The organism is Rhodococcus sp. IEGM 1406, assembly GCF_030056745.1.
GTDB lineage: Bacteria > Actinomycetota > Actinomycetes > Mycobacteriales > Mycobacteriaceae > Rhodococcus_F > Rhodococcus_F erythropolis.
In genome coordinates this window covers 343,618-1,260,579 of record NZ_JASHKO010000001.1, presented here as the reverse complement: position 1 = coordinate 1,260,579, position 916,962 = coordinate 343,618, and the positions used below count along the sequence as shown (strand labels likewise).

General features: G+C 61.9%; 896 protein-coding genes, 5 tRNA genes, 2 pseudogenes and 1 riboswitch (2 of these 904 cut by a window edge). Of the genes and pseudogenes, 424 read left to right on the top strand and 479 right to left on the bottom strand.

The window, feature by feature from the left end; all coding sequences use genetic code 11:
* Positions 1-2,045: the 5' portion of an indolepyruvate ferredoxin oxidoreductase family protein gene (locus QM596_RS06110; protein ID WP_042921773.1), read on the bottom strand. Its footprint begins 1,411 nt before the window's first position; only the first 2,045 of its 3,456 coding nucleotides appear in the window; its start codon is at positions 2,043-2,045; its stop codon lies off the left edge, out of view.
* Positions 2,046-2,366: 321 nt separating this feature from the next.
* Between QM596_RS06110 and QM596_RS06105 the strand changes: the two genes are divergently transcribed.
* Positions 2,367-3,122, top strand: a complete 756-nt coding sequence (locus QM596_RS06105) for a MerR family transcriptional regulator (RefSeq protein ID WP_019745027.1) — start codon at positions 2,367-2,369, stop codon at positions 3,120-3,122.
* Between the two features lie 6 nt (positions 3,123-3,128).
* On the opposite strand, the gene QM596_RS06100 is transcribed toward QM596_RS06105, so the two are convergent.
* Positions 3,129-5,648 carry a helix-turn-helix transcriptional regulator gene (locus QM596_RS06100; RefSeq protein ID WP_283308380.1) on the bottom strand — a complete coding sequence of 840 codons (2,520 nt, stop codon included), beginning with the start codon at positions 5,646-5,648 and terminating at the stop codon, positions 3,129-3,131.
* 364 nt (positions 5,649-6,012) lie between these two features.
* On the opposite strand from QM596_RS06100, the gene QM596_RS06095 reads away from it, so the two are divergent.
* Together QM596_RS06095 and QM596_RS06090 are read left to right on the top strand one after the other, a co-directional pair.
* Entirely contained in the window at positions 6,013-7,014 is a 1,002-nt protein-coding gene (locus tag QM596_RS06095; protein ID WP_283308768.1) for a helix-turn-helix domain-containing protein, read from the top strand.
* 50 nt (positions 7,015-7,064) lie between these two features.
* Positions 7,065-7,499, top strand: coding sequence for a hypothetical protein (locus tag QM596_RS06090; protein WP_256063166.1), 435 nt, complete (start codon positions 7,065-7,067; stop codon positions 7,497-7,499).
* Positions 7,500-7,816: 317 nt separating this feature from the next.
* Here the strand turns inward: QM596_RS06090 and QM596_RS06085 are convergent, their stop codons facing one another.
* Complete coding sequence (locus tag QM596_RS06085; RefSeq protein WP_019745033.1) at positions 7,817-8,719, bottom strand: hypothetical protein; 903 nt, start codon at positions 8,717-8,719, stop codon at positions 7,817-7,819.
* A 151-nt stretch (positions 8,720-8,870) separates the two neighbouring features.
* On the bottom strand, positions 8,871-10,283 hold the full coding sequence (gene sthA / locus QM596_RS06080) for a Si-specific NAD(P)(+) transhydrogenase (RefSeq protein WP_007733953.1): 1,413 nt from the start codon (positions 10,281-10,283) through the stop codon (positions 8,871-8,873).
* A gap of 472 nt (positions 10,284-10,755) precedes the next feature.
* On the opposite strand from sthA, the gene QM596_RS06075 reads away from it, so the two are divergent.
* From QM596_RS06075 to QM596_RS06050, 6 genes are all read left to right on the top strand, one after another.
* Complete coding sequence (locus tag QM596_RS06075) at positions 10,756-12,306, top strand: condensation domain-containing protein (RefSeq protein ID WP_283308378.1); 1,551 nt, start codon at positions 10,756-10,758, stop codon at positions 12,304-12,306.
* A complete protein-coding gene (locus QM596_RS06070; protein ID WP_029536943.1) occupies positions 12,239-13,711 on the top strand; it encodes a condensation domain-containing protein in 1,473 nt (490 codons plus the stop codon). The genes QM596_RS06075 and QM596_RS06070 overlap by 68 nt, the downstream gene beginning before the upstream one ends.
* The gene (locus QM596_RS06065; protein ID WP_283308377.1) at positions 13,711-15,093 is read left to right on the top strand and encodes a condensation domain-containing protein; all 1,383 of its coding nucleotides are present in this window, start codon (positions 13,711-13,713) and stop codon (positions 15,091-15,093) included. Before QM596_RS06070 ends, QM596_RS06065 begins: the two co-directional genes overlap by 1 nt.
* A gap of 78 nt (positions 15,094-15,171) precedes the next feature.
* Entirely contained in the window at positions 15,172-15,633 is a 462-nt protein-coding gene (locus QM596_RS06060) for a MarR family winged helix-turn-helix transcriptional regulator (RefSeq protein WP_283308376.1), read from the top strand.
* Positions 15,630-16,058 carry an organic hydroperoxide resistance protein gene (locus tag QM596_RS06055; protein ID WP_003939720.1) on the top strand — a complete coding sequence of 143 codons (429 nt, stop codon included), beginning with the start codon at positions 15,630-15,632 and terminating at the stop codon, positions 16,056-16,058. The genes QM596_RS06060 and QM596_RS06055 overlap by 4 nt, the downstream gene beginning before the upstream one ends.
* Positions 16,055-17,062: an NADP-dependent oxidoreductase gene (locus QM596_RS06050; RefSeq protein ID WP_020970567.1), complete on the top strand. Its 1,008-nt coding sequence runs from the start codon at positions 16,055-16,057 to the stop codon at positions 17,060-17,062. The genes QM596_RS06055 and QM596_RS06050 overlap by 4 nt, the downstream gene beginning before the upstream one ends.
* A gap of 78 nt (positions 17,063-17,140) precedes the next feature.
* On the opposite strand, the gene QM596_RS06045 is transcribed toward QM596_RS06050, so the two are convergent.
* From QM596_RS06045 to QM596_RS06030, 4 genes are all read right to left on the bottom strand, one after another.
* Positions 17,141-18,016, bottom strand: coding sequence for an oxidoreductase (locus QM596_RS06045; protein WP_020970568.1), 876 nt, complete (start codon positions 18,014-18,016; stop codon positions 17,141-17,143).
* A 51-nt stretch (positions 18,017-18,067) separates the two neighbouring features.
* Positions 18,068-19,024 (bottom strand): membrane protein insertase YidC, encoded by a 957-nt coding sequence (gene yidC, locus QM596_RS06040; protein ID WP_269576977.1) that lies wholly within the window; start codon positions 19,022-19,024, stop codon positions 18,068-18,070.
* Positions 19,025-19,136: 112 nt separating this feature from the next.
* Complete coding sequence (locus QM596_RS06035; protein ID WP_021345368.1) at positions 19,137-19,442, bottom strand: DUF6412 domain-containing protein; 306 nt, start codon at positions 19,440-19,442, stop codon at positions 19,137-19,139.
* A gap of 34 nt (positions 19,443-19,476) precedes the next feature.
* Positions 19,477-20,373, bottom strand: coding sequence for a LysR family transcriptional regulator (locus tag QM596_RS06030; RefSeq protein WP_283308374.1), 897 nt, complete (start codon positions 20,371-20,373; stop codon positions 19,477-19,479).
* A 203-nt stretch (positions 20,374-20,576) separates the two neighbouring features.
* Between QM596_RS06030 and QM596_RS06025 the strand changes: the two genes are divergently transcribed.
* Entirely contained in the window at positions 20,577-22,043 is a 1,467-nt protein-coding gene (locus QM596_RS06025) for an MFS transporter (RefSeq protein WP_283308372.1), read from the top strand.
* Here the strand turns inward: QM596_RS06025 and QM596_RS06020 are convergent.
* A complete protein-coding gene (locus QM596_RS06020; protein WP_283308371.1) occupies positions 21,982-22,875 on the bottom strand; it encodes an alpha/beta fold hydrolase in 894 nt (297 codons plus the stop codon). The two genes, QM596_RS06025 and QM596_RS06020, sit on opposite strands and share 62 nt — an antisense overlap.
* A gap of 299 nt (positions 22,876-23,174) precedes the next feature.
* Between QM596_RS06020 and QM596_RS06015 the strand changes: the two genes are divergently transcribed.
* Together QM596_RS06015 and QM596_RS06010 are read left to right on the top strand one after the other, a co-directional pair.
* The gene (locus QM596_RS06015; RefSeq protein ID WP_021332140.1) at positions 23,175-23,714 is read left to right on the top strand and encodes a C40 family peptidase; all 540 of its coding nucleotides are present in this window, start codon (positions 23,175-23,177) and stop codon (positions 23,712-23,714) included.
* A gap of 190 nt (positions 23,715-23,904) precedes the next feature.
* A complete protein-coding gene (locus QM596_RS06010) occupies positions 23,905-24,141 on the top strand; it encodes a PhlB family protein (RefSeq protein WP_020970572.1) in 237 nt (78 codons plus the stop codon).
* On the opposite strand, the gene QM596_RS06005 is transcribed toward QM596_RS06010, so the two are convergent.
* The gene (locus tag QM596_RS06005; RefSeq protein ID WP_283308370.1) at positions 24,116-26,476 is read right to left on the bottom strand and encodes an ATP-binding protein; all 2,361 of its coding nucleotides are present in this window, start codon (positions 26,474-26,476) and stop codon (positions 24,116-24,118) included. The genes QM596_RS06010 and QM596_RS06005 overlap by 26 nt on opposite strands.
* An 88-nt stretch (positions 26,477-26,564) precedes the next feature.
* Positions 26,565-28,898 carry an ATP-binding protein gene (locus QM596_RS06000; protein WP_069145704.1) on the bottom strand — a complete coding sequence of 778 codons (2,334 nt, stop codon included), beginning with the start codon at positions 28,896-28,898 and terminating at the stop codon, positions 26,565-26,567.
* A 196-nt stretch (positions 28,899-29,094) separates the two neighbouring features.
* Here QM596_RS06000 and QM596_RS05995 point away from each other — a divergent pair, with 196 nt between their 5' ends.
* From QM596_RS05995 to QM596_RS05985, 3 genes are all read left to right on the top strand, one after another.
* Positions 29,095-29,820: a GntR family transcriptional regulator gene (locus QM596_RS05995; protein WP_020908886.1), complete on the top strand. Its 726-nt coding sequence runs from the start codon at positions 29,095-29,097 to the stop codon at positions 29,818-29,820.
* Positions 29,821-29,927: 107 nt separating this feature from the next.
* A complete protein-coding gene (locus QM596_RS05990; RefSeq protein WP_069145703.1) occupies positions 29,928-31,502 on the top strand; it encodes an NCS1 family nucleobase:cation symporter-1 in 1,575 nt (524 codons plus the stop codon).
* 5 nt (positions 31,503-31,507) lie between these two features.
* Positions 31,508-32,236 (top strand): aspartate/glutamate racemase family protein, encoded by a 729-nt coding sequence (locus QM596_RS05985; RefSeq protein WP_283308369.1) that lies wholly within the window; start codon positions 31,508-31,510, stop codon positions 32,234-32,236.
* Here the strand turns inward: QM596_RS05985 and QM596_RS05980 are convergent.
* Both QM596_RS05980 and QM596_RS05975 read right to left on the bottom strand, forming a co-directional pair.
* Positions 32,203-33,378 carry an MFS transporter gene (locus QM596_RS05980; protein ID WP_283308368.1) on the bottom strand — a complete coding sequence of 392 codons (1,176 nt, stop codon included), beginning with the start codon at positions 33,376-33,378 and terminating at the stop codon, positions 32,203-32,205. The two genes, QM596_RS05985 and QM596_RS05980, sit on opposite strands and share 34 nt — an antisense overlap.
* A 99-nt stretch (positions 33,379-33,477) precedes the next feature.
* Positions 33,478-33,789 carry an ArsR/SmtB family transcription factor gene (locus QM596_RS05975; RefSeq protein WP_021345375.1) on the bottom strand — a complete coding sequence of 104 codons (312 nt, stop codon included), beginning with the start codon at positions 33,787-33,789 and terminating at the stop codon, positions 33,478-33,480.
* Between the two features lie 339 nt (positions 33,790-34,128).
* On the opposite strand from QM596_RS05975, the gene QM596_RS05970 reads away from it, so the two are divergent.
* Together QM596_RS05970 and QM596_RS05965 are read left to right on the top strand one after the other, a co-directional pair.
* Positions 34,129-35,379 (top strand): MCE family protein, encoded by a 1,251-nt coding sequence (locus tag QM596_RS05970; RefSeq protein WP_020908890.1) that lies wholly within the window; start codon positions 34,129-34,131, stop codon positions 35,377-35,379.
* Positions 35,380-35,425: 46 nt separating this feature from the next.
* A complete protein-coding gene (locus tag QM596_RS05965) occupies positions 35,426-36,202 on the top strand; it encodes a class I SAM-dependent methyltransferase (protein WP_283308367.1) in 777 nt (258 codons plus the stop codon).
* Positions 36,203-36,209: 7 nt separating this feature from the next.
* Here the strand turns inward: QM596_RS05965 and puuE are convergent, their stop codons facing one another.
* The 4 genes from puuE to QM596_RS05945 all read right to left on the bottom strand — a co-directional run bounded on the left by puuE (position 36,210) and on the right by QM596_RS05945 (position 41,480).
* Entirely contained in the window at positions 36,210-37,139 is a 930-nt protein-coding gene (gene puuE / locus QM596_RS05960; RefSeq protein ID WP_020908892.1) for an allantoinase PuuE, read from the bottom strand.
* 16 nt (positions 37,140-37,155) lie between these two features.
* On the bottom strand, positions 37,156-38,142 hold the full coding sequence (gene alc / locus QM596_RS05955) for an allantoicase (RefSeq protein ID WP_060938101.1): 987 nt from the start codon (positions 38,140-38,142) through the stop codon (positions 37,156-37,158).
* A gap of 3 nt (positions 38,143-38,145) precedes the next feature.
* Entirely contained in the window at positions 38,146-39,390 is a 1,245-nt protein-coding gene (locus tag QM596_RS05950; RefSeq protein ID WP_283308365.1) for a DUF6986 family protein, read from the bottom strand.
* Between the two features lie 62 nt (positions 39,391-39,452).
* The gene (locus tag QM596_RS05945) at positions 39,453-41,480 is read right to left on the bottom strand and encodes a CocE/NonD family hydrolase (protein ID WP_024487284.1); all 2,028 of its coding nucleotides are present in this window, start codon (positions 41,478-41,480) and stop codon (positions 39,453-39,455) included.
* Between the two features lie 140 nt (positions 41,481-41,620).
* Between QM596_RS05945 and QM596_RS05940 the strand changes: the two genes are divergently transcribed.
* The 3 genes from QM596_RS05940 (at position 41,621) to QM596_RS05930 (ending at position 45,094) form a co-directional block, all read left to right on the top strand.
* Positions 41,621-42,544: a pseudouridine synthase gene (locus QM596_RS05940; protein ID WP_082148549.1), complete on the top strand. Its 924-nt coding sequence runs from the start codon at positions 41,621-41,623 to the stop codon at positions 42,542-42,544.
* Between the two features lie 75 nt (positions 42,545-42,619).
* A complete protein-coding gene (locus tag QM596_RS05935; protein WP_283308364.1) occupies positions 42,620-44,155 on the top strand; it encodes a CYTH and CHAD domain-containing protein in 1,536 nt (511 codons plus the stop codon).
* Between the two features lie 48 nt (positions 44,156-44,203).
* On the top strand, positions 44,204-45,094 hold the full coding sequence (locus QM596_RS05930) for a universal stress protein (RefSeq protein ID WP_042952793.1): 891 nt from the start codon (positions 44,204-44,206) through the stop codon (positions 45,092-45,094).
* A 54-nt stretch (positions 45,095-45,148) separates the two neighbouring features.
* Here QM596_RS05930 and QM596_RS05925 read toward each other — a convergent pair whose 3' ends face one another.
* Positions 45,149-45,889: a VIT1/CCC1 transporter family protein gene (locus tag QM596_RS05925; protein ID WP_069145699.1), complete on the bottom strand. Its 741-nt coding sequence runs from the start codon at positions 45,887-45,889 to the stop codon at positions 45,149-45,151.
* Positions 45,890-46,019: 130 nt separating this feature from the next.
* Between QM596_RS05925 and QM596_RS05920 the strand changes: the two genes are divergently transcribed.
* Positions 46,020-46,778, top strand: coding sequence for an SDR family NAD(P)-dependent oxidoreductase (locus QM596_RS05920; protein ID WP_069145698.1), 759 nt, complete (start codon positions 46,020-46,022; stop codon positions 46,776-46,778).
* 3 nt (positions 46,779-46,781) lie between these two features.
* On the opposite strand, the gene QM596_RS05915 is transcribed toward QM596_RS05920, so the two are convergent.
* The 10 genes from QM596_RS05915 to QM596_RS05870 all read right to left on the bottom strand — a co-directional run bounded on the left by QM596_RS05915 (position 46,782) and on the right by QM596_RS05870 (position 56,407).
* Positions 46,782-47,414 carry a TetR family transcriptional regulator gene (locus QM596_RS05915; RefSeq protein WP_019745059.1) on the bottom strand — a complete coding sequence of 211 codons (633 nt, stop codon included), beginning with the start codon at positions 47,412-47,414 and terminating at the stop codon, positions 46,782-46,784.
* 114 nt (positions 47,415-47,528) lie between these two features.
* Positions 47,529-48,905 (bottom strand): putative lipid II flippase FtsW, encoded by a 1,377-nt coding sequence (ftsW, locus tag QM596_RS05910; RefSeq protein WP_020908900.1) that lies wholly within the window; start codon positions 48,903-48,905, stop codon positions 47,529-47,531.
* A gap of 224 nt (positions 48,906-49,129) precedes the next feature.
* Positions 49,130-50,491 (bottom strand): MFS transporter, encoded by a 1,362-nt coding sequence (locus tag QM596_RS05905; protein WP_164840885.1) that lies wholly within the window; start codon positions 50,489-50,491, stop codon positions 49,130-49,132.
* A gap of 69 nt (positions 50,492-50,560) precedes the next feature.
* Positions 50,561-51,955, bottom strand: a complete 1,395-nt coding sequence (locus QM596_RS05900; protein WP_283308361.1) for an NtaA/DmoA family FMN-dependent monooxygenase — start codon at positions 51,953-51,955, stop codon at positions 50,561-50,563.
* A gap of 29 nt (positions 51,956-51,984) precedes the next feature.
* Complete coding sequence (locus QM596_RS05895; protein ID WP_283308360.1) at positions 51,985-53,064, bottom strand: LLM class flavin-dependent oxidoreductase; 1,080 nt, start codon at positions 53,062-53,064, stop codon at positions 51,985-51,987.
* A gap of 4 nt (positions 53,065-53,068) precedes the next feature.
* A riboswitch (SAM riboswitch) is annotated at positions 53,069-53,164 on the bottom strand.
* A gap of 179 nt (positions 53,165-53,343) precedes the next feature.
* A complete protein-coding gene (locus QM596_RS05890) occupies positions 53,344-54,972 on the bottom strand; it encodes an ABC transporter substrate-binding protein (RefSeq protein ID WP_019745064.1) in 1,629 nt (542 codons plus the stop codon).
* Positions 54,973-55,213: 241 nt separating this feature from the next.
* Positions 55,214-55,290: transfer RNA gene (locus QM596_RS05885), tRNA-Phe, on the bottom strand.
* 70 nt (positions 55,291-55,360) lie between these two features.
* Positions 55,361-55,434 (bottom strand) — tRNA-Asp (locus QM596_RS05880).
* 135 nt (positions 55,435-55,569) lie between these two features.
* Positions 55,570-55,642, bottom strand: a tRNA-Glu gene (locus QM596_RS05875).
* 111 nt (positions 55,643-55,753) lie between these two features.
* Positions 55,754-56,407, bottom strand: a complete 654-nt coding sequence (locus QM596_RS05870; RefSeq protein ID WP_019745065.1) for a TetR family transcriptional regulator — start codon at positions 56,405-56,407, stop codon at positions 55,754-55,756.
* A gap of 405 nt (positions 56,408-56,812) precedes the next feature.
* Here QM596_RS05870 and QM596_RS05865 point away from each other — a divergent pair, with 405 nt between their 5' ends.
* From QM596_RS05865 to QM596_RS05840, 6 genes are all read left to right on the top strand, one after another.
* Entirely contained in the window at positions 56,813-57,304 is a 492-nt protein-coding gene (locus tag QM596_RS05865) for a MarR family winged helix-turn-helix transcriptional regulator (protein ID WP_021345391.1), read from the top strand.
* Positions 57,301-58,692 (top strand): MFS transporter, encoded by a 1,392-nt coding sequence (locus tag QM596_RS05860; RefSeq protein ID WP_283308359.1) that lies wholly within the window; start codon positions 57,301-57,303, stop codon positions 58,690-58,692. Before QM596_RS05865 ends, QM596_RS05860 begins: the two co-directional genes overlap by 4 nt.
* Before the next feature lie 12 nt (positions 58,693-58,704).
* Positions 58,705-58,780: transfer RNA gene (locus QM596_RS05855), tRNA-Lys, on the top strand.
* 107 nt (positions 58,781-58,887) lie between these two features.
* On the top strand, positions 58,888-59,613 hold the full coding sequence (locus QM596_RS05850; RefSeq protein WP_283308357.1) for a hypothetical protein: 726 nt from the start codon (positions 58,888-58,890) through the stop codon (positions 59,611-59,613).
* Between the two features lie 574 nt (positions 59,614-60,187).
* Positions 60,188-60,619: a hypothetical protein gene (locus QM596_RS05845; protein ID WP_283308356.1), complete on the top strand. Its 432-nt coding sequence runs from the start codon at positions 60,188-60,190 to the stop codon at positions 60,617-60,619.
* The gene (locus QM596_RS05840; protein ID WP_283308355.1) at positions 60,616-61,038 is read left to right on the top strand and encodes a hypothetical protein; all 423 of its coding nucleotides are present in this window, start codon (positions 60,616-60,618) and stop codon (positions 61,036-61,038) included. Before QM596_RS05845 ends, QM596_RS05840 begins: the two co-directional genes overlap by 4 nt.
* Positions 61,039-61,340: 302 nt before the next feature.
* Here QM596_RS05840 and QM596_RS05835 read toward each other — a convergent pair whose 3' ends face one another.
* Positions 61,341-62,192, bottom strand: a complete 852-nt coding sequence (locus QM596_RS05835) for an alpha/beta fold hydrolase (RefSeq protein WP_134999847.1) — start codon at positions 62,190-62,192, stop codon at positions 61,341-61,343.
* A gap of 62 nt (positions 62,193-62,254) precedes the next feature.
* On the bottom strand, positions 62,255-62,521 hold the full coding sequence (locus QM596_RS05830) for a hypothetical protein (RefSeq protein WP_134771706.1): 267 nt from the start codon (positions 62,519-62,521) through the stop codon (positions 62,255-62,257).
* 425 nt (positions 62,522-62,946) lie between these two features.
* Between QM596_RS05830 and QM596_RS05825 the strand changes: the two genes are divergently transcribed.
* Positions 62,947-63,618, top strand: coding sequence for a hypothetical protein (locus QM596_RS05825; protein ID WP_046379179.1), 672 nt, complete (start codon positions 62,947-62,949; stop codon positions 63,616-63,618).
* Entirely contained in the window at positions 63,618-64,811 is a 1,194-nt protein-coding gene (locus QM596_RS05820; RefSeq protein WP_019745070.1) for a PrsW family intramembrane metalloprotease, read from the top strand. The genes QM596_RS05825 and QM596_RS05820 overlap by 1 nt, the downstream gene beginning before the upstream one ends.
* A 94-nt stretch (positions 64,812-64,905) precedes the next feature.
* Here the strand turns inward: QM596_RS05820 and QM596_RS05815 are convergent, their stop codons facing one another.
* Positions 64,906-65,448, bottom strand: a complete 543-nt coding sequence (locus tag QM596_RS05815) for a TetR/AcrR family transcriptional regulator (RefSeq protein WP_029256113.1) — start codon at positions 65,446-65,448, stop codon at positions 64,906-64,908.
* A 120-nt stretch (positions 65,449-65,568) separates the two neighbouring features.
* Here QM596_RS05815 and QM596_RS05810 point away from each other — a divergent pair, with 120 nt between their 5' ends.
* The 3 genes from QM596_RS05810 (at position 65,569) to QM596_RS05800 (ending at position 68,444) form a co-directional block, all read left to right on the top strand.
* Positions 65,569-66,042, top strand: coding sequence for a DUF4334 domain-containing protein (locus tag QM596_RS05810; RefSeq protein WP_019745072.1), 474 nt, complete (start codon positions 65,569-65,571; stop codon positions 66,040-66,042).
* 29 nt (positions 66,043-66,071) lie between these two features.
* The gene (locus QM596_RS05805; protein ID WP_029536955.1) at positions 66,072-67,160 is read left to right on the top strand and encodes an NAD(P)-dependent alcohol dehydrogenase; all 1,089 of its coding nucleotides are present in this window, start codon (positions 66,072-66,074) and stop codon (positions 67,158-67,160) included.
* A gap of 84 nt (positions 67,161-67,244) precedes the next feature.
* On the top strand, positions 67,245-68,444 hold the full coding sequence (locus QM596_RS05800) for a low temperature requirement protein A (RefSeq protein WP_283308354.1): 1,200 nt from the start codon (positions 67,245-67,247) through the stop codon (positions 68,442-68,444).
* Position 68,445: 1 nt separating this feature from the next.
* Here QM596_RS05800 and QM596_RS05795 read toward each other — a convergent pair whose 3' ends face one another.
* Together QM596_RS05795 and QM596_RS05790 are read right to left on the bottom strand one after the other, a co-directional pair.
* Positions 68,446-69,030: a hypothetical protein gene (locus QM596_RS05795; protein WP_019745075.1), complete on the bottom strand. Its 585-nt coding sequence runs from the start codon at positions 69,028-69,030 to the stop codon at positions 68,446-68,448.
* 45 nt (positions 69,031-69,075) lie between these two features.
* On the bottom strand, positions 69,076-69,453 hold the full coding sequence (locus tag QM596_RS05790) for an MmcQ/YjbR family DNA-binding protein (protein WP_007733864.1): 378 nt from the start codon (positions 69,451-69,453) through the stop codon (positions 69,076-69,078).
* Between the two features lie 99 nt (positions 69,454-69,552).
* On the opposite strand from QM596_RS05790, the gene QM596_RS05785 reads away from it, so the two are divergent.
* On the top strand, positions 69,553-69,999 hold the full coding sequence (locus QM596_RS05785; RefSeq protein WP_020970602.1) for a hypothetical protein: 447 nt from the start codon (positions 69,553-69,555) through the stop codon (positions 69,997-69,999).
* 99 nt (positions 70,000-70,098) lie between these two features.
* On the top strand, positions 70,099-70,689 hold the full coding sequence (locus tag QM596_RS05780; RefSeq protein WP_003940105.1) for a DUF937 domain-containing protein: 591 nt from the start codon (positions 70,099-70,101) through the stop codon (positions 70,687-70,689).
* A gap of 56 nt (positions 70,690-70,745) precedes the next feature.
* Here the strand turns inward: QM596_RS05780 and QM596_RS05775 are convergent, their stop codons facing one another.
* Entirely contained in the window at positions 70,746-71,963 is a 1,218-nt protein-coding gene (locus tag QM596_RS05775; protein WP_041816176.1) for an MFS transporter, read from the bottom strand.
* A gap of 114 nt (positions 71,964-72,077) precedes the next feature.
* Here QM596_RS05775 and QM596_RS05770 point away from each other — a divergent pair, with 114 nt between their 5' ends.
* The 3 genes from QM596_RS05770 to dusB all read left to right on the top strand — a co-directional run bounded on the left by QM596_RS05770 (position 72,078) and on the right by dusB (position 75,268).
* Positions 72,078-72,953, top strand: a complete 876-nt coding sequence (locus QM596_RS05770; RefSeq protein WP_021332119.1) for a LysR family transcriptional regulator — start codon at positions 72,078-72,080, stop codon at positions 72,951-72,953.
* 131 nt (positions 72,954-73,084) lie between these two features.
* The gene (locus tag QM596_RS05765; protein ID WP_003940492.1) at positions 73,085-74,044 is read left to right on the top strand and encodes an acyl-ACP desaturase; all 960 of its coding nucleotides are present in this window, start codon (positions 73,085-73,087) and stop codon (positions 74,042-74,044) included.
* 81 nt (positions 74,045-74,125) lie between these two features.
* Complete coding sequence (gene dusB, locus QM596_RS05760; RefSeq protein ID WP_003939756.1) at positions 74,126-75,268, top strand: tRNA dihydrouridine synthase DusB; 1,143 nt, start codon at positions 74,126-74,128, stop codon at positions 75,266-75,268.
* Positions 75,269-75,429: 161 nt separating this feature from the next.
* Here dusB and QM596_RS05755 read toward each other — a convergent pair whose 3' ends face one another.
* Positions 75,430-75,831, bottom strand: a complete 402-nt coding sequence (locus tag QM596_RS05755; protein WP_153211714.1) for a hypothetical protein — start codon at positions 75,829-75,831, stop codon at positions 75,430-75,432.
* Between the two features lie 25 nt (positions 75,832-75,856).
* Between QM596_RS05755 and QM596_RS05750 the strand changes: the two genes are divergently transcribed.
* Positions 75,857-77,449, top strand: coding sequence for an LCP family protein (locus QM596_RS05750; protein ID WP_020908919.1), 1,593 nt, complete (start codon positions 75,857-75,859; stop codon positions 77,447-77,449).
* 72 nt (positions 77,450-77,521) lie between these two features.
* Positions 77,522-78,217, top strand: a complete 696-nt coding sequence (gene phoU / locus QM596_RS05745; RefSeq protein WP_003940130.1) for a phosphate signaling complex protein PhoU — start codon at positions 77,522-77,524, stop codon at positions 78,215-78,217.
* A 58-nt stretch (positions 78,218-78,275) separates the two neighbouring features.
* Here the strand turns inward: phoU and QM596_RS05740 are convergent, their stop codons facing one another.
* The 13 genes from QM596_RS05740 to QM596_RS05680 all read right to left on the bottom strand — a co-directional run bounded on the left by QM596_RS05740 (position 78,276) and on the right by QM596_RS05680 (position 89,903).
* Positions 78,276-79,022 carry an SDR family oxidoreductase gene (locus QM596_RS05740; RefSeq protein ID WP_020970607.1) on the bottom strand — a complete coding sequence of 249 codons (747 nt, stop codon included), beginning with the start codon at positions 79,020-79,022 and terminating at the stop codon, positions 78,276-78,278.
* Positions 79,023-79,112: 90 nt separating this feature from the next.
* Positions 79,113-79,850 carry an urease accessory protein UreD gene (locus QM596_RS05735; RefSeq protein WP_283308353.1) on the bottom strand — a complete coding sequence of 246 codons (738 nt, stop codon included), beginning with the start codon at positions 79,848-79,850 and terminating at the stop codon, positions 79,113-79,115.
* A complete protein-coding gene (ureG, locus tag QM596_RS05730; protein WP_020908922.1) occupies positions 79,850-80,593 on the bottom strand; it encodes an urease accessory protein UreG in 744 nt (247 codons plus the stop codon). The genes QM596_RS05735 and ureG overlap by 1 nt, the downstream gene beginning before the upstream one ends.
* Entirely contained in the window at positions 80,586-81,275 is a 690-nt protein-coding gene (locus QM596_RS05725) for an urease accessory protein UreF (protein ID WP_283308351.1), read from the bottom strand. The genes ureG and QM596_RS05725 overlap by 8 nt, the downstream gene beginning before the upstream one ends.
* A 4-nt stretch (positions 81,276-81,279) precedes the next feature.
* Positions 81,280-82,989 (bottom strand): urease subunit alpha, encoded by a 1,710-nt coding sequence (locus QM596_RS05720; RefSeq protein WP_019745084.1) that lies wholly within the window; start codon positions 82,987-82,989, stop codon positions 81,280-81,282.
* Complete coding sequence (ureB, locus tag QM596_RS29695; RefSeq protein WP_020908924.1) at positions 82,986-83,456, bottom strand: urease subunit beta; 471 nt, start codon at positions 83,454-83,456, stop codon at positions 82,986-82,988. Before ureB ends, QM596_RS05720 begins: the two co-directional genes overlap by 4 nt.
* Positions 83,453-83,755: an urease subunit gamma gene (gene ureA, locus QM596_RS05710; protein ID WP_003939800.1), complete on the bottom strand. Its 303-nt coding sequence runs from the start codon at positions 83,753-83,755 to the stop codon at positions 83,453-83,455. The genes ureB and ureA overlap by 4 nt, the downstream gene beginning before the upstream one ends.
* 281 nt (positions 83,756-84,036) lie before the next feature.
* A complete protein-coding gene (gene pstB, locus QM596_RS05705; protein ID WP_019745087.1) occupies positions 84,037-84,813 on the bottom strand; it encodes a phosphate ABC transporter ATP-binding protein PstB in 777 nt (258 codons plus the stop codon).
* Between the two features lie 58 nt (positions 84,814-84,871).
* Complete coding sequence (gene pstA, locus QM596_RS05700; RefSeq protein WP_003940100.1) at positions 84,872-85,780, bottom strand: phosphate ABC transporter permease PstA; 909 nt, start codon at positions 85,778-85,780, stop codon at positions 84,872-84,874.
* Positions 85,781-85,783: 3 nt separating this feature from the next.
* On the bottom strand, positions 85,784-86,875 hold the full coding sequence (gene pstC, locus QM596_RS05695) for a phosphate ABC transporter permease subunit PstC (protein WP_007733846.1): 1,092 nt from the start codon (positions 86,873-86,875) through the stop codon (positions 85,784-85,786).
* A 62-nt stretch (positions 86,876-86,937) separates the two neighbouring features.
* On the bottom strand, positions 86,938-88,056 hold the full coding sequence (gene pstS / locus QM596_RS05690) for a phosphate ABC transporter substrate-binding protein PstS (RefSeq protein ID WP_019745088.1): 1,119 nt from the start codon (positions 88,054-88,056) through the stop codon (positions 86,938-86,940).
* A gap of 193 nt (positions 88,057-88,249) precedes the next feature.
* On the bottom strand, positions 88,250-89,149 hold the full coding sequence (mshD, locus tag QM596_RS05685) for a mycothiol synthase (RefSeq protein ID WP_256063126.1): 900 nt from the start codon (positions 89,147-89,149) through the stop codon (positions 88,250-88,252).
* A gap of 1 nt (position 89,150) precedes the next feature.
* On the bottom strand, positions 89,151-89,903 hold the full coding sequence (locus QM596_RS05680; protein ID WP_003939728.1) for a winged helix-turn-helix transcriptional regulator: 753 nt from the start codon (positions 89,901-89,903) through the stop codon (positions 89,151-89,153).
* Positions 89,904-90,044: 141 nt separating this feature from the next.
* Here QM596_RS05680 and QM596_RS05675 point away from each other — a divergent pair, with 141 nt between their 5' ends.
* The 8 genes from QM596_RS05675 (at position 90,045) to QM596_RS05645 (ending at position 95,290) form a co-directional block, all read left to right on the top strand.
* The gene (locus QM596_RS05675; RefSeq protein ID WP_003939847.1) at positions 90,045-90,824 is read left to right on the top strand and encodes an LmeA family phospholipid-binding protein; all 780 of its coding nucleotides are present in this window, start codon (positions 90,045-90,047) and stop codon (positions 90,822-90,824) included.
* The gene (locus tag QM596_RS05670) at positions 90,821-91,294 is read left to right on the top strand and encodes a thioredoxin family protein (protein WP_283308350.1); all 474 of its coding nucleotides are present in this window, start codon (positions 90,821-90,823) and stop codon (positions 91,292-91,294) included. The genes QM596_RS05675 and QM596_RS05670 overlap by 4 nt, the downstream gene beginning before the upstream one ends.
* 10 nt (positions 91,295-91,304) lie before the next feature.
* Positions 91,305-91,391, top strand: coding sequence for a putative leader peptide (locus tag QM596_RS29770; RefSeq protein WP_350318872.1), 87 nt, complete (start codon positions 91,305-91,307; stop codon positions 91,389-91,391).
* A 130-nt stretch (positions 91,392-91,521) separates the two neighbouring features.
* A complete protein-coding gene (locus tag QM596_RS05665) occupies positions 91,522-91,992 on the top strand; it encodes a DUF4395 domain-containing protein (protein WP_134999855.1) in 471 nt (156 codons plus the stop codon).
* A gap of 74 nt (positions 91,993-92,066) precedes the next feature.
* Positions 92,067-92,900, top strand: coding sequence for a sulfurtransferase (locus tag QM596_RS05660; RefSeq protein WP_020908929.1), 834 nt, complete (start codon positions 92,067-92,069; stop codon positions 92,898-92,900).
* A 2-nt stretch (positions 92,901-92,902) separates the two neighbouring features.
* Positions 92,903-93,208, top strand: a complete 306-nt coding sequence (locus QM596_RS05655; RefSeq protein ID WP_003939797.1) for a DUF1416 domain-containing protein — start codon at positions 92,903-92,905, stop codon at positions 93,206-93,208.
* Positions 93,209-93,466: 258 nt separating this feature from the next.
* Positions 93,467-94,105, top strand: a complete 639-nt coding sequence (locus tag QM596_RS05650) for a heme-binding beta-barrel domain-containing protein (protein ID WP_172932741.1) — start codon at positions 93,467-93,469, stop codon at positions 94,103-94,105.
* A gap of 144 nt (positions 94,106-94,249) precedes the next feature.
* Entirely contained in the window at positions 94,250-95,290 is a 1,041-nt protein-coding gene (locus tag QM596_RS05645; protein WP_283308348.1) for a type IV toxin-antitoxin system AbiEi family antitoxin domain-containing protein, read from the top strand.
* 233 nt (positions 95,291-95,523) lie between these two features.
* Here the strand turns inward: QM596_RS05645 and cydC are convergent, their stop codons facing one another.
* The 5 genes from cydC to QM596_RS05620 form a co-directional block, all read right to left on the bottom strand.
* Positions 95,524-97,212: a thiol reductant ABC exporter subunit CydC gene (gene cydC / locus QM596_RS05640; RefSeq protein ID WP_283308347.1), complete on the bottom strand. Its 1,689-nt coding sequence runs from the start codon at positions 97,210-97,212 to the stop codon at positions 95,524-95,526.
* A complete protein-coding gene (gene cydD / locus QM596_RS05635) occupies positions 97,202-98,890 on the bottom strand; it encodes a thiol reductant ABC exporter subunit CydD (protein ID WP_283308346.1) in 1,689 nt (562 codons plus the stop codon). The genes cydC and cydD overlap by 11 nt, the downstream gene beginning before the upstream one ends.
* 58 nt (positions 98,891-98,948) lie before the next feature.
* The gene (gene cydB, locus QM596_RS05630) at positions 98,949-99,992 is read right to left on the bottom strand and encodes a cytochrome d ubiquinol oxidase subunit II (protein WP_003939727.1); all 1,044 of its coding nucleotides are present in this window, start codon (positions 99,990-99,992) and stop codon (positions 98,949-98,951) included.
* 9 nt (positions 99,993-100,001) lie between these two features.
* Entirely contained in the window at positions 100,002-101,501 is a 1,500-nt protein-coding gene (locus QM596_RS05625; RefSeq protein WP_019745096.1) for a cytochrome ubiquinol oxidase subunit I, read from the bottom strand.
* A 154-nt stretch (positions 101,502-101,655) separates the two neighbouring features.
* Entirely contained in the window at positions 101,656-102,519 is an 864-nt protein-coding gene (locus QM596_RS05620) for an aminodeoxychorismate lyase (protein ID WP_019745097.1), read from the bottom strand.
* Positions 102,520-102,598: 79 nt separating this feature from the next.
* Between QM596_RS05620 and ygfZ the strand changes: the two genes are divergently transcribed.
* The 4 genes from ygfZ (at position 102,599) to QM596_RS05600 (ending at position 105,741) form a co-directional block, all read left to right on the top strand.
* Positions 102,599-103,720: a CAF17-like 4Fe-4S cluster assembly/insertion protein YgfZ gene (ygfZ, locus tag QM596_RS05615; RefSeq protein WP_283308344.1), complete on the top strand. Its 1,122-nt coding sequence runs from the start codon at positions 102,599-102,601 to the stop codon at positions 103,718-103,720.
* Entirely contained in the window at positions 103,717-104,385 is a 669-nt protein-coding gene (locus tag QM596_RS05610; RefSeq protein ID WP_411742458.1) for an MOSC domain-containing protein, read from the top strand. The genes ygfZ and QM596_RS05610 overlap by 4 nt, the downstream gene beginning before the upstream one ends.
* Positions 104,382-105,335, top strand: a complete 954-nt coding sequence (locus QM596_RS05605) for an asparaginase (protein WP_003940365.1) — start codon at positions 104,382-104,384, stop codon at positions 105,333-105,335. The genes QM596_RS05610 and QM596_RS05605 overlap by 4 nt, the downstream gene beginning before the upstream one ends.
* A 202-nt stretch (positions 105,336-105,537) precedes the next feature.
* The gene (locus tag QM596_RS05600; protein WP_003940337.1) at positions 105,538-105,741 is read left to right on the top strand and encodes a DUF3073 domain-containing protein; all 204 of its coding nucleotides are present in this window, start codon (positions 105,538-105,540) and stop codon (positions 105,739-105,741) included.
* Positions 105,742-105,891: 150 nt separating this feature from the next.
* Here QM596_RS05600 and purM read toward each other — a convergent pair whose 3' ends face one another.
* From purM to purL, 9 genes are all read right to left on the bottom strand, one after another.
* Positions 105,892-106,971 (bottom strand): phosphoribosylformylglycinamidine cyclo-ligase, encoded by a 1,080-nt coding sequence (gene purM, locus QM596_RS05595; RefSeq protein WP_003940225.1) that lies wholly within the window; start codon positions 106,969-106,971, stop codon positions 105,892-105,894.
* Between the two features lie 207 nt (positions 106,972-107,178).
* Positions 107,179-107,925 (bottom strand): AIM24 family protein, encoded by a 747-nt coding sequence (locus QM596_RS05590; RefSeq protein WP_283308341.1) that lies wholly within the window; start codon positions 107,923-107,925, stop codon positions 107,179-107,181.
* 13 nt (positions 107,926-107,938) lie between these two features.
* Positions 107,939-108,616, bottom strand: coding sequence for an AIM24 family protein (locus QM596_RS05585; RefSeq protein ID WP_003939918.1), 678 nt, complete (start codon positions 108,614-108,616; stop codon positions 107,939-107,941).
* A gap of 3 nt (positions 108,617-108,619) precedes the next feature.
* Positions 108,620-109,228 (bottom strand): AIM24 family protein, encoded by a 609-nt coding sequence (locus QM596_RS05580; protein WP_020970622.1) that lies wholly within the window; start codon positions 109,226-109,228, stop codon positions 108,620-108,622.
* Between the two features lie 153 nt (positions 109,229-109,381).
* Positions 109,382-110,959, bottom strand: coding sequence for an amidophosphoribosyltransferase (purF, locus tag QM596_RS05575; RefSeq protein WP_003940541.1), 1,578 nt, complete (start codon positions 110,957-110,959; stop codon positions 109,382-109,384).
* A gap of 126 nt (positions 110,960-111,085) precedes the next feature.
* Positions 111,086-111,475: a sterol carrier family protein gene (locus QM596_RS05570; RefSeq protein ID WP_003939745.1), complete on the bottom strand. Its 390-nt coding sequence runs from the start codon at positions 111,473-111,475 to the stop codon at positions 111,086-111,088.
* Positions 111,475-112,131, bottom strand: coding sequence for a CPBP family intramembrane glutamic endopeptidase (locus QM596_RS05565; protein ID WP_084324887.1), 657 nt, complete (start codon positions 112,129-112,131; stop codon positions 111,475-111,477). The genes QM596_RS05570 and QM596_RS05565 overlap by 1 nt, the downstream gene beginning before the upstream one ends.
* Positions 112,128-113,912, bottom strand: coding sequence for an alpha/beta hydrolase (locus tag QM596_RS05560; protein WP_020970624.1), 1,785 nt, complete (start codon positions 113,910-113,912; stop codon positions 112,128-112,130). The genes QM596_RS05565 and QM596_RS05560 overlap by 4 nt, the downstream gene beginning before the upstream one ends.
* A gap of 3 nt (positions 113,913-113,915) precedes the next feature.
* Positions 113,916-116,204: a phosphoribosylformylglycinamidine synthase subunit PurL gene (purL, locus tag QM596_RS05555; RefSeq protein WP_019745104.1), complete on the bottom strand. Its 2,289-nt coding sequence runs from the start codon at positions 116,202-116,204 to the stop codon at positions 113,916-113,918.
* Between the two features lie 250 nt (positions 116,205-116,454).
* On the opposite strand from purL, the gene QM596_RS05550 reads away from it, so the two are divergent.
* Positions 116,455-117,432 carry a Dyp-type peroxidase gene (locus QM596_RS05550; protein ID WP_283308339.1) on the top strand — a complete coding sequence of 326 codons (978 nt, stop codon included), beginning with the start codon at positions 116,455-116,457 and terminating at the stop codon, positions 117,430-117,432.
* Between the two features lie 11 nt (positions 117,433-117,443).
* Here the strand turns inward: QM596_RS05550 and QM596_RS05545 are convergent, their stop codons facing one another.
* From QM596_RS05545 to QM596_RS05525, 5 genes are all read right to left on the bottom strand, one after another.
* Complete coding sequence (locus QM596_RS05545) at positions 117,444-118,736, bottom strand: M18 family aminopeptidase (RefSeq protein WP_024487294.1); 1,293 nt, start codon at positions 118,734-118,736, stop codon at positions 117,444-117,446.
* 88 nt (positions 118,737-118,824) lie between these two features.
* Positions 118,825-119,178: a VOC family protein gene (locus QM596_RS05540; protein WP_020970627.1), complete on the bottom strand. Its 354-nt coding sequence runs from the start codon at positions 119,176-119,178 to the stop codon at positions 118,825-118,827.
* A 253-nt stretch (positions 119,179-119,431) separates the two neighbouring features.
* On the bottom strand, positions 119,432-120,028 hold the full coding sequence (locus tag QM596_RS05535) for a CatB-related O-acetyltransferase (RefSeq protein WP_070796070.1): 597 nt from the start codon (positions 120,026-120,028) through the stop codon (positions 119,432-119,434).
* Positions 120,029-120,154: 126 nt separating this feature from the next.
* On the bottom strand, positions 120,155-121,384 hold the full coding sequence (locus QM596_RS05530) for an acyl-CoA dehydrogenase family protein (RefSeq protein ID WP_020908942.1): 1,230 nt from the start codon (positions 121,382-121,384) through the stop codon (positions 120,155-120,157).
* A gap of 91 nt (positions 121,385-121,475) precedes the next feature.
* Positions 121,476-122,777: an alpha/beta hydrolase gene (locus QM596_RS05525; RefSeq protein ID WP_080909537.1), complete on the bottom strand. Its 1,302-nt coding sequence runs from the start codon at positions 122,775-122,777 to the stop codon at positions 121,476-121,478.
* A gap of 86 nt (positions 122,778-122,863) precedes the next feature.
* Here QM596_RS05525 and QM596_RS05520 point away from each other — a divergent pair, with 86 nt between their 5' ends.
* A complete protein-coding gene (locus QM596_RS05520) occupies positions 122,864-123,475 on the top strand; it encodes a phosphoribosylanthranilate isomerase (protein ID WP_283308338.1) in 612 nt (203 codons plus the stop codon).
* On the opposite strand, the gene QM596_RS05515 is transcribed toward QM596_RS05520, so the two are convergent.
* Positions 123,463-124,389, bottom strand: coding sequence for a hypothetical protein (locus tag QM596_RS05515; protein ID WP_283308337.1), 927 nt, complete (start codon positions 124,387-124,389; stop codon positions 123,463-123,465). The two genes, QM596_RS05520 and QM596_RS05515, sit on opposite strands and share 13 nt — an antisense overlap.
* Positions 124,390-124,623: 234 nt before the next feature.
* On the opposite strand from QM596_RS05515, the gene QM596_RS05510 reads away from it, so the two are divergent.
* Positions 124,624-125,397: an SDR family oxidoreductase gene (locus tag QM596_RS05510; RefSeq protein WP_020970633.1), complete on the top strand. Its 774-nt coding sequence runs from the start codon at positions 124,624-124,626 to the stop codon at positions 125,395-125,397.
* A 31-nt stretch (positions 125,398-125,428) separates the two neighbouring features.
* On the opposite strand, the gene QM596_RS05505 is transcribed toward QM596_RS05510, so the two are convergent.
* Positions 125,429-125,860, bottom strand: a complete 432-nt coding sequence (locus QM596_RS05505) for a nuclear transport factor 2 family protein (protein ID WP_019745114.1) — start codon at positions 125,858-125,860, stop codon at positions 125,429-125,431.
* Positions 125,857-126,780: an alpha/beta fold hydrolase gene (locus tag QM596_RS05500; RefSeq protein WP_019745115.1), complete on the bottom strand. Its 924-nt coding sequence runs from the start codon at positions 126,778-126,780 to the stop codon at positions 125,857-125,859. The genes QM596_RS05505 and QM596_RS05500 overlap by 4 nt, the downstream gene beginning before the upstream one ends.
* A gap of 111 nt (positions 126,781-126,891) precedes the next feature.
* Here QM596_RS05500 and QM596_RS05495 point away from each other — a divergent pair, with 111 nt between their 5' ends.
* A complete protein-coding gene (locus QM596_RS05495) occupies positions 126,892-127,893 on the top strand; it encodes an NADP-dependent oxidoreductase (RefSeq protein ID WP_003939765.1) in 1,002 nt (333 codons plus the stop codon).
* A 54-nt stretch (positions 127,894-127,947) separates the two neighbouring features.
* Here the strand turns inward: QM596_RS05495 and QM596_RS05490 are convergent, their stop codons facing one another.
* Positions 127,948-129,096 carry a CaiB/BaiF CoA transferase family protein gene (locus QM596_RS05490; RefSeq protein WP_283308336.1) on the bottom strand — a complete coding sequence of 383 codons (1,149 nt, stop codon included), beginning with the start codon at positions 129,094-129,096 and terminating at the stop codon, positions 127,948-127,950.
* Entirely contained in the window at positions 129,093-130,265 is a 1,173-nt protein-coding gene (locus QM596_RS05485; RefSeq protein ID WP_046380332.1) for an acyl-CoA dehydrogenase family protein, read from the bottom strand. Before QM596_RS05485 ends, QM596_RS05490 begins: the two co-directional genes overlap by 4 nt.
* Before the next feature lie 159 nt (positions 130,266-130,424).
* Here QM596_RS05485 and QM596_RS05480 point away from each other — a divergent pair, with 159 nt between their 5' ends.
* Entirely contained in the window at positions 130,425-131,495 is a 1,071-nt protein-coding gene (locus QM596_RS05480) for a LacI family DNA-binding transcriptional regulator (RefSeq protein ID WP_283308335.1), read from the top strand.
* A gap of 4 nt (positions 131,496-131,499) precedes the next feature.
* Here the strand turns inward: QM596_RS05480 and QM596_RS05475 are convergent, their stop codons facing one another.
* From QM596_RS05475 to QM596_RS05465, 3 genes are read right to left on the bottom strand one after another with little or no spacing between them, the layout of a single operon-like run.
* Positions 131,500-132,051: an SRPBCC family protein gene (locus QM596_RS05475; protein WP_020970638.1), complete on the bottom strand. Its 552-nt coding sequence runs from the start codon at positions 132,049-132,051 to the stop codon at positions 131,500-131,502.
* Positions 132,052-132,101: 50 nt separating this feature from the next.
* Positions 132,102-132,749 carry an alpha/beta hydrolase family protein gene (locus QM596_RS05470; RefSeq protein ID WP_069145666.1) on the bottom strand — a complete coding sequence of 216 codons (648 nt, stop codon included), beginning with the start codon at positions 132,747-132,749 and terminating at the stop codon, positions 132,102-132,104.
* Positions 132,746-133,510, bottom strand: coding sequence for an MBL fold metallo-hydrolase (locus tag QM596_RS05465; RefSeq protein WP_069145665.1), 765 nt, complete (start codon positions 133,508-133,510; stop codon positions 132,746-132,748). Before QM596_RS05465 ends, QM596_RS05470 begins: the two co-directional genes overlap by 4 nt.
* Before the next feature lie 19 nt (positions 133,511-133,529).
* Here QM596_RS05465 and QM596_RS05460 point away from each other — a divergent pair, with 19 nt between their 5' ends.
* The gene (locus QM596_RS05460) at positions 133,530-134,654 is read left to right on the top strand and encodes an alpha/beta hydrolase (RefSeq protein ID WP_283308333.1); all 1,125 of its coding nucleotides are present in this window, start codon (positions 133,530-133,532) and stop codon (positions 134,652-134,654) included.
* Here QM596_RS05460 and QM596_RS05455 read toward each other — a convergent pair.
* Positions 134,590-135,180, bottom strand: coding sequence for a TetR/AcrR family transcriptional regulator (locus QM596_RS05455; RefSeq protein WP_283308332.1), 591 nt, complete (start codon positions 135,178-135,180; stop codon positions 134,590-134,592). The two genes, QM596_RS05460 and QM596_RS05455, sit on opposite strands and share 65 nt — an antisense overlap.
* A gap of 130 nt (positions 135,181-135,310) precedes the next feature.
* Here QM596_RS05455 and QM596_RS05450 point away from each other — a divergent pair, with 130 nt between their 5' ends.
* From QM596_RS05450 to QM596_RS05425, 6 genes are all read left to right on the top strand, one after another.
* Positions 135,311-136,306, top strand: a complete 996-nt coding sequence (locus QM596_RS05450) for a patatin-like phospholipase family protein (RefSeq protein WP_019745125.1) — start codon at positions 135,311-135,313, stop codon at positions 136,304-136,306.
* Between the two features lie 13 nt (positions 136,307-136,319).
* Positions 136,320-137,876, top strand: coding sequence for a flavin-containing monooxygenase (locus QM596_RS05445; RefSeq protein ID WP_283308330.1), 1,557 nt, complete (start codon positions 136,320-136,322; stop codon positions 137,874-137,876).
* Positions 137,873-138,751 carry an SDR family oxidoreductase gene (locus QM596_RS05440; protein WP_019745127.1) on the top strand — a complete coding sequence of 293 codons (879 nt, stop codon included), beginning with the start codon at positions 137,873-137,875 and terminating at the stop codon, positions 138,749-138,751. Before QM596_RS05445 ends, QM596_RS05440 begins: the two co-directional genes overlap by 4 nt.
* 19 nt (positions 138,752-138,770) lie before the next feature.
* Complete coding sequence (locus QM596_RS05435) at positions 138,771-139,289, top strand: GNAT family N-acetyltransferase (RefSeq protein WP_020908958.1); 519 nt, start codon at positions 138,771-138,773, stop codon at positions 139,287-139,289.
* Between the two features lie 90 nt (positions 139,290-139,379).
* Positions 139,380-139,790: a hypothetical protein gene (locus QM596_RS05430; protein WP_020970646.1), complete on the top strand. Its 411-nt coding sequence runs from the start codon at positions 139,380-139,382 to the stop codon at positions 139,788-139,790.
* A complete protein-coding gene (locus QM596_RS05425) occupies positions 139,790-139,978 on the top strand; it encodes a helix-turn-helix transcriptional regulator (protein WP_003940277.1) in 189 nt (62 codons plus the stop codon). Before QM596_RS05430 ends, QM596_RS05425 begins: the two co-directional genes overlap by 1 nt.
* Before the next feature lie 39 nt (positions 139,979-140,017).
* Here the strand turns inward: QM596_RS05425 and QM596_RS05420 are convergent, their stop codons facing one another.
* The 5 genes from QM596_RS05420 to QM596_RS05400 form a co-directional block, all read right to left on the bottom strand.
* Positions 140,018-140,245 carry a hypothetical protein gene (locus QM596_RS05420; RefSeq protein ID WP_021345436.1) on the bottom strand — a complete coding sequence of 76 codons (228 nt, stop codon included), beginning with the start codon at positions 140,243-140,245 and terminating at the stop codon, positions 140,018-140,020.
* Positions 140,246-140,326: 81 nt separating this feature from the next.
* Positions 140,327-141,154 (bottom strand): ABC transporter ATP-binding protein, encoded by an 828-nt coding sequence (locus QM596_RS05415; protein WP_283308329.1) that lies wholly within the window; start codon positions 141,152-141,154, stop codon positions 140,327-140,329.
* Positions 141,138-142,238 carry a taurine ABC transporter substrate-binding protein gene (locus QM596_RS05410; RefSeq protein ID WP_007733783.1) on the bottom strand — a complete coding sequence of 367 codons (1,101 nt, stop codon included), beginning with the start codon at positions 142,236-142,238 and terminating at the stop codon, positions 141,138-141,140. The genes QM596_RS05415 and QM596_RS05410 overlap by 17 nt, the downstream gene beginning before the upstream one ends.
* On the bottom strand, positions 142,235-143,092 hold the full coding sequence (locus tag QM596_RS05405; protein ID WP_003939782.1) for an ABC transporter permease: 858 nt from the start codon (positions 143,090-143,092) through the stop codon (positions 142,235-142,237). The genes QM596_RS05410 and QM596_RS05405 overlap by 4 nt, the downstream gene beginning before the upstream one ends.
* A 244-nt stretch (positions 143,093-143,336) precedes the next feature.
* Positions 143,337-144,263, bottom strand: coding sequence for a class I SAM-dependent methyltransferase (locus tag QM596_RS05400; RefSeq protein WP_058226195.1), 927 nt, complete (start codon positions 144,261-144,263; stop codon positions 143,337-143,339).
* 88 nt (positions 144,264-144,351) lie between these two features.
* On the opposite strand from QM596_RS05400, the gene QM596_RS05395 reads away from it, so the two are divergent.
* From QM596_RS05395 to QM596_RS05380, 4 genes are all read left to right on the top strand, one after another.
* Positions 144,352-145,197 (top strand): LLM class F420-dependent oxidoreductase, encoded by an 846-nt coding sequence (locus QM596_RS05395; protein WP_161120087.1) that lies wholly within the window; start codon positions 144,352-144,354, stop codon positions 145,195-145,197.
* A gap of 105 nt (positions 145,198-145,302) precedes the next feature.
* Positions 145,303-145,875, top strand: a complete 573-nt coding sequence (locus QM596_RS05390; protein ID WP_003940431.1) for a flavin reductase family protein — start codon at positions 145,303-145,305, stop codon at positions 145,873-145,875.
* The gene (locus tag QM596_RS05385; RefSeq protein WP_283308327.1) at positions 145,868-146,494 is read left to right on the top strand and encodes a superoxide dismutase; all 627 of its coding nucleotides are present in this window, start codon (positions 145,868-145,870) and stop codon (positions 146,492-146,494) included. The genes QM596_RS05390 and QM596_RS05385 overlap by 8 nt, the downstream gene beginning before the upstream one ends.
* Positions 146,495-146,664: 170 nt before the next feature.
* The gene (locus QM596_RS05380; protein ID WP_058226197.1) at positions 146,665-147,756 is read left to right on the top strand and encodes an alpha/beta fold hydrolase; all 1,092 of its coding nucleotides are present in this window, start codon (positions 146,665-146,667) and stop codon (positions 147,754-147,756) included.
* 1 nt (position 147,757) lies between these two features.
* Here QM596_RS05380 and QM596_RS05375 read toward each other — a convergent pair whose 3' ends face one another.
* Positions 147,758-149,026 (bottom strand): vWA domain-containing protein, encoded by a 1,269-nt coding sequence (locus QM596_RS05375; protein ID WP_283308326.1) that lies wholly within the window; start codon positions 149,024-149,026, stop codon positions 147,758-147,760.
* A 173-nt stretch (positions 149,027-149,199) separates the two neighbouring features.
* Here QM596_RS05375 and QM596_RS05370 point away from each other — a divergent pair, with 173 nt between their 5' ends.
* Entirely contained in the window at positions 149,200-150,162 is a 963-nt protein-coding gene (locus QM596_RS05370; RefSeq protein ID WP_050654801.1) for a sensor domain-containing diguanylate cyclase, read from the top strand.
* A 94-nt stretch (positions 150,163-150,256) separates the two neighbouring features.
* On the opposite strand, the gene QM596_RS05365 is transcribed toward QM596_RS05370, so the two are convergent.
* Positions 150,257-151,567, bottom strand: a complete 1,311-nt coding sequence (locus QM596_RS05365) for an HNH endonuclease signature motif containing protein (RefSeq protein ID WP_283308324.1) — start codon at positions 151,565-151,567, stop codon at positions 150,257-150,259.
* Between the two features lie 158 nt (positions 151,568-151,725).
* Between QM596_RS05365 and QM596_RS05360 the strand changes: the two genes are divergently transcribed.
* The 5 genes from QM596_RS05360 to QM596_RS05340 all read left to right on the top strand — a co-directional run bounded on the left by QM596_RS05360 (position 151,726) and on the right by QM596_RS05340 (position 154,804).
* Entirely contained in the window at positions 151,726-152,229 is a 504-nt protein-coding gene (locus QM596_RS05360; RefSeq protein ID WP_007731489.1) for a MarR family winged helix-turn-helix transcriptional regulator, read from the top strand.
* A gap of 11 nt (positions 152,230-152,240) precedes the next feature.
* A complete protein-coding gene (locus tag QM596_RS05355) occupies positions 152,241-153,299 on the top strand; it encodes an LLM class flavin-dependent oxidoreductase (protein ID WP_058226200.1) in 1,059 nt (352 codons plus the stop codon).
* 8 nt (positions 153,300-153,307) lie between these two features.
* Entirely contained in the window at positions 153,308-153,874 is a 567-nt protein-coding gene (gene msuE / locus QM596_RS05350; protein WP_283308322.1) for an FMN reductase, read from the top strand.
* The gene (locus tag QM596_RS05345) at positions 153,871-154,398 is read left to right on the top strand and encodes a hemerythrin domain-containing protein (protein ID WP_030535215.1); all 528 of its coding nucleotides are present in this window, start codon (positions 153,871-153,873) and stop codon (positions 154,396-154,398) included. Before msuE ends, QM596_RS05345 begins: the two co-directional genes overlap by 4 nt.
* Before the next feature lie 73 nt (positions 154,399-154,471).
* Positions 154,472-154,804 (top strand): CD225/dispanin family protein, encoded by a 333-nt coding sequence (locus QM596_RS05340; protein WP_007731480.1) that lies wholly within the window; start codon positions 154,472-154,474, stop codon positions 154,802-154,804.
* A 36-nt stretch (positions 154,805-154,840) separates the two neighbouring features.
* On the opposite strand, the gene QM596_RS05335 is transcribed toward QM596_RS05340, so the two are convergent.
* The gene (locus QM596_RS05335) at positions 154,841-155,995 is read right to left on the bottom strand and encodes an alpha/beta hydrolase (protein WP_283308321.1); all 1,155 of its coding nucleotides are present in this window, start codon (positions 155,993-155,995) and stop codon (positions 154,841-154,843) included.
* 38 nt (positions 155,996-156,033) lie between these two features.
* Between QM596_RS05335 and QM596_RS05330 the strand changes: the two genes are divergently transcribed.
* Together QM596_RS05330 and QM596_RS05325 are read left to right on the top strand one after the other, a co-directional pair.
* Positions 156,034-156,492 carry a DUF5990 family protein gene (locus QM596_RS05330; RefSeq protein ID WP_209920681.1) on the top strand — a complete coding sequence of 153 codons (459 nt, stop codon included), beginning with the start codon at positions 156,034-156,036 and terminating at the stop codon, positions 156,490-156,492.
* A 76-nt stretch (positions 156,493-156,568) separates the two neighbouring features.
* The gene (locus QM596_RS05325; RefSeq protein WP_007731473.1) at positions 156,569-158,050 is read left to right on the top strand and encodes a flavin-containing monooxygenase; all 1,482 of its coding nucleotides are present in this window, start codon (positions 156,569-156,571) and stop codon (positions 158,048-158,050) included.
* A gap of 523 nt (positions 158,051-158,573) precedes the next feature.
* Here QM596_RS05325 and QM596_RS05320 read toward each other — a convergent pair.
* A complete protein-coding gene (locus QM596_RS05320; protein WP_283308320.1) occupies positions 158,574-159,344 on the bottom strand; it encodes an ABC transporter permease in 771 nt (256 codons plus the stop codon).
* A gap of 50 nt (positions 159,345-159,394) precedes the next feature.
* Positions 159,395-159,832, bottom strand: coding sequence for a GtrA family protein (locus QM596_RS05315; protein WP_020908979.1), 438 nt, complete (start codon positions 159,830-159,832; stop codon positions 159,395-159,397).
* A gap of 141 nt (positions 159,833-159,973) precedes the next feature.
* Here QM596_RS05315 and QM596_RS05310 point away from each other — a divergent pair, with 141 nt between their 5' ends.
* Positions 159,974-160,681, top strand: a complete 708-nt coding sequence (locus QM596_RS05310) for a TetR/AcrR family transcriptional regulator (RefSeq protein WP_020970663.1) — start codon at positions 159,974-159,976, stop codon at positions 160,679-160,681.
* A 49-nt stretch (positions 160,682-160,730) separates the two neighbouring features.
* Here the strand turns inward: QM596_RS05310 and QM596_RS05305 are convergent, their stop codons facing one another.
* Positions 160,731-162,227, bottom strand: coding sequence for an MFS transporter (locus tag QM596_RS05305; protein WP_003940566.1), 1,497 nt, complete (start codon positions 162,225-162,227; stop codon positions 160,731-160,733).
* 99 nt (positions 162,228-162,326) lie between these two features.
* Here QM596_RS05305 and QM596_RS05300 point away from each other — a divergent pair, with 99 nt between their 5' ends.
* Entirely contained in the window at positions 162,327-162,986 is a 660-nt protein-coding gene (locus tag QM596_RS05300) for a TetR/AcrR family transcriptional regulator (RefSeq protein ID WP_019745154.1), read from the top strand.
* A gap of 9 nt (positions 162,987-162,995) precedes the next feature.
* Here QM596_RS05300 and QM596_RS05295 read toward each other — a convergent pair whose 3' ends face one another.
* From QM596_RS05295 to QM596_RS05270, 6 genes and pseudogenes are all read right to left on the bottom strand, one after another.
* Positions 162,996-163,199, bottom strand: a complete 204-nt coding sequence (locus QM596_RS05295) for a PspC domain-containing protein (RefSeq protein ID WP_019745155.1) — start codon at positions 163,197-163,199, stop codon at positions 162,996-162,998.
* A gap of 203 nt (positions 163,200-163,402) precedes the next feature.
* The gene (locus QM596_RS05290; RefSeq protein WP_020970664.1) at positions 163,403-164,251 is read right to left on the bottom strand and encodes an alpha/beta fold hydrolase; all 849 of its coding nucleotides are present in this window, start codon (positions 164,249-164,251) and stop codon (positions 163,403-163,405) included.
* Between the two features lie 543 nt (positions 164,252-164,794).
* Positions 164,795-165,757, bottom strand: coding sequence for a DUF389 domain-containing protein (locus QM596_RS05285; RefSeq protein WP_021332068.1), 963 nt, complete (start codon positions 165,755-165,757; stop codon positions 164,795-164,797).
* A gap of 175 nt (positions 165,758-165,932) precedes the next feature.
* A pseudogene (locus tag QM596_RS05280) lies at positions 165,933-166,277 on the bottom strand (transposase); the annotation flags it as partial.
* Positions 166,278-166,300: 23 nt separating this feature from the next.
* Positions 166,301-166,468, bottom strand: a complete 168-nt coding sequence (locus QM596_RS05275) for a hypothetical protein (protein ID WP_155277909.1) — start codon at positions 166,466-166,468, stop codon at positions 166,301-166,303.
* A 155-nt stretch (positions 166,469-166,623) separates the two neighbouring features.
* A complete protein-coding gene (locus QM596_RS05270) occupies positions 166,624-166,977 on the bottom strand; it encodes a winged helix-turn-helix transcriptional regulator (protein ID WP_007731459.1) in 354 nt (117 codons plus the stop codon).
* Positions 166,978-167,086: 109 nt separating this feature from the next.
* On the opposite strand from QM596_RS05270, the gene QM596_RS05265 reads away from it, so the two are divergent.
* The 5 genes from QM596_RS05265 (at position 167,087) to QM596_RS05245 (ending at position 171,676) form a co-directional block, all read left to right on the top strand.
* The gene (locus QM596_RS05265) at positions 167,087-167,707 is read left to right on the top strand and encodes a malonic semialdehyde reductase (protein ID WP_007731458.1); all 621 of its coding nucleotides are present in this window, start codon (positions 167,087-167,089) and stop codon (positions 167,705-167,707) included.
* A gap of 300 nt (positions 167,708-168,007) precedes the next feature.
* Entirely contained in the window at positions 168,008-168,655 is a 648-nt protein-coding gene (locus QM596_RS05260) for an ABC transporter permease (protein WP_019745160.1), read from the top strand.
* A complete protein-coding gene (locus QM596_RS05255) occupies positions 168,652-169,863 on the top strand; it encodes an ATP-binding cassette domain-containing protein (protein WP_283308319.1) in 1,212 nt (403 codons plus the stop codon). The genes QM596_RS05260 and QM596_RS05255 overlap by 4 nt, the downstream gene beginning before the upstream one ends.
* Positions 169,864-169,865: 2 nt before the next feature.
* A complete protein-coding gene (locus QM596_RS05250) occupies positions 169,866-170,684 on the top strand; it encodes an ABC transporter permease (protein ID WP_003939758.1) in 819 nt (272 codons plus the stop codon).
* Entirely contained in the window at positions 170,681-171,676 is a 996-nt protein-coding gene (locus tag QM596_RS05245) for a glycine betaine ABC transporter substrate-binding protein (protein WP_019745161.1), read from the top strand. The genes QM596_RS05250 and QM596_RS05245 overlap by 4 nt, the downstream gene beginning before the upstream one ends.
* 27 nt (positions 171,677-171,703) lie before the next feature.
* On the opposite strand, the gene QM596_RS05240 is transcribed toward QM596_RS05245, so the two are convergent.
* Entirely contained in the window at positions 171,704-172,480 is a 777-nt protein-coding gene (locus QM596_RS05240; protein WP_020970678.1) for a trans-aconitate 2-methyltransferase, read from the bottom strand.
* Positions 172,481-172,555: 75 nt separating this feature from the next.
* On the bottom strand, positions 172,556-173,593 hold the full coding sequence (locus QM596_RS05235; protein ID WP_073513616.1) for a phosphatidylinositol-specific phospholipase C domain-containing protein: 1,038 nt from the start codon (positions 173,591-173,593) through the stop codon (positions 172,556-172,558).
* A 190-nt stretch (positions 173,594-173,783) separates the two neighbouring features.
* Between QM596_RS05235 and QM596_RS05230 the strand changes: the two genes are divergently transcribed.
* On the top strand, positions 173,784-175,322 hold the full coding sequence (locus QM596_RS05230) for an acyl-CoA synthetase (RefSeq protein ID WP_283308318.1): 1,539 nt from the start codon (positions 173,784-173,786) through the stop codon (positions 175,320-175,322).
* Between the two features lie 19 nt (positions 175,323-175,341).
* Here QM596_RS05230 and QM596_RS05225 read toward each other — a convergent pair whose 3' ends face one another.
* The 4 genes from QM596_RS05225 to QM596_RS05210 all read right to left on the bottom strand — a co-directional run bounded on the left by QM596_RS05225 (position 175,342) and on the right by QM596_RS05210 (position 179,414).
* Positions 175,342-176,406 carry an acyl-CoA dehydrogenase family protein gene (locus tag QM596_RS05225; protein WP_030535203.1) on the bottom strand — a complete coding sequence of 355 codons (1,065 nt, stop codon included), beginning with the start codon at positions 176,404-176,406 and terminating at the stop codon, positions 175,342-175,344.
* A complete protein-coding gene (locus QM596_RS05220) occupies positions 176,403-177,530 on the bottom strand; it encodes an acyl-CoA dehydrogenase family protein (RefSeq protein ID WP_042922335.1) in 1,128 nt (375 codons plus the stop codon). The genes QM596_RS05225 and QM596_RS05220 overlap by 4 nt, the downstream gene beginning before the upstream one ends.
* 58 nt (positions 177,531-177,588) lie before the next feature.
* Complete coding sequence (locus QM596_RS05215; protein WP_178377370.1) at positions 177,589-178,737, bottom strand: TetR/AcrR family transcriptional regulator; 1,149 nt, start codon at positions 178,735-178,737, stop codon at positions 177,589-177,591.
* A 122-nt stretch (positions 178,738-178,859) separates the two neighbouring features.
* Complete coding sequence (locus tag QM596_RS05210) at positions 178,860-179,414, bottom strand: TetR/AcrR family transcriptional regulator (protein ID WP_283308317.1); 555 nt, start codon at positions 179,412-179,414, stop codon at positions 178,860-178,862.
* 185 nt (positions 179,415-179,599) lie between these two features.
* Here QM596_RS05210 and QM596_RS05205 point away from each other — a divergent pair, with 185 nt between their 5' ends.
* Both QM596_RS05205 and QM596_RS05200 read left to right on the top strand, forming a co-directional pair.
* The gene (locus QM596_RS05205; RefSeq protein ID WP_283308316.1) at positions 179,600-180,841 is read left to right on the top strand and encodes a cytochrome P450; all 1,242 of its coding nucleotides are present in this window, start codon (positions 179,600-179,602) and stop codon (positions 180,839-180,841) included.
* Positions 180,838-181,206: a limonene-1,2-epoxide hydrolase family protein gene (locus tag QM596_RS05200; protein WP_058226212.1), complete on the top strand. Its 369-nt coding sequence runs from the start codon at positions 180,838-180,840 to the stop codon at positions 181,204-181,206. Before QM596_RS05205 ends, QM596_RS05200 begins: the two co-directional genes overlap by 4 nt.
* A gap of 5 nt (positions 181,207-181,211) precedes the next feature.
* Here QM596_RS05200 and QM596_RS05195 read toward each other — a convergent pair whose 3' ends face one another.
* From QM596_RS05195 to QM596_RS05145, 11 genes are all read right to left on the bottom strand, one after another.
* Entirely contained in the window at positions 181,212-182,597 is a 1,386-nt protein-coding gene (locus QM596_RS05195) for a lipase family protein (protein ID WP_502943367.1), read from the bottom strand.
* Positions 182,597-183,880: a hypothetical protein gene (locus QM596_RS05190; RefSeq protein ID WP_283308314.1), complete on the bottom strand. Its 1,284-nt coding sequence runs from the start codon at positions 183,878-183,880 to the stop codon at positions 182,597-182,599. The genes QM596_RS05195 and QM596_RS05190 overlap by 1 nt, the downstream gene beginning before the upstream one ends.
* Positions 183,881-184,177: 297 nt before the next feature.
* Positions 184,178-185,239 (bottom strand): hypothetical protein, encoded by a 1,062-nt coding sequence (locus tag QM596_RS05185; RefSeq protein WP_283308313.1) that lies wholly within the window; start codon positions 185,237-185,239, stop codon positions 184,178-184,180.
* A gap of 1 nt (position 185,240) precedes the next feature.
* Complete coding sequence (locus QM596_RS05180; RefSeq protein ID WP_283308312.1) at positions 185,241-185,840, bottom strand: signal peptidase I; 600 nt, start codon at positions 185,838-185,840, stop codon at positions 185,241-185,243.
* A gap of 8 nt (positions 185,841-185,848) precedes the next feature.
* Complete coding sequence (locus tag QM596_RS05175; RefSeq protein ID WP_021332053.1) at positions 185,849-186,454, bottom strand: SipW-dependent-type signal peptide-containing protein; 606 nt, start codon at positions 186,452-186,454, stop codon at positions 185,849-185,851.
* A 9-nt stretch (positions 186,455-186,463) separates the two neighbouring features.
* Entirely contained in the window at positions 186,464-187,135 is a 672-nt protein-coding gene (locus QM596_RS05170; protein WP_223304718.1) for a signal peptidase I, read from the bottom strand.
* A gap of 65 nt (positions 187,136-187,200) precedes the next feature.
* Positions 187,201-187,743, bottom strand: a complete 543-nt coding sequence (locus QM596_RS05165; protein WP_019745195.1) for a hypothetical protein — start codon at positions 187,741-187,743, stop codon at positions 187,201-187,203.
* A 15-nt stretch (positions 187,744-187,758) separates the two neighbouring features.
* Positions 187,759-188,268, bottom strand: a complete 510-nt coding sequence (locus QM596_RS05160) for an alternate-type signal peptide domain-containing protein (protein ID WP_019745196.1) — start codon at positions 188,266-188,268, stop codon at positions 187,759-187,761.
* 218 nt (positions 188,269-188,486) lie between these two features.
* The gene (locus QM596_RS05155) at positions 188,487-189,428 is read right to left on the bottom strand and encodes an Ig-like domain-containing protein (protein WP_283308310.1); all 942 of its coding nucleotides are present in this window, start codon (positions 189,426-189,428) and stop codon (positions 188,487-188,489) included.
* Between the two features lie 727 nt (positions 189,429-190,155).
* Positions 190,156-191,751 carry an amidohydrolase gene (locus tag QM596_RS05150; protein ID WP_283308309.1) on the bottom strand — a complete coding sequence of 532 codons (1,596 nt, stop codon included), beginning with the start codon at positions 191,749-191,751 and terminating at the stop codon, positions 190,156-190,158.
* A complete protein-coding gene (locus tag QM596_RS05145; RefSeq protein ID WP_133727056.1) occupies positions 191,748-192,707 on the bottom strand; it encodes a DMT family transporter in 960 nt (319 codons plus the stop codon). The genes QM596_RS05150 and QM596_RS05145 overlap by 4 nt, the downstream gene beginning before the upstream one ends.
* A gap of 51 nt (positions 192,708-192,758) precedes the next feature.
* Here QM596_RS05145 and QM596_RS05140 point away from each other — a divergent pair, with 51 nt between their 5' ends.
* Both QM596_RS05140 and QM596_RS05135 read left to right on the top strand, forming a co-directional pair.
* On the top strand, positions 192,759-193,316 hold the full coding sequence (locus tag QM596_RS05140) for a TetR/AcrR family transcriptional regulator (RefSeq protein WP_003940110.1): 558 nt from the start codon (positions 192,759-192,761) through the stop codon (positions 193,314-193,316).
* A gap of 208 nt (positions 193,317-193,524) precedes the next feature.
* Positions 193,525-195,165: an ABC-F family ATP-binding cassette domain-containing protein gene (locus QM596_RS05135; protein WP_283308308.1), complete on the top strand. Its 1,641-nt coding sequence runs from the start codon at positions 193,525-193,527 to the stop codon at positions 195,163-195,165.
* A 69-nt stretch (positions 195,166-195,234) separates the two neighbouring features.
* Here QM596_RS05135 and QM596_RS05130 read toward each other — a convergent pair whose 3' ends face one another.
* The 6 genes from QM596_RS05130 to QM596_RS05105 all read right to left on the bottom strand — a co-directional run bounded on the left by QM596_RS05130 (position 195,235) and on the right by QM596_RS05105 (position 200,705).
* Complete coding sequence (locus tag QM596_RS05130) at positions 195,235-195,723, bottom strand: nuclear transport factor 2 family protein (RefSeq protein ID WP_283308307.1); 489 nt, start codon at positions 195,721-195,723, stop codon at positions 195,235-195,237.
* A 27-nt stretch (positions 195,724-195,750) separates the two neighbouring features.
* Positions 195,751-197,064, bottom strand: coding sequence for an MFS transporter (locus tag QM596_RS05125; protein WP_007731424.1), 1,314 nt, complete (start codon positions 197,062-197,064; stop codon positions 195,751-195,753).
* A gap of 76 nt (positions 197,065-197,140) precedes the next feature.
* Positions 197,141-198,598, bottom strand: a complete 1,458-nt coding sequence (locus QM596_RS05120) for an FAD-dependent oxidoreductase (RefSeq protein WP_080909574.1) — start codon at positions 198,596-198,598, stop codon at positions 197,141-197,143.
* The gene (locus tag QM596_RS05115; RefSeq protein WP_124567757.1) at positions 198,595-199,377 is read right to left on the bottom strand and encodes an SDR family NAD(P)-dependent oxidoreductase; all 783 of its coding nucleotides are present in this window, start codon (positions 199,375-199,377) and stop codon (positions 198,595-198,597) included. The genes QM596_RS05120 and QM596_RS05115 overlap by 4 nt, the downstream gene beginning before the upstream one ends.
* Complete coding sequence (locus tag QM596_RS05110; protein WP_007731420.1) at positions 199,370-200,206, bottom strand: SDR family NAD(P)-dependent oxidoreductase; 837 nt, start codon at positions 200,204-200,206, stop codon at positions 199,370-199,372. Before QM596_RS05110 ends, QM596_RS05115 begins: the two co-directional genes overlap by 8 nt.
* Positions 200,207-200,255: 49 nt before the next feature.
* Complete coding sequence (locus QM596_RS05105; RefSeq protein WP_124567758.1) at positions 200,256-200,705, bottom strand: nuclear transport factor 2 family protein; 450 nt, start codon at positions 200,703-200,705, stop codon at positions 200,256-200,258.
* 138 nt (positions 200,706-200,843) lie between these two features.
* Between QM596_RS05105 and QM596_RS05100 the strand changes: the two genes are divergently transcribed.
* The 6 genes from QM596_RS05100 to QM596_RS05075 all read left to right on the top strand — a co-directional run bounded on the left by QM596_RS05100 (position 200,844) and on the right by QM596_RS05075 (position 206,335).
* On the top strand, positions 200,844-201,566 hold the full coding sequence (locus QM596_RS05100) for an IclR family transcriptional regulator (RefSeq protein WP_095968577.1): 723 nt from the start codon (positions 200,844-200,846) through the stop codon (positions 201,564-201,566).
* A 131-nt stretch (positions 201,567-201,697) separates the two neighbouring features.
* Positions 201,698-202,663: a pirin family protein gene (locus QM596_RS05095; protein ID WP_095968576.1), complete on the top strand. Its 966-nt coding sequence runs from the start codon at positions 201,698-201,700 to the stop codon at positions 202,661-202,663.
* A 1-nt stretch (position 202,664) separates the two neighbouring features.
* Positions 202,665-203,411 carry a pirin family protein gene (locus QM596_RS05090; protein ID WP_166809176.1) on the top strand — a complete coding sequence of 249 codons (747 nt, stop codon included), beginning with the start codon at positions 202,665-202,667 and terminating at the stop codon, positions 203,409-203,411.
* A 114-nt stretch (positions 203,412-203,525) separates the two neighbouring features.
* Complete coding sequence (locus QM596_RS05085) at positions 203,526-204,308, top strand: pirin family protein (protein ID WP_283308303.1); 783 nt, start codon at positions 203,526-203,528, stop codon at positions 204,306-204,308.
* Positions 204,309-204,352: 44 nt separating this feature from the next.
* Complete coding sequence (locus QM596_RS05080; protein ID WP_134999054.1) at positions 204,353-205,279, top strand: PaaI family thioesterase; 927 nt, start codon at positions 204,353-204,355, stop codon at positions 205,277-205,279.
* Positions 205,280-205,345: 66 nt separating this feature from the next.
* Entirely contained in the window at positions 205,346-206,335 is a 990-nt protein-coding gene (locus tag QM596_RS05075) for a peptidase associated/transthyretin-like domain-containing protein (protein ID WP_060938025.1), read from the top strand.
* A gap of 13 nt (positions 206,336-206,348) precedes the next feature.
* On the opposite strand, the gene QM596_RS05070 is transcribed toward QM596_RS05075, so the two are convergent.
* Genes QM596_RS05070 through QM596_RS05060 form a run of 3 tightly spaced genes read right to left on the bottom strand, consistent with a single transcriptional unit; the run spans position 206,349 to position 209,627 of the window.
* A complete protein-coding gene (locus QM596_RS05070; protein ID WP_283308302.1) occupies positions 206,349-208,709 on the bottom strand; it encodes an ATP-binding cassette domain-containing protein in 2,361 nt (786 codons plus the stop codon).
* Between the two features lie 52 nt (positions 208,710-208,761).
* On the bottom strand, positions 208,762-209,172 hold the full coding sequence (locus tag QM596_RS05065; protein WP_020909044.1) for a VOC family protein: 411 nt from the start codon (positions 209,170-209,172) through the stop codon (positions 208,762-208,764).
* 5 nt (positions 209,173-209,177) lie between these two features.
* A complete protein-coding gene (locus tag QM596_RS05060) occupies positions 209,178-209,627 on the bottom strand; it encodes a helix-turn-helix transcriptional regulator (protein ID WP_019745214.1) in 450 nt (149 codons plus the stop codon).
* 113 nt (positions 209,628-209,740) lie between these two features.
* Here QM596_RS05060 and QM596_RS05055 point away from each other — a divergent pair, with 113 nt between their 5' ends.
* Positions 209,741-211,699: a M13 family metallopeptidase gene (locus QM596_RS05055; protein WP_283308301.1), complete on the top strand. Its 1,959-nt coding sequence runs from the start codon at positions 209,741-209,743 to the stop codon at positions 211,697-211,699.
* 68 nt (positions 211,700-211,767) lie between these two features.
* Here the strand turns inward: QM596_RS05055 and QM596_RS05050 are convergent, their stop codons facing one another.
* From QM596_RS05050 to QM596_RS04990, 13 genes are all read right to left on the bottom strand, one after another.
* Positions 211,768-212,094, bottom strand: a complete 327-nt coding sequence (locus tag QM596_RS05050) for a YnfA family protein (RefSeq protein ID WP_283308300.1) — start codon at positions 212,092-212,094, stop codon at positions 211,768-211,770.
* Positions 212,095-212,110: 16 nt separating this feature from the next.
* On the bottom strand, positions 212,111-213,196 hold the full coding sequence (locus QM596_RS05045; RefSeq protein ID WP_019745216.1) for an ABC transporter ATP-binding protein: 1,086 nt from the start codon (positions 213,194-213,196) through the stop codon (positions 212,111-212,113).
* A 15-nt stretch (positions 213,197-213,211) separates the two neighbouring features.
* Positions 213,212-214,543, bottom strand: coding sequence for an ABC transporter substrate-binding protein (locus QM596_RS05040; protein WP_019745217.1), 1,332 nt, complete (start codon positions 214,541-214,543; stop codon positions 213,212-213,214).
* Positions 214,544-214,581: 38 nt separating this feature from the next.
* Positions 214,582-215,484 (bottom strand): carbohydrate ABC transporter permease, encoded by a 903-nt coding sequence (locus QM596_RS05035; protein ID WP_097386916.1) that lies wholly within the window; start codon positions 215,482-215,484, stop codon positions 214,582-214,584.
* Positions 215,481-216,455, bottom strand: coding sequence for a carbohydrate ABC transporter permease (locus tag QM596_RS05030; protein ID WP_019745218.1), 975 nt, complete (start codon positions 216,453-216,455; stop codon positions 215,481-215,483). The genes QM596_RS05035 and QM596_RS05030 overlap by 4 nt, the downstream gene beginning before the upstream one ends.
* Positions 216,456-216,529: 74 nt before the next feature.
* A complete protein-coding gene (locus tag QM596_RS05025; protein WP_019745219.1) occupies positions 216,530-217,453 on the bottom strand; it encodes a L,D-transpeptidase in 924 nt (307 codons plus the stop codon).
* A 216-nt stretch (positions 217,454-217,669) separates the two neighbouring features.
* Positions 217,670-219,352 (bottom strand): FAD-dependent oxidoreductase, encoded by a 1,683-nt coding sequence (locus tag QM596_RS05020; protein WP_113682523.1) that lies wholly within the window; start codon positions 219,350-219,352, stop codon positions 217,670-217,672.
* Between the two features lie 81 nt (positions 219,353-219,433).
* On the bottom strand, positions 219,434-220,315 hold the full coding sequence (locus QM596_RS05015; protein WP_113682524.1) for a hypothetical protein: 882 nt from the start codon (positions 220,313-220,315) through the stop codon (positions 219,434-219,436).
* 10 nt (positions 220,316-220,325) lie between these two features.
* The gene (locus QM596_RS05010; protein ID WP_003939815.1) at positions 220,326-220,544 is read right to left on the bottom strand and encodes a dodecin; all 219 of its coding nucleotides are present in this window, start codon (positions 220,542-220,544) and stop codon (positions 220,326-220,328) included.
* Between the two features lie 15 nt (positions 220,545-220,559).
* Positions 220,560-221,771 (bottom strand): serine hydrolase domain-containing protein, encoded by a 1,212-nt coding sequence (locus tag QM596_RS05005; protein WP_047889667.1) that lies wholly within the window; start codon positions 221,769-221,771, stop codon positions 220,560-220,562.
* Between the two features lie 109 nt (positions 221,772-221,880).
* Entirely contained in the window at positions 221,881-222,396 is a 516-nt protein-coding gene (locus tag QM596_RS05000; RefSeq protein ID WP_020970725.1) for a DUF6764 family protein, read from the bottom strand.
* 78 nt (positions 222,397-222,474) lie between these two features.
* Positions 222,475-223,515, bottom strand: coding sequence for a non-homologous end-joining DNA ligase (gene ligD / locus QM596_RS04995; protein ID WP_283308299.1), 1,041 nt, complete (start codon positions 223,513-223,515; stop codon positions 222,475-222,477).
* On the bottom strand, positions 223,515-224,561 hold the full coding sequence (locus tag QM596_RS04990) for an ATP-dependent DNA ligase (protein ID WP_019745225.1): 1,047 nt from the start codon (positions 224,559-224,561) through the stop codon (positions 223,515-223,517). Before QM596_RS04990 ends, ligD begins: the two co-directional genes overlap by 1 nt.
* 109 nt (positions 224,562-224,670) lie before the next feature.
* Here QM596_RS04990 and lppU point away from each other — a divergent pair, with 109 nt between their 5' ends.
* On the top strand, positions 224,671-225,288 hold the full coding sequence (gene lppU, locus QM596_RS04985) for an LppU family putative lipoprotein (RefSeq protein WP_019745226.1): 618 nt from the start codon (positions 224,671-224,673) through the stop codon (positions 225,286-225,288).
* A 104-nt stretch (positions 225,289-225,392) separates the two neighbouring features.
* On the opposite strand, the gene QM596_RS04980 is transcribed toward lppU, so the two are convergent.
* Entirely contained in the window at positions 225,393-226,544 is a 1,152-nt protein-coding gene (locus QM596_RS04980) for a magnesium and cobalt transport protein CorA (RefSeq protein ID WP_007731382.1), read from the bottom strand.
* Positions 226,545-226,846: 302 nt separating this feature from the next.
* A complete protein-coding gene (locus QM596_RS04975) occupies positions 226,847-227,464 on the bottom strand; it encodes a TetR/AcrR family transcriptional regulator (RefSeq protein ID WP_020909054.1) in 618 nt (205 codons plus the stop codon).
* A gap of 100 nt (positions 227,465-227,564) precedes the next feature.
* Between QM596_RS04975 and QM596_RS04970 the strand changes: the two genes are divergently transcribed.
* The 12 genes from QM596_RS04970 to QM596_RS04915 all read left to right on the top strand — a co-directional run bounded on the left by QM596_RS04970 (position 227,565) and on the right by QM596_RS04915 (position 244,696).
* Positions 227,565-228,479 (top strand): SDR family NAD(P)-dependent oxidoreductase, encoded by a 915-nt coding sequence (locus QM596_RS04970; RefSeq protein WP_019745228.1) that lies wholly within the window; start codon positions 227,565-227,567, stop codon positions 228,477-228,479.
* Between the two features lie 49 nt (positions 228,480-228,528).
* Positions 228,529-230,130 carry a PucR family transcriptional regulator gene (locus QM596_RS04965; RefSeq protein ID WP_037120543.1) on the top strand — a complete coding sequence of 534 codons (1,602 nt, stop codon included), beginning with the start codon at positions 228,529-228,531 and terminating at the stop codon, positions 230,128-230,130.
* A 144-nt stretch (positions 230,131-230,274) separates the two neighbouring features.
* Positions 230,275-231,879, top strand: a complete 1,605-nt coding sequence (locus QM596_RS04960) for an ABC transporter substrate-binding protein (protein ID WP_019745230.1) — start codon at positions 230,275-230,277, stop codon at positions 231,877-231,879.
* Positions 231,880-232,106: 227 nt separating this feature from the next.
* Positions 232,107-233,711, top strand: a complete 1,605-nt coding sequence (locus QM596_RS04955) for an ABC transporter substrate-binding protein (protein ID WP_283308298.1) — start codon at positions 232,107-232,109, stop codon at positions 233,709-233,711.
* 60 nt (positions 233,712-233,771) lie between these two features.
* The gene (locus QM596_RS04950; RefSeq protein WP_283308296.1) at positions 233,772-234,785 is read left to right on the top strand and encodes an ABC transporter permease; all 1,014 of its coding nucleotides are present in this window, start codon (positions 233,772-233,774) and stop codon (positions 234,783-234,785) included.
* A 1-nt stretch (position 234,786) separates the two neighbouring features.
* Positions 234,787-236,667, top strand: a complete 1,881-nt coding sequence (locus tag QM596_RS04945) for a dipeptide/oligopeptide/nickel ABC transporter permease/ATP-binding protein (RefSeq protein WP_283308295.1) — start codon at positions 234,787-234,789, stop codon at positions 236,665-236,667.
* Positions 236,664-237,455 carry an ABC transporter ATP-binding protein gene (locus tag QM596_RS04940; protein ID WP_197941552.1) on the top strand — a complete coding sequence of 264 codons (792 nt, stop codon included), beginning with the start codon at positions 236,664-236,666 and terminating at the stop codon, positions 237,453-237,455. Before QM596_RS04945 ends, QM596_RS04940 begins: the two co-directional genes overlap by 4 nt.
* Positions 237,452-240,811 (top strand): serine hydrolase, encoded by a 3,360-nt coding sequence (locus QM596_RS04935; RefSeq protein ID WP_283308294.1) that lies wholly within the window; start codon positions 237,452-237,454, stop codon positions 240,809-240,811. The genes QM596_RS04940 and QM596_RS04935 overlap by 4 nt, the downstream gene beginning before the upstream one ends.
* A complete protein-coding gene (locus QM596_RS04930; protein ID WP_283308293.1) occupies positions 240,808-241,971 on the top strand; it encodes a M20/M25/M40 family metallo-hydrolase in 1,164 nt (387 codons plus the stop codon). The genes QM596_RS04935 and QM596_RS04930 overlap by 4 nt, the downstream gene beginning before the upstream one ends.
* Positions 241,949-242,770, top strand: a complete 822-nt coding sequence (locus tag QM596_RS04925; protein WP_021345496.1) for a GNAT family N-acetyltransferase — start codon at positions 241,949-241,951, stop codon at positions 242,768-242,770. Before QM596_RS04930 ends, QM596_RS04925 begins: the two co-directional genes overlap by 23 nt.
* Positions 242,760-243,893 carry an o-succinylbenzoate synthase gene (gene menC, locus QM596_RS04920; RefSeq protein WP_020909062.1) on the top strand — a complete coding sequence of 378 codons (1,134 nt, stop codon included), beginning with the start codon at positions 242,760-242,762 and terminating at the stop codon, positions 243,891-243,893. The genes QM596_RS04925 and menC overlap by 11 nt, the downstream gene beginning before the upstream one ends.
* Before the next feature lie 122 nt (positions 243,894-244,015).
* A complete protein-coding gene (locus tag QM596_RS04915) occupies positions 244,016-244,696 on the top strand; it encodes a 3'-5' exonuclease (RefSeq protein WP_283308292.1) in 681 nt (226 codons plus the stop codon).
* 2 nt (positions 244,697-244,698) lie between these two features.
* Here QM596_RS04915 and QM596_RS04910 read toward each other — a convergent pair whose 3' ends face one another.
* The 4 genes from QM596_RS04910 to QM596_RS04895 form a co-directional block, all read right to left on the bottom strand.
* Positions 244,699-245,667, bottom strand: coding sequence for a TIGR00341 family protein (locus QM596_RS04910; protein ID WP_283308290.1), 969 nt, complete (start codon positions 245,665-245,667; stop codon positions 244,699-244,701).
* A 13-nt stretch (positions 245,668-245,680) separates the two neighbouring features.
* Positions 245,681-246,136 carry a DUF6069 family protein gene (locus QM596_RS04905; protein WP_283308289.1) on the bottom strand — a complete coding sequence of 152 codons (456 nt, stop codon included), beginning with the start codon at positions 246,134-246,136 and terminating at the stop codon, positions 245,681-245,683.
* 125 nt (positions 246,137-246,261) lie between these two features.
* Positions 246,262-247,689, bottom strand: coding sequence for an amidase (locus tag QM596_RS04900; RefSeq protein WP_283308288.1), 1,428 nt, complete (start codon positions 247,687-247,689; stop codon positions 246,262-246,264).
* Positions 247,690-247,803: 114 nt separating this feature from the next.
* The gene (locus QM596_RS04895; protein ID WP_042952912.1) at positions 247,804-248,670 is read right to left on the bottom strand and encodes a helix-turn-helix transcriptional regulator; all 867 of its coding nucleotides are present in this window, start codon (positions 248,668-248,670) and stop codon (positions 247,804-247,806) included.
* 131 nt (positions 248,671-248,801) lie between these two features.
* Here QM596_RS04895 and QM596_RS04890 point away from each other — a divergent pair, with 131 nt between their 5' ends.
* Positions 248,802-250,406 carry an acyl--CoA ligase family protein gene (locus tag QM596_RS04890; RefSeq protein WP_283308286.1) on the top strand — a complete coding sequence of 535 codons (1,605 nt, stop codon included), beginning with the start codon at positions 248,802-248,804 and terminating at the stop codon, positions 250,404-250,406.
* 15 nt (positions 250,407-250,421) lie between these two features.
* On the opposite strand, the gene QM596_RS04885 is transcribed toward QM596_RS04890, so the two are convergent.
* Positions 250,422-251,789 carry a cytochrome P450 gene (locus tag QM596_RS04885; protein ID WP_283308285.1) on the bottom strand — a complete coding sequence of 456 codons (1,368 nt, stop codon included), beginning with the start codon at positions 251,787-251,789 and terminating at the stop codon, positions 250,422-250,424.
* 91 nt (positions 251,790-251,880) lie between these two features.
* Here QM596_RS04885 and QM596_RS04880 point away from each other — a divergent pair, with 91 nt between their 5' ends.
* The 6 genes from QM596_RS04880 to QM596_RS04855 all read left to right on the top strand — a co-directional run bounded on the left by QM596_RS04880 (position 251,881) and on the right by QM596_RS04855 (position 256,982).
* On the top strand, positions 251,881-252,501 hold the full coding sequence (locus QM596_RS04880) for a TetR/AcrR family transcriptional regulator (RefSeq protein WP_070795694.1): 621 nt from the start codon (positions 251,881-251,883) through the stop codon (positions 252,499-252,501).
* Positions 252,502-252,573: 72 nt separating this feature from the next.
* Complete coding sequence (locus tag QM596_RS04875; RefSeq protein WP_283308284.1) at positions 252,574-253,266, top strand: TetR family transcriptional regulator; 693 nt, start codon at positions 252,574-252,576, stop codon at positions 253,264-253,266.
* A 159-nt stretch (positions 253,267-253,425) separates the two neighbouring features.
* Positions 253,426-254,583, top strand: coding sequence for an acyl-CoA dehydrogenase (locus QM596_RS04870; protein WP_283308283.1), 1,158 nt, complete (start codon positions 253,426-253,428; stop codon positions 254,581-254,583).
* Positions 254,584-254,675: 92 nt separating this feature from the next.
* A complete protein-coding gene (locus QM596_RS04865) occupies positions 254,676-255,524 on the top strand; it encodes a 3-hydroxybutyryl-CoA dehydrogenase (RefSeq protein WP_283308282.1) in 849 nt (282 codons plus the stop codon).
* A gap of 165 nt (positions 255,525-255,689) precedes the next feature.
* Positions 255,690-256,565 (top strand): oxygenase MpaB family protein, encoded by an 876-nt coding sequence (locus tag QM596_RS04860; RefSeq protein ID WP_283308281.1) that lies wholly within the window; start codon positions 255,690-255,692, stop codon positions 256,563-256,565.
* 24 nt (positions 256,566-256,589) lie between these two features.
* Positions 256,590-256,982, top strand: coding sequence for an RNA-binding S4 domain-containing protein (locus QM596_RS04855; protein WP_029256216.1), 393 nt, complete (start codon positions 256,590-256,592; stop codon positions 256,980-256,982).
* A gap of 17 nt (positions 256,983-256,999) precedes the next feature.
* Here the strand turns inward: QM596_RS04855 and QM596_RS04850 are convergent, their stop codons facing one another.
* Positions 257,000-257,632: a GyrI-like domain-containing protein gene (locus tag QM596_RS04850; RefSeq protein WP_283308280.1), complete on the bottom strand. Its 633-nt coding sequence runs from the start codon at positions 257,630-257,632 to the stop codon at positions 257,000-257,002.
* Positions 257,633-257,755: 123 nt separating this feature from the next.
* On the opposite strand from QM596_RS04850, the gene QM596_RS04845 reads away from it, so the two are divergent.
* Positions 257,756-258,940 carry a metallophosphoesterase gene (locus QM596_RS04845; RefSeq protein ID WP_283308279.1) on the top strand — a complete coding sequence of 395 codons (1,185 nt, stop codon included), beginning with the start codon at positions 257,756-257,758 and terminating at the stop codon, positions 258,938-258,940.
* A gap of 6 nt (positions 258,941-258,946) precedes the next feature.
* Here QM596_RS04845 and QM596_RS04840 read toward each other — a convergent pair whose 3' ends face one another.
* The 6 genes from QM596_RS04840 to htpG all read right to left on the bottom strand — a co-directional run bounded on the left by QM596_RS04840 (position 258,947) and on the right by htpG (position 265,768).
* The gene (locus QM596_RS04840; protein ID WP_060938009.1) at positions 258,947-259,633 is read right to left on the bottom strand and encodes a TetR/AcrR family transcriptional regulator; all 687 of its coding nucleotides are present in this window, start codon (positions 259,631-259,633) and stop codon (positions 258,947-258,949) included.
* 47 nt (positions 259,634-259,680) lie between these two features.
* Positions 259,681-260,508 carry a potassium channel family protein gene (locus QM596_RS04835; RefSeq protein ID WP_283308278.1) on the bottom strand — a complete coding sequence of 276 codons (828 nt, stop codon included), beginning with the start codon at positions 260,506-260,508 and terminating at the stop codon, positions 259,681-259,683.
* 46 nt (positions 260,509-260,554) lie between these two features.
* Entirely contained in the window at positions 260,555-261,472 is a 918-nt protein-coding gene (locus QM596_RS04830) for a diacylglycerol kinase (RefSeq protein WP_283308277.1), read from the bottom strand.
* Complete coding sequence (locus QM596_RS04825) at positions 261,469-263,049, bottom strand: FAD-binding oxidoreductase (RefSeq protein WP_283308767.1); 1,581 nt, start codon at positions 263,047-263,049, stop codon at positions 261,469-261,471. Before QM596_RS04825 ends, QM596_RS04830 begins: the two co-directional genes overlap by 4 nt.
* A 92-nt stretch (positions 263,050-263,141) precedes the next feature.
* Positions 263,142-263,681, bottom strand: coding sequence for a DinB family protein (locus tag QM596_RS04820; RefSeq protein WP_283308276.1), 540 nt, complete (start codon positions 263,679-263,681; stop codon positions 263,142-263,144).
* A 158-nt stretch (positions 263,682-263,839) separates the two neighbouring features.
* Complete coding sequence (htpG, locus tag QM596_RS04815) at positions 263,840-265,768, bottom strand: molecular chaperone HtpG (RefSeq protein WP_283308275.1); 1,929 nt, start codon at positions 265,766-265,768, stop codon at positions 263,840-263,842.
* Positions 265,769-266,045: 277 nt separating this feature from the next.
* Here htpG and QM596_RS04810 point away from each other — a divergent pair, with 277 nt between their 5' ends.
* The 7 genes from QM596_RS04810 to dacB are packed head-to-tail and all read left to right on the top strand — an operon-like array spanning position 266,046 to position 274,585.
* Entirely contained in the window at positions 266,046-267,209 is a 1,164-nt protein-coding gene (locus tag QM596_RS04810; protein WP_283308274.1) for a UDP-N-acetylglucosamine--N-acetylmuramyl-(pentapeptide) pyrophosphoryl-undecaprenol N-acetylglucosamine transferase, read from the top strand.
* Positions 267,206-268,207: a GDP-mannose 4,6-dehydratase gene (locus QM596_RS04805; RefSeq protein ID WP_283308272.1), complete on the top strand. Its 1,002-nt coding sequence runs from the start codon at positions 267,206-267,208 to the stop codon at positions 268,205-268,207. The genes QM596_RS04810 and QM596_RS04805 overlap by 4 nt, the downstream gene beginning before the upstream one ends.
* Positions 268,208-268,264: 57 nt before the next feature.
* Positions 268,265-268,930, top strand: coding sequence for a response regulator transcription factor (locus QM596_RS04800; protein ID WP_133727074.1), 666 nt, complete (start codon positions 268,265-268,267; stop codon positions 268,928-268,930).
* Positions 268,927-270,267, top strand: a complete 1,341-nt coding sequence (locus QM596_RS04795) for a HAMP domain-containing sensor histidine kinase (protein ID WP_054825252.1) — start codon at positions 268,927-268,929, stop codon at positions 270,265-270,267. The genes QM596_RS04800 and QM596_RS04795 overlap by 4 nt, the downstream gene beginning before the upstream one ends.
* A 45-nt stretch (positions 270,268-270,312) precedes the next feature.
* A complete protein-coding gene (locus tag QM596_RS04790; protein ID WP_283308267.1) occupies positions 270,313-272,235 on the top strand; it encodes a glycoside hydrolase in 1,923 nt (640 codons plus the stop codon).
* Positions 272,232-273,224, top strand: a complete 993-nt coding sequence (locus QM596_RS04785; protein ID WP_259116755.1) for a phosphatase PAP2 family protein — start codon at positions 272,232-272,234, stop codon at positions 273,222-273,224. The genes QM596_RS04790 and QM596_RS04785 overlap by 4 nt, the downstream gene beginning before the upstream one ends.
* A complete protein-coding gene (gene dacB / locus QM596_RS04780) occupies positions 273,197-274,585 on the top strand; it encodes a D-alanyl-D-alanine carboxypeptidase/D-alanyl-D-alanine endopeptidase (RefSeq protein WP_502943366.1) in 1,389 nt (462 codons plus the stop codon). Before QM596_RS04785 ends, dacB begins: the two co-directional genes overlap by 28 nt.
* A gap of 93 nt (positions 274,586-274,678) precedes the next feature.
* On the opposite strand, the gene bla is transcribed toward dacB, so the two are convergent.
* From bla to QM596_RS04760, 4 genes are all read right to left on the bottom strand, one after another.
* Complete coding sequence (gene bla / locus QM596_RS04775; protein ID WP_054825264.1) at positions 274,679-275,584, bottom strand: class A beta-lactamase; 906 nt, start codon at positions 275,582-275,584, stop codon at positions 274,679-274,681.
* 416 nt (positions 275,585-276,000) lie between these two features.
* Positions 276,001-277,116, bottom strand: coding sequence for an acyl-CoA dehydrogenase family protein (locus tag QM596_RS04770; protein WP_283308262.1), 1,116 nt, complete (start codon positions 277,114-277,116; stop codon positions 276,001-276,003).
* A 9-nt stretch (positions 277,117-277,125) separates the two neighbouring features.
* Positions 277,126-278,298: an acyl-CoA dehydrogenase family protein gene (locus tag QM596_RS04765; protein ID WP_019745256.1), complete on the bottom strand. Its 1,173-nt coding sequence runs from the start codon at positions 278,296-278,298 to the stop codon at positions 277,126-277,128.
* Between the two features lie 28 nt (positions 278,299-278,326).
* On the bottom strand, positions 278,327-278,788 hold the full coding sequence (locus QM596_RS04760; protein WP_020909091.1) for a MaoC family dehydratase: 462 nt from the start codon (positions 278,786-278,788) through the stop codon (positions 278,327-278,329).
* A gap of 93 nt (positions 278,789-278,881) precedes the next feature.
* Between QM596_RS04760 and QM596_RS04755 the strand changes: the two genes are divergently transcribed.
* The gene (locus tag QM596_RS04755) at positions 278,882-279,535 is read left to right on the top strand and encodes a TetR/AcrR family transcriptional regulator (RefSeq protein ID WP_019745258.1); all 654 of its coding nucleotides are present in this window, start codon (positions 278,882-278,884) and stop codon (positions 279,533-279,535) included.
* A 6-nt stretch (positions 279,536-279,541) separates the two neighbouring features.
* Here the strand turns inward: QM596_RS04755 and QM596_RS04750 are convergent, their stop codons facing one another.
* Positions 279,542-279,988, bottom strand: coding sequence for a MarR family winged helix-turn-helix transcriptional regulator (locus QM596_RS04750; protein ID WP_020970755.1), 447 nt, complete (start codon positions 279,986-279,988; stop codon positions 279,542-279,544).
* Positions 279,989-280,000: 12 nt separating this feature from the next.
* Entirely contained in the window at positions 280,001-280,405 is a 405-nt protein-coding gene (locus QM596_RS04745) for an EVE domain-containing protein (RefSeq protein WP_283308261.1), read from the bottom strand.
* 145 nt (positions 280,406-280,550) lie between these two features.
* Here QM596_RS04745 and QM596_RS04740 point away from each other — a divergent pair, with 145 nt between their 5' ends.
* Together QM596_RS04740 and QM596_RS04735 are read left to right on the top strand one after the other, a co-directional pair.
* On the top strand, positions 280,551-281,228 hold the full coding sequence (locus QM596_RS04740; RefSeq protein ID WP_283308259.1) for a TetR/AcrR family transcriptional regulator: 678 nt from the start codon (positions 280,551-280,553) through the stop codon (positions 281,226-281,228).
* Positions 281,225-282,145 carry a TIGR01777 family oxidoreductase gene (locus QM596_RS04735; RefSeq protein ID WP_113682543.1) on the top strand — a complete coding sequence of 307 codons (921 nt, stop codon included), beginning with the start codon at positions 281,225-281,227 and terminating at the stop codon, positions 282,143-282,145. The genes QM596_RS04740 and QM596_RS04735 overlap by 4 nt, the downstream gene beginning before the upstream one ends.
* Here the strand turns inward: QM596_RS04735 and QM596_RS04730 are convergent.
* The 6 genes from QM596_RS04730 to prpD form a co-directional block, all read right to left on the bottom strand.
* Positions 282,103-282,618, bottom strand: coding sequence for a MerR family transcriptional regulator (locus tag QM596_RS04730; protein ID WP_070795684.1), 516 nt, complete (start codon positions 282,616-282,618; stop codon positions 282,103-282,105). The two genes, QM596_RS04735 and QM596_RS04730, sit on opposite strands and share 43 nt — an antisense overlap.
* 10 nt (positions 282,619-282,628) lie before the next feature.
* Complete coding sequence (locus QM596_RS04725; protein ID WP_060937998.1) at positions 282,629-283,489, bottom strand: SDR family NAD(P)-dependent oxidoreductase; 861 nt, start codon at positions 283,487-283,489, stop codon at positions 282,629-282,631.
* Positions 283,490-283,549: 60 nt separating this feature from the next.
* Positions 283,550-284,332, bottom strand: coding sequence for an enoyl-CoA hydratase (locus QM596_RS04720; RefSeq protein WP_283308256.1), 783 nt, complete (start codon positions 284,330-284,332; stop codon positions 283,550-283,552).
* 189 nt (positions 284,333-284,521) lie between these two features.
* Complete coding sequence (locus QM596_RS04715; protein ID WP_060937997.1) at positions 284,522-285,643, bottom strand: bifunctional 2-methylcitrate synthase/citrate synthase; 1,122 nt, start codon at positions 285,641-285,643, stop codon at positions 284,522-284,524.
* On the bottom strand, positions 285,640-286,557 hold the full coding sequence (gene prpB, locus QM596_RS04710; RefSeq protein WP_080909607.1) for a methylisocitrate lyase: 918 nt from the start codon (positions 286,555-286,557) through the stop codon (positions 285,640-285,642). The genes QM596_RS04715 and prpB overlap by 4 nt, the downstream gene beginning before the upstream one ends.
* A complete protein-coding gene (gene prpD / locus QM596_RS04705; protein ID WP_113682544.1) occupies positions 286,557-288,059 on the bottom strand; it encodes a 2-methylcitrate dehydratase PrpD in 1,503 nt (500 codons plus the stop codon). The genes prpB and prpD overlap by 1 nt, the downstream gene beginning before the upstream one ends.
* A gap of 167 nt (positions 288,060-288,226) precedes the next feature.
* Here prpD and QM596_RS04700 point away from each other — a divergent pair, with 167 nt between their 5' ends.
* A complete protein-coding gene (locus QM596_RS04700) occupies positions 288,227-289,648 on the top strand; it encodes a short-chain fatty acyl-CoA regulator family protein (protein WP_020909101.1) in 1,422 nt (473 codons plus the stop codon).
* A gap of 67 nt (positions 289,649-289,715) precedes the next feature.
* Positions 289,716-290,711, top strand: coding sequence for an endonuclease/exonuclease/phosphatase family protein (locus tag QM596_RS04695; protein WP_046379279.1), 996 nt, complete (start codon positions 289,716-289,718; stop codon positions 290,709-290,711).
* A gap of 69 nt (positions 290,712-290,780) precedes the next feature.
* On the opposite strand, the gene QM596_RS04690 is transcribed toward QM596_RS04695, so the two are convergent.
* The 6 genes from QM596_RS04690 to QM596_RS04665 all read right to left on the bottom strand — a co-directional run bounded on the left by QM596_RS04690 (position 290,781) and on the right by QM596_RS04665 (position 297,266).
* Positions 290,781-292,019, bottom strand: coding sequence for an HNH endonuclease signature motif containing protein (locus QM596_RS04690; protein WP_283308254.1), 1,239 nt, complete (start codon positions 292,017-292,019; stop codon positions 290,781-290,783).
* A gap of 114 nt (positions 292,020-292,133) precedes the next feature.
* Entirely contained in the window at positions 292,134-294,041 is a 1,908-nt protein-coding gene (locus QM596_RS04685; RefSeq protein WP_283308253.1) for an alkyl/aryl-sulfatase, read from the bottom strand.
* Between the two features lie 68 nt (positions 294,042-294,109).
* The gene (locus QM596_RS04680; RefSeq protein ID WP_019745273.1) at positions 294,110-294,430 is read right to left on the bottom strand and encodes an SHOCT domain-containing protein; all 321 of its coding nucleotides are present in this window, start codon (positions 294,428-294,430) and stop codon (positions 294,110-294,112) included.
* Between the two features lie 24 nt (positions 294,431-294,454).
* Positions 294,455-294,883, bottom strand: a complete 429-nt coding sequence (locus QM596_RS04675; protein WP_019745274.1) for a DUF6325 family protein — start codon at positions 294,881-294,883, stop codon at positions 294,455-294,457.
* A gap of 70 nt (positions 294,884-294,953) precedes the next feature.
* Positions 294,954-296,225 carry an MFS transporter gene (locus QM596_RS04670; RefSeq protein ID WP_054827066.1) on the bottom strand — a complete coding sequence of 424 codons (1,272 nt, stop codon included), beginning with the start codon at positions 296,223-296,225 and terminating at the stop codon, positions 294,954-294,956.
* A 45-nt stretch (positions 296,226-296,270) separates the two neighbouring features.
* Complete coding sequence (locus QM596_RS04665; protein WP_019745276.1) at positions 296,271-297,266, bottom strand: aldo/keto reductase; 996 nt, start codon at positions 297,264-297,266, stop codon at positions 296,271-296,273.
* A gap of 101 nt (positions 297,267-297,367) precedes the next feature.
* Here QM596_RS04665 and QM596_RS04660 point away from each other — a divergent pair, with 101 nt between their 5' ends.
* Positions 297,368-297,925, top strand: a complete 558-nt coding sequence (locus tag QM596_RS04660) for a TIGR03086 family metal-binding protein (protein WP_020970773.1) — start codon at positions 297,368-297,370, stop codon at positions 297,923-297,925.
* Here QM596_RS04660 and QM596_RS04655 read toward each other — a convergent pair.
* The 3 genes from QM596_RS04655 to QM596_RS04645 form a co-directional block, all read right to left on the bottom strand.
* Positions 297,922-299,196 carry an alkaline phosphatase family protein gene (locus QM596_RS04655; protein ID WP_283308252.1) on the bottom strand — a complete coding sequence of 425 codons (1,275 nt, stop codon included), beginning with the start codon at positions 299,194-299,196 and terminating at the stop codon, positions 297,922-297,924. The genes QM596_RS04660 and QM596_RS04655 overlap by 4 nt on opposite strands.
* The gene (locus tag QM596_RS04650; RefSeq protein WP_060937992.1) at positions 299,193-300,881 is read right to left on the bottom strand and encodes an alkaline phosphatase D family protein; all 1,689 of its coding nucleotides are present in this window, start codon (positions 300,879-300,881) and stop codon (positions 299,193-299,195) included. Before QM596_RS04650 ends, QM596_RS04655 begins: the two co-directional genes overlap by 4 nt.
* Positions 300,882-300,984: 103 nt before the next feature.
* Complete coding sequence (locus QM596_RS04645) at positions 300,985-301,326, bottom strand: hypothetical protein (RefSeq protein WP_019745280.1); 342 nt, start codon at positions 301,324-301,326, stop codon at positions 300,985-300,987.
* Positions 301,327-301,468: 142 nt separating this feature from the next.
* Here QM596_RS04645 and ilvD point away from each other — a divergent pair, with 142 nt between their 5' ends.
* The gene (gene ilvD / locus QM596_RS04640; RefSeq protein WP_020970776.1) at positions 301,469-303,163 is read left to right on the top strand and encodes a dihydroxy-acid dehydratase; all 1,695 of its coding nucleotides are present in this window, start codon (positions 301,469-301,471) and stop codon (positions 303,161-303,163) included.
* Between the two features lie 13 nt (positions 303,164-303,176).
* On the opposite strand, the gene QM596_RS04635 is transcribed toward ilvD, so the two are convergent.
* Positions 303,177-303,833, bottom strand: coding sequence for a S1 family peptidase (locus tag QM596_RS04635; protein WP_283308249.1), 657 nt, complete (start codon positions 303,831-303,833; stop codon positions 303,177-303,179).
* Between the two features lie 74 nt (positions 303,834-303,907).
* Positions 303,908-304,627 (bottom strand): DUF6319 family protein, encoded by a 720-nt coding sequence (locus QM596_RS04630; protein WP_003940205.1) that lies wholly within the window; start codon positions 304,625-304,627, stop codon positions 303,908-303,910.
* A gap of 161 nt (positions 304,628-304,788) precedes the next feature.
* On the opposite strand from QM596_RS04630, the gene QM596_RS04625 reads away from it, so the two are divergent.
* Positions 304,789-305,934, top strand: a complete 1,146-nt coding sequence (locus tag QM596_RS04625) for an adenylate/guanylate cyclase domain-containing protein (RefSeq protein ID WP_113682549.1) — start codon at positions 304,789-304,791, stop codon at positions 305,932-305,934.
* A 4-nt stretch (positions 305,935-305,938) separates the two neighbouring features.
* Here QM596_RS04625 and QM596_RS04620 read toward each other — a convergent pair whose 3' ends face one another.
* Entirely contained in the window at positions 305,939-306,589 is a 651-nt protein-coding gene (locus tag QM596_RS04620; RefSeq protein ID WP_019745284.1) for a TetR/AcrR family transcriptional regulator, read from the bottom strand.
* 56 nt (positions 306,590-306,645) lie between these two features.
* Here QM596_RS04620 and QM596_RS04615 point away from each other — a divergent pair, with 56 nt between their 5' ends.
* A complete protein-coding gene (locus QM596_RS04615; RefSeq protein WP_283308248.1) occupies positions 306,646-308,190 on the top strand; it encodes an MFS transporter in 1,545 nt (514 codons plus the stop codon).
* On the opposite strand, the gene QM596_RS04610 is transcribed toward QM596_RS04615, so the two are convergent.
* Positions 308,178-308,690: an Lrp/AsnC family transcriptional regulator gene (locus QM596_RS04610; RefSeq protein WP_003939810.1), complete on the bottom strand. Its 513-nt coding sequence runs from the start codon at positions 308,688-308,690 to the stop codon at positions 308,178-308,180. The two genes, QM596_RS04615 and QM596_RS04610, sit on opposite strands and share 13 nt — an antisense overlap.
* Before the next feature lie 195 nt (positions 308,691-308,885).
* On the opposite strand from QM596_RS04610, the gene hppD reads away from it, so the two are divergent.
* A complete protein-coding gene (gene hppD, locus QM596_RS04605) occupies positions 308,886-310,091 on the top strand; it encodes a 4-hydroxyphenylpyruvate dioxygenase (RefSeq protein ID WP_007732631.1) in 1,206 nt (401 codons plus the stop codon).
* Between the two features lie 6 nt (positions 310,092-310,097).
* Here the strand turns inward: hppD and QM596_RS04600 are convergent, their stop codons facing one another.
* From QM596_RS04600 to QM596_RS04580, 5 genes are all read right to left on the bottom strand, one after another.
* Positions 310,098-310,748 (bottom strand): NUDIX hydrolase, encoded by a 651-nt coding sequence (locus tag QM596_RS04600; protein ID WP_020909123.1) that lies wholly within the window; start codon positions 310,746-310,748, stop codon positions 310,098-310,100.
* Entirely contained in the window at positions 310,745-312,034 is a 1,290-nt protein-coding gene (locus QM596_RS04595; protein WP_502943365.1) for an adenylosuccinate synthetase, read from the bottom strand. The genes QM596_RS04600 and QM596_RS04595 overlap by 4 nt, the downstream gene beginning before the upstream one ends.
* Positions 312,035-312,043: 9 nt before the next feature.
* On the bottom strand, positions 312,044-313,030 hold the full coding sequence (locus QM596_RS04590; protein WP_283308247.1) for a hypothetical protein: 987 nt from the start codon (positions 313,028-313,030) through the stop codon (positions 312,044-312,046).
* 5 nt (positions 313,031-313,035) lie between these two features.
* Positions 313,036-314,067, bottom strand: a complete 1,032-nt coding sequence (locus QM596_RS04585) for a hypothetical protein (protein WP_283308246.1) — start codon at positions 314,065-314,067, stop codon at positions 313,036-313,038.
* An 84-nt stretch (positions 314,068-314,151) separates the two neighbouring features.
* Positions 314,152-315,051: a LysR family transcriptional regulator gene (locus QM596_RS04580; RefSeq protein ID WP_020970785.1), complete on the bottom strand. Its 900-nt coding sequence runs from the start codon at positions 315,049-315,051 to the stop codon at positions 314,152-314,154.
* Between the two features lie 188 nt (positions 315,052-315,239).
* Here QM596_RS04580 and QM596_RS04575 point away from each other — a divergent pair, with 188 nt between their 5' ends.
* Genes QM596_RS04575 through QM596_RS04565 form a run of 3 tightly spaced genes read left to right on the top strand, consistent with a single transcriptional unit; the run spans position 315,240 to position 316,400 of the window.
* Positions 315,240-315,878, top strand: a complete 639-nt coding sequence (locus QM596_RS04575; RefSeq protein ID WP_283308245.1) for a hypothetical protein — start codon at positions 315,240-315,242, stop codon at positions 315,876-315,878.
* On the top strand, positions 315,875-316,054 hold the full coding sequence (locus QM596_RS04570) for an SDR family NAD(P)-dependent oxidoreductase (protein ID WP_020909129.1): 180 nt from the start codon (positions 315,875-315,877) through the stop codon (positions 316,052-316,054). Before QM596_RS04575 ends, QM596_RS04570 begins: the two co-directional genes overlap by 4 nt.
* Position 316,055: 1 nt before the next feature.
* Positions 316,056-316,400, top strand: coding sequence for an SDR family NAD(P)-dependent oxidoreductase (locus QM596_RS04565; protein WP_283308244.1), 345 nt, complete (start codon positions 316,056-316,058; stop codon positions 316,398-316,400).
* A 15-nt stretch (positions 316,401-316,415) separates the two neighbouring features.
* Here the strand turns inward: QM596_RS04565 and QM596_RS04560 are convergent, their stop codons facing one another.
* Positions 316,416-317,177: an SDR family NAD(P)-dependent oxidoreductase gene (locus tag QM596_RS04560; RefSeq protein WP_020909130.1), complete on the bottom strand. Its 762-nt coding sequence runs from the start codon at positions 317,175-317,177 to the stop codon at positions 316,416-316,418.
* Positions 317,178-317,375: 198 nt separating this feature from the next.
* Here QM596_RS04560 and QM596_RS04555 point away from each other — a divergent pair, with 198 nt between their 5' ends.
* Complete coding sequence (locus tag QM596_RS04555; protein ID WP_003940546.1) at positions 317,376-318,152, top strand: SDR family oxidoreductase; 777 nt, start codon at positions 317,376-317,378, stop codon at positions 318,150-318,152.
* Positions 318,153-318,262: 110 nt separating this feature from the next.
* Here QM596_RS04555 and QM596_RS04550 read toward each other — a convergent pair whose 3' ends face one another.
* The 6 genes from QM596_RS04550 to QM596_RS04525 are packed head-to-tail and all read right to left on the bottom strand — an operon-like array spanning position 318,263 to position 323,927.
* Positions 318,263-319,084, bottom strand: a complete 822-nt coding sequence (locus tag QM596_RS04550) for a MaoC/PaaZ C-terminal domain-containing protein (protein ID WP_046380053.1) — start codon at positions 319,082-319,084, stop codon at positions 318,263-318,265.
* 14 nt (positions 319,085-319,098) lie between these two features.
* Complete coding sequence (locus tag QM596_RS04545; RefSeq protein ID WP_283308243.1) at positions 319,099-320,277, bottom strand: lipid-transfer protein; 1,179 nt, start codon at positions 320,275-320,277, stop codon at positions 319,099-319,101.
* A complete protein-coding gene (locus tag QM596_RS04540; protein ID WP_003940399.1) occupies positions 320,277-320,705 on the bottom strand; it encodes a MaoC family dehydratase in 429 nt (142 codons plus the stop codon). Before QM596_RS04540 ends, QM596_RS04545 begins: the two co-directional genes overlap by 1 nt.
* Positions 320,702-321,817 carry an acyl-CoA dehydrogenase family protein gene (locus QM596_RS04535; protein ID WP_283308241.1) on the bottom strand — a complete coding sequence of 372 codons (1,116 nt, stop codon included), beginning with the start codon at positions 321,815-321,817 and terminating at the stop codon, positions 320,702-320,704. The genes QM596_RS04540 and QM596_RS04535 overlap by 4 nt, the downstream gene beginning before the upstream one ends.
* Positions 321,817-322,764 (bottom strand): bifunctional MaoC family dehydratase N-terminal/OB-fold nucleic acid binding domain-containing protein, encoded by a 948-nt coding sequence (locus QM596_RS04530; RefSeq protein ID WP_133727097.1) that lies wholly within the window; start codon positions 322,762-322,764, stop codon positions 321,817-321,819. Before QM596_RS04530 ends, QM596_RS04535 begins: the two co-directional genes overlap by 1 nt.
* Entirely contained in the window at positions 322,761-323,927 is a 1,167-nt protein-coding gene (locus QM596_RS04525) for an acyl-CoA dehydrogenase family protein (protein WP_020970792.1), read from the bottom strand. The genes QM596_RS04530 and QM596_RS04525 overlap by 4 nt, the downstream gene beginning before the upstream one ends.
* 130 nt (positions 323,928-324,057) lie before the next feature.
* Here QM596_RS04525 and QM596_RS04520 point away from each other — a divergent pair, with 130 nt between their 5' ends.
* The 4 genes from QM596_RS04520 (at position 324,058) to QM596_RS04505 (ending at position 327,168) form a co-directional block, all read left to right on the top strand.
* Positions 324,058-324,516 carry a nuclear transport factor 2 family protein gene (locus tag QM596_RS04520; RefSeq protein ID WP_019745302.1) on the top strand — a complete coding sequence of 153 codons (459 nt, stop codon included), beginning with the start codon at positions 324,058-324,060 and terminating at the stop codon, positions 324,514-324,516.
* A gap of 115 nt (positions 324,517-324,631) precedes the next feature.
* Entirely contained in the window at positions 324,632-325,489 is an 858-nt protein-coding gene (locus tag QM596_RS04515; protein ID WP_283308239.1) for a MetQ/NlpA family ABC transporter substrate-binding protein, read from the top strand.
* A gap of 12 nt (positions 325,490-325,501) precedes the next feature.
* Positions 325,502-326,503, top strand: a complete 1,002-nt coding sequence (locus QM596_RS04510) for a methionine ABC transporter ATP-binding protein (protein WP_020970795.1) — start codon at positions 325,502-325,504, stop codon at positions 326,501-326,503.
* Positions 326,500-327,168 carry a methionine ABC transporter permease gene (locus tag QM596_RS04505; RefSeq protein WP_007732650.1) on the top strand — a complete coding sequence of 223 codons (669 nt, stop codon included), beginning with the start codon at positions 326,500-326,502 and terminating at the stop codon, positions 327,166-327,168. Before QM596_RS04510 ends, QM596_RS04505 begins: the two co-directional genes overlap by 4 nt.
* Positions 327,169-327,172: 4 nt before the next feature.
* On the opposite strand, the gene QM596_RS04500 is transcribed toward QM596_RS04505, so the two are convergent.
* The gene (locus tag QM596_RS04500) at positions 327,173-328,393 is read right to left on the bottom strand and encodes a fatty acid desaturase family protein (RefSeq protein WP_003939858.1); all 1,221 of its coding nucleotides are present in this window, start codon (positions 328,391-328,393) and stop codon (positions 327,173-327,175) included.
* A gap of 133 nt (positions 328,394-328,526) precedes the next feature.
* Between QM596_RS04500 and QM596_RS04495 the strand changes: the two genes are divergently transcribed.
* Together QM596_RS04495 and QM596_RS04490 are read left to right on the top strand one after the other, a co-directional pair.
* Positions 328,527-329,732 (top strand): enhanced intracellular survival protein Eis, encoded by a 1,206-nt coding sequence (locus QM596_RS04495; RefSeq protein ID WP_029537021.1) that lies wholly within the window; start codon positions 328,527-328,529, stop codon positions 329,730-329,732.
* 65 nt (positions 329,733-329,797) lie between these two features.
* Positions 329,798-330,361, top strand: a complete 564-nt coding sequence (locus QM596_RS04490; protein WP_003939753.1) for a GtrA family protein — start codon at positions 329,798-329,800, stop codon at positions 330,359-330,361.
* A gap of 86 nt (positions 330,362-330,447) precedes the next feature.
* Here QM596_RS04490 and QM596_RS04485 read toward each other — a convergent pair whose 3' ends face one another.
* Genes QM596_RS04485 through casI form a run of 3 tightly spaced genes read right to left on the bottom strand, consistent with a single transcriptional unit; the run spans position 330,448 to position 333,784 of the window.
* Positions 330,448-331,329, bottom strand: a complete 882-nt coding sequence (locus QM596_RS04485; RefSeq protein ID WP_020970800.1) for an LLM class F420-dependent oxidoreductase — start codon at positions 331,327-331,329, stop codon at positions 330,448-330,450.
* On the bottom strand, positions 331,326-332,156 hold the full coding sequence (locus QM596_RS04480) for an SDR family NAD(P)-dependent oxidoreductase (RefSeq protein WP_021345551.1): 831 nt from the start codon (positions 332,154-332,156) through the stop codon (positions 331,326-331,328). Before QM596_RS04480 ends, QM596_RS04485 begins: the two co-directional genes overlap by 4 nt.
* Positions 332,153-333,784 (bottom strand): steroid-22-oyl-CoA synthetase, encoded by a 1,632-nt coding sequence (gene casI / locus QM596_RS04475; protein ID WP_372588550.1) that lies wholly within the window; start codon positions 333,782-333,784, stop codon positions 332,153-332,155. The genes QM596_RS04480 and casI overlap by 4 nt, the downstream gene beginning before the upstream one ends.
* Positions 333,785-334,038: 254 nt before the next feature.
* Between casI and casG the strand changes: the two genes are divergently transcribed.
* The 4 genes from casG to QM596_RS04455 are packed head-to-tail and all read left to right on the top strand — an operon-like array spanning position 334,039 to position 337,585.
* Positions 334,039-335,700, top strand: coding sequence for a steroid-24-oyl-CoA synthetase (casG, locus tag QM596_RS04470; protein ID WP_007732670.1), 1,662 nt, complete (start codon positions 334,039-334,041; stop codon positions 335,698-335,700).
* Entirely contained in the window at positions 335,697-336,167 is a 471-nt protein-coding gene (locus QM596_RS04465; protein ID WP_020909146.1) for a nuclear transport factor 2 family protein, read from the top strand. Before casG ends, QM596_RS04465 begins: the two co-directional genes overlap by 4 nt.
* 10 nt (positions 336,168-336,177) lie before the next feature.
* Positions 336,178-337,074, top strand: coding sequence for a TIGR03619 family F420-dependent LLM class oxidoreductase (locus QM596_RS04460; protein ID WP_069145598.1), 897 nt, complete (start codon positions 336,178-336,180; stop codon positions 337,072-337,074).
* Position 337,075: 1 nt separating this feature from the next.
* On the top strand, positions 337,076-337,585 hold the full coding sequence (locus QM596_RS04455; RefSeq protein WP_019745312.1) for a nuclear transport factor 2 family protein: 510 nt from the start codon (positions 337,076-337,078) through the stop codon (positions 337,583-337,585).
* 8 nt (positions 337,586-337,593) lie between these two features.
* Here the strand turns inward: QM596_RS04455 and QM596_RS04450 are convergent, their stop codons facing one another.
* On the bottom strand, positions 337,594-338,109 hold the full coding sequence (locus tag QM596_RS04450) for a hypothetical protein (protein WP_229756667.1): 516 nt from the start codon (positions 338,107-338,109) through the stop codon (positions 337,594-337,596).
* 831 nt (positions 338,110-338,940) lie between these two features.
* On the opposite strand from QM596_RS04450, the gene QM596_RS04445 reads away from it, so the two are divergent.
* Positions 338,941-340,437, top strand: coding sequence for a DUF222 domain-containing protein (locus tag QM596_RS04445; RefSeq protein ID WP_283308236.1), 1,497 nt, complete (start codon positions 338,941-338,943; stop codon positions 340,435-340,437).
* Between the two features lie 63 nt (positions 340,438-340,500).
* On the opposite strand, the gene QM596_RS04440 is transcribed toward QM596_RS04445, so the two are convergent.
* Positions 340,501-340,683, bottom strand: a complete 183-nt coding sequence (locus QM596_RS04440) for a hypothetical protein (protein ID WP_283308235.1) — start codon at positions 340,681-340,683, stop codon at positions 340,501-340,503.
* Between the two features lie 135 nt (positions 340,684-340,818).
* On the opposite strand from QM596_RS04440, the gene QM596_RS04435 reads away from it, so the two are divergent.
* Positions 340,819-341,643, top strand: a complete 825-nt coding sequence (locus QM596_RS04435; RefSeq protein ID WP_283308234.1) for a mycofactocin-coupled SDR family oxidoreductase — start codon at positions 340,819-340,821, stop codon at positions 341,641-341,643.
* A 31-nt stretch (positions 341,644-341,674) separates the two neighbouring features.
* Here QM596_RS04435 and QM596_RS04430 read toward each other — a convergent pair whose 3' ends face one another.
* The 7 genes from QM596_RS04430 to QM596_RS04400 all read right to left on the bottom strand — a co-directional run bounded on the left by QM596_RS04430 (position 341,675) and on the right by QM596_RS04400 (position 349,414).
* Positions 341,675-342,463 (bottom strand): SDR family NAD(P)-dependent oxidoreductase, encoded by a 789-nt coding sequence (locus QM596_RS04430; RefSeq protein WP_021331980.1) that lies wholly within the window; start codon positions 342,461-342,463, stop codon positions 341,675-341,677.
* Between the two features lie 23 nt (positions 342,464-342,486).
* On the bottom strand, positions 342,487-343,137 hold the full coding sequence (locus tag QM596_RS04425; protein WP_021331979.1) for a PaaI family thioesterase: 651 nt from the start codon (positions 343,135-343,137) through the stop codon (positions 342,487-342,489).
* Positions 343,137-344,006 (bottom strand): MaoC/PaaZ C-terminal domain-containing protein, encoded by an 870-nt coding sequence (locus QM596_RS04420; protein WP_046379299.1) that lies wholly within the window; start codon positions 344,004-344,006, stop codon positions 343,137-343,139. Before QM596_RS04420 ends, QM596_RS04425 begins: the two co-directional genes overlap by 1 nt.
* Positions 344,006-345,208, bottom strand: coding sequence for a lipid-transfer protein (locus QM596_RS04415; RefSeq protein WP_020970808.1), 1,203 nt, complete (start codon positions 345,206-345,208; stop codon positions 344,006-344,008). The genes QM596_RS04420 and QM596_RS04415 overlap by 1 nt, the downstream gene beginning before the upstream one ends.
* A gap of 7 nt (positions 345,209-345,215) precedes the next feature.
* Positions 345,216-347,396, bottom strand: a complete 2,181-nt coding sequence (locus QM596_RS04410) for an acyl-CoA dehydrogenase family protein (RefSeq protein ID WP_283308233.1) — start codon at positions 347,394-347,396, stop codon at positions 345,216-345,218.
* A 34-nt stretch (positions 347,397-347,430) separates the two neighbouring features.
* On the bottom strand, positions 347,431-348,594 hold the full coding sequence (locus QM596_RS04405) for a steroid 3-ketoacyl-CoA thiolase (protein WP_020970810.1): 1,164 nt from the start codon (positions 348,592-348,594) through the stop codon (positions 347,431-347,433).
* 193 nt (positions 348,595-348,787) lie between these two features.
* Positions 348,788-349,414, bottom strand: coding sequence for a TetR/AcrR family transcriptional regulator (locus QM596_RS04400; protein WP_019745323.1), 627 nt, complete (start codon positions 349,412-349,414; stop codon positions 348,788-348,790).
* Positions 349,415-349,567: 153 nt separating this feature from the next.
* On the opposite strand from QM596_RS04400, the gene QM596_RS04395 reads away from it, so the two are divergent.
* Complete coding sequence (locus tag QM596_RS04395) at positions 349,568-351,100, top strand: FAD-dependent oxidoreductase (protein ID WP_020909157.1); 1,533 nt, start codon at positions 349,568-349,570, stop codon at positions 351,098-351,100.
* 79 nt (positions 351,101-351,179) lie between these two features.
* On the opposite strand, the gene QM596_RS04390 is transcribed toward QM596_RS04395, so the two are convergent.
* The 7 genes from QM596_RS04390 to hsaA form a co-directional block, all read right to left on the bottom strand.
* Complete coding sequence (locus QM596_RS04390) at positions 351,180-351,731, bottom strand: pyridoxamine 5'-phosphate oxidase family protein (RefSeq protein ID WP_283308232.1); 552 nt, start codon at positions 351,729-351,731, stop codon at positions 351,180-351,182.
* Positions 351,732-351,761: 30 nt separating this feature from the next.
* On the bottom strand, positions 351,762-352,778 hold the full coding sequence (locus tag QM596_RS04385; protein WP_134999022.1) for an LLM class flavin-dependent oxidoreductase: 1,017 nt from the start codon (positions 352,776-352,778) through the stop codon (positions 351,762-351,764).
* Position 352,779: 1 nt separating this feature from the next.
* Positions 352,780-353,661, bottom strand: coding sequence for an SMP-30/gluconolactonase/LRE family protein (locus QM596_RS04380; RefSeq protein ID WP_283308231.1), 882 nt, complete (start codon positions 353,659-353,661; stop codon positions 352,780-352,782).
* Positions 353,662-353,743: 82 nt separating this feature from the next.
* Positions 353,744-354,205 carry an SRPBCC family protein gene (locus QM596_RS04375; protein WP_124569623.1) on the bottom strand — a complete coding sequence of 154 codons (462 nt, stop codon included), beginning with the start codon at positions 354,203-354,205 and terminating at the stop codon, positions 353,744-353,746.
* On the bottom strand, positions 354,198-354,557 hold the full coding sequence (locus tag QM596_RS04370; protein ID WP_095968461.1) for an ArsR/SmtB family transcription factor: 360 nt from the start codon (positions 354,555-354,557) through the stop codon (positions 354,198-354,200). Before QM596_RS04370 ends, QM596_RS04375 begins: the two co-directional genes overlap by 8 nt.
* 65 nt (positions 354,558-354,622) lie before the next feature.
* Positions 354,623-355,915 (bottom strand): type I glutamate--ammonia ligase, encoded by a 1,293-nt coding sequence (locus QM596_RS04365; RefSeq protein ID WP_283308229.1) that lies wholly within the window; start codon positions 355,913-355,915, stop codon positions 354,623-354,625.
* 38 nt (positions 355,916-355,953) lie between these two features.
* On the bottom strand, positions 355,954-357,120 hold the full coding sequence (gene hsaA, locus QM596_RS04360; RefSeq protein ID WP_095968459.1) for a 3-hydroxy-9,10-secoandrosta-1,3,5(10)-triene-9,17-dione monooxygenase oxygenase subunit: 1,167 nt from the start codon (positions 357,118-357,120) through the stop codon (positions 355,954-355,956).
* A 237-nt stretch (positions 357,121-357,357) separates the two neighbouring features.
* Between hsaA and QM596_RS04355 the strand changes: the two genes are divergently transcribed.
* Genes QM596_RS04355 through QM596_RS04340 form a run of 4 tightly spaced genes read left to right on the top strand, consistent with a single transcriptional unit; the run spans position 357,358 to position 360,124 of the window.
* Positions 357,358-358,521, top strand: coding sequence for a 3-ketosteroid-9-alpha-monooxygenase, oxygenase component (locus tag QM596_RS04355; protein ID WP_095968458.1), 1,164 nt, complete (start codon positions 357,358-357,360; stop codon positions 358,519-358,521).
* Positions 358,499-358,795 (top strand): hypothetical protein, encoded by a 297-nt coding sequence (locus tag QM596_RS04350; protein ID WP_230815276.1) that lies wholly within the window; start codon positions 358,499-358,501, stop codon positions 358,793-358,795. The genes QM596_RS04355 and QM596_RS04350 overlap by 23 nt, the downstream gene beginning before the upstream one ends.
* Before the next feature lie 30 nt (positions 358,796-358,825).
* Positions 358,826-359,614 carry an SDR family NAD(P)-dependent oxidoreductase gene (locus QM596_RS04345; protein WP_020909164.1) on the top strand — a complete coding sequence of 263 codons (789 nt, stop codon included), beginning with the start codon at positions 358,826-358,828 and terminating at the stop codon, positions 359,612-359,614.
* A 51-nt stretch (positions 359,615-359,665) separates the two neighbouring features.
* Positions 359,666-360,124, top strand: coding sequence for a nuclear transport factor 2 family protein (locus tag QM596_RS04340; RefSeq protein ID WP_283308228.1), 459 nt, complete (start codon positions 359,666-359,668; stop codon positions 360,122-360,124).
* A 1-nt stretch (position 360,125) separates the two neighbouring features.
* On the opposite strand, the gene QM596_RS04335 is transcribed toward QM596_RS04340, so the two are convergent.
* Positions 360,126-360,920, bottom strand: coding sequence for an SDR family NAD(P)-dependent oxidoreductase (locus tag QM596_RS04335; RefSeq protein ID WP_283308227.1), 795 nt, complete (start codon positions 360,918-360,920; stop codon positions 360,126-360,128).
* A gap of 214 nt (positions 360,921-361,134) precedes the next feature.
* Here QM596_RS04335 and QM596_RS04330 point away from each other — a divergent pair, with 214 nt between their 5' ends.
* On the top strand, positions 361,135-361,713 hold the full coding sequence (locus QM596_RS04330) for a GNAT family N-acetyltransferase (RefSeq protein WP_283308226.1): 579 nt from the start codon (positions 361,135-361,137) through the stop codon (positions 361,711-361,713).
* Here the strand turns inward: QM596_RS04330 and QM596_RS04325 are convergent.
* The 6 genes from QM596_RS04325 to QM596_RS04300 all read right to left on the bottom strand — a co-directional run bounded on the left by QM596_RS04325 (position 361,704) and on the right by QM596_RS04300 (position 371,567).
* On the bottom strand, positions 361,704-362,210 hold the full coding sequence (locus QM596_RS04325; RefSeq protein ID WP_029256277.1) for a ClbS/DfsB family four-helix bundle protein: 507 nt from the start codon (positions 362,208-362,210) through the stop codon (positions 361,704-361,706). The genes QM596_RS04330 and QM596_RS04325 overlap by 10 nt on opposite strands.
* Before the next feature lie 87 nt (positions 362,211-362,297).
* Positions 362,298-363,233: an alpha/beta fold hydrolase gene (locus QM596_RS04320; protein ID WP_019745340.1), complete on the bottom strand. Its 936-nt coding sequence runs from the start codon at positions 363,231-363,233 to the stop codon at positions 362,298-362,300.
* A 32-nt stretch (positions 363,234-363,265) separates the two neighbouring features.
* Positions 363,266-364,345 (bottom strand): dipeptidase, encoded by a 1,080-nt coding sequence (locus tag QM596_RS04315; protein WP_019745341.1) that lies wholly within the window; start codon positions 364,343-364,345, stop codon positions 363,266-363,268.
* A gap of 98 nt (positions 364,346-364,443) precedes the next feature.
* Positions 364,444-365,838: a serine hydrolase domain-containing protein gene (locus QM596_RS04310; protein ID WP_029537034.1), complete on the bottom strand. Its 1,395-nt coding sequence runs from the start codon at positions 365,836-365,838 to the stop codon at positions 364,444-364,446.
* Between the two features lie 217 nt (positions 365,839-366,055).
* On the bottom strand, positions 366,056-366,811 hold the full coding sequence (gene hutC / locus QM596_RS04305; RefSeq protein ID WP_024487384.1) for a histidine utilization transcriptional repressor HutC: 756 nt from the start codon (positions 366,809-366,811) through the stop codon (positions 366,056-366,058).
* A gap of 109 nt (positions 366,812-366,920) precedes the next feature.
* Positions 366,921-371,567, bottom strand: a complete 4,647-nt coding sequence (locus tag QM596_RS04300; RefSeq protein WP_283308225.1) for an NAD-glutamate dehydrogenase — start codon at positions 371,565-371,567, stop codon at positions 366,921-366,923.
* 234 nt (positions 371,568-371,801) lie between these two features.
* On the opposite strand from QM596_RS04300, the gene QM596_RS04295 reads away from it, so the two are divergent.
* The 11 genes from QM596_RS04295 to hutG all read left to right on the top strand — a co-directional run bounded on the left by QM596_RS04295 (position 371,802) and on the right by hutG (position 385,417).
* Entirely contained in the window at positions 371,802-372,971 is a 1,170-nt protein-coding gene (locus QM596_RS04295) for an acyl-CoA dehydrogenase family protein (protein ID WP_020909172.1), read from the top strand.
* An 11-nt stretch (positions 372,972-372,982) separates the two neighbouring features.
* The gene (locus QM596_RS04290) at positions 372,983-374,125 is read left to right on the top strand and encodes a CaiB/BaiF CoA transferase family protein (protein ID WP_042952958.1); all 1,143 of its coding nucleotides are present in this window, start codon (positions 372,983-372,985) and stop codon (positions 374,123-374,125) included.
* 37 nt (positions 374,126-374,162) lie between these two features.
* The gene (locus tag QM596_RS04285; protein ID WP_020909174.1) at positions 374,163-374,825 is read left to right on the top strand and encodes an IclR family transcriptional regulator; all 663 of its coding nucleotides are present in this window, start codon (positions 374,163-374,165) and stop codon (positions 374,823-374,825) included.
* 92 nt (positions 374,826-374,917) lie between these two features.
* Positions 374,918-375,709, top strand: coding sequence for an IclR family transcriptional regulator (locus tag QM596_RS04280; protein ID WP_283308224.1), 792 nt, complete (start codon positions 374,918-374,920; stop codon positions 375,707-375,709).
* Positions 375,710-375,818: 109 nt separating this feature from the next.
* Positions 375,819-377,387 (top strand): histidine ammonia-lyase, encoded by a 1,569-nt coding sequence (gene hutH, locus QM596_RS04275; protein ID WP_283308223.1) that lies wholly within the window; start codon positions 375,819-375,821, stop codon positions 377,385-377,387.
* Positions 377,384-378,457 (top strand): histidinol-phosphate transaminase, encoded by a 1,074-nt coding sequence (locus QM596_RS04270; protein ID WP_283308221.1) that lies wholly within the window; start codon positions 377,384-377,386, stop codon positions 378,455-378,457. Before hutH ends, QM596_RS04270 begins: the two co-directional genes overlap by 4 nt.
* 16 nt (positions 378,458-378,473) lie before the next feature.
* Positions 378,474-379,838: an FAD-binding oxidoreductase gene (locus tag QM596_RS04265; protein ID WP_283308220.1), complete on the top strand. Its 1,365-nt coding sequence runs from the start codon at positions 378,474-378,476 to the stop codon at positions 379,836-379,838.
* 202 nt (positions 379,839-380,040) lie between these two features.
* Entirely contained in the window at positions 380,041-381,477 is a 1,437-nt protein-coding gene (locus tag QM596_RS04260) for a purine-cytosine permease family protein (protein WP_020909179.1), read from the top strand.
* A gap of 43 nt (positions 381,478-381,520) precedes the next feature.
* Complete coding sequence (hutU, locus tag QM596_RS04255; RefSeq protein WP_019745352.1) at positions 381,521-383,194, top strand: urocanate hydratase; 1,674 nt, start codon at positions 381,521-381,523, stop codon at positions 383,192-383,194.
* A 37-nt stretch (positions 383,195-383,231) separates the two neighbouring features.
* Entirely contained in the window at positions 383,232-384,425 is a 1,194-nt protein-coding gene (gene hutI / locus QM596_RS04250; RefSeq protein ID WP_172932609.1) for an imidazolonepropionase, read from the top strand.
* Between the two features lie 23 nt (positions 384,426-384,448).
* Positions 384,449-385,417 (top strand): formimidoylglutamase, encoded by a 969-nt coding sequence (hutG, locus tag QM596_RS04245; protein ID WP_283308218.1) that lies wholly within the window; start codon positions 384,449-384,451, stop codon positions 385,415-385,417.
* Between the two features lie 31 nt (positions 385,418-385,448).
* Here hutG and QM596_RS04240 read toward each other — a convergent pair whose 3' ends face one another.
* From QM596_RS04240 to QM596_RS04210, 7 genes are all read right to left on the bottom strand, one after another.
* Positions 385,449-386,102 (bottom strand): hypothetical protein, encoded by a 654-nt coding sequence (locus tag QM596_RS04240; RefSeq protein WP_283308216.1) that lies wholly within the window; start codon positions 386,100-386,102, stop codon positions 385,449-385,451.
* Positions 386,103-386,339: 237 nt separating this feature from the next.
* Entirely contained in the window at positions 386,340-387,248 is a 909-nt protein-coding gene (locus tag QM596_RS04235) for an ABC transporter substrate-binding protein (protein WP_070386363.1), read from the bottom strand.
* An 11-nt stretch (positions 387,249-387,259) separates the two neighbouring features.
* Positions 387,260-388,000: an ABC transporter permease gene (locus tag QM596_RS04230; RefSeq protein WP_070386362.1), complete on the bottom strand. Its 741-nt coding sequence runs from the start codon at positions 387,998-388,000 to the stop codon at positions 387,260-387,262.
* Positions 387,997-388,647 carry an ABC transporter permease gene (locus QM596_RS04225; protein ID WP_283308212.1) on the bottom strand — a complete coding sequence of 217 codons (651 nt, stop codon included), beginning with the start codon at positions 388,645-388,647 and terminating at the stop codon, positions 387,997-387,999. Before QM596_RS04225 ends, QM596_RS04230 begins: the two co-directional genes overlap by 4 nt.
* Positions 388,644-389,759 carry an ATP-binding cassette domain-containing protein gene (locus tag QM596_RS04220; RefSeq protein ID WP_070386361.1) on the bottom strand — a complete coding sequence of 372 codons (1,116 nt, stop codon included), beginning with the start codon at positions 389,757-389,759 and terminating at the stop codon, positions 388,644-388,646. The genes QM596_RS04225 and QM596_RS04220 overlap by 4 nt, the downstream gene beginning before the upstream one ends.
* Before the next feature lie 99 nt (positions 389,760-389,858).
* Entirely contained in the window at positions 389,859-391,331 is a 1,473-nt protein-coding gene (locus QM596_RS04215) for an aromatic amino acid ammonia-lyase (protein WP_283308211.1), read from the bottom strand.
* A 195-nt stretch (positions 391,332-391,526) separates the two neighbouring features.
* Positions 391,527-392,201: a TetR/AcrR family transcriptional regulator gene (locus QM596_RS04210; protein WP_283308210.1), complete on the bottom strand. Its 675-nt coding sequence runs from the start codon at positions 392,199-392,201 to the stop codon at positions 391,527-391,529.
* Between the two features lie 110 nt (positions 392,202-392,311).
* Between QM596_RS04210 and QM596_RS04205 the strand changes: the two genes are divergently transcribed.
* Complete coding sequence (locus tag QM596_RS04205) at positions 392,312-392,686, top strand: nitroreductase family deazaflavin-dependent oxidoreductase (RefSeq protein WP_283308209.1); 375 nt, start codon at positions 392,312-392,314, stop codon at positions 392,684-392,686.
* A gap of 9 nt (positions 392,687-392,695) precedes the next feature.
* Here the strand turns inward: QM596_RS04205 and QM596_RS04200 are convergent, their stop codons facing one another.
* The 4 genes from QM596_RS04200 to QM596_RS04185 form a co-directional block, all read right to left on the bottom strand.
* A complete protein-coding gene (locus tag QM596_RS04200) occupies positions 392,696-393,247 on the bottom strand; it encodes a TetR/AcrR family transcriptional regulator (RefSeq protein WP_019745357.1) in 552 nt (183 codons plus the stop codon).
* Positions 393,248-393,274: 27 nt separating this feature from the next.
* The gene (locus QM596_RS04195; RefSeq protein ID WP_020970838.1) at positions 393,275-393,961 is read right to left on the bottom strand and encodes an ABC transporter ATP-binding protein; all 687 of its coding nucleotides are present in this window, start codon (positions 393,959-393,961) and stop codon (positions 393,275-393,277) included.
* Entirely contained in the window at positions 393,958-395,088 is a 1,131-nt protein-coding gene (locus QM596_RS04190; RefSeq protein WP_283308208.1) for an ABC transporter permease, read from the bottom strand. Before QM596_RS04190 ends, QM596_RS04195 begins: the two co-directional genes overlap by 4 nt.
* Before the next feature lie 143 nt (positions 395,089-395,231).
* Positions 395,232-396,182: a TauD/TfdA dioxygenase family protein gene (locus QM596_RS04185; RefSeq protein WP_283308207.1), complete on the bottom strand. Its 951-nt coding sequence runs from the start codon at positions 396,180-396,182 to the stop codon at positions 395,232-395,234.
* 128 nt (positions 396,183-396,310) lie between these two features.
* Between QM596_RS04185 and QM596_RS04180 the strand changes: the two genes are divergently transcribed.
* A complete protein-coding gene (locus QM596_RS04180) occupies positions 396,311-397,126 on the top strand; it encodes a MerR family transcriptional regulator (protein WP_019745361.1) in 816 nt (271 codons plus the stop codon).
* A gap of 99 nt (positions 397,127-397,225) precedes the next feature.
* Complete coding sequence (locus QM596_RS04175; protein WP_283308206.1) at positions 397,226-398,767, top strand: alpha/beta fold hydrolase; 1,542 nt, start codon at positions 397,226-397,228, stop codon at positions 398,765-398,767.
* 2 nt (positions 398,768-398,769) lie between these two features.
* Here QM596_RS04175 and QM596_RS04170 read toward each other — a convergent pair whose 3' ends face one another.
* The 3 genes from QM596_RS04170 to QM596_RS04160 all read right to left on the bottom strand — a co-directional run bounded on the left by QM596_RS04170 (position 398,770) and on the right by QM596_RS04160 (position 402,342).
* On the bottom strand, positions 398,770-400,290 hold the full coding sequence (locus QM596_RS04170; protein WP_283308204.1) for an AMP-binding protein: 1,521 nt from the start codon (positions 400,288-400,290) through the stop codon (positions 398,770-398,772).
* 70 nt (positions 400,291-400,360) lie between these two features.
* Positions 400,361-401,482 (bottom strand): DUF5938 domain-containing protein, encoded by a 1,122-nt coding sequence (locus QM596_RS04165; RefSeq protein ID WP_283308203.1) that lies wholly within the window; start codon positions 401,480-401,482, stop codon positions 400,361-400,363.
* 56 nt (positions 401,483-401,538) lie between these two features.
* Positions 401,539-402,342, bottom strand: a complete 804-nt coding sequence (locus tag QM596_RS04160; protein ID WP_019745372.1) for an SDR family NAD(P)-dependent oxidoreductase — start codon at positions 402,340-402,342, stop codon at positions 401,539-401,541.
* Positions 402,343-402,649: 307 nt separating this feature from the next.
* On the opposite strand from QM596_RS04160, the gene QM596_RS04155 reads away from it, so the two are divergent.
* Complete coding sequence (locus QM596_RS04155; protein ID WP_020909198.1) at positions 402,650-403,252, top strand: TetR/AcrR family transcriptional regulator; 603 nt, start codon at positions 402,650-402,652, stop codon at positions 403,250-403,252.
* Positions 403,253-403,276: 24 nt separating this feature from the next.
* Here QM596_RS04155 and QM596_RS04150 read toward each other — a convergent pair whose 3' ends face one another.
* The gene (locus tag QM596_RS04150; RefSeq protein WP_003940428.1) at positions 403,277-403,870 is read right to left on the bottom strand and encodes a TetR/AcrR family transcriptional regulator; all 594 of its coding nucleotides are present in this window, start codon (positions 403,868-403,870) and stop codon (positions 403,277-403,279) included.
* Positions 403,871-403,986: 116 nt separating this feature from the next.
* Here QM596_RS04150 and QM596_RS04145 point away from each other — a divergent pair, with 116 nt between their 5' ends.
* The 3 genes from QM596_RS04145 to QM596_RS04135 all read left to right on the top strand — a co-directional run bounded on the left by QM596_RS04145 (position 403,987) and on the right by QM596_RS04135 (position 406,856).
* Entirely contained in the window at positions 403,987-404,748 is a 762-nt protein-coding gene (locus tag QM596_RS04145) for an enoyl-CoA hydratase-related protein (protein ID WP_029537047.1), read from the top strand.
* A gap of 241 nt (positions 404,749-404,989) precedes the next feature.
* Positions 404,990-405,505, top strand: coding sequence for an OsmC family protein (locus tag QM596_RS04140; protein WP_283308202.1), 516 nt, complete (start codon positions 404,990-404,992; stop codon positions 405,503-405,505).
* 37 nt (positions 405,506-405,542) lie between these two features.
* Entirely contained in the window at positions 405,543-406,856 is a 1,314-nt protein-coding gene (locus QM596_RS04135) for a bifunctional o-acetylhomoserine/o-acetylserine sulfhydrylase (RefSeq protein ID WP_019745377.1), read from the top strand.
* Between the two features lie 64 nt (positions 406,857-406,920).
* Here the strand turns inward: QM596_RS04135 and bphC are convergent, their stop codons facing one another.
* The 4 genes from bphC to QM596_RS04115 all read right to left on the bottom strand — a co-directional run bounded on the left by bphC (position 406,921) and on the right by QM596_RS04115 (position 411,091).
* Entirely contained in the window at positions 406,921-407,841 is a 921-nt protein-coding gene (gene bphC, locus QM596_RS04130; RefSeq protein ID WP_020909199.1) for a biphenyl-2,3-diol 1,2-dioxygenase, read from the bottom strand.
* A 35-nt stretch (positions 407,842-407,876) separates the two neighbouring features.
* Positions 407,877-409,055 (bottom strand): acyl-CoA dehydrogenase family protein, encoded by a 1,179-nt coding sequence (locus QM596_RS04125; protein WP_003940250.1) that lies wholly within the window; start codon positions 409,053-409,055, stop codon positions 407,877-407,879.
* Positions 409,056-409,236: 181 nt separating this feature from the next.
* Positions 409,237-410,106 (bottom strand): alpha/beta fold hydrolase, encoded by an 870-nt coding sequence (locus QM596_RS04120; RefSeq protein ID WP_019745379.1) that lies wholly within the window; start codon positions 410,104-410,106, stop codon positions 409,237-409,239.
* 76 nt (positions 410,107-410,182) lie between these two features.
* Positions 410,183-411,091, bottom strand: coding sequence for an IclR family transcriptional regulator (locus tag QM596_RS04115; RefSeq protein ID WP_020970849.1), 909 nt, complete (start codon positions 411,089-411,091; stop codon positions 410,183-410,185).
* 138 nt (positions 411,092-411,229) lie between these two features.
* On the opposite strand from QM596_RS04115, the gene QM596_RS04110 reads away from it, so the two are divergent.
* From QM596_RS04110 to QM596_RS04100, 3 genes are all read left to right on the top strand, one after another.
* Positions 411,230-412,105, top strand: coding sequence for a TIGR03619 family F420-dependent LLM class oxidoreductase (locus QM596_RS04110; protein ID WP_283308201.1), 876 nt, complete (start codon positions 411,230-411,232; stop codon positions 412,103-412,105).
* 32 nt (positions 412,106-412,137) lie between these two features.
* Complete coding sequence (locus QM596_RS04105; protein ID WP_003939809.1) at positions 412,138-412,629, top strand: nuclear transport factor 2 family protein; 492 nt, start codon at positions 412,138-412,140, stop codon at positions 412,627-412,629.
* A gap of 127 nt (positions 412,630-412,756) precedes the next feature.
* Positions 412,757-414,004 (top strand): Nramp family divalent metal transporter, encoded by a 1,248-nt coding sequence (locus tag QM596_RS04100; RefSeq protein ID WP_029256304.1) that lies wholly within the window; start codon positions 412,757-412,759, stop codon positions 414,002-414,004.
* 56 nt (positions 414,005-414,060) lie between these two features.
* On the opposite strand, the gene QM596_RS04095 is transcribed toward QM596_RS04100, so the two are convergent.
* On the bottom strand, positions 414,061-415,656 hold the full coding sequence (locus QM596_RS04095; protein ID WP_283308200.1) for an acyl-CoA synthetase: 1,596 nt from the start codon (positions 415,654-415,656) through the stop codon (positions 414,061-414,063).
* A 369-nt stretch (positions 415,657-416,025) separates the two neighbouring features.
* Between QM596_RS04095 and QM596_RS04090 the strand changes: the two genes are divergently transcribed.
* Together QM596_RS04090 and QM596_RS04085 are read left to right on the top strand one after the other, a co-directional pair.
* Positions 416,026-416,964, top strand: a complete 939-nt coding sequence (locus tag QM596_RS04090) for a 3-oxoacyl-ACP reductase (RefSeq protein ID WP_007729451.1) — start codon at positions 416,026-416,028, stop codon at positions 416,962-416,964.
* Positions 416,965-416,991: 27 nt separating this feature from the next.
* Entirely contained in the window at positions 416,992-417,735 is a 744-nt protein-coding gene (locus QM596_RS04085) for an SDR family NAD(P)-dependent oxidoreductase (RefSeq protein ID WP_019745385.1), read from the top strand.
* Between the two features lie 21 nt (positions 417,736-417,756).
* Here QM596_RS04085 and QM596_RS04080 read toward each other — a convergent pair whose 3' ends face one another.
* Positions 417,757-418,662: an amidohydrolase family protein gene (locus tag QM596_RS04080; protein ID WP_283308199.1), complete on the bottom strand. Its 906-nt coding sequence runs from the start codon at positions 418,660-418,662 to the stop codon at positions 417,757-417,759.
* A 125-nt stretch (positions 418,663-418,787) separates the two neighbouring features.
* On the opposite strand from QM596_RS04080, the gene QM596_RS04075 reads away from it, so the two are divergent.
* From QM596_RS04075 to QM596_RS04065, 3 genes are all read left to right on the top strand, one after another.
* Positions 418,788-419,315 (top strand): nuclear transport factor 2 family protein, encoded by a 528-nt coding sequence (locus QM596_RS04075; RefSeq protein WP_283308198.1) that lies wholly within the window; start codon positions 418,788-418,790, stop codon positions 419,313-419,315.
* Between the two features lie 4 nt (positions 419,316-419,319).
* On the top strand, positions 419,320-420,453 hold the full coding sequence (locus QM596_RS04070) for an oxidoreductase (RefSeq protein WP_019745388.1): 1,134 nt from the start codon (positions 419,320-419,322) through the stop codon (positions 420,451-420,453).
* 105 nt (positions 420,454-420,558) lie between these two features.
* Positions 420,559-421,557 (top strand): MDR family oxidoreductase, encoded by a 999-nt coding sequence (locus tag QM596_RS04065; RefSeq protein WP_019745389.1) that lies wholly within the window; start codon positions 420,559-420,561, stop codon positions 421,555-421,557.
* A gap of 5 nt (positions 421,558-421,562) precedes the next feature.
* Here QM596_RS04065 and QM596_RS04060 read toward each other — a convergent pair whose 3' ends face one another.
* Complete coding sequence (locus QM596_RS04060) at positions 421,563-422,114, bottom strand: ribonuclease H family protein (RefSeq protein WP_007729467.1); 552 nt, start codon at positions 422,112-422,114, stop codon at positions 421,563-421,565.
* 45 nt (positions 422,115-422,159) lie between these two features.
* On the opposite strand from QM596_RS04060, the gene QM596_RS04055 reads away from it, so the two are divergent.
* From QM596_RS04055 to QM596_RS04045, 3 genes are all read left to right on the top strand, one after another.
* Positions 422,160-423,113: a DNA-3-methyladenine glycosylase family protein gene (locus QM596_RS04055; RefSeq protein ID WP_046379323.1), complete on the top strand. Its 954-nt coding sequence runs from the start codon at positions 422,160-422,162 to the stop codon at positions 423,111-423,113.
* Positions 423,114-423,130: 17 nt separating this feature from the next.
* Complete coding sequence (locus QM596_RS04050; protein ID WP_019745391.1) at positions 423,131-423,781, top strand: pyridoxamine 5'-phosphate oxidase family protein; 651 nt, start codon at positions 423,131-423,133, stop codon at positions 423,779-423,781.
* Positions 423,782-423,892: 111 nt separating this feature from the next.
* Entirely contained in the window at positions 423,893-424,390 is a 498-nt protein-coding gene (locus QM596_RS04045) for a hypothetical protein (RefSeq protein ID WP_020970854.1), read from the top strand.
* Positions 424,391-424,397: 7 nt separating this feature from the next.
* On the opposite strand, the gene QM596_RS04040 is transcribed toward QM596_RS04045, so the two are convergent.
* The 5 genes from QM596_RS04040 to QM596_RS04020 are packed head-to-tail and all read right to left on the bottom strand — an operon-like array spanning position 424,398 to position 428,511.
* Positions 424,398-424,787: an ArsR/SmtB family transcription factor gene (locus QM596_RS04040; RefSeq protein ID WP_019745393.1), complete on the bottom strand. Its 390-nt coding sequence runs from the start codon at positions 424,785-424,787 to the stop codon at positions 424,398-424,400.
* Positions 424,788-424,847: 60 nt separating this feature from the next.
* Positions 424,848-426,044 carry an acetyl-CoA C-acetyltransferase gene (locus QM596_RS04035; protein ID WP_019745394.1) on the bottom strand — a complete coding sequence of 399 codons (1,197 nt, stop codon included), beginning with the start codon at positions 426,042-426,044 and terminating at the stop codon, positions 424,848-424,850.
* Positions 426,045-426,084: 40 nt separating this feature from the next.
* Positions 426,085-426,537, bottom strand: a complete 453-nt coding sequence (locus QM596_RS04030; protein ID WP_283308195.1) for a MaoC family dehydratase — start codon at positions 426,535-426,537, stop codon at positions 426,085-426,087.
* Between the two features lie 44 nt (positions 426,538-426,581).
* Positions 426,582-427,328, bottom strand: a complete 747-nt coding sequence (locus QM596_RS04025) for a GntR family transcriptional regulator (protein ID WP_003940169.1) — start codon at positions 427,326-427,328, stop codon at positions 426,582-426,584.
* 31 nt (positions 427,329-427,359) lie between these two features.
* Complete coding sequence (locus QM596_RS04020) at positions 427,360-428,511, bottom strand: acyl-CoA dehydrogenase family protein (protein WP_019745395.1); 1,152 nt, start codon at positions 428,509-428,511, stop codon at positions 427,360-427,362.
* Positions 428,512-428,711: 200 nt separating this feature from the next.
* Between QM596_RS04020 and QM596_RS04015 the strand changes: the two genes are divergently transcribed.
* The 3 genes from QM596_RS04015 to QM596_RS04005 are packed head-to-tail and all read left to right on the top strand — an operon-like array spanning position 428,712 to position 431,834.
* Entirely contained in the window at positions 428,712-429,587 is an 876-nt protein-coding gene (locus tag QM596_RS04015; RefSeq protein WP_279217812.1) for an HpcH/HpaI aldolase/citrate lyase family protein, read from the top strand.
* Complete coding sequence (locus QM596_RS04010; protein ID WP_283308192.1) at positions 429,584-430,582, top strand: MaoC family dehydratase; 999 nt, start codon at positions 429,584-429,586, stop codon at positions 430,580-430,582. Before QM596_RS04015 ends, QM596_RS04010 begins: the two co-directional genes overlap by 4 nt.
* 31 nt (positions 430,583-430,613) lie before the next feature.
* Positions 430,614-431,834: a CoA transferase gene (locus tag QM596_RS04005; RefSeq protein WP_283308191.1), complete on the top strand. Its 1,221-nt coding sequence runs from the start codon at positions 430,614-430,616 to the stop codon at positions 431,832-431,834.
* 66 nt (positions 431,835-431,900) lie between these two features.
* On the opposite strand, the gene QM596_RS04000 is transcribed toward QM596_RS04005, so the two are convergent.
* Positions 431,901-433,058, bottom strand: coding sequence for an acyl-CoA dehydrogenase family protein (locus tag QM596_RS04000; protein ID WP_080909923.1), 1,158 nt, complete (start codon positions 433,056-433,058; stop codon positions 431,901-431,903).
* Positions 433,059-433,253: 195 nt separating this feature from the next.
* Here QM596_RS04000 and QM596_RS03995 point away from each other — a divergent pair, with 195 nt between their 5' ends.
* The 5 genes from QM596_RS03995 to QM596_RS03975 all read left to right on the top strand — a co-directional run bounded on the left by QM596_RS03995 (position 433,254) and on the right by QM596_RS03975 (position 439,457).
* Positions 433,254-434,717, top strand: a complete 1,464-nt coding sequence (locus tag QM596_RS03995; protein ID WP_019745400.1) for an MFS transporter — start codon at positions 433,254-433,256, stop codon at positions 434,715-434,717.
* A gap of 134 nt (positions 434,718-434,851) precedes the next feature.
* Positions 434,852-435,982, top strand: coding sequence for a thiolase family protein (locus QM596_RS03990; RefSeq protein ID WP_283308189.1), 1,131 nt, complete (start codon positions 434,852-434,854; stop codon positions 435,980-435,982).
* Positions 435,983-436,036: 54 nt separating this feature from the next.
* Positions 436,037-436,801, top strand: coding sequence for an SDR family NAD(P)-dependent oxidoreductase (locus QM596_RS03985; RefSeq protein ID WP_007729494.1), 765 nt, complete (start codon positions 436,037-436,039; stop codon positions 436,799-436,801).
* Between the two features lie 41 nt (positions 436,802-436,842).
* Complete coding sequence (locus QM596_RS03980) at positions 436,843-438,498, top strand: class I adenylate-forming enzyme family protein (RefSeq protein WP_029256319.1); 1,656 nt, start codon at positions 436,843-436,845, stop codon at positions 438,496-438,498.
* A gap of 53 nt (positions 438,499-438,551) precedes the next feature.
* Positions 438,552-439,457, top strand: a complete 906-nt coding sequence (locus QM596_RS03975; RefSeq protein ID WP_371331511.1) for an NAD(P)H-dependent flavin oxidoreductase — start codon at positions 438,552-438,554, stop codon at positions 439,455-439,457.
* Here QM596_RS03975 and QM596_RS03970 read toward each other — a convergent pair.
* Genes QM596_RS03970 through QM596_RS03945 form a run of 6 tightly spaced genes read right to left on the bottom strand, consistent with a single transcriptional unit; the run spans position 439,454 to position 445,512 of the window.
* Complete coding sequence (locus QM596_RS03970; protein ID WP_042952988.1) at positions 439,454-440,365, bottom strand: LysR family transcriptional regulator; 912 nt, start codon at positions 440,363-440,365, stop codon at positions 439,454-439,456. The genes QM596_RS03975 and QM596_RS03970 overlap by 4 nt on opposite strands.
* Positions 440,366-440,368: 3 nt before the next feature.
* Positions 440,369-441,271 (bottom strand): LysR family transcriptional regulator, encoded by a 903-nt coding sequence (locus QM596_RS03965; RefSeq protein ID WP_019745405.1) that lies wholly within the window; start codon positions 441,269-441,271, stop codon positions 440,369-440,371.
* 30 nt (positions 441,272-441,301) lie between these two features.
* Positions 441,302-442,114 carry an enoyl-CoA hydratase/isomerase family protein gene (locus tag QM596_RS03960; RefSeq protein WP_020970866.1) on the bottom strand — a complete coding sequence of 271 codons (813 nt, stop codon included), beginning with the start codon at positions 442,112-442,114 and terminating at the stop codon, positions 441,302-441,304.
* Entirely contained in the window at positions 442,111-442,872 is a 762-nt protein-coding gene (locus QM596_RS03955) for a crotonase/enoyl-CoA hydratase family protein (RefSeq protein WP_020970867.1), read from the bottom strand. Before QM596_RS03955 ends, QM596_RS03960 begins: the two co-directional genes overlap by 4 nt.
* Positions 442,873-442,909: 37 nt before the next feature.
* Positions 442,910-443,956: an MBL fold metallo-hydrolase gene (locus QM596_RS03950; RefSeq protein ID WP_283308186.1), complete on the bottom strand. Its 1,047-nt coding sequence runs from the start codon at positions 443,954-443,956 to the stop codon at positions 442,910-442,912.
* Positions 443,953-445,512, bottom strand: coding sequence for a long-chain-fatty-acid--CoA ligase (locus QM596_RS03945; RefSeq protein ID WP_019745408.1), 1,560 nt, complete (start codon positions 445,510-445,512; stop codon positions 443,953-443,955). Before QM596_RS03945 ends, QM596_RS03950 begins: the two co-directional genes overlap by 4 nt.
* Before the next feature lie 187 nt (positions 445,513-445,699).
* On the opposite strand from QM596_RS03945, the gene QM596_RS03940 reads away from it, so the two are divergent.
* Positions 445,700-446,644, top strand: a complete 945-nt coding sequence (locus tag QM596_RS03940) for a LysR family transcriptional regulator (RefSeq protein WP_283308185.1) — start codon at positions 445,700-445,702, stop codon at positions 446,642-446,644.
* Here QM596_RS03940 and QM596_RS03935 read toward each other — a convergent pair.
* Positions 446,578-447,468 carry a LysR family transcriptional regulator gene (locus tag QM596_RS03935; RefSeq protein WP_021331928.1) on the bottom strand — a complete coding sequence of 297 codons (891 nt, stop codon included), beginning with the start codon at positions 447,466-447,468 and terminating at the stop codon, positions 446,578-446,580. The two genes, QM596_RS03940 and QM596_RS03935, sit on opposite strands and share 67 nt — an antisense overlap.
* A 181-nt stretch (positions 447,469-447,649) precedes the next feature.
* On the opposite strand from QM596_RS03935, the gene QM596_RS03930 reads away from it, so the two are divergent.
* Positions 447,650-449,320: a chitobiase/beta-hexosaminidase C-terminal domain-containing protein gene (locus QM596_RS03930; protein WP_029256324.1), complete on the top strand. Its 1,671-nt coding sequence runs from the start codon at positions 447,650-447,652 to the stop codon at positions 449,318-449,320.
* 50 nt (positions 449,321-449,370) lie between these two features.
* Here QM596_RS03930 and QM596_RS03925 read toward each other — a convergent pair whose 3' ends face one another.
* Positions 449,371-450,561, bottom strand: a complete 1,191-nt coding sequence (locus tag QM596_RS03925; protein ID WP_047888287.1) for an acyl-CoA dehydrogenase family protein — start codon at positions 450,559-450,561, stop codon at positions 449,371-449,373.
* Positions 450,562-450,871: 310 nt separating this feature from the next.
* Between QM596_RS03925 and QM596_RS03920 the strand changes: the two genes are divergently transcribed.
* Positions 450,872-452,092, top strand: coding sequence for an acetyl-CoA C-acetyltransferase (locus QM596_RS03920; RefSeq protein ID WP_283308184.1), 1,221 nt, complete (start codon positions 450,872-450,874; stop codon positions 452,090-452,092).
* 5 nt (positions 452,093-452,097) lie between these two features.
* Here the strand turns inward: QM596_RS03920 and QM596_RS03915 are convergent, their stop codons facing one another.
* From QM596_RS03915 to QM596_RS03895, 5 genes are all read right to left on the bottom strand, one after another.
* Positions 452,098-453,294 (bottom strand): CaiB/BaiF CoA transferase family protein, encoded by a 1,197-nt coding sequence (locus QM596_RS03915; protein WP_070386343.1) that lies wholly within the window; start codon positions 453,292-453,294, stop codon positions 452,098-452,100.
* A 57-nt stretch (positions 453,295-453,351) separates the two neighbouring features.
* Complete coding sequence (fabG, locus tag QM596_RS03910; protein WP_021331924.1) at positions 453,352-454,092, bottom strand: 3-oxoacyl-ACP reductase FabG; 741 nt, start codon at positions 454,090-454,092, stop codon at positions 453,352-453,354.
* 42 nt (positions 454,093-454,134) lie between these two features.
* Positions 454,135-455,301: an acyl-CoA dehydrogenase family protein gene (locus QM596_RS03905; protein WP_019745415.1), complete on the bottom strand. Its 1,167-nt coding sequence runs from the start codon at positions 455,299-455,301 to the stop codon at positions 454,135-454,137.
* A 120-nt stretch (positions 455,302-455,421) separates the two neighbouring features.
* Positions 455,422-456,942 carry an acyl-CoA synthetase gene (locus QM596_RS03900; RefSeq protein ID WP_124569190.1) on the bottom strand — a complete coding sequence of 507 codons (1,521 nt, stop codon included), beginning with the start codon at positions 456,940-456,942 and terminating at the stop codon, positions 455,422-455,424.
* 44 nt (positions 456,943-456,986) lie between these two features.
* Positions 456,987-457,784, bottom strand: a complete 798-nt coding sequence (locus QM596_RS03895) for an enoyl-CoA hydratase (RefSeq protein ID WP_283308182.1) — start codon at positions 457,782-457,784, stop codon at positions 456,987-456,989.
* A 109-nt stretch (positions 457,785-457,893) separates the two neighbouring features.
* Between QM596_RS03895 and QM596_RS03890 the strand changes: the two genes are divergently transcribed.
* Entirely contained in the window at positions 457,894-459,324 is a 1,431-nt protein-coding gene (locus tag QM596_RS03890; RefSeq protein WP_283308181.1) for a coniferyl aldehyde dehydrogenase, read from the top strand.
* Between the two features lie 36 nt (positions 459,325-459,360).
* Here QM596_RS03890 and QM596_RS03885 read toward each other — a convergent pair whose 3' ends face one another.
* Genes QM596_RS03885 through QM596_RS03840 form a run of 10 tightly spaced genes read right to left on the bottom strand, consistent with a single transcriptional unit; the run spans position 459,361 to position 469,933 of the window.
* The gene (locus QM596_RS03885; protein ID WP_283308180.1) at positions 459,361-461,283 is read right to left on the bottom strand and encodes an SEC-C domain-containing protein; all 1,923 of its coding nucleotides are present in this window, start codon (positions 461,281-461,283) and stop codon (positions 459,361-459,363) included.
* 35 nt (positions 461,284-461,318) lie between these two features.
* Positions 461,319-463,229 carry an SEC-C domain-containing protein gene (locus tag QM596_RS03880; protein ID WP_021345623.1) on the bottom strand — a complete coding sequence of 637 codons (1,911 nt, stop codon included), beginning with the start codon at positions 463,227-463,229 and terminating at the stop codon, positions 461,319-461,321.
* An 18-nt stretch (positions 463,230-463,247) separates the two neighbouring features.
* Positions 463,248-463,925 carry a GAP family protein gene (locus tag QM596_RS03875; protein ID WP_019745421.1) on the bottom strand — a complete coding sequence of 226 codons (678 nt, stop codon included), beginning with the start codon at positions 463,923-463,925 and terminating at the stop codon, positions 463,248-463,250.
* Between the two features lie 48 nt (positions 463,926-463,973).
* Positions 463,974-465,527: an acetolactate synthase large subunit gene (locus tag QM596_RS03870; RefSeq protein WP_170320384.1), complete on the bottom strand. Its 1,554-nt coding sequence runs from the start codon at positions 465,525-465,527 to the stop codon at positions 463,974-463,976.
* 5 nt (positions 465,528-465,532) lie between these two features.
* A complete protein-coding gene (locus tag QM596_RS03865; protein WP_021331919.1) occupies positions 465,533-466,273 on the bottom strand; it encodes an enoyl-CoA hydratase/isomerase family protein in 741 nt (246 codons plus the stop codon).
* 52 nt (positions 466,274-466,325) lie between these two features.
* The gene (locus QM596_RS03860; protein WP_502943364.1) at positions 466,326-467,900 is read right to left on the bottom strand and encodes a polyamine aminopropyltransferase; all 1,575 of its coding nucleotides are present in this window, start codon (positions 467,898-467,900) and stop codon (positions 466,326-466,328) included.
* Positions 467,900-468,403, bottom strand: coding sequence for a DUF350 domain-containing protein (locus tag QM596_RS03855; RefSeq protein WP_019745424.1), 504 nt, complete (start codon positions 468,401-468,403; stop codon positions 467,900-467,902). Before QM596_RS03855 ends, QM596_RS03860 begins: the two co-directional genes overlap by 1 nt.
* Positions 468,400-468,777: a DUF4247 domain-containing protein gene (locus QM596_RS03850; protein ID WP_044480673.1), complete on the bottom strand. Its 378-nt coding sequence runs from the start codon at positions 468,775-468,777 to the stop codon at positions 468,400-468,402. The genes QM596_RS03855 and QM596_RS03850 overlap by 4 nt, the downstream gene beginning before the upstream one ends.
* A gap of 26 nt (positions 468,778-468,803) precedes the next feature.
* Positions 468,804-469,304 carry a DUF2617 family protein gene (locus QM596_RS03845; protein WP_182261327.1) on the bottom strand — a complete coding sequence of 167 codons (501 nt, stop codon included), beginning with the start codon at positions 469,302-469,304 and terminating at the stop codon, positions 468,804-468,806.
* Positions 469,301-469,933 (bottom strand): DUF4178 domain-containing protein, encoded by a 633-nt coding sequence (locus QM596_RS03840; RefSeq protein ID WP_019745427.1) that lies wholly within the window; start codon positions 469,931-469,933, stop codon positions 469,301-469,303. Before QM596_RS03840 ends, QM596_RS03845 begins: the two co-directional genes overlap by 4 nt.
* A 171-nt stretch (positions 469,934-470,104) precedes the next feature.
* Between QM596_RS03840 and QM596_RS03835 the strand changes: the two genes are divergently transcribed.
* The 3 genes from QM596_RS03835 (at position 470,105) to QM596_RS03825 (ending at position 473,438) form a co-directional block, all read left to right on the top strand.
* On the top strand, positions 470,105-471,418 hold the full coding sequence (locus QM596_RS03835) for a YhgE/Pip domain-containing protein (protein ID WP_283308178.1): 1,314 nt from the start codon (positions 470,105-470,107) through the stop codon (positions 471,416-471,418).
* 99 nt (positions 471,419-471,517) lie between these two features.
* Positions 471,518-472,894, top strand: a complete 1,377-nt coding sequence (locus tag QM596_RS03830; RefSeq protein WP_021345629.1) for an NAD-dependent succinate-semialdehyde dehydrogenase — start codon at positions 471,518-471,520, stop codon at positions 472,892-472,894.
* Positions 472,895-472,994: 100 nt separating this feature from the next.
* A complete protein-coding gene (locus tag QM596_RS03825) occupies positions 472,995-473,438 on the top strand; it encodes a hypothetical protein (RefSeq protein WP_283308177.1) in 444 nt (147 codons plus the stop codon).
* Between the two features lie 4 nt (positions 473,439-473,442).
* On the opposite strand, the gene QM596_RS03820 is transcribed toward QM596_RS03825, so the two are convergent.
* Positions 473,443-474,276, bottom strand: coding sequence for an alpha/beta fold hydrolase (locus QM596_RS03820; RefSeq protein ID WP_283308176.1), 834 nt, complete (start codon positions 474,274-474,276; stop codon positions 473,443-473,445).
* Between the two features lie 75 nt (positions 474,277-474,351).
* Here QM596_RS03820 and QM596_RS03815 point away from each other — a divergent pair, with 75 nt between their 5' ends.
* From QM596_RS03815 to QM596_RS03795, 5 genes are all read left to right on the top strand, one after another.
* Positions 474,352-474,831, top strand: coding sequence for a MarR family winged helix-turn-helix transcriptional regulator (locus QM596_RS03815; RefSeq protein ID WP_019745433.1), 480 nt, complete (start codon positions 474,352-474,354; stop codon positions 474,829-474,831).
* Positions 474,828-475,460, top strand: coding sequence for a 5-oxoprolinase subunit B family protein (locus QM596_RS03810; RefSeq protein ID WP_283308174.1), 633 nt, complete (start codon positions 474,828-474,830; stop codon positions 475,458-475,460). Before QM596_RS03815 ends, QM596_RS03810 begins: the two co-directional genes overlap by 4 nt.
* A complete protein-coding gene (locus QM596_RS03805) occupies positions 475,457-476,320 on the top strand; it encodes a 5-oxoprolinase subunit C family protein (RefSeq protein WP_283308173.1) in 864 nt (287 codons plus the stop codon). Before QM596_RS03810 ends, QM596_RS03805 begins: the two co-directional genes overlap by 4 nt.
* A 46-nt stretch (positions 476,321-476,366) precedes the next feature.
* Positions 476,367-477,917, top strand: coding sequence for a bifunctional 3'-5' exonuclease/DNA polymerase (locus QM596_RS03800; protein ID WP_064074237.1), 1,551 nt, complete (start codon positions 476,367-476,369; stop codon positions 477,915-477,917).
* Between the two features lie 102 nt (positions 477,918-478,019).
* Complete coding sequence (locus tag QM596_RS03795) at positions 478,020-480,245, top strand: MMPL family transporter (RefSeq protein ID WP_007729595.1); 2,226 nt, start codon at positions 478,020-478,022, stop codon at positions 480,243-480,245.
* A gap of 4 nt (positions 480,246-480,249) precedes the next feature.
* Here QM596_RS03795 and QM596_RS03790 read toward each other — a convergent pair whose 3' ends face one another.
* From QM596_RS03790 to QM596_RS03775, 4 genes are read right to left on the bottom strand one after another with little or no spacing between them, the layout of a single operon-like run.
* Positions 480,250-481,095, bottom strand: a complete 846-nt coding sequence (locus QM596_RS03790) for a DNA-3-methyladenine glycosylase family protein (RefSeq protein WP_270008582.1) — start codon at positions 481,093-481,095, stop codon at positions 480,250-480,252.
* Complete coding sequence (locus tag QM596_RS03785) at positions 481,092-481,691, bottom strand: methylated-DNA--[protein]-cysteine S-methyltransferase (RefSeq protein ID WP_007729599.1); 600 nt, start codon at positions 481,689-481,691, stop codon at positions 481,092-481,094. Before QM596_RS03785 ends, QM596_RS03790 begins: the two co-directional genes overlap by 4 nt.
* Positions 481,688-482,242, bottom strand: a complete 555-nt coding sequence (locus QM596_RS03780) for an RNA polymerase sigma factor (RefSeq protein WP_080961251.1) — start codon at positions 482,240-482,242, stop codon at positions 481,688-481,690. Before QM596_RS03780 ends, QM596_RS03785 begins: the two co-directional genes overlap by 4 nt.
* Positions 482,229-482,729, bottom strand: coding sequence for a methylated-DNA--[protein]-cysteine S-methyltransferase (locus QM596_RS03775; protein ID WP_003940613.1), 501 nt, complete (start codon positions 482,727-482,729; stop codon positions 482,229-482,231). The genes QM596_RS03780 and QM596_RS03775 overlap by 14 nt, the downstream gene beginning before the upstream one ends.
* A 144-nt stretch (positions 482,730-482,873) precedes the next feature.
* On the opposite strand from QM596_RS03775, the gene QM596_RS03770 reads away from it, so the two are divergent.
* A complete protein-coding gene (locus QM596_RS03770; protein WP_007729604.1) occupies positions 482,874-483,419 on the top strand; it encodes a hypothetical protein in 546 nt (181 codons plus the stop codon).
* A gap of 4 nt (positions 483,420-483,423) precedes the next feature.
* On the opposite strand, the gene QM596_RS03765 is transcribed toward QM596_RS03770, so the two are convergent.
* The 5 genes from QM596_RS03765 to QM596_RS03745 all read right to left on the bottom strand — a co-directional run bounded on the left by QM596_RS03765 (position 483,424) and on the right by QM596_RS03745 (position 488,286).
* Positions 483,424-484,161 carry an SDR family NAD(P)-dependent oxidoreductase gene (locus tag QM596_RS03765; protein ID WP_270008581.1) on the bottom strand — a complete coding sequence of 246 codons (738 nt, stop codon included), beginning with the start codon at positions 484,159-484,161 and terminating at the stop codon, positions 483,424-483,426.
* Complete coding sequence (locus tag QM596_RS03760; RefSeq protein ID WP_283308171.1) at positions 484,158-485,183, bottom strand: phosphotransferase family protein; 1,026 nt, start codon at positions 485,181-485,183, stop codon at positions 484,158-484,160. The genes QM596_RS03765 and QM596_RS03760 overlap by 4 nt, the downstream gene beginning before the upstream one ends.
* The gene (locus QM596_RS03755; protein ID WP_283308170.1) at positions 485,180-486,391 is read right to left on the bottom strand and encodes an acyl-CoA dehydrogenase family protein; all 1,212 of its coding nucleotides are present in this window, start codon (positions 486,389-486,391) and stop codon (positions 485,180-485,182) included. The genes QM596_RS03760 and QM596_RS03755 overlap by 4 nt, the downstream gene beginning before the upstream one ends.
* Positions 486,392-486,466: 75 nt before the next feature.
* Positions 486,467-486,646 carry a hypothetical protein gene (locus tag QM596_RS03750; protein WP_502943363.1) on the bottom strand — a complete coding sequence of 60 codons (180 nt, stop codon included), beginning with the start codon at positions 486,644-486,646 and terminating at the stop codon, positions 486,467-486,469.
* Positions 486,647-486,750: 104 nt separating this feature from the next.
* Complete coding sequence (locus tag QM596_RS03745) at positions 486,751-488,286, bottom strand: helix-turn-helix transcriptional regulator (protein WP_042923949.1); 1,536 nt, start codon at positions 488,284-488,286, stop codon at positions 486,751-486,753.
* Between the two features lie 170 nt (positions 488,287-488,456).
* On the opposite strand from QM596_RS03745, the gene QM596_RS03740 reads away from it, so the two are divergent.
* The 6 genes from QM596_RS03740 (at position 488,457) to QM596_RS03715 (ending at position 491,918) form a co-directional block, all read left to right on the top strand.
* A complete protein-coding gene (locus tag QM596_RS03740; protein WP_283308168.1) occupies positions 488,457-488,831 on the top strand; it encodes a PLDc N-terminal domain-containing protein in 375 nt (124 codons plus the stop codon).
* Complete coding sequence (locus QM596_RS03735) at positions 488,828-489,265, top strand: DUF6325 family protein (RefSeq protein WP_283308167.1); 438 nt, start codon at positions 488,828-488,830, stop codon at positions 489,263-489,265. The genes QM596_RS03740 and QM596_RS03735 overlap by 4 nt, the downstream gene beginning before the upstream one ends.
* A 1-nt stretch (position 489,266) precedes the next feature.
* On the top strand, positions 489,267-489,575 hold the full coding sequence (locus QM596_RS03730; protein WP_007729626.1) for an SHOCT domain-containing protein: 309 nt from the start codon (positions 489,267-489,269) through the stop codon (positions 489,573-489,575).
* Between the two features lie 64 nt (positions 489,576-489,639).
* Positions 489,640-490,617, top strand: coding sequence for a DUF1214 domain-containing protein (locus tag QM596_RS03725; protein ID WP_283308165.1), 978 nt, complete (start codon positions 489,640-489,642; stop codon positions 490,615-490,617).
* A gap of 27 nt (positions 490,618-490,644) precedes the next feature.
* Complete coding sequence (locus QM596_RS03720; protein WP_003940418.1) at positions 490,645-491,058, top strand: phage holin family protein; 414 nt, start codon at positions 490,645-490,647, stop codon at positions 491,056-491,058.
* A 38-nt stretch (positions 491,059-491,096) separates the two neighbouring features.
* Positions 491,097-491,918: a tyrosine-protein phosphatase gene (locus QM596_RS03715; RefSeq protein ID WP_046380059.1), complete on the top strand. Its 822-nt coding sequence runs from the start codon at positions 491,097-491,099 to the stop codon at positions 491,916-491,918.
* On the opposite strand, the gene QM596_RS03710 is transcribed toward QM596_RS03715, so the two are convergent.
* On the bottom strand, positions 491,905-492,834 hold the full coding sequence (locus tag QM596_RS03710) for a DMT family transporter (protein ID WP_283308763.1): 930 nt from the start codon (positions 492,832-492,834) through the stop codon (positions 491,905-491,907). The two genes, QM596_RS03715 and QM596_RS03710, sit on opposite strands and share 14 nt — an antisense overlap.
* An 82-nt stretch (positions 492,835-492,916) precedes the next feature.
* On the opposite strand from QM596_RS03710, the gene QM596_RS03705 reads away from it, so the two are divergent.
* Positions 492,917-493,495, top strand: coding sequence for a TetR/AcrR family transcriptional regulator (locus tag QM596_RS03705; protein WP_283308164.1), 579 nt, complete (start codon positions 492,917-492,919; stop codon positions 493,493-493,495).
* A 131-nt stretch (positions 493,496-493,626) separates the two neighbouring features.
* Here QM596_RS03705 and QM596_RS03700 read toward each other — a convergent pair whose 3' ends face one another.
* Positions 493,627-494,520 carry a LysR family transcriptional regulator gene (locus tag QM596_RS03700; protein ID WP_058037608.1) on the bottom strand — a complete coding sequence of 298 codons (894 nt, stop codon included), beginning with the start codon at positions 494,518-494,520 and terminating at the stop codon, positions 493,627-493,629.
* A gap of 114 nt (positions 494,521-494,634) precedes the next feature.
* On the opposite strand from QM596_RS03700, the gene QM596_RS03695 reads away from it, so the two are divergent.
* Both QM596_RS03695 and QM596_RS03690 read left to right on the top strand, forming a co-directional pair.
* Positions 494,635-496,125: a CoA-acylating methylmalonate-semialdehyde dehydrogenase gene (locus tag QM596_RS03695; protein WP_283308163.1), complete on the top strand. Its 1,491-nt coding sequence runs from the start codon at positions 494,635-494,637 to the stop codon at positions 496,123-496,125.
* 63 nt (positions 496,126-496,188) lie between these two features.
* Positions 496,189-497,352, top strand: a complete 1,164-nt coding sequence (locus QM596_RS03690; RefSeq protein WP_133727154.1) for an iron-containing alcohol dehydrogenase — start codon at positions 496,189-496,191, stop codon at positions 497,350-497,352.
* A 29-nt stretch (positions 497,353-497,381) separates the two neighbouring features.
* On the opposite strand, the gene QM596_RS03685 is transcribed toward QM596_RS03690, so the two are convergent.
* Positions 497,382-498,428: a LacI family DNA-binding transcriptional regulator gene (locus QM596_RS03685; protein WP_019745461.1), complete on the bottom strand. Its 1,047-nt coding sequence runs from the start codon at positions 498,426-498,428 to the stop codon at positions 497,382-497,384.
* Between the two features lie 956 nt (positions 498,429-499,384).
* Positions 499,385-500,926: a PucR family transcriptional regulator gene (locus tag QM596_RS03680; protein WP_283308162.1), complete on the bottom strand. Its 1,542-nt coding sequence runs from the start codon at positions 500,924-500,926 to the stop codon at positions 499,385-499,387.
* A 346-nt stretch (positions 500,927-501,272) separates the two neighbouring features.
* Here QM596_RS03680 and QM596_RS03675 point away from each other — a divergent pair, with 346 nt between their 5' ends.
* The 3 genes from QM596_RS03675 to QM596_RS03665 are packed head-to-tail and all read left to right on the top strand — an operon-like array spanning position 501,273 to position 504,184.
* Positions 501,273-502,352, top strand: coding sequence for an ABC transporter permease (locus tag QM596_RS03675; protein ID WP_019745464.1), 1,080 nt, complete (start codon positions 501,273-501,275; stop codon positions 502,350-502,352).
* Between the two features lie 48 nt (positions 502,353-502,400).
* Positions 502,401-503,369, top strand: coding sequence for a sugar ABC transporter substrate-binding protein (locus QM596_RS03670; RefSeq protein ID WP_097386818.1), 969 nt, complete (start codon positions 502,401-502,403; stop codon positions 503,367-503,369).
* 35 nt (positions 503,370-503,404) lie between these two features.
* Positions 503,405-504,184 carry an ATP-binding cassette domain-containing protein gene (locus tag QM596_RS03665; RefSeq protein WP_070795630.1) on the top strand — a complete coding sequence of 260 codons (780 nt, stop codon included), beginning with the start codon at positions 503,405-503,407 and terminating at the stop codon, positions 504,182-504,184.
* A 248-nt stretch (positions 504,185-504,432) separates the two neighbouring features.
* Here the strand turns inward: QM596_RS03665 and QM596_RS03660 are convergent, their stop codons facing one another.
* From QM596_RS03660 to hisD, 6 genes are all read right to left on the bottom strand, one after another.
* Entirely contained in the window at positions 504,433-504,573 is a 141-nt protein-coding gene (locus tag QM596_RS03660) for a hypothetical protein (RefSeq protein ID WP_153211537.1), read from the bottom strand.
* 50 nt (positions 504,574-504,623) lie between these two features.
* Positions 504,624-505,460 carry a sugar phosphate isomerase/epimerase family protein gene (locus QM596_RS03655; RefSeq protein WP_019745468.1) on the bottom strand — a complete coding sequence of 279 codons (837 nt, stop codon included), beginning with the start codon at positions 505,458-505,460 and terminating at the stop codon, positions 504,624-504,626.
* A gap of 31 nt (positions 505,461-505,491) precedes the next feature.
* Positions 505,492-507,291, bottom strand: a complete 1,800-nt coding sequence (locus QM596_RS03650) for a thiamine pyrophosphate-binding protein (protein ID WP_031330783.1) — start codon at positions 507,289-507,291, stop codon at positions 505,492-505,494.
* 41 nt (positions 507,292-507,332) lie between these two features.
* The gene (locus QM596_RS03645) at positions 507,333-508,919 is read right to left on the bottom strand and encodes a GMC family oxidoreductase (RefSeq protein WP_070796054.1); all 1,587 of its coding nucleotides are present in this window, start codon (positions 508,917-508,919) and stop codon (positions 507,333-507,335) included.
* A gap of 153 nt (positions 508,920-509,072) precedes the next feature.
* Positions 509,073-510,506, bottom strand: a complete 1,434-nt coding sequence (locus QM596_RS03640; RefSeq protein WP_019745471.1) for an aspartate ammonia-lyase — start codon at positions 510,504-510,506, stop codon at positions 509,073-509,075.
* Entirely contained in the window at positions 510,503-511,825 is a 1,323-nt protein-coding gene (gene hisD, locus QM596_RS03635; protein ID WP_283308160.1) for a histidinol dehydrogenase, read from the bottom strand. The genes QM596_RS03640 and hisD overlap by 4 nt, the downstream gene beginning before the upstream one ends.
* Positions 511,826-512,186: 361 nt before the next feature.
* Here hisD and QM596_RS03630 point away from each other — a divergent pair, with 361 nt between their 5' ends.
* The gene (locus tag QM596_RS03630) at positions 512,187-513,206 is read left to right on the top strand and encodes a Gfo/Idh/MocA family protein (protein WP_283308159.1); all 1,020 of its coding nucleotides are present in this window, start codon (positions 512,187-512,189) and stop codon (positions 513,204-513,206) included.
* Positions 513,207-513,443: 237 nt separating this feature from the next.
* Positions 513,444-513,863 (top strand): nucleoside/nucleotide kinase family protein, encoded by a 420-nt coding sequence (locus QM596_RS03625; protein WP_125052065.1) that lies wholly within the window; start codon positions 513,444-513,446, stop codon positions 513,861-513,863.
* 150 nt (positions 513,864-514,013) lie between these two features.
* On the opposite strand, the gene QM596_RS03620 is transcribed toward QM596_RS03625, so the two are convergent.
* The 3 genes from QM596_RS03620 to QM596_RS03610 form a co-directional block, all read right to left on the bottom strand.
* Positions 514,014-514,517, bottom strand: a complete 504-nt coding sequence (locus tag QM596_RS03620; protein WP_283308157.1) for an NUDIX domain-containing protein — start codon at positions 514,515-514,517, stop codon at positions 514,014-514,016.
* A 104-nt stretch (positions 514,518-514,621) separates the two neighbouring features.
* Entirely contained in the window at positions 514,622-515,914 is a 1,293-nt protein-coding gene (locus tag QM596_RS03615) for an MFS transporter (RefSeq protein WP_283308155.1), read from the bottom strand.
* Between the two features lie 754 nt (positions 515,915-516,668).
* A complete protein-coding gene (locus tag QM596_RS03610) occupies positions 516,669-517,295 on the bottom strand; it encodes a TetR/AcrR family transcriptional regulator (protein WP_030536574.1) in 627 nt (208 codons plus the stop codon).
* 89 nt (positions 517,296-517,384) lie between these two features.
* Between QM596_RS03610 and QM596_RS03605 the strand changes: the two genes are divergently transcribed.
* On the top strand, positions 517,385-517,846 hold the full coding sequence (locus tag QM596_RS03605) for an SRPBCC family protein (RefSeq protein WP_019745480.1): 462 nt from the start codon (positions 517,385-517,387) through the stop codon (positions 517,844-517,846).
* Positions 517,847-517,848: 2 nt separating this feature from the next.
* On the opposite strand, the gene QM596_RS03600 is transcribed toward QM596_RS03605, so the two are convergent.
* The 3 genes from QM596_RS03600 to QM596_RS03590 form a co-directional block, all read right to left on the bottom strand.
* Positions 517,849-518,496: a TetR/AcrR family transcriptional regulator gene (locus QM596_RS03600; protein ID WP_019745481.1), complete on the bottom strand. Its 648-nt coding sequence runs from the start codon at positions 518,494-518,496 to the stop codon at positions 517,849-517,851.
* Positions 518,497-518,593: 97 nt separating this feature from the next.
* Positions 518,594-519,355 carry an SDR family NAD(P)-dependent oxidoreductase gene (locus QM596_RS03595; protein WP_003939707.1) on the bottom strand — a complete coding sequence of 254 codons (762 nt, stop codon included), beginning with the start codon at positions 519,353-519,355 and terminating at the stop codon, positions 518,594-518,596.
* 129 nt (positions 519,356-519,484) lie between these two features.
* Entirely contained in the window at positions 519,485-520,630 is a 1,146-nt protein-coding gene (locus QM596_RS03590) for an acyl-CoA dehydrogenase family protein (RefSeq protein WP_007730036.1), read from the bottom strand.
* Between the two features lie 140 nt (positions 520,631-520,770).
* Between QM596_RS03590 and QM596_RS03585 the strand changes: the two genes are divergently transcribed.
* The 3 genes from QM596_RS03585 to dprE1 all read left to right on the top strand — a co-directional run bounded on the left by QM596_RS03585 (position 520,771) and on the right by dprE1 (position 523,459).
* Complete coding sequence (locus tag QM596_RS03585; protein ID WP_283308154.1) at positions 520,771-521,379, top strand: TetR/AcrR family transcriptional regulator; 609 nt, start codon at positions 520,771-520,773, stop codon at positions 521,377-521,379.
* 26 nt (positions 521,380-521,405) lie between these two features.
* Positions 521,406-521,984 (top strand): DUF7822 domain-containing protein, encoded by a 579-nt coding sequence (locus QM596_RS03580; protein ID WP_283308153.1) that lies wholly within the window; start codon positions 521,406-521,408, stop codon positions 521,982-521,984.
* A 62-nt stretch (positions 521,985-522,046) separates the two neighbouring features.
* Positions 522,047-523,459: a decaprenylphosphoryl-beta-D-ribose oxidase gene (gene dprE1, locus QM596_RS03575; RefSeq protein ID WP_283308152.1), complete on the top strand. Its 1,413-nt coding sequence runs from the start codon at positions 522,047-522,049 to the stop codon at positions 523,457-523,459.
* 8 nt (positions 523,460-523,467) lie between these two features.
* Here dprE1 and QM596_RS03570 read toward each other — a convergent pair whose 3' ends face one another.
* Positions 523,468-524,709, bottom strand: a complete 1,242-nt coding sequence (locus tag QM596_RS03570; RefSeq protein ID WP_283308151.1) for an RNA polymerase sigma factor — start codon at positions 524,707-524,709, stop codon at positions 523,468-523,470.
* A gap of 6 nt (positions 524,710-524,715) precedes the next feature.
* A complete protein-coding gene (locus QM596_RS03565; protein WP_124569155.1) occupies positions 524,716-525,060 on the bottom strand; it encodes a YciI family protein in 345 nt (114 codons plus the stop codon).
* A gap of 140 nt (positions 525,061-525,200) precedes the next feature.
* Here QM596_RS03565 and QM596_RS03560 point away from each other — a divergent pair, with 140 nt between their 5' ends.
* On the top strand, positions 525,201-525,677 hold the full coding sequence (locus tag QM596_RS03560) for a DUF309 domain-containing protein (RefSeq protein ID WP_283308150.1): 477 nt from the start codon (positions 525,201-525,203) through the stop codon (positions 525,675-525,677).
* The gene (locus QM596_RS03555; protein ID WP_166809018.1) at positions 525,677-526,315 is read left to right on the top strand and encodes an LON peptidase substrate-binding domain-containing protein; all 639 of its coding nucleotides are present in this window, start codon (positions 525,677-525,679) and stop codon (positions 526,313-526,315) included. Before QM596_RS03560 ends, QM596_RS03555 begins: the two co-directional genes overlap by 1 nt.
* A 6-nt stretch (positions 526,316-526,321) precedes the next feature.
* On the opposite strand, the gene QM596_RS03550 is transcribed toward QM596_RS03555, so the two are convergent.
* The 4 genes from QM596_RS03550 to QM596_RS03535 are packed head-to-tail and all read right to left on the bottom strand — an operon-like array spanning position 526,322 to position 530,085.
* Positions 526,322-527,137, bottom strand: a complete 816-nt coding sequence (locus QM596_RS03550; protein WP_283308148.1) for a mycofactocin-coupled SDR family oxidoreductase — start codon at positions 527,135-527,137, stop codon at positions 526,322-526,324.
* A gap of 58 nt (positions 527,138-527,195) precedes the next feature.
* Positions 527,196-527,822 carry a LutC/YkgG family protein gene (locus QM596_RS03545; RefSeq protein ID WP_283308147.1) on the bottom strand — a complete coding sequence of 209 codons (627 nt, stop codon included), beginning with the start codon at positions 527,820-527,822 and terminating at the stop codon, positions 527,196-527,198.
* The gene (locus QM596_RS03540; protein WP_283308146.1) at positions 527,819-529,339 is read right to left on the bottom strand and encodes a LutB/LldF family L-lactate oxidation iron-sulfur protein; all 1,521 of its coding nucleotides are present in this window, start codon (positions 529,337-529,339) and stop codon (positions 527,819-527,821) included. The genes QM596_RS03545 and QM596_RS03540 overlap by 4 nt, the downstream gene beginning before the upstream one ends.
* Positions 529,336-530,085 carry a (Fe-S)-binding protein gene (locus QM596_RS03535; RefSeq protein ID WP_019745490.1) on the bottom strand — a complete coding sequence of 250 codons (750 nt, stop codon included), beginning with the start codon at positions 530,083-530,085 and terminating at the stop codon, positions 529,336-529,338. Before QM596_RS03535 ends, QM596_RS03540 begins: the two co-directional genes overlap by 4 nt.
* Positions 530,086-530,183: 98 nt before the next feature.
* On the opposite strand from QM596_RS03535, the gene QM596_RS03530 reads away from it, so the two are divergent.
* Positions 530,184-530,894, top strand: coding sequence for a FadR/GntR family transcriptional regulator (locus QM596_RS03530; protein WP_195790814.1), 711 nt, complete (start codon positions 530,184-530,186; stop codon positions 530,892-530,894).
* Positions 530,895-530,947: 53 nt separating this feature from the next.
* Positions 530,948-531,021: transfer RNA gene (locus tag QM596_RS03525), tRNA-Met, on the top strand.
* Between the two features lie 97 nt (positions 531,022-531,118).
* Here QM596_RS03525 and QM596_RS03520 read toward each other — a convergent pair.
* From QM596_RS03520 to QM596_RS03485, 8 genes are read right to left on the bottom strand one after another with little or no spacing between them, the layout of a single operon-like run.
* Entirely contained in the window at positions 531,119-531,745 is a 627-nt protein-coding gene (locus tag QM596_RS03520) for a TenA family protein (RefSeq protein WP_283308145.1), read from the bottom strand.
* Positions 531,742-532,494, bottom strand: coding sequence for a glutamine amidotransferase (locus QM596_RS03515; protein ID WP_003939869.1), 753 nt, complete (start codon positions 532,492-532,494; stop codon positions 531,742-531,744). Before QM596_RS03515 ends, QM596_RS03520 begins: the two co-directional genes overlap by 4 nt.
* Positions 532,487-533,536, bottom strand: coding sequence for a phosphotriesterase family protein (locus QM596_RS03510; RefSeq protein ID WP_283308144.1), 1,050 nt, complete (start codon positions 533,534-533,536; stop codon positions 532,487-532,489). The genes QM596_RS03515 and QM596_RS03510 overlap by 8 nt, the downstream gene beginning before the upstream one ends.
* Complete coding sequence (locus QM596_RS03505) at positions 533,533-534,576, bottom strand: ABC transporter permease (RefSeq protein WP_003939698.1); 1,044 nt, start codon at positions 534,574-534,576, stop codon at positions 533,533-533,535. Before QM596_RS03505 ends, QM596_RS03510 begins: the two co-directional genes overlap by 4 nt.
* Positions 534,573-535,343, bottom strand: coding sequence for an ATP-binding cassette domain-containing protein (locus QM596_RS03500; protein ID WP_003939830.1), 771 nt, complete (start codon positions 535,341-535,343; stop codon positions 534,573-534,575). The genes QM596_RS03505 and QM596_RS03500 overlap by 4 nt, the downstream gene beginning before the upstream one ends.
* Positions 535,344-535,345: 2 nt before the next feature.
* Positions 535,346-536,353 (bottom strand): substrate-binding domain-containing protein, encoded by a 1,008-nt coding sequence (locus tag QM596_RS03495; RefSeq protein WP_264613400.1) that lies wholly within the window; start codon positions 536,351-536,353, stop codon positions 535,346-535,348.
* A complete protein-coding gene (locus QM596_RS03490) occupies positions 536,350-537,249 on the bottom strand; it encodes a carbohydrate kinase family protein (RefSeq protein WP_283308143.1) in 900 nt (299 codons plus the stop codon). The genes QM596_RS03495 and QM596_RS03490 overlap by 4 nt, the downstream gene beginning before the upstream one ends.
* A 2-nt stretch (positions 537,250-537,251) precedes the next feature.
* A complete protein-coding gene (locus QM596_RS03485) occupies positions 537,252-538,094 on the bottom strand; it encodes a BtpA/SgcQ family protein (RefSeq protein ID WP_283308142.1) in 843 nt (280 codons plus the stop codon).
* 234 nt (positions 538,095-538,328) lie between these two features.
* On the opposite strand from QM596_RS03485, the gene QM596_RS03480 reads away from it, so the two are divergent.
* Positions 538,329-539,354, top strand: a complete 1,026-nt coding sequence (locus tag QM596_RS03480; RefSeq protein ID WP_283308141.1) for a LacI family DNA-binding transcriptional regulator — start codon at positions 538,329-538,331, stop codon at positions 539,352-539,354.
* Here QM596_RS03480 and QM596_RS03475 read toward each other — a convergent pair.
* The 4 genes from QM596_RS03475 to QM596_RS03460 all read right to left on the bottom strand — a co-directional run bounded on the left by QM596_RS03475 (position 539,315) and on the right by QM596_RS03460 (position 543,413).
* Positions 539,315-540,397, bottom strand: coding sequence for a M20/M25/M40 family metallo-hydrolase (locus tag QM596_RS03475; RefSeq protein WP_019745497.1), 1,083 nt, complete (start codon positions 540,395-540,397; stop codon positions 539,315-539,317). The genes QM596_RS03480 and QM596_RS03475 overlap by 40 nt on opposite strands.
* Before the next feature lie 26 nt (positions 540,398-540,423).
* Positions 540,424-541,041: a sortase domain-containing protein gene (locus QM596_RS03470; protein WP_283308140.1), complete on the bottom strand. Its 618-nt coding sequence runs from the start codon at positions 541,039-541,041 to the stop codon at positions 540,424-540,426.
* A complete protein-coding gene (locus tag QM596_RS03465; protein ID WP_019745499.1) occupies positions 541,013-542,707 on the bottom strand; it encodes a hypothetical protein in 1,695 nt (564 codons plus the stop codon). The genes QM596_RS03470 and QM596_RS03465 overlap by 29 nt, the downstream gene beginning before the upstream one ends.
* A 133-nt stretch (positions 542,708-542,840) precedes the next feature.
* Positions 542,841-543,413 (bottom strand): peroxidase-related enzyme, encoded by a 573-nt coding sequence (locus QM596_RS03460; RefSeq protein ID WP_283308139.1) that lies wholly within the window; start codon positions 543,411-543,413, stop codon positions 542,841-542,843.
* A 154-nt stretch (positions 543,414-543,567) separates the two neighbouring features.
* On the opposite strand from QM596_RS03460, the gene QM596_RS03455 reads away from it, so the two are divergent.
* The gene (locus QM596_RS03455; RefSeq protein WP_020970940.1) at positions 543,568-544,446 is read left to right on the top strand and encodes an AraC family transcriptional regulator; all 879 of its coding nucleotides are present in this window, start codon (positions 543,568-543,570) and stop codon (positions 544,444-544,446) included.
* A 63-nt stretch (positions 544,447-544,509) separates the two neighbouring features.
* On the opposite strand, the gene QM596_RS03450 is transcribed toward QM596_RS03455, so the two are convergent.
* A complete protein-coding gene (locus tag QM596_RS03450) occupies positions 544,510-545,157 on the bottom strand; it encodes a CoA transferase subunit B (protein ID WP_019745502.1) in 648 nt (215 codons plus the stop codon).
* On the bottom strand, positions 545,154-545,900 hold the full coding sequence (locus QM596_RS03445) for a CoA transferase subunit A (RefSeq protein WP_283308762.1): 747 nt from the start codon (positions 545,898-545,900) through the stop codon (positions 545,154-545,156). Before QM596_RS03445 ends, QM596_RS03450 begins: the two co-directional genes overlap by 4 nt.
* A 171-nt stretch (positions 545,901-546,071) precedes the next feature.
* Here QM596_RS03445 and pcaH point away from each other — a divergent pair, with 171 nt between their 5' ends.
* Genes pcaH through QM596_RS03415 form a run of 6 tightly spaced genes read left to right on the top strand, consistent with a single transcriptional unit; the run spans position 546,072 to position 552,000 of the window.
* Positions 546,072-546,791 (top strand): protocatechuate 3,4-dioxygenase subunit beta, encoded by a 720-nt coding sequence (pcaH, locus tag QM596_RS03440; RefSeq protein WP_046379373.1) that lies wholly within the window; start codon positions 546,072-546,074, stop codon positions 546,789-546,791.
* Positions 546,784-547,425 (top strand): protocatechuate 3,4-dioxygenase subunit alpha, encoded by a 642-nt coding sequence (pcaG, locus tag QM596_RS03435; RefSeq protein ID WP_021331870.1) that lies wholly within the window; start codon positions 546,784-546,786, stop codon positions 547,423-547,425. Before pcaH ends, pcaG begins: the two co-directional genes overlap by 8 nt.
* An 11-nt stretch (positions 547,426-547,436) precedes the next feature.
* Positions 547,437-548,765 carry a 3-carboxy-cis,cis-muconate cycloisomerase gene (gene pcaB / locus QM596_RS03430; protein WP_097386805.1) on the top strand — a complete coding sequence of 443 codons (1,329 nt, stop codon included), beginning with the start codon at positions 547,437-547,439 and terminating at the stop codon, positions 548,763-548,765.
* Complete coding sequence (gene pcaDC, locus QM596_RS03425; RefSeq protein WP_283308138.1) at positions 548,762-549,943, top strand: bifunctional 3-oxoadipate enol-lactonase/4-carboxymuconolactone decarboxylase PcaDC; 1,182 nt, start codon at positions 548,762-548,764, stop codon at positions 549,941-549,943. The genes pcaB and pcaDC overlap by 4 nt, the downstream gene beginning before the upstream one ends.
* Entirely contained in the window at positions 549,940-550,764 is an 825-nt protein-coding gene (locus QM596_RS03420; RefSeq protein WP_007730008.1) for an IclR family transcriptional regulator domain-containing protein, read from the top strand. The genes pcaDC and QM596_RS03420 overlap by 4 nt, the downstream gene beginning before the upstream one ends.
* 24 nt (positions 550,765-550,788) lie before the next feature.
* Positions 550,789-552,000, top strand: a complete 1,212-nt coding sequence (locus tag QM596_RS03415) for an acetyl-CoA C-acetyltransferase (protein WP_283308137.1) — start codon at positions 550,789-550,791, stop codon at positions 551,998-552,000.
* On the opposite strand, the gene QM596_RS03410 is transcribed toward QM596_RS03415, so the two are convergent.
* Positions 552,001-552,540, bottom strand: coding sequence for a MarR family winged helix-turn-helix transcriptional regulator (locus tag QM596_RS03410; protein ID WP_259116600.1), 540 nt, complete (start codon positions 552,538-552,540; stop codon positions 552,001-552,003). It lies immediately after the preceding gene.
* A gap of 72 nt (positions 552,541-552,612) precedes the next feature.
* Here QM596_RS03410 and QM596_RS03405 point away from each other — a divergent pair, with 72 nt between their 5' ends.
* The gene (locus QM596_RS03405; protein ID WP_020909286.1) at positions 552,613-553,338 is read left to right on the top strand and encodes an SDR family NAD(P)-dependent oxidoreductase; all 726 of its coding nucleotides are present in this window, start codon (positions 552,613-552,615) and stop codon (positions 553,336-553,338) included.
* Here the strand turns inward: QM596_RS03405 and QM596_RS03400 are convergent, their stop codons facing one another.
* Positions 553,339-554,058 (bottom strand): dienelactone hydrolase family protein, encoded by a 720-nt coding sequence (locus QM596_RS03400; protein WP_256062819.1) that lies wholly within the window; start codon positions 554,056-554,058, stop codon positions 553,339-553,341.
* 46 nt (positions 554,059-554,104) lie between these two features.
* Positions 554,105-555,154 carry an ABC transporter substrate-binding protein gene (locus QM596_RS03395; protein ID WP_019745511.1) on the bottom strand — a complete coding sequence of 350 codons (1,050 nt, stop codon included), beginning with the start codon at positions 555,152-555,154 and terminating at the stop codon, positions 554,105-554,107.
* Positions 555,155-555,500: 346 nt separating this feature from the next.
* On the opposite strand from QM596_RS03395, the gene QM596_RS03390 reads away from it, so the two are divergent.
* Positions 555,501-555,704 (top strand): cold-shock protein, encoded by a 204-nt coding sequence (locus QM596_RS03390; RefSeq protein WP_003939930.1) that lies wholly within the window; start codon positions 555,501-555,503, stop codon positions 555,702-555,704.
* Between the two features lie 69 nt (positions 555,705-555,773).
* On the opposite strand, the gene QM596_RS03385 is transcribed toward QM596_RS03390, so the two are convergent.
* From QM596_RS03385 to QM596_RS03370, 4 genes are all read right to left on the bottom strand, one after another.
* Complete coding sequence (locus QM596_RS03385; RefSeq protein ID WP_031333815.1) at positions 555,774-556,502, bottom strand: Clp protease N-terminal domain-containing protein; 729 nt, start codon at positions 556,500-556,502, stop codon at positions 555,774-555,776.
* Positions 556,503-556,572: 70 nt separating this feature from the next.
* The gene (locus QM596_RS03380) at positions 556,573-557,367 is read right to left on the bottom strand and encodes an alpha/beta fold hydrolase (protein WP_283308134.1); all 795 of its coding nucleotides are present in this window, start codon (positions 557,365-557,367) and stop codon (positions 556,573-556,575) included.
* 83 nt (positions 557,368-557,450) lie between these two features.
* On the bottom strand, positions 557,451-558,443 hold the full coding sequence (locus QM596_RS03375) for an ABC transporter substrate-binding protein (RefSeq protein ID WP_007729992.1): 993 nt from the start codon (positions 558,441-558,443) through the stop codon (positions 557,451-557,453).
* A gap of 428 nt (positions 558,444-558,871) precedes the next feature.
* Entirely contained in the window at positions 558,872-559,510 is a 639-nt protein-coding gene (locus QM596_RS03370; protein ID WP_003939783.1) for a DUF2461 domain-containing protein, read from the bottom strand.
* An 80-nt stretch (positions 559,511-559,590) separates the two neighbouring features.
* On the opposite strand from QM596_RS03370, the gene QM596_RS03365 reads away from it, so the two are divergent.
* A complete protein-coding gene (locus tag QM596_RS03365; protein WP_020970954.1) occupies positions 559,591-560,442 on the top strand; it encodes a mechanosensitive ion channel family protein in 852 nt (283 codons plus the stop codon).
* Positions 560,443-560,536: 94 nt separating this feature from the next.
* Here QM596_RS03365 and codB read toward each other — a convergent pair whose 3' ends face one another.
* Together codB and QM596_RS03355 are read right to left on the bottom strand one after the other, a co-directional pair.
* A complete protein-coding gene (gene codB / locus QM596_RS03360; protein WP_235170407.1) occupies positions 560,537-561,868 on the bottom strand; it encodes a cytosine permease in 1,332 nt (443 codons plus the stop codon).
* Entirely contained in the window at positions 561,865-562,329 is a 465-nt protein-coding gene (locus QM596_RS03355) for a nucleoside deaminase (protein WP_021331861.1), read from the bottom strand. Before QM596_RS03355 ends, codB begins: the two co-directional genes overlap by 4 nt.
* A gap of 175 nt (positions 562,330-562,504) precedes the next feature.
* Here QM596_RS03355 and QM596_RS03350 point away from each other — a divergent pair, with 175 nt between their 5' ends.
* Positions 562,505-564,025: a PucR family transcriptional regulator gene (locus QM596_RS03350; protein WP_283308130.1), complete on the top strand. Its 1,521-nt coding sequence runs from the start codon at positions 562,505-562,507 to the stop codon at positions 564,023-564,025.
* Between the two features lie 26 nt (positions 564,026-564,051).
* A complete protein-coding gene (locus QM596_RS03345) occupies positions 564,052-564,696 on the top strand; it encodes a formylglycine-generating enzyme family protein (RefSeq protein WP_030243927.1) in 645 nt (214 codons plus the stop codon).
* Here QM596_RS03345 and QM596_RS03340 read toward each other — a convergent pair.
* Together QM596_RS03340 and QM596_RS03335 are read right to left on the bottom strand one after the other, a co-directional pair.
* Positions 564,679-565,254: a P-loop NTPase family protein gene (locus QM596_RS03340; RefSeq protein WP_020970957.1), complete on the bottom strand. Its 576-nt coding sequence runs from the start codon at positions 565,252-565,254 to the stop codon at positions 564,679-564,681. The two genes, QM596_RS03345 and QM596_RS03340, sit on opposite strands and share 18 nt — an antisense overlap.
* An 18-nt stretch (positions 565,255-565,272) precedes the next feature.
* Positions 565,273-566,382 (bottom strand): DUF6670 family protein, encoded by a 1,110-nt coding sequence (locus QM596_RS03335; RefSeq protein WP_283308129.1) that lies wholly within the window; start codon positions 566,380-566,382, stop codon positions 565,273-565,275.
* A gap of 146 nt (positions 566,383-566,528) precedes the next feature.
* Between QM596_RS03335 and QM596_RS03330 the strand changes: the two genes are divergently transcribed.
* Genes QM596_RS03330 through QM596_RS03320 form a run of 3 tightly spaced genes read left to right on the top strand, consistent with a single transcriptional unit; the run spans position 566,529 to position 568,803 of the window.
* A complete protein-coding gene (locus QM596_RS03330; protein WP_020970959.1) occupies positions 566,529-567,371 on the top strand; it encodes an alpha/beta hydrolase in 843 nt (280 codons plus the stop codon).
* Positions 567,372-567,373: 2 nt separating this feature from the next.
* Positions 567,374-567,940, top strand: coding sequence for a nucleotidyltransferase family protein (locus QM596_RS03325; protein WP_019745523.1), 567 nt, complete (start codon positions 567,374-567,376; stop codon positions 567,938-567,940).
* A gap of 59 nt (positions 567,941-567,999) precedes the next feature.
* Positions 568,000-568,803 (top strand): transglutaminase-like domain-containing protein, encoded by an 804-nt coding sequence (locus tag QM596_RS03320; RefSeq protein WP_020970960.1) that lies wholly within the window; start codon positions 568,000-568,002, stop codon positions 568,801-568,803.
* A gap of 8 nt (positions 568,804-568,811) precedes the next feature.
* Here the strand turns inward: QM596_RS03320 and QM596_RS03315 are convergent, their stop codons facing one another.
* The 5 genes from QM596_RS03315 to QM596_RS03295 form a co-directional block, all read right to left on the bottom strand.
* A complete protein-coding gene (locus tag QM596_RS03315) occupies positions 568,812-569,783 on the bottom strand; it encodes an alpha/beta hydrolase (protein ID WP_020970961.1) in 972 nt (323 codons plus the stop codon).
* 143 nt (positions 569,784-569,926) lie between these two features.
* Positions 569,927-570,364: an SRPBCC family protein gene (locus QM596_RS03310; protein WP_134998896.1), complete on the bottom strand. Its 438-nt coding sequence runs from the start codon at positions 570,362-570,364 to the stop codon at positions 569,927-569,929.
* 10 nt (positions 570,365-570,374) lie between these two features.
* Entirely contained in the window at positions 570,375-570,905 is a 531-nt protein-coding gene (locus QM596_RS03305) for a LiaF domain-containing protein (protein ID WP_283308128.1), read from the bottom strand.
* A 46-nt stretch (positions 570,906-570,951) separates the two neighbouring features.
* Positions 570,952-571,482, bottom strand: a complete 531-nt coding sequence (locus QM596_RS03300; RefSeq protein WP_020909302.1) for a gluconokinase — start codon at positions 571,480-571,482, stop codon at positions 570,952-570,954.
* A 12-nt stretch (positions 571,483-571,494) separates the two neighbouring features.
* Positions 571,495-572,883, bottom strand: a complete 1,389-nt coding sequence (locus tag QM596_RS03295) for a GntP family permease (protein ID WP_019745529.1) — start codon at positions 572,881-572,883, stop codon at positions 571,495-571,497.
* Between the two features lie 133 nt (positions 572,884-573,016).
* On the opposite strand from QM596_RS03295, the gene QM596_RS03290 reads away from it, so the two are divergent.
* Positions 573,017-573,745, top strand: a complete 729-nt coding sequence (locus QM596_RS03290) for a FadR/GntR family transcriptional regulator (RefSeq protein ID WP_020909304.1) — start codon at positions 573,017-573,019, stop codon at positions 573,743-573,745.
* Positions 573,746-573,842: 97 nt separating this feature from the next.
* Entirely contained in the window at positions 573,843-574,850 is a 1,008-nt protein-coding gene (locus tag QM596_RS03285; protein WP_019745531.1) for an NAD(P)H-dependent glycerol-3-phosphate dehydrogenase, read from the top strand.
* A gap of 54 nt (positions 574,851-574,904) precedes the next feature.
* On the opposite strand, the gene QM596_RS03280 is transcribed toward QM596_RS03285, so the two are convergent.
* The 4 genes from QM596_RS03280 to QM596_RS03265 form a co-directional block, all read right to left on the bottom strand.
* Complete coding sequence (locus QM596_RS03280; protein ID WP_283308126.1) at positions 574,905-575,741, bottom strand: SDR family oxidoreductase; 837 nt, start codon at positions 575,739-575,741, stop codon at positions 574,905-574,907.
* 173 nt (positions 575,742-575,914) lie between these two features.
* On the bottom strand, positions 575,915-576,634 hold the full coding sequence (locus tag QM596_RS03275; RefSeq protein WP_003940327.1) for a M50 family metallopeptidase: 720 nt from the start codon (positions 576,632-576,634) through the stop codon (positions 575,915-575,917).
* Complete coding sequence (locus QM596_RS03270; RefSeq protein ID WP_283308125.1) at positions 576,631-577,818, bottom strand: ATP-binding protein; 1,188 nt, start codon at positions 577,816-577,818, stop codon at positions 576,631-576,633. Before QM596_RS03270 ends, QM596_RS03275 begins: the two co-directional genes overlap by 4 nt.
* Positions 577,819-577,936: 118 nt before the next feature.
* Positions 577,937-578,998, bottom strand: a complete 1,062-nt coding sequence (locus tag QM596_RS03265; protein ID WP_283308123.1) for an NAD(P)/FAD-dependent oxidoreductase — start codon at positions 578,996-578,998, stop codon at positions 577,937-577,939.
* A gap of 122 nt (positions 578,999-579,120) precedes the next feature.
* On the opposite strand from QM596_RS03265, the gene QM596_RS03260 reads away from it, so the two are divergent.
* A complete protein-coding gene (locus tag QM596_RS03260; RefSeq protein ID WP_283308121.1) occupies positions 579,121-579,975 on the top strand; it encodes a hypothetical protein in 855 nt (284 codons plus the stop codon).
* Between the two features lie 76 nt (positions 579,976-580,051).
* On the opposite strand, the gene QM596_RS03255 is transcribed toward QM596_RS03260, so the two are convergent.
* From QM596_RS03255 to QM596_RS03245, 3 genes are read right to left on the bottom strand one after another with little or no spacing between them, the layout of a single operon-like run.
* Complete coding sequence (locus QM596_RS03255; protein WP_021331850.1) at positions 580,052-580,492, bottom strand: MaoC/PaaZ C-terminal domain-containing protein; 441 nt, start codon at positions 580,490-580,492, stop codon at positions 580,052-580,054.
* Positions 580,489-580,938 (bottom strand): FAS1-like dehydratase domain-containing protein, encoded by a 450-nt coding sequence (locus QM596_RS03250; RefSeq protein WP_019745537.1) that lies wholly within the window; start codon positions 580,936-580,938, stop codon positions 580,489-580,491. Before QM596_RS03250 ends, QM596_RS03255 begins: the two co-directional genes overlap by 4 nt.
* Before the next feature lie 9 nt (positions 580,939-580,947).
* Positions 580,948-581,592 (bottom strand): TetR/AcrR family transcriptional regulator, encoded by a 645-nt coding sequence (locus QM596_RS03245; RefSeq protein WP_020970969.1) that lies wholly within the window; start codon positions 581,590-581,592, stop codon positions 580,948-580,950.
* Positions 581,593-581,704: 112 nt separating this feature from the next.
* Here QM596_RS03245 and QM596_RS03240 point away from each other — a divergent pair, with 112 nt between their 5' ends.
* Both QM596_RS03240 and QM596_RS03235 read left to right on the top strand, forming a co-directional pair.
* The gene (locus QM596_RS03240; RefSeq protein WP_283308120.1) at positions 581,705-582,586 is read left to right on the top strand and encodes an alpha/beta fold hydrolase; all 882 of its coding nucleotides are present in this window, start codon (positions 581,705-581,707) and stop codon (positions 582,584-582,586) included.
* A gap of 73 nt (positions 582,587-582,659) precedes the next feature.
* The gene (locus QM596_RS03235; protein ID WP_283308119.1) at positions 582,660-582,893 is read left to right on the top strand and encodes a hypothetical protein; all 234 of its coding nucleotides are present in this window, start codon (positions 582,660-582,662) and stop codon (positions 582,891-582,893) included.
* A gap of 247 nt (positions 582,894-583,140) precedes the next feature.
* Here the strand turns inward: QM596_RS03235 and QM596_RS03230 are convergent, their stop codons facing one another.
* Positions 583,141-583,440, bottom strand: coding sequence for a DUF4259 domain-containing protein (locus tag QM596_RS03230; protein WP_223304584.1), 300 nt, complete (start codon positions 583,438-583,440; stop codon positions 583,141-583,143).
* 1,422 nt (positions 583,441-584,862) lie between these two features.
* Here QM596_RS03230 and QM596_RS03225 point away from each other — a divergent pair.
* On the top strand, positions 584,863-585,000 hold the full coding sequence (locus QM596_RS03225) for a hypothetical protein (RefSeq protein ID WP_021345701.1): 138 nt from the start codon (positions 584,863-584,865) through the stop codon (positions 584,998-585,000).
* Positions 585,001-585,302: 302 nt separating this feature from the next.
* Positions 585,303-587,258, top strand: coding sequence for an ABC1 kinase family protein (locus QM596_RS03220; protein WP_283308118.1), 1,956 nt, complete (start codon positions 585,303-585,305; stop codon positions 587,256-587,258).
* 14 nt (positions 587,259-587,272) lie between these two features.
* Here the strand turns inward: QM596_RS03220 and QM596_RS03215 are convergent, their stop codons facing one another.
* From QM596_RS03215 to QM596_RS03200, 4 genes are all read right to left on the bottom strand, one after another.
* Positions 587,273-588,004: a hypothetical protein gene (locus tag QM596_RS03215; protein WP_283308116.1), complete on the bottom strand. Its 732-nt coding sequence runs from the start codon at positions 588,002-588,004 to the stop codon at positions 587,273-587,275.
* A 38-nt stretch (positions 588,005-588,042) separates the two neighbouring features.
* The gene (locus tag QM596_RS03210; RefSeq protein ID WP_283308115.1) at positions 588,043-588,327 is read right to left on the bottom strand and encodes a hypothetical protein; all 285 of its coding nucleotides are present in this window, start codon (positions 588,325-588,327) and stop codon (positions 588,043-588,045) included.
* Positions 588,328-588,454: 127 nt separating this feature from the next.
* Positions 588,455-590,062 (bottom strand): AMP-binding protein, encoded by a 1,608-nt coding sequence (locus QM596_RS03205; RefSeq protein WP_283308113.1) that lies wholly within the window; start codon positions 590,060-590,062, stop codon positions 588,455-588,457.
* 103 nt (positions 590,063-590,165) lie between these two features.
* Complete coding sequence (locus QM596_RS03200; protein ID WP_021331840.1) at positions 590,166-590,357, bottom strand: hypothetical protein; 192 nt, start codon at positions 590,355-590,357, stop codon at positions 590,166-590,168.
* Between the two features lie 25 nt (positions 590,358-590,382).
* On the opposite strand from QM596_RS03200, the gene QM596_RS03195 reads away from it, so the two are divergent.
* Positions 590,383-590,898, top strand: a complete 516-nt coding sequence (locus QM596_RS03195; RefSeq protein WP_003940315.1) for a CGNR zinc finger domain-containing protein — start codon at positions 590,383-590,385, stop codon at positions 590,896-590,898.
* A 10-nt stretch (positions 590,899-590,908) separates the two neighbouring features.
* Here the strand turns inward: QM596_RS03195 and QM596_RS03190 are convergent, their stop codons facing one another.
* From QM596_RS03190 to QM596_RS03180, 3 genes are all read right to left on the bottom strand, one after another.
* Positions 590,909-591,541 (bottom strand): hypothetical protein, encoded by a 633-nt coding sequence (locus QM596_RS03190; protein WP_133727190.1) that lies wholly within the window; start codon positions 591,539-591,541, stop codon positions 590,909-590,911.
* 87 nt (positions 591,542-591,628) lie between these two features.
* On the bottom strand, positions 591,629-592,165 hold the full coding sequence (locus QM596_RS03185; RefSeq protein WP_037133520.1) for a hypothetical protein: 537 nt from the start codon (positions 592,163-592,165) through the stop codon (positions 591,629-591,631).
* Between the two features lie 150 nt (positions 592,166-592,315).
* Positions 592,316-593,479, bottom strand: coding sequence for an LLM class flavin-dependent oxidoreductase (locus QM596_RS03180; protein WP_003940457.1), 1,164 nt, complete (start codon positions 593,477-593,479; stop codon positions 592,316-592,318).
* Positions 593,480-593,636: 157 nt separating this feature from the next.
* Here QM596_RS03180 and QM596_RS03175 point away from each other — a divergent pair, with 157 nt between their 5' ends.
* The 3 genes from QM596_RS03175 to QM596_RS03165 all read left to right on the top strand — a co-directional run bounded on the left by QM596_RS03175 (position 593,637) and on the right by QM596_RS03165 (position 597,427).
* Entirely contained in the window at positions 593,637-594,968 is a 1,332-nt protein-coding gene (locus QM596_RS03175; RefSeq protein ID WP_020909324.1) for an MFS transporter, read from the top strand.
* Between the two features lie 141 nt (positions 594,969-595,109).
* The gene (locus tag QM596_RS03170; protein ID WP_029537099.1) at positions 595,110-595,775 is read left to right on the top strand and encodes a TetR/AcrR family transcriptional regulator; all 666 of its coding nucleotides are present in this window, start codon (positions 595,110-595,112) and stop codon (positions 595,773-595,775) included.
* A complete protein-coding gene (locus QM596_RS03165; protein ID WP_070385202.1) occupies positions 595,772-597,427 on the top strand; it encodes an FAD-binding dehydrogenase in 1,656 nt (551 codons plus the stop codon). Before QM596_RS03170 ends, QM596_RS03165 begins: the two co-directional genes overlap by 4 nt.
* Positions 597,428-597,435: 8 nt before the next feature.
* Here QM596_RS03165 and QM596_RS03160 read toward each other — a convergent pair whose 3' ends face one another.
* Both QM596_RS03160 and QM596_RS03155 read right to left on the bottom strand, forming a co-directional pair.
* On the bottom strand, positions 597,436-597,573 hold the full coding sequence (locus tag QM596_RS03160; RefSeq protein ID WP_153211511.1) for a hypothetical protein: 138 nt from the start codon (positions 597,571-597,573) through the stop codon (positions 597,436-597,438).
* Positions 597,574-597,620: 47 nt separating this feature from the next.
* Positions 597,621-599,990, bottom strand: a complete 2,370-nt coding sequence (locus QM596_RS03155) for an arylsulfatase (RefSeq protein WP_283308109.1) — start codon at positions 599,988-599,990, stop codon at positions 597,621-597,623.
* A 117-nt stretch (positions 599,991-600,107) separates the two neighbouring features.
* Between QM596_RS03155 and QM596_RS03150 the strand changes: the two genes are divergently transcribed.
* Positions 600,108-601,319 carry a DUF2254 family protein gene (locus QM596_RS03150; protein WP_283308108.1) on the top strand — a complete coding sequence of 404 codons (1,212 nt, stop codon included), beginning with the start codon at positions 600,108-600,110 and terminating at the stop codon, positions 601,317-601,319.
* 94 nt (positions 601,320-601,413) lie between these two features.
* Complete coding sequence (locus tag QM596_RS03145; protein WP_283308760.1) at positions 601,414-603,246, top strand: APC family permease; 1,833 nt, start codon at positions 601,414-601,416, stop codon at positions 603,244-603,246.
* An 8-nt stretch (positions 603,247-603,254) separates the two neighbouring features.
* Here QM596_RS03145 and QM596_RS03140 read toward each other — a convergent pair.
* A pseudogene (locus QM596_RS03140) lies at positions 603,255-603,425 on the bottom strand (VIT1/CCC1 transporter family protein); the annotation flags it as partial.
* 226 nt (positions 603,426-603,651) lie between these two features.
* Between QM596_RS03140 and QM596_RS03135 the strand changes: the two are divergent.
* Positions 603,652-603,936, top strand: a complete 285-nt coding sequence (locus tag QM596_RS03135; protein WP_283308107.1) for a hypothetical protein — start codon at positions 603,652-603,654, stop codon at positions 603,934-603,936.
* A gap of 873 nt (positions 603,937-604,809) precedes the next feature.
* On the opposite strand, the gene QM596_RS03130 is transcribed toward QM596_RS03135, so the two are convergent.
* Positions 604,810-605,199 carry a sigma-70 family RNA polymerase sigma factor gene (locus QM596_RS03130; RefSeq protein ID WP_283308106.1) on the bottom strand — a complete coding sequence of 130 codons (390 nt, stop codon included), beginning with the start codon at positions 605,197-605,199 and terminating at the stop codon, positions 604,810-604,812.
* Positions 605,200-605,742: 543 nt separating this feature from the next.
* Between QM596_RS03130 and QM596_RS03125 the strand changes: the two genes are divergently transcribed.
* The 7 genes from QM596_RS03125 (at position 605,743) to QM596_RS03095 (ending at position 615,386) form a co-directional block, all read left to right on the top strand.
* Positions 605,743-606,330 (top strand): TetR/AcrR family transcriptional regulator, encoded by a 588-nt coding sequence (locus QM596_RS03125; RefSeq protein ID WP_283308104.1) that lies wholly within the window; start codon positions 605,743-605,745, stop codon positions 606,328-606,330.
* Between the two features lie 69 nt (positions 606,331-606,399).
* Entirely contained in the window at positions 606,400-607,764 is a 1,365-nt protein-coding gene (locus QM596_RS03120; RefSeq protein ID WP_283308102.1) for a serine hydrolase domain-containing protein, read from the top strand.
* A gap of 601 nt (positions 607,765-608,365) precedes the next feature.
* Positions 608,366-609,967: an ABC transporter substrate-binding protein gene (locus tag QM596_RS03115; protein ID WP_349307319.1), complete on the top strand. Its 1,602-nt coding sequence runs from the start codon at positions 608,366-608,368 to the stop codon at positions 609,965-609,967.
* 885 nt (positions 609,968-610,852) lie between these two features.
* Positions 610,853-612,019: an NAD(P)/FAD-dependent oxidoreductase gene (locus QM596_RS03110; protein WP_283308098.1), complete on the top strand. Its 1,167-nt coding sequence runs from the start codon at positions 610,853-610,855 to the stop codon at positions 612,017-612,019.
* 85 nt (positions 612,020-612,104) lie between these two features.
* Positions 612,105-612,512, top strand: a complete 408-nt coding sequence (locus tag QM596_RS03105) for a RidA family protein (protein WP_283308096.1) — start codon at positions 612,105-612,107, stop codon at positions 612,510-612,512.
* A gap of 71 nt (positions 612,513-612,583) precedes the next feature.
* The gene (locus QM596_RS03100) at positions 612,584-613,924 is read left to right on the top strand and encodes a serine hydrolase domain-containing protein (protein ID WP_283308095.1); all 1,341 of its coding nucleotides are present in this window, start codon (positions 612,584-612,586) and stop codon (positions 613,922-613,924) included.
* Between the two features lie 568 nt (positions 613,925-614,492).
* Positions 614,493-615,386, top strand: coding sequence for a serine hydrolase (locus QM596_RS03095; RefSeq protein ID WP_283308094.1), 894 nt, complete (start codon positions 614,493-614,495; stop codon positions 615,384-615,386).
* 809 nt (positions 615,387-616,195) lie between these two features.
* On the opposite strand, the gene QM596_RS03090 is transcribed toward QM596_RS03095, so the two are convergent.
* Both QM596_RS03090 and QM596_RS03085 read right to left on the bottom strand, forming a co-directional pair.
* Entirely contained in the window at positions 616,196-617,269 is a 1,074-nt protein-coding gene (locus QM596_RS03090; protein WP_283308092.1) for a VIT1/CCC1 transporter family protein, read from the bottom strand.
* A 24-nt stretch (positions 617,270-617,293) separates the two neighbouring features.
* A complete protein-coding gene (locus QM596_RS03085; protein WP_003939910.1) occupies positions 617,294-618,139 on the bottom strand; it encodes an alpha/beta hydrolase in 846 nt (281 codons plus the stop codon).
* A 191-nt stretch (positions 618,140-618,330) separates the two neighbouring features.
* On the opposite strand from QM596_RS03085, the gene QM596_RS03080 reads away from it, so the two are divergent.
* Complete coding sequence (locus QM596_RS03080; RefSeq protein ID WP_283308090.1) at positions 618,331-618,972, top strand: DUF4232 domain-containing protein; 642 nt, start codon at positions 618,331-618,333, stop codon at positions 618,970-618,972.
* 1 nt (position 618,973) lies between these two features.
* Here the strand turns inward: QM596_RS03080 and QM596_RS03075 are convergent, their stop codons facing one another.
* The 3 genes from QM596_RS03075 to QM596_RS03065 are packed head-to-tail and all read right to left on the bottom strand — an operon-like array spanning position 618,974 to position 621,311.
* Complete coding sequence (locus QM596_RS03075; RefSeq protein ID WP_283308089.1) at positions 618,974-620,032, bottom strand: ABC-2 membrane transporter-related protein; 1,059 nt, start codon at positions 620,030-620,032, stop codon at positions 618,974-618,976.
* On the bottom strand, positions 620,029-620,898 hold the full coding sequence (locus tag QM596_RS03070) for an ABC transporter ATP-binding protein (RefSeq protein ID WP_080909865.1): 870 nt from the start codon (positions 620,896-620,898) through the stop codon (positions 620,029-620,031). The genes QM596_RS03075 and QM596_RS03070 overlap by 4 nt, the downstream gene beginning before the upstream one ends.
* Positions 620,895-621,311, bottom strand: a complete 417-nt coding sequence (locus QM596_RS03065; RefSeq protein WP_007729675.1) for a GntR family transcriptional regulator — start codon at positions 621,309-621,311, stop codon at positions 620,895-620,897. The genes QM596_RS03070 and QM596_RS03065 overlap by 4 nt, the downstream gene beginning before the upstream one ends.
* Positions 621,312-621,619: 308 nt before the next feature.
* Here QM596_RS03065 and QM596_RS03060 point away from each other — a divergent pair, with 308 nt between their 5' ends.
* The 4 genes from QM596_RS03060 to QM596_RS03045 are packed head-to-tail and all read left to right on the top strand — an operon-like array spanning position 621,620 to position 625,728.
* Positions 621,620-622,579 (top strand): ABC transporter substrate-binding protein, encoded by a 960-nt coding sequence (locus QM596_RS03060; protein ID WP_020970983.1) that lies wholly within the window; start codon positions 621,620-621,622, stop codon positions 622,577-622,579.
* A gap of 7 nt (positions 622,580-622,586) precedes the next feature.
* A complete protein-coding gene (locus QM596_RS03055) occupies positions 622,587-623,621 on the top strand; it encodes a FecCD family ABC transporter permease (protein WP_182262899.1) in 1,035 nt (344 codons plus the stop codon).
* The gene (locus tag QM596_RS03050; protein WP_020970985.1) at positions 623,618-624,406 is read left to right on the top strand and encodes an ABC transporter ATP-binding protein; all 789 of its coding nucleotides are present in this window, start codon (positions 623,618-623,620) and stop codon (positions 624,404-624,406) included. The genes QM596_RS03055 and QM596_RS03050 overlap by 4 nt, the downstream gene beginning before the upstream one ends.
* The gene (locus QM596_RS03045) at positions 624,406-625,728 is read left to right on the top strand and encodes a bifunctional adenosylcobinamide kinase/adenosylcobinamide-phosphate guanylyltransferase (protein WP_070385212.1); all 1,323 of its coding nucleotides are present in this window, start codon (positions 624,406-624,408) and stop codon (positions 625,726-625,728) included. The genes QM596_RS03050 and QM596_RS03045 overlap by 1 nt, the downstream gene beginning before the upstream one ends.
* Before the next feature lie 2 nt (positions 625,729-625,730).
* Here QM596_RS03045 and QM596_RS03040 read toward each other — a convergent pair whose 3' ends face one another.
* Together QM596_RS03040 and QM596_RS03035 are read right to left on the bottom strand one after the other, a co-directional pair.
* Positions 625,731-626,516, bottom strand: a complete 786-nt coding sequence (locus tag QM596_RS03040) for an IclR family transcriptional regulator (protein ID WP_019745572.1) — start codon at positions 626,514-626,516, stop codon at positions 625,731-625,733.
* Positions 626,513-628,051, bottom strand: a complete 1,539-nt coding sequence (locus QM596_RS03035) for an APC family permease (protein WP_020970987.1) — start codon at positions 628,049-628,051, stop codon at positions 626,513-626,515. The genes QM596_RS03040 and QM596_RS03035 overlap by 4 nt, the downstream gene beginning before the upstream one ends.
* Before the next feature lie 348 nt (positions 628,052-628,399).
* On the opposite strand from QM596_RS03035, the gene QM596_RS03030 reads away from it, so the two are divergent.
* The 8 genes from QM596_RS03030 to QM596_RS02995 all read left to right on the top strand — a co-directional run bounded on the left by QM596_RS03030 (position 628,400) and on the right by QM596_RS02995 (position 634,900).
* On the top strand, positions 628,400-628,990 hold the full coding sequence (locus QM596_RS03030; RefSeq protein ID WP_029537106.1) for a MauE/DoxX family redox-associated membrane protein: 591 nt from the start codon (positions 628,400-628,402) through the stop codon (positions 628,988-628,990).
* A 43-nt stretch (positions 628,991-629,033) separates the two neighbouring features.
* Positions 629,034-629,642, top strand: a complete 609-nt coding sequence (locus tag QM596_RS03025) for a redoxin domain-containing protein (protein ID WP_019745575.1) — start codon at positions 629,034-629,036, stop codon at positions 629,640-629,642.
* 75 nt (positions 629,643-629,717) lie between these two features.
* Complete coding sequence (locus QM596_RS03020; protein ID WP_029256402.1) at positions 629,718-630,389, top strand: methylamine dehydrogenase light chain; 672 nt, start codon at positions 629,718-629,720, stop codon at positions 630,387-630,389.
* Positions 630,386-631,705 carry a hypothetical protein gene (locus tag QM596_RS03015; RefSeq protein ID WP_283308081.1) on the top strand — a complete coding sequence of 440 codons (1,320 nt, stop codon included), beginning with the start codon at positions 630,386-630,388 and terminating at the stop codon, positions 631,703-631,705. Before QM596_RS03020 ends, QM596_RS03015 begins: the two co-directional genes overlap by 4 nt.
* Positions 631,702-633,291 carry a multicopper oxidase family protein gene (locus QM596_RS03010; protein ID WP_060937890.1) on the top strand — a complete coding sequence of 530 codons (1,590 nt, stop codon included), beginning with the start codon at positions 631,702-631,704 and terminating at the stop codon, positions 633,289-633,291. Before QM596_RS03015 ends, QM596_RS03010 begins: the two co-directional genes overlap by 4 nt.
* Positions 633,292-633,318: 27 nt before the next feature.
* Entirely contained in the window at positions 633,319-633,666 is a 348-nt protein-coding gene (locus QM596_RS03005) for a plastocyanin/azurin family copper-binding protein (protein WP_003940240.1), read from the top strand.
* Positions 633,666-633,989 (top strand): cupredoxin domain-containing protein, encoded by a 324-nt coding sequence (locus QM596_RS03000; RefSeq protein ID WP_141488295.1) that lies wholly within the window; start codon positions 633,666-633,668, stop codon positions 633,987-633,989. Before QM596_RS03005 ends, QM596_RS03000 begins: the two co-directional genes overlap by 1 nt.
* Before the next feature lie 74 nt (positions 633,990-634,063).
* The gene (locus tag QM596_RS02995) at positions 634,064-634,900 is read left to right on the top strand and encodes a hypothetical protein (RefSeq protein WP_019745579.1); all 837 of its coding nucleotides are present in this window, start codon (positions 634,064-634,066) and stop codon (positions 634,898-634,900) included.
* Between the two features lie 95 nt (positions 634,901-634,995).
* Here QM596_RS02995 and QM596_RS02990 read toward each other — a convergent pair whose 3' ends face one another.
* Genes QM596_RS02990 through QM596_RS02965 form a run of 6 tightly spaced genes read right to left on the bottom strand, consistent with a single transcriptional unit; the run spans position 634,996 to position 642,068 of the window.
* Positions 634,996-635,685 carry a SanA/YdcF family protein gene (locus QM596_RS02990; RefSeq protein ID WP_019745580.1) on the bottom strand — a complete coding sequence of 230 codons (690 nt, stop codon included), beginning with the start codon at positions 635,683-635,685 and terminating at the stop codon, positions 634,996-634,998.
* 25 nt (positions 635,686-635,710) lie between these two features.
* Entirely contained in the window at positions 635,711-637,444 is a 1,734-nt protein-coding gene (locus QM596_RS02985; RefSeq protein WP_283308074.1) for an ABC transporter ATP-binding protein, read from the bottom strand.
* Positions 637,441-639,243 carry an ABC transporter ATP-binding protein gene (locus QM596_RS02980; protein WP_283308072.1) on the bottom strand — a complete coding sequence of 601 codons (1,803 nt, stop codon included), beginning with the start codon at positions 639,241-639,243 and terminating at the stop codon, positions 637,441-637,443. The genes QM596_RS02985 and QM596_RS02980 overlap by 4 nt, the downstream gene beginning before the upstream one ends.
* Before the next feature lie 23 nt (positions 639,244-639,266).
* Entirely contained in the window at positions 639,267-639,614 is a 348-nt protein-coding gene (locus QM596_RS02975) for a plastocyanin/azurin family copper-binding protein (RefSeq protein ID WP_020909349.1), read from the bottom strand.
* Between the two features lie 10 nt (positions 639,615-639,624).
* Positions 639,625-641,187 (bottom strand): multicopper oxidase family protein, encoded by a 1,563-nt coding sequence (locus QM596_RS02970; protein WP_283308071.1) that lies wholly within the window; start codon positions 641,185-641,187, stop codon positions 639,625-639,627.
* On the bottom strand, positions 641,184-642,068 hold the full coding sequence (locus QM596_RS02965) for an ABC transporter substrate-binding protein (protein ID WP_225989551.1): 885 nt from the start codon (positions 642,066-642,068) through the stop codon (positions 641,184-641,186). The genes QM596_RS02970 and QM596_RS02965 overlap by 4 nt, the downstream gene beginning before the upstream one ends.
* 284 nt (positions 642,069-642,352) lie before the next feature.
* Here QM596_RS02965 and QM596_RS02960 point away from each other — a divergent pair, with 284 nt between their 5' ends.
* Positions 642,353-643,084, top strand: coding sequence for a TetR/AcrR family transcriptional regulator (locus QM596_RS02960; protein ID WP_019745586.1), 732 nt, complete (start codon positions 642,353-642,355; stop codon positions 643,082-643,084).
* Positions 643,085-643,148: 64 nt separating this feature from the next.
* Here QM596_RS02960 and QM596_RS02955 read toward each other — a convergent pair whose 3' ends face one another.
* Positions 643,149-644,312 carry an alpha/beta hydrolase family protein gene (locus tag QM596_RS02955; RefSeq protein WP_007729711.1) on the bottom strand — a complete coding sequence of 388 codons (1,164 nt, stop codon included), beginning with the start codon at positions 644,310-644,312 and terminating at the stop codon, positions 643,149-643,151.
* A gap of 175 nt (positions 644,313-644,487) precedes the next feature.
* On the opposite strand from QM596_RS02955, the gene QM596_RS02950 reads away from it, so the two are divergent.
* The gene (locus QM596_RS02950; RefSeq protein WP_283308068.1) at positions 644,488-644,928 is read left to right on the top strand and encodes a VOC family protein; all 441 of its coding nucleotides are present in this window, start codon (positions 644,488-644,490) and stop codon (positions 644,926-644,928) included.
* A gap of 21 nt (positions 644,929-644,949) precedes the next feature.
* Here the strand turns inward: QM596_RS02950 and QM596_RS02945 are convergent, their stop codons facing one another.
* Both QM596_RS02945 and QM596_RS02940 read right to left on the bottom strand, forming a co-directional pair.
* Positions 644,950-645,549 (bottom strand): TetR/AcrR family transcriptional regulator, encoded by a 600-nt coding sequence (locus QM596_RS02945; protein WP_020909354.1) that lies wholly within the window; start codon positions 645,547-645,549, stop codon positions 644,950-644,952.
* A 58-nt stretch (positions 645,550-645,607) separates the two neighbouring features.
* Positions 645,608-647,041, bottom strand: a complete 1,434-nt coding sequence (locus tag QM596_RS02940; RefSeq protein ID WP_283308067.1) for an FUSC family protein — start codon at positions 647,039-647,041, stop codon at positions 645,608-645,610.
* A 58-nt stretch (positions 647,042-647,099) separates the two neighbouring features.
* Here QM596_RS02940 and QM596_RS02935 point away from each other — a divergent pair, with 58 nt between their 5' ends.
* Entirely contained in the window at positions 647,100-647,615 is a 516-nt protein-coding gene (locus QM596_RS02935) for a MarR family winged helix-turn-helix transcriptional regulator (protein ID WP_019745590.1), read from the top strand.
* Position 647,616: 1 nt separating this feature from the next.
* On the opposite strand, the gene QM596_RS02930 is transcribed toward QM596_RS02935, so the two are convergent.
* The gene (locus tag QM596_RS02930) at positions 647,617-648,021 is read right to left on the bottom strand and encodes a PaaI family thioesterase (RefSeq protein ID WP_019745591.1); all 405 of its coding nucleotides are present in this window, start codon (positions 648,019-648,021) and stop codon (positions 647,617-647,619) included.
* A 117-nt stretch (positions 648,022-648,138) separates the two neighbouring features.
* Between QM596_RS02930 and QM596_RS02925 the strand changes: the two genes are divergently transcribed.
* A complete protein-coding gene (locus QM596_RS02925) occupies positions 648,139-648,582 on the top strand; it encodes a winged helix-turn-helix transcriptional regulator (RefSeq protein ID WP_019745592.1) in 444 nt (147 codons plus the stop codon).
* Between the two features lie 2 nt (positions 648,583-648,584).
* Here the strand turns inward: QM596_RS02925 and QM596_RS02920 are convergent, their stop codons facing one another.
* The 4 genes from QM596_RS02920 to QM596_RS02905 form a co-directional block, all read right to left on the bottom strand.
* Entirely contained in the window at positions 648,585-649,040 is a 456-nt protein-coding gene (locus QM596_RS02920; RefSeq protein ID WP_007729721.1) for a PPOX class F420-dependent oxidoreductase, read from the bottom strand.
* 33 nt (positions 649,041-649,073) lie between these two features.
* Positions 649,074-649,583, bottom strand: coding sequence for a hypothetical protein (locus tag QM596_RS02915; RefSeq protein ID WP_029256413.1), 510 nt, complete (start codon positions 649,581-649,583; stop codon positions 649,074-649,076).
* Between the two features lie 70 nt (positions 649,584-649,653).
* Positions 649,654-650,469, bottom strand: a complete 816-nt coding sequence (locus tag QM596_RS02910; RefSeq protein WP_283308066.1) for a DUF72 domain-containing protein — start codon at positions 650,467-650,469, stop codon at positions 649,654-649,656.
* A gap of 44 nt (positions 650,470-650,513) precedes the next feature.
* Positions 650,514-650,696, bottom strand: coding sequence for a hypothetical protein (locus tag QM596_RS02905; protein WP_007729726.1), 183 nt, complete (start codon positions 650,694-650,696; stop codon positions 650,514-650,516).
* 81 nt (positions 650,697-650,777) lie between these two features.
* On the opposite strand from QM596_RS02905, the gene QM596_RS02900 reads away from it, so the two are divergent.
* From QM596_RS02900 to QM596_RS02880, 5 genes are all read left to right on the top strand, one after another.
* Positions 650,778-651,098, top strand: a complete 321-nt coding sequence (locus tag QM596_RS02900; protein ID WP_283308065.1) for a GYD domain-containing protein — start codon at positions 650,778-650,780, stop codon at positions 651,096-651,098.
* A gap of 44 nt (positions 651,099-651,142) precedes the next feature.
* Complete coding sequence (locus tag QM596_RS02895; RefSeq protein WP_024487511.1) at positions 651,143-651,991, top strand: LLM class F420-dependent oxidoreductase; 849 nt, start codon at positions 651,143-651,145, stop codon at positions 651,989-651,991.
* 75 nt (positions 651,992-652,066) lie between these two features.
* A complete protein-coding gene (locus tag QM596_RS02890) occupies positions 652,067-652,816 on the top strand; it encodes an SDR family oxidoreductase (protein WP_021331811.1) in 750 nt (249 codons plus the stop codon).
* A 62-nt stretch (positions 652,817-652,878) separates the two neighbouring features.
* Complete coding sequence (locus QM596_RS02885; RefSeq protein ID WP_020909359.1) at positions 652,879-653,343, top strand: RrF2 family transcriptional regulator; 465 nt, start codon at positions 652,879-652,881, stop codon at positions 653,341-653,343.
* Positions 653,344-653,461: 118 nt separating this feature from the next.
* Positions 653,462-654,604 (top strand): GGDEF domain-containing protein, encoded by a 1,143-nt coding sequence (locus QM596_RS02880; RefSeq protein WP_283308063.1) that lies wholly within the window; start codon positions 653,462-653,464, stop codon positions 654,602-654,604.
* A 26-nt stretch (positions 654,605-654,630) separates the two neighbouring features.
* On the opposite strand, the gene QM596_RS02875 is transcribed toward QM596_RS02880, so the two are convergent.
* The gene (locus tag QM596_RS02875; protein WP_007729733.1) at positions 654,631-655,515 is read right to left on the bottom strand and encodes a helix-turn-helix transcriptional regulator; all 885 of its coding nucleotides are present in this window, start codon (positions 655,513-655,515) and stop codon (positions 654,631-654,633) included.
* A 167-nt stretch (positions 655,516-655,682) separates the two neighbouring features.
* Between QM596_RS02875 and QM596_RS02870 the strand changes: the two genes are divergently transcribed.
* From QM596_RS02870 to QM596_RS02855, 4 genes are read left to right on the top strand one after another with little or no spacing between them, the layout of a single operon-like run.
* The gene (locus QM596_RS02870; RefSeq protein WP_046379407.1) at positions 655,683-656,720 is read left to right on the top strand and encodes a zinc-dependent alcohol dehydrogenase family protein; all 1,038 of its coding nucleotides are present in this window, start codon (positions 655,683-655,685) and stop codon (positions 656,718-656,720) included.
* Positions 656,721-656,762: 42 nt separating this feature from the next.
* Positions 656,763-658,235 (top strand): MFS transporter, encoded by a 1,473-nt coding sequence (locus tag QM596_RS02865; RefSeq protein ID WP_283308062.1) that lies wholly within the window; start codon positions 656,763-656,765, stop codon positions 658,233-658,235.
* Positions 658,210-658,596 carry a DUF2255 family protein gene (locus QM596_RS02860; protein WP_259118516.1) on the top strand — a complete coding sequence of 129 codons (387 nt, stop codon included), beginning with the start codon at positions 658,210-658,212 and terminating at the stop codon, positions 658,594-658,596. Before QM596_RS02865 ends, QM596_RS02860 begins: the two co-directional genes overlap by 26 nt.
* A gap of 29 nt (positions 658,597-658,625) precedes the next feature.
* Entirely contained in the window at positions 658,626-659,039 is a 414-nt protein-coding gene (locus QM596_RS02855) for a (R)-mandelonitrile lyase (RefSeq protein ID WP_283308059.1), read from the top strand.
* Between the two features lie 13 nt (positions 659,040-659,052).
* Here the strand turns inward: QM596_RS02855 and lexA are convergent, their stop codons facing one another.
* Entirely contained in the window at positions 659,053-659,742 is a 690-nt protein-coding gene (lexA, locus tag QM596_RS02850) for a transcriptional repressor LexA (RefSeq protein WP_020909365.1), read from the bottom strand.
* A gap of 77 nt (positions 659,743-659,819) precedes the next feature.
* On the opposite strand from lexA, the gene QM596_RS02845 reads away from it, so the two are divergent.
* The 3 genes from QM596_RS02845 (at position 659,820) to QM596_RS02835 (ending at position 662,201) form a co-directional block, all read left to right on the top strand.
* Complete coding sequence (locus QM596_RS02845; protein ID WP_283308058.1) at positions 659,820-660,278, top strand: hypothetical protein; 459 nt, start codon at positions 659,820-659,822, stop codon at positions 660,276-660,278.
* A 184-nt stretch (positions 660,279-660,462) separates the two neighbouring features.
* Positions 660,463-661,332 (top strand): aldo/keto reductase, encoded by an 870-nt coding sequence (locus tag QM596_RS02840; protein WP_198586335.1) that lies wholly within the window; start codon positions 660,463-660,465, stop codon positions 661,330-661,332.
* 122 nt (positions 661,333-661,454) lie between these two features.
* Positions 661,455-662,201 carry a phosphotransferase family protein gene (locus QM596_RS02835; RefSeq protein ID WP_020971013.1) on the top strand — a complete coding sequence of 249 codons (747 nt, stop codon included), beginning with the start codon at positions 661,455-661,457 and terminating at the stop codon, positions 662,199-662,201.
* 368 nt (positions 662,202-662,569) lie between these two features.
* Here QM596_RS02835 and QM596_RS02830 read toward each other — a convergent pair whose 3' ends face one another.
* Positions 662,570-664,069 carry a flavin-containing monooxygenase gene (locus QM596_RS02830; protein WP_020971014.1) on the bottom strand — a complete coding sequence of 500 codons (1,500 nt, stop codon included), beginning with the start codon at positions 664,067-664,069 and terminating at the stop codon, positions 662,570-662,572.
* Between the two features lie 520 nt (positions 664,070-664,589).
* On the opposite strand from QM596_RS02830, the gene QM596_RS02825 reads away from it, so the two are divergent.
* Together QM596_RS02825 and QM596_RS02820 are read left to right on the top strand one after the other, a co-directional pair.
* Positions 664,590-665,249 (top strand): helix-turn-helix transcriptional regulator, encoded by a 660-nt coding sequence (locus QM596_RS02825; RefSeq protein ID WP_283308057.1) that lies wholly within the window; start codon positions 664,590-664,592, stop codon positions 665,247-665,249.
* Between the two features lie 167 nt (positions 665,250-665,416).
* A complete protein-coding gene (locus QM596_RS02820; protein ID WP_092764767.1) occupies positions 665,417-666,304 on the top strand; it encodes a ScbA/BarX family gamma-butyrolactone biosynthesis protein in 888 nt (295 codons plus the stop codon).
* A gap of 38 nt (positions 666,305-666,342) precedes the next feature.
* Here QM596_RS02820 and QM596_RS02815 read toward each other — a convergent pair whose 3' ends face one another.
* Positions 666,343-666,987 (bottom strand): ScbR family autoregulator-binding transcription factor, encoded by a 645-nt coding sequence (locus QM596_RS02815; RefSeq protein ID WP_019745609.1) that lies wholly within the window; start codon positions 666,985-666,987, stop codon positions 666,343-666,345.
* 86 nt (positions 666,988-667,073) lie between these two features.
* Here QM596_RS02815 and QM596_RS02810 point away from each other — a divergent pair, with 86 nt between their 5' ends.
* A complete protein-coding gene (locus QM596_RS02810) occupies positions 667,074-667,916 on the top strand; it encodes an NAD-dependent epimerase/dehydratase family protein (RefSeq protein WP_283308055.1) in 843 nt (280 codons plus the stop codon).
* Between the two features lie 218 nt (positions 667,917-668,134).
* Here QM596_RS02810 and QM596_RS02805 read toward each other — a convergent pair whose 3' ends face one another.
* Both QM596_RS02805 and QM596_RS02800 read right to left on the bottom strand, forming a co-directional pair.
* The gene (locus tag QM596_RS02805) at positions 668,135-668,641 is read right to left on the bottom strand and encodes a hypothetical protein (protein ID WP_021331800.1); all 507 of its coding nucleotides are present in this window, start codon (positions 668,639-668,641) and stop codon (positions 668,135-668,137) included.
* A gap of 218 nt (positions 668,642-668,859) precedes the next feature.
* Entirely contained in the window at positions 668,860-669,516 is a 657-nt protein-coding gene (locus QM596_RS02800) for an alpha-ketoglutarate-dependent dioxygenase AlkB family protein (protein WP_031333828.1), read from the bottom strand.
* 94 nt (positions 669,517-669,610) lie between these two features.
* Here QM596_RS02800 and QM596_RS02795 point away from each other — a divergent pair, with 94 nt between their 5' ends.
* Genes QM596_RS02795 through QM596_RS02785 form a run of 3 tightly spaced genes read left to right on the top strand, consistent with a single transcriptional unit; the run spans position 669,611 to position 670,909 of the window.
* Positions 669,611-669,955: an ArsR/SmtB family transcription factor gene (locus QM596_RS02795; protein ID WP_021331798.1), complete on the top strand. Its 345-nt coding sequence runs from the start codon at positions 669,611-669,613 to the stop codon at positions 669,953-669,955.
* A gap of 2 nt (positions 669,956-669,957) precedes the next feature.
* Positions 669,958-670,440 carry an SRPBCC family protein gene (locus tag QM596_RS02790; protein ID WP_182262431.1) on the top strand — a complete coding sequence of 161 codons (483 nt, stop codon included), beginning with the start codon at positions 669,958-669,960 and terminating at the stop codon, positions 670,438-670,440.
* Between the two features lie 40 nt (positions 670,441-670,480).
* Entirely contained in the window at positions 670,481-670,909 is a 429-nt protein-coding gene (locus tag QM596_RS02785) for a VOC family protein (RefSeq protein WP_283308054.1), read from the top strand.
* Here QM596_RS02785 and QM596_RS02780 read toward each other — a convergent pair.
* Genes QM596_RS02780 through QM596_RS02760 form a run of 5 tightly spaced genes read right to left on the bottom strand, consistent with a single transcriptional unit; the run spans position 670,872 to position 674,754 of the window.
* Complete coding sequence (locus QM596_RS02780; protein WP_020971022.1) at positions 670,872-671,165, bottom strand: Ada metal-binding domain-containing protein; 294 nt, start codon at positions 671,163-671,165, stop codon at positions 670,872-670,874. The two genes, QM596_RS02785 and QM596_RS02780, sit on opposite strands and share 38 nt — an antisense overlap.
* Positions 671,155-671,874 (bottom strand): 2OG-Fe(II) oxygenase, encoded by a 720-nt coding sequence (locus QM596_RS02775; RefSeq protein WP_153211484.1) that lies wholly within the window; start codon positions 671,872-671,874, stop codon positions 671,155-671,157. The genes QM596_RS02780 and QM596_RS02775 overlap by 11 nt, the downstream gene beginning before the upstream one ends.
* Positions 671,875-671,895: 21 nt before the next feature.
* On the bottom strand, positions 671,896-672,915 hold the full coding sequence (locus QM596_RS02770; RefSeq protein WP_283308052.1) for an ABC transporter substrate-binding protein: 1,020 nt from the start codon (positions 672,913-672,915) through the stop codon (positions 671,896-671,898).
* A complete protein-coding gene (locus tag QM596_RS02765) occupies positions 672,912-674,288 on the bottom strand; it encodes an MFS transporter (RefSeq protein ID WP_070795572.1) in 1,377 nt (458 codons plus the stop codon). Before QM596_RS02765 ends, QM596_RS02770 begins: the two co-directional genes overlap by 4 nt.
* Positions 674,289-674,334: 46 nt before the next feature.
* Positions 674,335-674,754 (bottom strand): MerR family transcriptional regulator, encoded by a 420-nt coding sequence (locus tag QM596_RS02760; RefSeq protein WP_007729752.1) that lies wholly within the window; start codon positions 674,752-674,754, stop codon positions 674,335-674,337.
* Positions 674,755-674,886: 132 nt separating this feature from the next.
* Between QM596_RS02760 and QM596_RS02755 the strand changes: the two genes are divergently transcribed.
* The 3 genes from QM596_RS02755 (at position 674,887) to QM596_RS02745 (ending at position 679,296) form a co-directional block, all read left to right on the top strand.
* Entirely contained in the window at positions 674,887-676,296 is a 1,410-nt protein-coding gene (locus tag QM596_RS02755) for an ABC1 kinase family protein (RefSeq protein WP_019745620.1), read from the top strand.
* 77 nt (positions 676,297-676,373) lie between these two features.
* Entirely contained in the window at positions 676,374-678,101 is a 1,728-nt protein-coding gene (locus QM596_RS02750) for a PucR family transcriptional regulator (protein WP_283308051.1), read from the top strand.
* Positions 678,102-678,180: 79 nt separating this feature from the next.
* A complete protein-coding gene (locus tag QM596_RS02745) occupies positions 678,181-679,296 on the top strand; it encodes an NDMA-dependent alcohol dehydrogenase (protein WP_133727213.1) in 1,116 nt (371 codons plus the stop codon).
* 57 nt (positions 679,297-679,353) lie between these two features.
* Here QM596_RS02745 and QM596_RS02740 read toward each other — a convergent pair whose 3' ends face one another.
* Positions 679,354-680,349, bottom strand: a complete 996-nt coding sequence (locus QM596_RS02740) for an alpha/beta hydrolase (RefSeq protein WP_042953096.1) — start codon at positions 680,347-680,349, stop codon at positions 679,354-679,356.
* A gap of 201 nt (positions 680,350-680,550) precedes the next feature.
* Positions 680,551-681,141 (bottom strand): GlcG/HbpS family heme-binding protein, encoded by a 591-nt coding sequence (locus tag QM596_RS02735; protein ID WP_283308049.1) that lies wholly within the window; start codon positions 681,139-681,141, stop codon positions 680,551-680,553.
* Positions 681,142-681,325: 184 nt separating this feature from the next.
* On the opposite strand from QM596_RS02735, the gene QM596_RS02730 reads away from it, so the two are divergent.
* Together QM596_RS02730 and QM596_RS02725 are read left to right on the top strand one after the other, a co-directional pair.
* On the top strand, positions 681,326-682,495 hold the full coding sequence (locus QM596_RS02730; protein WP_133727411.1) for a sensor histidine kinase: 1,170 nt from the start codon (positions 681,326-681,328) through the stop codon (positions 682,493-682,495).
* Positions 682,492-683,121, top strand: a complete 630-nt coding sequence (locus QM596_RS02725) for a response regulator (RefSeq protein WP_019745626.1) — start codon at positions 682,492-682,494, stop codon at positions 683,119-683,121. The genes QM596_RS02730 and QM596_RS02725 overlap by 4 nt, the downstream gene beginning before the upstream one ends.
* A 20-nt stretch (positions 683,122-683,141) precedes the next feature.
* Here QM596_RS02725 and catC read toward each other — a convergent pair whose 3' ends face one another.
* The 3 genes from catC to catA are packed head-to-tail and all read right to left on the bottom strand — an operon-like array spanning position 683,142 to position 685,427.
* Positions 683,142-683,423, bottom strand: a complete 282-nt coding sequence (gene catC, locus QM596_RS02720; protein WP_283308046.1) for a muconolactone Delta-isomerase — start codon at positions 683,421-683,423, stop codon at positions 683,142-683,144.
* 13 nt (positions 683,424-683,436) lie between these two features.
* Positions 683,437-684,558, bottom strand: a complete 1,122-nt coding sequence (locus tag QM596_RS02715; RefSeq protein ID WP_283308045.1) for a muconate/chloromuconate family cycloisomerase — start codon at positions 684,556-684,558, stop codon at positions 683,437-683,439.
* Positions 684,559-684,587: 29 nt separating this feature from the next.
* Positions 684,588-685,427, bottom strand: coding sequence for a catechol 1,2-dioxygenase (gene catA / locus QM596_RS02710; RefSeq protein ID WP_283308043.1), 840 nt, complete (start codon positions 685,425-685,427; stop codon positions 684,588-684,590).
* 199 nt (positions 685,428-685,626) lie between these two features.
* On the opposite strand from catA, the gene QM596_RS02705 reads away from it, so the two are divergent.
* Positions 685,627-686,397 carry an IclR family transcriptional regulator gene (locus tag QM596_RS02705; protein ID WP_060938243.1) on the top strand — a complete coding sequence of 257 codons (771 nt, stop codon included), beginning with the start codon at positions 685,627-685,629 and terminating at the stop codon, positions 686,395-686,397.
* Here the strand turns inward: QM596_RS02705 and QM596_RS02700 are convergent.
* Positions 686,394-687,332, bottom strand: a complete 939-nt coding sequence (locus tag QM596_RS02700) for an AraC family transcriptional regulator (RefSeq protein WP_283308041.1) — start codon at positions 687,330-687,332, stop codon at positions 686,394-686,396. The two genes, QM596_RS02705 and QM596_RS02700, sit on opposite strands and share 4 nt — an antisense overlap.
* A gap of 275 nt (positions 687,333-687,607) precedes the next feature.
* Here QM596_RS02700 and QM596_RS02695 point away from each other — a divergent pair, with 275 nt between their 5' ends.
* From QM596_RS02695 to QM596_RS02655, 9 genes are all read left to right on the top strand, one after another.
* Positions 687,608-688,177, top strand: a complete 570-nt coding sequence (locus QM596_RS02695; protein WP_019745631.1) for a flavin reductase family protein — start codon at positions 687,608-687,610, stop codon at positions 688,175-688,177.
* 11 nt (positions 688,178-688,188) lie between these two features.
* Positions 688,189-689,817, top strand: coding sequence for a 4-hydroxyphenylacetate 3-hydroxylase family protein (locus tag QM596_RS02690; protein WP_283308039.1), 1,629 nt, complete (start codon positions 688,189-688,191; stop codon positions 689,815-689,817).
* Positions 689,818-690,077: 260 nt separating this feature from the next.
* On the top strand, positions 690,078-691,475 hold the full coding sequence (benA, locus tag QM596_RS02685) for a benzoate 1,2-dioxygenase large subunit (protein WP_283308037.1): 1,398 nt from the start codon (positions 690,078-690,080) through the stop codon (positions 691,473-691,475).
* Positions 691,476-691,486: 11 nt separating this feature from the next.
* The gene (gene benB / locus QM596_RS02680) at positions 691,487-691,996 is read left to right on the top strand and encodes a benzoate 1,2-dioxygenase small subunit (protein WP_003939939.1); all 510 of its coding nucleotides are present in this window, start codon (positions 691,487-691,489) and stop codon (positions 691,994-691,996) included.
* A gap of 31 nt (positions 691,997-692,027) precedes the next feature.
* Positions 692,028-693,581 carry a benzoate 1,2-dioxygenase electron transfer component BenC gene (gene benC, locus QM596_RS02675; RefSeq protein ID WP_283308035.1) on the top strand — a complete coding sequence of 518 codons (1,554 nt, stop codon included), beginning with the start codon at positions 692,028-692,030 and terminating at the stop codon, positions 693,579-693,581.
* A complete protein-coding gene (locus QM596_RS02670; RefSeq protein WP_283308034.1) occupies positions 693,578-694,360 on the top strand; it encodes a 1,6-dihydroxycyclohexa-2,4-diene-1-carboxylate dehydrogenase in 783 nt (260 codons plus the stop codon). The genes benC and QM596_RS02670 overlap by 4 nt, the downstream gene beginning before the upstream one ends.
* Positions 694,361-694,404: 44 nt before the next feature.
* Positions 694,405-695,790, top strand: coding sequence for an MFS transporter (locus QM596_RS02665; RefSeq protein WP_264612738.1), 1,386 nt, complete (start codon positions 694,405-694,407; stop codon positions 695,788-695,790).
* Positions 695,787-698,489 carry a helix-turn-helix transcriptional regulator gene (locus QM596_RS02660; protein ID WP_197940841.1) on the top strand — a complete coding sequence of 901 codons (2,703 nt, stop codon included), beginning with the start codon at positions 695,787-695,789 and terminating at the stop codon, positions 698,487-698,489. Before QM596_RS02665 ends, QM596_RS02660 begins: the two co-directional genes overlap by 4 nt.
* Positions 698,490-698,493: 4 nt before the next feature.
* Positions 698,494-699,765: a benzoate/H(+) symporter BenE family transporter gene (locus tag QM596_RS02655; protein WP_283308030.1), complete on the top strand. Its 1,272-nt coding sequence runs from the start codon at positions 698,494-698,496 to the stop codon at positions 699,763-699,765.
* On the opposite strand, the gene QM596_RS02650 is transcribed toward QM596_RS02655, so the two are convergent.
* The gene (locus QM596_RS02650) at positions 699,751-700,491 is read right to left on the bottom strand and encodes an alpha/beta fold hydrolase (protein ID WP_283308029.1); all 741 of its coding nucleotides are present in this window, start codon (positions 700,489-700,491) and stop codon (positions 699,751-699,753) included. The two genes, QM596_RS02655 and QM596_RS02650, sit on opposite strands and share 15 nt — an antisense overlap.
* Positions 700,492-700,726: 235 nt before the next feature.
* Between QM596_RS02650 and aztD the strand changes: the two genes are divergently transcribed.
* Entirely contained in the window at positions 700,727-701,974 is a 1,248-nt protein-coding gene (gene aztD, locus QM596_RS02645) for a zinc metallochaperone AztD (RefSeq protein ID WP_283308028.1), read from the top strand.
* Between the two features lie 251 nt (positions 701,975-702,225).
* Here the strand turns inward: aztD and QM596_RS02640 are convergent, their stop codons facing one another.
* Complete coding sequence (locus tag QM596_RS02640) at positions 702,226-702,693, bottom strand: VOC family protein (protein WP_283308026.1); 468 nt, start codon at positions 702,691-702,693, stop codon at positions 702,226-702,228.
* Positions 702,694-702,795: 102 nt separating this feature from the next.
* On the opposite strand from QM596_RS02640, the gene QM596_RS02635 reads away from it, so the two are divergent.
* The 4 genes from QM596_RS02635 to QM596_RS02620 all read left to right on the top strand — a co-directional run bounded on the left by QM596_RS02635 (position 702,796) and on the right by QM596_RS02620 (position 706,359).
* Positions 702,796-703,794 carry a helix-turn-helix transcriptional regulator gene (locus QM596_RS02635; RefSeq protein ID WP_283308024.1) on the top strand — a complete coding sequence of 333 codons (999 nt, stop codon included), beginning with the start codon at positions 702,796-702,798 and terminating at the stop codon, positions 703,792-703,794.
* A gap of 121 nt (positions 703,795-703,915) precedes the next feature.
* Positions 703,916-705,124 (top strand): MFS transporter, encoded by a 1,209-nt coding sequence (locus tag QM596_RS02630; protein ID WP_283308022.1) that lies wholly within the window; start codon positions 703,916-703,918, stop codon positions 705,122-705,124.
* Positions 705,125-705,225: 101 nt separating this feature from the next.
* The gene (locus QM596_RS02625) at positions 705,226-705,894 is read left to right on the top strand and encodes a FadR/GntR family transcriptional regulator (RefSeq protein WP_283308020.1); all 669 of its coding nucleotides are present in this window, start codon (positions 705,226-705,228) and stop codon (positions 705,892-705,894) included.
* Between the two features lie 21 nt (positions 705,895-705,915).
* Positions 705,916-706,359 (top strand): hypothetical protein, encoded by a 444-nt coding sequence (locus QM596_RS02620; protein WP_249347564.1) that lies wholly within the window; start codon positions 705,916-705,918, stop codon positions 706,357-706,359.
* Between the two features lie 93 nt (positions 706,360-706,452).
* Here the strand turns inward: QM596_RS02620 and QM596_RS02615 are convergent, their stop codons facing one another.
* Positions 706,453-707,067, bottom strand: a complete 615-nt coding sequence (locus tag QM596_RS02615) for a TetR/AcrR family transcriptional regulator (protein ID WP_211918686.1) — start codon at positions 707,065-707,067, stop codon at positions 706,453-706,455.
* Between the two features lie 176 nt (positions 707,068-707,243).
* Between QM596_RS02615 and QM596_RS02610 the strand changes: the two genes are divergently transcribed.
* The 12 genes from QM596_RS02610 to QM596_RS02555 all read left to right on the top strand — a co-directional run bounded on the left by QM596_RS02610 (position 707,244) and on the right by QM596_RS02555 (position 718,469).
* Positions 707,244-708,479 carry a sedoheptulose 7-phosphate cyclase gene (locus tag QM596_RS02610; RefSeq protein ID WP_021345782.1) on the top strand — a complete coding sequence of 412 codons (1,236 nt, stop codon included), beginning with the start codon at positions 707,244-707,246 and terminating at the stop codon, positions 708,477-708,479.
* Complete coding sequence (locus QM596_RS02605; RefSeq protein WP_020971052.1) at positions 708,476-709,504, top strand: 3-oxoacyl-ACP synthase III family protein; 1,029 nt, start codon at positions 708,476-708,478, stop codon at positions 709,502-709,504. The genes QM596_RS02610 and QM596_RS02605 overlap by 4 nt, the downstream gene beginning before the upstream one ends.
* A gap of 3 nt (positions 709,505-709,507) precedes the next feature.
* Entirely contained in the window at positions 709,508-710,710 is a 1,203-nt protein-coding gene (locus tag QM596_RS02600; RefSeq protein WP_020971053.1) for an MFS transporter, read from the top strand.
* A gap of 5 nt (positions 710,711-710,715) precedes the next feature.
* A complete protein-coding gene (locus tag QM596_RS02595) occupies positions 710,716-711,711 on the top strand; it encodes a zinc-dependent alcohol dehydrogenase (RefSeq protein ID WP_020909399.1) in 996 nt (331 codons plus the stop codon).
* A complete protein-coding gene (locus QM596_RS02590; RefSeq protein ID WP_283308018.1) occupies positions 711,704-712,525 on the top strand; it encodes an SDR family oxidoreductase in 822 nt (273 codons plus the stop codon). Before QM596_RS02595 ends, QM596_RS02590 begins: the two co-directional genes overlap by 8 nt.
* Positions 712,522-713,421: an NADP-dependent oxidoreductase gene (locus tag QM596_RS02585; protein ID WP_020909402.1), complete on the top strand. Its 900-nt coding sequence runs from the start codon at positions 712,522-712,524 to the stop codon at positions 713,419-713,421. Before QM596_RS02590 ends, QM596_RS02585 begins: the two co-directional genes overlap by 4 nt.
* Positions 713,418-714,215, top strand: a complete 798-nt coding sequence (locus tag QM596_RS02580; protein WP_019745657.1) for a VOC family protein — start codon at positions 713,418-713,420, stop codon at positions 714,213-714,215. The genes QM596_RS02585 and QM596_RS02580 overlap by 4 nt, the downstream gene beginning before the upstream one ends.
* Positions 714,212-715,096, top strand: a complete 885-nt coding sequence (locus tag QM596_RS02575) for a TIGR03619 family F420-dependent LLM class oxidoreductase (RefSeq protein ID WP_020971055.1) — start codon at positions 714,212-714,214, stop codon at positions 715,094-715,096. Before QM596_RS02580 ends, QM596_RS02575 begins: the two co-directional genes overlap by 4 nt.
* A complete protein-coding gene (locus QM596_RS02570; RefSeq protein ID WP_019745659.1) occupies positions 715,093-715,761 on the top strand; it encodes an HAD-IA family hydrolase in 669 nt (222 codons plus the stop codon). The genes QM596_RS02575 and QM596_RS02570 overlap by 4 nt, the downstream gene beginning before the upstream one ends.
* A complete protein-coding gene (locus QM596_RS02565) occupies positions 715,758-716,720 on the top strand; it encodes an ROK family protein (protein ID WP_019745660.1) in 963 nt (320 codons plus the stop codon). The genes QM596_RS02570 and QM596_RS02565 overlap by 4 nt, the downstream gene beginning before the upstream one ends.
* A gap of 10 nt (positions 716,721-716,730) precedes the next feature.
* Entirely contained in the window at positions 716,731-717,831 is a 1,101-nt protein-coding gene (locus QM596_RS02560) for an alcohol dehydrogenase catalytic domain-containing protein (RefSeq protein ID WP_019745661.1), read from the top strand.
* Between the two features lie 161 nt (positions 717,832-717,992).
* Entirely contained in the window at positions 717,993-718,469 is a 477-nt protein-coding gene (locus tag QM596_RS02555; protein WP_024487502.1) for an SMI1/KNR4 family protein, read from the top strand.
* A 13-nt stretch (positions 718,470-718,482) separates the two neighbouring features.
* On the opposite strand, the gene QM596_RS02550 is transcribed toward QM596_RS02555, so the two are convergent.
* Positions 718,483-719,256: a DUF4190 domain-containing protein gene (locus QM596_RS02550; protein WP_070795555.1), complete on the bottom strand. Its 774-nt coding sequence runs from the start codon at positions 719,254-719,256 to the stop codon at positions 718,483-718,485.
* Positions 719,257-719,431: 175 nt separating this feature from the next.
* Here QM596_RS02550 and QM596_RS02545 point away from each other — a divergent pair, with 175 nt between their 5' ends.
* The 3 genes from QM596_RS02545 (at position 719,432) to QM596_RS02535 (ending at position 722,259) form a co-directional block, all read left to right on the top strand.
* The gene (locus tag QM596_RS02545) at positions 719,432-720,139 is read left to right on the top strand and encodes a TetR/AcrR family transcriptional regulator (protein WP_020971059.1); all 708 of its coding nucleotides are present in this window, start codon (positions 719,432-719,434) and stop codon (positions 720,137-720,139) included.
* Positions 720,132-720,869 carry an SDR family oxidoreductase gene (locus QM596_RS02540; protein ID WP_020971060.1) on the top strand — a complete coding sequence of 246 codons (738 nt, stop codon included), beginning with the start codon at positions 720,132-720,134 and terminating at the stop codon, positions 720,867-720,869. The genes QM596_RS02545 and QM596_RS02540 overlap by 8 nt, the downstream gene beginning before the upstream one ends.
* A gap of 82 nt (positions 720,870-720,951) precedes the next feature.
* Complete coding sequence (locus QM596_RS02535) at positions 720,952-722,259, top strand: serine hydrolase domain-containing protein (RefSeq protein ID WP_283308014.1); 1,308 nt, start codon at positions 720,952-720,954, stop codon at positions 722,257-722,259.
* Between the two features lie 19 nt (positions 722,260-722,278).
* Here the strand turns inward: QM596_RS02535 and QM596_RS02530 are convergent, their stop codons facing one another.
* From QM596_RS02530 to QM596_RS02520, 3 genes are all read right to left on the bottom strand, one after another.
* Positions 722,279-723,115 (bottom strand): DUF1206 domain-containing protein, encoded by an 837-nt coding sequence (locus QM596_RS02530; RefSeq protein WP_019745667.1) that lies wholly within the window; start codon positions 723,113-723,115, stop codon positions 722,279-722,281.
* A gap of 61 nt (positions 723,116-723,176) precedes the next feature.
* On the bottom strand, positions 723,177-723,578 hold the full coding sequence (locus QM596_RS02525) for a hypothetical protein (protein WP_020971062.1): 402 nt from the start codon (positions 723,576-723,578) through the stop codon (positions 723,177-723,179).
* Positions 723,579-723,636: 58 nt separating this feature from the next.
* Complete coding sequence (locus QM596_RS02520) at positions 723,637-724,608, bottom strand: serine/threonine dehydratase (RefSeq protein ID WP_283308013.1); 972 nt, start codon at positions 724,606-724,608, stop codon at positions 723,637-723,639.
* A gap of 167 nt (positions 724,609-724,775) precedes the next feature.
* Between QM596_RS02520 and QM596_RS02515 the strand changes: the two genes are divergently transcribed.
* Positions 724,776-725,414 (top strand): NAD(P)-dependent oxidoreductase, encoded by a 639-nt coding sequence (locus QM596_RS02515; protein ID WP_283308012.1) that lies wholly within the window; start codon positions 724,776-724,778, stop codon positions 725,412-725,414.
* A 2-nt stretch (positions 725,415-725,416) separates the two neighbouring features.
* On the top strand, positions 725,417-726,364 hold the full coding sequence (locus QM596_RS02510) for a nuclear transport factor 2 family protein (protein WP_283308010.1): 948 nt from the start codon (positions 725,417-725,419) through the stop codon (positions 726,362-726,364).
* A 38-nt stretch (positions 726,365-726,402) separates the two neighbouring features.
* Here the strand turns inward: QM596_RS02510 and QM596_RS02505 are convergent, their stop codons facing one another.
* The 4 genes from QM596_RS02505 to QM596_RS02490 form a co-directional block, all read right to left on the bottom strand.
* Positions 726,403-727,569: an alkane 1-monooxygenase gene (locus QM596_RS02505; protein WP_283308008.1), complete on the bottom strand. Its 1,167-nt coding sequence runs from the start codon at positions 727,567-727,569 to the stop codon at positions 726,403-726,405.
* A gap of 416 nt (positions 727,570-727,985) precedes the next feature.
* Positions 727,986-728,969, bottom strand: a complete 984-nt coding sequence (locus QM596_RS02500) for an ABC transporter substrate-binding protein (RefSeq protein ID WP_283308006.1) — start codon at positions 728,967-728,969, stop codon at positions 727,986-727,988.
* A 95-nt stretch (positions 728,970-729,064) separates the two neighbouring features.
* On the bottom strand, positions 729,065-729,922 hold the full coding sequence (locus QM596_RS02495; RefSeq protein ID WP_283308005.1) for a helix-turn-helix transcriptional regulator: 858 nt from the start codon (positions 729,920-729,922) through the stop codon (positions 729,065-729,067).
* On the bottom strand, positions 729,919-730,863 hold the full coding sequence (locus tag QM596_RS02490) for a D-cysteine desulfhydrase family protein (protein ID WP_283308004.1): 945 nt from the start codon (positions 730,861-730,863) through the stop codon (positions 729,919-729,921). The genes QM596_RS02495 and QM596_RS02490 overlap by 4 nt, the downstream gene beginning before the upstream one ends.
* 73 nt (positions 730,864-730,936) lie before the next feature.
* Between QM596_RS02490 and QM596_RS02485 the strand changes: the two genes are divergently transcribed.
* On the top strand, positions 730,937-731,623 hold the full coding sequence (locus QM596_RS02485; RefSeq protein ID WP_069145454.1) for a dienelactone hydrolase family protein: 687 nt from the start codon (positions 730,937-730,939) through the stop codon (positions 731,621-731,623).
* 13 nt (positions 731,624-731,636) lie between these two features.
* Here the strand turns inward: QM596_RS02485 and QM596_RS02480 are convergent, their stop codons facing one another.
* Genes QM596_RS02480 through QM596_RS02470 form a run of 3 tightly spaced genes read right to left on the bottom strand, consistent with a single transcriptional unit; the run spans position 731,637 to position 735,101 of the window.
* Positions 731,637-733,070, bottom strand: coding sequence for an amino acid permease (locus tag QM596_RS02480; protein WP_283308003.1), 1,434 nt, complete (start codon positions 733,068-733,070; stop codon positions 731,637-731,639).
* A 52-nt stretch (positions 733,071-733,122) separates the two neighbouring features.
* Positions 733,123-734,388: a kynureninase gene (gene kynU / locus QM596_RS02475; protein WP_283308002.1), complete on the bottom strand. Its 1,266-nt coding sequence runs from the start codon at positions 734,386-734,388 to the stop codon at positions 733,123-733,125.
* A complete protein-coding gene (locus tag QM596_RS02470; RefSeq protein ID WP_283308001.1) occupies positions 734,385-735,101 on the bottom strand; it encodes a cyclase family protein in 717 nt (238 codons plus the stop codon). The genes kynU and QM596_RS02470 overlap by 4 nt, the downstream gene beginning before the upstream one ends.
* A gap of 137 nt (positions 735,102-735,238) precedes the next feature.
* On the opposite strand from QM596_RS02470, the gene QM596_RS02465 reads away from it, so the two are divergent.
* The 3 genes from QM596_RS02465 to QM596_RS02455 all read left to right on the top strand — a co-directional run bounded on the left by QM596_RS02465 (position 735,239) and on the right by QM596_RS02455 (position 737,255).
* Positions 735,239-735,730: an Lrp/AsnC family transcriptional regulator gene (locus QM596_RS02465; protein WP_283308000.1), complete on the top strand. Its 492-nt coding sequence runs from the start codon at positions 735,239-735,241 to the stop codon at positions 735,728-735,730.
* Between the two features lie 183 nt (positions 735,731-735,913).
* Positions 735,914-736,228 (top strand): hypothetical protein, encoded by a 315-nt coding sequence (locus QM596_RS02460; protein WP_283307999.1) that lies wholly within the window; start codon positions 735,914-735,916, stop codon positions 736,226-736,228.
* A 34-nt stretch (positions 736,229-736,262) separates the two neighbouring features.
* Complete coding sequence (locus QM596_RS02455) at positions 736,263-737,255, top strand: phosphotransferase enzyme family protein (RefSeq protein WP_283307998.1); 993 nt, start codon at positions 736,263-736,265, stop codon at positions 737,253-737,255.
* Between the two features lie 47 nt (positions 737,256-737,302).
* Here the strand turns inward: QM596_RS02455 and QM596_RS02450 are convergent, their stop codons facing one another.
* From QM596_RS02450 to QM596_RS02430, 5 genes are all read right to left on the bottom strand, one after another.
* Positions 737,303-737,929 carry an MBL fold metallo-hydrolase gene (locus QM596_RS02450; protein ID WP_007730862.1) on the bottom strand — a complete coding sequence of 209 codons (627 nt, stop codon included), beginning with the start codon at positions 737,927-737,929 and terminating at the stop codon, positions 737,303-737,305.
* Positions 737,926-739,014 carry an S-(hydroxymethyl)mycothiol dehydrogenase gene (locus QM596_RS02445; protein WP_007730860.1) on the bottom strand — a complete coding sequence of 363 codons (1,089 nt, stop codon included), beginning with the start codon at positions 739,012-739,014 and terminating at the stop codon, positions 737,926-737,928. The genes QM596_RS02450 and QM596_RS02445 overlap by 4 nt, the downstream gene beginning before the upstream one ends.
* A gap of 148 nt (positions 739,015-739,162) precedes the next feature.
* Entirely contained in the window at positions 739,163-740,425 is a 1,263-nt protein-coding gene (locus tag QM596_RS02440) for a helix-turn-helix transcriptional regulator (protein ID WP_047889011.1), read from the bottom strand.
* A 22-nt stretch (positions 740,426-740,447) separates the two neighbouring features.
* Positions 740,448-741,617: a glycoside hydrolase family 183 protein gene (locus QM596_RS02435; RefSeq protein ID WP_133727237.1), complete on the bottom strand. Its 1,170-nt coding sequence runs from the start codon at positions 741,615-741,617 to the stop codon at positions 740,448-740,450.
* Positions 741,618-741,736: 119 nt separating this feature from the next.
* The gene (locus tag QM596_RS02430) at positions 741,737-742,363 is read right to left on the bottom strand and encodes a type 1 glutamine amidotransferase (RefSeq protein WP_283307996.1); all 627 of its coding nucleotides are present in this window, start codon (positions 742,361-742,363) and stop codon (positions 741,737-741,739) included.
* 209 nt (positions 742,364-742,572) lie between these two features.
* Here QM596_RS02430 and QM596_RS02425 point away from each other — a divergent pair, with 209 nt between their 5' ends.
* From QM596_RS02425 to QM596_RS02400, 6 genes are all read left to right on the top strand, one after another.
* Positions 742,573-743,076 carry a PASTA domain-containing protein gene (locus QM596_RS02425; protein WP_283307995.1) on the top strand — a complete coding sequence of 168 codons (504 nt, stop codon included), beginning with the start codon at positions 742,573-742,575 and terminating at the stop codon, positions 743,074-743,076.
* A 129-nt stretch (positions 743,077-743,205) separates the two neighbouring features.
* Positions 743,206-743,982: a cysteate racemase gene (gene cuyB / locus QM596_RS02420; RefSeq protein ID WP_283307994.1), complete on the top strand. Its 777-nt coding sequence runs from the start codon at positions 743,206-743,208 to the stop codon at positions 743,980-743,982.
* A gap of 36 nt (positions 743,983-744,018) precedes the next feature.
* Positions 744,019-744,702, top strand: coding sequence for a GntR family transcriptional regulator (locus tag QM596_RS02415; protein ID WP_019745689.1), 684 nt, complete (start codon positions 744,019-744,021; stop codon positions 744,700-744,702).
* A 62-nt stretch (positions 744,703-744,764) separates the two neighbouring features.
* The gene (locus QM596_RS02410; RefSeq protein WP_019745690.1) at positions 744,765-745,142 is read left to right on the top strand and encodes an ArsR/SmtB family transcription factor; all 378 of its coding nucleotides are present in this window, start codon (positions 744,765-744,767) and stop codon (positions 745,140-745,142) included.
* Positions 745,139-745,735 carry an SRPBCC domain-containing protein gene (locus QM596_RS02405; protein ID WP_021345803.1) on the top strand — a complete coding sequence of 199 codons (597 nt, stop codon included), beginning with the start codon at positions 745,139-745,141 and terminating at the stop codon, positions 745,733-745,735. The genes QM596_RS02410 and QM596_RS02405 overlap by 4 nt, the downstream gene beginning before the upstream one ends.
* A gap of 133 nt (positions 745,736-745,868) precedes the next feature.
* Positions 745,869-747,908: a YhgE/Pip domain-containing protein gene (locus QM596_RS02400; protein ID WP_283307993.1), complete on the top strand. Its 2,040-nt coding sequence runs from the start codon at positions 745,869-745,871 to the stop codon at positions 747,906-747,908.
* Between the two features lie 38 nt (positions 747,909-747,946).
* Here the strand turns inward: QM596_RS02400 and QM596_RS02395 are convergent, their stop codons facing one another.
* The 12 genes from QM596_RS02395 to QM596_RS02340 form a co-directional block, all read right to left on the bottom strand.
* Positions 747,947-749,146, bottom strand: coding sequence for a glycoside hydrolase family 183 protein (locus tag QM596_RS02395; RefSeq protein ID WP_019745693.1), 1,200 nt, complete (start codon positions 749,144-749,146; stop codon positions 747,947-747,949).
* 173 nt (positions 749,147-749,319) lie between these two features.
* Positions 749,320-750,105 (bottom strand): RhlG family 3-oxoacyl-ACP reductase, encoded by a 786-nt coding sequence (locus tag QM596_RS02390; protein ID WP_283307992.1) that lies wholly within the window; start codon positions 750,103-750,105, stop codon positions 749,320-749,322.
* Entirely contained in the window at positions 750,102-751,301 is a 1,200-nt protein-coding gene (locus QM596_RS02385; RefSeq protein WP_069145445.1) for an acetyl-CoA C-acyltransferase, read from the bottom strand. The genes QM596_RS02390 and QM596_RS02385 overlap by 4 nt, the downstream gene beginning before the upstream one ends.
* An 80-nt stretch (positions 751,302-751,381) precedes the next feature.
* Positions 751,382-752,365: an NADPH:quinone oxidoreductase family protein gene (locus QM596_RS02380; RefSeq protein ID WP_003943088.1), complete on the bottom strand. Its 984-nt coding sequence runs from the start codon at positions 752,363-752,365 to the stop codon at positions 751,382-751,384.
* Between the two features lie 31 nt (positions 752,366-752,396).
* Complete coding sequence (locus QM596_RS02375; protein WP_021345810.1) at positions 752,397-753,494, bottom strand: acyl-CoA dehydrogenase family protein; 1,098 nt, start codon at positions 753,492-753,494, stop codon at positions 752,397-752,399.
* Positions 753,491-754,684, bottom strand: a complete 1,194-nt coding sequence (locus QM596_RS02370; RefSeq protein ID WP_003943047.1) for an acyl-CoA dehydrogenase family protein — start codon at positions 754,682-754,684, stop codon at positions 753,491-753,493. Before QM596_RS02370 ends, QM596_RS02375 begins: the two co-directional genes overlap by 4 nt.
* A gap of 34 nt (positions 754,685-754,718) precedes the next feature.
* The gene (fabG, locus tag QM596_RS02365; protein ID WP_019745698.1) at positions 754,719-755,477 is read right to left on the bottom strand and encodes a 3-oxoacyl-ACP reductase FabG; all 759 of its coding nucleotides are present in this window, start codon (positions 755,475-755,477) and stop codon (positions 754,719-754,721) included.
* 46 nt (positions 755,478-755,523) lie between these two features.
* On the bottom strand, positions 755,524-756,558 hold the full coding sequence (locus tag QM596_RS02360) for a phosphotransferase family protein (RefSeq protein ID WP_029537145.1): 1,035 nt from the start codon (positions 756,556-756,558) through the stop codon (positions 755,524-755,526).
* Positions 756,551-757,333 carry an SDR family oxidoreductase gene (locus tag QM596_RS02355; RefSeq protein WP_019745700.1) on the bottom strand — a complete coding sequence of 261 codons (783 nt, stop codon included), beginning with the start codon at positions 757,331-757,333 and terminating at the stop codon, positions 756,551-756,553. Before QM596_RS02355 ends, QM596_RS02360 begins: the two co-directional genes overlap by 8 nt.
* Before the next feature lies 1 nt (position 757,334).
* Positions 757,335-758,555, bottom strand: coding sequence for an acyl-CoA dehydrogenase family protein (locus tag QM596_RS02350; protein WP_019745701.1), 1,221 nt, complete (start codon positions 758,553-758,555; stop codon positions 757,335-757,337).
* Positions 758,542-759,345: an enoyl-CoA hydratase-related protein gene (locus QM596_RS02345; RefSeq protein WP_019745702.1), complete on the bottom strand. Its 804-nt coding sequence runs from the start codon at positions 759,343-759,345 to the stop codon at positions 758,542-758,544. The genes QM596_RS02350 and QM596_RS02345 overlap by 14 nt, the downstream gene beginning before the upstream one ends.
* Positions 759,342-760,163 carry an SDR family oxidoreductase gene (locus QM596_RS02340; protein WP_019745703.1) on the bottom strand — a complete coding sequence of 274 codons (822 nt, stop codon included), beginning with the start codon at positions 760,161-760,163 and terminating at the stop codon, positions 759,342-759,344. The genes QM596_RS02345 and QM596_RS02340 overlap by 4 nt, the downstream gene beginning before the upstream one ends.
* A 158-nt stretch (positions 760,164-760,321) precedes the next feature.
* Here QM596_RS02340 and QM596_RS02335 point away from each other — a divergent pair, with 158 nt between their 5' ends.
* A complete protein-coding gene (locus tag QM596_RS02335) occupies positions 760,322-760,798 on the top strand; it encodes a MaoC family dehydratase (protein ID WP_283307991.1) in 477 nt (158 codons plus the stop codon).
* A 75-nt stretch (positions 760,799-760,873) separates the two neighbouring features.
* Here QM596_RS02335 and QM596_RS02330 read toward each other — a convergent pair whose 3' ends face one another.
* Entirely contained in the window at positions 760,874-761,587 is a 714-nt protein-coding gene (locus tag QM596_RS02330; RefSeq protein ID WP_019745704.1) for a TetR/AcrR family transcriptional regulator, read from the bottom strand.
* Between the two features lie 104 nt (positions 761,588-761,691).
* Between QM596_RS02330 and QM596_RS02325 the strand changes: the two genes are divergently transcribed.
* On the top strand, positions 761,692-763,212 hold the full coding sequence (locus QM596_RS02325; RefSeq protein WP_019745705.1) for an AMP-binding protein: 1,521 nt from the start codon (positions 761,692-761,694) through the stop codon (positions 763,210-763,212).
* 52 nt (positions 763,213-763,264) lie between these two features.
* On the opposite strand, the gene QM596_RS02320 is transcribed toward QM596_RS02325, so the two are convergent.
* The 6 genes from QM596_RS02320 to QM596_RS02295 all read right to left on the bottom strand — a co-directional run bounded on the left by QM596_RS02320 (position 763,265) and on the right by QM596_RS02295 (position 769,295).
* Complete coding sequence (locus QM596_RS02320) at positions 763,265-763,552, bottom strand: putative quinol monooxygenase (RefSeq protein ID WP_019745706.1); 288 nt, start codon at positions 763,550-763,552, stop codon at positions 763,265-763,267.
* 56 nt (positions 763,553-763,608) lie between these two features.
* Positions 763,609-764,241, bottom strand: a complete 633-nt coding sequence (locus tag QM596_RS02315; protein ID WP_029537148.1) for an HAD family hydrolase — start codon at positions 764,239-764,241, stop codon at positions 763,609-763,611.
* A gap of 38 nt (positions 764,242-764,279) precedes the next feature.
* On the bottom strand, positions 764,280-764,954 hold the full coding sequence (locus tag QM596_RS02310) for a TetR/AcrR family transcriptional regulator (protein ID WP_019745708.1): 675 nt from the start codon (positions 764,952-764,954) through the stop codon (positions 764,280-764,282).
* 68 nt (positions 764,955-765,022) lie between these two features.
* Positions 765,023-766,414 (bottom strand): MFS transporter, encoded by a 1,392-nt coding sequence (locus tag QM596_RS02305; protein ID WP_019745709.1) that lies wholly within the window; start codon positions 766,412-766,414, stop codon positions 765,023-765,025.
* A gap of 250 nt (positions 766,415-766,664) precedes the next feature.
* The gene (locus tag QM596_RS02300) at positions 766,665-768,320 is read right to left on the bottom strand and encodes an AMP-binding protein (protein ID WP_283307989.1); all 1,656 of its coding nucleotides are present in this window, start codon (positions 768,318-768,320) and stop codon (positions 766,665-766,667) included.
* 3 nt (positions 768,321-768,323) lie between these two features.
* Entirely contained in the window at positions 768,324-769,295 is a 972-nt protein-coding gene (locus tag QM596_RS02295; RefSeq protein ID WP_020971087.1) for a phosphotriesterase family protein, read from the bottom strand.
* 158 nt (positions 769,296-769,453) lie between these two features.
* Between QM596_RS02295 and QM596_RS02290 the strand changes: the two genes are divergently transcribed.
* From QM596_RS02290 to QM596_RS02225, 15 genes are all read left to right on the top strand, one after another.
* Positions 769,454-770,014 carry a TetR/AcrR family transcriptional regulator gene (locus QM596_RS02290; protein WP_003943195.1) on the top strand — a complete coding sequence of 187 codons (561 nt, stop codon included), beginning with the start codon at positions 769,454-769,456 and terminating at the stop codon, positions 770,012-770,014.
* Positions 769,912-770,178, top strand: a complete 267-nt coding sequence (locus tag QM596_RS29765) for a helix-turn-helix domain-containing protein (protein ID WP_182261963.1) — start codon at positions 769,912-769,914, stop codon at positions 770,176-770,178. Before QM596_RS02290 ends, QM596_RS29765 begins: the two co-directional genes overlap by 103 nt.
* A gap of 214 nt (positions 770,179-770,392) precedes the next feature.
* Complete coding sequence (locus QM596_RS02285) at positions 770,393-771,094, top strand: FadR/GntR family transcriptional regulator (protein WP_051730415.1); 702 nt, start codon at positions 770,393-770,395, stop codon at positions 771,092-771,094.
* 243 nt (positions 771,095-771,337) lie between these two features.
* Positions 771,338-772,678, top strand: a complete 1,341-nt coding sequence (locus QM596_RS02280) for an ABC transporter substrate-binding protein (RefSeq protein WP_182261928.1) — start codon at positions 771,338-771,340, stop codon at positions 772,676-772,678.
* A gap of 25 nt (positions 772,679-772,703) precedes the next feature.
* Entirely contained in the window at positions 772,704-773,477 is a 774-nt protein-coding gene (locus tag QM596_RS02275; protein WP_042446319.1) for an ABC transporter ATP-binding protein, read from the top strand.
* Entirely contained in the window at positions 773,474-774,187 is a 714-nt protein-coding gene (locus tag QM596_RS02270) for an ABC transporter ATP-binding protein (protein ID WP_033233641.1), read from the top strand. The genes QM596_RS02275 and QM596_RS02270 overlap by 4 nt, the downstream gene beginning before the upstream one ends.
* Before the next feature lies 1 nt (position 774,188).
* The gene (locus QM596_RS02265) at positions 774,189-775,133 is read left to right on the top strand and encodes a branched-chain amino acid ABC transporter permease (RefSeq protein ID WP_051730416.1); all 945 of its coding nucleotides are present in this window, start codon (positions 774,189-774,191) and stop codon (positions 775,131-775,133) included.
* The gene (locus QM596_RS02260; RefSeq protein ID WP_182261929.1) at positions 775,130-776,215 is read left to right on the top strand and encodes a branched-chain amino acid ABC transporter permease; all 1,086 of its coding nucleotides are present in this window, start codon (positions 775,130-775,132) and stop codon (positions 776,213-776,215) included. The genes QM596_RS02265 and QM596_RS02260 overlap by 4 nt, the downstream gene beginning before the upstream one ends.
* A complete protein-coding gene (locus tag QM596_RS02255; RefSeq protein ID WP_182261930.1) occupies positions 776,208-777,713 on the top strand; it encodes a carotenoid oxygenase family protein in 1,506 nt (501 codons plus the stop codon). Before QM596_RS02260 ends, QM596_RS02255 begins: the two co-directional genes overlap by 8 nt.
* Positions 777,710-778,459: an alpha/beta fold hydrolase gene (locus QM596_RS02250; RefSeq protein ID WP_283307981.1), complete on the top strand. Its 750-nt coding sequence runs from the start codon at positions 777,710-777,712 to the stop codon at positions 778,457-778,459. The genes QM596_RS02255 and QM596_RS02250 overlap by 4 nt, the downstream gene beginning before the upstream one ends.
* Positions 778,456-779,256 carry an alpha/beta fold hydrolase gene (locus tag QM596_RS02245; RefSeq protein ID WP_283307979.1) on the top strand — a complete coding sequence of 267 codons (801 nt, stop codon included), beginning with the start codon at positions 778,456-778,458 and terminating at the stop codon, positions 779,254-779,256. Before QM596_RS02250 ends, QM596_RS02245 begins: the two co-directional genes overlap by 4 nt.
* A 2-nt stretch (positions 779,257-779,258) precedes the next feature.
* Positions 779,259-780,779 (top strand): aldehyde dehydrogenase family protein, encoded by a 1,521-nt coding sequence (locus QM596_RS02240; RefSeq protein WP_283307977.1) that lies wholly within the window; start codon positions 779,259-779,261, stop codon positions 780,777-780,779.
* A gap of 1 nt (position 780,780) precedes the next feature.
* A complete protein-coding gene (locus tag QM596_RS02235) occupies positions 780,781-781,857 on the top strand; it encodes an alcohol dehydrogenase catalytic domain-containing protein (protein ID WP_283307976.1) in 1,077 nt (358 codons plus the stop codon).
* Positions 781,858-781,943: 86 nt separating this feature from the next.
* Complete coding sequence (locus QM596_RS02230) at positions 781,944-782,648, top strand: FadR/GntR family transcriptional regulator (protein ID WP_182261935.1); 705 nt, start codon at positions 781,944-781,946, stop codon at positions 782,646-782,648.
* Positions 782,649-782,663: 15 nt separating this feature from the next.
* Entirely contained in the window at positions 782,664-783,470 is an 807-nt protein-coding gene (locus QM596_RS02225; RefSeq protein ID WP_020909438.1) for an ABC transporter ATP-binding protein, read from the top strand.
* Positions 783,471-783,482: 12 nt separating this feature from the next.
* Here the strand turns inward: QM596_RS02225 and soxR are convergent, their stop codons facing one another.
* The gene (gene soxR, locus QM596_RS02220; protein WP_020909439.1) at positions 783,483-783,923 is read right to left on the bottom strand and encodes a redox-sensitive transcriptional activator SoxR; all 441 of its coding nucleotides are present in this window, start codon (positions 783,921-783,923) and stop codon (positions 783,483-783,485) included.
* A gap of 63 nt (positions 783,924-783,986) precedes the next feature.
* Between soxR and QM596_RS02215 the strand changes: the two genes are divergently transcribed.
* Positions 783,987-785,417, top strand: a complete 1,431-nt coding sequence (locus tag QM596_RS02215) for an MFS transporter (RefSeq protein WP_283307975.1) — start codon at positions 783,987-783,989, stop codon at positions 785,415-785,417.
* A 32-nt stretch (positions 785,418-785,449) separates the two neighbouring features.
* The gene (locus tag QM596_RS02210; protein WP_020971089.1) at positions 785,450-785,662 is read left to right on the top strand and encodes a helix-hairpin-helix domain-containing protein; all 213 of its coding nucleotides are present in this window, start codon (positions 785,450-785,452) and stop codon (positions 785,660-785,662) included.
* 9 nt (positions 785,663-785,671) lie between these two features.
* On the opposite strand, the gene QM596_RS02205 is transcribed toward QM596_RS02210, so the two are convergent.
* The 3 genes from QM596_RS02205 to QM596_RS02195 form a co-directional block, all read right to left on the bottom strand.
* A complete protein-coding gene (locus QM596_RS02205; RefSeq protein WP_283307974.1) occupies positions 785,672-786,766 on the bottom strand; it encodes a GGDEF domain-containing protein in 1,095 nt (364 codons plus the stop codon).
* 149 nt (positions 786,767-786,915) lie between these two features.
* Complete coding sequence (locus tag QM596_RS02200) at positions 786,916-788,055, bottom strand: serine hydrolase domain-containing protein (protein ID WP_020971091.1); 1,140 nt, start codon at positions 788,053-788,055, stop codon at positions 786,916-786,918.
* A gap of 104 nt (positions 788,056-788,159) precedes the next feature.
* Positions 788,160-789,029, bottom strand: coding sequence for an oxygenase MpaB family protein (locus tag QM596_RS02195; protein WP_283308755.1), 870 nt, complete (start codon positions 789,027-789,029; stop codon positions 788,160-788,162).
* A 116-nt stretch (positions 789,030-789,145) separates the two neighbouring features.
* On the opposite strand from QM596_RS02195, the gene QM596_RS02190 reads away from it, so the two are divergent.
* The gene (locus tag QM596_RS02190) at positions 789,146-789,766 is read left to right on the top strand and encodes a TetR/AcrR family transcriptional regulator (protein ID WP_019745721.1); all 621 of its coding nucleotides are present in this window, start codon (positions 789,146-789,148) and stop codon (positions 789,764-789,766) included.
* A gap of 9 nt (positions 789,767-789,775) precedes the next feature.
* On the opposite strand, the gene QM596_RS02185 is transcribed toward QM596_RS02190, so the two are convergent.
* Positions 789,776-790,468: a GntR family transcriptional regulator gene (locus QM596_RS02185; RefSeq protein ID WP_019745722.1), complete on the bottom strand. Its 693-nt coding sequence runs from the start codon at positions 790,466-790,468 to the stop codon at positions 789,776-789,778.
* 9 nt (positions 790,469-790,477) lie between these two features.
* Complete coding sequence (locus tag QM596_RS02180) at positions 790,478-791,620, bottom strand: acyl-CoA dehydrogenase family protein (protein WP_007730792.1); 1,143 nt, start codon at positions 791,618-791,620, stop codon at positions 790,478-790,480.
* A 127-nt stretch (positions 791,621-791,747) separates the two neighbouring features.
* On the opposite strand from QM596_RS02180, the gene QM596_RS02175 reads away from it, so the two are divergent.
* On the top strand, positions 791,748-793,274 hold the full coding sequence (locus QM596_RS02175; RefSeq protein ID WP_232816845.1) for an aldehyde dehydrogenase family protein: 1,527 nt from the start codon (positions 791,748-791,750) through the stop codon (positions 793,272-793,274).
* A gap of 12 nt (positions 793,275-793,286) precedes the next feature.
* Here QM596_RS02175 and sfnG read toward each other — a convergent pair whose 3' ends face one another.
* Positions 793,287-794,411, bottom strand: coding sequence for a dimethylsulfone monooxygenase SfnG (sfnG, locus tag QM596_RS02170; RefSeq protein WP_020909446.1), 1,125 nt, complete (start codon positions 794,409-794,411; stop codon positions 793,287-793,289).
* A 98-nt stretch (positions 794,412-794,509) separates the two neighbouring features.
* Here sfnG and QM596_RS02165 point away from each other — a divergent pair, with 98 nt between their 5' ends.
* Positions 794,510-795,730, top strand: coding sequence for an SfnB family sulfur acquisition oxidoreductase (locus QM596_RS02165; RefSeq protein ID WP_283307973.1), 1,221 nt, complete (start codon positions 794,510-794,512; stop codon positions 795,728-795,730).
* A 6-nt stretch (positions 795,731-795,736) separates the two neighbouring features.
* Here the strand turns inward: QM596_RS02165 and QM596_RS02160 are convergent, their stop codons facing one another.
* Entirely contained in the window at positions 795,737-796,399 is a 663-nt protein-coding gene (locus tag QM596_RS02160) for a TetR/AcrR family transcriptional regulator (protein ID WP_283307971.1), read from the bottom strand.
* Positions 796,400-796,518: 119 nt separating this feature from the next.
* Here QM596_RS02160 and QM596_RS02155 point away from each other — a divergent pair, with 119 nt between their 5' ends.
* Together QM596_RS02155 and QM596_RS02150 are read left to right on the top strand one after the other, a co-directional pair.
* A complete protein-coding gene (locus QM596_RS02155; RefSeq protein WP_133727252.1) occupies positions 796,519-797,913 on the top strand; it encodes an MFS transporter in 1,395 nt (464 codons plus the stop codon).
* A 6-nt stretch (positions 797,914-797,919) separates the two neighbouring features.
* Positions 797,920-798,915, top strand: a complete 996-nt coding sequence (locus tag QM596_RS02150; RefSeq protein ID WP_283307970.1) for an ABC transporter substrate-binding protein — start codon at positions 797,920-797,922, stop codon at positions 798,913-798,915.
* Here the strand turns inward: QM596_RS02150 and QM596_RS02145 are convergent.
* Positions 798,902-799,729 (bottom strand): helix-turn-helix domain-containing protein, encoded by an 828-nt coding sequence (locus QM596_RS02145; protein WP_019745729.1) that lies wholly within the window; start codon positions 799,727-799,729, stop codon positions 798,902-798,904. The two genes, QM596_RS02150 and QM596_RS02145, sit on opposite strands and share 14 nt — an antisense overlap.
* A 139-nt stretch (positions 799,730-799,868) precedes the next feature.
* On the opposite strand from QM596_RS02145, the gene QM596_RS02140 reads away from it, so the two are divergent.
* The 4 genes from QM596_RS02140 to QM596_RS02125 all read left to right on the top strand — a co-directional run bounded on the left by QM596_RS02140 (position 799,869) and on the right by QM596_RS02125 (position 803,357).
* Positions 799,869-800,537: a DsbA family protein gene (locus QM596_RS02140; RefSeq protein ID WP_283307969.1), complete on the top strand. Its 669-nt coding sequence runs from the start codon at positions 799,869-799,871 to the stop codon at positions 800,535-800,537.
* 145 nt (positions 800,538-800,682) lie between these two features.
* On the top strand, positions 800,683-801,114 hold the full coding sequence (locus tag QM596_RS02135; RefSeq protein ID WP_019745731.1) for a MarR family winged helix-turn-helix transcriptional regulator: 432 nt from the start codon (positions 800,683-800,685) through the stop codon (positions 801,112-801,114).
* Between the two features lie 71 nt (positions 801,115-801,185).
* Positions 801,186-801,644 carry a MarR family winged helix-turn-helix transcriptional regulator gene (locus QM596_RS02130; protein WP_020971103.1) on the top strand — a complete coding sequence of 153 codons (459 nt, stop codon included), beginning with the start codon at positions 801,186-801,188 and terminating at the stop codon, positions 801,642-801,644.
* 105 nt (positions 801,645-801,749) lie between these two features.
* The gene (locus QM596_RS02125; protein ID WP_133727415.1) at positions 801,750-803,357 is read left to right on the top strand and encodes a DHA2 family efflux MFS transporter permease subunit; all 1,608 of its coding nucleotides are present in this window, start codon (positions 801,750-801,752) and stop codon (positions 803,355-803,357) included.
* A gap of 73 nt (positions 803,358-803,430) precedes the next feature.
* On the opposite strand, the gene QM596_RS02120 is transcribed toward QM596_RS02125, so the two are convergent.
* The 3 genes from QM596_RS02120 to QM596_RS02110 all read right to left on the bottom strand — a co-directional run bounded on the left by QM596_RS02120 (position 803,431) and on the right by QM596_RS02110 (position 805,815).
* The gene (locus QM596_RS02120) at positions 803,431-804,159 is read right to left on the bottom strand and encodes a YdcF family protein (protein ID WP_019745734.1); all 729 of its coding nucleotides are present in this window, start codon (positions 804,157-804,159) and stop codon (positions 803,431-803,433) included.
* 76 nt (positions 804,160-804,235) lie between these two features.
* Complete coding sequence (locus QM596_RS02115) at positions 804,236-804,535, bottom strand: hypothetical protein (RefSeq protein WP_133727255.1); 300 nt, start codon at positions 804,533-804,535, stop codon at positions 804,236-804,238.
* The gene (locus tag QM596_RS02110) at positions 804,532-805,815 is read right to left on the bottom strand and encodes a PucR family transcriptional regulator (RefSeq protein ID WP_264613473.1); all 1,284 of its coding nucleotides are present in this window, start codon (positions 805,813-805,815) and stop codon (positions 804,532-804,534) included. Before QM596_RS02110 ends, QM596_RS02115 begins: the two co-directional genes overlap by 4 nt.
* Positions 805,816-805,952: 137 nt before the next feature.
* Here QM596_RS02110 and QM596_RS02105 point away from each other — a divergent pair, with 137 nt between their 5' ends.
* Both QM596_RS02105 and QM596_RS02100 read left to right on the top strand, forming a co-directional pair.
* Entirely contained in the window at positions 805,953-806,828 is an 876-nt protein-coding gene (locus tag QM596_RS02105) for an SGNH/GDSL hydrolase family protein (RefSeq protein ID WP_052740988.1), read from the top strand.
* A gap of 52 nt (positions 806,829-806,880) precedes the next feature.
* Positions 806,881-808,257 (top strand): spinster family MFS transporter, encoded by a 1,377-nt coding sequence (locus tag QM596_RS02100; RefSeq protein ID WP_283307968.1) that lies wholly within the window; start codon positions 806,881-806,883, stop codon positions 808,255-808,257.
* 51 nt (positions 808,258-808,308) lie between these two features.
* Here the strand turns inward: QM596_RS02100 and QM596_RS02095 are convergent, their stop codons facing one another.
* Together QM596_RS02095 and QM596_RS02090 are read right to left on the bottom strand one after the other, a co-directional pair.
* On the bottom strand, positions 808,309-809,559 hold the full coding sequence (locus QM596_RS02095; protein ID WP_225989586.1) for a Tat pathway signal protein: 1,251 nt from the start codon (positions 809,557-809,559) through the stop codon (positions 808,309-808,311).
* Between the two features lie 2 nt (positions 809,560-809,561).
* Positions 809,562-810,890 carry a lipase family protein gene (locus QM596_RS02090; protein ID WP_020971110.1) on the bottom strand — a complete coding sequence of 443 codons (1,329 nt, stop codon included), beginning with the start codon at positions 810,888-810,890 and terminating at the stop codon, positions 809,562-809,564.
* 156 nt (positions 810,891-811,046) lie between these two features.
* On the opposite strand from QM596_RS02090, the gene QM596_RS02085 reads away from it, so the two are divergent.
* Genes QM596_RS02085 through QM596_RS02075 form a run of 3 tightly spaced genes read left to right on the top strand, consistent with a single transcriptional unit; the run spans position 811,047 to position 814,495 of the window.
* Positions 811,047-811,796, top strand: a complete 750-nt coding sequence (locus tag QM596_RS02085; RefSeq protein ID WP_084325459.1) for a succinate dehydrogenase cytochrome b subunit — start codon at positions 811,047-811,049, stop codon at positions 811,794-811,796.
* Positions 811,797-813,749 carry a fumarate reductase/succinate dehydrogenase flavoprotein subunit gene (locus QM596_RS02080; RefSeq protein ID WP_283307967.1) on the top strand — a complete coding sequence of 651 codons (1,953 nt, stop codon included), beginning with the start codon at positions 811,797-811,799 and terminating at the stop codon, positions 813,747-813,749.
* Positions 813,746-814,495: a succinate dehydrogenase/fumarate reductase iron-sulfur subunit gene (locus QM596_RS02075; protein ID WP_283307966.1), complete on the top strand. Its 750-nt coding sequence runs from the start codon at positions 813,746-813,748 to the stop codon at positions 814,493-814,495. Before QM596_RS02080 ends, QM596_RS02075 begins: the two co-directional genes overlap by 4 nt.
* 3 nt (positions 814,496-814,498) lie before the next feature.
* On the opposite strand, the gene QM596_RS02070 is transcribed toward QM596_RS02075, so the two are convergent.
* Positions 814,499-816,010, bottom strand: coding sequence for an anion permease (locus QM596_RS02070; protein ID WP_047889067.1), 1,512 nt, complete (start codon positions 816,008-816,010; stop codon positions 814,499-814,501).
* 593 nt (positions 816,011-816,603) lie between these two features.
* Here QM596_RS02070 and QM596_RS02065 point away from each other — a divergent pair.
* The 11 genes from QM596_RS02065 (at position 816,604) to QM596_RS02015 (ending at position 825,505) form a co-directional block, all read left to right on the top strand.
* Positions 816,604-817,155: a LysM peptidoglycan-binding domain-containing protein gene (locus tag QM596_RS02065; RefSeq protein WP_283307964.1), complete on the top strand. Its 552-nt coding sequence runs from the start codon at positions 816,604-816,606 to the stop codon at positions 817,153-817,155.
* An 85-nt stretch (positions 817,156-817,240) separates the two neighbouring features.
* A complete protein-coding gene (gene lepB / locus QM596_RS02060; protein ID WP_069145421.1) occupies positions 817,241-817,975 on the top strand; it encodes a signal peptidase I in 735 nt (244 codons plus the stop codon).
* Positions 817,976-818,081: 106 nt separating this feature from the next.
* The gene (locus tag QM596_RS02055) at positions 818,082-818,435 is read left to right on the top strand and encodes a VOC family protein (protein ID WP_020971115.1); all 354 of its coding nucleotides are present in this window, start codon (positions 818,082-818,084) and stop codon (positions 818,433-818,435) included.
* A gap of 54 nt (positions 818,436-818,489) precedes the next feature.
* On the top strand, positions 818,490-819,539 hold the full coding sequence (locus QM596_RS02050) for a saccharopine dehydrogenase family protein (protein WP_283307963.1): 1,050 nt from the start codon (positions 818,490-818,492) through the stop codon (positions 819,537-819,539).
* Complete coding sequence (locus QM596_RS02045; protein ID WP_019745748.1) at positions 819,536-820,120, top strand: TetR family transcriptional regulator; 585 nt, start codon at positions 819,536-819,538, stop codon at positions 820,118-820,120. Before QM596_RS02050 ends, QM596_RS02045 begins: the two co-directional genes overlap by 4 nt.
* A gap of 21 nt (positions 820,121-820,141) precedes the next feature.
* A complete protein-coding gene (locus QM596_RS02040; protein ID WP_042953173.1) occupies positions 820,142-820,768 on the top strand; it encodes an SMI1/KNR4 family protein in 627 nt (208 codons plus the stop codon).
* The gene (gene galT / locus QM596_RS02035) at positions 820,765-821,865 is read left to right on the top strand and encodes a galactose-1-phosphate uridylyltransferase (protein WP_283307961.1); all 1,101 of its coding nucleotides are present in this window, start codon (positions 820,765-820,767) and stop codon (positions 821,863-821,865) included. The genes QM596_RS02040 and galT overlap by 4 nt, the downstream gene beginning before the upstream one ends.
* Positions 821,865-822,995, top strand: coding sequence for a galactokinase (gene galK, locus QM596_RS02030; RefSeq protein ID WP_283307960.1), 1,131 nt, complete (start codon positions 821,865-821,867; stop codon positions 822,993-822,995). The genes galT and galK overlap by 1 nt, the downstream gene beginning before the upstream one ends.
* 119 nt (positions 822,996-823,114) lie before the next feature.
* A complete protein-coding gene (locus QM596_RS02025; protein ID WP_283307959.1) occupies positions 823,115-823,564 on the top strand; it encodes an RrF2 family transcriptional regulator in 450 nt (149 codons plus the stop codon).
* A gap of 31 nt (positions 823,565-823,595) precedes the next feature.
* Entirely contained in the window at positions 823,596-824,789 is a 1,194-nt protein-coding gene (locus QM596_RS02020) for a globin domain-containing protein (protein WP_182261951.1), read from the top strand.
* Positions 824,790-824,881: 92 nt separating this feature from the next.
* On the top strand, positions 824,882-825,505 hold the full coding sequence (locus QM596_RS02015) for a LysE family translocator (protein ID WP_019745753.1): 624 nt from the start codon (positions 824,882-824,884) through the stop codon (positions 825,503-825,505).
* A 2-nt stretch (positions 825,506-825,507) separates the two neighbouring features.
* Here the strand turns inward: QM596_RS02015 and paaK are convergent, their stop codons facing one another.
* The 9 genes from paaK to QM596_RS01970 all read right to left on the bottom strand — a co-directional run bounded on the left by paaK (position 825,508) and on the right by QM596_RS01970 (position 833,160).
* The gene (gene paaK, locus QM596_RS02010; protein ID WP_283307957.1) at positions 825,508-826,809 is read right to left on the bottom strand and encodes a phenylacetate--CoA ligase PaaK; all 1,302 of its coding nucleotides are present in this window, start codon (positions 826,807-826,809) and stop codon (positions 825,508-825,510) included.
* A 41-nt stretch (positions 826,810-826,850) separates the two neighbouring features.
* Positions 826,851-827,930: a 1,2-phenylacetyl-CoA epoxidase subunit PaaE gene (gene paaE / locus QM596_RS02005; protein ID WP_283307956.1), complete on the bottom strand. Its 1,080-nt coding sequence runs from the start codon at positions 827,928-827,930 to the stop codon at positions 826,851-826,853.
* A gap of 4 nt (positions 827,931-827,934) precedes the next feature.
* Entirely contained in the window at positions 827,935-828,393 is a 459-nt protein-coding gene (gene paaD / locus QM596_RS02000) for a 1,2-phenylacetyl-CoA epoxidase subunit PaaD (protein ID WP_046380078.1), read from the bottom strand.
* Between the two features lie 50 nt (positions 828,394-828,443).
* Entirely contained in the window at positions 828,444-829,361 is a 918-nt protein-coding gene (gene paaC, locus QM596_RS01995; RefSeq protein ID WP_042953177.1) for a 1,2-phenylacetyl-CoA epoxidase subunit PaaC, read from the bottom strand.
* Between the two features lie 28 nt (positions 829,362-829,389).
* Positions 829,390-829,707, bottom strand: coding sequence for a 1,2-phenylacetyl-CoA epoxidase subunit PaaB (gene paaB / locus QM596_RS01990; RefSeq protein ID WP_020909477.1), 318 nt, complete (start codon positions 829,705-829,707; stop codon positions 829,390-829,392).
* Complete coding sequence (gene paaA, locus QM596_RS01985) at positions 829,704-830,672, bottom strand: 1,2-phenylacetyl-CoA epoxidase subunit PaaA (RefSeq protein WP_007730621.1); 969 nt, start codon at positions 830,670-830,672, stop codon at positions 829,704-829,706. The genes paaB and paaA overlap by 4 nt, the downstream gene beginning before the upstream one ends.
* A gap of 92 nt (positions 830,673-830,764) precedes the next feature.
* A complete protein-coding gene (locus QM596_RS01980; protein ID WP_020971122.1) occupies positions 830,765-831,550 on the bottom strand; it encodes an enoyl-CoA hydratase/isomerase family protein in 786 nt (261 codons plus the stop codon).
* A gap of 27 nt (positions 831,551-831,577) precedes the next feature.
* Positions 831,578-832,435: a 3-hydroxyacyl-CoA dehydrogenase family protein gene (locus tag QM596_RS01975; RefSeq protein ID WP_019745760.1), complete on the bottom strand. Its 858-nt coding sequence runs from the start codon at positions 832,433-832,435 to the stop codon at positions 831,578-831,580.
* A complete protein-coding gene (locus QM596_RS01970; RefSeq protein ID WP_031330720.1) occupies positions 832,432-833,160 on the bottom strand; it encodes an enoyl-CoA hydratase/isomerase family protein in 729 nt (242 codons plus the stop codon). The genes QM596_RS01975 and QM596_RS01970 overlap by 4 nt, the downstream gene beginning before the upstream one ends.
* A 107-nt stretch (positions 833,161-833,267) precedes the next feature.
* On the opposite strand from QM596_RS01970, the gene QM596_RS01965 reads away from it, so the two are divergent.
* From QM596_RS01965 to paaI, 4 genes are all read left to right on the top strand, one after another.
* Positions 833,268-833,879 (top strand): TetR/AcrR family transcriptional regulator, encoded by a 612-nt coding sequence (locus QM596_RS01965; protein ID WP_019745762.1) that lies wholly within the window; start codon positions 833,268-833,270, stop codon positions 833,877-833,879.
* An 88-nt stretch (positions 833,880-833,967) separates the two neighbouring features.
* Complete coding sequence (paaZ, locus tag QM596_RS01960) at positions 833,968-836,010, top strand: phenylacetic acid degradation bifunctional protein PaaZ (protein WP_279163462.1); 2,043 nt, start codon at positions 833,968-833,970, stop codon at positions 836,008-836,010.
* 6 nt (positions 836,011-836,016) lie between these two features.
* Positions 836,017-836,328: an EthD family reductase gene (locus QM596_RS01955; protein WP_003943191.1), complete on the top strand. Its 312-nt coding sequence runs from the start codon at positions 836,017-836,019 to the stop codon at positions 836,326-836,328.
* 66 nt (positions 836,329-836,394) lie between these two features.
* A complete protein-coding gene (gene paaI, locus QM596_RS01950) occupies positions 836,395-836,763 on the top strand; it encodes a hydroxyphenylacetyl-CoA thioesterase PaaI (protein ID WP_044480147.1) in 369 nt (122 codons plus the stop codon).
* 18 nt (positions 836,764-836,781) lie between these two features.
* On the opposite strand, the gene QM596_RS01945 is transcribed toward paaI, so the two are convergent.
* Both QM596_RS01945 and QM596_RS01940 read right to left on the bottom strand, forming a co-directional pair.
* Positions 836,782-838,572 carry a CocE/NonD family hydrolase gene (locus QM596_RS01945; RefSeq protein WP_502943362.1) on the bottom strand — a complete coding sequence of 597 codons (1,791 nt, stop codon included), beginning with the start codon at positions 838,570-838,572 and terminating at the stop codon, positions 836,782-836,784.
* An 81-nt stretch (positions 838,573-838,653) separates the two neighbouring features.
* Positions 838,654-839,100: a cupredoxin domain-containing protein gene (locus tag QM596_RS01940; RefSeq protein WP_020909483.1), complete on the bottom strand. Its 447-nt coding sequence runs from the start codon at positions 839,098-839,100 to the stop codon at positions 838,654-838,656.
* Positions 839,101-839,371: 271 nt separating this feature from the next.
* Here QM596_RS01940 and QM596_RS01935 point away from each other — a divergent pair, with 271 nt between their 5' ends.
* A complete protein-coding gene (locus QM596_RS01935) occupies positions 839,372-839,734 on the top strand; it encodes a hypothetical protein (RefSeq protein WP_029537164.1) in 363 nt (120 codons plus the stop codon).
* A gap of 7 nt (positions 839,735-839,741) precedes the next feature.
* Positions 839,742-840,881, top strand: a complete 1,140-nt coding sequence (locus QM596_RS01930; protein ID WP_133727271.1) for a cation:proton antiporter — start codon at positions 839,742-839,744, stop codon at positions 840,879-840,881.
* Here the strand turns inward: QM596_RS01930 and QM596_RS01925 are convergent.
* A complete protein-coding gene (locus QM596_RS01925; protein ID WP_020971129.1) occupies positions 840,865-841,626 on the bottom strand; it encodes a DUF2127 domain-containing protein in 762 nt (253 codons plus the stop codon). The two genes, QM596_RS01930 and QM596_RS01925, sit on opposite strands and share 17 nt — an antisense overlap.
* Before the next feature lie 75 nt (positions 841,627-841,701).
* On the opposite strand from QM596_RS01925, the gene QM596_RS01920 reads away from it, so the two are divergent.
* The 3 genes from QM596_RS01920 to QM596_RS01910 all read left to right on the top strand — a co-directional run bounded on the left by QM596_RS01920 (position 841,702) and on the right by QM596_RS01910 (position 845,424).
* Positions 841,702-842,508, top strand: a complete 807-nt coding sequence (locus tag QM596_RS01920) for an alpha/beta fold hydrolase (RefSeq protein WP_021345863.1) — start codon at positions 841,702-841,704, stop codon at positions 842,506-842,508.
* A gap of 106 nt (positions 842,509-842,614) precedes the next feature.
* Positions 842,615-843,988, top strand: a complete 1,374-nt coding sequence (gabT, locus tag QM596_RS01915; protein ID WP_020971131.1) for a 4-aminobutyrate--2-oxoglutarate transaminase — start codon at positions 842,615-842,617, stop codon at positions 843,986-843,988.
* Positions 843,985-845,424 carry an aldehyde dehydrogenase family protein gene (locus tag QM596_RS01910; protein ID WP_283307950.1) on the top strand — a complete coding sequence of 480 codons (1,440 nt, stop codon included), beginning with the start codon at positions 843,985-843,987 and terminating at the stop codon, positions 845,422-845,424. The genes gabT and QM596_RS01910 overlap by 4 nt, the downstream gene beginning before the upstream one ends.
* Here QM596_RS01910 and QM596_RS01905 read toward each other — a convergent pair.
* Positions 845,400-846,932, bottom strand: a complete 1,533-nt coding sequence (locus QM596_RS01905) for a PucR family transcriptional regulator (protein ID WP_223258042.1) — start codon at positions 846,930-846,932, stop codon at positions 845,400-845,402. The genes QM596_RS01910 and QM596_RS01905 overlap by 25 nt on opposite strands.
* Before the next feature lie 148 nt (positions 846,933-847,080).
* Between QM596_RS01905 and QM596_RS01900 the strand changes: the two genes are divergently transcribed.
* Positions 847,081-848,520, top strand: a complete 1,440-nt coding sequence (locus tag QM596_RS01900; RefSeq protein WP_021345866.1) for an amino acid permease — start codon at positions 847,081-847,083, stop codon at positions 848,518-848,520.
* Between the two features lie 121 nt (positions 848,521-848,641).
* Positions 848,642-849,766 carry a GGDEF domain-containing protein gene (locus QM596_RS01895; RefSeq protein WP_283307948.1) on the top strand — a complete coding sequence of 375 codons (1,125 nt, stop codon included), beginning with the start codon at positions 848,642-848,644 and terminating at the stop codon, positions 849,764-849,766.
* A 1-nt stretch (position 849,767) separates the two neighbouring features.
* Here QM596_RS01895 and QM596_RS01890 read toward each other — a convergent pair whose 3' ends face one another.
* The 7 genes from QM596_RS01890 to QM596_RS01860 all read right to left on the bottom strand — a co-directional run bounded on the left by QM596_RS01890 (position 849,768) and on the right by QM596_RS01860 (position 861,282).
* On the bottom strand, positions 849,768-852,095 hold the full coding sequence (locus QM596_RS01890) for a putative bifunctional diguanylate cyclase/phosphodiesterase (protein ID WP_060937820.1): 2,328 nt from the start codon (positions 852,093-852,095) through the stop codon (positions 849,768-849,770).
* A 237-nt stretch (positions 852,096-852,332) separates the two neighbouring features.
* Positions 852,333-853,955: an MFS transporter gene (locus QM596_RS01885; RefSeq protein ID WP_283307945.1), complete on the bottom strand. Its 1,623-nt coding sequence runs from the start codon at positions 853,953-853,955 to the stop codon at positions 852,333-852,335.
* Between the two features lie 92 nt (positions 853,956-854,047).
* Positions 854,048-855,211: a VWA domain-containing protein gene (locus QM596_RS01880; protein WP_283307943.1), complete on the bottom strand. Its 1,164-nt coding sequence runs from the start codon at positions 855,209-855,211 to the stop codon at positions 854,048-854,050.
* Entirely contained in the window at positions 855,208-857,394 is a 2,187-nt protein-coding gene (locus QM596_RS01875; protein ID WP_283307942.1) for a DUF5682 family protein, read from the bottom strand. Before QM596_RS01875 ends, QM596_RS01880 begins: the two co-directional genes overlap by 4 nt.
* Positions 857,391-858,506 (bottom strand): ATP-binding protein, encoded by a 1,116-nt coding sequence (locus QM596_RS01870; protein ID WP_020909497.1) that lies wholly within the window; start codon positions 858,504-858,506, stop codon positions 857,391-857,393. Before QM596_RS01870 ends, QM596_RS01875 begins: the two co-directional genes overlap by 4 nt.
* Entirely contained in the window at positions 858,503-859,987 is a 1,485-nt protein-coding gene (locus QM596_RS01865) for a DUF5691 domain-containing protein (RefSeq protein ID WP_283307939.1), read from the bottom strand. The genes QM596_RS01870 and QM596_RS01865 overlap by 4 nt, the downstream gene beginning before the upstream one ends.
* Positions 859,984-861,282 (bottom strand): SWIM zinc finger family protein, encoded by a 1,299-nt coding sequence (locus tag QM596_RS01860; RefSeq protein WP_283307938.1) that lies wholly within the window; start codon positions 861,280-861,282, stop codon positions 859,984-859,986. Before QM596_RS01860 ends, QM596_RS01865 begins: the two co-directional genes overlap by 4 nt.
* Positions 861,283-861,398: 116 nt before the next feature.
* On the opposite strand from QM596_RS01860, the gene QM596_RS01855 reads away from it, so the two are divergent.
* A complete protein-coding gene (locus QM596_RS01855; RefSeq protein WP_283307937.1) occupies positions 861,399-862,703 on the top strand; it encodes an HNH endonuclease signature motif containing protein in 1,305 nt (434 codons plus the stop codon).
* Between the two features lie 91 nt (positions 862,704-862,794).
* Here the strand turns inward: QM596_RS01855 and QM596_RS01850 are convergent, their stop codons facing one another.
* From QM596_RS01850 to QM596_RS01830, 5 genes are all read right to left on the bottom strand, one after another.
* Positions 862,795-864,084, bottom strand: a complete 1,290-nt coding sequence (locus QM596_RS01850; RefSeq protein ID WP_269577143.1) for a PucR family transcriptional regulator — start codon at positions 864,082-864,084, stop codon at positions 862,795-862,797.
* A gap of 35 nt (positions 864,085-864,119) precedes the next feature.
* A complete protein-coding gene (locus tag QM596_RS01845) occupies positions 864,120-865,553 on the bottom strand; it encodes a phytoene desaturase family protein (protein ID WP_283307936.1) in 1,434 nt (477 codons plus the stop codon).
* Positions 865,550-867,397 carry a DUF3556 domain-containing protein gene (locus tag QM596_RS01840; RefSeq protein ID WP_283307935.1) on the bottom strand — a complete coding sequence of 616 codons (1,848 nt, stop codon included), beginning with the start codon at positions 867,395-867,397 and terminating at the stop codon, positions 865,550-865,552. The genes QM596_RS01845 and QM596_RS01840 overlap by 4 nt, the downstream gene beginning before the upstream one ends.
* An 85-nt stretch (positions 867,398-867,482) precedes the next feature.
* The gene (locus QM596_RS01835; RefSeq protein ID WP_283307934.1) at positions 867,483-868,955 is read right to left on the bottom strand and encodes a class I adenylate-forming enzyme family protein; all 1,473 of its coding nucleotides are present in this window, start codon (positions 868,953-868,955) and stop codon (positions 867,483-867,485) included.
* A gap of 132 nt (positions 868,956-869,087) precedes the next feature.
* Positions 869,088-869,981, bottom strand: coding sequence for a LysR family transcriptional regulator ArgP (locus tag QM596_RS01830; protein WP_283307933.1), 894 nt, complete (start codon positions 869,979-869,981; stop codon positions 869,088-869,090).
* Positions 869,982-870,056: 75 nt separating this feature from the next.
* On the opposite strand from QM596_RS01830, the gene QM596_RS01825 reads away from it, so the two are divergent.
* Positions 870,057-870,677 (top strand): LysE/ArgO family amino acid transporter, encoded by a 621-nt coding sequence (locus tag QM596_RS01825; RefSeq protein WP_283307932.1) that lies wholly within the window; start codon positions 870,057-870,059, stop codon positions 870,675-870,677.
* A gap of 115 nt (positions 870,678-870,792) precedes the next feature.
* Positions 870,793-872,115, top strand: coding sequence for a ClC family H(+)/Cl(-) exchange transporter (locus tag QM596_RS01820; RefSeq protein WP_283307931.1), 1,323 nt, complete (start codon positions 870,793-870,795; stop codon positions 872,113-872,115).
* 123 nt (positions 872,116-872,238) lie between these two features.
* Here the strand turns inward: QM596_RS01820 and QM596_RS01815 are convergent, their stop codons facing one another.
* From QM596_RS01815 to QM596_RS01805, 3 genes are all read right to left on the bottom strand, one after another.
* Positions 872,239-873,426, bottom strand: a complete 1,188-nt coding sequence (locus QM596_RS01815) for a 4-hydroxybenzoate 3-monooxygenase (RefSeq protein WP_046379489.1) — start codon at positions 873,424-873,426, stop codon at positions 872,239-872,241.
* A 99-nt stretch (positions 873,427-873,525) separates the two neighbouring features.
* On the bottom strand, positions 873,526-874,278 hold the full coding sequence (locus tag QM596_RS01810) for an IclR family transcriptional regulator (RefSeq protein ID WP_029256531.1): 753 nt from the start codon (positions 874,276-874,278) through the stop codon (positions 873,526-873,528).
* A 79-nt stretch (positions 874,279-874,357) separates the two neighbouring features.
* Complete coding sequence (locus QM596_RS01805; protein WP_019745793.1) at positions 874,358-875,725, bottom strand: NAD(P)/FAD-dependent oxidoreductase; 1,368 nt, start codon at positions 875,723-875,725, stop codon at positions 874,358-874,360.
* 123 nt (positions 875,726-875,848) lie between these two features.
* On the opposite strand from QM596_RS01805, the gene QM596_RS01800 reads away from it, so the two are divergent.
* The 5 genes from QM596_RS01800 (at position 875,849) to QM596_RS01780 (ending at position 881,002) form a co-directional block, all read left to right on the top strand.
* Positions 875,849-876,739, top strand: a complete 891-nt coding sequence (locus tag QM596_RS01800; protein WP_003943104.1) for a LysR family transcriptional regulator — start codon at positions 875,849-875,851, stop codon at positions 876,737-876,739.
* A 92-nt stretch (positions 876,740-876,831) separates the two neighbouring features.
* Positions 876,832-878,295 (top strand): benzaldehyde dehydrogenase, encoded by a 1,464-nt coding sequence (locus tag QM596_RS01795; protein ID WP_031330715.1) that lies wholly within the window; start codon positions 876,832-876,834, stop codon positions 878,293-878,295.
* A gap of 132 nt (positions 878,296-878,427) precedes the next feature.
* Positions 878,428-879,945 carry an MFS transporter gene (locus QM596_RS01790; protein WP_283307930.1) on the top strand — a complete coding sequence of 506 codons (1,518 nt, stop codon included), beginning with the start codon at positions 878,428-878,430 and terminating at the stop codon, positions 879,943-879,945.
* 45 nt (positions 879,946-879,990) lie between these two features.
* A complete protein-coding gene (locus tag QM596_RS01785) occupies positions 879,991-880,338 on the top strand; it encodes a hypothetical protein (RefSeq protein WP_019745797.1) in 348 nt (115 codons plus the stop codon).
* Entirely contained in the window at positions 880,331-881,002 is a 672-nt protein-coding gene (locus QM596_RS01780; RefSeq protein WP_283307929.1) for a Dabb family protein, read from the top strand. The genes QM596_RS01785 and QM596_RS01780 overlap by 8 nt, the downstream gene beginning before the upstream one ends.
* Here QM596_RS01780 and QM596_RS01775 read toward each other — a convergent pair.
* Positions 880,985-881,914 (bottom strand): alpha/beta hydrolase, encoded by a 930-nt coding sequence (locus QM596_RS01775; RefSeq protein ID WP_283307928.1) that lies wholly within the window; start codon positions 881,912-881,914, stop codon positions 880,985-880,987. The two genes, QM596_RS01780 and QM596_RS01775, sit on opposite strands and share 18 nt — an antisense overlap.
* A 175-nt stretch (positions 881,915-882,089) precedes the next feature.
* Positions 882,090-883,175, bottom strand: coding sequence for a TerC family protein (locus QM596_RS01770; RefSeq protein ID WP_283307927.1), 1,086 nt, complete (start codon positions 883,173-883,175; stop codon positions 882,090-882,092).
* Positions 883,176-883,400: 225 nt separating this feature from the next.
* Here QM596_RS01770 and QM596_RS01765 point away from each other — a divergent pair, with 225 nt between their 5' ends.
* Positions 883,401-883,748 carry a hypothetical protein gene (locus QM596_RS01765; protein WP_046379493.1) on the top strand — a complete coding sequence of 116 codons (348 nt, stop codon included), beginning with the start codon at positions 883,401-883,403 and terminating at the stop codon, positions 883,746-883,748.
* A gap of 4 nt (positions 883,749-883,752) precedes the next feature.
* Here QM596_RS01765 and QM596_RS01760 read toward each other — a convergent pair whose 3' ends face one another.
* A complete protein-coding gene (locus QM596_RS01760; protein ID WP_020971154.1) occupies positions 883,753-884,985 on the bottom strand; it encodes a PucR family transcriptional regulator in 1,233 nt (410 codons plus the stop codon).
* A 171-nt stretch (positions 884,986-885,156) separates the two neighbouring features.
* On the opposite strand from QM596_RS01760, the gene QM596_RS01755 reads away from it, so the two are divergent.
* Complete coding sequence (locus QM596_RS01755; protein ID WP_046379494.1) at positions 885,157-885,984, top strand: SDR family oxidoreductase; 828 nt, start codon at positions 885,157-885,159, stop codon at positions 885,982-885,984.
* On the opposite strand, the gene QM596_RS01750 is transcribed toward QM596_RS01755, so the two are convergent.
* From QM596_RS01750 to QM596_RS01730, 5 genes are read right to left on the bottom strand one after another with little or no spacing between them, the layout of a single operon-like run.
* Positions 885,985-887,196, bottom strand: coding sequence for a PucR family transcriptional regulator (locus QM596_RS01750; protein WP_283307925.1), 1,212 nt, complete (start codon positions 887,194-887,196; stop codon positions 885,985-885,987).
* 37 nt (positions 887,197-887,233) lie between these two features.
* Positions 887,234-888,811, bottom strand: coding sequence for a succinyl-CoA:acetate CoA-transferase ScpC (scpC, locus tag QM596_RS01745; protein ID WP_370627678.1), 1,578 nt, complete (start codon positions 888,809-888,811; stop codon positions 887,234-887,236).
* 58 nt (positions 888,812-888,869) lie between these two features.
* Positions 888,870-890,513: an AMP-binding protein gene (locus QM596_RS01740; RefSeq protein WP_029256538.1), complete on the bottom strand. Its 1,644-nt coding sequence runs from the start codon at positions 890,511-890,513 to the stop codon at positions 888,870-888,872.
* A 14-nt stretch (positions 890,514-890,527) separates the two neighbouring features.
* The gene (locus tag QM596_RS01735; protein ID WP_283307923.1) at positions 890,528-891,409 is read right to left on the bottom strand and encodes a crotonase/enoyl-CoA hydratase family protein; all 882 of its coding nucleotides are present in this window, start codon (positions 891,407-891,409) and stop codon (positions 890,528-890,530) included.
* 42 nt (positions 891,410-891,451) lie between these two features.
* Positions 891,452-892,045, bottom strand: coding sequence for a TetR/AcrR family transcriptional regulator (locus QM596_RS01730; RefSeq protein ID WP_020909519.1), 594 nt, complete (start codon positions 892,043-892,045; stop codon positions 891,452-891,454).
* Positions 892,046-892,168: 123 nt separating this feature from the next.
* Between QM596_RS01730 and QM596_RS01725 the strand changes: the two genes are divergently transcribed.
* The gene (locus QM596_RS01725; RefSeq protein ID WP_060937807.1) at positions 892,169-892,810 is read left to right on the top strand and encodes a nucleoside/nucleotide kinase family protein; all 642 of its coding nucleotides are present in this window, start codon (positions 892,169-892,171) and stop codon (positions 892,808-892,810) included.
* Between the two features lie 177 nt (positions 892,811-892,987).
* On the opposite strand, the gene QM596_RS01720 is transcribed toward QM596_RS01725, so the two are convergent.
* Positions 892,988-894,622 carry a N,N-dimethylformamidase beta subunit family domain-containing protein gene (locus QM596_RS01720; protein ID WP_195790905.1) on the bottom strand — a complete coding sequence of 545 codons (1,635 nt, stop codon included), beginning with the start codon at positions 894,620-894,622 and terminating at the stop codon, positions 892,988-892,990.
* 255 nt (positions 894,623-894,877) lie between these two features.
* On the opposite strand from QM596_RS01720, the gene QM596_RS01715 reads away from it, so the two are divergent.
* From QM596_RS01715 to QM596_RS01705, 3 genes are all read left to right on the top strand, one after another.
* Positions 894,878-895,924 (top strand): LacI family DNA-binding transcriptional regulator, encoded by a 1,047-nt coding sequence (locus QM596_RS01715; protein ID WP_070385036.1) that lies wholly within the window; start codon positions 894,878-894,880, stop codon positions 895,922-895,924.
* A 90-nt stretch (positions 895,925-896,014) separates the two neighbouring features.
* Positions 896,015-896,881, top strand: a complete 867-nt coding sequence (locus QM596_RS01710) for an alpha/beta hydrolase family protein (protein WP_080910325.1) — start codon at positions 896,015-896,017, stop codon at positions 896,879-896,881.
* 336 nt (positions 896,882-897,217) lie between these two features.
* Positions 897,218-897,583, top strand: coding sequence for an ANTAR domain-containing protein (locus QM596_RS01705; RefSeq protein WP_029537179.1), 366 nt, complete (start codon positions 897,218-897,220; stop codon positions 897,581-897,583).
* A gap of 136 nt (positions 897,584-897,719) precedes the next feature.
* Here the strand turns inward: QM596_RS01705 and QM596_RS01700 are convergent, their stop codons facing one another.
* Together QM596_RS01700 and QM596_RS01695 are read right to left on the bottom strand one after the other, a co-directional pair.
* Positions 897,720-899,054 carry an MFS transporter gene (locus QM596_RS01700; RefSeq protein ID WP_020909524.1) on the bottom strand — a complete coding sequence of 445 codons (1,335 nt, stop codon included), beginning with the start codon at positions 899,052-899,054 and terminating at the stop codon, positions 897,720-897,722.
* The gene (locus QM596_RS01695; protein WP_029256542.1) at positions 899,054-900,769 is read right to left on the bottom strand and encodes an amidohydrolase; all 1,716 of its coding nucleotides are present in this window, start codon (positions 900,767-900,769) and stop codon (positions 899,054-899,056) included. Before QM596_RS01695 ends, QM596_RS01700 begins: the two co-directional genes overlap by 1 nt.
* 224 nt (positions 900,770-900,993) lie before the next feature.
* On the opposite strand from QM596_RS01695, the gene QM596_RS01690 reads away from it, so the two are divergent.
* The 7 genes from QM596_RS01690 (at position 900,994) to QM596_RS01660 (ending at position 907,262) form a co-directional block, all read left to right on the top strand.
* A complete protein-coding gene (locus tag QM596_RS01690; protein ID WP_046379499.1) occupies positions 900,994-901,896 on the top strand; it encodes an Lrp/AsnC family transcriptional regulator in 903 nt (300 codons plus the stop codon).
* A 79-nt stretch (positions 901,897-901,975) separates the two neighbouring features.
* Entirely contained in the window at positions 901,976-902,632 is a 657-nt protein-coding gene (locus QM596_RS01685; protein WP_283307922.1) for a FadR/GntR family transcriptional regulator, read from the top strand.
* Positions 902,629-903,432: a class I SAM-dependent methyltransferase gene (locus QM596_RS01680; RefSeq protein ID WP_283307920.1), complete on the top strand. Its 804-nt coding sequence runs from the start codon at positions 902,629-902,631 to the stop codon at positions 903,430-903,432. Before QM596_RS01685 ends, QM596_RS01680 begins: the two co-directional genes overlap by 4 nt.
* 56 nt (positions 903,433-903,488) lie before the next feature.
* Positions 903,489-904,040, top strand: coding sequence for an acyl-CoA thioesterase (locus QM596_RS01675; RefSeq protein ID WP_133727290.1), 552 nt, complete (start codon positions 903,489-903,491; stop codon positions 904,038-904,040).
* 46 nt (positions 904,041-904,086) lie between these two features.
* Positions 904,087-905,367 carry an NAD(P)/FAD-dependent oxidoreductase gene (locus QM596_RS01670; RefSeq protein WP_283307919.1) on the top strand — a complete coding sequence of 427 codons (1,281 nt, stop codon included), beginning with the start codon at positions 904,087-904,089 and terminating at the stop codon, positions 905,365-905,367.
* A 69-nt stretch (positions 905,368-905,436) separates the two neighbouring features.
* The gene (locus tag QM596_RS01665; RefSeq protein ID WP_019745820.1) at positions 905,437-905,760 is read left to right on the top strand and encodes a DUF6292 family protein; all 324 of its coding nucleotides are present in this window, start codon (positions 905,437-905,439) and stop codon (positions 905,758-905,760) included.
* An 80-nt stretch (positions 905,761-905,840) separates the two neighbouring features.
* A complete protein-coding gene (locus QM596_RS01660) occupies positions 905,841-907,262 on the top strand; it encodes a DUF2252 domain-containing protein (RefSeq protein ID WP_019745821.1) in 1,422 nt (473 codons plus the stop codon).
* 4 nt (positions 907,263-907,266) lie between these two features.
* Here QM596_RS01660 and QM596_RS01655 read toward each other — a convergent pair whose 3' ends face one another.
* The gene (locus tag QM596_RS01655) at positions 907,267-907,524 is read right to left on the bottom strand and encodes a WhiB family transcriptional regulator (protein ID WP_003943196.1); all 258 of its coding nucleotides are present in this window, start codon (positions 907,522-907,524) and stop codon (positions 907,267-907,269) included.
* A gap of 19 nt (positions 907,525-907,543) precedes the next feature.
* A complete protein-coding gene (locus QM596_RS01650; RefSeq protein ID WP_283307918.1) occupies positions 907,544-908,083 on the bottom strand; it encodes an HNH endonuclease in 540 nt (179 codons plus the stop codon).
* Positions 908,084-908,418: 335 nt separating this feature from the next.
* On the opposite strand from QM596_RS01650, the gene QM596_RS01645 reads away from it, so the two are divergent.
* Positions 908,419-909,429 carry a threonine aldolase family protein gene (locus tag QM596_RS01645; RefSeq protein WP_019745824.1) on the top strand — a complete coding sequence of 337 codons (1,011 nt, stop codon included), beginning with the start codon at positions 908,419-908,421 and terminating at the stop codon, positions 909,427-909,429.
* 1 nt (position 909,430) lies between these two features.
* On the opposite strand, the gene QM596_RS01640 is transcribed toward QM596_RS01645, so the two are convergent.
* Both QM596_RS01640 and QM596_RS01635 read right to left on the bottom strand, forming a co-directional pair.
* Entirely contained in the window at positions 909,431-910,285 is an 855-nt protein-coding gene (locus QM596_RS01640) for an LLM class flavin-dependent oxidoreductase (RefSeq protein WP_020971177.1), read from the bottom strand.
* Entirely contained in the window at positions 910,282-911,145 is an 864-nt protein-coding gene (locus QM596_RS01635) for a patatin-like phospholipase family protein (protein WP_283307916.1), read from the bottom strand. Before QM596_RS01635 ends, QM596_RS01640 begins: the two co-directional genes overlap by 4 nt.
* A 54-nt stretch (positions 911,146-911,199) precedes the next feature.
* On the opposite strand from QM596_RS01635, the gene QM596_RS01630 reads away from it, so the two are divergent.
* Both QM596_RS01630 and QM596_RS01625 read left to right on the top strand, forming a co-directional pair.
* Complete coding sequence (locus QM596_RS01630) at positions 911,200-912,885, top strand: dihydroxyacetone kinase family protein (RefSeq protein ID WP_166655074.1); 1,686 nt, start codon at positions 911,200-911,202, stop codon at positions 912,883-912,885.
* A gap of 101 nt (positions 912,886-912,986) precedes the next feature.
* Positions 912,987-914,609, top strand: coding sequence for a long-chain fatty acid--CoA ligase (locus tag QM596_RS01625; RefSeq protein WP_019745828.1), 1,623 nt, complete (start codon positions 912,987-912,989; stop codon positions 914,607-914,609).
* 87 nt (positions 914,610-914,696) lie between these two features.
* Here QM596_RS01625 and QM596_RS01620 read toward each other — a convergent pair whose 3' ends face one another.
* The 3 genes in view from QM596_RS01620 to QM596_RS01610 are tightly spaced (at most 28 nt apart) and all read right to left on the bottom strand, a layout consistent with a single transcriptional unit that may run on beyond the window.
* Positions 914,697-915,323, bottom strand: coding sequence for a TetR/AcrR family transcriptional regulator (locus QM596_RS01620; RefSeq protein ID WP_024487571.1), 627 nt, complete (start codon positions 915,321-915,323; stop codon positions 914,697-914,699).
* A gap of 12 nt (positions 915,324-915,335) precedes the next feature.
* Complete coding sequence (locus QM596_RS01615) at positions 915,336-916,097, bottom strand: 3-hydroxyacyl-CoA dehydrogenase (RefSeq protein WP_003942978.1); 762 nt, start codon at positions 916,095-916,097, stop codon at positions 915,336-915,338.
* 28 nt (positions 916,098-916,125) lie between these two features.
* Positions 916,126-916,962: the 3' portion of a thiolase family protein gene (locus tag QM596_RS01610; RefSeq protein ID WP_283307915.1), read on the bottom strand. Its footprint extends 357 nt past the window's final position; the window shows 837 of its 1,194 coding nt (coding positions 358-1,194); its start codon lies off the right edge, out of view; its stop codon occupies positions 916,126-916,128.

Here is a 916,962-nt window from a genome sequence, read left to right as displayed (position 1 = left end):
GGGCAATCGCCGTCCATGCAGGTGTAGTCCGTGTTGCAGGACGTCTGGTCGATCTTCGTCTTGCGACCGTACTCGGTGTCCACGGGCTGGACCGAGAGGCAGTTCGACTTCACACCGCAGTCACCGCAGCCCTCGCACACTGCCTCGTTGATGACGACGCGAGTGTTGCGAGTGGGCAGCGTGCCACGCTTGCGCTGGCGACGAGCGTCGGCCGCACAGTGCTGGTCGTAGATCAGTACGGTGACGCCCTTGATCTCGCGAAGCTCCTTCTGAGCCTCGTCGAGGCGATCGCGGTGCCAGAGCTTGGTGCCCTTGGCCAGGGCGCGCTTGTTGTGGCGCGAAGGCTCGTCGGCGCAGATGATGATCTGCTTGACGCCCTCGGTGGTCAGCTTGTGGCTGAGTTGAGCAACGGAGAGGGCACCTTCTGCGTCCTGTGCACCGGTCATCGCCACTACTTCGTTGTAGAGCAACTTGTAGGTGATGTTCACGCCTGCGGCGATGCATGCCTGGACAGCCAACTGACCGGAGTGGAAGAAGGTGCCGTCGCCGATGTTCTGGAACAGGTGAGGCACGTCGGTGAACGGTGCCTGCCCGATCCACTGGCTGCCCTCGCCGCCCATCTGCGTCAGGCCGGTGACAGCGCTGTCCTCACGGCCGGACATGGTGACGAGTGTGTGGCAACCGATTCCGCCGCCGCCGATTGAGCCCTCGGGGATAGCGGTGGAACGGTTGTGGGGGCACCCACTGCAGAAGTACGCGGTTCGCTTGGCGGAGAGCACGTTCAGTGACAGCGGTGCCGGGAGGGTGCGCTTGAGCTCGACGTGCGGCTTCAGTACGCGCCGCAACGGGGCGAGCAGCCGGCCTGCGGTCAGTTCACCACTGGCAGGCATGAGCAGACGGCCCTGGCCGTCACGCTTGCCGATGATGCGAGGAGCATCGTCGGTGCCGTACAGGACTTCCCGGATCTGAGCTTCGATGAACGCGGTCTTGTCCTCGACCACGACGATCTGCTCGAGACCTTCGGCGAACTCCTTGATCTTCTCGCCAACGACGGGGTAGCACATTCCGATGCGAAGGAGACGGATCCCGGCGCGGTGCAGCGCCGCATCATCGACGCCGAGGTCTGCCAGAGCTTGGCGGACGGAGTCGAAAGTTGTACCGGTGGCGGCGATACCGATCTTCGCACCGGAGGGGTTGACCTCGATCACATCGAGGTTGTTGGCAGTTCCGTACGCGTGAACAAGATCCCATCGCGGGCCGTACAGATCGGCCTCGGCGATGACACTGTCCGGCGGCGCAGCCATCTGACGCTGCTTGTAGACGAAGGGCTTGCCCTCGAACTGCACTTCCGGAACCACGATGTCGAAGTCCGCGATGCTGCCGTCGATCGTCCAGGCACCGTCGGCGACGTCGGCGACGATCTTCAGCGCTACGACGCAACCGGACACCCGCGAGAGTGCAACGGCGTGCATACCCATCGTGATGATCTCTTCGGCATTGCGCGGAAAGAGAACCGGCACACCCATCGCGGCAAGCGAGCGCTCGCTGACGGCCGGAACCGTGGAGGACTTCGACGCCGGGTCGTCGCCCACCAGCAGGACGACGCCGCCCTTGGGGTTCACGCCGTACATGTTGGCGTGGCGAATGGTGTCGGTAGCGCGGTCGACGCCGGGGCCCTTGCCGTACCAGACGCCGGTCACGCCGTCGTGGGTCGCGGTTCCGGCCGGGAGATCCGTCTGGCTTCCCCATACCGCGGTGGCAGCGAGCTCCTCGTTGAAGCCGGGGATGAAGGTGATGTCGTGTTCCGCGAGAACCTTGGGCATGCCGTGGAGCATCTTGTCGACGCCGCCGAGGGGGCTGCCCTGGTAACCGGAGACAAAAGTGGCAATACGCTTACCCGCCCGGATGTCGCGAACGTGCTGCTCGACGAAACCGCGTGCGATTGCCTGAACACCGGTCAGCAACACCGGTCCCGATCCCGACCGGTACCGATCATCGAGGTCATAGGGCTTGGCCTGGGCTACGCCCGACACCAGTTCAGTCATCGTGGACCACCGTTCCGTCTGCAGTGCATTTCAACTACCGTGCATTTTCAACAACCGCGTAACTCGATCTGTTCAGATGATCGTGGTCGAGGTATGTGAAAGCGTCAACAGAGGCTTGTTCAACTATTCAAATTGGCAATTTGTGAGCCAAATCACGTGACCTAGGTCATCGAATCAATCAGTTGGAGACCCGTTCGTGGCGATACGGCGAAACGGACATAAAACGTTCCCGACAATGCACACCGAGAACTTTCTTGACATTGACGCAACGTCAACTTGCATGCTGAATGAGCACAACCGATCCGAGAGTAGGAACTCCACGTGAGCGAATGGTCCATCCAAGAACTCGCCAAATCCGCCGGTACCACCAGCAGAACGCTGCGCCATTACGGCGATCTCGGACTCCTGGAACCAAGCCGCATCGGCGCCAACGGCTACCGCTTCTACGACGAAGACGCCCTGGTGCGACTGCAACGCATCCTGCTGCTTCGGGAACTCGGACTCGGATTGCCGGCCATCGCCGAAGTCCTCACCGGTGAACGCGACACGGCCGCCGCGCTGCGTACGCACCTCGAACTCCTCGAGCAAGAGCGCACGCGGATCTCGAGACAGATCGAATCGGTCAACAGGACGTTGAACAAGACGAAGAAAGGTGAATCACTCATGCCGGAAGATGTTTTCGACGGGTTCGACCACACCCGATACAAGGACGAGGTCATCGAGCGTTGGGGCAAGGACGCCTATACCAGCGGCGACAACTGGTGGCGGTCGATGTCCGAGCAGGACCGGAAAGCACATCTGCAAGCTCAAGCTGACATCGCAGCGGCATTCGGAAAAGCACTGACAGCGGGCCTACCCGCGGAAAGCGACGACGTCCAGACGATTACCCAGAGACAGTTCGAGTGGATAAAAATCGGTTGGCAGGGAAGGACTCCCAGCGCCGACGCCTTCACCGGACTCGGCCAGATGTACGTCGACGATCCCCGCTTCACTGCAAACTACGACAAGTACGGAGAAGGCACCGCTTCGCTGGTCCGTGACGCGATGAAGATCTACTCCGAGCGCAATTTGCACTGACGTCGATCAGTCCTGCCCACTGCCGAGGAGGTTGTGTCGGTGCGCTGCCGCGACGGCCTCTTCGCGGGAATGCGCACCGAGTTTGCGATACAGGGCTCGCAGGTGACTCTTCAATGTGTTGTTGGATACGAACAACTTTCGCGCTATCTCGCCGATCGGAATGCCGAGACCCAGTTCCACGAGAACGTCCATCTCCCGCTTCGTCAATTGGACTCGAACGATAGCTGCCGGATACATCTGCGGCACTTCGGATTCGAGAAAGGTTGCGACGGCACTGCTCGGGCCCTCGGCCCGCTCTTCCAGTTGCCTGATCAGATCACGCGATATGGTCGCCAGCGCCGACAGGACACCTGAGGTTTCGAGTAGTCCGCGAGCCTCCTCCCACGGACTGGCGGCAGCGGGGATTCTGCCCAGTTCGCACAGCGCAGCGCATTCGATCAGCAGGGACTCGAGCCGAAACCTCGTGAGATACTGCTCGCTCCAGTCGATTTCGCGACACAATTCCAATGCCTGTGACGGAGCCCCCGTCAGGAGATGCGCACGAGCGACAGAAACCGTGACAACAGCAAACGTATGCGGCGCAGCGACTGATTCCTCCAGCGCCTTGGTACCCTCCCCGGACGCCAACAGGAGATCGATACGCGCCGCGGTGAGAAGTGCGTCACCAAGTGATCGTTCACACGGATTCACGTGCCCGTGCGTTGCCACTGCGCGCTGGAGCGAAATCAGCCCTGAGAACGGATCCGATTGCAGCAGTGCGAATCTGGAGTAAGTGTAGGCCGCGAACGCCCACAGGTCGCCCGACGGTGTGATCTCGGCGAGCGCGTCCATCGCGGCAGCGCCGGCATTCAGGTCCACGCGATCGCACGCCACCAGTGCCCGCGCGATCGCTCCCCCCATGTGCGAGGGCGGTCCCAACCATCCCGAAACGTCCGGGTGTGTGCTTTCGAGGTGAAGCCAGTCTGTCGCGTGCGCGACGTCCCCGATCAGCGCGGAGTTGAGCGCGGCATTGCCAGCGGCGTGCCGCAGGACGAACTCCGGACCGTGTTCCATCGCACCCTGATAGGCGAGTCGCAATTCCACCGCGGCATCACCGAGGTCACCGGTCAGTTGATGCGAAACACCCCAGATCAGGCGCAGGGCGGGCAGTTGAGACCCCAACGCGCCCAACGACTCGTCGCCGAGTCCGTACACGACGTGAGCCAACTTGCGCGTGATCTCGGTAGAGCGTTGGTACTTACCGGATGTTCTCAGCACAACCGATTGGACTGTCCCGACGTTCAACAAGCTGTGCGCATGCGAACTACCACCTATCGCACGCAATTCCGCCGGTTCCGTCGGCAACGAATCGCCGTTGACCAACTGCGGCCGCAGGCGTGATTCGAGCAGGTCACGGCCCACCAGAATCGAAGAGTTCGAACTGAGTACGTCGCCGGGTATGGATTGCAACGCAGTCCGGACCAATCCGGTGTGATCGACCAGAAGATCGGCCCAGTGACGCTCGAGTATGTCGAGCACCCTGGTCCAATGGCGTCCGTCCAAGGCGTAGTGAACGGCACCGGCTATATCCGAAGTCCCGAGAGCGTGATCGACGAGAACCTGGAAGGGATCGTCGAATCCATCCCCTTGTTCGGTCCGTATCTGCATGAATGCCAGTCGAACTGACGGCGCAAAGTACCAGGATGCTTCTCCCTCGCGACCGTCCCGAAAGATCAGACCGAAAGACTCGAGCAAGTCCAGTTTGCCCTCCACGTCAAGATCGTCGGACAAGACACGAGCGATCTCTGGTGTGACGGTGCGGGCGGCGGCGATCGTAGTCGCGAAGTCGAACAACTCGAGCGACTTGCCCGATCGAGGAGCGGTCCGACTGACGTACGCGTGGATCGCCTGGTCCACTCGCTGCTGAACGCGTTCGCGCCCACGACTCGGTTCACTCAGCCCCGCAACCGCACTCAGAGCAACCTTCATCAGCACAGGAACGCCGGCAACACGCTCGCAGATCGAATGGACGATGCCCGAGGGAAGGTGGATCCCTGCCTCCGCGAACAGAACTGTGGACTCGTCGAGCGTGTACCTGAGGTCGTTCGCGCACAGGTACTCGTCCACGCGGACGTCCTCGAGTAAGTCCGTCGCAGACCGATCCTGCAGCGTGACGATTACTTTCAATCCGGGAAGCCGCACGATCAGATCCACGATTCGGCGTCCCACCTCGTCACCCTCAACCAGGTCGATGCGGTTGAACACCAACACGAATGGAGTGGGCGACGAGTCGAGAAGTGATTCGATTGCCCCCACCGGATCCTCGCGCATTCGTGGCGGGGCCTCGAGTGATTCCAGAGAATCTTGAATCACTGCGAGCGCAGTGTTCCAGTACTCGAGGGGGGTCATCCGATTCGATGGCGCCGGCACCCAGACAACTGGTCTGATGGGCATGTGCCCGAGAGTCGTGAGCCACAACGCGGCGAGGTCCGTCTTCCCGAAGCCACGCGGCGAATCGATGACCGTCAATCCCGCCGAGCGTTCCATCAACCCGAGCAGACGAGGACGAATCGCCGTGGCTCCACGCCCGGCGAGCCGTCTTTGCAGCGTGCCCCTTCCTCGAGGATTTCGCTTTGCTCGAGATAGCTGCGACCGATTCGAAGTGGATGTCATGATGGCCGACAAACGAGCAGTCGATCCCCGCCGAACTCGAGATTTCGTTCGAGCATCGAACTCCCAACCTGTCCACCCATAACGAACAACATAGACAGAATCACCGCGACACGCGAGCACTGGCCGTCTCACAAATACGCCCGATTTGTCTCATTATGTGGGCTCGGTCACTATTGACGTTTATTTGCGGGAGAGTGACTGCGACCTGCGGGATCTGACATATCATGCCCGCGTGCCGATGAATTCCGCCCGCATTCGCGTGTCGACTCGATCGGTGGGCCCTGCGGACGCCAACGACTTCTGGCGTGTCGTCACGCGTCCGTTCTTCGTCACCGAGCCGATAGGCGCCGACACGCCCCTCCAAGGCTCGATCTCCGCCCTGCCTATCGGGACCTCGCTGATCGGTGAAACGACCTTCAACGCGCAGAAGTACAACCGCAGCAAAGTTGTGATCGCCGAGAGCGGACTCGACGATCAGTACATGATCCAGGTCGTCCTCGGCGGACAGGTCAGTGGTGACGCCGACGGAGTGGATTTTGTCGCCCGCCCTGGGGACATCGCGTTCTTCGACCTCGGGCGAACCTGGACTGCTGACGTCGAAACCGAGGCGACCGGACGCACCATCACACTCCTGGCGCCGCGCTCCCTCGTCGAAGCGGAGTCGAAGGGTCGATCTCTACACGGGACGGTACTGCGCGGAGTTCCTGCCGTCGTGCTCGCTCAGTGCATGCAATCGGTCGTACTCGCGCTACCGCATCTCGATCCCGATGCTGCGGCCGGCTACGAGGACGTCGTCGCTTCCCTCCTGCGTGTCAGTTTGGGTATCGCCGAACCTGATCTATCGCCGCGGCTCGATCACTCGCTCCGCGATCGTGCGTACGCCTACATCGCCGAGCATCTCTCGGAGACCTGGCTCGGCCCGACGAGCATGTGCGCAGCATTGTCGGTCTCCCGAGCACAGCTCTACCGCGCATTCGCATCCGACGGCGGAATTGCTCTTGTCATACGGCGCAAGCGTCTCGAACTCGTCTACCGCCGGTTGACCAGAGCCGAGATGCCGAACGAAACGACCGACGCGTTGGCCCTGCGATGTGGCTTCACCTCGAAATCCCAATTGGCGCGCGCGTTCAAAGACTTCTACGGGATGACTCCGAGCCAAGCTCGTACCGATGGCAGGCGCACGATCGGGGACCCGTCGATCGCACGGCTGCACCGTCGACTCGAGTTCTTCAGCCCCTGAATCCGAAATACTCCACAGCCTCGGGATCGCGCCTGTGTTCTAGTTGTTCCATGAGCTGGGTCGACAAGGAACTGAGTCTGGCTGCGCTCACAGGCGCGGTCACAGGTGTTGCCTTGATGATCCCGATAGTCGGCGATGGAGCCTGGTCCTGGGTAGGACTGTTCATACCCGCTTTCATCGGAGCGCTGGTCGGGCTGATTGTTGGCTCGAGCGCTGTTGCAGGCGGGCGCTGCGCCCTGAGAACAAGCCACACATGGCCGGCGCGCACAGTCTGCTGCTGGAAGCATCGGTTCGCTGCGTACTCGGCCTTGGCGGTGACATTGTTGGTAATCGGAGTGTTCATGGCGGCCGTCACCGCTTCAGGTGCCCCGGTGCGAGATGCCGCAGGGTTCCCGACGTCCTTGATCGTACTGGCGGTCATCGCCGCAGTTACGTACGTGTTCTCCTACCTGCTCGCCCCCGCCCAGGCCTCCCAGACCCCGTAAGAACCTCTGCTTCATCACGATTCGGCCTCCGAACCGCGGTGGAGATCAATAATCTTGCCAGGCAGCGAGCTCAGATCACTTCAGCTGGAAATGAACCGGAGAACAAACTGCTCGATGCCTTCCGAAATGACTTTGGTCAGCGCAGTGAAGTCGTTCGACCAACGTTGAATATCCAAGCTGCTCATCACTTTCCTCCGTTCTTTGTGCCGTTGTCCGCACGAGACATGCGAGGCATCGGTCGCGCACTGGAACTATCCGCAAGAACGCGGCTTCCGTTACCGCTCGACCGATCGAACAGCACCGCATTCGCTATCGCATCAGACGGTCACTTCTTCGGCAGGTTTCCCCTCGTGGCTCGCCGCGCCGAAGACGGCTACGGCGACGGCGCCCGCGATCGCTCCGACGAATCCGACGATGGCAAGCCACTCCAGGCCAGGTCTCGACGCGTCGCCGAGCACCACGACGCCGACGATTCCCGGAACGACCGTCTCGCCGACAACCAGTGCCGCTGTCGCTCCGTTGACGGATCCCAGTTGCAACGCCACCGTGTGCAGATAGAAACCACCCAGGCCCGAGACGAGGATTGCCCAGCCGGCCGGATCGCGGAGCATCGTGCCGATTTCGAACGGATCGATTCCGTAGACCACGCGTACGGCAATGGCCAGACAGCCGAACAACACACCGGAGATCAACCCGGCGACAACTGCTGCGCGTGAGCCCAACCATCGGATCAAACCGATACCGATCGACAAGATCAACGCCGAGCCCACCAGGACACCCCAGTGGACGACGTCGTTGGAACTCCCGCCGCCCGCGTGACCGGAAGACAAACCGAGCAGCAGGAGCGATCCGATCACCGCGGCGATCGCGAACCAGTCGCGACGATGCAACTGGATGCCCAGGACCACGGTCCCCAGCACTGCCGTGATGACGAGATTGGCACTGACCACTGTCTGCGACAAGAACAGTGGAATGAGCCGCGCGGAGATGGCACTACCGGCGAATCCGACCGCATCGAGCACGGTGCCCAGGATGAACGACGCCGTCAGCGCTGCGGCGAACGTCGAACGCAAGGTCGGGCCACCCGTCGCCGTCACGTGTCCGGCCTCGCCTCGCTGCTCGGCGGCCGCTGCCGACTTGCGCGCGCCGTACGCCTGCAACACCGACGCCACGCCGTATCCGACGCACGCCACGATCGCGGCAATCAGTCCGATCAGCATCGAAATTCCACACGAAGTTCATGGGCAATGGTCATAGAGATAGACCCTGCCCTATTTTCCCAGGCCTGACATCACCCTCAGGTATTCGAACAAGTGCTACCCGAGAAGTACACCGACCGACCCTGACCGGTACCTGGGGACACCCCGACCCCTAGTGGAATTGCTTGAGAGCCCTGATCTTGTTCATGACGTCGAGCGCCGCCACCTTGTACGCCTCGGACAGTGTCGGATAGTTGAAGACGGCGTCGACAAGGTATTCGACGGTCCCGCCGCACCCCATCACCGCTTGGCCGATATGCACGAGATCCGTTGCACCCGAGCCGAAGATATGAACGCCGAGCAGTTTCAGGTCATCCGTCGACACCAGGATCTTGAGCATCCCGTAGGTGTCGCCGGCGATCTGCCCGCGCGCGAGTTCACGGTATCGGGAAACCCCGACCTCGTACGGCACCGATTCCTTGGTCAAATCGACCTCGGTGGCGCCTACGTACGACACCTCGGGAATCGAGTAGATGCCGATCGGCTGCAGATCCATCAGCTTCGCGCCTGGTTCGTCGAAGGCGTGGTAGGCCGCGAGTCGACCTTGATCCATCGACGTCGCCGCCAACGCCGGGAAGCCGATGACGTCACCGACGGCGTAGATGTGTTCGACCTTGGTGCGGAAATTGTCGTCGACGTAGATGCGGCCACGTTCGTCGGCTTCGAGCCCGGCGTTCTCCAGCGCGAGTGGCGCCGTGAGGCCTTGCCGTCCCGCCGAGTACATCACGGTCTCGGCGGGAATCTGCTTGCCGCTGCGCAGCGTCGTAAGCGTTCCGTTCGCTCCGACGTCGACGGCCGTCACTTCTTCACCGAATCGGAAAGTGACCGCCAGATCGCGTAAATGGAACCGAAGCGATTCGATGACCTCGGGGTCACAGAAGTCCAGCATCGACGTTCTCTTCTCGACGACGGTGACCTTGGTGCCGAGTGCCGCGAACATCGACGCGTACTCGATACCGATCACTCCCGCGCCCACCACGACCATGGTGGTCGGGATGGAGGTCAGATCGAGGATTCCGTCGGAGTCGAGCACCCGGTGACTGTCGAAGGACACCCCCGCCGGGCGGGCAGGCAACGTTCCGGTCGCGATCACAACGAATTTTGCCGTGATCGTCATCTTGTCTCCGCGCGAGGCGTCCTCGACGAGGATGGTGTGCTCGTCGACGAACGAGCCGACCCCTACCAACAATTCGACGCGGTTACGCAGGAGCTGAGATCGCACGACTTCGATTTCTTTGGTGATGACATGCTGGGTTCGCGCCAGCAGGTCGGCCGGAGTGATGTTCTCCTTGACGCGGTAACTTGCGCCGTACAGTTCGCGTTGGTTCATCCCGGTGAGGTAGAGAACCGCCTCGCGCAACGTCTTCGACGGAATGGTGCCGGTGTTGACGCACACTCCCCCGAGCATGTTGCCCTTCTCGACCATCGCTACCCGTTTACCCAGCTTGGCCGCCGCGATGGCAGCCTTCTGACCACCCGGGCCGGAGCCGATCACAACCAGGTCGTATTCCATCGGATCAGTCATCGCTTACAAATACCGTCTGCATACGACCGGCAGATGCCGAGCATGTCAATACTCGGTGAACAATCCGCGCGCCGAACGGGCACGACGGCTGTACACGAACCCTGTTGCAATTAAAAGAGATACAGTCAAACCCTTACGAAAATTGCTACACACAAACATATTCCGACATTCGCATGCGCACATTCTTCGCCGTCCGACGGAGTTCACAACGGTCTGTTGAAATTTGTTTCACCCCAGAGTGATTGATCGATCAACTGACAGGTGACCAGGGCAGTAAACCGGATGTCCAGTATTCGAATTGTCCGAAATAACGAGCAGAATGTTCCTCGTCACATCCCGGACCGAAGCAGTTGCGCGGAGCCTCAGGTCGCGTTCTACTTGCCTTGACTAATCATCTGTCACTCTCGGTTACAAACATCCGCCCCCGTTCACGATCCCCACCTTTCGCCATCTCGAGAGATCAGGTTTCCCAATGGAATTCACGGAACTTGCCGACTATCCCCTACCTCCTGGGACCGTCACCGAGTGGACTCCTGCCGCAGTGAATCCGCCCGAACTGTGGCCTGTCGACCAGCGTCCCGCCAGCTACATACACGAGGCACACTTGAAACATGCCGAGCAGGCGAAACGGCAGGCGCACCATCACAACGACGGATGCACTCCGTCGTGGCTGGGTACCTCGTTTCGTATCCACGACCGACTCGACCGAAGGATCTGGGCGGCCACTCTCGATCATTGGATCGATCGCCACGAAGTGCTCCGAACACGAGTCGCCATGGAGGGCGAAGCGATAGTCCGACGCACCGCGGGTCCTGGAGATGTCCGAATTCTGGGTAACGAAGTCGGACATCTTGCGTCCTCGATGTCCGTCTTCACGCATCTGCAGCAACTGCTCGACCGGTCGACCGATCCACTTGTGTGGCCTGCGTACCAGTTCGCGACAATTGAAGGTCCCAACCATTTCACCGTGGTCTTTGCCGCTGATCATGCTCTGCTGGACGGATATTCGGTGGCATTGACCGCGCACGAACTGCAGACGATCTACCGTTCGTCGAGCGAGGGAAGCCCTCCCTCGCCGCCGGAGACCGGAAGCTACATCGACTTCGGCACCAGGGAACGAGATCTCGTGGGACACGCGGACTGCTCTCACCCGGCGGTGCAGACGTGGCGCGAGTTCTACGCGCAGGGCGAGGCTCCGCTCTTTCCAGCGCTGCCCGAACCGGTCGCCGGACGCCGAGGCCCTCAGCAGAGCCTGTCCGCCTGGCTTCTGAGCGCCCGGGGAGCCGAACGCCTGGCAGAAGCGAGCAAGCGCAGCAACCAAGGATTCCTGGCCGCGATACTCGCGTGCGCGGCCAAGGTGACCGGTGATCTCACCGGTGCAGACGAATTCCGCGTCGTGGTGCCGCAACACACCCGTTCGGAGCTTCGATGGGCCGCGTCGCTGGGATGGTTCATCGGTGTTGTGCCGGTGAGGATCCCGATTGCTCCCGCAGCAACCGTGAGCGATCTGGCCAAGGTTGCCGGCACGGAGATGCGACGCGTCCGCCCCGCAGCGGCCCTGCCGTACTCGAAAGTGTGCGAGCTGATCGACTCCCCGCAGCACCTGCCGTTCGTGCTCTCGTACATGGACGTTCGTCACGTTCCTGGTGCCGAGCAATGGACGAGCTGGCAGACCAGAGGCCTTCGTAGTCGCGATCATTCGGGAACCGACGTCTACATCTGGCTCACACGGACTCCCGAAGGGCTCAATCTGGCCATACGCCACCCAGGCAACGCGCGCACAAGCCGCCACATCCATCAGTTCGCGGGACTCCTACGCCGCGAAATAGAGGACTTTGCCTTCTCGACCGACACATGCACACCTCCGACCAACACCGCTGTACCGATCAATACCGCTGTACCGATCAATACCGCTGTACCGATCAATACCGCTGCACCGATCGAGGAGAACTCTCATGGAAATGACACCCATCGATCTCTGGGCACCGAAAGCCGGGACGCTCACCGAGTTCAGGCCTACTGAGCAGTCCCTGACGGCAGCATCTCGAGCACCACTGAGCGACCAACCTCTCTCGTTCCTCCAAGAGGGACACATTCGTACCGCCGATCACAAGCGCGCACAAGGCGTCGACTGGTCACCGTGGATCGGATTCACGTTCACTCTGCCCGGTGATCTCGATCGGGAGGCACTGCGTCGGGCGGTCCAGGCGTTTGTCTTGCGGCACAACACACTTCACAGTTGGTTCGAGGTGAGACCATCCGAAGATCCTGGCGGCAGCGGGGTCATCGACCGTCATGTGGTGGATGAATCGACGATCGAACTCGCGCCGCACAGCGTCGGTTCCCTGAACACGACCGATGCGGTTCGCGAGCATGTCAGCCGAAGTTTCGCAGGCGATACCAGCCCACTGCAATGGCCTTCGTTCACCAGTGGCGCCGTCGAGCACGGCACCGGCGCCGGTTTCACCATCTACTACGGCGTCGATCACTCGCACACCGACGGCCTGTCGCTGATGTTGGGCGTCGAAGAACTTCGTGCGCTGTACATCGCCGAAAGCGCCGGCATCGACGCTCAACTTCCCTCTCCCGGTAGCTACGTCGAGTACAGCGGCGAAGAACGGGCAGCGGCGAAGAACCTCGACCTAGCCGCAGAACCTGTGCAGCAATGGATTTCGATTCTCGCCGCCAACGCCGGACAACTCCCGACGTTCCCCCTCGACCTCGGCGTCGCGCAGGGCGAACAGACCCGGTCGACCCGCACACATATCGACGTTCTCGACAGCGACGAGTCAGCCGCGTTCGCAGCGCTGTGCAAGTCCAATGGCGTCGGATTCTCCACGGGGATCTTCGCAGCCCTCGCCCTCACCGAGATCGAAGTTGCTGACAGAGCGAACTACTTCGCGCTCAACGCAGTCGGTACTCGTTCCGATCCGAGATACCTGTTTTCTCAAGGCTGGTTCATCAATCTCGTCCCGGTCTCGTTCACGCTGAGTGGTGTCACCACCTTCACCGATGCACTCCCCCTTGCTCACGCTGCTCGCGCAGCCGTGAAGGGACTCGCGGACGTGTCCATTCACTCGGTGATCGCCCAGGTGTCGAAGTTGACCGGATCCGACATCGGCGGAACCTCGGTCCCGCCGATGGTGTCGTACATCGACATGCGCCTGATTCCAGGTGCCGAGCACCACGACGAACTCGAAGCGCGCGCACTCGGTGGGCCAGGAACGACGGGTGATCTGTCGATGTGGATCAACCGGAAGGAAGACCGTACGTACGTGATGGTCAGTTTCCCCGATACCGAGCAAGCGCACACATCGGTGGATCGGTACCTTCGACACCTCCGCAACGTCCTGAGAACGGTCGCCGATACCGGCGACTACCGTGTCGTTCGTCAGGCGGATGCACGTCAGGAAGTGGAGACCGCCTGATGCACATCACCTTTCTCGACAGGTTCGAGGCACGGCCGGGCCGCATCCTGCAGTGGACGCCGAGCGAAATCTCCACCGGATCGACGTATCCGGTTCCTCCGACCTCGAATCAGCAGCTGCATCTTGCCGGGAGCCGCGGCGATACGACTTGGCTCGCCGCCACTTTCGACGTTCCCGGCCCGATCGACACGGACGCACTCCGGGCCAGCTTCGAGGAATGGACGTCCCGTCACGACGCCCTGTCGTGCTCGTTCTCCCAGGCCGAAGAAGCGGATGAATCCTCGGCGCTGTTCGTCGACGTCGCCGATGTCGTCGATCTGCGCCTCCGTGAGGAAACAGTGGCGGACGCGCGAACGCCGGAACAGGTGCGAGAACTCCTGGGCGAGCGCTTGGATCGATGGTGCAATCCTTTTGCGTTTCCCGCCTACTTTCTCGGGGCCATCACCCGCGAGGACCAGTCGACAGTGATCTGCGGATTCGACCATGCCATCTGCGACGGCTGGTCCATGAGCATCGCAATTACCGAGATCAGCACTCTGTATCGTGAATACACGCGGGCGGACCGTAATCCGATCGCGTCAGATCTCTTGCCCGAGCCCGGGAGTTTCCTCAACTACTGCTTCCGTGAATCGGCAACCGCGGATCCAGAGCCCGGCGACCACCGCATTTCGGGGTGGCGGTCTTTCCTTCGATCTTGCGGGGGTGACACTCCCCATTTTCCCGTAGATCTGGGGCTGCCCGCCGGGACCATGTCGCCCCAGGGCACAGACACCCGAATGCTCCTCGACGCCGACGAAGCAGAGCTGTTCGACCAGAACTGCGCCGATCATCGACACTCGTCGTTCGGTGCGATTCTTGCGTCGATCGGTTTGGCCACAACACAATTGACCGACAAGAGAGACACACGCCTTCTGTTCCCTGTTCACACGCGTCGGGAACCGCGGCACAACCACACCTTCGGCTGGCTGGTGGCCAATGCACCCATCACCGTGACGAGCATGGATGATCTTCACAGCACGGCTCGGGCAGTCAATCTCGCTTTCCACGAGTCACTTTCACTGTCGTCCGTGTCGTCGAGACAAGTGTTGAGGAGCTTGGGACCCGAGGTTTCGCCCACTCGCCGAGACATCTTCTCGGTGTCCTACGCCGACTACCGGACCATGCCCGGTGGATCTCGCCCCCGCGAATCACGGCCCGGCGACTCACAACCTGCGCCGATCAATCCGCAGCAACTCAGTCGCGTGTCGAGCGCCGACGACGTTCAGTTCTGGTTTTCGCGCACCAACGACGGGCTGGCAGTGCGCACCCGATTTCCGGCACCCGCGGCCCAGGCAGTGCTCACCTTCCTCGAGTGCGTATCCGAGATTCTGTCGACGCCGTAACCAGACGGCTGTGCATCCGCAGATCTATTTGACACTTCTTTGTTGTGCACAACTTAACTGTGCGCTACAGTTGTTCTCGTGACCAACCCACTCGCTCTCGAACGCCAGGTCTGCTTCGCCCTCTATTCGGCGTCGCGGGCCACTACGGCCGCGTACCGGGCAATGCTCGAGGTACTGGGAATCACGTATCCCCAGTACCTCGTCCTGTTGACACTCTGGGAACGAGACGGCCGGGGCGTGCGTGAGATCTGTGAGGCACTCGATCTCGATACCGGAACTCTGTCGCCGTTGCTCAAGAGGCTGGAGGGTCTGGGATTCATCGAGCGCCGCCGCCTCACCACGGACGAGCGTCGCGTCGAGATTCACCTGACCGAGGCGGGTTCCACCTTGCGCAGCAAGGCCGAGGACATCCCGGCCAAGCTCGCAGGCGCCACTGGTCTGAGTAACGACGAACTCACCGAACTCCGAGACGTTCTCACTCGTCTCGGTGAGTCACTTCAAGCATCCAACGCCCACTCCGACGGAAAGAAGAAGTCATGAACATCGTCTACACCGCAGAAGCACTTGCCACCGGCGAAGGCCGCAACGGTCACGCTCGCACTTCGGACGGACGCCTCGATCTCGGCCTCGCCATTCCCAAGGAAATGGGTGGCAGCGGCGAAGGCACCAACCCCGAGCAACTCTTTGCCGCCGGATACGCAGCATGCTTCCACTCCGCTCTGCAGATGGTCGCCCGCGCCGAGAAGGCCAACGTGGCTGATTCCGCAGTCGGTGCGCGGGTCGGTATCGGCCCCAACGGCGCAGGAGGCTTCGGACTTGCTGTGACGCTGGAGGTTTCACTCCCCCATCTGCCCCATGATCAGGCCGTCGAGCTGACGGAGAAGGCGCACCAGGTGTGCCCGTACTCCAATGCAACTCGCGGCAACATCGAGGTCACCCTCGAAGTAAGTAAGGACGACGAATGAGCACCACCACTGTCAGCCGGGAAATCCGTCTCGCTTCACGCCCGAACGGTTGGCCAACCTCGGAGAACTTCGCCACCGCCGAAGTAGAACTCCCCGAACTCGAAGACGGCCAGATCCTGGTCCGCAACATCGCCATCTCCGTCGACCCGTATATGCGCGGCCGAATGAACGACGTGAAGTCCTACCTTCCGCCGTTCCAGGTCGGTGCGCCGCTCGACGGTGGTGCTGTCGGCGAGGTCGTCGAATCCAAGTCGGCTGATCGCGCTGTGGGCGACGTTGTCGTCCACGGCCTCGGATGGCGTGAATACGCCATCCTCGACGGATCCGCAGTGACTCCGGCCGACACGTCCATCGCGCCGGCGACGGCCTACCTGGGTGCCCTCGGCATGACTGGCCTCACCGCGTATGCCGGCCTCACCGCGGTTGCGGAGTTCAAGGAAGGCGATACCGTATTCGTCTCCGGCGCAGCCGGTGCCGTCGGATCGCTCGTCGGTCAGATCGCCAAGTTGCTTGGAGCGAAGCGAGTAATCGGCAGCGCCGGTTCACCGGCGAAGGTTGCCCGACTTCTCGAACTCGGATTCGATGCGGCATTCGACTACCACGACGGCCCGATCACCGAACTGCTCGCCGCTGCCGCCCCTGAGGGCATCGACGTGTACTTCGACAACGTCGGTGGCGAGCATCTCGAAGCCGCCATCGATGCCATGAACCAGGGTGGCCGGATTGCCTTGTGCGGAGCCATCGCTCAGTACAACACCACCGAGAAGCCCACCGCTCCCCACAACCTGGCACTGGTGATCGGCAAGCAGCTCACACTGCGCGGATTCCTCGTGGGCGGCTACCGTCACCTCGGTGGCGAGTTCCGCACCCACATGGCAGGGTGGCTCGCCGACAACAAGATTCAGTGGGACGAGACCATCGTCGAAGGCCTGGAGAATGCACCGCAGGCTTTCATCGACCTGATGCGCGGCGCGAACACCGGCAAGATGGTTGTCACGCTGTAACCCGAACAACATCTGGCTCGAACGAATATGAAGGTGGCCGCGAACTTCTCGAAGTTCGCGGCCACCTTCATATCTGAATCAGATCCCGAACGAGACTCCGGTCAACTTCTCCGACAGTGTCCATAAACCCGAGGCTGTCTTCGAATCGTGTGACTTCTTGTTCGACCCCACGACCTTCGGATAACCTCGCTGCTCGAACGGACCGTCCGGTCCGATGTAACTGCCGCCGAAGGCATCCGGCGCGGTTGCCGCCCACAGTTCGGGAAGGGCACCCATCTCCGCGGACTGCGCGAAGATCGAATTGCCGATTCCCATCAGCTTGTCCTGGATCGACTCGGTGTGACCCTGCAGGTTCGTCGACGCGTATCCCGGATGCGAAGCAAGCGCTTTGAGCGAAGATCCCGAGGCCGCAAGCCTGCGTTGAAGTTCGTACGTGAACAACAAATTGGCAAGCTTGGACTGCCCGTAGGCCAACCAGCGGTTGTACTTCCGACGCTCGAAATTGAGATCGTCCAGATCGACAGTTCCGAGCTGATGCAGGGCACTGGACATCGTCACGACACGGTCGGTGAGCTTGTCCTTCAGCAATCCGGTCAACGCGAAGTGCCCGAGATGGTTTGTGCCGATCTGCATTTCGAATCCGTCGACAGTCCGGCGAAACGGAACCGCCATCACGCCGGCGTTGTTCACCAGGACGTCGACCTTCTCCGTTGCGTCGGCAAAGGCTCGTACCGACGACAGATCCGAGAGGTCCAATTTACGGACAACCGCGTTGGGTCCGATCTCGGCGGCTACGGCGTCGGCCTTCGTGGTGTCACGACAGGCGAGGACGACGTCGGCCCCGGCTTTGCCAAGCGCCCGTGCGACTACCTCACCCAGTCCGCTGTTCGCCCCCGTGACGACAAATGTGCGGCCGGTCTGATCGACTACGTCTTCTGCGGTCCATTTGGTCATGCATTCCAGCGTACGTGCCTTACCCGCCGGTAGGGAGGGGTCGCTTTTCGGTCATCGCTTGCGTTTGGCGCGGATCGGCTTTGCACCCGGCAGCGGCGGTGCTGCAGCCACCCTGGGCGACGGGGGCGCAGTCACTCCGGGTGTGGGCGACGATTCAGCTTCCTTCTGCTCCGCCGCGATCCGGCCGTAGACCAAATGCTGTTGTCCCAGCGTCCAGCAGTTGTTACTCACGAAATACAGCAGGATCGCCACGGGCGCGAAAGCACCGAAAGCGATCACACCCACCGGAAACACCCACAATGCGAGCTTGTTCATGATCGCTGTTTGAGGGTTGACGGTTCCGGTGTCCACTTGGCGCGCGATGGACGCCCGCGACGTGAAATGTGTAGCGACGGCGGCGAAGATCATCAGCGGTACGGCAACCAGAACGATGGAGATACGGCTGACGTCGCCGAACGCTTCCAGTTGCGCTGCCGGACTCGAAATCATGGCGGACAACGGCGCGCCGAACAGTTTGGCGTCGAGAAACGACTGCACGTCCGAGGCACTGAAGAAGTAGTTGGCCGTATTCGCGTTGTCCGCCACCGACATCGGTTCGGTCGGGCTCAGAAACGGGACGTGCGATGCCGCTCCAGTCCGATTGAACGATCGCAGGACGTGATAAAGGCCGATGAACACCGGTGCCTGAACGAGCATCGGCAGACAGCCGAGCAACGGACTGTAGTTGTGTTCCTTCTGCAGCTTGGCCATCTCGACAGTGAGTTTCTGCCGGTCACCCGAATACTTCTTCTGCAACGCCTTGATCTGAGGTTGCAGCTTCTGCATCACCAGTTGGGTGCGGACCTGCTTGACGAAGGGTTTGAACAGCAAAGCCTTGAGCGTGAAGACCAGAAATACGACCGACAACGCCCATACGACGCCGTTGTCGGGTGATCCGGAGATCAGTGAAAAGACCTTGTGCCAGAACCAGAGGATTCCGGACACGGGGTAGTAGACAAAATCGAGCATGACGAATGAACCTCACCGAGAGGCACGCTCAGAGAGATGAGAGCGCGGGAATGGTCGTGGACGCAAGACGTCTGACCGACCTACGACGAGTTCACACCCGCCGACGGCCGATCTACAGACCGATTCCCGGAGCTCGAGGCTGTGGACGGCCGGGCGCGTCCGGGCTGCTCTGCCTGCGGAAAGCGCCACGCAGGCAGCGTTCGTCATCAGAGGGGCCAGTGGCCGAAACCGTGCACAGCTGCAGAAGTTCGTACTTCGACGACGTTGCGAGGGCTGCGACCACGAAGACGGCAATCGCAGTTCCCAGCACCGCGGCGCTACCCGACGATCCAAGCGGAGGCACGGCGAGAAGAGCGATGAACGGCAGCAGAAGCAGCAACAGTGACCGTGTCACCGTTCCCGTGCTCCGCTGTTGCATGACTGCGAGAGTACAGAACATCTGCCGAATCCAGCTAGACGCTTGCCTCACGTACTTGTTCGCGCAGCCATTTGTGTGCTGGATCGTGGTCCAGCCGACCGTGCCACTGTTGGTGGATGGTGACGGCCGGTAGTTCGGTCGGCACCGCAAACCAGGCGACATCGAGGCGAGCGGCAAAGTATCGGGCAAGCCTTTCCGGCACCAGTGCAACGAGATCGCTGTCGGCCGCCATGAGCGCCGCCGCAACGGGCGAGGCAACCACCGCGATCACCCGCCGGCGCATTCCGACTGCGGACAACGCGTCGTCGATCGGTCCGTGTGTCCGGCCACGTCTGGATGTCGAGACATGTGGATGCTCACACAACTGCGCGAGTGTCGGCTGAGCCGTGCGGGCCAACGGCGACGACTTCGATACCAAGCCCACATGACGCTCTCGGTAGAGAATCTCACTGCACACATCCGACGACGGCAACGGATCAGTGCCGATATCGAGATCGATCGAACCGTTCCTCAGCGAGTCGACGTCCTCGTTTCCCTCTCCGACACAACGGATTACAGCGTTCGGCGCTTCCGCCGCGAAACGCCTGACCAGAGCCGGGGTGAGGCTGGCCGCCGTGCCCTCGTTGATTCGGACCACGAAAGTCCGCTCGAGCTCTGCTGGTTCGAAGTTCTTGCGGCCGATCAACAGGCCTTGCGCCCCTTCCAGGAGCGATCGGACCTGAGGTGCTGCACGCAACGCAAAGGGCGTCGGTACCAACCCACGCCCGGCACGAACAAAGATCGGGTCACCCATCGCACGCCGGAGACGCCCCAAAGCCCTACTGGTTGCCGGTATCGACAAGTTCAATCGCTCGGCCGCGCCGGTGACACTGCCCTCCGCCACCAGAGCGTCGAACACTCTCAAAAGATTGAGGTCCATATCCATCGCCATAGTTGCACCATACGCAACTATCTACTGCAATCTTTGCATTAGACGCACGTTACCGAGATCCCTACTGTCGTTTCAGTAGCCGAATTGGCTGTCGATCAACAACTCCCGCAATAGAACAAATTTCCGCAAAGAGGTGCGTCTTGTCCACAAATACTTCGATACCGACGGAGAGTCGGGCGAACTCGGACGCGCGACAAGGATTGGTGCTCGCAACGTTGTGCGCGGTCACCGTCCTCGTTATTGCGTTCGTCGCTGCCATCAACCTGGCAGTTCCGCTCCTGACGTCCGGGTCTCTGCATCCTTCCTCGACGCAGCTTCTATGGATCGTCGATTCCTACGTCACGGTCTTCGCCTGTCTGGTGATCCCCTGCGGGGCACTCGGTGATCGCTTCGGACGCAAAGGGGTGCTGACCATCGGGTTGATCCTCTTCGCAGCAGGCGCCGCCGTGTCCGCGAGTTCCCCCACAGTGGCGGTGATGCTGATCGGCCGCTGCGTCACCGGAGTCGGAGCCGCCTGTGTTCTGTCGAACAGCCTCGCAATCCTCATGCACGCGACTCCCCCACAGAAGCGTCCTCGCGCAATTGCCATTTGGGCATCGTCGACCGGATTCGGCGGCGTGGCAGGGAATGTCGGTGGTGGCGCGCTTCTGCAGACCGGGTCCTGGCGCTGGTTGTTCGTCGCCGTCGTACCCATCGCGTTGGCAGGTGCTGCCGCAGTCGCCTATCTCGCTCCTCGCACCCCTCGAAATCACCGCGGTCTCGACCCTGTCGGAACCGTCTTGCTGACGGCGGCGACGTTCGGGTTGCTGGTCGGTGTCATCGAAGGACCCGAAAGTGGTTGGGGCAGCATCACGGTGATCTCAGCATTCGTCGCGTCGGCGGCGCTTTATGCGGCATGGATCATCGTCGAGCTCCGCGTCGAGCAACCCTTGCTGGATCCGCGGTTGTTCCGCCTTCCTCTGCTGCGCGCGGGATGCCTGGGAATGACCGTCGCGTTCTTCGGTCTGTTCGCACTGTTCTACGTCAACGCATCATTTCTGCAGTACGCCAAGGGATTCAGCGTTCTCACCACCGGCCTGGCGGTGATACCGCTGACCATTCCACTGCTGTTCGGTGCTCGCTTCGTGCCGCTGATCTCGGCTCGTCTGGGTTCCACCATCACCGTGGCGGCAGCGTTCGCGTTCATCGGGGTCGGCATGTTCGGGCTGTCGACCAGCACAGCCCACACTCCCTATTTCGCCTACGCGTTGTGGCTCGTCGTCATCGGCATCGGCGCGGCAGCCGCGCTCCCCGTATTGACTCACGACATCGCGGACTCGCTGCCCCTCGAACAGGCAGGCGTCGGTTCAGGACTGCAGGCGACGGCACGAGAATTCGGCAGCGCCTTGGGCGTCGCCGTCATCGGCACCATCTTGACCAGCCGTTTCATCAGCGCATTGCCCGACTCGATGCGCGACGGAGACGGCGCCGCGCCACGCACGGTCGCAGACGGACTCGAGATGGCCGACACTCCCCTCGCTCACGACGCCGTCCTGAGTGCCTTCACCACCGGCGCGGACAGCTCCGTGCGCGTCATCGCGGTCATCACCCTGATCGCCGGCTGCCTGGTCACTGCGCAATCCGCGTGGTCGAACAGAACACGAACGAAGGAGACAGAACAGGTGCACTGACAGCTCGTCCGGCCTGTGATTCCGTCAACATCTGGCCGAACAACTCCGCATCGTCGATAAGCCAATTGTGATTGCCAGGAACCTCGCGAACCTCGGGATCACCCAAGGCGGCGCAGACAGCATGAAAACTCGTTCGCGGAATCACATGATCATCAGCTCCCCACAACACGACAACAGGCATCGCGCGGACTGCGATCTCTTCGAGTGCATCGATGAGATCCGCAGTCCGCGCGAGGTTGCCCGTTTGCCACACTCCATGGGCGTTGCGAAGCGCGTTGAACGCGAACTCGTCGAGTCGAAACTGTGGGATTCTGCGAGCGTGTACCGACTCGGCAGCCTCGACCATCGCCGACACACACCAGTTCCACCACGGACGTTCGCGAATCGGGCGCTCCTGACCACCAGCACTCGACCACACGCCACCACCAACCGAGTTCACCAGAACCAAGCGCGAGACTCGCGTGGGGAAGTCCCGCGCCACTGCTGTCGCTACACCGCCACCGAACGAATGCCCGACGACGGTCACCGGACCGGTAACTCCGGCCGCGTCCAGAAACCGAGTCACCCACGCCGCATAACCTTCGAAGTTGCGATCGGCTCGGTCTAGTTCAGCCGTACCGCCAAGTCCCGGAAGCGCAGGCGCAATCACCCTGGATCCCCGGTGAACGACGGCAGCAAGCGCCGATCCATAGGCGCGAGGGGACAACCCCCAACCGTGCAGAAACAGCACTGTCTCGCCGTGCCCACCGACGCCGAAGTCGACAGGTCGAGAATCGACCACGGCGGTGCGCCACTCGATCAATGCATCGGTTCGACTTGCGGTGACAATCATGATCAAATCCCAGTTCAGGTGAGGTTTTTCTCCGGGTGAAGTATCGAACTCGATATTGCCGCGCACGCACCGGCGCGGCGACGACCGTAGTACCTGCATCGGTACCTACTTCTTTCTTCTGCCACTTCGCGAGACGTCACGATTGCCGACATGCCACTCGAAAACAGGTATGCATCCCGTCCAACTGACCGGCGCGAACACGTCGAGGCGAAACCAGGCTGTGTGTCACAAGCCGAAGCCCGATCACGCCCAGCCGGATACCTGCTTCGGGACGCACCGACGCGAAGGCAACACGAGAAATGTCGCACCACCGATTCACCAGCCCCAGCACGACGAAGAACGCACTCGGAAGGGCGCTTGTCATCGGCGCGCTTTCACTGACAACCCTTGCCGTCAGTATCGACACCGCGAACGCTCAGGCCCCCTTACTTCCGGACTGGAACACCGCCGGAGTTTCCGTCGTCACGAATCCGGCGAAAGTGTCAGCTTTCGCTTCCTCGGATGGAGGCCGCGCATTGGCAGCCGCAGAGTCCAAGATCGGCGCACCGTACGTCTGGGGCGCGACCGGACCGGACTCGTTCGACTGCTCCGGCCTCGTTCAATGGGCCTATGCACAAGCGGGCGTTTCAATTCCGCGAACTACCTACGACCAGGCGGTCGGCGGAGCTCCGATTTCCCGGGACGATCTCCAGCCAGGTGACGTAGTCCTGTACTACGGCGGGGAACATGTGGGGATCTATGCCGGAGGCGGTGAGGTCCTTCACGCCCCGACGTCCGGGGAGTCGGTCAAACGCGCACCCGTGGACTCGATGCCATACTATCTCGCCCGGCGCTACTGATATGTATCACGTCAGCTTGACAAAAAGTCTTGTATCGCAACGATATTCGGGCCGTTCATCACGATCCGAATGCTTGACACTCCCCCATTGCGCGGAATGTGATGCCATCCTCTCCCCCGCGAGCGCGGTCTGCACCAGGTGTCGCGGGGCGCGGTTGGACGTAACGCGGTGTTGCGGAGACGGCACTGTCGTGTCCTGGCGAACGGTTCACGGCGACCCCACGACCGTTCTCGCCATCGTCGAATTGGACGAGGGGCCGTGGCTGTACACGTTGCTCACGGAATCCCCGCGCGCGGATGCGTCCGGACCGCTGCGAGTATTGTTTCAACGGCGAGAACTAGGTAAGCGGTACCCGGTGTTCTGCCTGTGCGGCGACGATCGGGGAGAACTGCAATCGGACTTCAGTTCCGATCTGCTGAACCATTGACCTCGCGCGAGTCACGCTCTTGCGCAGTCGATACCACCCACGCCGCGATCTGCGCTCTGGAGGTGAAGCCCAATTTCGTCAGCACGTGCTCCACGTGCCCCTGTGCTGTCCGTGGCGAAATGACGAGGTGCTCTGCGACAGCGCGGTTGGTGAGGCCCTGAGCAACCAGTTCCGCAACTTGCTGCTCACGACGGGTGAGTCGAATCGCCTCGGTCGACGATGTGTCCGGGACTCTGAGATGCTCGTCGAGCGCGTACGCGACAGCTTCACCCTCGGTCATCACAATTCCCCGGTGAAACTCCTTGTCGAAAGCACTCTTACCCAATGCCTTTTGAGCATCGTTTGCCGCCTTGTCATGGTGGGGTGGCAAGGTCGGAAGCAGCGCGAGCCGACTCCCGACCTTCTGCCAGTACATCGCCGCAGCGCCGAGCAGAACCGCCGATTGCTTCCAATCACGTTGCGCTGCAGCAATCCACGCCAACTGTTCGATACACCACGCCGAGTTCATTGAAGCGGCCGTGGCCCGCAGACTTCGCGCCAAATGGTCACGGGCGTGCTCGAGGTCACCCCGAAACCAATCCACCAGCCCTAGATTGCTCAACGCCGTCGCCTGATACATCACTTCGTGCAGCGGTCCGGTGATGGCAAGGGACTCGTTGAAACACTCCACCGACCGCTCCAGCGCGCCGGTAAAGATGCACGCGAGGCCGAGGGCAACCAAACCGGCCACTTTGTACTCCAGATTCTCGGCTGATTGGAAAACCTTTAGGGCAGCCTCCAACTTCCTGGCGGCAGTGTCGAATTCGCCGGTGAATGTGTCGACATATCCGTCCGCCCATCCAGCCAGGCCTCGAGAGCGTACATCTCCCACGACCTCGGCAAGGCGCCAACTCTCCTCTACCTGTCCGCGCGCCCGGACGAGGTCACCCTGCATCGCATGCGCTACGGCGTCGATACACAGAATTTCCACGCGATACGTGTCCGGCTCCCCATCGGAAGCTCTCAGGGTTCGATCCGCCCAGTGCCGCGCCGAAGCGATCCGACCACCGAGAACCCAGAATTGGTACAGCGCCGCTACCATTCGTGTCGCTGATCGCGTCTGACCCGGCGTCGAGATCGAAAACTCCAGCGCGTCGTAGACGTTGTGCAGTTCACGATCCAGCCGTGCGATCCACGCCGCTTGCCGGTCACTGATCCACTCGGCTTCCGCACGAACGACCAGCGCTTCGAACCAATCACGGTGGCGCCGTCGAAGTTCCACGTAGTCGTTCGAGATCTCGGCCTTCTCTCGTCCGTACTCCCGCAGAAGGTCGAGCAGGTGATAGCGAACGGTGCCGTCGATCTCCTCACGAATGAGGATGGACTTCTCGACCAACGCAGTGACGAGATCGAGCACTTCCGTCGAACTCGAATCCTGCCCGCACACTCCCTCGGCAGCGTCAAGCTCGAACCCGCCGGAAAATACTGTCAGCCGACCCCACAGCTGCTGCTCCGGAGGTGAGCACAAGTCGTAACTCCAATCGATCGACAAGCGCAGGGTCTGCTGACGACTGGGAACATCACGCCCACCGGAAGTCAACAGGCGGTAACGATCCGAAAGCCGATCCATGATCTGCTCCGCCGACATAGATCGCAGCCGAGCAGCAGCCAACTCGATCGGCAACGGCAATCCGTCCAGATCGTGGCAGATACGGGCAACCGCATTTCGGTTCCCTTCGGTCAACACGAAACCCGGCACCACAGTCGCAGCTCGTTCTGCGAACAACAAAACAGACTCGTACCGAGCCAGCCCGTCGAAAGCGCGCGGCCCCCGCAGTTCCGGCGTAGTGAGAGAAGGAACCCGCATCGCCACCTCACCGCCCACACCCAGAGACTCTCGCGACGTCGCCAGAATCTTCACACCGGCACACCGACGCAAGATCGCCCCGGCGAACCCGGCAACCGAATCCACCAGGTGTTCACAGTTGTCGAACACCAACAGCAGACTCCGATCAGCGCAAAAGTCGATCACAGCGCGCAGCGGATCAGACGACGAAACCGGCCGCACCCCCAACGTCACGGCGACGTAGTCCGCGAGCAGATCCGGATCCGACAGCTCCCCCAACTCCACCAACCAGGTACCGTCGCTGAACACCCGCTGCAGCGCACCCGCAAGCCGGATCGCCAGACGCGTCTTGCCCACGCCCCCAACGCCGGTCAGCGTCAACAAACGGGACGACTCGAACAATCTTCTGGCATCGGCCAACTCACGCCGCCGACCGACAAAACTCGTCAACTCCAACGGCAAGTTGCCGACAACCCGATGATCGGCTTCTGCACGCACAGCGGATGCCATCGACCGACTCGCTTTCTGCGATTCCACTCCAAAAGCAACGCTACCCCCGCGAACTGCACCCGAGAAGCGCTAACCACTGCCCGCGATCTCAGCCTCGGGAGTCGGTCTCCTGCTCGGTCGACACGAACCACGCCGCGATCTGCGCTCTGGAGGTGAAACCCAATTTGGTCAGCACATGCTCCACATGCCCCTGAGCCGTGCGAAGCGAGATCACGAGATGTTCCGCGATAGCGCGATTGGTCAGGCCCCGCGCAACGAGTTCCGCAACTTGCTGCTCACGACGAGTGAGGTGAGGTGCCTCAGTTGACGATGAACCCGGAACACTGCGACGCTCGTCGAGCGCATACGCGACAGCTTCACCCTCGGACATCACAAATCCGTTGCGAAACGACTTGTCGAAAGCACTCTTACCCATAGCCCTACGAGCAGTCTCTGCCGCAGTGTCGTGATGAGGCGACAAACCCGGCAGGCCCGCCAGCCGACCCCCGACCTTCTGCCAATACATGGCTGCCGCGCCGAGCAGAACCGCGGAATTCTTCCAATCACGTTGCGCTGCAGCAATCCACGCCAGTGGTTCGATACACCACGCCGAGTTCATCGGGGCATCGAGAATTCTCAGACTTCGCGTCAAATAATCACGTGCGCCATCTAATTCACCTCGGAGCCAGCCCACGAGCCCGAGGGTTCCCAACGCAAAAGCCTGGAACATGACTTCGTTGGCGGGCACGGTGATCGCGAGAGTCTCTTCGTTGCACTCCACCGAGCGATCGAGGGCCCCGGAAAGAAAGTACGCGATCCCCAGCGTGTCCAGGCCGATCACCACATGCAGCAGATTTTCGTCCAATCGAAACAGCGTCAACGCGGATTCCAGCTTGGCTGTAGCGGTATCGAAGTTGCCTCTGAACGTATCGACGTATCCGTCACCCCATGCCGCGAGACCGCGTGAGCGTACGTCCGCCAAGGCATTCGCCAGGTGCCAACTCTCGTCGACCAGCGCTTGTGCCCGTTCGAGTTCCCCCTGCATCGCGTGATTCACAGCGTCGATGGTCAAGACATCAACGCGGAACGGGTCGAGCTCCCGATCCTCTGTATTCAGAGCTCGATCCGTCCAATACCGTGCCTGCACAAGCAATCCACCAGAAAGCCAGAATCTGTACAACGCACCGACCATTCGCGTCGCAGATCGCGCCTCTCCGGTAGTGGAAATCGAAAACTCCAGCGCGTCGTAAACGTTGTGCTGTTCGCGACCCAGCCTTGCGATCCACGCCGCTTGCCGGTCACTGATCCACTCGGATTCCGCACGAACGACCAGCGCTTCGAACCAATCACGGTGGCGCCGTCGAAGTTCCACGTAGTCGTTCGAGAACTCGGCCTTCTCTCGTCCGTACTCCCGCAAGAGGTCGAGCAGGTGATAGCGAACGGTGCCGTCGATCTCCTCACGAATGAGGATGGACTTCTCGACCAACGCAGTGACGAGATCGAGCACTTCCGTCGAACTCGAATCCTGCCCGCACACTCCCTCGGCAGCGTCCAGCTCGAACCCGCCGGAAAATACTGTCAGCCGACCCCACAGCTGCTGCTCCGGAGGCGAGCACAAGTCGTAACTCCAATCGATCGACAATCGGAGAGTCTGCTGACGACTCGGTACGTCGCGTCCACCAGAAGTCAACAGGCGGTAACGATCCGAGAGCCGATCCATGATCTGCTCCGCCGACATACCGCGCAGGCGAGCGGCCGCCAACTCGATCGGAAGTGGGAGTCCATCCAGGTCGTGACAGATATGAGCAACGGCGCGCTTGTTCTCCTCAGTGAGGGTGAAACCGGGGACGACTGAAGCCGCACGCTCGGTGAACAACGACACGGATTCGTACTGGGCAAGTCCCTCGAATTCGCGCGGCTGTTGCTGCGGCGTGGTGAGCGAGGGAACGCGCATCGTCACCTCACCGCCCATTCCCAGCGATTCTCTGCTCGTCGCCAAGATCTTGACACCGGCACATCGCCGTAGGACCGCACCGGCAAACAGAGCGACGGCATCGACCAGATGTTCGCAGTTGTCGAGTACCAACAGCAGACTGCGATCGGAGCAGTAGTCGATCACAGTGTGCAGCGGGTCCGACGAGGACACCGGCCGCACCCCCAAAATCACGGCGACATAATCCTCGAGGAGTTCTGGATCCGTCTGCTCGCCCAACTCCACCAACCACGCGCCGTCTCGGAACACCCGCTGGAGCGCACTCGCAAGCCGGATCGCGAGCCGCGTCTTGCCGACACCTCCGATACCGGTGAGCGTCAATAAACGGGACGACTCGAACAATCTTCTGGCTTCGGCCAACTCACGCCGTCGGCCGACAAAACTCGTCAACTCCAAGGGCAAGTTGCCGACAACTCGCTGGTCGGCTTCTGATCGCACAACGGATGCCATCGACCGACTCGCTTTCTGCCAACCACTACAAATCAACGCTACCCCCGCGTTCGTCGCCCTGAGCAGCGCTCACTTGTGCTTCGTCATCGCAGTCGAAATGTCGGCCCTCACGCATGCGATTCACGACGGCCATGCCGGTGTCACGCGCCCGAAACAACGGATTTCTACCCTGGCAGCGACGAGAAGGGAGACCGACATGCCGCCGCGCCGTAGATCGGTACTACTGACGCAACTGGTAATCGACGCTCCCGGCAGTCCACAACAAACGATCCTCGACGAACTGCGCCGAGTGATTCTGTCGGGTTCGGCGCCTCCGGGTACCCCGATCCCTCTCGGCGACGTGGCTGATGTGTTCGGGGTCAGCCGAATACCAGTGCGGGAATCGCTGAAGACCCTGGTCGGAGAGTCGTTGGTCGACCACCGCCACCAATTCGGCTACACCGTTGCTCAGTTGACGCCGGCAGAACTGCGCGAGATGTACATCGTCCGCGAAACTCTCGAATCAGCTGCATTGGCCGTCGCCGTCGAGCAGGCCACCGAAGAGGATCACGAACACGCCGTCGAGGTGAATTCCCGTCTGGAGATCGCGTTGCGCTACGACGACTCTCAGTCCTATCACTGTGAGAGCCGAAACTTTCACCTCGCACTGACCCGACCGTCGCAAATGCTTCGACTTCTGCACATGTTCGAAGCTGCCTGGAACATCACCGAACCGGTACAGCCGATGGTCCATGTTGCCGGCGTCGATCGCCAGGTTCTGCACTCCGATCACACCGCGATGCTGGACGCATTCCTGCGTCGGGACGCAGCCGCTCTTCTGAGTGCTTCCGAAATCCATCATCGCCGACTCAACACCGTGATCGCGACTCTGCCGACAGACACCGGCCTACTGGCCGAGAAAGATATACCGATTGCGCAATAGCTGTGCAACACAGCGTCGATACCTTTCTCTCAACACAGTTTTCATCACTGACGCTGAGAGCTCGTGCACTGTCCGCTGATTTCCTGCACTGATGCACAGGAGCTGTCATGACCGACATTCTTCCGTCCCGAACGACCACTACCCCAACTCCCCCAAAGGAAACCGGCTCGGCCGACCTCGTCGAAGCCGCGGGCCACCCGGTCGGCGGCGGACTGATCAAACCGGGCTACGACCCTCGCTTGACCAACGAGGATCTGGCGCCGCTTCGCAAGCAGACCTGGTCGTCGTACAACATCTTCGCCTTCTGGATGTCCGACGTACACAGCGTCGGCGGATATGTCACTGCCGGTAGTCTTTTCGCACTGGGATTGGCCAGCTGGCAAGTACTCGTCGCCCTGCTGGTCGGTATCACGATCGTTTACTTCTTCTGCAATCTCGTCGCCAAGCCCAGCCAAGTTACCGGCGTACCGTATCCGGTGATCTGCCGCAGCGTGTTCGGTGTTCTCGGCGCGAACATCCCGGCAATCATTCGTGGCCTGATTGCCGTGGCCTGGTACGGGATTCAAACCTTCCTCGCTTCGGCAGCCCTCGATGTCGTACTGATCAAACTCTTTCCGTCACTCGCACCGTATGCCGTCGTCGAAGATTACGGATTCGCCGGACTCTCCGCACTGGGCTGGGGAAGTTTCATGCTCCTGTGGGTACTTCAGGCCTGTGTCTTCTGGCGAGGCATGGAATCGATCCGCCGCTTCATCGACTTCTGCGGGCCGGCTGTGTATGTCGTGATGTTCATGCTGTGCGGGTACCTCATCTACCAGGCAGGCTGGAGCGCTGTCGATCTCACACTCGGCGACGTCAAGTACTCCGGTTTCGACGCCGTGCCGGTCATGCTCGGTGCGATCGCTCTGGTTGTCTCGTACTTCTCCGGACCGATGCTCAACTTCGGTGACTTCTCCCGCTACGGGAAGTCGTTCACTGCAGTCAAGAAGGGCAACTTCCTCGGTTTGCCGTTGAACTTCCTCGTATTCTCGGTGTTGGTCGTCGTCACGGCGTCGTTGACACTGCCGGTGTACGGCGAACTGATCACCGATCCCGTCGCAACAGTGGCACGAATCGACAGCACCTTCGCCATCGTCCTCGGCGCACTCACCTTCACCATCGCCACGATCGGCATCAACATCGTGGCCAACTTCATTTCCCCCGCCTTCGACTTCTCCAACGTGAGCCCGCAGAAGATCAGCTGGCGCGCCGGCGGGATGATCGCGGCGATCGGCTCGATCCTCATCACCCCGTGGAACCTCTACAACAATCCCGACGTCATCCACTACACGCTCGAAACCCTCGGAGCCTTCATCGGTCCGCTGTTCGGAATCCTGATTGCCGACTACTACCTCGTGCGCAAGCAGAAGGTGATCGTCGACGAACTGTTCAGCATGTCGCCGACCGGAACCTACTGGTACAGCAAGGGATACAATCCTGCTGCAGTGATCGCCACCGTGGTGGGAGCCGTCGTCGCAATGGTCCCGGTCCTGGGCAAGGACCTCACCGGGATGTACACCGCAGCGCAGTACAGCTGGTTCATCGGTTGCGGGCTCGGATTCGCCGTCTACTACCTACTCGCCACGCGCACTTCCCTGGCTGTCCGGAATGCTTCTTCTCCCGACACTGTGACGGTCGACTGATCGTCATGAGAATCAAGGTGATCAACCCCAACACCACGTGGGCGATGACCGCCAAGATCGAGGAATGTGCCCGGGCCGTCGCGGGCTCGGGCACATTCGTCGAGGCCGTCAGCCCTGCGATGGGTCCCGCGTCGATCGAAAGCCACTACGACGAAGCTCTCAGCATCCCCGGAATGCTGGCCGAGATCGCCGCCGGAGAAAAGAACGAAGTCGACGGCTACGTCATTGCTTGCTTCGGTGACCCAGGCCTGGATGCAGCCAGAGAGCTGGCCAAGGGCCCCGTCGTAGCTGTCGCCGAAGCGGCAATGAACTACGCAAGTTTCCTGGGACGCGGATTCAGCATCGTGACCACCCTCGGTCGAACCCGCGGCCGCGCAGCCGATCTGGTGGACCGGTACGGCATGCAGGCTCGGTGCCGGGGTATCCACTCCTGCGAGATTCCGGTTCTGGAACTCGATCGTGATCCCGACGCGCGAAAGGTGATCTTGGAAGCCTGTTTCGACGCATTGGAGCAAGACGACTCGGACGTCCTCGTGCTGGGTTGCGCCGGCATGGCGGACCTGTGCCAGGATTTGTCCGACGAACTCGGTGTCCCGGTAGTCGACGGCGTTGCCGCTGGGGTCACGATGGTTCAATCGTTGGTCACCCTCGGACTGTCGACCAGTGCGCGCGGCGAGTTCACACGGCCACTGCCCAAAATCTACACCGGCACACTGACACCGTTCTCGCTGTGAACGTGCCCGAGCGAGAGTCGAGCACCGATCGTCACCAGTGCCAGGACCGAGAACAATACTCCGGCCCAGACTAATTGGCGGGTTTCGAAATGCGCGAGAAACAGTCCACCGACCGCAGTTCCGAGCGTGATCCCCAAGTTGGAGAACGAGATGAAAAGGCTGTTGCCGAATTCAGGCGCGTCGACTGCGTCTCGCCCCATCCAACTCTGCGAAACCACCAGACCACCGGAATGCACTACACCCCAAACCAACACGGCTACAACCATCGCACCGAAGTACGAGCCTGCCAGATAGAGCATCACGTAGACGAGAATGTACAGCAAGGGAAAAGCCACAACCGTGCGCACCACACTCTTGGCGAGCACCGCCCCGAAGACGAAGTTGCCGAAGATCATCACGACACCGAAAGCCAAGAGCATCGCGCTGATCCACGATCCGCTCATGCCCGTCACTCCGCCGAGGTATTCGGCGAAGTATCCGTACACCGAGAACATGGCTGCGAAGACGAAGGTGACGGAAAGGATGGTCAACCACACGCGCGGCCGGCGAAGGATCCCGACCTGTGCGCCGTACGACAGGCGTTGTGTCACCGGAGCCGAGGGCAGAAGTACGACAATCCCGAGAAACGCGAGAACGTTGACCACGGCACCGAAAACGAAAGCCGTGGACACCGAGAAGTTCTCGGCCAGATACGACGTCAGCGGTACACCGAATGCGAATCCTACTGTGACACCCGCAAATACTTTCGTCACAGCTGCAGTTGCTTCCTCCGGTGGCACCAGTCGAACCGCACTCGCGAGTGCGAGCGCGAAGAAGACCGGGTGAACCACGGCGGGAATGATCCGAAATACAAACATCACCTCGAAACTCGACGTGCTCGCGTACACCATGTTGGAGACCGCAAAGACTGCAATCGCCACCAACAGAACGGTTTTCCTGTTGATTCCCGAGGTGATCAGCGTCGTGAACGGACCGGTCACCGCCACGACGAGCGCAAACACACCGACCAACCATCCGGCAGTGGACGCGGTGATACCGAACTTTTCGCTGACCTGAGGCAGAACCCCGATAATGCCCATCTCCGTAGTGATGATTCCGAATACACCCAACGCCAGAACCGGTATCAACAATTTCGACTTCACGACACACTCCTTACTACTACGCCACACAAGACAGATACATATCTAGATATATAGATATGTTTGATTGAGCAAAACCGGCCGACGAGGGCAATCCGACCGCTACAGCTTTTCGCGAACGAATTCCCTGAACTCGCCGATCACGGTTTCGTTTCGTCGGTAGTACGTCCACTTCCCGATGCGCTCGGACTCGAGCAGACCCACATCTTTCATGCCCTGCAGGTACCCCGAGATCACCGACTGGGCAAGTCCCGATCGCCCCTGAATGTCACCGACACAGACTCCGATGTGAAACCCGAGATCCTGTTGCGTGTACGAGTCCTCGTCGAAATACTTCGCCGGATGCGCGAGCCACTCCAAGATCTGCAGACGAGTCGGGTTGGACAGCGCCTTGAAGATCGCCAAAGCATCCATGGACCGCACCCCTTCTCTCCGCCAACCGGAACGCATCTACTTTTGTGGATATGTTCGGCGAAGTCAAGCCCGATTCGGACGCAAAGCTACGTACGTCACATCGACGCATTCGAAGTGAGCTGTGCCACTTACGTTTCGACGACCTGCGGAAATCTCAGCGCCGACTTTCTATCTGTGACGACTTGTTTATAGTTATCGCCAACAACGAATTGCCGGAAGTTTCCGGTTCGCCCGAGAATGCTCGCGGGTGAACACAATTCGCTCAACACCAGCCGTACCCGGCTAGTCATTCGGGAGTCGAACCATGAACACACCGCATCAGTTCAGGGCCGTCCCCACATGGTAATGTCGAAGCTCGCCAAGTGGCAGCTGGTCGCACTCGTCGTGGTTGCGCTCCTGGGTTTGATCTATGTCGGAGCGAAATACGTACGGCTGGACAATCTTCTGGGATTCGGCCAATACACGGTCAAAACCGAACTGGCGACGTCCGGTGGCATCTTCACCAACGCCGAAGTGACCTATCGCGGTGTACCCGTCGGACGCGTCGGCGACATGTCGCTCACGTCCGACGGAATCGAAGTCGACCTGTTGATCGACAGCAGTGCTCCACAGATTCCCGCATCCGCGCGAGCCGTGGTGGCCAATCGCTCAGCCATCGGCGAGCAGTACGTCGACCTTCAGCCCGATACCGACCAGGGCCCGTTCCTCGAAGACGGCTCGGTGATCGCCGTGGGCGACACCACCACGCCGATCCCCATCGAGAACGTCTTGACCAGCGCGAACGGTCTGGTGCACTCCGTTCCGGTAGACGCACTCCACACCGTCGCGAAGGAACTCGGCGCGGCATTCAACGGCAAGGGCGAAGATCTGCAGGTACTTGCCGACTCGCTGTCGGGGATTTCCCAGTCGGGCCTCGACACCCTTCCCCAGACCCTCGGACTGATCCGCGACAGCCAGACGGTACTCACGACCCAGTCCGATCAATCGTCGGCGATCAAGCAGTTCAGCACCGACCTCGACGCACTGACTGCGCAATTGCGCACCAGCGACCCCGACATCCGACGCGTGATCGACAACGGCATACCGGCCAGCGAACAAGTCGGCTCTCTCGTCACCGAAGCCGGCCCCGCGCTCACGACCAACCTCTCCAACCTCTCCGCCGTTGCAGCGGCAGCCGCCCCGACACTGCCCTCGCTGCAGCCCTTCCTGCTCTTCCTGCCTGCCCTCGCCGGGGCGGCGCCCACCGTTGCACCGGGAGACGGCACAGTACATCTGGGCTTGGTACTCGAGACCAACAACCCGCTCTCGTGCACCGTCGGTTACGAAGGGACCATGGCGATCCTCGACGAGATGAAGCGCAAGGACCCGAACTTCGACGACACGACGCAGAACTTCCCGTTGAACACAGCCGCCAACTGCCAGGCACCCCAGGGCAGCGAAACGGGAGTTCGGAGCGCCAACCGCATCGCGTTCGCCGACCCGAACACCTCGCAACCGTGGGACAGCAAGCCCAAGGTGGACCCGGACAAGCTCAACCTGAACCCGATTGCCACACAACTCGCACCGATGCTCGGTGCCACCCCGAAGTAGCCGTAAAAAACTGGCACCGTCGACGCTCCGCGACGATGATGATGTGATGTCGCAAGGAACGCCTGAGAGGACGTCACGAAGTTTCGAGGAACTTGTCGCCGAAGCCGAATCCGCCTCCGTCGACGGGTGGGACTTCTCGTGGCTCGACGGGCGCGCCACGGAGCAGCGTCCGTCGTGGGGGTATCAGAGGTTGATAGGTGAACGTCTCGGTGGTGCCGGCGCTGCGCTGGACATCCAGACCGGCGGCGGCGAAGTCCTCGCCGCTGCACCGACACTCCCGCCGGTGATGGCGGCAACCGAATCCTGGCCACCGAACGTAACCAAGGCCACCGCGCTTCTGCGTCCCCGAGGTGTGGTGGTGGTCGCGGATCCGGACGAGCCACCGCTACCGTTTGCCGATTCGGCTTTCGATCTGGTGACCAGTCGACACCCTGCGACGGTGTGGTGGGCCGAGATCGCTCGGGTACTCGAACCGGGAGGAACGTACTTCGCTCAACATGTCGGTCACGCCAGCGTGTTCGAACTCGTCGAGTTCTTCCTCGGTCCTCAGCCGCAGGCTCGTCGCGGACGGCACTACGAGGACGAAAGCGCCGACGCGATTGCGGCCGGGCTCACCGTCGTCGACCTTCGTTTCGAGCGTCTGCGCATGGAATTCTTCGATATCGGCGCCGTTGTCTACTTCTTACGCAAGGTGATCTGGATGGTTCCGGGATTCACCGTCGCGCAGTATCTGGACCGGCTCCGGGAACTCGATCAGCAGATCCGTCGAGACGGATCTTTTGTCGCGTACTCGAGTCGATTTCTGATCGAGGCGCGCAAATAGCCCCGCATTACGCGGGGTGAATGGTCTTCCAGTGCTCGGCGATGTCGATTCGCCGCGAGATCCAGACCTTTTCGTGTGACTGCACATGGTCCAGGAAACGCTCGAGGGCGGCAGCTCGGGCAGGGCGTCCGACTATGCGGCAGTGCAACCCGACGGAGAGCATCTTCGGTGATCCGGCCGTTCCCTCCGCATACAGCACGTCGAAGGCGTCACGTAGGTGCGCAAAGAACTGATCGCCGCTGGGAAATCCTGCTGGAGAGGCGAAACGCATGTCGTTGGTATCGAGCGTGTACGGAACGACGAGATGCTTCACCGACTCTGTGCCACGCGGAACGTCTACCCAGTACGGCAGATCGTCGGCGTACGAATCGGAGTCGTAGACGAAGCCGCCGTGCTCGACCACCAATTCGCGGGTGTTCGGTGAATCGCGTCCGGTATACCAACCGAGAGGCGCCGAACCCGTCAGATCTTGCAGAATCTGGACTGCCTCGGCCATGTCGGCGCGTTCACGCTCGATGTCCACGGATTGGTAAGACTTCCAACGTAATCCGTGACACGCGATCTCGTGACCCAACTCCTGAAAAGCACTGACTGCTTCCGGGTTACGCTGCATTGCCCGCGCCACCGCAAAGACTGTGAGAGGCAGGTTTCGCCGCTCGAAGGTCCGCAGGACACGCCACAACCCGGCCCGGGAGCCGTACTCGTACAGCGATTCCATGCTCATGTGTCGATTCGGAAATGCTTCCGCCGGAGTCATTTCCGACAGAAAAGTCTCCGAAGCCGCGTCCCCGTCGAGGACGTTGTTCTCGGCTCCCTCTTCGTAGTTGAGTACGAACTGAACCGCTATCCGCGCGTCGCCGGGCCAGTGCGGATGCGGCGGATGAGGGCCGTACCCCACCATGTCCCGGGGATAGTCGTCGCGCGGATAGTCGCTCATGGCAACAACTTTACCGTCAGCGCCCGGAGATCACAGCGCGAGCAGCGTCGGTGAGTACGCCGAATACTCTCAGCCGCGCCAGGCCACCGTCCGGGAAGATGTCCAGACGAACATCGGTGACCGGAACTTCGGAATCGATCGGAAAGCGATGGCGCGTGTCCGGACGCAGCGTCGTACGCGGCAACAGTTCGAACCACTCCCCTTCCGGAGTTCGGCCGGTCAGAGCGCCCTCACCTGGACTGTTTCCGAGGAAGTACGAGGTGTCGATCTCGACGAAACTCAACACGCCTTCACCCGCGAGTTGTACTTGCACCCAGTCGTTTCCGTCGTCGCGGCGCCTGGCGGTCTCCCACCCGTCCCCCATCGAAGCAGCGCGTCCGGGGAACAGAATGTTCTGCGGTGAGCTGTAGAACATGTTGGAGCAATCGGTCACGCGGCCACCGTTTTCGAGTGCTGCAAGGTCCAACGGCCCGGCATCGAGGAAACGCGGGTCTGGCCGTGCTTCACCGTGAACACGGAATCTCGCAACGCCGCCGTCCGGATAAATGGTCAGCTTGACGTGCGTCCATCGATCCTCCGAAACCACCGAGAACGGATTCTCCGAGTCACCGTGCACGGTCGAGCGTTCGACGATGGTTGTCCACTCGCCGGATCCGGCCAGGTCGACGGGATCCGGATACCCGTCGACGGAGATTGCTTCCACCGAGATCTCGGGCGGGTAATTGCCCTTGAACCACGCGGTGTCGACCACGACGCCTCGCACCACTCCAGGAACACCGAGGCGCACGATCGCCTCGTCATGGCCTGCCACACGGCGACGACGCGTCTCCCAACCGTCGTACACCTGCCCCTTGTGTCCGAACGTCGCCGGCTGGTATCCGGCTTTACCTGGTCGGATCAGGGCCTCGCGCTCGGCGAATGCCTCGTCGTTCGCCCAGATGACGGCTCCGCCGAGGGTGCGCAGTGCCAGGTCGGGCAGCAAGGTGAATTCGGTGGTGCTCATCGGTCAGTGTTCTCCTGTGATCGGTGTGGTGCGTCCTACGAGGTGGTGGAGTGCGTTGGTGTCCGCGCTCGGGGCGAGCCGGAGAACGTCGGATTCTGGATAAGCCCCCGCGTCGAGCCCACGCAGTACCACCGCTGCCAGCGCCTGGGCAGTTGCAGGTTCGTCCATCACGTCGCCACCTTGGCGCCCCAGGTACGACTGGATGCGCGGGGCAGCGGCGCCGAGCGCGTTGCGGTAGAAGCCGAACGTGGCGAGCCAGCGGGTGACCAGATGCCCGGGGTGCATGTCCCACCCCTGGTAGTAACCGCGTTCAAGGGACCGCGTGACGAGGCGATGGTGCCGAGTGATCGCGTCGCGGATCGCCGTGGCGCTCCCGACGGGCGCGACCTGAGTTGACCCGTCGCACACCCAGACGCCGGTCTGCGCGGCAGCAGCCAACATGAGAGCCTTTGCGTGGTCTGCCACCGGATGTTCGAGCGACTGATGACGCGATGCAATTCCGCAAGCCGCACTGTAATCGTAAGTGCCGTAATGCAAACCGGTCAGACGGCCGGCACCGCGATGGATGGCCTGAGCAACTGCCACAGTTCCGTCGGCAGCGATGACCGCCTGCGGGCTCTCGATCTGCAGCTCGAACCGAAGCGAACCGGTCTCGAGTCCGTGCGCCTTCTCCAGTTCTTCGCAGAGCACCACCGTCGCCGTGACCTGCTCCACCGCGCGCAGTTTGGGAACGGTGAAGACAAATCCGTCCGGCACTCCGCCTGCCGCGTCGAGCACAAGCTCGAGCGTCCTGATCGAGCGTCGACGCTCACCGGCCGGCAGCCCTTTGAACCTGATGCCGCCCCAGTTCGGCCCGGCAGGATCAGCGCTCAACGCTGCAAGTGTCCGCCCGGCCGACGTCGCTGCTGCGTCTTCTTCTTCGTCGCTGTGGCGTCCGTACCCGTCCTCGAAATCGATCCGAAAGTCTTGGACCGGCTTGCGGCCGAGTTGAACTCGCACATCTGCGAGCGCATTCTCCGTGTCGAGATCGGCGAACACATGCGCATGGGAATCGAGAAGCGCGATCGCCTGCTCACCCCAGAGACGAGGGGTGTCGACGGTTGCATCCGCGGCACTGACGTAAATCGTGTGCACGGGCTGGATCTCGTCACGGTTTCCCGGGTACTGCGCCGCGAGCCGCTCGTCCACCGGATCCAGAAGTCCGTCCAGACGATCGTGGACGGCGGCGGAGAGTCGGGATTCTGTCATCGGACGATCTTCGCAGAACGTCCGCGAGCCCGCAGGTTCTCACGCCGCCGATCCAGTCCGGGTCAGCGACCCCCTACGAACGGAACGTTGACGAAGCTCGGCCGATCCGCAGCCAATTCGATGTGCTGCGGCTTCAGTTGGCTGTCGGCAAGCATCGGCCCGAGCGCCAGGTATCGCGGCACGCTGGCAGCGTAGACGTCGACGCGGAGCCGGTGACCGGGTTGTAGCACTGCGTCGGTCGGGAGCATGTTGATGTCGACGGCGGTGACCTCACCGGGAACCACCGGCTGACGCGTGTCGATCGTCAGATAGTGGTGCGGTTCACTGTAGTCACCGTTGGCCGAGCGAGTGCTCTTGGAATCGTCGACCGCCCGGAGCGACGCAGTCAGAGCGCCGTTCGTGATCGGTGTCGATGTTCCGTCCGGCGCTACGTCGTTGACCGTCGCTGCCCAGAATCCGTCCGTCACGTCCAGGACTGTCTCGAGGTGGACGTTGATCGGGCCCGAGAGTGAGGTCGGCTCCGTGACTGCCTCACCGGTGAACGTCAGACCCTCCGCTTCCTGGAATCGGGAATCCTTGGAACACGACGCACCGAGCACCACGGAGATCCCGGCAGTGCCCTGAGTTCCGTCACCGGAGCAGAAGCCTCGCAGTCCGGGTGCGACTGTCAATCGCGCTGCGGCACTGGGCTGGTCACTGGTCAGTGAACCGTCGTAGGCCGCGTGTGCGGCAGTTCCGCTGGGCGCGGAGTTCAGATACATACGTTCGTACGTCGCGCCCGCTCGCGGGAACTGATCATCCGTGATCCATCCGCCACCTTGCTGGAACATCGTCACCGGACCGTATCGCTCGATTCCGTTGTCGATGCCCTTGAGCCACTTGTCGAACCACGCGCGTTCGAGTACGTCGAGGCGAGGCGGCGCACCGTCCTTGCCGAATCCTCCACCGGGAGTGACGTGATAGCCGTTGCCCATGATCAACTGCTTCTGCCCGGCCGGCAGATCGATTCCGTTGTAGATCCGCGGCTCGCTGTTGGCGAAGATGTCGTGCCAACCGCCGTAGACCATCGTCGGAACAGTGATGTTGCCGACGTCAGCGGATCGGTCCTGATAGAACTGACCGTCCTGTGCGACTTGCAGAGTCGACGGTGACACGTCCTCGATTCTCTGGGCCGTCATCGCTTGTACCAGTTCAGGAATCAGGGTGCCGGGATCCTCGAGGCGGCTCGCCAACCACAGTGGATCGAAGTTGCCTTGCAGGATGTCCTGAACGTTCGGAATGAGTTTGAGCCCGTTGACCGCGGTCAGCCACAACGGCATGAACCCGACTCCGAGTCCGCCACCGGTTCCGACGATGTCGCGTAGCAGATCGTTGCCTGGTTCGACCGGGAAGATTGCCTTCAACGCAGGCGGATTGTTACTCGCGGCCTGTACGGAGTTGATCGCGGAGTACGAGATTCCGGCCATCCCCACTTTGCCGTCGGACCACCCCTGCTTGCTCATCCAATCGATGACTTCGACCGAATCCTGTTGCTCGCGCTTGCCGAGCACGTCCCAATTACCTTGGGAGAAGCCGGTTCCACGAGCGTCGACCACTACCTGCGTGTATCCGTTCTGGACCAGATCACGGTTGACGCCGAGAACCCTGGCGCCTCCGCCGGCTATGACGCCCGTCAACTCCGAGACTCCGTCGAACGGCGCCGCGAGGTCGAGCGAGTTCGCCACGTCCATCAACGTCTCACCCACCTGCGGGATCGACAGAGCTGAATCCACCAACGTGTCCAGCAGTTTCGTGTACGGAGTTATGTTGAGAACCGAAGGCGCCTTCGATTCCACAGCGCGCCCGGACGCATCCGCCGGTCGGTACACATTTGCCTGCAGAACCGTGCCGTCACTCATCGTGATGGGTACGTCCCACTCGACGGAGACGCCCGGATACTGCGGCGCAGTCTCCGTGGCCGCGAGCCAGGTCTGTCCGTCCGACCCTCCCGTCGGATCCGCGGAAGCGACGGCGCTCGGCACCGTCAATCCCACGACGCACAGCCCCACCGCAATCGTTGTCGACCTTCGACGTAGAAGTCGTGTCCTCACGAAAACCCCAATTTTCTGTTGTGATGACCCAGCCCTGCCCCCACGACAGTGACCGGCGTCACGAACTTACCGGATAGTAACTTCCGTCCCATATGTCGTCAATAGGTCTCGATGCCGCCCGGACGGCTAGCTTTGAAGATGTGTCACGATCTCCCCTTCCCGTCCGCGACGGCCTGAACCCGAGTCGCATCCGTCAGCCAGACGACGGCATGTGGGCGACGACGCTCGACTACCTGCTCGAACGGTTTCCCCAGGACGCCGTCCGCCTACGGGAGAAAGTCGCAGCCGGGGAGGTCGTCGACGAGAAGGGCGTCGCGATCACCGAGACGAGCGGTTTCGCCCCCCGGCGTTTCGTCTACCTGTACCGCGACGCTCCCGTCGAAGCGCGGGTGCCGTTCGAGATCGACATCCTCTACCGGGACGAAAACATCCTGGTCGTGGACAAGCCGCACTTTCTCGCGAGCACGCCCCGCGGGCGATACATCGCCGAATCGGCCTTGGTGCGGTTGCGTCGGGATCTCGATCTGCCGGAGTTGAGTCCAGCGCATCGCCTCGACCGCGTCACGGCAGGACTGCTGCTGTTCACCGTGCATCAGGCGGCCCGGCGCGGCTATCAGACCATGTTCGCCGAGCGTCGCGTCACCAAGGAATACGAGGCCATCGCGCGTTACGACGCGCAGGTGAGCACTCCCGTGATCGTGCGCAGTCGCATCGTGAAAGAACGCGGCGTGCTCAAGGCCGCGGAGATCGAGGGCGAACCCAACAGCGAGTCGCGGATCGAACTGATCGAGACGCGAGACGGCTTCGCGCGGTACCGGTTGACTCCCCATACCGGCAAGACCCATCAACTTCGCCTGCACATGACCTCGCTCGGGCTCCCGATCCACGGCGACAACTTCTATCCCGACTTCTACGACGTTGCCGCAGAGGATTATTCGAACCCGCTGCGCCTGCTGTCGAAGGTTCTCGAGTTCGAGGATCCCACGACCGGCCGGCTGCAACGGTTCGAAAGTCGGCGGACCCTGTCCTGGCCGGACGAATCAGGCCGTGGCGACTCGCCGTAGGGACCCCGGACCCTTCCACTGCGCCTCCGATACCGGGAGGATGGAAGCGCAGACCGCACCGCAAGAGGAGACCAGATGAGCAAGACCGCCGTCGTACCCGAAGCCGTACGGGAGATCGAGCGCAAGTACGAGGCGCCGGCCGAGCAGGAAGTTCCCGCGCTGGGTGGACTTCCCGGTGTCGTCGGCGAACCGGTCCACGACTCGATACAGCTCTCTGCCACCTACTTCGACACCGCCGACTACCGGTTGCTCGCCGAGAAGATCACGCTGCGCAAGCGTGAGGGCGGCGACGACGCGGGGTGGCACATGAAACTTCCCGCAGGCGAGGACACTAGAACCGAAATCCAGCTTCCCCCGGACGAGAGCACCGATGTGCCCTCGCCGCTGGCGAGTCTGATCCGGGCGGTCATCCGCGGTCACGATCTGGTGCCGGTCGCCCTGATCATCACCGATCGGGAGCGCACCAGACTCAACGGCGAAAACGGTGTCCTGCTTGCCGAAGTGGTCTCCGACACCGTCATCGCCTGCAAGGCAGACGGTTCCGGTGAGTCGACGTGGCAGGAAGTCGAGGTCGAACAAGGCGCAGGCGGGCAAGCCCTGGCCGATGCAATCGAGTCGGTTCTACTGGACGCGGGGCTCGAGCGTTCTGCGAGTCCGTCCAAACTCAAACGAGCACTGGGCACTTCGGTCACTCCATACGTCGGCCACGAGGTCACCACTGGCAAAGCGTCGAATCCGCGAATTCTGTTGCGTAATTACCTCATCGAACAACTGCGCGCACTGGTCGCCGCGGATCTCGGCACGCGCCGCGCCGACGACGAAGCCGTTCACGACTTCCGGGTCGCAGCACGTCGTATCCGCAGCGCTCTACAGTCGTACGCCGGTCACTCCCCCAAGGCCGACGATCTCATCACGGATCTTCGGTGGATCGGTGGAAAGTTCGGTGACGCCCGCGACGTCGAGGTCCAGTGGGAGCGTCTCGTGGAACGACTCGGTGAAATCGACGAGATGCCCGAGCGAGAAGCAGTGTGCGCTCGAATCGACGAGTACTTCTCGGCCCGCGGTGAAACCGCACAGGAAACCGCCCTCGAAGCGCTCGATTCCGAGCGCTACACCACACTGCTCGATCGACTCGACGAGTACGTCGGCGACCTCGAATTCGACACTGCCGCCCACCGTGTAGGAAAGAAGGCGTCGGCGCGAGAGTTGGCTCATACCCTGCGCCATCTAGCTCACAAGGTCGGTAAGCGGGTCGATCACGTCTTCGATGCCGATACCCGCACCGAGCGTGACGAGCGAATGCACCGCGCACGCAAGGGCGCCAAGCGGATGAAGTACGCGATCGAGGTCATGGAACCGGTGTCGAAGAGCCGGGCCAAGCGTGCCTTGAAGCATTTCAGCCACTTCCAGGACGTTCTCGGCGAGCATCAGGATTCCGTTGTAGCCCAACATCATCTGCTCGAAATTGCTGCGGAGCAGGAGCACACCTCGCTCACCAGTTTTGGATTGGGCATGGCCTACCGACGAGAACTGGAAATCGCCGACGGGCAATCAACACTGCTCCGCAAGACGTGGAAGGAAGCCGTCAAATCAGCGTCGTCACTCTGGTGACCAGGCTGTAACCAGTCGACCGATCTCGATCATTTCAGAGGAGTAGACATGAACACACTTGCAGGACACCAGGACGTCGTCGCCGGTATCGACGGATCCGAGGCCTCGACGGCGGCGGCCCGGTGGGCAGCCTCGGTCGCGAACGCGGTGAACTCACGACTGATTCTGGCGCATGCCCTGCCGCAGGAGGGTCCGATCTACAGTCCCGCTGCAGTGATGTTGCAGTCGCAGTTCCTCAGCCAGATCCGCGAAGACGGCGAAGCGATCGTCGATGCCGCCGCCGCGGTGATTTCAGCTGAATTCCCGGAACTGACCATCGAATCCGAGATCGCACCGGGCCCGGCGTCGACGCACATCCTCGAATCCTCGGGTACCGCACGCCTGATCGTGATGGGGTCGACCGGATCCGGTGCACTGCGCTCGCGGCTGCTCGGATCGACCGCACTGAAGGTGGCAAATCACGCAACCTGTCCGGTCACCGTCTGGCGTGGTTCGGCGGAGAATCCCGGTCCGGATCAACGTCCCGTCATCGTCGGAGTCGACGGAAGTGCGTTGAGCAAGAAGGCCGTCGAGTACGCGTTTCGTTATGCCGATCAGTTCGACGCGCCGCTTATCGCGGTCCACACCTGGCAGGGCTCGTCCACCTTCCGCGAAGGCGGAGCGGGAATCCTCATCGACTGGGAGGCCGTCGAGCAGGAGGAATCAGCACTGCTGGCAGAGAACCTGGCCGGCATGGCCGATCAGTACCCGGACGTGCCGGTCACCCGCATCAGTGAACCCGGCGCCGCCGCCCCCGTCATGCTCAAGTACGCCGACGATGCGCAGTTGATAGTTGTCGGAAGCCACGGCCGCAGTGCGATGGCCGCCGCCGTGATGGGCTCGACCAGCCAGAATCTGCTGCACCATGCGCCAGGGCCGGTCATGATCTGTCGCGCCTGAATTGCTGTGCGCCTTTATTAACCCCCCGCGGTTAATAAAGGCGCACAGCAGGGGTCAGGTGAGGCCCGTCCCCACCAGCTGACCTACTCCGTAGGTCACAGCCATCGCGAGCGCGCCGCCGATCACCACTCGTAGCACCGCTCTGGTCTTGCGGGCTCCGCCGAGCGTCGCGCTGATCGTCCCGGTCAGTGCAAGTGCGATCAGCACTGCGAAGAAGGCGATGGGGACGCGGATACCCGTCGGCGGCAACAGGATTGCGACCAACGGGATCGCCGCGCCGATCGTGAACGAGATTGCCGACGAAATCGCCGCATGCCATGGATTGGTGAGATCGTCCGGGTCGATACCCAATTCGACTTCGACGTGTGCCGCAAAAGCATCGTGCTCGGTCAATTCTTCGGCGACGCGGCGGGCCGTCTCCGGACTCAATCCCTTGTTCTCGTAGATCTCGGTCAGTTCCTGGAGTTCCGCCTCCGGTGTCTCGAGGAGTTCCTTCTTCTCCTTCTGCAGGAGTGCGCGTTCGGTGTCTCGCTGAGCGCTGACCGAGACGTACTCACCCAACGCCATGGACACAGCGCCGGCAACCAGGCCAGCGAAACCGGCCGTGAAGATCGCGGAGCGCTCGGTTGTGGCTGCCGCGACACCGACCACGAGGCCTGCGGTCGAGACGATTCCGTCGTTTGCCCCCAGAACACCTGCACGCAGCCAATTCAGGCGATTGTTCAAACTCGGTGCGTGAGGTTCCGATTCCCCACCGGGCGCCCCGTCGGTCAACTGCACACTGTCTCCGGACATGGCAACAGATTAGGACGATCAGTCCGGTTGCGATAGCAATCTGAGCCTGTCCTTCGCGTACTGATATATTCCCTGACATAACCCAACCAAGCATTTGCTAGGTTATGAAACGCACACCTCTGGAGGCATTGTGAGCGCAGTACGCACCGCTTTTGTCAGCGGCGGAACCGGTGGAATCGGGTCAGCGATCGCCCTGACTCTCGCCGACCGCGGGCACGACGTCGCCTTCACCTACCGAAACAACAAGGACGCTGCCGAGCAACTGAGCGAGCAGATTCGAGCGCATGGCGTGCTCGCCCACTCGTACTCTCTCGACTTGACCGACGAGTTGTCGATCAGCTCCGCCGTCCGCGATGCGGTCAGTGATCTGGGAGCGTTGACGACACTGGTCCACGCTGCGGGACCGCACGTCCCGATGACGCACCTCTCACGCGTGACGCCGGCGTTCTTCACCGAACAACTGAACCAGGAAGCCGCGGCGTTCTTCACACTCGTCCACACCGCCCTGCCTGCGCTGCGGGCATCTTCGGGTTCGGTGGTAGCGGTGACAACCGCGGCAACGGATCGTTTTCCCGTGCGCGACGGACTCTCCGCAGGCACCAAAGGGGCTGTCGAACAACTTGTTCGCGGATTCGCCGCAGAGGAAGGACGCTACGGCGTTCGGTTCAACGCGGTAGGACCAGGCATGTTGACGGACGGAATGGCGGAGCGACTGATCAACTCCGCCGAACTCGACCAGAGCGCACTCGACGTGACAATGAGCCGAATTCCGTTGAAGCGCTTCGGATCAGCTGTCGACATCGCCGAAGCAGTATGTTTCCTCGCAAGCGACGCGGCCGGATTCATCAGCGGTCAAAAGCTCAACGTCGACGGCGGCTACACCGTCTGAGCGCTATCCACCCAACTTGCGAAAGACCAGTCGCACGGCAAGTTCGAGGTGCGCCATCACCTCGTCCGTCGTCATCCGGCCGGCAACCCACGAGACCAGACTCGACATCCAGACGTCGTCGATGACCTTCACCGCATCCATCTGCTGTTGCGAGACTTCCTCGACGCCGATCGCCTTCGCGAACATCTCGGTCACGACCCCACCGAGCGCGTTGAGTTCCGGAGTCGCCGATGCGTCCGCGAACATGTACGCCCGAACCAACGCTTCGTAACGGAGGTGATCGGTCTCGAGGACCTCCGTATTCTTGCGCAGCACAAACAGAATTCGGTCCGACGGAGTCTCGCCCGGGATTACAAAGTCCTGGAATCTGTCACGCAAACCCTCGAACATCCACAACAATGCGACGACGAGCATGTGGTTCTTGGACGGGAAATACCGGTAAACAGTGCCGATCGCGACGCCGGCGCGATCGGCGACCGATCGCATCTGCACCGCGTCGTAGCCGCCTTCGGAGGCGGATTCCATTGCGGCGTCGACAATCCGGCGAAAACGCGCTCGTTGCGACGGCGTCGTACGACGTCCGGTCACCGAGCTACGTTCGACCACCGACTGGTCTGCCTTGTCGCCACCTGCCATGTCCACAACCCTAATTAGACGTCGTTTTGCCGACTCCCAATGTAGCCGCCCAACGCAATCGTCGGGTGCATGACTGCCCGCTTCCGAGCTGGCCGCCAGTAAGACTGGCCGAGATCAGGAAGCGCGCCGCGGCCGATCGGATCGGCCGCGTCTACGTGGATCTTCCGACCAGTCGCGCGACGGTGCGCGTCGGCCCGGCGCTTGAGTCCGGCGCCTGTCGGGTTGCGGCGCCCGTCGCTCCGGTCGGCGTTGACCAGTAGGGGCAGGCTGGGCGCGGCGAGCAGGCGGCCGACGTCGGTCAGTCTGTGGCTTCTTGGCAATGCCGAACCGAGGCTTGCCGAAGACCAGCGGAATCCAACCGCGACCGCTGCTCTCGGCCGAGGCGACAGCCTCGGGCTCACGGAAGGCTGCGTGCGCGATGAGCCCGAACATCAGCAAGGTGGTGATCATCGACGTTCCGCCCGCCGAGATGAGCGGTAGTTGCAGCCCGGTCACCGGAATCAGGCCAACGACGTAGGCGATGTTGATGAACGCCTGCACGACGATCAACGTCGTTGCTGTCGCCGTCATGACCTTGAGGAACGGATCGGTCGACCGCTTCGCGATTCGCAGTCCGACGATCAGAACCGCGGCGAAGAGAGCAACGACGATCAGCGCACCGACCAGACCCAACTCTTCACCGATCACGGCAAAAATGAAGTCGTTGTGCGCCTGCGGGAGGTAACTCCATTTGGCGTCGGACTGCCCCAGACCGCGACCGAAGATGCCGCCGTTCGCCAAGGCGTACTTGGCCTGAGTGCTCTGGAAGTTCAAGCCTTGCGGGTCGAGATCAGGATTGAGGAAAGCCTTGATGCGATCCGAGCGGTAACCAGCAGTAAGCCCGAGCACGAGAAATGCGACTGCGGAACCGAGCGTGAGGCTGATGAACGTCTTCATCCGGAACAGCCCGAACCACAGCACCGACATGAAGATGATGCCGATGGTGATCGTGGTTCCGAGGTCCTTCTCCAACACCACCAGAACCAGAACCAGCAGCGTCGTACCGCCGATCACCGGCAGCGCACGGTTGACATCCATCCGCGCGTTCATGAACGACGCAACCGTCGCCGCGGACCAGATCGCCAGAGCAAGTTTGGCCAGCTCCGAAGGCTGGAAGGAAATACCCGCGATCACAAACCAGCTGCGAGCACCCATCTGTTCCGAGCCGATACCTGGAATCAGCACCAGGACAAGCAGAACAAGACACAGGATCAGCAGCCATGGTGAGGCTCTACGCATCGTTTCGGTCGGCAACCGCACGACCGCCACGAACATCACCAAACCGATCGCTGCGAACATGCACTGCGGCCAGAAGCGGGCGTAGGACGTCCCGGACAGAACATAGGATTCGACACCCGAAGACGACAGCACCATCAGCAGTCCGAACGCGACGATCAGCACGACCAGACCGACGATCATATGGAAATCGAACAGTGGCCGATTCGTCCACATCGCCGTTCGAGCGCGGAAGGGTGTCGATGTGCGGTCACGTTTGTCCGACGATCCACGGGGTGAGTTAACTGGCTCTCCACTCCCGCGACCGTTGGGCTTGTCTTCACTGCGACCGGTCACCACACAAGTATCGTCCCACGACTCCTAACCCATGGGTAACACAAGTCCCATGAGTCACACGGGCTCGGCCTCCCGAGGTCCATGGAGACCCACGAAATACCAGGTCACGTCCTTCGCCGGCGTCGGTCTGCCACCGCCCCCGCCAACGAGAGCGTCAACATGACCACGCAGACGGCAAGCGCGATCCCGAACGCACGTCCGTATCCGTCGGGCGACGATCCGAGTACACCGAGATACAACCCCGATACCGCGGCCAGCGAGATGGTCGCTGACAGGCGCTGAGACAGTTGAAGGAAACCCGCCGCAACACCGTTCGCGCCCGGCGGTGCATATTCGAGAGTCAGCACCCGATTGGGCGCGTCGACCAACCCGCTGGCAACTCCCGACAACACCGCCAGGACCACCAGCACCGGGATCAGATGTTCCCGCGGAATCAGATTGACCGCTGCGATGTACCCGAGGATGACAAGGATCTCGCCGACTATGGCAAAAACCACTGCACTTCGGCCGAACCTGGCAACCAGCCGCCATCCGAAAGCCGACGTCAATGCCATCGCGAGTGAGCTACCGGTCATGATCAACGCCGCACTCAGCGGGGCGAAGCCCAAACCTTCGATCAGGTAGAGGCTGAGCACCGCGTTGACGGCGAGGATGGATCCGAACCAGAAGAGTGCAACCGTCGTACCCAGTCGGAAGCCCCGTGAGGCGATCAACGACGGAAGCAGTACCGGCGTCCCGCCGCGCTCGGCGTACCGACGTTCCCAGAACCAGAAGGCAACGGCAGCGCCGAACGCACCGATCAGGAAAGCCGCAGCCACAGTGACACTGGTTCGGGTCACGATGGGCCACAGCAGGAGCCCGGTCGTAGTCGCCAGCAGACACAGCCCAACCGGATCGATCGATGCGCCTGATCGGGTAGTTCGATCACGGCGCAGAAAGCGAAACGCCAAAATCAGAGTGATCACGGCAAACGGCACGTTGAGAACGAGAAGCAACCGCCATCCGAAGTCGGCGTCGGAATACTTCAGCAGAACGCCACCGAGGATCGGTCCGGAAACGCCGGCCAGACCACCCGCGGTGCTGTACGCGCCTAACGCCTTCGCCCGAGCCTTTCCGGACACCCGGTCGGTGATGATGCCGAGCACCTGCGAACTGATGGTGCCTGCGCCGATCCCCTGTCCCAGACGAGCCAACACGATCATCGACGGATCCGACGCACATGCTCCGAGGATTCCCATCACCGCGAAAATGCTCAGCCCTGCCAAGAACAAGCGTCGACGCCCGACGACGTCACCGAGTCGGCCCGCCGGCACAAGGGCCAAGCCGAAAGTCAGCGAATAGCTCGCAAGGATCCACTGCACCTCGGAGGTCGACGCGCCCAGCGACGCCCGGATCGACGGAACCCCGATTCCGAGCACCGCCGAATCGAGAAGAGTGGTGAAGCCCGCGGCTACGCAGACGATGATCTCCCAGCGGACGGCCGAATCGAGCTTGGTGGATTCGGCCGCCGCCGTGACCGTGTGGGACAGGACCCGTTACCCCGCAGCTTCAGACGCGGCCCGACGCGTGAGCGGCGGTCGCAACCCCAAGTGCTCTCGCAGCGTCGACGTGGAGTACTCGGTGCGGTACGCCCCACGCTCCTGCAGTTCCGGGATCAACCAGTCGACGATCTCGTCGAGCCCGGTCGGCACCAGGTACGGCGAGATGTTGAAGCCGTCCGAAGCTCCGTTGCGCACCCAATGAACCAACTGATCTGCGACCTGCCCCGGAGTGCCCGCAAAACCCGAACGCTGCGAGGTCTCGATGGCGACCTGACGTAGGGACAGATTCTTTGCCTCGGCGAGAGCCCGCCATTCACGTGCAATCGCAATGGGGTCGTTGCCGTCTCGTGCGGAACCGCGCGTCTCGGACACCGGGCGGGCAACCGGATCTTCCTCCGGTAGTGGACCGTCCGGGTCTCGGTCGGAAAGGTCCTTCCCCCACACCAATCCGACGAGGGACAGTGCGGTTTGACCGGTGAACTGACCTTCGAGGACCCACCGCGCCTTCTCCTCGACCTCGGACTCGTTCTCCGCCAACACGATCTGCGTGCTGGGCAGGATCTTGACGTCGTCCTCCGGTCGCCCGACGCTACGCAACCGAGCCCGAATGTCGTCGGCGAAGTCGAGCGCGCCGTCGAAATGCGTTCCGTGTCGCGAGAAGATGACGTCGGCGTGCGTCGCCGCGAAATCGCGTCCAGTCGGCGAATCGCCCGCTTGAAAGATGACCGGATGTCCCTGTCTGCTGCGGGGAAGCGTCGGCGTCACGGTGATGTCGAACTGCGAAGCCTGGCGGCGTACGTCGCTCACGGCTCCCGGAGTCGACCAGTTCTCGGACGTGCGAGAGTCCGAGATCGCGTCGTCGGCCCACGAATCCCACAGTGCCCGTGCAGTTTCGATGAACTGCCCGGCACGCTCGTAACGCAGGGCGTGGTCGAGGAAACCACCGCGACGGAAATTCTCTCCCGTCCAAGCGTTGTCAGTGGTGACCGCGTTCCAGCCGGCCCGTCCGTCGGAAAGTAGATCGAGGCCGGAGAGTCGACGGGCGAGGTCGGCCGGTTCGTTGTACGTGGTGTTCTGTGTCGCGACCAACCCGATCTTGTCGGTGATACCGGCGAGGGCGGCCAACTGCGCAATGGCGTCGGGGCGGCCGGCGATATCCAGATCGAGAATCTTGCCGTTCTGCTCGCGAAGACGAAGGCCCTCACCGAGGAAGAAGGCGTCGAACAGACCTCGCTCGGCGGTGAGTACCAACCGCCGAAACGTCTCGAAGTCGATCTGGGATCCGCTCGAGGAATCGGACCAGATGGTGGTGTGGTTGACCCCTTGGAAGAAGACGCCGAAGTGAACGTGTGCGTCGGGTCGAGGTACGGCGGAGCGTGATGCAGTCATAGCCGAAATGTCCTTAGCGCGAAGTCAAGTCAGGAGGAGTGGACGAATCGATTTGCGGGCCGCTGCAGGCCGAGGTTGCCCCTCAGAGTCGATCCCGGAACCGGGCGTCGCGTCAATCCGGACTTCGACAGCGCCGGAAGCACGAATTTGGCCAGCACCGGAAGGTCCTCGTCGATCACGAGAGCGTGGAAATGAACACCGTCGAGGTGTCCGGCCAATTTCTTCAGAACCACGGCCGCTTCCCCCGGATCTGCAGCCAGGAGCAGTCGGCCAGTGACGACGGCATTCCCGTACGAGTTCAGCTCGATCAACCGCTGCGCCGCAGACAGATTCGGCGTATCGAATGCCACATCGACCTCGGCGACCACCAATGACGCGCCCTCATCGCGCGCCTTGGCAGCCGACTGTGCAATGGCCTCCACCGAATCACCGGAAACGAGAACAACATCGGCCTGGTGTGGTTCGATGGCGCCGTAGTGGCCGAACACCACCAACTGGCCTTGCGGCGGCCGCGGAACGATTGACGGCCCCTTCACCGAGAAGGTGTCGCCCTCGAAATTGACGTAATGCAGACGATCACGCTCGAGGAAACGCCCACTGAGATAGTCACGGACGACGGCGTCGTCCTCCCACGAATCCCAGAGATCTGTCACGACGGTAACCGAATCCCGCTGCTCCTGCTGACGCGCCGACTCCGTCGTTACCGGAGCCCTCCCCCACGCCCTCGCCGCGGCATCGTCTTCGACCGGAACAGCAAGCCAGCCGCCACGCCCACGCGAGGAGTAGTCCAATGTCGCCAATTGCGAAGAGGTGTGGAACGGTTCGGCGTACGTGGTCCCGACGACGGGGACCAGTCCGATCGTGCTGGTCGTCGCCGCCACGTATGACGCCCTGGAGACGGCATCGATGCGGCCGACAACGTCACCACTCGGAGGGAGGATGGAATCGTCGAACGTCGCGAAGGTGAAGCCCGCATTCTCGGCAGCCGCGACGCGATCGCGCACAGCCTTACCCGTGAGCAACTGATCCGGGCGATGTGAGCTTCGGCGCCAGGCAGCGGGGTGAGTGCCCTCGCCGTCCAGTTCGATACCCACGGCAAATACAGTCATGTGTCCTCCATCGGTCCTGGCGGTAGCACCCACACTGCGCAAACGAAGCGGGTTGCTGCGGCATCATCGAGCCAGGTCTCTCAGCCACTCTGGATGGTGGATGCAATCTATGCGGGCGACGCTGAACAAGTCAAATCGCACTTTACGAATCATATTGACCTACAACATATTTCAATACAATCATCCTGATCGAAAGGGTTGCGCAACGCTAGCCGACGTAGACACCGAAGAGCCCCGCCCGACTCGCGTCGGGCGGGGCTCTCGGTGTGCGCTGGAAAGCTACTTCGCGCCCATCCATGCCTGATCGAACAGCATGATGCCGGTTGCAGTCGGAACCACACCGTGCACGTTCTTCTGCCAAGCCCAGAACGACGTGAGCCCGCCGATCGGCGCCGACGGAACCGTCTCGTTCCACAGCGTCTGAATCTTGCCGATGATCGCCAGGGTCGACGAATTATCCTTGGCTTGTTGTAGATCTGCGATCAGCTGATCCATCGCCGGGTTCGCATATCCAGCAGTATTCGCCATCGAGGTGCTGTTGGTCGTGGAGAACAATCCGAGATCGAGAATCGACTCGTACATTCCGATGCCCGCGTGCGCGAGGTCGAAATCGTGCTTGACGTAGACGTTCTGCACGATGTCGCCGGCGTTGTTGGCCAAGATCAAGTTCACCTCGAACCCGACGGCCTGCAACAGTGACTGCACGGCGAGACCGATCGCGTGGTCCTTGGGCTCACTGAGCACGACGTAGTCGAGAGTGCCGTCGTATCCGTCTGCCTTCGCCTGATTCAGAAGCTCCTTGGCCTTTTCGGGGTCGTAGGCAATACCCGGTGTGTCTACGTGCCATTGCGACGTCGGACCGAACAACTCCGAGCCAGGCAGTCCCTCACCGTTTTCCACGCGCTGATCGATCAATGTCGTGTCGAGCGCGTAGCCGATCGCCTGGCGGACGCGAACATCCGAGCCCGGTCGGCCTTCACGATTGTTGACAATCTCGGCACTACCGGCGTTGAGCACGTCGATGTAGCCGGGGTAACCAGCGGACTTGGCGGAATTGATCGCCGAAGTAAGGCCGCGAATGTAGGCAACATCGAGCTGACCGCTGTTCAATGATTCGAGATTGGCCTGCGGACCGTTGAGTGCAACCATCCGCAGTTTGTCCAGCTTGGGAGCACCGCCGTAGTAGGACGGGTTGGCCTTGAAGATTCGCTCGACGCTCGGCGTGAAGAGATCTTCGGTGAAGGGTCCGGCACCCACCGCGGTGAACTTGTCGCCTTGCTGCGAACTCGGGGCGACGATCATCCCGTGCCCGAGAGCGAGCATCGACGGAAAGCGCATCCACGGCGTCTTCAGCTTGAAGTCGACCGTCGTGGGACCGCTTGCCTGCGCCGATTCCACCGAAGCCAGCCACAACTCGGCGCCATTGCCCTTGCCCGCGTTGTACCGATCGATGCTTGCAATCACGGCGTTGGCGTCGAGCGCGGAACCGTCGCTGAACTTCACACCGTCGCGAAGTTTCAACGTCCACGTGCTTCCGTCATCGCTGGTATCGAGCGATTCAGCCAACTTGGGCTCGAACTCGCCGCTCGCAGTGTCGTAACTCATCAGGACGTCGTACACCGCAGCAAAGGCCTCACCGCCGGAACCGCCGCGCGCTGCCGTCTTGGTCGGGTCAAGTGAGGGAACGAGAACCTGCACGCCGTACGTCATGGTCCCGCCGGCGACCGCGTCGCCTGGGTCCGGTTGCTCGTTGACCATGCCGGTCACGACGTCCCCCGACGTATTCGTCGTATCGGTTCCGCTGTCGTCACCGTTGCTCGCGCAGCCCACCAACAGAACCCCGGTACCGAGCAATGCGACGGCGACCCGGCTGACTTTCCCGATGCGCCAAGATCTCGAGTGCGACACGGAGATTCCACCTCACTTCCAGTAGACGCAGCCACGGATCGGCCGCAATCGGCTAATAGTGATGTCCTCTGTGGAGTGACGCCCAGCACGTTCCCGGTGACCGGAAACATTCACGGAGACAAAGGATGCGCACAACTGAGATGATCGGGCCGAGTGGTTGACGGCGACTGACATCCGAGCACGAGAAAGCTCCAACCTTATGTTCGAAGAACATGAGATTGGAGCTTGTCGATAAGAATTATGGTGGCCAGGGCCGGGATCGAACCGGCGACCTTCCGCTTTTCAGGCGGACGCTCGTACCAACTGAGCTACCTGGCCGGACGGCACCCGAACCGAATGCCTATCGCATTGCTTTGTTCTCAACCAATTGATTGAGAACAAAGCTTTGCGACCCTGACGGGACTCGAACCCGCGACCTCCGCCGTGACAGGGCGGCGCGCTAACCAACTGCGCCACAGGGCCTTGCTTTTTCCTTGCTGTGAAACCGTACTACATCTTCGAGCCGCTCCCAAACCACTGTCCTGGCCTGGCATTTGTGCATCTCAAAGCGTGTCGTGCGGGTCAAACCATACTGCATCGTTTCGCTTTCGCAAAACGTACCCCCTACGGGATTCGAACCCGCGCTACCGCCTTGAAAGGGCGGCGTCCTAGGCCGCTAGACGAAGGGGGCCCGCCGGATCTCTCCGAACTAGTACCCCAACGGCGTTCCGTTGGGAGCTTGGATAGCTTATGGCACAGCGTTCGGAAATCACAAATCGCCTGGTCATGGGCGAAAAGTGGACTATTCCGCGTCGGGGAACTCCACTTGTGGCCAGCCGTCGCGATGAAACTTCTCCAACCACTCCGGTGTGGCCATGGCTTCGAGCACCACTTCGAGGGACTCCTCGAACCACACACCCAGATCGCCACTCGAGGCAATCAGGTCCGCCATGTACCGCTGGCCGGCAAGGCTCGCTGCCAGTACGCGCGTGAATTTCTCCGGGTCCACGTCTTCGCGGAGCAAACCGTCGTCCTTGGCGCGCAATGCCAACTCGTAGGCGGTCTTTCCCCAGACCTGCCCGCCACCCGATTGCACATCCTTGTAGAACTCCGGCTCGATGATCAGCCGGAATTCCGCCTGCACGATTACCTCGGTACGGAAGACCTCGGCAATGTCGAGCACAAGCCCGTGCAAAGCGACGAATGGATCGAGGTCTGTTCTCTTGGCCCAACGATCAGTGATTCCAGTGAAGGTTTCGATAGCCGAGGTCAGAACCGCTCGCGCCAACTCTTCCTTGGACTGGAAATGGAAATACATGGCGCCTTTGGTGGCGCGGGAGCCCTCGAGGATCGTGTTCACCGACGCAGCTGCATAGCCGCGCTTGGCGAATTCGACTGCAGCCGCTTCGACCAGGGCGGCGCGGGTACGCCGCGCACGCTCTTGTTGACGTGCCATTTACGGTGTTGTGCCTCTCGCAGAGTTGGTACGCAGAATCGCCGTGATCGGCGCCTGTCATCCCCCGAAACCTCACAATATCCCCTCCAACACACCCTACGTAAGGACTAGAGCGATACCCGCCAAAAGTACTAGAGGCAATCGGCTGTTCGGGGGACAACAACCGACTTTATGCCCAAAAGACACCAAGTGGTATGGTTTTGGCCGCTCGGGTGCGCTGCAGGGGGTGCGCATCCGAGCTTTTTCGTGTCCGAGATTCCGATAATCCGACCTCGCAGACGGAACTGCTTCGCCGACGGATGAACGGCAATCCCAAGGTTTTAAACAACTAATGCGATTGTTTATTCCCCAGTTTTTGTCGAAACCGTGCTGGCAGCATCGAAATAACACAGTTAGACTGTCTAAATGAACGATGGCGAGGGTCGCAGCAAGACTCGGGACGAGATCGACGTACTTTGGGACGATCTGGGTGCCTTCGTCCGGCGTCTCCGCACCAAACGCCACGACCACAAACTCACGCCGAGCCAGATCCAAGCTCTCGGCCACCTCGACCGACAAGGTCCGTTGACCGCAAAAGAGCTGGCAAAATTCGAGCGCGTCACACCGCAATCCATCGCAAAGACCGTGGCCGCGCTCGAGGAACAGGGCATGGTGACGCGAAGGGCGGATCCATCGGACGGCCGCGCGGCCTTGGTCACGATGACCGAACTAGGCACGTCGACCCTTCACGAAGACCGAACCAAACGCACGCAGTGGCTGGCCGAGGTCATCGACGCCGAGTGCACCGAAGCCGAGCGTGACTTGCTTCTGATCGCCGGCCGAATCCTGCGCAGACTAGGCCAGGGCGCGTCCCCAGCATCGACATCGATATCAGAGGAGTCACTGATGAACCCGTGACCGCCGTCGTCGAAACGTCGACACCCCAAGCCTCCGTTCCCCTGAAACTGAGTCTTGCTCTCGGTTCGGGAACCGTTCTTCAGGCACTGAACTCGTCGATGATTGCGGTGGCAATCGTCCCGATCGCCACATACTTCGGTTCCAGTTCGGGCACAGCGTGGGTCATCTCGGCTCTCTACATCGCGACTGCAGTCACGGCACCGGCGGCGGGGCGACTCGGATCGATCCTCGGCGCCAAACGCGTCTATCTGGCGGGATTGGGTCTGATCGCTGCCGGATCGATCCTCGGCTCGCTCGCCCCGTCGCTGGGTTGGCTTATCGCGGCGCGAATTCTGCTCGGAATCGGCACGGCGACACAGTATCCGAATGCGATGACCGTCATCCGCGAATACGCTGACCGTCACCGGGCTCAAACCCGTTCAGCTATAGCAACACTCACCATTTGCGCTCAATCGGTCGTCGCGCTGGGGCCTACTCTCGGCGGGTTGCTGGTCGGCACACTCGGTTGGCAGTCGATCATGTGGGTGAACCTCCCGCTTGTCGTCGTCACTGCCATATGGGTCTTCTTCGCCGCTCCGAGCGCCTCCGCCCTGCCCGACCGGGCCGGCGCCACTGCGTTGTTCAAGTCACTCGACCCACTCGGTATCACGCTGTTTCTGGCCCTGACGACGTCGACGATGCTCTTCCTCCTGTCTCTCGCCGAGCACGCGAAGTGGTATCTCGTCCCGTCGACGGCCCTCTTCGCGTTCCTGTTCGTCTGGTGGGAACGTCGAACCACCTCGGCGTTCATCGACGTCCGTGCCGTCGCCCGAAACCGCGCACTGAGCATGACTCTCGGCCGGACCCTGCTGACTTACACAGCGTTCTACTGCATCTTCTTCGGACTCCCCCAGTGGCTACAGGTAGCCCGCGGAATGTCACCGATCAGCGCCGGGCTCTTCATGCTGCCCGTCGCTGCGGTCGGGATCTTCGCGACCATGTCCGCGTCCAGGGTGTACGGGAAATTCGGCGCACGAATCACCCTCCTGATCGGCACCGCCGCGTTGGCTGTCGGCGGGATTCTGATCGCCTTTGTCGAATCCAGTTCGACTCCCCTTGTGGCACTCCTGCTGATAGCGGCGATCCTGGGCATCCCCAACGGCTTCAACAACATGGGAAACCAGAACCTGATCAACTCGGTGACCACCTCCGCCGACGTCGGGACCGCGATCGGCCTGTACCGAACAATCCAGTACATCGGCGCCAACCTTGCGGCCGTCGTCATCGAGCTGACCATGCGCGGAACCATCGACGACCCGGGTCTGCATCGCACGGGCGGGACCATCGCCGTCATCGGAATCGCCCTTCTGGTGGGGGTGGTGTTTTCACGGACTCTGCGGTCCCGTTAGACTCTGCGCCGCGCCCCTATAGCTCAGTTGGTAGAGCTACGGACTTTTAATCCGCAGGTCGTAGGTTCGAGTCCTACTGGGGGCACCAAAGGAGTCCGAGGTCGAGACGGTTACCACCGCTCACCTCGGACTTTTCTTCGTTTTGCTAGTCGGAAAAGAGCATGAGATTAGCGTGACGAGCGGGGTTGGCCGAGCATGTCAGTGACCCATGGCAAGGTCATCGTCGTGGATTACTTCCCTGTGCGGATAGTCAACTCATCCTCCTGGTGGTCACTGTGGATTCCTTTTCTCGGTTCACTCGCAGTGGCCCTTGTAGCGCTGACTATCGGAATCAAAGCCAACCGGACAAATCGGGTAGCAATCGAGCGGGCCGACAAGCGCGAACACGAGCGCTGGAGAATGGATGCCGTCGCGAAGGCTGCCGCTTCGATTCTCGAATGCTCACAGGATGCCCGCTCCGTCGCAGACGAATTGGTACTGACATACCGCCGCGCCATGCGGCGCAAAGAAGAGCTTCCTAAATCTCCAGACCGTTTCGACTACCAGAAGCAATCCGAGAAGCTACGCAACGCGTGTTCCACATTGACGTTCTCGGCCGGACCCGGAGCAAACGATGCGACCCTCGGCCTTATGGGCAGCCACCGATTTGTCTTGAGTGCAATTCACGCACTTGAATCAATGATCGCCAACCAGTACTCGGGGTGGACTGCTGAGGATGGAAGCACCGATCCTGCTGCGCTCCTACAGAGTTCCTTGAATGGGATCAGTACCCACTGTGAGGGGGTCACGGCTTCTGAAGGACTCTTCGCGTCAGCTATACGCCGGGATCTCGGAATTTCGGAACCGACCACCAACGTGACACACAGGACTTGGATGAGCGAGGACGCACGACTCAACTCACCGCCAGAACCGACCCAATAGAAAACGGGGGTAGTCCTTACGCTCGTAACACCCGGCACCTACAGCACCGGGCAGTATCTTATTGCTACGGGGAACGCGCTGATGCACAAGGAAACATCATCGACAACAACATGGTGAGCATTTCTCAATCAATCACGGTAACTGTCGAGGAATCCGATGGTGCCTTCACCAGCAAAAAATGCGGCCCTTAGAAGTTGGTTGGTTAGCCGACAGACCTCCGACCAAATAGCCAGACGATGTTCGACAGTTGGGGCTGAGCCCGGCTCAAGACCCACAAGCCCGGACCCCGCGACGGTTCCTGCGATCGTCGATGGCTCGTCTACGATGTCCACGAGTTCCTCGAATCCGAGCGCAGTCCAATCCAGTCCGACCAGTCTGATATGTATCAGACATGAAACGGACACTCATTGCGCTCACCTTGGCGCCCCTAATACTCGCCGGTTGCGCAAACGAGGCCGAATCGAACAGTGCAGCAGACACCACAACCTCCGCACGGCAGGAATCGTCAAGCACAGAAACAACCACGACCCGCTCGTCGCCGACAACCTCTCAGATGTCCCCACGAGGGAACTTCATGACCGCAGTTGGCGCTGAATCCGCCATTGGTGACGTGAGCTCCAACGAACCGGCCGTCATTTGGAAGGTCACTGACATCACCGTAGATCCCCAGTGCACGCAGTCATTTTCAATTCCTGCAGTCAACGGTCACCTGATCTCGGCATCCTTCGAAGTCGAAACCACCGACATCTACTCGGCTGACTTCCGCGCCAGCTTCGCGCCTCAGAACGACTGGACGATCATCGATGCAGATGGCTATACCCAGACGAACCCGACCTCTGATGCGAGCACCTATTGCCTACCCCAGGATGTGCCCCGAGACCTCGTCCCTGCATCCAAGTACAAGTTCACGATCGTATTCGACTCGAAGTCACCCACCGGAGTTCTTCAATACCGGCCCTACATGGGATCCAGCGACGCAGGATGGGAATGGAACTTCCCGTCATGATCGAATTCCTCCGCTCGAACGCCGGGCTTTTCTGGCAGTACGGCCTCGCTGCACTTTTCCAACTCGTCGGTGTCGTTCTTGTCGTCCGAGATCTCATGCGATCTACCAAGAACGATCGACTATTGCAGAAGAACCTAGCAGTGCTCTCGAAGGTTAAGACCGATATCCCAGAGGACATGGAACCGTTCGTCGCAGAAAAAGTTGAGAGCGGTGACCTTCACCCCGAGGTTGCAGCCACCACGCTCTCTGCAATCAATGCTGGCGCGCAGGCAGAGGGGGCCTGGCTGGTCTTGGACCAGATCATCGGGCACGCCAACGCGACTAAGGAGCCGAAGAAGTGGCTCGTGTGGGCCGGCCTCTCATCACTCCTGCTCGGCATAGTCTTCGCCTTCTCCGCGAGCGTGTTTGCGGTCCGCTGATTTCACTTGGATTCCCGCAAGTGAATACGCGCACGGTGGCTTCAGAGTGGTCACAGACGACGCGTGTGACCACGTAGCCAGGCATCATGAGGCGGACCTCGGATCGGCGTTCACCTGCCGAAACGAGGTCCGTTCGTCATTGGGTGTCACCAGGTGTCACGTCTGGGTTCTACTTTTAATCCGCAGGTCGTAGGTTCGAGTCCTTCTGGGGGCACAAACACAGACCCGGCGCCTCATTCAGAGGCGCCGGGTCTTGTGCGTTCATGCCACATCAATTCGTGCCACATCAATGCATCAGCAGGTCATCGAAGCAGGAACTCGAGGGTCACGCGCTCGAATGCCTCCTTGGCTTCGATCATCACCCAGTGCCCGCAGTTCGGGAATACATGCAGTTCGGCGTTCGGAATCAGTCGCATCGGAATCATCGGCATGTCCGGTGGACACTGCCTGTCGTCGAGCCCCCATGTCAGCAAGGTCGGGCATTGCACCTTGTGCATCATCGACCAGTACGGCGGCACATCCGAGTTGGACATCATCTGCTGCTGAGCGGCAAAGGCTTTGGATCCGTACATCGCGGTCAATGCCTGGTGCGAGGCCGGATCGTTGGCCGTTTCCCATCGTTCCTCGATCCGCGCCTCGGTGACGACAGTCTTGTCGTACACCATGCATTCGAGCCATCGAACCAACTTCTCACGGCTGGGAGCGTCGGCGAAGTCCTGCAGGAGACGGGTACCTTCACTTGGATTCTGACTGAAGATGTTCGGGCCGACGCCACCGATGGTGACCAGCCTGCAGACACGCTCCGGGAACCTCATCGCGACGTTGACGCCGACTACCCCACCCATCGAATTGCCGATCATCGCAGCCGATTCGATTCCCAGCGCGTCCATGAATCGGATCACCGACGACGCTGCCGTGATCACCGGATGGCCGTCGACGGGATCGCTCACGCCGAAACCCGGGAACTCGAGGATGTAGCAGTGGAAATGCTTCGCGAATACCTCGAGGTTCCCCCGATAGTTCCGCCAACCACTCACACCGATCCCTGAGCCGTGCAACAGGATCAACGGCGGACCATCGCCCGCCTCGTGAAAGCGCAAAGTCCCCTTGTCGGTAGCGACTTCGCGTTTGGTCCCCTCATAGGTCACGTCCATCACGCAAGATTAGAACGTGTTACAGATTCAGGACGGCTGATTGCGGAACTTCGCAACCACCGTCAGAAGCATCCCCCGCTACCTCGACGCCCACTGCGATTCGTGGACTTCTGCTCGCTCGGTTTCGACTTCCCCGGCCCAGCCTTCACACACCGGTTGGGGCGCCGCACTTGCTCGAAGTGTCCGGCGCTCACAACATGACCGGCCACACTCACCCGGACAGACGTGTCTGCGCGGGCGGTTCCGACTTCCCCCGAACCCAACGTCAACGCGAATGCAGCCACCAGCACCAGGGCTACCTTCTTCGAGATCTTCATTGGCACGGCCACTGAGACACGGTTCCACTCCAGATACTGAACAGGTGCGCGCGCCGAAGGAACACGCTGAGTATCGACGATATTCAGTACGGGTGGCCGGCCGCGATCCTTTAGCTCACCAGTATCTGAACAGTCGACAACAAAAGTTGGGGCGGCACGTCAACATCCCGAGGGCGTCAACGAGCCAACGACCAAGCTACGCACCAATACTGAGAATCACGTAAACATCGTGCAGACGCCGGGGCCGGCGCCTTTCGAAAATCCCCCAAAGCGATGTCCAGGTTCACGTCCTGCCTGAATCGTTCTGTTTGGTACTTTTACCCCCTGAGGCGCACTCCTCAGATTCGCTGTCGACCCAGCACAAACGGCGTGCAGTACAAATCGGATACTGCGGCCCGCGAACGCCTTACCAAGCACTCACGAAAGCCCGGGCAAACATGACCGAAACGGAAACCACAGTGCGGGACGACCCGCCGCGGACGCCATTCGAACCCGAGGATCGCTGGGTTCCCGTCGACCGTAGATGGTTCGGCCTGGACCGAGCGACCATCATCCCGGCAGCGATAGTGCTGGCCGTTGCGATAGTCATGAGCATCCTCATCCCGGCCGTCAACAACTCTGTCGCCTACGACGACGAAGTCGTGGCCGGGGATGTCATGGAACTCAAAGACGGCATCACCTTCGTTCCCGCCGTCGGCTGGGGAATCACAGACGGGGTCCGCGAAACTGATGCTCCCGTCTCCGGTTCGTTCCCGCAGCGCGCAACTCTGGTGAACAGCGGTGCACTGTTCACCGTCTACACGGCACCCTTCGCCGGTGACGCGAACGCTTTACTCGAACAGATCAAGAAGACCTCGGACGCCCTGGCAACAGCAGAGTCTTTGCGCGTCAGCGGCGACTCTTCCTCGATCACCACGGCGAGCGGCATTCGTGGTGTCATCACCAGCTACTCGAACTCGACTGCCGACGGCGTGATCGCAGCATTTGTCGTCGACGGAAAAGGCATCGAAGTTGTCTCCACCGGGCCGAGCGATGTGGCTCCGACCATCACGGACGACATTGCTCACATGATCGTGAGCATCAGCCACCGAGCCGGAGAGGGTTCCTGATGAGCACTCCCACAACACAACCCGCAAACGATCTCCTCACCCGCGCCGGTGCGATCGAGAACTCCGGTTGGGGTAGGTCGTTCACGTTCTACCAGCCGCGCAACGCCGCTTTCTGGGTTTACCTCGCTTTGGTGGTGAGCGGCGCCTTCAAATTCTTCTCGCTGCTGTCGTCGTCCGCCGGCGCTTACGGAGAAGCCATCGCGCTTTCGCTGGTGCTGTTCGGTGTGTACGGCGCCATCTTCTGGTGGTTCACGCAGCACATCGACAGGTACGCGCGCCAACCGGTCAAACTGATCGTCGTTGCGTTCCTGTGGGGCAGCTTCGCCGCTACATGGGTGATGGCCGCAAACGCCAACGACGCCATCTTGTCCTTGTACGCCAAGACATTCGGACAGGCGTGGGCATCGGACTGGGGCCCCGGCCTGACAGCTCCGTTCACCGAAGAAATCGCCAAGGGCATCGGGTTGCTCCTGCTCATCGCACTGGCATCTCGATTGGTGCGCACCGCATTCGACGGATTCATCCTCGGCGCCTTCATCGGACTCGGCTTCCAGATCTTCGAAGACGTTCTGTACGCCTTGAACTCGGCCGCGTCGCAGTTCGGAGCCGATCCGGTCGGCGCTGCGATGCCGACGATCATCCTCCGCATGGTATTCGGAGTGGCCGCACACACTCTGTACAGTGCGATCTTCGGTGCCGGACTCGTCTATCTACTGGGACGGCCGGCGGAACCGCGTCGTGTGGGGCGCGGACTCGCGCTGATGGCGACCGCGATGCTGCTCCACGGCCTGTGGGATTCCGCCGGTGCCTTGACACAAGGCAAGAATGCACTCCTCTTTCCGCTCTTCTTTGTCATGGTCGCCGCTGCATTGACCCTCGTGGTCCGCGTGTTTCGAATGACGGTTCCACGTGAACGCCAGTTCCTGAGCGACATCCTGGCACCGGAAGTCGACCGTGGTGTCATCACGGACGAAGAATTCGTCGCTCTGTGCGGCGACCACAAGGCACGCAGGGCTTTCCGCAAATCTGCAGGCGGACACGCGGCCCGTAAACGCGCCGAATACGTCCTCGAAGCCGCGGCAGACCTCGCCGACGCTCTGGCAGACTCCCACGGAACCAACACCGGCCGAGTCGAATTCGCTCGATCCGAGGTAAGTCGTATCAGGAGTGGTCAGCCGTCGGTCAAGCTCTGACCCGCTCCGAACTGGAATTCAACGCCGCGTCCCCTCGTGCGAGAGCACAAGGGAACGCGGCGTTGGCCATTGATCACGTTGCACATCCGGTTCGTCACGTCGCGATCAACCGCTGAACCGCCCCGACCGCAGCCTCGCGACGCTGAGCGACGGGACGGGACGACTTGAGCGCGAACATCCGGGCGATGTCGGTGATCAACAGAATCAACTCCGCGGGATTCCACTCGGGGTCGATGTGTCCCTCGAGTTGACCTTTGCGAATCTCGGCTACCTTCGGCCGGAACGTCTTGCTTCGTATGTCGTCCTCGCTCATGACGTCCGGTGCTTCGAGATCCGCCCATTGCTGCAATCGAGCGTTCTCGGGATGCGCGACGTAGTTGTCGAAGAGTCGACCTGCATACCCCGGCAGATCATCACCTCGTAGCGCTGTCTCCGCTGTGGTTTCGGACGTCCATTGCTCAGTGACGGCAGAAAACAACTCTTCCTTGCTCGCGAAGTACGCGTAGAGACGGTCCTTGCTGGCACGCGCTTGCGCGGCGATCCGATTGATCCGCGCGCCGGCCAGGCCGTACGTCGCAAATTCGTCCTTTGCGGCCGCCAGAATGCGGTCTCTCGTGGCTTCCCCTGCTGAGCGCATGTTCACAGCCTAGAACGAATCGACCGTTGCCGAACCATCCGGTTCGGCGTAGCGTGCAGAGTTGACGAACAATTTGGTTCGCGAACTTCGGCCAACTCACCCGCCGACGCAAGGAGAGACATGAATCTCGATGACGCTCGAACCGCATTCACCCGGCTCCGTGGATCGGAAAGTGGTGTTTCACCAGCAGAACTCGACGAAGTGTGGGCCGCGCTGGAAACCGTTGCCGCCGAAGAAATCCTCGGCGAATGGAAGGGCGACGACTTCGCCACCGGTCATCGTCTGCACGAAAAACTGTTCGCGAGCCGCTGGTACGGCAAGACTTTCAATTCCGTCGAGGATGCCAAGCCGTTGATCTGCCGAGACGAAGACGGCAACCTCTACTCCGACGTCAAGAGCGGCAATGGCGAGGCAAGTCTGTGGAACATCGAGTTTCGTGGCGAAGTCACGGCGACGATGGTCTACGACGGCGCGCCGATCTTCGACCACTTCAAGAAAGTCGACGATTCGACGCTCATGGGCATCATGAACGGCAAATCGGCGTTGGTTCTCGACGGCGGACAGCACTACTACTTCCTGCTCGAGCGAGCGTGATTCGCGCCGAACAGAATTCGACGTCCGCCATGCAGATGACAGCGGCGCTCTCACACGGCCCGCACTCCCCCTTCACACTCGACACCGTCGAGATCGACCAACCCCGCGCAGACGAGATCCTGGTTCGCATCGTCGCGACAGGCCTGTGCCACACGGATCTGTTCACGAAGACGGTGCTACCGGAAAAGCTCGGGCCCTGCGTGTTCGGACACGAAGGCGCCGGCGTCGTGCAAGCCGTTGGCTCGTCGATCGACAACATCGCGGCTGGTGATCACGTATTGCTGAGCTACCGCAGTTGCGGTGTATGCAGGCAATGCCTCAGCGGCCATCGGGCGTACTGCGAAAGCTCACACGGGCTCAACAGCTCTGGCGCACGCACCGACGGCTCGACGCCGGTCCGGCGAAAGGGAACTCCGATACGGTCCGCATTCTTCGGCCAGTCCAGCTTCGCGGAATACGTCATCGCCTCTGCCGACAACACCGTCGTCGTCGATCCTGCGGTGGACCTGACCGTCGCGGCTCCGCTCGGCTGCGGGTTTCAAACCGGCGCGGGTGCCGTGCTGAATCTACTTCGCCCCGAGCCCGACTCGACGTTTGCCGTTTTCGGGGCAGGCAGCGTCGGACTCGCAGCGCTGCTGGCGGCGAGGGCTGCCGGCGTTTCCACCCTGGTCGCCGTGGACCCCGTTGCGCAGCGGCGCGAACTCGCCGAGGAATTCGGCGCCGTCACTGTCGATCCGACCACCGAGGACGCGGTTGAAGCAGTACGCGCCGCCACCGACGGAGGTTCGACACATTCCCTCGACACCACCGGAATCGGCTCCGTGATCAATCAAGCCGTCACATCACTTCGAGCACGGGGAACACTGGCGGTAGTCGGACTCGGAGCATCCACGGTCGAGGTGAACATGGCCGACATCATGCTGAGCGGAAAGACAATTCGAGGATGCATCGAAGGAGAGTCGGAAGTCTCGACGTTCATCCCCGAACTCGTCGAACTCTTCACTGGTGGCCGATTTCCGATCGACCGCTTGGTGACGCGCTACGCATTCGCCGACATCAACAAAGCCGTCGAAGATCAAGCGTCGGGGCGCGTCATCAAACCCGTTCTCGTGTGGTGAGGGGCGAAATGTCTCATTCGTCGACCCGACGGAATTCGCCCTAGACTGCGCTCCTGCACTAGACGTCGGAGCAAGGTGGGGACGATGACAGAACACACCAGTACAGGCGCGGGCCACGGCCGGGCCGTTATGCCGATCATCCGGATGCGCGCACGCAGCCGCGACGAGAACCATCGCGCATCGACGCCACTCGAACTGTTCTTCGACCTGTGTTTCGTGGTTGCGGCCGCACAGGCCGGAGTTCAACTGGTGCATGCTGTTGCCGAGGGCCACTACGTCGACGGCATCGCCGGTTATATGTTCGTCTTCTTCGCGCTGTGGTGGGCGTGGGTGAACTTCACCTGGTTCGCGTCTGCCTACGACACGGACGACGTCCCCTACCGGATCGCGACCTTCGTACAGATTTGTGGCGTGCTCGTCTTCGCCGCCGGAATCCCCGATGCGTTCGACGGAACCGACCGTACGACGGCCATCGTCGGCTACCTCATCATGCGAATTGCGCTCACCTGCCAATGGCTTCGAGCCGCCAGCGGTGAATCCGGTGCAGCGCGAACCACTGCTCTGCAATACGCCGCCGGGCTCGTGATCGTCCAGGCCGGCTGGATCGTGCTGCTCCTGATGCCGGCGTCGGCGTGGATTCCGGGCTTCTTCGTTCTCATGCTCGCCGAACTCGCGGTGCCGGCAATCGCCGAGCGCAACCACCAGACGCCGTGGCACCCGCAACACATCGCCGAACGCTACGGCCTCTTCACCATCATCATGCTCGGCGAAACCATTGCTGCCGCCACCATCGCGGTCCAATCCGGCATTCGTGATTTCGACGCCGCCGACCTATTGATTCCGATTGCTGTCGGCGGAGTTCTGATCGTGTTCTCCGCGTTGTGGATCTACTTCGCCGTCCCGATCCACGAGTACCTCGCAGACCAGGGCAATCGCGCCGTCCTGTTGTGGGGATACGGGCACTACTTCGTATTCGGATCCGCTGCGGCCATCGGCGCCGGCATCGAAGTAGCCGTCGAGGAAGCAGTTGGCGAGGCGCACATTTCGACGTTCGCAGCATCTGCCGCGGTCACGATCCCCGCCGCGATGTTCCTGATCTTCGTGTGGCTCATGCACTCACGACACTTCAAGCGTGACAGGATCGAGCAGGCTGTTCTACCGGTGAGCGCAATCCTGGTTCTCGCCTGCACATTTGCCGGACACTGGGCGGTCCCGCTCGCCGGACTGGTGGCGGCGGGAACCGTCGGAGTCGGTGTCGGCCTGAGTACTCGGTCGAAGAGCTGACTCAGATTTCCGGGGCTGGAGCCTCGCCCTTACTCTGCGGCTCGTGTTGCTTGAGCTCACCGCGCATCTTGTCGAGATCCTTGCCACGCTTTTTGTACATATAGCCGAGCGCAACAAGACCCAGGAACAACGCAACGCCCAGGACTGCACCGACAACGGAGGCTCCGCGGAAACCGGGGCCGTCGACGTCGAGGATCCGCTCGCCCGCATGCGCTGCATTGTTGTTGCCGAGAACAACTGTCAGAGAGAGCAGGTTCGGCAGCGCGAAGATCACACCCAACGCGAGAGCCGTGATCTGGATGATTCGAGCATGCTTGCGCTTGCGCACCTGCCAGACCGCTCGGAAGAAGATGAGCGGGACCAGGGTGCAGACGAGACCGAACAGCAGTCCCCACGCGATTCCGGCGCTGAAGCTGCCGTTCGCCAACGACGCAATTCGCTGCGCCCACCAACGCGGAAGGAAGGCGGCAAGGATGAAGTAAGCGATGACCAGGACCACCGCCATCACTGCGATCCCGATGGCCTTCTTCGCCCACGGCGGCATGCCCGGTTTTTCGGTGGCCGGTGAAGTTTCCGGTGTCGTCATGACAAATCCTCGTCTAGTCGGCGTCTGTACTGACGAATCTATCCGTTACGGGCGTTCCTCATCCGCATCGAGAACGATCCGGGCAAGCCGCTTCGGAGCAACGAGGGTGAACGAGGTGTAGATCCACTCCTCCAGTTGCGACCATTTCTCCTCGGAAACGTCGGTGCCGATGTCGAGCGCAACCCACCCGTGTCGACCGAGACCGTAGCCGGCAGCGCTTGCACCTGGTTCGGTGGCCACCACCGCTTCGGCTTCCTCCTTGCTCAACTTGACGGTCAAGGAGGTGGCTTCGACGTTGCAGAACACGAAGTTCTTGCCGCGGACCCGGAAGGTCGGGTGACCGTCCCACGCTTCGATGTCGACGCGCTCCGCCTCCGGCAGGGACAACGAGATCTCTTCGAGTCGACGCATGTTGTCGGGCATGGAGACGATTCTGCACGCTCGATACCGAGCTTGACACCCGCGACACAGCTAGGCTCGGCGACGACCGCGTTACCGAACTCCGAACACAGGGAGAGTGGCATGCGCACGTTAGTTCATCTGGTTCTGCTCATTTGTGGAATCGCCGTTGCCGTCGGCTCGTTCATGTACGTACTGGCCGGGGTCAAACCCAACAATGTTCGCCTCGAGGACCTGCGGGACGGTTTTCCGGCCGGGTGGGCAATCGAGCAACTCGGCGATCAGTCCGTGACCTTCTACCGTTCGATGGCGATACTTCTGCTCGCTGCAGCCGTGTTGATTCTGATCGCCGCTTTGTTCGGTTCTCGTATTTCAGCGTGGATCGGAATCATCGTGGGATTGGGAACTCTGGGCACGTTCTACTACCGAGTGAACGATCAATTCGACAATGTCATCAGGGAAAACTACTCCACGATCCTGACAAATCAGACAGGATTCATCTTGACGGCCGGCGGACTGATTCTCGCTCTTCTAGCGTGTCTGGTCCCCCGCGAGAAGACCCGAGCCTGACCGCTCGGCAACCGGAGGGTTACCGTCGACGCCGACATTCACTAGTGTCTGCAACAGCCGGGTACTGACGAGTAGTACCCCAGAAGAGGTAGGGCATCAATGGCATCGCTTGACGACCTTCTATCCCAGATCCCCATCGACCAGATCGCGCAGCAACTCGGCGTGGACCAGGCAACTGCCGAATCGGCGGTCAAGACTGCACTTCCGACCCTCGTCGGTGGCCTCGGCGCCAACGCTCAGGATCCCGCAGGCGCAGCCTCACTCGAAAGTGCGCTGCAGTCGCACGCTGACACCAGCCTTCTCGACGACGGCGTCGACATCAGCAAAGTCGACACCGCTGACGGTCAGAAGATCGTCTCGAACATCTTCGGCGGCAACACCGATCAAGTCGCCAGCGCACTGGGCGGTGTCGGTGGCGGCGGTGGAAACGATCTGGTGAAGCAGTTGCTGCCGATCCTCGCTCCCATCGTCCTGGCCTACCTCGCCAAGCAGTTCACCGGTGGCGGTGCCGGCGCGCAGACTCAGGCCTCCGGTGGCGGCGGGCTCGGGGATCTCCTCGGCGGAATTCTCGGCGGCGGCGGCAATTCCGGCGGCGGCATCGGCGGCGCACTCGGCGGCATCCTGGGTGGATCCGGTGGCGGCGGCCTCGGAGACCTGCTCGGCGGCCTCCTCGGCGGCGGCAAGAAGTAAGACGCTCGACAGATTCGCACTGCGGCGATCCCGTTCGGGGTCGCCGCAGTGCTCTGTCATTCGACCGTCGAAGATCGAAACATCCTCAGCGACAATGCAAACGCAACCAACAGCAGCGCGCCCACAAAGGCACTGACCCCACCCCAACCGCCGCCCGCGTACGCGAGACCAGCGAGGGCGCCCGCCACGGACGAACCCGCGTAATAGGCAAACAGATACAACGCCGACGCCTCGGCCCGGTGATCGGTCGCGATCAGCCCCACCCAACCGCTGGCCACCGAATGTGCCGCGAAGAATCCTCCGGTGAAGAGCAGCATCCCCACGAGAGTCAACGCCAGATTGTCCGGAACGGTCAGTGCCAGACCGATACCGATGACAACAACCGAGCCGAGCAGAACACTGCGCCTACCCAGCCGGTCCGAGGCCCCGCCGGCTACCGCTGAGGTGAAAGTTCCGGCGAGGTAGAAGAGAAAGACCAGGCCGACAAGTGCTTCAGGAAGTCCGAAAGGAGCTGCCGTGAGCCGAAACCCGAGGAAGTTGTAGATCGAGACGAATCCGCCCATGAGGATGAACCCCAAGGCGAAAAGCGTGCGCAGCGACGGGTTCGCAAGGTGGCGTCGTAGATTCGATGCGATCGCACGCACCGACACCGGCTGCGGGCGAAAGAACTTCGACGCGGGAAGCTTCCGGATCATGTTGAGCGCGAACAACGCTGACAGCAAGGCCGCAGTCACCAATGCCCAGCGCCACGTACTGAAATCGACGACGGCCGACGGAACCAGCCGTCCGATCAGCCCACCGATCGTCGTGCCGGCGACGTACCTTCCCATCGCTGCACCGAGGTCCTTGCGATCGACCTCCTCGGCCAGATAGGCCATCGCCACCGCCGGGACCCCCGCCAGAGCCAAGCCTTGCGCCGCGCGTCCGATCAGCAGAACCTCGATCGTCGGACTGAGCGGCAGAAGCAAACCGATCACACAGGATGCCGACGCCGACGCGATCATCACCCGTGTGCGACCGAACCGCTCGGAGAGCGCACTGGCCGGAATGATCGCCAACGCCAACATGCCCGTCGTCGCCGAGACCGAAAGTGCAGACACCGCGGGCGAGACGTCGAAGCCTTCGGCGAACGCAGGCAGCAATGCCTGTGCCGCGTACATCGAGATGAATGTCGACAGCCCGGCCGCGAACAGCGCAACGGTCACCGTGCGATACCCCGATGTCCCGCGGCGAAGCGGCACCACTTCGGATTCGATCACATTCTCGACAGTCACCACATACCTCCAGGCATCACTTACCTCCGGTAAGAATCCTCCCGCCGAGCTTCGACAAAAGAAAATGCATAAACTTGGAGTACTATATGCGTCAGAGGTATATAGATTGGGTTCGTGATGCTGACCGAAGACCTCGAATGGTTTGTCGTTCTCGCCGAAACCCAACAGGTGACCGCTACCGCAGATCTGACTCACCTGTCGCAGCCGACACTCTCGCGCAAACTTGCACGCCTCGAACGACAGATCGGAGTGACGCTCTTCGACCGTCAGGGACGCCGACTCGAACTGAACCGGTACGGCGAGATCCTCTACCGACACGCTCGCACCGCTCTTCACTCACTCGACGCGGCGCAGAGCGAAATCCAGTCGCTGGCGAGCCCCGAAAGCGGCACGGTCCGGCTCGACTTCCTCCACTCGTTCGGCACCTGGTTGGTGCCGCACATGCTGCGCGGATACCGCGTCGAGCATCCCGGAGTGCGATTCGAACTGCATCAGGACAGTGCGCAGTTCCTGGTCGACAGAATTGCCGCCGGCACGTCCGACCTGGCCGTCGTCTCGCCGCAGCCGCGTGATCCGCAGGTGGCATGGATGCAGATCGCCCAGCAGTCACTGGCATTGGCTGTTCCGGCTGATCATCGCTTTGCGAAGTTGCATTCGGTCGAGCTCGCGGACGCGGCCGACGAACCGTTCATCGGTATGCATCCGAACTTCGGGATGCGAAGAATTCTCGATGAACTGTGCGCGGCCGCAGGATTCACGCCGAATTTCGTCTTCGAGAGCAGCGAGCTGGCAACGGTCGGCGGACTGGTCTCCGCGTCCTTCGGTGTCTCGGTCATGCCGGTTCAGGATCCACCGATCTGGGCCGAAGGAGTCGTCTACGTACCGATCGAAGGAGCACAGCGAAAAATAGGGCTGATCTGGTCGAAGAGCCGCGAGCTGTCCGATCCCGCCCGGACGTTCCGCGACTACGTCGAAAGAACGACTTGGTAGTGAAAGTGCCCCCGGATAACTACGGATCGGTAACATCCCTCGAGGGGAGCAATTTTCATGCCATTCTTTTCAAACCTACGGTGCCGTAGGCTGGGGCGAAGTCGCGCATTCACTCAACATGGAGGCAAGAAATGACGAGGATTCTGACGCAGCTGGAGCTGCTACAAGAGCTGCAGCCGGTTGCCGAGGAGAACGTCAACCGCCACATCTCCATGGCCAAGGAATGGCATCCACACGACTACGTTCCGTGGGACGAGGGTCGTAACTTCGCAGCCATGGGCGGCGAAGACTGGAGCCTCGAGCAGTCACAGCTCGGCGAGGTAGCTCGCGCCGCGATGATCACCAACCTGCTCACCGAGGACAACCTGCCCTCGTACCACCGCGAGATCGCCGAGAACTTTTCGCAGGACGGCGCCTGGGGAACGTGGGTCGGCCGGTGGACCGCCGAGGAGAACCGTCACGGCATCGTGATGCGTGACTACCTCGTCGTCACGCGCGCAGTCGACCCCGTCGAGCTCGAGCGCTTCCGCATGGAACACATGACAAACGGTTACAGCGCACCCATCGACGAGGGCGACGCCGGCCTGCTGCACTCGGTCGCCTACGTGACCTTCCAGGAACTCGCGACGCGCGTCAGCCACCGCAACACCGGCAAGGCTTGCGACGAGCCGATTGCCGACAAGATGCTTCAGCGCATCGCCGCTGATGAGAACCTGCACATGATCTTCTACCGCAACATCTGCGCCGCCGCGCTCGATCTTGCTCCCGATCAGGCTCTCAAGGCTGTGGCGAACATCGTCCAGAACTTCCAGATGCCGGGCGCCGGCATGCCGAACTTCCGTCGTAACGGCGCTCTCATGGCCAAGCACGGCATCTACGACCTTCGCCAGCACCTCGACGAGGTCGTCTGGCCCGTCTTGCGCAAGTGGAACATCTTCGAGCGCAACGATTTCAGTGCCGAAGGCGAGAACACGCGCGAAGAGTTGGCGGCCTTCCTCGAGACCCTCGCCGCCAACGCGACGAAGTTCGAGGAACAGCGCGATCGCATGCTCGCACGCGAAGCCGCCAAGCGCGAACAGCAGGCTTCTTAGTTTCACCAGCTATTCTGTGCCCGGTACCGGATTCGGTACCGGGCACTTCCAATTGTCACAAGTATTTGTTCAGAGGTAGACATGTCATCCCTACGTATCGGTTCACTCGAGCTGCACAGCCCCGTGGTCCTCGCCCCTATGGCGGGTGTCACCAACGTCGCCTTCCGCACGCTGTGCCGTGAACTCGAACTCGAACGTGCAGGCAGCACGTCCGGCCTCTACGTCTGCGAGATGGTCACGGCACGTGCGCTCGTCGAGCGCCAGCCGGCCACGATGCACATGACCACGTTCGGCCCGACCGAAACGCCCCGGTCGCTGCAGCTGTACACAGTCGACCCGGATACGACCTACGCCGCGGCGAAGATGATCGTCGACGAGAACATGGCCGATCACATCGACATGAACTTCGGCTGCCCCGTCCCGAAGGTGACCCGCAAGGGCGGTGGCTCCGCGCTGCCGTACAAGCGTCGGCTGTTCGGACAGATCGTCGCGGCTGCTGTGCGCGCGACCGAGGGCACCGATATTCCGGTCACTGTGAAGATGCGCGTCGGCATCGACCCCGAACATCACACGCACCTCGACGCCGGCCGGATCGCCGCAGCTGAAGGCGCTGCTGCCGTCGCACTTCACGCACGTACCGCGTCGCAGCGCTACTCCGGCACTGCTGACTGGAACGAGATCACGCGTCTCAAGGAACACGTCACCGACGTTCCGATCCTCGGCAACGGTGACATCTTCGATGCTTCGGATGCTGCCCGGATGATGAACGAGACCGGCTGCGACGGCGTCGTCGTCGGACGTGGCTGCCTCGGACGGCCATGGCTGTTCGCGGAACTCAGCGCAGCTCTCAACGGACAACAGATCGCCACGCCGCCGACGCTCGGCGAAGTCACCAAGATCATCGCCCGTCACGCCCAGCTGCTCGCCGCACACCACGGTGAGATGAAGGGCTTGCGCGAACTTCGCAAGCACGTCTCCTGGTACATGCGTGGGTTCCCGGTCGGATCGGATCTGCGGGTCTCGATGGCGTTGGTCAGCACGTTGTCCGAACTGGACGACCTGCTCGGACAGCTCGATCACGACGTCCCGTTCCCCAAGGATGCCGAAGGTCCGCGGGGTCGCCAAGGCTCGCCCGGTCAGGTAGCACTTCCGGAAGGTTGGCTCGACGATCCCGAGGACGATCTTGTGCCGGTGGGGGCTGACATGATGCACTCCGGTGGCTAGCGAGAACACGCCGTCGGATTACTCTGATCACTTTCTGAGTGAAGCACTCAGGATTCACCAGTAATATGGCTCCAGCTTCGTCGACAACCGGTTGACGCCGGCATCTGAATGACGAGTTACTGACAGTCGACGACGGGACAGGTTGCATCGGTGGGTGATGATCACGATTCGGGCCCACCTCCGCCCGAGAGCCGCGCCCCCTGGGAACGTCCGCTCGCAGACAAGCGGTTCCGCAACGCCCGCCCGGACCAACCGGCAGCTCCCCAGCGTCCTGCCACACCCCAGCGACCAGCACCGCAACCACCCAGTCCCCCGGAGCGTCGCAGCAGTGGACGGACCGGCCGCCGGGATTCGCCTCCGACCGACGACTCTGTTTCGGTCGCCGAGTTGGTCCGTCGGGTAGGCGACAAGAAGCCGCCACCTGCCCCGGCTGCGCCGCCCAAGCCGGCGCCGACCAAATCCGTGCCACCCAGGACTCCACCTCCATCAGCGTCCGCGCCGCCCCCGGCCCGGCCGATTCCCGCGCGTCCGACAGTCCCGCCCGCCGCTGCGGACTGGATCACCGAAGAACATCCCGTGACCTCCGCAGTGCCGCGGGTAGTCGGTGACACCGGCGCTACCCGTCTGGCACAAAGCAAGATTCGCCGCCGCCATCGCGCAAAAGTGATCGGCCGATCGGCAGTAGCGTTCCTGGCCGTCATGTCTCTCGCGTTGACCGGCGTCGTCTGGGGTTATCTGCGGTCGGTCGAAGGCGGTTTCGATCAGATTGCGGCACTCGACACCGAGTCCGACGACATCATCGACGCCGGCGGCCAGCTCGGCGACGAGACGTACTTGATCATCGGCACCGATACCCGCGCCGGTGCGAGCGGTGAGATCGGCGCCGGAACCGTCGAAGACGCCGAAGGCGCCCGAGCCGACACGGTCATGCTGGTGAACATTCCCGCCGACCGAAGCCGCGTCGTCGCCGTCTCCTTCCCGCGTGACCTCGACGTCGAACGTCCGATCTGCCAGGGCTGGGACAACGACGCCGGCAAGTACACCAGCGAAACCTTCCCGGCCGCCAGTGGCGACAAGCTCAATGCGACGTACGCACTCGGTGGTCCCAAGTGCCTGGTCAAGGTCATCCAGAAGATGTCCGGCCTGAAAATCGGGCACTTCGTCGGAATGGACTTCGCCGGTTTCGAGCGCATGGTCGACACCGTCGGCGGCGTGAACGTCTGCTCCCCCGGACCGATCGAAGACGGCATCCTCGGAACCGTCCTCGCATCCGGCGGAACGCAGATGCTCGACGGCCGTACCGCCCTCAACTATGTGCGTGCGCGCCACGTCGAAGCCGAGGGTAACGGCGACTACGGACGCATCACCCGTCAGCAGAAGTTCCTGTCGGCGCTGCTCCGCTCGGCCCTGTCCAACCAGGTCCTCCTGAATCCGAGCAAGCTCAACGGATTCATCAACGCCTTCACCAGCGACACGTTCGTCGAGAACATCGACACGAAGTCGCTGGTCACCCTCGGCCGTTCGCTTCAGAACGTCGACGCGGGCGCGGTCACGTTCTTGACGGTCCCCACGGACGGCACCAACGACTGGGGCAACGAGATTCCTCGCACCGACGAGATCAAGTCCCTCTTCCAGGCGATCATCGACGACGAACCGCTTCCGGGTGAAGAGCGCGAGGACACCACACCGTCGTCGACCAGTTCCACGACAACCCCTCCTACGTCCAGCACGCCGCCCGCCGCCACTTCCGTCGAAGCGATGAGTGCCTACAACATCTCGGTCGACGTCTCCAACGCGTCGGGAATCGCCGGGCAGGCCGCGACGATCGCCGACAGCCTCGCTGCCTACGGTTTCCAGATCTCCACGGTCGGCAACTTCAGCGCAGCCACCGGCCTGGCGAATGCTCAAGCCTCGACCACCGTCGTGCGTTACGCAGCAGGTTACGAGGCTGAAGCGGTCACTGTCGCGTCGTCGATTCCCGGTGCGGTTCTCGTTCTCGCTCCGAGCATGGGAGACATGATCGAGGTCGTCGTCGGAAGCAATTTCGCCGGCACCGTCGTCGCCCCCGCGGACCCGGGGACCATCCTGGCGGCAAATCCGACATCGGTCGACACCAGCACCTCGACGGCTCTGCCCGCCGACATCGCCAGCGTCAACGCAGGCGACACCACCTGCGACTGACACGCGTTCATTCACCTTGCGTTCACCTGGTGCTTGTGACTTGGTCTTTCACGGCACGTAGGCTCTGACCTCATGCGCGTGGCTTACAACGAACAGATGACCGAGCTTGCAGACACGCTCGGCGAGATGGCAGGACTGGCAGGTGCCGCTATGGAGCGCGCCACCCAGTCCCTGCTCCAGGCAGACCTGTCCCTGGCAGAACAAGTAATCGGCGAACACGACAAGATCACCGAACTCAGCACCATTTGCGAGGAGCGCGCGTTTGCGCTGCTCGCCCTGCAGGCTCCCGTTGCCGGAGATCTGCGCTCGGTGGTCAGTGGAATCCAGATCGTCGCCGACATCGACCGCATGGGTGCACTCGCCCTGCACGTCGCGAAGATCGCGCGCCGCCGACATCCCAACCACGTGCTTCCCGAAGAGGTCAACGGCTACTTCGCCGAGATGGGACGCATCGCTGTCTCCATCGGTGCGGCCGCCAAGGTCGTCCTCGAGACCCGCGACCCCGAGCGCGCTGCCCGCCTGCGCGAAGAAGACGAAGCGATGGACGACCTCCACCGCCACCTCTTCACCGTCCTCATGGACCGCGAGTGGAAGCACGGCGTTGCCGCCGCAGTCGACGTCACGCTGCTCGGCCGCTTCTACGAGCGGTTCGCCGACCACGCCGTCGAGGTCGGCCGACGCGTCATCTTCCTGGTGACCGGCAAGCTGCCCGAAGAGCCGGAAACCACCGAGAAGGTCGACAACCTCACCTCGTACCCGGATCTCTGAACCCAACCGTCCACGTGAGTAAAAGGCGGCCGCGCACTTGCGCGGCCGCCTTTCCTATTCAGTTCTCGTGTAACCAGGTCTTCAACGTGGGTCCTGCAGTTGTGGATCCCGGCCCGGGCAGCAGCGCCCCACCCTTCATCGCCTTACCCGCTCCCGGCATCGAGATCGGGATCAGCCACTTGCGCCGGCCACGGTATTTCAAAATCTCACGCGTCATGGCCGGGATCTCGAGGACCTCAGGCCCGGCGAGATCTGGAGCCCTCCCGGTCGGACCGTTCTGAGCGCATGTCACCAGAGCCTCGGCGACGGTCTTCGCCGCTATCGGTTGGGAGCGCATCCGGGGAACCATCGCGACCGGCCCCAGTCCGAAGAGCGCGATGGTCTTCTCGCCGAACTCGAACCACTGAGTGGATCGCAGGATCGTGAAGGGAATGCCCGACGCTTCCACCGCGCGTTCCTGCGCGGCCTTTCCCTGGTAGTACCCGAAGGACTTCAACTGCGGATCGTCGCAGTTCACGATCGAGAGCAGCACGTGATGCTTCACGCCTGCTCTGGCTTCGGCCGCGGCGATGTTCTTCGCTGCCGTCTCGAAGAACTCGATCGCCTTCTTGGCACTGTTGGTGACGTGATCACTCACGTCGATGACAACGTCGGCACCGACAAATGCTTCGTCCAACCCCGCACCCGTGGAGATGTCGACTCCCGTCGATCGAGCGGCGGCGACGACGTCATGGCCCCCGATTTTCGCCTGCTCGACGACCAGCTTTCCCATCTGGCCGGTTCCGCCCAGAACAACAATCTGCATGATGCCTCCGTCAAACCCGTGCGCCCGGCTCTCTTCGGCCTGGTCACATACTGGACGACGCAGCCTCCCGAAGTGTGACGGTCGGGCGAATCAGTCGCTGTACTTCTGCGAAACCCGCCCACGCCAATGCGACCAGATCGGATCCAACGCTGCGCTCGCCTCGTGTGCGTGATCGGCCACGGCCCGTGCCAGCATCCCTGCTCCCGCCAGCGGCGTCACGTGCCCTTCGACGTCGTCGGAAGTCTTGATCCCCAACAGCATGGTCGTACCAAGCACGCGATGGCCACCGAGAATTCCCGGCAGCGAACGGCCCGGCACGCTACGCAGGTCGAGTGTTTCCACGAGCAGCGCGTCACCGTCGACGGTAATGCGCTGATCCGAGCGAAGGGCACCGCCGGTTTCGCCGGTCCGGCCGAACACGATCATCTCGTCGAGCAGCGCAACCGCATCGGATTCCAGTGAAATATCCACGCGCCTGGTCACATCCGCGCCGCCCGCGACGACAAACGGTGCCGCGCGCCAGATCAGCGCCGCACCGGCGCCGACGCTCGCCGAAGCCGACCACGACGCCCGGCCGCCACGCGCGTTGTACGCGACGGTCCCCGACGGCTCGATCACCTCGAGGCACGTACCCGGAGCGACTACGAATTCGATACGCAGGTCGTCGCCGGCCAGCAGCGTTGCACTGTGCCCTACCAAGGCAATTCGCACGGTGAGCCCGCGAGCGTCGACGAACCGCGGGGCCAGGAAGTCGCCCGAGATCAGCTCTCGCGCAACAGCGGTGTCACCCACTCTCTCGACGACGACCCGCGTAGCTCCGGTGCGCATCAGTGAGCGTGAGAGTGGCTGTGCCCGTGACCGTGTCCGTGGTCTTCTTCATCGGCATGGAAGTGCGGCGCCATCGGCCCCGGATCCTGCGGGGTGTGACTACCCGCACGGTGAGCTGCGATGACCTGGCGAAGCCACGCACTGAGCTGGTCGATCGTCGCGTGATCCTTCTGGCTGAGCGCGAGAACGGGAAGTCCGTCTCGCGCGGCCGTGGCATCGGCAACCATCTGGACCGCGTCGACGTCGACGTACGGGGCCAGGTCGATCTTGTTGACCACCAACAGATCTGCCCGCTCAATTCCGGGACCACCCTTACGTGCGACGTCTCCGCCGCCCGCGACGTCGATGCAGAAGATCTGGGCGTCGACCAGTGCCGGGCTGAACGTGGCGGTCAGGTTGTCACCGCCGCTTTCCACGATCACCATGTCGAGGGGATGGAACTGACGCTCGAGGTCTTCGACCGCAATGAGGTTCGGCGTCACGTCGTCACGGATGGCCGTGTGTGGGCACGCGCCGGTCTCGACTGCGACGATGCGCTCGATCGGAAGTACGTTGGCCGCGCGCAACAGTCGCGCGTCCTCGTCGGTGTAGATGTCGTTGGTGACCACCGCGATCTCGTACTCCGACGCGAGCTCGCGGCAGATGGTGGCGATGAGGGTACTTTTGCCTGTGCCGACGGGGCCGGCAACGCCGAGCCTCAAACCTCTTGCAGCAGTGGTGGTGTTGTTCAGGTTGTCAAGCACGGAAAATCCTCCTGGATCGAGCGTGGTGTTCGAGTGACCATTGTTCGACCAACGGTCCTGTTGTTGCGGGTATATCTGTGACGCCCTCGACTGCTACGGCAGCCGCGGCGACGGTTTCGATGGTCGGGGCTGCTCGGAGCAACCATTCGACCGGTTCTGCCGGATCCACCGGCAGTAGCTTCAGTGCCGCCGACGCCACCGTTTGAGCGTCGTCGTACAAACAAGATCTGGCTGCCTGCAGGTCGTCCATCCCGGAGATCGCCGTGAAGACTCCCAACGCGAGCGGACGCATCGGATGCCCAGGCAGCGCCATGAGCATCTGCACCGCGGGGTGCTGCGGCCACAATCGCGACGCCAGCCTGGCCAGTCCACGCCCGAGCTGAATCGACGCCTCACGCAGCGGCGCGCTGGGCGTCCGAGCGAGCAGTTCCCTCGAGATGTCCTCGAGTTCGCCTGCACTACCGGCACTTACGGCCCAGCGGCGCGTGACCACCGTTGCAGCGGCCTCGACAAGTCCCACTGTTTCGAGTCGACCGCGAATGAAGTCGGGGACCTGACTCTGTAGGAGTCCGCCCGCCAGTGCCGGTTCCAACCCCGACGAGTGCGCGTGACCGCCGGTAGGCAGACGCCCGTCTGCCAAGAGCATCGATGCTATCTCGGCAGACGCCATCTCGATTGACATGGTTTCAGAACAGCATGTAGCGCTGAGCCATCGGCACTACGTCAACGGGGTTGGGCGCGATCAGGTCGCCGTTGACCTTGATGGCAAACGTCTCCGGATCGACGTCGATGGACGGCAGTGCCGTGTTGTTCGGCATATCCGCCTTGGTGAGGTGCCGCGTCGGACGAACACCGGTAAGGGTGCGCGTGAGACCGAGACGACCGGCCAGACCGTCCTCGATCGCCATCGGCGAGACGAACGTCGTGGACAGGTGCGGGGCTGATCCCGGAGTTGCCGCGATGGCCGGCCGAACGAACACCGGCTGCGGGGTCGGGATAGCAGCGTTCGGATCACCCAGCGGCGCAGCAACTATCGCCCCACCCTTGATCACGGCAGAAGGACGGACACCGAAGAACGCGGGATCCCACAGCACCAGGTCCGCCATCTTCCCGGCCTCGACCGATCCGATCTCGTGATCGATACCGTGAGCCACCGCGGGGCAGATCGTGTACTTGGCGACGTAACGGCGCGCACGCTCGTTGTCGGCCGGCATGCTGGTACCCAGCTTGCCGTACTGGGCCTTCATGACGTGGGCGACCTGCCATGTCCGCAGGGTCACCTCACCGATACGGCCCATCGCCTGGGCGTCGGACGAGGTGATGGAGATGGCACCGATGTCGTGCAGAAAGTCTTCCGCTGCAATAGTTGTCGGCCGGATCCGTGACTCGGCAAAGGCAAGATCCTCCGGAACCCGGGGATTGAGCGCATGACACACGATGAGCATGTCGAGGTGCTCGGCAACCGTGTTTACGGTGTGCGGCAACGTCGGATTGGTCGATGCCGGAAGAACGTTCGGCTCACCTGCCGTCACGATGATGTCCGGAGCGTGCCCGCCGCCGGCGCCTTCCGCATGGAACACGTGGATCCCGCGTCCGGCGATCGCGTCCAAAGTGTGCTGTACGTAGCCGGTTTCGTTGAGGCTGTCGGCGTGCAGCGCCACCTGGAGCCCGAACTCGTCAGCTGCTCGCAGAGCTGCGTCGATTGCGGCCGGAGTGGAACCCCAGTCCTCGTGGACCTTGAATCCACCTGCGCCGGCGAGAGCTTCCTGACGCATGGCCTCATGGCTGACGGTGCTGCCCTTGCCGAGGAGAAGAACGTTGAGCGGGATGTGGTCGAGGGCCCGGTGCATCATCGTCAGCGACCAGGCGCCGGGCGTGACGGTGGTTGCCTTGCTTCCCTCGGTTGGGCCCGTTCCGCCGCCCGCCACCGTCGTCGTACCGGTCGCGAGCGCTTCCATCATCTCGATTTCACTGAGGAAGTGCACGTGAGTGTCGATCGCACCCGCGGTGAGGATCTTCCCCTCGCCGGCGATCACGTCGGTGCTCGGCCCGATGAGCAACTTGGGGTGCACGCCATCCATGATGTCGGGGTTACCGGACTTGCCGATCGCAACGATGCGTCCGTCGCGAATTCCGACGTCTGCCCGGACGATTCCCCAGTGATCGAGGATCACCGTGTTGGTGATGACGACGTCGAGAGCGCCCTGATCGCGAGTGGTCAGGCCCTGGCCCATCGACTCGCGGATGCTCTTGCCGCCGCCGAAGACCATCTCGTCGCCGGTCGCGGTGTAGTCGTGCTCGATCTCGATCCACAGATCTGTGTCGGCCAAACGGATCTGGTCGCCAGCGGTCGGGCCGTACAAGGAGGCGTAACCGCGTCGATCGATCCTGCTCATTCGGCTGTCCTCTCAACTGGCGTCGCGGCGTCATCCGGTGAATCCGCTTCGACTGGAACATCACTCACACGAACGTTCACCGAGGACGCTCGCAAAGGTTCTTCGACCTCGACACCGGGCGTGCCGAACGGCATCACGGTCTTGGGCTCACGCGCATGCGTCGGTAGGTCTTCGTCCGGCACGATCTGCAGGCCCGGAACCCTTTTGAGTCCGCCGAGCGCGATCAGTGTCACCGTCCTGCTTACCCCGGGTTCGAACCGAACCGACGTTCCCGAGGGGATGTCGAGCCGGAAGCCGTCTGCCGCTTCGCGATCGAAGGTCAGCGCCGGGTTGGCCGCTGGAAGGTGGAGATGTGAACCGATCTGAATGGGGCGGTCGCCGTCGTTGACGACGACCATCGTGATCTTTTCCGCGTCAGTACCGAACTCGAGCGGTTCGGTGGACACACGTACCTCACCGGGGATCATCGAATGGGCTCCGTCACGGTGACCAGCTTGCGACCGTCCGGGAAAGTGGCCTCCACCTGGACATTTGCAATCATCTCGGGTACCCCTTCCATCACGTCGTCGCGGGTGAGCACTTGCCGACCGGCGTTCATCAGTTCCGCAACCGTCATTCCGTCACGCGCACGCTCGAGAATCCAACACGAGATCAGGGCCATCGCTTCGGGGTAGTTCAGCAGTACCCCGCGCTCGCGGCGGTCGCGGGCGACCATGCCCGCAACGCTCAGGAGGAGCTTTTCGGTATCTGAAGGGGTGAGGTGCACTGACAAGCCCTTCCGGTTGTGAAACGACATCGATCGACAGCGTGCTGTCGGGCCGAGATTAGCATTGCCCGAAGCGTCGTCAGTATCCACGAGATTCACATCGGCGGCTACTTCAGCGCCCACTCGGCGCACTTACGCTGCTCATCGAATTATTCGGGCGCCCAACGACGCTCAGCTCTGCGCCCCGGAGTGGGAACTATCACCACAACCAAAAAGTTTCACCCCCGTCTCCTGTTGGAAACGGGGGTGAAACATCATCGTGCAGTGTGCAATCCCAGGGGCTATCCGAAGCGGCCGGAGATATAGTCCTCGGTGGCCTTCTGCGTCGGGTTCGAGAAGATCTTCTCGGTGTCGTCGATCTCGACGAGCTGCCCGGGCTTACCGGTTGCCTCGAGGTTGAAGAATGCCGTCTGGTCACTCACACGCGCAGCCTGCTGCATGTTGTGCGTGACGATGACGATCGTGAAGTCCTTCTTCAGCTCGGTGATCAGGTCCTCGATCGCGAGAGTCGAGATCGGGTCGAGCGCGGAGCACGGCTCGTCCATGAGCAGAACGTCGGGCGAGACCGCGATGGCACGCGCGATGCACAGACGCTGCTGCTGACCGCCTGAGAGGCCGCCACCGGGCTTGTCGAGGCGATCCTTGACCTCGGTCCACAGGTTGGCACCGCGCAGCGAACGCTCGGCCACCTCGTCGAGCTTCTTCTTGCTGCGCTCGCCCTGCAACTTCAAGCCCGCGACGACGTTGTCCTTGATGGACATGGTCGGGAAGGGGTTGGGTCGCTGGAACACCATGCCGATGGTCTTGCGGACGCCGACAGGATCGACGTTCGAGCCGTAGATGTCCTCGCCGTCGAGCAGGACCGAACCCTCGACGCGCGCACCGGGAATGACTTCGTGCATGCGGTTGAGTGAACGGAGAACGGTGGACTTGCCGCAACCGGACGGGCCGATGAAGGCGGTGACGCTCCGGGGCGGGACGGACAGGCCCACATCGGCGACGGCGTGGAACTTGCCGTAGTAGATGTTGACGTCCTTGAGATCCAGACGCTTGGCCATTACCGGCTCCCTACTGAGTTGTTGACGCTGTTGAGTACGAACATGTTCCGAGGCCGCATCACTTGCTTCTGACCTGTGAGAAGTGACCGATCAGCTTCGCGACGATGTTGAGGATCGCGATCAGCAGGATCAGGGTCAGTGCTGCGCCCCAGATGCGGTTGGTGCCGGCGTCGGTGGGGTTGTTCATCTCGGCGACCATGACGGAAGGCAGAGTGCCCATTTCGCCGTTGAACAGGTCGAAGTTGATGAACGGCGCGTAGCCGACGAGGATCAGCAGCGGCGCGGTCTCACCGAGCACGCGGGCCAGAGCCAGCATGACGCCGGTGATGATGCCGGGAAGCGCCGTCGGCAGAACGATTTTCGAGATGGTCTTCCACTTCGGCACACCGAGCGCGTACGACGCCTCGCGCAGATCCATCGGGACGATGCGCAGCATTTCCTCGGTGGAGCGGATGACGACCGGGACCATGAGAAGGACCAGAGCCAGCGACACGGCGAACGCGGACTTGGGGAAGCCGAAGGTCGCGATCCACAGTGCGTAGATGAACAGCGCGGCCACGATCGACGGAACACCGCTGAGGATGTCGACCATGAACGTGGTGAGCTTGCCCAGCTTCGACTTCCGGTCGGCGTACTCCACCAGGTAGATCGCGACGAAGATACCGAGCGGGATGGAGAAGACCGCACACACGATGCCTTGCAGCAGGGTGCCGATCAATGCGTGATAGATACCGCCGCCGTCGGCCGACGCCGTCAATCCGCTCAGTGAGTTGGTGAACCACGTGGGCGACGTCAGAGCGGGCAGGCCCTTGGCGATGACCGTGAAGAGCACCCAGACCAACGGGATGAGCGCGATGACGACTGCCAAGCTCACCAGGATGGTCGCGATGACGTCCTTGGCACGACGACGGGCGCCGACGCCTTGGAAAGTGGGGGCCTTGACCGGCCGGTCCAGAGTGGAGGTCATGGGTCAGTCCTTCTTTCCGGCGATCACTGCGCGGGCAGCCGCGTTGACGACGAAGGTCAGTACGAACAGCACCAGTCCGGCCGCGATGTACGCGCCTGCCTGGATGTCGTTGTTGAACTCCGCGTAGCCGAGGGCGATCTTGGAGGCGATGGTCGAGCCGCCGTCGAACAGCGACCAGCCGAAGGCCTGAGAGGTGGTGCGCAGGATCAGGTACAGCGCCATCGTCTCGCCGAGTGCGCGTCCGAGACCGAGCATCGAGCCGCTGATGTAGCCGGACTTACCGAACGGGATGACCGTGGTGCGCACAACTTCCCAGCGCGTGGCGCCGAGAGCGAGTGCAGCTTCGATCTGTGAGCGCGGGGTCTGGATGAACACCTCGCGGGTCACTGCGGTGATGACCGGAAGGATCATCACGGCGAGGACGATGCCTGCGGTGAAGATGGTGCCGCCGCCGGTGATCGATCCGCTGCCGTCGGCGAAGAGCGGGAACCAGCCGAGTGTGTCGTTGAGCCACACCGCGACCGGGGTGATCGCCGGAGCGAACACGAGAAGTCCCCACAGGCCGTAGACGATGGACGGCACGGCCGCGAGAAGGTCGATCGTGTACGACAGTGGCCGCGTGAGCCACTTGGGTGAGTACGAAGTCAGGAAGATCGCGATGCCCAGTGCGATCGGCATCGCGAGCACCAGTGCGAACAGCGAGACCAACACCGTGACCTGGAAAAGATCGAGGACACCGAACGCCATCGCGTTGATGTTCTGCGTCACCCATTCACGGCTGGTCAGGAAGTTGACCTGGTTCCGGCTCAAAGCAGGAACAGCACGCCAGATCAGGAACGCGCCGATCGCCGCGATGACAACCGTGATGAAGATTGCCGAACCGGAAGCGAGCGAGCTGAAGATGCGGTCACCCGGACGGGTCACCGTCTTGCTGTTGCCGCTTCCCGGACCGTCACCCTTCGGAGGATGCTCGGTTTCTGGAGCCTTGGTGGAAGTAATCGTGTCCTCCGTGGTGCCGTTCGGACCGCCCACCCCGGCCCCGCTGGTTGCGGGGCCGGGAGAACGAGATGTCGAGGTGATGGGCGCGTCACTCATGTGCGCTCACTTCCTTCACGTCTGAATGTAGATCCATGAGCTTGTCCGCACGAGTCTCTAGGTCAGCTGATTGCCGTGATGGACGCGTTGAGGCGATCCTGGACGTTGGCCGGCAGCGGGACGTAACCCTGCTCGGCCAGGTTGGCCTGACCCTCGTTGGCCGCGCTCGTCAGGAACGACTTCACTGCTGCGGTGGTGTCCGCGTCGTAGCCCTTGGAGCAGACGATCGAGTACGTGGCGAGAACCAGCGGGTATGCGCCGGCTTCGTTGGTCTTGAAGATCGACGCGAGGTCGAGCGTCAGGTCGCCGGTTGCGTCGGACTTGAACTTCGCGCCTGCGATCGACTTTGCGGCCGAGTCGTTGGTCAGTGCGACTGCCTCGGAGCCGGTGTTGATTTCTGCAACCGAGAGCTTGTTCTGATCGGCGAACGACTTCTCGACGTAGGTGATCGAACCCGGTGCCGTGGCAACTGCCTGTGCAACGCCCGCCGAACCCTTGGCGCCCTCACCGACGCCACCGGTGAAGTCGGACCCTGCGCCCGACGTCCAAGCACCGTTCGATGCCGCGTCGAGGTACTTCTGGAAGTTGTCGGTGGTGCCCGAGGAATCGGAGCGGATCACGGTGGTGATCTTCTCGTCGGGAAGCGAAGCACCGGAGTTGAGCGCGGCGATTGCCGGATCGTTCCACTTGGTGATGCCACCGTTGAAGATCTTCGCGAGAACCTCTGCGTTGAGAACGAGCTTGTCGACGCCGTCGAGGTTGTATGCAACCGCGATCGGGCCGAAGACGAGGGGAAGGTTCCAGGCTTCGCCGCCGACGCAACGCTCCTTGGCCTTGTCGGCCTGCTCGTCCTTGATGGCCGAGTCGGAGCCGGCGAAGTCGATCTGGCCGGCGATGAACTGCGTGCGACCGTCGCCCGAACCGCTGGGGTTGTAGGCGACGTTGACGGTCTTGCCCTTTTCCTGGCACACGGAGATGTAGGTGGCGACGAACTGGTCCATGGCATTCTTCTGTGCCGAGGAACCAGCGGCAGAGAGGTTGCTCTTGCCTTCGCACGTTGCGTTCGATGCGGACGCGTCCACACCCGTCGACGACGAGTTGTTGTCGCTGCCACATGCGGCCAAGGTCATGGCGCCCACGGCCACTACACCGAGCAGGGCACCACTGCGCTTGAGATTCACCAAGATCCTCCGGAAATCGCTACCGCCACGCCCACGATCGGGCGGCGACATGAGATGCAAAATGATTGAAATCTGCATCAGGCAACACGGCGCTGCCCACAGAGAAAAGTAGGCGGGCGCGGTGTCCGGTTGGACCACACATGGTTAACAGAGAATGAACAGACTGGACATTTCTGCGTGTTCGACTGTGACGTCAGAGCGCGCGAGCGTAAGCCATGTCCACGTGGAACCGATCGAAGCCGAGTCGCTCGTACGTGTGGAGGGCGGCAGTGTTGTCACCTTCGACGTACAGAAGGACCGTTCCGAGGCCGCGATCTCGCAGGTAATGCATGCCTGCGAGCGTCAGCACTCGGCCGAGACCACGTCCCTGCGCCGCGGGATCGATACCCACGACGTACACCTCCCCCAACTCCGGATCGTCACCTTCGGGTGCGTGCACCTTGGTCCAGTGAAAGCCGAGAAGAGTATCGGGATCGGTGTCCGCGAACGCCATGAACAGACCGGCCGGGTCGAACCAGCCTTCGGCCGTTCTCTCGTCGATCTCCGCCTGGGTCCAGCCACCCTGCTCGGGATGCCAGGAGAAGGCCGCATTGTTGACGCGAAGGATCTCGGAATCGTCTTCGGGCCCACGGTACGTCCGCATCGTTATACCTTCGGGCACAACGATTTCCGGAAGCTGCGGAGCATCGAGCGGTCGACGCAGCTGGAGGAGTTCACGAACGCTGACCAGATCGAGGCTCTTGGCGAATTCCACTGCGGCGTCGATGTTTCCGTGCGCCCAGACTCGCGTGCCCGGCCGACCTTCGTCGAATACCGCTGCGGCAAGCCTGGTTCCGATACCGCGGCGCCGCGCCTGCGGGTCGACCACCAACTCGGCCATGTCGGGATGCTCGTCCGAACCGGCTTGCAGCTGTGCATAACCGACGACCGTATCGCCGTCGAGTTCGAGAAAGTGTCGTGCTGCGCCGCGCCCGGCAACGGCATGGCGCCCCTGTTCCGACACGGGCGCCTTGCCGTCGAACTCGGTTGCGCGATCGAGAAGCGCGGAAACCTGCTCGGCGGATCCGGCCGGCAGTGAATCTGTCCAACCCACGTCAGACCACCGATCCGTCGGCCGCGTCGTAGTCGACGTCTTCGTCGTCCTCGAACTGAACGGGAGCAGCTGCGCCGCCCTTGGCCCTCGTCGGACGCACTGCCTTGTATCCGACATTTCGGACTGTACCGATCAAGGACTCGTATTCGGTGCCGAGTTTCGCCCGCAGACGACGCACGTGGACGTCGACCGTCCTGGTGCCGCCGAAGAAGTCGTAGCCCCACACTTCCTGCAACAGCTGTGCCCGGGTGAATACCCGACCGGCATGCTGCGCGAGGTACTTGAGCAGCTCGAATTCCTTGTAAGTCAAATCAAGGGGCCGTCCACGCAGTCGTGCCGTGTACGTCCCCTCGTCGATAACCAGTTCGCCCAGCGTGATCTTTCCCGACGCTTCCGGACTGGCAACACCGCCGCTGCGGGCGACCAACAACCGCAATCGAGCGTCCACCTCAGCCGGACCGGTACCGGGAAGCAGGATGTCGTCCAACCCCCAGTCGGCGTTGACGGCAACGAGTCCGCCTTCGGTGAGGACGGCGACCACAGGTACTGCGGATCCTGTGCTTCCGAGCAATCGACACAACCCGCGTGCGGCAGCTAGATCAGTGCGCGCATCCACCAATGCCACGTCCGCGGAACTTGCCTCGAGTAGCGAGGAAACCTCTGTGGGGGCAGGCCGAACCGAGTGCGCCAGCAACGCCAACGCCGGTAGTACAGCTTCCGGGTTGGGGTCGGAGGTGAGGAGGAGCAGTTCCACACGGCCTCCTATCTAGTAGCCCGCGCAACCCGTGAGGGCAACGCTCGAGTAGTTCGACGCTTTTGGTCGGTCCCTACATTAGCGTGCCTGGTACCGGGGCCGTCGCATCGAACCCCGACCGGAGTCCGTCACAATGGTGCGGTGCGCAAACTGATCATCGGCATCGTCTTTCTCCTCGGCCTCGGACTGGTGGCCGATTTCGGCGCTGCCGCGTACGCCGAGTACCGGGTTTCCCGCGAGCTCCGAACCGGCGCATCACTCGAGTCGGATCCGGAGGTCACCTTCAACGGGTTCCCCTTCCTCACCCAAGCACTCGGCGGGAAATACAAGGACGTCTACGTCAGAGCTACCGGCGTCCAGAGCGACGTGGTCGGCGAAGTGACCGTCGAAGCCGACCTGCGCGGGGTCACCGTTCCCTTCTCCGACATCGTGAACGGCAATGTCACCCAGCTCCCCGTCGACAAACTCGACGGCCGGATGGGAATCAACGCCACCGACCTCGGAAAGCTGCTCAACATCCCTGACCTGCAGGTATCTTCGCCGCCGGCCAACAAGTCGGATGGCACCGGGGGCAGCGGTGGAACGGGGGCGAGCACCGCGGGGGCCGTCGTGCTGACCGGAACGGTTGCCGTCGGTCCGGTCGAGACTGCAGTGAGCGTCCAGGCCAACCTGGTTCTGGAAGGTGGGCAGGTCAAGATCGTCGCAAGCAACCTGTACTTCGGTCCGGAGGGCAAAGCCGATTTCTCGATCCCCGCAGCACTCGAACCCGTGGTCCTCGGATTGTTCAGCTACACGATCGATCCGCAGGCACTCCCCTACGGAATTCAGCCGAGCCTGGTCTACGCGGAAGGCGGAAGAATCGTGATCGAAGGCAGCGCCGAAAACACGACGATCGATCTCGCAGAGCTGCAGAACCGATGACCGGGATCACAATTCTGCTGGTCGCGCTTGTCGCCGTCGTCGCGGTCGGGCTCTTTCTCAAGTCGCGCAACGGAGCAGTCCGAGCCACCACCGCGGCATCCGGCACCACCAACAGCCGCCTCGAACTCCTGAGTTCTGCCGGAGTCTCTTCGCCGAACGGTGGGCCCGTCGTACTGCATTTCTCCGCCGACTGGTGCGGACCGTGTGCGGCAGTACGCCGCGTCGTCGGCCAGGTTGTGGTGTCGATGGCCGACGCCCCGCGTCCGCCGGTGGAGATCGAGCTCGACATCGACAAGGAACCGGCTCTGGCACGCGAAATGAGCGTCCTGTCGCTGCCCACCACGTTCATCCTCGACGGTGGCCTGGAGGAACAGTTCCGAGTGTCCGGAGTTCCGTCCGCAACCGATCTGAAAGCGGCGCTCGTACCACTATCCGGACCCCACGAGCCAAAATCCGAGAATTCGGGGTAAACTCGCCGACGTGCAAACCCGCCACGAGCTGATGCTCACCCGACGCCGCGCAGTAGACCTGTGCCGCCTCGGGGGCTGTTGCTGTACCTGTTGCTGATCACCACATCCGTCAGATCTCTCTGACCTTCGAGCTTTCGCTCACGTGATCAATCCACCGAGTGGGACTTTTGCGTCCCCTTTTCTCGGTCCAGGCAAGCACCATGCAATCCAGCGCAGGAGCACTCCCGATGTCCACAACCACAGCCCAGCTCGAGCAAGTCGACGTCCGCGGACCTCGGTTCGCCGCGTGGGTCACCACCGGCGTTCTCGTTCTCACGCTCATCCTCTCGACCTTCTCTCTGCCCGCCGCCACCGTCGTTCTCGCATTGCAGGCGATCGTCTTCGCAGTCGGAGCGGTACTCGGCCCCAAGCGCAGCCCGTACGGCCAGATCTTCGGCAAGCTCGTCACCCCGCGACTCTCGCCGGTCAGCGAACGCGAACCCGTGGCGCCGTTGCGCTTCGCTCAGTTCGTCGGCTTCGTCTTCGCGTTGGCAGGCACGGTCGGTTTCCTGGCCGGGTCGACGATCGTCGGCACCGTTGCCACCGGCTTCGCCCTGTTCGCGGCCCTGCTCAACGCCGCGTTCGGCATCTGCCTCGGCTGCCAGATCTACCCACTCGTCGCCAGGCTGCGAAATACCGGCCGCGCGACCACCGCGTGAAAACGCTTGCCACACAACCCCGCTGAACCCCTGCTAGATATCGACCGATGCAAGACCACATCGAAAGGAACACCATGGCTCGCTCCGACGTCCTAGTCTCCGCTGACTGGGCTGAGCAGAACCTCAACACCCCCAAGACCGTTTTTGTCGAGGTGGACGAGGACACCAGCGCATACGACGGCGGCCACATCGAGGGTGCAGTCAAGCTCGACTGGCGCAAGGACCTCCAGGACGGCGTCCGACGCGACTTCCTGAACCAGGAGCAGTTCTCGGACCTGCTCTCCGCCAAGGGTATTGCGAACGACGACACCGTCGTTCTCTACGGTGGCAACAACAACTGGTTCGCCGCTTACGCGTACTGGTACTTCAAGCTGTACGGCCACCAGGACATCAAGCTGATCGACGGCGGCCGCAAGAAGTGGGAACTCGACGGACGCCCGCTCTCCAAGGACGCAGTCAACCGCGAAGCCACGCAGTACAAGGCCGAGACCCCCGACTTCTCGATCCGCGCATTCCGCGACGAGGTCATCGACGCCATCGGCAGCAAGAACCTCGTCGACGTTCGTAGCCCTGACGAGTTCTCCGGCAAGATCCTCGCTCCCGCCCACCTTCCGCAGGAGCAGGCGCAGCAGCGTGGCCACGTCCCCGGAGCCATCAACATCCCGTGGAGCACCACCGCCAACGAGGACGGCACCTTCAAGTCGGACGACGACCTCACCAAGCTGTACGCGGAGAAGGGCTTCGACGACACCAAGGAAACGATCGCCTACTGCCGCATCGGCGAGCGCTCGAGCCACACCTGGTTCGTACTGCAGGAGATCCTCGGCAAGAACAACGTCAAGAACTACGACGGCAGCTGGGTCGAATACGGCTCACTCGTCGGCGCACCGATCGAATTGGGAGCCTGATCATGTGTGGAGCACCTACCCAGGGGCAGACCCTGCCTGCCGGCGTCGACGTCGAGAAGGAAACGGTCATCACCGGCCGCGTTCTCGCCGCTGACGGCCAGCCCATCGGCGGCGCATTCGTGCGTCTGCTCGACGGCTCCGGAGAGTTCACGGCCGAGGTCGTGGCATCGGGAACCGGCGATTTCCGCTTCTTCGCCGCTCCGGGTGAGTGGACCGTGCGTGCACTGTCCAGCTCGGGCAACGGCACATCCACCGTCGCTCCCGAGGGCTCGGGCGTGCACAACGTGGACGTGACCGTCAGCAAGTAATTCCTGCTTTTCCAGGCGGCCCCGCACCCCTTCGGTGCGGGGCCTTCTGCATTCCGGCTCCCGATTTTTCCGGTCGGTCGCCGCGGTCTAAGATGTACCCGTGGTCATTTTCTTCGAGGTACTCCTCGCACTCGCATCCGTCATGATCGCTTGGTTCTCCGTGTACGTCGTGTACCGCTTGGTCACCGACGAGTCGTGAGTCAGGCTCCGGATTCAGGGTCCGACGCGACCGCTGACGATTCCGCCGCTGCAGGTGCCGTGAGGCGCGGCAGCGGGGACGAAGCTGTCGCCATCGCCGTCGAGCGCTCCAAGTCGACGGCGTCGCTCAACATTCCGACCCTGCCGGACCTTCCGTTGCCAGAGGACACCGCAAACCTGCGCCTCGGCCCGGACATCAATCCCGAACTCCTCGCACTGCTCCCCCTCGTCGGCGTCTGGCGCGGCGAAGGCGAAGGGCACGACGAGACCGGCGACTACGCCTTCGGTCAGCAGATCGTCATCTCTCACGACGGCGGCCCCTACCTCAATTGGGAGTCCAGATCTTGGCGTCTTGACGCCGACGGCAAGTACGTGAGCCCTGATCTGCGCGAGAGCGGGTACTGGCGCATGGGCGGCGACGGCATCCCGGGCAGCGTCAACCAGGAAGTCGTCGAGCTCCTGCTCAGCCACAGCTCCGGCGTCGTCGAAATGTACTACGGCCGTGCGCTTACCCAGGCGTCGTGGGAACTTGCCACCGACGTGGTGATCCGCAGCCAGTCCGGTGCACTGTACGGCGGCGCGAAGCGCCTCTACGGCATCGTCGAAGGCGGCGACCTCGCGTACGTCGAAGAGCGGATCATGTCTGACGGTGGCCTGGAACCGCGCCTCTCGGCGCGGCTGACCCGCTACATCGGCTAGTTCTGCTGTGCGCCTTTATTAACCCCCGGCGGTTAATAAAGGCGCACAGCAGATCCATCCACAGGCACCGACAAATTCCACAGGCAGGCTTCGGAGCGGCATCTTCGACCGATTCCTGTCGGACCGCGATCTCACGGTATTCGCATGAACTGCGACTACATCGATCCTGATCTCCGAAGACTCTTCGACTTCCAACACGGACTCGCGACCAATAAACAACTACGCCCTTTCGGCTATTCACCGCGGCGCATCCAACATCTGGTCGAATCGGGTCAATGGACTTCCGTCCTCCACGGCGTTCAATCCAGCACCAACGGCCCACTCAACCGAGCAATGATTCTCGAGGCCGCCCTTCTGTTCGGCGGCGGAGAGACCTACCTGAGTCACCGGACTGCTGCTGAAGAGTGGGGGCTCACGCACATCGAGTCCGAACTGCCGGTCCACATCACGGTCCGATACGGCAGATCCTCACGCTGTCAGAGGCCGACGGTCAGACCCGAACGCTCCCCGGCGCGCCCCGTTCCGTTGGGGTGGTCCACTGCCCATCCCGGAGTGATCGTTCATCGTTCACGCGCTCAGGCCCACATCGGCGTTGCCACTCAGCCTGCTCGTACTTCGCTGGCCGACACCGCAATTGACCTGGCGGTTGCAGAGCCGTCGGCTCGCGACGCCGCTCGTTCTCTGGTCCGATTGGCCACGGCGTGCAAGGTGTCCCGGATGGAACTACGCACCCGAATGGAATGCCGCCGGCCGAGGCGATATGTCAAAGCGCTGTCCTCGACGTTGGACCTCTTGGATCGCGGCGTCCAGTCGGTACTCGAACATCGCTACGCAATCGAAGTCGAGCGCGCACACGGTTTACCGGAAGCGCGACGGCAATCGCCGGTCCTCGTCGATGGGAGAACTCTCTACGAGGACGTCGACTACCGCAATTGCGGTGTCGCACTGATCGTTCGACTCGACGGTTTTGCCTTCCACTCTTCTCGGGCGACTGCACTGCGGGATCGGCGGCGAGGTAACGCATCCGAACTGTCAGGCAACGCCACACTGGTCTTCGGTTGGGAGGAGGTGGAGGGGGCCTCGTGCCGAACTGCAGCCGAGGTCAGAGCGATCCTCGAGCGCGGTGGTTGGTGGGGGCCTAATCCTTGTCCACGCTGTGCGCCTTTATTAACCGCCGGGGGTTAATAAAGGCGCACGGCACGAAGCGACCCCCGAGCCACACCCACGCTTTCGCGCGGATCCCGGTCGGACTGATCGGGGGCTCGGGGGTCGGGTGGCTGCCTGGGATTCGCCGGCCGCTCACGCGGTAAGTGAATTCCATCAGCGATTGCGGCTAGCTGGCAGCCACCTCACGCGTCCGTCTGTACTTCAATTTCAGACCACCTCCTTCCTTGTGTAAAGGAGAAAGTACGCCCACTTCACGACGACGGCAACGTATTTTCCACAGAAACTTTTCCGACGCATATCACCTGGTCAGCTGCTGCGCCGTCCGGAAGTTGGTGGGTGACGACAACAACGGTTCGCGAAGAATCGACCAGCGTTGCGTCGCGACTGAGCAACTCGCGGAGCAACTGAGCGCCTGCCTCCGCGTCCATGTGCTCGGTCGGCTCGTCGAGCAGCAGCACCTCCGCAGGCGAGACGATCGCGCGTGCCAACAGCAACCGACGACGCTCACCGCCCGAAACCGCTCGCATACCGCCGACCAGGTAGGTATCGAGCCCTTCCGGCAGTTCCGACAACCAGTCGCCGAGACCAACTGCGGCAAGTGCCTTCTCCGCGTCCTCGGCGGTGAGGTCACCCCGCGCAACGCGCAGGTTCTCGAGTACCGACGTCTCGAAGAGGTGTGCGTCTTCGGCGAAGTACCCGACGTGCCTGCGCAGTTCGGCCGGATCGATATCCGAAATATCCACTGCGCCAACGCGAACTGTTCCCGCGACGGGCGGCAGCAACCCCGCCGTCGTCATCAGCGCGGTGGTCTTTCCGGATCCACTCTCCCCGACGACGGCAACGCGGGCACCGCGAGGAAGATCCACGGAGAGCGGTTCGGTCACTTTTCCCCCGGGCCAACCCGCCTGCAATGCATGCACGCTGAGAATCCCGTTCTCCGGCCACGCACGATTTCCTTCGACGTGTTCCGCGTCGGCTCGATCGAGTACCGCCATGATGCGAGCCGACGCCAGCCGCGCCTTGGTCAATGCAACTGCCGCGCTGGGCAGTATCGCGGTTCCCTCGAAAGCCGACAGCGGAAGCAGTACAAGGATTCCCATGGACATCGGTGACATGTCGGTGGTTCCGTACAGCGCAATTCCGATCAGCAGGGCACCGAGGACGCTCACGCCGATTGCCAGGGGCGTCGCAGCGGCGGCAAAGGCACTCGGTACCGCCGCGCGATCGGTTGCATCGACCACCTCGTTCTCGGCGGACACAGCCTCGCTCACCGCCTGATCCAAGCGACCTGATACTCGAAGCTCAGCGGAATGGTCGAGCGCGGTAACCGCCGACGCACTGAATCGCGCTGCGGCAGCTGAACTGTCGGCCTCCGCAAGTCGAGCAGCTCGCGCCGACAGCCAGGGCGCCGCAATCCCGGACACGGCCAGCGCAACAGCCAGAATGAGTGCGGCCGGAACCGAGATGAACAACAGGATTCCCACCGCGGCGAACGCGAGGACAACCGAAACAGCAATCGGGATCAGCGCTTTGACGACGACGTCGCCCAGCGCGTCCACGTCGGCGCCCGTACGGGAGAGCAGGTCACCGCGTCGTAGTCCGGCGGCGGCCGCGGGATCTCCCGCTGCCAACTGCTGGTAGATCCTCGACCGCGCTGCGGTGGTGCCGCGCAATGCGACGTCGTGCGTCGTCAATCGTTCGAGATAGCGGAAGACACCACGTGAGATTCCCAACGCGCGTACGGCAACCACAGCGACGCTGAGATCGAGAACGGGAGGCATCTCCCATGCGCGCGTGATCAACCATGCGGACAGCGCGGCCAAGGCGAGTGCGCTACCGAGTGTTGCCACACCGGCGGCCACCGCAGTCAGTACGCGTCGTGGTCGAAGTTCCAGTAGCCGAAGAGCACGCAGAAGCGGATCGTGAGCGTCACTTCTCATGAGCGCGCACCTCGACGATCCGGTCAGCTGCGGCGAGCACACTCGGACGGTGGCCGATCACGACGACTGTGTCGCCGCGCTCCGCCCGTGCTCTCAGAGAAGCCAACACTGTCCCTTCAGAATCGGAATCGAGGTGAGCGGTGGGTTCGTCCAGGACAAGAACTGCGCGGTCGGAGGCGAGCACGCGTGTCAGCGACAGTCGTTGTCGCTGCCCCAGCGACAAACCTGTGCCGCCGACGCCGATAACGGTCTCGACACCCGCAGGCAGCTCGGCCAATACCGCGTCGAATCCCGTCGCAGCAGCGGCGCGAGCCAATGCTTGCGCATCGACGACCCCGGTGAGATCGAGATTTTCACGAACGGTGCCGGGTAGGAGGACCGGATGCTGGGGAAGCCATGCCAACTGACTCCACCACGCGTGCTCGTCCAGGTCTCGGACATCGACGCCGGCGACCGTCACGCGGCCACTGCTCGGTTCGATCAGTCCGAGCAGCGCGTGCACTGCCGTCGACTTGCCGCAGCCGTTGGGACCGGTGAGCACGGTGATCGCCCCTGGCAACGCCACGGCGGAAAGTTGAGACGGTGCGACTCCCCCACGAGAGGTCACGCCGAGTCCGTCGAAGACGATGTCGGCACCGCGAGCGACCACCGTCGTGCTACCACCCTCCGGTGCCGCAGAATCCGCCTCGATCACCTCGAATGCCTTGTCGGCTGCTGCCATTCCGTCCTCGGCGGCGTGGAACTGGGTTCCCACCATCCGAAGCGGCAGATACACCTCGGGTGCGAGGATCAACGCGACTATCCCCGGCTCGAGTGACATGTCCCCGTACACGAGTCGCAAGCCGATGCTCACGGCCACCAATGCGACGCAGAGTGTTGCGAGCAGTTCAAGCACCATCGAGGACAGGAATGCGACGCGGAGGGCAGACATGGTCGTTCGCCGATGGGCGTCACCAAGTTCACGGACTCGCTCGGCAGGGCCTTGCTGACGACCGAGCGCTCGCAGCGTCGGCAGTCCGGCAAGTAGATCGAGCAGTTGCGAAGACAGCGTGGTCATCGCGGCCAGTGTCTTCTCCGACTTACCCTTCGTCAGCAAGCCGATGAGAATCATGAAGATCGGGATCAGCGGCAGCGTCACGAAAATGATGACCGCGGACGTCATGTCCTGCACCGCAATGACTATCAGGGTGATGGGCGTCAGTGTCACCGACAGGACCAGAGCCGGAAGGTATCCCGTCAGGTACGGGCCGAGGCCGTCGACACCGCGGGTGACCACGGTCGCGATCTCGTCACGCCGAGGATCCAGATCGCGCGGACTCATCGCCGTCGCCGACGTCAGCACGCCGTTCTTGATCTCGGCAACGACGCGAGTCGACGCCCGGTGCGCATACCTGGTCTGCAGCCAGGTCCCCAGAACCCTGACCGCCACAGCTGCGGCCAGAACAACCAATTCGGTTGTCCACGAAGAAACATCCACAGTTCGAGTGGTGATCACTCCGGCCAGCACTCGGCCGATCATGAGCGCCGCGACGATGACCATCACGACGTTCACCATCGACAGAGCGACCGTCAGGATCAGATAGCCGCGCGCAGAAGCGGAATGTCGCCACAGCCGCGGGTCGATCGGCCCCCGGCGACGCTCCCGAGTGGTGGGAGCGTCGCCTACTTCGATAGTCACGTGAATTCGACCGTCAGTTCTTTCGTGTTTCGAATCTTTTGTGATTGCGGGTTTGCCACTACCACGTCTTCTCCTTGAATCGCAGACCGATCGACGCCGGAATCTGCTTGGAGGAGATGCGCTGTCGGAACACCCAGTACGTCCAACCCTGGTAGATGATCACCACCGGCGTCATGAATGCCGCGGCCCACGTCATCACCTTGAGCGTGTACGGACTCGACGACGCGTTCTCGATGGTCAGGCTGTACGCCGGATCGAGCGTCGACGGCATGACGTTCGGGAACAGCGAGGCGAACAGCAGCACGACGGTGGCGATGACGGCCACACAGGTGAGAACGAAAGCCCAGCCTTCTCGCTCGGCCCGCGTCAGGAAGACGACGCCGATCAGTGCAGCAGCAGCGGCGGCTACCAGAATCCACGTCCATCCCTTGCCGTAGGCGAGCTGCGTCCACAGGACGAATCCGCCGGCGACTGGAATAGCCGGAATTGCGAGTCGTGCAGCAATTTTCACTGCGTCTTCACGAACCTCGTCGGCACTCTTGAGTGCCAGGAACACAGCGCCGTGGAGAGCGAACACCAGCGCGGTGGTCAGACCGCCGAGCAGTGCGTACGGGTTGAGCAGATCGAAAAATCCCGACTCGACCTGCTTGTCGGCGTTGATCGCCACGCCCCGAACGATGTTCGCGAAAGCCACGCCCCAGAGAACTGCCGGGACCCAGGAGCCGAAGATGATGCCCCAGTCGCAGCGCTGACGCCATTTGTCGTCGTCGATCTTGCTTCGCCATTCGATGGCACAGATTCGAACGATCAAGGCCACCAGGATGATCAGCAGCGGCAGATAGAACCCGGAGAACAATGTCGCGTACCACTCCGGGAATGCCGCGAACATCGCGCCACCGGCGGTGATCAGCCACACCTCGTTGCCGTCCCACACCGGGCCGATCGTGTTGAGCGCCACCCGTCGACGCGTATCTGCCGGGAGGTCACTGCCTCTGCCGACGATCGGCATGAGCATTCCGACACCGAAGTCGAACCCTTCGAGGACGAAGTAACCGATGAAGAGCACTGCGACGAGCACGAACCATACTTCTTGAAGTCCCATGATCGCCTCCTAGTACGCGAACGACAGTTGTTTGGGCTTGTCCGGATCTTCCGGCTCGTCATGATCCGTATCGCCCGGTGGATGCATGTCGTGCTCCAACGGACCTTCCTTCGCGTACCGCACGATCAGCTTGAACCAGACAACACCCAGCGCTCCGTACAGGAGGGTGAAGGTGATCAGCGAAGCCCAGACGGTAGCCGACGCGTGGTCCGAAACACCTTGGTCGACAGTCAGTCTGATCATGTCGACGCCGGTCGGATTGGGATGCACCACCCAGGGCTGACGGCCCATCTCGGTGAAGATCCAGCCCGCGCTGTTCGCCATGAACGGAGTGGGAATCGCGACGAGACTGAGGATTCCGAACCACTTTTGGTCCGGGACCCGCCCCTTACGTGTGACCCACAGTCCCGCGAGAGCCAGTGCTGCCGAACCGGCGGCGAGGCCGATCATGGCGCGGAAAGACCAGTACGTGACAAAGAGATTCGGTCGGTAGTTGCCCGGTCCGAAGTCCTGCTCCGCCTGCTCCTGCAGTTGGTTCACGCCTTGCAGTTCGACGCCGGTGAACTTGCCCTCGGCCAACCACGACAAAGCGTATGGCACCTTTATTACGTGAGTCACGCTGTCGCAGTTGTTGTGAGTTCCGATGGTCAGGAGTGAGAAATCGGGATCCATCTCGGTCTCGCACAGCGACTCTGCCGACGCCATCTTCATCGGCTGCTGCTGGAACATGAGCTTGCCTTGGACGTCACCGGTGTAGATGATGCCGATTCCGGCCACGATCATGACGAGCAAGGCGAATCGTGTTGCCGGACGGTACATCGTGCGCGCATCGGATTCGAGGCGCTCTGCTTCGGCGGCCTCAGCCTGCTTGGCGCGGCGCATGTTCCGCACCATCCACCAACCACTGATGCCGGCAACAAACGTCGCCGCCGTCAGGAAGGCGCCGGCAACCGCGTGCGGGAAGGCAGCGAGAGCGGTGTTGTTGGTCAACAACTCCCAGATGCTGGTGAGTTCGGCACGACCCGTCTCAGGGTTGTACGTCGCACCGACCGGATGCTGCATGAACGAGTTGGCCGCGATGATGAAGAACGCCGACGCGTTGACGCCGATCGCCACGAGCCAAATGCACGCCAGGTGTACAAGTTTGGGAAGCCTGCCCCAACCGAAGATCCACAGTCCGATGAAGACGGACTCCATGAAGAAGGCGACCAGGCCTTCCAACGCGAGTGGAGCTCCGAACACGTCGCCGACGAATCGCGAGTACTCGCTCCAGTTCATGCCGAACTGGAACTCCTGCACGATGCCGGTGGCTACACCGAGTGCGAAGTTGATGAGAAAGAGCTTGCCGAAAAACTTGGTGAGCCGATACCAGTGGTCCTTTTTGGTGACCACCCACATCGTCTGCATGATCGCGATCATCGGTGCAAGTCCGATGGTCAGCGGAACAAGGATGAAGTGGTAGACGGTAGTGATACCGAACTGCCACCTGGAGACGTCCAAAGTATCCATTGGCTACTCCGAGAGTAGGGCCCTGGGACAGGCTTCGGGGTTCGAGACGCGGGCAGTCGCTCGGCCCCTGCGGACACGGTACTGCTGTCCGGTTTGGACCGCAGGACTTTGCTACTACCAAATGTAGTAGAGACCTGTCGCGATTCCTATTCGCCTATCGCCCTGCTGAATCCGAATCAATTGCACGTTCAACCAATTCCGCGAATTCCTCGGAGACCTTCGGCTCTGGCAATGCGAGCCCGTCGAGTGTATGGACGCGTGCGGCCAGCGTGACGCTCGAAACCATCCACACTCCGTCGGCCGCAATCAAATCCGCAGGTCGGAGGGTTTCGTATCGGCAATCGAAGCGAGCACTGCCGGCAACGTCGAACAGAGCACGCTGCGTCGTACCCATCAAAATGCCCTGTGCGGGAGGCGGTGTGATCAAAGTCCTGTCCCGAACGATCACCACCGTCGAGCGTGGCCCCTCCAACACATTGCCCTCGGAACTGACGAAGATCACATCGTCGGCACCCAAATTCGCCGCATATCGGAGCGCTGCCATGTTGGTTGCGTAGGACAACGTCTTCGCGCCCAGTAGCTGCCAGGGTGCCCGGGCAGAGAGATCGACCGAGAAACCTCGCTCGAGAGTCATCACCGACAGCCCCGATTCGCGGACCTGTCTGACCCGATCAGCCACCGGACCGACCATCACGAAGGCTGTCGGCTTGTCACCGCTCTCACGGCCGCGGGTCAGAACAAGACGAAGAGCGCCTTCCTTCTCTGTCCCCCACTCCTCGGCTGCCATCTCGATCGCCAGACGCCAGTCATCGAGAACGGGGGCGGGCAGACCCAGTGCCCGCGCGCTCAGAACCAGTCGACTCAGATGTCCCTCGACCACCCGCGCCCTACCGTCGCGCACCAACAGCGTCTCGAAGACTCCGTCGCCGCGCACCACCGCCAGGTCGTCGGCGTGCAGAAACGGTGCGTCAGCATCGAGCACCTCATGGTCGAGAGTCACCAATACGCGATCAGGCATGCCATCAACCCTAACGATCCGCCAAGCCGCCGGGGCCGCCCTGTAACCGCGATCCCGCCCACACTCCTAGACTGGTCTTGTGGTCGACAACGCTCTTGTGCCCAACAGCCCACTTCTGACTTCCCCCGGCGCGGTCACCGCACCGGACGGTTCGGCCGACATCGGTGTCGCATGGCACTACGGCGATCCCCTCGGTGAACAGCGAACCGCGCAGCGCGCAGCAGTGGTGGTCGACCGCAGTCACAGATTCGTGATCGCCATTCCCGGCGACGAACGCCTCACGTGGCTGCACACGATTTCGAGCCAGCACATCGCCGCGCTCCCCGACGGCAAGAGTGCCGAGAACCTGAGCCTGGATGTCAACGGACGCGTCGAGCACCACTTCGTGCAGACGGACCTGGCCGGTGTCACCTGGATCGACACCGAAGCCGACCGCGGACCCGACCTCCTCTCCTTCTTGAAGAAGATGGTGTTCTGGTCCAAGGCCGAACCTCGGGACGGCAACGAACGCGCGGTCCTGAGCCTGGTCGGTCCCGAATCCCCGGCTGTCCTCTCCGCGATCGGCGTGCAGACACCAACCGATGCCTACGACGCTCTCGCGCTGGCCGACGGCGGGTTCGTCCGCCGCATGCCGTGGCCCACCGAGGACTCTTTCGATCTGCTCGTCCCACGTGAGCAACTGGCGGCATGGTGGACCAAGCTGACCGATGCCGGTGCCAAGCCCGCCGGAAGTTGGGCCTTCGAGGCGCTCCGCGTCGAAGCGAGGAGGCCTCGCCTCGGACTGGACACCGACGAGCGGACGATCCCGCACGAGGTCCACTGGATCGGCGGGCCGGCCGAACACGGCGCCGTCCACCTCGACAAGGGCTGCTACCGCGGTCAGGAAACCGTCGCCCGGGTTCACAATCTCGGCAAGCCCCCGCGCCATCTCGTCATGTTGCACCTCGACGGCAGCGCCGAAGCGGTCCCGGAACCGGGTGACCCGATCACGGCGGGCGGACGGGCAGTCGGACGTGTCGGGACCGTCGTCAATCATCACGAACTCGGCCCCATCGCGCTCGCTCTGATCAAGCGCAACATTCCGGTCGACACCGAACTGATGGCCGGCCCCAGCGCTGCGTCCATCGATCCGGATTCGATCGTCGCGGACGACGCACCCCAGGCCGGACGTGAGGCTGTCAACCGATTGCGCGGAAAGTGACGGGCATGGTCGACGCGGTCTGCGTCGTCCACACCGAACGTGACAGTGGCGTCAGGCGAGTCCCCCGGACCGCGATCGACAAGCGTCCCGTCGACGGCCGCGTCGCGGTGGGACGACTCGGTCTGGGTGGCGACTACGTCTGCGACACCGAATTCCACGGCGGCGCCTTCCAAGCTGTCTACGCGTATCAGCGCGACGAAGCGCAGCGATGGTCGGACGAGTTGGGCCGACCGCTCGCCCCGGGGTGGTTCGGCGAGAACCTCCACATCAGCGGAATGCTCGTCACGGACGCCGTGATCGGCGAGCGTTGGCACATCACCGGAGCCGAGGCGTCGGACGTTCTCGAACTCGAGGTAACCGCTCCCCGCGTCCCGTGCGGCACCTTCGGCATCTGGGCCGCGGAAAAGGGCTGGGTCAAAAGATTCACCGAGCGGACCGACGTCGGCGCATACCTTCGCGTCAACCGGACCGGCACGATCGCCGCGGGCGACTCGGTCACCCGAGTCCACGTACCGGATCACGGCGTGACTGTTCGAGAGGTCTTCGCCGGAACCGACCCCGAGAGACTCCGACGGCTCCTCGCAGAACACACCGATCTTGCACCGAACGTCGCCGTGCGCGTCCAGAGGTTCATCGAACAAGCAGAAGCGCAGGTGCACTCGTGAGTATCGAATTGGTGGAAGTGGTCCGCTCCGGATTCCGCGAATGCGTGCATCGCGGATCGGCCGTCATTCTCGGCGCCGACGGCGAGGTCGTTGTCGGACTCGGGGAGATTCACACACCCATCTACCCGCGCTCGGCGAACAAGCCGCTGCAAGCCGTCGCTGCGCTTCGTAACGGCTTTGCACCCACCAGTCCGGAAGAGTTGGCCGTCGCGTCGTCCTCACATGCGGGCGAGGCCGATCACATCGAACTGGTCGCCGCGCTTCTCGCGCGCTACCAACTCGGTGTCGACCAGTTGCAGTGCCCCTCCGATCTGCCGGGCAACGAACTGGCCCGAGCCGAACTGATCGCAGCGGGCGAACTTCCCAGTCCGATCTACATGACCTGCTCGGGCAAGCACTCCGCGATGCTCGCGACGTGCGTCGTGAACGACTGGCCGCTCGAGACGTACATGGAGCCGACCCATCCCCTCCAACTCGCGATCCAGGAGACGATCTTCGATCTCAGCGGCGAGGAAGAGCAGGAACTCGGCATCGACGGTTGTGGTCTCCCGATCGTCCCGCTTTCGCTCACGAACCTGGCTCGGGCATTCGGACGCCTGCCCTCGGCTGAGCCGGACTCCCCTGAACGGGCTGTGGCCGACGCGGTCCGCGAAAACCCCTTCCTCGTCTCGGGCACGGGCCGCAACGATCAGCGCCTGATGTCCGCCGTGCCGGGTCTGTTCTCCAAGACCGGATACGACGGCATCTACGCCGGAGCGCTTCCCGACGGTTCCGCTTTCGCCCTCAAGATCGACGACGGCCACGAGCGGGCGCTCCTGCCATTGGCGGCAGCTCTGCTCAAGCGAATGAACACCGAGTGGACCGAGGAATTGGCGGCTCTCGCATCCGCTCCGGTCTTCGGCGGGGACGCCCGAGTGGGGACGATTCGCGCAATTCCCGGAAACTTCTGAGCAGTTCTCACAAAGTTCTGACGAGTTCTTTCAGCATCCTGGCAGCTCGCGGCCATAGTGAGAGCAATCAGACACGGCGGTGAGGCGTTCGTGGAAGCGGAAGCGACTTTTCCACGCTAGAGTGTGTGTCAGGAAACTTACACACTCAAACGGGGCCGCCAAATTCCCCAGGCCGCCCCGCGAAAGCGCGAGGGGGTCAGCCATGGGCCGCGGCCGGGCTAAGGCAAAGCAGACCAAGGTTGCACGCGAATTGAAATACAGCGTACCGACCACGGATTTCGACAGCCTGCAAAGAGAGCTCGCAGGTGGATCGACCAACTCGCATCGGAGCAGTGTCCGATCGGACCAGACTTCCGATAGGGAAGGGCATGCGCGAGAGGACGACTACGACGACTGGCGGCGTTGACCGCGCACTGCCATCGCGCAGACTGTGAAATGAGGAAGAGCTGATCGCTCTTCCTCATTTTTGCGTTCCATTTTCTGCCTCGCGCCTGCTTGTATGGACACACAAAACTGCCCCACCGGATCTCTCCGATGGGGCAGCTGACGTTGCGGTCTAGAAGCGCGGGTGGTCTCCGGCCAGGAACGCACGCTCTGCAGCGGCGTCCGACGCCTTCTTGACGCTACCGAGCGTCCAGCAGTCGATGTGGCGTGCAGTCAGGACGGCAAGTGCGCGGTCGACGTCCTCGGGCGCCACGACGGCAACCATGCCGACGCCCATGTTGAAGGTCTGCTCCATCTCGGCGCGCTCGACGCGTCCGCGCTGCGCGATCATCGCGAACACCGGAGCGGGGCTCCAGGTTCCGCGATCGAGTTCGGCGACCAAGCCCTTGGGCATGACGCGCGCGAGGTTGTTGGCAAGGCCGCCACCCGTGACGTGGCAGAACGTGCGCACGTCGGTCTCGGCAGCGAGTGCCAGGCAGTCCTTGGCGTAGATCTTGGTGGGCTCGAGCAGTTCTTCACCGAGCGTGCGGCCGAACTCGTCGACGTGTGCGCTCAGGTTCATGCGGTCGATCTCGAGCAGGACCTTGCGGGCCAGCGAGTAACCGTTGGAGTGAAGTCCCGACGAGCCCATGGCGATGACGACGTCGCCGGGGCGAACGCGGTCCGGTCCGAGCAGCTTCTCGGCCTCCACGACACCGACGCCGGTGGCGGAGAGGTCGTAGTCACCGTCAGCCATGATGCCGGGGTGCTCGGCGGTCTCGCCTCCGAGGAGAGCGCAACCGGCCTGGATGCAGCCCTCGGCGATGCCGCTGACCAATTCCGCGACGCGCTCGGGGATGACCCGGCCGACAGCGATGTAGTCCTGAAGGAACAGCGGCTCGGCGCCACAGACGACGAGGTCGTCGACAACCATGGCGACGAGGTCGAGTCCGACCGTGTCGTGCTTGTCCATCGCCTGCGCGACAGCGAGCTTGGTTCCGACGCCGTCGGTCGATGCGGCGAGCAGCGGCTCCTTGTAGTCACCCTTGAGGGAGAACAAGCCGGCGAAACCACCGAGGCCACCCATGACCTCGGGGCGGCTGGCCTTCTTGGCCAGAGGGGCGAAGAGTTCCACCGCCCGGTCGCCTGCGGCGATATCGACTCCTGCTGCCGCGTAGGAGGCGCCTGCGGTGCGGTGACTGTCCTCGGTCATCGGGTTACTACTCCAGCCTTGTATTTCTCGCGAGCACGTATTGCTCGTGCACAGGTAAGTGGTCTTGCAATGTGAAGTGTTTGCAATCCTCGTGACGCGAGATGGATCGTTCGACTCGAGACCCAGAGCGCGCACACAAATACCGACGATTACGCCCATACGCTACCGGACCGGCCCCCTCGGTGAGACCTCGCGTACCCCGAGACGTCAGTTCTGCAGCCGCGCACCGATCGAGGAGTGCAGCGCTCGCAGACTGTTCTGCCCGAGTGCAACGGTCTCGGATTCGATGTGTTTGAGGAGGTGCCCGTCGTGGACGACCTTCTCGCTCGACTGGATCAGCACCGTGCCGGCTCCGGTGAAATCGAACTGGCGTTCTTCACCGGTATTCGCGCCGAACATGCTTCCCCGAACCGCGCCCAGGAAGCTCTGCATCCAGTCCGCATCGAAGTGATGGGACGGCGACGGGCAGTCGGCCCAACCCACCAACGCCTTTGGGTCGATGCGCAGCGGCGGCTCCGCGAACATGACCGGGCCGTTGGACGACGCCAGGAACTTGCCCGTTCCCAGCAGCGTCAAAAAGCCTGGGACGATGGACTGTTTGAGGTCCAGGCTCGTCTCGAAGGCGAGGAGATTGGCCGCGCGAATCGTGAGGTTGCCGTCGTCGAGGTCGTAGGAATTGATGTTGAATCCGCGGTCGCCGAGGATCAACTTGCCCTGCCCCTGGGCGAGCACCCAGTCGTCCGCGTAGAGCGGCGAAGAGAACCTGGCCGCGACGATCGCCGTCATGCTCGTGCGCCCGAGCGGCTCGAAGTTGATGTTTCCGTAGTACGCGATCATCGCGCCCTTGGACGTGAACCACGGTTGTCCGGCCATCTCGACGCAGAAGGCGTAGTCGTTGCCCGGGACGTTGTCGTTGGCGGGCAGAGTTGCCGGATTGTGAATTTCGATACCCATGCTCTTTGCCCTCTCAGAACTTCTGCTCGGACGCCTGGACCCAGACGGTGCCGGCGCCGGTCATCTTCAGCTGGATGGACTCCCCCGAGCCCTTGCCGACGGCCTCGCGCCAGCCGACGTTCGCGGAGATGTCGACGTTGATCTGACCGATGTGGCACACGTATGCCTGCGGGTCGACGACGACCTGAGGATTGTTCGGACCGACCTGCAACGGAATCGCGCCCCCGTGCGAGAGAACCGCGACGCTTCCCTGTCCGTGCAACTGCGTCGTGAACAGCCCTTGACCGGTCATCGCTCCGCGTACCGCTCCGCGCACACCGCCCTGCGACGTGAGAGCGACTATCGAACTCTGGAGGTAACCGTCGTGTGCGAGGAGTCGGTCGGCTTCGACGGTGAGCATCGACGAACCGTCGAGGTGGATGACCTCGACATACAAACCGGCGTGCCCGTAGAAGACCTCACCGTTTCCCTCGGCCGCCATCATGCGTGCATGCTCGCCGGACATCATGCGGCCGGCCATCCCGGCGATACCGCCCATGTTCGGCATGGCGCCTGGCCCACCGCCCATGCTGTGCGGGATGAAGCGGACGTCACCGGTGTAGTAGAGCATCGACCCGGTGCGGGCGAGCACGTTCTGGCCAGGCGCGAGGGTCGACTTGACGACCTTGCTGTTCACCAATTCCAACGGCATGGTTCAGCGCTCCTCGGGCTGGATGTAGACGACTCCGGATCCGTCGAATCGCAGCGAGAACGCTTCACCGCTGCCACCGCCGATCGCGGAGCGCCAGGTGACGTCGGTGACGAAGCTCTGGTTGAGCTGGCCGCGGTGAGCGACGAATGCGTCGGGATCGGCAACCAGCGGATACTGCGGGCTGACTTCGAGCGCGATGATCGGTCCGCCCTTCGACAGCACGGCCACCAGACCGGTGCCGCTGACGACCGTCGTGAACAAGCCCTGTCCGGAACCTGCGCCGCGGAGGCCGGCAAATTTCACATCGGTTCGCAGCTGTCCGACCAGTGCGAGCAACTGTGACGCTTCCACGTGCAGAGCGTCGTTGTCGAGTTCGATGATCGTGATGTCCTGGGCGTCGACCGCGAAGTAGACGGTGCCTTGTCCGCTGACTTCCATCAGGGACAGTGATTCACCTGCCGCCTTCTGTTTCAGCGCGGCACGTAACCCTCCGCCACCGCCCATACCGGCGTTCTTGAAGGTGATCGCACCCTCGTACGCCACCATCGAACCGTTGATCGCTTTGATGGTGTCCCCCACCAGGTCTGCGACCAGTACCCGGTGCCCATCCATTCTCAGTTGCGCCACGGAGGGCACTATGCCAGATGCTCACGACGTATGCCGTGTCGTCGAACGGAAAGTCGTGGAACAGAAAATCTGCCGCCCACATGTTGTGGACGGCAGATTCTCGGCTATCGATTTTCGGCGCTTTGCAGCTTTCGGTGTTCAGGGGCGGCTGAGCGCGCTCGCGTTGTCGTTGTCGCGAGTGGCCGTCGAACCTGCGGTGCTCTCGAGCATCCCCTCGAGGACGTTCTTGCCGATCGACGTTTCCTTGGGAAGCGCGATCGGGTAGGTCCCGTCGAAGCAGGCGGCGCACAGACGGCTGGCCGGCTGCTCGGTCGCGGCGATCATGCCTTCGGTGGAGATGTATCCGAGCGTGTCCGCTCCGATGGAACGACGCACACCGTCGAGCATTTCCTCGAACGTCGCGTCCTGTCCGCCTGCTCCGTTGGCAATCAATTCGGCCGGTGAGGCGAAGTCGATGCCGTAGAAGCAGGGCCACTTGACCGGCGGCGAGGCGATACGGACGTGAATTTCGAGGGCGCCGGCTTCGCGGAGCATCCGGATGAGCGCACGCTGAGTGTTACCGCGGACGATCGAATCGTCCACCACCACAAGCCGCTTGCCGCGGATGACTTCCTTGAGCGGGTTGAGCTTGAGCCTGATACCGAGCTGACGGATCGTCTGCGACGGCTGGATGAAGGTACGGCCGACGTAAGCGTTCTTCATCAAACCCTGGCCGTAAGGAATGCCCGAACCCTGGGCGTACCCGACGGCGGCGGGGGTGCCGGACTCGGGAACGGGGATGACCAGATCGCCTTCGGCGGGGTGCTCGCTGGCGAGCAGACGGCCGATCTCGACGCGGGTCGAGTGGACCGAACGGCCACCGATGACGCTGTCGGGACGCGCGAGGTAGACGTACTCGAAGACACAACCCTTGGGAGTCGGGTTCGCGAAACGCGAGGAGCGGACGCCGTCTGCGTCGATCGCGAGAAGCTCACCGGGTTCGATGTCGCGAACGAACGACGCGCCGACGATGTCGAGGGCTGCGGTCTCGCTGGCGACTACCCAACCGCGGTCGAGTCGACCGAGGCAGAGCGGGCGGATGCCGTGCGGATCGCGCGCTGCGTACAGCGTGTGCTCGTCCATGAAGGTGAGGCAGAACGCGCCCTCCAACGTGGGAAGCAATTCCATCGCGGCCTGTTCGATGGTGCTGTCGCCGGCAGCGTGTGCCAGGAGACCACCGATGAGGTCGGAGTCGGAAGTCGCGGCATTGGGGCGCTTGTCGTTGACCAGGCCGGCGGCACGGGTGCGGCTCGCGAGTTCAGCGGTGTTGACCAGGTTGCCGTTGTGGCCGAGCGCGATGCCGGTACCGGCAGTGGTCGTACGGAAGATGGGCTGCGCGTTCTCCCACGTCGTGGAACCGGTGGTGGAGTAACGGCAATGTCCGACGGCGACATGTCCTGGCATCGCTGCGAGAGTCTGCTCGTCGAATACCTGGCTGACCAGGCCGAGATCCTTGAACACCAACACCTGGGAGCCGTCGGCTACCGCAATGCCGGCAGCTTCTTGACCACGGTGCTGAAGTGCGTACAGGCCGTAATAAGTGAGCTTCGCCACATCCTCTCCCGGCGCCCAGACGCCGAATACACCGCATTCTTCGCGGGGCTCGTTCTCGTCCTCGTCGGACGGGTTCGAAGCGAGGAGATTTGGACTGTTGACCGACAGATCGGCACGAGTCACCGGGCGCTCCCTTTGTGGGCAGGGGTTGGGGGGCCTCCACAGTCTACGGCCATTTTGGGACACACTTCCCCTGAGGGCAGCCTTGGGCCTCAGATCACGCCGAAGCGAACCGGATGGTCTCTGTCACTACGCCAACCGGAGCAGTGGGAGCCAGTGCGCAATTTCGGGGGCGCGGCTACCTGAGGCGTCGACTCGCCCGTCACCTGCGGCCTCGGAAAACTCGAGCAGTCCGGTGACCATCTGCAACCACGTGCGAGCGTCCGTCTCGACGACGTTTGGCGGGGTTCCGCGCGTATGGCGTGGACCTTCGATGCATTGCACGGCGACAAACGGCGGCACCCGCACCTCGACGCTCGATCCTGGGGCGATCTGTTCGAGAGTGCGCGCACTCATCTTCACTGCGGCGCCGAGTTCAGCGCGAGAAGGCTTCGGAAGTTCCGGATCGCGAAGCCACGGGCCGACAGCCAGGACGGCGGCACGGAATTCGGCGGGGTCGACGGCGCGGCGAGGCGGCATCAGTTCACTCCCTGTCTTCGAGTAGCGATACGAACGGCAAGTGCCCCACCGGCATTGGTCGCAAGGTGCAGCAATGCCGGTGCGAGGACACTGCCGCCCCTGCGATGCAGCCACTCGAACAGCAATGCCGACGCGCCGGTGAATGCCACTGCAGCGGGAACGTTGTCGCCGGCACCGCGGGCGGGGGCAACGTGCCACAACCCGAAAGTCAGTGCATGAACAGCCTGCGCGGTGGGACGGTTCAGCTCACGATTCCAGACTGCGGACATCGCGCTACGGAACAACAGTTCCTCGGAAAACACCGTGCCGAAGGGGATGTGCAAGATGATCCATTCGAGGAAGTCCTCACGGCCGTCTGCTCGCTCGTCGGCAGCGAGTGTCGCACGCAAGGACGGGACAACCAGAGCGGCGCTGTAGCCGGTGAGGACCGCCCCGGCCGCGGCTCCGCCGAACTGGGCACCACCACGAATTCCGGTGTGTGCCAATCCGAGTTCCTCGCGGGTGTAACCACGTGCGAGTAAGACTCCGATGGCCGACAGACCGGCTGCGGTGTTGACCACGGCGCGAGCGCGAGGCGAAAGACCGAATGCCGGAAGCACGACGTTGCTCCAGGTGATCGCGGCGGCGGAGAGCGCGATCGAGGCGACTCCCCTCACTTCTCGGGGCCCTCGGATTTCACGGCGACAACCAACGCCGACCGCACCCGCTCGGTTTCTGCGGCCGTCCATCCCTCGGGCTGGGCGACGCTGATCCAGGCGTCCAGAACGGAGGTTCCGTAATTGTGACCGTGACCGTCCGGAACTCCCGCGGCGTTACCGAGGTCTGCAGACACCTGCCAGAACGTCACGACCGGGAACCATTTCATCGACGGTGAGCGGTCGAATCCCGGTACTTCCTTGAGCCACTCGGGCCGGTTGAACATGAGGTCGGGTGACCACCACACCACCGGATCGGAAGGATGCTGGACAAACAGAACTCGCGGCTGCGGCCACGTCATACCGTCGGTCGGGATGTCTTCGGAGCGATCCGCGAACCGGACTCCGGCCAGACCGTCCGCGTACACGGGCGCCACTTCGGGAGTGCCGGGATCGCGCCTCTTCTCGATCGAACGCCACAACTGCGTCGCGTTCGGTGGACCTACCCACAGAATTCCGTCGGCGGTATCGCGCGCCGCTTGCAGTGTGTCGAATGCCCCCGCGCCGGCCATGACGCCGAGGCTCTCGCCGTAGACCATGAACTTCGGCCTGGTGGCTTCCGGTTCCTGAAGCCATCTTTCGTGTACCCGCTCGATCAACAGGCGACCGGCAGCTTGCGCCTTCTCCTGGTCTGCGAGGAACGAGATCCAACTCGGCAGGTACGAGTACTGGCTGGCGACGAGAGCAGTGTCGCCGCCATGTACAAGCTCGATTGCCTGTGCCGCAGTGGGATTGACCCACCCTGTACCTGTCGTCGGAATGACCACGAGGACCTTGCGTTGGAAGGCGCCGGTTCGCTCCAGTTCCTTGATGACCAGATCCATACGCTCTTCGGGATCTTCGGCGCTTTCGAGTCCGGCATACACGCGAATCGGATCCATCGCAGGGTTACCGGTTGCCGCTTCGAGTTCCTGGGCGTCCAGTCCACGCGAGACGAAGTTGCGCCCCTCGAACCCCAATGTGTCCCAGGGAGCAGCAGATTCGGGGCTGCCCGATTTCATCGGATCCTGCGGTTCGACGACGCCGTCTCGAGTGGTCGAGTTCTGCAGACTGAAGATCGAGTTGGTCGCGGCATAGATTCCGCGGACGAGGACGCCGTCGACCAACATGAAGAACAGGACGGTGACAACCAGGACGCCGACACCATTGGCCACAGACCGCGACCAGTGGAACCGCCGCATCAGCTGTCGGGCAATCAGTTTCACCAGATCGTGGAGGACCCGCCAGATCGAGATGAGCAGGCCGCCGATGAAGAGGCTCAATCCGAGGGTTCGGATGTAGCCGGAGGTGGTCGTGCCTTCGGCGTCGGTCAGCGCCGCAATTTCGCGTTGCCACCCGGCGGCGTAGACCAACATGATGATCGCCGCGACGATGGATGCGACCGGTACGAAGACCTTGATCGCGGAAGGCACCGGCTCGGGCAGGGGCCACCACCGTCGACCGCTGAGCAGGTATCGCTCCACAGCCCAACCGATCGCGGTGCCGACGCCGTAGCCGATGGCCGAGTTGATGCCGCCGATCAGACCTTGGAAGAGCCAATCGCGCGGCAGCAACGACGGCGTCAGAGACCAGCAGAAGAAGAACGCGGCAAACGCGATGCCGGTGAAGTCGAGTTTGAGGAGCCCCCACGCCCACTCGGTGAAGCGGTTGTCGAACTTCTCGAGAGATGCGGGAACAGCCAGCCGCAGGTGGTGTTCCTGCGGCTGGCTGTCAGAAGAAGTCAGTTCTCCGGAATCGACCATCTATCACCCGAACAGTGCGGGCAGCGTTCCCTCGAAGGCCTCACGGAGCTTGGCCATCGTGACGGAGAAGTGTCCCTGGACCTCGACGGAGTCGCTGCCCTCGTCGACGACCCCGATACGCGTCCACGGCAAGCCGCGAGCGGTGCACATACCGGTGAAGCGGGTCTCCTCGGTGCGAGGAACCGCAACCAGGACGCGTCCGGACGATTCCGAGAACAGGGTCACGAACGGATCTGCGCCCTCGGGAATCAGGATGCGGCAACCGGTTTCACCGGCCAGCGCGGCTTCGACGACAGCCTGGGCCAGTCCACCCTCGGAGAGGTCGTGAGCTGCGGTGACCAGTCCGTCACGCGAGGAGGCGAGCAGGATGTCCGCAAGCAGCTGCTCCCGGGCGAGGTCGACCTTCGGCGGCACGCCACCGAGGTGACCGTGCTCGACCTGCGACCAGATGGAACCGTCGAACTCGTCGTGGGTGTCGCCGAGCAGGATCAGCGTCTCGCCAGGCTCGAGTCCGAGGCCCGTCGGGATACGGCGGTGAACGTCGTCGATCACACCGAGGACGGCAACCACCGGCGTCGGCAGGATGGCCGTGGATCCGGTCTGGTTGTAGAAGCTGACGTTGCCGCCGGTGACGGGGATGCCGAGGGTGGCGCAGCCGTCGGCGAGGCCGCGAACAGCCTGCTGGAACTGCCACATGACACCCGGGTCCTCGGGCGAACCGAAGTTCAAGCAGTTGGAGACGGCCTTGGGCGTTGCGCCCGTGACTGCCACGTTGCGGAAAGCCTCGGCCAATGCGAGCTGCGCGCCGGTGTACGGATCGAGCGCGGTGTAGCGGCCCGAAGCGTCGGTGGACAGTGCGATTCCGCGTCCGGTCTTCTCGTCGATGCGGATGACACCGCCGTCGGCGTTCTCGGCCAGGACGGTGTTACCGCGGACGTAGCGGTCGTACTGCTCGGTGATCCACTTGCGGCTGCACAGGGCAGGCGAGGCGATCATCTTCAGCAGGGTCGCTTCGAGCTCGGCGTCGGTTTCGGGACGCTTCAGTCCGGCGGTCGTGTTCGCGATCAACGCGTCCTGGCTTGCCGGGCGCTCGACGGGACGGTTGTAGACCGGGCCCTCGTGAGCGACGGTGCGCGGGGGAACGTCGACGACGGTCTCGCCGTGCCAGGAGATGGTGAGGTGCTCACCGTCGGTGACCTCGCCGATGTCGGTGGCCAGGACGTCCCACTTCTTGCAGACCTCCATGAACGCATCGACGTTCTCGGGAGTGACCACGGCGCACATGCGCTCCTGCGATTCGCTCGAGAGCACCTCGGCGGGGGTCATGCCGGTGGCGCGCATCGGAACCTTCTCGAGGTTGATGTGCATGCCGCCGTCACCCGCTGCAGCCAACTCGGAGGTGGCGCAGGACAGTCCGGCGCCGCCGAGGTCCTGGATACCGACAACGAGGCCGGCCTTGTAAAGGTCGAGACAGCACTCGATGAGCACCTTCTCGGTGAACGGGTCGCCAACCTGAACCGCGGGCAGCTTCTTACGTCCGCCGGTGTCTCCACCCTCGTCGTCGAACGTCGCCGACGCAAGGACCGAGACGCCGCCGATGCCGTCGAGACCGGTGCGTGCGCCGAACAGGATGATCTTGTTGCCTGCACCCGAAGCGAAGGCCAGATGCAGATCCTCGACGCGCATGACGCCGGCTGCCAGTGCGTTGACCAGCGGGTTGCCTGCGTAGGACTCGTCGAAGACCGTCTCGCCGCCGATGTTGGGGAGGCCGAGGGAGTTTCCGTATCCACCGACACCACGCACGACACCGTCGACGACGCGACGGGTATCGGGGGCGTCGGCAGCACCGAACCGAAGCTGATCCATGACGGCGATCGGACGAGCACCCATGGCCATGATGTCGCGGACGATGCCGCCGACACCGGTTGCCGCACCCTGGTAGGGCTCGACGTACGACGGGTGGTTGTGGCTCTCGACCTTGAACGTGACTGCCCAGCCGTCACCGATGTCGACGACGCCGGCGTTCTCGCCGATACCGGCCAGCATGTTGGCGCGCATCTCGTCGGTGGTGGTCTTGCCGAAGTATCCGAGGTGGACCTTCGAGGACTTGTACGAGCAGTGCTCGCTCCACATCACCGAGTACATCGCCAGTTCGGCGTCCGTGGGACGGCGGCCCAGGATCTCCTTGATGCGTGCGTATTCGTCGTCCTTGAGACCGAGCTCCTTGAACGGCTGAGCGGCATCGGGATCAGCCGATGCGTGCGTGACGGTATCGACCTGGTGAGCAGACACTGGAGAGTGGTCCCTTCCCTACGGGAGTCAAGAGGCAAGCCGGCGCGGAGCGGGACACCACGAATGTGCCCAACGAAAGAACGTGCCGGGGGACAGTCTATCGGTGTGGGCCGACGACTTCCGCAGACGGCAGCACCCGCAACACCTCCGGGCCTGCGAAGTATCGCCCGTCACACCCACCCCGGTTTGGGTAATCCGGTCGGTTTTCTTAAGGTCAGGCCGGTTCATTCTTTCCCTCGAAAGGTCTCGCATGCCCCAGGATGTTCGTCAAGCCGACCTCACGGCACAGTCCCAGTCGGTGACCACTCCCCTCACTCCGGCTGCAATTTTCCTGGTCGCGACCGTGAATCCGGGTGGCGAGAACACCACACGAGAACTGCTCGCCGATGTCGCCGGTCTGCAGCGGGCTGTGGGGCTGCGTGTCCCTGGATCGGGTTTGGACGTCGTGACGAGCATCGGTTCGCTGGCCTGGGATCGACTGTTCGCCGGTCAGCGCCCTGCGCTGCTGCACCCGTTCACCGCTTTGCAGGGTGACGTTCACTCGGCGCCGTCGACTCCCGGTGATCTGCTCTTCCACATCCGCGCGATGAGCATGGACGCGTGTTTCGAGGTGGCTCGGCAGATCACGAAGCGACTGCACGGCGCGGCCACGGTGGTCGACGAGGTTCACGGCTTCCAGTACTTCGAGAACCGCGACCTCATCGGCTTCGTCGACGGCACCGAGAATCCGGTCGGCCGCGACGCCGTCGCCGCAGTGACGGTCGGCGACGAGGATCCTGCGTTCACCGGCGGCAGCTACGTCCATATCCAGCGCTACATCCACAAGATGCGCGATTGGGAAGCAATCACCGTCGACGAGCAGGAGCGTGTGATCGGGCGCAGCAAGCTCGAGGACATCGAGATGACGTCCGACGTGAAGCCGGCCAACTCGCACGTCGCGCTCAACGCGATCAAGGACGAGAACGGCAAGGCTCTAGAGATCCTGCGTGCCAACATGCCGTACGGGCGCCTCGGTGACGACGAGATCGGCACCTATTTCATCGGCTACTGCCGCACGCCTGCGATCACCGAACGGATGCTGGAGAACATGTTTCTCGGCGACCCCCGCGGCAACTACGACCGACTACTCGACTTCTCGACGGCCGTGACGGGCTCGATGTTCTTCACACCGAGCGCCGACTTCTTCGAGGGTCTCCCGGCCGCACCCGCCGGGCTCTCAGCACTTTAACTACGCGACCTCTAACTTCGAGGCGTGAGGAAGGCACCGAGCGCGTCGGCATACATGCGGACGTCTGCCGCGCCCATCAACTCGCGGGCCGAGTGCATCGCGAGCTGGGGCGCGCCGACGTCGACGGTGGACAGTCCGGTCCGTGATGCCGTGATGGGTCCGATGGTGGAGCCGCACGGCAGATCGGCGCGGTGGACGTAGCGCTGCATCGGCACTCCCGCCTGATCACACGCGAGCGCGAATTCGCCTGCACCGGCCGCATCGGTGGCGTATCGCAGGTTCTGGTTCACCTTGAGTACAGGCCCACCGTTGATCTCGATCCGATGAGCGGGCTCATGGCGGTCCGGGTAGTTGGGGTGCGTCGCGTGAGCCATGTCGCCCGACGCACACACCGAGCCCGCCATCGCCTGCAGGAATTCTTCGCGGCCACCACCGCGCCCCAACACGATCCGTTCGAGCACGGTGTTCAGCAGATCTGAGAAAGCTCCACGGTCGGACATGCTGCCGACCTCTTCATGATCGAAGAGTGCGAGCACCGGGACCTGCTGACCGGGCGACTCGACTGCGGCCAGAAGTGCTTGTGTCCCTGCATAACACGTGCCCTGATTGTCCAGCCGAGGGGCGCTGACCAATTCCTTGTCCACCCCCACGACTGCGCTGGGCGCAAGATCGTGTGTCATCAATTCCCAGCCGAGAACCGACGACGCGGCTACACCCGCACGCTCGGCGACAAATCCGATGAACGACTTGGGTTTCGAACCCACTCCCCAGATTCCGTTGACGTGCCGCTGCGGATCCAGCGTCACGCCCTTGCGATCTTCGGACAGGTGGATAGCCAACTGCGGAACACGCAGAATCGGGTCGTCGATGCGAACCAGCTTCTGCTCCACCGTGTTTCCCACCCGGACACTCAATCGGCCGGAGATACCGAGATCGCGGTCGAGCCAAGAGTTCAGCCACGCACCGCCATACGGTTCGAGGCCCACCATCTGCCACCCGGCCGAAGTGAGGTCGGGATGCTGTTTGACCCGCAGATTCGGGCTGTCGGTGTGACCTCCGACGATCCGGAACGGAGCGGTGTTTCCCACGCCCTCGGTGCTCCAGGCAATCAGCGAACCACCGCGCACGAGGAAGTACCGTCCGGGCTCGGCGGGCCACGACTGCGTTTCGTGGACTTCGACGAACCCGCCGGCCGTCAGCTCGGTCGCCACCGTCGCGCACACATGGAACGGCGACGGTGACGAATCGACGAAGCTGCACAGGCCGACTGCGTCGGCCCCGGTCCGAGAAGTCTGAGAAGTCATGCCCCTCATCATGCCCGAATCGGTGCCCGCGAAATCAGTGGGCACGAAATCAGTGGGCGCGAATCGGGTGAGCTCAGAACCTGTCAGCTCAGGCGTGAGGACCGGACACGCAGAACTGGTTCCCATCAGGATCGAGGAGCGTCACCCAACGGAAACCGTCCATGTTCTCGCGGTGGTGCTCGGTTGCTCCGGCCTCGACGAGCCGCGCCACCTCGGCGTCGAGATCCGGACTCCCCAAATCGAGATGGATGCGATTCTTGCCGGCCGTGGGGTCCGGGACCTTCTGGAATGCGAAGTTGGTGGCGCTGTCAGGGACCGCGACGATGTAGAACCAACCGTCGTTCTCCTCGACGATGTTTCCGCCCAACTGCGCCGCCCACCACGTTGCGAGCGGACCGGGATCGAGACTGTCGAAAGTGATCATGCCGAGTGTGAGAGTCATGCGCACAAGCTAATACAAGCCACCGACAAAGAGTCTCGATCTCGGGCTGAGATGAGACGATCCTCGAATACGATTCACAACGCTGCGCGACCGTGTTGCAGAACCACTCTTCGCAGTTTTCATCGCGACCGGATTACTCCGGAGCGTCCTGATCACCTTCACCGCAACAGGTCTTGCCGTCGGCCTTCTCGCGGCCGCCCTGCTTTATGTCCGGAACTACTCGCTCACACGAACGAACTAGCGGGCGCGGAGATCACTCGACCGCTTCGAGTTCCGCGACACTTCCGTCCGAGATCACTCGGACGTGGCGGGTGATCTTCTCGATCGGCCAGTCCCACCACGCAATTCGCACCAACTTCTCGATGTCTTCAGCGCTGAAGCGGCGCTTGATCTCCATTGCCGGGTTGCCGCCGACAATTGCGTAGTCCGGGACGTCGCGCGTTACGACGGCGCCGGTGGACACGATCGACCCGTGGCCGATCCGGACACCGGGCATGACTGTCACGTTCCCGCCGAACCACACGTCGTTCCCCACGACGGTGTCACCGCGCGACGGCAAATCCTGCACCAAATCCATGTGCCGGGCCCAATCGCCGCCCATGATCGGGAACGGGTAAGTGGAGACACCGTTCATACGATGGTTCGCGCCGTTCATGATGAAGGTGACACCGGTGGCCAGGGCGCAGAACTTTCCGATCACCAGTTTGTCGGGACCGTAGTGATGCAACACGTTTCGAGTCTCGAACTCTTCGGCGAACTCCGGATCGTCGTAGTAGGTGTACTCCCCTACCTCGATCAACGGGTTGTCGATCAACGGCTTCAGCAACACCACTCGTGGTTGCCCGGCCATCGGATGAACATTTGTGGGATCTGGCGCGTTCACTGCTTACTCCGATCCGCCGGCGCGGTGTCGCCGACCGCAGCAAGACTATCCGGTTCCTGCTGCGGTCGACCGACCACCGAAAACGTTCCGGTGTCAGCCCAGGAGGCCCTTGGCGATATGGGTGACCTGAATTTCGTTGCTGCCCGCATAGATCATGAGCGACTTGGCATCACGCGCCAACTGCTCGACTCGGTATTCGGCCATGTAGCCGTTTCCACCGAACAGCTGTACGGCTTCCATCGCGACCTCGGTCGCTGCGCGCGACGAGTACAGCTTCATCGCCGACGCCTCCGCCAGGCTCACTTTGTCTCCGGCCGCGGTGCGTTCGATCGCGTTGAAGACCATGTTCTGCACGTTGATTCGAGCGACCTCCATCTCGGCGAGCTTGAGCTGGATGAGCTGGAACTGCCCGATCTCACGTCCCCACAGTTTGCGGGACTTCGCGTATTCGATGCTCAGACGGTGGCATTCGTTGATGATGCCGAGCGAAAGGGACGCGATGCCGATCCGTTCGGCGGCAAAGCTCTCCTTGGCGCTGGACTTTCCGTCGGACTTTCCGCTGTCCTCGGTTTCGCCGAGCAGACGATCCTTGGTGATGCGGACGTTGTCGAAGAACAGCTCACCGGTGGGCGAGGAGTTCATTCCCATCTTCTTGAACGGCGGGCTCTGTGTGAGCCCCTCCATGCCCTTGTCGAGGATGAAGGCGAGCACCTTGCGGTCACGACGATCAACCGAAGCGTCCCCCTCGTCGAGCTTTGCGTAGACGATCATCACGTCGGCGTACGGACCGTTGGTGATGAAGGTCTTGTTGCCGTTGAGGATGTAGTCGTCACCGTCGCGGCGTACGTAGGACTTCATACCGCCGAAGGCATCCGAGCCGGAGTCCGGTTCGGTGATCGCCCATGCACCGACGGTTTCGAAAGTCACCAAGCCGGGGAGCCAGCGTTCCTTCTGCGCGAGAGTGCCGCGGCTGCGGATAGTTCCGGCGGCCAATCCGAGGCTGACGCCCAACGACGCGACAAGGCCGAGGCTGACGCCGGCCAATTCGCTGTTGAGCACAACGCCCATGCTGCCTGCGCCGCTGAAGGCGCTCGACTTCTCACCGTCACCGGACGGAGTATCGCCGCGCTCGCGTGCGAGCGACTTCTCGAGGCCCTCGCGTGCCATGTCGGCCAGACCGAAGGTCGAGTACAGCTTGCGAATGATGTCGAACGGCGGCAGCGCACCACTTTCGAGCTCGTCGACGTGAGGTCGCACCTCTTTGTCGATAAAGCCCCGCAAGGCGTCGCGGAACATCAGGTCGGTGTCGGACCACTCGTACATGTGCCTGAACTCCAGTCGGTGAACGATCGAGAGACTGCCGAACGGCAGCCACACACCGAATATAGAACACGTTCCAAAACCGGAACAGGATTCAGCTGATCAGTCCCATTCGCTGCGAGATCCACGTCAGCTCCTGCTCGACGCCGGCCGACCACACCGAAAAGCTGTGACCACCGGGAAGCTCGAGATATCTGGCGTCCATTCCGGCCGCTTTGGCCGCTTCGTACACCTTTTGCTGGCCGGGCTTGAACTCGTTGTCATCTGTTCCGACCACGAACACTCCGCCCGAGTTCGGGAACTTCCGGGTCGCCAGCAGGTCCATCGGATTCACCTTCACGAATGCCGCCTCGTCGCCGCCGAATATCTCGTCGACGGTTCGCTGTCGGTCACCGAGCGAGGGCTCCAACTGACCGGAGAGATCGAGGAACGTCGGATACACGTCGGGGTAGTTGGTAGCCATCTGCAGCGAGCAGGTACCGCCGTAAGAGAGTCCACCGATGGCCCACGCCCTCGGGTTCGTGTCGATCTGGAACGCCTTCGCCACCGCAGCGGGCAAGTCCTTTGCCAGATACGTGCCGACCTTGCCCTGCGACGAGTCGGTGCACAGCGGATTGGCCATCTGCGAGCCTGTTCCATCGGCTATCACGACGACCGGAGCCAACCCCTCGTGATCCCGGGCAAAAGCATCCATTGTCGCGGTCAGCTTTCCGCCCTGGAGCCAGTCCTCCGGCTTGCCAGGCTGACCGGCCATGAGCACGAGCACGGGAAGAAGCGGACGCGGATTGGTGAAGTACGACGGCGGCAGATACACCTGGGCATCGCGCGCGGAGAATCCCGAAATCGTTCCGGGAACAGGCAAAGTCGTGACTCGTCCGCGAATCGGCATGCCTTCCGGCGCTTTCCACACCGTGTCGGTGGGATCGCCGGTGACAACAGGATCCGTCGGACCGGGAACTTCGCTGAGTGAAATGCGGTCGAAATCGTCGTGTCCGAAGGCAATTCCCACTGTCGGGTAGGCAGCAAAGACCAGATTGATCTGCGTCGCGGCGGTGACGATGACCAGCAAAGTCGCAACCACAGACAGCGCCGCCTTGGCTACGGTTCCGCCCGCTTTGATTCGCGGCCCGAGAAGTAGCAGCGCGTAGATACCGATTCCGATCCACACGTAGATCGACATCTCGATGGGATCCGGGAACGGCACGATCACCTTTTCGACGGTGATCCAGACGGCGATCATGATCACCAGCGCGATCAGCCCCGCGATCGGTACCGCTCTGCGGTAGTACCAGCGGACGTTCGAACCGAGCAGCCACACACCACCCAGGACCCCGAGCACAGTCAGGATCACCGGCAGTGGTCCCGAGATCAAACTGATTCGGTAGAGCCAGTCCACGTCAAGCCTCTCGCACGTAGAAATGTCGCACGCACGAGGCTAGACGACGACGCTGGTACGGCGACGGCGCTAGTACTGTGTATCAGGTGACATTCATCAAGGTCTGTGGGCTGCGGGACGCTGACACGGTCGACCTCGCGGTGGGCCTGGGCGTCGACGCCATCGGTTTCGTCTTCGCCGAGAGCGTCCGCAAAGTCGACCCCGCACTCGCAGTCGATCTTCTTGCACGAATCCCCGAACACATCCGGGCAATCGGAGTATTTCTCGGCAACCCGATCGATCAGGTCCTCGAGATCGCCGAGATCACCGGTCTTCGTACCGTGCAGATTCACGATCTGGTCGACGCCGAGCAAGTGCAGCGCTTGCACGACGCCGGCCTCACTGTCATCCGCGCTGTTGTCTCCATCAACGTCCCCGACGGTTACAACCTCGACCTCGGCGAGGACGAACTTCTGATCGACGGCGCCGACGCCGGATCCGGGGTGCCGTGGGACTGGGCACAACAGCAATCGCGCCCCCAAGGCCAGTGGATCCTGGCGGGCGGACTGTCCCCGGAGAACGTGCGCGACGCGCTGGATGCCACCGGCGCCTGGGGCGTCGATGTCTCCAGCGGCGTCGAGTCTTCCCGCGGCGTCAAGGACCACGCTTTGATCGAGAAGTTCGTCAGCGCTGTCCGGCAGACCGATCACTCGAAATAGGACGCGTAGTCACTGAAGGCGACTTGACCGGTGGGACTGGACTTCACGGCGTCGGCAACGGCAGGCGGAATGGGAGCCCAGTGCGCAGGCATGGCCGCCGCCAGTGACGGCTTCAAGATGTAGAGCAGTGCGAAGTTCACTATCCAGAGCGGCGGCGCCATCGACATGCCAACTTCCGAACTCACATCGCCTTTGGTGTTGGTCACCAGCTGTGCTTCTCCCGAAATCTGTTGCGCTGCAAATCCGTAGACTGCCTGCACCGTGTATGCCGACTGATAGAGCGCAATCAGAGTGTGCGTCGCACCGTTGTTGCGCAACCAGGTGCCCACAAAACCGCCAGGGGCGATCAGCGTATTCACCTGTCGCGTCGGCGCATCCGCGTTAGCCGGACTCTCCAGCAATCCGTCGGGATTCACGTACAACCCGTAACTGGCCAGAACCGACGGCGTAGTGCCGGAATAGAGGGGCCGCCCGTTCGTATTGGTGAGAATCCGGGCGCATTCGTCGATCACCTCGGCATCCTCGAGATTGCCACCGACCCCACCGCCGGCCATGAGGTCGCGATACTGCTCCTCGGTCAAAGCGTCGGCTGGCTCGAGTCCGATCTGCGCGGCAATCTTTTCCGCAGTCTGCTGACCGAGCGGCTGGTTGAGTTGATCCGGAGTAGTCATCTGCGTGGGCGCGACGCTCTCGTAGACCGGTGCCCCGGCAAAAGGGATCACGAACCCGGTATCGACATTCTCTGCAACCGGTTGCGCGCCGGCCATCTGAGTGGTGGCAAACGAAAGTACGCACACCCCAACCAAAGCCAGAACCGAGACCGTCCCGCGATGAGATCTTGCTCGGTGTGATTCTTGTCCACGTCTACAGCCCTCGCCTGAGAAAGCCTTGCCTGCAATTCCATTGCCGCGCATAGGTCAACCTCCCGGGACACAGTCCGGCGAATCAACTCGAGCTTGCATCTCAGTCAAACGCTGTGACCAGCGCCGTGTCAAGACACTGGCCAGGTCGGGGCACCTACGGCGACAGCTCGCTCGATACAGTCGACAGCTCGCCCGCTACAGTGATGCTTCCAACTGAAGTGACCTCACCCCATTTGACCGCTCGTGTTGTGCGCGTCAATTGCAGGACATCTCTGGAGGCGAGCAGTGTCTGACAAGCGCGGGACCGTGTTGATCACCGGCGTCGGCCGGAGCAAGTCGATCGGAGCAAGCCTCGCATTGGGTCTCGCCGAGGATGGTTGGGATCTGACGATCGGCTACTGGGCGCCTTATGACGAACGCGTCGGGTTCGTCCGCGGAGCGCACGATCCGCAGGACGTTGCCGAGAAGTGTCGCGCACTCGGGAGCCGTGTCGACCTGGTTCCCGGAGATCTGGCCTCGCCGGATGCGGCCGCACAGCTCGTTGACGCTGCCGCATCGCGGAATGACCTTCGTGGGCTGGTGCTCTCGCACTGCGAAAGCGTCGACAGCTCGATCCTCGATACCACCGTCGAGAGCTGGGAACGACATTTCGCGGTCAACGCCCGCGCCTCTTGGCTGCTGATCAAAGCGTTCGCTGAACGCCTTCCGGAGCAGCGCGACGTCAGTCAGGTGACCGGGCGGATCATCGCACTCACCAGCGACCATGCGGCCCATAATCTTCCGTACGGCGCCAGCAAGGGCGCTCTCGACCGCATCGTCATCGCCGCCGCAGTCGAACTGGGATCACGCGGCGTAAGGGCAAACGTCATCAACCCAGGACCGATCGACACAGGATGGATGACACCGGAGATCAAACAGGCCACAACCCTCCACACCCCTGCCGGCCGGCTGGGTACACCCGGCGACACTGCAGACCTCGTCCGATTTCTGATGTCCGACGCCGGAGGCTGGATAACAGGACAACTTCTTCACTCCAACGGCGGATTCAGCACGAGTTGAGCAGGCAGACCCGGCCCGCTCCGAAATCAGGTCAGGCCTTGTAGTTCGGTAGCGTCTGCCCGAGCCTGCGGCCCATCTCGGCAGCCAATGCGGCGAGCCCGCTGGCCGGACGCACCATGACCTCGAAATCGACGATCTTGCCGTCCTCGTCGAATTCGACCATGTCGATTCCCTTGAGGCTCTTGTCTCCGATGTTCGCACTGAATTCGAGAACGACCTGCCGACCGTTGGCTCCGGCGAACTGACGGTGGTACTCGAAATTCTCGAACACCTGGATCACCGTATTGAGAATGAGCACAACGGCATCCGCGGACTGGTACGGCTTGAATCCGGTGGGCGATCGGAACTGCGCGTCGGGCGCGACAATGGTCGGCAGTGCCGACAGGTCACCGGTTTCGATCATGGTGTGCCACAACTGCAGTGCAGCTTCGACTTTCGGTTCGAGCGTCAATTCCGTGCTCATGCTTCTACCCTTTCCTCGATGTTACCTGCCGCTTGATTTACCGGCACTTGACTTGCGACGGCCCACGCACTCAACACAGTTCGCACCCCGGTCACGAGTTGCAACGGCTGATCGATCATGACGTGATGGCCGGCTTCGGGAATCTCCGCCACGATGGCCTCCGGTCCGAACAGTCCGCGCATGTGCTCCATGAGTCGATCGGACACGATACCGTTCTCAGCTCGGAAATAGGCTACGCGGCAACGCGGTTCACTGTCGAGAACATCTTCGGCGCCAACTCGGAGAAAGAAGTTCGGATCGAATTTCCATGACCAACCGCCATCGACTTCCTCCATGGACGTGGCTGCCACATGGTCACGCACCGCAGGCAGTCCCGAATCCTGGGGCGGAACGAAGCGGAATCGACCCATCGCGTCTTCCCTGGTGGGATAAACTTTCTTGGGGCCGAACGCATTCTGGCGTCGAGCTGCCTCCTCTTCGGGCGTCCGCGCCTTGAGTGGCGAATCGATGATGACAACGCCGTCCAACAGTTCGCCGTGCAGATGCGAGGCCACGAAGGAAACAATCCCACCCATACTGTGCCCCACCAGAATCGGCTTGCCGTCGATTCCCCCGGCCTCGGCCGCCGCCAGCACCTCGCGAGCCCACTGGGATATCGCGTAGGCGTCGCGAGTGTCACTGTCTCCGTGGCCCGTCAAGTCGAGAGCGACGACGCGGCGCCCCTCGGCGAACTGCGGCGCGATGTGATCCCACCAGCGACTGTGGGCTGCGCCGCCGTGGATCAGCACAATTCCCGGCCCCGCCGACCCCCAAGCCCGAAAGTGCACCGAAGCGCCCTCGACCTCCACCGACCCCGTCTCGACCGGCGCTTCCAGCGCCCGAGTGAACCAACCAGGCGCGTCTTCGACGACATTGCTCATCGATCGAACATACATAGTCGTCAATCGGTTCATCCAACTCTTCCCAGTTCGTGATCCATCACCTATATTGAATCCGGCCTCAAGTTCAATTCGTTTCGCCGAAGGGGAGAGATGACCAACCGCCAAGTACGCCTCGCCGCCCGCCCGACAGGACTTCCCGACGCTTCCACCTGGGAATATGTCGACGCCGAGATCCCGTCCGCCGGGCCGGGTGAGTTTGTCGTCAAGGTCGAATACCTCTCCCTCGACCCCGCGATGCGCGGTTGGCTCAACGACGTCAAGTCGTACGTTCCGCCGGTCAAGCTCGGTTCCGTCATGCGCGCCCACGGCGTCGGACGCATCACCGAATCCCAACACCCCGATTACCAGGTCGGGGACATCGTGGCGGGATCGTTCGGCGCTTCCGAGTACGGAGTGTCCGACGGAACAGACGTGACCCGGGTCGACGAATCGATCGCTCCCCTACCGACCTGGCTCGGAGCTCTCGGATTCCCCGGCGTCACCGCATATTTCGGACTGCTCGACGTCGGAAAGCTGAAAGACGGTGACACCGTCGTCGTATCCGGTGCCGCGGGCGCGGTCGGCAGCCTGGTCGGTCAGATCGCAAAGCTCCACGGATGCAAGGTCATCGGCATCGCCGGCGGTCCGGAGAAGTGCGCGTGGCTCACCGAGGACCTCGGCTTCGATGTCGCCATCGACTACAAGAACGAATCCGTCTACAAGGCGCTCAAGTCCAACGCTCCCGACGGTATCGACGTGTACTTCGACAACGTCGGCGGAGAAATTCTCGACGCTGCTCTCTCCCGTTTGCGCCTGGGCGCTCGGGTGGTCATCTGCGGCGCCATCGCGGGTTACAACGCCACCGAGCCTCAGCCAGGCCCCGCGCACTACCTGTCACTTCTCGTCAATCGGGCCACGATGGCCGGCTTCGTGGTCTTCGACTACCTCGATCGCTACGCAGAAGCGCAGGAGCAGATCGGAAAGTGGATCAAGAGTGGCGAATTGACTGCCCGCGAGCACGTCGTCGACGGGGGTATCGACGCGTTCGGCGACAGCCTCAACCTTCTCTTCGCCGGTGCGAACACCGGAAAGCTGGTCCTGAAGGTCAGCTGAGTCACCCACACACGCAGATCGGCCACCGGTATTCCGGTGGCCGATTCGCTTGGGTCAACTGACTCCCGACGGAGTAGGAACGCTGTCCTCCCCCAACCGCGGCGGGGCCGACCGATAGGTTGCCGGCGTGCCGCTCATCCGAATCGGATTGGCTACCTGCCGGGTCGGTGCATCGCGACGCGGGTCGTCGATGGACACCACCGGATCGAGATTCAGTCGCTCCGCCAGAGCTATCGCGTCGGCGATGTCGTTGAGAGGTCCACACGGGACACCTCGCTCGGTCAGCGCCTCGAACCACGAGTCTGCAGTGCCCTTGGCCAACGCAGCAGTGACGGCATCGAACAACTCTTCTCGATGCGCGACCCGATCCCGGTTCGAGATGAACCGCACATCCGCGGCAAGTTCGGGAACTCCGAGAACCTCTGTCAACGAACCGAATTGCCGGTCATTGCCGACAGCGAGGACCAGTGGACGGTCCGCGGTGTCGAATACCTCATATGGTGCGATGCTCGGATGTCGATTGCCCATCGCCTGAGGCACCACGCCCGCGGCAACGTAGCCGGACGACTGGTTGGCGAGCGCGGACAGCAACGAGGACAACAGATTGACCTCGACGTGCTGTCCTTCGCCCGTTCGATCGCGATGGCGCAGCGCTGCAAGGATTCCCACGCTGGCGTGTAGGCCCGTGATGACGTCGACCACCGCGACGCCGACCTTGGTGGGAGTCTTGGAATCGGGGCCGGTGATACTCATCAATCCGCCCACCGCCTGGATCAACAGGTCGTATCCCGGCAAAGAGTTGTTGCCACCGAAGCCACTGATCGAGCAGTAGACCGCACGCGGATTCATTTCTCGCACAGAGTCGTAGCCCAATCCCAGCCGGTCCATCGTTCCCGGCAGGAAGTTCTGAACCACTACATCCGCGCCGCGAACCAACTCACGCGCACTCTCCAGATCCTCCTGCTCGCGCAGATCCAGAGTGACCGACTTCTTGTTGCGGTTCACCGACAGGAAGTAACTCGACTCGTCCCCGACCCATGGCGGACCCCAACTACGAGTGTCGTCGCCGACACCCGGACGTTCGATCTTGACTACCTCCGCGCCGAGGTCGGCGAGAATCATCGTGGCGTACGGGCTGGCGAGGACGCGACCGAAATCAGCGATCACCAGCCCGTCGAGTGCTCCGACAGCGTCGACCGTCACCGGAACGCTTCTTCACCGGTGAGAGCGCGACCGATCACGAGCTGGTGAACCTCGGAGGTGCCCTCGTAGGTGAGAACGGATTCGAGGTTGTTGGCGTGCCGAATCACGGGGTACTCGAGCGTGATGCCGTTGGCGCCCAAAATGGTGCGGCATTCACGGGCGATCTTGATGGCCTCGCGGACATTGTTGAGCTTGCCGGTGCTGACCTGCTCGGGGCGAACCGTCCCGGCGTCCTTGAGGCGTCCGAGGTGGATGGCAAGCAACTGCCCCTTGCCCAATTCGACTGCCATGTCGGCGATCTTGGCCTGGGTGATCTGGTACGCGGCGAGCGACTTGTCGAAGACCTTGCGATCACGCGCGTAGGAAATCGCGGTCTCGAGGCAGTCACGTGCGGCACCCATCGCGCCGAAGATGATGCCGAAGCGTGCCTCGTTGAGGCAGCCGAGGGGCCCGGAAAGTCCGCGTGCCTTGGGCAGCATCGCCGAGGCAGGAAGACGCACGTCCTCGAGCACCAGTTCCGAGGTGACCGACGCGCGCAGCGACATCTTGTTCTTGATCTCGGGGGCGGAGAATCCCGGAGTGTCGGTGGGAACGACAAATCCGCGCACGCCGTCGTCTGTTCGCGCCCAGACCACGGCGACGTCCGCGATGGAGCCGTTGGTGATCCACATCTTGGTGCCGTTGAGGATCCAGTCGTCGCCGTCGCGCTTGGCGTTGGTTCGCATACCGCCGGGGTTGGATCCGAAATCAGGTTCCGTGAGACCGAAGCAGCCGATGGCTTCACCCGCCGCCATCCGGGGGAGCCATTCTTCCTTCTGCTCTTCACTTCCGTTGTGGTGGATCGCGAACATGGCCAGTGAGCCCTGGACCGAGACGAGGCTGCGAATGCCCGAATCGACAGCTTCGAGTTCCTGGCAGGCCAACCCGTACGCCGTGGCGCTCATTCCGGCACAGCCGTAGCCCTCGAGGTGCATGCCCAGAACGCCGAGCGCGCCCAGTTCCTTGGCCAGTTCACGCGCCGGCAGTGCTGCCGCTTCGAACCATTCGCCTATGTGCGGGCGGATGCGATCGTCGACCATCTTGCGGACCGTGTCGCGGATCGCGATCTCCTCGGCGTCCAGCAGGGTGTCGATGGCAAAAAGCTCGGACAGGGACTGCGGCGTGGTCACGGGGCCTCCAGTGTTCTCGGGCGCAATCCTTTGCGAGAACGATTGCGCAATCGTTTGCATCGCTTAGAGTAGAGCCCGGTTGCACACCCGTCAATCCCCGGACAGCCAACCGACTCAGAACCGTCTCAGAACCGACGCACACCAGGAGCCCCGACGCAGATGACGCCCGATCCGTCGAACCGCAGCAACGGCCGTCCGCCAACGCTGCGCGAAATCGCCGACCAGGCCGGGGTCCACATCTCGACGGCGTCGCGGGTCCTCCGTCAGCCCGAGCCCGCCGACGGTTGGTCCGACTCCGCACTCCGAGTTCGTCAGGTTGCCGAGGAACTCGGTTACCAACCGAACCTGTGGGCGGCCAGCCTGCGTACCCGCAAGACCACCACCATCGGCGTCGTGATGCCGAGGCTGACGGACGTAGTGGTGGCCACGATGTTCCAAGGCATCGAGGAAGCCGCCACCGCAGCCGGGTACTCCGTCCTGCTCTCCAGCCCACCCGACGATCTAGACGCGCAGCGCAAAGCGGTCGAGTTCCTGGTCAGCCGACAGGTCGACGGTCTCATGCTGAGCAGCATCCACCTGCCGGGTACCGATTTCGTCGACTCGCTCCCCCTGCGCGCATTGCCGATCCTGCTGCTGAACCGGCACACCGACTCGGCGACGTCGTCTCCGAACCGAGGTCTTCCCTTTGTCAGCGGCGACGACCGCCTCGGCGGCTACCTCGCGGGGAAGCATCTACTGGACTGCGGCTATCGCGATCTCGGAGTGATCGCGGGGCCGGATCACGCCAGCACGTCGCGGGAACGCGTCGCGGGTTTCCGCGATGCCCTGACCGAAGCCGGTCTGGAACTGCCGCCGAACCGAATAGTGGCGTCCGAGTTCGAAGTTCAAGGGGGTGTCGATGCGGCGGCGACATTGCTCGGTGGAGATTCACGCCCCGACGCCGTCTTCACGGTGAGCGACACCATCGCGATCGGCGTACTCGGTGTGGCCCGTGATCTCGGGTTGAGCATTCCCGACGATCTTGCGCTGGTCGGCTACAACGACATTCCGGTTGTCTCGCAACTCCCGGTGCCCCTGACAACGGTGAGGTCCCCCGCCCGAAAGATCGGCGCGACCGGGCTCGAGCACCTACTCGCACTGATCTCCGGCAAGAACGTCGAATCCGTGAAACTTCCCGTCGAACTGATCGTGCGAGCCTCCACCAGAAAGCCTGCCAGTCGCAAACTCTGAGCAGCTACCAAACCTGAGATTCGTCGATGCCCAACTGTCGCGCGTAACCGGAGTTGAGTGCGTCCCAACCGTACTCGCGCGCCCGTTCGCCCACGATCGGTCCGAAGGGCTCGCCTGCCAGAAGGGCATCGAGTACGTCGAAGCACAAATGCCACCCGGCAGCGAGTGCCGACGCCATCCCCTCGGCGCGCGACCTCTGCGTCAGTACGACGCGGGTGCCGCCCTCGACCGAGGTCAGGTCCCACACCAATTCGTCCGGGCCCCACTCGTGTTCGAGCCGCCGAGTGGTCTCCACAACGTGAACGGTGACCGGCAGCGACATTTCGGGGGCTCCGTCCTCGGTGAGCATGGTGATCACGGCGTCACCGGTACGGCTCAGATTCCGATCGGCGGTGTACGGCGTCCATTGCGCCAACATCTCCGGGTCGGTGATCGCCTCCCACACCTTCTCGACGGGATACGGCAGCACCCGAGGGAAGCTGACGACTGTGTCGTCCCCGTCGACGCTCACCGTGACGTCGGACAGGGCACTGGGCTGATACGGCTGGGCACTCATGATTCGATCTCACCAGGAACCACCGACACGGGCAACTGCCCGCTCGGCGTTCAGAACACAAACAAAGCCGATGCGGCCGCGACTGTCGCCTCCACCACCGGAAACTTCACCACGGACAAGTCGTGTCGCGCTCCTTCGAACTCCACCAGACGTGTCGCGGCGGGAACCAGGTCGAGTGCTGCCTGTATCTCCTCCGTCGTCGCGAACTCGTCCTTCGATCCGTGGACGACAACGGTCGGTGTGTTCAGGTCGGGCAGGTGTTCGGTTCTGAGCTTCTCGGGCTTCTTCGGTGGATGCAGTGGATAGGACAGCAGGACCAGGCCGTCGACAAGTCCCGGGTTCTCCGCTGCCAGCATCGACGCCTGCCGACCGCCGTACGAATGTCCGCCGAGCAGAACGGGTCCGGGCACCGAGTAGTCCGAGCGAACAGCGGCAATCACCTCGGCAATGCCCGCACGATCCTCCGCAGCACGCGACGGATGCGGCGGCCCCGAAGCTCGACGCACCCGAAACGCGAGATCGAAGCGCAGAACTTGCACTCCTGCTGCAGCAAAGCCGTCGGCGACAGCACGCAACAGCACAGTGTCGCAATTACTTCCGGCGCCGTGGGTCAATGCCAGGGTTGCGACGGGCACTGACTCGGGGCGGTGCAGGAAACCGTGCACCGCGCCTTCGTCGACCGTTTCGACAGTACTCATGGACGCATCCTTGTCCGGCCCGCTCGGGCCTGTTCGACTGCGGCAGCCAAGCTGCCTTCGTAGACCGGCCCGTGTCCGGGAAACAGCGCGCCGGCGGGCGCAGCGGCAATATTGTCCAACGCCTGGTCCGTCGCTCCACGGTCATGGTTGAAGGGGCACACCAGAAATTGTGGTCCGGCGACGCTCGACGTCGCATGTCCGGTCACCAGAGCGTCACCCGACGCGATGACTCCTGCCTCGGGGACAAGGTAAGCGCTGTGGCCGTCGGTATGCCCGTGGGTAGGAATCGGCACGATCCGACCGGGAACGTCCAGCGCACCACCTGACGCAAAGGCCTGTGCTCGAGGCAGTTCCGCGCCTTTCAACGCGCCCGCTCCGATCACGTCACGTAGCCACTTCGGAGCGCCTCGCCGCCACAACAGCAACGGAACTTTGGCCGGCGACAACTGCTGCAGGTACTCCCGCTTCGCGTGGGGCACTTCCAACGGATCCATCAGGACCGGAACCTCGAGCCGAGTCACGATGTCCGCGATTCCACCGATGTGGTCGACATGCGCGTGAGTGACGAGGATTGCCCGAACATCCCCGAGCTGGTGACCGATCTGCTCGATCGAGCGTTCGACGTCGGCGCCGTTAGCCGGGTATCCGCCGTCGATCAACGTCAGATCGGCCCCCTCTTCGACCAGGACCCAATTGGCGTGACCGCACCGAACCAGATGTGTGTTCTCGATCTGCGTGATCGACAGTGCCGCAGTAGTCATGCTTGGTAGTCTGCGCCACGTGTCGGAATCCGTGAAGCAGGCCAGCCGCCGCAGCATTCGAGATCGCGCCGAAGCGTCCTTGGTAGCAGCCGCATTCGCGCTGCCCAGCGCGGTGAAACGTCGAATCACCGGGCCACCCGTCGTCATCGAGGGCAACACGCTCGACGCCGACGCACACCTGCTGCTCACGCTCGCGAAGACGCGGCCACTCCCCTCACATTCCACCGATCCCCAGTCACTCGCCGCTGCTCGCGCCAATCTCACCCGAACCGCGATCATGATGGGCGGCAGACCCGCGCAGGTCCGCACCGAAGAGATCTCCGTTTCGGGTGCCGACGGCCCGCTCCGCGCCCGGCTCTACGTTCCGACTGCCGACACCGGCGCTCTGCTCGTCTACTTCCACGGCGGCGGCTGGGTACAGGGCGGCATCGAATCCCACGACGCTCCGTGTCGCCTGTTGGCCGAGACCTCCGGCGCACGGGTCATCTCGGTCGACTACCGGCTTTCACCCGAATTCGCTTTCCCCACACCGGTAGACGACGCCTATGCCGCGTACCAGGATATCGTCGACCACGCCGAAGAGTTCGGGGCAGACCCGACACGCATCGCTGTCGGTGGAGACAGTGCGGGCGGGCACCTGTCCGCGACGGTGGCGTTGCGTGCCCGCGACGACGGCAAGACCCCACCGGCAGCACAGCTGTTGATCTACCCCGCTACCGACTTTCACGAGAAGGCTCCCTCGAGAACGACGTTCGGTGAAGGCTTCTTCCTGACCGAGGCCAATATGAACTTCTACGAGTCCAGCTTCCTCGGCAAGGATGCCGATCGACTCGACCCGTTGGTATCGCCGCTACGCGCCCCCGACGTGGCCGGACTGCCACCAGCCATCGTGATCACGGCGGGATTCGATCCACTCCGAGACGAAGGCGAAGCGTACGCAGCACGATTGCGAGACAACGGTGTTCACGTCACGGATCGACGCTATCCCGGCTTCATCCACGGCTTCGTCAACGTTCTGGGGCCCAGTGCCGGATCCCGTGCAGCGGTCGCCGAGATCGGCGGCATGCTCCGCGCACTCCTCAGCCGCCCGACAGAATCTCCCGCACCGTATCCACCAGCGGATCGACGGGAAGCTCTGGGCTGATTGCGCGCTGTAGCCCCAAACCGATTCCGACGCTGAGCATTCGCAGCGCGGCTGCGTCCGGATCCAGCGTCGGCGTCACCCCGTTGGATTCCGTGAGGTGTTGGACCAATCCGGCGATCAGTCCCCGCACCTGGTCTGCACCCGCCGCGATCTTCTCCCGAATGTCCTCGCTGTGCCGCGATCTCACCGAGAACTCGACCTCGAGCAGCGTCCACCTCTGGTCCCCGATTGTTCGCTCGGCCCACCGCGCGAATTCAGCCACCGCATCGTCGAGGGTCGATTTCGCCCCGAGTTGCGCAGTGATCTCACCGACCTTGGTCAGCCTGATCCGGCCGAGAACTTCGGCACACAATTCATCCTTGTTCTTGAAATTCGAGTACACCGCCCCCTTGGAGTACCCGGCGTCCTCGGCGATCTGATCGAGAGAGGCCGCGGCGTATCCGCGATCGAGAAAGTGCTCGACGGCCGTCGCCAACAGGGTCTCGCGGGTCAACGCCTGCGTTTCCTGCCTGGTCAATCGCGCCATCGGAACCTCCCAGTGGTCCTCGGTATCGAGATTCCCACGGTAGCCGAATACCGCGAACGGTCGTCGAGTGGAGTACTGAAACCAATTTTTGGGGTACCAACGTTATTCGGATACTGATAGTCTCCGAAACATGACTTCAGATGTGACCGGTACCACCGTGCGCCAAAACAGCGCACCGAGACGCGGCTTGGCCATCGGCTGCGGCGGCACTCTCGGTTTTGCCTGGACTGTTGCCGCGCTCGCCTCGGTCCGGGATGCACTCGACTGGGATCCACGGGAAGCCACAGCCATCATCGGGACGTCCGCCGGCGCCGAGTTCGTGACGATGCTCGGCAGCGGAGTCGGTGTCGACGAGTTGGTTGCCATGCAACTCGGCAACGCCGCCGCACGCCCCGAGCTCCTCACCCACATCGCGTCGGCGCCCGGAAAGCTCCCGCCACTTCCGAGACTGGGCGTCGGCAATCCACGACTCCTCACGCGTCGAGACCTTCCGGTTCTGAGCCGGATGAGCGGCATTGCACCGGTTGGTGGCGGCGACCCGTCCTGGCTCACTACGCTCGCCGAATCACTTGCTCCGGGCGATTCGTGGCTCCCACATCCGAACGCTTACATGGTATCCATGGACTACAGAACGGGGCGACGGGTCGCATTCGGGGCACAGGGGGCTCCGAAAGTGACCGTCGGTGAAGCACTCCGAGCGTCATGGGCGATTCCCGGCTGGTTTCCACCCGTCACGATCGACGGCGTCAGGTACATCGACGGCGGCGCCGCATCCACGGCTTCGGTAGACCTTCTGCTCCCCCTCCAACTGGACGAGCTGGTTGTACTGGCGCCCATGGCTTCTCGAACCCTGAGGCCGGCGCGCGGAGCCGCCCGTATCGAACGCGGTGCCCTGCGCAATGCCATGTCCAAGGGGCTCGATCAGGAGATCGAACTGGTCCGCTCCGCGGGTACCAGAGTCATACGAATCGATGCCACCGACGACGACCTTGCCGTGATGGGCGCCAACTTCATGGACGGCCGCCGACGGCTCGCCACCTTCGAATCATCGCTGCGTACAACACGTGCGAGCGTCAAGCGCGAACTCGATGTGCACCCGTTCCAGCCCACTCGTTCCCACCAGTGAAAGCGCAGACTCAGTGAACAACGAATCTGACCACTTCGAGGTCGTGATCATCGGCGGTGGAATTTCCGGAATCGGCGCGGCTATCCACCTGCAGCGTCTCGGAATCGACAACTTCGCACTCCTCGAGAAGGCCGACTCCCTCGGTGGAACCTGGCGCGCCAACACCTATCCCGGGTGCGCCTGCGACGTTCCATCCGGTCTGTACTCGTACTCCTTTGCCGCCAATCCGGATTGGACGCGCTTGTTCGCGGAGCAACCGGAGATCCGCGAATACATCGAGAACACGGCGGGCACGCACGGAGTCGACAAACACGTTCGCTTCGGGGTCGAAATGCTCTCCGCGCGATGGGATGCGTCGCAATCACTGTGGAAGATAACAACTTCCAGCGGCGAACTGACTGCTCGCTTCGTGATAGCCGCTGCCGGCCCATGGAACGAACCCCTGACACCGGCGATCCCCGGACTGGAAGCGTTCGAGGGAGAGGTGTTTCATTCCTCGCAGTGGAATCACGACTACGACCTGACCGGAAAACGCGTCGCCGTCGTAGGAACCGGAGCGTCGGCAGTCCAGTTCGTTCCGCGCATCGTCTCCCAGGTCTCCGCCCTTCACCTCTACCAGCGAACCGCTCAATGGGTTCTCCCCAAACCCGATCACTACGTACCGCGGATCGAAAGGTCCGTCATGCGATTCGTGCCGGGAGCACAGAAAGCCTTGCGCAGCATCGAATACGGAATCATGGAAGCGCTCGGATTGGGATTCCGTAATCCATGGATCCTGCGAATCGTGCAGAAACTCGGGTCAGCCCAATTGCGCCTACAGGTACGCGATCCGAAGCTGCGCAAGGCATTGACTCCCGACTACACCCTCGGTTGCAAGCGACTGCTCATGTCGAACTCGTACTATCCGGCCCTCGGCAAACCCAACGTCAGCGTCCATGCCAACGCCGTCGAGCAGATCCGCGGTAACACCGTGATCGGCGCCGACGGAGTGGAGGCGGAGGTGGACGCCATCATCTTCGGAACGGGCTTCCACATCCTCGACATGCCCATCGCATCCAAGGTATTCGACGGAGAAGGTCGATCACTCGACGATCATTGGCAGGGAAGCCCGCAGGCGTACTTCGGCTCCGCCGTCAGTGGATTCCCCAACGCATTCATCCTGCTGGGCCCGAGCCTCGGCACCGGGCACACATCGGCGTTCATGATCTTGGAAGCCCAACTGAACTATGTGGCGCAGGCAATCGGCCACGCCCGTCGTCACGGCTGGCAGACCATCGACGTGCGAGAGGAAGTTCAGGCAGCCTTCAATTCTCAGGTTCAGGAGGCATTGGGGACCACGGTCTACAACGCCGGTGGTTGCGAAAGCTATTTCTTCGACGTCAACGGCCGCAACAGTTTCAACTGGCCGTGGTCGTCCGGCGCCATGCGTCGACGGCTACGGGACTTCGATCCGTATGCCTACAACCACACGTCGAACCCTGAGTCAGACAACACGCCCCCGGAACCCACGCCATCTGAACCCACGCCATCCGAGCCCACCACCAGTCCGGAACCGGAGTACACCGCATGAGCCTCTTCGGCACCACCTACCCGCCGATCGATCTCGACGGAGCGGTCGTCGTCATCTCGGGCGGTGGCCGCGGAATCGGCCGGGCGACAGCCAAGTTGTTCGCTACTCGCGGTGCACTCGTATGCGTCGGCGATCTCGACGAGGAGACGGCCGTCGACACAGCGGAGTCCATCGGCCCACGTGCCCGCGGTTACCTGCTGGACGTCACCTCACGCGATTCCTGGGATGTGTTCGTCTCCAAGGTGATCGGCGAATTCGGCCACATCGACATTCTCGTCAACAACGCGGGAGTGATGCCGCTCGGCAGCTTCCTCGACGAGTCCGACGCCACCAGTCGAGTCACCCTCGACGTCAACGTCTGGGGGCCTATTCACGGGATGCGCGCCGTGTTGCCCGGCATGGTGGATCGACGACGCGGGCACGTCGTCAACATCGCATCGATGGCAGGCAAACTTCCGGTACCCGGGATGGCCGTGTACAACGCCAGCAAGTTCGGCGCAGTGGGTCTTTCGGCTTCTGCCCGTGTCGAATTCGCAGATTCCGGGGTCAGCGTCAGCGCGATCCTGCCCAGCGCGGTGCGGACCGGCCTCTCGTCAGGCGTGCCACTCGGAAAGGGAATGCCGACGGTTGAGCCCGAGGTAGTGGCCAAGGCCGTCGTCGACACGGTCGCGCATCGGCGAGCCGAAACTGCAGTTCCCCGTTACCTTGCGGGCTGGGATCTCGTCGACGCACTGGCCCCCGAATGGATCATCAACATCGGCCGCCGGGTGATCGACGATCGCCGCGCACTGACATCGGTAGATCCGAACGGGCGTGCGGACTACGAAAAGCGAGTGGCACGTCAGGCCGAAAACGGGGAGCACAATCCGAAGTGAACCGGGTAGTTTCGTGGCCATGTACATCCGCCGCGAAACTTCTTCCGACCGTGACGCCATCTATTCACTGCTCGGGGCGGCGTTTGCCGACCAGGCACCGCCCGGCGAGACTCCCTACGAGATCGAACTGACACGCCAACTCTTCGCCTCGGACGACTACTTACCGAAGTTGTCGCTGGTCGCCGTAGCCGGCGGTGAGATCGTCGGCTTCGTGATCGGGACACGCGGATGGGTAGGTCCCGTGGAGGCTGTTGGCCTCGGCCCGCTGGCTGTCACCCCGGGTAACCAGCGCAGCGGGGTTGGTTCGGCACTGATGCACGCGGTGGTCGGCGCGTGCGACGCCCTGGACGTGCCGCTGATCGCACTCTTGGGCAGCACCGAGTACTACCCGCGGTTCGGATTCGTCACCAGCACGGACGTCGGAGTGGAGTCTCCGGAAGCTGAGTGGGGCGCTCACTTTCAGATCAGAACGCTCACCACACATCGCGCTGATCAGACGGGGAAGTTTTCATACGCAGCGCCTTTCGGAATCGCGTGACCCGAAGCGCGATGTAAGAGTTCTTTGACATACGGCGTGCGTGAATCTACGCTCAACCCTGTCAAAGAACTCTTACATCCGGGAGGCTTCATGAGCACCACGGCACGGTGGAGCCTGGTTATCGGCATCGGCGTCGCAGTAACGCTGACCCTCGGCTTTTTCGCAGCACTGACCGCCGGCGACCAGAAGACGTTGACCTTCGTCGTCTTCGCAATCGTCATGGCGCCGGCTTGCATCGGATCGGTATGGGCCCTTTTCCCATCCGAAAAGAACAAGGCTCCCGCCTATCCCGAGGACACCGTCGAAACAGAATGGAGTCGCAAGGCCGGATTCGGCGCGTTCACAGACTTGATCACTGCCATGGGAATCGCGCTGATCGCGCACAATGTCTTCGGCGCTCCCGAACTGCCGCTCCTGATCTTCACTGCCCTCGGCCTGGTCGACTTCGGAATTCGGTACTGGGCGGTGTCGAGGGACCGCGCCCCCACGATCGAGATCTGATGCGCAACAACCTTCAAGAACTTCGTACGGCAGCCGGATTGTCACAGCAAGCGTGCGCCGACGCACTCGGAATCACGCGCCAAACCGTCATCTCGATCGAGAAGGGCCACTTCGACCCGCGTCTGTCGCTGGCGTTCCGAATCGCCGAGTACTTCGACAAACGCGTCGACGACATTTTCTCCAGCTGACGTCTTCTCCAGCTGACGCCGTCTCGGGCTGACAGAAGATCAGTCGAACAGGGTAGGCGACCCGTTTTCGTCTTTCCCGTCGTCGACCGCCGTCGTCTTCTTGCCCGAGCCCTTGCGGACGACGGTCAACGTCGTCGTTCGACGCGACAACCTGTGCCCGTCACTGTGTTCGAGCAACGCCATGCCCTGGCGAACTTCGACTACCGTCCACGGACCCGCATGGCCGGCTGCCTGCACGAGGTCACCGGACTCCACCTCAGTTGCCATGACCACTCCTTGTTCGTCGTGTCCTGCACGTTCTCCTTCCTATTATCGACGCGGCCACCTGGTAGCCGACGCGCAGGGTACCTACGCTGCAGCAGCAACCTTGACCGCATGGCCGACTTCGGCTCGGAATGCCGCGTATTCGGGTGAGCCTCGGAGATCGTCGGGATCGACGCCGGTTCGTGGCAGATCGATTTTCAGGTCCAGCGCGACCTTGCCGGGCCGGCTTGTCAGAACTACGACGCGGGAGCCGAGAAAGGCCGCCTCGTCGGCACTGTGAGTGACGAAGACACTTGTTCGCCCCGATTCGGCACTGACACTGCGGAGGTCCTCCTGCAGACGCTCGCGAGTGAGGGCGTCCAATGCGGCAAAGGGCTCGTCCAGCAACAGCAACGACGTTTCGGCCGCCAAGGCCCGGGCAATTGCCACCCGCTGCTGCTGCCCGCCGGATATTTCCCAGATACGCCGGTCCGCTGTGCCGCCCAGACCGACGCGGTCGAGAAGCTCGTCGCGCCTTCGCCCGCGTTCGCTCTTCGTCACCCCGGCATATTTGAGTGCCAGATCGATGTTGCCGCCCACCGATTTCCACGGAAACAGTCGTGGTTGCTGAAACACCACGCCGGCACTCGACCCGGGAATCGGGTCGGATCCTGATACCTGAACTGTTCCACTGGAAGGATTTTCGAAACCCGCAATCAGCCGCAGCAACGTGCTCTTGCCGCAACCCGACGCTCCGACGAGGACCAGAAACTCACCAGGGGCGACGTCGATCGATACCGGCCCGAGTGCCGTGACGGACTCTCGACCGTGGCCGTACCTGTGTGAGACGGTGTCGATTCGGATCGCGCCCGGGCGGTCGGGGGCGAATCCACCCGAGGCCTGCTGTGCGGTCACGCTACTGGTCAAGGACATCGGGAAGCCCCTTCACATAGAGAGCATTCTGAAAGACCGCCAGATCAGGCACACTGTCGATCTGCTTCTGCTCGGCCAGGAATTGCGCTGCACTCTGCAGGTTCACTGCCAGATTCCCGGGAGCGCCCTCGGTGCCCAACCATTCCGGCGAAGAGATCTGCTCCGGAGTGAGGAACACACCCTGTTTCAACTGCGCTGCCGCGTCTTCCTTCGAGGCGCCTAATTGTGCGGCAACAGCTTCCGCTGCCGCGTTCGGATCAGTGGCGATCGTCGTGAGCGCGCGGGCCTGAACCTGGCGCCAGGTGTCGACGATCTCGGGGTGATTCTTGGCAAACGCAGTCGACACCACACCAAGATCGAGTGTCGGCTTTCCTGCTGTCGCGAGCTCACGGCTGGCGATCAACTGTGTTCCGTCCTTACGGAGTTCGTCTAGCGTGGGCAGCCAGGTGTAGACGGCATCGATGTCACCGCGCTGCCAGGCTGCGAGGGATGCTTGCGGCTGGAGATCCACCAATTGGACGTCGTCGGCACTGAGTCCGGCCTGGTTCAGCGCTGCCAGCAGACTGTAGTGCGCGGTCGAGGCGAATGCCGTGGCCACTTTCTTGCCGCGCAGATCTGCGACGGTCTTGATTCCGGTTGCGTTGCGCGCCACCAGGGCTTCGTTGTCGCCGGCCACGTCCAGAACAAACGCGACCTGATACGGAATGTTCAGCGGTGCCGAGAGTCCACGAGCAACCGGACTCGAACCGATTGCGCCGAAATCGATTTCACCGGCGATGAAGGCGGTGTTGATGTCGGCTCCCGAATCGAACTTCGTCCACTTCACGTTGTACTCGGGCAGTGCGTCTTCGAGCCAGCGATTGTTCTTGACTATCAAGTCGCCGCTCGGGAACGACTGGTAAGCGATACGGATTGTTTCCTTGGACGAATCCTGGCCCGAATGATCCACCGAGCACGCACCGAGAACAAGGGCAAGGACGCCGATCAGCACCGTGAACGCCGTCCGGGCAGCCCTTCCTTCATTGGGCGTCGAATTACTGCTGCGCTTCAGATTGCTGCTGGCGTGTTTCTGATTGTCAGTCATACTTTTCCCCTCCAGGGAACGGCGCGGCGCTCTGCAGCCCGCAGCAGTCCGTCGATGATCAGGCCGGAGAATCCGATGGCAAAGATCCCCACCAGCACGACCGGTGTGTTGTTGTAATTGCTTGCATCCTTGACCATTCCGCCGATTCCGGGGATGCCGTTGAACAGTTCGGCCGCGACCACCGACGAGTACGCCATACCTACCGACAGCCGAATGCCCGTGAAAGTTTCCGGTAAGGCCGACGGGACGACGACGTCCCGGATCACTTGCGCCCGTGAGGCTCCCAGGGCCCTGGCCGCTTCGACCAGTCCGACCGGCGCCGCGACCACAGCAGCTGTGGTGGCCACCGCTGCCGGCGGAAGAGCAGCGAGCGCCAGCAATGTAATCTTCGGCGCCTCGTCGATTCCCAGCCAGATCACCAGCAGGAAGAAATACGCCAGGGGCGGCAGTGCGCGCAGGAACGTCAACCAAGGTTCGAGCAGGCTCCGCAGCCATGTCACCGATCCCATGGCCAAACCGAGGATCACGCCCAATCCGACGCCGATGATCACACCGACCAGCACCCGTCGCAGCGTCATGTAGAGGTGCTCCCAGAGCAGGTAGCCCTGGTAGCCGCGCACTCCGTCGTGCGTGGTCATCGTGTTGACGAAGGCATGCCAGACCGTGCTCGGGAACGGCACGAAGGTCTCACTCCAGGTGCCGCTCGCGGCAGCGACCTGCCACAGGGCCAAGAATGCGATCACGGAAAGCACCGGCAGTCCGACAGTGGTCGCACTCGAAGTCCACGGCCGACGCGGCTCACGGTTCGGTTCCGTGACTGATGTTGGTTCTATTGCTTCGACAGGAGTCGACATCGCTGTTCTTCCTCGACGTACGGAAAATTCCGGCACACATGCAGCAACGGGCGCATATGCAGGGGCGAAGGCGCACAGAGCGGCGCCATTCTCACTCAGGAGAGTCGGAAGGAATCAACAGCAACAGCAGTTGGCACCAAGACGGCACAGGTCGACGGCGATGCGTCGTGTCAGTGGCGTCGAGGGCATGGGGGTAATTACTACCTGTGTCTGCAATTACCCGCAAATGCGGGGGAAATAGGCGTCAATCGGCCAAGCGAACCGACAGCGAATACATGAGCGGGATCTCGGGTCGTCCGGCCGGGACTCCCCAACGCTTGCCGCCGAGTTCAGCCATCTCCTCGAATCCTTGCCAACCGTTGGCGTACGGGTACTCGTCGAAAGACTCGAGCGTCAATCCGGCGCGCCGCAAAGCTCCTAGCACCTCGGAAATGGACCAGTTGAATTCACATGAGGGGAAAGGATTTTCGAAGTTCTCGACTCCGTTTCCCTCAGCGCCTGGCAAGACGAGATCGGCCGAATCTGCCACGTAGTCGCCCACGCCACGGGGTTCGGTCACGGGAGTCCCGCCTCCGTACGGGTATGTCAGCGACCACTTCTCGTCGAAACACATGGCAAACGGATGAAACTCCACCAGAACGAATCGACCGTTCGGCGCCAGAACACCGGCAATCCCCTCGGCCCACTCGTCGAGATCGGGTAACCAGATCACCGTTCCGTACGAAGAAAAGACTCGGTCGAACTTTCTCTGGCCAGCGGCAGCAGCGCGGAGCCACGCAGATACATCGGCACGCTCGAAATCGGCGGCAATATCGGATTCCGCGGACAAGGTTCGGGCGAAGTCGATCGCGGAATCCGCGATGTCGACGCCGGTCACCGCGGCACCGAGAGCGGCCAAACTCAACGAATCCTGACCGGAATTGCACTGCAGATGAAGAATCGAGGAGCCGTCGATCTCGCCGAGCAGCGCCAGTTCTTCCGGATACAAGGTCGACCCGCCGTTGCGAAAGAACTGTGCCTGGTCTCCTTTGTGACTGTTGTGAGCGACGGTCGCCGCATTCCACGACAACCGATTCATCTCCGCTGCATCCATCACTACTGCATCCACCTCTACTGCATCCACTTCTCGACCCACAACAAGTCCGCCCGAGTTCACCACGTCCCCGGTCACGTCGGCAATCGATTTACTGGGCTGGAAACCTATCCGAACGAAGATGCAACAGGTTACAGTTTTTCGACGGACCATCGAAGGAGAACCAGTGCGCTACGGACTCAGCCTGTTCACCAGTGATCGCGGCATCCGCCCTGCCGATGCAGCAAAGGCTGCGGAGGCGAATGGATTCGACGCCTTCTACGTTCCGGAGCACACTCACATCCCCGTATCGAGGGATTCCGATCACCCCGGAACCCAGTCGGCAGAATTGCCCGACGACCGTTACATGCGCACACTCGACCCCTGGGTTGCCCTCGGCACCGCCGCGTCGGTCACGAGCACCATCCGATTGGGCACCTCGGTGGCACTCCCCCTCGAGCACGATCCGATCACTCTCGCGAAAACCATCGCATCACTGGACCATCTTTCCGACGGACGCGTGGTTTTCGGAGTCGGATTCGGCTGGAATGCAGAGGAACTCGCCGACCACGGCGTACCGCCCAACAAACGCCGGACCGCACTCCGGGAGTATCTCGAAGCCATGGGTGAACTGTGGTCGAAGGAAGAAGCTTCGTACGACGGCCAATTCGTGAAGTACGGGCCTAGTTGGGCCTGGCCCAAGCCCGTTCAGAAGCCCCGTCCTCCCATCCTCTTGGGCGGCGGCGGCAACGAGAAGACTTTCAAGTGGATCGCAAAGTCTGCCGACGGGTGGATCACCACACCCATCGAGCAGGAGATCGACGGAAACGTGGAACTGCTCCGAAAGATCTGGGCCGAAGCAGGTAGAGTCGGCGAGCCTGAAATAACCGTCCTGGCAGGCAAACCCGATCCGGAGAAGCTCGCCCACTGGGAAGACATCGGTGTCACCGAAGCAATGTTCGGCACTCCGGACAAGAGCCCCGACGAGGTTGTCGGATACATGGAACGTCTGGCAGCCAAGCTCGGACGGTGAGGTCCGCCACAGCATCTTGACCTCAACTGCACTCGAGGTTTTAACGTCGGTATTGCACAAGACAGTGCAACGGCAGCAAAACCCGAGACAGAAGAGGGGCGAGGAGTGACCACAAAACTGGTTGGCACCCAATCTGTTTCGGACGACTCTGTTGATGCGGAGCCGTCCATCCGAAACTCCTTCGTCGAGGCGTTCCGGAACCATCCCGCCGGCGTCTCGATCATCACCGCAACGGGCGATGACGGCCCGGCCGGCATCACGTCGTCGTCGGTGATCTCGATCAGCGCCGATCCTGCAGTTCTGGCGTTTTCACTGCAGTCGTTGCGAGGCTCTGCGAGCGTCATCGCTTCCGCCCGCAGTTTTGTTGTTCACCTGGCAAATTCGGCGAACGAACGACTGGCTTCCACGTTCGCAACCCGCGGCGCTGTGCGCTTCGGAGACGATATGCCCTGGTCGTTTCTCTCGACGGGTGAACCGTTCCTACATGGGACAGGCCACGCCCTGCGTGCGGTTCCCTTGAATGCCACTACATGTGGCGCCGCAGTGATCGTCACTGCACGCGTCGTCGACGTCATCGATCCGCAGCACGTGTCAGCGCCGCTCGTCTATCACAATCGAACCTATCGAAATCTCTCGACTCACAACATTTCCTCAAAGGAAGGCATGTCACATGACTGAATACGTTCTCCCCGAACTGGATTACGACTACGCCGCTCTCGAACCGCACATCTCCGGCGAGATCATGGAACTGCACCACAGCAAGCACCACGCCACGTACGTGGCGGGCGCCAACAGCGCAATCGAGCAGTTGGCTGCTGCGCGCGAAGACGGCACGATCACCGCGAAGGCGCCGCTGCTCAGCAAGAACCTCGCCTTCCACCTCGGCGGCCACACCAATCACTCCATCTTCTGGAAGAACCTCTCCCCCAACGGCGGTGAGCGGCCAGAGGGCGAGTTGGCAGCCGCAATCGACGAGCACTTCGGCACCTTCGACGCATTCGTCAACCACTTCTCCGCTGTAGCAACCACTTTGCAGGGGTCCGGCTGGGCGGTACTGGCCTACGACACGGTCGGGCAGCGCCTGGTCATCGAGCAGCTCACCGACCAGCAAGGCAACATCAGCATCGGTATCGTTCCGTTGCTCATGCTCGACATGTGGGAGCACGCTTTCTACCTGCAGTACAAGAACGTCAAGGCCGACTGCGTGAAGGCCTACTGGAACGTCATCAACTGGGAAGACGTTGCACAGCGTTACGCAACGGCCACGGCGGCGACGGGCTTGATCGTCCCCGCCTGATCGTCCCCACCTGATCACTGCCGCTTCACCCCGATCACCCCAGCTCGGCACGGTGGCTCCGTTGCCGAGCTGGGTTTCTGCACCCACGAAGTCGATGTATGTGAAGGCAGGTAACATACACCGAGCGCGGCTGACTCGGCCGTCCGCCGATTCGACTCCGAGGGGAACCAGTGCTCGATATCAGTGGTTTGATCGCGACATGGCGTCCGACGCTGGACACCGCAGCACGCAATGCATGGGGACTCTCGTTCGGCGACGGTGTCGAGAAGACCGAACGCACCCCGTCCGTACTGATCAGCGAAGGTCCACACCGCGATCTGTATCGCTTCGGCGCATTGTGGAGGCCAAGAGGTAATCCGGTTCTCCTCGTACCGCCCCTCGCGGTTTCAGCCGACTGCTACGACCTTCGTGCGGGCCAAAGCCTCGCCGCACACCTACTGGATGGGGCGAACACGCCCTACCTCCTCGACTACGGGACCATGCGGTACTCCGACCGCGGGATGGGTTTCGAGGCCTGGGTCGACGACATCATCCCCGAAGCGATCCGTACGATCTCGGATCTACACGACGGCGCACCGGTTTCGCTGATCGGGTGGAGCCTCGGCGGGACCATGTCTCTGCTCACGGGCTCCGCTCACTCCGACCTGCCGATCGCATCGATCACGGCAATCGGAACGCCAATCGATTACACGAAGATTCCCGCTATCAGCCCCTTGAGGCTGATCGGCAAATACACGGGCGACACCCCACTCACGTCCGCGACCAATCTTGTCGGCGGACTACCTGCTCCACTCGTTCAGGCGAGTTACAAGGTGACGGCGTTGCAGCGCGAAGTTCTCAAGCCATGGTTCATCATGCGCAACCTCCACAACACCGAGACACTGGCTCGCATGGAATCGATAGACAAGTTCATGGCAGCCATGCCTGGATACCCTGGCAAGGCTTTTCAGCAGATCTGCGAACAACTCATGCTGGGCAACAATCTCTTCAACGACACCGTCACGCTTGCCGGACGCGAGATCAAACTGTCAGCTCTGAGCGTTCCCGTTCTCGCGGTCGGCGGCACCACTGACGTGATTGCACCCATCGCTTCGGTGGAAGCGATCACGTCGGTCCTCACCGGCGCGCCGTCGGTCCGGTTCGAGAAGGCGCCGGGAAGTCACCTCGGGCTCGTTGCCGGCCCCACCGCGAGAGACTCCACCTGGGCGCACATCGACGAATTCTTGAAAGAGAATGCACCGCAGCTGGTTTCGACCAGCTAAATCACGGCGTCGTGATGCCCGCGGCTACAGCTGCCTTGTGCCAATCCGGGAATTCACTCAGCAAACGGGTGTACAACTGGGCGTCGTCGACGGTGTCGATGTCGTCCAGCGCGAAGAATCCGGCATTGTCGACCACCCTGCCGTCGAGGTCGTCGAGCTTCTCCAGCACTCCGTAGTTGGCCTTGCCGATTCCGACGAACTGCCAAAAGGCCGGGAGCCCAGACGCTTCGCGCATCAATTTCGTGATTTCCTTGCGCTCGCTGAAGCCACCGTCGGTGAAGAACAGGACGAGCGTCGGCGCCGAACCACGTGTCAGGCCGGAAAGAATCTCAGTCATGATCGGCACTTCACGATTTGCGGCGCCGATCTTGTCGTAGTTGAATCCGCCGTGCGAGCCGCGCAAGTGCAGGTAGGTATCCGACCACTCTTCCGCGCCATGGACAGAGATCTCGGGGAGTTTGACGAAGCTGACTGCATACAAGTACGGCTCCAGCTTGCCGTCGTCATCGAGTTGGATCGCAACGGGAATCATGCGTTCGACAACACGATGCACCACTCTGGTGCGGTACTGCTTGGCCATACTTCCGGTTTTGTCGATCACCAGGACCACCCGTGCCCGAATTCCGTTGCCACCCTTCGTCAGCAGGACCTTGGCCACTTCGCGCTTTCGGAGGTCCAGCTTCTCCCGCTTCACCATGGAGAGTTTGGCTTCGTCGGGCACGGTCCGAATGCCGTCTGTCGTTTCAGCAGAGCCGGCGGGTCGAGCCGGCGGTTCCTCGTCGACCGACACTCCGAATGCTGTTACCAGGTCCGCCAATCCGCTGTCCCAGCCAGCTGACACGTTTCGCAGCTTCCAGCCCGTGCCGCGGCGATAGATCTCGACGAGAACCGCTGCTCTCTCACTCGTCAACCCCAAAGCCTGAGCCACGATGGCGGTGGAACCAACCTGCTCCACCACGACACCAAGGCCCCCGACAGCAGACAGGGTTCCGTTTGCCGCCGCATCAAGTGCCACGGCAACACTCAGCTGATGGATGTCAGCGGGCAACCTCGCAATGTCGATTTCGATGACGCCGCCGGGCTCCAAGCGCACCGCGCCTTCGGGTGAGACCGGCTGATTGAAGAAGACAAAATCTGCGTCGTCCCGTACTTTGTTCCGTTCGTCGAGCTGGAACACCATCAGGTCTACCGTGCCCGGGGCGCTACCGTTCACCGCCACCTTCAGCGAAGTTCCCTCAACGACTGTGTTCGCTCCACGCGCCAGCTCCATACCGGAAGATTAGCTGGCCACCAAAGAATCAACGGCCCCGCGGTCGGAAGAATCCCAGCACACTTTCAGCAATCGCGAGGATTCTCGAGGCAGACTGTTTGTGGAAGATTTGTCGCACGCGGGACCAAGAGCCTGAACATCGACAGAATCCTAGGGTCGATCAGGAGGTCAAAATGCCGCACGGCCAGACGCGCACCATCCCGATGTTGCCACTCTTGCCACCTCTGACGAATTTCGACGACGCAAGTCGCTCGGTCGTGTCCTACCTCGACGAATATCTTCCGCTGGCACTGTGGTCGATCACGCGGTTCGACGGGTCCAATCAAATCTTTCTCACCGTCTCACCCAACCCACTTCACATCGAAGTCGGCGAGACCCGGGCTTGGCCAAACACCATGTGCAGCGAGGTGGTACTCGGAAATGCGCCGCCAGTCTCATCGAATCGCGCGCTCGTGCGCGCACTGTCCCGTGATGGCAGGTGGGAAGGCATTGGCGCATACGTCAGCATCCCAATCCTCCACAACGACGGCAGCCTCTTCGGCACTCTGTGTGGCGCCGACCCGAGTGCGGGCGACTCCGCACTCGAGGACAACCTGGCCCTCCTCAATCTCCTGTGCCGACTTCTCGGAACCATTCTCGATGTCGACTATCAGCGCGCGCAGTCAGTCCGACTGGCCGAAACTGCGCAACTCGATGCCGAGACCGACCCGTTGACAGGTCTTCTCAATCGGCGCGGGTGGAATCGCATCCTCGAGGCCGAGCAAACTCGGTACCGCCAATTCGCCGATCCGGGAGCTATCATCATCGTCGATCTGGACGGCATGAAGACCATCAACGACGAACTCGGCCACGCCGCGGGCGACGAATACGTTCAAAAGGCTGGCAAGATCTTGGCAGCGTGCGCGCACCCTGGTGCGGTGGTTTCACGGTTGGGCGGAGACGAGTTCGGAATCGCTCTGCCCGATACACAGCCGCGCGCCGTCGACTACCTGCTCGAGTGTTTGGAGAAGGCGTTCCGGAATGCCGACGTCTGTTGTTCGATCGGTCGAGCCGACTTTTCCATGACCCAAAGCCTTTCCGAGACTTGGGATACGGCCGACGCCGAGATGTACCGCCACAAGCGCTCGAAGCGCTGATTAGCCTCCCCCACGGCCTGTTGGCACCGCATCGAGGTCTCCTTCGATGCGGTGCCCGGGCCGTGTTCTGTTGTCGCCAAAGAGGTTTGACCTCTCAGGTTTTGAAGGTGGTGTTCGCCGGCCGTGGGTGCTGCCCGGGGTCGATCGAGGGCGGCGGGACGAACCAGGGTTTGTTGTCGGCGCCGATTCGGATTTCCCATTTCCCGACGAACCCGGATTTCCGGTGCATCAGCCGGTGATGTGAACGGCACAGCAGGACCAGGTTGTTCATCACCGTCGGGCCACCGTTGGCCCAGTGCCGGATATGGTGCGCATCCGTCCAGGCAGGCACACATGTGCAGCCCGGGAACGCGCAGCCCTTGTCTCGGGCGATCAACGCGACCCGTTGTTCGGGGGTGACCAATCGTTTTCCGGGTTTCGCATCCAAGGGTGCGCCGTGGCCATCGAGCAGGACGGTGGAGAGGAAGCAGTCGCAGCCGAGGAGTCTGGTCTGCGAGACGGACAGTGGCCCCAGCCACGGCATGTGCCCGACATCAAGATCGGCCAGGTCCAGTGAGCCGTCATCACCCGAATCCGAAGACTGTGCGGAACAATCCCGATGCTCGACCAGATCCCGAGCGTTGATGTGCACGTTCACGTGCGGCCGCTGCCCACCGTCTTTGCCGGTCTTGGCGCAATCGAGGTAGCGGCGGATCAGTTCGGTGAACCCGTCTGCGGTCCGCTTCGCTGCCGACCGGGCATCGGGGGTTCCATCGGGTGCCGGGGTGGGCATCGTCAGATTCGACAGGGCCGATAGCAGCATTTCCCCGGTGAGGGCATCGAACTCGCCGCGCACCACCACTCGACCGTTCAACGTCGACGCGATCCGCAACTCGTTCCGGTCGACGTCTTCGGCGGGCGGAATCTCATCCGATTCGAACAACCGCTCCAAGGTCGCGATCACGTTCCGCACCTTCGTCGTTGTCGCCTCCACCCCCGACGCGGCAGCGAGCAACAAATCGATGCACTTCGGTAGCGCCTCCTCCGGCATGCCTTTAGGTGGCGACTCGCAGAACGCCACGATCAACACGGCATGCTCGAACGAGCAATCCCCGCAATCGAACCGAGCTCCCACCGCCGGAAACGGCCGCAAAGCCGCACCCAACGCGGCGATCTTCTTCCCGTCCCGAACCTGCAACATCGTGTTGCCCGCCAACCAGGACCCCACCCCGCGACTGGCAATCACCTGATCATCCGGGCGCAACGAGAGTTCGTCGACCACCGCCACTCGAACGGCTTCCAGGCGCAGAATCTCCACACTCGCCTCGACAGCAGCCTCACGCAACTCAGCAGCAGTCAACCGCCACAGGCGTCCGCGCAACCCCACCGCAGAACCAGACACCACATCCGACAACAAGACACTCATTGAATCCCCCGATCCCCTCCCCAAACAATACTCGAACACGCGTTCGAGTCAACCCCTTGCTACCAGCGCAAATGAGAGCAGGGAATAGTTCGACCGTCGCACGCGTATTATTTGAGTAAGCAATACTTGCGGTCGCAAATAAATGGAGGGCGTCACCGATGACAACTGATGAACACGTACGTGGTCGTGTGTGGCGCGACCTCGTCGTCTCCCACAGCGTCATCCTCGGCAAGATGGAGGCGGACCTTCGAACCACCACCGGACTCACCCTTGGCCAGTACGACGTTCTGCTCCGACTGCACGAAGCTCCGGGAAACACGATCCGAATGGGCGATCTGGCCGAACTGGTCCTGGTCACCACCAGTGGCGTGACGCGCGTCGTCGATCGATTGGTCGAGGCCGGATTAGTGGAGCGTGTTAGACCGGACAACGATCGACGCGTCGTGACGGTATCGATGACGCCTGCGGGCAAGAAGACGCTTCGAAAAGCGTCCGCCATACACACGCGAGGGATCGCCGAATACTTCTCCGATCTCATTGAAACCGAGGAGCTTCCGGTACTCGAACGCTTCTTCTCCCGACTTGCCACACATCACACGAATCAAGGCGGCGCATGCGATGCGCACGTAGAACAACTCTCCATCACCCCCACGAACAGATAGCGAGAAACAACATGGCTTTCGAATTGGGCGTCTACCATTTCGGTGAACTCACCCCAGATCCCACTACCGGCGCGATGATGAATCCCGGTGTCCACCTTCGTCATTTGGTGGAGCAGGCAACCGTTGCCGATCAGGTTGGACTCGATGTCTTCGGCGTCGGCGAGCACCATCGCACCGACTTCGCAGTCTCAGCCCCTGCAGTTGTGCTCGCGGCAATGACTCAGGCTACCGACAACATCAAGCTGTCCAGCGCCGTAACCGTACTCAGTTCCGATGATCCCGTACGTGTGTTCCAACAGTTCGCGACAGTTGACCTGCTTTCCGAAGGCCGTGCCGAGATCATTGCCGGCCGAGGTTCGTACACGGAGTCATTTCCGCTTTTCGGGTACGACCTGTCCCAGTACAACGAACTCTTCGCCGAAAAGCTCGATCTACTACTGAAACTGCGCGACGAGAACCCGATCAACTGGGAAGGACAACTTCGCCCACCACTGATCGACGGTGACGTGACGCCCCGCCCGGACCGTCAGATTCCGGTGTGGATCGCAGTCGGAGGTACTCCGGCCTCTGTCGTCCGTGCCGCGAAACTGGGCCTGCCCCTCTCACTGGCCATCATCGGTGGAAGTTACCAACAGTTCGAACCGTTCGTCGATCTATACCGCAGGGCTGCAGCGGAGTTCGGACACGATCCGAAGAAACTGGCTGTCTCGATTGCTTCGCCAGGATTTGTCGATACCTCGAAGCAAACAGCACTCGACACGTCGTACCCGTACTTCCAGGCCGGGTGGATGCAGAATCATCATCAGCGCGGAAACGGAGTTCCCATGCCCCGCAGGGCATATGAAGCGCAGGCAACCACCGCGGGTGCGTTCTTCCTCGGCGGCCCGCAGGAAATCATCGACAAGACGATGGCGCAGTACGAACTGTTCCATCATGACCGCATCATGATCCAGATGGGGTTCGGCAACGTGCCACAGAAGGACATGCTGCGTGCGATCGAGATCCTCGGCACCGAAGTAGCCCCCGTTGTGCGTAAGGAAATCGAATCACTGAAGTCGTCCCAAGAATAGGAGTTTCGATGAGCACACCGCTCAAAATTGTTGCCGTTGTCGGCAATCTCCAAAAACCCTCCAAGACTCGTGCCCTCGTCGACCTGATCGTCGAAACCTTGGGAGACTTCGAGCAGATCGACACACGAGTTTTCGAGATCGTGGATCTGATTCCAGGTCTTGCAACTGCTCTGGATCGCGATCACGTCGACTCAGTGACCGCCGAAGCGCTGGCAGCAGTCGAGTCTGCCGATATCGTCATCGCGGCGTCACCGGTGTTCCGCGGTTCGTACACGGGAATGTTCAAGCATTTTTTCGATCTCGTCGACCAGTACGCGCTTGCCAACACTCCGGTGATTCTTGCCGCTACAGGTGGTAGCGACCGCCATGCTCTCGTGTTGGAGCATGCCCTGCGGCCACTGTTCGCTTTCTTCCAAGCGCTGACCGCTCCGGTCGGGATCTATCTCAGCTCAGGTGATTTCGACGGAACGACCATCCTCAATCCCGAGGTATTCGAACGTATCGAGATGGCAGCAAAGGACGTCCTGCCGGTAGCGAGGATGCTCGCGGAGCGGGATCGAGTTGCGCTGACGTGAACACCCCTCATTCGCACAACACGGCAACAGTTGCCGGTCTGAGGATGATCGAACAGCTACGTCAGGTTCACGAACCTCTGCGAGCCGATATCGAGGTACTCGAGAATGCCCTGCAACTGTTTTCGGACGAAACCGCCGATCTGACTCGGATACCCGAGATGATCGACAATCTGACGATCGCGGATTTCGTCTGGCAACTACGGGTCAACTGCGACTTCTACTGCAACACGCTGACTCTGCACCACACCATCGAAGATCAACGAATGTTCCCGGTAATGACCAGGAACTTTCCCGAGTTGGCCCCTGCGGTCGAACGACTGCAGGCAGAACACAAGCTTGTCGGGGAGATCGTGTCGGAAGCCAAGCGTGCGTCGCTCGCGCTGAGCACCGAATCCTCCACGGTCAATCGGGCACACGCCGCAATCTCCGAATTGGCGGATCATATGCAGTCGCACCTCGATTTCGAGGAGGCCACACTCTTTCCGTACTTCCGACGGATGGATCGCGACTGGCATTACGGCTGATCGCGCACACTCAGTGATTCTTCAGCTCCATCGCAGTAGCGTCGAAAGGGCCACCTCATGTCAGGAGCCCCCCATGACCACCCCGGATCAACCCACTGTCCAGCAATCCGTTCCTCAGCACCCGATTCGACCACCCGTCAATGCGGGCTGGGCAGTGGTCTCGCTGCTGTTCTTCTGGCCGCTTTCCTTCTCCGCTTTCACGCACGCCTTCAACGTGTATCCGCTGTGGGCTGACGGCGATGTGGCCGGGTCGCGGTATGCGTCCGATCGAGTGAAACGGCTCGGTCAGATCTCGCTGTGGATCGCAGGCGGCCTACTACTCCTGGTCTGCATCCTGTACGCGATTGCGGCAATCGTGTGGTTCGCCAACGGTGGCCACGATTACGGGCCGCGACGTATGCGCTGAACAACCACACTGAAACAACAACAACACCGCCGAACATCACCTCATCAATCGATCGATGAACTCCATGGTCTGGTCCATCGAAGCGACCGTCGTTTGACCGTGGCTGATTCCGGCGAGTTCTTGATACTCGAACTGCGTTCCCCGCGAACGCATGTCGACCAGTTGCGCCCAGGCAAGGGCGACAGGAACCGTTGTGTCCGACACGCTCTGCACCACGCGCAGTGGACGGTCGTAGCCGTCGACCGGCACCTGCATCATCTCGCGGAACAGGTCGTACATGCGCGGCGTCCATACTGACCGAGAAAACAACGAGCTCAACTGGATTCGTTCGGCTCGAATGTGTCGGCCGAGATCTCCGGCGCACAGTGTCCGAGCCTTTTCCATCCACTCGATCCCCTGCGGCGAGAGAACCTCGCGAATGTTCTCTTCGGGTCGTTGATCGTCGATCCCAGCCAGGACGTACAGCGCATATCCCACCAGCCCGGTGATACCGATGTCGGGAAACAGCGGGCCGCCCAACGGAAACAGCCCTTCCATGTGTGTGGGGCCTGCGACGACAACCGAGCCACGGAAATCCAATTCCGGTGCACGAGTGGTGGCATCGTGTCCCGCGAAGTACGCCGCATGACCACCTTCGGACAAACCCGCGACCATCCACCGCGGACTCAGCACATTGCCGTACAACTCGTGCGCGGCCCGCACGATGTCGACGGCATTCGCCCCGGCGGCATGTCCGTCGAGATAGGCCAGCACCCCGTCGGTACCGACTCCCGAGTAGTCGGTAGCGACCACCGCGTACCCCTGCTCCAACCAGCGTTCGATCGGTTCGATCTCGCCCGGACCGAATCCGGTCGACGAGGGTGCACACTGATCCGCACTGCCCAAAGTTCCGTGGGCATAGGAGATGACGGGCCAACCGCCCGCCGGTGGGGCGCCTTCCGGCAGAAACACGGACCCTGACGACTCTCCCCATCTGTCAGCGGTACGCAGAGTTCGATAGACGACCCGCTGCGTCTCACCGGCGCCGACCGGAAACACTGCGGCCGAGAGTTCGCCATAGGACTCCAGCGCGCCCGCGACTTCCGGTTCGTCCGCCGTCGCCACTGCAACACCTGACCCCCACCCGAGACCCGACAACAGAATGCTCGCCACCACGGCCGCAACAGAGGTTCTACCCGAACGACTCACCACGCCAACCCCTCCCGACCTGTGCAGAGCATGATGTCGATATGCAGATCATCATCACCGGTCACAGCCTGCCCGGACGTGAGTGTTCCGAAACCGCAACCTTCGAAGAGCGCAGCAACATCCACGTCGGCGTTCAGCGCCGAGGCAAGCCACACGAAATCCTCGACCTCGTACCGGGAGATACCGAGACAGTGCGATGGGAACTGACAGCGAGTCTGGAGCGAAAGTCCGGTGCCTGGGACTTACTCGGTCCATACATCCAGGGTCCACCTCGCGGACGCTTCATCTACCTGTCCTGGGTGACGGTATCCGAGGACCAGACGTTCGAGATGTTTCGGCGCGCAAAGCTGATGCTCGACGCGATCCCCGAGCACATCGCCGAGGAGGCCGACGCTTCCGGCATGCTCCACGGAGACCTCGGCCTCACCGACGCCGCAGGTAAACCACTGTGTGCGGCTATCCGACCGCCGACGATCACATGGTCATCCTCGCCTTACTGAGCATCGTTCAGTAGTGTGGAGATCGAACACTTAGCCTGCCCGGTGGCCCCACACGATCGATACGGAGTCCGAACTGATGAGCACCGAACACCTCGATGTCCTGATCGTCGGCGCCGGCTTGTCCGGCATCGGTGCTGCGTATCGACTCCAGACCGAGCTTCCCGGCAAGTCGTACGCAATCCTCGAGGCCCGCGCGAACAGTGGCGGAACCTGGGACCTCTTCAAATACCCTGGCATCCGGTCGGATTCCGACATGTTCACGCTCGGCTACCCGTTTCGGCCGTGGACAGATGCCAAAGCAATCGCCGACGGTGATTCGATCCTCCGGTACGTGCGCGACACCGCGCGAGAGAACGGGATCGACAAGAAGATTCGGTACAACCGGAAGGTGACGGCCGCATCATGGTCGTCAGCGGACTCGACGTGGACAGTCACGGTCACGACCGGCGACGAAGACGAAACATTGACCTGTAACTTCCTCTATCTCTGCAGCGGTTACTACAGCTACGAGGGCGGATACACCCCCGACTTCCCCGGACGTGAATCGTTTGCCGGCGAGGTTGTGCACCCGCAGTTCTGGCCCGAAGAACTCGATTACTCCGACAAGAAGGTCGTTGTGATCGGAAGCGGCGCCACCGCAGTCACATTGGTCCCCACGATGTCACGGGACGCAAGCCACGTCACGATGCTCCAGCGATCACCGACATACATTCTGGCTCTGCCGTCCAGCGACAAATTATCGGACACCATTCGCGCAGTACTGCCGAATCAACTCGCGCACAGCATCGCTCGATGGAAGAGCATCGTAGTGAACCTGAGTTTCTACCAACTGTGCCGGCGCAGTCCTGCGCGCGCAAAGCGGTTGCTGAACCTCGCGATCAGTCGCCAACTCCCGGAAGAGATCCCACTCGATCCTCACTTCACACCCACCTACGATCCCTGGGATCAACGCTTGTGCGTCGTACCGGACGGCGATTTGTTCAAAGCCCTCCGATCCGGCAAGGCCTCGATCGAGACCGATCGCATCGACACTTTCACCGAGACCGGAATTCGTCTCGCGTCAGGTCGCGAACTCGAAGCTGACATCATCGTCACTGCAACAGGATTGAAGATGGAAGCGTGCGGCGGGATGTCGATCGAAGTGGACGGCGAACCCGTCACCCTCGGTGATCGTTACGTCTACAAGGGCATGATGATCAGCGACGTACCGAACTTCGCGATGTGCGTCGGCTACACCAACGCCTCGTGGACTCTGCGAGCAGATCTCACGTCGATGTACGTCTGCCGACTGCTGACGGAGATGGACAAGCGCGGCTATTCGAAGTGCGTGCCGCACGCGAGCGAAGAGATGGACCAGCGGCCGATCCTGGACCTGGCGTCGGGGTACGTCATGCGTGCTGTGGAACAGTTCCCGAAGCAGGGATCGAAGTCACCGTGGAACATGCGTCAGAACTACATCCTTGATCGTCTTCACTCGACGTTCGGGAGCATCAACGACCACATGACGTTCTCGAAGGCGCCAGCTCGACATTCGACACCGGTACCGAGCAAGAGTTGAGCGGACCACGAACAACCAGGTAGAGCAATCGGGCGAAGCCACCAATCGATCCGACGACAAAGAACACACCCGAACCTGCGACTACTGCACAGAGCGCACCGAGAACGATGATCGCCGACGCCTCTACCATTCGACCGGCGGACTCCGATCCGAGAACGTGTATTTCATCAACTCCTTCGTCCATAAAACTATTTTCAGCCAACCGTCCAGCCGGTTTGTAGGGACTTTAGTCGCGAGTCGGATCAAAATGGACTCATAATTGCAGGTCAAGCGTTCAGTTGGCCATTCCGGCCGGATGATCTCCAGTCCGTTCCGTTGTGATGGTCGGCAACAGAGTGCTGGTCGAATACATGGACGATTCACGAATCGACACGGTCGTATCAAATCTCCGTGCCTCTCTACCCACTCTTGCGCAAGGTTTGGCCCAGCAGCGTGACCACCAGTGAAAACATCGGCAGGGCAATGATCACCCTCGCGGCAAACACGCCCGATCTTCCCGACCGCGTCCTTCGCAGCGACAAGATCAACGAACTCGCGCAGGCCTGACAGTCTTACCTCGAAAGACGAAACCGCGGGCGACGAGTTCCAACGCCACGGCGACCGAGCAGGTTTGCGCCAACAGCAGCCCTGCCAGCACAAGAATTTGCACGGCACCGGCTTGAACGGCCGACCCCGTCGCGAGCAAAACGCCGACAAAAGCGCCGGGCAATGTCACGAGGCCGACGGTGCGCGTCTGGTCGACTCCCGGTAGCAGGGCGTCGGAGGCAGCGGTGCGGGCTACTTCCCACCGTGCATCGCGCTGGGAAAATCCAAGGCTCAGTGCGGCTTCCACTTCCCCGTATCGATCATCGACTGCGTCGAGTCCGCGTTTGGCTGCCATCGATGTCGCAGTCATCGCGCCGCCCAGAACAATTCCGCCGATCGGCACCAGAGCGATGCCTTCCAGCGGAACCACTCCGGACAGCAGCATCAGTGGCAGAACCACACCGATTCCCGACGCCAAGGCGATGGTCAGCCACGCTCCGGACGTACCTGCGCCGCAGCGTCGTGCCGCGGTGAACGACGCGGCAGCGAACATGCCGACGAGCACGAGGAGCGCTGACCAGATGTGAGCCAAGGCAGCGGCGAGTATCAACGAAATCGCAGCCAACTGAAGAGCGCCACGAGCGAGTGCGCCGGGGACTACCCGAACGCTACCGAGAGAGGCGAATCGGTAGACGAGCGTGGCGACAAGAGCCATGACGATGCAGAGCACAGCCAGACGGATGCCGGAGTCGGCTATCGAAAGGCTCATGGGTCACAGTGTTCCCTACGAGCCGAGTCCGATTCGAATTCGAGAACCGCTCAGAAAACCCAACCGCGAAGAGCGACGAATCGCAGGCCACCGACAATTCCGCTCACTGCGATCACAAGCCCGGCTTGAAGAAGTCCGTCGGCGCCGGGGAGAAGGAAGCCGAGCGCACTGATGGCGGCCGAACTGGCGATCAACCCGACCAGAGCGAGTCCACCGCCTTCCCACTGCGCGGTGAACCAGTTGACGCGATCCGCGGCATGGAAGGTGAGCCGGCGATGCAGCTCGTTGGCCAGAATGGTGCTCAAGACTGCACCAACGGCGTTGGCGACCAGCGCTCCGTCACCGCGCAGCGCCAGAAAAGCGGCAAAGTACAAGATATTGCTGGCTCCGCCGACGAGGGCAAAACGAACGAGCTGAGCAAAGGCGCCGTCGCCGGCAAGAGCGCGAAGCCTCGTTGCCGCGAAACCTGCACTCCGCGTACCCACCATCGAGATCGGATTGCTCCCGACCCAGATGTCAGACGTGCTCATATCGGCTTCTCTCATACGGACAATCGGAACCACACGTTCCGCTTAGTAATATAGCACTAACGGAATCGATCATTCCGCTTAGTGCCGTAGACTGTGAGGATGCCGACAACACACCCCGACGCTTCTCATGCGGGGACCTCGGCCGACTGCTCACAGCCGCGCCTTCGGTCCGACGCCAAGGCCAACCTCGAGCGCATCCTCAACTCCGCTCGCGAGGTGTTCGCTGCCCAAGGACTCGACGCCACGCTGGCGGACGTCGCCAAGCACGCCGGCGTCGGCGTCGGCACCGTCTATCGCCGGTTCGCCAGCAAGGACGAGCTGATCCAGGCCCTGTTCGACACACGGTGCTCCGAGATCGAAACGATTGCCGCCACCGCCCGGGAGATGCCAGACGCCTGGGAAGGTCTTGTCTACTTTCTCGACGTGATCTCCCTGCGCATGGCAGACAACCGCGGATTCGGCGATCTCCTGATGGACGGGCGCTTCGCGTCCGACACTTTCGCTCGCGCGCGCGCCGGGATCGCTCAGCACACCGCGGCACTTGTCAATCGCGCCAAGGAACAGGGCACCCTGCGCAGCGACTTCGAAGTCAACGACATTCCGCTTCTCATGCAGGTCGTCAAGATGGCCCAGAAGTTCGGCGGCGACGAGGCCCCTCAGGCTTACCGCCGCGCACTCGGGTTCATGATCGACGGACTCTGCGCGTCCCGCACCGGCCATCGCGAGTTGCCCGTCCCGGCGCTTTCCTCCGAACAACTCGATCACGTCCTTCATCGGTTTCAGGCATCGCCCGATAAGAACTGCTGACTCGATTTCGGGGTCGACGCCGCAATGGCGTCGACCCCGAAATTAGCTGTCAGTGAGCGATTACCGGTTCACCTTCCGGCGAATCCGGAAGCAGTCCACTCCGAAGAACCAGTCCGGTCAAGACCGCACCGACCGCGAATATGCCTGCGGCCCAATAGAACGTGGTGGTGTAACTCTCGACGGCAGCCTGTGCCTGGGTCAGCGGATTCATCTCGCGGCCCACCAGGTAGTTGGTGGAAGCCGAGGCTGCAATCGTGCTGAGCAGTGCAGTTCCGATCGAGCCGCCCACCTGCTGCATCGTGTTGACCGTGGCAGATGCGACGCCGGCATCTTCGTGGTGCACGCCTGAAGTTGCTCCCTGCATCGACGGGGCGAAAATGCTGCCCATGCCGAGTCCGGTGACAACGAGCCCCGGCAGAATGTGGACTGCATAGGTGCTGTCCACGGAAATCTGGGCCAGCAGCGTCATTCCGATCGCCGCGATAACCATTCCGCTCACGATCAGCACTCGCGGACCGACGCGCGGTAGCAAAACCGCTGTCGAAAGCGTTGCCGCTGTCACGATTCCGAACACCATCGGCATGAATGCGAGGCCGGTCATGATCGGGCTGTACCCGAGGATCAGCTGCATGTAGTACGTCAGGAACAGGAAGACTGCGAACATGCCTGCGCCGGAAAGGAAGATCGCCAGGTACGAGCCAGCCCGGATTCGGTCGAGGACCACCCGCAGCGGAAGGAGCGGGTGCTCGGACTTGGTCTGCCAGTAGATGAACGCCGCCATGAACACGACGCCGGCAACGAGCCACGAGATGGTGGGAGTTGCACTCCACCCGTCCGATTCGGCCTTCGAGAATCCGAAGACGATGCTGAACAAGCTGATCGACACCAGGATCGTTCCCGGGATGTCGAGCTTGGGTCGCGAGTCACTGGTGTGCGGCGCGAGCAACAGGACTGCTCCGACCAGGGCGATCGCCGCGAAGAAGAGATTCACGAAGAGGCACCAGCGCCAGTCGACCCACTCGGTGAGTGCGCCGCCGAGCAGCAGTCCGATGGCGCCACCGCCGCCGGCAACGGCACCGAAGATACCGAAAGCCTTGGCACGCTCACCCGGATCCGTGAATGTCACGGACAGCAGCGACAGGGCTGCCGGGGCAAGGAGCGCACCGAATACGCCCTGGCCGGCACGAGCGGCAACAAGCATTTCGAAGTTGACGGCTGCGCCACCGATGGCGGAAGCCACTGCGAAGCCGATAAGACCGACGATGAAAGTTCGCCTGCGCCCGAACAAGTCGCTCAATCGACCGCCGAGTAGCAGCAAGCTGCCGAACGCCAATGCGTATGCCGTGATGATCCACTGGCGGTCCGAATCACCGAACTCCAGTGAGCGCTGCGCAGCAGGCAGCGCGATGTTGACGATGGTGGCATCCAAGACCACCATCAGCTGCGCAATTCCCAGAACCGCGAGAACCAGCCACCGCTTTGCGTGGTTGTCCCCTGAAGGCGCTGAGGACTGCTCGAATTCAGTCCGTTCAGCAATGTCTGACATAGTCCCTCGCCCAACCTATGCGGAGATGGCTTCTCCGGTTAGCAAAAACGCTACACGAAAACGGAGAGGCTGTCTCCACTTGGCGGGTAGAGTGGGGACATGAGTACCGCAATGGAGCGCCCCCTTCGCGCCGATGCTGCACGTAATCGGCAGTTGATCATCGACGCCGCACGTGAATTGTTCGCCGAAGAAGGGATCGACGTCACACTCGACGACGTCGCCCGGCGCGCGGGTGTCGGCGTCGGAACGGTCTATCGGCGGTTCGCCAGCAAAGAAGAATTGATCGACGGAGTCTTCCAACAGAACTTCGCCGACATGGCGGCGGCCGCGGACGCGTCACTCGCCAATCCGGATCCGTGGGACGGCCTTGTCACCTTTGCCGAATTCGCCTGCAGCCGTATGTCGGTCAACCGCGGGCTCAAAGACGTCCTGAACGGAACCGACGAGGGATGCGAGCAAGTCGCATGCCAACGATCCATCATCGAACCGTCGGTCGAGAGGATCTTCTACCGGGCCCAGGAGGCCGGGATGCTGCGCCCCGACGCCGTACCGACGGACCTGTTCGGCCTCATCTTCATGGTGGGCGCAGTCACCGAATTTGCTCAGCCCGTCAACCCGACCGTGTGGCGTCGATACCTCTCGGTAATGCTCGACGGCCTACGCACGGAGGGCTTGCACCGTGACGCACTCCCCCTTCCTCCGCTGAGTTCGGAGGAATTGCACGAGGCGAAGCAATGCCTGAAAGACCGCCGCCGTTGAGCGGTTCGGTCAGATCTGCTCACGAGGAATGAAAATCCACATCACGATGTAGATCAGAAACTGCGGGCCGGGCAGCAGGCACGAGAGCACGAACAGCAAGCGGACAGTCGACGACTTCCAACCGAAGTATCGAGCGATTCCGGCGCACACCCCACCGAACATTGCTCCCGAGCGGGCGCGGGTGAGCTTGCGGGTCTTCATCGGGGAGGTCATGTGTTGTTTCCTTTCAACGGAACTCGCGGTTCATCCGCGTCGACCTCCACTATCCGCTGCCGATCCACCTGTGCGCATCAGGCCATGGACCCATCTTTTCCGACGCGGTGTGTCCTCAGGTACGAGTCCGTCCCCGCGTCTGACTCAGGGTTCTCCCCCACACCCCGGCCTCGGACCTCAGCCTCGCACCCCAGCCTCGTACCTCAGCAGGGAAACATGCGTCGAAGCCGTTTCGGAGCCGCAAAAGGTTGCCAGTTGTCGACGTCCTGCGCCAGACGATCGGCAACGGTCCACAACGCCGACGGGTTGTGGGTCAACCCCATGTGACTGCCTTGCACCGCAATGCTTTCCGACAGGCCTGCCGAGGTTTCACAGCACGCTTGCCATGGAACGATACCGTCGTGCCTGGAGTAGACCGACGTGGCGGGAACGGAAATAGGCGATCCCTGTTCGGATTCGATGCCGTCGACCGGAGGCAGTATCGCGTGATTGCCGGACAAACGAGCGTAGAGAGATCCGACTCTCGTCTGCTCCAGACTGGTGAGACCGAAAGGACTTCCCAGTGTCACTACCTGACGCACCGAATCCGGCAGGTCCCTCGCCAGCTTTCGAGCGTAGATACCGCCCAGACTCCAGCCAATTACCGACACCTTCTGCTCGTATCGATCTGCTACCTCGGCCAATGCGGCAGGCAGTCCGTCGACCACCGTCGCCGTCGGACCGGTGTTCAGACCCAGATTCCAACCGTGAACCCGGTATCCGAGAAAGCTCAAGTATGTCCTCAAGGCGAGAGTCGAAACGTCCGAAGTCAGCAATCCGGGGAGAACGAGGACCGGATGCCCGTCCCCACGCGGCGATCGAAGCAACCACGGAGCCGCGAGAAGCAGTGAAGCGATGTCGACCAGTCCGCGCGTCGGTTCGCTCAGACACATCGCCAAGGATGGTGGCCCCGGAACGAGTGGGTCGACTTCACGAATCAGCGTCGATCGCTGCGCCCAATCGAATTCGGTCTCCGCGAAATCGATCGCCGAGACTTCCGCAACTACGGACACCTGAACTCCTGTCGGCCGGTGCCCTCGTCGGGGCGTGTGGTTGGGCGGTTCCGCGAGCTGTGTGCTCAACCCGCGGAACCTTGTCCTCATCCACCACCGGTAGCGAACCAGGACCCGTTCTGCCCACAGATTCGTGACCAAAGGCCTCTCGACCACACGAACACTGTGTGATCCAGAACACTAGTTTTGGTTACGTTGCATCTACGTTGCGTAGATGTTTCATCGCTACCAAGGAGAATCTCGACAAGTCTTGTCAAGCACTGCGGCAGGCCGTTTCCTCCGGCAGAGCCGCCGGCGCTGCAGGTCCGAAGGGTCTGAGTGAAGTCACGCTGCCAATCGGTTGCGTCTCGATTGATCCCCTTTTCCAGTCGCTGCAACCAGCCTGGAAGCCATGATCGGTACAGACAGCGGTACCCAGATCCGACAGTTCGCATGCCGGATCTGTTTGTCGCGACGTTTGTCGGCGCAGACATTCCCACCGATCCGCAAGACAGCTGTCAGCCTGAAGCCTCGAAAGTCCAGTTCCGGCAGTGGGTCAGGCGCCTACGGCGATGTGCCAGGCCTGGCGTCCCGGCGCGTGACTGATTTCCATTGGCGACCGGATCGGGGCAACGAGAACAGCAGCAGCACAACTACTCCAGCGAGCACGATACCGATCAGATTGACACCGAGCTGAGCCAGCGAACTCAGCACGACATTCCACTTACCTGCGAAGACCGCAACGACCGCCAATCCCGCAGCTGGCACCGTCGTCACCGAGATGAACACCCCCACCAGGACCGTAGAGGTAGAGGTGACCGTTGCCAGCATGCCAGCCGCTCCCGCCAGCAGTGCTACCACCAGTGAGAACGGCCCCACCTCGTAGATGAAGTCGAATGCGCGGGCGTTCTCGACATCGCCGATTCCGACCCAGCCCAGACGAATCCACAGCAAGGTAGCCAGGCCGGTGAGGGCCATCGCGGCCGGAAACGAGATCGCGAGGGTACGAATCGAATTTCGCACGAGATCTTTGTCTCGACGTACCAGACCCACTGAAAGCGCTGCCAGCGGCCGGAACTCCGGCCCCACCACCATTGCACCGACCAGGGTCAGCGGCGACGCCGTGGCAACACCGACTGCCGAGAGCAAAAACGCGATCACCAGGAAGGCCAGGAACGCCGGAGTCAGTCGGGCACCTTCGCGCACCTGACCGAGCAACTGCTCCCACACCACTGTCTCGTCGGGTCTTCTCGGGGCCGCAGTGTCCGCCCGTTCTGCGGAGAAGGACAGCATGGTTCCCGCCGGCTCGAACGAAATACCGCCAGCCCTCACCAGGTCCAGAGCAGTCAACGCGGCAAGCACGTCGTTCGCGCATGCGCGGGCTACATCGGCCTCGATCACATCTCCCGGCGGATCGACAGCGGCTCTGAGTGCGAGTGTCACATGAGTAGCCCCAGGTTCGGCGGCCAACATGTTCAGCACATCTCCGGTCCGCTCACTCGGCGAGATGACACGCAGATGCAGCACAGTATTGTCTCCTTCAGCCGGCGGTGGCCTCGGGTGCAGGCAGCATCGACGGCCGGTCCATCACCGGAAACCATAGCGGGCTCGGACATGTCACAACACCGTGGATTCTCAGCGCTACGAGCCACACTCCCCCGGCGCACATACATCTACCGCACTGCGTTAGTCGCTAGGGCGCTCACGCAGCCGCGGCGGTAGTCGGTCCAAGTTGATAGATCGCGTTATCGCGGAGGAGCGCCCACCACACGTTCAGTCTCCGCCTCCCAACGCAAGAACCGCCTGCGTATGACACTGCCCCTCGGCCCGTTTGCGGGTACAAAAAGCCTACGACTGAGCGTTGTGCCGGATACTGTGCTGCGCGGACAGATAGAAGGCCCGCAACAGCCTGCGGTCGTACCTGCGCGGCCGGCGCAGATTTCCACTGACTCGGCCCGAATCTCGCGGCACAGGTGCTAGACCCTGAGATGCCGGCCAATCTGTCTGCGCTTCCGAACGCAGACACGTCACCACCCGTGGCGGCGACATCTGCCCAGCCACCCGCACCAACTACCCGTTTGCGGCCTCGACCGCGGCGTCGTCAATCCGAGAGGCGTTGTATGCCTTCTTGTTCCGGAACCACACTTCCGACTTCGTCCGGCCGAATTTTCGAAGTCCGTCAGGCGATTGATAGGTCGAGTCGTCGAGAACACCGGGCGGCCGTTCTCCTTCAGCCATGCGAACAGCAGCACAAAAAGAGCCATACCCGGCGTCCCCAGGCAGCCCCGAACCGACAAATGTTCGGCCAGTATCGCCCGGGAAAAACGGTAAGGAAATAACAACTGGCAGAAACAGGACCCGCGCAGTCGCTGAACTGCCGTTCGAGCTAGCGCTCAGTTCGAGCAACTCTCGGGTGGCAGATTTTCGGCGGCCCACGTTGTCAGTTCACTGAGAGCGGGGAGCAGCGCCTGCCCCGACGCTGTGAGTTCGTACTCCACGGCGATGGGCGGACCTGCATCGACGCTCCTCGTCACCAGGCCTGCCCCTGCCAACTCCGTCAGGCGTTCCGAGAGCACCGAATCACTGATCCCGCCCACCGCGCGCTTGAGTTCGGAGAATCCCGCCGGCCCGTTCAGCAGCGTGCCGAGAATGACGCCGTTCCACCGTTTGCCCAGGAAGCCGAACGCGCGGGCCAGAGCCCCGTCACATGCGCGGGGCTCGTGTCCCGCTTCGCTCTTGCTTGCCACCCCACCATCCTAGCCACAGTGCTAACGTATCCGTAGGCACTATTTTTTTACTAGCAACTAGCTTTACCGGGTGATGCTCGGTCGAGCTACCACGGAACGGAAACCCCCGATGTCTCTCGACGCAGCCACCCCATTCACCGCCCAGCAACTCGACGAAGCCGGCCGCGAACTCCTCTTCACTGCGGCTCGCACCGCCAACTCCTTCTCGAACGAACCTGTGACCGACGACGAACTGACTGCGATCTGGGAGCTCGCGAAGTGGGCACCGACCGCGGCCAACACCAATCCGCTACGTGTGCTGTTCGTCCGTACCGAGGAAGGCAAAGCACGCCTCGTCGAACACATGGCAGATGGCAACAAAGCCAAGACCGAGGCCGCTCCTGCAGTTGCCGTTCTGGCGGTGGACACCGAGTTCTACAAGCACATCCCCAACCTGTTCCCCATTCGCCCGGAGATGAAGGACTACTTCGAATCCGACGAGGCTGCCGCCAGTTCGACGAGTCGGTTCAATGCCGCACTTCAGGCCGGCTACGTGATCCTCGCGATTCGCGCACAGGGTCTGGTCGCCGGCCCGATGGCCGGGTTCGACGCCGACGGCATCGACGGCGAATTCTTCGCAGACGGACGTTTCAAGACGATCCTCGTGGTGAACATCGGCCATCCCGGTGAGAACCCCTGGTTCGATCGTCTGCCGCGCCTCTCCGATGAGGATGCGCTCAGCTGGGCCTGAGGACAATTCGGACAAATCAAGCAATGCGGGAGAGTTCTGCGGAACTCTCCCGCTTTGCCATCTCCAGCGCGTTTCAACTCTGCCCGCAGTGGGTACATACCCGCGTCTCGCAAAATCTCACGTCCAGAACAACATCCGACACGCTGCAATCGGAATTAGTTGCAGTATCTCAGTTTTTGGACGACAGTCGAGGGAAACCCCTCGGCCTACGGAGGCTGCGGGGAAAGCCCTTGTGCGCCGGTCGGTGTCGAGGGAAGACGTTCGAGCGAGCAGAAGTCCGAAGAAAGTGGGTTCGGAAATATGGGCGCCCTATGGGATTTTGTCGTTGCACGACGACAACAATTGATGACCGACTCGTACCTACATGTTTCAGCAGTTATCCAGTCCGTGATCATCGCGACGATTGCCGCCGTGATCATCGGCATTCTCGTCTACCGGAGCCCGGCGGGATCCTCCATCGCTACGGCGTTGGCCAGCACGATCCTGACGGTTCCTTCATTCGCCCTCCTCGGACTGCTCATTCCGATTCTCGGTCTCGGCGTCGCTCCCACGATCACCGCGTTGATCTTGTATGCCCTGCTCCCGATCATTCGGAACACGATCATCGGTCTGGATGCAGTCAACCCGGCGATCACGGACGCAGCCCGCGGTGTCGGAATGAATCGCATGCACGTACTGAGTCGAATCGAGCTACCGATCGCGTGGCCGTCGATCCTCACCGGCATGCGGGTCAGTACACAGATGCTCATGGGCATCCTCGCCATCGCGGCGTACGCCAAAGGTCCTGGTCTGGGAAACCTGATCTTCTCCGGACTCTCGCGTGTCGGTAGCCCGAATGCTGTTCCGCAAGCGCTGGTCGGCACCGTACTGATCGTCATTCTCGCTCTGATTCTCGACGGAATCTACGTCGTCATCGGTCGTCTCACTACTTCGAAGGGGCTGCAATGACTGAAACCATTCCGTCTGACGTATCCACAGATCAGAAGGTATCCGGGGTCGAGATCGTCCTGGAGTCCGTCACCAAGCGGTACCCGGGCCAGAAAGCTGCAGCGGTGGACAATGTTTCGCTGACTGTTCCGGCCGGTGAAATCGTGGTCTTCGTCGGACCTTCGGGTTGCGGCAAAACAACGACGATGCGCATGATCAACCGCCTGATCGAACCTACCTCCGGCAAGATCACCATCGACGGCAAGGACGCGCTGTCGATCGACCCGGACAAGCTCCGCCGTGGCATCGGGTACTCGATCCAGCAGGCAGGCTTGTTCCCGCACTTCACGATTGCGAAGAACGTCGCGACTGTCCCGGGTCTGATCGGTTGGGACAAGAAACGTATCGCAGCGCGCACCGACGAGATGCTCGACCTCGTAGGCCTCGATCCCGATACCTATCGCGACCGCTACCCTCGCCAATTGTCCGGCGGGCAGCAACAGCGTGTGGGCGTGGCACGGGCGCTGGCTGCCGATCCTCCGGTGCTGTTGATGGACGAACCTTTCGGTGCCGTCGATCCGATCACTCGCGGCCTGCTGCAGGACGAACTGATGCGTCTGCAGTCGGAGTTGGGTAAGACCATCGTCTTCGTCACCCACGATTTCAACGAGGCAGTCAAACTCGGTGACCGTATTGCCGTACTGGGCAATCAGTCCAGCATCATGCAGTACGACACTCCGGAAGCGATTCTCGCCAATCCCGCAAACGACATGGTCGCGGGATTTGTCGGGGCGGACGCCTCGCTCAAGCAGCTGACCCTGACACGCGTGCGCCAGATCAAACTCAAGCAGTGCCTCACCGCCCGCGAAACCGATTCGGTCGATGATTTGAGAACCGCACTCGCAGCGCGTAAGTGGAAGTGGGCCTTGATTCTCGATCATCGTGGACGGCCGCTTCGCTGGGTCTCGCCCGGCCACCTCGCCCATGCGTCGACGCTTCGAGGTGTCGGTAACGAGATCGGCGAAGCCGTGTCCATCCAGTCCACCCTGCAGGATGCCTTGGAAGCTCTTCTCGCTGAAAGCAATGCGTCCACTGTGGTCACCGGACGGCGCGGCGAGTATGTCGGTCTCATCACCATCGACACACTGGTCAGCCATCTCTCCGAGATGCGCGAGGAGCATGCGCACGACCACGACGAAGAGCCAGACACCGAGAACGTCGAGGGTTGAACATGACTGCCACGACAGAGGAGCGCGTCTCCGCGCCTGAGATGGAACCGGATGCCCCCGATCTGGGTGCGGCCGAGAACGCCGCCACGCGCCGTGCGGAACGGATGCGACTGTATGTGCAACCGGTCATCGTCCTGATCCTGGTTGCGGGCGTGTTGATCTGGGCATTCAGCCGAGATCTCAACGCGACGCAGAAGGCGAGCATCAATCTCGACAACATCGTCACACTGACCTGGCAGCACGTACTGATCACGGCCGCCGTGGTCATCATCGTCGTCGCCATCGCGGTTCCACTCGGAACTCTGCTGACCAGGCCGAAATTCACCCGGCTGGCACCGTTCTTCGTGGGGATAGCCAACATCGGAGCCGCGGCGCCTGCCATCGGCCTGCTCGTGCTGTTCTATCTCGCAACAAGAACGACGGGCTTCTGGATAGGCGTGTTTCCCATCGCGTTCTATTCGCTGCTCCCGGTGCTACGCAACACTATTCTCGGCTATCAGCAAGTGGACAAGACCTTGATCGATGCCGGGCGCGGGCAGGGAATGTCTTCGCTCACGGTCCTGCGTCAACTCGAATTCCCGATGGCCGTCCCGTACATCCTTGCAGGACTGCGCACTTCGCTCGTTCTGGCAGTCGGCACCGCGACGCTGTGCTTCCTGGTCAGTGCCGGCGGACTCGGCATTCTGATCGACACCGGATACAAGCTCCGCGACAACGTCACCCTCGTGGTCGGTGCCGTACTGGCGGTGTCGTTGGCCTTGCTGATCGACTGGCTCGGCGCGCTCGCCGAAACTTATCTCGGGCCCAAGGGATTACGATGACCAAGACTTCGATCACCAGAACGTGGGGCTGGAAAGTCGCGGTTGCCACGATCGGCCTCACACTTGTCGCTTCGTGTGGCCTCGAGTCCGGTGGCGCTCTGCCCCTGGCTGTCGGCCCCGGCAGCATCGAGCCGGTTCCCGAGCTCGAGGGTGTGAAGATGACCGTCGGCTCCAAGGACTTCACCGAGCAGATCGTGCTCGGATACGTCATCGAATTCGCGATGGCCGCTGCGGGCGCAGATGTTCGAGATCTCACGAACATCCAGGGCTCGAACAGCACCCGTGACGCACAGTTGAACGGGCAGATCGACCTTGCGTACGAGTACACCGGGACCGGCTGGATCAACTACCTCGGCAACGAGACTCCTCTTCCCGATTCGCAGGCGCAGTTCGAGGCCGTCCGTGATGCGGACCTTGCTGCGAACGACATGGTGTGGACCGATCCGGCGCCGATGAACAATACGTATGCATTGGCGATGAGCAAGGAGACCGCTGAGAAGACCGGCGTCAAGACGGTTTCCGACTACGCGAAGTTGGTCGAATCCGATCCCGGCGCCGCGGTGACGTGCGTCGAGACCGAGTTCAACGTCCGCCAGGACGGATACCCCGGCCTGGCAGCGAAATACGGTTTCGACGCCTCGCGTGCCCAGCGCCAGATCCTGCAGACCGGCATCATCTACCAGGCGACAGCCGACAGCGATCAGTGCAAGTTCGGCGAGGTGTTCACCACCGACGGTCGCATCATCGCACTCGATCTCGTTCTGCTCGAAGACGATCTGCAGTTCTTCCCGAAATACAATCCGGCATTGGTCATGAAAAAGGACTTCGCGGAAGCACATCCGGAGGTTGCCGAAGTCATGGCGCCGATCTCGGAGAAACTGACCAACGAGGTGATGACCGAGCTCAACCGGCAGGTCGACGTCGACGGCAAGGAGCCGGCGGACGTGGCTCGCGACTGGCTGGTCTCGGAAGGCTTTGTCACCGCTGAGTGATCGGCGGACCGCAGCACAGCCGAGTAGTTACCGCTTGCGTCCCACGCAGAACACCCGCCGGAACGGAAACAGCGTTCCGGCGGCTGTTGCGGGATACGCCTCCCGCAGCAGATCCGAATACTGGCGCTCGAACTCCGGAGCGTCGGCCTCGCCGAGAACGTCCAGCACCGGCCGAAGTCCAGTCCCTCGAACCCATCCGAGCACCGGATCAGCACCGGCCAGCACGTGTACGTACGTCGTCTCCCAGGCGTCGACGTCGAATCCGTGCTCCTGCAGACGCTGCGCGTACGCAACCGGACTGTCGACGCCTTCCGGGCCGCGTAGGACGCCGCCCAGTCGCTCGCTCCATTCCGCGGACTCCGCGAGGCTTCGCATGAGCGCATGTGACGGTGCATCGAAGTTTCCCGGAACCTGCCACGCCAGCCACGACCCGGATACCAGGGTGTCCGCCCACTGGTCGATCAGCTCGCGGTGGCGCGGAACCCACTGCAATGCAGCGTTACTGACGACCACGTCGTAACCCGTGGCATCGAAGGACATGATGTCCCCCAACTCGACGGTGACGTTTCCCGGTAAGTCTGTCGGGGCCTGCGCCACCATTTCGGGAGACGAATCGAAACCGGATACCGCCGCGTCCGGCCATCGTTCCCCCAGCATCGCGGTCAAGCTACCTGATCCGCAGCCGAGGTCGGCTACCCGCGTCGGGTCTTCGGTCGCCACCCGTGACACCAGGTCCACGAACGGGCGTGACCGCTCACCCGAATAGCGGCCGTAGACTTCGGGATTCCACGTGACAGTGCGCATGAACCCATCCTGCACCCTGTTCCTGAGAATTGCCGCCCGTCAGATCTCGCTCTTCACGATCCGGCCTTTCGAAAATCACCGACGCGGCACCACGGTGGACAGTACGTTCGGCAACCTCGACCAGTCCGCGGTGATGTAACTTGCGTGCTGCCCGGCCAACAGGTCGAGACGCTCGCTCGCCTCGGTTTCGGTGGCATGGGTTCCGTCGATCTGCGGAGCGACCTTGTGCGCGTCGGTCATGACGAGCAGGTAGCCGCGATCGTGGTACCAACTCGGATCCACGACTCCGGCGGTGTAGTCGAGAGCGTCGCCGTCGAAAATCACGAACCACGGACGGATCCCCGGGTCGGTATAGCGGTCGAGACGTGGGTCTCCCGGTGATGCACGGTGAACAGCGGGAAAGGCGGCGCTGAGTTCGACGAGCCCGGCGGAGGACAGATCTCGCAGGTGCGTCGCATACTGCCGGTCCGTCCACTCCGTATCGAGAGGGTTTCCCTCCTCGATCGTTCCCGGTATCAGCTCGAACAGAAATTTCCCGGTCATTTCGGAATTGCTCGGCCATCCACGCTCGGTGACGGCGGCATCCGGGGTGGAGTAGGACTCCCCCATCAAATCGGCCGGCGTGAAAACCGCGTCTCCGAGTGTCCCGAGAATCAGGGCGTCGAGATCCGCGGGCCCACGTCCGTACCCGGCAGTGAACCCGTCCTTGATTTCCAACTTGATCATCACCGGCGGGTGCTCGGGATTGGCCTCGTGCCACGCCCGCATATCTGCCAGGCATCCACGGAATCCCTGATCTCGTAGACCGCTTCGCAACCCGGATGCGTCCTGAGCGCCGACGCAGTTGCTCTCGCTCGCCACCGGATTCATGTGCGACACACGCCAGTCCGGACCGCCCCCGTTGGTCCACAGGTCCAGCTCGAGCAACGACGCCCCGGAATCCAAAGCGTCGGCGAAGTACGGAAACGTCGCCTTCTCGTAGGAATTGTGGACCCCGACTGACGTGGTCTCGGAAAACGAGCGCACTTGGTTCGTAGTCGTTTCGGCGCCGGCAGAGGGCGCCGAGACGACCGCCACGAACGCACTCATACCGGCTACCAGGATTGCTCGCATGTTCGACACTCTCGCAGAAATCACCCCACGGCAGGATGGAATCGTCAGAGTTAACTGGACAATCGTCTAGATTGCACCGGAGTGGGGCATGATTTCAGGCGGTGGGTGAGGGCAATTGTCAGGCCAATAGCATCAGTGCCGGAACTGATCCGAGTCAGAGCACTCGCCGCACACTCGCAGGAGGAATCGCATGCAGCTGACTCAATTCGTTCACCGATCCCTACGAGCGTCGCCCGAAGCGGTGATGACGATCTCCGATGGCCGAGTGCGCACGTCTCGCGAATCGGTCGACCGGATCAAGAGGCTCGCGGGCGGGCTGCAGACGTTAGGCCTGCACACCGGTGACAGAGTCGCGATCTTGGCATCGAACTCCGACTACTACCACGAGGCGCTCCTGGCCTGCTGGTGGTTCGGAGCAGTGGCCAGTCCGGTCAATTCTCGCTGGAGCACGGCGGAAATCAGGTACGCCCTGGAAGATTCAGGGTCGACGGTATTACTCGTGGACGAGAATTTTGCTTCCGTCGGATCTACCCTTCGCGAGGCGTGTCCAGGCCTGACCACTGTCGTCTACTGCGGCAACGACCGAGTTCCGGACGGAATGCTCGACTACGAACAGGTGATCGCGGAGGCGATTCCGGTCGACGATCTGCGCGTCGGCGGCGACACGCTTGCACTACTCCTCTACACCGGCGGGACCACCGGAGTGCCGAAGGGCGTGATGATCAGCCATCAAGCGCTGATGACCTCGGCGCTGGGCACTCTCGCGGCAGGCGGCGTGGCAATCAGCAACGGAACGAACCTCGCGGTGAACCCTCTGTTTCACATTGCCGGGATCGTCGGATGGTTGGCTCAGTCGCTGATGGGTGGAACCCAGGTCTTCGTAGCGAACTTCAGCCCACGGACGTTCCTCGAGGCCGTGGACCGCTATCGCCCGACAACCGTGGGTCTGGTGCCGACAATGCTCCAGATGTTGGTCGCCCACAAAAACGAAACGGGCGAAGACGCAACCACCTACGATCTGTCCAGCGTCAGGATCCTGAGATACGGCGCCTCGCCCATATCTCCGACGCTTCTCGGGCAGGTCATGCAAATGTTCCCCAACAGTTCCTTCGCTCAGGGCTACGGGATGACTGAAACCGCGCACATCAGCATGCTGAGTCCAGCCGATCACCTCGAAGGTGGTGATCTCCTCCGCAGCGCTGGTCGCGCACTCCCTCACTGCGAACTGAAAATCGTCGACCCGGCCGGCTCGGAACTCCCACCCGGCGAGGTGGGCGAAATCGTCACGTTCGGCAGCCACGTCATGCTCGGATACTGGAACAAACCGAAGGAGACCGCTGAAGTGCTCCGCAGCGGGTGGATGCATACCGGCGACGCGGGGTACCTCGACGCCCGCGGTTACCTGTTCATCGTCGATCGCATCAAGGACATGATCGTCACCGGTGGCGAGAACGTCTACTCCACCGAGGTCGAAAACGCTCTGGCACAACACGAATCCGTCGCGGCCTGTTCCGTGATCGGTCTGCCCGATGCCCAGTGGGGCGAGCGTGTCCATGCCGTGGTCGTCCTTCGGCATGGTTTCGACGCCGACGCCGACGAACTGCGCGCTCACGTGAAAACGCTGATAGCCGGATACAAATCTCCGCGCACTTTCCAATTCGTCGATGCATTGCCGCTGTCGGCAGCAGGCAAGGTGCTGAAGCGCGATCTTCGTTGCAACGCAACGTAATCCTTTACGACGGTCAGGATTACAGCTTCAATGTCGGTTCTGGGTCGGTGATCAAGCGGTGCAGTGACGGCGACGCCGCTACGGCCTCTCCTAGTTGCGTCGCACTCGCGATTTCGTCGCCGAACTCCGATCGCCAGGCGTGCAGTCGACGCGTCAGTTGTTGCAATCGGTATTCGCGGGTCATGCCGATTGCACCGTGTGCCTGGTGGGCGGCGCGGACGCTCACGAGCGCATTCTGCGAAACCACCAATTTGGTTGCGCTCACTTCGAAGTCGGCGTCGCCTCTGATGAGTGCATGTGCAGTGCGATCGACGGCCAGCGTGGACATCGAAGCCATCTGAGCAAGCGTCACGATATGCTGCTGGACTGCTTGAAACTGCGCGACGGGCCTACCGAATTGCACCCGGTCGGACACATAGCGCCGGGTCAACGTCGACGCCGACTCCATCGCTCCCGACATCTGCACCGAGCGCAAGAACGCGCCGAGCTTGCTGAGAATCCGGGCATCGACCGGGTTGTCGCCGTCAATGGTCCGCGCTTCGGAGAACGTCAGGCTCTCACGCGGTTGCCCCGCAAGATCCGTCCCGCCACCGATCTCGGCGTCGGAGATGTCAAGGAGTACGACGCGATCACCGAGAACTGCTGCCAGCACTGATGCGGCACTACCCCACGGCACGTCGTGAAAGGTTCCCGACAGGAAACCGTCGTCGGTCCGGCGCACATCGTCGCGCGGCGAACCCGGGGCGACCGTTGCGATTCCGGAGGGCACGGGTAACCCGCCCGCTGTTGCCAGCCTGCCCGCGAGGTACGTCTCGGCGAGCGGCAGCGGCGCAGCGTGCCTCGCCGCCGCGCGCTGGACAGTCACGGCGTCGAGGAGCGAGCCACCGGAACCACCAACCGATTCGGGAAGACCGACCAGAGGTAACCCTAGTTCGACTGCCGCGCTCCATAATCCGGCGGGCAGACCGCCGATCTCCGCCTGCGCTACCACCTCGGTGCCGGACTTCTCGGCGAAAAATTGCTCGACCATCGATTCGAGGTCGGCGTCGAATGTGTACGCGTTGATCTGTGACCCCGAATTCATCGGTCCAACCCTTTCATGATCACGGTGCGGAGAATTTCGTTGGTACCGCCGCGAATCGACCACGACGGCGCCACCAGCACGGCCCGGGCGAGCAGCGACTCGTACGGATCGTCGGATGCAAGGTCCGGAGCCCGGCCGAGGTGCCGCGCGACGGTCGCAACACAGTCCTGTTCGAAGCGTGTTGCCATCTCCTTGATCAGCGCGGCCTCCGTGACCGGCGAGCGACCGGCGTCGACCATCCGTGCGATGGACAGCGACATCCCGCGAAAAGCCCAGCAGCGTGCGGTAATCGAGCCCAGATCGGCGAGGGCAGCTGGACCGCATTGCGCTGCTTGGTTGGCCGCGAAGTTCTCGAGGACCGGCATCAGCGACATCCAACGGTCGACGCCACCTCGCTCGAGTGCGAGTTCACCGGTGTTTTGTCCCCAGCCCGCTCCGACGTCTCCGAGGCGACGCGAATCCGGCACGAAAACATCCTGGAACGACACCTCGCAGAAGTCCTCACTACCGTCGATGAACGGAATGGGTGAGACGGTCAGACCCTCGCTGTCGCGATCGACGATCAGCTGAGTGAGACCGTTGTGCTTGTCTGCCGAGGTTCGAAGCAGGGCGAGTATGTGTGTGGCATGGAAGGCGCCGGTGGTCCAGATCTTGGTGCCGTTGACTTTCCAGCCACCATCGACACGTTCGGCGCGAGTGCGCACCGATGCCAGGTCCGAACCCGAGTCGGGCTCACTCATCCCGATCGAGAACGAGAACTCACCGCTCGCGATACCGGGAAGGAAGTACCGCTTCTGTTCTTCCGTGCCGTTGGCGGCGATGCTCGGACCCGACTGTCTGTCTCCGATCCAGTGATAGCCGACCGGCGCTCCCCGCGCGAGAAGTTCTTCGACGACGACCAATCGATCCACTGCTGACCGTCCGCCCCCGCCGTATTCCTTCGGCAGCGACATGCCGAGCCACCCACGTCGACCCAGATCTCGCGAGAACACCGGATCCACCGCCCCGGCCATCCCGAGTCCGAGCGAGTAGGTACCGGGGGTGAGTCGCTTGTCGAGGTACTCCCGCACTTCAGCCTGAAGAGCAAGCTCCTCGATCGTCAGTTCTGTTGCGTCGAAACGCATGACGTCTCCGATCAGTTTCGTGAGTCGATCCGCCGCCCGTGGCGCTTACCCGAATTTTTCATGCGCCCAGCAGCAGGGCGCAGCCGATCTCGAAGAGTCTGTCCGACAGGTCGTCGCGACGGCGAAGCCGGCCGATTCGGACGGCGTTCTCCACAACTGTCAAAGTGGCATTGACGGTGATCCTGGCGGTGGCGGACTCGAGGCCCGGACGGACTTCTTCGAGCATCTTGACCCATAGCGCGACGTACTCACGTTGATTCTGTTCACACGTGCGGCGGAACTTGTCCGGTAATTGGTCGAGTTCGCTGATCAACAACCCGATCAAATGACGCTCGTTGATCGCGAAATCGATATGTGCGGCAAGCAATCCGGACAGCGCGTCCTCCGGGCCGGTTGCGGCGCCGAGAGCCTGTGCAACGCCGAGCCGGCGACGCTCGCCGCCCCTCGAGACCGCGGAGATCAGCAGGTCGATCTTGGCATCGAAGTGGTTGTACACATTCGGGCCTGTCGTTCCTGCAGCCTCACCGATGTCCTCGGTATTGACTGCTTGATATCCACGCTCGTCGAACAGCCGAATTGCTTCGGTCAACAAGAGTTCACGTCTGGGTATCACAACGGGCAGGTGACCCGTTGCCGCCACGACTTTCACTTCTGAGCGACCCAGTTCCGCGTATGCAGCGCGGTCTGCCAACTCGACAAGCAGCAGTTCCATCTGACGCCTCGGCAAGGACACTCGATGCGAAGACACACTGTTGAAGACTGCGATGACAGCCCAGGCGAGCAGATAGCTGTCTTCCTCGTCGAGGTCGGGACGCTCAATTCGGATCAGCGCTGCATCGCGCGAAGCTGCACTCTTGAGGGTCGAACGCATTTCCTCACGTTGCTCGTCAGGCAGATAGCGTGCCTCTCGCTGCCACAGGAGCGACAGACCCCGACGTTTGGACACCGATGCCGCAAGTTCGGTGATCAGTGTTTTCAGATCCTCGGCACCTGCGACCCGATCGTAGAGCGATTCGATGCCTGCGTTGACCGCGGCGTAGAGGAGATCCGGCTTGTTCTTGAAGTGCCGATAGAGCGCAGGTGCCGTGATTCCAACTGCAGCAGCCACCTGAGCGACAGACACGTTGTGATAACCGTGCTCACGGAAAAGCTCACCTGCAGCCGCAAGAATCTGCTGCTTACGGTCGCGGGGCCTGCGTACGACCATCGTGACTCTCTCCTTCGCGGCAGCGGACAAGCTCAGAGTACCGAGCCGAGGAATGAAGCAATGAACCGAACCGTCTACAGCAGCGACGATCCGATGCACCGTTCACGAACACGGAATCCCGCTCAGGAGTAGATGAACGACTCGACCATCCGTCGTTCGGCGGCCCTGTCTGCGAGAGGCCATGCCAAGAGCATCAACACGATCCGAACCACCCACTGCGACTCTTGACCTTCAGGATCCAAGCCCGCAAGTTCCAGCGCAGTACGCGGCAGCAACGGCGAGGACACGAGATACTCGTCGATTCCGTTGGCCCGCGCCGCCGCAAGGCCGTGGCTCATGGCAGCGTCGGATCTGATCGCGTCGACGGCGACGAGGATCGACTCCACGGTGCGCTCGTCGCCGTGCAGTGATTCGACGGCAGTCGCGACCTGGCTCGCCACGGATGCCGCGCCTCGTGACAACAACCCCTCGCGGATCGCGGACTTGCCACCTACGTAGCGGTAGAGCGTTGCCCTCGAACAGCCTGCGCGGGCAGCGACGTCGTCGGCATTGAACCGATCGAATCCCTGTTCTCGAATCAGCTCTGCCGCAGCCGCGAAGATGCGCTCGGTTGCGAGTTCACGGCGGTTACCGCCGGCCAACCAGTCGGCGGCGCGGCGCTCGTTTGCACCGGTCACTCTCCGTCACCTCGTCTCACATTGAGACAGATTCAATCAGAAATCTCAAGGCTACGGAAGGCCGCGAGCCTCTGACCTGGGAGAAGTACGAGGGGGTTGAAGTGCGTGAGATTTTCTCAAAATGCCAGTTCAGAGGCATTTTCCACCTGTTGACTTCTCCTCGACGGCCGTGAAATCTTCCCTTCGTGACACCATCGACGCTCGACATCAACCCTTTCCTGCCGTCGAACATCGACGACCCGTACCCGCTATACGACGTACTCCGGCGCGAGCACCCCGTGTACCGCATTCCTGAGACCGACTTCTATCTGGTGTCCACGTGGGAATTGGTCACCGAAGCCGTTTCCCGTACCGACGACTTCTCCAACAACCTCACCGGCGTGCTCGTTCGTACACCGGACGGTTCGGCCGTGACCTTCGACATGAACGGCGGCGGCCAAGCTGTTCACGTTCTCGCGACTGCCGACGAGCCCGACCATCAACACCAGCGCAAACTTGTCTTACCGACACTGGTCGCCAAACGTATACGAGCACTCGAGCCGGTGATGACCGAGTACACCCAGCAGTTGTGGGACAACGGCTTCGACGGTCGACGGATCGAATGGGTCACGTCGGTAGCGGACACGCTGCCGCTGCAGATGGTTGCCACGCTGATCGGCTTGCCGGCACACGATGTCCCCCAATTGCTGGCGTGGTCGTACGACAGCACCGAACTTCTCAGCGGCATCGTGACGTCGGAGCGTTTGGCAGGCGTCGTCACCTCGGCGGCCGAACTCACCGGGTACCTCTACAGCAAGTTTCGTGAGGCACGGGCTCACCCGGTGGATGATCTACTCGGAGATCTCGTCCGTTGCTGTGACGCAGGCGAACTCAGCGAAGACGGGGCCGTGCTGATGTTGGTGCAACTCGTCGGTGCGGGTGGCGAATCGACCGCCGGACTGATCGCCAACTCTGCACGGTTGCTCGCCGAGCACCCTGAGATTCAGACGCAGCTGCGCGAGGACCCTCTACTCGTGGGCGCGTTCCTGGAAGAAACGCTCAGACTCGAGTCACCCTTTCGCGGACATCACCGACATGTCAACGCGGACACAACACTCGGCGACGTGGCGCTACCTGCCGGCAGTCACCTCATACTGCTGTGGGGCTCGGCGAACCGCGATCCTGAGTCATTCACCGAACCACAGGTGATGAACCTCGACAGAGTCAATCCCCGAGCGCATTTCGCCTTCGGTAAAGGAGCACATTTCTGTGTCGGGGCCGCGCTGGCTCGTCTGGAAGCAAAGACCGCGATCGCAGTCCTTCTCGAAAACAGTGCGCACTTCACAATCGATTCCGAATCCCCACCCCGTTGGGTCCCCAGCATGTTCGTACGCCGCCATCAGAGTTTGCACCTGAACGTCTCACCACACCGAGAGGTCACACCATGAGCCCTGAAGAACTTGTCACTGCTTTCTGCGCCGAGTGGAAGATGGGCAGTGCCGAGAAAATCGCGTCGTACTTCAGTGAAGATGCTGTCTACCATAATATTCCGATGGCCCCGATCGTCGGGCGCACCGAGATCCTGAATTTCCTGGAAGGCTTCATTTCGGCCTTCGGTGGGATCGAATTCACGATTCATCACCAGTCTGCCAACGGTGCGACTGTACTCAACGAACGGACCGACCGATTCGACCTCGGCGACAAACACGTAGTCCTGCCGGTTATGGGGATCTTCGAGATCGTGGACTCGAAAATTGTTGCATGGCGTGACTATTTCGATTTTGCACCGATCAACAAACTGCTGGCCGGGTGACTCGCTCAGTTGTCGAAATTGTGGGCTATCCAGTCGATCGTCTGCATTCCGAACAGATCAGTTCCCCAACCGTATGGATCCGTGAATGCGCGGTCCATACTGCAGTCGGTCGGCTGGTAGCTCACGTCGGTCCCTCCACTCCTGTACGTGTCCGCCAGTTCTCGCGCATCAGCTGCCGGTACAAGTGACATCGGGGAGTCGTCCTTTGCACACGACGTTATCAATACCTTCGACGCCGGAGCAACGTGGCCCAGTACGTTGTCGTCGTACGCGCGCTGGAAACTGAATTCTGTGATCGGATCGATCCCCGGCTCGAAAAGGCTCGCCAGCGGCACGAACGGAAGCGTGAAGTACGCCGGCATCTGGCACTCATCCCGGTACACGTCGGCAATCGCTCGGCCCACGGGATTGAGCTTGTCGTTCAACTTCATCTCGGGGTACCAGGGTTCGAGGCCAAGGAGCGTCGCAAATCCGAAGCCGGCACCGACCGAGGAATCTGTTGTCTCCATGAATGTTCGGGGCTTGATCACCATTCCCTCGAGGACTGTCGAGACGATGTCGAGTTCCGGTGCGTAGGACTGCGCAGATTCTGCGGCGAATGCCGAACCGACTCCACCACCAGCGATTCCGAACAACGCAATCTCCGCATCCGGATTCAGCTCGGAATCCTGCAGCTGAAATGCTGCGCGCACAGCATCCAACTGCGCGTGCCCCGCGAACTTGCCCGCGAAGACGCCGTGAGGATCACGGTCTCCGTTGTTCCCGACGTCGGATATCACTACGGCATAGCCTTTTCCGAACATCAGTGCCAGCGGACCCAACGCCGACCAGGAGGCGCCGTCCAGCGGATCGCCGCCCGTCCAGTGCGAACTCGGATGACAGTAGCCGCCGACGCTGTCGTTGGCCTCCTGGTAGCTGATGACTTTCTTCTCCGATGCCGGTGTTCCGTCGATCGGGATCATCATGATCCCGGTGCTCACTACCGGCGTCGAACCGTCGATTCCTGTTGTGACGTACATGATCTTGTAGGCGTCGAGCTGTCCCGGTTTGTATCCCGTGAACAGTACGTCCACCTTCTTCGACTTCAGGAGGTCACCGGGACGCTCGACGCCGGTCAACACCGGCTCGTCGTAAAACGGATCATCGGCGGTGAGCGCAGTGAAGATCTCCTCTTCCGATGCGAACTCCCCCGACCTGAGCGCACCGACCGTGAACCCGTTGAAAATCTCTCCCAGAGTGGGAGTATCGGTCCGAAACTCCTGGGATACCGGAGCTTGCGCATCGTCTGGAACACCACTGCCTGGGGCCTCGGCTTCAGCAGTCGCAGGCAGAACCAGCGCAACGGTCAGCGCTACCAGCGGGGCAAACCTTCGAAATCTGGCACCCGACATCACTGAACCGTCACTTTCAAACTGGAGAGGGCCGATTCGAGCGTTTGTGGGAGGGTCACCATCGGGCGGTGACTCTCCAATTGAATTTCGTAGGGAACACTCAATGTGGCTACGAGCCGTGGCCAATCTTCTTCGACCATCGCTCGGTACTTCGGCAAGAGCTGTGAGGTGATGTAGTCCCAGCGGTCCTCGTACACCGACCAGTTCCAATCCGGGAGGGGCAGTGTCACTGTCGCGGTGCGTCCGTCCGCCAGTGTCGTCGCGAACTCGAGAGACCGAAACGAGCGAGGCGGTACGACGCCGGCGACCGAAGGTGAACCGGCGACAGTCGATGCGTAAGTGATCGCCTCTCCCACATCACCTTTGTAGGCGCGCACGGTATCCCACTGGTCACGGATGATCATCCCTTGCTCACGTTGGAGCAGTGCTACGTTCCCACGTGCAATCCGATTCGAATCGCCGGAAGCTACATCACGCCAGGCGTCCATGACATCCTGACCGAACATTCCGGCACCCTGCATTTCTTCCAGCGCGGGAAGTCCTTCATCCACGTATGCCTGATGCATCGGCATCAGATCCGAGAAGATGTTCTTCTGCATCACCAGGATCATCCCCAGCACATAATCCAAGTCGTCCGCTGTGACGTTCCTGCCCACCGCGGCGAGTGCGCGCAGCCCTGCCGGCAATTGGTTCAGCGCTTGCACGCCAACCTGATCCATGACCTGAGAAACTATCGAATTGGCAACATATTGCAGATTCGGAAACGAGTACATGTCCGCCATCAGTTCGAAGTCGATCAGTCCTCCGCCGAAGTCCGCACCAACCTGTCCGCCCATGCCCGCCCACTGCAATTCCGGGTGACCGAGTTGCAGATCCTCGTAGAAGCGGTACGACTTCACCAGGTTCGAGCGATTGGCAAGCACTCCGGCGCGCGGATTCCACGATGAGAGATCGATTCCGGCGGCTTCCGTGGCAGCGACCAATCGATACTGAAACAGCAAGGCCGCATAGGATTCCGGACTGCGACCACTGGCGCGGGCTTCTTTCACAAGGGCTTGCAAGGTGCCGAGATCAGTCGGCAACGCGGGATGGACACCGCCCGGACCGTGTTCGGCATTCCGATTCACCAAAGGCAAATTCACGTACTCGTCCAGCTCGGACGCCGACGCTGAAATCTGTACCGAGAGCAACGCGGACATCGCCAGCGCACATGCCGTCGCGGCTGCGAATACGTCGCGCGCCCAACGACGTCGCCGAACACCTGCCCCCAGGTTCATCCGCATATCGATCCCTGTACTCAGGTCGGCATAGCCCCGATCGACGCCGACACCAAACACTTACTTTGCAGTAAGATAACTCGAGCCCCGAATAAGTGCCAATCCACTGCGAACGCTTCAGGCATCTCTACACGTCGTTGCCGTCTGCAGTTGGTTTATCCAGTTCACGGGCGGCCGAAACCTCTCCAGCGGGCGACCAGCCGGTTACCTGATTGCCCGACACCGTCGGAACATGCGCAGCTACGACTGTGCCCCCGGGTCCGGAAACTCGGGGGCACAGTCCAGACGTCGAGTGATTGGCCGCTACCCGAAGTCAGGCATGTTCTGCCCGCTGTCCTTGTAGAACTTCCACGTGCCGTCCTGCGGCGACTCCATGATGCGGTAGACCTCGGTTGCACCGACAATCCACAACTGGCCGTCGTACCAGTGCAGAGTGGAACCCGATTCGACACGGCCACTTGCGAGTTCGTTGCCGTCGGCGTCGACCACTGCAACCTTGTTACCACCCGCAGTCCAGCCGCCGGTGAGGCCGCCACTCTCGACTGTGTCCGTCAGAACCGGCTTCGGATCAGCCGAGGGGGTGGTCTCCGGCGACGTGGTTTCCGGGGTGGTCGGTGCCGGAGTTGTCGTGCTCGGTGCCGTCGTGGTCGTGGCCTCCGTTGTGCTGGTCGGCTCGGTAGACGTTGTCGGATTGGCGGTCTCGCTCGTGGACGGAGCTTGGGTGGTGGTCGTCTCCAACGCATCAGGCTCGTTCGGCACCATCGCTTCGGCCTGCATCCTGCTCAGAGGGTTCGCCCCGTTCGGGGCCGGGGTAGTCGGATCCCAGGTGGAGACGTTCTCCCACGCCTGGTTCTCCAAGCGCCACGGATTGCCTGAACACGTCGTGTCCTGGGCACCATTGTGATAGAAAGCCGACCGCAGAGATCCACTCGAGACCTGACGATTCACCGGGAGAATTGATAGGTCTGTATCACTGACAACTTGAACGACGATGTTGTAGGTTCCCAGTCCACCTGTTCCGTAGTCAAAGTTTCTTGAAGTGTTCGTCTGGTACCACGGTCCACCCTTGACAGAAGTTCCCTGAACGACGGACACCTTGTAGCTGGTTCCTGGCCCCGCCGAAGGCCAAGACATCGTCGCATCCCGAAAGCCAGCCCATCCGTTATTGCTGCACGAAATGTTGCCAACAGGCAGCGGCGTCGGATAGAAGTTGCCCGTCGCCACCTGTGCGCCAGTCGAATTGACCACGTCAGTTGGATTGGCCAGCGTCCCGCTGGCCTGAGCCAGGCCGAACGCCATTGCAGCAGCGCCACCGATTGCGATCAACGACCGCAGCGACTTCATGCGGGTGCTAGCCCGACGCATTTCAATCATTATGAGCCTCCTGAAGCTCCCCGCAGGTTTCGTCAGCATCGACGCGGGCGTCATTTGTAGTGGCGGCGCGGGCATTCTCCAGACGCCGGTCTTTAGTTCGTCCAAATGCGATGACCAGCACCGCGCCTACCAATCCGCCGCCGAGGAAGGTTGCGAGCGGGCTGGAAAGCCAAGCAACGACATAGCCGAGCGCACCGACGCTGATGAACACTCGGTCGGCCTCGGTGATGTTGTAGGGCAGTCGATCAGCCACATTGTTGGCATCGCCCTTGAGCGTGGCGAGCACGGTGTCCGCTCCTGCCGATTCGAGTTCGACTACACGGTGGGTGATGCGCACGCCTTGGTCGTTGTCGACGCTGATCACGTCGCCGACAGCCAGTTCAGTTGCAGGCACGGTCTTCGCCAGCGCCAGCGCACCGGTGGAAATTGCAGGTTCCATCGAACCCGAGCGAAACACCAGCGGTTTGATCCCGAATATCAGGGACGCGAGAGTGGCGATTATGCAGATGAGCCCGGCGACCGCAGCCACATTCAAGGCAATTTCCTTGCCACGACTGCGTCCCACGCTCACCTCCTCATCGGTGCTGTCCATCGCGATGATCACTGCCCGGTTGCGGTGAAGTTGAAGCCCAGATCGGCGATCTTGAACTGCTCCGTCTGACCCGCGGTCGAATCGACGGTCACCTTGATGCACACCTGCTCCGAAACACCGGCAGCGAGTGATCGGCCAGAGACGAGTGTCGGGTTCCCGGAGAACGCTTGCTGCGTCCCGATGATCGGTCCTGAACAGGTACTGCCGTCGTTGGCGCCGGTCTGATGTAGCGAAACCTTGAGCTTCCCGATCAGCGCGGACGAGCCAGTGGCCGTTGCCGATACCGCCCACTGGAAGTTGGCCGTTCCGGTGTTCTGAACCGTCAATGCCCCGGCCTCACTCTGGCCTGGCAGCATGCTGTTGCGCTTGAGTTCGGTGAATTGGTGTGCGGGCCGCTGGTTGTCGACTTTCAGCTGGACCGACGAAGTGCTGAACATGCCGGTGGTCGCAGTAGCGCTATCGGACCACGCCGCCATCGTGCCGACCGCTCCGAGGCCCAGGACCATGCCCAGTGAGAGCACGGCCCGGGTCCGTATCCAACCGGTCTCGCCCAGACGGCTTCGCATCCGCGCCCCGAGACGCGCGTCGCCGCCCGATTTCTGTTCTGTAGACATTCTGCTGTCCTATTTCGATTCGGAGGTTGGTGCCGATGGATCGGCGGGCAATACCGGCGCGCCGAGTTCAGGGCCGGAAAGAGTCGGGTCTGTGCCACTTTCGTCGTCACCGGCCTTGCCCCGCTTGTCGCGGATGCCACTGACGACCATCCACACGGCATATACAGCCAGGCCCGCAGCTACGCCTGTGGTGAGAATCGAACGCGATTGCCCGTTGATCACCGAGTTCACCCGGCCCAGATACGGCACCGAGTAGATGACCCGACCACGGATCTGCTCGGGCACCAGCGACCACGAGTCGGCGACGGGGTTGTTGTCGCCGCGAGTGTGGATGCGACGCTCCCCTTCTCCCGTGTAATAGATGCCTTCGATGCGGTGGGTGACCACCGCTGGATCGCCGGAGACGGGCTGGAACGTGATCACGTCCCCGGTGGTCAGATCCTCGTTGGGGGTCGGCTTGACCACGATGAGCGTGCCAGGGGGCATGGTCGGTTCCATCGAACCGGTGAGAACCGTGTACGCGGTGGAGCCGGTGAGTCGAGGGATAACGACCATCACCGCGAGAATGCCGACCATCAGCAGCAGCAGTACCCACGAGACGATGGTGCGAGTCCACCACCATAGGGTGGTCTTGTCGTCTCCGCCTTGTTCGGGATCATGTTGCCGCTCAGATGTTTCCACGTGTGCGCTGTGCCGGGGTCGATACTCGGCACGTTCGCCTGCACGCCGGCTTCTCGCGGTGACGGTCATGACTGGCTCACTGAGCTTGCGTCGAAAGTGAACGTCGCGTTGGACTGCTGGCTCGCTGCCGCGCCCTGGCCCAGCGTGGCCCGCAGGCACAACACCTGCATCTGCCCGGCCGGAACCAGCTGTTCGGAAAAGGCCGCGCCGTCCATGGCACCGTTGTAGAGCTCAGTGCCCACGTCGCCAGTGGCGGTGCAGGCCGCCTCGTTGGCTACCTTGGCCACGCGCAGGCTCAGCGGCGGTGGGGTCGCGCCGTTGAGTACAACATCGGAAAGCACGTAGTTCATCTGCACGTTGCCGGAGTTGATCACCGGCAGAGGCATCTGAATGCTGTCGCCCGGGCCCTTGTTGTCCAACTTGAACCCATCGAGGTTGAACTGCTTGACCCCTTCACCGCCGGCAGAGATATCGAGCATGCCTGCCTGGATAGTGCCGCCGGTCGATTCTGCGGTATCGCGCCACAGCGCGCCGGTCTGCTGCACCGAGACGAACCCGATGAGCAGAACCGACGACGCTGCGATCGCCCATTTGTACTGGGTCTTCACGTGACCTTCTTTGGCTTAGTTGAGCGTCTGCTCGAGGGTGACCGCGCCGCCGGCGAGGCTGGCGGTCTTCGTCTGACCGGTGTTGTCGCCCGCGGCCCCCGCGTTGAATGTGATGGTGGTCGTGAACGTTGCCGCCTGATCCAGGCCGGCGGTGTATGTAGTCACGGTGCCACTAGCCGGGGCCACGGTCAGCTGATTCAGCGTGACGAGGTCTCCGGTGACCCCCGTGAGCGAAGGCGTCAACTTCGCCTTCAGGTTCGTGCCAACGAGGTCGATGCTGTAGTTCGCGGTGTAGGTGACGACATCACCGGGCACAATCAGGTCGCTCGCGGGATTGAAGGTACTGCCGTTTGCCCACTTCCACACGCCGGCGCCGACCTGCTCGACCGACAGCGAACCGGCGCCAACCGTCTGCGGAGCGCCACCGTTGGTGGACGAGTTCCACGCGGCCATGGTTCCGGCACCGCCGGCGAGCAGAACGGCAGCCGCACCAGCGGCGATGGCACCCTTTGTGGTCTTGTTCATCTGGTATTCCTCCTGTGCAGTTCGCGGCGGGACATCCGACGCGCTTGGTTGAGCCCGGGCCGTGCGGATGTGCACTCCGGTGAAACAGCCCCAGGAAGGGGCATGGGAAATGAAGCCGCCGAATTGAATTCGGTGACCGAGAAGGTTGGCGATGCGCGGAGATGGTCGAGATCGCCCCGCGCATCGCGAGGTCTAAGTGGCCGGTTGGGCCGGAGTGGTTATCCGCCGAGGCTGCCGAACAGGTCGAGACTTCCGAGCGAACCGGTGCTACTTCCGAGCGAACCGCTGCTGCTGCCACCTGGATCGGTGGATTTCGCCGTGACCTTCACCGTCACCGCGGTAGAGGCCGGGCTGGTCCCACCCTCATTTGTCGCAGTGGCGGTGATCGGATGACTGCCGGGCGTGGTGATCGTCAGGTTGCAGCTGAAGTTCCCACTCGTATCCGCGGTGGCGGTGCAGGTGGCGCCGCCTCCGGTGACGGTGACGGTGCTGTTCGGCTCTGCCTTGCCGGAGACCTTGACGGGTGTACCCGCCTCTACTTCGGCGGCGCCCAGAGACAAGTCGGTCGGAGCACTCGGGGCGACCACGGCAGGCTCGCCCTCCACCAGGACCAGACCCCAGCCGGGGTTGATCTCGTATCCCTGCAAAACTTCGCCGGCAGGGATGCCGATCATGAAACCAGCCATCACGTTGGCGTTCTGCGCGAGAGGCGTTTTCACCAGCTCGATCCGCGTCGACGAATTCGCATTCGGTCCAATCACGAACTGCTGGCCGACCTGGCCGTCGAGCTTGCCCCGCACTGTCGCAGTGCCGCCGCCCGAGACGGACCAGCTCTCACTGAAAAGAGTGAGCGTGGCAGGAAGGTCGCAGACATTACGAACGTTGAAGGCCAACTGCGTGCCCTCGTCACCGGGGATCGGGATGTAGTCGGTTCCACTGGGATCGAAGGCCGCCGGCTTCACCCAGGGTCCACCGTTCTGGGACATCTCCAGGCACTGGTCCGTGATGTCGTCGCCCGGGGCGGCCGCGGCGGTGCCGGGCGCAAGCAGCGCGCCGGAGGTCGCGAGGAGCAATGCAGCCGGCAGCGCCGCCAACACAGCAGTGGCGCGCCGGGGGAGACGGGATTCGCGTCCGTCCCCGACCGGGAAAAATCGAGGCATGTGAAGACTCATTTCGTCTGTCCCGTTGCCGGGCATTGGGGTGATAAGACGACAGATCCAGGTACATCCGCCATCGGTGCCGAACATGTTGCAGAAGGCTTGCGAGCCGAACCGTGACGCTGTGCATGCCCTCGCTCATACATAGCTACTGTTCCGCTTCGGATCAATTTTTATCACACGTATCAGCTTTTGTGGCGGTTTTACTGGTCAAACGTTCAGGAGGAATTCGAACACTCCATGCGGATGAATTATGCGCGCTGACCAGTACTGTTAGAAACAGTTAGCTGCGCTTCGTAACTTGTTCCCGAAAAACCCTTTGGCGCCGAAGGGGCGATTCGTTCCGCTCGTTACGAGAACACGTTCTACATACTCTTGGTATGTCCGAGGATATTCACGAACGAACTCGTCGAGAACAGCGACCCTCGAGCAAACAGAAGGATCGAACCGTTTCGAGCACGTGCTGCATTTCGTTCACGAACGCCACAGACACGGACATCATCGATCGCCGCGCCTCGCCGGATCAGGCGGCCATGACAAACCCTCGCACGCCCCGAAACCAGCACTCCACCAATAACTTTGTCCGACCATCGAATAGCGACTGCCCCTGGTGCGTCCAAAGCTGTGGGCCGGGAAGCGAATTCGCTACCCGGCCCACGTGCGTCTACAGGTGCGAAGCCGGTAAGGAGTTGACTACCGGCACCCAATCCCAAGGTAAAGCTACGAGCACCTACACCTCGAAGATGGTCTCACCGCCGACAACCGTGCGCAGGACCGACAGTTCGTTCAATTCCTGAGAAGCGCTCCGCAACGGATCTCCGTCGAGCACAACAAAATCCGCCAAAAGTCCCACCGCTATCCGACCTTTGTCCGATGACTCACCGGTGAGACGGGCGGCAGCGCTTGTGTAACCGGCCAACGCATCGGACGCGGAAACCCGTTGCTCTGCACCCAGAACATGACCTTCTCGCGTCACACGGTGTACGGCTGTGTTCATCGTGAAGAGCGGGTTCACGGGAGTGACAGGGCAGTCGCAATGCAGCGCGTAGGCAAGCCCGGCCGCCACGACCGAAGCCACGGGGCTGATCCGCTCGCCGCGACCCGGCCCCAAGAACCGATCACGGTGCCGGTCGCCCCAGTAGTAGACGTGGTTCACGAAGATCGACGCCACCACCCCGAGTTCGACCATCCGCACGATCTGATCTTCCCGCAACGTCTGAACGTGCTCGAGTCGATGCGAAACTTCGACGTCCGGGTGTGCCGTCCGTGCCGCTGCAATTGCGTCCAGTGCAAAATCGATAGCTTGATCACCGTTGGTATGAATCGCAACCTGCCGGCCGGCAGCGTGATGTTCCGCGACGAGCACCCCGAGTGCACCTGCCGGGATTGCCATTCCGCCGCAGTGGCATCCGCCCAGATCGTGGTACGGCTCGGTCAGGGCAGCGGTGTGCAACTGAATCGACCCGTCCGAAATGAGTTTGACGCCGCCCACACGAACTCGGTCTGTCGAATCGGCGAGTTCACCCAATTGATCGTGCACCCCGTGGCCGAGGTAGAGGCGCGCACGCAGACGCAGTTCACCATCAGCGTCCAGTTGTCGGTACGCCTCGTACATCTCGGCTGTGACGTACATGTCGTGAAAACTTGTCACGCCCACCGAAGCCATGACTTCCTGCGCCCGCAGCATCGCGATCTTGGACGCATCCGGGTTCATATCCGGAACAAGTCCGTGCACCAGAGACATTGCCGGAACCTCGCACAGTTCACCGGTGGGTACACCGTCACTGTCCCGAACGATGACACCACCCTCCGGATCGACCGTGGTGGCATCGATCCCGGCCTTCTCCAGTGCGACCGAGTTGACATAGATCCCGTGAGCAGACAAGTGCCGCACCAGAATCGGATGCTCGGTGGATGCCTTGTCCAGATCAACTGCGGTCAGACCTCGATCTTCCGCCACGAGGCTGTCGTCGAAGCCCCACGCTTCTATGGGCTCGCCAACTGGTGTGATCGCGGCCCGCGCGGCCAACGCCGTGATCAACTGCTCGATGGTCGGGCACGCACTCGTCGTTGCGTCGACCCCACTGAGCATCAAACCCCACATCATCGGATGAAGGTGCGTCTCGATGAACCCCGGAACAACCACCGCTCCGGCGAGATCGACAACGGAGGTTTCGGAATCGGTCAGCGCCGAGATCTCGGCATCAGTTCCGAGGGCGACGAATCTGCCGTCCTTGACTGCCACAGCGGTCGCGTTATCGCTGACAGCACCGTCCATGGTCCTGATCTCGCCGTTGATGTAGATGTGGTCAGCCACCGGTGTCATACGCTTGTCTCCATTCGTTTTCCGACTACAGTCGTCGAGGACTTCTTCGCAGGTATCCGCGTCGCCACAACCACTCCGGCCAAAATCATTCCGGCACCTGCAAGTTGGACGAGAGTTGGGGTCTGCGCAAGCATCACCGCGCCGAACAGCAGTGCCGACGCCGATTGCAACACCAGGCTGGCGGCGACTGCACTGGCAGGCAGACGCTGACTGGCGCTTGCCACCAGGAGCCACCCGATCACCTGAGATACCAACGCGAGCAGGACAAGCCAGCCTTGAGCTACGAGCGAAGGCGTCAGATCCAAAGTTCCACTCACGAGGCCGTATGCACCTGCAGTGAGGGCAGTGGCTCCCGTCGAGACGAACATCGGCAGAGCCGTTCTACCCGCCGCCCGAGTAGCCAGACCCATCAGGAAGATGTAGACCGCGTAGGCGCCTGCGGCGATCACGGCAAACGACACTCCGACAGCAGGATTCGCCCCGGTGAGCGTTGTGCTCGTCCCGGCTACCAGAGCAACTCCGACGAAGAGCAACGGAAGGCTGGCGACCAGTTCCCGGCCGATCCGTTGGCGCAGAACAACGTAGCCGAGGATTGCGACGAACAGCACTTGCAAATTCAGGATCACCGTCGAAAGACCTGCCCCGATCGAATGAATCGACTCGTGCCAGAGCACAAGATCGATTCCGAGGAACGCGCCGGCAAGCAATGACTTCACAATCCAGGGCGCCGAGATCGAAGACCGGGATGACCGATGACGCTGAACGAGCACGAGTATGCCGAGGGGGATGAGCGCATAGAGACACCGAAAGAAGGCACCCGTCGACGGAGACACTCCTGAGAGTTCATAGAGAACCGAGGTCAACCCGAGGATGCATGCACCGGTGACGACTACGCGCAGGTCACGACGGCGTAGTTGATCGCCGGACGGCACGCGTGGCGATACTTCATCACTCATGGTGATAATATATCACCGACGCAAAGCCTGTCATACAGGGAAGATGCGTGCATGAGAACTCCGGTTACCCGTGAACGCGTGATCGCTGCCGCAGCCGACCTGGTCGACAGCAAAGGCGCCGACGCTCTGGTACTGAGTCAACTCGCCGAGACCCTCGACGTCCGGCAGTCAGCCCTGTACAAACACGTCGACGGGGTCGACGACGTCCACCATCAACTCAGCCTCCTCGCACGCAACCTTCTCGCCGAACAACTGCGTGCCGCCGCGGTTGGTCTCTCGCGCGACGACGCCGTCATGGCGCTCGCAGACGCATGGCGTGCCTTCGTCCGGGTGCACCCCGGGCTCTACGCCATCACCGACCGCTACCCCACTGCTCCGCATCCCGATCTGGTCTCCGCCGTCGGCGAGGTGGTAGACGTCATCAACAAGGTGATCGCGGGATACGGTCTGAGCCCGGATGATTCGGAGCAGGCGGCGTGGTCTCTTCGTAGCGCGCTGCACGGTTTCTGCATCCTCGAATCGGTAGAGGGTCAACCGGCCGGCACCGACCCGGATCGGGTGTACCGAAGACTGGTCGAACTTCTCTGCGCCGGTATTGCTCGTATGTAAATACCGGCTCCTGTTATCGTCGGATGAAACGACACAGACCAAAAAGGATCAGACATGGTTGGTGAACTCGACATCTCCGGATAAAACCGGGCATGACGGCCACCGGCAGACGCCTCGGAGCGCTGCCGTAGTGGCCATGTTGTCGTTCACTTACCCGACTTTTTGCGGAGCAGCGTTGCCGCGCCCGCACGACACCTGAGGTCTATTCATGTCCGATACCTACATCGTTTGCTCGAATCTGTCTTTTGCCTGGCCGGACGACACTCCGGTCTTCGACGAATTGTCCTTCACCGTGCCCGGTGGCCGAACCGGGCTGGTTGCCCAGAACGGCGTCGGGAAAAGCACTCTGCTCAGATTGATCGCCGGTCAACTCCGCCCACGCGCCGGCAGTGTGTCCGTCGACGGCATTCTCGGATACCTTCCGCAGGACCTGCCACTGACGGGCGATCTGACCGTTGCCGAGGTCTTGGGCATCGCCCCGACGCTCGCTGCGTTGGACGCCGTCGAATCCGGGGACACACGAGAAGAACACTTCACGACAATCGGGTCCGACTGGGATATCGAGGAACGAACGCGTGCCCAACTCGGTCGACTCGGTTTGGCCGACATGACGTTCGATCGTCGCCTCGACACTCTGAGCGGCGGGCAGGTCGTCTCGCTCGGACTGGCAGCTCAACTCCTGCGACGCCCCGATGTCCTTCTCCTCGACGAACCCACCAACAACCTCGACCTGGACGCGCGCCGCAGGCTTTACGACGTTCTCGACGACTGGAATGGTTGTCTGTTGGTAGTCAGTCACGATCGAGGACTACTCGACCGCATGGACCGCATCGCCGAACTTCACAGCGGCGAGATCAGCTTCTACGGTGGCAATTTCACCGACTACGAAGCCGCGGCACGCTCTGCTCGCGAAGTGGCGGAGAAGAACATCCGCAACGCCGAGCAGGACGTCAAACGCGAGAAGCGCGAACTGCAGCAGGCCCGAGAACGCGCTTCACGACGCGCAAGTAACGCTGCCCGCAATCTCGGGAACGCGGGCTTGCCCAAGATCTTTGCGGGGACCATGAAGCGCAATGCTCAGGAGTCGGCCGGCAAGGCGAACGAGACACACCTCGCCCGGGTCGACGCGGCAAAGGACCGACTCGACAGAGCGGGCCGCGCTCTTCGAGACGACCAGACGATTTCGCTCGAACTGCCAGGCACTCACGTACCCGCCGGACGCATGGTGTTCCTTGGTGAGCGAATGCAATTCGCGTTCGGCGATCGTGAGATCTTCGCCGACCCCGGCATTGACCTGGCCATTCGAGGACCGGAGCGTATCGCGTTGACCGGGCCGAACGGCGTCGGAAAGTCGACGCTACTTCGCATCGTCAACGGGGATGTTGCGCCGACTTCCGGTGAGGTCAAACGAGCCGACGGTCGGGTGGCATATCTGTCGCAGAGGCTCGACCTACTCGACCCCGCACGCACCGTCGCCGAGAACTTTGCATTGTCGGCTCCAGGCCTTCCGGCCCCGGAACGCATGAACATCCTGGCGCGCTTTCTCTTTCGGGGTGCGGGTGCTCACCTACCCGTCGCTGCGCTCTCGGGCGGTGAACGATTGCGGGCTACGTTGGCGTGCGTTCTCTTCGCCGATCCGGCTCCGCAACTTCTGCTTCTCGACGAGCCGACCAACAACCTCGACTTGGTGAGCGTCGCGCAACTCGAAAGCGCTCTGAACGCGTACCAGGGGGCGTTCGTGGTGGTCAGCCACGACGAGAGATTCCTGGCCGAAGTGAAGGTCGAACGCTGGCTGAGGCTCTCGGACGGCCGTTTGACCGAGGTCGCCGCACCGGAGGCAGCGGGCTGATCCGAGTAGTGAACAGACGAAAGGCCTTCACACACGATGTGTGTGAAGGCCTTTCGTCTGCGCGGCCGGTCAGGGAGTTCTGGTAAAGACCGGGTCGTCGAACGATCGCCGTTGTGTCACCCAGTCCGTGGGCAAGACGTTCTCGATCACGTCTTCGCGAGATTCGTCGAACACGACGATGCGATCGGCGATTCGCCACTCACCACGGCGCCTTTCGAACCTGTCGACGTAACGGCACTTGATCGTGGCAAGCGTCTGCACCGAATCCGTACCGGAACGCTCCTGACGGAGGAAACACAAGCAGTACGACTCGCACTGAGCGACATCGCCGTTGACGTCGATCAGTACGTTGGAGATGCAGTGAATCGACGAGTCGATCGTCTTGTGCCTGAGCTTCATGTCTTCGATGAGCCCGTCGACAGTTCCGATGTAACCACCGTGGTTGTCTATCGCGTCGTCGAAGTAGCAGAGAGCTACGCTGTCGAAATCTTTCCGATCGACGGCCCGAGCGTAGCGATACAGAACTTCGGTGATTTCTTGCTTGTCAGCGAGGGACACAGCCCGTCTCCTGTTCTCCCGAGGTGATCAATCAACCTGCAGTTCAACGCCCTTGGTCTCCTTGATGAAGAAGACCGTGACGAGGGTGATCACGGCACAGAACACGAAGTATCCGGCCGGGGCGAGAGAGTTACCGGTCAAGCTGATGAGATAGGTGGCGATGAAGGGCGCGGTGCCACCGAGGAACATGTTGGTGACGTTGTTACCCAAGGCCAGACCGCTGTACCGAACAGATGCTTTCAGCATTTCGACATAGGTCACGTACGAAGCACCGTTGACAACGGAAACGCAGATGAAGAGCACCGACTGACCGACAACCGCCTGCCAGATACCAGAACCGGCCATCATCATGAACATCGGGATTCCGAGAACCACTGCGGCGGCACTACCGGCGAACAGCACCGGCCGACGCCCGTACTTGTCTGCCATGTATCCCGAGATCGGCAACGTGATGACGCCGAGAACCAGCGCAAGAGAAGTGGAAAGGAAGGCAACGCGCGACGAGTGACCGCCGGTGGTCTGCAGGTACGTTGCGGCATACACCGAGGCGATGTAGTAGCCACCGGTGATGAGTGCGCCCAGCAGGATGATCTTGACGACGCTGCCACCGGAGGTGCTGAGCAGCTCACGGATGGGAAGCTTCTTGGTCTCACCCTTGTCCTGCAGTTCCTCGAACTGAGGAGTGTCTTCCATCTGGCTACGGATCCAGATACCGATGCCACCGATCAGCAGGCTGAGCAGGAACGGGATACGCCAAGCCCATTCGAGGATCTGCTCTTGCGAGAATACCGACGTCAGGCCGAGGGCCATGAGCGAAGCAGCCAGCGAACCCAGGTAGGTGCCGGTATTGACCATCGAGGTCTGCGTCGCACGCCACCGCTTGGGAGCGGACTCGGAGACAAACGCGTTGGCACCGCCGAGTTCACCGCCGGCCGCGAAGCCCTGCAGGCAACGAGCCAGAACGAGGATGGACGTGGCCCACACACCCAACGTGGCGTACGTCGGCAGCAAGCCCATTCCGGCTGTCGCCAGAACCATCAGAAGGATGGTCCAGGAGAGAGCATTCTTGCGGCCGTACTTGTCGCCGATGTGGCCGAAGAAGATTCCGCCGGGCACGCGTAGAAAGAAGGCCACGGCAAATGCTGCAAAGGTACCGAGCAGTGCTGCGTTCGGGTCGTGGGAAACGAAGAACAGCGCGGCGATTGTCGTGGCCATGTATCCGTAGATACCGAAGTCGTAGTACTCGACGACGGTACCGACGATGGCCGCGCGAATTACCTTCGTCGTCGACTGTCGTTCGGTTGCCACGCTGCTGCCCTCGGTGGATTCGGCTCTCGCCATGGTCTCATTCTCTGACATGTTGTTCCCTGCCTGGATTGGATACTGACTGGATTCGGTGCCGCGCAGACGTCGGACGTCAGGAGTGCGCGATGGAATGGACCGGTGCGCGCTCAGCGCTGGTCCTGGTGTAATTCGCCGCATTACGTCCCGCTACGCGGCCCATGGTCAAAGCGTTGGCAACTGCATTGCCGCCGCCCACGTATCTCAGTCCGAGGATTCCGGCGCCGGCCTCACCGGCCGCGTACAGACCCTCGATAGGTACTCCGGTGCTGCCGAGCACGGCCGCATCGGTGTTGATTTCCATTCCCGCATGCGTGCATACGAGCTCTGCCGGAAGGATTTTCGCGGCATAGAACGGTGCTGTCGCAATAGGATCCGGGTTGCCGACGGCACCCTTGTTTCGCAGCGTGCGATGACGGAGGAAGTCGTCGTCGTGACCGCTGGGCAATTGCTCGTTCCACCGACGCAGGGTTTGCGTCAATGTCGCAACCGGAACACCCGTAGCCACTGCGAGGTCTTCGATCGTATCCGCGCGAATCGTGCCACCGGCGGCAACTTCTTCCTCGATGCGTTCGGGATTCCAATCCGCATATCCCGGAGCCAGATTCACGCGAGCGTTCTCGTCGAAGATCATCCAACCGTATCCACCCTGATGGTCGATGATGCCGGTCGAGACGGCGTACGAGCTGTCCTCGTCCATGAATCGACGGCCGTCCTGGTTGACGTAGATCCGCGACTTCGGCGGAAAACCGGCCTGCCAGTGATGGAATCGCTGGAAGTAGACCGTGGGCAGCATCAGACCCCAGCCGTCGCCCGCCACGGAAGCACCGAGGTCCTCGGCAAAACGAAGATGGTCTCCGCGACTCCCCTCGGCTGCGACGACGAACAAGGCGTCTCCGGCCTTGTTCGCGTCCGGGAAGTGGCGCGCCACCAAGCCCGGATCTTGCGCGAATCCACCGGAAGCAACAACGACGGCGCCCGCACGTACCTCGATGTCGTCGGCGACAACACCGACAACCCGACCGTCTTCCTCGATCAGCTTCTGCACCCGTGTTCCGAAGATGACCTCGATCCCGTGCTTACGACGAGCCTTGTCCAGCACCTGAATCAGTCCGTATCCCTGATCCTTGGGCACATGGCCGCGCCAGACGTCCTCGACGCCGGCCTGGGCGAGTCCCGGTTGGTGAGCGTTACCCGAGATTGCCGCCGGAATTTCGACGCCAAGTCCGATGAGCCATTCCAGTGTCGGACCGGCGTTTTCGCAGAACGCACGAATCAGCCCGGGTGAGAGCATCCACTGGTTGAGGTCCATGTAGTGCTGGAAGAACTTCTCCGCCGAGTCGTCGACGCCGAGGCCGGCCTGCACGCTTGTTCCGGCGGCCGTGAAGATTCCGGCCGACAGCGCAGTGGATCCACCGAGTTCGGTTTCGGACTCGAACAGCAGAACGGATGCGCCTTCTTCAGCTGCGGACACCGCAGCGGCGAGGCCTGCTCCGCCGCCGCCGATGACAACGACGTCCCAGTGCTCGGTCATGAAAGTTCTCCAGTCTCCGCGATGATGCGGTGGTAAAGACCGTTCGACACCAACCCGCCGTCGACAGTGAGTTCCGTACCGGTGGTGTAGGTCGAACTGTTCGAGAGCAGGAACAGCACTGCTTCGGTGATCTCGTCGAGAGTTCCCATGCGCCCAAAGGGAACCGACTTCAGCGATGCGGCGACGAAGTCGTTTGCGCCGCCGAGCAGCGCTGTGCCGACCAGTCCCGGGTGCACAGAGTTGACGCGAATCCCCCACTGCGCGAAATTGCCTGCGGCCGACTTCGACAGACCGGTCAGCCCCCACTTGCTCGACGAGTAAGCCGGAGAAAAGTATCCGATCTGACCGGCAATGGACGAGATGTTGACGATCGATCCACCGCCACTCTCACGCATCAGCGGTGCCACCGCCTTCATACCGTAGAACGGGCCGAAGAGGTTGATCTTCATGGTCAGTTCCCAGATGTCGTTCGGGGTGTCCATGAATTCGAGCCGCCGCGAGATGCCGGCATTGTTGACCAGTCCGCCGAGTTCTCCACGAGTAGTGCGAATTTCGTCGACGACCCGGACCCAAGCTTCGGCATCGGTGACGTCGAGGAGATGAGCCGAAGCTGATCCACCGGCCGAGACGATGTCGTCGACCACGCCGGATGAATCGGAAACATCGGCAATGCAGACGTGCGAACCACGGGCCGCGAGGGTCCGTGCGTGGTGCGCTCCCATCCCGGCAGCACCGCCGGTGACGAGAACGACGCCGGGGTATGTCATGGACTCAGACATGCCGCGAACCACCGTCGACCGCAATGCTGTGCCCGGTGACGTAACGCGCGCTGTCCGAGAGCAGGAACAGCAGCGGTCCGAAGACCTCTTCGGGCGAGCCCAGACGATGCAGCGGCACCGCGTCGAGTGCGTTCGCGAGTGCGATCGGATCTTCCTGGACCCACTTCGTCATCGCCGTGTCGATGTAGCCGGGCGCGATGGAGTTCACCCGAATACCCTTGTCGCCGAACTCCACTGCGAGAGACTCCGTGAGGTGCGCGACGGCGGCTTTCGACGTGCAGTATGCGCCTCTCCCCTTCCGCACCCGCAGTGCAGATACCGAGGACATGTTGACGATGGCGCCGCCGGGACCGAGGTGGCGCGCCGCCGCCTGAGCGCCGTAGAGCACTCCTTCGACGTTGACACTCAGCGTTGCGCCGATCTGCTCCGGGGTGATCTCCTCGGCCAGCGCGAACGGGAAGATACCCGCATTGTTGATCCAGAAATCGACCCGGCCGAACTCCTTCAACGCCAACTGGGCAAGCAGTTCGTGCTCGTCCGGTTTGGTGACGTCGACCCGAGCTCCGACGACGCGACCCGGCTTGTCCGCCAGTGCATTCGATTCCAGGTCCGTGTTGATTCGTGCGGCCGTGGCGAGCATCTGCTCTTCGTTGATGTCAGCGCCGACGACGTGTACGCCGCGTGTTGCCAGTCCTTCGGCGAACGTCGCACCCATACCCTGGGCCGCGCCGGTCACCACTGCGACCTTGCCTGCCAACTCCGGGTACACCGCCGACATCTGCGTCACAACGGTACGGCCCGGGTTCGTCTGGTCAGAGCTTTCGGTCATGATGTACTTCTCCTACTGAATATTGTTGTGCAAGAAACTTTTCGGTACTTCAGCCTTGTTCGGACACTCGAGGTGCGTCGTCTCGGGAGACGGTGCGGCGGGCGATCTTCCATTCCTCACCGACCTGAACCATGCGATCAGCAACAGTCGTCATCCGCACCAGTCGCGACTCGCCGCCGCGCGCTGTGGCAACGATCTGCAGGTACCCGTTCACTGCGAGGGCACTGTCGCCCACCGCTTCGACGACGACGTTCGTCACAACATGCCGATGCACCTCGTCGACGGCTTCCGCCGCAGCGTAGAAGCGAGCAGCGAACGCTGCAAGGTCGTCGAAACCGACCACGGGTTCCGGATAACTGGGGGAATGAAATTCACCGTTGTCGGTGAATGTCTGCGCCCAATCCTGGTGGCGCCCAGAGTCTATGCAATGACTCTGATGGCCGTACAGCTGGTGGATTGCGACAACGTCCTCCGTTGCCACGACGCGGTAGTTGCTCATGAAGGTTCTCTCCGAACACGCTGCGCTGCATCTGCCCGAAGGTTGTGCAGCTCCGTAAAGTGTGCGATAATCGCACACACTGTGCGATATGCTCAAAGCGTAGGTGGCATACCTCACAAACGTCAAGAAAGGGATTTGATGTCAGAGCTGAGCGAGGAACACCGACCGCGCAAAAGTGCAGTTCAAGTGGACTCCAGCATGTCGAAAACGCTGCACCACGGACTCGAGATCTTGGAACTCCTGACGTCCTATCCGCATGGCCTTTCGGTCACCGACATCGCCGACGGAGTGGGAGTCCACCGAACCGTCGCCCATCGGTTGATTCGAACACTCGAGGCACATCACCTGTGTCGCAAGGACTCCTTCAAGCGAGTCACTCTCGGCGCCGGCCTGGTCACCCTCGCCGAACCGGTGGAACAGGATTTGCGCACTCTCGCACGCCCGATACTTCAAGAACTCGCCGAGGCCACCGAGGCGACCGCGCACCTGGTGGTCCGCGAGAGCGCCACCGAAGTGCGCGCGCTGATGGTGGTCGAGCCGCGCAGCGCCAAGGTTCACGTCGCGTTTCATCCAGGGCAGGTCGATCCGATCGACCGCGGCTCCGCCGGGCTTTCCATCCTTGCTTCACTCCCGCCGACGAGCGGGGAACGAGAGGAAGTTGCGGCCGCACGCGCACGCGGCTACGCAGTGACCGTCGGCGAAGTCATCCCGTCCGTCCTGGGAATCTCGGCAGTGATCCCCGGCCGACGCCGCGACGCCATCTCCAGCCTCGGAATTTCCGTCTTCGACTCCGAGGACCAAGCAGCGCTGGGCGCCGAGGTCATGGCAGCTGCAAAGACCCTAGGCAGCATGTTGCGCTGATTCAGACAACAGGCTGATCCGAACACCAGTCGAGCCCCGGGAATACCCGGGGCTCGACTTTGTTGACTCCTGATGAGATAGTTGAACAATCAACTACCTGACATCAGCTTCACGGATACAAGGAGTACGACATGCCTGCTGTGACAGTCGAGAACATCTTGGCCCTGCCCCGCCTCGACGAGCCGGCAGAGTCAGCAGTCGACCGCCCCGTCAAGAGCATCACCACCGCACCGGTCGGATACGAAGGTGAAGGCTTTCCCGTTCACCGCGCCTTCGCGGGCATCGACCTCTCCGCTCTCGATCCCTTCATCCACATGGACCAGATGGGTGAAGTCAACTACGCACCCGGAGAGCCCAAGGGCACTCCGTGGCACCCGCACCGCGGCTTCGAAACCGTCACGTACATGATCGACGGCATCATGGAGCACCAGGACTCCAACGGCGGCGGCGGTGTGATCGGCGGCGGCGACACCCAGTGGATGACCGCCGGCGGCGGCATCCTCCACATCGAAACTCCGCCGGAGCACCTCGTCGTCAGCGGCGGCCTGTTCCACGGCGTCCAACTGTGGGTCAACCTGCCCCGCGACAACAAGATGGCAGCGCCGCGGTACCAGGACATCACCGGCAACAAGGTGGCCCTGCTTTCCTCGTCGGACGGCGGAGCCCTGGTACGCGTCATCGCCGGAGACATCGCCGGCCACGCCGGACCCGGATCGACCTACACGCCCATCGCGCTCTCCCACACCACTGTCGCCCCGGGTGCGAGCCTGACTCTTCCCTGGAACCCCGAGTTCAACGCCATCGTCTACGTGCTCGCCGGCGAAGGAACGGTCGGAGCCGAGCGTCGACCCATTCGAACCGGGCAGACGGCTGTCTTCGGACGCGGTGACTCCATCACCGTCGCCGCTTCCGATCGCCAGGATTCACGGACCGAATCCCTCGAGGTCTTCATCCTCGGCGGCAAGCCGATCCGCGAGCCGATCGCCATGGCCGGACCGTTCGTCATGAACACCAAGTCCGAGGTCATGCAGGCTTTCGAGGACTTCCAGGCCGGACGCCTAGGATCCATCCCGGCAGCACACGAGAAGCTGAGCTGACATGTCGTCGACGGTCGTCCAACGAGCGGACGAACGTAGGCACCTCGACTACGGCTGGCTCACGGCGCGTCACAGTTTCCCCTTCGCGGGAAACTTCGATCACGCCGCGTACGCGCACGGACTTCTGTTGGTGAACAACGACGACATCATCGAAGCCGACTCCGGTTTCGACACCCATCAGCACCGCGACACCGAGATCGTGACGTGGGTGCTCAGCGGATCGCTGGTTCACCAGGATTCCGCCGGGCACTCCGGTGTCATCCATCGGGGCCTCGCACAGAGAATGAGCGCCGGCTCCGGAATCCTGCACTCCGAGCGCAACGATCGCTGGCGGGCCGATGGCTCCCGTGTCACCGAACCCGTTCACCTCGTCCAGATGTGGATTCCGCCGGACGAATCCGGAGTCACTCCGAGTTATCAGGAACTCGACATCAATTCCGAACTCGACGGTGGCGGCCTGATCACCTTGGCGTCGGGGATGCCCGCGCATCGCGATCACAGCGCGATCAGTCTGCACAACAAACATGCGGCACTTCATGTTGCACGCCTCGAGACCGGCGGGTCGGTATTCCTACCGGACGCACCGTACGTGCACGGGTTCGTTGCCAGCGGCACCGTCGACGTCGAGGGAGTCGGACTACTCGGAGCGGGAGATTCGTTGCGACTCAAGGATACTGGAGGTCACCTCGTCCAGGGAATCGACGATGCCGAGATACTCGTGTGGGAGATGCACGCGTCGGCGAACTGACGACACCACCGAGTACGCCCAATGCTCGGACTACACAGCAGGTTCGTCGTAGGGTGGATGCCGGTAGTGGTGGATCCGGCAGTGGTGGATCCCGGTGGCACAGAAGGAGGAGCCATGGCATCTGGTCGAGCACAGGCCCCACGGACGACACCGCACATCGATGTGCACCGCTCCGGTGATCGCTTGAAATCCCGCGTCTCCTGGCTGGATTCGAAGCATTCGTTCTCGTTCGGACAGCACTACGATCCGGACAACACCCATCACGGACTGCTGCTCGTGAACAACGACGACACCGTTCTGGCGGGTACCGGCTTCGACACCCACCCCCACAAGGACATGGAAATCGTGACGTGGGTGCTTCGCGGTTCACTCGTGCACCAGGACTCCATCGGCCACAGCGGCGTCATCTATCCCGGACTCGCCCAGCGTATGAGTGCCGGCACCGGAATCATGCACAGCGAGAAGAACGATTCGTGGCGCCTCGGCGGCGAACAGCATTCCGACCCCGTACATTTCGTGCAAATGTGGGTGGTACCGGACGAAGGCGGACTCACACCCGGGTACGAGCAACTCGAGATCGACGACGAACTGCTGCGCGGCGGTCTGATCCCGGTCGCCTCCGGAATGGACCGTTACAAGGATCATTCGGCGATTCGCATCAACAACAAGAACGCTGCCATGCACGTCGCGCGGATTCTGCCCGGCACCTCCGTGAATCTTCCCAGCGCACCGTTCCTGCACGTCTTCGTTGCGCAGGGCACTGCCGAGATGGAGTGCGTCGGCACACTGTACGAGGGTGATGCCGTCCGGTTGAGCGATTCGGGTGGGCAGCAACTGACCTCCGACGCCGGGGCGGAAGTCCTCGTCTGGGAGATGCATTCACGTATCGGTGGTTGAGACCCGGTCTCGGCAGGACTGGGTGCGCTGGAGATACTCGACGGATGAGCATCGACAACTCCGCCGCACCCGTCACGCAACTTGACCCCCTCAACACCTTGATGGGTGTGCGCGCCGTATCGGTCGTGCCTGGCGACTTGGCCTTCGCGCAGGCAGTCGGCCCGCGCTTCCACGATCACCGTGGCAAGACGGTGCTCGGTTCCATCGGCGTCATGATCGACGGTGCCATGGGCGGCGCGGTGTACTCGGGGCTGACCTCGGGCCATCAATCCGTGCTCGCGCAGGTCACGGTCAGCGCGGGCGCCGACATTCCCGCTCTCGCAGACGTCGGCGCCACCGGCACGCTCGTGCATCTCGACGACGGCGTCGGGCTCGCGTCCGGTCAACTTCGCGACGAGAACGGTACCCTCCTGGCCGTGATGGCCGGCCGCGCAATGGTGGTCTCGCGTCCACCCGTCGTCGGAATCGACGACTACGTGGACGGTGCGCCGCTACCGGTCCCGACGCCGGAGAAAACGAGCAACCTGAGTGGGTTGTCGGGGTCCGACGTCGTCGAAGGTATCCGAGGCGGCAAACTCGAACGCGGACCGCTCGCCGGGCTACTCGATCTTGCTGTCGTCGACGTGACGCCAGGTTCCGTCGTCGGTGAGTTCTCACCCGTGGCCTGGATGGCCAACCCGCTGGGCGCCGTGCAGGGTGGTGTCCTCATCTCGGCAGTCGACGCCGTTACGGGACTGGCAGCACAGACCCTGACCAGCGCCGATCAGGACTATCGCGTCCTCGACCACAAGATCGACTTCCTGCGATCACCCGACATCGGTGGGCCGGTCTTGCGCGCCGAAGCCTCCGTGATTCGCGCCGGGCGCAGGCTCGCGCTGATCGAAACTCGCATCGTCGACGCCGGCGGGCAGGTCTACGTACGGGCCACCTCGAGCATCCAGATGCTCTCCCAGCAAGTTCACAGCGGATAACCAGTTCCGCACCAGGTCGCCCGTCCACCATTGAGACAACAGCCCACACAATGGAGGTACAGCGGCGTGAACAAAGACATCGAAGCGAGCAGGCTACGCGTGAGCCGTCGACGGGCCCTCGCTCTCGGCGGAACCATCAGTCTCGGCGGGCTCATCGCAGCCTGTTCCGGTAACAGTGGCACCGCCACGACGACTTCGGCCGCGGCTGCATCGGCGACAACCACTTCCGGCGCTTCCGCAGCGGCCACGTCCGGCGATGCCGTCACCGCACTTCTGGCCAAAGCACCGCAGTGCGTCATGAGCAAGGAAGAGACACAGGGCCCCTACTGGTTCGACGTCGACTCCATTCGCGGCGACATCCGCGAAGACCGTCCGGGCACCACACTGCAGGTGGCAATGCGCGTGCAGGACAACAGCCAGTGCAACGTCGACGGCAGCATCGGCGCGGTCTCCAACGCCGTCGTCGAGATCTGGCACTGCGACGCCGGCGGCGTGTACTCCGGCTTCGAATCCGGTTCGCTGAGCGCCAACGGCGGCGGCGGTGGCGGCGGCGGAACTCCCCCGGCCGGCGGGATGGGTGAACCTCCGTCAGGTGCACCCGGAGGTGGAATGGGCGAACCTCCGTCAGGCGCACCCGGAGGAATGGGCGGCGGTATGGGCGGTTCCGGAGAGACCTCCGACGGTTCGTACAGCGTCGGCGACACCGAAGCCACCACCACCGACGACGGCACCTACCTGCGCGGCGCCCAGACCACCGATGCAAACGGCATCGCGCAGTTCACCACGATCTTTCCCGGCTGGTACATGGGCCGCACCACCCACATTCACGTCAAGGTGCACATCGACAAGAAGACGGTCCTCACGTCGCAGACCTTCTTCGACGAGACCCTTCTCGACGAGGTGTACTCGCAGTCCCCGTACAGCGAGCACACCGGTCGTGAGAACAACACGAACAACGCCAGTGACGGTATCTACGACGACACCGGCCTCATGACCGTCGAGAAGCAGTCGGACGGTTCCTACCTCGCCGTCATCAACCTGGGTATCGACGCCTGAGGTAGGAGCCAGGTCAGCCGCCGACGTATGCCGCGAGGTGCTTTCCGGTGAGGGTGGAGCCGTCGGCGACGAGCTCCTCGGGAGTGCCTTCGAAGACGATCCGACCGCCGTCGTGACCGGCTCCAGGGCCGAGGTCGATGATCCAGTCGGCGTGCGCCATCACGGCCTGGTGGTGCTCGATGACGATGACGGACTTACCGGAATCGACGAGTCGATCGAGCAGGCCGAGCAACTGCTCGACGTCGGCCAGGTGCAGTCCGGTGGTCGGCTCGTCGAGGACGTACACGCCACCCTTCTCGCCGAGGTGCGTCGCCAGCTTGATGCGCTGACGCTCACCGCCCGACAGCGTCGTCAACGGCTGGCCGATCGTGAGGTACCCGAGCCCCACGTCGACCAGTCGGGCGAGGATCTTGTGCGCAGCGAGCGTCTTCGCCTCACCGTCGCCGAAGAACTCCTCGGCCTCGGCCACCGACATCGTGAGAACCTCGTTGATGTCCTTGCCACCGAATTTGTATTCGAGAACTTCCGCCTGGAAGCGCTTGCCTTCGCACTCCTCGCAGAGAGTGGCAACGCCGGCCATCATCGCCAGGTCGCTGTAGATGACGCCGTTGCCGTTGCACGTCGGGCAGGCGCCTTCGGAGTTGGCACTGAAGAGCGCCGGCTTCACGCCGTTGGCCTTCGCGAATGCCTTGCGGATCGGGTCGAGCAGCCCGGTATACGTTGCCGGGTTGCTCCGACGCGAGCCGCGGATCGCACTCTGATCGACCGACACCACGTCCTCGCGTTTCGCGAGCGAGCCGTGGATCAGCGAACTCTTACCCGATCCGGCCACACCAGTCACCACGACCAGTACACCGAGCGGTACGTCGACATCTACATCTTGGAGGTTGTGTGAGTTCGCTCCACGAATCTCGATTGCTCCGGTGGACTCCCGCACGGTCTCCTTGAGGGCGGCCCGGTCGTCGAAGTGACGCCCGGTGACCGTATCGCTGGCTCGCAAGCCATCGACTGTGCCCTCGAAGCAGACGTTTCCACCGGCGCTACCCGCGCCTGGCCCGAGGTCGACGATGTGATCGGCGATCACGATCGTCTCCGGCTTGTGCTCGACAACGAGCACGGTGTTGCCCTTGTCCCGCAGGCGCAGCAGAAGATCGTTCATCCTCGCGATGTCGTGCGGATGCAGGCCGGTAGTGGGCTCGTCGAATACATACGTGATGTCGGTGAGCGAGGAACCCAGGTGCCGAATCATCTTGGTGCGCTGAGCTTCACCACCGGACAGCGTTCCCGACGGACGGTCGAGACTGAGGTAGCCGAGTCCGATCTCCACGAAGGAGTCGAGCGTTTCGCCGAGCGTCGTGAGCAAAGGCGCGACCGATGGTTCCTTCAGACCGCTGACCCATTCCGCGAGATCGCTGATCTGCATCGAGCAGGCGTCGGCGATGTTGACGCCCTTGATCTTCGACGACCGCGCGCCCTCGCTCAAACGCGTCCCGTCACATTCAGGGCAGGTGGTGAACGTGATCGCCCGCTCGACGAATGCCCGGATGTGGGGCTGCATCGCGTCGACGTCCTTGGCGAGGAACGACTTCTGAATCTGCGGAATCAGACCCGTGTACGTCAGGTTGATGCCTTCGACCTTGATCTTGGTCGGCTCTTTGTAGAGCAGATCGTTCAGTTCCTTCTTGGTGTACTTCTTGATCGGCTTGTCGGGATCGAAGAAACCGCAGCCGCGGTAGATCCGGCCGTACCAACCCTCCATGCTGTAGCCGGGGACCGTGATCGCACTCTCGTTGAGCGACTTGGTGTCGTCGTACAACGCGGTCAGATCGAAATCGTTGACCGCCCCTCGTCCCTCACATCGCGGACACATGCCGCCGGTGATCTTGAAGCTACGACGCTCTTTCGTCTGACGTCCGCCGCGTTCCATCGTGACCGCGCCTGCTCCGGAGATCGAGGCCACGTTGAACGAAAACGCCTGAGGCGAACCGATGTGAGGCTTTCCGAGACGGCTGAACAAGATACGGAGCATCGCGTTGGCGTCGGTGGCGGTTCCGACTGTCGAGCGCGGGTCGACGCCCATCCGCTGTTGATCGACGATGATCGCGGTGGTCAGGCCGTCGAGAACATCGACGTCCGGCCGCGCGAGCGTCGGCATGAATCCTTGAACGAAAGCGCTGTAGGTCTCGTTGATCATCCGCTGCGATTCCGCGGCGATCGTACTGAACACCAGCGAGCTCTTTCCCGAACCGGAGACGCCGGTGAATACCGTCAGCCTCCGCTTCGGGATCTCGACGCTGATGTCTTCGAGATTGTTCACCCGCGCGCCTTGCACGCGGATCAAATCGTGGCTGTCTGCAGTGTGCAGGGCAGTCATCGTGTCTCCATCTGTCAGTCGATCGCCGACGGTCTCAGCGCAGTTGACGGGCTCAGCGCAGTTCTTGAATACGGATCAGGTTTCCCGCTGGGTCGCGGACGGCGCAATCGCGAACGCCGTACGGCTGCTCGGTCGGTTCCTGGACGACGTCGATGTCGCCGGCCTGAAGCCGCTCGAACGTATCGTCCAGATCTTTGGTGGCCAGAAGAAGTCCGCCGTACGTGCCCTTGGCCATCATCTCGATGATGGTGCGGCGCTCGTCGTCGGTGATTCCGGGATCGACGGCCGGCGGATGCAACACGATGGAGGTGCCGGGCTGGCCGGGCGGCCCCACCGTGATCCAACGCATCCCGTCGTAGCCGACGTCGTTGCGCACCTCGAAGCCGAGGGTGTCGCGGTAGAAGTTCAGGGCGGCGTCAGGGTCGTCCTGCGGAAGGAAACTCGAGTGAATGGTGATGTCCATGGCGATCACGTTAATTGCGGTTGTGGGTTCTGCGCTTCTCGATTCCTGATCGGTCTGGTGACTTGTTTGGACACGCAGGACGGCATTCCGGCCGTCGACTGCTCGGCCTCGCGCCGATAGACGCTGGGCGGGACCCCTACCAATTCGGTGAACTTACTGCTGAAAGTGCCGAGAGAGCTGCAGCCGACTTCGAAGCAGACGTCCGTGACACTGAGGTCCCCGCGGCGCAGTAACGCCATTGCGCGCTCGATTCGCCTGGTCATCAGGTATGCGTACGGCGGTTCGCCGTACGCCTGACGGAATTGGCGACTGAGATGCCCCGCAGACATGTTCACTCCCCGCGCGAGCGCCTCCACGTCCAGAGGCCGCGCGTACTCCCGGTCGATACGGTCACGCACGCGTCGTAGTCGCGCGAGGTCCTGCAGGTGCGGATCTGCGGCAGGTCTGCTGGTCACGTATTCGATCGTGCCATGCGGTACCGACGTTGCCCAGCACAAGAGATGAACTGGGGTGTGGAGCGATCACGCACACACCGAGCAGTTCGTCATGATCGTGTAAGGATGGAGAAATGACCACGGCTCATCGCTCAGGCATCGACCTCACCCACCTCGACGGCGACACACGGGCGCAGGACGATCTGTTCGTCCACGTCAACGGAAAATGGCTCGCCGAATACGAGATTCCGGCAGACCGCGCAGTCGACGGGGCCTTCCGGACGCTCTACGACAAGGCCGAAGAAGACGTACAGACCATCATCACCGAAGCCGCGGAGTCCAACTCTGCCGCCGGTACCGATGCACAGCGCATCGGCGACCTGTACTCGAGCTTCATGGACGCCGACGCCGTGGAGGCCGCGGGCCTCAGCCCCATCGACGACGAGCTGGACGCCGTCGCCGATGCGCCGGACAGGTCGTCGTTGGCCACCGTGATCGGACGCCACCAGCGCGTCGGCGTCGGCGGTGCCATCTCGCATTACGTCGACACCGATGCCAAGAACTCCGAGCGGTACCTGATCCACTTCAGCCAGTCGGGAATCAGCCTGCCCGACGAGTCGTACTACCGCGAGGACAACTACGCGGAGATCCGCGAGAAGTACGTCGCGCACATCGACAAGATGTTCACCCTCGCCGGCGTCGGCTACGACGCACAGCGTGTGTTCGAACTCGAGAAGAAGATCGCGGCCGGGCATTGGGACGTCGTCAAGCGTCGTGACGCAGATCTGAGTTACAACCTCGTGGGCTTCGAGGAACTGACCGAGCAGAACCCCGGTTTGGACTGGGCGGCATGGCTGTCCGGTCTCGGCGCCGATTCGGAGAAGTTCGCCGAGATCGTGGTTCGCCAGCCCGATTTCCTGCACACCTTCACTGCACTCTGGGCGTCGGAGTCACTCGACGACTGGAAGGCATGGGCGGCGTGGAAGGTGCTGCACGCTCGCTCCCCCTACCTGCATTCCGCGCTGGTCGACGAGACCTTCGCTTTCTACGGCACCACGCTCTCGGGTACCGAAGAGAACCGTGAGCGCTGGAAGCGCGGGGTCAGCCTGGTTCAGGATCTGCTCGGCGAGGCCGTCGGCAAGCTCTACGTCGACCGTCACTTCCCCGCTGAGGCGAAGACCCGCATGCTGGAACTGGTCGCCAACCTGCAGGAGGCGTACCGCCGCAACATCTCCGACCTCGAGTGGATGAGCCCGCAGACTCGTGAGGCCGCGTTGGCCAAGCTCGAGAAGTTCACCCCGAAGATCGGTTACCCCGACAAGTGGCGCGACTACGCCGGTCTCGATATCTCGGCTACCGACCTGGTGGGCAACTACCGTCGTGGATACGCCGCCGAGTACGACCGTGACCTGTCCAAGCTGGGTGGCCCCGTGGACCGTGACGAGTGGTTCATGACGCCGCAGACCGTCAACGCCTACTACAACCCAGGCATGAACGAAATCGTGTTCCCCGCAGCCATTCTCCAGCCGCCGTTCTTCGACGCCGCAGCCGACGACGCCGCCAACTACGGGGGTATCGGCGCCGTCATCGGCCACGAGATCGGGCACGGCTTCGACGATCAGGGCGCCAAGTACGACGGCGACGGCAACATGGTCGACTGGTGGACCGACGAGGATCGTAGCGAATTCGGCAAGCGCACAAAGGCTCTCATCGAGCAGTACAACGAGTTCGAGCCCAAGGAACTGCCGGGCCACCACGTCAACGGTGAATTCACGATCGGCGAGAACATCGGCGATCTCGGCGGGCTGTCGATCGCGATCGCGGCGTACAAGATCGCGACCGAAGGTACCGAACCTCCGGTCATCGACGGACTCACCGGTCTGCAGCGCGTGTTCTTCGGGTGGGCGCAGGTATGGCGCACGAAGGCCCGTGAGGCCGAAGCGCTTCGCCGTCTGGCCGTCGACCCGCACTCGCCGCCGGAGTTCCGGTGCAACGGCGTCGTCCGCAACCTCGACACGTTCCACGAGGAGTTCGACGTCAAGCCAGGTGACGCACTGTATTTGGAGCCGGAGAAGCGTGTGAAGATCTGGTAGCAAGGGCAAGCCCCTGTGCGCGCTTAAGGACCCCCTGGACTCCCTGAGCGCGCACGGGGCCGAAGGCCCTACCGGGCGTACATGATCACCCCGACGCCGACCAGACAGATCAGCGCACCGGCGATGTCGAAACGATCCGGGCGGAATCCGTCCATCACCACCGCCCACAGCAGTGAACCCGCTACGAAGATCCCGCCGTACGCGGCGAGGATGCGCCCGAAGTTCGCATCGGGTTGCATGGTCGCGACCAGACCGTAGAGACCGAGCGAGGTGACGCCGAGCCCTACCCAGATCCAGCCCTTGTGCTCGCGAATTCCCTGCCACACCAACCACGCGCCCCCGATCTCGAGCAGCGCGGCGAGTACGAACAGCAATAGCGAACGTGCGACGGTCATGCCGCACACAGTATCGCTACAGACGTACCCCGGTCTCCGCGGAAAAGAAGTACACCTCGCCGGCCTTGGGCAGCAGATGAAGCGACTCCCCCGGTGCCACCGACATCTTCCGATCGACGCGAATGACAATTCGGCCGGATCGGCTCTGCCACTGCGAATCCGGGGCACCCTTTGCATAGACGAACGATTCGGCGCCCAGCTCTTCAAGCAGGTCGGCATCCACGGCCAGCGAGCCCTTTCGCCACGCTCCCACCAGATCCCACGACTCGGGACGCACTCCCACGACGACCCGCTCCCGCTCGGACGCCCCGGTGGGCAGCGGAATCCGCAGGTCACCGAGCACTGCGACGGTACCCTCGACCGGCGCTTCGATCAGGTTCATGCCGGGCGATCCGATGAAGGCGGCCACAAAGGTGTTGACGGGGTTGTCGTAAAGTTCCCGCGGCTTCGCCACCTGCTGCAAACGACCGTCCAGCATCACCGCCACCCGGTCCCCCATCGTCATCGCCTCGACCTGATCGTGGGTGACGTAGACCGTCGTGGTGCCGAGTCGACGCTGTAAGGCAGCGATCTGCGACCGCGTGCTCACGCGTAGTTTGGCGTCCAGATTGCTGAGCGGCTCATCCATGCAGAACACCTTGGGATGGCGAACGATGGCCCTACCCATGGCAACTCGCTGACGTTGCCCACCGGACAACTTTGCCGGTTTACGTCCGAGCAGCGGTTCGAGTTCAAGCATCCGTGCTGCCTCGAGTACCCGCTCCCGCCGTTCGGACTTTCCCACTCCCGCGTTCTGGAGCGCAAAACCCATGTTCTGCTCGACGGTCATGTTCGGGTACAGCGCGTAACTCTGAAACACCATGGCGACGTCACGTGCTCGCGGCGCGAGATGCGTGACGTCCGTGCCGCCGATCTCGATCCGGCCGTCCGACGCGGATTCGAGACCGGCGAGCATTCGCAGGCTGGTGGACTTACCGCAACCGGAAGGCCCTACGAGTACCAGGAACTCACCGTCGGCGATGTCGAGGTCGAGACGGTCGACTGCCGGTCGATCGGTTCCTTCGTAGCGGTGCGTGACTCCCGCGAATTGCACGTTGGCCATGAGTGTTCTCTCCTACTACTTCGGCAGCTTTGGGGTGATCTGCCGGTCGATGATCTGCTGCAACTGGGTGGCAACGCCGGCGAATGTCGATGCGACGTCGGCTTTCTGGAGAGCAATCTGCTCGAGTCCGGTGCCGATGATCTGATCGCCACCCGGGACGAACACGCGTGCGTAGTCCTGCGAGCGCGTACGCGAAAGCTGATCCACAGCGGTACGGGAGTTCGGATTCGCGTCGAGGAATGCCTTCATGCTCGGCTCCGACGTTGCCGACTTGCGGACCGGCATGTAGCCGACGTTCTGCGAGAAGTACGCCGTGTTCTCACCATTGGTGATGAAGTCGATGAACTTGAGCGCGTTCTTCTTACGCTGATCGGAGATCTTGGACGGGATGGCGAGCCCGGCGCCGCCGGTGGGGCAACCGGGAGTTCCGTCCACCGCCGGGAGGAACGCGGTGCCGAAGTCGAAGTTGGCAGTCTTCTTGATGCCGGACAGGTCACCCGTCGACGCGATGGTCGACGCCAGGATGCCCGTACCGAATTCGTTTGCGATGTCAGTGGAGACCGCGGCGTACTTCTTGTCGTGAATCATGCTGGAGAGGAACTGCCCTGCGGCAATGGTCTTCTCATTGTCGAGCTGCAAATTCCACTGGTCGGAGTACGATCCGCCGAAGGTCCAGATGGGGCCTTCGTAGGTCCAGCCGAGGTAATCCTTCGCGTTGCCCCACCCGTGTGCCAACTTGCCGTTGCCCACGACCTTCTGCAGCTCAGGTCCCCACTCGTCGAACTCCTGCCACGTTGCAGGCCCACGGTCGGGAAGTCCGGCCTGCGACCAGACCGCCTTGTTGTAGTAGAACAACGGCGTCGACCGCGCATAGGGAAGTGCGTAGTGCTTGCCCTGGAACAGGTAGTCGGCGAGCAACGAGTCGACGTAGTCGGCCGAGTCGACGCCCACCTCGGAGAAGAGTCCGTCGAGCGGCTCGATTGCCCCGGCAAGTGCGTAGTTGAACCACCAGACATCCGACAGCACAACCACATCGGGAACATCTCCGCCGGAGAGAGCAGCGTTGAACTTCTGCGCCACCTCTTCGTAGTTCTTGCCGCCGTCCACCAAGTTGACCTTCAAGTCCGGGTACTTGGTCTGGAAGCGGTTGATCAATTCCTTCTCCACGTCGGTGGACTTACCCGGGTGGTTCGACCAGAAGGTGATGGTGTTGGACTCACCCGACGCACCGGATGTTCCCGCAGCATCAGCGCTGGAACCACCGGATCCCGCGCACGCGGTCAGTGCTGCGCCGGCGGCGATTGCACCGCCGAGGCTCAGAAATCCGCGTCTGTTCATGTTTGCCATTACTGCTCCTCGAGAAAGAAATGTGACGGGAAAAGCTGTCAGCCCTTGACCGCACCGGAGGTGAGGCCTTTGATCATGTGTCGTTGCAGCAGAAGGAAAATCACCAGGATCGGTAGCATCGTCAGTACCGTTCCTGCCATGACGGGACCCCAGTTGGTGAGTCCGTCGTTGTTCTGCAGTTGGGTCAATCCGATCGGCAGCGGCGCCACCGAGGAATCGTCGGACATGAGGAACGGCCACAGGTACTCGTTCCATTCGTTGACCACCGTGATGATGCCGAACGCCACCATCGTGGGCCCGGAAACGGGGAGCACCACTCGCCAGAGAAGCCGCCAGTGGCCGGCGCCGTCCATCCGCGCTGCCTCGATGATCTCCGAAGGTATCGAGAGAAAATGGTTGCGCATGAGGAACGTACCGAAGGCTACACCCGCAAGCGGAACTATGATGCCCTGGAACGTGTTACGCCAGCCCCACTCTGCCACGAGCGCGTAGTTCGAGATCACGGTGATCTGGTTCGGAACCATCAATGCGGCGATGATTCCGAGAAAGACGAAGTTCTTCCCCGGGAAGCGCAGGAACACCAGCCCATAGGCGCTGAGAGTCCCCAGAACGAACTTCGCCGCGGACAGTATCGTCGTGATCACTATCGAGTTCCGCAAAAACATCCAGAACGGAACCGATGTCGTTGCTTCGGAATAGTTTTCGGGATGCAGCGATGACGGCCACCACGTTGCAGGCTGCGTGTAGATCTCCGGACGCTCCTTGAACGAGGTCATCACGATCCAGTAGAGCGGCAGGACGATGATGACCAAGGCGATCACCATTGCCGCGTAGCCGAGGATCTTCACACCGACCTCACGCCGGTCCACGTTCTTGCGATCCGGCCCGGGTCGGACGACGGAAGTCGGAGCAGCGCTTTTCTTTTCCTCTACCGCTGTCATTTCTCTTCTCCCCGATCCATGGCACGAACCTGGTAGACGGTGATGATCAGCAGGATCAAGAACATGATGGTGGCAACCGTCGCGCCGTAGCCCGCCCGGAAGTTTCGGAATGTCTCGTTGTACACCTGGTAGACCATCGTCGTCGTCCCTGTACCCAGCGGGCCACCACGGGTCATGACGTTGATGATGTCGAAGACCTGGAGCGAGTTGAGCATGACGGTGATGGAGAGGAAGAACGTCGTCGGGCGCAACTGAGGTAGGAGCACCCGGCGGAACTTGGTCCACGGCTTGGCACCGTCGATTTCGGCGGCTTCGTTCAATTCTTGCCGAACTCCTTGCAGCGCAGCGAGATAGATGACAAACGTGTAGCCGAGGTTCTTCCACATGTATGTCACCGTCACCATGAACAGCGCCCAGTGGGGGTCCTGATAGAAGTCGGGCGATTGGAGTCCGACGCGGTGCAGGAGATCCTGGATCAGACCGAAGTTGGGGTCGAAGACGAACTGAAACGCGACACCGATCGCTGCACCGGAGATCACGAACGGCGCGAAGATCGCCGACCGGACCAGGTTTCGCCCGACGAGCTTGCGATCGAGCAGCATGGCCAACGCCAGACCGATGACCATCGAACCCACCACTGTGACCAATGTGAATACCACTGTGTTGGTGACGATCTGCCAGGTGTCGCTTCGTCCGAACCACTCGCGGTAGTTGCTCAGCCCGATGAACGTCGCCTTCGGGTCCGCAATGTTCCAGTCGAAGAACGAAAGTCGGATGTTGTCCACCAGCGGGCGATAGGTGAACAAGATCAGCAACGCGAGATTGGGACCTACCAAGAGCGCAAAGAGCGCGTAATCACGCCATGGTCTGCCCCACAGACCTGGCTTGCCTGAAGTGGGCAGCGTTCTTTCCGGACTCGATCTCACTGAGGCAGTCTGACCGCTCGCAACGAATGAATGGTGAACGTACAAGACACTCGAGCTGAACGCGACACGAAAAAGGCCCTGCGCGAATACTTCTCGCGCAGGGCCTTCCTCGTCGATGTCTAGCGGTTCCAATCACCCAATCCGTCGGCGCCGCTGAGGACTCCACCTGCGGTGTTCTGCACGATCACCGGGTCACCCTTGCCTGCGTTCTCGAAGAACCACTTGGCGTCTTCGGTGCTGACATTGAGGCAGCCGTGGCTGACGTTGGTGAAACCTTGTTGCGCTACCGACCACGGAGCGGCATGGACGAAGATGCCACTGTAGGAAATTCGTGTCGCGTACTCGACGTAGGTGCGGTAACCCTCGGGAGAATCGATCGGAACGCCGTACGTGGACGAATCCATGTACATGTCGCGCAGCTGCTCGCCGACGATGTACGTGCCGTTCGGTGTTTCGTGCCCCGGCTTGCCGAACGACGTCGGCATGGTGCGCACGACCTCACCGTTGCGGGTGACGGTGACCTGCTTGGTGTTGTCGTCCGCGACGGTGACGAGTGCGTCACCGATGTTGAACGTGGAGTGCGAATCACCGGCGTCGACGGTCACGGAGATGTTCGCCGGCCAGAACTGTGCCGGCTTCCAACGGACCTGGCTGTCGTTGATCCAATAGAAGCTGCCATCGACCGGAGGATCGGTGGTCACGCGAATCGCGCGCTCGGCCGTGGCACGGTCGCCGACTGCCTCGTTGAAACGAATGATGATCGGCTGCGCGATGCCGACTGTCTCACCCGCCGACGGGTTGAGCGACGGCGCGGAGAAGTTGGGAGCGCCGATGGGAGCCTGAATCGGTGTACCCGGGATGCCCGGAACCGGAATCGCCGGATCGAGGTACGGAACGCCGGGAATGACGGGCAATGGAATGTCCGGTCCACCGGGGAAGAGAGGAACGGCCGCGGAAGGTCCGGCGAGAGCCAGGCCGGCAGCCACCGCTCCGACGATTGCCACGGCAACCCGTGACGTCCGACGACCCTGTTTGCTGCCCATGTCACTACCTTCGCTCGAATGACCACGTACTCACGTGGATTTTGCGCGGCCGGCATCGATACCCGCCTGGTCCCGATGCCGATGCACCATCCGGACGCGCCCGCCGGGCGCACACCTACACACCCGAGCACGCCAAAGAGAGCAAACCGCACATTTCCATAGTCATTAACACACAAATGCGGCAATCGAGCAATTCGGATGTTCGCCCAAACGTTGCTATCCCTCGCTGCGAGCAGCCGCCAACATCGATTCGATGGAGATGAGTTTGGTTCGCGGTCGACCGGCGGCGGCACCGGATGCTCGTTCTGCCTTGTCGATCCGCTGCCAACCTTGGTAGTCCACCTGATCCGGCGACCGATCTGCCAGCAGAACCTGCAACTTGTCAGCGTCCTCGGTCGGCGTGGCGAGGCGCCCACCAGCGAAGTCGTCGAAGATCATCGACACAGTCTCGGCGGAGCAGTACTTGTTGGTGCCGATTACGCCGGTCGGTCCGCGCTTGATCCAACCCGCGACGTAGACACCCGGGATCGGCGTGCCGGTGTGGGTGTCGATCACGCGACCGTTCTCGTTGGGGATCACGCCGCGAGCGTCGTCGAAGGGCAAGTCGGCCATCGGTGTACCGCGGTATCCGACCGACCGAAGCACCAGGGAGGTGTCGATCGTCTCCTCGGTTTCGGTAGGCCGGGCGGAGAGTTGACCGGTCGGCGTTGCCACCAACTCGTTTTTCACGATCCGCACCTGCGCGACTGCGTCGTCACCGAGGATCTCGACGGGCGAGGTGAGGAACCGGAGAACGATCCGCTTGCGGGAAGGATCTGCGGTACGGGAAGCAAATTCCTGCGCCTGCTTGACCTTGAGCAGCACGGACGGCTCCGCGGCATCGCTGTCCACGAACGCCTGACTGGCCTCGTCGAGTTCGGCTTCGATCGGGTCGACGACTACGTCCACGTTCGCCATCTGTCCGAGGGCCAACAGTTCGGGATTGGTGTACGCGGCCTGCGCCGGCCCGCGACGCCCGAGAATGACGACCTCACGAATCTTGCTGTTACGCAGCGCTTCCAATGCGTGCTCGGCGAGGTCCGTCTTCGCCAGCTGGTCAGGGTCGGTCACCAGGATGCGTGCGACGTCGAGTGCGACGTTGCCGTTTCCGACGATCACCGCTCGCTCGCCGGACAGATCGAAAGTCCGATCGGCATATCCCGGGTGCCCGTTGTACCAGGCGACGAACTCGGTGGCAGCATGACTTCCCGGCAGTTCCTCGCCGGGGATCTCGAGCTTGCGATCCCCGGCAGCGCCGACCGCGTAGATCACTGCGTGGTGATGGTCCAAGAGTTCCGAATGCGAGATGTGGGTACCCACCTCGACGTTGAAGTGGCAGCGCACGGTCTTTTTCGCGACCACGGCGCGGAACTGGTCGGTGACGCCTTTGGTTCCGGGATGATCCGGCGCCACGCCGGCGCGCACCAATCCGTAGGGAGTGGGAAGCCGATCGAACATGTCGACCTCGACGCGAGGCTTGCCGGTCAGTTCCATCGCCGCATAGCAGGCTGCGGGGCCGGAGCCGATGATCGCCACTTTCAGCGTTCCCAGTTCGGGATCGATCTTGGCCATCGTGATCGGCTCGGGCCAATCCGGGCCCATCGGATGCTTCTCGAAGTACGACGCGTTCATCTGCAGGTACGGCGCGTCGTCCTCGTCGAGTTCGTTGTCCGGGAAGATCGCCTCGACCGGGCACTCGTCCACACACGCACCACAATCGATGCAGGTGTCGGGATCGATGTAGAGCATTTCGGTGGTCGCGAACGGAGCTTCGTCCGGTGTCGGGTGAATGCAATTGACCGGACACACGTCAACACACGAGGCGTCGTTGCAGCACGGCTGCGTGATCACATACGCCATGACATTCCCCTATCCCTGAAACACGAAGCACGAACTGATTCCCAGACTATAACGTGTTCCAATTTGGCGCGAGAATCGTTTTCAGATCACCCCATTGCGCTTCAGCAGCCATACCGCCTGCACGGTGGCGTGACCTCGCCATTCCAACGCCGCGGCGGGCGAATAGCTGTCGAAATCCACCGCCCAACCGCCGTCGTCGTTTTGCCGTGCAGCGAGCGCGGACAGTTCGGAGTCGATCACCGCTGCATCGAACAACGCGCGGGTCGGACCGCCAGGAAGCGGTGAGAAATCGAGGGGCCGCATGAATTCGCCCTCGGCTCCCCCGTCCACGTGAACCAAGCCGTCAGCCGGGATACGCGAACCAAGAGTGCTCACCAACGACGACGCTTCGGGACTGTTCCGGTGAACCGCGTCGAGAAACTGCAAGGCAAAGGCGAGCTCGAGGGCATGCAGAGAATCCGCCCCGTCGATCGCGTCGAGGCAATATCGAACGGCAGAGGCGAACCACGGATGTTCGGCGACGGCCTCGTCGAATTCGGCAACGCGAGCCGCTGCAGCACACACGATGCTGGTGATCTGCAACGACGGCGCCGACGGGTCCGCGCTCACCCAGAAGGGCGCACACCCGGCTGGGTCGGCAATCGGGAAGGCGAAGGGTAAACCGCCGCCTGCCAGCGAATTGGTCTGCAACCAGTCGCACAGTTCGACCGCTCTGGGCGTCGGCGTTCCGATGTCGGCAAAGGCTTCGAAGGCATGCAGCGCTCCGCCAGGTTGGCTGGTTGCCGAGCGAAGATCCGGTTCGAGTCCCCAGCCGTACCCACCGTCCGGGTTGCGATAACCGTCCACGGCCGCACAAGCCGCGGCCCGGTCACCCTGTCCAAGAATCAAATTCAGCCGATGCCGATCGAGAGTCCTGGCATGTCCCGCCATGAACCCGACGGCTGCCGCGAGATCAACACTCATGAAGAACGGTTCAGGATTCGTCGCCGTCGAGCCGGAAGCCGACCTTCAACGTGACCTGGAAATGCGCCACGGCGCCGTTCTCGATGTGGCCGCGAGTTTCCACCACCTCGAACCATTCGAGGTTGCGCACCGTCTCGTTCGCCCGGGCGATGGCGGTGCGAATTGCCGCGTCACTGCTCTCGGTGGACGAGCCGACGATCTCGGTCACCCGGTACACGTTGCTGCTCATGGCATTCCCTTCGTGTCAGATTCGACGAACCAACTCCTGCGCCTCGGCGCCGAGCCTCGCAAGGCGAAGATCACCGAGAGCTGTCACAGCACTACCCAACCTGTTGGTGGTGAAACCGAGCGAGAGTCCGCTGGACAGGTCCGCATACGCGCCTGAACCGCCGACTCCGTAGTGGCCTATCGCATTCCGCGGCTGCCGCCGCGCGGCAATGATCGGCGGGTGGTAACCGAGAGTCCAGTTGGGCCGCACCGCCAGCACGTAATCCCGATCGCGAGTCTGGATGGTCGACATCTGGTCGATGGTCGATTCCTTCAGGAACCGCTTCCCGTCGATCACGCCGCCGTTCGCGATGGCGCCGTACATCTTCGCGAGAGCACGCGCGCTGAACACTCCGTTCCAGCCCGGCATGACGGCGTCGTGGACAGCCGGGTTGCGCACCATGACGTCGAAACCGTCCGGCATCGCGGCCTCCGCGAGTCCGCGAGTCGGACCGACGTGTGAGAGCACGGTAGACGCGAAGGCCCAGTTCAAGCCCGCAGGGTTGATATGTGGGAACAGCTTCGCGATCCGTGGGCGCTCGGTTTCGGGTACGCGGTACCAGAATTCGTCGACTCCGAGGGGCTTCGCTATCTCCGCTTGTACGACGTCGATGAACGGCTGACCGGACACCCTGGCCACAAGTTCGGCTACCAACCAGCCGTAGGTCACAGCGTGATAGCCGGGGCCTCGAAGCCGACGCGGATCCGGCTTCTCGGCAGCCAGGGCGGCAACGACCGCGTCGTAGTCCATCAGGTCGAGGGGATGCGGCATCAGGCCGCGAACGCGGTGAAGGCCCGCGCGATGTGACATCAGTTCCCGGACGGTGATCTTGTCCTTGCCGGCCCCTGAGAATTCGGGCCAGTACTGAGCAACCGGAGCGTCGTAGTCGATCAGCCCGCGTTCGGCGAGTCGATGAACGACGGTGCTGGCCACGCCCTTGCCGGTCGAGAAGGAAAGCGACACCGTGTCGTGGTCCCAGCGCCTGTCGCGGTCGGCATTGCCGGCCCAGATGTCGAGAACTTTCTCGCCGCCCAGGTACACGACCAGCGCGCCGCCGCCTTGTTGCGGTTGGCGATACATCGCGAAGAAGCGGTCGGCCAAGGGAAGGAATCGCCGGTCCACATACAGCTCGGTGCGCGAAGGCACCTCCACCCGGGCGAGCGAACCCCGTCGTGCATTGGGAGCCATCGCGTCCTCCGATCCCCGCTGATTCAAGTTGTCCGGTCACCGGATCGGTGGCAGGAGCTTGACACCATTGTGACCACTGTCACGCAAGAGGCTCAGGACCGGGGTGCACTCACGGGGTGACCCACGTCGAAGTGCCGTCGCTGACACATCCCTGACCTGTGGCAAGGTTGAAAACAAGGGTGGGACCACCCGAGCAGATCGCCCCGACGTCCGCGTCACCCACCGCCGCTCTGCCGCCAGGTCCGCTGAGCACCACGGCAAAGGGTGAGGAGTCTGTGCGACCGAGTGCGAGCGAACCCGGGCCGTACGCAACGGCGGCAAGCAGCCCACCGCGCGACTCCGCTGCAGCAACGCCGCCGAAGAGTCCGACGCCCGCCGACCGGCCACCGTCTCGCGAATCGGCGACGCCGACGCCATCGCCCTCCACGTGTGAAATCGCGTAACTGGAGGGATCTGCCACCGCTCGGCATGCGGATGACCCGTCGACGATCGTCTGATCTTGGCCGCGCGCCGAACAATCCAACGTCGCGGCCGACGCTGTTCCGCTACCGAGTGACAATCCGAAGGCGGCAAGAATCACGCCACCCGCCGCTAAGCCTGCTGCTCGCATTTTCCGGCGATCCATATCCAACCCCCACAGTGCATTCGACGTGACCGTACATTCGACGTCTAATCGAATTACCCGATATGTCCGCCTCTGACGCTACCCGTCTTTGTTCTTCCGATCGCGGTCCTTGCTCGGTTGAACTCGTTTGGGTTCACCGGGCATTTTGGGATAGTTCGGCGGGTACGACAGATCGCCAAGTCCCGCCACCAGATCCTTCTCCCACATCTCCAACAGAACGTCGAGGGCAAAGGCCTTGTCGTGCATCGCTTCCATCGGATCACCACGATCGGCGAGCAAGCCGGGAACCGTGGCGATGGTGCAGTCGTCTGGATGCACGTCCCGCAGTTCGTCCCAGGTCACCGGCGTGGACACAGTTGCGATCGGCGTCTTACGAGCCGAATACGCCGCCGCGATCGTCCGGTCTCGGGCATTCTGATTGAAGTCGATGAAGATCCGTTCACCCCGCTCTTCCTTCCACCACGCGGTTGTGGCGCGATCGGCACTACGCCGTTCGACTTCACGGGCGAGGGCGATACCCGCGTGGCGGACCTCGACAAAATCCCAGCGCGCCTCGAGCGGGATGTAGACGTGAAGGCCTCGGCCACCGGACGTCTTGGGAAATCCTTCCAATCCCAACTCGGCGAGCAGAGGGCGAAGGACCTCGTCCGCGATGGCAACGGCCTCGTCGAACCCGGTCCCCGGTTGCGGATCGAGATCGATGCGGAGTTCGTCCGGGTGGTCGGTGTCCGGGCACCGCACGGCCCAGGGATGAAACGTGACAGTCCCGAGATTGGCGGCCCACACGATGTTCGCAGCACTTCGCACTCGAAGGACGTCAGCCTTGCGACCCGACGGGAACGTGACCTCGCAGGATTCGACGTGCTCGGGCCGCTTTGCCGGCAGCCGCTTCTGGTAAACCTCTTCGCCCTCGATGCCGTCGGGGAATCGCTGAAGATGCGTTGGCCGATCTTGGAGCGCCCGCAACGCTGCACCCTGCAGCGCCACCGTTCGGTAGTACTCGACAAGATGCCGTTTGGTTCCGCCGTCCTCACCCAACTGCGGATAGTAGATCTTGTCCGGGCTCGACAACCGGACCGCGATCCCGTCGACGTCCAGTTCCTCTGCGGGACTCGCCATCACTTACCACCTGCAAGAACATCCGCGAAGTCGTATCGCACCGGAACCTCCAACTGATCGAAAGTGCATTCGTCGGGCACCCTGTCCGGACGCCAGCGCAGGAACCGTGCGGCGTGCCGAAAGCGTTCCCCTTCCATCTGGTCGTACGCCACTTCCAGCACCCGCTCAGGACGAAGCGGAATCCAGGAGCGGTCTGCGGCCGATCTCCACCGGCTGGCCTCTCCCTCTGCCACAACGTCGTCCCCGAGGCGCAAAGGTTCGAGTTCGGCCAACAACTCGATCCGCCGCGCCGCGGTGAAAGCCGAAGCGCCACCGATCATCTTCAATTCGGAACCGTCGAACAGACCCAGAAGCATCGACCCGATACCCGGCTGGCTCTTGTGTGGACGGTAGCCCAGCAGTACGACATCCGCGGTCCTGGCGTGTTTCACCTTGATCATCTCGCGTTTGTTCGGCAGGTACGGTCCCGCCAGCTTCTTGGCGACAACCCCATCGAGGCCCGCGCCTTCGAAGGTTTCGAACCAGGCCATTGCTTCGGCGCTGTCGGCCGTCGCTGCCGTGACGTGGCAACTCGGCCCGCCACCGACGCAATCGAGGAGCAACGCACGTCGCACACCGAAGTCCTCGATCGAGACGTCGCGATCCCCGAGCGCCAGTAAATCGAACCCGACAAATTGCGCGGGCGTCTGTTCCGACAACAATGCGACGCGGCTCGCGGCGGGGTGAATCCGCTCGGAGAGCGCTTCCCAACTCAGGCGCGTCACACCGTCGATCTCACGGGGAACCACCAGTTCTCCGTCCACCACACATTTTTCGGGCAATTCAGACTTGACGGCTTCCACCGCCTCGGGAAAGTACCGCGCCAAGTCCTTTCCTCCTCGCGACCCGAGCACCACTTCGTCACCGTCACGAAAGATGATTGCTCGAAATCCGTCCCATTTCGGCTCGTACGACCACGTCGGGTCACCGGACTCGGGCTGAGGCGGCACAGTGGCCGCAGCCTTCGCGAGCATCGGGGCAAGCGGCGGCATCAGGGGTAGCTCCACCTACCCATACTGACAGTCCGGTTGGCAATTCGACTACCGATGTATTGGAATAGGTCCCGAACAATCTACGAACCAACAGAATTATCCAAGAATCAACAAAGGGGTCCTTATGTCCGGAATCGTCCGGCGACTTTGCACTGCGGTGATCGCAACTTCTGCAATCGCCGCCTTCACCGTCGGTTGCGGTTCCGACATCGAGCCGAAAGCCATTGCGGAATCATCTTCCTCGGTTGCCGATTCGACCACTACGTCCGCAGCCCCGACCACCTCGAAGATCACCGGCCAGGAGGGTTCGGACGACGGCGGCGACGTCGACATCGACGTGTCGATCGGTGATTGCGTCAAGCTCGGCGGTACCACGACGGCCGCGGAAATCGACAACGCGGACTGCGGTAGCAAGGATTCCAACTACAAGGTGGTCGCCAAGGTTCCCACCTCTGATCAGTGTGCCTCCGATGTCGACTCGTACTACTACGAGACCCTCGCGGGTGACGAGCAGGGCGCTGTCTGTCTCGACGTCGACTGGGTAGTCGGCGGATGCATGGACCTCGGCAGCGGAATGGACGAGCCCGCCCGCATCGAATGCTCGGATACCAGCGGCACCAATGTAGTCGAGGTCGTCGAAATCCTGCAGAACTCCACGTCGATCGACGAATGCGGTTCGGGGGCAGACTCGGGATTCGAGCACCCGGAACGTAAGTTCACGGTCTGCGTCGCAACGCTCTGATTCGAGCGCCCTCCCGAAAAACACCTGTGCGCCTTGCCAACCGATCTCGGTTGGCAAGGCGCACAGCGCTTTCTACAGCCAGTGCCTTCTACAACCAGCGCTTTCTACAACCAGCCCCGACGTTTGAAGATCGTGTAGAGACTTCCACACGTCAAGAACATCATCGAGAGCGCAAACGGATAGCCCAAGTGCCAGTGCAGTTCCGGCATGTCGTCGAAGTTCATTCCGTACACGGTTCCGATAAGCGTCGGCGCGAAGAGAATTGCCGCCCACGCCGAGACCTTCTTGATCTCCTCGTTCTGCGCGTAGCTCGCCTGCGTCAGATTGCGCATCTCCTCGTTCTGGTTCTGCGACACCAGAGTTGCGTTCACCGTGAGGATGTTTCCGAGCAACTGACGAAAGCCGTCGGCCCGCTCCACCACAGTCGTCGCATGGTCGGTGACGTCGCGGAGGTAACGCTGGAGTTCCTCGTCCGTGTGGTACTTGTCGAACCCCGCCGACAACCCACGCAGCATTCCCAGCAGCGGACGCGTCGCCCGCTGGAATTCGATCACCTCACGGGTCAGTTCGTAGATGCGACGCGAAACTCCGGGATCGCCACTGAACACTTCGGTTTCGATCTCGTCGATGTCGTTCTGCAGGCCGGCCACCACCGGGGCGTACCCGTCGACGACTGCGTCGAGAATGGCGTAGAGAACGGCCTCGGTACCCAACCGCAACAGGTCAGGATCGTTCTCCATGCGAGTCCGCACCGCCGAGAGATCCGGCGATTCACTGTGACGGACGGTCAGAATGAAGTTCGGACCACAGAAGATGTGCAACTCGCCGAATTCGACCCGCTCGGTCTCGTCGCGGTACCGCGCAGCACGCAGGACCACGAACAGTGTCTTGCCGTAGCGCTCGAGCTTGGGACGCTGGTGCGCGACAATCGCATCCTCGACCGCCAGTTCGTGGAGGTCGAAATGTTGTGCAGCGGCATACAACTGGGCGTCGTCGGGCCGGTACATGCCGATCCACGCCATCGACTGCGAATCCGGAAGGCATGACAGTGCTTCCGCCAGCGTGGACGGCGACGCTATCCGCTCGCCGTCGCGGTACACGCCACTGTTGACGACGGTCGATTCGACGGGCGCCACCGCCTCGGGCGGGGCAGCCTTGACGACGGTGCGTGCGGCACGCGAGTGCCCGGGATGTGAGTCACCGAGACCCGCGGAACGACGTGGCAGTACCGACCGTGAACGACGAAATTCGCGCATGCTGAACAGCTTTCGAGGGAAGAGTGAACGACGACGCTTGCTTCACAGCAAAGCCGAAGCCGATGAACACACGATGAAGCTGCAGCAAAATACCGGAACAACCCGGGCGGCTACAGCTTCAGTTGGTACTCGGAGGTTGGCCACGCATTACAGCCACACCTCCTCTTCCCTGAATTCCTACGCAAGTCCGCGCACGACGCCAACATGCTACCCCGACTGTCAGAGCGGGACAAACCGAACGACAAGCCGCAGGACAGCACGAACCGGTCGGAGGAAACCCGCTCGACGAATGCAGCTTTCAGTCAGTTCGCAGCGCGCAATCCGCCGATCAAGAGTTCGACGATCTGGTCCGCCAACGACTCCGTCTCCGCCAAAGTCTGCCCTTCACGCCTTCGGTACCAGAGGTCGATGCCGTTGAGACTGCTGAGGAGTATTTTTGCCGCCATTCGCGGCGAGCTCGCACGAATGGAACCATCCGCGACACCTTCGGTCATCACGTCGACGAACAGATTCTCGTAGTCGAGTCGCAGCGAATTCAGTTCCACGAGGACTTGCTGTTGCCTCGGCTTGAGCGCGGAGTTCATCTGGCCCCGGACACCTTGGTGGATCGTGTGGTGGTACCCGAGATGTGTCATGAGATTGACCAGGTGGGCGTGCGACATCGCTTCGAGACGCGCGAGGCCGCTGTCTGCCCCGTCGATCCGAGACTCGACCTCCGCGCGGAGCAGGCTCATCCCGCGCTCGTAGATTGCCAGGTAGATGTCGAACTTCGAACGAAAGTGGTAGTAGACAAGACCTTTGGTGGCCCCGATTCGATCGGCCAGCAAATCCATGGTCGTGGCCGCGTAACCGTCTTCGGCAAAGGCGTCGGCGGCGCTGGTGATGATCGCGGATCGCACGTCCGGAAGATCACTACTCATTCGACTTCCACTCCCATTCGCACTGCCTGCCGGCCCTTGACTGTTTCCACGCTATCGCATAGTAATACTGAGTAGTATCCCAGATCAGAGAGGTTTTCCAATGTCGTTGGATTTTTCCGGCAAGGTAGCGATCATCACAGGCGCAGGCGGCGGACTCGGCCGTTCGCATGCATTGGCCCTCGCCGCACGCGGCGCACGCGTCGTCGTCAACGACATGGGTGGCTCGGTCAACGGCAGTGGCGGCGCTGATACCGCAGCAGCCAAGGTAGTGGCGGAAATCGTCGAGTTGGGTGGCGAGGCGATCGCGGACCACTGCGACATCACCGACGTCGACGCCGTTGCCGCCATGGTCGCGACGGCCGTGGACAAGTGGGGCCGCGTGGACATCCTGATCAACAACGCCGGAATCCTGCGCGACAAGTCCTTCATCAAGGCCGAGCTCGACGACTTCCGCAAAGTCATCGACGTGCATCTGATGGGTTCCGTCATCTGTTCCAAGGCAGTCTGGCCGCACATGGTCGAACAGAACTACGGACGCATCCTCATGACTACGTCGGCATCGGGAATTTACGGCAACTTCGGCCAGGCAAATTACGGCGCCGCGAAGTCCGGCGTCGTCGGCCTGATGAACGTTCTCGCTATCGAGGGCGAACGCAAGGGCATCCGCGTCAACTCGCTGGCCCCGACCGCCGCGACCCGCATGACCGAAGACCTCCTCGACGAGAAGACTCTCGCTCTGCTTGCACCCGAATCGATTTCACCCGGCGCACTGTTCATGGTCTCCGATGACGCACCGACCAAGACCATCCTCAGCGCCGGTGCCGGTGTCTTCGCGATCGCTCGCATGGAAGAGTCGCAGGGCGTGTACATCCCCGAAGGCGCACTCTCCCCTGAGGTCGTCGCCGAACGGTGGTCCGAGATCAGTGACATGACCAATTCCGTCCAGGTGCCCGCGGCGTTCGATCAGACCCGCCGGTTCGTCGAGAAAGCTGTAGCCGAGCAGCCGGCCAACTGAGCTGGGCAACCAGCCGACTGATCGATCCTGCTCCCCCTAAGGTGTGGTGGTGACCACACCAACGGGAGTTTCGATCGTCGACATCGTCGACAGACTGGGAATGACGTTCCTCAGCGGAGGCGACACCGTCGACGACGCCCGCACTGTCAGCCGAGTGACCCTGCACGAAGGGTCCGGAGTCACGCAAGGCAGTGCGGGCGCCGTCGTGCTCGGCGCAGGACTGGCCGAGTCGGCCGACATTGCCACTGCAGTAAAAGAATACGGTTCGGCCGGAGCCGTCGCGCTGATCGTCAGGGAGCCATTGGCCGTCGACGAAAGCGTCGCACGGGCGGTCGCCGAAGCCGATATCGCACTACTTGGAATGGTCAAGGATGCAAGCTGGCTGCAAAGTGCGTCGCTGATCAACGAGATCCTCGAATCCGGCAACAACGGGGACCGCACGTCCGCCGCCGACGCCGACCTGTTCGATCTTGCCAACTCGATCGCTCAGGTATTGAACGGCCCGGTCACCATCGAGAATCAGTCGAGCCGGATCCTCGCGTTTTCGGCGGATCAAGCCTTCGGTGACGAGGCACGTAAGCAGAGCGTCCTCGGACATCAAGTGCCGCAGCACTATTCCGACCGACTCCGGTCGATGGGGTACTTCAACAAGATCTACGGCTCTACCCTGCCGGTATTTCTACCGGGTATCGGGCCGGGCATCAGGCCCCGGGTCGGCATGCGAATACATGCGGCATCCCAGATCCTCGGTTCGATCTGGGTGATCTTGGACGAGGAGCCGAACGAATTGCAGGTGAAAACGCTCGTCGAGGCGGCGGGCGTAGCCGCGATGAGCTTGCTTCGTGCCAAGCTGGCCGCCGATTCCGCACGACGGCTGAGGTTGGGCGAGGTGATCACGCTACTGAGTGGCGGCACTTCGGCCAAGGAAGCGGCCGAGCGACTGGGCTACGGCCGCTCGAAAGCAAACGTACTTGCGGCCGGCTTCCGTAGCGGCGCCGGCGCATCGTTGGAGGCCGAAGCCGACGTCGATCAACTGGCCCTGACACTCAATACCTATCTCGACCAAGTATTTCCGTTGTCGGTGGCGGCAGCGATCGGCGGCACCGTCTACGCCGTCATCCCACACACCCGGCACCAGACCGACGACGACTACGTGCGTCGGATCGCGTCGGAGTTTGCAGACCGTTCCCGTTCGGAAAAGTCGGTGGTCATCGGAATCGGTGCGACAGTGGCCGACGTGATGACGCTGGAGAAGTCACGCGACGAAGCCGACCGAGCGCTTCGCGTTCTGAGGTCGACGTGGAATTCCTCGGGCCGGACCGTCGCGCGCGCCGACGACGTGCAGATCAATTCCCTACTTCTGCGCCTCTCCGACGCCCTGGCGGACGAGAACGAGACCGCGTCGGGTCCGCTCGCGGTACTGCGTGAGTACGACCGCACTCACGACATCAACCTCGTGGACACCCTTCGAGCCTGGCTCGACACGTTCGGCGACATTCCGGCGGCTGCGTCGTTGGTTCACATCCACGTCAACACGTTCCGGTACCGCCTCAAGAAACTTGCCGGGATTGCCGGAATCGATCTCGATGATCCGGAAACTCGATTCAGCCTGATGCTCCAGCTTCGTCTCTTCTATCCGACAGCGTTGTAGCGATCTACCAAGTCTCACGAAACATTCGTAAATCCGGACGATGTTCTCCTCCTTTTGTTGGGTGAGGATTCAAGCAATCGTTTTTTGCTCCTGACCCGACAGACCTCGCGTCACTCGGGCGGGACTACACCTTCCGGAGGCACCATGAAACAACGGTCCTACGCACTGCTGGCTGCGGCAACTGGCACCGTTCTTGCCCTGACCGCGTGCTCATCGGGTGGCTCGTCGGGTTCGGGTTCGGGTGGGGGTGAACCCGTCACGGACGGCACCTTCAAATTGGCTCTCGTGGCCGACCCCGGCGCTCTGAATCCGCTGATGACGGCAGCATCGCCGGCGCACCAGCTGGCGCGTCTGAGCTACGACTATCTGCTCCACCCGGATCCCGATACCGGAGTCACCAAGCCATGGCTCGCCGAGAAATGGGAAGAGACAACCACTTCCGCGTCCTTCACCATTCGCGACGGCGTCACCTGTACCGACGGATCCGCTCTGACTGCCCAGACTGTCGCCGACAACGTCAATTTCATCACCAACGCAGCAAACAAATCTGCTCTCCGCGGGGTGTACGCACCGGCAACTGCCAGCGCCACCGCCGACCCGGCGACACGGACAGTAACGGTGACGACTCCGGAGCCCTCTCCGTTCCTGCTCCTCAACCTGGCGCGAATACCGATCATGTGCGAGGCCGGGTTGAAGGATCCGACGGCGGCAAACAAGACGACCTTCGGGTCGGGCATGTTCCAGATGACAGAGGCAGTCGCCAACGATCATTACTCCTACGTCCGGCGCGACGGCTACAACTGGGGACCGGACGGCACCACCTCGGATACGGCTGGAGTACCCAAGAATGTCGTCGCGTCCATCATCACGAACAACAGCACAGCGGCCAACCAGGTGTTGTCCGGTGATCTGAATGCCGCAGCAGTTTCGGGCCCTGACCAGGATCGCATGAACGCCGCGAACCTGGATACCGTCAAGCAGCCTGCTCCGGCGGGCGAGATGTTCTTCAACCACAGTCCCGGTAATCCGACGAGCGATCCTGCCGTCCGCAAGGCTCTGGTCCAGGCTCTCAATCTCGACGACCTCGCCGAGATCTTCACGGCCGGTCGCGGAACCAGATCGACCACGATGGTGTCCATCGAACCGCGGGCCTGCATCTACGACTCTGTCGCCGGAAACCTGCCGGACTTCGATACCAGTGCAGCCGCAGCAACTCTCGAGTCTGCGGGCTGGAAGGTCGGCGCGGACGGTAAGCGCAGCAAGGACGGCACACCGCTCCGAATTCGGATGGTCTACGAGACGTTCGGTGACGCGACCGATGCTGCCGCCGACGTCGCGGTCAACGCGTGGAACGACCTGGGCGCCACCGTTGAACTCACCAGCGGCGACTCGAACAAGATTCTCGATGTAGCACTCAGCGGCAAGGACAACACGGCGTGGGATGTTGTGTGGGAGCCGATCAACGTCGCGCTGCCCAGCATGCTGGTCCCCTTCCTCTCCGGTCCTGTGCCCGCTGCGGGAATGAATTTTGCGTCGATCTCCAACCCGGCCTACGACGCAGCCGTCACCAAGGCTTCCGGGCTGACGGGCGAGGACGCTTGTGCCGCTTGGGCAGACGCTGAGTCCGAGATCATCAAAGCAAACTCGGCGGTACCTTTTGCCGACAAGATCACGACTCTCTACTTCAACAATGCGGGTCTTGCATTCGGCCGCAATTTCATCGGTTCGGCCCTGCGCCTGTACCAGTAGACCGCCGGTAGCGACCGGGGAAATCGTCGTGTTTCGCCGGTCGCTGTCGGTATACGGACAGGTATTCACCGATCCAGGCGGTTTTCGTGGGAGCGGACGAAAATCGACCCGATTTTCGTGAGGATCGACAGAGATGCGCGTCACGTCATGCGCCAAGATTTAGCAGTCAACACTCAATCGCGCCCTCACGTTTTTCGCTCGGGCCCCAGCTCCATCCCGGAGGCACCATGAAACACCGCTCCTATCCAACACTTGCGGCAGCCGCAGGGCTCACGCTTGTGTTGTCTGCTTGTGGCTCGGGAGGCACGTCCTCGGGCGCCAGTGGCGGTGAACCGGCCACGGACGGGACTTTCCGGTTCGCGATGCAGGCCGATCCGGGCGCACTCAACCCGATCATGGCGGCGTCCTCGGCAACTGGCGAGATGTCGAAGTTAGCGTACGACTACCTGATCTACCAGGACCCCGATACCAGTGAAATCAAACCGTGGTTGGCAGAGAAGTGGGAGGAGACCCCTACCTCGGCGTCCTTCACCATCCGCGACGGGGTGACCTGTACCGACGGATCAACACTGACCCCGCAGACCGTTGCCGACAACATCAATTTCGTGGCCAACCCGGACAACGGTTCACAGTTGCGCGGCCAGACCGTGCCGACTGGCGCGACTGCAACCGCCGATCCGGCAACGCGCATTGTCACGGTGACCACTGCGGCGCCGAGCCCGTTCCTTCTTCTGAACGTCGGCGCCCGTCTGGCGATCATGTGTGACGCCGGGCTCAAGGACCCGACCGCTTCGAACAAGAAGTCTCTCGGTACCGGCATGTTCGAACTCACCGAAGTTGTCCCCAACGACCACTACACGTTCCAGCGTCGTGAGGGTTACAACTGGGGCCCGGACGGAACCACCTCCGACACCCCCGGTGTCCCCAAGACCGTCGTCGCCGCCATGGCACCCAATGTCAGCACCGCCGCAAATCAGCTTCTCTCGGGTGAACTCAATGCCGCCCCGATCGCCGGGCCGGACAAGGACCGCGTCGACGCCGCCAACCTGGACTCAGTCCTGAGGCCGAATCCCGCCGGTCAGATGTACTTCAATCAGATCGCGAGCAATCCCACCAGTGATCCCGCAGTGCGTAAGGCACTGATCCAAGCAGTCAATCTCGACGACCTCACTCAGGTCATCACTGCGGGGCGCGGTGTCCGGGCCACCAGTCTCGTCGGCGTCGAACCGCGCGCCTGTGTCTACGACTCTGTCGCAGGCAACATTCCGGACTTCGACCTCACAGCTGCAAAGGCAACACTGGACGCTGCGGGTTGGACCGCCGGTTCTGACGGAAAGCGAAGCAAGGACGGAAAGCCGCTGAACCTTCGCCTCGTGTACGACGGCACCGACGATCCGCGCAACGCAGCAGCAGAACTCGCTCAGTCGGCGTGGTCCGAACTCGGTGCAAACGTCGAGGTGACCGGGGGCGACTCGAACAAGATCATCGACGTCATCCTCAGCGGTAAGGACAACACTGCCTGGGACATCGCCTGGGTCCAGATCAACACTCCGCTCCCCAGCACCTTCGCCGCGTACTTCGCCGGGCCGGTTCCCGCAGCAGGCAAGAACTTCGCGTCGATCAGCAACCCTGCCTACGAAGCAGCAGCCACCAAGGCTTCCGGTCTGACCGGTAGCGACGCTTGTGACGCCTGGGCCGACGCCGAGTCGGAGATCACCAAGACGATCTCGGCCGTGCCCTTCGCAGATTCCGTCATGAACGTGTACTTCAACAAGGCCGGACTCGCATTCGGTAAGTCCTACACCGGTTCTGCGTTGCGTCTGTACCAGTAGGCAGCATCCCGCACTGAAGATCTTCCCGCCCCAGCATCCCGCCCTCCGGAAAGACAGCCCATGAGTCAAACTATTGAAGCCGCGAAAACAGAAGCGGCGCCTCAGGCTCGAGCAAAGTGGCTCGAGTCCGACAGCTGGCCCGCATATCTTCTGCGTCGTTTCGGCACCTTCGTGATTTCACTCTGGGCGCTGGTGACTGCGGCGTTCCTGATGCTCCAACTGATTCCGGGCGACCCGGTTCGGTTGGCTCTGGGAATGAACGCACCGGTCGAACTGGTCGAGACAACGAGGTCTCAGCTCGGTTACGACCTTCCCTTGTGGCAGCAGTACTTCCGATTCGTCGGCGGGTTGCTGAGCGGGAATCCCGGTGACTCGATCACCTTGAGGACTCCGGTCTTCGAGGTGATCGCGTCCCGCCTCCCTGCAACACTCGAACTGGCTGTACTCACAGTCGTCACGGTGCTGCTACTGGGCATTCCGATCGGCCTCATCTTCGCTGCACTGACCCGCAACGGTCGACGACGCGGAGTCGAGATCGGTTACACCGCAACGTCAGGCACCATCGCCGTGATCCCCGAGTTCATGTTCGGTACGGCGCTGGTCTACCTCTTTGCCGTCACGTTCCCTGTTCTGCCCGTCGCCGGCCGAGGTGGACCGGAAAGCTACATCCTCCCGGTCGCGGCCATGTCGATCGGTGCCATCGCCTCGATGTCGCGCATCGTCCGTGCAGAGGCACTCGGCGTGTTGGACATGGACTACATCCGTACGGCGCGCGCCAAGCGAATGCCCGTGGCACGAATCTACTTCCGTCATGCAATGCCCAACCTCATGACGTCGACGCTGACGCTCGCCGGACTCCTCCTGGGTGGTCTGATTGCCGGCACCGTGCTCATCGAGAGCATCTTCGCCTGGCCCGGCATGGGCATGGCGCTGGTCAAGTCCATCACCGAGAAGGACTACCCGCTCGCCCAGACACTGGTCGTGATCTACGGCGCCATCGTCCTTCTCATCAATTTCATCGTCGACGTGGTGCTCGCTCTCATCGACCCACGATCCACAATTCGGGAGAACTGAGTTGAGCACCTCACCTACGGCCCCCACTGCGGCCCCCAAGACGCCCCCGCGACGACACTGGATCGTCGGAACGTTCCGCACCCCATTGGGAATCCTGGCCCTCACCTTCCTGACCGCTCTGATCGCCCTCGTCATCTTCGGACCGATGATCTGGGGTGACGCCGCTGTCGCAGCCAACCCGAAGGCACTCTCTCAGGGACCGAGTTCCGAGCACATCTTCGGCACCGACGCCGGCGGGCGTGACGTCTTCGCCCGCACGATGACCGCCGCGAGACTGTCGGTGCTCATGGCTCTCGGAGCCGTCGCACTCGGTGTCACAATTGGCCTGATACTCGGTACGCTCCCGACGCTCGCTCCCCGCTGGGTCGGACGAATGGTCGTGGCATTCCTCAACTTCGCCATCGCATTCCCCGGACTGCTCCTCGCGATCTTCCTGTTGGTCGTTCTCGGACAGGGTGCGGGCAGCGCGGTGATCGCCATCGGTCTCGCCCTGGCCTCGCCGTTCGCGAGGTTGACGTACGCACTGGCTTCGTCGGTCAACGGACGCGACTTCATCGACGCAGCACGCATCCTCGGGGTCACCAAGCCGGGGCTGCTGTTCCGCCACATTCTCCCCAATATCCGTGAACCACTCATCGTCAATGCCAGCATCGCTGTCGGCAGCGGCCTGGTGGTCTTCGCCGGACTCTCGTTCCTCGGCTTGGGCATTCAGCCGCCTGCATTCGACTGGGGCCGGATGCTCAACGAAGGTCTGTCGAAGATCTTCGTCAACCCGGCCACCGCACTTGCCCCCGGCATCGCCGTCGTGCTCGCCGGCTTGACCTTCACGCTGCTCGGCGAGGCCATTGCTCGCGGCGCGGGAGTTCGCAGCCCGATCAGCAGTCGCCTGCCGAAGTGGAAGCCGATCAACCGGAAAACTGCCCAGGCCGATTCGGCGCCCAGTGACGAGGACGCAGTTCTCACCGTCCGCAACATGTCCGTCGCAGTCCCCGCGGGTGACGACTGGCGTCGCCCCGTCGACAACATCAGTTTTACAGTTCATCGCGGCGAAACCGTGGGCATCGTCGGTGAATCCGGCTCCGGAAAGTCACTGAGTTGCATGGCAATCGCGCAGCTGACCGACCACCCCACTGTGGTCGACGCCGGGCTCATCGAGTTCGACGGCACCGTGCTGATGAAGGACGGGAAGCGGCCGGACAACGCGGCTTCGCGCAAGGTTGCCCGCCAACTCGGCACACGTATGGCGATGGTGTTCCAGGATCCGATGTCGTCCATGAATCCGTCTCTCAAGGTCGGATACCAGGTCGCCGAGATCGGTTGGCTCCACGAAGGTATGAGCAAGGTCGACGCGAAGAAGGCGGCAGTCGAGCGACTGAACGCCGTCAAGATCCCCGACGCTCCCAGGCGTGCGAAGCAGTACCCCCACGAGTTCTCCGGCGGTATGCGTCAGCGCGCGATGATCGCCATGGGTCTGATGGGCAAGCCCGCTCTGATCATCGCGGACGAACCCACCACTGCGCTCGACGTGACCGTTCAGCGTGAGGTTCTCGGACTGCTCCACGAGGTTCGCGAAGAAACCGGCGCCGCAATCCTTCTCATCTCGCACGATATGGCCGTCATCACCGGCATGTGCACCCGTGTCCTGGTCATGTTTGCCGGCGAAATCGTCGAAGACATCGCAGTCGACGATCTGATCGCCGGTCGTGCAAAGCATCCGTACACCCGCGCGCTGATCGCCGCGGTCCCCACCATGAGCACCGATCGCGACAAGCCGCTTGCCACCGTCGACGAAGCCTGGCAGGTGGAGAGCCTCGATTCCGAGGAGAGCACCGCCGACATCGAGTTGGAAGAACTGTTGGCTGTTGCAGAGGAGATCCGATGAGCAGGCTCGAATTCCGTGACGTCAACGTCCACCTCGGTAGCGGTTCGAAAAAATTCCACGCCGTCAAGAACATCAATCTCGACATCCCCTCCGGATCGGTGGTCGGTCTCGTCGGTGAATCGGGTTCCGGAAAGTCGACACTGGCCCGAGCAACTGTCGGCTTGGCCGAGCCCAGTTCCGGCCAGATCCTTCTCGACGGTGTGGACGTCGCTCACGCCCGCGGCGCGACGGCTCGTCTGCGCCACCGGATCCAGATGGTCTTCCAAGATCCGTACTCGTGCCTCGACCCGCGAATGACCATCGGCCAGTCACTCGCCGAGGCTCTGCGGTCCACCGAGCGTCGTGACAAAGCTCGCCGCGGCCGCGGCGACCGCGCTGCCGAGGTGGCTCGACTCCTCAGCACCGTCCAACTGCCGGTGGAGAAGGCGCACGAATACCCGTCGTCGTTGTCTGGTGGTCAGCGCCAACGCGTTGCCCTCGCGCGGGCATTGGCAGCCGCACCGGCAGTTCTGCTTGCAGACGAAATCACCTCCGCTCTGGACGTGTCCGTGCAGGGCGCGGTTCTGAATCTGTTGGTGGATCTGCAGAAGCAGCTAGGTCTGACGGTTCTGTTCGTCAGTCACAACCTGGCGGTGATCCGCTATGTCTGTGACCACGTCGCAGTCATGCTCGGCGGCGAGATCGTCGAACACGGGCCGGTTCTCGACGTGATCGATTCGCCCAAGGAGCCGTACACGGCAAAGCTGTTGTCCGCGATCCCGACCTTCGGGGAGCCGATGTTCCAATGACAACGCCGACCACTCTCGACTCCCCCGCTGCCGTAGCCCGTGCCGAAGAACGTCGTTCGGCGAGAATCCAGGATTACGCGTCCGTGGTCACACCGACCAGCATCGCCGTCTCGGCGTCGGGACGCATTGCATACGTACGTACCGAAGCGAATCCGGCCGCGGATACCAACGAGCACTCGATCTGGTTGGCTTCCCCGCAACTACAGCTCACCGCGGGACCTGCCGACACCTCGCCGGCATGGCATCCCGTTTCCACGCTGTTGGTCTTCGTTCGGCCGGATTCCTCGGGCACACCGCAACTGTGGAAGGTCGACGCCACCGGCGGGCCCGCCGTTCAGATGACCACCACGGCGCAGCTCCCGCTCGGCGCTGGGGCACCAGTGTTCTCTCCCGACGGTGCTCGAATCGCCTTCAGTGCCCCGGTCGACCGCACTGCCGCCGGATCGTCACACCTCTTGGTGGCGAAACGCCTCAACTACAAGGTCGACGGATCCGGTGTCCGGGGCAGCGTTCGGGCGCACTTGTTCGAGTTCGATCTGGCCGCCGGCTCGCTTCGGCAACTGACGGACGGCGATTGGGACGCTTCGCATCCCGCGTACAGCCCCGACGGCACCGAACTTGCTTTCACCGCGGCGATGGACGGCAATGCCGATCTGACACGGGCGAGCTCCGCGTGGACCGTATCGCTGACTGATCTCGCCTCGGCTCCGCGGATGCTGGGGCACGCACGCGGCATCGCCGGACCACTTACGTGGACACCTGTCGGCGACGCCGTCGTAGCAGTCGGTTGGCACACGCCGATCATTCACAACAACGAACTTCTTGTCCTGCACCGCGACCAGCGAGTGGAAGACCGCAGTCTGACATCCGAACTCGACCGAAACGTCATGCCTGGCGGGACCGGTTATCCCGGTGGCGCACCGTGTTTCACCGCCGACGGCGACATCGTCTTCTGCATCCGCAACCACGGCTCCACCGAACTGCACAAGGTCGATTTCGGATCAGGCTCCGTCTCACCACTTCTCACCGGAGAACAGACAGTGGTCTTCGGTCTTGCCCTGACGTCCGAGAAGGCCGTCGTCGCGCTGGCAACGGCGACGTCCTTCGGTGAGGTCGCCGTCATCGACCCCGAGACTCGTGCAGTCGAAACCGTCACCGAATTGAACACGGAACTGACAACTTCCGTCGCGTTTCCAGTCGCCTCCGAGCGTTGGTTCGACATCAGCGACGGCACCCGTGTTCAGGGTTGGATCCTGCGCGACCCGAACGTCACGGGCGCCGGTCCGCTGGTTCTGGACGTCCACGGCGGACCACACAATGCCTGGACCGGTACACCCACCCCGATGCACGCGTACCACGCGGAACTGGTCGCGCTCGGATACACGGTCTTGATGATCAATCCGCGGGGAAGCGACGGCTACGGCAACGAGTTCTTCGACGGTGTGCGTGACGGTTGGGGTGAGGCGGATCGCGCCGACCTGCTCGAACCAGTCGAAACCCTTGTCGCCGAAGGGATGGCCGATCCGAAGCAACTGGTGCTCACGGGCTACAGCTACGGCGGATTCATGACGTGCGCCCTGACGTCCGTCACCGATCGGTTTGCCGTCGCAGTCGCTGGCGGCCTTGTCTGCGACATCGCGAACACGGCGGGCCCCTCGGACGAAGGCATCTTGCTGCAGACGGTCGAATTCGACCCGCAGTCATCTCGGGTACAGGAACTTTCGCCGCTGGGGCGAGTCTCCCAGGTGACGACACCGACGCTGATACTTCACGGCGGTAGCGACGTCCGCTGCCCGGTCAACCAGGCAGAACAGTGGTTCGGTGGACTGCGTTTGGCCGGCACCCCGACCGAACTGGTGGTCTTCCCGGGCGCGTCGCATGCCTTTGTGCTGACGGGTCGACCCTCCCACCGTCTGGATTACAGCACCCGTCTCGTCGACTGGATCGAACGTCATCTCTCGCCTACGCCGGCACTGACCACGGTCGATCCCGACTACTGGCAGTACCGACTCGACACCCTGAGCGCGAAGTACGGGGTACCCGGTGCCTCGCTCGGAATTCTGACCACTACCCGCAGCGGTTTCGACCGCACCGTGGTGACGTCCGGTGTCGTCAGTACCCGCACCGGTGTCGCGGCCACTCCCGACACGTTGTTCCAGATGGGTTCGATCAGCAAGGTCTGGACGGCCACCCTGATCATGCAACTCGTCGAAGAAGGATTACTGGACCTCGACTCGCCTGTCCGGAACATTCTGCCGGGCTTCGCAGTTGCCGACGCGGTAGCCACTGAAACGGTCACCACTCGCCACCTGTTGACTCACACCAGTGGCATCGACGGTGACGTCTTCATCGACGGCGGACGCGGCGACGACTGCGTCGAGCGATACGTCGCAGCCCTGGCATCGACGGTGCAGCTCTTCGCACCCGGTACCGATTGGTCGTACTGCAACACCGGCTTCGTCATCGCCGGACGAATCATCGAGGTTCTCCGAGGCAAGAGTTGGGACGCGGTTCTGCGTGAGCGGATCATCGAGCCGCTCGGCCTGACCAAGACCACGACCTTGCCCGAGGAGACGGCACTGCACCGCGCTGCGGTCGGGCATGTCGGCGGTGCCGACAATCTCGCGCAGACACCACAATTCCTCATCCCTCGCTCGATGGGCCCCGCCGGTCTCATCAACAGCACCGCCGAGGACCTTCTTCTGTTCGCGCAGGATTCGATGCGCGAGGATCCGATTCTGCTTCAGCGGTCCACCCATCTGGCGATGCTCGAGGAGCGCCGCCAGATCGGAGAGGTGTCGTCTGCAGACATCATGGGAACCACGTGGCTGCTGCACAATTGGGACGGGGTGCTGGCGCATGGTCACAACGGTGGAACCCTCGGACAGCAGTCCTTCTTGCGGGTGGTCCCGTCCTGCGGCATTGCGGTAGTCCTGATGGCCAACGGCGGTGCGATGGACGCTCTCTCGGGCGACCTTCTCACCGAAGTGATCGGTTCCATCGGCGGCGTCGCCGTGACACCGGCATTTTCGCCTGGAGACCCCGCCGCCCGCACCACGTCCTCACCTGAGGAACTCGATGCGCTGTGCGGTCTGTACCGCGATGCTGCTGCCGATTTCGTCCTGGAAAGGACCGGGAGTTCCCTGACCGCCCGCCGCACCGATCACATCGACCCTTCGGTCAACGCCGAAAGCGCAGAGTCCGTCTCTCTCAGCCTGATCGAAGTTCACCCTGGAGTATTCGCGACCCAACTACCTCAATCAGCGGGTTGGATCCGGATCACTTTCTCCGACACCGGGAGTACACAATTGCTACACGTCGGAAGCCGCGCGTATCCGCGAGTGAACAACCGATGACCATTCTCCGCGATCTGGCCGAGCGCCAACTTCCTCAGATCCTCGAGGACGTCATCGCGCTCATCGAAGTCGAGTCGCCGTCGCACGATCTCGAAGCTGTTGCCCGCAGCGCGAAGTGGACGTCAGACCTTGTCCACGAACGACTCGGAGTGACACCGGAGTCGATAGTGACGGAAGGCCGAACCCATCTGGTGACCCGTTTCGGCAGCTCACCGACGCGGCTGATGCTGCTCGGTCACCACGACACCGTGTGGCCGATCGGAACCCTGACGCGCCTACCCGCAGCGGTCACCGACGGCGCACTTCGAGGTCCGGGTGGCCTCGACATGAAACTTGGTGTCGTTCAGGCAATCCACGCCCTCGCCATCGTCCGAGAGTTGCACGGCGACGATGCACTCGACGGAATCACACTCCTGGTCACCGGTGACGAAGAAATCGGTTCGCCCACGTCGCGGTCACTGATCGAGAAACTCGCGGCGGGCGCGGTACTGGTTCTCGAGGCCGGCGGAGACGGCGGCGAACTGAAGACTGTCCGCAAGGGAGTGTCTCTGTATCGGATCCATGTTGCCGGTCGCGCCGCCCACGCCGGGCTGGAGCCGGAAAAGGGCATCAACGCTGCAGTAGAACTGGCTCGTCTCGTGATCGCGATCAACGACTTGTCCTCGCCGGCGCAGGCAACCACCGTCACCCCGACCGTCATTTCAGCCGGAACTACGACCAACACCGTTCCGGCAGAGGCCTTTGTCGATGTGGACGTGCGCGCAACCAGCGCTGCCGAGCAGGAACGGGTCGATGCGAATATCCGAGCCCTGCAGGCAATCCACCCCGAAGCCGTAGTCACGGTCTCGGGTGGCGTCAACCGTCCACCTCTCGAAGCGACGATGTCCGCACCGTTGCTGGCGTTGGCGGAACGTGTTGCGCTCGAGCATGATCTGACTCCTCCCGTCGGGCTCGCCGTAGGCGGAGCCTCGGACGGAAACTTCACTGCCGGTATCGGTATCCCCACCCTCGACGGCCTCGGTGGCGTCGGCGGCGGTGCACACGCCGAGACCGAGCATGCGCTCGTGTCCGCTATCGCCCCGAGAACGGCGTTGGTTGCGGGCCTTATTCGTTCGATCACGTCTGAAGGGGGCCCTCGTGTCGAAAAGCAAAGCGGTTGAGTTTCGAGAACTGGTCGACACCCGCGAAATAGCTGATCTGTCTGCCGTTTTCGACGAGATCTGGGCTACAAGTCCCGGACCGGCTCATTTCGGAACGGCGATGTTGGTTGCGCTTCACCACGGTGGTCATTACGTGGTGGGAGCCTTCTCTGAAGGCGAAATGATCGGAGGTTGCGTCGGATTCTTCGTCGAGCCTCTCGGCGAGGTCCTGCACTCACACATCGCCGGAGTTCTACCCGGGCATGCAGGCAAGGGAATCGGCCGGGCCCTCAAGCATCATCAGCGTGACTGGTGCATCGAGCGCGGCGTCAGGACGATCCGGTGGACCTTCGATCCACTCGTCGCACGAAATGCCTACTTCAACATCCAGCGTCTCGGTGCCGAACCCGCCGAATACAACCCGGATTTCTACGGATCGATGGCAGACGGCATCAATGCCGGCGACGCCAGCGACCGCATGCTGGTCAGCTGGGATCTCGACGCCGACGGAGCTCCGAGTTCTTCTGTGGCCGTTGATGATACATTCAAAGTGCTCCAACCCACCGAAGACGGGACGCCTCGGATGCTCCCGATCCCACCCGACTGCGTCGACATCGCGGTCGGAATACCCAGAGACATAGAGCATCTGAGAACCGTCGACCGCGCTTCTGCCTTCGCCTGGCGACACGCGCTTCGCGAGTACCTCGAACCACTGATCGCCTCGAAGGAATGGCAATCGACCGGCTTCGACCCCAGCGGCTATTACATGTTCACGAAAATCTGCGAGACAACCGGAGAAGAGCAAGTCCATGCACATTGAGTCCGTCGAATTGCGCGAACTGCGCATCCCTCTCGTCTCCCCCTTCACCACGTCGTTCAGCACCCAACTCGAGCGCAACACCCTCGTCCTGAAGGTGAGTGGCACCACCGACGGCCCCAATGGCCCGGTGGAGACTGTCGGCTGGGGCGAGTGCGGCTCGCTGAGCGATCCGTACTACAACTCGGAGTACACCGCCGGTGCGCGGGCGATGCTTCGCGAGTATCTCGTTCCGACGCTGCGTAAGTCGCAGTCGGATCAGCCGCTCTCGGCCGAGACGGTCGGCAGCGTGCTTCACCACATCGTGGGTCACCAGATGTCCAAGTCGGCCATCGAAATGGCAATCCTCGACGCCGAATTGCGCGCTCGTGGACAATCTTTCGCTCGGTACCTCGGTGCAACGCGCACACGAGTTCCCTCGGGAGTGTCCGTCGGCATCCAGGACAGCATCCCTCAGCTGCTCGAGACCGTCGGCAACTATCTGTCGCAGGGGTACGTGCGAATCAAGCTGAAGATCAAGCCGGGCTGGGACATCGCTCCCGTGGCTGCGGTGCGCAAGGAGTTCGGCTACGACGTTCCTCTGCAGGTCGACGCAAATGCCGCGTACACCCTCGTCGACGCGCAGTTGCTCCGTCGCCTGGACGAATTCGCACTGCTCCTCATCGAACAGCCGCTGGCCGAGGACGATTTGGTGCAGCACGCCAAGCTCGCCCAGTCCCTCTCGACTCCGATCTGCCTCGACGAGTCGGTCGAGTCGGCCAAGGATGCGGCGGATGCCATCACGCTCGGTGCCGCTTCGGTCATCAACATCAAGCCGAGCCGTGTCGGTGGATATCTGGAAGCCAAGCGCATCCACGATCTCGCCTCGGCACACGGTATCGCGGTGTGGTGCGGCGGAATGCTCGAGACCGGAATCGGCCGCGCCGCCAACGCGGCCCTCGCGGCGCTGGACGGGTTCACGCTGCCCGGCGACATCTCGGCGTCCGATCGCTTCTACAAGGAAGACATCACCGAACCGTTTGTCATCGAGGACGGCCACATCGCCGTGCCGCAGGGACCGGGCTTCGGTGTGACTCCACGTGAAGACGTCATGGATCGCTTCACGGTCGGAACCGAGACTCTGTAGGTCCACACAGTCACGCAGCAGCCACCTCCACCTTCACCCGGCGGAGGTGGCTGTTCGTCGTTTCTGTCGGTAGGGAGGTGCATAGTGATTCGGACATGACGTTCTGCACCGAAAGGCCCCCGATGAGTAGCTGGTCCGATCGCCCGATCTGCGCGTTCGACCTCGAGACCACGGGGCGGGATCCGTCGACCGCTCGCATCGTCAGTGCCTGCGTCGCGGTCATCGACGGTTCGAATGTCGAAACACGCACGTGGTTACTCGATCCCGGCGTCGATATCCCCGCCGACGCTTCGGCTATTCACGGAATCAGCACCGAGTACGCGACGCGGCACGGCCAGAACTACGCCGAGGGCTACGAAGAGATTCGCGATGCTCTGCACAATTCCTGGGCGCGCGATCACGCCGTCGTGGCGTTCAATGCCTCCTATGATCTGACGGTCATGCATGCCGAGGGTCTGCGCATCGGCAAGCCCGCATTCGTTCCCGGGTTGGTGATTGATCCGTACGTGATCGATCGGGCGATGGATACGTTCCGCAAGGGCAAGCGAACGCTTGCGGCTGTGTGCGAGCACTACGGAATTTCATTGGAGTCGGCGCACGAAGCCGAGGCCGATGCCAAAGCGGCGGCGGCGTTGGCCCGCGAGTTGGCCGTGAGGTTCCCCGACCTCCTGGGGCTCGATCTCATGGTCGATCAAGCCGATTGGCACGCCGAGCGCCAGCGTGATTTCGCCGAGTACCTACTCAGCCAGGGCCGGGACGTGGGAGACGTCAACGGCCAGTGGCCGATTCGCGTTATCGCCTGACCTCACCCCGCCGCGATCCTCGTCCCGACGGTATGGACGATCTGCACGTCCGGGTTCCACGGAATCAGTGCGTCGATCGATGCCTCCAGTTCATCCAGTGGGGGAAGGGTTTCCGGGCCGAGCACGTCGATGGTGGCGGTGCTGCCCTGCCAGGTGACATCGGTGACCTCGGCTCCCGGAGTGTCTGCGAGCCACTGTTGCGCCGCGCTCCCGATCTGCCTCGCCCACAACGACGACAGGGAGTTGCCGACCATCGGAATCGCGACGACGATCAACAGAGCGGCAAGCACGAGGTATGCCCGCCGCCGCGACGTCTTCAAGATCCCGGCGTCGCGCGCGTACCCAGCTGCGACGAACACGCCTGTCGCAGTGATGATCATGGCAACCACGTTCGATGTGAACAGTACAAACGCGCCCACCGCCAAACTCGGTGACCCCGAGCCGAGACAGACACCTACCACCGCCAACGGTGGGACAAGCGAAATTGCGATGGCAACACCGGGAAGTACGTCGCCGACATCCTTGCGCGCGATCGCGATGGCCCCGACCAAACCGGTCGCAAGTGTTGCCGTCAAGTCCATCAACGTCGGCGAAGTACGCCCAAGCACTTGGGAATTGGTCAGCACGTTGGAGGGATTCGGCAATACCTGAGCGAACGCGACACCCAATACGACGACGAGGCAGATACCACCGACGACATAGACCAGGCTCCGCCCCACCAAAGCGCCTTGGCCAGTTGTGATGCCCAACCCGACCCCGAGAATCGGCGTCGACAAGGGAGCGACGATCATCGCTCCGATGACGGTTGCCGTGGAATCGCCCACGACACCGGCCACGGCGATCACGGCAGACAGCGTCAGCATCACCCAGAAGGCGGATCGCTTCGAATCTCGGTCCCCCACCGAAAAATTGAGCTTTTCGTCGAGCTCCGCCAATGTGCGCCGTTGTGCTTGCGGAACCACCCCGTTCACGGTCGATACTCCATCACACGCCGATACGGCGAGTGGTCTGCGCTGACCCTGCGACCCCGGTGAGCAACGAGACGATCGCGATACCGACGACGAAGTAGATTGCGGCGCTGGCGACTCGCGATGCGGTGGTCGCTGCGATCGTGAACGGCCACAGCGCGGTGGCGATCGTTGCGAGGATTCCGATCCACGCGAAGAAGTTCGACGCACGTGGCGTCGACACCATCAACGCATGCAGAAGTGCGGTAGCGACCAGCGCTGCGATCGCGGCGCTGAGAGCAACCGAGCCGGCTTGGGAATTCCCCGGCATCCGCTCCGGTGTGATGACCGGAGTGTCGAGGATTCCCCGCACGATCAGTAGTCCGACGACCGCGGCCAGGGCCGCGACGAGCGCAGTTGCGGCCCCGCCCGCCCACAGTCGTTGTGCATTGACGGCGGGAGTCGCCGGACTGTCTGGTTGGAACTGGCTCATCGAGAGACTCCTTCACCGATACCGGATAGGGCTGTCCTTCCGAACTGTATGCGTTTCGGGACGGCCCACATTCACCCTCGACGGGTGAAAAGTACGGTGTTCTCGACTCTTCGACGGTGCCTGGGCTACGCCGGGACGGGCGGCCACACTGGGGCAATGCTCCACGGGCGCGCCACCTCGAGCTGCGACGCAACCCGGATCAGCAAATCTTCACGCCCGAACGCACCCACCAACTGCACGCCGATAGGAACGCCGGCCGTGTCATGACCCATCGGCAAGGAAATCGCGGGCTGACCTGAACTGTTGAACGGACTGGTCAAACCGCTGTACCCGGCCGAATGCTCCCAGATCGACATGGGATTTGCCGTATCGAGCAGACCGAGCGGAGCTGCCGGTCGAGCCATCGTCGGCGTCAGCAACAGGTCGTGATCGACAAAGAACGCACCGATCACCTGGGCGGCCCGCTCGAGTTCCTGCAATGCCTTGACGACGTTCGTCGCACTTTCGGACTTCGCGCGGTCGTAGATCATCCGAGCCATCGGTTCGAGGTCGTCGTCGCGGATTGCGCGGTTCAGGGCCTCGAGTCGTTCGTCGACCTCGATCGTCATCGGAATGCCCATCAACACGGAAAGCCCGGCAGTGAGCGCATCGAGCGGAAAGTTCGGGGCACTCTCGGTGACATCGTGACCGAGGTCTTCGAGCAGGCCGGCAACACTGGTTGTGACGGCCGAGCACTGCGGGTCCACCGGGGTGCCATCAGGAAGAGTGTTACTCAGACCGATCCGCAACCGTCCGGGATCCGCACCAACTTCCTCGACGTACGGCCGCTTCGGCGCCAGGATCACGTAAGGATCGCCGACAGTCGGTCCGGCGGAGAGATCGAGAAGCAGTGCAGTGTCGCGGACACTTCGGGTGAGTGCGTGATGAACACTCATCGGCGACGAGAACAGCGTGCGCGCCGGTGCCGTCGGAGTACGTCCACGGCTGGGCTTGAGGCCTACCAAGCCACAGGCCGATGCGGGAATACGGATCGATCCACCGCCGTCACTGGCATGGCCGCCGGGCACGATCCCGACGGCAACAGCTACAGCCGTGCCACCCGAAGATCCGCCGGGTGAACGATCAAGGGCATAAGGGTTGCGGGTAGGCCCGAACAGCGCAGGTTCGGTACTCGCATTCTTACCGAACTCCGGGGTGTTCGTCTTGCCGATGACAACCAGACCGGCCTCACGGTACCGCTCCACGAGCGTCGAATCTTTTTCTGCCACAGCATCGGCGAACAATCGAGATCCGTTGGTGCTCGGCAATCCTGCGACGTCCATGCCCAGGTCTTTGATCACGAAAGGGACGCCGTGCAGTGGACCTTCCGGCAAGCCGTCTGATACCTCGTTGCGTGCCTCCTCGCGACGCTCACTGATCACCGCGTTGACTGCCGGGTTGCGCTCGTCGAGTCTGTCCAGGCTGAACTCGAGAACTTCCTTGGCGGAGACGTCGCCGCTCTTGATCGCTTCGGCCAGGCCGGTCATGTCGTTGTTGTCGAACAAATCCTGCATCGATGCCCTCATCACTCGTGTCGAACTCTGCCGATAGTGAGGTCCGTCATACCAACCATGGCGAAGGCGTAGCTTTGAAATTCCGCTTGGCGGGACCGGCCCACCGATTCAGCCTTACAGAATCAAGCCCTGCCGCCGCGCTTCCACAACTGCTTCGTGCCGACTGCGGACGTCGAGTTTTCCCATCAGATTCCGCATGTACGTCTTGATCGTTTCGACGCTCAGGGACAACCTCTCGGCGATCTCGGCATTGCGCAGTCCCAGAGCTACGTAGCCCATCACCTCCCGCTCGCGGGGCGACAGGACAACGGTGTTCGCGACTGGAGTGTTCGCGGAAGGTTTCGGCGACGCCAACGCCCGCAACTTTGCCTCGACGGCGAGGACCTGCGCGCTGAGAGCCATGTCCTCGAGGTTCGCCGCGATCTCGCCGAGCGCCAGGACGCTCTCGGTCAACCCTTCGGATATCTGGGCATCGCGATTCGAACCATGTTCCACCGCAGCGGTATCGAGCATCGCCACCCGACGATCCACTTCGTCGCGAATCTCGAATTCGCGGGCCAACGCGTACGACGATCGCATCATCGTCTCGGCGATCACGTCGCCGATCGGCAGGTTGGCGCGCAGTCCTCCGTAGATCGCTCCGCGAGTAACCCCGCGTACGACGATCGGGACTGCCATCAAGGATTCGATGGCTTCGGTGCCCACTTCGTAGTCGTAGTCGTGGGTGATGTGCGACGAGTTCGCGTAGTCCTGCACCGCGCCCGGTCGTTGTTCTGCGATCGCACGACCACCCAGTCCGCATTCGGCGTCGATCTTCAAATTTCGCAGGATGTTGCTACGAGTCCCGACGTAGCCGGTGATGGTCAGCGACCGGTCGTCGACACAACCGCCGAACAGAACCGGCAACTCGGTTCGGGGGTGCAGTCGACGCAGTTCGGCGCGCAACGCGTCGTCGTCGCTCGGTCTCAGTACCCTGCTCACTCTCACCTCCACATACCCAATTCAGAGGGTAGCGGCACCTTTGACTGGGCAATAGCGTGCATCCAGGCCATTTGTAGTGCCGATCACAACTACCGTGACACCAACCGTGTCACGTCGCCTTCGGAGGAACCGTGTCTGTCTCGACAGCTCTCGCAGCCAACAACACCCCGCTCAGTCCGCTGCGCTTTCTCGAGCGCAGCGCTGCGGTGTTCCCCGATCGCACCGCCGTCATTCACGGCGACCGGACCTACACGTACCGAGAGTTCGGTGACGAGGTCGCAGCGCTGGCCCGCGTCCTGCGTGAACGCATTCAGCCCGGTGACCGCGTTGCATACCTGGCGCCGAACGTTCCCGAGATGCTGTTCGCGCATTTTGCCGTCCCACTCGCCGGCGGAGTCCTGATCGCCCTGAACTCACGCCTCGCCGGTCCCGAACTCGAGTACATCCTCGATCACTCGGGAACCACGATCCTGTTCGTCGACTCCGAATTCGTCGGCTCGGTCACCTCGTCCAAGGCGAACGTGACGAGCCTGCGCGAGATCATCGAGATCCCGGACTCCACCGTCCCGTCCCCGGAGGTCCCCACCGGAATCGTCACCGGGCAGTACGCCGATCTGATTGCCGAAGGTCAGGCTCTCACCGATCAGCCACTGCACTGGGGCGTCGACGACGAGCAGCAGTGCATCGCCATCAACTACACCTCTGGCACCACCGGAAAACCCAAGGGCGTCATGTACTCCCACCGCGGGGCGTACCTGAACTCGCTCGGCGAGACCTTCCACAACGGCTTCGACGGATCGACGAAGTATCTGTGGACACTGCCGATGTTCCACTGCAACGGGTGGTGCACGCCCTGGGCCGTCACGCAGGCCGCGGGCACGCACATCTGCCTGCGCGCGGTCCGCGCCGACGCGATCTGGGACGCCATCGACAATCTGGGCGTGACGCATCTGTGCGGCGCTCCTACCGTCTGCTCCACCATCGCCGACGCGGACCAGGCCCACAAGGTCGACGCCCTGCACATCACCACCGCCGGCGCTCCCCCGTCACCGACGATCATCGGAAAACTCGAAGACATCGGTGTCACCGTCGTTCACGTCTACGGCCTCACCGAGGTATACGGCCCTTACACGATCTGCGAGTACCAGGAAGCCTGGGACGACAAGCCGCAGTCCGAGCGCGCGGCACTTCTTTCCCGTCAGGGTGTCGGCATGGTGCAGGCCGAAAATGCTCGCGTTGTCGATGACGAGATGAACGACGTTCCCGCCGACGGCCAGACCATGGGTGAGATCGTGCTCCGCGGCAACAACGTGATGCTCGGTTACTACCGTGACGAGGCCGCGACCGCCGAAGCATTTGCCGGTGGTTGGTTTCATTCCGGCGACCTCGGCGTCATGCATCCCGACGGTTACATCCAGCTCAAGGACCGCGCGAAGGACATCATCATCTCGGGCGGTGAGAACATCTCCACCGTCGAGGTGGAGCAGGCGATCATGAGTCACCCTGCCGTGATCGACGTGGCAGTCGTCGGCGTTCCCGACGAGAAGTGGGGCGAGCGCCCGAAGGCATTCGTGGTGCTGGGCAAGGGATTACAGGCTTCCGCCGAAGACATCGTCGAGCACACCCGTGCATTGCTGGCCGGGTACAAGGTTCCCCGCGACATCGTCTTTCCACTCGACCTTCCTCGCACCCCGACCGGCAAGGTTCTCAAGTTCCAATTGCGTGCGTCGAAGTAATTCGGCCGTAGGGTCTCAGGGCACCGAACTGTGACGTCGGCGCAGATCGACAGGTTGCCCGTCCGAAGGGAACGGCAAGGACGTGAAGTCGAGCGGAGCGACGTATTTTGCGTCGACGTTCCAGTCGAAGCGCATGAGGAGGTGGTGCATGATTGCCTTGATCTCGGCACCGGCAAAGTGCATTCCCAGACATTTGTGCACTCCACCGCCGAACGGTTCCCACGCGTACCGATGAACCTTGTCTTCGCGTCGATTCTCGGCGAAACGTTCGGGATCGAAACGCTCGGGATCAGGCCAGTACTGCGCCATGTGGTGCGTGAAGTGAGGGGCGACAGAAACATACGTTCCCGCAGGCACGAAGTGACCCCGTACTTGAGTGTCGCGGACCGCTCGCCGCGCCATGACCGGTACGGGAGAGACGAGTCGGAGGCATTCCTTCATCACCAGGTCAAGGCTGCTCAGGCCGTCGAGATCTGCATAGCTGGGCGTCGAGGTCCCCAGAGCGAGCGACTCGGCACGGCACCTGTCCTGCCACTTCGGATGTTGACCTAGATATTGCATCATCGTGGAAAGGGTGATCGTCGAAGTGTCGTGTGCGGCCATCAGGAGGAAGATCATATGGTCGATCACTTCGTCGTCACTGAAGCGTTGTCCCGCTTCGGATTCGATGTGACAAAGCACGGAGAACAAATCATCGGTTGCGCGAGCTCGACGCGCCGGCAGGTAGCGACGAAAGAAGTCTTCGAGGACCCGGCGGCCGTCGAGTCCTCGCTTCCATCTGGTCCCCGGCACGCGGTAGCGGACCAGAGAAGTAGCCGCCTGCACACAATCCACGAAAGCCTTTTTCACCGAAGATATTTCGCTTTCGGTACTTCCTTCCGCACCGCCCATGAAGATGTCGGTGGCGAGATCGAGGGTGAGTGTCTTCAGCGCTGTGTATGCACGAAATCCGTCAGTGGGGGTCCATGTGTCGAGCGCCGAGTCGATTGCCGGATTGAGAACGTCGACACACTTCTCGATCCGAGTCCGAGTGAACGCCTGCTGCATGATTCGACGATGCCGTAGATGTTCTTCCGAATCGAGAAGCATCAGCCCACCGTGAAAAAAGGGGCCGATAAGCACCGACCAGCCGTCGCTGTTCACAAAAGCCCGATCTTTGTTCTGCAGCACTTCCTGGCACGCGTCGGGTCCGAGAACAGCGATCCACTGCCGACCGACCATCGAGAACCAAGAGACCTCGCCGTATCGATCCCAGTTCTCTTGCATCAATGCGAGTGGATCGCGGATGTATGCAAGAGCGTGCCCGACGAGAGGCAGCCCGGAACGGCCCGAAATCGGGTGCAACTGCGAGTTCACGGGGGGACGAGCCAGGATCTTGGACACTGCGACCTCTACTCTCGCTCAATCTGACAGTGCATCCTGTCAGATTGACTGTAGTCTGCGTCACAGTGGTTGCGTCTGTCAATATCGACCTATGACTTCTCCGACGCCGCGGCGGTATGCCGGCCTCAGCGGCGACCAGCGCTCAGCATTGCGGCGCGAGAGCTTGCTAGAGGCAGGGCTGGAACTATTCGCTGTCGCAGGCAGTCGAGGCGCCACGATGACCGCGATCTGTGCGCGAGCCAAGTTGACGGAACGCTACTTTTACGAAAGTTTTTCCAGCAGAGACGAACTGCTGAAAACAATACTGGACGGAATTGCCGACGAGGTTCGCGACGCCGGCATGACCGCACTACGAGCGAGCGACGGGACGCTCGAGCAGCGCGTACGAGATGCCATCGCGTCGTTCGTCACCCTCCTCACCGACGATCCCCGCAAGGGGCGTGTGGCAATGATCGAATCCGCTGCATACGAGCCCCTTCGCGCACACCGGCGTGCGGTACTGCACGGCTTCGCGCAAATGGTCGCGGACGAAGCCTCGCGAATGTACGGCGACCGAGCTTGGCCATCTCATCAAGGTCAGATCAACGGACTGCTCTTCGTCGGGGGCCTTGCTGAATTGGTCACCGCGTGGCTGAACGAGGAGATCGCTATTACCCCTGACGAGATCGTCGAGGCGGCAACCTACCAATTCACGTCCACCGCACACCGTTGAGATGGAACCCATCGGCATGCGGTTGCTGCCCGCCACACCGGGATGGCGCGAACAGGCGCAATACTTGTCCCCATGAGTGAACGCGCAGACCTGCCCGGAACTGACCCCGCACAGTTTCGGGTACACGTCGCGTCTCAAGCGATCCGGTTGTTCTCGGAGAACGGGTACGAAGCCACCACCGTCGAGCAGATCGCCGCTGCCGCCGGTGTGTCGCGCCGGACGTTCTTCCGGCAGTTCCGTTCCAAGGAAGACGTGATCTTCGCCGATCACGAGTCCCTCCTCGAACACGTCGCCGAGTTCCTCGCGTCCGATTCCGCCGACCCCTGGGCGTCCGTGTGCGAGGCCGCGGGACTGGTCTTCGATTTCTTCCGCCGGAACCGTGACCTTTCGATGCGGCGATACCGCGTCGTACAGCATGTTCCGGCTCTTCGCGACCGCGAACTCGTCACCGGATTCCGCTATGAGCGCCTATTCGTCGACTACCTGCGCAGCGCTGTTCCCCGCGAACCGGTCCTCGAGGTTGTCGGTTTTGCCGCAGCTGTCACCGCGTGCCACAACTACCTCTTGCGAAGCATGATCAAAGGCGACGAAGACGCCACAGCCGATGCGCTGAGCCAGGCATTGCTCGACGTTCGGCGGACGTACGGCGTGGCGCCCGGGTCCAAGACCAGCACGCCAGAATCGAAGTCTGTGCTGGTAGTGGCATTTCCACCGGGCACCTCCGCCGAGGAGATCAGCAGAAAAATCCACGAACAACTCGGCTGACACCGATCGTGCACCGGAACTTCACACGCCCATCCCTTGACCTGGCACTCAGTGCCGTGTTTGACTGGGGTCATTGGCACCGGTCTGTCCGCGAATCTCGTCGGTAACGCCGGAGCCGCACCGACCGCCTTCAAGCAACCTTCACCAAGGAGCGTTCCCATGGCAGGAAACCCGGATTTCAATCTCTTCGCACTGAACGAAGAGCACGACGAACTGCGGGCTGCTATCCGCGGACTCTCCGAGAAGGAAATCGCGCCGTACGCCAAGGACGTCGACGAGAACGCACGTTTCCCCGAGGAAGCGCTCACCGCTCTCAACGCGTCTGGCTTCAACGCCATCCACGTTCCCGAGGCTTACGACGGCCAGGGCGCCGACTCCGTCGCCACCTGCATCGTCATCGAGGAAGTCGCCCGCGTCTGTGGCTCCTCCTCGCTGATCCCCGCCGTGAACAAGCTCGGCACCATGGGCCTGATCCTCAAGGGTTCCGAAGAGCTCAAGTCCAAGGTGCTCCCGGACCTCGTGAACGGCGGAATGGCGTCGTACGCACTGTCCGAGCGTGAAGCCGGATCCGACGCCGCTTCGATGCGTACCCGCGCGAAGGCTGACGGCAACGACTGGATCCTCAACGGTTCCAAGTGCTGGATCACCAACGGCGGCAAGTCGACCTGGTACACCGTCATGGCTGTCACCGATCCCGACAAGGGCGCAAACGGCATCTCCTCCTTCATGGTCCACAAGGACGACGAGGGCTTTGTCGTCGGACCGAAGGAAAAGAAGCTCGGCATCAAGGGCTCCCCCACCGCTGAGCTGTACTTCGAGAACTGCCGCATCCCCGGCGACCGCATCATCGGCGAACCGGGCACCGGCTTCAAGACGGCACTCGAGACCCTCGACCACACGCGTCCCACCATCGGCGCTCAGGCTGTCGGCCTGGCCCAGGGCGCACTCGACGCAGCTCTGGCATACACCAAGGATCGCAAGCAGTTCGGCAAGTCCATCAGCGACTTCCAGGCTGTTCAGTTCATGCTCGCGGACATGGCAATGAAGGTCGAAGCCGCACGTCTGATGGTCTACACCTCCGCTGCTCGCGCCGAGCGCGGCGAGAAGAACCTCGGTTTCATCTCCGCTGCGGCGAAGTGCTTCGCTTCCGACGTTGCCATGGAGGTCACCACCGACGCCGTACAGCTGTTCGGTGGCGCCGGCTACACCACCGACTTCCCGGTCGAGCGCATGATGCGCGACGCCAAGATCACGCAGATCTACGAAGGCACAAACCAGATTCAGCGCGTCGTGATGTCGCGTGCGCTACTGAAGTAGGGCCTCCGGCCCTGTGCGCGGTCAGGCAGTCCATAGACTCCTTAACCGCGCACGGGGGCTTGACCCCTGTCTGAAGAATCTTGAGGAGAATCGTGGAACTCGTAGGCGTAATCGGCGGCGGCACCATGGGTGCCGGCATTGCCGAAGTTTGTGCAAAAGCCGGTAGCTCGGTACTGGTGCTCGAAACCAAGGAAGAATTTGCCGCCGCTGCTCGCGAACGGATCGCCAAGTCGATCAACCGCGGCGTAGCCAAGGGCAAGATCACGCAGGAAGACGCCGACGCCGCCATCGCACGCGTTCGCGTCACCCTGGACATGGAAGAGTTCGCCGATCGCGACCTGGTGATCGAGGCGGCTCCCGAGATCGAAGCTCTCAAGTACGAGATCTTCGGCAAGCTCGACAAGATCGTCAAGCCTGCAGGCATTCTGGCGACCAACACCTCGTCGATCCCCGTCATCAAGATCGCCAAGGCCACCTCGCGCCCCGGCCAGGTTGTGGGCGTTCACTTCTTCAACCCCGTGCCGGTCATGCCGCTCGTGGAGATCGTGGTCAGCCTCACGACGTCCGAAGAGACCGTCCTCGCCGTCACCGACTACGCCAAGAACACGTTGCGTAAGAAGACGGTTCGCGCGGGCGACCGCTCGGGCTTCATCGTCAACGCTCTGCTCATCCCTTACCTGTGCCAGGCAGTCCGGATGCTCGAATCCGGCTACGCCACAGCAGAAGACATCGACGAGGCCATGAAGGGCGGCTGCGGCTACCCGATGGGTCCGCTGACGCTGCTCGACACCGTCGGTCTCGACATTGCCCTCGCAGCGGCAGAGTCCCTGCACGCGGAATTCGCAGAACCGCACTACGCTCCGCCGGCGCTGCTTCGCCGCATGGTCGACGCCGGTCGTCTCGGCAAGAAGACCGGTCGCGGGTTCTACGAATACGCCTGAGTCCGACCGCTTCACTCTTCCGGCCCCTCACCTGTTGCAGGTGAGGGGCCGGAGTTGTTTTTCGGACAGATCTTGTCGAATCGATTGACAAATTCGTGTAGCGCGGCAAAAGTCATCATGTGACAACAACCGTTGTCACATGATGGCAGGCGGAGGGGCACCCAGATGAGCAGCGATGCGGACACCGGCACTCGTCGACCCAAGCCTCGAGAACTACGAGCCGATCCGATCGGCCCCGGCTCCCTGACATGGACACACTTCGGCGACGTTCGCGGCCTGCTGTACCTCGGACGCGCAGGCACCCTGCAGAACATGCACCCCGCGGTAAGCGGAGCGCTGCAAGATCATTCGAATTTCTTCGACAACCCGCTCGACCGCCTGTTCCGCTCCCTGCCGCCCATCTACGGCGTCGTGTACGACCGGACCGAAGAGGGCACAGGCACGCTCGTTCGCAACTTCCACACCGATCTCAAAGGAATCGACGAAACCGGCGGGCGCTACCACGCCCTCGCTCCTGACACTTTCTGGTGGACACACGTCACGTTCTTCGAGGTGATTCTCGATTTCAACGAGCGATTCGCGTACAAGAAGTTCACGCAGGAGCAGAAGGACCAACTTGTCCGTGAGGCCGTAACCTGGTGGCGCTGTTACGGACTCACCGATCGGCCGGCTTTCGACGACTACGCCAGCTTCCGCATGTACTGGGAAGACATGCTCGACAACCAGTTGATCAACACCCACACCACGAAGTGGTCGACACACATCGCCGAGCACGACATCGCACCGGCTCCGAAGGTTCCGACATGGCTGTGGCGTCTTAGCTCTCGCCCCACGATGGCCGTGGCGAACTGGATCGGCAAGGCACTGATGCCGGAGAAGGCACGCAAGACCCTTGAATGGGAATGGACGCCGCGCGACGAACGGATGTACTTCTGGTTCGCCCGCTTCCTGACATTGACAGATCGGTTCTGGCATCTGCTGCCGCTACGACTGCGGTATGCGCCGCGCGCCTACTCGGGCATCCGCGCGCAGGGTCTGTGAGCACTCGTCGGTAGGCTGGAGTGCGTGCCAGCCCAACTCCCCTCCGACGCGATCAGTGTCCGCGTGGACAGCTGGACGTGGGCGGTTCGGCTGTTCAAGACACGCTCGCAGGCGGCGACGGCCTGCCGATCGGGACACGTTCGGGTCAATGGAACGTCGGCAAAGGCGGCTCAGCAGGTGAAAGCCGGCGACGAGGTGCGGGTGCGTGTATCCGGCATCGAACGCATTGTCGTCGTGGTCAAGCCGATCACGAAGCGAGTCAGCGCGGTGCTGGCCGCCGATTGCCTGCAGGACAATTCGCCGCCCCCACCACCGCCCGAACTGATTGCGTCCATTCCGCGACGTGATCGCGGCGCCGGCAGACCGACCAAGCGCGAGCGACGTGACCTCGAGAAGTTGCGCGGCCTCGAGCCGTAACCACCGCCTCGAACGCGTCACGACCTCGAAACAGGCTGACGCAGAACCGTCTTCAGTTTCTCGGGCGGCGTCCGGCGCGCATCACTGAGGTAGATCTCGTGATGATCGCCGTTGAAACTGAAGCCGTTCGACGGGATGAACGTGTTGTGCAGCCGGTCCAAGGTGGGAGCTTCGTCGTCGTACGAGCCGACGTGAAGAATCTGGACGGACAGACCTTCCTCCAACTCGAGAAACCTGACCTTGTCGAGAGCGGCAATCTCCTTCTTGGCCCGCACTGCCTTGGCTCGGACTGCTGCAATCGCCGCAGACAGTTCGGCCTGAGCGATCCATTCCGGTTGCGAGATCATCATCGTCCAATCCCAAGCCGCCTTGTCCCGTGTCACGAACACCTCGGGATCATCTGCCCGCCACAACCCTTCCAGCGGGCCAACGACGAAGTCGCGATCCAATTCCTTCTTGCTCGCGAATTTTGCCGAGTAGGACACCGAATACAGCGCTTCGAGCGCCTCGGAGTACTCGGTGGCAGTGTTGGGGTCGCCGTGACCGTCGACGGCGAAGTAGCCGAAGCGGGGAACGGTCACGAGGGCAAAATCGCGGCGCCCAGGCGAGTAGAGATCCTTGTATGCCTTCTTGACGTCGTACTTCTCCATGCGCCACCCACCTGATCACTGGCCGAGTTTCAACGTTCGGAAACCTATCCGAGAACACCGACATCCCGATAGCGGACCACTGTCCCCTTGTTAATAGACCAGTGGACCTTTACTCTGGACGGGGTGACTACACCCCAGGCGACCGACGTCGCTCGAGTTCCGCGCCGCAGACCGTTGCGGATCGTTGCCATATCCGCGATTGTCGCGTCGATCTTGGCTCTGTTGTTCGTGTACCCATGGTGGAGCTTGTTCATCCGGCCGGACTGGCCGGCGGCGGTGGCAGTTTTCGGCACCGTTCTGTTTGCCGCCCTCTTGATCGCCCTGCCTGCGAGCATGGTGCTCAGCCACGGACACACCGACCGCGATCCAGTTCGCCTGATCGGCGACGCACTCCTCGGAATCATCTGGGTCGTGTTCGTGTGGACCCTGCTCGGCGAAGTTCTGAGGCTCGGACTGCTCGTCGGCGGCGTGGATGACCCGCTTCGATCGAGAATCGTCGCCGTTGCCGCACTGATCATCTCGGCCCTTCTGCTGATCTGGGGCTACCGGGAAGCCATGAGACTGCCACGGATCAAGCAGGTCGACGTCACCATCCCCCGCCTTGGTGCGGGAATGGACAAACTTCGGGTAGTCGCGATCACCGACACTCACTTTGGGCCGATCAATCGCGAGAAGTGGTCCGAGCGCGTGATCGCGGCAGTCAACGATCTCGACGCCGACATCGTGGCCCACGTCGGTGACATCGCCGACGGAACGGTAGAGCAGCGCCTCGGCCAAGCGACCCCCCTCGCATCGGTCGAAGCCGGGCTCGCTCGCGTCTACGTGACCGGCAATCACGAGTACTTCCACGAGGCTCAGGAGTGGCTCGACTACATGACCTCGATCGGCTGGGACGCGCTGCACAACCGCCACCTCGTCGTCACCAAGGGCGGAGACAGACTGGTCATCGCCGGAGTCGACGATGCGACAGCGTTGGGATCGAAACTGGACGGGCACGGCGCGAACTTCGACATGGCCCTGGCCGGCTCCGACCCCGAATTGCCGATCCTGATGCTCGCCCACCAACCGAAGCAGGTTACTCAGTCCGCTTCCGCGGGAGTGGATCTGCAGCTCGCCGGTCATACCCACGGCGGACAGATCTGGCCCTTCAACTTTCTGGTGAAACTCGATCAACCGTCGGTGCACGGGCTTACCAGGCACGGAGAACGTACGCAGCTGTACACCAGCCGGGGAACCGGATTCTGGGGTCCGCCCTTCAGGGTGTTCGCACCGAGCGAGATAACCGTTCTGACGCTGCACAGCGCCTGATCGTTCTCAGCTCGTTCGGGTTGCCGCTCGCGCCGACAACCCGACGAGCTGGTTGATCAGACCTTCACGCAGGCCGACTGCGAACATGTCGGAGGCCGGGGGCGCCTGCATCTCGTTCAGTACGACGACCATGGATTCAGTCGGCTCGGCAGTCGGCCACAAGCCGGCAACGATCACCAGGGTTACCTTGGCGAATTGAGCGGCGTCGCCCTCCGAGAGATGGGGCAGTTGCGAATGAACCAGCGACGCAAACCTTCCCGAGTTGACCGTCGCCCGCCTCTTGAAGTCACGGGCGAAGTCGACGGAGATGTTTCTTTCGAGGACACCGGCCATGACACTCATCAACTCGCACAGCAACCGCTGTGAGACAAGCGATTCCGCAACCGCGGATGCCACATGAATTTCAGCGGCAAACGGTGAGTCGTCACTGGTCGGAGTCAACGACTCGGACAACCCGTCCAGCCACGCTACCCAGTTCTCGTCGAGCACTTCGAGAAAGATGGCCTCGCGACTGTCGAAGTACCGGAGCACGTTCGACTTCGCGAGGCCGACGCTCTCACTGAGCTCACGCAGACTGATGTCTGCGACTGGCTTGGACCCGAGCATCGCGCGAGCTGCGTCGAGAATCGCGCACCGACGTGCTTCGATCTGCTCGGGCCTGCGCGCGCGCTGGAATCCATGGGTCGCCACCATCACGCAAGATTATCAGACCATCGTTCTATTGTTTGCTGTACTGCGGGTCAATTGTCCGAAGGTGCATGCTGCGCCACGACTCCCCTCGACGCCAGTTCGCGACGCAGCGAATCGGTATCGACGGACGCGAGATCGACTCGGTGCGTGCGGGTGGCCAAAGCTCGGACCTCCACGGACAGATCTGCCACCTGCTTACGCGTCGCGGCCTGCCCTGCCTCGTCCTGTTCCGCCACTCGCTCGACCAACCAGGAAGCGAGTGTGGCAGTCACGATGCCCAGCAATGCAATTCCGCCGATCATCAACGCTCCGGCGATCAGGCGCCCGGTTGTAGTGACAGGAGCCATGTCTCCGTAACCGACGGTCGTAACCGTCTCCATCGCCCACCACAACGCCGTCCCGTGCGACGTGATGGCGGCGCCCTCAGCGTGCCGCTCGGCGTCGAGCATGGCCAGTGCCGCGACACCGATCAGCAAGGCCGTAGCCCCGGTGGCGTAAACAACCACTCGTCCACGCAAGCTTTGCCCGCTCGAGCGGTGGACTATTGCAAGCAGGGTGACCAATCGAAGGAGGCGCAAGGGACGCAGCATGGGTAGCACCACCATCGCCAAATCCAAGAGATGCCTGACGAACCAGCGACCGCGTGCAGGAGCCAACCACAGGCGAACTGCGTAGTCGACGGCAAATACGAACCACGCGGCCCACATGATCCATTCGGTCAGGCGATGCGGGAAGCCAGTCGGTTGCGCCAGGACTTGGTACGCGTACGCCACCAAGAACAGGCAGGCCGCAGCGGTCAAGGGGATGTCGGTGGTGAGCTGCCACCGCTTCGACGTCCACGCAGTGCGGTGGTGCACCGACCTCCTTGATTCGTTCATCCGAGAAGTCTTACACCACTGCTACCGCGTGACTGGCAGAACCGACTCAGATCCGAGTGTGCGTCAAGATGTTGAGCGCCATGGGAACTGCCTCGATCGTGATGGGCAACGGCCCCACCCGATCACCGTCCGCGTAAGCGACGATGCCTTCGGAGACCAACCGCACCTTCTTCGATCGATACGTCTGTACCGCATCCAAGGAGACGTGAGTTCCCTTGTACACCCGCGGAAACAGGCGCACCAGACGCAACCTCGAACCGTGCCCGACGACGGTCAGATCCAGCAACCCATCAGACTTCGACGCGCCCGGAGTGATGAGCATGCCGCCACCGTACGAGCGCCCGTTGCCGACAGCCACGAGCGTCGCGTCCACCGTGATGACCTCGTCGTCGAGTTCGATCCGGTACGGCAGCGGCTTCATCTTCGCCAACTCGGCGAGCATCGCCAAGTTGTAGCGCATCGGTCCCTTGGGCCACGACATCCGATTGGCCCGTTCACTGACCAGCGAATCGAATCCGCTGGCGATGATCGTTCCCGACCAGACGACGGAACCGTCGGCAAGCGTGATCTTCGCCAGGTCGGACTGCTGCACGACGCCGTCGGCGATCACATCGGCGGCTGCCTCGGGATCGCCTGTGGGAATGCCGAACTCACGGGCGTGATCGTTACCGGTGCCCGCCGGGATGAGCCCGATAGGAGTATCGGTCAACGCGGCAGCCTGCAATCCGATGCTGATGGCACCGTCACCGCCGACCACCACCAGCGCGTCGGTACCCTCCTCGATCGCACGACGCGCCAACTTCTTGGCGTCGTCGGCATCGGTTCCGATGATCTCGGTGACGGCAACTCCCCGAGCACGCAGTCGCGCAACACCTTTGCGTCCGGCTGCAGGCGCGTGACCATGTCCCGCCATCGGATTGATCAGGACGGTAACCTTCTCGATCTGACTGCGGGTTTCGGTCACGGAATCAGCTTTCCAGGATTGAGGATGCCGGCAGGGTCCACTGCATTCTTCACTGCGCGAAGGATATTCGCGCCCAATTCGCCGATCTCGTCCTTCATCCACGGGCGATGGTCAGCTCCGACTGCGTGATGATGGGTGATCGTGCCACCGGCGGCGATGATCGCATCGCCAGCGGCAGTTTTCGCCTTGTGCCACTGAGCGATCGGATCCTCGGTCTGCGCGCTGACTACTGTGAAGTACAGCGAAGCACCGGTCTTGTAGGTGTGCGAAATGTGGCACATCACGAGCGGCTGAGTCCCCTGCTCGACGAGAGCCTTGGTCAGCGCTTCGGTGACCGAGGAGCGCAGGTTCGCGAGGTTACCCCAGGTGGTTGCTGTCTCGAGGGTTTCACACAGTGCGCCGACGTCGAGAAGAGCGTCACGCAGATACGGCGCATCGAATCGCCCGTGTTCCCAACTGTTTCCGGGCTCCTCACCGAGCGAAGTCCCACCGTGAGCGGTGAGAATTGCTCGGGCCTCCGCCACCCGTTCAGCGGTGTGCGAAGCGGTGCCCTCGTAGGTGGTGATGCCGAGGCAACCACCCGTGAAAGCGTTCTCGCCGATCTTGTCGGTAGTCGCCAGATTCACGCCACTCTCGGCCTCGTCGGACAACCGCAATACTGTCGGAGCCGATCCTTCCTGGACCAGCTCACGCAATGCTGCTGCGCCGGTGGCGAAGTCGGGGAAGCTCCACCCTTCGCGCACGGTGGTCTCGGGCAGGCGGTGAACCCGCACACGCACGTGCGTGATGACGCCGAATGTCCCCTCGGAGCCGACAAAAAGCTCACCCAGATCGGGGCCTGCGGCAGATGCCGGCGCACGCCCGGTCTCGACCACACCACTCGGGGTGACAACAGTGAGGCCCTGAACCATGTCCTCGAAACGTCCGTATCCAGCCGACGCCTGCCCCGAAGACCGGGTGGCGGCAAACCCGCCCAGAGTGGCGAACAGGAAGCTCTGCGGGAAGTGCCCGACCGAGAAACCGTGCTCACGCAGAAGCTCCTCGGCCCGTGGGCCGGTGGTTCCGCCGCCGAACGTCGCAATGCCCGATTCCTCGTCCAACCCGACGAGCTGATCGAACCTGCGCAGATCGAGAGATAGAACTGCGTCGAACCCGTCACGAATGGGATCGAGCCCGCCGACGACGCTGGTGCCACCACCGAACGGGACCACTGCGATCCGGTTGGCAGAGCAGTATCGGAGAACCTGCTCGACCTCTGCGTCTGTCCCTGGAGTGACGACTGCGTCCGGTGCGTCCTGCGACTCGGCGCTACGACGGCGAAGCAGATCCGGGGTGCTCTTGCCACCGGCCCGAAGGATTCGATCCGAATCCTCGGTGCTGACGTACTCGGCCCCGACCAGCCCAGCCAGCGCCTCGACGTGCGACTGAGCCAGGGCGGACGGAGTCACCTGAACGTCTTCGATGGCGAGGCGCGAGCGAGTCGGTGCGGACACACCGAGAAATCCGGTCAACAATGATGTGACTGCGTCCGACAGTTCACGCTTCTTGGCCGGATCGCCCCAGGCGTCCCACTGCATCGGCGGTTGCAAGGCAGACTTTTCGGTGCTCATAGACACTAGTGTTACATATTTGTGTGATGTGTAAACATCCCGGTTGATCGAGCTGTCGATCAACCCATCGTCTTCGAGCCGTCGATGGCTTCACGAAGCATGTCTGCGTGGCCCGCATGCTGGGCCGTCTCGGCGATGATGTGCAGCAATGCGCGCCGCGCTGACCAGCGAGCGCCGGCTTCGAACCACGGAGCGCTCGGAAGTGGATGAGAGATGTCGAGGCTGTCCAGCGAGGCCACCAACTGGTCGGTCCTGGCCGCGATCCCTTCGTACTCGGAAACGATGCTTGCCAAGGTTTCACCCTCGACCATGGCAAATTCGTTCGCCCGTTCCTGTTGCATCTCTTCCGACCACTGGGTCGGGTCGAAGTCCCCGCCAAGTCCGGCCGGCCCTTCCAGAATGAAGTCGACCCAACCCTTCTCCGCCTGACCCACATGCTTGATCAATCCGCCTAGGCACAGTTCGCTCACGGTCGGCCTCGAAGCAGCCTGGTCGTCGGTGAGGTTCTTGACGGTGAAGAGCAGGAATTCACGATGTTGACGCAGGCTCTGGAGGAGATCCGCGCGCTCGCCGGTGACGGTGGTGGTCGGTGCGTTCATGATGTTTTTCCTTCGCTCGTGGGTTCTTTGCCCTGTGAGAACTACGTTAGAAGTCATTGCGGACAGAAACGGTCCTCATTAGAAAACGATCAAAGAAAAAACTCCCGGCACTCACCAATGAGGGTGAGTGCCGGGAGTTCGAGCGAGGTAGAACGAGATCAGACTGTGCGGGCCAAACGATCGGCCAGCAGGCGCGTGAAGTGCGCCGGGTCGCTCAGCTCGCCGCCCTCGGCAAGCAACGCCATGCCGTAGAGCAACTGAGCCGTCTCAGTCAGGTTCTCCGCATTGTCGTTGGCGGCCTGCGCCTCCCGAAGACCCGAGACAAGCGGGTGCTCCGGGTTGAGCTCGAGGATGCGCTTGCTGTGCGGAACAGGCTGACCCGAAGCCTTGTACATCTTCTCGAGCGTCGGAGACATGCTGAACGCGTCGCCGACGATGCAGGCAGCCGAGGTGGTCAGTCGCGTCGAGAGACGCGTTTCCTTGATGTCGTCGGACAGGGTTTCGGTCAGCCACGTCAGCAGCTCGCCGAATTCCTTCTCCTTCTCTTCGCGCTCGGCCTCGGCCGCCTTCTTCTCGTCCTCGGTGTCGAGGTCGACCTCGCCCTTGGCGATCGACTGGAAGGTCTTGCCGTCGAAGTCCGAGACAGCGTCGACCCACATCTCGTCCACCGGGTCGGTGAGAACCAGAACCTCGAGGCCCTTGGCCTTGAAAGCCTCCATGTGCGGAGAGCTTTCGATCAGGTGACGAGATTCGCCCGTCATGAAGTAGATCTGTTCCTGACCGTCCTTCATGCGCTCCACGTACTCGGCGAGAGTGGTCACGCCCTCTTCGCTGTTGGTCGAGGCAAACGAAGAGATGTCGAGCAGCGTCTTGCGGTTGTCGGCATCGGCCATCAGGCCTTCCTTGAGCGCGCGTCCGAACTCGGTCCAGAAGGTCGAGTACTTCTCGGGCTCGTTCGCCTTCATGTCCTTGATGGTCGAGAGGACCTTCTTGGTCAGACGACGACGGATGGCAGCGATCTGCCGGTCCTGCTGCAGAATTTCACGAGAGACGTTGAGCGAGAGGTCTTGTGCGTCGACCACACCCTTGACGAAGCGCAGGTAATCGGGCACCAACTCTTCGCAGTCGTCCATGATGAAGACGCGCTTGACGTAGAGGTGGATGCCGGCCTTGCGCTCACGCATGAACAGATCGAACGGCGCCGTCGACGGAATGAACAGCAGCGCTTGGTATTCGAAAGTACCTTCGGCCTTCATCGGGATGACCTCGAGAGGCTCGTCCCAGGCGTGGCTGACGTGCTTGTAGAACTCCTTGTACTCGTCCTCGGACACCTCGTCCTTGGAGCGAGTCCACAGAGCCTTCATCGAGTTGATCGTCTCGGTCTCGATGGTGACCTCGGGCTCCTCGCCCTCCGCCGGCGTCGACGTACGAGCGACATCCATGCGGATAGGCCACGCGATGAAGTCGGAGTACTTCTTGACCAGTTCCTTGATCTTCCATTCCGACGTGTAGTCGTGCAGGCCGTTCTCGGAATCCTCGGGCATCAGGTGCAGGGTCACGGAGCTACCCTGAGGCGCCTCGTTCACATGCTCGAGCGTGTACGTGCCTTCGCCGGTCGACTCCCAGCGCGTCGCGTGATCTTCACCGGCGCGGCGGGTCAGCAGCGTGACCTTGTCCGCCACCATGAACGTGGAGTAGAAGCCGATGCCGAACTGACCGATCAGTTCTTCCGATGCCGCTGCATCCTTGGCTTCCTTGAGCTTACGACGCACCTCGGCGGTGCCGGACTTGGCGAGCGTGCCGATCAGGTCGACGACCTCGTCACGCGACATTCCGATGCCGTTGTCGCGGATGGTCAGGGTGTGTGCCGCCTTGTCGATGTCGATCTCGATATGCAGATCGGAGACGTCGACGTTGAGGTCTTTGTCCTGGTACGACTCGAGGCGGAGCTTGTCCAGCGCGTCCGAAGCGTTGGAGATCAACTCACGAAGGAAGCTGTCCTTGTTCGTATAGATTGAATGAACCATCAGATCCAGCAGCTGACGTGTTTCTGCTTGGAACTCGAGCTGCTCGGTATGCGCGGTCACTTCGATCCCTTTCTCTTCTCGGACTGATCACAGGAATTTTACTTGACCTCGAATACCGAGGGTCGGCGCCCGCACGGACAAAGGGAGGTCACCCGAACCTGTTCGTCCAGTTGGATTCGAGTCGCGGCGATCTCGGCCCTTTCGGCGGTGAGTTTGCCGGGTTTCTCACATCTTGCCCTGCAGGCGGGGTCACTGTGAACCGCTGGACTCAACTCACCCTGACACACAGAGCGTCGGCGCTAACAGAGTTCTAATCTCGCTCACGCACAGTGCCGATATGACAAACGAACCGCGATCGACTCTGCGAGTCGCCATCGGAGCGGGTGGCACCGGTGGACATATTTATCCGGGACTCGCTGTAGCCGAGGCCTTGTGTCAGATTCCCGATGCCAATGTCGAGATCGACTTCTTCGGCGCGAAAGGCAGACTGGAAGAGAGAATTGTGCCCGCGGCCGGCTACCGACTGCACACAGCCGAGATCGAAGGCCTTACCGGTGTGCGCGGTAGCGCAAGAGCAGCGACACGACTCGCACGGTCCGGCATTCAGTGCGCCAGAACGATTCGTGAACTCGATATAGACGTCGTGTTCGGTACCGGCGGGTATCCCAGTCTGCCAATCGTGCTGGGTGCGCACCTCGCCGGAATACCGACACTGATCCACGAATCCAATGCCGTGGCAGGACGGGCAAACCGACTGTGCGCGAACTTGTCTTCCCGGGTCGCAGTAGCATTTGCCGAGGCTGCGCCGGCATTCAAGCGCAGTGAGGTTCGGGTAGTCGGAACCCCGCTGATGAGGGAGATCGCCGGCCTCGACAAACATGCGCTCCGTGATCAGGCACGTGCCAGTTTCGATGCGGCGGCAGGACAAGCCCTCGTCATCGTCTGCGGCGGCAGCCTCGGATCTCGCCGAATGACCGATACCGCACTGTCACTGGCGCGCGAGTGGCGCGGCCGCAACAACATCCGCCTGGTTGTGAAGGCTGGGCCCGAGTACTTCTCCGAGGCCTCCGCCGCTGTCGAAGACCTCGACAACGTGCTGGTGTTGCCGTACTTGGACCGGATGGATTTGGTATATGCGGGCGCCGACGTCTTTGTCGGGAGATCCGGAGCGATCACCGTCGCCGAGATTTCGCATGTAGAGGTGCCCAGCGTCCTCGTGCCTTACCCACACGCGATCGGTGACCATCAGCGACACAATGCTCGAGCTCTCGTAACTCGCGGCGGCGCCCGAATGCTGGGAGACGCGGATCTGACCACGGCAAACCTGGCGAGCGCGATTGACGACCTTCTCGGAGATTCCGCTGAACGTGCGACGGCGGCAACCGATCTCACTCCGGGACTGAGCGATTCCGCACGAACAGTAGCGAACTGGCTACGGGAGCTCGCCACCCGCAAACACGCGACGCCTGAAAACGTCAATACGAGAGAAGGAATCAAATGAGTGAAATTGTGCAAGTCAATGGATTCTGGTTCGGACGAAAGGTCTTGGTCACCGGCGGCGAAGGCTTCATCGGCAGCTCCCTGGTTGAGCAGTTACTCAGGCAAGGCGCGCACGTACGAGTTCTCGCGCACTACAAGCCCTACGCATCGGCCGGCTTTCTTTCGGATCACCTTCCCGATATCGAGATGATCGCAGGAGATGTCCGTGACAGCGGACAAGTCCTCGATGCGGCAGAGGGGATCGACACCATCTTCCACCTCGCGGCACTGATCGGAATCCCATACAGTTACCAGGCTCCACAAACGTATCTGGAGACGAATGTCCTTGGTACCCAGAATATTGTGGACGCCGCGCGCCGTCACGGCGCGCGGCGGGTGGTGCACACGTCAACCAGCGAGGTCTACGGAACTGCTCGGGAAGTACCTATATCCGAAACTCACCCGTTGCAACCCCAGTCTCCCTACTCCGCATCCAAGATTGCGGCGGACATGGTCGCGTTGTCCTATTTTCACTCGTTCGATACGCCGGTTTCGATCTGCCGACCGTTCAACACGTTCGGCCCGCGGCAATCGACACGCGCCGTGATTCCTGCGATCCTGCACCAGTTGCATTCCGGTGCAGGCGAGATCGCTATCGGCGCGCTGACCCCGACTCGGGACTTCACCTACGTCGACGATACTGCCCGGGGCTTCATGGAGATCGCGGAATCCGAGCGAACGCTCGGATTGACCTTGAATCTCGGCACCGGCCACGAGATTTCGATCCGCGACCTGATTGACATGCTGATCGAGATCACGGGGTCTTCCGCATCTGTCACAACCGAAGACTCACGTAACCGTCCAGCAGGCAGCGAGGTTCACCGCCTGGTGTCCGACAACAGTCGAGTGCGTGAGTTGACGGACTGGAGCCCACAGGTCTCCCTGAAAGCAGGACTCACGCGCACCTCGGAGTGGATCAAAGCTCATCCGATCACCGATCCTCGCCGCTACCGTGTGTGATGCGAAACGTCGCACGGGTTGTATCCGTATCGGACTCATGTCAGGCACGATAAGTAGATGATCCTAGTCGTCGATGATGATCCGTCGGTCCGCGAAGCGGTAGTGACAACTCTCGAATCCGACGGGTACGAGGTGCAGGCGGTTTCCGACGGTTCGAGCGCTCTGGCCGCGGTCTCCGAGCATTCGTTCGATGCGATGGTGCTCGACGTCATGATGCCGGGAATCGACGGTCTCGCCGTATGTCGAATCTTGCGTGAGCAGGGCAATCGGATCCCCATCCTGGTTCTGACGGCACGCTCGGAGGTAGGCGATCGGATTGCGGGGCTCGATGCGGGGGCAGACGACTACCTGCCGAAGCCCTTTGACATCGACGAACTCGGCGCGCGGGTACGTGCCCTGCTACGGCGGGCAGCGCCACCGGAACCCGAGGTGCAGTTCGGGGATCTTTCTCTCGACCCGCAGACACGGCGCGGCGTCAGATCCGGCCGGAGCATGGACTTCACTGCAACCGAGTTCGCGCTGCTGGAACTACTCATCGCGAACTCCGGCCAGACGCTCACCCGTGAGGTGATCAGCGATCGGGTGTGGGGTCAAGATTTCGGGCCTCAGTCGAATTCCATTGCCGTATATATTAATTACCTGCGCACGAAACTAGAGGCGGGCGGCGAGTCACGCATTATTCATACGGTTCGCGGGATCGGATACCGGCTGGAGTTGCCGTGACGCGTACGCGATTGGCCATCCGAACGAGAATGGCCATCACCACGTCGATTGCCGTGGCTGCGGTGGTGCTGCTTTGCGCGGTGGGGGCGTACTGGATCTCGTCACGGGAGGTGTACCGAAGCCTCGACATCGGTCTCATCCGGGAAGCGACGGCGATCCAATTACGGATCGCCGGTGGCCAGGAGTTGGGCAGTGGCGCCGAGTGCGCCTATCTTTCCTCGCCGGCTTGCTTCGAGGTCCTCGATGCGACAGGCGAACCGAGTGCCACAGACGAACCCGCCACTATCCTGCCGAAGCCCCCTGCCCTCGATGCCGTCCTCGACGGCGAGTCAGGGCCTTTCCTCGCGAACATCGACCTCGCGGGTCTACCCGGACGGATGTATGTGACACCGCTCGAGGACGGTGGTGCGCTCCTTGTCGGAGTCCGTGCCGATCAGCAACACCGGGCGCTCGATCGGATTGCATGGTTGTTAGCGCTGTTGTGCGGTATCGGCATCATCATCAGCGCTATCCTCGGCTACGCAGTCGCCCGCTACACGCTGCGTCCCGTTGCCAGACTGTCCCGCGAGGCCGAAACTGTTGCAAAGGAACGGGATCCGAGCCGAAAGATCACAGTAGAGGGATCGGACGAGCTTGCCAGGCTCGGGGAATCGATCAACACCATGCTTGGTGCACTCGATGACTCCGTCCAATCGCAGAAACGGTTGGTTTCCGACGCCTCGCACGAGCTGCGGACGCCACTGACGGGGATCATCGCGAACGCGGAACTTCTGGCCCGAAGCGACACGCTGACAGACGAACAGCAGAAGAGGGTACGGGCTGCGCTCGCTCGCAGTACTGCAGATATGCGAAGGTTGATCGACGACATCGTAGATATCGCACGGGGCACCGAGCCGGACATCGAGAGGGAGGATGTCGCGTTCGAGCGCGTCGTCGAGCAGGTAGTCGAGGCGGCACGTGCCCATTGGCCGAAGATTGATTTCCACTGCGCGACGAATCCGTACACGGGAGGCGGTAACGATGTGCGGCTCGCGAAGATGGTGTCGAATCTGGTTGACAACGCGGCAAAATTCACTCCGCCGGGTGGGACGGTGAACGTGAGCCTGACAGGCGGTGTTCTCACCGTTTCGGACAACGGACCCGGCATAGACGAAGCGGATTTGCCTCGGATCTTCGAACGCTTCTATCGGTCACCCCGTAGTCGGGGCACCTCCGGCTCCGGACTGGGACTGGCTATGGCCCAACAGATCGCGCATGCCCACGGCGCCTCGATCAGCGTGGGCAACAACCCCGACGGTGGAGCGGTGTTCACCGTGCGCCTGCCGGCCCGAGAGTAAGTCACTCTGATCTTGTTCTAATGTTCGGCGCTTACTTTTCGAACTATGAGAACACAGGCATTGACTTCTATCGCTGTGGGCACCGTGTTGGTCGCGCTTGCCTCCACGGGGTGTACCGCGAGTGCGGCGGACCCTGCGGTGCGGGTGGATGGAAGCACCATCACGGTGCAGATCGAGGGCGGCGAGGCCAGGATCGATGTGAACGACCTACGCGTGGACAGCGACGTCGAACTGTCAGCCGCCGCTGGGACAGACCTCGGAGTTCCCGGCCAGGTGTCAGTCGAGAACGACAGTGCCCGTTGGTCATACCCCGACCGCGGCCTCGACGTGACGGCGGTTGCTCAGGCCGGCCGCCTGGTGATCGACCTGACCAGTTCGCGAGATCAACTCGTGTCGTGGCCGGTCACCGGGGCCGGTGCACGAGATCTGCAACTGCCCCAAGGCGAGGGGCTGAGTATCCCGGTCGACGACGTATTCTGGAACAACCCCGATATCGGATTGGTCGGGGACGAGGGGCAACGATTGCAGGACCTGACGATGCCGTTCTGGGGGTTCAGCGCGGGCGCTGTAGGGGCGAGCTATCTGGTGCCGACCGACTTGGGTACCTCCCTGAACTTCGCCTCGGTTGAAGGCCACCTGCGCAGCACTGCAACACACGAGTTCAGCCAGGAAAAGGGCACCGGCACCTACACGGTTGCCCTGTCAGTCACCGACGGGTCCCCGATTGCCCCTGCACTGGATTACCGCAGTCTGCTCGGGGAACAGGGCGGACTGCGCACACTGCAGCAGAAGATCGCGGAGAACCCGGACACTGCCAAGCTGATCGGTGCCTTTCACGCCTATCTGTGGGGAGATGCGCGTACTCCCGAAGCGATACGCCAACTCCATGACCTCGGCATCACCAAGATGTGGCTCGGCTACGACTCCGACGATCAGCCGATGACCCGCGAGGCCGTCGAAACTGCCACGAACTACGGCTTTCTCGTCGGGCCGTACGACACCTTCGCCAACGCGCAGGACCCGTCCGGCGAGGTCGACAATCCCTCGTCTTCGTGGCCCGACGGGATTTGGCCCGACGCCTGCGTCGTCGGCAAAAGTGGTGACCTTGAAGGCGGATTCAGCGGCCGTGGCTGTTACCTGAGCTCCGAGGCATTGGCTGCCGACCCGGAGCTTGTTGCCTCTCGCGTCGCCGCAAAGTTGGGTAACGGCGTGAACAGCTACTTCCTGGACGTCGATGCGACAGGCGAGGTATTCGACGACTACAACCCGGACCACCGGATGACCCAGTCCAAGGACCGGCAGAACCGCATCGAGCGCATGAAGGTGATCGGCAAGGATCTGGTGCTGGGATCCGAGACAGCCGGGTCGTGGGCCAACAGCGTTGTGTCCTTCAGTCACGGATCGAGCACGCCGGTGATGAACGGCCTCTGGAAAGCGGAACGAGACAAGGCGAACTGGGGTGCGTACTGGGGGAAGAACGGCCCGGCTTTCTTCTTCAAGTCCGTCGCGCTTTCAGCAGAACTGAAAATTGGCATGTTCGATCCGAAATACCTTGTGCCGCTGTACGAGACGGTGCTGCACGATTCGGTAGTCAGCACGGATCGATGGGAGTTGTCCTTCAACAAGCTGCCGGCCGAGCAAACCGATCGCGCGTTGTTGGCAATGCTGTACAACACGCCACTGAACTACACCCTGAACGCGCAAATCATCGCGGAGGAAGGTCCGAGGATGGCGACCATGCAGAAGTTCTTCGCCACCCTGCAAGAAGCGGCTGGAACTGAGCCCATGACGGACTTTCAATGGTTGTCGGATGACAGAATGGTGCAGCAAACCAATTTCGGGGAAGGAAAGCTGTTGGTGACAGCCAACTTTGGCGACAGCACTTTCCATGACCCCGACGTCGGCGATATCGGCCCCGGCTGCGTCAGTGCATCCATCGACGCCGCGAGCACGACGCTGTGCCCGTGACCGAATCCGCCCCGATGACGCCCGCCGTACGCAACAGACCACGGTGGACAGTGATTGTCGTCGGCATGTCATTCGCCGCGGGTGCGGCGGCCGTATTCCTTCTGATTGTTGGTACCGCCGGCGGTCAACGACTCGACCGGCAAGTATTTCAGGCTGCGAAGTCGGCGCAGGACGGCATACCGGTGCCCGACGTCCTGCGGCTGGACATCATGACCAATCCGCTCATGTGGATCTCTGTCGCAGCCGCGATCCTGTTGACAGGAAATGTGGTTCGTCAGCCGCTCTTTACTGCGGCGACGCTTGCAGTTCCCGTCATGTGCATAGTGGCGGCGAGAACGCTTCGCCTCGAAGTTCTCGAGCGGCCTCAACTCGATCAGGATGTTCCCTGGCCGACGGCGAACACGTTTCCGAGCGGTCATGTCGCCGGCGCGATGGGTATTGCCCTCAGCCTGCTCCTGGTCGCACCGTCGTGGATGCGCCTGGTCGGAGTCGTGCCCTGCGCGGCGTGGGTGGCGCTGGTCAGCCGCGACATCATGGGCGAGGGATGGCACCGCCTCAGCGATGTCGCGGGATCCGTATTGCTCGCAGCCGCAATCGTCAGCCTCTTCGCAGCCGTCTTCGTAGTGGGTGGTCGCCGAATACGGGGGTTCACATTGGTGTCCACGCTGGTGGGCGGGCCGGTAGCGACGACGGTGATCGTTCTGGCCCTCGATTCACGACCATACGGTGTGCTCACCGGTGTACTCGCGGCAACGGTGGCGGTTCCAATGACTGTCTTCGTCTGCGCGATATCGCAAACTCCGAACTGCTCGCGTGACAGAGAGCGCCGGACAAGCCGATTTCGAGTCTGCCACGCCCATTGCTTAGAGTTGTCAGCCAGGGCGACAACACACGTCAGATCAATGATCACCACAATCAGATCGCCGAACCGTAAGAAGTGCGGCAACGAGGTTCACATCGAATGTCGAAGAAACGACACAGAACAATGACGAACAGACGGTCTGGATCCCTTCTCGTATGCGCAGCAGCAACGACAATGGCGGCGGTTTTCACTGCCGGGTGCAGTCAACACGACCCCACGTCCGCCCCTCCCCCGACCGTGACGGCCCCACAACTGATTACCCCGCACCCGAAAATCACGCCAGTGCCAGCGGATGCCCCCTCACCCAGCCCTGAAATACTCGCGGCAGTGCTCCAACCCGCACTCGACAACCCCGATCTCGGAAGTTTGACAGGTCACGTCACCGACGCCCAGACCGGCGCAACACTGTGGCAACAACAGACCGACACCCCGCAAGTGCCTGGTTCCATAGTCAAAGTTCTCACGACCGCCGCCGCACTACTGACACTGCCGGCCGATCACCGAACCACAACAACGGTCGTCCAAGGCGCCACCCCCGGCCAACTGGTGCTCGTCGGCGGCGGCGACCCGACACTGACCGCGAAACCTACCGGCACGCAAGGCTATTACACCGACGCACCGCATCTCGACGACCTGATCAGCCAGATCCACCGTTCCGGTATACACGTCAGCAGCCTCATGGTGGACAACACAATATTTGCGGGCCCGACAATCGCCCCCGGATGGGACACCGCCGACATCGCCGGCGGCAGTATCGCCCCCATCGAATCGGTCATGCTCGACGGCGGCCGCACAGACCCCTTGGCGGACTACTCCCCGCGCACCCACACCCCCGCACTGGACACCGGCCGAGCCCTCGCCGAACAACTCGGACTGGACCCGGCATCGGTCACCGAAGGCATCACACCTTCTACTGCCACACCAGCAACTCCCGTAGTGGCCTCGGTTCAATCTGCTCCGCTGAGCACACGCTTGCGCGACCTGATGGTGCACTCCGACGACGTACTCGCCGAGACCGTGGGGTTCGAAATTGCACTCGCCCGAGGGTTACCCGCAACTTTCGACGGAGCAGTCGACGCCATCACTCACACACTGCAAGAGAGCGGATCCGACACCACCGGAGCACAATTGCGAGACGCAAGCGGATTATCGACCTATGACCGCATCTCGGCACACCTCATCGATCAGGTGCTCACCGCGGCAGCAGGGCCCGACACCCCCGAACTTCGCCCACTGCTCGACACACTCCCCGTCGCCGGAGCGACAGGCACCTTGGTGGATCGATTCAACCCGCCCTCCCCGGCGGCAGGGTGGGTGCGCGCGAAAACTGGCTCCCTCTCCGGTGTAAGTTCACTGGCAGGTATCGTCGTCGACAACGACCGGCGAGTCCTGACATTCACGCTCATGTCCAACGGCACCGCACCCGAGGCAGCAAGACCCGCCCTCGACGCCGTAGCAACGGCGCTACGCGGTTGCGGGTGCCGATAAACCCCCGAGACCTCGGGATCGTTCATACAACGTGCGGCAAGACGCATGCCCACTCAGCTCACATCGTGGCGACGACGTTGTTGATCTACGACGTCAGGTGAGCGCTGAGACGACGAGACGTGTGGCGTCGGCGATGATCGCTTTGTCAGCGGCGTCGTCTCTATCCGACCGTGTAGTCAGGATAGAAATCGTCACCGCATCCGAAGTATCCGTCCACGCGACACCGACATCGTTGCTGGTTCCGTAGTCGCCGCTGCCAGTCTTGTCGGCGACCGTCCACCCTTGTGGAACACCGGCCCGTATCTGCTCCGCACCAGTGGTATTGCCTCGAAGCCAATCCGCGAGCACCTCACGCTTGTCCGGCGTCAGCGCATCGCCGAGGACAAGACGCTCATAGTCCGTACCAATCGCCCGCGGGGACGTCGTGTCACGATCATCGCCTGGAATGGCGGTATTGAGCTCGGGTTCGATCCGATCCAGCCGAGTCACATCATCACCGATACTGCGTAGATACGCATTGACGGCGGAAGGTCCGCCAAGCATCTGCAGCAGGAGGTTGGCGGCGGTATTGTCACTGTATTGCACTGCTGCGGAGCATAATTCACCAACCGTCATCCCGGTATCGAGCTTTTGCTCCGCGATCGGGGCGTACGACTGCAGATCAGCGGCAGTGTAGTGGACTACTGTATCGAGATAACTCAATGGATACTTACCCAATACAGCTGCGACAGCGAGGGTTTTGAATGTAGAGCAGAACGCGAACCGCTCGTCGGCGCGATACTCCACCACCCTCCCGGTGTTCGAACTACTCGCATACACACCCAGCCTCGCATCGTATCGGCCTTCGAGTTCGACCAGAAGATCACTCGGATCTCCCCCGCCAACTTTCGACGGCCCGGCATCTGCAATCTGATTACTCTTCGCCGAACATCCCACGACCGGAATCAACACCGCCGCAACCAAAAACGCACGTCGCGTGACTGCCCCACCCTCAACCATCACTGCCGGCAACCCTTCACAAACAAACTGGTGGAAACCCAAAATCCATTCCACACAACAACATACGTGAGACGAAGAACGCTCGCCGACGCACGTTCGCTGTGTCTGAGCTCAGCGCGATGGCCACTCCCCGGCCCCGACGTTACTAGGTCCGCGGACGAGGTGCACGATTTCCTCGGCCCAAACGGCGCCAGAAAAGTCCACCACCATCCGAAGCCTCCTCGGCACCCATACGGGCCACCTCCGGCCAAACCCACTACTCGGGTTTCTTTCAGGATCCCTACTCCACTCGAGAACCCTTAAGGCAACGGCGGCAGTACGCGTCCGGCGACATCGGTGCTGACTCGGTGTCTGTCACCACAGTTGCATTCGTAGAATCCGCTGACCGGCCTTTCTGTCCCAGACGGTAGGCCTGCTCATCGACACTTCGAGACGCCGCCGGCCAGCACCCGAAGGTGATCGTCCGAGCCGCCCAAAGTGTGTTCGATGGCCACCAGCCGCGAGACGTAGTGCCCGACCGGATACTCGGCTGTCATTCCGATACCACCGTGCATCTGAATCGCTTCCTGTCCGATCTGATGCGCGGCGCGACCGATAGTCAGCTTCGCGCGCGACGCGATGGTCGGATCGATCACGCCGTCGGCGATGGACATGGTGGCGTACAGACTCATGCTGCTCGCCAGCTCGAGCGCCACGTACATGTCGGCAGCCCGATGCGTCAAAGTCTGGAACTTCGCGAGCGGAACGCCGAACTGCTTGCGCTGCTTCAGGTAATCCGTCGTCAGTCGCAGCGCTTCGGTCATGATCCCGATCGCCTCGGCGCACAGAGCTGCCTGCGCCCGGACCTCCGCTTCGACGATCGCGGCCGTGACATCGCCGCCCTCACCAAGTGGTTCGGCCGCGGCATCGGTGAACGTGAACTGCGCACCGCGACGGCCGTCGTGGGTGGCATACGTGCTCCGTGTGACACCTGAGCCCTCCGCATCCACCAGGAAGAGCCCGGTGCCGCCGCCTGGAAGTGTGGCGCTGACGACCACGACGTGCGCGCTGTCGCCCTGCAGGACCGGGTTCTTGACGCCGGTGATAGTCCACCCCGATCCCGACTGCGTCGCCGTGGTCGTGACGGTGGCGACCGGCCAGCGCGTGCCGGGTTCCGTATGCGCGAAGGCCGACAGAGTGGTCCCGTCGCTGAGCGCCGGCAGGAGCCGCGCCCGCTGATCTGCCGAACCGACAGCCGCGATCAAACCGCCGGGGATCAGAACACCACCCAAGTACGGCTCGGGTGCAAGCGCTCGGCCCAGTTCGGTCATCACGACCATGGTCTCGACCGGTCCAGCGCCCATTCCGCCGTCAGACTCCGCGAACGGCAGGCCGAGCAGCCCAAGCTCCGCGAACTGCTTCCACACCGCGGCATTCCATCCCTCGTCAGTAGCCGAGGTGGCGTTGCGCTTCTCCGCGTCGTAGCTGCGGTTGAGCAATTCACGCGTCGTGTCGCGAAGCATCGTCTGCTCGTCGTCGAGTTCGAAATTCATGTCAGATGCTCACAATCCGAGAATCGAGGAGGCAATGATGGAGCGCTGCACCTCACTTGATCCGCTGTAGATGGAAACCTTCCGGTAGTTCAGGTAGCGCGGCGCCGCTTGCTGCGCCCACTCCGGCGAGTCGATCTCGACCGTATTCACCGGCAACGAGTCCGGACCCGCAACATCCATCAGCAATTCCGTTGCTGCCTGCTGCAATTCGGAGCCGCGGAGCTTGAGCAGCGAGGACGCCGGGTTCGGCTTGCCGTCTGCCGAACTCGCCACAACTCGCAGTTGAGTCAGATCCAGCGCAAGCAAATCGTTTTCCAGCTCAGCCAACCGAGCCGCGAACAACGGATCATCGAGGAGGGTGCCGGTTCCGACGCGAACCTCCCGCGCCTTCTCTTTGGCCGTGGCGACAAGAGTTTTGGAGAACCCGACCCGCGTGACGCCCGTGCGTTCGTTGCCGAGCAGGAACTTGGCGTAGTCCCAGCCCTTGTTCTCCTCGCCGACAAGATTTTCCGCAGGAACACGGACGTTGTCGAAGAACACCTCGTTGACCTCGACGCTGCCGTCGATCAGTTTGATGGGACGAATCGTGATGCCGGGAGTCGCCAAATCGATGAGCAGGAACGAAATTCCTGCCTGACGCTTCTGGGCACTGGCATCTGTCCGAACCAGACAGAAGATCCACTCGGCGTGCTGCGCGAGAGTAGTCCACGTCTTCTGACCGTTGACGATGTAATCCGCGCCGTCACGGACAGCAGCCGTCTTGAGTGAAGCGAGATCCGAACCGGCTTCTGGTTCCGAAAAACCTTGGCACCACCAGATATCGGCGTTAGCCGTCGCCGGGAGAAACTTTTCCTTCTGCTCCTGCGAGCCGAAGGCTGCGATAACGGGCCCAACCATGCTCACGTTGAACGGCAACGGGTTGGGTACCGACGCCAACTGCATTTCCTCGGAATAGATGTGGCGCTGTACCGGAGTCCAGTCCTTGCCACCCCATTCGACCGGCCAGTGCGGAACCGCCAGTCCGTGTGCGTTCAGAATCTGTTGGCCCGCAACGATGTCTTCACGCGTCAGCTTTCCGAATCCCGCTGCACGTGCACGAAGTTCGGGCGAGAATTCGGTGGTGAAGAACTTTCGCATCTCCTCGCGGAACGCAACTTCCTCACCGGTCAATTCGAGATTCATATGGAGTCTGCTTTCTTCTGGCAGGATTTCAGAACAAGATTCGTGCGACGGTCTGCGCAACAACGGCTGGCTTGTCCACGCCTTCGATCTCGACGGTGTTGGTGATCTGACTCTGCAGCGAACCGTTCGGCAACTCTTCAATCGCGGAGAGCACTGCAGTGTTTCGAACCTTGGCTCCGACCGGCACCGGACTCGGGAATCGAACCTTGTCGGACCCGTAGTTGATGACCATCTTCGCCCCGTCGATGCGGTACACGGACTTCGACAGAAGCGGCAGGAGCGAGAGAGTCAGATACCCGTGGGCAATCGGACCGCCGAAAGGTGATTCACGCTTTGCCCTTTCGTCGTCGACGTGAATCCACTGATGGTCACCGGTCGCGTCGGCAAATTGATGGACCATCTCGCGGGTGACCTCGACCCACTCGCTCGAGCCCAGCGTTTCACCGACCGCCCCCAGGAGATCGGCCTTGTTCTCGAACACCCGCGTCATCTGATCCTCCACGTTCCCGAACACTGTTAGGTTAATTGGATAATAAACTCACGGTGTAAGGTTGTCCAGTACTTTCACACGAAAGGGTGTGCGATGGCGCGACCGCGGATTCCACTACTGAGCAAGCCGATCATCAGGGACACCGCCCTGAAATTGGTCGACGAGCACGGTTTGACCGACTTCTCGATGCGCAAACTCGCCACCGTTCTCGGCGTGCAGGCACCATCGCTGTACAGCCATTACGCCAACAAGGACGAGCTACTCGACGACGTCGCGAACGTCATCATGGAGTCCGTCGACGTGAGCGGCTTCGACTCTGACGATTGGCGCGGTGCGCTTCGCACGTGGGCGCGGTCCTACCACGCTGCCCTGGGCAAGCATCCCAATATCGTTCCCTACTTGGCCTACGGTCCGAGCGTCAGGCCCATCGCCCTTGACCGCGCCAACGCCATCCACGGCGGGCTGGTGCGCGCCGGATGGCCGCAGCGCACGGCAACGCTGATCGGCGCTTCCGTCAAGTACGTAGTCATGGGCGCTGCGACAGCGACGTTCTCCGGCGGATTCGTGGACGATCCGGCGATCTACGCCGAGCGTTACCCGCACCTCACGCGAGCACATCTGTTGCGCGAGCGTGCTACGGAAATCGATGGTGCCAGTTTCGAACTCGCGCTGGAATCCCTGCTGGACGGGCTGGAAGCCAAATATGCACTGCTGCAGACCACTTCAGAGTTATCCCTTGAAAACTGAGGGTTGCTACTTTCGGTCAAGCACGCCGAGCATCGCAACAAAGGCCGCCTGACGATCCCCGAGAGCGGCAAAGAATTCCCGATCCGATGCTTCGACCGCACGATTTGCCTTGCCTGCCAGGGCCGCACCCGCCTGGGTCACCACCACCGAGCGTGCCCGAGCGTCCGTCGGGTGTGGACGTCGTTCGACCAATTTCTTGGATTCGAGGGTCCGTATCACCTGTGACGTCATCATCGGATCAGTGCGCGCATACTCGGCAAGATCGCGTTGAGTTATCGGTGTTTCCGCGTCCAGCCACGTCAGTGCGGCGAGCAGAACGAACTGCACGTGAGTCAGGTCGAAAGGCCGCAGCGCCGCGCGAATCGAGGCCTGCCACGCGTTGGTGACACGCCACAACATCAGACCCGGACTGTCGCCAGCATCCTCGAAGTCGGTTTCCAGTTTCTTCACCACAGCGTCAGTGTGTCAGCTCGTTGTCGAGCGCAGAATCTCGACGTCGTTGCCACCCAACGGAATCAAGCCTCGGCGGAGCTGATACCCCCAGTTCGGTGTCGAGGTCAATGCCAATCGACTCCGTACGTCGCCGAGAGGAACGGGCGTGAACGGCTCGTATCGCACTCGACGCCGAAACGGCTTGAAGCACCCCTCGTCCGCCTGCCAGATCTCACCCTCTTCGATCACACCGAGGGCTGTGAACTCGCGCAACGGATCTCGATCACCAATGGACTCGACCGGCGAATAGTAGACAAGCACATCGCCCGCCTTCATCCGCGCCAATCCGGACCTCTTCCCGTGCCCGATCTGCGCGATCCCAAGATCCACTGCGCGACGCACATGTTCGGCCGAGACAACCCCTAACCAGGCGTTCATCGCCGACCACCTGGCGAACCGAGCGCAAGTTCAATCATGATTTTAGTATGCGCGCTTATTATATTCCTCGCAACAGATCGACTCTTGAACGTGTTCAACTTCAAGGCGTACGCTGAACTTGAACACGTTCAAAGGAAGGGAGCCCATGAGCAGTCGCGGGATCGAAACCAGGGAAAAGCTGGTGGCAACAGCTTTGCGGCTCTTCCGCGACGAAGGCTTCGCAGCGACGACCATGCGCAAGATCGCGACCGAAGCGGAGGTCTCCCTCGGGAATGCCTACTACTACTTCGCCAGCAAGGACGAACTGGTTCACGAGCTGTATCTCGTCATCCAACGTGATCACCGAGAGCGTGCGCTTCCACTCCTGCGGCAGGGTGGCTCACTCGCGGAAAATCTCGCGATCGTTCTGCACACCGGACTCGATGTCATGGGGCCATATCACGGGTTCGGTGGCGCGTTTCTGCACGTTGCCCTACCAACCGCATCGCCGTCCAGCCCGTTCTCGGCCGAGTCGAGCGATGCGAGATCGATGGCCGTCGAATTGATGCGCGAAGCACTGGCGGCGTCGAAGCAGAAGACGCCGGCGTCCTTGGAGACCCAGCTCCCCACACTCTTGTGGCTCAGCTATCTGGGCGTGACGCTGCACTGGGTCACCGACCCGTCTCCGGGGCAAACTCGTACCCGATCCCTGGTCGACGGCTTGGTCCCGATCATCGCCAAAGCGCTCACCCTCGCGCGACTACCAGTGGCCCGCGGCCTGGTCGGCGACGTCGCCGCCCTGATGACCAAAGTCGTTTCTCCAGAGCGGAACAAAAAATCATGAAGACTGTCGTTGTATGTGGGGCGTCGGGTTACATAGGGCAATCTCTCCTTCGAGCGCTCGAATCGAACGGGGTCGAGATTCGGACGATCGGCCGCGGAGGAACGAGCGATGCCACCTGGTCCGACGAGCAAGGTGTCGCCGACGTACTCAGCGGCGCGGATCTGCTGATCAACCTCGCCGGACGCTCTGTGAGCTGCCGATACAACAAGCGCAATGCCGACGAAATCTTCTCCTCCCGCGTGGAAACGACCGCGCTGTTGGGTCGCGCACTGGCCCGTACACCGCAGCCACCCTCGCTCTGGGCGAATGCCAGTACCGGCACGATCTACCGAGACGCGCGGGATCGACCGATGGACGAGAAGAACGGAGAGCTGGGTAAGGGATTCTCCGTCGCGGTCGCGCGGGCGTGGGAGCACGAATTGTTCTCAGCCCCAACCCCCGTTCGCAAAGTGGCGTTACGAATGCCGATCGTTCTCGGAGCCGGCGGCGGAGCAATCAACCCCTTCGTGAACCTGGCCCGAATCGGTTTTGGCGGAAGAATGGGCGACGGACGACAAATGTTCAGTTGGATACATATCGCCGATGTCGTTCGCTCGGTCATCCACATCTACGAGCATCCGGAGATCTCAGGCCCGGTCAATATCGCATCCCCGTATCCGGTAACCAACACCGACATGATGCGGATGGTACGAGCGAAACTTGGCCGACAATACGGGTTTCCGACGCCGGGCTGGATGCTCGAGTTCGGCGCACGAATCATCCGCACCGAGGCTGAACTGGTAACGAAGAGTCGCTGGGTTTTACCAGGGGTGCTCGCGGACAGCGGCTTCCAGTATCAATTTCCGACGTTGGAGTCTGCGCTGGAACAGATCGCTCAGGAGACCCCGCGAGGGCTGCTTCCGGTGACACTCGGCTGAGTATCCTGCTCTCCGGTCCGCCCGCCGTACGTCGCAATCTTGTACTCCGTCGCAGCCAAAGACAACGTGAGCTCCTTGATCTGCCGACGAACGGTGTCCCGGTGCTCGAGCAGCATGTCGAGCCTCTCCGGAACTGTCCCTTCACCGGCGTCGACCAGTTCGACGTAGTGCTGCAGGTCACGAATCGCCATGCCTGAGATACGCATGCGGGTCAGAAATACCAGCCTGCGAATAGATTCCGGCCCGTACACACGATGTCCGCTCGAATCACGATCCACCGCAACCAAGCCGATCTTCTCGTAATAACGCAGGGTATGTGCCGAAACATCCAGCAGGTCTGACACTTCGGCGATCGACATCGGGTCCTGAACATCCCCTGTATCGACGAGTCGATGGATCACCTCGATCGACATGGGCCCGTCCACTTCCCCAAGTGCCTCGAGTGCCTTGCGCATCAAGTCTTCGGTAGCCATGCTTCTCAGCCTAGAACGGACGGACGGGTCCGGCAGCATCCGCGAAGTCGGCACTGCGAGCCAGATCAGCCCAGACTGCTACCTCGGCCAGATTCTTCCGATACGACGCGGATATCCGCTCCACGGCTTCCTTTCCGAGCGGCAAGCGAAGTGGCACATTCTCGCTGTGCACCAGCGAGGTGATGATCTCTGCTGCCTTCTCCGGATCACCCTCCTGAACACCGTCTGCCGCCGCCATGTCCCGCAGAACAGGATCGAGCAAATCACGGTAGTCCGAGGATGATTCGGCGAAGCTCAGAACGCCAGGTGTGTTGAATGCTGTACGGAATCGGCTGGGCTCGACGATCATGACCCGGATGCCGAACTGCCCGACCTCACCGGCAAGGGCCTCCGACCAGCCTTCAATCGCGAATTTGGACGCCGAGTACGCCCCGACGCCGGGAAACGACATGCGGCCGCCTTGACTGCTCATCTGCACGATCGTTCCGCTGCCCTGCGCTCGCATCGAAGGGAGGACGGCGCGCACCAACGCGGCGGGTCCGATCAGGTGCAGTTCCATGAGATCCCGCAAGGTCGAATCGTCCACCATCTCCGCCGCGCCGACCATCCCGCGACCGGCATTGTTGACCAGCACGTCGACACGACCGAAATGCTCGAGCGCATGTTCGACGACGCTGGGTGCCGCCGCGGTGTCGCGGACGTCGAACGTCACCGCCGAGAACCGATCCGGATGCTCCGACGCGATATCTGCAACGGACTCGGGCCTACGAACTGCCGCGACTACCGCGTCCCCGGTTCGAAGTGCGGACACTGCAAGCTCGCGGCCGAAACCCTGAGAAACTCCAGTGATGATCCAGGTTTTTGTTGTCATGGTCGGCAACGCTAGGGGTTAGAGCGCGCTCCAACGCAAGCCTTTGGTTCTACAGCCGAGCTACACGCCGGCCCAAACCGGTCGCTCGCCGCGAAGGAAACCGTCGACACCGGCTTTGAAGTCGTCACTGCTGTAGATCATGCGCATCAGATCATCGTTGTCGGTGATCGATCGGGTCCTGATGCGGCGCAGGGACTCTCGAATCGTCCACACGGTCATCGGGGCAGCCGCAAGGAGTTCCCGCGATACCTGGGCAGTCAGGCTCGCGAACTCGGTCTCTGTTGCACAGTCGCTGAGGAAGCCGTTCCGCAGAGCCTCGTCGCTCGACATGACCCCCGCCCGAGCGACCAACGACATCAGACGCGAACTGCCGATCCTGTCCGCCAGCAACGCCACGGAATGGACCGACAACGAGTTTCCGAGCGTGCGCGCGATCGGAAGGCAGAAGAGGGACCCGTGCGTCGCGATCCGCACATCGCACGCTGCCGCTAACAACAGCCCGGCTCCCGCGCACACACCGTCGATGACCGCCAGCGTGGGAACCCGCACTTTCTCGAGTTCGGTCAGCACGCCGACGAACCGACTTTCGTAGTCGAGCCCGTCGTGAAAACTCGAGAAGGTCTGAAAATGGCCTATGTCGGAACCCGCCGAGAACGCCTCTCCCCCAGCACCTCGGAGAGTGAGTAACCGGATCTCGCGGTCGGAGTCGGCGCTTCGGCAGGCTCCGGCAATGGCGTCGTACATCTGAGGAGTCAATGCGTTGTGTTTTTCCGGCCGGTTGAACACGACGTCAAGCGTGTCGCCATGACGAATGATCGAGATGTCTTCGTGCGTTTCAGTCATGACACTGACGCTATTACCGGCAAGGAACAAACGAAACACATTGCACTCGAGTATCTTTGCGAATATTCGGTGCGAAGTTGCAGATAGTGCGAACGGAGAGGCGTCGACGAGGCCAGGAGACGGTGATGCCAGAACCGAACCTCGCCGACGCAGCATTAGTGGGGTGTCATGCCACGATTGTTGAAAGCGTTATGCCACAACGGTCCGCTGCGGCACACCGGAGTACTGACTCAGCGGCCTGATCAGTGCATTCGACTGCCCCTGCTCGATGATGTGCGCCGTCCATCCGGTGATGCGGCTCATCACGAAGATCGGCGTGAACATCTCGACGTCGAAGCCCATGAGGAAATACGCAGGGCCCGTGGGGAAATCGAGATTCGGCTTGATTCCGGTGGCACTGACCATCGTCTTCTCGAGGATCTCGTACATCTGCACCCACTTCTCGCCGTCCGTCGCTGCCGCTACGTCGAGGAGCGCCTGCTTCATGGTCGGAACACGCGAATCACCGTTCTTGTAGACACGGTGCCCGAAGCCCATGACCTTCTCTTTGGCAGCCAATTTCTCCGACATCCAGGCTTCTGCGCGGTCGGGGTCGTCGATCTCGAGCATGTCGTGCATGACAGCTTCGTTTGCGCCGCCGTGCAACGAGCCCTTGAGCGTGCCGATCGCAGCCGTCACTGCGCTGTAGATGTCCGAAAGTGTGGACGTCACAACACGAGCGGCAAACGTCGAGGCGTTGAAGGAGTGCTCCGCATACAGGATCAGCGAGACCTCGAAGGCCTTTACGATCGCCGGCTCCGGAACAGCACCGAAGCACATGTTCAAGAAGTTTTCGGCGAAACCCAGGTCCGACTGCGGCGCGATGGGATCCTGGCCGCGCCGGCGGCGGAAATCGGCTGCGACGATGGTCGGAAGCACAGCCGTCATCCGCAGTGCCTTGGCCAGATTGGCCTTCTCCGAGTTGTCGTCCTCCGCCGGATCCTCGGCGCCGAGGTAGCTGATCGCCGTACGGACCACATCCATGGGGTGGCAGTTGTCCGGCATCTTGGTCAGGAGCGAGAGCAGTGATCGATCGGCACGGCGAGCCGCACGCTCACGCAGACAGAGCAATTCGAGCTGCTCGGGTGTCGGCAGTTCGCCGTACCACAGCAGGTGCGCAACTTCTTCGAAGCTACAATTCGCGGCGAGGTCCTGCACTGCGTAACCGCGATACGTCAACGAATTCGTCTCGGGCACAACCTTGGAGATAGCCGTCGTGTCGACGACAACCCCGGCCAAGCCCTTGTAGATCGTCGGAATCTGTTCGGTCATGTCCTACTCCCCTCCACGCTGAAATTGAAAATGCCACTGTCGAATTCGTTGTAACGCTCGTACTCGAGAATCTCGTACAACCTGCTGCGCTGCTGCATCTCGCCGAGCAGTCCTTCTTGCGTGCCCTCCGCAAAAATCTCGCGCAGACCCTTTTCGATAGCGAACATCGCCAGACGAAGGGTGGTCACGGGGTAGATGACGGCGTTGAAACCGATCTCTTCCAATGTCCTCGCCGAAATGAGGTTCGACTTTCCGAACTCGGTCATGTTGGCGAGCAACGGAGTGTCGACTGCTGCGCGGAACTTCTCGAAGTCGGCCTCGGTGGCAAGAGCCTCTGTGAAGATCAAATCAGCGCCGGCATCCGCGTAGGCCTTTGCTCGCTCGATCGCTGCGTCGATACCGTCGATTCCGGCAGCATCGGTACGCGCGCAGATGACGAAGTTCGGGTCACGACGTGCCGAGACTGCAGCACGAACTCGGCGAACCATGTCTTCGGTAGGCACGATCACTTTGCCGTCGAGGTGCCCACAGCGCTTGGGGTTGATCTGATCCTCCAGGTGCAGACCGGCTATACCGTCGTCCTCGAAGACCGTGACCGTGCGGGCAGCACTCATGGGTTCACCGAAACCGGTGTCGGCATCGATCAGCGTCGGGAGGTCGGTGACCCGCGCGATCTGCTTGCTGTGGGCGGCGACCTCGGTCAACGTGGTCAGCCCGATGTCGGGAAGCGCCAATCCGGCGGAATACGCACCACCCGAAACGTAGACACCTTCGAACCCGATTTCCTGAATCAGCTTGGCTGTCAGCGGATTGATGGCACCTGGCAAGCGCTGAATCTTTCCGCACGTCAGCCCCGCCCGGAAGGCAATCCGCTTGTCGGCCGCGGACGTCGATGCTGCGATGAGGCCCGACATCAGAAAAGTCCCTTGGCGACCTTGGGTGCCCGAGCAAGGACGTCTTCGGAAACGGTGAAGGTCAGCTGATCCAGTTCGCCTGCCTTCAATTCGGCGGTGCGCTGAGCCGCGTCGAGGAAGCGGTCCTGTTCGCTCGGCTCGATGACGCCCTCGGCGAGGGTGCGGAACTTCGCGACGTACTGATCGCGAGCGAACGGACGTGCGCCGAGCGGGTGTGCATCGGCCACCGCAAGCTCGTCGACGATGACCTCGCCGCTCTTCAAGGTGATCTCGGCGCGAGCACCGAAAGCCTTCTCGTCCGGATCAGTCGAGTGGTAGCGGCGTGTCCATTCGGGATCTTCGCGCGTGGAGATCTTGTTCCACAGCTCGATCGTGTCGGGGCGCTGTGCACGCTCGGGCGCGTAGGAATGCTCGTGGTGCCACGTACCGTCCTGCAGCGCAACGGCAAAGATGTACATCACCGAGTGGTCGAGGGTTTCACGCGATGCGGTGGGGTCGAACTTCTGCGGATCGCCGGAACCGGTGCCGATGACGACGTGGGTGTGGTGACTGGTATGCAGGACGATCGAGGCGATCTGATCGAGATCACCTACGCGGGCACGCATCCGACGAGCGAGGTCGATCGGTGCCTGGCTCTGGTACTCAGCGGAGTGTTCCTTGGTGTACGAGTCGAGGATGGCGCGCTTCGCCTCACCCGAACCGGGAAGCGGAACGTGGTACTCCTTGTCCGGGCCACCGAGCAGCCAGGCGATGACGCCGTCTTCGCCTTCCCAGATCGGTGACGGTGCACCTTCACCGCGCATCGCACGATCGACTGCCTCGACGGCAACCTTGCCGGCCAGCGCGGGCGCGTATGCCTTCCAACTTGAGATCTCGCCCTTGCGGGACTGACGTGTCGCCGTCGTGAGATGCAGCGCCTGACCGATTGCCTGGTAGACCGTCTCGGTGCCCAGGCCCAGCAAAGTTCCGATACCTGCCGCAGCCGAGGGGCCGAGGTGTGCGACGTGGTCGATCTTGTGCTCGTGCAGACAGATAGCCCGAACCAGGTCGATCTGAATCTCGTAGCCGGTTGCGAGACCACGAATCAGGTCCTTACCGTCACGGCCGGTGTGCTGAGCGACGGCGAGGATCGGCGGGATGTTGTCACCGGGGTGCGAGTACTCGGCGGCGAGGAACGTGTCGTGGAAGTCGAGTTCGCGAACCGCGACGCCGTTCGCCCAGGCGGCCCACTCCGGCGAGAAAGTACCCGAGATACCGAACACGGTGGACCCGGGCGTGTACGGATGTGACTGCGCCTGTGCACGCGCATTCACCACGGGTCGACGGACCAGGGAAGCTGCGGCAACTGCCGCGTTGTCGATGATCCGGTTGACGATCATGTCGGACGTGGCGTCGGTGACCTCGACGGAATCCGTCGCAACTTCCGCGATCTTCCACGCGAGGTGGTCTTCCTTGGGGAACTCTTCGGCAGAGCGGTGGGTGCGTACGAGATGCGTCTTCATCGATCCTCTTCTCACGTGCTTCGGTATCTATTTGCACGCTACGCAGCTCATTAACCTCGGGATAGGCCCTCGCAACTGCCTATTTGTGCAATAACGATCCTGCAATGTTGCGAATGTTGCGAATGGCTCCTCGGTAGGGTGAACGCGATCGGCACCGAGGAGATTCGATGAAGAAGATGTACGCGGGAGCGCGGCTGCGACGGCTGCGGGAAGAACGAAACCTGTCACAGTCCGCACTGGCGAAGGCACTCGAACTCTCCCCCAGCTATGTCAATCAACTAGAGAACGATCAACGACCGCTGACGGTCCCCGTCCTTCTCAAGCTCAACGCCGAGTTCGATCTCGACGTGCAATTCTTCGCCTCCGATTCCGACGCACGCCTCGTGGCTGACGTTCATCACGCCTTGGCCGAAACCTCGGAATCCGGGGAGGTATCGCTGGCAGAGGTAGACGAATTGGTGGCCCGAATGCCCGCGGTCGGACGCACCCTCGTGATGTTGCACCGTCGTTTGCACGCCGCAACCGAGCAGTTGGACCAGTTCTCGACGCAATTGTCCGGCGAGGCCGCATCTGATGTGTCGCTCGTACCCATGCCCTACGAGGAGGTTCGGGACTTCTTCTACGACCGAAAGAATCACATCGCCGTTCTGGACGACGCTGCCGAGCAGATGTTCGTGGACAACGGATTGTCCGTTGGCGCAGTGGATTTGCAACTGGCACGACTACTTCGCGATCAGCACGGCGTCACCGTGACGATCCGTACCGACGAACCAGACAAGCTCGGCCCCAAGCGTTTCTACGATCCGGACAAGTCGGTACTCACCCTCGCCCGTCGTCTGTCGGCAGGGCAACGCGCGTTCCAGATCGCGATGCAGTTGGCCTTCTTCACCCAAGCCGACGTGATCGATTCTCTTGTCGCCGAGGATGAATCATTGAGTGCCGAATCCGCAGCTCTCGCCCGCATCGGACTCGCGCATTACTTCGCCGGCGCGCTACTACTGCCGTACACCCAATTCCTGGAATCCGCTGAGGCCTTGCGATACGACATCGATCTGCTGAGCCTCAAGTTCGAGGTCGGCTTCGAGACCGTCTGCCACCGGTTGTCCACACTCCAACGGCACGGCCAGCGCGGCATTCCCTTCTTCTTCGTCAGAACCGATCGCGCCGGAAACATCTCGAAGAGACAGTCCGCTACCGCTTTTCACTTCTCCAGAGTCGGCGGCAGTTGCCCGCTGTGGGTCATCCACGAGGCGTTCGCGAGCCCAGGGCGCATCCTCACCCAGGTCGCGAAGATGCCCGACGGCCGGACATACCTCTGGGTGGCGCGCACTACCCACAGCGGCGGGCTCGGGTACCTCGCCCCCGAGCGGAACTTCGCCGTCGGACTCGGTTGCGACATCGGCTACGCCGATCGCATGGTCTACTCCCACGGAATCCAGACGGACGACCCCGCGACCATCGTGCCGATCGGCGCGGGGTGCAAAGTCTGTGACAGACCGGCGTGCTCTCAACGCGCCTTCCCCCAACTCGGCCGCTCGATCTCCGTCAGTCAGAACAGCAGCAGCCATCTGCCGTATCCGCAACAGTAGGGCGCAAACAATAGGGCGCACCGACTCCACCTGCGCTTCCCCGGAGCTACGGCGCCTTTCTGCTTCGATGGATGTCATGCAACCCGATACCGTGACCCCTCGTCGACTGGTTCTTCGCCGCCTTTCGGCCGTGGTTGGTGTGGCCGGAATCGTGACGGGTTTGGTTGCCTTGATCGCAACTCAGCTGGACGTCGATCACAACATCGTGATCGTTCTGGCGTCAGTGGCACCCTTGTTGATGATTGCTCCGCTGATCGGTGCCGTCGTCTCGGGTATCGGGCTTCAGTGGATCGTATGTGCCGCATCCCTTGTCGTCCTTGCACTGTTCGGATGGTCTGTGAGCCCGCTGTACATCGGCGGAACTGGGGAGTCGACGTCTGCGAACGGTCCATCGATTCGGTTGATGCAGGCCAACTTGATGGTCGGTGCAGCGGATCCGGAGTCGCTTGTGGCGATGGTCCGCGAACGCAACGTCGACGTGGTGACGGTCCAGGAGTTGACGTACCAGGAAGCCGAGGCGCTCGAAGCCGCCGGGCTTGAAGAGGTTCTGAGCCACCAGTTCCTGATCCCCTACGCCGACGGCGGTGGCGGGGCCGGAATCTACAGTCGCTTTCCTCTCTCCAATCCACGTAGCCTCGACGGGTTCTCACCCGAAACGCTGTCCGCAGAGCTGAATGTCGGCTTGGCGCAGCCAGTCACATTGTTCGCCGTGCATCCGGCACCTGCGTACATCTCGCCGGCTTCGGTGTGGGCGGCCGAGCAGCAGAAGCTTGGGTCTTACATGGACGAAGTCGCCGGGATGGACAATGTGATAGTCAGCGGCGATTTCAATGCGTCGTACTCGAACAAACAGTTCCGGAATCTCCTCAGCAACGGATACACCAGCGCCGCCGATCAATTGGGTTCCGGCCTGATCCCGACGTACCCGACCGACAAGTGGTATCCGGCGGTGGTCGGTATCGACCACATAATCACCAAAGGCGCCGTGGCGACATCCTTGGAACGGATCGAGATCAAGGGATCCGATCACCACGGCCTGATTGCCGACATCACGTTGTCTTGACTAAATCCTGGATTGAGCGAGCACCGGGGCATGGTTGTGCCCGGTGCTCGCGTCTCGAGTTATTTCACTTCAGGCTGCTGTCGGTGGGCTGTTCCCGCCGATCGGCTGCTGATACGGATCAACCGACATCGGCGGATAGAACACCGACTTCCGATCCGGGCCGATCTCCACCCGCCACTCGGTGTGGTGCACCGTCCGGTGGTGATGACCGCACAACAAGATCAGGTTGTCGAGATCTGTTGGGCCACCATCACCCCAGTGAACAATATGATGGGCATCGCACCACCCCGACGGAGTCCCACACCCCGGAAATGCACACCCGCCATCACGAACCGCCAACGCCCGCCGCTGCGGCACCGTCGCCGTTCTCGCTTCCTTACCGCAGACGAGCGGAACACCGTTCTCGTCCAGGAGGATCCGGGTGACGGTGCAGTCGCACGCCAGCATCCGGGCAGTGTCGAGACTGATCGGCCCTACCCAATCCGTCCACGCAAATCCCAGCTCCTCGGTGGACGGCAACAGGTCTTTCAGAACTTTAAGGTCCGTCATGTCTTTCGCCGATGCGGTGACCGTGATGTGTGGTTTCACCCCGCCCTCGATCGGACCCAACCCCGCCCGCTCGTACCGGCGCAACAATTCGCAAAACCCGTCCGCCCGCCGTAGCGCCGGAGTACGGGTGTCCTTCACGCCATCCTTCTCCGGCGTCGGCGCCGACAAACTCGACAACAACGTGATCAACCGCGCCCCGTTCACAGCATCTAGGTCGCCCTTCACAGTCACCCGCCCGTACAAGCCTTTCGAGGCGTAGAACTCATTCCGCTCCGAATCTTCCCCGACCGGAACGCCATCCTCGCGTTTTCCGTACTGCTTCTCGATCCGCCGAATCGCTGCCCGCACCGCATCACAATCCGCGATGTTCTTCGACGCCAACCCGAGCAGAATCCCGCGGGCCTTATCCACATCCGCCAGGGTCATGTTCTTGGGCGGATGCTGACAAAACGACGCCACCTGCCGGGCTTTCAACGCATCCACATCGCCACGGTGAAACGCATCGCCCACAACGGGTTCGAGCATCAACAACCGCGCCAACCCGACCAGCAGACTGCACTCACCGATCTCCAGATTCGTCGAACCGTGCAACCACTGCGCGATCGCCCGAAAACCCTTCCCGCCGAGAACCTCACGGGAAAACATCTCCACGATCAACAACACCATCCGCGACTGCAACTCGTGCCGGGCGCGCACCAGATCGAGAACCTCACTCTTGAGGTCCTCACCATCCAGCTGCCACGCATCCCGACTGTTCATACCGAAAGTTTAATCGAACACACTTTCGATAACCAGAGACAAAACGGACAACTTCACGAGCGCCCAGAACTCGAGACTCGTTGAAATACAGCCTCATTCAACTGCCACACGCTGCTACGTCGGCGTGACTATCGCAAAGTTCGGATCAGGCTCGTCGAGGTGCCCCGCAAGTTCTGCGAGCTTCGCCGGGTCGCCGGCCACCGTGATACTGCCATTCGCAATCTCGGCGCCCAGGTCCGCACCACCGAGCAGCACACCGAGTAAGCCGAGACGACTCAAACTGAACGTCGCATCCACAGACCCGGCATCTGCAGACCCACCTTCCACGTCGAAATGGATCAGCACTCCGTTGCTCAGTTCCGTTCGGTGCACGATGTTTTCGTCGGTGATGTTCCAATCGATGACGATGTGGGAATTCGCTGCACTCACTCCGTCCACGCGGAGCGACACAGCGTCGAACACCTGCTTCACCGACAACGCTGCGGTGATATCAGGAGCTGCAGCAACTGTGGGCGTACCCACCGAACCGTTGCGCAGTTCGTATGCACCCGTGAGGTAGAAGTTTCGCCAGGTGCCGTTCTCTGCGCCGTACCCGAGTTGCTCGAAGGTATCGGCCTGCAGGGTCTTGGCCTCCGCGTTGTCCGGTTCAGCAAAGATGACGTAGTTCACCACATGCGCGACCCACCGAAAGTCTCCGCTCTCGTACGATTCCCGAGCTTTTCGGAGCACCTCTGCCGATCCGCCCATGAACTCCACGTGACGCTTGGCCGATTCGACGGGTGGATGCTCCCACAGGTGCGCTGGGTTGCCGTCGAACCATCCCATGTAGCGCTGGTAGATGGCTTTGACGTTGTGACTGACGGAACCGTAGTACCCGTGTGTGTGCCACGCCTGCGCCAAGGCGGCTGGCAGTTCGATGGATTCGGCGATCTCTAGACCGGTCCACCCCTGATTGATTCGACGAAGTGTCTGATCGTGAAGGTACCCGTAGAGATCGCGCTGCAATGACATGAACTCGGTGAGCCGTTCGGTCCCCCACGTCGGCCAATGGTGGGATGCAAACACGACATCGGATCGTGAGGCGTAGCGATTGATCGATTCGGTCAGGTACGCCGACCACACATGCGGATCTCGCACCAACGCTCCACGAAGTGTGAGCAGGTTGTGCAGATTATGAGTTGCGTTCTCCGCCATGCACAGTGCGCGAAAGTCCGGGAAGTAGAAGTTCATCTCGGACGGCGCCTCGGTGCCTGGGGTCATCTGGAACTCGATCCGAACGCCGTCGATCGTCTCTGTATGACCAGTCTTCGAGATCGACACCGTCGGTGAAATCAGCGTCGGTGTACCGGTGGAGGTGGTCTGGCCCAATCCTGCACCGACGCCACCTCGAGGACCTCGAGGCAATGCCGCCCCGTACATGTATGCCGCGCGTCGAGCCATTGCCGTTCCCGCATAGACGTTTTCCTCGACGGCATGCTCCACGAACCCCGTTGGCGCAAAGATCACGCATCGCCCGGCAGCGACGTCGTCGTCGGTGGTCACCCCTTTGACCCCACCGAAATGGTCGATATGCGAATGCGTGTAGATCACCGCGACAACCGGTCGATCACCACGATGCTCCCGATACAACGCGAGACCAGCGGCCGCGGTTTCCCGAGAAATCAGTGGATCGATGACGATGATCCCGCTCTCCCCCTCGATCAGGGTCATATTCGACAGATCGAGTCCGCGTATCTGATAGATCGAATCCGTCACCGCAAATAGTCCTTGCTTGGCCACCAACCTCGATTGACGCCACAAGCTCGGATTGACGGTCGGCGGGCACTCTTCATCCAGGAATGAGTACGAGTCGTTGTCCCACAGCACTTTTCCGTCGGGTCCGGTTACCACGCCGGGATCGAGCGCGCCGATGAACCCGCGCTCGGCATCGGTGAAATCGGTCTTGTCGGAGAACGGCAGGGTCTCGGTGACTCGGGAGTTCGCCGCTTCGATTGCGGCCGATGCTGCGCGTGGGTCGATCATAGATCAGCCTTTCATGCTCAATTGTCCAGTGTGGTAAACCCGTTCAAGGCTTCAAGAACCAGCAGGCACTAGCTCAGCAACTGCGACTTTGCCGCGGCGAACTCCGCGTCGGTCAACACGCCGGACTGATGAAGCTGACCCAGCTCCTGCAGCTTGGAGACCAGATCGTCCGCGCCAGAAGGGGGAACGGACTGCACGGGTGCGACCTGCGGCGGCGGCTGTTGCTGCTGGTACTCCTGCTGGTATTCCTGCTGCTGCTCGCTGGCCTTCCGTTGACTCCGTCGATCCATGGCGTTGGACGTCGCTTTTGCGGTTCCAGCCACTACCGCAGTGCGCGCCACCGTGCCGAGCAACCCCGGCCGCCCTCTGCGTCCACCTCGAAAAACCATGCCGAACTCCTTGGGTAATTGTCGCTACTGAAATGCTGCTTCGACCGCTGCGACGACTACCTCGCGCGGTACCTGAACGTGAAGGACTACATCGCCGCCGCCGCCGCGAACCGTCGACGCGAGCTCACGCGCCCACGTCTGCTCATAGACGATGACTGCGGCGGACGTTCCTGGTTCGAGTGACTCACGGACCACGTCCAGATCCTCGTCACTGATCAATGCCTTGGCTTCGATGGACAGAATCGCCAGTCCGATCTCTGTGAGATCTTCGTCGACGTCGATCTGTGACACCTGTCCGTCGGCGTCCTTGGCGATGTACACGAGGTCGAGCAGGGTGACAAAACCTCGTTCCACCACGTTTTGCAGCGCGGCGACGGCTTCAGGATCCACAGTGGAACCTGGGAATGCCAGCACCACGAGCTCGACCGGTCCGATGTTCATTGCGTCGTTCATCCATCAAGCCTGGTGGCTCGGACGCTTGGGAACCTCACCCGCAGGGGATGAATTACCCGATGCGATCGAGTTATTTGTTGCGACGAATGACTTCGCGAATCGGCCGTACGTGTACGCCTTCTGCCGCGAGGGCTCGCCGGGCTTTGCCTCGGGTGACGAGCACACCGACGATGCCGAGAATCCAGACCGGATATTGCACCATCCAGGCGACGCGGAATCCGTCGAACGTGTACCCGCCCATGTGTCCGAGGATTACGCCCATCACTTGAATCACGATGAGGGAAGCGAGGAATCCACCGATGTTGACCATGCCCTGTGCGGTGCCCATCGCCGAACTCGGGTTGGACGTACGCGCGTAGTCGAAGCCGATCACCGAACCCGGCCCACCCACCGAGATGACGACCACCAGGATCGTCAACAACCAGAGCGGAGACGGTTCGCTTCGTGAAAGCACGATCGTCCACATGAGCGCGCTGGCGACCATGATGGTGAGAACCAACCACGATCGACGCATGGGATAGCGACCGGTGAGAATGCCGAGTATCGGACCGGCCACGATTGCCGAGATGACCGACAGCGTCAGCAGCGAGCCGACGGTCGCGGAATCGAGGCCCTGAGCCGATTTCAGATACGGCACGCCCCACAGCAGCGCGAACGTCGTGATCGAGAACTGAGTCCCCATGTGGCTGAAGAACCCGAGGCGGGTGCCGGGCCGCATCCACACCGTCTTGATCTGTCGCCCGATCTCCTTGGCGCCGGCCGGCACGGCGACCACGTCGGCACCGGGAGGCGCGTCGCGGATGACACTCAACGCCAGTGCAAACGCCAACAGTCCGACGGCGGCAGCGCTGCCGTAGGCAAAAGTCCAGCCCGGTCCGGACAACAGCAACATGAACGGAAGCGCAGACATCACCTGGCCCAGCTGACCGAGGATGCCCGTGAACTGCGAGACCAACGGCACCTGCCGGGGCGGGAACCACTGCGGTACCAACCGCAACACCGAGATGAAGGTGAGTGCATCCCCGGCACCGACGGCAATACGTGCACCGATCGCGACGGGCAGCGATTCGGTGAAGGCGAGAGCCAACTGCGCGGACATCATGATGAACGCACCGACTGCGATCATGATCCGCGAACCGTAGCGGTCAAGGAGAACTCCCGCCGGAATCTGCATACCGGCGTACACGACGATCTGCAGCACGACGAAGCTCGACAGAACGCTGGGCGAGATCGAGAACCGATCAGCAGCAGACAGACCCGAGACACCGAACGAAGTGCGGTGAAGCACGGCGATCACGTAGGCAAAAACACCGACACCCCAGACCAACCACACTTTTTTCATCGGGTCTGTATGTTACTCCTGTCTTTCGCAAGGCTCAGGACATGATTATTCGCGGCCCTGAGAGACCCAATTCAAATCAGCCGAACGGAAGCCTTCGGTGATCGCGGCGAGGGAGTCGAGGCGAGCGATCTGGTCTTCGCTCAGAACGATGTCCAACGCTCCGGCGTTTTCGGTGACTCGTGCAGCGAACCGCGTGCCGGGAATCGAAACGGAAGGCAACCCGTACTGACGGCCCTTGGCATCGAGCCATGCCAGGGAAACCTGTGCAGGCGTCGCGCCGAGCTCCTCACCGACGGCGCGGACCACGTCGAGAACCTTCTGATTAGCAGGGAGCGCGGAGTCCGAGAAGCGTGGGAAGCGTCGGCGCAGGTCGTTGTCACCGAGCGTCTCCGCATCGAACGATCCCGCCAGGAAGCCTCGGCCCACAGGTGAGAAGGGCACGAATCCGACTCCGAGTTCCGCGGCGGTGGGTACTACCTTGTTCTCGACGTCCCGACTCCAGATGCTCCATTCCGACTGGATCGCCGCGATCGGATGCACCCCGTACGCACGACGCAGTTCATCGCCGGTCGCCTCGGACAGGCCGATGTTGCGGACCTTGCCCGCCTTCACCTGCTCTGCGATCGCGCCGACGGTGTCTTCGATCGGAACGTTCGGGTCGACCCGGTGCAAGTAGTAGAGGTCGACATGATCGACGCCGAGTCGTCCCAGAGACTCGTCGAGTGCCTGCGGTACGTAGGCCGGGTCTCCGTTGATCCCGCGCTGACCGTTGGCGATGTTGCCGACCAGACCGAACTTCGTCGCCAACTGCACTTCGTCCCGGCGGTCTTTGAGAAGCTCTCCCACCGCACGCTCGCTCGAGCCCTCGCCGTACACGTTGGCGGTGTCGATGAACGTGATCCCGATGTCCACCGCATGGTGCAATGTGGCAAGCGCCTCGGCCGGATCCACCGGGCCGTAGACAGGGGCGACGGACATCGCGCCGTATCCCTGGGCGCTGACAGTGAGACCTTCGGCCAGAGTGACGGTGGGGACGGTCATGAAAACTCCTCGATTCGACTAAGCGACAACCTCGACAGTCTTCACCGAATCGAAGCCTCACGCACCGATTAACGTCACGCTGATCGGGTTACCCTCGAGTGATGGCATTCGATTGGCTCGAACTCGTGCTCACCGCCCACCGCGAATTCGGTTCACGACTCGCCGCAGTCGAGGACTGGAACGCACCCACGCCCGACTCCGACTGGCACGTCGAACACCTCGTCCGCCACGTCATCGAGGAGCAGCAGTGGGTACCGCCGCTCCTGGCCGGACTGACGGTCGGCGAGGCGACACCGGACATCGTTCCCGTCGGGGACGACCTGTGGACCGAATGGCAGAAGTACTCCGATGCCGCCATCAAAGCGTGGAAATCGACGGACCTCAGTGCCCACGTTCACCTCTCGTACGGCACGGTGAAGGTGGAACCCTATCTGCGCCAGCAGACCTCGGACGTCACGATCCACACCTGGGATCTCGCGCGAGCGGTCGGAGCAGACGAGCGACTCGATCCAGACCTCGTCGAGGCCGTCTGGTCCGACCTCGACGGGCAGCGCGACATGCTCGCCGAGAGCGGCCTGTTCTCCGCTCCCGTCGATCTTCCTGACGATGCGTCGTTGCAGGACAAGCTGATTGCCCTGACCGGCCGCGATCCTCGTTAGACGTTCAGCGTCACGCCCGTCGTGCGGGCGACGCCGTCCCAGCCGCCGGCAGGTGCACCGAGGCCGAGCAGAGCCGCAACCGTCGGCGCGACGTCGATCGTGCGAGCCTGCGTGTCGATCTTCCGTCCACCGTCGAGAGCGGGATGCCCGCCGCTGAGGAAGAACGGGATGGGCAGTGTCACGAAATGGCCGTGGTTGCCGGGAATCGGGTTGGACAGTGGAGTCGGATCACTGAACCGCCAGCCCTGAGCGCAAAACGCAACGACGTCACCGGCATTGGTGCCGAGATCGAATTCGGCGGGGAGGTGGCTGGATTCGACGCCGTCCACACCATCCACGATCTGCTGAATCCGGCTGACGGCTTCCGCCCGTTCGCCATCGGGTCCGACGAAGTAGATCAGGTCTGCGCCACCGTTCTGGGCGATTCGAATCTTGCCTGCCAGCAACGGGTCCGCGTTCAGCGGTCGATCGAGTCCGATGAGCCGCGCGGGCTCCGACCAGTCCATGGAGTGGTCGGCCAACACGATCAGAATGCTCCGATTCCAGCGACCCGTGTTATGAAGGAAGTCGACGAAGCGGCGAACCTGGTTGTCGGTGTTCTGAAGTGCGGCCGTGCGAGCGATCCGGATGGACGGACCGGACAGATCCAGGTGCCCAACCCGATCGACGTCACCGAGGTTGGTGAACGAGAGCCGCGGCGAGTTCCCGCCGACGATACGGATCAAGGCGTCGATCGTGAAGTTGTCCGGCGCGTGCTCCGTGCCGGGAACGAGCGGCTGAGGATCCCACACCAGTGAGGCGCGGTCACCGAACAGCCCGTGGAGGTAGTGCTTCGACAGCACACTCGCAGTGGTCAATCCGAGTTCGGTGCGCACCCGATCAAGAACCGTCGATGCCTGCAGGTCGGAAGGCCGATCGAGGTCACGCTTCTTGTCGATGGACGGATCGTAGACGGAGTTTGCAGGCACTCCCGAACGCGCCGGCAGCACTCCCGTCATCATCGCCGTGTGATTCGGCAGCGTCTCCGCGATCGTGATGGCGCTGGCGTCCGGGTAGTGAATACCGCCGGCCGCAAGCCCGGTCAGCGTCGGGGTGAGCTCCGATCGCAGCTCGTCCGGACGCATGCCGTCGACGACGATGACATGCACGTCCAGGTCTGGGATGCCTGCGCTGGTGGGAACGCTCGCGCGAGCGGGCGTTCCGAGCAATGCCGTTCCGGCGACAACACTTCCACCGATCAGAACGCTACGACGCGAAACTTCGATACTCACTGGTCGACTCCTGGTCGGTACGAGGCCTGATCGAGGGCGGCCGAAGTGGGCGAGACTCTACTGCCCGCGCCTGCCGGTAGACGGTAGCTCACGGCATAGTGCGCATTGCTCTGTGGATTGGTGAGATCGTCGACGTAGTACCAATCCATCTGAGTACCTTCGCGGGCGATTTCGAATACGCCGAAGCCGTGCGAATCCAGTTCGACGTACCGCACATGTCGGTTCACTGCCTTGAATGCTTCTTCTGCCGCAACGGTTACCGTTCGCGGCGGCACTTTCAGCATGTCGTCGATGTTGGGCGACGTCACCGACGGGACGACGAACTCAGCGCCGACAGTCGGCCCGCCTGGGTAATTCGCGGCATTGGTCGGTAGGTCGCAAGCCCACGACGTGTGGATGTCACCGGTGATGAAGACGGTGTTGTCCACACCGTTCGAGGTGATCGCATCGAAAAGCCTGGTGCGGTCGGCGGTGTACCCGTCCCACTGATCCGTGTTGTACGGGACACCGGCCTGCGGCACTCCCACCAGTTCGGTCAACGCCGCGGTGGTCGCCGGTTCCAGCGGCGGGAACACGCAGGGCGTGATCATGACCGGATTGCCGACGATGTTCCACTGCGTCGGGGAGGTGACGATTCCGCTGGTCAACCAATCCATCTGTGCGCGTCCGGTAATGGTGCGTGACGGATCGTCGACCTGCTTCATCGTCGGCTGCTCGTCGCGGTAGGTACGCAGGTCGAGCATCGAGATCTCGGCCAGATTCCCGAAGCGGAACCGTCGATACAGCTGAACGCTCGAACCACTACCCGACGGGCGGACAGGCATCCACTCGAAATATGCCTTGGCCGAGTTCGCCTTTCGATCTGCCCAATCGCCTTCGATACCGGGAGTGTGATTTTCGGCGCCGTCCCGGTACGCGTTGTCGGCCGATTCGTGATCGTCCCACGTAGTGATGAACGGGAGTTTCAGGTGAAGAGCAGCCAGATCCGGGTCGGTCTTGTACTGCGCGTGCCGAATTCGGTAGTCGGCCAGCGAAATGATCTCGTGGGCCGGCTCGTGAAGGCGAACGGATCCGTTCCGCGCGCCGTACTCCCCCTGCCCGTACTCGTAGATGTAGTCACCGAGATGAATGATCGCGTCGAGGTCTTCGCGGAATGCGAGGTGGCGATAAGCACCGAAATATCCTGCTTCCCAGTTGGAGCAGGACACGACGCCGAAGCGGAGACGATCGAGATCTGCCGAGTTCGACGGAGCCGTGCGGGTGCGTCCCACCGGAGAAACAGCCGAACCCGCAGTGAATCGGTACCAGTACGTCGTCGACGAATCGAGTCCGGTGACGTCGACCTTCGCGGTGTGATCGGATTCTGCCGAAGCAGCAACACTTCCCGACGCCACAACGCTCGCGAACCCCTCATCGGTCGCGACCTGCCAGTTGAGCGTCACCGCCGCCCCGACGCCCGAACCTGGCGTTGCGTCTGCCGTTGGGGTGATGCGGGTCCAGATGATCACGGCATCCGGCAACGGGTCACCGGATGCCACGCCGTGCGCGAATCCCGGGCTGCCACCCGGAACCTCGGCACCGGCGTGGCTCGCCGAAGCGACACCGAGACCTACTGCGCCGGCGAGAGCCGCCGATCCCTGCAGTAGGCCACGTCTGGATATTCGATCGAAGGCATTCGTGTGCACGCTAGGAGTGAACCCGCACCTGAACGGCCGTTCAAGAGAGCTTCGGGATGTTCACCCAGGCTTCGCCTGCGATTCTCTGAAAGTTTGACCGAGTCGATCCCGATCACAACCGGTAGTCGAGGGCCGAGCCTCGAACCACACCGACCTTGACTCCGATGTAACCGCCGAGTGCACCCCCGGCCGCGATCAGGATCCAGAACGCCGGCGGAATCAGAGCCTCGGACCCGTCGATCTCGGAGAACGCGGAATAGCCGGCGATCAACGCACCGAACAGCACAGGCAGTATCAGCAGTGCGGCAAAGAAAGTCACCCACACCGATACGAAGCGGCCCTTCCACCGGGCAATCTCGTGCAGAACCGTCAGAACAACCAGGAAGACACCACTACCGGTCAAGACGGCCGCCAGAACTGCAAACCCGAAAGCTGAAATCAGTTCCGACTCCACCTGAATCCCCCTGTACGTCAATCACCTGCACACTCAGCCCCGACTGCGATGCGACGAGTCTATTCACGACGGACGACGTCTGTTGGCAACTCGAGTCGCTCGTCTGCCGGAAAGACATCCTGCTGACGCCTATGCTTGGAAAATGACCGAACCCGACATCAAGCCCAGAAGTCGTGACGTCACCGACGGACTCGAAAAGACCGCAGCGCGCGGCATGTTGCGTGCAGTAGGAATGGGTGACGACGACTGGGTCAAGTCGCAGATCGGCGTCGCCTCGTCCTGGAACGAGATCACACCGTGCAACCTGTCCCTCGATCGCCTGGCCAAGGCCGTCAAGGAAGGTGTCCGGGAGGCCGGTGGATTCCCCCTCGAATTCGGCACCATCTCCGTTTCCGACGGCATTTCGATGGGTCACGAGGGCATGCACTTCTCCCTCGTCTCCCGTGAAGTGATCGCGGACAGCGTCGAGACCGTCATGCAGGCCGAGCGCCTCGACGGATCGGTTCTTCTCGCCGGCTGCGACAAGTCGTTGCCCGGCATGATGATGGCGGCGGCCCGCCTCGACCTCGCCAGCGTGTTCCTGTACGCCGGTTCCACCCTCCCCGGCGTCGCCAAACTTTCCGACGGCAGCGAGCGGGAAGTCACCGTCATCGACGCGTTCGAGGCTGTTGGCGCCTGCTCGCGTGGACTGATGAGCCGCGCCGACGTCGACACCATCGAACGGGCGATCTGCCCGGGCGAAGGCGCGTGCGGCGGCATGTACACGGCAAACACGATGGCCAGCGCCGCCGAGGCCATGGGAATGTCGCTGCCCGGCAGCGCTTCACCGCCCGCACCGGACCGTCGCCGCGACGGATTCGCCCGCGAGAGCGGCAAAGCCGTGGTCGAACTCCTGCGTCGGGGCATCACCGCCAGGGACATCCTCACCAAGGAAGCGTTCGAGAACGCCATCGCAGTAGTCATGGCGTTCGGCGGATCCACCAATGCGGTGCTCCATCTCCTCGCGATCGCGCACGAAGCGTACGTCCCGCTGACGCTCGACGACTTCGCTCGCGTCGGCGCGAAGGTCCCGCACCTCGCCGACGTCAAGCCCTTCGGAAAGCACGTCATGACGGACGTCGACCGTATCGGCGGCGTCCCCGTCATCATGAAGGCATTACTCGACGCGGGACTCATGCACGGAGATTGCCTGACCGTCACCGGCAAGACTGTTGCGGAGAACCTGGCGCACATCACCCCGCCCGATCCGGACGGCAAGGTCCTGCGGGCGATGAACAAGCCCATTCACCCGACCGGAGGCATCACGATCCTGAAGGGCTCGCTCGCTCCCGGCGGCGCGGTGGTCAAGTCGGCAGGATTCGAGTCTGATGTATTCGTCGGCACTGCAAGGGTTTTCGAACGTGAACGTGCCGCAATGGACGCGCTCGAAGACGGGACCATCACTGGTGGCGACGTCGTCGTCATCCGCTACGAGGGCCCGAAGGGTGGTCCCGGAATGCGCGAGATGCTGGCCATCACGGGCGCGATCAAGGGTGCGGGTCTCGGCAAGGACGTCCTGCTGCTGACGGACGGACGATTCTCGGGCGGCACCACCGGCCTGTGTGTCGGACACGTTGCGCCCGAGGCCGTGGACGGCGGTCCCATCGCGTTCGTTCGCGACGGCGACCAGATCCGGCTCGACGTGGGTACCGGACAACTCGAGTTGTTGGTCGACGACTCCGAATTGGAAGTCCGCAAGAAGGGCTGGGAGCCGTTGCCGCCTCGCTACACACGTGGTGTGTTGGCCAAGTACTCCAAGCTCGTGGGATCAGCCTCGGGTGGAGCAGTGTGCGGCTGATCCCAGCTCGCAGCTAGATGGGCCGGTACCCGGCGCCGACGCCTCCGTGGGCATTGATCGTGTCCACGATGGAGGTCATGTTGGTGCCGAGTTCCGGCCCCAGGCACGGTACCCAGAGGTAGGCGTTGACCATCGCGACCAGCGTCGTGCCGACCGTGACCGGGGCTCCCGAATCACCGTGGTCGACGCAGATCTGAGTCCAGGTGGATGCGTCGGCGCTCAGGTCTCCCCAGACGACGCCGCAGGTGGTGCCCGTCGTACGGCCTTCCTTGCAGGCTGTAGCCGGGAAGCTGGCCGGAGCGCCGATCGAGGTGATGGTTGCCGCGCCCACCGTTCGAACTGGTGTGACCTTGCCCGGATCGAACTGGATGACCCCGTAGTCCAGGTCCGGGTTCGACTCGACGAACGTGCCGACCACGCCTGCGTCCTCGTTGCTTTCCGGGATCACGAACGATCCAGGATCACCGCAGTGACCTGCGGTGATACCCACGAGTCTGCCGCCGTTGTCGTGCCCGATAGTGGTCAACGTGCAGACCAGCTGATTGTCGATGATGATGCCCGAACCACCACCCATGGGCGTGGGTGCAGCAACCGCGTTGCTGCTGACGATGAACCCGAGTCCGAGTGCCAAGACCAACGCTGCCAGAGCCGAAACAATTCGCTGCAACATCACAATCTCTCCGCCGGTAATCTCCCCGCTGCAAAAAACGCATACCCCGGAAAGTGCGGACCTACGCAGCGTTTCTAGTCGGTAGCTCCGAGCGCTTCGAGCATCTTGCGTGCCTCCTCGAGTTGACGACTCAACTCGTCGACTCGCGCTGCAGCCATGTCCCGTGCAGCGACGATGATGGACTCGACAGCTTCGATGGCGGTGGGCTCACCCAACTCGCGGACAGCTCGCTCGACTGCATCGGGTGCGACCGGAACTGCTTTGCCCGGACGCTTGGCGCCCTGTGTGACCGTCACGCTCCAGTCGTTGTCCGCGCCCGCATGGATGGTGACGCTGATTCCGGCCGGCAGTTTCTTCGCACGCTTGACGGCCGGACGAGGTGTCGCGGCAGGGGCAGCAGTGGTAGTCGGTACCGGAGCGGGTGCAGGCTGCGCACGCGGCTTCGGTCGAACAGGCTCTACGAGTGGCTCCATCAGGGGCTCGGACTCCACAACTGGTTTGGGCCGTGGCGCCGGTTTGGCCGGTGCCGCGGAGACGCGGTTGATGCGCAATTCTTCTGCCTCGAAAGGTAATTCGTCGTTCACGCCCTTGGGGCGGATCATCACGGTGTTGCCGTCCACCGACACGACTTTCGCCGAGGTACCGGCTTCGATCCCCAGGCTGGGAGTCGCCTCGCGCAGATAGACGGTGGCGCGCTTGCCTTCGGCGACAGCCGTGGCGAGCGCTGCCAGATTGTCCGCAGTGAGGTGATCCGGCGTTGATGCGGCAGCGCCGGAACGTCTACGGGGTGGCATGCGCAGGTCCTTTCAGAAGTATCTCGTGCATTTCAGTATCGACAGTGCTTTTCTCGGGGCAACTCTTGCACAAGCCACCGACGTGTTGACTCTCACCGCCCGCCTGGGCCCGAGGATCCGTAGCCGGTTCGGCCAATTCAGTACTGTTCTCGGGGCACCGCGTGGAAGATGGTGGACAGAAATTCGTTGCGGCAAGAAGGAGCACGGTGAGCAGTTCGGAGTCAGAGTGGATCGACGAGGTCACCGAACCCGCCCCTGCTGAATCTCACGCTGCTGAACCTCACCCTGCTGAGCCGGTCGATGTCGATGCGCATCTGCTCAGCCGGATTCAAGCCGACATCGAGGAGTCCCTCCTCGGCGGACCGCGCTGCTTCACACAGTCGCAGATCGCGGAATTCGCCGGGGTGACACGCGAGCGCGCCGATCGTCTGTGGGTGGCGATGGGCTTTGCCGTCGACGAGGATCCCGACGCGGTCATGTTCACGCAGCAAGACGCCGACGCCCTCAAGACCATCACCGACATGGTCAATCGAGGCGTCATCTCGCAGAACAGTGAGGTGGCAGCTGCCCGTTCTCTCGGACAGTCGATGTCGAGGTTGGCGGAGTGGCAGGTATCGCTGATCAGCACACACATCATCGATCAGCTTGCGGACTCGGTGGATCACGAACCCGACGCCATCAGAAATGTCGTTCTGAGCCTCGGCGCCGAGATCATTCCCGCTGTCGAATCTCTGCAGACGTACGTATGGAAGCGTCACGTCGCGTCGTCGACGGGCCGCAACGTGGGAAACCCGGGCGAAGAAGTCGCGAGTCGTGTTCTGGTGGTGGGTTTCGCCGACATCGTCGGGTACACCTCGCTGACTCGCGGACTCGACTCCGCCGAACTCAACGATCTGCTCGAGCGGTTCGAGTCCGCGTCCACCGAAATCATCGGACGCAACTACGGCTGGGTGGTCAAGACCGTCGGTGACGAGGTCATGTTTGCCGCCGAGAGTCCTCATCACGCCGCCGAGATCGCCTTGCAGATCCAGCAGGCGGTCCTCGCCGATCACGACGATCCACAGCTTCGGGTAGGTCTGGCCATGGGTCCGACGTTGGTTCGCTTCGGAGATCTCTACGGTTCGGTGGTCAACAAGGCCGCGCGCCTGACCAGCTCCGCTCGCCCCGGCACCGTGCTGATCGACTCCGAGCTGGCCACCCAGCTCGGCTCGGACGCCAATTTCAAACTGCGACACCTTCGTCCGCGACGAGTGCGCGGCATCGACCGCCTCGAGCAGTACGTGCTACGACGCAATCTGGAGCCGTGAGCTGTCAGCTCGACACTCCGCGTGCAGCCAGAAAATCGTCCACGATCTGCTCACACGCGGCCTCCCCGAGAGGCGTCAGCGTGGCCAGCTTGGTGAGCACCAAAGGTCCGACCAACTGAGCAAGTGCGACGTCGTAGTCGTACTCCCCCAACGCTTCGATCGCATCCGGTGAGCGCAGGATCCGATCGAACGCGTGACGGTACTGCTCGAAGACCGTCTGGCGCAGCGATCGCAATTCGGGCTTGTCCGTCGACAGCGCGTCGACGCTCGAGTAGCCCTTCAGCTCCGGCCCCAAGCCGAGCCAGCACATCGCCGTCACCTGGATCGGTGCGCTTTCGATGGCCTTGGCCTGACTGGTCAACAACTCGAGCAATTGCGCGCGGAGGTCACCTTCCCCGGACATCTCGGGCACCGGCGGTAAGAGGCGAGCAAATGCCGCGGCGAGTAACTCCGTGCCGCTGTCGAAATGCCGATACAACGTCGCACGTGCGACGTTGGCCAATTTGGTGACGGCATCGATCGTCACCGCGTCCACGCCGCCTTCTGCCAGCAGCTTGGTCGCCGCGTCGAGCAACCTGGACCTGGAACGCTGTTTACGCGGATCCTCGTCGCTGACCTGCTTGTCGATTTCCTGCTTGTCGATTCCCGCCGTCACAACCTCAGTTATACCCACTTGGGGGTTGTGGAACTGCTGTTCTTGTAACGATACTGATGGTCTTGTTTCTATCGGGAGGTTTCGTGAGTAGCGATACGACGCTCGAACAGTCCACGTGGACCATCCGACAGATCTGGATGCTGACGGTCGCGTGCTGCGCCGTCGCGCTGGTCGTCGCAGCGATGGCCGCTCTCAACACGGCCCTTCCCGACTTGGCCCGCGATACCGGTGCAACACAGAGCCAGCTCACGTGGATCGTGGACGGGTACACGCTCACGCTGGCTTGTCTCTTGTTGCCGGCGGGCGCACTCGGCGATCGATACGGTCGACGAGAACTGCTCATGTTCGGACTACTCGTTTTTGCTGCCGGCTCGTCGATTCCGGTCTTCGCGGACGAACCGTCGTGGATCATCGTCTCCCGCGTGATCTCCGGCGTCGGCGCCGCATTTGTCATGCCGGCGACGCTGTCTCTACTCACTGCAGGTTTCCCGCCGGCGCAGCGTGCCCGTGCCGTCGGAGTCTGGTCCGGCGTCGCAGGGTCCGGTGCAATCGCCGGACTCGTCGTCTCCGGGCTACTCCTCGAAAAATGGTCCTGGCATTCGATTTTCGTCAGCCTGGCCGTCGTCTCGGTCCTCATCCTCGTGGTGTCGTTCACGATCGTGACGTCGAAGGACACGGAGGCAACTCCACTCGATCTACCTGGTACAGCGCTGATCGCCGGCTCGATCGGACTGTTCGTCCTGGGGATGATCGAGGCGCCGGCCCGTGGTTGGCTCGATCCGGTAGTTCTCGCGTTGCTGGTCGGCGGAATTGCCATGGCCGCGGTATTCAGCTGGGTCGAATTACATACTCGCCATCCACTTCTGGACGTGAGGCTGTTCGCCAATCGCGCATTCGGCAGCGGCGCAGCGTCACTGACCCTGCAATTCCTGGCGACTTTCGGCTTGTTCTTCCTGATCGTGCAGTATCTCCAACTGGTGCTCGACTACTCCCCCCTGCAATCGGCGCTCGCCCTCATGCCGATCGCTGTGCCGGTGATGGCGCTGTCCGTGGTTGCGCCCCTACTGATTCCGCGTATCGGCCTTCGCGCTCTCACCGCCACCGGTGTTGCCTTCCTCGGAACCGGAATTGCGCTTTTGACGCGCTTGGACGCCAGTTCGACCTACGCCGAAGTCTGTGTCCCCTTGGTAGTAGCCGCTATCGGATTGGGCTTGTCGACAACCCCCGCCACTGCTGCCATCGTCTCCAACGCACCAGACTCCAAACAGGGTGTTGCCTCAGCAGTCAACGACGCAACCCGTGAGATCGGCTCTGCCATCGGCGTTGCACTGGCGGGAAGTATCCTCGCCGCCGGCTATGGCAATCACGTCCAGCCCGCGGTCGACTTGCTGCCCGAACCCGCCAAGGAACCGGTATCCGGTTCTCTGGCCGCCGCTCTCCATGTCGCCGAAGCAGCCGGGCCGCAGGGTGCCCAGTTGGCCGAATTCGCCCGTGAAGCCTTCATCAAAGGCATGGATCAAGGAGCACTCACGCTCACCGCGATCATGTGGGTATCCGCGATCGTTCTGGGATTCTGGGCTCCGGGTCGTCAGCGAGACTGACCGCCTCGTCGGTATGCCGGGGCCTTGGTCGTCTGCTCCGATTGCAGAGTCTGCAGTAAGGGCATCGACCGGAGCGGCACCACAACCGAGAGAACCATGACGCTGGTCGACCGGGTGGCTATCCCCGACCGATTCAGTTCGAGCAGCGTCGCTTGCAAATCCTCGTGCGACGCAGCGGCAATCCGGCACAGCACGTCGCCGGAGCCTGTGGTGGCAAAGGCTTCGAGCACACCGGGGATTGCCTCGAGTTCCGCGGTGACGGTGTCGAGCGCCCCCTGGGCGATCTGCAAAGTCACGAATGCTTGTACTCCGAAACCCGCTGCAGCCAAATTGATGTGCGGCGCGTATCCGGCGATGACGCCCGCATCTTCCATCCTTTTCAATCTCGCCTGCACTGTCGCCCGCGCCACCTTGACCTGACGCGAAAGCTCCAACGCACCGGCCCTCGGGTGCTTGTTCATCGCGTCCAACAGAGCCAGATCCACTGCGTCGAGATTCACGTCTGCTCCACTCGTCGTTCAACTATGCAAATTGCCTACAAAACAGTGCCACCATCTTCGCATTCCGGCGTTGTGTCTACTTTCAACTACCTCCGTTGACTACCCAACCTTTGAAGGACTTATCTGTTTGTACTGGCAGTGCCGAACATAACTCGAGCACCGCGCTGTGTACATCGCACTCAGAGGGGACTCAACATGACCGTCGAACAGACTCTCACCGACGACGAACAGCTGGCCGGCCTGGATCTGGAGCAATTGCGCCAGTTGGTCGGCTTGGTCGAGTACGACAGCGATCACGATCCCTTCCCCGTGAGCGGTTGGGACGGCCTCGAATGGATCGTCGGCAATGCCACGCAGACTTCACATTTCTTCCAGTCCGCGTTCGGCATGGAATTGGTGGCCTATTCAGGCCCGTCGACGGGAAACCGCGACCACCACGCGTTTGTACTCAAAAGCGGGGCCGTGCGGTTTGTCGTCAAGGGCGCTGTGGATCCGGCAAGTCCGCTGATCGAACATCACAGCCGTCACGGCGACGGTATCCGCGACATCGCGCTCAGCGTCCCTGACGTGGACAAGTGCATCGCACACGCCATCACCCAAGGCGCGACGGTGTTGAGCGAACCGCACGACGTCACCGACGAGCACGGCACCGTTCGCCTGGCCAGCATCGCGACGTACGGCGAGACTCGGCACACCCTCGTCGACCGTTCCCGCTACACCGGCCCTTACCTCCCCGGCTATGTCGAACGGACGTCGTCGTACCGCAAGCGTGACGGCGCGCCCAAGCGAATCTTCCAGGCCCTCGACCACGTCGTAGGCAATGTCGAACTCGGCAAGATGGACCAGTGGGTCGACTTCTACAACCGGGTCATGGGATTCACCAACATGGCCGAGTTCGTGGGCGGCGACATAGCCACCGACTACTCCGCGCTGATGAGCAAGGTCGTCTCGAGCGGCAATCACCGAGTCAAGTTCCCACTCAACGAACCTGCCATCGCGAAGAAGCGGTCACAGATCGACGAGTACCTCGAGTTCTACCAAGGTCCCGGCGCTCAGCATCTCGCACTTGCGACCAACGACATCCTCGGAGCAGTCGACGCTCTGGTCGACGAAGGAATCGAGTTTCTCTCCACTCCTGCTTCGTATTACGAGGATCCCGAACTGCGCGCGCGTATCGGAGAGGTTCGAGTTCCGATCGAGGAATTGCAGAAGCGAGGCATCCTCGTCGACCGCGACGAGGACGGCTATCTTCTTCAGATCTTCACCAAGCCGATCGGAGATCGTCCCACCGTGTTCTTCGAGATCATCGAACGCCACGGCTCACTGGGATTCGGACTGGGAAACTTCAAAGCCCTGTTCGAAGCGATCGAGCGTGAGCAGGCCGCGCGGGGCAACTTCTGAGGTAGGTCAGCTGTTTTCGGTCCACGCCCAGACCACCGCGGGTCGCCCGGTGGCACTGACCCGGACTCGTTCGTCCGTACGTTCCAGCCCTGGCAACGCTTTGAGCGTCCGGTTCAAGTTGCCCGGGTCCGGACGCACACCGGAAAGCTCCTCCGCCACCGCCAGCGCGTACGACGCCGGAAACGACGGACCCAGTAGTGCCCGCGTGAAAGCCTGATCTCGCCACAACAGGGTGTCAGCAAGGATCGGGCGGGTATCGGCGACTATCCGATTGTGGTCGAACGCAAGGTCCCCCGGGTTGTCCCAGCTCACCCATTCGGCCGAACCCGGCACTTCGTCCGACGAGATCACTGCCCACATGGTCACCGAGAGCGTCGGACCGCGGGGGTCGCGATTGGGTTCGTCGAACACGGTCAATTGACCGCTGACGAGGATCTTCTCGTCGGGAATTCCGAGCTTGGTGGTCACGGCTCGCCTGGCGGCGTCCTGCAGCCGCTCACCGGCGCCCAGCAGTACACCGGGCAGCGCCAACTGCCCGGTGTACGGCTCCGCTTGCCGCGGAGTGACGGCAAATCGCAACATCCCGGGTTCCGGATTGCCGAACCGGAGCGCGATGACATCGATCGAGACAAGTGACTGGTCCACACCGTCCATCATGCAGGCACTGGGCATCGCATCTGACGATCGACCCGGTCGGCACCGTTCGCGGTCAGCACTACCGGCGCACCCATTTCCTCGCTCAGATACCGGGCGAAATCCTCCGGGTCGGCCGGAAGTTCCTTCGGCACGACCCCTACGGCTTTCAGGGAATCTGTCAGCGCCTGCTGGTGATCGAGATCCTTCCACTCTCCGACGGGAACGAACGGCAATCCTTCGTACGCGTGCACCCCGTGGATCGGGATGCCTGCAGCCCGCGCGCGATCCATCGCGTCGAGATGAGTAAGCGCTAAGCCGTCGACGCCACCGCTCACCTCGATTGCGTAGTGCAACAACAACTCGTCGAAGTGGCCCGTCCGGAATCCGCCTTGATACTCACCCGTCCCGTTGTGCAGCTCGGGCAACACCTTCGCCAGCTCCGGATCCTCCGTCGGGAACGGCCCAGCTCCGTGTCGTGTCATGTACGTGCGGGTGACGCCGAGTACGTAACTGTCCCGGCCCAACTCGTCGATCATCACTCGCGCGTTGGACGGCTCGACCGTCGACCACGTGGTGTGTGGGTGAAACCCCCGCCACTCGTCGAGAAGGACACCTTGTGCCCCCTCGAACACCAGACGACCACCGGCACCCAACGCGCCCAGCGCATCCGGGTCGGAGATGTCCACGACGGCACCGAATTCGGCGTACATGTCGACCATGTCGTCGATCGGCGGAAACCCGTGGCGACTCTCCGCGATCAACGGTCCGTAGAATGTGGCCAACGCCGACAACTTACGACGCAAGGAATCAGGTCGCCGGCAGTCTCCCACCGTAGGCGCACTCGCAACTTCGAGCGCATACGCCGCGGTCTCACCGATCCCCTTGCCACACGAGCCGTGTCGGTTACCGCCGCGAGCATCCTCGCGGGCCCTGTTGGCGGCCACGTGGATCGGTGTCGTCAACAATGCGCGCGCGTCGATCCGTATCAGATCGAACGGATTTCGAACTCCGAGCGCTTCCAGTGCACGCGCTTCCCGTGCGAGCGCGATGGGTTCGACCAACACGAATCTCGAGAGAAACGTCGGGACGCCGGACAGCGTTCCCGAGCCGAACTGCGAAAACGTGTGGTGGCGCTCGCCGACCGTCACGTTGTGCGCTGCCTGTGCCCCACCGTTGAAGCGGACCACTGCGGCCACATTCAGATCGGCTCGATCGGAGCAAAGCCAATCGACGGTTGCCCCCTTCCCTGCATCTCCGAACCCGAGGTCTACGACGACGATATCGCGGTCTTCGAACGGCTCCATCATGTTCTCCTTCTAGGCGAAATCGACATCGTCCGTGCAGGTTCCGAGATCGCGAGGCAACCCGGCCACCGTCGCGGTGCTGCGCCCTGGAATCAGGGCGAGAGCCTTTCCGACAGTCTCGGCTTCAGCTCTTGAACCGATGTCGCGGAGATCCGCCAGTCCGTCACGCAGGTCGATGCGGTCCTCGCCGATTCCGACCGTCAGCGCGATCAGTTCGCACACCGCGGCGGGATCGTCGAGTTTGACGAAGCGTTCACCGAGCAACGTCTTCCAGTGATCCGCGATTTCCGGATCGTTGAAGTACGACGACTGATCCGGCAGAACGAAGTAGACGTTCCATCTTTCTTCGAGTTCACGGTAGATCGACGGCACCGACACGTCCTGACGTACCTTGTCCCCGATCACCGAACGGATGTGACGAGCCGAGAGCCGCGGCTTGTTCAGCTCGTCGCCGATGATGAAGAGGTAGCCTTTCCTTCCGCGCTTCTCCCAGGCATCCGTACTGGTGTGACGTGCCACGAAATATGCGGCCAATTCATAGCTTTCCGACTTCTGACCACCACCGTTGCCCTCGAGGAAGATGGTCCGAAGCTGCTCGTCCATCGCGTTACCCGACTCGAACTGGCCGACTTGTAGTGGCACCTGATCGGAATCGGCGTCGCCGATACCACCGAACAGAATCTGCGGATCATCCGCATATCCCTTGCGTTGCAGCAGCCCGTGCAGCTTTCCGAGCTTGTCCTGCATGATTCGAGGAACAGCGCCCATCGAGCCGGTGACATCGAAAAGCACTGCTATCGGGAGAGAATCGGGGTGCCCGTCCGAGTCTCGGCATTCACGCTTGTCGACGCCGAAGGGGTCGAGGGTCGGGTCCGCTTTCCAACTGCTTCGCGGACGCGACCGAAGCGAATCGGTGTAACCGAAATCGTCGACACCGCGTGCGGCACGAAAAGTCTTGCCCGCCAAATAGGTGTTGTCGTCCCAGTATCCGTAGCCCATGACAATCACTGTCCTTTCGTGGATGGAACGGCGAACGGACGAAATGTCCGCTGGCCATAGAGAAGATCGAGGAGTTCGTCGAACTCGCCAAGTAGGTCGACCGCGTCGGGACGCAATCTCGGGTTGTCCTGCATGCAGCCGTCGGCAAACGCCTTCATCCGTTCGTGGGTCTGCTCGCCCAGCATTCGGAGCATCAAATGATGAGCCATGTACACGTCCCAGGCCGGAGACGCTCCTTCGCCGAGTTCCGGTGGGTACGAATCACGATCGGAACCGATCGTCGCCACCGGGCGGCTGCCCGTACGGGTGGCAAAGGACCAGCCGACCAGCACCACCCCGTGCCGATCAGGCTCGATCAGCACGTTCTCCGCGGTAATCGCGGTGTGCACCCAACCAGTCGCATGCGCTGCTGCCAGAGCACGAAGTAGCCGTCGGTGCATCCACGCCCAGTCCCGTGGATCGAGGCCACCTGGATACGCCTCACGGACCTCGGCGAGACTCACAAAACCTTCGGTCAGATCGTCCAACACATCGATCTGACGTCTCGTGCCGCTGCCCACATGGGTGATTTGATCGATCAATCGCGGGAAGTACGAGACTGCCCAACCGGCTTCGCACGAATTCTCGATGTCCGTCAACACGTTCCGTTCAGCCTCGATCATCGAGTTCGCCCGAGGGTTTCGCGGAATCTTCAGTACGACACCGGCATCGGACCGGTACAGGTTAGCGACCGAGCCGCGCGCTACCAGTCCACCCAACGTGTACTCGCCCCGCTCGCCGACATAAACGGGTCGAGAATCTGCCGGCTCGAACTCCGCTGCCCAACTGCGGTAAAGCTCGTTCAACCGAGATGTTGCGGCCGAGTATCGCACCCGATCTTCGGGCTTCGCCCGGTCCGGATGAATGGCGGAGGCGAGCCGATGAAAACGACGCTTCGCAGCGCGACGGGTGTCGTGATCGCTGGAGTCTCCCCCGAACACATCGGCCGAAACTCGCGCTGCCTCGACGATTTCAAGTGCCGTGCTGATCGTTTTCATGGTTTTAGTCTAACTGACTAAAACGAAGACGGCAAGAATGCGTATTTCATCCGAGTACATGCGCATCACATCAGGACACGGCAATCACCTGGCGGCACCGAGGGCTGAAACAGCTTTGCGTAGCTCGATCACTGCCGGACTGCTGTCGCCCTCGCGGGTACACAGATCGATCGAACACTGCTCGATGTCGGAAATGCGCACGAAACTGATATCCGAGCGGGTGTAGTACTCGGCAATGGTTGCTGCCGTTATCACCACCGCCCGACCGTTGGCGACAACCTCGAGTGCTTCGTCCATCGTGCGGACCGAGGGACCGTACCGGACGGGTACACCACTCGGGCGCGGGTCCACCGACCACCATTTCACCCATTCGGGTGGTGCGCCGTCACTCGAAACCTGCACAGTCCCATCTATTTCAGAAATTTCGATGCTCGCGCGACCCGCCAGTTGGTGCCCTCGAGGCAGAGCCACCACCCGCGGTTCGACGCCTATCCGTTCGAGCACCACACCGTCGAGCACCGGCAGTGGCGGTCGCACGAATGCCGCGTCGACGGTCGCGCTCGCCACCGCCGAAACCTGTTGGGACCAATCCAACTGGACGAGCTCCACCTCCGCATGCAACGAATCGATCACCGCACGCCCCAAACTCCCGGCAGCCCCGTTGATGAATCCGATCCGCAACCGCCTGGCCCGCCGACGCTCGAGTGCGTCGAGACCGTTCATCGCGCGAACGGCAAACTCGAGAGCGGGCCGCGCATCCGCGACGAACACCTCACCCGCGGCGGTGAGCACCACCGGATGCGAACTGCGATCGACCAACTCGACTCCCACCTGCTCCTCGAGTCGACGAATCTGCTGACTGAGGGCGGGCGCGGTGACGAACAGCCGGTCTGCCGCTCGCCCGAAGTGCCCTTCCGCCACGACGACGAGCAACGAGGACACCAAACGCAGATTCAGATCTTCGCCTCTTCTCGCCTTCTTCATTACCGTCCATTCGGTTGTTTTCGGCCCGCCGCCCGACTTAAAGTGACGACCATCACGGTATCTGAACAGTGAAGTTAAGCAAACTGGCAATTCTCGAACGAAGATCTACATGTACAGCGAATGCCTCGCCAGGTCACAGTTGTCGCAGATCCGGACAGCCCGCCGAATCTGCGAAACCAGGAGATGTGATGAGCAGGTACGAGCACGAATTCGTCCACATGATGGATGGCGTCGAAAAGCAATTGGAAACCATCGACAATCCGCGGCACCAGAAGATCCTCCGTAACTACCGACGCCACGCCTTGCTCGAGGTCTCCGGTCGCTACAAGGAAATCCTCTCGCCGGACATGACCGTCGAAGAACCCGTCTACCGGTTGTTCGAAGACGGTCAGTCGATTGTCCTCGACGGCATGGACGCCGTCACCAACTTCTACCAGTCACTCGCCGAGACGGACACCCTTGTCATGTGGACCGGGAAGTCCGACTTCGCGGTATCGGACAGCGGGTTCTCGGGTGAGACACTCTTCAGTCAATTCGTTCCTGGATCGATCCTCGGAGACGGGGTGTTCGGCGCGGTGCACGAATCGGGCGGATCCACGTCCGCAGCCCCTGAACAGTCGTCGGGCATCGACTCCGACGGTTGGTATCTCGTGCGTCGGACCTTGGCATTCGTCTGGCCGTACGACGAGCAGGGTCGACTCATCGGTGAGCACGTCTACGAAGATTCTGCTTCGAAAGTCGTCACCAAGGTGGATCCGAGCGAGGTCATCACGGCAGCGCGCGCAGCCGAACTGCTTGCCCCACTGCTCGAAACGCACCTGCCGTGAGCGCGCCCGTAGCCATTGTCACGGGCGCAGCGGCCGGGTTGGGCGCCGCTATTGCCGAGCGGCTTGCCGAGGACTTCGGCACCCTGCTTCTACTCGACATCGAAGAGGCTGCACTCGCCGACACCGCAGCACGCCTGGAAAGCCTTGGCGTCGATCGGTGCCCGCTTGGGCGGTGACATGCTCGCGCACTACGGACCGTCGAAGGTCGCCGTGATCGAGATGAGTCACAGCGTCGCCCGGATCGGCGCGACTCGAGGGCTCCGTTCGAACACGGTCATGCCCGGGCTGATCCTCACCGACATGTGGCTGCGAACCATCAAGGAACTGCGTCGGCGCGATGCTGCACTAGCGGGCGTTTCCGATGCTGATGTCTTCGATTCTTTTGTTGCCCAAATGGTTCCGATGGGTCGAGCCCAGACGCCCGGAGACATCGCCGAGATGGTCGTGTTCTTGCTCAGCGACAAGGCTCGCAACGTCACCGGGCAGACGATTGCCGTCGACGGCGGCGCCGTGATGACCTGATCGAGTCGATGGCGGTCAGCCCCAGCGCGACTGACCGCCGTCGAGCGGGATCGTGGCACCCGTCAGGTAACCGGCGTCTTCGCTGACGAGGAAGACGACGGCACGACCGATGTCGGTCTCGGGATCTCCGACGCGTCCCAGCGGGATACCCGCGACAAAAGCCGCAGCCTCTTCCGGATTCTTGTCCATCCACCACTGCAACGCGGGGGTCTTGGCGTGCGGGGCGACATTGAGAACGCGGATGTTGTCCTTGCCCCATTCACAGGCGGCAGCGCGGGTCAACGAGCGCATGCCTTCCTTGATGGAACCGTAAGCGCCGTAGTTACTGGCATCCCAGCGCACGGCGGCCGAGGTGACCATGTTGATGATGACGCCGCCCCCACGACTGTTCATGTGCGGGTACGACGCCTGCATCATGCGCAGGGTGGCGAGTGGGCCCGTCGCGAAAGAACGCTCGAAGTCTTCGTCCAGCACGCTCAAGAGCGGGCCGGGCTTGCAGTCGTTGGCGTTGTTGACCAGGATGTCGATTCCGCCGAACAGTTCGACGGTTCGGTCCACGGCCGCCGTGATGTCGTCCTTCTTACTGACGTCACAAACCACGGCCTCACCGCGCGCACCGATGTCAGCGAGTAGTCCGCAGGTGGTGTGCAACTTGGATTCGGTGCGACCGGCAACGGCGATCACGGCGCCCTCTTTGGCCAAGGCCAGGGCAATCCCCTGCCCGATTCCCTGACCCGCACCCGTGATGAGTGCAACTTTGCCTTCGAGCTTGCCCATGTGACTACTCCAATGTCTGTCGACGCAGAGGTCCCTTTGCGGGAGGGACCGGTCGATTCTGGTGACTGCCGCCGTTTGTCGTCTACACTCGACCTACAAAACAACCAAGCACTTGCTTGACCCTAAGGTGTGCGACCACGTCGCGTCAATCACATTGGGCGGCAATTCAGCTCGGCACCGCACCAGGAAGGCTCCACCGTGACACTGCCCAACCCCGTCGATTTCAGCGGACGCTCGGTGATCGTCACCGGCGGCACCAAAGGCATCGGCTACGTCATCGCCGAAACCTTCCTCGCCGCGGGTGCGAACGTGCTGGTCTGTGGCCGTAACGAGCCCGAAAACCTACCCACCGCCGACGGCCGTAGCGCAGCCTTTCGCGCCACTGACGTCCGCGATCCCGCCGACGCCGCAGCCCTCGTCCAGGATGCCGTCGAGCGCTTCGGCCGTCTGGACGTCCTGGTCAACAACGCCGGCGGCTCCCCCGATGCCGATGCTGCGACGGTGTCACCCCGCTTCGTCGAGAAGATCGTGGCCCTGAACCTGTTGGCACCCTTCAACGTTGCCCAGGCCGCCAACGCAGTGATGCAGACTCAGGACGACGGCGGTGCCATCATCAACATCGGCAGTGTCTCGGCAATCGATCCGCAGCCCGGAACCGCGGCGTACAGCGCAGCCAAGGCCGGCCTCCTCGTTCTGACCAAGGCATTGGCCCTCGAATGGGCGCCGAAGGTCCGGATCAACCACATCACCACCGGCCTGATCCGTACCGAGGCTGCCGCCGAGGTCTACGGCGCCGACGGCGGCGCGGCGGTCACCAGGACCATTCCGATGGAGCGCATGGCCGTCCCGGCCGATATCGCAAACTCCTGCCTGTTCCTGGCGAGCCCACTCTCCTCGTACGTGAACGGCGCCGACATCGCCGTTCACGGCGGCGGTGAGTACCCGGCTCGCTACATGGCGACCCATCAGGACTGAACACAAGCACAGAGCAGCCCCTGAGCGAATCGCTCAGGGGCTGCTTCTTCGTGCAAACAACTGCGGGGCGCGACAAGGGGTCAAGCACCCCGCAGTTGAGTCTGGAGGGACTAGTGGGCGGAGAAGCTCACTCGTGCACCGGAAATCGCTACCTGATCACCCTTGGTGACCTGGAAGGCCAGGTCGTCGGGAGTTCCCCACGCAACGATGGACGGCGACTCACCCGGATGGATCGCCGCAGCGAATCGGCCCTCGAGACTGACAAGATCAGCCGGATGCACTCCGGCGACCCGAGCAAGCTCGAGTGTGCTGGCGGCCAACGTGCACAGCCCGTGCATGATCGGACGCGGCTGGTTGATCCGCGCCGCAGCCTCGGGATCGATGTGGATGTGGTGTTTGTCGCCCAGGAGCCGGTACATCGCCGTCTGGTTCTCCGCTGTGGTCAGCACACCGGTCAGCGAAGGCTCACCGGTCGGCTCCGCCGGACGTGAGGGTCCACGTTCTCCGCCGAATCCACCGGCACCGGGAGCAAAAAGTGACCAGGTCGCGACGAAGTACTCGCATTCCACCTTCACTTCGAACACCGCTGCTGCGCCCTTGTCCCACACCTCGCCGACCGAAGCCTTCAACGTCACCTCACCGCTACGCGGAAGCGGAGCAAGCACTTTCAACTCTTGCGAGCCGTGCAGTGCCGTCGAGGTGTCGAAGGCGCCCGCCGAGCCCAGAGCGTCGGGAGCCCACTGTGCCAGCGTCAGAGCAAAAGTCGGCAGTACCCGAAGCTGATCCTCGAAGACGAGGTCCAGCTCGGTTGACTTGGCGCCCACGGCGAGTGCGTACAAGATCGCGTCGCGCTCGGTGTACGCCACGGTGCGGGTGCCGAGATCGGCTCCGCGCCAATCGCCGGCGGTCTTCGCAGCTTCCGAAGTTGTCACTGTCATTTCCTCTCTTAAACAGCGCCTAGAACGAGACCGCTGGTGGGCACTGCCGTTCCGGCTGTGACCAAGACGTTTTCGACGCCATCGGGCTGATTGGTCGACGTTCCTCGGACCAGTCGCACACCTTCGGCAATTCCGTTGACGCCGTGCAGGTATGCCTCGCCGACCTGACCACCGTGAGTGTTGGACGGCAAGCGTCCACCGATCTCGAGGTTGCCTTCGCGAATGAAGTCCTTGGCTTCGCCTGGCTTGCAGAAGCCCAGTTCTTCGAGCTGCGGAAGCACCAACGGGGTGAAGTGGTCGTACAGAATCGCGGCGTTGATGTCATCAGGGGTCAGGCCGCTCTGGCCGTACAACTGACGAGCAACCAGGCCCATCTCCGGGATACCCGAGATGTCAGGACGGTAGTAGCTGGTCATCATGTGCTGATCCTTGCTACTGCCCTGAGCGGCGCCCTTGATGATGACGGGCTTGTTGGCCAGATCCTTTGCACGCTCGGCAGAGACGATGACCAATGCCTGGCCGCCGTCGGTTTCCTGGCAGCAGTCGAGCAGGTGCAGAGGCTCGGCGATCCAGCGCGAGTTCTGATGGTCTTCGAGTGTGATCGGACGCTCGTAGAACCAGGCAGCCGGGTTGTTGGCGGCATGCTTGCGCGCCACCACTGCAACTCGTCCGAAGTCCTCACTCGTCGCACCGTACTGGTGCATGTAGCGGCGGGCGAACAGGGCGACCCACTGAGCGGGAGTCGACAATCCCTGCGGAGTCATCCACGCATATGCCGCGCGATCCGCGGTGCTGTCCATGGGGCGATCGTGCTGCCCAAGGCCGTAGCGCACACCGGAGCGCTCGTTGAAGGCGCGGTAACAAACCACGACGTCGGCAACACCCGTCGCAACTGCCATGGCCGCCTGCTGCACGGTGGCACACGCGGCGCCGCCGCCGTAGTGAATGCGCGAGAAGAACTTCAGCTCGCCGAGGCCACAGTTGCGAGCCACAATGGCTTCGCCGTTTGTCTCCGACGTGTAGGTGGACAGACCGTCGACCTCGGACGGATCGATACCGGCGTCAGCGAGTGCCGCGACGATGGCCTCACACGCCAACTGCAGTTCGGTGCGGCCGGAGTTCTTGGAGAACTCGGTGGATCCGATGCCGACGATGGCGGCGGCTCCCGAGAGTGGGCTGATCGCCATCAGGGCCTCTCCTCTTCCTTGAAAGCGACTGCGACGGTGCCGGATGCATGATTGCCGAGGCTGTTTGCACCCTGCACCTTGACCACGACCACTCCGTCTTCCTTGGACACGACCTCACCGGTCATCGTCATGGTGTCACCCGGGTAGTTGGGCGCCCCGAGACGAATGGCGATGCGGCGCAGGGTCGATGCAGATCCGGCCCAGTCCGTGACGTATCGACCGACAAGACCGTTGCTCGTGAGGATGTTCATGAAGACATCCTTGGAGCCGCGCTCCTGGGCCAGGCTCGGATCGTGGTGCACGTCCTGGAAATCGCGGGTGGCGATTGCGGTGGCGACGATCAACGTACGGGTCAACGGGATCGCCAACTCGGGCAATGCCTCTCCGACAACGACGTCTGCGTAACTACGACCGGCAAGAACGGTCATGCGAGCACCTCCACACCGGATGCGAGCTGCGCACCCAGACGCGCGAGATCGGAGCTGGAACCGCCGAGGGTGGCAGCAATCTGCTTGCCCCACAAGAGGTGACGGTGAACCGGGTAGTCGGTGTCGACGCCCATACCGCCGTGGACATGCGTGGTGCGATGCACGACGCGCTGTCCGCCGTCGGTTGCCCACCACTTGGCGACCAGTACCGAGGTGCCGAGATCCAATCCCTCGGAGATACGCCAGGCGGCCTGCCATAGTGTCACCCTCATCGCTTCGAGATCGATGTAGCAGTCAGCGAGTTGATGATTGACGGCCTGGAAGGTCGCCAGCGGACGGCCGAACTGCTTGCGGCCGTTCAGGTACGTGACAGCCTGCGCGACTGCACCCGAGCCGACACCCCATTGAATTGCGGCCAATGCCAGCTCAACTCGGTCGATCAGCCACGGAACCGTGGTGCCGTCAGCCGCACCGATCAGCTGCGCGGGGGCACCGGCAAAGGTGACGTTGGCACAGATCTCCCAGTTGGTGGACTGCGTCTGTTCGAGCGTCACTCCTTCGGCACTCAGATCCACAAGCAGCAGTGCCGTACCGGTGGAAGCGGTTGCCGAAACGAGAGCAAGGTTCGCGACGTGAGTCATCGGCACTACTGCCTTCTCACCCGTCACGGTCCAGTTGCCGTCGGCGTCCTGCTCGGCCGTGGTCAGCGGGTCGCCGCCCGTGTACGGCCCGAATTCCTCGAGCCCGACGGTCAGGAATCGACTGCCGTCGGCAACACTCGGAAGGAGCTCGGCACGAAGGGAATCGGAACCGAACTCGTTGACAGCCAATGCCGCAAGGATCGTTTCCCAGATCGGCACGGCCGCAACGTGACGGCCCTGCTCCTCCAGCAGTGCGTACAGCTCGGACAAGCCGAGTCCGCCGCCGCCGAACTCCTCGGGCAGTGCGATACCGAGCAGGCCGGTACTCGCGAGTTCTCGCCACAGTTCGCGGTCGACACGCTCGGTGGAAAGTTCGATCTCCTTGGTGCGCTCGATCGTTGCCTTGCTGGTGAAGACCTCGTCGGCCAGTGAGCGAATCGCGTCCTGCTCTTCGCTGAAATTGAAGTCCATCAGTGCTCCTCGCGTACGGCCGGCCGGAACGCGGGAAGCGTCAGATCCGGGTCGGCGTCGATCCAGTCAAGTTCCACGGGCATGTCGACCACGACATCTTCGGGCGCGATACCCACCATGTTGGCGATCAATCGGGTTCCCTCTTCGAGTTCGATTACCGCAACGATGAGCGGGTAGTCGAACGCGTCGATCTTGGGGTGATGATTGACCACGAAGCTGTACACCGTGCCACGCCCCGACGCGTCGATCGTGTCCCACTCGAGTGACTGGCACTCGCCGCACATCGGGCCGGTGGGATGACGCAACGTCTTGCAGGACGTGCAGCGCTGGATCACCAGACGGTGCTCCTTGGCCGCTTCGAACCAGAAAGCATTGTCCGCGTTGAGAGCCGGACGCGGACGCAATGCGCGCGGAGCCTCCGGGGCCTTGGCTTCCTGCGGCTTGAACCGCAGTGTCCGCCACCGCTGCGTGCCGACAACTTCGTCGTCGCCGTTGCGGTACGTCTTGAGCGTCGTCACGAAGTGTCCGACGCCGAGTCCGGTCTTCTTTTCAGGGGAAATCGACTCGATGACCTCGGTGTAGTTCACGCGATCGCCTGGGCGCAGTTCGGCGAAGAACTCCTGATCGGAATCGGTGGCGACGACGGAACTGTAGCCCGCAGCGTCGAGGGTGGCGATCAGATCGGTCCACACCTGCGACGGGTCGTTGCCCGCCATCTTGTCGGTGAACGTCCGCATGATCCAGACCTGGAGCATCTGAGCCGGAGCGACGACGCCGTCACGGCCGGTGGCGCGGGCAGCGTCGTCGTCGAGGTAGACGGGGTTGGTATCGCCCATGGTCTCGGCCCAATGCCGGATCATGGGGATGTTGACCTCGTCGGGTCCCCAGGTTGTGGGAACAAGCGTCTGGCCGACAAAAGCGTCGAGTTGCGCCGAAATGTCGCTCACTTGACCCTCTTTTCGCGAACGAGTCCCAAGCCGATGGTGCCGACCATGTCACGCAGAACCTCGTTGACGCCGCCGCCGAAGGTGTTCACGACACCCTGACGCGAGATCTGCTCGATCTGACCGGCAAGCAAAGCGCCCGGAGACTCGGGGCGGATGCGTCCGGCGGAGCCGAGAATTCCGAGCAGGGTGCGGTAGACGTCGACGTGAGTCTCGGTCCCGTACGTCTTGGTAGCGCCGGCGTCGGCTCCGGAGAGCGTGTCCTGTGCGACGGCTGCCGTCATCTTCCAGTTCAGCAGGCGCATGGCCTCGAGCTTGGCGTGTGTACGAGCGAAGTCCTGCTGCACCCACGGGATGTTGATGGCACCGTTTTCCTTGGCCCAGTCCAGAACGAGGTTCCACAGACCGTAAGTGCGACCACCGATGGCCGCCAAGCCGATTCGCTCGTGATTGAGCTGAGCCGTGATGAGCTGCCAGCCGCCGTTGACCTCGCCGACAACGTCCTTCGACGGAACACGAATGCCGGAGTAGTACGTCGACGTCACCATCAAACCGCCGACGGTGTTGATCGGTGACCACTCGAAGCCTGCGTCCTCGGTGGGGACGATCAGGATCGAGATGCCCTTGTGCTTGGGGGCGTCCGCGTCGGTGCGGCAGGCCAGCCACACGTAGTCGGCAGTGTTTGCGCCACTGGTGAAGATCTTGTTGCCGTCGACGATCCACTCGTCACCGTCGAGAACCGCACGAGTCTTGAGTGATGCGAGGTCGGTGCCGGCCTCGGGCTCGGTGTAGCCGATGGCGAAGACGATGTCGCCGGCAAGAATGCCGGGCAGGAATCGTTCCTTCTGCTCTTCGGTGCCGTACTTCATCAACGTCGGTCCGACGGTATTGACCGTCACGAAGGGGAACGGCAGTCCCGCGCGCTGAACCTCGTCGAAGAACACGAACTGTTCTTCGATGGAGCGGCCCTGTCCACCGAATTCCTTGGGCCAACCGATGCCGAGCCAGCCGTCCTTACCCAGCAACTTCACGATCTCGCGGAAGTACTCGCCGCCCACACCTTGCTCGCCGGCCGCGCGACGCTTCTCTTCCGGCAGCAGCGCCGCGAAGTACGCGCGCAACTCCTTGCGGAGCTCCTGCTGCTCGGGCGATTCCCTCAGATCCATCGCTGTTTCTCCTATGGCATTCATGGCTGGCAACTCTTGGTCTGGACGCTAACCAGATGCCCAGGTGGGCGCTGTGAATGTCTCGTTGAGCGGGAAGCCGAAACATGAGCGGCGTCACATAGGGTGAGATATGCGCATGGACTCCTCGGATCGCGTCGCTCTCACCGACTTGGCCGCCAGGTATGCACAGGCCGTCGACCGCCGAAACACCACCGCGCTTGCGGCTCTCTTCACTGACGACGTGGCATTCGTCTTGCCGCCGGCATTGAACGGAACGGATGCGCCGACGGAGATACGTGGGAACACCGTCGTCAGCAGTTCGGTGGTCGATGCCGTCTCACATCTGCACTCGACCCGGCACATCGTCGAGCAGCAGATCCTCGACCTCGACAGCCCCACCACCGCGCACGGTGAGGCCTACTGCTCCGCTCACCACATCTATCCGCGGGGCGAGGGCCACCGGGACAACCGGATCGAGATTCGTTATCAGGACAGCTTCGAAAAGGTCGACGGCACCTGGCTGTTCTCGCGTCGCGAATTGGTAGTCGATTTTGCCGAGGACGTTCCGGTCATCCTGCTCGGACAATAGGTACAGGAAAAAATCGCGGTGATTCTGTATCTCCTCACGGGAGGTTTACCGGGCTAGCGTTCAGCAACTGTCACGCCATCTCGGCGTGACGTTCGGCTATGTCTTGGAGATTCACATGTCACGCTCGCGCACCAGAAGATTCCTCGCTGCCTTCGCAGTGGCCGCCGTCGCAGTCGGAACCGTCGCAGCGTGCTCGAGCGACAACTCCTCCGATGAGAACGCGCCCCTTCGCATCGTCGCTTCTTCGGTTCCGCACGCCGAGATCTTGAAGTTCGTCGAAGAAAAGGGCCTGCTCGACGACACCAAGATCGAGGTCAGCGAGATCACCGGCGACCTCGACGCCAACGAGGTGCTCGAAGCGGGCGACACCGACGCCAACTTCTTCCAGCACGTGCCCTATCAGGAATCGTGGTCGAAGGAAAAGGGTGTCGACGACCTGGTCGCCGTGGCGAAGGTCCACGTCGAGCCCCTCGGTGCATATTCCAAGAAGGTCACCAACCTGGCCGACCTGCGCCAGGGCGCAACGGTCGCTTTGTCCAACAACGTGACGAACTTCGCCCGTGGGCTGTACCTGCTGCAGCAGGCCGGTTTGATCAAGCTCGATCAGCAGTTGGGAGCCCCCGGCACCGACATCACGCAGATCAGCGAGAAGAACATCATCGACAACCCCAAGGGACTCACGTTCACCCAGGTCGATCCCCCGCAGCTTCCGCGCACTCTCGACGACGGAAATGTCGATCTCGCAATCATCAACGGCAACTACGCAATCGAAGGCGGCCTCAATCCCGCCAAGGACGCACTGGTGCTCGAGAAGGCCGAGGGCAACCCGTACGCCAACGTCCTGACGGTTCGCACCTCCCTCGAAAACGATGCGCGAGTGCAGAAGTTGGCCGAGGCATTGACGTCCACCGACGTCGCGACGTTCATCGAGCAGACCTACCAGGGCTCGGTCATTCCGGCCAGCGCTACCTGATCGAGACCCGTCATGGTCTTCTCGATCGAATCGGTCTCCAAGGAATACGGCAGCGGCACAAAAGTTCTGCATGCACTCGATTCCGTGTCCCTGAAAATCGAAGACGGCGAGATCTTCGGCATCATCGGCAAGAGCGGCGCCGGTAAATCGACTCTGCTGCGCTGCCTCAACCTGCTCGAACGCCCGACCAGTGGCCGGATTCTGTTGGGCGACACCGATCTGACCGCGTTGAGCCCGGCGCAGTTGCGCGATGCACGCAAGCGGATCGGTGTCGTGTTCCAGCATTTCAACCTGCTGCACTCCCGCTCGGTCGCCGCCAACATCGCCTTTCCTCTCGAAGTGGCGGGGTACTCGCGGGCAGATCGCCGTGCCCGCGTCGACGAGCTGATCGAGTTGGTCGGCCTGGAAGACCGACGTGACGCCTTCCCTTCGCAACTGTCCGGCGGACAGAAACAACGGGTCGGGATCGCGAGGGCCTTGGCGGCTTCTCCCGATGTCCTCCTGTGCGACGAAGCCACGAGCGCCCTCGACTCGGATACGACCGATTCGATCCTCGACCTGCTCGCCGACCTCAATCGACGTCTGGGTGTGACCATCGTTCTGATCACCCACGAGCTCAACGTGGTTCGACGGATCTGTCACCGCGCCGCCCTGATCGACCAGGGACGTATCGTCGACGAGGGAACGCTCACCGAACTGGTTGCGGACCCGGACTCACCCCTCGGCGAGGCGCTACTGCCGACCGGAACGGTGCGAACGTCCCCGACCGGAATTCCGGCACTCCTCACCTTTGTCGATTCGCTGTCGACCTCGCCCGTGATTTCCCAACTCTCGCGTGATCTCGATGTCGACGTCACCGTGATCTCCGGCGGTATCGAGGACATCGGAGCCCATCAGGTCGGCCGCCTTCGCGTGGAGTTCGCCTCGCACACCGGACTCGCCAACGACGAAGAGACAAGAAAGTCTGTCGAAGAACATCTTTCGCAGCGCGGAGTGAAGGTGACGTTCTCATGAACAAGACGTCCTGGCAGGATTCCCTGGGCGAAGCATGGGAAGCCCTACTCGACACGCTCTACATGGTCGGCGTCTCGTTCGTGCTCACCGTGATCATCGGTATCGCCCTCGGCGTTCTGTTGCACGCGAGCGCGCCCGACGGAATCCGTCCGAACCGCGTTCTCAATTCGGTACTGGGCACCGTGGTGAACATCGGCCGTTCGCTGCCGTTCGTGATTCTGTTGGTCCTCCTCATCCCGGCGACGCGGGCGATCGTCGGAACAGCGCTCGGGGCGACGGCAGCGATCGTCCCGCTGACCATCGGCTCGGTGCCCTTCTTCGCTCGCGTCGTCGAGAACGCACTGCGTGAGGTCGATTCCGGACGCGTCGAAGCAGCACGATCCATGGGCGCCACCGACAAGGACATCATCACCAAGGTCCTACTGCCCGAATCAGTTCCGGGATTGGTAGCCGGAGCGACCCTGACGGCGGTGATGCTGATCGGTTTCTCAGCCATGGCAGGCGCCATCGGCGCCGGCGGTCTCGGCGACTTCGCGATCAAGTACGGCTACCAACGATTCAACACCCCGGTGTTGTTCGTCGCTGTCGTGATCTTGATCGTGTTGGTTCAGGCGATCCAGTCGACCGGCGATCTCGTAGTTCGTTCGATGGCCCACAAGCGGTAACCGATCAGCTCGACACCATCGCGATCGCAGTTCGCAGGCCTCGCCGCTTACCGGTCTGCGGATCGACGCCGAAGACTTCCTTGATTCCGCCGCGGATGCGGAACTTCAACTCCGAGTGCGTCTCCGGAGCATCGTCCTGGGACGCGGAGAGAAACCTGTTGGGCAGCGACAACTTCCAGATGGTCCGCAACGTCAATCCGTACTGCTTCCACAGCGGCCCGGTGGTGTACGGGAGGTCGTACTTGTCACACAAGTCCCGCAGCGGCACCGCGATTTCCGAGTACCGATTGCTCGGCAGGTCAGGGAAGCAGTGATGCTCGATCTGGTAGCAGAGGTTGCCGCTCATGAAGGCCATGACGGGGCCGGCATGAAAGTTGGCGGACCCCAGCATCTGTCGTAAGTACCACTGAGCGCGGGATTCGTTCTCGAATTCCTCGAGCGTGAACTTCTCGGCACCGTCGGGGAAGTGCCCGCAGAAGATGACGGCGTAACTCCAATAGTTGCGGATGAGATTTGCAACGGCGTTGGCCGTCAACGTGGTCTTCCACGCCGGGCCGGTCAGGGCGGGGAACAGGATGTAATCCTTCGCCACCTGTCGCGCGATCTTCTTTCCGACGTCCTTGGCCATCTCCGATTTCTCGGACCACTTCACCTCGCCCTTGCGAAGCTTGTCGGTCTCGAGGTGATGCAGTGCGACGCCCCACTCGAAGAGGGTCGCCAGCACGAAATTCGTGATCGGTTGGAAGAGATAGTCGGCGTGCCACTTCTGATCGCGCGTGACGCGCATGATGCCGTAGCCGACATCGTTGTCGAGGCCGACGATGTTGGTGAACTTGTGATGAGTGAAGTTGTGCGAGTGCTTCCATCCCGAGGACGGGCAGGTGTTGTCCCACTCCCAGTTGCTCGAGTGAATCTCGGGATCGTTCATCCAGTCCCACTGACCGTGGATGATGTTGTGGCCGAGTTCCATGTTCTCGATGATCTTGCCGACCCCCAGCAGCGCAGTCCCCAGAATCCAGGCAGGCTTCTTCTTGCTGGCGAACAAGACGATGCGGCCGGCCACCATCAGAGAGCGTTGAAACGCGATCGTCCGCTGGATGTATCGAGCATCGTGCGCGCCGCGCTTCTCCTCGATGTCGAGCCGAATGGCGTCCAACTCGCGCCCGAGCGCTTCGACGTCTTCCTCGGTGAGATGGGCATATTCCTTGATGTCGGTGATCGCCACAGTGTTTCTCCGTATCGGTTTTCTCCGTGCCGCAGGACTGGTCCGTCGGGCGGTACCCCTGGGAGCCGGTGCGGAAACGTCAGCCCCGATATTCATGTGCGTCTTCACGCAATCTATGCCAAAGTCGATATACGTGAGCCCCGAAAACAAGATCACCATCCGCACCGCTACCGAGAGCGACTGGCCGGCTCTCCAACTACTCGACTCGGTGGGGTTCGGTTTTCACCCGTCTCCCGCGGTCAGCGAACTGACGAAGGCTCTCTACAAGCCCGAGGACATCATCCTCGCCGTCGACGGTGACCTACCCGTCGGCGTGGCCATCGAAATCGACATGGAATTCACCGTGCCCGGCGGACGCCAACTCCCCACGCGCGGAATCACCTGGGTATCCGTCGCCCCGACTCACCGTCGCCGTGGCGTCCTACGCTCGATGTTCACTGCACTTCACGCCCACATCGAGTCGACCGGAGCACCACTTGCCGCCCTGACGGCCAGCGAGGCCGGCATCTACAACCGCTTCGGATACGGCCCGGCCACCTTCAGCGAGGGCATCACCCTCGATCGCCGCTTCGCGCGGTTCCGCCCCGAGGTGCCCGACAACGGTGGCGTGTCGATCGTCGACGTCAAAGCTGCCTCGACGCTTCTACCCGAGATCTACGACCGCTGGCGACTGCTGACACCCGGCGCTCAATTGCGTCCGCAACCGCTCTGGGACCACATGTTCGCCGACCCGTCCGAGGATCGTGACGGCGCCTCCGGACTGTTCTTTCTGACACACGCGGACGGATACATCGCTTACCGGCACACGAGCGAGGGCCGCGACAGCATCGCCCGGATCGACGAGTTCGTGACGATCACCGAAGACGCGCACGCGGCGCTGTGGCGCACGATCTGCGGCCTCGACCTCGTCACCCGGATCGAGACACGCCAACATCCTGCCGATCCACTCCGGCTGATGCTGACGGACTACCGCCTTGCCCGAACGACGACGCGCTCCGATCGACTGTGGCTGCGCATCATGGACGTGCCCGCGGCTCTCGAGGCTCGCGAATATGCTGCTGACCTGGACACCGTCATCAAGGTCGAAGATCCGTTCCTGAAGGCCGGCGGAACTTTTGCACTTCAGGTCAAGGGTGGCAAGGCCACCTGTACGGCCACTGACGCGGAGCCCGCGATCACGATGCCCTCTGATGTCCTGAGCAGCTTGTACCTGGGCGAGCACCAGGCCAAGACCTTCGCGGCGGCGCACCGACTCCACGCGTCCGATCCGCGGGAAATCCGGAATTTCGACTTCGCCTTCAACGCAGAGAAGCCCGCAATTCTCGGGTACGGATTCTGATGATCTTGCCGACACGGGCATCGACGATTTGTGCCGTCGGTCGTATTCAGGGTTAGCCTCGAACAATGGCGTTTGTCGAAAAGATGGTCAATAGGCTTCCTGAGCGGGTTCTCGTGCGCGTCCTGCCGCACGCAGAAATGCTCAAGTTCCTGGTGGTCGGCGGCATCGCCTTCATCGTCACCACGGTGCTGTTCTTCGGCATCAAGTGGACGGTTCTGCCTCAGCACCCGGTGACGGCCAACATCCTTGCGGTCCTGATCGCGACGGTTCTGTCTTACGTCCTCAACCGCGAATGGTCGTTTGCTCAGCGCGGTGGTCGACAGCGCCATCACGAGGCCGCTCTGTTCTTCATCGTCGCGGGTATCGGTTTGGCCATCAACCAGGTACCTCTCTGGACCTCCAGGTACGTGTTCCACCTGCGTCAACCCGAGGTGTCGGTGTTGATGGAGAACTTCGCGGACTTCATCAGCGGATCGATCATCGGGACCCTGCTGGCGACGGCCTTCCGCTGGTGGGCCATGCGTCGGTACGTCTTCCCCGAAGAAGCCACCGACAGCCAGGTCGTTCTCGACATCGAAGCGACTCCCGGCACCAAGACGCCGACAACCGACGCCACCGCCCTCGACTGACGTCCCGGATCGACGCACCCGATCGCTCGCGCTTCGTGGGCGCGATGGTCCTGAACGGGCTGGCGCATCCCTGATCAGAGAAAGGACTACGCGCCGAGCCCCAGCCGCTTCGAGCATTCAGCCATTTCGTCGATGATCAATTCCAACGACGTGCCACGACGGCTCGCGGACAACACGATTCGATCGGCTCCCAACCCGCGTGCCCACTCGAGTTTCGCTTCGTCGAGCCTGGGCAGTGTCGCACCGAGTACCAGCGATACGTCGGCAGGATCTCGATCTGCCTTCACCGCAGCCGCTTTCATCGCCGCTACAGCCTTGTCGAGATCTTCACCGGCCAGTCCCAGCGGCTGGAAACCATCACCCAACCGGCCTGCTCGCCGAGCAGCAGCGAGACTGTGTCCACCGATGTAGAGCGGAACTCCGGATTCGCGGTGCGGCTTCGGCCAGCTGTACGCACCCTTGAACGAGAAGTAATCGCCGTCGAAATCGACTGCTTCCTTGCCCTCCCAGAGTGAACGCATCACCGCGATGGCCTCATCGGCTACCTTGCCGCGGCGCTCGAAGTCACCGCCGCACGCTTCGATCTCTTCTTTCATCCAGCCCAGACCGAGACAGATGCGCAATCGCCCACCCGAAAGTCGATCCAGCGTCGCCAAGCGCTTGGCAAGCACTACCGGATTGTGGTTGGGAAGCACCAGAACTCCGGTGGACAGACCCAAAGTCGTTGTGGCGCCGGCAACAAATGACAGTAGTTCCAGTGGGTCCGGGATGTCACAGTCATCGGGTAGGTGAGATTTTCCGGTCGGAGAGTACGGGTATTCGCTCGCCGTATCCGCGATGACAACCGAGTGCTCCACGGCCGAGATCTCGTCGAAACCCAACGATTCGGCAGCACGGGCGAATTGCAGAATCCAGGCGGGATCTCCACTTCGACCCAATTCGACCGGAACAACTACGCCGAGCTTCATACCGTTTCCTCCAGTGTCGCCATCAATTTCGGACCGTCCACGACGCGACCGAGGAACCGGTCCGCATCCGGATCTGTTGCAAGCCACACCGCAGCAGCGGCGGGCACGGATGCCGGTGTGGCCGCAAATCCGGCTTCCACTATCGCGTCCGCGCCACCACGGGCTTTCCCTGATTCCGTGATGACAAATCCCGGACTCAGGTTGAACGCTTTGATTCCGGCGCCTCGATACTCCGAGTTGATCGCTCCGGCGATACGTCCGAACGACGCCTTCGACGCGGCGTACGACAAACCCCAACCACCCTCGCCGGGAGGCGCAGGCGGATCCAGGGTCGCCGAACCAGATGCGAGGTTGACGACCACCCCGTTGCCGCTCTTGATCATCGACGGCAGAATCACCTGAATCAACGCAAGCTGGTGCAGATAGTTGCCGATCGCCATCGCCTGGGCGTCGTCGATCTCGATGTCGAGCACCCGGTCCATGTTTCCGACCGTCTGGGCGTAGGCGTTGTTCACCAACACGTCGACATGTCCCCACTCCGCCAGCACCCGTTCACCGGCGCCGCGGACGGAGGCCAGATCGAGCAGATTCATCGGAACGGCCAAGGCGCGCACACCGAAGGACTCGATCTCGGCAACCGTCGTCTCCAGGCTGCCGGGTACCGGAATGACCTGCTCCCCCTGCCTCGTTCGCGGGGCCGCCCGCCCTTCGCCTTCACGAACGGTGCGGGCTGTGATCGCAACATCGAATCCGGCGCGCGCGAATGCCAGCGCGCACTCACGGCCGATCCCCCGGGAAGCGCCGGTTACCAGCGCAACACGACTCATAGGAACCGCGTGCGGCCGTGAGTCTCGAACTCCTTCTCCAGGTTCACCACGTCAGCTTCGGTCATCAACGTGTATTCGGGAGTGCCTCGGCCCACCCAGTGGAACACTGGTTCGTCGGTCCGCCAGCGGTCGGCTTGAAGTTCACGTTTGAGTACCTTGTTGGAGCCCGTGACGGGCAGATCAGTCGAAACACGAACAAATCGCGGCGCTGCCTTGGTACCCAAATCCGCCTGCGCGGCAAGGTAGGCAGCGAACTCGGCCGGATCGAAATCGGCAAAGTCGGCGACCTCGACAGCTGCCATCACCTGATCGCCCGAACGCGGATCCGGTACCGCGAAGACACCCGTGGCAATCACTTTGGGGTGCCGACGCAGGATGTGCTCGATCATCAGGGCCGAGGTGTTCTCACCGTCGACGCGGATCCAGTCACCCTTACGTCCGGCGAAGTAGATGAACCCGGCCTCGTCGACGTAGCCGAGATCGCCTGTCCAGTACCAACCGTGGCGAATCTTCTCGGCAATTGCGTCTTCGTTCTTGTAGTACCCCTCGAACTTCTTCGATCCGGCCTTGTCGACCATCTCGCCGATGGATTCGTCGGGGTTCAGCACGTGACCGTGCTCGTCGAGAATTGCGCGGGGTCGCTCTTCGCGGGTATCGGGATCGACGATGACGATGTTCTCGCTCGCCGGACGGCCAAGCGCGCCGGCAGGTTGGTTCGGATCGAGCACGACCGAACCGGCACCTTCACTCGAACCGTATCCCTCGAAAAGCTGCGCACCGAAACGGCGGATGAACTCTGCCTTGTCCCCCGGCGACGCCTCGGTCCCGAAGCCGTGCGTGAGGGTGTTCTCGATGTCGTCGGGCAGTTCCGGCGTCGCCATGAGATACCCCAAGGCCTTACCGACGTAGGTGAAATATGTTGCGCCGTAGAACCGAACGTCCGGCATGAATCCCGAGGCGGTGAACTTACGAACGAGGCAGACCGTAGCTCCCTGCGAAAGGGCCGGCGCCCACAGAGCCATCAACGCGTTGCCGTGGAAGAGCGGCATGCAGCAGTAGCAGACGTCGTCGCGGTCGATGTCGTACTTGGCGCAGTTCGCGTAGGCCAACCGCGTCAGACGCCCCTGGCTGCACCGCACCGCCTTGGACATTCCGGTGGTGCCCGAGGTGAAGAGAAGCAAGAACAGCGTCGACGCGTCGACGCCGAGGTCGATCTGAGGCGACTCGACCTGGTGAGCGGAAATCTTGTCCGGGTATGACGCGTCGTCGACCAGAACAAAACGATCTTCGGTCAGTCCGAGGTCAAGGCCGGACAACTTCTCGTAGCCCGCTTTGTCGGTGACGATCAGCTGGCAGTCGACGTACCGAACCTCAGCCTCGAGTTCAGCTCCACGCCTGGTCGGATTGATGCCGACGATCGTGGCCCCGGTCAGGGCCGCGCCGCCGAGCCAGAACAGGAACTCGGGATCGTTCTCCAGAAGTACTCCGATGTGAAACGGTCCAGGCGCGCGAAGCGACTTCGCAAGCGAGCCGCGCGCCGCGCTCTCGCGCACCACCTCGTCCCAGCTCCAGTCCTGCGTCCGCGTCCGCAGACCCAGGTGCTGATCACCGAGACGGTCGATCAACATCTGCGCGACGTCCTCGCGCTGAGGAGCTGCAAGAGCTGCATTCGAAGATGCTTCGGTGGCGGTGTTCGTCATCGTGTCCTGTGTCCTAGTCGATATCGGAATGTCGATTACTCCAACTGCGATACGACTCGAACGTATCGACGCCTCAATGCCGGAACCGTCCCAGTCTCGCTCAGTGGTAACCGCCGCCACAGATATGATTTTCTCGTGAGATTTTGTGACGTGAAAAGCGCCACAATACGAAAGGCCATTCCATGACTGCCCCCGCAGATCCGCAGTTGCTTCTGGACCAGGCGGTCTCACGCCTCACCGGTCCAGGTGGGCCATTCGAGATCGTCGAAGAAGAGGTTCTCGGCACCGTCATGCCCGTGATGAAGAACCGTGGTCACGCCATCGGTGAACTCATCTCGGCATCTCGCGCCTGGGGCGACGGCGACTATCTCGTCACCAGCGATCGTCGAATCTCGTTCACCGAGCACGCCGATTCCGTCGCCGCGCTGGCAACTGCTCTGCGGGACAAGTACGGAGTCCGCAAGGGCGACCGTGTGGGCATCCTCGCTGCCAACACTCCCGAATGGGTCATGACGTTCTTCGCGACGCAGGCGCTCGGCGCGATCGCTGTCGGTCTCAACGGTTGGTGGGTTCCGCGCGAGGTCACCCACGGGATCGAGCTCTCACGCCCGAAGGTTCTGGTCGTGGACGCCAAGCGCGGCGCCGCCCTCCCCGAACTGCCGGCAGACATCACGGTCCTCACCATGGAAGAGGATCTGCCCGCGCTCATCGCGGAATATGCAGGCTCCGACGTGCCGAGCACCGACATCGACGAGGACGACCCCGCCGTAATCCTGTTCACCAGCGGTACCAGTGGCCGCCCCAAGGGCGCACTCCACTCGCACCGCAACGTGATGGCCGTCGTCGACTACCACAAATACAGCGACGCGATCGGCGCTGCATTCACCGGCCGTGAGTACGACGCTTCCAAGCCGAGCCCATTGCGTTATCTACTCACCTCCCCGCTCTTCCACATCGCCAGCCTGCACAATCTGGTGGTCCCCCGTCTCGCGACAGGCAGCGCCGTCATCCTGACCGAGGGCGGCTTCGACGTCGACAAGGTGCTCGGGTTGGTCGAACGCGAGCGCGTCACCAACTGGGGTGCTGTCCCCACGATGGCATCGCGGCTACTCGAACACGGCAACATCGCCAAGTACGACGTCTCTTCGTTGACTGCATTCTCGCTGGCGTCCGCGCCGTCGTCGCCCGCGTTCAAGGAACGCCTCAAGGAGCAGGTGCCGTTCGCACGCAACGCTCTGGTCGACAGTTACGGCCTCACCGAATGCAGCACCGCAATTGCGGTCGCCGTCGGCGCCGAACTCGAAGAGTTCCCAGGTACTCTCGGACGTCCGATCATCACCGTCTCGATGGAGATTCGCGATCCCTTCGGCGAGTGGCTGCCGGACGGCATCGAAGGTGAAGTGTGCGTGCGCAGCCCGTTCGTCATGCTCGGATACTGGGAGAACGACGAGGCGACCGAGTCTGCAATTGCACCGGGACGCTGGCTCCGCACCGGCGATTTCGGCGTCATCGAGAACGGACGTCTCCGTCTCACCGGTCGTCGTTCCGACCTGATCCTGCGTGGTGGCGAGAACGTCTACCCCACCGAGATCGAGCAGACGCTCGACGAACACCCCGACGTGATCGAGTGCGCTGTCATCGGCATGCCGCACCCCGACCTCGGCCAGGAAGTGTCCGCCGTGGTTGTACTGCGTCCCGGGGCTGCCACCACGGAGGCGGAGCTGCGCGACTACGCCGCCGAGCGACTTTCCTACTTCAAGGTGCCGTCGAAGTGGCGCATCACCAGTGATCTGTTGCCTCGCAACGCAACCGGCAAGATGGTTCGGCGCGAGATCACCGTATGACCGCGGAGCTGTCACGGATCGTCGCCGAGTCTGCGATCCGTGACCTGCTCTGTGAGTACACGCATCTGATCGATCAGGGCAGATTGGGTGAAGTCGCTGCATTGTTCGCCCAGTCCGACTACGGGCAGTGCGGACCGGACGGGGTTGCCACCACTCTCATTTCGTCCGACGCCGACGCAGTGTTCGCAGCCTGCAGCGGCTTCATTCGGATGTACGGAGATCCGCCGGTTCCACGCACCAAACATCTGCTGACCAACACGCGAATCTCGGTCGACGGTGAATCAGCGACGGCGCTCTCGTACGTCACGGTCATACAAGGTACCGAAGATCTTGCCCTGCAACCTATTTTGTCGGGGCGCTACTTCGATCGCTTCACGTGCATCGACGGGTCGTGGCAGTTCAGCTCGAGGCTCTTCTGTTTGGACAACATGGGCGACATGTCCGCTCATGCCAAGCGGGCACTGTAGAGGAACGACTGTGGAAATCGGTGTCAACGTTTTGGGTCTCGAGGCCCTGTTCGACGGCAAGGTCCGCCCGGTCCTGGACTTCGCCGCGCGTGCTGACAGTGCCGGGATCGATCTGATCTGCACCGGCGACCACCTCGGGTTCAATGCCGACGCTCACGCCCAGCGGGTAGTCGAACACAACTTCCTGTTCCCGTTGGATCACCCTTGGTACGAACCGATTTCATTTCTGTCTTCGATCGCCGCGGTGACGGAACGAGCTCGCCTCGGAGTATCGGTTCTGATCGCCACTGTTCGCCCGGCGGCCCTGCTTGCAAAGCAGGTTGCCACTCTCGACTCATTGTCCGAAGGTCGAACTGTCATGGGTTTCGGCGTTGGATGGCAAGAAGCTGAATACACCGCCACCAACATGCCTTTCGACGCGCGATTCGGGCGCATGGAGGAGACCGTCGCAGCCTGCCGCGAACTGTGGACCAATGCACCGGCCACCTTCAAGGGACGCGACTTCGCTTTCGAGAACTACCACAGCCTCCCGCTGCCGATCCAACCCCGAATACCGGTGCTCTTCGGTTTCGGACCAAGCCGGCGGAACTTCGACCGCATCGCACGCGTCGCAGACGGCTGGACCGTGAACCCGACCGATCTGGGAACGTTCACCGACAGTGTTGCACTGTTGCGCAACACGTTCGAAGCCCACCAACGTGACCCGGAGTCGGCGCGCGTGCAAGTGTCTGCGGCGCCGGTTCGACGCGACAACGGGTCCGTCGACCTCTCGGCAACCGCAGACAAGGCCCGGGACTGGTTCGCCCGCGGCGCGTCCGTCGTCGTTTTTCGACCCGCCGTATTCGATTGCGCTGCCGAAGAACTACCAGAACTACTCGACTGGATGACCAGCATCAAGGAGGCGTGACATGGACCGGGCACTGCAAGATCTCATCGACAAGCAGGCAATCCGTGAGGTGGTTCTGACGTACTGCCGTGGCATCGACCGCCTCGACTTCGATCTCGTCCGCAGCGCCTACCACCCGGATGCGATCGACCATCACACCGGATTCGACGGCAACATCGACGAGTACATCGCCTGGGTGACACCAAAACTCTCGGCGATCGGCGGCACGATGCATCACATCGGCAACCATCTGGTCGAACTGCACGGCGACCACGCGATCAGCGAGGCGTATTCGATGTCCACACACTGGGGTGGGCCCGAAGGCATCGGGATGATCAACTTCACCAGCGGTGCGCGATTCATCGACCACATGGAGCGTCGCAACGGTCGCTGGGCGATCAAGGAGCGATGGGCCGTACGAGAGTGGACTCGCTCGGACGAGGGCCGCTTCGTCAACCCAGAAGGGCCTGGTCCGCGTGGGCGTCGTGACGCCTCGGATCCTCTCACCACCCTACGAAGTTCCCTTGAATAACTTGGGGTTCAGTCTTCGAGGTCGAATTCAACTCGCGCTCTCGCGAACAACATGCGGATGTCCTTCCCGAACGTGACTGCTGCCGTTCCCAATGCATTGACCGCTGCGGTCAACGGGTCCGATTCGAGCGCGTCGAAAATCGCATTGAGAGCGTAGGACGGGACATGAATATTCCCGTGATCGAACGGATTGGACTCCGGTTGCGGCGAACGGTCCACTATCTCGACCTTGACTTCCAACTGCACGTTGTCGGTCCCCGCGCCGAATTCCTCCTCGTGTAGGTGTTCGAATGCCGTTGTGCGATTTCCGAAGGGTTCCGGAAGTTGTTGTCCCACATGCATAGCGTTGAGGGCCGGGCGAACCCAGTCCCTGTCGGCCAATCCCGCATACTCATACGCCTGCACAGCGGCCCAAAACGCGAGTCGACGAAGAGTCGGGACGTTCATGCGGACGACCGCTTCGGCAAGTGGTCGGTCCATACGAGCTATGTCTTTGCCGGACTGGAATCGTTCGAGTTGAGGCATCGGATCTCCTCCCCACTCCTGCCGCTCTCGTTCAGCAGCTTCGGCGCGGAGGTCACTGATTTGCACAAACCTGGACGGCTCGCCGTTCTCGCCGTCAATCGTTATCCATGTCGACTCGATGTCCCGCTGTGCACGAGGAATCGGTTCAGGTATCGGTTCGTCCACCGGAACGCCATATCCCGGCATGTCCCACTGCAGCGATGGCCGCACCTCGTCGCCGCCCGAAGGCCACATACGCACCCGCCAAACATCTCCGGGTTCTGTCGATCCGGGCCAGCCGTAGTTCACAAAACCGCGGCCGGCAATCTCGACCAGATATGACCCCTCCGGTACATCACAGACAATGAACTCCCCACCCGGAGGTGAATCAAAGCTAATTGACCCCTGCGGACCAACCTTCAGAAACGACTCACTGACCTGCTGCCATTTCTGGCGGTCGGATGCGGGTCGGGAGGACCAGACTTCGACCGTTGCATGCATGTCGAAGTTGTTCTGGTGCGGGCTCAGGACAATCACAATTGTGCCGTCACTGTACGCAGGGCGCGAAGCCATCGCGAGTTCGAGCAGGTCCGTTTCCCTCCCGAAACCGTCATCGTCGCCGTATATGTAAAACTGTCCATAGTCCATGAAGAGCACAAGCGACTGTTCACTGAGTTTCACCGCGTTGTCTGCCATATGCCGATACTTACACAGTGGCACGACAACATGTCCGAGTTGCGAATGGACAGGATCCAAAACGCAAGCACAATAAGCATTTCGGCCGATTCGGACTATTCCGACTGATTTGAGAATTCAGTTCATATCGAACACATATTCGAATAGAATGGATGCATGTTCAACCCGACAACAGAGCTCTTCGGTATCTCAGCGCAGCTGACCGGTACCGAAACTGATTGTGCGCTGGTTGATCTCATGACAAATCTGCACGCATGCGAGGCGATGCTGGTCGAACGCAAGCTCGCTGTGATAGCCGAGTTCTTTTCGCGGCGAAGCTCAGAGCATGCCGCCAGTGGTGCGTGGTCGTCGACCGCACACGAGTTGGCTGAATCGGAAGTCGGTGCGTCACTGACGATGGGCCGCGCGGCTGCAGGCAAGCTGATCGGGTTGGGGTTCTCGTTGAAGACTCGTTTGCATCGCACTCGAGCGGCGATGGCGCGTGGCGAGTTGGATCTGTACCGAGTTGGTTTGATCGATTCCGCGACCGCGAACGTGAAAGACGAATTGATCGACGAGGTGGAACGACTACTGCTCGCGCAGGTTCTCGCCCCACCAGTAGCCGGCGGAACGGGCTTGACGGGAAGGCGACTGACAGCGGCGATCGATCGGATCGTGGCGATGGTGGACCCGGAAGGTATGCGAGAACGTCGACGCCGTGCTCTCACCGATCGGTTCGTCGGGGTCAGCGCTGCCGAGGACGGGATGGCAAAGATCTTGGGAAGCATTCCGGCAGAGCAAGCTCGGGCATTCGACGGCCGACTACGCGAGTTGGCAATGTCGGTATGCCGAAACGACTCTCGAACATACGAGCAGCGACGAGCCGACGCGCTCTTCGAGTTGACCAACGGATCACCGTTCTTGCCGTGCAACTGTGGCCGAGCTGATTGCCCGCAGGATCGTAGCGGTGGTGTTGTCGTTCGTCGGCCCGTGGTTCACGTCGTGATGACTGATTCCACTCTGCGCGGAGGCGGCGAGCCCGCTCACCTCGACGGGTACGGGGTGATCAGCGCTGAGCATGCTCGCGACATCGCCCAAGACGCCGTAATTCGAAACGTCCGAGTACCCGCTGATACCGCCACCGAATCGGTGCCCGGTTCGGCGTACGTCTACCGGCCTGGTTCAGTTCTCGATACCTGGTTGCGGATCATCGCGGGCAGCTGCCAATGGCTGCATTGTGATGTCCCGGCCTGGAATTCCGATCTGGACCACAATGAACCGTTCCATCATGGCGACCCCGAACGCGGCGGCAAGACAGTCGAATCGAATATGAGTGCGTTCTGCCGCAACCACCATCGCCTCAAGCATTCCGACCGGTGGCAATTCGCGTCGAACCAGGATCGGACCATGTCGCTGACATCGCCGACTGGGCATTGCTACCGAACACGCCCCGCAGGGTTGATGGCCGGGCCGCACGGCCCGATGCCGCCGCAGTGCGGTCGAGATCGGCGGACCCAGGCGGAGAACAAGGCCGCCCGTATCCAGTCCGAACGCAATCGTCAACGCCGACGGATTCAAAGGCAGCTAGAACAACGCGCTCAACGTAAGCGGCGGAAATCACCGCGAGCCCACCGAGAACCCATCGACTACGGGGACGACCCACCACCGTTCTGAGATACCGAGCGGCGTCGAGGCGCGTCGACGTGTCGCAGGGTCACAGGTCGACGTGTCGCAGGGTCAGTCTGAGGCCGGCTTGGTGTCGTCATCTCCCGCTGACGGATCGTCTCCAGCAACCGGGTCCGAATCGTCTTCACCAAACGGATCGATGGTGTCGACACCTTCGAGGACGGTCAGCTCTTCTTCAACCTCTGCCAGGAGGCCCTTGGCTTCAGCTTCGAACTTCTTCTCCCAATCGGACATACCGAGCCTCTTCTCTTCCGAAGCGAGTTCCCGCTGTATCTGAACTCAGACTACGTCGCCGGCGACGAGTTTCGCCGTCCCCTCAAGTCAGTACTCATGACCGAGTACTCATGATTCACGACGGACGGAGCCCCCATGCCCGGACAGTTGGAAGGCAAAACCGCGCTGATCACCGGAGCCGCCCGAGGTCAGGGCCGAAGCCATGCCGTGCGATTGGCGCAGGAGGGTGCCGACATCATTGCACTCGACATCTGCCGCCAGATCGAATCGGTGGCCTACCCGATGGGTACCGCCGAGGATTTGAGGAAGACAACGGCAATGATCGAGGCGGTCGGGCGAAATGTCGTCGCGCGAGAAGTCGACGTTCGCGATTTACCCGCGCTGGGAGCCGCAGTGGCCGATGGTATCGCAGTGTTGGGCAGCCTCGACATCGTCCTGGCCAACGCCGGTATCGGCATGATGTCCCCGGACATCGACGATGCCCGCGCCTTCCGCGACCAGATGGAGGTCAATCTTTTCGGCGTCTGGAATACCGTCCAGGCCGCAGCGCCCGCGATGATCGAGCAAGGGACAGGCGGCGCAATAGTCCTGACCGGATCAACACTGGGACTTGTCGGCCGCGGAGGTGATGGAACCGGCGGATCCGACGGCTACTGCGCGAGTAAACACGCCATCGTCGGGTTGGGGCGCACGTGGGCGCACTGGCTTGCTCCCCACAACATTCGTGTCAACTCCGTGCATCCGGCGGGAGCGAATACACCGATGGTCGTCAACGATGCCGTCGCGAAACTGTTCGCAGACTCCCCCGCATCGAGCGGAGCCGATGTCGGCAATCTCTTGGACGTCGGGCTGATCGAAGCTTCCGACGTCAGCAACGCGATAGCCTGGTTGGTCTCGGATCAGGCTCGATACGTCACAGGTATCGCGTTGCCGGTCGATGCGGGATTCACGGCCAAATAGACGCCGGATTCTCGAGCCGAATTACTGCCGATCAGTCGACGGTCGGCGCCCACTGCACACCGTTGATGTGCCCACCACCGTCGACGAAGAGAGTGTTGCCGGTGACGTAACGGCTGTCGTCGCTCGCCAGGAAGGCCGCCACGGGGCCGATGTCGTCGAGGGGATCGCCGATCCGCCCCATCGGGTTCTGCGCGGCCATCACTGCCACGTTTTCCGGATTGGCTTCGGCGACACGCTTGTACGCCGCACTCTGCGCACCGGGACAGATGACGTTGCAGTTCACATGCTTGGGAGCCCACTCGCGGGCAGCAGTGCGAGTCAATGTTCGCAATGCTTCCTTGGCCGCGTTGTACTGGACCGAGTACATGTGAGCATTCACGCCGTTGAGGCTGCACATGTTGATCACGCGGCCGGTGCCGTGACGCTCGAGTTCCGGCAACGCAGCCTGCATGGCCCAGAAAGCGGCCATCACTGCCATGTCGAAACCGCCGCGCAATTGCTCGTCGGTCATCTTCTCGAGCCGAGCGAAACCGAAAGTCCGCCACGCATTGTTGACCAGGATGTCGAGGCGTCCGAACCGCTCGACGGACTTGTCGACCATGGCAACAACCTGAGCTTTGTCGGTGACGTCGGTCCGGACGAATTCCGCCTCCGCGCCCCATTCGTCCCGCAACCACTGGGTCGTTTCGAGGCCCGCTGCCTCGTCGATCTCGGCAACCAACACCGACGCGCCTTCACGCGCGAACGCGCCTGCCACTCCGCGCCCGATGCCCATACCGGCACCGGTGACCACTGCTACACGTCCGTCGAGCTTGCCCACTGGGCCCTCCTTCATCAGAACCCCTACCTGGGGCGCGGCACGGTCTTGTCGATGAACAATCCCTCTACCGACACACACAATTCGCCGTCCGCAGTCTTGATCTCACCGACGGTGTGAATCTTGCGGCCGTCCTTGGAAAGGAATTTGCCGCTGATCGTGAGGGGCTCGAACAGTGGAGTCGGGCGATGGTACCGAGTGCTCAATTGTGCTGTCATGCCGGAAGTTCCACCCCAGGCGTTCGCGACGCCAAGAACGTGATCGAGCAGCAGCGCCGAAACACCGCCGTGTACATGGCCGGGAGGGCCCTGGTACGGCAGCGTCAACGTGACCACTCCCTGCACCGACCCGTCAGCGAGCCCTTCCAGAACCAGCGGCGGCGCAATGGCATTCTCGGGACCGGTCACCGGATCGTGACGAGTCACGCCCTCACCGTTCCACATGTCGATCAAGCGCTCGGCCACCTCGGGCGAGTGCTGCTCGAGGTGCTCGGCAATGCTGTTGAGCTCCTCCGCAACCCGATCCAGATTGGCGTTTCCGCGGTCGGTGCGCAGCATCGCGTCGACAACACGACGCGCTGCTGCCGTGGCCCGGTCGACCGGGGCGTCCTGCGGCGGCGACGTCAAAACCGTGCCGCCCGGGTGTGTGGCTGCCGTGGGGTGTGTGCCGAGGTCCATCAGTTGATCTCCATTGTTGCGTGTGTGAGAACCGGGGAGTTCTCGCGCTCGGGGCACGTCGCCGCCAAGGTCAGTGTGTTGCCGTCCTGCCATACCGAGGTGGTGATGGATTCACCGGGGAACAGCGAACCGGCGAACCGCACCGAGTAGTTCTTCACCCGCGTCGGATCTCCGTCGAGAATTCCGTCGACCACCGCCTTGCAGACGATGCCGTACGACGCCAGACCGTGCAGAATCGGAGCGTCGAATCCCGCCATCTTCGCGAAGGAGGGATCAGCGTGCAGCGGGTTCATGTCTCCACTGAGTCGGTACACCAGCGCTTGTGAGGGACTCGTGCTCGACGTCAGTACCTTGTCGGGCGCCCGGTCAGGCACCCCGGCAACAACTTCGGGACCGGCGCTGCCGCCGAAGCCACCTTCGCCGCGGGCCCAGATCTGCATTCCGGTGGTCCACAACGGATTCCCGTCAAGGTCCTCGGCCGCCGTCTCGAGCACGATGACGGCAGCCTTGCCCTTGTCCCACACGTCAGCGATGCGAGTGGAAATACGAGCAGCACCCGTCGACGGGATCGGCGCGTGAAGTGTCAGCGACTGCCCACCGTGCAAAATCTTGCGCAGGTCGATGTCGATTCCCGGCATACTCATCGACGCTGCGGGCAGTACACCCGCCGAAACTCCCTGGCCTGCAACCATTGCAAAGGTCGGGAGCACTTTCAGACCCTTTTCGTACACCCAGGTGAGCTCGGCGGGATCCAGAGCGTTCACGCCGGCGCCGAGCCCCAACTGGTAGAGCATGACGTCGCGGTCCGTCCACGACGCTTCGCGCACAGTCGGTTCGGCGGACAATGCCACCTCGAGATCGATAGCCATCAGTTCTCCAAAGTTCCGGCTCGGTAGACGGTCACGACGCACGCGCCGCCCAGTCCGAGGTTGTGCTGCAATCCGATTCGTGCGCCTTCGACCTGGCGAGCGTCTGCGGTCCCGCGAAGCTGCCACGTCAGTTCGGCGCACTGTGCCAGCCCGGTGGCACCCAGCGGGTGGCCCTTCGAGATCAGACCGCCAGACGGGTTGACGACCCACTGGCCGCCGTACGTAGTGGCACCGGATTCGACGAGCTTTCCGCCTTCACCGGCGCCGCACATTCCGAGACCTTCGTAGGTGATGATCTCGTTGATCGCGAAGCAGTCGTGCAGTTCGATGACATCGACGTCGTCGATGCTGATGCCGGCTTCGGCAAAGACCTGCTCGGCGGCCGCAGCCGTCATCGGCGCGCCGACTACGTCGATCATCGACTTCTCGGCAAACGCTGCCGAGGTGTCGGTGGTCATGGCCTGAGCGACGATCTCGATCGCACGGTCCTCGAGTCCGTGCTCACGGACGAACTTCTCACTCACGACGACGGCAGCACCGGCACCGTCCGAAGTCGGTGAACACTGCGAGCGCGTCAGCGGCTCGTGAATCATCTTGTCGCCGAGCACCTGTTCGAGGGTGTACTCGTCACGGAACTGCGCATACGGATTGTTGACCGAGTGCTTGTGGTTCTTGACCGCCACGGCTGCAATCTGCTCGACCGTGGTGCCGTACTTCTTCATGTGCTCGACGGCGGCATTACCGAACAACTGAGCGGTCATGGGCGATCGGGCGAAGCCGTAGTCCTCGACCATGATCTTCAGCTGCGAATCCAAAGTGGTGACCTTGGGCATCTCACCGGTTCCGGTCAGCGCCGTTTTGGTCATCTTTTCGAAGCCGACGGCCAGTGCGCAGTCCGCTTGTCCGGCCTGTACCCACTCGCGCGCCATCATCAGTGCCGTCGAGCCGGTGGCGCAGTTATTGTTGACGTTGAAGATCGGGATACCGGACAGACCCGTTTCGTACAGGGCACGCTGGCCTGCTGTCGACGCGTTGAACACGTAACCGACTGCAGCACGCTGGATCTGGTCGTAGCTGATCCCGGCATCGGTGAGTGCATTCGAGACGGCTTCGGTCACCATGTCCGGGTATTCCCAGTCGCGGGTCTCGATCTTCTCGAACTTGGTCATGCCCACGCCGATGACGAAGGTGCGATTGCTCATGTGCAGGTCACTTTCCCGGTTCGGGGTCGCGAGGCAGACCCAGGATTCGCTCACCGATGATGTTGAGCTGAACATTGGTTGTACCACCCGCGATGGACATGCACTGCGAGTTCAAGAACATCTGGGTTGCAGACATCCGATGCTGGTCGCCCAGAAGTGAACTCGGCCCGGCCCACTCCATTGCCACATCCCAGACCTGCTGGATGTGCTCGACACCGATCAACTTCGCCACCGAGGATTCGGCCCCCGGCTGCGCGCCGGTGAGCGAGCGCAGCGTGGTGCGCAGACCGAGCAGACCGCCGGATTGCGCGTCGCACAGCACCTTTCCGAGCACCGTCAGCTGCTCGTCGTCGATGCCACCGGGTAGTCCGTCGACCAGGCTCAGAAGAGCCTCACCACCCGATCCGAGAGACGAGTCGTTGGACAGCGAGACACGCTCGTTGGCCAGTGTGGTGCGAGCGAGCTTCCAGCCGTCCCCCGGCTCGCCGACTAGGCACTCGTCGGGGACGAAGACGTCGTCGAAGAAGACTTCGTTGAACAGTGCTTCACCGGTGATCTCGCGAAGCGGGCGAATGTCGAGGCCGCTGTTCTTGATGTCGATCAGGAAGTAGGACAGGCCCTTGTGCTTGGGTGCGTCGGCGTCGGTGCGCGCGAGGCAGATTCCCCAGTGCGCGTCGCGTGCCATCGACGTCCACACCTTCTGGCCCTGCAACTTCCAGCCACCGTCGACCTTGGTGGCCTTTGTACTCAGCGCGGCGAGGTCGGAACCTGCGCCGGGCTCGGAGAAGAGCTGACACCAGACGATGTCGCCGCGCAGTGACGGCGGGACGAACTTGGCGAGCTGCTCTTCGTTGCCGTGCGCGATGAGCGTCGGGATGACCCAGTTGCCGATGATCATGTCGTGCGGCTTGATCTTCGCAGCGCGCAGTTCTTCGGCGATGACCAGCTGACTGACGGCATCGGCGGATTTGCCCCACGGAGCCGTGAAGTGCGGTGCGGTGTAGCCCTTTTCCGCGAGGTACGTCTTCTGCGCGGCACCTTCGAGTTCGAGAGCCGGAGCGAGCTCGGCGCGGACGTCGGCGCGGATCGCCTCGGCCTCGGGCGGCAACTCGATGCTGAGCACGCGACGGGTGCCGGCAATGGTCAGCTCGGCAACGCGACGACGCCAGGATGCCGTGGAACCCAGCAGAATTCGCAGGGACTGCGCGCGGCGCAGGTACAGGTGCGCGTCGTGCTCCCACGTGTAGCCGATTCCGCCGAGCACCTGGATGCAGTCACGCGTGACGGAGAAGGCGGCTTCGAGGGCCGTGGCTCCGGCGACGGCTGCTGCGAGAGAAGCCTCTTCGGCACCGACGCCGTTGGCGGGCGTCAGTGCGCGCGCAGCGTCCCACGCGCAGACGCGCGCCTGCTCGGCAAGAGCGAGCATCCGAGCGGCCTTGTGCTTGACGCCCTGGAACTGGCCGATCGGGCGACCGAACTGCTGACGCACCTTCGCGTAGTCGGCCGAGGTCGTGACGGCCCAGTCGGCCAAGCCTGATGCCTCGGCCGCGAACAGTGTTGCGGCAATGTCGAGTACACGCTGCGTATCGATGGTGAGGATCTCGGAATCAGCGAGGACCAGTCCGTCGACGGTGATCTCGGAGTTACGACGTACGACGTCGTAGCTGGCCAAGTCCGTGACCTCGAGGCGGTCACGTCCGAGCAGAACGAATCCGCTGTCCGTCGCGAGGAGGAACACGTCGCCGACATGGCCACCGAGAATCTGGCTGGACGTTCCACTGAGGGTGGCGGTGTCGCCGTCGCGGGCGATCTTCAGCGAACCCGGCTGCAGTGCAACGGCTCCGAGCGTGCTGCCGTCGACCAGTCCGGCCAGCGGAGCGGTGACTCCGGCGTCGCTGAGAACGGCGCTGACCACGACTGTCGGCAGGAACGTGCCGGGAACCATGGAGCGCCCGAGTTCCTCGACGACGATCGCGAGCTCGACCAATCCGTATCCAGCGCCGCCGAATTCCTCGGCCACGTGTAGTCCGAGAAGTCCCTGCTCGGCAAGCCCGCTCCAGAGTTGTGGGCGAGTTTCGACCTTCGCCTCGACCGCTTCACGGATAGCGGTGGGTGTTGCGTGACGTGCCGCCCAGCCCCGTACGGAGTCGCGGAGGTCACGATCTTCTTCACTCAATCCAATGGTCATGTCTACCTCGTCAATTCGACAGTGTGAGTACGGGTCAGATGCGTTCGATGATGGTGGCGGTAGAGAGAGCGCCACCGGCGCACATCGTGACCAGCGCCGTGGACTTGTTCGAGCGCTCGAGTTCGTGCAGCGCGGTCGTGATCAGACGAGCGCCGGTCGAACCGACGGGATGCCCGAGTGCGATCGCACCGCCGTTGACGTTGACCTTGGACAGATCTGCGTCGTGAACCTGCGCCCAGGAGAGCACTACCGAGGCGAACGCTTCGTTGATTTCGACGAGATCGATGTCGTTCAGAGTCATTCCGGCCTTGTCGAGCACCATCTGGGTGGATTCGATCGGTCCGTCCAGGTGATAGAAGGGATCGGATCCGACCATGCCGGACGCGACGATCCGCGCGCGGGGCTTCAATCCCAGTTCCTGTGCGCGCTCTTCGCTCATCAGCAGTACCGCAGCCGCGCCGTCACTGATCTGCGACGAGTTGCCGGCGGTGTGGATATGGCCTTCGATGACCGGCTTGAGTCCGGCCAGCGCCTCGGCTGTCGTCGCGCGCAGGCCACCGTCGCGGGTGACAGTGGCGATCTCACCGGTCGGCACACCTTCCTTGGTGACGACGGGAGCCTTGACTGGCACGATCTCACGGTCGAAGCGTCCTTCGGCCCAAGCCTGGGCTGCGCGGCGCTGCGATTCCAGGCCGAAGGCGTCGACGTCGGCGCGTGTGATGCCACGCTTCTCGGCGATACGCTGCGCAGAAGTGAACTGGTCACCCATGTCGATGGTCCAGTCGTCCGGGTACGGGTTTCCCGTACCGGGCGCGTTTGCCTGGCCCAGAAACACACGGCTCATCGCCTCGACGCCGCAGCCGATACCGGCCGAGATCTGACCTGAGGAAATCAGGCCGGAAATCAAATGCACTGCCTGCTGGGCAGATCCACAGGCGCAGTCGATGGTGGTTGCCGCTGTGCTGTACGGCAATCCGGCGTGCAGCCACGCTTGCCGCGTGACGTTGTTGGACTGCTCACCTGCCTGGGTGACACAGCCGCCGATGATCTGCCCGATGTCTTCCGGTGCGACGCCTGCCCGTTCGAGAACGCCGAGTTGCGCTGCTCCCAGAATCTCGGCGGGGTGCAGCCCCGCCAGGGCGCCGCGACGACGGCCGATCGGTGTCCGAGCGGCCTCGACGATGACTGCATGACCCATGATGTGCGCTCCTTCGTGGAGTTTTCGGTCGGTGAGCTGACTCACCGTCAACTTTTCTGTAATGTATTCTATTGTTGATGTCAGGGCAATGCCGGAATGAACGTCATCTTTGAACCAAGTCTGACTCGAATAATAGAATTGATTTCAATTTTGAGGACATGACGAACCCACCCCGAGAAGGGGCGAGGTCACGTCAGTGTCGTGAGAGATTCACCAGAAGCAGGTCGCACCCCTTGCGGATGTCGTACTCCGCATCCGGGATGGAAATTCGACCGTTGAGGCACGATTGGATGACCCCGAACCACAGCTGCATCAGCAGACGCAACCCGGTGTTGTCTTCCTCGGTCGGGTTCTCGATCCCGGCCGCATCGAGGATGATCTGCCGGAAGCCGCGATCGATCTTGCCCACGTCCGGCACCGTCGCGACGTTGGCGGTACTGGACGACTGCAGCATCGCAGTCGAAAGGGCCGGCCGACGCAGTAACCCGCGAGTCGCGCGCACCAGGACCTCGTACACGGCGTCCTGCGGATTGGCCGACTGCACCTGATGCTTGGCGAAACTGTCGCCGATCTGATCGATCTGCTCGACCATCACAGCGACGAAGAGGTGCGTCTTCGAAGGGAAATAACGGTAGAGAGTGCCGATGGCCACGCCTGCCCGCTTGGCAACTTCGTGCATCTGAACCCGCGAGAGTTCTTTCTCGGTCCCCAATTCGGCGGCCGCTTCCAGCATCCGCACATGGCGCGCCCGCTGCTCGTCCGAACTGGGCTCAGCAGCGTCCCTGACCTCGGCAATTCTCGGCAACGTCGCCCCCATCATCGATTATGTGTCCCGGCCGCGAACGACCGCGATAATTCTCTCACCTGGACCACCCATCTCGGCATATTGCCCGCTCAGTGGGACCTGGCATGGCCTTCCAGTGCCGTGCGGTATTCCGTGGACACCCCACCCTCTTGGAGTAAGGACGCAATGATGCAGGACTGGACCAGCGAGTGCGACGTGTTGGTAGTCGGCTCCGGCGGCGGAGCGCTGACCGGCGCATATACCGCCGCTGCTCAGGGATTGACGACGATCGTCCTCGAGAAAACCGATCGTTTCGGCGGGACCTCCGCCTACTCGGGCGCCTCGATCTGGCTCCCAGGTACCCAGGTGCAGGAACGCGCCGGACTTCCCGACTCGACCGAGAATGCCCGCACCTATCTGCGCGCGTTGCTCGGTGACGCCGAGTCCGAGCGCCAGGACGCCTACGTCGAGACTGCTCCCGCTGTCGTCGCTCTACTCGAGCAGAACCCGAACATCGAATTCGAGTTCCGTGCGTTCCCCGACTACTACAAAGCCGAAGGCCGGATGGACACGGGACGATCCATCAACCCTCTAGATCTCGATCCCGCCGACATCGGTGACCTCGCCGGCAAGGTGCGTCCGGAACTGGACCAAGACCGCACCGGTCAGGATCATGCTCCCGGCCCGATGATCGGTGGGCGCGCACTGATCGGCCGTCTGCTGGCCGCAGTTCAGAGCACCGGTAAGGCAGAACTTCGCACCGAATCCGTCCTCACCTCCCTGATCGTGGAAGACGGCCGTGTTGTCGGCGCCGAGGTCGAATCCGGCGGCGAAACCCAGCGAATCAAGGCGAACCGCGGTGTCCTGATGGCAGCAGGCGGCATCGAAGGCAACGCCGAGATGCGTGAGCAGGCAGGCACCCCCGGCAAGGCGATCTGGAGTATGGGTCCCTTCGGCGCCAACACCGGCGACGCGATCTCTGCCGGTATTGCTGTCGGCGGCGCAACAGCCTTGCTCGATCAGGCGTGGTTCTGCCCCGGCGTCGAGCAGCCCGACGGCAGCGCCGCCTTCATGGTCGGCGTTCGCGGTGGGCTCGTCGTCGACAGCGCCGGTGAGCGCTACCTCAACGAGTCGCTTCCGTACGACCAGTTCGGACGAGCCATGGATGCTCACGACGACAACGGCTCTGCCGTGCCGTCGTTCATGATCTTCGACTCGCGCGAGGGTGGCGGACTGCCCGCCATCTGCATCCCGAACACGGCGCCCGCAAAGCACCTCGAAGCCGGAACGTGGGTCGGTGCCGACACTCTCGAAGAACTCGCTGCCAAGACCGGACTACCGGCCGACGCATTGCGCAGCACTGTCGAAAAGTTCAACGATGCCGCAAAACTGGGCGTCGACGAAGAGTTCCATCGCGGCGAAGACCCGTACGACGCGTTCTTCTGCCCACCCAACGGCGGCGCGAATGCGGCACTGACGGCCATCGAGAACGGACCGTTCTACGCGGCCCGCATCGTCCTCAGTGACCTCGGCACCAAGGGCGGATTGGTCACCGACGTCAACGGCCGAGTCCTGCGTGCTGACGGCAGCGCCATCGACGGCCTGTACGCCGCCGGCAACACGAGCGCGTCACTGAGCGGCCGCTTCTACCCCGGCCCCGGAGTTCCACTCGGCACGGCCATGGTCTTCTCGTACCGAGCAGCTCAGGACATGGCGAAGTAACCAGCACAACGAGGTCGTGGGGCAGGCAATGTCAGAATCACCTGCCCCACACTCTTTCTCACGGCGTCGCGATGTTGTATCACTCCGCGTCGATGCCAGGTAAGCCGTCCACACTCTTCGCGTTCTTCTCGGCGCGATAGGCGATGAGCCGCTCCGGACCCCTCTTCTCCGCTACGCGGTCGAGCACGTCACGATCGGATTGGTAGTCCATCAGCGGTACTGCGTATCCGCACGAATCCGAAATGCGCGTCAGATCGACCACGACGATCGACCGCGGTCCCGGGTGCTCGGGGAACCTACCGACAAGCTCGTTGAACGGTTCCGACCCTGCGGGCAGAACTTGTCCGTGACCGTGCAGTCGAACGATCTTCGGTGGTCCGTCAAATGCCATGAACATCAGGGTTATTCGCGAGTTCTCGCGCACGTGCGCGATGGTTTCCACACCGCTGCCAGTGAGATCGAGGTACGCCACGCGGGTGGATGTCAGCACCACGAACGATCCGACTCCCCCTTTGGGTGAGCAATTGATCAACCCGTCAGGAGACAACGGTGCGGTAGCAACGACGAACAGCGGTTGGGCCTGCAACCACGTGGTGAGCTTTTCATCGATGCCTTCGTAGACGCGCCCCATGTCGAGAGTGTAGTTCGCGCCGACTGGACGTCACGAGGCAGACGCTGCGGCGGCTCGAATCTCCTCACACATCGCTGCGAAGGCGCGGTCGTCGGCGGGATCCGCCGGCACTGCCAGTGCAATGCCGTCGCAGAGACTCGCGTATTTCGAACTCAGCACCCCGGGGAGTTCGGCGTAGGTGCATTGCGTGACCAAGATGTCGAGAACATCGTCCGTGAGCACCGCTGGTAGTCGATCCCAATCACCCGTTCGTGCCATCGCAGTCAGCTTCTCGCCGATTCCCGCCAAGCCGAGAACCTCGAGCGCGGTTCGATATGCCAGTGTGGAGTAGAGAAAGGCAAGTTCACTGCGCACCGCTTCTCGTCGAGCAAGTATCGCGGCACGATCTTTGCCGGTGATCGTCTTCGGAACGGCAATCAGCCGCGGCTTCCTTCCTCCTGCCGTCAATGATGGAATGATCTTCTCCGCGAGCACCTTCGGATGGGAGCTGGTGGGGTGAGCAACAAAGCCGTCGGCGACGGCTCCTGCCAGTGAGCACATGCGGGAGTTCACTCCCCCGGTCCAGATCTCGGGAGCTGGAACGTCGAGCGGCCCCGGATTGAAGTAGGGCTGCAGTCGGTTGAAGGTGTAGTGCGAGCCGGCATAGTCGAGTTCGCCGCCCGTCTGGAACGCTTGAAATATCTCCCGTACAGCACTGACGTAATCGCGCAGTTGTGCAACAGGATTGGTCCACGGCATCGAGTACCGCCCGACGATGTTCCCGCGCACCTGCGTTGCGAGCCCCAGTTGAAATCGCCCACCCGAGAAACCTGCAAGATCCCAGGCAGCCAAAGCCGTCACCATGGGACTGCGCGCAAACGCGACAACCATCGACGTCCGGACAGTGAGAGTACTGCTGTGCTCGACGGCCAGTGCCGCCACGGCAAAGGGGTCGCGAATGGTCTCGGAGATGTGCACCGTGTCGAAACCGAGGTTCTCGATGCGTTCGACGTGCTGAGCCACCTGCCGCAGCGGAGTGTCGGCAGGTAGCGAGGTCACCAATTCCATGTCAGCCCAAAGGCTTCAGACGAATCGACAGCAGCTTTCCTTCTGTTGCCACCTTGCGAGCGTGTTCGTTGAAGTCCGGGGCGGCACAGACGAACAGCGTACGACCGTCGGAACCGCCGAGCCCGCAAGCGAAGACGCCGCTGTCGAAGGCAATTTCATCGATTGTCTTGCCAGACGGGTCGACGTGGAGAATTCGACTTCCGAGTGCGTCGGCCACCCACATCGAATCGTCTCCGTCGATGCAACATCCGTCGGGCGCAACGACGATCTCAGCGAGGGTGGTCTCCATCTCGGGTCCACCAGGTACCGGCCCGAACGACACCCAATCACGGCGTTCGCTCAGGGAGCCGTCGGCCTGAACCGCAAACGCACTGATTCGATTGCCCAGCGTTTCGTCCACGAGCAGATCTCCGGTCGACGTCAGAGCCATACCGTTGGGGAAGTGGAGATCTCGCGCCACGACGTGTACCGATCCGTCCGGGTCGACGCGCAGGAGATCTGCCGTCTCGACGGGAGCCAGGTTCATCAGATCGAACCCGAAGTTGCCCACGTACGCTCGTCCCTGCGCATCGACCAGCATGTCGTTGACGTTGGCACTGACGTACTCGGACAAGTCTGCGTGCACCACCAACTCGCCGTCGGATTCTCGCCGCAGAATCTTCTGGTCCCGCATGGAGACCACCAGCAATCTGCCGTCCGGAAGCCACCCCAGCCCCGACGGTTGCCCTGGAACCTCCGCCTCCACGCGTATGTCGGTCCCGTCCTCGCGGGCCGAAATCACCTGGTAGGTATAGAAGTCCGACACCCAAACCCGGTTTTCGTGCCAGCGTGGGCATTCGAAGTAGGTATAACCCTCGAGAACTACCGCAACCTCTGGTGCCATCAGGCTCTCCCACGTCGGTGATTGAATGGTGTATTCACTCCATTCAATCATCGGTGCCCCGGTGGCGGTGTCCGATTCCCGACTACTCGCCGCGGTACACCTGGTCCAGCACGTCGAACGCGGATTCCCACCCGTCGTAGACGTTGCCGTCGCCCTTGAAACCCGGGACCCCGACCAGATGGAATGTCATCTCGGTCTTGTCGCCCCGATCTGCGAGCGTGACCGTGATTCGCGGCGCAGTATCCACCGAATCTCCTGGATCTCCCCAGGTGAAGACTAGTTTCTTCGGCTCGTCGACCTCGAGATAGGTTCCGCCGGTGGGGAACTCGGCACCATTCTCGTCGTTGATCATCAGGTAGCGGTACGTTCCGCCAACTCTGGGATCGATCGTGACGTGCTCCCGAGGGCTGCTGACACCCTCAGGGTGCCACCAACGCGCCGCCTCGTCGGGATCGGTCCACGCTTGCCAGACGAGATCGCGCGGCGCATCGAAGATCCGGGTGATGGTGAATTCTGCAGTGGCATCGGCATTCTGGTCACTCATTGTCCTTCTCCTTCTTCGGTCGACGTTGTTTCAGCTCACGTAGACGCTCGTCGAGAAGATCGAAGCGTTCGTTCCAACCGCGCCGGTGCTCGTCGACCCAGGCGCTCGCGTCGTCGAGACCCTCTGCGCGAAGGGTGCATGTGCGCCATTGCGCGGTGGCGGTTCGTTCGATGAGACCGGCTCGCTCGAGCACCTTCAGATGCTGCGAGATGGCGGGTCTACTCATTTCGAACGGCTCGGCCAGCTCACCGACGGTCATCGAACCATCCGTCAGGCGAGAGAGCATTTCACGCCTCGTCGGGTCGGCCAGTGCGCTGAACACTGCATCGAGCCGGCCACTTCGCCCATCCATGTAAGCAACTCCTTAATTAAGGAACAACTTAAACATAGAACTCGAGATCGTGGCCGTCAACCCTTTCAACTCCAGGTGTACCGAAGCCGCTCGACGATTGTCGCCTCGTCCATCTGGGAGAACGTCTCCCGCTCGGCTCCCTTCACTGACACCAATGCTTCGACGATCGATTCCCCGAAGATTTTCTTCGCCGCCGAGGAACAGCTGAAATTCTGCACGAGCGCGCCGAGGTCGGTGGGGACTCGGGTCACCCCGCGCTCATCACGTTCCGCCTCTGTGAGAGTCGACGGGTTCACCACCATTTCCGGAGGCAATTGCGCGGAATTGTCGATACCGATATGCGAAAGACCCAGTATCGCAGCGGTGGCCAGGTACGGATTGGCCGACGGATCGACGAGTTTCAGTTCGGCGTTGGCGCCGTGTAGATTCGACGGCGACTCTGCGCAGAACCTCAGTGCTGCTTCCCGGTTCTCCAGCCCCCAACAGACGTAGGCGCCCGACCAATTGTCCGGCCGCAGCCTGAAACCCGAAAGTGGAGAGGACGCAAAGACAACGGCGAATTCCGCCAGATGAACGAGGACTCCCCCCAAGGCGGAAGCCCCCGCATCCGTCATTCCGTGCTCCCGATTGCCACCGGAGAAAATTGGCCTACCATCTGCGGTCAACGAAAAATGTTGGTGCGCACCGTTCCCCGCACCACCAATAGCAGGGATCGGCGAGAACGAGGCCGTCCAGCCGTGAGCTCTGGCCGTACGGCTGATCAGTATCCGAGCCAAGACCACCAGATCAGCGGCCTGAACAGGAGCACTCGGAGCGATCGACATCTCGAATTGATCTACTCCGTACTCGGCATGGACTTGCTCGATATGCAGTTGTGCGCGTTCGGCATTGCGCAGAAGGTCCTTGAGGAAGTCTTCGCGACCGAGGACTGCGCCCAGACCGTAGGCCGACCACTCACCGCCGCACGCATCACCGAAAAGAGTGAACTCGATCTCGTGGCCCACCCGAGCGTCCAGTCCGTCGGCAGCAAGCCGCGCCACGACCGCGGCAAGCGCGGAACGAGTGCACACGGCGGCCGTCGAACCGTCTTGCTCGTGCAACGTCGCCGGTGCCCACGACACACCCCCGCCGAGATCGCGGAGGTCGGATCGGTCGATACGCAATCGGAGATCACCGACGACCGAGAAGGAATCGGTGAAGGCAATCCGATCGTCGCTACAGAAGACGTTCCAGCTCGGTGAGACTCCCGCACCGACTTCCTCGAAGACACCGGTTCGAGCCGCGGGCATCACTTTCGCGCGAGCGACACCTGCCATGTCGACGATCGAGCCGATGGTCAGAGCCGGAACTTCCCTCATCCAAAGGCAAATACCCCACCCGGTGGCGCGCCAACCCGTCAGATCAGGTTGTCCTCCACCGGCAGCCCGAACGCCGCCCGGCCGTACAGCGCCAACGCGCGCTCGGGTTCGTTGGCAACGTGAACGCTGCCCGCATGAACGTCACGCCACGCACGCTCGATCGGGTTTCCGCGGGAGAGGGAGTTGCCGCCTGCCGTCTTGAACAGCATGTCGATCGCTTCCACCGAGCGTTCCGTCGCGCGAACCTGGTCACGACGCGCACGCAGCCTCATCGAGAGTGGGAGCTCCTGACCGGCGACCGCAAGTTCGTACATCTCCCGGATGTTGCGATCCATCTGCAGAATCGCAGCGTCGATCTCCGACGACGCGCGTGCGACGGCGACCTGAGCGAACTGGTCCTCACTGAACCGTCCGCCACCCAGGCTCAGACGGACGCGCTCACGCATCACGTCCAGGTACCCCTCGTAACAACCGGCGACGATGCCCACACACGGAGCAGCGACCGTCGAGGTGAAGATGCTCCCGAACGGAAGTTTGTACAGCGGACCAGGATTGACCGCTTGGCCAGGCCCACTCAGTTGCGCGGTTTCGTAATTGCGTTTCAAGCGGTGCTCGGGAACGAACGCGTTCTTGACCACGATCTCGTTGCTCGCGGTGCCCCTCATTCCCACGACGTCCCAGACGTCGCGGATCTCGTAATCCGTACGCGGCACCAGCACCGTCATGAAATCGACGGGACGGCCGTCCACGCCGACCACCATCGCTCCCAGCAATGCCCAACTTGCGTGGTCACAGCCGGAGGAGAAACCCCACTGGCCCGATAGTTCGTACCCACCGTCCACCGCCGTCAGTCGTCCGACCGGTGCGTAGGCGGACGAGATGAGCGTCGTCTGGTCCTCTCCCCACACGTCGTCCTGCGCTCGGTCGTCGAAAAGCGCCAGATGCCACGGGTGCACTCCCACCACCGAGGCGACCCAACCGGTCGAGCCACAGGCGGCGGAGATGGCCCTGATGACTTCGTAGAAGTGGACCGGGTCGCTCTCGGCGCCTCCGTATCTCTTCGGCGCAAGCATGGAGAAGACACCGGCTTCGGACAGTTCCCGGATGGTCCGTTCGGAGATCTTGCGCGAATCGTCGACCTTCTGAGCACGGGCCGCGATCTTCGGAAGCAGATCACGGACGGTACTCAGAACCTTGTTGACCATGGGAGACACTCCTCGCACCGAACCGTGAGGGAGCGGATCGGCAGATAGACATAACGGCTGCCTCGCCACGATATGTCGGTCGCGCGTTCCGGTGATCGGAAGTCCCGAAGGCCGGGACGAGCCGCCGGATCCTCGCGCTCTCCGCTGGTCCCGGCCAGTGAGACGAGGCCCCAGAGGCAATTCACGCTCCCCTAGCGTCGGGCGTCGACACTGACCCTGGAAAGGACGGGACTCATCGTGACGATCAATCAGTCCGACAACGACGAAGTTCGCGAGATCCAAGCTGGAACCGCGCCTACTCGCTTTGCACGTGGATGGCACTGCATTGGGCTCACGGAGTCCTTCAAGGACGGCCAGCCGCACTCCATCGAGGCGTTCGGCACCAAGCTCGTCGTCTTCGCCGACAGTGAAGGCAACGTCAAGATCCTCGACGCGTACTGCCGTCACATGGGTGGCGACCTGAGCCAGGGCACCATCAAGGGCGACGCCATTGCCTGTCCGTTCCACGATTGGCGCTGGGGCGGCAACGGCAAGTGCCAGAAGATTCCGTACGCACGCCGCGTTCCCCCGCTGGCCAAGACGCGCGCATGGCAGACGCTCGACCAGGACGGCATGCTCTTCGTCTGGCACGACCCCGAGGGCAACCCGCCGACCGACGACGTAGCCATCCCCCGCATCGAAGGCGCGCTCAGCGACGAGTGGAGCGACTGGGTCTGGTACACCACGACCGTCGACACGAACTGCCGTGAAATCGTCGACAACATCGTCGACATGGCCCACTTCTTCTACGTCCACTACTCGTTCCCGACGTACTTCAAGAACGTCTTCGAAGGCCACGCCGCAACGCAGTACATGCGCGGCGTCGCTCGCTCGGACATGCGTCCCCACGCGGCAGGCACCCCGAAGATGGTGGGAAGCAACTCGGTTGCGACGTACTTCGGTCCTTCCTTCATGGTCGACGACCTGACCTACGAGTACGAGGACTACAACGTCGAGTCCGTGCTCATCAACTGCCACTACCCGGTCAGCGCGGACAAGTTCGTGCTCCAGTACGGCATCATCGTCAAGAAGTCGGATCGTTTCCAGGGCGAAGCCGCCGACGCGATGGCCGCGAACTTCGGCACGTTCATCGCCAAGGGTTTCGAGCAGGACGTCGAGATCTGGAAGAACAAGACTCGCATCGAGAATCCGCTCCTGTGCGAAGAAGACGGCCCGGTCTACCAGCTCCGTCGCTGGTACGAACAGTTCTACGTCGACGTCGCGGACATCGCTCCCGAGATGACCGAGCGCTTCGAATTCGAACTCGACACCGCGCGACCCGTCGCCGCCTGGCAGAAGGAAGTCGAAGACAACCTCGCTGCGAAGAAGGCAGACGAAGATGCAGCCTCTTCAGTGCGCTGAGTGCAAGGCACGGGTCCTGGTCCAGAAGAACAGTTGGGAACACACCACCGTTCAGTGGAGTGACCAGGCCCGCGCCCAGTGCCTCGAAATCGCCGACGAACGTGAATTCGGGCAGCGAGAGGGACGACCCGGTGCTCCTCGCAAGGAGTGCGGCGCCTTGATCGCATCCATCGTGAATGCTGCAACAGCGGGCGAGCTCGAGATCCTCAACGACGAGCCGGTGCCTCAGCCGATCGTCGACGACAGCGAACCAGTACCCGCTCCGTTTCACTAGCCGAGCCAACATCTTTCGAAGAAGGTAGTAATGATCGATCCCCAGTACTACGGCCCGTGGGCAGTCATCGCCGGCGGTTCCGAAGGTGTCGGCGCAGGGTTCGCCGACGAGCTCAGCAAGATCGGCATCAACCTCGTTCTCATCGCCCGCAAGCCGGGCCCGCTCGAGGAGACCGCAGCCAAGGCACGCGCCAACGGCGTCGAAGTACGCACTCTCGCACTGGATCTATTGGTTCCCGACGCGCTCGACCAGATCAAGGCTGTCACCGACGACGTCGAGGTCGGCCTGCTCATCTTCAACGCCGGCGCCAACAGCTACGGCCACGAGTTCGTGACCGGTGATCTGACCGGATTTGCCGGAGTCATCGAGCTGAACATCAACAAGCAGCTCGAACTCTCACACCACTTCGGCGGTCTGATGAAGGATCGCGGACGAGGCGGCATCATGCTGCTCGGTTCGCTGGCCGGATTCATGGGCTCCGAGCACCAGAGCATCTACGCGGCCTCGAAAGCTTTCGGTCGCATCTTCGCCGAAAGCCTGTGGCTCGAACTCCAGCCGTACGGCGTTCACGTCGTCGAGTTCATTCTCGGTGTCACTCGCACGCCGGCCATGATTCGCGCGGGATTGAACTTCGACATCCCGGGCATGAACGTCGCCGAGCCCGAAGATGTTGCACGCGAAGGTCTCGAACACCTTGCCGACGGCCCGATCTGGGTTGCTGCAGGAAACTACGAAGGCGCCAAGAAGCGCAGCGGCTTCCCCCGAGACAAGATGGTCAAGGGCGCTGCCGAAGCGATGCGCAAGCTGCTGAACCGCTGACATCTGCTGTGCGCCTTTATTAACCCCCCGACGTTAAGAAAGGCGCACAGCATGAGCGTCGACATCACCACCCTTCTCGACGAACGTGAGATCACCCGCTCCATCTTCGAGTTCGCCCGAGCCATGGATGCGCGGGACTGGGATGAACTCCACCGGATCATGACGCCGGACGCTACGGCGGAACTGGGAACCGGAACTCTGTGCGGACCTGCCGAGGTAGTGGCTTCCATCCGCTCGTTCCTCGACGAGTGCGGTCCGACCCAACATCTGATCGGCAACGTGCTGGTCGAGGTGGTCGGCGATCTCGCCACCAGCCGCTCCTACGTCAGTGACATGCACGTGGGCACCGGGAGCAAAGCTCACCTGAATTTCTTCACCCTCGGCGACTACCACGATTCTTGGACCCGAATCGACGGAAGGTGGCGAATGACGCACCGCACCAAGCATTCACACGCCAGTCAGGGATCCATCGAGGTTCTGGGCGCCGGCCCCAGCGGTTGGCGGAGCTGACTCAGCTCAACATCGACGAACGGCCGGTCGCGAGTGGACTCTTGCTGGTGAGTCCACCGTCGACCACCAAGGTCTGCCCCGTCATGTAGCGAGATTCGTCCGACGCCAGGTAGAGCATGGCGTGTGCGATGTCTTCGGGCTCACCGAGGTAGGGCAGCGCGTTTGCCTGCTTCATGCCGTCGATGACATCAGCGGGGATGTTGTCCACGAGTGCGGGTGTCATGATCGCGCCCGGCGCTACGGCGTTGCACCGAACACCGTTTGCTCCGTACTGGACTGCGATGTACTGCGTCAGACGAATAACTGCCGCTTTGGCGGATCCGTAGGCAGACTGCAGGGAATCCCCGATCAATCCACCTACCGAGGCCGTGTTGACGATCGATCCTCCACCGGCACTGTTCATGTGCGGAATGGCAAGTCGTGAAGCGACGACAGTGCTGCGGACGTTGAGCGACATCACGCGATCCCACTCGTCCAGGTCCATCCGGAGCAGGTCGAGATCCTTGCGCGGATTACTACCGCCCACGTGATTGCACAAGACGTTGATGCCACCGAATTCGGCGACCGCCCTTTCGATCATCGCTGCCAGGGACTCCTCGTTCATGACATCGACGCCGAAACCCAGCGCAGTGCCGCCGGTCTCGCGGATCGTCGCCGCTGCTTCCTCCGCTCGAGCTGGATCGAGGTCGGCGACCAGCACCTTGGCGCCTTCTGCCGCCATGAGTTGTGCTGCTGCACGCCCGATTCCGCTGGCGGCGCCGGTGATCACTACATTTTTGCCATCGAGCCTGTTCATATTCATTCCCTTCGCGGGGAATCGCCGTACCCGGATCTCATGTGCCCGAAATTGACAGCTCGGCGATTACCCGATCACTACCAGTGAACGCAGGATCGACAGCCGCGTCCAACTTTCTTGAATGAACTCACAAGTACGTGACCACGGCCCGCGCACCTGCTACACCGCCGAAATCGAGTGGCGACGGAAGACACCATTGTGCTGAAGTGGCACTATGCAGAATTCTGTTCGACCGCTGTCCATCGACGACCTCGACCGTGCCGCCGAGGTTCTCGGCGAGGCTTTTGCCGACTATCCCTGGACGAACTGGTGCGTCGCCGAAGACTCTCACGTGGAACGGGTCTCCGCTCTGCAACGGATCTACCTCGAACACCTGGCACTACCGTTCGGACGTTCATACATCGATGATTCAGGCAACGGCGTCATCGCAGTCCTGCCGCCCGACGCCCCGGAGCCTGATGAAGCGACTGTCGAGAAGATCGTGGAACTGCACGGAGATCGGTTCGAGCGCGTTCTCCAGGCTGACGAACAACTGTCTGCGCTTCCCGCCCTCGAGCACGCGTGGTCGTTGGCAACGATCGGTACGACACCGCATTCGCAGGGCAGTGGATTGGGCTCTGCACTACTGAAACATGCTTTGGCGGAACTGGATCGAACCGAACAGGCTTGCTGGCTCGACACGTCGACCGAACGAAATCTCCCGCTGTACCAACGGTTCGGTTTCACGATCGTCGGCCAGACCTCGCTCCCCGACGGACCGGACGTATGGCGGATGCATCGACTTCAGGGCTGATTGTTCGACTTCAGCACTCGCCGAATCATTTTCGACAACGACGCGTATTGGGTGATCGTGTTGACGGCGATCCACCTCGAGACCGGCCACGTCCGGGTCCACGAGAAAACCCCGACCGACAGCAGTTGATCGTCTTCGAGAGTTCCCACGTATCGACGCAGCGCTGCGACAGCCGCGCGCAAACGATCCCGAAGCTCTCGAACCGAGGTACCTGCACTCGCCTCGACCACCGACTGGTTCAGCGCGGGTGTTTGCGTCCACCTGTAACCCGCAGCCGGCGTCTGCGGTGTCTCGTCTCGCAGTCCGGCACCTATCCACTCTACGACGGCCTCTGCCCACCAGACACGCACAGCGAGTACGTCGTGCACCGTCCACGCATCGACGGCAACGGCGTCGAACGCATCGGCCTCGGCGACGCCGTCGAGTAACGCGTCGAGTTTCGAATACGCCGAGTCCAGCGCACTCGCCAGTTCCTCACGTGACAAGGTCTGCGCCACAATGCCTCCGAACGATCAGTAGAGAAAGAAGAAGCGGGACCATCTCGACTCGATGGCCCCGCATTCAACATTAACGTCCTACGAGTTTCAGTTCAGCTCGCCCAGGAACCTTTCGAGGTTCTCGGCGATCTCCTTCGACTTGGTGTGGTGTAGGTAGTGGTCTCCGTCCAGCAAGACCAATTCACCATGATCGACCGACGCTGCCTGTCCTTCGTGCAGCTCTGTCCAGCCCTGGACCTTGGAATTCTGTACTGCAAACAACAGAATCGGGAGATCGGCAGGGAACGTCTTGCCGATCGCCGCGGCGAAGTTGCTGGAAAGGTGATCCATTTCGTTCAGATACGTGTCGCTGAAGTTGTTCTTCGCGACCAGTCGGCTCATCTCTGCCTTCTCGGCTTCATCGAGGTAGGCATCGGTTTCCTCACTGCCACCGAGTTTCGCCAGAACGTCGGAGAAGCCCAATTTCTTTGCAACGCGGAAGACTTCGATCGGGAACTTGGTGTCCATGTTCGGCTGCCCCGGGACGCTGCTGTCGATGCCCACGAAAGCGGTGACCTCGTCGCCGTACTTCGCGGTGTAGTCCAAGGCATAAACACCTGTGATGGAGTGACCCATGAGGATGTATTCGTCAATCCCCAAGGCCTGCACAGCCTCGTGTATCTCTTCGACGATGTTCTCAGCCGTGCGGTCCTTGTCGGTTGCGTCGCTGTATCCGTAGCCGAAGGGCTCGATCGTGACAACGCGGTAGTCAGGTGCAAGCTCGTCGATGAGTGATTTGAAGTCGAGGATCGGTGCGGACGTTCCGAACCCGGGCAGCAGCACGATGGTCCGATCACCGCTGCCGCGAATCGAGTAGCTCATGTTCTTGCCGTCGACGGACACGAACTGGTTGCCCGTTTCCGCGGTCGGAACGTTCGCCTTGCTGGAGCCGACGTTGATTACGAGCGCTATCGCTACCAGCACAACCAGAACTACGGACACCGAAGCAACCACCTTCAGTGCAACGGTACGAATCTTCTTCATTCTCATCCTCATCTTCTCGGGCGTCGATACGGCTAGGAAAGGCTCGATATCGAGGCCGCACTGGTCTCGTCGAGCACACGCAACACGTTGTTGCCCATCAGCTTTGCCAAGTCCTCCGCGGACCAACCGCGTTCCGCCAGACGGTCTATCAACACCGCGAAACCGGATACGTCCTGCATACCGTCCGGAAAGTCGTCGAACCCATCGTAGTCACTTCCCAAACCGATGTGGTCGATGCCCGCGACGTCTCGGGCATGCTCGACGTGATCGGCCAGATGGTCCACCGTCATCGCCGGCCGTGGGCCGACCCGCCCGCCTTTGAACCACTCGTTGTACTCGGAAGAAAGGAACATGGGCACAAAGGCGATCATGATGACCCCGCCGTTGTCCGCGAGCAGCCTCATGACCTCGTCGGGAACATTGCGGGGGTGACCGCATAGCTGAGTGCAGGACGAATGGCTGAAGATCACCGGCGCCGACGACGTCTCGATGGCATCTCTCATCGTTTCCACCGAGACGTGCGACAGGTCGACGAGCACGCCGAGCCGGTTCATTTCGCGCACGATCTCGCGACCGAAGTCGGTCAGCCCGCCGTGTACGCGCGTGTCCGTCGCGGAGTCCGCCCACCCGGTGTTGTCGTTGTGCGTCAGAGTCATGTACCGAAGACCAAGGCGCGCCATCATTCTCAGGACGCCGAGCGAACTGCCGATGCTGTGACCGCCCTCCGCACCCAACAATGACGCGACCTTGCCCTCGCTCCAGATGCGACGCACGTCGTCACCGGTGCGCGCGAATTCGAAAGTATCCGGGTACCGCTCGATCATCCGGTACACGTAGTCGATCTGCTCGAGTGTGTACTGAACAGCCTCGGCCTCCGTCCTGTCACACGGGGTGTAAACCGACCAGAACTGCGCACCGACGCCACCGCGACCGAGTTTGTCGATGTCGGTTTGGAATATGGAATCCTTCTCCAGATTTTCCACCGAGTATGCGGCAGTTTCGCGAGCCGTCCATGCCAGATCGTTGTGACCGTCGATGACCGGCGCAAGGCCGTAAGCATCCAGTGCCGCTGGGTGATTCACGTCCGGAAAGGGAGCGAGAGGTTTCAACATGAGTTTTCCTCGAGAAAGTAGTGCGGGCAGGTCGAGGGCCCTCATCGCCCTCGACCTGCCCGAGAATTCATTCAGCGGAGAGAATCATCTCGCCGCGGCTAGTCGGAAATCTTCTTGAAAAGCCGTGTCATGTACAGATATTCCTCGCCATCGATCGTGAGGTGAGCCATCTCGCCAGAAGCGCTCTCGTTACTGATCGAGAACCGGGAAGCAGACAGAGGCACGACCTTGGTGGGCGGGGCCGGCGGCTCGCCGTCGATCTCGACCTTGGCGAAGTTCTGAACCTGGAATCCGCCGTCGTCGCCACGCGTGAGTTCGATTCGAACGGTTGTCGATTCATAGGTCCCGAGAATGTGAGACAGATCGATGTCTGCTGCATCCGGTTCGGACTTCGGCTCCGGCAGAACGAGATCGAGCTCCTGAGCGATCTCCTTCTCGATGTCGTGAGCCAGGGCACCGCCACCACGCGAGTTGGTGACAACTGCCATGGCCAGGCCGAGTTCGGGGAAGGTGTGAAAACGAGTGATCTGGCCGATCGTCGCACCACCGTGCTGCGCGGACGTCACACCGCCCCAGTCGGACAGGATCCAGCCGAGCCCCCAGGCCTGATCGACGCTCGAAACCGCGGTCAGGTCGAACTGTGGGGTGCGCATCAGACGCGCGGATTCTTCGGACAGGATGCGTTCACCCGTCAACGCGAGGCCGTCACGCATGTGTGCAGCACCGAAGGTCAGAAGCGAGCTGACGGATCCGGTGATGATCCCGGCCGGACCGATACCGCGCGGAAGCAGCCACTGCTTGGTCGGAACCACCTTGTCCGGCGACGTCCGATCCGGGTTCGCCACATGACCGACGGCGGTGCGGAACAGCGGGGCATCCTTGGCCTTGGTGATGATGTGCGTCAATCCGAGTGGCTTCCAGAGGTATTCGACCAACGCCTCGTCCCACGTCATCTCACGAAGAACCTCGACGATACGGCCGGCAACGGCGAAACCTGCATTGCTGTAACTCAGATGCCCGCCGGGCTCGGTGACGCTGATCGCGGTCGCGAGTTCGTCGACGTACTTCTCGACGCAGTCGTCGCCGTCGCCGGTGTCGTTGAACAGGTCTCCGTCGATACCGCTTGTGTGCGTGAGCAACTGGCGGATCGTGATTTCCTTCGTGTTGGAAGGATCCGCGATCGTGAACTCCGGAAGCACCTCCACCACCAGGGTGTCCAGCGTCAGCTTGCCCTCGTCGACGAGCTGCATGATCAGAGTCGTCGTCCAGATCTTGCTCGCTGATCCGTACTGGAACAGGGTGTCGGCGTCGACGTCGACACGCGTGTTCAGGCTCGTCACTCCGGTGGTGATGACACGGATATCCGCTGCACCGTCTTCGCCCAGCGCGATCACACCGACCTGCGCGCCAGGTACCGAATGCTTGGCTGCCAGTTCGTCGAGGCGTTCCTGCCACTTCGGGGCGACAAGTAGGTCCTTGGGCAAGTCGGTCACAGGTCGAACTCCTTCGATCATGGAAGCCAGTGGCGTAGACAGCGTTGCTGCGATCCGCTCAGGTCTCACTCGTCGGGAAGTGAGGTTGCGGAAGCAATAACCGTCCACCCATGATCTCAGTGTGCTCGCAGTCACGTCCTGGTCGATTGCACCGAACTCGACCCCGAAAATGGTGCGATCGGACGAGCCTGCGTTCAGGACTCGCCACTCGAAACGATCAGCGCTCGAAGGTTCCTTCCAAGCGATTGCGTGAACCGGGGTGGATCAAGCGCGCCGCACTGACCAACCCGTTGGCCGACCAGGTGCGGCGGCGAATCAGCAGACACGGTTCCCCTCGATCGATGCGGAGCAGCTCGCATTCGTCCGGGCTACCTAACACTGCTTCCACGACATGCTCGCCGCGAACCAGAGGCGCAACGTCACTCAAGTAGTTGTTGGGGGTGATCGCGGTGAAGTCCTGGCGCAGATAGTCGGGCGCCTCGTTCGGATTCACGAACCGGTCTTCCACCTGAATCGGGGTTTCGTCCTCGAAGTGCACCATCAGCGAATGGAACACCCGTTTGCCCACCGATTCACGAAGGAACGTCTGCCCGTGGTCGGTTTCTTCCTCACGAACGAAGACGACCTCGGTTCGATGACGGTGGCCGCGGCGCTGAATCTCGTCGGCGATGTTCTTTACTTCGAACAGCGGGGACGCGGTCTTCGTGGCGGCGACAAAAGTACCGACCCCCATCATCCGCACGATCAGACCGTCGCTGGTGAGTTCACGAAGCGCTCGGTTGATCGTCATACGTGACAACCCAAGTGCACTGACCAGTTGATTTTCCGAAGGCAGCTGATCGCCTTCGGTCCACCGACCCGAATTGATCTGCGAGACCACGAGGTTCTTCACCCGTTCGTAGGCAGGGGCGGACTCGCCGCCTGCCTCGTTGAACAGCACGGCGAGTTCTGCGTCCACTTCAGCAATCGCCATCGCCACCACCCGTTCGTCGAAAACCACCGAGTCGGTTCTCCCGTTCGGCCTTCGAAGTCTATCCGTCTCGCGCACCTTTCCGATCAATCCGCGGGCGTCCGCGCCGGGCCTAGCCCACCATGCGCCGCAATTGGCTCGTCGCAACCGAAAGCGCAGCAAGATCGTGTTGCCCCGATGCCTCGATCTCGGCGAGCGCGAGAGTCGACCTCTCGATTCTCGACGCATTCCTTTCTTCCCACCTGGAGAGTTTTTCCGCTGTCGAGTCACCCGCTTCCGCGTCGGCCAAGACGTCGAGGGTCAAGGCCCGCACCGTCGAGTACAATTCGTCCCGCAGCGACAACCTCGCCAATGCGTTCCATTTTCCGTCCTTGCTCAATGCCGACACTCGATTGAGCATCGGGACGAGCCCAACATGCTCACCGAGCCGGAAGTAGAGTTCACCGGTCTCCGAGATTGCGCGATCGGCGAGGTCAGCGATCTCCACCACATCGAGCAGTCCGAACTGATCGAGCAATATCTCCACTCGCCTGACCAGGTTCTCCGGCGCGCCCTTGTCCGTGATGAGGACCGTTCGCGCAGCCAGGTTCCGCTGATCTGCGCCTACCAGCCAGTCATCGAGCTCGGTCGACGCCTCCGCGATGCGATCACCGAATCTGCTGATCTCGGCCCCGACGGCCAGCGGTTGCGGCCGACGCGTCAGCATCCACCGTGACGCCCGGTCGAGCAGTCGCCTGGTGAGCAGGATCAACTCGTCGGATACGGCGGTCGAGATCGAGGCTTTGCTGATGTCGTGCCACAACTTCCACAGTCCGAACACCTCGGAAACCACGGTGAAGGCACGTACCGCGTCTTCCGGATCAGCGCCGACCTCTTCACCGAGCCGATACGCATAGGTGATGCCGCCCCGATCGATGACGTTGTTCGTCAGCACGGTCGCGACGATCTCGCGCCGCAATGGGTGCCGGTCGAGGGCGTCGCCCCCTGCATCTCGAACGCCCTCCGGAAAGTAGTTCACCAGCGCCTTGCGGTAGATCTGGTTGTCGATCGAGCTTCCAGCCAACAGCGTGGATTTCAGATCGAGTTTGACGTGGGCCATCAGTGTGGCGAGTTCCGGCGACGTCAGCCCCGTTCCCGTCTTCTCGGCCGCGGCGAACTGCTTCTTGGTCGGAAACCCTTCGATGACGCGGTCGACGATTCCGCGAGATTCGAGGTTCGAAATCACTCTGCCGTGCACGCCGATCATTGCCCCCGCATCCGCACGCGTGGTGCCCATCAGTTCGTTCTGTGAACGGTTGTCTGCAAGAACGAGTTCGGCGACCTGATCGGTCAACGATTCGAGCAGTGCATCGCGATGTGAGTCCGCGACGACGCCTGAGCTGATCAGGGAGTCGAGAAGGATCTTGATGTTCACCTCGTGATCGGAGCAATCGACTCCCGCGGAATTGTCGAGGGCGTCTGTATTGATCCGTCCGCCGATACGCGCGTATTCGATTCGTCCTGCTTGGGTGAGGCCGAGGTTGCCTCCTTCACCGATCACACGTGCACGCACTTCGTTGCCGTTCACCCGAACCGCGTCATTACTCTTGTCGCCGACTTCGAGGTCGGACTCACCGGAGGCCTTGACGTACGTTCCGATGCCGCCGTTCCACAAGAGATCTGCCGGGGACCGCAGAATCGCCCGAACCAGTTGCGGTGGAGTCAGTTCGGTGACGTCGGCGTCGAGACCCAGTGCCTGTCGCATCTCGTCACTGATCGGAACGCGCTTCGCCGAGCGTTCCCACACTCCGCCACCCGCACTGATCAAGGTCGGGTCGTAGTCGGCCCACGACGATCGTGGGAGCGAGAAGAGACGTGATCGCTCGTCGTACGAGCGCTCAGGTGACGGGTTCGGGTCGACGAACACGTGCCGATGATCGAACGCCGCGATGAGACGAATGTGCCTGCTGCACAACATACCGTTACCGAAGACGTCACCACTCATGTCTCCGATCCCCACCGCGGTGAAGTCGTCGTGCTGGGTATCGACGCCGAATTCCCGGAAGTGCCGCTTGACACTCTCCCAGGCGCCCTTCGCCGTGATACCCATGGCTTTGTGGTCGTAGCCGACCGATCCGCCGGATGCGAAGGCGTCGCCGAGCCAGAATCCGTACTGCGCGGCAACGTCGTTCGCGATGTCGGAGAACTTTGCAGTGCCCTTGTCCGCGGCGACAACAAGATAAGTGTCGTCCCCGTCGTGGCGAACGACCCTTCGCGCCGCGACAACGGCGCCGCTCTGTTTGTCGACGTTGTCGGTGAGATCAAGTAGTCCGCGAATGAAGGATCGGTAGCACTCGATCCCGGCCGCCAAGGTAGCTTCTCGGTCTGCGTCTACACCCTGCCCTGGAACCGGCGGGCGTTTGACGACAAATCCGCCCTTCGCACCGACAGGCACGATGACTGCGTTCTTGACTGCCTGCGCCTTCACCAATCCCAGTACCTCGGTGCGGAAGTCCTCTTTCCGATCCGACCAGCGCAAGCCGCCGCGGGCAACCGTACCGAAGCGAAGGTGCACACCTGCTACATCGGGTGAGTACACGAATATCTCGAACTTCGGTCGAGGGAAGGGCAGTACGGACAGCTTCTCCGAATCGAACTTCAACGAGAGTGCGCCGAGCGATTCGGTGCCATAGACGAAGTAGTTGGTACGCAACGTGTTACGGACCAGTTCGGACAACGCGCGCAGGATCCGATCGGCGTCGAGTCCTTGCACTTGTGCCACGGCTGTTTCCACCTCCGCTGCTGCACGCGCACCTCGATCTCCGTCGACGACGTCGGGATCGAAACGGCTCTCGAACAATTCGCACAGACCGGCGGCGATCTCGGGATGATCGGCAAGTACCTCGGCGACGCGACTGGTGCTGTACGGAAATTCTCCTTGCTGCAAGAACTCCGCGTATGCCCGCAGCACCACTACTTGTTTCCAACCGAGTCCGGCGATCGCGACAAGTTCGTTGAACGAGTCCGGCTCGGCGGAGCCGTTTCGAACCGCGGCAAACGTCGCCGCGAACCGCGCGGCAAAGTTGTCGAAGCCTTCGACCGGCGCACTCGGATAGTCGAGCGTGAACTCGTAGATCCAGGACTGTTCCGAGCCTGCCGAGACGAGCTCGTACGGACGCTCGTCGACCACGTCGACCCCCAGGCTCTGCAATACGGGCAGCACCTCGCCCAGCGAGAGCGGGTCACCCGATACGTACAGCCCGAGTCGGTGAGTACCGGGTCCGTCGACAGATCGGGCCAACCGTGGGCTCACCTCTCCGAGTTCGAGGCCGTCGAATACCGCCATGTCCTCGGCGGCGCGGACGGCGTCGAAATCCTGCTTGTATGCCACCGGAACTTGCTCGGCGAACTGAGCACGCCTGCGCTGCTCGTCGTAGTGCGAAGCATCCAGAACGAATCGCTCGTCCCACGTCAGGCACGCGTCGACGACGAGATCCCGAATCTCCCGCGCTTGTCGCGCCGATGCAAAGTTCGCGCCGCCGCCGACTGTGGCCGTGAAATGCACGACAGCCAAGGGAGATTCCGATACTCGACTGGAGAACTCGATGGTGCGGGCACCGAGCGCCTCGGCGAGTACCGACTCGGCCGTTGTTCTGATCGTCGTACTGAATTTCTCGCGCGGAACGAACAGCAAAGCCGACAGCTCCTGGTCTTGCCCCGTCGTCGGAGAGCATCCAACGGGTTGCAGGAACAGATGGAACGACGTGCGGCCGTCCACAGAAGTGAGTTCGTCCAGTGCGTCCGCAATTCGGGCCGGGTCGGCGGCAAAGAGGACTGTGATCGGAATCGACTGAATCACCGCCAGCATCGATTGTCCGACAAACGAATCCACGGTGGATCCGGAGGCGTCGAAGATGTCTGCGACGCGCCCTCGCACGAGGGGGGTCCGCCTGACGTCTGCGACAAGTCCGGTCGAGGTGAAGGACCCGATGAATCGGTATTCACGGTCACCGACTGACACGTCGATCTCTGTGGCGTATGCGGATCCACCGAACCCTTGCCCGAGGTACACCACTCCGATCGCGAGGGGCACCGCCTTCGAATCCGAAGAGCCGGTTGGATCGGGGAGCACGCCGAGGGTGTACGGCTCGTGCCTGTCGATTGTTCGCGCACCGCCGACGACACTGAAGTTTCCGGCACTGCACCACTGGAGGAAGTCAGCTTCTTCGGCGTGACCGCCCGAGGCCAGTTGCCCGCGCGCCTCGTCGACGAGATCCCGCAGGGGCGAGGTATCGCGGAAGGCACGCGCGATACGGTCGAGGATTCCGGCGACGTCATCAGCGATCACCTGCGCCTGCGCGTCCGAACAATGTGCGGGTAGTCCTATGTGGATCCATGATTCGGCACGCCCCCCGACCCGGGTGTCTTCAGTGCTGTGCGCCGGTTGCACGACTGTGCGAAGCACTGGGTGCACCACGAATTCCGGCTCCATGCGCGCGCGGGCAAGTGTCGCCAGAACCGCTTCGACGAGCTGCGGCATGTCGTCGCCGACGTATTGAATTGCCGGCCCGTCCCCCAGCTCCCCGGCCGGCGCGAGTCTCGAGATCGACGAGTTGTGTCCCCGTCGGCGCGAAAGATCCATGTGCGCGGCGACCATCGCAAGCTTGCGGTCTTCGGCGAGCGCCGCGTATCGATCAGCCGACAAGCCCTCGAAATACCTACTGCACACCCTCCTCACATTCTCGGAGTCCGGTGTCGTGTCGACTGAAACGAGGCTCATGTCAGCACCTTCCGCCGAAAGCCACGCTGCTTCCGACTTGTAGGGGGTTCGATCCGCGATCAACTTGTCTATACAGGTTTAGACAAGTTGATCATTGCAGAACGTGAGCCGCGACACAACAGCTCCACCCCTGGACAAATTCGCCACCCTCAGCCATAGTCAGTCGTGCCAACTAGTGGCAATTAGATTCCATTAGATGAAATTCGTGAACTACCTCGCTTCGAAGGAGCCCCCGTGACCACCCAGACCGCGCACGACATCGACAGCGTTGATCTCGCTGAGTTCCGCAGCACCGTCCGAGCCTTCGCCAACGCCGAGATCCAACCCGGAGCAGCCGCACGCGACGAATCCAAAGAGTTCCCGGCTCAGCTGGTCAAGCGCCTCGGACAGCAGGACCTCATGGGCATTTCCGTGCCGGAGGAATTCGGCGGTCTGGGCCTGTCGACACGAACCCAACTGGTCGCCATCGAAGAAGTTGCACGCACCGACGCCGCACTGGCATCGATTTACACCGCGCACTACCTGGGCCTCGAGCCGATTCTCGTCGGCGGTTCCGAAGAGCAGAAGCACCGCTGGTTGCCCCAGCTCGCGTCGGGCGAACTGCTGGCCGGATTTGCACTCACCGAACCCGACGCCGGCTCCGACATCGCCTCGATGCGTACCGTCGCTCGACGCGAGGACGACGGCTGGCATCTCTCCGGATCCAAGACGTACATCTCCAACGCGAAGGAAGCCGACCTGGTCGTGCTCTTCGCCAAGACGGACCCGAGCGCAGGATTCCGCGGCATCACCGCCTTCGTCGTCCCCAAGGGCACTCCGGGAATCAGTTACTCGGAGCCGCAGGACAAGATGGGAATTCGTTCGGCTCCGACATACACCGTCTACCTCGACGACGTCGTGCTGCCGCTCGACTCGGTGATCGGCACCGAAGGTCGCGGCGGCAACATCGCCTTGACCGCACTGAACCGGGCACGCATCGACGTAGCGGCAATGGCGAACGGCATCGCTTTGCGCGCTTGGGAACTGGGACGCGAGTACGCAACGGAGCGAAAGCAGTTCGGCACGCCTATCTTCGACTTCCAGGCAATTCAGCTACTCCTCGGTGGCTGCGACGCGCAACTGGTCGCATCACGCGTCACCGCAGACTGGGCCGCCGACGTCAAGGACGACGGTCAGGACATCCGCCGCGCCGCATCGATTTCGAAGTACGTCGCCACCGAGGCCTGCTTCTCGATCGTCGATCAAACCGTGCAGATCCACGGTGGCGCGGGATTCATGCGCGAATCGGAAATCGAACGCCTGTACCGCGATTGCCGCATTCTCCGCATCTTCGAGGGCACCTCGCAGATCCAATTGCTCACCATTGCCGGCAACGCTCCGTCGCCGCGTTCCACCGATTTCTGAAAGGCACGGACATGTCTGCACTTCCACCACTCGATGGCATCCGGGTCATCGACCTCTCGCGCGTCCTCGCCGGACCCTACTGCACCGCACTGCTTTCCGACGCCGGTGCGGATGTCGTCAAGATCGAATCCGAACACGGTGAAGACTCTCGGCACCTCGGCCCGTTCCGCGACGGTGAAAGCATCTACTTCAACGTGCTCAATCGCGGCAAGCGTTCGGTGGCACTCAACCTCAAGAACGACGAGGACCGTGAGGCGCTGCTGACGCTCATCGAGACCGCCGACGTCGTCGTCGAAAACTTTCGCCCTGGCGTCACCAAGCGCCTGGGAATCGACTACGAAGCTGCGCGGGCTCGCAATCCGCGGATCGTGTACGCGTCGATCTCCGGTTTCGGCCAGGACGGACCCATGTCCGGCGCCGCCGCCTACGACCTTGTAGTCCAGGCTCTTTCGGGAATCATGAGCATCACCGGTTCGGAGGAATCCGGCCCGACACGGTTGGGTGAGTCGTTCGGAGACCTGGTCGCCGGGCTGTTCGCCGCCTGGGGAATCAGTACCGCCCTGCTGAGTGCACGGGCGACCGGACTCGGGCAGCACCTTGACGTCGCGATGTTCGACAGCATGCTCGCCATGCTGCCGACAGCACACAGCCAACTGCAATCCACCGGGCTCACTCCCCCACGCGTCGGCAACCGTCATCCGGTGTCGACACCATTCGACACCTATCGGGCCGACGACGGACTCTTTGTCCTCGCGGTTGCGAGCCAATCCGGCTTCGAGAAATTGGCGCAGACGATGAATCGCATCGACCTGATCGCAGATCCTCGATTTGCCGACGACACCGCCCGGACCGAGAACGAGCCGGCACTGCGCAAGGAGATCGAAAACTGGGCTGCCGGAAAGACCGTCGCCGACGTGGTCGGCATTCTCGGCGACGCGGGCCTCGCCGGCTCGGAGATCTGGGACGTCCAGCAGGCACTCACCTCCGCACAGGCCGAGTATCGCGGAGTCGTCGAATCGTTCGAGCACCCGGTAGCAGGAAAGATCTCCTACGTACGACAGCCCGTCGTGTTCGGTGAGAGCCAACGCCCCGATGTCCGCCGCAGTCCCCTGCTGGACGAGCACCACGGTGAGGTACTGCCGGGCTCGCGATAGATTCAGCGCAGACATCCCTCGGCACTTGGAGTAGGACATGGCCCCCGGCGACGTGACCCGCAGCGCGAATCGCACGTTCGAACTTCTCGGTGCGATCGTCGAGCACGGCGGATTGACGCTCGGCGACGCCGCCAAGGCAACCGATCTGGCAACCAGTACCGCCCTTCGCCTGATCAGAAGCCTCGAACAAACCGAGTTCGTCGTTCGCGGCGAGGACAACGTCTATCGCGTCGGCCCGCGGCTATTGCAGATCGGAGCTCGCGCTCTCGGTGACAATCAACTGTTGCCGAGAGCCCGGCCCGCGATGAAGGCCATCGCCGAAACCACGAGGGAATCGACCTACCTGTCGACGATGGGACCGAAAGACACTGCGCTGTATCTCGATCAGATCGAGGGCACGCACGCGATCCGCCACATGGGGTGGGTGGGACAGAGCGTTCCCCTGGACGGCACCGCCGTCGGCGCAGCGTTGAGCGGCAAGGTAGGTGAGAGCGGGTACGCCATTGCGCACGACACCATCGAGGATCACTCGACCGGAGTTGCCGCGCCGATCTACAACGCAGTCGGTCAGATAGCCGGAGCGCTCAGCGTCGTCGGCCCGACATTCCGTCTCACGGACGAGGTCTGCGCCAGCCACGGTCGCGTCTTGGTGGAGCACTGCGCCCGGTTGTCCGCGGAACTCGGCAGCCAGGCTCCCTGACCACCCCGAGCACTTGGCGATTCAGTCTCGTATCCGAGACAATGTGGTTCCCCGCTCCGGATTTCCTACCTACTCGTAAGGACACACCCCACATGAGCACGAGCCGCGTGAAATCCGCTGAGCGTGTGCTCGACGTGCTCGATCTGCTGGCTCGCCGGGGTGTGCCGCTGGCGACGGCCGAAATCTCGAGCGCCCTCGACCTGCCGAAAAGTACGACGCATCATCTACTCAATGTCATGCGAGATCGACGGTTCGTCTCGTACTGGGCTGATCAACGCGCCTGGACCCTGGGTGTCTCGGCGTTCGAAGTCGGTGCGTCGTACATGCGCTCGGGCCCACTTCACCGTGAGGGCCAACGATTCATGCTGGCACTCACTCAGTCGACGGATGAGACGTCCCATCTGGCGGTACTACAGGGGTCTGACGTCATCTACCTCGACAAACGTGAACCACTGAAGCCGGGCGTGCGATTGGTGACCGAAATCGGGACTCGCCTTCCAGCGCATCTCACCGCAGTCGGGCGCGCGATTCTGAGCCGTCTGGACGTGGAACAGATCAGCGCGCTCTACGAGGGATACACCTGGCCGACGCGGACCGGAACGGGACCGTCGACGCTCGCCGAACTGCGAGAACTGCTCGCCGCAGCACGTGAGAGCGGATATGCGGTCGAAGAGAATGCGACGACATCCGGGATCAATTGCATCGCCAGCCCCGTGATCACGCGGGACGGTCGTCCGGTCGCAGCTCTCGGCGTCACCTTCCTCTCGGGCTCCAAATCGGCCGAGGAGAGTGCCCTGATCGCCGACCGAGTGCGCGCCGTCAGCGCCGAGTTCTCCGCCGATCTCGGAGATCGAATGGTGGAGACCCCGACCGCAGACATGTAGCCAATTTCTCCGTTCCGTACTTTGCGGGCCTTGTTTTCGTCTCATATTCAAGACTAGAGTCTCGTATACAAGACTTGCTGAAACACCACCGCATCATCATTGGAGTCCCATGAAGGCCACCCCTGCCACCCATACAGCCACCCGAACCATTGAGGTCGGAATCGGGGCTGTCACCATCGCCGACGTCGTCGACGTCGCGCGCAACGGTTACGGCGTCGCATTGACCGCGGAATCACTGACCGCGATCGCCGAAAGTCGTGCACGCATCGAGGCCCTGGCCGCAGATCCCACGCCGGTCTACGGGGTTTCCACCGGATTCGGCGCACTTGCCACCCGGCACATTCCGGCGCATCTGCGGACGCAGTTGCAGCGCAGCCTGATCCGCTCACACGCGGCAGGTTCGGGACCGGAAGTCGAACGCGAAGTGATCCGGGCCTTGATGCTTCTGCGCCTGTCGACGCTCGCCACCGGAAGGACCGGAGTGCGCCCCGTGGTCGCACAGGCGTACGCCGACCTACTCACCGCAGGCATCACCCCGGTGGTGCACGAATACGGCAGCCTCGGATGCTCGGGAGATCTGGCACCACTGGCTCATGTGGCGATGGCAATCATCGGCGAAGGTTCCGTCCGCACCGCAGACGGTGAACTCACCGATGCGGCAACAGCATTGGCTGCCCATGGCCTCGAACCGGTGGTTCTGGCCGAGAAAGAAGGCCTCGCACTGATCAACGGTACCGACGGGATGCTCGGCCAACTGGCCCTTGCGATCACCGATCTCGATCATCTGCTCAAGTTGGCCGACATCGCTGCCGCCATGAGCGTCGAGGGCTTGCTCGGCACCGATCAGGTGTTCGCCGCGGACCTCCAAGCGCTTCGCCCCCACCCCGGCCAGGGCGCGGCCGCATCGAACATGGTGCGTCTGCTTGCCGATTCCCCGATCGTCGCCAGCCATGCGGGCCCTGACTGCACCAGGGTTCAAGACGCGTACTCACTGCGGTGCGCACCGCAGGTCGCCGGCGGCGCACGCGACACCGTCGATCACGCCCGCCTCGTCGCCGGGCGCGAATTGGCCAGTGCTGTCGACAATCCCGTTGTCACCCTCGACGGACGGGTTCGATCCAACGGTAACTTCCACGGAGCTCCCGTGGCTTACGTCTTGGACTTCCTCGCCATCGTGACCGCGGATGTCGCGGGTATCAGCGAACGCCGAACCGACCGCTTCCTCGATGTTGCGCGCAACCACGGTCTGACTCCCTTCCTTGCCGACGACCCCGGAGTCGACAGCGGACTGATGATCGCGCAGTACACACAAGCTGCCGTCGTGTCCGAACTCAAGCGACTCGCGAGCCCCGCCAGCGTCGATTCGATTCCCTCCTCGGCCATGCAGGAAGATCACGTCTCCATGGGATGGTCGGGTGCACGTAAGCTCCGCCGGTCCATCGACGGTCTCACCCGAGTTCTCGCGATCGAGATACTCACTGCAGCACGAGGAATCGATTTGCGATCCCCACTCGAGCCCTCACCAGCCACCGGAGCCGTCCTTCGGACCCTGCGCGAGAAGGTGCAGGGGCCGGGCACCGATCGCTTCCTGTCCCCCGAGATCGAGGCCGCGGTGGACTTGGCGGCATCCGGTGCACTCGTTGCGGCCGCGGAGAACGCGATCGGCGCCCTGGCATGAGCGCGCCCGGAGCGCTGCGGCCTCGCCCCCGACCCGAAATCGAAGCACTCCCTCGATACTCCAAAGCCGCCGGCCTCGAGCAGGTTCGGTGGCGGGCGTCGAGCAACGAGTCGACGGTTGCACCCTCGGCGGCAATTCTCGAGGCCGTCAATCTCGCGGCCTCACACTCGCACTTGTATCCGTCGCTGTTCGGCGACACGCTGATCGCCCGGTTGAGCGACCGCCTGGGCGTCGGCGACGACCAGGTATTGGTCGGCGCCGGGTCGTTGGCACTGCTCCAGCAGGTACTGACCGCATACACGGGCCCGGGCACCGAAGTCGTCTACCCGTGGCGCAGCTACGAGGCGTACCCGATTCTGATCGGAATCGCCGGGGCGAGCGGTGTACCCGTCGCACTCGATTCCGAACACCGGCACGATCTGAGTGCAATGGCGGCAGCCGTGACTCCGCAGACCCGCGCGGTACTCGTCTGCAACCCCAACAATCCGACCGGAAGCGAGTTCTCGACCGCCGAGTTCGTCTCGTTCGCCCGCTCGATCCCGGGTGACGTCCTCATCCTTCTGGACGAGGCTTACCGGGAGTTCGCGACCAGCGATGTCGACGGCGTCGACCTGCTTCGAGCCTTTCCCAACATAGTCGTATTCCGAACCTTCTCCAAGGCTTACGGATTGGCCGGCCTTCGGGCCGGCTATGCCATCACCAATCCGGCGATCGCAGCGGACCTTTCCAGCGCGGCACCGCCCTTCGGGCTCAGCGCCGTTGCCGAGGCCGCGGCCTGCGCAGCGCTGACCGATCCGGCGCACACCGATTCGATAGTCGAAACGGTAACCGCGGGTCGCGCTCACCTACGTGAAAAACTCGCTGTGCGCGGCGTCGAGTCCGTCCCCAGCGGAGCGAACTTCGTCTGGATCCCTCTCGGCGAGAGAGCTTCTGCACTAGAAGCGGCTTGCGTCGCCCAGGGTGTCTCGGTCCGGATGTTCCCTGGCGAGGGGGTGCGGGTCACCGTCGGCGAGCGGGACGCAGAAGACGCCGTGATCTCAGCTGTGGACGCTCTCGCACAAAACCTTTGACCGACTGGAGAAAAGAATGTCCGTCCACGAACTCGCTCGGTCGATCGGTTCGAGTCGCCTGATCACCGACCCGGCGGTAATGGACTCGTACCGTCGCGACGAGGCCCATCTCGCCGAACCCGGCCATCCGGCAGCCGTCATGCTCGCTGAAACTGCGGCCGACATTTCCCAGGCTCTGAAATGGGCTACTGCTCATCGTGTCCCGGTGGTAACCCGTGGTGCGGGGACCGGTTTGGCGGGTGGCGGGGCAGCCGTCGAGGGCTGCCTGGTCATCTCGACCACTCGCATGCGCTCGATTCTCGAGGTCAATCCGGACGATCAGCTCGCTGTCGTGGAAGCCGGGGTGATCAACGCTGACATCAGTCGAGCAGCAGACGAGTACGGGCTGATGTACGCCCCCGATCCGAGCAGCTTCGAGATCTCCACGATCGGCGGAAACATCGCCACCAACGCCGGTGGACTGCGTTGCGTGAAGTACGGCGTCACCCGCGATTCAGTCCTGGGTCTCGAGGTTGTGCTCGCCGACGGTCGGATCGTGCGGACAGGCCGAAGGACCGTCAAAGGTGTTGCGGGATACGACTTGACCAGTCTTCTCGTCGGTTCGGAAGGAACACTCGGAGTCGTCACGAGTGCCACGCTCAAGTTGCAGCCCAAGCCCAAGAGAGCACCGGTCACCGTCGTTGGCAGTTTCGATTCTCTCCGCTCCGCAGCGGACGCGGTTGCCGCGGTCGTTCGCGACGGAATCGGGCCGAGCCTGCTGGAGCTGATCGATCGAGCAACCCTTCGCGCAGTCGACGACTGGAAACGAATCGGGTTGGAAGACAACACCGCCGCGATGCTGATCGCACAGGCCGATGGGGTCGATGCCGACGCAGCAGCCGCGGCGATGCAGAAACACTTCGAGCAGGCCGGCGCCGATTTTGTCGCCGTCTCACAGGACGCAGCAGAAGCCGCACAACTACTCGAGATTCGCCGACTCGCCTATCCGGCATCCGAACGACTCGGGCAATGTCTGGTGGAAGACGTCGGGGTTCCGCGGTCGAAACTGCCCGACATGCTCGAAAGTATCGACCGGGCGGCCGCCGAGCACTCGGTCAAGATCATGACCGTCGCGCACGCGGGTGACGGCAACGTCCATCCGACCTTCGTCTTCGACCGCACTGCCGACGGCTCGGCCCCCGAAGCCGTGTGGACCGCCGCGGACGAGGTCTTCCGGCGTGCTCTCGAACTCGGCGGAACTCTGACCGGAGAGCACGGCGTCGGCGTTCTGAAGCGTCGCTGGCTCTCTCTCGAGCTCGGTGAGGACAGCATGCAACTGCACCGATCGATCAAGGCCGCGTTCGATCCACTCGGAATCCTCAACCCTGGTAAGGGTTTCTGATCCTCGAGCGGTGTTACACAGCATTTACGCGAAATCGGGTTTCAGGTATTGACGCCTGTATATACAGGCATATACATTTATCCGCAGTGACAGTGACCCAGCGCACAGAGCACCAGGCGCAAAGCACCAAGCACGAAGAAGGTGGGCAATACCCCGACGTCGATTCCGTCGCTCGACGGGCTCGCAGCAGAAAGACAGGCCTATGACTCACGATGGACCGGCCGAGGTCATCCTCACTCCGGAACGACGCACTATCGACGTCGTCCCGGATGCAGAACGACACGGCACCCCGCGCAGCCAGTTCACTCTCTGGTTCGGCGCCAACATGCAGATCACGGCAATCGTCGACGGTGCTCTCGCCGTCGTATTCGGCGCGGACGCCATCTGGGCAATCGTCGGACTTCTGATCGGCAACATCTTCGGTGGCGCTGTCATGGCGCTTCACTCCGCACAGGGCCCGCGCATGGGCCTCCCCCAGATGATCTCGAGTCGCGCCCAGTTCGGCGTCAAGGGAGCCGTCGTACCGCTAGTTCTCGTCATCCTGATGTACCTCGGCTTCGCTGCCACCGGCACCGTGTTGGCCGGCCAAGCCGTCAACAAGATCCTGCACATCGACAGCCCCACCGTCGGCATCGTCGTCTTCGGTCTCCTCACCGCATTCGTCGCGGTCACCGGCTACAAGCTGATCCACATCGTCGGCAGGATCGCCACCGTCGTGGGCATCGTCGGATTCTCCTACCTGGCCGTTCGACTGTTCCTCGAGTACGACGTCGCCTCGTACGTCGGTATCAAGGGCTTCGACATCGTCACCTTCCTGCTCGCGATCTCGCTGGGCGCCGGTTGGCAGCTCACGTTCGGCCCGTACGTCGCCGACTACTCGCGTTACCTGCCGCGCAGCACCTCCGAGAGCACTACCTTCTGGTCGACGTTCCTCGGTAGCGTCATCGGATCACAGTGGTCCATGACCTTCGGCGCCCTCGTCGCGGCCTGCGCCGGCGACGCGTTCCTGGGTAACCAGGTCGGCTTCATGGGAGATCTGGCCGGACCCGCTGCCATCGCCTTCCTGATCTACTTCGTCATCCTGGTCGGCAAGCTGACGGTGAACGTGCTCAACGCGTACGGCGGATTCATGTCGATCCTGACCACCGTCACAGCCTTCAACGGCCAGTCACGAATCTCGAGCACCGCCCGTACCCTCTACATTCTCGGGTTCACCGCCGTCTCGGTGTTGATCGCGATCGCCGCCAGCGCCGACTTCCTGGACAACTTCAAGAACTTCGTCCTGGTGTTGCTGATGGTGTTCACGCCGTGGAGTGCGATCAATCTGATCGACTACTACCTGATCTCCAAGGAGCGCATCGACATTCCGGCGCTCTACGACGTCAACGGTCGATACGGAGCATGGAACTTCACCGCATTGGCTTGCTACGCCGCCGGCGTTCTCGCCCAGATCCCGTTCCTCGCCCAGAAGATGTACACCGGCCCCGTCACGGACATGCTCGGCGGCGCCGACATCTCCTGGATCGTCGGCATCGTGTTCACCGGGCTGATCTATTACCCGCTCGCCAAACGCACCAGCAATCCACCTTCGTCGATGATCTACCCCGATCACACCGCGATGACCGACTCTCGCGTCTGATCCCCCAACATCTTTCGAACTTCAGTTAAGCAAGGAGAACACCATGGAAATCAGCACCCCCGGCCACGAGCCGCGCCCCGTCCGTGCTCCCCGCGGCCCCGAGCTCACGACGCTCGGTTGGCAGCAGGAGGGCGCCCTGCGCATGCTCATGAACAACCTCGACCCCGATGTTGCCGAGCACCCGGACAGCCTCGTCGTCTACGGCGGAACCGGTCGCGCAGCACGTAGTTGGGCGGCATTCGACGCCATGGTCGCCACGCTGAAGACGCTGAAGAACGACGAGACCATGCTGGTGCAGTCCGGCAAGCCGGTCGGTGTCTTCCGCACCAACGAGTGGGCACCGCGAGTGCTGATCGCCAACTCCAACCTCGTCGGTGACTGGGCGAACTGGGAAGAGTTCCGCCGTCTCGAAGACCTCGGCCTGACCATGTACGGCCAGATGACCGCAGGCTCTTGGATCTACATCGGCACCCAGGGAATCCTGCAGGGCACCTACGAGACCTTCGGCGCCATCGCGAAGAAGCGCTACAACGGATCGCTCGCCGGAACGATCACCCTCACTGCGGGTCTCGGCGGAATGGGCGGCGCTCAGCCTCTCGCCGTCACCATGAACGACGGCGTCGCGATCTGCGTCGACTGCGACATCACCCGCATCGACCGTCGTATCGCCCACAAGTACCTCGACACCAAGGCCGACAGCATCGAGCACGCGCTCGAACTGGCGACAGCGGCACGTGACGCCAAGAAGCCGCTCTCCATCGGCCTCGAAGGCAATGCGGCAGAGATCTTCCCGGCGCTGCTGGAGATGAAGGCCCCCATCGACATCGTCACCGACCAGACCTCGGCCCACGATCCCCTCGCCTACCTGCCGATCGGGATCGACTTCCCCGACATGAAGATCATGTCGGAGAAGGATCCGCAGAAGTTCACCGAAGATTCCCGCAACGCGATGGCCGCGCACGTCAAGGCCATGGTCGGATTCATGGACGCCGGCGCCGAGGTGTTCGACTACGGCAACTCCATCCGTGACGAGGCCCGCAAGGCCGGCTACGACCGCGCTTTCGACTTCCCAGGATTCGTTCCCGCCTACATCCGCCCGCTCTTCGAAGAAGGTCTCGGCCCCTTCCGCTGGGCAGCTCTCTCCGGTGATCCCAAGGACATCGAGGCCACCGACAAGGCCATCCTCGAACTCTTCCCCGAGAACGAGCACCTGCGTCGCTGGATCACCATGGCAGGCGAAAAGGTTGCCTTCGAGGGCCTTCCGGCCCGCATCTGCTGGCTCGGATACGGTGAGCGCCACCTCGCGGGCCTCAAGTTCAACGAGATGGTCGCCTCGGGCGAACTGTCCGCGCCGATCGCCATCGGCCGCGATCACCTCGACTCGGGATCGGTCGCCTCGCCGTACCGCGAAACCGAATCGATGATCGACGGGTCCGACGCGATCGCCGACTGGCCGCTGCTCAACGCCCTGGTCAACACCGCGTCCGGCGCGTCGTGGGTTTCACTTCACCAAGGCGGCGGCGTCGGTATGGGACGCTCCATCCACGCGGGACAGGTGTGCATCGCCGACGGCACCGAACTCGCAGCCAAGAAGCTCGAAGCGGTTCTCACCAACGATCCCGGGATGGGCGTCATCCGGCATGCGGATGCAGGATACGACCACGCCATCGACACGGCGGCCACGCGCGGCGTCCGTATCCCGATGACCGAGAACTGAAACAGCTCCACCACCTCACCCTGAGTTAGGAATGACATTGACCACGAATGGTTCTCGAACCACAGTTCTGACCAACATCGGAACCCTCGTCACCAATGACCCGACTCTGGGTGAGGGCAAGCTCGGCGTACGACACGACGCGGCAATCGTTTTCGACGACGACGGCGTTGTTGCTTGGGTCGGCGATTCCGCCGACGCCCCGGCTGCCGATATCGGTCAGGATATCGGCGGTCGGGCCCTGCTCCCCGGCTTCGTGGAGAGTCACTCACACCTGGTGTTCGGTGGCGAGCGGGCTGAGGAATTCGCGGCTCGCATGGCGGGCGAGAAGTACGCCGCCGGCGGCATTCGCAACACCATCGAAGCGACGCGCTCGGCCACCGACGAACAATTGCAGGCCAATGTTCGACGCCTACTCGACGAATCCCTGCGCTCGGGCAGCACAACCGTCGAATGCAAGACCGGGTACGGGCAGAACACCGAGAGCGAACTACGCAGCGCACTGATCGCCGGGCAGTTCACCGACGAGGTCACACTGCTGGCCGCCCATGTTCCACCACCCGAATATGCCGGCCGCGCCGATGATTACGTCGCCATGGCGTGCGACGAGATGATCCCTGCCTGCGCGCCACACGCGAAGTGGATCGATGTCTTCTGCGAGCGAGGAGCATTCAACCGCGAACAGGCTCATGCAGTCCTGAGCGCAGGCGTCGCCGCCGGACTGATCCCCCGCGTCCACGGCAATCAGCTCGGCGAAGGGCCAGGAGTCCAGCTCGCCGTCGAGATGGGAGCAGCGTCCGTCGACCACGTCACGTACGTCACCGCCGAGGACATCGATGCCCTGGCTCAGAGTTCTACCGTCGCAACGCTGTTGCCCGGCGCCGACTTCTCCACCCGCAACAAGTACCCCGACGCCCGCGCACTGCTCGACGCTGGAGTCACCGTAGCTCTGGGCGCCGACTGCAATCCCGGTACCTGTTACACCACGAGCCTTCCGTTCTGCATCGCAATTGCGGTGCGAGACATGCACATGACGCCCGCTGAGGCAGTCTGGGCAGCCACTGCAGGTGGCGCTCGGGCGCTACAGCGCACCGACGTCGGAACCCTTTCTCTCGGAACACGTGCCGACGCCATCGCGCTCGATGCACCGTCGTACCTCCACCTCGCCTACCGCCCGGGCGTCCCTCTGGTGCGCGAGGTCTGGAAAAACGGCGTACTCGCCACAAGCTACTGAAATACACTCACCGGGAGGCCGTCGTGGCACATCAGATCGCAGTCGACATCGAACCCAAGCCGTGGACCGGGCGCTCCGACGGCACCACTGCCGAGCATCTGCGGTGGCATCGTGCCGTGCAACCGTATTCAGCCGAAACAGCTCCCGGCGACTGTGTTCTGATCGGATTCTCCAGCGACGAAGGAGTCCGCCGCAACAAGGGCCGCCGCGGCGCCGCGGATGGCCCGGACGCGTTGCGAGCCGGGTTGGCTTCCATGGCGCTGGCCGAACCACTGCAGATTCAGGACGCGGGAACCGTTGCCGTGTCGGGTGAAGAACTCGAGGCCGGTCAGTCCGCACTCGGGAACGCCGTCAGTGCCGCGCTCGATTCGGGACACTTCCCCGTGGTTCTCGGGGGAGGACACGAAATCGCCTACGGTACATACCTCGGCGTCGCGGGCTCCGAGTTGCGAACCGCCGGAGCCAAACTCGGAATCCTCAACTTGGATGCGCACTTCGACCTTCGTGGCGACCCGATCCCCAGTTCCGGCACGCCTTTTCGTCAGATCGCCGAGGACGAAGCCGCCGCAGGCACCTCACATCAGTACATCGTGATCGGAATCAGCCAACCGAGCAACACCACTGCTCTGTTCGACACGGCTCACCGCCTTGGCGTTCGCTATCTGCTCGACGAAGAATGCGGAGTGATCGGTCGAGGCGTCGTGGATCAGTTCCTCGCAGACTTCCTCGACGACGTCGATCTGGTCTACCTGACCATCGACCTCGACGTGCTTCCCGCCGCCGTGGCGCCGGGCGTCAGCGCACCCGCGGCCTACGGCGTCAGTCTGGAAACAATCCAATACGTATGTGATCGAGTCACATCCAGCGGAAAGCTCGCGGTTCTCGATGTCGCCGAACTGAACCCGAGCCTCGACATCGACAATCGCACTGCCCGGACCGCTGCTCGCCTGATCCACCGGATAGTCACCAAGCACGTGCCGGTTCGGCGCTAGCCTCGGGCACATTCGGCAGCACTGAGAGGATCTACGGAACGGCCTGAAAGCTGATACCGCGAGATCTGTCAGCACATTCCAAACTATGACCTTCGAGCTCGCTGGCGGTTGCAGTCAAGACGCTGCACAGCCAGCCGTCGAACTCCGCCGACCAAGTATTTCCGGCATGGCTGAGCGACGTGTCGTTCAGGTACCTTTCGGCGGTGTCCATCGCCACCTCACAAGTGATGCCGCCTTGCAGATTGTCGATGGAGGCGACAACGCCTGTCTCGGGGTACGTGATCGTTCCGCACCCCTCGGATGTGGATGCCGTCGGCAATTGTGAAGTCGACGAATTGCCCGAGCAGTACTCGAAGCCGGGGACACCACCGACCACGGGAGGCCCGACCGTGCCGCCGTGAATCGAAAAGCCGATCAACCCTCCGGGGTTGCCATTGCCGACTTGCCCCGGATCACCGGTGGTGACGAAGATCGATTCGCCTGACTCGGTCTGAATCGTCATTGTCGAATGATCGTTGCCGTAGGTCGATTCGATCTGAGCCACGGTGGAGCCGTCACCGACGCCGCGGTCAGTCAGCGTTCCCGGCGGTGATTCGATGACGGTGACGCCCGCGCTGGTGAGAAGTGCCTGCCCAGTGCCACCAGGCGTCGTGAACGGAACTACAGCGCAACTCGGAAACTGCATGGGCGTTCCAGCCTGATTCCAGACACACGCCGGCCACTACAACCGTGGTTGTAGTGGCTGCGCCGTTCCGAACTCGGTCAACTGGTGTGCGCGGTCGGCTTCTCGGCATGTCGGCATCCTTGGTGGGAACTGCTCCCCGCGAGGTCGAGGCATGCCTGACTTCGCGACGTTACCCCGGGCGGCGGCGTGTCGATATCGTCTGTTCGACCGACGACAAGAACGCCACCCGGCCTTCGATCATGGCACCAAGGAGTTCTTCTGCAACCAGTCCTGAGCGATGTCACTCATGTCGTCGAGATCGGCAACGCGCTGGTTCATCTCGATGAGGTCTTCAGTGGTCAGTGCCGCCGAAACCCCCGCGAGCACGGATCGGACGTCATCGCGAGCCTTCAACTCGTTGATGATCGGCGTGATGTTCTCCGCGAGGAAGAGGTGCTTCGTGTCCTCGAGCGCAACCAAGTTCTCCGAGCGCATCGCGGGATCGGTGCTGAAGACATCGGCTACCTGTATCTGCCCGCTCAGAAGCGCATTGAGCGTGAGGGGTCCACCTGCATCGAGTGCCAGGAACTCCCGGAAAGTCAGGCCGTATTTGGTCTTCAAGCCGGCAACACCGTTTTCGCGCGTCTTCCATTCCGGCGGTCCGCCGAGAGTCAACTCGTCGGCATGCTGCACCAGATCCTCGACGGTCTCCAGCGAATACTTGTCCGCAGTCTCCTGTTTGACGGCAAGTACATCCTTGTCCTCTGCAGGCGACGGCTCGAGAGCGACCAGACCCTTGGGCAATTTCGCATCGATTTCGGCGGATACTTCGTCTGAAGCCGTCGCCGTTGTCTTGCTGTCCAGATATTGCAACAAGGCGCCGGAATACTCGGGGATCAGATCGATGGAACCGTCGCGCAATGCCGGTACATAGAGTTCTCGGCTACCGATGTTCAACTTCTCGGTAACGTCGATACCGTTGGCGCGAAGCGCTTCGGCGTAAATGGTCGCAATCAGTTGGCTCTCGGGAAAATCGGCGGAACCGATCACGATGGCGCCCTCAGCACTACCGCCGCCGTCCGTAGCCAAGGGGTCCTTGCCGATTCCGCAGCTGGACAACGCAACCGCTGTCACGCCGACCAACGCGGCGATCAATACCTTCTTCATTTCGAACGTCCTCAGATCGGTGCGGGCTCAGGCACAGCAGTGCGCTGTGAGGGGGCGGCGGTCTTCTCGGTCTTCTTCTTCCGATCGCGCCTGGTCAGGCCAGGCGAAACGACCCGCGCAGTCAGTGCTCCGATTCCGAGATCGAAAACCAGGGCAATCAGCGATACCAGTACGGCTCCGGCCGCCATCTGGCCGTAATCGCTCTGAGCTTTTCCGTCGATCAACAACCGGCCGAGTCCGCCCAACGAAATGTAGGCGGCGACAGTCGCAGTGGAGACGATCTGAAGCACGGCACTTCTGATGCCCGACAACATGAGTGGTAGGGCACATGGAATCTCGACCTCGGTCAAGATCCGCATCGACCGAAATCCCATCCCCCGCGCGGCGTCGACTGCAGCCTGATCGACCGCTCGAACTCCGGCGTACGTGTTGGTGAGTATGGGAGGGATCGCGAGAAGCACCAGGACGATGAGGCTGGGGATCAGATACGCGAGTTTGTTCGGGAATGACGGCGCGATGATGAGAACCAGCAGGATCAGCAGACCGATCGTCGGCAGCGCTCGTAGCGAGTTCGCCAGTCCAGCAACAACAACGGATCCTCGGCCGGTGTGTCCGATGTAGAGACCGAGCGGGATCGCGATAACCGCAGCCACCACCAGCGCGGCGAATGTGTACATCAAATGCTGAACGAGAAGGGTGGGGATGCCGTCCGGCCCGGTCCAGTGGGATCCGTCGAGAAGGAAGCTGATCATGATGTAGTCACTTTCGGGGTCCACGGCGTCATCAGCCGATTCGCCAACATGATGAGGAGATCAAGGATCAACGCCAGCACCAGACACAGAGCGATACCCGCGATGATGGGCGTGTAGAAACGCAACTGAAATCCCTGGGTGAACAACGAACCTATCTGCGGAATACCCAGGAGTGCGCCGAGTGAGACAAGACTGACGTTCGAGACGACTGCGACGCGCAAACCCGCACAGATCACCGGAACTCCCACTGGCAACTGCACTTTCAACAGCGTCTGATATGGCCGGTAACCCATCGCCGTCGCTGCCAGAACCGTCTCCGGCGGAACCGAATCGAGCGCGTCGGCCACTACCCGCACGAGCAGAGCAACGGTGTACACGGTGAGCGCCACGATGATGTTCATCGGATCCAGAATCTTGGTTCCCAGAATCGGAGGTAGGAGCACGAACAGCGCGAGCGAAGGGATCGTGTAGAGCAATCCGGCCGTGCCCACCACGTAGGGATGCAACCGACGACTGCGATAGGCGACCCAGCCGATCGGCAACGCGACCACCAAGCCGATCACCAAGGGAATCAACGACAGTAGAACGTGCCATCCCACCAGGTCCATGATCCGGTCGGACTGACGTCCGAGCCATTCGAAGTTCATCGGAGTGCCCTCCCCGCGTCAGCCAGGTCGGCGGCCTCGATGGCTTCCACTGCAGCGTGCGCGGTGACGGTTCCCACCAGGCGTCCGGTATCGTCCACGACAACGCCACGCTTGCTCGGCGCTGACAGCGCCGCATCCAGCAGAGCGCGCATCGTCCCGGTGGAACCAGCAAGTGTTCCACTGAGATTCAAGTCATCCGGGCGAATACAATCCGTGAGTGCGTCCGGCCTCACCCACCCGAGCGGCTTGTTCGCGGGATCCACTACCAAGAGCCACGTATCGCCCGTGAGTGCGCGAGCCGCCGCAGCGGAATCGCCCAGATGCGCGACGGGTTCTGAAACTGTCGGCAGCTCGCCGTCCAATGTCGTGAACCCCAACGATCGGTACCCACGGTCACGCCCGACGAAGTCGGCAACAAATTCGTCGGCAGGTTGAGTCAGCAATTCGAGGGGCGTCGCCGCCTGCGCAAGAATGCCGCCGGTACGCAGAACCACCACTTGATCCCCGAGTTTCAGCGCTTCGTCGATGTCGTGAGTGACGATGATGATCGTTTTTCCGATTTCCTTCTGCAGACGGAGAAACTCGTCTTGCAGCTGGCCGCGAACAACCGGATCAACGGCGCTGAACGGTTCGTCCATCAGCATGAATGACGGATCCGCGGCCAGTGCGCGCGCGACACCGACTCGTTGCTGCTGTCCGCCGGAGAGCTGCCACGGATAGCGGTCGGCGAAGTTGGTTGTCAGACCAACAGTTTCGAGCAATTCCATAGCGCGAGTGCGAGATTCCTTTTTACTCGCACCGAGCAATCGAGGCATAGTCGCGATGTTGTCGACGATGGTGCGATGGGGAAAGAGACCCGCGTGCTGGATCACGTACCCGATGCGTCGACGCAGAAGAGCCGGATCCATTCCCGCCGTGGACTCGCCGTCGAGCGAAATCGTGCCTGACGTCGGTTCGATCAGCCTGTTGATCATGCGGAGTGACGTCGTCTTGCCGCAGCCGGAAGGACCCACCAACGCGGTGATCTTTCCCGTCGGGCACTCCAGATCGAGAGCATCGACGGCAATGGTTCCGTCTGGATACGCCTTGGTGACCTTGTCGAATTTGATCATCTACGAACTACTTTCGTGTCGACCTGAGTCCGGACGCACCCAGGAGAAATGGTCGAGTTCCGTTCGAGCACACACCTACTTGTGATTCGGTCCACCTGCTTACTGGTCGAGCGGTTGAGAAAGAAAGTTCACGGCGGCACTCAGATCTGCACTGAGTGGCCGGTCTTCGGTCCTCGCGTCCAGCACCAAACGCGCACGCGCGAGGTACGCACCGAGCTCGGTCGCCGGATCCAGCTCACGCTGTTGTTGCGAGAGTGCGCGAACCGCCGAGATCAGTTCGCACGCGAGCACCAATCGAGATTGGGTAAGAATGTCCGCCAATTGAGTTGCAGCTTGGGATGCGAAACTTGCGTGATCCTCGGTGCCGCGCGAAATTACCGTGTGGCCCAACGACCCCGGTGCCGCCGACGAGCGGATCTCGGCGATGGCAGCAGAAGTCGTGTATTCGAGAAGCATGGTTCCACTGCTGCCGTCTGGACCGTCTGCGAGGAACGCACGAAGGCCGGTGACAGCAGGGTCGGAGAGGTTGGCGAGCCGACATTGCGAGAGCAGGGCAGCACTGGCGACCGCCAACTTCGCCTCGTCAACTGCAAGGGCTATTGGCATTGCGTGGAAATTTCCGTTGTGGAACACCATGTCGTCTTCGACCGACACCAGCGGATTCTCCGAAGACGAATTCATCTCGATACTCAGCGTGTTCTGCAGTCGATGCACCGCTTGCCAGGTGGCACCCAAGATTTGCGGTAGGGCGCGAAACCCGAACGAGTCCTGAACTCTCACAGGTGTGATGTCGTGTGGTGCCAGCAGATCGCGAACCCGCTCTGCGACTTCCGCTTGACCGAAGTGCATTCTTGCCGACTGTACTTGTGCAGCAAACGGTTCGATCGAACTACGCGACGCAAGCACGGAAAGAACACTGACAACCAAGCAGTGCTGAAGCCAACCCGCGACTTCGATACTGGTATCGCCGGCGATCGCCACCGTCATCGCGTTGGTGGAGATGAACGGAAGTGCATCACCGTGGTGCGGAGTCCAACTGACTCCGGTGCGTCCGTCGCGAAGTGGGCTCTCACCGATCAGCCCCATGGCGATTTCGGAGAACGCACTCAGGTCACCCGTTCCGATCGCACCGCGCGCGTGCACTGTCGGCAGGTTCTGCGAAGCAACAGCAGCAACCAAACCGCCGATGATGTCGGGATGCATACCCGAGCCGCCGTTGAGGATCTGATTGATGCGGATGACGATCGCGGCGCGCACCACCCGGTCGGGGAGCCTGGGGCCCGATCCCGTCGCGTGACTTCTCAGAAGCCTCAGATCCTGCTGCACACCGTCGGAGACGGATGTTTCGCGATTCCCGCCTACCCCGGTAGTGCGCCCGTACACCGCCTGACGAGACGAAACCCGAACCGCGGTCTCCCATGACCGCCGAGTGAGCTCGAGCGCGGCGTCGGCAGGTCTGATGAAGGTCGGCTCTCGAGCAATTTCATTCACCCGATGAACCGAGAGCCTCCTCCCGTCGAGCAGGACACTGTTGTCTCCCGTCTGGTCTTCCTCAGGAAGACGTTCAGTCATCAGAACTCCATCGATCGAAGGACTCGGCCACCGCGGGCGTGCATCACATCATCTACGCAATGTGCCTTGGGTCACTTTTGATGAATGTATAGTCCTGTATATACAGCCACCTGTCAATAGGGACACTGCAGCTCACCCGCGTGCACACACCTTGCGTCACCTCAGTAAGGGTGAGCAACTGGACACGAATCGTCGCTATTCGAGGACCGGTGTCGCCGATCCTCGACGCGCCTCCAGCGCATCGAGAATGAGATCGAGACCGTAGGCGAACTCACTCGTGTGGTCGTAAGCCGGACTCAGACCGTGATCGACGATCATCTCGTGAAGGAAGGGCAACTCTTCAGCCGGAAGGCGCTCGAGGATGTCACTCGCAACTTCTTCGACGTCGCCGGGTGCGCTCATCGGCAGATTCGCCTCCTGGAGAACATATCCGCCGATGTAACTGTCGATCAGCGAGGCTCCGTGGGCGGCCATCGGCAGCGTGAACCCGGCCTTCCGGAGGACTCCGAGCACAGCGTCGAGATGACGCAGGGTCGCCGAGCCAGGGTTGCGTCGCGAATCCAGCAAACCGAGAGCCCAACGGTGCTGCGACAGGACTGTGCGAGCGGAAAAGGCGCGTCCACGGATTGCATCTCGCCAATCCGCACACTCGCCGTCGGGTAGGTCGATCGCCTCGAAGACCGCATCGACGAGGCCGTCGAGAATCGCATCTTTGTTGGGCACGTGATGGTAGAGCGACATCGCCTCGATGCCCAACTCCTGGGCCACCCGTCGCATCGTGACGGCCTCGACACCACCCGCGTCGGCAACGCGGATCGCACCCTCGATTACGCGAGTCCTGTTCAGCGACTGTCGCGGCTGCCGTGACACACAGACTCCCCTCCGAGGAACGAATACGTTGACAACCTTACATCCGTAAGTCACCCTTACAGGTGTAAGCCAGCCTTACGTTCGTAAGGCGCTCGCGAAGGGAGACCGCAATGCCGATGCCGAGATGGTGGGGACACGTCAACAAGCGAGTGTTCAATCCTCGCGCGATCTCGAGCGGGAAATGGCCGGTACTGACACACGTCGGACGCACATCCGGCACGACCTACCGGACACCTCTCGACGCCTATCCGGTCGAGGGTGGCTACGTCTTCATTCTGGTGTACGGATCAGGCTCGGACTGGGTGCAGAACGTCTTGAAAGCGGGGAGCGCTCGACTGTCGGTCGACGAGACGGAGGTGGGCCTTGGCTCCCCGCGCCTCGTCACGAAAGACGAAGCATTTCAAGCACTTTCCTCAGACGTGTCCCAACCCCCGAGACTGCTCCGCATCACCGAGTACCTTCGGATGGATCTGATTACGGCCTGAGGCTGCCCGTCACGCGAGGACCTCACGCACGGCGGACCTGACTTCGTCCATGCTGCAACCGGATTCGATCAGTTCAGTACCCGTATGCACCAGCGAGTTGATCAACTTGGCGGTGAGCTTCGGGTCCGACACGCCACGGAGGCGAAGGGCCTCGACAAGCGGAAGCACAAGACTGTCGTGCATTTCCATGATCCGCGAATCTCGAAACGTTTGCGGGGTCAGCGTCGCCAGCGCTCCGACTATCGCATGCTCCCCGTCGGCTACCAGTTGGAGGTTTGCTTCGACGTAAGCCCATATCGGATCGTCTGCGCCTGCCATCGCCTCGACGATCTTGTCGTTCCAGCGCGGGAACATATCTTCGACGACGGCACTGAGGAGATCTTCTCGGGACCGGAAGTAGTGGTAGGCACTCGACCTGGCGAGCCCGGCCTTCGCTGCCACCTCACCGAGCCCCGGCGGCCGGTCCGGGGTCTCGGACAGAAGAGCGTGTGCAGCGTCGAGGAGGGCACGCCGCTGAGCAGCACGATGCTCGACCACAGTGGGGGCATCGATCCTCGGCACCGAATCTCCTCCAGTCCCCTTGCGGGCTTACTCGCTCTGACGCAATCGACCGTCAACCATTTCGAGGATGCGGTCGCAGTGCCCGAGCACGTCGTGATCGTGGGTCACCATGATCGTAGCGACGCCGGCCTCGTGAGTTTCGCGCGAGAGCAGTTCAACCACCTCATGGCTACGTTTTCGGTCGAGAGCAGCCGTCGGCTCGTCGACGAGCAGTAGCGAGGGATTGCTCATCAATGCCCGAGCGATACCGACGCGCTGTCGTTCGCCGCCGGAGAGTTGACCAGGTCGACGATCCGCACGGTGGCTCATACCGACCGAGTCGAGCAATTCCTCGGGATCGCGCCCCGGCCGCCCCGTGAGCTTGGGAATCAGCCGAAGCTGATCGCGCGCCGTCAGCGCTGGAATCAGATTGCCGGATTGAAAGACGAAGCCGACCTTGTCTCGTCGAAGTTTGGCCAATGCACGGGCCGGCATCGCCGACACGTCGACGCCGTCGATGACAATCGTTCCACTCGACGGCCGACCGAGTCCGCCTGCCACAGCGAGCAAGCTCGACTTTCCAGCCCCTGACGGCCCGACGATCGCGACGAGTTCGCCGCCCGTGACCTCGAGGTCCACGTTGTCGAGGGCGAGCACTGTGGAGTCACCGTCACCGAATCGAAGACTGACAGCGGTCAATACCAGTCCGGTAGTGGTTTTTTCGACTGTGGTCATCGGTTTTCCCCCAATGCGGTGAGCGGGTTGACACGCGTAACGCGGACGATGGAAACGGCTGCGCCGATCAGCCCGAGTACCGCCAAGAGCACTGCGCCGTTGACGACAGGGCCGGACTCCAGAGCGAACGGCATCCCACCGCCTTCGAGTCCCGAGCCGAGCCCCAAGCCCAGCAACACACCGATGCCGATGGAACCAAGCAGCACTACCAGTGCCTGTGCCATGCCGTCGCGAAGCAGGAAGCCGGTGGAGGCTCCCATCGCACGCAACACTGCGAGTTCGCGACCACGCTGAACTGTCCAGATACTGAAGAATGCACCGACGACCAGTGCGGAGATCGCGTACAGAAACGCCTTGATCATCGACATTGTCATCATTTCCGCGGAGAAGCCCGGTGAGGAGTCGAAAGATTCCTCGAGCGTCTTTGCGGACGTTCCCGCCGCCACATCGCCCGATACGAGGTTCGGCAGTGTATCGTCCAGCCCGCGAATCGCGACAACACTCGCTTCGGAATACGCACTGGCGTTGGCGGTTTCGCCGATCTTGGCACCGGCGTGAACCTCCTGCCAGGTACGCAGGGGCAGGTAGGCGACGTCTACGTGCCCGAAAGTGCGCTTGTCTTCGGTGAATCCGACAACTGTCAGCTCCGTACCGAGTCGATCGAGTATCACCGTGTCACCGATCGCAACACCATCATCACGGAAGGTAGAGCTGACGATGATGTCCGTGTCGGCTTGCAGTCCCCTCCCGTCGGCGGTGACGGGCTCGAGGAAGGAGCCAGGTTCGATACCGAAGAGCGTGAGATCGACAGGCGTGCCACTGCGAGTTTTTGCATTGACGATCATGTTGCCGAAGAGCTCGGCGTCTTGGACATCGGGTTGCGTGCGCCATGCCTGCGCCTGCTCCTCGGTGACGACCGAGCGCGAAAACGCCGAGTCGGCTTTGGTGTCCGGCGCGAAGGCAAACGCCTGAATCGGCGTCCGCTGCAACGCGGACACACCATCATTGACCAGGCCGGACGAGAGGCCGGACAGGATCACCATCAGGATCGAGATGAGGGCAACCACGGCACCCATCAAGAGGAATCGATTTCGCGCAAACCACAGTTCACGCAGGGCGAGGAACATTCGGGAAGCTCCAAAGTCGTCGGTGCGAGTTACGCCGACTTTTATCGACGCCTTGTCGAAATCATATCGACAAGGCGTCGAAAAACTATGTGAGGTGCGTTACTACTATTCGTAGTAGACATCGTGAGGCGCTGAGCGTCGTATCAGTCCCCGACGCCCACTGGCCGATCGCCGACAATCGAGATTCGATCCATCACACGACGAGCCGGGAAGTAGTCACTGGCCGCGTAATGCTGGCAGGTCCGATTGTCCCAGAAGGCAACAGTATTCGGCTCCCACTTCAGTCGGACCTGGAATTCCGGACGATTGACGTGGCGATACAGCATCGTGAGAAGTTCGTTCGATTCCTCTTCGGATACGCCCAAGATCCGTTGCGTGAAGGTCATGTTGACGAACAACACCCGCCTGCCGCTTTCCCGAATGACCCGAACCACCGGATGCTGCACCGCGGGGAACTTCGGACGCAACATCTCGACCGCATCCGCCGGCATCGACCGACCGAACGAGTTGATCCAATCATGTTCTGCAACAAGCGGGTCGATACGCTTCTTGACGTCTTCCGGAAGCAGATCGTAGGCAGCAGCGGTGTCAGCCCACAACGTGTCACCACCCACCTCTGGCACCTCGACTGCACGAAGTACGGCGGCAAATGAAGGAAACTCGTGCCACGTCACGTCGTTGTGCCAGTTGTTCTCGACGCCGCCGACCATCGCATCCTTGGCCAGCGTCGTGACATCGACGTCCGTCTGCCCTGGCTGCGTGTACTTGAAGAACGGATGCTGTTCGAGATCGCCCCAACGCTCGGCAAAAGCTCGATGTTCTGCTCGGCCGAGGTCCTGATCCCGAAAGAAGAGGACTTTCCATTCGAGGAGAGCGCGGCGAAGTTCCGCAATCACGGCATCAGACAGGTCCCCACCGAGTCGAATGCCGGAGATTTCCGCTCCGATCGTCGGCGTGACCGCCTTGACCGCAAAGTGTTCGTACGGCGCCGGAACTACGGACTCGGGATTCCGGCGAGCGACAAGTGGACCATAGGCAGCAAGCGGATCGGTGGGGATCGGAAAGATCGTTGCCGCAGGCAAAAGGGTAGCCATCAAGGCACTTCCTCGGAATCGACGATGTCGTAACGGACAAGATCCAGATTAAGGCTATGTCCTTAAAGTGTCAACGGTCACGTTCTCCGGCGCGCACCTTGACCCTGACGCCGCGTCAGGGTTGGAGAATGGTTTCCACAGACGAAATCCGAATCGACAAACGGGAGGGCGAGGCGATGATGACCATCGGCGAGCTGGCGAATCTGGCCGGCACCACCGTCAGATCCGTGCGCTACTACCACTCGAACGGGCTTCTCGAAGAACCACAACGCCAACCCAACGGCTACCGCATGTACCGGGCGGTGGACCTGGCACGACTGAGCCGCATCCGCCGCCTGCGCGATCTGGGGATTCCTGTTGCCAAGATCGCCGAACTGCTCGACGGCGACGCTCACGACACCCGGTCCGCACTCGACGCACTCGACAAGGAACTGGCAGCCAAGGCCGAACAGATCGCGGTTCAACGTGCTCACATCGAGTCGCTACGCCGCAACGCCGATCCCGAACTACCCGACGCGTTTTCGGAAGTGCTCGCACAGTATGTCGTTGCCGGTGCACCGACAGCGTGGATCGACAACGAGCGCGAACTCCTGATCCTCGCGCTCACCGTCTCCGGGGGTGATCCCGAAGTCTGCGATTCACTCCTGAGCGCACACCGCCGGGCGTTGGCGAAGCCGAACCGCAAGCAGGCAATCGAATTGATTACTCGCATGTACGCCCTCACCGACGCTCCGGCGGACGCCGACACGATTGCGGCCCTTGCCATTCAGTTCTGCGATTTCACCGAGAGAGTGCTTCCTGAACAGGCCGCACCGGAACGCCCTTCACCCACCCGGTTGGTAGCGGTGCTGCGCGAGCACCAAGCAGATCGAAGAACCCCGACCCAGGAAAGATTCGCGAAGGCTGTAGCGGCCGAGTTCGCTGCCCGCCAGTCTCGACCCTGAAACTCCGTCACTGAATCCCCACATCGGAAGTGGGGTGATCAACGCTGCCCGAAAATGGGCTCGAAACAAGGACACGACACGACAATGACTGGATCCATCATGCCCAGATCACGCACGCCTCGACCACGAAAGTGGCTGGCTACCACAATCGCCGCTGCCGCACTCGCAGTACCTGCGCTGGCGGCGTGCTCGGATCCTGCTGCTCCACAGGAAGATTCACAATCGAATCTCAGCGCGTTCCACGACCAGGATGTCGAATGGGGGCCATGCGCCACAGACACCGGAACATCGACGGCAACTGACTGTGCCATGGTCACAGTACCTTTGGACTATTCCGCCCCTGACGGCAAGACGATCGAAGTGGCGATCTCGCGGGTCGCATCCACCGACCCCGCACAGCGACGCGGGATCCTGCTCACCAACCCTGGTGGCCCGGGTGGCCGCGGACTGGGATTGCCCGAGATTCTGAATGCCGGGATGACACCGGAAGTCGCAGCGGCATACGACGTCATCGGCATGGACACCCGAGGGCTCGGCAAGAGTACGCCGATCGACTGCGGCGTCGAGCAGATGACATGGATGCGTTCACCGGGTACCACAGAGGAAGGGTGGAACGAAAGTGTTGCGCTCGCACGCGAGGCCGCTGACACATGCTGGGACAAGTACCCGGACTATCTGCCGCACATCAATACTCAGAACATCGCCCGCGACCTCGACGTGATTCGTGGCGCCCTCGACCAGGAGAAGGCGTCGTACTTCGGGTGGTCGTACGGCACATATCTTGGTGCGACCTATGCTCAAATGTTCCCAGACAGGATCGACCGTGTGGTTCTCGACAGCGCACCGGACCCGAAGAAATACGGATACGAGATGTTCCAGGACATGGGCCCGGCCAATGAGAAAGCGATCAACGGATTCTCACAGTGGGCAGCAGACCACAACTCCACCTATGCACTCGGATCGACGCCCGCCGAAGTTCGCGCCCTCATCGAGAAGCTGATCTCGGACGCCGCCACCACTCCGATTCAGATCGGTGACTACGCCGTCGACGATCACGTCCTTCCATTCCTGATGTACGTCAACGGAACCGGGGACACCGAAAAGGAAAGCGAGGCATTCGCGCAGGTATTGGTTCAGTTGCGCGAACTCGCCGCAGGCAAGACCGTCGAGGACATCCATCCCCAGCTGACGGGACTGATGCAGGCGTGGTTCCAGACCGAATTGGGGACCGGCCCGGACTATGCCGGAACAATCGCCATTGTCTGCGGAGACGTGTCGATGCCGAGCGATCCCGCGTGGTATCGCAACAAGTTGGAGGAGCACCGTGGTGATCAGCCGATCTTCGCCGGCACGCACAACACGATCATGCCCTGCGCGTTCTGGCGCAGTGAGGCCCCGAAGCGGATCGACATCGACAACAACGTTCCGGCATTGCAGATCCAGGCAACCGGTGACACCCGCACGACGTACGACGAAGGCCTCGGCATGCATGAAGCGATGAAAGGCTCACGGCTCGTGACAGTTCCAGGCCGCACTCATGCGGTGTTCCCGGGCTACGCGAATACTTGCGCAAACGCCGCCGTCAACTCGTACCTGCTCGACGGCTCACTGCCCGCCGAAGACGTGGTGTGCGAGTCGTGATCTCAGCCAGTCAGCTCGCTCTTGATCTCGTTCTTGAGAACTTTGCCGACCTTGGAGCGAGGTAGATCGTCCCAGACGATGACTTGCTTCGGAGTCTTCACACTTCCGATGCGAGACTTCACGAAAGCCAGCACCTCGGCGCCGTCGATGTCTGCGCCGAGGTGTGGCTGCACCACTGCCACAACACGTTCGCCCCACTTGTCGTCCGGCAACCCGATCACTCCGCAGTCCTGAATCCCCGGATACGCCATGAGTGCCTGCTCCACCTCGACCGAATAGACGTTGAAACCGCCGGTGATGATCATGTCCTTCGCACGATCGACGATGAACAGGAAATTGTCCTCGTCCAGGTACCCGATGTCGCCGGTGTGATGCCAGCCGTGGGCTGACGCTTCCGCGGTTGCGTCGGAGTTCTTGTAATAACCCGCCATCACCAACGAACTGCGAATCACCACCTCACCACGCTCGCCACGTCCGAGCAGCGCGCCTTTGTCGTCCATGATCCCCACGGTCACCAGCGGCGACGGTCGACCCGCCGACGAAAGTCGTGACGTTGCGACAGTGCCGTCCGGGCCGAAATGCTCCTTCGGTGACATCGTCGAGATCATCATGGGGGCTTCGCTCTGCCCGAACAGCTGAGCCATGACCGGTCCGATCTTGTCGATCGCCTCCTCGAGCCTGGTCGGGGAGATCGGTGCCGCGCCGTACCAGAAACACTGCAGCGAGCTACGATCCGTTACCGCGAGGTCCTCGTGCTCGAGCAACATGTAGATGAGCGTCGGCGGCAGGAAGGTGTGAGTCACCTTGTGCTTCTGAACGTTCGCGAGGAAGTACCCGAGATCGGGCTTCGGCATGATCACCACTTCGCCGCCGAGGGCCATGATCGGGAAGCACAAAACACCGGCGGCGTGAGTCAACGGCGCCAACGCCAGATACACCGGGCGCCCCTCGAATGGATAACTCATCAAAGTGATTGCGGTCATCGTCTCGATGTTGTGCCCGGTCAACATCACGCCTTTGGGGCGGCCCGTCGTACCACCGGTACCGACCAGCATGGTGACGTCGTCGGGCGCCGCGACATCGAGTTCTTCTTCCCCGAGCCAGCTTTCGAGGGACTGTGCCGAATCCCATTCGCCGTCGATACAGACGAGCGTCACCAACTGTGGAAGCGCGTCCTTGATCTGGTCGACGAGCGGCGCATAGGACTTCTGGAAGAACAGAGCGCGACAATCGAACAGATCCAACAGGTCTCGGTTCTCCGCAGCTTCGTTGCGGGGGTTGATCGGGCACCAGACCGCGCCAGCCCTACTGATACCGAATACGCAGGAGAACGAGATCGGGTCATTGCCGGACAGAATCGCGACCTTCTCGCCCGCCGCGATGCCCGAAGCCGCGAGCGAAGCTGCGAAGCGTCGGCTGAACTGTTGCACCTCGCCGTAGGAGAGAGTGCGCTCCCCCATCGTCAAACACGGTGCGGTGGAACCAAGAGAGGCTCCCTTGTCGAGATAGTCGGTCAAACGCATGGGGAGCCTCCAGGGCGGGGCTCCCGGCGCGATGCACGCCGGGAGCCGTGAACATGACGAGGGCGACGAGCTAGGCGTTGATGGTTACTTCCGGCTCCAGAGCCAGCCCGAAACTACGTAGCGCGCCGAGTAGTTCGCGATGGCCGAACGCCTGGCAAGCCGAGGCAAGCCCGGTCCTCTTGGGCGCCTGCTGAAGCAACGAATGCGCTGCATAGGCGTGCAGGAGGCCCGTCTGCTTGTAGTTGCAGTTTCCGTGGATCACGACGTGCGAGCGACCCAGCGGTCCCGACGCGTAGACGGAGTCGAGTGAAGTGTTGATGCGCGGATTTTCACGAGGGGGCATACCCGCCTGAACCGAACCGGCGATCTCGGCCAAGGCGGCTTCCTGCTCGTCGGCGGGCAGGGTCTTGATCTGCTCCTCCACGATCTTCTGTGTCGCGACAACACCTTCCATCACGGTGCGGTCGAACACTCCGCCCGCAGCCTTGACGTTGGAAACTCGCGGATCGTTCTTGAACCACACGGGGTGGCAAGTTCCGCCCCACGGCAATGCAAGCGCAGTTTCGTGCTGGCCGGGAACGACGACGTCGAAAGTCTGGCCGGGCGCCCACTGCACGTACTTGTTCTGCTCGAGGTAGTACCAGTTCGCTTTCAGGATGGTGAAGATCGTCTGAGTGGAGGCATAGGTGGGAAATCCCTTCCACAGCACGAGAATGTCGAGCGTATCGAGACCCGGCGTTTCCAGTGCGATGTTGGCCGCGATCTCACCGGTGGTGTACATCTGCGCGATACCGGGCGAGAGAAGCAGGCCCTTCTCCTGGTACTTGTCGCCGAACTTCTCCTGGACGTCGAGTACCCAGTCCTGCTCACCGGTGGTGTCCATGTAGTGGCAACCGGCATTCAACGCAGCCTCGACGACGGTGCCGCCAAGCTTGATGAAAGGTCCGACCATGTTGCTGACAACCTGTGCACCGGCGAACAATTCGGTGAGAGCCTCGACCGTGTGCTCGACCTCGACGACCTCGTGATCGACGGTGTCCAAACCGGGGATCTTGTCGAGGACCTCTTGGATGCGAGCGGCATCGCGGCCGGCCGCGATGAACGGGATGTTGAACTCGCGCAGGTATTCACACACCAGACGGCCGGTGTACCCGGAGACGCCGTAAACGATGACGGGCTTCTTTTCGGACATGTTCGTGGAACCTTTCGAAGACGTGAGAAGGATGTACGTACGAATGGGGAGGGCAGTTACATGCCCATTCCACCGTCGACCGGTAGGCCGATTCCGGTGATGAATCGCGCGGCGTCGGAGGACAAGAACACCACGGCGTCAGCCATGTCGTTCACTTCACCGAGGCGGCCGAGCGGGGTGAGACCGATGACGTCGCCGACTGCCGCTTCGGCACTGGGCCAGAGGCCGAGCTTCTCCATGTCCGCCGCGAGTCCGAGACCCATCTCCGTGGCGACGAGGCCCGGGTAGATGCAGTTGACACGGACTCCGTAGCCGAGCTTGCCCGACTCGGCGGCGGCAACTCTGGTGAAGCGATCGACCGCGGACTTGGTCGCGGAGTATCCACTGATCCCGGGAAACGGAATGGTTGCGGCCACTGAAGAGATGTTGATGATGGAGCCGCCGGTTCCGGCTACGCCACCCGGACGCATGCTGCGCAGTCCGTGTTTGGTTCCGAGCGCCGTGCCGAGGATGTTGACCTCACACATACGGCGGATGTCGCCCGGATCGAGGTCGACCACCAGCGAAGAAATCTCGATGCCTGCGTTGTTGACGAGGATGTCGAAGCCGCCGAGAGTCTCCGCGGTGGCGGCGACTGCCTCTTCCCAGTTGGCGTCGTCGGTGACGTCCAGCTTTACGAAGCCGGTTTTGACTCCGCCCGAACCAACGGCCTCTGCGGTGGCACGACCTTCGTCTTCGAGAACATCGCCGATCATCACCGACGCCCCCGCCTTCGCCAACGCCTCAGCCATTCCGGCTCCGAGCCCCTTGGCACCACCTGTGACCAGTGCTTTTCGTCCCTCGAGATCAAACACGCTCATTTTCGACTGCCTCCATGACTGAAACGACTCTCGCGATGCCACCGTTCACAGCGACGCTGCCAAGTGGTGTGAGTCACAGAGTATTCAACTTTGGACGAGTGTCAAGAGAAATCTTGACGACTGTCAAGATTTTGTTACACGCTCGTCAAAGACCAGGGGTTACACTGATTCGGACGCGGCGATCGTGCCGCTGTGGAAACCGCAGGGAACAGGACGTGCCATCGTGACCACGACAGTCGAGAAGCCTAGTGAGGCAGGGAAAAAGGCGGTTCCTGTCTCTTCGGAGAAGCGGTCCAACGCCGACAAGGTGTCACGTCGTCAGGTCGACAAATTCTCCGAGCGACGTGATCAACTGGCCGAGGCCGCACTGCAAACGCTGGCCGAACTGGGCTACGCACGCACGAGCCTGCGCGAAATCGCCCAGAATTCGGAGTTCTCCCACGGCGTCCTGCACTACTACTTCAGCGACAAGGTCGATCTCATCACCCACTGCGTGCGCCACTACAAGGCACGCTGCGTCACCCGCTACGACGGCATCGTCGCCACCGCTCAGACGCCGGAGGAACTGAAAACGGGTTTCGGCGCGCTGCTCGCCGAGACCATGATCGACGAGCCGACGATGCACCGCCTCTGGTACGACCTGCGCGCGCAGTCGATGTTCGAGGAGTCGTTCCGAACCGACGTGGCCGCGATCGACGAGAGTCTCGAAAACATGATCTGGCGCATCGTCTCTCGCTATGCCGAGCTTCTCGACGTGGAGCCCTCGGTCACCTCGCCGGCGATGTACGCGATCTTCGACGGCCTGTTCCAGCAGAGTCTTCTTCGCCACCTGTCCGGTGATCAGACTGCCGCGAACTATCTTTCGGAGAGCGTCCAGCAGATGCTGCCCCTGGTAGTGCCCACACCCTGAGCCGGCACCACGTCCTGAGTCGGCTCAGCGAGCAGCGATGCCTTCCGCGACGTACCTGGCACCGCGATCGAATTCGCCGACCACGTCGTAATCGGCGTCTTGCCGCCAGAAGCGAACCAACGCTCCGTACGTACCGCCGATCATCTGCGCGAGAAACAGCGGCGGGTAGTCCGATCTCACTTCGCCGGCTTCGATACCGGCAGTGACGATCCGCAGAAGTTCCACATGGAACCGATGATCGTGTGCCGCCCCCGCTCCGGAGGAGGCGAAGTCGCGCTCGAGTTCTGCAGTCACCATGCGCAGATAGCGCGGATGCATGATCGCTTGTTGCGCAAAGTCTTGAAAAATCCGGGAGATCCGATCAGAGGTCGGCATCGGCGATTCCATGAGCTGATCCACCAGTGCCGCAAGCTGATCGAGATGATCACTGTGCAGCGCCTCGAGAACCGAGTCCTTGCCCTGGAAGTAATTGAAGAAGGTGGCTCGCGACACCTCGGCTCGCTCGGCGATGTCGTCGACGGTCGTGCTGGCGAAACCCTGCGCCGAGAACAGAATTCGAGCAGCCGAGAGCAACCTGTCGTTGGTGTCGCGCTTGTTCTGTTCTCGTTTGGAAATCACGTCGACCTGCCTTTCTCCGCCTCAGAACACAGTCTTCGCCACAGTCCGGAATGTGTCCAATGTCGGTCTCGCCAGTTGACGCACCACCCCTTCGATAGATGGACTACAGTCCAATTATGTCGACTGTTTCCACAGAACGCCACGACCGCGTTCTCATCGTCAGGATCGAACGCGAAGAACGTCGTAATGCGATCAATCGTGAAACTGCCGAGGGAATCGAAGCCGCACTGAACCTTCTCGACGACGACCCTTCTCTGTGGGTCGGCATCATCACCGGAACCCCCAACATCTTTTGCGCCGGAACCGATATCCGAGAGCGAGCCGACCTTCGCATGCCTCGCGGCGGTGAGTACGGCGTCATTCGGCGTCAGCGAAACAAGCCTTTGATCGCCGCAGTGGAGGGATACGCGCTGGGCGGCGGCTTCGAAATCGCATTGGCCTGCGATCTGATCGTCGCCTCCGCCACAGCCCAATTCGGACTACCCGAAACCAAACGCGGTCTGGTTGCGACGTCCGGCGCGCTCTTTCGGGCGCCACGTGCCCTTCCGATCAATGTCGCTCGCGAACTCCTGATCACCGGGCGCACTCTCGATCCCGATCGGGCCAAAGATCTCGGCGTCGTCAATGCAGTGACTGCCCCGGGTAAGGCGCTCGACGAGGCTCTGGTGATGGCGGCCGAGATCTGCGAGTCCTCTCCGACCTCGGTAAGCCTGAGCCTGAAGGCAATCGACGCTCTTTACGCCGAGGCCGATACTGCCGGATGGACCATCACCGACGACGCCAAGGACGCGGTGCTCCGATCGCCGGACATCGCCGAAGGACTCGACGCTTTTGCGAGCCGTCGGACGCCGCAGTGGAGCGGACTGCCGCCCACATGAGCGACCACGATCCGAGACGGATTTCCTATAGGGCTGGTCGGAAAGGGTGTGAACCGGTTACAGTCTCTTCCGTGACGGGAATTGGCGCATACGAGACGGGCACGCTGCTGACGCGGCGACGCCATGTCGATTTTGCGCACGTCTGTACATCCGGGTGTCCGATCTACTGATCGGACCTACGACGTGAGCGCCGCTCACGTCGATACTCGTATGTACACCCAGATCAGGGGACATTTCTGTCATGACCACCGCTTCGATCTCGCACCTGAGTTCCGTCGTAGCAGCCAATGCCGACGCCATCGACAAGGACGCAAGCAAAGCGCACGTCGTCTTCAAGGCATCCGCTCAGGCGCACGACGCCGTTGCCAGCACCATTTCTCTCGGTAAGTACACCGTCGAGGTCGACGAGCCGCCGGCCCTCGGCGGCGAGAACACCGCAGCCAATCCCGTCGAGTACTACCTCGCATCCCTGCTCTCCTGCCAGGTGGTCACCTACCGTGTGTGGGCGGACAAGCTCGGTATCGCGCTCGACGACATCTCGGCCAGGGCAGAAGGCGACCTCGACGTTCGTGGATTCTTCGGATTCGACGATGCCGTCCGCCCGGGATTCTCCGAGGTTCGCGTCGTGGTGACCCTGACCGGTCCGGAAACTCGCGAGCGATACCTGGAGTTGCAGGAGACGGTCGACGCCCACTGCCCCGTACTCGATCTCACCCGAAATCCCGTCCCAGTGCATACAGTCGTCGCAACCGCCTGACCCGCACCAACCCACCTTCACCACGGAGTATGAATTCATGAGCGAGAACACCCCCGTCGACACCGATCCGACCGCAGATTGGTCGTTCGAAACCAAGCAGGTCCACGCCGGACAGGGCCCGGACAGCGCTACCAACGCTCGAGCGCTTCCGATCTACCAGACCACCAGCTACGTCTTCGACAACACCGACCATGCGGCGGCGCTCTTCGGCCTCGCCGAGCCGGGCAACATCTACACCCGCATCATGAACCCGACGCAGGACGCCGTCGAGCAGCGCATCGCCGCTCTCGAAGGCGGAGTCGCGGCTCTGCTGGTTGCGTCCGGTCAGGCCGCCGAGTCCTTCGCGATCCTCAACCTCGCCGAGGCCGGGGACCACATCGTCTCCAGCCCTCGCCTGTACGGCGGCACGTACAACCTCTTCCACTACACGCTGCCCAAGCTCGGCATCACCGTCGACTTCGTCGAGGACCCGGACAACCTCGATCACTGGCGTGAGGCGATCCGTCCGAACACCAAGGCGTTCTACGGCGAAACCATCTCCAACCCCAAGAACGACGTGTTCGACATCCCCGGCATCAGCGCAGTCGCTCATGAGCACGGTATCCCGCTGATCGTGGACAACACGGTTGCAACTCCGTACCTCATTCAGCCGCTGAAGCACGGCGCCGACATCGTCGTCCACTCCGCCACCAAATACCTTGGTGGACACGGCACCGCGATCGCCGGCGTCATCGTCGACGGCGGCACGTTCGACTGGACCCAGGGACGCCACACCAACTTCACGACCCCCGACCCCAGCTACCACGGCGTCACCTTCGCCGATCTCGGTGCACCCGCCTACGCCCTCAAGGCACGCGTTCAGCTTCTGCGCGACCTCGGCTCGGCCATCGCACCGTTCAACGCCTTCCTCATCTCGCAGGGCATCGAGACACTGAGCCTGCGCATCGAGCGCCACGTGTCCAACGCCCAGAAGGTCGCGAAGTTCCTCGAGGGCCGCGCCGAAGTCACGTCGGTCGCGTACGCCGGACTGGAATCCTCACCCTGGCACGAGCGTGGAAAGCAGCTGGCTCCCAAGGGAACCGGCGCTATCGTCGCGTTCGAGCTCGCCGGTGGAGTCGATGCAGGCAAGAAGTTCGTCAACGCACTGACGCTGCACAGCCACGTCGCCAACATCGGTGACGTTCGCTCACTCGTCATCCACCCCGCGTCGACGACGCACTCGCAGCTCACCCCCGAGGAGCAGCTCGCTTCGGGTGTCACCCCGGGGCTCGTCCGCCTCGCGGTCGGTATCGAAGGAATCGACGACATCCTCGCCGACCTCGAAACCGGTTTGGCAGCAGCAGCTTCCTGATCGAGCACACGAAAAAGCTCGGTCCCGACAGGCGTCGGGACCGAGCTTTTTTGTTGCGTCAGAACTAGCTCTTGGGAGTGAACGCGGCCAGCGGTTCACTGTCGGACCAGTCATGGCCCCAGTAGCTGTCCGCCGTGATTTCCTCAGCGGTGTAGAAGGTTTCGTCGACAAGCGTGCCTTCGCAACCGAACTCGAGATCCCAGCCACCGGGTGCGCGCACGTAGAACGAGACCATCTTGTCGTTCGTGTGGCGACCCAACGTCGAGGAGATCGAGAAGCCGAGCTTGGCAACACGATCGAGAGCCTGACCGACGGCGTCGAGAGTCTCGGCTTCCATCATCAGATGCACGAGACCGGGTTCGTCAACCGGCGGCGCCGGGCACAGCGCCAGGCTGTGGTGGCGCTGGTTGACACCCATGAAGCGAACGCGGCGAGCCGGCGGCGGCGCATCGATTCCGCCGAGACGGATGGAACCGCGCGGGAGGAATCCGAGCACCTCGGTGTAGAAGGTGTACGCCTCGTCGAAACGCGTAACCGGAAGCACCACATGGCCGAGTCCCTGATCACCGGTGACAAAGCGGCCGCCGTGCGGGGTGACCAACGGGCTGTGGTCGAGTACCGGTCCGAAGAAGACCTCGACACGGTTGCCGTTGGGATCGTCGAATGCGATGACCTGCTCGGCATCGCGGTAGCTGGCGTCGACCTCGGAAAGAACCTCGACCTCGACTCCGGCCTTCTCGACCTCTTCACGAACACGCTGGAGCGCGAACTGATCTCGCACTTCCCAGCCCACTGCGAGGGCCTTGTCCGTCTCACCGGGCAGGACAATCAGTCGCGCACGACGCTCGTCCAGGCGCAAGTAGAGGCCGTCGGCTTCCGGGCCACTACCGACCGCGAGGCCGAGTCCGTCGACCACGAGCTCGCGCCAGCGAGCCACGTCCTGCGTTTGGATCCTGAGATACCCCAGGCCCCGAATTTCAGTCATGCCTAACCGTCCTTGCTTCGAGAGTGATTGTGGGACTAGATCATCGAGCGGTGGATGCCCTGCGGTTCGCCACCGAGCTGCGAGAGCGTCGACGCGTGGAAGATGGAACCGGGTACGTGGATCGCGTGCGCGAGACCGGCATGCGCGTCACGCCAGAACCGCTGCATCGGCGTGTTCAACTGCAACGCGCCACCACCGGAACGAGCAAAGATCTCGTCCACCGCCCGCACCGCACGCCACGCAGCAGCAGTCTGCGTACGCCGACCGATCGCACGCAGCTCGAACGAAACTTCCTGCCCCTTCTCGGTCATGTCCCAGAAACGATCCACCGTCTCCAAGATCGCAGCCCGAGAAGCAGCGATCTCGGCCGCAGCCTCACCGATCGCGAACAACACGTACGGATCTTCCTTGATCGGAACACCACTGACCGTCACACGCTCACGCTGCGCCGCCATGTTGCACGCCAACGCACCCTCAGCGATACCGATCAACGACGAAGTGATCCCCAACGGGAAAATGCAGGAGAACGGGAACTTGTACAACGTCTCCGTACGGCCCGCTTCCTTCCACGCCGTCCCGTCGTACACCTTTCCGGCGTCGATCGTGCGGTAGGTGGGCAGGAACGCGTCCTTGACGATCAGGTCCTTCGACCCGGTTCCGCGCAGGCCCACGACATTCCAGCTGTCCTGGTCGATGTCGTAATCGGAGCGCGGCAGCAGTACGTGCAGGTGCTTCGGCGGCATCAACGGCTTGCCGGACTCGTCACCGACCATCGCGCCGATCATGATCCAGTCACAGTGATCAGTACCGGAGGAGAACGACCAACGACCGTTGAGGATGTACCCACCCTCGACTGGCCTCGCCACGCCCATCGGCGCATACGGCGACGCCATCCACGTATCGGGATCGGTTCCCCACACCTCTTCCTGAGCCTTGCGGTCGAAGAACGCAAGCTCCCACGGATGAACACCGACGATGCCGCTGACCCAGCCCGTGGCACCGTCCATCGCGCCGATAGCCATTGCCGTCTCGGCGAATTCACGCGGATGTGCCTCGAGGCCTCCGAATTCCTTCGGCTGGAACATCCGGATGACGCCGGAGTCGCGCAGGCGCTTCGCGCTGCCGTCCGTCAAGCGCATCAGCTTGTCGCCCTCGACTCCGTCGGCGCGGATCTCGTCGGCGAACTGTGAGATGTTGTCCAGAACCTGACCCATGATTTTTCCGGCTTTCTGGTTTCGCTACCCGGCGAGTGCCTGGGCAGAATGAAAATCTGTTGGTGAAACGGTGGCAGGTAGCCCGCCGAAGTGCAGAAACGCTTCCCGGTGAGTGGGAGCACCCCCGGTGCGCCTTTTTGGTAGTGGGGGCTACCAAAAAGGCGCACGGGGGCGAAGCCCCTTACTTGCCTTCTGGACGCGTCAGGAATGCCAGAACGGACGCGACCCAGGCGTCACGGGCTTCGATCATCGTCCAGTGTCCGCAGTTGGGGAAGATGTGAACTTCGCCGTTGGGGATATCACGCATCGGCAGTATCGCCATGTCCACGGGGCTGACGCGGTCGTCGCGTCCCCAGGTCAACAGCGTCGGCGCCTTGATCTTGTTCAGCTGCGCCCAGTACGGCACGGCGGTCGACGCAGCGGCAGCCGCGCCCATGGCGGCCATGGCCTTGCTGCTGTACATCCGTCGGGCGATCTCGAGCGTCGTCGGCTCGGTGGCCAGGGCCCAACGCTCTTCGATGAGCTGCTCGGTGACGACGGCGCGGTCGAAGACCATCGAATGCAACCAGCGGACGAGAGCTTCGCGAGTGGGGTTGTCGGTGAACTCCATGAGGAGTTTGATGCCTTCACCGGGGCCCGGCGAGAAGGTGTTCTTTCCCATGCCGCCGATGGTGACGAGCTTGCTCACCCGGTGCGGTTCGTCGATCGCGACCTTGGTGGCGACGATGCCGCCCATGGAGTTGCCGATCATGTGGACAGGTCCGAGGCCGAGGCCGTCGAGGAACATCCCCACCGATGCCTGCGCCATCATCATCGGGTGGTCGGGGCCGGGATCGCTGACGCCGAATCCGGGGAACTCGAGAACGTAGCAGTGGAAGTGCTCCGCGAAGTCCGCGAGAACGCCGCGGTAATTACGCCAACCCGTGACACCGGGGCCCGAACCGTGCAGCAGCAGGAGCGGCGGGCCGTCGCCGGCTTCGTGGTACCGGAGCACACCGAGATCGGTCTGCAGTTCCTTCAGGGTTCCCTCGTAGCTCAGTTCAGTCGTCATGGTCCGAACGGTGCCATCAGTACCGCTGAGCTGCTATGACTCGTCCCGATCAGCGAGACAAGTCGATCAAAATACGTCAGATCCAGTGGTCGGACGACGCTGCCAGCAGGCGATCCATCGTCTCCGCCGAGAACGTATTGGTCGGAACGGGAGGCGTCTTGCGGCCGCGTCGAGGAGCACCCAGTTCGGGGTACAACGTCCGCGAGACCTCGCGAGCCGCGTCGACGACCAGCGGAGCAACTCGCTCGAGCTGAGCGGTCCGCATGTCACCACACAACGCGATGCTGCCGACGGGACCCTCGTGTCCGCGAATTGCCGAAGCCACACATGCGACTCCACGCGCCGACTCCCCGCGTTCGAAAGCCAGTCCCCGACGCTGACGGATGCGGTTCAGTTCCTGATGGAGCACGGCGACGTCGGTGATGGTGTTCTCGGTGCAGCGGGGAAGTGCCGACCCGAACAGAGCGTCGACGCGCTCGGGGTCGATCCATGCCAGCATCGCCTTGCCGCCGGCCGTCGAATGAGCGAGCACTCTGCCGCCGACGCGGGACGGCAGCGCCGCGGCGAATCGTCCGCCGACCTTGTCGAGGTAGACGCTCTCGCGTCCGTCGAGCACCGACAGGTGAACGACCATGCCGGTCTGCAGGTGCAGTTCGTGCAGAAGCGGTGCTGCGGCTTCGCGGATCTGGCTGTGGCCGCCGTCGCCACCACCGAGGCCGAGCGCGCGGCGCCCGAGGCAGTAGCCGAACGATGCGTGATCGACCCAGTCCAGCTTGACGAGCTGATCGAGAATGCGGTGGACGGTGGACCGCGGCAACTGAGTGCGGCACGCGACTTCTTCCAGCGTCAGCCGCGCGGCGCGGCCGTCGAAGGCGTCGAGAATCAATGTCATCCGCTCGACCATCGACGGCGGCAGATCCTTCTTGGGTTGCCCGGCGGCGTTCTGGACGGTGGACAGTGTGTCGTTCATGTCAACGATGGTCATGGACGCCTCCCGAAAACTGGAATTGATTCTACCGACTATAACCCAGGTCACAGTTTCTGGAAAGTGAATCGGTCGTTTCGATCCCGATCAGCGGTAATTCACCCGCCGCCGCGTCGGTGGGAGCGCTATAAACGCCCGATGCACCTGGGAATCGTCACGCCGGTCCTGATTCAGCACCCGAGCACGCGTTCGGAGTGGGAGGCGAGTGCTGACATCGGCGAGATCGCCACAGTGGCTGCCACGGCGGATCGACTCGGTTTCCATCATCTGACCTGCAGTGAACACGTGGCGGTTCCCGAAGAAATTGCCACCGAACGCGGCGGAACCTATTGGGATCCGCTCGCCACGCTGGGTTACCTGGCCGCACGCACGTCGCGGATCCTCCTGGCGACGCAGGTGCTGGTACTGGGTTATCACCACCCCCTCGAGATCGCCAAGCGCTACGGAACGCTTGATCGCGTCAGCAACGGACGCCTGATACTCGGTCTCGGAGTGGGGACTCTGAAACAAGAATTCGCTCTCATAAATGCTCCGTTCGTCGACCGAGGAGCACGTGCCGACGACGCTCTGGCAGCACTTCGAGCATCACTGTCGACTCCGACTCCGGAGTATCACGGCGAGTTCTACGACTACTCCGGATTTGTCGTCGAACCCCATGCCGTCCAGAAACGTGTGCCCCTCTGGATCGGCGGCCGGACAAAGAGATCGTTGCGCCGGGCCACCACACACGGCGACGGGTGGGTGCCGTTCGGGCTGCGATTCTCCGAACTGAAGGAAATGCTCGACGCCACGACACTCCCCGACGGATTCGACGTAGTGCTTCCCGCCGGTGCTCCGCTCGATCCCCTCGGCAATCGCGAATCCGCCCTTCGCGCCTTGACACGCGTCCGTGACGCCGGGGCGACCATCGCCAGTTGCTCGGTCGGCGCTCGAAGCGTCGAGCACTACTGCGAACAACTCGAAGAACTTCACCGAATCGCCCTCGCCGAGGGCTTCTCTTTCACCACTTCCTGATTTGCCGACAATCCAATGCAAAGGACGTACCGATGACCGACTCGACCGCCCTGATCGAATCTCTGCTCGCCCGAGTGGAATTGCTCGAGGACAAGCTCGCGATCACCGAACTGCTGACCACGTACAGCCCTGCCGTCGACAGTGGATCAGCCGACGAGGTCGCGAACCTGTGGCTCGAGGACGGTGTCTACGACGTCGACACCGGCGCGATGCACGGCCGCGGCGAACTGCGCGCGATGGTTCACAGCGCCTCTCACCAGAACTGGATCATGAACGGCGCGGCTCACATGATGACGCCCGCGCACATCCGCATCGACGGCAACAAGGCCGTCGCGACCTGCCATTCGCAGTTGGTCATCAAGGACCCCGAGAACCCGACGGGGTTCAAGGTCCTCCGCATCACCGCGAACCGCTGGGAACTGATCAAGACCGACGGCGAGTGGAAGGTCGAACTGCGTACCAACGCGCTCCTCGACGGCCGACCCGAGGCCCGCGCTCTCCTGGCCGCCGGGGTGACTGCCTAACCCCTGTGCGCGGTTAGGGACCCTCTGCGGTCGCTGACCGCACACAGCTGTTGAAAGTTCGGCTCCCCGAACTCTATAGTTCACATATTCGAACCAACAGGTCCGAGCACGTATGACCAGGAGACCGATGAGCACCAGTACGCAAAAGCCGACGACTCCGCGCCGACGACCCACGGGAAGATCCATCGCCCTGCTCGGTCCGGCGTTCGTCGCGGCAATCGCGTACGTCGATCCGGGTAACGTCGCCGCCAACCTGACCGCCGGCGCGAAGTACGGCTACCTCCTCATCTGGGTGCTGGTACTCGCCAATGCAATGGCCGTCCTGGTGCAGTACCTGTCCGCGAAACTCGGGCTGGTCTCCGGCAGATCCTTGCCCGAAATGCTGGGTCAGCGCCTGCGTAAGAACAACCGCCGCGCCTTCTGGCTCCAGGCCGAGATGATGGCGATCGCGACCGACGTGGCCGAGGTCATCGGCGGCGCCATCGCACTCAACCTGCTCTTCAACATCCCGCTCTTCCTCGGCGGGTTGATCACCGGATGCGTGTCGATGGTGATCCTGACGATCCAAAGTCGGCGCGGACAGCGCACTTTCGAGTTCGTGGTCATGGGATTGCTGGCCATCATCACCATCGGCTTCCTGACCGGGCTCGCCTTCACCGACGTCTCCGGCAGCGAAGCGGTCGCCGGACTGGTCCCCCGCTTCGAAGGAACCGAGACCGTACTGCTCGCCGCCAGCATGCTCGGAGCAACGGTCATGCCGCACGCGATCTACCTTCACTCCGCATTGGCACGTGATCGCCACGGCCACATCAAACCCGGGCCACGGTTGCAGCGACTACTCAAAGTCACCCGTTGGGATGTCGTAGTCGCGTTGATCATCGCCGGTGGCGTGAACATCGGCATGCTGCTTCTGGCCGCTTCGGCGCTGCGCGGAGTACCCGGCACCGACACCATCGACGGCGCGCATGCCGCGATCGAGAATTCACTCGGTCCGGGTGTAGCCGTGGTGTTTGCGATCGGACTCCTCGCCTCCGGACTCGCGTCGACCTCCGTGGGGTGCGCGGCCGGCGCCGAGATCATGCATGGTCTTCTGGCCATTCGCATTCCGGTGATCACACGCCGAATCGTCACTCTCATCCCGGCACTGATCGTGCTCGGACTCGGCGTCGACCCGACGCTGGCACTCGTGCTCAGCCAAGTGGTCTTGAGCCTGTGCATCCCCTTCGCGATCATCCCGCTGGTGCGAATGACCTCGGACCCCGAACTCATGGGCGACGCGCGCAATGCCCCGTTCACGACCGTCGCGGCATGGATTGCGGCCGGCTTGATCGTTGCACTCAACGTCGCTCTGCTGGTTCTGACGGTGACAGGCTAGAGCACCAGAGCCACCCAACGCGTCCCTCACAAACGCGCTGGATGGCTCCGGCCGGACTAGGAAACTTGCTCGGCGAGAGTGGCCTTGGCCCAGCGATAGTCGGCCTTTCCGCTGGGAGAACGCCTGATCGACGGAACGTTCATGACGGTGCGCGGCACTTTGTACCGAGCGACCTGCGACGCGCAATGCTCACCGATCTCGGCAGCGTCCGGGACGTCGAAGCCTTCGCGGGTCGTGATGACCGCAGCGACGCGCTCACCGAACTTCGCATCCGGAATTCCCGCGACCAGAGCGTCGAGCACCGCCGGGTGACTCTTGAGTGCCTGCTCGACCTCTTCGGGGTACACCTTCTCCCCGCCGGTGTTGATGCACTGAGAACCACGCCCCAGCAGGACGATCGAGCCGTCGGCTTCCACGCGCCCGACGTCGCCGAGCACCGACATCCGCACCCCGTCGATCACCGGGAACGTAGCCGCGGTCTTGACCGGATCGTTGAAGTAACCGACCGGCACGTGACCACTGCGAGCGATGTAACCGGTCTCGGGCGATCCCGGCTCCAGTGGCCGCATCCTTTCGTCCACGACGCGGGTCTCGTCGCGAGCGGCGATGCGCATCAGGCCGTCTTCGCCGATTTCGAGATTGCCGTCGACGCCCGACTCCGAGGAGCCGAATCCGTCGCGGATCACCAGGTTCGGAAGTATCGACTTGAGCTGCTCCCGCAGTGAGAGCGAGAACAAGGCCCCGCCGGACGAGACCATGCCGACCGTGCCGAGGTCGTAATCTGCTGCGTTTGCTGCCAATTCGTCTGCGAGCGGACGGGCCATCGCGTCTCCGACGACGGTGATGGAGACGGCCTTCTCACTCCCGGCGAGCTGCAGGGTCGTCTTCGCGTCGAACCGCGCCATGAGAATTGCATTGGCGCCCATGAAGAATCCGGTGAACAGCGAGTACGACGCCGCACCATGCATCAGGGGTGCGGTACTGAGCATGTTCATCGCGGGGACGTTCGGCACCGCGGCGAACAGAGCCTCTGCGGTCGTGTGCGGCGGACCGAACGGATTTCCGCCGGTGAGCGCCGCGAAGTAGAAGTCTTCATGACGCCACATGACACCCTTGGGCATACCCGTCGTGCCGCCGGTATAGATGACAAAGAGGTCGTCGTTGCTGCGGGGCGCGAAGTCACGAGTGGCGGGATGCTCCGCGGCAGCGTCGGCAAATCGAACGACGTCAACGCCTTCGATATCGCGGACGGCTGACTCGCCGACGACAACGACGTGCTTGATGCCGGGCGCGGCCGGGAGAACCGTCTCCACGACGGAAACGAACTCCTCGTCCACGATCAGTGCCACCGACTGCGAATCGTTGTACAGGTAGGTCAGTTCGGCGTCGACGTAGCGATAGTTGACGTTGATCGGGACCGCACGAATCTTGAGGCAGCCGAGCAAACTCTCGACGAACTCGACGCTGTTGCGCATGTGCAGAGCGACGTGATCGCCCGGCCCGACACCGACACTCGCCAAGTGGCGGGCAATGCGGTTCGATCCCTCGTCCAGTTCGACGTAGGTGCGACGACGGCCATCGCACACGAGCGCCGTGCGGTCCGGAATCAGATCCGAAATGCCCTCGTATAGATCTGCCAAATTCAGTGACACTGCTGGTGCCTTCCTTGATGTCCGGCCCGGTGAATTCGGGGCCGACCGTACTGCGTTTTCGGTGAGAACTATCCGACCCTGGAGCCGACGAGTGCGGCCGAGAACTGAGCGGATCGGTGGTGACGCAAACGCGTACGCGGTGGGATCGCCGCGTCAACCCAAGGTGGCATGCAGCGCTCGTGACCCAGATCACCGCTCCCGCTGAGTGAGACTGCTCCTCAGTTGGTCAAACTTCTGCTCAAAACTAGAACTAATTCTGATTTCGCTCGAATGATTTTTTCGGAAAGACTGCCGAACTCTCGACTTCAAATTAGAATGAATACTAATTTTGCTGTACCTACCCGGCAGACCGGATCGAAGGAGCACGACATGACGCAATCACTGAGCTTGGAAGGCAAAGTTGCCGCCGTCACCGGCGCCGGCGCCGGCCTGGGTCGCGCCGAAGCACTCGGACTCGCGGCTGCCGGTGCAGCCGTCATCGTCAACGACATGGGTGCAGCGGCCAACGACGTGGTCGACGAGATCAAGGCCGCAGGTGGACAGGCACTCGCCATCACCGGCGACGTCTCCGACTGGTCGCTCGGCGGGCGCATCATCGAAGAGGCTGTCAAGAACTTCGGATCCTTCGACATCCTCGTCAACAATGCAGGCATCCTGCGCGACAAGATGATCTTCAACCTGACCGAATCCGATTGGGACGACGTCATCCGCGTGCACCTCAAGGGCCACGCCGCCACCTCGCACGCAGCCGCAGTCCACTGGCGCGCAGCCAGCAAGGCAGCCGACGCACCGGTCTACGGCCGCATCATCAACACCTCTTCCGAGGCCTTCCTCTTCGGCAGCGCCGGACAGCCCAACTACTCGGCAGCCAAGGCCGGCATCACCGCTCTGACGCTCTCGAGCGCAGCAGGTCTCTCCCGCTACGGCGTCCGCACGAACGCGATCTGCCCCCGTGCCCGCACCGCCATGACGGCAGAAGCCTTCGGCGAGAACAACACCGGCGTCGTCGGCCTCGATCCGCTTGCACCCGAGCGCGTCGCGACCCTGGTCAGCTACCTCGCATCCCCCGATTCCGACGAGATCAACGGACAGGTCTTCGTCGTCTACGGCAAGATGGTGGCGTTGATGGAAGCACCCAAGGTCGAGAACCGTTTCGACGCAGCCGGATCCGCGTTCACCGTCGAAGAACTCGGTGGCCAGCTCTCGTCTTACTTCTCCGGCCGTGGGCCGTACGAAACCTACGCTGCCTACAGCATCGCCGGCCTCGAAAAGATCGCACTTGCAGTCGACGAGACCGCAACAGTTTAAGCAGCACTTACGAAGAGGAGCGTTTTCATGAGGTTGAACGGCAAGGTAGCGATCGTCACCGGCGGCGCCGGTGGAATCGGTCGCGCTATCACCCGAGTCTTCGCCCGTGAAGGCGCGAAGGTCCTGTTCGTCGACATCAACGACGAGCAGGGCCAGGCCCTCGAACAAGAACTGGCCGGCTCCGGCAAGTTCCTGAACGTCGACCTTGCTGCCGCCGGTTCGGCCGAGCAGATCCGTGACGCCGCGCTCGAGGCTTTCGGCAAGCTCGACATCCTGGTGAACAACGCTCACGCGTCCCGTCAGGCTCCGTTGCTCGAAACCACGCAGGACATGTTCGACCTGTCCTTCAACACCGGTTTCTACCCCGTTGTCCACCTCATGCAGGCGTGCCACGACGAACTCGCGAAGACCAAGGGTTCGGTCGTCAACTTCGCATCGGGTTCAGGTTTGGACGGAATGCCCACCCAGACGTCCTACGCTGCGGCCAAGGAAGCTGTGCGAGGCCTGACGCGCGTCGTCGCCAACGAGTGGGCGCCGGAAGGCATTCGGGTCAACGTGGTCTGCCCGTTCGCCGCCACCGAAGGCGTCGTCAAGTGGCAGGAAGCCTTCCCCGAGCGCGCAGCCGCATCGGTTGCCAAGGTACCTCTCGGACGCATCGGTGATCCCGAAACCGACATCGCTCCCGTCGTGGTATTCCTGGCGAGTGAGGATTCCAAGTACATGACCGGACAGACGTTGATGGCCGACGGCGGCAGCATCAAATTGCGCTGAGCGAAATACTTCTCGGTGGGCTCAGCTCACCGAGAAGAGTTTCGCAGCGTTGTCGTGCACGACGGTTCGCAGCCATTCGTCTCCGAGATCGAAGCGCGTAACCGCTTGCAAGGCTGTGAGATACGGGTACGGAATGTTCGGGAAGTCGCTACCGAACAGAATCCGGTCCTGCATGTCGACGAGCCGTGATACGTCCGCCTTCGGGAAGGCACACTGTTCTTCCGTGAAATCGGTGAACGCCATGGTCGTATCCAGGCGGACGTTGCCGTAAGCCTCTGCCAGATCGAGGAATTCGCTGTACTCGGGCATCCCCATGTGGGCGACGATCAAAGACAGGCGCGGGTACCGTGCGAGCAGCGGAGCAATGCGATCAGGTCCCGTGTACTCCCCCGGCGCCGGTCCCGATCCACAGTGAATCACGATGGGCGTCTCGGAGTCCTCGAGCTGACCCCAGACCTTGTCGAGCAGAGGGTCGTTCGGGTCGTAGTTTCCGACCTGGATGTGGGACTTGAAGATTCGCGCGCCCGACTCCAGAGCCTTTCCGACGTACGACGCCGCCGACTCCTCGGGGTAGAACGTGGCCGTGTGCAGGCAATCAGGTGTTTGCGCGGCAAATTCGACGGCCCACTGATTGAGCCACTCGGCCATCGCGTGCTTGTGCGGGTAGATCATCGACGTGAAAGCCCGGACACCGAACTCGCGGAGACGGTGTACCCGCTCCTCCTCGGCAAGTCGGTACGCGATCGGCCATGGTCGACCGATCATCGGTCCCGCCGAATCGAAGTAGCCCCACACCTTGTCCATGACGCTCTTCGGCATGAAATGGGTATGGACGTCGATCACGCCCGGAACACCCAACTCGCGCCAGAAAGCCCGAACCTCGGCGATCTCCTCCGGTCCGGTCGATGGGACCTCTTCGGTACACACGTCTGACACCCCTTTCGTTCGCTCGACCATACCGAGTGCCGTCGCGCTCACCGGGACAGGTCGTTGACGGCCCGCGCTGAGCACCCGAATGTGAACCCATCTTGCCGATCACCGTTGGAGGTTGAATGTCTCAGGCCGAGTCCGAAGTGGGATCGATCAGTGCCGTCGAGGAACTGCTCGCAATCGAGGAAATCAAACGTGTCTTCGCCGCGCGCCTACGCTGCATGGACACCAAGCAGTGGCACGTCTACCCAACCCTGCACACCGCAGACGTCGTCAGCGAGACGTGGGGCGGACTCCCGACAGACAAGCAACCCAAGACCGGTGACACCTCGAACCAGGTAGTGGGCATCGACAAACTCACCGCGGCAATTCGGAACATGCTCGACGGCGACATCCCCCTCACCACGGCGCACCAGGCACACACTCCCGAAATCGTGCTGACCTCACCCACCACCGCAACCGGTATCTGGGCGATGGAAGACATGCTGTGGTGGAACGACGGCGAGAAAGAACTACACCTGCACGGCTACGGCCACTACCACGAGGAATACCGCAAAGAAGACGGCAAGTGGCTGATCAGCTACCGAACCCTCACCCGGCTCCGTGTCGACCAGGACCCCGGATTCTTCCGATTCATGAAAGCGCTGTGACGAAGTGACCAACCCGCTGTTCCAACCGCTCCGCATCCGTTCGCTCGAATTGTCCAACCGCATAGTCATGTCGCCGATGACGCGCACGTACTCCATCGAGGGCGTGCCTGGCCGCGACGTCGCCGACTATTACCGCCGACGCGCCGAGGGCGGTACCGGACTGATCGTCACCGAAGGCGTCGCGATCGATCACGAGACTGCTGTCGACCACGCCAACGTCCCCAACCTCCACACTCCCGCGGCTCAGGCCGGATGGCGCAAGGTAGTCGACGACGTGCACGCTGCGGGCGGCAAGATCGTGCCTCAGCTCTGGCACGTCGGGCCTCTGTGGGGTGCGATGACGCAGATGGACCCTTCGCTCAAGCCGATGCGTCCCTCGGGCGAGTGGGGTCCGCTGGGCGTCACCTCGTACTCCGCGGCCTACGTCGAACGCGCGCAGGCGAGCACCGAAGCGATGACCGAGCAGGACATCCAGGACGTCATCGACGCGTATGTCCGTAGCGCGAAGCACGCCGTCGAACTCGGCTTCGACGGTATCGCGATCCACGGCGGTCACGGCTACCTCCTCGATTCCTTCTTCTGGGAGGGCACCAACCAGCGCGACGACGCGTGGGGCGGCGACCTGGAGCGTCGTACCAAGTTCCCGGCCGCCGTCGTCGCTGCGATCCGCGCGGCCATCGGACCGGATCTGCCGATCATCTACCGTTTCTCGCAGCACAAGCAGCAGGATTTCACCGCGAAGATCGCGGAGACCCCCGAGGAGTTGGGCGTCATCCTGGGCGCGCTGGTCGACGCCGGAGTCGACGTTCTCGATGCCAGCATCAGGCGCTTCGACGTCCCCGCCTTCGAAGGCAGCGATCTCTCGCTGGCCGGCTGGGCGAAAAAATTGACCGGCGCCGTCACGATGGCCGTCGGCAGCGTCGGTATCGGAAAGTCGCTGCGGGACAGCCGCATCGAAGGCGTCGCCCCTGTCGTAGACAACATCCCACAGCTCGAGGAGCGCATCGGCAGTGGAGAGTTCGATCTGATCGCGATCGGCCGTCTCCACCTCGCCGATCCGGCATTGGCGACAACCCTGCGCGACGGTAGTCCGCTGCCGGCATTCGATCGAGCGGTGCATGAGGGCAGCTTGATCTAGGGGCTCCGCCCCTGTGTTGATCTAGGGGCTCCGCCCCTGTGCGCCTTTCCGGTAGTTCGCACTACCGAAAAGGCGCACAGGGCCGAAGGCCTTTATGTTCGACCCATGACTACTTTCAACGCCTGGGTCGCCCGCGAAAGCGACGGCACCATCGACTTCGCCCCCGAAACCGTCGACGAATCCTTCCTCCCGGCAGGTGAGGTCACCATTCGCGTCGAGTATTCGAGCGTCAACTACAAGGACGCGCTCGCGGTCACCCCGAAAGGCGGGGTGGTTCGCGAGTACCCGATCGTCCCCGGCATCGACGTCGCCGGCGAGGTCATTGCCTCCGAGTCCGACGCATTCGCCCCGGGCGACAAGGTCGTCGCACATGGCTACGAGATCGGGACCGCCCGCAACGGCGGCTACGCCGAGATCGCCCGTTTGCCTGCCGAGTGGGTCGTGAAGCTCGACGGCATTTCCACCGCCGACGCTGCTGCAATCGGCACGGCAGGATTCACCGCAGCCATGAGCGTCCAAGCCATTCTGGCCAGCGGAGTGAAGCCCGCCGACGGTCCCGTCCTGGTGACGGGCGCGAGCGGCGGAGTCGGCACCGTCAGTGTCGACCTTCTGGCAAGCGCAGGCTTCGATGTGGTCGCCTCCAGCGGCAAGCCCGGCGCGGCTGACCTTCTGACGTCACTCGGTGCGTCTTCGGTGATCGGCCGGCTCCCCGAAGATCCCGACGCCAAGCCTCGCCCGCTCGGAAAATCTCAGTGGGCGGCGGCCGTCGACTGCGTCGGTGGAAAGACCCTCGCTCACGTTCTGAGCACGATCAACTACGGCGGTGTTGTGGCCGCCAGCGGTTTGACCGGCGGCGCCGCGCTGCCTACGACCGTGCTGCCGTTCATTCTCCGCGGAGTCTCACTGCTGGGCATGGACTCGGTATTGATGCCGATCGAACCCCGTCGCGCGCTGTGGGCCCGTCTGGGCTCCGACTTGGCCCCACGTCATCTGAAGGAGATCACGAACCTCGTTGCCGTCCGCGATGTCGTCTCGGTGATCGATCAGGTGCGCGAAGGCAAGTACACCGGCCGGGCGCTGGTTCAGGTTGCCGACGGTTTCTGAACCGCTCAGAAAAGTGTGAACAGATCTGCCGGTTCTTCGGCCGTCGTGGACTTCTCCTTGTAAGGGGAGTTCACGGCGGTCGGTTCCTTCTTCACCGGGGCAGCAAGCGGGACCGATGCGATGTCCCCCGAGACGATGGCGCGTGCGGCTTCGCCGGCCAGCTTGTCTGCCATTTCGTTGTAGTGGTTGCCGACGTGCCCGCGCACCCAACGAAAGCGCACCGGACCGACTCGATCGGTGATGGCTCGGTCGATGCTCTGGACCAGTTCCAGGTTCTTGACCGCCCCACCGCTCGCGGTCTTCCAGCCCTTGCGCTTCCAACTCGGCAGCCATTCCGACGCGCACTTGATGGCGTACTGCGAGTCGGATTCGATGAGCAGAGGATCAGCACCGGGATGGGCGACGACGGCCTCGAAGAGCGCACGCAACTCGGCAATCTGATTGGTGCCGGACGCTTCTCCGCCGGACATGCTCGGACCCTCGTGATTGACCCACGCCCAGCCGATAGCCCCGCCGGGGTTTCGCAGACAGGATCCGTCGGTGCTCACGATGATCATGGCTCGGACAATACGTTGCGCCACCGACACACGCCTTAACGGAGGATGGACGGTGGCGATACGCTGACCTCGATGACGCCGCTATCTCCGGTCGACGAAGTCACGGTGACTTCTCAGCGACCGCTCGATGCCGCGCTGACGCTCAGCCCGCATCAGCGCGGACCCGGCGACCCCGCACATCGACGGTCAGCCGACGGAGCGATCTGGCGAGTTTCCCGCCAACTTTCGGGTCCTGTGACCTACCGCATCACGCAGTCGGATCGCCATACGGTCCGGGTACAGGGCTGGGGTCCCGGCGCCACGGAATTTCTGACCGGCGCCGAAGCTCTGCTCGGTCTCGACGACGAGGCCGAAGATTTTGCGCCCGAGCATCCCAAGCTCGCCGAAGCTCATCGACGCTTCCCTCATCTGCGCATCGGCCGCACCGGACGCGTCATGGAAGCCCTCGTTCCCGCGATCCTCGAGCAACGCGTCCACGGCATCGACGCGTTTGCCGCATGGCGCCGGCTGCTGACCAAATTCGGGGAGCGCCCACCCGGCCCCGCGCCCGACGGAATGCGAGTTCCACTCACCGCGGACCAATGGCGACGAATGCCGTCGTGGGAGTTTCATCGCGCAAATGTCGATCCCGCGAGATCCAAGACGATCGTTCAGTGCGCTCGGGTCGCCGACCGCCTCGAGCAGGCGTCATCGTTCCCCCGGGCCGAAGCGACCAAACGATTGCGAGCGGTGCCCGGCGTCGGGATCTGGACTGCCGCGGAAGTGGCTCAGCGCGCCTTCGGCGATTCGGACGCACTCTCGGTCGGCGACTACCACCTCGCTGCGGTCGTCGGCTGGTCGCTCCTGGGTGAACCGATCGACGACGCCCAGATGGTGCAGTACCTCGCTCCCCTCCAACCGCATCGATACCGTGCCGTGAGGCTTCTGCAGGTCAGCGGCCAAGCCGTCAAACCCAAGTTCGGTCCGCGAACTGCCGTTGCCGACCACCGCTGGCACTGAGCACCAGGAGATAAAGAATGTCGACCCGATACGCACACATCGCCTTCTCCCCCGCTGCGGTGGAGCGTCAGCGGTCGACCGGGAGTTTCACCGTCTACGGTTCAAAGCTCGATCAGCCCGACGAAGGTCCGATGGAATTCGATTTCCGCGCTCAGGGATTCGTGAAATCCGTGGATTCCTTCTTCATGTCCACGGTGACTCCCGACGGTTGGCCGTACGTCCAACATCGCGGCGGCCCGCGCGGATTCCTGCATGTGTTGGGCCCGAATCGAATCGGATTCGCCGATCTCCCCGGCAATCAGCAGTTCGTGACGCTCGGCAATCTGGAAGAGAACAATCGCATCTCGCTGTTCGTCATCGATTACCCGACGCGAACGAGATTGAAGATCTACGGGCGTGCACACGTGATCGAAGCGGACGAGGACCCTGAACTGCTGCAACAACTCTTGCAGGTCCCTGGCGGCACCATGACAGCAAAAGCGCAGCGCTCCATCGTCGTCGAGGTCGAAGCGTTCGACTGGAACTGCAGTCGAAACATCACACCTCGCTTCGACAAGGAGCGCATGGACGAATCCCTCGCTCTGGCACGCCAACCCCTGCAAGCCGAGGTCGATCGGCTTACTGCCGAGGTCGAAGAATTGCGTGCGCGGTTGTCGAAAAACGAATGAGACTGGGCGGTTTCAGGGCACCCGGAGTCGGGTAGCCACCAAACACGGCCCGTCGCGCGGAGACGACGGGTCCCGTTGTGCCCGAGGAGGTCCGCACGATCGATCCAGACGGTGGAGTTCAGGCTGACGAACTGCACCGCCACCATTCACGACTGGTTCCACACAGACAGATTGGCCGTCCCCATGAAACTGTCCCGAACTCTCACCATGTCCGTACTCGTCGTCGCCGCTGTCGGCGCCGGAGCCGGCACCGCGGTCGCAGCGCCCCCGAATGCGGGCTTCGATCCGTCCCAACCCCTACTGACCCCGACCGCCGAGTCGAACAGCCAGGCGGCGTTGATGCTCTTTCCTGGTAACGATCCGAAGCAAGCCGCGTTCGACACGATGGCCAACGAGGTCAATATCGGCTGGAACAACGGCGGCGTGCAGTCGACGCTCATCGGAGCCAACCTCGGCGTCGGAATCGGCTGCCTGTCGATCTTCCCGAACTTCATCGCCGGCTGCATCGTCGGTGGAGTCATCGGCACGGTTGCCGGAGTCGGCGCGGGAATCACCAACGGAAACCCGAACGCTGCGCCGGCCGTCGAGAAGTTCTTCGCGACTCCTTGAGAGACGCTCAGCTGTGCGTGTGCCCGGGGGTGGGTGTCTCGTCGTGAAAATGTGTGGCGCCGATCGAATGCAACAGCTGGTGAACGGTGTCGTCCGCCAGTTGGTATCGCATCGATCGGCCGTCGCGCGTCGCGCTCACCCACCCCTGGCTACGCAGTAGCCGCAGCGCATGTGAGACGGCTGTGCCGCTCATCCCCAGCGCCACGGACAGATCCGTGACGCAGATACCCGGTGCGTGGTGAAGGCAGAGCAACAGACGCAGACGGTTGGCGTCGGAGAGAAGCTCGAAGCGACCGGACCAACTGGTGACATCGAGACCCTCGAGTGCAGCCCTGGCGCGACGAACATCCTCGACGCTCAGCGCGCCACTGGTGTCTGCTGCGCCTGCATTCGTCAACCGACTGCCTCCGTAGAACTTCCGATCCCCCGCCGCAAGTGTACCCAGAAGCGAACCTCGTCAGGCAGACTCCACCACGGCTGCCATGCCCTGGCCACCGCCGATACACATGGTCAACAGCGCTTTTCCGCCGCCGCGACGGCCGAGTTCGTGAAGCGCGGTTGTTGCCATACGCGCACCCGTCGCTCCCACGGGGTGCCCGAGCGAGATGCCGGAACCGTTGACGTTCAGTCGATCGAGGTCCTCGAAGCCCCATTCCTTCACTACGCCGAGAACCTGGCACGCAAACGCCTCGTTCAGCTCGACCAGATCGAAGTCGGCAAAGCCTGCCCCTGTGCGAGCAAACAGTTTCGAGACGGCGGCAACCGGTCCGAGGCCCATCAGCGCCGGTTCACAACCGGCCGCGGCCCAACTGTCGAGGAACCCGATGGGTTCCAGCCCCAGCTCGTCCAGACGATCCTCGGCGACCACCAACATCGCTGCCGCAGCGTCATTCTGTTGGCTGGCGTTACCGGCGGTCACGACGCCTCCCTCGGTCACCGCACGCAGCCGTGCCAGGGTTTCGAGTGAGGTATCCGGACGGATCCCCTCGTCAGCACGAAACTGTGTGACGTTCCCTTTTCGATCCGTCAGTTCGACGGCGACGATTTCGGCATCGAATCGGCCGGATTCTCTTGCCAGTGTAGCTTTTCGGTGACTCTCGACGGCGAAGGCGTCCGACTCTTCCCGCGTGATCCCGCAGCGTGTCGCGACGTTCTCGGCCGTTTCGATCATTCCGCTGATCCGGCCGAAACGCCACTCGGGTTGCGAGCGCTCTCGACCACGATCGAGGCGGTCGAACAGTTGCAGCCCACCGGATTTGGTGCCCCACCGCGCTCCGGTGGTGTAGTGCTCGATCCCGCTCATCGATTCGACGCCGCCCGCGAGAACCACGTCGGCAGCACCCGTCTGGACCATCATGGCCGCGGTAACGATGGCCTGCAGACCCGTTCCGCATCGGCGATCCGTCTGGAAGCCGGCTACCGAAATCGGCAACCCGGCCTCGAGCGCCGCCCACCTTCCGATGCACGGTGCTTCCGAATTGGCATACGACTGCCCCATCGCGACATCGTCGATGCGGGACGGATCGATTCCGCTACGACGCACGGTCTCCTTGACGACAGTGGCAGCCAAACTTTCCGCAGGCACGTCACGAAGTGCCCCTCCGAAACGGCCCACCGCGGTTCTGACCGGCGCGACCAATGCTGCTCGTTTCACAACTGACCTCGAATCTCGTTCTGGAAGAATGGAAAAGGATTCAGGAGACCAACAGGCGCACGGTATCCGCCACCAACGCAGGTTTACCTGCTCCTTCGATTTCGATCGTGTACCGCACGACAATCGTCGCGCCCTTCGCGGTGCGCTCGAAGGAAAGAATCTCCGCACCTGCCCGCACCGAAGAACCGACCTTGACCGGTTCGGGGAATCGCACCTTGTTGCTGCCGTAGTTCACGGTCATGGAGATTCCGTCGACACGCATCACCTGAGCGCCGAGCACCGGCAACAACGAAAGAGTCAGATAGCCGTGGGCGATGGTGCCGCCGTACGGACCCTGCGCTGCGCGCTCGGGATCCACGTGAATCCACTGGTGATCCTCGGTGGCGTCGGCGAACTTGTCGATCCGATCCTGTGTGATCGGGAACCACGCGCTGTAGCCCAAGTGCTCACCGACAGCCGTCTCAACTTCGTCGATTCCGTTGAAAATTCGCATAGTTCTCTCCTGAAAGGTTTTGAACAGCAAAGAAAAGTGCAGCGCTAATGTGCGCCGCGGCGCAGCGTGACCCGATACGTGTACTGCTCCGGCAAGAAATAGCTCACCGACAACTCGTTGGCAACGCCCTGCGCGTTGGAGTACAAACGGTCCACCCGCAACATGGCGTGGCCGATCTCGCAATCGACGTCCCTGGCAACGTCTGCCGTTGCCGGGGACACCGTGATCGATTGTGCTGCTTCGACAATCGGACTGTCGATCAGCGGTTCCAGCAGGCCGATCACCGTATTGGCGCTCACCGCACCGGCCGCCATGGCGGGCAGGTCGATGATCTGCCGCGCGATCGCCTCCGGCAGATGCGCCGTCGTCTGCACGAACGGAACTCCCTCGTGTATCCGTCGGAAGACCACGGTGTACACGACGTCGGTGTCGAGCCGAAGCCGACTGGCCGCCTCGATGTCCACGCGCCGTTGCAGCGGTGACACCACTTCCATCGTCGTGTCCCGCGAAAGGTTCATGAGATCTTCGATGGATCCGAGATGACGGAGATAGCGGCCGCTGTTCTCGGTCACGAACGTTCCGCGCCCGGGTACTCGGTACACGATGCCCTCGGCAACAAGATCGTGAAAGGCTCGGCGGACCGTCTGCCGACTCACGCCGTGATGCTGCGCCAGTTCGGATTCGGTGGGCAGTTGAATGCCGTCGCGGTAGGTACCGGCAGAGATCTGCTGACGAAGCTCACGAGAGAGGCGTTGGTACGCCGGCTCCGTCTCTCTTTCCTTACCGCTCATAGCGACATGATCCTACTTGCTCACCGGTCCGTCACAGACCGCCGCGGGCAACCAGCTGCGAAACGATCACGTTGCGCTGAATTTCGTTGGTTCCCTCCCCGACGATCATCAGTGGTGCATCACGGAAATACCGCTCGACGTCGTACTCCGTCGAGTAGCCGTAACCGCCGTGGATGCGGACGGCGGACAACGCGATTTCCATCGCCACTTCGGAGGCGTACAGCTTGGCCATGCCTGCCTCCATGTCGCACCGCTCGCCGCTGTCGTACATCTGCGCCGCGTGCCAGGTCAGCTGCCGCGCGGCCGTCAGCTTCGTTGCCATGTCGGCGAGGTAGTTGCCGATCGACTGGTGCTTCCAGATCGGCTGGCCGAAGCTCTCGCGCTGCTGCGCGTACGCAAGTGAATCTTCGAGTGCGGCCGTGGCGACGCCCAGTGCACGGCAAGCCACCTGGATACGGCCGGTCTCGAGCCCCTTCATCATCTGCCCGAAACCCTTTCCGGGAGTACCACCCAGAATGGCCGACTCGGCGATGCGGTAATTGTCGAAGGACAGTTCACAGCTCTCGACGCCCTTGTATCCGAGCTTCGGGAGGTCGCGGGACACGGTCAGGCCTTCGCCGTGCTCGACGAGAACGATCGAGATGCCCGCATGACGAGGGCTTGCGCTTGGATCGGTCTTGCACAGCAATGCGATCACGCCGGATCGGCGGGCATTGGTGATCCATGTCTTGGCGCCGTTGACGACCAGATCAGTGCCGTCACTCTTGGCGTTGGTTGTCATGGCCTGCAGATCGGAGCCACCGCCGGGCTCGGTGAGGGCCATCGTTGCCCGGATCTCGCCGGTTGCCATTCGCGGCAGGTACTTCACCTTCTGTTCTTCGGTACCGAACAGCGAGATGAGCTTGGCGACCACTGTGTGTCCGCCCATCGCTCCTGCCAGGGACATCCATCCGCGCGACAGTTCCTGCGTCACCTGCGCATAACAGGGCATGGACACCGGCGATCCGCCGTACTCCTCGGGAATCGCGAGGCCGTAGATCCCGATCTGCTTCATCTGATCGATCCACTTCTCGGGATACTCGTTCGCGTGCTCCACCTCCTGGACCGTGGGCTTGACCTCTCGGTCGACGAACCGGCGCACGGTTTCGATCAGGAATGTCTCTTCGTCGTTGAGCTTGAGCATGAATCCGCCTCGACTTGAAATAAGTTTGTACGGCCATATTTCGATATTGTTCGCGCAATGTCAATACCGCGCCTTGACATCGATACGCAGCAACTGCCAGCATCGAGGCAGTTCGCTGCACATCAACGCCGTTCACGGCAGCACATCTATTTCGCAACTGGCCGTACATTTGATCACCAGATCGAGGTAATCGACACACTATGGACGAGAACCACTACCGCGCGACCAGACGCCGTGCGTCCCTGGTCGCTCCGGGTTCAGACGAGCGCAAGGCCCGCAAGGCACTCTCTTCGAACGCAGACGAGGTGATTCTCGACCTCGAAGATGCCGTCACTTCGGCGAACAAGGACCTTGCGCGAACCCTCGTGAGCTCCTTGGTGCACGAGTTCGGTAGGGCGCGCACCATCTCGGTCCGAATCAACGGCCTCACCACGCCATGGGCCCGCGACGACCTGATCGCCTGCGGCACCCTCGGAGAATCGCTGACGAGCGTGATCGTCCCTAAGGTCGAGTCCGCCGACGAACTCCTCGATGCCGAGCGCATCCTCTTCACTGCCGGTGGGCACCACACCACCCTGCAAGCCCTGATCGAAACTCCGCTCGGCGTCCAGAATGCCGACTCCATCGCCCGCGCGACTCCTCGTCTGCAGGCCGCGATCATCGGATACGCCGATCTCGGTGCAGCGCTGGGTCGCTCACGCTCGGCACTGCCGGAACACTGGCTTGCCGTCCAGGACAGAATCCTGATCGCCTGCCGCGCAGCCGGCGTCGCCGCCATCGACGGACCCTTTCTCGGCATCACCGACGACGACGCCTTCCGCCGCGCTGCGCACTGGACCAGCGCTCTCGGGTTCGACGGTAAATGGGTCATCCACCCGGCGCAGATCGACTCGGCCACTACCGCATTCACTCCTTCGGACGACGCCGTCAATGACGCCAGACGGGTGTTGACCGCACTCGAAGAAGCCGAAACCCTGGGTTCCGGCGCCGCCCAGCTCGACGGCCAAATGCTCGACGAAGCCGTGGCCGTGGCAGCGCGTCGTACGCTTGCCCGAGCCGAAGGAGTCACCGTATGAGCGAGCACTACGTGGGAGGACCGTACTTCGACGAACTCACCCACGGTCAGATCTTCGACGAAGCACCAGCGGTGACGTTGACCAGTGGACTCGCCGCCTCCCATCAGGCGATCCTCGGTGACCGCATGCGCTTGCCTCTCGACGCACACCTGTCGTCGAGCGTCACAGGTTCCGCTGCACCAGTGGCGAATCCAGGACTGGTCACCGACGTCGCCATCGGCCAGTCAACCGTGGTCACACACCACGTCAAGGCAAACCTCTTCTACCGCGGACTGCGATTCCATCGTTTCCCGGTACTCGGTGACACCCTGTACACGCGCACCGAGGTTGTCGGTCTACGCGAGAACTCGGCCAAGCCGGGACGCGGCGCCACCGGACTTGCCGCGCTACGGATGACGTCCGCTGATCAGAATGGCAGCACGGTCCTCGACTTCTACCGCTGCGCCATGCTCCCCCTGAGCCCCGACCCGATCGAGACGAGAACTCGCCACGCCGACGACCTCTCCGTGATCGGTCCGTCCGAACCGGCGCCGTACGTATCACCCGGCGGTTGGGACCTCGACACATATCGAGATCGGGTACCCGGCAGGCACTTCGAGTCGGATTTGGTGGGCTCGGTATTCCGTAGCAGCGGCGACGTCGTCACCAGTGCACCCGAACTTGCCCGGCTGAGCTTGAACATCGCAGCGACGCACCACGACGATCGCGTCGGCACCCACGGTCGCCTCGTCTACGGCGGCCACACCATCGGAATTGCACTTGCCCAGGCAACTCGCGCTCTGCCCAACGTGGTGACGGTTCTCGGATGGCACTCGTGCGATCACACCGGGCCCGTTCACGAGGGCGATACCCTCACGAGCGAACTGCACGTCGAAAGTTCGTCGCCCCTCGAACACGGAACCGCAGTGCAACTGCGTTCACTCGTGTTCTCCCACAATGCTTCTGCAACACCGACTCCGGTTCTCGACTGGCGTTTCACCGTGTTGATGGCATGATCGCACACTCTTCTATCACGGAGGACCACAGATGACTCAGACTTCAGGCCCGCTGTCCGGGCTTCGCATCGTCGAGGTCTCGAGCTTTGTCGCCGCGCCCCTGTGCGGACTGACTCTCTCCCAGCTCGGCGCCGAGGTGATCCGGATCGACCCGATCGGAGGTGCCTCCGATTACAAGCGCTGGCCCGTCACTGACAAGGGTGAAAGCATCTACTGGACCGGACTCAACAAAGGCAAACGGTCACTGTCAGTGGACATGCGCGCCGAGCGCGGCCAAGAACTGATTCGCCAACTGGTCACGGCTCCGGGACCTGGCGGCGGAATCCTGGTCACCAATGCCGGCGGTCGCACCTGGATGAGCCACGACTCCCTGGCCCAGTTGCGTAGCGACGTCATCACCCTCGAGGTTCTCGGACGCCGCGACGGCAGCGCAGGGGTCGACTACACGGTCAACGCCGCGTTGGGATTTCCACAGATCACCGGCCCCGCCGACTACGCCGGAGTTGTCAACCACGCACTGCCCGCCTGGGACGTCGCCTGCGGGCTCTATGCCGCCCTGTCGATCACTGCCGCAGTGCGCCAACGTGACTCGACCGGACACGGCACGCAGATCACGCTGCCACTCGAAGACGTCGCATTGGCCACCGCAGGAACACTCGGCTACCTCACCGAAGTACAAGTGAACGGTCGCAGTCGCGAGTCCGGCGGAAACGCCGTCTACGGCACGTACGGAATCGATTTCGTCTCCCGCGACAACGAACGGTTCATGGTCGTTGCACTCACTACTCGCCATTTCCGTGACCTTGCGTCGGTCACCGGCACCACGGCGGCTGTCGACGCCGTCGAAGGTGCCCTCGGAGCCGACTTCTCCACCGAAGCAGACCGCTACCGTCATCGAGAGGTACTCACTGCTCTGTTCTCACATTGGTTCCGGGAACACAGCGGCGCCGAGATCGCTGCAGCGCTGGGCACATCGTCGGTTCTGTTCGAGAGGTACCGCAGTTTCGAGGAAGTGGTGAATTCCGGTGAACTGGAGAACAACCCGATGTTCTCCGCACTCGATCAGCCTCGAATCGGAAGTTATCTGGCTGCCGCGAACCCAGCCTCGTTCGACGGCGCCCACCTGAGCGCCGGACCGGCCTCCGAGGTCGGCGGCGATTCGATTGCGGTGCTCGCGGATGTCCTCGGAACCACTGCTGATCACGCCTCGGCACTGATCGCGGACGGCATCGTCGGCATTCCGGCGAACTGATCCACCTGGAACATGTTTTCGGCCTCGGAACAAATGTTCCGAGGCCGAAAACATGTCGAGAGTGCGTCAGAGACCAAGATCCTTCGCGATGATGGTCTTCATGACTTCACTTGTGCCACCGTAGATTCGTGTGACACGCGTGTCTGCGTAAAGACGCGCGATGGGATACTCGGTGATGTAGCCGTACCCGCCGTGCAATTGGAGGCACTTGTCGATCACTCGACCTGCTGCCTCGGTGCAGAACAGTTTCGCCTTCGCTGCGTCGGGAATCGTCAGAGTGCCGCGGTCATGACATTCGAGTGCGTTGTCGGACACCAGCTGGATGGCATCAACCTCGGTAGCGCATTCGGCCAGAACGAATTTGGTGTTCTGGAATGCCGCGACGGGCTTGCCGAACACCTTGCGGTCTTTGACGTAGTCGATGGCAAAGCGAAGCGCTGCACTGGCAGTGGCGGCCGCTCCGAAAGCGATGGTCAACCGCTCCTGAGCCAGGTTGTGAGTCAGATAGCTGAATCCGTCGCCCTCTTCTCCGAGCCGGTCCTCGACGGGCACCTGTACGTCGACAAACGAAAGCTCCGCAGTGTCGGAGGTCTTGAGACCGATCTTGTTGATCTTGCGCCCCACCGAGTATCCGGGCGACGACGTGTCGACCACCAGGATCGACAACCCGGTGCGTCGGTTCTCCGCTGTGCTCGGCGCGGTGCGGCACACCACCAGGACGCGATCGGCAAGTACCCCGCCGGTGATGAACGTCTTGGAACCATTGACCACGTAGTGCGTACCGTCCTCCGACAGCTTGGCCGTCGTCGCGATGTTCGCCAGATCCGACCCTGTTCCCGGTTCGGTCATCGCAATCGCGAACATCAGATCGCCGGAGGCGAAGCCCGGCAACCAGCGGCTCTTCTGCTCGTCGTTCGCGTACTCGAGCAGGTAGGGCAGGATCAGGTTCGTATGCACCGACTGCGAGCCGAAAGACGCCCCGGCGGCAGCAACCTCCTCGGCAACGACGACGTTGAACTTGAGCGACTTCTCGCCGCCTCCGCCGTATTCCTCCGGCACCTGAATTCCGAGTACGCCAAGCTCTCCGAGTCGTCGGTAGAAGTCGCGGGGCGGGTGACCGTCCCCTTCCCACTTCTCGTGGACCGGGGTTACTTCCTTCGCGATGAAATCGCGGACGGTAGCCCGGAATGCCTCGTGATCCTCGTTGAACACGGTGCGCTGCATGTATGAACTCCAGTCGGTCAAGGGAACAGGGTGATCCTGATCTCACCTTGCCTCAAGGCTCCGCATTCGATCCAACACTCATCGGCTATGCGTCCGATAGGGCGTACCAATATGGCCTGACCTGCGATACATAGGCAACCGCTATCGTTCCGATCATCGACGCGACATTGCTCAAAGTGATCCAGAACACGTTGAATGGGTCAGCCGGCAAACACAACACCATCGATCGCTTCGAGGCCGCGCTTCGAGCACGATCGCATCCGCCCACCAGTCTCGAAGGGACGCCACGTGACCCCCATCGCGCCACAGCGTAACGACGTCCAGCCCGAAGCAACAGCAACGCCAGATTCGTCAGCAGTCCCCGTCTTCGGTACCCGCAAGCGTGCGTGGACGATGACCGGGCTCGTCGTCTTCCTCTACATCGTCAACTACGCGGACAAAGCAGTCCTCGGAATCATCGCTCAGCCCCTCGCTCGCGAGCTCGGACTGAAGTCTTCGCAAATCGGCATGGTCGGCTCGCTGTTCTTCCTGATGTTCTGCATCGGCGGATTTCTCGCCGGACCGCTCAACAAGTACCTGACCCTACGTTGGGCGCTGTTGATCCTGGCCGCAATCTGGTCCGTGGTCATGCTCCCCCTCGTTCTCGGTGCCAGCCTCGCGATGTTGATCGTCTCGCGCATGCTCCTCGGATTCGCCGAAGGCCCCAGCTCGGCGCTGATGCACACCGCCGCGTACTCGTGGCACCCGCCGGCCAAGCGCGGCCTTCCCGGTGCAATGCTCGCCGGATCCGCCTCCGTCGCGAAGATCGCCCTCGCGCCCGTACTGACCTTCATCGCCGTTCACTACGGCTGGCGCGCAGCGGTTCTCTCGCTCTCTGTCCTCGGACTCGTGTGGATGGGTTGCTGGCTGGCCGGTTGGTCCGAAGGCCCGTACACGAGCAAGGCCGTCAAGGCGACCAAGACTGCAGATACAGAAGCAACCGAGGCGACCGGGACGGCAACGAAGGCAGTCACCGAGCCCAACGTTCCGTGGCGCAAGATCCTGCTCTCCCGCACCTTCGTCAGCTGCTGCTTCCTCATCGCCACCATCTACGCACTGACCACCGTCGTTCTCACCTGGTTGCCGTCGTACTTCGAGGTCGGCCTCGGATACAGTGCGATGCAAGCCGGTTCGATGTTCGCGCTGCCCTCGATCGTCGGCCTTGTCCTCATGATCACCTCCGGTTCCGTCACGGACAAGTTGATCGGCCGCGGCTTCACCTCTCGCACGGTTCGCGTCATCGTTCCCTGCGTCGGCGTTCTGATCTGCGGATCGATTCTCCTGTTCCTGCCACAGATCTCCACTCCCATCGTCGCTGTCGCCATGGTCTCGATAGGCTACGGATTCTCGGCAATCACCTTCCCGCTCATCAATGCTGCGATCTCCGAACTGTGCCCGCCGCAGCAGACTGCAGGCACCATGGGATTCTTCCTCGCCATCATGTCGATCGGTGGCCTGATTGCTCCCTACGCAACGGGAGTCATCGTGGACAACGCAGCAACCCCGGCCGACGGTTACGCCCAGTCCTTCCAGGCAATCGGCATCATCGGAGTCGTCGCCGCGGTTCTGGTCCTCGTCTTCGCCAATCCCGAGCGCGATCGCAAGCTCATCCGCGGCTGAATGCTCCACGTATAGCCATTCGCTAACAAAGCCATTCACCGAAAGACATTGCCGGGTCGACCCGCTCGTGATCGACTCGAGGTACGCCCCGACCGCACAATCGCAACACCGGGCACGAACAGCAGGAGAGATACATGCGAGATGCCGTCATCGTCGACGCAGTACGTACACCGATCGGCCGTCGAGGACGCGCCCTCTCGGAGATCCATCCGGCCGAACTGTCCGCACATGTACTGCGTGCACTCGCTGAACGGACCGGACTCGACGCGGCCACGGTCGACGACGTGATCTGGGGATGCGTCAGTCAGGTCGGCGAACAGGCCGGAAGCATCGCCCGCACAGCGGCACTCGCCGCCGGCTGGCCCGACAGCGTTCCCGGCGTCACATTGACCCGGGCATGCGGATCGAGCCAGCAGGCAGTTTCCTTTGCTGCGGCCACCGTCATCGCCGGTCAGAACGACGTGGTCGTAGCCGGAGGCGTCGAATCGATGTCGCGAGTTCCGATGGGAACCGCCAGCAAGAACGGTGAGCATTTCCCGGCTTCGGTACTCGAACGCTACGGTGTGGACAGTTTCAGCCAGGGGACCGGCGCCGAGATGATGGCCCGGAAATGGGCACTCACCCGAACGGCCCTGGACGAATATTCCCTCCGCTCACACGAACTCGCGGCCAGCGCCACCGATGCAGGAGCATTCACCGGGCAGATCACTCCGATCGCCGGGTTGTCCCAGGACGAAGGCATTCGGCGAGGCGGAAGTCTGGAGTCGCTCGCGAAGTTGCCCCCGGCCTTCGACGCCGACGGTGTCATCCACGCCGGCAACTCTTCTCAGATCTCCGACGGGGCGGGCGCCACACTCGTCACGACCAGCGAGTACGCCCGGGAGCGCGGTTGGAAGCCGCTCGTTCGTATTCACACCGCAGTGGTCGCAGCCGACGACCCGGTCATCATGCTCACCGGTCCGATTGCCGCCACCGCAAAGGCACTGGACCGCTCCGGGTTGTCCATCGACGACATCGGCGCCTTCGAGATCAACGAGGCATTCGCCCCCGTCCCGCTTGCCTGGCAGGCTGAAACCGGCGCAGCCATCGATCGTGTGAATCCGCTCGGCGGCGCTATCGCGGTCGGCCACCCACTCGGCGGATCAGGTGCGATCTTGATGACTCGACTGGCACATCACATGCGCGACAACGGAATTCGATACGGTCTCCAGTCGATGTGCGAGGCCGGCGGCATGGCCAATGCGACCATTCTCGAATTGATCTGACCCGACAACGCTTTCGGGCCGACACGTCATCCAGCAGGAAAGAAGAATTGATCCATGAAACTCGAGGGACTTTCCACCGCGATCACCGGCGGCGCTTCAGGTCTCGGCCTGGCAACCGCTCGACGACTGCTCGATGCCGGAGCGCAGGTCACGTTGATCGATCTGCCTTCGTCCGACGGTAAGCAGGTGGCGGCCGATCTCGGAGCTGCCGCACAATTCGCCCCGGCCGACGTCACCGACAGCGAACAATTCGCCGAAGCACTCGACGCGGCGCACGAGCGCGGCGGCCTTCGCGGCGTCGTCCACTGCGCGGGTGCCGGGCGTCGCATGCGCATTCTCGACAAGGACGGAAAAGCCGGATCGGTCGAAGATTTCGAGTTCGTCGTCAAACTGAATCTTGTCGGTTCGTTCAACGCACTCCGTCTCGGCGCCGAGCGGATGGCAGAACTCGATGCCGTGGACGGTGAGCGAGGTGCCATCATCATGACGGCGTCGGTCGCAGCATTCGAAGGTCAGATCGGTCAGATCAACTACACAGCATCCAAAGCCGGCATCGTCGGTATGACGGTCACCGCTGCCCGCGATCTCGCCAGCCGCGGAATCCGCGTCAACACCATTGCTCCCGGCATCATGGACACTCCCCTGCTGGCGCGCCTGCGCGAAGATGTGCGCACGGCCCTCGAAGCCTCGGTTCCCAACCCCTCACGGCTGGGTCGCCCGGACGAGTTCGGCCAGCTGGCCGTCTCGATGCTCGAGAACGGCTATCTCAACGGCGAAACCATCAGACTCGACGGCGCTATCCGAATGGCTCCCCGGTGACGGGCTTCAGCGTGATCGCCAATCCACAACTGCGCCACAACATGCACTACCCGGACACCACCATGGCCTACTGGGCACCCAGCATGGCGGCGCTCTACGGTGATCGCCTCGCCGTCGTGGACGGCGAGCGCACGTGCACGTTCCGCGAACTCGGTCAGCGCAGTGCACAATTCGCCGGCGCACTGCGGCAGGCCGGGGTCGGCGTCGGCGACGTCGTGTTGCTACACCTCGGCAACTGCGTCGAGTTCCTCCAGGCCTACTACGGCTGCCTGCAGGCCGGGACGACCGTTACATTGGTCAATCCGCTGCAGCCAGAACTTGGACTGCGCAAGCAGATCGAGGAGACGTCCGCCGTTGCTGCTGTCACTCAGAGTTCGCAGCTGCACACACTGCTCGCGGCCTCTTCCGGAACCTCCGTACGTACGATCGTGATGGTCCAGGACACCGAGGGTGCGCTCGACACACCGGAGTCGGTCGTCGCGTTCGACGCCTTCATCGCCGATCTACCCACCGAATTCACCCCTGCCTCCGTCCGAAGCGACGACATCGCACACATCGCGTTCACCGGCGGAACCACCGGAGTATCCAAAGGTGTTCGTGTTCTTCACCGCAACGTCGTCGGCAACATCACGCAGATGTGTGGGTGGAGAACCGGGCACGAGTTGGAGGCAGGTCCTGACGGTCTCGTCACGCCTCGACGCATCGACGGCCTCGACGTGCTCGGTCCGACGCCGGGAACAGGGGCGACCATCGTGGTCTCACCTCTCTTCCACGCACATTCGTTGCTCAACACGTCGTTCCTGTTGATTTCCGGTCTCACCCAGGTATTTGCCGGTCGGTTCGAACCCGGCCGGATGCTCGAGCTGATCGAAAAGCACGAGGCCACCTATCTCACCGGGTCTCCTGCCATGTGGCATGCACTGTCGGTTCATCCCGACGCTACGGTGCGCAACACCGACAGCGTGTGCGTCGTATCTTCGGGCGCTGCCCCGATCGACAGCGTCACGCTCGCCGCACTCCGCCGGGCATTTCCCAAAGCGCTCGTCGTCGAGGGGTACGGGCTGACCGAGGCCACCTGTGTGGTCACGGCAGCTCCGCTGATCAACGGCTCGGAGTACCGGCAGAGCAGCGTCGGCCTCCCGATCTTCGACACCGAAATCCAGATTCGCGATCAGCTGGACCGGAAGACCGTTCTGGGCGAGAACGAACGCGGCGAACTGTGGGTGCGTGGGCCTCAGGTCACCGACGGCTATCTCGGACACCCGGAAACCACCGCAGAACAGTTCGTCGACGGCTGGTTGGACACGGGTGACATCGCGTACCTGGACTCGGACGGATACCTCTTCATCTGTGACCGGGCGAAGGACATGCTCATCTACAAGGGGTACAACGTCTATCCGCGGGAACTCGAAGAGATTCTGGTTTCGCACCCGGCGATCTCGACTGCCGCGGTTGTCGGCCGCGAAGTGGGGAGCAACGGCCAGGAGCCCGTAGCCTTCGTGGTGATGATTCCGGGCGCCGAGTTCGACGCCGAGCAGATCAAGGCGTTTGTCGCCGAGCAGGTGCTGCCGTACAAGAAGATTCGCGAGGTCGTCGAGGTAGAACTCCTTCCGACATCGGCTGCCGGTAAGGTCCTCAAGACCGACCTCCGCTCGAGACTTCTCGAATCCGTCGATCAGAAAGGCGGTTCCAGGTGACGACCTTCGCAGACCTGACGTCGCAACTGCGTGTCCCGGTTCTCGCTTCACCGATGTTCATCATCTCGACTCCTGACCTCGTCATCGCGCAGTGCACCTCTGGGATCATCGGGTCCTTCCCGGCACTGAATGCTCGTCCGCAGTCGGCACTTCGGGATTGGCTCAAACTGATCACCGTCGCTCGTGAGGACCATGATCGTGAGCACCCGGATAATCCGTCGGCGCCATTTGCCGTCAACCTCATCGTCCACCGGTCCAACAACCGCTTGGAAGAGGATCTGGCGACCATCGCCGAGTTCGAGGTTCCGATCGTCATCACGTCCCTCGGCGCTCGCACCGACATCAACGACGCCGTCCACGCATACGGTGGAATCGTTCTTCACGACGTCATCGACAATCGCTTTGCACGCAAGGCGATCGAGAAGGGCGCCGACGGACTGATCGCGGTAGCTGCCGGGGCCGGTGGTCATGCCGGTAGGCAGTCGCCGTTTGCCCTGATTCGGGAGATTCGTGAGTGGTTCGCCGGTCCACTGCTGTTGTCAGGTGCCATCGCTCATGGTGATTCGATTCTCGCTGCGCTCGCGGCCGGAGCCGATTTGGCATACGTCGGATCAGCTTTCATCGCAACCGAAGAGGCTAACGCGGATCCTGCGTACAAGGAGATGATCGTGGGTTCAGGGGCCTCCGACATCGTCTATTCCAACCTGTTCACCGGAGTACACGGAAACTACCTGCGGGGCAGCATCGTTGCCGCCGGCTTGGACCCCGACAACCTAGCCGAATCCGATCCTTCCGCAATGAGTTTCGCGACCACCGACACCGATACCAAGGCGTGGCGTGACATCTGGGGCGCCGGACAGGGCATCGGAGCGATCGACGCCGTACTTCCGACGCATGCAGTAGTAGAGCGTCTCGCCGCCGAGTACGCTGCCGCTCGAGAACGCATCTGCCGACTCTAGTGCTGTGACCGGTGTTCGTCGGACAGGTACTCGTCGGACAGGTACTCGTGGATCAGGTTCACGAATACCTGTCCCACCGGCGACAACGTCGAGGGGTCGAAGGCGAGACCGTACGCACGCAGGAATCTCGGCTCGCAGGCCCGTTCCACGACCTGACCAGGCATCGATTTCGCCACCGAGCGCTCGACCAACGAACCGCCGAGGCCGGCGATGACCATCGGGAGCCGTGACTCCCGCTGCTCGGTCACCACCGCGAGTTCCGTTCTGGTACCGGCCTTTCGGATCGAATCTTCGATCGCGTCGCCCATCGCTGCCCCGCGAGGAACGAATACCATGGGAATGTCCGGCATTTCCGAAAGGCGTACCGGCCCCTCGGGTAGTTCGGTTCCCGCCGGGTAGACCAGGCGGTACTCCTGCTCCCCCAATTCGACGATCTCGAGCCCTTCGCCCGCTTCGAGAGGCAGATGAGCCACCGCGAATTCACAGTGGCCGTCCCTGATGAGACTTTCCAGATTGTCCTCACGCTCGAGTTCCGAAAATCTGACTCGTGCTTGCGGATACCGTCGACAGAACTCCGCAATCAGATCGACGATCGTCCCCGAGGTCAGTGCAGGGAAAGCCATGATGTCGAGGCGACCGACGATGGCGCCATCGGATGCCGTCAACTGTTCAGCCGCCGCAGCTACGTCTCGCAAAACCTGTCGACTCGGGCCGACCAGGCTGCGACCGGCCGCACTGAGGACCATGCCGCGCCCGATGCGATGGAAAAGCCGCACTCCCAGTTCACGTTCGAGCCCGCGCAACGCTTGTGACACGGTCGGCTGAGCAACGCCCAAAGCAGCTGCGGCGCCGTTGATCCCCTTGTTTTCGACGACCGCGAGGAAGTACTCCATCTGCCGGAACTCCACAGTTCACTCCTCTTCCTTGGACGGAACGGCGGAGGTGGCCATTTCCGCAGCCGTCGCGATGAATGCAGCGGCTGCCGGGGATTGCTCGCCCGAGCGATAGACGATGCCGACGTCGCGTGTCAGCGGCGGATCGAAGGAGAAGGCGCAGACGTCTGTCATCTGCTGTTGCGCAACCCTTCTCGGCACGACAGTGGCGCCAATTCCGCGGCGAACCAGTTCCCACGTTGTCACTGGGTGAACACAGTCCACGACTACATTCTCGGCGCCTTCGCTGAGTAGACCCCGGAACTGATTCGATTGATCACCGAGATCGACCACCAGCGGCAAACTGTGCAAGAGCGTTCGCGGAACCGGATCCGCCAACGGCGTTGCAAGCCGCCCGGACAACGACGCATGGGTGGCGAGTACCAACTCCTGAGCGGCAATCGGAGCCGTGACCAAACCTTCGTACCCGATACTCAGATCGGTGACGCCGACCTCGGCCGACCCTCGCCGTAACGCATTGTCGACCCCGGCCGGGCCGTACGTGTCGAGGACGCGCACGACGATCTTCGGAAAGTTGGCCCGGAATCGACGAACCAACTCGACCATCGGATCGATGGAGAACGCCGAGTACGAGACGACGTCCACCCGGCCGAACTCGAGTTCGCGAACGGCGGTCACTTTCGCCTTCGCGCGCTCGACGTCGGCAAGGATTCTCCTGGCCGCGAGATCGAACGTGCGGCCCGCGTCGGTAAGAACCAACCGTCTGCCGGTCCGGTCGAACAGCGTGGCGCCGAGTCGACGCTCGAGCGTGCGAATTGCCTGTGACAGCGAGGGCTGCGAAATATAGAGAGCCTGAGCGGCCTTCGTTATCCCACCGTGGTCGACGACAGCGACGAAGTAGGTAACGAAATGCAGATCCACTCATCCATCATACGACCAGCGATCTGACGCTCACTCCACTCGAGTTAGCCCTGGTACGGCCCACTCTCCGGTGAAGACCGGCTCCCGCTTTTCCACGAAGGCACGAACCGCGTCGGTAGCATCCGTCGCAAAATTGACCGCTTGCGCCCTCGCCTCGTTGTCCAAGGCTTCCCGCAACGAGAGTGAGGTGTGATGTTCGAGCATGGCGGCAGACTGACTCAGTGCGGCTGGCGGACCGTCAGCGAGCCGCTGCGCAAGCTTCGACGTGTGTTCGTCCAGTTCACCCGGCTCAACCAGATAGGTCACCAGCCCGAGCTCGTAGGCTTCCTGTGCGTCGATCGTCTCGGCGAGCATCACCAGTCGCTTCGCTTGCTGGAGGCCGACCAGTCTCGGCAGGATCCACGAACCCCCGAAGTCGACAGACAACCCCCGTTTGGCGAAGATCTGGCTGAACTTCGCACCCTTGGCTGCTACGACGAAGTCGCAGAGCAACGCCATGTTCCATCCGGCTCCGACGGCAAACCCGTCGACCTTCGCCACCAGAGGCTTGGGAAACTCACCCAATGCGATGGCCGTTGCGTTGATGACACGCATGCGATCGAGAGGGTGCGACGAGCCGCGTTTGTCCAGATCGGAGCCCGCACAGAAGGTCCCGTCCGCGCCGGTCAGGATCACAGAGCGAATCTGCGAATCCTCTTGAAGTTCGAGGACTGCTTCACGTAGAGCGATCCAGGCGTCGAGATCGAGAGCGTTGCGGCGGTGCGGCCGACACAGAACAATCGTCGCGACAGCACCGTCACGTTCGATGCTTACGGCCGCGCGCTCGATCGTCTCGGCACTCATGAGCCACTCCACACGGGAGAGCGCTTCTCGGCAAATGCCGTTGCACCTTCCTTGGCGTCACGTGAGGTGAAGACCGGATCGATGAATTCGCGTTGCGCGACAAAGGCATCCGGATCAGTGTACTTGGCGGACATTGCCAGTACCTGCTTGGTCGCGCGAACAGCCAGTGGACCGTTTGCCGCTACTCGGGCCGCAAGCTCGCGTGCGACGGTCAGCGCCTGTCCAGGTTCGGCGAGCCGATTGACCAAGCCGTGATGATGCGCCACGGTGGCACTGAGCGGATCCCCGGTGATCGCGATTTCCATGGCCAACTGGTACGGGAGGATCTTGGGCAGACGCAGAAGGCCACCGGCGGCCGCGGCAAGTCCCCGCTTCACTTCGGGCAAGCCGAATTTCGCGTCGGTGGACGCCACGATCAGATCGGCTGCCAACGCCAGTTCGCACCCGCCGGCGAGGGCCCACCCCTCGACGGCTGCGATCAGCGGCTTCGACGGCGGCGCTTCAGTCAGGCCGGCGAACCCACGACCCGGCAGCGATGGCCGTTCCCCGCGCGCAAATCCCTTGAGATCCATACCGGCGCAGAAGGTTCCACCAGCTCCGGTCAGAATGCCGATGGTGAGATCGGACCGTTCCTCGAACTCGTCGATCGCGGCTGCGAGTGCCTTTGCGAGTTCCAGGTTGACCGCATTCTTGGCCTCGGGACGATTGAGGGTGATGACGGCAACGCCGTCGGCGAAGTCGGTGAGCACGACGCTCATGTTCGGTTCCTACTTCCGTGATGAGATTCTTGAAAGGTCACTGCGCGCGAATGCTCCAGCGCACGGGTGTGCCGCCGGACGGTGTCACGATCTCCCGCTTGGCCAAAACAACGAGATGAGCATGGGTTTCGCGGACTGCCAAGCGAAGTAGTCGCGGCGACATCTGTTCGAACGGGCGAGACCAGGAGATCGTGCGTGAGAGTTCCCAGGCCGTGGATTCGGGCTCATCCTGCACCGCAGCCACGATCTCCGCCAATCGCTCCTCGTGGTGCCCCATCAATTGACGTGCACGATCGGCGATCCCACGGAATCGATATTCATGTGCCGGAAGCACTTCGCATTCGCCCAGTGTTGTCGTCGCCTCGAGCGAGAGAAGATAACGATGAAGCGGGTTCTCGAGTTCACCGGGAATCGTGGAGATGTTCGGGCTGATCCTCGGCAGCATGTGATCGCCGCTGAACAACAAGCCTCTGTCCTCTTCCACGAAGCAGAGATGTCCGGGAGTGTGCCCCGGTGTCCACTGGGCCCGGAGATTCCACCCGGGAAGATCGAGTGAATCACCATCTCCCAGAACAATGTCGATGGTTTCGTGCTCGGCGAACCGCACCAGGTCGACCCGAGACGCGTCGAGCACTTCGGCCGGTGCGCCGAGTTCGGACAATTGCAGGTTCCAGCCACTGATGTCGTCGCGGGTCTGCTCGGGACCGCGGTATCCGAGGAGCGTCGCGTCGGCCACGTGCATCGCAAGCGTTGCGCCGCTGACCTGCCGAAGACGCGGCGCCAGACCGAAGTGATCGGGATGCAGGTGCGTGATTGCCGCATAGCGCACTTCGGAAACGTGGTATCCGATCGATGCTATGCCGTCGACGAGAGCCTGCCACGACTGTTCGTGATCCCAACCGACGTCGATGAGGGCAAGTCCGTCGTCGAGCGCGAGTGCGTAGACGAGCACGTAACGCAAAGGGTTGTCCGGCATGGGAACAGGGATCGACCACAGTCCGTCCCGCACCTGTTCCACCGGTGGAAGGACTTTGTTCGCCCACGCCTCACGTTGTGCGACACCGACGTCTTCGGTCACGATCATGATGCTTCTCCGCTCGCGTTCAGCATGGTCCGCAGGCTCGACTTGAGCAGTTTCCCGCTCGCGTTGCGAGGCAAGGAGTCCACGAAATGGATCTGGCGAGGTTTCTTGTACGACGCCAACTTCGCTGTGCTGAACGCGATCAACTCGTCGACGCTCGGCACGTCGGCACCGTCGACCAGTTTGACCACCGCGGTGACGGATTCACCCCAGCGCTTGTCCGGAACCCCGACCACCGCGACCTCGGCAACCGAGGGGTGTTCGGCCAGAATGGATTCCACCTCGATCGGATAGACGTTCTCACCGCCGGTGATGATCATGTCCTTGAGGCGGTCGGTGACGAACAGATACCCCTCGTCGTCCAGATGGCCGGCGTCCCCCGTTCGGAGAAAGCCGTCCTGAGTGAACAATTCCGCGGTCTCTCGGTCACGTCGCCAGTACCCGCGAGTGTTGTTTCTGCTGCGTGCAACGATCTCACCGGATTTGTTGGGCGGCAATACCTCACCAGTTGTGACGTCTCGAATGGAGATCTCGACGCCGATCATCGGTTTTCCCGCAGAGCGGAGCAACTCCGAACGCGGACCGCTCACATGATGGTCGAAGGCACGAAGGACGGATACCGAACCAGTTGTCTCGGTCATCCCGTATCGCTGGACGAATTTGCAGTTCAAGACAGTCATCGCATGAGCGAGGAGTGCCGGAGTGATCGGCGACGCCCCATAGGCGACCACCTCCAGGCTGGTCAGATCGAAACTGTCGAGAGTGGGCAGATCTACCAGCGTCTGAATGACGGCAGGCACCAGAAATGCGTGGGTGACGTGGTGAGTCGCGATGGCATCAGCGACCCGAGTCGGCGCCATGTCTCCGAGCAGCACCAATGGCACTCCGGCCGACAAGCACGTACTCATCCAGCCGGCGCCGGCGATGTGAAAGAGGGGAAGTGCGTCGAGTGCGACTGCATTCGAACCGAATTCGTAGACATCGAACCCCTCGGGCTCGTTGTACAGATTCCGGTGCGTGGCCACGACGCCCTTGGGCCGGCCGGTTGTCCCGGAGGTGTACAGCTGCAGAACTGCTGCGTCCGGATCGTGCCCCTGTCCGGGGTCGACGCCGTTCCCGGAGGCCACGAACTCCGCCCAGGTTCGCGAATCCGGCAGGCCCCCTGCAGCTCCCACGGTTATGACCTCGATCTCCGGCAACGCTGCGGACATCGCCGCCGCCCCCGCGGCGAACTCGTCATCGACGATCAAGACGTCGAGCTCCGCGTCCTCGGCGATGTCGACGAGTTCGAGTGGGTTGAGCCGCCAGTTCAACGGAATGAACACAGCGCCTGCCTTCGCACACGCGATGAAGGTTTCCGCACCTTCGAGCCCCATCCGCAGTAGCGCACCGACGCGAGCACCGGCTGCGGTCACTTCTGCCAGCGCGCTCGCCAAGGTACTGGTTTCGCCATCCAGCTCAGCCCATGTCAAAGTTCGGTCGCCGCACGTGATCGCCGGTTCGGACGGCCGTGTCGACGCCGAGTGGCGTATCCGGTTGGGTAGGTGAAGCTCGCTCACATCACGCTCCTGTGTTCCAGGTACTCACCGAGCACGAACCGCGGTCGGTGGTACTGGAACAGTCGACCATCGCTATGGCCTGCGCCACAAAGACGAGAAGGCGCACAGAGCCATAGCTGAGACCTATGTCTGCAGGTCGCAGCAAGTCACCGCCGCCAAGGTCCGGTCATCTGGGAGAATTTGCCAGATGCAGGCACCCGGGATGGACATACGCAGCGCGCAGTATCTCGTCGCCGTCGTCGATCACGGCAGCGTCACCGCCGCCGCGGACGTCCTGCGTATCTCGCAACCGTCACTCTCGCAGGCCGTACGCAACCTCGAACGAGCACTCGGAGCCACACTCTTCGAGCGCACCACTCGCGGTCTGGCTCCCACCACAGTCGGACTGGCAATTACCGATTCTGCACGTGCGCTGCTCGCCGACGTTGCTCGGGCCGAAGCCGCGGTGGCCGCAGTAACCGCTTTGCGCGCCGGCGAACTCGCCATAGCTGTTCAGTCCGATCTTGCCATCGACCCTGTTGCAGAGGTCGCCGGACGCCTCCATCTGACGGCGCCCGGAATTCGGTTCTCCACGAACGCCGTCCCGAACGCACAGGACGTGCGCGCGCTGGTCAGAGCAGGTACGTGTGAACTCGGGTTTCTCGAGACCCACCCGAGTACCGATGTCTCCGACGGGCTTCGAGAAAATGCCGTGAGTACCCAGGAAACGGTCTTGTCGATCCCCGTTCGCCTGGCCACAGACCTACCCGATCCGGTTCCGCGCGCCGTGGTTGCGCGCCTGCCGATGGTGGTCGAGGCATCGACATTTCGGCGCGGGCATTCGATCGACGGCGATCTGGAGCTCACCAACGTCGTCGTGGAAGTACCTGATCGCCTTGCCGTCCGGGAAATGGTCGGGCAAGGTGTAGGCGCCGCGCTGCTGCCCAGATCGATCGCCGAACAAGACTCCCCAGCATCTGAGGTTCGCTCGCTTTTCCCGCCGATCACGCGGCAGACGATCTTGGTCTACCGCGACGGCCCGCTCTCGCCGGCCGGGTCTGCGTACATCGAGAACGTCTCCACACGTCACAAGCCGCCTACGAACAGCCTGCCCAACGGCGAGAGCGTCTCCGGATCGAACTCGATGCCGTAATTCAGTGAGATTGCGGGCTCCACCGGAAATATCTCCGCGCCGGACGCGACCGATCTCTCGGCCAACGAACGCTCCATGAATGCCATGCCCAAACCCGCAAAGACGAACGCGCCGACGGTCTCCCGCTGCGCCAACTCCGTCGACATCCGAGTCCGGGCCCCGGCGGCCTGCAGAGACGACTCGATGGCAAGCCGAGCCCGCGAGTGTTTGAGCACACCCACCACGGGGAGATCGGGCAATGCCGTCAATGACACCGGCTCTCCCGCAGCGGGTTTCACACCATTCGGCCAGACGTCAGGATGAACCCCCGACGGCACTGCCAGCCAGTATTCGTTCACCCCGATCACTTTCGTGGACAGCGCCGACATGTCGGGTGGCCAATAGCTGAAGACCACCTCACATGCGCCGTCTGCCAACACCTGCTCAGACGTTGCACCCTGCGGCAGTTCACCGACCCGAACGGTCACAGCAGGCCACCGCTCTCGAAAGTCCGCCACGATGCGTGCGATCGGACCTTCGAGACCATGTGCCGCGGAGCAGATGTCGAGCCGCCCACGAGGCTCGTCGGCCGTCCCGGTCGCGACATTGAATGCGGCCGCACTGCTGCGCATCATCTGCCGCGCCGGCCCTACCAACGCCCGACCTGCCGCCGTCAGAACCAAACCGCGACCGACACGGTGAAACAGTTCGACTCCGAGTTCACGCTCGAGACCACGAATACCCTGCGACAACGACGGCTTGGTGACCGACAGATTCTGCGCAGCCGTCGACAAGGACTCCCCACCGGCAACGGCAAGGAAGTACTCGATCTGACGTAGGTCCACGCCATCGACTTTGCCATAAGCGCAGCCGACAGTACCGCCGGCAAGCGCGGACGGTGTTCATGCACGCTTCACTAGTCGGACATACAGGACACACCTTTTTCTACCTGGCGCCACCTAGCGTAATTGGTCCAGACCAATTACGGATGGGTCTGAACCACCGCGTCGAAGACAAGGAATCCTCGTGAGACGTACGACCATCGCGATAGCAGCCGTGACCGCGGCTCTCGCCGTTCCCGGCATCGCCCCCGCCGAATCCCAAGCCGAACCCAGCTGGGGCAGTTCGTCCTTCGAATGGGGTAGCTCTTCGGGCGAGAACAACACGCCGCCCGCAGCGCCCGGCGTCAGCGTCCCCGGCGGACGGTACGAGCACCCTGTCGATCTGACCTTCACCGCCGAGCGCGGCGCCACTGTCCGCTACACCTTGGACGGAACGACACCCACCACCGACAGCCAAGCTGCCACACCGGGACGTCCGCTGCAGATCGCACAGGACACCAACGTCACTGTCGCCGCTTTCCGCGGCGATCACGCGAGCGCGGCAGTCTCGTTCGGCTACCTGATCAAGACCTCGGAGAAGCCGCTGGCTCAGGTCGTCGTGATGTCCGACGTCCACGTCGGCGACCACGCGAACAACGACAAGAAGTACGAAAGCTTTTTCGACACAATCGGTTCCATCTTCCCGAAACCCGACGCGATCCTCTCCAACGGCGACATGATCAACGACAACGGAGACGGCAAGGGGCCTGACCACAAGATCGTCGCAGAAATCTTCCAGGCAAACCTCGCCAGGAAGGGCATGAACGACACACAACTCCTGATCTCCAACGGCAATCACGATGCAAGTCTCGCGGCAATCAGAGCCGGATATCCGGCGGAGTGGTTCCCGGATTCCGGTGGCGGATACTACGAATCCGATGTCAGCGGTGTCCATCTCTTCACGGTCAACACCGAGACGTACAACAATGATTCAGCGCAACGTAATTGGCTGAAGTCCCGCCTGACCGAAATCACCGCGGAGTCCGGGAACCTGACCAAGCCGATCCTGGTCCAGGGACACCGACCGGCAAGCAACACAGCCATGGACGGCCAGCAGGCGTCGAACCCTCGACTGACCGAAGACTTGAGCGCCTTCCCTCAGGCAATCTTCTTCTCCGGGCACTCGCACCTGAACAACAACGACGACCGGTCGATCCATCAACGCGACTTCACGGCGGTCAACGACGGCTCGATGTCCTACATCGAAATCGATCACGGCTACCAGATGGTGACCGAGTCCGGTCTCGCGAACCGTTTCGAATCACCCACTGCCCAAGCTCTCTTCGTGGAGGTCTACCAGGACCGCACGGAAATCAACCGCATCAACATGGCGGCAGACAAGCACGACATCTACACCGGAGGCGCGTGGTCAGCCAACTGGCAGCCGCCGTACTCGAGCGCGGGCACGCTGAGCGGTTCGGGGTGGACGGTCGAGCTCGACGGGTCGACCAACCAGCAGATCAAGGACAACTTCCGCTACACCTCGGGTGCACGAAACAAGAATGCACCGGAATTCACCACGGCCACCCCACTCTCGGTGAGCACCGGAGCGAACGGTGAAACTGCGCTACGGATCGCGCAGGCGAAGGACGACCAGATGGTCCATCACTATGCCGTCGAGATCACGGACACAGCCACCGGAGCGAAGGTGGTCTCGTCGAAGGTGCTCTCCGACTTCTACTTCATGCCACGGCCGAACAGCCTCGACATTCCGATTCCCGATGCAGCAGCGGGAACCGCATACGATGCCCGCGTCGAAGCCGTTGACGCATACGGCAACCGGTCACCGGTGACAACCCTGGCCTTCACCCGCTGACCCGACACGACAAAGCGGCACCGCGCATGTTCGCGGTGCCGCTTGTCGGCTCAGTTGTAGGTGCGCAACAAGCCCTTGCTGATGATCTGCTTCTGGATGTCGCTGGTGCCTTCACCGATCAGAAGGAACGGCGCCTCACGCATCAACCGCTCGATCTCGTATTCCTTGGAGTAGCCGTATCCACCATGGATACGGAAGCTGTCCTGCGTGACCTCCGAGCAGAATTCACTCGCCAGATACTTCGCCATACCCGCGGCGACGTCGTTGCGCTCACCCGAGTCCTTGAGCCTGGCAGCGTTGACCATCATCAGATGTGCCGCTTCGACTTTGGTGCCCATTTCGGCGATCCGGAACGCGATGGCCTGATGCTCGGCGATCGGCTTGCCGAACGTCTCGCGCTGCTTGGCGTAGGTGACAGCCAGTTCGAAAGCGCGCTGGGCGATTCCGCACGCACGCGCGGCGACGTTGACCCGGCCGACCTCGACGCCGTCCATCATGTGCCGAAATCCCAAGCCGGGAATGCCACCGAGGACCTCTTCGGCTCCGATCTCGAAGCCGTCGAAAATCATCTCCGTGGTGTCGATTCCCTTGTAGCCCATCTTCTCGAGCTTGCCCGGAATGGTCAGGCCCGGGAGTACCTCGCCGAAACCTGCGGGCTTCTCGATCAATATCGTCGTCAGATTGTTGTGCGGCTTCTCCGCGCCCTCGTCCGACTTGACGAGGACTGCCACCAACGTCGACGAACCACCGTTGGTCAGCCACATCTTCTGGCCGGTGATCACGTAATCGCCGGACTCCGTACGCTTCGCCTTGGTCGATATGGCAGCAACATCGGAACCCAGGGCCGGTTCCGACATGGAAAATGCGCCGGTGAGTTCCCCGGACGCCAGACGTGGCAGGTACTTCGCCTGCTGTTCCGGCGTCCCGTGCGCGGAGATCATGTGAGCCACGATGAAATGCGTGTTGATGACGCCGGACACGCTCATCCATCCACGGGCCAGCTCTTCGACGCACAGCGCGTAGGTGAGCAATGATTCGCCGATACCCCCGTACTCGGGGTCGATGGTCAGTCCGAACAGACCCATGTCCTTCATCTGCTTGACGATGTCGGTCGGGTACGTATCGGAGTGTTCGAGCTCCTGCGCCGCGGGGATGACCACACGATCGACGAACTCGCGTACCGCCCCGACGATGTCGCTCTGGGTCTCGGTCAATCCCGCCGTCTGCGCCAAACGAGTCACTGTTCCACCTGTCTGTCGGTACTTCATGCTCTCCTGTCGACGAAACTGATTCGACTCCAGGAACTTTCACCCCACCGCGACATGTGTGCGGCAGAGACGCTGCATCCATTCAATCCCCGAACGGTATATGTGTCAAAGTCGATTTCGCATACGAACCGTATGGCGGAAACTATGTCCGAACAGGTCGTTCCTGCTGTTGACAACCGCGCCACGCGTGCTGGATATTCGAGTGGCCAGGTCGCGATGGGGCCCTTCGATCGGCCCGTTCACGCGACGCATTCCCCACCTCTCCTCGAGACAGGCGCATTCCATGCACGACGCAGTCATCTGTGAACCCGTTCGCACCCCGGTGGGCGGATTCGGCGGAGTCTTCAAGGACGTTCCCGTCACCACTCTCGCCAGCACTGTTGTGCGTGGCCTCGTCGAACGAACCGGCATTGCGTCCACCGATGTCGACGACGTCATCTTCGGTCAGGGTTACGCCAACGGAGAGGCCGCGGCCATCGGGCGAATCGCGGCACTCGACGCCGCTCTGGACGTGTCCGTTCCCGGAATACAACTCGATCGCCGTTGCGGTTCGGGATTGCAGGCGATCATCTACGCCGCGATGCAGGTACAGACCGGGATGAGTGATCTGGTCATAGCCGGCGGCGCCGAGAGTATGAGCGGAACCGAGTTCTACTCCACCGATATGCGTTGGGGCACAAAGCGCCCTTCAGTCGAGTTCCACGACCGATTGGCCAAACCGCGCACGAACTCCGGCGGGGTCAACTTTCCGGTCGAAGGCGGCATGATCGAGACCGCCGAGAACTTGCGCCGGGAGTACTCGATCACCCGCGACGAGCAGGACCGATACGCGGTGCGATCGCACGAACGGGCCGTTCATGCCCAGGACAGTGGGTATTTCGACGACGAGACCATTCCCGTTTCGGTGCGCGGGCGCCGTGGTGAGCAGACAGTCGTCACTCGCGACGAGCATCCACGCCGAGGGATTCAGCTGTCCGATCTTGCTGCACTGCGCCCCATTCGAGGTCGAGTCGACCCCGAAGCCACAGTCACCGCCGGAAACGCCTGCGGCCAGAACGACGCCGGAGCCGCGGCCATCGTCACCACTGCGGCCAACGCCGAACGCCTTGGCCTGCGACCGTTCGCGAAACTGGTCAGCTGGGGTGTGGCGGGTGTGGAGCCGAACCGGATGGGCATCGGACCGGTGCCTGCCGTGGCGAAAGCTCTCTCCCGTGTCGATCTGTCGCTCGACGACATCGACCTCATCGAAGTCAACGAGGCATTCGCTGCACAGGTTCTCGCGTGCGCCAAGGCTTGGGGATTGAGCGCGCAGGACATCGAGGAGCGCTTCAACGTCAACGGTTCCGGGATCTCGCTCGGACATCCTGTCGGTGCCACCGGTGGGCGGATCCTCGCCAATCTGCTGCGCGAACTCGACCGGCGCCAGGGACGGTACGGGATCGAGACCATGTGTATCGGTGGCGGACAAGGGATTGCAGCGGTGTTCGAGAACCTGCGACGCTAGAAGCGTTAACCGATCGATCCGTCGCGGCGAAGGTCCGCGATCTGGTCTCCCGTACGCCCCAACTCGGCCAGCAGAGAATCCGTCTGCTGGCCGAGTGCCGGAACGTCACCCATGCGCATTTCGACGTCCGAGTACGTCATCGGAGGCAGCACGGCATCGATCGGTCCGTTTTCGGTGCCCACGGACCTCCACCTGGCACGCTTCTCCAACTGCGGATGTTCCAGTAGACCTGCCATGTCGTTGAGTGCAGCGGCCGGGACACCGGCGGCGGCAAGGCGTTGATCCAGATCTGCCGTCGAATACAGACGAGTCAGGGAACCCACCAATTCGTCTACCTCGCCGCGATTTTCGACGCGCACGATGTTGGTGGAAAAGCGCGGATGGTCGACCAGATCCTCTCGCTCGAACACGTCCACCATCAGCGCTCGCCATCCACGATCGTTCTGGACGCCGATCAGGATTTCGCCGTCGGCCGTGGGATACGAATCGTAGGGAACGATCGCGGCATGGCCGAGACCGACACGTGGAATCTGCTTGTCCGCATACATTTTCATGTACATCGGATGACCCAGCCACTCGACGGTGGAATCGAACATCGAGACCTCGACGAGCGCTCCCTTGCCCGTTCGCTCTCTACGGAACAGGGCGCTCAGAATCGAAGTCAGCGCGTACATTCCTGCGGCGATGTCCGAGACCGGGATACCCGTCTTGGTGGCCGTCTCCGGTGTGCCTGTCACGGAGATCATTCCGGTCTCGGCTTGGACCAGCATGTCGTACGCCTTGCGCTCACGCCGTGGGCCGGCACTGCCGTATCCGGACATGTCGATCACGATGAGCTGTGGGAATTTCTCGCGCAGTTCCTCCGCGCCGAACCCCAGTCGCGCAGCTGCGTCGGGTGCCAGATTCTGTAGGAACACATCGGCTCGCGCGACAAGATCGAGAACGATCTGCCGGCCGGATTCCGACTTCACGTCGACAGCGATCGATTCCTTGGAACGGTTGAGCCACACGAAGTGTGACGCCTGACCGTGAACCGCCCGGTCGTAGTGACGCGCGAAATCGCCCTCGCCGACCCGTTCTATCTTGATCACCCGCGCACCCATGTCCGCGAGATGCCTGGTGGCGAGCGGTGCCGCCACCGCCTGTTCGAGTGCAACCACGGTGATTCCGTCGAGCGGAAGATCCGAGTTCGGCTGTCCCATGTCAGTAGTCACCCCAGAAGTTTTACACTCTGAATTCTTGCGCTCGAACAGGACGGATCAGATGTGGCGGCCGCCGGTGATCTCGAGAACCGTGCCGGTCATGTAGCTCGAGAGGTCGCTCGCGAGGAACAGTACAACCGAAGCAACTTCCGAGGGCTCGGCCGCGCGCCCCATCGGGATCTCGGCAAGCTTCTCGTTCCAGATCCGTTCGGGCATTGCCTCGGTCATCGCCGTGCGGACAAGTCCGGGCTGAACGGCGTTGACGCGAACGTTCTTGAACGCGACCTCCTTTGCCGCGGCCTTCGTCAGACCGACGATGCCGGCCTTGGCGGCCGAGTAGTTGGTCTGCCCGAGCATGCCCACCTTGCCGGAGATCGACGAGATGTTCACGATTGCACCCGTCTCACGCTCGCGCATGCGGGCGGCGGCAGCGCGTGTTCCGTTCCAGGCGCCCTTGAGGTGAACCGCGATCACGTCGTCGAAGTCCTGCTCGGTCATCTTCCGCATCGTGGCGTCGCGCGTCATGCCGGCGTTGTTGACCATGACATCGACTGGACCGAAAGCACTTTCGGCCAGATCGAGCATGGCCTCGACCTGTCCGGAATCACGCACGTCGCAGGAGGCGAAACGGGCGACCGACTCTCCACCGAGTTCGGCGACCGCAGCCGTTCCGACGGTTTCGTTGATGTCGCCGAGAACGACGGTCGCACCTTCCTTGATGAAGGTGCGCGCAATTTCGAACCCGATGCCCTGCGCTCCGCCGGTCACTACCGCAACCTTGCCGTCCAACAATCCCATGTCCACTCCGTTCGTGAGGTTAAAGCTCGTCAGGTAAAGGTGTCAGCGCTGGTTTTGCTTTTTCGCTTGCGCCACGAGCCCACCGCCGAGAATCAGTCGCTGGATCTCGCTGGTTCCCTCGTACAGGCGCAACAGGCGAACTTCACGGTAGATGCGTTCGACCGGCACACCGCGCATGTACCCGTTGCCACCGTGGATCTGCACGGCGAGATCCGCGACCTTGCCCACCATCTCGGTGCAGAAAAGCTTTGCCGCCGAGGGGCCGAGACGTCGATCCTCACCGCTGACGTACCGCGCAGCCACCTCACGCACCATCGCACGCCCGGCCATGACACCGGCCTGCTGGTCAGCCAGCATCGCTTGAACCAGCTGGAAGTCACCGATAGCGGTACCGCCCTGTTCCGTGACCACGGAGAACGCGACAGATTCGTCGAGCGCTCGCTGTGCTGCTCCCACCGAGAGCGCCGCGATATGGACTCGTCCGCGCGCGAGAGACGTCATCGCTGCGCGGTATCCGGTGTCTTGGTCGCCACCGACGAGGGCCGACTCGGGAACCCGGACGTTGTCGAAGGTGACCTCGGAGGTCCAAGCACCTTCCTGACCCATTTTCTTGTCCTTGGGACCAACTGTGACTCCTGGCGTGTCAGCCGGAACCAGGAAGACTGCAATTCCCGGACCATCGGAATCCGCCGGGCGAGTGCGCGCGAACACCACGAACAGCTGTGCCAGTGGAGCATTGGTGATGAACCGCTTGTTGCCGTCTATCACCCATTCGGATCCGTCCAGAACGGCCTTGGTCCGAAGGCCGGCCGGGTTTGAGCCCGCGCCGGGTTCGGTGAGAGCAAAGGAAGCCACGACGTCGCCGGAGGCGATGCGCTCTAGCCACTGAGCCTTCTGCTCGTCGGTACCGAAGCCGACCAGCACCTGCCCGGCAATTCCGTTGTTGGTACCGAACATCGAACGCAGCGCCAGGGACGTGTAGCCGAATTCCATTGCCAGTTCGACGTCTTGGGTGAGGTCGAGTCCGAGCCCACCCCATTCCTGAGGAATCGCGTAGCCGAACAGCCCGATGGCTGCGGCCTTCTTGCGTATGTCCTCAGGAATGGCGTCGGTGTCGGCAATCTCCTGCTCACGCGGAACTACTTCCTTACGGATGAACTCCCGCGCAGTCGCCAAGATATCTGCGAAGTCATCTGCATCGACCTGCATTCCCACCACTCACCTTGCTGTTTCCGAAGTCCATGCCGTCCTCCGAAGTCAATACCGTGAGGCAATCGGAGTCAAAGACCTGAAAACGAACCGAAGGTAAGGCAGAACCTATAGCAGGTGTCAGACGGTGCGCAGTTCCCGCTTGAGCAGCTTTCCACTCTGATTTCGCGGGAGTTCGGCCACGAAACGCACGTGCTTGGGGACCTTGAACGGGGCAATTCGCTCCTTGACGTGGGCAATCAACGCCTCAGGCGTCAACTCGTCGTTGCCGTCCTTGAGCACGACGATCGCGGTGACGGCCTCGATCCACTTCTCGTCGGGCGTACCGATCACGGCAACTTCTGCCACAGCCGGGTGTGTGTAGACCGCATCTTCGACCTCGCGCGACGCCACCAGGATGCCGCCGGTGTTGATGACGTCCTTGATTCGGTCGACGACCGTGATGAACCCTTCTTCGTCCCGCACGACAAGATCGCCCGAATGGAACCAGCCGTCGCGGAAGGCCTCGGCGGTGGCTTCCGGATTTTCCCAGTAGCCGTTGCACAGCTGCGGTGAGCGGTAGAGAACCTCACCGGACTCACCGTCGGCAACGTCGTTTCCGTCGGCGTCGACGACACGGGTTTCGACGAAGAACACCGCTCGCCCGCAAGAAGACGGACGATCAGCATGCTCGCCGGGCTGGAGAACTGTTGCCAGCGGACCGATTTCGGACTGGCCGAAGCAGTTGTAGAAGCCGATGTCCGGGTAACGCTCACGCAGACGATTGAGCACCGTGACCGGCATGATCGAGGCGCCGTACTGCGCCTTCTTGAGCGAAGACAGATCGCGGGTCTCGAGGTCCGGATGGTTGGCCAACGGTACCCACACGGTCGGGGCCAGGAACAGCGATCCGATCTTTTCTGCTTCGACGCGGCGCAGGATCTCCGGGATGTCCGGCGCCTGCATCAGACTGACCGTCGCGCCGACGGACAGGTACGGCAGCATGAAGACGTGCATGCCCGCGGAGTGGTACATCGGCATGCAGATCAGCGGGTTGTCGTTCTTGTCGAGCCCGAGCGCGATCACCGAGGACACGTATTCGTGAACCAGCGCGCCGTGAGACATCATGGCGCCCTTGGGCTTCGAGGTGGTGCCCGAGGTATACAGCAGTTGCGCCAGATCCGTCGACGTCGCACGCGGTTCGAAAACAGGCACCTCGCCGGCCTCGCTGATCGTGACCACCGACAGTTCCGCGTCCCGCAGTGCGATCACGTGGTCGAGATCGAGGTCGGAGCGAACCGAGTCGAGCGTCGACGCCAATGCCGGATCCACCAACACCGCGCGGGCGCCTGACTGCGCCACGAGGTACCGGAGTTCCTCCCCCTTGAGTGCGTAATTGACCGGAACATGCACCAAACCTGCTCGCGCACAGGCAAGGAATCCGATTGCATAGGCGTCGGAGTTGGTTCCGTATGCCGCGACGCGGTCGCCGTGTTCGAGGCCCAGACCGAGCAAGTGGGCCGCGACCCGCGTCACCGCGTCGTCGAGTTCGCGGTAGGTGCGAGTGCGATCTTCGAAGACGACGGCTACGCGGTCGGGGTACTTGGCTGCCGAGCGCCGAAGCACTCCGTCGACGGTGTTGGTGCGTGGATCCAGGCTCATTCGCTCAGGTTATAGGACGTCCAACTAAACCGGAAGAGCGATCGTTACTTATTGCGCCATTCAGGCTTTCGCTTGTCCACAAAAGCTTGCATACCTTCTTGAGCGTCGCAGGTCACGGCATTGGTTGCCATCGTTTCCGCCATCGCCTCGTACGCCTGGGCTTGCGGCAGATCGATCTGGTGATAAAACGCTTGCTTACCGATCTTCACCGTCAGGGGGCTGGCCGTCGTGATCTTGCCGGCCAGTTCGCGCACCTCTCGGTCCAGGTCTTCGGGCGCGACGACGAAGTTCACCAGACCCCAGTCCGCAGCGGTGTCGGCGTCGATCGTCTGCCCGGTGAGCAACATCTGCATCGAGCGCTTGCGCCCTACTGCCCTGCTCAGGGCCACCATGGGCGTCGAGCAGAACAGTCCGATCTTGACGCCGGGAGTGCCGAAGACAGCGTTCGACGCAGCAACAACCAGATCACACGACGCGGCCAGTTGGCAGCCCGCCGCGATAGCCGGGCCTTGTACTGCGGCAATCACCGGCTGCGGAATCCGCTGTACGGTCTCCATCATCTCGGTACAGCCGTCGAAGATCGCCCGCTCGCCTTCGAGGGTTCTCCCGATCATCTCCGTCAGATCGTGGCCGGCGGAGAACACCGGGCCTTCGGCGCGCACGATCACGACCCGCACGCGCTCGTCTGCAGACAATTCGAGAAGGGCAGCCGTCACCTCGCGCATGGTCTCCGCCGAGAGCGGATTGCGCCGCGCCGGCCGATCGAGCGTCAGGAATCCGAGTCCCACCGACTCCTCGACGGAAATCTTCACTGCAGTGTCTTCTACCTGTGTCTGCGACATGTGTTCTCTCTACCAATCGAATCCGTCCCGGTCAACGAGACGAAAGGGGCATCTGTTCGCGCCGCATCGATACGGTCCGGTCAATACTTCGCCACTACGAGGAGTGCCCATGAGCACCGATGCCGCCGTCACCACCGATCTCGAAGAGATTCTGCGGGCCCAGCAGGAAGCAACTCGCGCCGCTGGTCTTCCGTCCGCGCAGACACGACGCGAGCGCATCCAACGCGTCGTCGATCTCCTGGTGGCAAACCACAAGGATCTGACCGAAGCGATCAACGAAGACTTCGGCGGCCGAATCCCGGCCTACTCGGTGATGAATGATGTTCTGGGATCCATGGTTTCACTCAAGCACGTTCGTGATTCGCTCGAAGAGTGGATGATTCGCTCACCGAGAGCCACCGGAGCGATGCAGGATCAGCTGGGTGCCACGGCGTACGTGTCGTACCAGCCGAAGGGTTCGATCGGCATCATCGGAACCTGGAATGCTCCCCTTTTCACTCTCCTGAGCCCGCTCGCCTGCGCCCTCGGAGCGGGAAATCGCGCCGTTCTCAAACCGTCGGAGATCGTGCCGAACACTGCGGCCGTCCTGGCCGAGGCGGCGCGTCGAACGCTCGACCCCGTGGAGGTCGCGGTGGTGACAGGTGGACCGGAGGTCGCTGATCTGCTGACGTCTCTGCCTTTCGACCACCTCGTCTTCACCGGCAGCACGACCGTCGGAAAGCTGGTCATGGCCAATGCTGCGAAGAACCTGGTGCCGGTCACCCTCGAACTCGGCGGCAAGTCACCGAGCGTCTTGAGCCGCAGTGCCGATATCGACTCTGCTGCTTCACGTTTGGCCATCGCGAAGTCGACCAATGCCGGCCAACTCTGCGTCTCTCCCGACCTGATCTACGTCCCGCGCGAGAACACAGAAGCGTTCATCGACGCATTCACCGATCACTTCACCGGACTGTTCCCCACGATCGCCGACAACAAAGACATGGTCTCGATAGTCAGCGATCGTCACCTCGCACGCATCGAGGGGTACATCGCGGACGCGGAAGAGCGTGGGGCACGAATCATCACCGTTCCCGACGAAGAACTCTCCGCAGACACTCGCCGCCGCCCACTGCGAATCGTGGTCGACCCTCCGACCGACGCGCAGATCATGAAGGAGGAGATCTTCGGACCGGCCGTCGTGATCCTGCCGTACGACCAACTCGACAGCGTCGTCGCCGACATCAATTCACGGCCGAAACCGTTGGCGCTGTATTACTTCGGAACCGACCTGGACGAGAAGGAATCCGTACTCGAACGCACCGTCTCGGGCGGCGTCACCATCAACGACGCGATGTCACACCCGGGCCTGAGCGACGCACCCTTCGGCGGCGTCGGAGCTTCGGGTATCGGGCACTACCACGGCCGCGAGGGTTTCCTCGAGTTCAGTCACGCCCGAACGGTATTCGAAGCAGCGCAGCATGACCCGCGCGGTGAATGGGGAATGCTCCCGCCGTACGGTGAGGGTTTCGAGCAGATGATGTTGGCTCAGGTCACGCCCTGAGGCCTCCGGCCCCGTGCGCCTTTTTGGTAGTGCACGCTACCGGAAAGGCGCACCGGCAAGGCCGCGGCTGAGGAACTCCACCAGCTGACCGGGTTCGGTATCCACCGACTCGATCAGTTGGATCAGTTCCCTCTTGTCCTCTGCTGCAAGCGGTTCGATGCCACCGAAGGTGCGCATCGTGGAGCCGGCGGGGAGAACGCGTGCACAGACGAGCGTGCCCGGCTCGAGATTGACTGAGCCCCACTCGTCCGTGACCTTCACCAGATGCCCGTTGCGGACGTCGCTGAGGGTCACCAACTGTCCCGGCTCCGTCGAGGCGACCTTGTACACCGAGCGCGGAATCGACAACCACTGATCGGCCAGTTCGCGTTCGTCGGCAGGCAACAGTTCTCCGCGCCGCTCGACAAATGCCGCGAAAATACCTGCATCGAACAAGGCAGCGTCGACGGCCAATCCGCCTTCGACGGCCAGCGTCAGTGCTTCTTCGCTGTTGAACTGCTCGGCACGGATGAGCGCAAGATCGAACACGGCGTCGAAGTACTCCGGTGTGCGCGAGAACAACTGAGCCTTGACGTAGAGCCAGTTGGCCCGATCATCGAACGTCACCTCGGACTTGCCCAGATGGCAGACCTTGAACTTGCGACCGGAACCGCACCAGCACTTGTCATTTCGGCCGAGTTCGGGGTGCTCGGCCGGGGCATAGCGCTGAAGAACCTCGTGCAGAACCTCGGACTCGCCACCCTCGATCCGGCCGAGAAGTGCCAGCGCGCGGGTCACGTCGCTGCGATCGGCCGCCAGTAGTGCCAGATCGAAGATCGCGGGAGTCCAGTCGGGATCGAGATCGTGCGCCGTTTCGTACGACGCCTCAGCGACAAGGATCTTGCCGAGACGATCCGAAGCCTTGCCTGCCAGCCAATGCGCTGCCGGCTTGACACGACGCGACCCTTTCTCGGCGAGAGCAGTTGCAACAGAATGCAATACGGAATCATGATCGTCGAGTTCGGACAACAGCTCCAACGCTGCCGCAGCCGCGGGCGGCTCGGCGATGCCGGCGAAGGTCTGCGGATCCTCCTTGATCTGCTTGCGCGCCCAGTCCGAGACATCCTCGACGGCTTCGGCTTTCGCGGCCATGACCACATCGACGAAGGCAATCACCGAGGCGGCTTCTTCCGGGTGCAGGTTCTCCCGAACCTCGAGCATGCGGGCTCGGTTCGCCAGGTGGTATGCCTCGAAATCGAATCCGTCGACCGCAACGTAATCACCGTCGCGGACGTAACCTGCCGCCTCGAGCATTTCGCCCAGCGGTGCGGTGGGCTGACGGAACAGCGACGGCTCGTCGAGCATCAATTGCCAGACAATGGCATCGAGGGTGTCAGCACCGATGTCTGCGAGGACCGTCCCCAGGCTCTCGCCGAATCCGGGTGCGGGATCCAGTACCTCGGGGATGGTGCAGAGCGTCAGCTCACGGTCAGCGACGAACAGTCCGATCAAATCGCCCGCAGAACATTCGGCGAGAGTATCGGTGTCGAGGAGAAAACCCTCGTCGTGCGGGAACTCCGGAACTTCGATCCCACGATCAGCCAACAGGTCGTCGTCGATCCCGCGGTGCACGACGCTGATGCCATGAATCTCGTCGTCGTCACGATCGAGGAACACCCGCAGCATCATCAGATCAGGGTTCGCGTCGAGAACGCCGGACTTTATTTCGGCTTCGGTGAGCCGATGGGTCAGCACTCGATGCTCGAACAACGTGTCGAGTGCGGCGTACCGCTCCTCACTCAAGTAGCCGAGCAGTGGGTCCTCGACGTACTCGACGAATTCGGCCATGTCGTCGGCTGTACCGTGGCCGGCATCGGCCAACAGGGTGCCCCAGTCCGCCGCTGTCTGCGGGCCGTGCTCACGCAACAACTCCATCGCGGCTTCGGCGATCAAGTCATTGGCATCCATCGGTTCGTTCACCTATCCAACTTTAACGGGGTCGACTCGATACATCGTCACCGGTCATCGGTCGAGTGATCGGCGCCTCCACGCGACTCGCGGACCAGTTCTTCGGCGTCGAGTTCCTCGGAAGCGAGAACCTCGAGTACCCTCGCAGCCTGCGATTCCGAGGACATGACGACAACGCCCACCGCAAGCGCACCAGTGGGGGCCGTCAGGAGCCTGGCACTGATCAGGTCGCCGGGCTTTCCTTCGACCGGGTGACCAACGGTGACGGTTTCCTCGGACACACGATCGAGCAGCACGACGCCGGTGTCGGAAGTTTCGATCACCTCGTACACCGACCTCCGGACCCCGAGCCACTGTGCGGCTGTCACTACTTCCGCCTCGGGAAGTAGTTCGCTGCGTCTGGCCAGGAAGTCGGCAAAGATCCCACCCTCGAACAGAGCCACGTCCAGTGCCGAGCCGTCGAAGATCGTGGCGGCGATCAGTTCGTCCTCGGAGAGATTCGCGTTTTCGAGATCGTCGAGCCCGGTCACGACGTCGACGAATTCGGAGGCAAACGCAAACAGGCACGCCTTCTTGTACAACCAGCGACCATCTGCCTTGACCGATTCATCGGCCTTTCCGAGGTGGCAGACCTTGTACTTGCGGCCGGAACCGCACCAACACTTGTCGTTTCGCCCGAGTTCCGGGTGATCGACTGGGACGAAGTCCTGCAGTACGGCGTAGAGATTCTCTTCACTTCCGCCGTCGATCCGCCCGAGCAGTGACAGCGCCCGGGTCGCGTCGCCGCGGTCCGACGCGAACTGAGCCAGCTCGAACAAGGCCGGACCCCAACCGGATTCGGCAAGGAGCGCTTTCTCGTAGTGCGCCTCCGCTTCGAGGACGCGCCCCAGCCGATCGACGGCCTTACCGGCGAGCCAATGAGCCGCCGCCCTGACCGACCGTGGCCCTCGCTCGGCCAGTTCGGACGCAAGCGCTTCGAGGATTGCGTCGGTCACCGGGTCCTGATTCCGAAATCCGAGATCGAACACGGCCACTGCAGCACCCGGATCTGCCAGTGAGACAAAGAAGTCCGGGGCGGCGCTGACGTGACGGCGAGCCCAGTCCACGATGTCGAAGTCGGCGATGACGGCATCGGTGTATCCGCGGTCCGCCAGATCGACAAATGCAACAGCAGCGACGGCCTCGTCGTGGGTCAGGTCGTAGGTACTGGCGACCAAAGCTGTCCGAATCTGCAGGTCGTAGGCATCGAAGTCGAATCCCCGCCGAGCCAGTAGTTCACGCTCGTGCTCGTAACCTGCCGCCTCGAAGATCTCACCCAGCGGCGCAACAGGAACCGTGAAGAGAGACGGATCCTCGAGCAGGAGTTGCCAGCACACCGAATCCAGGGCCTCGACTCCGTCCTCCTCGAAGAGTTCGCCGAGCGCCGGAGCAAGATCGGGTTCGTCCTCGATCTCGACCAGACGAAACGCAAGTCTTCCGTCTTCGACTGCCAGGCCGATGAGATCACCGTCGGCGCACTCGCCGAGGGTTCCGGCTGGAAGAACCACAACTCGTCGACTCCGGAAGGGAGCAGCTCCACGTTCCACGGCCGCTTCTTCCGCCAGGGCCACCCGGATCGCCCCGTCCTCGCCGTCGCCGAATGCCAAGATCGGTTCCAGATCGGGGCTCGCGTCGAGGATGTCGGACGCAATCTCGAGCTCGCTTAGCCGGTGAGTGAACACGAGCCCTTCGAGGACCGTGTCGAGGGCGACGTACTTTCCGTTGGGCAGGTACCCGAGCATCGGTTCGGACAGATACTCGAGCACGTCGGCCAACTCGGTCGCAGCTCCGTACTCCTCGAGATGGGTCGCCCACTCTTCGAGACTCAGCGGGCCTTGCTCGCGCAGAACAGCCAAAGCAGCGGAGGCAATGGAACCAGCAGCGTCGGAACCAGCGGTTTCGTCGTCGAAATCAGTCACCCGCCAATGGTAGGCGACTTATTGCAGTCCACTGAGCCCCTCGCCCAGCACGGTCGCACCGAGGATTGCCAGGATGACCGTCATCATCACTGCGTTGTTCGCGGTCATCCATGACTTCGCTGATGCGAGGATCTCGTCGGCTCGCTTGCCGGAGAACACCTTGACCAGGATCGGCGACGCGATGCCGACGCTCGCGATGACCGTGAAGATCACCGCGGCAACAATCTGTTGGGCAACAACATTCGTGGCGACCGCGATAGTGGCCGCACCGGATACCGCCAGCGCTGCATTTTTGGGATTGACCGCCGCGGACAAGAACGCCAACCCGAACGCCTTCCGCGGAGTCAAGCCGTCGATGCTCTTCATCCACTTCGGAACTGTCGGATCACTTCCGTCCCTCGGACGCGCTCGCCACTGCTTGTACGCCAATCCGAACAGAACGAGCCCCAACACGATTCGTACGACGCTCGACCACACCGAAGTCTGCGACGACTCCGACTCCGCAAACGAATAGTCCGCGATCACGATCGTCACCGCAACGACTGCCGAGATTCCGAGGACCCACCCGAGTAGAAAAGATGCCGCCCCTCGATGTGCTCCAGCGGTGATCATGACGAGCACGATCACCGCCATGGGCATCGAGACGAAAAGCAGGCCGAGGGCAATCGGAAGAGACAGACCGATCGCAGCTAGCACCAAAACCTCCAGTTGAATGCAAAATCGACGATCGATTCGAGGTCGAAATCACGACGGCGGAGGCAGCATGACCTCGATGAGATGCGGGCCGGGTTCCGCCAGCGCTGCGGCAAACTGTTCGGCCAACTCCTCCGCTGTGTTCGCCCGCGACGCGGGCACTCCCAACCCCTCGGAGATCTTGACGTAGTCCATGTTCGGAGACGACAGATCCAACATCGACTGTGCGACGACGCCGCCACCTTCTGCGCCGACTCGTTGCAGTTCGCCACGCAGGATGGCGTATGCGCGATTGTTGAGCAGAATCGTCGTGACGTTCAACTGTTCTCGCGCCTGCGTCCACAACGCCGTGATGGTGTACATCGCGCTTCCGTCGGCTTCGAGATTGATCACCGGCCGCTCCGGCGCTGCCACAGCGGCGCCCGTCGCCACCGGGATGCCCTGGCCGATGGCACCTCCGGTGAGCGTGAGCACGTCGTGGCGCGGCGCTCCGGCAAGGGCAATCGGGATCGCCCAACCGGAAGTGGCCGCCTCGTCGGAGATGATGGAGTCGTCTGGCAGCAGGGCCCCGATCACGTCGGCCCAATTTCGCACGTCGAGAGGCCCGCTCGGCAGCGACGGCCGATTTGCCTCCTGCAGAACGGGTTCCACTCCGGGTGCCACGAGTTCCGCCACTGCTTCCAACGCGCCGACAACATCGTCGCTGACATTCGCCAGCGTTGTCACCGCGGCGCCGTCCGGGACCAGATCGCTCGGTTTTCCGGGATACGCAAAGAACGAGACCGGCGAAACCGCGCCGGCCAGGACGAGCTGAGTTGTTCCGCGAAGTTGTTCGGTGGCGTGCTCGGCGAAGTATCCCAAGCGCTCGAATGACGGTAGTCCCGCACCGCGTTGAAGCCTGGCCGGAAAGGTCTCGACCAGAATCTGTGCACCGGTCGCGACTGCAATTCGGGAAGCGGCGCGCAGTCCGGCTTCGGAACACGCTACGCCGCCCAACAGTAGCGTGGCGCGCCCCTCGGCATTGAGCGCGCCTACCACCGAGTCGATCTGTGCTGCAGTTACTTCCGCCCGCCCCGGTATGTCTCGAGGACCCGCAAGAACTCCACCTTCGCTCCACGAGACGTCGGCGGGGAGGACAAGTGTGGCAATGCGTCCGGGCGGATCCATGGAGGCGGCAACGGCGTCGGCCGCATCGCTACCGACGGTCGCGGTGGAGTCGGAACGTCGACTCCATCCCTCCAGCCACTCGGTCAGCGCGTCGATATTCGATTCGAGTGGAGCGTCGAAACCGTGGTGGTAGGTCGCGTGGTCCCCGACGATGTTCACGATGGGGGTGTGGGCGCGGCGCGCGTTGTGAAGGTTCGCCAGTCCGTTCGCCATTCCGGGGCCGAGATGAAGCAGCGTCGCGGCAGGCTTTCCGGCGATACGCGCGTACCCGTCCGCGGCACCGGTGACGGCGCCCTCGAACAAGCCGAGTACCGCACGCATCTGGGGAACGGAATCGAGTGCGGCAACAAAATGCATCTCGGACGTTCCGGGATTGCCGAAGCACACCTCGACACCCGAGTCGACCAAGCTCTGGATAAGCGATTGTGCACCATTCATTTCGGTCACCTCTTCTTCATGAAAGCTGCGAAGGCTTCTTGCGCTTCGTCGGATCGCCGCCGTCTCGCGAAATGATCCGACTCCACGTCGATGGTTTCCAGCAGGGCATCGAGATGTGGGCGGCGGAGGAGCATCTTCGTCAGCGTCACCGATTCAGCCGGGGAGTCTGCAATGCGCACCGCGCGCTCCAATGCCACGTCGAGCGCGGTCTCGGCCTCCACAACGCGATTGATCAGGCCGGCTTCGGCAGCCTCCTCCGCCCCGAACATTTCTCCGAGCATCAGTAGTTCCGTTGCCCGCTTGAGCCCCGCGATCTGCGGCAACAGGTAACTCGATCCGCCCTCGGGCGAGAGCCCGAGCGGAACGAACGGCAATCGGAATCGTGTACCTCGCCCCGCGAATGCCAAGTCGCAGTGCAACAACATCGTGGTGCCGATTCCGACTGCAAACCCCTCGACCGCTGCGACAATCGGTTTGCGTGCGGTGACGAGTGCGATCAGCAGGTCTTTGGCCTCGCCGCCGTCTCTCCCGGCAGTGTCCTGGAAACTTCCGATGTCGTTGCCGCTGGTGAAGACACCACCGGCGCCCGTCAGCACCGAAACCCGCACTGCATCATCGTCGTCAGACTCCCGGATCGCGTTCGTCAGTTCGCGGTAAGTCTTGGGGTCGAGCGCGTTGCGCCTCTCCTGGCGATCCATCGTGAGCAACCGGACTCCCGGTGCGTGCTCCTCGATCCGAACAGTCATCCGTACCTCCGTCGTGGCCGAGAGTCTCGATTCAAGCTACTCGGTCGGGAGTTCAGCGTTCATAGCCCTTGCGCATATCGTCGACGATGCGCGGCCGGTCGAGTGTCGAAGGCTCCATTTCCCGCCTCGGGCGATCGCGAGGAAACACCGAGGCCGACGCCAGGGTGGGCTCGTCGAGGAACCGCAGGTTCGGCACATCAGCGGGCAGACGAAGCTCGGGCGGCGTGGAACCTCTTTGCGCGAGCACGTATCCCCAGTCACCGAAGCTCGGCACGAAAACGTGGTAGGGCGAGACGCTCAGTCCAACAGCCGATACCGTCGACACCGTTCTCCAGTACGCATCCGGCGTCGAGTACGGACTGCCGGACTGGACGACCATCAGCCCGCCCGGATTCATCGCGGCAGCGGCAAGTCCGTAGAACTCCATTGAATACAAGCGGCCAAGTGCGGGGGTGTCAGGATCCGGGAGGTCGACGATCACCGCATCGAAGCCTGGATCCGGACGCTCGCGCAACCACCGAAACGCGTCGTCGAGTACGACGTCCACCCGTGGATCCTCGAGTGCTCCCGCGTTCAGATCACGAAGACGCGTGTTGGCCAACTCGATGACTGCCGGATCGAGTTCCACCTGAACTATCTGCTCGACGCTGTTCATTCGCAGCACTTCTCGTGCAGCGAGGCCGTCACCTCCGCCCAGAATCAGCACGCGCCGCGGGTCGTTGACCAGGGCCGGATACACCAGCGACTCGGTATACCGATGCTCGTCGACACTGGAGAACTGCAGGTCTCCGTCGAGGAACAGTCGCACGTCGTTTCCCCGCTCGGTGACGACGATTTCCTGGTACACCGATCGCTCGGCGGCCACCACGGGATCGGTGTAGAGCCGCTGCCTCGACGTGGTCTCGATGTCCGAGGCCGCGATCAGCAGCCACCCGATCAAGCTCGCCGCCAACAGCATTGCGACGACGGCGATCAATCGTGCACGCAGGCTGAGCTGCCACCGAAGAAGTATCAGCGCGACAACTGCCGCAGCCACGAGATTGATCATGCCGGTGAGTGCGGCGCCGCGAATCATGCCCGCCCACGGCAACAATACGAACGGCCACAGGAGGCCGCCGATCAGCGCGCCGAGATAGTCGGCTGCATTGAGGTTGGCCAATACCTTTCCGGTGCTCTGTGCGTCGTTGTCGCTGCGACCGGACTGCAACAGCGTCATCAGCAGAGGCACTTCGGCACCCACGAGGATACCGATCAGCGCGGTCGCAGCCACCAGAACTGCTGCGCTGGAACCGAAGAACGTGAAGGTCACGTACAGCGTGACGGCACTGAATCCGCCGATCATCCCGAGCAGGATTTCGACGGTCACAAACGAGATGGCCGCATGCCCCAACAGCGGTTTGGCGGCCAGCGCTCCGATACCCAGCGCCGCAACAAATCCCGCGACGATCAACGACGTCTGGGTGATGCCGCCGCCGGTCAGACTCACGCTGAGCGTCAACAGGGCCAGCTCGTAGATCAGGCCGCACGCCGCGCACGCGGCAACAGCCGCAAGGAGAAGCACGCGTGCGCGTGAGCCGAGCATCGTCGAACGCTCGGCAACTTTCACATCGCGATCAGCGGCAACCATCAGGTGAGCGCTGCGGCGTTCACCAAACCGATGGACAACAAGCTCACACCCACCGCCCACGCGGCGCCGCACATCTTCGGATCCTGCACCAGTGCAACCAACTTGCCGGGAAGAAATGCGTTCATCAAACGCAGCGCGATCGCTTGCAACACGATCGCGAACAGTCCGTACACCGCGGAGTCGGCGAGTCCCTGGGCAAAGCCGTCCGAACTGGTCAGGATTGCCGTCACCACGATGATCGCCAGCGCAAGATGGTTGGAAGCCAACAGAATCGCAGCGTTCGGGTTCTTGTCGACGTAAACCTGGTGGCGGAGATTTCCGGGTGTCATAAGGTCGAGGACCAGGAATCCCGTCGCCAGAACCGCTACGCCGACGACGAAGTAGGCGAGGGTGCCGAGAACGCCCCCGACGAGCAATGCCGGATCCACCGTTCCGATCTCGACGGAAGTGGATGCAAAGATGTTCGTCACGCCGTTCTCCTTCTCATTGAGCACTACCGTCATTTGGCACTACCCGAGCCGCCGCTGCCACTACTTCCACCCGCCGGGGATCCCGGGTTGAAGCCCGGTCCCAGGTACGCGTATCCGCCGCTGCGATACGTGCCGTCGATGTCCTCTACCTTGATGGTGCTGCCACCGCCCGAAGCCGAACTGACAGTGACGATGTCATCGTCGTAGCGCAGGTATTCGTTGCCGCCGTCAGCACTTCGCGCCGCTGGTTCGTCCGCGTCGACAATCCGTGAGACGGTCGTGCCCACTGGATCTTTCGACGAGTACAACACGACGTCGCCATCCTGGGACGTCTTGGAATAGTTGTCCGCGATGAAGTCTTTGGCTCCACCACCGCACGCCGACAACATAATTGCGGCTGCCACCATCACCGGAGCAAACCACGTCCGCCCCCTCACGGGCGCCACCTACTGCGCGTCTTCACGATCACTCCTGTCCCCTCCCCCGGGTACAAATGCCAACTCTGCCAACTCCACCCCTGGCGGTCTCGCACGCCACACAACGCGGTCAACGCTGTGTCGTCGCCGGGAAAGGATCCGCAGATCCAACCGTCCTGGCCGGCGGACTCTCTCAACGATGCAGCTTCCGAATCGAATTCGACTCGGTCCAGGATCAGCGACGAAGACTCGAACCGGTAGTTTCCCGTGGACTCCACTGACGGCAAGGGTTCACCGCCGGCGGCAAGAGCATCGCACGAAACCTGCTCGGTCAGTTCCTTTCCCGACGCCCGGGCCGTCACCACGTGAGATGCCCCGAGCACTCCGAGTGTCAACGTCGCATCGGAAGTTTCGATCACCAACTCGGCGAGGGTCGGCGGCGAGGGGGCTCCCAGCACCAACCCCAGTGCCGAGGCATTCACGTCGGTCGGTTCCACATCGAGTCGATACAGACTCATTCCGGTGGGCCCGAGTGGATGACGGTGAGTTCGCTGCGGGTGACCGCACGTCCCGTGGAAACCTCCCACGACTGTCCGCGCGCCCACTTCTCGAATGCGATCAGCCCGGTCTTGTCGGCGGTCGCGTAGTCCGCGTATTCCATCGAGCCGGAGGGGGCCGTACCCGTCGTACCCTCGGCCGTGAACTTCGCCGTTCCACTTTCGATCTTGCGGTGAACCTTGTCGTCGAGAATGACGTCGCCGTTCGGGACCAGGTTGGTTCCTTCTCGACGCATCCAGAGAGTCATCTCGAGTTCGCCCTCGTCGTCCTCCACTGTCAGCCAACGACGACCGGTCGACCCGTCGAGAAGGTGCTCACGCCAGATGTATCCCTCTTCGTCGAGCGTGATGGTCCCTCGAACAACGTGGTCGATACCCGCGTACGTGATGATGTCGCCGACCCCGATCTTGTGGGGGTCGTACACCTCGGGATAGTCGGCGAGCGGGTCCACGCGAGCATTCGGCTTCCCCTGGCGTCCGCGCAGGACCACAAACGCGACGGCAGCGATCACTACGAGTATCAGGACAACTATCAGCACGTTGGTCAACGGTTTCTCCGAAATCGTCTCGGCAGGGTTGCCGCGGGCCATACCCTACCGATCCGTTCTCAGCCTTTTCGGATGAGACTGCCGGCAAGCTGACCCGCCGCCGGCCGGGCAGGTCTCCAGCGCCGTGGGCAGATCGAAAGACTGCCCCGGCGCACCTTTGCGTTTACGCTCAGCCCGAGGAACTCCGCGCGAAAGAAAGCCGGTCGACTGACGATGAGCAAGAACCCGGAGCCGTCTGCCCGCACCGTCATGCACACACCACGATTCTGGTTGACGCCGTTGATAGTGGTCACCCTCTTGATGTCGGCGCTGGCAGCGCTGTACATGGGCGGAATACTCGACCCCAAGAAACACCTGGACCAGTTCCCGATCGCCCTGGTCAACCAGGACGAAGGCGACACCCTCCCCGGCGGCGACCCCACCGACCGCAAGAATTTCGGAAACGACATCGTCGCCGGCCTCGAAAACGGAATCGACCACCAGAAGATCGACCTGCAGCAGATCGGTATCGCCGAAGCCCAATCTCGGTTGAACTCCGGCACGCTGTACGGCGCGATCGTGATTCCCAGTGATTTCACGAAGAGGACGATCATCCTGGCGGAGGCCAGCGTCGTCGCCGGTGACGTAGAGCAACCGATCATCACGATCTACACCAATCCACGTGCAGGTTCCGTCTCCGCATCTCTGGTCCAGTCGATCGGCACTACAGCCCTCGCCTCGGTCAACAAGAACATGGGCGAGCAACTCACCACCCTGGTCACCCAGCAGCTGGAAGCGGGAGGCACCGGAACCCAGATCTCAGGAGCGAGCCGCCTGCTGCTCGAAAATCCGGTGAACGTACTCACGGTGGCCCACGATCCGCTTCCCGACGGCACCGGATTCGGTTTGGTTGCATTCTATTTCGCGCTGCTGTTGGTCCTTGCGGGATTCACCGGAGCAACCGTGGTCAATTCCTTGGTGGACGGCATGCTCGGATATGCGCCTACCGAATTCGGTCCGCTCTTCGTTCAGAACGACGTTGTGGGTATCAACAGGTTTCGGACGCTGCTCGTCAAATGGGCGTTCATGATCGTGTTGTCCGGCATAGTCTCCGCGTTGTTCCAGTGGATCAGTCGCGCCCTCGGAATGCCGGTCACTCACGGGCTTGCATTGTGGGAGTACGGCGCGCTGGTCATCACTGCAGTCGGCATCACGGCGATGTCGGTGATGGCCGCATTCGGCTCGTTGGGCATGTTGATCAACCTGTTCGTGTTCGTCATCCTCGCGCTGCCCTCGTCCGGTGGCACCATCCCCCTCGAAGCCAGCCCCAGGTTGTATGCCTGGCTGGCGCAATTCGAGCCGATGCACCAGATCTACATGGGTACGCGATCGATCCTGTTCTTCGGCGCACGCGGTGAGGCAGGGCTGCTGCATGCCGTCTGGATGACGTTGGTGGGTCTACTGATCGGCGTCGTACTCGGCATCGTGACCACCCGTTTCTACGACCGCAAGGGCTACGAACGCACCCATCGCCCCAAAGTGGCGTGAGATGGTACCCAGCCGGGATTTGATCGAAACCTGTTGGGCCGATTCAATGTGATTGCGCGTTTCGGGAATCTTCGACCCCCTTCCGCACGTTGTACAACTATGGCTAATTACAAAACAGTCAATCCCGCGACAGGTGAAACCGTCAGGGAATTCGATACTTTGGATGACGCCGGAGTTGAAGCCGCACTTGCGAACACGCATCGCGGCTACTTGACCTGGCGCAACAGTGCGCCACAGCAACGTGCGGCAGTCCTGAGCAAGACCGCCGAACTGTACACAGAGCGGGCGGACGAACTGGCCCGAATGATCTCGTTGGAGATGGGTAAGCCGGTCCGCGAGGCCAAGGGCGAAGTACAACTCTCGGCCGCGATCTATCAGTGGTACGCAGACCACGGTCCGGCGTTGCTCGAGGAAGAACGGCTCGACGTTCCCGGGGCCGAGGAGTCGGTTGTGTACCGGCGACCGATCGGTGCCCTGATCGGCGTCATGCCGTGGAACTTCCCGTACTACCAGGTCGCCCGCTTCGCGGCACCGAATCTCATGCTGGGCAACACGATCATTCTCAAGCACGCGTCCAACTGTCCGCAGTCGGCTCTGCTGATGGAAGAGATCTTGCGACAAGCCGGATTGCCGGACGACGCCTACGTCAACGTCTTCGCGACCAACGAGCAGATCGCGGACATGATCGCCGATCCACGAGTTCAAGGCGTGTCACTGACTGGCAGCGAACGCGCCGGCACCAGCGTCGCCGAAACTGCGGGACGCAATCTCAAGAAGGTCGTCCTCGAACTCGGCGGATCGGACGTGTTCATCGTCCTCGATTCCGACGACATGGATGCCACCGTCAAGTCCGCAACCAAGGCGCGTCTGTCCAATGCCGGCCAGGCCTGCAATGCGGCCAAGCGTTTCATCGTCACCGAAGATTTCTACGACGACTTCACCCGCAAATTGGCGACGTCCTTCGAATCCGTTTCTGCCGGTGACCCGTTGGACGAATCCACCGTCCTGGGCCCGCTGTCCTCACAGAGCGCGGCAGACACTCTGATCGAGCAGATCGACGACGCTGTGTCCAAGGGAGCAACGCTGCTCACCGGTGGGAAGAAGATCGACGGCCCGGGCGCCTACGTTCAGCCGACGTTGCTCGCAGACGTGACCCCGGACATGCGGGCTTACAGCGAAGAACTGTTCGGACCTGCCGGCGTCGTCTACAAGGTCAAGTCGGCCAGCGAGGCTGTGGAACTTGCCAATTCGTCGGTCTACGGTCTGAGCGGGTCCGTCTGGAGCAGCGATCTCGATTCCGCCCGGTCGGTCGCTGCCGATCTCGACGTGGGAATGGCGTTTGTCAACGAGCACGGAACGACGTTGCCCGGTCTGCCCTTCGGCGGAGTCAAGCGCTCCGGAGTCGGCCGCGAGCTCGGTCCGTGGGGAATGGACGAGTTCGTGAACAAGAAGCTGCTCCGCGTCTCCAAGAAGTAGCGCGGTGCAAAAGTAGCGCAATACAAAGGAAGGCCCTGATCTCTGTTGAGGTCGGGGCCTTCAACTGTAACGCTCCGCAGGATGAAACCGACCTGCTGGTATGACACTTTCACGAATCGCTCGCACTACCGTGATCGCCGCCGCCATCAGCGCGAGCGCCGCCATCTGGTCCGCGACGTCAGCTTCCGCGGACGTAGTCGACGTCACGATCCTTCCGGGTCTCAGTAGCGGGCCGACAACGCCGTACGGGGCGGGCTGCACGTATCTGGTGGTTGCCAGGACAGCAGCGTTGGACGAGTCGAACGTCTCGATTGTCGACCTGAACCGGGCGTCGACCATGTTCCCGCAGGAATTGATCTGGGACACCGTCAATCCCTATTTCACCTTGCCGGTTGTACTCGGCCACGCCGTCACGCTGTGGACTCCGACCGCACCCGGCGACCATTCTCTGATGGCCTACCAGACGTCAGCGGGCGGGCCGGTCACAACGGTCGATGTCAATCCGGCCACCCCGATCGGTCCGGGGTGCGTCGTCGCACCCTGATCCGCTAGCCCTCCAAGAAGTCGACGAGCACTCGGTTGAGTTCATCGGCGGGAACCATCGGAATACTGTGATGTGAAGCATCTTTCAGCACCTCGACACGTGCTGCGGGAATCCTCTCCCGCACCGACCTCGACACCGTTTCCGCATCATGCACCCGTCCGTCCTGCGCGAGGACCACCAGCAACTCGACATCCAGTGCGCTCAAGTCCTCTTTCGAAGGACGTTGAGGCACTACGAGATCGGGTCGCGGTAGATCCGAAGTGCCCACTTCCACAAGAGACAGCCAGTCGGAGTCGATACTCGACTCACCTGTCTCCCACTCCAACAGTCGCTTTCGGCGTGCTCGCGACGGGGACAGCAACAGCGGAAGCGCACGCAGAAGGTAGCCCGCCTTCATGCCGGCGAAACTCGAATTAGGATCGAGCAGAACAAGTTTCCCGACACGATCCGGTCGATGCAGCGCAAAGGCCAACGCAATCATTGCGCCGTAGGAATGTCCGATCACATCGACGGTGTCGGCGCCGGTGCAATCGACTATCGAGTCCATCCACTCGATCAGATCGTCGACGGACTTCATCGGATCACCATTCGGAATGCTGAGTCCGGCATCGCCCAGGGTGTCGACGGCAAAAACACGCCGGGATTTCGACAGCGCCGCAATGTTGTCGAACCACACCGTCGAAGTGGCACCTCCCCCGGGCAGAAGGATCAACGGCCGCGAGTCTTCAGGTCCACAGACGTTCACATGCGTTCGGCCGAACCGGCCTGCGAGATCCACACCCAGCGGTTTTTGCGGCCATTTGGTCAGTACGGCGTCGTATGCGCGATTGAAGTCCATTCCCCACCCCCATTTTCTCTCGACTATCGAGATAGTAGACAATCGAGAGACAACACACCAGGGCTGGAGGCATCCATGAGCGTCGGCGATGCAGAAGACGAAGCGATGGCGATCGTCCACTCGCTTCGCGCACTGACCGTCGACTTGAACGTGGCGGTTTCCGGCTTTGCGAACAAGTACAAAATGCACTCGACCGACGTCCGCGCACTGATCTGCCTTCTCGATGCCGAGCGCTCGGACACACCGGCGACGCCTGGTTGGTTGGGCTCACAGCTCGGGATCAACTCGGCGTCGGTGACTGCACTGGTCGACCGGATGGTCAAAGCGGGGCACGTAGCTCGGGAGCGAGATTCAGCGGACCGTCGACGGGTGCTCTTGCAGGTCACACCATCGGCGGTCACTCTGGGCGAGAGCTTCTTCGGCCCCCTCATTTCACGGGCTGCGAGCACCGTCGGGAATTACACCGCGGCCGAGCGAGCCACCATCGCGAGTTTCATCGTGGCGATGCGAGCGGACGTGGAGCGGACTCGAATCGATCGGGAGCCCTCCCTGTGACTCGCATACTTCCCGCGGGAGAACGCGCATTGCTCGTGGACTTCGATTCCGAAGCTGACGTTCTCGCGTTCACCGAAGCACTGACGCGTAACACCCCGGTCGGGGTCGAAGACTTCCTCCCCGCAGCTCGCACGGTCCTGGTCACGTGCACCCCGGCGGCAGATCTCACGTACGTCCGGAAGCGCTTGAACGATCTCGAGCAGACCGATTCTGCCGCGACCACAGACGAGCATTTCGAGACGGATGCACTCACCATCGCCGTCAGGTACGACGGGCCCGACCTCGACGACGTCGCACAGTCACTTGGTATGAGCCGATCCGAGGTGGTTGCGGCCCACACCGGGGCAATGTGGCGTTGCGCCTTCATCGGATTCGCACCCGGCTTCGCCTACCTGACTTCAGGCGACACTCGGCTCGACGTTCCGCGTCGAACGCAATCACGAACCGCTGTGCCTGCCGGTTCCGTCGCCCTGGCCGCTGGATACAGCGCGGTCTACCCGCGTGCATCACCGGGTGGCTGGCAGATCATCGGGAGCACCGATGCCGTGATGTGGGATCTGAACGCCACACCACCGGCCACCGTTCAGCCCGGCAGACGCGTGCGCTTCGTGAACGAGGAACAACGATGAACAGTCTGGAGATACTCGACACCGGGCCGCTGAGCCTGATCCAGGACCTCGGACGGATAGGTCATCTTCGCTCGGGTGTCGGGGTTTCCGGTGCGGCGGACAGGCGATCTCTCAGGCTTGGCAATCGGCTCGTCGGCAACAACGAGGGCGCAGCCGGTGTCGAGGTCCTCCTGGGTGGGCTGAGTCTTCGGGCGCAGCAACCGACAACGATCGCGTTCACCGGTGCGCCTGCACAGGCCTACCGCGACGGCATTCCGGTCGGGCATTCGAGCGTGATCGATCTGCGGGCTGGTCAGACCGTCCGCCTGGACTACGCACCGAGTGGACTGCGGACGTATCTGACCGTCCGAGGCGGCATTGTGGTTCCCGAGATCCTGGGATCGCGCAGCACCGACACGATGTCCGGGATCGGTCCGGCGCCTCTCGAGCCTGGTGTTTTTCTCCCGATCGGGCCATCGCCGACCACGTTCTCAGCCGTCGACCTCGCACCGGTGCCGCCGATGGCAAACGAGACTCTCGCCATTCGAGTGGTGTTCGGTCCCCGCGCAGATCGATTCACCAACCCCGAAACACTCCTCCATGGCCGATGGGCGATCTCGACCGACTCGGACCGAATCGGCGCACGCGTCGATCGCGTCGGCGCCGACGAACTACTTCGAAGAACAGACGACACCGAACTGCCCACCGAAGGCGTGGCACTCGGATCGATCCAGGTCCCACCCAGCGGCCAACCTGTCGTGTTCCTCGCCGATCACCCCATCACCGGCGGCTATCCGGTGGTGGGAGTGGTCGAGGACGCAGATATCGACCGACTCGGCCAAGCCCGCCCGGGTCAGCACATCCAGTTCGTCGGGGCCTGAGCACGCCGAGCGATGGCGTGTCGGACCCAGCCGTCACACTGATGTCGTGCGAGTTGTCCTGGTCCCCGGTAGTACGACGTCCACGGGAGCTGTGACGGCGACTGTCCTACGGACCGATCCCGCTGGAACGCCGCTCGCCGATCCCGTCGAATACCCCGACCTGATCGCAGCGGTACGCACCATCGAGGAAGCCGAGCACCCGCGGTGGGTGTGGCCGAGTACGGCGACCGTGTACCCACCCCTACTGCGGGCAGGCGTACGGGTTCAGCGGTGCCACGACATCTCCCTGACCCGCGCGATACTCGGAATGCGCGCCGGCAAACCGTCACCGCCCGCCGAGGAGTTCGACGACGATCGACTCGGACTCTTCGACACTGCACCCGTTCTCGATCCCCTCGCCGTCGTCACCGAATTCGCCGAGCAGCGCGCAACCATCGGCGCGGACGCTCGACTGGACTTGTTGATCGCAGCAGAATCGGCCGGCGCTCTCAGCGCCGCCGAGATGACGCACACGGGCCTTCCGTTCTCGACGCAGAAGCATCGCGAACTCCTCGAAGAACGGCTGGGGCCGCGGCCGACGGGATACGACCTCCCCGCTCGTATGCAGGAACTTGCCGCACAGATCAGTGAGGTCTTCGGGCGCACCGTCAATCCTTCGTCTTCGGTGGAGATCACCGAGGCGTTCGGTCGTCAGGGCATCGAACTTCCGTCGACGCGCAAGTGGTTTCTGCAGGAGATCGATCATCCGGCTGTGCCGCTACTCCTTCGTCATCGCGAACTCGCCAAGCTGTACAGCACCAACGGTTGGCAGTGGATGGACAGTTGGGTGCGGGGAGATCGATTCCGTCCGATCTACGTTCCCGGTGGTGTCGTGTCCGGCAGGTGGGCGAGTCGAGGCGGCGGGGCCCTCCAGATTCCGAAGACAATGCGCTCGAGCGTCGTCGCCGATCCGGGCCACGTGTTCGTCGTCGCCGACGCCGGTCAGCTCGAGCCCCGAATTCTGGCCGCCATGTCCGGCGACCGCCGCATGATGGCCGCCGCCGGGGACGACGACCTGTACGCACTTGTCGGTGCCGAAGCCTTCGGCGGTGATCGCGCCAAAGCCAAGGTCGCAATCCTCGGAGTCCTGTACGGGGCGACGGCGGGTGAAGCCAAAGCACTGCTCGTCTTGTTGCGGAAGCGATTCCCGGTCGCCGTCGAGTACGTCGAGCAAGCTGCCAAGGCAGGTGAGCGCGGCGAGGTGGTGAAGTCACTGCTCGGCCGGGCCTGTCCCCCACCGTCTCCCGACTTCTACTCCCACGGCGACGCTCACGCCCGCGGTCGTTTCACGCGCAACTTCGTCGTGCAGGCCACTGCGTCCGAGTGGGCGCTGTGCCTCCTGGCCGACCTCAGGCGCCGCCTCGCCGAAGACCCGGACGGCGAGTTGGTCTTCTTCCAGCACGACGAGGTAGTCGTGCATACCCGAAACCCCGAGTCAGGTGCCGCCCACGTGCTGGCCGCCGCGGCTTCGGCAACTCGATTGTTGTTCGGCGACACAGTCGTCCGTTTTCCCATGGACGTCGCAGCCCGCGAGACATACGGCAAAGGCACTTCGTAGCGTCGTCAATTCCACGCCAAGTGGTTCCACCGCGCCCGTATTGCGTGTTCTACTGGAAAACGTTGCTTTGTTGGTGCTGGTCGACTGCGTTCGAGGAGAACCATGACCAAGCTGGACACAACTGACGCAGAACGGAACGACAGCGGAGCCGTGAAGCGCCTTCGCGTGCCGATCTTCACCGTGATCGCCCTTGCGATCTTCGCCTTCGTCGCAGGCGGATTCGGCGGTTCTTTCCAGGGCAAACTCGCCGAGGTTCAAAAGAACGACAACGCCTCGTACCTCCCGAGTTCCGCCGAATCGACAATCGTCAGCAACCAATCCGCGAACTTCCTCGCAGTCGAGACGATCCCTGGATTTGTTCTGTTCCATAGAGATTCGGCCCTCACCGAGGCGGACAAATCTGCAATCAACTCGGCCTACGGCGCCATTGCCGGCATCTCCGGGGTAGACGCCGACGGTATGCAGCCCACTCAGTACTCCGCCGACGGCACAACTGCGTCGATCTTCGTGCCACTCGTCGCCAAGGACGGAGACACATCCGTGGCAGGCGATGTCCTGGCGACCACCGAGCAGAACGTCATCGACGCAGCAAAACAAGCAGCTGGTGATGTCGAGGTACTCCCAGCCGGGCCAGGTGGGCTACTCGTTGCGTTCATCGACGCCTTTGCCGGTCTGGACGGAGCGCTCCTTGGCGCGGCACTCCTGGTCGTGATCCTCATCCTGCTTGTCGTGTACCGATCGCCGGTGTTGTGGTTCTTCCCGCTGTTCTCCGCGCTCCTCGCCATCGGTTTGTCGTCGATGGTGATCTATTTTCTCGCGAAAGCCGAATTACTCACTCTGACCGGACAGTCTCAAGGCATCCTTTTCGTGTTGGTGATCGGTGCCGGTACCGACTACGCCCTACTCTTGATCTCTCGCTATCGCGAAGAATTGCACACGTATCCCAACCGCTTCGACGCGATGATCAAGGCCTGGCGCGAGTCTGCGCCGGCCATCACCGCTTCGGCTGTCACCGTGATTCTCGGTCTGCTTTGCCTGACGTTCTCTCAACTCAACTCCAACAAGAGCCTCGGACCCGTCGCCGCCATCGGGATCGCCTGCACCTATCTGGTGATGATGACGTTCATGCCGGTCGCTCTGGCCGCCACCGGACGGTGGGTCTTCTGGCCGCGCAAGCCCAAGGTCGATCACGCCGCAGACCTTACGACGCACGGGATGTGGGGCAAGATCGCCGAGGCCGTCGGTAGCAAGGACCGCCCACTGTGGATCGGCGCCACAGTGTTGTTGATCATCCTGTTCGCGGCCGGGATCGGCAGTCTCAAAACCGATGGCCTGACGTCTACCGAAAGCTTCACCAATCGTCCCGACGCCGTTGTCGGACAGGAACTCTACGACTCGAAGTTCGATCCCGGAGCCGGCGCACCGGCCGTGATCACCGCAAACGCCGACCAGGCCGACGCCGTCATCAAAGCAGCCAGCGGCGTCGAAGGTATCTCGCAGGATCCCGGCGCCGTCTGCACCCAGGTGGACGTCGCAAAGGTCAGCGATTTGATCAAGACCAACCCCGCTGCCGTCGCACAAGCCGCCGCTGCGGGTTGCGCCCCTGCGGCTTTCACCGTTGCACCGATCGACGGCCGAACCATGATCAATGCAACCCTCGCCGACTCCTACGATTCGCCGCAGGCACTCGAAACTGTCAAGCGACTGCGGACTGCCGTCCACGACGTGCCCGGCGCCGACGCGCTCGTCGGGGGCAGCACGGCCACCACCCTTGATGTCCAGGCCGCCTCGGTCCGCGACAGAAACCTGATCATCCCGATCGTCTTGGTGGTGATCTTCCTGGTTCTGGCCGCTTTGCTCCGCGCTCTGCTGATCCCGGTGATTCTCATTGTCACCGTGGTGCTTTCCTTCGCGGCGACCCTCGGTGTGAGCGGATTCTTCTTCACACACGTATTCGGGTTCGCCGGGGCGGATCAATCGTTCCCGCTGTTCGCCTTCGTCTTCCTCGTCGCACTGGGTATCGACTACAACATCTTCCTGATGACCAGAGTCCGGGAGGAGACCGGAGAATTCGGCACCCGTGCAGGTGTACTGCGCGGTCTTGCGGTGACGGGCGGTGTGATCACGTCAGCCGGAATCGTCTTGGCCGCAACATTTGCCGTACTGGGCATCCTGCCACTGGTCTTCCTCGCCGAGATCGGATTTGCCGTGGCCTTCGGCGTGCTGCTCGATACGATCATCGTGCGCAGTGTCCTGGTGCCTGCGCTCTCTCACGACATCGGGAAACGTATTTGGTGGCCGTCCGAACTGGCCCGCGCGAAAGACTGACCGACTACAGAAACGCTTCCTTTGTCCACAGATGAAAGAGTGCGTACGCTCGCCAGGGTCGCCAGCGCTCGGACAACGCTGAGGCTTCTTTGGCCGTCGAGACCCCCAGCGCACGTTTCAACACCAGATCATCGGGTACGAATGCGTCGCGATCACCGAGAATCCGGACAGTGAGATAGTCAGCGGTCCACGGTCCGATCCCCTTTAGCGCCAACAGCTCTCGCCGAAATTGGACAGGATCCGCATTCCAGGAGAGGTCGAGGCCGTTCGCTGCCGCAGTTGCCAGCGTGTGCACTGTTCTTGCGCGCGCTGTGGTCAATCCGACGGCTTTCTGTATGCCCTCGGTTGATTGCGCTGCAACCACGTCCGGATCAGGGAAGGCAAGAAAATCCCCTTGCACCGGCGCTCCGAATGCGCTGACAAAACGACCACCGAACGTCCTCGCCGCGCCGAGCGAAACCTGTTGTCCCAGAACGGTGAGCACTGCGGTCTCGAACCCGTCCACCGAACCGAGCACACGCAATCCTGGACGGGCGGCAACAAGTGGGGCCAACAACTCATCACTACCGAACGCCGCTTCGACAGCAGTGTGATCGGCGTCGAGGTCGAGCCAACGACGCACGATCACCTCCAGCACTGCAGAATCCCCCGCCGGCACATCGGAATCCACGACGACGCCGCCGTCTGTCCACGACACCGACACGACAACCGGGCCGGAAGGCAACGGTATGACTCTGGTGTGAACACCGTCGTCGTGACGCTCGAGGCCTGCGACGCAGTGAGCCCGCAGGGCACCGGTGAGCGGTTCGACTGCGTAGGGTGCCTGAAAGCGCAGCGTCACTGCGCTCACCGGCCGGCTTCCAGATCCAGCAGAATCGCTTTCAGTTCGGGGCCGCCGGCGTACTGCCCGAGGCTGCCGTCGCTGCGCACCACCCGGTGACACGGGACCACCAACGGCAGCGGATTCTTTGCGCATGCGGTCCCCACGGCACGCACGGCACGTGGGCTTCCCGACGCTGCCGCGACCACCGAATAGCTTGCAGTGTGGCCGTATTCGATCTCGGGAAGATGACGCAACACTTCGCGTCGAAACCCTTTCGCGAGTTGGAAATCCAAGCGCAGATCGAATTCTCGACGCGCACCGGCAAAGTACTCGTCCAACTCGCGAGCGACAGTGTCCAGCCTGCGCGGGTAATGAAGCACACGAGGGCTGACGGTGTCCGCCAATCGTTCCAGAACGAGGTCGTGCCCTTCGACGGCAAAGGCAACCCGCACCAGGCCGACATCAGTTGCCGCCAGCAGCAGCTTTCCGACCGGCGAATCGACGGTTCGATATGCCACGTCGATCAATTCGGCTTCGGACGCCTGCGCAGCCAGGCGCGCCCGTAGGCGGATCATGGCGTCGGCGTCAACGGCTGGAAGTGCCTCGAACACATCGTTACTCATGAGTGACTCCCTTCCGCAGCGGTAGCGGACAAGTAGGTTCTCCGTAGGGTGGCGATACCGTCGGCACCCGCGCGTCTGGCGGCTGCCGGCGTGTTGCCGAGGATGTCCGCGATCTCTGCGTACGGCAGCCCACCCAGAAAGTGATAGGCGACCGCCGCACGTTGTTTGAGTGGTAGTTGTTCGAGTGCGTCCCAGAGTTCGTGATCCCACGTGCCCGGCACGCCGATTCGCGTCGGCAACTCCGGAACGTCGTCTGTCGGCACGGCCACGCGGGCACGCACTCGGGTGATGTCGATTGCCTTGCGGTGCGCGATGGTGACCAGCCAGGCTTCGATGTTCGCGTCCGGGTTCAGATCCGGGTATGCCCGCATCGCCGCGATGAACGTCTCGGACCACGCGTCCTCGGCGTCGACTGGCCCGACCACCGCGCGGCAGACACGGAGGACCACTGCACCGTATTCGGTCACGACGTCTTCGAACGGTTTGAGTGTCACGACCGGTAGACGTTCCCGATCACCGAATTGTGAGCCGAGCGCATCAGAAGAGGACATCCGATTCGCCGCCGTGCTCGCGGTCGAGTAGGAACCGCTTACGTTCGAGGCCGCCGGCGAAACCGGTCAGACTTCCGTCGCTACCGACCACGCGATGACAGGGAACGATGATGCTGATCGGATTCTTGCCGTTTGCCGCGGCGGCAGCACGGATCGCAAGCGGGTTACCCAAAGTTTGCGCGAGCTCCATGTAGGTCCAGGTTTCGCCGTACGGGATCGTTCGCAAGGTGTCCCACACCCGCTTCTGGAACTCGGTACCCACGGGCGCCAGCGGCACGGAGAACTCCGTGCGATCACCCTCGAAGTACTCGGTGAGCTGCGATTCGACTTCACCGAAGACCGCCGAGGAACGATCACCGAACGTGGACTCGTCCGGCTTGTGGCGATGCTCCGCCATGTACAGACCGCAGAGGTCGTCACCTGCTGCTACCAGCGTCAACGCTCCGATCGGCGAGTCGATCACAGTGTGCGTACGGATAGCCGTCATGTCTCGATCCTTCCAGGTTGCGCGGTGCGGCAGGCAGCGGGTGAAGTGATTGTCCGCGCCGGCACCGACACCTCGAAGACGCCGCGGGCCTCGTGAATGTGAGATTTACCTGTACTTTGACGTCACATCAGGCAGTATCGAGGGATGGCTCTAGTTTTGCCCGGCAGCTCCACCGTCGTCCGCTCCGTCGGCGACGTGGTGCACTGGTCCCTGTCCACGGTCGCATTTGCGGTCACCCTGCCCACTCGACTCGAGGCGCTCCTCTTCTCGGTCGAGAGGTTGGTGGCGCGCATCAACCAGATCGCCGACAACGCCGACCGCGTCGTCATCGGAGCCGCCGCCGTGACCGTTCGCGCTGAGACACTGGTCGAGGCCGTCGAGCAGACGTCGGACATCGCGGGACAACTCCTCGAGATCTACGAGCCCATCGCCCTACAGCTCGCGCCGCTGGCCGCCAGGTTCGCCGACGACCTTTCCGAGGCAGAGGTCAGCGCCGCGATCAAGCTGATCGACCAACTACCGGAGCTCACCGACCGGGTGGCCGCGGTGTTGCCCATCCTCGGAACCTTGGACTCCGTCTCGCCCGAGATCCACGAACTCCTCGGAGTGGTCAAGGACCTGCGGCAGGCGATCGTCGGGGTGCCTGGCTTTCACTTCTTTCGCAAGCGGGGCGAAGCCAAGCTGGATTGAAATTTCAGGCGGAGTAGCCGTTGGTCCCGGCCCGCGCCATGACGACCTTCGGAACGACCGCTCGAGACGAGAGCTTGAGCAGACCGTCCACCAACTCCACGATGTCGTCGACCTTGATCATGGTGTCCGGTGTGATCCGATCCTGTGTCCATGCCGACATGTCGGTGTCGACGTAACCGGGAGCGATGGCCGTCGCACTGACGCCGTTTCCGGATTCCTCGGCGTTGAGTGCCTCGACCATCGAAATCAGCGCAGCTTTGGTGGCTCCGTAGACGGCCAGGCCGCTCTCGGCATACACACCGGCCATCGAGGCGAGAGCTATCACCTTCGCTCCGCCGGCAAGGTCCGCGTCCGCCGCTGTACGCAGGAGCGGCAGCGACGCTTGCAATAGTGCAAACGGTGTCCGGAGATTGACGGCAACGGTCTTGTCGAAACGTCGCATCGGGTAATCCGCCACTCGCCCACTGGTTCCCACTCCGGCGTTGAGGACGAGAGCCCTCATGGAGCCGAATCGCTCATTGTGTGTGGCGGCGAGTGCTGCGGCGAAGTTCTCGTCCGCCATGTCGCCGGCCGAGACGACGACGTCCGGCGATCCGGCGCGCGTAAGTTCTTCGGCGACAACGGCGAGCCGCTCGGTATCACGCGCCGTGATGGTCAGCCCGTACCCTTGCGAAGCCAAGCGTGTTGCGATGCCGAGCCCGATTCCCTTGGAGGCGCCGGTGACCAGTGCTGATCGAGTCATTCGAATTTCCCTTGCAGTGCGTTGAGTCCGGCCGAGATCAGTTCCGGCACAGAAGATCCAGCCTTGTCGAATCCCCCGCCGACGGTGGCTCCTGCTCGGAATCGGTGATCGATGCCCTGCGCCACGACGGCGAGTTTGAAGAACCCGAGCGCCATGTAGAAGTTCCAATGCGCCAGTTCACGACCCGAAACAGACGAATACCGTTGCGCCAGATCGACAACGGACGGTAGCGACGGGCTCGTCCACGCAGCAGGCTCACCCAGAACCAGATCCAGCGCGGGGTGCCGGTAGACGCACATCATCGCGATGTCCGCCAGCGGATCTCCCAGCGTCGACAGTTCCCAGTCCACCACTGCGGCAACCTTGGTGACGTCGTTCGCCGCGAGAATCGTGTTGTCGATCCGGTAGTCGCCGTGAACGATCGACGAGGCTGATTCCGCCGGAATCAACTCCGCGAGGCTCGACGCCAACCTGTCCACGTCGGCCGAGTCCTCGGTCTTGACCCGTGACCATTGACCGGCCCACAACTTCACCTGGCGGGCTACGTAACCGTCGGGTCTGCCGAGTTCGCCGAGACCCACTTCGGTGTAGTCGACGTCGTGCAAGGCAGCGAGAACACGCACCAACTCGTCGGTGCACTGCGTGACCTGCGCTGCCGGAACAGCTTCCAACTCGGTCTTGGTTCGGATCACTTGACCGGTGACGAACTCGACCACCGTGAACGACGCACCCATCACCGAGGCGTCCTCGCACAGCACGACGGTCGGCGCGACCGGCACGGCGGTGTTCTGCAACGCCGAGGTGATTCGGAACTCACGCGCAACGTCGTGCGCCGACGGCGTGAGGCCGGCCGTGGGTGGACGACGGAGAATCCACTTCGAGTTGTCGTCGAAGATTCCGTAGGTGAGATTGGATTTGCCGCCTGAAATCAGTTCGGCTCGCAACTCTCCGCTCACCTCGACGCCAGCGGCTTGCAGATACTTGTGGAGCGCCGCGAGATCGAGTCCTGGAAAGTCCGTCACTTCGACTCCTCCCGAGCAGCGCGCTTCGCAGCTCCGACAACACGTTTCGCAATTGCCCAGCGATGAACCTCGGACGGGCCGTCGTAGACGCGGAAGGGACGCACTTCGCGGGACAAGCGTGCCAGCGGCAGATCGCCGGACACGCCCATTCCGCCACACATCTGAATGGAGCGGTCCACGATCCGGAAGATCGCCTCGGCAGCGTAGGTCTTGGCGATGGACGTCGCGTTGCTCGCGTGCCCGCCCTGATCGAGTTCGAAGCAGGCCTGCACCAGAAGTGCGCGGCTGGCTGCGATGTCGATCTCGTTGTCGGCGACCATCTTCTGGATCATTCCGAGATCACCGAGTTTCGAGCCGAAGCCTTCTCGTTCGGCAACTCTGGCCACGGCGACGTCGTGGCCGCGGCGCGCTGCACCGAGCCAGCGCATCACGTGCGTCATGCGGGCGGGACCGAGGCGAACCTGCGCGTAGGCGAAACCTTGATCGACCTCACCGAGAACGGCCTCGTCGGGTACGAAGAGATCCTCGAACGTGACCTCGCAGTGCCCACCGATCATGGCCTTGTCGAGGGTGTCGATGTGTCGACCCACTACCAGGCCGGGAGTGTCCGTCGGCGCCAAGAACATGGTCGCTCCGCCGCGCTGCCCGGGCTCGCCGGACGTGCGCGCCATGATGATGAAGAACCCGGCGCCGTCGGCGCCGGTGATGAACCATTTCTTACCGTTGATCTTCCAGCCATCGGGGGCTTTTTCGGCGCGGGTGTTCAAAGCCGAGGGATCGGATCCCGCTCCGGGCGCGGGTTCGGTCATGGCGAATGCCGACCGCATGTCCCCGCTTGCGAGCGGCGCGAGGAACTGCTGCTTCTGTGCTTCGTTCGCCACGTGGGCCAGCATGTGAACGTTGCCCTCGTCCGGCGCCGCGATGTTGAGCGCCGTCGGCCCGAATAGCGAGTAGCCGGCTTCCTCGAAGACCGGCGCGCGATCACTCATGTTGAGTCCGTGTCCGCCGTACTCGATCGGCGCATGCGGGGCGAAGACACCGGCTTCTTTTGCTGCCGACTGCATCTCGATGCGGATTGCATCGCCACCCGCTACAGCGATGTCACCGGCGTGTTCGTCTTCGATGGGGAGCACTACGTTGCGCGTGAAGTCGCGCGTCTTCTCGATCAGCGCCACCACCTCGGGCGCGTACGTCAGATCGATTGCCACCAGCCACCTCCGAAAGAACATCCCGACCGAGCGATCGCTCGGTATCAGCACTCTCGCACACGCCGACGCGTCGGGTCAACAATCCTCGAGCATTGCCTCGCCCTGATCGAGCCGGCCGGCAACCACCATGTCGCGGTACAGATCGTCCTTGTCCATGAGCTCGTCATGGTTGCCGATGTTCCGGATCCGACCGTCTTCCATGACCACGATCCAGTCGGCGTCACGCACCGTCGAGAGCCGGTGAGCGATAGTCACCACGGCCCCGGTTCGCGCACGTTCGTTCGGACTGGGTCCAGAACCTGCTGTGGTCACTGCTCTACACGTCGATGGACTACGTGAACCGCGGTTCCGGGACGCGACTACAAGCCTTGGATCTGACGGTTCGCAGCCTCCGCCGCGGAATCGCCCCCGATCCCGCGGTCTAGGTTGTCGGCTGCTTGGACTGCGGCGCGCCGTTTGGTCACACCTAATTTTCGGTAGATCGAGCGAATGTGAGTCTTCACGGTGGGATAGGCGATGCCGAGGTGCGCAGCGATCTCGTCAGCAGTCATCGTGGTTCGCAGAAAAGTGAGGATCTCTTTCTCACGTTCCGTCAGGACTCCGGCGAGTTTGGCAGAGAGCTGGCCCCGTTTTTCCAGAATCGTGCGTAGAAGTTCCTGGTGTCTCGACCCCTGTGTTGCGTGCGCGTTCAACAGATCGACGATTACCGGATCGCCGCTCAGAAATGGGGCGAGAATCCGCTCGGGGATTGCTTCCGCCAGCGCACGATCCAACTGCTCGTGCGCCTGCGGTCCACGCCCGGCGACGGAGCTCAGGGCGGCAGACGTGACAAGGGTGCTCACCAGCGCATATCGCGGCAGCGCGGCCGAGGTTGCCAAGCGAAGCGCTTGAGCCGACGGTTCCGGATCCCCCATGACTCGGTAGAGCTCCGCGAGAAGCGCGTGAGCGACCGCAGCACCTGTTCTGGTCAGCGTGGGCATTGCGATGCGGCGAGCTTGCTCGTCCTGTCCTTGAGCGTGGGCGAGCCAGGCCGTGGTGACGCGCCGCAGCGTATCCCAAGGAATGCCGTGCTTGTCCGCAGTGCTCACGCCTCGCAGCAGACGAGCGGCGTTGTGGTACCGGTCTTCCCGGTTCAGAGCGATCAGGCTCATTACCAGGTACAGACGGGCGAGCGCCTCGAAGTTGGTTCCGGGACTGCCCTCCTCGATGATCGAGTCGAACTGAGCGATCGCCTCCTCGAAGTCACCACGCCAGTAGGCGATGCACCCTCGATTCGACTGTGGGAGACCGCCTTCGAAGCGTTCCCAGTCGGACGCCACCTCTCGAGCAGGAAGGCCGTCGAGGATCTGTTCGGCTTCGGTGAATATCCCTGCGTGGGTGAGCGCGAAAGCCAAATTGGATTGTGCGAGACGCAACGTCTCCGTACGCGACTGCAACTGCGCCTCGTCGCCGGCCGAGCGAAGTAGCGCGATGGCACGAGGAAGGTCACGACGAAGCCTGATCTCGGTCCACCCGAGGAGGAAGAGCGCGGACGGGTAATCATCCTCGGGCTCACACTGGGCGAGCGCGTGGCGAGCGCGATCGGCGATGACGGCCTTGGTCGAGGTGTCCGGAGCGAGCAGCAGGTCGGTGAAGCAGACGACAAAATCGTCGGACGCCACCCGCAGACCCTGCCCGCGGAGAAACTCAGCGCCGTACGGATCACCGCTGAGATCGCGGCAGCACGCCCGTATCAGCAGGATGTGCGGATCGTGGGGATCGGGATGAGCAAGGCAGAGCTGCTCGAGTTCCCTGGTGTGAGATTCGAGAATCAAACGAAGCCAGTTTTTCCGCAGGACTCGTCGAGCCTGCTCCGCCTCACCAGAGGCGAGTGCGTCACGCACGGCTTCGATCATGTGTCGAAGATACTCGAGACGTTCGATGTCCGTGGAAATCCGGTCTCATCCGCTTCGGATGAGACCGCGATCGAAGCCTGCGGAAACCAGTGAGAATTGCCGGAATCAACCGAAATGCGCTAGTCGGCGGAATCCCGGTGCGCAGGCCTGACACGAAACGGATAAGACACATGAGCTTCTGGGAAAGCCTCGGCTGGATGCTGTGGGCAACCGTCTTCATCGGATATCTCTTCGCGCTGTTCGCGATCATCGCCGACCTGTTCCGCGACCACAAGCTCAGCGGTTGGTTGAAGGCCGTCTGGGTGTTCTTCCTACTCTTCCTGCCCATCCTCACCGCGCTCGTCTATCTCGTCGCCCGCGGCGAAGGGATGACGGAACGCAGCAACAAGGCCGCACGCGACGCCGAGAAGGCCGCCGAATCGTATATCCGCGAGGTCGCGGGGAAGAGTCCCAGCGAGGAAATCGCCACAGCTGCAGCACTCCTCGAAGCCGGATCGATCAGCGAGGAAGAGTTCGCCGCACTCAAGCTGAAGGTGCTCTCGTGAGTGCCGCGCGTTTCGGCCCCGTCGACTTCTACCTTCTCGGTCTGCCGGGGCAGAGCCTCGACCCCGCCGCGTTCTCCGCGCTCACCGACCTCACGGATACCGGCCTGGTACGACTCCTCGATCTGATCGTCATCTCCAAGTCCGACGACGGTGAACTCACCCTCGTCGAGGTCGAGGAATTGCCGAACGGCTTCGAGATCAACGTCGAAATGCTCGGCGCGTCCGGTCTGCTCGGGCATGAAGACATCACCGAACTCGCGGAGGCGATTCCCGCCGGCGCTTCAGCGCTGCTGGTCGCGCTCGAGCTGGTCTATCAGCGCGAACTCGCCGCCCGGACCGCCGAGTCCGGCGCGGTGTTACTGGGTTACGAGCGGATACCCGCACCCGTCGTCAATGCCCTCATGGACACGATCATCCCGAAATTGGAGGTCTGACATGCCGTACATCCCGAGACGAGGACGCCCCGGACTGCTGGGCCTCGCCGCCCGCACCGCGGTCGTGACCGGTACCGCGACCGCCGTCAGCGACGGTATGGCCACCCGCCGGCAAAGGAGAGCTCAGGCCGACTACGAGCAGGCGCAGTACGAATTCGCCCAGCAGCATGCCGCACTCCCGATGCCCACACCCGCACCCGCGGCCCCGGTCGATCTCGTCGCCGAGTTGCAGAAACTCGGCGATCTCAAATCACAAGGCCTACTGAGCGACGCCGAGTTCCAAGCCGCGAAAGCACGACTGCTGGGCTGATTCACCCGACGGGCCATGGATTACCGCGCCCGCTTCCGTACCCCGACACCGATTGGAACCCGCTATGTCCACGATCGCCGTCAACGTCCTGAACTTCAATCGGGCAGAATCCGATCTCATGTTCGCTCGCCTGGCCGCGGGCGTCGGCCTGGGCACGTGGAACCACACTCGCGAGCTCGGGTCACTCGACAACCAGCCGATCATCCGCCAGAACCGCGACACCCTGTACAGCAGCGCGATCATCGACGTGCGCGAAAACGTCACGATCACGGTGCCCGATACCGGCAAGCGCTACATCTCCGTCTGGGTGGTCAGTCAAGATCATTTCGGTCCTGTCATCCTGCGCGATCCGGGAGAGCACCTGCTCACACGCGAATTGGTCGGGACCGACTACGCCGCACTGATCGTGCGTATCCTCGTCGATCCGAACAGCCCCGAAGACGTCGCCGAGGTGAACCGGTTGCAAGACGCACTCACCATCGACGGCGGCGGGACGGGCGAGTTCCCGTTGCCCGACTACGACGAACAGTCGCAGACCGAGACCCGCGACGCGCTCCTCGCACTCGCGCGTGGCATCACCACCTACGACCATTCATTCGGCACCGCGACGGAAGTCGACCCGATCAGGCACCTGCTCGGTACCGCATCCGGCTGGGGTGGCCTTCCCGAGTACGAGGCCACCTACGTCAACTTCGACGAACGTCTCCCGGTCGGGGAATACCGTCTCCGCCTGAACGTTGTTCCCGTGGAAGCGTTCTGGTCGGTCTCGCTGTACAACGCAGCCGGATACTTCGAAGAGAACGCCTTGGGCGTCAACAGCATCAACAGCCTCACAGCCACCCCCGACTCCGACGGCAGCACCACCATCCGGTTCGGCGTCAATCTCGACGGCGTCGCGAACGCACTGCCCATCATGCCGGGCTGGAACTACGTACTGCGCCTGTACCGCCCCCGCCCCTGCGTGCTCGACGGCACCTGGACGGCACCTCGTCCCGAGGCCCTCCAGCAAAGCGTTCCCCACGCACACACCACTCTCGGGTGACTCGACCTGATCACGGAGGTACAAGCCATGCGTCTGTTATTTCAGCTCGTTTCGCAATGTGTACTCGGCGCGATCGCGCTGATCGTCGTGCATTTTGCGCTGCCCGGGGTCAGCCTGAGCGTGAACGGTTTCTTGGCCGCTATCGGTGTATTCACCCTCGCCCACATGATTCTCGGCCCATTCGTGCTCAGCGTGGCACTGCACTACGCGGCTCCGCTCGCGGGCGGTGTCGGCTTGGTCGCCACGCTGCTCGCGCTCTGGGTTGCGACCCTGGTCCCCGACGGCATTGAGATCAGCGGCGTCGGGTCCTGGATCCTCGCCCCGATCATCGTGTGGGTGATCACCGCGTTGGGAGGATGGATCTTCATGGCTCTCGTCATCGACAAGTGGATCAAGAGACGCAATGCCGAAAAGCTCGTGCGCAGTGTGCAGAAGGCATGAATGATCAGTTCAGAAACGGAACCCACAAGGAGTCAGCCATGCCAACTCACCCGCTCGATCGTCGCGTTCTCCTGAAGACCGCTCCGAACTTCCGGGATCTCGGTGGCATTCCCGTTGCTGATGGCACCGTCCGCGCCGGCGCGCTCTACCGTTCGGCGACGCTCGCGAAACTCGACGGCGACGACGTCGCCGCGGTCGCCGACTTGGACGTCCGGACGGTCTACGACCTGAGGACCGCTGCCGAGCGCGACGACGCACTCGACAATCTCCCTGACTCGACGCGGACAGTCTGGCTCGACGTACTTGCCGACAATGCCCAAAACGCCGCGGCCACCGGACTACTCATGACGGACCCGGTCGCATACGCCGAGACCATCAGCGATGGACGTGGGATCGCACAGATGGAGGAAGCGAACCGCAACTTCGTCAGCCTGCCGTCCGCCCTCGACGCCTACCGCGCGTTCTATCTCGACCTGATCGACGAAAAACGCACCGGTGCAGCACTTTTCCACTGCACCACCGGCAAGGATCGCACCGGGTGGGCCGCGACCTCTTTCTTGCTCCTCCTCGGCGCCGACGAAGCCGATGTACGCGCCGACTACCTGGAGACGAACACCGATCTGGCACCTATGACGGAACCGATCCTCGACTTCGCCGCAAGCAAAGGCGTTGACGGAGAACTGCTCCGGCCGCTCCTCGGAGTCCGCGACAGCTACTTCGACGCCGCGCTCGACGAAATGCGCACGCAATTCGGCGCAGTCGAGGACTACGCAATCAACGGACTCAAGCTCACCTCAGAACAAATCACCGCGCTCCGCGAGCGGTTCACATCACGATCGGGCTTCGTCAGCGCGACGTGATCGGAGCTCTTACCGGGCAGGAATCCGTGCTCTCGTCCTGCTTCTTCGGTCGATTGTCCACCCGGGTGACCACGACGACGGCGACGATGCCCACCGCCAAGCCGAGAGCGGTGAACGGAGTGAAGGATTCTCCGAACATCAGTGCGCCCCAGACCGCGGTGACGGGGGCGATCAAGAACATCAAGGTGTTGACGGACGTGATGCCGATGCGACGAAGCAACAACCAGTACAGCCCGTATCCGCCGAAGGTCGACAACACGATCAACCAGAGCAATGCGATCCAGAATGTGCCGACACTCGGCGGTACGGCAGCACCCGAGACGATCGCCAGAGTTGTGAAAACTATTGCGCTGGTTGAGCAGTGGATGGCCAAAGCCTGCAGTGGCGGCGTGGACGTGGGAGCGCGTTGCTGGACGAAGGTGGATGCAACCAGGCTGAGCATCCCCAGGAACGGAATCGCGTACGCCCACCACGGCGCAGATGTACCGGCCCCGGCGTCGGCTGCCGTGACCATCGCGACGCCGGCCAGTCCGATCGCCAGTCCGATCCACTGCATCCGAGGGACTGCGACGCCGAGGACCGGACCGAGCAGCGCGGCGGCCACCAGCGGCTGAATACCGTCGATCAGCGCTGTGGTTCCGGTGTTCACGCCGAGATCGACTGCCCAGTACACAGACAACAGGTACCCGCTCTGGGAGAGTATTCCGATCACCACCTGCCTGCCGAAAGCCCGCGGTGTCGGCATCGCGTTCCGGCGCCGGGCGGACAGCCAGACAATCGGGACCAGTACCGCCGCAAGCGGGAGAAAACGCCACATCAGCAGCGTGGAGACCTCGGCACTGCCGGCGCCGAGTTTGGCTCCGATGAATCCCGAACTCCAGCACGCGACGAACAGGACCGACAAGGTAGCCGTCACGCCAGATCTCGAGGTCACGATCCGAGGTATACCGATCTGTTTACTCATGAGCTCGACTATACAGATCGGTATACTTTTGTCCATGGCAGACGAATCCGTACCCGAATTGACTCCGAAAGCACGTCGCATCCTGGAGTCGGCGTCGAAGCTGTTCTACGAAAATGGAATTCACGCCGTAGGCGTGGATACCGTCGCACTGGACGCCGGGGTCACGAAGAAGACTCTGTACGAGCGGTTCGGCTCGAAAGACGGCCTCGTCGTGGAATATTTGAAGGATCGAGATCGGCGGTGGCGAGCCTTTCGCGACAAGAAGCTCGCATCAGCCGGGCACAGCCGCGCCGAGCAGTTGAGTGCGGCATTCGACGCTTCCGCCTCCTGGTCCAAGGCGAGCGGAGGCAAGGGTTGCAGCATGGTCAACGCTCACGCCGAGTTCAGCGATCGGTCACATCCGGTGTTCGCTGTCATCGCCGAACAGAAGCAGGAAATGTTGGACGTCTTTCGGCGCATTCTGGCGACGGACGGGGAAGCCGACGAACGTCTCGTCGAGGCAATCATGCTGCTTCACGAAGGCGCCCTCGTCGCAGACGGTATCGGTATCGGCACCGACCCCTTCGACGTCGGCCGGGATGCGGCCCTCGAAATGCTGAAGCATTCCGGGTGATCCACCCCTCTCCACACATTCCAGAAGACCCTTCGACAGAGTCCACACCTGAAATCGAGATCATTCCTCATAGGCGCCACAAACTGACCGTCAACCATCGCCTCGCCCGACGAATACAGGAAACCCGCACATCACCGCGCACGGAGGTCGGGGTTCCTGTCGACAATCTCATGCAAGGCATCGGTTATCGCCCGCACGCGGGCCAATCTGATCAGCTCGCGCGGGACAACGAGCCAATACGACCTCCGAATTACGAACTCGTCACGCAGCACCGGCACGAGGTCATCGTCGGTCGCGCCGATGTACGTCGGCAAGGGCGCGATTCCCACACCGTGCCTGACTGCCTCGTAGTGACCAGCGATGTTATTGGTCTGGATCTGCGCTCGCCCGGTGGGCAGTATCCGGTCGAGGATACGCAGAGGTTCGACATCCAAGAACGCGTCCACATACCAGACGAGCGTGTGATGACGTAGGTCGTCCACCGACGAGATCGACTCGTGCGTCTCCAGATACCGACGCGAGGCGTAAAGCCGCAAGTTGTAGTCCGCAAGTTTGCTGACGACCACAGATCGGGGAGAGGGACGCTCCAATGTGACGGCGACGTCGAAGTCACGCCCGGTCAACACATCGTGGGTAGTCGAAGTCAGCACTTCGGTGTACAAATCCGGGTGCCGGGCACGTACAGAGCGCAGGCCCGGAACCAATACGAAGGCACCGAAGCCGTCTGGGGTCAGGATCCGGACCGTCCCGTTGAGGCTCGGCGACGCCGAGGCGGTCGTCTCACCGAGCGCAGAAAGTAGCGTCGACTCGATACTCTCCGCGTAGGGAACCAATCGCCTGCCCGCCTCGGTCAGCTGCCAGCCCGAGACGCCGCGATCGAAAAGCCTTGCTCCCATGTCTTTTTCAAGCCTAGAGATTCTCCTGGAGACCGTGGTCTGATCGACCCCCAGTCGCTTCGACGTATCCGAAATACGCCCCGTGCGTGACAGTTCCAGCAGAAAGCGCAGGTTGTCAGAAGTGAACATCGCCATTCCCGTTCTTGGCTGCAATTTTGCATTGAGTACTGCGATCTTACTTGTTGACGACGGCAATTCTGCGGCACAGACTCGAATCAACCCCAGCCTCAGGAGTGAATAGTCATGACTGTCATCGCACATTGGATCGACAACAAGATCGCCCCCGGTTCGAGCGGAAACTCCGCTCCGGTCACGAACCCTGCGACCGGCGCCGTCACTGGCAGTGTCGCGCTCGCCAGCGTGCAAGACGCACGCGCCGTTATCGTCGCAGCTGCTGCTGCGTTTCCCGATTGGCGCGACAGTTCGCTCGCCAAGCGCACCGCAATCCTCTTCGCGTTCCGCGAACTGCTCAATGACCGCAAGCACGAACTCGCAGAGATAATCACCGCCGAGCACGGCAAAGTCCTCTCCGACGCACTCGGCGAGGTGTCAAGAGGCCAGGAGGTCGTCGAATTCGCTTGTGGCATCGCGCACCTGCTCAAGGGCGGTATGACCGAGAATGCCTCGACGAACGTCGACGTCACCTCGATCCGTCAACCGCTCGGCCCGGTCGCGATAATCTCGCCGTTCAATTTCCCCGCGATGGTCCCGATGTGGTTCTTCCCCATCGCGATCGCCACCGGAAACACGGTAGTACTCAAGCCGTCCGAAAAAGTTCCATCTGCTTCGCTGTGGATCGCGGCGCTCTGGGCCGAGGCAGGACTTCCAGCGGGCGTGTTCAACGTCCTGCAAGGCGACAAGACAGCTGTCGACGAACTTCTGACCAACCCTGCGATCAAGGCCGTTTCGTTTGTCGGTTCAACCCCCATCGCCCAGTACGTGTACAGCACCGGCACCAGCCACGGAAAGCGCGTTCAGGCTCTCGGAGGAGCGAAGAACCACGCGATCGTCTTGCCTGACGCAGACCTCGATCTGGCCGCCGACGCAATGGTCAACGCCGGATTCGGCTCGGCCGGCGAGCGCTGCATGGCGATCTCGGCACTGGTCGCCGTCGGCGACATCGCCGATGAACTCGTTGGCAAGATCGCCGAGCGAACCCGCACCCTGAAAACCGGTGACGGCACGAAGAACTCAGACATGGGTCCTCTGGTGACCAAGGCCCACCGCGACAAGGTCGCCTCCTACGTCGACGCCGGTGAGGCGGCCGGCGCGACGCTCGTCGTCGATGGCAGGCACGTGCAGGCGAACGGTGGTGAGGGCGGATTCTGGCTCGGCCCGACCCTGATCGACCACGTCACCACCGACATGAGCATCTACACAGACGAAATCTTCGGCCCTGTGCTCTCGGTCGTGCGAGTGAACTCCTACGACGAAGCACTCGACCTGGTGAATTCGAGTGCATTCGGGAATGGCACCGCGATCTTCACCAATGACGGTGGCGCAGCACGTCGCTTCCAGAACGAGATCGAGGTCGGCATGGTCGGGATCAACGTCCCCATTCCCGTCCCCATGGCCTACTACAGCTTTGGCGGTTGGAAGAACAGCCTGTTCGGCGACACGCACGCTCACGGTACCGAAGGAGTCCACTTCTTCACCCGTGGGAAGGTCGTCACTACCCGCTGGCTCGATCCCAGCCACGGCGGCATCAACCTCGGCTTCCCCGAAAACAACTGAGTTCTTGTCCCGTCCGAATACGACGGGCCGGGAAATACATTCACAACATTCGAAGGGATCGGCATGGTTGCCAACATTTCATTTCCCCGGTTCTTGAAACTTGGTCCTGGGTCCGTCGAGAGTCTCGGCGAAGTGCTGACGGATCTGAACATCGAGCGTCCGCTTCTTGTCACCGACGCGTTCATGGTCAGCAATGGTTCTGCCGATCGATTGCTGAAGATCGTTGCAGCAGCAGGAAAGAAGGCCGCACTCTTCTCCGAGACGGTTCCCGACCCCACTACCGATTCTCTACAGGCTGGTCTCGACGCTCTGACCGCCCACGATGCCGACTCGATCATCGGCTTCGGCGGCGGCAGCCCGATGGACACGGCAAAAGCACTTGCCGTCTTGTTCAAGCAGGGCGGCGTCATGCGCGATTTCAAAGCCCCTCGGGTGTACGCGGGGCCGGCGCTTCCGATCATAGCCATCCCGACGACGGCAGGAAGTGGCTCGGAAGCAACACAATTCACGATCATCACGGATGTTGCCAGCGACGAGAAGATGCTATGCCCTGGGCTTTCTTTTCTTCCGATCGCCTCGATCGTCGATTCCGACCTCACGATGTCGATGCCGCCGAGACTGACGGCCGACACAGGTGTCGACGCACTCACACACGCGATCGAGGCCTACGTCAGTAAGAAGGCAAACCCCATCTCGGACGGGCTCGCACTGTCTGCGATGAAGACAATCGGGGCGTACCTCTTGCGCGCGTACCGTGACGGCTCAGATCGAGAAGCACGTGAACAGATGATGCATGCTTCCACTCAGGCGGGTATGGCATTCTCCAATGCGAGCGTGTGCCTGGTACACGGGATGAGTCGTCCGATCGGCGCACATTTCCATGTGGCGCATGGACTTTCCAATGCAATGCTACTTCCGGCGATCACCGCGTTCTCCATACCCGGGGCGCGTGATCGATACGCCGATTGCGCCAGGCAGCTGGGCGCGGCCGACCGCCGCGATTCAGACGAGGCGGCCTCGCACAAGCTGGTCGACTTCATCGATACTTTGTGCGTCGACGTAGAGGTACCCAGTCCGCGCACATTCGGCATCGACGAGTCCCGCTGGGAGGAGCTCATTCCACTGATGGCGGAACAGGCCTTGGCGTCGGGTTCTCCGTCGAACAACCCGGTGGTGCCCAGCGCACAGGAAATCGTCGAACTGTACCGGAGAGTCTATCGATCCTGACCACTTCGGCCCGGTCAGCATGGTCTCGTTCAGACTGTGCTGACCGGGCCTGTCGAGTTTCGGACGATCAGCTTGGTTTTGAAGATTTTCTGCCTCCGCTTGGCGCCGTCGATATTGTCGAGCAGCATGGAAGCTGCGGCGCGCCCCTTCTCCACCAGCGGTTGACGCACAGTGGTCAGATCCATGAGTTCGGCGATTGGCGCATCGTCGAATCCGACAACCGAAACAACCTCAGGTACTGAGATATTCATGCCACGAAGCACGCTCAAGGCAGCGACGGCAAAGACATCTGATGTCGTGGCTATTGCGGTCGGATTCAGTATCTCGACCATCGAGCGAACAGCACGGACGCCGCTGTCACGATCGATACCTGAAGCCTCGTAAACCTCAATCGAGATACCGGCATCTCCCCGTGCAGTTGCAGCATCGAAGTACCCGAGGATCCGATCTCGCTGGACCCGCTCCGAAGAGTGTTCGACAACTGCCTTGGAGATCGGCCCATCGGTGCCACCGATGTTCAAACGTTCGCAGACCACACCGATTCTTCGGTGCCCGAGATCCAAGAGATGGGCCATCTGCTTGAATCCCGCAGCGCGATCATCGATTCCGATGAATGGCAAGCCGCAGTCCGCGGGTGAATCGATCGCAACTGCCGGCGTTCCTGAGTGAATCAGGGCCGCAATGATCGGGTGGGTAGGAGTTACATTGTGCAGGACTACTCCGTCGACCAAACCTCTGACCGCGGGAGAATTGAATCCTTCTTCCCTACTGGAGACCAACGGCAACAAAGTGAGGGCAACGTCGGCGAGTTCGTTGACTTCGACTACCCCCTTCATCAACAGCATGGTCGACGGGTCTTCCAGTGCGTGCCCCAACGACTCCATCACCATGATGCCAACCGCTCCAACTCGGCCGGAGCGCAGGCTACTGCCGACGATGTTCGGCCCGGCGTAGGACAGAGACTGAGCGACTGCGTAGATGTGATCGCGCTGCGATGCAGAAACTTTCGGAGAGTTACTGAACGCGTATGAGACAGCGGCTTGGGAGACGCCTGCTGCCCGCGCCACGTCCTTCATCGTAACCACTGAAGCGACTCCCCTTGCTCCGGACGAATCATCCGCCGTAACCCTTGACGATCTCACGAATTCTATCGTGGTCTCGTTTCAACCGAGTGTTGGCTTCGGTTGACCTGTCGTCACAGTAGATGGTGTTCACACATTCGCCCACACCGGACTGCATGCGTCCAAGCTCTACGAAAGCCCCCGAAGAGCTCGACACGGTATGGCACATCGTCTTTCCGCCCCGACATCGCCGTGTCGATCTCGCCACAGAGGTTGCATCGAGCTCGCACGGCCAGCGGCACAGACGGCTTGGGCATAGGCAACGACGAACCGATATGGCGACACGTGACACAGACGTACCCCACTTCTTCCTCCATACGGTGACTAGCCATGTTCGTCGCCCCACTCCTGCCGTTGCCTCGATAGTTTCAAAGATGTTTCTGCACTGAAGGTCCCGCGAATGTACGAACGATGACGTCCGTGAGAGGTACTGTCGGCAGCGGCGATTACCCCGACCGAACACTTCGGGAGACGGTAGGCGCGACACCGTGGTTTGCGATACTTCCGCCTGTCGCGCCACATCTCAACCTTCACCTTGTTTCACCACCACAGACACGAGTGAATCGTATCACCAGGTGATACGATTCACTTAACCCTCCACGAAGAAAATCAACGAAATGCTCTACCCGAAGTTGACCTTCGTGCTCGTCCGCACGAAATGGGCACAGCTTGTCATCTTCGCACTTCTCGGAGCTTGCCAAGCCTCTTGGGTGACAGTGACACCCGACGTCAAGAATGCACTCGAGCTCACCACCAGCGGATTCGGTTTCGTCATCTTGGGACTGCCCGGTGGTTCCCTGTGCGGATTGCTGGCAACAGGCCGTCTCATTGCCGCGCGCGGAGCTCGCAGGGCGATCGGTATAGGTTTAGCCACGACAGGAACCGCCGTCCCCCTCATCGAAGTCGGAACGCTAGTTCCTTCCGGAACGTCGCGACGAACTGATCGCCGAACCCTCCAGCAGCTCAAGACCTTTGACTGCCAACAGCAAGCGCTGCCGTGTTTCCGGGGCATCAAGGGATTTTCCGAGAATCGTGGAGATCCGCTCCAACCTGTTGTACAGAGTTCTGCGCTGCACGTAGAGTTTGTCCGCCGCTTCGGTCTTGCGCCCGTCGACGCTGAGAAACGCACGCAGTGTCGGCAGCAGCGGACTGGCCGAGTGCGCATCCTTCGTCAACAACGGACCCAATTCGTCTTCGACGAAGCTCGCCAGTTCCGGGCCCTGCGCCAGGGTCACCAAAATCCGCTCGACCCCCAGTTCGTCGAAGTGAAGGACACCACCAGAAGCTCGGGCGACCGCCGCAGCACTGCGCGCTTGAGTGAGCGCGACAGCAACCATGTCACGTGAAATAGCGCGGCTCACACCGACACCCGCTCCGACGAAACCGACAAGATCCTCGATCTCCGGCGGACGGCCACTCACTTCCGGCGCCACCGTGACGATGTAATCACCCATGTCGGCACTGATCGCATTGGGACTGCTCCTGCGCTTGGGCCGGATTCCACCAGAATCGTCACGAGTATTCTTGTTGGCCACGAACACTCGCATCAGGCCAGATCCGAGCCGATACCCCAGACGACTGGCCTGCTTCACGAACTCATCGCCGGAAATTTCTCCCAGCAGCAAGTGTGTCATCAAAGCGGTACTGCGCTGATCGTCACGCGCCTCGCGGCTACGATCGGTGAGAAGCGAGATCGCGATCGCTGCTGCTGCCCGCTCCGCCGCGAATTCAGCCGAGAACGGCGCGGTCGGCGATTGTCCCTGGAGCACGTGGATCCACCCCCACGGTTGACCACGCATGACGACGGGCCTTCGGACACAATCAGTTTCATTGTCGTGCGATACTCTGGCGTGACGATTCCACTCGTCGTCATCGAATTCGACACCGTCCACTGAAAAATAGACCGTCACCCGGTGCGCGATGTTTTCCAGAACCACCGTGCTGTCGGTGAGCGCCGCCAGAGTCTCCACTATTCCGAGATGGTCTGCGCCGTCGAGCAGCAATCCCGAGAATGTTGCTTCGACCTCACGCTCACGAGTCAGGCTCCGAAGTCGCATTTCGGTCAGAATTTCGTGCACTTGGGCGGAGACTCCGGCGAACGACACTTCGTGGGTCAACGCGATCACCGGAAGCAGCATTTGTTGGGCTTCCTGTACAACAGCTTCAGGAACTCGATCGAACATGCGACCGGATTCTTCGATCGCCAGAGCTGCCGCACCCGCTCGAGAAACCGCCTTCACGTAAGCACGCTGCTCGGCTTCTGTTTCCCCTATACCGAGGCCCGCCGTCAGCAACAATTCGCCACCGCTGAGAAATCGTGCGATATCGGGGATCTCGGACGAGTGAACCCATCGGACTTCGCGTTGATCCAGGTCCGTTCCGTTGGTGAGTACGTGAGGACCGGCCGCGCGGATCAGTGAGAGTTCCAGAGCGTCCGCAACCGTGAAAGACATGTCAAAGACACTACACAAAACGTGTCGCCCAGCCGAGACATCTTTCCCGCCTTGCGTCTAGCTGTGAATGCAGTCACAGGACAGTATTTCTACAACCCCAGGGCTTCACCGGGGGGCGCCAAACAGAGTTGAGACATATGGCGAACCCGCTTCCTACCTGTCCGAAGATTTGTTTCAGCGCCCATATAGACCCGGCCCACCGTCCGAGTAATCGCTACCGGTTCACGAACCGAACGCGAACTGCATGGCACCGATCCAAATCTCGACACGCACAACGCCGTGCCGCCGGGTGACCTGATTTCGCTCTTTCGACCGAACACCGACACACCCTTTCGAGGAGTCCTCAATGCCCCTGACCGAAGACCAGCAGAAACGGCCGCCAAGCGCGCGAATCTCTGTCGATGACGTCGGCCGTTCCACTCGTTCCGCGGCACCCCAGCCGCCCCACGCATCCTCGCAGGAATGGCTACCTGCTCTGCTCAAACGCATTCTGCCAAGCACACCGTCGCAGGTCGTTCAGCGGGTGATGCTGACTGTACTGGCCGCATCGGTGGTGATTCTGTGCATCGCCAACCCGATCTTTCGGCAGTCGGACAACCTGCTGAACGTGCTGCAACAGGCGGCGATGGTCGGAATCATTGCCGGCGGTATGCAGCTGATGATTATCTCAGGTGGCTTCGATCTCTCGGTCGGAATCGTGGCAGCGGCAGCCGGATGCGCGGCAGCGTACGTCAGTCTCCAGCACGGTATAGCCATCGGAATTCTCGTCGGATTGGTCGCCGGTCTACTCGCCGGCTTCGTGAACGGCATCCTCGTAGCCAAGATCGGCATCAACCCATTTGTGGCCACGTTCGGTACACAAGCCGTCGTCACCGGACTGCTGTACGCCGCAACCGGCGCCACCCCGATCGCTCCTCTTCCTTCCGGATGGACCGATCTTGGCTTGAGGAACATCGCTGGAATCTCCTTTGCCAGTCTCACATTCGTCGTGGTCATCCTGATTCTGTTGTTCGTCTTACGATGCACGCTCTTCGGCCAGCACATCTACGCCGTCGGGAGCAACAAGGAAGGCTCGCGTCGTGCCGGAATCCATGTCGATCGGGTTCTGATTGCCGTCTATGCCATCGGCGGACTGTGCGCTGCCATCGCAGGAATTCTTCTCGTCTCGATCTCGGGAATCGGGAGTCCGGCAACAGGTACACAGTGGGCACTCCTCGCCATCGCCGCCGTCATCATCGGCGGCACACCACTCACTGGCGGAGTCGGCGGCATCAGCTCCGCGGTGATCGGCATCCTGTCGCTCACCGTCCTCACAAACGCACTGAACCTGTACAGCGTTTCCGCTTACTGGCAGCCGGCGCTGACGGGTACGGCCGTTCTGCTCGCAGTCGGCTTCGAAGCGTTCCGCAGCGCCCGCAAACGCTGATACGTCCGATTCCAGTCGCAGCCAACCACATTCCAGGAGTGACAACATATGACCGCAAGAAGAACGTCCCGAACAATCAAAACCGCATTTGCCCTTTGCCTGGCCGCGTTCGTCGCCGTCGCACTCACGGCCTGCGGAACCGCACCTTCCTCGGGTGCGAACAAGACGCTGGGCTTCGTGGTGTACGACGTCGGCGTCGACCCGTGGATGAACGTAGCCATCTCGACTGTGCAAGAAGAAGCTGAAGCTGCGGGATACAAGCTCAGTGTTGTCAACGGGCACAACGACATCGCTCAGATGAGTAGCGGAATGGACCAGCTGGTCACGCAGAAGGTCGACGCAATTCTCCTCGCCCCCAGCGACCAGGACAGCATGACTCCGTCAATCAAACGAGCCGAAGCAGCAGGAATCCCGGTCATCGCATTCTCCCTGGCGCTGTCAGAAGACGCCCCGGTCTCCTCGTTCGTCGGGACCGACGACGTTCAGGTCGGACGCGAGCAGGCGAAGATGGTCGCAGGAGCAATTGGCAATCGGGGCAACGTCGCCTTGATGACCGGCATCCTCGGCAGTGGGCCGCAGATCGGTCGGTCGGAAGGGTTCCGTGCCGAACTGCAGGAGAACTTCCCCGACGTCAAACTCGTCGAAGAGCAGCCGAACAACTGGGCGAACGACAAGACCATCAGCCTGACCCAGGACTGGCTCGCGAAGTATCCGGCAGGGCAGATCAACGCCGTCGTCGCGCAAGGACCCGAATTGGCTGCGGGCGCCCGCCTGGCCAAGTCGATGGGCCGAAGCGAAATCGTCTTCGTCGGCAACGACTATCCGGAAGAGATGCGCGAGAGCATCCTCGCGGGAGACACGTACGGAACCATCAACGGCGATCCCAAGGAGATGGCGCGAGAAGCTGTCGCCGCCATGCTGACCCTGCTGGACGGTGGCACGGTGCAACCCAAGATCTTCGTCCCGATCCCGCCCGTAACATCCGCCAATGTCGCCGACTCTCCCGCAGCGTACTGATTCGAGACGACCCCCCCCAGATCGGAACCACCTCAATGAGTACTATCACCAACACCACCGAGCCTCTTCTCCAGACTACGAACCTCTCCAAGTTCTACGGCGGCGTCAAAGCTTTGCAAGGCGCCTCCATCAGCGTCGGACACGGTGAGCACATCGCCATCATGGGCGACAACGGCGCAGGCAAGTCCACCTTCGTCAAGATCCTTTCCGGCGCGCAACCGTCGAGTGATGGCACCATCCGATTCGACGGTGCGGACTGTGAGTTCCAAAGCCCAATCGATGCACGCGAAGCCGGGATCGAAACCGTCTATCAGGATCTTTCACTCGCAGACGACCTCGACGTCCTGACCAACCTGTTCCTCGGGCGTGAAGAGAAGCTGATCAACCTGGGCGGCTTGAGCGTGCTCAACAGACGCAAGATGGCCAAGCGTGCAACCGAATTGCTCACGGAGATCGGAGTGAACGTGCCCGAGGTACACCGGACCGTTCGGGGTCTCTCCGGTGGCCAGCGCCAGGGTATCGCCATCGCCCGCGCATCCGGTTGGGGATCGAAGCTCATCATCATGGACGAACCCACAGCGGCATTGGGCCTGCAGGAGACCGCCCACGTCCACGACATCATCAAACGCCTCAAACAACGCGGAGTCGCGGTCATCATCGTCAGCCACAACATGCAACAGGTGCTGGAACTGACCGACCGGGTGTACGTTTTCCGGCGAGGCCAGGTCGTCGGGTGCCGAAACACCAAGGAAACCACCGCCGACGAGATCGTCTCGATGATCACCGGCGCCCGACCAGCAGAAGCCGTCGCGTAAGCAGCTGTAGCTGCAAGCAGATCGACGTACAGGCCCGTCTGAAGTCACCACGACTGTCGACGGGCCTGTTCGTGTCGCGGATCCGAGACTCACTGTCTCACCGTCACCGTCGGCGTCGGACATCCGAGACCCTTTCCATCGCCCACCTGGCCCCCACCGCCCCAGACGAGGCAGAACTACAGCCGCCGAGACGAAAAGTGCTCGGGCCCAACCTGATGAGGTTGGGCCCGAGCACTTTCGGTGTTCGGTTAGTTGATCTGTATTCGGCCGTCGACGGCTTCGATCCGCGGGATCGGCAGTGCGCGTACGGCAGGCGGGGCTGTCACGAACTCCTCGACGGTCGGCACTTCACCGTTCGGAATCCTCGGCTTCATCACGGACGGGTCCATGATCACGACTGTATTCATGTTTCCCGGATGCGTCTCCAAACCGAACACGGCTACTGACCGACTGCTTCGATCAATGCGCTGAGGTGGGTGTAGCTCTTCTTCGCGGCGTCGAGCGTGCCGCACTCCACCGACAAGACGACGTCGTGGTCGGCCGCGGCGAGTGTGTCGACGATGCGCTTCCAGTCGATGACGCCTTCACCGCATGCGCATCCCAGCATGCCTCGCACTTTTCCGCGTAGACGTTTCGCGTCGTCTAACGCGATGTCCTTGGCGTGCAGGTGCGTGACCTGACCGATGATGGCTTCGAGCCACTCGTGCGGATCGTTCTCACTCAGGTAGCTGTTTCCGGTATCGAGGTTGATCGTCAGGGCAGGACTGTCGACCAAATTCATGATCTTGTCGAGGCGCTCCGGAGTCGCGGTGTACGGCCCGTGGGTCTCGATTGCGATCTTGATACCCCGGGGTTCCGCGACCAGCGCTGCCTCCTTCAGGGTGTACCGCATGAGCGTGTAGTTCTCTTCCTCCGTGGTCCAAGACGGGGTGGGTCCATCGTCGACCATGATCATCGGAGAACCCACCTCCGCGGCGTAGCGGATGGCCTGGCGGAAGTACTCCACTGCCACCTCCGGCTTGGCGAGTGGCGCGTGGCTCGACAGCGACGAGATGCTGAGACCGCGATCTTCGGCCGCATTCCGCAGGATCAACGGATCGTCGAGCATGGAACGGCTGTGGAAATATCCTGCTGCACTGAGCAGTTCACGACCCCAGTGCACCATCGGCTCGACGTACTTGTAGCCGATCTCGGCAGCTTGGTCCATGGCCCAATCGAAAGAGCCGTTCTCGTATCGCGCGAACTCCAGATTAAGTCCGAGTTTGATGTTGCCCATGACTTACAACTACTTTCCGGTGAGGGGTGGGTCAGAAGCCGCGCTGGTTCACGTAGTCGTCTCGAACTTCGCCGTGGTAGGCCGGTACGGTGATATCCCACCAACCCATTGCATGCATCTCGGTCCAGGGCAGCTCGCGAGCACTGATCGCCTCGATGACTACGGGGCCCTCGGTCTCGAATGCGCGCTGAACAGCGGCGCCGAGCTTTGCGGGATCCTCGACTCGCTCGGACTTGCATCCGAGGGACTGCGCGAACGCAGTGATATCGGCGAAGTACGGGGATCCATCCGGCAACTTCCAGCCTGAGATGATTTCCCGTTCCGCGCCGAAGAGATTGATCTGGAGGTCCTTGATTGCTTCCCAGCCACCGTTGTTCAGAACGACGAAGACGACATTGACGCCGCTCATGGCGGCAGCTGCGATCTCCGTGCCGGTCTGTAGGAACGCGCCATCGCCGACGAGCGCGAGAACCGGCTTGTCCGGTGCGCCGATCGCGGCGCCGATCGCGGCAGGTACACCGAATCCGATTCCGGAGAATCCGCCGGCAACGATGTTGCTCTTCGGCTCGTAGATCGGGAATTCGTTGAACGCCTGGTTTGCCGGGTTGCTGGAATCGGTGACCAGAATTCCGTTACGCGGAAGGACCTTTCGGATCTCGACCATTGCCCGCGAGTTGGTCATCGGCAAGTAGTCGGTCTCACGCATAGGGCGCAGGTGCTCGTCCCACTGTGCCTTCAAGTCCTGAAGTTCGGCGTAGTAGTCGGTTGCCCGGAAGTCGTAATCCGCTGCCGGTGCGCCGAGTTCGTCGATCAGAGACGAGAGCGAGGTCTTGGCGTCGCCGACGATCCCGACCTCGACCGGGTAGTTGCGGCCGATCTCGAATCCGTCGATGTCTATGTGAACGAGTTTCGTGTTAGGGATGTCGAATGTGACTCCTGGGCGATACGAGGACGTGATGCGATCGCTGAACCGGCAACCCACTGCAAGAATGACGTCGGCGGTCTTGGTGACTCCGTTACCCGGAATCGATCCCATGTCGCCGCACGGCCACGCGTACAGATCGTGGTCTGCAGGGAATGCGCCTTTGCCCTGGAAGGAGTGCGTCACGGGAGCGCCGAGACGTTCCGCCAGTGTGAGGAGTTCAGCACCGGCCTCGGCTGCGATGACGCCTCCGCCAGCGAGGATCACGGGACGCTTAGCACCCGCCAGTAGCTTGGCTGCCTCGGCAATGGCGACGGGATCACCAGTCGCCCGGGTCTGAGCTCGGCGCGAGTACAACTCTGGAACATAGTCGCCGTACTCAGCTTGCAGGTCCTGCGGGATATCCACCAGGACAGGCCCTCTGCGACCTTCGAGCATCGTGTTGAACGCCTGAGCCATCGCGGAAGGTAGCTGCTCGAGTCGACCGGGCTGCCACCAGCGCTTGACGACCGGCTCGACCATCCGTGGGAAATTGTTCCCGTGCGGCCGATCGATCTCCTGGAGGACGCCGCGGTTCTCCATATACGTGTGAACGGCGCCGGTGATCAGAATCATCGGCTGCGAGTCCGCGAACGCAGTCGCGATTCCGGTTACGGTGTTTGTCGCTCCCGGTCCGATGGAAGTACAGACGGCCGCGATCTTGCCCGATGCGCGGTAGTAGCCGTCGGCCATGTGTGCGGCGCCCTGCTCGTGGATGGCGGGAACCAACTCGATTTCGTCGGCCCGGTCGACGAACGCATCAAGTAACGCCGTATTGCCGTGTCCCGGAATAGCGAATACCTTTTCAACTCCTTCACGGATCAGTATGTCGACCACCATCTGGCCACCGGTGAGCTTTTGCACAGTCATGTTCTTCACTTTCGAATCGAAAAGAATTGGGGGTGAGCAATTTATGCAGAGATCGACGAGCCGTGCGATGCACCCGCCGTGGAGTCGCCGCTTCGAGCGATGATCGAATCTGCAACACGCAACGCGTTCGCCGCGATCGACAGCGCCGGATTCATCACCGGGAGCGACGGAAAGAAGGAGGAGTCGACGACATACAGGTTGTCGACATCGTGTGCCTGGCAACTCGGATCGAGGACCGATGTAGCCGGGTCGGTACCGAGCCGAACGGTTCCGGCCTGATGCGAGTTGACCTCTATCCCTGTTCCTTCACTGATGACCACCGGAAATCCGATCTTGCGAAGCATTTTTCGCGTCTCGCGAACCAGAACCTCGTGTGCCCGGACGTTATTCGGTTTCCATGCGATCTGGATACGCCCTCCGGGAGTCAGCGTGACACGATTTTCGGGGTTGGGCAGATCCTCCGTGAACAGCCACCAATCGGTACTACGGTTCGTGGCAAGGCTCAACGCCCATTTGGGGATGTGGGGCCGTTGCCCCTTGATCATCTCCGCCTGGAGCTTCCCGATCAGTTGCACGTGGCCTAGCGGATACGGATGATCGTCAGTGCCACGCAGGTAGAAGTCGTTGAAGTACAACGTCTTTTGAAATTCGGACTTGTTCTTCTTGAGTGGGTCGATGGCCACCATGATCGAGTTCATGTGCACCATGTAGTTACGACCGACCATTCCGGAGGAATTTGCGAGCCCGTCAGGATGGACAGATGTGGCCGAACGTAGCAGCAGCGCTGCAGAATTGACCGCACCACAGGAGATTACGACCGTATCCGCACGTACTGTGGAGGTGACGCCGCGATGGGTCACTTCGACGCCTGATGCTCGACGTCCGGAATCGTCGGTCAGCACCTTCTCCACGTACCCGTTCGTGACGATTTCGACGTTGCCCGAATCGAGTGCGGGTCGCACGCAACAGACGTCGGCATCCGATTTCGCCAAGGTACGGCAGGGGAACCCGTCGCATGTCTTGCATCGAATACATGACCCACCCTGCCGAAGGTCGACCCCGAGAGGGAGATTGGAAGGGGTGAAACCCGCCTTACGCATGTCGTCGGCGACCTGCTGTATCGCTGGCTCGTGCCCTACGGGAGGGTACGGAAACGGTTCGTTGCGTGGCAACGTCGGGTCGTCGGTGTGGTCGCCGTGAACCTTGTACACCTGCTCGGCACGTGCGTAGTAGGGTTCGAGATCGTCGTACGAGAACGGCCATGCCGGCGATTCACCGTCGTGATGCCGTGAGGACTGAAAATCCTCTCTCCTGAACCTGACCAGCGAGCCACCGTAGAATTTGGTGTTTCCGCCGACGTAATAGTAGGTGCCGGGGGCGAACTCCCGCCCTTCGGTGTCGACCCATTTTTCGGCGTTCTTGTACCGATCTTTCTCGAACACCGCTCGGGGGTCCCAATTCTGACGTTCCTGTGGAAGGAAGTCTCCCCTCTCGATCAAGAGCACATCGAGGCCGGAATCCTTGAGAGCGTATGCCATCGTTCCACCCCCCATTCCGCTTCCCACGACGATGACGTCGTAGTTGCTCTTACAGGGGGGATGACTGTCCATTCGTGTCTTTTCGAACATGGTTTCCGTCTCCTGGCTGGCTTGACGCTGTACGTCCTTGAACCGTGCCGACTCAGCTTCTGTCAATCCTGACGCAACAGGACTGCAAGTAGTTATACGTATCACTAAACGATACCGCCCACATGTGCGGTGTCAACCGCCCTGAAGACCTGGTCAGGTCGACGGGACGAGCGGATCGAAATCGGGAGCCGACACGATCGCAGTTCGTGCCAAATTCGCAGGCTCCATGATCGCGTCCAAATCCTCCTTGCCCAACAACCCGCGTTCGAGCACCAACTCCACGACGGTGCGACCGGAAGCAAGCGCGTCCGCCGCCAATTCCGTCGCGGCTGTGTAGCCGATGTAGGGATTGAGCGCGGTCACGACACCGATCGAAGCCGCGACCGTTCGTTCGAGATGCGCGACGTTGGCGGTAATGCCGATCACGCATCGCTCGCGCAACACAGTGCAGCCCCGCGTGAGGAGTTCTGCAGTCTCGAACAGGCTGTGTGCAATGACAGGTTCGAATGCGTTGAGCTGCAGTTGACCCGCCTCGGCAGCCATGGTGATGGTCAGATCGTTTCCCACCACCCGGTAGGCAATCTGATTGACCACTTCGGGAATGACCGGATTGACCTTGCCGGGCATGATCGACGAACCCGCCTGCACCGCAGGTAAATTGATCTCACCCAGCCCTGCGCGTGGGCCCGAGGACAGCAATCTCAGATCGTTGCAGATCTTGGACAGCTTGACCGCAGTGCGCTTGAGCACTCCCGACAGCTGAACGAAGGCCCCGACGTCCTGGGTTGCTTCGATGAGATCCGATGCCGTCGAGATGTCGAGACCGGTGATCGACACCAGGTGCTCACGCACACGTCTGGCGTACTCCGGGTGCGCATTGAGACCGGTGCCTATCGCCGTCCCTCCCAGGTTGATCTCCGAGATCAACCGAGCGGCCTCTTCCAGTCTCTGAGAGTCCTCCTTGATCATCACGGCGAACGTGACGATCTCTTGACCGAGAGTCATCGGGACCGCGTCTTGCAACTGAGTCCGTCCGACCTTGAGCACGTGGGAGAACTCGGCTGCTTTCTCCGCGAATGCGCCTGCAAGTTCGTCCATCGCACCTCGAAGCCTGGTGACCGCACCTTGCAAGCCGATTTTGATCGCGGTGGGGTAGACGTCGTTGGTGCTCTGACTCATGTTGACGTGTTCGAGAGGATGGAGGAATTGGTACTGCCCCCGTTCGCGGCCGAGCATTTCGAGCGCGCGGTTCGCGACCACTTCGTTGGCGTTCATGTTCGAGGACGTGCCGGCACCACCCTGAATGACGTCGACGACGAACTGGTCGGCGAACCTGCCCGCGCGAATCTCCTTGCAAGCTTGCTCGATCGCTGTTGCATGCTCGGGCGAGAGGATTCCGAGGTCGGCGTTCGCCCGAGCCGCGGCCTGCTTGACCGCGGCCAACGCCGATACCATGTCCGGGTGGACCGAGAGAGGAATACCGGTGATCGGGAAGTTCTCCAGTGCCCTCAGCGTGTGGATGCCGTAGTAGGCCTCCGCAGGCACTTCACGATCACCGAGCAGGTCGTGCTCGATGCGCATCGTCATTTGAGGTTTGCCGCCACCGGGATCTCGCCCCACGGTAGTTCTGCTCCACCGAACTTCGCCGCACGCAGGTCACCTGAACGGGCGTGGCCTTCGAAGCGTTCCAATCGGGACAGTCGCGCAGCGATCTCGCCGATCCTGGCGCTCGCCGCCGGATCGCGCACCTCCTGGAAAGTGAGGGTTTTGAGGAACTTCCCTACCCAGAGCCCTCCGGTGTAGCGCGCAGCGCCAAGAGTAGGAAGTACATGGTTGGTCCCGATCACTTTGTCGCCGTATGGAACACACGTTCCTTCCCCGAGGAAAAGGGCACCGTAGTTGCTCATGCTGTCGAGCGCTTCACGCGGATTCTGCGTCAGGATCTGTACGTGCTCGGAGGCAAACTTGTCCGCGAGTTCATATGCTTCGGAGAGAGTCCCGACAACGTGGATCTGTCCATGGTCGCGCCAGGCAGGCCCGGCGATCGCGTTCGTCTCCAGACCGGGTAGCAATGCGTCGATGTGTTTGGTCACCTCGTTGCCCACAGCCTCAGACGTCGTGATCAACACACACGGTGAATCCGGACCGTGCTCAGCCTGGCTGAGTAAATCCACTGCGATGGTGAACGGATCGGCGTAATCGTCGGCAACGATCAGTGTTTCGGTGGGGCCTGCAAAGAGATCGATTCCGACCTCACCGAAGAGTTGACGCTTTGCCTCTGCCACGTATGCGTTGCCCGGCCCCGTGAGGATCGAGACAGGATCGATCGTCTCGGTACCGAGAGCCAGCGCTGCGATCGCCTGTACGCCACCGAGCACGAAAATCTCGTCGGCCCCGGCGAGATGCATTGCGGTGATGCTGATCTGGGGCGGGAGTCCGTCGTTCGGGGGCGTCGTAGCCGCGACGCGTTCGACGCCTGCGACCTTCGCGGTCAGCACCGTCATGTGCGCCGACGCTGTCAGCGGGTACCTGCCACCCGGAACGTAGGCTGCAGCCGCGTCGATCGGAACGTTCCGGTGCCCCAAGAACACGCCGGGCAGAGTCTCGACCTCGAGGTCTGTGATGGTATCGCGCTGAGCCTGGGCGAAGTCGCGAATCTGACGCTGCGCGAACTGCAGGTCCTCGAGGACCGTTGTCGGGACGGACTTGACGATCTCGCGGATCTGATCTTCGTCGAGCCGGAACGAATCCGGTGACCACCGGTCGAAACGGTCAGAGTACTTGCGGACCGCGTCGTCACCGTTGGCACGAATGTCTGCGATCACACCCGCGACAGTGTCGACCACCGCCGGATTGCTGGCACGCTGCGCTGGTTCGCCGACTGCTGCTTTGAGAACGAACGACATTGGCGGGTTGCTCCTTCGAGGTGAGGCATGAAATCAAACTGATAGCCCTAGCTTTCCTGCGAAGTGATCCAGCGAAAAGACACATAGGGGGAATCGCTTCTGCCAAATTCTGCCCAATCCGTGCATGATATGCCGGTCGTTCGAAAGCTCACGGTCAGAGCAGGTGCAGCGCTCGCGCCTGCTCACAGTGGTCGATCAGCGGCTCACGCTTGCACGTTTTGGCGCTGTCGATATTTATCGCCACTTCGTAGTGTTGGCCTACAAGATTTCGTCCGCGCCGAACTCCTGACGTCGAGTCGGCCAATACCCGGAGCCGTCGTTGTCTATTCGACATCGTCGATGCCCGAGAAGGAATACTTCGATGAGCGAACAACCGCATCTCGTCTGGGGAATCGTCGGTGCGAGTGATATCGCCGAAACGCGAATGATTCCCGCACTGCGAAGGACCGGCCACCACATCAGTTCCGTGTACAGCGGAAATGCGGACCACGCCGAGCAGTACGCACGTCGGAACGAGATATCGAACCGAACGAACAAGCTGAACGATCTGCTCAGCGATCCCCTCATCGATGCGGTCTACATCTCCAGTGCAAATGATCGCCACCTCGAGCAGGTGTGCGCGGCGGCAGCAGCCGGAAAACACGTTCTCTGCGAGAAGCCGCTGTCGACGAGCATCGACAATGCGCGGAAGATGACCGCCGCTTGCCAATCCGCCGGCGTAGTCCTAGGTGTCAACCACCACCTGCCTGCCGCAGGTACGCACCAGGCCATTCGACGCACAGTGACACGCGGCGACATAGGCCGGATTCTGTCGGTCAGTGTTCGCCACACGTCGCTCCTACCCGAACGTTTGCGAGGGTGGCGACTCGGTAGCACGCCGGGATCAGGCGCCGTCATGGATCTTTCCTGCCACAACGCCTCCGTCGTGAATCCGCTACTCGGCACAAGAGCACTGACGGCGAGCGCGATCACTGTGGCCCAAGGAGATTGGGTGACCGAAGCCGAAGATGCAGCCTCCTCGTCGATTCTCTACGAGAACAACGTCCTTGTACGATTCCACGACACTTTCACTACGCCATTCGCACCCACGTATGTGGAGGTGCACGGGACAGCCGGCAGCCTTCATGCAGCCGACGTCATGACTCCGGAACCCATCGGGTCGGTCGTTCTGCACGATCGCCGGGGATCGCACGAGATCGATGTCGAAGACCGCCGGCACACGTACGACATCACGCTGGAACACTTCACCCGTGCCACGCGCGGTGACGGCCGACCAGTCGTCGACGGACTCGACGCGACCAACGCACTGGCAGTGAGCATCTCGATACTCGAGTCGGCCAGGACGGGTAACCGGGTCCCAGTCGACTTCTGTGGACAGTAGCCGTTCACAATTCACACTCGGAGCTGGTTCGATCCAAGGTAGAGGTTCATGAAACGTCCCACTGAGCGTGACGAAAATACGGATTGGAATAGATTCGCGATCCCACAATTCGTGGAACTTCTGCGGGCCGGTTCAGTTGGGCGCGGCCCGGCAATCGTAGGGATCGATGGGAGGGGTGGTTCCGGCAAGTCGACGCTGGCCGCACTGTTATCGGCAAACTGTACAGGGACGGTCATCGTGCACACAGATGACATCGCGTGCAGTCGAACATTTTTTGGCTGGGATACCTTGCTCGCCAAGGAATTACTGGAACCTATCCGGCGAAATGGGCTTCCATTCACCTTCCAGCCGAACCACGACAAGCCTCGCGATATCGCTGTCCCTGACCAGACGACGTTGCTTCTCGTGGAAGGTGCCGGGTCGATCCGCCGTTCATTGCGGATGTTGTACGACGCGACAGTGTGGGTCGACACCGCACCGGAGACAGCGCGACAACGATTGGTCGAGCTCGGCGAGGATCCACAGGGCTATCACGACGACAGGATGATCGAAGAGAATTCGTTGCTGAACGCGGACCGCCCCTGGGCGCACGCAATGTTTCACGTGTCTGGAACCAACTCTGCGACCAACGGCACAGTCCTGGTGCGCCGAACATAACCGCGTCGACCTCGAACAGCATTGGCATCACGAGTCGTCCACGGGGTTGTCTACGACGGGTCGCTGCCCAGTTACGGCATATTCTCCTGTACAGAGCGTCGGTGTCGCCAGCGATCGCGCGGCCCGATTCTGTACGAGTAGCAACCTGGATCAATCCGAGCCGAAACACACTACCGGGCACGGCGACCCGCGACGAAGGGTGAGATCGAGTCTCTCGGCGATATCGTGAGGCGCGAAAAGGGCCGAACCCGAATAGTTCTCGATCTCTTCCAGAGTCCACCATCTGAAACCGTGTAGGTGCTCATCGCGCAATTCTGCGTCGGTCAATGCCCCTCGTGGTTCGAACCCATGAACTCGAACCAGGAAATAGAAGTTGTCGACGCCGCTGAATCCGGGAAAGTGCTCTGGATCGATGATCGTTTGGCGCCAGACGAGCGGCTGCGTCGTGCGTAGTTCGAGCCCTACCTCTTCTCGAAGCTCTCGCTCGAGTGTGCCGCGTGGGGTCTCACGTTCCTCACAACGGCCACCGGGCGTGATCCAATAGGATTCATCGGATCTAGATCGAAACTTGCACAACAGTATTCGATACGAATGATCCACGATCAGCGCTCGCGCAGAACGTCTGATCGACTCCGAAGGTCCGCCGGTGCTCATGTTTCTTCCTCAAATCCCGAACAGAATTTCCTTCCGTTCGGTGACACCAGTGCGAGTACACCGGATTTCGATGTACTCGCACGTGGGCCACTGCTTGTTCGACCTCAGTGGGAGACCGTGTGATGCTCCGGCTTCGGAGCATTTCCCGTACGTTCAGTTTCCGAGTATCGCGGAACGGTTTTCATCAATACAGGACCGCCGACGGCGATGAGCAGGAGCAAGATTGCCGGCAGCGCCGGCATCCAGCCGATTCCGAATCCGTCGACGATGAGCGTGATCGCAGCCGGCCCGACGAGCATGCCGACGTAGCCGATCGCATTGACAATTCCGATGTTTCTTCCGGCGTTCTCGGGGTCACGACGGCCGGCAGCAGAGAGCATCAGCGGAGCCATGCATGCCAGCCCGAGCCCCAGGAGAACGAATCCCACCAGGGCGAACGGAGCTGACGCACCCCCGATCGCAAGCAAGGCACCGACGAATCCGATCACACCACTGACGGCCACGATGACGCGCGCACCGAAGTACTCGGCGAGCCGGTCACCGAAGAGGCGCCCCACGAATTGTGCACCGGAGTAGAAGGTCACAGCTGTCGCAGCCATACCAGCGCTGGTATCGGCATGGCGCCGGACGAACTCTTGTCCCCAGTCCAGAATTGCGCCTTCGCTGAGCATCGATGCCAGCATCAAGAGGCCGAATCCGGCCATGATCAGCAAAGTCGTCGTCGACGCCGATCTCCCGGTTGCCGATTGCTTCCCGAGAACGGCTGCGGCATCCGGGGGTAGCAGCTCATCGCGAGTCAACAGCCAGCGACCGAACACAGCTCCGAGAACCGACATCGTGACACCGATCGAGATGTAGGCCACGGCGGGGCTATCGACATAGTGACGGGCGATTGCACTGGCCACCAGGCCGATGACGAATCCGCCTGCCGGATAGGCCGCGTGGAACGCAGACATGATGGGCCTGCCGTAGTAACGCTCCACCTGCACACCATGTGTGTTGAAGGCGGTGTCGAAGGCACCTCTCAACAAGCCGATCATCACGCCGAGGAACATTGCGCTGGCAATACCCTGCAAGAACGCGAACGGGATATACATCAACGGGTAGATGATCATCGTGGGCATACAGGTGGCTCGCGGACCGTACCTGTCGACGAACGGCCCGATGAGGAAGCAGCCGACTGCAGCGCCGACACCGATCGCCAATGCCACCAGCCCGAAATTCGAGTCGCCGCCCTCCCCCGACCACCCCAGGTGAGCACGGAGCGCAGTGGTGTTCGTCGACCACGTGAGCATGACCGCTCCCAATTGCGCGAATCCGAAGAATGTCGCAACCCGGGCAAGCCGAATTCGCTGGAGGCTCAGCGCCGGCCGGTCTTCCGAAATGTTCGTAGTCATTGTGAGTCCTCAATCTGCACACGCGTGCCCCTCAATAGGGTTGCGAGGCACGTCATGTACTGCAATCAGCGTTGTCCAAATCACATTACGGAGTCGCCATCACAACAACGATGCGCAGTGCGAGAACTAATTCACCATAAATATGCACATATCGCGCACATCCTAGGCCAAACAGTCCCCGCAGCCGCACGCCCGCCAGGTCGGCACTGCGCACTGCATCATTGCGCGTAACGACACCGGGGGATAACATTCACCACTCTCGTGCGGTTAAACGTATCACCGCACGTGGAAGAGTCAATACGGCAAGAATCAGCGCACTGGTAATCGATCGACCGAGCCGTATGCCCGAAGGTGAGCCTCGTGCCGGTGTAAAAGTCGCTACAGCGAGCCTGCACTGTTTTGCAACGACGCGTGGACGGTCACCCGCGAGACCGCACTCGCAAGCCTCCTGGCCGGCGCTGACCGCCTACTGATCCCCGGCGGCGATGAAGTCGCCACTGTCGCAAAGTCGTTGGCCGCCGCGGCCGTCCGGAATCCGATAGTTGGAGAACGCCTTCGCAACGCAGCAAACCGTGTCCGCGCGCTGGTCAATGCGACCGACCTATGCGATTTCCCAGGCAAACAAAAGCGAGGTTGAACGCGTCGTGGCCGACACCAAACGCTGGCGACCGCCTACCGCGACACTGCACACAGCAGTTACTCCCCCACCCGCTTCGCCCCCACAGTCACTCCCCCACCCGCTTCGCCCCCACAGTCACTCCCCCACCCGCTTCGCCCCCACCATCCGACGCGCTATCTCCAGATACCTCTCCACCAACTCGTCCGGAGACAACTCACCGTCCGGTCGGTACCACACCGCGACGGCGACGCACATCGTCACGACAGCTCGGCTGGCATCCTCGGGATGGTCGGCTTCGAACACGCCCGAAGCAACGCCGTCGAGGACGATCCGGTCCACCTGCTTCTGCTGTTCGTCGCGCTGCGCGATGTAACCAGCCCGGCTGTCGGGCTCCATGCTGCGAATCTCGGAGGAGGCGACGAACGACTGCTCGCGTCGAAACATGTGGAACCGCAACAGAGATTCGATCACCGCGTCGAAGCGGTCCGAGGGATCGTCCCCTGCATCGAGTTCGGCGGCGCGGCTTCGCTCCAACAACTCCGTCATCACCACGGTCGCCAGTCCGATCAACAGAGCCTGCTTGGACGGGTAGTGGTGGTAGAGCCCCGGCACCGACAGCCCGGACCGCGACGCGACGTCACGGATCGAAGTCCCGTGATAGCCCTGCTCGACGAACGCCTCCAGCGCCGCAGCGAGCGGTTTCGGTAGTCCCAGGTCTTCGTAATCGCGCCAGGACCCGCGTACCGGAAGCTCGTTCGTCATACCGATACCGTAGATCGCCGTTGCGCCGCCGCCGAACGCGTCGGTGCCATTGGTTACAGTCGATGTTCACCGAAAGACAGGGACCAGTCATGATCCATGTTCGCCACTCCGCGGTTGCTGCCGTGCCGGTTGATGTCGCCTTCGACTACATCGACGACTACCGCAACGTCCCGACGTGGATGTTCGGTGTTTCCGAGTTCACACCGTTCGGAGAGTTCGATCAGGGGCTCGGCGCCACGTTCGACGCGGCCATGCAGATCGGGCCAAGCACGTTGCGCTCCAAGCTCGAGGTCACCGAGTGGGAGAAGAATCGGATCATCAAGCTGTCTTCGCTCGGCGGTGTATCCAACTCGTCCACGTGGGAGTTCGCCGCGATCGACGATTCCAAGACCGAGCTTTCCGTCGACTTCGCCTACAAACTCCCCGGCGGCATTGCCGGCAAAGCTCTCGGCCGCTTGATCGGGCCGTTCGTCGAAAACGCTGTCAGGAACAGCGAGGAGACGTTGCGCCACAGCCTCGAGCAGCAGTTCGCGGCCCGCGGCGAAGGCTGAAACTACCCGCGGTCGCCTTCGAGGCCCAGCGCGTTGGCCCACACCTGAGTAGCCGTCTTGACGACGTCCTCGAACGGGACGGGGTTGCCGTCGGCGCCAGGTTCCTCGGAGACGAACGAACTGTAGGCAAGACGGCTCACCATCGCCGACAGTGCTCGGGAAGCCAACAGCGGATCCAACGAGCCGTCTGCCTTGCCAGCTGCTTGCAAGCGTTCGATGGCTCGGGCATTACGAGAAATGAAGGTCTCGGCTCGGTCCCGACGCAGTTTCGCGAAGGCCGGATCGATGTGCGATACCTGCTCGAGCAGACCCATCAGTTTGGCGTTGCGGCGAAACGCCGTCAGGTAGGCACGGTTGCTCGATTCGAGGACCGCATACGGATTGTCGACGTCGCGGACCCGTCCCATGCCGGGGTGCAACATGTCTTCCTGCGCAACGTCGAGAACTGCGGCGAAGATCTGCTCTTTGTTGTCGAAGTAGGTGTAGAACGTGCCGGTGGAGCAGTTCGCTTCCTTGGTGATGTCCGTCAGACGGGCATCGAGATACCCTGCGCGCTCGAACACCGTTCGAGCCGCTGCGACCAGAGAAGCCCTGGTCCGGACGCCGCGGGCAGTCACCGGCAGGTCACGCAGAAGCTCCGTCGCTGCCATGGATGGTGGCGGACGGTCTTCCCAGTTCTCCTGAGGTTCGGCGCGAGAGGTCACCAGCTACTTATACGGCAAAGCCGGCGACATCTCGGCATCGGCGTCAGGTGATGGTGATTCCTCCGTCGACGGCGATGGTCTGACCGGTGACGTATCCGCCTGCCTCGGACGCGAGCCACACCATGGTGGCCGCGAGCTCTTCAGGATCGCCCATGCGGCCGAGGATCAGGCGCGGAGCCATCGCGTCCAAGTAGCCGTCGTTGTATTGGTCGGTCATTTCCGACTTGAAGAAGCCTGGCGCGATCGCGTTGACGCGAATGCCCTTGCGCGTTCCCCACTGCTGTGCGAGGTCACGGGTCAATCCGACGACGCCTGCCTTGCTCGCCGCATAGGCGGCCTGTGGGAGTCCGGCGGTCGTCAATCCGAGAATGCTCGAGATGTTGACGATGGAGCTGCCCGGGAGCATGACGCGGCCGCAGGCCTGCGCTGCCCAGTAGGACCCATTGAGGTTGATGTCGATGACGGCGCGGAATTGGTCCGGGGTCTCACGGGTCGCCGGAACGGCAGTTCCGACGCCGGCGTTGTTGACCAGCACGTCCACGCGGCCGAACTTCTCCATCGCGGCGTCGACCATGTTCTGAGCCTGTGCCGGATCGACGATGTCGGTGGCCACGCACAACGCTTCGCGGCCTGCGTCACGCACGAGCTTGGCCGTGTCTTCGAGCTTGTCGACGCGGCGAGCAGCGAGGACGACGTCCGCACCCGCCTCTGCTGCGGCTTTCGCAAACGCCACCCCGAGGCCCGACGACGCACCGGTCACGATGACCACTCGATCGGTCAGAGAGAACTTGTCGAGAACAGACATGCGCGGTGATGCTCCTGTGTCGTCGGGTTCGGGAAGTGACGTATGGACTGCAGTGGCGTATCGACTGCAGTGACATATGGACTGCAGTGGCGTATCGACTGCAGTGACATATGGACTGCAGTTGCGAAATTACAGGCCGAGATCGCGGCCGATGAGTTCCTTCATGATTTCGTTGGATCCGGCCCAGATCTTGGTGACGCGGGCGTCCATCCACGCGCGAGCGGCGCGGTACTCGGTCATGAAGCCGTAGCCGCCGTGCAACTGAACACAGTGATCGAGGACCTCGTTCTGAACCTGCGCGGTCCACCACTTCGCCTTGGCGGCGTCGATGGCGGTCAGCTCGCCGGCAGCGTGTGCTGCGACGCAGTTGTCGACGTAAGCCTGGGTGACCTCGATGCGGGTCACGAGATCCGCGAGAAGGAATTTGTTCCACTGCAGCGAGCCGATCGGCTGACCGAAAGCCTTGCGGTCCTTGGCATATTGCAGCGTCTCTTCGAGGATCGGAGCAGCGTGCGCGATGTTGGACACCGCAGCGCCGACGCGCTCCTGCGGCAGCATTTCCATCATGTGGATAAACCCGCGGTCGATCTCACCGATGATGTTGGTGGACGGCACGCGAACGTTCTCGAAGAACAGTTCAGCGGTATCGGACTCGTGCTGGCCGACCTTGTCGAGCTTGCGTCCGCGCTCGAAACCTTCCATGCCGGTTTCGACGGCAAAGAGCGTGATGCCCTTGGACTTCTTCTCGGGACTGGTCCGCGCCGCCACGATCACGAGATCAGCGTTGTAGCCGTTGGTGATGAAGGTCTTGGAGCCGTTGATGATCCAGTCGTCGCCGTCCTTGACCGCAGTGGTCTTGAGCGAGGCGAGGTCGGATCCGCCGGAAGGCTCGGTCATGCCGATGGCCGTCAGCATCTCACCGGTGCAGAACTTGGGCAGCCAACGCTGCTTCTGCTCTTCGGTGGTGAGCTGAACGAGGTACGGAGCAACGACGTCGGCATGGATGCCGAAGCTCGAGGCAACAGCTGCACTGGCACGCGAGAGTTCTTCGGCCAGAACAGCGTTGAAGCGGTAGTCGCCGGCTTCGCTTCCGCCGTACGCCTCTGGAACCTCGAGTCCGAGGAAGCCGTTGCGTCCCGCTTCGAGCCAGATTTCACGATCGATGAAGCGCTGGTCGATCAGCTTCTCTGCGACCGGAAGGATGTTCCGGTTGACGAATTCGCGGGCAGATTCGCGAAATGCCTCGTGATCGGGTCCGTACAGAGTGCGACGCATGACGAGTTGCTTCCTTTCGGCGTGGCAATGCCACACGTAACGATGTTCCTAAGCATCCGCTTAGAATCTAAGCATCTGCTTATAGTGAATCGAGAGCGGGATATTGTCAACATCGAAATCCGTCACACCTGGAGGAAACCGTGAGCGATTCACCTGACGTGGTGATCAGCCCCTCCAAAGCTGCGGCCCGTATCCGCGCGGCAGCCGTGGACGCTTTTGCCTCCGCGGGCTACGGCGGCACCACCACCCGTGACATCGCCGCACGACTCGACATGAGTCCCGCCGCCATGTACCCGCACTATCGCTCGAAAGAAGAGCTGCTTTTCGCGATCAGCTTCGAAGGGCACACCGAAGCGTTGAAGGTGGTCGAGGGCGCCGACAGACCGGGTGAAGAGCCGTCCGTTCGCCTCCAGGAACTGGTCAGCACCTTCGCCAGTTGGCAGGCCGGGCACCACTCACTCGCTCGCGTCGTCCAATACGAACTCACTGCACTCACACCAGAGCACTACCGAACCGTCGTCGCGCTTCGCCGCAGCACGACGCGGGTGGTCCGGGAGGTTGTCGACGCCGGCGTCCAGTCGGGCGACTTCACGATCCCCGATGCCGAAGGCGTCACCCTCGCCTTGATGTCCCTGTGCGTCGACGTGTGCCGCTGGTTCCCGGCCGGCAATTACACGAATCCGGAAGACATTGGAAAACTGTACGGAGACCTGGCATTGAGGATGGTGGGCGCCGCCCGAATCAGGTGACGCCAACCGCAGAAAGGACTCGGCCAGTGGCCAACCGCACCTATCTCTACTCGACCCCTGTTGCCCCGCATGAGCATCCGGCTGCCGCTCGCACCCGCGGACTCACAGGAATCTCGGAGTGGTCGTACGCGATACCGCTGGTCCCCCGGATCCTTGTGTCCGTGAATCCGCTCGCCCGCCAGTCGATCATCTGGGACGACACCCCAGACCTGATCGCGGTCACCGCGCCCTGTGGTCCTGGTATCGCCCGGCTCGAAGACTTCCTCAGCCGCATCGATCACCCCGAACTCGGCACGATGGCCGGCGATGCGCTGCGTTTCCTGCGCAGCCACACCGAACCCGACCACTACTTCGTCCTCGAGTGCGGCGAGATCTTCGACATGGACGACGAACCGTTCGCCGAACAGGGCACGGCCCTGATGACCGGTCTGGCGGACATCGACGCCGAGATGGAGGCGGCCCTGGCCACACTCGCACCCACCAAGCCGCGCTTCTGGGAGCGGCTGTTCACGCCGACTCAGGAGAGCGTCGAGGAACCTCTACGCGAACTCGGCCTCGGTTACTGGTCCGAGACCCTGTACTTCGTTTTGGACCTCCCGCGATAGCCGAACCGGCACAGCCATCGGTTTCAGACCAGTTGGTCCGCAAACAGGTACCCTCGGATTTCGTGCCCGACAACTCCACCGATCTACCAACCACTGCGTCCACCGTCCTCGGCGGTTGGGGTCGCACAGCCCGAACGACCTCGCACGTCGTTTCGACCCCTGATGTAGAGGCGATCGCTAAGGCCGTCGCCCGCGTCGCAGACGACAATGCAGACAAGCCCATGCACCTCCGACGCGGAGTCATCGCCCGCGGTCTGGGTCGGTCTTACGGAGACAACGCGCAGAACACCGGCGGCTTGGTCATCGACATGACTGCCTTCCGTCGAATTCACAAGATCGATGCCCAGACCCGACTGGTGGAGATGGACGCCGGAGTTTCCCTCGATCAGCTGATGCGGGCGGCACTACCGTTCGGCCTCTGGGTCCCGGTTCTCCCCGGAACACGCCAGGTAACCATCGGCGGAGCGATCGCCTGCGATATCCACGGCAAGAACCACCACACCGAAGGCAGCTTCGGAAATCATGTCCGCTCGATGGATCTGCTCACTGCCGACGGCAGTATCCGAACCTTGGAGCCGCATGGCCCGACATCCGAGCTCTTCTGGGCTACCGTCGGCGGAATCGGCCTGACCGGGATCATCCTGCGCGTCACCCTCGAGATGACGCCGACCGAAACGGCGTATTTCGTCAACGACGGCGCTCTGACCGCGAGTCTTGATGAAACCGTCGCTTCTCACAGCGACGGCAGCGAAGCCGACTACACGTATTCGAGCGCCTGGTTCGATGCAGTCAGTGCGCCGCCGAAGCTCGGCCGGGCCTCGATCACGCGTGGTTCGTTGGCGACCGTCGACCAGCTTCCGCTGAAATTGCAGAAGAATCCGTTGAAATTCGATGCACCACAACTGTTCACGACTCCGGATGTTTTTCCCAACGGCTTGATGAACAAGCTTTCGGCCTCTGCGATCGGCGAGTTCTACTACCGTACCGGCGGCAACTACGTCGGAAAGGTCCAAAATCTGACGCAGTTCTACCATCCGCTCGACCTCATCGGTGAGTGGAACCGCGCCTACGGGTCCAAGGGATTCCTGCAATACCAGTTCGTAGTACCCGTCGACGCGGTGGACGAATTCAAGAGCATCATCCGCGATATCCAGCGTTCGGGACACTACTCAGCGCTCAACGTCTTCAAACTTTTCGGCGAAGGAAACGCAGCGCCACTGAGCTTTCCGATGTCCGGGTGGAACGTGGCCTTCGACTTCCCGATCAAGCCCGGACTGGGTGAGTTCGTCGCTTCCCTCGACAAACGGGTACTCGAATTCGGCGGTCGCCTCTACACCGCCAAGGACTCTCGGACTACCGCGGCGAACTTCCACTCGATGTATCCGCGAATCGACGAGTGGATCCAGATGCGCAGAAATATCGATCCGACAGGTGTTTTCGTGTCCGACATGGCCCGAAGACTCGAATTGATCTGAGGCGCCGATCAGTCAGAGATCTCACCGAGCCGACGCTCCAAGTAGGCCCGCTCCGGTTCCGTACCAACGAGTTTCAGAGCTTGCCGGTACACAGATGCTGCCGCGTCGGCACGCCCCAACCGCGCGAGCAGTTCGGCGCGCGCCAGGTGATACGGGTGGTACTCGGCAAGTTTAGGCTCCCCGGAAAGCTCCTCCAGCGCGGTCAGACCCGCCTCCTCGCCGTCGCGCATCGCCAGCGCAACTGCCCGATTGACTGCCACGACCGGCGAAGGAGTCAGCGTGAGGAGCACTCCGTAGAGCGCGCAGATCTGCGGCCAATCGGTGCTCTGCACATCGGCGGCCTCGTCGTGCAATGCGGCGATAGCCGCCTGGACCCCGTACGGCCCCGGCGCTCCCCCGGTCAACGCGACCACGACCAGGTCGCTTCCTTCCTCGATCATCGGCGTATCCCAGCACCCGCGATCCTGATCTTCGAGGAGCACGATCGCGCCACCGGCGTCGGTACGGGCATCCCGGCGCGCATGGACGAGAAGCATCAACGCGAGCAACCCGGCGATCTCGCGCTCCTCGGGAAGCAAAGCGCGCAAGATCCTCGCCAGCCTGATCGCCTCTACTGCTAAGTCGACGCGTTGCAGAGCTGGACCCGAACTGGCGGCGTACCCCTCGGTGAACACCGAATAGATCACCTGCAGAACACCGGGCAGACGCTCCGGGAGTTCTTCGGCGCTGGGAGTTCGGAAGGGAATCCGAGCCTGACGGATCTTCTTCTTCGCACGCACGATCCGCTGCGCCATCGTCGCCGAGGGAACGAGGAAGGCCCGAGCTACTTCGGGCGTCGTCAACCCGCCGAGGCAACGCAAGGTGAGTGCGATTCGGTCGTCCTCGGCGAGCGCCGGGTGCGAGCAGGTGAAGAACAGCTGCAACCGCTCGTCGGGAAGTTCCCCCTCGACGACGGGCGGCGCCGGGTCGGCACGGTCGGCGTCCACCTGCATCACGGCCAATCGCGCCGCGTAGGCCTGATCACGACGAAGCCTGTCGACGGCTTTACGACGCGCCGTGGTCAGCAGCCAGGCACCGGGTTTTTCCGGAACTCCGTCCACGGGCCAGCGCACCAACGCGGCTTCGACGGCTTCGGACGTGACTTCCTCGGCCAGATCGAGGTCACCGAAACGGCGGACGAGCGAGGCCAAGAGCCGTCCACGTTCCTCCCGGAACACTGATTCGATGGAATTCTCGGCCTGCTCGTCCACGGCGAATCAGTCCCCGAACCCGGCCAGCGGACGCACCTCGACGCTGCCACCGTCGCGCGCGCCGGGGCACCGCGCGGCCCAGGCCAGCGCCGCATCCAGATCGGGAACGTCGATGACGTCGTAGCCGCCGAGGATCTCACGTGTTTCTGCGAAGGGTCCGTCGGTGACGGTCTTTTCTCCGGACTGCGAGACTCGAACCGTTGTCGTAGTCGTCAGGTCGGCGAGGGCATCGCCGGACACCCAGATACCGGCATCCTTCATTTCCTTGTCGTATTGCTGCCAGTCCTCGAACGTGCACTGGGGTTCGTTGTCTCCGCCGGGCGCGGTGTAGATGAGCAACATGTACTTCATGACTGACTCCTTGGTCTGTTGTTTCTCTTCCGGCTTTCTTGCCTTACAACATGACGACGAACGGTTCTCCCCGGAATCGACAGGCGACTCGAAAAAACTTTTGGCGGGTTCGTCCGAGGTGCTGCCGTTAGGCTGAGTGTATGACCGAACGCGACCGGGACGCCGCTGGGAAACCCCTCAATTCGCGGCCCCGCGACGGACTCGGCCGTCCACTGCCACGCGACGCGCCGGGCGGCGTTCCGCGCATTCCGGACGATGTACGCCTGCCACCAGACGAGTCCATCACCGAGGCTCAGCGCCTCCTCGACCACGGCATGCCTTTTCACGCACACGAGATTCTCGAAGGAACGTGGAAAAGCGCGCCGCCCGAGGAACGTGACCTGTGGCAGGGACTGGCTCAGCTGGCCGTCGGGCTCACCCATCTGCTTCGGGGCAACAACACCGGCGCCGTCTCACTCCTCGGCCAGGGTCACGACCGCATCAGGCACTACGAAGTGGAAAGCCCGCACGACCTCGACATCCCCGGTCTTCTGACGTGGTCCGAACACCTGCTCGCCGAAATCGATCGCCCCGGCGATTTCCCCGCCCCTCCGATTCCGAGGTTGAGAATCCCCTGATGCCCATCTTCCCCATGTTTCCGCTCGGCTCCGCATTGCTACCGGGCGAGGTGTTGCCGCTGAACATCTTCGAGCCTCGGTACCGCGCACTGGTCGAGAACGTTCTCGAAGCTGCCGACGGCCCACTGTTCGGGGTAGTGCTCATCGCCCGTGGCCACGAGGTCGGCGGCGGCGAATCACGTCACGACGTCGGCACTCTGGCTCGGATCGAGTCTCATGTCGCCATGGGTGCCGGACGGTATCAGCTGTACTGCCGGACCGAGGATCGCATCCGGGTCAATCGCTGGCTGCCGGACGATCCCTACCCGCTTGCCGAGGTCGAACTGTGGCCGGACGAGAACAACGGAACACCCGTCACCGCTTACGAATACGACTCTTTGCTCGAGCGCATCGAGTTCATGTACGGCATGTTGGGAAAGCTCGCACTACGAGCCGGCGAACAGACCCCGCGAATGCCCGTCCCACCTGATCCCTTGGATCCGTTGGGTTCTCGGCTGTACGCCCTGGCACGAAGTATTCCGATGGGTGATGCCGATCGCCTGGCTGTACTGACCGCGCCAGGCGCCGACGAACGTATCCGCACACTCTCGGAGGCAGTCGAGAACACCATCGAGGTAGCGCAGTTCAATCTGCTCTGAGCGCGACTACGCCATCGTCTGGCCCATGTCGATGACGATCTTCGTCCCGGTGACCGCTCTTGAGAGATCTGTCGCGAGATAGACCACGGCGTTGGAGATGTCCTCGACGGTGGTGCGCGGGACGGACGTGAGCGGCCACTTGTACGAGTTCATGTACTCCGGATGAGCGGTGAGTACCTTACCGACGTTGGGATCGTTGCCCATCTCGGTCTCCACCGCGCCAGGGTGGATGCTGTTGACTCGAATGTCTAAGCCGCCCAATTCCGTTGCCGCGGTGCGTGCCAAACCAACGAGGCCGTGCTTGGCCGCCGAGTAGTGCGCGCAGCCGGGCGCTTCGGCCACGCCGGCGGCACTGCTCACAATCACGATGGAACCGCCGTTGCCGGCTTCGATCATTGCAGGAACTGCGGCTGCCATCGTGCGCCAGACACCATTGAGATTGATGTCCACCAGCGTCGACCACTGCTCTTCCGGCATCTCCCAGAAACGGTTCCACGTTGCGATGCCCGCATTGGCGATCACGACGTCGAGGCGACCGAACCTGTCGACGCCCGACGCCACCGCCGCCCGCAGCGCCTCGAGGTCACGGACGTCCGCTACGGCGGTGACGATCTCGCGCCCCTCCGCTCGTACGAGACGAGCCGTTTCTTCGAGGTCGGCTTCAGTCGCGGCCGCGTAACCCACGTCTTCGGACACCGACGCGCACACGTCGACAGCGATGACGTCTGCACCTTCCTGCGCGAGTCGGATCGCGTGATTGCGTCCCTGACCCCGCGCTGCACCGGTGATGAAAACGACCTTGCCTGCCAACAGTTGTGTCATGGCCGGGACGTTAGACGCTGATGTAGCCCGCTGCCTCCGAGTTCCCGCTCGACGGGAATCAGTCCTCCACGATGACGACGTGAAGATTCCTCGGACCATGGACACCTTCGACGCGTTCGAGTTCGATGTCGGAGGTCGCCGACGGGCCGCTGATCATGGTGGTGGGGCGCTCCGGCGTCAACTTCGCAATCGCCTCCGGCACTCCCACTTCCACACTGCTGCGATACACGACGCAGATGTGTGTGTCCGGTACCAGCGTCAACGCACGGCGGCCCTGCGATGGACCGGCGTCGAGGAAGATGGTGCCGGTTTCGGCGCACGATACCTTCGAGCCGGTGACAACGGCGTCGAGGTTCTCGAGTTCAGGAGCCGGTACGTCAGGGCTGTCCACCACCAGCGTTCCGTCGAATCCGGCTACCCACGATCGGTCGAGGCCGGCGGGGATTCCCAATGTGCGTAGCCCCTGTGCCGTCAGTATCGATGTGACGACCTCGGCGATTTCTGTTGCAGCGCAATGGTGAACGTGCGCCTTGTAGTCCACCAAACGGTCGACGAACAAATCGATGAGTTCCCCGTCGGACATGGTTCTGCCAGTCCGGTAGTTTCGCGGTATCTCGCTCTCACGGGCGGGCGCCAAGGTGATGGCATCACGAATGCGTCCGAGTACCAACTCGCGTGAATTCATCTGTCTGCCTTCCCGTCGCGACGAGCCTCGTCCAATGCCGCGCGGCCTTCGTCGGAGTCCCACCAGGTTCGGAAGGTCTGCTTGGGCGGTGCGGGAATGTCTCTGGCAGCTGTCCAACCGTTCAGTGGAGGTGGCAAAGTGGAGATCTTCCCCTTCTTGCCGGCCACGACGCGTCCGAGCCCGGCAGCTTTCTGAGCCAGCGTCCACCTGCCCTCGGTCGACATCGCCAGAGATGCGGCTTTCATCGCCAAAGACTCTGCCGTGACACCGGATTGCTCGACCTTCTGGTGCCGCAATTCGACCAGCAGCGACGGGATGTCGATCTTGACCGGGCAGGCGTCGAAGCACGCACCGCACAGACTCGAGGCAAAAGGAAGAGTCGAATTCGGATCGTCTTTGCCATGCATGCCCGCGAGCTGCGGAGTCAGTACCGCGCCGATCGGTCCCGGATAGGTGGATCCGTAGGCGTGGCCACCGGTGCGCTCGTAGACAGGGCACACGTTCAGGCACGCCGAGCACCGTATGCAGCTCAGGGCTTCCCTCCCGATCTTGTCGGCAAGCGAGGCGGTCCGGCCGTTGTCGAGGAGGACCAGGTGAAATTCCTGTGGACCGTCGTCGGGCGTGACGCCGGTCCACAGGGAGGTGTACGGGTTCATTCGCTCCCCCGTCGACGACCGCGGCAACAGTTGAAGGAAGACCTCCAGATCCTGATAGGTCGGCAGAATCTTCTCGATGCCCATGACGGTGATCAGTGTTTTCGGCAGCGTCAGGCACATTCGCCCGTTGCCCTCCGACTCCACGACGGTCAGAGTGCCCGTGTCCGCGATGCCGAAATTGGCGCCGGAGACGGCGACGGGCGTCGTCATGAACTTGTGGCGCAGAAACTTTCGTGCAGCTGCGGCAAGTTCGGCCGGGTTCTCCCCGAGGTTCGGATCGACATCTGGCATCTCACGCAGGAATATCTCGCGAATCTCTGACCTGTTGCGATGGATCGCAGGAACCAGGATGTGCGACGGTTTGTCGTGGCCGAGCTGGACGATCAATTCCGCGAGATCGGTCTCGTAGGCGGTGATTCCCTTGGTTTCGAGATGCTCGTTGAGACCGATCTCCTGCGTTGCCATCGACTTGACCTTGATGACCTCGTCGGAGCCGGTGGCTTTGACAAGCTCGGTCACAATGGCGTTGGCCTCGTTGGCATCCGCTGCCCAATGCACCTGCCCACCGCGAGCGATTACTGCAGCTTCGAACTGTTCGAGCAGTTCCGGCAACCGCGCCATGACGTCGGCCTTGATCGCCGAACCCGCATCCCGCAGCTCCTCCCAATCGGGGAGCTCTCCAGTTACGTTGATGCGCTTGGCACGGATGGTATGCGTTGCCTTGCCGATATTGCGTCGCAGTTGCGCGTTGGCCAGCTCGTGATGTGCTGCGACAGGGAACTTCTCAGTACCTCGCAGGAACCCTGCACCTTCGGGTGACCTCGGCGGAAAGCTGGGCAGACCCAGCGTCACAGCGCTCATGCGTGCACCCGGCTTTCCACCGATGCCAGAATCTCCGCGAGGTGAATGGTCTTGGCGCCCATCTGCAGTCGTGACATCCCACCGCCGATGTGCATGAGACAGGACGAATCTCCGGCGCTGCAGAACTCTGCGCCGGTGTCGGCCACATGGCGAATCTTGTCAGCCAACATGGCCGTCGACGTCTCGGCGTTCTTGATGGCAAACGTGCCGCCGAAGCCGCAGCAGGAATCTGCTTCCGGGAGTTCGACCAGATCGATGTCGCGGACGTTGCGCAGCAACTGAAGTGGTTTGTCTCCCACTCTCAACATGCGCAGTGAGTGACAGGTCGGGTGATAGGTGACCCGGTGCGGGAAGTACGCGCCCACATCGGTGACACCGAGAACGTCCACGAGGAATTCCGAAAGCTCGTACGTCTTTGCCTTCACTGTCTGCACCTGCCCACACAGCGACGCGGTGCCGTAGCGCTCGGCAACGATCTCGTGTTGATGACGGATCGAACCGACGCACGATCCCGATGGTGCGACAACGGCGTCGATCGACGCATCACCGAAAGTATCGGCGTAGTTCGCGACCAGTGGCAGCGCGCCCGGCTGGTAGCCGGTGTTGACGTGCATCTGCCCACAGCAGGTCTGCCCGGACGGAAACACGACGTCGTGCCCGAGACGGGTGAGCAGGAGGGCGGTGGCCTTGACGGCGTCGGGAAACATCGTGTCCCCGATGCAGGTGGCGAACAGCGCTACTCGCATGTGGTTCCCCGCAATCTGTCGGTGTGGTCTGACCACAGTAATACATCCCTGGACAGGCCACCCCGTAAACGGCGTCCACCCGGTTATGCTCTTGCCTCATGCCGACCGAGCCGAGCCCGCGAGCGTGGGAACAAGTACTGAGCCACCTCGAACGTCGGCTCGTTTCAGGCGAGGTGTCTCCTGGCCAGCGCCTGCCGGGAGAGAGAATTCTGGCAGCAGAGTTGGGCGTCGGACGGTCATCGGTCCGAGAAGCGTTGCGGGTCATGGAAGCACTCGGCCTCCTCAAGGCGCAGACTGGCTCCGGCCCGACGTCCGGCGCGATGATCGTGGCCAAACCGACCGGCGGCATGACCATGCTTATGCGGATGCAGGTTGCAGCACAAGGATTTCCGGTCTCGGATGTGGTGAAGACACGACTCGTTCTCGAATCCGAGGTGATGCAGTCCCTGGCATCACGGACCCCGACACCTGACCTCAACGCAGCCGTCGAACTGCTCGACTCGATGGATGACGTAGATCTCTCCGCCGAGGAATTCCTACTACTCGACGCGCAATTCCACGTAGCGCTCGCCGACGCGGCGGGCAATCAGGTGATCGCAGCCATGATGACCGGCCTACGAGAGTCCATCGAGGCCTACGTTCTCGCGGGCGTGCAGATCGACAGCTGGCCGAGCACCTGCATGCGACTGCGTCACGAACACCGAGGATTGGTCGATGCGGTCAACGCGGGTGACGGCGAACTCGCACGTCAGCGCATAGTCGGACACATCCGCGGTTACTACTCGGAAAGCGCTCACTCCAGCCGGTGACAGGGGGTGGTAATTTCACCCCCAGAAGTCGTGTACTGTTGGTTTCACACCGACGCGGGGTGGAGCAGCTCGGTAGCTCGCTGGGCTCATAACCCAGAGGTCGCAGGTTCAAATCCTGTCCCCGCTACAAAGAAGAGGCCCGTAGGTTGCGAAAGCGACCTACGGGCCTTTTGCTGTGCGCCTTTATTAACCGCCGGGGGTTAATAAAGGCGCACAGCAGTAGCTCACACCGCCACGTTGTGAAAATCGATCTCCGCGGCCAGCATGCCGGAGAACCACCGATCCAGGTCCTCGTCGGTGACGGACTCGGGCATGGCGTCCACCTCGCACGCCAGCACCGCCACCTGAGACACGAACGGCGGAGCGACATGCATGTCTACCCAGTCCTGCAACGCTGGTTCGCGCTGTACGTTCACTGCCGCCGCCTCCCGGCACCACGACAGATACAGGGTTTCCGCGGCGTACATGCCCACCAGGGCCGCCGCCCTGCCCTCTTCGCCAGAGAGGGTCAAGGCATGCGTCGACAGCACAGACGACTCCTCGACCAGAGCCGCTGCGTCCCCCGCGTACGGGAAGCGGGAACGCAACTGCGCGAAATACTCGCGCTGTTCGCCCACCAGGTTCGACATCGACGTCACGTGGTCGAGCGCGTCGTCGAGCGTCGGGGATTCGGCGACCACCAACCCCAACACCTTGACGGCCGTCAGTACGAATGCCTCTTCGATCACGAGGTACCGGCGGAATCCCTCATCACTCAACGTCCCGCCGATGGTGTCCTCGATGAATGGAACCGCCCGCGCGGCAGCGAGATTACTCTGCTGCCGCGCGAGCAGGTCTGAGGAGCGACTCATTCGCCGGCGACCCAACTGATCAAGCCGTCGAACAGGTCGGTGTATCCGGGCCACTGCTCACAGAACTCCGGCGGAGCCCAGTGCGGCGAGCAGTCCGAGGTGAAGACGATCGACCGTCCGGCGCCGTATTCACCGGCAGCGACAAGCGGATCGCCGTTGATGGTGGCGGGAACCACGGCACCGTCCTTCGCGACGACGCGGTTGTATCCCAGGAGCGCCGGCCAGGAATCGCCGGCACCACCGAGAGCCGGGTGAGCAGCATCGACGACGGTGGGAACGATCCCGGCCGGTGTCTCGACGCGATCGTCTTCGGCCAGCATCGTCACGGGTAGTACCTCGGCGATCGCGGTCTGGCGGAAAGCTGCTCGCGCCTGGAACCCGGAGAACGAGAGGTAGCCACCGATCATCATCAGTGAGCCGCCGGCGTTCACCCAGTCACGAAGCGCGACAAGGCGATCCTCCCCGGCGCGGAACTGGTCGAAGACACCGGGAGCCAACTGCAGCGAGTTCGCTCCGATGTCGGAGAGAACGACGACGTCGAACTGGGACAACGCTTCTGCGGTACCGGGGAACTGCGTCGGCACCAGGTGTGCGGGCATGTGTGTCACGTCGTGGCCACGTGAGGTGAGCGCATCCCGAAGCGGACCGACTCCCTCGACGTAGGAATGGACACTGAACTCGTCGACGCCCTTGACGTGCGTCGACGTCGTCATCCAGCTCTCGCCGGCGATCAGTACTCGTTTACCCATGACTGCTTCTGTTTCCTTTCGCGGCCTGCTCGAAGAGCGACCTCGGGTTGTCTCGCATCAGTGCGGACACTTGCTGGGGATCTACGCCTGCGCGCACCAACCGGGCGGCGAAGGCGAGTGGTACGTAGGAGAATCCGTTTCCGCCGTGCTTTCTGAGCATTGATTTGAGGAAGAGGTCGTGACTGAGCAGGAGCTGTGATGCGTGACCGGAGGTGACCAATCCGGCTACCGCATTGGCTGTTTCCGCCGGATGCGGCGAAAGACCCTCGCCGGGGAAATCGAAAGGCATCCCGATCATGTCGAACTCGAGAAAGACACCGCGGTCGGCGAGCGATCGTTGGTAGTCGGCGTCGTGTCCGGACGGGTCCATGTGGCACAGGACCACTGCTTGCGGATCGACGCCCATCTCGTCGACCACGATGTCGACGACGTGATGTCCGACGCGCTGCCATCCCGGAAGGTGGACGAACAGGGGCACGTCCACCTCGCGCTGGGCGATGCATGCCGCCCTCAACGCTTTCGCCTCGTTCTGAGTGAAGAGCGGAGAGACTCCGATCTCCCCGATCACGCCAGGAGCCAATTCCTTTGCTGGATCGAACTCCTCGACGAGCGAACCGGCCAGATCGTCGACACCGAGTTCGTGCACCTCGACCGGATGGGTCGTCTCGAGGTACCACCCTGAACCCATGATCACTCGCACATCTGACTTTCGCGAGAACTCCGCCAACTTCTCCGGTGCCCGGCCCAGTCCCGGCGGTGTCAGATCAACGATCGTCCGACCACCGAGGCGGGCGAAGTCCGCAAGGTCTCCCACCACGGCCGCTGCGTCGTCGACTCGACAATTGTCGAGACTGTAGTACGGATTGTCGTGAAGAAGCCAGGCATCCTCGGCGCGTACCGGACCGGCCAACCGCTGTGCCACAACCGGATCCGAGGCCTCGGTGTACGCACCGGTGACATCGTTGTGCAGATGTTCGTGTGGGAGAACCAGTCCGAGTTCCGAGCTGTCCACAGTTCCCGTGACAGTACGAACCTTGCTCATGAGCGTGCAGGCCCCGAGGGTGCGGACTGCAGGTGTCGCCACAGCGCGCTCAGGGTGTGTCCCCGCATGTTGATCCAGATGGCCAGTAGCAGAACGACACCGGTGATGATCGGCGTCAGGAATGGGCTCACGCCGAGCAGGGTCAATCCGTTGGCGATGATTCCGGTCAGGACGGCGCCGATGACGGTACCGATCACGGTGCCGCGACCGCCGAAGAGGTTGGTACCACCGAGAACCACCGCGGTGATCACCGTGAGCTCGAATCCCGTTGCGGAGTTGGCCGAACCCGAGCCCAGTCGAGCCGCGATCAGCAGTCCCGCGATACCGGCAGCCAAGCCGGTGAAGACGAGCGTCATCATGAGCACACGACGCGTGTTGACGCCGGACCGTCGCACGGATTCGACGTTGGATCCGATACCGGTGACGTAGCGCCCGAAGCGCATGCGGTTGAGCGCAATTGCTCCGATGACCACGACGACGAGAGCAATCCAGGCGCTGGCGGAGAACCCGAGGAACTCAGCAGTTCCGAGCTTCGCGAAGTAAGTGTCGGCCGGAACCGGAACGGAGAATCCTTCGGTCCGATACAGCGCGATACCGCGAATGACGGACATCGTCGCCAGAGTCACGATGAACGGCGGAATGCCCTGATAGGCAGCGAGCCATCCGTTGACCAGGCCCCAGGCCGCACCCATCACCGGGGCGGCGACGAAGACCAGGGACGAATCGACGCCGGCCTGGATAAGCTCGGCACTCATCGCCGCGACGAACGCGACGATCGCACCGACGGACAGGTCGATCTGACCTGCCGTGATCACGAAAGTCATCGCCACCGCGATGATCAGAACCGGAGCGATCTGGGTTGCCAGGTTCGACAGGTTCGTGAATGTCAGGAACGACGACGTGGTCGCCGAGAAGACGGCTGCGACAGCAACTGTCACCGCCAGCATCGCGAGGGTGGGCTTGTTGACGCTGTCCCACAAGGAGGGTTTCGCGGCGAGCTTGCGCTCGATCGGCGCCTGGGTCTTCTCGAGAGTGGTCATGCCGTGGCTCCCTGTGTTGCTGCCGATGTCCGTTGCGGCACCGGAGTTCGAGTGATGAGTCCGACGAGGGACTCGATGTTCAGGTCGCCGATCGGAACATCGTCGACACTCTGTCCCTCGTACATGACCGTGATTCGGTCACATACGCGGAACAGGTCCTGCAGGCGGTGTGTCACGAGAATGACGCCCACTCCGGCCGCTGCGACGTCCGTGATCAGCTTGAGCACCGACTCGACCTCGGCGACGGCAAGCGCTGCGGTGGGCTCGTCGAGGATCAGTACGTCTGGCCGGAAGGAGACTGCGCGGGCGATCGCGACGGTTTGCCGCTGCCCGCCGGACAGTTGCCCGATCTCCTGGTAGGTCGACTTCACCTTGACATGAAGGTCGGCGAGAATGTGAGCCGCCTTCTCGTGCATGGCATGCCGGTCGAGAAATGGACCTTTTCGCGGTTCTCTGCCGAGGAACAGGTTGCTCGCGACATCGAGCGTGTCGCACAGCGCCAGGTCCTGGTAGACGATGCCGATCTTCTTCTGCTGCGCGTCGAGCGGCGTCGAGAAGCGCACTGGTTCACCGTTGACGCGCATTTCGCCGCCGTCGTGCTGGACGGCGCCCGCGAGGATCTTCATCAGGGTGGACTTGCCGGCGCCGTTGTCGCCGACAACTCCGAGTACTTCACCCTTCGCCAGCCGAAGGTCAACTCCTTGAAGGGACTTCACCGGTCCGTACGACTTGGTGATGCCCGAGAGTTCGATCAGTGGAGGTGCCATGATTACTTCTCCAAGTAGTACATGTAGTCGGCTACGTTCTCCGGGGTCACGATCTGGGTGGGGACGGGGATGTTCGCCGGAGCGCCGCGACCACAAGCCAGGTCGATTGCCGAATTCATTGCCTCGTGGCCGAATTCGAAGGTGTTCTGCTGGACCACGCCTTTAAGCCAACCGGCTTTGAGTCCGCCTACCGCCTGATCCGAAAGATCCCAACCGACTGCTTCGATGCGATCCTGCGCCTTCTGACTGTTGACCGCCGCAACGAGTCCGATCAACGCCGGCTCACCGGTTGCGTAGACGTACTTCATGTCGCCGCCGCCGGTCAGCAGGTTCTCCGCTGCGGTCTGTGCGTTCTCCTGAATGTTACGTCCGTCCACGACGGTGCCGACGGTCATTCCGCGGCCGGTCACGGTCTCCGTGAAGCCCTTCTGCCGCTCCAACTGGACAGTGCTGTTGAGCGCGCCGACGATACCGACCGTTCCGGTGTTGTTCGCGACGTCGGCCAAGGTGTTTCCGATCTTGGCACCGCCCTCGGCATTGGCCGTACCGACCTGAGTCGACAGCGCTGGATCGTCGATGGTCGCGTCGACCGCGACGACGGGGATGCCCGCGTTCTTGGCCTTGACCACCGACGGCTTGATTCCGTCCGTGTCGATTGCATCGACGATGATCGCGTCGACTCCGGCGGCGATCAGATTGTCGAAGGCGTTGGCCTGCGCCACGGAATCGTCGTTGCCACTGATGATCTGCAGGTCGACACCTGCCAAGTCCGCGACGTTCTTGGCGGCATTGTTGATCTGGTTGAAGTACAGCGCCTGAAGGTTGATGGTCACCAGACCGACCTTGAGCTTGCCGTTCGTCCCGTCACAGCTTTCGGCGACTCGGGTCGGCTGCGGGATGGACGAGCCACCCGATGCGTCCTTCGAGTCACTCGACGAAGCCGAGTCACAAGCGGTGAGCGTGAGCGCGACTGCAGCTCCCAGCGCCAGAGGCAATGCACGTTTCATCATCGAGTCTCCAAAAGGGTGTGAGGGGTCAATGTTGCTGTGAAGCTGTCCAATTCATCTCGGGTGGGGCATCCGCGGGGTCCGGCAGTGGCGCAAGCCAAGGCAGCCGAGGCTCCCGCGAGTCGTGCAGCGTCCACCGGTGAGCGCCCGGCGTCGACAAAAGCGATGTACGTACCGCCGAAGCAATCACCGGCCCCGACGGCATCAACGACGTCGACCACTACTGCCGGTTCGCTCGTCACCTCGCCGCCCGGTGTGGCCAGTGTCCAACCTCGCGAGCCGTCGGTCACCAGCAGGTGTGTGTTGTGCTCGGCGGCCAGTGCCTGCCACTGCTCGAAACCGATCCCGAACTCGCCTTCCCACAGGGCACGCCCTACGACGACGTGGTCAGCGAGCGCGAATGCGCGCAGTGCCGCGGCTTTGTTTTCACAACCGTCCAGATCGATTACCAGACTTACGCTTCCCGGCAATCCCTCTGGCAGGAAGCTCGCACGGTATCCGTCGAGGAATAGCCGTCCACCACCGGCAGCAGCCAATCGGGTGATGACAACTCCGATGCGTTCGGCATCGTTCGGGTCGTCTTGACTGATGATGGAGCGATCGCCGTCCTGCGCGATGAGTACAACTGCCGTCGACAGGAACGCATCTCGCGGCGACCAACTGGTGTCGACGCCGTCAGTCTCGAGGGCTTCGAGAAACTCGGTGGACCGCGCATCCGGGCCCACGGCACCGGCAAAGATCACCTGCGCGCCCATTCGGGCTGCGGATACCGCAGCATTTGCATTCATTCCACCGTCGATCTGACTGATGGCCGTTGCCTGCACGCGCTCTCCGAGCACCGGTACATGTGGAACATGTACCGTCACATCGTTGTTGGCGTATCCACAAAAGACAATCATGGTTACTTTCCTGCGGCCCGGGACAGATCGCGGACCTTCTCGCCTGCGACCCGTCCCCACCAGCGTCCATTGTCCTTCACCGAGGATGCAACTATGGCGCCGTCGCATTCCTTCATCAGCGCTGCCACATTGGCAGCCGTGATGCCGGATCCGATGATCACAGGAAGAACGGTGTTGTCTCGGATCACGGAAACCTCGTCGACCGAAGCGGCGTCACCGGTGCGCGAACCGGTCGCGATCAGGACATCTGCGTCGAAGAACTCGGCGTCTTCGGTCTGTTCTGCGACGGTGCGGTCCGCAACAATGGCATGCGCGCCATGCTTGACGTGCACGTCAGCAAAGATCCGGACCGGGTCGGCGCCGATGCGATGACGGAAGCGCGTCGTCTTGGCCGCCTGACCCTCGATGAAGCCCTCATTGGCGATGTAGGCATTTGCCCACTGATTGACGCGCACAAAACTCGCGCCTGCCGCCCACGCCGCGGCCACTCCGCACTCGCCGGCGTTGGACAGGATGCTGACGCCGACGGCCTTGCCGAACTCACCGACCACCGCTGCCGTGATGACTCCCATGCTGGCGGCGGTTTCATATCCGTGTTCGCCGGGCTTGAGGAACGGTATGTCCCAGTGATTTTCGACGATCACACCGTCGAAACCGTTGTCGACGTACGCGTGCGCTTCCTCCACAGCGAAGCGAGCAATTTCCGAAACCGGCTGCCCGGTGTAGTGCGGGCTGCCCGGCAGAGCAGGGAGGTGGATGGCCCCGATGAGAGAAGGCGTGCCGGTGAACATCTCTGCCAACGCCGAGGGCTTGGGCGGAAAGACTCCGAGCGGTGATGCGGTCACTTCAGCTACCCCATTCCATGCGCAAGATTTGCGCTGTATGTCCATGCACAAGATCTGCACACGATGTAATCGATTGCCTTGATGAATTAGCAGGTTATGCGATCAACACCGGGTTGTGTCAAGGATTTCACAATTCGAATTTGTAAACGATTGCCTCAATCGCGTTACATGCGAGACACTGGACCGTGCGGTTCGATAACCTCGGACCCGAATCGAGCAGAAAACGGGGGACGCATGCGCAAGGCGACCATTCGCGATGTCGCGGAACTGGCCGGGGTCTCGACTGCCACCGTGTCGCGGGCACTGTCCGGATCCCGCCCTGTCTCGGACGAGCTTGCAGCGACGATCAAACGAGCCGCGGATTCTCTCGGATACTCGGGAAACATCATCGCCAGCTCACTGCGTCGTAATCGGACGGACACTGTCGGCATGGTGGTTCCCAGTATCGCGAATCCCTTCTTCACTTCGCTGGTGGTCAACGTCGAACACGTCCTGGCTCAGCGCGGCCTACAACTGTTCCTGTGCGATTCTCGTTCCGATCCCGACGTGGAAGCGCAGCGGCTCAAGTCGCTCGTCTCGCGGCAGGTGGACGGAATCATCATCAGCCCGTGCCACGGCGAATTGAGTGCCGAAGCAGTACGAGCCAGCGCAGCAACGCTTCCGGTCGTTCAACTGGACCGGTTTGCAATGGATACCCAGACGGACTGGGTCGGTGTCGACGACGACGCCGCTCAATCACTCGTGATGGAGCATCTGTCCGAGCGCGGCGCGCGATCGGCTGCCTTCATCAGTTCCGAGCTGACCAATTCGTCGACCGAACTTCGCCGGGCCGGATTCTTCCGCCATGCGGATCGAATGGGAATCGAAACTCGTTACGAGTGGACACAACTCGGCGAGTATTCGATCGAATGGGGACGCACGGCGTCCAACACCATCCTGACCGGCAAGACTCGCCCCGACGCCTTGGTCTGCGCCGACGACCTGATCGCGCTCGGTGTGCTGCAGACCTGCCACGCATTGGGCATCGACGTCCCCGGCGACGTTCTGGTCACCGGTTTCGACAACATCCCCTTCTCCGAACTGTGCAATCCGCCGTTGACCACCGTCGGACAGCCGCAGGAGAGAATCGCGGAAGAAGCTGTGCGACTTCTGGATCAGGCGATGAACAACTCTTCCGAGTCGACAGCCCACATTGCGCTTGCTCCTGAACTGATTGTCCGTCAGTCCACCGTCGGCCAAGCAGCAGCCACGGCACCGTAGGCAGCGATCGCATCGTCCAGTTCGGACACCTTGACGCTTTCGTTGGCCGCATGCATCAACGAGGGAGTGCCAGGGCCCCAGATCACGACGGGAGCGCCGGGGGCGGCCGCTGCCAGCACCGAAGCGTCGGTGAAGTACGAAACCGGTTCGGTTGCAACAGGGATCGGCAAGGTAGCCAACCACGGATCCGACGCGTCGGTACGCACACCTCCCAGGTGAATCGACGTCTCCACCGAGTCGACTTCCGGTTGGGCGCGCCACCATGCAAGCAGGTCTGCGCCGTCTCCCACCGTGCGGTGATCGATCACCGCACGTGCATTGTCCGGCACGATGTTCGGAGCCGAACCGCCGCCGACCAAACCGAGGTTCCAGGTTTCGGCGCCCAGAAACGCGTCGGACGACAGCGGAAGCTCACGCCGAGCGCGATCGACGACGTCAAGCAGTTTGAGGACAGCGTTAGTTCCTCGCTGCGGCGTACTCCCGTGCGCGGCTTTTCCTTTGACGGACACTTCGAGCCACAGTGCACCGCGGTGCCCCAGGTTGATGCGATTACCGGTCGCCTCGGGAACGATGACAGCCCCGACCTCGAGATTCGCCACGGCGTCGGCCGAACGAGCAGCCCCGAGCGATCCGATTTCCTCGTCGCTCGTCAGCAGTAGTGCGACCGGAACTCCACGTTCGAAAGCGTCGACAACCGCGGCAGTAGCGGCAACAAGGCCGGCCTTCATATCCGATGTCCCTCTGCCGAGGAACAATTCGCCGTCGACCTGTGCGGCGTACGGGTCGAACTCCCAGTCGGAGACAGTTCCCACTGGCACCGTGTCCACGTGGCAGGCGAACAATAGTCTGGCTGCCGAGGGTGCAGCTTCGTTGGTGATCAAGGCCCAGGGATGATTGCCGGTCAGGTCTGACTCGACCTTCGCCTGTGGCGCACGTGAGAGAACCAACGAGACAATCGAATCCATCGCCCGCCGTTGAGGAGCGGCCTCCCCCGAGACCGTGTCGAGAGCTACCAGTTCCGAGAGAAGTCCGAGGGAATCCATGTACCTATTCTTGCACTGCCACGGATTCAGTGCGCTGCCAGCTGGGCGATGACGACGTAATTGTCGTCGGTCGACTCTCCTTCGACGACATCACAATTGGCGAGGAGCAACCGTCCCGGAACCGATTCGCGCAACTCGTGAGTGCCCAGCAGCGAACCTTTGTGCAGCGGCCCGACTGTTTCGACGTCGTACTCGAGTGTGCCGTTCGGTGTAGCCAGGAGAATTCGATCGCCCGGCTCCACTACCCGGAGCGCCCGGAACGGTGCTTCGCGAGTGGTGTAGTTGTGCCCGACGACAACAACGGTCTGTGTGGTCTCCGTTCCCGGCATTCCGCTCTCGCCCCACCACACCGGCAGTTCGTCGACGGGATTCAGTTGCTGCCCACTCTCGCCGCCGCGCATCAGTTTCTCCGAGTGCAACGGACTGCTCAGGTACGTAACCCCGGACGCAGACCTCAACTCGATCCGCTCGGGTTCTGCCGGATCGACGGTCACCGAAGCCGGTGCAGCCGCGATATGCGACTGCACCGGCGAGCGGTCGGGTAGCGATCCTTCGTTCTCGCCCGAACATCCGGATGCGAGGAGGGCGAGGATCGCTACCGCCGAGAGGCCGGCGCTACGCAGACGTGTTGCCCGGGCCGTCATGACGCTTGCGACGAACAACCACCGTCGTAGCTGCTGCGGCGGCAGCGCCCACGACTCCGACGCCGATCAGTACAGCCGGCAGGTTGGAACTGCTGCTACCGCTGGTGCTGCTTGCAGTGTCACCGAGAGCAAGTTCGACGGGGGGCAGGCTTCCTGCAAGTGCCGGATCGCCGTCGGCGTCGGTGACGTAGTAGTCGACGACGTCGAAGGCGCCCTTGTTGTTGTAGTAGCCGACCAGCTTGACGCCGGTCTTGTTCACTACAGCGGTGGTCTCGTCGACCTTCGTGACCCCGGAGCCGTCGTCGGTGTGCTCACCGATGATCACTTCACCGCCGACGCCTGTTCCGTTGTCGATCTCCTTCTCGCCCTTTGCCTTGAGCTCGTCGACGATCTTCTGCGCTGCATCCGCTTCGGCCTTTGCGGCGGCTGCAGCGGCCTGAGCTTCCTTGGCCTTTGCTGCTGCGGCGTCGGCTGCGGCCTTCGCGTCTTCGGCGGCTAGGTAGAGATCCTGCGCCTTCTTGCTCGCCGCTTCGGCAGCTTCGGCCTTCTTGGCGGCTTCGGCAGCCTTTTCGTCGGCAATGGCTCGCTTGTCGGTGGCAGCCTCGCCCGCAGCATCGGCTTCGGCCTGGGCCGTCTCCGCGGCCTTCTGCGCAGCGTCGGCGTCCTTTCGTGCGGAAGCCGCGGTAGCTGCCGCTTCATCTGCGGCCTTACGGGCGGCAGTGGCAGCTTCTACCTCGGTTGCGGCCGCGGACTCGGCTGCCTTGGCCGTGGTTTCGGCGGCGGTGGCCACTTTCTGAGTTTCCTTGACGGTGATCGCGAGCTGCTTGGCGTTCCATGCGGCCGCTATCGCCTGGGCCTTTGCGGCGATCGCCTTCGCGATGTCCCAGTTCTTGAAGGCTTCCTCGGCTTCCTTGTTCTTGTCCGCAACCAGCTTGGCGTTTGCATCCGCGGCAGCCTTCGCCTCATCGGCTTTGGCTTGCAGAGCATTAGCCTCGGCGCGCGCCTTTGCTGCCTCTTCGGTCTTGGGCCCCGAACCGGCGGCCTTCGCAGCTTCCTCGAGTTCAGCAGCCTTGGCTGCGGCCGCGTCTGCTTCTGCCTGAGCTGTTTTTGCTACCTCTTTCGCATCGGCTGCAGCGGACTCCGCAACCTTGGCTGCCTCTTCGGCTTCCTTGGCAGACTGTTCCGCGGCCCCTGCCTCCGCCTTGGCCTGGGTCGATTCGACCGCCGCCTTGGTTGCCTCGACGCTCGCCTGAGTCATTGCCTCGGTCGCCTTCACCGAAGTGTCTGTCGCTGCGGACGAGTCGACCCCTGCCGTCGCGGCTGCTTCGGCGGCCTTCGCTGCCGCGTCGGCTGCTGCTTTGGCTTTTGCTTCGGCTTCCGCCAGTGCTGCGGCGTCCGTACCTGCGGTTTCGGCACTGCCCGCGCCCGCGACCCCGGCTTCAACCTTCTCGGGTGTGGTCTCGGTGCTCGTCGCCGCGTCGGCGTCGGTGGTGGCAGCTGCCTCTTCCTCGGCGCAGGTCACCAGCGGATCGGTACTCGGAGTACACACGGTTTCGGGCTCTGCCGATGCAATTCCTGTGCCGCCCACCGCCAATCCGAGAGCTAGTACGGCACCGGCGGCCGCAGAGCGGACCCTCCGAGAATGGGCGATGGACTTCTCCGACATAGCGCTCAACCTTTCGGCCTTCTTTACGAAGACGGCAATTCCGGCGTGGACAGCCTTTACTTCGTCCGCTGAGTTCCAGACGTTACGACCGGTCGGTCCGAAAAATTGAAAGCTTATGTTCGGGACGCAGGAATCAGGACCGCGGAACGCGCCCCATCAGGTAGAACTCCGGATTGGGCAGCATGCCGGAGAAGCTCGCCATGCGATTGCTCAGCCCGAAGAATGCAGTGATCGCGGCGATGTCCCACGCGTCCTCGTCGCCGAAGCCGTGCACACGGAGGGTGTCGAAGTCGACGTCGGCGATTTCGTGCGAGGCGGAGTTCACCTTGGTGGCGAAGTCGAGCATCGCGCGCTGACGATCGGAGATCACTGCGGTGCGATAGTTGACCGCAACCTGGTCGGCAACCAGCGGCTTCTTCTCGTAGATACGCAGAATCGCGCCGTGCGCGACAACGCAGTACGTACATTTGTTGGCCGCAGAGATCGTGGTGACGATCATTTCTCGATCGCCCTTGGTGAGTGCGGAATCTTCCTTGAGCATGATCGCGTCGTGGTATGCGAAGAATGCCCGGAACTCGGCTGGCCGCCGAGCGAACATCAGGAAGACGTTGGGCACGAACCCTGACTTCTCCTGGATCTCGAGAATCCTGGCGGCGATGTCCTCGGGCACCTCGGTCAATTCAGCCTGCGGAAAACGGGTGCTCACTGTGCCTCCTGGTCAACCATCGATGTTCGATTCAAGATAATGATGATTAACTGAGTTGTCCAGATGCATTTCCTGCCCTACTTTTTCGGGCACGGATAGTCGGGTACGACCCAAGTGATCTGCGTAGCGTGAAACCCGTGAACAGGAAGACACGATGATCGACGGACTGAACCGCGCGCTCGACTACATCGAAAGCAATCTGAGCGGCGAGATCGACACAGCCGAGATGGCAAGGCTGGCAACCACCTCGGAGTATCACTTTCGGAGGATGTTCTCGGCCCTGGCCGGCATTCCCGTATCCGAATACATCCGTCGACGTCGACTCACCCTGGCCGGTGCCGAGTTGTCCGTCAGCAGATCAGGCGTGTTGGAGACCGCCGTGAAGTACGGCTACTCGTCCGCGGAAGCCTTCACACGAGCGTTCACCGCATTTCACGGCGTGAGCCCCGGCACGGTCAAACGCGCTCCCGCCGTTCTCAAATCACAACCGAAACTTGTCATTCACGTGACGTTGGAAGGAGCCACACCGATGGACTACATGCTTGTGGACAAACCTGCCCTGACGGTAGTCGGGTTCAAGACCCGGGTTCCACTGGTACACGAAGGTCCCAATTCTTCGATCGAAGATTTCACCCGCTCCGTCGACAAGGTTGCGTTGCGCGGGTTGCGCGAGCTGTCCGATCAGGAACCGGCGGGAATCGTCAGTGTCGTCGACAATTTGGCGCATCCCAGAACCGAAGGTACAGAACTGGATTACTACCTGGGAGTGGTCACCGGCAAACCTTCACCCACGGGTTTCGATGTGCTGACGGTCGACGCACACACGTGGGCCGTGTTCACCGCCGACGGGTCGGCAATCGAATCTGTGCAGTACTTGTGGCGAGATATCTACACGGAATGGTTCCCGGCCAACCCTTTTCGCTCCGTACCTGGTCCCGAGATCATGCGTACCGAATACAACGACGATTTCACCGTCGCGCGGTTCGAGCTCTGGATTCCGGTCGAGAGCGAGCTGAACGACGTCGGGGCGTAAAACAGCCGCCGGGTCGGATGGAAGTCACGACCCGGCGGCTGAGCCATCAGATGAAACAGACTGTCAAAGAATCAGTTTCGCTCCGGTAGCGGCAACCACGTCGTCGACGCTGATGCCCGGCGCCGTCTCCACCAGGCGGAGACCGTCGTCAGTCACGTCGATCACGGCCATATCGGTGATGATTCGCTGGACGCAGCCCTTACCGGTCAGTGGAAGCGAGCACTCCTCGACGATCTTGTGCTCACCCTTCTTCGAGACGTGCTCCATCATCACGATGACGCGCTTTGCGCCGTGGACCAGATCCATCGCGCCGCCCATGCCTTTGACCATGTGGCCGGGGATCATCCAGTTCGCGAGGTCTCCGGTGGCACTGACCTGCATGGCACCGAGCACGGCAACGTCGACCTGGCCGCCGCGGATCATGCCGAACGACGCTGAGGAGTCGAAGAACGACGCACCGGGGAGAACGGTGATGGTCTCCTTGCCCGCATTGATCAGCTCGGGATCGAGTTCGTCCTCGGTCGGGTACGGCCCCACGCCCAGAACGCCATTCTCCGAATGCAATACAACGGTGATGTCGGTCGGGAGGTAGTTCGGAACCAGCGTCGGCATACCGATGCCGAGGTTCACGTACTGCCCGTCCTCGAGTTCGCGCGCGACGCGGGCCGCCATCTCTTCGCGGGTGAGTTTGGTGGGTAGTACAGAAGTCATGCTCGTACCGTCCGATTCTCGATGCCGACCGTCACGGGGCCGACGTGGACAACACGCTGAACGTGAATGCCCGGCGTGTGGATCTCGGCAGGGTCGAGCTCACCCGGCTCGACGAGGTGCTCGACCTGCGCAATGGTGATGCGCCCCGACGTTGCTGCAGCCGGATTGAAGTTCTGGGTACTCGCGCGGTAGACGAGGTTGCCGTGCCGGTCACCTTTCCAGGCATGGACCAGTGCATAGTCGGCGACGATGCCGCGCTCCATCACATAGGTGACGCCGTCGAAGTCACGAGTTTCCTTGGGCGGACTGGCAACTGCGATGCCGCCGTTGCCGTCGTAGCGCAGTGGCAGGCCGCCGTCGGCGACCTGGGTGCCGACGCCGGCCGGGGTGAAGAACGCGGGGATGCCCGCGCCCCCGGCGCGCATGCGCTCGGCGAGCGTGCCCTGCGGCGTGAGTTCGACTTCCAGCTCACCGGAAAGGTACTGACGCGCGAACTCCTTGTTGGAGCCGACGTACGAGCTGATAGTACGACGGATACGCCCCTTCTCCAGAAGCACTCCGAGCCCGAACCCGTCGGTGCCGCAGTTGTTACTCACCGTTTCGAGTGATGTCGCGCCCTGCTCTAGGAGCGCATCGATGAGGATTTCCGGCACTCCGACGAGCCCGAAACCTCCGACAGCGATCGTGACGCCGTCCGGCACGTCGGCGACGGCCTCGGCAGCAGTGGGAATGACTTTGTCCATCATGTCGATCACAGTAGCGCGGTGCGTACGTATTGTGAACCCCCGTGCGCATCACGAACATTTTTCGCCCCCGGCATTGCCTGGGTCACATCTACGAACTATTCTGTTCGCAGAGCGCAACACATGTACACATTGCGAACAACTTCACGTAACCGAACGACGAGGTTCCCTATGCTGCATCTACCGCCGAGGTACCAGCGGCCGACTGGCGTCAACGCCCCGGCCGATTTCGCGGACTACAAGACCACTTCCCTTCGCCACCCGAAGCAACCGCTCAAGCTGCTCCCCCAGCGCCTCACGGAGCTCACTGGGCCGGTATTCGGCGAAGATCGCGTCGGCGCCGGCGAAAACGACCTGACCATTGCCAACGGCGGCGAAGCACAGGGACAGCGCATCGTCGTTCACGGCCGTGTACTCGACGGCGACGGAAAGCCGGTCCCCCACACACTGCTCGAGGTGTGGCAGGCCAACGCCGGTGGACGCTACCGCCACACCGGCGACAACTGGCCCGCGCCGCTGGACCCGTTCTTCAACGGGCTCGGTCGCTGCGTGACCGACGCGAACGGCCACTACAGCTTCACCACGATCAAGCCGGGCGCCTACCCGTGGATGAACCACGACAACGCCTGGCGACCGGCCCACATCCATTTCTCGCTGTTCGGCACGGCATTCACGCAGCGCCTCGTGACGCAGATGTACTTCCCCGAAGATCCGATGTTCTTCCAGGACCCGATCTACAACTCAGTGCCCGAAGAAGCCCGTCACCGCATGGTCAGCGTCTTCGACTACGACGCCACAGTCCCCAACTGGGCTCTCGGGTTCCGCTTCGACATCGTCCTGCGCGGCCGTAATGCCTCCGTATTCGAAAACGAGGAAGACCACGATGACTGATCGCACCGCGAAGCCCGCACCCACTTATCCGGTCGTCCCCGGCGACTTCACCACCGCCCCCTTCGGGGTCACGCCCTCTCAGACCGTCGGACCGTACTGGCACATCGGCCTCCCCTGGACGGACGGCCCCGACGCTGCCCCGACCGACACCCCCGGACGAATCACGCTGGCCATCACGGTGATCGACGGCGCCCGCACACCCGTCGCCGACGCGATGATCGAAACATGGCAAGCCGATACGCTCGGGCGCTTCAACCATCCGGACGATCCCCGCGGCGCAGTGGACCTCACTCCGGCGGGTTTTCGCGGATTCGCCCGCAGCGCAGCAGATTCCACCGGCACCGCACTGGTCCACACCGTCAAGCCCGGAGCGCAGCCCACTGAAACGGATGCGGACGAGGCGCCGCACGTCAACGTGTCGGTCTTCGCTCGCGGCATGCTCGACCGCCTGGTCACCCGCTTGTACTTCCCCGAGGACACCGACGCACACGCAACAGATCCGGTGCTGTCCTCACTGAGCGAAACCGAACGCGCGAAGTTGGTTGCAACCAAGGTCGACGGTGGGTACTCCTGGACGGTCTATGTTCAGGACGAGGACGCGAACGGCGTCGAGACGCCCTTCTTCGAGTTGTAAGAGGAGTACACATGCCCACTCGCGGCGCACTGTTCGACCCGGTGTTCGGGGCCACCCGAGTATCGGAGCACCTGTCCGACCAGGCGTGGGTCACCGCGTTGCTCGACGTGGAGGCCGCACTGAGTTGTGCGATGGCCACCGTCGGGTTGGCCGACGGGGAACATTGCGCCGCGGTGGCGACCGCCGCAGCTGAACTCTCACAACCTGGCGGCCTGGACATCGTGGCGCTCGGCCGCGCGTCGGCCGCCGGCGGAAATCCCGTCATTCCGCTGGTGAAGATGCTGCGCGAAAGGGTGGGACAGGAAGGTGTGCCTGCCTCCGTGGTGCACCCGGGCGCCACCAGTCAGGACATCATGGACTGTGCGCTGATGCTGTTGACGCGACGCGCGGGCGCGGTGGTTCTCGCCGACCTGACCCGCGCCGCCGATTCCGCCGCCCACCTCGCCCGCATCCATCGCTCTACTCCGATGGTCGCGAGAACCCTGGGACAACAAGCACTTCCGACCACCTTCGGGCTACTGGCATCGAGTTGGTTCACCGCACTCGACGCCGCAGCGATTCGTCTCGAAATCGTGCTGTCCACGTTGCCGGTTCAATTCGGCGGAGCCGCAGGAACACTCGCTGCGTTGTATCCCGACGGGCTCAGGATCGCGGACGCGCTGGCCGACGAACTCGGTCTGGCCAGGCAGGTCACTCCCTGGCACACCGACCGCGTGACCATCGCAGAACTCGCGACCACACTCGGTATCGTCGCCGGCGCCGTTTCCAAGCCCGCCACCGACATCACCGTCATGGCGTCCACCGAACTGTCCGAGGTCGCCGAGAGCGCTCCGGGCGGCTCATCGGCCATGCCCCACAAGCAGAATCCGGTTGCCTCGATCACCGCCCGCGCGGCAGCGCGACGCACTCCCGCACTGGTGGCCACAGCCCTGTCGAACATGGATCACGAATTCGCTCGCGCCGCAGGCCCCTGGCACGCCGAGTGGGAAACCGTCACCGATCTCCTGCGTCTGGCTGGCGGAGCAGCGCACCAGCTTTCCGTGAGCCTCACAGGCCTGCAAGTACACACCGAGTCGATGGCTCGCAATCTCGACATCACCGGTGGCCTGATTCTCGCCGAGCGTGTCACCAAGGCCCTGTCCGCGCACACTGACCGAGCGCGCGACATCGTCACCGCGGCAGCCACTTCCGGAACCAGGTTGGATCGTGATCCCGCCATCGCAGAGCACCTGAGCGAAACCGAGATCGCCGAACTACTCGACCCCGCACACTATCTGGGCCACGCCACCGATCTGGTCGACCGCGCCCTCGCCGAACGCCCCACAGGAGGATCTCGATGAGCGTCGCGCTCAACTTTCAACAGACCGGCAATCCCGATGCCCCGGCAGTGGTTCTCCTGGGTTCACTCGGATCCGATCTGTCCATGTGGCAGCCGCAGATTCACGCGCTGTCGAATCGCTACCGCGTCATCGCCGTCGACCATCGCGGCCACGGCAAGTCACCGGTGCCTGCGGGCCCCTACTCCATTGCCGATCTTGCCGGCGATGTCATCGCTCTCCTCGATTCGCTCGAACTCGAGTCCGTACATCTCGTTGGGCTCTCCCTCGGCGGCGCTGTCAGCCAGTGGATCGCCGCGCACCACCCCACTCGCGTCGAGACGTTGACGTTGATGTGCACGTCCTCGCAGTTCGCCCCGGCTCAGCCGTGGATCGATCGTGCGCAGGCTGTCCGTGCGGACGGCATCGCATCCATCGCGGCCGCCGTCGTCGGACGCTGGTTCACGCCGGGACTGGCCGAAAACGATCCGGAACTTGTCGCCCGCCACGTCGCGATGGTCGAAGCCACACCCGACGAGGGTTATGCCGCCTGCTGCGAGGCGCTTTCGATGTGGGACGGCCGCGCCGACCTGGCCCGCATCGTCGCTCCGACGCTCCTCGTCGCAGGCGAGCAGGATCCGTCGACACCTCCGGCGACGTTGAGCGCGATCGCCGACGGTATCGCCGATGCGGTACTGCACGTGGTCGATCCCGGCGCACACCTCGCCAACGTCGAACAGGCCGGGTGCGTCACCAAACTGCTTGCAACGCATATTGCCTCGCACACATCTGCGCTCGCCCAACGTAGCGCCGCGGTAGGGGCAGGTATGACCGTACGACGTCAGGTGCTCGGCGATGCCCACGTCGACCGTTCCATCGCCGGTGCCACCGAGTTCACGGCCCCGTTCCAGGACTTCATCACTCGTACGGCGTGGGGCGACATCTGGTCACGCCCCGGCCTCGATCACCACACCCGCAGGCTCCTCACTCTCGCGATCCTCACTGCCGTCGGCAACGAACACGAACTCGACATGCATATTCGCGCTGCGCTGCGTGCCGGGATCGATCCCGACGAACTCGTGGAAGTATTTCTCCATACCGCGGTCTATGCGGGTGTGCCGAACAGCAACTTGGCTTTTGCGCTGGGAAAGCAAGCACTCGCGGACCTCTCGGCCGAACCTGAGGAGAACGAGACAACATGAGTGAGAACAGCAGCGAGCAAGCGCCGGGACCGTCACCGGACTACGTGCAGTCGCTGGCCCGTGGGCTGTCCGTCATCAAGGCTTTCGACGGTGAGCACCCGCGTCGCACCCTCAGCGAGGTTGCCAGGCACACCGATCTCACGCGTGCGACTGCTCGCCGCTTCCTGCTCACACTCGTCGAACTCGAATACGTACGTACTGACGGTTCGGTGTTCTGGTTGACGCCCCGTGTCCTCGAACTCGGCTACAGCTACCTCTCCAGTCTGTCCCTTCCCGAGATCGCCGGGCCGCATCTGGAAGCCTTGTCCGCCAAGGTCCGTGAATCCACGTCCGTGTCGATCCTCGACGGTGACGACGTCGTGTACGTGGCCCGTGTTCCGGTCAGCCGCATCATGACGGTTTCCATCACCATCGGCACGCGCTTTCCCGCGTACGCCACATCCATGGGTAGGGTTCTGCTCGCCGGCTTGCCGGACGACGCCCTGGACGCCTACCTCGCCCGAGTGTCCTTCGCCCGCCTGACCGGCAAGACCATCTCCACCGCCGACGGTCTGCGTGCCGAACTCGAGAAGATTCGCGCCGACGGATTCGCGATTGTCGATCAGGAACTCGAAGAGGGTCTGCGCTCGCTCGCCGCACCCATCCGGGACGCAACCGGTGATGTGGTCGCGGCTGTCAACATCTCCACCCAAGCCGCCCGCTACAGCGCCGAAGCTGTTCGCGGTGAACTGGTTCCGGCCGCAGTCGCCACCGCGGACGCCATCTCCGTCGATCTCGGACGTACTCAGTCGTCCAACAATCACTCGGCAGCCACTCGCTGACCGGGCATACCCAAGGAAGAACCAATGCCTGACGTTGTCATCTGTGAACCGCTCCGTACCCCTGTCGGCCGCTTCGGCGGTGTCTTCCGTGACGTAGCCCCGGAAGATCTCGCCTCGGCGTTGATCGCCGAACTCGTCACGCGTACCGGCATTTCCGGCGCGGAGATCGACGACGTCATTCTCGGCCAGGCTTCGCCGAACGGTGAAGCTCCGGCGATCGGACGCATCGCGGCGCTCAACGCCGGTCTGGGCGTCGATGTTCCCGGCATGCAGGTGGATCGCCGGTGCGGGTCGGGATTGCAGGCAATCATCCAGGCCGTCATGCAGGTTCAGTCCGGTGGCAGTGATCTGGTCCTCGCGGGTGGTGCCGAGTCGATGAGCCAGGCTGAGTTCTACGCAACCGGAATGCGTTGGGGTGTCAAGGGTGAAGGTGTTGCGCTCAGCGATCGTCTCGCGCGCGCCCGCGTGACAGCCGGCGGACGCGACTTCCCGGTTCCCGGCGGAATGATCGAAACGGCAGAGAACCTGCGCGCCGAGTTCTCCATCAGCCGCGAAGATCAGGACGCACTCGCGGTGCAGTCGCATCAGCGTGCTGTTGCTGCACAGAAGAACGGCGTCTTCGCCGAGGAAATCGTTCCGGTATCCGTTCCGCAGCGCAAGGGCGAGGCCCTGCTCGTCGACACCGACGAGCATCCGCGGGCCGATACTTCGATGGAATCGCTTGCACGCCTTCGTCCCATGCGCGCAAAGATCGACCCGGACTCCACCGTGACGGCAGGTAATGCCAGCGGCCAGAACGACGGCGCAGCGCTGGCGATCGTCACCACCGCAGACAAAGCCCGCGCACTCGGACTGCGACCCCTCGCACGCCTGGCAAGTTGGAGCGTTGCCGGAGTTCCCCCGCGCACCATGGGCATCGGTCCCGTCCCGGCGTCGGAGAAGGCACTCGGCCGCCTCGGATTGACCTTGGCGGACATGGATGTCATCGAACTCAACGAAGCCTTTGCGGCACAAGCACTTGCAGTCCTGCAGAGTTGGAAGCTCGAAGCCGACGACCCGCGCGTCAACCCCAACGGCTCCGGCATCTCCCTCGGCCATCCGGTCGGTGCCACGGGTGGACGAATCCTGGCCACCCTGTTGCGCGAGATGGACCGTCGCGAAGCACGTTACGGCCTCGAGACGATGTGTATCGGCGGCGGGCAGGGCCTGGCTGCAGTGTTCGAGCGCCTGTCCTGATCAAGCCCCGACGTGCGCGACGCCAGGGTCACCGAGTTCGCCGCGTAGACCGTCGAGAAAGACACGCAGCAGTTCGGTGAGTTCGGTCTGCTGCTGCTCGGTGAGAATCGACGTCAGTTCGGCTTCACGGCCGAGGACTCGGTCCACCAATTGCTCCACCAGTTCGTGACCGGCGGCAGTGAGGGTCACGAGCACTATTCGTGACCCTTGCGCGGCGGAGGACCTCTCCACCAGACCCGCGTTCTCCGCGCGCGCGAGTCGCTGCGAGATCGCACCGGCCGTGACTCCGGTCTGCTCGGTGATCTGGCGAGTCGTCAACTGATACGGCTCGCCGGATCGCCGCAGGACACTGAGTAGGTCCAGCGTGGCCGTGTCCGCACCGGCCGAGGCGAGTACCCGTCGGCGATCCTCACCGAGCAGCTTGGCGCACATCCACAGCCTGGTCACGATGCCGATACCCTCTACGGGCGTGCCCGGCCTTTCGCGAAGCCAGGCCAACGCAACCGCGTCCACTGCGTCGTCCGGGTTGTAATCGCCCACCACTGCACACCTCATTTAGCTCTAAATGATACGTTCGTCGTATAGGTCTAAACGTAGCTCACGGAGGTAGGCATGACACGCACAGTTCTGGTAACCGGCGGCGGAACAGGGATCGGGCGCGCAGTTGCAGCGGCGTTCGCCCGAGACGGAGACACAGTTTTTGTCACCGGCCGACGCACGGAACCACTCGAAAAGACCGCGGAGGAGTTGGGTTCCGATGTTCACGCCTTGACGTGTGATAACTCCGACCCGAAAGACCTGAAGCGGCTGCAGGATTCGCTTCCGGGAACCATCGACGTCGTGGTGCACTGCGCCGGTGGCAACACGGACTTCGATCGCGAAGCACCGTCAGATCTGGAATCCCTGGCCGCCGGGTGGCGTGCGAATCTGGACTCCAATCTCATCTCGGCAGTGCTGACCACAGCCGCAGTTCGCGATCGAATCCCCAGCGGCGGTGCCGTCATCACCATCGGATCGATTGCCGCCGACAAGGGCGCGGGCGCATACGGCGCTGCCAAAGCCGCAGTTGCGACGTGGAATATCGATCTGGCCGCCGAGCTGGGGCCCGAAGGCATCACCGCGAACATCGTCTCCCCCGGCTACATCGCCGACACCGAGTTCTTCCGAGACTTTCTGACGGACGAGCGTCGCGCGATGCTGATCGAGTCCACCAGCACCAAGCGCGCCGGAACACCGGACGACATCGCATCAGCCGTCCACTTCTTGGCCTCACCTGGCGCCCGGCAGATCACCGGTCAGGTATTGGCAGTCAACGGCGGTGAGAGAACCAGTCGCTGATCAGGCCAGGTGGCGCCCGAAGAACGAGTCGATTCGCTTCCAGGCATCCTGCGCTGCAACAGGATCGGGACCGATTCCGAGGATGCGCTCCAACGGACGAAGCACCTTGGGTCCGGCCTCCGCGTCGTTGAGGAACGCGTGGCCGGCGGTGGGGTACTCCTTGACGTCGTTCTCGATACCGGCATTGCTGAGCGCCGTCTCCAGTTTCGCTGCCGCACCGCGGAGCGAGAAGTCCTTGCCTCCGAAACTCCCGACGATCGGGCACGCATCCACCACGGCCTCATCGAGTTTGCGTGGAAGCTGACCGTAGTTGACCGAGGCAGCGTCGAAATCTCCGGCGCTGACCATCGCGAAGCCGCCGCCCATGCAGAATCCGATGACACCGATCTTTCCGGTGCAGTCCGGGGATTCCACCAGCCAACTGCGAGCGACTTCGATGTCGGTGAACGCCTTGCCGTGTCCTCGAAGCATCGACGTCATGGTGGGCACGAGGCACCGCTTCGCCCCGCCCGCGCTGTAGAGGTCGACAGCAAGCGTCAAGAACCCCGCAGCGGCCAGTCGCTTGGCTTGCCGCTGCATCACCTCCTCGAGCCCGAAGGCCTCGTGAATCATCACTACCCCCGGCCACGGGCCGGGGGTAGTGGGTGTTTCGAGTATCGCTCGCAGCGGTTGTGATCCGCCGACTACTGCGGCGCGGCCCGTCAGATCTATGTCCACCATGTCTCGATGCTAGGCCGACGCTGCGTCCGTAGGCTCGGAAGCGAGGTCAGGGGAGCTGTTTTCCCTGGCCCGCCGCAAGCCCGGTCAAGACCTCGGCGAGCTGCGGCAAGGCGTACGGCGCGCTCAGTGGACCGAAATTGTCGACAAAGGCATTCGAGAGCAGAAGTTCGACCGGCGCATAGGCTCGCGCCTTCACCGCGGGGAGGTTCTGGAAAACTGCGAAGTTCTCCAGCCTCGTCGTCGCTTCCTGATCAGAAGCGAGGCTGAGCAAAATGTCTGCGGGTGCGAGTACCTCCGCCTGCTCCATCGACAGCGCAGTCATCTGCTCGGCGTTGTATCCGCGATAGTTGAGTCCGAGTTCGCGCAGCAGAACCCCGGGCGCACTGGCATCCCCCTGCACATACAACTGATCGCCGTACATCGAGCCGATCATGATCGTCTTGCCACCCAAGCCATTCAGCGAAGCGGCGGTGTCGGAGATCAGGGCGTCGGTCCGGGCGATCGCTGCAGCAGCGGCCTCGTCGACAAAAGCGGCCTGCCCGACCGTGGCGACGCCGTCACGCCACGAGGTGGTCCAGTCCAGCGCGATGACCGGCGCGATCTGGCTGAGCCTCTCGGCTGCCGGTTCGAGATAGGTCTTCATTCCGATGATGAGATCCGGTGAGTAGCGCGCGATGATCTCCGGGCTGATTTCGCCTGTGGTGTCGAAGCTTTCGAGATCGGCTATTCCAGCGGTGCTCTGCCAAGGCAGTGCACCGCGGTCCCACGCACCCGTATTACCGTAGGCGACTGGGTGAACGCCGAGAGAGAGCAGGAATTCGAGATCCGTGAAGTCGCTGGCAACAACGATCCTTTCCGGCTTCCCCGAGATCGTGGTGGTGCCGAGCGCATTGATCACCTCGCGTCGTTCGCCGGCATCAGCGGCATCTGACGTAGTCGAACAACCCGCAAGGATGGCGGCCGCTGCCACCGCACCGACGCCGAAGAACCCACGGCGACTGAGCTGGTCCACCAGTTCAGACGTCGTGGATTCACAAATCGTTCCGTACATGTATGCACTCTCCTTCTCGGCGACTGCTGCGCGCGCCGAGGGCACAGCGAATGAGAGGTTAGCCCACCCTCATCTTCGATAGGGTTCCTACGTTTGCGATTCCGAGAGATCGGAGCGATAAATATGGACCGTTCTCGAGCGGACAAGTACATTCCCGCTGATCTATCACCGCAGGCAGTTGGGCGAGCCACCAGTCCCTGCCTTCGGCGATCGGGTCGCTCCAGCGTCGAAAATCAGTCGAAGATCAGTTGCCATTCCCTCCTCGAAAGCTTCCGAATTACCGTCTTTTGCACGTCGCCCACCGTTCGACTTGCGCGGCGTGGGAGGATAGACACATCGAGATCGGGACTTCGATGTGAGGGCCCGGATCGAGTTTGTAGGGAGTATCGGTATGGCACAGGGCATCGTGAAGTGGTTCAACGGCGAAAAGGGCTTTGGTTTCATCGCTCCCGACGACGGAACACCGGACGTGTTCGTTCATTACTCTGAAATCTCGGGCAACGGCTACAAGTCGCTCGACGAGAACCAGCGTGTGGAGTTCGAGGTTGGCCAGGGCCAGAAGGGTCCTCAGGCCACCAATGTGCGCGCTGTCTAATCAGTGACACAAGAAGAGGGCCGCACCCGCAAGGGTGCGGCCCTCTTCTGCATCAGATTCACATATGAATCACTGATCCTGAATGACGGCCAGCACTCCCACGATGTTCGACTCCGCCACCGACTTCGAGATTCCGAGATCAGTCAGAACACCTGATCCGTCTTCGAGTTCGAGCAGCGCGAGCAGGATGTGCTCGGTTCCGATGTAGTTGTGGCCCAGGCGAAGAGCCTCACGGAACGTCAGTTCGAGGACCTTGCGCGCGCGAGCGTCGTACGGAATAAGTTCTGGCAGTTCGGAAGTCGGAGCCGGGAGTACAACGGCCACTGCAGCTCGGACGGACCCGAGCTCCACCCCCTGCGCCACTATCGCCTTCGCAGCCAACCCGGCAGGCTCCTCGACAAGCCCCAGGAGCAGGTGCTCGGGCTGGATCTCTGCGTTACCGGCAGCGCGGGCTTCGTTCTGCGAGGCCATGACGACGTTCTTCGCCCGGGGAGTGAACCGGTTGAACCCTTCGTTCGGATCCATCGGCTTCTGATCACTCGGCGCCTTGGGAACAAAACGCTTCTGCGCAGCCTGCTTCGACACACCCATGCTCGCACCGATCTCCGTCCACGACGCTCCCGACCTGCGCGCCTGGTCGACGAAGTGGCCGATCAGGTGATCTGCAACTTCACCGAGATGATCAGCTGCGATCACGGCGTCGGAAAGTTGGTCGAGCGCGTCGGTGTGCACCTTCTTGATCGCGTCGATGAGGTCGTCGAGTCGAACCTTGTTGGTCATTTCCACTGGCTTGCTCATGCGTCAACCATAGGTTGACGCAATCGAAAACGTCAACCCTAGGTTGACGATCGTTTTCGCCGCACTGCGATTAGCCGGAAAAGAACTCACGCAGAGCCGGGACAATAGCGTCGTCGGCAACGCCGTGACCCTGACCGGGGATCTCCAAAGTCTTTGTCCCCGAGACTTTTACAGCGATTCGCGTCGCCGAAGAAGGTGCCCATTGACCACTGTCACCGCCGTACATGACCAATGTAGGGACGGTAATGGAGGCAAGCCAGTCGAGCGACTGACAGCCGTGATCACACACGGCGACGTCGTAAGGCAAGGTGTGCGCGATGGCGCACATGTCGGGCCAATCGGCACTCCGCTTGATCTCGTCGACCATCTCCGGGGATGCACCCGTCAGATCCAGAAAACGCGTCACAGCACCTTCCCTGTCGCCGGCCGCGATCAACCGCTCCAGGTCACTTTGGGCAGTCTCGTCACGCTGGTCGTCGTCCATGTACGGCGCCTCGTAGACGGCGAGCTTACGCATCGGCACGGCCTGCGCTGCGGCTTCCAAAGCCAGCGCAGCACCCGACGACAATCCGTAGACCAGCGGCGTTTCACCGGTGGCAGCGACGACCGCCCGCAAGTCCTCCACCTCGGCGTCGATCGAGAACGCACGACTGTCACCGCTGTCACCGCTGTCACCGCGTCCCCGCCTGTCGTACGAGTACACCGTGAAGTCCGCCGCCAACGCAGCAGCGAGAGAATCGAACCACCCTCGATCGCAGAACGCTCCGGCAACCAGAACCACTGCTGGTCCGGCACCGGAGCGTTCGTATGCGATGGTCGTGCCGTCGCGGGATTGCACTACCGCTGGGGATTGCTCTGTTTGCACGTCGATCTCCTCAGGTTTGGTCAATGCCTACCTGATTAGACCGCCCGCGTTACCGAAACTCATCGGTCCGGTCGGCAGAGGCTTCAGCTGATCTTGTTGTACAGGGCATCCCAACCCTGTGCCACGTATGAAATCGTGTAGATCGAACCGTAGAACGTGGAGCCACCCAGACTGGTGACGTTGCCAGCCTGCACTGCCGGGAGTCGCTGCCACAGCTTGCTCGCCACCAATGCCTGGTACGCGGCACTGTCCTCGTTTTCGGTGATCATGAAGCCGTCGACGCCGGCCAGCACATCGAGGCCTTCGAGGCTGACGCCGCCCTCGGGATCGAGGCCCTCCGAGGTGGCAGTTTTGCCACCGATGTCGCCGAGCGTCATGTCGCTGGGCTTGTCGCCCTTCTCGGACGTACGGATGCTCGTGACGTACAGCGTGTTCGTGTCTGGCATGAACGAGACACTGGCAACGGTTTTGGACGCAATCTTCTCGGCATGACGACTGCGGATGTCGGAAATCAGATTGTCGTAGTCGAGCGTCAATCGATCGAGTGTGGCCGTTCGACCGAGCCAGCCCGACAGCCGCGAGAGGTTTGTACGCCAGTCGTCGGTGAACTCGGTCGTCAGAACCGGTGCGATGGTGGACATCTCGGCGACCGGCCACCACTCGCTCTCGTAGTTGAGGCACACGATCAGGTCGGGCTCGAGCGCCAAGATCTGTTCGCGGTTGGGGATCTCCGACAGGAACGGCACCGACGAATCGATAGGCACCCACGGTGTCGCCTGGGCGTACGTGTAGCCGACGAGCGGAAGTTCCAGAGCTACAGCAGGTTCCAGATCGAGCCGCGAGTCGATCGCGACAACCCTCTTCGGATTGACGGGAATGTCGTAGGTACCGAGAGGTGTCGTCACAGAACGCATTTCGGTTTCACCCGAACTGCTCCCGCTGTCACCGCAGGCCGCCAGGAACGCGCCCAGTCCGGCGATCCCGGCACCGAAGCCGAACTGCCGACGTGTGAGGTCCGAAACGAGGCGGTTGTCGGAGTAGCCCTCGGGAAGCAAGAGCGTGGATTGAGCGGGCATGCGTGTCGAACCTCCAGAAGAAATGAATCATCCACTGTTGCGAGCGGATAAGGATGCCCTAACAGCGTACGCAGGGAGGGTCGTCGCGATCGGCCCAGAAATAGTCGAATCAGGCCAATTCGCACCCCTTACTTGTCGAGTTTGCGCATCTCGACGAAGTAGACCGCACTGAACGCGAGGTAGGTGCCGACGATTCCGAGGACCGAGATGATCAGGACGAGAGCGAGAAACATAGCCATGATGGTCTCCACTGACACGGGTTGTTCACGATGTCGATCGAGAGAAAATGGCTTCGAACTGCGGCGCTGCGACTCGAAGCGGGGCCGAAACTTTCGGTTACGCACATCACGCTAGCCCCAGGCGTCTCGAGTTTCGATGAACTCGAGGTGAACTCTCCTACGGCTACGTCACACTTTTCTGTCGGACAGTCAGTTCGGTCCGAGCACCTGTCCGGACCATTCGACCAAGGGCGTCAGTGCGCGCCACGCTGTGCGAACTTCCTTCAATGTCCTGGCGCTGTCCAGCCACGACGGGCTCGGGTAACTACGACCAGCAGTCAGCGACTTGTGACGCAGCAATTCGATCCGCGGGTGGTCGACCGTGTATCCGCGAGGTGCCGTCTTGAGCTTGTCGCCGCCGATCGTGAATCCGGCCTTCTCGACGGAGGCCAAGATCTTCTCGAGCTCCGGCCCTCGAACGTCGTCGTCGACAGCCGCACGATAACGCGCGATGGTCTCCGAACTGCTGGCGTAGAAACCACCGGCCACCATCAACCCTGCCGCGTCGATCTGCACGTAGTAGCCACAGCTCTCGGCGAGACCGACGAACGCTCCCTGGTGCGTCTTGTACGGGATCTTGTCCTTCGAGAATCGAACGTCACGATATGGCCGAAAGAGCTTGGCCGTGCCGAATTCGTCCTCCAACGCCGCGGTCAACGACGCCATCGGACGACGAACCACTTCGTCGTACGTCTCCTTGTGCGCTGCCCACCAGGTTTTGCTGTTGTCGGCCTCCAGGTCTTCGTAGAAGTCGAGTGCAGCAACGGGTATGCCAGTGAACGCAGCCATGGCGTAAGCCTAGCTGCCTGTACGGCTTTGGACCGCCTGCCCTGCGACGATGCCCGAATCGGTGGGAATCCGTAGACTGCATGGGGATGATTTCCGAAATACAAGCATGGGAACTGACCGACACCAACCGAGACTGGCTGATTCACCGACCCGTCGAGATCGCGATCTACGTGGCGCTCGCAGTCGTTCTGCGCTTCGCACTGCACCGCGGGATCGATCGAATGTCGAAGCCTCGCAAGTCTCCGAACGCCAAGGTGAACGAGCGCCGATCGCAGCGAGCCCGGACCATCGGTTCGGTACTCAAATCGACGGTGTCCATCGTCATCCTCGTCTGGTGTGTGCTGCAGATCCTCGGCATCCTCGGGATCAACGTCGCGCCGTTCATCGCATCCGCCGGCGTCATCGGTCTTGCCATCGGTTTCGGTGCACAAAACCTGGTGCGTGACTTCCTCTCCGGCATCTTCATGTTGCTGGAAGATCAGTACGGTGTCGGCGACGTCGTCGATCTCGGCGACGCGGTCGGCACCGTCGAAACAGTTGGCCTGCGTGTCACCACGATTCGAGATGCCAACGGCACCTTGTGGTACTGCCGCAATGGCGAAATCCTGCGAGTGGGCAACATGAGTCAGGGTTACGCCACTGCAGTTCTCGATCTCCCGATCGCCCACAACGCGAACGTGCACAAAGCGTGCGAGGTGGCGACGCGAGCTGTCCTCGAGGCGGCGGAGTCCGAACCGATCAGGGCGGACATGATCGACAAACCGGAGATGCTGGGAGTCAATTCGGTTACTGCCGAGGCAATTACCATTCGAGTGACGGCGCAGGTCAAGCCTGGGCGCCAGTGGGCAGTCCAGCGCGCATTTGCACGCTCGGCGCTGACTGCGTTCGAAGAGCAGGGAATCGAGGCACCGTACCTGCCTGTTCTGCGGTGACGGTTGGGACGGAAGCGTCTGCCCTTTTCATCAACTACGCGAGCCCCCGGCGGGGTCGATACCGCCAGGGGCTCGCCGGTCTCTGAAGCGTGCTTCAGACGGTGGAGGTCGAGACCTCCCGGTTTGCCGAGGTGTTACCGAAAACCCTGTGCAGGAACATCGTCAGCGCAATCGCTGCGACGATGCCGATCAGCGGCGGGATTCCCACTTCGAACTCACCGGAAAGCCATGCGAGGAACGCTGCGACGGCATAGACGGCGAGGTTTCGCCAGTGGACCGGCTGCGGGGTGTAACTCTCGGGAATGCCGCGCCGCCAGCGGCACAGGAAGTCCGCGATGATCACACCGCCCAATGGCGGGATGAACGTTCCGAGAAGGCTCAGGTAGTCGACCAGATGGTTGTGCACACCGGTCAGGGCGAGTGCCGTTCCGATCACACATCCACCGATGACGAACGGGGTCTTGCGGGGCTTTCTGAACAGTTCGGCACCGGCCACCCCGAAGGCGTAAGCGGTGTCGGCGTTGCTCTTCCAGAGATTCCCGAAAAGCAAGACCAGGCCCCAGCCGACAAGCCCGAGGTTGTAGAGAATCAGCACGAAGTCACCCTCGTGGAACGTGATGGCTCCGATGGCACCGAACAGGATCATCAATCCGTTTCCGAGCAGGAACCCGATAACGCAGGCCCACACCGCTTGTGATCCGGAACGGGCAAACCTGGTCCAGTTGGGCGCTTGCGTTCCCGCCGATACAAATGTGCCGACCACAGTGGTGATTGCGAGCGCGATCGTCATGGTCGTCTGTGGTTGAACCGAGACCAGGCCGGAGAATCCACCGACTTCCTCGAGGGACCGGAACACGACCCAGCAGGCCAACGCCAGAATCAAGGGCGTCGAGACGAGCGAGACCCAATACATTCCGCGGTAGCCGTAGCAGGCAGTGATGCACATCAAGATGCTCGCCGCGATCATCACCGACGCTCGCGCGAGATAGGAATCCCAGCCCAATGCCTGCGCGGTGAGATCGCCGATCGTGCCGATGATCACTCCGTACCAGCCGATCTGGGTACCGCCCAGCAGGATCGAAGCGAGCTTGGACCCGCGAGTGCCGAAACTGTAGCGCGCCATCACAACTGTTGTGAGTCCGGTTCGGGCTCCGACGAACCCCATCATGGCGACGTACACCCCCAAGATGGCGGATCCGGCGGCGATCACCACCATCAGTTTCCAGAACGAGAACGCGGTACCGAGCGCTGCTCCGGCCAACATCGTCGGTGTGAAGATGGTGAACCCCAACAACACCACCGCGAGTGAGAAGAACGGCTTTCGTGCATGAAGCGGAACCGGAGTAACGGGATAGTCCGGGTCGACCGGAGGGCCTGCGCTCTCCGAATCGCCTGCGACCGTGGCAGGTTCGACGGCGCTGCTCATACAACTTCGCCGATGTCTTCGAGCCACAGGCTCGGGCGCTCGGTCAGCATGCGGTCCATCAGTGCCACACACTCCGCGTCGTCGACGACGTCGACCTGAATTCCGCTGCTGCGCAACCATTCTTCCGACGCTTCGAAGGAACGATTTTCGCCGACCACGATTCGAGGGATCTCGTACAGACGCGCAGTTCCGGCGCACATGAAGCACGGCGACAAAGTCGTGTAGAGGACACACTCGCGATACACCGAGGCCGGCAGTCGTCCGGCACGCTCGATGCAGTCGGTCTCTCCATGACGGATGGCGCTGTTCATCTGGACCCGACGGTTACGTCCGACTGCGAGAACCTCGCCGCGGTGAATCAGCGCCGCGCCGATCGGCACGCCGCCCTCCTCCCAACCGATCTTCGCCTGTTCGATCGCAAGTCCGAGAAAATACTCATCGGTGTGTGCCGGGTGATTCATGTGCGCTCCTGGAGTCTGACCAAAATCGTCGATTGTGGCTCGTGTCACAATCCGACCACGGTGGTAACAGCCCGACAAGGGACAACCTGTCAGTTCGGCAGAACTAGCTCTATGACGAAGTGCCCCCTCGGCGGACGATATAGAAATGCTTCCGACTCTGCGACAAGTTCTTGCGATGCCCTCGTTCAAGGCCGCCGCAATCGAGGTGCTCGCGGGCGACGTCGATACCGCGGTGGTTCGCTGGGTCCATTCTTCCGAGGTGTACGAGATGGGTGGGCTGCTGTCCGGAGGTGAGGTCCTTCTGACCACGGGCCTCGGTCTGCACGGGCGGTCTCCCGAGCAGCTCACCGCCTACATCGACCAGTTGGCGGACGCAGGATGCGTCGCGCTCGCGATGGAAGTCGGTCGCTCGTTCCTCACGGCCCCTCCCGAACTCGTCGAAGCATCGCGCCGACGCGGGCTCGCGTTCTTGGCCCTGCACGCGGTAGTGCCCTTCGAGCGGATGGTCGAAGACTTTCACGACCTGATGCTCCGCCGCACTCTCGGTTCGGCGCAAGCGGGCGAGCCTGTCTGGCAAGAACTTCTGAGTCTCGTGGTCGCAGGCCAGGGCATGACCGCGCTGCTCGACAAGGTGTCACGACTCGCGGGGTGCGCCGTCGATCTGCTCGACGCGGATGGCAGAACCGTCGAGCGCAGCACAACCGGCGCAGAGCGGTCCGAGACCGAACGCACGATCCACGACGTACGCGGACCGACGAACTCACTCGGTCGACTTGTTCTGTGCGGGCCCGCAACTACACGCCGAACCGCCGTCGCAAACTGCGCCGCCGTCGCGGTGGCTCTGGAACTCGGCCGTCACGGCGATCTCGGCCCAAGACAGTCACTCGCCCAATCGGTGATCACCGACGTGGTGGGCGGTGTGCTCACATCGCACGGCGACTTGTCCGAACGACTGACAGCGGCCGGGTGGACGCCGTTGTCGGAGGGGCACCACGTCCTCGTCGCCGCTGTCGACATCGATCGGCAAACGCCGGTTCGAGAGCTCGCTGACCAAGTACGCGACGCCGTGCGGGCCGTGCTCGGCTCCTGTGTCGTCGGGACTGCGGCCAATCACGTCATCGTGCTAGCGCATGGGTGGGCGTCCGCATCCCCCGCTCGAGTGCGGACTGCGTTCACCGAAGCCGACGAGCTGCTACGCCGCGGGCCGGGTGGTTCCGCGGTACGCACGCTCGGAGTGGCGACGCCGGTCGAGGATCTGTCGGGCGTCGGGGCGGCGGTCGCGCAAGCTCGCGAAGTCGTCCAGATCGCGCGGCGTTTCGGCACCCGGACCGGAGTGATCCTCGCGAGGGACGTCGGCGTCCAGCGACTGCTCGCCGCCGGCACGACACCCGCTTCCTTGTCCTCGTTCGTCACGGAGCAACTCGGTTCGCTGATCGCTTACGACACAGCACATTCCGCCGATCTCGTCCGGACACTCGACGCGTACCTCGCACATCGGGGCGGCAAGGTGAGAACCGCGGATTTCCTCGGCATTCGGCGCCAGTCGCTCTATGCACGGCTCACTCGTATCGAGAAGCTGATGGGAGTTTCCCTCGACGATCCGGCGCAGGTGGTGTGTCTCGGGCTTGCACTGACCGCATGGCGCATGCGTACCGGCCTTGACCCACAAGCTGCGTTCGAGCGTCTCCCCGGGTGAGCGACAACCTCTGCGATGATGAACGAATGACCGGAGCAGCGGAATTGATGATCGAGATCCCTGCCGGCGAGGTGCATCTCAGAGACGATCGCAAAGGCACTGCGTGGACCTCGAAAGTCGAATCATTCCGCCTCGCTCGCCATCTCACCACCAGGGCACTGCTTCACGGAGATTCGGCGGACGATCCGAGCAAACCCGCGGTCGACCTCTCGTGGAAAGACGTCATCGCAACCTGCAACACACTGTCAGTCGCGGACGGTCTGTCGCCCGCGTATCACGACATCGACACCGAGTCTCCCCGGTGGGACCGGGCGGCAACCGGCTACCGACTCGCCACCGAGGCCGAGTGGCAGTACGCGTGCAAAGCCGGCACCTCCGGCTACCGCTACGGCGAAATCGACGAGATTGCCTGGTACAGCGACAATTCAGAAGGACGAGCACATGACGTCGGGATGAAGGCACCCAACAACTGGGGCCTGTACGACATGATCGGCAATGTCTGGGAATGGTGCTGGGATCTCTACGACCCCGAGGTTTACGGCACGTACCGGATCTTCCGCGGCGGCAGTTGGGCCGAAAGTGAGCGCGGTTGCGGCGCTACCGTAAGGAGGCGAAGCCACCCGACGTTTGCTATCGACGACCTGGGATTTCGCCTAGCTCAGACGATCTGAGGGCAGACGGCCGAGGACTTCGAGCACAGCCTCGATCTCGTCTCGACTGCGCAGCTTAACTATCGGCAGCGACGGCACATCGACAAGGACCGTGGCCATACGCTCGCCGTTGCGTCCGTCGCTTCGCCAGGCCCAGCGCACCACATGATCCGGATCGAACAGAATGGTGTGCAGTGGCGGCTCCATGTTGCGATTCCACAACACCTCTCGCTGCAATCGCCGACGCACGGTTCGTGTGATCACCTGGCGCATCACCGTCCGCCGAGGCAGATCCAACCACAGCATCAGGTCCGCACGCTCGGCCAGAAGCTCACGCACCGCACCGTACTGCCACTCGGTCACCCAGGCCGGCTCGCTGGAAAAGCGTCGTACTTCGGTTTCGAAACTCTCGAGCGGAACCCAGTCGGGCCCGTGGAACAGCGAGTCCAACTCGGTGTGTTCGATCCCGAGAAGCTGCCCGATTCGACCGGCGAGAGTCGTCTTTCCGGCGCCCGAGGTCCCCGCGACAAGGATCTTCTGCGGACGAGTCGTCAGCGAGGCGGGGTCTACGAAAGGCACCGATACACACTAGGTGCCTTACACTTCGCAGTCCACCCATTCGATGTAACCGGTGCCGTTGATCGACGCACCGTCGAAGCTTCCCCGGTAGGTGTACGCGCCGACGTATCCCTTACCGTGGCCATAGCGCCACTCCGAGTCGATCTCGGCCTCGAACTCGACAATCGCCCTGCCGTAATCGCGTACCTGCCAACGCAGTACGCGCGGCACACGCATCTCACGTCCCTGCGGGTCGACATGCAATGCGTCGGCGTACTCGAGTACGTCGAACACCACATCGTCGAAGACTCTTGCGCTGCCGTCCACCGTCCGAATGTAGGCGAGCTTGCACGCCGTAACCCCTGAAGCTCGAACATCGGTGAGCAACAATTGATGCCGGTCGTCGAGCTGAACGATCTGGTAGGTGAAGAAATCGGCCGGGAGCTTCCAGGACTCGGGAAGGGCGCGGCGGGTCAACGATTGCGGTGTCATACACCGCGCGTATTCGACGGTGCACGGAGCCGAAATACTCACCGGGCCATCCGGACTCGAGATCGTCCCGGAACACTGCGCCAGCAGACTGACGTGGTCGTAGACGGGATTGCGCACGAACCACGACGCTTGATCTGATGCCACGATCTCGAGATCGACGTCGAAAGAGTCGTATCGTCCGGTGACACGGAACTTCGGATAGCTGTTGTCGATGATCAGGTTGTCACCGAAGGCGATTCGCGAACCATCTTCTTCGAACGCACACTCATCGGCCGCGTCGTACGCCCGATAGAAGTGATGCCCCGGCGCTGCGGTAGAACTCAGCACGGTTGCAGTGTTTCGCGCGTCGAGTGCAGCGAGATAGTCGTTGTCGAACACCACCGTCCCGGTTGCACCGATCAACGTCATGATGTTGAGGTAACGGAAAGGCCCTGGCAGCCGGGGAACGAAGATCCCGTAGTGCGTCCACGCGAACTTCCGCGAAGCCAGGTGCGGACGCATCATCTCGGGCCGATCGAACGGGCGTACCGATTCCGCCATTCGCTTGTCGATCAGCGGTAGCGCGCCGTCCAGCAAGGCCCGAACCGCGGGTCGCCACAATCGGCGCGAGCGGGTGGCTGGAACAGGGTCGGAACGATCAACGGTTTGTCCGGTCACGCCCCTAAGTTAATGTAACCAGCCGTAACAAACAAGTGTCGAAGTTTCCTCGACGACCTCACACCCTGAACACCCGCGCCCTGCCCACGGGGCGAATAGCATGTGAGAATCCGCGTACCGGAACCGGTCGCAGAGAGGGCGCAACAATGCAGCACGAAGAGTCGTCGTTCACCGGAGTAGCCGGCACCAAGATCGTCTACGACGTGTGGACACCGGACCGCGAACCCACCGGGGTTCTTGTCCTGTGCCACGGACTCGGCGAACACGCGAGGCGCTACGACCATGTTGCTGCGCGGCTCGGGGAACTCGGGCTCATCGTGTACGCACCCGACCATCGCGGACACGGGCGCTCTGGCGGCAAGCGCGTTCACCTGAAGGAATTCTCCGACTTCACCGACGACGTCCACACGTTGTTCTCGATCGTGACGGCGGCACATCCCGGTAAGGACAAGTTCCTGCTCGGCCACAGCATGGGAGGCGCAATCGCACTTTCTTATGCCCTCGACCATCAGGCCGATCTCAAAGCACTCGCCCTGTCCGGACCTGCTGTGATCATCGCAACCGGCACTCCGAAGATCGTGATGCAGCTGGGCAAGATCGTCGGCAAGTACCTCCCCGACGTGCCTGTCGAGAACCTGGAAGCGGCTGCCGTATCGCGTGATCAGAAGGTTGTCGACAAGTACAACGCCGACCCGCTGGTTCACCACGGCAAGGTTCCTGCCGGAATTGCGCGCGGCATGATCACCGCCGCGGAAGGCTTCCCGGCGCGCCTGCCATCGCTCACCATTCCCGTACTGCTTCAACACGGCTCGGACGACCGATTGACGGACCCCGCCGGCAGCAAGCTCGTAGCAGAGTTGGCCGGTTCTTCGGACGTCACCTTGAAGGTGTACGACGGCTTGTATCACGAGATCTTCAATGAGCCTGAGCAGGAAGAGGTTCTGAACGATCTGATCGAGTGGCTGCGCCCGCGGGTCACCGGAGCATAACCATGTCGACGTGCGGGATCCTGCTGGCTGCCGGGGCCGGATCCCGCATGGGCAAACCGAAAGCTCTCGTTACGGGCACGGACGGCCAGCCTTGGCTTCGCCACGGGGTGGCGACACTGCAGTCCGCCGGACTCTCACCGGTCATCGTGGTTCTCGGCGCACAGGCCGAGGACGCCGTCGAACTGCTGCCCACCACCGATGTCATTGTGGTGAAATCGGATTGGGAACGGGGAATGAGCGCATCACTACGCTGCGGACTCGAGGCAGCCATGCAGATCGAGGGTGCCGAGGCGGCAGCGATCTCCCTGGTCGATGTCCCGGACCTGAACACCGACACCGTGACGCGAATCGCGGGTCAGGGCATCCCATCACGAAACATACTGCGAAGAGCTGTCTTTCACGGAAGGCCCGGCCATCCTGTCCTGATCGGACGCGACCATTGGCCGACGCTTGCAGAGTCACTCACCGGGGACGGCGGCGCCAACACCTATCTACGCGAACACGGCGTGGAGTTGGTGGAGTGCAGCGACCTCAGCAGCGGCGTCGACGTCGACTATCCCGAAGCCTGATCGCACTGTCACAATCCTCCCAGGTGGTGGGTGTCCGAATTCGGTGTAAAGATGATCCGATGAAACGTACCGTCGCCGCCCTGCTCGACATCGAGATCGACGAGGCGACCAACCTGGAGTTCAAGATCGCGGTGACGCGCGCGCCGGGTGTCGAACTGCTGGAAACGATGTCGTTCGTCCATGACGGCAATCCGATCGAACCCCGTGAGGTCATCGCCGAACACGGCACCCGGATTCACCTACTCGACTGCGCCCCAGGCAAACTGATCGTCAGCTACGACGCAACCGTCATCGGCCGCGCAGAACCGGCGTCGGTCGGCGACTACGACGTGTCGAAATATCTGCGCCCCAGTCGCTATGCCGAGGCCGACAAGTTCTTCGGTTTTGTCGCCGGGCAATTCGATCTCGCCACTCCCCCGGCCGAACTCCTCCTCGAAGTCACGCGCTGGGTGAGTACACATTTGAGTTATGTCCCGGGCACCAGCCGTGGCACCGACAGTGCGGTAGACACCTTGCTGGCCGGCGCCGGAGTGTGCCGCGACTACTCGCACCTGACCATCTCGCTGCTACGCGCGGTGGGGATTCCCGCTCGCCTGGTGGCCGTCTACGCGCCGGGCTGCGATCCGATGGATTTTCACGCCGTCGTCGAAGCCAGTATCGACAACGTGTGGCGCGTTGTCGACGCAACGCAATTGGCGCCGCGCAGCAATCTTGTGCGGATCTCGACCGGGCGAGACGCCGCGGATACCGCCTTCCTCGACAACCACGGTGGTTCGATCACGTTGCATGCCTCGGAAGTTCGCGCAGTCGTCGAGGGCGTTCTCGACAACGACGACTACGCAACACTCACGTCGATCGGCTGACAAACACCTCAGGCGCTGATCTGGTTCTGCGAGGCCATCGTTCGCTCGAGGAACTTGACCGTGAGATCAACGATCGCCTTACCCTCCCGAAGAGCTTTGCCGATCACCGGGAAAGCATGGATCTGCCCACTCCAGATGTGCGTTTCGACGGCTTGTCCTGCCTTGATCAGGTTTTCGGTCATGATCTCGACGTCCGGACGCATCAGTTCGTATTCGGCGGCCACCAGGAACGACGGCGGAATCAGACTGGCGTCGGCGTTGATCGGAGACTGCGCACCAGGAATCTCGTCCGGACCCTCCAGCCACCGGTCCTTGAGCTTTTCGACCTGTGACATCGGTAGGTAGGCATCGCGTTTCATGAAATCGGGATCGTGGTCCTCGAGGTTCACGTTGAGAAGAGGGGAATATCCCACCACGGCAGCGGGCCGCGTGATTCCGCGCAGTGCGGCAATTTCGGCGACCTTCATGGCCAGGTAACCGCCCGCCGAATCACCGGCAAGCACAATCTTGTTCGGGTCTTCCGCTGTCTCGAGCAACGCAGTGTACGCGGCCATCGCATCCTTGACGGAGGTGCCGATGGAACCTTCCGGCAGCTGACGGTAGCGCACGGAGATCACCGGCACTCCGGCCTTCGCCGAGAGCAAACCGCACAGCGCGCGGTGCGTTGCCAGACCGCAGAAGACGAATCCCCCGCCGTGGAAGTAGAGGATCGTGGCTCCGGCCAACTCGCCCTGCGCTTTGCGTGGATGCTGCACCTTCTCGCTTGGCACACCACCAAGCGTGAAAGGCTCGATGTCGAGGTTCTTCGGCTTCGGCAGTTTGTCCGCCATCGCGTCGAGTCGCTCGAGTTGGCGGATGCCGCGTTCGGTGGTCGGCCAGAGGGTGAACATCGGCTTCACGAACGTCCTGGTCAGACAGAAGATAACCCGCGCTCGGGGACTCACGTTCCAATGCCATACCGTCGAATCTCGCGTCCGCATAGCGTCCTCCCAGGTCAAGACGTTTTGTGCATGTGAGTTACACATACTTGTCGACTGCTGTTGTGAACGATAACTGACGCTGCGTCAAAACGACACGACGGGTAGGCATGAATTACTCGAGTATGTGCAAGTTCGGCTCGCAATCACGGCCGGGAGAGATACGCGGAGAGTCCGCGGTGCCCGCCACGCATCATCGCTTCATGATTCCACTCGAATACCGGCTTCGCGATCTTCGAGGCCAGACCGAGCGCTCCGAACACCGCTACTTGTTGCCGAAAGTCGGCGACGCAGCCAGATTCAGCGGGGCGTACCACCCAGCTACTCCATCCGGTCATTGCCCCGGAGAGACGCACTTGCAGACGTCGGGCGACGGGGTCTTCGACCTCGCGTCGCCCGAAGACCAGCAGCGTCAGAGGGACAGCGCTGCGGATGGCCATGGAGCCCGAGTGCTCGTCGGTCGCCCGGACTCGGCGTATCTGAGGCCACCACTGCGAATACCGCTCGGCATCCGCGAGAACGTCGTAGACGCGGTCGGCAGAGGCCGGGAGCGTCCAGACGCTGTGGAAGTCGAAGTCGGTCACGGCGTCCGAGCTAGCCGGTGCGCACGGTGAGATCGCCGAACAACGAATACGAGACGACACGAATAACCGGTGCACCTGGGCCAGGATCCTGTCGACCCCCGTCGAATTCCCGATCTCCGAAAAGGTCGAAGCCACCCAACTCGACTGAAACACCCTCCGGAACCCGCAGCCTCGTGTCCCCGAAGATCGACACGATGGTGATCGTCGAGGAGGACGCTGTGATGGTTGCCGATCGCAGATCGAACTTGACGTCCCCGAACAACAGCAGAGCGAGTGTCTTTTTTGCCAAAGACCAACGGCCGGAGCGCTTCGTGTCACCGAAGACACCGACGATCGTTGCTTGCGGCGGCGACACCACAGCAGGTGGTGCCGCACTGAACGGCACGATCTGCCCTCGATCTGCGGTGGGCGACCACACCACTGCCGCCTTGTCCGAGTACTCCTCGAGGGTCAAACGCCCCTCACCCACCGCGACTTCCAGACGCGCTTGGGCATCGACACGCAATTGATCGACGTCGTGGCCTTCGTCAGCAGCAGTCACCCATGCACCGTAACCCGAACCGCGGGTGCTTACACGCCTGGCATGCTCAGTACTCGAACGTCTCCACCCGTCGCAGGATCTCCTCCGCGATCTTGGCGGGACTCCCGCCCACGTCGACGACAATGGCTTGCTCGTCCGGGTCGACTGCCTCGAGCGTCGAGATCTGGGAGTCGAGGAGCGAGGCGGGCATGTAGTGATCGAGGCGGGCGGTCAATCGCTGGCCGATCTGATCCCGCGAACCGGCGAGGTGCACGAATACGACGTGCTCACCGCGAAGCACGTCGCGGTAGCTGCGCTTGAGTGCCGAACACGTGACGATGCCCGGCTGACCGGCGTCGGTATGGCTCTTGATCCAGACGGCGATCTTGTCGAGCCAGGGCCAGCGATCGTCGTCGTTCAGCGGATGCCCGGTCGCCATCTTGTCGATGTTCGCCTGCGGGTGCAGATCGTCGCCTTCTTGAAGGTCCCAGCCCATCGCTCCGGCGAGCATGCCCCCGACCGTCGACTTTCCCGAACCCGAGACACCCATCAGGACGAGCACGGGATACTGCTTCTGCTGTGCCGCTTCGCTGTTCATGTGCTCGCCTACCTAGATGAATGCGCTCAACACGAGCACTCCGGCCAGGCCCGATACCGAGATGATGCATTCCATCACGGTCCAGGTCTTGAGGTTCTGTACCACGCTGACGCCCAGATACTCCTTCACCAACCAGAATCCGGCGTCGTTGACGTGCGAGAGGAAGAGCGAGCCTGCGCCGATCGCCAAGACCATCAGCGAGACATGTGCGGACGAGAGGTCGGCCGCAACCGGAGCGAGGATGCCCGACGCTGTCACCGTTGCCACCGTTGCCGAACCCGTTGCGACGCGGATCAATACCGCTACCAGCCAGGCCAGGAACAGCACGGGAAGGCTGCTGCCCTTGATCGCGTCGGCGATCACTCCGGCGATACCGGTGTCGATCAGGACCTGCTTGAAACCGCCACCGGCGCCGACGATCAACAAGATGCCTGCGATGGGAGGTAGGGAACTCTCGAGTGACTTCGAGATGGCCTTGCGGTCCATTCCGCCGCCGCGACCCAGCAGCACCATTCCAACCAGAACCGCGAGACCCAAAGCCACAACGGGTGTTCCGAGGAAGTCGAGGACGGATTTGGGGAGTGCCTCGGAATCGGGTGCGATCACGTCGGCGAATGCCTTGCCCAGCATGAGAACAACCGGGAGGAGGATCGCTGCGAGAGTCGCCGCAAACGAAGGGCGCTGCTGCTTCTCTTCTTCACCTCGATCTTCGCCTGTGACAAAGAGATCCGGAACCTTCACGTCGACCCACCGCGCTGCGTACTTGCTGAAGACCGGACCGGCGAGAACAACAGTGGGGATCGCGACGAGGACACCGAGCGCGAGCGTGAGGCCGAGGTTTGCGTTCAATGCCGAGACTGCAACCAGCGGCCCTGGGTGCGGGGGAACCAACCCGTGCATGGCCGAGAGGCCGGCGAGGGTGGGGATCGCGATGCGCATCAGGGACAATCCGGATCGCCGCGCGACGAGGATGATGACCGGCATCAACAGAACGAGACCGATCTCGAAGAACATCGGCAGACCGATGACAGCGCCGACCAGAGCCATGGTCCACGGGAGTGCCTTGGTGCTGGAGCGGCCGACCAGTGTGTCGACGATTCGGTCGGCACCACCGGAATCGGCGAGGAGTTTGCCGAACATCGCGCCGAAACCGATCAGGATTCCGACGCTTCCCATGGTCGATCCGAAACCGGTGGCGAATGCTGCAACCGACTCTGCCGAACCGAGGCCGGCCGCCAGACCGACACCTACCGCGCCGATGGACAGCGCGAGGAAGGGATGCAGGTCGAGCCAGGTGATCAGCGCGATGATGACCGCGACGCCGGCGACTGCAGCGATGATCAATCGTGCGTCGCTACCAGCGGGGACGACCTCGGCCGCCAGCAATGCTGTGGTGTTCATAGGGACTCCCAGTCCGATGAGTGATTGAGGTCACTGTTCCTTAATTAACCTACAATTTCAAGAGCAGACACTAATTTGTAGTATTTATTCGCCTTGCACCGGGCTTACTCCATACGCATGGGACGATCTACGTATGCCTTCTGTCCCGTTTCAGCAGTTACACGACTCGATGCTGGAACAGCTCGGCCAAGACATAGTCGGTGGCGTTCTCGCCCCGGGAACCACGATCTCCGCCGACGAGGTGGCAACGCGCTACGACGTGTCGCGAACCGTCATCCGCGAAGTTGTCCGCGTTCTCGAATCTCTCGGATTGGCTTCGGTTCGTCGACGCGTCGGAATCACCATCCTGGGCTCCGAACACTGGAACTCGCTCGACCCCAATGTCATCCGCTGGCAACTGGCCGGTCCTGATCGGTTCGAGCAGCTTTCGATCCTGAGTGAACTCCGTTCCGGTATCGAACCCCTGGCGGCGCGACTGGCCGCAACTCGCGCAACACCCGAGCAGTGCGGCGCTCTGACCGCAGCCGTCATCGGCATGTCAGCTACCTCTCGCGCTGCCGATACCGGTGCCTATCTCGGCCATGACTCCGACTTCCACCGCACCCTGCTCGCCGCCTCCGGTAACCCGATGCTGCGGGCGATGTCGCAGATCGTCGTCGAGATACTCGAAGGCCGCACACGCCACTCCTTGATGCCCCACGAGGCCGACCCCGAAGCGATTCACCTGCACGGAGTGGTCGCATCAGCCATTCAGTCCGGCGACGCCGACGCTGCAGAAACCGCGATGCGCTCGATCGTCGCGGAATCCGCAGAAGCGGTCGAAACAATGCGCGAAAGCCCCGAACCGCCGCCTCATCTGTAAGTCGAGCCACAGACTCGCCGGAATTGGCCCGCAACTGCTCCGCAAGTGGAACGCTTGGCGCCATGACAGCACTCGCTACCCAGAACAGCGCACTCTGATGGCCCGCCCGGTACGCGTCGTCGTCCTCGGTGCCGGATCGTGGGGAACCACGGTGGCCGGCCTCGCTGCCCGCAACACTCCCACCCTGCTGTGGGCACGAAATTCCGAAGCGGCTGACGAGATCAATTCGCAACGGACCAACTCCAAATACCTTGGTGAGCGCAAACTTCCCAAGGGACTCAAGGCAACCTCGGATCTGGTCGAAGCCGCTCGTGAAGCGGACGTACTCGTATGTGGGGTGCCTTCGCACGCCGTTCGCGCCACCCTCGCCGAGATCGCCAACGAGGTTCGGGCGTGGGTCCCGGTGTTGTCACTGTCCAAGGGCCTCGAGCCCGGCACCCGGCAGCGCCCCACCGAAGTGATCGCCGAGTGCCTGCCCGGCCATCCCGTCGGACTGCTCGCGGGCCCCAACATCGCCAAAGAGATCGTCGACGGCATGGCCGCGGCATCGGTCGTGGCCACCCAGGACGATCGCGTCGCCGCCGCGCTGCAACCCCTGTTCGCGTCGTCGGTCTTCCGCGTCTACCGCAACACCGACGTGCTCGGCTGTGAACTCGGCGGCATCCTCAAGAACATCGTTGCCATCGCCTCGGGCATGGCCGACGGCCTGGGAGTCGGGGACAACACTCGTGCGATGGTGCTCGCGCGCGGTCTCGCCGAAATGACCCGACTCGGTGAAGCGATGGGCGCCAACCCGCGCACCTTTGCCGGCTTGACGGGCGTCGGCGATTTGATCGCCACCTGCATGGCTCCGACTTCTCGCAACCGTCGCGTCGGCGAAGCTCTGGCGCAGGGATTGACCGTCGAGGAGGCGGTCGCCAAGCTCGGCCAGGTCGCCGAGGGAGTAAAAACTGCCCCTACCGTCATGGATCTGGCTCGCGAATACGGAGTCGACATGCCGATTGCCGCGGAGGTCGAGGCCGTCATCGGTGGTCGCCAAAGTGCCAGCGACGCATATCGCGGACTTCAGAAGGTTGCCCCGGGCGGCGAGCACGAGGTGGCGTGAGGAAGATCTACAGGTATCTAGCGATTTGGCTAGATACCTGTAGATCGCCCGAGATCACGGAATTGGAGCGTCGACGAAGATATCGATCGCCAACGGTGACTGACCGCCGTACTGCGAGAAGTCCGAAATCCCCGCCTCGCGCAGGACATCGACGTCGAGCACCGTCCGACCGGTATCCGTGCCGGCGGGACGTCCGAGAATCTCGACAGCCGCATCAGCCATGATCTCGGGTGAACGCGAGTGATCGATATTTTCGTCTCCCCCGAGCAGGTTTCCGACGGCCGCCGTGGCGATCATGGTCTCCGGCCACAGACAATTACTCGAAATCGGTGCACCTGAATACTCCGCGGCGATACCCAAGGCCGCCAATGTCATTCCGTATTTGGCCAGCATGTAGCCCGGATGAGCACCCAACCAGTGTGGCGAAAAGTTGAGCGGTGGCGACAGCGTCAATACGTGCGCGTTGGCCGAAACCCGAAGGTACGGAAGGCACGCTCGGGTGAGCGCGAAAGTGCCACGGACGTTGACCTGCTGCATCAGATCGAATCGCTTCATCGCGAGGTCTTCGGTTTTCGAAATGTCGAGGACGCTCGCGTTGTTGACCACGATGTCGATACCACCGAAGTGCTCTACCGCTGCATCGACGGCGTGCGCGATGTCGTCGTCGTTCCTCACGTCACCGACGACGGGAACGGCATGACCCCCAAGCTCGTTCAACTCGTCCACAGCCGTGTGGATTGTTCCGGGCAACCGGGGGTCAGGCGTATCGGTCTTGGCGAGCAACACGACGTTTCCGCCGCGGCGCGCTATCGCACGGGCGATGGCAAGTCCGATGCCACGGCTTCCCCCGGACATGATCGCGGTTCGTCCGCGGAAGTTCTTGTCGTCCAAAACGAATCCTTGTCATCGTCGACGGTCTTCGTCGCTGCGGATGTGGCCGCGGGAAGTCCCGGCACGACCACTCGTCGACTTCCACGATATGAGCGCCTTCACGCGATGACTACGGCCGCGGAGCATCAATAATCGTTGATCCATTGTCCCGTCAGGACAACTGATCAATGCGGTCAGCCACCCACCGGGCGCAGGATCCACCATCCGCCGAGCACGAGCACCGCGACGTTCACGAGCAGAAACAAACCGACCCAGACGATCGCGGGTATCGGTGAGAGCCTGGCCAATTGGTCGGCGTCCGAGTCCGGTGCCCCGCCTCGTCGCATTCGCTGCCGTTGAAGCTCCACGACCGGGCGTGGTCCGGCAAAAAGCAGGAAGAGCGTCAAGAAGTAGGCAGCAGCCACCTGCTGCTCCTGGGTCCCCCACCAGACGAGTCCGAACAACACGGCTCCCACCACGGCAAGTGAGAAGACTCCGTAGAGGTTTCGGATCAGAACCATCATCACCGCGATCACGAATACGCCGATCCACAACACCGAGACCGCACGCTGCGCGCCCAACAACCCGGCCGCGCCGAGTCCGAGAATCGACGGTCCGACGTACCCCGCGAACGTCATCAGAATGACGCCGAAGCCGGTCGGTTTGCCCGACGAAATCGCGACACCCGACGTATCCGAATGCAGGCGAAGACCTTTCAACCGTCGACCGACCAGGACGGCGACGATCAGATGAGCGCCCTCGTGTGCGATGGTGACGACGTTGCGGGCGATCCGCCACAGGTGCGGTTCGAGAACGATGATCACGGCGATCAACGCGGCCAGTTGAACCACCCACGCCGGCGGATTGGGACTGAGCGCCGCCACCCGATCCCACGCGGTTTCGAGCGCGTTCACTCCGCTTGTCCGCGCAGGTATCGGCCGAAGTGCGGAACCGTGAATCCAATGGACCCACGTTCTGCCGAATAGATCAGTCCCTTCTTGATCAGTCCATCGCGTGCCGGCGAAAGGGAAGCCGGCTTGCGCCCCAACTCGACGGCGATCTTCGCGGTTGCGACGGGTCCGTCGTCACCGGCGAGATCGGCCATGGCGCGCATGTACTCACGCTCCGCGGGCGTTGCTCGCTCGTACCGTGATCCGAAGAAACCGACAGCGAGTTCTTCCTCAGCCGTCGGCGCGCCGACGCGCACGTCTTCCGACGTGATCGGACTCGACGCCGCCACATCCCACGTGGCCTTTCCGTAGGCCTGAACGAAGTACGGGTACCCATCAGCCGCTTCGTAGAGGGCATCGAGCGCGGATTCGGTGAACTCGACGTCCTCACGCTCAGCAGGCGCAATCAGTGCCTGATCTGCATCTTCACGCTCGAGGCGGTCGATCCGGTGGTAGCTGAACAGGCGCTCCGAGTAGCTTTTCGACGCCGACAGCACAGCAGGCAGATGCGGAAGCCCCGCCCCGACGACGATCAACGGTGCCGCGTCCTGACTCAACTCGTGGCAGGCCCCGCAGATCGCCGAGACATCCGCGGCACCGAGGTCCTGCATCTCGTCGATGAAGATTGCGATCCCGACGCCGACATCCCTGGCCAGCGACGACGCGTCGAGCAGCAACTCGACGAGGTCGATCTCGATGTCGCCGCTGTCTGCCCGACCTTTGATCGCGGGTGCGTCGATGCCTGGCTGCCAGCGCTCGCGCATTCCCTTGTCCGCAGTGGCGCGTAGGGCAAACGATTTGAGGACTCCGAGGAATTGGTCGACCCGCTCCGGATCGCGATGGGAGACCGCGATCTCTCGGACTGCCATGTGCAGCGCCGACGAGAGTGGGCGTCGTAAATCCTGATCGGGGCGCGCCTCGATCTTGCCGGTCCCCCAACTTCGGGAGATCGCGGCCGAGCGCAACTGATTGAGCAGGACGGTCTTGCCGACGCCACGCAATCCGGTGAGGACAACACTTCGTTCCGGGCGGCCACGCGCAATTCGCTCGAGAACGACATCGAAGGCGTCGATCTGCTTGTCGCGCCCGGCGAGTTCCGGCGGGCGTTGACCGGCACCGGGGGCATACGGATTGCGCACGGGGTCCATGCCCATCGACGGTACAAGCCGAATAGACGAATATCCCGCTCTCTAGCGCGTGTCCTAGAGAGAACTAGGAACCGCAATATCGGCTCGACCTTGTCGAACCGGGCTCCGGCATCGTCGTCTAACCGTCCAGGCTTGACGCTCGGGCGAAGTCCCCAGCCACGTGGGCCCCAATTGCCCCGGCCAGAATGATTGCCGGATGCGCCGCGGCAAGATAGAGCCCCGACACGCCTTCGGCGAAGCCCAGCAGCGGGCGGCCACCACGCGGGATGGGACGGTCAGCGACTACCGCCTCGATCAGTTCCACTTGGTCACCGTCCACGAGCTGACTGCGGATCGCGTGCAGCGTCGGCCCCGCAAGCTCACGAGCATCTCCGGAGAACCCGACCGGAACATCTTCAGCCGCAATCAGTGTCGTGTCGTCCAAATGCCGGATCTCGAAATCCGGAGAGGAGAGTATTCCGTTCACCAATGGGTGGGGCGTCGAGAATCTGATGAGGCAACACGGGGAGGCGTCGACCTCGACGTCGACTCCCGCCGACGCCGCGAGTCCAGGGATCGCGGTACCCGCAGCGAGCACGGTGGTCGATCCGTAGACGGGACCGTCGGCAGTCATTACTCCGTACACTCTCATGCCCTCCGTAAGCACCCCGCGCGCACTGACATCGGAATACACTGTGGCACCGCACTCTTCGGCACCTCGCAGGAGCGATCGAGCGAACGCAACCGGGTCAACGCCACCGTCATCAGGCGCGTACGCTGCGACCGAGGGGGCCGTCCGCAATCCCGGCTCACGAGCAAGGATTTCCTCTTTACCGACGAGGTCGACGGGATGGCCGAGTGCTCGATGAGCATCTACGAACGCTCGAGTCTCCGCTTCCGTCTCTTCCCAGGTGATCGCGCCTCTGCGGCGCAAACCGATTGGCTCGACGAGTTCGCGCTCCAGGCGGTCGAATTCGACTGCAGCGCCTCGCCGGAACGGATCTGAGTAAGTTTCTGCGGCACTCTTCGAGAGGCCGACCCAGGCAAAGGAGTTGCCGGTCACCCCTCCTGCCACCGAGCCGTGCTCCAGCACGGTGACTCGGAGACCAATGCGCGCCAGGTGATACGCGATCGACGCGCCGACGACACCGGCACCAATCACCAGGATCGGTCTGTCGTTTCGACCATTCGGATGCGTCACCAGTGGACCATATCTGCGAGCCGCGACCTGGATCCACTCAATTTGGATGCGAGGACTTCGGCGTTAGCGGAGGACTAGGCCTGTTCCCGCTCGGCGTACATCGGGAACGATACGGTGTGCTCATGCTCTGGCGTTGGTTCGCAGTCGTGATCGTCATCCTCGCTGTTGCCGGCATTTGGCACGTGACCATCCCCGATCGACCAGTTGCCGCAATAGTCGACGCCGAGACGCTGGGGTGCGCGACCCCGTATCCGATCGGCCCGCTCCAGACGACATCAACGGCGACGGTTCCAGACGATTTCGTACCCGTCGCCGCAGTCACGTGCGACCCGTTTGTCAGCGACAACGTGGCAGCCGACCGAACCGTCAGCTTCTCTGCTCATCGTTGGGAGGGCGATTTCAGTCGGGCGGTGGAAATGCTGAACCGCTCGTCCGCGCACAAGACTTGGTTCCCCGAAGGCTGCGGTGACAACTACAGCCTGGCTGTCCTGGACCAATTCTGGTTGGTCGACGATCGAGGCCGAGCAACTCGGCCGGGGTATCCCTCCGATTCGTGTGGACTGCCGAAACCCGGTGGCCTGGCCGCCATCAAGGAACTGACACCGGTCGGCAGTACCGAACACCGAATAGCGTTGTCCGACGACCAGATCTACGAACTGTCGCATTGTCGGCCGGCCTACCGACCAGCCACAACAGGTACCACGGCGCTGACGTCGCTGTCGGCGGGCAGCGTTTTCTGCCGATTCTCCGCCACCGAATTCGTAGGCACATCGTCTACGACGGAAACCTTCGACGGACTTTCACCCGCTCCCGACTGTGACGCGGTGGCCACCGAGGTGGCGTCGACGATCTACGTGGACCGTCCTACGAACGAGGAACGATTACTCACCGTCGAACTCGACGGCTGTCGGCGCGTCATCGCCGACGGATACGCACCGATGCAAGCGTCGGACGAGCTGTTGATGTCTTTCCGGTAGTGCTGCGCCACAATGCAGTTGATCTCCCGCCCGGATGCGTAGGTCCCGATGTGACCAGTGACAGCCCGCAATCCTGTCAGGCGCCCGGGAACTGAAGGTGCGCTTGGGTCTTTCCCAGAACCGTCTGGCCCTTGTGCATGACGGTGACATCGATACGCACAGTCCGCGTTGTGGAGTCGATCCGCGCGATCTTCGCAGCGATGGAGAGATCAGCACCATCGACGGCATCGACTACGACGGGCCGAGTAAAGCGAGTTTCATACGAGATCACACCGCTCGGGTCACCAACCCAGTCGACGATGGCCTGCAAAGCAATTCCGGCAGTGAGCATTCCGTGCGCCAGAACTCCCGGTAGCCCAGCCGCAGTAGCGATTGCGTCGTTGAAATGGATCGGGTTCATGTCGCCGGAGGCACCGGCGTAGCGAACTAGGTCATCACGAGTGAGGACCAGATCAACCTTCGCGACGATGTCACCAAGGACGAGGTTTTCGAAAACCGGCACGACGGGTACGGTCATGCGCCTTCTCCTCGCGCCAGCAGGGTCGAGGTGACCGTTGCGACCAAAGCGTCGGTCACGTCGTGGATCTCGGAAACTGTCGACAGGATCGCACTGCCTGCTCGCACTGTCACCCCTGTAATCGTCAGTGTCGTAGACAGGTCATCGCCGGCGACTATCGGACGCTGATGCTCGATCTTCTCGGAAGTATGGACCACACGAGTCGGATCGAGCCCAGTATCCGGCGTGCGCAGCAGTGCCATGATCGCTCGCTGCTGGACAACGGTTGTGAATGTTGTCGGCGCGATGACATCGACGAACCCGGCCTCCCTGGCGACACCGACATCATGGTGCAAGGGATTGCTCGAACGCACCGCCAGAGCGAACTCACGAATCTTTTCGCGCCCGACAAGGTACGAAGACGAGGGAAACACCCGGCCGGCGAGCGCTGGGTTCACAGGAGACATCCCGGAATACTAACGGCGGCCGACTTCGGGTTCATTCGTGGCCTGAGGTCTCGTCGGCCCGAGAATGCGATCGAGGAGACGCTCAACCAACTGGGCCGCCAATTCTGCTGTGGCGTAGCCGGGAAGCATCCCCTGGGCGAGCCCGGCGACAGCCGCCAGAATGAGCTCGGCGTCGAGGTCGGGATCCATTGACGGCGCAACCGCGTCCCGATTGGTCACTCGTTGAAGCTGGCCGGAAATGAGCGCTGTCAACTCTCTTGGGGCAGTGAGGGTTTCCTCGGCGGCGATTCCTTGTCCGGTCAGTGCGGCAGCGTGGAAGGCACCGAGAACAATCGCTTCCTCCCGACGTTGTCGATCGAGTGGGAGCATGCCGACAAGGAACGCTGAAATAACCTCGCGGGGTGTCGCTTCCGCGCCAAGAACAGACAACTCCTGCATCAAGCGAGCACCCGCATCCTGACGCACAGCTTGATGCGTCGCGAGAAGGAATTCCCGCTTCGTGCCGAAGTAGTACTGCACAAGTCGCACCGAAATCCCAGCCTCGGCAGCAACGGACTGAAATGTCACCGCCGCGAGCCCACCGTCGACAATCACTCGCCGCACCGCATCGGTGATCTCCCGTTGCCTCACTTCATGGTCGACCAGTCGCGGCATGAGGCTGTCCTTCCCCTTTCGAATGGATGACTTTGACTCGTTAATGATACGCACGTACCGCATTAGTGATACGGTCATACCATCAAAATTGAATGCAGCGAGAGGGAGGCTCATGCCGAAGATCGGACGATTCAAGAACGAAGCATCAAAGCAGGCGTACGAGAGCATCTACCGAGAACTGGAGGGCACCTGGCCGGTTCCGTCGACACAACTCGACGTGCCGACATCGTTCGGAACCACCCATGTCCGTAGGTCGGGGACCGGCACGGAGACGCCGATCGTCCTGCTGCACGCAGTCGGCGCCAATTGTCTGCAATGGCACATCGTCATCGAGGACCTGTGCCGGGACCGAGTCGTTTATGCGCTGGACACGATCGGTACTGCAGGCCGCAGTGTGCAGACCGCTCCATTGACCGGGGAATCCGACTTCGCCACCTGGGTGGGCGAGGTATTGAACGAACTCGGGGTCGATCGCGTCCACCTGGTCGGCTACTCGCATGGTGCGTGGCACGCCGTTCTAGTAGCACTTCACGCCCCTGAACGACTGGCGAGTGTGACCCTAATCGAACCGGGTGGAGTCTTCGACAAGCCCTCGTGGCGTGTGCTGCTGAAGATGGTCCGCGCCGGCATGCGCCGCACCGACAAAAATATCCGCAAGCTCAACGATTGGCTGTCCCCCGGGTACGTCATCGGCGATCGCGAGTTCGCTTTGGTTACAGAGGCATTGAACTACCGGCCCGGTGTCGGGTGGGCACGAATGCTCAAAGATGCAGAAGTGCAGTCGATCTCGGTTCCAATGCTCGTAATCTCCGGCGCTGAGACGGTGGTCTCCAGCCCCGAGCGGGTGGCCGCGAGGTTAGCTGATCTTGTACCTGAAGCCGAAGTGGAGATTCATGCCGGAACCGGCCACGGAATCCTGGGACACATACCTGATCGGGTAATTCCCCGACTCATGAAGTTCGTCCGCAATCATGACGACGCGAAGCGGACGTGATCTCGCGGACCAGCCGCCGACAAGGTAGTGATGAAGCCGGTCAATCAGCCGGCCAAGGCGGTACAACTGACAGATGAGAACATTCCTCTCCGACCGCCGCGGTCAGGTAATGGTGGCCGTTGCCGCCGCCATTTTGGTCGTAGCGGGAGGTCTGTGGTGGACGAAGACCATCTCCTTCACCGAAACTGCAGTAGTTCAGTTCAGTAGTAATCGAACCGGACTCTACGACGGGTCCCCGCGCGATGAGTACATCGGCGAACGGGAAGCCTCCAACGGCATGTCTGTTCCTGCTGAAAAACTCGCGTAGATACTCGGCGGCAGTGCTTCCGACTACGAGTCCGATCTGACGATCACAGATGCGGACGTACCTGGGCTCGCGGTGACGGCCCGAGGTCGAACCCCTAGCGCCGCCCGAGCATTGGCGACCGACGCCGCCGAAGCTCTCTGTTCGATGTTCGAAGAAGCCAACGCAATGACTTCCGGAGGGTTCACGTTCACCGTCGTTCCACCGGGGAACTGACGGATCTATGGTCAGTAGCGCGGCTGCACCAGGTTTATGCCTGTTCGCGCTCGGCTGCGAGGGCGACCGCCTGTTCGAAGGTATGGACGAGCACTGCACGTCGAGCGACCTTGTGATCCTCGTCCGGTTCGAGTTCGTCAATGTAGCCATCCCACACGCGCAGATATCGATCGCGCCAGTCGATCAGCACTTGCGTCGATGGAAAGGTCACACCGACTCGTTTCGTCTGGGCAATATCGGTGAGGATCTCGAGCCACGCCGGCACCATCTCCCCGCCCCATTCATCCGGCTCCAGACTCGAATCGTCTTCGAACTCGGCAGTGATGTCGTCCACGATTCGACCGGTCAGGGCCCCCAACCCATCCGCGACGGTGTCACTGTCAAAGTTTCCCGGACCCCAGACTCCCACAAGCCCTCCCATATCGATTGCGGATAAATTCAGGTCGACAGTCGCGTTCCCGTCGCAGCAGGCCGTGAGCGTGCTCGCAGTTTCAGGTCGGCAATTGCAAATTGGAGAATCTGCCGCCCGCTCAGTCAGAGCTTGCGGTCATTGGCGCCCGCCCAAATCGGACTGTCGACTATCTTCCGAAACTTCGGCGACCTGCCGATTGCTGAAATTTTGAGCATCAACCAGTTCCAGATTCTCACAGTCACCTCCGCGTCGTATTTCACCGTCAACACTAACCGACCGGCGGGACTCTTTTGGCTACCGGTACACCACTATGCGTCGACCAGTTAGATCAGGTGTGAACTCGAACTGGCGCAACAGATCGCCGGGAACTGAAGGAGCGCTTGGGTCTTTCCCAGAACCGTCTGGCCCTTTGTGCGTGACGGCGATTGGTTCTGGGTGCATCGATCCGGTCGGAAGCACTGCGATGTTGTCGGCACACGGAATTGTGCTCGGTGGAGATCGAGGATCCGTATCCACGGGTGTCGCAGGCAATTCCTGAAGGTTCGTAGGGGAAATAGCTGCGCATCGCCACCCCCAACAGCGATTCCGTCGATTGTGTAACAACCACACGAAGAACAGCCATCGATCTCCGAAAGGAAGACTGATCCGGCGAGACCGCGAGGTAGTGTCACATCTGCCCAGCAAAACTCGCCACGATCTCGAGAAGACGGTCGGCCTTGCCAACTGCCACCTCTGACGTTACGACGTTGCTGGGCAGGTGTTTACGAAGAAGGATTTCGCACGCGGGGTACCGATCGCTGATGGGACTGATCACCCCTTCTCTGAAAGATGTTGGTAACGAATCGAACCCCGAGCATAGAGGTGCAACGATTGGGCGAGTTGATTCAACGCCCCCGGTGTGCGATCTATCTATTTGCGCCAATCATCCTCGGTAACGGTTTAATTCACCGAACGGGGCCGGGTACTGCAATAGCTGGTCGAGTATTCGATCACGCGTCTTACGCTAAGGAAGGACCGAGAACATGACTGAAGTAATTTCGTGGATTGTCCAGAATCCGATTGGTGCCGTCGTCGCGTTTGTTGCCGACATCGTAATATTGACGATGTCGTCTGTCGCGGGATACTCGTAACCGAATCCGCCCCGTCCTTCACGGTATTCCTAAGTCGAGGAACTACATTCGAAACGCAGAGGGCAACCAACCGCAGCGTACCATCGGCGCTCGTCACTGACCTTTCGTGGCCTCATATGCCCAACTGCGCCGGGTCCGTACTGACGTCCCTCGTGTCGAGTGTCATACCACCAGCTTCAATCAATCACGCCATCACTACTCAGGAGGAATCACAATGGGTTCGATCAACGCATTCAACGAATGGGTCAACCAAGCTACGTATGCGGGCGACCCGTTTGCCACCGCCATAGCGATCGTCCAGTTCTTCGCTGTGAGTCTCGTCAACCTGTTCACTGGCGGCCCCATTCTTTAAAGGAGCCCACTCGGTTCCACTTCTGCTCGGCGTCCATCGCAGCCTGTTCTTCGGCTGTACAGCTCCGCGCGAAGGGGGCCGGGACCTCGCTGACGAGCATGATGCGTAGTTCGGCCTCGCGGATGGTCAGTGAACGCAGTTTTGGACGATCGATCAGGACGAGTCGCCATCGGAGCGAATGAACACCGAAGTGCCCAAGCATGTTCGACGCTTGGGCACTGTCGGGCTTGTTACCCGTCAGTCGGGGTGGGCTCGGGGTTTTCCTGGATGTATCGCAGATTGCGAACCCGTACGCTATCGCAATGGACTTGATGGTCTGGATCGTCACGACGCCATTTCTTGCGGCAGCACTGGCGGGTGTGATGCGACGAACGCTGGGGACGAGAGTCGGATGGCCACGAACACTTCTGGTCGCGGTGATAGCGCTCTCGGTGGGTGTCCCCCTGTCTGGCTACGCCGCGACATTCGCAGGAATTGCCAGCCAGGACGATCAACTTCTGGTGAGCGTGGGAACAGCACTCATATTCTTCGGAGTTGTCGCGCTATGGGTGTTCGCAGCATGCCTGGCCGCATTGGTTTTCCTCGAAGTCGTCGTTCCTACAGGATCCCTACCAGGTCCGTCGGAAGCATTGCGGCGCAGCCGAAAATCGTGGCGCCGAACGAAGCGGTACGTCCAGATCATGGGCATCGTCGTGCGAGCGGGAGTCGGGCCCGCTCTCCGTGCTGGGCCGTCAGCGCCTCAGTTCGGGGACGCACTGGTGGAAGTAATCAACCGGTGCGGTGTCACTTTCGTCAAGTTGGGACAGATCCTCGGCACGCGAGACGACCTCATACCACCCGAGTTGGCTCGCGCCCTTTCTTCTCTGCAAAGTTCGGCACGCCCGGCTGATCCCGACCGTATCGCGGAGCTACTGGCATCGGAACTCGGCGACGCACCAGAGTCGGTGTTCGCGCGGTTCGATGTGGAGCCGTTCGCCGCCGCCTCTGTCGCACAGGTACATTCCGCGCGCACCGTTGAAGGCGTCGACGTTGTGGTGAAGGTTCAACGCCCCGAGGCGAGCGCACAAGTGAGCGTGGATTGCGATATCTTCCTTCGCGTGTCATCCCGCGCGGAGACCCGTTTTCCCTGGGCACGCGATATCGGCGTTCATCGACTCGCCGGGGGCCTCGTCACGTCACTACTCGAGGAACTCGACTACCGCACCGAATCAGCGAATACCGGCGCGATTTCTTCCACCATGTCGAACCGCCCGGATATCGTCGTTCCGCACATCTACCCCAACCTCAGTAGTGGACGGGTGCTCGTGATGGAACGTCTTCACGGCACCCCGCTCTCCGACGGTGAGGCCGCGCTCACCGGCCTCGACCGCGACACCCGCAGCAGCGTCGCCAACGAACTTCTTGCGTCGTTGCTCGACGGGATCTTTGTCCACGGGGTGTTTCACGCGGACCTGCACCCCGGCAACATCATGATCCTCGATGACGGCCGGGTCGGGCTCCTCGACTTCGGCGCAGTAGGGGTTCTGGACGGCGAGACACGGATCTTGTTCGCCGTGCTCCTCAACGCTGCCCTCGCAGGTGATCCGGTGGCGACAGTCGACGCGATGCTGATGGCATTCGACGTACCGCCCGAAGTGGATCGCGGAGCACTACGTCACCAGGTGGGCCGAGAGATCACCCTGCTCAGTGTCCAACCCAATGTTTCCATGGCATCGTTCGCGCGAATGTTCACCGTGCTTCGAGAACACCGAATCGGAGTGCCGGGAGACGTCGCCGCCGCTTTCCGTTCGCTCGCGTCTTTGGAGCGCGCCCTCCGGCTCCTGGATCCGCAGATCGACCTCGTCGCTGCTGTTCGGGCCGAAGTACCCCGACTGTTGACCCAGGTCGCCAGCCCGACTGCAGCCGCGCAGTCAATCCTGTCGACGACGGCGGTCACAACCGCGGTGGTCAGGCGCCTGCCTGGTCAGCTCGACCAGATCGCGACCTCGATCGCATCGGGAAACTTCACACTTCGCACACGCTCGGTCGCACACCCCGACGACAGGCGATGGCTACGACGGTCGGCGAACAACGCCCTGGGTATGGCGGCGGGAGTGACCGCGCTGATTGTCGCGGCGATCCTGCTGTTCGTGCCTGGCGGACCACAACTCACACCTCAGCTGTCGGGCTATGCACTCGTGAGTGCGGTACTGGGCTTCGTCGGCGTCGTTCTGTGCATGCGGACCGTGTTCCGTTTGTTCACACTCGACAACAGGTAACCGAGAACTGATCTTCATCGCTTGATCTCGATGTCGTCGAAGTCGAGCGCCAGGAGCGTCGGGCGCGAGAGAACGCGGCCGCCTGGCCCTCTCGGGAGCACACGTCGTCGAGTGGGAAACGTGAGACCGTCGAACTGACGGTGATGGTCGCAGTAGAGAGCAGCTTTCGCCCAGCTGCCTACCGGTTCGGCGACGAAGTCGTGACGGCGGATGAGGCCGCCGTTGTCGACATAGAAGGTCTGCTGCCGGCAATGAGTATCGATCGCCGGCGCGAACGTTGCCTGAAGTCGTCGCCATTGCTGCCCGGATTCCTGCCAAGGTTCGGCTTCGGTGACAGTGATGTCGTCGCGGGCGAGCAGCAGCGGTGCCGTCAGATAGTTCCAAAAGGCGTAGCCGGCGAAGTAAGCGGTGTCGAGTGCGTCCCAGTGGAGGTTGCGCCGGACTCCACTCAACCCGAAAAACGCTGAACGTGGGTCGGTTCGACTCCCGAGTTCTTCGCCGTCACGAGTTTCGATCCGCACGACGCCCTTGTCGAACACAGCGCACTCGCCGACACGCGGAAAGTCTTGGAGGACAGTGCGTTGCTCGGCGACTTCAACCTCGACCGTGAACTTCGCCAGCTTGTTGCCTGGGAAGCGCTGGGGCAGCAGACCGCCCAAACGTCCCCGTGCCGTGATCGCTGAAACGGACTGCCAATGTTCGACTCCGCCATGTGCGGTGAGGACTTCATCGAGTAGTTCGTTCATATGTCGACGCTCTCCGTCCCCTGACGGAACTGTGGAAATCAGCGATCAGACGGACGCGTAGTTGTAGTTGCGTTCCTCCCGCGGTACCACTGCCACCCCGCGGTGATGATGACAGCGCCGGCAAGGGACCCGAGGATGCCGCTCGGGCGCAATGATAATCCGTCGCCTGCAATCAAACTCACGAGCAATCCGCCGACCAGCGAACCACCGATTCCCGCGATGAACGCGAAGGTCCAGTCCACTCGTGCGGTCGTTCTCCCCAGAATCAGCTGGGCTCCCGCTCCGATGACGATCCCGAACAGGAGTATTCCGATGATGAGCATGAGACAGGGCCCTTTCGTGGAGTGACGACGCAAGGCGCGAACGACTTACTCTGCACCATCTTTCCGGTATGTCTCTTATGTCGTGGTGAAATCCGTGTGAAAGATCGTCGTCGCCCATTCCACGTTGCTAGGTCGATGCCAGTGTCGTCGCCCAGCGGTAGTCCGCCTTACCGGCCGGGGTTCGCTTGACTTCATCGACAAGCACGATCGTGCGCGGCACCTTGTATCCGGCCAACGTCTTGCGGCAATGTTCCTGTACCGCTTCGAGAGTCAGCTCGTCGGATCCGGGGTAGGTCGCTATCACCGCTGCGACCTGCTGCCCCATGCGCGCATCGGGGGCTGGGACAACGAGCGCGTCGGAGATCGCCGGATGTGCGTGAAGGGCAGCCTCGACCTCCTCGGCGAAGACCTTCTCGCCACCGGTGTTGATGCACTGCGAGCCACGGCCGAGGAAGACAATGGTGCCGTCTGCTTCCACCTTGCCCATGTCGCCGAGCACCGAAAGGCGGGTGCCGTCGGCGCGGGTCGGGAACGTGCGGGCGGTCTTCTCTTCGTCCTTGTAGTACCCGAGCGGGACGTTTCCGATGCGCGCGATGTAGCCCACGTCGTCGGAGCCCGCTGGAATCTCTTCGAGGCGCTCGTCGACCAGAATCATGTTCGGCGAGGGCGGCATTCGCAGATTGCCCGCCTCGTCGATGGAGAAGGCGCCGTCGTTACCGGACTCGGAGGCTCCGAAGTTGTCCCGCAGCAGCAGGTCCGGCTTCACCGCCAGCATGCGATCCCGCACGCTGGTGGACCAGATCGCGCCACCCGAGGTGATCGAGAACAGGGTGCTGAAATCGACCTCGTCTTTGCGTCGTTCCATCTCGTCGACCAACGGCAGTCCCATGCCGTCGCCGACGATCAAGATCACCTGTACCGAATCCTTCTCGATCGCTTCGACGACCTTCTCCGCGTCGAACTCGCGTCGTAGAACAACTCGCGCACCGAGGGTGAGGAAGGTGAACAGCGAGTACAACGCGGCGCCATGCATCAGCGGGGCAGCAATGAGGAACGAGAGTTCCGGAAATTCCTTTGCAGCACTGGCAATCTCGGCGAGGTCCTGCCGCGCTCCCTCACCGTACGGATTGCCGCCGGAGAGCGGCTTACGGAAGAAGTCGTCATGACGCCACATGACGCCCTTCGGGTATCCGGTGGTCCCGCCGGTGTAGAGGAGGTACACGTCGTCGCCAGAACGAGCGTCGAACTCCCCCACTGGAGACTGTTCACGAGCGTCGTCGAACGAAACCACAGAAACTTCATGCGCTTTTGCTGCTGCGACCAGTTCGGCGTCGACCTCGCCGATCACGATCACCGTCTTCACCTTCGGGCATGCACCGAAGAGGGAAGCAAGGACACGCTGATGCTCGGGGAGTTCCACGACCACCGCGACCGAGTCGGAGTTGGTGAAGATGTACTCGAGCTCCGCGGGTGTGTACCGGTAGTTCACGTTGATCGGGACCGCACGGATCTTGATCAACCCGAGGATCGACGTGACATGTTCGACGCTGTTCTTCAGGAACAGGGCTACATGATCGCCGCGCGAGATGCCGGCTTTCGCGAACAGGTTGGCCGTTCGGTTAGCCTCCGCATCCAACTGAGAGTAGGAGAAGTTCTCTCCCTCGTAAGTCAATGCAACGCGATCAGGGACTGAGCCGGCAACGGTCTCGAATATGTCAGCAAGATTGAACTGCATTGTCTTTCCTTTCAGAGTCCGCGCCGCGACATCGAGGCAGATAACCCTGAATCTAGAACACGTTCCATGTCGCCGGAGGTAAAACGGAACGATTAGCTGATCATTACCTGGACCTGACCTTTATCGGTGCGGCGACGGCCGAGGCTGCCCCACCCGACATCCACTCGGCGAGCAAGGTCTGCCACGACCCGCAATGGCAGCGCAGGTAGGTGACCGTCCCCTCGCTGGTTCGGTGCCGGGATTCGACCTCCCAGCGATGGATGCAACCGATCGGCGTGATCTCTGTTTTCTTCATGCAACGAGCATGATGTAATGGCATTGTGCATCTCAACCCTTACGGCGAATATGCGGTGACGCTGGCCGCCGACCTGGCCAATCGAAACCCCGAGACCTTGGCCGAACTCGTCGAACGCTGCGTCGATGCAGGCATCATTCTCGATTTCCCCATCGCCGAGAAGGACCTCGACGAGACCCTCGACCTTCTGATCGAGTGGTCGAAAATCGTCGACGTCACGGAGGAGGCAGCCCGCGCCGAACTGGTGAACGTCATGCTCGAGCAAGCGTCGGCGTATCCGCGCATGACCAACCACGCGAACGACGGCTGGCATCTGCACTACCGCGATCCCCAACAGTCGCTCGCCGAGGTCCTCAAGGCACTCTTCTCGGTAGGCACGGCGCTACACCTCGTCGGCCGCGGCATGCACCGATTAGGTCGATGCACCCTGGACGAGTGCACCAACATCTACGCGGACACCTCCCGCAACGGCAATCAGCGGTACTGCTCCCCCACGTGCGCGAATCGCGACGCGGTGCGGCGTCATCGTGCACGCAAGTGAGTTGCACCTACTACGACGTGGGACCCACTACCTCGAAATCCGAGCCACCTTGGTACTCGAACTGAAAGCTACCGGCGCTGCTTCCCGAGCTGATCCGATTCCACGCGTCAATCAAGTCCTGAACCGTGTTGTATCCCAGATCCTCCAAAGATCCTGAGAGACTTCCGGTTCCCGCGCCCTCGAACCAGCCGCCGACCACGACTGCCTGCGGAATCGCGATAGTGGGGTTGGTCGGATCGAGCAGTCGAACGCACGCTCCCGCAACGGCGTAAACCCCGGCCGGCAGATTACCGACGGTCCGCGTGATCGTCTGCCCAGGCGAAACGGCAAACAGATCGAGGATGTTACTGACGGTCGGGTACACCAACACGCCAGGCTGGAGCAGCTTTGCCGGATCGCGAATCACGTCGGGGACATCCCTGGCATTGAGGATCGCCACCGTGCAGTTGATGAAGCTGAACCGCGGGTTCGGGTTGGTGATGGTGAAGGTGATCGCATTGTCCGCTGCGCTCACCGATACCGGAGGCGGAAGAATCGCTGGTGCTGCCGACGCCGTCGCCGGCGTCATGACAACCAGTCCCACGACGGCGGCGGACGCCGCGACAATGCTTCCGAGAGCGCGTTTGAATCCACGACTTCGCATTTCCGAACCTCCAGGCAAGTCGGTCAGATCACCAGATGCATGGAGAATAGACCGCTCAGTCGGAAAATTGGGGAGACAGACAGTGAGCTACCCGAAAAGTCCTTCGAGGCTGCCGCTACCGAACAGGTCGCTCAGGCTTCCGGTATTGATGCCGCTGAACGGTCCACCGATGACAACGAGGCTCGGCACGCCAGTAACGGGCTTACCCAACGTCTCGAGATCGAGAAGATCGGAGCAGGCACCGAGCACGGCGTAGGTTCCGTCCGGAACGTCGGTCACGGTATCGGTGACCGTCTGCCCCTTGCCCACGTCGAACAGCGAGGCCGGATCGGTGATCTTGGGGTACACCACAAGGTTCGGATCAAGCAGTTTCAGCGGATCATCAAGCACAGCAGCAGAATCCGCGGCATTGACGACGAACGCCTGGCACAACGGGGCAATTCCCGTGTTGTTGTTCGTGATCGTCAGCGCCAGATCGTTTCCGGTCACCTTGTACGAGACGACCGGGGGGACCACCTCGGCCGACGCAGTCGCAGGATTGACCATCGCGACGCCTGCCGCGGTTGCAGCGGCGACTGCCACGGTTCCCACTACGCGACGTACTCCACTCGTGCCCAGCTTCATCGAGGATCCTTTCGTACTGCGCCTTGAGTTCGGCAACAGTGCGCAGCCTAGATCGGATCTAGCGCCCGAAATGGCCCAATTGCCCCGCCGGGAGGGCATGCCCGAAAGATCGGGACAAACGTCCCCTTCTCGAAGAGCTAGCTTTTCGACTCAGTTCCCACTGGAGACGAAGGGCGTTCGCACCGGTCCGCCGACCGAACCGTGCGGTGCTACCAATCCACGCTTTTCGAGGATCGGACGCACACCCTCACCGAACTGATACGCCTCTTCGAGATGCGGATAGCCCGACAATACGAAGTGATCCAGTCCGATCGCCGCATACTCGGCAATCCGATCAGCCACTTCTTGGTGCGAACCGACCAATGCGGTACCTGCTCCCCCTCGCACCAATCCGACGCCGGTCCACAGGTTCGGCGCAATCTCCAGCGACCGCGCTCCGACGCCCTCCTTGTAAGCCGAACCACCGCCGTGCAATTCGAGCATCCGACGCTGACCTTCGGAGCCGGATCGCGCAAGACTCGCCTGAGCCTGCTCGACGGTCGCCGGGTCGAGCGCACTGAGCAGTCGATCCGCTTCTGCCCATGCCTGTTCCGAGGTGTCCCGACTGATGACGTGCAAACGGATTCCGTAGTCGAGGTGACGACCTTGGACTTCCGCGAGGTCGCGGATCCAGGCGATCTTGGCGGCAACAGCGGACGGCGTCTCACCCCAGGTGAGGTAGGTATCCGCGTAGCGCGATGCGACGGTGCCGGCCGCCGGCGAGGATCCGCCGAAGAAGATGGGCGGTACCGGATCCGGAATACGCTGCAGCGTAGCTTTTTCCACGTTGACGTACTCGCCGGAGAAATCAACCGGACCGTTACCGGACCACAACTGGCGGATCACGTCGAGGAACTCGCCGCATCGTGCGTACCGTTGGTTCTTGTCGAGGAAGTCACCGAACGTGCGCTGCTCGTGGTCCTCCCCGCCGGTCACGACGTTGAGCAGCAGACGACCGCCCGACTGCCATTGGAAGGTTGCGGCCATCTGGGCGGCCAGCGTGGGGCTGAGCAATCCCGGTCGCAGAGCAACCAGAAACTTGAGTGTCTCGGTGGTCTCGAGCATCATCGCCGTCGTCAGCCAGGCGTCTTCGCACCACGCGCCGGTGGGCGTGAGGACGGCTTCGAAGCCGTTCGTCTCGGCGGCCGCGCCGATCTGATTGAGGTATTTCAGCGTCGCCGGACGATCACCGGACATCGAGCTGCCGTGCCCACCCGCCATCAGATTCCGGGAATCACCGTAAGTAGGCAAGAACCAGTGGAAGCGCAGTGACACGGTGATTCCTTTCGTCGACGTACAGGCAGAACTCTTCTGTCATTACAACCACAGTCCACCTCGAAGAACAGGGTTGAAATCACCCTGATCGCTAGGGGTGCCCACTTTCGGCGCCGGCGATACCTTCGTGAATTTGCACCGCGACCCGGGGGCTCCGATGACCACGTTTGCCGAAGTCGAGCACAATTCACCGTTCTCGAACGAGACCGACGACGAGCGGCGATCCAGATTGAGAACCGTCGTCGCCGCGAGCCTGCTCGGCACGACGGTCGAGTGGTACGACTTCTTCCTCTACGCAACGGCAGCGAGTCTGGTCTTCAACCAACTGTTCTTCCCGAACCAGAGTTCGTTCGTCGGGACCATGCTCTCTTTTGCGACCTTCGCAGTCGGCTTTCTCGTTCGCCCCATCGGTGGAGTGGTGTTCGGTCACATCGGCGATCGCATCGGGCGCAAGAAGACGCTTGCTCTCACGATGTTCATCATGGGTATCGCGACGGCGCTGATGGGCGTTCTTCCGACCGCCGCTCAGATCGGAGTCGTTGCACCGATTCTGCTTCTGCTGCTTCGTATCCTGCAGGGATTCGCTCTCGGTGGCGAGTGGGCCGGAGCTGTTCTCTTGGCAGTCGAACACAGTCCGGAGAAGAAGCGTGGACTGTTCGGCAGCATCCCGCAGATCGGATTGGCTCTCGGGTTGGCATTGGGCACAGGAATGTTCGCGCTGCTTCAAACAGTCTTCGACGACGACCAGTTTCTCCGTTTCGGCTGGCGCATCGCCTTCGTCCTGAGCCTGGTGCTCGTGATCGTGGGGTTGGTGGTCCGCTTGAAGGTGGACGAGACGCCCGCCTTTCAGGCCGTTCGCGACCTCGAACAGCGCTCGTCCGCCCCGCTCAGGGAAGTCTTTCAAGGAAAAGCCGCGCGAAACACCGTACTGGGCATGTTGTCTCGCTGGGGCGAGGGCGCCGCGTTCAACACCTGGGGCGTCTTCGCAATCACGTATGCAACCAAGACTCTGCATTTCGAAAAGGTTCCCGTACTTCTTGTGGTCACCGTGGCCGCAGTAGTGATGGCGATCTTGCTGCCGTTTTCCGGTTTACTCACCGATCGGTTCGGCCCGCAACGGGTCTACATCGTGGGCATCGCCGCGTACGGCCTCGCGATCTTCCCCGCCTTCGCACTGTTCGGTACCGAGAATCTCCTGCTCTTCGGAGTCGCGATGGTCGTGGTCTTCGGAGTGATTCATGCCTTGTTCTACGGCGCCCAGGGAACGCTGTATGCGAGCCTCTACCCCACAGAAATCCGGTACACCGGGTTGTCGGTCGTCTACCAGTTCTCTGGTATCTACGCCTCCGGCGTCACACCTCTGATTCTGACGGCACTGATCGGCGCCAGTGGCGGTTCACCGTGGCTGGCATGTGGATATCTGGTGGCCACCTCGGCGATCAGCGTCGTCGCCACTGCGGCGATCAGGAAGCGTGATCTGCACTTGTAGCTGTCGTCATACAAATATCTTCCTATCTTGCATATTTGCTAGATATAGATAGAAACACCTGCCAAGAAGATCTAATCGAGATACGTCTTCGCATCGGATACATCGGTGTATCGTTTGGGTTCCACCCCGACGGAGGCGCCGATGACGACTGGAACGGACAACTCGCCGGCCAAGCGTGTCACCAAACGCCGTGGTCAAACCAGGCAGCGCCTGCTCGACGCGGCTGCGGACGCCTTCTCTGAATCGGGGTTCGGGCACGCCACGGTCGAGCAGATCTGCGAACGCGGCGGTTACTCCCGAGGCGCGTTCTACTCCAACTTCGATTCACTCGACGAACTGTTCTTCGCGATGTGGGAGCAACGATCTGCAGCTATGCTCGCCGATCTGCGGTTGGCGACGGAGTCGATAACCGCCGGTAACACCGTCGACATCCATGCCGCTGTCGCCCGGATCGTGGCGGTGGTTCCGGTCGACCCGCAGTGGTACCGGATCAACGCGGAATTCACCGCTCACGCGCTCCGCAACCCGGCACTTCGCAAAGCCCTTGCCGACCGTGAAGACGCGATCCTTCGCACCCTGTTGCCTATTGTGGAGTCCGCACTCAGCGACGTCGGGCGAACAATCGTCGGCGACCCGACTGCGTTGGGACGGGCATTGGTCGCAGTGCACGACGGCACCAGCGTGCAGTGTCTCGTCGACACCGACACCAACGCCGCCTTCGCACTGCGCCGCGATATCTTCACTCGAATCCTGCTGTCCTACAGCGAAATAATCCAGAACAACCAATCGGAAGAGGAGCTGTCGTGAGCGAACAAGCTGACGTCATCGTTGTCGGGGCAGGGCTGGCGGGACTGGTCGCCACCTACGAACTGACACGCGCCGGCCGCAAAGTCCTTGTCGTGGAACAGGAGAACGCAGCCAACCTCGGCGCGCAGGCATTCTGGTCGCTCGGCGGACTCTTCCTCGTGAACAGCCCCGAGCAACGCCGACTCGGCATCAAGGACTCTCTCGAGTTGGCAATGCAGGACTGGATGGGCACTGCCGGATTCGACCGTGAGCGCGAAGATCACTGGCCTCGCCAGTGGGCCAAGGCGTACGTCGAGTTCGCGGCCGGCGACAAGCGTCAGTACCTGCACGACCTGGGGCTTCGTCTGATGCCGAATGTCGGTTGGGCCGAACGCGGCCGCGGAATGGCTCTTGGACACGGCAATTCGGTACCGCGATTCCACCTCACCTGGGGAACCGGCCCCGGCGTGGTCGATGTCTTCCTGACCAAGGTGATCGCCGCCCAGAAGCGCGGACTGGTCACGTTCAAGCACCGCCACCAAGTCGATCAACTCGTCGTCACCGATGGTGCGGTCACCGGTGTACGCGGAACCGTCCTCGAACCTTCCAGTGATCTACGCGGCGTGAAGAGTTCGCGCACCCCCATCGGCGAATTCGAGTTCGCCGCACAGGCAGTCGTGGTCACCTCCGGTGGAATCGGCGGCAACTACGAACTGGTGAAGAAGAACTGGCCCGAGCGACTCGGCAAGGCACCGAAGCACATGCTGACGGGAGTACCTGCACACGTCGACGGACGGATGCTCGAAATCACCGAATCCGCGGGCGGAAACATCGTGAACCGCGACCGCATGTGGCACTACACCGAAGGCATCCAGAACTGGAATCCCATCTGGCCCAACCACGGAATCCGAATCATCCCCGGACCGTCCTCGATGTGGTTCGACGCCACCGGCAGGCGTCTGCCCGTCCCCAACTTCCCCGGCTTCGACACGATGGGAACTTTCAAGTACATCCTCGACAGCGGCCACGAGTACACGTGGTTCATCCTCGACCAGAAGATCATCGAGAAGGAGTTCGCACTCTCGGGATCGGAACAGAACCCGGACTTCACCAACCGCGACTTCAAGCTCCTCCTCGAACGAATCAAGAAGGGCGCGCCGGGACCGGTCGAGGCATTCAAGCAGAAGGGCGCAGACTTCGTGGTGCGCAACAACCTTCGTGATCTGGTCGACGGCATGAACGCCCTCACCGACGAACCGCTCCTCGACTACGAGGACATCGAGCGCGAGATGATCGCCCGCGACCGCGAAGTCGACAACAAGTACAGCAAGGACTTCCAGGTCACCGCCATCCACGGTGCTCGTAATCTGTTGGCAGACAAGATCGTGCGCGTCGTTGCACCGCACAAGATCCTGGACCCCAAGAACGGCCCACTGATCGCGGTCCGGTTGCACCTGCTCACCCGCAAGACCCTCGGCGGCTTGGAAACCAACCTGGATTCACAGGTCATCAAGGCCGACGGCAGTGTCTTCGACGGCCTGTACGCAGCCGGTGAGGTCGCGGGCTTCGGCGGCGGCGGAGTCCACGGTTACAGCGCGCTCGAAGGGACCTTCCTCGGTGGCTGCATCTTCTCCGGCCGCGCAGCCGGACGAGCACTGGCGCGCGACCTGTAGCCCCGAAATCAGGCGAGCGAATGCGTGACCAGTATGTGGTGGGCGCGCATTCGCCGTGCCTCGTGCACGGATTGATGGTGGTGATGGTGCGTCGGCCCGCGCGCGTGGCGGACCAGATCGTGAACAGTACGGATGACGGTCGGCATTGCGACCCTCCCTCAGGAGATTGTGACTGCTGCTCTTGTCAGTGGAATCACTGTCTGGACAACGCCACTCGCACCACCTCCTCCGGGTCGATCAGGTGGGTATGGTCATCGTCGCCGACGTCGATCTGGACTACGTCGATACGGCCGTTGAATGTGGTTGCACCACTGTAGTCGACACTGACAGGCATGCCGTAATCGTCACCGATGTCGGTGGTCTCGTCCGCGGAGAAGACCATCGGTTGGGTCTGCTCGACGCGACCCGAGCCCACTTCGCGACCGTCATGATAGATCGTGACAGCGCCGCCCCTCGCGAGACCACCACCGTCGTAGGCGAACTCAACCCTGATCTGATGTGATCCTGCCGGAATGTCAACCTCGGACCCGACGACGAACTCGGTCATGCCGAGCAGGTTGTAGACGAATTTGGCGCGACCTTCCCGCGCGTAAAGTGTCCAGCCGCCGAACCTGCCTCCCTGCGCGATCATCACACCGTTGGCAGTAATGCCATCCGCGATGTCGACTGCTGCTGTGACACTGAAAGATCGGTTCTTGATACTCAGCACGCTGTGCTCGCTCAGCCGTTTCATTCCGGGAAACAGAACCTGTCGGTTCCCGGACACCAACTGCGGACGCCCCGCGATGTGAGGGTTGAACCTCTCGAATCTTCGGTCGTCGATCGGAAGCACGTTGTACTTGACCGCTTCGATCAACCACAAGCGTTGCAGTGCAGCGAGTTTCTCCGGCAACTCGGCCGCCAAATCTTTGGACTGCGTCCAATCCTGCGACCCGTCGTAGAGCTCCCACACGTCGTCGTCGAGAGCGGGGAGTGCCTCCGCGAACAGCCACGGAGTGCTGTGTCTGGTGACCGCACTCCAACCCTTGTAATAGATACCGCGATTGCCGGCCATCTCGAAGTACTGCAGATCGTGACGTTCGGCGGCTTCGGCGTCGTCGAAGGTGTAGACCATGCTGGTCCCCTCGATCGGTGATTGCTGGACGCCGTTGACGAAGGTCGGTTCCGGCAGTTTCGCGACCTCGAGGATCGTTGGTGCGACGTCGATGACGTGGGTGAATTGCGACCGCGTCTCACCCTTGGTCCGAATCCCCGCCGGCCAGTGCACGATCGTTCCGTTGCGAGTGCCACCCCAATGCGAGGCAACCTGTTTCGTCCACTGGTACGGCGTACACATTGCCCATGCCCACCCTACGGAGTAGTGGTTGTACGCGTCCTTGGTACCGAACTTGTCTTTCACTTCCGCCATGAACTCGGGTGTTTCGATGGCGGCGAGTCCGTTGAAGTTGGCCATCTCGTTGAAGGCTCCGTTGATCGTCCCCTCTGCAGACGCTCCGTTGTCGCCGATGATGTAGTACACGAGGGTGTTGTCGAGGGCTCCGAGTTCCTCGATCGCATCGACAAGCCGGCCGACATGGAAATCGGTGTGTTCGAGAAACCCTGCATAAACTTCCATTTGGCGTTCGAGGACAGGCTTCATCTCCTCACTCATGTCCTCCCACGCCGGAATGGCCTCGGGGCGCGGGGTGAGGACCGCATCCGCGGGGACGACTCCCCGCTGCTTCTGCTGCTCGAGAATCGATTCGCGTTGCGCATCCCAACCTCCTGCGAACCGGCCCTCGTACTTGTCTGCCCACTCCTTCGGAACATGGTGCGGTGCATGTGTGGCGCCGGGTGCAAAGTAGACGAAGAACGGCTTGTCCGGAGCCAAGGACTTCTGCATCCGAACCCAGTCGATCGCGTGGTCGGCAAGGTCCTCGGTGAGGTGATAACCCTCCTCCGGTGTCTTGTCCGCCTCCACGGGCGCGACACCCTCGTACAGCGCCGGGTAGTACTGGTTGTTCTCCCCGCCGATGAATCCGTAGAAGTGCTCGAATCCGCCTTCTCCCGTCGGCCACGATGTGAACGGCCCCACCGGGGATGTCTGCCACGGCGGTACCTCGTGACACTTGCCGAACTGCGCCGTCGAGTATCCGTTCAGTTTCAACGTCATCGGTAGTGCGGCTTTGGTATTCGGGCGCAGACCGGAAAGTCCAGGAGCTGAGGTCGCGGTTTCGGTGACCGAGCCCATACCGACCGAATGGTGGTTGCGCCCACTCAGCAGTGCGGCGCGGGTCGGTGCACACAGCGCAGTCGTGTGAAACCGCGTGTACGTGAGCCCATTACTTTGCAATCGCTCAGCAGTCGGTGTGTCCGCTGGTCCGCCGAAGGCACTGCTCGCGCCATATCCCACGTCGTCCAACAGGACCACCAGAACATTGGGTGCCCCGGCCGGCGGCAGTAGCGGAGTGATCGGCGGAAACTCCGTGTCCGGATCCTTCGCGTCGTACGTCACCAGACCAAGATGTTGTCGATCCGGAATCGGTAGTACAGCGCGGCGGCTCTGGCCTGTCGGATCCGTCATGACGTCTCGCCTTCTGTCTCTCACATGGCTCTTTCAAGCGTTTCAGGATCACGACGGCGTCGACATCATCCGTTTCGGGTGAAGGCGCACCATTGCCGCAGCGTGGAGGCTTGAAGGGTGGATCAGCCCGGACGTTTCGCTCCCACCCCGATCGGGCATGCCTTCCTCGTCCCCCGGCGCCGTGTGCGTGCCGGCCTGACCCAGATCCTGTGCGTCGTCGTAGGACTGGCTGCCGGACTGGCGATGCCATATTTACGTAGCGGCCCAATGATTCCCGCCCGTCAGGTCAGCGAGATGCTCGTTGCACTCGGGCTGGGGTTACTGGGTGTAGTCGCAGTGATCTTCTCGCTACTGTTCCTCGTCGTCCAGTGGGCCGCGACCACCTTCACTCCTCGCTTGTTGTTGTTCCGCGACGACCCCATCGTGTGGCGGACGTTTGCCTTCGCCATAGGCCAGTCGGTTTTCGACATCACGGCAGCGCTCGCCATCAGCAACGAAACGGATGTGTCCGTGGTCGTGCCAAGTCTCGCAGTGCTGGCGCTCTTGGCCACGCTGACGCTGATCAGGCTGCTCCAGCTGCGCGCATTCTCGGCCATCCAGTTGGCTCCTGTACTGACCTCGATCTCGAGTCGTGGCCGAGCAGTCTTCGCCGCCGTGTACCCCACCACCGATCGGGAGTTGCCTCCTCTACCAACACTTCCGGTGATCACGACTATCGAGTGGCATCGACCGCCGGCCGTTCTGCAACAGGTCCTCGTCGAAGATCTCCTGCAGAGCACTCGGAACTGCCGATCCATGGTGGTCCTCCGAGTGTCGCCGGGTAGCACGCTGCGAGACGGATTGCCGCTCGCCGACGTCTACGGCGGACCCATGCCCGCCAACACGATCCTTGACGCCTTGGTCAGTGGGAGTGAGCGGACCTTCACCCAGGACCCCCTACTCGCGATTCGGTTGTTGGCTGACATCGCGCTCAGAGCGCTCTCACCCGCTATCAACGATCCTGCGACGGCCGTGCAGGCTCTGGACGAGATCGAAGACCTCCTCTCTCTGGTGGCCTCCGTGCGCGCAGATTCGATCCGGGTCGTCGACGAGCGTGGTGATCTGCGTGTGGTGATTCCGCTACCCGACTTCACGACCTTCGTCAGAACCGGACTGGACGACGTCATTGCCTCGGCATCGAACTCACCACTCGTTCTGGGCCGACTTCGCGACCTACTTTCGCACGTCGCCGCCCAATCGGAGTCTCGGAACCGCGATATTCTCGCCATGCGCGCCCGCTGGATTGATCAGCTGTCACAAGGCTTCCCGCGACTCGAACCGCCGTTGTGAACCTGTACAGATTTGTTGGTGATCGCGTCAAGGCATCGTCAAGATCGGTCTCAGCTCAACGGGAAGTATCGATACTGACTTGGTGAGACATGCAGTGATACTCGGACACCGTGGAGTCATATCGTCGACCACCCGCGCCGGCGGCGAACCTGAGAAGCAAAAGCTCTCCGTCGCAACCGGACTGGCGGGTCTGTCGCTCGACGCGATGGCCTCGGTGTCGTACGGTCCAGAGGCCATCGTGTTGGTGTTGGCCCTCGCCGGCGGCGCGGGGATCGGCTTCACCGTGCCGGTGACGATCGCCATCGCCGTGCTGCTTGTGGTCCTGGTGGCGTCGTATCGCCAGGTGATCGCCGCATTTCCCGAAGGCGGTGGCGCATACGCCGTCGCGAAGAAGCATCTGAGCCCGCGCGCCAGTTTGACCGCTGCCGCATCGTTGATCGTCGACTACACCCTCAACGTCGCGGTATCGATCGCAGCCGGTGTCGCGGCTCTGACCTCCGCCTTCCCTGCGCTTCTTCCCTATACGGTCTGGATCGCACTGGCGATACTCGGCGGCATCACGGCTCTGAATCTACGGGGCATCGCAGATTCCGCGCGGGTATTCATGTTGCCCACCGTGGTTTTTGTCGTCAGCGTCTTCACGGTGATCGGTGCCGGACTACTTCGGGAAAACCCTGCCGCCGCCACGGCTCCCTTCGTCGTCGACAACGCACACACGATCGGCATTCTCCTTCTGCTCAAGGCATTTTCGAGTGGTTGCGCCGCATTGACCGGTGTCGAAGCCATCGCCAATGCGGTACCCAGTTTCAAGAAGCCTCGCGTGCGTAGCGCTCAGCGTGCCGAAGTAGCTCTGGGAATCCTGTTGGGCACCATGCTGATCGGCCTTGCCGTGTTGATCGAGAAGTTCTCACTCGCACCGGTCCCTGGAACAACGGTCCTGTCGCAACTCACTTCCGCTGCCCTCGGAAATGGTGTGGGCTACTACGTCGTCCAATTCTCCACCGTGATTCTGTTGGCGTTGGCCGCGAACACCTCGTACGGCGGACTTCCCAACCTGATGCGAATCCTCGCCGAAGACAACGTGCTCCCGCACCGCTTCAGACGGAAGTCGGCGCGCGACGTCTTCACGTACGGCGTCTTGTCGCTCGGTGGCGTCGGTGCTCTCCTGCTCATCGGATCCGGCGGAAACATGAACACCTTGGTGCCGCTGTTCGCCATCGGTGTGTTCATCGGATTCACGCTCGCGCAGTTCGGCATGGTGCGCCACTGGCTCACTGAACGGACACCGGGCTGGAAGTGGCGATTGGCACTCAACGGTTTCGGGGCTGCGTTGACTTCGATCGCAGCAGTGGTGACTACCGCCATGAAGTTCACCGAGGGCGCCTGGCTGATCGCTCTCGCGCTCCCTGCGCTCGTCCTCGGTATGGAACGCATCCGCGGTGCGTACACACATATCGGTAAGCGGTTAACCGTTCAGGGTGAGAACGATTCTCTGTCTATCGGATACAAACCAGCGGTCCTAGTACCCGTGTCCGAAATTACGTCGCTCTCCACCCGCGCGATGGCCGCGGCAACGGCAATGTCTTCGCAGCCCATCGCAATTCGAGTCTGCCTGGCCCACGAATCTACGACGGACTTCACCCGCCGATGGCAAGCCCGACACCCGAATTCGCGTTTGATCGTCATCGAGGACACCGAGAATTCCGTGGGGAATACCCTCGCTCGATACATCCGTACACACTTCCCCCACCGAGAAACCTTTGTTGTAGTCGCCACCATCGACCCGGCGACCAGATGGCACCGATTCCTCCCGAGCCAACGGACCGATGAGATCGCTCATGCACTGCGCAAACACACCGAGGCCGTGGTGTGCCAAATTCCGGTTCGGATCGATCCGGCTCACCGCGATCCCGCCCTACGCGCGTGAGCCGACGCTCAGAGCGAGGTCCCGAACAACATGCCGAGCAGATACGTTGCGCCGGCAGCGCCGTAGCCGATCGCAAGTTGGCGTAGCGCCCGCTTGAACGGTGGCCCGCCCGACAGCAACCCGACCACAACGCCCGTCGTCAGCAACGCGATCCCCACGAGAACAGATGCGACCACCACACCCCGGCCAAGGGGTGGCTGATGAAGCAGCAGGAAGAGCGCCGAGTAGGTACCGGTGCCGCCTGAACGAGCGCGTACTCCTAGGCCACCAACAATGCCACGGGCAAGACTCTGATACGCGAGCAGCGCGGCAAAATCGCGCTCAGTCCGGTCGACGAACTCAATCACCAAATTCTCCCAGGCATGCACATCGGCGATCTGACGATCACGTAAAAGTTTCGAGCAGATGGCACAAGTCGAGGCGGGCACGAGCGCGGCTCCCGACTTCCTGGCGCTGGCGGAAGACCTGGTTCTCCACGACCTCGAGAAGATGAAGACAAACGCGGGCGGGTTGCCGGCCGGACTCAAAGAACGAATGGCCAAGGCCGGAGTAACACGTGCACCGGTCGAGAACATCCTTGCCGCCGTCGCTGCACTTTCACCCACGGCGACACTGTGGTCACCACCGCGAAGCGGGTGTTCTGCGGGCACAGGTCCACCATGCCGAGGTGGCCGCGCTGTTGGCCAGTGAGGAAATCGAGATCACTGCGACCCGCCCTGAGACCGCAAGCCGTTCAACTGCAAGGGCACGCTCGAATCCGGCGTGATGAAAAGGGCAAGGTCCACTACCCGATCGTTGGTTTAAAGCCTCAGTTCGAAGAGCGAACGGACCTGGTCAGTGGAGTGAGGAAGGGCAAGAAGGTCCAGTTCAAGGGTCGAGGCTGGGGCGCCAACGAGCGCTGGCCGGTAAGGACTTTCACGGAGCAGGAACTGGGCAAGCTGTTGGCCGAGCCTCACGATGACCGAGCTCATTCGACTCGCCCCAGGACAGACGTTGCCGGTGCGCTAACGGCCGGCCGCCGAGGACCACTACGTCGCGCTCGCCCGGGATGTGGGCCCAACCCACATGCAGCAACTCGCTAAGGAGATTGCGAGCCGCAAGCGGACATGACCCGAAACCATTGGTCGGTGCCTGTGGGTGTCAGAATGGCCGTCGATAAGTGGATTTCACTTATCAGGAGGCGCCTCCGTCGTGACTCTCTCCCGTCAACAGGCTGAATTGGCGATGGCTTCAGCGATGCGGAAGGTGGGGTTCACCGACGCTCGGGCGACACCAGGGAGCGGACGGCGGCATCGACGTGTCGTCGTCGACGGTGATTGTTCAGGTGAAGATGCACAAATCGCAGGTAGGCCGCCCGGTCTTCAGCGCTTGTAGGGTGCGTGAGGCAGCGATCAGCGAAGATCGATGCTGTTCTTCTCGCTGAGTGGGTACTCGTCGCACACTGACCAATGCGCGTCGGGCAACGGCAATGCATTCTTCACTTTTGACGCGAATGATGCTGTGCAGAATTACAATTCGGCTGCTCTATCGATATCGAAAGCCCTATTCCCCCACACCTGACGGTCAGGCTGTGGCTTTGTCCTTGTCGATCTGAGAAACACGCTGGTGACTGATTCCGAGGATCGTGGCCACATCTCGTGCAGAGAGTCCTCGTTCCCGGAGTCCGTGGACGACTGCGCGGGATCGCTGAGAAGCTTCCTCGACGGCTCGCTGTGCCGCTGCGGTGCGTTCTTTGACCTCTTTGGCCTCGCGCAGTACTGGTGGGTCTCCGAAGTCGTAGTCGAGCGTGACCTCGAACTCGGCGGCCGGCACGTTCGTGAGCAGCTCCCCTGCATCCGCGACCATCTCCGCGATTTGATCGAGTCGCTTGGCCTGGGTGAACAGACCGTCGACCTCAGGTACGTCGACCGACCACCAGTCGCCTGATCGGACCGAGTGTGCTGTGACCTTCATTTTTGCCCCTTCCCTGACACGGCTCGGCCATTCCGAACTGCTTGCGGGATCGCCTTGGCGGTCAACTCGGGAATTTCCGAGTACCGGGCAACGACCGTTCGTCCACCGACCACCACTTTGGTGTCGATTCCGACCTCGGCCTCATCGAGGTCGAGCCCCGGGCCGTCGCGAATACTCGCATCTCATTGAGAAGCCCCTCTCGCTTCGTCAATAGATTAAGTCTATCCCCCTAGCCTAACAAGACAGGGGGTAGACAAGCATCATTCGTCCAGTTCAGCAACCCTTTTCGGCAACCTATCACCACGGATGACTTCCCCGACCGAAGCAAACGTGCGCCCTCGTTCTTCCAAGGAACACGACGCAGCCGTCGCTGACCCTCGACTTCGAGCGCCAGGCATCCGCCTTCCCGCCTCCGAAAGGCGTGGGCAAAGTAGACCTTGCAAAAGTGGGACGCGTCACATAACGTGACCAGTCACATAACGTGTTCAGTCACGAGCCGTGACTAAATCGAATTGACTGAGTGAGGTTGAAATGCGGGTTCGCATGAGCAGAACTGAGCAACTGGCCCAGACGCGTGCGCTACTGCTCTCGTCGGCGCGCGACGAATTTGAGGATCGGGGATACTCCGCGGCGACACTCGAGCGCATCGGAGAGCGCGCTGGCTATCACCGGACAGCGGTATACAAGCACTTCCCCAGCAAGGAGAACCTCTTCCTCGCCGTCTTGGAGGAGGAGAGTGAGGAACATGTCTCCAGTGCTATTGCCTCCCTCCAGACCACCTCGCGCCCAGTGGAGGCCTTCACCATCTGGTTCGTCGGGGACATCGCGGTGGCGCGCTCGCTCCATCGCGCCAAGTCTGAGTTCTTCCTCGCTGCCGTTGACGACGCAGCACTCCGGGAGAAAGTCGCGGAGATCCAGCACGAAGTCGACACCAGCGCGCAGTCGGTCGTCGCTGAACTTGTGGCGATTCTCGGAATAACACCATTGGTGAGCATCGGCGAGTTGACTAACGCGGTCCTTGCCCTCGCCAACGGACTGGCCCAGCGGGCCCTCGTCGATACCGCCATGGACCTGTCAGGGTCCCTCGAGCGCGCCATCCTTGCTCTACTCCGAGGTGTAGGCATGCCCTAGTTGGACCCCTCGCGCTGAGATGCCACACCCCGTCGGCACTCGACTACCCACTAATGAAAAGGACCAGGTATGACTTCCTCCCTACAGATGAAGTTGAACGATCTTCTCGAAAAGCACGGCGTTGTCGGTGCTTCGGTCGCTGTGCTCCATGACGGTCGCATCGATGCGGCAGCCAGTGGAATTCTCAACCTCGCAACCGGCGTCGAGGCCACGACCGAGTCACTGTTCCAGATCGGAAGCATAACCAAGGTGTGGACAGCCACGATTCTGATGCAGCTTGTCGACGAGGGTGCATTGGATCTGGACCTTCCGCTCACGACTTACCTGCCTGAGCTCAAGTTTGCGGAGACAACTGCGACGGAGCAGGTCACCACAAGGCACCTGTTGGCACATACAAGCGGAATCGACGGGGACCACTTTGCTGACACCGGTCGTGGCGACGATGTGCTCGAGCGGTACACCGCTTCGCTCACCGACCTCGAACAGGTACACCCAGTGGGTGCGGCGTGGTCGTACTGCAACTCCGGTTACTCACTCGCTGGGCGGCTTATCGAGGTCCTGACCAAGAAGGTTTGGGACGAGGCAATACGTGAACGCTTGTGCGAGCCACTAGGTTTGCAGCACACGGTTACCCTACCGGAGGACCTGTTGCGTCACCGGGCGGCGATTGGACATGTGCAACCACCTGGCGCAGAAGAGCTCATCCCGACTCCGGTCCCCTTCCTAACTCGATCGGCCGGACCGGCAGGACTCATCTGCGCAACCGCCACGGATCTGATCACGTTCGCGCGCGCCCACCTCGACGCTCTCAACGGACTGAGCACCGTACTGACTACTGCATCCGCGCAAGCAATGCTAGAACCGCAAGCTGATGTTCCCATAGCGAGTTCGATCATGGGCAACGCATGGGGCTTGGGCTGGTCACTGTACCGCTGGCCAAGCGGCGAGGTAATCGGTCACGACGGCGGAACAAGCGGTCAAGGCGCCTTCCTCCGAATCGTCCCGGAGGCCGGAGTCGCCGTCGCACTGCTCACAAACGGTGGACCCGCCATCCTCGAACTGTTCGAGGAACTTGTCGGAGAGTTGCTCAAGAACCTGGCAGGTGTCGAGCTCCCAGCCCCAGCGACTCCACCCGCCGAGCCGGTCATGGTGACCGATCCGGGGACGATAACCGGGCACTACGCTCGGCGGGGCCAGAGTGTCGAAGTCGTCGAACGAGACGGAGGATTCGTCGGCATCCTCCGCATCGACGGGCCCGCCACATCCATGTTCGGTCCGGAGATCCATATCCCACTCGTCGCTGTAGACCCTTCCGAAGGGCGATTCCTCGGCAACATGCTTTCGCTTGGATGGTCGCCGGCGGTCTTTACCACTCTCGACGATGGCAGCCGTTTGCTGTATTGGGGCGGACGCGGCCTTCCCAAGGTCGACTGATACGCGGGAAGATTCGCGCTTCCCGACGCTCGCCAGTACTCCCTGGATGCAGATGCTGCCTTTCACTGGAGTCAGCCATATCCTCTACGTCGACAGGTACGCCCGTTCGCGAGCCTTTGACGCGGCCCGAGGTTGTGAGTGCTATGCACATGGTCCGACGAGCGGAAAGGCGCCGCCGCCGAAACCGCAGCGTGTGTTCAGCGCTGCTAATTCGGCATTCCAACGCAAACGAAATTTGCACGGTCTGGGCATCCTCATACTCATGGTGCACTCCGCGTTAAGTCGGCGTATGGGCGCCTCTTAAGAAATCGCCTAGCCTCTCGCGAACGACGGCGAGCAATCGGCAATATCGTCCTGGAGACAATTGATTTCGAAGTCTCGCAATCACACCGAGAACAGGCCTGCTCCACCCCTTTCCGCAAAGAGCATCGGTGCGGATACCTTCATAAGTCCCCTAAGGAATGCACCTGTCGGCGCGGGCACTGACAGGAATCTCCACAGGTTAGAATTTATGATTTACGGAAACGCCCAAGCCATCACGTCGCCATGAAATACGGAGTGCGACAGGAAAGAAGCTTCCGGACCTTTTGTCGACGTTCAAATGTCTATCCATTTAAGGAAACACTCCATGAGGTTTCGATATATACCAATAATCGCGTTTGTTCTTTCAAGTACGCTCGCAGTGGTTGCGTGCGGTTCTGAGGGTGGAGGCCAGGGCACGGTGACCACTGATGGAGCGCTGACAATCAGTGCCCCGACAGACCCTGGCAATTTGTTTCCCCCTAAGACGCTAAATGCCACGGCTCGCCAACTGGCGGTTTTCGGGTATGAGAGCTTGGTCTCGTTCGGAGATGATGGAAAGCTGGCACCGTGGTTGGCTCAGAGTTGGGATTCGTCAGCCACTGAAGTCGTCTTCAAGTTACGCGATGGAGTCACGTGCTCGGATGGGTCTACTTTAAGCGCGCAGATGGTTGCGGACAATTACACGTGGATCACCGACCCTGCGAATAGCTCAGCAATTCGAGGAGTCTTCGTACCACCCGATTTAACCGCCACAGCGGACAGTGCTGCGAATACTGTCACACTGAAAACTGCGATGCCAAACCCATTTCTGACCGAGATGGTGGGACAAGTTCTCATCGTATGTAGCTCTGGCCTTTCCCATCCGGATGAATACTCGAATAGATTTGATGGGACCGGTTTGTACACCCTCACGGATGCCAGCCCGGGAGAGAGTTACACCTTGACTCGGCGCAGCGACTACACCTGGGGCCCGGGAGGTACCACATCTGACACACCCGGACTGCCTATGACGGTTACCGTGAATGTCATTACAAATAATGTCACCCGCGCTAATCTTCTTCTTTCCGGCGAAACTAATTTAGCTACAGTAACCATGCCAGATTCTGAACGACTTGAGACTGCTGGCATGCCCGGAATATCGGCAAGTATGCTTTCTGCTGAACTGTTCTTTAACCATGACGATGCGCATGTAACGGCTGACCCAGCAGTACGGATGGCACTGGTTCGCTCTACGAATACAGAAGAAATTGCGGATATCCTAACTGGCGGCAACGGGAGCCCCGCTCAGTCATTCCAGAGCGGACTACCTAAAACATGCGCATTGGAAGACCTGAATTCTTCCGTGCCGAGTTTCGATGAGCAGGATGCATCACGCATACTCGACGCAGCGGGTTGGATAATGGGACCAGACGGCCTACGAAGCAAAAACGGAAGGAAACTGACCGTCAATATTTTGCATTTGCAGGGATCCGAGAGAGTAGCGGCCTTCGAGTATCTGGCGAGCCAATGGAAGAAACTTGGTGTCGATGTCGTAATCCAAACGGCAGATTCCCCTGTAATTCAAAGTATCCTGTTTTCCGGAAATTCCGGGAATTGGGACGTAGTGGACTTGGCTATCGGAGGTGTCTCATTCCCATCGATGATGGTGCCTTTTTTCAGCGGAGCCGGTCCACAAAACTTCGCTAAGATCAAAAATCCTGCCTTCGACCTTAACGTCGCTGTAGCCATGAACACTCTGGGGCTAGAGGGATGCCCGCAGTGGCAGGAGGCAGAACGCGCCATCGTTGCTAATGCTGATGTCTTACCGATCGGTTGGTCTAGTACCGTGGCATACACGGACGGGTTCACTGCACGTCAGGTAATTCCGATCGAGCCGTGGTCGATCCGCACAACCGAATAGATGCATCTGCGGCCGCTCCTCCGACGCTGGTAACAGATCGACTGGCGAGCGAACTTTTTCGGAAGAATCGACGATTCGATGCAAGCCGATAGCTGGCCGCGGTCAATCGGGTCGACGAAACCGCGGCAACGGCATCGGGCCGTTTACACGGTTCGTCAGCAATTGGTCTGCGGCACAGTTGATTACCGAGCACCTGCTTGAGTTCACCCCTGGCGTGAATGTAGATCGCTCGATAGCGCGCCTCGATACCTACTCTCCGGATCAGGCGGGACGTCTTTCGCCATCAGTGACTGATCGATGATGCAGCGACCAACTCTTCTTCAGTTTCGCGGGGCACACGAACGAAGCTTGGTATTAACGACCAGCTACGTCTGCCATGGCTTTACCCGATGCTTCACCGACAACCGATACGCGCACGGCTGGCCGTCGAGACCACACGTCGCATCTTCGGCGTGATCGAACAGATCGACCCTGAGCCTATAGAACCTGCGACTCACTCGAAGTCGTGGCGTCTCACCTGGCAGATTGTCACCCCATCCAGGTGAGCCCGGTGAGTCGAAGGCGTAGGAGCGCGACTCACCGTCGAAGTCCACCGAAAGCGCGAGTTTAGATCGCAGCGGACTCCCTCCACGATGCCGCATATTTCTTGAATTCAATTCAGGAAATTTCTTAGGAAACAACTGGATCCAACGCTCGACTCACCAGTACGTTTCTGGCAATGCAGCAGCGCGCGATTTAGAAATCAGTGATCTCGACAGCGCTTTGTTCTAAATTACCAACTGATCCATCATATTTCGGCTCCGTGCACGAGTTCTGATCCCGGTCAAGAATCTAGCCTTGGCGATGGACCATCATTCGGATCGATCTTCACCATAGAGGGGTTACATGAGAATTCCGGCGCACGCGGGCGAGACGAACTTCGATACCATCGTGATCGGCGGTGGAATGGCGGGTATCTCGATCGCTCACGAATTGGCCAGCAACCGGTCCGTCGCGGTCTTAGAGATGGAATCAACACTCGCATATCACACCACTGGACGTTCCGCTGCCACCTACCTGGAAAGCTACGGAAACGACGTGGTTCGAAGGCTGACCACCGCAAGTCGAAGCTTTTTCACCGATCCCTCGGGAGAATTTGACGTGTCGATCGCAACGCCGGTCGAAATGCTCATAATTGCCAACGAAACGCAGACGGACACCTTACGGGCGCTATATCTTGAGGTTAGCGGACGATGTAACAGTACGCAGTTGATAAGCGGTGCTGTTGCCGAGAAAATTAATCCGGCCCTTCGAATCGGATATACACACTTGGCTATGACCGATTCCAGCGCGTTGGAATTGGATGTGCACGCCGTCCATCAGGGTTATGTCCGCGGTTTCCGTCGACGCGGTGGAATGATCGTCAAGTCAGCAAGAATCGTAGCGGGGCACCGCGAGAAGGCGTCCTGGGTGATTGAAGATGCGACTGGGCGGAACTTCACTGCGACAAATGTCATCAACGCTGCTGGCGCGTGGTGCGATGAAGTAGCGGTTGCCCTAGGTGCCGAGCCTGTCGGAATTCGACCACTCCGCCGTACTGCCTTCATGGTTTCAGATCCCCTCAAGGATCGGGCGAGCAAAGTTCCGTTTACTCTGGACGCCTCGGAGACCTTCTACTTCAAGCCAGACGGAACCCAGTTCCTTTGCTCGCCGGCCGACGAATCTTATCAGGAACCGAGCGACGCGCGTCCTGATGAGTTAGAGATTGCACGAGCTATCGAAAAAATAAACGAAGCAACAACCTTAGAAATTAGACGGGTGAACTCAGCGTGGGCTGGCCTACGCAATTTCACTGCAGATCGCAGCCCAGTCGTAGGCTTCGATTCAAAACTCGAAAACTTCTTCTGGTACGTAGGCCAAGGCGGATACGGAATTCAAATGGCCCCTGCGCTTGCACGCATGGGCTCCGCACTAGCGACGGGGAAAGAGCTGCCCACCGATTTAACTGAAATTGGAATCACGAATGAGATGGTGGCACCGGGCCGCAAAGACCTGCGCATGGTAATCAACTAGTCGAAATCGCCAACCTTTCTTCAGTTGGCACGAATCAGGCACGTTTCACAACCGTTTCATATCCACAAGATAAGGGAATTTTGCAATGAAAACGATGATCACAGATACCTCAGGTCGGCGCTATCTGAACCGGGGTGACGCCAAAGGTCCATTTCTGACCGCGATCGAGTCGAACCATACTCTATACATATCAGGACAAGGAGGGTTCACCTCCAACGGTACAATTCCCGAAGGAATTCGGGACCAAACCAAGGCAACGCTGGAAAACGTGCGCCATATTATCGAGGATTGCGGCTGGTCTGTATCGGATCTGGTGCAAATCACCTGCTATCTCGCTGACATTGAGGAATGGGGGACCATGAATAGCGAATATGAAAAGTTCTTTGCGAACCAGCCACTCCCCCCGACCAGGACGGCGATCGGCGTGGCAGCACTACCGTTCGGCCTGAGAGTGGAAATGACGTGTACCGCGAGCCGCGACGCTAACCGGTAAGCAGACGCTGGCCGGACCCCAGACCATCCATTGCAGCATCACAGAACGACAGTGAACTCGAGGAATCAAAGATGCAAGAACAGCTTCAGGAACTCGTCGACCAGTGGAGGGTCGAGGCAAACATCCCCGGCGTCTCGGTCGGTATCGTGCACGGCGACAAGGACATCGTCGTCACCAGCGGCATCGAGAGCGTCGAAACCCAGCTCCCGGTCACCGACAAGACGATGTTCATGATCGGTTCCACCACAAAGGTTTTTGCTGCAACAGCCGCGATGGCACTCGTCGAGGACGGCCTACTCGATCTCGACACCCCACTGGTCGAGTACGTCCCCGAACTGACCCTCGCCGACGACGAAGCCACCCGCACAGTCACGATGCGTCATCTTCTGACGCACACCGGCGGATTCACCGGCGACGCCAGCCTCTCGGCCGGCTGGGGTGAAGACGCCCTGGGTCGATCGATTTCACGGCTGAAAGAACTACGACAGGAATTTCCCGTCGGAGAGGTCTTCTCCTACAGCAACTCCGGATTCGTCCTCGCCGGATACGTCGTAGCCAAGATCAGTGGACTGACCTTCGAAGAGCTGGTCAAGCAGCGCGTTCTGGACCCACTCGAGATGAAGAACTCGGCGTTCCTGCCCTGGGACGTGATGACCCACCGGTTTGCACTCGGCCACTACATCCGCGAGGGTGAGCCGTTCGTGTCCAACGAGACCGGACCGGACCGCGGCATGACGCCCTGCGGTGGAATGTGGTCCTCGGTGCGCGATCAGCTCGTCTGGGCACGCTACGCACTGTCGGGCGAACACCCGGGTGAGGGACAGCCGCTCGACGAGTCCACCCGGTTGCTGATGCAGAAGCCGCAACGTCCCGCCGCGATGATGTTCGAGGAAGTCGGCATCGGCTGGCTACTGACTCGATACGGCACCACACAGGTAGTGCGGCACGGCGGAAACGTCAGCAACCTCCAGGTCTCCGAGTTCTTGACCGTGCCTGAGAAGAACTTCGCCGTCACCGTGCTGACCAACGCACTCGGCGGCGGAATCAGCAAGAAGATCGTCGACTGGTGCATGGCCAACCTCGCAGAACTGCCTACGCCCGCGTTCCTCGATCTCGTTTACCCGACTTCCGCTGCGGTGGACGCAGTCGTAGGCAGATATCACACCGGAGATCTGATGATGACCGTCGCCCCCGGTGACGAGGGAATCGGCGTCCGCATGGGCAGCGCGCAGGACCTCGGCGAATACGAGGACATCGTCTGGCCACCGGCGATCCCGATCGCCTTCGTCAACGATCTCGACTTCGCTGCTCGCGCCGACACCACGCGGACGTTGGGGCGCTTCGTCACCGATGACACCGGACGAGCCGTGATGCTCGAATTCGGCGGCCGAACCGCCAAGCGAGTGCCGTAGGCATACAGTCCCGTAGGCGGATGACACGCGACTTCAAGCACGTCATCCACCTACCTCTCTGGAAGGCGCAACTCAGAGTGGCGACGCGTTTGGAATTCCGCTGATAGTCGTGAGTCGTCCCAATTCAATTCGCACGTGCGAAGCGACGTCGCAGATCCAAATCCTCCAGCCGTGCGTGATCCGACCGCACTGGTCTGCAAGTTGCCGCTTGACGACGCCGCAGGGTCGGCACAGTGCAGGACGGCATATACGTCTGTTTCCTCATCGGAGGTCTGCTGCAGACGGATGCGCTCCTTGCGATGGCAGCACTCAATCCAGGGTATGAGGTAGGTCCGAAGACACTGTCAAGTTCATTTCCAGTGACGACAGGATTTTGCATTCCACCCGCGTTGGACGTCTTCTTCGGTAACACAGGCGGCTCAACGCGTACAACCTGTCGTGCAGTCGATCTCCACTGAACCTCACGAGGACGTTCGTCGATTCGTACAAGACCCTTTGTCGTCGACTCACTAGCGTCAGATCCATTAGTAAACCCGAATATGTCTATACCGATGAAAGGGATCCTTGAATGACCGAAACTTCCACGCACACGAACAGCGCAGAACAGCAGATCGCTGCCGTTCTGGCCGAGGCGAAGACCGATGCGTTCGTACACGCACGTGACATCGATTCCGGTGAAGAGTTCGGCTACGGCGCTGACGAAGGTGTCATCCTCGCGTCCGTTTTCAAGATTCCCGTCGTGCTCGAATACGCCCGTGCCGTGGCAGCAGGCACGCTGGATCCGACCGAGTACGCCACAGTGACCTCGGAGTACCGATCCGGCGGCATCGGGATCGGCGGATGCGCCGACGACGTTACCGCCAGCTGGCGAGACCTCGCGCTTCTCATGATGAGTTTCAGTGACAACGCCGCCACCGATTTCCTCTACGAACGTCTCGGTGTAGACAGCATCGTCGCAACGATTCGTCAGCTTGGCTTGGAGAAGACCAACTTGAACCTCGACTGCCGCGGCATATTCACCACTATCTATGAAGATCTCGGACTCGAAAAAACCACCGTGTTGGAGTTCCCCGAAGTCGATGTTCTCAACACAATGTCCATAATGGATCCCGCCCGCACCAACTCCAGTACTCCCCGTGAGATCACCATGTTGCTGGCCGCAATCTGGCGCGACGAAGCAGGGCCAACGGCAGCCTGCGAAGAAGTCCGAACCATCATGAGCAAGCAGGTTTGGCCCCATCGACTTTCTTCCGGCTTCCCCGACGGGGTCTCGGTTGCGGCCAAAACCGGCACCATGCCGCTAATACGAAATGAAGCAGGCGTAGTGATGTATCCAGATGGCAAGCGCTACGCTGTCGGTGTCTTCACCAAGTCTTACGAACTCACCGATCGTGCCCCGAAGATCGACCTCTCGATTGGAACCGTCGGCCGCATCGCGGTCGAAGCACTCCGCAACAACTGACAAACCAAATGCTGTGGGCCGCACTGTGTAAACAGTGCGGCCCACAGCATTTGACGCTCCACCTAACGCGGAGCGCACAGACGAAGCTGCACCGTCAATCGGAAGCGTACGTTCGGATGATCGAGATCTAACGCCGCAACGCCCTTCGATTTGGCGAGCCGATAGCGAAATATGTTGGGATGCAACACCGTCATCACCCGCGACGAGAATACGCCACTATCCCCGATCAACTGGCATCGACCAACCGAACTCAGAGCGCGGTTGTCGCCGCCGAGAACGCACCCATTTACACCCACCCTGCGATGGGGAACACCGAAGCCGCACCGTCAATCACCGCCATCAGCACCCGATGGCCGTAGGGCGGCGCATAGGTAGGCAGAATCCGTTGCGGGCCTTATTAGTTGAGTTATCACCACTTGCTGTTCATGTTGTTCGCGAGCCATTCGGCGTCCGATTGAACATCGGTCCTCGCAGGCAGTAGCGGCCCGCATTATCCTCAATGAAGTAACACGTACGCCAGCCCCGCGATCACGGAAGCACCGGCCTGGTGTGCGAGTTAGCCGGCTGGGGGCAAGGTCGGTTTCGCCGTCGTACTCATCGACGCGGGCCCCACTCCCCGGCCCCCTCCGAGAAAGCTTTGTTGTCGTCGCCATCGACCCGGCGACCAGATGGCACCGATTCCTCCCGAGCCAACGGACCGATGAGATCGCTCATGCACTGCGCAAACACACCGAGGCCGTGGTGTGCCAAATTCCGGTTCGGATCGATCCGGCTCACCGCGATCCCGCCCTACGCGCGTGAGCCGACGCTCAGAGCGAGGTCCCGAACAACATGCCGAGCAGATACGTTGCGCCGGCAGCGCCGTAGCCGATCGCAAGTTGGCGTAGCGCCCGCTTGAACGGTGGCCCGCCCGACAGCAACCCGACCACAACGCCCGTCGTCAGCAACGCGATCCCCACGAGTACGGACGCGACGATCAGAGCCGTCATGCCTTCCAAGCCGAACAGATACGGCAACACCGGAATGATTGCGCCCGAGGCGAAGAAGCAGAAACTTGCCGCCGCTGCGCCCAATCCGGTTCCGACGGCTTCATGGTCGTCGACAACGTCAGCGGCGCCGAAGGTGCTGTTCGCGAGGACCTCGGCGGCGCGCTGGTCCGCTTCCTCGGCGGACATGCCGCGGGCCCGGTAGACCAGGGACAATTCGTTGGCGTCGACGTCGAGCAGTCCGACGGCTTCGCTGGCCGCGGGACCAGGATTGGACGCTTCCAACAACTCTCGCTGCGAGCGGACGGAAACGTACTCGCCGGCTCCCATCGACAGGGCGCCGGCCAGAAGCCCGGCCATGCCGGTGATCAGAACGATCTGGTTGGAGACGCCGCTACCGCTGATGCCGAGCACGAGAGCGAGATTGCTGACGAGGCCGTCGTTGGCTCCGAAGACGGCGGCACGAAACGTCCCCGAAAGTCTGTTCCGACCCCGAGTGGCCAAGGCCCGCACCACTTCTTCGTGGATCTTCTCGTCGGCGCCCATCGATGCGGTCGCGTCGGCATCGTTCGGATAGGGGGATCGTGTTTCCGCGCGCTGGGCAAGAGCGAGCACGAAGACGGAGCCGAAGCGTCTGGCCAGAAAGCCCAGTATCCGAGTGCGGATATCGCCGCGTAGTGGTTTGCCGACGTGATCGCCGAGAAGCGCTCGCCAGTGCGCCTCGTGTCGGCCCTCCGCGTCGGCCAGGGCGAGAAGGATTTCGCGCTCCTCACCGCTGCGCCTACTCGCGAGGTCGCGGTAGACGGCGGCCTCGGCTTCTTCGTCGGCGAGGTATCGTCTCCAGCGCTTGACATCTCGCGGGTCTGGATCGGGTCGTGCGGCCGGAACTGTGGACATCGTGTTCCCCTTCCGGTGAGGCGGTCACGCTTCGAGTACGCGATCCATCCACGTCGTCAGATCATTGATGACGTCGTCGCGGTTGGTCTCGTTGAAGATCTCGTGCCTGGCACCCGGATAGGTGTAATAGGTGACGTCTTCGATCCCCGCCGAGTTGTACCGTTCGACTGCGACGTCGGTACGGCTCAGCGCGGCGTTGAGAGGATCCGAGGTGCCGACGAAGACCAGGATCGGAAGGTCTTGTCGCACGCCCTCGACGTCGACGAACCTCGGCCCAGCTGCGATAAGCCCGCCCATGCCGGCGTCGTCCAGGCTGAAACCACACAGTGGATCGTTGATGTACAGATCCACCTGCGCTTCGTCACGGCTGAGCCAGTCGTGCGGAGTACGGGCCGGTTCGAATTCCGCATTGAACTGGGCGAGGACGTCCGGGCCGTCGTTGACGAGGCTCTCGATCAGTTGATCGACCGCGGTGGTCCCCGACAGTGCGACGGCGTCGATCAGGTGTGAATGATCGAGGATGTACTGCTGCGAAGCGAACGAACCGAGGCTGTGGCTGAGCAGTACGACGGGCAGGCCGGGGTGTTTGTCGCGGATGATGCCCGTGAGGGTCACCATGTCTGCCACCAAGCGGTTCCAGCCATCGTCGCCGATGTTGCCTGGGCCGGCGTGCATGCTCTCACCGTGGCCGCGGTGGTCCGCCGCGTAGACGTGGAAACCGCGAGCATTCAGGGCTTCGGCAACGTGTGCGTAGCGTTTTGCGTGCTCACCCATACCGTGCGCGAGTTGAACAACCCCTCGAGGTTCCTGCTCGGTGGGCCATTCGTGGACATGAATGACCACTCCGTCGTCGCTGGTGAAGGTGAACATGCGCTACTCCCGGTGGTCGCGATCCGGACAGGTCATTTCTCATGCTAGATCCGCAGCGGCAATCCATCCGGGAAGTAGGTCCTGATCACCGGCGAGCCTGATTCGTTTCTGCACATCCGGGCTCGGATTCGGATATACCGGACACGGATGTTCCGGAGCCAGTTGTCGACCAACTTGAGGAGTACAGAGCGATGAATCCCAACCGCATGCGCAACGTCGGCTTGTTGGCGGCTCCACTTGCTGCTCTCGCCCTTCTCAGCGGTTGCGGCTCGGACGAAACGGGAACGGCCGAGAGTTCACCGGCACCCGCCTCAACCACGAGCGCCTCTGCGCCGACGACCCAGACCGGTACTGCCGCACCTTCGACGACCCATACCGACCACACCCAAACCACAACCTCGACGGCACCCAATCCCGAAGGCTGCGCGATCGGGGAACTGAACGTCACCCTCGGCGAGTCGAGTGGCGCCGCCGGTTCTGTGGAGCTTCCGGTGGTCTTCACCAACACGAGCGGTCGCACGTGCACGCTCGACGGTTTCCCCGGCGTCTCGTATGTCACGGGAGCGTCCGGAAGCGAAGTGGGTGCTGCAGCCGGCCGCTCCGGATCCGGTTCACTCGTCTCCCTTGCCCCTGGCTCTGCCGCAACGTCTTTGGTGCGCGCCACGAATGTCGAGAACTACCCGGCAGATCAGTGCGGCGTGACCGACGTTGCGGGACTGAGGGTTTACCCGCCCAACAGCTACGACTCGGTCTTCCTTGCCTACCCCACCAAGGGTTGCTCGATGACCGGCGCGAACATCAACCAGCTGACGGTCGCGCCGGTCGCCCGCTGAGTCACGGCTTGAGGCGTCGTAGGCCCCAGAGCGCCGGCAGGAGGAACAAGCCCGAAAGGATCAGGACTAGTCCAGCTTCCGTGAATTGGAATCGTCTGACCTGGTCGACCGAGTGGTACCAGGTTTCGTAGTGGTCCACTCCCTGCGCGAGCACACACGCACGATATTCGGCGTCGAGTTGGGCCAAGAAGGCTTTCTGGCGAACATAGAAATCCACGTCGCTCTCGTCGGATCGCTGATCATGTTCACTACCGGCTGCATCGGTAGTGCACGCCTGATAGTCGATCTCGACCGGCTTGCCGTTGGCATCGGTGTATCCGCTCCGCACGATCCACGCCATCGAGGAATCCATAACGTATGTCGCGTAGAAAGTGTCATGGTCGATACCTTGTGTCAGCACAGTCGGCTCGGCATAGTGTGGCCGTGCCAGATTCTGAAATCCCACCATCAAACCTGCGACGGCGACCAAGGTGACGGCCACCGCGGCGATGGGTGATCGCACCAGCAGGGATACCGCAGCACCGGCGACCAGAGCCATGAAAGTGTATGCACCCAAGACTAATCCGCTGGAATCGAACAGGGGGAAGATCATTGAACTCATTCCGTACGACTGAACGGGTCCGACGTTGACCACATAGCTCCAACTCTCGAACCCGACCCGCGCGGCCTCGAGAATGAAGCCGAGGATCGCGGTCGCGACAGTGAGCGGAAGAAAGACAACAAGAACTCGCATCCAAAACCACCGCGCTCGACTGACCGACTGCGTCAGACCGAGAACATGCGTTTGCTGGTCGATGTCACGGGAGAAGACGGTCGCACCCACCAACGCCCCGAGTAGTACCGGCAGGGCAGCGGCGATCGTGTTCACACCGGTAACGGCGGTATCCGCCCAACAGTCCCATCCGACCCCGACACACCCGAAGTACGTTCCTCGGCCCTCTGCCCCCAAGCTACTTCGAGTTCCGATTCCGCCGACTATCGCTGCTATAGCCAAAGCTGCGATGAATCCCAATGACACAATGAGCGATGTCCGGTGGTGCCGCCACGTAACCCAGATCATGCCGCCACCATCGTTTCTGCGCTCAGGTGCCCGAGCACCACGTCATCGAGAGTTGCGTCGTCGATCACCCAGCCGGCCCGAGGGCTCGGACGGACTCCCTCCACCACATGAGAATTCGACCGAATCCCCTTGTCGGTATGAATGACCGCGCCGGCGCCGACCACGTCCGAAGGATCGCCGTCCCCGATCAATACGTAATGGGCAGCGATCAATTCATCCAACGGACCGGACAATCTCGCGTTTCCACCGCCCAGTAGAAGTAGTCGATCCGAGACATCCGCCAATTCGGAGACGATGTGTGAAGACAACAGAACCGTGGTGCCGTACTCGGCAACGTCTTCGAGCAGAGTGGTCGCGACGGACCGCCGCGCCACGGGATCAAGATCCGCCAAGGGTTCGTCGAGTAGAAGCAACTGCGGTCTGCGCCCGAGCGCCAAAGCCAGTGCAACCCTGGTTCGTTGACCTGGTGACAGAGTCTTCGCCTTTGCATCGAGAGCAATCCCAGCGCGCTCCACCAGATCCAGAGCGTACTTCGCATCCCACTCGTCGTTGGTGTATGCGCCGAATCGAAGAAGTTCTGCAACAGTGAATTTGGGATACAGCGGCTTGTGCTGAGCGAGGTACGACAGGCCTGGGCAGATGCCGTCCTGATCCGGCGTGCTGCCCAGGACGGAGATCGAACCGTGGTCAGGCATCGTCAACCCGACCGCCAAGGACATCAGAGTGGACTTGCCCGCTCCGTTCACCCCGACCAGGGCAGTGATGCTTCCCGTTGCGACCTCGAAAGTGCAGGCGTCGAGCACCTTCTTCTTGCCGAAGCGCTTGTCTACGTCCTGCATCGTCAGTGCCGATTCTTGCGCAGTCATGATGTCTCCCCCTGCTTTCCGGACGGATCCGATTCGATGAACGTCTTCTCGAGCTCCAAACTCACCAATGCTTCGATGTCCGTGCGCTCGAGTCCGGCGGCCACGGCATCTGCAACCCAACGCGCCAACTCACGACGTAGCGCAGAGCTTTCCGCCATACCGGGCTTGGCCAGGGACTTCACGACGAACGTGCCCAATCCGGGCCTCGGGGCAACAAGTCCGTCGCGCTCGAGTTCCTTGTAGGCCTTCAGGACTGTGTTCGGGTTGATCGCGAGCGCTCCCACGACGTCCTTGGCTGTGGGCAGCCGATCCCCGACTTGGAGATCACCGAGCCTGAGCGCCTGCTTCACCTGAAGGACCAATTGCACGTAAGTGGGAATGCCGGATCGGCGGTCGATACGGAAGTCGATCATCCGAACCCTTTCACTAGTTCATTAGTGGAATAGATATTTACCCTGCCTTGACCTCCCGGGTCAAGCCAGACGACCCCTGTAAAGTGCAGATGCCCCGGTTCACCGGGGTGCCACGCTGCTCGTGTGAAGTTCGGTGAAACCCCGGCACTGTCGACGCAACTGTGAATTCGCCCGTCACTACTCGAGGCGAACGAGTCAGGTCACCGGCCTCGTGGCGACACGATGGTTCTCGGACGAAGGACCGCTCGTGGCGCTTCGCCTCGCGGCCGCGCTGCTCGCGACCCTTCACCACTAGCGGAGGGGTGGCTGTGAGTACTCGGCCGACACGTAGATTCAGATCTGTACTTGCAGCACTGACGGTGAGCACCGCACTGCTTGCCGGTGCCTGCAGTAGCTCGACGTCCGATGCACCCGCAACCACAGCCGCCTCGGACGGCTCGTTCCCGGTGACTGTTGTTTCCGGTCCCACGGATTCCGGCACGGACATCACCATCGAGTCACGTCCGCAGTCGATCGTGTCACTCAGTCCCAGCGCCACCGAGACCCTGTGGGCCGTCGGCGCGGGCGATCAGGTGAAGGCCGTCGACAATCAGTCCGACTACCCGGCCGGTATCCCGGTCACCGATCTCTCGGGCTTTCAACCGAACGTCGAAGCCATCCTCGGCTACGCACCGGATCTGGTGATCGCATCGGATGACATGAACGATCTTGTCTCCGGACTGCAAAAGGCGAAGGTGCCGACACTCCTGCTACCGGCAGCCACAAGCATCGACGACGTCTACGCCCAGATCGAGCGCGTCGCGAAGGCCACCGGCCACGAGGACAAGGGCACCGAAGTTGTCGACACCATGCGCTCGGACATCGACGCCGCTGTCGCCAGTGTTCCTGCGCGCCAACAGCCGCTGACGTACTTCCACGAACTCGACTCCTCGCTCTACACCGTCACGAGCTCGAGCTTCGTCGGGCAGATCTACTCGCTGTTCGGAATGAAGAGCATCGCCGACGCCGCGGGGCAGGGCGACTATCCGCAGCTGTCCGCCGAATTCGTGGTGCAGGCCAATCCCGATCTCATCTTTCTCGCAGACTCCCAATGCTGTGGAGTGACAGCAGAATCCGTCGCCGCCCGGCCCGGGTGGAGCGGCATGAAAGCGGTTACCGGCAACCAGATCCATGTGCTCGACGAAGACCTTTCCAGCCGCTGGGGACCTCGTGTCGCCGATCAGGTGAAGGCCGTCGCGGCCATCGTTGCCCAAGTTCCCGCGGCCTGAGCACTCGATGATCAAAGCCGGTATCTCCCAACATCGGACCGTCGTTCTGCTCGGCGCCGCGCTGATTCTGTGCGCTGCCTTGCTGATCGGTGTTCTGGTGGGGCCGGCCGGATTGACGCCTGATCGGACCATTCTCGAACTTCTGGACGGAATACCCGGCATCCATATAGATTCCGGCCTCACCGCAACACAGCAGGCGATTCTCTGGCAGATCCGGCTTCCGCGAGTAGTCCTGGGCGCGTTGGTCGGAGCAATGTTGGCCGTTGCCGGTGCCGCCTACCAGGGCGTGTTTCGAAATCCCTTGGCAGATCCGTATCTCCTCGGCGTTTCCAGCGGAGCCGGACTGGGCGCAACCCTCGCCATCGTTTCGGGTGGAGCGCTGGGCATGTTCGGAATTCCCATGGCCGCCTTCGTCGGTGGTGTGCTGGCCGTGTTCGCAACTTATTCGCTCGGCCGAAGCATTGGCGGGCCGCAGAACGCGGTAGTCATCATCCTCGCCGGTGTCGCAGTCGCAGCGTTCACGAATGCAGCGCAGACTTTTGTCCAGCAGCGGTTCGACGATTCACTCCGCGAGGTCTATTCCTGGCTGCTCGGCGGATTGTCCACCGACGGTTGGTCGGAAGTTCTGGTTGTCTTGCCGTACGTTGCGCTGGCATCTGCCGTCATCCTGGTACATCGACGCGTACTCGACGTGATGGCCGTAGGTGACGTCGAAGCCGCCAGCCTCGGCGTCGACCCGGCCAGATCACGCCTGGTACTGGTGCTCGCCGCAACTCTGGGAACGGCGGCGGTCGTGAGTGCAAGTGGACTCATCGGCTTTGTCGGAATCGTTGTTCCCCATGCGGTTCGACTGGTCGTCGGCCCGTCGCATCGACTGCTTCTCCCCCTGTCACTCATGCTCGGAGCGGCGTTTCTCGTCCTCACCGACGTTGCCGCGCGCACGGTCATGGCACCGGCCGAACTCCCCATCGGGGTTGTGACCGCGATGATCGGCGCTCCGTTCTTCCTTCTCGTTCTGCGCCGCAGCCGGGTCTCGGCATGACCGACAGCGCAGTGCGGTGCCGCGACCTCCGAGTCAACCTCGGCGGCAAAGACGTCGTCGACGGCATCGATCTCGATGTGACACCCGGCGATTGGGTTGCCGTGGTCGGGCCGAACGGCGCCGGCAAGACAACCTTGATGCATGCCCTCGCCGGATTGATTCCGTCTACCGGTGAGCTCTCGGTCGGGGGACTGAGTCCTCGCAATTCCAGCCGCAAGGCGATGTCCGCCGTCGTCGCGTTGATGCCTCAGCGTCCGGTAGTACCCGAGGGCTCAACGGTTAAGGAACTGGTTGCGCTCGGCCGCACTCCCTATCTACGACGCTTCGGAACCGAAACCGCCACTGACCGTTCGGTGATCTCTTCGGTAATCGAAAGACTCGACCTCACCGAGTTCGCAGATCGACGAGCCACCGAACTTTCCGGTGGCGAATTGCAACGCGTGGTTCTGGCTCGGGCACTGGCCCAAGAACCGCAGGTACTGCTCCTGGACGAACCCACCAGCGCGCTCGACATCGGTCACCAGCAGCAGGTTCTCGACTTGGTGGAGGAACTGCGTGAGGCCGACAACATCACGGTCATCGCCGCGATGCACGACCTCACTCTCGCGGGTCAGTACGGTCGACGAATCGTGCTGCTGGACAAGGGCAGCGTGGTTGCCGACGGCACACCCTCAGCGGTGCTGGAGGCAGACCTCCTCGGCCGCGTGTACGGCGCTCGGGTCGAAATCCTGGACCGGCCCAGCGGTCCCATAGTTGTTCCGATTCGGCAGGAAGGCACCCGCTGATGGAATTGGTGATGCTCGGCACCGGCGCTGCCGACGGTTGGCCGAACCCGTTCTGTACTTGCCCTTCCTGCCTGTCCGCCCTGTCGAGTGAAACCATTCGCGGGCACACTGCTGCCCTGGTGGACAACAGAATCCTGTTGGATTGTGGTCCCGAAGTACCGCGTGCCGCGTCGCGATTCGGTTGCACGCTGGCACACGTGGAACACATCCTGTTGACGCATTCTCATCCCGATCACCTCGGCCCGATGGCATTGCTGTTCCGGTCCTGGGCCTCGCGCACCGAACCACTACAGGTTCTCGGACCACCCGACGCGCTCGCTCTCTGCCGAGACTGGGTGGGCCCGGATGACCCGGTGACCTTCACACCGCTCGAGACCGGCCAGTCGATCATGTTGGGCACCTATCGTGTTCGCGCACTCGAAGCCGCGCACGAAGTACCCACCCTTCTCTACGACATCACCGACGCATCCGGAACCCGAATCTTCTGGGCCACCGACACCGGGCCTCTGCCCGAATCCACTGTCGACGCACTTGCCGACGCGCGTTTCGACGCCGTCTTTCTCGAAGAGACCTTCGGCCACAAAACTGATCACGGCACCGGGCACCATGATCTGCCGAGTTTCGCGGAGACGGTGACCCGACTACGCAATTGCACCGCGATCGCCGATCGAACCGATGTGGTCGCCGTACACCTCGGGCACCACAACCCAGTCGAAAACGAACTCTCGGAAGCACTTCGCTTGTCCGGGGCGCGAGCGGTTCCGGATGGAGCTGTGCTCGAGATCGGGGTAGGACAGGGCCATCGAACTCTGGTCACCGGTGGCGCCCGCTCGGGCAAGTCCACTTACGCGGAGGGCCTGCTTGCCGGCTACCGGAACGTCACGTACATCGCCACCGGGGATCCGCAGGACGACGATCCCGACTGGATCGAACGAATTGCGTCGCATCGCGCGCGGAGGCCGTCGACGTGGACGACGGTAGAGACCTCCGACGTGACCGAGATTTTCGCGGCCGCAACAACACCGATCCTGCTCGATTGCCTAGGCACGTGGTTGACCGCACGTCTGGACCGACATCAGGCGTGGGCGACAGAAGATCTCAGCGCCGTCCACGCAGATATCGACGTCTTGGCCGACGCCTGGACCGCCTGTCCGGTTCCGATTGTCGCCGTCACGAACGAAGTGGGAAGCGGCGTCGTCCCGGACACGAAGTCCGGGAGGCTGTTCCGCGATCTACTCGGTCTGGTGAACAGCCGCATTGCCAGTGAATCGGAGTCCGTGGTCCTGATGACCGCCGGGCTCCCCCTGAGCCTGCGCGTGTGACGTCAGAGCAATCCGGTGAGCTGACGCGCACAATCGAGTAGGAAACCGACCAACTCTCGATCCTCATCCGTCACTCGCCCGCTCGCTCCCTGAACACACAACCCGCCTGCCACCTGGTCTGCGTGATCTCTAACCGGTACTGCCACTGCGGATCGACCCAGGCGGCATTCCTGGTTCTCGAATGCAAAACCCTGCAGGCGAACAGACCTCAGCTGCTCATACAACGCATCGAAATCACCGAGGGTGAACTCCGTGACCCGGCGAAGTTCCAAACCCGAAAGCAACCGCTCGTCGTGCGCCAACAGAACCTTCCCCAGCGCATTCGCGTGAAGGTTCTTGGCCAGTGCCGCTATTCCGATGATCTCGTGATCCGGATCCTTGTCGACGAACCGCAAGCGCCCACCGGCGAATGACGCGACGTGCAATCCGAACCTCGTGTGTGTCCGCATGTCCTCGACGCGCTCGTGCAGCGTCGGCGCCGGACCACTCGACGACGCCGCATGCGAGAGCTCGGCAGTCCGACGTCCCAACGCGAACCCTGACAGGTCCGGCACCCGCACGAGAAAGCCCTCCGCCACCAGCAGATTCAGCATCCGGTACGCCGTGGCCGATGGAACGCCTGCAAAAGTGGCGATCTCCTTCGCGGTTGTTCCCGGTCCCAGATGAGCCACCGCCTCGAGCATCCCCAGCGCCTTCTGAACCGCACGCGGTTGTTGTCCACTGAAGTGGGTCTCTTCGCCGATCTGTTTTCCTGATCGTGGACCAGCGGTTGCACGGTCCGCGGTCACCGCCCATGCTCCGGCGAGTCACCCTCGGCGGTCCCACGATCCGGAACGAGTCGTCTTCGCCCGTCACCGTCGATCAGCAGAGTGCCAGCACCGGGCAACAGGTCCGCCGTCTCGACGCTGTCGAAAGCACCGACCATCAGAAGGCTTTCAGGTCTGGCTCTACGGAGCAATGCGCTCCACACTGTCCCCGACACAGCAACAGCAAGAGCAGCGATCGGCAGTGCCCACATCCCGTGAACCGCCCCGTCGAGAACGATGTAGACCAGTAGACCGGCACCGGCGGTACTCACGGACAGGGTGCATATCCGGGTCAGCGACGTATGTTCCCCGATTCGGCGCAAGAACTTCCACGAAGCAAAGGCCACCAGCGTGTAAGCGCAGACCAACGCGGTCTCCACCACGCCGTCGAAGGATCCCGAATCGTCGCGAACCGTATCCGAATAGATGAATACGCCTGCCGCACTTACCGCGACGAACGCAAGTACCGCAACGTACGGGGTGCGGAACCGTCTGTGCACGCGAGCGAGCGGCGCAGGCAGTACCCGTTCGATCCCCATCGAATACAACAACCGCGAACCCGCCTGCGCACAACCGAGAGTGGATGCGAACCAGGAACACGTCATTCCGATCTTGACTGCCAGAACCACCTCCGCGCTGGCCCCGGATGCCGTTCCCTCGAAGTACGCTCCGACGATCGTCGCGCCGTGGCCGGTCATCGCCGCCCAGGCCGCAAAAACGAAGAGCACCCCGCAGATGATCGGCGAAATGAGAACCGTGCGTGTGACGCTGATGAGTGGTCGCTTCGCTTCCGGGCCGAAGAAGGCCGAACTTTCGAAGCCCGCCATGCTGAGCACCGTCAGCATCGCGAGAAACGGAACTGCACTCAGCGACGGATTCGGCAGGGCAACAGCAGTTGTCGTGTCACTGTGCGTCGCCAGCATGACCACGACGATGAGAATCAACGAGCACGCTTCGACGACCAGGATCGCTCGGGTGGCGAACCGGACGCCGCGCACTGCAATCCACGCGACGGCCAGGGCAATCGCCACCGTCGTGATCACCGTCGCGGCAGTCCCTCGCACGTCGGGGCCGACAATGGCGATGGTATCGAGCAGACTCGGAACTGCCTGTGAGAAAACCGAAACCGAGATTCCGAGATACCCGAGTACCAGTGCGGCACCCGCCGTCAGTGTCGCCCGGATACCGGAGCCTTGGAAGACGAAGCTGTACAACGATCCTGCTGCGGCCAGTCTCCGCGTGAATTGAGTGATGCAGAACGCAACGAGAAACACCGCCGAAGTTGTCGCAGCAATCGCAGCCAACCCGACGTAGCCGGGACTGTAGGTGATCATCCACAGGGCGATGAACACCATTCCCGTTGCCGGAGCGATCGTGGAGAGTGATTGCCCCAACAGGTCGATCGGGGTCAAACGTCCTCGTCCGAGACCACGGAGCGGGGAGAACACGGGCTCACTGTGTTGATCCGCATTCTGCGCTCGCGTGATCGCCGCACGCAGTGCCGCACTCACGGCCATGTGTCACCGTCCGTCGCGTCCAGGCCCGAACCTACGAGCGAATTGTCAGAATTCGGTCAAGTTAGTCCGCTTATGTTTCCGCGCAGTTTCCACGATGGCGCGCACAGAACTTTCAAGTGAGAATCCGACTCTGATTCCCACCCAGCGTCATGCCGGATCAAGGGCGGCCGACGGTATCCGGCCCCTCCGGGAGCACCTTGACCTGCGAGTTCTCCGATTCTCACACGACAACTGCTCTCTCAGTTGCACCTCGTCCAGGCGTAGCGCGGTCGACGCGGGTTCGCAGCATCGCCCGTACAGGATGTGTCCCACACACCACCGGCACTACCCGAGAGGAACGGAGGAAGCATGGACTTGGTCAGCGCCACCACTTCGGCGATCATCGGATTTGTTCTCCTGCTCGCCGGCATTCCCAAGCTGAACGACCACGACGGGGTCCTTCGTTCGGTGCGCGGATACAAAGTGTTGCCTGTGCGACTCGAAGTACCGATCGCTCGCATCCTTCCCGTCGCGGAAACCGTCGTAGGCATCCTTCTGGTTCTCGGCGTGGCCCATCGCCTCGCCGCCTTGGTTGCTGCCATCATGTTCGCGTCGTTCTTCACGGGCCTCACAATCAACCTCCTGCGTGGGCGACGCGATCTGGACTGCGGATGTTTTGCATTCGGAGTCGGCGAGATTCCGCGTATCGGATGGTTCCACGCCGTTCGCGCCGGAACACTCGCGGTGATCGCTGTGGCACTGTCGGTCACCGCCGGACAGGCTGAGATCGGCGTCCAGGTCGTGGCGGCGACCTTCGGATTCCTCCTCGTTCTGGCTGGAGTTGCTCTCGCACAGATTCGTTCGGTGGTCCACCTCGGACGACGCCCGGTCGACGACTACCTGTCGAGCGCCTCCATCCGCCTACGAACCGCCGAAACCGCGTCCCGGTACGGCTCGTGACTCACATCCCCACCACTGAAAACTCGAAGGCAGGACTACCACGATGACCACTTTCCTCCTTGTCGCGACAGTGATCCTGGTGATCGCCGTAGCCGTACTGTTCTTGATGGTTCTTGCTCTGGCTCGTGAAATCGGCCGCGTACAAGTACGTCTCGGACCTCTCGGTGCCCGGATGATGGATACCGGCCCCAAGGTCGAACAGGCCGGCCCGTCGTTTGCCGGTCTCATCGATCAGGAAGGACGGACCGTCGGAGTCGGTGGTCACCGCGACAAACCTCAACTCCTGCTGTTCACAGCACCGAGTTGCTCGACATGCAAGAGCCTTCTTCCCGGCGTAAGGGCAATGGCCCGAGCCGAATCGGATCTCGACGTGATCATCATCTCCGACGGAACACCCGAAGAGCATCGCGAGTTCCTGGCCGGCAGCGGGATCGGTTCCGAGCTCAGTTACATCGACGCTCGAGACGTCGGTATCGCATACCAGGTGGGCACCACTCCGTACGGCGTGATTCTCGACGAGCACGGCAAGATCCGAGGAAAGGGCCTGTGCAATCACATGGCTCAGGTGGAAAGCCTGCTCAATGCGCTCGAATCCGGCACCCCCTCACTCCAGCACCTTCATGCCCAGGCGAAATCCGGCAGCGCGGCCTGATCTTCCTGCACAGTTCGATCCTCTTCACGAATCAGGAGAAAATCGTTGGACGACAATGAATTCCCGCAGCACAACATGACGGAGAATCGATATCCCGTCGACGAGGCGACAGTTCAGGCCCAGGCCGAATGGATGGCGGGCCAGGGCGGTTCGCTCACCAGTCGAACCGGACGTAAACTCTCCGAACGAGTTTCGCGGCGATCCATGATCAGTCGGATCGGCAAGTGGACCATGGGTGTGTCAGGAGTGGCACTGATCAGCACACTTCCTGTGACACGTAGTGCCTTCGCCCAAGAGCCCGAGGTTCCTGCGCCGGCACCTGGCCCCGAACCTCTTGTCCCTGTCTACGACGGTAAAGATCCGGCCGAGTGCGAGTACTGGCGCTGGTGCAACATGGACGGAACGTCCTGTGCCGCATGCAACGGCGGCGGTGTCACCACCTGCGCCCCCGGCAGCAAGCCCGGCGCAGAGTTCTGGGTCGGATGCTGCACCAACCCTGATACCGGCAAGACCTATCTGATCGCCTACTACGACTGCTGCGGTGCACCTTCGTGTTCCAACGCATTCTGCGGCGAACCGGACATGCAGGCCGTGATGTACAACCCGGTCTCCGGAAGCTACGACCAGGAAATCATCTGGTGTGTCTCCGACGAGTCTCAGGCATACACCTGCACGATGGCGCCCATCATCGGCGAGGACTGCCAGACTCGACCGGCCGAGCGCCCCAAGGTCGGTGCCGGATCATGAGCAGTTCGCGAACCCGAAAACTGGCGCGCCCCGCCGTTGCCGTCATCCCACTCACCGTCTTACTCGCGCTGGCCGGTTGCAGTTCGTCCGACAACGACGAACCGTCCAGCGCAGGCGATGTCACCTATCCGACAGTTCCGTTCACTGCTCCGGGCGAGGGGATCTCCCTCGGTCACGACGACCAGGAAATCGGCGATACCATTCCCGAGCCGTTGCACGTCGGTTCGATCACCCCGATCGCAGCTGACCGCTTGCTGGGCGTCGAAGGTGGATTCGGCCAGCTCGAGCTCAGCGTCAACGTCATCGATCCGAAAACCGGTGTGGCCGAGAGCCGAATCACCGTCGGCCCGGGTATCTGGGATCCGGTCATTCACGGATTCGTCGGGGATTCCGCCGAGGATCCTGCGGTGCTCGCTGCCGAGGTGTGGCGCCCCCGAGGTTCCCGCGGCGCAGCAGATTTCACGGTCAGCACCTACTCCGGAAACCTGCTGGAACCAGCCGAGGTCATGCTTCCGGACGTCGCACGCGTACATTCCCGTCCCGGCTCGAACGCCGTGACGTCCGACGGCAAGTTCTTCGTCACGTGGGACGACGGTTTGTACGGAATCAGAGTGGTCGACCTCGAGAAGAAGGAAGCGACCGGTGCACTCCAGATAGTCGGCTGCGGTCCGTTCACGTGGATGGTCGATCACGAGCTGTACAGCGTCTGCGAGGACACCCGGGAACTACTGCACGTCACGATCGGTGACGACGGTGTTCCGAAGGAAACCGCCCGAAGCAAGGTCCTACCCGAGGATTTTGTCTCCACCCGCAAGGTCACGTGGGCATCGAAAGCACAAAAAGCCTTGCTGGTCAGTGAGAACGGCGATGTGTACGTCTTCGACTTCTCCAACGGACTGCCTCAGGAAGGTGTCAAGCCGATCGGAAACGCCGGGCAGGACTCCGGTCGATTCTCGGAGAACGTCATCAATGCCGACGCAACCCGGCTCGCAATCGCGTACACGGACACGGCTATTCATCCGGACTCTGCTCGGGGAGGCTCACTGGTCAAGATCGACTTGTCCGACGCAACGACCTTCGCCCCGGTGAAGAGCTTGACGCTGGCAGACCTCGGCTTGACAGACATCAAGAGCATGACCTTTTCCGTCGACGGCGCCACGTTCTACGTGCTCGGTTCGGGACCTGAGGTCGAAGGCTCCGCTCCGCAGAAGATCGTGGGTTACAACGCGAGCACCGGCGAGCAGGTCAGTTCCGTCGATGTCTCGGGCAACGTCGGTGATGTCAGCGGGTTGATCACACCAGAAGTACTCCGATGAGTCGTCCCGGATCCGGTGTGGTGATGGGCCGGCGCCGCTTCCTGAGTTTGGGAGCACTCGGCGCCGGAGCACTCGGGCTCGGCGCAATGGGGACGATTGCCGGATGCAGTTCCACTGCAGCATCTCCGACGCCCACGACCGATCTCGACTACATCCTGCCCACCGACCCCGAAGTTGCCGCCGCAGAATCGGCGCGAGCCTGGAACGGGACCACCGCTGCGTTTGCCCTTGCCGCCGGATTCTCGACGGTAGATCTTGGCGGACGCCTCGTGGACACGTGGACGTACGGAGGCGCTGCGGTGGCTCCGGAACTTCGGCTGAAGTCCGGTGACCGGGTGAACGTCAGCGTCCAGAACGGCCTCGACGCCGAAACAACACTGCACTGGCACGGAATTCGAATCCGCAACGACATGGACGGCGCGGCACCCACCACGCAGGCACCCATCGGCGCCGGTTCGAGTTTCGAGTACAACTTCATCGCACCGGATCCGGGAACGTACTGGTACCACTCGCACAGCGGATTACAAGCCGATCGGGGGCTCTTCGGCGCCATGATCGTCGAGGACCCGAACGACATCACCGGGGCCGACGCCGATGCCGTTCTGGTGCTCGACGACTGGCTCGACGGATTGGGTACCACACCGGATTCCGTCCTGATGGCCCTGAACCCGGCAATTTCGGGCGGGCACGGCGGACACGGCGGTGGGGCAACGACTCCGGCGGAACACTCGGAAGCCGACATGTCCGTCGCGCAACAGTTGGTGAGCGGTGGACACGGTTCTTCCGAACCACTCGGCGGGATGACTCAACACATCGCGTATCCACTGCACTTGATCAACGGGCGGCCACCCAACGATCCTGCTGTCGTCACTGCAGCGCCCGGTTCGACCCTTCGACTGCGAATCATCAACGCAGCGGCCGAAACTCCGTACCGGTTTGCTGTGGCCGGTCACGAGATGACAATCGTCGCTACCGATGGCTACGACGTGGAACCAACTCCCGCCGACACCATCATCGTCGGAATGGCCCAACGCTACGACGTACTGGTGACGGTGAAGTCGGGAACATGGCCGGTGGTGGCGAAGGTCGAGGGCCGAGATGGTTATGCGTCGACCGTCCTACGCAGCACCGACGCGTTGGCGCTGGCGAATCCGGATGTGGGCGGAAACCTCTCGGAACTGGCCGGCCGACTGGTCACCGAAAGCGAACTCCGGCCCACGGAATCCGCACGGCTCGAGACGAAGTCGCCTGATCGCGACTACCACATCGAATTGATCCAGGCCGGCGATCGGTACGTCTGGGGAATGGCGGGAGCCGATGCGGGCAAGCTCGTCATGAAACAGGGCGAACGGGTCCGGATCACGATGAAGAACACGTCCACGATGTGGCACCCCATGCACACCCACGGCCACACGTTTGCGGTACCGGATTACGGCGGACTTCGCCGCGACACCGTCAACGTCCTACCCGGCACCGAGCTTGCCATCGAGTTCGACGCCGACAATCCCGGCGAGTGGATGTTCCACTGCCACAACGCCTACCACTTCGAGGCCGGCATGACGGCAAATCTGCGTTACGTCCGCTGACAAGTCGAAGAATGGAGAGAACACCTCATGAAGAAACTCGTTCCCGCTTTCCTGGCCGCGTGCGCTGCCCTGAGCCTCACCGCCTGCAGTAGTGATGCCGGTGCGTCGTCGGACGAACCTGCAGTCGTGATCGAGGTGAAGAACATGGCGTACACACCGGCATCGGTCACCATCGAGAAGGGACAGACCGTCGAATGGAAGTTCGACGACAGCGGACTCCCCCACGACGTGGTCGGCAACGGTGATCTCGACGGGAAACTGAAGAGCGAGTTGCTCACCGAGGGAACCTTCTCGTACACGTTCGACGACGCCGGCACCTTCACCTACCACTGCACGCCCCACCCGATGATGGTGGGCACCGTGATCGTTCAATAGTGAGGAGGTGGATCGCCGGCTTCGGCCTCGCTGTCGCGGCGACGTTTGTCCCAGCTTGCGGCACAGAAGATCCCGTCCCCGACGTGGTGGTCGAGATCAGCAATGTTCAGTTCAGCCCGATGGACGTCACCGTGGAACACGGCGGCACCGTCGAGTGGCGCTTCGACGACGGTGGACTCCTGCATCATGTGGAATCACCCGGCCTGTTCGACAGTGGTATCACCGGAGACGGAACGTTCCGGCACACGTTCGAGAGCGTCGGCGTCTACGAGTATTCGTGCTCCGTCCACCCGTACATGATCGGCGTCATCACAGTGCTGTGAAACCTGGCTCATCACTTTTCGCTGCGACTTCGGCTCAACACTTTTCCTGAACCACAAACACTTCGGAGGATCTGATGACTACTGTTCTCTCACACGGCCCACTGCAGACCGATGTCCCTGACATCCGGCCGACCCTTCAAGGCTCGGTCGGCACCGCGACCCGTGTCAGCCTCGTCGCGGCGGGCGCTGCTGCGGGTGCCGGCCTCGCACTCGTGGCCACGCCATCTGCGACAACAGCTTTGACCACAGCTGTTATCGGCGCCGGACTGGTTACGTCGCTGGCTGCGAACTGGTCGACCTGCGGAATGTCCGTCGCCGGAGTTGTTGCCGCGCCGAAGCAGGTAGATCGGAAGGGATCCTCGACCCCCGTCCGCCGACTCGGCTGGCACGCTCTGGGTTCGGTCACGACGGGAGCCGTCACCGGGGCATTGATCGGCGCTCTCGGTGCGGCGATGTCCGGGTACGTCCCGATCGGCTGGGCGCTGGGCGTCTGGGCCGTCGTCGCGGTTGCGTACGGGCTGCACGAGTTGGGTGCGGTGAGGATGCCGACTCCGATGCGGCGCCAACAGCTTCCGCGCCATCTGCGCCGCACAATGGCGCCCTGGAAGGTCTCGCTGATCTTCGGCGCGATCATCGGTCCGGGATTTCTGATCTTCATCCGCTCGAGTGCGTACTACCTCCTGGCACTCGGCGTCATGGCTTCGGGTTCACCGGCTCTCGGGGCGGCGCTGTTCACGGTCGTATCCCTTGGCCGCTGCATGCCCAGCCTCGCGGCAATCGTGCACACCAAGCGTGGTGGCTCGATGCCGGGATTCCTCTCGATCATGTGCGTCGTGGACCGTCGCGTGCAGAGCGTCACCGGCGCGGCATTGATCGCACTGGGAGCATTCGCCGCCGCAGCACTGATCTGACTGTCGAGCTAGCACCCTTCACCTCGAGTGAACACACGTTCCGACTCTCCGGAGCGTGTGTTCACTCGACAGAAACCGTGCGCACTCACCCCGCGTCAGGGAATCGACAGCGCCACCTGGACCGAGTCCTCCGACGGCGACGTCACCTTTGCGTCCCGACTCCAGAGCATGTCCAGCGCTGCCTTGGGCTTGGCAAGAACCCACTCCCGCGCGGCGTTCTTGATCAGCGTGGGAGTTGCGCACCCGCAATCGCTGTTCACACCGTCTGCGTCGATGCCGACGTCTCGGCACAACGCAACAGCGCGGGGCACGTGATACCCCTGAGTGACGATCAACGCCTTGGTTACCCCATACGTATGTATGGCCCGGAAGCAGGTGTCATAGGTGTCGAGGCCGTACGGATCCCCCACGATGCGACGCTCATCTATTCCCTGCTCCACCAGGTAGTTCGTCATCGCCGCGATCTCGTCACCCGAGCCGCCGTTCGCGTCGCCGGAGACCAGGACCGCTTTAGCCTTTCCCGCTTCCACCAGTTCGACTGCTGCGTCCAGCCGCCCTTTCAGGAAAGCCATCGGCTTACCGTCCTTGATCTGCGCGCCCAGCACGATCACAACCGGAGCGTCGGGAGCATCGGCGGCGTCTGACGTATGTCCGGCCGACGCCACGGAGATCCACACGATCGAGCCCGCGTAGACAACTGCTCCGAGCACCGCAATGCCTGCGACCCAACGAGGCCACCTGCGCTTGCGCGGCGGTTTCACTGGATCTGCAGCAGCTTCGTCCATTCGTCGATCAAACCACACGGTTTGCTCATGGCTCGAGTGCTCGGTCGATCCTCCATCCCTCCGCGCCACTGCGCTCGGCCCACAGATCCGAGTACTTTCCACCTCGCGCGATCAGGTCTTCGTGGGAACCGACCTCCTCCACCCCTCCGGCTTCGAGGTAGACGATGCGATCTGCTCCCTGAATAGTCGACAGGCGATGAGCGATGATCACCACCGTTCGACCACGGGCCAATCGGTGAATTGCCTCGGTGATTGCGACTTCGTTCTCTCCGTCGAGGGCGGAAGTCGCTTCATCGAGAAGAACAATCGGAGTGTCCTTGAGGAATGCCCGCGCAATCGAGACCCGCTGACGTTCACCGCCGGACAGCAGTGATCCGCCTTCACCTACCCTGGTCTCCTCACCGCTCGGCAAACGGTCGATCACTTCGCCTAGCCTGGAATCCACCACTGCTTGACGGACCTCCGACTCGGTGGCATCCGGTCTCGCCAACCGAACGTTCTCCAGGATGGTTCCGTCGAACAGGTAAACCTGCTGTGAGACAGTCGATATCCGAGACATCAAAGCTCTCGTTCCGATGTCGCGAACATCGGCTCCCCCGATGGATACCGCACCTTCGTCGACGTCCCAGAATCTGGAGATCAGCCGAACCAGAGTTGTCTTTCCGGAACCGGAAGGACCGACCAGAGCAGTGACCGAGCAATCCGGGAATTCGAGGCTCACGTTACGAATCACGCGATCCGGGCCGTAGCCGAAGGAGACCGAATCGAACCGAATATCATACGACGTAGGCTCTTTCGGCACCTCAGGCTCCGCCAGGACCGGTACATCGATCATCTCGCGGACAGATCCGAGCGACACCCGGGCCAGTGAGATACCTTCACCGAATCCTGCGAGCATTTGCATCGGCTCCACGAACCTCACGGCCAACACGAGAACAACGATCACGCTTGCTGTGTCGATGGACCCGGTGGTGACCAGCAGTGCCGCCAAAACCAGGACGGTGAGAAAGGCAACCTGAACGACGATCATGAAGCGCAGCAGATACTTGTCGACCGATCCGATTTCCTGCAGGTGTGCGTCCCGGTTGGACACAAGAGCTTCGTCCAACCGAGTCCAGCCTTCGCCACTCTTACCGGCCGAACGTAGAACTTGCTGCGCCTGTGCATATTCGACGACGCGCGATGCCAACTCGGATTCGCTCTTGCCGATCGCCTCGTATTCGGGAACAACCGCCCGCTGCACGTTGCGGTAAGCCCGAATCCCCAGTGGAACGAAGACGACCATCGCGAGGGACAGTCGCCAGTCCACAAACAAGACAGCGATCGCCACTGTCGCTGGAGTCACCGTGACGGTGACGAGTTGCGCGATGATCATTCCCGGGATGCTCATCAAGATAGCCGTGCCCTCGGTGACCAGGCGAGTGAACGCTCCACGGTTCGCCTTGCTGAACCACCCGAGCGGAACCTGCACCAAGTGCTCACCGAGGCGATGCATGATTCCACCGGCAAAACCCTCGATTCCGATGCGGTACGCCCGATTCTCGGCGATCCACCGTGCGGCGCCACAGGCCACCGCCACGAGAGCAGCCGTGACAACCCACGGAACTGCGGCGTCGTAATCGCCGCGAACCACCGCTTTCAGGATCGGAATCATCAGTGCAAAGACGACACCCTCGAGTATCCCGGCGAGCGTGAAACCTGCTATCTGACCTCGCATCCCATTGTCGCGCCCGAGGATTTCGTCCAGGTCTCGAATCATTGCAGCGCCTTTCGCGGAGATATGTCTTCGACGAGAGGGTTCTGGAGCGCCCACATCCGCGCGTAGGTTCCGCCGAGCGCCGACAACTGTTCGTGCGTACCCTTTTCCACGATCCGTCCGGCGTCGAGAACGAGTATCTGATCTGCATATCGGACGGTGTGCAGTCGATGAGCGATCACCATCAGGGTGCCGCCGTCTGCACTGATCTCGCCCAGTGCGCGTTGAACGGCCGATTCACTGTGGGGATCGGCCTGCGAAGTCGCCTCGTCCAGGATGACGATCGGCGGGTTCTGAAGGATGGCGCGGGCGATCGTCAGGCGTTGCTTCTCCCCACCCGACAGCTCACCGCCCGAACCACCACCGATCTCGGTGTCATACCCGTCCGGCAGTCGCATGATCACGTCGTGAATCTGCGCCCGCCTCGCCGCTGTCTCCACTTCCAGATCTGTTGCATCCGGTCGACCGAGCCGAATATTCTCGCGCACGCTGTCCCGCAGGAGCACAACATCTTGGAAGACGATGGCCATCGATTTCAAGACTTCACGACTGGACTGATCTCGTAAATCGCTTCCGCCCAGTCGAATAGACCCGTCCGTCACGTCCCAGAACCGCGGAAGTAGACGCGCCAAAGTGGTCTTTCCGGAGCCGGAGGGGCCAACGATCGCGGTCACGGTGCCCGGTTGCATCTCGAAGGAGATGTTCTCGAGGACGCGCTGCCCAGTGGTGTATTCGAAGCCGACGCTGTCGAATTCGACCAAAGTGCTGCGAGCAGGCACTGCATCGTGAGGTTCGGCCAGCTCTGGTTCGCCGAGGATGCTCTCGACGTGAGTCGCTCCCAGTTGGCCTTCGCGGTAGAGGTTGGCCATCGTTCCCATGTGCAGAACCGACGACGGAACACCGATTCCGACGACCAGAAAGGCAACAAGAGCTACCGGGGTAATCCAACCCCCGGACAACATTGCGGTTCCCGTCGCCGTGATGACCACGATGAGTACCGCCGGTGAGAGGAGGATCGACATCGCGACCACCGGCCTTCCCATCCCCGACATCCAGCGCACGCACACCGCAACCATCGAATCGACAGCGCTCGAGTAGCGCGCGAATGCGCGACTCCCACTCCCGTACGTCTTGACAACCTCGATACCGTCGCCCAGTTCTACTGTCGCAGAGGTCAATGTCGACATCGCAAGATTCCACGAGTCGACGTTCGTTCGATAGGCTCTGCGCATCGACGGCGCGGCAAGAGCTAGACACACTCCGATGTAGCCGACCAAGATCAGGCTGAACTTCCAGTCCATCGCCACCAGATAGATCAGGGCCACTATCGGCGACAGGATCGCGGGTACCACGTCGGCGGGAAGGTGAGCGACGAGAAGATGCATCCGCTTCACGTCGTCGGTCATCGCCTGCTTCACTTCACCGGTGCCACCATTTGCAAACCACCCCAGAGGAACTCGGGACAGATGCCGAGCGATACGCGAGCGGATCGAGTATTTGAAATGCGCGTCGGCGGTGTGGCATACGGTCAGCGCTGCGTTGTAGACGACAAAACCGAGAATTGTGCCCGCTGCACCGATTGCGGCCCACAGCCAGACCAGGTTCAACGACGAGTCGGTCAGGAGCACCCGCGCGATCTCGACCACCGAAACGTAGGGCAGGAATCGTAGCGGCACCGACAGCGCCGACAAACCCGCACCCAGGAGCAGGCGATTTCTCACGGGAGCGATCATGCGACCCAAAGCGTCTCGGTCGACCAGACCAGGCGAGTCTTCGAAGGCCACAGTCTCCTTCACTGTCATCGAGTTCACTGTCATCGAGTTACTCACTCTTCGACGATGATCGTGCCGGTCATGTTCGGATGTGGTGTGCACGTGTAGGTGAACGTTCCGGCTTTGTCGAAGGTCTGACTGTAGGTTCCGCTTCCTTGGAGATCGCTCTTGATCCCCAGCTCGGCGAACACGACATCGTGCGGCATTCCCTGGTCCTCGAAAATCCACGTGACCGTCTGTCCTGTGTGCACAGTGACGGAGTTCGGTGAGTACGCAAGGTTCTTCACCGAGATCTCGACCGGCGCTTGCTCGGTGGAACCCTGTGATTCACCTCCGCACGACGTCAGCGTGAACACCGCTGCAACAGCGATCAATGTGGTCACCCCGGTGCGAACTGACATTCTGCTCTCCTCATCGAACGTAGTGGAGGTCGGCAGTCATCCCGGCCTCGAAGTGGTACGCGTTGTGACAGTGGAACATCCACCGTCCTGGATTGTCGGCGTCGAAGTCGATCGCCAATTGTGCACGCGGAAGTACGATCACGGTGTCTCGGCGAAGCCCGCCGTACGAGGGAACCGAGAAGGTGTGTCCGTGGGTGTGCATCGGATGCCACATATCGGTGTTGTTGTTCATGACGATTCGTATTCGCTCGCCCTGCTTCATGATCAACCGACCCGCATCGGCGCCCGCCATTCCCCAGACGTATCGATCCCCGGCCTGGATGAGATCAACCGAATACTCACGATCCGGCACCCGCTGTTCCCGCGCGCCCGACGGTCGAAGCGTCGGTTCCAGAACGAGTCGACCGCCGGACTCTGACAGCACTGCAGGAGAAGTCAGGTCGACGCTCGCTACCGAATCCGGCGTCCGAAGCAGGCACGCGGCGCCACCTGGCTTCCCTTCCACCTTCGCGGCAATGGGCCACGAACCGGACTGCACCGTCACCAATACGTCGTATCGCTGCGCGGGTGCGATCAGAATCTCGTCTCCGGCTGTGTAGGCGATGTCCTGCCCGTCAGCACTGACAACGGTCAACTCGTGCCCGGCGACAGAGAAACGGTACGGAGTCTCCGCCCCGGCATTGATCACCCGCAATCGAAGCCGTGTTCCGGCCGCTGCACTGACGACGAAGGGATCTTCCACAGGCCGTCCGTTGATCAGGTGCAGTGGATACGTGATGTGCGTTGCCATTCCACCGAGCGCCTCGGAATTTCCGTGACCGCTGGCGAGAAGTTCTGCGGCAGAATCAATCTCTGCATCATCGACTTCCGGTGGAGCTCCGCCGTGCCCGTGGTGTCCTCCCTGTACGTCCGGTGACAATGCGCGAAGCACTGCATCCGGGGTTGTTCCCAGCCCGTCGAGCCAGTCGTCGATCACGATGACGACGTCCTCGTCGGCTCCGGTCCGGTCGTTCGGGTCCTCGACCACTAGTGCACCGAATAGCCCTCGATCGGCCTGCAATCCTGAATGGGAGTGGTACCAATATGTTCCGTGATCCGGGGCCACGAAGTCGTAGGTGAACTCGGCACCTGGTCGGATTCGTTCCTGGGTGACCGGTGGGACACCGTCCATGTCGTTGCGGATCGCAATGCCGTGCCAGTGCACCGAGGTCTCCGCCGGAAGGTCGTTCTGCAACCGAACGTTGAGCCGGTCTCCCTTGGAGATTCCAATCTCCGGACCCACCGCTTCTGCACCGTACGACCACGTGTCCACCTCTCTGGCGCCCAGACTCACCCGAGCCGGTGCAGCTGTCAGATTCCGTTGGACTGTGTGCCCGCTACGAATTCTCGCCTGTTCGGCAGCACGTACTTCGTCGTCGAACGGTGAAATCTCAGAACTGGTTTCGTTCGCCGAGCCACGGCTGCACGCACTCAGTGCCACAGAACCCAAAGCCGCAGAACCCACAGCCGCAGAGCCGAGAGTCACCGCTCCCCATCGCAGAGCCAGGCGCCGACTCAACGCACTCGAACTCATGCCGTCAGCGCCGTGAATTCCTGATAGCGCGTCGCGGCAACAGCTTCGGTTCCGGTGCCGGTCAGATTGCCGGCAGCCATGGCATCCATGTCCTCGATCATCCAGAAAGTGGCGAAGGGATGAGTGGCGAGCCACATGTCTCCGTTGACCTTGGCCACTCGGTTCTCCTGCACCGCTGAAAGACTCGAGAACCCGGGAACACCGGCAACCTTGCCGAACTCGTACACGCCCTCGTCGAACACGGCTACGATCCGAGCATCCTGCGCCGGGATCGCCTCGTCGGACAGGGGCGCATACGGCAGTCCTCCAGCGGCATTCGCTCGCTGGGATTCCGGACGCCCGAAGCCGCTCTCCGCCAACAGCAACGACGGCGGCGCCTGCTCGGTGGTGGTGGCAAGGATTCCAGAACTGCTCATCAACACCGACACGGTGTTCGCTTCACCACCGGACCGAGCAGAGACGTCAGCGATCTTGCCTTCCAAAGCGACAGTCAACTTGTCGGCGACCGACTGACGATCAAAAGCGCGTCCGAAGAAGGCAAGATTCTCACGCCACGGAGTTGTGACGGCCGGGACCGGCACTGTGGGGACGGTCGACGCGAGGGAGTCGTAGTAGCTCCGATCGCCCATCGACGTGAAGATGACCAGTCCAGGATCCTGGGCGAGGACTTGCTCGATCGGGGGTGCACCGAGCGGCGGCACCGTGACCACCTCGGTACCCGCTGACGCCAAGATGTCCTGGCCGATCTCCGATCCCCACGACGTGAAGACCACGTCAGGGGTGATGCCGACGGCAAGGAGACCGAGTGCGGCGTATTCGTCGAGGGAAACAATTCGCCCGAGGTCGCCTGGAACCGACGTCTCACCGAATTCGTGGGACACAACACGCGTTCCCTCGGCAGGTTCCGTCGTCGGTCCCGCCTCACTCGAGCTACAGGCGGCCGCAGTCAGGGCAACGACACTGACCAGCAGCGAAGCTCCCAGCCTCGATAGGTAACCGGGTCGCGTTTTCAACTTCATAATGTCCTTCAGCTTCGAAAAATCGGGGGTTCGATACAAATCGGAGCACTGCTCGGATTTGGCAAGTAAACCTCACCTAAGTTCATCCGTCAATCGGTTGCGTCGACTACGCGACCCGATCCGACGCCGCTAAGCTCGGTCGGACCATGACTGCGCCATCACCTGACAAGAAGTCCGCCGCGAAATCACAGCGCCGCCGGAGTTACAACACCGGGATCACTGCGGACGCCGTGCTGACCGTGGCGCTCGGGCTCAGTCGCGAGCACGGAGTCGAGGGCTGGTCACTGCGGCAGCTGCTCAGCGAACTCGATACGTCGTTCTCCGTCGTCTATCGACTCGTCGGAGATCGGGACGCACTCTCGGCTGCGGTGGTCGACAGTGCGGTGTCGGCCGTGAACGTGCCATCCGCACAAGAAGATTGGCGTCAATGGCTGACGCATCTGCTCTTGCAGATGCGAGAGGCCTTGATCGAGTGTCCAGGCGCGGCACAGTGGCTGCTGATGAACGGAGTTGCCACCCAGCGCAGCCGGGAACTCATGGAGGCCGGATTGGCTTCACTGACCGCCGCCGGGTTCGGGGAAGAAGCCGCTCAGGCTTACACCGTCGCCTTCACTTCGACAACCACACTGATTGCCATGAACGACGCCAGGCGCATTCCCAGCGGACAGCCTTCACCCGATCACAGCGCGATGCTGGAACGCCTGAGCAACGACGGACCCTCAGATCCCCGTTCATCGATGGAGACACTGATCGGGAAATTTGCCGGTCCACCGGATGCTGCGGAAGCAACACGGGCAGAACACTATCGCTACACACTCGACCGTGTCCTCGACGGTCTCGAGGCGCGGCTGGACGCAATCAAAGAGTCACAGAAATGACCGCGGGGTCGCTGTCGCACTTGTGCGACAGCGACCCCGCGGATGATCTGGATTCTCGGTATGCCTAGCGGAACAGGTTCGCGACGAACGGAATCGTGTCAGCCTGTGATTCGACCAAAGCGCCGCTGTGATCGGTGTTGTAGGTCTTGAAAGTGACCGGTTCACCGTTGGCGACCAACGCTGCAACCAGCGAAAGTGCAGACGGTGCAGGGACATCCACGTCAAGCAGGCCCTGGCCGATAAAGATAGGGCGGTCGTATCCACTGGTCGGTACACCCATGTAATCGTTCAGCAGACCCTGGAAGTTCGGGATCTGACTGAGCGGGCGGGAGAAGATGTCACCGAGGACCAGATCCTTGGATGCCTCGTCCAGGTCTGCGGCGCAGAGCTTTTCGGCCGAGTCGACCTTTTCCCTTCCCAAGTCGTTCAGGTAGGAATTCAAGTCGATCTCGGGGTGCGCTTCCCGCAAGCCCGCGAGGATGTAGAGCGCGTACGACGTCAACCCGCCGCCGAGGGCGATGGGAGGGAAGCCCGGACCGGCAGGCAGGAGGGTCAACTCGATGTTGGCCGGCACTCCGGTACCCACGCCACCGCGGTAGTCGAGCGAATCCCCTCCGTACTCGGTTGCGTATCGGGCCGTCGTGATGGCCGCACCGCCGCCCTGCGACTGTCCGACCACTGCCCAACGATTCGAGATGGAGGAGTCGATGACCCGGGCCGCCTTGACCGAGTCGACTACGCTGTGCGCCTCCACCTTTCCGTCGAGGTACGGCATCAGCCCTGGTGTACCCAGACCGACGTAGTCGGTGGCGACGACGGCGTAGCCCTCCGAGAGCCAGCGCCCCAGGTACGGGTAGTCACGTTCGGGCAGGCCGGGACCGACCAGCGAAGGGGCACAGGAATCGTCGAGTCCGGTGGTGCCGTGCGCCCAGGCGATGACGGGCCAACCACCTTCCGGTGCCGGGCCGGCCGGGACGTAGTACGCGCCACTGCTCAGCGCGGGCCCGCCGTTGGAACCGATGGTCCAGTACGTGAATCGCTTGGCGTCGGCGGTACCCGGAATCCACAGATCCTTCGGTAGCGGCTCACTCGACACCACAGTGCCGGTGGCTTGCGACGCGCTCGGCGCCTGCGCGGACGCGATGGGCGCAGCAACGGCGGAGCCGATCGTTGCAGCACAGAGGGCTGCGATGGATATGCGGGCAAACGACTTCGACTGGAATTTCACGTCTGACGACTCCGGTTCGTGCGGTGGGCGACCTCGTTGGACGTTATCGTAGATTTTGTTTAACCGATCGGTCAAGCAAAATCTTGCAGCTTTGCGACACGTACATGTCGAGATCCCGGCCCCGACTCCGACCCAGTATCGAACCGGCACGAAGAAACAGTAGGAGGATGTGTCCATGGCACACGTACAGCGTTTCGACCACATCGGCATCACCGTCGCGGACCTCGAATCAGCGACGGCGTTCTTCGTCGTTCTGGGTCTCGAGGTGGAGGGCACCGGATCCGTGGAGGGCGAGTTCGTGGAAACCGTCTGCGGTATCCCTGGAGCAAAGTGTGAAATCGCCATGCTGCGCCCTCCGGGCGAAGGGTCACGGCTCGAGCTCTCGTCCTTCGTCAGGCCCGACCACGTACCCGGATCGCCTGCTCCGATGGCCAACGAGATCGGTCTGCGCAACGTGTCTTTCGAGGTGGGCGATCTCCAGGCGGCGGTCGACGCGGTGGTTGCGGATGGTTACGGGCTCATCGGCGGGATCGGCGAGTACGAGAACAGCGTGCGCATGGCCTACGTGCGTGGGCCGGAAGGGATCATCGTGTCCCTGTTCGAGCAGATCGCCTGAAGCGTCACGGCAATCGGACCGTCAGATCGCCTTCCACGAGCTGACCAGAGCGCCCATCGCGGCCGCGAATTCGGCAAACGCCGCGTCGATTCTGACGCGATTACCGGTCGTCACGAGATCGAGCGTCAACCCCCGAATCTGCGCCAACACGATCGTCGCGTAGCGATCAGCGCGATCGGGCGGACATCCATGCGCGAGCGCCGCTTCCGTCAAACCACCCAACCAGTCCCCCACCACATGATCGAGAAACTCGCGATACCGCTCCGGATGCAACAACGCCTGTCCGTAGATCTCGAACATCAACCGAAAGCTCGGCAACGATTCCGCTGATGTGCGCCCATTCCAGTAACTCGTCAACATCTCGACGATGTCGGTCCCGGAAGAGATGTCGAGAGAAGAGCTGTCTCGCAGGGTTGCGACTACTTCAGTGAGTAGTTGTTCCTTCGAACCGAAATGGTGGATGAGTGTCGCATGGCTGATCCCCAGGTCCTTGGCCAACGGCCGCATGGACAGTTCACCGACGCCGTTCGCCGTGACATACGCGGTTACCTGCTCGAGCAATTCGGCACGGCGATGCTGGTAACGCAGTTTCCGGCCGTCGATCGGCGTGCTGTCCTCCACCTGCAGGAGCCTACGCAGTACCGGAAACACAGCAGTACCGGAAACACAGCAGTACCGGTTACACGGTGACGTGGTGGCGATCCGATCGACTGATCGTGACAGCAGCGACGACGATACCGATCACCACGCCGATGAGAGTGTCCGCGACGCGAGCCACTGCCGCTTCGGTCCCGATCGGGGCACTGAAACCGATGAGAAGCAGTGCCATCGGAGTGACGGCGAGTGACGTCAGCGCATAGTTCTTGATGACGAGCAGCTCCGCAGCAGTCTGCAGAATCACGATCACGGCAACGGCTTGCCAGTAGCCGAGTGTCAATGCGATGAGCCCAGCGGCCACGACGGCGCCGCCGACATTTCCCACCAACCGCTGAATCCCGCGCTGGACGGTCTGCTTGTAGTTCAGTCCCTGCATCGCGGCGATGGCACCCATCGACGCCCACAGCGGATGCTCCAACCCGGCTCCTGCCGCGAGCCAACCGGCCAGAGCCGAGGCCGCCACGATGCGGAGAGCAGTCATCCGCACCGGGCGCGAATACAGTCGGCGCAATCCTTCGAGAAAATAGCCCTCGGGGGCGGCAAGCGTGGGCGCCGGCGCGAGGTCGTGTTCGATCATGCTGGAGCGCTTGAGCTTCCGAAGTTCCTTCTCGTGCTGAGCAATACTCCGGATCAAAGTCGCGTCGCCGTGCAACTGCCATTGCTGTACTGCCGCTTCTGCTTCGTCGAGCACTGCCACCAGTTCGCGTCCGTGATCGACGGTCGACTTGATCCGACCGCTCGACGCAATGACCAAGCGGGCGTTGGCAATCGATCCGAGCGCCGGTTCCACTGCGCCTGTGCCGGACTGTTCGAGACGTCCCACCGCAGAGACTGCACGAGCAACTGCCAGACGGGCAGGTCCCATCGGCAGTACGAGCGCTGGGAGCATCGCGGCCACCCAACCGACCACAACTCCGAGCGCACCGGCAGTCACCAGCCTCGCCAGATCATCGACACTGGAGGCATATCCGGCTGCACCGGTCGCCGCGAAGACGAGGATGACGGGCCCTGGTCCGGTGATCCGGAAGCCCGACATGAAGCAGTACGACGCACCGGCCAGCAACGACAGGATGCCGATCTGCAACCACATCGGAACGCCCACAACACCCATTGCGCTGCCGAAAGCGATGGAAGCCACCAATGCGGCACCGACCATCGCCAGCTTGCCCGCCAACCGGGGATACGGCTCGTACCTACCGAACGCGGCGCACAGCGCGCCCAAGGCCGCGAAGCCGGCCAACTCCCGATGCCCGAGCAGTCCGCCGACCACGAGGACTACGGCGGTGGCGAGCCCGACCCTGATCGCGGGGGCGATTGTCGCGTCGGCGGATCCGACGCGAAAAGCCGCTCGCCACGTCGCCCCGGAGACCGTATGTGCAATGGCCTCACTCGAATGAGTGAGACGGCTGGGCGTCCTGGCTGCGGTTTCGGTTCGGGTCACCGACTCAGCATACATTTATTTCACCAGTAAATTACTTGTGAAGTAATGTGAATTCTGTCGCTAAGATGGGGCCATGGGTGCGACTGACAGATCCGAAGACGACTTCATCGACAAAGTCCGTCGCGAATGGAAGCGCGCCTACCCGGAGTTCGACACCGCTCCCGTCGAAGTGATGGGCCGGATCGCCCGCATCAACGCGCAGTCTCTTCACCAGCTCGACCGCGCCCTGGCGTCCAGCGGGGTCTCTCGCGCCGAATTCGACGTGATGAGTGCACTCGCTCGCAGTGACCGTCCCCTGCGAGCGAGCGAAGTCACCGCCGTCACGATGGTCAGCGGCGCCGCCACCACAAAACACGCAGACCGTCTGGCCAAGCTGGGCTTTGTCGAGCGTCAGCGTTTCGAACACGACGGACGGGTGGTTCTGCTTCAACTCACCGATGCCGGTCGCGCATTGGTCGAGGCAGAGTTTCCCCGACGCGTCGAGCGAGACCGTCAAGTACTGACCGGACTCGACGAGGACGAACGCGCCCAGTTGACGGCACTGCTCAAACGAATCTCACGCAACATCGACTCTGGAATCTGGGACTGACCTACTTCGGCAGCGGTACGTTCTGCAATCGCACCTGACCTCGCGCCACCTCTTTGCCCGATTCCGGATCGGTGATGACCACCGACCACAACTGCTGAACGCGTCCCTGCTGAATCGGCACAGCCACGACGTCCACGCGCCCACCCGTACGCGCCCGCAGGAAATCCGTTCCGTTGTGGACGCCGACGGCGAATTCGCCACGATCCGCCACTGCAGTGCTGGCTCCGATGCTCGCGGCCGACTCGACGGCGGTCGTGTAGACACCGCCGTGAACTACACCCCACGGAGTGTGATGCGCCTCGGACAGATCGATGTGCCCGACGACCTTCGTGCCGGACACCTCGTCCAGTTGCAATCCGGCAGCGCTGACAAATCCGCTTGCTGCCTCGAGATTCAATTCCGTCATGACGACCCCTCATCTGCTCCGTTGGATTTCTCGACCTACCTTCCGCCCTCGAATACATACCGTCAAGTGCTAAGTTGGAATTCCCAACTAACTTCTCCAACTAACAGGGGCCCAGAGATGACGGCGACAAAAGGACGCAACTGCTCCATCGCCAACGCCTTGGAGGTCGTCGGCGAGAAGTGGTCACTGTTGGTGCTCCGAGAAATCGTCCTCGGACAACGACGGTTCGACGAGATCGCCGCGGGCACGGGTGCGAGCCGCGACATCCTCGCCGCGCGTCTGCGCACCCTCGTCGAGGCCGACGTCCTCACGAAGCGTCGCTACGAAGACCATCCACCGCGCTACGAATACGTCGCCACCGAATCAGGGAAGGCGCTCTACCCGATCCTGATGGCACTCATGGAATGGGGAGATACCTTTGCGACGACGGGTCCGCCGCCTACCGTCGTCGAGCATCGTTGCGGTGAGATCCTGCACGCCCAAGTTGTGTGCGCACACTGCAAAGAACCGCTGGCCGCCAGAGATGCGCACGTAGTCGAACTCTCGCCACCTGCTCGATAGCGTCAGCGTCCGGGCGGAAACCCACCTGTTGCGATCGGGCCCCAGGAGTCGACGGTGACGCGGATCAGGCTCTTGCCCTGCTTGCGCATGGCTTCGCGGTACTCGTCCCAGTCGGGATGATCACCGGCGATGGATCGGTAGTAGTCGACCAACGGTTCCACCGAGTCCGGGAGGTCGATCAACTCCGCGGTTCCGTTCACCTGGACGTACGGACCGTTCCACTCGTCGGAGTGGATGCACAGAGACACCGCGGGGGTGCGGCGAACATTCGCGGCCTTGGCCCGTTCCGGGTACGTGGAGATGACGATCCGGCCCTCGTCGTCGACCCCGCACGTCACCGGAGAGATCTGCAACTCGCCGGATTTCTTCACCGTGACGAACGTGGCCCGATGACGCGGCCTGATGAACTCGAGGAGTTCGGCAAACGAAACACGATCTGCGCTGGCGATCTTGGACATGACCTCAGCCTAATTCGATTTACGAGCTGACGCTCAGGGCATCTCGATGGTCTGAGCACGTGCGATTTCGTCGATTGCACGAATGATGTACGCGCTCTGAGCTTTCTTCACTCCGGTCGACAGACTTCCGATGACCAGAACCGCCGAACGCAGGTACGCGCCGTGCCCGATGCGGAACGAATCGTCTTCCAGATCCGAAATCCCGAGCGCCCCGGTGTAGACCGCAGCGAGCGCCTGCACGTCCAGATCCGGCAGCCACACGATTGTGGACTTGGCGCAAACAGTGAGCGCATCCTGCACGTCCTCGCTGGACAAGCCGTCCGGATGCGTGTCCTCGAGCAATTCGCGCACGATCGCCGCGTGAACCGAGCTGACCTGCTCGAACGAGAGCCCGCGCAGTTCCTCAACAGCCACGAGCAGTCCGTCACGATTTGCCGCCCGCACCGCGGCGAGTGCGTCGGCCGTGGCATCGGCGATGTCACGGGCGACCTTCGGCCAATGCGTCGGCCAGCTCTGTTCCGGCGTCCGCTGGTCTGGCGTCATCGTGGTATCTCCTCGGTCCTCGCGTTCATGCGGAAGCCTTCCACATCCCACCGACAGGCCAGGCGATCCGTCAGCGCAGCCGCTCCAACAAGGACATTGCGTTGTGCGGCGCAAAGCCTTTCATGTCGTTGTCGAAGTAGACGTACACGTCGAGGCCTTCGTCCATCCAATCCCGAAAGCGCTTGGACCACTTGTCCAGAGCTTCGTCGGTGTACCCACTCGCATACAGTTCCTTGTCCCCGTGCATCCGCACGTAGACAAAATCGGTAGTCGGAGTGGTGATGCGGGGATATCTGCCGGCGGTGTCTGCGACGACAAAACCGATGGAGTGCTCGCGCATCAGGTCCACGGCTTCGTCGGTCTCGAAGCTGGCGTACCGCGCTTCCACCGCGTAGCGAATCGGCACGTCCCTCTCGGTCTGGGCGAACACTCGGTCTTCGGTGAGCTTGTCGTCGTGCTGTGCTGCCAGATCGGCTGCAGCCTGCGTGGTGCGGGGAAGACCGTCGAAGAAGTCGGTCAACCGCTGCGGTTCGAACTGCAGCGTCGGAGGTAGTTGCCACAGGATCGGTCCGAGCTTGGGACCGAGGGCGAGTGTTCCGGCGGCGAAAAAGTTGGCGAGTCCGTCACGGGCGTCGAGCAGTCGTTTCATGTGCGTGATGTACCGGCCGCCCTTGATCGCGAACACAAAATCTTCGGGAGTTTCACTGCGCCATTTGGTGTAGCTTTCCGGCTTCTGCAGGGCATAGAACGAGCCGTTGATCTCGATCGACGTCAATCTCTCTGCGGCATAAGATAATTCTTTGCGGTGAGCAAGACCTTTCGGATAGAAATCTCCGCGCCACGCGGGATACGTCCACCCGGAGATACCTACCCGAATATCTGCCATCGATTCAGACTAAGCGGCACTCGAGCGTTTTGACACTCCGTGTTTCAAACTCCGGCACTGAGCGCGACGGATACCGGTACGACGGTCAGGCACACCACCGCGCCGACGAACAACGCGATCACGAGGCGACGGTCCCACTTTCCGCGTGCACCACTGGCAGCCAGCATGAAGATCACAAAACCCACACACACGGACACGATAGTCACGATCACCGGAGTTCCAACCATGCCGTGATTGTCCCCTACCCATTGCCACCGAGCGCCCTACGGGTACACGATCGAAGTGCCCATCCCGAGCAAGGAGTGGAAATGCCGAAATACCTCTGGCAAGTGACGTACTCATCCTCCGGCGCCGCCGGCCTACAGCAGGAGGGAGGCACTGCGCGGCGCGACGCGATAACCCGAATGGTCGAAAGCATCGGCGGCACAGTCGAATCCTGCCACTTCGCACTGGGCGGTCACGACATGTTCGTCATCGGCAACCTACCGGACGACGTCGCGGCAGCCGCATTGAGCATTCGCACGGCTGCGGCAGGTGCAGCACGCTCGGAGTCGATCACACTGCTCACGCCGGAGCAGATCGACGAGGCAGTCAAGCGACCGACCGACTACCGCGCGCCGGGCAAATGACGACGGAAGGAATAGATCCCGGCAGCAGCCGAGTTGCACCCGCTGTGACGGAGACTACGAAAACACCTGACCTGGGCACCTACGGAATCTGGCGAGGAGCGGCTGGTTTGCCGCCCGAACTGGGAACAGCGATCGAGAAACTCGGTTTCGGCACCATCTGGATCGGCGGCTCACCACGCGCCGATCTACGGATCGCCGAGAAACTTCTCGACGCGACCGAGCACATCACCGTGGCAACCGGAATCGTCAACATCTGGTCCTCACCTGCGGCCGAGGTGGCGGAGTCCTATCACCGACTCGAAGCCGCACATCCGGGGCGATTCCTGCTCGGCGTAGGCGTCGGACATCCGGAGGCGACCGGCGACTACACCAAGCCGTACGCCTCGCTCGTGTCGTACCTCGACGAACTCGACGAGGCCCAGGTCCCGGAATCGCGGCGCGTCCTCGCCGCACTGGGACCGAAGGTGTTGAAACTGTCCGCAGATCGCGCTGCCGGCGCGCATCCGTACCTGACCATCCCCGAACACACCGCCGAAGCTCGTGAAATCCTCGGCCCTTCGAAGATTCTTGCCCCCGAGCACAAGGTTGTTCTGGAAACCGATCCAGAGAAGGCCAGAGCAATCGGTCGCCCCGCCGTCGCCAACCCGTATCTGTATCTGCGCAACTACACGAGCAATCTCGAGCGCCTCGGTTTTGCGCCCGAAGAGTTGGCGAACGAAGGAAACGATCGCGTCATCGACGCTCTGGTTGCGCGCGGTACCGCGAAGTCCATCGCGGATCGACTTCGGGAGCATGTCGCGGCAGGTGCCGATCACGTTGCGATCCAAGCACTTCCCGCCGAGGGTGATCCGCTCGCGACCTACGAAGCACTCGCAGCCGAACTCTTCGGCTGATCAGACAACCCTTGACTTGGATAAGTTGTGTCCGAGTATACTTGGACACGACTTATCCAAGTAAAGGAGAAAATCATGAAGATCGTCATTTTCGGAAGCGGACTGATCGGAAGCCAGGTCGCCGCCAAGCTCGCTGACGCCGGACACGACGTGAAGGCGCTCGGTCGGGCAGACGGGATCGACATCACCACCGGCGCAGGAATCGCCGAAGCAGTCGATGGTGCCGACGTCGTCGTGGATCTGACCAATTCCCCGTCGTGGTCGGACGAAGACGTCTTGGCCTTCTTCCGTGACGGAACCAGCCATATCCTCGCCGCAGAAGAGAAGGCGGGCGTCGGTCACCACGTCATCCTGTCCATCGTCGGCGCCGATCGACTGCCCGATTCCGGGTACATGCGAGCCAAAGTCGCCCAGGAAGACCTGGTCAAAGCCGGCCCGACCCCATACACGATCGTCCGATCGACCCAGTTCTTCGAGTTCGTCGCCGGAATCGCCGACGCCGGAACCACCGACGGCACGGTCCATGCAACACAGGCACATCTGCAGCCCATCGCATCACGGGACGTCGTTTCTCACGTCGCCGAGGTAGTGACCGGTGCGCCGCGTAACGGCACGGTCGAGATCGCCGGGCCCGAACCGCTGGGCATCGACGAACTGGTCCGGCGCCTGTTCGTCGTCACCGGCGACAAGCGCTCGGTGATTTCCGATCCCGAGGCCGGGTACTTCGGCGCGAAACTCGACAACTCGGCACTCACCCCGACACCCGGCGCCGACGCATGGATTGCGCCGACAACGTACGACGCGTGGCTTGCCGAGAAGGCCTGACGTCGACCACTCGAGCGACGTCCGGCCCGCATCACGTTCCACCACGTCGATAGAGTTCAACCATGAAGCTTTCCGGAGGCGTGGAGTGGTCACTCCACTGCTGTGTGGTTCTCAGCCAGGCCGAGGGGCCGGTACCCACAGCCAGACTCGCCGAACTTCACGGGGTGTCGAAGACATACCTGGCGAAGCATCTGCGAGCGCTCGCGCACGCCGGTCTGGTCAATCCGACCGAGGGCCGAGACGGTGGGTACGTCCTCACCCGGGCTCCCGAGAAAATCACCGTTCTCGACGTCGTCCAGGCGGTTGACGGCACTGAACCTGCGTTCCGGTGCACGGAGATTCGACAGCAAGGAATCCTCGCCGCTCCACCGGAGCAATGCCGTTCCGCCTGCGGAATTGCCAAAGTCATGGCCGACGCCGAAAAAGCCTGGCGCGCATCGCTGTCGGGAGTCACGATTGCAGATCTTGCTGCAACCCTGGATCTTCCGGCACTCAGAAAGATCCTGACCACACCGATCGCACCTTAGAGCGGCCCACACCTCACGAGGCATCAATCCATCGTTCAACTATCGGGTACCTTGTTCGGGGATCAAATCTTGACGAAGAATCTTCCGGGAATTTTCGCAAGATCTCGGAGGGGGTTTCATGGGAGTCAGTGGCGCTGCGGGGTTGGGGCAGAACATTCGTCAAACAACTGGACTGTTGCGTCGCTGGTGGTCTCTTGCGTACGACGGTGAATGGTTCCCTCGGTTTCTGGCTGCTCGATCGATGTTGGGGACAGCCAGAGTGGTCGTCACCTTTTGGTGCGCCGTGTTCGTGGCACTCGCCGTACTGGCTCAATTCGTGAAGGGTGGCGCAACCGACCTCCCTGAACGGCTCGCGGCGGGCACAGCATGCATGATCGCGCTCTACTGCATGATTCGCTGGTCACTCGGACGGTCCTGGCCGAGCCACCACCAATCCGTTCGTTTCATTTCGCTCACCAATACCTGCTTGTCCTTGATACTTCTCGCCGGAATCCATTCGAGCTTCCTGGCATTGACCGGCGCCGTTCTGTTCGTGGTCGTCGCGAACTATTCGTCGGTATTCCACAGCCCTCGAATAGTCACGGCACAGATCGTCGGCGCGCTGTTCGTCGTTGCCCTACTGACAATTCGCGCTGTAACCGATCCGGATACCGATTCTTCGCTGTCGGTGTCCACTGGATTCGTCATCGGGTGTGTTATCGCGTCCGCCGCGATGACCGTGCATTTCCTCGTCTTGTACTTGACCGACGATGCACGACACTCTTGGCGCGATCCACTCACCGCTGCTCTGAACCGACGTGGGCTGCACAACGTCTGGCAACAGCTGTTCGGTGTCGGCGAACTCCAAGGACACGTTGTCCTCGCGGTGGTGATCGATGTCGATTCGTTCAAGAGCGTCAACGACAAACTGGGTCACGCAGAAGGTGATCGGATGCTGGTGACAGTCGGTCGGCGTCTGAACTCAGCGGTCGGAGAGGTCGGGCTGGTTGCCCGGACAGGCGGCGACGAGTTCGTGATTCTCATGCCCGTGGAGCCACGTCGCATCGAACAAACCGTGGTGGACATTCACAATTCGATATCGCGGCCCGCCGGTCGGCAGTCGATTTCCGTGAGCGTCGGAGCCAGCGTGTGGCTGTCCTCGACAATCCCGGACGCTTCAGGAACCATCGATCGGATACTTGCCGACGCCGACAACGCGATGTATCGAGCCAAGCGACGGGGTGGAGACCAGGTGGCCTGGGCGGTAACGCATCTGAGCTGATCGACAGGTCTACTTGCCGACCGAACTCAGAGCGCCGCTTCGCTGTCGTTCGCTGGATCCAACTGATCCTGGGTTGCCGCCCAACTCGCCAAGAGTTTGAGAGCGTCAGCCGTGGGCGTCCCCGGCGCCGCGGTGTAGACCAGCAGCGTCAGCCCGGGATTGGACGGCAGTTCCATCGCCTCGAAGTTCAGCTCCAGGTCGCCGACTACGGGGTGACGAACCTTCTTGAATCCCGTCCGATGAAAGCGCACATTGTGCTTCGCCCACCGGGTGCGGAATACCTCACTGCGAGTAGCAAGTTCACCGATGAGCTCGGTCAGCGCCTTGTCATGGGGATTGCGTCCCGCTTCCGAGCGGAGCATCGCGGCGATGTCGTCAGCCGCGCGCTCCCAATCTACGAAGAAGTCCTGCGACGCCGGGTCCAGGTACACGAAGCGGGCGTTGTTCGCCGGCCTACGCGGATCAGCCAAGACTGGCGAATACAACGCGCGCGCCATGCGATTGGCCGCCAGCATGTCGTGCCTGGCATTGCGTACCCACGCCGGCGCGTCGGTGATGGCGTCGAGTATCTGCTGAATCGCCGGGCTCACGCCCTTGGGGGCGGGGCGCTTTCTACTCGGTGCGCCTGCACTGGCGGCCTTCGCGAGGTCGTACAAATGGGCAGTTTCGGCTTCGTCGAGTTGCAATGCCCGGGAAAGGCTTTCGAGTACCGAGTCCGACGCTCCCGCCAGATTTCCGCGTTCCATGCGCACGTAGTAGTCGATGCTCACACCGGCGAGCAGAGCGACTTCCTCACGGCGCAACCCCTTGACGCGACGGTTTCCGCCGTAAGCCGGGAGCCCTGCCTGCTCGGGTGTGATGCGAGCACGACGGGAGCTGAGGAATTCGCGGATCTCGGCTCGGTTGTCCATGCAGTTCACGTTACTCGAGCGGCGAAGACCGAGGGAGGTACTGCCGTTACCTGGAACAACAGACACTCCCGCGCTCGCGAGGCGCCGCGTTGACTGATTGCAGTCGACCGGTTCACGCAGAAACGTCGACTTCCAAGCACGCGACACCAGAAGCAAGAGGGGACACCATGCGAGCAACCATCATGTACGGCGCCGGAGACGTTCGGGTCGAGACCGTGCCCGATCCGGTACTGCAGCAGCCGACGGACGCGATCGTGCGGGTCGTCAGGGCCTGCGTTTGCGGCTCTGACCTGCACCCTTACCACAACATGCCGGCAACACCCGGTGGTTCCCCGATGGGCCACGAATTTGTCGGAGTAGTTGAAGAGACCGGTCGCGAGGTGTCCACGTTGAAGAAGGGCGACTTCGTCATCGCCCCCTTCGCCTGGTCCGACGGGACCTGCGACTTCTGCCGCGAAGGCTTGCAGACGTCCTGCCGACACGGCGGCTTCTGGGCCGGAAACGGGATCGGAGGCGGGCAGGCGGAGGCCATCCGAGTGCCGTTGGCAGACGGCACCCTGGTCAAGGCGCCGGTCGGTCAGGACTCCGAACTCCTGCCGTCACTGCTCACGCTCTCCGACGTCTTCGGCACCGGCTATCACGCGGCGGTCAAGGGTGGCGTCAACCAACGCACGACGGTCACGGTCATCGGCGATGGAGCCGTGGGGCTGATGGCAGTGCTCTCCGCCAAACGCCTCGGCGCCGAGCGCATCATCCTCATGGGGCGCCACAAGACCCGCACGGATCTCGGTCTAGAGTTCGGAGCCACCGATGTGGTTGCCGAACGTGGGGACGAGGGCATCGAGAAAGTCCGCGAACTGACCGGAGGCGACGGCACTCATGTCGTCCTCGAAGCGGTAGGTCACATGCCTGCCTATGAGCAGTCACTCGGAGTTGTCCGACCGGGCGGCGTCATCAGCCGAGTCGGAGTACCCCAATACGAAGAAGCTCCAATCGGATTCGGGACGCTCTTCGGACCCAACATCACGCTCACCGGTGGACCGGCTCCGGTGCGCGCGTACATCGAAGAGCTGATGCCGGATGTGCTCGACGGAAAGATCGAGCCGGGCAAGGTCTTCGACCACACCGTCGGGCTCGACGACGTAGCGGAAGGCTATCGAGCCATGGACTCCCGTGAATCGTTGAAGGTCCTCGTCCGCCCGTAATCCACCACTTGCGAACGTCCACCACTTGCGAAGAAGAAGCGCGTGACCCACACTGCCAACCGTCCCATTGCCGGTCGCATCAATTCCACCGCGATCCTGGCGATCATTCTGATCAGCTATTTCATGATCCTGCTAGACAATTCGATCATCTTCACCGGGCTACCCAGCATCCAAAGCAGCTTGGGTTACTCGGCAACCGGGCTGTCCTGGGTCCAGGACGCCTACACCCTGGTGTTCGGCGGCCTTCTCCTGCTGGGCGCTCGTCTCGGGGATATCTTCGGCCGTCGTCGCGTATTCGTCTCCGGTCTCGCAATTTTCGCGATTGCGTCGTTTCTCGTCGGGGTCGCGCCGAACGGTTGGTGGCTCATCGCGGCGCGCGCTCTCCAAGGCGTCGGAGCCGCAGTGGTGGCCCCGGCGTCGCTGTCACTGCTGACCGCCAGTTTCCCGCCCGGGCCGGAGCGAACGCGCGCTGTTGCCTGGTACGGCGCTGCCGCAGGAATAGGCGCCAGCCTCGGACTCGTGATCGGCGGCGCCCTTGCCGACTGGGTGTCATGGCGCGCAGGCTTTTTCATCAACGTTCCGATCGGAATCGCGATGATCGCGCTCGCTCCCCGGTTCATTCCGGAAACCGAACCCAACTCCGGACGTTTCGATGTGGCGGGCGCTGTTCTCGCCACACTCGGCATGACCGCACTCGTCTTCGGCACCGTCAACTCGGCCGAAGCGGGGTGGACCTCACCGATCACTGTTGCGACACTGGCGGCCGGGGCGATACTACTGACCTTGCTCTTCCTCAACGAAGCGAGAGCGGAGCAGCCGATCATGCCACTGAGGTTGTTCCGCAGCCGGGAGCGATCCGGCGCGTACGCCGCCCGAATGCTCTATCTGGGTGCCATGATCGGATTTTTCTACTTCACGACTCAGCTACTCCAAGGCGTCATGGGCTTCAGCGCGTTCCAAGCTGGCATCGCCTTCTTCCCGATGACGATCGTCAATTTTGCTGTGGCGATGCTGATTCCGCGACTGACACCACGATTCGGAAATTCCGCAATTCTGTCGGTTGGCATTGCCGTCACCCTCGCCGGGATGGCGTGGCTCAGTCTGGTCCATCCCGGTAGCACGTATCTCACTGCGATAGCACTTCCGATGATATTGATCGGCGCCGGGCAGGGGTTGGCTTTCGCTCCGCTGACTTCTGCCGGTATCTCCGGGGTAGAGGCCGAGGATGCCGGTGCCGCATCAGGATTGGTCAACACTGCACACCAACTGGGCAGTGCTCTCGGACTCGGCATCCTCGTCGCAGTTTCCGCGGGCGCCGGAGCCTCTGCCGACGACGCTACAACGGCACTCACCGATCACGTATCAACGGCTCTCACCGCAGGCACCGCCCTGCTGGCCGCTTGTCTCGTCATCGTCCTCGCACTGATCGTCCCGGCTACGAGAACGCGAAGTACCACAAAGCAATTCGAACAGGAGAAAGGAAGCCGAGATGTCGCACTCGTGGACCGAGGCTGAACTGACCAAGATCGGTGGTGCCGAGGAATTGCAGATCTCCTCTAACCGCCGCGACGGCACCGCAAGGCCGTACGTCACGATTTGGGTCGTCCGTGCCGACAACCAACTGTACGTGCGCTCGGCATACGGAACCGACAACCCGTGGTTCGTCCGAGCAACGGCAAGTGGAGGGGGCCGAATCCGCGCAGGAGGAATTGAGCGGGACGTGGCGTTCGAGTCCGCCGCACCGGATGCGCACTCGGCGATCGACTCCGCCTACCACACCAAGTACGACCGCTACGGCCCGCAGATCGTCGGCTCCGTCACCGGCCGCGCCGCCGCACCCAACACCATTCGACTTGTTCCGCTGACGCAGAACTGAACCGCCCCTTTCGATTCCGAGGAGACCTCATGGAAATCTTGAAGCCCCAGCCCACCAGCAAAGCACCCAGCGACTGGTTCACCGGCGACGTCTGGTGGGACGTCATCTACGCCGGCCAGGAGCCGTCGAGGATGCGCGCCAACATGGTTCGCTTTGCACCTTGTGCGCGAACCGACTGGCATTCCCATGTCCTCGGGCAGACCCTCCACATCGTCTCCGGGACCGCGCTGGTTCAAGCTCGCGGCGGCGAGATCGTCGAAGTGAGTCCAGGCGAGACGATCTATACCCCGGCAGGAGAGGAACACTGGCACGGCGCGGCACCCGACCGTTTCATGACCCACCTTGCGCTGTGGGAAGGACCCGGCGACGAAAGCACCGAAACTACATGGGGCGACAAAGTCACCGATGAGGAATACAACGGTCCCCGCGCCAACCATCGCTGAGACCGGACACCACTCAGATACGTCGCATCACCGAAACAACCTTGCCCAAGATGGCCGCGCGATCGCCGTCGATGACGCTGTATGCGGGATTACGAGGCTCGAGGTACACGTGACCGTCGCGGCGCCGGAGCACCTTCACGGTGGCCTCGCCGTCGATCATCGCGGCGACGATCTCGCCGGAATGGGCCTCGTCCTGGCGTCGCACCACGACGACGTCGCCATCGCAGATTGCTGCGTCGACCATCGACTCACCGCGCACCCGAAGTCCGAACACCGTGCCGGAGCCGACGAGCTCGCGAGGAAGCGCCAGCACCTCGTCGGCGTGCTCCTCCGCGAGGATCGGCGCGCCGGCCGCAATGTCACCGACGACCGGAACCGTCACGGTGTTCGACGACGACTGTTCCTTCGCTCCCACGAGGAACGGCCGCACGTCCAACTGCCGAGCCATGGCCGCTCCCCTACGGAGGAAGCCCTTCTCTTCGAGGCTCTTGAGGTGCTTGGATACCGTCGACGTCGAGCGCAGACCAACCGCGTCTCCAATCTGCCGTGTGCTCGGCGTGCACCCGTTGGCAGCCACGAGATCCCGGATGGTCATCAGAATCTGCTGCTGGCGGAGCGGCAGGGAGGAGGCGTCGAGGCCACCGAACATGTCGAGATCGTCGTAATCGGTCACGACGAGAATCGTAGTGAGGGGTCCCGACATCCAATCCAGGCAGCCGCAGCCTGCCAGAAACGGCACAGGCAGTTTGTTTCCCGAGTGGCGCATGGCACGCTGAGCTCATGGAGCCTCTCGAACCGATGCGCCCGGTCAGTGTTGCAGTCGACACGCGGACCAAGACTCCACTCTGGAAGATGGCGGTTCTCTATCCGGCAGTGACATCGGTGTTCATGTTTGCCGCACTCACCACCCGAACGGGAATTGGTCTTGTCGTACTGGGACTGGTCATTTTCGCAGTCGGCGCGAGCACTTACGCGATGTCGGAGCGACGGATGCTTCGGGAGAACTCGGGGGTTCGAGTTCCATACTTCGCCGGACCTCCTGTCGCCCCGCGGCACGTCGATATACTCGCGGCAGCAGGGATGCCCCTGCTTACGAGTGGAGCGGTGTTGACCGTCCGGGCATCCGATACAGAACGTCCTTGGGTTTTCATATCGGTGTTCGTGATAGCGATGGCCCTGGCAATAACTGTCCCGATGGTTGTGCATAACGTGCGGGCCAAGCGGACAGAATCAGCCTGAGCAAGTCAGGACACTCGGCATTTCGCAGCGTGATATTCAGCTGTTTACGCCCACTTCGGAACAGCGATCGACAGCTGCACCGCGTCAAGCGCTGAACGAGCGATGCAGCGAGATGTCGAAGTCGCCGGAATCGGCCTCTTTGGCGACCTGGTTCTGATCAGCGACCCCGATAATGTACTCGTTCATGACTGTCGCGCCGAAAACATTCGATGATGTGCCCATCCAGGGCCTGGGCCTGATGCGATTGACCGACAACGGGTGGGGTGATGCTGACCGCGACCCCGCCGCACTGGTTCGCGCCGCGATCGACTCCGGGGTGCCCATGCTCGACACAGCCGAGATGTATGGAAACGAAGAGCTGGTTGGTCGGGCAATTGGCGCCAACCGTGAACACATCACGTTGTGCAGCAAATTCGGTGTCTACCGCGGGCCGTCGGGTCATCCTGATGACTGGAATGTTCGGGCGGACTCTGCAACGGTGCGCGCGGCCATCGAGGGCTCACTCAGGCGCCTCGACGTCGATCACCTCGATCTTTACTACCTGCATCACCGCAGCGAGGACACACCAATCGAGGAGACCGTCAACGCTATGGCCGAGCTCCGCCAGGCAGGGAAGATCCGGGCTCTGGGGCTGTCCAATGTCACGCTCGATGACATCCGACGAGCTCATGCCGTACACCCCATCACTGCCGTGCAAGAGCAATGGTCCCTTATACGGCGAGATGTTGAACTGTTTCTCCCAACGCTCGCCGACCTCGGGATCACACTGGTCGCACATTCGCCGATGGGGCACGGCAACCTCAACCACTCCACCGGCAATCTTGTCGCTCGGTCCCTCGCCAGCATCGCTTCTCGTGTCGGAGCGACGGCTGGCCAGGTCGCTCTTGCGTGGGTCCATCAGCGCGGGCGCGGGGTCGCGGCCACCGTCATTCCCCTGCCCGGCACCACGAGCATCGCTCATCTACAAGCCAACATTGCTGCTTCGCGAATTGATCTCAGTGAGACTGACTTGGCGGACCTTGATGATGTCACGCAGCAAACAAGGGAGCAGTAAGGCAGTTTGTTGAGAAAGTTTGAGGTGCGGGAGGTCAGCGGAACATACCGCGCTCCGATCGCGAATGACCGCACGCGAGAAACCCGGCGACGCCAAGGCGCATCCCAGCCATACTGACCGACGTGACAGAAGTCGAGGTTGTCGTCGCCCATAGCGAGCGCGCGACTCTGCGCGTCGGCGAGGTGTTCCTCAAGATCGACGCCGATCAGTCGAATACCGACGTCGAGGTCGAAGCAATGCTCCGAGCCCCAATCCCGACAGCGCAGATTCTGTGGCGCAAGCCGCCCGTGCTCGCGCTCGCCGCTCTGCCGGGAAACGCGCTCGGTCGCCTAGGCAGACCGTCGACCACGCCTTCAGCGGCGTGGGCCGCAGCGGGTGCCGCCGTTCGAATGCTGCACGACGCACCGTTGCCGCCCTGGCCCGGCCGTAGTCTCGACGACATCGCCTCAGAACTGGACCGCGAATGTGCATGGCTGACCAGGAGCGGGGTGGTTGCCACCGGAGTGATTACATCCAACCGTCGGATTGCCGAGATTGCGCTCAGGTCGTGGACACCGGTATTCACACACGGTGATCTCCAAGCCTGCCATGTGTTCGTAACCGATGACGAAGTTGCCGGCGTCATCGACTGGTCCGAAGCCGCGCAGGGCGATCCCTTGTACGACCTCGCAACACTGACCCTCGGCCACCCGGAACATCTCGATGACGTGGTTGAGGGCTACGGCGCTGACGTCGACCTCGAGGTCATCCAGGCGTGGTGGTCGTTGCGCAGCTTGAGAGGCGTGCGCTGGCTGGTCGAGCATGGTTTCGATCCAGCCGCGCCGGGCTGCGAAGTAGACGTGCTGAATCGACAGGCGATGCGCGACTGACAATAACCGAACCATCAGGACGTCCTCCCCCAATCTGCCAAACCTCCGACTCGCGCCAAAATTGCTGCGGCCAAAAGTATTTCGTGTCGATGACGGCACGGTTAGGCAGGTCGCGACGCGTTCGCGCCGCCGTCGATTGCCGTCAGCCGGCAAACGCCTGGATATTGTCAGCGAGCGGTGGTCGTCTCAATCGAGTGTCGGACCGCGGCAAGCACGTCCAGTCGCCCACATGGCAGACCGAAGTCTGGACTCGCTCTTCCTGCAGCAACTTTCGGAACGCCGGTGAGCGCGAACCGTGACCCTCCAACGAAAACGACAAGATCACGGATACATGCGAGGTACAGCCCGTTGATTCGAGTGGAGCCGGCTCAGGCGCTGGCGGCCTTGTCTGCAGTTTCGACAAGGGTCTCGACCTTGCTGAACTGCAGCACACCGTCTTCGATCTCGGCGTCGTGCATCAGCTTGCGGTCGCGGTAGTAATTGTTGACCACTTTCCACGCGCCGCGGGCACCCTGACGCGGCATTTCTCCGTCGCCGCGCTGGATGTAGCCCGAGGTCAGGGCTCCGCCCATGAGAGATTCTTCGGCGAAGTCCTCGGGTTCGGCGTGAACCTCGAAAGTCGTGTAGCTGCGATCGCGCATGATCTTGAGCACGCGACACAGATAGGACGCGGCCAGGTCAGCCTTGAGCGTCCACGACGCGTTGGTGTAGCCGAGGATCATCAGGAAGTTCGGGATGTCGGAGTAGAGCACGCTCTTGTAGGCCACAGTCTCGTTGAGCTTGACCGGCTCGCCGTCGATGCTCATGGTTGCGCCGCCCAGAATCTGTACGTTCAAGCCGGTCGCCGTGACGATGACGTCGGCCTCGATTTCGCGGCCCGACTCGGTCACGATGCCCTTCTCGGTGAACGTGGCGATACGGTCGGTGACGATGTCGGCCTTGCCGCTCTTGAGCACCTTGAACAGGTCCCCGTTGGGAACCACGCACAGGCGCTGATCCCACGGGTTGTAGCTGGGAGTGAAGTGACGCAGGTCCACGTTCTTGCCGAGCTGCAGGCGGATCTGGGCGAGGAACAGCTTCTTGGCCAGCTTCGGGTTGGTGCGAGAAAGCTGAAAGCTGGCGCGTTGCAGTGCGATATTGCGGGCTCGACCAATCTTGTAAGCAATCTGGTCGGGAACGCGTGCGAGCTTGAGACCCTTGGCAACAGGGTCCTCGGACGGAAGCGCCTGGATCCACGTGGGCGAGCGCTGCAGCATGGTGACGTGACCGGCGGTGGGGGCCATCGACGGGATCAGCGTGATCGCGGTGGCGCCGGAACCGATGACCACTACCTTCTTTCCGGTGTAATCGAGATCCTCCGGCCAGTGCTGCGGGTGCACGATCTGACCGCGGAAGTCGTCCTCACCGGGGAAGGCGGGGCGGTAGCCCTTGTCGTAGTTGTAGTAACCACAGGCGCCGACGAGGACGTTCGCGGTCCACGTCTCGGTCTCCCCCGTCGACTCGACCAGGACGGTCACGGACCACTGCGCGGCGGTACGGTCGAAGTCCATAGACACGACCTTGCGGCCGAAGTTGATGTGGTCGGTGACGCCGTATTCCTTGGCGGTTTCCTCGACGTAGTCACGGATACTGGCGCCGTCTGCGAGCACTTTGGTGCCGATCCAAGGACGGAAACCGAATCCGAAGGTGAGCATGTCGGAGTCCGAACGGATGCCCGGGTACTTGAACAGGTCCCAGGTGCCACCGATGTTCTCGCGGCGCTCGAGGATCGCGTAAGTGCTTCCGGTCTGCTCACGAATGAGGTGGCAAGCCGCGCCGATTCCGGACAAGCCAGCGCCGATGATCAGTACGTCGACATGCTGTGTCATGGAGGAAACTCGTTTCGTAGGTCGTCGCGAAGCTACATCTGGCGTCGGCAGTGGCCGAGAACGATCGGCCGGTTCAGGCCGGGTTCCCTAAGGTCAGCGCCAATGTACAGGATATGTGCAACTGGCGGTAACAGTCAATGTCTCGACCCGACTGGGCACAGAACATTGAGAGCGGGACGCACCGGCCTCGCGGAGACTCGATCGAGACGCCTGAATGCCTCGAGCCATTGGAGAGTCGTTCACATCGTCGACGGAACGTCCCATGGCTCGTCTACGCGAGATACTCGTCGCCCAAATATTCAGCGCCCTAGCATAATTCGAAGGTCCACGATCAGGTGTCGGACGCGCGAGTCTCCATGGGCGGACGGACAACTGCGCTATCGCTGTCACCCTTCGTGCGCATCAGTGAAGAGGTCACTCCGATAACGAGCCCGCTGACGAAACCACGCTGAAACCAACGGTTTTGGATTCGCAACGCGGAAAACGGGCGGACTGGACCTCCGCCGGTGATGTAGTCGCTATGACACACTCCAGCACAGTCACGGTGTACACCACTCATAGCGATCGAGGGTTCGCCAATGCAATCGCTGCCGGAATCACCACCAGGGCCTATTCCGCGCCACAAACCGCAGACATGAGCCTGCTAAGGCACCACACCAGCGATCACGGTAGAGCGCTTGTTCTCCTACCACTCGGGGGCGTCGATTGGCACGTGAAGGAGCTTTCCGCACTCGAGGGATCGGTCCTGGTCGGCGATCTCAGTAGCGGCCGCTCCATGATTCGGGGGCTTGCTGCGGGCGCCCACTCCGCGCTCAACTCTCAACTCCCGTTCGCATCGCTGCTCGATGAGCTGCAGGCCGCACTCAACCCCAATTCCACTCAACCTGCACACGAGAAGTCCTCGCTCGTACAACGCATCCGGTTGCGCACCGAAGAATCCGCACGAATCGGCAGTCTCACCGATCGCGAATTCGAGATCGTGGGTCTTCTCTACGGCGGTTCGAATGTCGACTCGATTGCTCGAACCGCCCACATCGCACCGACCACGGTTCGCGCCCACGTCCGAAGCATCCTGCAGAAACTGGGGGTGCACTCCCAACTGGAGGCATGCGCGATGCTCCGCCGCTCTGGTCACGACGCACGCAGACACCCGCTGGAACTTCGGATCGGACGCTTCTAGCAGGAAGTGCCCCAGACACACTCGTTGAGATGGGTGCTACCCCTGATCGAACTCGACCTTCGCAAAGATCGTCAATTTTGACGATTCGACGACGTGTCCGGACGTCGAAAATTGGTTCCTACACGACACCGAAGACACGAGCGAACATCGAAAGGTGCATTCAATCAATGGAATACACACGCACAGTGCCGCGGCATCTCGTCCACAGACATGCTGTTGCCGAGGTTTTCTTGACGGACTACCGGATCGAATCGGACTCGGCGTACCAGGTTGCTGTGCAACTCCCGGTCTCGCACCGGATATTCGACGTATCGAGCGAGCAACACGATCCACTCGGGGTGGCAGAAGCATTTCGACAGGCAGTGGTGCTTCTCTGCCACACCCGATACGAGATTCCACTGCACTACAAGTTCCTCATGGAAACATTCAGCTTCGAGATGTTGGATGCGCTCGACGTGCAACCAGTCGCGGAGCCGTTGAGTTTCTCGATGACAGCGGACAACCTCACTCATCGCGACGGAGCGGTCTCGGGGGTCGAAGTGTCGGGGATCCTCAGAGAGGGCAACCGGCACGTCGCCAGATGCAAAGCTGTTGCGCGAGGAGTCAGCCCCGAGGGATACCGTCGAATTCGGCAAGGACGAGAAGACCACCGCCCGAGCCGGCGCATCCTTCCTTCCGGAACCGCGGTGGTCGGATCGGAGCGAGTCGGACGCCTAACCGATGGAGATGTGCTCATCAGCACTGATCCTGCTCGGCACACGATGTTCTGCACTCCCGATCCGCGCAACCACTCCCTTTTCGACCACCCCGTCGACCACATCCCAGGAATGATTCTTTTCGAGGCCGCCCGACAAGCGGTCCGATTCCACATCGGCAACCCAGCAACCAAGATCGCCTCACTCTCGGCGGTCTTTCCGAGGTTCACTGAATGGGAAACGCCGTGTGAGGTGTCAACGACCCCCCTTGACGCGTCAGGCCATGTGCACCGAGTTCGGTTCACTCAAGATCTGGAAACCACCGCGGAACTTGAACTTACAGTTGCGGACCAATTATGAGAGGGAACGAACACGTTCTGCTCGTCGCGTCATCCACGTCAAACGCTCGGTGGTTCCCACTCTCTCGGTGCAAGCGCCGCCAGTTGCATGACGTGCGCCAACTTGTCCTCGCGGACAATCGTTGGCAGCACCAAGTTCCACATCTGACTCAACCGCTCGTACAGATCGGTTCTGCCCGTAAGCATTTCCGAGAGAATCTGCACTCCGGTGAACGACCCCACCACAAATCGAGCCAACGCGTCGATATCGGTGCCCGGGACGATATCGCCGGCTTCGGCCGCTTGGGTTGCCACCTGCTTGATAGCCTCGATCCAATCGAGATACGGCTGTTCGATGGGACCTTGAATACTGCCGATCTCCATCGTCAACCGCATGCCACCTCGCGCGATGGGCTCGGTCACAAGCTGCCGAGCCATCTCCTGCGAAACGAGCACCAGGGTTTCGACCGCGATGTCGGAATGCGCAGCAACCCTCCGGGTACCCTCCATCGCCATACCGTGCTGCGCTGCGATGACCGCGTGCGCAAGCTCCTCCTTCGACGCGAAATGAAAATACATCGCACCCTTGGACACGCCCCCGTGTTGCAAGATCGTGCCCAGACTGGCGGAGTACCCGAACTTCTCGAAGCTCTTCGCAGCACCCAAAATGACGGCCTGGCGCGTGAGGACCGCACGCTCCTGCATGATCTACCCAGCTCTCGTTGCCGACGGAATGAATCTCAACGATACGTCGAAAGACCCGGCAGCAACGCCCTCGACACGGACACACCATGACGACTCTGGTACTCGGAGCCACTGGTTTCATCGGCTCAGCAGTGATGAACCAGCTGGTTTCCCGGGACGGAAACGCTGCAATCGGTTTCGTTCGCACGGACAGCGCAGCCAAACAACTCAGCCGCAACGGAATTGCCGCCGCTATCGGCGACATCAACGAAAGCGCCTCTCTACGAGTTGCAATGAGCCAGGCGTCGACCGTCATTTGCTGCGTGTCGTACGTGGGCGACGACGAACAACAGTGCGTTCACGTCAACGAACACGGCATACGAAACGTTGCGTCGATCGCCGCCACCGTCGGCGTCGAACGGCTGCTCTACGTCAGCACCGCCGCGGTGTACGGGCCAGGCCCGTTTCGAGACCTGCCCGTCAACGGCGCACCTCTCAAACCCCTCTCACCTGCCAGCCGCACGCGCGCCCTCGCCGAGGCGTTCGTGCGCGACGCCGGAGGCCTCGTCGTCCGGCCCCATCTCGTGTACGGACCCGGCGACAGATGGTTTCTGCCGACACTGACGCGAATCGTCTCTCGACTCGACTCGATCATCGACAATGGTAGCGCGATCCTGTCGGTAGTCGACGTAAACCTACTCGCCCGATCTATCTACAAACTGTCGACAGAACAGCAATTTCGCTACGGCTCAACACTTCACGTCAACGAACCTGTCCCGCGGACAGTCATCGACCTTCTCGAGCATCATGCGCGGGAGACCAATTGGACTCTGCCCCAAAGCTCTATCCCCCGCGCCGACGCAGTGAAAGTTGCTGCCCAGCTGGGTCTCGACATGCACAAGATAGACATGATCAGTCTCGATCACTGGTTTCGGTCGAGACTGTACTGATGACACAAAGGTTGCTCTCGCCAAAACAACTGCCTCCCAAACTCTTCAGTTCTCATTCGGGATCATCCTGCGCAATGAACAGGACCTATTGCGCTGTCACTACAGACGAACAGTGCGAGCACTGATGGACGAAAACAATGGCTGCACAATGACGGCAGTGGTCGCGCCCGACACCGATTCTCTCAGGCAGATGGCGATCCACAGTTCCACTACCGGTGTCAGCTCCCGAAGTTCATGCCAGGGGTTGATGTGGGCGCACCAGCGCTGGGCAATGAGACCACCCAGGATGCTTGTTGCACCGCGTATGTGGTGTACGGGAACATCGCCAGGTAGGGCTCGAGTCCTGGGTAGTCCGATACCCACATACTCGTCGGTTCATCGACGCTGCCGCAGGATGCCAGGACGACGTAGGAGCCGTCCGGGATATCGTTGATCGTCTGAACTGTTGTACCGGTGGGGATCACGCCGCTCTCGTAGATCGCCTGTCCTGGACCGATCGTGGCTTCGATTGGTGGCAGCACTCCGCCGGGCGCGTTCGCGAGCGAGGTGCTGCATTGCAGAGCTCCACCCGAATTGTTGGTGATGGTGTTGCTCACGGTCGAGCCGGAAGCACTGTAAGCGAAGGTGACGTCGGCAGCTGTGGAAGCTGAGGCCAGCGAGGGAGCAGCCATTGCCAACGGAAGAGCGGCAGCACCGATGAGGGCCGCTCGTGTGATCGAATGCATCGAATCTCCATCTCGTTCAGCCTGAAAGGTCGTCAGTTGATCTTGACATGAAACGAGACCAATTGGACGGATTCAACGTAGATTGATGTCTTCGCTAAAGACCACAGTTGGTGGCTATTTCAGAATGACCTGGGATGTCGATAAATTGAATGCCCGTTTCTTCTTCGAGTGCTGCCCACCGATCCCCTCGATTCGCGAGGCCGAAATCAGCCTGAGACTCACGACATTCCGGTATCCCGCAGGGTGATGTTCAGCCGCCCGGACGGCAGACCAATGTCGGGACTTGCACTTCCCGCAATAACTTTCGGCACTCCGTGATACGCGAACCGAGACTCCCCACCGAAGACGAAGAGATCACCCGAATGGAGTTCGACGTCGGTGTACGGCTTGTTCCGATTCTCGGAATTCCCGAACCGAAAGACACAACTCTGCCCGACGCTCAGTGAGACGACGGGAGCGTCGCAGCGCTCGTCCTTGTCCTGATGCATACCCATCCGAGCGCCCTCGTCGTAGAAATTGATCAGCGCGGTGTCCGGCGTGTACCGCTCCCCCACAGTCGGATCATCATAGGCAGCGGCAACTGCGCTACGGCCGAGGCCGACGAGCCAGTCGGGCACAGCGGCAACCGGTTCACCGTTCACGTCGTCGGCGGTGCGCGTGTATTTGTACGGCTGCCAGTGCCAACCGAGACAGACTGTTTGCACCGACATCTTGTGCCCACCAGGGACGACGGCCGAGCGCATCGGCACGGGCGCGGTCGCCCACCGTCGGCACTCGGCCACCAAGGTGCGCTGTTGTTCGATGCTGAGCCAATCCGGAACGAGAATCGCCCCTGGCGCCACTTCCATTCGTGGCCGAGGAATCAGAGCGTTCATGAAATCCACGCTAATCGGTTTCGAAGCATTGACACCCTCCGCATGGACTCGTATCGTAATCAACAGATTGGTTGATAAAGGAGATGGTTGACAAGTGATCGTGGATCCAGGGGCAGACGAGCGTCTCGACAAAGCGTTCATGGCGCTTGCCGACCCGGTACGACGGCGGATCATCGCCCGCCTGAGCACCGGTCCCCAAACGGTCAACGAGTTGGCCGAGCCATTCGAGATCACGAAACAGGCCGTCTCCAAACATATTCAGGTACTCGAAGCCGCGGGTTTGGTCACTCGCAGCCGCGAAGCCCAGAGGCGGCCGGTACATCTCAACGCCGCAACTCTCGAGGCCTTGACCGCCTGGATCGACCGCTATCGACTGATCCACGAACAACAGTTCCGCAAGCTCGATCACCTACTCAGCACCACACAGAAGGAGACTTAGCCATGGCTACCACCAATCCCGTCAGCATCACGGCTCCTGAGGGCGTGCCGTACATCGACATCACCCGCGAATTCGACGCACCCGTCAGTGCCGTCTTCGCAGCTCATTCGAATCCCGAACTGGTCCAGCAGTGGCTCGGCCCCAACGGATACGAGATGGAAATCGACGAATACGAGTTCGTGAGCGGCGGTCGATACAAGTACGTCCATCGCAACCCCGAGGGCGAAGAGTTCCGGTTCAACGGTGTATTTCACGTTGTTCGCGAGAACGACTTTGCCATCCAGACTTTCGAATACGAGGGATTTCCCGACGTCGTCAGCATCGAATCGATCACGTTCGAGGACCTGGGCAACGGACGCACCCGTCTCTCCGGCCATTCCGTATATCCGAGCCTCGAAGCGCGAGACGGAATGATCGAGAGCAATATGGAGCTCGGCGTCACCGAAGGTTACGAACGCCTGGACAAGATCGTCGCGCAACTCTGACCACCTGTTTACCCGAACCTCTTCAGCGAAAGGCAGTTTCATGGACTGGACCCTCGAAGTAGTCATCGTTCCCGTCAGTGACCTCGGCCGCTCCATCGAGTTCTACCGTGACAAGGTCGGTTTCGATCTCGACCACCACACCGTCAACGAACACATGACGGTCGCCCAGCTCACTCCGCGTGGTTCGGGCTGCTCGATCGTCATCGGCAACCTGCCGTCGCAAACCGAGATGGCCCCTGGTTCGTTGAAGGGATTGCAGTTGGTCGTGGCCGACGCTGCAACGGCTCGCCAAGAGCTCATCGACCGCGGCGTCGATGCCAGTGAGGTCACCGTCTTCGACGAGCGCGACGGGGGCACCTTCTTCGGATTCGCCGACCCGGACGGCAATACCTGGGCTGTCCAGCAGCTGAAGGTCCGCGGCGACAAGCCGCTCATTCCGAAGGAGTACCGCGACCGCTTCGGCGAGTAGCAACTGCCTTCCAAGCTGCGTAACCTTCGGGCATGCAGACGGCACAGGGGCGATAGCCGGCCGCAATCGCGGTCGGCTCGTCCGCGAAGAACACCCGACTGGCGACATACCCACCACGCGCGATTGCCTGCGCAGCCCCTCGACAGTCGAGTCGACCGTAGATCTTCGTTTTCCGATGTCCGCCAAGCACACCGGGCGTCGAACTCTCGTAGGGTTTGTTGCGAGCGTCGCGGAGAATGTACGTCTTACTCAGCATCATGAAGCACCAATCCCAATGTTCGACGCGTGCCGGATTGCACCACACTGACACCATGTCGCACAGGGGCTCTCGACCACCCCCGCGAACTCTGCACCGGTCGATCCCGCGTGGTGAAGATCAACGCGTGACCTTGCTCGAGAACTGTCACCGTCCCTTTCGACTGGGCGCGCGGCCGCTGTTCCACGAGCAAGAACTCGCCGCCGGCGTGGTCGATGCGAGGTCTGTCGAGCCCGATCACGACTTGCAAGGGAAACACCAACTCTCCGTACAAGTCCCGATGCAATGCATTCCAGTCACCAGGTCCGTAGGACAGAAGGATCGGGGTAGGGCGATTCTGACCGGCGTCGTGACACTGATCGATCCATTCTTCGAATGAATCCGGCCACGGTGCACCCTCGCCCAGCTTGAACGCCCACTCCCGCGCCACGGGCAGCAGGTGTCGGTAGAAGGCGGATCGCATAGCCGTGATCGGCTCCGGTACGGGATCGCCGAAGTACCGGTACTCCCCCTGGCCGAAGCGGTATCGAGCCATGTCGATGGTGCTCCGGAACCGGCCGACGTCCGAGTACCAGGAAGCAATTTCGCGGCACTCCGACTCGTCGAGTATCGGCGCCGTCTGGGCACACCCACTGGAGTTGATTCCCTCGATCAGCGCAGGCCAATCGAGGGAATCAACTCGAGCAGACAGATCGGTGAAGAGGTCCATACGTCGTAGACGACGCGGCGGTCAGGAATGTGAGAATGCCAGCAGCTGGTCAGCCAGATTGTTGTACGTACGGGCGATCCCGGCATAACTGAGCACGGGTTCCGGATTCCAGGTCCCGATCTTTCCCGCCTTCACCGCGGGCAAGTTGGACCACGCAGGATTGGTTCCGAGCGTATCCAGTTGCAAACTGGACGGGCGATCGTCGAGGAAGATCATGTCGGCCGGATAGTGGTCCGCCATCTCCCAAGCCAGGTTCTCGACGTAGACCGACGATCCCTCGGCCGGATCGACGACGGCAAGTCCCAATCCCGCCAGGTCTGCGAGGATCGGGAATCCCGAAAGACTGACACGAATCGTATCCGGATCTGCGGACGCGAACAAAACCTGTGAATTATTCAGCGAAGAAGCAACTTCAGAGATCCGCGCACGCGCAGCGTCGTAGTCTTTTCGCTGAGCCTCCATATCCTGGTCCGCTCCGAGTTCCACGGCCAGTTCCACGATCTCTTGCACGGTTCGGTCGATGGTTCCTGCTGCCGTTTCCACGAACAGTACTGTCGACAAGCCTTTCACCGCATCCAAGTTCGCCTCGTCTAGTAGTGCCGAACCACGCAACTGAGGGACGATGACGACGTCCGGCTCCAGCACAGCGATCTTCTCGAGTTCCACTTGTCCCCAGAGCTGCCCGACCATGTCGGTCTTCGAGAAATCCAAGTTGCCTGAGATGCTGGTGTCCGTTGATCCCGGTGATCGTGTCAGCGCCCCGAAAACACCGACAGGCACCAGTCCGTAATCCCAGAGAGCACCCGCGATACCGGTGTAGGTGACAAATGTCCTTGGCGGTGAATCCAATTCGATCAGGTTGCCGCGATCATCGGTGAAGGACCAGCCTGCATCGCCTTCACCCCCGGCGTCTGCGCCCGAACGCGAGCAACCGGCCGCTGCCAGCGCAGCAGCCAATCCTGCTGCAGCGCCGAGGAACCTGCGGCGATTCCAGTCCATCTCGAGACGCCGGTGCGGTCGTGGAGTGAACAGCGTGGTCATGTGTGTGCCCTTTCGGCGATTGGTTGAACTGTTGCAGGAGTTGACGAACGAGAAAAGAGAAGGATCGATACCAAACCCGTGAGCATTCCGACGCCGGCGCAGAAGACCAACGGCCACAGCAAGGCGAACTCGTCCGGACCGGCGAAGAGAGAGCCGCACAACGCAATTCCGACGGCAAGCCCGAATTGACGCGACGAGTTGGCTGTCGCCGAAGCCGTCCCGGCGCGCTCTGCCGGGGCGTCCGACATCGCGGCACCCGGCAGCACCGGCGACACCATCGCGGAACCGACACCGGTCAGAATCAGCCCGGCGATCAGCGCGGGCCAGACCGGCTCGGCGAGAACGTACAGCATGGCCACGCAACCGATTCCGCAGAGAACCGTCCCGAATCCGAGCGACAGTCGAAGGTCGACTCGCTGAAGCCGTGATCCACACAGCGCCGACACGAAGACAAAAGCGAGCGGTTGAATCGAGAGCACGAGTGCGGCCGCCGATGCCGACAGTTCCAGCCCGTTCTGCAGCCACAATGAAAGGACTACGAGCGGGCCGTAGGCCGCGAGGTAGTACCCGAACGCAGCGACGAGGACGCCGTCGAATTTCAGGGATCGGAACAATGCCGGATCGAGCATCGGACTGCTGCCTCGACGCTGCCAGGACACAAACGCCGTCAGCGCACCGATTGCGATCAGGAAGGCAAGAACTGTCGACGACGAAGCCCACCCGATGTCGCCGCCCCACGTCACGCCGAGAACCGCGGCAACGGCAGCGAGGGTGAACAAAACGATTCCGGCCCAGTCGATGTTGTCGTCGCCGCGCTCACTGTCGGCGAAACAGAACACAGCCATTGCGAGCGCTACTGCGGCCACGGGGATTCCGAAATAGAAAACCGCACGCCAGTCGAAGAACTGCGTCAGCAGCCCTCCTGCAACGTTCCCGATTCCCGCCGCCAATCCAGCGACGGCGCCCCACGCAGCAAAGGCGACGTGACGATCGCGGCCCGAATATGCGTCGCCGAGCAGAGGCAGGAGCGTCGCGAACATCGCCGCACCGGCAATTCCTTGCGCGCCGCGAGCAACGACCAGAACCGTGACGTCCGGGGCAATCGCGCACACGGCCGTTGCAACCAGGAACACGACCAGTCCGCATATGTAGAGGCGTTTACGTCCCCACGCATCGCCGAGTGCGCCCATGCCCACCAGAAGCGCGGCAAGAGCCAGCGTGTAGGCGTCGACGACCCAGGACATCGCGCCCGTACTGCCGTCCAAACCGACTGCGATGGCCGGCACCGCGATTGTCGTGATGGTGGCGTACGTCAGTAACAGGAAAGTTCCGATGCATGCGGCGATGAGCGGCAGCCATCGTCGTGCCGACATGGTCAACCTCCGGATAGGGCGGTAAGTGCGCCCTAACTATGAAGGTTCAAGTCAACTTGAAGTCAAGCGCCGCTTCGACGCGTATGTCGAGCTGCTCGAGCAACCACGGGCACTGCATCGGACGCTCTTGCCGACACGTCAGGTGATGCTCGAGAATCAGCTTCGCTCGCGTAGCAGCGGCGATCTGTGCCTCGAGTGTCGACACTTGATCTGCGAGAACCGTCGAGAACTGGTCGGACGTGGTGTCGGTTTCGATGAAGGACCGCACCTGTTCCAAGGACATTCCCGTCTCGGTGTACATCCGGATCAATGCCAGCCGGCGCAGCTCACGCTGCCCGTACCAGCGTTTGCCGCCAGTTCGCGACCGCGCGGACAGCAGTCCTTCATCCTCGTAGTAGCGCAAGGTCGACGCCGCAATTCCGAACGATTTTGCAACCTCGCCGATCGGGATCAAGTGCTCACGCATTCACCGATCGTAGGCTGAACGCGTAGGCGGTTCCGGCAGTTATGTGTGACTTGGCATACTGACTAACGGAAGGGGTCGCGTAAGTGATCTCACGGCAAAATGCTGGATGCGCTCGTTGAACGAGGGAGAGCTGTGCTGGATCCAACGCGACCTGTCGGGCCGTACTCGTCAGGAGTGCCCGCCACTGCCCTCGAAGTCCACATGCCGGACCTCGAACGCTTCGGCCTCGCCCAGTTGTGGCGTTCCGCGATCATCGCCGTCGTGTTGTCGACGTCGATCATGCTGGCACTGATCGTGTGGCCTTTCCGCAAGCGCGGACGCACGTGGGCTGACGCTGCCTCCGACGGGATGGTCGACGGCTTCATCGCGCTGGGTCCCACCTTCGTCAAGCTCGGTCAACTGGTCGCGTCGTCGTCCGGCCTGTTCCCCGCCCCCGTCGCCAATGCATGCCTACGTTGCCTCGACGACGTTCCGTCATTTCCTGCCGAGCAGGCCAGAAGCGTCGTGCACGAAGACCTCGGATACTCCGTAGACGACCTGTTCGCGAAATTCGACGACGTACCTCTCGCGGCCGCGTCGGTAGCGCAGGTACACGCGTGCGTTCTGCACGATGGCCGCGAGGCCGTCATCAAGATCCAGCGTCCGGACATCTATGCGCGGATGCTGATCGACCTGCGGGCGGCGTACTGGGGTGCGAACATCCTCGAGAAGTTTGTCGAGTTCCTTCGAATTGCCAATGCCACCGCCATCATTCGCGATCTGCACAATGCAACGATGACGGAGTTGAACAGCGCGGTCGAGGCCGACCGGCAAACCACATTCCGGAACAACATCAGCGCATTCGGTGACAACAAAGGAGTCACGACACCGGAGGTGTACTGGGACTACTGTGGTCCCCGCGTCATCTGTATGGAACGCATGCGCGGCGTTCCACTGGATCGGTTCGTCGCCGGTCCGGACGGCATCGACGAAGCCCGCATGCTGATCCGACGCGGAGTGAAGGTCTGGCTCGAATCGGTCATCGTTCACGGTCCGTTCCACGGAGATGTCCACGCGGGAAATTTGTGGGTCCTCGACGACGGCCGGATAGCGATGCTCGACTTCGGCATCGTCGGCGTCCTTCCCGAGACCTGGAGATCCATCCTTTCCGACATGTTCCGAGCCACCCTCATCGACGGTGATTTCGCCCGTGTCGCCCGCGGAATTCGATCCTTGGGATATGCAACTGACTACGAAGTCGACGACGATCAGCTCGGTATGCAGGTCGCAACGGCCCTGGCCCCGATTCTCGGCCGTGACCTCGGTGAACTCAAGCTCAGTGAATTGATCATGGCACTGATTCAATTGGGCAAGCAGTGGGGTGTTGCGAGTCCCGAGGAATTGGTTCTTTTCGGTAAACAACTCGGATACTTCGAGCGATATGCGACGGCGTTGGCACCTGGTTGGGTGATCGGACAAGACCTTTATCTGTTCAAGAACGTTTTTCCAGAGGCAGTCGCCGAAAAGGTGCAGGAACTCGGCATCACCATGCCTGACGAATAAATTTGTCCCCTATTTCCTTATTCTGCATTTCGTCTGTCGGGGTTAGCCTGTAATGACCCACCGGCCGAGGAGCAAATGTGCAGCCACTTTCTGTAGCCCTCCCGCAAGCGTCGACAGGTCCGAGGAATAACGGGCCGAGTGTCGGCACCACCCTCGGCGCCCTCATGCATTCCACGGACAAGTCCGTGATCGAACTTCTGGAAAGCCCGGATGGACTCGATGTCGAAATCCGTTCGATCGCCCTCGTCGAGTCCTCCGATATCGACGGCACCGACAGCCGTGGTGCGATCTCCGACATCTACCTCCCCGTGGGGGTTCCCGAATCGACGTTGACGCAGTGGCTGCGAAAGTTCGAAGGCAGGCCGGCGAGGCGTCGTCCGAAGCTTCTGCTCGTCAAGAATGCTCGCGAGGCGACGACGGTTCTCACCGTCGCACGTAACATCGGGATCGCAGTGGCCGCGGTACATCCGCAGGCTAGTTCCGGGCACGTCTATTCGCTCGTACTACGGCTTCTGACACAGAGCATGTACCGTTCGCGGGCCGTCGCAGGAGCTGTGGCCGGTGGTGATTCGGATCTGTTCGCGCTCTCGGAAACGATCGCCGAATTGACCGGCGGACTCGTGACGATCGACGACACGGCACTCCACGTCATCGCATATTCCTCTGCTCACGAAGGCGAAGACGAACTCCGTCAGCTCTCCATACTCGGCCGGGAGTGGCCGATCGAATACACCGAATGGATAGAGAGCAGAGGCGTGTTCGAGCACCTCAGGCGATCGGACGAGGTCATCAGTCTGCCCTCCGAGCCGAGCATCGGAGCCGCGCAGAGGCTGGCTGTGAGCATCACCCGCCCGGACCTGTCAGCGCCGACGGGTTCTGTTGCACACCAACACAATCTCGGCAGCATCTGGGTGCAGCGCGCGTCTGGACCTCTCTCCCACGACGCCCAAGCGGTATTGCGGGGTGCAGCGGCAGTCGCCGCACGCATTCTCATGCGGACCTTGGACGCCTCCAGCCGCGAGAATGCCCAAGTGCAAAGACTGTTCGGTGTTCGCTCCGGCGGGGTCGACATGCACTCACTGGCCGGTTCTTTCGGCATCAACACCGACGGACCGTCTGCGGTCATCGGATTTGCGACATCACTCTCACCCGGACCGAATCTCGATCGAATCACCAACGCCTTGCGCCTGCGCGCCAGCGCATTCCGCAGCGACGCGGTCACGACGATCATCGACAACCGGATCTACGTATTGTTCCCTCAGGCCGACCACGAGGTCGCTGTCAGCGACTGGGCTTACGACACCGTGCGAGTAGTCGAGGACCGTGCGGGCATCAGCGTGCGCGCCGCAGTCGCGGTCCCGATCGCGCGGTTGCACGGCGTACCCGAGGCGCGTCGAGAGGTGGACCGCGTGCTCGATACCACCGATGATCACGAAACCTCGAAGGTCACCACACTCGCGGCGTCACGCACCGCGGTATTGCTGGGCGAGATACTCGACCTCGTTGCCGATCACGAGCGATTGCGAGACCCTCGTATCGACAGACTCGTCTCCTACGACGACAAGAACACCTCTGACATGCAGTTCACGCTCACGGCCTACCTGACAGCTTTCGGGGATGTGAAGAAGGCCGCCTCGTCTCTGAAAGTACATCCGAACACACTGCGCTACCGCATTCGGCGCGCTGAACAGATCATGGGCATTTCGTTGGACGAGCCGGACACGCGACTGCTCACCGAACTGCAACTCGCCATCTTGGGACGAACCCCGGACGAATCCGAAAAATACGAAACGTCCGATCAGTGAGATGGGCCTCGAGCCCGTCCTGAACTCTCGAGTAGACAACTGAGGTAGCCGAAGAACAACTCTCACCTCAGGAGAAACCTTGCGCACTCGTGGAGCCGTCATTCGCCAAGCACCAGGCACATACGAGGTGGTCGACCTCGAACTCGATTCACCCCGCAGCGGCGAACTCACTGTCAAGATGGTCGCCTCCGGCCTGTGCCACTCGGACGATCACATCGCCAGCGGCGACCACGGAGTCGGCCGCTATCCCATCTGCGGTGGACACGAAGGCGCCGGAATCGTCGTCGAGGTCGGGCCGAACACCGAAGGATGGTCCGAGGGCGATCATGTCGTGTTCTCGTTCCTCGCCGCCTGCGGCCGTTGCCGTTGGTGTGCAAGCGGAATCCAGAACCTCTGCGACAACGGCGCTGCCATCATGACCGGCAGCAGGCCCGGCGAAACCTCCAGTTACAGAATGTCTCTCGACGGTCAGCCAGTCGCACAAACCTGCGGCCTGTCCACCTTCAGTGAATACACCACGGTCAGCACTCTCTCGGCCGTGAAAGTCGACAAACACCTGCCGCTCGACGCTTTGTGTCTGCTCGGTTGCGGCGTCGGAACCGGTTGGGGCGCCGCGGTCAACTCCGCTCAGGTGTACCCCGGGCAGACCGTCATCGTCATGGGGGTCGGCGGAATCGGAATCAACGCGGTACAGGGCGCCTCGCATGCCGGCGCCGCCCACGTGATCGCGGTGGACCCGGTTGCGTTCAAGCGCGACAGTGCATTGAAATTGGGGGCGACCCATGCCGTGTCCACCATGGAGGAAGCCACGGACATCGCGCGCTCGTTCACCAACGGCCAGGGCGCGGATTCCGCCATCGTCACCGTCGGCGTCACCACCGGAGAACATGTCGCGCAGGCGTTCTCGTCAATCCGCAAGGCAGGAACTTGCGTCGTCACCGGTCTCGGGAAGATGACGGACGTCGGCATTCCCGTGAGCCTGATGGAACTCACCTTGTACCAGAAGAGAATTCAAGGATCCTTGTTCGGCGCATCCAATCCCACTGCCGACATTCCCTGGATGATCGATCTCTATACCAGCGGCAAGCTCGAACTCGACGGACTCATCACCAACCGGTACAGCCTCGACCAGATCAACGACGGTTTCGCCGACATGCATGCCGGTCGCAACCTGCGCGGAATCATCACCTTCTGAGCGAGTTCTCTCCGGACTTGACGCATACGCCAGTCCGGAGAGATCCTCACATCTGCGTCACCAGGCGTTCATGGTGTCGAGAATTTGTCCTCTGGCCATCCACAATTCAGCAGACCAATACGGCCAGGAGTGAATCCCGGCGGGCGGAAAGCTGTACGTCGCTGGGATTCCCATGGATTTCAGACGAATTTCGAATGCACGCGCATGCACCCACGAGAGCGCCTCCAGCCCCATACCCGTCGCCGTGTGGAAGTAATCGATCGGCGCAGACGGATGATCGTACGGTCCCGGGATGCCGTTGGACGACGAAATGTACATCGACAGTCCGCGAAGCGATTCCGCGTTGACGAACGGGTCGTTGCGAAGCCACCCGGATGACCACGGCGGGCCCCACATCGAATCGACGTTGTACCGGCCGGCGTCGAACATGGCTACGCGGATCGCCTCACGCATACCCGGGCCCGAGATATTGATGTAGCCGGACAGCGAGCCCGCGAACTTGAACTGATCCCGATGATGCCCCGCCAGGTTCAACGCGGCACTGCCGCCCATCGACAACCCGATGATCGCATTGTTGGTTGGTGAAACACCATACCCTGCAAGGAAGTCCGGAAGCTCGCGTGTGAGAAATGTTTCCCACCTGTACGTTATGGGCTGAGCATTGAAATTGGACGGCGCGTACCAGTCCGTGTAGAAACTCGACTCACCGCCGACCGGCATCACCAACGTGATGTTGTCGTTGCGGTACTGATCGAGTGCGTTGGTTTCGAAACTCCAAGCATTCCTGTCGTTTTGCGCGCGAAGACCGTCAAGTAGGTACAACGCGGCGTTGCCGCCCCGCGCGGCCCACTGCACCTGAACCTTGACGTTTCCCATCGAAGACGGGACCCACAACTCGTCGTAACCACCCCATGGCGCCGTGTGCGCCGGAGTAGCGCTCGCGGCGGTCGGACCGAACATGCCGCCGAGGAGGAATACCGACAACAACGCCGCTACGAGCACCCGCGCCCGCCGTGTATTGCGTTCGGGCAACCTGAATCTGATTCTCTGCAAGGTTGTGTCTTTCCCCGAAACTGCGCATCAAGAAACTCGCTTCGGTAAGTGCATCGTCGGTTCCACTGTCGACGTGTTTGTCCCTTTCCGGGGGCTCCGGTGTTACAAAGTCGAGGTCATCGCAACAATCGGACAACTGTCGTGCCGAGCGAATCCAGGTGGCGAAAAGCACAATTCACGAAGCACGCTGAATGCGCTCACTCAGCCGAGTGACGAAGCGATCGCATCACGACCTGCTGCAGCACACGCTTGGTCCTGCATTCCGTCCGGTGCACCACCGACACCGATGCCGGCGATCGACGCGGATCCAGCCTTCACAGTGACTCCACCTGCAAGGAAGAGAGTGCCAGGGAGGTCGGCGATGGTCGATCCCTCGCCTTTGGTACGCTGCGAGAGGTCACTGGTGTCGGCTCCGAAAGCTGCAGAGGTGTACGCCTTCTCACGTGAGGCCTCCACCGTGTGCTGGGCTGCGTTGTCGCCGCGCACCATGGCGATGACATTTCCCGCACGGTCGACGACGGAGACGGTGACAAATCCGAGCCCGTCCGCCCGGCATTTTGCCAGGGCCGCACCAGCAGCCTTCACTGCTGCGTCGGCGCTGAGTCGATTCTGAGTGACAATCGCCGAATCGCCGGTCGCAGCAGGCTGCTGCGTGGCAGAAATCGACGTCGTGCTCGATGCGTTCGCCACCGGTGTGTCGGTCGTCGAGCACGCGGCGCTGGCAAGGATTGCGACAACCGGAACGGCGACAGCGATCGTACGGGGAAGTCGTGTGTAAATGCGGTGGTTCATGTCGGGCACACTTTCAGTCGAATGGTTCGAAACCGTCCACTACAGCGTCGCGTCCCGGCGCGGGTGCGCACATCGGGCGCTCGGGTGACGAACCGTGCCCCGTCTGGTTGTGCAGATATCATCCGAATGGTTGATACGACGGCCTGGCGCCCTCCGTAATATTCGAGGGATGAGTAACGGAGCCATGAACGCCGACGCCGAACTCGGCCTGCGCGGCCCGTTGGCGTATGCGATCCACGCGTCGTTCTTCGTACTGCTGTCCACGTCAGGAGTCCGGTACGTCACAGTCCACGGGACCAGCGGTCGGTTCGGGGTGGTACTCGTCCTGGCCGTGGTCCTCGCCTTGCTCTACGCCGTCATGGCTACGGTGTCTTCGCGAGATGTGGTTCGCCAACGACTGTGGATCTGGCCGGTACTGAGCACCTGGGCAGCGCTGGTCTGGCTTGCGCCGAGTTTCGCGTGGTGTGCGTTCCCCGTTCTCTTCCTCTGTATTCGTCTGTACCCGAGCAAGATCGCCTACCCCCTCGTCGGGATCCTGGGCGTCCTCGCCGGAATCGCGTTCTACCGAGTCACCGGTCGTGCCGAATTGGTGACACTGCTCGGACCTCTATGCACCGCGGCACTGGTCGCGGCGGCGTACGGGCAGATGGAACGAGATGCCCGAGAACGCCTTCGGCTTCTACGTCAGGTAGCAGAAGCGCAATCTGCATTGGCTGATACCGAACGTGCTGCCGGCGTTGCCGCTGAGCGAGAGCGCCTCGCGCGCGAAATCCACGACACTGTTACTCAGGGACTGGCGAGCGCTCTTCTACGACTCGAGGCAGCCGAACAAACTTGGAATACAACGGGTTCGCCGTCTCGAGCCGATGTCGATGCCGCAGCAGAGAACATCCGAACGAGCTTGATGCAGAGTCGCGACCTCGTCCACGATCTGGCACCGGCCAAGGGCGGTACGGGCGACTTCGACGCCTTGGTCGTGGCCGCCGCCCGCCAGTTCGTCCCGACCGTTCGGATCCGCACCGTCGGTGAAGCCGTCATCTTGCCCTCGGACGTAGCTCATGCCATCGTGCGAGTGGTCTCGAGCGCGTCCTCCAACATCGCCCGCCACGCTCGCGCCGAAACGGCGGGCGTGACGATCACGTATCTCGACGACTCCGTCTCCGTGGACATCTTCGACGACGGCGTCGGCTTCGATCCGGGAAAGCTCGCCGACCATTCTCGGTACGGTGGATACGGCCTACGTGCGATGCGAAGTCGCATCGCACAGCTCGGCGGATCGTTCACCGTGGAAAGTGCACCGGGAGACGGCACCGTCGTCGCGGCCCAGTTCCCTCTCGAACGGAGGATCCGGTGACCACCACCATTCGCGTGTTCCTCGTCGACGATCATCTGGTCGTGCGAGCCGGGCTGAGAGCGCTGCTGAACACTCAGCCGGACGTCGAAGTAGTCGGCGAAGCATCGTCCGGTGAGGGGGCGGCCACGGCGATACCGTCGGCCTCACCGGATCTGGTGATGATGGATCTGGACATGGGCACCGGCATGCACGGTGCAGAAGCGATCAAACGCTTGCGAAGCGACGGTGTCGATGTTCCCGTACTGGTTTTCACGACGTATGACACCGACGCCGACGTCGTGCGAGCCGTCGACGCCGGTGCCATCGGTTACCTACTCAAGGACTCAACGCCCGACGAGATCTTCGGCGCGGTGCGCGGCGCGGTAGCCGGGCGCAGCGTTCTCTCTCCCACTGTGGCCTCTCGTCTTGTCCAGCAGATGCAGCGCCCGCAGGAAGCGCTCACCGCCCGTGAGTCCGAACTGCTCAGCCTGCTCGCCGAGGGGATGACCAACCGCGAGCTGGGCAAGGCACTCTTCATCAGCGAAGCGACGGTGAAAACCCATCTTGGGCACATCTACGCCAAGCTCGGCGTCGATACCCGCTCTGCCGCAGTGTCCGTCGCATTGCGCCGCGACGGAATACGCTGAGCCGCCCGCCCTCGCAGGCTCTACTTGATCGAAGATCCGTGCTGCGTCAACGGCATGACCTCGATGGTCATGTACGGGAACAGGGGCAGGTTCCAGAGAATCTCATGGAGTTCGTCAGCCGACTCGACGTCGAAGATGCTGATGTTGCTGAACTGTCCCACTATTCGCCACAGATGCACCCACTTGCCCTGGCGCTGAAGGTCTTGTGAGTACTCCTTTTCCGTTGCGACGGTCTCGGCGCGAACTGCCGGATCCAGGTCGCGCGGAATATCGACGTCCATTCGAACGTGAAAGAGTGCCATGTTCTTCTATCCTCTAGTTCCTGGTCCAGGTTTTGACGGCGTCCATGTTGAGTTCGACTCCCAGGCCAGGTCCGGCGGGGAGGTGCAGCTGACCCTCGGAATACTTCAGGGGTTCCTGAAGCAACTCTTCGCTGAAGAGCAGTGGGCCGAAAAGCTCTGTTCCGAAGTTGATTCCGGGCTCGGCGCACGCGAAGTGCAACGAAGCCGCGGTACCGATCGGACCCTCGATGGACGTCGCACCGTGGCACGCGATACCGGCGGCCTTGGCAATTGCGACGATGTCGCGGCTGCGCTGGAGGCCACCACACTTGGTGGTCTTGAGGGCGATGACATCGGCGGCGCTCCGGCGGGCGATTTCGAGAGCGTCGTGTGGGGTCTGCACACTCTCGTCGGCCATGATCGGAATCGGTAGTAGCCTGCTGAGTTCGGCGAGGACCTCGATTTGGTCTGCCGGAGTGGGCTGTTCGATCAGTTCGACTCCACCGTCTGCGAGTTGTGGCAGGTACCGCAGCGCCGTGAAGCGATCCCACCGCGCGTTGACGTCGACGCGGACGCCGGCGTGGCCGTAGAGCGCCTGCGCGATGCTGACGATGCGCGCGACGTCGACCGCCGGATCGAGTGCTCCCATTTTGAGTTTGAAGCTGAAATTGAGCCGGGATTCGAGCTTTTCGTGAGCTTCTTCGATGATCTCGTCCGCCGGTGCAGCACCCAGCGCCCACGTGACGTCGACACTCTCGCGGAAAGCCCCGCCGAGGAGCGTGTGCACGGGGACTCCCAGGCTACGTGACCAGGCGTCGTGCAACGCCACGTCGACGGCGGCCTTCGCGAATCGTGCATTGGCAACAACTTTTTCGATGTCGGCCATGATCGCGGTGATCTGATCCACGCGCCTGCCGACCACCACCGGCGCGATGTACTTCTCGATGATGACCTGCATCGTCTCCACCGATTCGCCGCCCCACCACGGACCGCCCGGAACGACACCTTCGCCGTATCCGACAACACCGTCGGATGTGCGAATCGCGACCAGCAATAACGGCTGCGCCGTCATCGACGTGGTGGCGAACTTGTGGGGGCGAACCAGCGGAACGTCGAGGATGGTCGTCTCGATGGAGACGATCGACAGGTCTGTCATCAAATCACTTTCTTTCGAACAGTTGTGGATCAGGCCGGGTCGAGCACGAAGTCGTACGTGACCCGGTTGATTCCATCGGCACCCGGCTTCGGATCGAGAATCAGTTCGGGCTTCGTGGCAGTTGCCACGTCGTTCTCGATCCACTCACCGTCCTTGAAATAGAGCTGCGTAGTGATCGTGCGCTTACCGGGAGCCTTCACCATGAGGTGCAGGTGAGCCGGACGCCACGGGTGCCAACCGGCCTTCTCGATGAACCAACCGGTGGGTCCGTCGGTCGGGATCTGGTACGGCGCAGGCTGAATCGTGGTGATCTCGAACCGTCCCGCTCCGTCGGTCACGATCGTTCCGCGGAGGTTCCCGTCGGGGATGTGCGGCGCGAAATAGGAGTAGTAGCCCTCGTCGTCCGCATGCCACAGCTCGACGGTGGCCCCATCCAACCCGTTGCCGTCGAGATCGCGAACCTGGCCCTCGAAGACCAGCTTCGATCCAACCTCGTTGTCACGCATCGGAAGTTCACACTTGGATGGCAACGTCTTGGCGTCGGCGACGTAGTAGGGGCCCTCGATGCTTCCCTTGGTGCCGTGCTGGCCGCGGTACGCAACCTCCTCGACGTTGTGCTCGAGGAAGACGTCCAGCCACAGGGGCCACTCGCCGAACTGGCCGATGTCGATGAGCCACTGCTTGAGGACGCGGTACTCGGGGTAGGTGATGCCGTGCTTGTCGATGACGCCGGCAAGTGCCTCGAGCACGTCCTTGGCGATGGCCGAGACGCGCTCGGGCGGGGTGTCCGCGCTGACTCGTTCCTGGAGGAACTTGTCGGTGGCGGCCGTGCCCGAACCTACTGCGGTGGGGCTCTCGGAAGTGGTCATGTGGTCCTCCTCGGGGCCGTGTGTGGCTGTTACCGGGTGGGTGCCGTACTGCTGGGCTCAGTCGGCTTCCCAAGTCTGGTTGTACGCTGTGCGTACATCTGTTACGCTGTGCGTACGCTTGTACTGTGCGCCCAGTCACAAGGTTTGTCAACCTTCGAGGGCACTGATCAGTGCATACCCGCAGATGAGAGGTCATTCCGTGAGCGAGAACGATCGCGATTACATCCAGAGCATCGAGCGTGGATTCGCTGTGCTGACGGCCTTCGACGAGAAGAACCCCAACCCGTCGCTCGCAGATCTTGCCGCCGAAACGGGCCTCTCCCGCCCCGCGGTCCGACGTATCCTCCTCACCCTGCAGAAACTCGGATACGTCACCGGCAACAACAGTCGGTGGTCGCTCACCCCGCGCGTTCTAAGCATCGGCCAGCACTTCTCTGCATCGCATGCCCTGACCGAGGCGGCGCTCCCCCGCCTGCTGGAGATCGCAGAACACACTCACGAGTCGGCGTCGCTGGGCGTGCTCGACGGCGTCGACGTGGTCTACGCCGCGCGTGTACCCGTACGCCGGATCATGAGCATCAACGTCAGCGTCGGTACCAGAGTGCCTGCATATGCGACCTCCATGGGCCGCGCCCTGCTAGCTTGGGCGCCAACCGAAATCGTCGACAAAGTCATCGCGAACTCCACGTTCGACGCCCTCACACCCACCACGATCACCGACGAAGGCGCATTCCACACCGCACTTCGAGTGGTGCGCGAGCAGGGTTACGCACTCACGTCCGAGGAACTGGAAGACGGCCTAATTTCCCTCGCCGCCCCCGTCCGCGACGCCGGCGGAAGCGTCGTCGGCGTGGCAGCGTGTTCTACCTCGGCCGGACGCACAACCCCGGAAGCCTTTCGCACCGACGTCGCACCGTTCCTCGTCGAGAAGGCGAATCAGCTCAGCGCGGACATGGGGTACCGGAGCTAACTTCTGAATACTTCGGAAGGCAACACACCGTACTTACGCCGAAAAGACGACGCGAATCGTCCGGTGTGCGTAAAACCCCATCTCACAGCGACATCGGTGACCGTCGTCGAGTCGTCGGCATCCACCAGATCTGCGTGGACCCGCTCGAGGCGGATGTCGAGCAGGCATTCCGACGGACTCCGGCCCACGTACTGCCGAAATCCCTCCTGCAATCTCCGTACGCTGACGCCCGCCACCTCGGCCATCTCTGCTGCGGTCCACACGCGGGCCGGGTCGTCGTGCATCTCGTCGAGCACCCGCTTGACGATGCGTGGCCTGGCGTGTCGCACCGCGTCCTCACTTTCGGGCATTGCAGCGAGGACGAATGCCGTGACCACGGCACCGGAGAGCTGAGCTGCCACCAGTTCGTTGTGCAGCACGCCGACCGGGCCGAGTATCTGATCCGACAGTGAGCGAACAAATTTCAGCCATCTGGCTCCGTCGTCTCCCCGAAGATCCACCTGATCAGGCAAGTGCATTCCGGGCCGGCCGAGTACCTTCTCCATCTCGCGGTCGAGGTACTGACGGTCCATCCGGACTCCGACAATTTCGCAGTCCGCGCTCCACCGCGTGATTCTCGTCGTGATGTCGGGCGGACACACCGTCGCAACGCCCTCCGTCGAGAGCACGTGCGAGCCCGCGAACACCGACTCGAGCTCGCCCGAGAGCGGGATGTTCACCCCGTAGGCACCGGGATGCTCGGATTCGACCGCGACGTCTGCTCCCCATCGAATATGAGCGATCCTCAGCGGTCCCAACTCGGCGGTGCACACCCCGACTCCGCTGGCCGCGTGCCGTGACAACGGCGTGAGCGTGTGCGGAAAATAGGCGTCCGAAACCGCATCACACGCCTCGTCCCAGTCGCGGGGAGCTGTACCGATCATGGAGTCGACCATCGCCCTTCTTCACCTTCCAAACCCGTGACCAGCCACATTGCCGAGCATGAGCGCTGAACATCATTGAACACTGTGTCCCCGGTCACTTCCAAGAGGAAACGGATACAGACTTCGATCGGGTGCGCAATCCGGATAGACACCGCGCTGTACGGATCGACCGAACGCCGCGCTCGCCGTACGTTCGTCTTCACTCCCGGCGCGAGTCGTCCAGCACCTCCGCCTCCCGCACTTCGCGGCACCCTCACTCACCAGCCATCCGACAAGGAGGTCCGGTCATGGAACAAAATCAGCTTCGAGGCATCTTCGGCCAATTCGCCAGCGGCGTCACCGTCATCACCTGCACCAACGCCGACGGTCAGCCACACGGAGCCACCGTCACCGCATTCACGGCAATCTCGCTGGAACCACGCCTGTGCCAGATCACGATGACGCGAAAGTCCAAGGCGTGCGGCTACCTCGGCAACGCGCCGTTTGCCGTCAACATCCTTGCCGCCGACCAAGTGGACACGGCCATGCATTTTGCCGGCCGACCGCAGCGCACCGAACCGAAGTGGATCGACGGACCGACCGCTCCCCTGCTCGACGGCGCCGCAGCAACCATCTCGTGCGTCCCGTGGAAGGAGTACGACGGTGGTGACCACATCATCTTCATCGGCGAGATCGTCGACGCGCAGTCGAGCGGCAAAGATCCGCTTCTGTTCTACCGAAGCACTTTTCACGATCTGGGCGCTACCTCGTCGACCACAGTCTGGAACGGCAGTCAGGACGACCCCCACAGTGGGTGGTTCGACGCCACCACTTCGTTCACCCCGATTCATCTTCAGCCCGCACCTCAAACGATCTGAAAGGCTTTGCCATGACGACCACCGAAATCCCTCCCACCGGCGTCGACCCCGCAGATTCCGGAGCGCCACAGGTCAATCCGGCCGCCGACTGCGAAGCCAACCGTACGAAGAACTTCGCTACCCGGCCGATGACCGGTGACGAGTACATCTCGAGTCTGCAGGACGGTCGCGAAATCTGGCTCCATGGTGATCGCGTCAAGGACGTCACGACGCACCCCGCGTTCCGGAATCCGATCCGCATGACCGCAAGGCTGTACGACGCTCTGCACACGGGCGAGCACGTGGACGCCCTGACGGTTCCGACGGACACGGGCAACGGCGGTGTCACCATGCCGTTCTTCCGCACACCGACGTCGTCGGCCGATCTGCTCAAGGAACGCGACGCCATCGCGACGTGGGCACGTATGACCTACGGCTGGATGGGCCGCTCCCCCGACTACAAGGCAAGTTTCCTAGGAACCCTCCACGCCAACAAGGAGTTGTACGCACCGTTCCAGGACAACGCCGAGCGCTGGTACCGCGAGTCGCAGGAGAAAGTTCTGCACTGGAACCACGCGATCATCAATCCCCCGGTGGATCGCCAACTTCCGCCGGACGAGGTCGGCGACGTCTTCATGAAGGTGGAGAAGGAAACCGACGCCGGATTGATCGTCAGCGGTGCCAAGGTGGTCGCCACCGGATCGGCGATCACCAACTACAACTTCATCGCTCACTACGGTCTGCCGATCAAGAAGAAGCAGTTCGCCTTGATCTGCACGGTACCGATGGACGCTCCGGGTGTGAAGCTGATCTGCCGCACCTCGTACACCGAACATGCTGCGGTGATGGGCAGTCCGTTCGATTACCCGCTGTCGAGCCGCATGGACGAGAACGACACCATCTTCGTCTTCGACAAGGTGTTGGTTCCATGGGAGAACGTCTTCATGTACGGCGACGTCGACCGGATCAACGCATTCTTCCCTCAGTCGGGATTCCTGCCGCGCTTCACCTTTCAGGGCTGTACACGCCTGGCGGTAAAGCTCGACTTCATCGCCGGCCTGTTGATGAAGGCGCTCGAAGCCACCGGCGCTGGCGGCTTCCGCGGAGTTCAGACCCGTGTCGGCGAGGTGATCGGGTGGCGAAACCTCTTCTGGTCGTTAACCGAATCGATGGCACGCGATCCCGAACAGTGGGTCGGCGATTCGGTGATCCCGAAGCTCGAGTACGGCCTCACCTATCGAATGTTCATGATCCAGGGGTACCCGCGGATCAAGGAGATCATCGAACAGGACGTGGCGTCAGGCCTGATCTACCTGCCTTCGAGTTCACTCGACTTCAAGAGCCCGGACGTGCGTCCGTACCTCGACAAGTACGTTCGTGGTTCGGACGGCATCACCGCCGTCGACCGGGTGAAAGTCATGAAGGCGCTGTGGGATTCGATCGGCACCGAGTTCGGCGGCCGACACGAACTCTACGAACGCAACTACTCCGGCAACCACGAAAACGTCAAGGCGGAATTGCTGTTCGCAGCCCAGAATCGTGGACACGCAAGTTCCATGAAGGGACTGGCCGAGCAGTGTCTGAGTGAATACGACCTCGATGGCTGGACGGTCCCTGACCTCATCGGCAACGACGACGTCTCGTTCTTCAAGAACCGGTAACCCCCTCGGCAGGTAGGGCGGACTCGCGATGTCGAGTCCGCCCTGGTCGTCGTCTTCAGCAGGCATGGCCCATCAGCAGAATTCGACGAACACTGCACCCTTGGTCAGGACTAGGCAATTGCCTAGTGTGACCCGAGACACACGGTGTCAAGGTGAATTCAGTACCGGACGCAGCCCCGTCCGGAAAGCGGGTCCCACCGATTTGGTCCGACAGCCCTCGGCTTTCTCGGTAGGCGCCCACTCTTATCTGGAGGACACCCATGACGGATATGTTGGATGCTGCCCGCGGCACCGACCAGTTCGCGAACATCCGCGCTGTCCTCGACGACGCGCTCGTCGAGGACCCGGAGACCGGCCGCTACCAGGTGCGGCGCAGCGTCTTCACGGACGAGCAACTGTTCGAACTCGAGATGACGCACATCTTCGAGGGCAATTGGATCTACCTCGCGCACGAGAGCCAGATCCCGAACGTCGGCGACTACTTCACCACCTACATGGGCCGTCAACCCATCGTGATCACCCGCAACAAGGACGGCGAATTGGGTGCGCTGATCAACGCATGCAGCCACCGCGGTGCGATGCTCTGTCGCCGTAAGACCGACAACCGAACCACCTTTACCTGCCCGTTCCACGGCTGGACCTTCAACAACAGCGGAAAACTCCTCAAGGCCAGGGACGCTCGCACCGGCGGCTATCCGGAGCAGTTCAACAAGGACGGCTCACACGACCTGACCAGGGTGGCGCGGTTCGAGAACTATCGCGGCTTCCTCTTCGGTAGCCTCAACCCCGACGTGCTGCCGCTCGAAGAGCACCTCGGTGACACAACGAAGGTCATAGACATGATCGTCGATCAGTCACCTGACGGACTCGAAGTTCTGCGCGGTGCTTCCACCTACACCTACGACGGCAACTGGAAGCTGCAGACCGAGAACGGTGCCGACGGCTACCACGTGTCTTCGACGCATTGGAACTACGCCGCTACCACCGCTCGCCGCACCGCCGGTGAATCGTCGAACGAGACCAAAGCCATGGATGCCGGTACCTGGGGGAAGCAGGGCGGTGGATACTTCTCCTACGACTACGGCCACCTCCTGCTCTGGATGTGGTGGGGCAATCCCGAGGACCGTCCCCTGTTCGAACGCAAGGCGGAGCTGGAAGCTCAGTTCGGTTCCAAGAAGGCCGAATTCATGGTCGGTGCGTCGAGGAACCTCTGCCTGTACCCGAACGTCTACCTCATGGATCAGTTCAGCAGCCAGATCCGGCACTTCCGTCCGATCTCCGTGGACCAGACCGAAGTCACCATCTACTGCATCGCTCCCAAGGGAGAGAGCGCCGAAGCACGCAGCAACCGCATCCGTCAGTACGAGGACTTCTTCAATGCCAGCGGTATGGCCACCCCGGACGATCTCGAAGAGTTCCGTTCCTGCCAGAAGACCTACCAGGCAGCCGGAGCCCCGTGGAACGACCTCAGCCGTGGTGTCACACACCAGATTCCCGGTCCGAACGACGTCGCGAAGGATCTCGGCATGAATCGCGTGCTCTCGAGCGGAGCCAAGACCGAGGACGAAGGCTTGTATCCCATTCAGCACGGGTACTGGCGCGACGCCATGCTTGCGGCCGTAGATGCCGAGCAAGCCGCTTCCAACCGGACCATCTGAGGACGATCACCATGACTGTCACCACCACCAATGCCGTCGCCCTCGAAACAGTGCAGCAGTTTCTCTACCGTGAGGCTCGCTATCTGGACGATCGCGAGTTCGAGAAGTGGATCGAGTGCTACCACCCCGATTCCGAGTACTGGATGCCCGCATGGGCGGACGACGGCGAGCTGACCACGGACCCGGCCGCAGAGATCTCCCTGATCTACTACCCGAATCGGGGCGGTATCGAGGATCGCGTGTTCCGAATCAGGACTGACCGTTCCAGCGCGACAAGCCTTCCCGAGCCCCGCACCGGTCACAACATCACCAACGTGGAAGTGATCGAAGAACGCGGCTTCGTCGTCGACGTCCGCTTCAATTGGTTCACGCTGTACTTCCGCTACAACACGGTCGACACCTACTTCGGCACCTCGCACTACACGATCGACTTCTCGGGCGAGCAGCCGTTGATCATGAAGAAGAAGGTAGTCCTCAAGAACGACTACATCCATCACGTGGTCGACATCTACCACTTCTGACACGACTTCCCTTCGAATCGAGCTGTTTCCCATGAGCATTCAAGCCGCGCCGACCTTTCAAGTAGCCCTGAGTTTCGAAGACGGCATCACCCGCTTCGTCGAATGCAACACCGACGAGACCGTCGCGGACGCGTCGTACCGCGCACGAATCAACATTCCGCTCGACTGCCGCGACGGAGCTTGCGGCACCTGCAAATCGCTCTGTGAGTCAGGCACTTTCGACGCCGGCGACTACATCGAGGAGGCCCTGACGGATGACGAGGCCGAGCAGGGATACTGCCTTCCGTGCCAGATGGTGCCGGAATCTGATCTCGTGCTGCAGATTCCCACCACGTCGGCGGTCGCCAAGACCGCTGCCGGTTCGTACACGTCCACGATCACCGAGATCATTCGCCATTCGGATTCCACGGTGGGTTTCACCGTCGCAGTCGACAACCGCACAGATCTGGTCTTCCTCCCCGGTCAGTACGTGAACATCCTCGTTCCCGGAACCGAAGCGACGCGGTCGTACTCGTTCAGCTCCGGCCCTGAGGTCGAGTCGGCGTCGTTCCTGGTCAAGATCACCCCGGGTGGTCTGATGTCCGAGTATCTCAGTCAACGTGCGCAGGTAGGTGACACTCTCGAATTGACCGGACCGATGGGTAGCTTCTTCCTCCGGTCAGGTCAACGGAGAGCCCTACTGCTTGGCGGCGGAACCGGCTTGGCCCCGCTGCTCTCCATACTGGAGAAGATGCGTGCCGAAAGCTCCACTCGGCCAGTTCATCTGGTCTACGGCGTCAGCTCCGACACCGATCTCGTCGAGCTCGACAAACTGCATGACTACGCGGAGTCTTTACCCCAGTTCACCTTCGACTACTGCGTATCCGATCCCGACAGCACAGCACCGAACAAGGGCTATGTCACGGGTTTGATCGAGCCCGATCACCTCGACGACGGCAACGTAGACGTGTACCTGTGCGGCCCGCCGCCGATGGTCGAAGCCGTACGTCTGCACTTCAATGACGTCTCGATCACACCCACCAACTTCTACTTCGAAAAGTTCAACAACGCGGCAGCACCGGCTGATTCACCGGCCACCTCGGCCGAAGAAACTACAGCCGGCACGTACGAGATCGGTGAAGAACACCTGCCGGTCACGGAGTCGGACGCACAGTTCGACGCTCGGATGGCGCTCGAACTCGGAGCAATGGAACTCACCATCGGCCGCCTCACTCCGGCACAGTTGACGGAGTACCGCATTCTGGCGGAGAACTCGGCCACTTCCATCGACCGCGATCATTTCACGGACGCAGCGGCATTCACCGAAACCAATGCCCTGTTCCACGACTTCCTCTTTCGCTGCACCGGAAACGAAGTGCTGCTGCAGGCATACCACCGTCTCGAGGTCACACAACTGATGAACCGAGTGCTCCGCACCGCCGATTGGGTGGACGAACATGTCGCGGAGGATCACTCACGAATCGTGCGTGCATTCGAGCAGAATGATCGCGCCGCGGCCCGTGATCTGATCGTCCGGCACAGCGAACACGCCAAGTCGACGATGCACCGCGCCATCACTGACGCTCGGGAAAGTGTGGCGTCGTGAGCACGAGATTCTTCGCCGGCCGGTTCGACGACCGGGTCGTGGTCGTCACCGGAGCGGCTCAGGGGATCGGGCGCAGCGTTGCCGAAAGAGTTTCCGCAGAAGGCGGTTCCGTCGCGCTTGTGGATCGAGCTGAACTGGTTCACGACATCGCGACACCGCTGGAACGTTCCCATTCGGTGACCGCGGACCTCGAGACGTTCGAAGGTGCCCAGAATGCAATAGATTCCGCATTGGAGCGCTTCGGACGAATCGACGTCCTGGTCAACAACGTCGGTGGGACCATCTGGGCCAAACCCTACGAGCACTACACGCCGCAGCAGATACAAGCCGAGGTCACACGATCACTGTTCCCCACACTCTGGACGTGCCGTGCCGTACTGCCCCATCTGATCGAGCAGGCGAGCGGCACCATCGTCAACGTCTCCTCGGTCGCCACCCGCGGCGTCAACCGTGTTCCGTACGCGGCGGCCAAGGGCGGGGTCAGCGCGATCACCGCTGCACTGGCGATGGAAGTCGCGCAGTACGGAATACGCGTTGTGGCAACTGCTCCCGGCGGAACCGAGGCGCCATCACGCGTCGTGCCACGCGGACCGGGCGCCGAGACCGAAGAGGAGAAGGCCTGGTACCAGCAGATCGTCGACCAGACCGTCGACTCGTCGCTGCTCAAGCGTTACGGCACCCTGGACGAACAGGCTGCCGCCATCACTTTCCTTGCCTCCGAAGAGGCTTCGTATGTCACCGGAACGGTCCTTCCCGTTGCCGGTGGCGACCTCGGCTGAATCCAGCCTCCCCCGATTCCTGATCTCTCGAACGGAGATTCGCCATGTCCTCGATCGAACGTGGTTCCTGGGCCAGTGCCCGCCATCGCTCGTCAGTGTTGTGGGTGGTCACCATCGCCGCCATTGCCATTCTGTTCGACGGATACGACCTGGTCGTGTACGGCACGATCCTGCCGGTACTCATGGACGACCCCAGCCATATCGGCACCTTGACCGCATCTCAGGCCGGCGCTTTGGGTTCGTATGCACTCGTCGGAGTGATGGTCGGCGCACTGACGTGTGGAGCGATCGGCGATCACTTCGGTCGCCGAAAGATGATGCTGGTCAACATCATCTGGTTCTCGGTCGGAATGGCATTGGCAGCGTTCGCCACCAGCATCACCACCTTCGGTCTGCTGCGGTTCTTCACCGGCATCGGTGTCGGTGGGCTTGTCGCCACCGCCGGAGCCATGATTGCCGAGTTCGCGCCGCCGGGACGCCGCAATCTGTTCAACGCCATCGTCTACAGCGGTGTCCCGGCCGGTGGCGTCATGGCTTCCGTCCTGGCAATCGTTCTCCGCGATTCCATCGGATGGCGCGGACTGTTCCTCATCGGCGCGCTGCCATTGGTGTTCCTGTTCCCACTCGCCTGGTTCAAACTGCCCGAGTCTCCCGCGTGGCTGATTGCTCGCGGACGTGTCGAGGAAGCTCGCGCCATTTCCTCGAAAACTGGAATTCCATTGCCTGTCGGTACAGATCGACCCAACGGTGCCGTAGCCGAGAAAGTCGGCTTCCGAGCGTTGGCGAGCAGACAATATGTCTGGGGCACCGCGCTTCTCGGCCTCATGAGCTTCGCCGGCCTACTCCTGACCTACGGACTCAACACCTGGCTGCCCAAGATCATGGAAAACGCGGGATACAACGCGAAGGGTTCGCTCTCGTTCCTGTTGGTACTCAACGGCGGTGCCATCATCGGTGGACTTCTCGCCTCCAAGATCGCAGACGTCACCGGTCCGCAGCGGGTTGTCGCAACCACCTTCGGCCTGGCCGCACTCGCCCTGCTCCTGTTCACATTCGGGTTTCCGCTTCCCGTACTCCTCGCCTCCGTTGCCATCGCGGGTGTCGGAACCATCGGTACTCAGGTTCTGATCTACGGATTCGTGTCCAATTACTATTCGACGGCCGCTCGGGCCGCAGGTGTTGCGTGGTGCGCCGGATTCGGGCGTCTGGGCGGGATATTCGGGCCACTGATCGGAGGAAGTTTGATCAGCGCCGGAATCAGTTCCGAATCGGCATTCTATGTCTTCGCAGGCATCGCGGTGCTGGGCGCCATCGTCACCTTCTTCGTGCCGAAGCAAGCACCCGACCTGGGCGCCACTGCACTTCGACCCGATGAAGACCGTGCCGAAAAGGAAACCCGCGGTGAGCCCGGCGTTACGGTAGTCGGGTGACACTTCGTGACCTGTTGCTCGGCCGAGAACGCGAGCTCGCCGTTCTCGGCCGAGCCCTGGCCGCGGCAGAGACAGGAGTGCCGACTCTCGTGCTGGTCGAGGGCGATGCCGGTAGCGGTAAGTCCACTCTCGTCGACCGGTTCGCCGAAATCTCCTCCGCTCATACGCTCCGCCGCGCTCGTGGGTTGGAGTGGGAATCGAACAATGCCTTCGGGGTGATCGAACAACTACTCGAACGTCCGGTATCCATTTCGGAGCCGTTAGCCGTTGCACACGAGATCGTCGACGCAGCGGAGCACCCGACCCTGATCGTCGTCGATGATGCCCATCACAGCGATGTCAGCTCGCTTCAGGCAATCACCTCCGCCCTTCATCGAGGCCGAACGGCCCCACTGTTGTTCGTCCTCGTCGCCGAGGAAACGCCGTTCCTGCGCGAGGATGTCAGGAAGATTCTCGACCTGCACTGGTCGACGCGTTTGCACATCAGCCCCCTCGACACAGCCGTCATCATCGACATCGCGCGCATGCGAAGCGGAATCGACCTCAGTTCCGGCGTCGCGCTTCAACTTCAGGATTTCACCGCGGGCAACACACTCGACATCGTCTCGCTCCTCGACGAGCTGCCACCGGCCTATTGGACCCAGTGGCACCGAACCTTGCCCGTCCCTCGTCATCGTGCGGTGGCGATCGCCGCCGCCCTCGCTGCGTGTTCGGCGGGAGCACGAACGTTGATCGAAGCCGCAACAGTTCTCGGGCGCAGCACGACGTTGTCGCATCTTGCTCAGCTAGCCGAAATCGACGACGTGGTCGGCGCCTTGGACAGCGCCTTTGCCAGCGGTCTCCTCTCCGTCCACGAGCAGCGCGGCAGCACCGAAGTGTCACTGAGCAGCACGATGGTCACGGCCGCAGTGCGCGGGGCGTTGGGGCCCGCGCACTTGCATCTGCTGCACACTCGCGCAGCCGAGATCGCTTGGGGAGAAGGTGAGCGGCTTTTCCACCTTGCCGCCGCCAGCACCACCCACGACGAGGACCTCGCCGCCGAACTCGTTGCGTACGCATCACTACGAGCATCCGACGGCGCGTGGTCGGAAGTCGCCGACGCCATGGTCACGGCAAGCCGTCTCACCACTGCCCGAACCGAACACGAGGACCGTCTGCTCCGCGGAGTCGACGCGCTGACCGGATCGGGTGACATCCCCCGCGCCATGGTCTTCGTGCCGGAGATCGAGAGTATTTCGCGCGGGCCTCTCCGCGACGCCGTCCTCGGCTACCTCGCCATTCACCGAGGGCGACCGACCGAGGCCGCCGATCTTCTGACCAGAGCGTGGGACAGCTGCAGCGTGGACCGTGAGCCAGGCACCGCTGCGATGATCGCCCAACGAATGGTCCTTCATTCTCTGGCTCGGCTCGATGGCACAGCCCTCGTCGAGTGGGTTGACCGCGCAGTCGAATTGGTCGGCCCTTCGGATCCCGCAGCAGTGGAGTCCGAAGCGATCAAGGGTCTCGGGCTCGGCGCTACCGGAAGAACCGAGAATGCGCTCGCGGCATACGACGAACTGTCCGATCGCGTCCGCCCCGGAGCACAAGCACAGCGTTTCCAGATGGGACGCGGATGGCTCGAGCTTGCTTTGGATCACCCGGAGTCTGCCAGACGTGACCTCGAAAGTGCGGTGTCCACAGAGTTTTCCAGTGGTTCGGCAAGAATCTCGCTGTGGGCACAGGCCTGGCTCGCCCGCACTCAATTCGCGCTCGGCGCCTGGGACGAAGCGCTCTCGACCGTCGAGGGCGCCGGGGCCGAGGTGGATCGGTTCGAGATCGAGATGATCCGGCCGTTGGTCCACTGGTCGGGAGCACAGATCCACGCTCTGCGTGGCAACTGGGAACTGGCCCGTGACCACGTGCGACGCGCGTACGCCGGCGTCCACGCCTACGAAATCATGTACGTTCCTGCACTTCTCGCCAGAGCGCAGGTTGCCGAGGCCGCCGCCGACTACGCCGAAGTCCTGGTGGCGCTGGCTCCGCTCACCGCGAGCAAGGCGCAACAATGGCTAGACGAGCCAGGGTTCTGGCCGTGGGTCGATCTCTACGCCAATGCACTGGTCATGGTCGGGAGAGCCGATGATGCCGACGCCTTTCTGCAACCACACGAGCAGACGGCACGACGTCGTGAGCACCGCTCAGCTGCGGCACGTCTCGGCTACGTTCGCGGCCGGATCCACGGCGCACGGGGCGAACTCGACTCGGCAAGAATAAGTTTCGATGCTGCACTACTCGGCATCGAGACGCTGCCACTCCCCTACGACCGAGCCCGAATCAATTTTGCGTACGGCCAAACTCTACGCCGGGCGGGAAAACGCGCAGAGGCAGACGTCGTCCTCCGGGCCGCCCGCGAGCTATATCACTCGTTGGGCGCCGCTACTTACGTCGAGCGCTGCGAGCGCGAACTCCGCGCGGGCGGGTTGAACCTCTCGCGGACGGAGAAGGGAATCACCGACCTGACTCCGCAAGAGCGAGCCGTCGCCGACCTTGTCGCGGCGGGCAAGTCCAACAAGGAAGCTGCCGGCGAATTGTTTCTCTCCGTCAAGACCATTCAATATCACCTCACGCGCGCGTACGCGAAGCTCGGACTGCGATCACGGAGCGAACTCGCAGCTTTGTTCCGCGACCGGGGGCTTTCGGATCCACATCAGGAGAACTGAGAACATGTCGGACACTTCGACGACCGCGCCCGTTCGCGTCGTCACCGAGCCACTCCCCCAACCGCTCTACAGCCCGAAGCGGGTCTTGCACGACTTCGGCGGAACGTCCATTGCCAACGGAATCATCGGCATCGTCTTCTCGGCGACCGGGCCGGTAGCAGTCATTCTCGCCGCGGGGTTGGCGGGTGGACTGAGCCAAGCTCAATTGGCGTCTTGGCTTTTCGGTGCCTTCTTCGTCAACGGCATTTTGACCATCACGGCTTCCTGGTTGTACCGGCAGCCGCTGGCCTTCTTCTGGACGATTCCTGGAACCGTTGTCGTCGGAGCGTCGTTGGAGCATCTGCCGTGGGAGCAAGTGCTCGGAGCGTTCTTCGCGACCGGCGCCTTGATCTTGTTGTTGGGATTGACCGGGTGGGTCACACCAATCATGGCCGCATTACCCATGCCCATCGTAATGGCAATGGTGGCGGGTGTTTTCCTTCATTTCGGAACCGATTTGGTCGAAGCGCCCGCTCACGACGCGGTGATCGCCCTGCCGATGATCGCCGCCTTCGTCGCTCTGAGCGTGTTCGCCAAGGTGGGAAGATTCGTTCCGCCCGTTCTCGGCGCTTTGATCGTCGGCGTGGTCGTGATACTCGCGACCGGAAGATTCAACTCCGTCGGCGACGCGCATGGGTGGCTGGCGCATCCGATGCTGACCACGCCAACCTGGTCTTGGCAAGCGATGATCGAACTGGTTGTACCGCTGGCGATCACAGTCGTCGTCGTGCAGAACGGCCAAGGAATCGCAGTCCTCCGAGCAGCCGGTCATCAACCGCCGATCGGGACAGCAACGGTTGCCTGCGGTGTGTTCTCTCTCGTGAACGCGGCGGTGGGGTGCGTGTCGACGTGCCTGACCGGGCCGACGAACGCGTTGCTCACAGCGTCGGGAGAGCGGGCACGCCAATACACCGCCGGAATCTTCTGCGGCCTACTCGCCGTCGTCTTCGGACTGTTCGCCCCGACTTTCGTCGCGATGATGTTGGGAACTCCGATGGCATTCATCGTCACTCTGGGTGGCCTGGCCATGCTCAAGGCCTTACAGGGAGCCTTCGTGACCGCATTCGGCGGGAAATTCGCCTTCGGGGCCTTGATCGCGTTTCTCGTGACGATCTCCGACGTCGAACTACTCAATATCGGAGGCGCTTTCTGGGGACTCGTGTTCGGGGTCATCGCCTCGCGAATCCTCGAGCGTGGTGACTACCCCGACCGGGTCGCGATCTCACGAACGCGTTGAACTCGGCAGACTTTGGGCGATTTGGTCGAGGATATCGGCAACGTCCTCAGGTGCCGCGAGCATGGGGGAATGCCCCGTCGTCAAAGTAAATACCCTCTCACAGGAGCGCCGGGAGACCATCTCACGTTGATGTGCAGGAGTGATGACAAGATCGCGAAGGGTTTCAATGTAGTAGCGAGGCACACACCCTTCCCGTTCCGGCGTCAGCGACACCGAACCACTGAAAACACTCATCGGTTGCGGGCGAAGGTTTGACATCGATTCTCGCGCCACCTCGTCGGCGCAGTCCCCGAACAAGAGCATCGGGTACAAATTCAAGGCAACCTCAGGGTCGATCCCGAGTTCATCGCAGGCGAAGAACAACCGCGCAGCGCTACTGTCCTCTTGCGAACTACTCAGGCAGGATTCCCCGTCCCCAGGCAGGGTCGCGGCCAGGTAGACGGCAGCAGCAACACGCGTCGGATGCATTTCTGTCAGTTGTGCCGTCAGTGTTCCGCCCATCGAGTGGCCGACAAGTATCACGTCCCCAGGCAGTTGAACCAGCTCAGCCGACAGCTTGGAAAGCGTTGATTGCCAAGTTATTTCTTCAGCTTTCGTCGTGTCTCGACCCAAGCCCGGTTGATCGGTAGCCAGAGCCGTGTGCCCACGTCTCTCCAGCGCCTCGACCACATAGTCCCAGCACCAGGCTCCGTGTCCTGCGCCATGAATCAACATGAACTGCGCCATTGCTCTCCAGCTTTCGATCGACCGATGTGATCTACAGCATGTTCCTGCCGACATCGGTGCACTAATGCCTAGTTGAACTAGCGCTATACCCAAAGTGAACGCACCAGCACCGGATATTCGGCGCACGCCAGGCGATCTCCAGTACATTCCTGATCCCGTGACGACTGCCCTGGCATGCGAACATTCGCATACTCGACTTTGACAATCATTTACATTAAGCAGTAGATCTATACCCATGCACCTCAACACCCGCATGTCGCGGCGCCTCACCCTTGCCACATCAGTTGGCCTCTCACTCGCCCTCGTTACGGGCTGCTCGTCCGACAACAAGGACTCGGCCCCGCCGGAGACCACCACGACAACCGCGTCCGCACCCACCGAACAAGCCTCGGCAACACCGCGTCTCGCAGTCTCCTACGACGGTGGCGTCCTGGTGCTGGATGCAACGTCGCTCGACGTGGTCGGCGAGACCAAGATCGACGGCTTCACGCGACTCAACCCGGCCGGCGACGGTCGCCACGTCATGATCTCGTCGGGTGAGGCGTTCAAGGTGCTCGACACCGGCACGTGGTCCTCGGCCCACGGCGACCATTCCCACTACTACACAGCCGATCCCGCGATGTCCGAGGTCGAGTTCGCAGCCAACGAACCCGGACACGTTGTACGCCATGCCGGAAAGACTGTCCTCTTCAACGACGGCTCGGGACTCGTCGAGATCTTCGATCCGGCGCAACTGGCAAAGCGCCAACCTCGCGTCGAGACGTACACCACGCCAGAACCCCATCACGGCGTTGCGGTCGCACTTGCCGACGGCGGCCTGTTGACGACCATCGGAAATTCGGAGTCCCGCAACGGCATTGCCATCCTCGATGCCGACCGCAAGGAAATCCTGCGCAACGAACAGTGCCCCGGTGTCCACGGCGAAGCAGTCGCTGCCGGCGAAGCCATCGTGCTGGGCTGCCAGGACGGGTTTCTCGTGTACAAGAACGGAGCGATCACCAAGGTCCAGAGTCCGGATGCATACGGCCGCATCGGAAATCAAGCAGGCTCGGAGGAGTCGGACATCGTCCTGGGTGATTACAAGACTGACAAGGACGCCGAACTCGAACGTCCGCAACGGGTCTCGCTGACCAACACGACGACGTCCGAACTCAAGCTCGTCGACCTCGGCACCAGCTACACCTTCCGCTCACTCGGCCGCGGACCGCACGGAGAGGCACTGGTGCTCGGCACCGACGGCGCCATCCACGTCATCGACCCGAACACCGGCGTCGTCACCAAGAAGATCGCCGTCATCGACGCATGGACCGAGCCCACCAAGTGGCAAGAGCCCAGGCCGGCACTCTTCGTGGAAGACCACACCGCGTACGTCACCGATCCCACGTCGAAGAAGCTGATCGCCGTCGACCTCGAAGACGGCAGCATCCTGACCGAGACCGCCCTCGATCACGCCCCCAACGAATTGACCGGTGTCACCGGCTGATTCAGATCCTCATCTCAGCTCTGCTGGAGCTGAGCGATGAGCAGGACCACGATTGACCGCGGCACAAGTCAGCGTGGAATAACTCTCCGCAGAGGTTCGTTGTAGATGGTGTCGGTGTTCGGTTCTTTGCCCCGGGTACCACCCCAGAATTGCCACTTCGAGTGGCCACTTGCCGAGAGGCGCAAGACGGGCACCGACGCGCTGGATCCGCTGGACACCTTTCCGTGCCAGCGGCTTTGTCGTCTGAATGATCAGGCCGGCTTTTCGCCGGCAGCGACGTCGAGGATCCACGTCACCCCGAACGCGTCGGTGAGCATGCCGAAACCGGGGCTCCACGCCGCCGCGGCAAGACCCTCGATGAGGGATCCACCGACAGAGAGTTTGGCCCAATAACCCTGCACCTCTTCGAGCGATTCACCGCGAACCGAGACGAAGAACGGTTGGTCGGTGATCGTGGTGCCGTTCTCACGGTGCGTCGTGCCGGCATTGGCGGTCGAACCGCCCGACTGTCCTGGGATGTCGTACGCCATCACGCTGAAGCCGTCCGCGGTTTCGACTTGGCCGAACACAATGTTCTCAGCGCCAGGCACATCCTTGAGCATTCCGAAGTCGCCGTAGGTTGCGATCGTGACCTGGCCACCGAAGACGGACTGGTAGAACTCCAGAGCCGCGCGGGCGTCTCCGCGGAAGTTGAGGTGGGTCGTTGTCTTGATGCTCATGTCTGCTCCTAGTACGAACGTCGCCCGGGTTTTCCCTGACAACGTCGACTCTCACAGCCGTATAGGACTGTTTTCGTCCTAGACTCGTCGTAGTCTCACGACATGGCGACCACCACTCGGCTCTTGAATCTGCTGTCCCTCTTGCAGACGAGGCGCGACTGGCCGGGCGCTCTACTCGCCGAGCGGCTCGACATCAGCCACCGCACGGTCCGCCGCGACATCGACCGGCTCCGGGAGATGGGTTACAGCATTGCGGCGACCATGGGCCCGGACGGCGGATACCGACTCGACGCCGGCAGCGAGCTACCACCCCTGCTGTTCGACGACGATCAGGTCATCGCCTTGGCAGTCGCTCTGCAGGCGGCGACGCTGACCGGCGTCGGCATCGAAGAGGACGCAGTGCGTGCGCTGACCACCGTGCGACAAGTGATGCCGTCGCGCCTGCGTCATCGCCTCGACGCACTCACGTTCACCACGATTTCGACCGATTCCAGCGACGCAGACTCGGTGTCCCCTGAGGTGCTCGTAGCGATTTCCGCAGCGGTGCGCGCTCGCGAGGTGCTCCGCTTCGACTACTCGAACGGCCGCTCAACTGACAACATCGAAATAACACCCCCACGCCGCGTGGAGCCACATCATCTGGTGACCTCCAAGCGTCGCTGGTACCTCGTCGCGTGGGATCTCGAGCGAGACGACTGGCGAATCTTCCGCGCCGATCGCATCACCCCACGCATCCCGAACGGCCCGCAGTTCACACCGAAGGAGATCCCCGGCGGTGACGTGAGCGAATACGTGGCCGCGTGCTTCAAGGGATCGGAACATATCAACAAATGGCCGTGCCACGGCAAGGTCAAATGGCCGTGCCACGGCAAGGTCGTTCTCCATCGACCAGCCAGTTATGTTCTTCCCTTTGTCGAGGACGGCGCCGTCGAAGATCTTGGCCCCGACCAGTGCAGCCTCGAAGCCGGATCATGGTCCTGGACGGCGCTGGCAGCCTCCTTCAACCGATTCGACACCGACATCGATGTCGTCGGCCCGGCAGAACTGACCCACGCTTTCGCACAACTCGCCGCCCGCAATGCCGCGACTGCTGCGAGTTAGGCAGTCGTCGCGAATGAGATCCAGGTCTCCAACACAACCGTGCGTTCGTGAGTTCATGTAGGTTTCAAGTCCTCAGAGGACCTGAGGACTTGAAGACCTGAACGAAGGGATGCCCAAGGAGATGAAGAAGGGGCAAGTTGCGTTTCTCACCGGCACACACGTCGTGAACGATCTGTACCAGGGGGCTGTGCCTGCACTGTTGCCGTTCATGATGCTGGAACGCGGATATTCCTACTCCGCGGTTGCCGGAATCACGCTCGCCGCGACCGGACTATCCAGTGTCGTGCAACCCGCATTCGGCATGCTGGTCGATCGAAAGAGCCGGAATTGGCTGGTACCCACAGGTTTTGTGACGGCCGCAACGGGAATTGTCGTGGCCGCGATGAGCACCAACTACATCGTCACTTGGCTGGCAATTGCTTTGGCCGGCATCGGCATTGCCGCATACCATCCGCCCGCCACAAATTTGGCACGCGCAGCTGGAGGTCACTCGCAGAAGGCCATGAGCGTGTTCTCCGTGGGCGGCACGTTGGGAGCCTCACTGGCGCCACCGTTCGTCACGCTCGTGGTCGGTTCGCTCGGATTGTCCGGCGGCTACCTGCTCGCAGTTCCTGCAGCGGTAGCGGCTATTTGGTGGATCGTCGCCCAATCACGACCAGCCGGCACGGGCACGGACGCCGAATCAGCCCAATCGTTGAGTTCGCAGCTAGCAGCGAACGGTCCCGTGTCAGATGATTGGCGCTCGTTCACCCGACTCGTGCTGGTAACGGTGTGTTGGTCAATTCCATATGTGACCACGCTGTCGTTGGTCTCACCGTACGTACTCAACGGACTGAACGGATCGTCCTCGAGTGCAGCAATCGTGTTGTCCTCCTTCACCTTGGCGGGAGCGGCCGGCACGCTACTGGGCGGAGTCCTCGCGGACCGTCGTGGTCGACGTGCATCCATCCGACTCGGTTACCTGCTTGCGGTACCTTCACTGGCATTGCTCGCCGCGGCTCCGAACGTGGCAATTGCCGAACTTGGAATCGTCTGTCTCGGATTCGCGATGTTCTTGCCCTTCGCGCCACAGGTGACATTGGCGCAGGACTACCTACCGAACCGCCCAGGCACGGCAAGTGGGGTGACCCTCGGACTCGCAATGTCAGTGGGAGGCATCGCCTCTCCGCTGTTCGGTTACCTGGCAGATCACTTCGGGCCGCGCATGGCGATCGGGGCGACAACTGCAGTGCTGTTGGTCGGAGCCGTCATCGCATTCACCTTGCGCGATCGACGCCTCGCCCCGGAGGACGAGACGGAGCGCGAACTGGACGTCATCGCCCTTCGATAACCCGAAGACAGCCCCGTAGTCTGAAGATTCATCGGAGGACATGAAGTGTCACTCGGTGGGCCGCTCCACGGCGGTTCACCGAGTCAGTCAGGAGCAGACACATGGCAGTGCGCCAGGTCAAGCAGCAGTCACTGGTACAGAAAGCCGCAGACGAACTTGCGCGCCTCATCGGCGACGGCGAATGGCCGGTCGGGACGAAAATCCCGAACGAGCAGGATCTGAGCACGCTTCTCGGAGTCGGGCGTTCGACCGGCAGGGAAGCCGTGCGTGCACTGATCGCGTCAGGACAGCTCTACTCTCATCAAGGATCCGGCACCTACGTCATGTCCTCGACTCCGGTCACAGAACTCGAGCGAGAACTCAAACGCTCGGACCGCCGCGAAGTCTACGAAGTACGCCGACTTCTGGAAGTGGAAGCTGGCCGCCTGGCTGCGATGCGTCGGACCTCTGCCGACGTCGACCTGTTACGGGCAGCACTCAAAGGCCGTGAAAATGCCTCGACACCAACAGAATTTGTCGACGCTGACATGGAACTACATCGCGCCGTGGTGAATGCTGCGCACAACAGCGTGTTGTCGATGGTATTCGATTCATTCATCGAAACGCTCCGCAACTCGGCCCTGGACGTGATCACCGACGTCGCGGCGCGAGACCCCGAATCGATCGACGACGAAGCCGCTGCCCACCGAGATCTAGTGGAAGCCATCGTCGCGGGTGATGCCGACGCTGCCAGCGCGGCGACGCGCAGGAACATGGACGGGCTCGACTGACCCTCTCTATCGTTGTCAGGCATGACGTCCACATCGCTCCCTCCACGGGGTCTCCGGATCGGTCTGTCCGCCATCGCGTGGCTAAACCTGCTCTCTGCGCTCGTAGGAATGGCGGGCCTGACGATCGGCGGCGGGATGGGCCTGCCTCCTGAGTGGATCGAGGGAACCGTCTTCCCTTCATATTTCTGGCCCGGAATCCTCCTCGGCGTTGTCGTCGGAGGCATCCCAGCCGCCGCGCTCTTCGCTCAGCACAACAGGTTCCGCCTGGCATGGGGCCTGCACGCCGCCGCCGGCCTGACGATGATGATCTGGATCTTCGTCGAAATCGCCATGATCCTCGTCTGGTCGCCGCTGCAAGGCATCTTCTTCACCACTGGATTGGCCCAGACGATCCTCGCCGTTCTCGCACTCGGCGCCTGGCCCCGCCCCTTCCTCCAACGAACCGACAGCCATCACGGTCAGTGACGAATTACATTGGGATAGAAGGTCACTAGGACCGACCTCGATGCTCTCCATCGCCCAATCCAGCTCGACCCCCGACCGTCAACTGAAATCTGTTCAGCCGATGAGGTCTTTCGAGAAGTTCAGCGAGTCGAAAGACCTGTTCGCTACGAGTTCCAATTGCCTCTGTGTTGCACCGTCTCGGGCGCGCTGAGACATGCCTTGGATGACTACACCGATGAACTCGGCAAGGTCCTCGGGATCGGAGTCAGCGGGCATGAGTCCGTTGGCGATATCGGCTGCGATCCTCTGCGACAGCAACATCACGTTGGCATTTCGCATGTCGCGCAATCGGTTTGCTATGTGACTGTTGGCGTCGGTCACGCTCACCGCCGCGCTGATGATCAGACAACCACCCGGACAAGACTCGTCGGTGTAATGGGACGCCGCGTCGTTCAAGAGGCGGCGAATCAATTCGGATGCCTCGCGCTCTTCGGCGAACGCCCGGTCCATGAAGTCGCCGCGAGTCGCGTTGTAGTGATCGACGGCGGCAAAGAACACTCCTTCCTTGCCGCCGAAAGCACTGTAGAGACTCGGTGGATTTATCTGCATCGCAGCAGTCAACATGGCAACGGATGTCCCCTCGTAGCCGTGCTCCCAGAAGGCATACATCGCCTTGTCCAAGGCCGCGTCTACGTCGAACTTCCGCCCTTGTCCCGGCACCCCGGCCATGCAACCTCCCAATTCCGCAGCATCTACCGATCCAAATGTGATCTATTCTACTCTTGTAGCGATCACTATGCGAATGTCCTACTGTTCTCCTCGAAAGTTCATTTCGTTCACTGAAGTACCGCCGTACTGCTGACACAGCTCGCGAACGCTCTTTCACACCGTCTAGGGGGATCGACATGCGTAGTGCCGCTTCATTCAAACTGGGTCTCAGCCACAGCGCGGCCACCGATTCGACATGGAAGGTCGAAGCGGTCAAACAGGTCGAGTATCACGTGATTGCCGCACGAAATCTGTTCGCCAAGGACAGCACTCGACTACTCGACGGGTGCAGCGCAGCGTCGCTACACCGCGGAGACCGACGCTTGATCATCATCGACGCGAACGTCGACCGAATTCACGGGGATAGAATTCGAGGCTACTTCGAACACCACGGAATACGAGCATCCTTCGTACCGATGCGAGCCGACGAGACGGTCAAAGAGTGGGGTTCTGCGGTGCGGGTGGTCGACGCGATGAACGGATTCGGCATCGACCGACGCAGGGAGCCGGTAATCGCGATCGGCGGGGGTGTTCTACTCGACATTGTCGGTTTCGCCGCGAGCGTCTACCGCCGCGGAACGCCGTACATCCGGGTCCCCACCACACTGATCGGCCTCGTCGACGCCGGGGTCGGCGTCAAGACCGGAGTCAACTACGGCATGGGCAAGAATCGACTGGGGACGTATGCACCGGCCCTGGCAACTTTTGTCGACCGAGCATTCCTGCGTACCCTCGACAACCGACACTTGTCCAACGGCCTTGCCGAGATACTCAAGATGGCCTTGATCAAATCCCTCGACCTCTTCGAACTGCTGGAAATCTTCGGGGAACGATTGATCGATGACAGGTTTCAGGGCTCTTCCGACGAACTCGACACAGCAGCAACACAAGTCATCGCCGAGTCGATCCACCTGATGCTCGAGGAACTGCAGCCCAATCTGTGGGAATCCTGCCTCGAACGCTGCGTCGACTACGGCCACACATTCTCGCCCACGCTCGAGATGGAAGCACTACCGGAACTTCTGCACGGTGAAGCCGTAGCTGTCGACATGGCATTGACGTCTGCACTGGGTTATTTGCGGGGAAGTATCAGTGAAGCTGAACTTGATCGCGTCCTGACTGTAATGAGGCGCCTCGGCCTTCCCACCTGGAACGACGTCTTGTCCACACCGGGCGTCCTCGGCGCCGCATTGGCCGACACAGTGCGTCATCGGGACGGGCGGCAACGGCTGCCTTTGCCGGTCGGGATCGGTGGACACCACTTCGTCAATGATGTCACGATCGACGGAATCAACTCTGCCTCCGCCCTTTTGAACAGGAAGAGCGACGAGCTACGCGTCCGTGAGACGTCGGTGACGAAGGTCGCGTCATGAGGTGGGGCGGCCTCTACATCGAAGGCTTCGGCTCATACCTACCGGACAGGCGGGAACAAGCCTCCGACATGGTGACCGAAGGACGGTTCGATCCCGTCGAACAGCAGAAGACCGGACAGACTTCGGTTGCAGTGTCGGACCCTGATATCGGCGAATCCGCGCCGGAGATGGCAGTCTTCGCAGGCAGAGCTGCGTTGGCCGACAGCGGAATCAGCAGCAACGAAATCGACCTACTCGTGCATGCAGTGGTTCTGCACAACGGCCTGGAGGCGTGGAACTGCGGCGCCTACATTCAGAACGAACTTGGCATCGACGACTGCCTGCCGATCGAGATCCGAACAGCCTGCGCCGGAGCAATCGTCGGAATCGAACTGATCGGCCGCTGGTTCGACGGACACGGCAAAGGCCTGGTAACTGCATCCGACGCTTGGCGTCTCCCCCTGTTCGACCGGTGGAATTCCGACAGCGGTCTCGCCTACGGAGACGGCGCGGCCGCTGCTGTCATCGGCCCGGATCCGGGTCCCTTTCGTATTCTTTCGACTTCCGTAGTCACTGATGCACATCTCGAGCAGATGCACCGCGGGCACGAGCGCACAAGCATGCCTGTCTACGGCACCGCCGACCCGATCGATCTCCGAGCACGGGTGGGGGGCTTCACCGAGACTCACTCCATCGACGAGTTCTGGTCACGCAACGCGGCCGCTCTGTCTCGATGCGCTGAAACAGCTTTGGGTGATGCCGCCACTCATCACGGTGACATCGCCACCTGGATCGTACCGAATTTCGGCAACGTCCTACTCCGCAAACAATGTTTCGAGCCGCTGAAGATCCGCGCCGAGCAGACCTTGGTCGAACTCGGCAGAACCATCGGCCACACCGGTGCTGCCGACCCACTACTGGGCCTCGACCTGCTCCGCCGCAGCAAGGCCCTGCACCCTGGAGACCGGATCATGCTCACCGGCATCGGCGTCGGGTTCACATGGGGATGCGCAGTCGTCGAATACACCGGATACGAGAAGGGATAGGCCATGGTGGTCGAAACTCCGCACGAATTGACGACAACGGCTCGCTCTACCAACGCGAATGCCGCAATAATCTGGATGCTCCTGGCAGTGTTCGGCGTCGGCACTGTCGAATACCTTGTGGCCGGCGTACTTCCGGACATCTCCACCGACCTCGGGGTCAGCACCTCCACAGCCGGACTGCTCGTCACCATCTATGCCGTCACAGTGGTCATCGGTGGCCCTCTACTGACGATCGCTACCACCAGGGTGCCGCGGACACCTCTCATCGCGGCTCTGATGGCTCTCTTCGTCATCGGCAACATCGGAACTGCGCTGGCACCGAACTTCGCAACCATGGTGATATTTCGGATCATCACTGCTCTGCCACACGCGACGTTCTTCGCTCTGTGCCTGGTGCTGGCGACGTCGTTGGTGGCGCCTGAATTCCAAGGGCGTGTGATCGCCCGCGTCACCCTCGGACTGAACCTGGCGACGGTCCTCGGCGTCCCCTTGGGAACTCTCATCGGTACACAACTGGGTTGGCGCTGGTCTTTTGCGATCATCGCCGTTTTCCAACTGCTGGTCACCGCTGCGCTGATCGCCTCGACGCGCAACGCCGCTCCCTCGCACCAGACCGGCAACGTCAGCTCAGAGCTACGGGTGTTCACCCGGGGCCCAGTTCTGTGGGCGATCGGGCTGACCGCTCTCAGTCAGGCAGCGCTTTTCGTGGTGTTCACCTACATCTCGCCGTATCTCACCGAGCATGCCGGCATCTCGGTGTCGACGGTGACGGTGGTGTTGTTCGTATTCGGCGTCGGGTCTGTTGTCGGCAATCAACTCGGTGGTTACTACGCAGACAAGGACCTGGACAAAACGCTGTACATCGCGTTGACCGCGCTCGCGTTGGCACTTCTCGCTCTGTTCGTCTTCGGCGGAACGTCTTGGTTTGCCTTCGCCTGGATGTTCGTACTCGGTGCTACCGGTTTTTCCATTATTCCGCCGCTCGCCTCGAAACTCATCGGTGCTGCAAGCGAAGCCCCGCACCTTGCTGCCACGGTCAACATTGCAGGATTCCAACTTGCGAATGCTGCCGGCGCGTGGATCGGCTCGATCGCTCTGTCCGGCGGCAACAGCGTTGCAGTCCTGCCTGCTATCGGGGCAGTCCTCGCGGCGGGCGCAGTACTGCTGCTGTTCGTCAGTCGGCGCACTGCTCGGAGCGTGACGTGAAAGCCATGAGAGCTGCGATGATCGACGCTCCCCGTTCCGTGTCGATCGTGACGATCGACCGTCCCAACTGCGGGCCTGACGATGTCGTCGTCAAGGTTGCCTATGTCGGTCTGTGCGGTACGGATCTGGAGTTGTTGCACGGCACGTCGTCATACCTCACTGATGGCCTTACGTCGTTTCCGCATCACTTCGGGCACGAATGGGTGGGCACCGTAGAGCAGACCGGCCCGAATATTCACGATCTGTCGGCGGGTGACGTAGTCACCGGGAGCACGATGATTTTCTGCCAGGCGTGTTCGGCCTGCGGGGCCGGACGACGCAACCAATGCTCCGATCTGCGTGAGGTCGGGCTATACGAACATCCTGGTGCCGCAGCCGAATTCCTCCGCATGCCGCGGCGCACGGTCGTTTCACTCGGTCGCGTCACAGTCGAACCGGAGCACGTTCTCATCGAGCCGCTCGTGACGGTGCTCGAGGCGCTCGACGCTGCTTCGGTGTCGCCGGGTGATCGGGTTCTCGTCGTCGGCGCGGGCACGATCGGCAGCTTGTCCATCGCCATGCTGAGTCGATACCCGATCACCGTCGACGTTCTCGAACCCCGGTCGATCGAACACCTCGACTCCGGCACCGTCACACACAGTTTCACCGATGCCACACACCTGACCGGGCAGTACGACGTGGTCGTGGAGGCGTCTGGCGGCGCCGGTGCGCTGGGTACCGCCGTAGGCGTTCTCCGTCCGGGAGGCAAGTGCATCCTCGTAGGCGTCGCGGCGCACACGGAATCGATCGATCCCGGAGCGGTTGCGCTGGCCGGCATTTCGATCATCGGAGTACGTCACGGGGTAGATCACTACCGCCGAGCCGCGGAACTGTTCCCGCTGATTCGCCCGGCATTGACCGCATTGATCGACAGTGTGGTTCCTCTGACCGAAGCACAGTCCGCATTCGATCGTCTCGAAGGCCACAGGACACGGCCGAAGGTGGTGATCTCTGTTGAGTGAGCTCGAATACACAGTGATAACCGGAGCGAGTAGTGGTATCGGCCGGGCAATCGCGCTCGCGCTTGCGAAAGAGGGTCACAACCTCGTCCTCGGATACGGCAATGGTCTCGATCGCATCGCACGGTTGGTGAGCGAACTAAATGCGCGGTTCCGCATCGACGTCGTTCCCCTGCAACTGGACCTGCGCAATGCCGAATCGACAGTCGACGCCGTTCTGAGATGCACAGATGAACTGGGTGAGATCCACTGCCTGGTAAACAATGCCGGAATCAACGATCGATCACCCGCAGATGCACTCGCCATCGATCGAATGCGCGAGGTCATGGCCGTCAATTCGATCACCCCACTTGCGTTGGCCTCGTCGGTGGGGCGCCGGATGATCGCGCGAGGTATCGCAGGATCGATCGTCAACATCACATCGATCCATGACACGGTCCCCATCACCGGCGGTGCAATCTACTGCGCCAGCAAGGCCGCATTGGCGGCGTCGAGTCGTGTCCTCGCCCTCGAATTCGCGCCCCACGGAGTGCGCGTCAATTCCGTCGCACCGGGAGAAACCGCCACCGCGATGAACGGCATCGATGACGAATCCTCGTATGCGGACATCGATCGCCCCGCTATCCCGTTGGGGCGTCCGGCCGGTGTGCACGAGGTCGCAGCAGCCGCGGCGTTCCTCGCCGGGTCCGGTTCGAGCTATCTCACGGGGACCACCGTTACCGTCGACGGCGGACTGGTTCTGACTGCAGCCGAAGCGAATGCCCGCTACGCCGTCGATCATTCTCCAACGCAAGGTCTCATGAAAGGAATCGCATGAAAGCCATCGCAATCGAAGCCACCGGCGACCCAAGCGTTCTCACTCTCACCGAGGTTGACGAGCCGACATCCGGCCCCGGAGACGTCACTGTTTCCGTTGCAGCCGCTGCCGTCAACCCTGTCGATCTGAAGACCCGTTCGGGGTTCTTGCCCATCGAGTTGCACTTCCCAGCCGTATTGGGATGGGACGTCTCCGGAACTGTTATCGCAGTCGGATCCGCGGTAACACGCTTCACACCAGGAGACCGCGTCATCGGAATGATCGCGCAACCGGCACACCGCTACGGAACCTATGCCGAACGCGTCACCGCCGACCAGTCCTTGTTCGCACCCGCTCCGTCGAACGTCACCCTCGAGCACGCTGCTGCGATCCCACTCGCAGCGCTCACCGCTGTGCAATGCCTCGAGAAACTCGACCTTGCACCAGAATCCACGGTGTTGGTGACCGGTGCTGCCGGCGCGGTGGGCCGAATAGCGTCGGCGCTGCTGATCTCGCGGGGACACCGCGTCGAAGCCCTCGCTCGCGAGAGCGACACTGACGAACTCTTGGCCCTCAGCCTCAGCCGGGTCATAGCGAGTCCCGTCGACCTGCCGCAGAAGGAGTACGACGCCATCGTCGACACGGCGGGTATTGCCGAATCCGTCGACAGTGTGCGAGACGACGGCGCCTTCATCTCCATCGACGACAACGAGCAACCCGCACCGCAACGTGGAATCACACCGGCGAAAAGCTATGTCGACGAGGACGGCTCGGGCCTCGAATCATTCGCCGAACTGGTATCGACCGGTTCGGTCACCGTCCCTGTCGCCCGAACATTCCGGTTCGACGAAGCACCCCAAGCCCACGCTCTGCTGGCCGCGGGCGGAACCCGAGGAAAGGTACTGCTGATCCCATGACCGTGACCGCGAATGTCGAAGATGCCTTGTCCACAGTCGGTGTCACCGTTCCCGATGCGGACGCCGCCGCCAACTTCTTCGCTTCACTCCTGGGTGCGAACCGCGTCGTAAGATACCCCGGACGTGTCTCCGTACCGATCGGATTGTCGGGGGTCGTGGATTTCGTATCAGCGGATTGGCCCCATCAACCCCCACCGCGGTTGGTCGACATCGGTACCAACCATCTCTGCTTCACTGTCGGCGATATCGAACTCGCTGTGAGCTACCTTGATTCGCGAAGCGACGTGACAGTCCTCGGCGACGTGATCGAGGTACCCGAGGGTCCGATTGCGGGCAACAAGTGGGTGTACTTCCGGTCGCCGTGGGGCGATCTCTTCGAACTTCAGCAGTGGCCCGAGGAGCCGGGATACTTCCACGAGACCCAGGCCCGACTCCACCACAGACGAGAGGACATCGCGTCAGCCCTTCTCCCGACCTGCCGCGGTTTGGATCACACGGGCTACAGCGTCCCGGACCTCGACGCCGCGATAGCGCGTCTGGTGACCGCCCATTCGGGAACCGAGGTGCTCCGCACCGACATCGCAGCGGATCGCGGGTTCATGACGGCACAGTTCGATCTCGACGTCGAAGGAACGTCCCGGATGGCGATGGTATCCGTCGGCGACTTGAACATCGAGTTGTTCGAGCACCACATCGGCCGGCAGGAGGCCCCTCGCCCTTTGACCGCCAACGGGGGAAACTTCCTGACGTTCCGCCACGGGGGCGCCGCGCGACTGATTCCGAGTTCGCTGTGAAGTACGGAATCAATCTCCCCAACTTCGGGCCGCAGATCGACCCCGAGGGGATTCTCGCGTGGGCCCGGACAGCGGAAGCTGCCGGATTCGACAATGTCCTACTCTCGGATCACGTGGTGTTGACCGACGACGCGAATCGCCGCTCTCCCGCTCCGTTTTACGAGTGCCTGGCCACGCTGTCCTGGCTCGCAGCGGGTACCGAGTCGATTCGCCTGGGCAGCGGCGTGCTGATCGGCAGTCACCGACACCCGGCCCACCTCGCCCACGCGACCGCGACGATTGATCGACTCAGCGGCGGACGGTTGATCGTGGGCATCGGGGTCGGCTGGACTGCACAGGCTTTCGACGTCCTCGGCGTTCCGTTCACACGTCGAGGCCGACTGACGGATACCACTCTCGAAACCCTGATCGCAGCGTGGACGTCGGAGACATACGACGCACCGGGCTCGGCCGGAACACATCGCGTGCACAACGGACCTCTACCGCTGCAGCAACCACACCCTCCGTTGTGGATCGGCGGCAACGGACCCGCTGCGATCGACCGAACCAACAGATTAGGCACTGCATGGCACCCATTGCACCCTACCCGGGGCCTATGCATCGCTGGAGTCGCTTCACTCGCCCCCGGGCGTGAGTTCGTCCCCCGCATCTACTTTCTCCCCACCGAAAGATCTGTCGAATCACCAGACCGTCCACTCGGGTACGGAACCATCAACCAGATACGTGCCGACATCGATTTTCTGTCTGAGATCGGTGCACAGACGATTGTGCTCGATACCGATCCTGGCGACCAGCGACTGCGTCGCTCAACCGACCACGATCTCGATCTGATTCGCATTGCCGGCGAAAGTTTGGGAATGAGTCGGGTGGCCGTCTTATGACTCTGCGGCCCAGCTTGATTCGACAATCCATTTCGACCTCGGCACTGCTGTTCGACATGGACGGAACCCTCGTCGATTCGCAGGCGTCGATCGAGGCTGTCTGGTTCGAATTCGCGGACCGGCACGGCGTTGATCGGGCGGTGGTAGCGCAGGCACTTCCAGGCCGCATCGCTTCCGACATCATCGTTCGGGTTCTCGGTAATCGAGCAAACGTCGAATCCGAACTGAACTGGATCAGGCAAAGCGAAGAGCAGAACTCGCATCCAGTTCGCGCCATCGCCGGCGCCAAGGACTTTCTGGCGTCTGTGCCCCGGGAGCAATGGGCGATTGTCACGTCGGCCCCTCGATCGATGATGGTGCGAAGGCTCACTGAAGCGGGCCTCCCGCTTCCACACGCGTCGGTATGCGCTGAGGACGTGCGCGCCGGCAAGCCAGATCCCGAGGGCTTTCTTGCAGCGGCGGCGCGCTTGAAGGTTTCCGCCGACTCCTGCACCGTATTCGAAGACTCCTCGGCCGGCATGGCTGCTGCGGCCGATTCCGGCGCATCATGCGTTGCAATCGGAGCCGAGCCCGGACGAAACCTTTTGAGAGTGAATAATTTTACTTCACTACGACTCTCCCGAGAGAGATCGGAGCTCGTAATCGACGTGGTACCGGAACTATGACGGATACCGTATCGGTCGATCTGGGAGGTACGTGGCTACGCATCCGCAGCGGTGAGCGAACCGAACGGCTGCCATCGCCCAGCGTGCTCCGACAACCGTCTGCCACTCCCGATCAACTCCTGCGCGAGCTGATCGAGACACTGGATCGATATCTACCGCCGGGTGCCGCAGTGAACATGGCGTGCGGGGCCGCGCTCGACGAACAGAAGGGCGTCGCCCATGGATCCGGCCCATTGTGGGGCGGCACTCCTGCCGGTGAGATTCCGTTGCTGCGCCTCCTCGAATCCCACCGCCCGGACGTTCGATGGACACTCGTGAACGACGTGACGGCAGGGTTGGCGTCATTCGCTCGTGGGTTTACACGTCCCACCGATCGGCGCATCGCCTACCTCACCATCAGCAGCGGGATCGCACTGCGGATAGCTGATGCAAGAGAGGGAGTGATTCCAGTGGACGCATTGGGGTTGCAAGGTGAGGTCGGCCACCTTCGTGCAGTGACGTCGGGGCCGGATACAGTGCGACAGTTGCCCTGCGCATGTGGAGGCATCGGACATGTCGCGGCGATCTCGTCCGGCTCGGCGTTGGCTGCTGTCGCCTCGGCTCTCGAATTGCCCTATGACAGAGATTCGTTCGGTCCAGCACTCGAGTCAGGCGCCCCTGGTGCATCACTTCTGTTGAGCGTGGTCGTCGAGCCGATCGCCGAGCTGGTCAGAACGATGATCGCCCTCGATCCACGACTGGATCGCATCGGGATCGGTGGCGGGCTCGCCGAAGGTCTGTCCGAGATGTACGAGAGGGAACTTTGTTCCCAACTCGCCTCGGTGCGATCGTACGCGGACACGTCACTGACTCCCGAGAGAATCCGTAAGACGATATACCTGTGCCGTCCTCACGACATCGACACCCTGTCCGGTGCCGACGATATTGCCGCCGGTCGCCTCCGCGTAAGCAAGCTGTGAAAGAGGATTCATGACAACGCAACTCACCCATCGCGCAATCGTGAGAAGGGGCAGTCGGTCGAGCGTCGAAAAGCGGCCGACTCCAACTCCCGGACCCGGCGAACTTCTCGTCGCCCCCGAGAAAGTCAGCCTGTGCGGGACTGACATTCAGATTGTGCGCGGAGACAGGGACGACCCCTCGCCCATCGTCGGCCACGAAGGCGCTACCCGCGTCGTCGAAGTGGGCGACGGCGTCACCGGCTTCGAGGTAGGTGATCGAGTCGTGGTCAACCCGACGCATCCGCATGATTCATCGTTTCTTCTCGGCCACAACGTCGAGGGGTTGTTTCAACAACGCGTCATCATCGGCGTGCCCGCGGTGAGTGGAGGGTTGGTCACGCCGTTGCCACTGGAACTTTCCAGCGCACGCGCTACTCTCGTCGAACCGTACGCCGTCGTCAGGTACGCGCTCTCCTGCCTCTCCCGTGAGTCACCGGGGACTCTGCTCATTTTCGGCGACGGTCTCATCGGAAATCTGGCTGCGGCCCTCGCACCCTCCGTTCTCTTCCCAACCGTCCGAGTAGTAATGGTCCACCGCACCGAACTCGGCATGGAGTGGACGACAAATCACTTTCCATCCGTGGTCAACTCGCTCGCTACCGAGAACTGGGTACGCGAAACCACAGGCTCGGTCGCCGTGCTGGTCGCGACTCACCGCGCCGGCACAGTAGCGTCGATCGACACCGCTCTGGAACGCCTCGGCGATCGAGTTGTCTCCGTGCATCCGATTGGTGGAGTGCCGGCCAAGGCCACGTCCGATTTGTTACCCGGGGTGGACATCGCCGGGGTGCGACAGGCCAACACGGGTGGACCGACACCACCCGCGATCACGACGTTCACCAGGGGCTCTCTGCGCGTTGCCTTGACGGGCAACAGAGGAGTCACGAACCACCAACTCGCCTCCGCTGCAGCTGCATTGACGAGCGCCGACGACACGATCGACACGCTACTCACACACCAACTCGGCATCGATGAGGGCACCGCATTGATGAACGTGATCTGCGAGAAACGGACCCGAGAGGTGGACGGCGAGTTGGTGATTCGATTGGTGGTGAATCTTGCGGGTCATTGAAGGTATTTGATCCGACGAACTCGGGGAACAACCAGCCAAGACCTCCCGCCCGAGATCCCCCACGGACTCGCATTGCTAGTGTTGATGACGTGTTTGCCACGGGACCCAACGCGCTGACGGTAAAAGGCCAACCGACGCTTCAACACATAGATTTAACCTTTTTGGATTCTTTTCGATTTCCCGACCGGCAGGGCTTCCCCGATTCATATCGCGCATTCATCCGGCACGCAGGGTGGGCGCGGACCTTCGGACTCTGGCTCATCTATCCGCCCGTCCTTCCCGGATTTGCCGACGGCTGGCAAGGGCGCGCCCGCAACCTCACCGCTCATCTTCATTCGGTCTACACAGAAGGACAGGATGACGAGTTCGATTGGATGATCGAACCCGACGGCGATTGGTCACTCCCCGACTCGCTGCAGGTTTTTGGATGGAGCGAAAACGGTGACGCCCTCCTGTGGGACACAGCATCACGCGACACCGACGGAGAGTTTCCGGTTTGGGAATCGCGATCGTTCAACTCCCTCCACCGCCTCGGCGGGAGCCTCTACGAAGCACTTCCGTCCATTCGCACCCGGACGGCGAGCCTGTTCGGACCCCGCGCCTACGACATCGAGCCACTCCAGCCCACCCAACTCTGACGCGCGACCCAAATTATCGAAAGGCCGCGGGCACAGCCACTAGTACGACACCTACGATGACGACCAGCGACAGATAGCCGAGAACGAGGCCGGCCACTGCCAATCCGCGCCCACTTTCGCCGGAACGGCGAATCTGGTTCAGCGACACATGGCCCACCGGAATAGCAAGAACCCCACCGAAGATTCCAAGTACCAGTGCGACGATGGCCAAGGCATTCGTACCGCCGACCACCCCTGGCGGCGGCGACACCACCTGCCTGACAGGCCCGAATGCCGAACGAAGGCTCCTCCCTAACAGCAGCGCCCCGACCATATACAGCGACAGTCCCGCCACTGATCCGGCTACCCAGGCTCCACGAAACGCCGGCCCGTCGACGTCGAGGATCCTCCCCGCCGCCCTTACCCCGGATCCTGCTGCACCGACCGCGATACTCAAATTCACTGCGCCAGGAAGAACGGCAAGCAAGGCAATAGCACCGATACCAAGCGAAAATGCCGGGCCACCTCGGCGCCGCCACGCCAACGAACTCATCAGCGCTGCGAACAAAGTCACAGCAATGCCTAAAAGCCCAGTCACAAATCCGACAACGACTCCCGTCTCGAAGTCCCCACCTAGATGACGAGCAACCCACTGTGCCCAGGCCCGTGCGAATGGCGGCCCGAGCGTCAGCGAGGCAACGACCGTTGCAACCGCAACACACGCCACGACACTGATGACCCGCAGAATCCACCCCAGATAACCGGAATGCGAATTATTCGGCGCAACAGTAGTTTCCGAGTCGATCACCAGGATTCCTTCGTTCAGAGTGTGACAACAGAACGGCTCTAGCCGTCACTCCACACAGAACCGTGGCCGGACCGGCTCACTCATCTGATCAAGTTCTGGTGCCTGTGTCTGTAGTTCGTTCGCACGACCAAACCCGCGATAGCAACGATTACACATTTGTGTTAGCGTTGTTTTCATGAGTTCGAGAGCAAAGATTCTGGCCGCAGCGACCGAGCTGCTCAACACCTCCCCCAACGGTGACATCTCCACCCGTGCCGTGTGCGAGATGGCCGGCGTCGGCGCCCCCGCGCTCTACCGTCAGTTCGGCGACAAGGACGGACTGCTCGCAGCCGTCGTCGAGGCAGGTTTCTTCGAATACCTCGAAGGCAAACGCGCTGCGACACCTTCCGATGACCCCGTCGCCGATCTACGGGCCGGCTGGGATGCGCATACAGCCTTCGCGCTCGCACATCCCGCTCATTACCGACTGATGCACTCACCTTCCGCCCAGAGTGCCGACACCGCCTTGCAAGCCCAGGCGCTACTTCGATCCGTTCTCGAACGATGCGCTGCGGCAGGCGCCCTGACCGTATCGGTCGACGTGGCTACACAGATGGTGATGTCCGCCAATGCGGGTGTCGCTCTGATGCTCGTCGTAAGGCCGGAACAGTACCCCGATCCGACACTGTCACAGCGAGTTCGCGACGGAATCTTCGCGTCCATCATCGACGAATCCGGCGCCCACCCGGACGCCTCCCTCAACAGAGTTGCATCCACTCTCGACGCTCAACTCGCCTCCGCAGATTCAACTTCCCTCTCCACCAACGAAGTCGGCCTACTACGGGAGTGGCTCCGCAAGCTGTCCGATGCACCCAAACCAGTTCAGGAGTTACATCATGACTGACACCACCACCCGCGTCGCCATCGTCACCGGAGCTTCCGGCGGCATCGGGCGAGCGACTGCCGAGAAGCTCGCCGCCGACGGAATGGCTGTCGCCGTGCACTATTCAGGAAATCTTCAACGCGCCCAGGAAACAGTTGACACCATCGTCGCAGCGGGCGGTCGCGCCATCGCGGTGCATGCCGACGTCGCCGACGAAGGTGAAGTCGGGGCCCTGTTCGATACGGTCGAGGAGGAGTTCGGGGGCATCGACGTCGTCGTCCATGCAGCCGGAATCATGATTCTCTCCACCGTCGCAGAACTGAACTTCGACGATTTCGATCGGATGCATCGGACCAACGTCCGAGGGACCTTCGTGGTCGACCAGCAGGCAGCCAGACGTGTCCGACGCGGTGGTGCGATCATCAATTTCTCCACCTCCGTGAAGAAGCTGGCGTTTCCGACTTATGCCGCGTACGCCGCCACCAAAGGTGCTGTCGACGCGATCACTCTGGTTCTCGCGAAAGAGCTAAGGGGACGCGACATCACGGTCAACGCCGTAGCCCCAGGCCCCACGGCCACCGATCTGTTCCTGGACGGGAAAGACGAAGCTACAGTGGAGAACCTGTCCAAGCTGGCTCCTCTGGAACGCCTCGGCACACCGGTGGACATCGCGGAGGCTGTCGCGTTTCTCGCCGGCCCAGCTCGTTGGGTCAACGGCCAGGTCATCTACGTCAACGGCGGCGTGATTTAGCAAATCCATCGTCTAAGGACCACACCTTGGCAATTCCGACAAAACAGTCAAACCAGTCGACTTTGGTTGTAATGTGCAAACAATGGAAAACCAGGATCGAGGGTCCGCCCGGACGTCACGACGACAGTTCATCAGCGTCGCAGGGCTGGCGGCAACCGCGGCCATAACCCTCGCGACCTCCTCGACCGCCAGCGCCGCCGGCCCCACGGCACCCAATCCAGGTTCGCGGGTCGGCGATCCTGCGGAAGCCCAAGCGGTACAGCGCGTCGCAGAGACACTGCTGAACAGCGGAGTCCCCGGTCTTGCCTTCGCCATCGTCAAACCGGATGAGAAGAACCGCAAAGCGAGTGTCACCACTACGTACCACTACGGCCAGGCCGACGTCGAAAACGGCGTGAGAGTCACTCCACGAACGCAATTCGAGATCGCCTCGGAGACCAAGACCTTCACCGCTGCACTACTGGCGAAACTGATCGCTCGGGGAGAAGTCGGATTGGACGACCTGGCGAGCAAGTATTCGGATGGCAACCCGCTGCCAAAAGGCAGCAGTGGCGAGGAGATCACGCTTCGCCAACTGGTCACCCACCGTTCCGGTCTGAGCGACGACCCACCCAATCTTTCGGCAGGGTGTGCCGATCCCACACAATCGTGCACGGACGAGAAAGCGAAGTACACGAGAGACATGCTCTGGGAAGGACTCCGGGCTCCCGGGGCCTTGGAGTTCGCCCCCGGTAGCCACTGGCTGTACTCGGACTTCGGGTTCGGACTGCTCGGCACACTCATGGCAGACAAGATCATTCCGGGACAGGAGAAGCCGCCTTTCGCGGCAGCAGTCGCCCGCGAAATCACCGACCCGCTCGGGATGATGGGTACCGTGATCGAGACCAAAGCAACCGACCTGGCCGTTCCGTACTACCTCGACGGCACAAGAGCCCCTCTGTGGAACAACACGGGTGCGATCGCAGGCGGGGGTGGCCTCGTCAGCACCGCCGAGGACATGTCGATCTGGGCCGCAACAACTCTCGGCTATGGCAACAACCCGCTCAAACCGGTCCTGACCTCGATGCTCGAGCAGATCGACACGCAAGCTCCGGAGAATCCTGCATTCGGAATGGGAATGGCGTGGCAGCTCCAACCCCCGACGCCGAACTTCCCACAACGGTTCGCCAAGAAGAACGGAGACAGCTCGGGATCCAACTGCATCACCCTGTTGGTTCCCGACAGCGGTTGGTCGATCACGATTCTGGCGAACGGTGGAAATGCGGCGATGATCGACCCTGCAGCAGTGAACCTGATGCATGATCTGGTTCCGAGACGACCGATATTCGGTAGCTCGACGGGAAGTTCGTCGGGCAGCGACGCCGGTTTCCAGACCGGGTCATTCGGATAGACCCACTTACCCAGGGGCGCTACATCTTCGTCGAGCGTGCCATCACGAAGCAGTAGAGCCCGTAGGTGATGATGCCTAATCCGGCAAGGATCAGCAGGGCCACTCCGTACGGCTGCGCACCCAGCGTCTTGAACGCTCCGTCGAGTCCGGAGGACTTGCCGGGTTCGGAACTGTTGACCGCGAGAAGAACCAGAACGCCGACAGCAGCGATGGCCAAGCCCTTGGCGACATACCCGACGGTTCCGAGTCGGCGCACGAAGTTGCTGGGTGTGCCTTTCAAATCATCCAGGAAGTTCTGGCTCGCGCCCTTGTACACGTGGTAAACACCAACAGCGATGATCGCGATCCCACCGATCACCAATGCGATAGTCCCCAGCGTGTTCTCCATCAAACGCGCCGTGATTCCCGCACTCTGACCGCTGCTGGACTTCCCGCTTCCGCGGGCGAATCCGAATGCAGTGAAAGCAAAACCGAAATAGACGAGCGAAATGCCCAGAGCCTTTGCGCGGTTGAAGAACTCCTTCTTCTTGTCGTCCGAGGACGGCGACGACGAGCTCCCCAACGCAGCTTCGGCCAATCTCCACAACGCCATGGCAAGGAAGGCCACGACGCCGACCCACAGAGCGAAGACACCCCCTGGTTTTCCTGCCAACTCGGCCATCGCACCCGATTGGTCCGCAGACCCGGATCCACCGAGAGCAAGGCGGATCGCGATATATCCGATCAGCAGATGAACCACACCGCTGACGACAAATCCTGCGCGGGCAAAGCGCTCGAAGACATTGTTCTGTGCGACGTCAGCCGCCGTGGACGTGACACTTTTCTGGTCCTGCGGTGACGATTCTTTGTTCATCATGATCGTCGAACCATATACGGGCAGACGCTTTCCTCGAACGCCTGCATCAAGTGTTTCGAGATCAAGGGTTTCGAGGGTTCTGATCCGGCGTCGACCGCGGTTCTTCGGGGTTGGGAACCTTGGGGTCGATCGTGTCTGCATGATCTCGTTGCTGGTTCAGTTCCTCGCGAGAACTCGTCGCCTCTTTCCGATGTTGCGCTGCATGATGTTGCAGCGCAGACGCTTCCGCCGCTTTGGCGTCGGCCTCTGCCTGCACCATGCGCGCTTTGGCTGCTGTCTCTTCTGCCCGCGCCTCGCGCTCGCCTACTTGCAGCGACTTGTCTGCGACGTCTTCGCGGATCTGTTCTGCCTCGATGTGACGACGCTCGTCGCGCCTGTTTCGCGCCACCCACAGGAGTGCGGCCACGATCGCTATCACCACGACCACGGCAACAATTATCCAGATAATGCTGCTGGTACTCATACTGCGAGAGGTACCCACCTGGGACTTTCTCACACGCAGGCAAAGAAATACGCAAAAATTACAGGTCGGTCGGATGCGTGTTGGCACCGCACAAAACGACGCACAATTCACCGTCGGACGGCGGCGTCACCGTTCCGTTCAGAACCGGAACCATTGCTGCCGCGGTTCCCAACTCCACCAGGATCCGGAACTCCCGCCACAGGAACGCCCGCGCCTGCCGGATCGAATCATCGTCGACCACAACGCTGTTAACCGAACTCTCATGCAGCGTCTCCCAGGCGATGGCGCCAATCCGTGTGGCCCCCAATGAGTCCCCGGCGATACTGTTCACTTCGATATCGACCGGACGCCCCGCATCGAGCGAGGTGCGCAAGGTGGCAGCCCCGGTCGGCTCAACGGCTACCACTTGATCTTCGGGACGAGCCGCCGCGACGATTCCAGAGACCAACCCGCCGCCGCCGACTGCAACGCAATACGTGATCGGTCCGGATGCGTCGTCCTCGATCTCGAGAGCAATGGTCCCGGCTCCGCTGACGATGTCGGGCAGGTCGTAGGCGTGCAGTTCGAGCGCACCACTCGAGCGTGCGATGTCCGCCGCAGCGGCAGCGGCGAGTGCATACCGGTCGCCGACCTTGTGAACGGTTGCACCCAGCTCCCCAAGTGCCTTCACCTTTGCTTCGGGCGCTGTCTCCGGCACCACCACTGTGCAGGTGAGTCCTCGGCGCCGCGCGGCCCACGCAGCGCCGATCGCAGCGTTGCCGCCGGACGCGATCACCACGCCTGCGTCAGGCATGGTGCCGTCGGCGACCGCTCGTTCCACGGCATTGAGACTGCCGCGCACCTTGAAGGAGCCGCCGTGTTGGAGGTACTCGAGCTTGAACAGAACCGGCACCTCACCGTGTGGTGTCGGCACCGCAGTTCGAAAGGTGGGAGTACGCCGCGCCAGTCCTGCGATACGAGTCTGTGCGGCTTCGACGTCCGAGCGCTCGATTGCCAGCGGACCTGCGTTGTTGTCGGCGGTGAGAGTCATGTACCAACCCTACGGTTCGCAACTTCGACCCGAAGCGGTCGGCCCATCGTCATCAAGATGTCTGTTTTTCACCAATTACTGCCCGCATCTGACCGAGACATCGACCTTCCAGGTGAATAAATTTACTACTACAAGCACAACGACGACAGCAAGGAAAGGCACACGCCATGTCGAAGATCGCAGTATTCGGTGGAAACGGTTTTGCAGGAAATGCAATCGCGAAGGAAGCCGCTTCACGCGGCCACGAGGTAACCGTCGTCGCTCGCAGCGCGCAGTCCGGAACCGACACGAATGTCGTGCAGGGTTCGGTTCACGACAACACGATCGTGGAGCAGATCACGGCAGACAACGACGTCGTTGTCGTTGCCATCCCCGCTCGCGAGATCGACGGCAAGCGCCTGCTCGACGCCGTCACTCCCCTCGCAGATGCCGCCGCACGCAACGGTGCTCGCATTGCCGTAGTCGGTGGCGCCGGCAGCCTGTTGGTCGCCGAGGGTGGGCCGCGCGTCGTCGACACCCCCGATTTCCCGGACGCATACAAGGGTGAGGCGCTCGCTCACGCCGACGTCCTCGACGCGCTCCGCGCGACCGACAGCAATGTCGACTGGTTCTACGTGAGCCCGGCCGCAGCGTTCGGTGCCCATGCCGGCGTCGCCCCGAAGGGATCGTTCCAGTTGGGTGGCGACATTCTCCTGACGGACGCCGAGGGTAACTCCGCCGTCGCGGGCGAAGACTACGCACACGCTTTTGTCGACGAGATCGAGACTCCGGCCCACCGTCGCCAGCGTTTCACCGTCGCACACTGAACATGAGCAACCTTCGTAGGCGCGCAGCCTGGATCGCTGTTCCCGCTGCCGCCGCCCTCCTGCTCACCGCGTGCTCCAACGACGCGGAATCCGCAACGCCCAGCAGTTCTGCGACGTCCACGACCGTTGTCGCCGAACAGGGCGATCAACTCGAATCCAACAAGACCGTCGTCACAGATTTCTACGAACTGGCGTTCAACGGCCGTCAGGTACAGCAAGCCGCCGACCGGTACCTTGGCGACGTCTACATCCAACACAACCCCACCGCCGCCGATGGGGCAGCCGGATTTGTCAGCGGCATAGGCGGTTACGTCGAGGCCACACCCGGATTACACGCCGAGATCACTCGTGTTTTCGCCGAGGGCGATCTGGTTGCCCTCCAGTCTCACACCACGTCTACACCTGGCGACCGCGGCCAGGCAGTATTCGACATCTTCCGCGTCGACAACGGCAAGATCGTCGAACACTGGGATGCCATTCAAGACGTGCCGGAAACGTCCGCAAATCCGAACACGATGTTCGACGGACCCACCTCGTCGCCGTCCAAGTCGTCAGAAGTCTTGGAGCGCAACACGGCCAACGCGTTGACGTTCCTGCAGCTCGCCTTCAACGAAGGCAAATCCGCCGAGGCTGCCGACCAGCTGGTCGGTCCGACCTACACCCAGCACAACCCCTCGTTCGCTGACGGCAAGGACGCATTTGTCACCGCACTGGCCGGGATCGAACCCGTTACCGGAGACAAGGCCACCAAGTTTCCACGGACGATAGCCGAGGGCGACTTCGTCTTTGTTCAGACCTTCGCTTCGTCCGGTGAGGGAACGGCCGGCGGCGGCTCGATGGACATCTTCCGATTCGACGAGAACGGCAAAATTGTCGAACACTGGGACGCGGTCCAGGACTACCCGTCGACGACCGCGAGCGGTAACACCGTGTGGGATGACGGTCGCTGAAACGACAACTCCGAACAGTTCAGCGGACGGCTACGTAATCAGCCGACGTTGATTCGTTCTGTGTCGCCGTCGTAGTAGTCCAACAATCTCTGATCCATCACCCGGCGCCACAGTGGTGGAATCCACGCGATCACGATCATCACTGCGTAGCCGGCCGGAAGTTGCGGCGCTTCGGCCGCGCTACGCAGACTTTGGTACCGCAGCTTCGGGTTGGCGTGGTGATCGCTGTGCCGCTGCAGTTGGTAGAGAAACAGATTGCTCACGACGTGATCGCTGTTCCAACTGTCAGCGGGGCTGCAGCGAACGTACGAGCCGTCAGCACGCTTGCCACGCAGCAGACCGTAATGCTCGAGGTAGTTCGCGGCTTCGAGGAAGGTGAATCCGGCGACTGCCTGCAGCAGGAGCCATGGCGCGACCTCCCAACCGAAGATACCGATCAGCGTCGCGAAGAGGACAACACTCATCGCCCAAGCGTTGAGAATATTGTTCTCGAAGCTCCAGGTTCGTTTGCCTTTCCTCTGGAGTCGCGCGCTCTCGATGCGCCATGCCGAACGCAGCCCGCCGAAGACACTTCGTGGCAAGAACCTCCAGAAGCTCTCACCGAACCGTGAGCTGGCCGGGTCCTGCGGAGTAGCTACACGCACATGGTGGCCGAAATTGTGTTCCACGTAGAAGTGCCCGTAGAGAGATTGCGCAAGCGCCACTTTCGCGAGCCACTGTTCGCTCTTCTCGCTCTTGTGGCCGAGCTCGTGGGCCGCGTTGATACCGACGCCGGCGACGACACCCACCGTGAACGACATCGCGATCTTCTCCGCGATTCCCATCGGAGCGTTGATCGCGCACCAGCAGGCGAAGACCAGACCGGCGTATTGCAAGGGGAGGAACGCGTAAGTGCACCAGCGGTAGTAGCGGTCCTTCTGCAGTCGTGGGATCGCATCGTCCGGCGGACTTTCGCCATCTTCACCAGCCAACATGTCGATGATCGGGATGACGATGACCAGCAGCCACGCGCCGGTCGCCCAGAACAATCCGAGACGAAGGTTGTCGACGAGAAACCAGGAGATGAACGGGCTGAGTGGAATCAGCAATCCGAGCGGCCACAGGTACCTTTTGCGGTCGCGCCAGCGCGGGTTTTCGCCAGACGGCGAGTCGGTGTTCTGGACAGCCTTCGATTCGGTATGCCGTGCGTCGGAAGTCGCTGTCATTCGCCGATCTCGCCTTTCGTCCCCTCGAACGATTCGCCCCACGCACCGTTCACGCTCAGCAAACCAGAACTAATGTCCGGACGGGTATGGTCCCGAAATCCAGAGCGCCCTGCTCGAAAGACGGCACGAGCGCTTGTACTCACCAAAAACTCCCCCGCACATCACTGCTCACCCCGACAGTAGATACGGACAAAATACCCCACGGATCTGCGGGGATGGCGACCACCTCCGCACGTCGCCGAGGATCGATGATCCCTGCCAAGGCAAGGTCGAACCGCGTCGCCCTCGTCGAAGTAACGGTAACCGGCAGTGACAGAAATCATAAGCAGAGGACAGGATTTCCGCTCGTAGTGGCGACCAAAAAGACTGCGCGCCCTCAACTGGTCAGTTGCGGGCAGCCAAAAGGTGAGCAAGCGTCAGAGCGTTGCAAACACCTTCGTTTTCACTTCGTTCAGCCAACCGTTCGCGGTCACGAAATCTGTGACACTCGACTGCAATCCGAAGACGTGCCCAGCCTGCGCCGCCGGCAGCCTCGTGAAGAGGTTGTCGTCGAGGACCGCTTGAACCGCCGCATTGGTCGATCCGTCCGCATTCAGGGGATACAGCACGACCATCACACCGTTCATGATGTCGGCCAACTGCTCCATCGGGTAGGACTCGTATCCGGCATCGGTGTAATTGGTCGGAACACCGGGCCCGTACGCCAATCCGAGTTCGTTGACGACCAAATTGCCGATCGCACCAGTGGGCTGCTGAACCGAGAAAGCGCCGGGTGCGTCTCCGAGCGAAATGTGAATCCACTTGTTGTTCGCGATCACGTCCGCGTACTCGCCACGAACACGTTCGAGATTCTCTTCGTAGGCAGTGCGCGTCGACTCGAGCACGTCCGTCTTGCCGATCGCCTCGGCGATCTCCGTGGTGATCGTCTTCCAGTCGCCTCGACTCTCGCCCTTGACGATGACAGTGGGCGCAATGCCAGACAGACGGTCGAACGCCGCTTGGTCCACCTCGTCGGCGTCGCCGACGATGATGTCGGGATCTGCCGCAGCGATCGCTTCGAAGTTCATTTCCCCGTAGGGCCCGATGGTCGGGAGCCCGTCGACGAACGCCTGCTGCTCCGGCGTGAATTCACTGATCCACTTGCCGTAGTCCTGCACAGCAGCCGGTTTCACGCCGAGGGACATGAGCTGCCAAGGAGTGTCGTACGACGCGGCGACGACGCGCTCCGGCGAGGCGGGAACCTCGATGTCCCCGTATGCCGATGCAACGGTCCGGACGTCCGTCGGCTCGGAGTCGGCCGATGACGAGGAACAGCCAGTCACCACCATCGCACCGACAACGACAACTGCCGCCGCTGCGATGACTCTGGAACCGAAAGAAAATGATCGAATTGCGCGCACGCAGAACTCCTACAGAGGTGATTGTTTAGCCAACCCTAAGTTCATTCTGTGGCACGACACAAGTCCGATCGAGGCGCTTTGAGTCGCTGTTCGGACTAGTCCTGTAGCCAATCGGTCAATGGCGCGCGCGGATGATCGATCAGGCTTGCGAACTCCCCCGGGGTCACACCCATCGTGCGACGAAAAGCCGCACCGAACGCGCTTTCGGAACGGAAACCCGTCTTCCTCGATACAAACGAGATGCTTCGACCGAGTGCCAGAAGTTGCATCGCATGATGAGCCCGCAGTCGCATACGCCATTCCGAGAAGGTCAATCCGGTTTCGGCCGGAAACCTTCGTGTGAGGGTCCTCGTACTGACCTTCGCGTCGGTGGCCCACTCCTCGACCGATCGGGTGTCGGCCGGGCTGGCAACCAACTGATCTGCGATCTGCCGAAGCCACGGCGTCGTCGGCAGCGGCACATCGAAAATCAGTCGCGGAACGGGTTCGACGAGGTCGATGGCAAACGCCTCGGCTCGTCGACGAGCCGCGTCGGTCAAGTCGTCTCGGGTGAGGTGATCGAGTACTTGTTCGAGCAGCGGAGGGGTGGACAAGGCCACCACACGATCCAACCCGGTCACATCGGATGCCACCAACCACGTGCACGACAATTCTGTGCCGCTACGCGCCGTCACCTCGTGGGGAACATAGGACGGGATCCACAGACTGACCCCGCTCGGCACCGTGTACACAGTCTCCGGAGTACGGACCTCGAGAACACCGTCGATCGCCCACAGCAATTCGTGATCGCTGTGGCGGTGCATCTCCCACGTGTAGTCGGAGTCGACTGACAGCCGATTGGTCGCCAAACGCAGATACCCGTCGGCACTGACGCGCAGCGGTCGCACGACGCGTTGCCACTCGGACAGCTCGTCGAGCGGGCTGCTGAGCGGGTAGTCGATCTGCTCGCTCACCGCAGCGTCGACAGTTCGGGATGTCCGAACAGGCCAGGTAACCCACCGGTGTGCAGGAAGACCGTTTCTGATCCCGCCGTGATGGCTTTGTCCTTCACGAGTTGGATCAAACCCGCAAAGGCTCGGCCGGTGTACGTCGGGTCGAGGAAGATGCCCTCCGTACGAGCCAAACATCGGATCGCGCCGGCTGATGCTTCCGTGAGCGTCGAATATCCTTGTCCAACTTGGTTTCGCAGGATCTGAAGATCCGCGGCTCGCACGGTCGGACCAGGCATCTCGTCCAATAACCCAGCGAGGGTCGACACTGGATCGGCAACAGCCCCGACATCGACGCCGACAACTCTGTCGACGCCCAGATGCGCGACAAGTCCAGCCATCGTTCCGCCCGATCCGAGTGCAACCACGACGCGTTCCACTCCGGGGAGTTGCTGCTCGATCTCGCGTGCGCAGTCGACGTAACCCTGCGCGGCCACCGCGCTGGTACCACCGAAGGGAATGACAAAAGGAACTCCGCCCGAGTCAGCGACGGCCTGCACCGCGGCGTCGACCGCGGATGCCGTGTCCCCACCGGCCCAGACGATCTCAGCGCCCGCGAGTGCATCCAGAACGAGATTTCCCTGCGCGGATTCCGGCTCGGCACCACCGAGCACCAGCACACAACGCAATCCCAAACGGGCTGCTGAGGATGCAGTCAACCGAGCGTGATTGCTTTGCGGTGCACCGGTAGTGATCAAAGTCGTCGCGCCGACGGCCAAAGCTTGAGCGCAGGTGTACTGCAGCTTTCGGATCTTGTTGCCGCCACCGCCTAGTCCGGTGACATCGTCACGTTTGATCCACAGGTCTTCCGGCCCCAATCCGAGTGCCTTCGCGCAACGCGCCAAAGGTTCGACGGGCGTCGGCCAACTGCCCAGGTTGATCGGCGGAACGTCGGAACTGAACATTCGACGAGTCTAGTTCGACCGTGCACCCACAGTCCGTACTCGAATACAGTCCGTACTCGCATACAGTCGGGACATGGGAACTTTCACGACGACCACACGTGACGTACCGCTGACCGTCAGCCGACCGGATTCGCCGAGTGAACCGAGACATGCGGTAGTAGTTCTCCAAGAAGCGTGGGGCGTGAACCAACACATCGAGAGCATCCTCGAACGCCTCGCCGACGCCGGCTACCTTGCCGTCGCCCCGCATCTCTACCACCGCGGCGCACAGACCTCCTTCACCGACTTCCCGTCCGCGAAGGATGCGCTCATGGCACTCGACAGCACAAGCATCGGCCACGACGTACGTGCCGCTGTCGACTACAGCCGATCCGAGGGAGCAGACAGAGTCGGCTCCCTCGGATTCTGCATGGGCGGCACCGCGTCACTGTGGTGTGCCGCGGTACCCCTCGTCGATTCCGCTGTCACGTACTACGGCGGCGGTGTCGCCGAGGCCCGATGGGACGGAATCGCGGCAGGCACCGAACTTGCAGCGCAACTGCAGGTCCCGTGGCTCGGTCACTACGGCGACCTCGATCCGAGTATCCCGCCGGAGAGCGTCGAGCAATTGCGCGCAACCGCGTCCGATCTCGCCCGGGTGTACCGCTATGCCGACGCCGGCCACGCGTTCAACAACGACACTTCGACCAGCCACTACGCCCCGGATTCTGCTGCCCTCGCCTGGACCCGCACTATGGAGTTCTTCGCCGAAACCCTGTGATTCCCAATGCGAGTCAGGGCACCCGCTTGACCACCGTGCCGGTGATCTCGTCCTGAACCTGTTCAGCCGTTACCGCTCGACTCTGCGCCCGACGTGATCGGGCGAAGTAGTAGATGCCGATCACGGCAAGAACAAACGGCACCCCGAACACCAAGGTCATCTTGAAATCCTCGACCCACAATGTCGTGACGAGGATCGCGACCATGAGGACACCACCCAGTATCGTCCCCACCGGGAAGAACGGAATCGTGAACGAGAGGGTTCGTCCTTCGCTTGCCATCCGCTTGCGAAAGAACCAGTGCGTCACGAAGATCAGCAGCCACGTCGCCATCGCTCCGAACATCGACAACGAGATCATCAACGTGAATGCCTGCTCGGGAAAAAGCACGTAGACGATTGTGGCGACGGCGATACCCGACGTCGAGAGTAACAGGGCGTTGACCGGCGAGCCGTTGGCCCTGACCCTGCCGAGAATGGCCGGCGCGTCACCAGCACGGGAGAGCGAGAACATCATTCGCGAAGACACGTACAACTGACTGTTCATCGCGGACAGCGCGGCAATGATCACCACGAAGTTCAGCACACTGTCTGCGCCCGGAATCTTCACGACCTGCATCACCGTGACGAAAGGGCTTCCGCCGCTCAAGATCTTGTCCATCGGAGCAATTGCCAGAATCAAAGCAAGGGTTGCGATGTAGAAGACGAACAGCCGGACGATCGTCACACGGAACGCCTTCTTCACCGCTACCGCCGGGTTCTCCGCCTCACCGGCCGCAATGGCGATCATCTCGATGCTCAAGTAGCTGAAGATCGATACGATCACGGCAAACCACATGCCGGACAAACCATTCGGAAAGAATCCGCCGCCGGCCGTGTAATTGTGAAATCCGTAGTCCGGGTTCCCGCTACCGAACACGACGTACGCTGCCATCACGATGAACGCCACGATCGCGAAGACCTTGATCGTCGAGAACCAGTACTCCATCGTTCCGAAGGCCTTGACGTTGAACATGTTCACGCCTATCAGCACTCCGGAGAACAACACGATCCACAGCCACGACGGTACGTCGGCGAACCAGAACTGCATGTATTCACCGATCGCGGTGACCTCGGTCCCGACCGCTAGGACGATGCATGACCAGTAGAGATAGCGAACGAGGAAGCCGATCAACGGTCCGACGTAGAACTCTGCGTACGCACCGAACGAACCTGATGTCGCATGTGCGACGGTCATTTCGGCGAGGGCACCCATCAGCAGCAGGGCGATCAACCCGCCGATCGCGTAACTGATGATGACGCTCGGGCCGGCAAATCCGATGGCGAACTTACTGCCGAGGAACAGTCCGGTGCCGATTGCACCGCCGAGCGCGATCATGCTCATCTGCTTGGGGCCGAGTTCGCGTTTGAGACCTGATTCTCGCTGCTGAATGTTTTTGAAATCACTCATGAAAGCTCCTTGCGAAAGGCGGTACCTCCCGGTCCGCGGAAACTTGGAAGAATCAGGTGACTGCGTCGCGCTCGCGGAATTCGGGGCGATCCCAGGACTTGTTCTCGAGGATGTCTCGCAATACGTCGACGGCGTTCCACACGTCGGCGTATCCGAGATAGAGCGGAGTGATACCGAACCTCAGCACTCCGGGTTCGCGGTAGTCACCGATGACGCCCCGCGCGATGAGAGCCTTCATGATGGAATAGCCCTCGGAATGAACAAAACTCACGTGCGAGCCACGACGCTCGTGCTCGCGCGGCGTGATCAACTCCAAACCGTAGGCAGCGCAACGCTCCTCGACGAGGCTGATGAAGAGATCGGCCAGCGCGAGCGACTTGCTGCGGATGTCGGCCATGTCAGCTTTGAGCATGACGTCGAGACCACATTCGACGAGTGACAACGACGTGATGGGTTGAGTACCACTCAGAAACCGTCGTATTCCTGCGCCCGGTTCGTAGGCCGACTCCATCGCGAACGGTCGCGCGTGCCCCCACCACCCGGACAGTGGCTGGATTCCGGTGTTCTGATGGCGACGGTTGACCCAGATGAATGCAGGCGAACCCGGACCACCATTGAGGTACTTGTACGTACACCCGACCGCGAAGTCGGCGTCGGCGCCGCTCAGATCGACAGTGACGGCGCCGGCCGAGTGTGCGAGATCCCAGATCATGAGGGCGCCACGTTCCTGCACTGCTGCAGTGACTTCCGTCATCGCATACAGGTTTCCGGTGCGGTAGTTGACGTGCGACAACATCACTACGGCGGTGTCTGGTCCTACTGCTTCGGTGAGGTCGCCCGGTTGGTCGATCAGGCGTAGTTCGTATCCCTGATCGAGCAGCGAGATGATGCCCTCCGCAATGTAGAGGTCAGTCGGGAAATTGTCGCGCTCGGAGACGATCACCTTCCGGCTGGGATCCTGCGCAGCCGCGATGGACAGTGCGGAGGCCAATGCCTTGAACAGGTTGATCGACGTCGAATCCGTCACTACCACTTCGCCTTCACCTGCTCCCAGCAACGGGGCGAGTTTGTCACCGAGGCGGACCGGGAGGTCGAACCATCCAGCCTCGTTCCAACTGCGAACCAAGCCGTTGCCCCACTCGTCGCCGATTACTCTCGCGGCGCATTCCTGTGCGGCAATGGGACGCGCGCCGAGCGAGTTTCCGTCGAAGTAGAGAATGCCCTCCGGAATCGCGAACTCGCGGCGGAACTCCCTCAGGGGATCCACTGCGTCGGCCTTGACGCAGTCATCCAACGAAAGGGTGGTTGTCGATGTCATGACGATTCTTCTCCTGCATGTGTCGGCGTTGAAAGTGATGAAGGCAGAGTCCGGAGCACGGCGCGTACCGGGCTGGCATCGAGGTCGAGGAACTTCAGCGGCAGTGCGATCAACTCGTAGTAGCCTTCGTCGACCTCGTCGAGGCACAGTCCTTCGAGGATCGCGACGCCACGATCGCTTGCCGCGTGGTGCCCGTCCATGGTCTTGCTGTCCATCGGATCGAACGAGGCGCCGTCGATTCCGATCAGAACGCCCCCGCGGTCGGCGAACCAGTGAGTCAGGTCCGGAGAAACGCCAGCGAAGTCGTTGTCCCACTCGCTCGGGTACTTCGGGTAGGTCCTCAGAATCAGCCGTTGCGGCAGATGGCCGCCGAGTCGCTCCACCGTCTCTTCGACGGGCCTGATGCATGCGGCACCGTCGACCCCCGTCATGTCGACCACCAGTGCTTCGCCGAGATAGGGCTCGAGGGGAACAGAACCGATGGGCGCACCGTCGATGCGGGTGTGCGCCGGCGCATCGGCGTGAGCACCGATATGAGGAGTGGTGGTGATTCGGTTGATGGTGACGGCGTCACTGCCGCCGAGGTCTGACGTGATAGCTCGGGTGAAAGCGGTATCATCTGGCCACACGGGCGTCGATTCGGAGATCGGCGGGCTGATGTCGATCAACCGCGCCCCCGAATCGCCCGTGTGTCGGCCGATCCTCGGAACCATCCGGACCCCTTCGTCGCAACAGTCGACTGTGTCGATCTCGACCGTTTGATAATTCGATGTGTTTGGCAAAAGCTAGGATCATCGACGGGCGCGGTCAATAGATGCTGAATATTTTCGCGACGGCAGGGAGAAATCGGATGATTAGTGCGATCGAACGGGCGGCAGCCGCGGCTCGGCCGAATCATGTTCGGCTCGACGAAGTCGATACAGCGATTCTCCGCGAACTCGTCCGGGATGCGCGCATCCCCAACAATGCACTCGCAGAGAAGGTCGGGATAGCGCCGTCGACCGCTCTGGCGCGGATGCGCGCTCTACGCGAATCGGGCGTCATCAAGGGGTTTCATGCAGACATCGACCTCGAGCTACTCGGCCTCGAGATCTCGGCGATGGTGTCGATTCTGATTCACTCCCACGCCAGGAGCCGGATGACGGAAATTGCCGAGCACCTGAGCGGATTGGATTCCGTTCAGCGAGTGTTCCTGATGAGTGGGGACCGTGATCTCCTGGTGCACGTGTCGTGTGAATCCCCCACTCGGCTTCGCGATTTCGTCAGCGCACACCTCAACGATCCTGCCATCGCCAATACCCAGACCAACCTGATCTTCAGCGAACTGAGTCAAGGCGGCTGAACTGCAGCTGTCGCCAAGGCCGATTCGGTGTACTCTCGTAACCTTCGTCTCCGGACGGAGTACGCGGAGCGCTGATCAATGTCGGAACACAAGCAAATGCAACCCCCGGACTACCACCGATGCCTCGAAACGGTGTTCTCCTCACCCGCCGCATGCCGCGAGATACTGGAAAGACTGTCCAAGATGACGGAGGCAGAAGTCCAATCGCGATGGTCGCCGTGGGTTGACCAGGAACCCCCACCCTTCGGTTCGCATGTCAAGGATCAAGTACCCGCAGAGGTGCAGTTGGCGGCGCTACAAGTCACATACGATTCCCATCGAAAGTCGACTATGGCGCTGTGGCGCCAGTTGTCGGACATCATGGGCATCCCCGTCATGCAGGAAAGCCTCATCGAACTCATCTGGAGTGTGCGTATGACGATCGAGCGGCTCAACAACCGAATCGAGATGCTCGAAAACGCAGCTACACAATCGGGCAAACCTGCTCCTGACGCATGAGATGACTGTGTTCATCCCACTAGAGTCGGACAGCATGTTGCCACGCGGCTTGTCCATGCTCTGGGAGTCGGTGGAGTCGGAAGCCGCTCTGGAGGAGCGATTCGGATTCAACAGCTTTGGCGCAGCCACCCATTGGGTCTCGGCGGTACTCGAGCAGACTTGGGGATTGACGGCCCTCGAGTGCTCGCGAATGGCGATCAGTGACCAGAACGCGATTGTGTGGGTTGCGAGCGACCGAGGTGGGCTGGTGGTGAAGTGGTCGCGCGCCACAGAGCGCTTCGCGAACCTGGAGGCGTCGACGCGCCTGCTGAGCGCACTCGCCGGGCAGGGTGCGCCCGTTCCGTCGCCAATCACGTCCCTGAACGGATTGGACCGGGAAACCCTGCTGGTCCGGGAAATACTGCTGGACCGGGAAACACTGGAAGGGCCTTCGTGCGCAGTGTCGTTCACCGTACTGCCGGAGATGGCGGGAGATTGGTTGGACGTGCAGGACCACGCGGCGGTCCGTTCGGCAGGAGCATGTCTGGCAGAAATACACCGAACGCTCGGCGCCACCCATGTCGACGGATCGGTTTTCTCGTCGCGCAGCACCGGGTTGAAGGAGCGCATCGGTGGTTGGCTCGAGAATTTCGACCGCGGGTTCGCGCCTGATGCAACGCGTAGGCTCGTGGACCTCCTGGCGCGGGTGTCCGAGCTCGATGACCAAACACAACTGGTGCACAACGACTTCCGTGCAGCCAACATCTTGACTCGAAACTCTCGGACCACCGGAGTACTCGACTTCGACGACGTGGTGATCGACCACCGGGTGAGCGACCTGGCCAAGGCAAGCGTCTATCTGGGCACCCTGTTCACCGATTGGCGACCGACACCGATCGCGGTACGGCAGAGCCTGCGCGCCGGCTACGAATCTGTACGTCCCCTCAGCCGATCCGAGACAGAATGGTTCGAGATCCTCGAACTGTGGCACGGCCTGATGGCAATCCCGGGTGAGAACGACACCGCCGGTTGGGCATCAGCGTTGTGACAAAGTGGGGACGCCGGTACCGGCGTCCCCACTTCGCTCTGATCACATCAGGATCCGGCGCGGATCCATTCTTCGAGATGCGGCGCCTCGGTACCGATCGTCGTGCCGTCGCCGTGACCGGTGTGAACCTTGGTCTCGGCGGGGAGCGCGAACAGCTTGTCGCGAATGGACCCGATGATGGTCGGGAAGTCGGAGTACGACCGCCCGGTAGCACCGGGACCACCGGAGAACAAGGTGTCGCCGCTGAACAGTTCCCCCGCCTCGGGCAGGTAGAGGCAGGTCGACCCCGGGGAATGGCCCGGTGTGTGGATGGCCAGAATGTCCGTACCCGCCACAGCAATACGCTGATCATCTTCCAAGCTCAGATGCTTCACCCCGGGGTGAGTCATCTCCCAGAGCACATCGTCGGCCGGGTTCAGGTAGATCGGAGCGTCGAGCTTCTCGGCCAGCTCCGGCGCAACCGTGACGTGATCGTTGTGACCGTGGGTGCAGACGATTCCGATCACCTTGCGTCCGCCGACAGCGTCGATGATCGGCTGCGCGGTGTGAGCTGCGTCGACGATTACCACTTCGTTGTCGTCACCGATCAACCAGATGTTGTTGTCGACGTCCCAGGTTCCGCCGTCGAGGCTGAACGTGCCCGAGGTGACGACGCGATCGACTCGCAATGTCACAGGACCACCACCGAACGGAGGACCTCGCCGCGGTGCATCGTCTCGAAGGCCTTCTCGACCTCGTCGAGCTTGATGCGCTCACTGACGAACTTCTCGAGCGGCAGACGCCCCTGCTGGTACAGGTCGACCAGAACGGGGAAGTCACGCTCGGGCAGGCAATCGCCATACCACGACGACTTGAGGGCTCCGCCGCGCGAGAAGAAGTCCACCAGCGGCATTTCCAGCTTCATGTCCGGCGTCGGAACACCCACCAGCACTACAGTTCCCGCGAGGTCGCGGGCGTAGAACGCCTGCTTCCAGGTCTCCGGGCGACCGACTGCGTCGACAACCACGTCGGCACCGAAACCTCCGGTCAGCTCCTGGACTGCCTCGACGACGTCGTCGACCTCGGTGGCATTGATCGTGTGCGTGGCACCAAGTTCCGTCGCCCACTCCAGCTTTCGCGGATCCCGGTCGATGGCGATGATGGTATTGGCACCGGCCAGGCGTGAACCCATGATCGCTGCGTCGCCGACACCACCACACCCGATCACGGCCACTGAATCACCGCGTCCGACGTTGCCGGTATTCATCGCGGCACCCATGCCGGCCATGACACCGCAACCGAGCAGTCCGACGACGGCCGGATCGGCCGAGGCGTCGACCTTGGTGCACTGGCCTTCGTGAACCAGCGTCTTGTCTGCGAATGCGCCGATGCCGAGTGCCGGCGTCAGTTCGGTGCCGTCTTCGAGCGTCATCTTCTGCTCGGCGTTGAACGTGTCGAAGCAGTACTGCGGGCGGCCACGCTTACACGCACGACACTGCCCGCACACGGCACGCCAGTTGAGCACGACGAAGTCACCCACCTCGACATGAGTGACACCGGGTCCGACGCTCTCGACGATGCCCGACGCCTCGTGCCCGAGCAGGAACGGGTACTCGTCGTTGATTCCGCCGTCGCGGTAGGTCAGGTCGGTGTGGCACACACCGCACGCTGCAATGGCGACCACTACCTCGTTGGCACCGGGATCGGGAATCGTGATGGGGACGATTTCGACGGGGGCACCCTTGGATCGGGCGATGACGCCGCGTACCTGCTGTGGCATGGCTTTGCTCCTGGCTTCGTGCGATTGAGGACGTGTCGTCACATGGCGCCGTGTTTTCACATTGCGATATGTGCACTCGTTGAAAGGTTAGCCCGAAGCAGGTGCCCGCAACCCTGGTCGAACTGACTGACCTACCTGGCCGAAAGGACTAGGGTGCAGGCTTCACGCCGGCCTCCGCGCCCGCGGCGGCCGCCGCACCCCGACTCTCGACGCCCAATTTCCGCAGGACCCCGGCAACATGAAACTTGACTGTGCTCTCGCTGACGCCGAGGCGCTCCGAGATCGCCTTGTTGCGGCGTCCGGCCACCAGATGCTCGAGTACCTCGAACTCCCGCGGAGCCAGTTCGGTGAGGACGTCGCGGTTCGGTAGGGCGACGGGGGCGTCGAGCGGGATGGTTGCGCTGATCCGGTTCCCCCACCCGGGCGTCGACTCGGATTCGACGGTTCCACCCAAAGTCTCTACCCTCGAACGCAATTGGCGTTCAACGTCAACCACGTCGGCTTCGCCGCCGCCGTCGTCGCGAATGTCGATCGAGAGTGAAGCCGCGTCGAGCGTCCAGGCCACCCGGATACGCGAGAGCATCTGCTGATCCGACAGGGCCAAGACCGCGCCGCGGACGACCGCGCGGGCGCCGTGCGCCACTTCACCTGGTAACCCACGCCCGTCGACGGGTGGCTCCACCAACTCCAACGCGATTTCCCGATGCTTGAGCAGCGAACGCAATTCCCCACGCATCCGCGCAAAAGCCGTGGTGGTCGACTCCTCGGCCAACTCGCGGTGCACGTCGACGGCCGAACGCAAGCCGATCAGGGCCGAGGCCGCAGTCTCCCTGGCCGAGGTTCGCGCACGTGTGTCGTCGAGATCGGCCGAGCGCAGCGTCGCCAGCATCGTCTCGAGGGTGGCCGCATGCACCTCCGTCATCTCTGCCACGGTGCGCGCACGCTCGGACGACGCTGCCCGCGACTCGGCGAGATATGCCGGGCTCGCGTTCCGGACCTGGAGCTGAATTCCGGTTGCAGTCACTGCGAACAGTGCCTGGATCAATTCGAGGGATGCTGTCTTCACCGGTACGGGGTGCGGTGTCAAAACGAGAAGCGTATCGGTTCGATCAAGCATCGCAAGCACTTCACGGTCCCGGCCGGCGATAGCGCATTTTCCCCGAAAGATCTGTCCGACAGTGAGATCCGTACGGGTACGGTCGAGTTCGGCGATGGTCACACGATCGACGACGGCTGGATCCCCGGCGACCTTGCGCGGCCTACCGGTGCATTCACGGGTGAAGATCACCAGGGAAGTGTGCGGCGCCATGTCCGCGATCAACGTCGAAAATCGTCGGCCGATTTCGGGTAGTGGTCCCACCAACACGTCTCGAAGGGCGGTGATCAGTAGCGCATTGTCGGTGGTGCTCACCGTTCAACGATAACCATCCGGTTCACTGGTGCAGCGTGGTCTTCATGAGCATCACGTTGTAGTCGGACCAGGTGGTGGCGAGAAAGTATAGGTCCTGCCCCTGTGACCAGGGGTGCATGTACGCGCCGTAGAGTCCCGGAACCTCGTCGGTGCCGATCACTACGTCGGGCGCACTCCACGGGCCGGTCAGGTCCGACGCCGTCCGCAGCACCAGCGCTCCCCACTCGTTGGAGTACATCGCGACGAACTTGCCGAGATAGTTGTTGTACTGCACCGACAGTTCGCTGACGTCCCCGTCGAGAACCACCGCAGCGGCAGCGGGATTGTTGGGGACCCATGCCTTTCCGTCCCAGTATTCGTACGCCGCGACGTCCGCGATGGAGGCTTCCTTGACCCGCGAGAGGCGCCCCTCGCCGAAACGTCCCGCGGGGGTCCCGAAGTTGTAGACGTAACCACCGTCTTTGACGAAGGAACCCATCTGGAAGTTGTCGTTACCCGTCAACGGCAGATTGGGCCGGGACGAAGCCGGTTCGACCTGCCAGGTCTCACCGTTGTCGTGTGAGGACGCGATCTGCGAGAAGTTGGTGACCCACTCGCCCGACCCTCCCCACGAGCGGATCGACATGTAATTGACGTATTGAACGCCGCCCACCGAGATACCCGTCGTCGGAATGCTGCTGGTTTCGACGCCGGTGACTTTCAGACTTCCGATGATCTCGCGCGAGTGATTCGGCCGGTCGGTCGGCGAGGAGTCGATGTTCATGCCGTCGGACAGATTTCCGTCCGAGCTACGGAACAGGACGTTGCTGCGCCAGTCACCGACCACCCCGGAACACAGGGGGTCAGATCCGATTCCGACGGTGTCGCCGAAGGCTGTCAGGACCTGACCTGCGCCGTTGTCCCACATGATGCCGAGATCCGTGCCGAGAACGTTGAACCGCTCGACGGTTTGGTTGGGGCTGAGCGCGCCGGTGATGTACTCGACCGCCGAGGTGCGGCCCTGCAGTTCCGGAAGTTTCCCGTCCGTTCCGTTGAGCCAGGGAATCGGATTGGTCGGCCCACCTGATTGATCCAAGCTGCCGGTGACGTTGCAATCCCACGGGGATGCATGAGCCTGGGTCGCCCCCAAGACCGCGGTCGACGCGAGTACACACGTCACTGCAGCTGTCGATATCTTCCGTATCCGGCGCATCGCTCCCCTTTCGCGGGGGAGATCCGGACTCTACGAGGTGTCTTGCTCGACCGGATCGGTTCATCCACCCACGACAACACAAGGTAACAGGTAAATCGGTAAATCAGGACAAAACGGCCTTATTCAACAGAGATCGATTTCAACCACTTCTCCATCACCGCTGCGGCAATCTCGAGACCCTGCGACTCGGCAGCACTCAACTGCTGCATGAAGATGCGCGGACCGTCCGCTCCCAGCGAAGCATGCAGCGAGTCGCGGTACTCGGCCAGTTCCATCCATTCGCGCGCCACCTCGGAGGACGCTTCGAGGTGAAACTGAACGGCGTAACTCTGCTTGTATCGGAAGAGTTGATTCGGATACTTGGCAGAGCCAGCGAGCCGCACCGCGCCGTTCGGAATGTCGAAGGTATCCGAATGCCATTGCATTGCAGGAAATGTGGAGGGCAGATCTCCCCACACGGGATCTCGCCGACCCTCGACAGTCAAGGTGATCTCCTCAACTCCCACTTCGGGCACAGCGCCCGTGTAGACGCGAGCACCCAGCGCCGCGGCGAGCAACTGCGAACCCAGACACACTCCCCACACCGGGACATCGTTCTCGACCAGATCGCGAATGTATTCGATCTCGGATGCCAACCACTCGACCTCGCCCTGATCGCCGACGCCCATCGGCCCGCCCATCACGATCACGGCGTCGAACCGTCGATGGGCGGGAAGCGGGTCGGTTCCCAGAAGAACGGTCTGCACATCTCCGCAGCTCTCCAGGACAGGCGAATACGCCGCTGGGGGTTCACACTGCGCGTGTCGTAGTTCCAGAAAATGCATGTAGGCAATTCCTCTCGAATCCGGTGCCGAAAGCCTATGGTTCTATTCGACATAAGGCACATCGACGGCGTCGGATGTGCTCTGCGCTCGAATCTCCCCTTTCATCGCCCCTTTACCGACAAGGAACGTCTGTGCGCGCACCACACCTCTTTTCGACATCGATTCGCCCGTCCTCAACTGCCGTTCGCATCGGACTCAGCGCATTCGCCTTGGCGTCACTCGCCGCATGCTCAGGAACAAGCACCGACAGCGAGGCCGAATCAACATCCACCGCGACCACCACTGCAACCTCGACAACTCAACCCACGACGACTCAGGCTCCATTGACCACCTCGGTGGCCGGTCCGACGAATACTCCACTGGCCACCACCCCAGTCACCGCAGAAGTGACGCCCGCTGCAACTCCTGCGATCATGCCCAATGTCGTGTGTATGAATCTTCAAGACGCGCAGGACACCATTCAATCGGCCGGAGTCTTCTTCTCCAGAAGTGCTGACGCAACTGGCGCGGGTCGACGCCAACTGGTCGATTCCAACTGGATTGTTGTCGATCAGACACCTTCTGCCGGAAGCCCTTTCGGGGAAATCGAAGCCGTGCTCTCAGCCGTCAAGATCGGCGAACCCAACCCCTGTTGATCGAGCGAGATCTCGAACTTCGCAATTCCGGGAACGCCGCGCCCTACTTGACAACTACCTTCAACCTCCTTCACTGTAGTCAACATTACGAGTATCCAATATATTGGATGCGAAAGGTTGGATTGCAACATGAAGGTGCAACGAATACGGCAGAGCGCCAACTCTCCGGCGGGCATGAGCGAACCCGTCATCGGAATACTCGGAGGCATGGGGCCGGCCGCTACTGCGGACTTCTACTCCAAACTCGTTGCCCTGACGCCAGGTTCGACGGATCAAGAGCACCCCAAAGTTGTCATCTGGGCCGATCCCACGGTTCCCGACCGGACATTGGCACTCACCGAGGACGGCCCGGACCCCACCCCCTGGCTGATCCGAGGCGCGCGCGTCCTCCGAGAGTCGGGCGCAACGACGCTCGCCATCCCATGCAATACCGCCCACGCCTTCCTGCCCGCCATCTCATCCCAACTGGGACTTCCTGTCGTCCACATGATCGACGAAGTTGCTCGGCACATCCGGACGCTCTCACCCGCCGTCACATCCGTCGGACTGTTGGCCACCACGGGGACGGTCCGCACCGGGTTGTATCAACAATGGCTGTCGGAATACTCGATTGACGTCCTGGTGCCAGGACCTGCGATCCAGGACGAACTGGTGATGCCGGCGATCCGAGCAATCAAGAGTGGCAACGTCGGAGACGAGACCACCGACAAACTCGTCAGGGCCGCTGATCTTCTCGTCGAATCGGGCGCGCAGGTCGTCGTGGCCGGATGCACCGAGATTCCGCTCGGACTGCCCGCCGACGCCACAACCTGTCAGATCATCGATCCGGCAACAATTCTCGCCCGCGCGCTGCTCCTACGCGTTGCGGATGCCCGGAAACACGCGTCGTTGGCCGACCTGGGCTGACCTGCGACAAGCAACGTGCAGAGTACGATATCCAGTATGTTGCGTGGCGGTAAACCGGTTGAGCGAGCACGAATGAGCGACATCGCTCTCGAACGCATTCGCGAAGCGATCGTCACCGGTGAACTGGCGCCGGGCTCGAAGATCAAGGACAGCGAACTCGCAGAGTATCTGGGATTGAGCAGAACTCCGGTCCGCGAAGCGCTCGCAAGGCTGGTCGACACCGGACTCGTGGAAGCGAAGCCCGGTGCGTACACGCGCATCACCACCCTCGACCGCGGCGACGTCGAGGCAACACTCGCAGTCATCGAAGCTCTCGACCAACTGGCCGTCGTCACCGCTGTACCGAACCTCACCGACGAGATGATCGGGGCGATGCGCTCCGCCAACAAAGACTTCGCCGCTGCCGTCAAGCGAAACGACATAGGCCGAGCGCTGACCGCGGACGATCGCCTACACAGCGTCATCATCGACGCTGCGGCAAATCCGCTGTTGAAGAAGCTGATTCACCAGGTTCACCCACAAATTCACCGCATCTACTACCGCAAGTTCTCGAGCCTTCTCGGCAGCCAGGACTCCGTCGACCATCACAACAAGCTGATCGAGCTGTGCGCAGACCACGATGCCGAGGCGGCAGCGACACTGTCGGCCGAACATCGACGCCATCTCGGCGGGCTGATCGGTGAACTCTTCGACGCCGACGAGTTCGCGCTCTCGGACTGACCGACGCCCGAATACAAGTTTCGGCGCTTGCCTATATTGGCCACTGCCGATATAAATGACTGGTGCATGCGTTCGACGTTCTCGGAGACCCAGTTCGGCGAAGAATCATGGAAATCCTGTCCAGCGGCGAGCGCTCGGCGGGTCAGATCGCCGAAGTCGTGGCAGCGGAGTTCGGAATCTCGCAACCGACCGCGTCCGGGCACCTGCGAGTGCTCCGAGAAAACGGATTCGCCACAGTCCGCAGCGAAGGCACCAGGCGTCTCTATGCCGTCGAGCCCGCGCCATTGCAAGAAGTGGACCAATGGCTCGACGGATTCCGGCAGTTCTGGAGCGGTCCTCTCGACGCATTGGCCACAGAACTCGCACGAGGGAAACGACGCGGCTCCGAGCGGAGCAGATCTTCACAATCGAATTCTTCCGACGAAGGAGACTCACAATGACCGAGATCGCGAACCAGGACACCAGCCTCACCGCGGTAGAGCGGAGCATGGGCAACCGCGACATCGCAGAAGGTGCGGCTCGAACTGCCGTACTCAAGCGCCGCTACAACGCGTCGGTCGACGACGTCTGGGACGCCATCACGACCCCTGACCGCATCAACCGTTTCTTCCTTCCGGTGAGCGGAGACTTCCAGGTGGGCGGCTCGTACGCCTTCGAAGGCCAGGCAAGTGGCGAGATCCTGGCCTGCGACGCCCCACGCCTGCTGCGACTGCAGTGGACACCGCCCGGCGATCGCGGATACAGCGATCAGGTCGAGATCAGGCTGACTGCAGACGGCCCCGACGCCACCTGGCTCGAGTTGGAGCACGCCTCCGTCGCCGATGTCTTCCGCAACGACCCGGACACCGGCTGCTACGGCGTCGGAACCGGCTGGGAAGGCCCACTTCACTACCTGGGCGAATACTTGCGCGGCACTCTCCCTGATGCGCCGAGCACCGAGTGGTACACCTTCGACGAAGCAGAGGAGCTTCGTCTGGCCAACTTCCGAGGGTGGGAGTGGGCAAAGATCGAGGCAGAGCACGGCGGCCGATAACGCCCAATTCTTCGAAAACGGTCACAAGATGGCCGTTTGCTTTGTATCGTGACCGAGCTGGACGTATGTCCAGCAGTTTTGGTGGCTTCCTTTCGTGCCACACCTGCTTCGGTCCACGAGAAGAGAGCTCCACATGGCGCCACAACCCGTAGTCGACAACGCGGCCACGACGCGACGAACGCACATCATCCGGACAGTTCTCGCTGTCCTCGTCATCGCACCGCTGTCGATTGCGGCGTTCTACATGTGGGCACTGTGGGATCCGGGCGACACGGTCAACCGCTTGCCCGTCGCCATCGTCAACGCCGATGCCGGCACAGAACTCGACGGAACACGTCTGCAAGCCGGCGATGAAGTTGTTGCCGCGCTCGTCGAGAGCGGAGACGTTGCATGGAAGGTCGTCTCGGAACAGGAAGCCGCCGACGGCGTCAACGACGGCACCTACTACTTCTCGGTCGTCATTCCCAAGACTTTCAGCGCAGACGTGGCCAGTGCCGCATCGGGTTCGGGCCGCAAGGCCGAACTCGACGTCTTGTACAACGATTACAACAGTCTGGTCGCCGGCCCGGTCGGTGAAAGCATCATCGCTCAGGTGCGCTCGGCGGTCTCCGAGTCGATCGGCGAGCAGTCCATCGACCAGGTGCTGGTCGGGTTGGGCGAACTCGGAACAGGATTCGATGAAGCAGCCGCTGGCGCGCAACAACTCTCCGACGGATCCTCCGAGGCACTCGCCGGAACCAACGAGCTCTACGCCGGAAGCAAGGAACTCGCCACCGGCATGGGTGAAGCGAATCAAGGCGGCAAGGAGCTGGCCGCCGGAGCCGGCGAGCTGGCTGCTGGAGCAAACGAAGCTGCTGCAGGCTCGGGCGAGCTGAGCAGCGGACTCAACCAGTTGGTCGGGGGAACCGACGAACTCGGCGCAGGAGCCCGTCAGATCAGCGAAGTGGTCGACATGGTCACCACCCCGGTACTCGACCTCGCGGGGTCCTCGGACGCCGTCGTCGGTCAGATCGACGCCCTCACGTCGATGCTTCGAAACTCGGCTGATCCGGTCTCCGCCGGACTCGTCGAAGCCCTGAGTGGACTGCGGGCTTCCCTGACTGCACAACCGTCGGACGACGACGTGATCGGTCAGCTCGGCCAGCTTCGCGACGGTGCGCGGGAGATCTCGCGCCAACTCACCGATCCGAGCAGCGACTACCGTGGCGGGCTTCTTGCCGCGGCGGCCGGTGCAGGTGAACTCAACACGGGACTAGGCCAACTGTCCGACGGCGCAGGCCAACTCGCTACCGGCGCACAGGAACTCTCCACCGGCCTCGGGCAGTTGGACACCGGAAGTATTGCGCTCCGTGACGGTCTCGGGCAGCTATCGGCCGGCGTCGGCGAGCTCGACGCGGGCAGCGCAGAACTCGCCACCGGTTTGTCCGACGGCGCCGCCCAGGTGCCGCAGTTCTCGGACGACGAACGCGCCACCACAGCCAATCTGCTCTCGTCCCCGGTTGCCGTCGACGCGCGGAACAACTATCCCGCAGCCGGTTTCGGACCGGGAGCCGTCCCTGCCGTAATCTCGGTGGCACTGTTCCTGTGCGGAATTCTCACGTGGTTCGTCGTCCGTCCACGACGCGGACGTTCACTGAACTCGCACACCAGCGTGGTGCGTGAGGGGCTGCGCCGCTACCGCATTCCCGCCCTGGTCACCTTGGTCGCGGCGCTCGTGTTGTCGGTGGTGTCACTGACCGTGGCAAACGTCGAACCACCTAGTGTTCTGGCGATGATCGCAGTGATGATCCTGGTGGGTGCCGCCGCGGTCAGCTCGGGCAGGCTCTTCACCGTTGTGTTCGGAGCCGTCAACGGAACCTTCATCGCTTTGGGCGCCTTGATGATTCAGATCTTCGCCTTCGGCGCGGTGTACCCCATCGAACAGATGCCGACGGTTCTGCAGTGGCTGCACGCCCTGATGCCACTCACGTGGGCGCGCAACGCCATGCGTATGGTCCTTGTCGGATACTACGGCCCGAAATTCTGGGTGGCGGTAATCGCTCTGGCTGCCTTGGTGATCGGAGCCGTCCTGTTCACCATCTGGTGGCGCCGCCGACAAGAACCGCCGACCGACGCCGATGACGACGCGCCGATCACCGAGGAGATCGTGTACCTCCAACCAACGCAAATGTAACTCGGCGCAAACCTGAGTCAGCGCAAACGTGAGTCGGATCAGCGAACGAGCGTCGTACGCATCAACATGACGTTGTAGTCGGCCCACGTGGTGGCAAGGAAGTACAGATCCGAACCACTGGACCACGGGTGGATGTATGCAGCGTAGATACCGGGAACCTCGACCAGATTGACCAATGTTTCCGGTGCCGTCCACGGACCGACCGGACTGGGAGCGGTTCGCATCACGATCGAACTGAACGCATCGGCGTACATCGCCACGAACTTGCCGAGGAACTCGTTGTACTGAACGGAGATCTCCCCGATGCGGCCGCCCATGACGGGTACGGCCGCAGCGGGATCAGCTCGGATCCAGCCGTTTCCGTTCCAGTACTCGTAGGCGGAAAGATCGAGGATCGCCCCCTCGGGCACGCGAGAAAGTCGAACCTCGCCGGATCGTCCCGCGGGGGTTCCGTAGTTGTAGACGAACCCGCCGTCCTTCACCATCGAGCTCATCTGAAAGTTCTCGCTACCGGCGACGGGGGCGACACCCGCGGGAAGAACCCCACCGATATTGGGGCGCAGCGTCTCCGGACGCATGGTCCACGTCTCGCCGTTGTCCGAGGAGGTGGCAATCTGTGAGTAGTTTGTACTCCACTGCCCGGCCTCGCCCCAGTTGCGCACCGACATGTAGCTCAGATACTGCACACCGTTCACTGCTATGCCGCTCGTGGGGATACTGGAAGCCTCGACGCCCGGAATCTTCAGACCGGAGATGATCTCACGCGCCTGACCGGTACCGTCCTTCGGCGCGCTGTCGATGCGCATCCCGTCGGCGAGTACCCGATCCGAGCTGCGGAAGAGCACATTACTTCGCCACTCGCCCACCAAACCGTCGCAGGTGGGGTTACGACTGAGCCCGGTGGTATCGCCGAAAGCGGTCAGAATCTGCCCCGCACCGTTGTCCCACATGATGCCCAGGTCGGTTCCCAGGACATTGAAGCGATCAACCGTCTTGTTGGGACTGTATGTGCCGGTGATCTTTTCGATCGCGGTAGTACGACCGGACAGACCTGGCAACCCTCCGGTGTTGCCGTTGAGCCACGGCGCCGCATTGGCCGGACCTCCACTACTACCGACGCCACTGACTCCGACGCATCCCGGCGCAGCCATCGCCGGCGAAGCCACCGCCGTGACGGCAGCAGCTGCCAGAGCAGCAACTACCCCGAACACCCCCAACGATCTCCCCGCGCGAAACATGACTCCCCCATGGCCGGGATTGTTGGTGTTGTCGTCGTCGTTCCCCCCGAACCTCGGACAATCTAGCAACTGCAGTCACAGATAACCCAATCAGACAAAGACGCGAAAAGGCCTGAAAGTCATAGTAGTTCAGACTTTCAGGCCTTTTCGGACAGAGAAGATCAGTCAGTAGGTCAGCGCGCTCCGCTCGCACCGCCGTCGAGTGGAATCACCGCGCCGGTCAGATAAGCCCCGGCACGTGAAGCCAGGAAAATGGCAAGACCTGCAGCATCCTGGGGAGCTCCGACCCTGCCCAACGGGACCGAGTCCGCCACAGCCTTTGCACTTTGCTCGTCCTCGAGGAGGAATGCCATCATCTTCGACGGGAACGGGCCCGGCGCAATGGCATTGACCGTGATCTGTTCCCCCGCAAGCGTTGCCGCGAGCTTGCGCGTCAACATGTGCACCGCAGCCTTACTGGCTCCGTACGAGAAGTTCTCCGAACCCGACACCACGAGTCCGTCGATCGATCCGATATTGATCACGCGCGCGGGATCTTCCGCAGTGGCTGCAGAACGCAACTGCGGCAACAGCTTCTGCGTCAAGAGGAAGATTGCCTTGACATTGATGTCGAAAATCTTGTCGAAGCCGGCGGCCGGAAAATCGTCGACGGGAGCTCCCCACGTGGCACCGGCGTTGTTGACCAGTACGTCGAGCGTCGGCGAAATCTCGGCGACCTTCGCAGCGAGGCTCTCGATCCCCTCGTCCGTGGACAGATCGGCCGGATGCGAAATGCAGGTGCCGAACTCCGAAAGCTCTCGCGCGGCTTCGTCACAGGCTTCGGCTTTTCGGGCCGAAATGACGACCGTCGCTCCGCCTTCGACAAATCCGCGAGCGATCATGTATCCGATGCCGCGTGATCCACCGGTGACCACAACGGTCTTGCTACTGACGTCGAACAGTCCCTCGATCAAGCTCATGCGACCTCGAAAAGCCCGGCAGCACCCATGCCGCCGCCGATGCACATGGTCACCACCACGAGCTTGGCTCCGCGCCGTTTTCCTTCCAGAAGAGCATGGCCGACCAGACGAGCACCCGTCATTCCGTACGGATGGCCGACGGAGATACCGCCGCCGTCGACGTTGTACTTCTCGGGATCGATCCCGAGCTTGTCGCGGCAGTACAGGGCCTGAGAGGCGAAGGCCTCGTTGAGTTCCCAGAGATCGATGTCGTCGACCTTCAGTCCGTGAAGATCCAGCAGACGCGGAATCGCGAACACCGGTCCGATGCCCATCTCGTCGGGAGCACAACCCGCGACAGCCATCCCACGGTAGATACCGAGAGGAGCCAACCCGCGGCGTTCCGCCTCGCCTGCCTCCATCAGCACCGAAGCGGAGGCACCGTCCGAGAGCTGAGACGAGTTGCCCGCAGTGATGGACGAATGCGCACTGACAGTCCCGTCGGCCAGAACCGGTCGCAGACTCGACAACCCTTCCAACGTGGTGGAAGCGCGGTTGCCTTCGTCCAGGGTCAGCGTCACGGACTCGCTGCGGATCTCACCCGTCCCCTTGTCCTGCACCTGCTTGATCGAGGGCAGCGGGACGATCTCGAGATCGAACCGACCTGCGTTCTGAGCTGCTGCGGTCCGCTGCTGCGAGACGAGCGCGAACTCGTCCTGCTGCTCGCGGGTCACTCCGTAGCGTTCGGCGACGATCTCGGCCGTGTGCAGCATCGGCATGTAGATCGACGGCTTGTTTTCCTTCAGCCACGGATCAGCCGCGCGGAAGTTGTTCATGTGATCGTTCTGGACCAACGAGATCGATTCGACTCCGCCGCCGACCGCGATCTGCATTCCGTCGTCCACGATCTGCTTGGCTGCGGTCGCGATGGCCATGAGCCCGGACGAGCACTGACGATCGATCGTCATTCCGGAAACCGAGTCCGGAAGCCCGGCCCGCAGCACCGCTTGCCGTGCGACGTTGCCGCCGGAAGATCCCTGCTGCAGCGCGGCGCCGAGGATGACGTCCTCGACCTCGCCGCCCTCGAGGCCCGCGCGCTGAACTGCATTCGAAATGGCATGTGCAGCAAGCTCTTGAGCCTGAGTGTTGTTGAACGCGCCGCGGTACGCCTTACCGATCGGGGTACGGGCGGTGGAAACGATGACAGCTTGCCTCATCGGGGAAACCTTTCGTCGAACACGAAGTGCTGTGCGCCTTTATTAACCGCCGGGGGTTAATAAAGGCGCACAGCAAAGAATCAGGGCTGGAACACGACGCGACCGACAGTGGTGCCGTCGCCGAGGCGACCGATACCGTCGGCAACGTCCGTCAACGACAACCGCTCACTGATCAGTGGTTTGACCAAGCCGGCATCTGCGAGCCTGGTGAGCTCGACGTGGCAGTCGTCGATGGCCTGCTGGTTGTAGGCCTTGTACAGCCCCCAGTGCAGTCCGATGATCGAATAGTTCTTGATGAGAGCGTGATTGAGGGCCGGCTGCGGGATCGTGCCACCGGCGAAGCCGATGATGACGATCCGTCCCTCGAAGGCGATGCACTTGGTGGACTTCGCGTAGGCGTCGCCGCCGACAGGATCGAAGACCACGTCGGCGCCCTTGCCGCCGGTGAACTCCTTGACCGCTGCCACGAAGTCCTCACTGTGACGGTCTACGACGAGGTCGGCGCCGAGCTTGCGCGCGTACTCGGCCTTGTCCGGGCCGCCGACGACACCGATGACCTTGGCGCCTGCCGCCTTGCCGAGTTGCACTGCCGCACTACCGACACCACCCGCAGCAGCGTGGACCAACAACGTCTCACCCTCGAGCAGTTGGGTGCGGCGATGCAGAGCGAACCACGCTGTCTGATAGCCGATGCTCAGAGCGGATGCTTCCGCGTCGTCGAGAGCCGACGGCGCCGGGAACGTGTTGTTCTGATCCAGTACCGAGTACTCGGCGAATCCGCCGGACGGCAGACTCGGATTACCGATCACCCGGTCCCCCACTGCGAACTTGGTCACCGATTCACCGACCGAGACCACTTCACCACACAGTTCGACACCGGGTGTGAAGGGCAGTGGCGGCTTGATCTGGTACTCACCCCGGCACATGAGGACGTCGGGGAAGTTGGCCGGAGCCGCCAGCACCTTGACCAACATCTCCGTCGCATTCGGGGTGGGATCCGCGGTCTCCTCCAACGCGAGCACATCGCGGGGTTGACCGAGTTCGTTGACGCGCCAAGCCTTCACAGCAATTCTCCAGACAGATAGTGAGTGAGTTTCAGGACGAGATCGGGAGGTCGACCAACTCGGCGAGGCGTGCCCGATGCTGATACGCGGTTCCCAGCGACAGCTGATCGCTCTTCGCCCGTTTGAGGTACAGGTGCGCCGGATACTCCCACGTCATTCCGATACCACCATGAAGTTGGACGCATTCCTCCGCAGCATGAACCGCGACGCCGCTGCAGAATGCCTGGGCCACCGTCGCTGCGATCGCCGCATCGGCGTCGCCGCGCGCATAGGTGTCCGCCGCATATCGTGCTGCCGCTCCCGAGGAGCTGACTTCGAGCCAGAGATCGGCGAGGCGGTGCTTGATCGCCTGGTACGAACCGATCGCCCGGCCGAACTGCTTGCGCTCCTTCACATACGCGAGAGTCGTTTCGAGGCACCACTGAGCTACAGCGAACTGTTCGGACGCCAGAAGTGCGCTTCCGCAGAGCAACGCTTCCTCGACCGCTTGCGCCGCATTGCCGCTGTCGACACGGACCGACGACGAACCCGAGAACTCGACGTCCGCCAATCGGCGCGTCATGTCCAGGGACAGAACCGGCGTGACGGTAGCGTCGGCGATCCGAACGGTGTGCAGCTCCAGGCCGCTCTCACCGGCAACCGGAACAACAAGAACATCGGACTCGGCGACGCCGGCAACCGTCGTGACGCTGCCGACGAGTCCACTCGCCGTTACCTTGACAGTAGGTGTGAAAGTTCCTGGTGCAGTAGACAACGGGACGACCAGAGCAGCCGTCGAATCCCCCGCTGCCAATTGACCGAGCACCTCGGTCTCGCCGGCCTTCAGCAACGCCGTCGTCGCCAGCACCGCGCTGGTGAAGAACGGAACGGGAGCGACCGCACGTCCGATCTCCTCCATCACGACCGCCGCCTCACGCGTCGACGCACCTGCCCCGCCCAGTTCCTCGGGTACCAGCAGTCCCGCCAAACCGAGTTCCGACGCCAGCGACTTCCACAGCCCGGTGAAGTCGGCGGACACGTCGTCGTACGCCGTGACCACGGTGTCGGCGCCGGCCCGCTCGCTCAGCAGTCGTCTGACGCTGGCTCGCAGATCTTGTTCGGTCTCGGAGTACAGCAGATCGGCGCTCATCGGGGTAGGTCCTTCCAGGCGATGTCCTTGTCGACGCGATGCTCGGGCGGCAACCCGAGTACACGTTCTGCGATGACGTTGCGCAGGATCTCCGACGTTCCGCCCTCGATCGAATTGCCCTTGGCTCGCAGGTACCGGTATCCGGGTTCACGCCCGGTGAAGTCGACGGAATCCGGTCGACGCAGCGTCCAGTCGTCGTAGCGCAGACCGGCTTCGCCGTGCAGCTCGAGGTCGAAACCCGAAATCTGCTGAGCCAAACCGGCAAACGCGAGCTTCATTCCCGAGCCCTCGGGGCCAGGCTGGCCGGCGGCGAGCTGCTGGCGCAGTCGCTCACCGGTCAGACGCGCAACTTCGGATTCGGTCCAGAGCCGCATCAACTCGTCGTGCATCGCCGGATTACGCAGCTCGGGCTCGTCACGCCAGGCCTGAGCGACCTTTCCGATCATGCCTCCCTCACGCGGTGCGCCCGAACCGATGGCAACACGCTCGTTGTTCAGGGTGGTGGTCGCAACCTTCCACCCCTGGCCTTCGGCTCCGAGGCGATTGGCGTCCGGAATCCTGACGTCCGTGAGGAATACCTCGTTGAATTCGGCCTCGCCGGTGATCTGACGCAGCGGCCGGACATCGACGCCCGGGTCGGTCATGTCGCAGATGAAGTAGCTCAGACCCGCATGCTTGGAACGTGACGGATCGGTCCTGGCCACGAGAATCGCCAGCTGCGCATTCTGCGCGCCCGACGTCCATACCTTCTGCCCGTTGACTATCCAGTCGTCGCCGTCGCGGACGGCGCGGGTAGCGACGGCCGCGAGGTCCGACCCTGCGCCCGGTTCACTGAACAGCTGGCAGTAGACCGTCTCCGCAGTCCACAACGGGCGCAGGAACTTCTGCTTCTGCTCCTCGGTACCGAAGGCGGCGATGGTCGGTGCCGCCATGCCGAGTCCGATCCCGTTCTTGCCGGTGGCCGGGCCGGGTGCGCCGGCGGCCTCCAGCTGAGCGTTCACCTGACGCTGAAAGCTCTGCGGTACACCGAGTCCCCCATGACCTTCGGGGAAATGAACCCACGCCAGTCCGGCGTCGAATCGTGCGCCGAGGAAATCCGACACCGACACGCTGTTCGGATCGTTCTCCGCGAGAAGCGTGTTCACCTTTTCGGTGAGATCACGCGATACTGCCTCTTCGTCGAAAGCCATGCCCATTCCTTCGGTTCGAGCGGTGAGCGGACGGTCAGTCCTTGGGTCCACCGGCGACGTAGACGACCTGACCGGAAACGAAGCCCGCGCCTTCACTGACGAAGAACGACGCGGTGTGCGCGATGTCCTCGGGCTGACCGACGCGGTTGACCGGAATCTGCGAAGCGGCAGCGGTCTTGAAGTCCTCGAAGCCGACTCCCATGCGCTCTGCCGTTGCGGCGGTCATCTCGGTTTCGATGAATCCGGGGGCAATGGCGTTGGCGGTGACGCCGAACTTGCCCAATTCGAAGGCCAATGTCTTGGTGAATCCCTGCATGCCGGCCTTGGCTGCGGAGTAGTTGACCTGTCCGCGGTTGCCGAGAGCCGACGTGCTCGAGAGGTTCACGATGCGGCCGAACTTCGCTTCCACCATGTACTTCTGCACCGCGCGCGACATGAGGAACGCTCCGCGCAGGTGGACGTTCATCACCGAATCCCACTCGGCGACGCTCATCTTGAACAGAAGGTTGTCGCGAGTGATGCCGGCATTGTTGATCAGCACGGTAGGCGCACCGAGTTCTGCGGCCACACGATCCACCGCTGCCGCAACCGAAGCCTCGTCGGAGACGTCAGCGCCGACGGCCAAGCCCTGACCGCCGGCGGCCTTGATCGCGTCGACGGTTCCGGCACACGCTGCTTCGTCGAGATCCAGCACGGCAACGGCAAAGCCGTCTTCCGACAGTCGCTTGGCCACTGCCGCACCGATTCCGCGTGCTGCACCCGTGACAATTGCGGTTCTACGTTCCTGGCTCACTGGCCCTCCATAATTTTCGTGATTCGACGGACACCGGACGATCTCGTCAGATCCCGGCCTGATCTGCAATTTCCCTGGCTTTGGCTACCAAGGCGTCAATACGTTCCACAGTGGGAGTTCCGCTCTCCGCGGCATTCTGCGGTTCGTCGCGGGCGCGACGCATCACGCCCTCGGCGATCACGGCGATCTTCCACAGCCCCAAGGTGTGCCAGAACTTCAGCGCAGCCGGATCCCGTCCGGTGGCCTCGAGATAGATCCGGGAGATCTCCTCTCGCGAAGGGAATCCCGGGAGCGCTGACGCCGGGAAATCGCCACCAGTGTCCTCCCCAGCCGCCGGCCAGTACGCCAACAAGCTTCCGACATCGGCCAACGGATCACCGAGTGTGCAGAGTTCCCAGTCGAGGGCCGCGACAACTTCGCCGTTCTCAGCGGAGGTGATCACGTTGCGTAGGTGAAAGTCGCCGTGCACCAACGTGGTTTCGGTGTGAGCTGGCTGAGCTGCAATGAGACGTCGGGTGAGATCGTCCAGGTCAGGACATTCCCGCGTCTTCGACTGTTCCCACTGTCCGCCCCAGCGCTTCAGCTGCCGCGCAGCGTAAGGCTTGTGGCTGGCCAGGTCGTCGAGACCGGCCTTCCCGAGGTCGACGGCGTGTATCTTCGCCAGCGTCTGAGCGAGCGAGATTCCGATTGCCCGGCGACGATCTTCCGACAACGCCTCCGCAAGAGGCATTCGGTCCACCACTTCGCCGTCCACGAATTCCATGAGGAGCAGCGGAACTTCGGTGACGGCTGGATCCTCGGTCAACCCGAATACTCGCGGCGAAGGCACGTCGGTGGATTCGAGAGCGCTCAGGATTCGAGCTTCGCGCGCCACGTCGTGAGCCGAGGCCAGCAGGTGCCCCAGAGGTGGGCGTCGTAGCACCCAGCGATTGCCGTCTTGATCGCGAACCAGGTACGTGAGATTCGACTGCCCCAGGCCGATTCGATCGAAGGACAACGGCCCGGTGAAGTCGATCCCCAGGCCTGCTATCCACCCGGTGACCGCTTCGGTATCGAGTCCCACTACTCCGACGCTAGCCACCGACGGACGCTCCCTGCCGGAACGGGAGTGCGTCACCCAACAACTGGCCACCGTCGATGGTCATGATCTCGCCGGTGATCCACTGGGCTGCATCCGAAACCAGGAAGGCGATGGCAGCGGCCACGTCCTCGGGTTCACCGATGCGTCCGAGAGCGGTCGACGCGGACACCGCTTCTTCATGTTCTTTCCACAGAGCTTCGGCGAGTTTGGTTCTCACCACTCCCGGAGCAACGGCGTTGACACGAATCTTCGGTGACAACTCGAGCGCCAACTGCTTGGTGATGTGGATCAGAGCAGCCTTCGACGCGTTGTACGTACCGATCCCGGCCTCGAACGCCATGCCGCCGATCGAGGCGGTGTTGACCACGGAACCACCGTGCTCGCCCATCCAGGCCCGCGCTGCCAGGCCGGTCCACAGGACTGGAGCCCACACGTTGACGTCGAAGGTCTTGGCGAAGCGCGAGTGATCCTGGTTGATGATCGGCCCGAACGACGGGTTGGTGCCCGCGTTGTTCACCAAGATGTCGAGACTGCCGAAACGCTCGATCGTCTGCTCGACGCACTTGCTGGCAGCATCCTCGTCCGTCGCGTGAGCGCCGACGCCGATCGCGTTGCCGTTCACCTGCGCGGCAGCCGCATCTGCGGATTCCTGTGAGCGCGAGGTCAGTACGACGTTTCCGCCCGCCGCCGCAATCGCCTGCGCGGTCGCGAGGCCGATGCCCCGCGATGCGCCTGTGACGATTGCCGTCTTACCGGTGAGATCCAGTCCTGCCATGTCAGTTCGCCTTGACTTCGCGGTACTTGCGCAGTTCCTGCTTGGCGATGGCGCGCTTGTGCACCTCGTCCGGGCCGTCAGCCAGGCGAAGGGTGCGCATGTGGGCGTAAGCCATCGCGAGCGGGAAGTCGTCCGTGACGCCGCCGCCGCCGTGAACCTGGATGGCGCGGTCGATGATCTTGAGCGCGATGTTCGGCGCCGCAACCTTGATGGCTGCGATCTCGGTGCGCGCTTCCTTGTTGCCCACCGTGTCCATCATGTGAGCGGCCTTGAGCGTGAGGAGTCGAACCATCTCGATGTCGATACGAGCCTCGGCGATCCAGTCCTGGATATTCGCGTTGTCGCTGACGGGCTTTCCGAAGGTGATGCGGGTGGATGCGCGCTTGCACATCAGTTCCAGTGCGCGCTCGGCCATTCCGATTGCACGCATGCAGTGGTGGATGCGGCCGGGGCCGAGGCGGGCCTGGCTGATCGCGAATCCTTCGCCCTCGCCGGCGAGAATGTCCTTGGCCGGGACGCGCACGTCCTCGAAAGTGATCTCGCCGTGTCCTTCGCGGTCCTGGTAGCCGAAGACCGGCAGGTTGCGCAGGATCGTGACGCCGGGAGCATCGATCGGAACGACCATCATCGACTGCTGACGGTGGGTGGCGGCATTGAAGTCGGTCTTGCCCATGACGATCAGAACCTTGCAGTTCTGGTGCAAAGCGTTGGAAGCGAACCACTTACGGCCGTTCAGTACGTACTCGTCGCCGTCACGGTCCATACGAAGCTGGATGTTGGTGGCGTCGGAACTGGCAACCTCGGGCTCGGTCATCGCGAAAGCAGAACGGATTTCGCCTTCGAGAAGCGGCTTGAGGTACTTCTCCTTGTGCTCGTCGGTGCCGAAGAGCGTGAGCACCTCCATGTTTCCCGTGTCCGGAGCGGCGCAGTTGGTGGCTTCGGAAGCCAGGTGGCTGCGGCCCATGATCTCCGCGAGCGGTGCGTATTCCAGGTTGGTCAGGCCGGGGCCCCATTCGGGATGCGGGTGAAAGAGGTTCCACAGCCCGCGCGCCTTGGCTTCCTTCTTCAAGTCGTCGATGATCGGCGGCTGGAAGTGCGGGTTACCGGACTCACGCATCTGCTCTTCGTAGACCGCTTCGGCCGGGTAAACGTGCTTGTCCATGAAATCGAGCAGTTCGGCCTGGTACTTCTTGGTGCGATCCGAGAACTCAAACACTGACATGTGAACTCCTGACAGAGAGGGAAGGAAAATTGGGGGCTCGATGTTCGAGATGGCTGTTGACGCCCTCGACGACATCCGGGCCGTGAAATGCATTCAGCATCAGTGATTCCGCACGCCTGGCGGAATCGGTGAAGGTCGAGTGCGCGTCGGCACTCATCTGAGACTTGATGACGGAGAGGGACGTCGGCGAGCAGTTGGCCGCGATGTCCTCGGCGTAAGCAATCGCCGCATCCAGAACGTCACCGCCGCTGACCAGGTGGTCGATCAAACCGATACGGTACGCCTCGTCGGCATCCACCATCCGGCTGGAAAGCAGAAGATCGACTGCTCGACTGTGACCGACCAAGCGGGGCAACATCCAGGAGATGCCGTACTCCGCAATCAGGCCTCGACGCGCGAACGCGGTAGTGAATCGCGTTGCGCTCGAGCCGAAACGAACGTCACAGTACAGAGCCTCGACCATTCCGAGCCCTGCGGCGACGCCGTTGACGGCAGCGATCAGCGGCTTGCGAACGGTGGTCGGGAAATCACGGTCCCGTGGTCGGACAAGATCACTTTCGGAGACGTCGCCGACGTTCTTCAAATTGCCGAGGTCAGCCCCCGAGCAGAATCCTCGACCGGAGCCGGTGACAACAATTGCTCGGACACTGGGATCTTCGTCTGCTGCGGCCAAAAGGTCGTAGTACTGATCTTCGAGCTCGTTGGTCCACGCGTTGAGAACGCGGGGCCGATTGAATGTCAGGACCAGCACCGCTCCTCTCTGCTCGGAGAGGACGAGTTCCTCGGTCATCGCGTTCCCGCGAGCAGCGACGCCTGGTACCGGCGCATCCCGCGCAGCCAACGGTCGTAGTCGGCGCCCTTCTGCCGGTACATGTCCAGAACGTTCTTGTGCGGAAGGATGAGGAATTCCTCGGCATCTACTGCGGCAAGAACGATTTCGGCGCATTCAGCAGGCTCGAGAACATTGCCTGCCGCAAGCACGGCCCCGGTTGCGGCCTTGCCGACCGGATCGCCGGAGTTCTCGCCTTCGTAGAGAAGCTTGGTGTTGACACCCATCGGACACAGGCAACTGACGCGAACGCCCTGATCTCCGTAGGTGATCGAGAGCCACTCGGCAAACGCGACCGCGGCATGTTTGGTCACCGAGTACGCGGCGGACCCGACCTGACTGAGCAAGCCGGCAGCAGAGGCAGTGCTGATGAAGTAGCCTTCCCCGCGCTCGGTCCAACCAGGGACGAGGAGCCTGGCGGCACGAATGTGGGCGCGAACGTTGACGTCGATCGTCGTGTCCCAGACGTCCTCACTGATGTCGAGGCCCATGCCTCCGGTGACGCCGGCATTGGCGAAGTAGAGGTCGACCGGGCCGAATTCCTTTTCCGCCTGCGCGATGAGGCCCGCAATGACCGTATCGTCGGAGACGTCGCCACCCGCAGACACTGCTGCGCCGGGATGCTCCATGTTGATCGCCTCTGCCACTGCCGAAGCTGCCGCCCCGTCGAGGTCGGCTACTACGACGCGAGCGCCCTCTGCGGCCAGTCGCTGCGCCAACGCACCGCCGATCCCCCCGCCGCCACCGGTGACAATTGCTACCTTCTGGGCAACCTTCATGAGCGATTCCTCTCGCTTGCGTCATACCTACGCGCTGACAGTGATCCACGTCTCCCCTCATGTATAGTTGAATCCGGCGTCAGTTTCAACCGTCGAATCGCGACGGTCACCCGAACGGCCCGTTCCGTCCTCCTGAACTGCGAGTAAAGGGATCAACGATGACTGAAAACCAATTGCCCATCCGCCCGTCCACCTTCGCCGAGCTCGAGAAGCTCATCGGCCAGGAACTTGGCCCGACGGAGTGGTACGACATCACCCAGGAGCGCATCAACGCGTTCGCCGAAGCCACAAACGATCATCAGTGGATTCACGTCGACCCGGAACGAGCCGCATCGAGCCCGCTCGGCAGCACGATCGCGCACGGACTCTTCAGCCTCTCGCTGGGCCCACAGTTCTCCTACCAACTCATCCACTTCGACGGCTTCGCCCACAGCCTCAATTACGGCTACGACAAGGTTCGCTTCCCCGCTCCCGTTCCCGTGGGATCCCGGGTCCGCATGCGTGCAACCGTCGTGTCCGCGGAGCAGTTGCCCGGCGGAATCCAGGTGAAGATGAGCCAGGTGGTTGAGCGCGAAGGTTCCGACAAGCCAGTCGTCGTGGCCGAATCCGTCGCTCGCGTCGTCGAGAAAAGCTGAACAGAGAAAAGCTGAAACAAGACCCGGCACGTCCCGGCCGCTCGAACGTCGATACGGCCGGGGCGACCTGCCGCTTCAGGATCGGTCAGGGAACTTCAGCGCGTTAGCCCACAGGTCTGTCACCGTGGCGACAATCTGATCGAACTCCGGCGAACGCCCGTCCACCTCACCCTCATGGAGGGTGAACAGACTGTAGGCGAGCCGACTCACCATGCCGGACAGAGCAATTGACGCTGTCATTGGATCCAGCGTCGTGTCCGCGATACCACGACTCTGCAGATCTGCAATCCCGCGGGCATTACGGCGTATGAACGCATTGGCACGCTCGCTGCGGAACTTTCGGAACTCCGGGTCGATGTGAGCAACCTGCTCCATGAGCCCCATCAATTTCGCATTGCGTTGATACGCCGCCAGATACGCTCGATTACTTGCCTCGAGCACGGCGTACGGATCGTCTGCGCCCGCCACGCGTCCCATGCCCGGGTGCATCATGTCGTCTCGCGCGACCTCGAGGACGGCGGCGAAGACCTCTTCCTTGTTCGCGAAGTAGGTGTAGAACGATCCCGTCGCGCAGCCGGCTTCTTTGGCGATGTCGATCAGACGGGCATCGAGATAGCCACTACGCTCGAATACCGTGCGGGCAGCGGCAATCAGCGCTGCGCGCGTGCGGGTTCCCCGCTCGGTGGTGGGCCGATCTCGGAGCAGCGCAGGCGGAGCCACTGGCAGGGCGGCAATTCGCGATTCGTCATCGAGCACGGTGCGCTCCCCATCCTTCCGAGCCAACATCATTTCGGGACAATCCCAGCAGACTCGATGTTGACGCCGGATTCAAGTGTACGCTCTGGTGAGACCCAGGACACACAATCGGTCGATTCCTCCCGAAAGGCAGAACCATGGTTAGCGTTCTCGACCCGGTGACCCGTCACGCGGAAGTCACACCGGACAACATCGCAATTCGAAACAGCATTGCGATCCGCGGCACGGATGAACACTGGACTTACCGGCAGCTCCACGACGCATCCCTGGCGTTCGCCGGCCGCATTCGCGACGCCGGGTTGAGCGTAGGCGATCGGGTTCTCCTAGCGGCACCGTCGGTAGCGGAATTCGTCGTGGCGTACATGGGAATTCAGGCCGCAGGTTGTGTCGTGGTACCGATCAACACGATGTCGGCGCAACCCGAAGTCGAGTACGTTCTGGACGACGCGGAGATTTCCCTGGCCATCGCGTGGCATCAGCTCGGTCCCGCAGTCCAGGATGCAGGGAGCGCGCGCGGCGTCCCGGTGTGGACACTCACCGAAGAGTCGGCGAAGGCCGATCATGCACCCGCAACTGTGGTCGACCGTGAAGCAACAGACACCACGGCGATTCTCTATACCTCCGGCACCACCGGACGCCCGAAGGGCGCTCAGCTGACCGTCGGGAATTTGTTGTCCGCCGGTGAGATCGGCGCCGAGAGCAGCCGCGGAAACCCTTCGGACCGCACCGGAACCGGACTGCCGCTCTTCCATATCTTCGGCCAGGGTTCGGTCATGATGGCAACCTTCACCGGCGGCGGATCACTGTCCCTGCTCGCCCGGTTCGACCCCGCTGCCATGCTCGACCTGGTCCGCCGGGACAAGCTCACCATCATGGCCGGTGTCCCCACCATGTGGAATGCCATGCTGCACGCCGCCGCCGACGTGGACAGCTCCGACTTCGAACAACTCAGGATCGCAATCTCCGGTGGCGCATCACTTCCCGGTGAAGTCGCTCGCGCCTTCGAAGCACGGTTCAACTGCACGATCCTCGAGGGCTACGGCCTGACCGAGACGAGCGCGTTCGGGACTTTCAACAGCATCGACCGCGTCGCAAAGATCGGATACACCGGCCGCGCCGTACCGCGCACCGAGGTCGAGGTGCGTGATCACGACGGAAATGTCTGCGAGGCAGGCACAGTGGGCGAGGTGTTCATCAAAGGACCGACGGTCATGAAGGGTTACTGGAAGCGCCCTGAAGACACCGCCGCCGTTCTTTCCGACGACGGATGGTTCCGCACCGGAGACCTCGGTGAGACCGATCCCGACGGGGACCTTCGCATCGTCGACCGAGTGAAGGACCTCATCATCCGTGGTGGATACAACGTCTATCCGGGCGAGGTCGAAGAGGTGCTCTACCAGCACCCCGACATCATCGAAGCCGCAGTGATCGGCATACCCGACGACTACTACGGGGAGGAAGTTGCCGCAGTGGTGGCCGTGCGTCCAGGCTCCGACCTCGAAGCAGACGCCGTCACTTCGTGGGCTCGGGAACGTCTCTCCGCCTACAAGATTCCCCGAGTCGTCCAGTTCATCGACGCACTCCCGAAGGGTTCGACGGGAAAGATCCTCAAGCGATCGATCGACCGAACCGAACTCCTCGCCCAGAAGCAGAACTGAAAACACAGGTGAGCCCCGGCCAGATTTCGCCGGGGCTCACCTGTTCACTCGCTCAGAGAGCGTCGAAGTACTCGATCTGCGGGGCGCCGGCGAGGAAGGGTGCCATCGCCTTTCCTGCAGCCTGGAAATGCTCGGACGTTCCGTGAGCCTTGATGGCAGCACCGTCCTGATACAGCTCCATGAACTTGTAGGAATTGGCATCCGTTTTCGAGCGGATCAGTTGATACAGAACCGTTCCGGGCTCCTCCGTGCGCACCTTCTCCGCAAGTTCGGCGATTACGGCTTCGAACTGCTCGCCGCTTCCGTCCTTGACGGTGATATCCGCGATGACAGCAATCATTCGTTCCTCCAAAAGTGTTCCAGCAGTATTCGAGTGTTACCGAGAAACCTACAGTTTCACCGCGTGGGCAGTAGTCCGAACGTCGATGCCAATTGCCTGCGAGTGCTTTCCGCGTCGGTGTGGAGAATGCCGGCGATCCCCAATCGTGCCGCACCGTCGAGATTCTGTTGCAGATCGTCGATCATCACGGCATCTTCGGGCGCGACGCCCAGGCGCTCACACGCGATGGTGTAGATCTGACGGGAGGGCTTACGAATCCCGACTTCCGAGGAGATCACCACTTCGTCGGCCAGGTCCTCGAGAACAAAACCCGCATAACAATCACGCCCGAAAGCATTGGACACGAGCGCAACAGGGTGTCCCGCCGCCCGCACGTCTGCGAGCAGACGCACCATCTCCTCGTCTCGAATCAGCCCGGCTTGCATACGGTCGACCAATCCAGCACTGTCGACGACTGCGCCGTGCGCTCGTAGACGTTCTCCGAATCCGGCCTCGAAGGCCTCCTGGTCGATCTTTCCGGATTCGTGATCGGAGAGCAGCCTCTTCGAGACGTCGTCGCGGGAGAGCAGGGTCAACGGAAGTCGTGGGTCTCCCCCAAGCGAGGCCCCGAAATCTTCGAAGGCCTGAAGAACACTGGAGGTGAGAACTCCACCGAAATCGACGAGCACTGCCGTACGCGTAGGTGTCATTGCTCCATCAGACACCAAACATGAACCCGGCGTCAACATCAGTTTTGGCGCAGCGAGAATTGTAAAGTGTTGATCCACAACCGGTTGACCGTATCGAGCAGACCATCGAAGGTCACTCCGGCGGCGCCGTCCTCGCCGCCACGGGATACGAAGTACCCGAACGCAAGTCGACTGATCATCCCGGAGAGTGCCCGAGACGTCAGTAGCGGATCCAGGTTCGCGTCCGCCAGACCGGCTTTCTGCAGCTTCTCGATACTGCGCGCGTTGCGTCGAACAAACGCGTCAGCACGCTCGAGGCGGAGAACCCGGAACTCCGGATCGATACTTGCGACCTGCTCGAGCAGTCCCATCAGCTTCGCGTTACGTCGGTACGCCTCGAGGTACGCGCGGTTGCTCGCCGCGATGACCTCAGCGGGATCCGCGCCTTTCGGAGTGTGCGGCATGCCCGGATGCATCATGTCTTCGCGCGCCAGCTCCATCACAGCCGCGAAGATCTCCTCCTTGCTTGCGAAGTAGGTGTAGAACGTACCGGCCGAGCACTGCGCCTCCACCGTGATGTCGATCAGACGCGAGTCCAGATAACCGGTCCGTTCGAAGACGGTGCGAGCCGCATCGATCAACGCTCGACGCGTACGCAAACCACGCTGAGTGGAGGGGAGTTCCCGTGACACTGTCGACGAAGCATCTTCGGAGCCTGTGCGTGCTGCAGCCATGCTCCAGTTATACGTCAGACGCCCGCTACCGGTGACCGATAGCGGGCGTCTGTTCGAGACCGAAGGTATTACCTGGCGTAGAGGTGCGCGCCCGGAATTGCGTTCGGATCGTCCCGAACTTCCTTCGGGTTGGTCTCTTTCAGCACCCAAGCGCTGAAGAAGGTCACCAAGCCCATGAGTGCTACGAACACGGCAACCCATGTCGTGGTTCCGGTCTTCGCGATAAGTGCTGTCATGATGAACGGGGTGCCGCCGCTGACCGTGATCGCAGCCAACTGGTAGGCCAACGATGCTGCCGAGTAGCGCACGTTGGGTGCGAACAGTTCACCCATGTATGCCGCGATAGGCCCGTAGGTCATCGACTGGAACACGCTGCCGACCGTGACTGCGATGAAGAACAGCGGCAGGGACTTGGTGTTGATCAACCAGAAGTACGGGAATGCCCAGACCACGATCGCCGCGGCGCCGATCAGGATCATCGGACGACGACCGATCTTGTCGGACATCTTCCCGGACCACAGCACCACGCCGACTGTCAGCAACGCGCTCAGGAGCGAGATGATGAGCAGTGAGTTCCGCTTCAACCCCAGTTCGGTTGTGCCGTAGCTGAGCACGCCGGCGATGCTGATGTAGAACAGTGCATTGGTGGCGGCCAGAAGTCCGCAACCGAGCAGAATCTTGCGCCAGTGATCCTTGAGCGCCTGCGCCAGTGGAGCCTGAACGACGACATCCTTTTGGTTCTTCTTGGCGTCTTCCTGCAACTCGAGGAATTCCGGCGTGTCCTCGACCTTCGTCTGGATGTACAGAACCACAGGGAAGAGCAGCGCGCTGGCGAAGAACGGAACCCGCCAACCCCAGCTCAGGAATGCTTCGTTGGAAATGGTCGCGGTCGCGACGAGGAAGACCAGGTTGCCCAGCACTACACCGAACGAGACACCCATCTGACCGAAAGTGCCTGAGAATCCACGCTTCTTGGGACTCGCGGATTCGGTGAGGAGAAGGACGATTCCGCCCCACTGGCCACCGCAGGCGAGACCTTGGATGAATCGCAGTGTCACCAGAAGAATCGGAGCGACGACGCCGATTGCCGACGCACTCGGAATCGCGCCGATCAGGAATGTCGCGACAGCCATCAGCAACAGGCAGGTGACGACGGCGGGCTTGCGTCCGTACTTGTCGCCGAAGTGTCCGGCGACCAAACCGCCGATGGGGCGGGCAACGAAGCCGGCCCAGAACGTACTGAACGAGAGCAATGTGCCCATCAGTGCGGATGAATCGGGGAAGAACACATGCGGAAAGACCAGTGCCGCAGCCGTTCCGTACAAGAAGAAGTCGTACCACTCGATGGAACTGCCGAGCAGTCCCGCGCCGAGAAGTTTGCGGTGCGCTTTCTTCTTCTTCCGTTCCTGATCGGACAGGCCCCCTGCCTGCGTGTTCGAATCCACTGCCGATCTCGTCATGGGTTACTCCTCGATGGGTCGGACGCTCGTCGCGCCGGGAGTTGAGAAGTGAAACCGGGCCAGAAGTAGAAACTGACACCAACTTCAACTCTGTGGCGTTGCGATCAGTCTGCGATACAAAAAGAGTGATGTCAATCACTGAAATGCATTGCCGCATAAGGGACTAAATCCCCTATCGATGCTCGCCGATCACCACGACGAATGGCCGGCTCACCTTGTCGGCGGCCGGCAATTCGTTTGTCAGGCAGATCTAGTTCGGTACCCGCAGTTCACGACGAAGAATCTTGCCGCTCACTGTTTTCGGCAGGTCATTCATGACCTCGACGATGCGTGGATACTTGTATGCTGCAAGCCTTTCCTTGCAGAACTCGACCAGATCCTCGGTGGTCGCCTCGGCACCGTCCTTGAAGGACACGAAGGCCTTCACGGTTTCGCCGCGATACGGATCCATGACACCGACGACGGCAGCCTCTCGTACGGCAGGGTGTTCGTAGAGAACATCTTCCACTTCGCGTGGCCACACTTTGAAGCCCGAGGCATTTATCTGATCCTTCATCCGGTCTACGATGTAAAACCAACCGTCGCCGTCCATGAATCCGATGTCGCCGGTGTGAAAACGCCCGTCCGGCATCGCATGTGCGGTCTCGTCCGGCTTGTTCCAGTATCCGAGTGCAACCTGGGGACCGGAGACCACGATCTCGCCGTACTCCCCGATCTGTACCGGCCTGTCGTTCTCGTCCACCACCTCGGCGTACGTATTCGATACCGGAACGCCGACAGCAACGGCCCCCGACGCCGGATCTACCGGCGCTTCACGCGAATTCGGCACCACGATCGCCGGGCTGTTCGTCTCGGTCAGCCCGTAGCCGTTGTGAATGTAGTGACCGAACTTCGCCCGGAACGCTTCCAACGCCGCGTGCGGGATCGGCGCGCCACCTGAATACACCGACTCGAGAGAGCTCAACGATTCCTTCGAGACTGCGGCGCTGTCCGTCCACGCGATGAATACGGTGATCGCTCCGATGATCGCGGTAGCCCGATGCTCCGAAATCGACTCCGCGGCAATGATGGGATGGAATCGGCAGGTCAGAATCGTGGGCGCGCCGGCCAGGAGTGGAGCCGCGACGTGCCCGATCAACCCGGTGATATGGAACAGTGGCGCCACCGCGAACATCGCGCCGCCGGGGCGCAGCCCCAACCAGTCCCGATAGATCTGCGCTGCGAACACGACATTTGCGTGCGTGTTCATCGACCCCTTCGGCGGGCCGGTCGTCCCCGACGTATAAGGAAGGTAGGCAAGGTCTTCCGGGGACAGATCGACCTTCTCGGGCTTCTGTCCTCGATGAGCCTCGATCAGTTCCAATAGGTCCGGAAATCCATCATGACGAATCCTGGACGCCGAACCAAAGATCCGTTCATCGTCGCGCGACTGAAAATCCCGTTCCGACGTGGTGATGACCCGTCGCACTTCGGTGCCCTCGGACGCAGTCGCCACGGTCTCGGCCGAGGACTCGAGACAGATGACTGCTACCGCGCCGCTGTCCGCGAGTACGGTGGACAGCTCACGGTCCCGGTACATCGGATTGACCGGAACGACGACAGCGCCGAGTTTCCAGACTGCGACCGTCGCGATGACGAACTGCGGAACATTCTGCAGGACAAAGGAAACTCTGTCGCCGAACCCGATTCCGTCCACGGCGAGGGCCACCCCAAGCGCGTCCGACATCTCGTCGAGCTCGGCAAAGCTGACGGTCCTGTCGAAGTACCTGATGATCGGGGCGGTGCGATCGCGCTCCAGCGACGCACGGAACATCGCGAGGGCATTGACATGCTCGATGTCCACATTCGGCGGAGTGTCGGCGTCGTAATTGGCGAGCCATGGCTTGCTCTCGTACACGTTGGTCATAACTCAGCTCTCGAAGTACCGACGCGGATTATCCACCAGCATGGTGTTGATCTGATCCTCGGTGACGCCGCGCTCGAGCAGCGCGGGAATGACCTGATCGCTGATGTGGGTGAAGTTCCAGTTCGGTACTGCGGCCGCCTTGGCCTCACTCGAGAACCAGTCGATGAAGCACGAGGCATCATGTGCCAGAACCATTTTCTCGGCATAGCCACGGCGGGCCAGTTCCACGACAGTGTTCACCCGCTCCTCGAACGGGAGCAGAACATCGAGACCGAAACGGTCCATCCCGAGTAGCGAACCCGCATCGGCAAGTGCACACAGGTAGTCCAGGTCGGTCGAATCACCCGAGTGCCCGATGACGACCTTGCTCAGATCTGCACCTTCCTCGGCCAGAACCTTCTGCGCAACGAGGCCCGATTCCGTGTGCGGGTTCGTGTGAACCGTGATCGGTACCCCGGTTTCGACCTGCGCCTGACCGACCGCTCGCATCACACGCTCGACACCGGGAGTCAGACCAGGTTCTTCGATGGCGCACTTGAGGAATGACGCGCGGATGTCTGTGCCGGCAATGCCGTCCTTGATGTCCTTCACAAATAGATCAACCATCGGCTCGCGCACGTCGAACAGCAAACCTGGACCGGTGTAATGGAATTGGAACGGAATGTCGTTGTACGTGTAGACGCCGGTGGCGACGATGATATTGAGATCGACCTGCTCGTTGATCCGCGCAATACGCGGGATGTAGCGACCGAGTCCGATGACCGTGGGATCGACGATCGTGCTGATCCCTCGCGACTTCAGTTCGGACAGCTTGGTCACCGCATCGGCTACTCGAGCCTCCTCGTCCCAAGGCTCCGGGTAGTCGGGATAGTTCTGACGCATCTCCTCCCCCAGAACGAAGACATGCTCGTGCATCAACACCTTTCCCAGATCGGCTGTGTCCACCGGCCCACGAACGGTTTGTACTGAACTCATCGATCGAACCCCTGACTGTGATCGCCATCACTAACATGAGACAATGAGCTAGTGTGTCTCACGTCGCTTGGTTCGTCAATAGGCTCGAGCCACCCGAAGCCCACCTCTGTTCGACCGCCGAAATTGTGCAGTACCGGACAACCGGAGAGAATGTCCCGATGCCTACCGACCTCGAACGCCGACGCGCGATCGACACCGCCGCGAGCATGTACCTCGCGGAGGAACCACTCGACATGTCACTGCTCGCCGAACGTCTCGGAGTAGGCCGCGCGACGCTCTACCGCTGGGTCGGCAATCGCGACGAACTGCTCGGAACAGTGCTGGCCGAGGCCACCGAACGGACATACCGGAAGGCGATGTCACAGGCGTCGGGGCAAGGTCCGGAGTACATCCTCGACGTCTTCGGCCGCGTCATGCGATCGGTGGAATCGTCGACCGAACTGCGAGCGCTGACCAAACGTGAACCGATGGTGTTCATCAAACTCGCGATGATGCCCGGCTCCATCGAATCGATCTCCGCCTCCATCACCGCCGAAATCTTGCAGTCCCAGGTCGACGCCGGCCAACTGACGATCACGCTCTCGCCGCAAGTGCTGGGCGAAGCTCTCGTTCGCATCTGCGACGTACACCTCTACGCCCCTCTACTCGGGCGGGAAAAGGCGGAGATCGAGACGGCCCTCGACCTGATCGCACTGCTCCTCGGCGTCACCCGCAACTGACCCATGCCAGGTCAACGCCGCCGCGATCGAATTGGCGAGAATCTGCGTTCAACAGCACCTCCGCAGCACAGCGCGTTCATATCCACCGCAACACTTTGACCTACCGACTGCAGAAGATGGAACGCGCCATCGACGATCGAGCACCGCAATCTCGCTGTACCTAGCCTGCACCACGACTCGATGAACAATGCGAATACCCGGCGTCGTCTACACCTTCCGACCAGTCGATAACCGCCACTGACGGACGAAATTCGAGCCAACCCTTGACTGGGTCCATCTGTGAGCCTAATCTCATTTCAGATTGGTTCAACCAATCAAACACTCGCCTCGGGTCCACCGTGCGCCCACCGGTTCACCGCGATCGGAGACAATACGAAGATGAGCAAGCCGTTCGAGATCAAGCGCATCCCGGTACATGACCAGGTTCGCGATCACCTCCAGGACATGATCCGGGGAGGACGCTTCTCGCCAGGCACCGCTCTGCCGCCCGAGAGAGAACTTGCCGCCACGTTGGGCGTGTCACGCCATTCACTGCGACAAGCTCTTTCGTCACTCGAAGCGGTCGGAATGATCGAAACAAGACACGGCTCAGGAGTATTTCTCACCGAACGGCCGTCGGATGCGGCAGTCATTCGCGTATCCGACATGCTGTTCGAAGGAAACCGCTCGCTGACCGACGTTGTCGAAGCCAGACTGGGTATCGAACCCTTCATCGCCTCGACAGCAGCTGAGAGGCGCACAGAACGCGACCTTGCCTCTCTGCACCGAGCAATGCACGCACACACAGCAGACGGTGAAACCGAAGATGTCTTCGGGTTTCACGAGGAACTGGTTCGAATGACCAAGAACCCGGTCCTCAGCGGCATCATGCGATCTCTGACCACGGGCCCGCGAGGGATCACCAGGCTCAATGAACACGATCCCGAAACCAATCCGTGGTGGCACCTGGACCACGAACGGATCTATGCAGCAATCGAATCCGGCGACGGCACAGAGGCCAGCCGATTGATGACCGACCATATTCTCTCGATCCTGCGTCTCGCCCGAGCCGCAGATACCTCCGAAACCGATCAGATCTAGTTCAGAAGCACTACACGAGAAGATAATCCAAGCCAGCCGCGCGAGAGTTCGACCACATCTGCCAGATCTGAGCAGGTCGCCCCTGTAGCTCTCCCGCTCGAAACTCGGTATCCGCGCCTGAATTCGCGGTCACCCGATTACCCGTTGCACCCGCAGCAGTTGTGCGGTCACCGGGAGCGTCCTGGCGCCTTCATCTGCCGACGTCGCGTCATCTCCCGCGAATCAGTGAAAGCGAGACTTTTCATGCCCATTTCATCCTCATTCTCGAACACTCGACGAGGTGCGTCCCGTCGACGGATCTCGTACTTCGCCGCTCCTGTTGTCCTCGGTCTGGCCCTCACAGGCTGCTCGACAAGCGGCACGCAGGCAACGTCGGGCGGCGGCGAGATCACAGCCGGCAAGGTGACGATCGACACGACGAAATGCCCTGCAGGAGCTAGTGAATCACTCTCCACTGGAGCCGACATCGTAATCGGAACCTCACTCGCCCAATCAGGTTCCGGCGCCTCGTCCGCGCTGTCGCTCGGTGGAATCAATGCCTACTTCGACAAGATCAATGCCGACGGCGGTGTCGACGGGCACAAGGTAACGCTCAACGCCAAGGACGACGCGCTCGACCCCGCCCGTGCGGTGGCCAACGTGAAAGCCTTGATCGAACAGGACAACGTGTTCGCCACGATCTTTCAGCTGGGCACCCCACAGAACCTCGCCACCCGACAAATGTATGAAACAAATTGCGTACCACAACTTTACGCATCAACAGGCGATCATTCGTTCTACGATCCCGCTAACCACCCGTGGTCGACATCGAGCTTCCTCCCGTACGACGCCTGGGGCGAAGCCACCGCTGAGTTCATCGACAAGAAGTTTCCTTCCGGTGCAAAAGTTGCAGAACTGGTATGGAATTCGGACACCGGCAAGGCCCTCGACGAAGCATTCACTCGGGGCATCGAGGGAACATCCGTGGAGATCGTCGCTTCGCAGTCACACGACTCGACTGCCGTCTCCATGAGCAATCAGGTAACCGAAATGTTGGCGAAATCGCCTGATGCCATCGTTGCGGCAACAAGTGGGGCATTCTGCAACCAACTCGTCTCTGCCGCCCGTCGAGCAGGATTCGGCGGACCGATCGTGGTGCCGCCCTCCTGCCGCGACACCACACAATTCTTTGAGCCACTGGGTGAACTCGCGGACGGATTGCTGACCGTACGGAGCTCTCTCGACCCGGCCGATCCTACTGCTGCAACAGAACCCAGCATGAGGGAGTACTTGGAGGCCATGCAGAAGTACCAACCCTCCTACGATCCACGCTCGACCTACGTGGCAGACGGATACCGGTTCGCGGCGCTCCTCGTCGAGCAACTCCAGCGCGCGGCATCCGCAGAGGGTGGTTTGAACCGGATCAATCTGATCAATGCAGTCTGGTCCACTGACACGGTACTGCCACTGAACTTCCCCGACTCCCGAACGGTCATCAACGGTGACGTTCCATTCCCCGTCGGGGACGGTTCGATGCTCGCGTACGACGCGTCCACCAAATCGTGGGAGCCGACCGGTGTAGACGTCACCGCGTCTGCACCCTGATCCCACCGGAATTTCAGGACATGCCATGAACGCTCCCGCCCTCGCCATTACCGACCTCTCACTGTCGTTCGGTGGAATCCAGGCTTTGGACAAGCTCTCCTTCGACGTTGCGCCCCAGAGTATTTGCGGTCTCATCGGCCCAAACGGGGCCGGCAAGACCAGCGCATTCAACATCATGAGCCGCATTTATCAACCCAGTAGCGGTTCCATCGAATTGTTCGGCGAACTGGACCTCCTCGCCGTACCCGTTCACAGGATTCCGGAACTCGGCGTCGCCCGCACGTTCCAGGAAATTGCATTATTTCCTTCACTGTCCGTACTCGACAACGTCACTGTCGGCGTGCGCCTCGAGCAGAAAGCAAGCTGGATCCGCACAGCGGTCGGAATCGGTGCCAGGGCACGCGAAATGCAATCTCAGGAAAAGGCCTTCGCAATCCTCGAAGATTTGGGACTGTCACATCTGGCAGGGTCCATGGCAGCAGATCTGCCGATCGGAACACTGAAACGGGTTGAGCTTGCTCGAGCGTTGGCGTCCGATCCGAGAATTTTGCTACTGGACGAGCCTGCAAACGGGTTGATCCACAGCGAAGTTCACGAACTTGCAGCTGATCTGTCGCAGATCAAGGAGCGACTCGACCTCACAGTGCTTCTCGTCGAGCACCACATGGGAATGGTGACAAGCGTGTGTGACCACGTTGTCGTGCTCGATCGTGGCCGAAAGATCGCCGACGGCCTTCCGAAGGACGTCACAAGCGACCCGCGCGTGATCGAAGCGTATCTAGGAAAGTGGGGACAATGAGCAGCTTTCTCGAAGTTCGTGGACTCTCTGCACGATACGGACAGTTACCGGTACTGCACGGCGTCGATCTTTCTGTCGAGCAGGGTGAGATCGTCGTTCTACTCGGCGCAAACGGCGCCGGGAAGACAACCACGTTGCGTGCGCTGTGCAGCCTCGTGTCGACCTCTGGCAGCGCAATTTTCGACGGCACAGAACTAGTCGGAAAGTCGACTCGCAGCATCGTTCGCCGCGGCGTTGCGATGGTTCCGCAAGGGCGAGGGACTTTCAAGGACCTGACGGTTCTCGACAACCTGTACGCCGGCGCGTATCTGCGAAAAGGCCGAGCCGAGATCAGTGCCGACATCGCGATGTGGTTCGAACGGTTTCCACGGTTGGCCGAGCGTCGTGAGCAGAAATCCGGAACGTTGAGCGGAGGCGAGCAACAGATGCTCGCTGTCGCCAGGGCAATGATGTCCCGCCCCCGCTTGCTCCTACTAGACGAACCGTCTCTCGGGCTCGCACCGCTGGTCGTCCAAGAGCTCTTTAATCTCCTCTCCACGATCAACAAGGATTTGAACACGTCGATGCTTGTGGTCGAACAAAGCGCGGAACTGGCCCTTGCAATCGCAGACCGCGGCTACGTCCTCGAAGCCGGTCACACCGTGCTGTCCGGATCGGCCACCGAACTGCAGAGCCACGACGGTGTCCGCCAAGCCTATCTGGGGTTATGACATGACAACTTCCACAAGCATTCTCGCGGCCGGAAGTGATCCGGCAAGCATCTTGACAACGGTGTCGACCGGATTGTCCAACGGAGCTCTGTACGCACTGTTGGCCATAGCACTGGTCACAGTGTTTCGCACCACCGGCCACCTCAACTTCGCGCAAGGTGAATTTGCAATGCTCTCGGCATTGCTGTCGTTCAGTTTGATCGCTGCTGGACTTCCGATCTGGGTCGCGATCATCGCCTCGATGGTGATCTCCGCAGTTGCCAGTGCGGCGATTCAGTACTTCATCATGCGGCCACTCGAAAAGCGCGGACACGCAGCGGCATTGATCGCTGTCCTCGGACTCTTCCTCTTTGCCAACGCTTTCGGCGGGGTGGTGTGGGGCGTCGACAACAAAACGCCACTTGCTCCGTTCCCCGACGGTGTCGACGACCGGATCACCGTTCTCGATGGAACTCCACCCTTCACACTGAGCTACATCACCATAGGCATCTGGCTGACGCTGGCTGCTCTGCTGGTGTTCCTCTGGCTGTTGCTCTCCAAGACCAAACTCGGATTGGCATATCGCGCCGTCATCTCGAACCGATCGTCTGCCGCCCTCGTGGGAATTCCCGTGGCTGCAACCTTCGCACTCGGGTGGGCTCTAGCCGCTGTGCCGGGAACTCTTGCAGGCGTTATGACGTCACAAGCTGCAAGCGCGCTGAGTTTCACGATGATGGCCAACGTCCTGATCTACGGATTCACTGCGGCATGTGTCGGCGGCTTCGACAGCTTTGGCGGGGCCGTGGTGGGTGGATTGCTGGTTGGACTTGTGGAATCCGTTGTGCCTTCGATTTTTCCCGCTATCGGAGCCCAGTCCGGATTGGCACTTGCGCTGGTCATGCTCCTGGTGGTCCTCACTGTTCGCCCACAAGGCCTCTTCGGCCGCAAGGAGGTTGCGCGAGTATGACCGCGACCGCATTTCCCTCGTCATTGCGCGCACCGAGTTCACGACGGACACTGATCGTCGGGACTCTCGTCTACCTCATCGCAGTACTGGGCGCGGTGGTGTTCGTCCCCGACGCAAAGATACTCCAGTTGGCGACTGCGCTGGCATATGCATTGGCCATCCTCGGACTCAACCTTGTCTCCGGATATGCCGGGCAAATTTCCTTGGGCCACAGCGCATTCTTCGGTATCGGCGCTTACACCAGCACCATCTTGGTGACCGATCACGGACTGTCGATTATCGCTACCCTACCCGTCGGCGCACTCATCGGATTTGTCGTCGGAATAGTCGCCGGCCTTCCAGCCCTTCGACTGAAAGGGCACTACCTCGGACTAGTCACCTTGAGCTTCGCGGTGGTATTTCCCTTGCTGATCACACGATTCGGATCGCTGACCGGTGGAGTGAACGGCAAACTGCTTCACTCTGCCTGGGTCATTCCCGACGGCGTACCCGACTTCATCACACAGACTTCGATCAATTTTGTTGTTGTCGCGGCAGTGACAGGCATCGGCATTCTCATCTGCCGCAACTTTGCAAAGTACGGACCGGCCCGAACACTGACGGCCATCCGTGACAACGAAACAGCAGCAGCCACAAGTGGAATCAATCTTTCCCGACAGAAGACCATCGCATTTGCCGTCAGCGCCGCATTCGCGGCGGTGGGTGGGTCCATGTTCGTGCTCGTCACCGGTGTCGTCGCGCCCGAGACGTTTGGTGTCTTCTTGGGAATTCAGCTCTTGACCGGTCTGCTAATCGGCGGATCCGGCACGCTGATCGGACCGTTGATCGGCGGCCTGGTTCTCGCTTTCCTACCGACGTACACCGCAGACCTGATCGGCGGATCGGGCGCGAACATGATCTATGGCGCCCTGCTCGTGGCCTTGATGTTCTTGATGCCCACCGGTATCGCCGGCGGCGCAGCGGCTCTGTACTCACGAATCACGAAGCGACGCCGTCCCATACCCGCCGATCACGATTCCACACGGCCTGGCATCGCCCCCGCTACCGTACCGACCGAGTCCCGAGGAGGCGCTCATGTATGACGTCAACGACACACTGTTCATCAGCGTTCCTGCCGAAGAAGACCAAGAGAATCCGTGGCTCCGCGGCGCGTGGAGACCACAGGGCAAGGAATACGCCGTCAGCGGTGACGAACTGACGATCATCGGTTCCATCCCGGAAGAATTGGACGGCATCTACGTCCGCAACACACACAACAACGCAACCACACCTACCGGGATCTATCATCCATTCGACGGCGACGGCATGCTTCACGCCATTCGCTTTCGTGACGGCACATGCGAGTACCGGAACGCCTTCGTCCGTACCACAGGGTTCTTGGCCGAGCAGGGGGCAAAGAAGGCTCTGTGGCCGGGAATTCTCCAGCCTCAGGAGTACCAACGTCGAGGCTGGGGATCGATGGGGTCGATGAAGGACAATGCCGGTACCGACGTCATCGCCCACGCCGGTCATCTGATTGCCACGATGTCGCAAGGAAGTGAGCCTTGGTGTTTGAGCCCGGACACCCTGGAAACCCTTGGTCCAAACAAGAATTGGGCGAAACTTGTCCCCGACGGATTGTCGTCGCACTACAAGGTGGACAACGCCACCGGCGAGATGACGTTCTTCAATTATCCACAGAAGGCTCCGTTCATGAACTACGGAGTAGTCAACAAGGCAGACAATCTCGTTCACTACGTGCCGATCGAACTACCCGGCCCACGATGGCCCCACGACCTCGGTATGACCGAGCACTATTCGATTCTCCACGACCTGCCGTACTTCTTCGACGAGGAACTACTGAAGAAAGGAATCCACAAAGGTTCGTTCCACGACGACATTCCAGCGCGATTCGGTGTTATCCCCCGCTACGGAACCAGCGCCGATGTTCGTTGGTTCGAAGCAAAGCCCTGCTGGGTCATGCATCTGTCCAATTGTTTCGAAGACGGCGACTGGGTAGTACAGGATGGATGCATCTGGGACAACCTTGTGAAACCTCCTGTCGGAGTTGAAGAAGATGCCCACGCGATCTACGCCCGTATCCGTAGAAACGTCGACATGCATCCCACCGGCGCGCATCTCTATCGCTGGATGTTCAACATGGTCACCGGAGAGGTCAGAGAGTTTCCCCTCGACGACGAAGTGAGTGAGTTCCCCGTCATCAGCAACGACGTGGTCGGACGCCCGTACCGGTACTCGTACAACGCCTTGTTCGAAAAGGGCGAATGGCATCTGAACGGCCTCAAACGTTACGACCTGCACACCGGAAATGCCGTCCGCCTGGAATTCGGGCCTGGCCGATGGGGCAGTGAGCCCGCAATCGCGCGTCCGGCAGGTTCTAGCGCAGAAGACGACGGCTACTGCATAGTTTTCATCACCGACTTGATTCAGGATCGCTCCGAATGCGTTATCTATCGTGCAGACGATCTGACCGGCGATCCGGTGTGCACGGTCATTCTCCCCGAACGGATTTCAGTGGGCACCCATTCCTGCTGGGTCGAAGGTGACCGTATCGCCGGCGAAGGGCGCGCAGCACGATGACAGACATCGTTTTTGTCCCGGGGCTCAATAACGACGCCTTGGTCTGGGACCGTGTAATCAACGCACTTCCGACAACACTGCGCGCAACAGCCGTGAATGTTCCCGCAATCGGTGACGTCGACAAGATCGCCGCAGCACTCGCAGTCGATCTACCCGATCAGTTCTTCCTTGTCGGGCATTCCTTCGGAGGAGTGGTCGCCATGGCGCTTCTCGAGTACTGCCCGGAGCGCATTTCCGGGGTGGCACTGGTGAACACGCCACAGGGAACCGATGACGAAGCCACCGCAACGGCCCGATTGGACAAGGCAGAACGTGCGTTGGCCGGTGAATTCGAGAACTTCGCGATGGGCCGCGTCGATCTCGTATTCCACGCGGACAACGCCGAAGATCCCGATGTCTTGACGGAACGGCTCCGCGGAGTGCGTGCTTACGGTCCTCAGCGATACAGCGCGCACAGTGCCGCGATAGCCTCTCGCCCCAACCGGACTGAGCTGCTACTCGCCACTGAAGTTCCGCTTGCCGTGATTGCCGCAGAATCCGACCTTGTTGTACCACCAGGCGAACAGCAGGCTCTTGCCGATCGAGTAGGGGCGACCTTCGCCGGCATTCCCCACGCTGCCCACATGTTGCCCGCGGAGGAACCCGAGGCGCTCGCCCGGGCACTGACGAAGTGGATCGACTCCGTGGATACCACCGACACACACCACTCCGTGGATACCACCGACACACACCCAGGAGAGAAATGATCGCCGCATACACCGGCACCATCGACTACACCGTCCACGGAAGCGGGACAACCACCGTATTCATGCTTCACGGAGCCTACGGCGACGGCAGCTATTTCGCTAATACTGCAACGGTTCTCGCTGATGCAGGCTATCGAGTCGTCGTCTGGAATTGTCCCGGATACGGCATGACCCCGCCAGCGCAGACTCCGTCCATCACGACGTTCTCCGCAGCAGCGACGTCGCTGGTTCAGTCAGAAGCTACGGCCGTCAACGTCCTGCTCGGTCACTCCATGGGCGCGCTCATCGCACCCTTGACCGCCAACAACGAACCACTCGTCGATGCTGTTGTCCTGTCCGGAGCATCAGCAGGTTTTGCTTCGCGCACTCCGGAAGACCAGAAGCGATACCTGGCCGAACGGCTCGAACCGATCGAGAACGGACAGACCGTCGCAGAGTATGTGCGTCCATTGCTCGATTCGATGATGGGGCCCACTGCCTCCGGACCGCTCGTGGACAAGGTCCGCGAAGCCATCCTCGCCATGCGAACCGCTACCTTCGCCGATTCGATCCGCGCTATCGCGTCGTACGACGGCCGTGAGGCTCTCGACAATCTGGCGGTCCCGACCTTGCTCCTGGCGGGAACCGTGGACACGGCCTGTCCGGTCGCCGGTATGCGGGCGATGGCCGAGCGCATCGAGGATTCCGAAATTCACGAACTCGAGGGCGTTGGACACTACGGTTTCGCGGAACGCCCCGACGAATTCCACGGACACCTACTGGACTTCTTGGGCAGACGACTCCCGAAGGAGAACTGACTATGCTGCAATCGGATCCGACAGTCTTCGCCCGCGCCGTCGAAACGGCCCGACTCCCTCGCGTGCACACGCTGATCGACGGCATGTTCGTCGACGGCGGCGGCCAGATATTCTCCGACGTGTTTCCGGCAACCGGCACTCAGATCGCCGAAGTCCGATCCTCGTCACCAGGTCAGGTATCGGATGCAGTGAGCGCAGCGCGTCAAGCCTTTCCGGCCTGGGCGGACAGTTCTGCGACGACACGTGCCGCCATCCTGGACCGCGCCGCGTACACAATGCTTCGCGACATGGACCGGCTGACGGCATTGGTCACCCTCGACAACGGAAAGACCTCACCGGAAGCAAGTTTCGACGTGGTCAATTCGACCTCGTTGACCAAGTCGGCGGCAGGGTGGGCAAGCAGGATGAGGGGCTCCACCCTGCCGCTCGGTGACGGGTACGTGGAGATGACATGGCGTGAACCTGTGGGCGTCGTGGCCATCTTCATGCCCTTCAATGCACCATTGATGTTCTGCGCGATGAAGATCGCTGCCGCCATCGCGATGGGCAACACCGTTGTGGTCAAGTCGCCGGAGAAGAGTCCGCTGGCTGCAATCGCCTTTGCCGAATACCTCGTCGAGGCCGGCCTGCCGAACGGAGTGGTCAACATCGTGCAGGGATTCGCGGACGTCGGGACCGCATTGGTCTCGTCGCCGGAGGTGGACATGGTCTCGTTCACCGGAAGCAGCACCGTCGGGGCGCGCGTCGGATCCGATTCGGTGGCCGGACTCAAACGCGTTCTCCTCGAGTTGGGCGGCAAGTCTGCGAACATCATCTTCGACGACGCACCGTTCGACAGTGCGGTCGAGGGGTCCGTCGGCGCGATCTTCCGCAACTCCGGACAACGATGTTTCTCCGGATCGAGAATTCTCGTACAGGAGAATATCGCCGATCGTTTCATCGAATCGCTTGTGGCCAAGACTCGTTCACTGCGAGTCGGTGATCCGTTCGACCCGAACAGCGATATCGGATCGTTGATCACCGCCCAGGACGTCTCCCGAGTCCGCAGCATCGTGCGAGACGCGGAAGAAGCAGGAGCAAAAGTCTTGTGCGGTGGCGATTCACCCACCGGAGCAACTCCCGAGTCTGGGTACTTTCTGCCGACGGTGATCGACGTCGGCGACCTCACCGATCTGGCGATCCTGCGGGAGGAGACTTTCGGTCCGGTCGTGACGGTGCAGAGATTCACCGACACGAACCACGCGATAAATATCGCCAATACGTCCGAATACGGCCTCGCCGGTGGATGCTGGACCAGCGACCTCGCGAAGGCCCTCACCGTGGCCCGACGCATCGAGACGGGCTACTTCTGGATCAACTCCTATGCCGCCGCCGCCGGACCGGAATCCACTATCGGTGGGCGCAAGTCATCAGGATTCGGCACTGAAAAGGGCGAGGACGGAATGCTCGCCTACACGGCGATCAAAACGGTCATCATGTCCGAATCATCAACTGGAACAGTAATTCCCATGGGAGGCCGCTGACATGTCGCACTACCACCGATGCCGAGGCGCAGTCACCACCGGACCCGATCAGCCACTTCGAATCGTCGAGATCGAGGTGCCGGCACCTCAGGCCGACGAGGTGCTGATCAAAGTCACCGCGTGCGGGCTGTGCCACAGCGATCTTCACTACATGGACGGCTCGTCCGGGGTGGACTATCCGTATCTCGTGGGGCATGAGATCAGCGGCGTGGTCCACGAGATCGGTCCAGAAGTCGTGGACCTCACGGTGGGCGATCAAGTGGTGGTGGCGCTGATCGTGTCGTGCGGCGAGTGTGTCGACTGCAAGCGAGGTCGCGGTGTCCGCTGCGTGAACAAGATGCCGCGCCATCGGGCTCCCCGCCTACCCGACGGCACAGAGCTGACACCGGTCCTCGGGGCCGGCGGCCTCGCCGAGTTAGTCCTGATGAACAGGCAGCACGTCGCCTTACGCCCACCCTCTCTCGATGCTGGTTTGAGTGCGCTTCTCGGTTGTGGGGTGCCAACCGGATTCGGCGCAGCGGTCAACACCGGTGAGGTCACTGCCGGTGACAGGGTCGCAGTCATCGGTTGTGGTGGGGTCGGACTCAGCGCGATCGCCGGTGCACAGGCGGCCGGGGCCGCCCACGTCACGGCCTTCGACTTCGAACCTGCCAAACGTGCACTTGCATCGGAGTTCGGCGCCGATGTCACCGTCGACGGTGCGCACTGGGCCCGGCGACCGGAGCTGTTGTCGAGCTTCGATATCGTCATCGACGCGGTCGGCGGCGACGGACCACTACAACAGGCGATTGCGCTGACGCGTCCCGGCGGTCGGATCGTCGCGCCAGGGGCACCTCGATCCGACGAAATCAGCGCTGTTGCGTTGCGCCCTGCCTTTCTCAAGCGACTCGAATATCACGTCTCGCACTGGGGCGACTGTGTCCCGAGCCGCGACTTTCCAAAGATTGCCCGGCTTGTGGCAGAGGGCAGCTTTCCGCTGGAGAAGTACCGAAGTGAAATTGTCGATCTCGACGGCGCAGCCGAGGCCTACGAGCGTCTACGCCGGGGAGAAGTCCTCCGATCCATCGTGATGATGTGAGTGCGCTTCCGACACAGTCACCCGGGGTTAGTCTTCAGACGTCCGATGACTTGCTACCATAGGCCGATTCGACTCGAGAGGTAGCAATGTCCGACGACCACAGTGGTTTCGTACTGCGCAGCGGTCCTCTGGTGCCGCAAATAGAACAGATCTTCCGGTCGAAGATCCGCCAATCGGAGTGGTTGCCGACGCAGCGAATTCCGAGCGAGGCGGCCCTTGCCGTCGAACTCGGCGTCGGGCGTTCCTCGATTCGCGAGGCAATCCGCCTCCTCGCTCGCGACGGACTACTCGAAGTCCGACACGGCGTCGGCACCTTCGTGGCTGCCGCGTCCGAACTCGAGCACGTCGACGAATTCACCAAGCTACTTCGACGCTCACGCATCCTGGAGGTCTTCGAAGTCCGTCGCGCACTCGAGATCGAGGCCGCCAGACTGGCCGCGGAGCGGGTACAACCCGAGGACCTCGACGGCCTGCGGCGGCGACTGACCATGCGACACAGCCATTTCGAGGGTGACGTCGAGAAGTTCGTCGACGTCGACCTCGACTTCCACACCGAAGTCGTTCGGTTGTCCGGAAACGCGGTTCTGCTCTCGCTGTTCACGTCGGTGCGTCCACTCCTTCGTGAATCCCTCGTCGAGATGATGGCCCACGAGGCCGGCGTCCCCGACACCTCACATGCCCATGATCAGTTGGTCGAGGCCCTTCAAGACGCCGACCCAGAAGCCGCGGTAGCGGCAACCCGAGCAAATATCGACACCGTCTTACGGCGGTTGCGTGTGCTCGACGCCTAAGAGAGGTTAGTTCTCGTGCAACACCCCAATGGCACCGTTCTGTCGACCGAACACGTGGATCTCGTCCGCGACGGCCGATACTTGTTGAAAGACATCAACATTTCGATCGAACCCGGGCAACACTGGGTACTCCTCGGCGCGAACGGTGCAGGCAAGAGCACCCTCCTGAGCCTTCTCGGAGCAACCGCCCACCCCACTCGCGGTTCCGTCTACGTCCTCGGGCACAAGCTGGGCCGAGTCGACATGAGGGAACTGCGGATGGACATCGGGCACGTGAACCCGCGTCACACGATCGGAATTCCGATCACCGTCCGCAACGTCGTGATCACCGGCCTCACCAACACCACCGAGGTAATGCCGCGGTGGTCACCGACGCCGGAGCAAGAGGCTCATGCCGACGCACTGATCGATCTACTCGGGATGAGTCCGCGTTCGGACGCACTGTGGCCCAACTTGTCCCAGGGCGAACGGGGGCGAGCCCTGATCGCCCGTGCACTCATGGTGGAACCACGCCTGCTCCTGCTCGACGAACCGGCGACCGGGCTCGATCTTGCTGCGCGCGAACAGCTCTTGACGGCTCTGGACGATCTCCGCAATCAGAACCCGTCACTTGCCAGCATCCTCGTGACGCATCACATCGAAGAGATTCCGAGCACCACCACACATGCTCTCCTGATCAAGGACGGCGTCGTGACCGCCAGCGGCCTCGCCGAGAATGTGATCACCACCCAGAACATCAGCGAGTGCTTCTCGCATCCCATCGAGATCGAGCGTCGTGGTGGTCGGTGGAATGCTCAGTCGCGGCCACGCGAAAGAGTTTGACCGACAGTAGTTTCAGAGACGTCTGGCGCCGGGTCCCTCCCGGCCCAGTTCATCTCCAGGGTTGAGCAGGTTGCATGTCTTGAGTGACAGACACCCACAGCCGATACAGCCCGTCAGTTCGTCCTGCATCCGGCTGATGGCCTGCTTGCGATCCTCGAGGCGCTGATTCCACTCCGTCGAAATCTTGCGCCAGTCCTTCTTCGTCGGAGTTCGTCCCTGCGGCAACGACCCGAATACTTCGGCAACTTCGGCCAGAGGTATCCCGAACCTGACTGCCAACTGGATGAGCGACACCCGCCGGATCGAGTGCCGCGGGAACTTCCTCATATTTCCTGCCGTCCGCTCTGCAGGAACCAGACCGAGTGTTTCGTAGTAGCGCACCGCCGACACGGCGACGCCGGTGCGCGCCGATACCTCACCGATCGAGAGAAGTTCGTCACTCTTACGGATCATTCTGCCTCCCAATGGCTGCGCGACATTGACCTGAAGCGCACTTGAGATTCTACCTTCGACAACATGCACTCCCCCACCGATGCTCCCGCCGGAACCTGGCGGCAGCTCCTGAGCGGTCGATACCTCGGCACCGCTACCGTCCTCGCAGGCGGCGTCGCGCTGTACGCGACCAACGTCTACCTGACGACCAGCCTGCTTCCGACTGCCATCGACGACATCGGCGGTCAGCAGTACTACGCCTGGACCGCGACGGTCTTCCTCATCGCTTCCGTCATCTCCTCGATGTTGGTCACCAACGTCCTCGCCGCCAAGGGACCGCGCGGGGCCTACCTGATCGGCCTCGCGATCTTCGCGCTCGGCACCGTCGTCTGTGCGGTCAGCCCGACCATGGAATTGCTGTTGGTCGGCCGCACGATCCAGGGTTCGGGAGGTGGCCTGCTGGCTGGTCTCGGTTACGCCGTCATCAATGCCGCGCTCCCCAGACATCTGTGGACCCGCGGGGCCGCGCTGGTTTCGGCAATGTGGGGAGTCGGCACCTTCGCCGGCCCCGCAATCGGCGGCGTCTTTGCTCAATTCGGAGCCTGGCGATGGGCTTTCGGCGTTCTGGTTATCGCGACGATCGCAGTCGCAGCTCTCGTCCCCAGCGCGCTACCGGCACATGAACCGGGCAGCACCACCAGTAGCCCGGTGCCGGTCCTCTCACTGGCATTGCTGACTGCGGCAGCTTTGCTGGTCAGCGTTGCCGGAATTCTGTCCAACCTCGCAGTGACCGCAGCAATGGTTCTCGCCGCTGTGCTGCTACTGATCGCCTTTGTCGCCGCTGACCGTCGCTCGCGCCACGGCGTACTACCGCCGTCGACGTTCAACGCGTCGTCCCTCAAATGGGTGTACCTGACCATCGTCGTCCTCGCTGTTGCGTCGACCGTCGAGACGTTCATTCCACTCTTCGGCCAACGACTTGCCGGACTGGCACCGCTCGCGGCCGGATTCCTCGGGGCCGCACTCGCTCTCGGCTGGACTCTGGGCGAAATCCCGAGCGCCTCGGCGACTACCCCTCGTATCGTGCGACGAATCGTTGTCAGCGGTCCGATCCTCGTCGCGATCGGGTTGGGCATCACGGCAGCATTTCTCACCGAACACGCCGGCGCCGGTGCGATGGTCGCGTGGGTGATCGGACTGCTGGTCGCCGGTGTCGGAATCGGCATCGCCTGGCCCCATCTTGCAGTCGGTGCGATGACCTCGGTCACCGATCCCGGAGAAGGTGCGCGAGCCTCCGCTGCCATCAACACCGTTCAGCTGATCGCCAATGCCTTCGGCGCAGCCCTGGCCGGAGTGCTGGTGAACATCGGCGAACCGTCGACGCTTCGTTCTGCGCAATTGCTTCTCTTCACCTTCGCCGCTATCGCGATCATCGGCATTGCCGTGGCAGCTCGCGCACTTCCGCGAACGCCCGACAAAATCGACAGCCCCGAAATCGTTCACGACGCTCGCTAAACTGTGGAAAACCCACACGGAGGAGTTGGCCAGTGACAGAACCGGATCCGGGCACAGTGGAAACCGACTTCCCGAAAACGGGAGCTCCCGCACAGCGCGCGCTGATCGGAGCGGGTTACACCCACCTCGCGCAATTGACGTCCGTGTCCGAGAAGGAACTCGGCGCTCTGCACGGGATGGGACCGAAGGCTCTGAGGATTCTGCGTGAAGCACTCGCCGAACGCGGCCTGAGCTTCGCCGACTGAACTCTCACATCAGACCAGGCTCGCCCGAACCTGGTTGCCACCTTCGCGCTTCGCTTCGTACATCACCGAGTCCGCGACGCGGAAGAGTTCGGCAAAGGCTTCGTCGACCGACTCACCCGGATGCCGGGGCGCGGTCCGGACCGCCATTCCGATGCTCGCGCTCGTCGGTGGATCATCGGTCGCCCCGTCCATTGCCGAGCGGATCTGTCCTTCCAGCCTCGCTATCACGCTGACCGGCACCCGCTCGACCACGACGAACTCGTCACCACCCACGCGGGCGGTCAGTGCAGCTTTGGTTGTCCACAGGCGAATACGCAGCACCGTTCGCAGGATCGTGCTGTCCCCCACGTCGTGGCCGTGAACGTCGTTGATCGTCTTGAATCGGTCGAGATCGATCACCACCACGAGAACCGCGTCGGCCTCTGTCACCGGAGGCCCCATCAGATCCTTCACCCGACGCGAAAGTCCGCGACGGTTGAGCAGACCGGTCAACGGGTCTATGTCGGAAGTAGTGGCGTCAGATCCCAGAACTGCCAAGACAATTTGGGACACCACGGGAATCACAATGATGGTGGCCATCACGACCGCGATTTTCGCCAACCCCAAGCCGACGTCCGCTGCTGGCCCGAACAACAAAGTCCACCCCGAAAACACCGTGACCATCGAGGCGAAGACCAAGTGACCGACTTGGAGTTTCGGATTGTGGAAGAACGCAATATAGCCGCCGATCGACGCAAACACGACGCACGCGATGAGCCGACCCAGCGGTTCCGAGTCGGTTGCGGCGGCCGCCGCAATCGCAGCGTCGGAACCCACGACAAAGGTGTACGACCACAGCGGCGTCGGCGGAAACAGCCACCAGATCAGGGCAGCGCCGAGGCACAACACGATAACCGTCAGATTGACCGCTCGCCAGAACGTACCTTGCGGACCGACGTCACTGAATCGCGCCGACAGCAGCACCAACCCCATCCAGAGTGCCGTTCCGCCGACCAGCGCCCGGCAGGAAGTCAAGAACCCACGATCTTCGAGGTACCTGCTGAAACTATGGAACTGGTCCGGCAACTGCCACCAGCGCATGACAACTTCGACGAAACCGTTCATCGCCGGTCAGCCGATGCAGGTCTGCAACTTTCGGGCATACTTCGACGTAGCGGACAAGCTGATTTCCCCCCGGAGCACACTGGCATATCCGGCAGCATAGTCAGCGGCGACAGACAAACAAACCGTTCTGCCGGATTTGAATCGGTCGATCAGCTCAGTGCGTCGTAGGCAGCCGATACGTACTGCGCCGATCTCTCGGAACCGAGCAGGCCCGGCCCCATCTTGTTCATCACGTACGAGAAGGTCATGCGCTTCTCGGTGTCGATGATGATCTGCGAGCCACCCCAACCTCCCCAGAAGCAGATTCGCCCCTCCGGAATGAACGGGACGGACTCGGGCGTCGGCAATCCGAATCCGACGCCGAAGCGGACCGGCACACCGAGGACGAGGTCGACCCCGTACGACTGCTCCTCGAAGATCTTGTCGATCGTTTCCTCCGACAGCAGGCGAACGTCACCGACCTTGCCACCGCAGGCGATCACCGATTGGATCCTTGCGAGTGCCCTCGCATTCGAATGACCGTTGGCCGCACCGATCTCGGCGGCTCGCCACCCGTCGGTCCACGAACCTGTCGCGTCGGCCGGCGGTGCGGTGAAGGTCTTCACCATGATGTTGTCCATCCCGAGTGCCGCGATGTCGATCGGCAAAGGCGGTGGCGCAATCACATTCGAGACTCGCCCGTATTCCGACTTCGGCAAGCCCAGGCGGAAATCAGCATCGAGCGGACCGGCTATTTCCTCGTCGATGAAGCGGCCGAGGGTTCGACCGTCGATGCGCCTGACGACCTCGCCGATCAGGTGGCCGTAGTTGAGGGCGTGATATCCGGATGCAGTACCCGGCTCCCACCACGGAGCCTGCGTCGCCAACCGGGCTGTGGCGTACGCGTCGTCGCAAATGTTCTCCAAGGTGAACGGTTGATCCCACCCCGAAACACCCGAAGTGTGCGACAACAGTTGCCGGACCTGAATACGGTCCTTACCCGCTGCTGCGAACTCGGGCCAGTACTGCGCGACCGGGGCATCGAGATCCAGCAACCCGCGGTCGACGAGCATGAGCGCGGCCAGTGCGGTCACGGTCTTGCTGCAGGACCAGACGTTGGTGACGGTGTCGCGGGCCCAAGGAGCAGTGTGCTCGACGTCGACCCAACCGCCCCACATGTCGACGACGGATTCGCCGTCGATCGTCAGTGCGATCGCTGCCCCGACGTCCTCGCCGGAATCGAGATTGCGTGCCAGCGCCTCCTTCAAGCCAGAGAATCGCTGGTCACATACGCCTTCGATGTTCGCCACTGACAGCCTCCACAGGAAAGTTAAAACTTGACGTCAACTTCAACTATGTCGAGTATGTGTCCGATTCACCTGTGGTGTCAATCACTTCAAGTGTCAGAGTCGGCTCAGACCAACGGGATTCCCTTGGCGATGCGCCGACGCAGATCCCAGAGATAGAAGTTGTAGGGGAACATCCGCAGAATCTTCGGGCTGAACCGATTGACCAGCGCGGCGACCCGCATGGATCGGTCGAAGTTACGCTGCTGACGCGCTGACCACGGGAGCCGCATTTCGTCACGAAAGGCCTGGGGCAGGAACCCGGTGGTGACAAATCGGTTGAGCGGACCGACCACGGGATGCAACGGCTTCGGCGTGAAGGTCGCCGACGCGATCCCGTAGAGATGCCCACGAATCGTCTCGTCGATCGCCACCTTGCCGAGGTTCTCGTTCCAGTAGACCTCGAACGCATCCCGGTCCGCCGGCCACATGTCGCGTCGCATCTGAAGGGTTGTACCGAACGTGGCGCTTCGCTGATAGAACGCATCCTTGGTGACCGGATCGAGATCCCCGTACAAGATTCTGTAGACGTCCTCGAAGCCTCGGTACAGGCAGGCGGCTACCCACAACTGCAATTCGGGATCGAACGCGTTGTATTCGACCGCGCTGTTCTCATCGGAGCGAACGTGCTTGTGAGAGCCGTTGACTGCGCGTCGGTACAGCTTCTTTTCTTCGTCCGTCGCCAGGCTTGCGACGGCTAGATACGTCAGCGTCGTCCGGGTTCGCTTCACCGGATGCCGATCCAACCGACCCGTCTCGACCTTGCTCTCATACACGCCGTACCCCACCGCCGGGCGCGCCAACTGCATGATGACGTTGGCGCCTGCGGCCAACAGTCCGAGCCCGGACATCGCCTTTTCGACCTCGGCGTCGATGTCGACCGCCTGGACGCCGACCGCTCCGATGCCGCCTGCCACCGCTTCCTCGCGCCCGTCCATCGAATCCCTACTCACCGTCATGGCAGAACCCCTTCGAGTCGATATCTGCGAACGCATGTTCTCAGATGAGTGAAACGCCGAAATGCCGAGATGTCAAGCAATCTCGGGATGCAAAGATGGTCTTCATGAATGACCAACCGCGTTCGTACGGTGGCGTCGACGGCGCGCTCCGCGTAGCCCAACGACGAGAGACGCTGATCGAGGCCGGTCTGGAACTCATGGGCTCCGCCGAGCCCGAACTGACGGTCCGCGGAGTGTGCAAGAAGGCCGGTGTCGCGGCGCGGTACTTCTACGAGAGCTTCACCGATCGTGATGCTCTGATGTCGGCCGTCTACGACACCGTCATCACCGACATCGCCGTTTCAACCCAGGCCGCGGTGGACGCCGCCGAGACCGAACGAGGCAAGGCGCTCGCCGGAATCGCGAACATCGTCCGCACGATCGCGCAGGATCCCCGTCGCGGACGTCTACTGTTCTCCAGCGCCCTGACGAGCCCTGTCCTGGCCGAGAAACGACGAGCGTCGACGACGATATTCATCGGTCTCCTGGCCGCCAACGCCAAGACCTTCTACCGATTGAACGACAGCGGCCACTTGACGCTGACAGCAACCTTCCTGGTCGGCGGCCTGGCGCAGACCCTCAGTGCATGGCTGGACGGATACATCGACGTGACGGAAGAAGAACTGGTCGCCGAATGTGCAGCGATCCTGCTCGCTCCCGCCCTACCTCCGTCTTGAGCTCCTGATTCAGTCCCAGATCCCGATGTTGTCGAGGTGAGCGAGAAGTCGAGCAGCGCCGTCGGAGAACTGCAGACTCATCTGCGCGTCCACCTGTTCTCGATCGTGCTTCTCGAACGCCTCGATCAAAGCGTCGTGGCTCGATACCGCAAGCTCACCCCAGCCTGGATCCGTCGCGTAGAGACGAGCAGGGGTGTACCGAATCGCGCCGAACAGGAACCATGCCAGCTTCGCACCACCCGCAGCGCGATTGATCAAGCGGTGGAATTCGAATTCGCACTGCTCGATCGCAGCTGCATCCGAAGCGTCGACCGCCGCTCGCAAATCGGCGTTGAGTTCCGTGAGTTCCACCAGTTGATCAGCTGTGATGGTGTCCATCGCCCGCAAAGCCAGCTTGACTGCGATCTGCCCCTGCAACCAGAAGATGTCTTCGATGTCTTGGCGACTGAGGGGCGAGACGAGATAGCCGCGATGCGGAACCAACTCGACCATTCCCTCGCCGCGCAATGCGACGAGGGCTTCTCGCACCGGCGTCACGCTGACACCGAGGTCGGCCGCGGTTTCGTCCAATCTGACGAACTCGCCCGGACGCACAGCGCCGGACATGATCAGGTTACGAACGTGGTTGGCCACGTCCTCCGACAACTGTGGCCGTCTCCTCAGCTCAGATGTCGCCCTCCGAGTGCGTGCAGACGTTGCCACAACCGATCCTCACAGTCCGTACGTTTTGCCGATGATGTCTCGCTGAATCTCGTTGGTACCACCATAAATGGAGGACACAAGAGTCTTTCGCACATGGTGCTCCATGTCGAACTCAGTCGCGTAACCGTACCCACCCATCATCTGCATCCCCTCGAGCGCGACCTTCTTGGCGGTCTCGGTCAGCTTCAGCTTGGCCATCGACGCTTCCCGCGGGAACATCTTGGTCGGGTTGGCGTCGACCATTCTGGCAACGCTGTAGACCAGCAGACGGCCGCATTCGATCTCCGTGGCGAGATCCGCGATCCGGTGGCGAAGCGCCTGAAACGATCCGACCGGACGGCCGAACTGCTTACGCGTGGTGACGAATTCGAGGGTGTCGTCGAAAGCGCGCTGCGCGGTCCCGAGCATCATCGCCGCGAGGATGAGGCGTTCGATGTTGAGTCCGGCCATGAGTTGACGCCAGCCGTTGCCGACTTCACCAACCACCGCGTCCTCGGGCAGGAATGTGTCGGTGAAGTAGAGATCGTTGACCTCCTTGCCGCCCATGGTGTCGATTCCACTGATCTTCAATCCGGAGATGTCGGCCGGGACATGGAACATCGTCAGACCCTCATGCTTGCCTTCACCTCGGGATGTGCGAGCCACCAGAAGGATGTTCTCGGCGAAGTGCGCGTTGGAACACCACGTCTTCTGGCCGTTGATCAGCCACCCACCGTCGACCTTCTCGGCGCGGCAACTCAAATTTCCCACGTCGGAGCCCGCTTCGGGTTCGGACATCGAGATCGACTGAGACGCGCCACGGACGATCCCGCCGAGCACTGCCTCCTTCTGGGCCGGACTGCCGAACTTCTCGTATGCAGCCCCGGTGATGACGGTCGGGCCCAGTCCACCGATCGGCGCCATGCCCTTGGCGGCTTCCTCAAGGAAGATGCACAGGTCGACCGTGCTTCCGGCAGATCCGCCGTATTCCTCCGGGACGGTCAGCCCGAGCCATCCCAATTCCGCCATCTTCTCGTAGAACGCCTGGTTGTGGTTGTGGGCGCCATGATCGGTCAGCAGGTCTCGCTGCTCACGGGTACCACTTTCCTTCTTGCAGAACGACGCTACCGACTTGGCGAAATCAGACTGCTCCTGCGTGAAATCCATGTACATCGAAAACTCCCGAGTGAGATGAGGCTGGAGGCTTGTCGGAGCCCGGTCCGACGCATACTGTGACTACCAGCACAGTAAATCACATCACATATATGTGATGCACCGACATGTGGAGGATCTGAAGAACATGACAGAACAGCTCGGCCGCCAGAGCACGTCCACGTCGACAGATCCGAAAACGGACGATCACACCTTCGCGAGCCTCGACCCTCGCAACGATTCCGTGGTCGCGCAGCACCCCATTGCAGATCAGCAAGAGATCGAGAAAGCGGTCGCCGCAGCACGCACGGCGTCGAAGTGGTGGGATCAACTCGGATTCCAAGGCCGCCGGAAGGTGCTCGGTAATTTCCGCGCCGCGATCGCAACTCACGCCGAATCGATGGCGGCGATCATTTCCGCCGAGACCGGAAAACCCAGCGACGACGCCCTTCTCGAAGTCATGCTGGCCGTCGAACATCTCGACTGGGCGGCACGCAACGCACAGAAAGTATTGCGCCGCAGACGCGTCGGTGCAGGACTGATCAGCGCCAACCAGTCTGCATCCGTCGGCTACCGGCCGATGGGCGTCGTCGGTGTGATCGGCCCCTGGAACTATCCGCTGTACACACCGATGGGTTCGATCGGCTACGCACTGGCCGCCGGCAACGCTGTCGTCTTCAAACCGAGCGAACTCTCACCAGGCGTCGGCGTCGAATTGGCCCGGCTGTGGAACATCGCCGCACCCGGACACCCTGTCCTGCAGACCATTACCGGTGACGGAAAAACCGGTGCACTTCTGTGTTCGTCCGGTGTCGACAAGATCGCATTCACCGGCTCGACGGCTACCGCAAAGCGCGTGATGGCCGCCTGCGCGGACACCCTCACTCCCCTGGTCGCCGAATGCGGCGGCAAGGACGCCATGCTGGTGGACTCCGACGCCAACCTCGATGCGGCCGTGAGCTTCGCTGCATTCGGGGCAGTGGGCAACGGCGGACAAACCTGTGCCGGCGTCGAACGAATCTACGTCGCAGCGCCCGTGTACGACGCCTTCTTGTCCAAGCTCACCGCCGCGCTTCAGGACGCCCACGCCGGCGCCACCGACAGCTCGACCTACGGGCCGATGACGCTGGGAAAGCAGACTGCGATAGTCCGAGGCCAGATCGAAGACGCTCTCGGTCGCGGCGCGAAAGCTGTACTCGGCGGACTTGATTCGTTCAACGGTCCGTTCATCGATCCGATCATCCTGACGGATGTTCCGGAGGATTCCACGGCGATCACCGAGGAAACGTTCGGCCCGAGCGTCGTGGTGAACAAGGTCGCCGACATGAACGAGGGGATCGAGCGTGCCAATGCGTCGAAGTACGGCTTGGGCGCCTCGGTGTTCACCAAGAGTTCGTCGAAGGGTCGAGCGATTGCCGAGAAGCTCGAATGCGGTGTCGTCACGGTCAATTCGGTTCTCGGATTCGCCGGAATCGCCGCCCTGCCGTTCGGCGGGGTCGGCGATTCCGGGTTCGGGCGTATCCACGGAGCCGATGGGCTGCGTGAGTTCAGCAGTGTGAAATCACTGGCCGTTCAGAAATTCAGCGCTCCGTTGGACCTGCTGACCATCGAACGAAAAGCTCGGGACATGAAGATCTCTCGTTGGATGCTGGCGAAGCGCCACGCAAAGTCCTGAGAGGCCAGGCGATCAGCCGGCGGTGACGAGCACCTGCTCGTCACTGTCGGCTGCTTCGAGTTCACGAACCAGCGGGAGCACCTTGGCCCCGAAGTACTCGATCTCTTCCTGGAAGTGCAGGAATCCGCCGAGAATCAGATCGACACCGCGACGGCGGTATTCGACGATCCGATGGGCGATCTGTTCCGGCGTGCCGATCAGTTGTGAGCGGAAGCCGTCGTTGTACTGAACCAAGTCCTCGAATGTCGAATCTGCCCACATTCCGTCCTTGGAGGAAGTCGACGCACCGGCCTGTTGGACTGCATTCTTGAATCCCTCGACTGCGGGACGGTTCGCCTTGGCGATGATCTCGCGCAGCGTGTCTTTTGCTTCGGCCTCGGTGTCGCGGGCGATGATGAACCCGTTGAGCCCGAACTTGACCTCACGATCGTTCTCGCGAGCAACACGGCGGACGTCGACCAACTGTTCGGTGACGCCGTCGTAGTCCTTGCCGTTACTGAAGTACCAATCCGAATAGCGACCGGCGTTCACACGGGCTGCCGCCGAGTTACCACCTTGGAACAGTTCGGGATTGGGTCGCTCCGGAGTGTTCAGAGGCTTAGGCTTCAACGTGAAGTCGTGAATGCGATAGAAGTCGCCGCGGAAATCGACGTCGTCCTCGGTCCAGATCTTCCGAAGAACCTGAAGGAACTCGGCGCTACGCCGATAGCGCTCGTCGTGCTCGAGCCACGGCTCGCCCAGATGAGTGAACTCGTCCTTGAACCAACCACTGACGACGTTGACGGCAAATCGACCGTTCGACAAGTGGTCAGCGGTAGCGCCCAGTTTTGCCAACACTGCCGGCTGCCAGAGTCCGGGATGCACGGCGGCGATGACCTTGAGCTTCTCGGTGGCCAGGAGCAGTGCAAGGCTGAAACTCGTGGATTCGTGCTGGAACTCGGCACCGTAGCTCGCCTCGTAACGAACCTGACTCAGGGCGTACTCGAAGCCGTTGTTCTCGGCGGTCTGCGCCAACTTCTTGTTGTACTCGTAGTCCCAGCTGGTCCGCTGCTCGATGTCGGAGGTGACCAGACCACCACTGACATTGGGCACCCAGTAGGCGAACTTGATCTCGTCGGCGATACGTTCAGTAGACATGAAATCCAGCAAACATGCAGTTCCCGGGGGTTTCCAGGGTAGAGATCACACAGGTTGTAAGTGTTGGGTGGGTGCTGCGACTGTGAAACGGTGGCAGCATGACTGCTGTGGACATTCAGGAGATCGCGCACCGCATCACCAGTGAAGACGAGGCGCTCTCGGTAGCGTCACAGCTGTCCGACGAGTTCGCGGCAGGTGCCGGCGTCCGCGATGCGCAGCGCCTCCTCCCCCACGACGAGGTTCGCACCCTGGCGCAGTCCGGTCTGCTGGGACTCTCGGTGCCGAAGGAGTTCGGTGGCATCGACGCGAGCACCGAGACGTTGGCCGAGGTCTTTCGCCTACTCGCCGAGGGCGATCCCAGCATCGCGCAGATTCCGCACAGCCACTTCACTTTCCTGGAAGCGCTCCGGCACCAGGGGTCTAACGAGCAGAAGCAGTTCTTCTACGGCGAAGCATTGTCGGGTAAGCAGTTCGCCAACGCCCAGAGCGAGCGCGGCAACAAGACCATCGACATCGACGGCACCACTCTCACCCCCGACGGGGAAGACTTTGTGCTCGAAGGTCGAAAATTCTATTGCACAGGAGCGCTTTTCGCAGATTGGATCGTGGTGCGTGCCGCCAATGCGGATCAGTTCACCGAGACCGGCGCACAGGTGAAATCCGCGGTCTACCTACCCCGGAATACTCCCGGACTGTCGATCGTCGACGACTGGGACGGCATGGGGCAGAAGACAACTGCGAGCGGAACCGTGACACTCGAATCCGTGTCGGTGCCGCGGTTCAACGTCGTACCCTTCACATCGTTGTTCACTCACCCGACCACCTACGGGGCACAGGCCCAGATTCTGCACGCCGCGATCGACACGGGCATAGCGTCGGCCGCATTGCGTGAATCCGTGAAACTCGCAGCAAAGGCGCGTCCCTTCTTCGAGGCGAAAGTCGATACAGCGGTGGAGGATCCACTGCTCGTTCAACTCGCCGGCGAAGCGGCAATCGAGGTTCGCGCTGCCAGATCCCTCTTGGCGGAAGCGGCGCGATCGATCGACGTGGCGCGTCGTAATCCCACCGAGGACTCCACGGCCCGAGCATCCATCGACGCTGCAACTGCCAAAGTGGTCGGTGCCAGAGCGTCATTGGCGGCCACGAGCACGCTGTTCGAGATCGGTGGCACCAGAAGCGCGGGCGAATCAGCGAACCTCTCGCGATTCTGGCGTGACGCACGCACACACACCCTGCACGATCCGACGAGGTGGAAGGTCCAACACATCGGCCGCTGGACGCTGTCGGGGACAATCCCACCGAGGCACGGGCTGTTGTAATCACTCTCAGTCGGAATTTGTGTATCCGCTGATCAAGACCTCGAGACCTTCCAGGTAACTCTCAGTCGTCGTCCCTCCCGGCCAGTCCTCGAGCACCTCACTGAGTACCGGCAGTTTCTCGGGACCGATTTCTCGGATCTTGACCGCGAGAGGTGACACACTGCCTTCCGGTCGTGTGGTGGTGTCGTAGATGTTGAGCAGTGCACCGAGTGTGTAGTTCCACAGCGCTCGATAGACCAACAGTGCGCGGCGCGGCGACATCCCGAGTTCGACACACGCGGCCATGGCCCGATCGACCAAGACCACAGCGCCGCCCCCGCCGCGCCCACCTCGCTGAAGCAACTCGATGATCCAGCGCTCCGATGCCAGCGTTTCGAAGATCGCGGTGAAGATCATGCGAAGCCGTTCGACCTGATCCTGTGGCAGGACCAGCGCGCCGAGATCTTGTGAGTACACATCGAGAACCGCACTGATCAGCTGTTCCTTGTCGCCCACGTGCCGGTACAGCGCCATCGGCGTGGTGCCGAGCGATTTCGCCAACGCGCGCATGCTCAACGCGTCGGCGCCGCCGGACTGGAGTTGCCGTTTCGCCTCGTCGACTATCTGCACCGACGTGATCGTCGGGGGACGTCCGAGCCGCGGTGATCTCGGTTCCATCTTTTCGGCCATCCGTCGATTGTGCGCGCCCCTGCTACGACGCTCTCGCCCGGGGAACCCCTTGCATCTCAGTCGTCAGCAAGGTAAACCTAACTACTTATGAGAACGCGTATATAAATTAGGTACCTGCAATGACAACGACAACTCGAGCGGTAGCCGCACCGGCTTTGGTCCTCACAGCCGCCGCGGCAGCGCAGTTCCTGGTGGCCTTCGACATGTCGGTCATCAACGTCGCGCTGCCAGACATCCAGGAATCGCTGAACTTTTCCGACGCCGGGTTGTCCTGGGTCGTCAACGCGTACGCCCTCGCCTTCGGTGGACTGCTGCTTCTCGGCGGTCGTCTGTGCGACGTGATGGGCACTCGTCGAGTTCTGGTTTCCGGGCTTCTGCTGTTCGCCCTCGTCAGCATCGTCGGCACCTTCTCCGTGTCCGCCGAAATGCTTGTCGGAGCTCGGGCGCTTCAAGGCGTCGGCGCTGCACTGATCGCGCCGGCCGGGCTCGCCGCCCTCAGTCAGGCCTTTCCCACCGGACGCGCCAGGGCCAAGGCATTCGGCATCGGCGCAATGTCATCAGCACTGGGCGGCGCACTCGGTGTCGTCCTGAGCGGCATTTTGACCGAAGGGCTCAGTTGGCGATGGGTGATGTTCGCCGGCGCACCGGTGGCCCTGATCGCCGCGGTCGCAGGTGCCCGTGGCCTGCCGGCCGGCCAAGCCGCCCGAGGTGGCTCCCTCGATCTCCCCGGAGCCATCTTGGCGACGGCCGGAATCACCGCCCTTGTCGGCACAGTGATCGCCACGGAATCACATTCCTGGACTTCGGGTTACGTGCTGGGTGGATTCGCACTCACGGTCGCCCTGCTGACTGCCTTTGTCGTAGTCGAAAGCCGCTGCGCCACACCACTGGTACGACTGTCCACCCTGCTTCGACCCCGAATCGGACTGGCCAACGCCATCATGTGCCTGGTGTGTGCGGCCCAGTTCAGCGCGTTCTTCTTCGTCTCACTCTTCCTGCAACGCGGGCTGGGCTATTCACCGACCACCACCGGTCTGGCTTTCCTGCCTTTCTGCTTCGGCCTGGTGATCGGCATCCTCGCGTCCACCAAACTCCTTCCGCGCTACGGAGTTCGACCGCTGCTCGTAGTCGGAACAGCAGTCGCCGCAATCGGGACTTTCATGTTTTCGACCATGAACCTCGACAGTCCCTTCTGGGCCGTCATCCTGGTGCCTTCGCTTCTGGCAAGCATCGGCATCGGTCTGTCGTTCATGCCGCTCAGTAACGTCGCCACCGCCGACGCTCCCCCCGAAGAAGTCGGCATGGCATCAGGGCTACTGAGCACATCGCGTCAGATCGGCGGTTCACTCGGACTAGCCGTTCTCGTGAGCGTCGCCGCTTCCTCGACGGCGCGTTCGGACAGCGCACCGACCGAAGCACTGGTTTCCGGATACTCCCAAGCCCTCTTCGTCTGCTCCGGCCTACTGCTGGCCGGCACCCTCCTGTCCTTCTTCTTCCCACGAATGGATCGTTGACCTCAGATGTTCACCACCCGAACCGCATTCGGCATCGTCTCGGCGCTTCTCCTCACCGTTGCCGGCGCAAGCGCGTGCAGCAGCTCCGCCGAGTCCGAAACCGCTTCTGCAACTCGCTCCGTCACACACGAACTCGGCACCGTCGAAGTTCCGGCCTCACCGCAGCGCATTCTCGCGCTCGACGAGTACGCGGGGCTGAGTGCACTCGCACTCGGCGTGAAGCCCACCGTCGTCTACAGCACCCTGCGATCGGACGTCGCCAAGTCGATTCTGCGGGAGCAGGGCGTCGAAGTTCTCGACAAGCCGACTTTCTTCGCCAACCCCGCAGTCGAAGAGATCGCGTCCGTCGAACCCGATGAGATCCTGATGAGCAATGCCGGTCCACTACCGAGCCTGTTCGCGCAGATCAATTCCGTGGCGCCAACCTTGGTCCTCCCGTACTCGGCGCCGTGGCGTGATGTGCTCGAACAAGCTGGGGCACAGCTCGATCGAGGCAGCGAAGCAACCGCCATGATCGGAAAGCTGGAATCCGGCCTCGAAGACGTCAAGTCCGCGGCTGCCGGCCAGAGCCTTGCGATCCTTCTCGGCTACAGCGGAAACCTGTTCACCGTGCCACCGACCACTCCCATCTCCACACTGGTCACCGAGGCCGGATTCACCAGGCCGGCACCGGAAGTCAACGCGACCAACAATCAAGACACCGGCACGATTTCGCCCGTCTCACCTGAACTCCTACCCGAGCATGCGGCGCAGACCGTCGCCGTACTTTCCGGGCAGCAGTACGACGCATCCATCGTGCGAAACACTCCACTGTTCGACAACCTGACACCCGACCCGGCGCACGCTCTGGACGTCAGCGGTGATCTCTGGTTCGGCAGCCATCCTTTTGCCATCTACTGGATCATCCAGGATCTGGACGGCATCGCACATGGCAAGGGGCAGAACAGCATCGGAACCCTCGACAGCGCCGACGCACGATGGGCGGCGTTCAGCGCGCTCTGACGTCCTGACGGAAGGTCAGCGGAGAAACACCCACCCGGGTGGCGAAGAATTTTGTGAAGTTCGCAGAATCGTCGAACCCCAGCTTCGACGCCACCTGGGTGACCGTGTCCGTGCCGAAAGACAGCAGACGTTTCGCTTCGAGCACCACACGCTGATCTATGTACTGCTTTGCCGTCATTCCGGCCGCGGCTCGGGTAGCCCGCAATACAGTCTTCTCGGAGTACCCGATCTTGTTGGCGTACTCCGAAACCGAACGGACCGTGGCGAAGTCACGTTCGACAACGGCATGAAACCTTTCGAACACGTCATTGTGTGCCAGCACGGAACTCTGCTCCTGTCCACCGAGGTGGGTCAGTTTCAACAGAATTGCCGTCAACGTGTGCCGCAGAATGGCCGCGCGAACGACCGGCGCAGAAGTATCCGGACAACCGTAATTCAAGTTCAGGTGTTTCATACCTGTGCTGATGGTCTCGAGGTTCTCGCCGGACAACTGCCACGCTGCCTGCCGACTGTGAGCGTTCCCGTCCAACAACTGCTGGCTGACGGCATCGAGCGACGAGGGTGTGAACAGAACAACCATCGCCTCGAAATCCTGGATTCGCCCCCACTGTTGCACCTGCCCCGGTCTGACCCAGAACACGGTCCCCGGGCTCACCGCGTAGTTGACGAAGTCGATGGTGTGTAGCGCCGAACCCTCGGTCACCAGCGCGAGTAAGTGAAACTGCGGGCGTTGGGGGCCGACGAACTCTGCACTACCCCCGTTGATGCGAATGGTGTCCAGGCTGAGTACTTCGATCTCGGTCGCGTCAGCCACCGAAGACGCGTACCCGACGTCCCGGACGGGTACTTGTCTGTTTTTCACTAGTTCGGGACTCATCTTCACCGTGACCGAATACCCGAATGCGACATACCGTCAGAGTATCAATCAGTTCGCGCTCGGATAGGAATCAACAGTGCAATCGACAGGCTCGAAAACAGCAGGCACGACGCAACTCACCTACGTCTTCGACGCCTATTGCGGGTGGTGTTTCGGCTTCGGCCCTGCTTTGACGGAGTTCGTCCGTCAAAATGCCGATTCCATCGACTTGTCCGTGGTCAGCGGCGGTCTGTTCACCGGTGAACGCGTCGCACCCATGTCTTCGGCTCCGTACCTGAAATCAGCCAACGCCACCATCGCAGCCCAGACCGGCGCCGTTTTCGGTGACGGATATTCACAACTGGTGTCTGACGGGCGGTTCGTCATGGATTCGACGGATGCTGCGATCGGACTCGCCGCGCTTCGCACAGAGGATCCGACACGCGCACTCGACATCGCGGAGGCCATGCAGACCGCGTTCTACCGAGACGGTCGCAGCCTCTCCGATCCCGAGACCTACCGCGCCATAGCGAAATCGCTCGGGCTCGACCCATCTGCCGCAGTGTCTTCCCTGTTCACCGCAGATTCGAAGGACGCCGCCCGCGCCGATTTCGTCCGGGCACGCAGGCTCGGCGCCACTTCGTTTCCGACGCTGTTGTTCCACGGGAGCGACGGGTCCGTCGTGAAATTCGGTTCTCCGACCAGTACAGCAGCCGATCTCACCCGCGACCTGAACACCTGCGTGCGGGCGTATGCGGTGGCTTGACCCACCCACTTTCCGAGCGAAAGGTACGTTCAGCGCCTTCAGTACGCCGAACGTACCTTTCGCTCAGCGTGACTTCACCCAAATCACTCCGGCCCCCCTTCTGGTTTGATGAACACCGAACGAATCGCACCAAAGGGGAACGACAGTGGTTTCAGATCCGATCACGGGCCTGGAGATGGAACTTGCCGACATGTGGCAACGAGGACGCGCCCAGGCGCGCACCTATGCGCGTGCAATTCATCCCAAACTCGATCCGGCGCTCTACCCGGTTCTTGTCATCCTGAACCGTTCCGATGCCGTGCGGATGTCCGACCTGATCTCCACGCTCGATATCGAGAAGTCCACCCTGACCAGGCAAATTGATGCCGCAGCTCGGCTCGGCCTGGTGGAACGGATCCCCGACCCCGACGACGCTCGCGCGAAGCTGGTGACCCTGACCCCTGAGGCTCGGACGAAGCTCACGACGATCCGCAATCATCAGATCGATCGTTGGCGCGCCCGACTCGCAAAATGGGAAACTGACGACATCACCACGCTGACGGCCTTGCTGCACCGACTGGGCAGTTCCGAGGACTGACAACAAAGTAGTTGTGCAGTGCAACCAACTTGATCTATAGTTGCAAATATCAACTATTGGAGGGGGTGGCCGTGATCACTCACGACAGTGCCGAGGCAATCCTCGACAACCTTCGCGCCCTCGTCCGGCGCCACCGCGAGGTTTCGTCGACCGGCTCACGCCAACTGTCCCCCGGCATGTTGCCGGACCCACTGGGCGCCCTCCTCTCGCAGTTGTCGGCCGCAGATTCCACGAGATCGACGGATCTGGCGGAAAAGTTGAGAGTGACAGTCTCGACGCTGAGCAGACAGATCACACACGCCGAATCTTGTGGATACATTCAGCGGCGACCGGACCCGGACGACGGACGGGCATCGCTCCTGTCCTTGACTCCACTCGGCGTCCAGACCCTGGTCTTCCATCGTCGCGCCCAGGCGCAGCGACTCATCGACCATCTCGACGGATGGACCGAAGAGGACGCCGTCGACGTCGCATGTGCACTCGATCGACTACGACGCTCGACCTGCCCAGAGTCCCACGCGGCGCACTGACCGACGCTGCACGATCAGATCGAATCATTCTCCGATGCAAGGACATTCATGAGTTCTTTCACGTCTACCGACGTTCCACCATCTCAGTCATCGACCGATGCGCCGATGACCCACAAGCAGAAGATCGAGGCACTTGTCGGGCTCCTACTCGGCATGTTCGTCGCATTCCTGTCGTCGACGATCGTCTCGAATGCACTCCCCACCATCATCACCGAACTACACGGCACCCAGGATCAGTACACCTGGGTCGTGACGGCAACGCTGTTGGCTTCCACCGCAACAACTCCCATTTGGGGCAAGTTCTCGGATCTGGTGAGTAAGAAGCTGTTGGTCCAGCTGTCCATCACGCTGTTCACGATCGGCTCGATCCTTGCGGGCATGTCGCAATCGGTCGGCATGCTGATCGGTTTCCGCGCTGTTCAGGGACTGGGCCTCGGCGGATTGCAAGCCCTCGTGATCATCGTGATCGCGGCGATGTTCAGCCCGCGTGAGCGTGGTCGATACCAGGGACCGATCGCAGCCGTCATGTCCGTCGCGACAGTCGCCGGCCCGCTGATCGGCGGCCTGATCGTGGACACTAGTTGGCTCGGCTGGCGCTGGACGTTCTTCGTCGGCGTGCCGCTGGCAGTCATCGCATTGATCGTCGTGCAGCGTACGTTGAACCTCCCGATCGTCAAGAAGGACGTCAGCATCGACTACGTCGGTGCAACCCTCATTGCCGCCGGTGTCAGCACTCTTTTGATCTGGGTCACTTTGGCAGGTAAGAACTTCGAGTGGGCTTCTGCGATGTCGTTCTTCCTCGTCGGACTCGGCGTGGTGCTGCTCGCCGCAGCGCTGTGGGTGGAAAGCAAGGTCAAGGAACCCATCATTCCGCTCCGCCTCTTCCGAGATCGGACTACCACGCTGGCGACGCTGGCAAGCATCGCCGTCGGCGTCGCAATGTTCGGCGGAGCAGTGTTCTTGGGTCAGTACTTCCAGATTGCCCGCGGCTACTCTCCCACTGCCGCAGGTCTTCTGACACTGCCCATGGTGATCGGTTCCATGCTCTCCGCCGGCCTGTCCGGGGCAATGATCACGAAGTTCGGGCGCTGGAAGGGCTTCCTGATCGCCGGTGCCGTCGCAATGTCGGCAGGCTTCTTCCTCCTCTCGACCATCGATCACGCGACGCCGATGTTCTGGGTCGGACTGTTCCTCTTCGTGCTCGGCGCCGGGATGGGCATGGTGATGCAGAATCTTGTTCTCGCAGTTCAGAACACCGCCGCGCCTAGCGATCTCGGCACCGCAAGTTCGACGGTCTCGTTCTTCCGCTCACTCGGCGGCGCGGCAGGCGTGTCCGTCCTCGGCGCAGTGCTCTCCACTCACGTTGCAGATCTTACGACCAAGGGACTCAGCGCAATCGGGGTCGATCTGAGTGCGTCCGGAGGATCCGGCGCAGGGCTGTCGAACCTCAACGAACTACCCGAAGCGATCCAGGATGTGGTCCGCGCTGCGTACGGCGATGCCACCGCACGGGTCTTCCTCATCGCCGGAATCCTGGCTCTGTTGAGTCTGATCGCGATCGCCTTCATCAGGGAGAAGGCGCTTCGGACGGAAAGTGGTGACGAGCAACTCCTGGCGAAGATCGCCGTTCCCGGTGAGATCGATTCCGACGCCGTCGATGCCGAACTTGCGCTTCTGACCGAAGGTGACGACGAGTTGCAACGACGCAAGTAGCACCCAGAAACAGTTCCGCGTACCGTCCGGGTGATTCCGGCGGTACGCGGAACTGTATGGGCAGCTGGGTGCGTCAGGTCGCAGCGATCACGCCTGCGACCGGGATCCGGCCGAGAACTGCAACCCGGAAGTCCACCATCGCGCGTTCCACGTGATTGGCGCTCGAAACCACAACCACGCCCGTTGCTCCTCGATCGGCGAGAATCCGCGCAGAGTTGAGCGCGTTCTCCACCGTGGACCACGACGTTCCTTCTTCGGTGATCCGGCCCGGGTCGACGCCGTTGGCGACGAGCCACTCGCGCATCGCCCTGGCTTCCGTCACTCCGGCCTTCGGCGCCCCACCGCTCGTGATGATCGGAGACTGCGGGTACTGACGAGCCAGCTGCAGCGCCGCCTGAAGTCGGTCGACCAGCATCGGACGCATCGTGCCGTCGTCGAAGAGGCCGGCGCCCAAGACGACGATGTTGGTACCCACCGGGTTGAGGTCGAGCAGCACGGGCGACTGGCGCGTCAGCGTCTCAGCACCCGTGCACGCAAGGATGAGAGACCGCACCGGCGTCTGGCAGCCGCCGACAGTCGACAAGATACCGTTGACGACCGTGGTCGGTGTGATGTCGGCGCTCGCTGTCGCCGGCGAAAGGCCCACGCCAGCTGCGGCGATCACCGAAGCAGCGATCAATCCCTTCGTCACAGACCTGCGAACATTTGCCATGTAGCCGAACCCCCAGATTGTCGGTTGTCCAGCACACGGTAGCGAACATTTCGCCACGGTTGCATCATTTGACTCAAATTTACTGTTCACTGACCGTCACACAGACTAAACATAAATATTGGGCAACAATTCGGGTTCGAAACCGTCATCTACCAGCATCTCGAATCTACGCGCCCGCCGCATTACCTATCTGAGCAGCAGAGTCACCGAGAAGGTTGACAACGCGGAACGGCAACAATTCGTCGTTACAGATCACGATGTTGCATCCAGGTGTTCTCGCCCGCCCCGTCCCGGCCGAGGTGTCGAAGATCAATTCAGGGTTCGCGAAACCGACAAGCTCTGCCGGGTTTCGACGGGCGGACCACCCGAACCGTGTGTGGGTGGCCCGACATACGGCGCCTGGCCATGTCTCCCCACCCGATCGCCAGCCCTCCGGCTCGTTCACCGAGAACCACAGACGCATCACGTTTGGGAAGAGTCCGCCTCCATACCGATTGCTCGACGCGCTCCCAGCGCCATGGTGACTTGCACAAGATCCTTCGGAGACGACAGGTCAAGTCCCGTCAGGGAACTCGCCTTTCGCAGGCGGTACACCACTGTGTTCGGATGTACGTGTAGCTGCCGGGCGGTGGCGGCTCGATCGAATCCGGAGTCGATGAAAGATTCGAGCGTCTCGAGTACCGCGCTATCGGACTCCAACGGCAACAACACATCTGCGAGTATCGGCAGCGCAGCACTGAAGCGGGTCAGTTGATACTCCACTGCAAGATCCTCGAGACGGACGACCCCACTGGTGCGTCCGTACTTTCGGGCAACGTTCAGCACCTCGCGCGCCTGCGTGACGGCCGCTGGAATTGCCGTGGGCGCCGCGACGTGTACAGCGGCAACCGTCGATGCACCGATGACCTTCTCGAGATCACCCAAACGTCGACACAATGACAAATACTGCGGACTCGACGCCCAGTTTCCCTCTGCGGGTTCCGATTCCACAATGGGAATCAGTACGGCTCCGCCGCTGCTCCCGAGCACCCCGAGGGCTTTGTCACGCCCCACCTGATCGAGCTCTCGTTGCAGGTGGCGCACCTTCCTCCGCTCGGCGACGGCAGTGTCCACCTCGGTCGAGGACTCGTCGTCATTCCGCTCGACGTGCAGAGCCACCACCCAGTACAGGCGCGCCAACCTGATCCCCACCTCGTCGGAGACCCGATCCACGTCGACACCCGTCGAAAGTGCTACGAACAGGGACCTTCGCGCCGAATCCTCGTCCGTCTGGGTGGCGTGGTCGGAACCGTAGCCGGCAAGAACCGCGGACGTGGAGGCCGCGGTGTATGCATTCAGGAGTCGTCCGGTGCGGGCAAGTGCAACACCGTCTTCCGGGACCGCCCATTGGCTGATCGTCTCCCACCACAACCCTGCTGCCAGGTGATATGCGCGCAGTACCTCACTGAGCGGAACCAATTCCTGCGCCCGTTGACGAGCCGATTCGCTGATGTCGGCGAGCAACTCGGGCGCCAGATCTGCGCCCGTCCGGAGCATCGAAATGAACAGTTCCAAATTTCGCCTCACGATGGTCGTCACGTCGTTACGCAACGCCTCGTCCGGAAGCAACCGGTAGAAGGTGACGTCGCGGTGGACCAGATCGACCGTCGCATTGACCAGCGGATGGGTGCGTTGCGCCAATCGGTCGGCTAGAGATCTGCCGCCAACCACTATCGGTTCGAGCGGCAGATCTTTGTTTCCTGACACAAAACCCTCCACAGAATTGAATTGCCACCACAAGGCCGACCTGCCTTTTTCCTATCACTATGTAACCCACGCCACTCTCGAATTCACAATCAGCGGCGTACCTGGAAGTCCCACCTTCGACCAAATAGGAGCCTCGAGTGACGTGGAAAACGCACAGCGCAGCCATTCTGGCAGGCGTCGTGGCTGCCGGTTCGATCGCGGCACTCGGGACCGGTGTGTCACATGCCGAAACGCATGCCAGCCCCATCCAATACGTCGCTCTCGGCGATTCCGCGGCGGCCGGCCCGCTGGTCGCCGAACAAGATTCATCGGCGCCGGGCTGCCTACGATCACTCGACAACTACCCTTCCGTGGTGGCGCAAAGACTCGACGCTCACCTCACGGATGTGACCTGCTCGTCGGCGCGATCCGCCAACGTCACGGACACCGCACAATCGACGTTCTCCGGTCAAGTACCGCCGCAGGAAACAGCATTGGGGCCCGATACCGACCTCGTCACCATCACAATCGGCGCCAACGACATCTCGTTGTTCCCGACAGTTCTGAGCTGCGTAAATCCTCTCCCCGAACCCACCGGAACGTCCTGCCGTGACAAGTTCACCGCAGGCGGCGTCGACCAACAGCGACAGTTGGTCGAAAATGCCTCCGCAGGTTGGAGTTCCATGCTCGAATCGGTTCGCGACCGAGCGCCCTCGGCGCGCATCGTCGTGATCGGATACGGAACATACATCGCCGCTGACGGATGCCCCGGCACCCAGCCGTTCTGGCCGCGCGACGCCGACTATCTCCAGAGTGTGATCGACTACGGCAACACGGTCATGGCAGCAACGGCGGCCCGTCACGGCGTCGAGTACATCGACATCACCGAAGCCACTGCCGGGCATGACATCTGCACTGACCCTGCCACTGCTTACTACACCGGAATCGTCCCTACCCAGCCGGCGGTTCCACTGCATCCCACTGCGGCCGGGATGCAGGCGATCGGCAAAACCGTCGCCGACGCTCTGTCCTGAGCCTCTCCCCCAACACAATTCATTCAGCACTCGCGAAAAGGGTGGAACAATCATGTCAATTCAACGAGACGCTCCGCCGCTGCCGTCCATCGACGGCGCCCCTGTCGGAACACGCGACAAACTTCTCGGCGGCACACTCGTCGCACTGTTTCTCGCAAACATGCTCAACTTCTTCGACCGGGCGATCCCCTCGGTCGTTGCCGAGCCGATCAAGAACGAGTTTTCGCTCAGCGACTTGCAATTGGGATTGATCACCTCTGCATTCACCCTCGTCTACGCAGTCGCAGGTCTGCCTCTGGGCCGGTTGGCCGACACGAAGAACCGTCCCAAGATCATCGGGATCGGACTCCTGGTGTGGAGCGGACTGACGGCAGCAACCGGTGCCGCCGGCAGCTATGTGCTGTTCATCCTCGCGCGTCTAGGCGTCGGTGTGGGCGAAGCGACCTTTACACCCGCAGCCAACTCGATGATCGGTGATATCTACCCGGCAGAACGACGCTCACGCGCACTTGGTATCTTCATGCTCGGTTTGCCGATTGGCCTCATGCTCGCCTACTTCACCGTCGGCAAGATCGCCGAGGCATTCGACAGCTGGCGTGCACCGTTCTTCCTCGCGGCGATTCCCGGTGTCCTGCTGGCAGTCGTGCTCTACCGCATGGCAGATCCGGTTCGTGGTGGTTCCGAAAGTCCGGAGGCCCGCGCAGCCGCTGTTTCACAGGCACCGATCACCCGTCCGATCCGTCGTCTGCTCGCAATTCCCACGCTTCGTTGGCTCATCCTTGCCGGACTGACGTTCAACTTCGCCGCCTACGCAGTGAATTCGTTTGTCGTCCCGCTTCTGATGCGCCAGTACCACCTGAAACTGACTGCTGCGGCATCGGTCACCGGCATCATCGTCGGAATCACGGGCCTCATCGGATTGCTTCTCGGCGCTCGCTACGCTGACAAGGCCAGCGCACGCTCACCGCGCGCACGGTTGATGATCGGTGTCGGAACCTCGGCATTGGCAGCACCTTTGACGGCACTGGCACTGTTGCAGCACGGCGGGAACGTCGTGATGTTCACGCTCTTGTTCTCGGCCGGGTGGTTGTTGGCCTACGGCTTCTACATCAGCGTCTACCCTGCCATTCACGACGTCGTGGTTCCCAGGCTCCGAGGCACTGCGACGGCGTTGTTCTTCGCTGCCATGTATCTTCTCGGCGGATTCTCGGGACCAGTTGCCGTGGGCGCGATTTCGGACTGGTTCGCCAAGCGTGCGCTTGCCGATGCCGGTACCGGGAAGTTGGCTCAGTACGCCGGCGACGGGTTGAACTCGGCCATGTATCTCGTGCCGATCATGTTGGCGCTCACTGCGGTATTCATCTACCTGGCCACTCGCACTGTCGGCAAGGACGCCGCGCGTATGCAAGCGGAGCTGAGCCAGGCCTGACCCAGGAGTTCACGGCGGTGGCGGAGCCCCGAGGCCCCGCCACCGCCGAGTTCAGTTGACCGTGATCGCCAGAGTTGCGAGCATGGACCGCAACATGTCCGGCAAGCGAGCGATCATTCTCTGCTCGGTTATCCGAACGGAGACGGGCGCTGCCAGCGTCGCTCGCCACAGTTCCGGTTGATTGTTCATCAGGTTGTTGTAGACCGGGAGCAGCTGACCGTTGATGTAGGTCCAACGACCGTCCCGGTCCGCCCAGTTGAAGTCCGGAAGCGGTGTTTGCACAACGGCATTGCCCACCGCGAACGAGAGCGGGTTCGACTCACGCGGCGGTACGACGCCAGGCATGGACGGTGATGCGGCGAAGGTGGTCAGGTAGGTCAACGAGCGACCGACGCTGCCGCGGTAGGCCTTCGCCTCGTCCCACTGATCACCCACCGACTGGTACTGCTCACGGCGCAGCAGACGCACATTGCCGTCGAAGACCGACTCCGGTGTCCCCGAAGCAATGTTGTCCCACGCGATACGGGCGTTCTCGTCGAGCAGCCCTGCCCGATCGAGTTCGGCGATGCCGTCGACACCGTCGTGAACCCACGCCATGTGCATGGGAATCAGATCCGAGAAGATGTGTTTGCTCATCGCAATCACTTTCCCCTGGAACCACATCACGTCCTCGGGGCGGATGTCGTGGCCGACCTGGAGCAGCGCCGCAACGTCCTCGGGTGCTCCCATCGACGTTGCGACCGGCGACCCGATGCGGTCGATCTCTCGCCACACCAGTGCCATCGCTTCGCTGATCGCTTGGACTTCCAGCACAACCCGCCCGTAGTCCAAGTCGAGGAGGCCACCGGCAAAAGCGGGCCCGACCATTCCGCCCATGCCTGCCCACTGCAGTTCTTGATGCTCGAGCTGCAGTCGCTCGTAGAACTGGAAAGTGTTGGTGAGGTTTCCGAGATTCGCGTGCACACCGTCGAAGGGAGTCCACGAAGCGAGATCGATACCTGCCGACTCCGTCCCGACTGCGAGCCAGTACTGCTTGAGCAGTGTCTGATAGCGGTGCGGAGCCACTCCCGATGCTCGGGCGGTATCGACCAAACTCCGCAGCGTCGCGGAATCCGACGGCAGTGAAGGATGCAGACCCCCCGCGGCTTCGGCGTTTGCGTTCACCGCTTCCAGGTCGAGGTACCTGTCGAGTTCACCAGTACCCGCAGACGCCCGGCCTCCCAGTACGACCGCACCGCCGATGCCTGCCGAAGCGACGAGAACTGTGCGCGCGAAATCCCTGCGTGTCAAAGACTTCCGCATACTCATTTCCCTTCGGCTTCGTCGAACGTCTTCGCCAGCCAGGCGATGTCCTGCATACCCAGCTGATCGGTCACCGTCTTGTACAGGTTGGTCACGTAATCGAGCGGCCCGCACTGCGACGGGAGCAGGTCCACGTCGCCGCCGTCTGCTCGATATGTCTGCGCCAATTGCTCTGCCTCACTGAAGGGAACGAGGAAGTCGTCCTCACAGGAAGAAATCAGAAGCTTCGAGGCCGGCGCCTGCTTTCCCAACGTGTTGTCCGCGTACGCCGCGGCCAGTGCCGGGATCGTTCGGGGCGCCGGGTTGGTGAGCAGGACGTCGAAGGGAACGAACGGGAGTCCGAGGTAGAGCGCCTGGCAGGACGCGCGGAATGCTGCGGCGACGTTGTGACCGATCGGAGTGAGATGATCGTCGAGCCGAACGTCGGGGTAGCCCGCGTCGAATCCGAGAATGCTCGAGAAGACGAAGCCGGAACCGATCCCACCGGCCGCCGTCTCCTCGAATGTTGCCGGGTCGATCATCATCGCCTGGATGGCGCTGGCCTGTACGTTCAGTTCCGGCGCGTAGTCATGCGCCTGTTCTGCGGCAAAGCCCGCAGCGACACCGCCGCCGGCGACACCGTAGATGCCGACAGGGGTGTCTGATTCGAGGCCGGCCTCCGGAAGCGCGAGTGCTGCCCGAACGCCGTCGAGCGTTGCCTTGCCCGAGAACTGTCCGATCGAGAACGGATGGGGAGCAGTGTCGCCGTCGTTGCCGACGTCGCTCATCATCACTGCCCAGCCGTGACCGAACATCTGGGCCACCGGGCCGAGCGCCGAGAACATCGCCGGGTCGCTCTGATTGCCGCCGGTCCACTGGTGACTTGGTGCGCAGTTCGCACCCAGACTGTCGTTCGCTTCGGCATATCCGATGATCTTGCGATCGCCTGGCGCAGTTCCGTCCTCGGGGATCATCAGAATTCCGGTACTGATCACCTGGCGACCGAAGTGATCAGTGGTTGTGTACATGAGTTGGTGAGCCGAGACCACGTCAGGGCGGACCTGGTAGACCTGAACACTGACCGGACGCGCTTTGAGAAGGGTTCCGGGGGCGGTGCCGGGCTCGATTTCGGGCTCGTCGAACCACGGATCGTCGGACGAGAGCCCGAGTGGCGTCAATTCGGTAGAGATATCAGCGCCTTGAAGTGCCTTCACGACCAACGGGTTGAACACGTCGGCCAGGTCGACGGTCTCCTGCGCACCAGCCGGCGACCCCACCGCAAACAAGGCCACTGCCAGGGCCGATGCCGTTCCGGCGCGCCATGACCACCGTCGCCACGTCGAGTCAAACATCGTTCACAGGTTCCTTACTTTCGGGTAATGAGCACCCCTACACTCCCATTCACCTGCATTAACAGACAAGTCGGGCACCGGTCCGTTGGCCGAAAACCTCGATCGGGCTTAGGCTGACGGCACCTGTCCGGCAAGTCTGGCGTGGGAGGTTTGTCTGTGAGTGCTCCGACCCGTGTATCGCGAGCTACCGGCGATTCACCTCGCGCTCGACCGCGGCCGTCCAATATCACGTGCAAAATTCTGATGGCCGTGACGGGACTGATCTTCGCCGCTTTCGTGCTCGTCCACATGATCGGAAACCTGAAGGTCTACACCGGGGCCGATCACTTCGACGACTACGCACACTGGCTACGCACAGTGTTCGAACCCTTCCTGCCATACGAGGGACTTCTGTGGATTCTTCGCATCGTCCTGCTCGCGTCATTGGTCGCACACGTCTGGTGCGCCTGGTTGCTCACCGTCCGTGGCCGCCGAGCTCGAGGGAAGTTTCGACGTAAAAGCTTGGGAATCAAGTCCTTTACCGCGCGCACAATGCCCGTCACCGGAGCAGTGCTGCTGCTGTTCGTCATCTTCCACATACTCGACCTCACCACCGGAACCCGCCCCATCGGCAGCACCGAGTACGAAGCGGCCACGCGCACGCAGAGTTACGCATACGACAACCTGATCGCCAGCTTCGAGCGTCCACTGGTGGCGTCGTTCTACATCGTCGCGATGGCTCTGCTGGCAATGCACCTCGCGCACGGACTCTGGAGTGCGGTCAACGATCTCGGCGTGACCGGCCAACGGCTGCGCCAGATTGCCGTTGCACTCTCCGGAATCTTTGCGCTCGTCGTGATGGTCGGAAACATGTCGATCCCCATCGCGGTGATGACCGGCGTCATCTCGAAGACAGGAGCGTCATAAGTGAACAGCTTCGAACTCGACGATCTGCGCAGCATCGGGACGCCGGTGGACGGTAAGGTCCCAGCCGGCGATCCGGAGACAGCCTGGCCCACTCGCAAACTCGACTACAAGCTCGTCAGCCCGCTCAACCGGCGCAAGTTCACGGTCATCGTCGTCGGTACCGGACTCGCCGGCGCGGCCTGCGCCGCCTCACTTGGTGAACTGGGCTACCACGTCGAATCCTTCACCTTCCACGATGCACCGCGCCGTGCACACAGCGTCGCCGCGCAGGGCGGCATCAACGCCGCTCGTGCCCGAAAGGTGGACAACGACAGTCTCGCCCGCTTCGTGAAGGACACCGTCAAGGGCGGCGATTTCCGCGGCCGCGAGGCCGACTGCTTCCGACTCGCAGAGGAATCCGTACGCGTCATCGATCACATGAATGCCATCGGAGCACCGTTCGCCCGTGAGTACGGCGGCACTCTCGCTACCCGATCCTTCGGCGGCGTACAGGTGTCGCGCACGTACTACACGCGCGGGCAGACAGGCCAGCAGTTGCAGATAGCGTCGTCGCAGGCACTGCAACGTCAGATCGCAGCCGGAACGGTCAACCTCCACACCCGAACCGAGATGCTCGATCTCATCGTTTCGGACGGCCGAGCACAAGGGATAGTCACACGCGATCTCGTGACCGGTCAGATCGGCGCCACCACAGGCCATGCCGTCGTACTGGCCTCCGGCGGGTACGGCACCGTGTTCCACAAGTCCACACTTGCGAAGAACTCCAACGCCACCGCCGCATGGCGAGCGCACCGACGCGGCGCGCTGATTGCTTCACCCTCGTTCATCCAATTCCATCCGACGGCACTTCCCGTCAACTCCGAGTGGCAGTCGAAAACCATTCTGATGAGCGAATCACTACGCAACGACGGCCGGATCTGGGTACCGGCTAAGCCCGGAGACGATCGCGAACCAGGCGACATTCCCGAAAATGAGCGCGACTACTACCTCGAGCGCAAATATCCGGCGTTCGGGAACCTCTCTCCCCGCGACGTCTCTTCACGGGCCGCCCGCGAGCAAATCGACTCCGGTCACGGCGTCGGTCCTCTGAAAAACAGTGTGTACCTGGATTTCCGCGACGCATTGGCACGGCTCGGCCGCAAGACCATCGAGGAGCGGTACGGAAATCTGTTCTCGATGTATCGCGATGCCACCAGCGAAGACCCCTATACGGTGCCGATGCGCATCGCCCCCGGAGCCCACTTCACCATGGGAGGACTGTGGAACGACTACGACCAGATGACCTCCATCCCCGGCTTGTTCGTCGGTGGTGAGGCAGGGTGGGGCTACCACGGGGCCAACCGCCTCGGCGCCAATTCGCTGCTTTCGGCATGCGTCGACGGCTGGTTCACCCTCCCGTACGCGATTCCGAATTATCTTGCGCCGCTGCTCGGATCAGCACCTCTCGAACTTTCCGATCCCGCTGTGACGTCGACGCTCAGTGACGTGAGCGGTCGGGTGGACCTGCTGCTCTCGGTCGGCGGAACACATGGCTCCGACAGGTTTCATCGACAACTGGGCGAGATCCTCTATGCGGGTTGCGGTGTCACCCGAACGGCCGAAGGCTTGACCAAGGCCATCTCCGAAATCCGAGCATTACGAGGCGATTTCTGGTCGAACCTACGAGTCGCCGGCAGCGGAAACCAGTTCAACCAGGAGCTGGAAAGGGCCGGCAGGGTAGCCGATTTCCTTGAACTCGCCGAACTGATGTGCGTCGATGCTCTCGATCGTGACGAGTCCTGTGGAGCGCACTTTCGGGCCGAACATCAAACTCCCGACGGCGAAGCACAGCGAAACGATAAGGACTGGTGCTTCGTCTCCGCGTGGGAAACCGCCAAGGACGGCAGACACATTCGACACGACGAGCCGTTGTCCTTCACCGCTGTTCCACTGCAGACGAGGAACTACGTATGAAAATCACCGTGGACGTGTGGCGCCAATCCGGACCGGAGTCGTCCGGTGCATTCGACACCTACCAAGTAAACGACGCGACAGTGGAGATGTCACTGCTGGAACTTCTCGACCGACTCAACGACCAACTCGTGGAGAGCGGCAACGAACCCATCGCCTTCGATTCCGACTGCCGAGAAGGGATCTGTGGGTCCTGTGGCATCACGGTCGACGACGTTCCCCATGGGCCGGTTGCGAACACTCCCACGTGCCGTCAGCACCTGCGCAGCTTCTCCGACGGTGACCGAATCAAACTGGAACCGTTCCGCTCCGCCGCTTTTCCGGTGGTCCGCGACCTCGTGGTGGATCGTTCGGCTCTCGACCGGGTCCTCGAAGCCGGTGGCTATGTATCGGTCAATGCGGGAACTGCACCGGACGCAGACAGCCAGCCGCTCTCGCATCAAAGTGCCGAAGCTGCACTGGACTTCGCCGCGTGCATCGGCTGCGGCGCTTGCGTAGCAGCCTGCCCCAACGGTGCCGCGCACCTCTTCACCGGTTCCAAACTGACCCACCTGTCCCTCGTCACGCAGGGACGCAACGAACGTGGCAAGCGGGCCCGAGCGATGTCGCACCAGATGGAGGCCGATTTCGGGCCGTGCTCGACCTACGGTGAATGCGCGGAGGTGTGTCCCGCGGAGATACCGCTGACCGCGATTGCCGCTGTCAACAAGGAATCGATGCGATTCGGATTGCGGTGCAAGGACAACTGAGCCTCACCAGGCGCCGATCAGCTTCATCCACGCGCCGCCGATGATCGTCCAGATCAGGATGATCACGACGCTCATCACGAAACCGATTCGGAACCATTCCGAGGTCTTGATGTATCCGGAACCGTAAATCACTCCGGCCGGACCGGACGCGTAGTGCGAGATACCGCCGAACAGGCTGCCGATGAAGCCGAATACCAGGGCTGAGAACAGCGGCGGTGCACCGGTTGCCACCGCCGCGCCGAGAAACACCGCGTACATCGCGACGATCTGCGCGGTGTTCGACGCAAACAGATAGTGCGCGTAGAAGTACACCAAGGTCAGGATCGCAAAAGCCCAGATCCACGGCAAACCGTCGACACTCGAGGAGACCTGGGTTCCGATCCACGAGATCACGCCGAGTTCTTCGAGATGGCTTGCCATACCGACCAGCACGGCAAAGAACACGAGCGTCTGCCACGCCCCGGTGTCGTGGACCAGGTTGTTCCACGTCAGCACCTTGGTCACCAACAGGATGCCGATTCCGACAAATGCTGTTGTAGTGGCATTGACGTTGAGCTGCGAGCCCAGGCACCAGAGCACCAGCAGCAGAACGAAGGTGGCGGCCATGATCTTCTCGTTGCGGCTGATCGGACCTGCCTTGCGCAGTTCCTCCCTGGCTTGCTCGGGCGCTTTCGGAGTCTTCAACATCGTGGGCGGGAAGATCTTCGACATCACCCACGGGATCGCGATGAGACTTGCAATTCCCGGAACCGATGCTGCCAGCGCCCATTTGCCCCACGAGATGTCGATGCCGATCTTGGCCGCCGCATCGACGGCGACGGGGTTACCCGCCATGGCGGTAATGAACATCGCGGAGGTCACGACGTTGACTTGCAGCGACGTGAGCAGCAGATATGCTCCGAGCTTCTTGCGAGAGTCCTCGGGCTCGGGATTGGAGTCCTCCAACTTGCTCAGTGAGACGATGATCGGATAGACGACGCCACCGGCGCGGGCGGTGTTCGACGGTGTCGCCGGAGCAAGTATCAAGTCCGTCAACGCCATTCCGTACGACAATCCGAGGCTCGACTTGCCGAGTTTGGTCACGAACATGAGTGCAACCCGTTTGCCGAGCCCCGTGACCAGAAAGCCCTCGGCGATGAAGAACGACGCGACGATCAGCCAGATCGTGGTGTTACTGAAGCCGGACAACGCTTCTGTCGGCGTCTCCGTCTGGGTGATCATGGCGATCGACAGGCCCACCAGCGCCACCGAACCCGTCGGCAGTGGTTGCAAAATCAACGCCACGATGGTGCCGACGAAGATTCCGAGCATGTGCATGCCCTTGGGGTCCACACCGTCCGGAACCGGCATGAAATAGATGATCAAGCCGAGGATGACGGGCACCGCAGCCGGGTAGTACCGCCTGAGCACCGATTGTTTCGACGGCTCCGTCGGCGGTGTGTTGGCCGGCGGTGTCTTTGCCGGCGGTGTCGTTCCAGCGAGAGACTCGGTGCTTTCGGATTTGGCCTCGGACATGTACATCTCCTCGACTTCTCGCCCCAGGTGATCGCCCCAGATCATTGTCCCCCAAACGTCCGGTTTTCGTGCGGTCAATCGAAGGTCGAGAGAATGCCCTCCTGCGGTATCCGATTCTCTGGATTCCGCAGGAGGGCTCATCCCGGGGCGCAGACAGCGGCCCGGGGCGCGACACATCTCCCTCATAAGGGTGCGCCAATCGATCAACAGGAGGCGCCGGCGTGCCGCAAGCTTGAATCTCGGAGAGACCCTGTTTCGGTGTTGTTCCAGCATGCCAATCGGCGCTCGTCTGCACATGGGTCGAATGGCCTGTTCAACTACCTGTTTCCGCTCAGCACCGAGTACACCGACGTTTTGTATCGGTCCGCAAAACAGGTATGTAACGGGGTAATTGAGTCGTTGTCGGCAAGCGTGTGAGACCGCGAATCTAGCCACGCCTCCGAACTGCAATCTGGAGACGAGGCCTTCACAGCCTGTCCACCTCAATCACATTTCAGCACTGACGATTTCGTCTACCGCGATATGCAGCAGAACACTCGAGCCGCACGCCGAGCAGAGATCGCTGTCCCGTCAGACCGATCAAGGAAAATATCATGGGAAACCACCGGAAAAACAAACGTTCACACACCAAACGATTCGTCACGATAGCCGCAGGAGCAGGCGTTCTGACAATTGGCGGTGCAATCGTCAACACCGGCGTAGCCCGTGCGCACGACTGGTCGCAGGTGGCCATGTGCGAGAGTTCCGGCGACTGGAACATCAACACCGGCAACGGCTTCTACGGCGGACTTCAATTCACGCAGTCGACGTGGGATGCATACAAACCGGCAGGTGCACCGACTCGCGCCGACTTGGCGTCGACAGCCGATCAAGTCGCGGCCGCGGAAGCAACCCTCTCAGCTCAAGGTATCGGCGCGTGGCCGGTATGTGGCGCTTACCTAGGTTGGGGCGGCACCACCCCTGATTCGACAACCTCGGCTCGATCGTCGGTAGGTTCAGCGGGCGACACGGTGACAGTCTCCGAGGGCGATACGTTGTTCAACCTTGCCGCTGCGAAAGGTATTCGTTGGCAGGATGTTTGGGTCATGAATGCGTGGATTGCCGACCCCGACCAGATCCGTGTGGGCGATGTGATCCAATTCTGAAGCAAATCGGCCGACAATGTAGACCCTCGAATCGAGAACGTCGGTATCGGGCCGCCGACTGGTTGCGCCATCTATTGTCGGGAATGTGACGGAATCCGACGCCCACGAAGACTCGACTGAATCGACGACGGCTGATCACCCGAGAAGACGTCCACTGTGGCGTGAGATTCTCATCCTCGTTGTCGTCGCACTTGTCCTGAGTGTTGTCATTCAGAACTTCGTCGGACGCATATTTCTGATCCCGTCGGAGTCCATGGAACCGACGCTTCACGGATGCACCGGCTGCACGGGAGACAAGATTTTTGTCGACAGAATCAGCTATAGATTCGGGGATCCACAGCCTGGGGATGTGGTCGTGTTCAAGGGGCCCGAATCCTGGAACGACGAGTATCAATCCATTCGATCGGACAACTCGGTGGTCCGGGCACTTCAAGGACTCGGATCCATCGTCGGTTTGGTCCCGCCGGACGAGAACGATCTCGTGAAGCGGGTGATCGCGGTCGGTGGGCAAACCGTGCAGTGCCTGTCCGAGGAAGAGGGGCTTCGAGTGAATGACAAGCCACTGACCGAGCCGTACATCGACAATCGCATTCCGGGCAACGGTACCTCTTGTCAAGGAAGGTATTTCGGGCCTGTCACGGTTCCCGACGGGAACCTGTGGGTGATGGGCGACAACCGCGCCCATTCGAAGGATTCACGTTTCCATCTCGATGACGAACGCAGCGGAACGGTGCCGATCGACAACGTCATCGGCAAGGTTCAATTGATCGTCCTTCCCTTCTCGCGGTGGGGCACCGTGGGCTCGTTCGATCCGCAGTGACAGATCGAATCAGCCAGTTAGCCCGCATCTTCGGACGGCACAGTCGACATGACTCCGCTTTCGGACGATCATCGAGCACATCTGTTGCCGAGGGTAGGAGAACCACATGCGTGCACGACGCATCACCGCCAATCTCAAAGTCGCCGATGTCGGAGCCGCCAAGAGTTTCTACTCCGACTATCTCGGCCTGAGCACCGAAGAGTTCAACATGGGGTGGGTCGCTCGCTACACCTCTCCCGACACCGGCGCGAACGTACAACTCGTCACGCACGACGCCACTGCAGCCGAGGACTCGGTCATCTCCGTCCACACAGACGACGTCGACGGCGCCTACGAAGAGGCCCGAAGGCTCGGCTACGAAATCGTGCACCCCATTACGACCGAAGAGTGGGGTGTTCGCCGATTCCTCGTCCGGGCACCCGACGGCAACGTCGTCAACATCGTGCGACACCGGGACTGAGCACTGGAAAGACTCCATTCGACGTTTTAGGTCATTTGACCTAGAGTTGAGCGCATGACCGACTCATTGCAGTATTCAGCCGACGGCCCGATCCTCGTGGCAGGCGGATACGGAACCGTGGGCAGCGCCCTGACCGCCTTGCTCGCCCCCGACTTCCCACTACTCCTCACCGGACGCACCCCCGAGCGCGGCAACGAACTGGCCAGCCGCCACGGCGCTTCCGTCCGCCGCTGGGACCTCCTCGACCCGACGCCCTTCGACGCGTCCGTACGCGCGGTCGTATCGACGGTCAACGATCCCCACGATCGTGTTCTGTCCGCCGCCGTCGAGGCCGGAATTCCCTACGTGGACATCACCCGCTGGACAACCCGCGTCGCTCGCGCCGCCACTCTGGCGGGTCAGAAGTCGCCGAGCGCACCGGTGTACCTGTCGTCCGGATGGATGGGCGGAGTCACCAATGTCGTCGCCGCAGCGCTGGCCGAGGAACTAGGTGGCGCGAGCACGATCGACGTCTCGATTCGCTACGACGTCAACGACATTGCCGGGCTCGACTCCGTCGACTTCATTGATCGTCTCGGCCAGGATTTCGAGGTGATGCAGCAAGGAAACCCGATCACCGTCAGCCCGTTGACGGATACACGCTGGGTCGACTTCCCCGGATCGCGCACCAAGGTCGGAAGAATCGACACTCCGGAACAATTCACGTTCCCCATGACCCTGGGCGCCGAAACTGCCAGCACTCGAATAGGTTTCAGTTCGCATGCATCCACAACTGCGCTGCTCGCCGCCAAGAAGGTGGGTCTGTTCCGTTGGGGTCGCGGCGACCGCTTCACACCGCTACGACGCGGACTCCTGTACTCGCCTGGCAAGGGCGGGAGTGCGCAAGTACGCATCGACGTCACCGGCCCGAACGGCACGACAAGCGCAACAATCGTCGACCCGCAGGGCCAAGCTCACCTCACCGCGGTGGGCGGCGCGCTTGCCGTCAGACAAGCCTTGGCCGACGATGCCCAGCCTGGAGTCGCTTTCCCCGAGTCGCTTCCGAACCCGCGCCGCACCGTCTCCGAGTTGGAGAGCTTCGGGGTGGCAGTATTGCGGGCATGACCCCCTCCAAGGGCGCCGCCCGCGCGGAAGCACTTCTCGACGCAGCAGAACAGGTCCTCGCCACGCAGGGCAATGCCAACTCGGCGATGCGCGATTTCGCAGCCGCAGCCGGAGTGCGGGTGGGGCACCTGCAGCACTACTACCCCACCCGTGCAGATCTCATCCGCGCAGTCATGTCACGGGCATTGACCCGCTCACTGGATCGCCTTGCCGTCGTCACGGATACGGATCAGAGTCTTTCCCGTGAGGAATCCGAACACTTCATCGGAGTCCTGCTCGGAGAACAAGACGACCAGGCCACGGTGCGTCTGTACGTCGAAGTATGGGCCATTGCGGCGGCGGACCAAGAAGTGGCGGTCGTGGTTCGAGACTTCTACGCGCAGTACATCGCACACGTAGAGCGCGCTGTTGCGTGTGCACAACCGGATCTGGATGCGGCGGACCTGGGCGCGGCAGCGCAGACCATCGTGAGCCTGCTCGAGGGTTCCGCAATTCTCCGATCGGGAATCACCGGCCGAAAGTCCGAGGCTTCGGACCGAAAGCTCGTGGACACACTGCAGTACCTGATTCACGGGTCCTGACTCGGACGTATCGTAAAGCCCATGAGCGTTGCAAACGAATGGAGCCGAATCGAAGCGTGGTGCCGTACACACGCACCGGTGACGGCTGCAGCGTTTCAGCCAGGGCTCGGTGACGCCGTTATCGAGGAATTCGAAGCGTCGACCGGCGTCACGTGGCCCCAGGAACTTCGCGAGCTGTATCGGGTGCACAACGGCAGCCTGACCCACGACGACCGGACCGGGCTCTTTCTCGGCAGCGTGCTTCCCGACAAGTTCTTCTACCCCATCGACGTCGCAACCGAAGTTCGACTCACTCTGCTCGAAACGTGGGACGAGACGATCTACGAGAATCCGGACCTCTACGCCGAGGACGAGATGGATCGACACGATCAACGCGACGCAGGCACTGCCGCAACCATGTTCATCCCCTCGTTCCTTCCCTTTGCCGGACTGGACGAGTACCACTACTTCGTGGACACACGAAACGGCGCACTCCATCATTGTGTGACCGAGTATGCGTCGGACGCCACTGACAACGGCGGTCCGATCTGGGCGTCCATCTCGGTCATGTTGGGCGCCCATGCCGCAGCGTTGGAAACAGGATCCACGATCGGAGTGTGGAAACCCGTTGTCAGCAAGGGTGTTCTGGAATGGGAAGTCGACGCATGACACCCAAGCAGGATCCGACCCGTCGTACCCTCGCCGACGGGCGTCAGATCTTCTACTTCGACGATGCCGGCCGTACCCGCGCCCACTCTGCGCGAGATTCCCGCGAATTGCCGGCTCTCGACCACTCGTCTCGGATGAGGTTCGACGTTCTCACCGGGGAGTGGGTCACCATGGCTTCGCATCGCATGACACGGACACATCTCCCCTCCGCCGCCGAATGCCCGTTGTGCCCGACCAACGAAACACGCACGCCCACAGAGATACCCGACGGAGACTACGACGTCGCGGTGTTCGAGAATCGGTTTCCGAGCTTTGCCGCGGCGCCCGAGGAAGCCATTGACGGTCCCGGAGACGGTGTGGGCGATCGCCCAGCTGTCGGCCACTGCGAAGTGATGTGTTTCTCGAGCGATCACACGGCGTCCGTCGGCGAGCTTCCACTCGAACGCATGCGTACGATTGTGGGTGCATGGATTTCTCGGACCGAAGAGTTGTCGGCGGATCCGGTTGTGGAACAGGTGTTCTGCTTCGAGAACCGCGGCGAAGAAATCGGGGTGACACTCACCCATCCGCACGGACAGATCTACGCATACCCGTATGTCACGTCACGCACCCGATCGATGTTGACGCAGGCGGACAAACACTTCGAGCGCACCGGTCGCTCACTGCTCGCCGATGTTCTGGCGTTCGAACGCGAGGACGGGGCCCGGTTGATCTACGACGGCGATCACTGGAGCGCCTACGTCCCGACCGCCGCACGATGGCCCATCGAGATTCACCTGGCACCGCACCGAGACGTCCCGGACCTTCCCTCGTTGAACGACCAAGAGCGCGAAGAGCTTGCGGTCGTTTACCAAGATCTCCTGCGCCGTATCGATCGCTTCTATCCGGGCGTCGATCGGGTACCGTACATCGCGGCCTGGCACCAAGCTCCCGTCCGCATCGACCGACCTCTGGGTCGACTGCATCTTCAGCTGTTCTCGATCTTGCGCGCACCAGGCAAGCTCAAATACCTCGCCGGGTCCGAGTCCGCCATGGGCGCCTGGGTGAACGACACCATTCCCGAGGCAGTCGCGGCCCGCCTACGGGAGTTGAAATAGTGGATACCGTCTCGAAACCATCTGTGCTCCAACAGTTTCGCGATGCCTATGGCTATCCGGCAACCGGAGCCTGGGCGGCACCCGGTCGAGTCAACCTGATCGGTGAACACACGGACTACAACGGTGGATTGTGCCTACCGGTCGCTCTCGAGCAGCGAACGCTGGTTGCCGTCGCACTGCGCAGCGACGGGGTTGTCCGCGTGCACAGTCGGCAATCCGACGAGACATACACCGGGCCCCTCGGCGACATAGCAGCAGGATGGGCCGCCTACCCCACCGCCGTTCTGTGGTCTCTTGCGCGCCGAGGCCTCCCGCTCGGAGGAATCGATCTGGCAGTCGACTCGTCGGTACCGGTCGGGGCCGGGCTGTCGAGTTCCGCTGCCCTCACCTGTTCGGTTGCGTTGGCCGTCAATGAACTTCACGATTCACCATTCACCCGCGATGAGCTGGTACAGATATGCATCCAGGCGGAGAACGACGGCGTCGGCGCACCGACCGGTGGGATGGATCAAACCATTGCCCTCTTTGCCCGACCCTCGACTGCGCTCCTGTTGGACTGCCTGGACGGATCCACCGAACCCATCCCTTTCGAACTCCACGGTGCGGGGTACGAACTGATCGTCATCGACACTCGGGTCAAACACTCGCTCGCAGACGGAAAGTACGGGTTGCGACGCTCTCAATGCGTCGATGCAGCAGCAGCTATCGGCGTCGGCAGCTTGCGAGAGGCTACTGCAGACCAAGCCGAGACAGTGCGAGACCCAATCCTCCGGGCGCGGGCACGGCACGTTGTGACCGAGATCGAACGGACACGAAAGACCGCAGAGCTTCTGCGCAGCAACAGATTCAGCGACGTCGGCGAGCTGTTCGACAACTCCCACGCGTCGTTGCGCGACGACTTCGAGGTCTCGTGTGAAGAACTCGACGTCGCCGTTGCCGCAGCACGACGCGGCGGCGCGATCGGTGCGCGGATGACCGGCGGCGGATTCGGAGGTTCGGCCATCGCGTTGGTTCCGGAAGGAAGTCATGCGGAGGTCATCGCGTCGGTGAGCCGCGACTTTGCGGCGCGGGGTTGGCGAGCACCCCACTTTCTCGGCGTCGTTGCCGGGGGTTCGGCCGCCCGCCTCTGAGCGAACGGCACGTTCAGCGCACTGGAGGCGCCGAACGTACCGTTCGCCCTGGTTGGGACCCCTCGAGATCCCCCTCACATAAATAGTCATCTCAGATGCGAATTATGTAGGTTCAGATCATGCAACTGACGCAGTTCACCGATCTGGGATTGCGCGTCGTCATGCGGTTGGCCGTACTCGACGCGGATGCCTCCCCCAGTACCCGGGATGTTGCGCAGCAGCTCAACGTGTCGTACTCCCATGCCACCAAGGTGGTTACACGGATCGGTGAGCTTGGCATCGTCACAACCAGGCGTGGTCGCGGCGGTGGGCTTTCCATCACCGAACTCGGCCGCACCGCCACCATCGGCTGGCTGGCCAGACGCCTCGAAGGCCCGGGTGAAGTCGTCGACTGCGAAGGCGACAAACCGTGCCCACTTCGCGGCGGCTGCCTCCTTCGGAGCGCTTTGCGCGAAGCACAGGAAGCGTTTTTCGTTTCACTCGACGCGGTCACGATCGAAGACGTCATCCGGCAGCCGTCCAAAACTGTCCTGCTACGCCTCACCACCCGGAGCGACGAAGCAGGCTGATCAATCGAATTTCGACCGAACGGAGCAGCTCATGCTTTCCCCACAGTCAACCGAGGTCATTCGCGCCACCCTTCCCGTGGTCGGCGCCGCCATCGGCGATATCACAACCCTGTTCTACCGCAGGATGTTCGACGCACATCCTGAACTCGAACGTGATTTGTTCAATCGCGGCAATCAGAAACAGGGCGAACAGCAGAAGGCTCTCGCCGGCGCCATCGCGGCATTCGCGACGCTTCAGCTCGAGCCGGACAGCGCCAAGGTCGATCTCATACTCTCACGCATCGCGCACAAGCATGCGTCGCTGGGAATCACGCCCGACCAGTACGCAATCGTGCACGAACACCTCTTTGCCGCGATCGTCGAAATACTAGGCGATGCAGTCACTCCCGACGTCGCAGCAGCCTGGGACGAAGTCTACTGGCTGATGGCGGAAACCCTCATCACGATGGAGCGTGGCCTCTACCAACTCGCCGGCGTCGACGCCGGTGACGTCTGGCGCACGGTCAGGATCAGCGAACGAGTTCTTCAGTCCGCCGATACCGTCTCCCTGACGCTCACTTCGCTAGACGGCAGTGCACTCCCCACCTTCGCACCCGGACAGTATCTTTCGGTCGGGGTTACGCTGCCCGACGGCGCTCGCCAGATCCGCCAATACAGCCTGTGTTCGATACCGAGCAGCGCAGACTGGCGGATCAGCGTCAAGCGAATCTCCGGTACTCCTGATGGCGAAGTGTCGAACTTCCTCTACAACAACGTATTCGAAGGTCAGGAACTCTCCGTCACCACGCCTTTCGGTGATCTCACCATGCCGGATGACAACTCACCTCTCCTACTCGCGTCGGCCGGAATCGGTTGCACACCGATGATCGGGATGCTCAATCATCTCGTGGACACCGGCGCCGAGCGTTCGGTCTCTGTCATTCATGCTGATCGATCCATCGCGGACCATGCTCACCGCGCGGAACTCAGCACACTCGTCGACAAGATTCCCGCCGCAACTTTGCATCGTTGGTACGAGGATCTCGGCACGCACGTGGCGTTCGGATCTGTTCACGAAGGACGGGCGGATTTGCAAGACATTGCAGTGGAGCCCGATACCCAAGCCTTCCTCTGCGGGCCGATGCCGTTCATGTTGGCGATGCGCGCATCGTTGCTCGAAAGGGATGTTCCGGCAAAGAATATCCACTACGAGGTCTTCGGGCCCGACAGCTGGGCCAACACCTGAGCGGACCACTGCCTGCGAACTGGACCTTGGCGCGCCACGGTAATCCCTTGTGTACTCGACGAAACATACGTACCGAGTAGTGGGAGACCGACATGATCACGTCAGCGTCGATGACGGGAGTCGCGCTGATAGCCCTGGCGATGGTTCTGACACCGGGCCCCAACATGATCTACCTGGTGTCACGCAGCATCAGCCAGGGCCGCCGGGCAGGCTTGATCTCGCTCGGCGGAGTCGCAACCGGTTTCCTGGTCTACCTCGCCGCCACGTGCGCTGGACTGACAGCGGTTCTCTTCGCCGTACCCACGGTGTTCACCGCGGTGAAAATCGGCGGCGCCCTGTATCTGGCCTATCTCGCCTGGTCGACGCTCCGACCAGGTGGAAAGTCCGCCTTCGAGGTGGGCGAAGTCGACCGCCACGGTAGCGGCCGTCTGTTCGGGATGGGGTTGACCACCAATCTGCTCAATCCCAAGATTGCGCTGATGTACGCGGCCCTGATCCCCCAGTTCGTCGATCCCACTGCGGGCCCGGTCTGGCAACAGGCACTCGTACTCGGCGGCGTGCAGATCCTGGTCGCAGTCACCGTCAACGCGTTGATCGTGTGCTGTGCGGCGGCCGTGTCGACCTTCCTCGTGGCACGTCCGGTATGGATGCGGGCTCAGAAGTGGCTAGCTGGTGGCATTCTCGGAATCTTCGCCACCCGCATGGCCCTGGAGTAGTTTCAGTCCTTCGGGCGTTGGTCGATCAGCCGACGCGCTTTACCGATCGAGCGTTCGAGTCCGCCGGGTTCGAGAACGTTAACCTCGACCGTGACACCGATCTTGTTCTTCACCAGCTTCTGCAAATCAGACGACGCTGCCGCATGTTCCGAAATTGCCGCGTCTGGGCGAGCCTCGACGCGAACTGTCAGGGTGTCCATACGACCCGGACGCTCCAGCACACACTGGAATTGAGGCGCGAGGGCGGGGACCGTCAGGATCAGTTCTTCGATCTGTGTGGGGAACAGATTGACCCCACGCAGGATGATCATGTCGTCGGTCCGGCCGGTGACCTTCTGCATCCGTCGCATCGAGCGCGCCGTCCCGGGCAACAGACGGGTCAGGTCCCTGGTTCGGTAGCGAATGATAGGCAGCGCTTCCTTGGTGAGCGAGGTGAAAACGAGCTCACCTTCCTCTCCGTCCGGCAGCACCTCACCCGTGACCGGGTCGATGATCTCCGGGTAGAAGTGGTCTTCCCAGATATGGAGCCCGTCTTTGGTTTCCACACATTCCATTGCCACGCCCGGGCCCATGATCTCGGAGAGTCCGTAGATGTCGACGGCGTGCATGTCGAGTTGTTGTTCGAGCTCGGTACGCATCTGTTCGGTCCACGGCTCCGCTCCGAAAACTCCAACCCGCAGCGAGGTTTTCGAAGGATCAATACCCTTCTTGATCATCGCATCCACGATGGTCAACATGTACGACGGCGTCACCATGATCGCGTCGGGTTCGAAGTCCTCGATCAGTTGGATCTGCCGCTCGGTCATGCCACCGGACATGGGAATGACCGTGCAGCCCAAACGCTCCGCACCGTAGTGTGCTCCCAACCCGCCGGTGAACAGACCGTACCCGTAAGCCACGTGCACCTTGTCCGAAGACCGCACGCCGCCGGCCGAGAGACTGCGCGCGATGAGATCGGCCCAGTTGTTCAGGTCGTTGCTCGTGTACCCCACCACCGTCGGGCGACCGGTGGTCCCCGAAGACGCGTGAATTCGCGAGACCTTGTCCTGGGGCACCGCAAACATCTTGAACGGATAGTTCTCACGCAGATCCGCTTTGGTGGTGAAGGGGAACTTCGCGAGATCGCTCAGATCCTTCAAGTCGCTCGGGTGGACGCCGGCGTCGTCGAAAGCTTTGCGGTAGTGCGGAACATTGGTGTACGCGTGCATCAGTGACCATTGCATCCGCTCGAGTTGGAGCGTCGAAATGCGGTCCCGGCTGGCAAATTCGATTTCTTGCGAAGTAGCAGTGGCGAGTTCGGTCATGATTGTCTCCGGTGGGCTCAGTGAGGGCGCTGTGCGGGCGGTCAGGCGTCGAAATCGACTGTTATCTGTTCACCGACAGGAAAGGTCTGGCAGGTCAGCACGAAACCCGCGTCGACTTCGGCGTCTTCGAGTGCGTAGTTCCTGCGCATCTCGACATCACCGCAGGTGACCTTGGCGCGGCAGGTTCCGCACACTCCGCCCTTGCAGGCAAAGGGCAGATCCGAGCGGTACTGTTCAGCCGCATCGAGAATCGACTGGTCGCGTGGCAACGTCGCGGTGGTCGATCGACCGTCGAGAGTAATAGTCACCTCGCTGCTCGGTCCGACAATTCCGCGCTCACGATGCACTGCGACCGGCGGAGCGACGTCGTCGACGTAGAACAGCTCGTGATGGATGCGATCCTTGGCAATTCCCAAGCCGGCCAGCACTTCCTGGGCGTCGTTGACCATCCCGAAGGGGCCACACAACCAGAAGCCGTCGACTTGGTCGCACGGCACGAGAGAGGTGAAGATCTCACGCAACCGGTCGGCGTCGAGACGGCCCGAGAACAACTCGACTTCCCGCGGCTCGCGAGAGAGAACGTGAATGACGTCCAGGCGTGCACCGTACCGGTCCTTCAGGTCGGCGATTTCTTCGGCGAACATCACCGAACGAGTACGCCTGTTCCCGTACAGCAGGGTGACATCGGCCTCGGGGTTCGCCAAAAGTGTTGCAGCGATGGAAAGCATGGGCGTGATGCCGGAGCCCGCCGCGATCAGAACGTGCCGTCCACCCAATGCCGGATCGGCGACAAAATTGCCCGAGGGGCCCTGGACGTCGATTTGATCCCCGGCCTTGACGTCGCGCACCAACCAGGTGGAGAAGAGTCCGTCTGCTACTTCGCGGACCCCCACACGTGGAGACGCCCCTACCGGTGCACAGATCGAGTAGGAACGACGGTGTTCGACGCCGTCGATCATCCGCCGCAGTGTCAGTGACTGCCCGGCGCCGAAATCGAATTGATCGGCGATATCGGCAGGCACGTCGAAGGTGACGGCAACTGCGTCGTCGCACAGTGATTCGACACCGGCGACCGTCAACGGGTGAAATGGTTTGTTCCGGTTCGTCGTTGCGGTACTCATCTGTTCAGATCTCCTTCACGTGATCGAACGGCTCGAGGCAGTCGAGGCAGCGATACAGCGCTTTGCACAGGGTCGCACCGAATTCCGAACTCAGTCTGGTGTTTGCCGAACCGCACTGGGGGCAGAGGATGTCGCGGGGCTTGGCCGTCAACGTCAATGCGATCGGCCCCGAGGTGCGGCGCGGCGCTGCCCCCGGCACCGAGTACCCAGCCGTCCGAAGTTTCGCGAGCCCCTCTTCGCTGATCCAATCCGAACTCCAAGGCGGCGACAGTTGAGTCTTGATCCGGACGCTGCCGTATCCCGCATCGTTCAGCTTGTGCTCGATGTCGTCTCGCATCGTCGCCATCGCGGGACACCCGGAATAGGTGGGAGTGATTGTCACACAGACGAAGTTCGCTTCGACGTCGACCGATCGGATGACGCCGAGGTCGGCCAGAGTAAGCAGTGGCATCTCCGGATCCATCACCGAGGCGACGATCTCCTGCGCGGAAGAGACGGTGGTGGCAGCCACGGTCACCACACCCCTTCCGGGTGCTCCCGAGCGACGCTCTGCATTTCGGCAAGAAGAAGTCCCAGCGCCCCGGTGTGCAGTCCGGCACGTCCGCCGCGGCCGCCGACGAAACCGGAGAAACGTGAAGGCGGCTCTTCCATTTCGGCCGCATGGAGGACCTGGGCAAGAACAGCGTCGAACTCCGGCCGAACAGTACGCGGATCCACTCCGACGCCAACTTCTGCCAAAACGAGTTCGTCCTGAGTGGGAACAAAGAGTTCGTCCACGAACGGGAAGATCTCGAGCAAGGCGTCGGCCGTCCGACGCTTGGATTCTGCCGTGCCGGCACCCAAGGTGACGACCCATCTTGCCGCGTAGTCGCGGTGATAGGTCAGTTCCTTGACACCTTTGTTCGCCACAGCTGCGAGAACCGGATCGCGCGACGTGCGCAGCCGATCGAACAGCGCCAGCCGCCAGGTCGAGAACACGAGTAGCCGAACGACCGTGTGCGCGAAGTCGCCGTTGGCGAGTTCCACCAGTCTCACGTTGCGGAAACCGAACTGATCACGAAAGAAGGCGAGCGCATCTTCGGCCGGCACCGGCGACGTATCCGAGATGAACGGAACCACAGTGGAATCGGCTGCTGCCGCGCGAGCCAGCAGCAGCCTGGCCTGCCCGATCAAGTCCAGGCCGACGTTGGCGAGAGCTACCTCTTCTTCGAGTTCCGGTGCTCGCGTGGACCATTCGGCGAGTCGTTGCGAACTGACGAGCGCGTCGTCACCGAGCATGAGGCAGTAGCGCGCCAGCGCACCGAGATCGACGTCGCCGGGCACCGTGGTGTCGACTCCGGCGAGGGGGTCGTCGAAGCTGGTTCCGAACGCCCACTGACCGTGGCCGTCACCGTCGACCAGGCCGTCGTAGGCACTGTCGTGATCGTTCATCTGTTGGTCCTCGAAGTCGAAGTGATTCTCACATGTGGGGAACGGAGTCCGGGATGTCGTAGAAGGTCGGGTGCCGGTAGACCTTGTCGCCGCTCGGCGCGAAGAACGGATCCTTTTCTGCCGGACTCGAAGCCACGATTTTCGCGGATGGCACGACCCAGATACTCACGCCTTCGTTACGTCTGGTGTAGACGTCGCGCGCGTGGCGTAACGCCATCTGGTCGTCTGCCGCGCGCAGGGATCCGACATGCACGTGGTTCAGTCCGCGCTTTCCCCTCAGAAATACCTCGTACAAAGGCCATTCGCCCCGCACCTGATCGCCCTGTACCTGATCGTTCTCGCTCATGATGTTTCCCCAGTCGTGCGATCGTGCGCGAGTCTCTCGCGCTGTGCAAAGGCGTAGGCGGCGTCGCGAACCCAGGCCCCGTTGTCGTGTGCGGCTTTCCGATTGGTGATCCGCTCGACGCTCGCCGCTCCGTTGCCGCGGACCACATCCATGAATTCGCTCCAGTCCGGCTCACCGAAATCGTGTGCGCCACGCTCGGGGTTCCAGCGCAGGTCGGGATCAGGGAAGGTCACACCGAGTATCTCGGCCTGCGGTATCGACATGTCCACGAATCGCTGCCGCAGTTCGTCGTTCGTGTGCCGCTTGATGCGCCACTTCATCGACTGCTCGGTGTTCGGCGATTCGTCGTCCGGCGGTCCGAACATCATCAGAGCGGGCCACCACCATCGGTCGACGGCTTCCTGCACCATCGCACGTTGAGCTTCCGTGCCGCGCATCATCGTCGCCAACAACTCGAAGCCTTGCCGCTGATGGAACGATTCCTCCTTGCACACACGGATCATCGCGCGCGCATACGGCCCGAAGGAGCTGCGGCACAGCGGAACCTGATTGCAGATAGCGGCTCCATCGACCAGCCAGCCGATCACACCCACGTCGGCGTAGGTCAGCGTCGGATAGTTGAAGATCGAGGAGTACTTCTGCTTTCCCTCGATCAGTTTGGTGGTCAGATCGCCACGATCGGCACCGAGCGTCTCGGCCGCGGAGTAGAGATACAGACCGTGCCCGGCCTCGTCCTGGACCTTCGCCATCAAGATCGCCTTGCGTCGCAACGAAGGCGCACGGGTGAGCCAGTTTCCCTCGGGCTGCATTCCGATGATCTCGGAGTGGGCATGCTGGGCAACCTGACGAATCAGAGTCTTGCGGTAGCCGTCCGGCATCCAGTCGCGAGGCTCGATGCGCTGGTCTGCCGCGATCGTCTCGTCGAACAGGTTCTGCAGGTCTTGTGGAGCTTCCACGTTGGTCATCGTACCTACCTTTTATTACCGAATGATCGGTTGGTAACTAGTGTGCACCGAGGTGTCCCAGCGCACAAGAGAATCTTTCGACGCACCAGAAATCAGCGGCCCTCGAAAACCGGCTTCTGCTTCGACAGGAAAGCCGTGACCGCGCCTTGATGATCTGCCGTGGAACCCAGCTCCACCTGCGCGTTCGCCTCGGCCTCCAGCGCCTGGGAAAGCCCAGGAGCAACGGCACGGATCAGCGATTTCACGTGGGCGAAGGCCGCGGTGGGTCCGTCGGCAAGCCGACGCGCGAGTACCCGAGCCTCAGCTGCGACGTCCTCGTCGGCCACCACGCGATGAACCAATCCCCACTCCAGTGCGCTCTGCGCGTCGAACTTGTCGCCGAGCAACATCAGGCCACTGGCGCGGCTAGGTCCGAGCGCGTGCACGAGCGCATGACTGAGCCCGGAGTCACTGGCCAGACCGATGCCGGTGAATGCCGTCGCAAAGCTCGCGCGGGCCCCCACGACCCGGATGTCTCCGGCCAACGCGATTCCCAACCCGGCCCCGACGCAGGCCCCGCCGATACCCACCACTACCGGGACAGAGAGCGTCGACAGCGCCGTGACGATGGGGTTGTAGTGCGCGGCGACGGTATCCATCGCGTGCGCCGGATCAGCATCCAATGCTGCGGCGTGCTCGCCCAGATCCTGACCGACGCAGAAGTTCTTGCCTTCGGCGAGAATCAACACCGCTCGAACGCCTGCGTCCGCGCGGACCTGCAGCAACGCTTCGAGCAGCTGAGACTTCATTTCGCCGTTGACGGCATTGGCTGCCTCAGGCCGGTCGAGAGTGATTGTCGCCAAACCTCGCTCGATCTCCAAGCGGATCACGTCAGTCATCGATGTTCCTTTCGCAGGCAGTTCGGTTCAGCTCCATGTGTGAAAACCCTGTCCCGTCTTGCGCCCCAACTCGCCGCGAGCCACCTTCTCTCGCAGCAATGCTGGAGGAGTAAATCGATCACCGAGAGTGCTCGCGAGGTGTTCGGCGATCGCCAGGCGCACATCCAACCCGACCAGATCTGTCGAACGAAGCGGCCCCATCGGATGCCGGTACCCCAATTCCATGGCCCGGTCGATCGATTCCGCGTCCGCCACACCTTCTTCGAGCATGCGGATGGCTTCGAGCCCGAGACCGACGCCAAGCCGGCTGGTTGCAAAACCAGGTGAGTCGTTGACGAGCACCTCGGCCTTGCCGAGCATCGACACCCATGCCCGTACCGAGTCGACAACCTCGGGGCGGGTCTGAGGCGCCCGGACGATCTCGACCAACAGCGACGCCGGGACTGGATTGAAGAAGTGCATACCGATGAACCGGCTCGGATCCGTCAGCGCTGCGCCGAGTTCGGCGATCGACATGGAACTGGTGTTGCTGGCGATCACGGTGCGTTCTCCGGCAACGGTTTCCGCAGCGGCGAGCACCTCGACCTTGAGGGCCGCAATTTCCGGGACCGCCTCGACGATCAGGTCGAGCGACGGGGGTAAGGAGCTCACTGCGCCTACGACGCTCACGCGCGCGAGGACCGTCGCGGGATCCTGGTCGCCGAGTTTCCCTCGCTCGTGGGCGCGGTCGAGGCCGGTGGAAACACGCTGTAACGCTGCCTCGGCGTCGCCGCTCTCCGCGATGGTGACCGCCCCGCCGAGACCGGCGAACACCTGGGCGATACCTGCACCCATACGTCCACCGCCGATGACTCCGACGGTCTTCGGTGCAACTGCTTCAGTCATGATTTCTTCTCCAGGAAGGCCGTCATGCGATCACGCTTGTCGGAACTCTCGAACAGGACGGCTTGGGCGATGTCGTCGGCAAACGGATGCGATCCCGGCGCGTCGACGATGATCTTCGTCAATCGCAGTGCCAGCGGGGACAGTCGGGAAATACGGTCGAGCAGCCGATGCGCTGCATCGACATGGCAGTTCGGTTCGGTCACCTCGACGACCAGGCCCGCTCGTAGCGCCTGCTCGGCGTCGAGGTTCCTGGCACCGAGGAGCACTTGCTTCGCGATCGAGACTCCGACGAGCTTCGGCAGCCGATAGCTGGCGCCGGCGGCTGCCATTATGCCGAGATTGGGCTCGGGATTACCGAAGACCGCCGTCGTTGTCGCGACGCGAATGTCACAGGCGTAGGTCAACTCTGCCCCGCCGCCGAGCGCATAGCCGCTCACGGCGGCCACGGTGGGCAGCGGGAGCTTTCCGATACGGTCGAACAGGGTCCGGTTGATACCCGCAAACGCTTCCTCTCGTCCGCGCGCTCGGAGCTCCGCGATGTCAGCGCCGCCCGCGAAGTGGTCTCCGCGCCCGGCAAGCAGGAGCAGCTTCGGATCCCGTTCGAGGCGTCCACAAACCTGATGCAGTTCGTCGATCATTTCCGCGTTGATCGCGTTGCGTTGCGCGGGCCTGTCGAGGGTGACCACGACGCGATCCTCGCGCTCGTCCACGTGCAGGGTGTTCACATTCGCTCCTTCTCGCTCTCTTACATTAATAACCGAACATTCGGTCGTTTGGCAAGGGTGAAAACGAGGTTGGTGCACAGCTTTGCCCGAACTGAGAAGATGGGGGCATGACTACGGCACGCCCCACTCGACGCACCGGCCTCCCCGGACGTCCCGGCTACGACCTCGATTCGCTCTTAGCCGTGGCTGTAAAGGTGTTCAACGACAAGGGCTACGACGGCGCCAGCATGGAGGTGCTCGCCAAGAAGCTCGGCATCACGAAGTCCTCGATCTACCACCACGTGTCCGGCAAGTCGGAACTTCTCGAACTCGCACTTTCGCGTGCCCTCAACGCCCTGTTTGCGGTCACGACCGAAGAAGGCGCCACCACCGGTCCGTACATCGACCGGCTCGAATACCTGGTCCGGCGCAGCGTAGAGGTGCTGGTCGCAGAGCTTCCGTACGTCACCCTGCTCCTGCGCGTCCGCGGCAACACGACGGTCGAGCGGGCCGCACTCGCCCGTCGACGCGAATTCGACAACTTCGTCGGAGGCCTCGTCTCGTCCGCCGCAGCGGAGGGAGACCTGCGCCCGGACATCGAACCGGCCCTCGCGAGCAAGCTGATGTTCGGCACCGTCAACTCACTGATCGAGTGGTACAAACCCCGAGCGGGCGAGTCCGTCTCCGACATTGCCGACGCGGTCGTCGCCGTCACTTTCGACGGACTTCGCAAGGCCTGATTCCAGGCAGTTCTGCCGAATCCTTGACAACGCGGCGTTACCGGGCGATCGTAATTACCGACCGAACGTACGGTGAGATGGAGTTGTCGTGAGCAGACTGTTGGAAAGCTATGTAGCCGGTCGCTGGTACGCCGCACCGGACGCAGGTACCCCGTTGCCGAGCGCAGTGGACGGATCGGAGGTGGCCCGGATCTCCGCAACTGGCGTCGACCTCGCCGAGATGGTTACGTACGCACGCGAGGTCGGCGGGCCTGCACTGTCTGCGATGACCTTCCATGAACGTGCCGGCGCGCTCAAGGCTCTCGCCCTCACGTTGATGGCAGGAAAAGCCGAGTTCTACGCACTCTCCACTGCCACCGGCGCGACGACGCGAGATTCCGGCGTGGACATCGACGGTGGATTCGGAACCCTGCTGAGCTACGCGAGCAAGGCTCGGCGCGAATTGCCCGACAGCACAGTCTTTCTGGATGGAAACGTCGAAGCTCTGGGCAAGGGCGGAACTTTCCTCGGGCAACACATCTATACGTCACGCCGCGGCGTCGCCGTACAGATCAACGCCTTCAATTTCCCGGTGTGGGGGTTCCTGGAGAAGCTGGCACCGGCATTCATCGCGGGTGTGCCGTCCATCGTCAAACCTGCCAGTTCCACGGCATATCTCACCGAACTCGTCTTCCGGCGCATCATCGAATCAGGCTTGCTCCCGGAGGGTTCCGTCCAACTGCTCTCCGGTAGTGCACGCGGCCTCCTCGATCACCTCGGCGGGCAGGACTCAGTGGCATTCACCGGATCCGCCGACACCGCCGCAACGCTGCGTGCTCACCCGAACGTCGTCGGCAAGGGCGTCCATTTCAATGCCGAGGCCGACTCACTCAACGCGTCGATCCTTGGCGAGGACGCCGTACCAGGAACGCCCGAATTCGATTTGTACGTCAAACAACTCGTCACCGAAATGACAGTCAAGGCGGGTCAGAAGTGCACGGCGATCCGGCGCGCCCTGGTGCCGGTCTCGCTGGTCGACGCCGTTGTCGATGCCGCATCCGAGCGACTGAACAAAGTGGTCGTGGGACACCCCGATGCCGACGGCGTCACGATGGGTGCGCTCGCCAGCATCGAGCAGCGCGATGAAGTCTTGAAATCCATTCGCGGTCTGACGAAGTCGGCAACTATCGTATTCGGAGACCCGGACAACGTCGACGTGATCGGTGCCGACGGCCAGTCAGGGGCCTTCCTTTCCCCTGTCCTTCTCCGGGCGGAAGAGAATGCGCACGAGGTACACGAACTGGAGGCCTTCGGACCCGTCAGCACCGTCATCGGATACGACGGCATCGATCATGCGATCGAACTCGCGGCCCGTGGCGAGGGAAGCCTCGTCGCCTCGGTGGTCACTGCCGACACCGACATCGCACGTCGACTGGTGCTGGGCCTCGCAGCTTTTCACGGCAGAGTGCTCGTCCTGAACCGCGACGACGCCAAGGAATCCACCGGCCACGGCTCTCCCCTTCCAGTCCTCGTACACGGCGGTCCGGGCCGTGCCGGCGGCGGTGAGGAGCTGGGTGGCATCCGCGGAGTTCTACACCACATGCAGCGGACGGCCGTGCAGGGCACACCCGACGTGCTCACCGCGGTCGGCGAGCGCTGGTTCACCGGGTCAGCGCGCACGACCGGATCCGAACATCCATTCCGAAAGAGTCTCGCCGAGTTGAAGATCGGCGACACCGTTGTCGGCGGTCCGCGCCAGGTCACACTCGCAGACATCGATCATTTTGCAGAGTTCACCGGTGACACCTTCTACGCACACACCGATCCGGTGGCCGCAGCGGCGAACCCGCTGTTCGGCGGCATCGTCGCACACGGCTATCTGGTTGTCTCACTCGCTGCCGGTCTGTTCGTCGACCCGGCTCCCGGCCCGGTTCTCGCGAACTTCGGCGTGGACAGCCTCAGGTTCCTGACCCCGGTGAAAGCCGAAGACAGCCTGACGGTCACCCTCACAGCCAAGACCATCACACCTCGCAGCAGCGCCGACTACGGTGAGGTTCGTTGGGATGCCGTGGTGACGAACCAGGACAACGATCCGGTCGCGACATACGACGTCCTGACTCTGGTAGCCAAGACTCGCCCCGAAGGGAATTGAAAGCACATGACCTATCGAGTAGCAGTATGTTACGGACGCCCCACCGATCCGGAGGCTTTCGACAAGTACTACAACGAGATCCACGTCCCGCTCGCCAGCGCAGTGCCAGGACTCTCAGACTTCACGTTCAGCAAGTGCTCGACGCTTGACGGCTCCGATCCAGTCTTCTACGCCGTCGCCAACCTGGTGTTTCCCGATCTCGAGACGATGCAGAGCGGCCTGAAGTCCCCGGAGATGGGCGCCGCTGGAAAAGATGTCGCAAACTTTGCCACCGGCACAGTCGACATGTACGTCCAGGAAGTTGTCTCGGTCCTCTAGACCCCTGCAATTCTCCGATCCCACAGGAGTTGTCTCGTGAGTACAGGAAGCATCACCGCCAGAGAGATGTTCGACGCGGACCAGGCGTCGCAGGCACTCGGTATCGAGATTTCCGAGCTGGCGCCCGGTAGCGCAACCGTGACCGTCACCGTGGGCGAAACCATGGTGAACGGTCACGGAATCACACACGGCGGTTATGTTTTCCTGCTCGCGGACACCGCGTTTGCGCTCGCCTGCAACGGCTACGAGGATTCAGCCGTTGCAGCGCGCGCGGACATCCGATTTCTACGTCCGACCCGTCTGGGCGACACCTTGACCGCGATCGCCACCGAGAAGGCACGAGGCGGTCGAAGTGGGATCTACGACGTGACCGTTCGCAACGGCGACACCGTCGTGGCCGAGTTCCGCGGCGACAGTCGAACCATTTCTCGCTGAAATTCAGCCCACGGTGTTTCAGCTCACGACGGGAAGTTCGAGGGGGCCGGAACCGTCGGCAAAGATCGTCACCGGCATACCTTGCAGTCCCCCACGGAAACTGATGTCACCACCGGTGATCGCGAGACGCACGGAATGTCCCGGCTCGAATCGATGCACTATCGCCGGCATCGTCACCGGTACCGGTTGGGACGGATCACTGATACGTATAGGCGCAATCAGTCCGTTGATCAGCGAGGAAGTTCCGTCCGGGGCCACGTCGTAGAGTTTCGCGAACACCACCGGCTGTCCGGGCGCCGCAACACGCAGCGTCACAGTGGGGGCTCCCACCACGTCCATTGCCTCGGTCATCGGCGCAGTGGTCCAGAGCGCCTCGGTTCCCGGAATCTGTGCATTCGGAATGTTTCCGGCCGGATTGATATTGAGCGGCTCGACGCCTGTCGGCAGCCCACCCGGTGCCGTGACGATCGTCTTCGGACCAGGTATCACCGGCGTGCCGTCCGGCAGCAGTCCCCCGTCAGCGGACAGATGGAAGGCGCGGGCGGTCCCGACATCGACGGTGTCGGACGTCGCGTATGCCGGCGCCGCGTTTCCCTCGTAGTCGATCCAGTTACGGAAATACGCGAATTCCGGTCCCGTCTCCGTGTTCTCGTCCTTGAGGTAGTGATCGAACCAGTCCATGAAGCGACCGGTTTCGTATTGCGCGTCTTCGTCGGGAGCGGAAAAGCTGAATTCGCCGGGCGCAGCGGCCAAGTGGCTGTGCCCCCACGAATGCCAGATCATCTTGGCATCGACGCCACGATCCTTCAGCGCGTCGTAAGTCGCGGTTGCCTCGTTCAGATCGAACAGGGTGTCCTGTTGTCCCTGAGCAAGCAGTACCGGAATGTTGATCCGGTCGACGAACGACGAGACCGACGACGCTCGGAGCTCACTCACTACCTGCGGTCCGATGTCGCCGGTCACCACCGCCTCGGCGATCGCGTTGCACATGTAAGGGACGTAGTTCGGGCAGCCGGGTAGCCGTGCGGGATCTGCGATGTAGCCGTCCACTCCGGGATTCGCGATGCCCGCGCCGAAGAGCAGCGATGCAAAGAGCACCTTCGCTGCTCCCGGCTCCGCTGTCGACACACCGGAGATGATTCCCGTGCTGTTGGGCGCCAAGGAATACGAGAGATCGTTCCAGGTGATCATGGGGATGATCGTGTCGATACGGGGATCGACACTCGCGGCGGCGAATTGAATCCCGCCGCCGTAGGAGCCACCCGTCATTCCGACCCGCGGGTCGTTCGTCGACGGTGCACCGGTGTGATTTACGGAGTCCTGAACCACCGCGGTGAGCGCCGGATAGGGCTGCGTCAGAGCCTGATCCGTGAAGGCAATTCCTTCTTGGCCGCCGAGGAAGCTGACCAACTGGGAGGCGGCGACGCCGTCGTACGCGGGAGAATCGAGTGTGATCTTGCAACTCGAGCCGCCGAAACCCAATCCCGAATACGTCAGTCCGACATACCCGTTCTCGGCGAAGTTCTGCAGAGCGGGAATCTGGTCCTTGTACGAACCACCGAACCCGTTGGTGGTCAGGATCGCGGGCGCTGGGTTGTCCGCATCGACGCCGTCGGGAACAAAAAGTTCACCGACGACGGTGCACGGAGTCGAGAGTTCAGGCCCGACATCGACCGAGAAGTACAGCAGCTGTGACGAATACGAGCCGTTCGGTGAATCCGCGAGCGCCGGCGGCGAAAAGCCGAGGGCACAAACCACGAGCGTGACGACACTGATCGCTATTCTCCGGCGCACCTGAAAACCGTACACCCGGATCTGTTCTCCACCAGCCTGATCGGGTGCGCGCCGCCGAAGTTTCCGGAGCAAAAGCTACGCCGGACGGGCCGACCTCTACTTGACCGTCAAGGTGCCGCGCATACTCGGGTGGTAGGTGCAGTGGAACGTGTACGTTCCAGGCTCGTTCGGCACCGTGATGGTTTCCGTCTCACCCGCTTCGATGTCCTCGTTGAACAACCCTGCGGTATCGGACGTGACCGAGTGCTCGACGGTGTCGTTGTTCTGAATGGTCAGTACCTGTCCGGGCATCACCGACTCCGGCGTCGAATATCCGAAACCGCTGATCACGATTCCCATCGACGACGCTCCCGGCGTCGACATACCCAGAGGCATGCTCGGCATCGACATACTGGTCGGCATGCTGGTCATCGGCATACTGGTCATCGCCATGCCGTCATGATCGGCCGAACCGTTGTCCGTCGAATCGTTGTTGTCACTGCACGCGGTCAGTGCGAACACCGCCAGGATCAGCGCTGCGAGCACTGCGAGAATCCGCTTCATTGCTTCGCCTCCTGCTCGTTCCCCCGCAGTCTGCTGATTACCCGCCGCCTAGGGGGCCAAACAGCTCCGATGTGGTGCCTGCGGCGCTGATAGTGCACGATTTCTGCACCAGCCCACTCGCGGACCGACACTGAAGGAAACAGCACAGATGGCCAAGAGCAAAACGTCGAAGGCAGCCCAGCCGAAGGCGCCGAAGCCAGCCCAGCCGAAGGCTCCCAAGACAGCAGAGCCGAAGGTAGCCGAGAAGGCTCCTGCCGTTCTCTGGAAGGACCTGCCGGACGAGCACGACTACCCGGCGGCCCGCGATTACCTCCAGTTGGGCGCGACACCGGTTCAGGTCCAAGCTCTCGTGTACGCCCTCAAGACGGCGACGCTGGTCTCGAAGAAGGCCAAGGACATCCTGCGGGCCGCCGGGCTACCCCTGCTCCCGGTCGACAACCCGCACGTTGCTGCCGACCTGTTGAAGATCCGCAAGGGGATCGCGCTGTCTCCGATCCTGCTGGTGCAGGGAGACTTCCGCGCCGGAGTACCGGCGCAGATCGCCGACGGCTACCACCGTGTCTGTGCGAGCTACCACGTGGACGAGAACACCGGCATCCCTGCAAAGATCGCTCCCTCGACAGTGACGTCGTAGGTCGTCGATGACCTTCGGCATCCTTGCCCTCGTCGCGCTGGCCGGCATTCTCGGCCCGCTGCTCGGCGCTCGCGTCAGCTGGCATGTCCCCGTGGTGGTCGGCGAACTTGCCGCGGGCGTCGTCTTCGGTGTCACAGGTTTCGGGCTGCTCGACTCTTCGGACCAGACTTTCACGTTCCTGGCCGATATCGGGTTCGCGCTCACGATGATGGTGGCCGGCTCACACGTCCCGGTCCGCGATCCGGCAGTTCGTGCGGCAATCGGCAAGGGTGCCGTTCGTTCGGTTGTCGTCGGACTCCTGTCGGTTGTTGCCGGCTACGGTGCGGCGACGGCATTCGGCACCGGTCACGCCGCGCTGTACGCGGTCCTGATCGCGTCGTCGTCCGCGGCGTTGATTCTCCCCATCGTCGATTCGCTGGGGCTCGGTGGAACCTCGGTTCTGCAGATGACTGCCCAGGTCGCGATCGCGGATACCGTCTGCATTGTCGCGCTGCCTCTGGTGATCGATCCGGACAATGCCCCTCGTGCCGGTGTCGGCGCATTGGCGGTGGCGGCGTGTGCGGTTGCCTTGTTCTTCGTACTGCGAGCCTTCCACCGGTCCGGCCATTGGCGAAGGCTCCACAAATTCTCGGAGAAACGAAAGTTTGCACTCGAACTCCGGATCAATCTGGTGATCCTCTTTTCTCTGGCAGCGCTGGCCTCCAGCACTCACGTGTCGATCATGCTCGCGGGCTTCGCCTTCGGACTTGTCCTGGCCGCGATCGGTGAACCCCGCCGCCTCGCCAAGCAACTCTTCGCGGTCACTGACGGCTTCTTCGCGCCTCTCTTCTTCGTCTGGTTGGGAGCGGCGATCAATCTGCGCGACCTCGTCACCCATCCGTCCGCCATCTGGCTCGGATTGGTCTTGGGCGGAGCAACTCTCGTGGTTCACGCCGCGATACGCGTCCTCGGTCTTCCGCTCCCGCTCGGCGTGCTGTCCGCCGCACAACTGGGAGTACCGGTTGCCGCAGTGACGGTGGGCACTCAATTGGGGGTGATGGGCGACGGTGAACCCGCAGCCATCCTCCTCGCCGCCATGATCACGATCGGGGCAGCAACACTGGCTGGTGCTGCCGCGTCGAAAGCCGGTCTCACGAAGCCTGTTTGACCGCGGCCCGCTCCACCGTCAGCAGGCTCTCCTCCGAATGTTCGGCGTGATACGCCGCGCCGCCGCCGCGGACACCGAATAGCCGCTTGCTCCAGATCAGCCACACGACGGCGGCGACGTTCACCAGCAGCAGCCCGGCCCTCAACCACGTGATCTTCTCGGTCAATTCGTAGATTTCGAGGGGCAGGAACAAGCTGGTCGCCACCACTGCGAAGTACTCGCCCCAGCGTTTGACCATCCACAGCCCAACGGCCTCGATCACTTGCAGGCCGGCGTAGACCAACAGACCGACCGCGATCCAGGTGAGCGTCGTCGCCGACAACGAAAACGCCTGCTCGATGTGATGGACCAGTTTGGAATCGTCGATGTTCCAACCCAGCTGGCGGGCCAATGGTCTGATCAACGGCAATTCGTTCTCGAAGGCGTCCTCGACGCGCCCCTTCGACGATCTGAGTTTGAACACCCCGATCGCCAGAAGAACCAACCCCAGAGCGCGGAACATTCTCTCGGTGGCAAGAAGTCGCATGATCAACCGGTCGCGAAGCAGCCGTCCCCGCGGAACCTCGGGAGCGGCGTCCGCCGGCCCGGACGCTCGCGGTGCTCCCGGGACGAAGTTGCCGCAACGTAGACACCGCCAAGCCTGTCCTACCGCTGTCTCCACATGAAGTCGATCCCGCAGCTCAGGTTCGTCCGGAGCGTAGGTCTCGTGACCGTGCCAACTGCACGAGCGCAATGCGAAGTCCACGGGTGAACTCTATGCCGCATATGCCCGGTAGCGTGGATACCCGCTGACCGTGCACTTCGAACGATGAGGATTCCGATGACAACCACCAAGATCGAAACCCGGCATGGCGTCATGGCAGTCGACGACAGTGCCACCGAAGGTTTCCCGGTTGTCTTCATCCACGGAAACTCGGCCAGCCGCTCCATCTTCCGTCATCAGGTCGACGCCGGATGGGCGGGCGACTACCGCATGATCACTCTGGATCTGCTCGGCCACGGCGACTCCGAGGACGCGGGCGAACCCGAAGCCGCGTACACGCAGAACGGTTACGCCGACGCCATCGTCGATGTTCTAGCCGAACTCGGCGTCGAACGAGCGGTTGTCGTCGGGTGGTCGCTCGGCGGACACATCGCTCTCGAGTTGATCGCGAAATTCCCCGGGCTCACCGGAATCGTCATCACCGGTACGCCACCGGCAAATCCCGAGACGCTCGGCGACGCATTCAATGCCGGCGACGGATTGTCCATCGGCGGCACCGAGGTCATCACCGCGCAGGAAGCCGAACTCTACGCACGGATGACCGCCGTTCCCTTCGAGCAGTCAGCCCTCGACGCCGCGATACGCACGGACGGGCGCGCTCGCAAGATCATGTTCGACGCATTCGGCGCGGGCCGCGAATCGGATCAGAAGTCCCTGGTTGCAACGGCGTCTGTGCCTCTCGCGGTGATCGACGGCGCCGAGGACCCGTTCGTCAACACGTCCTATGTCGCGTCGTTGACCTTCGCGAATCTCTGGGAGGGCACGTATCACGTGATCCCGGGAGTCGGGCATGCAGCGTTCTGGGAAGCACCCGAGATCTACAACCCTCTGTTGCAGCGGTTCCTCGCCAGTTTCGCGAAGTAACTAGCTGGACGCGGCGTCCTATGAGATAGAAGCCACTCGACAATCCGGCCATGTCCGGTCTATTAATCGCCGTCCTACAGTTCGGAAAACAACTGGAGGCACTGCGATGACCATTCTCGAGCACGGCACGGAAACGTGCACCGGTGGACCGACCCTTCCCCAGGTACGACGCCTCGTCACCGAAGTGCCTGGCCCCAACTCGCGTACTTTGGCGAAGCGCCGGAGCGCCGCGCTGCCGGCCGGACTGACCAGCGGATCCAGCATTTACGTAGCTGCAGCGGGCGGAGGAGTTGTCGTCGACGTCGACGGCAACTCGTTCATCGACTTCGGCAGCGGCATCGCCGTGACCACCGTCGGAAACAGCGCGCCGCGCGTGGTCGAACGCACCACACGCCAGCTCAGCCAGTTCACCCATACGTGTTTCCTCGCAAACCCCTACGAGGGGTACGTCGAGGTCTGCGAAGCGCTCAACCGCCTGACCCCGGGAGATCACGAGAAACGTACAGCGCTGTTCAACACCGGCAGCGAGGCGCTCGAGAACGCCGTGAAATACGCACGTGCCGCGACCGGTCGCCCGGCAGTTGTCGTCTTCGACCACGCATTCCACGGTCGCACGTTGATGACCATGACGATGACGGCCAAGAACCAGCCGTACAAGGCCACATTCGGCCCGTTCGCACCAGAGGTCTACCGGGTTCCGATGGCCTACCCCTACCGTTGGCCGAGCGGCCCCGAAAACGCCGCCGACGAAGCATTCGCCCAATTCCGTCTTGCGATCGACACTCAGATCGGTGCCGAATCGGTAGCCGCTGTGGTCGTGGAACCGATTCAGGGTGAGGGAGGTTTCATCGTTCCCGCTCCGGGATTCCTGAAGCGCATCGCCGAATTCTGCCGTGAGCGCGGCATTCTCGTCGTCGCGGACGAGGTCCAGACCGGTATCGCACGAACTGGAGCCTGGTTCGCCAGCGAGAGTGAGGACTTCGTCCCCGACATCATCACAACTGCAAAAGGTCTCGCCGGCGGAATGCCACTCGCCGCCGTGACCGGCCGTGCCGACGTCATGGACGCCGCGCATCCCGGTGGTATCGGCGGTACGTACAGCGGCAATCCCGTGGCCTGCGAGGCCGCCCTGGCAGTTTTCGAGACGATCGAGGTGGAAGGCCTCCTCGACCGCGCAAAGGACATCGGCGAAATCCTGACCACAGGGCTGTCCGAAATCGCTTCGGACACAAATATAATCGGCGACATTCGTGGACGAGGCGCCATGATTGCAATCGAGCTGATCCACGACGAAGACAAGGCTCCCAATCGCGAGGCCGTCGCCCAGATCGTCAGCTACGCCCACGCGCACGGCCTACTTCTCCTCGCTGCCGGCACCTACGGAAACGTCGTTCGATTCCTCCCGCCGCTGAGCATCTCCGACGAATTGCTGGCCGAAGGACTCGGCATCCTTCGCGACGCTGTGACAGCAGTCCGATGAGCGTCGTTGTTCACAGCTTGATCGGCGGAGCTTGGGTCACGGGTAGCGAAGGCACACTGACGGACACCAACCCGGCTCGCCCCGACGAAGTTGTCGCCACCGGAGGCCGCGCCGGCGCATCTGAAATGGCGACCGGTGTTCGCGTCGCCCGCATCGCCGCGAACGACTGGGCGCGCCTACCGATGTCCGCACGCGGCGCATACCTCACTCGCGCAGCGGAAATCATCGAAACCAACGCCGATGCCTGGGGCGAAGAACTCACCCGCGAAGAGGGGAAAACGCTGGCCGAGGGTATCGGAGAAGTGCGCCGGGCTGCGCAGATTCTGCGTTACTACGGCAACGCCGCAGACCGCGAGTCCGGGACGGTGTATTCCTCCCCACGTAGCGGCGAGCAAATTCTTGTCACTCGCAAACCTCTCGGCGTGGTAGGCGTCGTCACGCCGTTCAACTTCCCGATCGCGATCCCGGCGTGGAAGATTGCGCCCGCCTTGGTATACGGAAACACTGTTGTCTGGAAACCGGCTGCCGCGGTGCCCCTTCTGGCCTTCCGTCTCGCGCAGGCATTGACCGAAGCGGGCCTACCCGACGGCGTCCTGAACATGATCCTTGCCGACAGCGCGGCAGGTGAAGCGCTGGTCGACCACCCGGACCTCGACGCCGTCACCTTTACCGGTTCCACCGGCGTCGGCCGAAGAATCGCGGGATCTGCTGCAGCGCGCGGAGTTCCGGCCCAGGCGGAAATGGGTGGAAAGAACGCAGCCATCGTACTTGCCGACGCAGATCTCGGGCTTGCAGTCGAGCAGGTCATGTTGGGAGCATTCCGGTCAACCGGCCAGAAATGCACGGCCACTTCGCGTCTGGTGCTCCACGAAACCATCGCCGAGGAATTCTTGGCGAGGCTGACCGTCGAGGTCGAAGAATTGAGAGTCGGAGATCCACTCGATCCCGACGTCACTACAGGTCCTGTGGTCAGCGCATACGCACAGCAAACGATCATCGAGGGAATCGATCGAGCCGTCGGCGGCGGCGGCGCCAGAGTTGTGGCCAGCGCCGAAGCGCCGGAATCGGGCCACTACGTCCGGCCGACGGTGCTGGAACTGTCGGCGAGCACCGAACTATGGTTCGAGGAACTTTTCGGCCCGGTGCTTGCGGTGCAGCGGGCAGCAACAACTGCAGACGCATTCCGCTTGGCGAATGAGGGCGAATTCGGTTTGTCCGCAGCGCTGTTCACTCAGGACCTGACCAGCGCACTTGCCGGTATCGATGACCTGGACGTGGGGATCCTGCACGTCAACTCGGAATCGGCAGGCGCTGATCCTCACGTACCTTTCGGCGGTGCGAAGAAGAGTGGATACGGGCCCAAGGAACAAGGCGACGCGGCGCGGGAGTTCTTCACTCACACCACCACCGTCTATCTCAGGGGCGGCCGAGCGTGATCTGAATTCGATTCCGCCTGCAGCAGTTCACGAGCTTTGAGTGCGATCCACAACTCGGACCGTGTGTGGGCGGAATCGAGATCTCGGCCGATCAACTCGGCGGCCTTGTCCATGCGGTTACGCAGCGTGTGCCGGTGAACACCCAACTGCGTTGCAGCGGACTCCCATTGTCCATTGTGGTGCAGGAACGCTTCGATCGAGTCCACCAGACGGGAACCGTTCTCGGCATCGTAGCCTTCCAGCACACCGAGGCCGCCGGCCGCGATCGACTGCAGAACATCGTTCGACTGCACACTCAACAAGAGACTGAAAGTCCCGAGTTCCGAGAACGGAACGAGCGTGTGTCCATCGACCTGCCCCACTTTGGCAGCAGAGACGGCCTCGCGCAGACTCGCTGCTACACCGCTCATCGGCCGGACGCTACCGATTCCGCCGTTGATACTCCGGCGTGAATTCTCCCGCACTCTCGCATACACACTGCGCGCGACCTTCTCCGCAACTTCACTTTTCACGACGAACCACACGCCGGTGCCGTCATTCAGTGGAGCCAACAGGTACGGCACCGCCACTTCTTCGAGGGCCGCTGAAGTGATATCGGTTGCCGCCAGCAAAGGCCCGACATCGGTCAAGGCAGTTGCAACCACCGGGGATCCGGATTCGAATCCGAAGTACCGCAACAGACTTTCGTCTACTTCGCCGCCAGCCTGGCGCACCATCGTCGCGACCGCCAACCTCAGCCGTTGTTCGGCATCGACAACCCGCAACGGCTTGGCGAGCTCGATGGTCAACAGCGACACCGCGTGGCCGACCAGCAGTCGTTCGGACTGATCCAAGGCAGCATCGGACGCCACCGCCAGCGTGCCGCTCACGGCAAGCTTGTGAATGGCCAGATGGCCGTCGTCGTCCACCACGACCCGGCTGCGCTCCTTGCCTGATCGCTCCCTGATGCGTTCGGGCAGAGACGAACTCGCACTTTCCGTCAGAGCGAGCACCGCTCCGTCCCGATCGAGAACGCACACTGCTGCGTGAACCGCTCGACCCAGTGCAGCGATCAGGGCCGGCACTCCGTCGAGCAGGGCACGCGCCAACTTCTCCTGGGCATCGACCACCGCCTGCACCGTTCGTATCTGGTCGGCGGTCAGCTCGTCGATCACGGCCCGCGAGATGGCGATGAACGGCGTCTCCTTGGCGACGGAAAGCACGGCAAAACCCAGTTCGTCGCCGGCCCTGATGATCGCGTTCGGCACCTTCTCGTGCACGGTGCCGGTGTCGAATGCCAGTGCCACGGCGCCGGTCCGCGCAATGCGCTCGACGTACTCGTACTGCTTTGTCGCCGATCGCGAAAGGTGCAGCCCCGTCGTCATGACAAGCTCTCCACCGGCGAGCCATCGACTCGGATCCTGCAACTCGATTGCGTGCGCCCAACTGATCGGCAGATCGACGTGGCCATGACCTGCAACAACCGAGAGACCGAGAGAGTTGGTAGCCGCCAAGCGCCGGACAGTCATCGGCATTACCGGAACCTCCGAAGGCAGTGGACAGAACTGACAGTCTTCAGTTCCAATTTGTACATCAGGTCCATGTTCTGGATCACACGACGAGCTTAGCGTCTCTCCGAAAGAACTGATCGCGTCATGCAATAGGAGCTGAGCCCAGATGCCCGACAGCAGCACCGAAACAGCCGAAGCCGCCAGCGTTCATTCGACGCTCAAGACAGGCTTGAAGAAGCGCCACCTCACCATGCTTTCCATGGGTGGTGTCATCGGCGCCGGTTTCTTCGTCGGGCTGAGCGGAATCATCAACCAGGCCGGCCCCGGCGCAGTCATCACTTGCGCGATCTGCGGCATCATCGTGTTCCTGGTGATGCGCATGCTCGGTGAAATGGCCGTCGCCAAGCCGTGTACGGGATCATTCACCGAGTACGCGCGAATGGCGTTGGGCGACTGGGCGGGTTTCACCACGGGCTGGCTCTACTGGTATTTCTGGGTGATCGTCGTCGGCATCGAATCCGTCGTCGGAGCTACCCTGCTCTCCCGGTGGATCCATGGTGTACCGCTCTGGCTCATGTCAGCAGTACTCCTGTTGGTGATGACCGGGGTCAACCTTCTCTCCGTCAGCAACTTCGGTGAGGCCGAATACTGGTTTGCAGGTATCAAGGTCGCCGTCATCATCGGCTTCATCGTGCTCGGCAGTCTGTTCGTCTTCGGCATCTGGCCCGGCAGTGAAGTCGATTTCAGTAATCTGACCGGCCACGGAGGATTTCTGCCGAACGGCTTCACCCCCGTGCTGGTGGGCGTTGTCGCCGTGATCTTCTCCATGACCGGAGCCGAGCTGGTCACAATCGCCGCAGCGGAATCCGCCGAACCGGCCGGAGCGATCAGACGAGCCACGAACACCGTCGTCTTCCGCATTCTCGCGTTCTTCGTTGTCGCCACCTTCCTCCTCGTGACGATGCTGCCGTGGGATTCGTTCGTCGTCGGCGATTCTCCGTTCATCTCCGCACTCGACCTGCTCGGAATTCCCGGCGCCGCCGACATTCTCAATCTCGTGGTTCTGGTCGCTGTGCTGTCCTGCCTCAACTCCGGCCTGTACACGGCGTCACGGATGCTCTTCGCACTCTCCGTCTACAACGACGCGCCGGCATGGATGACACGGACCAACAGTCGCGGCGTGCCCGTGAAGGGCGTACTCGCCTGCACCGTGGCCGGGTATTTCTGTATCGCGGCCGGTTACATCTGGCCAGACACGATCTTCCTGTTCCTCGTGAATTCGTCCGGCGCAATCTGTTTGTTCGTTTACATCCTGATCTGTGTATCCGAACTACGCCTCCGACGCCGATGGGAACGCGAAAGTCCCGAGATTCTGAAATTCCGTGTCTGGTTGTATCCCGGCCTACCGATAGTGGTCACCGGCCTGATTCTCGTGATCCTGGTGGGAATGGGTCTCAACGAACCGACGCGCGCGGAGTTCGTCCAAAGCCTGGTCGCGCTGGGAGTCATCCTCGTCGCTTACAGCGTGAGAAGGTCTCGTACGCGAAAAGTCGTATCGTTCGCGACCGCCTCGAACAACGCACACAGCAGTTCGAAGAAGGCTTGAAACAAGCATCGAGTAAGCGCTCGACTCGGTAAGAGAACCTCTTCCCCGAAAAAAATCGAACCGGTGGAACCGGTCGAACACAGATTTTCTCTTTACCTAAATTCAAGGCAAAATAGACAGCATGCCGAGCCCTGTCATCGCCTCCGAAGGGCACAGTTCTTGGCAAACACTTCACGAATGGTTCAACGAACCGCACGACTACGAGTGGATAAAGCACCAGAGATCCGGCCGAACAATCATTCCGATCTTCCGAACCTTGCTCGGAATGATGACGATCATCTTCGGACTCTCCGCGTTCTACAAATTGATCGGCCCGGATACGCCGCCGACCACTCTCGGCAAAGCTCTTTCGATTTTCATGATCTGCACGTGTGTGGGAATCGCCGCGTGCTGGTTCACACAACCATTTCCCGGACGCCGGGGGTTGCTTGCATTCGGGATATTCGCAGATCTCGGGATCGCGGCCGCAGTCCTTCTGGTGCCGGATCGCTCGTCCGCGACGTTCGGTTGCACCGTCTTCGCGGTCACCGGAACCTTTGCGACGCTCTTTGTCAGCGCAAGGTGGCTTGTCGCTCATGCCGTTTGGTCGACGACCATCACGACTACCGTTTTTGTTCTTGCCTATCTAGAAGGCGACGTCGATATCACGACGCTTCTGGCCCGCGGCACCGTTCTTTTCGGAGCTGTCACACTCGTTCCCATTTTTGCGCACCTGACCTGGCGCACTCTCTACCGCGATGCCCAGTATTCGGACCGCGATCCCCTCACTGGCCTGTTCAACCGTCGGGGACTGGAAGGGGCAGTCGGCGATCTCTTCGAGAGCACCCGAGACGATTCTTCGTCTCTCGCTTTCGTCGTCGTCGATATCGACAAATTCAAGACGGTGAATGATCTTCACGGTCATGCCGAAGGCGATCATGTCATCAGAAGAACCGCGAACCGATTGAGCACACATCTCGGCGAACACGGAATCATCGCTCGTACGGGCGGAGAAGAATATCTGGCTGTCATTGCCGGTGATCCCGAATCGACAATCCTGTTGATCGAAGGGATAAACGCGGCACTGTCGGATTGTTCCGACGCGATCCCCACAACGGTGAGCGTCGGAGCTGTGATGATGACCGCCGAATCGAAGGCGTGGAGCGGCGGTGCTTCCGCAATCCTGGCGGCGACAAACGTCGCGGATTCGATGATGTATCAAGCGAAAGCGGCAGGCGGTAATACGATCCGCTCGGCTCAGATCTGATTCACAGCCACGTAAGTGGGTGGACGCTGCGCCCCGTTTCCGTGTCCGTGGCGGCAAGATACACATCGACGCGCTCAGCGGTCAGAGCCTTGCTGATGTGATAACCCTGGACCAGGTCACACCCGACCCACTGAACGCGGCGGAACTGCTCGATGGTCTCGACGCCCTCGGCCAACGATTTCATACCAAGGGCCGCGGCCAATTCGACGATGGACTTCACCACGGACATCTTCGGATCGTCCGAGTCGGTGACCAGCATGCGATCGATCTTGAGAACGTCGATTGGAAGTCTCTGGAGCGTGGCGAAGGAAGAATAGCCGGTCCCGAAATCGTCGAGTGCGACGGTAACCCCGAGCTCACGCAGCTTGTAGAGATCCCGGATCGCGCGATCGTCCACAACACCTGTCTCGGTGATTTCGAGCTGCAGCAGATGCGGAGCCAAGCCCGAATCCGTCAGAGCTTTCTTCACCATCGCACCGAACTCTCGCGACACCAACTGCACTGGTGAAACGTTGACCGAGACGCCGATTCCGGTCGGCCACCCCGCAGCAGCCGCGGTCGCCATCGCCATTGCCTGCGCACCGAGGGGAATGATCATTCCGGTTTCCTCCGCCACCGAGATGAACTGGCTGGGCCCGATGAGGCCGCGGCTGGGATGGTTCCACCGCAGAAGAGCCTCGAAGGCCACCACTTCACCGGTCTGAGTGTCGACCTGAGGCTGATAGTGGAGATCGAACTGCCCTTCCTCGATCCCTCTGTCCAGCTCGTGGAGCGCAGTCGCCCGCGCCGATGCCCTCGCCCGCAGCAGCGGTGAGAACTTGCCTACTCGATTGCGCCCCGTCGACTTCGCTTCGTACAGAGCCAGATCCGCCAGCATCACCAATCCGTCTGCGTCTGTTGAATCCTCGGGCGCGCTGGAGTAACCGATCGTGGCCCGCACTTCTATTCGATTGCCTTCGACGAAGAATGGTTCGTGCAGCACTTCCAGGTACCGATCGAAGATCACTCCGGGATCGTCGCGCGACGACGTGCAGACGATCAGCCCGAATTCGTCGCCGCCCATCCGCGAGCACATGTCCGAACCTACGACCTTGCGCAGGCGTGTCGTGACTTCGAGAAGTAATTGGTCCCCGATCGGATGTCCAAGGGTGTCGTTGACCGATTTGAAATTGTCGAGGTCGAGAATCCCGACGAGAACCTGCTTGTCCGGCGCCCGAGAATTGATCGCTTCCTCGAGCGCCACACCGAACGCACGACGGTTCGGCAACCCGGTCAACGAGTCGGTGGCCGCAAGGCGAAGGATCTCCTGCTCGTGGACATACCTCTCCGTGATGTCGGAACCGACACCGCGCCAACCCAGAATCACACCGGATTCGAGAACCCGCGGATTACCGGAAAGAGACCACCAGCGCCGCCTACCGTCGACATGCACCGGCACGACGGTGTCCCGGAAGGGGGCACTCGATTCGAGTTTGTCGATCATCTGGGCCGCGGCCGCACGTCCCTCCGGACTCGACGCGATCTGGAGTCTGGTGAGGAGTTGCCCGAAGGTGAGTTGCTGCAACTCGTCCACCGTCATACCTGCGACCTCGGCGAGACGTGCCGAGGTGTGGGAGAACCGGCCGTTGGTGTCGCACTCCCACAGCCAGTCGCGGGAACCGCCCTCGAAACCGTCGAGCAACAACGCCACAGTCTGACGCTCGGATTCCGCCTGAAACTCTGCGAGACAACGTCTCTGGAACGAGGCCGACAGATAGACCGCCCCTACGGTGAGCGCAAACATGTAGATGCACAACTGAATCGCAAGTACGCGAAAGTGGGGTTCGGCGTGGACGATGAGAACAGTGAAGACGCCGAGGCCGTGAATGTAGATCCAGGTCAGGCTCACCGATCTCAGACTGGAGAACGTCACGGTCCCGGCGCCCATGATTCCTGCCATCGTCGCGATCAGAACCAAGTCGCGGGAGACGTCCATGTCGTGAAAGAGCAGGGCAAAAAGTGCGACGTCTAGGGTCGCGACAACGATCACTTCGACGAGCAGACCCACGTAGTCGTAGCGCGGTGTGTGCTTCGACGGTCGCCAGCGAAGCGGTATCCATACTCGAATCGAATTCGCGAGGACAAGAAAGATGAGGGCGCCGCCCAACCACCTGAGCGTCTGACGTCCGGGCGGGACGGTGTAGGTCAGAATCACGACCAAACTCGCCATGTACGCAAGATTGGCGAACGGCGCGACGGCCGCAGCCTCGTCGATCTGACGGCGAAACAGGCTGTTGCAGTCGGTCTCCGAAGCAGGATCTTGCCGACTCAATCGACTCAGACGGTTCATCAGTGTGGCATCCCGACACCAGTGCAGGCGCCATCAGCGGGCGTCGAATCCGCTCGCCTGGCCATCCGAACCTCCCCTGGCTCCCCACCGAACCCTTATCCGGTGAAACGTCAGTGTTTCAGACTCGCTGCTTGTTTCCTTCACAACGGTAGCCATCTGACGAATCGATTGTGCGCAGATCACTATATCCAGAGGTCGTTCCGTCGATCTTCCAGGTCGATCCCCGATTGCTGATTCTTAGCTCGAACCACGTTTGTCGCCGACCGCGACGCGGGGGATTCGAGCGGTCGGGAACAACGCGGCGATTGCGAGCAGCGCTGCCACGGCAAAAGCGACACGCAACGCGTCCAGCCTGGCTTCTTCGTTCACGTCCACGATCGCATCCGCCGTGGACTCGGCGACGCCGGCGTCATTGAGAGCGGATCGGAGTTGCGTCGTCGACAGGAACGGCACGCCCGAGGCCATGTCGGTGCTCGCTTGCTTCTGCACCGATGTCGGAACCGCCGGATTGTCTTCGATTCCGGCGATCGCCGACGTCGTGAGAGTGGCAATGAGAACCGATCCGATCAGGGCAGTTCCCAAGGATGCGCCGAGGTTGGTGGCGGTGTTCTGCAACCCGCCGACCTCGGTACTGCGCTCGTCCGGGACCGAGGACACCGTGACGGCTCCGAGCTGCGAAGACAGGCACCCCAAGCCGAAACCCATGAACAGCATGGGAATCATCACGATCGCCGCATTGGCGCCCGGGTCCATGCCTGCCACGAGCATCAGAATGCCGACGACCATGACCAACAATCCGACTCGGACCACGCGTCGCGGGTTCGCGGTAGGCCGAAGCTTCGGAATACCGATCGCCGCCACGACGAGCGCCGCCGACAACGGCAGGATGCGAATTCCGGTCTCGAGAGCGCTGAGCTCCAGAACTACGGACAAGAACAAAGGAACCGCGAAGAACACGCCCGCCTGCACCAGAAACTGCGCGAAGAACATCGACAGCCCGCCACTGAGTTCGCGGTTTCGCAGCATCGCCGGATCGAGCAGAGGCTCCTTCCCCGCAGCGGCCAGGCGACCCTCCCATCGCAGGAATCCGTAAACGACAAGGAGCCCGACGATCAGCAGCCACACCACCGGAGACAACCCCACCAGTTGCGGCCCGCCAGGTTTGGCCTGTACCCAACCCCACTCGCTCGAACGCAGAACACCGAAGACGATCATTCCCAGTCCCACCACGGACAGGATCGAACCGAAGTAGTCGAGGCGCGACTTCGACGGTGGGACGTCGACCACCTTGCTGAGCACCAGCAAGATCAGGACAACGATCACGACTTCGCCGACGAACACGTAACGCCACGACGCAAATGTCGTCGCCGCGCCGCCGATCAGCGGCCCCACTGCCACGGCTATCGCGCCTGCTGCAGCGACGAGGCCGTAGGCCGCCGGACGCTTCTCCGCCGGGAAGTTGGTGGCGACGAGCGCAACGATCGCGGGCATGATGAGCGCCGCGCCGACGCCTTCGAGGAACGACCACCCGATCAACAGGACCACGAGATTCGGAGCGAGCGCAGTCGTCAGAGACCCAGCGCCGTAGATGACCAAGCCGAGTGCGAAGGCTCGGCGACGGCCCATCATCGAACCGACTTTGCTACCCGTGATCATCAGAGTCGCCATGACCAGGGTGTACAGCGTGATCGCGGTTTGAATGCCGGTGATGCTCGTGCCGACGTCCTCGGCGACGGTCGCCATCGAAACATTCATGACCGAGCTGTCCAGGGTCATCAGGAACTGGCTGCTCGCCAACACCGTGAGAACCAGCCCCGAACCCGCCTGCGTAGTCGAACCAGCAACCTGTCCGTCACCCATCGTGCGGGTGTACCCGGTGCTCAGGTCTTCGAAGCAGACCGGTCAGTGCTGTTTGAGGCTGTTCGAGGCTGTTTGAGTCAGTGCCGTTCGAGTCAGCGCTGTTCGAGTGCGAGTTGATCCGCCCAGGCCGACACGTCGCCGCGTTCCAGAGCGACCGCGAGCAGTTCCGGAAACTTGTCCGGCGTGCACGCAAACGCGGGAATCCCGAGGGCACCCAGCGCCGCTGCATTGTCGTGATCGAACGATGGAGCGCCGTCGTCCGAGAGCGCCAGCAGAACCACAACCTGAACGCCGGCATTCTTCATGGCCGCCATGCGCCGCAGCATCTCGTTCCGAATACCGCCCTCGTAGAGGTCCGAGATCAGAACAAACATCGACTCGGCAGGACGCGAGATCAGCGACTGGCTGTACGCGATTGCGCGGTTGATGTCCGTGCCCCCACCAAGTTGGGTCCCGAACAGGACGTCGACGGGGTCGGACAGTTTGTCCGTCAGATCGACGACGGCGGTGTCGAAAACCACGAGCGAAGTCTTCAGCGCTTGCATCGACGCCAACACCGCGCCGAACACGGACGCGTAGACGACGCTGGACGCCATCGAACCCGATTGGTCGATCGCCAGGACCACGTCGCGCTGCACAGATTTCGACTTGCGGCCGTATCCGACGAGCCGCTCGGGGACGACGGTTCGATACTCCGGCAGGTAGTGCGACAGATTTGCTCGGATGGTTCGGTCCCAGTCGATGTCACGCAACTTCGGATTCGACGTTCTGGCCGAACGATTGAGTGCCCCGGTCACCGCGGCCTTCGTTTTCTGCGCGATTCGCTCTTCGACTTCCTGAACCACCTTGCCGACGACCATTCGAGCAGTGGCCTTGCTGGCCTCCGGCATGACCTGGTTGAGGCTCAGCAGCGTCCCGACCAGATGTACATCGGGCTCGACGGCATCGAGCAGTTCCGGTTCGAGCAGCAACTGCGCCAAACCCAGTCGGTCGATTGCGTCCTTCTGCATCACCTGCACCACCGTGCTGGGAAAGTACGTCCGGATATCGCCGAGCCATCTGGCGACGGACGGCGCTGACGCCCCCAATCCGGCTGAGCGGCGGCGCCCCTTGGTCGGGCCGGACGAGTCGTAGAGCGCTGCGAGAGCTGCATCCATTCGACTGTCGCCCGGTTGGCCCAGCCCTCCCGTCGATTCTTCGGCGGATTCCCCGAGCATCAATCTCCAGCGCCGAAGGCGCTGATCGTCGTCGCTCATACGCGCGCTCCCAGTATCTCGGCAACGACCGCCATTGCCGCTCGGCCGCGTCGAGTATCGGTCTCCACTGTCGTCTCGACACGTCGTCCACCTCTGACCGCCTGACCGATCGCTCGACGCTCCCCTGCCTCGAAGGCTCCGAACGTGCGTCGAAGCAACGGAAGCGTGTCGATGAAGTCCTGCTCACGAAGTTGGCGGACCCACGTGTCGATCAGCGTGAGCAACGCTCGATCGTGAACGAGCACAAGCCCTCCGCCGCCGAGAAACCCGTCGACCCACCCGGCTTTGGCGGTCGGCGCGCTGCCCACGGACAGGGCCCGAGACAAGCGCTGGGCTGCAGCGGTTTCCGTGATCGAACCGCTGTCGCGCAGTAGCCGCACCATCCGTCCGACGAGTAAACCGTTGACGTCGTCACGGTCGATCACGCCGGCCATCGCCTGCAGCCACCGTGCGCTCGCATCGCGATCGTCACGGACCATGACTGCCGAGTGAACCTTGTCGAGGTGATCGCGAAACTCCTCGGCGCTGGGATCGTCCAGTCCGGTGACGGCGACTGCGAGGCCGGTGCAGATCCGGATCAACAAGCTGTCGGCGACGTCGATCAACGCCGTCACATCGGTTCCGCGCACATCGCCGTATCGCAGCGTTCGGGTCAGCGTCGGTAGCGCCGCCATCAGATGTGACACGTCATGGTCTAGTGCCGCAACTGTTTTCACACTCTCCAAAACCGCAGACAAAGCTGCCGGGAGGTTTGCGAGCAGTGAGTTCTCCAGTAGTCCGATCAGTGACGCGAGAGTGATGTCCGGCTCGTTGATCTTCGAGACGACACGTGATGCCGCCGCTGCGGCCACCGTCGTACCCCACAGCGACGCCTCGATCACCGAGACCGAGAATTCGGGCTTCCATTGCAGCACCCAAGTCTCTCGGAAAGTTCCGGTGGAACGGACCTCACTGTCGGCCGGGGTTCCCCAATCGATCTCGAGGATCCCCAGTCGGTGCAGGAACTGGGAACGCTCGACGTCGATATCGCGTCGCAGGTCCAGATCGAGATTCTTGGCTCCCGCTTGTTGTTTGAGCCGCAAAGTCTTCGAACGTGCTCGCAGGTCTGCTTCGAGCGGAACCGTCGGAGTTTCTTCGGGCACCGTGCCCAGGGCTTCGCCCACAACGAGTCTTCGTGTGATCAGATCCAGAAGAACGTCGTTTCCGTCGCACATCACCGACCTCGTAGCCTCGGTAACTTCCGACAATCCGGCCAGCGGGCGAGAACGCAGTGCAGCCAACGTATCTGCCAATCGGACAGCTTCGATGACGTGAGCACTCGAGATGGGAAGGTCCTCGTCCCTGAGCACCCTCGCAACTTTGGTGAGCCACCGCGTGATCGTCTTGTCGTTCGCGGTGAACAGATGGTGATACCAGCCCGGCGAGGTGATTCCAGCTCCGTAACCCGATGCCGACGCCAGGCGTGAATGTGTCCAGGGAACCCAGGTCAGCGAGGTCTTGACCTTGGACATCCCCTTGAGAATGCGGGCGTCGGGAGCCGCAGGCCCCAGGGCTCCGACCAACGCCGGCGCGTGCCAAGCTCCGCAGACGACCGCTACCCGCTCGGCGCCATCCTTCAACGTCTTTCGCAGCACCTGCCGCATATACGCTTCGCGATGCGCTGTCTCCTCGTCGATCGGCACTGTCTCACGCAGCGCCTCCATCGCCTCGGTGATCGCATCGAAAGAATCTGCGCCCGAGCTTGATTCGATCACCGAATCCCACCAGCGTTCGGTGTCGTCGAAACCCGCGGCCGCGGCCAGTTCAGACAGAGGATCGCCCTCGCGGACAGTACGAATCCCCTGATCCGCCAACACGTTGAACGCGGGCAGATCGCAGAACCTTGCCTGCACACCGTTCTTCGCAGCCCACTGCAGCGCTTGCCATTCAGGTGAGAACACCGCAAACGGCCAGAAGGCCGCCTTCGACGGTTCGCCAGTGGCGTACGCGAGCAACGCAATCGGCGGTTCCATCGACTCCGATGCCGCCAGCATCACCAACGGGTCTGCATCCGAAGGACCTTCGATCAGGACCACGTCGGGGGAAAACTCTTCCAGGCCCTGCCGAACCGAACGAGCAGATCCCGGGCCGTGGTGACGGATACCGAAGACCCGGACACGCAGGTCCGGAATCACGATGGTCACCCGGTGACCTCGCGGCACGCCCGGTAGAAGTCGGACCACTCGCCGCGTTCACGCACTACTGCCTCGAGGTACTCGTTCCACACAACCTTGTCTGCGACCGGATCCTTGATCACCGAACCCAGGATTCCGGCAGCGACGTCGGATGCCCGCAGTACGCCGTCCCCGAAATGCGCAGACAACGCCAAACCGTTGGTGACCACCGAGATCGCCTCCGCCGTCGACAGAGTTCCGGACGGGGACTTCAACTTGGTGCGGCCGTCGGTGGTCGTGCCTGATCGCAGTTCCCGGAACACGGTGACGACCCGGCGAATTTCCTCGGCTGCTGCGGGGGTTGTCGGCAATTCCAGTGCTGCGCCCAACTGTTCGACTCGGCGTGCCACGATAGCCACCTCGTCCTCCTCGCTGGCCGGCAACGGGAGAACAACTGTGTTGAACCGTCGACGCAGTGCGGACGACAGATCGTTGACACCGCGATCGCGATCGTTGGCGGTAGCGATCAGATTGAAGCCCTTGGCTGCCTGCACCTCGATACCCAGTTCCGGCACCGGCAACGTCTTCTCGGAGAGAATGGTGATGAGGGCGTCCTGCACGTCGGCCGGAATACGCGTCAACTCTTCGACGCGGGCGATCTTCCCGGTTTCCATCGCGGTCATCACAGGTGACGGCACCAGCGCACCGGCGGTCGGCCCCTCCGAGAGAAGGCGTGCGTAGTTCCAGCCGTAGCGGATAGCTTCCTCGGGTGTACCCGACGTGCCTTGAACCAGGAGCGTCGACGCACCCGAGATTGCAGCCGAAAGGTGTTCGGAGACCCAGGTCTTGGCTGTACCCGGCACGCCCAACAGCAGTAGCGCCCGGTCGGTGGCAAGAGTTGCGACGGCCACTTCCATCAACCTCCGTGGACCGACGTACTTCGGTGAAATGACTGTTCCGTCGTCGAGAGTGCCACCCAACAGATACGTCACCACGGCCCAGGGCGACAAGTTCCACGACGGTGGACGCGGACGGGTGTCCTGCGCGGCCAGTGCTTCGAGTTCGAGTGCGTACTCCTGCTCTGCGTGGGGCCGCATCAGCTTTGCCGGTTCTGTGGTGGGCACGGTTACGCTGTCAGTCATGTGAGCTCCTCGAGCAGGGTCTTGCGGTGGGTGATGGCGCTGGCAGTTCTGGCGAAGGTCTGCCGCCAGTCCGGGTCACGTGCACGCTCCGCAGCCCGATCGAGCAAAGTTACTGCGCTGTAGGGAAATCGACTCTCGGCTAGGCGTAGCGATGCGCTGTATTTGTAGCGCGAGAATTCGCCGGCCTTGGCGCCCCCATCGGCACGTCTGGCCGCAACTCGTTCCCACTGGGCCACGACTGCCCGGGTGATGTCATCTGGCCATGGACCTCGCAGAGCGTCGTAGATCGCTGCCCGACCCGGGTGCAGAACATTGGCGTCGCCGTTTCCAGACCTCAACAGGTCAGCCAACGCCTTGGCCGGCACCAACGGGAGTAGGCGTCGATCGGTGGCCGTGCCGCGCGTGCGAAAGAGTTCCAGCGCCCATTCCGCATTGTTCTGCGCGACTGCAGCGGTGGACCAAGCGTCGTGAAGGATCGGCTCCCAGCCTTCGTCAACGCTCATCCCCATGACCTTGCCGGGTTCACCGATCATGTTGTTCCACAGAGACAACGGTGCAGAACTGATCGCCTGACGCACATACTCGGCACGATAGTCGGTGTGTGGATTCGGCCGATCTTCGATGCCGTCTCGCCTCGACGCCGCATCGACTTCCTCAGGCGGCAGGATGACCAACGTGGATCGAAGCAGTTTCCGCTCCACCCGCGCCCATTTCTGAACCCGCGCAGCCATTCGCTCCCCGAACTCCGATTCGGGAATACGTCCGAGCACCTCCGCTGCTGCGCGTCGCACGTCCTTGCGACGGTCGTCGAGGGCTTCCTCCAACAATGGTTGATCGTCGGCGCTCGATCCGATTGCCAGAGTCGAGACAAATGCAGCCTTCTGTTCGCCCCGCTCGGTGCCCCACGATTTTCTGAGTTCGGCCAGTGCCAGCGCGGGATCTGTTCGGCGAGTGTCTATCAGCCACTGCGTGCGCTGGGACGAACTTCCGTGACGCCAGACATCCGGATTTGCATCCTTGGTTCGGACGAGCTTGCTCCACTCGGGGTTTTGCGCGGCTAGCCATCGGCCACGCTCGCCGACTATCTGCAGGATGCTCTCCCGGTGAGCTTCGCTCGCACGTGCAAAGGAAAGCAACTCGGCGACCAGATGATCAGGCGCACGGTAGTTGCGCTCCAACGCGACTGCGAACCATTCGTCGAGCAAGGTCGCTTTGGCCGCGAGCATCGACAGCAGGTGCGCCGATGAGGATTCCGGCAGCGTGAATCGCACATCGTCTGGAGCAGGTGTCGGCACGGCCGCCGTGGTGGAGCCCGCACCGCCACGGCGGTATGCCCTCTCCAACGCTGCTGCTGCCAGAAGCATCTCGGCAGGATCGCCGTCGAGTTCGCGGGCATGGCCTCGCACTTCGGCCGGCAGCTCCTCGAATGTTGTCGAGGTTCTGGCAGTCCCGAGAAGAGCAACCGAGATCAATGTGCTCACAGCACGATCACCTGCCCTCCCGTGAAAACCGAGATCGGAGTAAGGGCCAGCGCATTCCACGTTCCGCAGACCGTGACCGGGTACCCGCCGGAAATACCGAGCAACTTCCACAGAAGATCCGAATCACCCTCTGCCCGAAGCGCTGTGCCCGATTCGTCGACGAGAAACCAGGAACCGTCGACGAACGACGGGACCACCGAACTGATCACTGCCGGCCATGAGCGCAACCAGGGATCTGCGGCGAGGGCATCGGTAAACTGCTGCAACGCAGCGTCGATGCTTCCGAACGGCATGGTTGTGAAGGGCTCCGGTTCACCGTGCGTTGCCCCCATCCGCGCCCGCAATGCCGCGGCACCGGGATAGAAATGAACATCGGCATTGAGCAGAAACCCGACTGGCGGCGTTTCGGTGGCAAAGTTGGGTGACCCGTGGGAGAAGTCGAGCAGCATGGCCCACCGTTTCGAATTCCTGCCGAGCATCCACACGGTTCGGGTGAACAGTCGCTTCTCCTCGGTGATCCCGGAACCGAGAATCATCCAGTTCTCTTTCACCGGAATCGATTCCATCACACTCTCGGTTGAGACGGGATAACCGACGTGCGCTTTCACCGAATAGGCAAGATCTTCCGGCAACTCGGACAGCTTCTGATGCGCAGCGACCAGCAGGTGCAACCGAGCCAACTCGTCGAGGACCTTCTCGGGCCAGTTCTCCGTAGACGCAACGATTCCCGCCACTGCTCGAAGCGTGCCTGCAATACCGGGCGCCTGAGCATCCACCATGCGAGCGGCTACCGCGTCGAAGCCCGCCCAGGACGTGTCCATCGCCGCCAGACCGCCCCGGATCTGATCGGTGATCCACAGGTCCAATTCGACGAGCCCGCCCGCAACGCGGTCGGCGCGCTTCTGCGCTGTCGCAGGGTCGGGAGACTTCTTGGGCGCCTCGTCACCGCTTTCGCCGGTGTTCTCGGTCTTCTCCTCGCGGCGCGACAACCACTCTGCCGCGAAGTCGGCCGGCTCGTCCGCCGACTGCACACGCCCTTCCGACCATTCCACCAGCAGCCCCAGAGCATGTTTGCACGGAAACTTTCGACTGGGGCACGAGCACTTGTATGCAGGGCCCCGCAGGTCGACCACTGCTTGATACGGCTTCGAGCCGCTGCCCTGACACAGCCCCCAGAGGGCGAAACCACTGTTGCCGGCGTGGCTCCACGAACCAGCCAACTTGCGGGCAGCGGCCAGCGATGCGGCGTCGGGAGCTACCGATGCCACCTGCCCAGCTGTCCACGGCGAAGTCACTCGACCACAGTATGACAACCCGCTGACATCGCAGAGTCGGGCCGATTCTTTAGTGAATCAACTCTTGACTCGAACGCATGTTCGAGTATGATTCGGGGAGGGGATCGGGGGATTCAATGAGTATCAACACATCATCTGACATCGTTTGTGGTTCTGCGGTGGGTTTGCGCGGACGCCTGTGGCGGTTGTCTGCTTCTGAGTTGCGTGCTGCTGCGGTGTCGGCGAGCGCGGAGATTCTGCGGCTCGAGGCCGTTCGGGTGGCGGTGGTCGACGAACTCTCGATGCGCCCGGATGATCAGGTGATCGCCAGCCGCGGTGTCGGTGCCTGGTTGGCGGCGAACACGATGCTGCAAATCCGGGACGGGAAGAAGATCGCCGCCCTCGGTGCAGCGCTACGCCCGCTTCCGGCGGTGGCTGCCCGGTTCGATGTCGGGGATTGCTCGTTCGAGCACGCCGTCTTGATCGTGGCGTTCTGTGAATCCCCGCCGAAGGGCATGCCGGACGCCGCATTGCCTCGCTGTATCGACTTGTTGTTGGCTGCCGCTTCCGGTGCCGAGGCCACGACCACGAAGGTCCGCAACGTCATCGCGACCTTGGAGCGCATTTTCGAATCCGACGAGATTCCACCCGCCGAAGATGACGACCGCAACGAACTCCGCATCGCGTCGACGTTGAACGGCCGGGTGGTGGTGCGCGGAGATTTCGATGCTCTCACCGGCGAAATGCTGCTCTCCGCCCTGTCGAATCTGACGATGCCCACCCCGGCACCCGATGGAACCCCGGATACCCGGTCGGCAGCGAAGCGGACCGCGGACGGGTTCACCGAACTGATCCGCCGGTACCTCGACTGCGCCAAAACCGGTGTCGATGGTGGCCAACGTCCGCACGTGAACGTGCACATCAACGCGCGTGATCTCGCGGAGCATCGGGACTGCGCCGCAACACCAACTGATGGTGGTGGAGTGGCTGTGCCGGATCTTGATGTCGGGCACATGCCCTGGCTGGGGCCACTGTCGGTGTCGCAGACCAGGCTTCTCGGTTGTGATTGTTTCCTCTCGACTGTGCTGCTCGACGATCACGGGGCGCCACTCGATGCGAAACCCGGGAAACGGTTGGTCTCTGCGGAGCAGCGAGTGGCGTTGATCGCCCGGGACAAGGGTTGCGCCTTCCCCGGCTGCACATGTGTACCGGCCTGGACCGACGCACACCACATCCGGCACTGGGCCAACGGCGGCCCGACGGTGATGAGCAACCTTGTCCTACTGTGCCGTTCACATCACCGGCTGATGCACCGCAAATCCGGATTCGTCGGGAAATGGGAAATCCGCATCGGCGCCGACAACAAACCCTGGTTCATCCCACCACCCTCGATCGACCCCGGCCAGCACCCACGGCCCGCGAACACCACCTTCAAAACCTGAGAAGAACCTCGGGCACAACAGAACACGGCCAGGCTCCGCATCGGACATCAAACCCCGATACGGAGCCCACAGGCCGTGTCGCATCCACGACTCACGACGATTTGGCCGGGCGCAAGACCGATCTACCCAACAACTCACAAACCTGCAGGGCCAGAGCGAGATCCAACTTGTCTCGGCCGGCAGCGACTGGATCTCCGAGCGCCTTGTTGATGCGATACTTCACGGTATTCCGGTGCAGATTCATGTGATTGGCAGTGTGCAGATGGCTTTCTCCGTGGGCGAAGTACACACTCAACGTCGTCCGCAAGGATGCAGCAGAAGGCGTATCGTCCGCCAACGGGCCTAGCACCTCCCAGACCCATGACTTCGTAGAATCGATGTTCTCGGACAGAAGTGAAACCACAGCGACGCCGCGGTCCCCGAAGCTCACCACCGGCCGTTGCGGCGTATCCGGCACGGCAGCAACCGAATAGGCGGCGGTTGCCTGTTCGTGAGATCGCTTGAAACCTTCGACCCCTGACCCTGGCAGTCCGATTGCCACCCGCGCTCCGCCGTCCAACGGCACTGCCGCAGCGAGAACCTCCGGATCCGGCGCAGGCACCCGGCGACCGAACGGCAGCCACGCCCACACCGTGCGTCGATCGATGGCGGTGATGATCGGCGGCTTGTCCGCTCCCGCCGCTGCGCCGAGATCACGTACGAGTCGATCGAGCGTGTTGATGCCCATGACGTCCGCATCCCACGTCGACCAAACCACCAGGGCGACGTGGTTCTGACCGAGTCGGTATCCGGTCTCAGCTTCGAATGCAGCGGTATCTGCGTTGGTGCCGGACAGGAGGGCGTGGATCGCGGCCGAATGGAGGTTTCCCTGCGCTGCCATCCATCGACTGCGTTCCCGCTCGTACGCGTCGAAGACGTAGAGCGTGATCCAGTCGATATAGCTGTAGACCACATCCGAAGTGTGTTTCAGGACAGCCAAAGTGAGTCGCGCCGGAATATCCAGCGTGCTGATCTCGTCGTGACAGATCCGCATCAGATCGCCTTGGCCCATGTGGTAGGCCCGAACGAGGGAATTGGACGGAACGTCCCGCTGCGCCAAACGCAGAGCGTATTCCACTGCGGCAGTAGTCGGTTGGAGATGATCGATCGGAATGTCATTGGCCAGGACGTGGATGATCGTCGTGATGTTTCCCTGCACGCTGGCCTCGAGCATTTCGAGCAATTTGGCGTCTGCATCCAATTGGTCGATTTCGTGAGCCATCATGAAGGCCATCTCACGCGCGATGTCGGCACTGCGCTCGTCGAGTCGTCGGGCCAACTCGGCAACCACCGCAAGCACTTCCGGCTCCGCGGCTGCAGGCACTCGGGCGAGACGCCGCATCGCGCCGGCGCCTCGCTCCTTGTGCGATGGACTACTCACAGAACTTCCGCACCCTTTCGTCGCAGGTACTTCAGAGCCGATTCGGCCGCGTTGTACCCGCACATTCCATGTGCTCCGGCACCCGGCGGGGTCGAGGCCGAGCACAGGTAAGTGCCCGCGATCCCCGTGCTGTACGGATCGACTGCCACGCGCGGACGCAAGACAACCTGCAGTTCGGTGTTGGCACCTCCGATGATGTCGCCGCCTACCTGATTCGGATTGTCTTGTGCCAGGTCAGCTGTACCACTGCTCGTTGTCGCGACGATCTGATCCCGGAATCCTGGCGCAAACCTCTCGATCTGACGAATGATCGCCTCTGTAGCGTCGCCGGCATATCCGTGTGGCACGTGCGCATAGGCGTACAGCGGATGAACGTTCCCGGCGGATCGGGTGGGATCAGCCAGGTATTGCTGACCGAGGAGCACGAACGGCCGGTCCGGCATGCGGCCTGAATTCGTCTCACGCTCAGCGGCCACGATTTCGTCGAAACCACCTGCCAGATGGACAGTTCCGGCCCGAGCGCAATCCGGATTGGTCCACGGCACATGACCTTCGATCGCAAAATCGACCTTGAACGCTCCGGGAGCCTGCTTGAACTTTCGATAGGCTCTCGCCACTCGGCCCGGGAGTCGATCGCCCAGGATTTCGAGCGCACCCCCCGGATTGACATCCAGCAGAACAACATCGGCGTCCGGAATCTCGGAGGCCGTGCGAACCCGAATGCCGGTGTCGATCTTGCCCCCGTGATCGAGGAGCATCGCGGCCATGGCGTCGGTGATCGAACGCGAACCTCCCTCGGCAACCGGCCAACCGTAGCGGTGACCAGCAGCAGTGATCATCAATCCCACCGCCGAGGTGGCCGGACGGTTGAGTGGATAGAAGGCGTGCGCGGCAACCCCGCCGAACAGCGCCTTCCCTTTGTCGGTCTTCCACAACTTCGCGGTCACGGTTGCCGGAAGCAGCGCTCGCGGACCGAAAGCTGCGAGCCGCAGCGGATGCCGCGGGACATTGACGATCGGGCGCATCAGGTCGGACGCCAATGCATCGAATCCCGTCGACAAGTCACCGAACATGCGTTGCCATCGAGGTCCGTCCGCGCCGAGTCCCGCCGCCGTCTGCTCCAGCGAGCGGTACAGAACACCGGCGTCCCCGTTGTCGAGCGGATGCGCGCAGTCCACCTCTGCCCATCTCCAGATCAGCCCGTATCGCTCGAGGTCCAGCTTTGACAGGTACGGCGAGCCGATACCCATCGGGTGAAACGCCGAGCAGTGATCGTGAATCAACCCCGGCACGTCGATCGGACCGGAGCGGGTGCCTCCGCCGATCTGGTCGGCAGCCTCGAGCACCTGCACGTCCACACCGCTACGTGCGAGGTGTACCGCGGCAGCGAGCCCATTGGGCCCGCTGCCGACGACTACGGCCTTTGTCACTTACTCACCTCTTGCTCGCTACCGCTGACCCTCGTACGCATCTTCGGTTCGGAGACCACCTGCGGATCTGTTGCCGCGCGGTCGGCCCGTACGTCCAGTGTCCACTGAACGTCGAACGGAATGGGCCCGTTCGGCAACCACGGTTGTTCGGCAACTGCGTCGGCGACCTTGAAAGTACCTCGTTCGATGACGCCGAGAGCTGCGTCGATCACCTGGTACTCCTGCGTTCCCTTGTGGATGGGCTGCGATTCGATCCAGGTCACCAGGAACTCGCCGGGCGCGAAATTGCAGCGACGCTGAATGGCGGCAATCAACTTCGCGTCGTGCAGGTGCCCGTCACCGAAGTTGAAGGCGACGATGGAGTTGCACATGAACTCGGCTTCCCGCAGCGAGTACGTGTTGATGTCGTCGCCGAGGTGCCTGATCATCAGTGAGAACAGTGCACGCCCCTGGCTGTGCATGGAACGCCAGCCCAACAGCTGATGCAGAACGACATCGGACACATCTTCGGGGTACATCGTCATCAACTGATTACGCGTATCCGGCGACGGACGCTTGATGTACTGGTCGATCTTTGCTTCGGCGCCCGGCGCGAATGCCCACGTCGCAGATGCCCAGTTGCCGGCGTACTGACGCATCGACGGCAGGAACGACACCAGATCGGGTCGAAGGTTTCCGAGAATGGGGAAGAAAGCAAGGGCTGCAATAATTCCCGCTGTGATCCAGGGTGAAGACATGGCGCCGAGGCCGTAGCCGTCCCACGCCGGGAAGCCCAGGAACAGGAAGACCGAGGCGTAAGCGAACAGAAGATTCCATTCCAGCGGAACGGCCAGCGGGAAGGTCGACGCGATGAAGAGATGGAATCCGACCATGAGGATCACGGCGAGGATGGTGAGTGTCTTGTTCGTCGAGAACAGCAGTATCAACGGGGTGACGATTTCGACCATCGTTCCGGCCACGTGTGCGACCCCGCCGCCGAGGTGCGAGGGCCGCAGATCCTCCGGGAAATTCCGGTAGTGCGCACGCTTGATCTTCTTCGACGGGATCCACGGCGTATTGCTGAGCATCGGGGGGACCACCAGCGAGAAGTGACGGCCGAACTTCGAGACACCGGCACCGATCCACACCATGACGATCAGCAGTTTGAGCGCCAGAACCATGTCGACGAAGGGCAGGAACGTGAAGAAGAAGATCGCCGGCAGGTACTGCTCACTACGGGCAGCGATGAAGGGCACCTTGTCCCGCAACCCGAGAATCACCATGAGCACGAGGAAGGAGTACAAGACCGTCGGGCGTACCAGTCCGGCATTGTCGGCGATTGCCGAATCGATTCCTGTGGTGTGAACGCCGGGAAGAACCGCGGCAACAAGAAGATTGGCGACTACGGCGACATAGATGAAGACGTCGAACACCGTGCGGGTGTCACCCGAGGTGAGCGGCACCTTGCCCGGCCACGGTGGAAGGCGAATTGTGCCGGGGCGGATCCAGTAGAGAACTCCACCGGTCATCGGTTTGAAGTGGCCGGCCAATGGACCCCAAGACCCTGCCAGGCCCAGGATTTCGAGCATCATCGTCCAGATGACGAGTTTCTGGTAGACGATCGGCTGGTTCCACCATGATCCGATGTCGAACCACGAGAGGCCGGAAGTCAAAGTGGCAACGGCTGTTCCAGCTGCCAGGTAGAGGAACAACAGTTTCATGATGTAGACGGTGTGGACCATCTTCGGTGTACCGAAGCCGTAATCCACCCAGTGCGTGGACATGTCACGCAGACGCTCGAGAAACGGCTTGTCCATGAAGGTTGCCGGATCGACGGGAGGGAAGTTTCCTTCTTTGAATCCCATGATGTGCTCCTGAAATACGGAATGTGGGCATGACGGATCGACTCGACGCACGTCGTCGAGTTGTGCTGGTATTACGGGGAAGGGACTAGTGAGCGGGAGTTGCGCTCAGAGCTCGTCTCATTCCGGGTTTGTCGATCTTGCCCACCGGGTTTCGGGGAAGCGTATCGACGACGTAGATCGCCACTGGCACCTTTACTCGGGTGAGCAAGGCCGTGACATGTTCGAGCAGTTCGCCTTCGGTGACGGGCGCGTCGGGGTAGGCAACGACATAGGCAACTGGCACCTCTCCGTAGACCTGGTGCGGAGCGCCGATGACGGCGGCCTCGAGCACGGAAGGATGTGTGGCGAGCGAATTTTCGATCTCCTTGGGGTAGATGTTCTCGCCCCCACGGATGATCATGTCCTTGATGCGATCGACCAGGGTCAGGTAGCCGTCTTCGTCGAGGACCCCGACGTCGCCGGTATGCAACCAACCATCCTTGACGGTCTTCGCGGTCTCCTCCGGCTTGCCCAGATAGCCACGCATCACGTTGCAGCCCTTGATGACCACCTCTCCGGCAGTTCCGACGGGAGCAAAGGTTCCGTCCTCGGCAAGAATGGCAATCTGCTGGCCGGGCAACGCCGGGCCGACCGTACCGAGCTTGCGCACACCCTCCACAGGATTACAGGCCGACGCACAGGTCCCCTCGGTGAGTCCGTAACCCTCCACGATCACGAAACCGAAACGCTGCTCCGCGCGTTCGAGGAGTTCCTTGCTGATCGGCGCCGCACCGCACACGGCAAACCTCAAGGATGACGTGTTGATCGAGGCGTCTTCCGGCTGCGAGGTCAGCATCGCGTAGATTGCCGGCACCGCCGAGAAATACGTGGGGCGAAGCCGCGCAACGTCGTCGAAGAATCTCGAAACCGAGAACTTCCCGGTGACACTCACCTGTCCGCCGACAAGCAAGGGCGTCAGGACGCTGACGCAGATCGCGTTGACATGGAACAACGGCAGGATCAGCAGGCAGTGATCCGCGCCGGTAACACCGATGTTCTTGCCCATCGACGAAGCCATGAACTGCAGGTTGGAATGCGTGAGCATCACTCCCTTGGGCCGTCCAGTGGAGCCGCTGGTGTAGATGAGCAACGCCAGATCGTCTGCTGCAACATCGATTCCGGGTCGGGGATCGGTCGGCGGCACTGTCGCCAGATCGTCGACGACCAACACCGCACGGCCACCCGAGGGCGCATCGGCAGAGGCGGTGATGACCAACTCGGCCCCGGAGTCCGCGATCTGGTAATCCGCTTCGTTCGCGGTGAACATCGGATTGATGGGCGTAGCTGCAGCACCGATGCGCCAGGCAGCCATGATCGCGATCAGCAACTCGGCGCGATTGGGCAGCATGATCGCCACCACGTCACCGAGTCCGATTCCGAGTCCGGCCAATTGCGCGGCAACAGCTTCCGTACGCTCTGCGAACTCTTCATACGTGAGTTCGACGTGGTCGTCCCGCAGGCACGGCTTCTTCCCGTACTTCTCCGCAAGATCCCAAGCCAGATATCCGATGTCCGCCACGAGAGTCAGCACCTTTCATTCGTGTGTGACTCAAAACACTATCGGCGTCCTGCGGCCGAAGAAACGGTCTCAGGGGATCAACTTATCCAGGTTCTTTGTTCCCCGAGCACAACGCCGCAAGGGCGGCGAACATCAGATCGAGGGCTGATGCAACACCTCGTGAGCGCGTCGGGTCACCACTTCGGAGATCCGGCGCAAGACGGGTGACGACAGTTTCCACTGCTGCCAGTACAGCGGAACGTCATCCACGAAGTCCGGATCGAATCCGATCAGCACTCCGCCGCGATCGTCTTCGCCGCACTGCAGGTCCGGTATCAACCCCCACCCGTATCCCCGTCTGACGGCGTCCGCGAAGTCTGCCGATGACGGAACAAGATGGCGAGGCGGATCTGCCGGGTGGCCGACCTTTTGATCGAGGTACCGATCCTGCAGCAGATCCTTGCGATTGAACACCACCAGCGGTGCCTCCGAAAGGGATTCGGCCGTGACACCATCTGCGAACCAGCGACGGCAGAACTCTGCGCTCGCCATCGGCCGATACCGCATGATGCCCAACCGACTGGAGGTACACCCTTGAATCGGTGACGCAACCGACGTGACGGCAGCCATGACCGAACCGTCGCGCAGCAGTTCGGTGGTGTGGTCTTGATCGTCGAGATGAAAATCGAAACTGACTTCTTGCGTGAACTCCGCGAGGGCCCCGAGAACCCAAGTGGACAGCGAATCGGCATTGACCGCGATCGAGACGCGGGCGAAGGTGTTCGAACCGTTTTCCAAACCGAGTTCTCGCACGGTGTCACGCGACAGTGCGTCTATCTGACGGGCAAGACGCAGGACTTCTCTCCCGGAATCGGTGACCTGGATGGGTTTGGTGCGCTGCACCAGGATCCGGCCAACCGAGGTCTCGAGAGCTTTGATTCGTTGGCTGACCGCCGAAGGCGTGATGTATAACTTCCGCGCCGCCGCCTCGAAGGTTCCCTCGTCGACCGCAGCGTGCAATGCCCTCAGTTGCTCGAAATCCAACATAATCTGAAGCTACTCTGATGTGTCCTAAGAATCATTAGCTGGACTGAATGAAATCTGAGCGGCAGGCTCGACAACATGCTCAGCACCAACGACCCTGCGTCGGCCCTCGTCGGTTTCGGAGTCGGACTGTCATTGATCGTCGCAATCGGCGCCCAGAATGCGTTTGTTCTTCGCCAAGGTCTGACGCGATCGCACGTACTCCCGATCGTCGCAGTGTGCGCGTTGTCAGACGCAATTCTGATCCTTGCGGGCATCAGCGGAATCGGGACCCTCCTCGAACACGCACCGTCGCTGATCACGTTCGTTCGTATCGCCGGTGCGGTCTTCCTCCTCAGCTATGCAATCTTCGCCGCCAAGCGGGCGCTTCGACCCCAGACGCTGGCGCCGGATCAGCACGGCAACGGTTCGAGGCTGGCCGCCGTCACGATGGCATTGGCTCTCACCTGGCTCAATCCACACGTTTACCTCGACACCGTGGTGCTCATGGGTTCAATTGCCAACGGTCGCGGCGAAATCGGACGTTGGTGGTTTGCGGCCGGTGCAATCACCGCGAGTGTGGCCTGGTTCAGCGCCCTCGGTTACGGCGCACGTCTGCTGACGCCGCTTTTTGCGAAACCCAACGCCTGGCGGATTCTCGACGCTCTGATCGCCGTGATGATGGCGGTTCTCGGAATCAGCCTGCTTGTCGAATTGTGACTCGGCTGCACAACCTCGATCCGGCACTGCGGGTATCGGAATGGGTTACCGTCCAAGGTGAGGAAGCTCAATTCACCTGTCGCGAGTTGTGACCATCAGGTAGGGCTGATCACGAATGACCGAGGACGACGGCGGCACCGAACCGCGTGACTCCAACCGCGGACTGAGTTTGCTGTGTCTACTCGCTGCGGTCGCGGGCGTCGGGGTCGGATTTGTCGGCGGCGCATTCCGCTGGTGTCTGATCAGGGCCGACGAACTCCGTCGGACGATCGTGAACTGGGCGCATCACGTTCCGTACGTCGGGTGGCTCGTGCCGGTCGTCCTGGTGGCCTTGTGCACCGTACTGGCCGTACTGATCGTCAGACGAGTACCCCTCGCAAAGGGAAGCGGCATCCAGCACGTCGAGGCGGTGTCCCGCGGCGAAGCGAAGCCACCGGGAATCAATCTCGTGCCTGCCAGATTCATCGGCGGCCTCTTGGCGATCGGCTCCGGTCTGGTTCTCGGCCGCGAGGGCCCCACCGTACACATGGGTGCGGCGATCGGGGCAGAAGCGGGACGGCGGGCCCGCCTTGCCGAACCGGACGTCGCCATGCTGCAAACATCCACGGCCGGAGCAGGACTCGCCGTCGCGTTCAACGCGCCGATCGCCGGGGCACTGTTCGTCTGCGAGGAGGTGACGCACTCATTTCGGCTGCGCACCGTGCTGCCAACACTTTTCGGTGTTTCGGTCGCGGTGGGCTGTGCACGACTTGTCATCGGTGACCAACCCGATTTCGAGGTCGGCACCGTCCCGACGCCTCAACTCGCACTCTTGCCACTGTTTGTCGTCTTCGGAATCCTCACGGGGTTACTCGGTATCGCCTACAACCGCTTGATTCTGGGTCTACTCGACGCCGTTGCACGACTCGACAAGATTCCGCCGACTGTCATCGGCGCAACGATCGGCGCGGTCATCGGCCTGACGCTGTTCCTCGACCCGCTGGCCAGTGGGGGCGGCGACGTTCTTGCACAGATGATCGTCGGCGGAAGGACCTTCGTACTGCCGATCCTGCTGCTGTACTTGGCGGTTCGGTTCTTCACTGGCCCGCTCTCGTATGCCGCTGGAACCCCCGGCGGACTGTTCGCTCCCTTACTCGCACTCGGCGCACTCTGGGGGTCGATCTTCACCGGACTGTCGAGCTTCGTGCCCGGAGTGGACGCCGGGCTCACGGTCACCATGGCCACCATCGGCATGGCTGCCTTCTTCGGCGCTGTAGTGCGCGCACCGTTCACCGGCATCGTGATCGTGGTCGAGATGACAGCGGTGACGTCGACGCTCGTCCCGATGCTCGCTGCCACTGCGGCAGCGGTATTCGTCGCCACCGCGGCAGGGTCGGCACCTATCTACGACAGTCTCCGAGAACGGATGTTGGAAACTCAACGCCCACCTCTGCGATGATCACGATCGACATCGTGCGCGGCGCACATCCCTGTGGCGCCGCGCCCCGATCGGATGGCAACTGGTACACCATCAAGGCACCCCGCTCCACTGATTACGCACCGCAAAATCTGCGACAGCTCTCTAGATCAAGGGCGTTCCGACGTAGTTCTCGGCGATCAGCGTTCGTCCGGCGACCGAACGCGTGACCATGTCCAACTCGGCCAGTTGACGGCGATGCCCGAAACCGCTGTCGTCTGGCAAGCGATGGAGCATCGACGACATCCACCACGAGAAGTGCTGCGTCCGCCACACACGCGGCAGCACCGTTTCGGTGTACCCGTCCAACATCTTTCGGTCGGACGAGGTGAAGAAACTGTCCATTGCCTTCGCCAGAGCGTAGACGTCGGCGATCGCGAGATTCATACCCTTCGCACCGGTCGGCGGCACGGTGTGCGCCGCATCGCCGGCAAGAAACAGGTTGCCGTGCTGCATCGGTTCACAAACGAAGCTGCGGAACTGAAGGATCGATTTCTGAAAGATCCTGCCGTCCTTGATCTCTGCTCCGTCGCCGTCGACGCGCATGTGCAGCTCGTCCCAGATTCTATCGTCGGACCAGTTGTCCACGGAGTCGTCCGGATCGACCTGAAGATAATGACGCTGCACCTCGGGGGTCCGCGTGCTGATCAGTGCAAACCCACGCTCATGGTTGGCGTAGATCAATTCTTCCGATGACGGCGGAGCCTCGGCCAGGATGCCGAACCACGCGAAGGGATACTGGCGGAAATGATCCGTTCGGATCGACGGTTCGGGAATCAGCTTTCGCGTTTGCGTACGTGATCCGTCGCAACCGGCCACCAGGGCGCACTCGAGCTTCTGGTCGTTTCCGTCCGAGTCGACAAAAGTGATGCTCGGGCGATCCGACTCGTGATCGTGCACTTTCGCGTCGGACACTCCGAACCGAATGTCCCCGCCGTCAGCGAGACGTCGCGCGATCAGATCCTTGAGCACCTCGTGCTGCGGATACACCGTGACGGCGCGCCCGTCGGTCAATTCGTCGAACGCAATTCGGTGCCCTCGCCCGCCGAATCGCAGCTCGATTCCGTGATGTTCGAGGCCCTCCCGCTTCAGTCGATCACCGAGTCCGGTCTCGACCATGAGATCAACCGTGTTCTGTTCGAGCACGCCGGCACGAATGGTGCCTTCTACCTCTTCACGGGTGCGACATTCCAGGACTACCGAATCGATTCCCTTCAGATGCAACAGATGCGAGAGCATCAACCCGGCGGGACCACCACCGACGATTCCGACCTGGGTGCGCGAAGAAGACATACAGAGAACTCCTGAGGTGAGTGACGATTGAGACCACCATCGACCACGATCACTCCCCTGAACAGCTGTAATTTCACTCAGTGAAAGACCGAATACGAGCTATCCAAGTCCACCGCCACCAAGCCCGCGTGAAATTCCACGGGCGGCCGCGACCAAGGCCGGCAGCAATGGAGCCGGATCCTGCTCCACCGGAACAACTGTCGAGACCGCTGCGACGACATTGCCGCCGGCTTCGCGGACCGGAGCGGCGACGGCAAGGGTTCCGACGTTCAGATACTCACGGCAGACGACAAATCCGGTGCGTCTGATCTCGTCGAGAGTTGCTCGCAAAATCCGCTCGGACGTAATGGTTTTGGGAGTGAACGACTCGAGACCGGCATGGAGGACGTCGTCGAGAAGTTCGGTTCCGCCGTGTGCGAGGAGAATCAGTCCACCGCTGGACGCATGCAACGGCAATCTTCCCCCGGCGCGACCGACAACGGTGACAGCGCTACGCGAGGACAAGCGCTCGAGGTACAGAGCCTCGGTACCCTCACGAACGACCAACTGCACGTTCTCCCGGGTGACCTCATACAGGTCCTCGAGAAACGGCAACGCCACCTGTCTGAGCCCGTGCGCCCCTGGAGCAAGAGCGCCGATCTCCCACAACCGCACTCCGACCTGGTACTTGCCGTCACTCCGACGCTCGAGTGCGCCCTCGGCCACCAACTGCCCACACAGCCGATGAACGGTGGGCAGAGGTAAACCGCTGCGACGACTGATCTCCGACTGCGTCAACCGCGGCGATTTCGCGTCGAAGGCACCGAGCACGATAAATGCCCGGCCGATCAACGAACGGTCGCCTGATGCCATTCACACAGTGTGACAGGGCAGTGCCACTAAGAATCCACTGTGACTGGCATCAGGCGAAACGTGTTCAGGCGGTGCGGAGCTACGCGGAGTGCGCCAATTCCGGTTCGCGTTCGGTCACCGGCGGCGCGGCCTCGATCTTCATCGGTTCCTGCGCGTAGTGGAAGTGCGGACGACGGTGACCGATGAACGAACCGAACCACGACATCACAGCGACGTACCGGTTGCGGAAGCCCACCAGATACATCACGTGCACGGCCAGCCACATGAACCAGGCGATCGTGCCCTTGAACTCGACCTTGCGGACGCGACATACAGCGCTGAATCGGCTGATGATCGACATGCTGCCCTTGTCGAAGTACTTGAAAGGCGTTCCGGCCTTGACCTTTCCGTTCACAGTCTTCGCTGCGTGACGGCCACCCTGCATCGCAACGGGCGACTGACCCGGCAGACCGTTCAGCGAAGTCATGTCGCCGATGGCAAAGACGTTGGCGAACCCGCCGACGGTCAAGTCCGGATTGATGAGCAGACGACCTGCGCGGTCACTCTCACAACCGGTTGCCTCGCCGAGCACTGCGGCGAAGTCGTTGGCGCGTACACCGGCCGACCAGATGACGGTCTCGGCGTCGATGCGCTTCTCTTCCTTGGTCTTTGCCGAAGAAACGGTGACACCGTGCTCGTCGATGGCGGTGACCATGGTGTTGAGGACTACCTCGACACCCGACTTCTCGAGCGAGGCCTGCGTGTACTCACTGAGCTTGCCGCCGAAGGCCGGAAGCGCAACGCCGGCGCCCTCGACCATGGTGACCGTGACCTCGTCGGCACTGATGTTGTTGATGGCCTTCGCAAAGTAGCGACGCGCCAGTTCCTTGATCTGTCCGGCGAGCTCGACGCCGGTCGCGCCGGCGCCCACGACAACGAAGCTGAGCAGGTTACGGCGAACCAGCGCGTCGTTGGTGGTGTGCGCTTCCTCGAAGCAACGCAGGATCTGCTTACGCAGTACCTCGGCGTCCTCGACGGTCTTGAGCTTGTAGGTGACCTTTTCGAACTCGTCATGCCCGAAGTACGCCTGCGTGGCACCGGTGGCTGCGATGAGCGAGCGGTACCCGAGCGTGTGGCGGGTGCCCGAGGCTTCGTAGACGACGGTGTTCTCTTCGGCGTTGACCTCGACGACGCGGCCGAGGCGGACGTCGGCGTTGGGGTACTTCTGCAGGATCGTGCGGATGGGCGGAGCAACTTCGCCGGCCGACAGGACACCCGTCGCCACCTGGTAGAGCAACGGCTGGAAGAGGTGCTCGGTGGTGGCGGAGATGAGAACGAACGGCGTCTTGGACTTCGCGAGGGTCTTGGCCGCGGCGAGGGCTCCGAATCCCGAACCGACGATCACAACCTGAGTCTTCTCGTGTCCAGTCGCGTCGATGTCGGCGCGACCCGCAGCTGTTCTATCCACAACGAACTCCTCAACCAAATTGAAAGTATGACTATTACGGTATGGACTGATCATGGGTCGGGTCCAGCTAGCTGGAGTATTCGCAAGACTGTTATCTCGATTGCTCATAAGTAAGCTGTCCTCATGGACTTCCGCCAACTCAAGTACTTTCTCGTCGTGAGCGAGGAACTGAGCTTCAGTCGCGCCGCCGAACGCTGCTTCATCTCGCAGTCGGCGATCAGCCATCAGGTCGCACGACTGGAGAAGGAGCTCGGGGCGACACTCTTCGAGCGCTCGACCCGGGCGGTTCGCCTGGCCCCGGCAGGATCGCGACTGGTGCCCATCGCGCAGCAAGTCCTCAGTCTCGAAACGATGGCGTACTCCGTCGCACGAGACCCGAGAGCCCGGATCCGAATCACCGGAAACATGAGCTTTGCCGCTCAGACGCTGGACGCCATCGCACACGTGCGCGAACTTCATCCGGACCTGGACGTCGAGTTCGTCATCAAGAGCTTTGCCCACCGCATGGATGCTGTGGCCTCCGGTGACGCGGACATCGCCCTGATTCGCGGCGGCGTCGACCGCCCCGGACTCGAACCCTTGGACCTCGGCGTCGAAGATCTGCTGGTCGTCATGTCGAGCCGTCACCCCCTAGCCGGCCAGCAAAGCGTCGACCTCAATGATCTGGCCGCATATCCCCTGCTCCTGCCGCCGCGCCAAAGTCAGGTGCTCATTCACAAGGTGGTCGAGGACGCATTCCGCGAGATCGATCGACGCGTCCAACTGGGCCCCGCAATTCCGAGCGATCACACAGCCACGCTGGACGTGATCACCAACCCGCGCGCCTGGACCCTGCTCTATTCGATCACCGCAGGCGAATCTCCACGCGCTGGAATCAGCTTCATGCGAGAATCGCACGGCCGCTTGCGCATTCCCGTCTCGGGTGTGACCCGCAGCGGCGCTACCCACTCCACCGAGTTCGCCGATCTGATCCAAGCACTCAAGGACGCCATGAATCCGTCTTTCACTGAGTGAAAGTGTGATGGCGATCGACCCCCTCACAGAGCAACGTGGTGGGCAACCATGTGATGCGGCGCGCGGTTGCATCCCTTTACCGAGGAGCGGCCATGACGCGTTTGCTGAGCGAACCTGTGTGGGAATCGAAGATCTTCGACGGCGAATGGGTTCGCGGTAGCGCCGACGATCGTATTGTCGTCGAGCCGGCCACCGGCAAGCAGTTGACGACGGTCGGCATGGCAACACCCGACGACGTGGCGGCCGCTGCAACAAAAGCTACTGCAGCTCAGAAGAATTGGGCGGCAAGGCCATACACTGAACGAGCCGCCGTTCTACGCCGCGCCGGTCAACTGTTCGAGCAGTACGCCGACGAAATCGGCGAATGGGTAATCCGCGAGGCCGGCAGCATCCCGGCCAAGGCCGGGCTGGAAACCCATACCGCTGCCGAAGAGTGCTACAACGCAGCAGCTTTGGCCGCGCACCCTGTCGGCGAGGTTCTGCGCTCGGAGCAACCTCGGCTGAGCTTCTCTCGTCGCGTACCCGTCGGAACCGTCGGCGTCATCGCGCCGTTCAACTTCCCCATCATTTTGTCGATCCGTGCAGTCGCTCCCGCACTGGCGCTGGGCAATTCGGTGATCCTCAAGCCTGACCCGCGCACGGCGATCTGCGGCGGTGTGGTTCTCGCTCGCATCTTCGAAGAAGCAGGCTTGCCCGCCGGAGTGTTCAGCATGCTGCCGGGCGGCGCTGACGCCGGTGAGGCAATCGTGGTTCATCCGAGCGTTCGCGTCATCGCATTCACCGGGTCGACCCGAGCTGGACGCGCGGTCGGCGAACTGGCGGGCCGCCATCTCAAGCGCGCTCATCTTGAACTCGGCGGCAACAATGCACTGATCGTCATGGATGACGTCGACCTCGAAAAGGCCGCATCTGTCGGCGCTTTCGGATCGTTCATGCACCAGGGACAGATCTGCATGACCACCGGCCGCCAACTGGTCCACGAAAGTATCGCCGCCGACTACACCGCACTCCTTGCCGAACACGCCGACAAGCTTCCGGTAGGCGACCCGTTCACCGGTCAGGTCGCACTCGGACCCATCATCGACGCCAAACAACGCGACCACATCCACTCTCTGGTCAACGGAAGCATTGCGGCCGGAGCAAAACTGGCTGCCGGCGGCACCTACGAGGATCTCTTCTACCGGCCCACCGTGCTAGCCGACACCCCACTCACCGCGCCTGCCTTCGCCGACGAGGTCTTCGGGCCGGTCGCACCGGTGACCTCCTTCGCCACCGTCGAACAAGCCGTCGCCATAGCCAACGATTCCGAGTACGGATTGTCGCTGGGCATTCTGACCTCCGACGCGATGCGCGGACTCGAACTCGCCCAACAGATTCCCACCGGCCTGGTCCACATCAACGATCAGACGGTCGGCGACGAAGCCGTCATCCCGTTCGGCGGCATGGCGTCTTCGGGTAACGGCGGCCGTGTCGGCGGTATCGGTGCAAACCTCGATGCCTTCACGGAAACACAATGGGTGACGGCGCAAAGTGCACTCCCGGTATACCCCTTCTAGAACGAATTCACAGGGCATGTCCCACTCGGTCGCTGACCAGCATTGACGGGATCGATCTCGCGGACTTACCATCCAGAGAAAATTACTTCGCCACATTAAGCATTTTCTCTTGTTGTTCCCGAGAAGGACCCGTTGACGAACACAGTTACGACGAGCAGTGCCGCGAGCCCCAGCGCTACGCCAACTGCCACCGATTCCCCGGACCAGTCCGTAGCAAGATCGCCGCGCCGGGAGGCCGTGATCATCGGCGCTTTGAGCCTGGCAGCGATGATCGTCTCGATGATGCAGACGCTGCCGGTTCCGATCCTGGGACGGATTCAGTCCGACCTCGGAGCCTCGTCCGCCGGCGTCAGTTGGGTGACGACGGCGACCCTGCTTTCCGCTGCCGTCTTCACTCCCCTGCTGGGACGCTACGGCGATCAGCACGGCAAGAAGCGCACCTTGGTCGGCGTCCTCGTCGTCATGGTGATCGGTTCGATTGTCGCGGCATTGGCGCACAATCTGCCACTGCTGATCCTCGGCCGTGTACTCCAGGGAACAGCCACCGCGATCTTCCCTCTCGCACTCTCGGTCTTGCGCGAAGAGATACGACCACAGAAGCTTCCCGGCGCCATGGCCCTGGTCAGCGGAACTCTCGCGTTCGGCAGCGGTCTCGCCCTCGTGGCCACCGGTCTGCTCACATCGGCTCCGGATGCCGACTACCGCAACGCCTTCTGGATGGCCACCGGATTCGCAGTGCTGGCCTTGATTGCCGTCGCCACGCTGGTCCCGCCCACCACGCACAAAAGCGGTGGGCGCGTGGACCTCATCGGTGCGCTAAGTCTGGGCGGGGCACTACTTCTGCTTCTTCTGGCGATTTCTCAAGGCCACCAATGGGGGTGGTTGTCGCCCTTGACCGTCGGTGTTTTTGTGGCCTCGATCGTGATGTTCGCAGTCTGGGTGTGGATCGAGAAGATCGTCGACGAGCCGCTTGTCGACATGCGGATGTTCGTCCACCGCCCGGTGATGATGGCAAATCTTGCCGGCGTCGTGGTGGGCTTCGGCATGTTCGCGAACTTCCTCGGGATCTCGTATCTCGCACAACTTCCCCGCGATCTCACCGGATACGGCTTCGACGCGAGCATTCTGCGTGCGTCGGTCGAATTCCTGCTGCCTGGCGCGATAGTTTCGCTGATCGCCGCCCCGATCGGCGGTCGTCTCATCAGGCTGCGTGGGCCGCGATTCGTTCTGGGACTCACTGCGATCCTGGGCGCGGTGCCGTTTGCGTGGCTCGCGTTCGACCACACCCACACCGCGTCGGTCATCGGTGCGGGCATGGTGATCGGCGCCGCCCTGAGCCTCGGCTATGCAGCCATGCCCGCCATCATCATGTCCAACGTCCCGCATCATCAGAGCGGCATCGCCAACGGCATCAACTCGATCTCACGTTCCACCGGCAGCGCCATCGGCAGCGCAGTAGTGACAACGATTCTGGCGTCGATGACAATCGCGAACCTCCCCGAAGGGGTTCCGGCGATGCCAAGCGAATCTGCCTTCACCGTCACGTTCGCGACCGCGGGCGTTGCCTTCGTTCTGGTGGGACTGGTGGGGTGGCTGGGGCTGCGACCGGCGCACTCCCCTTCCGCTTCCGAACAACCTCCCGCTGCGTGAGATCGGTAGTACCGCAGAGACTTAGACGGAACGTAGCCTGCGCACATGGCAGGTGAGACTCTCTACGTGATCGACCGGATCGTCACGAATCCCGGATGCGGGCAGAAGTTCGTCGACGAATGGCGTGCCGGCTACCTGCCGAACGCCCGGCGACGCAGCCTGACCCTCGACAACATACTTGTCAGTCCGCCGTTGTGGTCCGAGTACGAACCGAACGTCGTGACTATCACGTGGACCGTCGACGGAGCCTCCGGTTGGTGGGCCATGACTCGTCTGAGTCGCGGCGACACCACGCTTCGGCAGTGGTGGGATGCCATGGAACCACTCATCTGCGAACGTAGCCGCACCATGGCGGCTGCTGCCGACGACGTCGAGGCACTGGCCGATGTATAACGTCACGAGGGTTGTTTTTGCTGCCGACAGCCCGGACTCGGACGGCTGGGCGAATGCGGTGAACACCATTGCAGCAGTGGCAGAATCGTCGGGCGCAGTTCGCCATCTCGTCACCGCTACTCTGCCCGGCGCCATCAACGGCGGAGATCTGATCGCTTATCTTCAGTTCGCGAATGAAGCCGCGTGGCGGGCCGTTAGCGATTCCGTCGACGCCGAACTTCACCACGATGCCATCGAATGCTTTCACGGCGCCGAGTACGTTTCCGGAACCGAGGGTCGCTCGCGCGCCACCGGCCCGAACGGGGTGTACCGAGCATTGCTGATTCGCGTTGAACACACTACCTCCGAGGACGAAATCGAACAGTTCGAAAGTGACCTGCTGAAGATGCCCGGGCATATCTCCTCGATCGCTGCCTGGCGACTCAGTCGGGTGAGTGCGGCGACCGGCGCAACACCTGCACGTGACGAAGCACCGTGGACCCATGTGTGGGAGCAGGAGTTCACCGACCTCGAATCACTGCAGACCCAATACCTCGATCATCCGATCCACTGGGGCGTCGTTGATCGATGGTTCGATCCCGAATGCACCGAAGTCATTGTGCGGGAAAGAATCTGCCATACCTTCGGCGAACTGGGCGACGAGATCCTATCGAGCGGCGGCTGATACCTCGCGGATCATCGCCCAAACTTTCTGGCGTGCCGGCTCTGTGAGCGACAATGACGGAATCGTGAGGAACCCGTGAAACAACCCGTCGAAGCGATGATGCTGCACGGGGACGCCGGCCGAGGCAAGCAGTTTCGCGTACTCGTCACCGGACGAGCACGGCGGATCCAGCTCGGCTGTCACGACAACGGCCGCGGGAAGATCGGCGAACGACTTTGCCCGAGTAGGTATCACCCGCACGTCATCTCGGCGTTCGGGAGCATATTGGTCCCAGTACCACTTCATGGCCGTGGTCGTGTTGTAGTGGTCGGTACCGTAGAGACGGTAGGACTCGGTGTCGAAATCGTCGTCGATCACCGGATAGATGAGAACCTGCGCCGCAACCGCCGGCCCCCTACGATCGCGGGCGGCGATGGCAACTGTCGCAGCAAGATTGCCGCCCGCGCTGTCGCCGGCAAGGACTATCTTGCTCGGGTCTGCGCCGTACTGTGCCGCGTGTTTCGCCGCCCACTCCAATGCGGCGTAGACGTCGTCGTGTGCTGCCGGCGCGGGGTGCTCAGGGGCCAGACGATAATCGACGGAGACGACGACGGCGCCAACCCCTTCCGCCATGGACCGGCAGAATTCGTCGTGGCTGTCCAGGTCACAGAACACGAAGCCTCCGCCATGAGCGAAGACGACCAGCGGTATGGCGTCGGAGGAAGTGTGCGGGCGGTAGACGCGGATCGCCAGATCTCCACCGGGGCCCTCGATTGCGAGGTCTTCGACCGTACGCAAATCGGGAAGCCGCTCCAACGGGGCGCGTCGATTCCGAAGCAGAGCACGTAACTCCGACGGCTCGAAGCTGGTGACATCCGGAAATGCGGCGTTGAGCGTGGCCAGCATGGTGATGACTTCCGCGTGAATTGTCATGTGCACTCCTGATCTCGGACGTCGGGCATCCGCCAAGGTAGATCGCGCGCGGCCGAGTGAGAACACACCTTCCCGATCAGTGGTCTGTTTGGTTACGAGAAGTCGTGAGAAACGAAAAGGGAGACCACACCTCGTTGTGTGGTCTCCCTTTTCGATTAGTTCAGCCGATCAGGCGTCAGCTCCTACTGCGAGCATCCACCTTGTCGTCATCGTCGTCGTGCTCGCCGGCAGCAAGCGCGATGTCGGAAGACTCGACGCCCCCATTCGGGCCTGTCTTCTCGAGGTCGACCGGTGCATCACCGGACGCAACCTCTTCGGCCTCAGGCTCTTGCGGTAGCGGTTTCTTGAGGCTCAGGATGATCGAGCCTGCCAAGACCACGATGATCACCGCGAGGCTGACCAGCGAGGGGATCTCGGGGATCGACGTGCTGATCACCTTGTGGCTGGCCTGCATGATCAGCTTCACGCCGATGAAGGCGAGGATGATCGACAGACCCTTGGAGAGGTAGTGGAACTTCTCGAGCAGACCCGAGAGCAGGAAGTACAGGGCACGCAGACCCAGGATCGCAAACGCGTTACTGGAGTACACGATGAACGGGTCGTCGCTCACTGCCAGGACTGCCGGGACGCTGTCGACTGCGAACACGAGGTCGGCGGCTTCGATGGCGACGACGACGGCGAACAGCGGTGTTGCGACGCGCTTTCCGGCTTCCTTGACGAAGAACTTGGTTCCCGCGTATTCCTCGCGAACCGGCATGATCTTGCGCAGCAGGCGAACTGCCAGCGACGTACCCGGATTGAAGCTCTCGTCGTCGTCCTTGAGCAGCTTGTAAGCGCTGTAGAGCAGGATGGCGGCGAAGACGAACAGGACGGCCGTGAACTTGCTGACCACGGCAACGCCGGCAGCGAGGAAGATTCCGCGGAAGATCAGGGCGCCGATGACACCGAAGAACAGCACACGGTGCTGGTACTCACGGGGCACCTTGAAGTAACCGAAGATCAGGGCGAACACGAAGAGGTTGTCGACCGAGAGGCTCTTCTCCAACAGCCAGGCTGTTGTGAATTCGACGCCCGAGTTCACCCCCAAGGTCAGGGTGACAACCACCGCGAACACGAGAGACAAACCGACCCAGAGTGCACTCCACCAGGCCGCTTCCTTGAAGCCGATGACATGCGCGCCGCGGTGGGCGAGCAAGTCGATGAGCAACATGACGACGATGACTGCGGCGAACGCGGCCCACGCCCACATGGGAACGTTCATCGCTGACCACCTACCCGAATGGCACTGATGACTGCGGTCACGGGGAGCTCCTTCACTGGGTTCGGACGGCCGTCTCGCCGTCTTCTCCAGTGTTCCTTGCCGACTTCTATCCATCCCTGTCGAAATATCGACGACTTTTGTATCTAAAGTTGCCGAGATCATGCAATCTAAAGGTGTTGCATCCGAAACCGCCGTTGGAAGGCAACTTGTTCTAGCCTGGCAAACATGAGCACCTCGTTGTACTACTCCGCCGTCCGCTCCACACCGCTGACCGACGACGAGAAGGCCGAAGTCGACCGACTCATCGCCGTCCACAACGACGAATTTCCGTTCGACTACGAGGTCCTGGACCTCTACCCGTCGGATATCCCCAACACTCTGTTCAACGGCTCGACCAAGATCTCGAGCGATCCGACCGAGGTGATTCCGTCACTCGTCTACTGGTTCAACGCACTGACCGAACTCCGGCGAGCGGTGCCCGACGCCGACTGGGACGTTTCACTCGACGACACCCCCGCAGATTGGGATGACAACTCCGGCTACTCGCTCCCCGGACTCGATGACATGCAGTAGCGAATCACGGCGCCGGCGCGATGGTGGCTCCGTAGCTCTCCAGTGCGATGAGGGCCAACTCCGTCGGCAGCCGACGCTGGTCGACGCTGCGACCCAGTAGCTTTTCGGCCTGATCGAGTCGATACCGCACGGTGTTCTTGTGCAGGCCGAGGGCTGCGGCAGTAGCGGCCGCGGTGCAGTTGTTCTCGTAGTAGACCCGGACGGTGTCACGGATGCGCGTCGTGACGCCGTCCGCGCCGGCCAGGCCTTTCAGTTCCCGAGCCACCAACTCACGCAGTTCGCCCAGATCTTCGGTGAGCAGACAGGGAACCTGAACATCCTCGTAGACGGTGATACCCGGCGAGCCCCCGGAACGGACCGCCACGCGCTGCGCGGCGAGCGCCTCGCGATGACTGCGAGCGAATCCTTCCATTCCGTAACCGCTCGCTCCCACTGCAACGCGAAGATCCGAATGCCGGGCATCAACATGTGACGCCCACTCCTGGCCGTCGAAATGCGCGACCCACGACCACAGCTCACGCGCGCCCGAAGGCAAAGTCAGAACACGCTCGCCATTGGACTCGTCCACAAAGGTACGGGCGTACGAGTCCAACCGCGCCAATACGTCTGCAGCCGGGTCGGTGTCGTCCGTCCAGAGAACAAACGCCGTGTGGTGGCGCCGCATCGGATAGTCCAGGATCCGGGACGCTTCGTCGGAGTGAAGGGCTTCGCCCGCGACAATCGCGTGCACCGTCTCGGACCGACGCGCAAAAGCGCCGCGCGCCAAGCTCTCCCGCTCCTTCGCGTACGTCGCGACCAACAATTCGGTGGTCACTTCCAGCCATCTCATCGCCGAACCCCACACTCGAACCAGAAGTGCGCGTTTGAGTTCCGGACCTATCGGGAGTGCTTCTATCGACTCGTCGACGAAACCCAGCATCGCGAGGCGTCCGGCGCCGTAGATCTTGAGCAGGACCCGAAGATCCATACCGCGCCGGGCGACGGTGAGTGCAAGCGCAACCGACTCCGCCGGCGGCGTGACCTCCTGGGAACCGCCCGCGATCGCCGCCACGATGACGCGGAGCTGCGCCGCGGTGCTCGCATCCACATCGCGTCGTAGCTCCCGATCAGCCGCTACCTCGGGATTGGCCTCGGCAATGGCGTCGTCGATGCGTTGGACGAAACCGTCGATCACCTCCGGCTGGAGATAGATGGGTGCGAGATTCGCAATCCAACCGTCCAACTCCGATGTGTCCATGACGCCTCCCCGAATTGTGACTTAGTCATAAATCTATCGCCTTGGTTCGGCCAACAAGCCCTACCTACCCAACTTCAACTGGTCCACAATCACATCTCACTGCAGTTTCACGTCGCTGCAGATTTACGTCACTGCAATCCCATCCCTCTAGTTTTTGGAGACGCTCGCGATATGAACAAGCCTTTCGACGGTCAGGTAGTGGTCATCACCGGTGGCGCCAGGGGCATCGGATACGCCACCGCGAAACGGCTCATCAGCCTGGGCGCGAGGGTCGCGATCGGCGACATCGACGAAGCCACTCTCGCGCAGGCTGCAAAAGATTTGGGCATCCGTACGTTCGGGCGTCTCGACGTCACCGACCCCGCGTCGTTCTTCGACTTCCTCGACACCGTCGAAGGTGAACTCGGCCCGATCGACGTACTGGTCAACAATGCGGGCATCATGCCGGTCGGACGGATCGTCGACGAGGACGACACCGTGACCAGACGCATCATCGAGATCGACGTCCTCGGCGTGATCACGGGAACCAAACTCGCACTGCGACGGATGCTTCCACGTGGACGTGGACACGTCATCAACATCGCTTCGCTTGCCGGCGAACTCCCGTGCCCCGGTCTGTCGACGTACTGCGGCGCCAAGCATGCGGTGTTGGGCTTCACCGATTCTGTCCGCAAGGAAGTTCGTGGCACCGGAGTGAACGTCTCGTCCGTACTGCCGACGCTCACCAACACCCAACTCACTTCCGGGACTTCGGGAATGAAGGGTTTCCGTCAGGTTCAGCCAGAGGAAATCGCCGAAGCAATCGTCGGCTTGATCACCAAACCTCGACCACGCGTGCGCATTACGCGAGTGTCCGGACTGCTTGTCCAGGCACAGGGTTTCGTACCCCGACGGCCTTACGAGGCATTGAGCCGACTGTTCGGCGTCGAGACGCAGTTTCTCGGCGACGTCGACACCGCGGCCCGTGCTGCATACGAGGAACGGGCGCGCACCAGCTGATCAGGCCAGCTCCGTGGCCGGCCAGTCGAGCAACTTCGCGCCCAACACGGCAGCGTGGAGCGCGAAGCTGTCGTTGGGGTCGTTGACGTTCTGGCCGGTGAGTTCACGGATACGGTCCAAGCGGTACGTGACCGCCCGGACCGACAAATGCAGGTCTCGGGCGGTCTTTGCCGTATTGCCGCCGGCGGAGAAGTACGCGAGCAGGGTGTCGATCATCGGCCCAGCGCCGCCACGCGCCTCGAGCAGCGGCGTGAGCAGGGTGTGGATCAGGTCGGTGACCGCCGGCCTGTCGTTGACCAGAACGCGGTAGACCAGCAGGTCACGAGCATCGATGATCGGTGCGGTCAACGACAGGCGCTGCGCCAGGTCCAGTGCGTCGAGCGCCTCCCGGTACGACGCCACGACGCCCGAAGCGGTGGTGCGAGGGCGCCCGACAGCGATCTGCCAGGTGCCGTCCAAAGCACGCCGCTGCAACTGAACTCGCCCGTCGTCATCGGTTCCCGGTCCGAGAGCCGACCGAATACCCGCCAGCACGTGATCAACGGCATCACGGTCCGGCGCCACGAAAACGACGACCAGTTTGCCGCTCTTGCTGGCAACCAACGCGTCGGCGTCACCCTTGCTGCCGAGCACGGCACGTTCGACGGCCCGCACCAAGGGATTGTCGTCGGTGAACTCGCGCGTCGCGGTCACGACCGCGACGGCATGCGGACCGCTGAGATGGAGCCCGAATCCCGAAGCACGACCTAACAATCCGACGACATCGGCTCCGCCGGTCAACAAGTCGTCGACGAACTCACGGCGTGCCGATACCTGCGAGCGGACCAGAGATCGCCTGGCCAACTGGAATCCTTCGGCCAGTTCGGCGACGGCATCGTCGACGGCGCGGAGCATGACTTCGCCGGCCGAGACGACGGCAGTCGGATCCGATTGTGCCGCAATAACAGCGGGGAGCTCACGCCACAGGCGCCAAGCCGAGGAGAGATACAGATCGAGCAAGGCTCGCAGGGCAACACCCTGCTGCGCCGCTTCTTCACCACGGGCGCGGAAACGATGCAGCTGACGACGCTGCAACGGCTTCCCCTCGCATACGGCGACACTGAGCACGTCCAGGAAATCACCCAGCAGTTCGACGGGTAGGCCACCGGCGTCGTCCGCCCCTGCCGCGGCAACCCGGCGGATGGCGTCGTCAGGTACCCCGGTTCGGCTCACCCTCGCATTCTCTCACTGTCAGCGGAATTGCCCGGCGTCAGGAAAGGCGCATCGAACCCGTGTCGATGTACCGCTGATGGAACGAGAATGCCTCGCCCAGGATGTGCGGCGTCTGCCCCGCGCCCGGCTGAGCGTCGGCGCGAGCGATGTAATCGCGGAGCAGTGGCCGGAACTCCGGGTGAGCACAGTTGTCGACGATCAGGCGCGCGCGTCGCCGCGGAGACAGACCGCGCAGATCGGCCAACCCCTGCTCGGTGACCAACACCTGAGTGTCGTGCTCGGTGTGGTCGACGTGCGGAACCATCGGAACGATCGCCGAGATCTCACCCCCGCGGGCCGTCGACGGGCTCAGGAACATGGACACGTAGCCGTTACGAGCGAAGTCTCCCGAGCCGCCGATTCCGTTCATGATCTTCGTCCCCATGACGTGCGTCGAGTTCACGTTGCCGTAGATGTCGGCCTCGAGCATGCCGTTCATGGCGATGATTCCGAGTCTGCGCACCACCTCTGGGTGGTTGCTGATTTCCTGCGGACGGAGCGTGATGTGGTTGCGGTAGAAGTCGATGTTCGCGGTCAGTTCTTCGATGCCCTCGTCGGTGAGCGCCAAAGCCGTCGACGACGCATGCGCGACGGTTCCGTCCTTGATCAGCTTGAGCATCCCGTCCTGGATGACCTCGGAGTAGCAGGTCAGGCCGCGGTACGGCCCCCGATCGAGACCGCCGAGGACCGCATTGGCAACATTGCCGATGCCTGCCTGCAGCGGAAGCAAGGTATCCGCCGGCATCCGTCCGGCGCGCACCTCGAAGTCGAAGAATTCCAGGACGTGGCCGGCGATCGCCTCACTGACGGCGTCGGGTGCAGTGAGAGGGCTCGCGCTGTCTCGGCAGTCCGTCTCGACAACGGCCACAACCTTCGCGGGATCCACTCGGAATGTCGTCTGGCCGATCCGGTCTTCGACGCGGGTGATCTCGAGAGGCTTCCGATGCGGCGGCAACGCGGTGCCGTAGTAGACGTCGTGGATGCCTTCCATCGCCTCGGGCACCCAGGAGTTGACTTCGAGAATGACCTTGTCTGCGACGTCGAGCCACGTCTTGTTGTTGCCGATCGACGCGGAGGGAATCAGTTCACCTGATTCGGTGATACCGGCGACTTCGACGACCGCGACGTCGACGTTGCCGTAGTAGCCCTCCCACACCTGCTGAGCAACGTGGGAGAGATGGATGTCGACGTAGTCCATGCGACCGTCGTTGATGCGGCGACGCGCGGTGGCCTCGGACTGATACGGCATACGCAGCGCGATTCCGTCGACCTCGGCGAGCAGCCTTTCGGTCTCGGTGGACACCGAAGCACCGGTCAGGAGATTGATCGTGAAGTTCGATCCGTTGCCGCGGGTGTGGTGAATGCGCTCGGCCAGTGCCGGAATGATCACCTTGGGAGTACCGGCGCTTGCGAAACCGCTGATCGAGACCGTGTCGCCGGGGTGAATGAACTTCACAGCGTCGGACGCGGCCATCACCTTCGACGCAAAGGCTGTGGCGCGGATGCGGCTGGAGGTGGCTTTGTGTCCGGTCTCACCGAAAGATGAACTCACGCCACCAGGATAAACAGGGCACATCGGAGCAATTTACGGGGATAACCCAGACAGAATCGCTCCGACGTGCTATGCGCTCGGGTCAGCTGACGACGCCGTAGGCGCCCTCGCCGACCAGGCTTGCAATTCGATATTTCTGAATCTTGCCCGAGCCGGTCAGAGGAAATGCTTCTGCACTGAACCACTCCTTGGGTGCTTTGTGGCGTGCCAGTCGCTCGGTGCAGAACTCGACCAGTTCGGCTGCGGTCGGCTGGTCGGACTCGTCTTTCCACCTGATGACGGCAACCACCCGCTCGCCCCATACCTCGTCGGGCACACCCACGACCGCTACATCGAGGATCTTCGGATGCGTGAAGATCACGGACTCGACCTCTCGCGGATAGATGTTCTCCCCGCCGCGGATGATCATGTCCTTGAGCCGGCCGGTCACCCGGACGTATCCACGGTGATCCATCGTCCCCAAGTCGCCGGTATGCAACCAACCGTCCTTGTCCACGGTGGCAGCCGAAGCCTCCGGGTTGCGGAAGTATTCGGTCATGACGAGGTACCCGCGCGCGCAGATCTCACCTTGTTCGCCGAGTGGCACGCTGTCCCCGGTCACCACGTCGGAGATCTTCACCTCGACCTGCGGCAACGCGAGACCGACCGTCTCCGATTTGTCTTCGGGGGTGTCGGCGGGGCTGGTCTGCGTGATCACGGGGCTCGCCTCGGTTTGTCCGTAGACGATGCTGAACCCCGCACCGAAGGCCGACTCCACCGTGCTCACGAGTTCGGGCGGGACCGACGACCCACCCGACACGACCACCGAACAGGTCGAGAAATCGCGGCTCGCGAAGCTGGCGTCGTTGATCATCGCGATCAGCATCGTCGGAACTCCACTGACCACATCCGCGCGAAAGCGTTCCGCCGCATCGAGAACCGCAGTCGGGTCGAAATACTGGATCAGACCGATGGACATTCTTCGCTGTGCGGCGCCGAGGACCAGGATGCCGCACCCAGCGGTGTGGAAGAGCGGCATCGCCGAGACCACCGAACCCCGTTCGGGGAATTGACCTCTCCGACTGACGAAATCGGCATTGTTGACCAGTCCTCGGTGATGCAGCAGCGCACCTTTGGGAACTCCGGTGGTTCCCGACGTGTACTGGATCTGCGCATTGTCGTCAGGAGAGACTTCCGGCAGTGCGCCCCGTTCGCCGGCCCAACCTCGAACCTGACGATCCCAGTCCTCGAAGTTCACTGCCAGAACTTCTGCTCCCGCAATCGAAATCGCCTCGGATGCCACCGCCGCCATGTCACCGCCGCGAAACTTTCCGGTGTGGAACAACCCGCGGGACTGGGACTGCGACAAGACGTACGCCAACTCCTCGGCGCCCAACGCCGGATTGGCAGTCACCAGAACCATTCCGGCGAGCGCGGCGCCGTACTGCAGAATCATCCACTCCGGAATGTTCGGAGCCCAGACCGTTATCCGGTCGCCGCGGTCGAACTGCGACAAGAGGTAGTGCGCGCACACCTCCGCTTCACCCAGGAGTTCCGCAAAGGTCCAGGTGCGATCCGTCTCGGAGGCACCGGACAACGAATGCGATTGCGTCGGAACCACTTCTCTGATTGCAATCAGGTTCGGCGAGTCCGCGGCGCACTCTCGGAGCAGCCCGCCGACCGTTTGTTCCACTATCGGGTCCGACACGTCCGCGGGGAAGTACGACGTTTCGAGAACACTGCTCATCTCACATCCACTTTCTATCGTGAAGGGGTGTCGGATTCGGGGAGCGGCCCGCCTCCGTCTGGAATCTTGCGGCCGGAATCGCGGTACTGCACCGCGGCGTGAAATCCGTCGCGTTCGGCAAAATCCTTGAACCAGCGCCCTTCCGGCGAGTGGCGCGTGATTCCGTCGAACAGGGTTGCCAGCGCCTGGGTACCCTGCAACCCCATGTTGTCGTACGCCTGATTGATCATCATCTTCTGCATTGCCAATTGATTGAGCGGGACACCGGCGATGCGATCCGCCAACGCCTCCACCGCAGCGTCCAGTTCGTCGGCCGGCACCGATTCGAGCGCCAATCCCCAATCGGCGGCGGTGACACCGTCAATGGTGTCTCCCGTCAACAACATTCGCTTGGCGCGTTGCGCCCCGAGGCGGTACACCCACATAGCTGTGGTCGGGCAACCCCAGACGCGAGCAGGCGGGTATCCGATGCGGGCGTCGTCAGCCATGATCAGCATGTCGCAAGACAGCGCAATATCGCTTCCGCCTGCGACTGCATGACCCTGAACTTTGCAGATGGTCGGCTTGAGCGATCGCCAGAGGGTGAAGAAGTCGTCGGTGTTCTGCTTCATGCCCCGAAAGTCCTTGATGGGGTCCCACACCGGGCCTTGATTCCACTTTCCGTCGAGATCTCCTTCGGCGAACTTCTTGAGGTCGTACCCGGCGCAAAACGCCTTGCCTGCGCCTTGCAAGATGATCACGCGAACGTCGTCGTCGTCATTGGCCGCCGCAACTGCATTTCGGATGTCCGACGGCATCCGATCGTCGATTGCGTTGAGCCGATCGGGGCGGTTCAGGGTGATGTACGCCTTACCACCAGAGGTCTCGTATTTCAGGGTCGCAAAATCTGTCATCATCGGTCCTGTCGATCGAGCGCATCTCGAACGAAACGAGTTGCGCTAGTTCTGGGTGAGCAGCAGGCGAACGACGCCCGCCCATTGACTGATCGAACGACGCGCAGAGGCATCGCTCTTGTGTACCGCCCGGGACAACGCCAAACCACGGAGCATCAGCACGGTTAGATCTGCAATTTGCGAATAGTTCTCGGAAGCAACAATTTCAGGCCCGAACGCGTCATGGACAACTCGCTGCAAATCCCGCCCGGCGACGCGCTCCGATTCGCGGAGAACCTCCGCCAACACCGGATCCGTCCGAGCCGCCGACCACAGTTCGAGTTCCGCTTGGAACGGCGGCTGAGTCAACGCCGAATACAAAGCGGAGATCGAGTTCTCGATCGTATCCACCGACGGGTCTTGTCGAGACATCGCCGACCTCACCGCCGCCTCGTTCCGCACGACGATATTCGACACCAACGCGGCAGTGAGCTCCTGCATATTCGGAAAGTGGTGCAGGAGAGCGCCCCGACTGACTCCGGCAGCCGTTTGAACCGACTGCGTCGTCAACGACGAATACCCGTCCGCTATCAGTAAATCCGTTGCCGCATCGAGAATCCGGTGGCGCGTGGCTTCGCGCTGCGCGTCACGCAGGGTCACGGTCACACCTCCAGCCTCTCGAGTGGCATGGCTCACAGTTTCACAGTCCATTCAGACTGTCAACGGTTGAAGACCTCCGGCGTACCCTCGATCCACCGGACCTCGGACTGATCGGAGCAACAAGTGAGAACCTCACCGCCGACCGTCTCGCTGACGCTCGATCAACTTGCCTCACGCGCCGCTTCACTGATCACCGACAACGGCCGATACATTCTCGGCATCGCGGGAGCCCCTGGAGCCGGGAAATCGACGGCTTCACAGGCAATTGCGCAGAAACTGGACTCACTGTGCACCGTCGTCGAGATGGACGGCTTCCACCTTGCCAATCGGGAACTCGACCGACTCGGCAGGCGTGGACAAAAAGGCGCTCCGGAAACTTTCGACGCCGACGGATACGCGGCGCTTCTACACCGCCTCCGATCCGAAGACTCCATTGTGTACGCGCCCGCCTTCGATCGCGAGATCGACGAATCAATCGGCAGCGCAACCGCTGTCGAGCCTCGAACGCCATTGATCGTCACCGAGGGAAACTACCTCCTCCTACCAGACGGCAGCTGGCCACAAGTACGAGCGGCGATCGACACCGTCTGGTACCTCGAGGTTCCGGAGGCGACACGCACGCAGCGGTTGGTGAAACGCCACAGCCGCTTCGGGAGGAGTTCCGAAGCGGCCGCGGACTGGGTGAGACGGGTGGATCAACCGAACGCCGACGTAATCGCAGCGGCCAGGTCACGTGCGGATCTGATCGTGGAGATCCGCACGTGACTGCCGAAGTTCGGCAACTCCCCACACCCACCCGTCATCCAAATGAACGGCGAAGACTACGGTAGTTTGGATTAAAAACCCTGGTCAAGTCGATTTCATATCTCCATACATACGTACGTATGGATCCTCTTTCGGCCATCATCCTCGGGCAACAAACTCTACCGCTGGTCGCCGCCGTCAGTCTGGCTCCTCAGTGAAACTCGACAGTTGCGCAGCAAACAGATTCAGTACGTTTGCGGTTATTCGTTCGGTGAAAGGATCCCGGTGAATCAGTCCACTGACCCACTCGGTCGTCCCGGCATTGAAAACGGTTCCGAGACCGCGCTGATGTGTTGCCACCATTCCCGAACCGTATTCGAACTCGCGCAGATGCTCGGGGAGTTCTCTCCCATAGGCACTTTCGAAGATTCCCGACACCTCGGCGAAGGGCACACCAATCGGAGCGGTGCCGTTCCAGTTGTCCCGTGACCCCGATACTGCCGGCGCCATTGCGATGATTTCCAGATCCTCTGGTGCACCGTCGACACCGGTGGCGTACGGCAGACCCTTCCTGAACGTGTAGTCCGCACCGTCCATTGCGAAAGCAGCAATACAGACCGGCGCGATTCCGAAGTTGTCACCGTAATACAGGTCGGTTCCGTTCAATGCCCAATGATCGGGCCGGTATACGGTAAAGCCGCCGGATGACCTCGGAGCTGTTGCACCGTAACGGTTGTACACCCCCGCCATCGCGGTCAAACCCATCGTCCACGCGCCCGGCCGATCAATCTCGGGGGAATCCCATGCCGTGGTGACGCGGGTGGGGTCTACTTCTCGTATGGGATCGTCGAAGGGGTTCTTGTAACAAATCTGCGCGTCACCTTCGATGCGTACCTGCCACAGGAAGTTCCCGCCGAATCGCGCCAGGCCGCCTCCTCCTTCGACAAATGCGTCGAGACGATCACGCATTTCCCACGACCAGTACTCGTCGTGACCGACGACGACTGCACACGAATATCCGCGCAGCGCTGAAGGATCCTCATGTAGGTCGTGCTGGGTGATGTGGTGTACGAGAAACGCTTGCTCCTCCGCCCACACCGTGAACGGGCGTTCGTACGTCGCCCAGAATGCGTCGGCGTGATGGCGCGAGTATCCGTTCACCCAGGCCCATTCGTACGGCGGGTGCCGCGGAACCCATCCGATTCCCGGCATATCGGTGTGAATGTTTCGCGCTGCACCTTCGGGTTTGCGCAACATCCCGCGCGCGATGGGACGCTGCGTCGACGAAATCGGTGTCGCCACGTCGCCGAAACCGTCCGGGGCACCACGGAAATTGTTGGCTCCGCCCCAGTCGTTGTAGGCCAACATCGTGCTCGTGGTGTGGATGAGGACCATGTCAGCGTGCTCGGGTTCACGTGCCTTGACAATGAAGAAGCCCTCACGTTCGACGACCACACCTTCGTGGCGCATTCGAACCAGGATCAGGTACATCCCCGAAGCCCAATTCGGTGCAACGGTGAAGGCAACGGATTCCGACCAATCACACCCGGTCGCATAGGCGTCGTCGGGCGTCGACTGTTGTTTTCCTGGTAGCCCGATGTACTTGACGATGCTCTGTGGGCGCGCGCCGTCACGGACCACCTCGATGTCGTATTCGTCAGCGGTGGTGTGGACCCGCACCGAGACGGTGTCGCCGGCGAAGTAGGAGAACTTGTCTGCGTAGACCCAGATCTCAGGTGCACCCGGAATCAATCCCGGCCGTTCGACCAAACCACCAGTGGCCGACCACGCGGCAGCAGCACCCGCGCGACGTGGACGGGTTTTCTCTCTCATGGGGTAACTCCGTGGATCGTCGTATTTAGGCGCATGGACTGGGAATGAGGGTGCCCGAGGTCGACCGAATTTCACTCGAAGTTGTCCCGGTGTTCTACGAGAGTGCCGAAACGTTTCGGCATAGTCAATAGCTCTGATGAAACGATTCGGCGAAATTTCTTCGACTGAACAATCGTCCGCCAGGTTCCCCCTGCCGAAACGATTGGGCGTTACTCTTGAGTAGAAACCGCCCAGCAACTAGAGGACGCGACCCCGATGATCACGCCGAACGTCCCGACGCTTCGCGATGTCGCGACAGCCGCCGGCGTCGCCGTGTCCACAGTTTCCTACGCACTCAACGGCAAGGGCAGAGTCGACTCTGCCACCCGGGCGCGTGTTCAAGAGGTTGCGGATCGCTTGGGTTACCGAGCCAATCGGTCGGCACAAAACCTTCGCTCGGGTCGAACCGCCACCCTCGGGTTGATGCTCCCGGCTCCGGACGAGCCTTCCTCGGCCGAGTACCTCAACTTCGACTGGTACGGCCGTGTGGCGACCGCCGCCACACAGGCAGCGTTCCACGCCGATCACTCACTCCTGCTGTTGCCGTCGATGAAGGACCCGAACGGACTGCGTCGCATCGAGATGGACGGTGTGATCGTCGTCGACCCGATGATGCACGACCCTCGCGTCGACATCTTGAAGAAACTCGGAATACCTTCTGTCGTAGTGGGTCCCGGCAACCCTGAGCAATTCGGATGGAGTATTTCGCCGGATCTCTTCGCCACGACCGAAACGCTCTTGAACCACCTCACCGAACAGGGCGCAACGGATATCCTTGTCCTCAATCCCGGAATGGATTCGGCATGGACTCGCGCAACGACCATCGCTTACCTCGAATGGTGCCGCATCCACGGCGTGTCGCCCCGAGCCACGGACGACCTGGCGTCGTTCGAGGGCGTCAATTCCGTCGAACAACTCGTCTCCGCGGCATACGGGGCGACTCACAAAGCACTGACATCCGAGAATCCCCCTGACGCGATCCTCTCGGTCATCCTCGGTTGCGCCCCCGCCGCTGCACGAGCGGCGCTCGATCTCGGCCTGTCAATTCCCGGAAGTATCTTGATCGCCCAGGACAGTGACGAGCCCGCTCTACTGATCTCCGATCCCCCGATCACCGCCGTCGACTTCTTCCCCGAAGAACAAGCAGCTTTGGCGGTGGATGCACTGCTCGCCCTGATCGACGGTGACGAACCCTCTGCGCCGACCCACACCCGTAGCGAACTACGAATACGAGCAAGCACCGCAAATTCGCTCACCCCATGAATTCACTCGGCACCGATAGACTGATTTCCTGACAATCGTCCGTCGCAGACCGAGAGGAATCAAGCCATCGCGCACCGCTCCCGCGACCGCTTGGCCAGGTACCTCGCCGTAGCGCTCGTCTGCATCTTCACGCTCGTGATCTCGGTCGCCAGCGCCACCGGTCTCGACCGCGATGTCCCTGCGGTACGCATCGCTTACGCCGCTGCCGCAGATACTTTCGGCGATCTGTATCTTCCACCCGGATCGGACGGCGACCTGCCAGTCGTCGTATTGATCCACGGCGGCGGCTGGGCGCAGAAGAGCAATCTGGAGTACGCGGGTGCGTGGGCAAAAACGCTGACCCCCTACGGAATTGCGGTCTGGAACATCGAATACAGACGTATAGGTGGGCAGGGCGGTTGGCCGACTACTCTCTCCGATACCGTTGCGGCGACCAACGCGCTTGCCGGCATCGTTCAGGAAAAGGCCTCCGGGCGACTGGATTTGGGTCGCGTGCACATCGCCGGATACTCCGCGGGCGGACAACTGGCCGCGTGGGTCGCGTCGCGACCACAACAGGACACGGATGCTCCCGCGCCTGACCTCACCGTGCCGATTCGTTCGGCGACGATCATGGCCGGCGTCTTCGACATGACACTCGCCGCAACCGCGGGCAAAGATCGATTTGTTCGAAATCTTCTGGGCGGCATGCCGGTCGATCACCCTGACCGTTACCGCATCGCGTCACCGATCGAACATCTCCCCACCGGGCTCCCCGTCACGGCGATCCACGGACTCGGCGACAAGGTCGTGTCGGTCGAACAGAGCCGGCGCTATGCCCGTGCCGCACGAGCAGCAGGCGACGTGGTCGATCTGATCGAACTACCCGGCGTCGGCCACGGCGACTTCGGAAACCCGACAACCAACGCCTGGGCTATCACCAAGCAAGCAATAATCGATCACGTAAACACTCCTTGAGCAGGTGAAACCGCCTACTGTGAGCATGATCGCCCGCAAAAGGATTAGCTGAAACCAACTCCATGACGTACGGTGGGGTTATCAGAGGGCAGCCGTCAGTCAGGCAGCCGGTCGCTTCGCCCGGAACGACAGTTCCAATATTCGTTCCAGGGGCAGACTTCCAGTTCGGTGCAAATCCGCGCCTTTGATCACTACGCACTTTCATCAGTCCCGCAGATTGTTGACCAGGCCGAAGGCTCCGACAGAGTCCGCCGCCAATCGCGTACCGACTGCACCAGTATCAACATGCGCTACACACCGCACGGGTCCAAAACCCTTGCGGTTCAAAGGAATACCTTGTACAACACCATGATTCACCCCGACGACACGAACAACCAGACGAACAGTGTCCCGACAAACGGACTACGGATCCCGACCAATTCGGGCCGTCTCCGCGAACGGGCTCTCGAAATTGTCTGCACGCTCTACCGCTGCAGCACCGACGAAGCCGCCGACCTGCTGGTACGACATTCTCAGACCAACAACCTCAAGGTCACCAGCCTGATCAAGGCGCTTGTCGCCTTGATCGACGAGGACACCTCCGGCACCGGCTACGGAAGCAACAACGCGCTGGCGTCTCACTTCTGGCTTCGCGAGATCAGGAATCTCAGCCAGGCCCACCGACGCAGCGATCACTTTCACCGCCATCTCGTCGGCGCGTAACAGTCGCTGAACGACAACTGACCTGAAACGACAGCTGGGGCAGTACACGGAAATCGTGTACTGCCCCAGCTTCGTGTTTTCAGTTGTCAGGCGGAAGCCGATTCTCGGCAGTCAGGCGGAAGCCGATTCTCGGCAGTCAGGCCGAGGCCGATTCCTTGTTCAGGTCCTGCCGCACACCGTCGGTGTCGGTCGCCTCGTCCACATGCTGCGGAGCGAAGAGCAGGCAGACGATGCTCAGGATGCACATGCCGATCAGCAGTGCGATGACCGGCCAGATGCTGCCGGTTGCCTTGTACATCAGCGTCGAGACCAGCGGAGACAATCCGCCGAAGATCGCGCCGGCACCCTGGTACGCCAACGAGATACTTGTGTAACGAGCCTGCGGCTTGAACATCTGTGAGAGAACGGCGGCGATCGGACCATACGTGGCAGCAAGCACCAGTCGCATGACCGCAAACGTCAGGAAGATCAGGAACACGGATCCGGACTTCAGCACCAGGAACTGCGGCGCTGCGAGTATTGCGACCGCAGCAAGACCCCAGATGACCACGCGGACGCGCCCCACCTTGTCGCCGAGCCACGCAACTCCCAGGGTCGCGATCAACTCGACCACTGCAGCGACACTGAGCGCGTTGAGAATCAGCGTCTCCGACAAGCCGACGTCGGGGTCGGTTGCGTATGCCGTGATGAAGGTCGTCACTAGGTAGTAGCCGCCGACTGCGACCGGCAGAATGCCGATACCGAGGATGATCGGACGCCAGTTGGTCACCAGCGCGTACTTGAGCGGCAGCATCTCCGGAACGTCCGCGGACTTCACCTCGGACTCGAAGACCGGGGACTCCTCGACCTTCAGGCGAACGACCAAGCCGACCAGAATCAGCAGTGCCGAGCAGAGGAACGGCAGACGCCAAGCCCACTCGCGCAGAGCGTCGTCGCCGAAGGTGGAGAGAATGCTGAAGAAACCGGTGGCAAGAAGGGCGCCGGCCGGGTTGCCCAGCTGAGCGAATCCGCCGTAGAAGGTCTTCTTGTCCTCGGGAGCATGCTCGACGGCCATCAGGACCGCGCCACCCCATTCGCCGCCAACGGCGAAGCCCTGGACGAAGCGGAGTACGACCAGCAGTAGCGGCGCCCAGAACCCGATCGACGCGTACGTGGGCAACATGCCGATGAGGAATGTTCCTGCACCCATCAGCGTCAGGGTGACAACAAGAGCGGTGCGTCGGCCCATCTTGTCACCGACATGGCCGAACACGATTCCACCAAGGGGGCGGGCGAAAAACCCGACGGCGTACGTCGCGAACGCCGCCGCAACGCCGGTCAGGCGATCGGTTCCGGGCGGGAAGAAGATGTCACCGAACACCAGGGCGGCTGCCGTGGCATAGACGTAGAAGTCGTACCACTCGATGGTTGTACCGACGAAGGCTGCAAATCCCGCCTTGCGGGCCTTCACGATCTGTTGCTCTCGGTTCATTACTTTTCCTCGGTGGTCGAAGTGCTCGACAATAGGTGGTTATGACCTGAATGTGCGAGTTCGCCGTCGATCCAGGTCTCCCGGACCTCGATCTGCGCAATCGCGTCGGCCGGAACCTCGAGGGGGTCCGCGCCCAGAATGACGAAGTCGGCCCGCTTGCCGACCGAGATGCTGCCAAGTTCTGCTTCACGGCCCAACGCACGTGCACCGTTGAGCGTGTGAGCCTGCAGTGCCTGGTCGGCGGTGATGCGGAGTGCATCGGAGCCGAGCTGATGGCCTTGACGCGTCACACGAGTGACGGCTGCTTGAATTGCCTCGAGCGGCTTGGGCTCTGCGACCGGGGCGTCGGAGCTGATGGTCACGGGAACCTCGGCAGCGATGAACTCCCCGAGCGGGTTGAACCGCTCACCCGGAGTGCCGATCGCCGCGGTGACGCCCTCACCCCAGTTGTAGTAGTGCTGCGGCTGGTTCACCGGGTACACACCGGCCAGGTTCATCCGGGCGATCTGCTCGGCCGTCGGGAGCCCGCAGTGCTCGATGCGGTGACGCGCGTCGGCGTCGGGGTGAGCCTTCTGCGCAGCTTCGATGGCGTCGAGCACCATGTCGATGGCGGTCGGCGACTGCGCGTGCGTGGCGGTCTGCAGACCCACGGAGTGTGCCTTGGCAATGAGCTCCGAGTAGTCCGCCGGCTCATGGTAGAGCTGCCCGGTGCGGCACGGGTCGCCCACGTAGCCGTCGGGGAAGTATGCGGTCCAGCCGCCGAGAGTGCCGTCGGCGTAGAACTTGATGCCGCCGAACGCGAGCCGCGAATTGCCGAAGGCGCCATGCATTCCCGTGTCGATGACGTGATCGAGGAGATGGCTGAGCATGTACATGCTGACGCGCGTCTTGAGCTGATCCTGCTCGGCCAGACGCAGGTACATGTCGAATTCACGACGCGTCACCTGGCAGTCACCGATGGTGGTGACGCCGCCGGCCAGGAACTTGTCCTGAGCGACCGACAGCTGGCGAAGGTGCTCTTCCGGCTCGTCCTCGAGATGGAAGTTGGGTCCGTGATGGCCGACCTTCACACCGTTGACACCGGTGAGGATGTTGCACGCGGCGTCGGACAGCTCGCCCGTCAACTCGCCGTCTGCGTCTCGGAAGAACTCGCCACCGGCCGGGTTCTCAGTGCTCGCATCGATGCCGTGCTTGTCGAAAGTGAAGGAGTTGACGACGCCGCCGTGACCGCTCGCGTTCATGAGGTAGACCTCGCGATCGGTGGCCACCTGATCGAGCTCTTCCTTGAGCGGATGGCGCCCTTCGATCAGGTTGCGGTGCTCATAGCCGTATCCGCGAATCGGGACACCCGCAGGAGCTGTGAGTGCCGCTTCCTGAAGCAGGGCAATGATTCCGGGAATCGAGTGCGCCTTCTCCGGTCCGCAGTCCACCCAGCTGAGCATCTGTCCGTACATCAACGGGTGTGCGTGCGGATCGACGAATCCGGGGACGACGGTGGCGCCGTCGAGTTCGACCACCGCGGTCGTGCGAGTGCTCAGGCGTCGCGCCTCCGTGCGGCATTCCTCGAGTGTCCCCACCGCGGCAAAGCGGTTTCCGAACACCAGGAACGCTTCGGCTCCCGCCGTGCTGTCGTCAACGGTGTGGATCTTGGCGCCGGTGAAGATCGTGGCGGTGGCGTCGAGCGGCGAGGCTTCGTGCGTGTGCAACTTGCGCATGGTGGTCCTTCGTCGAGATGGTGGTGCAGGTCACTGCGTGTTGAGCGAAAACTACGCCCTGACCTGGAGCTATGCAATGCATCAAAGTTTCAGACCAGGTGGTACACAACTTTTTTGTACAAGTTTTCGAGCATTTCTGCACTTATCCACATCATCTATGCCCACATGCGACTGTTCTAATAGGAAGCTCATACAGAAAAATCTCTGGAAAAGTTGGGGCATCCATGACGGTCGATCTCGATTCCAAGCTCATCGCTGCTCTTCAACGCAATGGGCGAGCGACGTACCGCGAACTGTCCGTGGCCGTCGATGCCCCACGCGCGGCAGTGTCCACCAGGGTGCAGGCACTACTCGACTCGGGAACGGTGTCCGTGGTTGCCGTCGCACACCCCGAACTTCTCGGCCTGAAGGCACTCGCACACGTGTCGATCGCCGTGTCCGGACCGATGACCCCGGTACTGGACGCGTTGATCGGATCCGAGGCTGCGGTCTACATCTCGGCAGTCAGCGGGCAGTACAACGTGATCGCAGAACTTCGGGTGCCCAGCCACGACGATCTGTACCGCGCCATCGCCGAACTCCGCTCACAGCGTGGCGTCAGATCCGTGAGCACGCTGGTCTACGTCGACGTCATCAAGGGAATCTTCATGCCCGAAACCGCTTTACAAGCCGACATCCGACTCGATTCGACGGACGTCACCTTGATCGAACTGCTCGAACGCAACGGGCGCATGCCATTTCTCGAGCTGGCCGAACACACCGGCCTGTCGCCGAGCGCTGTGCGCAATCGCGTCAATCACCTGATCGCGAGCACGGCACTGCGCGTCGGCGCTGTCGTCAAGCGGCGAGGTGGTGGCCGGACGCTGGCGATGGGCATCGGCGTCAATCTGGGCTCACGGGACGACAACGCGGTATCGGAGATCGAGTCCCTGCCCGGAATCGAATTCCTCGCGCGGACCCTGGGACGGTACGACGTGATCGCGACGGTCGCCGCCAACTCGTCCAACGACCTCCATGCCCTGTCCGAGCGAATCCGGGGCATCGACGGTGTCAGCGGCTTGGAATCGTGGGCGCATCTCGAGGTTTTCAAGGAGCACTACGCCCGCAGCCTGGACGTACGCGGATAATTCCCAAGTCATTGACCCACTCGTGAGAGCACGCTAACCTCGGACAAAGTCATTGACTCACTTACCCGAGGTGGCACACATGTCCGACTCCGGACGCAAGGTAGACATCGTCGCTGCGGCGATCGAGGAGGCGATATCGACCGGCCGATGGTCCGTCGGATCAAAACTCCCGCCGGAGACCGCACTGGTCGAGGAATTGGGAGTCGCCCGAAACACCATGCGCGAAGCGGTACGGGCGCTTGCACACGCCGGAGTCCTGTCCGTTCGTCACGGTGGCGGCGTGTACGTCATGGCGGCGTCGCCGGTCGAAGGACTACTCGGGCGCAGGCTCGCCAGAGGTGACGTTCTCGACGTACTGAGCCTGCGACGCGGACTCGAAGTCGAAGCCGCGCGACTTGCAGCGCAGCGCCACACCCCCGAAGATCTCGCGCGGATACATGCAGCCTGGAATGCCCACCCCGGTCACGTCGGCGGCTTCACTGTCGAAGCCGGCATGGCCCTGCACCTTTCGATCGTCGAGGCGTCCCACAATTCCGCACTGATCGACGTCTACCGGGGAGTCCTTGCCGCCGTGACGGATTCGCTGTCCGCCGTCAGTGTCGGTCCAGGTTTCCACGTCGACGAGCACCGACCCTTGATCGCTGCCATCGAGGAACGCAACCCCGACGAAGCAGCGCGCGCGGCGGGCGCAGCGCTCGATACGGTCATCGACGCAGTCGAAAGGAGCTTGGCGTGAATCAGGGAAACTGGAACGGTACGACCTATTCGCCTCTTGCCGAGCAACTCTCACCGGCATCGACGGAGGCACTTCGCTCGATCGGGCATGTGAGCACGGTGTACGACGTCTGCGCCGGAACCGGGAACTTTGCGCTCCCGGCGGCTCAGTCAGGCATGACGGTCCACGCACTCGACCTCTCCGCCAGCCAGCTCGAGGTCGCACGCGAACGCTGGATTCCCCACCCCGACACTACCCAACCCACCTTGACGATCGGCGATGCGCAGTCTTTACCCTGGCCGAATTCGAGTGCCGACGCCTGCGTCAGCATCTTCGGGATCATCTTCTGCCCCGACCCCTCGATTGCCCTCGCAGAGATGATGCGGGTGACCCGGCCAGGCGGAAAGATCTGCGTCGCGACGTGGTCGGAGAACGGGTGGGCAGCAGCACTCCGCAGAGAGGCCGCCTCGGCGTGGAATGGCATCACACCACTACCGACGACATGGTCGAGCTCGAGCGAATTCGAGAAGGCAGCAGCTGGATTGGAGTCGGTGAGCTCGGCCTCCCACCTGCTCGAGTGGCAACTACCAGCCGGATCGGATCCCGTCGAGGAACTGTGCGACCAGGCACCGGCGTTGAAGAACTTTCGCGAGGCCGTTCGAAGCACCGGGAATTGGGCTTCGATGTCAGCGCACCTCCGCTCGACGCTCGAGCCCTATCTCAGGTCGAGCGCGGCCGGCCCCGTCGCCACCAGCGAATACATCCTCCACGTTGGCACTGTCCCGAACTCTGACACCGCGTTCTTCCGAACGCGCGGGTAACCCTCTTTGCCGGATACGGTCTCTTCACCGTCCACCGACCCGAAGAGGCCCGCTCGATGTCCGAATCGAACTCCCTGCCCGAATTGAAGCAAGCATCGCAGCAAGCATCGAAACAAACGTTGTCCATGACCGTCCTCATGACGCCGGACATGTCCAATTTTTCGGGCAACGTTCACGGCGGAACGATTCTGAAGTTTCTCGACCAGGTCGCCTATGCGTGCGCGAGTCGATACGCCCAGACGTACGTCGTGACCCTGTCGGTGGATCGTGTGGTGTTCCGCGAACCGGTGCATGTCGGAGAACTCGTCACGTTCAGCGCTTCCGTCAATTACACCGGGCGCACCTCGATGGAAATCGGAATACGCGTCGAAACCGAAGACATTCTTCTCGGAAAATCTCGACACACCAATAGTTGCTACTTCACGATGGTCGCAATGGGCAGCGACGGAAAACCGGCCGAGGTAGCCCAACTCCGGCCGACCGGAACAATCGCGAGGCAGCGATTCGAGGCCGGTCGTCGGCGTCGTGAACTGCGCAGAGAGAACGAGCTTCGTGAACAGTCCATCCGGGCTGCAGTTCGGGACTTAACGCCCGAACACGATGACTAAATCCAGTAAAAATTTAAGTTATAACCTTATGCATTAAACTGATCGAGTGACTTCGAAGGCACGGGAAAACTATGACGTTGTGATTGTCGGCGCGAGCATCGCGGGATGCGCGGCCGCAATCATGTACGCCCAGCAGGGTCTGCGGATAGCGCTTCTCGACGCTCGCTCCGACATCCGGGCGCACAAAGTCCTGTGCACTCACCACCTACAACCCTGCGGTGCCCCGATCTTGCAACGACTCGGCGCCACGGAAAAACTGCTCGCCCTGGGAATGGTGGAAACCGTTCCGAAATTCTGGACCCCGTGGGGAATGATCACCCCTGATGCTGCAGAGAACTCACCGCCGCCTGGATTCAACGTCCGAAGGGAAACTCTCGACCCCCTCCTGCGCCAACTCGCGAACGACTACCAGAACGTCGACCTTCTTCTCGGACATCGTGTTTCCGGACTACTGACCAAGAACGGCACTACTGCAGGCGTCTACGGCACCGAACAGGGTTCGGCCTTCACTGTCGAAGCACGATTGACCGTCGGAGCAGACGGCAAGGATTCGACCGTCGCACGATCCGCGCGTTGCGACTCGGTGAGTGCGTCCAACGGGCGCTTCAGCTACTTCGCTCAACTCTACGGACTCGAACGACCCGACGGAGAATCTTCATTGTCGTGGTTCATGGATCCCGACGTCGCCTATCTGCTCCCCAACGACGGCGGAATCAGCGTGCTGGTCGTCTTCCCTGCCCTCGACAAGCTCGGCCCGTTCACTGACGACCTGTCTACTGCTTTCCTCGCGTACGCCAACGCATTACCCGGCGCTCCGCCAGTTCGCCGAGAGCACATCTTCGGGAAGATCGTTGGTACCAAACACTTCTCCACAACCCTCACCGACCCGGTAGGTAACGGGTTCGCACTCATCGGCGACGCCGCGGCAACCAACGACCCGTTATGGGGCATCGGATGCTCGTGGGCACTGGAGACCGCTCAGATGCTGGTCGACGCGACCGCCCAAATGCTGACGGAGACGACGTCACACACACTCGACTCGCATCGGAACGTGAATGCTGCCTTGACCGAATACCGCAGTGCCAGAGCGAGTATGACGAAACACATCGATTACATGAGCGGTTACGCCGGAGGGCGAAAGTTCACCGCGATCGAACGTCTGCTCATCTCCGCGGCCACCCATGACCACGACGAAGCCCAAAGGTTCTACTTGTTCGGTTCCCGGTTGATACCCGCCGAGCAGTATCTCTCGACTCGCTCGGTCGCGCGGGCAGCACAAAAACATCTCAGACACCGTCTGCGTCGTAGATCTGTGGCCGGGACGTAATCTGCCAAGCGTTTTTTCGGCGCCGGCAACGGGGAACCCTCCGATCGCAACCGAGCCGGAGGAGCGACCATGCGTGCACACATCGCCATTCCGAGTGAATCGACTTGTCACAGGTACGTAGTCGCCGTCGCCAGCTCCACCTTCGCCGAATCGGTCATCTGGTGCGACGGCCCCGCGTTCGACGCAGTACTCGTTCTGGGCAGCGAGATTCCGCAGCACAGTGGCCACCGAGCCGTACTCGCCTGGAATCACTACTTCGGGTGGGCGCTCGGCGTGGAAACGACACCGGATACGTCGTTCGCCGTTGTCGAATGCCTCGGTATCGGGAGAATGCCGGACCCGGAACTGTGCGCCGACCGCGCTGTCGAGTTGATTGCCCAGGCGGGTAGTTAAGGAACTCGTCGCGCGGCGCGCAATCCAGCGGGCATAGGATCGAGCGCGAGTTTCGCACGCCCGACGAAAGAGAGCCCGACATGGACCCGGTGAACAGGCCTGCCGGTCAGCTGGCTCTCGAGAACGAACCGGACGGCAGGGCGACTTTGCGGGCGCGTCAGACGCCCCGCAGTGAGCGTCGCAAAATCGGGAAGGGCCTGCGCAAGCGAGTAGCACGATCGTCGCTCGGTGACTGGACGCCCCCGCCCAACCGACGCGATCCGGTCGATCAGGTCAACACGGCACACGAGGGAAGACTCGACTGGTTGGTTCCGATTCGTGTGGGACGCATGGTCGCTTCACCGTACGGTTTCCTGCGCGGTACCGCCGGCTTGATGGCAGAGGACATGGCGCAGCTCCCGTCCACCGGCATCACTCCCGTCATCTGCGGGGATGCGCACGTCGGAAACTTCGGGTTCTACGGGTCCCCGGAACGCGAACTTGTCATAGACCTCAACGATTTCGACGAAGCACATCCGGGCCCCTGGGAATGGGACCTGAGAAGGTTGGCTGCGAGCATCTGGGTGGCCGGGCGGCAGAACGGTCTCACCGAAGCTCAATGCGAAACAGCGACAACCTCGTGTGTGTCCGCATATCGCCTCCACTTGGCAAAGCTTTCCGAGCGTCCACTGTTCGATCGCTCCTTCGACCGGGTCGATCTCGACGGACTGACCGACCACGTCACTGATCCCGGGTTGCTGGCCGAGATCCGACGCGCCGCGGAGCGCGCCCGACGGCGTACGAGCGATCACGCGGTTCCCCGGTTCACCGTCGAGGATCACGGACGGCGCCAGTTGGTCGAGAACCCGCCGCTCACAACACGACTCACGCCGCAGGACACCGACTTCCTCCTGGAGGGTCTGGACGAGTATCTCGAAACCCTTGCACCACACTGGCGCCGAGTCGTCTCGGGATACAACGTCATCGACGTTGCGCACCGGGTTGTCGGAGTCGGAAGCGTCGCTCTGCGTGCGTATGTCGCCCTGTGCGAAGGGAGCATCCCGGACGACGTCATCTTCTTGCAGCTCAAGCAGGCTCGCCGATCCGTCGTCGCCCCCTTCGTGCACGGTGACTCGGCCTGGCACGACCATCAAGGACGACGCGTCGCGGAATACCAGCAGGCTCTCCAGACAGTCAGTGATCCACTGCTCGGGTGGTGCACCGTGGACGACCGCCAGTACTACGTCCGTCAGTTCCGGAACATGAAAGGTTCTGTGGACCTGAACAATATCGATGCAGCAGCCTTGACCGACTATGTCGCGATCTGCGGTCGCCTACTGGCCAAGGGACATGCACGAACCAGTGGCGCGTCACTGATTTCCGGTTACCTGGGAACCTCGGACACGGTCGACACCGCCCTCACCCGGTTTGCTCGGCTCTATGCCGATCAAACCGAACGTGACCACGACGCTCTGTGCCGGGCGGTATCGGCCGGTACGATCGCCGCGGAGCCGGGAATCTGATCCCTCACGCCGCGACGATCCTGCCCTGCTCGAACTTCACTCCTCCCCAGATTCCGGTCTGGCCAGTGGCAGAGGCGAATTCGCGACACGATTCCGCAATCGGGCACCTGTTGCACACGTCGGTCGCGTAGTCGTATCCTTCGGACGGAAAGGGAAACCAGCGGTCCGGCTCGGGGTCTCCTCGACATTCCGCCTGCCACCAGGTTCGGTCGTCCGAGATCGGCAGAAGCTCAGCCAGATTCGAGATTTCGTCAGCGCACATCACTTACTCCTTTCGACCGTCACGTCCGACTCAATTCACGCCAGATCTTCTGCTGCACTTTCTCGATGCGTCGAGGTGCCTTCGGTTCCCACAGCAGCCGCATGCCGGCCTCAGCCGGTGTGCGATCCGCTTTGCGCTGATTGCAGGAACTGCAGCACGCCACCAGATTCCCCCACGTGTTGGGCCCGTTGCGGCTTCGCGGCTGGACGTGGTCGATGGTCGTTGCTCTGGCGGCGCAGTACGCACATTGACGACCGTCCCGGTCGAAGATGCCGGCGAAGGTCGCTCGGCTGGAATCGGTGACCGTAACCCGTTGGGCGACATACACGTACTCGGCAAGCAGGATCGTCCGAGGCAGTGGGATCTCGACGTGCTTGGAGCGCACCGGAAATATCGGGATCACGTCTTCGGTGGACTGCGCAGAACCGGTGGCGATCAGGACGACCGCACGATCGGCGCTCACTTCACCGAGGTACTCATACGTTGCGTTGAGTACCCGGACGGACCGGTTCATCCAGCTGTGAGAAGCGGCGGTAGATGCGCGGTTCGGGTTCCGCATGAGACGTCTCAGTTCATGTCGAGGAGTGGAACTCCTGGACACGAGGACGGGTCAGGAGCAAATACAAGAAACGGGGAACGGCATATATCCAGCGCCACTCTGTTCCCCGAATGCAGGAAGGGAAATGCCGCGGGGTGAGTGCCCGCGCAGGTGCAACGCTTGCTTCGAGTCGCGCATGCCTGTCCCCTTCCACTTCTTGTTCTCTTCACCGACGATTGCCGGCGCCCATCATCACACGGAAGGCATCCTCGGCGATATTGATTTATCAGGCCGGAACAGCCGTCCAGCAAAGGCCGCGGTTTGACGCCGGAACACGCGGCTTGATCGAATGAGCCATGACTTCGTCGTACATCGACCTACGCTCGGACACCGTCACCAAGCCTGATGCGGAGATGCGGAAGGCGATGGCTGACGCCGAGGTCGGTGACGACGTCCTCGATCACGACCCGACCATGGCGGCGCTCGAGGAAGAGGTCGCACATACTCTGGGCTTTCCGGCGGCCTTGTGGGTACCGAGCGGATCGATGGGCAACCTGATTGCGCTGATGCTGCACCTTCGCCGCGGCGATCAGTTCCTCGCACCGGAACACTCTCACGTCTTGGGGTCAGAGTTGGGCACCGCTGCTTGGCTCGCACAGGGAATGCCGATGGCGCTGCCGCACGACGGCGGACCCGGACGTCCCAGTCCCGAGACCGTCGTGAAGGCGGCGGGCTCCCCCGGCCCGTACTTCACGTTGAACACCACGCTGCTCTGTCTCGAGAACACCCACAATTTCGCCGGCGGCGCTGTCATGAATCCGACGGAGTGGACGAAACTGGTCGACGCAGCGCGATCACGCGGCTTGAAGATTCACCTCGACGGCGCCCGCCTCTGGAATGCCGCTGCTGCACTCGATGTTTCGCCCACCGAACTGACTTCCGGCGCCGATACCGTCCAGGTGTGCCTGAGCAAGGGACTCGGTGCGCCGGTCGGCTCGATTCTGGCCGCATCACCTGAATTGATCACCGAAGCCCGAAGGATCCGCAAGATGCTCGGCGGCGGCGTTCGTCAGGGCGGGGTGCTTGCCGCAGCCGGCATCGTCGCGCTTCGCTCACAAGCTCGCCTGTCCGACGATCACGACAATGCGCAACGCCTGGCGTCGGGCCTTCGTGAACGCGGTTGGGCTGTCGACGAACCCGCAACCAACATCGTTCTCGCCGCCACAGCCGATCCGTCGGCCACCGTTGCTCAGCTCGCCGCTGTCGACGTCGGTGCAGTCACCGTCGCCGGGAAGGTTCGGTTCGTGACACATCGAGACGTGAGCACTGCCGACATCGACGAGGTTCTGTCCCGACTAGCCGCCTGAGCTACACCATCAGCGGTTGAACCTCCTGCGCGACAAGGCGAATGAACTCGCGGACGTCCGGCTCGTCAACGGTCGGTTGGAGTACCACGGTGGTTGCACCCGCGTCCACCCATCGCACTGCTGCGGCCGCAACGTCGGCCGCGGTCCCCACGGCAATCGCTTCCTCCGGCGACTCGCACCCTGACGCTGCGGCCTCGGCAAGGGCGCGCTCACGACCGCTGGAACCAAATGCACAGATGACGTAAACGACCACCTCGAGATCCTGCGCTCCGATATGAGCGATCGCCCGGCGAACGCCTTCCGGGGTCGTCCCACCCGAGAGCACGGTGCCCTGCGCCAACTCACCACTGAGCGCCAAAGTCTTTGGCCCCGTGGCACCGACGAGCAACTGCGGCACCTTCTCGGGCGGCCACGCCAGCTTGACGTCCGTGAGATTCACGTATCGACCGGATACCGTCACCGACTCACCGCGCAGTAATCGCTCGAGTGCTCCGAACTGCTCCCGGAGGAGGGTCAACGGCGATTCGACCTTGGCGCCGATCTGCCGCATCCAACTCTGAACGCCGTGGCCGAAGCCAACCCGCAGTCGATCCGGATGAACTCTGGCCAGCGCCGAAATCTCCATCGCCGTGATCGCGGTGTTGCGCATCGGCGTCGGCAGCACACCGATCGCCACTCCCAGGCGCGTGGTTTCGGCCAATACAGTTGCAGCAGTGGCTATTCCTCCACCGAAGAAGCAGTCCTCCCACAGCCAGACCTCGTCGATACCGACTTCGTCGGCATACCCCGCATGCCGAACCAGATCTTCCGGGGATTGCTCCGGGCGCAGGACCACGGCAATCCGTGCGGCGCTCATGCCGTCACCAGAAACGCAGCGATCTCGTCAGCTGTTCGGCGACCCTGTTCGCGTCCGAGTTCAGCTGCCGGGCGCCTTGTCGCCGGCGAGAGGGAGTTGGTTCCGATCGCTTCCACGACGGCGTCGTCGGCGAAGATCGCCAGTACCCGTGACTGCGTCATCGCGTCGATTTCCTCTCGTAGGCTGCCGCCCAGCAGATTCGGGGCGGGATCGGCAGCAGGTGAAAGAACCACGACCACATCGCAGTCGGCAGCCAAATGAACATTCGAGCCACTTGCCATTCCGCCGTCCATGTACCGGTCGCCCTCGATCATGACTACCGGCCACACCCCTGGTACGGCGCAACTTGCTCCGACTGCGTCGATCAGTTCTACGCCGTCAGCACTGCCGAACACCCTCACCTCACCGGTTTGTGCGTTGATCGCCGGGATGCGCAACTCCCGCTCGGGCCACAACCGATTGGGCAGCCTTGCCTCGATGACCGCACGACGCACGGCGGGTTCGACGGTGTCGGCGGCCATCGCTGCCTCGCCGAGCGCACGAAGTTGTTCGGACCGATCCGCGGAGCCCGCGATCGCGTCGACGAACATCTGACCGAGGACCTCGACATCTACCTCCGGATCGATCTCACCGGTCGCAGCGGCCGTTTGTGCGTCGAAAAGCTCCTGAAGTGTCGCGCCGCCCGCAATCTGAGCGGTCACGGTGGAACCTGCAGAAGTGCCGATCAATACGTCCGCTGCCAGCAGCGCTGCGGCAGCGTCCGGCGATTTGTCCTGAACGCCCAACAGAAAACCGGTTTCCCAGGCGATTCCCGCAACGCCGCCACCGGCAAGTACCAACCCCAATTTCACGCCGTCCACCTCTCGTCGATCACGATCCGTGCCCGAAGTCGACGTTAGACCTACTCTGAAGTGATGTTCATGCGCAGCGCAAAGACATTTGTTCCCGACGCACTCCGCGGGTTGATCGGATCCACCGACGACATCGCGTGGAACCCCGATCCCGGATACCTCACTCGTGCACAGCCCCTTCCACGCGGGCGAGTCGCGCTCGTCTCCGGCGGCGGCTCGGGTCACGAACCCATGCACGCCGGATTCATCGGCGAAGGAATGCTCACGGCCGTCTGTCCCGGGTTGATCTTCAGCTCACCCAACGCACTGCAGATCCATGAAGGATCCAAAGCTGCCGACGCCGGTGGCGGCGTCCTGCACATCGTGAAGAACTACACCGGCGACGTGATGAATTTCGGTATCGCACGGGAACTACTCCGCGAGGACAAGATCGACACGGACGTCGTCTTGGTCGACGACGACGTCGCGACCGAACGCGCAGACGGTAGCGGCCCGGGGCGACGCGGCACTGCGGCAACGATCGTGGTGGAGAAGGTCTGCGGCGCGTCGGCCGCCCGCGGTGACGACCTGGCCGAGGTGACCCGGATCGGACAACACGTCGCGCACTCGGCTCGCAGCATGGCCGTCGCTCTTCGCCCATGCACCTTGCCGGGGGCTGACGAGCCGTCGTTCGACCTACCGGACGGGCAGATGGAACTTGGTATCGGAATCCACGGCGAACGCGGCACAGAACGCGTGGACGCCCTGCCCGCACCGGAATTGGTGCGACGGCTGACGGATCCGATCATCGAGTCCCTGAGTCTCGCCGAAGGTGATCACGTCATTGCGGTCGTCAACGGGCTGGGAGCCACCCACCCAATGGAGCTGCAACTACTGTTCGCCGAACTCGGAGACTATCTGGCCGACCAGGGAATTCACATCGAGCGGACGCTGATCGGAACGTTCGTCACTGCATTGAACATGGCCGGAGCATCCATCACCCTTGTTCGCACAAACAAAGAAATCCTCGAATTATGGGACGCACCAACAAAAGCGCCCGCCTGGCCGAATGCTATGGCACGTGAGTACAGCGGCATGGGCAAGCGTGAATCATTCGGTCCCACATTCACACCCGACACCTCACGCACTGCCGAAAGCAGCTTCGTCGGCGGCTGGATTGCGGACTGGGCCGCGAAGGTACTGGAGCAGGAACCTGCCCTGACCGATCTCGACCGACGAGCAGGAGACGGCGACTTCGGGACCAACATGGTGGCCGCACTGGATCAGCTCGACATCTCGGCGATCCGTGACACCTATTCCACTGCAACGATATTCGATGCAGTCTCCCAGGCGTACCTCGGTCACGCCGGCGGTACGTCCGGCGCGTTGTTCGGCATCTGGTTCCGGCATTTCTTCCGCGTCGCCGCAGAATCAGCGGACTCCGAACTCGACCTCGGTGCGATCGCGACTGCAGCACGGGCGGGGCTCGACAACATCACCTCGCTCGGCGGCGCACGCGTCGGCGACAAGACGATGGTCGACGCGATAGTTCCGGCGGTCGAGTCGTTGGAGCAATCCGTGAACTCGGGAGCCGATCGGGACGCTGCTCTGGCCAGCGCAGCGGCAGCGGCGGCGGCCGGCGCGGAGTCGACCGAAACCATGCTCGCGAACCGCGGACGTGCAAGTTATGTGGGCGAAGCCGCTCGCGGAGTGGTCGATCCGGGAGCGCTACTCATAGCGTGGTTTTTCGCTAGTGCAGTGGGTCACTAGCGAGCACTTCGCAGCTGTGACTAATCTGGCAGCCACAGCACATCGTTTGTGAGGGCCCGTGGGCAAAAGCACCGGTCTCACACACCACACAGGAGCAGCCCATGCTGAGCACCATGCAAGACGCCCCCCTCTCCATTGCTCAACTTCTCCGCCACGGTGCCTCCGTTCACGGCGCTTCCGAGGTTGTCACGTGGACCGAGTCCGGCCCGCGCCGTGTGTCATACGCAGACGTCGGCAAGCGCTGCGCACAGCTTGCGCACGCCCTGCGCGGACTCGGTGTCGAGGGTGACGAGCGAGTGGCCACGTTCATGTGGAACAACTCCGAGCACCTCGAGGCGTACCTGACGATCCCCTCGATGGGTGCTGTGCTCCACACGCTGAACATTCGCCTGTTCCCCGAGCAGTTGATCCACGTCGCCAATCACGCCGAGGACCGCGTGATCATCGTCGATCCGTCCCTGATTCCGCTTCTCTCTCCGCAGCTTCCGTCGCTGACAACCGTCAAGCACATCATCGTCACCGGTTCCTCCACTGCGGGACTCGAAGCTCCCGAGGGCGTGCAGGTTCACACATACGAGGGCTTGATCGCCGATCAGCCAACCGAGTTCGACTGGCCCGAGGTCGACGAACTCAGTGCTGCCGCAATGTGTTACACGTCCGGCACCACGGGCGACCCCAAGGGCGTCGTCTATTCCCACCGCTCGATCTACCTGCACTCCATGCAGGTCTGCATGAGCGACGGCCCCAACCTCGCGCAGGGCGATCGTGCACTCGCGGTGGTGCCTCAGTTCCACGCCATGTCGTGGGGACTTCCCTACGCTGCGTTCATGATCGGCGCCTCGCTGATCATGCCCGATCGCTTCCTCCAGCCTGCTCCGTTGGCTGCGATCATCGCCAGCGAGAAGCCGACGTTCGCCGCGGCCGTACCCACCATCTGGCAGGGCCTGCACCTCTACCTCGAGCAGAACCCACAGGACATCTCCTCGATGCGTGAGGTTCTGATCGGCGGCTCCGCGGTACCGCCTGCCCTCATGCACGCATTCGAAGCCGACCACAACGTCTCCGTCCTGCACGCCTGGGGCATGACCGAAACCTCCCCACTCGGATCCGTTGCCCGCCCGCCGGCCGGTGTCACCGGCGACGCGATGTGGAAGTACCGCTACTCTCAGGGCCGCTTCCCGGCATCCGTCGAGGCACGTCTCATCGACGATGACGGCAAAGTTGTTGCACACGACGGCGTTTCCGTCGGCGAGCTCGAAGTGCGCGGCCCCTGGATCACCGGGTCGTACTACGGCGTCGATGCGGAAGACAAGTTCAACGACGGCTGGCTCAAGACCGGTGACGTTGGATCCATCACGGCCGACGGCTTCCTGAGCCTGTCCGACCGCTCCAAGGACATCATCAAGTCCGGCGGCGAATGGATCTCATCGGTCGACCTCGAGAATGCCGTCATGGGTCACCCCGACGTCACCGAAGCTGCCGTCATCGGCGTGCCGGACGAGAAGTGGGACGAGCGCCCGTTGGTCGCGGTAGTTCTGCGCGCCGGATCCGAGACCACGATGTCCGAACTCCAGCAATATCTTTCGGACAAGGTCGCCAAGTGGCAGCTCCCCGAGAACTGGGCTGTGGTTCAGGAAGTTCCGAAGACGAGCGTCGGCAAGTTCGACAAGAAGCGTCTGAGGGCCGACTACCACGAAGGCGGACTCGAAGTCACTCGCCTCTGACACGGAGTGAATGCTGAAGTATGAATACTGAAGGTGGGCAACAGGTTTTCACTCTGTTGCCCACCTTCGTTTAGCGAGCAATGCACTTTACGGACGATAACCGACCGTGTGAAAAGCGATGTCGACGTACTTCTGCGCCAATTGCGTCGGCGACATCGGCCCGCCGGTCTGGAACCAACGCGGCAGTGACTGCGCCATACCGAGTATGGCCCGGACGGTCTCCTCGGTGTCGGTGACCGCGAAATCTCCCGATGCCACACCGTCGTCGACGATCCTGCGCATGAGCAACTCGAGCCGCTTACGACTGGCGGCGTATCGACTTCGGCTTTCCGGTGAGACATGCCGAATCTCGGTGTCCAACGCAGCATGCCGCGACCGGTGGGTCATGTAGAGAACAATTGCCTCCACAACCAAGGCGAAGCGTCGTACCGGATTTTCGCCGGCTTCCACCTCTGCCGCTTCGGTTCTGGTATTCAGCTCACTCATCGAGATCTCGAACAGAGCGACGAGGACTGCCTCTTTGTTCGCGTGGTGATAGTAGAGCGCGGGAACGGTTACCCCGACACGGTTGGCAATCTGCCGCACCGTCGTGCCGTGGTAACCGTTCTCGTCGAACAGCTCGAGCGAAGCCATCAGGATGTCGGTCATCACCAGCGGCGGGAAAGTCCTCCAGTCCAATGCCACCGAATTCACGGGCTCCACCTCGCCAGTCATGAATAGCCGAAATTACCGCGGTGCCATACGGATTGCACCGTCGAGGCGGATCGTCTCACCGTTGAGCATAGGGTTGGAGACGATATGCGCAGCAAGCGCGCCGTACTCGCTGGGATCACCCAGGCGAGAGGGGTGAGGCACCTGCTGACCCAGCGACGCCTGGGCGGCTTCAGGCAGTCCGGCCAGCAACGGGGTCTTGAACAGCCCGGGAGCGATGGTGTTGACGCGGATCAGCAGCGACGCGAGGTCACGGGCGATGGGGAGCGTCATACCGACGACGCCACCCTTCGACGCGGAGTACGCAGCCTGCCCGATCTGACCGTCATAGGCTGCGACGGAGGCGGTGTTGATGATGACGCCGCGTTCACCGTCGATGGGTTCGGTCTTCGAAATACGTTCCGCAGCAAGACGAAGAACGTTGAAGGTGCCGATCAGGTTGACGTCGATGACCTTCTTGAACGCGTCGAGCGGGAAAGCACCCTTCTTGCTGACAGTCTTGACTGCGTTGCCGATTCCGGCGCAGTTGACTGCCACGCGCAGGGGTCCTAGGGACTCGGCCACATCGAGTGCAGCGGTGACCGCAGCCTCGTCGGTGACGTCTGCAGCCGCGAAGCGGACCCGGTCGCCAAGTTCCTTGGCGATGGCTTCACCGTTGGACGACGGAAGGTCGATGATGACGACGCTGGCACCGTCGGCAAGAAGGGCTTTGGTCGTAGCCAGGCCGAGGCCGGATGCTCCACCGGTGACGACGGCGACGCTGTCGTTGACGATCATGAGAGTTCCTTTCGAAAGGTTATGTGTTTCAGATGCGTTCGATGATGGTGGCGTTGGCCATGCCGGCGCCCTCACACATGGTCTGCAATCCGTAGCGTCCGCCGGTGGCCTCGAGATGGTTGACCATCGTGGTCAACAGTCGAGTACCCGAGGACCCCAGGGCATGGCCGAGTGCAATCGCGCCGCCCCACGGGTTGAGCTTTGCCGGATCGGCGCCGAACTCGTGAGCCCAGGCGAGTGGAACGGGAGCGAAGGCTTCGTTGACCTCGTAGGTGTCGATGTCGTCGATGCTCAGACCCGCGCGAGCGAGCACCTTGTGGGTGGCTGGGATGGGTGCGGTGAGCATGAAGATCGGGTCATCGCCCGCAACGGAGAAGGAATGGAAACGAGCTCGCGGCGTCAGCCCCAGCTTCGACGCCATTTCTTCGCTCATGATCAGTGCTGCGGACGCGCCGTCGGTGAGCGGCGACGAGTTACCGGGAGTGATCGACCACTGCGCCTCGGGGAAGCGCTGCGCGTACTTCTCCGAGTAGAACGACGGCTTCAAACCGGCGAGTCCCTCGGCGGTAGTAGACGCGCGAACCGTCTCGTCGACGATATGCGAGACGGTCTCACCGGCGGCGTTGGTCACCGAGATCGGCAGAATCTCCTTGTCGAAGAGCCCCTGCGCCGCAGCCTCTGCTGCCCGCTGGTGGGACTGCGCAGCGAATGCGTCGAGAGCCTCGCGGTCAAGCTTCCACTTCGCGGTGATCAACTCCGCGGAGATGCCCTGATTGACCAGGCCTTCGGGGTAGCGAGCCGCGATGCCCGGACCGGAAGCATCCTTCCCCATCGTCGCGGTACCCATCGGGACACGACTCATGGA

What these genes read in the sequence shown, in the direction of transcription:
- QM596_RS05365 (WP_283308324.1), bottom strand. Translation starts at nt 151,567, where the DNA reads ATGAGTGTCTTGTTGTCGGATGTGGTGTCTGGTTCTGCGGTGGGGTTG.
- QM596_RS02395 (WP_019745693.1), bottom strand. Translation starts at nt 749,146, where the DNA reads ATGTTTCGCGCGGGGAGATCGTTGGGGGTGTTCGGGGTAGTTGCTGCT.
- QM596_RS02180 (WP_007730792.1), bottom strand. Translation starts at nt 791,620, where the DNA reads ATGTACATGGATTTCACGCAGGAGCAGTCTGATTTCGCCAAGTCGGTA.
- QM596_RS01640 (WP_020971177.1), bottom strand. Translation starts at nt 910,285, where the DNA reads ATGAGCGCCGCACGGATTGCCGTGGTCCTGCGCCCGGAGCAATCCCCG.
- hppD (WP_007732631.1), top strand. Translation starts at nt 308,886, where the DNA reads ATGACCGTCGAACAGACTCTCACCGACGACGAACAGCTGGCCGGCCTG.
- QM596_RS05965 (WP_283308367.1), top strand. Translation starts at nt 35,426, where the DNA reads ATGTCGCAAGGAACGCCTGAGAGGACGTCACGAAGTTTCGAGGAACTT.
- QM596_RS02070 (WP_047889067.1), bottom strand. Translation starts at nt 816,010, where the DNA reads ATGTCCGAGGCCAAATCCGAAAGCACCGAGTCTCTCGCTGGAACGACA.
- QM596_RS02515 (WP_283308012.1), top strand. Translation starts at nt 724,776, where the DNA reads ATGTCGAAGATCGCAGTATTCGGTGGAAACGGTTTTGCAGGAAATGCA.
- QM596_RS05505 (WP_019745114.1), bottom strand. Translation starts at nt 125,860, where the DNA reads ATGAGCACGGAATTGACGCTCGAACCGAAAGTCGAAGCTGCACTGCAG.
- QM596_RS03270 (WP_283308125.1), bottom strand. Translation starts at nt 577,818, where the DNA reads ATGGACCCCGTGCGCAATCCGTATGCCCCCGGTGCCGGTCAACGCCCG.
- pstC (WP_007733846.1), bottom strand. Translation starts at nt 86,875, where the DNA reads ATGAGTGACGCGCCCATCACCTCGACATCTCGTTCTCCCGGCCCCGCA.
- QM596_RS05550 (WP_283308339.1), top strand. Translation starts at nt 116,455, where the DNA reads ATGCCCCAGGATGTTCGTCAAGCCGACCTCACGGCACAGTCCCAGTCG.
- QM596_RS05815 (WP_029256113.1), bottom strand. Translation starts at nt 65,448, where the DNA reads ATGCGCTCAGCAGGGGAAGCCACGAGAGACCGCATTCTGGCGGCCGCA.
- QM596_RS04950 (WP_283308296.1), top strand. Translation starts at nt 233,772, where the DNA reads ATGAGTCAAACTATTGAAGCCGCGAAAACAGAAGCGGCGCCTCAGGCT.
- QM596_RS02780 (WP_020971022.1), bottom strand. Translation starts at nt 671,165, where the DNA reads ATGCTGAGTAAGACGTACATTCTCCGCGACGCTCGCAACAAACCCTAC.
- QM596_RS04215 (WP_283308211.1), bottom strand. Translation starts at nt 391,331, where the DNA reads ATGACTGAACGTCTTCCTGAGGAAGACCAGACGGGAGACAACAGTGTC.
- QM596_RS03700 (WP_058037608.1), bottom strand. Translation starts at nt 494,520, where the DNA reads ATGTTCACTTCTGACAACCTGCGCTTTCTGCTGGAACTGTCACGCACG.
- QM596_RS02520 (WP_283308013.1), bottom strand. Translation starts at nt 724,608, where the DNA reads ATGACTCTCACCGCCGACAACAACGCAGGTCCGCTGGCAATCGAGCGC.
- QM596_RS04915 (WP_283308292.1), top strand. Translation starts at nt 244,016, where the DNA reads ATGAGTAGCTGGTCCGATCGCCCGATCTGCGCGTTCGACCTCGAGACC.
- casG (WP_007732670.1), top strand. Translation starts at nt 334,039, where the DNA reads ATGACTGCCCCCGCAGATCCGCAGTTGCTTCTGGACCAGGCGGTCTCA.
- QM596_RS03515 (WP_003939869.1), bottom strand. Translation starts at nt 532,494, where the DNA reads ATGGGTAAACGAGTACTGATCGCCGGCGAGAGCTGGATGACGACGTCG.
- QM596_RS05825 (WP_046379179.1), top strand. Translation starts at nt 62,947, where the DNA reads ATGACCGAAACGGAAACCACAGTGCGGGACGACCCGCCGCGGACGCCA.
- QM596_RS03780 (WP_080961251.1), bottom strand. Translation starts at nt 482,242, where the DNA reads ATGTCCTCTTCTGATGCGCTCGGCTCACAATTCGGTGATCGGGAACGT.
- QM596_RS03290 (WP_020909304.1), top strand. Translation starts at nt 573,017, where the DNA reads ATGCCTTCTGTCCCGTTTCAGCAGTTACACGACTCGATGCTGGAACAG.
- QM596_RS02280 (WP_182261928.1), top strand. Translation starts at nt 771,338, where the DNA reads ATGCCCATTTCATCCTCATTCTCGAACACTCGACGAGGTGCGTCCCGT.
- QM596_RS03655 (WP_019745468.1), bottom strand. Translation starts at nt 505,460, where the DNA reads ATGGGCAACATCAAACTCGGACTTAATCTGGAGTTCGCGCGATACGAG.
- QM596_RS05665 (WP_134999855.1), top strand. Translation starts at nt 91,522, where the DNA reads ATGTCCACAACCACAGCCCAGCTCGAGCAAGTCGACGTCCGCGGACCT.
- QM596_RS04055 (WP_046379323.1), top strand. Translation starts at nt 422,160, where the DNA reads ATGGACGGTGGCGATACGCTGACCTCGATGACGCCGCTATCTCCGGTC.
- QM596_RS06050 (WP_020970567.1), top strand. Translation starts at nt 16,055, where the DNA reads ATGAGCACCACCACTGTCAGCCGGGAAATCCGTCTCGCTTCACGCCCG.
- QM596_RS03260 (WP_283308121.1), top strand. Translation starts at nt 579,121, where the DNA reads ATGCTCTGGCGTTGGTTCGCAGTCGTGATCGTCATCCTCGCTGTTGCC.
- QM596_RS01810 (WP_029256531.1), bottom strand. Translation starts at nt 874,278, where the DNA reads ATGGCATCAGGCGACCGTTCGTTGATCGGCCGGGCATTTATCGTGCTC.
- QM596_RS03320 (WP_020970960.1), top strand. Translation starts at nt 568,000, where the DNA reads ATGAAACGTACCGTCGCCGCCCTGCTCGACATCGAGATCGACGAGGCG.
- QM596_RS05515 (WP_283308337.1), bottom strand. Translation starts at nt 124,389, where the DNA reads ATGCGCGGCAATGGAATTGCAGGCAAGGCTTTCTCAGGCGAGGGCTGT.
- QM596_RS04135 (WP_019745377.1), top strand. Translation starts at nt 405,543, where the DNA reads ATGAGCGAGAACACCCCCGTCGACACCGATCCGACCGCAGATTGGTCG.
- QM596_RS02490 (WP_283308004.1), bottom strand. Translation starts at nt 730,863, where the DNA reads ATGTTCAGTTCCGACGTTCCGCCGATCAACCTGGGCAGTTGGCCGACG.
- QM596_RS05660 (WP_020908929.1), top strand. Translation starts at nt 92,067, where the DNA reads ATGGCTCGCTCCGACGTCCTAGTCTCCGCTGACTGGGCTGAGCAGAAC.
- QM596_RS02615 (WP_211918686.1), bottom strand. Translation starts at nt 707,067, where the DNA reads ATGGCCGGGGTGCCGGGACAAGGGCGGAAGTTCGACGTAGACGCGGCC.
- QM596_RS01765 (WP_046379493.1), top strand. Translation starts at nt 883,401, where the DNA reads ATGAGCACCTCGTTGTACTACTCCGCCGTCCGCTCCACACCGCTGACC.
- yidC (WP_269576977.1), bottom strand. Translation starts at nt 19,024, where the DNA reads ATGCTCGATTTTGTCTACTACCCCGTGTCCGGAATCCTCTGGTTCTGG.
- QM596_RS02190 (WP_019745721.1), top strand. Translation starts at nt 789,146, where the DNA reads ATGGTCTTCATGAATGACCAACCGCGTTCGTACGGTGGCGTCGACGGC.
- QM596_RS04940 (WP_197941552.1), top strand. Translation starts at nt 236,664, where the DNA reads ATGAGCAGGCTCGAATTCCGTGACGTCAACGTCCACCTCGGTAGCGGT.
- QM596_RS02545 (WP_020971059.1), top strand. Translation starts at nt 719,432, where the DNA reads ATGAGTTCGAGAGCAAAGATTCTGGCCGCAGCGACCGAGCTGCTCAAC.
- QM596_RS01955 (WP_003943191.1), top strand. Translation starts at nt 836,017, where the DNA reads ATGACCTATCGAGTAGCAGTATGTTACGGACGCCCCACCGATCCGGAG.
- QM596_RS03615 (WP_283308155.1), bottom strand. Translation starts at nt 515,914, where the DNA reads ATGACTACGAACATTTCGGAAGACCGGCCGGCGCTGAGCCTCCAGCGA.
- QM596_RS03630 (WP_283308159.1), top strand. Translation starts at nt 512,187, where the DNA reads ATGAGCGAACAACCGCATCTCGTCTGGGGAATCGTCGGTGCGAGTGAT.
- QM596_RS03695 (WP_283308163.1), top strand. Translation starts at nt 494,635, where the DNA reads ATGACTGTCATCGCACATTGGATCGACAACAAGATCGCCCCCGGTTCG.
- QM596_RS03155 (WP_283308109.1), bottom strand. Translation starts at nt 599,990, where the DNA reads ATGACGGATCCGACAGGCCAGAGCCGCCGCGCTGTACTACCGATTCCG.
- gabT (WP_020971131.1), top strand. Translation starts at nt 842,615, where the DNA reads ATGACCATTCTCGAGCACGGCACGGAAACGTGCACCGGTGGACCGACC.
- QM596_RS03990 (WP_283308189.1), top strand. Translation starts at nt 434,852, where the DNA reads ATGCGAGATGCCGTCATCGTCGACGCAGTACGTACACCGATCGGCCGT.
- QM596_RS01665 (WP_019745820.1), top strand. Translation starts at nt 905,437, where the DNA reads ATGCGTGCACACATCGCCATTCCGAGTGAATCGACTTGTCACAGGTAC.
- QM596_RS03540 (WP_283308146.1), bottom strand. Translation starts at nt 529,339, where the DNA reads ATGAGCGCTGTGACGCTGGGTCTGCCCAGCTTTCCGCCGAGGTCACCC.
- QM596_RS04540 (WP_003940399.1), bottom strand. Translation starts at nt 320,705, where the DNA reads ATGACCGTTCTTGCCGGTCGTAGTTACGCAGACGTCGTTGTCGGAGAG.
- QM596_RS03295 (WP_019745529.1), bottom strand. Translation starts at nt 572,883, where the DNA reads ATGAACACCACAGCATTGCTGGCGGCCGAGGTCGTCCCCGCTGGTAGC.
- QM596_RS02265 (WP_051730416.1), top strand. Translation starts at nt 774,189, where the DNA reads ATGACAACTTCCACAAGCATTCTCGCGGCCGGAAGTGATCCGGCAAGC.
- QM596_RS04370 (WP_095968461.1), bottom strand. Translation starts at nt 354,557, where the DNA reads ATGGATGGGCGAAGTGGCCGGCTCGATGCAGTGTTCAGCGCACTGGCC.
- QM596_RS05655 (WP_003939797.1), top strand. Translation starts at nt 92,903, where the DNA reads ATGTGTGGAGCACCTACCCAGGGGCAGACCCTGCCTGCCGGCGTCGAC.
- QM596_RS04665 (WP_019745276.1), bottom strand. Translation starts at nt 297,266, where the DNA reads ATGACCGTCCCCACCGTCACTCTGGCCGAAGGTCTCACTGTCAGCGCC.
- QM596_RS02560 (WP_019745661.1), top strand. Translation starts at nt 716,731, where the DNA reads ATGACAACGCAACTCACCCATCGCGCAATCGTGAGAAGGGGCAGTCGG.
- prpD (WP_113682544.1), bottom strand. Translation starts at nt 288,059, where the DNA reads ATGAAGACGCATCTCGTACGCACCCACCGCTCTGCCGAAGAGTTCCCC.
- pstB (WP_019745087.1), bottom strand. Translation starts at nt 84,813, where the DNA reads ATGGCCAAGCGTCTGGATCTCAAGGACGTCAACATCTACTACGGCAAG.
- QM596_RS01870 (WP_020909497.1), bottom strand. Translation starts at nt 858,506, where the DNA reads ATGACTGACAGCGTAACCGTGCCCACCACAGAACCGGCAAAGCTGATG.
- QM596_RS01695 (WP_029256542.1), bottom strand. Translation starts at nt 900,769, where the DNA reads ATGCGCAAGTTGCACACGCACGAAGCCTCGCCGCTCGACGCCACCGCC.
- QM596_RS05850 (WP_283308357.1), top strand. Translation starts at nt 58,888, where the DNA reads ATGTCAGTGACCCATGGCAAGGTCATCGTCGTGGATTACTTCCCTGTG.
- QM596_RS02985 (WP_283308074.1), bottom strand. Translation starts at nt 637,444, where the DNA reads ATGATTCGAGACCTGGACGAAATCCTCGGGCGCGACAATGGGATGCGA.
- QM596_RS03510 (WP_283308144.1), bottom strand. Translation starts at nt 533,536, where the DNA reads ATGAGCAAGGTTCGTACTGTCACGGGAACTGTGGACAGCTCGGAACTC.
- QM596_RS05415 (WP_283308329.1), bottom strand. Translation starts at nt 141,154, where the DNA reads ATGTCCTTGACCAGTAGCGTGACCGCACAGCAGGCCTCGGGTGGATTC.
- QM596_RS02345 (WP_019745702.1), bottom strand. Translation starts at nt 759,345, where the DNA reads ATGACCGAGGAACTCGTCCTCTCCGAGCAGAGAGGAGCGGTGCTGGTC.
- QM596_RS03495 (WP_264613400.1), bottom strand. Translation starts at nt 536,353, where the DNA reads ATGATGAAACGTGCATTGCCTCTGGCGCTGGGAGCTGCAGTCGCGCTC.
- QM596_RS01905 (WP_223258042.1), bottom strand. Translation starts at nt 846,932, where the DNA reads ATGACTGTCCGGCGCTTGGCGGCTACCAACTCTCTCGGTCTCTCGGTT.
- QM596_RS02485 (WP_069145454.1), top strand. Translation starts at nt 730,937, where the DNA reads ATGGGAACTTTCACGACGACCACACGTGACGTACCGCTGACCGTCAGC.
- QM596_RS02690 (WP_283308039.1), top strand. Translation starts at nt 688,189, where the DNA reads ATGACGACCACCGAAATCCCTCCCACCGGCGTCGACCCCGCAGATTCC.
- QM596_RS03160 (WP_153211511.1), bottom strand. Translation starts at nt 597,573, where the DNA reads ATGCCGACCGTCATCCGTACTGTTCACGATCTGGTCCGCCACGCGCGC.
- QM596_RS02570 (WP_019745659.1), top strand. Translation starts at nt 715,093, where the DNA reads ATGACTCTGCGGCCCAGCTTGATTCGACAATCCATTTCGACCTCGGCA.
- QM596_RS03830 (WP_021345629.1), top strand. Translation starts at nt 471,518, where the DNA reads ATGGCTAATTACAAAACAGTCAATCCCGCGACAGGTGAAACCGTCAGG.
- QM596_RS02920 (WP_007729721.1), bottom strand. Translation starts at nt 649,040, where the DNA reads ATGTCCAAGATCGCCAGCGCAGATCGTGTTTCGTTTGCCGAACTCCTC.
- QM596_RS02775 (WP_153211484.1), bottom strand. Translation starts at nt 671,874, where the DNA reads ATGGACCTCTTCACCGATCTGTCTGCTCGAGTTGATTCCCTCGATTGG.
- QM596_RS02350 (WP_019745701.1), bottom strand. Translation starts at nt 758,555, where the DNA reads ATGTCAGTGTTTGAGTTCTCGGATCGCACCAAGAAGTACCAGGCCGAA.
- QM596_RS02320 (WP_019745706.1), bottom strand. Translation starts at nt 763,552, where the DNA reads ATGATTGCTGTCATCGCGGATATCACCGTCAAGGACGGAAGCGGCGAG.
- QM596_RS03940 (WP_283308185.1), top strand. Translation starts at nt 445,700, where the DNA reads ATGCAGGCACCCGGGATGGACATACGCAGCGCGCAGTATCTCGTCGCC.
- QM596_RS06085 (WP_019745033.1), bottom strand. Translation starts at nt 8,719, where the DNA reads ATGCTGATCGGACTGATTGCCGCGATCGTGGCGTGCGTCGGATACGGC.
- QM596_RS04835 (WP_283308278.1), bottom strand. Translation starts at nt 260,508, where the DNA reads ATGAACGAATCAAGGAGGTCGGTGCACCACCGCACTGCGTGGACGTCG.
- QM596_RS05900 (WP_283308361.1), bottom strand. Translation starts at nt 51,955, where the DNA reads ATGACTGCATCACGCTCCGCCGTACCTCGACCCGACGCACACGTTCAC.
- QM596_RS03595 (WP_003939707.1), bottom strand. Translation starts at nt 519,355, where the DNA reads ATGTCTGTTCTCGACAAGTTCTCTCTGACCGATCGAGTGGTCATCGTG.
- QM596_RS02860 (WP_259118516.1), top strand. Translation starts at nt 658,210, where the DNA reads ATGTCGCACTCGTGGACCGAGGCTGAACTGACCAAGATCGGTGGTGCC.
- QM596_RS01755 (WP_046379494.1), top strand. Translation starts at nt 885,157, where the DNA reads ATGAACAAGCCTTTCGACGGTCAGGTAGTGGTCATCACCGGTGGCGCC.
- QM596_RS05265 (WP_007731458.1), top strand. Translation starts at nt 167,087, where the DNA reads ATGTCTCTCGACGCAGCCACCCCATTCACCGCCCAGCAACTCGACGAA.
- QM596_RS04065 (WP_019745389.1), top strand. Translation starts at nt 420,559, where the DNA reads ATGACTACTTTCAACGCCTGGGTCGCCCGCGAAAGCGACGGCACCATC.
- QM596_RS04340 (WP_283308228.1), top strand. Translation starts at nt 359,666, where the DNA reads ATGAGCGTCGACATCACCACCCTTCTCGACGAACGTGAGATCACCCGC.
- QM596_RS05570 (WP_003939745.1), bottom strand. Translation starts at nt 111,475, where the DNA reads ATGCCGCCTCGCCGCGCCGTCGACCCCGCCGAATTCCGTGCCGCCGTC.
- QM596_RS03730 (WP_007729626.1), top strand. Translation starts at nt 489,267, where the DNA reads ATGCCGTACATCCCGAGACGAGGACGCCCCGGACTGCTGGGCCTCGCC.
- QM596_RS03765 (WP_270008581.1), bottom strand. Translation starts at nt 484,161, where the DNA reads ATGACTCGATCAGCACTGGTCACCGGCGCCTCCAAGGGAATCGGGCTC.
- QM596_RS04330 (WP_283308226.1), top strand. Translation starts at nt 361,135, where the DNA reads ATGCAGAATTCTGTTCGACCGCTGTCCATCGACGACCTCGACCGTGCC.
- QM596_RS04575 (WP_283308245.1), top strand. Translation starts at nt 315,240, where the DNA reads ATGAGCAGGTACGAGCACGAATTCGTCCACATGATGGATGGCGTCGAA.
- QM596_RS04300 (WP_283308225.1), bottom strand. Translation starts at nt 371,567, where the DNA reads ATGAGCCTCGTTTCAGTCGACACGACACCGGACTCCGAGAATGTGAGG.
- QM596_RS05230 (WP_283308318.1), top strand. Translation starts at nt 173,784, where the DNA reads ATGCAGCTGACTCAATTCGTTCACCGATCCCTACGAGCGTCGCCCGAA.
- catA (WP_283308043.1), bottom strand. Translation starts at nt 685,427, where the DNA reads ATGACCACTTCCGAGAGCCCCACCGCAGTAGGTTCGGGCACGGCCGCC.
- QM596_RS03500 (WP_003939830.1), bottom strand. Translation starts at nt 535,343, where the DNA reads ATGGCACCTCCACTGATCGAACTCTCGGGCATCACCAAGTCGTACGGA.
- QM596_RS03215 (WP_283308116.1), bottom strand. Translation starts at nt 588,004, where the DNA reads ATGAACGAACTACTCGATGAAGTCCTCACCGCACATGGCGGAGTCGAA.
- QM596_RS04805 (WP_283308272.1), top strand. Translation starts at nt 267,206, where the DNA reads ATGAGTGAAATTGTGCAAGTCAATGGATTCTGGTTCGGACGAAAGGTC.
- QM596_RS04680 (WP_019745273.1), bottom strand. Translation starts at nt 294,430, where the DNA reads ATGGTTTTTCGAGGTGGACGCAGAGGGCGGCCGGGGTTGCTCGGCACG.
- QM596_RS03475 (WP_019745497.1), bottom strand. Translation starts at nt 540,397, where the DNA reads ATGGATTCCCTCGGACTTCTCTCGGAACTGGTAGCTCTCGACACGGTC.
- QM596_RS04165 (WP_283308203.1), bottom strand. Translation starts at nt 401,482, where the DNA reads ATGTCCGAAAAGAAGCCCGTCATCGTTTACGGCGTCTCCGGGTACACC.
- QM596_RS03855 (WP_019745424.1), bottom strand. Translation starts at nt 468,403, where the DNA reads ATGACGGTAGTGCTCAATGAGAAGGAGAACGGCGTGACGAACATCTTT.
- paaA (WP_007730621.1), bottom strand. Translation starts at nt 830,672, where the DNA reads ATGACCAACGTGGAAGCTCCACAAGACCTGCAGAACCTGTTCGACGAG.
- QM596_RS05545 (WP_024487294.1), bottom strand. Translation starts at nt 118,736, where the DNA reads ATGACTTCTCAGACTTCTCGGACCGGGGCCGACGCAGTCGGCCTGTGC.
- QM596_RS04760 (WP_020909091.1), bottom strand. Translation starts at nt 278,788, where the DNA reads ATGACGCGGGTGTTCGAGAACAAGGCCGATCTCCTGGGGGCGGTCGGT.
- QM596_RS05530 (WP_020908942.1), bottom strand. Translation starts at nt 121,384, where the DNA reads ATGTACGAGTGGTCCGACACCGACCTGATGTTCCGCGACGCCTTGCGG.
- QM596_RS05260 (WP_019745160.1), top strand. Translation starts at nt 168,008, where the DNA reads ATGGGCGCCCTATGGGATTTTGTCGTTGCACGACGACAACAATTGATG.
- QM596_RS05795 (WP_019745075.1), bottom strand. Translation starts at nt 69,030, where the DNA reads ATGACGACACCGGAAACTTCACCGGCCACCGAAAAACCGGGCATGCCG.
- QM596_RS04455 (WP_019745312.1), top strand. Translation starts at nt 337,076, where the DNA reads ATGGACCGGGCACTGCAAGATCTCATCGACAAGCAGGCAATCCGTGAG.
- QM596_RS02845 (WP_283308058.1), top strand. Translation starts at nt 659,820, where the DNA reads ATGGAGCCTCTCGAACCGATGCGCCCGGTCAGTGTTGCAGTCGACACG.
- bla (WP_054825264.1), bottom strand. Translation starts at nt 275,584, where the DNA reads ATGGTTGAGGGTGGGGCAGTCACGCGACGTGCGTTTTTGGTTGCGGCG.
- QM596_RS03175 (WP_020909324.1), top strand. Translation starts at nt 593,637, where the DNA reads ATGACCACGTTTGCCGAAGTCGAGCACAATTCACCGTTCTCGAACGAG.
- QM596_RS02435 (WP_133727237.1), bottom strand. Translation starts at nt 741,617, where the DNA reads ATGCGCCGGATACGGAAGATATCGACAGCTGCAGTGACGTGTGTACTC.
- QM596_RS03105 (WP_283308096.1), top strand. Translation starts at nt 612,105, where the DNA reads ATGAAAACGATGATCACAGATACCTCAGGTCGGCGCTATCTGAACCGG.
- QM596_RS01780 (WP_283307929.1), top strand. Translation starts at nt 880,331, where the DNA reads ATGTATAACGTCACGAGGGTTGTTTTTGCTGCCGACAGCCCGGACTCG.
- casI (WP_372588550.1), bottom strand. Translation starts at nt 333,784, where the DNA reads ATGTTGATCGACCGTCTCGGTGATCAGCACCTGGGTCTGCGGACGCGG.
- QM596_RS05175 (WP_021332053.1), bottom strand. Translation starts at nt 186,454, where the DNA reads ATGTCTACAGAACAGAAATCGGGCGGCGACGCGCGTCTCGGGGCGCGG.
- QM596_RS03390 (WP_003939930.1), top strand. Translation starts at nt 555,501, where the DNA reads ATGGCACAGGGCATCGTGAAGTGGTTCAACGGCGAAAAGGGCTTTGGT.
- QM596_RS03420 (WP_007730008.1), top strand. Translation starts at nt 549,940, where the DNA reads ATGAGTGAGAACAGCAGCGAGCAAGCGCCGGGACCGTCACCGGACTAC.
- QM596_RS02090 (WP_020971110.1), bottom strand. Translation starts at nt 810,890, where the DNA reads ATGTTTGACTCGACGTGGCGACGGTGGTCATGGCGCGCCGGAACGGCA.
- QM596_RS02150 (WP_283307970.1), top strand. Translation starts at nt 797,920, where the DNA reads ATGTTCACCACCCGAACCGCATTCGGCATCGTCTCGGCGCTTCTCCTC.
- QM596_RS03740 (WP_283308168.1), top strand. Translation starts at nt 488,457, where the DNA reads ATGAGCTTCTGGGAAAGCCTCGGCTGGATGCTGTGGGCAACCGTCTTC.
- QM596_RS02855 (WP_283308059.1), top strand. Translation starts at nt 658,626, where the DNA reads ATGGAAATCTTGAAGCCCCAGCCCACCAGCAAAGCACCCAGCGACTGG.
- QM596_RS01620 (WP_024487571.1), bottom strand. Translation starts at nt 915,323, where the DNA reads ATGACTGGCGAGGTGGAGCCCGTGAATTCGGTGGCATTGGACTGGAGG.
- QM596_RS04905 (WP_283308289.1), bottom strand. Translation starts at nt 246,136, where the DNA reads ATGAGCCAGTTCCAACCAGACAGTCCGGCGACTCCCGCCGTCAATGCA.
- QM596_RS02600 (WP_020971053.1), top strand. Translation starts at nt 709,508, where the DNA reads ATGGTGGTCGAAACTCCGCACGAATTGACGACAACGGCTCGCTCTACC.
- QM596_RS02330 (WP_019745704.1), bottom strand. Translation starts at nt 761,587, where the DNA reads ATGATGTTGGCTCGGAAGGATGGGGAGCGCACCGTGCTCGATGACGAA.
- QM596_RS05430 (WP_020970646.1), top strand. Translation starts at nt 139,380, where the DNA reads ATGAGCACCACGGCACGGTGGAGCCTGGTTATCGGCATCGGCGTCGCA.
- QM596_RS03950 (WP_283308186.1), bottom strand. Translation starts at nt 443,956, where the DNA reads ATGATCGTGACCGAAGACGTCGGTGTCGCACAACGTGAGGCGTGGGCG.
- QM596_RS05740 (WP_020970607.1), bottom strand. Translation starts at nt 79,022, where the DNA reads ATGCAGATTGTTGTTCTGGGCGGAACCGGCCAGATGGGAAAGCTGGTC.
- QM596_RS01690 (WP_046379499.1), top strand. Translation starts at nt 900,994, where the DNA reads ATGACGGTCGATCTCGATTCCAAGCTCATCGCTGCTCTTCAACGCAAT.
- QM596_RS02870 (WP_046379407.1), top strand. Translation starts at nt 655,683, where the DNA reads ATGCGAGCAACCATCATGTACGGCGCCGGAGACGTTCGGGTCGAGACC.
- QM596_RS03255 (WP_021331850.1), bottom strand. Translation starts at nt 580,492, where the DNA reads ATGACCGTACCCGTCGTGCCGGTTTTCGAAAACCTCGTCCTTGGTGAC.
- QM596_RS04465 (WP_020909146.1), top strand. Translation starts at nt 335,697, where the DNA reads ATGACCGCGGAGCTGTCACGGATCGTCGCCGAGTCTGCGATCCGTGAC.
- QM596_RS02810 (WP_283308055.1), top strand. Translation starts at nt 667,074, where the DNA reads ATGACGACTCTGGTACTCGGAGCCACTGGTTTCATCGGCTCAGCAGTG.
- QM596_RS02465 (WP_283308000.1), top strand. Translation starts at nt 735,239, where the DNA reads ATGATTAGTGCGATCGAACGGGCGGCAGCCGCGGCTCGGCCGAATCAT.
- QM596_RS02890 (WP_021331811.1), top strand. Translation starts at nt 652,067, where the DNA reads ATGAAGATCGTCATTTTCGGAAGCGGACTGATCGGAAGCCAGGTCGCC.
- QM596_RS03565 (WP_124569155.1), bottom strand. Translation starts at nt 525,060, where the DNA reads ATGAAGTACATGTTGCTCATCTACACCGCGCCCGGCGGAGACAACGAA.
- QM596_RS03315 (WP_020970961.1), bottom strand. Translation starts at nt 569,783, where the DNA reads ATGCGGACGCGAGATTCGACGGTATGGCATTGGAACGTGAGTCCCCGA.
- QM596_RS03070 (WP_080909865.1), bottom strand. Translation starts at nt 620,898, where the DNA reads ATGACTGCGCAAGAATCGGCACTGACGATGCAGGACGTAGACAAGCGC.
- QM596_RS05025 (WP_019745219.1), bottom strand. Translation starts at nt 217,453, where the DNA reads ATGGGCAGCAAACAGGGTCGTCGGACGTCACGGGTTGCCGTGGCAATC.
- QM596_RS03890 (WP_283308181.1), top strand. Translation starts at nt 457,894, where the DNA reads ATGAGCACCGATGCCGCCGTCACCACCGATCTCGAAGAGATTCTGCGG.
- cydB (WP_003939727.1), bottom strand. Translation starts at nt 99,992, where the DNA reads ATGGGACTTCAAGAAGTATGGTTCGTGCTCGTCGCAGTGCTCTTCATC.
- QM596_RS05125 (WP_007731424.1), bottom strand. Translation starts at nt 197,064, where the DNA reads ATGGCGAGAGCCGAATCCACCGAGGGCAGCAGCGTGGCAACCGAACGA.
- QM596_RS02800 (WP_031333828.1), bottom strand. Translation starts at nt 669,516, where the DNA reads ATGAACGCTCTGATTCCTCGGCCACGAATGGAAGTGGCGCCAGGGGCG.
- QM596_RS01825 (WP_283307932.1), top strand. Translation starts at nt 870,057, where the DNA reads ATGCTCAGCACCAACGACCCTGCGTCGGCCCTCGTCGGTTTCGGAGTC.
- QM596_RS02295 (WP_020971087.1), bottom strand. Translation starts at nt 769,295, where the DNA reads ATGAGTTCAGTACAAACCGTTCGTGGGCCGGTGGACACAGCCGATCTG.
- QM596_RS02065 (WP_283307964.1), top strand. Translation starts at nt 816,604, where the DNA reads ATGGGAAACCACCGGAAAAACAAACGTTCACACACCAAACGATTCGTC.
- QM596_RS03670 (WP_097386818.1), top strand. Translation starts at nt 502,401, where the DNA reads ATGACCGCAAGAAGAACGTCCCGAACAATCAAAACCGCATTTGCCCTT.
- QM596_RS02960 (WP_019745586.1), top strand. Translation starts at nt 642,353, where the DNA reads ATGACTGCGCCATCACCTGACAAGAAGTCCGCCGCGAAATCACAGCGC.
- QM596_RS04520 (WP_019745302.1), top strand. Translation starts at nt 324,058, where the DNA reads ATGCGCATGGACTCCTCGGATCGCGTCGCTCTCACCGACTTGGCCGCC.
- QM596_RS04660 (WP_020970773.1), top strand. Translation starts at nt 297,368, where the DNA reads ATGGCATTCGATTGGCTCGAACTCGTGCTCACCGCCCACCGCGAATTC.
- QM596_RS04765 (WP_019745256.1), bottom strand. Translation starts at nt 278,298, where the DNA reads ATGAATCTCGAATTGACCGGTGAGGAAGTTGCGTTCCGCGAGGAGATG.
- QM596_RS01715 (WP_070385036.1), top strand. Translation starts at nt 894,878, where the DNA reads ATGATCACGCCGAACGTCCCGACGCTTCGCGATGTCGCGACAGCCGCC.
- QM596_RS05005 (WP_047889667.1), bottom strand. Translation starts at nt 221,771, where the DNA reads ATGGCTCCCAATGCACGACGGGGTTCGCTCGCCCGGGTGGAGGTGCCT.
- QM596_RS03665 (WP_070795630.1), top strand. Translation starts at nt 503,405, where the DNA reads ATGAGTACTATCACCAACACCACCGAGCCTCTTCTCCAGACTACGAAC.
- QM596_RS05385 (WP_283308327.1), top strand. Translation starts at nt 145,868, where the DNA reads ATGACTGAATACGTTCTCCCCGAACTGGATTACGACTACGCCGCTCTC.
- QM596_RS03405 (WP_020909286.1), top strand. Translation starts at nt 552,613, where the DNA reads ATGACACGCACAGTTCTGGTAACCGGCGGCGGAACAGGGATCGGGCGC.
- QM596_RS05670 (WP_283308350.1), top strand. Translation starts at nt 90,821, where the DNA reads ATGACCGGGATCACAATTCTGCTGGTCGCGCTTGTCGCCGTCGTCGCG.
- QM596_RS02255 (WP_182261930.1), top strand. Translation starts at nt 776,208, where the DNA reads ATGTATGACGTCAACGACACACTGTTCATCAGCGTTCCTGCCGAAGAA.
- QM596_RS03825 (WP_283308177.1), top strand. Translation starts at nt 472,995, where the DNA reads ATGACACTTTCACGAATCGCTCGCACTACCGTGATCGCCGCCGCCATC.
- QM596_RS04960 (WP_019745230.1), top strand. Translation starts at nt 230,275, where the DNA reads ATGAAACAACGGTCCTACGCACTGCTGGCTGCGGCAACTGGCACCGTT.
- QM596_RS02610 (WP_021345782.1), top strand. Translation starts at nt 707,244, where the DNA reads ATGCGTAGTGCCGCTTCATTCAAACTGGGTCTCAGCCACAGCGCGGCC.
- QM596_RS04700 (WP_020909101.1), top strand. Translation starts at nt 288,227, where the DNA reads ATGAAGAAGATGTACGCGGGAGCGCGGCTGCGACGGCTGCGGGAAGAA.
- QM596_RS04235 (WP_070386363.1), bottom strand. Translation starts at nt 387,248, where the DNA reads ATGAAGAAGGTATTGATCGCCGCGTTGGTCGGCGTGACAGCGGTTGCG.
- QM596_RS02400 (WP_283307993.1), top strand. Translation starts at nt 745,869, where the DNA reads ATGGCGCCACAACCCGTAGTCGACAACGCGGCCACGACGCGACGAACG.
- QM596_RS03650 (WP_031330783.1), bottom strand. Translation starts at nt 507,291, where the DNA reads ATGACTGTGCAAAAGCTCACCGGTGGCCAGATGGTGGTCGACATACTG.
- QM596_RS05455 (WP_283308332.1), bottom strand. Translation starts at nt 135,180, where the DNA reads ATGGCGCGATTGACCAGGCAGGAAACGCAGGCGTTGACCCGCGAGACC.
- QM596_RS05360 (WP_007731489.1), top strand. Translation starts at nt 151,726, where the DNA reads ATGACAACTGATGAACACGTACGTGGTCGTGTGTGGCGCGACCTCGTC.
- QM596_RS02020 (WP_182261951.1), top strand. Translation starts at nt 823,596, where the DNA reads ATGCTTTCCCCACAGTCAACCGAGGTCATTCGCGCCACCCTTCCCGTG.
- QM596_RS04105 (WP_003939809.1), top strand. Translation starts at nt 412,138, where the DNA reads ATGACCGACTCGACCGCCCTGATCGAATCTCTGCTCGCCCGAGTGGAA.
- QM596_RS05985 (WP_283308369.1), top strand. Translation starts at nt 31,508, where the DNA reads ATGAGAATCAAGGTGATCAACCCCAACACCACGTGGGCGATGACCGCC.
- cydC (WP_283308347.1), bottom strand. Translation starts at nt 97,212, where the DNA reads ATGAGAAGTGACGCTCACGATCCGCTTCTGCGTGCTCTTCGGCTACTG.
- QM596_RS04190 (WP_283308208.1), bottom strand. Translation starts at nt 395,088, where the DNA reads ATGTTCCTCGCCCTGCGTGAACTGTGGTTTGCGCGAAATCGATTCCTC.
- QM596_RS03375 (WP_007729992.1), bottom strand. Translation starts at nt 558,443, where the DNA reads ATGCCCGCTCAATCCACGCTCTTGCTTCCCGAGGGCTACTCCGACAAC.
- QM596_RS05465 (WP_069145665.1), bottom strand. Translation starts at nt 133,510, where the DNA reads ATGACTACTGCGGCACTGTCGATCACGCAGATCGAGAACACACATCTG.
- QM596_RS05370 (WP_050654801.1), top strand. Translation starts at nt 149,200, where the DNA reads ATGCCGCACGGCCAGACGCGCACCATCCCGATGTTGCCACTCTTGCCA.
- QM596_RS03210 (WP_283308115.1), bottom strand. Translation starts at nt 588,327, where the DNA reads ATGCTCATCATCGGAATACTCCTGTTCGGGATCGTCATCGGAGCGGGA.
- QM596_RS03820 (WP_283308176.1), bottom strand. Translation starts at nt 474,276, where the DNA reads ATGGACTTCAATCGCGCATACGACGCCGTACTGACCAAATGGCCGCAA.
- QM596_RS04320 (WP_019745340.1), bottom strand. Translation starts at nt 363,233, where the DNA reads ATGAAGAAGATTCGTACCGTTGCACTGAAGGTGGTTGCTTCGGTGTCC.
- QM596_RS01850 (WP_269577143.1), bottom strand. Translation starts at nt 864,084, where the DNA reads ATGCGGCGTCTCGCCCGAGTGCCTGCAGCCGCGGAGCCGGAAGTGCTT.
- QM596_RS04635 (WP_283308249.1), bottom strand. Translation starts at nt 303,833, where the DNA reads ATGTTGCAGCGAATTGTTTCGGCTCTGGCAGCGTTGGTCTTGGCACTC.
- QM596_RS02260 (WP_182261929.1), top strand. Translation starts at nt 775,130, where the DNA reads ATGACCGCGACCGCATTTCCCTCGTCATTGCGCGCACCGAGTTCACGA.
- QM596_RS05990 (WP_069145703.1), top strand. Translation starts at nt 29,928, where the DNA reads ATGACCGACATTCTTCCGTCCCGAACGACCACTACCCCAACTCCCCCA.
- QM596_RS05325 (WP_007731473.1), top strand. Translation starts at nt 156,569, where the DNA reads ATGAGCACCGAACACCTCGATGTCCTGATCGTCGGCGCCGGCTTGTCC.
- QM596_RS02735 (WP_283308049.1), bottom strand. Translation starts at nt 681,141, where the DNA reads ATGAACCACCGCATTTACACACGACTTCCCCGTACGATCGCTGTCGCC.
- QM596_RS04390 (WP_283308232.1), bottom strand. Translation starts at nt 351,731, where the DNA reads ATGGGGCGCGTCTACGAAGGCATCGATGAAAAGCTCACCACGTGGTTG.
- QM596_RS04850 (WP_283308280.1), bottom strand. Translation starts at nt 257,632, where the DNA reads ATGGAGAAGTACGACGTCAAGAAGGCATACAAGGATCTCTACTCGCCT.
- dacB (WP_502943366.1), top strand. Translation starts at nt 273,197, where the DNA reads ATGTCGAAGAAACGACACAGAACAATGACGAACAGACGGTCTGGATCC.
- QM596_RS04800 (WP_133727074.1), top strand. Translation starts at nt 268,265, where the DNA reads ATGATCCTAGTCGTCGATGATGATCCGTCGGTCCGCGAAGCGGTAGTG.
- QM596_RS02665 (WP_264612738.1), top strand. Translation starts at nt 694,405, where the DNA reads ATGTCCTCGATCGAACGTGGTTCCTGGGCCAGTGCCCGCCATCGCTCG.
- QM596_RS03915 (WP_070386343.1), bottom strand. Translation starts at nt 453,294, where the DNA reads ATGGGACAGCCGAACTCGGATCTTCCGCTCGACGGAATCACCGTGGTT.
- QM596_RS03860 (WP_502943364.1), bottom strand. Translation starts at nt 467,900, where the DNA reads ATGGTTGCCGCTGATCGCGATGTGAAAGTTGCCGAGCGTTCGACGATG.
- QM596_RS03220 (WP_283308118.1), top strand. Translation starts at nt 585,303, where the DNA reads ATGGACTTGATGGTCTGGATCGTCACGACGCCATTTCTTGCGGCAGCA.
- catC (WP_283308046.1), bottom strand. Translation starts at nt 683,423, where the DNA reads ATGGCACTCTTTCACGTTCGAATGGACGTCGATATTCCGCGCGACCTG.
- ligD (WP_283308299.1), bottom strand. Translation starts at nt 223,515, where the DNA reads ATGGCGAGTCCCGCAGAGGAACTGGACGTCGACGGGATCGCGGTCCGG.
- QM596_RS01785 (WP_019745797.1), top strand. Translation starts at nt 879,991, where the DNA reads ATGGCAGGTGAGACTCTCTACGTGATCGACCGGATCGTCACGAATCCC.
- QM596_RS02300 (WP_283307989.1), bottom strand. Translation starts at nt 768,320, where the DNA reads ATGACCAACGTGTACGAGAGCAAGCCATGGCTCGCCAATTACGACGCC.
- ureB (WP_020908924.1), bottom strand. Translation starts at nt 83,456, where the DNA reads ATGATCCCCGGTGAGGTACGTGTGTCCACCGAACCGCTCGAGTTCGGT.
- QM596_RS05045 (WP_019745216.1), bottom strand. Translation starts at nt 213,196, where the DNA reads ATGGCCAACGTGCAATTCGCGGGAGTCACGCACCGCTACGAAGGAACC.
- QM596_RS02310 (WP_019745708.1), bottom strand. Translation starts at nt 764,954, where the DNA reads ATGGCTGCAGCACGCACAGGCTCCGAAGATGCTTCGTCGACAGTGTCA.
- QM596_RS02585 (WP_020909402.1), top strand. Translation starts at nt 712,522, where the DNA reads ATGAAAGCCATCGCAATCGAAGCCACCGGCGACCCAAGCGTTCTCACT.
- QM596_RS04285 (WP_020909174.1), top strand. Translation starts at nt 374,163, where the DNA reads ATGGCCCCCGGCGACGTGACCCGCAGCGCGAATCGCACGTTCGAACTT.
- QM596_RS02700 (WP_283308041.1), bottom strand. Translation starts at nt 687,332, where the DNA reads ATGGTCGACTCCATGATCGGTACAGCTCCCCGCGACTGGGACGAGGCG.
- QM596_RS01975 (WP_019745760.1), bottom strand. Translation starts at nt 832,435, where the DNA reads ATGACTGAAGCAGTTGCACCGAAGACCGTCGGAGTCATCGGCGGTGGA.
- QM596_RS04050 (WP_019745391.1), top strand. Translation starts at nt 423,131, where the DNA reads ATGTCGACCCGATACGCACACATCGCCTTCTCCCCCGCTGCGGTGGAG.
- QM596_RS05040 (WP_019745217.1), bottom strand. Translation starts at nt 214,543, where the DNA reads ATGGCAAACATGAACAGACGCGGATTTCTGAGCCTCGGCGGTGCAATC.
- QM596_RS03135 (WP_283308107.1), top strand. Translation starts at nt 603,652, where the DNA reads ATGGCACAAGTCGAGGCGGGCACGAGCGCGGCTCCCGACTTCCTGGCG.
- QM596_RS05785 (WP_020970602.1), top strand. Translation starts at nt 69,553, where the DNA reads ATGCGCACGTTAGTTCATCTGGTTCTGCTCATTTGTGGAATCGCCGTT.
- QM596_RS02165 (WP_283307973.1), top strand. Translation starts at nt 794,510, where the DNA reads ATGACTGCTGTGGACATTCAGGAGATCGCGCACCGCATCACCAGTGAA.
- QM596_RS02075 (WP_283307966.1), top strand. Translation starts at nt 813,746, where the DNA reads ATGAAAATCACCGTGGACGTGTGGCGCCAATCCGGACCGGAGTCGTCC.
- QM596_RS04180 (WP_019745361.1), top strand. Translation starts at nt 396,311, where the DNA reads ATGGTTTCCACAGACGAAATCCGAATCGACAAACGGGAGGGCGAGGCG.
- QM596_RS03285 (WP_019745531.1), top strand. Translation starts at nt 573,843, where the DNA reads ATGGCCCGCCCGGTACGCGTCGTCGTCCTCGGTGCCGGATCGTGGGGA.
- QM596_RS02095 (WP_225989586.1), bottom strand. Translation starts at nt 809,559, where the DNA reads ATGCGGAAGTCTTTGACACGCAGGGATTTCGCGCGCACAGTTCTCGTC.
- QM596_RS04880 (WP_070795694.1), top strand. Translation starts at nt 251,881, where the DNA reads ATGACTTCTCCGACGCCGCGGCGGTATGCCGGCCTCAGCGGCGACCAG.
- QM596_RS05070 (WP_283308302.1), bottom strand. Translation starts at nt 208,709, where the DNA reads ATGACTGCCCTGCACACTGCAGACAGCCACGATTTGATCCGCGTGCAA.
- QM596_RS02540 (WP_020971060.1), top strand. Translation starts at nt 720,132, where the DNA reads ATGACTGACACCACCACCCGCGTCGCCATCGTCACCGGAGCTTCCGGC.
- QM596_RS05915 (WP_019745059.1), bottom strand. Translation starts at nt 47,414, where the DNA reads ATGGCAGGTGGCGACAAGGCAGACCAGTCGGTGGTCGAACGTAGCTCG.
- QM596_RS05800 (WP_283308354.1), top strand. Translation starts at nt 67,245, where the DNA reads ATGACAGAACACACCAGTACAGGCGCGGGCCACGGCCGGGCCGTTATG.
- QM596_RS04015 (WP_279217812.1), top strand. Translation starts at nt 428,712, where the DNA reads ATGGACGAGAACCACTACCGCGCGACCAGACGCCGTGCGTCCCTGGTC.
- QM596_RS02100 (WP_283307968.1), top strand. Translation starts at nt 806,881, where the DNA reads ATGTCAATTCAACGAGACGCTCCGCCGCTGCCGTCCATCGACGGCGCC.
- QM596_RS01885 (WP_283307945.1), bottom strand. Translation starts at nt 853,955, where the DNA reads ATGGGTGACGGACAGGTTGCTGGTTCGACTACGCAGGCGGGTTCGGGG.
- QM596_RS04615 (WP_283308248.1), top strand. Translation starts at nt 306,646, where the DNA reads ATGGTCTTGTTTCTATCGGGAGGTTTCGTGAGTAGCGATACGACGCTC.
- galT (WP_283307961.1), top strand. Translation starts at nt 820,765, where the DNA reads ATGACACCCAAGCAGGATCCGACCCGTCGTACCCTCGCCGACGGGCGT.
- pcaDC (WP_283308138.1), top strand. Translation starts at nt 548,762, where the DNA reads ATGAGCGTCGCGCTCAACTTTCAACAGACCGGCAATCCCGATGCCCCG.
- QM596_RS05340 (WP_007731480.1), top strand. Translation starts at nt 154,472, where the DNA reads ATGACCACCCCGGATCAACCCACTGTCCAGCAATCCGTTCCTCAGCAC.
- QM596_RS02820 (WP_092764767.1), top strand. Translation starts at nt 665,417, where the DNA reads ATGGAATACACACGCACAGTGCCGCGGCATCTCGTCCACAGACATGCT.
- QM596_RS05495 (WP_003939765.1), top strand. Translation starts at nt 126,892, where the DNA reads ATGACCAACCGCCAAGTACGCCTCGCCGCCCGCCCGACAGGACTTCCC.
- QM596_RS02415 (WP_019745689.1), top strand. Translation starts at nt 744,019, where the DNA reads ATGTTGCGTGGCGGTAAACCGGTTGAGCGAGCACGAATGAGCGACATC.
- ilvD (WP_020970776.1), top strand. Translation starts at nt 301,469, where the DNA reads ATGACCGAACCCGACATCAAGCCCAGAAGTCGTGACGTCACCGACGGA.
- QM596_RS04010 (WP_283308192.1), top strand. Translation starts at nt 429,584, where the DNA reads ATGAGCGAGCACTACGTGGGAGGACCGTACTTCGACGAACTCACCCAC.
- QM596_RS05135 (WP_283308308.1), top strand. Translation starts at nt 193,525, where the DNA reads ATGTCCGATACCTACATCGTTTGCTCGAATCTGTCTTTTGCCTGGCCG.
- QM596_RS04740 (WP_283308259.1), top strand. Translation starts at nt 280,551, where the DNA reads ATGAGCAGTCGCGGGATCGAAACCAGGGAAAAGCTGGTGGCAACAGCT.
- QM596_RS03975 (WP_371331511.1), top strand. Translation starts at nt 438,552, where the DNA reads ATGTTCATCATCTCGACTCCTGACCTCGTCATCGCGCAGTGCACCTCT.
- QM596_RS04365 (WP_283308229.1), bottom strand. Translation starts at nt 355,915, where the DNA reads ATGAGGGAAGTTCCGGCTCTGACCATCGGCTCGATCGTCGACATGGCA.
- QM596_RS05970 (WP_020908890.1), top strand. Translation starts at nt 34,129, where the DNA reads ATGGTAATGTCGAAGCTCGCCAAGTGGCAGCTGGTCGCACTCGTCGTG.
- QM596_RS05845 (WP_283308356.1), top strand. Translation starts at nt 60,188, where the DNA reads ATGACCGCAGTTGGCGCTGAATCCGCCATTGGTGACGTGAGCTCCAAC.
- QM596_RS03745 (WP_042923949.1), bottom strand. Translation starts at nt 488,286, where the DNA reads ATGATCGAAGCCGTGCGTGACGCACTCGCCTCTGGTGAGGCGGAGCAG.
- QM596_RS05295 (WP_019745155.1), bottom strand. Translation starts at nt 163,199, where the DNA reads ATGACCTCCCCGATGAAGACCCGCAAGCTCACCCGCGCCCGCTCGGGA.
- QM596_RS02760 (WP_007729752.1), bottom strand. Translation starts at nt 674,754, where the DNA reads ATGCGTGAGCACTTGATCCCGATCGGCGAGGTTGCAAAATCGTTCGGA.
- QM596_RS02505 (WP_283308008.1), bottom strand. Translation starts at nt 727,569, where the DNA reads ATGACAGCGACTTCCGACGCACGGCATACCGAATCGAAGGCTGTCCAG.
- pcaB (WP_097386805.1), top strand. Translation starts at nt 547,437, where the DNA reads ATGCCCACTCGCGGCGCACTGTTCGACCCGGTGTTCGGGGCCACCCGA.
- QM596_RS05930 (WP_042952793.1), top strand. Translation starts at nt 44,204, where the DNA reads ATGAACACACTTGCAGGACACCAGGACGTCGTCGCCGGTATCGACGGA.
- QM596_RS03490 (WP_283308143.1), bottom strand. Translation starts at nt 537,249, where the DNA reads ATGATTGTCTTTTGTGGATACGCCAACAACGATGTGACGGTACATGTT.
- QM596_RS05780 (WP_003940105.1), top strand. Translation starts at nt 70,099, where the DNA reads ATGGCATCGCTTGACGACCTTCTATCCCAGATCCCCATCGACCAGATC.
- QM596_RS02765 (WP_070795572.1), bottom strand. Translation starts at nt 674,288, where the DNA reads ATGTCGGCACGACGATGGCTGCCGCTCATCGCCGCATGCATCGGAACT.
- QM596_RS05300 (WP_019745154.1), top strand. Translation starts at nt 162,327, where the DNA reads ATGAGTACCGCAATGGAGCGCCCCCTTCGCGCCGATGCTGCACGTAAT.
- QM596_RS02605 (WP_020971052.1), top strand. Translation starts at nt 708,476, where the DNA reads ATGAGGTGGGGCGGCCTCTACATCGAAGGCTTCGGCTCATACCTACCG.
- QM596_RS03190 (WP_133727190.1), bottom strand. Translation starts at nt 591,541, where the DNA reads ATGCGAAGTCGTGGATTCAAACGCGCTCTCGGAAGCATTGTCGCGGCG.
- QM596_RS02445 (WP_007730860.1), bottom strand. Translation starts at nt 739,014, where the DNA reads ATGCCACAGCAGGTACGCGGCGTCATCGCCCGATCCAAGGGTGCCCCC.
- QM596_RS04005 (WP_283308191.1), top strand. Translation starts at nt 430,614, where the DNA reads ATGACTCAGACTTCAGGCCCGCTGTCCGGGCTTCGCATCGTCGAGGTC.
- QM596_RS03400 (WP_256062819.1), bottom strand. Translation starts at nt 554,058, where the DNA reads ATGGTGGACATAGATCTGACGGGCCGCGCCGCAGTAGTCGGCGGATCA.
- QM596_RS02245 (WP_283307979.1), top strand. Translation starts at nt 778,456, where the DNA reads ATGATCGCCGCATACACCGGCACCATCGACTACACCGTCCACGGAAGC.
- QM596_RS05560 (WP_020970624.1), bottom strand. Translation starts at nt 113,912, where the DNA reads ATGGTCGATTCCGGAGAACTGACTTCTTCTGACAGCCAGCCGCAGGAA.
- QM596_RS02355 (WP_019745700.1), bottom strand. Translation starts at nt 757,333, where the DNA reads ATGGCAGGACTGGATCTCACCGGTAAGACGGCAATCGTCACAGGCGCA.
- QM596_RS04690 (WP_283308254.1), bottom strand. Translation starts at nt 292,019, where the DNA reads ATGAACAGTCGGGATGCGTGGCAGCTGGATGGTGAGGACCTCAAGAGT.
- QM596_RS04400 (WP_019745323.1), bottom strand. Translation starts at nt 349,414, where the DNA reads ATGATGGGGGCGACGTTGCCGAGAATTGCCGAGGTCAGGGACGCTGCT.
- QM596_RS06015 (WP_021332140.1), top strand. Translation starts at nt 23,175, where the DNA reads ATGTCGCACCACCGATTCACCAGCCCCAGCACGACGAAGAACGCACTC.
- QM596_RS06065 (WP_283308377.1), top strand. Translation starts at nt 13,711, where the DNA reads ATGCACATCACCTTTCTCGACAGGTTCGAGGCACGGCCGGGCCGCATC.
- benA (WP_283308037.1), top strand. Translation starts at nt 690,078, where the DNA reads ATGACGGATATGTTGGATGCTGCCCGCGGCACCGACCAGTTCGCGAAC.
- QM596_RS01720 (WP_195790905.1), bottom strand. Translation starts at nt 894,622, where the DNA reads ATGAGAGAGAAAACCCGTCCACGTCGCGCGGGTGCTGCTGCCGCGTGG.
- QM596_RS02900 (WP_283308065.1), top strand. Translation starts at nt 650,778, where the DNA reads ATGCCGAAATACCTCTGGCAAGTGACGTACTCATCCTCCGGCGCCGCC.
- QM596_RS02990 (WP_019745580.1), bottom strand. Translation starts at nt 635,685, where the DNA reads ATGGACGAAGCTGCTGCAGATCCAGTGAAACCGCCGCGCAAGCGCAGG.
- QM596_RS05820 (WP_019745070.1), top strand. Translation starts at nt 63,618, where the DNA reads ATGAGCACTCCCACAACACAACCCGCAAACGATCTCCTCACCCGCGCC.
- QM596_RS06005 (WP_283308370.1), bottom strand. Translation starts at nt 26,476, where the DNA reads ATGGCATCCGCTGTGCGTGCAGAAGCCGATCATCGGGTTGTCGGCAAC.
- paaI (WP_044480147.1), top strand. Translation starts at nt 836,395, where the DNA reads ATGTTCGACGCGGACCAGGCGTCGCAGGCACTCGGTATCGAGATTTCC.
- QM596_RS06035 (WP_021345368.1), bottom strand. Translation starts at nt 19,442, where the DNA reads ATGCAACAGCGGAGCACGGGAACGGTGACACGGTCACTGTTGCTGCTT.
- QM596_RS01900 (WP_021345866.1), top strand. Translation starts at nt 847,081, where the DNA reads ATGCCCGACAGCAGCACCGAAACAGCCGAAGCCGCCAGCGTTCATTCG.
- QM596_RS03480 (WP_283308141.1), top strand. Translation starts at nt 538,329, where the DNA reads ATGCGCAAGGCGACCATTCGCGATGTCGCGGAACTGGCCGGGGTCTCG.
- QM596_RS03300 (WP_020909302.1), bottom strand. Translation starts at nt 571,482, where the DNA reads ATGAACAGCGAAGCGGCACAGCAGAAGCAGTATCCCGTGCTCGTCCTG.
- QM596_RS05155 (WP_283308310.1), bottom strand. Translation starts at nt 189,428, where the DNA reads ATGCCTCGATTTTTCCCGGTCGGGGACGGACGCGAATCCCGTCTCCCC.
- QM596_RS05100 (WP_095968577.1), top strand. Translation starts at nt 200,844, where the DNA reads ATGTCAGAGCTGAGCGAGGAACACCGACCGCGCAAAAGTGCAGTTCAA.
- QM596_RS03835 (WP_283308178.1), top strand. Translation starts at nt 470,105, where the DNA reads ATGAGCAAGAACCCGGAGCCGTCTGCCCGCACCGTCATGCACACACCA.
- QM596_RS05305 (WP_003940566.1), bottom strand. Translation starts at nt 162,227, where the DNA reads ATGTCAGACATTGCTGAACGGACTGAATTCGAGCAGTCCTCAGCGCCT.
- QM596_RS04225 (WP_283308212.1), bottom strand. Translation starts at nt 388,647, where the DNA reads ATGAACTTCGAATGGCTCGGACGTCAGTCCGACCGGATCATGGACCTG.
- aztD (WP_283308028.1), top strand. Translation starts at nt 700,727, where the DNA reads ATGCACCTCAACACCCGCATGTCGCGGCGCCTCACCCTTGCCACATCA.
- QM596_RS05215 (WP_178377370.1), bottom strand. Translation starts at nt 178,737, where the DNA reads ATGGTCGTACGCAGGCCCCGCGACCGTAAGCAGCAGATTCTTGCGGCT.
- QM596_RS04115 (WP_020970849.1), bottom strand. Translation starts at nt 411,091, where the DNA reads ATGACCATCGTTGACATGAACGACACACTGTCCACCGTCCAGAACGCC.
- QM596_RS04545 (WP_283308243.1), bottom strand. Translation starts at nt 320,277, where the DNA reads ATGGCGATCAGCCCACTCTCGGGAGCCGCCGCCATCGTCGGCATCGGA.
- QM596_RS03110 (WP_283308098.1), top strand. Translation starts at nt 610,853, where the DNA reads ATGAGAATTCCGGCGCACGCGGGCGAGACGAACTTCGATACCATCGTG.
- QM596_RS05535 (WP_070796070.1), bottom strand. Translation starts at nt 120,028, where the DNA reads ATGGCCGGGCAACCACGAGTGGTGTTGCTGAAGCCGTTGATCGACAAC.
- QM596_RS04000 (WP_080909923.1), bottom strand. Translation starts at nt 433,058, where the DNA reads ATGCAGCGCACCGTGTTCAACGAGGATCACGAGGCATTCCGGGCTACC.
- QM596_RS01615 (WP_003942978.1), bottom strand. Translation starts at nt 916,097, where the DNA reads ATGATCGTCAACGACAGCGTCGCCGTCGTCACCGGTGGAGCATCCGGC.
- QM596_RS03920 (WP_283308184.1), top strand. Translation starts at nt 450,872, where the DNA reads ATGCACGACGCAGTCATCTGTGAACCCGTTCGCACCCCGGTGGGCGGA.
- QM596_RS03795 (WP_007729595.1), top strand. Translation starts at nt 478,020, where the DNA reads ATGACCAAGCTGGACACAACTGACGCAGAACGGAACGACAGCGGAGCC.
- QM596_RS05225 (WP_030535203.1), bottom strand. Translation starts at nt 176,406, where the DNA reads ATGAATTCGGGGTCACAGATCAACGCGTACACATTCGACGCCGACCTC.
- QM596_RS05470 (WP_069145666.1), bottom strand. Translation starts at nt 132,749, where the DNA reads ATGAGTACTGTCGAAACGGTCGACGAAGGCGCGGTGCACGGTTTCCTG.
- QM596_RS02880 (WP_283308063.1), top strand. Translation starts at nt 653,462, where the DNA reads ATGGGAGTCAGTGGCGCTGCGGGGTTGGGGCAGAACATTCGTCAAACA.
- QM596_RS06000 (WP_069145704.1), bottom strand. Translation starts at nt 28,898, where the DNA reads ATGGCATCCGTTGTGCGATCAGAAGCCGACCAGCGAGTTGTCGGCAAC.
- QM596_RS03535 (WP_019745490.1), bottom strand. Translation starts at nt 530,085, where the DNA reads ATGCGAGTAGCGCTGTTCGCCACCTGCATCGGGGACACGATGTTTCCC.
- QM596_RS05600 (WP_003940337.1), top strand. Translation starts at nt 105,538, where the DNA reads ATGGGCCGCGGCCGGGCTAAGGCAAAGCAGACCAAGGTTGCACGCGAA.
- hsaA (WP_095968459.1), bottom strand. Translation starts at nt 357,120, where the DNA reads ATGGTCAACAAGGTTCTGAGTACCGTCCGTGATCTGCTTCCGAAGATC.
- QM596_RS02045 (WP_019745748.1), top strand. Translation starts at nt 819,536, where the DNA reads ATGACCCCCTCCAAGGGCGCCGCCCGCGCGGAAGCACTTCTCGACGCA.
- QM596_RS03980 (WP_029256319.1), top strand. Translation starts at nt 436,843, where the DNA reads ATGCACTACCCGGACACCACCATGGCCTACTGGGCACCCAGCATGGCG.
- QM596_RS05085 (WP_283308303.1), top strand. Translation starts at nt 203,526, where the DNA reads ATGGCATCTGGTCGAGCACAGGCCCCACGGACGACACCGCACATCGAT.
- QM596_RS03085 (WP_003939910.1), bottom strand. Translation starts at nt 618,139, where the DNA reads ATGTTCACCTTCACCAGCGACGACGGAGTGGTCATTCATGTCCACGAA.
- QM596_RS02620 (WP_249347564.1), top strand. Translation starts at nt 705,916, where the DNA reads ATGACGTCCACATCGCTCCCTCCACGGGGTCTCCGGATCGGTCTGTCC.
- purM (WP_003940225.1), bottom strand. Translation starts at nt 106,971, where the DNA reads ATGACCGAGGACAGTCACCGCACCGCAGGCGCCTCCTACGCGGCAGCA.
- QM596_RS01645 (WP_019745824.1), top strand. Translation starts at nt 908,419, where the DNA reads ATGACTTCGTCGTACATCGACCTACGCTCGGACACCGTCACCAAGCCT.
- QM596_RS05500 (WP_019745115.1), bottom strand. Translation starts at nt 126,780, where the DNA reads ATGAGCAATGTCGTCGAAGACGCGCCTGGTTGGTTCACTCGGGCGCTG.
- QM596_RS04380 (WP_283308231.1), bottom strand. Translation starts at nt 353,661, where the DNA reads ATGGCACCAGAGGTTGCGGTAGTTCTCGAGGGTTATACCTACTTCGAA.
- QM596_RS04195 (WP_020970838.1), bottom strand. Translation starts at nt 393,961, where the DNA reads ATGACCACAGTCGAAAAAACCACTACCGGACTGGTATTGACCGCTGTC.
- QM596_RS04490 (WP_003939753.1), top strand. Translation starts at nt 329,798, where the DNA reads ATGGCGTTTGTCGAAAAGATGGTCAATAGGCTTCCTGAGCGGGTTCTC.
- QM596_RS05185 (WP_283308313.1), bottom strand. Translation starts at nt 185,239, where the DNA reads ATGCGTCGGGCTAGCACCCGCATGAAGTCGCTGCGGTCGTTGATCGCA.
- QM596_RS04790 (WP_283308267.1), top strand. Translation starts at nt 270,313, where the DNA reads ATGAGAACACAGGCATTGACTTCTATCGCTGTGGGCACCGTGTTGGTC.
- QM596_RS02530 (WP_019745667.1), bottom strand. Translation starts at nt 723,115, where the DNA reads ATGATGAACAAAGAATCGTCACCGCAGGACCAGAAAAGTGTCACGTCC.
- paaC (WP_042953177.1), bottom strand. Translation starts at nt 829,361, where the DNA reads ATGAACGATCACGACAGTGCCTACGACGGCCTGGTCGACGGTGACGGC.
- QM596_RS02155 (WP_133727252.1), top strand. Translation starts at nt 796,519, where the DNA reads ATGACAACGACAACTCGAGCGGTAGCCGCACCGGCTTTGGTCCTCACA.
- QM596_RS05405 (WP_003939782.1), bottom strand. Translation starts at nt 143,092, where the DNA reads ATGTCGACTCCTGTCGAAGCAATAGAACCAACATCAGTCACGGAACCG.
- QM596_RS02630 (WP_283308022.1), top strand. Translation starts at nt 703,916, where the DNA reads ATGAAGAAGGGGCAAGTTGCGTTTCTCACCGGCACACACGTCGTGAAC.
- QM596_RS04860 (WP_283308281.1), top strand. Translation starts at nt 255,690, where the DNA reads ATGAGCAGCGATGCGGACACCGGCACTCGTCGACCCAAGCCTCGAGAA.
- QM596_RS02640 (WP_283308026.1), bottom strand. Translation starts at nt 702,693, where the DNA reads ATGAGCATCAAGACAACGACCCACCTCAACTTCCGCGGAGACGCCCGC.
- QM596_RS04565 (WP_283308244.1), top strand. Translation starts at nt 316,056, where the DNA reads ATGCTCGCGCACTACGGACCGTCGAAGGTCGCCGTGATCGAGATGAGT.
- QM596_RS05840 (WP_283308355.1), top strand. Translation starts at nt 60,616, where the DNA reads ATGATCGAATTCCTCCGCTCGAACGCCGGGCTTTTCTGGCAGTACGGC.
- hutC (WP_024487384.1), bottom strand. Translation starts at nt 366,811, where the DNA reads ATGGCGATTGCTGAAGTGGACGCAGAACTCGCCGTGCTGTTCAACGAG.
- QM596_RS05935 (WP_283308364.1), top strand. Translation starts at nt 42,620, where the DNA reads ATGAGCAAGACCGCCGTCGTACCCGAAGCCGTACGGGAGATCGAGCGC.
- QM596_RS01735 (WP_283307923.1), bottom strand. Translation starts at nt 891,409, where the DNA reads ATGATGACAGATTTTGCGACCCTGAAATACGAGACCTCTGGTGGTAAG.
- QM596_RS01920 (WP_021345863.1), top strand. Translation starts at nt 841,702, where the DNA reads ATGACAACCACCAAGATCGAAACCCGGCATGGCGTCATGGCAGTCGAC.
- QM596_RS02460 (WP_283307999.1), top strand. Translation starts at nt 735,914, where the DNA reads ATGACGGAGGCAGAAGTCCAATCGCGATGGTCGCCGTGGGTTGACCAG.
- QM596_RS02315 (WP_029537148.1), bottom strand. Translation starts at nt 764,241, where the DNA reads ATGACACCTACGCGTACGGCAGTGCTCGTCGATTTCGGTGGAGTTCTC.
- QM596_RS03690 (WP_133727154.1), top strand. Translation starts at nt 496,189, where the DNA reads ATGGTTGCCAACATTTCATTTCCCCGGTTCTTGAAACTTGGTCCTGGG.
- QM596_RS05140 (WP_003940110.1), top strand. Translation starts at nt 192,759, where the DNA reads ATGAGAACTCCGGTTACCCGTGAACGCGTGATCGCTGCCGCAGCCGAC.
- QM596_RS05540 (WP_020970627.1), bottom strand. Translation starts at nt 119,178, where the DNA reads ATGACTCTCACACTCGGCATGATCACTTTCGACAGTCTCGATCCCGGT.
- QM596_RS02950 (WP_283308068.1), top strand. Translation starts at nt 644,488, where the DNA reads ATGGCACACGTACAGCGTTTCGACCACATCGGCATCACCGTCGCGGAC.
- QM596_RS05735 (WP_283308353.1), bottom strand. Translation starts at nt 79,850, where the DNA reads ATGCGCACCGGAGCTACGCGGGTCGTCGTCGAGAGAGTGGGTGACACC.
- QM596_RS02830 (WP_020971014.1), bottom strand. Translation starts at nt 664,069, where the DNA reads ATGACACAGCATGTCGACGTACTGATCATCGGCGCTGGCTTGTCCGGA.
- QM596_RS02240 (WP_283307977.1), top strand. Translation starts at nt 779,259, where the DNA reads ATGCTGCAATCGGATCCGACAGTCTTCGCCCGCGCCGTCGAAACGGCC.
- QM596_RS05805 (WP_029536955.1), top strand. Translation starts at nt 66,072, where the DNA reads ATGCAGATGACAGCGGCGCTCTCACACGGCCCGCACTCCCCCTTCACA.
- QM596_RS05580 (WP_020970622.1), bottom strand. Translation starts at nt 109,228, where the DNA reads ATGGATGGGCACCGGGTACTGGTCGCAGACCTGGTGGGGGACACCATC.
- QM596_RS05255 (WP_283308319.1), top strand. Translation starts at nt 168,652, where the DNA reads ATGACTGAAACCATTCCGTCTGACGTATCCACAGATCAGAAGGTATCC.
- QM596_RS02250 (WP_283307981.1), top strand. Translation starts at nt 777,710, where the DNA reads ATGACAGACATCGTTTTTGTCCCGGGGCTCAATAACGACGCCTTGGTC.
- QM596_RS03545 (WP_283308147.1), bottom strand. Translation starts at nt 527,822, where the DNA reads ATGAATTCACGCGAGTTGGTACTCGGACGCATTCGTGATGCCATCACC.
- QM596_RS02925 (WP_019745592.1), top strand. Translation starts at nt 648,139, where the DNA reads ATGACGGCGACAAAAGGACGCAACTGCTCCATCGCCAACGCCTTGGAG.
- paaD (WP_046380078.1), bottom strand. Translation starts at nt 828,393, where the DNA reads ATGGATCCGGAGATGCCACTGCTTACTCTGGCCGACCTCGGCGTCATC.
- QM596_RS03955 (WP_020970867.1), bottom strand. Translation starts at nt 442,872, where the DNA reads ATGAGCGTCGTGCTCACCGACTTCGCCGACGGCGTTGCCGTCATCACC.
- QM596_RS05420 (WP_021345436.1), bottom strand. Translation starts at nt 140,245, where the DNA reads ATGGCAACTGAGGTGGAGTCCGGTGACCTCGTGCAGGCAGCCGGCCAT.
- QM596_RS03605 (WP_019745480.1), top strand. Translation starts at nt 517,385, where the DNA reads ATGATCCATGTTCGCCACTCCGCGGTTGCTGCCGTGCCGGTTGATGTC.
- QM596_RS02405 (WP_021345803.1), top strand. Translation starts at nt 745,139, where the DNA reads ATGACCGAGATCGCGAACCAGGACACCAGCCTCACCGCGGTAGAGCGG.
- QM596_RS05240 (WP_020970678.1), bottom strand. Translation starts at nt 172,480, where the DNA reads ATGCGCACTGTCACGTGGAATCCCGAAGTCTACGGCCGCTATTCGGGT.
- QM596_RS05250 (WP_003939758.1), top strand. Translation starts at nt 169,866, where the DNA reads ATGACTGCCACGACAGAGGAGCGCGTCTCCGCGCCTGAGATGGAACCG.
- QM596_RS02235 (WP_283307976.1), top strand. Translation starts at nt 780,781, where the DNA reads ATGTCGCACTACCACCGATGCCGAGGCGCAGTCACCACCGGACCCGAT.
- QM596_RS04385 (WP_134999022.1), bottom strand. Translation starts at nt 352,778, where the DNA reads ATGGAATTGGTGACCTCGCTACCTGCCGACACTCCGCTGCGGCAGGTG.
- QM596_RS05145 (WP_133727056.1), bottom strand. Translation starts at nt 192,707, where the DNA reads ATGAGTGATGAAGTATCGCCACGCGTGCCGTCCGGCGATCAACTACGC.
- QM596_RS04175 (WP_283308206.1), top strand. Translation starts at nt 397,226, where the DNA reads ATGCCCAGATCACGCACGCCTCGACCACGAAAGTGGCTGGCTACCACA.
- QM596_RS05150 (WP_283308309.1), bottom strand. Translation starts at nt 191,751, where the DNA reads ATGACACCGGTGGCTGACCACATCTACATCAACGGCGAGATCAGGACC.
- menC (WP_020909062.1), top strand. Translation starts at nt 242,760, where the DNA reads ATGCACATTGAGTCCGTCGAATTGCGCGAACTGCGCATCCCTCTCGTC.
- QM596_RS03560 (WP_283308150.1), top strand. Translation starts at nt 525,201, where the DNA reads ATGACCGAACGCGACCGGGACGCCGCTGGGAAACCCCTCAATTCGCGG.
- codB (WP_235170407.1), bottom strand. Translation starts at nt 561,868, where the DNA reads ATGAGCAGCGCCGTCGAACCTGCCACGGTCGCAGGCGATTCGGAGAGC.
- pcaG (WP_021331870.1), top strand. Translation starts at nt 546,784, where the DNA reads ATGACTGATCGCACCGCGAAGCCCGCACCCACTTATCCGGTCGTCCCC.
- QM596_RS01840 (WP_283307935.1), bottom strand. Translation starts at nt 867,397, where the DNA reads ATGGGATTCAAAGAAGGAAACTTCCCTCCCGTCGATCCGGCAACCTTC.
- QM596_RS02625 (WP_283308020.1), top strand. Translation starts at nt 705,226, where the DNA reads ATGGCAGTGCGCCAGGTCAAGCAGCAGTCACTGGTACAGAAAGCCGCA.
- QM596_RS01815 (WP_046379489.1), bottom strand. Translation starts at nt 873,426, where the DNA reads ATGTCTTCTTCGCGCACCCAGGTCGGAATCGTCGGTGGTGGTCCCGCC.
- QM596_RS01855 (WP_283307937.1), top strand. Translation starts at nt 861,399, where the DNA reads ATGAGTATCAACACATCATCTGACATCGTTTGTGGTTCTGCGGTGGGT.
- QM596_RS05765 (WP_003940492.1), top strand. Translation starts at nt 73,085, where the DNA reads ATGACGAGGATTCTGACGCAGCTGGAGCTGCTACAAGAGCTGCAGCCG.
- QM596_RS02930 (WP_019745591.1), bottom strand. Translation starts at nt 648,021, where the DNA reads ATGACGGAATTGAATCTCGAGGCAGCAAGCGGATTTGTCAGCGCTGCC.
- QM596_RS05645 (WP_283308348.1), top strand. Translation starts at nt 94,250, where the DNA reads ATGAACTGCGACTACATCGATCCTGATCTCCGAAGACTCTTCGACTTC.
- QM596_RS04595 (WP_502943365.1), bottom strand. Translation starts at nt 312,034, where the DNA reads ATGATGGAGCCGTTCGAAGACCGCGATATCGTCGTCGTAGACCTCGGG.
- QM596_RS04420 (WP_046379299.1), bottom strand. Translation starts at nt 344,006, where the DNA reads ATGGCTATCGATCTCGAGGTGGCATTGTCCGCCGAACCGACTGTGCGC.
- QM596_RS04730 (WP_070795684.1), bottom strand. Translation starts at nt 282,618, where the DNA reads ATGGCTACCGAAGACTTGATGCGCAAGGCACTCGAGGCACTTGGGGAA.
- QM596_RS05925 (WP_069145699.1), bottom strand. Translation starts at nt 45,889, where the DNA reads ATGTCCGGAGACAGTGTGCAGTTGACCGACGGGGCGCCCGGTGGGGAA.
- QM596_RS02910 (WP_283308066.1), bottom strand. Translation starts at nt 650,469, where the DNA reads ATGGCAGATATTCGGGTAGGTATCTCCGGGTGGACGTATCCCGCGTGG.
- QM596_RS05220 (WP_042922335.1), bottom strand. Translation starts at nt 177,530, where the DNA reads ATGCGTTTCGACGCAACAGAACTGACGATCGAGGAGCTTGCTCTTCAG.
- QM596_RS03030 (WP_029537106.1), top strand. Translation starts at nt 628,400, where the DNA reads ATGGACTTGGTCAGCGCCACCACTTCGGCGATCATCGGATTTGTTCTC.
- QM596_RS05105 (WP_124567758.1), bottom strand. Translation starts at nt 200,705, where the DNA reads ATGAGCAACTACCGCGTCGTGGCAACGGAGGACGTTGTCGCAATCCAC.
- QM596_RS03345 (WP_030243927.1), top strand. Translation starts at nt 564,052, where the DNA reads ATGACCGGAGCAGCGGAATTGATGATCGAGATCCCTGCCGGCGAGGTG.
- QM596_RS03080 (WP_283308090.1), top strand. Translation starts at nt 618,331, where the DNA reads ATGAATCCCAACCGCATGCGCAACGTCGGCTTGTTGGCGGCTCCACTT.
- QM596_RS03125 (WP_283308104.1), top strand. Translation starts at nt 605,743, where the DNA reads ATGAGCAGAACTGAGCAACTGGCCCAGACGCGTGCGCTACTGCTCTCG.
- QM596_RS02595 (WP_020909399.1), top strand. Translation starts at nt 710,716, where the DNA reads ATGAGAGCTGCGATGATCGACGCTCCCCGTTCCGTGTCGATCGTGACG.
- alc (WP_060938101.1), bottom strand. Translation starts at nt 38,142, where the DNA reads ATGAGCACCACCGAATTCACCTTGCTGCCCGACCTGGCACTGCGCACC.
- sfnG (WP_020909446.1), bottom strand. Translation starts at nt 794,411, where the DNA reads ATGTCTACTGAACGTATCGCCGACGAGATCAAGTTCGCCTACTGGGTG.
- QM596_RS05275 (WP_155277909.1), bottom strand. Translation starts at nt 166,468, where the DNA reads ATGGCTGAAGGAGAACGGCCGCCCGGTGTTCTCGACGACTCGACCTAT.
- QM596_RS05895 (WP_283308360.1), bottom strand. Translation starts at nt 53,064, where the DNA reads ATGACTGTATTTGCCGTGGGTATCGAACTGGACGGCGAGGGCACTCAC.
- QM596_RS05065 (WP_020909044.1), bottom strand. Translation starts at nt 209,172, where the DNA reads ATGGACATCACCATTCACTCGAGTTTCCTTCCGCAGGACGACCCTGAC.
- QM596_RS03680 (WP_283308162.1), bottom strand. Translation starts at nt 500,926, where the DNA reads ATGTCTTTCACGGTTGCGGACGCTCTGGAACTCTCACTGATCCGCGCG.
- QM596_RS04535 (WP_283308241.1), bottom strand. Translation starts at nt 321,817, where the DNA reads ATGGACTTCAATTTCAGCGAAGAGCAGGACGCGATTCGCTCACTGGCC.
- QM596_RS03640 (WP_019745471.1), bottom strand. Translation starts at nt 510,506, where the DNA reads ATGACGATGCGCATCGAGCACGACCTGCTCGGTGATCGTGAAGTGCCT.
- QM596_RS02580 (WP_019745657.1), top strand. Translation starts at nt 713,418, where the DNA reads ATGACCGTGACCGCGAATGTCGAAGATGCCTTGTCCACAGTCGGTGTC.
- QM596_RS04185 (WP_283308207.1), bottom strand. Translation starts at nt 396,182, where the DNA reads ATGGCTACCCTTTTGCCTGCGGCAACGATCTTTCCGATCCCCACCGAT.
- QM596_RS03725 (WP_283308165.1), top strand. Translation starts at nt 489,640, where the DNA reads ATGTCCACGATCGCCGTCAACGTCCTGAACTTCAATCGGGCAGAATCC.
- QM596_RS03005 (WP_003940240.1), top strand. Translation starts at nt 633,319, where the DNA reads ATGAAGAAACTCGTTCCCGCTTTCCTGGCCGCGTGCGCTGCCCTGAGC.
- QM596_RS03050 (WP_020970985.1), top strand. Translation starts at nt 623,618, where the DNA reads ATGACCGACAGCGCAGTGCGGTGCCGCGACCTCCGAGTCAACCTCGGC.
- QM596_RS04480 (WP_021345551.1), bottom strand. Translation starts at nt 332,156, where the DNA reads ATGAGTCGTGTTGCGCTGGTAACCGGCGCTTCCCGGGGGATCGGCCGT.
- QM596_RS01685 (WP_283307922.1), top strand. Translation starts at nt 901,976, where the DNA reads ATGTCCGACTCCGGACGCAAGGTAGACATCGTCGCTGCGGCGATCGAG.
- lppU (WP_019745226.1), top strand. Translation starts at nt 224,671, where the DNA reads ATGTCCGGAATCGTCCGGCGACTTTGCACTGCGGTGATCGCAACTTCT.
- QM596_RS04280 (WP_283308224.1), top strand. Translation starts at nt 374,918, where the DNA reads ATGAGCACGAGCCGCGTGAAATCCGCTGAGCGTGTGCTCGACGTGCTC.
- QM596_RS04425 (WP_021331979.1), bottom strand. Translation starts at nt 343,137, where the DNA reads ATGGACCTCGGCACACACCCCACGGCAGCCACACACCCGGGCGGCACG.
- QM596_RS06100 (WP_283308380.1), bottom strand. Translation starts at nt 5,648, where the DNA reads ATGGAACGCTCGGCGGGATTGACGGTCATCGATTCGCCGCGTGGCTTC.
- QM596_RS05590 (WP_283308341.1), bottom strand. Translation starts at nt 107,925, where the DNA reads ATGGGTATCGAAATTCACAATCCGGCAACTCTGCCCGCCAACGACAAC.
- QM596_RS03065 (WP_007729675.1), bottom strand. Translation starts at nt 621,311, where the DNA reads ATGATCGACTTCCGTATCGACCGCCGATCCGGCATTCCCACTTACGTG.
- QM596_RS04145 (WP_029537047.1), top strand. Translation starts at nt 403,987, where the DNA reads ATGTCGACTGTTTCCACAGAACGCCACGACCGCGTTCTCATCGTCAGG.
- prpB (WP_080909607.1), bottom strand. Translation starts at nt 286,557, where the DNA reads ATGTCGGGCCTCATCGCAGCATCGACGTCCGCGGCCGACAAGCGGATT.
- QM596_RS01675 (WP_133727290.1), top strand. Translation starts at nt 903,489, where the DNA reads ATGTCCGAATCGAACTCCCTGCCCGAATTGAAGCAAGCATCGCAGCAA.
- QM596_RS03715 (WP_046380059.1), top strand. Translation starts at nt 491,097, where the DNA reads ATGCCAACTCACCCGCTCGATCGTCGCGTTCTCCTGAAGACCGCTCCG.
- QM596_RS05000 (WP_020970725.1), bottom strand. Translation starts at nt 222,396, where the DNA reads ATGGATCGCCGGAAAATGCGAGCAGCAGGCTTAGCGGCGGGTGGCGTG.
- QM596_RS04375 (WP_124569623.1), bottom strand. Translation starts at nt 354,205, where the DNA reads ATGAGTGACCAGAATGCCGATGCCACTGCAGAATTCACCATCACCCGG.
- QM596_RS05020 (WP_113682523.1), bottom strand. Translation starts at nt 219,352, where the DNA reads ATGGCGTATGTGATCACGCAGCCGTGCTGCAACGACGCCTCGTGTGTT.
- hutU (WP_019745352.1), top strand. Translation starts at nt 381,521, where the DNA reads ATGGAAATCAGCACCCCCGGCCACGAGCCGCGCCCCGTCCGTGCTCCC.
- QM596_RS04955 (WP_283308298.1), top strand. Translation starts at nt 232,107, where the DNA reads ATGAAACACCGCTCCTATCCAACACTTGCGGCAGCCGCAGGGCTCACG.
- QM596_RS03995 (WP_019745400.1), top strand. Translation starts at nt 433,254, where the DNA reads ATGGGTCAGCCGGCAAACACAACACCATCGATCGCTTCGAGGCCGCGC.
- QM596_RS05425 (WP_003940277.1), top strand. Translation starts at nt 139,790, where the DNA reads ATGCGCAACAACCTTCAAGAACTTCGTACGGCAGCCGGATTGTCACAG.
- QM596_RS04345 (WP_020909164.1), top strand. Translation starts at nt 358,826, where the DNA reads ATGATCGATCCCCAGTACTACGGCCCGTGGGCAGTCATCGCCGGCGGT.
- QM596_RS05115 (WP_124567757.1), bottom strand. Translation starts at nt 199,377, where the DNA reads ATGTCTGAGTCCATGACATACCCCGGCGTCGTTCTCGTCACCGGCGGT.
- QM596_RS01930 (WP_133727271.1), top strand. Translation starts at nt 839,742, where the DNA reads ATGACCTTCGGCATCCTTGCCCTCGTCGCGCTGGCCGGCATTCTCGGC.
- QM596_RS06095 (WP_283308768.1), top strand. Translation starts at nt 6,013, where the DNA reads ATGAATTCCGCCCGCATTCGCGTGTCGACTCGATCGGTGGGCCCTGCG.
- QM596_RS02905 (WP_007729726.1), bottom strand. Translation starts at nt 650,696, where the DNA reads ATGGTTGGAACTCCGGTGATCGTGACTATCGTGTCCGTGTGTGTGGGT.
- QM596_RS04735 (WP_113682543.1), top strand. Translation starts at nt 281,225, where the DNA reads ATGAAGACTGTCGTTGTATGTGGGGCGTCGGGTTACATAGGGCAATCT.
- QM596_RS04410 (WP_283308233.1), bottom strand. Translation starts at nt 347,396, where the DNA reads ATGACCATTGGATTGAGTGAAGAAGATCGTGACCTCCGCGACTCCGTA.
- QM596_RS06030 (WP_283308374.1), bottom strand. Translation starts at nt 20,373, where the DNA reads ATGGCGATGGATATGGACCTCAATCTTTTGAGAGTGTTCGACGCTCTG.
- QM596_RS02770 (WP_283308052.1), bottom strand. Translation starts at nt 672,915, where the DNA reads ATGACCACGCTGTTCACTCCACGACCGCACCGGCGTCTCGAGATGGAC.
- QM596_RS01880 (WP_283307943.1), bottom strand. Translation starts at nt 855,211, where the DNA reads ATGAGCGACGACGATCAGCGCCTTCGGCGCTGGAGATTGATGCTCGGG.
- QM596_RS05725 (WP_283308351.1), bottom strand. Translation starts at nt 81,275, where the DNA reads ATGTCAATCGAGATGGCGTCTGCCGAGATAGCATCGATGCTCTTGGCA.
- QM596_RS04935 (WP_283308294.1), top strand. Translation starts at nt 237,452, where the DNA reads ATGACAACGCCGACCACTCTCGACTCCCCCGCTGCCGTAGCCCGTGCC.
- QM596_RS02175 (WP_232816845.1), top strand. Translation starts at nt 791,748, where the DNA reads ATGACAGAACAGCTCGGCCGCCAGAGCACGTCCACGTCGACAGATCCG.
- QM596_RS04450 (WP_229756667.1), bottom strand. Translation starts at nt 338,109, where the DNA reads ATGCCTCAACTCGAACGATTCCAGTCCGGCAAAGACATAGCTCGTATG.
- QM596_RS03205 (WP_283308113.1), bottom strand. Translation starts at nt 590,062, where the DNA reads ATGCAGTTCAATCTTGCTGACATATTCGAGACCGTTGCCGGCTCAGTC.
- puuE (WP_020908892.1), bottom strand. Translation starts at nt 37,139, where the DNA reads ATGAGCGACTATCCGCGCGACGACTATCCCCGGGACATGGTGGGGTAC.
- QM596_RS05585 (WP_003939918.1), bottom strand. Translation starts at nt 108,616, where the DNA reads ATGCCGTTGGAATTGGTGAACAGCAAGGTCGTCAAGTCGACCCTCGCG.
- kynU (WP_283308002.1), bottom strand. Translation starts at nt 734,388, where the DNA reads ATGACATCGACAACCACCCTTTCGTTGGATGACTGCGTCAAGGCCGAC.
- QM596_RS02510 (WP_283308010.1), top strand. Translation starts at nt 725,417, where the DNA reads ATGAGCAACCTTCGTAGGCGCGCAGCCTGGATCGCTGTTCCCGCTGCC.
- QM596_RS01660 (WP_019745821.1), top strand. Translation starts at nt 905,841, where the DNA reads ATGGACCCGGTGAACAGGCCTGCCGGTCAGCTGGCTCTCGAGAACGAA.
- QM596_RS02125 (WP_133727415.1), top strand. Translation starts at nt 801,750, where the DNA reads ATGACCCACAAGCAGAAGATCGAGGCACTTGTCGGGCTCCTACTCGGC.
- QM596_RS04770 (WP_283308262.1), bottom strand. Translation starts at nt 277,116, where the DNA reads ATGAATTTCGAACTCGACGACGAGCAGACGATGCTTCGCGACACGACG.
- QM596_RS04290 (WP_042952958.1), top strand. Translation starts at nt 372,983, where the DNA reads ATGTCTGCACTTCCACCACTCGATGGCATCCGGGTCATCGACCTCTCG.
- QM596_RS03770 (WP_007729604.1), top strand. Translation starts at nt 482,874, where the DNA reads ATGGCTCTAGTTTTGCCCGGCAGCTCCACCGTCGTCCGCTCCGTCGGC.
- QM596_RS05950 (WP_283308365.1), bottom strand. Translation starts at nt 39,390, where the DNA reads ATGACAGAATCCCGACTCTCCGCCGCCGTCCACGATCGTCTGGACGGA.
- QM596_RS02980 (WP_283308072.1), bottom strand. Translation starts at nt 639,243, where the DNA reads ATGACAGTGAAGGAGACTGTGGCCTTCGAAGACTCGCCTGGTCTGGTC.
- QM596_RS04445 (WP_283308236.1), top strand. Translation starts at nt 338,941, where the DNA reads ATGTTCAACCCGACAACAGAGCTCTTCGGTATCTCAGCGCAGCTGACC.
- QM596_RS05975 (WP_021345375.1), bottom strand. Translation starts at nt 33,789, where the DNA reads ATGGATGCTTTGGCGATCTTCAAGGCGCTGTCCAACCCGACTCGTCTG.
- QM596_RS03555 (WP_166809018.1), top strand. Translation starts at nt 525,677, where the DNA reads ATGCCCATCTTCCCCATGTTTCCGCTCGGCTCCGCATTGCTACCGGGC.
- QM596_RS04240 (WP_283308216.1), bottom strand. Translation starts at nt 386,102, where the DNA reads ATGCAGTTTCCGAGTTGCGCTGTAGTTCCGTTCACGACGCCTGGTGGC.
- QM596_RS02650 (WP_283308029.1), bottom strand. Translation starts at nt 700,491, where the DNA reads ATGGCGCAGTTCATGTTGATTCATGGCGCAGGACACGGAGCCTGGTGC.
- QM596_RS04980 (WP_007731382.1), bottom strand. Translation starts at nt 226,544, where the DNA reads ATGCGCGAATTTCGTCGTTCACGGTCGGTACTGCCACGTCGTTCCGCG.
- QM596_RS04560 (WP_020909130.1), bottom strand. Translation starts at nt 317,177, where the DNA reads ATGGGCAAGCTCGAAGGCAAAGTTGCACTCATCACGGGTGCGGGTCAG.
- QM596_RS02335 (WP_283307991.1), top strand. Translation starts at nt 760,322, where the DNA reads ATGACTGAAAACCAATTGCCCATCCGCCCGTCCACCTTCGCCGAGCTC.
- benB (WP_003939939.1), top strand. Translation starts at nt 691,487, where the DNA reads ATGACTGTCACCACCACCAATGCCGTCGCCCTCGAAACAGTGCAGCAG.
- QM596_RS03550 (WP_283308148.1), bottom strand. Translation starts at nt 527,137, where the DNA reads ATGACACAACTGTTGGCAGGCAAGGTCGTTTTCATCACCGGTGCAGCG.
- QM596_RS03455 (WP_020970940.1), top strand. Translation starts at nt 543,568, where the DNA reads ATGATCGACGGACTGAACCGCGCGCTCGACTACATCGAAAGCAATCTG.
- QM596_RS02230 (WP_182261935.1), top strand. Translation starts at nt 781,944, where the DNA reads ATGTCCGACGACCACAGTGGTTTCGTACTGCGCAGCGGTCCTCTGGTG.
- QM596_RS05790 (WP_007733864.1), bottom strand. Translation starts at nt 69,453, where the DNA reads ATGCCCGACAACATGCGTCGACTCGAAGAGATCTCGTTGTCCCTGCCG.
- hutH (WP_283308223.1), top strand. Translation starts at nt 375,819, where the DNA reads ATGAAGGCCACCCCTGCCACCCATACAGCCACCCGAACCATTGAGGTC.
- benC (WP_283308035.1), top strand. Translation starts at nt 692,028, where the DNA reads ATGAGCATTCAAGCCGCGCCGACCTTTCAAGTAGCCCTGAGTTTCGAA.
- QM596_RS03240 (WP_283308120.1), top strand. Translation starts at nt 581,705, where the DNA reads ATGCCGAAGATCGGACGATTCAAGAACGAAGCATCAAAGCAGGCGTAC.
- QM596_RS02815 (WP_019745609.1), bottom strand. Translation starts at nt 666,987, where the DNA reads ATGCAGGAGCGTGCGGTCCTCACGCGCCAGGCCGTCATTTTGGGTGCT.
- QM596_RS02385 (WP_069145445.1), bottom strand. Translation starts at nt 751,301, where the DNA reads ATGAGGCAAGCTGTCATCGTTTCCACCGCCCGTACCCCGATCGGTAAG.
- QM596_RS03895 (WP_283308182.1), bottom strand. Translation starts at nt 457,784, where the DNA reads ATGTCGCAGACACAGGTAGAAGACACTGCAGTGAAGATTTCCGTCGAG.
- QM596_RS02940 (WP_283308067.1), bottom strand. Translation starts at nt 647,041, where the DNA reads ATGTATGCTGAGTCGGTGACCCGAACCGAAACCGCAGCCAGGACGCCC.
- QM596_RS04085 (WP_019745385.1), top strand. Translation starts at nt 416,992, where the DNA reads ATGAGGTTGAACGGCAAGGTAGCGATCGTCACCGGCGGCGCCGGTGGA.
- QM596_RS04515 (WP_283308239.1), top strand. Translation starts at nt 324,632, where the DNA reads ATGTCACGCTCGCGCACCAGAAGATTCCTCGCTGCCTTCGCAGTGGCC.
- QM596_RS05110 (WP_007731420.1), bottom strand. Translation starts at nt 200,206, where the DNA reads ATGACCGAAAGCTCTGACCAGACGAACCCGGGCCGTACCGTTGTGACG.
- QM596_RS02470 (WP_283308001.1), bottom strand. Translation starts at nt 735,101, where the DNA reads ATGGTTCCGAGGATCGGCCGACACACGGGCGATTCGGGGGCGCGGTTG.
- QM596_RS03840 (WP_019745427.1), bottom strand. Translation starts at nt 469,933, where the DNA reads ATGGCCCGCGGCAACCCTGCCGAGACGATTTCGGAGAAACCGTTGACC.
- QM596_RS04025 (WP_003940169.1), bottom strand. Translation starts at nt 427,328, where the DNA reads ATGAGCGGTAAGGAAAGAGAGACGGAGCCGGCGTACCAACGCCTCTCT.
- QM596_RS03850 (WP_044480673.1), bottom strand. Translation starts at nt 468,777, where the DNA reads ATGGTGGCAGCCGCAATTATGTTGTCGGCGTGCGGTGGTGGAGCCAAA.
- QM596_RS04670 (WP_054827066.1), bottom strand. Translation starts at nt 296,225, where the DNA reads ATGAAAAAAGTGTGGTTGGTCTGGGGTGTCGGTGTTTTTGCCTACGTG.
- QM596_RS04695 (WP_046379279.1), top strand. Translation starts at nt 289,716, where the DNA reads ATGGATGTCATGCAACCCGATACCGTGACCCCTCGTCGACTGGTTCTT.
- QM596_RS05050 (WP_283308300.1), bottom strand. Translation starts at nt 212,094, where the DNA reads ATGACCGTCGCACGTTCGCTATTGCTGTTCGTACTCGCCGCGCTGCTC.
- QM596_RS05195 (WP_502943367.1), bottom strand. Translation starts at nt 182,597, where the DNA reads ATGTCGGGTGCCAGATTTCGAAGGTTTGCCCCGCTGGTAGCGCTGACC.
- QM596_RS04745 (WP_283308261.1), bottom strand. Translation starts at nt 280,405, where the DNA reads ATGAACGCCTGGTTAGGGGTTGTCTCGGCCGAACATGTGCGTCGCGCA.
- QM596_RS02785 (WP_283308054.1), top strand. Translation starts at nt 670,481, where the DNA reads ATGGACTGGACCCTCGAAGTAGTCATCGTTCCCGTCAGTGACCTCGGC.
- QM596_RS04510 (WP_020970795.1), top strand. Translation starts at nt 325,502, where the DNA reads ATGGTCTTCTCGATCGAATCGGTCTCCAAGGAATACGGCAGCGGCACA.
- QM596_RS02305 (WP_019745709.1), bottom strand. Translation starts at nt 766,414, where the DNA reads ATGACGAGATCGGCAGTGGATTCGAACACGCAGGCAGGGGGCCTGTCC.
- QM596_RS05870 (WP_019745065.1), bottom strand. Translation starts at nt 56,407, where the DNA reads ATGGCACGTCAACAAGAGCGTGCGCGGCGTACCCGCGCCGCCCTGGTC.
- QM596_RS02970 (WP_283308071.1), bottom strand. Translation starts at nt 641,187, where the DNA reads ATGAGTTCGAGTGCGTTGAGTCGGCGCCTGGCTCTGCGATGGGGAGCG.
- QM596_RS06070 (WP_029536943.1), top strand. Translation starts at nt 12,239, where the DNA reads ATGGAAATGACACCCATCGATCTCTGGGCACCGAAAGCCGGGACGCTC.
- QM596_RS04125 (WP_003940250.1), bottom strand. Translation starts at nt 409,055, where the DNA reads ATGGGTCAGGTTCTGGACAACATCTCACAGTTCGCCGACGAGATCCGC.
- QM596_RS03470 (WP_283308140.1), bottom strand. Translation starts at nt 541,041, where the DNA reads ATGACGGCCCGGGCAACACGTCTGCGTAGCGCCGGCCTCTCGGCGGTA.
- QM596_RS03865 (WP_021331919.1), bottom strand. Translation starts at nt 466,273, where the DNA reads ATGACTGTTCGGATCGAGGAGCACGCACCGGGAGTCCGGTTGCTCACG.
- QM596_RS04440 (WP_283308235.1), bottom strand. Translation starts at nt 340,683, where the DNA reads ATGTCCGATTGGGAGAAGAAGTTCGAAGCTGAAGCCAAGGGCCTCCTG.
- QM596_RS03415 (WP_283308137.1), top strand. Translation starts at nt 550,789, where the DNA reads ATGCCTGACGTTGTCATCTGTGAACCGCTCCGTACCCCTGTCGGCCGC.
- QM596_RS05995 (WP_020908886.1), top strand. Translation starts at nt 29,095, where the DNA reads ATGCCGCCGCGCCGTAGATCGGTACTACTGACGCAACTGGTAATCGAC.
- QM596_RS03685 (WP_019745461.1), bottom strand. Translation starts at nt 498,428, where the DNA reads ATGAAGGACGTGGCGCGGGCAGCAGGCGTCTCCCAAGCCGCTGTCTCA.
- QM596_RS03450 (WP_019745502.1), bottom strand. Translation starts at nt 545,157, where the DNA reads ATGACTTCTGTACTACCCACCAAACTCACCCGCGAAGAGATGGCGGCC.
- QM596_RS03900 (WP_124569190.1), bottom strand. Translation starts at nt 456,942, where the DNA reads ATGAGCCTGGATCCACGCACCAACACCGTCGACGGAGTGCTTCGGCGC.
- QM596_RS03325 (WP_019745523.1), top strand. Translation starts at nt 567,374, where the DNA reads ATGTCGACGTGCGGGATCCTGCTGGCTGCCGGGGCCGGATCCCGCATG.
- QM596_RS04315 (WP_019745341.1), bottom strand. Translation starts at nt 364,345, where the DNA reads ATGTTGAAACCTCTCGCTCCCTTTCCGGACGTGAATCACCCAGCGGCA.
- QM596_RS03530 (WP_195790814.1), top strand. Translation starts at nt 530,184, where the DNA reads ATGCCGACCGAGCCGAGCCCGCGAGCGTGGGAACAAGTACTGAGCCAC.
- QM596_RS02340 (WP_019745703.1), bottom strand. Translation starts at nt 760,163, where the DNA reads ATGAAGGTTGCCCAGAAGGTAGCAATTGTCACCGGTGGCGGCGGGGGG.
- QM596_RS04435 (WP_283308234.1), top strand. Translation starts at nt 340,819, where the DNA reads ATGCCCGGACAGTTGGAAGGCAAAACCGCGCTGATCACCGGAGCCGCC.
- QM596_RS05355 (WP_058226200.1), top strand. Translation starts at nt 152,241, where the DNA reads ATGGCTTTCGAATTGGGCGTCTACCATTTCGGTGAACTCACCCCAGAT.
- QM596_RS03015 (WP_283308081.1), top strand. Translation starts at nt 630,386, where the DNA reads ATGAGCAGTTCGCGAACCCGAAAACTGGCGCGCCCCGCCGTTGCCGTC.
- bphC (WP_020909199.1), bottom strand. Translation starts at nt 407,841, where the DNA reads ATGACTGAAATTCGGGGCCTGGGGTATCTCAGGATCCAAACGCAGGAC.
- QM596_RS03705 (WP_283308164.1), top strand. Translation starts at nt 492,917, where the DNA reads ATGGCAGACGAATCCGTACCCGAATTGACTCCGAAAGCACGTCGCATC.
- QM596_RS04075 (WP_283308198.1), top strand. Translation starts at nt 418,788, where the DNA reads ATGTCTCAGGCCGAGTCCGAAGTGGGATCGATCAGTGCCGTCGAGGAA.
- QM596_RS01770 (WP_283307927.1), bottom strand. Translation starts at nt 883,175, where the DNA reads ATGAACGTTCCCATGTGGGCGTGGGCCGCGTTCGCCGCAGTCATCGTC.
- QM596_RS02285 (WP_051730415.1), top strand. Translation starts at nt 770,393, where the DNA reads ATGAGCAAGCCGTTCGAGATCAAGCGCATCCCGGTACATGACCAGGTT.
- QM596_RS04755 (WP_019745258.1), top strand. Translation starts at nt 278,882, where the DNA reads ATGGCGCGACCGCGGATTCCACTACTGAGCAAGCCGATCATCAGGGAC.
- QM596_RS01700 (WP_020909524.1), bottom strand. Translation starts at nt 899,054, where the DNA reads ATGAACCGAGAGCAACAGATCGTGAAGGCCCGCAAGGCGGGATTTGCA.
- QM596_RS04090 (WP_007729451.1), top strand. Translation starts at nt 416,026, where the DNA reads ATGACGCAATCACTGAGCTTGGAAGGCAAAGTTGCCGCCGTCACCGGC.
- QM596_RS03445 (WP_283308762.1), bottom strand. Translation starts at nt 545,900, where the DNA reads ATGGACAAAGTCATTCCCACTGCTGCCGAGGCCGTCGCCGACGTGCCG.
- QM596_RS04630 (WP_003940205.1), bottom strand. Translation starts at nt 304,627, where the DNA reads ATGCCACCCCGTAGACGTTCCGGCGCTGCCGCATCAACGCCGGATCAC.
- QM596_RS02455 (WP_283307998.1), top strand. Translation starts at nt 736,263, where the DNA reads ATGTTGCCACGCGGCTTGTCCATGCTCTGGGAGTCGGTGGAGTCGGAA.
- QM596_RS01760 (WP_020971154.1), bottom strand. Translation starts at nt 884,985, where the DNA reads ATGGACACATCGGAGTTGGACGGTTGGATTGCGAATCTCGCACCCATC.
- pstA (WP_003940100.1), bottom strand. Translation starts at nt 85,780, where the DNA reads ATGACCTCCACTCTGGACCGGCCGGTCAAGGCCCCCACTTTCCAAGGC.
- QM596_RS04580 (WP_020970785.1), bottom strand. Translation starts at nt 315,051, where the DNA reads ATGAAGAAGGCGAGAAGAGGCGAAGATCTGAATCTGCGTTTGGTGTCC.
- QM596_RS05835 (WP_134999847.1), bottom strand. Translation starts at nt 62,192, where the DNA reads ATGGACGTGACCTATGAGGGGACCAAACGCGAAGTCGCTACCGACAAG.
- QM596_RS02915 (WP_029256413.1), bottom strand. Translation starts at nt 649,583, where the DNA reads ATGACGCCAGACCAGCGGACGCCGGAACAGAGCTGGCCGACGCATTGG.
- QM596_RS04505 (WP_007732650.1), top strand. Translation starts at nt 326,500, where the DNA reads ATGAACAAGACGTCCTGGCAGGATTCCCTGGGCGAAGCATGGGAAGCC.
- QM596_RS04840 (WP_060938009.1), bottom strand. Translation starts at nt 259,633, where the DNA reads ATGGTGGCGACCCATGGATTCCAGCGCGCGCGCAGGCCCGAGCAGATC.
- ftsW (WP_020908900.1), bottom strand. Translation starts at nt 48,905, where the DNA reads ATGTGGACGAATCGGCCACTGTTCGATTTCCATATGATCGTCGGTCTG.
- QM596_RS05410 (WP_007733783.1), bottom strand. Translation starts at nt 142,238, where the DNA reads ATGACTGACAATCAGAAACACGCCAGCAGCAATCTGAAGCGCAGCAGT.
- QM596_RS03870 (WP_170320384.1), bottom strand. Translation starts at nt 465,527, where the DNA reads ATGAATGGTGCACAATCGCTTATCCAGAGCTTGGTCGACTCGGGTGTC.
- QM596_RS03130 (WP_283308106.1), bottom strand. Translation starts at nt 605,199, where the DNA reads ATGAAGGTCACAGCACACTCGGTCCGATCAGGCGACTGGTGGTCGGTC.
- QM596_RS03020 (WP_029256402.1), top strand. Translation starts at nt 629,718, where the DNA reads ATGACGGAGAATCGATATCCCGTCGACGAGGCGACAGTTCAGGCCCAG.
- QM596_RS02875 (WP_007729733.1), bottom strand. Translation starts at nt 655,515, where the DNA reads ATGGACAACCGAGCCGAGATCCGCGAATTCCTCAGCTCCCGTCGTGCT.
- soxR (WP_020909439.1), bottom strand. Translation starts at nt 783,923, where the DNA reads ATGATCCGTAAGAGTGACGAACTTCTCTCGATCGGTGAGGTATCGGCG.
- QM596_RS05200 (WP_058226212.1), top strand. Translation starts at nt 180,838, where the DNA reads ATGAGCCCTGAAGAACTTGTCACTGCTTTCTGCGCCGAGTGGAAGATG.
- QM596_RS05015 (WP_113682524.1), bottom strand. Translation starts at nt 220,315, where the DNA reads ATGAGTGTTGATCTCGCGGCAGCCGTCGGGTTCATGGCGGGACATGCC.
- QM596_RS03610 (WP_030536574.1), bottom strand. Translation starts at nt 517,295, where the DNA reads ATGACGAACGAGCTTCCGGTACGCGGGTCCTGGCGCGATTACGAAGAC.
- QM596_RS01800 (WP_003943104.1), top strand. Translation starts at nt 875,849, where the DNA reads ATGGACTTCCGCCAACTCAAGTACTTTCTCGTCGTGAGCGAGGAACTG.
- QM596_RS01890 (WP_060937820.1), bottom strand. Translation starts at nt 852,095, where the DNA reads ATGAACCGTCTGAGTCGATTGAGTCGGCAAGATCCTGCTTCGGAGACC.
- QM596_RS03365 (WP_020970954.1), top strand. Translation starts at nt 559,591, where the DNA reads ATGGGGATGATTTCCGAAATACAAGCATGGGAACTGACCGACACCAAC.
- QM596_RS04100 (WP_029256304.1), top strand. Translation starts at nt 412,757, where the DNA reads ATGAGCACCAGTACGCAAAAGCCGACGACTCCGCGCCGACGACCCACG.
- QM596_RS05475 (WP_020970638.1), bottom strand. Translation starts at nt 132,051, where the DNA reads ATGAGTGCCCAGCCGTATCAGCCCAGTGCCCTGTCCGACGTCACGGTG.
- QM596_RS03035 (WP_020970987.1), bottom strand. Translation starts at nt 628,051, where the DNA reads ATGGCCGTGAGTGCGGCACTGCGTGCGGCGATCACGCGAGCGCAGAAT.
- QM596_RS04265 (WP_283308220.1), top strand. Translation starts at nt 378,474, where the DNA reads ATGTCCGTCCACGAACTCGCTCGGTCGATCGGTTCGAGTCGCCTGATC.
- QM596_RS02885 (WP_020909359.1), top strand. Translation starts at nt 652,879, where the DNA reads ATGAAGCTTTCCGGAGGCGTGGAGTGGTCACTCCACTGCTGTGTGGTT.
- QM596_RS02525 (WP_020971062.1), bottom strand. Translation starts at nt 723,578, where the DNA reads ATGAGTACCAGCAGCATTATCTGGATAATTGTTGCCGTGGTCGTGGTG.
- QM596_RS01630 (WP_166655074.1), top strand. Translation starts at nt 911,200, where the DNA reads ATGTTCATGCGCAGCGCAAAGACATTTGTTCCCGACGCACTCCGCGGG.
- QM596_RS05180 (WP_283308312.1), bottom strand. Translation starts at nt 185,840, where the DNA reads ATGGACAGCACCGATGAGGAGGTGAGCGTGGGACGCAGTCGTGGCAAG.
- QM596_RS01895 (WP_283307948.1), top strand. Translation starts at nt 848,642, where the DNA reads ATGCCGAGCCCTGTCATCGCCTCCGAAGGGCACAGTTCTTGGCAAACA.
- QM596_RS05120 (WP_080909574.1), bottom strand. Translation starts at nt 198,598, where the DNA reads ATGACCGAGCACTGGGACGTCGTTGTCATCGGCGGCGGCGGAGCAGGC.
- QM596_RS01910 (WP_283307950.1), top strand. Translation starts at nt 843,985, where the DNA reads ATGAGCGTCGTTGTTCACAGCTTGATCGGCGGAGCTTGGGTCACGGGT.
- QM596_RS05245 (WP_019745161.1), top strand. Translation starts at nt 170,681, where the DNA reads ATGACCAAGACTTCGATCACCAGAACGTGGGGCTGGAAAGTCGCGGTT.
- QM596_RS03045 (WP_070385212.1), top strand. Translation starts at nt 624,406, where the DNA reads ATGGAATTGGTGATGCTCGGCACCGGCGCTGCCGACGGTTGGCCGAAC.
- QM596_RS01650 (WP_283307918.1), bottom strand. Translation starts at nt 908,083, where the DNA reads ATGCGGAACCCGAACCGCGCATCTACCGCCGCTTCTCACAGCTGGATG.
- QM596_RS02825 (WP_283308057.1), top strand. Translation starts at nt 664,590, where the DNA reads ATGACACACTCCAGCACAGTCACGGTGTACACCACTCATAGCGATCGA.
- QM596_RS01775 (WP_283307928.1), bottom strand. Translation starts at nt 881,914, where the DNA reads ATGACAATTCACGCGGAAGTCATCACCATGCTGGCCACGCTCAACGCC.
- QM596_RS02055 (WP_020971115.1), top strand. Translation starts at nt 818,082, where the DNA reads ATGCGTGCACGACGCATCACCGCCAATCTCAAAGTCGCCGATGTCGGA.
- QM596_RS03355 (WP_021331861.1), bottom strand. Translation starts at nt 562,329, where the DNA reads ATGAATCACCCGGCACACACCGATGAGTATTTTCTCGGACTTGCGATC.
- QM596_RS01980 (WP_020971122.1), bottom strand. Translation starts at nt 831,550, where the DNA reads ATGACTGACGTGATCCGCTTGGAGATCGAGCGAGGTTTGGCGACAATC.
- QM596_RS02370 (WP_003943047.1), bottom strand. Translation starts at nt 754,684, where the DNA reads ATGGCTTTCGACGAAGAGGCAGTATCGCGTGATCTCACCGAAAAGGTG.
- QM596_RS02655 (WP_283308030.1), top strand. Translation starts at nt 698,494, where the DNA reads ATGTCGGACACTTCGACGACCGCGCCCGTTCGCGTCGTCACCGAGCCA.
- QM596_RS02195 (WP_283308755.1), bottom strand. Translation starts at nt 789,029, where the DNA reads ATGGACGGGCGCGAGGAAGCGGTGGCAGGCGGCATCGGAGCGGTCGGC.
- QM596_RS06090 (WP_256063166.1), top strand. Translation starts at nt 7,065, where the DNA reads ATGAGCTGGGTCGACAAGGAACTGAGTCTGGCTGCGCTCACAGGCGCG.
- QM596_RS02270 (WP_033233641.1), top strand. Translation starts at nt 773,474, where the DNA reads ATGAGCAGCTTTCTCGAAGTTCGTGGACTCTCTGCACGATACGGACAG.
- QM596_RS04685 (WP_283308253.1), bottom strand. Translation starts at nt 294,041, where the DNA reads ATGATCGACCCACGCGCAGCATCGGCCGCAATCGAAGCGGCGAACTCC.
- QM596_RS03645 (WP_070796054.1), bottom strand. Translation starts at nt 508,919, where the DNA reads ATGTTCGAAAAGACACGAATGGACAGTCATCCCCCCTGTAAGAGCAAC.
- QM596_RS02790 (WP_182262431.1), top strand. Translation starts at nt 669,958, where the DNA reads ATGGCTACCACCAATCCCGTCAGCATCACGGCTCCTGAGGGCGTGCCG.
- hisD (WP_283308160.1), bottom strand. Translation starts at nt 511,825, where the DNA reads ATGTCGTTCGTTCTCAAAGCAGCAGTCGGCGAACCAGCGCAGCGTGCC.
- QM596_RS02935 (WP_019745590.1), top strand. Translation starts at nt 647,100, where the DNA reads ATGGGTGCGACTGACAGATCCGAAGACGACTTCATCGACAAAGTCCGT.
- QM596_RS03330 (WP_020970959.1), top strand. Translation starts at nt 566,529, where the DNA reads ATGCAGCACGAAGAGTCGTCGTTCACCGGAGTAGCCGGCACCAAGATC.
- QM596_RS05235 (WP_073513616.1), bottom strand. Translation starts at nt 173,593, where the DNA reads ATGCGAGCAATCCTGGTAGCCGGTATGAGTGCGTTCGTGGCGGTCGTC.
- QM596_RS02050 (WP_283307963.1), top strand. Translation starts at nt 818,490, where the DNA reads ATGACCGACTCATTGCAGTATTCAGCCGACGGCCCGATCCTCGTGGCA.
- QM596_RS06075 (WP_283308378.1), top strand. Translation starts at nt 10,756, where the DNA reads ATGGAATTCACGGAACTTGCCGACTATCCCCTACCTCCTGGGACCGTC.
- paaK (WP_283307957.1), bottom strand. Translation starts at nt 826,809, where the DNA reads ATGACCGAACTCGCCACTGCTACTTCGCAAGAAATCGAATTTGCCAGC.
- QM596_RS04825 (WP_283308767.1), bottom strand. Translation starts at nt 263,049, where the DNA reads ATGCAGTGGGACGCCTGGGGCGATCCGGCCAAGAAGCGTGAACTGTCG.
- QM596_RS03385 (WP_031333815.1), bottom strand. Translation starts at nt 556,502, where the DNA reads ATGAGCAAGCCAGTGGAAATGACCAACAAGGTTCGACTCGACGACCTC.
- QM596_RS04900 (WP_283308288.1), bottom strand. Translation starts at nt 247,689, where the DNA reads ATGCAGGATTTGTTCGACAACAACGACATGACCGGCCTGGCCGAAGCG.
- QM596_RS04720 (WP_283308256.1), bottom strand. Translation starts at nt 284,332, where the DNA reads ATGACTGAAACGCACGAAGACATCTCGATCATTCGTCATGGCGACACG.
- QM596_RS03675 (WP_019745464.1), top strand. Translation starts at nt 501,273, where the DNA reads ATGCCCCTGACCGAAGACCAGCAGAAACGGCCGCCAAGCGCGCGAATC.
- QM596_RS03905 (WP_019745415.1), bottom strand. Translation starts at nt 455,301, where the DNA reads ATGCAGGTCGATGCAGATGACTTCGCAGATATCTTGGCGACTGCGCGG.
- QM596_RS03170 (WP_029537099.1), top strand. Translation starts at nt 595,110, where the DNA reads ATGACGACTGGAACGGACAACTCGCCGGCCAAGCGTGTCACCAAACGC.
- QM596_RS05315 (WP_020908979.1), bottom strand. Translation starts at nt 159,832, where the DNA reads ATGGTGGGTACGCGGAGTGCAGGTTTCGCGGCAACGAGGCTTCGCGCT.
- QM596_RS03465 (WP_019745499.1), bottom strand. Translation starts at nt 542,707, where the DNA reads ATGTCGGAGAAGTCCATCGCCCATTCTCGGAGGGTCCGCTCTGCGGCC.
- QM596_RS03590 (WP_007730036.1), bottom strand. Translation starts at nt 520,630, where the DNA reads ATGCGTCGCACTCTGTACGGACCCGATCACGAGGCATTTCGCGAATCT.
- QM596_RS05090 (WP_166809176.1), top strand. Translation starts at nt 202,665, where the DNA reads ATGTCGTCGACGGTCGTCCAACGAGCGGACGAACGTAGGCACCTCGAC.
- QM596_RS04120 (WP_019745379.1), bottom strand. Translation starts at nt 410,106, where the DNA reads ATGACGACTGAACTGAGCTACGAGGGAACCCTGAAGGAACTGCAGACC.
- QM596_RS04140 (WP_283308202.1), top strand. Translation starts at nt 404,990, where the DNA reads ATGACCACCGCTTCGATCTCGCACCTGAGTTCCGTCGTAGCAGCCAAT.
- QM596_RS02025 (WP_283307959.1), top strand. Translation starts at nt 823,115, where the DNA reads ATGCAACTGACGCAGTTCACCGATCTGGGATTGCGCGTCGTCATGCGG.
- QM596_RS03100 (WP_283308095.1), top strand. Translation starts at nt 612,584, where the DNA reads ATGCAAGAACAGCTTCAGGAACTCGTCGACCAGTGGAGGGTCGAGGCA.
- QM596_RS02535 (WP_283308014.1), top strand. Translation starts at nt 720,952, where the DNA reads ATGGAAAACCAGGATCGAGGGTCCGCCCGGACGTCACGACGACAGTTC.
- QM596_RS04485 (WP_020970800.1), bottom strand. Translation starts at nt 331,329, where the DNA reads ATGAAGCTCGGCGTAGTTGTTCCGGTCGAATTGGGTCGAAGTGGAGAT.
- scpC (WP_370627678.1), bottom strand. Translation starts at nt 888,811, where the DNA reads ATGTGCCCTGTTTATCCTGGTGGCGTGAGTTCATCTTTCGGTGAGACC.
- QM596_RS05080 (WP_134999054.1), top strand. Translation starts at nt 204,353, where the DNA reads ATGAGCATCGACAACTCCGCCGCACCCGTCACGCAACTTGACCCCCTC.
- QM596_RS04715 (WP_060937997.1), bottom strand. Translation starts at nt 285,643, where the DNA reads ATGACCGAACAGATTCCGACGATCTACAAGGGCTTGGCCGGGGTTGTC.
- QM596_RS04675 (WP_019745274.1), bottom strand. Translation starts at nt 294,883, where the DNA reads ATGAACGACGCAATGAACATCGGACCGGTCGAGCTCGTGGTGCTGGCA.
- QM596_RS03120 (WP_283308102.1), top strand. Translation starts at nt 606,400, where the DNA reads ATGACTTCCTCCCTACAGATGAAGTTGAACGATCTTCTCGAAAAGCAC.
- QM596_RS02805 (WP_021331800.1), bottom strand. Translation starts at nt 668,641, where the DNA reads ATGCATTCGATCACACGAGCGGCCCTCATCGGTGCTGCCGCTCTTCCG.
- QM596_RS02160 (WP_283307971.1), bottom strand. Translation starts at nt 796,399, where the DNA reads ATGGCCGAAAAGATGGAACCGAGATCACCGCGGCTCGGACGTCCCCCG.
- QM596_RS04415 (WP_020970808.1), bottom strand. Translation starts at nt 345,208, where the DNA reads ATGAGCAATCGCACCTTCGTCATCGGCGTGGGCATGACCAAGTTCGAG.
- QM596_RS05480 (WP_283308335.1), top strand. Translation starts at nt 130,425, where the DNA reads ATGACGCCCGATCCGTCGAACCGCAGCAACGGCCGTCCGCCAACGCTG.
- QM596_RS01940 (WP_020909483.1), bottom strand. Translation starts at nt 839,100, where the DNA reads ATGAAGCGGATTCTCGCAGTGCTCGCAGCGCTGATCCTGGCGGTGTTC.
- QM596_RS02975 (WP_020909349.1), bottom strand. Translation starts at nt 639,614, where the DNA reads ATGTCAGTTCGCACCGGGGTGACCACATTGATCGCTGTTGCAGCGGTG.
- QM596_RS05095 (WP_095968576.1), top strand. Translation starts at nt 201,698, where the DNA reads ATGCCTGCTGTGACAGTCGAGAACATCTTGGCCCTGCCCCGCCTCGAC.
- QM596_RS05160 (WP_019745196.1), bottom strand. Translation starts at nt 188,268, where the DNA reads ATGAACAAGACCACAAAGGGTGCCATCGCCGCTGGTGCGGCTGCCGTT.
- QM596_RS01655 (WP_003943196.1), bottom strand. Translation starts at nt 907,524, where the DNA reads ATGTGCGCTGACGAAATCTCGAATCTGGCTGAGCTTCTGCCGATCTCG.
- QM596_RS04810 (WP_283308274.1), top strand. Translation starts at nt 266,046, where the DNA reads ATGACAAACGAACCGCGATCGACTCTGCGAGTCGCCATCGGAGCGGGT.
- QM596_RS03815 (WP_019745433.1), top strand. Translation starts at nt 474,352, where the DNA reads ATGAGCGTCGGCGATGCAGAAGACGAAGCGATGGCGATCGTCCACTCG.
- QM596_RS04060 (WP_007729467.1), bottom strand. Translation starts at nt 422,114, where the DNA reads ATGATCATCGTGAGCACCGACGGATCCTGTCTGCGAAACCCCGGCGGG.
- QM596_RS02275 (WP_042446319.1), top strand. Translation starts at nt 772,704, where the DNA reads ATGAACGCTCCCGCCCTCGCCATTACCGACCTCTCACTGTCGTTCGGT.
- QM596_RS03095 (WP_283308094.1), top strand. Translation starts at nt 614,493, where the DNA reads ATGACCGAAACTTCCACGCACACGAACAGCGCAGAACAGCAGATCGCT.
- QM596_RS03660 (WP_153211537.1), bottom strand. Translation starts at nt 504,573, where the DNA reads ATGGACCCGTCCGTGATGAAGCCGAGGATTCCGAACGGTGAAGTGCCG.
- QM596_RS04335 (WP_283308227.1), bottom strand. Translation starts at nt 360,920, where the DNA reads ATGAACAGGCTCGATGGCAAAAATGTAGTGATCACCGGCGCCGCCAGC.
- QM596_RS05450 (WP_019745125.1), top strand. Translation starts at nt 135,311, where the DNA reads ATGACTTCAGATGTGACCGGTACCACCGTGCGCCAAAACAGCGCACCG.
- QM596_RS04525 (WP_020970792.1), bottom strand. Translation starts at nt 323,927, where the DNA reads ATGGATCTGAGGGAATCGCCCGAGCAGCAGGAGCTCCGCAAGGAGTTG.
- QM596_RS05440 (WP_019745127.1), top strand. Translation starts at nt 137,873, where the DNA reads ATGAGCCTCTTCGGCACCACCTACCCGCCGATCGATCTCGACGGAGCG.
- msuE (WP_283308322.1), top strand. Translation starts at nt 153,308, where the DNA reads ATGAGCACACCGCTCAAAATTGTTGCCGTTGTCGGCAATCTCCAAAAA.
- QM596_RS03200 (WP_021331840.1), bottom strand. Translation starts at nt 590,357, where the DNA reads ATGAAGAAAACAGAGATCACGCCGATCGGTTGCATCCATCGCTGGGAG.
- QM596_RS04585 (WP_283308246.1), bottom strand. Translation starts at nt 314,067, where the DNA reads ATGAAAACGATCAGCACGGCACTTGAAATCGTCGAGGCAGCGCGAGTT.
- QM596_RS02480 (WP_283308003.1), bottom strand. Translation starts at nt 733,070, where the DNA reads ATGAGTGATTTCAAAAACATTCAGCAGCGAGAATCAGGTCTCAAACGC.
- QM596_RS04160 (WP_019745372.1), bottom strand. Translation starts at nt 402,342, where the DNA reads ATGAGCGTGTTTGATCTCGAGGGACGAAAAGCACTGGTCACAGGTGGT.
- QM596_RS05055 (WP_283308301.1), top strand. Translation starts at nt 209,741, where the DNA reads ATGACCACGGCTCATCGCTCAGGCATCGACCTCACCCACCTCGACGGC.
- QM596_RS02325 (WP_019745705.1), top strand. Translation starts at nt 761,692, where the DNA reads ATGGTTAGCGTTCTCGACCCGGTGACCCGTCACGCGGAAGTCACACCG.
- QM596_RS04350 (WP_230815276.1), top strand. Translation starts at nt 358,499, where the DNA reads ATGCAGCCTCTTCAGTGCGCTGAGTGCAAGGCACGGGTCCTGGTCCAG.
- QM596_RS03720 (WP_003940418.1), top strand. Translation starts at nt 490,645, where the DNA reads ATGCGTCTGTTATTTCAGCTCGTTTCGCAATGTGTACTCGGCGCGATC.
- QM596_RS04110 (WP_283308201.1), top strand. Translation starts at nt 411,230, where the DNA reads ATGCACCTGGGAATCGTCACGCCGGTCCTGATTCAGCACCCGAGCACG.
- QM596_RS04030 (WP_283308195.1), bottom strand. Translation starts at nt 426,537, where the DNA reads ATGCGAATTTTCAACGGAATCGACGAAGTTGAGACGGCTGTCGGTGAG.
- QM596_RS02215 (WP_283307975.1), top strand. Translation starts at nt 783,987, where the DNA reads ATGCACTCCCCCACCGATGCTCCCGCCGGAACCTGGCGGCAGCTCCTG.
- QM596_RS03245 (WP_020970969.1), bottom strand. Translation starts at nt 581,592, where the DNA reads ATGCCGCGACTGGTCGACCATGAAGTGAGGCAACGGGAGATCACCGAT.
- QM596_RS05435 (WP_020908958.1), top strand. Translation starts at nt 138,771, where the DNA reads ATGTACATCCGCCGCGAAACTTCTTCCGACCGTGACGCCATCTATTCA.
- QM596_RS04725 (WP_060937998.1), bottom strand. Translation starts at nt 283,489, where the DNA reads ATGACAACAAAAACCTGGATCATCACTGGAGTTTCTCAGGGTTTCGGC.
- QM596_RS04405 (WP_020970810.1), bottom strand. Translation starts at nt 348,594, where the DNA reads ATGGGTCATGCAGTCATCGTCGAGGCCGCTCGGACACCGATCGGCCGT.
- QM596_RS03985 (WP_007729494.1), top strand. Translation starts at nt 436,037, where the DNA reads ATGAAACTCGAGGGACTTTCCACCGCGATCACCGGCGGCGCTTCAGGT.
- QM596_RS04020 (WP_019745395.1), bottom strand. Translation starts at nt 428,511, where the DNA reads ATGCTCAAGCTCAACGACGAAGAGACATTCCTGATCGAAACCGTGCGC.
- QM596_RS03250 (WP_019745537.1), bottom strand. Translation starts at nt 580,938, where the DNA reads ATGTCTCCTGTGAACCCAGCGCTCGCCGGCCGGGTGTTTCCCTCGTCT.
- QM596_RS02565 (WP_019745660.1), top strand. Translation starts at nt 715,758, where the DNA reads ATGACGGATACCGTATCGGTCGATCTGGGAGGTACGTGGCTACGCATC.
- QM596_RS04820 (WP_283308276.1), bottom strand. Translation starts at nt 263,681, where the DNA reads ATGAACGCACCGACCACCACCGTCACCGGCGAGCGCGCGGATCTCCTC.
- QM596_RS04590 (WP_283308247.1), bottom strand. Translation starts at nt 313,030, where the DNA reads ATGGGCTACGGATACTGGGACGACAACACCTATTTGGCGGGCAAGACT.
- QM596_RS05375 (WP_283308326.1), bottom strand. Translation starts at nt 149,026, where the DNA reads ATGGAGCTGGCGCGTGGAGCGAACACAGTCGTTGAGGGAACTTCGCTG.
- QM596_RS02715 (WP_283308045.1), bottom strand. Translation starts at nt 684,558, where the DNA reads ATGACAGACCTGTCGATCGTCTCCATCGAGACGACCATCCTCGACGTT.
- QM596_RS01625 (WP_019745828.1), top strand. Translation starts at nt 912,987, where the DNA reads ATGCTGAGCACCATGCAAGACGCCCCCCTCTCCATTGCTCAACTTCTC.
- QM596_RS05310 (WP_020970663.1), top strand. Translation starts at nt 159,974, where the DNA reads ATGCCGACAACACACCCCGACGCTTCTCATGCGGGGACCTCGGCCGAC.
- sthA (WP_007733953.1), bottom strand. Translation starts at nt 10,283, where the DNA reads ATGACTGATCCGATGGAATACGACCTGGTTGTGATCGGCTCCGGCCCG.
- QM596_RS02375 (WP_021345810.1), bottom strand. Translation starts at nt 753,494, where the DNA reads ATGAGCGCCGATCTGCTGTACTCCGAGACCGAACAAGATCTGCGAGCC.
- dusB (WP_003939756.1), top strand. Translation starts at nt 74,126, where the DNA reads ATGTCATCCCTACGTATCGGTTCACTCGAGCTGCACAGCCCCGTGGTC.
- QM596_RS05010 (WP_003939815.1), bottom strand. Translation starts at nt 220,544, where the DNA reads ATGAGCAGCAACGTGTACCGGGTGACCGAGATCGTCGGCTCGTCCACC.
- QM596_RS06055 (WP_003939720.1), top strand. Translation starts at nt 15,630, where the DNA reads ATGAACATCGTCTACACCGCAGAAGCACTTGCCACCGGCGAAGGCCGC.
- QM596_RS03785 (WP_007729599.1), bottom strand. Translation starts at nt 481,691, where the DNA reads ATGAGTAACGATGTGTTCGAGGCACTTCCAGCCGTTGACGCCGACGCC.
- QM596_RS03620 (WP_283308157.1), bottom strand. Translation starts at nt 514,517, where the DNA reads ATGAGCACCGGCGGACCTTCGGAGTCGATCAGACGTTCTGCGCGAGCG.
- QM596_RS02695 (WP_019745631.1), top strand. Translation starts at nt 687,608, where the DNA reads ATGGAACAAAATCAGCTTCGAGGCATCTTCGGCCAATTCGCCAGCGGC.
- QM596_RS04260 (WP_020909179.1), top strand. Translation starts at nt 380,041, where the DNA reads ATGACTCACGATGGACCGGCCGAGGTCATCCTCACTCCGGAACGACGC.
- QM596_RS03845 (WP_182261327.1), bottom strand. Translation starts at nt 469,304, where the DNA reads ATGAGTCTGTATCGACTCGATGTGGAACCGACCGACGTGAATGCCTCG.
- QM596_RS01740 (WP_029256538.1), bottom strand. Translation starts at nt 890,513, where the DNA reads ATGAGCAGTGTTCTCGAAACGTCGTACTTCCCCGCGGACGTGTCGGAC.
- QM596_RS04870 (WP_283308283.1), top strand. Translation starts at nt 253,426, where the DNA reads ATGGCAGGAAACCCGGATTTCAATCTCTTCGCACTGAACGAAGAGCAC.
- QM596_RS06020 (WP_283308371.1), bottom strand. Translation starts at nt 22,875, where the DNA reads ATGATTGTCACCGCAAGTCGAACCGATGCATTGATCGAGTGGCGCACC.
- QM596_RS02290 (WP_003943195.1), top strand. Translation starts at nt 769,454, where the DNA reads ATGCCTACCGACCTCGAACGCCGACGCGCGATCGACACCGCCGCGAGC.
- QM596_RS01795 (WP_031330715.1), top strand. Translation starts at nt 876,832, where the DNA reads ATGACGCGTTTGCTGAGCGAACCTGTGTGGGAATCGAAGATCTTCGAC.
- QM596_RS02995 (WP_019745579.1), top strand. Translation starts at nt 634,064, where the DNA reads ATGACTACTGTTCTCTCACACGGCCCACTGCAGACCGATGTCCCTGAC.
- QM596_RS01820 (WP_283307931.1), top strand. Translation starts at nt 870,793, where the DNA reads ATGACCGAGGACGACGGCGGCACCGAACCGCGTGACTCCAACCGCGGA.
- QM596_RS03505 (WP_003939698.1), bottom strand. Translation starts at nt 534,576, where the DNA reads ATGACCACTCTCGAGAAGACCCAGGCGCCGATCGAGCGCAAGCTCGCC.
- QM596_RS04205 (WP_283308209.1), top strand. Translation starts at nt 392,312, where the DNA reads ATGCCGATGCCGAGATGGTGGGGACACGTCAACAAGCGAGTGTTCAAT.
- QM596_RS05190 (WP_283308314.1), bottom strand. Translation starts at nt 183,880, where the DNA reads ATGCGGATGAACCTGGGGGCAGGTGTTCGGCGACGTCGTTGGGCGCGC.
- QM596_RS02015 (WP_019745753.1), top strand. Translation starts at nt 824,882, where the DNA reads ATGATCACGTCAGCGTCGATGACGGGAGTCGCGCTGATAGCCCTGGCG.
- QM596_RS05720 (WP_019745084.1), bottom strand. Translation starts at nt 82,989, where the DNA reads ATGAGCAGGATCGATCGACGCGGTTACGCCTCCTTGTACGGCCCGACC.
- QM596_RS04270 (WP_283308221.1), top strand. Translation starts at nt 377,384, where the DNA reads ATGAGCGCGCCCGGAGCGCTGCGGCCTCGCCCCCGACCCGAAATCGAA.
- QM596_RS03025 (WP_019745575.1), top strand. Translation starts at nt 629,034, where the DNA reads ATGACCACTTTCCTCCTTGTCGCGACAGTGATCCTGGTGATCGCCGTA.
- QM596_RS02840 (WP_198586335.1), top strand. Translation starts at nt 660,463, where the DNA reads ATGACTGTCGCGCCGAAAACATTCGATGATGTGCCCATCCAGGGCCTG.
- QM596_RS05865 (WP_021345391.1), top strand. Translation starts at nt 56,813, where the DNA reads ATGAACGATGGCGAGGGTCGCAGCAAGACTCGGGACGAGATCGACGTA.
- QM596_RS02390 (WP_283307992.1), bottom strand. Translation starts at nt 750,105, where the DNA reads ATGAGCTTGATCGAGGGACTGTTCGACGTCAGTAGCAAGACCGTTGTG.
- QM596_RS05035 (WP_097386916.1), bottom strand. Translation starts at nt 215,484, where the DNA reads ATGACAGCGGTAGAGGAAAAGAAAAGCGCTGCTCCGACTTCCGTCGTC.
- QM596_RS01830 (WP_283307933.1), bottom strand. Translation starts at nt 869,981, where the DNA reads ATGTTGGATTTCGAGCAACTGAGGGCATTGCACGCTGCGGTCGACGAG.
- QM596_RS04875 (WP_283308284.1), top strand. Translation starts at nt 252,574, where the DNA reads ATGAGTGAACGCGCAGACCTGCCCGGAACTGACCCCGCACAGTTTCGG.
- QM596_RS03010 (WP_060937890.1), top strand. Translation starts at nt 631,702, where the DNA reads ATGAGTCGTCCCGGATCCGGTGTGGTGATGGGCCGGCGCCGCTTCCTG.
- QM596_RS03055 (WP_182262899.1), top strand. Translation starts at nt 622,587, where the DNA reads ATGATCAAAGCCGGTATCTCCCAACATCGGACCGTCGTTCTGCTCGGC.
- QM596_RS05330 (WP_209920681.1), top strand. Translation starts at nt 156,034, where the DNA reads ATGCAGATCATCATCACCGGTCACAGCCTGCCCGGACGTGAGTGTTCC.
- QM596_RS03185 (WP_037133520.1), bottom strand. Translation starts at nt 592,165, where the DNA reads ATGAAGCTGGGCACGAGTGGAGTACGTCGCGTAGTGGGAACCGTGGCA.
- QM596_RS02040 (WP_042953173.1), top strand. Translation starts at nt 820,142, where the DNA reads ATGAGCGTTGCAAACGAATGGAGCCGAATCGAAGCGTGGTGCCGTACA.
- QM596_RS03600 (WP_019745481.1), bottom strand. Translation starts at nt 518,496, where the DNA reads ATGGCAGCGACGGAGCTTCTGCGTGACCTGCCGGTGACTGCCCGCGGC.
- QM596_RS02205 (WP_283307974.1), bottom strand. Translation starts at nt 786,766, where the DNA reads ATGAACGGTTTCGTCGAAGTTGTCATGCGCTGGTGGCAGTTGCCGGAC.
- QM596_RS03805 (WP_283308173.1), top strand. Translation starts at nt 475,457, where the DNA reads ATGAACAGTCTGGAGATACTCGACACCGGGCCGCTGAGCCTGATCCAG.
- QM596_RS04170 (WP_283308204.1), bottom strand. Translation starts at nt 400,290, where the DNA reads ATGCGTTTGACCGACTATCTCGACAAGGGAGCCTCTCTTGGTTCCACC.
- QM596_RS04970 (WP_019745228.1), top strand. Translation starts at nt 227,565, where the DNA reads ATGTCGTTGGATTTTTCCGGCAAGGTAGCGATCATCACAGGCGCAGGC.
- paaE (WP_283307956.1), bottom strand. Translation starts at nt 827,930, where the DNA reads ATGAGTACCGCAACGACGAACCGGAACAAACCATTTCACCCGTTGACG.
- QM596_RS05810 (WP_019745072.1), top strand. Translation starts at nt 65,569, where the DNA reads ATGAATCTCGATGACGCTCGAACCGCATTCACCCGGCTCCGTGGATCG.
- QM596_RS04600 (WP_020909123.1), bottom strand. Translation starts at nt 310,748, where the DNA reads ATGATGGACGGTGTGGACCAGTCACTTGTCTCGATCGATGTCATCGCG.
- lexA (WP_020909365.1), bottom strand. Translation starts at nt 659,742, where the DNA reads ATGTCGGGACCCCTCACTACGATTCTCGTCGTGACCGATTACGACGAT.
- QM596_RS02635 (WP_283308024.1), top strand. Translation starts at nt 702,796, where the DNA reads ATGGCGACCACCACTCGGCTCTTGAATCTGCTGTCCCTCTTGCAGACG.
- QM596_RS03090 (WP_283308092.1), bottom strand. Translation starts at nt 617,269, where the DNA reads ATGTCCACAGTTCCGGCCGCACGACCCGATCCAGACCCGCGAGATGTC.
- QM596_RS03775 (WP_003940613.1), bottom strand. Translation starts at nt 482,729, where the DNA reads ATGACGGCTATCCGTACGCACACTGTGATCGACTCGCCGATCGGAGCG.
- QM596_RS05625 (WP_019745096.1), bottom strand. Translation starts at nt 101,501, where the DNA reads ATGGATACTTTGGACGTCTCCAGGTGGCAGTTCGGTATCACTACCGTC.
- QM596_RS03520 (WP_283308145.1), bottom strand. Translation starts at nt 531,745, where the DNA reads ATGAGTCGCTCCTCAGACCTGCTCGCGCGGCAGCAGAGTAATCTCGCT.
- QM596_RS03350 (WP_283308130.1), top strand. Translation starts at nt 562,505, where the DNA reads ATGCCCTCGTTCAAGGCCGCCGCAATCGAGGTGCTCGCGGGCGACGTC.
- QM596_RS03960 (WP_020970866.1), bottom strand. Translation starts at nt 442,114, where the DNA reads ATGAGTGCCGAGACGATCGAGCGCGCGGCCGTAAGCATCGAACGTGAC.
- QM596_RS03235 (WP_283308119.1), top strand. Translation starts at nt 582,660, where the DNA reads ATGAGAACATTCCTCTCCGACCGCCGCGGTCAGGTAATGGTGGCCGTT.
- pcaH (WP_046379373.1), top strand. Translation starts at nt 546,072, where the DNA reads ATGCTGCATCTACCGCCGAGGTACCAGCGGCCGACTGGCGTCAACGCC.
- QM596_RS04975 (WP_020909054.1), bottom strand. Translation starts at nt 227,464, where the DNA reads ATGAGTAGTGATCTTCCGGACGTGCGATCCGCGATCATCACCAGCGCC.
- QM596_RS03370 (WP_003939783.1), bottom strand. Translation starts at nt 559,510, where the DNA reads ATGGCTGCGTTCACTGGCATACCCGTTGCTGCACTCGACTTCTACGAA.
- QM596_RS03115 (WP_349307319.1), top strand. Translation starts at nt 608,366, where the DNA reads ATGTCTATCCATTTAAGGAAACACTCCATGAGGTTTCGATATATACCA.
- QM596_RS01965 (WP_019745762.1), top strand. Translation starts at nt 833,268, where the DNA reads ATGACTACGGCACGCCCCACTCGACGCACCGGCCTCCCCGGACGTCCC.
- QM596_RS03075 (WP_283308089.1), bottom strand. Translation starts at nt 620,032, where the DNA reads ATGATCTGGGTTACGTGGCGGCACCACCGGACATCGCTCATTGTGTCA.
- QM596_RS04930 (WP_283308293.1), top strand. Translation starts at nt 240,808, where the DNA reads ATGACCATTCTCCGCGATCTGGCCGAGCGCCAACTTCCTCAGATCCTC.
- QM596_RS04230 (WP_070386362.1), bottom strand. Translation starts at nt 388,000, where the DNA reads ATGATCAGCTTCCTTCTCGACGGATCCCACTGGACCGGGCCGGACGGC.
- QM596_RS02730 (WP_133727411.1), top strand. Translation starts at nt 681,326, where the DNA reads ATGAACGCCGACGCCGAACTCGGCCTGCGCGGCCCGTTGGCGTATGCG.
- fabG (WP_021331924.1), bottom strand. Translation starts at nt 454,092, where the DNA reads ATGGGATTGTTGGACGGCAAGGTTGCGGTAGTGACCGGCGGAGCGCAG.
- paaB (WP_020909477.1), bottom strand. Translation starts at nt 829,707, where the DNA reads ATGAGCGAGAACGATCAGGTACAGGGCGATCAGGTGCGGGGCGAATGG.
- QM596_RS03225 (WP_021345701.1), top strand. Translation starts at nt 584,863, where the DNA reads ATGGGTTCGATCAACGCATTCAACGAATGGGTCAACCAAGCTACGTAT.
- phoU (WP_003940130.1), top strand. Translation starts at nt 77,522, where the DNA reads ATGCGCGTGGCTTACAACGAACAGATGACCGAGCTTGCAGACACGCTC.
- cuyB (WP_283307994.1), top strand. Translation starts at nt 743,206, where the DNA reads ATGAAGGTGCAACGAATACGGCAGAGCGCCAACTCTCCGGCGGGCATG.
- QM596_RS05620 (WP_019745097.1), bottom strand. Translation starts at nt 102,519, where the DNA reads ATGCCTGATCGCGTATTGGTGACTCTCGACCATGAGGTGCTCGATGCT.
- QM596_RS04220 (WP_070386361.1), bottom strand. Translation starts at nt 389,759, where the DNA reads ATGATCAAATTCGACAAGGTCACCAAGGCGTATCCAGACGGAACCATT.
- QM596_RS05320 (WP_283308320.1), bottom strand. Translation starts at nt 159,344, where the DNA reads ATGAGCCTTTCGATAGCCGACTCCGGCATCCGTCTGGCTGTGCTCTGC.
- QM596_RS04395 (WP_020909157.1), top strand. Translation starts at nt 349,568, where the DNA reads ATGCAGGACTGGACCAGCGAGTGCGACGTGTTGGTAGTCGGCTCCGGC.
- QM596_RS06045 (WP_020970568.1), bottom strand. Translation starts at nt 18,016, where the DNA reads ATGACCAAATGGACCGCAGAAGACGTAGTCGATCAGACCGGCCGCACA.